Consider the following 922,746-nt stretch of genomic DNA (forward strand, 5'->3'; position numbering starts at 1 on the left):
CGCTCGAGCTGGACAACACACCACGCGCAGATATAAAGAAGAGAGTCACCGAGTTGTTGGATTTAGTCGGGCTTGCCGATAAGCAAGACGCGTATCCAGCGAATTTGTCCGGTGGGCAGAAACAACGCGTTGCAATCGCCCGTGCTTTGGCGAGTAATCCTAAGGTTCTGCTATGTGATGAAGCCACCAGCGCATTAGACCCAGCGACCACCCGCTCAATTCTGGAACTGCTTAAAGACATTAATCGTCGTTTGGGCCTGACCATTCTACTTATTACCCATGAGATGGACGTGGTGAAACGTATCTGTGATCAGGTTGCAGTTATTAGCGAAGGCAAATTGATTGAAAAAGACAGCGTCAGCGAAGTGTTCTCTCATCCGAAAACCCCGCTGGCTCAGCAATTTATTCAATCAACGCTGCATTTAGATATTCCAGAAGATTACGCACTGCGTATGACTCAAGACCCCACCAAAGACCAGGTGCCACTACTGAAACTGGAATTTACCGGTCAGTCGGTTGATGCTCCGTTAATATCACAGGCTGTACGTCGCTTTAATATTGATATCGGTATCCTTAGCTCGCAAATGGACTATGCCGGCGGTGTTAAATTTGGTGTCATGCTGGCAGAATTGCATGGCGACAATCAGGATGGCCTCGCTGCCATCAAGTTCTTGCAAGATCATCATGTAAAAGTAGAGGTTCTGGGTTATGTCTGAGGCAATGATGTGGTTAATGGGCCGAGGCGTCTGGGAAACTCTAATGATGACGTTTGTCTCTGGCTTTTTTGGTTTTGTTTTGGGGCTACCGGTTGGCGTTCTGTTATATGTCACCCGCCCTGGGCAAATTATTGCCAACAATAAGATTTACCGCACCCTATCTGGGGTAGTGAACATCTTCCGTTCCATACCTTTTATTATCTTATTGGTATGGATGATCCCATTCACTCGGATGATCGTCGGTACCTCTATTGGTTTACAAGCGGCAATCGTGCCACTAACAGTCGGTGCAGCTCCGTTTATTGCTCGCATGGTGGAAAATGCCTTGCTGGAAATACCATCGGGTTTGGTTGAAGCAGCCCGCGCAATGGGTGCTACGCCAATGCAAATCATCAAAAAAGTGTTGTTGCCTGAAGCCCTGCCCGGCTTGGTGAATGCAGCAACTATTACCCTGATTACCCTGGTGGGCTATTCCGCTATGGGGGGGGCAGTAGGTGCCGGTGGCTTAGGCCAAATCGGCTATCAGTATGGCTACATTGGTTATAACGCCACAGTGATGAATACGGTATTAGTATTATTAGTTATTTTGGTTTACCTGATTCAAATCAGTGGTGATCGGATCGTAAAAGCGGTTACTCACAAATAGTTATTAATACATATATTACCCAAAAGACTTGGGGCTACAGGTAGGCAGCAAGCGAATGAATCCTGATGAGCTTACTCTAGTAAGTGATTCAGGTGAGTGAACATAGCGAACAACCCTGTAGCCCAAAGTACGAAGGGTATAGCGACTGCCTCACACAGCGGCGCATCTTAACGAATGTCTATAGAGGAAAGGATATGTCTTTAAAATTCAAATCTATCGCGGCAGTCAGTGCATTGATTGGTACTCTGGCCCTGGTAGGCTGCGGCCCAGCGGAAAAAGATCCAAACCATATTAAAGTCGGCGTGATTGTAGGTGCTGAACAGCAAGTTGCTGAAGTTGCACAGAAAGTTGCAAAAGATAAGTACGGTCTGGATGTTGAATTAGTCACTTTCAACGACTATGTATTGCCAAATGAAGCTCTGAGTAAAGGTGATATTGATCTGAATGCTTTTCAGCATAAACCTTATTTGGATCAGCAAATTAAAGATCGCGGCTACAAACTGGTTTCTGTTGGTAACTCATTCGTTTACCCAATTGCTGGTTACTCTAAAAAAATTAAATCATTGGAAGAACTGCAACCTGGCTCTCAGGTAGCACTGCCAAATGACCCGACTAACCTGGGCCGTTCTCTGTTACTGCTGGAAAAAGTCGGTCTGATTAAACTGAAAGACGGCGTTGGTCTGCTGCCAACCGTACTGGATGTTGTTGAGAATCCTAAAAACCTGAAATTGGTCGAGCTGGAAGCCCCTCAGTTACCACGTTCTTTGGATGACCAACAAATCGCTTTGGCGATTATCAACACCACCTATGCTAGCCAAATCGGCCTGACACCGGCTAAAGATGGCCTGTTTGTCGAAGACAAAGAGTCACCATACGTTAACCTGATCGTTGCTCGCGAAGATAATAAAGATGCGGAAAACGTGAAGAAATTCGTTCAGGCTTATCAGTCTGATGAAGTTAATGATGCAGCAAACAAAGCATTCAACGGTGGCGCAGTTAAAGGCTGGTAATAACCAGTGGGCCATTTTGCTGAATATTAGGTTTCCTAAATTCAGTGTTTACTAAATATATTGCAAGACGGGCAACAGCCCGTCTTGTTATTTGCATAATAGATTGCTTCAATAGCGCTTCTTAAATAAAAAGGCTGAGGAATTTCTATGCGTGCGTTACCTCTGTGTCTGTTAGCCCTCTCGCTAACTGGATGTTCCATGCTTCAATCAAAGCCATCCACCACAGAAAATCCGGTTAAGCAACCGCCTCCGGTTATCAAACCCAGCCCTACGGCAGCCCCGCGCCCGGCACCGGTCAAACTATATAAAAGTGCAGAAGAACTGGTTGGCAAACCTTTCCGTGACTTAGGTGAAGTGTCCGGTGAGTCGTGCCAATCCACCGTTCAAGACTCCCCACCGAGTATTGCAACCGCCCGTAAGAGAATGCAGACTCGAGCATCGTATATGAAAGCCAATGCGGTCTTGCTGCATCAATGTGAAATACTTAGCGCTGTCCCCGGCTGTTATCAGCAAGCCGTGTGCCAAGGTTCTGCACTGAATGTTTCATCAAAATGAGTGTGTTTTCCTTTAATCAGATTGGGGTTATCCGCTCGCCCTATAAAGAAAAGTTTGCCGTACCGCGGCAGCCTGGTCTGATTGAAGATGGCGGTGGTGAGTTACAACTCTTAGCGCCCTATAATCAAGCTGAAGCGGTTCGCGGCTTATCTGATTTTAGCCATTTATGGGTGATGTTCGTTTTTCATCAAACCATGAATGGTGGTTGGCGGCCTACAGTTCGTCCACCGCGCTTAGGTGGTAATGCCCGAATGGGGGTATTTGCCACCCGCTCTACCTTTCGGCCCAACCCGATTGGCATGTCCCTGATTGAGCTGAAAGAGGTGCGATGCCAGGGAGGTGAAGTAACTTTGGTGTTAGGCAGTCTGGATTTGGTTGATGGTACGCCCGTGATTGATATCAAACCCTATTTGCCTTTTGCGGAGAGCCACCCCCATGCCCGAGCGGGTTTTGCTCAAGCTGCACCTGATGCAGACATGCAAGTTTGCTTTTCCAGCATCGCTGAACAACAGTTAGTACAGCAACAACAGCGTTACCCGCACTTACGGCGTTTTATTACCCAGGTTTTAGCACAAGACCCACGCCCAGCCTACCGCAAAGGCGATAGTGAAAGCCGTGAATATGCTGTTTTGCTACTGGAATTTAATGTGCGCTGGCGGGTTATTGGAGACCAAACGGAAGTGTTATCACTCGACCCATGCTAAATTTCACCCTGCTCTCTTTTGACAACCGGTACTCGCTGGTAAACTAAACCACTTTTTACTTTTTTGGCTGCCTCTATTTGTTGCAGCGCCAATGGAATCAAAACATCATGCGTACTAGCCAATATTTGCTCTCCACTTTGAAGGAGACACCTGCTGATGCTGAAGTGATCAGTCACCAGCTGATGCTCCGCGCCGGGATGATACGTAAACTGGCTTCAGGTCTTTATACCTGGTTGCCGACCGGGGTTCGGGTATTGAAGAAAGTCGAAAACATCGTGCGTGAAGAAATGAATAACGCCGGTGCAATCGAAGTTTCAATGCCGGTGGTGCAACCGGCTGATTTATGGCAAGAGAGTGGCCGCTGGGAACAATATGGCCCTGAGCTGTTACGTTTTGTTGATCGTGGCGAGCGCCCTTTTGTGCTTGGCCCAACTCATGAAGAAGTCATTACTGACCTGATTCGCGGTGAGATTAACTCTTACAAACAGCTGCCGTTGAATTTCTTCCAAATCCAAACCAAATTCCGTGATGAAGTACGCCCACGCTTTGGTGTGATGCGCGCCCGTGAATTCCTGATGAAAGATGCTTACTCTTTCCACACCACTCAGGAATCATTGCAGGAAACTTACGATGCGATGTATGCCGCATACAGTAAAATCTTCGAGCGTATGGATCTGAATTTCCGAGCTGTGCTGGCAGATACCGGCTCAATTGGTGGCAGTGCATCTCACGAATTCCAGGTGCTGGCAGACAGTGGTGAAGACGATATCGTATTCTCAACCGGGTCAGATTATGCTGCTAACATTGAGTTTGCTGAAGCGCTGGCACCCTCTGCACCACGGGCTGTTGCAACAGAAGATCTGCGTATCATTGATACTCCGAATGCAAAAACTATCGCTGAATTAGTTGAGCAGTTCAACCTGCCGATTGAGAAAACAGTGAAAACCTTAATGGTTCATGCTCATGAAGAGAGTGGCCATAAGTTGGTTGCTTTGTTGGTTCGTGGTGATCATGAATTGAATGAAATCAAAGCCGAGAAATTGCCACAAGTGGCCAAGCCACTCACCTTCGCCACCGAAGAAGAGATTCGTGCAATTATCGGTGCAGGCCCAGGTTCATTAGGCCCGGTTAATCTGCCGCTACCCGTTGTGGTTGATCGCAGTGTGGCGGTGATGAGTGATTTCGGTGCCGGTGCCAACATCGATGGCAAACATTACTTTGGCATTAACTGGGAGCGCGACTTGCCGCTGCCACAGGTTGCTGATTTACGTAATGTGGTTGAAGGCGATATCAGCCCAGACGGCAAAGGCACTCTGCAAATCAAACGCGGCATTGAAGTCGGTCATATCTTCCAGTTAGGGACTAAATACTCGGAAGCGATGAAAGCCACGGTTCAGGGGGAAGATGGCCGCAATCAAGTGATGACCATGGGTTGTTACGGTATTGGGGTGTCCCGTGTGGTTGCGGCAGCAATTGAGCAGAATCATGATGAGCGCGGTATTATTTGGCCGGATGCTATTGCCCCATTCCAGGTAGCCATTTTGCCAATGAATATGCACAAATCTTTCCGTGTTCAGGCGCTGGCAGAAGAGTTGTATGCCACCCTGCGTTCACACGGTATTGACGTGATTCTCGACGATCGTAAAGAGCGTCCTGGCGTGATGTTTGCTGATATGGAATTGATTGGCGTGCCACACAATATCGTGATTGGTGATCGCAATCTCGACAGCGAAGAAGTGGAATACAAAAACCGCCGTGCCGGTGAAAAGCAAATGATTAAAACCAGTGAAATCATTGATTTCTTGCTGAGCCAAATCAAACGATAATTGATTATGCGTTAAAAAAACCGCTGACTAGTGAATAACTACCAGCGGTTTTTTATTATTTCACCAATACCCGTTATCGATTCTCGCAGCTCTTATTAGCATTAAACTGGATATCATCAGCTGGGATCAACATTTTATCGGACTGCCCTTCTTCCATTGACGGTCGAATATCAAAATAGCCATTGAGAGTCAGGAAGACCGGCTCACCCACATTTTTGCGGGCTTTTAGATAGCCCTTTTCCAACGCGATATTATTTTCCACCGGGAAAGTTTTGCCCGTGACACAATCGGTGAACACCGCAGCATCAGCGAAATATTTATACATACCGCTTAGTGGCATTGGGGTTTTAGGTAAAGGCTGTTCGGTCGGTACTAACTGATAATTCAAATTAGATTCAATCGATAAACCTTGTTGATCAAGCATCACCAAATTTTTACCGACAGGCCGGAAATAGCGTTTTTCTCCCTGGGCAGTGGTTAATACTAATTTATCTGCCGTCCGTGCCCACTGACCATATTCGGCAAAAGCCTGATCGCCTTCTTTACTACCCCGATAAATCTCTTTCAAGACAAATGTTCCATCACTGTCGAGGAATAACGAGGTATCCAAACCACTGCAATCAGCACAGGGTAAAACCCCCTGATAACTTTGCTGCATCGGTTGTAAAGCCTGTTCGACCGGCTGATATCGATTATTACAACCTAATAGTGACAGTGCACCTACTGCCAAAAATAGCGTTATTGTTAATTTACTCACAGTCATTCTCCCATACTGTGTCCGATATAAAAGGATGAAGCTGTTTTATTCGCCATAGGGCTGATATCAGCATCAATCCTGATGTATTTTGCCGCGCAGTGCTTTTGTCGCCCCTTTGCGGACTTTGCTTTCAACCCGCCTAATTTTTGAACCTTTAGTTGGTTTCGTCGCCCGGCGTGTTTTTTCTACCACCATCGACTGGCGGATTAATGCCACCAGCCGCGCTAATGCAGCCTCGCGATTCATATCCTGGCTACGGTATTCTTGTGCTTTGATAATGATGACCCCTTCGGCAGTCATCAAATGGCTATTGAGCGATAATAATCTTTCTTTATAGTACTCTGGCAGGCTTGAAGCCTTAATGTCAAAACGCAAATGGATGGCTGTCGAGGTTTTATTAACGTGCTGCCCGCCCGCACCTTGGGCGCGGATCGCCGTCAATTCAATCTCACTGTCGGGTAAGCTGACATTATTGGATATGATCAACACGCTTATTGCCCATCGCCTTGCCATTCATCAAAACTAATTTCCAGATTATTTTGATCATCAGATAACCAAATAGTTCCCTCTTGCAACGTGGCCTGCAATGACATATTGCGATTAGACAGTGCCGCCAATTTTGCCATTTGCTCATCATCCAGGAAGCGTACCCGAAGGTTACGGTGCCCAGATAATTTTTCCTTAACTTGCGGCCACCACACTTTAGCGGCCCTTTCACTATAGGCATAGAGCACAACTTGCTGTGATTGGTTACAAGCTTTACGCAACCGTTTTTCCTCGGGCAACCCCAATTCGACCCACAGTTCGATGCCATTGTGATCATTGTGACGCCAAATTTCTGGCTCATCATCAGCGCTCAAGCCTTTGGTAAACTGCAAACGTTCATCAGCATGACAAATCCACGCCAATAAACGCAGCATCATACGCTGGTCAGTTTCGGATGGGTGTTGGGCGATGGTCAGGTTAACATCTTGAAAGAAATTACGGTCCATATCGGCGATATTAACTGCGGCTTTATGGATGGTTGCTTTTAGTGCCATGAGTGACCTCTTAATTATCTGGCTGACAGTGTACTTGATTAGGTCTGCTTGCAGCCAGCTCGGAGGAAAGAGAGTTATTAGTGGTATCAATACTAAAAAGAAAGCTTCATTCTGACTCTAATATCTCCACCACTCCTGTGCTATAGTCCTTATAAGTTCAGAGTTTATCTTCGTAGGTTGACAGCGCGACGTTTCCGCAGAGAATCTACTGGGTTAAACTTTTCCAGGAGGATTACTGTGCAGCAATACTGTGAATTAGTACGCCGTTTTTATGCACAAATTGCTAGTGGTGACCAGGGCTATGTGTCAGATGCACTGGGTTGTGTATTGAAAGCATTGGACGAAGTTGCGGCTAATGACGCACTCCCGTCCTCCGTTAGGGAACAGGCGGCCTTTGCCGCCGCTAACTTATTGGTGAGCGATTATGTCGATGAGTGAAGAGTATCAACCCATCAATTGTGATGACTACGATAATCTGGAACTCGCCTGCCAACATCACCTGATACTGACGTTGAAGTTGAGAGGCGGTGAGATCGTAGAAGGAAAAGCTAGCGATCTGCTGCTGAGAAAAAAGGTCGAATACCTGATTGTCGAGCAGGAAGGGACAATGCGTGAATTACGTCTTGACCACATAGCCAGCTTCAGCCACCCCGAAATCGGGACGGTAGTAGTAAGTGCATCATAAGCAGTAAGTGCATCATAGTTTCTACACCTTTACAGACGGGCCGCTTAAAAGTGGCCCGTTTTGCTTTTAAGGCTGACCAATCTGCTTTAAGGCTTTAAACTCGCATAATAGGCCGCCAGATCAGAGATGTCATCATCGGTTAAAGGCGTAACATATGCCTGCATCACTCCAGCTTGCCCACCTGTCCGCTCTCCTTTTTTATACGCTTTTAATGATTGCTCTAAATACATAGCATTTTGCCCAGCCAAATTAGGATACATAGGGACTGAAACCTTGCCCTGAGCACCGTGACAAGCCACACAGCTAGCTGACTTTGCACGACCCGCTTCGACATCATTTTTTGCCAGTGCCGAAAAACTGCATAAACTGAATATCACTATGCTAATAACTAGTTTCATCATTGCTCCTCAAAATAAATGCTCTTACTTCAGACTGCTGACAAAGTTGATAAAAGGGGAAATGTGCCGAATGGGTCCCTATTTATTTAAAATACAAGTGGCGTGAGCCGTCGGAGCGCCCATCAGTGCAGTCGCCCCGTTAGTCTCAGTGCAGCAAAATAGGTTTGTCATTAACCTCTTACTTATTCTTATTATTCAATTCCGGTTTGACCCAATGAAGGTGCCAGCACGGTTCATTTTCTTTAGCCTGCCCAGCTTGAGTGACAAAAACCCCCGCTGCCGCAATCAACTGCTCGCCAAAATAAAGCAACGGAATACGTTCTCGCAGCCATGGCGGGATGCCTAACTCTTGCCATAATTTCTTGCTTTGACGTGCATGTTGCCGCCCGACAATTTTAATATCCCCTTGCAAACCAAAACCTATGCTTATTTCATCGCCAATGGCTGGGGCTTTAAGGGCTTGCCCGCCCTCGGTTGTAAAGCTCAATGTCCCAAGGCCCGCCGGCAGAATTAAAGGGGCTGGCACAACCGGTAGCGAACCAGAGCCAGCCTGAACTTTAGCCCAAGGCAGATGCGGTATTCGTATCTCTGTCAGTGGCGATAGCAGGTACAAATATTGTCGGAAACGGCGAACCTGATGTGCGCCGAGAGTTAATTGAGGCTCCGCATCTTGTCTGGCCATAGCCACTTCCAACCACAAACGTTGTAGTTGGCTCTGCGATGGCATTGCGGCTCCCCATTGTGCTAACCAACGGCGTAATATCGCTGCGCGTTTAGCCTCTGAAACCACTAATAACCCCTCGACAGACAGTGCTCCTTCTGCATTTTGTAGCTGTCGCAGGCTATCCGCCAACAACTCATCCAATAGTTGCTCCTGCTCAGCACACAAACCGGCACTGCGTGCCGTGGCTTGAGCAAAGTGCGGCCAACGCTGAGTGAGCAAAGGTAAGATTCTTAATCGCAGGAAATTGCGATCAAAACGATCATCCTGATTACTGTCATCTTCAATCCACTGTAATCGCTGCACTTGAGCATAGTGCTCAAGTGTCTCACGGGAAAATGCCAATAATGGCCGCCATAATTGGCTATGCGCAAAAGGCATTTTAGCCGCCATTGCGGATAGGCCCGCCGGGCCGCTGCCACGTTTGAGTGCCAGTAAGAAGGTTTCACATTGGTCATCTAAATGCTGGGCAGTAACTAACACTTCATTCGTGGCTAAATGTGAGGCAAATGCTTGATAACGAACAGTTCTCGCCGCTGCTTCAATACCAGCATGACGTGCATCAATAGTGACTCGTACCACTTCGAGCGGGATTTTCCATTGCTCACATTGCTGCTGGCAATGTTTTACCCAACTATCTGCCAATGGGTTTAAACCGTGATGAATATGAATAGCTCGAATCATCAAGTCAGGGATAAGTTGATCACGCAGGCACACCAATAAATGCAGCAGTACACTGGAATCCAAACCACCACTGAACCCGACCAGCACATGGCGCTGCTCGCCCAACTGCGCGAACAGTGGGTTAAGCAAAACATTTGATGTAGCAGGAGTGGCGTTCATCTTATTCCGCAGTCAGTTCATAGAGCTCCAGAGGTAAACCATCTGGGTCATTAAAGAAAGTAAAACGTGCTTGTGTATAGGGATCAATGCGGACTGCTTCGCAAATTACACCTGCGCCTTCAAGTTCCCGCACCGCCAGTTCAATATCATCGACCTGAAAGGCCAAATGCCGTAAGCCACATGCTTCCGGGCGACTGGGGCGTGCGGCAGGAGACGGAAAGGAAAAAAGCTCAATCGTGTACTGACCGTTTAACGCCAGGTCCGCTTTCCAGGAATCCCGCGTTTCGCGATAAACTTCACTCATGAGACTAAAACCCAAAACCTCACAATAGAATTTTTTGCTCGCCTGATAATCTGAGCCAATTATCGCAATATGATGAACCTGACGTATTGCCAGCATATATCACTCCAACCTATTGTTTTGTATCGAGTATATTGACCCAGCAACGCCCATCATCATCGCGCTTAGCACCATGTATATCCGTTTCAAACCCAGGATAACGAGCACCAATAGCACAAAGCATCAGGAGGAAATCCAATACTGCACGGCTCTCTTCGGTAATCATTTCACCCGGCATGACTAATGGCACTCCCGGTGGATAAGGTAAGATCATGTTGGCGACCACCTTGCCAATCAAATCAGCCATATCACAAGCGACTATATTACCGCGGATCTGCTGTTGGAACATGTTATAAGGCGTGAGTTTCATCTCTGGCAATACATCAAATGACTTGCGCATCAGGCGAGGTAAATCATGTTGGCGGATCATGTTATGAATTCCTGCAGCCAGATCCTGAATACGCATATGGCGATAAAAATCAGGATCTTCAGCAAACAGATCTGGCAACATATTTTTAATCCGCAAATTAAGATCAAAAGCGCGCTTAAAATCGGTCAGGCCGCGCAATAAACTCATTGCCTTAGTTTTATCAATACCGATACTAAATAAGAATAACAAATTATAGGGGCCGGTTTTTTCTACCACGATCCCACGTTCATCCAGAAACTTTGCTACCAATGCGGCGGGGATCCCTTCCTCCTCAAGTACTCCTTCGTGGCTCATTCCCGGCGTTAGAATTGTCACTTTGATCGGATCAAGATACATATGATCAGCATCCGCATGACTAAAACCATGCCATTTTTGCCCCGGCTGGAGTGGCCAACAGGCTATTTCATCAATATCTTCTGGCTGCCAGACATCAAAGAACCAGTTATCACTTTCTGAGCGTAATCGGCGCACTTCTTTGCGAAAATGCATCGCCCGCTCAATAGAACGTAAAATCATGCGCCGTCCCGGATTACCGCGCATCATGGCTGCCGCCGTTTCCATCGAAGCAACAATCCCGTAATTAGGGGAGGTTGTGGTGTGCATCATGTAAGCTTCATTAAAGGTGCTTTCATTGTAATCACCTTTAATATGAATCATTGATGCCTGAGAGAATGCGGCCAGTAATTTATGGGTTGATTGCGTTTCATAAAATACTTTCCCCACCATTCGCTCGCCACTCATGCCACTTTTACCCTCATAAATTTCATGAAAATTAGTATAAGGAACCCAGGCGGAATCAAAGTGAATGGAAGGTACATCTAATGTCTGCTTAATATAATCCGTATTATAGAGCAAGCCATCGTAGGTCGAGTTGGTGATTACTGCATGTACCGGCCAACTGGCATTGTTAGTCTGCGCAACTTTTGCCTCAATGGAGGTTTTAGTAAATTCGTGCTGTGGGATGCCGCCTAAAATGCCATAAGCATTTCGCGCAGGACATAAATAAACAGGAATAATATCGCTCATCATTAATAGATGCGTCAGAGACTTATGGCAATTTCGGTCAATCAGTACCGTACTGCCAGCAGGTGATGAGTACATACCAATGATTTTATTCGCCGTCGATGTGCCATTCGTTACCATATAGCTCTGTTCGGCATTAAATGTGCGGGCAATATATTCCTCGGCCTCCAAATGTGGCCCGGTATGATCTAATAATGATCCCAGTTCAGTAACGGAGATTGAAATATCTGCTTTAAGGGTATTAGCGCCAAAGAAATCATAGAACAAACTCCCCACCGGACTTTTTTGAAAAGCCGTTCCCGCCATGTGTCCAGGAGTACAAAATGTATACTTTCCTTCTTTAACATAATTAAACAGTGCTTTGGTTAAAGGCGGGGTAATACTATCCATATACTCCGCTGTATATTGTTCAATATGTTGAGCAATATCTTCAGCGGCATTCAGAGTATATTCAAAGAAATAAAGTGCCATGCGCATTTCATTCAAACTGACATCCAGTGACGAGGTGGTATTGATAAATGCATAAAGTGGGAGATATTCGTTTAGATCATTAATCTCAGCGCAAAGTTCATTACTGTGTTGGTCCCAATCAAAAATCACACCAATAATGCGCGCATTATGCTCAATAAGCTTGAGCAGATCACCACGACTCTTAGGATAGATGAGCTGAAAACCTCTGGCGAGCAGGGCATCGTTCAACTCTCGAATAGGTTCATCTTTATAATAAACCCCCATCGGCCCCATGATTGCGATGATATTCATTGGTGAATCCTCAAATTGTTCACTAATCATCTATAACAACATGAAAATTCAACACAGGGTATCTTTTAGCAGAAAATTATGAGGTTAAACATTATTTTGAGATAAATACTCAGTCGGTATCTACGATGTTTAAACCATATTATTTATTTGCTTATAAATGATCAGTTACAAACCGTGTGGATATAACATGGCAGGATGGCTTGCCAGCGTGAGCCGGGCGCTAATAAATAAAAAATCCGGTACATAATATATGCACCGGATTTCAATATCTAACTTAAATGACCTGCAATATGGACGCAGTTACTCAGCAATAACCATAGTTCATTAGGCGCTGATAACGACGATTTAATAACTCTTCGTCATTCAACACATCCAGATCACTGAGATCAGCCAGAAGCTGTGCTTTCAGTGAAGCGGCAATCGCCAGATAATCACGGTGCGCACCGCCCAAAGGCTCAGGAATGACGGAGTCGATCATCTTCAGTTCTTTCAAACGATGAGCCGTAATACCCATTGCTTCTGCGGCCAGAGGCGCTTTATCAGCACTTTTCCACAAAATAGAGGCACAACCTTCTGGTGAGATAACGGAATAAGTGCTGTATTGCAGCATATTCACTTTATCGCCAACACCAATGGCTAATGCACCGCCAGAGCCACCTTCGCCAATGACAGTACAAACGATAGGCACATTCAGGCGAGACATCTCACGCAAGTTACGCGCAATGGCTTCAGACTGGCCACGCTCTTCTGCACCAACACCAGGATAAGCCCCTGGGGTATCAATAAAAGTAATGATTGGCAGCTTAAAGCGCTCAGCCATTTCCATTAGACGCAATGCCTTACGATAACCTTCTGGAGCTGGCATACCAAAGTTACGGCGAATCTTCTCTTTGGTTTCACGACCTTTTTGATGACCAATAATCATCACCGGGCGACCATCCAGGCGAGCGATACCACCGACGATAGCTTTATCGTCAGCATAGGCGCGATCACCTGCCAACTCTTCGAAATCAGTAAAGATATTAGCGATATAATCCAGGGTATAAGGGCGACGAGGATGGCGTGCCAATTGGGCAATCTGCCATGCACCGAGATCCGAGAATATCTTCCGCGTCAGCTCGACACTTTTCTCACGTAGACGCTGAACCTCTTCGTCCAGATTAATATCTAATTTTTCGTCTTGACGGCTGACTGCGGTCAGCGAGTCAATTTTCGCTTCCAGCTCTGCAATCGGCTGTTCAAAATCAAGAAAATTCAGACTCATAGCATTCCTATTTTAGTCAAATTCCAGTTCCACCTGCTCATTACCTACCAGCGTTCGCAAATCTATCAATAAGCGATCGGTGGGCGTCACGCGCCATGTGGCTCCAAACCGCAGCCGGGCGCGAGCATCTTCCCGTTGGTAATAAAGATGCACTGGGATCGTCCCCGCTCGATGGGGTTCCAACGACTGACGGAGACGGTTCAAAAGCTGGTCATCAATTTGCCTGTCGGTCAGCGATATAGCAAGCCCACGGGCATATTTTTCACGAGCTTCACTGATGTCCATTAACTCACGGGCGGTCATTTTAAGTCCACCACTAAAGTCATCAAAGCTGACCTGTCCGGTGGCTATCAGGATACGGTCTTTTTCTAACAAATGCTGATATTTTTCCAACGCATCGGTGAATAACATCACCTCAAGACGCCCGGAACGGTCATCCAAAGTACAAATACCAATACGATTTCCGCGTTTTGTCACCATAACTCTGGCTGCGATAACCAGCCCCGCAGCCATGGTCATTTTGCCCCGATCCGTCGGATGCATATCTTTCAAACGCAGCCCGCCGGCATAACGTTCTATTTCCTTCAGATACTGGGTGATCGGGTGGCCGGTCAGGTATAACCCCAGCGTTTCCCGCTCACCGTCTAAAACAATCTGCTCTTGCCACGGCGGCACATTAGCATAAGATTGCTCAACCTGCTCTGGTGCATCTGCCAATACACCAAACATATCAACCTGACCAATAGCTTCTGCCTTGGCATGTTGGTCTGCTGCCTTTAACGCCTCACCCAGCGAGCTCATTAATGCAGCCCGGTGCGGCCCCAAACGGTCAAAGGCACCAGACATAATAAGCTTTTCTAAAATTCGACGATTGAGTTTTTTTGTGTCAACTCTGGCACATAAATCAAATAACTCTTTGAAATAGCTACCCTCTTTACGGGCTTCCAACATGGCCTCGATCGGCCCCTCGCCAACACCTTTGATTGCACCGATACCATAAACAATTTCGCCCTCATCATTTACATGGAAATGATATAGGCCGCTGTTGATATCCGGAGGCAGAATTTTCAGCCCCATCCGCCAGCACTCATCGACCAGACCTACCACTTTATCAGTGTTGTCCATATCGGCCGTCATTACCGCCGCCATAAATTCAGCCGGATAATGGGCTTTCAACCATAAAGTTTGGTAAGAAACCAAAGCATAAGCGGCAGAGTGTGATTTGTTAAAACCATAGCCAGCAAATTTCTCTACCAGGTCAAAGATTTTAATTGCCAGCTCGCCGTCAACGCCCTGATTTTTGGCACCATCTTCAAATATAGAGCGCTGTTTCGCCATTTCTGCCGGGTTTTTCTTACCCATCGCACGCCGCAACATATCCGCGCCGCCGAGTGAGTAACCAGACAGAACCTGCGCAATCTGCATAACCTGTTCTTGGTACAAGATGATGCCGTAGGTCGGCTCAAGCACCGGTTTTAGAGATTCATGTTGCCATTCAATATCAGGATAGGATATCGCTTCACGGCCGTGTTTACGGTCAATAAAGTTATCAACCATCCCTGATTGCAACGGGCCAGGGCGGAATAGCGCCACCAATGCGATCATATCTTCGAAGCAGTCCGGTTTTAGACGCTTGATAAGATCCTTCATGCCTCTGGATTCTAGCTGGAATACTGCTGTCGTTTCAGAACGTTGCAGCATATCGAAGCTTTTTTTATCATCCAGCGGAATAGACGCAATATCAATCGGCTCTAATCCGGTTTTCGCGCGGCGAGCGTTGATCATCTCCAACGCCCAGTTAATGATAGTGAGCGTTCGCAAACCAAGGAAGTCAAACTTCACCAAGCCGGCATATTCCACATCATTCTTATCGAACTGTGTAACCGGGTTATTCCCTTCCGCATCACAGTATAGTGGGGCGAAATCAGTAATTTTTGTTGGTGCGATAACCACCCCACCGGCATGCTTACCGGCGTTACGCGTTACCCCTTCCAATTTTCGCGCCATATCAATCAGCGCTCTAACTTCTTCATCTGCCTCATAGATTTCAGGCAGTTGCGGTTCCGCTGCGAAAGCTTTCTCCAACGTCATACCCGGGTCAGGCGGGACCAGTTTGGAGATACGATCGACAAAACCATAAGGATGGCCCAGTACACGGCCCACATCGCGGATCACCGCTTTGGCTGCCATTGTACCAAAGGTAATTATCTGAGAAACAGCATCCCGGCCATACATATCCGCAACGTGCTCAATCACTAGATCGCGCTTCTCCATGCAGAAGTCGACATCGAAGTCAGGCATGGATACACGTTCCGGGTTTAAGAAACGTTCGAACAGTAGGTCAAATTCCAGTGGATCAAGGTCGGTAATCTTCAGCGCGTAAGCAACCAGGGAACCTGCACCAGAACCACGGCCCGGCCCTACCGGCACCCCGTTATCTTTTGACCACTGGATAAATTCCATTACTATCAAGAAGTAGCCGGGGAAGCCCATCTGGTTAATAACTTTTAGTTCGATTTCCAGACGTTCATCATATGCAGGGCGTTTTTGTGCCCGAACTTCAGGATCAGGGAACAAGAACTCCAGTCGTTCTTCTAAACCTTGTTTAGACTTTTCAACCAAGAAGTCTTCTGTGCTCATATCACCCGTTGGGAACTGGGGTAAAAAATACTCCCCAAGCCGGATCGTCACATTACAACGTTTAGCGATTTCAACACTGTTGATTAGCGCCTCAGGAATATCCGCGAACAGCTCACACATCTGCTCTTCGTCGCGCATAAACTGCTGCGGGCTATAGTTTTTAGGTCGCTTAGGATCAACCAGAGTAAAGCCGTCGTGGATAGCCACGCGAATCTCGTGGGCATCAAAATCTGATTCATCGATAAAACGCACATCATTGGTCGCTACCACAGGCAAGCCACGTTCTGTTGCTAATGCCACAGCGGCATGAAGGTAGTTTTCTTCATCCGGGCGACCAGTACGGATTAATTCCAGATAGTAACTGTCAGGGAAATGTTCTTGATAAAACTCAAGGCACTGATCAACCTGAGCATGATTACCCCGCAGAATAAACTTACCCACATCCCCCATCCGACCACCGGACAGCAGAATCAGACCTTCTTTATGCTTAATCAGCCAGTCACGGTCAATAATAGGGCCAGCTGCGCCATAGCCGCGTTGATAAGCTTCAGATATCAGTAAAGTAAGATTTTGGTAACCTTCATTATTGCGTGCCAGCACAGTAAGGTGAGCTAATTCATCACCTAAGATTTCACTTTGCACATAGAAGTCTGCGCCGATGATGGGTTTGACTCCAGCACTATGCGCGCTACCGTAGAATTTTACCAAGCCGCACAGGTTGGTAAAATCGGTAATGGCCAGAGCGGGCATGCCTAATGCAGCAGCTCTCTTCACCAAGGGTCCAATCTTGGCTAATCCATCTATCATGGAGTAATCGCTGTGAACACGCAGGTGGACAAAACGAGGTTCGGCCATATCCAGACACCAGAAATTAGTGGATTGAATCACATCCCCAGCAACTCATTGCTAAGGAATTATATCCATACGTTATGGATGTTGCTTGGTTTATGAGTGCAAACAGCCGTTTACACTAAACCCAGCACACGTTTAACCGGGCCAAAACTCCGCCGGTGATGCTCTGTTGCCCCAAAAGTTGTCAACTTTTCTAAATGGACAGCGGTTGGATAGCCTTTGTGTTGTGCGAAACCATATTCAGGGAATTGGAGATCCAGCTCAGTCATTTCACGATCGCGCGTGACTTTAGCCAGAATTGAAGCGGCGCTTATCTCAGCCACTCGACTATCACCTTTCACAACAGCCAATGATGGCATAGCCAGTTTCGGGCAACGGTTACCGTCAATCAAGACATAATCGGGCGCAATATGCAGCCCTGCGACTGCTCTTTGCATTGCCAGCATAGTGGCGTGCAATATATTAAGCTGGTCAATCTCTTCAGGCTCAGCGCGCCCAAGGCTCCATGATAAGGCCTTGTCTGTAATTTCGTCATAAAGTGATAACCGGCGCTTCTCACTCAGTTTTTTCGAGTCAGCTAAGCCCACTATTGGCCGTTTAGGATCGAGAATGACCGCAGCAGTGACAACTGCTCCCACTAAAGGGCCGCGACCAACTTCATCCACACCCGCAATCAGATTTGCCTGCGGGTAAATAAAGATATCAGTCATCGCCCTGCTAGCTCCAATACAGCCTGCGCTGCCTGTTCATCTGCGCCACAGCGGATGCTCTGATGTAAAATCAGAAAACGCTCTTTCAAGGCCTCAACCGCCGAGCCACCTTGTAGTAACGGCAGCAGCGCATCGGCTAACTTTTGCGGTTGGCACTCTTGCTGCAAAAGCTCTGTCACTAGCTCTTCGCCAGCCAACAGATTAGGCAACGAGACATAAGGGGTCTTGACCAGCCGCTCAGCCAGCCAGAACGTGAAAGGCTTCATGCGATAACCGACAACCATAGGGCACTTGGCCAACATACATTCTAGTGCGGCAGTACCGGAAGCCAGCAATGTCGCATCAGCAGCAATCATTGCCAGACGAGCATTGCCGTCAAGTAAGTGCACCGCCAGGTCAGGTGCAATTTCGGCTTTAATTCGCTCAAACTGCTCACGCCGCTTGCTGTTCACCAGAGGAACCAACACTTCCAGATTAGGCATTTGTTGCCGCAGAATGGCAGCAGTGCGCAGAAAATCACCACTGAGCATTTCTACTTCAGAATGGCGGCTACCCGGCAATAAGGCCAAACAAGTTGTATTTGCTGCAATGCCAAGCTCTGCTTTTGCCGCGTTTTTATCAGGTGCTAGCGGCATTGCATCAGCCATGGTATGGCCGATGAAACGGCAGGGAACATTGAAACGATCGTAAAACGCTTTTTCAAAAGGAAGGAAGGCTAGCACCATGTCGGTGGCTTTGCCAATTTTGAAAACACGTTTTTGCCGCCAGGCCCACACAGATGGGCTGACATAATGAACGGTACGTATGCCACGCTGTTTCAAGCGCCCTTCAAGGGTAATATTGAAATCAGGGGCGTCAATACCGACAAAAACATCCGGCGAGAGCTCACTAAAACGCTGAGTCAGCTCTTTTCGGATTTTTAGTAATCGTGGTAGACGCTCTAATACTTCAACTACCCCCATCACTGCCAATTCTTCCATCTCAAACCAAGCTTCGCATCCTTCAGCTTGCATCAGAGGCCCAGCCACACCAACAAAGTGGGCATCAGGAACCTGGGCTTTCAATGCACGAATTAATCCGGCACCTAAGATATCGCCAGATGTTTCTCCGGCGACTAAACCTATAGTTAAAGGACGCACACTGCTTGACGGTCGATCAACAGATAATGGGGGATTTTGCATAAGTCAGCGAATAATGCCGCGAGTCGAACGAGCAAAGAAATCAATGAATGCTTGAACTGCCGAATGTTGCTCTGCCAATTCAGCAATTTCGGGCTTCACTTCATCCAGCGTCCGGCCGCTGCGATACAATAATTTGTAGGCATTGCGGATAGCATGGAGTGATTCTTTGTCGAAACCACGACGCTTCAACCCTTCAATATTGATACCGAATGGTGTCGCATGGTTACCCTGAGCGATGACAAAAGGAGGCACATCTTGAGCAACACCAGAACAACCGCCCACCATTACATGCGCACCAATCACGCAGAATTGATGGATAGCAGTCATTCCGCCAATAATGGCAAAATCGTCGATTTCTACATGACCACCCAATGTTGCATTATTCGCAAGAATACAACGATCGCCAATGATGCAGTCATGGGCGATGTGGGCATTGATCATCAGTAAATTATCGCTGCCTACTTTCGTTAATCCACCACCTTGCACAGTGCCACGGTGGATAGAAACACTTTCGCGGATACGGTTACGGTCACCGATCTCAACACGAGTAGGCTCGCCCGCATACTTCAGATCCTGATTTGCTTCTCCAATGGAAGCAAATTGGTAAATCTGATTATCACAGCCGATTTTTGTTATTCCATTAACGACGACATGGGATTTCAGTTCCGTGCCAGCGCCGATTTCCACCTGGGATCCGACAAAGCAGAAGGGGCCAATATGAACACCAGCGCCAATAACTGCACCTTCTTCGACGATAGAACTTGGATGGATAACGGCGGTTTTGTCAATCACGTATCAAGACTCCTTAACGTCAGGCTTTGTAACTTCAGACTTTGTAACTACAGCTGTTGCTGGTTTGCTACGAGCACACATCATGGTTGCCGTACAAACAATTTCACCATCAACTTTCGCAACACCAGTAAAACGGGTCAGACCACGGCGTTCTTTAACAAACTCAACTTCCATGATCATTTGATCGCCAGGCACTACTGGACGTTTAAAGCGGGCTTCATCGATACCAGCAAAATAATAAAGCTCACCTGGTTCAAGTTTACCGCGGCTCTTAAACGCCAAAATCCCGGTAGCCTGAGCCATCGCTTCTAATATCAGCACACCAGGGAAGATTGGCTTACCTGGGAAATGGCCTTGGAAAAATGGCTCGTTGAAAGAGACGTTCTTCACCGCACGCAGAAATTTTCCTTCCTCAAAATCAAGGACGCGATCTACCAGCAAAAACGGAAAACGGTGCGGCAGTAGATCCAAAATCTCTTCAATGTGCAGAGTATGAGTGTCAGTAGTCAAAATACTCTTCCTGTCTAAAAAACTGATGCTATCAACAACACGGCCTGCACTGCCCCAAAAGGGAGGCATTAGGCAGGCCGCAAATTAGGAACTCTTTACACCCTTCGGACTTGAAGTTGCAACGGTGTCAGCTGCGTTCATTCACCTGAATAACTTACCTATGTAAGTTCATCAGAGTTCATTCGCTTGCTTCCTATTTACAACTCCAATTTCTTTGGGTATCTACTTTTGGCATCAGTGCCAATAAGTTTGATTATTTGCTCAGAGTTTCGGGCTTAAGTGATTATTCTTTATCGATTTTGCGCTCAATAGCTTTTAAGCGTTTATTAATTCCATCAATATTCATCACCAAAGCAGCGGTTTTACGCCAAACCTTATTGGGTTGTAGCGGAATACCGGAGGAGTATAACCCAGGTTCAGTGATTGGACGCATCACCATTCCCATTCCGGTGATTGTGACTTTGTCACAGATCTCCATATGACCATTGATCACACTTGCGCCGCCAATCATGCAATAGCGCCCAACTTTGAGGCTACCCGCCATGATAACACCACCCGCAACTGCGGTATTGTCGCCAATCACAACGTTATGTGCAATCTGACATTGGTTATCAATGATGACGCCATTGCCAATAATCGTATTATCCAGTGCACCACGGTCAATCGTTGTACAGGCGCCAATCTCAACCCGATCGCCAATATGTACAGAACCGAGCTGTGGTATTTTTATCCAGTTGCCACGATCATTTGCATAGCCAAAACCATCTGCACCAATGACCGTACCGGATTGAATCAGACAGTTTTGCCCGATTACAACTTCATGATAAACGGAAACATTGGCCCACAAACGGCTACCAGCACCAATGTGAGTATTCTTACCAATAAAACAGCCCGCACCAATAACCACGTTATCACCCAGTACTACACCGGACTCTATCACTGCATTGGCACCGATAGAAACATTCTCACCCAGCGTTGCTTGTGGAGAAATCACCGCACTTGGAGCAATATCTTGCGCAGGTTGAGGTGTGGTATCCATTATCTGAGCCATACGTGCATAGGTTAGATAAGGGTTTTTAACCACCAGGGCCGCAGATTTACAGAACGGTAAGTCAGCCTCAGTCAACACCACAGCACCGGCATTGCAAGTTGCGAGTTGTTCCTGATAACGGCTGTTTGACAAAAACGTGATTTGCGATGGCTCGGCTGAATGCATAGAAGCGATGCCGGTGATGACAAGATCGCCATCACCATGCACCTGTGCATCCAACTGCTGGGCTAAATCAGCCAGTCGAATTGAAGGCATGTTTTATTTAACCTGTTTCAGCACGTCAGCAGTGATATCTTTAGAAGGATCTGCATATGCAACAGCATTTGCATCAATCACCACGTCATAACCGCCTTTGCTAGCAACAGATTTCACAGCATCCTGAATACGGCTCAGGATTTTGTTACGCTCTTCCATCTGACGACGGCGATTATCTTGCTCAAAAGCCTGGGCTTTAGTAGAGAAAGTCTCACGCTGTTTCATTACGTCATTTTCCAGTTTGGTACGATCACTGGCTTTCATGGTAGAACCGTCACGTTGCAGTTTCTGCATTTTAGTCTGCAGATCGCGCTCCATTCCTTGCAGTTCGGTTGCTCGGCCTTTGAATTCATTCTCCAGCTGTTTAGCTACGGTTTCACGCGCAGGTAATTGTTGGAAAATGCTGGAAACGTTAACAATAGCAATTTTGTCTGCGGCTTGAACGCTGGCAGAAGCTGCCAATGCTAAACCAAGACCTGCGGCACACAACCACTTTTTCACTATAAACTCCTTACCATTACCTGTTTGTGTCAGAGACACCTTGAAGTGCACTTAATACTGAATAATGCCTAAAATAGCGCCAAACTTATTAGCGCTACCTTAGGTTATTTCAACTACCAGTGCTGTCTTTAAAATTTGCAACTACTTTGCCAATCAATTACCAAGTTTTACCAATGTTAAACTGGAATTGCTCTGACTTATCACCTTCGTAATCTTTAACCGGTTTAGCATATGAGAACACTAAAGGCCCCAATGGAGACATCCATTGTAGTGCCACACCGGCAGAGACACGAATATTGCTGGCTTTACTGTAATCAGGAATACCTGCTGCTCGTGTTTCTGCAGTATTTTCCCAATTGGTATCCCATACAGTACCGGCGTCAACAAAGACCGAGGTACGTACAGAGTTCGAGTATTTCTCACTAATAAACGGTGTCGGTGTAATCAGCTCTAAACTGGCCACCGCCATGGCGTTACCACCGACAGCATCGGTAGAATCTCTGATGCTCCCATCAGCATTATAGTACGCAGCTTTTGGACCGATGTTATTAGAACGGAAACCACGAACAGAGCTGGCACCACCGGCATAGAAGTTCTCGTAGAATGGCATTTCTTTCGAGCCAATGCCGCCACCATAACCCAAGCGACCCCGACCCAGCAGCACCCATGAACGGTCTTCATCTAATGGCTGATAGGCTGATGTATCGAATGTCACTTTATAGAACTCATTATCTGAGCCAGGTACTGTCACTTTGGTATTCACCGATGATTTCACACCCGACGTTGGAAAGAAACCACGGTCAAGGTTGTTATATGTCCAACCCAGATTCAGCGTAAAGTCATCAGTAGTAAAGCCAGTTGTGCCTGTATAGCCTGGGCGTTCGCCGACAGATTCGAGATAGCGCCACATTGCGACTTGCGGCTCCATATCGGACAGGTCGTTATGGACGTAACCTAAGCCAACACGCAATGAGTTATTTTCATTGATTGGGAAGCCTAAAGTACCGTCAACACCGTAGCTGCTATTGGTATAGCCAGACAGGTCTGCGTTATCTGCTTTAAAGTCATTATAGAAGATACGGCCGCCCAGACTGACACCGTCAACGGTGAAGTAAGGGTCGGTTAAAGTGAACTCAGCATAAGTCTGATAATCGTTTTTCGTACCGTTAATACCAACAGTATTACCCGTACCTAACCAGTTATCTTGCTGCACACCCACCTGGAAGCTCACACCACTTTCAGTACCGTAACCGATACCAAAGTTCAAGCTACCGGTGTTTCGTTCCTTAACTTTGTAAGTCACATCGACCTGATCAGCCGTCCCCGGGACACGTTGAGTTTCAACATCAACAGTCTCGAAATAGCCTAAACGGTTCAAACGTTCTTTACCGGCTTCAACTTGGTCATTACCCAGCCATGCACCTTCCATTTGACGCATTTCACGGCGCAATACGGAGTCTTTGCTAGTGTCATTGCCTTCGAAACGGACATTACGGACATAGAAACGGTTACCCGCATCTACATTGATATGCAGTTTGACTGTTTTATCAGCATCGTTAATTTCAGGCTGAGATACGACCCGCGGATAAGCATAGCCATAGCGGCCTAACATCTTCTTGATGTCTTCTTCCATGCGCGTCACTTTACTGCCGTTAAACAGTTCACCTGGCTCAATCTTGGTCAGTTTATCCGCTTCAGATTGATGGCCCGCAAGATTACCACTCACAACCACGCTGTTAAGCTTGTATTGGTCGCCTTCAGTAATATTGATAGTGATGTAGATACCTTTTTTATCTGGCGTCAAACTCACCTGGGTTGAATCAATGTTAAATCGGGCATAACCACGATCCAGATAGAAACTGCGTAAGGTTTCAAGGTCACCCGCTAGTTTCTGCTTCTGATATTTACGATCACCCACCACGTTCCACCACGGTACTTCATCACGCAATTGGAAACGTGAGATAAGTTCATCCGTTGTGAAACTGTGGTTACCTACAATGTTGATCTGCTGAATTTTCGCAGACACACCTTCAGTAAAGACCAGTTTTAGATCGACACGATTACGTGGCAATGGCGTAACGACAGCCTTCACTGAAGCACTGTACTTACCCACACTGTAGTAGAAGTCTTCGAGTCCTTTTTCAATGTTGGATATAGTGGTACGGTCCAAGGCTTCACCAACCCGGACGCCAGAGGCTTCCAGGTTCTGCTTAAGCATGTCATCTTTCACCGCTTTATTACCGGAGAAAGTGATGCTGGCAATCGTTGGGCGTTCTTTGACTTGAACAATCAGCGTATCACCATCGCGCAGGACGCGGACGTCCTCGAAGTTGCCTGTAGCAAACAACGCACGAATAGTTTGACCGATGTCATCATCACTGACGGTATCGCCTACGCGAACCGGCATATTAAGTAACGCCGCACCGACGGCGACCCGTTGCAGGCCTTCGAAATGAATATCTTTCACTACGAACCCGTCTGCACCGTATACGGTGGCGCTGCCAAACAGCAGCGACGCTATGAGCAACTTTTTCATCGCCATCGTTGTTATGCGTTCTTCCTAACCTATCCCCTGCCGTTAAAGACGGGAGAAATCATTGAAAAGTGCAAGCCCCATTAATAACACCAGCAAAATCGAGCCGATGCGATAACTGAAGTCTTGTACTCGCTCAGAAACCGGCCCACCCTTCAGCTTTTCTATCGCCAGGAAGAGCAGATGTCCACCATCTAACACCGGTAACGGGAACAAATTGATAATCCCTAAGTTGACACTGATCAGTGCCAAAAACATCAGGTAATACACCAACCCGTACTCAGCTGAAACCCCAGCACCTTGTGCAATAGATATCGGGCCACTCAAGTTATTCAGCTTAACATCACCAGTAATCAGTTTACCCAACATGTTTACCGTCAACCGCATCAACTGCCAGGTTTTATCCCCAGCTTGGTAGAGTGCAGTGAACGGGCCATATTGGCGAATTGTTTTATATTCATCCGGAAGCGGTATAACTTTCGGCACTACACCCGCAAAACCTTCACTGCGGTTTTCTCCAACCGATTTTGTATCTGGTATCAAGGTTAAAGACAAGGGGGTACCGCCCCTTTCAATATCTAACACCAGCGCTTTACCGGGGTTATCTCGAACTTGTAAAACAAATGTTTGCCAACGATCCAGCAACTGCCCGTTAACTTTAACTACCCTATCCCCTGCTTGTAAACCCGCCTTTTCTGCCGCTGACCCTGGCTGGACTTCTGCCAAGACAGATTCAATCTGCGGACCGCGGGGGATAATGCCTAGTGCAACCACAGGATCTTGTTTATCAGGCTCAAATTGCCACTGCCGCAAATCGAGTGTCTTTTGCACCACATTAGCAGAGCCAAATGGGGCAACACCGACTTGCGTTTGCTTGTCACCTATTTTGCTGACTAAAGCCAAACGAACAGAATCCCAGTCAGGCGTTTCGATACCATCGACAGACTTAAGTTCCATTCCCGGAGAAATATTGGCTTGCGCAGCAATGGATTGTGGCGAAATATCACCCACAACCGGACGCACGCTTGGGACGCCAATGATAAACACCAGCCAGTAAGCAATAATAGCAAAAAGGAAATTGGCAATAGGCCCCGCACTGACGATTGCAGCACGTTGTAAGACTGTTTTATTGTTAAAAGATTGATGGCGAAATTCAGGTGCAACCGCCTCTACGCGCTCATCCAACATTTTAACATAGCCGCCCAACGGGATAAGGGCGATAACATACTCGGTTCCCTGACGATCAGTCCGACGCCATAGCGCTTTACCAAAACCAATCGAAAAGCGTTCAACACGGACACCACAGCGCCGTGCCACCCAAAAGTGGCCGAACTCATGCACTGTAATTAAGATCCCCAGTGCGATAATAAACGCGGCCAGGCTCCAGAGTATGCTCATCATATTCCCTAAACTCCCCGTCAGTGACGGATTAAAACACTAACAGCATTAAGCAGGCAAATACCGGCACAGCTGCGGTCAGGCTATCGATACGATCCAGTATCCCACCATGACCAGGAATCAAATGACCACTGTCTTTGATTCCCGCTTCACGTTTAAACATACTTTCGGTCAAATCGCCGAGTACCGAGGCCAATGCCGCAACCACGGAACAGATTAACAGTATTTCTGGGATGATATCCAACGGAGCATATCGACCAAACAACCATGATATCAGAGCTGATGTCAGTAAACCGCCAATTAATCCTTCCCACGTTTTTCCCGGTGAGACTTTAGGCGCTAATTTATGTTTACCGAATAATTTGCCGAACATGTAAGCGCCAGAATCGGCTCCCCACACCAAGAGCATCACATACAGCAGCCACCAGGCGCCGATATTGTGATCTTGTTCATAGCCATACTGGCGCAGTGCAACCATACCCCAGAAGAATGGGACAATGGTCAGAATGCCGAAAATTATACGTAACAGACGTGAGTCGCGCCAGACCGCTGCAGAACGTGGATAGGTCAGTACCAACAGTAATGCCGCAATCCACCACCCCATAGAGAGCCAGAGAGGCACACTCACCTGTGGAAGATGAGCTGAATGCTGGTACGCTGGTAGGCTAAGCAGCATTGATATCAGTAAAAAGCCACAAAGTATGGCCAACCAAATACGCTGAGAACGACTGGCAAACCCGGCTAATTGCCCCCACTCCCATGCCGCAAGCATACAGACGACGAGAGTGACAATAGCAAAACCAACCGGCGGAAGCAGGAATAGTGCACCAATGACAACCGGAATCAAAATCAAAGCAGTTATGAGACGATACTTCAGCAAAAGTTCCCCCTAGGATGCAGTGGCATCGATAGGTGTAGTTCCCCCGAAGCGACGCTCGCGTTGTGCAAATGCATTCAGCGCACCTTCAAAGACATGTTCATCAAAATCAGGCCAGAGTACATCAGTAAAGTAAAGTTCAGCATAGGCGATTTGCCATAACAAGAAATTACTGATGCGATGTTCACCACCGGTTCTGATCACTAAATCTACCTCAGATTGTTCATGTAGGCAGATATATGAGTTTAGCGACTCTTCACAGATATCTTTAGGTTGCAATTCTCCTCGCTGTACCTGCTCAGCTAAGTGACGCACTCCCTGAATAATATCCCAACGGCCACCATAATTGGCAGCAATGTTAAGTTTCAGACCGTCATTATTTGCCGTTAACTCTTCTGAGCGACGGATCCGTTGCTGCAAACGTTCACTAAATCGACTGATATCACCAATGACCGATAAACGAACATTATGTTTATGCAGACTTTTTACTTCGCTGTCCAGCGCGCGAACAAAAAGTTCCATCAGTGCGGTGACTTCTTGTGCAGGGCGATTCCAGTTTTCACTGCTAAAAGCATAAAGCGTGAGTGCATCTAACTGATGAGTGGCAGCAAAACTGACCGCCCGACGAACTGATTTCACTCCCGCTTTATGACCGAAGACCCTTAATTTACCCTGTTTTTTAGCCCAACGCCCATTACCATCCATGATGATAGCAACATGGCGTGGAGTCAGGGGTGACAAGTTAGCCCTATCTTCATTTACAGACGACATAATGCGAACTCATTTCCTCAATAAATCAGTTGTTCGTCCCGAACATTAGGCAGCAAGCGCACAAAAAAAGCCGTGTACCAAGTCACGGCTTCTTAAGTGACAGCCAAAATAGACGGTTTAAATACCTATTGGGCCACTAATCAACAGTCTATCTGTCCATTGACGGTGCAGACTATATCATCTCAGCCTTGCCCTAACAAATTCCCACATCAGCCTACGAGGCTTTTAATTATTCAATTTTGCTATTGCCTGAACGGCTGCATCACGGGCTTTACGGTCAATCACCAATACCTCATCTACACTGGCTGGCTCTGGTAATGATAACTGCTCCACAACCATACGATTAATGACTGCAATGTCGGTGAAACGAATTCTCGAATCTAAAAATGCCATGACAGAAATTTCATTGGCGGCATTCAGTGCTGTGGTTGCGGCCTGACCTGCATTAGAAGCATCAATAGCCAGCTTCAGGCAGGGATAACGTTGATAATCCGGCTCAGCAAAAGTCAGCTCGCGTATTTTGCAGAAATCCAGCGGCGCAACGCCTGAATTCACGCGCATTGGGTACGCCATCGCATGCGCAATAGGTGTCCGCATATCTGGGGTACCCATCTGCGCCAATACACTGCCATCATGGTAGCGCACCATCGAATGAATGACAGATTGAGGATGTAAAATAACCTCCACCTGTTCCGCGCTAGCGTTAAATAACCAGCGCGCCTCGATATACTCTAGCCCTTTGTTCATCATTGTCGCAGAGTCGACCGAAATCTTACGCCCCATAGACCAGTTTGGATGCGCGCAAGCCTGGTCTGGAGTGACATCTGCGAATTGCACTAATGGCGTTTCGCGCAGTGGGCCACCAGAACCTGTTAAGATAATGCGGGAAACACCATTATCACTCAGTGAAGAATAGCCTAATTGAGACTGAACCTTTTCAGGTAAACTCTGAAAAATAGCATTATGTTCGCTGTCGATGGGTAGCAATTGCGCACGACTGTGCCTCACTTCATCCATAAAAAGCTTACCGCAGGTAATCAGCGACTCTTTGTTAGCCAGTAATACTTGTTTACCCGCACGGATAGCTCCCAGCGTGGAAGGCAACCCTGCGACGCCGACAATCGCAGCCATTACCTGATCGACATCGTCTATCGCCGCCAGTTCACACGCCGCTTTCTCACCGGAATAAACCTCAGTTCGTGAACCATTTTCTGCCAATATCAGGCGTAACGCTTTAGCCGAGGTTTCATCGGACATAGCTGCATAACGGGGGGCAAATTCGAGACATTGTTGCGCCATCTGGTGGACATTGCGACCAGCAACCAATGCGGTGATTTTGAATAATTCGGGATTAGCGCGCACAACACCCAGAGTGCTGTTGCCGATGGAGCCTGTAGAACCAAGAATAGTCAGTTGCTTCATGAGAGTACTCTGAATAACTGTGTTTACACCCGTCATACTTCAAGCTGCATGTACGTTAGCTACTTTCGTTCACCCCAGCCACTTACCTGTGTAAGCTCTTGGAGATTAATGAGTCTCTTTGTGACTCACCCAGCGGGCTAGCATAAATGCTGTTCAAACCGGTCTTCGAGCGATTTGTCGCTCAATTGCCGCCTTCCTGCAACTCGAATTATTTAGGGTATTATGATAGGCGCGGCATCAATCTAATTAAATATTGAACCAGCGAAAACTAAGCGCCGCCTAAGCGACGCTATAATAGTTGTCGGCGAAGATTAGAAATCCATCAACTCGGTTTCTTTGGCCGCCAATGCTGCATCAACTTTCTTGATGAAAGCATCGGTCAGCTTCTGTATATCGTCTTGAGAACGACGATCTTCATCTTCACTGATCTCTTTATCTTTCAACAAAGCTTTCACTTTTTCGTTTGCATCGCGACGCACGTTACGGATAGAGACGCGGCCCTGCTCTGCTTCTGCGCGAACAACTTTAATCAAGTCCTTACGACGCTCTTCAGTTAATGCTGGCAGTGGAACGCGAATAACAGTGCCCGCAGAAGAAGGATTCAGACCTAAATCAGAGGTCATGATCGCTTTCTCAACAGCGGCGCTCAGGCTGCGGTCAAAGACGGTCAATGCCAGAGTACGGGAGTCTTCAACAACGATGTTAGCCAACTGGCGCAATGGCGTAGCGGTGCCATAATACTCAACCTGAATGCCATCAAGAATGCTCGGAGAAGCGCGACCAGTACGAATCTTACTAATATGGTTCTGGAAGACTTCTAAGCATTTCTCCATGCGTACTTCGGTATCTTTTCTAATTTCGTTAATCACGTTGTGAACCCTTGAAAACTGGTTACTTGTCAGGCCATAACTTAAGTATAGCCGGTGAATATATAAACCAACAGTTGCTGGCTAGAGGGGCAAACGTTCAATCCAGATGCCCCTGACAGTACGGGAAGTCGCTTATTTAGTTACCGCTGCCACTTCTTTAGTGATCAGCGTCCCTTCATTCTCACCCATCACCACGCGACGTAAAGCGCCAGGTTTATTCATGTTAAAGACACGAATTGGTAAGTTGTGATCACGGGCCAAAGTAAAGGCTGCCAGATCCATAACTTTCAACTCACGCTCTAAAACGTCCTGATAGGTTAACTGCTCGTACAGTGTTGCGTCAGGATTTTTCACCGGATCTGCGGAGTAAACCCCATCGACTTTTGTTGCTTTCAACACAACATCAGCTTCAATTTCGATACCACGCAGACAAGCCGCTGAATCTGTAGTGAAGAATGGGTTACCCGTACCCGCAGCAAAAATAACCACACGGTTGTGGCGCAGCAGGCTGATTGCTTCAGCCCAACTGTAATTATCACACACACCATTAAGTGGAATAGCAGACATCAGGCGGGCGTTCACATAGGCACGGTGCAGTGCATCTCGCATTGCCAGGCCGTTCATTACGGTAGCCAGCATTCCCATGTGGTCGCCCACTACGCGGTTCATCCCAGCTTGTGCCAAACCGGCACCGCGGAACAAATTACCACCACCAATCACCACACCGACCTGAATGCCCAATTCGACCAGCTCTTTCACTTCTTGAGCCATGCGATCCAAAACGCTTGCGTCGATACCAAAACCTTCTGCACCTTGCAGGGCTTCGCCACTAAGCTTAAGCAGGATACGCTGATATACGGGTTTTGCATTGGTTGCCATGGTGTTCTGTCCTAAGCAGCAGTAATAATATTGGAGACCTGACCGTCAGGGTTTCAAGGCAATTTGGGGCGTTGAAAACTGACCTGACCAAGTTTATACCCTGGATAATTCGAGTGACAGGGAGACGATAACTGAGCGAATTCCCAGACACTTACATCAGTAAGTGACCAAGGTAAACGGCGGCAGTCGACGCACCTGTAGCTTGAAGTATAACGGGTATCGAATGGATAAAATGGAACCGCCTGGTGGCGGCTCCATTTTTAGCATTAAGACTGTTTGCTCATTGCTGCAACTTCAGCAGCAAAGTCAGTCTCAACTTTCTCAATGCCTTCGCCCACTTCAAAGCGGATGAAGTTTACAACGTCAGCGTTGTTCTCTTTCAACAGATCGCCAACAGTTTTGCTTGGGTCCATAACGAAGTTCTGACCAGTCAGAGAAACTTCGCCGGTGAACTTACGCATACGGCCTTCAACCATCTTCTCAGCAATTTCACGTGGCTTGCCGGATTCGATAGCGATGTCCAACTGGATTTGGTGCTCGCGAGCAACAACTTCAGCAGGAACATCTTCTGGCTTAACGTATTCAGGCTTGCTTGCAGCAATGTGCATAGCAATGTGCTTAACCAGCTCTTCATCAGCGCCAGTTGCCGCAACCATAACACCGATACGTGCGCCGTGCAGGTAAGTACCCAGAACATCGCCTTCCAGAGCAGCAACACGACGAATGTTGATGTTCTCACCGATTTTAGCCACCAGGTTAGCGCGTTGTTCTTCAAACTTAGCTTTCAGAACGTCGATATCAGTGATTTTGTCAGCCAGAGCTGCGTTGATAACTTCTTCGCCGAATGCTTTGAAGCCAGCATCTTTAGCAACAAAGTCAGTTTCGCAGTTCAGTTCCAGAATCACACCGAATTTACCGTCGGCTGATACTTTAGCCAGGATGATACCTTCAGCAGCGATACGGCCTGCTTTCTTGGCAGCTTTAGCCTGACCAGATTTACGCATATTGTCGATGGCAAGCTCAATGTCGCCGTTAGCTTCAACCAACGCCTTTTTACATTCCATCATGCCTGCGGCAGTACGCTCACGCAGTTCTTTTACCAAAGCAGCGGTAATAGCAACCATTTCAATTTCCTCGGTTCTCTTGTGAAAACAAGATCTCACATTAGATACGCAAAGGGGGCCTATAAAAGGCCCCCTAACCAACATATTTCAATACCTGGTTAATAAGGGCTCACGACGAGCCTGACTTATTATTCAGCTTCTACGAAGCTTTCTTCCGCTTGAACGGCCAGATCTTGAGAACGACCTTCCTTGACGGCATCAGCAACAGCATTCAGGTACAGTTTAACTGCACGGATTGCGTCATCGTTACCAGGGATGATGAAGTCAACGCCATCTGGATCGGAGTTGGTATCAACGATAGAGAATACCGGGATACCCAGGTTGTTAGCTTCTTTGATAGCGATGTGTTCGTGATCAGCATCAACAACGAACAGTGCGTCTGGTAAACCGCCCATGTCTTTGATACCGCCCAGGCTGTTTTCCAGCTTGTTCAGTTCACGAGTACGCATCAGCGCTTCTTTCTTGGTCAGCTTATCAAAGGTGCCGTCTTGAGACTGGATTTCCAAATCTTTCAAACGTTTGATGGACTGACGAACAGTTTTCCAGTTAGTCAGCATCCCGCCCAACCAGCGATGGTTCACGAAGAACTGGTCGCAGTTGTTGGCAGCTTCTTTTACCGCTTCGCTTGCTGCGCGTTTAGTACCAACGAACAAGATCTTACCTTTACGGGAAGAGATCTTTTTCAATTCAGCCAGAGCTTCGTTGAACAATGGTACGGTTTTTTCCAGGTTGATGATGTGAACTTTGTTACGTGCGCCGAAGATGAAAGGCTTCATTTTCGGGTTCCAGTAACGGGTCTGGTGACCGAAGTGAACACCGGCCTGGAGCATGTCGCGCATGGAAACAGTTGCCATGATTAAAACCTCTATAGTATCAGTTGGGGTTATGCCTCCACGTGTCCCATAACGCCGACCCCATAAGCGATTGATGATAATCAAAAACTTTAGGGCACCCCGGCGTATGTGTCGACACGTGTGTGTTATTTACACATATGAGTGCGATTGGTATTACTCGACTAAACAACGCTTTCTAGCCAGAACTTGTCTGGGAAGAGAGTGCGGTTCGCCGGCGCGCTTTATACCATAAACAGCCACAACACACCAACTTTTGTTGTATTTAATGTCGTCACTGCAAACGAAAGTTTGGCAGCAAATTGCTGGGCTGGTACCATTAGCGGCAGATTATTTAGGGTATATGATATTTATTCACCTGCTTATTCATATCTATTTACTAACGGCGGCTGGTCATCTATAGCCCCTACGGACATTTTTGCATGGCAATCTCAATCAAAACACCTGAAGATATTCAAAAAATGCGCGTTGCTGGCCGCTTGGCTGCTGAAGTGCTGGAAATCATTGAGCCTCACGTAAAACCAGGCGTAACTACCGGTGAACTTGATCGTATTTGTCACGACCATATCACCAACCACCAGCAAGCCATTTCAGCTTGTCTCGGCTATCACGGCTTTCCAAAATCCGTTTGTATTTCAGTAAATGAAGTCATTTGCCACGGTATTCCAAGTGACGAAAAAGTCCTGAAAGATGGCGATATCGTCAATATCGACGTTACCGTGATTAAAGATGGTTTTCATGGCGACACATCAAAAATGTTTATTGTCGGTAAGCCAACCATTCTTGGTGAGCGCTTGTGCCGTGTGACACAAGAGAGCCTGTATCTGGCCATCAAAATGGTTAAACCGGGTATCCGTCTGCGCACTTTGGGCAAAGAGATCCAGAAGTTTGTAGAAGCAGAAAACTTCTCAGTAGTACGTGAATATTGTGGTCACGGCATTGGTGAAGGTTTCCATGAGGAACCACAGGTTCTGCACTATGATGCTGATGATGGTGGTGTCGTGCTGCAAACGGGCATGGCCTTTACCATTGAACCTATGGTCAATGCTGGCGATTACCGGATTCGTACCATGAAAGATGGCTGGACAGTAAAAACTAAAGATCGCAGCTTGTCGGCACAGTATGAGCATACTATTGTGGTAACTGATAACGGCTGCGAAATAATGACGTTGCGCAAGGATGACACCATCCCCAACCTCATAACGCACGAGTAATAATGATAAGCCGGCAGCCGCCGGCTTTTTTATGGGCTGCGTCTTTTACCAGGTAAACATATGTCTGACAATCACACCGAGCACTCTGTACTACCCGCGGTAACGAAGGTCATTCCTGAGCAGCCCGCATCACCGGCAACCTATCTTGATAGCGAGCTTAATTGCCCAGAACTCAAGCAGCGATTGGAAACTTTCCAGTCCTGGTTGGCTGATGCATTCAATGGCGGAATCAGCGCGGAGACATTAATTGCTGCGCGCAGTGATTACATTGATCGCCTGTTAGGCCGACTGTGGACATTCTATGGCTTCGATGACGTGCCAGAAACCGCGCTGGTCGCCGTCGGTGGCTACGGCCGTGGCGAGCTGCACCCGCTATCAGATATTGATGTGCTGATTCTGTCCAAACAGCGCCTCAATGATGAGCATGCACAGCGTGTCGGCCAGTTGATTACCTTACTCTGGGATCTGAAACTGGAAGTCGGCCACAGTGTGCGCACACTGGAAGAGTGCTTGCTGGAAGGCTTGGCTGACCTCACCGTTGCTACCAATATGGTTGAATCGCGCCTCATTTGTGGCGATGTTGCTCTATTCTTACAGATGCAAAAACACATTTTCAGCGACAACTTCTGGCCCTCGCCAAAATTTTTCCATGCCAAAGTGGTGGAGCAACAAGAGCGGCATAAACGCTATCACGGCACCAGTTATAATCTGGAACCGGATATCAAAAGCAGCCCCGGCGGATTAAGGGATATTCATACTCTTCAGTGGGTTGCCCGTCGCCATTTTGGTGCGACGTCGTTGAGTGAGATGGTTGATTTTGGTTTTCTCACTAAAGCCGAGCGCAACGAGCTGATTGAAAGCCAAAGTTTTTTGTGGCGCATCCGCTTTGCCTTGCATTTGGTACTGACCCGCTACGATAACCGCCTGCTGTTTGACCGCCAACTGAGTGTTGCCCAACTTTTGCAATATCAAGGCGAAGGGAATGAGCCGGTCGAACGCATGATGAAAGATTTTTATCGCATGACTCGCCGGGTCAGTGAGCTGAACAACATGCTGTTACAGCTATTTGATGAAGCCATATTGGCGCTGGATACCAATGAGAAACCGCGGCCGCTGGATGATGAATTTCAATTACGTGGCGATTTAATCGATTTGCGTGATGAAAATCTCTTTGTTGATAAACCTGAAGCCATTATGCGCATGTTTTATCTCATGGTGCGCAATCAGGATATTAAAGGTATTTACTCCACCACGGTACGCCGTTTACGCCATGCCCGTCGTCACCTGAAGCAGCCATTATGTAATATCCCTGAAGCACGCAAACTGTTTATGGCCATTTTACGCCATCCGGGTGCCGTTTCCCGAGCGCTGTTACCTATGCATCGCCACAGTGTGCTGTGGGCTTATATGCCGCAGTGGGGCAGTATTGTCGGGCAGATGCAGTTTGACCTGTTTCATGCTTATACCGTCGATGAGCACACAATCCGAGTGTTACTTAAACTCGAAAGTTTCGCCGATGAAAGCACCCGCCCGCGCCACCCTCTTTGTGTCGAACTTTATCCGCGCTTACCTCAACCTGAACTGTTGCTACTGGCTGCGCTATTCCACGATATCGCCAAGGGACGTGGCGGCGATCATTCAATATTGGGCGCGCACGATGTACTGGAATTTGCCGAACAGCATGGGCTGAACTCCCGCGAGGCCCAACTTGTCGCCTGGCTGGTACGCTGCCATTTACTGATGTCAGTTACCGCTCAACGGCGCGATATTCAAGACCCGGCGGTGATACAGCAATTTTCAGCAGAAGTACAAAGTGAAACCCGCTTGCGCTATTTAGTCAGCCTGACAGTAGCTGATATTTGTGCCACCAATGAAAACCTGTGGAATAGCTGGAAGCAAAGCCTGTTACGTGAACTCTATTTCGCTACAGAGAAACAACTGCGCCGTGGTATGCAAAACAGCCCAGATTTACGCGAACGCGTCCGCCATCATCGGCTTCAGGCGTTGGCACTGCTGCGCATGGATAATATTGATGAAGAAGCGCTGCACCATATCTGGAGCCGCTGTCGGGCGGATTATTTCCTACGTCATTCACCCAATCAATTGGCCTGGCATGCTCGCCATCTACTGGAACATGACTCGACAAAACCATTGGTATTGGTCAGCCGCCAGGCTACTCGTGGTGGGACCGAAATCTTTATCTGGTGCCCTGATCGCCCGTCGTTGTTTGCCGCCGTGGTAGGTGAGCTAGATCGCCGCAACCTGAGTGTCCATGACGCACAGATTTTTACCAACCGAGATGGCATGGCGATGGATACCTTCATTGTATTGGAACCTGATGGCAGCCCATTAGCGCAAGATAGGCACCCTATTATCATCCATGCCTTGCAGCAAGCGATGACCCGACAAAACTATCAACACCCACGGGTAAGACGTCTATCGCCCAAATTACGCCATTTCAGTGTACCGACTGAAACTAATTTCTTACCAACACATAACGAACGCCGGACTTATCTGGAGCTTATTGCTCTAGACCAGCCAGGCTTACTGGCACGCGTCGGTGACATTTTCGCTGATTTAGGGTTATCACTGCATAGTGCGCGTATCACCACCATCGGCGAGCGTGTTGAGGATTTATTTGTGTTAGCTGATAAGGATCGCCGTGCTTTAAGCATTGAAACGCGTCGTGAATTAGCACAACGGTTGACAGATACCCTCAATCCAAACGATAAACTGTGATACAAATAACTTTTTAGTCATTAATTTTCTTACAATCGACCCCCCAAGATCATTGACGTTATTGCTCACACTGCAATGGCTTCAAGTACGAAGGGTATAACATCAGGAAAGAACAGGATGCAGCAACTACAGAACGTTATTGAAACCGCTTTCGAACGCCGTGCAGATATCACTCCGGCGAATGTTGATACCGTCACGCGCGAAGCGATTAACCATGTAATTGATTTACTGGATACCGGTGCTCTGCGGGTTGCAGAAAAGATTGACGGTCAGTGGGTTACCCATCAGTGGCTGAAAAAAGCCGTGCTGCTATCTTTCCGCATCAATGACAATCAAGTCATGGAAGGGGCAGAAACGCGTTACTACGATAAAGTCCCAATGAAGTTTGCAGGCTATGATGAAGCCCGTTTCCAACGTGAAGGTTTCCGTGTCGTCCCACCGGCAACCGTGCGTAAGGGCGCATTCATTGCGCGCAATACTGTACTAATGCCTTCCTACGTTAATATCGGTGCCTTTGTTGATGAAGGCACCATGGTCGACACCTGGGCAACTGTGGGTTCTTGCGCACAAATCGGTAAGAATGTTCACTTGTCTGGCGGTGTTGGCATTGGTGGCGTGTTGGAGCCACTGCAAGCTAACCCGACCATTATCGAAGACAACTGCTTTGTCGGCGCACGTTCAGAAGTGGTCGAAGGGGTTATCGTTGAAGAAGGCTCGGTTATTTCCATGGGCGTATTTATCGGTCAAAGCACCCGTATTTATGATCGTGAAACGGGTGAAATCCATTATGGTCGCGTTCCCGCAGGCTCTGTCGTTGTTTCAGGTAATCTGCCATCAAAAGATGGTAGCTACAGCCTGTACTGCGCGGTTATCGTGAAGAAAGTGGATGCGAAAACCCGTGGAAAAGTCGGTATCAATGAGTTATTACGCACCATCGACTAAGATTGAAGATAGCGGGCTAATCCCCCGCTATTTTTTTGCCTTGTGAGTTAATCACATTTTTTGGCGAAAATTACCGTCATAATCATAAACTGTGGAATATATACCTATAAGGGTGGCGCTATGTATGACAATCTGAAAAGCTTAGGAATCACACAACCAGAAGATGTCGATCGCTATAGCCTGCGTCAGGAGGCCAATAACGACATTCTGAAAATTTACTTCCGCAAAGATAAAGGTGAGTTTTTTGCTAAGAGTGTAAAGTTCAAATACCCACGCCAACGCAAAACTGTGGTTGCTGATAATGCTGGTCATGGCTACAAAGAAATCAATGAAATCAACCCAAATCTACGCTATGTCATTGATGAACTTGATCAACTGTGCAAACGCGATCAAGTTGAAGTTGATCTGAAACGTAAGATTCTGGATGACTTGCGTCATTTAGAGAGTGTAGTGACCAATAAGATTGCTGAAATTGAAGCTGACCTGGAAAAACTGACCAGCGGTCGCTAAATAGGTTGTATCACTAAAGTCATTGGTGTTGCAGGTGAATAAACATCGCTCTCACCTGCAACTATCATGGATAGAGATATATTCCCTAAATAATTCGAGTTAAAGCATGGCGGGTATAATTATTGAAATAAACAGTTATTGAAATAAATAGTTATTGAAGTAGACGGCCCCACTGCTCCACCCACGAAGCTGAAACAACCTCAGGTTCCGGATGTTCAATAGCATCAATCTCTAGCCTTTCGCCAATTCTCGTCGCACCCTGCTCTTGTAATAACTCATCAAATGCACGACCGGCTCCGCAGAAATTATCATAACTGCTATCACCTAACGCAATGATGCCATAGCGCAATTCTGGTTGGAATCCAACCTGATCACGCACGGCGATAAAGAGCGAAGCAATGCTATCTGGGAAATCACCCTGCCCGGTTGTCGAGGTCACCACCAGTGCATAATGTTGACGATAATACTGCCAGGCCTCTAAAGTGCCTTCATCGAACACTTTGACCTCATGCCCCTGCTCTTTCAGTATGCTCTCGGCTTCTTCTGCAACTAAAAGTGAGTTACCGTACACAGTGCCGACGAAAATCCCGACCTGAGCCATAAAAAGTTGTCCTTTTAACGAGAAAAATTACGCACTATCCTGACTCGCCGTTGCTGCAAACTCAACCCTTTCAAGATGAGGGACAATCCCCAGCCAACCAAAATGTGACATCAGCTGTTGCCAGGATTCATCCCAACGCGCCGTCAAACTGAGCGACTCTCCGGTCACTGGATGATTCAGATGTAAATGACTGGCATGAAGCATGAGCCGCGAGCAATCAAAATGTTCTGCAACTCCACGATTCTGACGCAGATCGCCGTGGGCACTGTCACCGATGATCGGATGGCGAATATGCGCCATATGTCGACGAAGTTGGTGTTTACGGCCCGTTTCTGGTTTTAACTGCATTAAACTAAAGCGCGAAGTGTCATAGCGCCCGATGGCAATAGGCACTTCCACTTGAGCCAAGGCCTGATAATGGGTAACTGAAGGCTGCGGTGCTTTATCGGGGCGAGCAAATTTATCCGCAATCTTGTCTAACTCTTCAGTCATCTCATAATCAATAGTGCCATCTTCTAGCACGTATCCACGAACGACCGCATGATAGGTTTTCTGAATCTGATGCTGTTCAAATTGCAACGAAAGGGCACGAGCCACATCGCTGGACAGTGCCATCAGCAGCACACCCGATGTCGGGCGGTCCAGGCGATGAACGGTATAAACATGCTGGCCAATTTGATCACGTACTGTTTGCATGACAAATACGGTTTCATTGCTATCCAGCCAACTGCGGTGAACTAACCAGCCGGCTGGTTTATTTACCGCAACTATATGTTCGTCTTGATAGAGTATTTCCAGCATTAGTGATTTTCTTTATTCAGCAGGTCATCGAGACGCTGTAATTCTACCAGCAGCAAGGTGCAATCCGGGCGATCCTCGCCAGTCAGCGCTTCTTCAAAGTAGGGTGTAATAGCAAATCGAGTGGGGAGTGGCCCTTTCGATTCCAACAATGCATACATCCGAGGGATAAGTACCCATTGTAACCACTGCTCAGCATCCATAGTATCAATGCTAAAAGGCTCATTACTTTCAAAAGCCTCGGCTTGTGGCGGAACTGTTTGCCAAAGATCAATGGCCCGCATGGCAAGCTCGATATTCTGTAGGCTCTGGCGCACCTGATTTTCTGTATTCATGATTATGCTCTCAACCAAAAAATAACTATTCACCGGGCTGGTTCAACGGCGGCCAAGCATACCATTGAAGAACAAGATGCCCAAACTCACACCCTAGACGACTAGAGTAGATTGAGCAAAATGTGGATAAAAAAAGGGGTACTGTTTTACCAGTACCCCTCTATTCGTTTCATAGCAATCCAGCTAAAAGTGATGCTCCCTGCTCAATCCTTGAAAACTTTTCCGTGCGGTTATCCTAACCAGCAATCCGTCGCGTTGTCCTACACCATCCCAGTGCCAATCCTGAAGTTATCCTAACCCACCAATCATCCTGGACTGGCTCTCAATCTCCATCCTGGAGGTGTCCTTTGTTTCTTCCTGAAACATCCCTTCACTCATCCTAAGCAGTCCCTGAGTCCTTCATCCTGAAGTGGCACCATCCTGATACCGTCCTTTCCGCCAGATCCTATCGGGCGAGTAAAGGATCGCTTAATCGACAAAGAGAGGCAAGGTACTGTAAGAAGAATGGGGAAGATGCTTTTATATATAAAAAAATGAATGTTTGTAACAAAGTGATTTTATTGAAGATAAATCTAATACAATAATTTCACATAAAAGGAATAGAAGTGATGTCTCACAGCTCGTGTGAGACATCTCTCACACGAGCTGTGCTGGGATGGGCAATAATCTTATCTTTATTCAGGAAATACAGGACGTAATGCATCCAGAAAATGAGCAAGAGTCGATGCCAGTAATGTCCGTTTACCGCTACCAAACTCCTCTAACACCATATTGCCACTAACATTACACAGTGAGGCCATGGTCATTTCCGATTCCGTTGTCGCTAAAAACAGTGTTGGCGAGAGTTTCAGTCTTTTCTGTGTCACCAAATGACCAATGAGATTTTCCTGTAAACGAATGAAATCGTCCTCGCTCCAGACCTGAAGCAAGGTAAAACGGTGATCACCTAAATCAGCTTTCATGTCCCCGGCATATTGTTGGGTATAAAACTCATGGATATCTGGATGAAGCTGAATCTCCAGTGCCCGTTCAACATTGGCAAGATTAGCTTCACCAACAAAAGGCTGCGGCAACCAAAACACCTGATTATCCTGAGTTTCTATATTACAGGGAGAAGGTACCCCATAAAGCTCCTCACTGGCAGGTGGTCGCCCGGTTTGCTGCTGCCATAAGTCAATATAGCGCTGAGTAAAGCTCTTGAGTGCCGTTGAAACGTTCTGGTCCATTCTTATTCTCTGTGTCGGGGCGGCTTGCGCTGCACCAAGGTAAAGGCGTTACCCTACTTAGAAATGCAGTTAAACGCGGCATTAATTGATAAACTACAGCTATTGTACCTTTCTCTCATCATGGGAACAGCATGTCTTCATATCAAGACCACAAGGCTCTGGCGGAACTGACGCTGGGCAAACCCACCGCGTATTGTGATCACTACGATGTGACCTTATTGCAGGCCGTGCCACGCAGTATAAACCGCGAACCTCTCGGTTTATATCCCGATAATCTGCCCTTTCATGGCGCTGATATCTGGACGTTATATGAGCTATCCTGGCTAAACAGTAAAGGCTTACCACAAGTTGCTATAGGTGAAATTAGCCTAAATGCTGATAGCGTTAATCTCATTGAGTCAAAAAGCTTTAAACTTTACCTCAACAGTTTTAACCAAACAGTGTTTACTGATTGGGAAAGTGTACGCACTACTTTGCAACAGGATTTATCCGCCTGTGCCCAAGGAGAGGTGAGTATCACCCTATACCGTCTGGATGAAATGACACATCAACCGATAGCCAACTTCTCGGGAGAATGTCTGGATGAGCAAGATCTCTATATCGACAGTTATGAATTCAATGCCGATTATCTGCAAGGTGCAGCAGGTAAAAACCGCGTAACAGAGAGCCTGGTCAGCCACTTGCTAAAATCTAACTGTCTGATAACTCACCAACCAGATTGGGGTTCTGTCCAAATAAGCTACAGTGGCCCGCAAATTAACCGCGAAGCCTTACTGCGCTATCTTATCTCTTTCCGCCATCATAATGAGTTTCACGAGCAGTGTGTCGAACGCATTTTCAATGACATTATGCGTTTCTGTCAGCCTGAGACACTATCCGTTTATGCGCGTTATACCCGTCGCGGAGGGCTGGATATCAATCCATGGCGTTCCAATACTGATTTTGTGCCATTGACTGGCCGCCTGGCGCGACAATAAATGCGTACACCTGCGCAACTTTATCACCAGCAGCACGTTAGTATTGGCAAAAAGTAAGCGACGACGTTAAGGTTATTTATAGGTTCCTTATGCTATTTTCAGTATAAAAATCAGTAATGGATACTTAGTGGTCTCTCTGATATTCCACGGAAAACAGAAAGCAGCACTCTGATACATACGCACTACCACCCTTAGGGGTGTAAAGGAGTAACTTTGATTACACATGTCAGCCCACTCGGCTCAATGGATCTGTTATCACAGTTCGAAGTGGATATGCTCAAACGTACAGCCAGTAGTGATCTGTACCGTTTATTCCGTAATTGCTCATTGGCTGTTCTTAACTCAGGTAGTCTGACTGATAACAGCAAAGAGCTTTTATCTCGCTATGAAACCTTTGATATCAATGTGCTGCGCCGCGAACGTGGTGTAAAACTCGAACTGGTTAATCCACCAGAGCATGCTTTTGTTGATGGTAAAATTATTCGCTCTTTGCAGGCAAACTTGTTTGCAGTCTTACGTGACATTCTGTTTGTTAATGGTCAAATCGTAAACGCCGAGCGTTTCCAACATCTGAATATGGAAAGCTCCAACCATTTGACCAATTTGGTCTTTTCAATTTTGCGTAATGCCCGTGCCCTGCATCTTGATGAAGATCCGAATATGATTGTGTGCTGGGGCGGCCATTCAATCAATGAAACCGAATACTTGTATGCCCGTAAAGTCGGCAACCAGTTAGGTTTGCGTGAATTGAATATCTGCACCGGCTGTGGGCCGGGAGCCATGGAAGCACCGATGAAAGGTGCCGCAGTGGGTCATGCCCAACAACGTTACAAACAAGGCCGCTTTATCGGTATGACCGAACCATCAATCATTGCTGCAGAACCACCAAACCCGTTAGTCAATGAACTGATTATCATGCCAGACATTGAAAAACGGCTAGAGGCCTTTGTTCGTATCGCTCATGGCATCATTATTTTCCCTGGTGGCGTGGGAACAGCAGAAGAGTTGCTCTATTTGTTAGGTATTCTGATGAATCCGGATAATGAGGAGCAGGTTTTACCTCTGATCCTGACCGGGCCAAAAGAGAGTGCAGATTACTTCAGAGTTGTGGATGAATTCATCATGAACACTCTGGGTGATAAAGCACGTGAATACTACCAGATAATTATTGATAACCCGGATGAAGTCGCTCGTCAGATGAAAAAAGCGATGCCATTGGTGAAAGAAAATCGCCGTAATACCGGTGACGCTTATAGTTTCAACTGGTCTATGCGTATCGAGTCAGACTTGCAGCACCCCTTTGAACCGACTCATGAGAACATGGCCAACCTAGACTTATCCCACAACCAACCCCCAGAGAAGCTGGCTGCTGCATTACGCCGCGCTTTCTCCGGTATTGTGGCGGGTAACGTTAAAGAAGTGGGTATCCATGCCATTGAAGCTCACGGGCCATTCAAGTTGCATGGTGATCCTCTACTAATGAAACACATGGACCAGCTGTTGCAAGGTTTTATTATCCAGCAGCGGATGAAATTACCAGGCAGTGCTTATACACCTTGCTATGAAATCTGTAGTTAAAGAATAAATACCCCTTAGCGATAGCGCTGGTACGGACGTCCGGCTGGCGCTAGCTGAAGGTTATTTGAGCACCATCAGGTGGTTCGCTCTTTATAGCAAAGCAGGGCCAATAAAATAGCCCTTATGGGATAGGTTTTAAGACCGTTAATGCAAATCCACCTTCTTATTGTTGATGCCCTTAATCTGATTCGTCGCATTCATGCGGTGCAAGGTTCACCTAGCGTTAATGCTTGTCAGCATGCACTGCAACAGCTGATTTCACATAGCCAGCCAACCCATGCAGTCGCCGTTTTTGATGAAGATGACCGCTCGGATAGTTGGCGTCATCAATCTCTGCCTGATTACAAAGCGGGCCGCTCACCAATGCCAGATAATCTGCAACAAGAGATGCCGCTGATCCGTGAAGCATTTAACTCATTGGGGGTTAATTGCTGGAGTTCGCCGGGCAATGAAGCGGATGACCTCGCTGCGACTTTAGCAGTAAAGATTGGTGGGGCGGGGCATCAGGTCACTATTGTTTCTACCGACAAAGGCTATTGCCAACTGTTGGCGCCAAATGTTCAGATTCGCGATTACTTCCAAAAACGCTGGCTGGATATGCCGTTCGTCAAGCAGGAGTTTGGCGTTTTACCGCACCAATTACCTGACTACTGGGGGCTTGCTGGGATCAGTAGTAGCAAAATTCCGGGAGTCGCCGGTATTGGAGCAAAAACTGCCGCGCTGTTATTGCAACAAGCCAGCAGCCTGGAGGAACTCTATCAGGAGCTGGACTCAGTGCCAGAAAAATGGCGTAAAAAGTTGCAACAGCATCAGGAAATGGCCTTTATTTGCAAACAAATAGCGACCCTTAAAACTGATTTACCATTAAGTGGCAACTTGCAGCAGTTACGTTTGAATCGGTGATATCAGCATAAAAAACTAAGGGGCCAATTGGCCCCTTGCAGACTGCTGACAAAGTTAATAAGCGGGGAAATGTGCCGAATGGGTCGTAACGGCGTAAGCCGTCGGAGCGCCCATCGGTGCAGTCGCCCCGCCACTCTCGGTGCGACAAAATGGGTAATACATACAGGTACCGGTCTATCACTAAAATTTAAAAACGCTCATCACGACGGCCCGGCACACCAGACCAAATACGCCGCACATGCACCGTAACTTCTTCGCGGTCATGATAGAGCTGCTTAGCCTGAATATGGGCATTAATACCATTTTCTTTTAGCTGTTCATCAATCATTTCCAGATTTTCTGAAACAACTTCAAAACGCTTTTTCATCGGTAACTTCAGGTTAAAAATCGCCTCACGACACCAACCATTGACCAGCCATTTAATAATAAGTTGGGTAACTTTAGCCGGTTTTTCCACCATATCGCACACTAACCAGTAAATATTGCTACGTGTTGGCTCATATTTAAAACCGTCTACGCGATGGTGCGTAACCTGCCCGGTATCCATCAAGCTTTGTGCCATCAAGCCATTATCAATGGCCTGAACCATCATGCTGCGTTGCACTAACTGATAAGTCCAACCACCGGGACAAGCGCCTAAATCGACAGCATGCATACCACTGGCTAAACGCTCTTCCCATTCGTCTGCGGGGATAAACACATGGAAAGCTTCTTCCAGTTTAAGAGTTGAACGGCTTGGGGCATCAGATGGGAACTTAAGGCGCGGGATCCCCATATAAAACGGGGAGTTATTGTTGCTATAAGAATAACCAACATAACAACAACCCGATGCAATAAAGAATACATGCACCACTGGCCGATGAGGATTCTCACGGGCAGACAGAATTTTTTGCTCACGCATTGCATTACGCAACGGCACCGTCAACTTACGGCAAAACTTAAGCAACTCTTTGCTTTCATTGGTGTCAGCAACTTCAACTCGCAGTTCACCGGCTTTCTCGACAACACCGGTTAACATACCAACGATTGGCGATACGCGATCTTCCGGCGGTAAATCTTTCAGTAGCTCACCCACAACCATCATTTGGCGGGCGAAAATCAATTCGCGGAATGGCACTTCACGAATCAAACGATCCGCATCTTCCAACTGATAACATTCAAACAACACATAACCGCTATTTTCTTTTACCCGAGCGAAACCAAAGATTTCGAGCTGTGCTGCTTTGGCGGTAATTTCCGCCGCGCACTCTTTCTCAAAACCTGAGCGGCAATATAAAGCAATTTTATTATTCATGGCGTTCTGCCCTTTTTCTTAGACGCAGCGCGCCAATCAACATCAAAATCCATCCCGCCAGAAAACATACTCCGCCCACTGGCGTGATATATACCCACAATTTCAGGTGCGATAGAGCCAGGCAGTATAAACTGCCACTAAAGAGTAATATTCCGAGTGCTAACAAGGCACCACTCCAGTAAAACCAGATACTTATCTGCCGTTGCATGGCAACAGCGAGTGCCAGGATAGCCAGTGTATGGAATCCCTGATACTCCAGCCCGGTATGAACCCAAGCCATTTCATTCGCCCCCAAAGAGGCACTCAATACATGCGCCCCAAAGGCACCGAAAGCAACATAGAAAAAACCGCTCAGGGCAGCAAATATCAGCATTAAACGACCATTCATCGTCATAAACCTTAAATTAATATCGCCTAATAATTAAAATTAGTTCTCGTAGCGAAAGCGTAGCTTTTCCTGCTCGCTAGCCGCTCTTGCCAGTATCCACTGACGAAAGGCGGCTATTTTACCCAGTTCTGCCTGACTGTCATGACAAACCAGATAAAAAGCATTTTTACTCACTAGCACATCGCTAAACGGGCACACCAATCGACCCGCTTCAATCTCAGATTGCGCCATAACGTTATTCACCAACGCAATACCTTGACCATGAACAGCAGCCTGAACCACCATCGCACTGTGGCTAAATATTGGGCCTTGCTGCACATTAATCTGCGGTACACCCAATTGACGGGTATACGCCATCCAATCTCGGCGGGAAGTATCATGCAACAGGGTGTGATTAGCCAGATCTGCCGGTACTTTTAATCCATTCTCGCCCATTAGCAGGCTGGGAGCACAAACAGGAAGCAAGAATTCGGCATACAGGCGTTCAGTACGCAAGCCAGTCCAATTTCCTCGGCCGTAAAATATCGCCACATCGACATCATCAGCGAGTTTATCCTCTTCTCGGTCTACCGCCTGAATTCTGACATCAATGCCCGGATAAGCCGCATTAAATCCAGACAGACGAGGAACCAACCATTGGATAGCAAAACTGGGGGGAAGACTGACGGTCAGAGCACCTTTAGCACTACGTGCCTGCAATTTGCGAGTGGCTTCATTGATGGAGGTAAAAATCTCTTTGATGTCGAGGTAATAACTCTGCCCTTCTTCGGTCAGCAGCAAAGAACGGTTACGCCGACGGAACAGTTTTAGTCCGAGAAAATCCTCCAGTGACTTTATCTGGTGGCTAACAGCGGCTTGCGTGACAAATAATTCATCAGCCGCTTTAGTAAAACTCAGGTGGCGTGCGGCCGCATCGAAGACCCGCAAAGCGTTCAGTGGTGGTAATCGTTTTGACATGAATTGGATACTTTTTTATAACGGCTCATCTTCAGATGAAACCCTTTGTTTACTTATTAGTTTTTGTAATCCGAGACATTATAAATTGTCCGTTGATGATGCGCCAGCAAATACCTATAGTGGCGGCACTTCCCAAGCCGGAACGAAAAGTAGGTTTAGTATCCAGGTACTGAATTGCTTTTGGCTTTGTGGTTGTGATGTTGTGTTTGCAAATGGTCTGGTGTGCCAGACATAGTAGCTAAGCTACTGTTTTTTTTCACTTCCTGTACATTTACCCTGTCTGTCCATAGTGATTTTATGCAGCACCGCTATTTTCGCGGTGCTTTTTTTTGGCCTTATTTTCAGAGCCTGCTTATTTCTTTTCAAAAACTAAATGTAAGCGACACTTTGCATTGCACATAGTTATGCTTAAATTTGAGTTGTTGTAGCGGGTTTCCAAACCGGATCAGGCTTCTTTTTGAGAACCACTTCGCAGTTTAACTACTTGCCCTCAGCCATTTCTTTTACTTCTGAACGATTAATTTGCTGTTCGGTACCATTGGCATCGGTATAACTTATCATCCCCGTTTCATCATCTACTTTAGGTTTACCATCAGCAACGATAGTGCGACCATCATTAGTGTGCATGACATAATTGCTTGAACACGCTGCTAAGGTAAAAGTGAGCATAAGTGCAGAGATTACGGCAGCTGTCTTTTTCATGGGTGACTCCTTGCAGATTAAAATGCTAAAAATATCGTTTCCATTACCAGACAAATGGTTATGTCCGTTACTATTCAGCATAACCCTCTTGAGACATATTGCCAGCCGCCAAGGCCATTAGTGGGCTAATTGTGGCTAAAATGAGACAGTTCCGAAGTGAACCAAAGGATGCGAACAACAGAATGAAGTCTTTTAATCCAACGGATTTTCGCCAGGAATTTCCGGCAATTAACGATGAAATAATCTATCTGGACAGCGCAGCGACGGCCCTGAAACCACGCGCCATGATTGAAGCGACCCAGTTATTTTATCAGCAAGACGCCGCAACAGTGCATCGTAGCCAACATCAATCGGCGTTGTCATTGACCGCTCGTTTTGAAGCAACCCGCCAGCAGGTAGCTGACTTTATCAATGCGCCAGACGCAGAAAATATCATTTGGACTCGCGGTACAACTGAAGCCGTTAATCTGGTAGCGCAAAGTTATGCTCGCCCTCGCCTACAGGCTGGGGATGAAATTATTGTTAGCGAAGCAGAACATCATGCCAACTTAATACCCTGGCTTATGGTTGCCGAACAAACGGGTGCCCGAATCATTAAGTTGCCGATCGATCAGGATCATCTGCCTAACCTATCGTTATTACCGCAGTTATTTAGCAATAAAACCCGCATATTAGCGCTAGGTCAGATGTCTAACGTGACAGGCGGTAGCCCACAATTAGCCGAAGCCATCGAACTCGCCCATCAACATGGCTGCATCGTTATGGTTGATGGTGCACAAGGCATTGTTCATAGTCCAGCAGATGTTCAAGCGCTTGATATTGATTTTTATGCTTTTTCCGCCCACAAATTGTATGGGCCAACCGGTATTGGCGTACTGTATGGTAAATCTGAACTGCTAAAAGAAATGCCCGCCTGGCAAGGTGGCGGTAAAATGCTAACCCATGCCTCATTCGGCGGTTTTACGCCTCACGAAGTACCCTACCGCTTTGAAGCTGGGACGCCTAATATTGCTGGCGTGATTGGTTTATCGGCCGTGCTCAGTTGGCTCGAACACATCGACCTGGACGAGGCCGAAACTTATAGCCAAAACCTGGCGATATTAGCGGAAAATAAACTGGCTCAATTGCCGGGCTTTCGTAGCTTCCGTTGCCAACAATCAAGTTTGTTAGCATTCACTTTTGATGGTGTTCATCACAGCGATTTAGCGACGTTATTGGCAGAACAAGGGATCGCGCTACGCGCTGGACAACATTGTGCTCAACCATTAATGGCAGCATTGGGGATAAGCGGCAGCCTGCGCGCTTCATTTGCGCCTTATAATACAGAAAACGACGTTGAAACTTTGTGTACGGCGATCGCTAAGGCACTGGAATTATTGCAAGATTAATCGCTAATAAGAGAAAAAAATGATGATTGCCCCACACCCCTTTGGTCACGATATCACTGCTGCTAATCTGCTTGAGACATTCAGTGCTCATAAACAGTGGGAAGACCGCTACCGCCAGTTAATCCTGCTGGCCAAACAACTTCCGCCATTGCCCGAAGCACTAAAACAAAATGAACTGGAGCTAACGGGGTGTGAAAACCGAGTGTGGCTGGGTCATGAGTGCTTACCGGATGGTCGTTTACATTTCTACGGTGATAGCGAGGGCCGCATTGTTCGTGGGTTGTTGGCCGTTATTCTGACAACCGTGGAAGGCAAAACCCCGCAGCAGGTACTGACAGAAGATCCCTTGGCACTGTTTGAGCAATTGGGGTTACGGCAGCAATTAAGTACCTCGCGCGCCAGCGGTTTACAAGCACTGGCGCAGGGTGTGCGGGCGATTGCGGCTAAATATGTGCAATGATGGCTATTGCCCCTGACGGGCGGCTTTCGCCATCATTTTCTTCAATGCATGGGACACCGCAACAAAGCCAAACGTGGCGGTGACCATCGTGGCCGAGCCAAAACCGGAGGTACAATCCATCTTTTTCGGCCCTTCAGCAGTACTGCGCGACGCACACACAGAACCATCACTTTGCGGGTAAACTAATGGCTCACTGGAGAACACACAGTCGATTCCCAATTTGCCTTTGCTGTTTTTCACTACGTTAAAATCACTTTTTAGCCTTTCACGTAACTTTGCCGCTAACGGATCCTGAATGGTTTTCGCCAGATCCACTACCTCAATGCGAGTCGGATCAATTTGCCCGCCGGCACCACCGGTGGTCACTACCGGGATTTTATACCGACGGCAATAGGACAGCAGTGCTGCTTTGGGACGAACACTATCAATAGCATCAATAACATAGCTAAAATTTTTATCTAAAAGCTCGGCAACATTATCCGCAGTAATAAAATCATCAATACAAGTCACTTGGCATTCAGGATTGATAGCTAAAATACGCTCTGCCATCACTGCTGTTTTAGCCTGCCCGACATTGCTGCGTAAAGCATGGATCTGACGATTAGTATTTGTGACACAAACATCATCCATATCAATCAAGGTGATCGCACCAATACCTGTACGCGCTAGTGCTTCAGCTGCCCATGAACCCACGCCACCGATACCGATAACACAAATATGCGCCTGCGAAAAAAGTGTCAGCGCTTGCTGCCCATAAAGGCGAGCAATGCCACCAAATCGCTGTTGATAAGCTTCGGAATAGGCTGTGTTCATAGACTTGTTACCTTCATAACTTATTACCTTTATAGCCTGTAGAAATAATACGAATACAAAAGCGGCCAATTGGCCGCCTGAGAAAGAGTAGAATCAATCACATCAACCGCTGATCTACTGGCCTTGATTCCTGACTAATAGTGAGGAACCATCGCCTGATTGAGCTGTTGCTTTGCCACTTTGATAAGCGGTGAACAGCGGCCCATTACTTTGCGCATTTTTTAACACCCAAACGCGGCCATAATGGTTATAGAAGCCAGCAGCTTGCCCTGCTTCGTGACCAATCCCCTGATAAATATCAAAATGTTGGCCTTTAATCGCGCCACCAACATCCAGTGCCACCATTAAGCGCATCTGATATTGGCCGGTAAATTTACCCTGATTATCCAATAAAGGAACTTCGGCCAATAGTGTTGTGCCCGGTGGAATCAGTGAACGATCAGCAGCAACTGAAGCTTTGGCTATCAATGGCACAGCACTGGCTCCTTTCACCGGCGCATACATTTCCGGTTTGAAGAACACAAAGGATGGGTTCTGCTCTAATAACTCTCTGACCTCAGCTTCACTGTGAGTTTCAGCCCAATGACGGATAGCTTGCATCGACATATCCGCTTTTGCCACTTCCCCACGGTCAATCAGCACTTTGCCAATGCTGCGATAAGCATGACCATTTTTCCCCGCATAACCGAAGAAAGTCAGTGGTCGCCCATCACCATAATCAACATATCCACTGCCCTGTACCTCCATCATAAAGTTATCTACCAGCGAATTGGTGTAGGCGATAACTAAATTTTTGCTATCCAATGCGCCGGCATATATAGCTGCGCGATCAGGTAGACGCCCCTTTCCTTTAGCAGGCATGCGATAAAGTGGATGGCGGAATTCGCCTTGTGGGGTATAGCGAGCCTGAAGCACCGGCGTGTAGTAACCGGTAAATTGTACATTACCAAAATTATCCACACCTTCCATCTGATAAGCATTCAAACCAAACAGGCTTAACTTACTGGTATCTGCTCCGGCTAACATCCAATTTTCCACCGCATTGAATGTACTACTGTTGCGGTTATACAGACCCGGTGAAGATTGGTTAATCACTTTCACCTGATCAGAGAAATCTTTGGCGTTGACTGGCTTACCTGTTGCGTGTGGTTCATTCACTAACTCCAGTGGATGCTCCAAACGCCCATCTTTATATTGCTGCCCACGATCGGTTGGCCGAGATTGGCAACCTGCCAGAACGGCAATCATTATTCCACTTAGTAGGTATTTGCCCCAACGACTTGTCATTTCACGCCTTCTCTTCTCTTACTTACTTTTATCTACCGGCGAACGATAACAAACGCCTATAGATAAAGGAATCAGCATGCAGAAAAAAATCCCCTGACACTGTTGTGGGGAAAAAGGAAACAGATAGTTGATAAATTAATCGAAAAACCTTTTTTACCATAATTAAGTGGCAAAACTACTTGCAACAGATCTCATCCAGAGTATAGTGCGCTCAATCGGACGCGGGGTGGAGCAGCCTGGTAGCTCGTCGGGCTCATAACCCGAAGGTCGTCGGTTCAAATCCGGCCCCCGCAACCAATTACATGATTAAGTCATAAAGTAGTAAGATAGAAATTGTATTAAGACGGACGCGGGGTGGAGCAGCCTGGTAGCTCGTCGGGCTCATAACCCGAAGGTCGTCGGTTCAAATCCGGCCCCCGCAACCAATTACATGATTAAGTCATAAAGTAGTAAGATAGAAATTGTATTAAGACGGACGCGGGGTGGAGCAGCCTGGTAGCTCGTCGGGCTCATAACCCGAAGGTCGTCGGTTCAAATCCGGCCCCCGCAACCAATTCTTAATCATTTCATATCGCCATCAGACACCCTTAAGGGTGTTTTTTTTGTTTCTGGCGTTATACCCGTCATACTTCAAGCACGCATGTGCGTTAGCTGCTTTCGTTAACCCGAATCATTGACTGGCGTCAACTCATCGGGATTATCTCAGTTGCCGCCTTCCTGCAACTCGAATTATTTCAATTAATAGCAATATCCATTCATTAAAGTCGGGCCATCGCCCCACCATTAGCAAAATAAGCTTTGATACCGGCAAATATGGATTCGGCCACTTGCTGCTGAAAATGGCTGGTTCGTAACTTTCGCTCTTCTTCCAAATTGCTGATAAACGCCGTCTCAACCAAAATTGATGGAATGTCAGGTGCTTTCAATACAGCAAAGCCCGCTTGATCAACACGATTTTTGTGCAGCTTATTAATTTTCCCCATGCGGTTGAGCACTTCTTTACCAAATTTTAGGCTGTCATTAATCGTCGCGGTTTGCAGCAAATCAATCATGGTATGGTCAAGATAGCGATCACCACTTTTGCTAACCCCGCCAATCTGGTCGGCCTCATTCTGTGTTTGCGCTAAAAAACGCGCAGCAGTACTGGTTGCACCTTTAGTCGATAACGCAAAGACAGAGGAACCTCTGGCTGCCTGACTGGTAAAGGCATCGGCATGAATCGAAATGAATAAATCCGCACGCAGCTTACGGGCTTTCGCCACCCGGACTTTTAATGGAATAAAGACATCTTCATTACGCGTCATAAATACCCGCATATTCGATTCTTTCTTAATCAGTGCCTGCAACCGACGGGCAATTTGCAGCACAATGTCTTTCTCACGGGTCTTATTTCGCCCAATCGCTCCTGGGTCTTCCCCACCGTGCCCTGGGTCTAGCATAATAACAATCGGCCTATCGCGCCCTGCTTTACCCGCTTTGGGTGCCTCAGCAGGTAAAGTGCGTTCCACATTACCTTTATTATAATCTTCCAATAATGCCAGTAACGGATCATCTTCAGCCGAAGTTTTCCCCTCTTGCGGATAGAGATCCACTACCAGGCGATTTTTGAACTCAGCAAAGGGTTTAAGAGTAAAGAGCTGTGGGCTAATACTTTGCTTCAACTCCAAAACCAGCCGAACCGTATTTTTATCAAATTGCCCAACCCGTGCCTGCTTAAGGTAAGGGTCACCGGACTGAACTTGCTTAGTCATCTCTTTCAATGCGCTATTGAGATGCACGCCTTCAATATCAACCACGATCCGATCCGGATTAGTCAGCGCAAATTGACGATATTTAAGCGGTGTATTGGATTCCAGGGTGACGCGGGTATAAGTTGAAGAGGGCCAAATCCTGACGGCAATAATATGGGAAGAAGCAGCAAATCCAACCCGGCTAACACTCAGTAGCCAGGTCGCGGCAGCACCTTGTAGTAGACGCCGACGCCCAGAATTATGATTTGAATCTGCCATGTAACTCCAAAGTAACTACCAAAATATGAATAAAAAGCGAACAAAAAAATTCATGAGGAAAAACTTTAACGAATCGATCCCGCGCTGTCATCAGAAAAACATTTTTATGTTATTCAATTTATTAATACACATACGCCATACATATGCATTTAATAGCAATTTGGTGCTTGCCATCTTGGTCAAAAAAGAATAAAAATACAAAAATACCGAATAAAAATTCAAAGAGGGTCTACCGTGAAGGAACGTAGTACTGAACTGGTCCAGGGATTTCGCCACTCAGTTCCCTATATCAATGCGCACCGCGGCAAGACATTTGTTGTCATGCTGGGTGGCGAGGCGATTGAGCATGAAAACTTTTCTAGTATCGTTAACGATATAGGCTTGTTGCATAGCCTTGGGATCAGGCTGGTTGTGGTCTATGGCGCTCGTCCACAAATTGACAGCAATCTGGCACAGCATCACTACGAACCTGTTTATCACAAGCATACCCGAGTCACTGATGCCAGGACATTGGAAATGGTCAAACAGGCGGCGGGTTTATTGCAGCTGGATATCACTGCAAGATTATCGATGAGTTTGAATAATACTCCGCTCCAGGGTGCGCATATCAATGTGGTCAGCGGTAATTTTATTATTGCTCAGCCGTTGGGTGTGGATGATGGTGTTGATTATTGCCATAGCGGCCGTATTCGCCGGATCGATGAAGAAGCGATTCATCGCCAGTTGGACAATGGCGCTATTGTGTTGCTGGGGCCAGTGGCAGTATCAGTGACCGGCGAGAGCTTTAATTTGACCTCTGAAGAAGTTGCAACTCAATTAGCTATCAAACTGAAAGCTGAAAAAATGATCGGCTTCTGTTCATCACAAGGGGTGACGGATAGCGAAGGCAATATTATTTCAGAACTGTTCCCTAATGATGCTCAAAAACGGATTGAAGATCTGGAGCAGGAGGGTGATTACAACTCGGGGACAGTACGTTTTCTGCGTGGTGCCGTGAAAGCGTGCCGCAGCGGTGTACGCCGGAGCCATTTACTGAGTTATCAAGAAGATGGCGCTCTGGTACAAGAACTGTTCTCTCGTGATGGTATCGGTACCCAGATTGTCATGGAGAGTGCAGAACAAGTTCGTCGCGCGACCATTAATGATATTGGCGGCATATTAGAGTTGATTCGCCCACTGGAGCAGCAAGGCATTTTAGTACGCCGTTCACGCGAGCAGCTTGAGATGGAAATAGACAAATTCACCATTATCGAACGAGATAATCTGACTATTGCCTGCGCCGCACTTTATCCTTTCCCCGAGGAGCAAATCGGTGAAATGGCCTGTGTCGCGGTACATCCGGATTATCGCAGTTCCTCCCGTGGTGAAATGCTGTTAAAACGGGTAGCGAATCAGGCGCGGCAAATGGGGCTTAAAAAACTCTTTGTGTTAACTACCCGTAGTATCCACTGGTTCCAGGAGCGAGGTTTTACTCCCGCAGAGGTTGACGTGTTACCTATTCAGAAGCAGGAGTTGTATAACTATCAGCGCCGCTCAAAGATTTTACTGGCAGATTTGTAATCTGAAGGGGTATTCGCCCCTTCGATATTTTCACTTCAATTGATTCAAACGATCTACCAATCCGCTCACGCGAAGCGTAGGGGTACGTATCGCATGACTTAATACTGTATCGCTGCAATACAGTGTCAAACGCTGGCGTGCGCGGGTAATCGCGGTATAGACCAATTCTCGAGTTAACACTGGCATGAACGTATTGGGTAGAACCAATGCAGTATGCTCAAACTCCGATCCTTGAGATTTATGTACGGTCATAGCATAAGCAGTTTCATGGCTGGGAAGACGACTCGGCTGCACCGATTTGATATTGCCGTCTGGTAATTGGAAATGCACCCGCAGCTCACCTTCAGGATCAAGCAAAGCAATACCAATATCGCCGTTGAATAAACCGAGTGCACTGTCATTAAGCCCTATCATCACCGGCCTGCCAACATACCAACGGCCCGATGGCCCTGGTGTTCGCTCTATTAATCGCTTGCGATGCAATAGTTGTTCGATTCGCTCGTTTAAGCCACTGACACCAAATGGCCCGGCGCGTAATGCGCATAACAGTTGATAGCGGCCAAATGCAGCAAGTACATCCACCGCATCAGCACCTGCGGCTGCCAGTTCAAGATAGTGCTGATAACCAGCAGCACAATCCTCCAGCAATACCTGATAATCATCGGAATCTGCCAGAGAAAAGCGCTCGATATCCGAATATGTACCGTTAAAAACGGCTAACGCATCACGATATCTCCCGGCATTAACCGCTAAAGCAAGTTGCCCGATACCGGACTTTTCATCGAAGCGGTAACTTTTGCGCAGCAAACACAAACTATCACGGACATTGACGGTATCTGTCTCCACCTCACCAATCGGGATGTTTCCCACCAATGTGCATCCCGTTAAGCGAGCTAACTGTTTAGCTCTAGGCGCGCTGTAACCCAACTCAGCAAAGCGACATATATCACCCAGTACAGCTCCCACCTCTACCGAAGCCAATTGGTCACGGTCACCGAGAAAAATCACCTGAGCTTTAGTGGGTAATGCTGCAATGAGCCGTGCCATCATGGGCAAATCCACCATTGATGCTTCATCAACCACCAGCACATCAAGGTTTAGCGGGTTACCACGATGGTACCGTAAGCGCTGGCTGTTAGGTTGTGCACCCAATAAACGGTGTAATGTGGATGCTTGATCTGGGAATAGCTTGCGTTCATCGTCAGTTAGTGAGAGCTGGCGAATGGCGTTCCCCAGCGATTCAGTTAACCGTGCGGCAGCTTTACCGGTTGGAGCGGCAAGTTGGATACGTAAACGTTGCCCTTTGCTCAGTTGTATCAATGCGGTCAATAACTTGGCTACCGTCGTTGTTTTCCCCGTCCCTGGACCACCGGAAATCACGGAAATACGGCGGGTAGCCGCTACCGCCGCGGCGACTTTTTGCCAGTCGACCTCATTTTCTGCCGGCCCAAATAGGCGATCAAGCGTATCTCTTAATAATGTTTCGTTGACATCTCTGGTTTCGCTGCCGCCACTGGTTTCGTTGATAAGCGACGCCATATTGTCACTGGCAATAAAGCGCACGACATCACCTTCGTATTGCCACATCCGTTGTAAATACAAACGGTCATTTTGCAACACTAAGGGGGTGGGTTGCGAACCATCGCTGACTGCCGGGGAGCTATTGAGTTTTTGTATCCAATGTAATTGATCTGGTGCACCGACAGCCTGCCACAGTGCTTGTGATAGCGCGGGCTGTCGGCCACCAAACAGCTGATCTGGCTGCAAATAACTCAATGGTAGACACACGTGCCCAGCACCAGCTTCAGCACTGAGAACAGCGGCTGCCAGTTGCAACATGGGATCATTATCACCGGCTATCATCCGCGAGAACTGAACATCCAGTGGCCGTAGTAAGTGGTCACGAACCGCTTGCTCCAGTAACGTCATCATATTGATGTGCCCTCACCGGTTATCGCCATACCACTGTTGTCACTAATATGCGGCCCTACTTCACCACCACTGAATAAACAGTCCATTCCCTCAATGAGCTCTCGTTCAGGGCGGCAGCTAAAAATGCCGTTCCCCGGATGCTGTTTATCAACACCACGCAGGAAGAGATAAATGACACCACCAAAGTCGCGCTGATAGTCATAATGACTCAACCGATGACGCAAATAGCGGTGTAATGCCAGAGTATAAAGCTGATATTGCAAGTCATAACGATGCTCAGCCATGGCTTGGGCCATCGCATCGTGGGTATAGGCACTGCTGTCCTCACCCAACCAGTTGGATTTGTAATCCAGTAAGTAATATTTGCCCTGCCAGCAGAAAACCAAGTCAATAAACCCTTTCAGCATTCCTCTGACTTGCTGAAAATCCAACACTGGGCACTGGCGAGAGAGTGGGTCATAGCGCTTGATTAAGGTATCTAGCTCACGGGCTTGCAGTAAAGTGTCTATCGGCAAATAAAATTGCAGCTCGGCTTGCTTGCTCTGTGGTGTCAATTGCGCCAATGTCACACCGGTTTCATTTAGAGGGGTTTGTACAATGTCTGTTAGCCACTGATACAGCATAGATGACCACTGCTCACCAAAGCCTTGTTGCTGTAATTGCTCAGTCAACCAACCTTGTTCAATCGGCTGGCTGAAATCCAGAGGTTCAAATAAATCATGCAAGAAAGTACCGGGCGCCGCACCTCGGGGGAAGGTATGAGGGGTTAACTGAGGCTCAGTTATTAATGTTTGCTCGCCAACAGCGTCAGTATCCAACCGTGGTAATAACTCCTGTAATAGCACACTCAGCGCCTGTGAGGCTACGCTTTTACTCGAACCATGCTGTTGTAGGCCGGAATAGCTGGTGACCCGCCAAAAATCGTGTATTTGGCGACTAAACTGGCGAGCAGCAAGGGCTGGCAACTCATCCTGCTGCGGTTGCCAAGGTGTCTCATCCAGTTGCCCGGCTTGTGAAACAGAAATCTCTCCATCTGCCAGCGCCGCCAACCCTGCCAATTTATCAGCAAGATATTGTGCATCTCCCGCCTGACCTTGTTGCACCAGATAGCCTAACGCGCTGAGATGCATATCACTTTCACCCTGTTTTTTTCGCCCCCTTTTAATCAGCGGGGCAATACCTATGCTGCAATGATAAACCGCACGGGTGAGTGCTACGTATAATAGCCGTAAGTCCTCAGCCAGACGTTCTTCCTCCGCCAAAGCCTGACTTTCTTCATCAGCATTCAGATCAAGTAATGCTTCAAAGCTGTGACGATCATGGTAAAGCACGTCTTGCTGCTGACGGAAATTGCCCACAAAAGGTAACCAAACCAGCGGGTATTCCAATCCTTTGGATTTATGGATAGTAATGACTTGCACCAAATGGCGATCACTTTCCAAACGAAGTTGTTGGTTATCAGACTGATGATTCGGTTGTGCTATTTGTTGCGCCAGCCAACGGATGAGTGCGTGCTCACTATCAAGCTGTGATGCTGCTTCTTGCAATAATTCGCCCAGATGCAGCAAATCTGTTAGCCGCCGTTCACCGCCCTGAGTTGCCAACAAATTCTCAGCTAAATGGCGCTGAGCCATAATCTCCCGCAGCACCGGGAGCACCCCACGGCGCTGCCAGTGTTGGCGATAACCATCGAACTCATCAACCAAAGCATCCCAAGCCCGCTCATCGTGATTCAACTCATCCAACATTCGCGCATCCAGCCCCAAGATGCCGGTTGCCATAGCGCTGCGTAACGCCCGCTCCTGCTCGGGAGCCAAAACAGCTTGCAATAGCCATAGCAGATCTTTCGCCTCCGCAGTATCAAATACGCTGTCACGGTTGGAGAGATACACAGATGGGATTGCCAATGCACTCAGGGCATCGCGCACCAGTGCCGCCTCTGCCCGACTACGCACCAATATGGTGATATCTGACGCCTGAACCGGCCTTGAACTTGTGGCTGTCACTAATTGTGCCAAACCTTTTTGCCCAGCAGTAAGCCAGTCTCGGATTTGGGCGGCACATTGCCGTGCCATTAATTGTTGGTACTCACTAACCCCGACACCCTCGCCTGGCTGTAACCAGAAAGACATAGCTGGCTGTTTTTTCCCTTTTATTTCAAATGATAACTGCTTATTTTTTTGCGCAGGTGCCACATTGATAAAGGGAATTTGTTGAAACAAAAAAGGAACGTCTACCAAACTAAACAGCCGGTTGACTGATTGCACCATCGGAAAGGATGAGCGCCAGTTAGTCTCTAATGTGTAGTGGGCACTTACTTCTGAGCGAGCACGAATATAAGTAAAAATATCGGCACCACGAAAAGCATAAATAGCCTGTTTAGGGTCACCAATCAGTAATAGGCCGCACTCTTCTTGCCCACCATAAAGTGTGTGGAAAATTCGGTATTGTTGCGGGTCGGTATCTTGAAACTCATCAATCATTGCTACGGGATAACGAGTGCGAATGGATTGAGCCAACAATTCTCCACCAGCTTGTTGCAATGCCGCATCCAGTTTACTGAGCAGATCATCAAACCCCAGCTCTGCCCTCTGGCGCTTTTCTTGCTGCACAGAGATTCGTATCTCGCTGATAGCTCGGGCTAAAATCAGATCTCTAAGTGTCAGAGGTTGTTCGAATATACGGTCTATAGCATGGAAGACATCGTGCTGGGGAGCCTCACCCTTTTTGGTTTTTTCAAATAGTACTGATTGGCGGAATTTCTCTAACTCTTTTGGCAACTGATAATCGCCGGTTTCCTGCTCAGCCCAGCTACCGACTTTTTCCAACCAGCCAGGTAAATATCGGGCACTGTAGCTGCGTTTATCAACACCAGACCCACTAATCAGCGCCTCTAACTCTGGAGCAGCTGCGCGCCATTGCGCCTTAACTGCTTCAATTTGTACCACTATCTGCTGATGTCGACTGAGTATCGTTTCATCATCACCAGGCGCTTGTCGAAATTTTGGCGTTTCACCTTGTAAGTAAGCAGAAAGATCTTTAAGTAATGCCTCTGGCCCACTCCACTCCTGGCTAACCGCTCTGGCAATAGCCAACGGGAGCGGATAGCAATGACGCCGCCAGAAATCGGCGCAAGCTTGCCTGCGTAATGGCTGTTCATCCTGCACCAAAGTTTGTTCAAATAAGATGCCAGATTCAAAGGCGTTGTTAGCCAACATACGCTGACAAAAGCCGTGAATAGTATAAATTGCCGCTTCATCCATCTGGCGCTCAGCTGCCAAAAGATCTGCGGCTGCTTTATTCAGATCGGTGATTTCCGCGAGTAAATCCTTATGCATCGGGTCATCGCTGACTCCCCGTACGCAGGCGATACGCAACTCATGAATATTGTCACGAATTCGCCCTCTCAACTCCTCAGTTGCTGCTTCGGTAAAGGTCACCACCAGGATTTCCTCGACCATTAAGGGGCGACGAAACGCAGCTTCCCCGCCTAAGCCAAGCAACAATCTGAGATAAAGAACCCCAATGGTAAAAGTCTTACCAGTACCGGCGGAAGCTTCAATTAGCCTCTCGCCATACAAGGGGAGCGTTAGCGGTTCCAGCCGCTGGGGAGTCATTGATGTCATGGAGCCAATACCTTCTGCGGTAAGGTTGCTTGCAAGGCTGACGTTGTTGGATAGGTCGTCCATCCTTTAAGCACCGCATACCCACCCGCGGTTTGCCCCTGACCTTTAACCTGAGAAAGCAGTGCCAAGCCTTGTGGTTTGATAACCGCTTGCTGGAAGAAATCTGCCAATGCCGTGTTCGTCAGCAGTTTCACCTGAGCGATCATTTTCTCACGGCTATCAAAGGCAAAATTATTGCGATTAAAATCATTGCTATATCGGCTAGCTTCTTCATCCAGCGTTTGTGGGCGTTGCAGTAATTGGTTGATTAACGCTTGTTTATATTGTTCAAAATCAGCCGGTTTCATTTCTCGCAGCCGCTTCTCAGCTTGTGGGTAGAATGCAAGATAGCGCTGATAAAGATAATCAGGCTGCTTGCTATTACTTTGCAGTAAGAAACCTAAGCCCCATTGACGCCCTACTGACATTGGGAAGGCAAATACCGCGTAGCCGAGTTGTTCTGCTGTGCGCAGTTGATCATAGAACCACGGCTGCACAATTTGCCCCAACAAGGCACTGTAAGCCATACCCTCAATTTCGGTATAACCCGTCGGCACATAGACGGCTGCCAGCGCAGCGTCAGAGCTGCTACCCAGCCGTTCCATATTGGCGAGCTGGGCTTTATCAACCACGACATCCTCACCAGTCCACCAGGTTGTTCCAGTCAAACTGAGTTGTTTTTTCAATGACTCGGCCAGAGATATCACCTGCTCGGCAGTCATATTGCCTACCGCTAAGACTTCTACCGCAGACTGCTTGAGCAGGTCATCGCGATAAGTCACCACATCTTGCACGCTGATGCTGTCCAGCAATTTACGTCGCTCGCTGCGTTCTGAATAAGGGACATGAGACAGTAACTTCGCTGGCTGAATAGCCAATTCATAAGCTTTACCCTTCTCAGCGACTTCCAATTGCTCACGATACCAAGACTTAGCTTGTGCCAATCTCTCTTTTGTTGGCGTGAAACTGGAATAACCTTCAACCAAAGAAGTCAGCAACTGCGGCATCCGCTGAGTGAAGCCATTTGCACTGACATACAAGCCATTATTCGGCGCTGTTGAGAAGCTGATCCCACCGATTGAAGCCTGATAACTCAACTCATCCAGTGACAGCCCAGCCAGATAGTCAGTCAAAGCAAAAAGAACCTGATGACGGGCGGTGTCCAGAGCATGTGGATTACGGAAAGCAACGGAGATATCGGCTTTCGGTTCGTCAGCAAAATACTGACTTGGCATATAGAACACCCGCAGCCCTGATTGTTCAGCCACTTTCTGTGGTCGGGTGATATTTTTATCAGCTTTGATTAAAGAGAAGTTATCCGGAATATAGGGGTTAAGTACCGGTAAACTCAGCGTGATACCTTTCCCCAACTTCTGCCATTCTTGCATCTCTTGTGGGCTGATTTTGTTGACCTGATAAGGTGCATCAACAAAATAAGCGACTTTGTTATGAGGTTCTTCTGGGCTGACAAACCAGATACGAGCATTTTCCGGTGTCATTTCAGCCAGTCGCGCAGCAATGGCTTTTGGATCATACTTGTCAGCCAGATAAGGGGCATCAAGCACATGCTCGACAGGCACCCGCAACATCATATCCACCAGCCACTCGATGTAATCCATATCCCGCGTGATTGAGGGATAGCGGAAATCCAGATTTAATACATGGGCGATTTCATCAAAATAACTCTTTTTAATGCCATCTTTGTGCAGCATGTTGATGTAATCAAAAATGGCCGCTACCACGACATCCCGATTAGCCAGGCCTTTATCGGTAAGGGATACTGAAATGGAGAATACGCCGCCATTTCTGTCTACCATCGGGTCAGCACCCGCATTGATTGCATCAGCCAGCCCTTGTTTTTGTAACCAGTCAGACAAGGTATCTTTGCTACGATTACCTATTAAATAACTGATATAGGTATCTGTTTTACTGCGAAATTCTGCACTGTTGTTTTCAATACGGAATTCGACTTTCAACTGTTTACGCGGTTGAGCTGGCACATAATGAATAATAATACCGGTTTGGTCTGCGGTGACCGCAGGGACAGTAATCGGCGGGACTTTTGCATCCCGGTTCGGGATACGACCAAAGGTATCAGCCGCTAATTGTGCCAATTGTTCCAAAGATTGATTGCTATACAGCACACCGACCATCAGGTTGGCGGAGTAATAACGGTGATAGAAGCTCAGAAGTTCATCATGCAATTTACCGTCTGGCTTATCTTTAAGTGTGTCCAGATTTCCGCCCGAAAAACGCGCGCTGGGATGAGCTGGATTAAGAGTTTCTGCATTCACCTGCGCCATGCGCATACCATCGCGAGAGCGGGCCATCGTCAGCTCTGCATTCACCGCATTGCGCTCACGATCGGCATTAATCGGGTCTAACAGCGGCTCTGCAATAGCATCGGCTAAACGATCAACTGCCGGAGCCAATGCATCATTTTCAATTTCAAGATAATAAGCGGTTCGATACGAAGCCGTACTCGCATTATGGCTACCACCATGCTTTTTCAAGAATTCAGAAAAACTACCTGGCTCAGGAAAACGCTTAGACCCCATCAGTAACATATGTTCTAAATAATGGGCTAATCCCAGTTGGTTATTAGGATCTTCCAATGATCCAACAGGCAATGCCAAAGCAGCTAAAGACTTAGGTGCTTGCTTATCAGAGACCAACAACACCGTCATACCATTAGGCAATTTTATTGCCTGATATTTACGCAGGTCATGTTCACTTTTGTGAATAACTTCTGCCAGTGGTTGCCATGCAGGAGTGTCAGCCCAACTTAATGGGGCCAGCAAACCTAATAAGAAAAATATGCCAATGATGCGGGCAAACTGTTTATGCATTCCGTTTCTCCCTTAACCCCTTCAAAATTGCCGCTAAAACCTATATCCGGCTTCTGGTATTCAATCTGCACTAAAATCTGGTTTGGTCATGCATAACTATCACGCCTTATTATGGCGAGCTATTGGTAATAAATAACGTTCAGTTTCATGTAATATCGTGTCGAGATGTTGGTTATCCATCAGGCTGAATACCCTTTGTATATAGTTATCCTCACCCTCTCCGGCAATCCGTTGGTCACCTTGCCAAACCTGTAAAAGTTTCATTCGGGCTTTGGTTTGTATTTCTTCATCCCACAAAATTTGCCCCGACTCGCGATCAAAACACTGACTCAACCATGCCCAGCCGCTTTTACTCAGCAGTAGTAAAGGTTCGCACATACCTTGCTGATAGCCACTGATTAACTGCTGTAAATATTGCCGTGCTTCATTGCAATCCAGTGGGGCATAACGCCATGCAGTTCCTTTACGCCCATACATCCGGCTTTCACCCTCACCGCCTGCGGCGCAATACACCAAATGTTCAATCCATAATAGAAGCCCATCGACCGCCGTAAGTGCCGCTGGCCTCCAGCGAACTAAGCCATCTTCCTGAATTTGATGCATCCATCCAGTCAGGGTGGTATCGCCAAACTCAATATTTAGCTCAATACTGTGGCTCTCTTTGCGTTCAACACAAATTTGTTCAGCTAATGGCAGCATTTCTTCTTGCTGACTTTCCCAGTAAAGCTCGCCAAAAGAACCATAAGGAAGATTGCCCGCCGCACGGGCACGGGTGAAGACAGTATTGATATCACTTTCTTCTATCAATGCATTCAATAGTTGAGTATTAAACTGATAACGGTTGAGGTTATCCAAAGTAAAGGGTTCTTCATCAGGTAGTTCCGTTTCTTCAATAACGAAATTCACCCCCAATCGGAGTTGGAAAAAAGCCCTCACAGGGTGGCGATAGAAGCGGATTAATTCATCAAGAGTGATTTCAGGTAAGGGTTCTGGCGGCAGAGGCTGATTAAATTCTGGGTGCGCCGCGCCTCTGGACTCAGCAGCAGGTAACCATTCAGCGGCATAGCTTTGTAACTCACTATTTTGGGTAAAATTCTCTGCTGCAAACGGCATACGCGCATGCCAGCAGAGTAAATGTTGAATGACCCGCTTGGCACTATCATCAGCACTGAGTTCTTCATCACCTGGCAAGTGATAACTTTGGGAAATGTATTCAATCAACTCACTAACCAGAACTGAAGGATAGCGCTTACTGTTGTCTTGAATCGAGCGCCCGATATAACTGATATAGAGCTGCTGCTGGGCAGAGAGTAATGCTTCGAGGAACAGATAGCGGTCGTCATCACGGCGGCTACGGTCACCGCGCCGAACCTGTTTAGCCATCAAATCAAAACCTAGCGGTGGTAGTGTTCGTGGGTAAACACCGTCATTCATTCCTAATAAGCACACCACTTTAAACGGGATTGAACGCATCGGCATCAGTGTACAGAAATTGATTGGCCCTGCGAGGAAGCGCTGGCTAATACGTTCATTGTCCAGACGCGAAGCCAGTTCATCCCGTAACAGATTCAGCGGCACAATATCAGGATATTGGGCAGCAATACCATAGCTGATAACCTTCTGCCATTGCTGCTCAATCAGAACCAGCACCGCTTCAGTATCATTATCGGGTTCAAAGAAGGTATCTAATAATTGACGGCATAATGGTAGCCATTCACTGAGTGAACGAGATTCGCTTAATTGCTGTCGCCACTGGCTCAATTGCATCAACATATCCGCTAATTGCCCGGCAAGCTCAGCCGCTAAACCGCTGGATTCGTCATAGGGCAAAACCCCTTGCCAGTCACCGGCATTGCTGTCCATAGCATAACCCAGCAGCATTCTAGTCAGGCCAAAATGCCAGGTATGCTGACCGGTTGCGGGCAGAGACAACTCGCGCACATTGTCATCATCTAATCCCCAGCGGATACCTGACTCATCAACCCATTGCCGTAAACGGCGCAATCCATCTTCGGTAATACCAAATTTATTGGCTAAAACAGGCACTTCCAGCAGGGCTAATACCTGCTCAGAAGTAAAACGGCTCTGGGGCAAATCAAGTAGAGAGATAAAAGCCTGAAGTGCAGGATGTGCCTGGCTAGCCTTGCGGTCTGAAATCGCAAATGGCAAATAGCGATCCCCTGTAGCATTACCAAATGTGGCCTGAATATAGGGGGTATAGCTATCAATGTCAGCGACCATGACAATAATGTCACGCGGAGTCAGTTCGGGGTCAGCCTCTAATAATCGCAGCAGATTATCTTGTAAAACTTCAACTTCGCGCTGAGGGCTGTGGCAGACGTGCATGCTTAGGGAGCGATCCCTGAGATCTAATACTCGTTTTTGGTGGCTATGCGCTAATGTCTCTGGCGTAGTACCAATAATGGCGTGATCTTCAAGCTCTAGCATATCGTGTTGAATACCATGTAATAGGTTATCAGGTTCGATATCCACAAAAGCATGAACCTCTTGGATCTCATCAACTTGGGATAACAGATACATGTGGTCACGACCAAGTCGCCCCCATGAGGCTAATAACGGGTTACTAAGATCTTGTTCACCATCAGCATTAAATAGTTGCTCCGCCTGCTCAGGGTCACGGAACAGTTTTACTTCCACCGACTCACGATAATGTCTGCGTTTACGGCTTTGCAGCTTGGCCAGAAAAGCATAATCCTGAATGTCTCCCCAGAAATAACGGCACGGGTTAGTAAACATCAAATGAATATCGATGTGTTTACCCAGTGCTTGTAAGGCCTGTAAATAGATTGGGGGTAAAGCGGATATGCCACAGATGAATACTCGTTTGGGTAGCCCTGTCGGACAAACATCGGATTCGAGAAGTGTGCGAATAAAACGCTGATAGAGATTGGCGCGGTGCCATTCCGGTTGTTCTAATTGGCGGGTATAGCGCGTTAATTCAACCCACAGTAAAGCTTGCCACTGCTGGGCATCATCCAAATTATCAATGAGTTGACCACGTTCCCAACTCTCAAGCCATTCTGGGCGGTACACCAGATATTGGTCAAAAAGGTCAGCGACGCGTGCCGCAAGTTGGTGAATTTTACGTTTATCGCTATCATCACTTAAATAGCGTTTCATCGCAGAAAATACCGGATTCTCCAATAGGTCAGGCAATAACCACATGAGTTTCCATGTCATGGCATCTTTGCTAAATGCGCTTTCTTTTGGGATGCCGGGTAACACGCGGGTAAACATTTCCCAGATAAAGGTCGCAGGCAATGGAAATTCAATATTAGCTGCAATACTAAATTGTTGAGCCAATTGCATTTGTAGCCATTGGGCCATACCTGGGCTTTGCACCAGTACCACTTCTTGCTGAAAAGGGTTATCCAACGGTTCTCGTTCTATCAGCGCAGTGGTTAGCGCTTTGAGTAAATCCAATTGATTAGAATGATAAACCGTGAACATGATGACTCCCTTAAGGCACTATGGAGAATATCCATAAATGATTAAACCAGCTAATTATCACTTGTGGATAAATCCTGAGGTTTAATACTCTAACTTGATAATGAATGAGCGCAATAGGTTATCGTCATTATCCTATTTATAGCCATACCACTAACTCCCTTCACTCGTATGACAAAACCAGCGACTTAATTCTGCCTGCTGCTTCGGTTGTATTCTCAGGGTAAATGTAAACTCCGTGCACTCCCCATCAATTCGCTTTATAAACTGATGGTATTGCCAGTGAGGTTTGATTCCGGAGGTAAGTGCCTTAGCAGGCTTGTCACCACCACTGTCAATATGCTGATTAAGCAAAGACCACGCCTGACGTTGTTGCCATAAAGAAGAAAAACCCTGCAAAAGTGCCTGATGGTATTGCAGTAATCCCAGCAGCGAGACCGAGAAAAAAAGTGCTGCAATTAAGGCCTCTGGCAGGCTAAACCCCTGTTGGATTTGATTTTTAGCATACCGTCGCCAGACACAATATCTTATTAAAGGCAAAATTTAGCATCCTTGTCCGGGCAAAAATCCAGCCAACCATGAGCAGCTTTCACCAATCGATACTGTCCTTCATTTCCTTGTTCTGCATTCAGTTTAGTTCGTTGGTAAAGCATCAAAGGCGGCTGAGTTCCGAAAGATTGGCTTTCTCCCCTAAGAATAAAAAAGCCAGCCAGCGATGACGGTCTAATACAGGCTTTTAAGCCATATTGTGGCTGCTCATGACAATGCCATACTGCTCCCCTCTGCCACTGCAAGCTGAATGACCAATTCTGGGTTACGCCCCAATTCAATGATGATGTCGCCTGATTAAAGGCACGCAAGTGGCGCTGTTCCTCCGCGGTAATTTTATGAATATTATCCAATTGTCGATGTAAGGCTGACAGCAAAAATAAGCCAAGCGCAAAAAGAGTAGCGATGGCAGCCAAAGTACTCGTCCCCCGCTGTTGCTCCAGTCTCATAAATTATCCCCACGAATGGTATAAGTCAGTTGACGGTGTATTGTCGGATTACCTCTTTTTTGTCCCGCCAATTGCACGCGATAAACCTGATCTGAGGTTTGCTGTGGCAATCGGCTAACAGAAAAATGCGTAATAGTGATGTCTTTCGGATCAAGCAGCTTTTCCCAACCACCGCCAGAACAGTTCAATTTTCCGCGTTGGCTTTCTAATGTTTTTTTACGTAGGCGATAACCAAAGTATTCGGACTCCTGATGTTTTGCCCCTTCCCAGCGACCATTGCGGTTGAGGTCATAAGCAACAATCAGGCAAGAGTTTGAGGCTTCACTTGGGTAACTAGCTGTTATAATTGCCTCTCCCTGACACTCGCCGTGACAAAATCCCGCCCGCCGAAGATCCTTTTCCAATACCGCCATAACCTGACTGAGAGCTAACTCCAGATGATAATGTTGCTGCAATATTGATATTTGCTTGTGTAATTGGGGGAAAACTTGTGTGGCGGCCATAATAATCATACTACCAACACCCAATGCCAGCATCATTTCTGGCAAGGTAAAACCGGCCCTGTATTTATGCGAAAAATGACTTGGTACGCAGACATCCAGCTTCTTTGTTATTTCTGGCATAAATGAATCCCTGCTATTGATTGCCCCTCACTACATAGTCGGATTCGCCCACGGCTGGAGATAATTAACCGGATATGCCCCGCCGGGTTACTGAGCATAATATTTCCTGCCTGCGCCGTATTTCTGATGCCATAAAAACCAATTTCTTTATTTAAAGAAATCGTAATAGAAACATCAGGATAAGGTGGAGTAAATATTCCCCCCTCTAATAAAGAACAGGCTATTGTTGGCTTATTACCACTGCCTAAACACCCCTGCCCGTCTTGCCGTATCCACAATAATGTTGTGCTATTGCTGCGATTAGCCTTGGCCTGTAAATGTGTTAGAAAGGCAAGTAACTGGCGAGCACTGTCCGCGAGCCTCTCCCGCTGTCGGTAATGGTGCCAACTCTGCGCACCCCATACTGTCATGATACCGGCCAAGGCAATGACTAATAGCAGTTCAATAAGGCTAATACCTTTTTGTTTTTTAATAATATTTCCGCTGATCAAACGCAGTTTATTGAGTCGTAGATTGGTTTTCATGGCGTGAGTTTACGTCGTGAAAAATTGAGATCCAGTAGCCGTTAATTAAGGCTGGAAGTGGTACGCAAAATTTTATTTATAGCGACAGAAATACCAATAAAGGTGCGGCGCGCTTCGCAGTTTTTTGCCAATAGACGTAGTAGATAAAATGAAAGGAATGGCTATTAGAGGGGGTGTTGCAGGCTAATGATTAGTGGGTATATACCGGAGCCAAACGGCTCCGGTAAAACATCAGATAGCAATCGGGGCTTTGATGCCAGGGTGAGGGTCATACCCTTCAATTTCAAAATCTTCGAAACGATAGTCAAACAATGAAGCAGGTTTACGTTTGATAATCAGTTTTGGCAGCGCCCGCGGTTCACGGCTTAATTGCAGGTGAGTTTGCTCAATATGGTTGCTGTATAAGTGCGTATCGCCCCCCGTCCAAACAAAATCACCCACTGCCAAATCACATTGCTGCGCCATCATATGTACCAGTAATGCATAGCTGGCAATGTTAAATGGTAAGCCGAGGAACACATCGCAAGAGCGTTGATATAGCTGACAAGATAGCTTGCCATCAGCCACATAAAACTGGAAGAAAGCATGGCACGGTGCCAAAGCCATTTGATCCAACTCACCCACATTCCATGCAGAAACGATGATACGACGGGAGTTTGGGTCTTGCTTAAGCTGTTGCACTACCTTACTCAGTTGGTCAATCTGGCGGCCATCAGCAGCGCCCCAAGCGCGCCATTGCTTACCATAAACCGGGCCAAGATCACCGTTTTCATCGGCCCACTCATCCCAGATTGAGACGTTATTTTCCTTCAGATAACCAATATTGGTATCGCCATTGAGGAACCATAACAACTCATGAATGATGGAACGCAAATGGCAGCGCTTGGTGGTTACCAGCGGGAAACCATCTTGTAAATTGAAACGCATCTGATGCCCAAAAATCGACAGCGTCCCAGTACCGGTGCGGTCATCTTTAGTAGTGCCTTCTTCCAGCACTTTTTTCATCAAATCCAGATACTGTTTCATGTTACCTCACGAAAGTTGTTGCGCAGGACGGCGATACGCCCAAATCATCATAATGATACCGGCCAGAATCATAGGTACAGAGAGGATCTGCCCCATGCTGATCCCGCCGTCGAACAAGCCAAGCTGGGCATCAGGCTGGCGGAAACATTCCACAATAATTCGGAACGCACCATAACCAATCAGGAACAGGCCTGAAACACTGCCCATAGGGCGCGGCTTGCGGATAAACAGGTTCAAGATGATAAACAGCACCACCCCTTCCAGAATCATTTCATATAATTGCGAAGGGTGACGTGGCAATACACCGTATTGATTGAAGATTGCCTGCCATTTAGCAGGGTCTGCGGCAACAATCGCAATATCTTCGCCCCGAGAAGTCGGGAACAGCATCGCCCATGGAGTATCCGTTGTGACCCGGCCCCACAGCTCACCGTTAATAAAGTTACCCAAGCGGCCAGCACCTAAGCCAAATGGAATCAGTGGAGCAATAAAATCAGCAACCTGGAAGAAATGGCGCTTGGTACGGCGAGCGAACCACAACATCACACAGATAACACCAATCAAACCGCCGTGGAATGACATGCCGCCATCCCACACCTTAAACAGGTAGAGTGGATTATCGAGGAACAGCGGCAGGTTATAGAACAGAACATAACCAACACGCCCCCCGACAAATACCCCGAGGAAGCCGGCGTAAAGGAGATTTTCAACTTCTTCTTTGGTCCAGCCGCTGCCCGGCTTATTGGCCCGACGAACCGCCAACCACATAGCGAAGACGAAGCCCACCAAGTACATCAGGCCATACCAATGCAGGGAAACCGGGCCAATTGAGAAAATGACCGGATCGAATTTAGGAAACGCCAGATAGCTATTGCTCATCTATCACCACGAAATGTCTCATATTTTGAGAGAATTAATGTTCTTGCCCGGTTAGGGCTTCAGGTTGCGCATAATAGCATAGCCTGGGGGCACTCAGGGGAGCTACAGTAGGTAAAGTTCTGTAACATTACTTTCCACCGCGAATCAAACCGCCTAACCCTCTACGCTCCATAAATGCCGCTGTCAGATGGCGTACATCCGTGGTCATTTGGGCGTTTAATACCCGCTCCGCCAAGGCTTGTGCGTCCACTAAGTCGATATTGCGCAGCAGATATTTAATGCGCGCCACACTGCGGCCATTCATACTGAGGTTGCGGTACCCCAGCCCAACCAGCAGCAAAGCCCCCATCGGGTCGCCCGCCATTTCACCACATAAACTCACTTGCAGGCCAGACTGTGTCGCTTGAGCTAAAATGTGGCTCAGCACTTGTAACATCGCCGGATGCAAACTGTCATACAGTGAAGCAACTCGTGTGTTATTACGGTCTACCGCCAGTAAATATTGCGTCAGATCGTTGGTACCAACCGAGATAAAATCGACTCGTAATTTTAGATACGGCAGCATAAATATCATGGCCGGCACTTCAACCATCACACCCAATTTGGGCTGTGGCAATTCGTAGCCCAAAACTTCCTGAACTTCACGGCCAGCACGATCAATCAGGCGTTTTGCCTCATCGACTTCTTCCAAACTGGTGATCATCGGCAATAAAATACCCAGATTACCGGTTCCGGCATTAGCCCTAAGCATCGCTCTGACTTGGATCAAAAAGATCTCTGGCTGATCGAGCGTAACACGGATACCGCGCCAACCCAGGCAGGGGTTCTCTTCACTGATCGGCATATAAGGAAGCTGTTTATCCGCACCGATATCCAGTGTTCTGAGTGTGACCGGTTTGTTCGGGTAAAGCTGTAACATGCCTTGATACTGTGCCACCTGCTCTTCCTCTGATGGGAAGCCACTTTGCAGCATAAAGGGAATCTCGGTGCGATAGAGGCCCACGCCATCCACTCGCCCGCCCAGCAGTTGTTCATGTTCCGGGCTAAGGCCCGCATTGAGCATCACCTGGATCCGCTCACCACTTTTCAGTGCGGCAGGTTGCTCAACATCATCTTCAGCCAGCTTACTAAGCTCAATCTCTTCCGTGACCAGCCGTTGATACTCTTTGACCAGCACCGGCTCAGGATCAACCAGCACTTCGCCGCGATAACCATCAACAATCAGTAACCGCTGGTTCAGCAACGCAGGTTGAATATCTGCGCCCATTACCGTCGGGATCCCCATAGCGCGCACCAGAATGGCGGCATGGGAGTTAGCTGCACCATCCCGCACCACCACACCGGCGAGGCGATCTTGTGGTACTTCAGCCAATAATGTGGCGGTTAACTCATCGGCAACCAGAATAAAACGCTCAGGCCACTGGCTGGCACCAGAAGTGCTGTCGTCGAGATGAAACAGCAAGCGCTGACCCAATGCCCGCAGATCACTGGCGCGCTCGCGCATATAAGTATCTTGCAAGCTGGCAAACTGCGCGGCAAATTGTTCGACGACTTGCTTAACCGCCCATTCCGCCACCGATCCGGCATCAATTTGAGCGAAAAGTTCGCGCTTTAGGCGAGCATCATTAAGCAAGTGAGAATAGAGATCGAAAATCGCCGCACTCTCTTTTTGTGAGCTGGCGGCGAAGCGCTTACTAAAGCGACGGAATTCGGCTGCGGCTTCCTCCAGCGCTTGTGTTAGGCGTTCACGCTCTTGAGCAGTATCGAGTGTTGAGGCCTCGTAGACCAAATCGAGGGAAGGCTGCGAAGTATCCTGCCAACCCTCTGCAACCGCGACCCCGGGTGCCGCAGCGAGTGCGCGGATCCGCGTTTGTCGGTATTGGCCAAAAATGGCATTAAGTTGAGATTGAGAAAGAATGCCCGCCAGTTGTGTTGCCAGCGTGACCATGAACGACTCTTCGCTCTCATCAAACTGACGATGTTCACGTTGCTGAACCACCAGCACGCCCAGCAATTGGCGACGATAAATAATAGGCACCCCGAGAAACGCCCGGAAGCGATCCTCTTTAACTTGGGGAACATATTTAAAACTGGGGTGACTCTGTGCATCAGCCAAGTTAATAGGCTCGGCCAGGCGCCCTACCAACCCGACAATTCCTTCGTCAAAGGCTAGCGTAATGGTGCGACCACGGGGCTTTTTCAAACCCCGTGTTGCCATTAGGTAGTAACAACGGCGGTCATTATCTGCCAGATAAATCGAGCAAACTTCCGTGTCCATCGCCAGACAGGTTTCATTGACCAACAGCTCTAACGCATCCGTTAGGCTAGTTGCCATCGCCACTTTCTCAACTATTTCTCGCAAACGCGTGAGCATGATCGGCTTAACTTAACCTCTTTTACGGCGATAAGCTGGCGGTACCCGTGGCGGAGCTGCCTCCTGCACAGGCATTACGGTTGGAGCAAATTCTTTCATCACGCGACGATAAACATCCCGTTTAAAGGACACCACCTGCCGCACCGGATACCAATAACTGACCCATCGCCAGCCATCAAACTCCGGAGTACTGCTGCGTTGCATGTTGATATCGGCTTCATTACACATTAACTGTAGTAGAAACCATCGCTGTTTTTGGCCGATGCATACCGGCTTTGTATCCCAACGCACCAAACGTTTTGGTAATTTGTAGCGTAACCAGTTACGGGTTGAAGCCAGAATTCGGACATCCTTTTTGTTAAGTCCTACTTCTTCAAAAAGTTCACGATACATTGCCTGCTCTGGTGTTTCACCGGGGTTTACCCCCCCTTGAGGAAACTGCCAGGAGTGCTGACCGTAACGCCTGGCCCACAACACTTCTCCCTGCCGATTACAAATTACAATACCCACGTTCGGGCGGTAGCCATCATCATCGATCACCGGACTACCTCGATAAGCTTAAAACTCAAAGATGCTCTGATTGTTTCACACTAGCAACAGGCGGTAAACCACTGCTTATCCACCAACGAAACCTGATAACTCTGGGATAACTCACAGATATTGGCAAAGTTATAAACACCCTGAGGACTGCCTCCCCTATTTTATTCACTTTTTCTGTGGATATAGGTGTGCAGAACTCTAGGGAAAAGCAGGTACAACTCATTTTAACGTAATTATACGCCAAAAATATCTAAAAAAATAAGTGATTAATTTCAACAAAATAACAGGTTTCCCACAGGTATTTACGTCACTAAAATGTGATCTACATCCGTTTTGGATCCGAGGCTGGCTAAAGATCCATCAATGTAGTTTTTATCCACAGATAATGAGGCAAAGTTATGCAAAAAACAGCAAAACGCGCAAAAAAACCTGCCGTCAAGGCTGTAAATTGAACCAGTGATCGTAATTTATTGGGGTTATCCAATAAATCTGTGGATAAATAGGTGTAAGATCCTGTTCATTATTCCTGTCAGCAGGTGCACAAGATAGTCAGAGTAAAAGTATTTACCGGGCGGAAGGAAAGAAAACTTCCGTTAAATCATGCTATTATTTGTTTCTGCTGGACGGGATAACAATACATCTACGGTCACTTTTATTTCAGCTCACTTTTTAACCGACTTTAGCAGGTTTCCACTCTATGTCTGTTTATTCATTGCCCCCGGCACCGCCTACTGATGAACATCAACTTTTTCAACGTGCTGAAGCACTCTCAGGTTTTACTCTCGGCGAATTGGCAAGCAAAGCGGGCTGGAACATTCCAGCGGATTTAAAACGGATAAAGGGCTGGGTGGGTATGTTGCTGGAATTCTATCTGGGGGCCAGCGCGGGCAGTAAACCTGAACAGGATTTTGCCGATATTGGTATCGAGCTGAAAACCATTCCTATCAGCGCCCAAGGCAAACCGCTGGAGACCACTTTCGTCTGTGTTGCCCCCTTGACCGGTAATAGCGGCATCACTTGGGAAAGTAGCCATGTACGGCATAAATTGGCCCGCGTGTTGTGGGTGCCCGTCGAAGGTGAACGCCAAATTCCGTTAGCACAGCGCCGGGTCGGTGCTCCTTTATTGTGGAGCCCGAATGAGGAAGAGGAAGAATTACTGCGCCGCGATTGGGAAGAGTTAATGGATCTTATCGTTTTGGGGAAAGTTGAAACTATTACGGCTCGCCATGGCGAAGTCTTACAGTTGCGCCCGAAAGCCGCCAACAGCCGTGCATTAACTGAAGCCATCGGCGAACACGGGCAGCCCATCATGACCTTACCTCGCGGTTTTTATCTGAAAAAAACCTTTACCGGCCCGATGCTGGCCCGACACTTTTTGCTTTAACAGATGAATCCTATTATTCCGCTGAACCAATAAACGCGTATAATTGTATCTTTGTGTTTCCGCAAACTCCGTAATTTCCTTAAGGTGTAAGGCACAATGTTTGAATGGATTGCCGATCCAAATGCCTGGTTGGCGCTAGGCACACTGACTATCCTCGAGATCGTTCTCGGCATAGACAATATTATTTTCCTTTCTTTAGTGGTCGCTAAATTACCTAAAGCGCAGCAAAACAAAGCCCGTCGCCTTGGGTTGGCCGGTGCGATGCTTATGCGTTTGGCATTACTGGCTTCTATCGCCTGGGTTATCCGCCTGACTGAGCCGCTATTTACGCTGGCTGGTCATGGCATCTCGATGCGGGATCTCATTTTGCTGTTGGGTGGCTTGTTCCTGATTTGGAAGGCTAGCAAAGAAATTCATGAAACCATTGAGGGCAGTGATACCGAGCACAGCAGTAATGTCAGTTCTTTCTTTGCGGCTATCGTGCAAATCATGCTGTTGGATATCATTTTTAGCCTGGACTCGGTGATAACTGCGGTAGGGCTGTCAGATCATCTGTTTATTATGATGGCCGCAGTCGTCATTGCCGTGGGCGTAATGATGTTTGCTGCCCGGCCGATTGGTGAGTTTGTTAACCGCCATCCCTCCGTCAAAATGCTGGCATTATCTTTCCTGATTTTGGTCGGGTTTACCCTGATGTTGGAAAGTTTCCAGATTCATATTCCGAAAGGCTACATCTACTTCGCCATGTTCTTCTCAATGGGTGTTGAAACCCTCAACCTCATGCGCGGAAAGAAAAATAAGCCAGTAAAATAAAAATATCGTGGGTGCGATTCGTCGCGCCCCTTTCCCACTATTTTCTGCACTTTTTCTTTGTACTCTTCCCCCTGCCGCAGTGCTTAGTTATAGTCGGATAAGGCGGGTTTGACTTAGCCTGATAACTTCAGACACAAAGGAAGGTCGGCAATGCAATATCATCGTATCCCCCACAGTTCATTAGAAGTAAGCCTGCTGGGTCTGGGCACCATGACTTTTGGTGAACAAAACAGTGAAGCCGATGCCCATGCTCAACTGGATTATGCCGTTGCAGCCGGTATTAACTTAATTGATACCGCAGAAATGTATCCGGTTCCCCCAAAACCTGAAACCCAAGGGTTAACCGAGCAATACATTGGTAGCTGGATAAAAGCCCGCGGTAGTCGAGACAAAATTATTTTAGCCAGCAAAGTCTCCGGGCCGTCACGCGGAAACGATAAACCTATTCGCCCGAATATGGCACTGGATCGAAAAAACATCCGTGTTGCACTGGAAGATAGCCTCCGACGTCTCAATACCGATTATCTCGATATTTATCAGTTACATTGGCCACAGCGAGAAACCAACTGTTTTGGTAAACTGAATTATCGTTACAGTGAACAAACCGCTGTGGTCACCTTGCTTGAGACACTGGAAGCGCTAAACGAGCAGGTGCGCGCCGGTAAAATCCGCTATATCGGGGTTTCGAATGAAACACCTTGGGGGGTGATGCGTTATCTGCAACTGGCAGAAAAGCATGATTTGCCGCGTATTGTGTCGATTCAAAATCCCTACAGTTTGCTTAACCGCAGTTTTGAAGTAGGTTTGGCCGAGATAAGTCAACACGAAGGAGTGGAACTGCTGGCTTACTCTAGCCTGGCGTTTGGCACTCTGAGCGGTAAATACCTCAATGGTGCACAACCTGCCGGGGCGCGCAATACCTTATTTAGCCGATTCACCCGTTATACCGGGCCACAAGCTCAATTAGCCACAGCTGAATATGTGGCGTTGGCAAAACGTCATGGGCTGGATCCCGCACAGATGGCACTGGCTTTTGTACGTCAGCAACCTTTTGTTGCCAGCACATTGCTGGGTGCAACCACATTGGAACAACTGAAAAGCAATATTGATAGCCAGGATGTGGTGTTGAGTCAGGAAGTATTGAATGCATTGGAAGAGATTCATACCCGCTTTACCTTCCCTGCACCATAATTTCTGTTCGATTCAATCGCCAAAAGGCCGCTTAGGCGGCCTCAGACTGCTGACAAACCTCGACGACTCGATATTGTAAGGTGAAGACAGGTAGAAGAGTAAAGCGTCCGCGCCAAGGATAATGAAATGGACGCTCCAACTTTTACGGCATCAGAGTGCCTAAATGTGAGTGTTAAAACTCAGAAGAAGGAGCGTCCACATGAAAGTATCTACTCTTGGTATCGACTTGGCAAAAAATGTTTTCCAGCTTCATGGTGTCGGCTGCAACGGTCAAACTGTTCTTAAGAAGAAACTCACCCGCGATAAATTCCTTCCTTTTCTCATGCAACTTGAACCTTGCTTGATTGGCATGGAGGCCTGTGCTTCCAGTCATCATTTTGCGCGTGTTTTACGGCAGTATGGGCATGAGGTTAAACTCATTCCCCCTCAGTATGTGAAACCTTATGTCAAAACGAATAAGACAGATGCCGCTGATGCAGAAGCCATTTGTGAAGCTGTTGCACGGCCTAATATGCGTTTTGTTCAGATTAAAACGGCAGAGCAACAAGCTATTCTGGTGCTGCATACCGAGCGAAATATCCTTATCCGCGAACGCACTGCTTGTGCTAATAGTATGCGGGCCATTTTGGCTGAATTTGGCATTATCATGCCTCGCACATTAAGTCAGCTGTATAAGAAAGTCCCTGAAATACTGGAAGAATATGATAACGAGTTATCACCTTTTGTCCGTTGTAGTGTCGCACGTCAACTTGAACACCTTCAGGGTGTGGAAGATCAAATCACGTTGATCGAACAAGAACTTAGCAGTTGGGCAAAAACACAACCCGCCTGCCAGCGGGTCATGAAAGTCCCTGGTGTGGGATTGATGACGGCGACCTACCTTGTGGCGTCAGTGGGGAATGGGCAACAATTTCATTCAGCGAAACAGTTTGCTGCCTGGTTGGGATTGGTGCCGAGAGAGTTCTCCAGTGGTGGTAAGCAGAGATTGGGCCGAATCAGCAAAAGAGGTGACCGCTATTTCCGTTATCTTCTGGTCCATGGTGCGCGGGCAGTTGCAGCTGTTATTGAGAGACACAAAGACAATATGCCGTGGCTTTACAGGCTGTTGAGTAAAAAGGCCTATAACGTAGCCGTTGTGGCACAGGCCAATAAAACGGCACGTATTTTGTGGTCGATGCTGGTTCATCATACGGAATATCGAACCTTATCCGCGGTTTGAGATAATCTCAAACACGGACAAGGCTCAAGAAAAAAAGTGAATACGTTTCAGGTAATTGCAAGTGTAATTATTGAGATGGCAAAACAGGTAAGACCGCAAGTGAGAAACTCCGTGAGCCGCCGGGGCATTTGGCCCGTAAGGATGATAGGAACTCACTTGGCGGATTTCATCATGGTTCGGGCGCAATCGCGCCCATAAAGAAACCGGATATATGGCTGCAATACCTGAGCGCTATTTTCAAGAAAAAACACTTGGTTTATTGGGAGCGTCCATATAGGGCGCGGCTCGAGCCCCCAGGGAAGGGTTTACGGCGTCTTTACGATCTACCTGTTTTCACCGCTGCGGGCACTTCGGTGGCTCACGCTACTACGCCCCCAACGGCACGATTCCCCTTCAGTTGATTTTGTCAGCCGTCTGCAAACATCTCGATGCGGCTTTGGTGTTAATTATCGAATTATTCAGCCGTTTTCTGCCGCTGTTGCCGCCACTGCCAGCCCCAAAGTAGCGCTATTGCCAGGGCGAATATCACGCCGAAGCCAACCCCCACCGCTATCACCGGCACGCCAAGTTTCACCACCACTGAGAATAAGCCCAGCATCAGCAACATCGCGGTGTTTTCACCGAGATTTTGCACCGCAATGGCATTACCGGCACCCACGCTATTCTTACCGCGCTCCTGCAATAAAGCATTAAGCGGAACCACAAAGAATCCGCCCAAAATCCCGATGATAATCAGCAGCAGATAGGCCATCGGCATACTGTGTTGCAGAGCAAAAATCGCCACCGCCACACCAATTAGTACCCCCGCTGGTAAGCAACGTTTCACGGTTTTCAATGTGACGAAACGGGCCGCAGCTCCCGCCCCCACAACAATACCAATTGCCACCATCGCATTTAGCAGTGTGGGAGTGGCATTATCCGTAATCCCTAGCGCGATGGGCACCCAGAGCACTAACAGGAAACGCAGAGTAACCCCCGCGCCCCAAAATAGACTGGTTCCCGCCAGTGAGAAGCGAGTTTCACCATCGCGCCATAAAACCAGGCAAGCGGTAAAGAAGCTGCCGGTCATGGCCCGAGGTCGCCATGAGCTGCCTGAACGAGCAGCAGCTAGCTTTGGGATAAACATATTAGCGACCACCGCAATGGCATACACCAGTGCGCATACACCCAATGCCGCGCCCAAGTGCCAGTCTGCCAACACGCCCCCCGCGACCGAACCGAGTAAAATAGCGGCGATGGTTGAAGCTTCCATCATACCGTTGGCTTTAACCAACTGTTCGCCAGAGGTGATTTCACCCAAAATGCCATATTTAGCGGGTGAATAAGCCGCAGCCCCCACGCCCACCAGGCTATACCCCAGAAACGGATTAAAACCAAAACAGATAACCAGCGCACCGGCCAGCTTCAAGCCGTTCGCCACCATCATCACCCGCCCTTTGGCAAAGCTATCGGCAAATTGCCCGACAAACGGAGCCAAAACGATATAGGTCGCGACGAATGCCATTTGTAAAATAGGCTGACTCCAGTCGGGATATAACTGCTGCTTAATTAATGCCAAAGTGGCAAAAAGCAGTGCGTTATCACCAAAAGCCGAGAAAAACTGCGCACATAGAACCGCTATCATCCCTCTGGATAACAACGGCTTATCTGCTAATGCTTGCTGACTCATGCGCTCATCTCCGGATCTTCCGCCATTTTACTTAATGTCACAAAGTCAGGTTTGCCGCTCCCCAACAGAGGCAAGGCTTTCACCACCCGGATGTCGCGCGGTACAGCCAGTTCAGGCACACCGCTTTCCCGCGCTGCTTTAACTAATTTCTCGCGGGTTATCTCACTGTCGGTGGTAAACAGCACCAAGGCTTCCCCTTTGGCGCTGTCTGTTTTCGTGGCTGCCGCATGTTGCCCTTCTGGTGAAATTCGCAGTACAAGCTGCTCGACACTTTCCAGTGATACCATTTCTCCGGCTAATTTAGCAAAGCGCTTCATCCGACCACAAATGGTGCAGAATCCTTGTTCATCGATAGCCACAATATCACCGGTGTCATACCAGCCAGCCTCCTGCTCACCCTGAGTATTTTCAGCGGAGGGTTGCTCCAGCACGCCTGGTTTCTCTACTCGCAGGTAGCCGCGCATAATATTCGGGCCGCGCAATTGTAAGCGCCCGCCCTGTTCGATTCCCGGCACAGGGATCACGCGAGATTCCATGCCCGGCAAAATGCGGCCCACAGTATTCACTTTTGCCGCCATCGGCACGTTAATTGCCACGACTGGCGCGCATTCCGTCACGCCATAACCTTCCAAAATACGAATACCAAACTTGTCCTGCCAAATCTGCTTGGTGCTATCAGCCAGCTTTTCAGCGCCAGCCACCACATAACGCAAGCGGGCAAAATCGTATGGATGGGCAAAGCGGGCATAATTTCCCAAGAAAGTGGACGTACCAAATAACACGGTACAGTTACGGTCATACACCAGTTCAGGTACCACTCGATAATGCAGTGGGCTTGGATAAAGGAATACACGGCTGCCGGTCATTAACGGTGTGAATAAACCGACAGTCAGACCAAAGGCATGAAACAGTGGCAATGACGACATAAAACGATCACGCGGCGTAAAGTCTGCAATGGTGCGGATCTGCTCAACGTTTGCCAATAAGCTGGCATGTGAATGTACCACGCCTTTAGGGTTGCCTTCTGAACCGGAGGTAAACAAAATCAAGGCACTATCATCGGCTTGTTGTGGCACCATCGCCCGACGCGGGCAGCATAAATGGAATAAAATCCATAACTTATCAGCCAGTGTAACCGTATCTTTTAAATCTTCCAGATAGACCCAATTGGCCTCTGCGACCTGTTCAGGTAAATGTGTCAACTTGCCTTTTTCCAGGAACTGGCGCGAGGTGATAATAGTCTTCAGGGACGCAGCAGTGATGGCACTTTTCAGGCCTTTGGCACCGGAGGTGTAGTTAAGAAGCGCCGGGATACGGCCACGGAGAGTCGCACCGAAAATCGCCGCTGCCGTGATAGTCGCATTGGGTAATAGCATCCCCACATGCTCTCCCTGCGCAGTAAAACGTTGCAGGATACGGCTGACACCTAAGATTTTCTTTAGCAACGTTTGATAACTATCTTCTTTAAAGGAAATGTCTTCGATGCACGGTTTAAAACGCCCATAACGCGTTTGTGCGGATAGCAACGCTTCAAAAAGTGTTTCACGTGGCACGATAGCCATCCGCGCCGCCATCATAATGGCGTGTAAGCGCTCACCCGCCAGCACCCGGCGGTCACGGGCACGCGGCGCTTGTGGCATAGGTAAAGTGGTCGCGGGCAGTACATGAATACTGATTTTCGGGAACCAACGGACTTTTAGCACATCCCCCAGTCGCCCAAAGCGGGTAAATTCAGGGCCTTCCAGACGGATGGGAACCACCGCCGCGCCTGATTTCGCAGCAACAAATGCTGCACCATCATAGATCTTCATTAATGAGCCGGTCACCGTGATGCGCCCTTCGGGAAATATCACCACCGGCCTGCCCTGTTCGACCATTCTAACCAAGTGTTTAATTGCCATTGGCTTGGTCGGGTCAAGCGCGACAAAGTCCACATAGGGTTTCAACCAACGCATATACCAGCTTTCAGTAATGTTGGAATAGACCGCAAACACCGGTTTTATCGGGAGAAACAGCGCTAACAAAGCCCCATCAAGGAAAGAAACGTGATTTGGCGTAATAATCAGTTTTTGATGCGAAAACTGGTCAGTAATACCATCAATGGTGACGCGAAATAACCCACGGAAAAGAGCGCGCAGCAAACGATAAGCCATGTCTGTTTCTCTATAAGTCGATGAATATACAAAGGAGAGAATACTATAGAATTAGAGAGAATAGCGCGAAGAGGGAGCGGCCGAGAGAACAAATAAAAAAAACCTACGCATCTGCGTAGGTCGGTGCAAATAAAAAACTGGCTTTAACACACAGCGTATGTTGATTACTCACCAATTAATACCTCTGGGATCACTACTCTATCCGCTTAAGTGAAACCTCAGCCAGCAAGCAATCGCAACATTTACGTGCAAAGTGTAACCAGGAGTGAACATTGTCAAAAAGGCGAAAAGGTTTGTAATTCATTGCGGTACATCCGATGCATCAATACCGCTGAATAAGTACAACTGTATTAATACCGTGCAGACTGCTGACAAACCTCGACAACCCAATCTTGCAAGGTGAAGACTGGCAGAAGAGTAAAGCGTCCGCGCCATGGACGGCGCGGCTCGAGCCATCAGGGACGATTTTACGGCGTCTTTACGATCTGCCTGTTTTCACCGTTACGGGCACTTTGTCATTAACCTCAACTGTATTAATACCGTGCCACCTCGACCAGACAACTCATCGCATTCGGGCCTTGGGTCAAACGCGAAGTACCAATATCTAATGTCAGGACATTAGGATTACCGGATTGCTCGACGTTATGCTGCTTGCCACCAAAACCGGGATCAAACCAGGCCCCCGTTGCCATCAGCACCACCCCACGCGTCACACCGTCAGTAATACGTACCCCCGCCAGACAACTTCCGCGTAAATTACTCACTTTAACTTGGCTACCTTCCGTAATTTCACGACGGGCGGCATCCTGTGGGTGCATATAGAGGGTTTCGCGCCCGGCGGTTTTATTCCCCTGTGCCAAGGGAGCAGGATCAAGCTGGCTATGCAGGCGATCACTCGGCTGGATAGAGATCAAATGCAGCGGCCATTGCTCAGCCTGCGGCGCACCCAGCCATTCAATAGGTGGCTTCCATTGGGCATGTGGGGCAAAATCCTCATATTGGTAACTGGCTATTTTTTCACTGAATAATTCAATTTTACCGCTCGGCGTCTGAAGAGGATTAACCTGCGGATCGGCACGGAAAGCATCGAAGAAAACAAACTCTTTCTGCGGAGCCGGTAAATCCACATGTCCCCGTTGCCAGAAAGTCTCAAAATCAGGCCATTCCACTTCATGGGGCTGTTGTGCAACACCGCACTCCTGATAAATATGTTTGATCCACGCCATTTCATCGCGCCCTTCAGTAAAGGTGTCGCGATAACCTAGCCGCTCAGCTAAGTCAGCGAAAATATCAAAATCGTTCCGAGCCTGATGTTGCGGGGCAATGGCCTGATGCATTGCCAATACATAGCGATCCCGAGACGATCCACCAATATCATTGCGCTCCAGCGAACTGGTGACCGGCAACACGATATCTGCCATTTTCGCTGCGGGTGTCCACCAGATATCCTGCACAATCACGGTATCCGGCTTTTGCCAGCCCTCCACCAGCCGATTCAATTGCTGATGATGGTGGAAAGGATTGCCGCCCGCCCAGTGCACCAAATGAATGTCCGGATAGTTATGGGTTTCCCCCTGAAACTCATAAGGCTGCCCCGGTTGCAGCAACATGTCACAAATCCGTGCCACCGGAATCGCCAGCCCCGCTGGATTTTTCCCTACCGGCATACTTGGCCCCGGGGTATCAATTCTGGGATTACCCACGCCATTCATTGAGCCGTGACCAAACGAGAAACCGCCGCCGGGTAAACCCACTTGCCCTAACATGGCCGATAACGCAATGACCATCCAATAAGGTTGTTCGCCGCGATGCGCGCGCTGGACGGAATAGGAGCAAGTCATAAAGCTGCGCACACCAATAAGTTGCAGTGCCAACCGACTAATTCTTGCCGCCGGAATACCGGTAATGTCGCTGGCCCAGTCTGGGGTTTTCGCTATGCCATCATTCACTCCACGAATGTAATCAGCTAATTGCTCATAGCCCACACAATGAGAAGCCAGGAAAGCCTTATCCTCCCCCTCAAGGCGCTGAATTTCATACGCCAGTGCCAGCATCAGTGCCACATCGGTGTTAGGACGAATGGGGATCCATTCTGCATTCACAAAGTCCGGGCAATCATCGCGCATCGGGCTAATGTTGATCACCGGCGTGCCCTTTTGTGCCAATTTCTCCAGCCAGGGTTTTAATGAATGTTCCGCCGAACCGCCAGAGGATACCTGAGCATTTTTCAGCGCCAATCCACCGAAAGCGATGAACAGTTCGCAGTGCTCCACTACACTGGGCCAAGAGGTCACCCTACCCGTCAGTGGGCTAAAAGTCCCGATGACATAAGGTAAGAAAAACTGTGCCGATCCCCAACTGTAGTTACCCAGTTGATCAACACCACCGCCGCCACTGAAATAGAAACGCCTGACTAATGAGCGGGCGTGATGTAAACGCCCAGCAGAAGACCAACCATAGGAACCGGTAAACAGCCCTGATGGGCCATACTGCTCTCTCACACGGCGATTCTCTTCTGCGACTAAATCCAGCGCGACATCCCAGTCCACCTCAATAAAGTCTTCCCGCCCACGCAAAGTGCGATCACTTTTTTCACGTTGCTGTAGCCACGAGCGGCGCACTGCGGGTTTGCGGATACGTTTGTCGGAATACACCATCGGGGTAATGGAATCCAATAATGGTGAAGGATTGGGATCATCAGCAAAGGGTTCACAGCGGATCAGTTTGCCATCTTCGACAACTGCGGTATAAGCGCCCCAGTGGGCAAGCTGGGGGTAACGGGTGATGGACATGGCTATCTCAGGCAATTGAATAGATCATAAAAGTAACATTCACATGGCGGTAAGCCCAAAGCATAATTTTGACTAAACATAATCGTTTTGGACTAAGCTGCCGCGGGCTATTTTGTTGGTAGACATCTGACAGGGTGACTTCGTTTGTCGCCAATATCGCGCCATGTTCCTAATTTCTTTTTCTTTGGTTTTTTCTCACCAAGTTGCGATCATCCCCCCTTGCGGACAGCTTCATTTTCCGCAAAACTGAGTGATGTAAGCGATTACCCTGAAAATATCTGGAAGAAAAATGGCCACTATTAAGGATGTTGCCAAGTTGGCGGGCGTTTCCGTCGCTACGGTATCTCGCGTTATCAATAATTCGCCCAAGGCCAGTGAAACATCAAGAAAGGCAGTATGCAGCGCTATGGAGCAGTTGCAATATCACCCGAATGCCAATGCGCGGGCGCTAGCACAGCAATCCACAGAAACCGTCGGGATGATTGTTTCTGATGTATCAGACCCCTTCTTTGGCTCTATGGTCAAAGCGGTAGAGCAAGTGGCTTATGCCACCGGTAATTTTCTATTGATTGGAAACGGTTACCATGATGCAGAGAAAGAGCGTCAAGCTATCGAACAATTGATTCGTCATCGCTGCGCTGCGCTGGTGGTTCATGCCAAAAAATTATCTGATGAAGAATTGACGTCATTAATGCAGCAAATCCCTGGCATGGTGTTGATTAACCGCACCCTCCCCGGTTTTGAAACCCGTTGTGTGGCGTTGGATGACCGTTATGGTGCCTGGCTGGCAACCCGCCATCTGATTCAGCATGGGCATAAACGAATAGCGATTATTTGCTCCAATCATCAAATTTCTGATGCCACCGATCGTCTGCAAGGTTATCTGGATGCTCTGGAAGAGTTTGGTATTGCGGTTGATGACCGTTTAATTTCCTACGGTACGCCGGATGAAATCGGCGGTGAACAAGCCATGACTGACTTACTTGGCCGAGGCCGAAACTTCACTGCGGTCACTTGTTATAACGACTCAATGGCAGCGGGAGCATTGTCCGTACTCAGCGATAACAGTATCGAAGTGCCACAAGAGATCTCACTGATCGGTTTTGACGATGTGTTGATCTCCCGTTATCTGCGCCCGCGGCTGACCACCATTCGCTATCCTGTGGTGGCAATGGCGACACAGGCCGCAGAATTAGCACTGGCGCTAGCCAATAATACGCCACTGCCTGAAACCACCAATATGTTCAGCCCAACACTGGTGCGTCGCCATTCGGTCGCCAGCCCACAAGCTATGACTAATCTACAAACTATTACTAATCCACAAACTATGACTAATCCACAAACCATGACTAACCCACAAACACCCGCAGATGACTGAGGCGTCTGGTGGTCATTATTAAATCAACTCTAATGCGATAAGTTCTTCAATGGTTTGGCGGCGGCGGATTAAACGCGGCTGCCCCTGTTCAAACAAGACTTCTGGCAATAATGGCCGACTATTGTAGTTTGAAGACATTGAAGCACCATAGGCACCAGTATCATGGAATACCAGATAATCGCCAATGTTAGCGGCGGGCAATTTACGAGTCTCTAACCCGCCCCCCGCTTCCTGAGTAAATACATCTCCTGACTCGCACAGCGGGCCAGCAACCACAGTATCAATCAGCGGTTCGTTAGCAAGTGAGCGCCCGTTAGCTGGCAACACTGAAATATGGTGGTAACTGCCATACATGGCGGGTCGCATCAAATCATTGAAGCCCGCATCCACCAATACATAATGCCGACGTCCCATATTTTTCACCGCCCGAACCTGCGCGATTAACACTCCTGCTTCAGCAACCAGGAAGCGGCCGGGTTCAATCTCAAGACTGACTGGATGGCCTAAATGCGCGGCAATCCGCTCGCGTGCGCTGTTCCATAAGCCGTAATAATGCTCGGTATCAATCTCATCATCGCCAAATTGATAGGGGATTGATAAACCACCACCGGCAGAAATAGCACTGATATCCTGCCCCAGCGCAATCACCTGTTGCACCATGGCATCACACACTTGTTCCAAATGCTGATAATCAACACCAGAACCAATATGCATATGTATACCTACCAGTTTTAATCCATATTGCTGAATTTTCGCAATGGCTTGCGGCAAGTCCTCATGCCAAATACCGTGTTTGCTGTTTTCACCGCCAGTATTGGTTTTCTGACTGTGTCCGTGGCCGAAACCTGGATTAACCCGCAACCAAACCGGGTGACCGGACGCATGCTGCCCCAGTTGATCAAGCATATCAATGGAACCTGCATTAACCGGAATGCTTAATTCAGTCACGCGCAGTAAGGTAGCCTGATCCAGCAAATCGGCGGTAAAGACAATCTCAGCAGGTTCCTGCCCCGGCTGAAAACCAGCCTGCAAAGCGCGCTCAATTTCGCCCAGAGATACCGAATCAACTTTCACGCCTTGCTCATGCATCAATCGCAAAATATGAATATTTGAGCAGGCTTTCTGGGCAAATCGAATCACATCAAAATGCCGTAATTGATTGATTTTTTGAGTGATAATTTCGCCATCATAGGCCCAGACCGGGCAACCAAAACGTTCTGGCAAGGCAATCAGATTTTGGGCCGTCAGTGCCGAAGAGGTGTCATTAAGTGCGCGCGGCATAGGTATGTCCTAATAATGGGAGTCAATATAGGGGGCGAAAATAATGATTTCGCTGATGGGCTATTATTAGCAATATCGTGGGTGTGAAGAAAATATCTATTTACCCTTAGTCTATTCATTTATGATATGGGTTAGATTAAACAGTCGCCACCGCAGGAGAGCTGTGATGCCCGCAATTTCCCTACGACAAATAGAAATTTTTCATGGTGTTATGACCACCGGTAATCTGACTGAAGCCGCATTATTACTCCAAACGTCACAACCTACCGTCAGCCGCGAATTGGCTCGTTTTGAGCAATTAGTCCAATTAAAACTGTTTGATCGTGTGCGCGGGCGGCTGTACCCCACCGTGCAAGGCTTGCGCTTATTTGAAGAGGTTCAGCGCTCCTATTATGGGCTTGATCGTATTAAACAGGCTGCCGAAGGGATACGCCAATTCCAACATGCGCAGCTTTCTATTGCCTGCCTGCCAGTATTTTCTCAGTCATTGCTTCCAGCGGTGTGTAAACCTTTTATTGACCGCTATCCGGAAGTTAGCCTGAGCGTTATCCCGCAAGAATCACCTTTATTAGAAGAATGGCTTTCGGCCCAGCGGCACGACCTCGGCTTGACAGAGAATACACAAACCCCTGCGGGCACGGTGCGCCATGCGCTGATGACCGTAAATGAAGTTTGCGTATTACCCTGCGGCCACCCCTTGCAGGAAAAAGCCGTACTGACTCCGCAAGATTTTCAGGGCGAGAACTTTATCAGCCTGTCAGTCACCGACAGTTATCGCCAGTTATTAGATAATCTCTTTACCGAACAAGGTATTAATAGAAGATTAGTTTTGGAAACTCATAGCGCAGCTTCAGTTTGTGCCATGGTGCGAGAAGGCGTGGGGGTCTCTATTGTTAATCCATTAACCGCTCTGGATTATATTGGCGCCGGAGTCAATGAAGGTGTTTGCATACGGCCATTCAGTGTTGATATTCCTTTTACTATCAGCTTGATACAACCGATACATCGCCCATCATCCAGCCTGGTCGATACCTTCATTGAGCATTTAAAACAGCAGGCAATCACCTTCCAACAACGTCTGGCGGCGGTGATTGCCCAACACAACTCATCTCTTAATTAAAGCGCAGTAGCCTTACCGGCGCGCGTCCGGGAAAACGTAAACAGACACAACAGCAAACCAACAACAGCCAGTGCAGCGGCGGCTAGCGGGACGACGGTCAATCCCAATCCAGTGGCAATCACCACACCTCCGACCCACGCACCTAAAGCATTGCCAACGTTAAAGGCCGCAATATTAAGTGTTGATACCAGATTAGGGGCTTTTTTACCGTAAGCGACCACATTAATTTGCAAGGCAGGCACGGCTGAAAATGCCGCAGCAGACCACAAGAAGAGTGTCACTTCCGCGGCCAGTAATGAGTAACTTGTCCAACTGAATAGAGCGGAAAATATCGCGATGAGTAGGAAAGTCGTCGTCAGGCTCACGGATAAACGCCAATCCGCCAACCGCCCACCCACAATATTGCCCAATGTCAGGCCCACGCCCATCAACAACAAGGTCCAACTGATGCCATGCTCAGAAACCTGAGTCACTTCAGTCAGAATTGGGGCGATATAAGTAAACAGGGCAAACATAGCCGCGGCAAAAAAGACCGTCATCAGCAATGATAACCAGATCCCCCCTCCGCGCAGCGCGGCGATCTCCTTACGTAACTCGGTTGGGGCTTCCTCCTGAGAAGAAGGTAACTTGCGGTAGAGTGCTGCCAATGATAATAAACCGATGACCGAAACAACCCAGAATGTTGAGCGCCAGCCGAAAGCTTGCCCCAAAGCAGTTCCCAAAGGAACCCCCAGCACATTGGCAAGTGTCAGGCCGGTGAACATCAGAGCCACTGCGGATGCCCGTCTATTAGGGGCCACCAAATTAGAAGCAACCACGGCGCCAATACCAAAAAAGGCCCCATGACTCAATGCGGTAATAACCCTGGCTAACATCAGGAAATCATAACTGTATGCCAGTGCGCACATCAGGTTACCAATGATGAAAATCACCATTAATAACAATAGTGTCTTTTTACGTGGCAATTTGGCGGTCAGAACAGCCATGATAGGCGCGCCGATAGCCACTCCCAATGCATACCCGCTGATTAACCAACCTGCCGTTGGAATCGAAATGTGCAGATCACCCGCCACCTGAGGCAGCAGCCCCATGATGACAAATTCAGTGGTACCAATAGCAAAAGCACTTAGTGCTAATGCCAGCAGCGCAACAGGCATAATAAAGCTCCCAGGCAGATCAAAATGTTACCAGTAATGATTAATTAACCGGTACGTTGTAGTGAGAAAAAAAAGGTAGATGAGGGCCGAATTGCCGAATAAAGCCGCAATAACCCTATTATTTATAATTATTTAATATCTCAATTTGCTATACCCTAAATAATTCGAATTGCAAGAAGGCGGCAACTGAGTGAATCCCGATAAGCTTACTCAGGTAAGTGATTCAGGTGAACGAAAGCAGTCAACGCACATGCAGCTTGAAGTATGACGGGTATATACCCAATCGAATTCAAGGTGACGGGTACAGATAGAAATAGCATGAGTTAAGGAATAATGACCAGTAATGAACAGAGTTATAACTAGCATGATAAGTAATATATTTTTCTCTTCATTGATAACTGAATGAAATTCAAAATAATTTAAGCTCTGCGCCAATAATAAAAATATGTTTGAGAATGTAACCGCGCAGCTAACATCGCTGCGGTTTCAATTAGGTAGGGGGTGGGTAGTAAACCACTCCACCAGAAAGTCTAGCATCGACCTTAATGTGGCTGGCATTTGTCGGCGCGAAGTATAGATACCATAAATTCCCATCGCCTGCGGCTGATAATCGGGCAATAACCTGATTAACTCACCACTGGCAATATACGGCGCGGCAGAGTAACTGGGCTGCAAAGTAATACCGGCACCCTCTAGTGCTCCGCTGAGTAGAACAACTGATTCATTGGCACTGAGATTTCCGCCTACTGCAACCGATGATTTAACACCCTGTTGGTCAAAATGCCATAAGCTTTTGCCAAAATAAGAGTATGTCAGGCAGTTGTGAACGGCCAAATCAGGTGGAGTTTTCGGCGTTCCTTTGGCTGACAGGTAACTCGGCGCAGCACAAACAACTGAATGGCAGATAGATAGCGGACGAGCGATTAAGTTTGGATCTAAATCATTAGTAATGCGCAGTGCTAAATCAATACGTTCCTCTACCAGATTGACGGACCGGTTATTCATTTGTAAATCGACTGCGACCTGAGGATAACGGCGTAAATAGTCAGTAACAGCTATCGCTACTGCACTTTGCCCGAGGGATTGAGAGCAACTGATCCGCAATAAACCGCGCAGTTCTTCATTTTCTTGCCCCTCGATTAAATCCATGTCCTTAGCAAATTCAAGCATATGCCGACAACGCGCCAGGGTCGCTTCCCCCGCATGAGTTAAACTTAACTTACGGGTTGTCCGGTGCAACAAACGAGCTCCGGCCCACTGCTCCATCTCAGCCAAATATCGTGTCACCATAGCTCGCGACATCTCCAAAGCCTCCGCAGCGGCAATCATACTGCCCCGCTCAACAATGGTGACAAAGACCTCTGCTGCGGTAATTCTATCCATAATTAGCTCGATTTAAGCAACAAATAATTGTCCATTATCGGGTTTTTCTATCGATATAAGCAATCTATTATCTAGCCCATACCCCAGTCACTCTCAGGAAAATAAACATGTTAAATAAAACACTATTGCAAATGGCCTTTGCCGGCCTGACAACTTTCGCTGCTGTATCAACAGCTCATGCCGCTGAACAGCTAAAAATAGAAGTCTATAATCCCGGAGAAAAAAGCATCTTCCCGGTATCATCTGAAATTATTAGCGGTAAAACAGAAGTAGCTCTGATTGATGCGCAATTTCAGCGCAATGATGCTGAAACTCTAGTGAAGAAAATTAAGCAAAGCGGCAAAAAGCTGACCACTATTTATATCAGCCAGGCAGATCCTGATTTCTATTTCGGTCTGGATGTCATTACCAAAGCATTCCCACAAGCCAAAGTCATCGCCACACCGCAAACTATTGAAGAAATTAAGGCCACTAAAGAGGGGAAAATGGCTTATTGGAGTCCAATTCTCAAAGAGAATGCCCCAACACAAGTCATTATTCCGCAAGAATTGCAAGGCAAAAGCTTTACTGTTGATGGGCAGGAAATTAGCGTCGAAGGCTTAGATGGGCCATCGCCAGAAAAGACATTTGTCTGGATCCCGTCATTGAAAGCAGTGGTAGGTGGTGTCGCGGTCTCAGGCAATATTCATTTATGGATCGCCGATACTCAAACTCCTGAGTCTCGCCAGAATTGGCTGACAACACTGGAAAAAATCAAAACATTGAAACCCGTCACCGTAGTTCCGGGACATTATCTTGATAACGCGCCACAAACATTGGCATCAGTGACCTTTACTCAAAACTATTTAACCACGTTAAATGCAGAGATTCCCAAAGCAAAAGATTCTGCGGAATTGATTACAGCAATGAAAAAACATTATCCCGAGCTGAAAGATGAATCTAGCCTGGAATTAAGTGCCAAGGTACTTAAAAACGAAATGAAATGGCCACAATAAACACCATTAACTCTAATCGTTGCTAAATTAGCACGTCAGAAAAGATAATTGAGGAAGATACGATGGCAGCCACAAAGTTACATTACATTTTTGATCCACTCTGTGGCTGGTGCTATGGCGCGGCACCACTGGTAAAAGTCGCACAAGATATTCCTAAACTCATGTTGGTATTACATGGTGGCGGAATGATGTCTGGGGCTAATCGTCGCCAGATAGACAGCCAGTGGCGTGGATATGTAATGCCCCATGACCGACGTATTGCGCAGCTCACTGGGCAAATTTTTGGTGACGACTACTTTAATAAATTACTCAATGATACCTCAGTTATTATGGACTCCACGCCACCGATTGCCGCCATTCTGGCAATGGAAGAACTTGCGGGTCGCGGTGCAGCGATGCTTCATCGCATCCAACACGCTCATTATGTTGAAGGCCATCGTATTACAGATACCCGCGTATTAACTGAACTGGCGGTGGAACTTGGGCTGAATAGTGATGAATTTATTCATACCTACAATACTGCACTAATAACATCCAGCCAACATATTGCTGAAAGCCGCACATTACTGGCTAAAGTACATGGGCACGGCTTCCCAACCTTTGCGCTGGAAGACGAGCAGGGAAAAATAACGCCTTTACCTGCTAATGAATATTATGGAAATCCGTCTGGCTGGCACGAATTATTAACCACTATCGTGGCACATTAAAAACTCACAGCGACCTCCTCATTAATATGTTGAGGGGGCGTACTGTGACAGGTAAACAAAAACGCGCCACCGACTGGTTTAACTGAAATATTTGTTTCTGCAACACTTCAGAGGCTTGAGTGGATTGATCGACTAAATCAGCATTCAGTCGGGTGACTTCATTAATCATTCCTACCTGTGCGGTGATATCTTCAATACCTTTACTTTGTTCTTGTGATGCTGCCGATATTTCAGTCATTAAATCAGTCACTTTTATAACCGAGCCAATAATTGCACGTAAATTGTCGCCAGAGCGCCCCACCAGATTGGCACCTGCTGATATGGATTTTGAAGAGTTACCAATAAGGCGTTTAATATTCAGAGCAGAATGACCACTTTGGTGCGCTAATATTCCCACTTCACGCGCAACAACAGAGAATCCCCGCCCGTGTTGACCAGCATGAGCAGCCTCAATTGCAGCATTTAAGGCCAGAATATTGGTCTGAAAAGCTACCGATTCTATCAAAGTGATGATCTCGGCTATCTCCTGCGAGCCCGCAGAAATATCAGCCATCGAATTAACTACGCCAGACATCATATCGCCACCTTGACTGGCAATATTTTTGGCTTCATTGGCCAATTGATTTGCCTGATCTGCACTCTTAGAATTCTGTTTTACACGCTCGGTAAGTTGATACATATTCTGTGTCGTGGCTGCTAATGACTGCGTTTGTGATTGCGTTTGCTCAGAAATACGATGGCTGTCTGCAGCGATTTGATTAACGCCAGTTAGAATAACATCGACGCCACTGCGTACCTGGCTAACCAATACCACTAAGCCTTGTTGCATCTGGTATATGCTGACCGCCAACAGCCGAACTTCCCGGCTAGTAAAAGCGTTATGCTCAATCTGATGAGATAAATCTCCCGCAGCAATCACATGAATTTGGGCAATCAGATAATTAAGTGGCCGAATAACCCAGCGAGTCACACCTAACCAAACAGAGAATGCAAGACACAATAAAATAACCAATGCAATGATAACCGCCTGTTTTGCCGAGGACAAAGAAGAGAGCAATTGGCTATCCATTACCGTGCGGTTTTCTTCGCTTTCCTGCAAATAACGGTAATACTTTTCAGTAAAATCACTTTGAAAACCTTGAATAGGGACTTCAAAAAAGGCATCTATATTGCTGTTCTTGACCAATCCCTGACTAATTTCTGATAGACCTTGAAACAACTGTAGATAGCTTTCCTTCAGAGCAATAAACTCAGGCCGGTCATCATGAGTCGAAACCAATAGTAACTGACGGAAATCATCTTGTGACTGCTGTATTGATTTTGTTGCTTCGCTCAAGAGACTCTGCCAACTGCCTTCAGAACCTGTCTCTTTATCCTCCATATAATAGATACCTGCCCGATTGAGTTTATCGCTGGCGATTAATAACTCCATTCTGGCGCGATCCATTAATACTTCTTGCTGATGGCTATGATGTGTTTTTTCAACATTATCTTTTGTGTTATCCAATATATGAGATAAATACCCGATGGAAAATAGTTGGAGCAAGGAGAATAGACTAATAACTAAGATAAGGCCTGATAAGATCCCGAATTTTATATTCGTAAATAAGCTTATAGATTTAACACCAGACACAAGTTTCATAACAAAAGAGCCGATGTGAGAGAACATTCTTTTTACACTAAAGTTGTGAGTAATAAGCCAATATTACGTATCAAATATGACAAATATATTTCAATAAATAGAATGACATACTCAGGCATCAAATACGGGTTAACAAACGCAAGCTATTAACAGGGTGCCCCTGTGATTGCTCTATTAAAATAGTATTTTCATTTAACTGATGAAAAATAGGATAACTTACGGCATAAGGTGTATTTAAGAAATCATTCAAATAAAGGTCTTTATCCCCTTCGATGGATAGAGATAACACCTTACCTGTGAAGATGTTTTTTTTAGAATCCACCACATTAAACACTATATTTCTCCTGGCTTTAACATAGCCATTACCATCATACACATCTGCAGATGAGTTTATTTCCCTTCCTACAATACTGATTCGTGAATAAACATGATAAAATCCTATGGCATGTTCTAAATCATAATTAGACTCCCAGTACCCCTCCAGAGCCACCATTGGATGAAAATAGGAGTAGAATCTCCCAAATCCATATCCTATTCCCACGCCAAACAAAACTGCTATAAACATTTTCTTAATTATTTTTTTTGGCATGTTATACCTCCGTGTTGTAATTTACAGACCGTATACTCACTATTTTTTTGTTTTTTTAAGAAAATATAAGGCTCTTTATTATAGGAAGAAAAAAAATCCTTATCATGTATTTCATCTATATTTATGGTAAGAGGAAAATTTTTAACATTGGTAATTTTTATCTGATAATAATCAGATGTAACATTAAAAGAAGTGGCTAAACAAACACAAAACATCATGAATACAATAAATCCGCTTGCAAGATATTTCTGTTTAGAGAGTGATTCAGTAGTATTATAAGCAAGACTATCTAATACCTCAGTTTGAGTCACTGATGAAATTTCTGAGAAGTCATTGGCTGTAAAATTAGGCTTTACACCAAGGCAATACCCTTTTTTTGGAATCGTAGTAACCAATTCATGTTTTTTATCATTTAAAGCATGACGTAAATTACTGATGGTTTGGGTTAATGTATTGTCAGTAACGTAACTTTCACTCCATATTTTCTTTTCGATATCTTCACGAGAAAGTACATCAGGATAGTGAAAACACAGTAAAGACAACACTTCGGACTCTTTATTTCTTATCTTGATGACACTTCCCCCTTTGTTGAGGGTTCTCTTTAGTGGAGTAAAGACAATATCTCCAATAATTATGTCATTCATTTCATTTCTCACACTTAAAAATATAATTTAAAAACCAACATCAACAATACCATCGGTGTCTTACTATAAGATCATAAAAAAAACAAAACCAAAAACTTCAAGTAAAAAACAACAGTTATAGAGAAGTTAATGAAAAACAGAAAAGTCTATCAAAATACACTAATGAATCATAAAAAACGAACACCATAGGGATGTGAGTTATAAGATACAGCTTATAACGCAACAATAACAATTTAAAAAAAAGATAAATACAGAAACCTAATTTTTATAGTACTATAATTAACTTAACAAAATAAAGACACATGCAGATGATTTATTACAATAAAAATAAAGTATCATAAAGATGGAGTTATTATCCCCACCATTAACATAATAAACAAGTGACAGATTCACCCCAAAACAAATACACCAAGCCGGTCAATGAAATATAAGGGCCAAATGCAACATACTTAACTTTCTCTCTCGAGAATTTATTAATAATCACATACGCAACAACCCCAAACAGGGAAGACAGTAATATGATAAAAGGTACGGCTGCTACGCCAAACCAGGCACCTAACGCTGCCATTAACTTAAAATCACCATATCCCATACCATCAATACCTTTGAGGATTTTGAATATCCAGTTAGGTAACCATAGAAAAAGATAGCCGCATACAGCACCTAGTACATAAAATGATAATGGAAGAAAAGCATTATACATATTTAAAAGAAGACCGCACCACAATAATGGCTGGGTAATACAATTAGGTAAAAGGTAACAATCAATATCAATAAAAACTAAAACTATAAGTCCCCAAACCAATAGTATATTAAAAAAACCAAATTTATCATCATGAAAAAACAAAATAGTGACTAGAGTTAAAATAACAGTAAGTATCTCAACAATTATATATCTCAGACTTATTCTCTGATTACAACATTGTGCTATACCTTGTAGATAAAACCACCCTAATATGGGTATGCTATATTTATACGGTAAGGAACTCAGGCAATTTGGACAAAATGACTTTGGGAAAAACAGATTAAAATCGTTTTTATAAATAGTTACTTTATTATGATCTAATGCATTTCCCGGGAAGGTATTCGAAAGCATGATTGGGAGACGATAAATAACAACATTTAAAATATTTCCCACATATAGACCAAGCACTATATAAAACAAAATACTAATTAAAAAAAATATATCAAATGACATTTTTATATACCTTACTATGATTTTTTCCACAGATGCATATCGTAATTAATATAATTACCGCCCTCAATAAACCTTATATCTAAATAAATTATTTCAATATTTTCATTCTGTGTCAGCGTGAAGAAAATATCAATGAACTTAGTAACCTGACTATTTTCAACAGTGAGTGAAATATAGTCATGAGTCATTCCTGTAAGTTTAATCTTAATGGCTTCATCATTAAAAAATGTATTTAAAACATTACCAATACGATCATTTAAATGATCGTTAACCTTAGATTTCGAAACCTTCTCCATTTTTAGTTTTTCAGCTAAAGATGAATAACCTACAAGTTTACTATACAATAAAGAGTGTTTTGCTAATAGGTCTTTAACCTCCAATGAGATACTCAAACTAAAGAAAAAACAAGCAAATGCCATAATCAATGTAGAAATAACCACAATATTTTTCAGGTTCATAAATTATATTCAAACATAATGTCACATGTTCCATCCTTATTGTTAATTTTAGTGATAGTTAGTCGATTGTTTTTTTGATCAATTTCATTTAACACTTGGTCTATCCCTTCTACATTTATAATATTTATATTAAAGTTAGCTTTATTTTTACCATTGATGAAGATGATACTTTTTATCGTGATATCAAATTTGTTAAAGTTCTCAACTAATCTATGCAGTAAAAAAATCAAATCCGGCTTAATTATATTTCCATCTGAATGATAAAAATCTTTATTGACATTAATACTATCTTCATCTGCATATTGTTGCACTAATGGATATTTAATATGGAAACCTTGTAAAGTTACATCTAGCAAATGAATATCTCTCAATATATCATTTTTGTAACACCAGGAATTCAAACACATCACGATAGATAATAAAAAAAACAAGTAAACAGCTCTAAAAAAAGAAGCACTACTAATAGTCTTTTTCCTATGGCGATAATATCGACCTGTCAGCAAGTTAACATGATTATTTTCAATATTATTTGCCATAATGCGTAATACATCGCAATAGTCCGTAGCATGAAGGCCCGAAGTTTGGTTATAAACACGACTAAATCTATTTTCAGGACAAAAGATTAGAGTTGATAAACATAATTTTTTAAATATATCATCATTAACTGAGAAACCCGACACTTCACTATTCCTTATTAACCATTCATCATCCAGCTTCACTGGAAAGCATTTTCCATCATTAAATGGTAGTGCTAATACATCCGGAATCATGACGGTGGGAGAGACACCTACATTTGTTAACCACCCCAACCAACGGCTCATTAACTCATGCTCAACGGCAACTACATAACAAAAATTGCTATCTGACTTCAATATCACAGTGTGGAAATTCTCGATATTACTAACAATTGTTTTTTCAATAGAGAACGCAAGTGATTGTTCACTTTTTAAAATCTCCTTGTCAATTATATCTATTTTCCTAAAAATAACATAACTCGATGAAACTAATATTTTCACATTATAATTCAAAAGAAACGGGATATTATCTAATTTTGTATGATCACATAACTGCCCTGATTTTCTATGGCCCCCATCTACCACTTCGGTATACCAGTAAATAGGGTCAGTTGCATGACTACCCAATCTAATAATCAGAGTTTTAGAGGATAAACCTGCATTTCGTACGTTATTCATTATAAGATAAACCTTCGGTGTAATACGGTAATAGTGTCCCCCTTTACATGAAAAAGACTCATCAACTGAGAATCACCATTATCAACTTTGAAGTTGGATGAAAAATAATATTCATTATTAGAAAATTTCAACATTTCAACATTTTTCAATTCATTTATTCTATCTATGTCAACCGATGAATTATTTGCAAGGGATTCAAAGAAAGATTCAACTGTTAACCATCCTTGAGCAGGTTTAGATAAAATTACCTTATACACATCACTTCCTGTAATTTCGTTCATAAAAATAGCTTGTAGCAGATAACTGCTTTTAGCATTCAACATATTCACATTGATAAGCAATTTATTATCATTTCTAGAGCAAACTAGTGGGGCGATATACAAGAAACTCTCACTACTAATATTAAGTATTTTATCAATTGAGTTACCCCTCTGGAAAGCTTGTCCTATAGTTAAAAAATCTCTATCAATACGGTCTAAATCAGACGCATTTGCGGGATACTGGGCAAACATTGTCATTAATTTATTGATAACAGATGAAACGGTGTTATTTAATTGTAAGATGTTATCTAATACTAGCCACGGATAATATTTATTATTCATATTACCAAAAGAATCATAAAGAGTATTTACATTGAAGCAACTTGTTCTATCAATTAAGCTATAATATACATCTCTATTATTTATGCTGATAGCTGAGTTGGAGGTTAATAGCTTAGAATAGGTACCACCAAAATCCTCACCATTTAAAATTTCTTTGGCTATATTATTTATAAAAATACCCTCAGAACCTAACAGTAACTGTTTATCATCTTGTTTGGTTATGCTGTTTCCAACAAAATAGATAATATTTGATAGATACAAATAGGTGGCAGATATCATTGTACTCATCAGCAAAATGCTAGACAGAACAAGTAATAGGGCAATGCCTCTCTGTTTCACTTTTTCACCATTCGCTAAATAACATGGTTTAATAAGATGACTTTCTTCCTGATAGTCCCAATATTTTCCATCTCAATAATTAATTCAACTGCCTCTGGTAAATAATTCGTATCGTTCCACTTATTTAACCATCTATTTTTATGATAGATATGAATACGGAATGCTGTAACGCTATCTAGAATTTTCAATACTTTAGATTGTTTAACATTTAAACTATATATTAACTTTTCCAAATGACCATTTCGTAAACGATACCCAAACATTTGTGATTGTGAATAATATTTCAAGTCCGTGTTAATACCTATGTCACATAAAAATATAATACCAAAATCGTCACTATCCAGAAATAATGGCCCACTTCTAATACCATTGTTAATTATTTCTTTATCATTAAGTTGAGAGTATATAACCGTATGTGAGATCTCCTGTTCCAACATGTTAACAACTCTTTGTAACCTATTAACTTGCATTGCTTTTATATTAACAGCACGACTTCCGTTGCTGGTAACGGTAATGCCCTGGTAAACAGTCAAACTTATCAAAGTGAATATAATTGTGGCCAGTAAAATCTCTAATAGCGTTAAACCTTGGATGTTTTTTTTATTCATTAATAATACGGTATCCTTCCAGAATGAAATCAGGAACCTTACTATTTTCTTGGCTGCGAACTTCAATAGCAATAACACTAATAGTGTTCATTTTTATTTCCTTTGACTGCCAATACCATAACTTGTTGATGATAAAATCACTTCCCTTTTGCCAACTCTCACTTTGATAATTTTTTGTTAATTTAATATCCACTAAAATGTTCTCAGCCACCCAAGAAGCCACTATTTTATTTTCTAGTTTTTTTACCTGTATCAATTGTTCACTAATAACAAGCATAAGACTAATACCCACTACGGAAAAAATAGCCATCGAGAGTAGAGATTCTAATAATGTAAAACCATTATAACTCGGCAAATAATCACCTATTGGCTTTCTATGGTTGTCAGCTTTATCAGTTTTTATCTTTTTTAGTTTCAGAAAATGATGTAGACCAATTACCTATATCATCATCAGTCCCTATTTCTCTATCTGGTCCTGATGAAAATATATCAATTTCCTCATGCCGACCGGGATTATTTATCAAATAGGGATTACCCCATGGATCACTAGGCAAACGCCTAATATAGCCATTTTTAGGATAAATATTAGGTATCGGTAATTCTATTGGTTTGATAACCAATGAATTAATACCTTGAGACTCCGTTGGATAATAACCATTATCTAACTTGTACATATCCAGAGCATTTTCTATGGCGGCAATATCACTTAACGCCTTTAGTTGATCAGCTCTATTTTTATTACTCATTACACTCGGTATAGTCAAACTAGCAAGCAACCCTAATATTATAATAATCACCATCATTTCTAATAATGTAAACCCTTTACATTTAATATCCCTCATATATATCCTTAAGTTAAACTCAAAAAATCAAATTATTCATTTCAAGTATCGGTTGAAAGATTGCCAATATAATGAAAAATATAAACGAAGCCATAGATATCATTATTACCGGCTCCAGTAATATCACAAATACATTTATCTCTTCAATTATCTCTTGCTCTTGTATATCTGTTATCCTCTTTAAAACATCATCTAATTTCCCACTACGTTCACCTGAAGCGATCATATGTATAGTCATAGGAGAGAACATACCACTATTTGATAAAGATGATGTTAGGCTACCGCCCTCACTAACTAATGTAACTGCATCATCTAATCTCTGTTTAATATATAAATTAGTAACTACACCAGTGCTAATATCCATCGTTCTGATCAAGTTAACTCCATTGGAACTTAGAATTTCCATCATTCTCATATATCGAGAAACATTTAGCTTGAATATTAAACGACCAAATATGGGTAATTTCAAATAACAAGATTCAATAAATATATTTATTTTTCTTATTTTGGATATTCCATAGATACTAAATGAAAATATAACTAGAATTATAATAATAGATACAATATTGTCCTCAATCCAATGACTGGTAACCATAAGCACTCTGGTCGATAACGGTAACACTTTATCATAGGAAACAAATTGCTCAATTATATTAGGGATTATCAACGTTAACAGTATGGCAATAATCCCTATAGATACCGAAACTAAAATCGCTGGATATATTAACGTTTGAATTATTTTACTTTTTACCTTTCGCGCTTGCTCAATATGATCAGCAAGATTAGATAATACGAGACCTAAATGACCCGACAGTTCCCCTGCTGCAATCATAGATCGGTAAAGAGAATTAAAAATGGCCGGAAACTGTGAGAGAGAATCGGAAAGGGAATGTCCCTCAAGGACTCTTTTCCTTATCTTATGAATCACACTATCTACTTTACTCTTCGTACTCTGATTTTCAATTAGTGCCAAAGCTTCGTCTAATGGGATGGCCGCATTGACTAAAATAGACATTTGCCTGGTAATTAAAATAAGATCTCTACTATTTATAGTATTTAAAAATGTCATCCATTGTGTAAATCGACTGATGCGTTTTATTTTTATATTTAATAAACACAGTTTCCTTTGATAAATAACTTGCCTTGCGGCTAATATATTATCAGCCTCAACACTCCCTTTTATTTTAATTCCTTTATTATTTTTAGCTGTATATTCATATACAGGCATATTTTTCCTCTAAATTTATCCTCATCACTTCTTCTATTGTTGTAAAACCTGCGATAACTTTATCAATTCCATCTTGTTCTATACTACGAGTATATTGTTTAGCTAACTGACTTAAATCAAGTTCGCTTTTTCCTTTATAAATAGCTTCACGCAAATTGTTATCAATAATCAGCAGTTCATGTAAGGCTATTCTTCCTCTATAGCCTACTGTATTGCACTTATCACAACCTATTGCGCTAAATCCGTATCTATCTTCAGGTATTTTCTCAGGGCTAATTAACTCTTGCAATATTTCATGTGGAGAATCATATTGTTTTCGGCATTCAGTGCATAACTTGCGAACCAGGCGTTGAGATAACACAGCCAATAATGAACTTGATAACATAAATGGTTCAATCCCCATATCTTTGAGTCTGGTGACGGCTCCGATAGCACTGTTGGCGTGTAATGTTGATAATACCAAATGCCCAGTTAATGAGGCTTGCACTGCTATTTGTGCTGTTTCTACATCTCGTATTTCACCAATAAGAATAACATCAGGATCTTGACGCAAGATTGCTCTTAGACTACGTGAGAAAGTCATATCTATTTTCGGGTTAACCTGCGTCTGCGAAATACCATCGATGTCAAACTCAATAGGATCCTCTACTGTCATGATATTCCGTTCACTAGCATTTATTCCCATTAAAGCAGCATAAAGTGTGGTACTTTTCCCCACGCCAGTTGGGCCAACAATCAATATTATGCCATGAGGTTTGAGAACCAATGTCTTCATGAGATGGCAGTTTTTTTGCGACATCCCCAAAGACTCTAAATCTAATTTGAGGCTATGTTTGTCTAGCAACCGCATGACAACACGTTCACCATGATTTACTGGTAATATCGAGACTCGAACATCTAAAGCTTTACCAGCTAAACTCAGTGCGATACGCCCATCCTGTGGGATCCGTTTTTCAGCGATATCTAACTTTGCCATGATTTTAACCCGTGACACTAATAATAACGCAACTCGTCGCGGTAGCTCTAATATGTTTTTTAATACGCCATCAATACGAAACCTTATCGTAATTTTTTCACCGAAAGACTCTATATGGATATCTGATGCTAACTCTTTAATTGCCTCTGCCAAAATTGTATTTATTAGCTTTATTACTGGTGCTTCATTATTGCTATCGAGTAAATCTTCACTCACAGGGAGTTCACCATTAAATGAGTAAATGGCTATCTCATCACTGATAGAGTTCATTATTTTATGCGATTGTATTGAGCTATTCTGATATACTGTCGCAAGGCTATTATCAAATTCATCGTCAGTAACGAAATTAAGTGAAATAGGTTTATTCCCAACTCTGTTACCTTCCAGTATTGCGTCGAGGGAAGCAGAATTACGACAGATCAGTTGATATCCTTTGTCGGCAGGAGATAAGATAACGCCATTATCCTTTGCCCAGCTAAAAGTGAGTGGCAATGATTCTGCTTTATCTTGGTTCATATTTTTATCTCAACCATCTCATAAAACTTTATTATGTCACTCTTAAGTGTATTAAAAGCATCATAGTTAATTCTATCAGATACAATATCAATTGGTCTTTCCATACCGGAATTAATAGAATGTAAGTTATTATATTCAGCATATTTATCTACTGTAACTTGACTGTAATCACTTGTTTCCCTGAGTATTGTTGGCCTAATAAAGAGAATTAAGTTACTTTTTTCAATCTTTTCTTTGCTCTGTCTAAACAAACCGCCGATAAAGGGGATATCACCCAACAAAGGAACTTTATTGATTATTTTATTGATTTTTTTATCCAGTAATCCCCCCACTACCACGGTCTCTCCACTTTTAACTAATACAGCATTATTAACAACCCTCTTGTTAAAGACCGAACCAAGATTATTTGCATTAACATCAGAACTATCAGCAACACTTGATACCTCTTGCCGTATTTCTAATAGAACTGAATCACCTTTATTTATCTGTGGTTTGACCTTCAACATGACCCCCACCGATTGCCGCGAAATCGAGTTATAGACTTTGTCTGTGGCTGTAGTTTGCGTTGAGGTAAGGACTGGAACCTCTTGACCTACATTAAACTCTGCCTCCATATTGTCCAGAGTGACAATACTCGGAGTAGCAAGAATATTATTATTTGAATTAGTTGCCAGGGCAGTGAAAAGACCGTCCCAGTTTCCTTTATAAAAGCCGGCCGTCAACCCTGCAATCATCATTGGTATAGGGTTTCCACTGTTATTATTTGTTTGTATGCTGTTTGGTTTTTGAAGGAAATTGGCTCCACCATAAAGTTTATTAGCCCATTGAATGCCAAGATTTAGACCTTCTCCATTTTGAGTCTCAACTATAATGGCTTCTACCAGAACCTGGGCCCGTCTAACATCCAATCTTTCAATAACTTGGTCCAATTCTTTCATTACTTTTGGATCAGCAGTAATCACTAAGGCATTGGTTTGATCATAAGCCTTAATTGAAACATTCTTGATGTGACTCTTTCCCGAATTTTTTTTAGTCTTATCACTCTGGCTCCCCTGACTGACACCGTTCAACACATCCAATAACTTTGATGCCTGCGCATATTTCATATAAACAACTTTAGTACTGCCATAACTGTCTTGTTGATGATCCAGCCTCTTTATCATTTGAAGAGTTTTTTTCCTGATATGGCGATCACCGCTGATTATCACAGAATTCGTTCGGTCATCCGCAACCACTGTTGCGGCATTGAATGACTCTTGTTTGGCTGTAATATTTACTGGATTAATAACTTGATTAACTAATTTAATAATATCAGCGGCGACAGCATGATTCAGTTGGTAGAGTTCTACTTCTGTCTCTCCCGGTTGATCTAATGTACTAATAATAGCGTATAAACGGTTTACTACTGCTGCACGCCCTGTAATTAATATTACATTTGAAGGGTCATAATTAACAATACTGCCCGATTCCGAATTATCATTTAACTGGCGTAGTAACGGAGCTAAATTTTTAGCTAGTAGATGTTTAAGTTTAAATACGCGGTTAATTAGCTCATCACCCTGGGGGGGGGCCGCATTATTTTGCAGAGGAACAACGGAACCTTTTGCACGTTTTGCGGGAATAACTTTTAAGATATTATTTGGCATTTCGACCACTGTATAACCATAAACATCCAATACATTTAAAAAAAACTGATAGTATTTTTCCTCATCTAGTAGTTCATAGCTACGAACGCTGACTAACCCTTGTACTTTTGGGTCTATAATTATAGTTTTATTTATGTTTTTACTTACAGTATTAATAAATTCTTTTATATCAGCATCTCTAAAAGATGCAGAGAAGTTCTCCGCATATCCTACTATAGGAAAAATAGCAGCTAAAATAACAAATTTAAATAAAAACCAAATTGAAATACAAATTATATTTATATTATTTTGGTACATAAAAACCCCATTTCATTGGTAACGTAGAATACGTAACTATAATATCTTCAGAGAGTAATATGATTTATTTTCATTAACTATTATTTTATCATTTAATATTTTAATAATAGTAATCCCCGTATCACTCTCTATTTCGTTACCCACGAAGTATAAATTTTGCTTTCCACTATTTTCTATAATTGCTATGGATTTTTCTTCTTTCGTATGTTCTAACACACCGACTAGTTTTAAAGCCCCTACATAAATCGGATAGTTATATAAATCAGTGCCATCTCTGGTTTCATTTTTTGATTTATTATCACTGTTTTTTTGTTTGAGAAAAAAGTATTTTTTAATTTCAGCTATCATTTCAACTTTTTTGTTAAAATCATTGGTTCCAGCACTCTCTCCTTCATATAATACTGGAACAGTTCGTTTATCCTTACCCATTACTCGATTAAAACCAGCATAAATCTGATAAAAAATACATAATATAATGGTAATTTCCAATATATATCGCTTATTATCAATTAGTATTTTATAGGGTGTTATGACTATCTGATTAAAAAGTGATAACACCCTTACCTCTCAAAAAATCGTAAATTCAACATAAAAACAGAATAAATAACCCTCTATTATTAATAGCCGGTAAATCTATCTGTCATCTGATTAGATACCATTGCACTAAGTATCCCTGAGTCTAATCTCAGCCCATATCTATTAATGGTTTTAACAATACCATCTGGAATACCTGCATTTTTCAAATGCACTCTAAATTTATGTATCAATTGATGGTAATTATTATCAGAAATGCTTTTATGGTTTTCATACCAAACAACTTTAATAATGTCTTGTTTCCTATTAACATCATTAAACAAACACATTACCAATCTCTTTTGTTTTTCATTAATATCAATAGTCAATTTTTTAGAGTGGAAGTGTATTTTGTTCATACAGCAATCCAGTGATATCTCTTTTTCATAATCAATCACTCCTTTGCCATTAATATCAATGAATTTACTGCCAGAAACAACAGAGACTGTATCAACATACATAAATAACCCCTACAAATATATTCACTCAGTTAATAAAAATAAATCACACTATAGATGTGATAAGAGAACTAGTGATTAGTATTGCGTTTACTTAATGAATAAAACCAATTAAATTATATTTTTTAATTATATTTAATATAGTAAATGTATTTTTAATGCAAAACCGCACCCCTAGCGTGGGTATAAAATCAGTAGCAATATCATAATATAATGAAACTAGTTAATACATTACTGATTATAATTAAATAGCTCAGAACAATGAAGTAGACATTTCCATTTGGAGTGTCTATTCTTTGTTTTATTCATTTCGAAAACCGCAGGCAATCACTGAGTTAACATACAATAATAATTAAAAAACTCAAGGAATAAATATTATTTAATAATATCAAATCAAGTTATTTACTATTAATACATAACAATAACATTACTGGCTCTCTTTACATCTATCTATAAAATTTATTTATTAATCATCCCGTTTATATAACGAAGCGGTGAGTCAATGCATTCTCATTACTCTATAGAGATTACTGCCTTATCGTGCACGTTTTACTTTCATCATATAACCACAAAATTTAATTGTGACCAAGAGGGTTACATCAATAAAAAGCATTATAGGATTGATAAATTACTGCTAACACTGTGATTTATTTCCATATTCCCCTTGATATATCTCAAGGGGAATAGAAAATGCGAGTTATTACATGAAGAAATCGACTTTTCCGCCGTTTAGATTATACATGCTACCAACTATTTTTATTTTCCCTTCTTTCTCTAATTTATTAATTATTTCACTATTTTTACGTATCTCATCAATAGTGTGCTGCACATTGTTTTTCGCTACAGCATCAACATACTTTTCGTTCTTCCCGCTTTTCTCACCATCAAATTGTGTCGAATCGATTGCAGGTTTAATTTTATTGAGAAGACCAGTCAGATTACCAAGTTCAACATTATCGATAGCCCCTTTGATGGCCCCGCAGGCAGTGTGCCCCATAACCAAAATGACTTTTGCACCCGCGGCAGCACAAGCAAACTCCAGGCTACCTAACAAATCGTCATTAGAAATGTTGCCGGCAATTCTGGCATTGAATGTTTCACCAATCCCCGTGTCGAAAATAATTTCCGCAGGCGCTCGGGAGTCAATACAACTCAAGATAACAGCTGCTGGGAATTGCCCATCTGCACTGCTGCGCTTTTGTGCGAGATAATCGTGTTGCTGCATTTTTCCGGAAACGAATCTTATATTACCTTGCTTCAAACCTTCCACTACCTGCTCGGGCGTTAATTTATCCCGCTCTTCTCGTGTTAGGGAGGCAGCATATGATACTTGAGGTAGCCCTAGCCCAATCCCACCAATAACACTTGCCGCGGTGATGCCCAAAGCGGCTTTTAGCACTGTCCTTCGGCTATTTGGATGACTATCTTTTGAACAACAACCCGTTATCTTACTCATACTCTCTCCTTGAAACTATTGTTGCCATTTTCAATACTGCATAATTAATGAGCAGCATATTAAATGTAGTACATCCAACTTGCTTTACGCGACAGCCAAAATCTAGATTGCGAAAAATCAGCCTTTTCTCGATTTTCTAATAACCTGCGCTATAAACCGCTATTAAGCTCCCGATGATGGTCCCTCATCCACTGCGCCAGGGAGTCCAGTGTTGGCTTTAGTGTTCTCCCCAATGAAGTAATCTCATATTCAACCCGTGGTGGTACTTCGGCATAGATCTTGCGATAAACCAGCCCACGTTGCTCGAAAGCACGTAGCTGGCGAGTTAGCTCTTTTTGGGTAATAGGGGCAATCGCCCGTTGAAGCTCACCAAATCGAATAGGCGCGACAGTCACTATCAAACGATAGAGAATAGGTATTGCCCACTTCCCAGCAATAAGTTCAACAAATTGCACCATTGGGCACTTTTCTTGCTCGATGGCACTATCAGGTAGCGATTTATTTTTAGGTGTCAGGGGCTGATAAGCGGTCATTACATTCCTATTGCATCATTAGTATCAAATTGGTACCTACTATACTTCAGATACTTTTGCATTAAAAATGGTCTTCCACTGCTACCAAATGGAAGGCTCACCATGAATCGTTTAAAAGATAAATATGCACTGATTACCGGGGGGACTAGTGGTATTGGGTTGGAAACTGCGCGCCAGTTCCTGGCTGAGGGGGCGACTGTCGCCATCACCGGCCGAAGTGAAACAGCATTGCAGGCAGCACATGCTGAACTCGGAGAGCGTGTTTTATTGCTAACAAGCGATGCCAGCAATATCGCTGACCAATTGCAACTGGCCGCTAAACTAGCTGAAAACTGGCCACGTCTGGATATCGTTTACATCAATGCTGGTGATGTTACTCATCATCCAATAGAAGAATGGGATGAATCTAGCTTTGAACGGGTGCTCTCAACCAACCTGAAGGGCCCATTCTTCCTGTTGCAATCATTGCTTCCCCTGCTGGCGAACCCAGCCTCTGTCATTCTCTGCGGTTCAGCAAGTGTTCATATAGGTTTACCACAAAGCAGTGTTTATGCTGCCAGCAAAGCAGGATTGCTGTCGCTTGCTCGAACTCTGTCTGGAGAATGGGCTGAAAGAGGAATTCGGGTTAATGGATTAAGCCCCGGGCCGACACAGACTCCTGCATTACAAAAACTGGGGTTATCGGGTAGTGAAGAAGAAAAACTGACTGAACAAATTCGCCAATTGGTGCCAATTAAAAGAATGGGTACTGCGGCTGAAATTGCTCACGCGGCGGTATTTCTGGCTTCAGATGAATCCAGTTTTGTCGTCGGTACCGAGTTTCGGGTCGATGGCGGCGTGAGCAGCCTTTAAGTGATAGCCGCTGTGTGCTGTCTATTAAATAGAGGCAACACGAGTTGGGCCAGCAACCCGTGTTTGTCTTATTAAGATGTTTGAACAAAACGATCAAGTTGTCTGCGCAATTGGTCGTTTTCTTTCTTTAGCTGCTCAATACGTTCAAGCAGCATCAAGGTCATAGCCACACCAGACCAGTCCAAATCCAACTCATGTTGCAAGCGCCGGGCGCGTTTAAGGTTGTTCAATGCATCCGCATCAAACACCCAAACCGTGGCCTCGGGTTCTAATGGCATAATTACACCTAACCCTACAACCTCGACCAATTCATCTTGCATGATCCCCGTTGACTGGCATAACTCAGTCACAGTGTAGGTTATCTCTATTTCAGCCATAATCTGTTACTCCCATCCAGTCCGAGGATTAAATGCTGCCTGCTCTGACAATTGTTGCCAAAGCGCCCGCGTTTTCTCGTCTGGTTTCGGTGGCATGACCACTTTGAGGATGGCGTACAGATCGCCCGTTCCTTTTTTGCTGACCAGACCTTTGCCTTTAATGCGCAAACGCTGCCCACTTTGGCTACCCGCCGGGATGGTTAAGGCAATTTTCCCCGTCAATGTCGGCACCTCGACACTGGCCCCCAATGCCGCTTCCCACGGGGCTAACGGCACCACTATTTGTAAATTCTGGCCATCAATATCAAACAACGGATGCGGTGCAATGCGAATTATCAGGAATAAGTCACCATTGGCTCCGCCTGCAATGCCCGGTGCCCCCTGCCCTTTAAGGCGGATACGTTCACCATCACCCACTCCGGCAGGGATTTTTACTTTCAATGTCTTAGAGGTTTCAGCACCAGGGAAGCCCGATGCATCAATGGTCGGGATCTTGTAAGAGATAGAACGTGTTTGTTCAGTTAATGTTTCTTCTAAAAAGATGGGTAATTCCATCTCAAGATCCTGTCCACGCACCCCATGAGATGCCCGACGAGATGAGTGTTGAGCTGAAGAAGCGCGGTTACCGAAGAAGGATTCGAAGAAGTCCGAGAAGTCATGAGCGCCACCACCAGCATTGCTGTGCCACTGTTGACCACCAGTATTGTATTGATCAAACTGATGTTGGCCAAACCCTGGGTCATTACGGTGCAATCTTAATTGATCATATTCAGCTCGCCGCTCGGTATCCTTTAATACTTCGTAAGCCTCAGCAACTTCTTTAAATTTACTTTCAGCATCAGCTTCTGAACTGACATCCGGGTGGTACTTACGCGCCAGCCTGCGATAGGCTGTTTTAATCTCTTTTAGGGAAGCCGTGGGCTCGACACCCATTACGGCATAATAGTCTTTGAATTCCATGCGGTAATATCCTTAAATTCATTACTTGATTAGGTATATCCCCATCAGACTTAGATAAAACCTATTTATGTCTATTTTCAATTTTTTCAACCCCATCAAGTGGGTAAACCTAACAGTAAACTATAGCGCTAACTGTCTACTTGTGGGCTATCAGTGTCTATTTGTAGCGACATATTCATCCTATAAGCATTACAAATCATATAACTGATCTGAGCACTTATTCTCCGCAGCCAAGATTCTTTTCTGATTAATTTGCTTTACCGAAGAGCGAAGCACTAATTTGCCTTGCAGGAGGGTATTACTGATAGGGGCGTCGGGTCGCAATAAACGCCGTTGCAATAACTGGATAGCTTCCGCTCCTAACTCATCACGCGGAACATGCACTGCCGTCAGCGGAACATCATGAATTTCGGCTAAATTAAAACCGTCCATGCTCATGACTGAAACTCTTCCCGGTACGTTTATATTTAATTTATTCAGCGCATTAACGGCGCCCACTGCCATATAATCGCCCCCAGCCAGAATAGCCGTAGGCAGTTGGTTGTTATCTTCACAACCCGCAATAAATGCGGCGATCGCCTGCTCGGCTTCCGCTGCGCCGAAACCGTGCGTGGTCACCAGATGTTGGTTATCATCAAAATGCATATTATTGTTGGCGAAGGCCTCTTTAATCCCCACCAACCGCAGTTCCATGGTGTTACGACGTAAACATTGTAATGTCAGAATACGCCGGTGCCCTTGCTGTATCAGATAGTTGGCAGAAAATTCGCCAATCGATTGATGGTCAGGAGAAACGCTGTCCAATGACATTTCCTGGTCGCGACAATTAATCAATACCGACGGTTTATGCACTCCCGCTGCTAATGCATGAATACGCGGGTCATCGATGCCAATAATGATGGCTGCTTCCGTCTGAGGAGTAGTTATTTTCTCCAGAAATAGGGCGATATCGCTGTGCGTTTCAGATAATCCGCAGTAGCGAATCATCACCTCATGTTGACTGACGGCTTCAGTTATTCCCTGAATGACTTTGTAGTAAAAGATATCAGTGCGCATATCAAAAGCCCGGTGTGGCGCAAATACCATAATGTTGTTGAGCATTAACCGCCCGCTGGATAAATTCTGCAAAATTCCCTGTGACTGCGCATAGGCCATAACTCGCTGTTTTGCCTTCGCGCTGGTATTCCCTTTACCGGCTAATACTCTGGATACTGTGCTAATTGAAAGGCCAGTATGATTAGCTATTTCTTGTATTTTTAGCTTTCCATTCATTTTGTGATCTCTCTCAAATTAGCAAATGAAAAAATTTTCATAGCCGGGAAATAGCTTATTCAGGGCGTTACAAAATATAAATGCTGAAATATCACTCAGCTTATGAAAAATTTTTCAAAAAAACGCGTATTAAAGCTAATTTAAGCTAGTTACCTTGTTTTCACCAAAATAATCAAGTTTTGGTAAACCAATTTTAAAAACTTATCAGTCCGGTTAATTTTGATTAAATATAAAAAAATCAACAATATCATATTGTTGTGTTTTATTGGCTGGATTTAGTGTGATTAATATCACATTAAAACTCAGCGTAATCTTAATAACCAAAAATGGATCTTACCAAAACAATAAGTTGGTCAGGTTAATTTGCTACTGACCAACACCAGGAGGCTGGGATGAGTGTTGAGATTAATCCATCCGCGAAAGTTGTCGGGCGACGGAAAATAAAATCATTGCGCTGGTGGATGCTGGCGCTATTTCTACTTGGGGTCACTGTTAACTATATTACCCGTAACTCGCTAGGCATTTTGGCCCCTGAGTTAAAAACCAGCCTGAATATGACCACTGAGCAATATTCATGGATAGTGGCATCATTCCAGTTGGCTTACACCGTGTTTCAGCCGCTCTGTGGTTGGTTAATTGATGTTATCGGTTTAAAAATGGGGTTCCTGATTTGCGCCAGTGTTTGGGCCGTGGTGTGCATGATGCACGCCGGGGCAGGCACCTGGTTCCAATTAGCCGTATTGCGCTTTTTTATGGGCAGTGCCGAAGCTGCGGCCACACCGGCCAACGCCAAAGCGATTTCTGACTGGTTCCCAAAAAAGGAGCGCCCTATTGCGGCGGGCTGGGCTGGCGTGGGCTTCTCCATTGGCGCGATGTTAGCACCACCAATTATCGTACTGGCCCATGTGGCGCTCGGCTGGCAAGGCGCATTTCTCTTCTCCGGTGCCTTAGCCATGGTTTGGGTGCTGTTATGGTGGCGCTTTTACCATTCACCGGATACCCACCCCAATCTGAGTAAAGAAGAGTTTGAACTGATTCATCAGGATAATGAGCCAGTATTGCCACGGCTGCCATTCCTTAAATCGTTAGCTATCCTTAGCAAAAACAAGAAATTTTACGGCATTGCTATCCCCGCATTTCTGGCAGAACCCGCCTGGGCTGTGTTTAGCTTCTGGGTTCCGCTGTATTTGGCGACCGAGCGTGGTATGGACTTAAAACAAATCGCCATGTTTGCCTGGTTGCCTTTCCTCGCGGCAGATATCGGCAGTGTTGCCAGCGGCTACTTAACCAAACTTTACCAAAAATGGTTCGGTTGCAGCCGCATTAACTCGGTGGTAGCCAGCTCAGTCACCGGTGCCTTCATGATGGTTTCACTGGCCTTTGTGGCCATCACTAAAGACCCGTATCTGGCGATTGCATTGATCTCTATTGGCGGCTTTGGTCATCAGGTTATCTCCTGCATGCTCAGTGCATTAGTAGTTGAATCTTTTGATAAAAATCAAGTGGCTACTGTCAACGGGCTACGAGGATCTTCAGCCTGGATAGCCAGTTTCCTGTTTACTTTATTGATTGGTGCCGTGTCCGACACCATCGGCTTCAACCCACTATTTATCGCCATGGGCTTCTTCGATTTGATTGGTGCCGTGTTCCTGGTTTCCCTGTTTGCGGAGCGCCGCAATAAAAATCAACCGGCTGCCTGATGTATTCCTTTAAGAGATAAGCTGTAATGAAAACATTAAAAAACTGGCTGTTAATCAATGAATCCCCCGACCATCTGGAACTGCTGGTCGATGACCGTCATATATTTTGTCTGTATGTGTTAGAACCAAGCCTCTGCCGGGTGCTGATTAAACGCAATGGCGAACTGGCACTGAATCGCACCTGGAGCATAGCACCAGAAGGTGACGTGCCGTGGTCTGGGCGTGATCGTCTGAGTTTGGCGGGCTTTTCTGTTCCGGGTTATCAGTTGGAGCACCATGAAGAGAAGTTAGTCGTGACCACTGACTGTTTACGCATCACCATTCATCAACCGTTGTACTTGGAATGGGAATATAAAAATCAGCACGGTGAATGGCAGCCACTGGCGGAAGACAGGCCAACCAGTGCTTATCTTCTCAGCCCGCAAGGAGAAGCGATTGCTCACTATCAGCGCCGCTATCCCAATGAGCAATATTACGGGCTGGGTGAGAAAGCTGGCGATCTTAACCGTGCGGGTCGCCGCTTTGAAATGCGCAATCTGGATGCTATGGGTTATAACGCCGCCAGTACTGATCCACTCTACAAGCACATTCCTTTCACTATCACCCGTCGTGATGATGTTAGCTTTGGTCTGTTTTATGACAATCTCAGCAGTTGCTGGTTGGACTTAGGTAACGAGATTGATAACTACCATTTGGCCTATCGGCGTTATCAGGCCGAAGCTGGCGACCTTGATTACTATATGTTCCTCGGCCCGAAAGTGCTTGATGTGACAAAAGCCTTTGTACGCCTGACCGGTAAAACGCAATTTGGCCCTAAATGGAGCCTCGGCTACAGCGGCTCCACCATGCACTACACCGATGCCCCCGATGCTCAGGTGCAGTTACAGAAGTTCATTACTTTGTGTCAGCAGCATGATATTCCGTGTGACTCATTCCAACTTTCGTCCGGCTATACTTCCATCAACAATAAGCGTTATGTGTTTAACTGGAATGACGAAAAAGTGCCGCAGCCAAAGGTAATGAGCCAGGCATTTCTGCAAGCCGGTATCAAGTTAGCCGCGAATATCAAACCTTGCTTATTGCAAGATCACCCAAAATATCAAGAAGTTGCCGAGCGCGGACTCTTTATTCGCGATGGTGAAAGTGGGCTACCCGAGCGCTCGTCATTTTGGGATGACGAAGGCTCTCACCTTGATTTCACTAACCCGGAAACCGTGGATTGGTGGCAGGAAAATGTCACTAAGCAACTGTTAGAACTGGGAATTGGTTCAACCTGGAATGACAATAACGAATACGAAGTGTGGGATGGCGAAGCGCAATGCAATGGATTTGGTGAAGCTATTGCCATCAAACACATCAGACCGGTGATGCCTTTACTGATGATGCGCGCCTCAATGGAGGCTCAACAGGCATTTACGCCAGAAATGCGCCCATATCTGATATCACGCTCTGGCTGTGCCGGAATGCAGCGCTACGCCCAAACCTGGAGTGGCGATAACCGCACCAGTTGGCAAACCCTGCGCTATAACATCCGCATGGGGCTGGGTATGAGTCTGTCCGGGCTCTATAACCTCGGTCACGATGTGGGCGGTTTTTCGGGCGATAAACCGGAAGCGGAATTATTTATTCGCTGGGTACAAAACGGCGTAATGCACCCACGGTTTACCATTCACTCATGGAATGACGATAACACCGTCAATGAGCCATGGATGTACCCCGCTGCCACACCAATGATTCGCGACGCAATGGCATTGCGCTATCAGTTATTACCTTATTTTTACACGTTGCAATGGCAAGCGACTCATGATGATGAGCCGATGTTACGCCCAACTTTCCTCGATCATGAGCACGATAGCTGCACATTTAAGGAAAATGACGATTTTATGTTGGGTCGTGATTTACTGGTCGCCAGTGTGGTGGAACCGGGCCAGCGCCAACGCCAGCTCTATTTGCCGGATAATCATGTGGGTTGGTATTGTTTCCATACCGGCCAATGGTATAGCGGCGGGCAAACTATTGTGTTAGATGCGCCACTCGAGCGCCTGCCTCTGCTGGTGCGTGCCGGTGCGGCACTGCCACTATCTCGACGTATTGCTTTCGTGAATGCAGAGCAAGATACCCAACGCGAACTGGCGCTTTATCCCACCAAAGGAGGCGGCCAATCCAGCGGGATGCTGTTTGAAGATGATGGCGAGAGCCACCGTTGGCAGCAAGGGGCAGCATTGTGGTTGAGCTGGCAAGTGACGACCGACAATCACCGCATTGATATTACTTTTGAACGCACGGGAAGCTATCAACCCGCCTGGCATGAATTGACCATTAATTTGCCAGAACATGAGCATCGCGAGTTATACATCAATGGTGTTGCCAGCCGTCAATTGCAGTTAAATCAGCTCAGCTAGTGCATGGATTGGTAGGAAATATACCGGCGGGTTCTATTCCAGAGCCCGCTTATTTTCTCATATCAATCACTAATCGATTAGCGCAAGAGTTTTAATGCACCAGTCAATGAACGCACCCACTTCTCCGGCCCAACCAATCCCAAACCGTCCAATTGCTCATCAGCTAGCGAACGTAATGGAAATGCCGCTTCGTAAGCTTGAAAACTGTGCATCGAGCGCGCAAATGCAGGGAAAGGCACAATTGCCCGCTCATGAGTGGCCGCTAAAGCTTTCAGCAATACTTCTCTCATCTGCGCAGCATTCGCCTGCAAAATAGGTACCGGTAATTTTGAGCTAACATCAATTTCTTGCCCCGCCGAATCGGACAATGCCGTCCCTGCCAATTGCGGAAATTTAGCCGCCAGACCAATCCCCACCGCACTGGTGGTATTGGCAATCAAGCCAACTGGAAGCTCGGGATTAACGATAATTGCGATACGTATTTGATCTGCCACAGCCATGCCCTTTTGCCAATAATGAGGTGCACAAGATCATATCTCTCTCGCGTGGGTAAGTGCTGTCTTTTATTAGCTCCATTCAGCTAATATTGGTAAAATATACCCAAACAAAATAATAATCAGGTAGAAAATGCCATCATCATTAATAACACCGGCAGATATCAAAATTCTCAAACAATTACAGCACTCTGGCCGGATGACCAACCAAGAGTTGGCCGATAAAGTAGGGATGGCGACTTCTCCGTGTTGGCGGCGGGTGAAGCAACTTAAAGAAAACGGCATTATTACCGGCTATCAGGCCAATATTGATCGCCGGAAAATAGGTTTGGGGATTTTGGCCTTTATTCGGGTGAAAATTGATAGCCACAGTGAGGAAGAAGCGAAGTTGTTTGAAATGCAGGTTGGAGCGCTAAAACCGGTGATTGCTTGCTATGCCGTCGCAGGGGATGCCGACTTCCTGCTACAAGTGGTTGCCGAAGACCTCGACAGTTTCTCCACCTTCGCGATGTCGGTTATCCGCCGACTTGCGGGGATTAAAGAGATGCAAACAACATTCGTCCTGCGCGAAGTAAAACCGCTGGATCATTTGCCGCTGGAATAAGCCACACTATAAGGCATCAACCGATGCCTGAGGTTAATGACAAAGTGCCCGTAACGGTGAAAACAGGCAGATCGTAAAGACGCCGTAAACCCCTCCCTGGGGACTCGACCCGCGCCCTCCTTGGCGCGGACGCTTTACTCTTCTACCTGTCCTCACCTTGCAAGATTGGTAGAAGAGGTTTGTCAGCAGTCTGAGGCATCAACCGATGCCTTTTATTTACTTGCCTAATTGCTATGCAGCCAGCACTCTATTACGCCCTGACGCTTTGGCACGATAGAGCGCCTCATCCATGCGTTTAAACAAACTATCAGTATCTTCACCCACCTGATGTTGCGCGACCCCAATGCTAACAGTAAGCTGTGGCAAGTTAGGTTGGCAGATCATTTGAATAGTTTCTCTAATAGATTCAGCCAATTGCAATGCCCCCTTCAGATTAGTTGAGGGCAGAAGAATGGTAAATTCCTCGCCGCCCCAGCGGAACACGATATCGCACTCGCGGATGATAGACTCCAGTGTTCTTGCCAGGAAAATCAGAACCTCATCGCCCTTATGATGCCCAAGTTGGTCGTTAATATTTTTAAAATGATCGACATCCAATAAAATCAAACTGAAGTTTTGACCGTAACGCTGGCTCTGAGCATGTGCATGTTCGACCAAAGGAAAGAACTGACGCCGATTGCCTAAGTCTGTCAGTGGATCTTTCAAAGCAGCATATTCTAGCGCCTGTTCAAGCCGTTTTTGCTCAGTAATGTCATGAATAATACAAAGCATCAATCTTATGCCATCTAACTCAACTGGCCCGGCATAGGTTTGGACATGGCGGGTATTTCCATCCGCTAATTTATGAATAAAGTTAAGTGGCTTATGCCCGCCCGGTAATTTGGCGACCTCATTCATGACAGGCAACACATCCTTTCCCATACTATTAATTTCCCAGGTGTGTTTCCTGCACATTTCATCCCGCGAATAGCCATAGAAACGGGTTGCCGCCTGATTAGCATCGACAATTAGCCCCTCTTTCGACGGATCAATCAGTAGCATTGGAGCTGTATTGGTACTAAAAAATTGCTCGTAAAAACTCTGTTCACTGCGGGAATAAGCTTTTGCCATTAACTTAGAGCTGGCCGGCTGGGTGACCACACTTTCTGAAATATAAAGCCCTTCAAAAATAATAACCACGCCATAGGGTTCTAGCTGAGTTAAGGAGAGACGGCAACTCAATGGAAAAGCATTTTCTTCTGTCTGAATAGTCCAAATTTCAATAACATGGTCATCAACAGCCAGAGCAGGGAGATAAGCATGCAAATGCTGCTGCGCATGTGCTGAAAAGCGCCCATTACGCATGCGCGATAACTGAATGTCACCGGCAATTTTTCGGGCTTCCTTGTTAGCAAACAGTATTTCCTGATTTTTAGGTAATACCACCCAAATCGGAGTACTCAAGATATTCAATGCATCTAAGTCAGTTACAACCATAGGAATACCGAAAGATATTTGGCATGAAAATAGAATACAGCTAATTCATATTTTTAGAACAATAGTTTTTCGATAACGACTCCTAGCCATCCAGCAGCGAAGTACCATAAGAGTTGTCAATCGTACAGATCCAACTACCATCGTTTTCATGACGAAATACATACGTCGCACGCCGGGTTGTGGTCACCACGCCGCCCTGCTCATCAGGAAAATGCAACACCGTTTCCATAATAACCAAGGCATCCCCAGCACCTTCGATAACCTGCATCTCCCCCTGTTCAACTACGAGTTGATTTTTAAAATGGTCAGAGATAGCGATAAATGCTTTGCGGATATTATCCTTGCCTCTGACAATCATCCCAGGCTTAATGACCAGTGCGGCATCCGGCGCATAATACTTCATCAACTCATCAAAATTCCGCTCAGATATTGCCTGGTCACATGCTGCGATAACTTGACGTATTGAATGCGCACTCATTGAAATTAACTCCATAAATTTTGGAATGGATATGGACAGAAAATATTTCGTCTATGAATCTAAACAGTATCATCATAAAGGGTAAGCAATGTAGGTAATATTGCCCGCTTAGGTCTTGGTGCTTATATCAATAGTTATAGTGATACATCTGCGGTTGTAGGCGTTAAATATAACGTCTGGTGTAATCATCGTTTGCGGGCCATATTCACAGTGGCCCGTTTCTCAATAATCCATATGTCAGGAGCGACAAAGATGAGTCAGGAACTGCTTCCTTGAACTTTATTTCAGTCGTTTACCCGCATCATCAATAACTTTCTCACCGTCTTCCTTGGTAAAAGCCCCTTTTTGGTCATCAGAAAGAATCTCCAACACGACTTCTGACGGGCGGCACAACCGGGTTCCCAGCGACGTCACCACGATCGGGCGGTTAATCAGGATCGGATATTGCAGCATAAAGTCAATCAACTGATTGTCAGTAAAGCAATCTTTAGCAAGCCCTAGCGTTTCATAAGGCTCAACGTTTTTACGCAGCAGCGCCCGTGCGCTGATCCCCATGTCAGCAATAAGTTTCATCAGTACATCGCGTGAGGGCGGTGTTTCAAGATAGTAAATAATGGTCGGTTCTGCACCGCTGTTACGGATCATCTCCAGCGTGTTACGCGAAGTGCCGCAGGCCGGGTTGTGATAAAGAGTAATATTGTTCATATTCAGTTTCTCATTACAGATTGAGGGAGAGGTGCAGCGCCAGCGCGGTCAGTGTGACAAACAGCACCGGTAGAGTCATGATAATCCCAGTGCGAAAGTAGTATCCCCAGGTGATCGTCATGTTTTTCTGTGACAGCACATGCAGCCAGAGCAGTGTCGCCAGGCTACCAATCGGCGTAATTTTGGGCCCCAGATCGCAACCAATGACGTTGGCATAAATCATCGCTTCTTTGATAACGCCAGACGCGGTGCTGCCATCAATAGACAGAGCACCAACCAGTACTGTAGGCATATTGTTCATGATCGATGACAGGAACGCGGTCAAGAATCCCGTGCCAAACGTGGCTGCCCAAAGACCGTTGTCTGCCAGGACACTCAATACGCCAGAAAGGTATTCTGTTAACCCAGCGTTGCGCAGGCCATAAACAACCAGATACATTCCCAGTGAGAAAATCACGATCTGCCACGGCGCACCGCGCAACACTTTACCAGTGTTAATGGCATGACCTCTTTTAGCCACTGCAAACAGGATTATCGCTCCCACTGCCGCAATAGCACTCACCGGAATACCCATCGGCTCAAGCACAAAAAAACCAATCAGCAGCAGGAGTAATACGATCCAGCCGGTTCTGAATGTCGCCTGATCTTTGATAGCGAGTGCGGGTTCTTTGAGTCGGGCCAGATCATAGGATGGTGGAATATCTTTGCGAAAGAACAGATGTAGCATCACCAACGTAGCAATAATGGCGGCAATATCCACAGGTACCATCACCGAGGCATATTCCGTGAACCCTAGGTGAAAGAAGTCAGCCGAAACGATATTGACCAGATTCGATACAATCAGCGGCAAGCTGGCAGTATCGGCAATAAAACCAGCGGCCATCACAAATGCTAGTGTGGCGCGTTTACTGAACCCGAGCGCCAGCAGCATGGCGATAACTATGGGGGTAAGAATCAGCGCGGCACCATCATTAGCAAACAAAGCCGCCACAGCAGCACCCAGCAGAACAATATAGGTGAACAGCAAGCGCCCTCGCCCATTGCCCCAACGGGAAACATGCAATGCCGCCCACTCAAAAAAGCCGCACTCATCCAACAACAGGCTAATGATAATGACGGCAATAAAGGTTGCTGTGGCGTTCCAAACGATATTCCATACCACGGGAATATCGGCAATGTGCACGACGCCAGAAACCAGTGCCAATATGGCACCCAGCGTGGCGCTCCAGCCAATCCCTAGCCCCTTCGGCTGCCAGATAACCAACACAATGGTCAGGATAAAAATTGCTCCGGCCAGTAACATAAAACCTCCTGACAAAGCAGCAGCGCCGCCCTGTATAATTTAAAGATTACCCTATGAGTTGCCTGAGGTTGCCGATGCCTGTGGGCGGTGCTATCAGAACCGGAACTGTACTATTCCAAACCAGCAGCTCGATATCTGAACATCTGTACTGCAATACATAGCCGACATCCTACTGTTAAGATCTTCACTTTCACATATTACATTCGAAAAATCATATATGTTAAGGCAAATTTTTTAGATGCAAACAGCCTTACCGCTACCAGAACAGTTGGCTGATGTCAGTTTACGGGCAATGGCCTGAACGTCGTCCTGTTGGCTTAACCAGGCCTGCTCGATAACCTGAGCCGCCCATGAAGGAATATGCGGGGATAAGCGGTAGTGAACCCATTTCCCCTGCTTACGATCCAGCAAAAGCCCACTTTCCCGTAGCATTGCCAGATGACGCGAGATCTTGGGCTGTGACTCATCCAGCGCGGTGCAGAGATCACACACACACAGCTCCCCCATCTCCTTGAGCAGCAACACAATGCCCAGACGAGTTTCATCGGACAGATTTTTGAAGAGTTGCAGGGAAGTTAATGTCATTATGTTCTCCGTAATCACGACTTAGTAGCTTACACAGCTTACTGCCGGATTGAAACATATCTGAAAAAACACATTTAATTACAATCAGAGTTTCAAATCCAGATACTGGCATCATCCCTTGAATATTCTAGAAATATTATCCCGCACTATTAACTATATGCTCAGATTAATAATTAGTTTTCTCTCACATCTTTTCAGGTGACCAAATTTAGTGTGCCACTACACTGGCTAAGTTACGTCAGATTCAAAAATCTGGAATAAACCCCTCTTTTCGCAAAGCATGAATGACACCACGCATCAGATCTGATTTCGAAAAACCGGCGGTATAAATTCGCGATCCCACTTCAACCGGTTGCAAAAGGCCACGATCAACTAACTTACCAATCTGATAGGTAATTTGAGCCGACTTCAATCCCGGTAAAACCCCTTTTAAATCATTGGCTTTTACCGTTCCCTGGCTAATGGTTCGCTTAAGAATTGTAGATTCCGTCTCATTGATTACTCCCCGCCCCTTAGAATACTCGAGCGCTGGATAAAGAATTTTTGAGTTCAAAAAGTGAAGATTAGAGAGCTTATCGACTTTCTTTAACTCCGCCGATATACCGGTAAGAACATACAGGCACCAGTGCTCTAACCCCTCAACAGCCCCCGTATCCGCTTCGGCCAGCATCGAATAATAGCGTTCACGATCATGACAAAAAACCGCTGTTGGGTTTAGTACCCGCCCACTGGTTTTCACATTAAAACCGTACTTTATCAGCAAAGAATAAGTCAGCAGATGCACCGTTCTGCCATTGCCATTACCAAATGGATGAATCCAGCCAAAACGGTGATGCGCGAGAGCCACTTTCATCAGATCATATTTTGGTGCGTCTGCACGGTTCATAAACTCGACCAATTCGTGCATATAAGCCGGAACATGGATGAATTCAGGCGGCAAATGAGTTGATTGAGCAATACTCACTCCGTGACTGCGATAGGCTCCCGGCGTTTTATCCCCTTCCCGTTCAATCCCATTTACCGTCATGGCGTGCAGTTCTCGGACAAAATATTCCGTGATATCTTCACCAGCATGTAGATGCTCATCAATAAAATTCATGGCATGTTCGATGTTGCCAATCTCTTTCAATTGATCCGTGGAGTCCTCAGCCCCTTCAACTTTACTTTCAACGTAATCAGCTAACGTTGTATGGTTACCTTCGATTCTTGCTGAACCCAAGCTTTCCAGCATATGAAAAATACTTTTTAGCTGGGCAAATAGCAGAGGATGCACGGCGGTTTCAAGGCGCAGGTGTCTCAGCAACTCAAGCTCAGTCAACGCATCAACCAGTGGCGAGTCGAAACTGGGGTTTAACAATGCTAAATCATAGTGATTAAATTTAGGCATAAAGTTAGATTATCTCAAATATGTAAATATAATTATCTTAAAAATAGATTAAAAAACACTTTATAGCCATTATGTTAACAGATAATCATTTGTAGATTATCTCAAAAGTAACTTTATGATTATCTCAAAAATCCGTGGCGATACATCCTATTGAATATCACTGTATACCGAACTGAAATCAACACCATCCCCCCACTACTTTCACTTTGAACCATTATATTCGGTATCATTCAAAGCAGGGCCAACCAGAGATAACAGGTGTAATCTCATGATAAACCCAGCGAATTTAATCACCGGCCCGATGAGGAGGATGATCACGAACTTCCCTTCTGAGGTATTAACAGCATGAATTGTTATGATTACATCGGGTTTAACCGCACTGAAATAGAACAACTTTTGCAGATTAACCTGCGCGACAGTGACGAAGAATATCAAAATATTCTTAAAGATAAATTGCCAAAATGGTTAACGCCATTTCTATCCAGAATCAATATTACAATAAAAGAAACTGCGGCATTAATTGTCGGGGTGATACCTTATTCTATTCAAACTGGTGATATAGAAATGGTAATAATTAATTATGAGAAATCATTATGGGATGCAGTGGATTACAACCTATTAAGTTGTCGGGATATTAGTTATACCAATGCTAATAAAGATATTCGCCATGACGGTTATTTATTAAGGGCTGAAGTGGAGGGCTGGCTTAAGGCGAATGGTTTTCACTGGCCGCTGCCGCCGGGCGCTGCACCAGTGCCGGCGCGGCGTCAAAATGAATAAAACCGCCATATCCCGGGTGGCGACTCAGGCTATGCTCAACGCGGGTTTCAGCGGGGAAATGGTGACCGAAAAGCAAATGAGTAACTTGTTGTGCTATCGCGGTAAGACTCTGGAACGACCGCCAGTGTATTGATATGCTACCCAATTAACCACACACCAAAACGCGACAGGTGTTCGTGTAGTTCAATGGCAACAATTAGAGAGACTATGGATTTCTAACTTGTTGATTTAGCTGCGTAGTGTAGCTAAATGAGACAGTGGAGCGGGTGAAGGGAATCGAACCCTCGTATAGAGCTTGGGAAGCTCTCGTTCTACCATTGAACTACACCCGCTTCGGTGTGCGGTTTGCATTATAACCGGTTCTTTGGCGTGGGCAAGCGAAGATATAGTCTAAGCGCCGGTATTTTAAGCGATTAGATTAAACCAAGTATAACTATCGCTGTTTTGTTTGATAAAAAGGACGCCGAAGCGCCCTAATAGATTTACCGTTAACCGGAGTAACTTATTTTACCGGGCGCATCGCTGGGAACAAGATAACATCGCGGATGGTGTGGCTGTTGGTAAACAACATCACCATACGGTCGATACCGATACCCAGACCCGCGGTCGGCGGCAAGCCATGTTCCAGTGCAGTAACATAGTCTTCGTCGTAGAACATCGCTTCATCATCACCAGCTTCTTTGGCGCTAACCTGATCAGCAAAGCGCTGTGCCTGATCTTCAGCATCATTCAGCTCGGAGAAACCATTACCAATTTCACGGCCACCGATGAAGAATTCGAAGCGGTCAGTGATAAACGGATTATCATCATTACGACGTGCCAACGGTGAAACTTCTGCTGGGTATTCAGTGATGAAGGTAGGTTGAATCAGGTGGCTCTCTGCCGTCTCTTCAAAAATTTCGCATTGAACGCGGCCCAAGCCCCAGCTCTTCTCAACTTTAATACCCAAGGACTCAGCGATAGCGACTGCTTTATCCATATCGTCCAAATCAGCCACATTGGTTTCTGGACGATATTTGCAAATAGCTTCTTTCATGGTCAATTTGGCAAAAGGCTTACCAAAATCGAAGGTCTGGTCACCATACTGCACCACACTGCTACCCAGCACGGTTTCAGTCAGTGTCCGGAATAACTCTTCGGTCAACGCTATCAGGTCTTTGTAATCCGCATAAGCCATATAGAGTTCCATCATGGTGAACTCTGGGTTATGACGCGGTGAAACACCTTCATTACGGAAGTTACGGTTGATTTCGAACACTCGTTCAAAACCACCGACTACCAGGCGCTTCAGATACAACTCTGGGGCGATACGCAAGTACATATCGATATCCAGCGCATTGTGATGAGTCACGAATGGACGCGCTGAAGCACCACCGGGAATCACTTGCATCATAGGCGTTTCGACTTCCATGAAGCCTTTTTCCACCATGAAGCGGCGAATACCTGACATCACTTGCGAACGAACTTTGAATGTATTGCGGGATTCGTCGTTAGCGATTAGATCCAGATAACGCTGACGATAGCGGGTTTCCTGATCAGCCAGGCCGTGGAATTTATCCGGCAGCGGGCGCAATGCTTTGGTCAGTAAACGCAACTCACTACAGTGGATAGACAGCTCGCCAGTTTTAGTTTTGAACAACTTGCCGCGTGCACCCAAGATATCGCCGAGATCCCACTTTTTAAATTCTTCGTTATAAACGCCTTCCGGCAGGTCATCGCGGGAAACGTATAGCTGGATACGGCCACCGACATCTTGCAGCGTCACAAATGATGCTTTACCCATAATACGGCGAGTCATCATACGGCCAGCAACAGTCACTTCGATATCCAGCGCTTCTAATTCTTCATTTGTTTTTTCGCCGTACTCGGCATGTAGCTGGTCTGAGAGGTGCTCACGACGGAAATCATTAGGGAAAGCAATCCCTTTTTCCCGCAGTGCTGCCAGTTTTTCCCGACGAGCTTGTAACTCACTATTGAGTTCTTGCGCTTGCTCAGCGACTTGTGTTTTTTGCTCTGACATCTCAGTTCCTTATAGCCCGGCTTTCAAACTTGCTTCAATGAATTTGTCCAGATCACCATCCAGTACCGCTTGCGTATTGCGTGTTTCTACACCGGTACGCAAATCTTTGATACGGGAGTCATCCAGTACATAAGAACGGATCTGGCTACCCCAGCCGATATCGGACTTATTATCTTCCAGCATCTGTTTATCAGCATTTTTCTTTTGCATCTCAAACTCATACAGCTTTGCTTTCAGCTGTTTCATGGCTTGATCTTTGTTCTTATGCTGAGAACGGTCATTCTGGCATTGAGTCACGATATTGGTTGGAATATGGGTAATACGTACCGCAGATTCTGTTTTGTTGACGTGCTGACCACCCGCACCAGATGCGCGGTAAACGTCAATACGCAAGTCCGCCGGGTTGATTTCGATATCAATATCGTCGTCAACTTCTGGATAGACAAAGGCAGAACTGAATGAAGTATGACGGCGGCCACCAGAGTCAAACGGGCTTTTACGTACCAGGCGATGTACGCCAGTTTCAGTACGTAACCAACCAAACGCATAATCGCCGATGATCTTGATAGTGGCTGATTTTAAGCCAGCAACATCACCATCAGACTCTTCGATGATTTCGGTTTTGAAACCTTTGGCTTCAGCCCAACGCAGGTACATGCGCAGCAGCATGCTGGCCCAGTCCTGAGCTTCTGTACCACCGGAACCGGCTTGCAGATCCAGATAACAGTTGGCGCTATCATATTCACCAGAGAACATTCTGCGGAATTCGAGTTGGCCCAACTTGCCATCAAGGATATCTAACTCGGCAACCGCTTCGTTAAATGTCTCTTCGTCGTCAGCTTCAATAGCCAATTCCAGCAAGCCAGTCACGTCGTCCATACCTTGATCCAGTTGATCAATAGTTGTGACAATCTCTTCCAGCGAGGAGCGTTCTTTACCTAGAGCCTGAGCGCGCTCAGGTTCATTCCAGACGTCGGGCTGTTCCAGCTCAGCGTTTACTTCTTCCAGTCGTTCTTTCTTGGCATCATAGTCAAAGATACCCCCTGAGAACGGCTGTCCGATCAGACAGATCCTGAATTCGGTTTTTTACCGGGTTTATTTCAAACATGGTTTAAAGTCTTACGTTAAGTCGTAGATGACGGAATGTCATTATACCCGCCATACTTCAAGCTGCATGTGTGTTGGCTGTCTTCGTTCACCTGAATCATTGACTGACGTCAACTCGTCGGGATTTACTCAATTACCGCCTTCCTGCAACTTGAATTATTTAGGGCACAGAATTGGTAATTCTAACGGATCTATACGACGGTTTATAGCTTGTTGACTATATTTGTAGCTATCCCCTTCCTATTTGCTGCTGCAACTGTGTTAGCGGCTCTCACTCACCCGAATCACTGACTAATGCCAGCTCATTGGGATTATGAGCCTCATCAGAAGCTCAAGCTCACCCTGCGGGCTAGCGCAAGCGCCGTTCAAAATGGTTTACAACCAATTTGTCATTCGTTGGCTAACTTGCTGCAGCACCAACTACTTTGGGTATAGAATAATATCGTGGTTTACTAATACGGCCACAGGTGTTGAATCAGCAACTGGACACTACGGTTACCGCGATACTCATTAATATCGAGTTTATAAGCCAGCTTAACCTCGCGCACGCTGCTATCCGGCCATAAAGTCGTATCAATATTAAACGCGATACCATCCAGTAAAGGCCCGCCATTCAAAGGCTCAATCATAAGTTTCAGGTGGCGTTCACCCACCAGCCGTTGTTGCAAGATACGGAATTTGCCATCAAATGTCGGTTCAGGGAAGGATTGCCCCCACGGGCCGCCATCTCGCAGCAACTCTGCGGTTTCCAGTGATAATTCGTTTCCTTTCAGTTCGCCATCTGACCAGATAACTCCTTCTAACTGTGAGGCATCCATCCATTCACCAACTAAATCGGCGAAGCGCTGACGGAACTCATCAAATTTATCCTGTTCCAGCGATAACCCCGCCGCCATGGCATGACCGCCAAATTTCAACATCAATCCGGGGTTTAAGGTATCCAGGCGTTCAAGAGCATCGCGCATATGCAGGCCTGCCACACTCCGCCCCGAGCCTTTCAGTAAACCATCACCCGCTGGGGCAAAAGCAATAACCGGCCGATGAAAACGCTCTTTAATGCGTGAGGCCAGAATCCCGACCACCCCTTGGTGCCACTCTGGGTGAAACATCGCGATACCGTAAGGTAATTCAGTGCTGGTGCGCTCTAATTGGTCGCACAGTTGCAAGGCTTCAACTTGCATGCCCTGCTCTATCTCACGGCGCGTTTGATTTAGCGCGTCAAGATCGATTGCCAGCGCTCTGGCTTGAGCAATATCGTCACTCAGCAATAACGCCACGCCGATCGACATATCATCCAAACGGCCAGCTGCATTAAGCCGTGGGCCAAGGGAGAAACCCAGATCGTTGGCTGCCAGTTGGCGCGCATCACGGTTAGCAACTTCCAGTAATGCACGGATCCCCGGTCGACATTTTCCCGCCCGGATACGGCTTAACCCCTGATGCACCAAGATGCGGTTATTGGCATCCAATGGCACCACATCGGCTACCGTTCCCAGTGCAACCAAGTCCAGCAATTCAGCCAAATTAGGCACCGCCAGAGCACGCTGTTCAAACCAACCGCTGTCTCTAAGGCGAGCACGTAGCGCCAACATCAGATAAAAAGTAACGCCCACTCCGGCCAGTGATTTGGAGAGAAAATCACAACCCGCCAAATTCGGGTTGATGATAGCTTCGGCTGCTGGCAAGGTTTCACCCGGCAGGTGATGGTCGGTAACCAACACCTGGATACCCAGAGCATGAGCCAAATCCACTCCCGCATGAGAGGAAATACCGTTATCGACAGTGACGATCAGTTCTGCACCACGGGCAGCAACTTGCTCGACAACTTCGGGACTCAGCCCATAGCCATCTTCAAAACGATTTGGCACCAGATAATCAATATTACTGCCACCCATACTACGCAAAGCGAGCACTGCCAACGCCGTACTGGTTGCGCCATCAGCATCAAAATCACCGACAATCACAATACGACGCCTGTCAGCCAATGCTTGTTGCAACAGAGTAACACCGGCTTCAATACCGTCGAGTTGCTGCCAGGCAAGCAGGCCTTTTACACCGCGCTCCAGCTCCTCGGCACTTTTTACGCCACGGCTGGCATAAAGGCGGCGCAGCAATGGGTGTAACTGGGCGGGCAAATGGCTATCATCCACCGCCTCACGACGGCGAAGTTGAGTTTTCAATGTCACGGATGATTAACCCGCCGCTTTTGAGGAAGCCTGGTGCTTATTCAGCATCTGTAACATTTCTTTTGGCTCCAGATAACCTGGAACGATAGTGCCATTTTGCAACACGATAGCTGGAGTGCCCTGAATACCAAACTGCACACCTAACTTATAGTGCTCAGAAATATCGGTTTTACAGGTTGCAGGTGATATATCGACACCTTTCATCGCATCATCGAATGCTTTGTTGCGATCAGCCATACACCAGATTGAGCGCATGTCTTTTTCTGCCTGAGAGCTCAACCCTTGACGCGGGAAGGCCAAATAACGCACGGTTATCCCCAGTGCGTTATAGTCGCTCATTTGCTCATGCAATTTATGGCAGTAACCACAGGTGATATCAGTAAACACGGTAACAACGTGTTTTTCTTGTGGCGCCTTATACACAATCATTTCTTTGCTCAATGCTTCCAACTTTTTCACCAGCATCTGGTTGGTTACATTCACCGGTTGGCTACCGCTAACATCGTACAGCGGCCCTTGCAACAAGTGTTTACCATCGGCGGAAATATAAAGCACACCGCTCTCAGTCATCACGGTACTCAAGCCGGGGATAGGTGATGGTTGGATGTCAGCTTTCTGCATATCCAACTTTTTCAGTGTCTGTTGGATAGCGGCATCATCAGCATGAGCCAGCCCCGTGAATGCAGCGATAACGATCGGCAGCAGTAATAAACTTTTTTTCATTTATAAATCCTATCTTTTTCTACTCGGCATGGTTTTCATAAAAAACAATTATGCGCGCGGATGATGCTGTTGATGTAGCAACTTCAAACGCTCAGTTGCTACATGGGTATAAATCTGGGTCGTCGACAGATCACTGTGGCCCAATAACATTTGTACCACACGTAAATCCGCGCCGTGATTTAACAGGTGCGTGGCAAAAGCATGCCGCAATACGTGAGGTGACAGCCGTTCACTATCAATACCGGCAAGGATCGCATAGTGTTTGATTCGATGCCAGAAAGTCTGTCTTGTCATTTGCTGGCTGCGGTTGCTTGGGAACAATACATCTAATGACTGCCCATTGATAAGCCATGGGCGGCCATGTTCCATGTAATTCTCGATCCAGTACACCGCTTCTTCCCCCAAGGGGACCAGCCGCTCTTTATTCCCTTTACCGATAACTCGCACTACCCCTTGGCGCAAACTCACATCGCTGATGGTCAACCCAACCAGCTCAGACACCCGCAGACCGGTGGCATAGAGGACTTCCAGCATCGCTTTGTCGCGCAATTCTAGCGGGATATCGACATTGGGGGAGTTAAGTAATGCCTCAACCTGCGCCTCGCTTAAATCTTTTGGTAAGCGCTGCGGTAATTTAGGTGATGACAGTAGCGCTGTCGGGTCATCTTCGCGTAATTTTTCGCGGTATAAATATTGGAATAATCGGCGCATCGCACTGAGCAACCGGGCTGAACTGGTGGCTTTATAACCGCCCTCAATGCGCTCGGCAAGGAAAGACTGCAAGTCCTGCGAACCGGCGCGCAATAAATCACTGTCGTGATGCTCTAACCATCCGCTCAGCGCATGTAAATCCAAACGATATGATGCCAGTGTATTCTCTGCCAGATTCCGCTCCAGCCACAGGGCATCAAGAAACTGTTCAATCAGCGGGTTATTTTGCTGTTGCATGACTGTTTCTCTCTTTGATTGGATGGGCAGTCATTATGCCTGATGACGGGACAAATCTGGTACACTCGATGCTATTCCTTATTAGTAATGCTATGGCTATACATCATGAAGATAGGTCTCTTTTACGGCTCCAGCACCTGCTATACCGAAATGGTGGCAGAAAAAATCCGCGATATTCTCGGCGAAGATCTGGTTGATTTACATAACTTAAAAGATGTCAGCCCTCGCCTGATGGAAGAATATTCCATTCTGATTCTGGGGATCCCTACCTGGGATTTCGGCGAATTACAGGAAGATTGGGAAGCCGTTTGGCCACAATTAACTCAGTTGAATCTCAAAGGAAAGATTGTCGCCATGTATGGTATGGGCGATCAATTCGGTTATAGCGAATGGTTCCTTGATGCTCTTGGGATGCTGCATGACCATATTGCCCCGCTAGGGGTGAAATTTATTGGTTTTTGGCCGACAGAGGGCTTTGAGTTTACCAGCCCGAAACCGCTCAGTGCTGACGGTAAACACTTTGTGGGCCTGGCGTTAGATGAGGTTAATCAATACGATTTGAGTGAAGAGCGCATCGAACAGTGGTGTGAGCAAATTCTGCTTGAGATGGATGCCTTGCTTTAATTGGATAAACGGGCAGCCACAGTGCCCGTTTGCTATACCCGTTTCTACTTATGTAATTTTATTTCCATAACCGGAAAGAGTCTTGAGCACCGCCTCCCGCTGTTGCGACGTCGCTCGATATCTCTTCGGTTTTCGGTTCGCTATCCGTTGATTCTGCGCTTTTCTGCCCGGTCAAACGTTGTGGGGAAGCCACTTGATACCAGTCTAACCGCCGGGTCAGTAACATAACCGCCGCGAGAATAATAAACAGTAAACCCGCACCTAATAACAGAGCATTGTCTTCTGATTGCAATAGTCCAAACAATACGCCGTACAGTAGTAATAGCCCGCTTGCAAATAATGCGCCACGCAACCACCCGCCTAGCACTGCACTTAAATAGATGGTAATCAACATACTGCAACTCAAACTGGCGATAATATAAGCCAGCGTAAACCCTAAATGTTCAGAGAACGCCAGTAACATAAGGTAGAACAAAACCAATGCTGCGCCCACCAGCAGATACTGAATAGGGTGTACACGCAATGACGTCAGGCTCTCGAATAGAAAGAAGCTGAAGAAGGTTAAACCAATAAATAGAATGGCATATTTAATGGCTCGCTCGGTTAGCTGATAGTGGTCGACTGGCTCAATCAAGCTGGTGGTGAACGCAGGTAGTTGGTCAAAATCAAAACGCACATTATCACCGGCAAAGTTGATATTCATGCTGTTAGCCAGCCAGTTACTGCTCCAATGTGCACGGAAGCCTTTTTCATCTACTTTGCGTTGTAATGGCAAAAACTCACCGACAAAATTAGGATGCGGCCAGTTGCTCTGTAACGTCAGTTCACTGCTGCGCCCGACGGGCACAACTGAAAGGCTGTTGGTGCCTGCCAGTGTCAGTTTAAAATTAACATCAAATTTGCCCTGGCGAACCTGCTCGATAGTCAGCGGTGCATGCACCCCTTGCGCCGTGCGCCCCAAGAATGCCCCCGGTTCAAAATTAATTTTTGCATTACCCAGACTTAACGGCGAAATCTGCTGAATCCCTCGCGAATCACTCAGTGCCAACACTAATGACGGCATGCCGATGGTGACACCTTCCCGCTCTAAATCATCTAGCGAGGAAGATTCAAATTGACCGTGGAAATAGAGTTCCCCCTGATAGACCTGAGCCTGATAAATACCCAATTGGCGAACTTCAACATCCGGCGCACCAGTGACTGTCATTACCTCCGGCAATAAGTAGCGATGGCGGCTCACCCGTTGCCCCTGCTTCTTACCATCAACTTCAGTTTCAATCCATTCGCTGTAAGGCACGACAATCAGCGGGCCAAGGATCTTTTGCGCGCGGCTGGTGCTGTCACTGACTTTGTCGACCACACTTTGGCGATAGCCACTGCGTTCATTGATAACATTCAGCAGCATTTCTTTCGGAATCATCATCAAAAGAATGAGTCCCAATAACGCGGCTATTTTCCAAAACAGTACGGATTTGAACATGACGTGCTCTCCTTTAAGGTCAGGAGAGCAGCTTAAGCTCGTGAAGTGAAAGGAAAATGAGGTTATGTGAAGTGAAAGTGAAGTCAGCGACTTAAGTGATAGCTAGCGGTAAGGTCAAACGAGCGCATACCCCGTGCAGTTGGCGGTTTTCAAGGGAAATATTCCCTTGATGAATAGCGGCAACTTCGCGCACAAAATTCAGCCCCAATCCGGTACTTTTTGGGCTATTGGCCCGCGCTAGCGAATAAAAACGGTCAAAAATCTTCTCTTGGGCATAATCTGGGATGCCACTTCCGGTATCTTCAACGGTAATCAAATATTCATCCGTTTGCCTGGTGCCGCTTACTGTCACTTCGCCCCCCGCGGGAGTGAAATCTAGTGCATTATCAATCAGATTGGTCAACGCCTGACTCAGCAATAACCCGTCCCCGGTTAATGTCGCACTATCGGCGCGGATTAACCGCAAGTTAATACCTCGGCTGACGGCCTGAGCTTCTTTGGCTCCCATCGCTTGCTTGATGATGCTGCTTATTTCTATTGGGGACAGTTGCACGTCAACCCGACTTTCCAGCCGTGCCTGTATCAGCATCTTATCCACCAATTGCTGGATACGCGTACTTTGCTGCTCAATATTCATCAGAAAACGCTGAGCCGTGGCTGGCGGTGGAGATTCGCGTAATAGCTCGGCCGCACCAGTAATCGCTGCCAGCGGGCTTTTCAACTCATGGGTCAGCGTGTGAACATATTGCTCAATATAAGCTTTGCCATCTAATTTAAGCCGCATGCTTTCCAGTGCTCGCGCCAAATCATTCAGTTCGCTGCTGCCCATCGCGGGTAGCGCAACATTCTGCCCCTCGGAAACCCGTTCGGCATAATCGACCAGCTTGCCAATAGCCCGATTGATCCACCAGACAAACCCCAAGCCAATTAGCAGAGCAATCCCCAGTAACACCCCACCCGCCAGCAAGATTTTACGCTCACTGCGTTTGATGACCGGAGCCATAGAAATATTGGGTTTACCCACACTGAGCACCCCAATAATCTTATTCTCGACAATCACCGGAGCGGCCACATACATCACCGAACTTTGTTCGTCGGCAGGATCGGTGCGGGTGCTACGTGCGCCATAATTACCACGCAGTGTCAGCCAGACATCATTCCAGCGCGAATAGTCTTGCCCGACGGCTTTACCGGATGAATCAAAGATCACCCGTCCCTTAGCGTCAGTCAGATAAACCCGGTATTCATTGCGATCCTTACGGATACCTTCAATATTTGCGCCGATTGGCCGCAGATTGAGTGAAGCAAAAGCTTGTGCCAACTGACCACCGGCGACTTTATTTTGCAACATATCCTGACGGGCGAATTGCGCCAGCAAGGTGGCGGTATCGACCAATGTTCCTTCCGTCGCGCGCCGCACCCCGGGCTTAACTTCCTGCACGAAAATACGAATGACAAAATAACCGGCGATGGCGACTATCAGAAAATAGCCCAGCAACAAACGCACACCTATTTTCATCGGAAATGGCTCATGTTCGATACGTCAGGCTGTAACCCAGCCCACGATGGGTGCGAATTGGCGACTCTTCATCGTAAGTCATACGCAGCTTTGAGCGCAGAGTTTTGATGTGGGTATCGACGGTACGATCCTGGCTCTCTTCTGCTTGCGCCCAGACAATATCCATCAATTGCTGGCGTGAAAATACACGATCAGGTGCCAGTAATAAGGTTTTCAGTAGCAGATATTCATAGCGGGTGAGCCATAAAACCTGTTGATGATAAGTGACTCTCGCCCCCGCTTCGTCCAGAGTGAAATTGCCGACCTGATGCAAGGTGGCAGAAGTAGCCAAGGATTGAGATTTTTGCAGCCGCCGTAACACGGTGCGAACTCTGGCGCTCACCTCACGCGGTGAGAATGGTTTAGCGATATAGTCGTCAGCGCCGATTTCCAAGCCGACAATCCGATCCAGCTCTTCGCTACGTGCAGTTAAAAAAACCACAGGAAGTTCCGGTACTTGGGCCAATATACGGCGGCACAGGTCAAAACCGTTAATATCAGGTAAGCCCACGTCAACTATTGCCAGTGCTGGCGGGCCATTGGCCAAAGCAGCCAGAGCGGGTTCCCCCCGGTCAAACCACCGGAGGGTAAAACCTTCACTTTCCAAGGTATAAATTAAGGTGTCAGCGATACTCGGTTCATCTTCCACCAGCCAGATTAAGGGCTTCATTAATTAATACCTTCATCGGAGCCAAATGAATGGCGCAGCAGGAGACACAATTGCCGCCATTCCTCTTCAGACATGCTATCAGCCGCTAGCCATAAACGCTTACGGGTTGAGCGACTGCTTGTCTGTTGTAAACTCAATAATACGCCATAACGGGTGATCCACGGCTGCTTAATGACGACCCACTCATGCCGTTTCCATAGCACTATATTGCCGGGTTTCAGCCTGATCTCACCTTGGCAAGACGTAATATTTTTCTGGCTGCGGATACACTCAAACACCACTAACGTCAGTAATACCAACCACAGCGCGGTATAGCCCTGAGGCCAAGGCGCAACCAGCGTCAATGTGACCAGGACGCCATGAGCTAATAGAGAGAAGAGTTGAGTGTGCCAGGATATCCGCAGGTCACATCGCCACTGGGCCACGGGCTTTATTTCGTGTTTGAATCAGTTTGACCATTTGACGCAGCTCACTATCCTGCGGTTCCCCGTGATTCATCAACCAGTTAAATAAATCTGGATCATCACACTCAAGCAAGCGGATAAAAACCTGTTTCTCGTTATCGCTCAAGCCATCATATTCATGTTCAAAAAACGGCATGATAGAGATATCCAGTTCACGCATACCCCGACGGCACGCCCAGTGAATACGGGCTTTATTATCGATTTCCATGTCCTGATTGACTCCTCAAAAAAAGGATACTGATAGGCTAAGGACGGGATTATGCTGTTTTTTCAATCATATTCAGCACTCCGCCATAGAATCTGTGGCTATTGTACCTCAGATATCGTCGAATTCAGATATTGAATAATAATGGTCATTCCGTGGAATTACTGCTTGCAAAGCTACCCGACTATTTTACCATTGGAGCATCAGTTCACTGTGCCGCGCTGATAGGTACCACTTATCCGCAGGTACTTACTCTACCCAAAATAATTCGAGTGGCAGGAAGGCGGTAAGCGAGAAAACTCCGATGAGCTTACATGAGTAAGTGATTCGGGTTAGTGAGCGTAGCCAACGCACATGCAGCTTGAAGTATGACGGGTATATTTATTTTAGGTAAGCCATGGCTAATAACACTCCATTTGCTGCACAACCACTGGTCGCCTCTTCTGAGCTGCCACTAACATTAATCTCTCTTGATGACTGGGCGCTGGTAACCTTAACGGGCGCAGACCGCGTAAAATATCTGCAAGGGCAAGTCACGGCAGATATTGATGCACTGCCCACAGATCAGCATGTGCTGTGTGCCCACTGTGATGCCAAAGGGAAAATGTGGAGCAACCTGCGATTATTTTATCGTGGCGAAGGGTTAGCCTTTATCGAACGCCGTAGTGTGCTTGATAACCAGTTGAGCGAGCTGAAGAAATATGCGGTGTTCTCCAAAGTGGTGATTGCCGCACAACCTGATGTCGTTTTACTCGGTGTGGCGGGCACACAGGCAAAAGCTGCGCTAGCGGAGGTTTTCGCCGAGTTACCTAATGCCGATCACCCGGTAGTACAGCAAGGTGATAGCACACTGTTGTATTTCTCTCTGCCCGCCGAGCGCTTCCTGCTGGTGACAGATACCGGGCAAGCGCAACAGTTAGTGGAAAAACTGGCTGATCGCGCGCAGTTTAATAACAGCAAACAGTGGCTGGCGCTGGATATCGAAGCAGGTTTTCCTATCATTGATACCGATAGCAGCGCGCAATTTATTCCACAAGCAACAAACATTCAGGCGTTGAATGGCATCAGTTTCAGCAAGGGGTGTTATACCGGGCAAGAAATGGTCGCCAGAGCAAAATACCGTGGTGCTAATAAGCGCGCACTCTACTGGTTGGCAGGTCACGCCAACCGAGTGCCAGCAGCCGGCGAAGATTTAGAGTGGCAATTAGGTGAAAACTGGCGTCGTACCGGTAGCGTATTGGCAGCCGTTGCGCTCAGTGATGGCACGGTGTGGGTTCAAGCGGTGCTGAATAATGACTTGGCGGCAGACAGTGTGCTGCGCGTGCGTGATGATGCAGAAAGCGTGCTCACTATTCAGCCGTTACCCTATTCACTGACTGAAGATAAATAATATTCGTCGGTAACACCATAAGGCCGGTTTTCCGGCCTTCTTAAAACCAACGATTAGACGTACAGATAAATTGCCATAAAGTGGCAAACACTGCCGCCCAACACAAAACCGTGCCAAATGGCGTGGCCGAAGCGAATGCGCTTAGAGGCATAGAAAATCACCCCCAACGTGTATAACAAGCCGCCAATCGCCAATAATGCTAACCCACCAATCTCAAGCTTTACCGCCAGTTGATAAATCACAATCAATGAAAGCCAGCCCATCGTCAGGTAAGTCACCAGCGACAACACCTCAAAGCGATGTGCAAAGGCCAATTTGAAAATGACGCCCACCAGTGCCAATCCCCATATTACCGCCATCAAGCCACGGGCTAACGGGGAGTCCAACCCCACCAATAGAAATGGTGTATATGTCCCAGCGATTAAGATGTAAATGGCACAATGGTCAAACTTCTGTAGCCAGAGTTTCGCCTTGCGATGTGGGATGGCGTGATACAACGTCGAGGCTAAAAACAGCAGAATAATACTGCCGCCATACAAACTATAACTGGTTAATGCTTTGGTATCGGCCCCATTATCTAACGCCTGCACCAATAGCAAAACCAAACCGATAATGCCAAACACCACGCCAATACCATGACTGATGCTATTGGCTATTTCTTCTGCCCACGGATAAGACGGTGTTGCCGCTACGGTGGGAGTGACCGAGGTCGTAGGTACAGCTGATTTATTCTTCAATACTAATTATCCTGAAAATGAATCGTTATCTCATCCGATGAGCGCAATAGTTATTCTAAAGTTGTACAAAAAGAGTGCGCACAGATTAACTGAGAATAATTCCAGTGTACACGTGTACGCTTAAATATTCTGTCAGTACATGTAACCCGCCGTGTCTGTGGTTCAAATTAGGGTGACAAATCGAGCCTGAGCAGCAATTATTGCTCAGCGCCAAAAACAAAGGGTAATTTATGTCATTAGCAGTCTTGGATTTTGGTCCACTGACAGAGACTATTCAGTTTCTGATGGAAATCGATAAGCTAAAAGATATTCAGCGGCGCACCAAAGTGATTGCCAGCTTGCGTCAGGAAAATTCAGCCGAGCACAGTTGGCATTTTGCCGTAGCGGCAATGAGTCTGGCTCCCTATGCTGGCCCAGACATCGATATCAATCGCGTGATAAAAATGACGCTGCTGCATGATATTGTCGAAATCGATGCCGGTGATGTCATTGTTTATGATTTGGCGGCCAGAGCCGCTATTCATGAGCAAGAGGTCGCTGCCGCCAGGCGCTTATTTGGCCTACTGCCACCTGCATTAGGCGCACAATTTACTGCGCTGTGGAATGAGTATGAAGCGGAAGAAACTGCCGAGGCGCGCTTTGCGACAGTGCTGGATCGCATTCTGCCCATGCTTATTAACCTGCATACCGAGGGACAAAGTTGGATAGAAAATGGTATTCAGCTACAGCAGGTACTGGAGCGTAACCAATTGGTTGCCGAATGCTATCCTGAGATTTGGCAGCATTTGCTGCCGCAGTTGCAGGCAGCACAGCAAAAAGGTTGGCTGAAGTAACTGAATACTCGCTTATTTCCCGCCGGCTAAATCCAATACACTGCCAGTGACATAAGAGGCATGGTCTGACAGCAACCAGACGATTGCCTCTGCCACTTCTTGTGGATGCCCGCCGCGTTTCATTGGCAGTAAGCTTTTTACCCGGTCACTAATGCCACATTCTTATGCATATCTCAGTCCCTTATTCAGCCGTGAATTTTTTGCCAAATTAACACCCCAACCAGCACAGAATTATTCATTTGCAGTGGCGGGGTGCGCAGTGTCAAACGGTCTTCCTCAAATTGATAATAGCGAACCTGCTGACTTCCTACCCAATTGGGAAATAAACTGCCTTCGACAATATGTGTGACGGTCGCAAGCTGTTCATCAATTTCATATCGGCCAAAATAGGTCAATGCACTGAGAAAGGCATTTTTTATTTCAGTATCATTACCTTGCAACCAATCTTCAGAGGCAAACTTTGTTCTGCCGCTACTGTACAGTTGGGCAGCCATCGTGCCTTGTTTTTCATAATTAATCCGACCAGACATCGCCTGCCCCATCGGATAATGAATGCTGTTATCGGGTAAAACAAAGTGCTGCGATACCAGTGACCAACTACCGATAAATTGAGTACTTACCATAAATAATCACGCTTACTATTTGTATAACGAAAAATAAGCGTAGTCATTGATAAGAGTAGATACCAATTATCGCCATGATATAAACAGCAAAAGGGCCGCTTGCGCGACCCTTTAAGATTAATAACAAAGTGCCCGTAGAGGTGAAAACAGGCAGATCGTAAAGACGCCGTATTTCTTTTGTTAGAACAAGCATCCTTGTAGGCTCGACCCGCGCCGTCCCTGGCGCGGACGCTTTACTCTTCTGCCTGCCCTCACCTTGTAAGATCGAGTTATTGGGGTTTATCAGCAGCCTGTATTATTTGCTGCAAGAATTATTCGTAGTCACTGATAGGTACGCATGAGCAGAACAAATTACGGTCACCGTACACATCATCCAGACGTTTCACGCTCGGCCAGTATTTATTCTCCATCACACCTGCCACCGGGAATACCGCTAGCTCACGACTGTACGGATGCTGCCACTCATCGACCAGCTCAGCTTGAGTATGCGGCGCATTCACCAACGGGTTGTCTTCCAGTGGCCATTCACCACGAGCCACTTTCTCGATTTCCGCGCGGATAGCCAGCATGGCGTCGATAAAGCGGTCTAACTCAACTTTACCTTCTGATTCAGTCGGTTCCACCATCAGCGTGCCCGCCACCGGGAAGGACATGGTTGGCGCATGGAAGCCGAAGTCGATTAAGCGCTTGGCGATATCCATCTCACTGATTCCGGTCGCTTCTTTCAGCGGGCGAATATCCAGAATACATTCATGCGCCACCCGGCCATCATGGCCGGTATACAGCACCGGATAGGCCTCTTTCAGGCGAGTTGCAATGTAGTTGGCATTCAGAATCGCGACCTGACTGGCTTGTTTCAGCCCATCAGCCCCCATCATACGGATGTACATCCAGCTGATAGGCAAGATTGACGCACTACCAAATGGGGCCGCCGAAACCGCGCCCTGTTGGGTCGTCATACCATCAATTTGCACCACACTGTGGCCCGGAACAAACGGCGCTAAATGTGCTTTAACACCAATCGGCCCCATACCTGGGCCACCACCGCCGTGTGGAATACAGAAGGTTTTATGTAAGTTCAGGTGAGAAACATCCGCGCCAATATAGCCCGGAGTGGTTATTCCCACCTGCGCATTCATGTTTGCGCCATCGAGGTAAACCTGACCACCAAACTGATGCACAATCTGGCAAACTTCGCGGATGGTTTCTTCGTACACGCCGTGAGTCGACGGGTAAGTCACCATAATACAAGAGAGTTCATCACCTGCTTCACCCGCCTTCTGGCGCAGGTCGTGCAAATCGATATTCCCTTGCTTATCACAGGCCACCACCACTACGGACATACCGGCCATTTGTGCCGATGCCGGGTTGGTGCCGTGAGCCGAGCTTGGGATCAAACAGATATGACGGCTCGCCTGATTGCGGCTTTCATGATAACGGCGAATCGCCAGTAACCCTGCATATTCGCCTTGCGCGCCAGAGTTTGGCTGCATACAAACCGCATCATAACCGGTCAGTTGCACCAACCATTGTGACAGTTGACCAATCATTTGCTGATAACCCGCAGCTTGTTCCGGCGGGCAGAATGGGTGCAATTCAGCGAATTCCGGCCAGGTTATCGGGATCATCTCGGCGGCAGCATTCAGCTTCATGGTGCAAGAGCCCAGCGGGATCATCGCCTGATTCAGTGCTAAATCTTTGCGTTCTAAACGATGCATATAACGCATCATTTCGGTTTCGCTGTGGTAACGATTAAATACCGGGTGAGTCAGAATTGGCTCCTGGCGCAGCATGCCCGTTTGAATCGACTGACTATTCTGGCTGACTTTGGCATCAAGCAGGTCAATATCGAGACCGTGGTTATCACCAACTAACAAGGTGAAGAGAATTTGAAGATCTTCACGCGAGGTAGTTTCATCCAGCGTGATACCTACTGCACCATGAATATCAGTTCGCAGATTAATACCAAAACTCAATGCGCGAGCCAATACAGCAGCTTTATCTTTCACTTCGACAGTCAATGTATCGAACCAATGGGTGAAACGCAGTGCCAGACCAGCTTGTTGCAAGCCCGCCGCCAGAATATCAGTCATGCGGTGAATGCGACCCGCGATGCGCTGCAAGCCTTGTGGGCCATGATAAACCGCATACAAGCTGGCGATATTGGCCAGTAAAACCTGAGAAGTACAGATATTGGAGTTGGCTTTCTCGCGACGGATATGTTGCTCGCGAGTTTGCATCGCCATTCGCAACGCGGTGTTACCAGCGGCATCACGGGAAACACCGATAATCCGCCCCGGCATGGAGCGTTTAAACTCGTCGCGGCAGGCAAAGAATGCCGCGTGTGGGCCACCGTAGCCCATAGGGACACCAAAGCGCTGAGCCGAGCCAAACACCACATCAGCACCTTGCTTACCCGGTGCGGTCAACAGCACTAACGCCATAATATCGGCGGCAACACTGGTAATGATTTTGCGTTTTTTCAGCTCAGCCAACAGCGCGCTGTAATCATGTAGTTCACCCGTGGTGCCCACTTGTTGCAGCAACACACCGAACACGCCGTCTAACTCCAGCACTTTTTCTGCGCGGTCAACAATCACTTCGAAACCAAAGGTTTCTGCGCGGGTCAGGACGACATCCAGTGTTTGTGGATGGACATCATCGGCGACGAAGAAACGATTGGCGTCTTTGAGTTTACTGGCTCGTTTCGCCAACGCCATGGATTCTGCGGCTGCGGTGGCTTCATCCAATAAAGAAGCAGAAGCCAGATCCAGGCCAGTCAAGTCTTGGGTAAGTTGCTGGAAATTCAGTAATGCCTCAAGGCGACCCTGTGAAACTTCTGGCTGATACGGAGTGTAAGCCGTGTACCAACCGGGGTTTTCCAGCATATTACGTAGAATAACCGGCGGCGTCAGAACCGGGCTGTAGCCCATGCCGATATAGGATTTATAGCGCTGATTCTGGCTGGCGATCCCTTTAAGTTCCGCCAACGCCTGATGTTCTGTGGCGGCTTCCCCCACCGGGGGCGGGCTTGGCAATTGGATATCTGCCGGAACAATCTGCTGGATCAATGTACTTAACGAGTTGGCACCAACAGCGGCCAACATCTGTTGCTGTTGTTCAGCAGAGGAGCCGATATGGCGCTGAATAAAAGCATCGTTATGTTCAAGCTGGCTGAGATTCTGAGTCATTTGCTACACATTCCTGAATAGGGCATGGGACGGGAGATATTTGAGATTAACCGCGCCTTGGAGAGGTTTTAGAAATACTCACAAAGCCGAACTAAGGGGAAACACGTCGTTCGGGTCGTAGTGGCGTGAGCCACCGGTGCGCCCGCAGACGTGGTCAACCCTTAGCTCATTGCACTTCACTCACCTCAGGCTTTTTTCATTTATTCTTCAATGGTCGCCAGATACGCCTCAGCATCTAACAAACTATCCAACTCACTTTCATCAGAAGCTTTGATGCTAAATAGCCAGCCATCGGTATAAGGCGCGCTGTTCACCAGCTCTGGGGAGCTTTCCAGTTCAGCATTCACAGCGATGATTTCACCACTGATTGGCGCATAAATGTCAGAAGCAGCTTTAACGGATTCGGCAACAGCGCAATCGCTGCCAGCGGAAACTTCACTGCCCACTTCAGGCAAATCAACAAACACCATGTCACCCAGTAGCTCTTGTGCATGCTCGGTGATCCCGACGCTGTACACGCCATCACCATCGGCACGAACCCACTCATGAGATGACGCATATTTCAAATCTGCTGGTACATTGCTCATTGCTGCTCCTTAAAAAGGGTAGAGCCAAAAAGGTGTGGCTCGTAGAATTCGGAATACTCTAAATAATTACAGCGCGACCGGTTTACCCGCCCGCACAAAACCCGGTTTTGTGACCCGCACCGGCATTTCACGGTTGCGGATTTGCACTACTGCATTTTCACCTATCCCCGCAGGGACACGGGCCAGTGCAATACTAAAACCCAGTGTAGGAGAGAATGAACCGCTGGTTATCACGCCCACATGCTGATTGCCCGAATCATCAGAAAAATGCACCGGCAACTCATTACGTAATACACCTTTTTCGGTCATGATCAAACCTACCAATTGCTCAGTTCCGTTAGCACGTTGCTGCTCAAGTGCTTCGCGGCCGATAAACTGGCGGTCTTCTGGCAACCAGGCCACTGTCCAGCCCATATTGGCGGCGAGCGGCGAAACGCCTTCGTCCATCTCCTGACCGTAGAGATTCATACCGGCTTCCAGACGCAAAGTGTCTCGTGCACCAAGGCCAGCAGGTTTCACACCAGCAGCCAACAACTGTTGCCAAAATTCGACAACCCGTTCTTTAGGTAGCGCAATTTCGTAACCTGCTTCGCCGGTATAGCCGGTGGTGGCGATAAACAAATCATCAGCCTGAATACCAAAGAACGGCTTCATTCCTGCGATCGCTTGTTGCTGCTCAGGAGTTAGTAAGGTCGCGACTTTCTGTTGTGCTGTTGGGCCTTGCACTGCTACCAGCGCCAAATCATCACGTACAGTGACATCAACCTGATACGGCTCAGCATTCTGAATGATCCAGTTCAGATCTTTTTCGCGGGTAGCAGAGTTAACCACTAAACGGAAATAGTCTTCGCGTAGGAAATAGACAATCAAATCATCGATAACACCGCCGGAGGCATTCAGCATTGCGGTATAAAGGGCTTTGCCCGGTTGGGTCAGTTTGGCAACATCATTAGCTAATAGATAACGCAGGAATTCACGGGTACGAGCACCGTGTAAGTCGACAATAGTCATGTGCGAGACATCAAACATACCGGCATCCTGGCGCACGATATGGTGCTCATCGATTTGGGAACCATAATGCAATGGCATCATCCAGCCATGAAAATCTACCATGCGCGCACCGCACGCCACGTGTTGGTCATACAGCGGGGTCTGCTTAGCCATCTACTCTCCCTCAATATACCCTTCGCACTTGAAGCCGTAGGGGCGTTGGCTACGTTCATTCACCCGAATCACTTACCGGTGTAAGCTTATCGGGAATTCATTCGCTTGCCGCCTACCTACAACGCCAATTGCTTTGGCTATAACATGTCATGAGTGTTTTATACCGGCTTCATCCCCCAATAAAAATAGGCATGAACACCGTTACGCAAACAATACCTTTTACCCAACGTTATCACTGAATCCATCAGGTAACCATAAGCTAAAATAGGCGATAACCAGAGTTAGGACGACAAAAGGCAGGGGTATTGTGCAGAGTTTTCCACTGTAAAAATGCGCCCAGAGGCACATAATTAACAATTAAAGCGTAAAAATAGCGATGTTATATAACGAAACAACCAAAACCCTGTCAGAATCAACTTATCAGGCTTTGGTTGTACATAAAAAAACTAATGCGAAAAGTGGGCTGAAATTAGATTATTTCAACTGAGGCGGGTTTTATACCCTGGATTATTCATCGAGCCAATCGGGCAAATCATTTAACCCCATCGCCTGACGCACTAACTGTGGTTTGATACCCGGTAAGTTATCAGCCAATGTTAACCCAATATCACGCAGCAGTTTTTTAGCGGGATTATTTCCGGCAAATAAATCACGAAACCCCTGCATACTGGCTAGCATCACCGCAGCACGGTGTTTACGGCGACGTTCATAGCGGCGTAAATAAAGGTGTTGGCCAATATCTTTGCCCTGACGCTGCAAGCGCCGGAGTTCTGAAACCAATTCAGCAGCATCCATAAAGCCTAAATTCACCCCCTGCCCAGCCAATGGATGCACGGTATGGGCAGCATCACCGACCAAAGCCAACCGGTGAGCGGCAAAACTGCGCGCATATCGCCCGGTCAGTGGGAAGGTTTGGCGCTCGCTTTCAAGTTGGCATTGCCCCAGTCGCATATCAAATGCCATTCCCAACTCGCGGTTAAACTGCTCTGCGGGCAGTGCGGTTAACTCAGCGGCGCGATCAGGTGAGACTGACCAAACAATCGAGCTAAGATGCGGGTCGCTAAATGGCAGGAATGCTAAAATGCCGTCGCCATGAAACACCTGTCTGGCCGTGGCCTGATGGGCTTCTTCAGTGCGAATAGTGGCCACCAGCGCGTGATGGGCATAATCCCAAAATGTCAGAGGGATATCAGCATGTTGGCGCAACCAAGAGTTGGCCCCATCGGCCCCGACCACCAGTTTGGTGCTCAGCATCCGGTCATCTGTCAGCGTGATAAATGCCTCACTTTCGCCCCAAGCTACCTGTTTGATACTGGCGGGGGCCAGCAAGGTGACATCAGCCAATTGGCTTGCTCGTTGCCAGAGTGCCTGCTGAATGACCTGATTTTCAATAATATGTCCCAGATGGCTGAAACCATACTCATCGGCGTGGAAAGCAATTTTGCCAAAACTGTCTTGATCCCACACTTCCATGCCACTATAAGGGCTGGCGCGTAGAGCCAGGATGTTCTCCCACACACCAATTTTTTGCAGTAAGCGCTCACTGGCTGCATTGATCGCCGAGACCCGAAGCGCCAGCTCACCGCTCACTGGCGCAGGTAGCGGCTCTTGTTCTGGCTGGTGTTCCAGAATGGCGATACGCAGACCGCTGCCTTGCAACCCGCAAGCCAGTGCCAGGCCGACCATTCCGCCACCAGCGATTACCACGTCATATGATTGCATACCGAGATATATCCCATGAAAATATGAACTTTATTTACCCGATAGATTTCTCGATGCAGGAAGCAACGTGAAAGATGACGGGTAAAACTAGCGACCGCCCCATCCCAGCGTGCGCCGCGCGAAAGTATCACGGATTGCAGGTATCTGTTCCATCGACATCAAAGCAAGATTGCGGCCAACCACCAACGGCCCATAGCGGTTGGCAAACAGGCGAATTAACCCATCAGTGATGCCAATAGTTGCCTGTTGATCAGGTTCCCGCCACCGTTGATATTGACTGAGTACCTTATAATCACCGGGATCATCCCCCGCCCGCGCGATAGTTTCTGCTAATGTCATCACATCACGCAGACCGAGATTAAACCCCTGACCGGCAATCGGATGCAATGTTTGGGCGGCATTACCGACTAATGCCAGACGATGGCTAACATGGCGCGTGGCCGTGAGCAATTGCAGTGGGTAACTATGGCGTTTGCCAGCATGGAGCATTTTCCCCAAACGCCAGCCAAAAGCGCGCTGTAATTCCGCCAGAAAACGGACATCATCCCAGCTATCAACCTGTGCTCTATCTTCTTTGGCATGACACCACACCAACGAACTGCGCCCCTGAGACATCGGCAGCAGCGCCAACGGCCCATTACGGGTAAAGCGCTCAAAAGCACGCCCGTTGGGTAGCTCAGAAGTCGTGACATTAGCGATCACTGCAATCTGTTGATAATCCTGCTGCTGCCACTGAATGTTACAGGCCTGAGCCAATGCGGAATGAGAGCCATCCGCCGCCACCAACAGTTTAGCGTGAAGCTGTTGGCCTTTATCCAATGTCACCGTGGCAGATTCAGCCGTGCGAACCACATCAACCATTTTGGCCGGGCAATGTAGGGTCACTCCCGGTGCTTTCTGCAATAAGGCAAATAGCCGCTTACCCGCATCAAACAACTCGATAACCTGGCCCAGTGCCGGAACCCGATAATCTTGCGCCCGAAGGTTCACAAAACCGGAATGGCCACTATCACTGACGTGAACATGTTCTATGGCGGTGGCGCAATCGGCCAGCGCCGACCAGAGGCCAATACTATCCAATTGCTGACAGGTGCCGTGCGCCAAAGCAATGGCACGGGCATCAAAACCCGGATGCTGCCTGCTATCAGGACGTTGCGCTTCAACCAGCGCCACCGGCATCTTCCCATGCGTAAGGGATGAAATAGCCAGCGCCAATGTTGCACCGGCCATACCGCCACCGACAATTATCACGCTCATCAGTTATCTCGCTGCTGCCATAAGGGCTTCAATCTCATCGGGATCTTTTACCACACTGGCGGTCAGATTTTCATTACCCTCTGCGGTAATCACGATGTCATCTTCAATCCGAATACCAATACCACGATATTGCGGTGGAACATCGGCATCTGGCGCAATATATAAGCCCGGCTCAATGGTCAGCACCATACCAGGTTCAAGAATACGACCACGGTCACTGTTGATATAATCGCCGACATCATGCACATCCAACCCCAGCCAGTGGCTCAGGCCGTGCATAAAGAATGGCTTGTGTGCCTGTTCGGCAATAAGCTGCTCGATATCTCCTTTCAGGATGCCCAAATCAACCAAGCCGGTGATCATAATCCGCACAACCTGCTCAGTGACTTCGCGGATACTGGTGCCTGGCCGGAACAGCTCCAGTGCTTTGTTAATGGAGGCCAGCACGATGTCATAAATCTCGCGTTGCGCGGGAGTGAATTTGCCATTAACCGGGAAAGTACGCGTAATATCACCGGCATAGCCCTGATATTCACAACCCGCATCAATCAGCACCAATTCACCATCCCGCAGTTCGCACTCATTTTCGGTGTAATGCAGAATGCAGCCGTTCTCACCGCCGCCGACAATGGTGTTATAGGCCGGATAACGCGCACCATAACGGGTAAACTCATGCAGAATTTCCCCTTCCAACTGGTATTCGAACATTCCTGGGCGGCATTTCTCCATCGCACGGGTATGGGCTAACGCGCTGATTTCACCGGCTCGACGCAGCACAGCAATTTCTTCCTCTGACTTAAACAGACGCATCTCATGCAGCCATGGCCGCCAGTCAGTCAACGTTGCGGGTGCGCGTAGATTTTTACGAAAACCGTTACGTAACTTTTCCAGCGCCGCAAAAACAATTTTATCTGCATAATCATATTGCCCCTGCGCGTGATAAATCACATCAAGGCGATTAAGCAGCAAATAGAGTTGCTCGTCGATTTCATCGAAAGGTAATGCGCGATCAACACCCAACTTCTCAGGTGCGGCCTCTTGCCCTAAACGGCGGCCAAACCAGATTTCAGCGGTTAAATCCCGCACCCGGTTAAACAGCACGCTGTGGTTGTGAGTCTCATCGCTTTTCACCAGAATCAGCACCGCTTGCGGCTCATTAAAGCCCGTCAGATAGCTGAAATCGCTATTCTGCCGATATGGATATTCGGAATCCGCGCTGCGCGTGGCCTCTGGTGCGGCAAAAATAATAGCAGCACTGCCCGGGGCCATCTTCGCCAACAGCGCTTGACGGCGGTTCTGGTATTCTTGCTGAGTCATTACACTCTCCTGAAATATCCGATTTTTATCATTTAACGCATAACACTGATTCGTCTAGTGTAATGTCGGCTTGCGTATTTCCGGTGCAGTCGGTTTTTCTTGGGTAAATTCGATATGACACAAGATAGCCGCGACACGGACATACTCAATGACTTCTTCCAGCGATTGAGCCAATTCTTCCTGATCTTCATCTTCGTCATACCCTAACTGAGCGATATTCCGTAAATCATCAATGGCCTCACCCACTTCATCTTTCACTTGCGCCAACTTCGGTTGCAGCATTCCAAGCCCTAACAGGAAATGGTTTACCCAGCCGGATAATGCATCAGCACGGTCAAAAACAGTCACTTCTTCCCCTTCAGGAATCAGCAACTGGAACATAAAACCTTCGTTTTCCAGCGCTTCTTGTGTTGCTTCATGTAACTGTTGTAACGGCAAACCCAGGGCTTGTGAGAAGGCAATACCCTCATTGGTCAAGTCATGCACCAGTGCGCGCCAGCCATCGTCTTTACTGCCTCCGCACAGCATGCCGCTGATCAGGCCATGCATTTCAGCCGGGGTTAATGCCACTGCTTGCTGGTTCAATGCCAGGGCCAGTGATTGGTAAGTTGGTAATGTATTCTCTATAGACATGCGTATTGGTCATCGTTGGCAGGATAAGTTCGTGTTATGCTACCACCAAGAAAGGTCGCTATACCAGAAAACGCAATGCACTATATCCTATAGATTTCAAGATGCAGGAAGCGGCAAAGCCTCTTGTCACTTGAAAAATAATGGATATATACCCTAAATAATTCGAGTTGCAGGAAAGCGGCAATTGAGTGAATCCCGCTGAGTTGACGCCAGTCAATGATTCGGGCGAGCGAGAGCAGCCACCGCATATGCAGCTTGAAGGATGACGGGTATAAAGGGGTTGTATCTTGGTATTGAGATATATATAGTGACGCCCGCTTTGCAGCTACGAGCATTTTGCCTCTGGTTTTCAGGGCTGGCGCGAAATTAGTCAGGAAGGTGGCATGTCTGCACAACCAGTAGATATTCAAATTTTTGGTCGCTCGTTAAGAGTTAATTGTCCGCCAGAACAACAAGACGCGTTGAACATGGCCGCAGAAGATCTTAACCAACGGTTGCAAGATCTGAAAGTTCGCACTAGAGTCACCAATACTGAGCAGTTAGTTTTCATCGCGGCATTGAACGTATGTCACGAATTAGCTCAGGAAAGGTTGAAAACCCGTGACTATGCATCCAATATGGAGCAACGTATTCGGATGCTACAACAGACCATTGAACAGGCATTGCTTGAACAAGGTCGCATCTCTGAACGTCAGGATGCACAGTTTGAATAAATCTCTGTTGAATGATAGATTCAGCAGAGAGTAAAGAATTTCTCTGAGGTGTTCGTCAGCGGGTCAGTCCCCTGAGCCGATATTTAATACCAACAGAATGTAGTGCCTCCGTAACCGGTGCGCATGCTCGGTCCGCCGAGAAGCCTTAAGGTTGCGACGCTGCGTTCACCTTGAACCATGGGTTCAAGGGTTACAGCCTGCGGCGGCATCTCGGAGATCCCTTTCTTATCGTGTAACACGTATTTACGGTTATCACGTTCGTTCTGATACAGGCAATTTTCCTCTCACTTACCTCAGCTGCATATCTTTTATACCCTCAATAATTCGAGTTTCAGGAAGGCGGCAAGAGAGTGAGTCCAAATGAACTTACATAAGTAAGTGATTCGGGTAATTGAGCGTAGCCAACGCATATGCAACTTGAAGTATGATGGGTATAACATGCCTCTAAATCCGCAGCATGCCCTTGAGCGGCAAAAAATTCGCAGTGAAATCCGTGAGCGTCGGCGTCTTTTGACTCCTGAGCAACAACAACAATCCGCCAATCTCGCCGCCAGACAAATCGCTTCCCACGACAAAATTCAGCAAGCCAATACTATTGCACTCTTTCTCTCTTTCGATGGCGAGTTAGATACCGCTCCTGTTATCGAATTATTGTGGCAGCAGAAAAAACAGATTTATCTGCCGGTACTTCATCCTTTCTGTCCCGGCCATTTGTTGTTTCTCCACTATCGTCCTGATAGCCAGCTCATTCGTAATCGCCTGAACATTCTGGAGCCTCAATTAGATGTGCGCGATGTCTTGCCATTAAAACGACTGGATGTCGTGATAACTCCGCTGGTGGCGTTTGATCAAGATGGACAACGTTTAGGTATGGGGGGCGGATTCTATGACCGTACGCTACAAAACTGGCAGCAGGGTGGCCCCTATCCTATTGGTTTGGCTCATGATTGCCAGCAGGTAGAGCACTTACCGAGTGAACATTGGGATGTGCCGTTACCAGAGATTGTGACACCGACAAAGGTGTGGCAGTGGTAAGGTGGCCTACGCAACGATATAAAAAATAACAACAAACCCGGCATCAGCAGATACCGGGTTGTCGGTTACTATTCGCGCTACCAATATAATAAATATCAGTACAATAGGCGCGAGCGAATAGTCCCCGGAATCGCTTTCATTGCCTGCAAGGCTTTTTCTGCATTTTCCGCATCATCAGTCTCAACGTCGATAACGACATAACCAATATCAGCGCTGGTTTGCAAATACTGCGCGGCAATGTTGACATTCTGCTCAGCAAAGATTTTGTTGATGCTGGTCAGGATGCCTGGGCGGTTCTCATGGATATGCAGCAAGCGGCGAGTGTTATCACCGTGCGCTGGCAGAGAAACTTCCGGGAAGTTAACCGCAGACAGCGTTGAGCCGTTGTCGGAATACTTCGCCAGTTTACCGGCGACTTCATCACCGATATTTTCCTGCGCTTCTTGAGTTGAACCACCAATGTGTGGGGTCAATAGCACATTATCAAACTCGCACAATGGTGAATTGAACGGGTCTTTATTGGTTGCTGGTTCTTCAGGGAAAACGTCGATTGCCGCCCCTGCCAGATGATTGCTCGCCAGCGCATCACAGAGTGCCGGGATATCAACCACCGTTCCGCGTGAGGCATTGATCAACATCGCGCCCGGTTTCATCAGAGCTAACTGCTCAGGGCCAATCATATTTTTGGTGGAGTGGTTTTCTGGCACATGCAAGCTAATCACATCACTCATATTCAGCAAGTCAGACAGATGACGTACCTGCTGTGCATTCCCCAACGACAGTTTATTTTCAATATCGTAGAAGAACACTTTCATGCCGACACTTTCAGCCAAAATACCTAACTGAGTCCCGATATGACCATAGCCGATAATACCCAGTTTTTTACCACGGGCTTCATAGGAACCGACTGCCAGTTTGTTCCACTCGCCACGGTGCGCTTTGGCGTTGGCGGATGGAATACCACGGAACATCAGCAGTAACTCGCCCAGTACCATTTCGGCTACCGAACGGGTATTGGAGAAAGGTGCATTGAATACCGGCACACCACGTTTAGTCGCCGCTTTTAAATCAACCTGATTGGTACCGATACAGAAACAACCGACTGCAACCAACTTTTCTGCTGCAGCAAAGACTTCTTCGGACAGATGCGTGCGCGATCGAATCCCGATGAAATGGGCATCACGAATAGATTCTTTCAGTGATTCGGTGTCTAAGGCACCTTTATGATATTCAATATTGCTATAACCGGCTGCACGCAGATTATCAACCGTGCTCTGGTGCACCCCTTCCACTAACAGAAACTTAATTCTGTCTTTCTCCAGTGATACTTTTGCCATGTCCCCGACCCTATTTTCAGACTTCAGATGTGGCTGCCGATATCGAATGAATCCGGTCAGCACCCAGTCAACATAACAAATATTTCGCTGGCAGCAATACAAACGATTGCCTTGCTGTCAGCATAACAAACAGTGCAAATGTTAATTTATGGAATAAAAAACTGGCAGGAAGTGAGTTAATGGCAGGTTAAGAAAATGAAATGAGTAAATGTGATATATATCACCAAATTTAACCATTTTAAGAAAAGAGTTTTAAAGGCAAAAATTATCAGGATGAAGCAACCAAACCTCATCCTGAATACATATTAGCTGATCACTTAAGTTCTACGGTTTTAACACCATCGGCAGTGCCAATTAGTGCAACATCAGCACCTCGGTTGGCAAATAGCCCCACAGTGACAACACCGGCAATATTATTAATTTTATTTTCAAGCGCAATGGCATCCAAAATAGTCAGATTATGGACATCCAAAATAACATTGCCGTTATCAGTCAAAACATTCTGGCGATATTCAGGTAACCCGCCTAATTTCACCAGTTCACGCGCCACATAAGAACGCGCCATTGGGATAACTTCGACCGGCAACGGGAATTTACCCAGCACATCAACCTGTTTGGAAGCATCGGCAATACAGATGAATTTACGCGCAATGGCCGCAATGATTTTCTCGCGGGTCAGAGCCGCACCGCCGCCTTTGATCATCTGCATTTGGCTGTTAATTTCATCAGCACCGTCGACATAAATGTCCAGCTCGTCCACTTCGTTGCAATCAAATACCTGAATGCCATAACTTTTCAGTTTAGCGGTAGAGGCATCAGAGCTAGAAACAGCCCCTTCGATCTGGCCTTTAATGGAAGCAAGAGCATCGATAAAATGTGCCGCAGTTGAGCCAGTACCGACCCCAACGATAGTGCCAGGTTTGACATATTCTAATGCTGCCCAGCCCACTGCTTTTTTAAGTTCATCCTGAGTCATGGTAAGTTCACGCCTTGATGTGAAAGAAAACCTGACGTCATTATAGAGCATATTAAGTGATAAAACGTCGCAATAAAGCCAACTCGTGTGATGGTTAATTTTAGCTGGATCACAGTTATGCCGGTTTATTTGTGGCGAGCCCCGCGGCATTCCGACATAGATAAATGATCAAAATGTGGCATAGTGCGGTATTAACTTAATATTTGGAGAGATGACTCCGATGAAACGCCCAGACTACCGTACGCTACAAGCGCTGGACGCGGTGATCCGTGAACGCGGTTTTGAACGCGCTGCACAAAAACTTTGCATCACCCAATCGGCGGTATCTCAACGCATTAAGCAGTTGGAGAATCTGTTCGGTCAACCACTGTTGGTGCGCACTGTGCCCCCCCGTCCAACTGAGCAAGGGCAGAAACTGCTCGCCTTGCTGCATCAGGTCGAATTGCTGGAAGAAGAGTGGCTCGGCAATGATAACGGCGGCGATACACCGCTGCTGCTGTCATTGGCGGTCAACGCCGACAGCCTGGCAACCTGGCTCCTGCCAGCCTTAAAACCGGTGTTGGCCGACTCCCCTATCCGGCTAAATTTACAAGTCGAAGATGAAACTCGAACTCAAGAACGGTTACGTCGTGGCGAAGTGGTAGGTGCGGTCAGTATCCAACCTCAGCCGCTGCCAAGCTGCCTGGTTGATCAGCTCGGCGCACTGGATTACCTGTTTGTTGCTTCAAAACCCTTTGCAGAACGTTATTTCCCCAATGGCGTGACCCGCTCGGCATTGCTGAAAGCACCTGCGGTGGCCTTTGACCATTTGGATGATATGCATCAGGCGTTTTTACAGCAGAATTTCGATTTGTCGCCGGGCAGCGTGCCCTGCCATATCGTTAACTCGTCAGAAGCGTTTGTACAGTTAGCAAGACAAGGCACTACCTGCTGTATGATCCCGCATCTGCAAATTGAAAAAGAGTTGGCATCCGGTGAATTAATTAATCTGACGCCGGGATTATTGCAACGGAGAATGCTGTTCTGGCATCGATTCGCGCCAGAAAGCCGGACGATGAGAAAAGTAACTGACGCCCTATTATCTTACGGGCGTCAGGTATTACGGCAAGACTAGCTTATTTGACGGCAGTGGCTGGCGTGTTAGAGCTGGTTTTTAGCTCAAATACCACATCAACCTGATCATCAAAATGAATGGTCTGTTGTTCGTAAGTTTGGGCGGCATCATTGGCTGGTGCAGCTTCGGCACTCTTGAACATACGCGCTACTGGCATTGGCTGGTAGTTAGCAACATGGTAACGAATGCTGTATACCGGCCCTAATTTCACCTTAAAACCATCTGCCAATGCACCCGCCTGACTAATGGCATTTTCAATAGCCTTTTTACGCGCCTGTTCACGGTAAGTGTCCGGATTGGCAACACCCAATTCCACGGCACGAATCTCATTCAGACCTGATTTTAACGCACCATCCAGCAACTCATTTAACTTATCCAGTTGGCGCAGTGTCACCTGAACCTGACGTACCGCACGGTAGCCCTTCAAGACAGCTTCACCGGTTTTTTGATAATCGTATTCAGGTTGAGTACGAATATTGGCAGCATTGATATCTTTTTTCTCAATGCCACTCTTACGCAGAAAATCAAAATATTGTGCGACGCGGGTATCTGCCTGTTTTTTGGCATCTGCGGCGTCTTTGGCAGATACACTCACTTCAATGGCAATAGTAGCGATATCCGGTGTTGCATCAACACTGGCGGTGCCGGAGGTAACAACATGCGGCCCTTCTGGCACTTCGGCGGCTTGAACTTGTAGCGCCAAAGGTAACGTCCCTAATCCCATCATTGCGGCCAAAGCCAATGTCTTCAACTTCACGGAAGCCTCCTAAGATAATCATAATAAAACTATGCACTAAATAATTCGAGTTGCATGAAGGCGGCAACTGAGCGAGTCCCCAGAAGCTTACACAAGTCAGTGACTGGGGTGAACGAAGGCAGCCAACATACATGCAGCTTGAAGTATGACGGGTATAAGACAACCGTAGCATATCTTACTAAATTAGGGATTCGGATTAATGATAAAAACTTACAGGTTCAATCCCTGTCGCGCTAACTGAAAAGCGATAAACCACATCACTCCCCCCACCAGCAAATTGATTACCCGCTGTGAGCCAGGCCGATTAAGCCACGGCGATAGCCACGCAGCCAACAATGCCAGAGCAAAAAACCAGGCAACTGAAGCGCTCACGGCACCAAAAGCAAACCAGGGCCGAACATCCGGTAATAACTGGCCTCCCAAGCTACCCAGCACCACAAAAGTATCCAGATAGACATGCGGGTTAAGTCAGGTCACCGCCAATAATGTCACGATAATGCGCCAGCGCCCTTGTGTACCAGCGGCAACCGCAGCAGATGAGCTATCTCCACGCCATGCGGCCATCAGCGCTCCCCAGCCATACCATAACAAAAATGCCACGCCGCCCCAGGTGACCAGTGCCAGCAGCAGGGGAGAGCGGTTCAGTAAGGCGCTACCGCCAAAAATACCGGCGCAAATTAAGATAATGTCACTAAGGGCACACAATGATGCACTCATCAAATGATGCTGCCGCTTAATTCCCTGATTCATCACAAAAGCATTTTGCGGCCCAAGGGGGAGGATCATGGCTGCACTCAGGGCAAAACCTTGCAAAAATACGGCTAACATACTGTTACCTTTAAATAATACTCAAAACTGATTGAGAGAATTGGGGAGGAATTAGCAGCATAGTACGGGGATAAAACCATCAGAGGAAATTGATATTTCTTATCTACTATAAGAAAAACTAATAATTAATAAACTGAAGCTCGCGCGGGAGAAAAATAAATGAAAAAGAGAAAAAACGGGCTAAAAATAGCCCGTCAGACCGCTGACAAACCCCAACGACTCGATCTTGCAAGGTGAAGGCAAGTAGAAGAGTAAAGCGTCCGCGCCACGGATGGCGCGGGTCGAGCCCCCAGGGAAGGGTTTACGGCGTCTTTACGATCTGCCTGTTTTCACCGTTACGGGCACTTTGTCATTAACCTCAAACGGGCTAAAAATAGCCCGTATTGACCGCTGGCAAAGTCAACTGAAGGGGAATCGTGCCATTGGGGTCGTAGCGACGGAGTTGCCGGAGCGCCCCTGGGTGCGGTAACCCCTTCACTCACTCGCTATCAGCAGCTATGCTGTCGGAGCAGATTCTGCTTTATCAACCTGATGCAAATGCACATCCATCTGTGGATATGGAATGCCGATTTTGTGAGCATCCAATGCACGTTTGAAGTTTTCCATCAAATCCCAATACACTTCCATCGCATCGCCATTAGTAGTCCAAACGCGCACCGTGAAGTTGAGAGAAGAAGCAGCCATCTCATTCAGACGCACGGTAACCCCTTTGTCATGCATAATGCGTGAATCGGCTGCAATGATGTCACCCAGCACTTTCTTCACCACATCAATATCTGCATCATAAGAGACACCGATTACCATATCTGTACGGCGGTTCGGTTCACGGCTGGTATTGATTATATTGTTGGCAATAATTTTACCGTTCGGTACAACAATGATTTTGTCGTCAACCGTCCGTAGCGTGGTTGAGAAAATTTGCACTTGCACCACGGTACCGGCTACGCCACCCAGATCGACGTACTCACCCGCTTTAAATGGACGGAAGGCCACCAGCAACACACCTGCGGCAAAGTTGGACAGTGAGCCTTGCAGCGCCAAACCAACAGCTAAACCAGCAGCACCGATGACCGCAATCACTGACGCGGTTTGCACCCCAAGACGCCCCAGAACCGCCACAATAGTGAACGCCAGAATGCTGTAACGCACCATTGCTGCCAAAAAATCCGCAACAGTGATATCAATTCCGCGCAATTTCATCACTCGGCCAAGCATGCCAGAAACCACTTTGGCAATAATCGAACCCACAATCAGAATCAATAAGGCTGCGATAAGATTAACTGCATACTGAATCAGTAATTCCTGATTATTCACCAACCAAGTACTCGCTTCATTGATTCCATCAACTACGTTTAATTCTTCCATTTAAACCACCCTACAAAAAAGTCCCCGCTGGGGAGATTACGCAAAAATTACCGCCATTGTTAACCCCATGACAGCCATGCCTGTTTAGGGTAACCAACAATAGGCCGTGTTGCCAATTTTGATAGCAGGTGAACGGACGCAAATAGATAGCTCACTATCACTTCGCCATTACCTCTATGCAGCCAGCGCAATAAACGGAAAAAGGCCCCGCAGGGCCTTTTCAATCAGTCAAAATGAGACTGAATTACAGTACGTCAATTGCGTTCAGTTCTTTGAATGCCAGTTCCAGACGGGCAATCATTGAAGTCTGAGCAGCACGCAGCCATACGCGTGGATCGTAGTATTTCTTGTTCGGCTTGTCAGCACCTTCAGGGTTACCCAGTTGGCCTTGCAGATAGCCTTCGTTCTTTTTGTAGTAGTTCAGAATACCTTCCCATGTTGCCCATTGGGTATCGGTGTCGATATTCATTTTCACTACGCCGTAGCTAACTGCTTCTTTGATTTCAGCAGCAGTTGAACCTGAACCACCGTGGAACACGAAGTTCAGGCTGTTGTGCGGCAAATTGTGTTTCTTAGAAACATAATCCTGAGAATCACGCAGAATAGTTGGGGTCAGTTTCACGTTACCTGGTTTGTAAACACCGTGCACGTTACCGAAAGAGGCCGCGATAGTGAAACGTGGGCTGATTGCGTTCAGTTTTTCGTAAGCGTAATCAACATCTTGTGGCTGAGTGTACAGAGAAGAAGCGTCCATGTGGCTGTTGTCCACGCCATCTTCTTCACCACCGGTGCAACCCAGTTCGATTTCCAGCGTCATACCCAGTTTTGACATACGAGTCAGGTACTTGCTACAAATTTCGATGTTTTCTTCCAGGGACTCTTCAGACAGGTCGATCATGTGAGAAGAGAACAGGGGTTTGCCAGTGGCAGCAAAGTGTTTTTCGCCTGCATCCAACAAGCCGTCTAACCACGGCAGCAATTTCTTGGCGCAATGGTCGGTATGCAGAATGACTGGAACACCGTAGTGTTCAGCCATCTGATGCACATGGTGCGCACCAGAGATAGCGCCCAAGATTGCCGCACCTTGTGGCACGTCAGTCTTCACGCCTTTACCTGCGATAAATGCTGCACCACCGTTAGAGAACTGAACGATAACTGGCGCACCCACTTTAGCTGCTGTTTCCAGCACTGCGTTGATAGAGTCGGTGCCTACACAGTTAACCGCTGGCAGAGCAAATTTGTTTTCTTTTGCTACTGCGAACACTTTCTGAACGTCATCACCTGTGATGACACCTGGTTTTACGAAATCAAAAATTTTAGACATGTAAGTTGTCCTGTTTCGTCGACTGAAGATAGCAGCTATCCGGTGAGGATAGGCCCTAAATGTAAATCGCCTATACCCGTCATACTTCAAACTGCATGTGCGTTGGCTGCCATCATTCACTCAAGTCATTGAGTTATCTCAACTCCTTGAGTTCATTTCGTTGCCGCCTTCCTGCAACTCGAATTATTTAGGGTATAAAGCCCGCGAGCTTCATTAGCTAAAAGCGAAACGGGCGGCTCTCGCCCCCCGTTATCTAAATTACTGCTTAGCGCGCTCTTCCAGCATCACAACTGCTGGCAGTTTTTTCCCTTCTACGAACTCAAGGAAAGCACCGCCGCCGGTAGAGATGTAGGAGATTTGATCAGCAATACCGAACAGATCGATTGCTGCCAGAGTGTCACCACCGCCCGCGATTGAGAATGCTTCACTCTCTGCGATGGCGCGAGCCACGATTTCGGTTCCTTTACGGAAGTTAGGGAACTCGAACACACCAACCGGGCCATTCCACAGAATGGTTTTGGCGTTTTTCAGGATCTCAGCCAGACGCTCCGCAGATTCGTCGCCCAAGTCCAGAATTTGTTCGTCATCTTTGATTTGGTTAGCTGGTTTCAGCGTTGCCGTCGCAGTTTCAGAGAACTCGGTCGCAACACGCACATCAGTAGGTACTGGGATATCACAAGTTTCCAGCAGACGTTTTGCTTCTGGAATCAGGTCGGCTTCATACAGAGATTTACCGACGTTATTGCCTTGAGCGGCAACGAAGGTATTGGCGATACCGCCACCAACAATCAGTTGGTCTGCAATTTTAGACAGAGCACCCAATACCGTCAGTTTGGTTGAAACTTTAGAACCACCTACGATGGCAACCATTGGACGCGCTGGGTTACCCAGAGCTTTACCCAAGGCTTCCAGTTCTGCTGACAACAGCGGGCCAGCACACGCGATAGGAGCAAATTTACCCACGCCGTGAGTAGAAGCCTGTGCGCGGTGAGCAGTACCAAAAGCATCCATCACATAGACATCACACAGTGCTGCATATTTTTTGGACAGAGTTTCGTCGTCTTTCTTTTCGCCTTTGTTAAAGCGAACGTTTTCCAGAACAACCAACTCGCCAGCTGCAATTTCAACGCCATCCAGATAATCTTTCGCCAAACGTACCGGAGCAGACAATTTGTCTTTCAGGTAGTTAACCACTGGCAGCAAGGAGAACTCTTCGTTGTACTCGCCTTCGGTCGGACGACCCAAGTGAGAAGTAACCATTACTTTAGCGCCTTGCTTCAGTGCCGCTTCAATTGTCGGCAGAGATGCACGGATACGCGCATCAGAAGTCACTTTGCCCTCTTTTACCGGAACATTGAGGTCCGCACGGATCAGCACGCGTTTGCCAGCCAGATCCAGATCGGTCATCTTAATTACAGACATGGTGAATCCTCTTGTTGATTCTCTTTAAAGTTGCATAAGCTACACATCAACGCTGATATAACCGTAGTAAATTACGGAAAAACAATACGTTAGCATGCCATACTAGAAACCACTTTTGGCCATCGCCAATGTCGTATCCAACATTCTATTGGCGAAACCCCATTCGTTATCGCACCATACCAGCGTCTTAATCAGGTGCTGCCCGCTGACCCGCGTCTGGGTGCAATCGACAATCGCACTGTGCGGATCATGGTTAAAATCGGTCGACACCAATGGTAATTCCGTATAGTCAACTATACCACGAAATGAACCTCTTGCTGCCTTTTGCAAAAGCTGGTTAACCTCAGCCACGCCAACCGGGCTTGTAACACTGACACTTAAATCGATAGCCGTGACATTGATGGTTGGCACCCGTACCGAGATAGCTTCAAACCGGTCGCAAAACTTCGGAAAAATACGGGTAATCCCTGCCGCCAATTTGGTATCAACCGGAATAATTGACTGACTTGCGGCTCGGGTGCGGCGTAAATCCTGATGATAAGCATCAATCACAGGCTGGTCATTCATTGATGAATGAATGGTGGTGACAGTGCCGGATTCGATGCCAAAGGCCACATCCAACAACTGAATAATAGGAATAATACAGTTCGTAGTACAGGAGGCGTTGGAAACAATTCGGTGATCCGCCTGTAAATCCTGATGGTTAACACCATAAACCACCGTGGCATCCAAATCATGTCCGCCGGGATGGGCAAACAGCACCTTTTTGGCACCGGAGGCTAAATGTGCCTCGCCATCTGCACGGCTACCATAAACGCCGCTACAATCCAGAACTACATCAACTCCTAACTCACCCCAGGGTAACTGCCCAATTTCTGGCTGATGTATCAACCGGATAATATCGTCCCCGACGTATAATTTGTCACATTCCTGACGAACATCCCAGGCAAACCGGCCATGGCTGGAGTCATACTTCAACAGATGGGCCATCCCTTCTGCATTAGCCAACTCATTAATTGCCACCACTGAAATCTCTGCCCGACGACCTGATTCATATAATGCGCGTAAAACGCTACGGCCAATTCGGCCAAAGCCATTTATCGCTATGCGGATTGTCATGTTACTCCCTGCTTCTGGTTATTATCATGCAACCTCATAGCGTACTGCAGCGCACCCTAAGATGTTAATCGTCTTATCACAATTGGGCCAGAATACTTCCGACTTTTTCCTCAGCAACATGGCCTGAAACGGAAGGCAAATTATGACTGAAACGCTTCAGCCAGAATAAACCAAACTAATCATAAAAGGAATATCTGCCTGATAAAGGGCACAATTCACCCATCAATTGGCGAAAAAAAAGACCGCCTTGGCGGTCTCAGACTGCTGACAAAGTCCTGGCCTCCTGGCCGGGACTTTGATCTAATAGGGACAGGCTAAAAAACGAGCTTATTCCTATGCTAAAAGAATCTGCCCCTCAACAATATCAACTCGAAATGGTCACCCTCGAAGAGCTGGTGCCGCAACATCATTTAGTCCGCAAAGTCGATGCCGCCATCGATTTCGAGTTTATCCGCGACGAAGTCGCCCACCTTTATTGCCACGATAATGGCCGACCCGCCATTGACCCCGTCGTTCTGTTCAAAATGATGCTCCTCGGTTATCTGTTTGGCATCCCCAGTGAGCGCAGGCTGGTGCAGGAAATCCAGGTCAATGTCGCCTACCGCTGGTTCCTGCGGATGGGGCTGACCGACAAGGTGCCCGATGCCTCAACGCTCAGCCAGAACCGCATTCGCCGCTTCAATGGCACCGATATTTTTCAGCGTATTTTCGACAATATCGTCGAACAGGCCATCACCAAAGGCATGGTCGGCGGGCGGGTACTCTACACCGACAGCACGCATCTCAAGGCCAATGCCAATCCGCTCAAAGCCAAAAACCTGCCCCAACCGGTCAAAGCCAGCGCGTATATTGATGCGCTGAATGCCGCCATTGATGAAGACCGGGCTGCCACCGGAAAAAAGCCGTTAGCGCCGTCGACGACGGTGAAAATGAAGGACACCAAAGTCAGCACCACTGACCCGGAAAGCGGTTTTATGCACCGGGATAACAAGCCGAAAGGCTTCTTCTGGCTTGACCACCGTACCGTGGATGGCAAACACGGAATTATCACCGACACCTATACCACGCCCGGCAATGTGCACGACAGCCAGCCCTATATCGCCCGGCTGGAACGGCAACTCAGCCGTTTCAAACTTAATCCCATCGCGGTAGGTCTGGACGCCGGTTACTTCACTGCACCGGTGTGCCATCTGACGGAAAAGATTGATATCATTCCAGTTATTGGGTATCGGCGGCCCAATAAAGGCCAGAATGCCCTGCAGAAAAAACACTTTCGCTACGATGCAAAACAGGATGTTTATCATTGCCCGGAAGGGCAGCAACTTCTCTACAAAACCACCTCGCGTGAAGGCTATCGCCACTATCACTCGTCGCCTGAGGTCTGTGCGCAATGCCCACGCTTAAGTGACTGTACGCAAAGCAAAAACAGTCAGAAAGTGGTGACACGACATGTGTGGGAGGGGAGTAAAGAGCGGGCGAATCAGATGCGGCTGACGGCGTGGGGCAAAAAAGTGTACGCGCGACGAAAAGAGACGGTGGAGAGAAGCTTCGCGGATGCAAAGCAGCATCATGGCCATCGCTATGCGCGGTTCCGTGGGCTGATGAAAGTGCAAATGCAGTGCCTGCTTGCAGCGGCAGCGCAAAATATGAAGAAGATAGCGCTGCTGGCGCTATTTTATTGTTTATTAATGATATATCGGGTTCAAAACAGGGGTGTGGGATACGAAAAGATGTTGATGGCGTTACTGAAACATCTGACAGACGGGCAGGAAAAAAATATCGCGAACGCGACCTTCGGTCGCTAATAAGACAGAACCCCACAAAAAAGTGGGGTTCGTCAGCAGTCTGAGACCGCCTTGGCGGTCTTTTAACAGGTGCATTACCGAGATTCTCATCACCGTTTACAGTGATTCATCGCATTGGCAACGTCATACTGTTTTAACAAAAATTATTTCAACAACGCCTGCGCTTTCGCCACCACGTTTTCTACGGTGAAACCAAACTCTTTGAACAGCAATTCAGCCGGAGCAGATTCACCAAAGGTGTGCATACCCACCACGGCACCATTCAGGCCGACGTATTTGTACCAGTAATCAGCAATACCGGCTTCAACGGCAACACGCGCACTAACCGCAGATGGCAATACAGATTCACGGTAAGCCGCGTCTTGTTTGTCGAATGCATCAGTTGATGGCATAGACACAACACGCACTTTGTGGCCAGTAGCAGTCAGTTGGTCAGCAGCAGCAACCGCCAATTCAACTTCAGAACCGGTAGCAATAAAGATCAGTTCAGGCTGGCCGGTACAATCTTTCAGCACATATGCGCCTTTAGAGATATTGGCTAACTGCTCAGCAGTACGTGGCTGTTGCGCCAGGTTCTGACGAGAGAAGATAAGTGCGCTTGGGCCGTCTTTACGTTCCAGCGCATATTGCCACGCTACCGCAGACTCAACCTGGTCACATGGGCGCCAGGTGCTCATATTTGGTGTCACACGCAAGCTGGCCATCTGCTCAACTGGCTGATGGGTTGGGCCATCTTCGCCCAGACCGATAGAGTCATGGGTGTAAACAAAGATGCTGCGGATTTTCATCAGCGCGGCCATGCGTACCGCATTACGGGCATATTCCACAAACATCAGGAAGGTTGCGCCGTAAGGGATGAAACCACCGTGCAGAGCAATACCATTCATGATGGCGGACATACCAAACTCACGCACACCGTAGTGAATGTAGTTACCCGCGTGGTCTTCGCTCAGAGATTTAGAGCCAGACCAGATAGTCAGGTTACTTGGTGCCAGGTCAGCAGAGCCACCCAAGAATTCAGGCAACACTTTACCGAAAGCTTCCAGCGCATTTTGTGATGCTTTACGGCTGGCAATTTTGGCCGGGTTTGCTTGTAATTCTTCGATGAATTTCTTGGATTCAGTTGCCCAGTTGGCTGGCAACTCACCGCTGACGCGGCGTTTGAATTCAGCGGCCAGCTCCGGATACGCTTTAGCGTAAGCAGCGAACTTCTCATTCCAGGCAGCTTCTTTTGCCTTACCAGCTTCTTTAGCATCCCACGCGGCATAAATATCCTGTGGAATTTCGAATGCTGCGTATTTCCAACCCAATGCTTCACGGGTAGCGGCAACTTCGTCAGCGCCTAATGGTGCGCCATGTGAATCGTGGGTGCCGGCTTTCTTCGGTGAACCAAAACCGATAATGGTTTTGCACATCAGCAGTGATGGTTTGTCGGTAACTTTGTGGGCTTCTTCGATGGCCGCTTTGATGGAGTCAGCGTTATGACCATCAACACCACGAACCACATGCCAACCGTAAGCTTCGAAACGAGCAGCGGTGTCATCAGTGAACCAGCCTTCAACATGGCCGTCGATAGAGATACCGTTGTCATCATAGAATGCAGTCAGTTTACCCAGCTTCATGGTACCAGCCAGTGAGCAAACTTCATGAGAGATGCCTTCCATCATGCAGCCATCACCCATAAAGGCATAAGTGTGGTGATTAACGATATCATGGCCTGGGCGGTTAAACTGCGCGCCCAGTGTGCGTTCTGCAATCGCAAAACCCACTGCGTTGGCAATGCCCTGACCCAATGGGCCAGTGGTGGTTTCTACGCCAGCGGTATAACCATATTCAGGGTGACCTGGCGTTTTAGAGTGTAACTGACGGAAGTTTTTCAGTTCTTCCATTGGCAGATCATAACCAGTGAGATGCAGCAGGCTATAGATCAACATGGAGCCGTGACCATTCGACAAGACGAAACGGTCGCGGTCAGCCCAGTGTGGATTAGTTGGATTATGGTTCAGGTAATCACGCCACAGTACTTCGGCAATATCTGCCATGCCCATAGGGGCACCGGGGTGGCCGGAATTCGCTTTTTGCACTGCGTCCATGCTTAATGCGCGGATCGCGTTGGCAAGCTCTTTACGAGAGGACATGTTTTACTCCAGGTCGGATTAAAAAAAGCGTTCAAGGTTACCATTTTCTCAGACTCAGCATTGAAACGGCAATCACTAAAACCAAATGAGCTATAACTTCCATATTTATAACCAATGGAATCTGCTGATTTTCAGAATAAAGCTATAGTACTCACGCTGACAGAGCATTAATCTCCACTACCCATTGTCAGTCATAGTGCGCAAGAGTAGTGGAAGTCGCGCTGACGCAATAGCTATTAATGCAATTGCTGTAATGTAGCAATAAATACCACATAACCACAGGAAGAAAGTGTTATGAAAATTCGTACATCAATGATTGCACTGAGCCTTACAGCATTACTTAGCGGCTGCCAAAATATGAATACCGATGGCTTGATGCTGTCCGGTGCTCAGGCCTTTCAGGCAGCAACCCTGAGTGATGCTGATGTCAAAAACCTCAGTGAGAAATCATGTGCGGAAATGGATCAAAAAGCCCAAATCGCCTCCGCTAATAGCGATTATGGTAAACGTCTGGCTAAAATCTCGGCCGCATTGGGTGATAACATCAATGGTACCCCAGCAAACTATAAGGTTTACGTCACTAAAGATGTGAATGCCTGGGCGATGGCAAATGGCTGTATCCGTGTTTACAGCGGCCTGATGGATATGATGACCGACAATGAAGTGGAAGGCGTACTCGGTCATGAAATGGGCCATGTGGCATTAGGGCATACCCGCAAAGCCATGCAAGTGGCCTACGGTACAACAGCGCTGCGCACTGCGGCTGCCTCTGCTGGTGGTATTGCCGGGCAACTGTCGCAGTCTCAATTGGCCGATATTGGCGAGAAACTGGTGAGTGCCCAATTCTCACAAAAACAAGAGAGTGAAGCAGATGATTACTCATTCGATCTGCTGAAAAAGCGCGGCATCGATCCAAACGGTTTAGTCACCAGCTTCGAAAAATTGGCGACTATGGAGGCAGGCCGTACTAGCAGCATGTTTGACGATCACCCATCCTCACAGGCGCGCGCCGACCATATCCGCCAGCGTATTGCCGCCGAAAAATAAAAGTTACACCAAATAAATACTCACGCCCCACAGCAGGGGCGTTAGTTCTATAACTCATATATATGAAAGTGGCTACTCGCTATCCCCAGCCAGATTAATCTCGATCTGATCACCATTGATCCGTACGGGATAGGTGTTCAGATCGCGATCCCCCGGTTCGCGTAAGCATTGCCCGGTTCGAATATCAAACAGTGCGCCATGCAATGGGCACTCGATGGTTTCTCCATCCATAAAACCCTGACTTAACAATGCATTGGCGTGGGGACAAATATCTTCCATTGCGAAATATTCCCCCTCCACCAGATAGATACCTATCCTTTTACCATCAGCCTGAGCGGAGAAAGGAAAGTCCGGCTTGACGTAATTGACCTTACAAACAGTTAACCACCCCATTGAATCGCCTCCACCAACACAGCACAGATAAAATCACTTCTATCAGTGTGGTTGAGATTGAGCCAATCGCCAGTAGGTATAGAAACAAAAAGGGCAAACCTGAGTTTGCCCTCAGACTGCTGACAAACCTCGATAACTCGATCTTGCAAGGTGAAGGCAGGTAGAAGAGTAAAGCGTCCGCGCCAGGGACGGCGCGGCTCGAGCCCCCAGGGAAGGGTTTACGGCGTCTTTACGATCTGCCTGTTTTCACCGTTACGGGCACTTTGTCATTAACCTCAGGGCAAACCTGAGTTTGCCCTTAAAGTGATGTTAATCAGCAGCTAATGCTTATTCATCTTCAAGATAAGTATAACCATACAGACCGGCTTCAAACTCTTCCATAAACTGAGCTTGTAACTCAGTGTCCAGATCCGTTTCTTTCACTTGATCGGAGAACTGTTTTAGCAACTTCTCAGGGTTCAACTGAACGTATTCCAGCATATCTGCGACGGTATCACCTTCGTCGGTCTGTTCAAACTCAACCGTACCATCCGGGAAGACAAACACATCGACTGCCGCGGTATCGCCGAACAAGTTGTGCATATTGCCCAGGATTTCCTGATAGGCTCCGACCATAAAGAAGCCCAGCAGCGGTGGGTTTTCTGCATCATACGGTGGCATTGGCATGGTGGTTGCCACACCATCGCCATCGATATAATGATCGATAGTCCCGTCGGAATCACAGGTGATATCCAATAACACCGCACGGCGCTCTGGCGGCTTATCTAACCCCTCCAATGGCAACACTGGGAAGAGTTGATCGATACCCCACGCATCCGGCATTGACTGGAACAACGAGAAATTGACATACAGCTTGTCAGCCATACGTTCTTGCAGCTCATCAATGATTGGTCGGTGTGCACGGTTGCTCGGATCCAACTGCTTTTGGATCTCGTTGCAAATACTCAAATACAGTTCTTCAGCCCATGCCCGTTGCGTCAGTTCCAACATGCCATGAGCATACTGGGTATGAACATCGTGCAAGTCCATCTGGCTATCGTGCAGCCATTCGCGCAGAGAGCGACGATTTTCTGGCTCTTGCATTTCCAACCAGGTGTCCCACAAGCTTTCCAGTGCGCGTGGCGCATCGGCTGCTGGCGGTTGTGGCTCATTAAACTCATTACGTTCCACGCCGATAACATTGGAAACCAGCACGGTATGATGTGCGGTGACTGCACGGCCCGACTCAGTAATCACGGTTGGGTGCGGCAAACCATGTTCATTACAAGCATCACCAATCCCCCAGATAACGTTATTGGCATATTCATTCAAGCCATAGTTAACTGAGCAATCCGATTGGGAACGGGTCCCTTCGTAATCCACACCTAAACCGCCGCCGACATCGAAACACTGGATATTGACGCCCAGTTTGTGGAGTTCCACATAGAAACGGGCAGATTCACGTACGCCAGTGGAGATATCACGGATGTTGGACAGTTGAGAGCCTAAATGGAAATGCAGCAGTTGCAGGCTTTCCAGACTATTGGCGTCACGTAGCATATCAACCAATTGCAGCACCTGAGTCGCGGACAAACCGAATTTGGATTTCTCACCGCCGCTTGCCTGCCATTTACCGGAGCCTTGTGAAGCCAGACGCGCGCGGACACCCAAGCGCGGGACGACGTTCAGGCGCTCGGCCTCTTCCAGTACCATTTTGATTTCTGACATTTTTTCAATGACCAGATAAACCTTATGGCCCAGTTTTTCACCGATCAATGCCAGGCGGATATATTCACGGTCTTTATAGCCATTACAAACGATGACCGAGCGAGTCATACCGGCATGTGCCAAAACCGCCATCATTTCGGCTTTAGAACCGGCTTCCAGCCCTAATGGCTCACCGGAATTAACCAGTGACTCAATAACCCGGCGATGCTGATTGACTTTAATTGGGTAAACCAGGAAGTAATCGCCTTCATAGCCAAATGACTCACGTGCACGTTTAAATGCGCCATTAATTGAGCGCAGGCGATGCTGTAAAATTTGCGGGAAACAGAATAACGCAGGCAGGCGTTGCCCCTGCTCAAGCTGCATCTTTTTGACCAATTCAGCTAGATCGACACGTGCCTCACGAACATCCGGATCAGGACAAACACTGATATGACCGAGTTCATTGACGTCATAATAGTTACCCCCCCAGTAGGCGACGTTATACGTGCTCAGCATCTTGCTGGCATTACGATCATTCATGGCAACCTCCTGCATGGAGCGTAAAGAAACATGTGCGCCCGCAGCTGACGGACGGCCAATCAAGTTATCATCAGACATAATTCGCCTCTATTGCGATACTGACGATAAAGTCAGCCACTATCGCAGCTACAACCAACAAGGACAACCCGCGTGAATGCCAAATTGGCAGAATATTACGCTGGAAAGCGCGATCCACGAACGGTTTATCTCAGCTATTCATTACCCAAAACAGGGTAAAACACGTTTAAATGAAAAATACGTTTGACTGTAAATACGTATTGAGATTTTGTGAATCGGATTAGCCGCAAAGTCCTCAAGCTAGCCAGACTCAGTGCTGTAGGCGGTAATTAACCGGCCCGCGAATCCTGCGTCGCACCCATGTGGGTGTAACATCGCCTTGATGGTGTATAAGAAAGGGAGGTTGCAAAAGGGGATTGAACGTCAGAACGACGCAGCTGTTGATGTGCAGCAACCAGTAGACAACGGATCATTAATCCAACCACCTCCACGCATGCCGTTCGTGATGAACGGACAAGACTCAATATAATAGACATAGGTAACAGTACGATGACGCTGCCATTTTAGTGATCATCGTGATGATGCGCTCATAAGATTGAGTGCCATCACTAAGTGCGAAACACTAAAAATCTCACAATGCGCTAATGTCATCTTCTGCCATCTTCATCATTGCGTATCAAATAAGCTGCGCGCGCAGTTTATACCTATAACGCGAGTAAAATGCAAAATGAAAATGGCCTGCAAGTGTATCAAGCGGTAAATAAATCAACTGACAACCAAAGTAAGAAATATCTTGATGCAAAAAGGGCTGGCATTAATGGCAAAAGCTGACCTAAAATAGACGTCCAGATGTTAATACATCCATTCATTTTAATTGCTAGAATGTCTGTGTCGTTATAATAATTATGACGGACTTCTAAAAGGATAGACTGCTAAAGGCTTTGCCTAAAGGGGCGTTGTAAAGCGCAATGCAACAAAAAGCCCATTCAAACAACGGCTTTGGTTGCTTGACTTCAATGCTATGCAGTGACATTTCACTTGTATTCAAGGTAAAGAAAACAAATGGCTAAACACCTATTTACGTCGGAATCGGTTTCCGAAGGACATCCTGACAAAGTTGCCGATCAGATTTCCGATGCCGTACTTGACGCAATTCTTGAACAAGATCCAAAAGCACGAGTTGCCTGCGAGACTTATGTCAAAACGGGTATGGTATTGGTTGGTGGTGAAGTCACCACTAACGCGTGGGTAGATATCGAAGAGATCACCCGTCGTACTGTGCGCGAAATCGGCTATGTTAATTCTGAGATGGGTTTTGACGCTAACTCTTGTGCCGTTTTGAGCGCAATTGGTAAACAGTCTCCTGATATCAACCAAGGTGTTGACCGTGCCGATCCACTGGAGCAAGGCGCAGGTGACCAAGGTTTAATGTTCGGTTACGCCACCAACGAAACCAGCGTTTTGATGCCAGCGCCCATTACTTATGCTCACCGTTTGGTCGAACGCCAGGCTGAGGTACGTAAAAATGGCACTTTGCCGTGGCTACGCCCAGATGCAAAAAGCCAGATTACCTTCCAATATGATGACGGCAAAATTGTTGGCATTGATGCGGTAGTTCTGTCAACTCAGCATTCAGATGATATTAGCCTGACAGATTTACAAGAAGCGGTGATGGAAGAAATCATCAAGCCGGTTCTGCCAGCCGAGTGGCTCACCAAAGAGACCAAATATCACATCAACCCAACTGGCCGTTTTGTTATCGGTGGCCCAATGGGGGACTGTGGTCTAACTGGCCGTAAAATTATCGTTGATACCTACGGCGGCATGGCACGTCATGGTGGCGGCGCATTCTCTGGTAAAGATCCATCCAAAGTGGACCGTTCTGCTGCCTATGCTGCTCGCTATGTGGCAAAAAATATCGTTGCAGCGGGTCTGGCTGATCGTTGCGAAATTCAGGTTTCTTACGCTATCGGTGTTGCAGAGCCAACTTCCATCATGGTGGAAACATTTGGCACCGGCAAGATAGCGGAAGATAGATTGGTCGCTCTGGTGCGTGAGTTCTTCGAACTACGCCCTTATGGCCTGATTCAGATGCTGGATCTGTTGCATCCTATCTATCGCAAAACCGCCGCTTATGGTCACTTTGGTCGTGAAGAATTCCCTTGGGAAAAAACCGACAAAGCTGCCTTATTGCGTGATGCTGCTGGCCTGAAATAACTTTCAGACGGTAAGAACTCAAGAACAAAAACCCCCGCCAGCCGGGGTTTTTTTATGCTTGATTTTTATGACTGCCGATAACGCTCAATCAAGCTTAATATTGCCATTCCTGCCACCATCGCGGCGGCAAAGATAATACCTTTGTACATCCCCGCGCCCAGTAGTACCAATGCCGGCCCTGGGCATATCCCCGCCAGCCCCCAGCCAATACCAAATAACATACTGCCACCTATTAAACGGCGATCAATGCGGGTGGATGTTGGTAATTGGAGCGGATATCCAAATAAACTGGTTTGGCGCTTTTTAGCCCAACCAAAACCGAGAGTCGCGACCATCACTGCTGCGGCCATCACCAGCGCCAGTGATGGGTCCCACAAGCCACCAATATCCAAAAAACTAAGTACTTTCGCGGGATTCGCCATACCTGCGACTATCAACCCCAGACCAAAAACCAGCCCGGCAAGCAATGAGAAAAGTAAATTCATATTCCCTTCCTGACGTCTAAGCGAATAGATGGCGAACAAGCCACACTGTTGCAAAACCGGTAAACATAAAGCTCAGTGTCGCCAGCAATGAACGCGGTGAGAAACGCGCTAAGCCACAGACACCATGTCCACTGGTGCAACCTGCCCCATAACGAGTTCCGATCCCGACCAATAATCCGGCCACGATCAGAACCGGCAAATCAGCATCAATCTGGATCACCGGCAGATCCGTAAAAATTGAATAAATGATAGGGGCCATAATCAAACCGAGGAGGAAAGCAACGCGCCAGGAAATATTCCCCGCCTTTGGTGGCAATAATCCGCCTAAAATGCCGCTAATACCGGCAATACGGCCATTACAAAGCCATAAAATTATCACGGCAATACCCAATAGCACGCCACCAGTCAGTGCACTGAAGGGAGTGAAATTAGCCCAATCGATAGTCATGCGCCCTCCTTCTCTTGTGGGCAATAAAGCTGATACAGCACTTCAAGCAGTGCCAATACTTTACTATCAGCGATCGAATAAAATATGCGTTTCCCTTCTCGGCGGGTATTCACCAGCCCATCACTACGCAGTACAGCAAGTTGTTGCGAGAGTGTCGGTTGGTGAATACCCAGAGCCTCTTCCAGTTCACCGACCGCCTTTTCTCCCTGACTCAGTTGGCACAGCAACAACAACCGATCTTCATTTGCTAATATTTTCAGCACATCACAAGCCTGCCCTGCCGCATATCTCATCAGATCCATGCTGATGGTTTTATCGTTATTCATATGCATCTCTAATGTTTATATTTCATTATGTATTTTTATATTATATATATTTGCATAATGATCAATTGAAAATTGTCCGGCCTACTGGCTTGCATCTGGCTATCTGCCGTTTTATTCTTCCGCGATATGAGTTCATTAAGAATCCCCATCGCGCTACAGCAAGCAGTTATGCGCTGTTTGCGCCATAAATTGCAGCTGGCGAACCAGCACCTTGGCACCGACTATCCGGAGCCAAAAATCAACTATCATCAACGTGGTACCAGCGCGGGCAGCGCCTATCTGCAATCCTTCGAAATACGTCTCAATCCAGTATTATTACTGGAAAATCAACAACCTTTTATTGATGAGGTTGTGCCTCACGAATTGGCCCATTTACTGGTTTATCGCCAATTTGGTCGCGTTCCTCCGCATGGTAAAGAGTGGCGTTGGATGATGGAGCATGTCTTGCAAGTCCCAGCCAGCCGTACGCATCAGTTTGCAGTCACCTCTGTGCGCAGTAAGACTTTTAATTATCAATGCAAATGCCAGCAACACGCCTTAACTATTCGCCGCCACAATAAAGTTCAGCGCGGTGAGAGCGAATACCGCTGTCGCGAATGCGGTGAAAAACTGCAATTTGTCGCGAAAAAAACCTGTTAGAAATTAACGTTAATTGTTATAAAACAGCAAGTTAATTTGCCATTCATAACTATTATCTATAACCTGCCTATTTTCATTATCAGGCTGTTTTGAGATATGTTACGCAAACTTGTATTCCTGCTGGTTTTGTCCTCGCCACTACTGCCACTCTCCGGTTACAGCCAAAGCATTAATAACTTTTCTCAGGCTAAAGCCGTTGCTGCGAAAATTAATCAGGATGCACCCGGCAGTTTTTATTGTGGTTGCAAAATTGACTGGCAAGGTAAAAAAGGGGTTCCGGATCTGAAAAGTTGCGGCTATCAACCTCGTAAAAATGCTCAACGTGCCGCGCGGATTGAATGGGAGCATGTCGTCCCAGCTTGGCAATTTGGCCACCAGCGTCAGTGCTGGCAGCAAGGCGGGCGGAAAAATTGCATCAAAGATCCGGTCTATCGCCAAATAGAAACTGACCTGCATAATCTGCAACCCGCTATTGGCGAAGTGAATGGTGACCGCAATAACTTCATGTATTCCCAGTGGAATGGCGGCAACGGTCAATATGGTCACTGCGAGATGAAAGTCGACTTCAAAAATAAGCTGGCTGACCCCCCTGCACGCTCACGTGGTGCAATTGCCCGTACCTACTTTTATATGCGCGACCAATATCAGCTGCGGCTTTCCAGCCAACAAAGCAAACTGTTCGAGATTTGGAATCGTCAATATCCGGTGACAAGCTGGGAATGTCTACGTGATGAACGGGTGGCAAAAGCACAAGGGAATCATAACCCTTATGTACAACGCGCTTGCCAGCAGCAAAAAGGCTAATCTAGTATACTGGTCAAAGTTTTCGTTTCAGGGCTCAAACAACTCATGCGCATACCTCGCATTTATCACCCGCAGCCTTTGCAGGCAAATTCCGAATTGGCGCTCAGTGATGAAGCAGCCAATCATGTCGGCCGCGTGCTGCGAATGACTGAAGGCCAAAGTTTGCAATTATTTGATGGCAGTAATCAGGTTTTCGCAGCTGAAATTATCCGTGTGGATAAAAAAAACCTGATTGTCCGGTTGGCCGAAGGGCAGTTGGAAGACCGTGAATCCCCGTTAAATCTACATTTAGGCCAGGTCATTTCCCGTGGGGAAAAGATGGAGTTTACGGTCCAGAAATCCATTGAGCTGGGTGTCGATGTGATTACTCCGCTGTTTTCCGAGCGCTGCGGCGTTAAGCTGGATGGCGAACGTCTGGCAAAGAAAATTCAGCAGTGGCAGAAGATTGCTATTGCGGCTTGTGAGCAATGCGGGCGCAATAAGATCCCGGAGATCCGCGAAGCAATGCAGCTATCTGAATGGTGTGCAGCGCAAGATGATAGCCTTAAGTTGAATCTGCATCCGCGTGCCAGCAACAGCATTAACACCCTCCCCTCGTCACTCAACAAAGTACGTCTGTTGATTGGCCCGGAAGGCGGCCTTTCTGCTGATGAAATTGCCATGACCTCACGCCTTGGATTTACTGATATCCTGCTAGGGCCGCGAGTGCTGCGTACCGAAACTACCGCTCTTACCGCTATCACTGCTTTACAGGTGCGGTTTGGCGATCTGGGATAAAATGAGTTCCCATTAGGAGAGAAGAATGATCAAGCTCGGCATCGTAATGGACCCAATCTCGTCCATCAATATCAAGAAAGACTCCAGCTTCGCTATGCTGTTGGAAGCACAGCGCCGTGGTTGGGAACTGCATTATATGGAGATGGGTGATCTTTACCTGCGTGGTGGTGATGGCCGTGCCCGTACCCGCCTGCTGAGTGTAAAACAGGATAAAAACGACTGGTTCAGTTTTGGTACAGAGCAAGACATCCCACTGCATGATCTTGATGTCATTCTGATGCGTAAAGATCCGCCGTTTGATACTGAATTCATCTACGCCACCTATATTCTGGAACGTGCGGAAGATAAAGGCACGCTGGTGGTGAATAAACCACAGAGCCTACGCGACTGTAACGAGAAGTTATTTACTGCGTGGTTCCCTGAATTAACCCCAGATACACTGGTCAGCCGTAGCAAAGACCATATCCGCAAGTTCCATCAGGAACATGGCGATATCATCCTAAAACCTCTGGATGGTATGGGCGGCACCTCAATATTCCGCGTAAAACAGGATGATCCTAACCTGTCGGTTATTATTGAAACGCTGACCGAGTTGGGCAGCCGATTCTGCATGGCGCAAAACTTCCTGCCCGCGATTAAAGAAGGCGATAAACGCGTGTTGGTGGTAGACGGCGAACCGGTGCCTTACTGCCTGGCACGTATTCCGGCGCAAGGTGAAACTCGCGGTAACTTGGCAGCCGGTGGCCGTGGCGAAGCCCGCCCACTGAGTGAAAGTGATTGGAAAATTGCCCGCGCTGTTGCACCGGTACTGAAGCAAAAAGGCTTAATTTTTGTCGGCCTGGATATCATCGGCGATCGCCTGACTGAAATTAACGTTACTAGCCCGACCTGCATACGCGAAATTGAAGCCGCTTTCCCGGATGTGTCGATTACCGGCATGCTGATGGATGCAATCGAAGTGCGGTTAGCAAACAAATAACCCAAAAATGACTTGAGCGCTACTTACCGCGGCCTCATAGAAGTAAGGCCCAGGGATGGGCCTAGTCATGAACACAGCGAACAACCCTGCGGCTTCAAGGGCGAAGAGAAATCCCCAAAGTCATTGACGTTGCAGGTAGGCAGCAAGAGAGCAAATCCCGATGAGCTTACTCAAGTAAGTGATTCGGGTGCGCGAACACAGCTAACAACCCTGCAACTTCAAGGACAAAGGGGAGCCGTGACTTTATTCGCATTTATCCGCATACTAACAAGAGTTTATCCCTTAACTCAGCGAATCCTCTATATAACATAATGAATTTACAGCATCATTTTCTTATAGCTATGCCTTCACTTCAGGACCCACACTTTATGCGCTCGGTTATCTATATCTGTGAGCATAACAAAGAGGGTGCCATGGGTTTGGTGATTAACAAGCCGATGGAACAGTTCACTGTAGAAACTGTACTGAAAAAACTAAAAATCAGCCCAACGCCACGAGATCCCTCTATTCGGCTGGATAAAGCGGTATTGGCCGGTGGCCCACTGGCTGAAGATCGTGGGTTTATCCTGCATTCGCCACAGGAAGGTTTTGGCTCCAGTATTCCTATTTCACCAGATACCATGATAACGACCTCTAAAGATGTACTGGAGACGTTAGGAACACCTGAACAGCCGAAAAACTTGTTGGTAGCGCTGGGGTATGCGGGTTGGCAGCAGGGGCAGTTAGAACAAGAACTGCTGGATAACGCCTGGCTGACCATTGAAGCAGATACGCATATCCTGTTTAACACCCCGATTGCTGAGCGCTGGCAAGCTGCGGCCAATAAGCTGGGTATCAATATCTTTAATATCGCTCCGCAAGCAGGACACGCCTGATGGCTAATCGCACGATTGTCGCCTTTGATTTTGGTACTAAAAGTATCGGCGTCGCTATTGGTCAGGAAGTCACTGGCACCGCACGCGCGCTAACCTCTTTTAAAGCTCAGGACGGCACGCCGGACTGGCAGAAAGTTGAAAAATTGCTGAAAGAGTGGCAACCAGATTTAGTCGTCGTTGGACTGCCACTGAATATGGATGGCACTGAGCAGCCGCTAACAGCGCGCGCCCGCAGGTTTGCCAACCGCCTGCATGGCCGTTTTGGTGTACAGATTGCCTTACAGGATGAACGCCTCAGTACTGTCGAGGCTCGTGCTAATTTGTTTGACAGTGGCGGCTATCGCGCGCTGGACAAAGGCAGTGTCGACGCCGCCTCTGCGGTCATCATTCTGGAAAGTTGGTTTGATGAGCAAGCGGGCTAAGTCCGCTGCGCTTGGCTTCTACAAACAACTTCCTACGTTCTGTTTCCACAATCCTACCCAGCATTCCCTACGTGGCATGGCACCCATGCCCGCACAATTGTATACTGGATGGATGCCAATCAGCGGCTCAAAATATTGCACACCTTTCGCGGGTGTTTTTTACATTTATTGAGGTTTTCTCATGACAAAAGTAACTGTTGCTGCGACTCAAATGGCCTGTTCCTGGGACCTGCCTAAGAACATTGAAAATGCCGAGAAACTGGTACGTCAGGCTCATGCCAAGGGTGCACAAATCATCCTGATTCAGGAGCTGTTTGCCGCGCCTTATTTCTGCATTGATCAAAGCCCTGAGCACTATGCACTGGCCCAAGAGCTGGACAATAGCCCACTTATCCAACATTTCTCCAAGCTGGCAGCCGAGCTGGAAGTGGTATTGCCATTGAGTTTCTTTGAGAAAGCCAATAATGCCTATTACAACTCGCTGGTCATGATTGATGCTGATGGTTCCGTTCTGGATGTGTACCGCAAAACTCACATTCCTAATGGCCCGGCTTATCAGGAAAAACAGTTCTTTATCCCAGGCGACACCGGCTTTAAAGTCTGGCAGACCCGCTATGCCAAAGTCGGTGTCGGTATCTGTTGGGATCAGTGGTTCCCAGAAACTGCCCGTAGCCTGACATTACTGGGGGCAGAAATCATTTTCTACCCAACCGCTATTGGATCTGAGCCTGCTTATCCTGACATCGATAGCCAGCCGCACTGGACTCGTGTTCAGCAAGGCCATGCTGCCGCGAACCTGGTACCAGTGATTGCTTCTAACCGCATTGGTACTGAGAAAAGCAAATATATCGATGGTTTGGAAATGACCTTCTACGGCTCTTCATTTATTGCAGACCAAACCGGCGCTCTGTTGGCTCAGGCCAACAAAACCGACGAAGCTGTGTTGGTTCACCAGTTCGATTTGCAGGAAATCGCTGCTCAGCGCGCGTCATGGGGCTTATTCCGCGATCGCCGTCCAGAAATGTATCAGGTACTTGCCACTTCTGACGGCAAAACCCGGAGATAATGTATGTCTGTTAAAGACCCCGTGTTACAAAGCGCTGCGTCACAAGCCCTGCCGGGTACTCCGCAGCAGGATGGTTTCTTTATGCCAGCCGAATGGGCAAAGCAAGATGCAGTCTGGATGTTATGGCCATATCGCCAAGACAACTGGCGCGGTAAGGGTATTCCCGCTCAGCAGACTTTTGCAAAAGTAGCGGAAGCCATCAGCCGAACAACTCCAGTATTTATGGGAGTTCCCGCCGAGTTTATGGCGCAGGCCAAAGCAACCCTACCGGCCAGTGTCACACTGGTAGAAATGGCCAGCGATGATGCCTGGATGCGTGACACTGGCCCGACTATGGTCATCAATGGTGCTGGCGAACGCCGCGCAGTTGACTGGCAGTTCAATGCCTGGGGCGGTCTTAACGGCGGTTTGTATGCTAATTGGCAGCAAGATGAAAAAATTGCCGTTCAAGTGAGTGACTTCTTGAATAATGCCCATTACAGCGCACCATTAGTGCTGGAAGGTGGCTCTATTCATACCGATGGTGAAGGCACTTTACTGACTACCGCAGAGTGTTTGTTGAATCCTAACCGCAACCCGCACCTTAATCAGGTGCAGATTGAACAGTTGCTGCGTGAATACCTTGGTGTCACACATTTCATCTGGTTACAAGACGGCGTTTATAACGATGAGACCGATGGCCACATCGACAATATGTGCTGTTTTGTCCGCCCTGGTGAAGTCGCTCTGCATTGGACTGACGATCAGCAGGATCCGCAATACGCGCGTTCTGTTGCCGCCTTTGAAGTTTTATCCAATGCAGTTGATGCCAAAGGCCGTAAACTAAAAATCTGGAAGCTACCTGCGCCAGGCCCGCTGTATAACACCGAAGCCGAGACTTTCGATGTGCTGTCTAGCGATGCCGTGCCACGCACCGCCGGTGAGCGGTTAGCCGGGTCTTACGTCAACTTCCTGATCAGCAATCAACAGATTATTTATCCGCTGTTGGATAGCAGCACTGATGGGCTGGCGCATGATCTGTTGCAGCAGATATTCCCTGGCTATGCAATTGTTGGTGTCCCTGCTCGCGAGATCCTCTTAGGAGGCGGTAATATTCATTGTATTACCCAGCAGATCCCAGCCGCCTAGTTTACTCTTCGTACTTGGAGCCGCAGCGGTGTTAGCGGCTCTCACTTACCCGAATCACTTACCGTTGTAAGCTCATCGGGATGCATTCGCTTGCTGCCTTGCTGCAACACCAATTACTTTGGGTATCATCTTTTTTAATAAGAGCCGTAGCGGTGTTAGCGGCTCTATATCCATTGACGACTAACATGCTTCATTGACTAACATGACGCTCAGCCAATACACCCTGCTTTTGTCGCTGCGCCATACCCTGCTCAAAAGTTTGCATCCCCCATTGTCTACCGCTCTGTATCACCGAGGAGAGTTGGTAGGTTTTACCTTCACGAATCAAATGACTAGCCGCCGTGGTTTGCGTCAATATCTCAAATACAGCGATACGTCCTCCGCCCACTTTATGACACAATTTTTGTGCGATAACTGCGCGCAGGCTGGCCGCTAATTGCGCCTGAATTACCGCTTTTTCTGCCACAGGAAAAACATCCACCAGCCGATCGATGGCTTGAGTCGCGGTGCGAGTATGTAATGTCGCTAAGACCAAGTGCCCGGTTTCAGCAGCAGTCAGTGCTAAACGAATTGTCTCTTGATCCCGCAACTCTCCCAATAGAATAATATCGGGATCCTGGCGCAATGCCCCAGTGAGCGCGCTACTGAAAGAATGAGTGTGACGGCCCAACTCCCGCTGCTGAATCAAACATGATTTACTTTTATGCAGAAACTCGATCGGATCCTCCAGCGTGATGATATGACGCGCCTGCTTTTGATTCATCGCACTGATCATCGCGCTCAAAGTGGTGGATTTCCCACTGCCTGTCGCCCCGGTAACCAGAATTAAACCATTATCTTGTTTGATTATCTGACTAATAATGTCTGGAGCATCCAATTCATCTAGCGAGGGGTTAATTGCTGAAATCACACGAAAAGCTATCGATTGCCCCTGCTGTTGCTGAAAAACATTCGCCCGTAGTCGCTGTCCGGCACTTGTGGTACAAGCACAATCCACCTGCCCACTTTGCTGTAATTGCCGTTGTTGATCCTCACTCAAGAAATGTTGGCTTAAGCCGTTAAGCCAACTGGCATTGACGCGCGGCCAGTGAGTAAAGGTTTTCAGTTCACCATCAATGCGCAATACCGGATGATAACCGGTACAAAGGTGCAGATCCGATGCATTATGATTTACACTATCCGCCACCTTATTAGCAAAATCCTGTTCGTTGAAGCCACCATCGGCATGTTCAGGTTTTTCCAACTCAATGTATTTGGTGGAAACACCATTAAATTCAGGGTTATCCGAGTCTGTGTTTTTATCATCCAGACAGGTGAAATCCATATCAAACTCCTGGGTCCATATGAGCATAATTGAGCAGAATCTACAGGATGTCAGAGCGAAAATCGCAGCCGCTGCACGCAACTGCGGGCGCTCTCCAGAAGAAGTGACGTTGCTTGCAGTCAGTAAAACCAAGCCTGTGAGCGCTATCGAAGAAGCCATCGCCGCGGGGCAATACGCTTTTGGCGAAAACTATGTGCAGGAAGGGGTGGATAAAATCCACTATTTCGCAGAAAGCGCCCATGCCTCCCAGCTTGAATGGCACTTTATCGGCCCGCTGCAATCCAATAAAAGCAGATTAGTCGCAGAAAATTTTGCCTGGTGCCATACCGTCGATAGGCTCAAGATTGCCCAGCGCCTAAGTGCGCAACGCCCGCCAGAAATGCCAGCACTGAATATCCTCATTCAGGTCAATATCAGTGATGAGCAGAGTAAGTCCGGTATTGCACTGGCGGAGCTGCCCGCTTTGGCGGCTAGTATCAGTGAACTGCCTCATCTGCATTTACGTGGGCTGATGGCTATTCCGGCACCTGAAACAGATTATCAACGGCAACTGGCGGTATTTGAGCAAATGAATCAGGCCTTCTTGACTTTAAAAACCAGCTACCCTCAGATGGATACGCTTTCCATGGGGATGACGGATGATATGGCCGCAGCTATTGCGGCGGGTAGTACTTTGGTGCGCATTGGTACCGCGATTTTTGGCTCCCGCGCTTAAACACCTAAAACCATTGGTTTAGGAGAACTAATTTAATGAAATATCGCAATATTACATTCATTGGTGCGGGCAATATGGCACGCGCAATTATCGCGGGTTTAGTGGCAGGTGGTTACCCCGCTAAAATGATCAGCGTTTGTGCACCTTCAGCTAAAAACCGTGATGCACTTGCTGCCGAGTTTGGCGTTATCAGTAGCGACGACAATATTGCCGAAGCGAAAACAGCAGAAGTCATTGTTTTAGCCGTTAAGCCGCAATTAATGGCTGCGGTATGCCAACCCTTGCAGGAAAATATCGATTTCACCGGTAAGCTGGTGCTGTCTATTGCCGCTGGTGTGCAGGTAGAGCGTTTCTATGCGCTGTTGGGCGATAATCTCAATCTGGTGCGAATCATGCCTAACACACCATCGCTGGTGGGGAAAGGGATGAGCGGCCTTTATGCGCCTCAACAAGTCTCGCAAGATGACCGTGATTTCACGGCTTCACTGATGAGCTCAGTGGGCAAGGTTTGTTGGGTAGATAATGAAAACGGCATCAACAGCGTTATCGCCGCCGCAGGTAGCGCACCGGCCTATTTCTTCCTGTTTATGGAAGCGATGCAGCAAGAAACAGAACGTTTAGGTTTTGACAGTGAAACCGCCCGTATGCTGGTGCAGCAAGCGGCATCTGGTGCAACAGCATTAGTGGAAGCCAACCCGCAATTACCGCTTTCAACATTGCGTGAACAGGTAACATCTAAAGGGGGGACGACGGCCGAAGCAATCCGGGTATTTAACGAACAACACTTACCTCAGATTGTTTCCAGTGCTATGCAAGCTGCCATTTTGCGAGCAAAAGAAATGGAAAAGCTGTTCTAACAGCGGCAAAATTTACAAAACCCGACACTGGCCCTGACACTTTCCCGTTAAGATAGGGGCCGAGAAAGTAGGTAAATAGGCAGGTCTATTTATCTGCATACCATATTGAATAAAGGATTAAGGCAACTCATGCTAACGCTGACTTTTCTGGCCAAAACGGTCATTGACCTGTATGTGATGGTACTGCTGTTGCGCATCTGGATGCAGTGGGTTCACAGCGATTTCTACAACCCATTCTCACAATTTGTGGTGAAAATAACCCAACCGATTGTCGGCCCGTTGCGCCGGGTCATCCCTTCTCTGGGGCCGATTGACAGTGCATCGCTGCTACTGGCGTTCTTGCTGATGACTATCAAGTATCCGCTGCTAGTACTGATTCAGAGCGGTTCGATGTCACTCAGCCTGTATAACTTGCTGTTTGGTATTATTTCATTAGTGAAAGCGGCCGGTTATCTGATTTTCTGGGTGATGATCATTCGTGCGCTAATGAGCTGGGTCAGTCAGGGGCGTAGCCCAATGGACTACCTGCTGTATCAGTTAACCGAACCTTTAATGGCACCGATTCGTCGCATTTTGCCCGCCATGGGCGGCATCGATTTCTCGGCGATGGTGGTTATTCTGATCCTGTATCTGATCAACTATTTAGGTATGGATCTGCTAGGCGAGCTTTGGTTCGTGCTGTGAGTGCAGTTACCCCATTGCTGGACGGGCTGGCTCTCAGGCTATATATTCAGCCGAAAGCCAGCCGTGACCAGATAGTCGGTTTACACGGCGATGAACTTAAAGTCGCCATTACCGCCCCACCCGTTGATGGTCAAGCTAATGCTCATTTGATCAAATTTATCGCTAAACAGTTCCGGGTAGCAAAAAGCCAGGTGATTATTGAAAAGGGCGAGTTGGGGCGGCATAAACAGATCAAAATAGTTAACCCGCAACAGATCCCCCCCGAAGTTGCGACACTGCTCGAATGACATACCCTAAATAATTCGAGTTACAGGAAGGCGGCAACTAAGAGACAAATTGGTTGTAAACCATTTTGAACAGCGCTTGCGCTGGCCCGTAGGGGAGCCTCAGGTGAGGCTCATAATCCCCAAGAGCTTGCATCAGTAAGTGACTGGGGTGAACGAAGGCAGTCAACGCACATGCAACTTGAAGTATGACGGGTATAAATACTTCCCGCTAGAATAATGAAATTCAGGACTCTTCCATGCAAAAAGTAGTATTAGCCACCGGTAATCCCGGCAAAGTGCGCGAGCTGGCAACCTTGCTGGCCGATTTTGGTTTGGATGTCGTCGCGCAAACCGAACTGGGCGTCGAATCTGCCGAAGAGACCGGCTTAACCTTTATCGAAAATGCCATATTGAAAGCGCGCCATGCCGCACAAACCACCGGCTTACCGGCTATCGCTGATGACTCAGGTTTGGCCGTTGATGCTTTGGGTGGAGCGCCTGGGATTTACTCCGCCCGCTACGCCGGTGCTGATGCCAGTGATCAACAAAATCTTGAGAAGCTGCTGGTCGCGTTGAAAGATATTCCTGATGAGCAGCGCGGTGCCCAATTCCATTGTGTGCTGGTCTATATGCGTCATGCGGAAGACCCAACGCCGTTGGTATTCCATGGTCAATGGCCGGGTGTGATTGCTCGCCAACCTTCTGGCACGGCTGGATTCGGTTATGACCCTATTTTTTATGTCCCGGAACTGGGTAAAACAGCCGCAGAATTGACTCGTGAAGAAAAACACGCGGTTTCCCATCGTGGTCAGGCACTGAAACTGATGTTGGATGCCCTGCGCAATGCTTAAATTACCCCCGCTGAGTCTCTACATTCACATTCCCTGGTGTGTGCAGAAATGCCCTTACTGTGACTTTAATTCCCATGCACTGAAAGGCGATGTTCCCCACCAGGAATATGTAGAGCACTTGCTAGCGGATCTCGATGTCGACGTGCCTCTGGTCAGTGGTCGTGAGATTAGCACCATTTTTATTGGTGGCGGCACGCCAAGCTTGCTCAGCGCCGAGGCAATGCAACAGTTACTTGATGGCGTTCGAGCCAGATTGCCACTGGCAATTGATGCCGAAATCACTATGGAAGCCAACCCCGGTGCTGTGGAAGCGGATCGCTTTAGCGGCTATCAGCGCGCCGGTATCAATCGTATCTCCATTGGGGTGCAAAGCTTCAGTGCCGAGAAATTAACACGGCTGGGGCGGATACACGGGCCGGATGAGGCCAAGCGTGCTGCAGAACTGGCAACCTCACTGGAGCTGCGCAGTTTTAATCTGGACTTAATGCACGGTTTGCCGGATCAGTCACTGGAAGAAGCACTGGATGATTTGCGCCAGGCCATTGCTTTAAATCCACCACACCTGTCTTGGTATCAGTTGACGATTGAGCAAAACACTGGCTTTAGTTCGCGCCCACCGACACTGCCAGATGACGACGCGCTGTGGGATATCTTCCAGCAAGGGCATCAGTTATTAAGTACCGCCGGGTATCAGCAATATGAAACCTCCGCCTATGCCAAACCGGGTTATCAATGCCAACATAACCTAAACTACTGGCGCTTTGGCGATTATCTGGGAATTGGCTGTGGTGCACACGGTAAAATCACTTTCCGTGATGGACGAATCCTACGCACGATAAAAACCAAACACCCGCGTGGTTTTATGCAGGGTAAATATCTCGATAAGCAGTACGAGGTAGAAGCCGCAGATCGGCCTTTTGAGTTCTTTATGAACCGTTTCCGCTTACTGGAAGCTGCGCCACGGGCAGATTTCACCCATTTGACCGGATTAGCTGAAAGCACAATTCGCCCACAATTGGACGAGGCATTAGCGAAAGAATATTTAATCGAAACAGAGGAATACTGGCAGATCACCGAGAAAGGGAAGTTATTCCTTAACTCACTGTTAGAACTGTTCTTGTAACGCTACCTGTTTTATTGAGATAAATGAGAAGAACAGGTTCAGACGATATTCACAATCTGAACCTGTTAAATCCGGATCATGTAATTAGTTTAATGCTTTGAGTAAATCCTTACGCTGCTGCTCCAGAGCCGTCACACGCCCACAGACTTCGTGCCCAAATTGCTGGAAATCTTGCTCCTGATTATTCCATTCGTTTTGGATAGCCTGCTGCAACCCACCCAGATTGCCCATAATGGCCTGCAATGGATTATTACCGCCACTGCCGCTGGTCGCCTGCTTAACACCCATTTCATTAAGACTGTCTTGCAACACACCGCCCATGCTCTGTTGCACCAACTGACGACCGTCTTTTTCAACCTCATCAATAGCTTTATGATGGAAAGTTAAGCCGTCGCTGCGTTTCTCTATGATGCGACTCATTTGTTGTTTAAGTTGATCATTCAGTGTTGTCAGCCGGTTACGCACATTGCTGCTGCTACCCAGTTGCTGAACAATCACTTTATCCAATGAAACCCGTGCTTTCTCCAGGCGCTGCTGTGCCCCTTGGTCTATCCACGGTAAATCTTTGCGCAAGGCCGTCTGATAGCGGAAAGCCTGCTGGCGCTGCGCATCGGTCAGAGTTAATGTCTTGCCATTACGGGTAATATCACCGTCGGGCGAAATCTGCAAATTACCGCTGGCACCCACCACCTGTACAGAGTGTGGGCTGATAATCACATCATCCTGCGGCTTTACGCTGCACTGATAATCAGCCTGTGCCTGCCAGGCAGTCAGCATCAATACTGCCAGGCCGACCGTACGTAATGCTTTCATTTTAAGTAACATAAGACTCCTGAGAAGCTGTGCCATCCTGTATTTCTATGGCTATTTATAACCTGCTAATCCCCACCCTGCCAGAATTTACTTTAGGCATGAAGGGGAGCTGTCCTAAAAAATGGAGCGGCCAATCCGCTGTGCCAGTAGCTCTAAGGCAGCCGTTCCGGCCAGAGAGTTCCCGGCATGATCTAATTCCGGTGACCAAACCGCAATACATAACTCGTCAGGCACAATGGCGATAATCCCGCCTCCGACCCCCGATTTACCCGGCATACCCACGCGGAAGGCAAATTCACCGGCTCCATCATACATACCGCTGGTAATCATCAGAGCATTGATTTGCCGCGCTTGCATGGGTGTGATAAGCGAGCCATGCCCACTAATACTGCGCCCCTGATTTGCCAGATAGACAAAGCAGCGAGCCAGTTCGACACAACTCATGCGCATGGCACAATAGTGGAAATAGGTCTGAAGTACTGTCAGAACATCGTTGTTGAAATTACCAAAAGACTTCATTAGATAGGCAATAGCAGCATTGCGATCTGAATGCTCAAATTCCGAGCGCGCCACTCGCGGGTCGTAGCTAATGTTGTCGTCATTCACTAACTGACGCACCACTTCTAACATCCTTTGCTTCGGAGCACTTAGGCGGCTTTGTAGCATATCGCACACCACCAGCGCCCCAGGATTAATAAACGGGTTGCGCGGTTTGCCCTTTTCTAACTCTAACTGCACCAGAGAGTTAAATGGCTGGCCTGATGGCTCTTTACCCACTCGCTGCCATATTTCCTGCTCGCCATAACGAGATAATGCCAGCGTCAAACTTAATACTTTTGAAATCGATTGAATAGAAAAGCGCTCATTAGCATCTCCGGCCTGATATATCGAGCCATCTAGTGTACAGACCGCGATACCCAATTTGTCAGCCGAAACTTCGGCCAAGGCGGGGATATAATCCGCCACTTTCCCTTGACCAATCAGCGGGCGTACCTGCTGCAAGATATCCGCCAGCAAGGTATTATCTAAACCTGTTGTTACCCCTAAAGCTGCTACCACAACAATGCTCCCAATCAATCTCCGGTAACCGTTTCCGCTAACTGCGTCTGATAAAAACAAAGGCGCCTGCATTAGGCGCCCTTATCAATTATCTACCGTTAAAACGGAAGATCAATCCCACCAGATATCAAACAGCTCACTGGTTTCTACATTTTTCAATTTGCGAGCTTCCAGCCATTTAGTCACTAGCGCACGGTGTTCATCAGTGCAATGACCAATCTCTTGCAGGCAAATCAGGCCTTCCCACTGCAAATAACCGCTGCCATCAAATGCCAGGCCGTTTGCTTCAATGACCTCATCGATAAAAGCATCGACAGTTTCATCAATAACATCAACACCAGTGCCTTCTGGGAAGGTCCACTGTACAGAAAAACCTAACTCCTGAAACTCGTCGATATGCATTTTTTTGCGTAAACGACGACTACGATTCTTAGCCATTATTCTTTCCTCTCAAACATCAGATCCCAAACGCCATGTCCCAGGCGCTGGCCGCGTAATTCAAATTTTGTCAGCGGACGTGAGTCCGGACGGGGCACATAATCATTCTGCTCTGAAAGGTTGCGGTACCCGTTCGCACCTGACATCACCTCCAGCATATGTTCCGCATAATGCTGCCAGTCGGTCGCCATATGGAACACGCCACCCACTTTTAATTTACTTTTTACTAATTCGACAAAAGGTGCCTGGACGATACGACGTTTATTATGGCGCGCTTTGTGCCAAGGGTCAGGGAAAAACAGCTGAACCATGTCCAGTGAAGAATCCGGGATCATATTTTCCAGCACTTCGACCGCATCATGACACATAACTCGCAAGTTATTCAGGCCCGCTTCATGTGCTGAAGCCAGGCATGCGCCAACGCCTGGGGAATGTACTTCTATCCCGAGAAAATTCTGCTGTGGATTGCTGGCAGCCATAGTGACCAGTGAGGTTCCCATGCCAAAACCGATTTCCAATACCACTGGCGCTTCACGGCCAAACAAGGCAGTGAAATCAACAGGGGTTGGCTGATATTCTACGCCCATCACCGGCCAATAGTTATCGAGCGCCAGCTGTTGGCCTTTGGTCAGGCGCCCCTGACGGCGGACAAAACTACGAATACGGCGCATCGCGCGGCCGTTTTCATCAAATTCCGGAGATATGACGTCATTTATCATGGTGCTTTCTGTCTGTTGGTTGCGTATACGAACGCGCATTATGCAAAGATACGCCAGTTTATCAACTCTGGCGGCCATAAGTACAAAATTAAGCTGTAAATAACCTATTTATGCGCATTAAAAGCAGCTAACGCCGGTGTAGCGCCAAGAACTAAAGCCCCCCCAAAGTTATTGGGGTTACAGCCAGACTGCAAGTGAACAAATCCCAATGAGCTTACTCAAGTAAGTGATTTGGGTGGGTGAATGCCGCTAACGCCGCTGTAGCGCCAAGAACGAAGGGGGTTTACAGTCTGAAGAGTCTATGCTGCAATCCAGCCCTAATTTATTCTCTGCCGGATATCGATACCTGCTTATGATGCAAGCGCAACAATTCGCGCACATGGTACTTGAGTGGTACCAACGCTTTGGCCGCAAAACATTGCCATGGCAATTGGATAAAACACCGTATCAAGTCTGGCTATCAGAAGTGATGTTGCAACAAACGCAGGTTGCAACGGTCATTCCTTATTTCCAACGCTTTATGCTGCGTTTCCCTGATATTCGTGCTTTAGCCGCTGCTCCGTTGGATGAAGTTCTGCATTTATGGACTGGCTTGGGTTACTACGCCCGCGCCAGAAATCTACATAAAGCCGCCCAAACAGTTGTTGAACGCCATCAGGGGGAATTCCCGACAACTTTTGACGAGATACTCGCATTACCCGGCATAGGCCGCTCCACGGCTGGTGCGATTTTATCGCTCTCTTTGGGGCAGCATTTCCCTATTTTGGACGGTAATGTTAAGCGAGTTCTGGCTCGTTGCTATGCCGTTGAGGGATGGCCGGGTAAAAAAGATGTCGAAGGGCGACTGTGGCAAATTAGTGAGGATGTCACCCCTGCTAAGGGAGTCGGCCAATTTAATCAGGCAATGATGGATTTAGGCGCTACTGTCTGCACCCGCTCCAAGCCCAAGTGCGAACTTTGCCCATTGAATATAGGGTGTCTCGCTTATGCTAACCATAGTTGGGCGCGCTATCCAGGTAAAAAACCCAAGCAGACGATACCGGAAAAAACGGCCTATTTTCTATTGCTGCAAAACGGCCCTCAGGTGTGGCTCGAACAGCGCCCACCCGTTGGGCTATGGGGCGGGTTATTCTGTTTCCCACAATTTGCCGAGCAAGATGATTTGGATAGTTGGTTGCAACAGCGGGGTATGGCCGCCAGTGAGTTGCAGCAGTTAACCGCTTTTCGTCACACCTTCAGCCACTTCCATCTGGATATTGTTCCAATGTGGCTGGATACTGCATCAGCTCGTGGATGCATGGATGATGGGGCAGGTCTCTGGTATAACTTAGCACAACCACCGTCGGTAGGATTGGCCGCCCCAGTTGAGCGTTTATTACTTCAGTTAGCAAAAGAAGAGCTAGCAAAAGAAGAATTGGCAAAAACTAAGTTAGCGAAACCATAACGGGCAACACCGCCGTCTACCCAAACAGTTTTATTTGACTGTCAGTCATAAAAGAGGATTTAGCATGAGCAGAACGATTTTTTGTACGTTTTTAAAAAAGGAAGCTGAAGGACAAGATTTTCAGCTGTATCCAGGCGAAATCGGTAAACGTATCTATAACGAAATCTCGAAAGAAGCCTGGTCACAATGGATAACTAAACAAACCATGCTGATTAATGAGAAGAAGCTCAGCATGATGAATGTCGAAGACCGTAAATTGCTGGAACAAGAAATGGTCAATTTCCTGTTTGAAGGGCAGGATGTTCATATTGAAGGTTATACTCCGCCGAGTCAGTAACCACTCGGGGCCAACACACTGGTAACGTACCGTATGACGAGTATTACCCTAAATAGCTCGAGTTACAAAAAGGCAGCTAACGCACTGGTAACTTGAAATATGACGGGTAAATTCCTCATCAAGATATGGCTTGTAAGATGAAGAAAATTTTAGCTTTGTTGGTCATTGCACCTTTGTTAGTGTCTTGCTCAGGCAATAAAAATCAGGCAGATAACGAAGCCTTTATCAAAGACACGAACGGTTTTGAAATTTTAATGGGTCAGTTTGCCCATAACATTGAAAATATTTGGGGATTAAAAGAAGTCTTGATCGCGGGCCCAAAAGATTACGTTAAGTATACGGATCAATATCAAACCCGCAGCCATATCAACTTTGATGCCGGTACTATTACGGTTGAAACTATTGCCACGACCGATCCGGCGGTTCACTTACGTCAGGCGATCATTACCACATTATTAATGGGCGATGACCCAGGCTCTATCGATCTCTATTCTGATGCCAACGATATCCAAATCAGCAAAGAACCGTTCCTTTATGGGCAGGTACTGGATAACAATGGCGAGCCTATTCGTTGGGAATGGCGAGCTGCACATTTCGCCGATTATTTACTGCAAAACAAAATGCAAAAACGCACGTCTGGTTTGCATGTTATCTGGTCGGTGACCCTGCAATTAGTGCCTAACCATCTGGATAAACGAGCTCACAAATATCTGCCGCTGGTGCGCCAATCAGCCGAAAAATATGGTGTAGAAGAATCACTGATTCTGGCAATTATGCAAACAGAATCGAGCTTCAACCCTTATGCAGTCAGTGGCTCTGATGCGCTAGGTCTGATGCAGGTTGTTCAGCACACTGCCGGACGAGATGTGTTTAAAATGAAAGGTAAAAGTGGTCAACCTAGCCGCAGTTATCTATTTGACCCTGCTAATAATATCGATGCAGGCACAGCCTATCTATCCATTTTGCAAAATACCTATTTAGGCGGTATTCAAAATGCCACTTCACGCCGTTATGCAGTCATTACTTCCTATAATGGCGGTGCTGGGAGCGTGTTGCGGGTATTCTCCAGCGACAAGAACCAGGCAGTAAATATTATTAACAATATGGCACCAGGCGATGTATTCCAAACGCTAACCACTAAACACCCATCTGGTGAATCTCGCCGTTATCTGGTGAAAGTGAATAGCGCTCAGAAGAGCTACCGCCGCCACTAATACCGCTGCAACCTTAGTCTAAAAGATATCAATGGCACAGTTCGCTGTGCCATTTTTTATGACTAAAATTGTGATCAGCGGATAACTGCGTACATTTGAATAACAACCATTCGCAATAAACGATTATAGTATGCCCACTATTTTCGATCCACTACTGGCAGATTGAACAAATGGACTTTGGACTTACCGCTTTTGAAATGGTGGCAATCTTCTCCACCATGGTCATTGCCTATATTATTTTTGGTATTACTGGTTTTGGTTCCGCGTTAATTGCCAGCCCGGTTTTAGCACTATTTATCCCCGTAGCAAAGATTGTCCCATTGTTAGCCATTGTTGATATGGTTGCCGCAATCACTAACGTAGCGCGTCATAGCCGCCATGCGGATATTGCTGAGCTCAAGCGCCTGGTACCATTGATGATTATTGGCAGCCTGATAGGCGCAACGGTATTGCTGCGAACTCGCCCCGATATTTTGCTATTAGCGTTGGGCATATTTGTTATTTTATATGCAATTTACTCCCTCAACCGAAGCAAACCACAAAAGCAGTTCAAACCTACAGCCGCCATTCCTTTTGGCTTAATTGGCGGTATCTTCAGTGCATTATTTGGTAGCGGTGGGTTTATCTATGCTATTTATTTATCCGGACGGATAGCCAGCAAAGACAATTTACGGATTACACAGACCACACTTATTGGCCTAAGTACCCTAACCAGAGTGATTTTATTTGCGCTAGCCGGAGTCTATATGGACTTGTCAATTCTATGGATGGTATTGCTATTAGCCCCTGGGATGTTAGTCGGATTGGCGATTGCCAATAAAATCAGCTTAGGGATCAGTCGTGAACAATTGATTAAGATCATAAACATATTACTATTGCTTTCAGGTACTGTTTTATTGGTACGTTATTTCGGTTACTGATTATCCTGAGAGGGATAAAATATAGTATGACAGCCGACATTCTCATCGGCTGTCTATCTGTTTTCAGATTACTGAGTAATGACATAACCAAAAATACGCCGCCGCTCCACATCTCCTTTTTCGATATAAACACCCTGCAATTCCGGTGAGAAGCCTGGCAATAAATTGATCCCCTCCTCTAATGCGAGGAAATAACGCTGCACCGCCCCACCCCACATTTCCCCCGGAACGACACACAACACGCCCGGCGGATAGGGCAATGCACCTTCAGCCGCAATACGCCCTTCCGCCTTAGCAATAGGGATCAATTCAATATTGTCACGGACAAATTGAATATTGGCATCCTGAGGATTCATAACAACTTGCGGGAAGCTGGCTTTTCGGAACATATCCTTTTGCAGCTGCTTCACATCATAACGGGCATACAGGTCATGCATCTCCTGACATAGCTGGCGCAAAGTATAGCCACGATAGCGCTCTTCATTCTTACGATATATCGTCGGTAATACATCACACAACAATGCATCCTGCCCAATATAGCGTTCAAATTGCACCAACATATCAACCAGATGCGCCATTTTGGCGGTATTTTCAGCTGGCGTGAGTAGAAATAGAATTGAGTTCAGATCGCACTTTTCCGGCACAATGCCGTTTTCGCGCAGAAAAGTAGCCAGTATCGCTGCCGGTACACCAAACTGGGTATATTGTCCGTTATTAGCATCAATGCCCGGAGTGGTCAGTAATAATTTACACGGATCAACCAAATATTGGTCTTGGTTATATCCTTCAAACCCATGCCAGCGCTCATTGGGTTCAAAATTAAAGAAGCGAACATCATTGGCAATAATATCCGTATCATAATCCTGCCAATTTTTCCCCCTCACTGTAGGTGGAATAAATGGCCGCAACATTGAACAGCGCTCTAATAATAATTTACGGGTCTCGATACCGAGTTTGACACAGTCCATCCACATACGGCGGCCACTATCGCCAGAGTGTATTTTGGCATTGACGTCCAATGCTGCAAATAATGGATAAAACGGGCTGGTCGAGGCATGTAGCATAAATGCATTGTTAAAACGCTTATGGTTACAGTGGCGCTTTTGTCCTTTGATATGATTATCTTTTTTATGTACTTGCGAGGTTTGGGAAAAACCAGCCTGCTGCTTGTGTACCGACTGAGTCACAATAATCCCAGGATCGTTTTCATTGAGTTCCAGCAGCAACGGCGAGAAATCTTTCATCATTGGGATAAATTGTTCGTAACCCACCCACGCCGAGTCAAACAAAATGTAATCACATAAATGACCAATACTATCAACCACCTGCCGTGCGTTATACACCGTACCGTCATAGGTACCTAACTGAATGATAGCCAATCTGAATGGCCGTGCATCACCCGCACGTTCAGGGGCAACCTCACTTAATTGCTGGCGTAAATAACGCTCATCGAAACAGTGTGCATCAATACCGCCAATGAAACCAAACGGGTTACGAGCAGTTTCTAAATAAACAGGCGTTGCCCCTGCTTGAATTAGTGCTCCGTGGTGGTTGGATTTATGGTTATTTCGGTCGAATAACACCAAATCACCACGGGTCAATAAAGCATTAGTAACCACTTTATTAGCCGCTGAAGTCCCATTCAGAACAAAATAGGTTTTATCTGCATTAAAGACCTTAGCTGCATATTTCTGTGCATCTTTTGCCGCGCCTTCATGGATAAGTAAGTCGCCCAATTTGACATCAGCGTTACACATATCTGACCGGAAAATTGTCTCACCATAGAATTCAAAAAACTGACGGCCAGCGGGATGCTTACGGAAGAACTCACCGCCTTGATGCCCTGGGCAAGCAAAGGTTGAGTTTTTCATTTCGACATATTTCTTTAATGTTGAGAAAAAAGGCGGTAACAGATTTTTTTGATATTCACTGGCAGCAGCCTCTACCTGAGCATTATAAAATGCCTTATTTGCCTCACCGAGTGTGATGACGCCTTTAATAAGAGGCAAATACTCCGCAGAAACTGCCTGTTCTGCCGTGACAGCAACAAAAGTAGGAATAGCAAAGCCCAGATCATATAGCTTTGACAATATACCGGTATTCGCATCTTCTACCGACATCACCACGGCGGCAACATCCGTAAAATCAGTCTGATTGAGATATACCATTCCACGCTGGCTTTCTATATAAGAAGCCAAACGAGCACTTGTTGCTATTTTTAATTGTGTCATGTCACTTACTCTCAAACGGTCAGGTATGAGGCTGCCACTTTGGCATTTAGATAGCATCACATTGAGTAGCTTTTGTGATGCTGGCAAATTGATATCTTAGACATACACGTCTCCCAGCAAAAGGAAAGCCAGAATAGTGAATGAACTGGTCTCAGCATCGACCAATAGACATCAGTAAAATCAGAGTGTTAGCTCTATTTTTAATAATGCCTAACAGTGAGCAACACGTAGCCTTACCGCATGGAAGTGATAAGAGACTTAATAGAAATGGAGCAGAAGAAGTGGCACGTGAGGCGCTGAATATGCATTGGATAGAGTAAAAATGCCATAACCGCCCCCGCTTAAACTCTCAAAATGATATGGACTAGTCGAATGAATAGTAACACTAAATTCGCGCAATAATTACATGTTTACGGGAGCGATTCAACCCTTGAAATTCAATAAAAATGCATATTTAGTGAATATCTAAGCTGTTGTTATCTAACGAACTGAAAAATAAAAAATCTATAAATCAAGCAGATGAAACAGTGCATTACGATGAAAAAATCATCGCACCAACACTTTCTAGCGACTTTCGCATGAAAAGAGAACAACTGATCGCCTTTATATGAGAAACTCATTGACGATTTGGTGCTAATACGGTTTAATGCGCCCCGTTGCCCGGATAGCTCAGTCGGTAGAGCAGGGGATTGAAAATCCCCGTGTCCTTGGTTCGATTCCGAGTCCGGGCACCACTATTTAAGCTTGTTTGTTACTACGGCTGAAATCAGTCTTAACAAGCAGGTGATTAGACAGGAATACGATACCTCGTAATTTCGTCACATGGATTGTAAAAATAGTTAGCAATCAATTAGCTCACTTGTTAAATTAAGTGGGCTTTGTTACGTATTATGGTTACATAGAGTTTCCTCTCGTGTCAAACCAGCAAGGCTAATTGAGCCCTTGCCTCAAGCTGTTACATCAACTCTTTTTCCAAAATATCCCGCAAGCTATCAACGTTTTCATCGATATACTCAAGAGTTGATTGGATGCTGACATGCCCCAATAGCTTTTTGACGGCCTGAAGGTTCCTATCCGGGGATTTCATCATATGCGTGGCAATAGTGTGTCTGAAACGGTGTGGGCTCACAGTAAAACGGCATTCTTTGGACAGACGTCGGAAAAATGCCCGTAATGGATATTGATCCATTTCTAACGGATATTTATCGCGACGACGTAAATCAAATCGCCCAACATTAAATAATTGATCTTGTGGTTCTGCACCGGCATCTAGCGCTCTGTTAACCAGTAGCTTCAACTGTGGGAACAGCGCGGATACTATTGGTACACGGTGCTCTTTGTGATTCTTAGAACCCGCGATCCTCAGCTCAATACTCCGCTCATCTAAATTGATGTCACATAATCGTAGATGCAGCAGTTGATTTTGCCGCACACCGGTATAACGTAAAACATCTAATACCGTAAGCCAAAACCATGAAGGATAAAACGCGTGATTACGGGTATTAAAACAATGTGACGCGGGTAAATCCCTTTCTCTTTGACAGTATTGTTTCATCAATAAATAGAGACTATTCATTTGCCCTAACGTCAGAATTTTCTTTTTCTTAATACCCGCTCTTACCACAGATCCATTAAATGGATATTCCTCATGTTTCAATAGTTTTTTCTTCATACCAAAATTAAATAGTGCACGAAGATGAGCTACCTTATTATTCCAGGTTCGCGGTTCCAGTCTCAAATCGTTCAATACATACCGACGCCATTCTAATACAATTTGATCATTAATTTCATGCGGAAGTTTGGTTGTATATTGTTCAAACGAGTTTACAACTTTCTGATAACTCCATTCTGTCGCAGGGCGTAGAGATTTACTGAAAAAATATTTTTCCAAGAGCAATTCAAATGTTATATGGCTCATTTTTGACTTCCTTGTTCAACCAATATTAATGGGTTACCCATGACTATCATAACGTTAAATAACTCTATATAGATAGACATAGGGTAACCATTAATAAATTGAAAGTTACAGACCCAATATATTCATATTAACAATATCATTCCCCTTGGCCTCTTTATATTCTGCCTCTAACATTGCTGTTAATTGATGCTGTTTCTCAATGAGAGTAAATAAAAGAAGCTCTTGAACTTCTATATGGTCAATGTGATAGGCTGCGTAAGCCAAAGCCCTACATTGGCATTCAACATCGATACATGTAGGGATGAGTGGCGTGATAAGCTCATATTGTTCCATGATACTCCCTATATGCGGGTAGGCGGCCAGCAAAACACAAAACATAATCAGAAACAAAGCGTTGACGCGCTGATTTCTCATCCGTTGCCGTTACACGTAACATAATAGGGGCTGTTTTCGTCTGAATACGGTTGATCGCTACAAAGATATAAGTACACTTTGGTGCAGCCATAGCGTTAGTCCTTTTAACGTGATGGTTAGAGGCCCAGCAAGTGTTGACGCACTACTGGGCTTCGCTAATAGTAAACCTTGGACTGAGTCAAGGTGTGGTCCACTATAAAATCAAGGTGGGCCACACGTCAATGACTTTATAACCTATGTCAGTTAGATTAAAATTTTTAGGAACTAAGCTATGGCTACCGGAAACATAAATGCAAAATCAAAAGCCTTAAAAGCTCGAGTTCCTCACAATGTAGTAGAAGCAATGGAGTCAGTTAAGAAAGCTGATGAGAGTACAGCTCAATTTATAGTTACATCGATGCAAACAGAAATTGAACGCAGACTAAAGGATAAAAAGTAATGGATAATTATATTAGTACGGCTAGTTGCTCCCTAAAAATGGTTATCTTGCGGGATTGAAATATTTAGTTATTGCAATAAGATAACCATTCACTTCCTGAATGCCCCCCCTACTCTCTCTTTATATAAATAGCAGTTATAAAAATCCTTTTGTCTGAAACATCTAAACCTATTGTCTTAAAATCATTAATAGACTATCCGCCGGAGGTGAAACGGTACCATAAATTTTGGCAACAGGGATCAGGTAGCCATTAAAGGATTTACTCCCTTCTTTCTCTTCGCAACAATACACATTCACCCCATTGGTTTGGCGTTTATGGAGTTTTAGCTTCTCAAATTGTTTTTGCACCATGCGCCAATCACATGGAGGTTCGCCTAAAGTTTGCTTATTTTCCGCCATGAATTGATAAAAAATAGTTGGCGATCTCATAAATACATAACCTGAAATGATAAATACTGATGAGTCAATTGTATTAACTGCAATTAATTGTTCTAAAATACTCTTTTTCACCCATTGATGAAAAATAGATCCCAGATTAAAGCTCTCATTCTGGGCTATTGGGACAGTATTTTGTTTTATATCAGAGCCGTCATATCCTGTAATTATTAACTGTTCATTAGCTGTATCCACAGGAAGCTCTGCCGGTGATTCAAATGATGAGCCCGCTGAAACCCGAATAGCATCCAGCACAATGGTATTCACTATCCCTGACTCATGTCGAAACCCCGTTAAATACAACGATAAGATTTTCAGCACATTCGGCCAAGTACTCAACCAGATCAGTGCTTCATAAGGAATTATTTTCCAAGCCAACATCGCGCTCAGACTTTGAACCTGCACGGTATCAGCCATAGGGGTAAAACGAAAACGGTAAGGTTCGCCAGGTAGAAAATTAAGCGGTATCCAACGCTGCCCACTTTGCAGCTCAACCTCAATCTGGCACAACCTGTCGAGTGACTGGAGCATAGCTGCATAGACAATCACCGAGTTCCAGGCGGCACTCTGCGAGGCCTGCTCTTCCGGTTGCGCCCCGACCGGCAACAGGTAGTTTTTTGATAGCCGGGCAGCATAGGCTACCGTTTCGAGCAGATGATCCACCATTCCCCCCAGATAAGCATGATGATCGCTCTCCGTTGCAGGGAACTGCTGCATCAGAGTGACGCAGTGTTCAAGTGGCTGCAGGTAATACTGCTGATACATGTCGTTAGGCAGTGACGAATAATCCCACAGCATTTGCAAACATTGACGACGTCGTGGTGTTGCCAACTGTTCACGGGCCGACACCGGTGCGTGATAGCCGTTCGGTATCTGGACTGATAGCAATTGCGTTGCAGTAGATTTCTCACCGCTACTGATTTTTACTGACGAGACAGGTAGATACTTCAGGAGAGACTTCAGCATAAATCGTCATCTCCCTGCTTACGCCATCCAGCCTGACGGTGAATGATGTGGTGAATAATCTGCGGGTCGAGTTCTAAAGGGAGTTGCATAGCGTGGTCCTGTTTTCCTGGGAAATGGGAGCCCCACTCTATAAATGCGAAGTATTACGGCAACAAACAACTCTATATGAGAGTTTAAAACTTTATTCCATCAGATAGCTCGTTTGTAAAACAGGAGCCCCTACACCAAACCCGTTTATTGTATAGCCTAGTAAGCGCAGTCTGACAACAGACTGCGCTTATCCGACATGACCACAACAATCGTTATTCCCATGAAACTGGCCATCGTGCCACTCTATTCCAAGCGGCTCCCTCCTAGCTTAAATCTCCAGTGTAATTATTGACCATGCTCATTACTCTTTTCTCAAATTCTTCTTTTTTGAGATACGCACTAATGTAGATGTCTGGTGGCCTGCTCACCGCCAATCAAATACGCAGATATTATCAATGCACATCCGGTAGTAGTAAATCGCGAACTTCCGCTTTTCGCTCAAAGCAGACTGTCAGATTTGATTGCGTTCTGTCAGAGAAAACTGTCAAATCAAGTCTGAGCGTATATAAATTAAAAACTGTGTCACTCAGGACCTAGATTGATTATTCCATTTACTACAGGGTTCTAAAGCCCTATCACCGCCGTACAATATCCAACATACTTTTCTTCAACTGCATCATGTCGCCGCCTTAGCAATACCACGTGCCACATCCAGTTGATGTGCAATCTGTTTGGCTGCCGCCAATTCTGACACCCCCTGCGCCTGCATAATCGCCCGTCGCGCCGCCTTATCTTCTTTCTCGGTCATGCCCAAGGCTAAATATAAGCTTGGCGGTACCGCACGAAACAGCGCCTCGATGCGGCTCACCAACACCACCCCTTCGGTATAACAATAGGGGGTCTTGGTCGCCGACAGCAACATGGCTTTCTGCTCCGCTGTCAATTTCTTGAAGCGGGCTATTTCTTCTACTTCTTCCGGTGGCATCACCAAGCACAGCCACCACTCAATCATGTTGAGCATCTTCTTCGAGGTATTGGGAAAATCCTCCAGGTTCTGCGTTGCCAGCCACAGCCAGGCTCCCAGCTTACGCCACATCTTCACAATTTTGACCACGAACGGGGCCAACAGCGGGTTGGTCGTTATCATGTGCGCTTCATCGGTTGCAAAGACGATTTCCCTGTCCAGGAACTGATCGCGCTCAGCAATGTTGTTGATGGTGTTCACCAGCGAGGTGTACGCCACCGCCAGTGCCGCTTCATACCCTTCCCGCGCCAGCGTCCCGAGGTCAATCAACGTCACATCGGCTTCCGGCCAGTTATCCCCGGGGCGGTCAAACAGCTCGCCCAGGAACCCCAGCATAAACACGCCCAGCGATTCCCCCATGTTCTGCGCTCGGGTTCGGCGAACTTCAGGACGTGCTTCCTCAGCGGCAAACTGGTACAACGCCGCCTGCAGGTCGCCGGTGACCATCTGCCGCCCCGCATTATAAGCCGCTCGCGCGGCCACCAAGATGGCCTCACGCATCATGCCCCGATCAGCCCGCTCCAGTTTGGCCTCTTCCTTGGCCTCGCCGCCGGTGATCATCAGTCGTGCCACAATCTCCAACTCCCCCAGAATGTCACGCTCCTCATCGTCATCCTCCTCATCACTGTCTTCAGTCTCGATGCGTTCACTCAGTTCTTCCTCACTCACCATAACGGCGGGCGTCTCGATCAGACGGTGCGCATCGGCAAACGGAGCCAGAGAAATGCCACAGCCGGGCTTGATGCTAACCTTGTTGACCGTCAGCTCCAGCTCTTCGCAGTAATCCGCAAACAGACCAAAGGAGTTACCGGCTTCGGCAATAAACAGCCGGGGACGGTGGATCGCCATCAACTGCGCAAACAGGCTGTTCAGCGTGGCCGATTTACCCGAACCAGTGGGACCAAACAGCACCAGGTGGGCATTCTTGGAACGATCCTATTGAGTGGATCAAAGGTCAGCGGTGCGCCGCCCCGATTGAAAAAGGTGAATCCTGGATGCCCGGTGCCGGTATCCCGTCCAAACACCGGCAACAGGTTAGCCATGTGCTGCACAAATGTCAGGCGGGTATACCAGTGTTTTTTGTCATGCATCGGGTTAAAACACATCGGCAAGGCTCGCAGATAGCCGTTGAGCGGGGCAACATCGAACTCCGGCTTAACCGGTTGCAGTCCGGCGTTCAACAAGACCGCCGTCAGGTCACGCTGACGGGTATTCAGCACCTTGACTGTCGGGGCCTTCAGATAGAAGGTCATGCTGCTGGCTAGTATCAAAATCGTAGTGAACCTTGCGGCCCTGCGTCTCAAAATCAATCGGGATCTGGCGGGTAATATGGACGGCCACTTGGGCACCGGGGGGAACATACACGGCGTCAAACATCTGGCCATAACGGGCCTTCACCCAGTCAGCCAGTTCATTGGTGCCACTTGACAGGGCCTTGCCCAACGCCGCCTGCCCAGCACTGCCGGTCAGGGTACTGGTCACCGTGGTGCCATCCACCGAGGTGGTGTTCTGGCCGTTCGCCATCGCATCCGCCGCCGCACCGGCACCGGACAACGCGAACAGGGTCGGCAAGTAGGTGGAGGCGTTGGATTTACGCTCCCCGGACAGGCAGGGAATACCGTTCTCGTCGGACAACCAGCCAATACTGCCACTATTTGATTTTCCGTTATTCCCATCGCTGGATTTGGCCGGGGGCGGTACAGTGCGCACCGTGCCATCGGTAAACACAAAGGTGATCGATTGAACTTCGCCACGCACGCAGGACAACACCCAGTCACCGGTGGCGGTGCCGGAGACAATCGCCCCTTCCACGTCCAGCAGTTCAATGCCGTTGGCGGTCAGGTTCTCTTTGCCAATAAGCACTTTAAACGGGTACGGATCAGTCACTTTTCCATCGATAGGTACCCGGCCCAGCAACGCCGTCATACCCCGACTGCCAATCAGCGTCGAGTTTTCCGGCAAGGTATAAACTGGGATTGCCTCCTCAATGGCCTGCTGATTTTTCGCCACCCTATCCAGCTCGGCTTTCTGACGCGAGATTTCGTTATCATCCAGATGGGCAAAGGAAGAAGGGAACTGAAAACTGCCCGTACCCGCGACAGCGCTACCGATGACCGGTTTGCCATTGCGGTCAAGTGGAACCGTATCCAGTGGCTCAATCCATATCACGCCATTTGTTACCTTATCTATTGCAGTATTACTGTCCTCCAATCCCAGACCTATTGGCAAGCCGCCGCCCTGTTGCATCAGCCCTATCCCATCCTCCATCCTCCATCCTCTCAATTAGTGTTGCCAACCGTTGCTGTTCCGCCTGTAGCGTCTGCCGGGCCTGTTCTTCTTGCTGCTTTACGACATTCACTGCATCGCGAATACGGTTATCGATATTTACATCGTTCTCTTTGAGATCTGTATTTTCTTCTGAGAGTCTGGTATTTCGCTGATCCAAACTGTTCTGTTTGTCTTGTATGACTTTCAAGCGCGCAACCAGGGTTCGCAAGGTGTCCGCAGGTGTATCGCCCTCAATACCGAGTATTTGTAACTCTTCCTCAGTCAGATCACTCACCGTATTTGGCCGAATGGTCGATAACGCAGGGGGGTACCTGAGGATGCCGGCAACGGGTTTACACCACAAAGTGACGCAAGTGCAGCTTCATTTTTTAATCGTTCAGGATTATCACCCGCGACTGCCAGCAAGATGGCTGCGGTTTGAGGACCTACACCAAACTGTCTCCGTAAGCTTCCGGCATATTCTTGGGTTAAATTATCCAGTAGCTCATCCAGTTGCGTGAGTTCTTCCGCGAGGGCCAGCCACCGTTTAGCCAGGCTTCGAAGTGTGCAACAAAGTGCCAGGAGTAATGGTGATTTCTCAGCAGATTCAAAACTCATACACGCAGTAACGCATTCGAGCGGTTTTGATTTCCACAACATGTCGCGGATATCCTGGGGGGCGCTGACTAATAGCGCACGGAGCTGATTGATTACCTGAATTTTCGCCTTTACGGCGCTCCGGCGGGCAACGCTGATGATCCGTAACGCCTCGCAGGCACCGGATTGCAATTTGGGAACGGCTTTGGCACTCCCGGAAAGGACCGTTCTGGCGGCATTCTCCGCATCAAGTGGATCAGATTTTCCTTTAAGGCGACGTTTAGAACGATCAGGACGATTGATTTCAAGAACATCGAGCCCTTTTTTAATGAGAAATCGCGTCAGTCCTGCGCCGTACGTTCCGGTTCCTTCTATCCCTGCACGTTCCACCGAGCCAAAAGTGAGTACCCAGTCGAACAATTCTTCATATCCTACCTGGTTAGTCTGTATGACTTTCGTTCCGAGCAACTTTCCGTCGTAGCTGAGAACCGCACCAACGTGAATATCCAGATGCGTATCAACACCTAAAATTACAGAGTCATTGAATGAATGATGATTTTTCATGGCTTACCCCTGTCAGCATGGAATAGCCATCCCCATTGCAGGACAGGACACTCAAGTTGCAGCACAAGGCTCCTATCAGGTCACAAACTCTGGGCCCGGCTATGCACGGGAAATACCTGAACCGGACGACAGGTCAACACAAAGGCAGTTCAGCCAATCCCAGCACGGGTCAGTCCAATCCGGTATTCAGGAGTATAGTAGACTGAGTATCCCAACAATTCCCCCGTCGACTCAGGCTTTGCTTTTCAGGGCTCTCAATATACGAGCGAAAGATGTCAGCATTTTATGACAGCTCACAATTTAAAAAGCAGCATGAGTCGTCGGGGTAATCGCCATGACAACGCAATAGCGGAAAGCTTTTTCCAGTTGCTAAAACGGGAACGCATAAAGAAACGGATCTATAAAAATAGGGAAGAAGCGAAGGCGGATATCTTCGATTATGTAGAGATGTTTTATAATGCTAAACGCCGCCACAGTGCCTGTGAGTATCAGCCCCCTGCAGTTTATGAAAGTGCCTGGTTCATGAGGCACGGAACCGTCTAGGAAACTAGGGTCTATTCATTAGTGCCATGATTGAAAAGGCTCAGAGCAATGCCGTCACACACCTCTGAGCCAGGTTTTATCCACTAAATTGCAGCAGGTTATCTGCCAGCGTTACATTTTTTTATCTTGAATTTCAAAGCGCGGTGAAACAAAACCATAGAGTGTCCACCCCAGGAAAGTCACGATAGCGCCATACATCATGGCTTCTTCATCGGATGAATACAGGGCATAGAAGCTATATAGAGCACCAATTAGTGCAATGATATTGGCTATCCGAGCCTTGGACGGATCTACCTTAGCCACTTTCTGAATAATAATCAGCGCCGCCATCGACAAGATATAAGGAATAATATTGGTAACCACCGCCAGATTAACCAGTACGTTAAACTGCTTATTCAGTGAAGGGCTAATGGTCATCAAAGACAGCACTGTCTGAATAACCACAATAACGAGCATGCCTTTGATGGGCGCTTCTGCTTTACTGATTTTGGAGAAGATTTTCGGGAAATAACCTTCATCGGCGGAGGATTTAAACACTTGGGCAATAGTAAACTGCCAGCCTAGCAAGGAACCACAGCAAGACATCACCATCAGCGCCATGATAATTTTACCCACGGTAGGGTCAAACATCTGGGCGAAGGCTAAACCAAAAGGTGCGGTAGAATTCGCTAAATCCATATTCGGCACAATGCCGGCAATCACGTTGGTTGAAACGATGTAAATCACCGCCGTCCCCAGCGTTCCGCCCAGCACCGCAATAGGGACGTTTTTCTCCGGATTTTCTACCACATCAGTGTTGGCGCAAGCTGACTCCAGCCCCAAAAACGCCCACAATGTCATGGCAATAGAAGCTCCTATTGCTTCAAATGTCGGCACATGATGGGGGTTCCAGGACTCGACATACAGGGTCGGGCTAAACCAGAACCAGCCAATGACGGACAAACCCACCACTGGGATGATAACCCCCCAGACGGTAATTTCACTGATCTTACCGGTAATGCGTGCACCACCGAAGTTGGCAACAGTACACAACCACAGCACACCAATCGTTGCCAGACAGATCCCCAACGGGCTCAGCTCAGCACCAATCAACTCGGTACCGTAGCCCACCGCCGAGATAGCAATAGCCACGTTAGCAATCAATAACGACACACCATAGGTATAGTTGGCCATAAAGTTGCCAGACTTACCGAAAGCATATTCCGCATAACCGCCCATGCCGCCCGACTTATGGCTAAACATCCCGCATTTGGCGAATGCATAGGCCAGCGCCATCGACCCCACAGCGGTCACTAACCACGAAACGATAGAGATAGTGCCAACTTCCGCCAGTTTGGTTGGCAGCATGATGATCCCTGACCCCATCATATTCACCGCAGTCAAAATGGTGAGCTGAACAACACCCATTTTGTTCGATTTAGACGCACTCATTATCCTTTCTCTCTGTAAAAATTGAGAAAGCGGAGAGCATGGCTGGAGCACGACGATAAAGCCACGCCTCCGCAGTTTTGGTTATAAAATAATCAATTTGGCTCAATACGTAACCAACCACTTATGGTTTGATGACATAGCCATAAGCACGTTTACGGCCATCGGCATCTTGCTGGATGTAGACCCCTTGTAGCTCAGGCGCAAAGCCCGGTAACAGGTTAATGCCCTCTTCCAACGCCAGGAAGTAACGCTGTACTGAACCACCCCATACTTCACCGGGAACGACACACAGAATGCCGGGTGGATAAGGCAGCGCACCCTCGGCGGCGATACGGCCTTCTATCTGATCCAATGCCACCAACTCGATATTGCCACGGACAAACTCGATATGTGCTTGTTGCGGATTCATCACTGCTTTCGGGAAATGCGCCTTACGGAACATCTCTTTCTGCAACTCTTTCACATTGTGGCTGACATACAGATCATGCATTTCCTGACACAGCTGGCGGATGGAGTAACCCTGATAACGCGCTTCGTTAGCCTGATAAATTGATGGTAACACTTCAGCTAACGGCGCATCTTGTTCTAACAGGCGCTCAAAACGCGCAATTTGAGCAACAAGATGCTGCATCTTGGCCATATCTTCCGCTGGGGTCAGCAGGAACAGAATCGAGTTAAGATCGCATTTTTCTGGCACGATGCCATTTTCACGCAAGAAGTTCGCCAGAATGGTGGCCGGAACACCAAACGTCTCATACTCGCCGGTCTGCACATTGATACCTGGTGTGGTCAGCATCAGTTTGCATGGGTCGACAAAATATTGATGTTCAGCGTAGCCCGCAAAGGAGTGCCAACGTTCCCCCGGAACAAAGGCAAAGAAGCGCAGATCATTGGCCATTTGGCCGGTATCGAACTCCTCCCACCGACGGCCATCAATAGTTTCCGGCACGAACGGGCGAATGTGTTGGCATAGCTTCAGCAACTGTTTACGGGTTTCGATCCCCAGCTTGACGCAGTCCATCCACATGCGCTTACCGCTTTCACCTTCATGCATTCTGGCATTCACATCCAGCGCAGCAAATAGCGGATAGAATGGGCTGGTTGAGGCCTGCATCATAAACGCGTTATTCATTCGTTTATGATTCACATAGCGCGCCTGCCCTTTGATATGCTTATCTTTTTTGTGGATTTGAGAAGTCTGAGAGAAACCAGCCTGCTGCTTGTGGACAGATTGAGTCACCAGAATACCCGGATCGTTTTCATTCAATTCCAGCAGCAGTGGAGAACAATCTTTCATCATTGGGATGAACTGTTCGTAACCCACCCATGCAGAGTCAAACAGAATGTAGTCACACAGATGACCAATCTTATCCACCACTTGACGAGCGTTATAAATCGTACCGTCATAGGTGCCTAACTGAATCACAGCCAACCGGAATGGTCGTTGATCTGCGGCCCGCGCTGGTGCCACTTCGCGAATTAAATTGCGCAGATATTTCTCTTCAAAGCAGTGCGAATCGATGCCACCGATAAAACCAAATGGGTTACGCGCGGTTTCCAAATATACCGGGGTCGCCCCAGCCTGAATTAATGCACCATGATGGACAGACTTATGGTTATTACGATCAAAAAGAACTAAATCACCTGGGGTCAATAAAGCGTGTAGTGCCACTTTATTTGAAGAGGAGGTTCCATTCAGAACAAAGTAGGTTTTATCGGCATTAAAGACTTTTGCCGCGTGTTGCTGTGCCGCACAAGGAGCCCCTTCATGAATGAGCAGGTCACCCATAGAAACGTCAGCATTGCATAAATCGGAACGGAATAAGGTCTCACCAAAATAATCAAAGAATTGACGGCCAGCCGGATGGCGGCGGAAGAATTGCCCGCCCTGATGCCCTGGGCAGTCGAACGCGGCATTCCCCTGCTGCACATATTCTACTAAGCTGCCGAAAAATGGCGGCAGGACTTCTTTTTCATATTTGGTTGCGGCGGCTTCCAGTTGTTTACCATAAAAATCATTATTGCCATCATCCAGTTCAAACACACTGGTCACTCGCGGTAAGATTTCAGCGGGTAACTCTTCTTGGTGGCAAACGGCAACGAATATCGGCAGGCCAAAACCGGTTTGTTCTATCCTATCGAGTAGACCCGTCACTGCGTCATCTACGGAAATAACGACGGCGGAGATATCAGTGAAATTTGTATCATGAATATCAACAATTTCACGTCCAGTGGTAAAGCAATTTGATGTATTGGCACTGACCGCAACTTTTAATTTTTCCATATTACCTATCTCTTCATTTATCTATAGCTAAGCATGATCACAGAATTAATTTCCATTAATTCTGAAAGCAAGGCACGGCTACCCGTAATAATTCAACTTACTGAATTATTGAAACGGAAATAACGAATGTCAGGTGACATAGAGCACCGAATATGGTGTCAAAATATTGTGAAAAGCCAAGACTGCTGATCATTCTGAAAAATTAGAGATAGCACAATCATGAAGACTCAGTGACTGAGTACCCAAACACAATGAATTCAGAATAAAGAATGACGGTCCACAACAAGAGATACCATTGAAGAAGAAAAATTATCTGGCGTTAAACAGATGGAAATCAAAACAACTACGATGCGATAGCATCACAAGATGGGTTACACACTGGATATGTGACCAAAATCTATTATTGTATTTCATTGCCTATTTCCTCATACCTCTAACATTGCGGAAATCAGGGTTATTATCGCGCTTAGACAGACCTAATTTGAATGCCTGACACCAATATTATCTACCCCATTGATAGAAATTCAAGCTTATTTGGCATGAAAATCACTCATAACAATGACGATGCTAAAAATATATTACCGTGCATATGTTAGAAAAAATAAGTATACGTTGCGGTGTGATTTCCATATTAATATAAGCCGTTAATTGTTATTAACCCCATTACAATATTTATCATTTCACTAACATAATAATATATTTCTGATTGTAATCGGTGTTCGATTCAATTAACGGCCTATTTATCTAATGCAACAGTGCCAACGATTCTGAAGTATTTGTCATTTTACCCATCACAAAAGCCAAATTAGCGGCCGCGACCAAAGATGCGGCATGGGCGTCAGTGCTCATTTGCTGTGCATTCAACAATCCATTAGCAGCCTCGTTGGCGACCGTTATGGTGCCGACACCATTGCGATAAGACTCCAGTGCAGCGTCATAGGTAATAAACGAGGTTTTCACCAGCGTTAATGCCGCCTGATTAGCTTCAAGCGCAGAACGTAAAGTATCTGCTGCGACGACAATTTCGCGCACCGCCAATTCTTGTGTTTTCTTAAACCCTTCGGCAGCAACCGCAGCTCGAGATTCCGCCTCTTTCACCCGCGCGGCACGTATTCCACCATCGTAAAGAGGAACACTGACACCGACTAAAATACTGGAAGATGAAGTTTGTGGACTAATACCCGGCAGGCCCTGGATATCAAAGTGTCCATCGCCACCGGCAACCGCCCCAGCCAGATAGACTTTCGGCAAGAAATCAGCTTCTGTTGCTTTGATACCCGCCTTCGCTGCCTCGACCGCCGCATAGCTGGCTAACACATCTGGCCGCTGGGAGAGAGCCAGTCGAATCATCTGTTCGGTTGGTGCGCTCATCCCATCCGGTAAAGCACGATCTTCGGCATAAGCGACTTTAATATCCAATGAGGGAGAAACCCCCATTGCGCCCAATAATGCCTGATAAGCATCACGTTCAGTGCCCTTAGCCATCACACGACGTAACTCAGACTGCGCAACCTGCTGGCGTGCCAGAGCGACTTCAACTGTCGTCGCAACACCATTTTTGCGCCGTTCCTCAGCAGCATCTTGAATCTTTAGGCTATTTTTCAGTGTTTGTTCTGCTATCTGGCGCTGAGTTTGTGCAGCACCATATTGGAAATACGTGCGAGTAACATCATAGATTAGCTTCTGGTGCATACCATTAAAGGTCACATTGGCGGCATAAGAAGTCTGTTTAGCGGCATCAAGCAACGCGCTGCGCTGACCAAAATCAAAAATAAGCCACTGTAATGCCAAGGCAGGAACCACCGCACTCCCGCTGGTTTTCAAATCCTTTTCGTTGCCGATGGCATAAGGTAACGGCGTGGTCGTACGCTGATAACCACCAATCACACTGGCCGAAATTATGGGTAAAAATATCGCTTCCCCCATTCCGACCGCCAGCGCAGCCTGCCGTGCTTGTTGCCAGGCAATGCGGGTATCTGGATTTTGGCTCTGGGCGATATCAATCAATTCAGGTAACGAATAAGTATGCTCGCTTTTTAGGCTGGGAGGCGGTGCTAATTCCGCCACCAGCGGGTTCGCCGGCACAGAAAAGTTGCCGCTCTCTATAGGAGCATTTGCATCCGCCTTCCAGGGTTCAGTATAAGATGCAGGTGCAAGATCCAAGCTGTCTGTAGCACAACCGGCGACCAGCATGCTCAGACTCAATACCGAGCCAGTCAGACCTATTTTGGCTATCCGGGCCATCAATACAGCGTGCGTCATCATGTCATCCAATTCCCAGAAGTTTCTCAAGCCACTTTATACGTTGTTGAATAGTCAGATCAATCGGCGATGCTCCCTGCCGTGATGATTCGCTATTCGCTCCTTGCTCATCCGATAATGTCGCGGCACCGCTACCTGTCGAGAGGCGACGCAGTTGTGCCACATCAGAGGCCGACTTTTCCGTCGGTAGAAACAGCACCGGGCACAACTTACCCATCTCTGCCAGTATGGCCTGTAAGCGCGCGCACTCTTCTCGCGAGGGGCGTAATTGTGCTGGTTCAAAGGGGATCAGCGCTAACTCTTCTTGCGCGCTGGTGATCTCCGCCTCGACCGTTGTCGCCTCTCTGAGTGCCGCAGGCCGGGCATCGGGCGCTAATGTGGCCAGGTTTGTCAGCCCTTTCAATGCATTACGGATATGAATGTGCACCGCATCTGCAATCGCCACCGGCCACAGTCGGGTGAAAATCAAATACACCACCAGATTACCCAGCAAAATACCCAGCACCCTATCCAGAGCTACGCCCAGATCGGTGCTCGGCCCGAAGCCTTGCAATACCGTCAGCAAGAAAGCCAGCCCAACCTGTACACCGGCATAAGCAATACGTTCACTGCCACATGACACCCAAGCGGCCAAGAGAATGCAACCAAATACCAACGCCATCAATTGCCCGATATCGTTCATGTGGGGAATGATGAAGATAATCGACAGCACTCCCATCAATGCCCCGATCAAACAACCAATAATCCGCAAGACTAGCTTATGCACCGTTTCACCGGTGGTGCCCAATGCAGCAACATAACAAGTGATCATGGCGGTATGAATGTCCTGCCAATCCAGCGCGGTGTAAATCAGATAACAAATCAGCGCCGCAGCGGTAGTTTTCAGAGCGAACTGCTGATGAACAGGATTGGTTAGGGCGTCTGCGGCAAAGAAGGTGGATTTCGGGGCATTCAGGTCTTGCCCAATATTGGCAGTTGCCAGTGCTGTCAGCGCGTTTCTGATTTCATTGATTTCATCGCTGGGATCGTCAATGGTGAAGTGAGGGGTAAGCGCAAGATTGCCAGCAGCAATCGCCTGCGCCGCGTCACCACAGTAAGCCGCCAGCTCAAGGCGCGCATTCTCCGCTGAAGTCGCAGGTAAAGCCGAAGTCGCCAACAGTAACCGGTAACTGCTTTTTACTGCACTTTCAAGCCAGGCCGCTTCAGCCGATGGCCGCAGATGAAAAATACGCACAAAAAGCGCCCGTTGCTGATGCTCATTTTGCCCTTCTTGCAGCAGTTCCTTAACCCTATCCATTGTGGCAGCATCAGGTTGACGCAATGCCTCGGCCACCGCCAATAATCGCTCAGATAGGCTGTCGCGCAATAAGCGCTGTGGCATCCGGCCAAAGAAAAGGTTAAAAACAATCAACAGCAACATTGGGGAAACAGCCATTAGCCAGGCATACAGCAGCCCCCGCGTAGCCACTTCCCCCATGGGGATATTGCTCAGTAACGTCATGACAAAAGCAATCACCAGCGCAATAATACTGCCGACCGGGCCGAGCTTACTGGCAGATCCGAGATAGAGAAAGAGAAACGAACTGACAATCAAGGCAGCCATGCGCAGTGGCGCGGCTTCTAGAGTGAAGTGGATAAGTAGAAATACCAAGCCGACAACCAGCGACACCAATATGGTGATCGCAACCGCCATCACCATGCTCTCGACGCCATCAGGTTTCATCACGAAAATAATGAGATAACAGCTAATCGCGGATTCTGGAATGCCATATATCATGGCAATCATCGCCATCAATGCACAGAGCGCAGCAACACGCCACGCCTGAGCCACCCTGCCAGGGAAATAGGCTAAATCAACTTTTGCCTGACGGATTATGCCGCCAAGCGTACCGTCAGCAACCCTCGTCATTTCGCACGATAACCACAGCAGTCGCCCCGATTCGCATCAAGTCCTCCGGCGGTTTTTCCAGACTAATTCTGACAGGGAAACGCTGAACAACACGCACCCAATTCAATGACTTCGGCACATAAGGCAGGCCACGTGGGATATTCAACATATCTTCAGAGCTTACGCCCCAGCCAATCCCCTCGACGCGCCCCTGAATCGCACGCTGTCTGTCCGCCATAACATAGACGGTGGCGCAATCACCCACCTTGATATGCTTCAACTCCGTTTCGCGGAAAAATGCCGAAGCATGCCAGTGTTCGGTATTAATAAGTGTGAAAATAGCTTGGTCCGGGACGACAAACTCCCCGGCAGAGACAGTCAACCCGACAACCCGGCCATCATGAGGCGCGCGGATTTGCGTATTCGCCAGTTCCCGTTCAGCAATAGCAAGTGCCGCGCGGCGCGCCACCACCAGCGCTTCCGAAGCGGCGGTGCTGCTGACCAATGCCTCAGCGGCAAATGACTGTTTTAATGCCTGTTTTAGGCTAACTTCAGCATCATGTTTCGCCGTCGCTGCGTCATCTACCTGCTGGGCGGTAACATAGCCTTTGGGGAGTAGCGGTTGTAAGCGAGCCAACGTCTGAGTAGCTAATTTAAGATTGGCTTGCGCCCGAACAATCTGTTCATTGGTAATTGCCGCATTGGATTGCTCTGCGACCACGGTGCGTTGCTGGGTATCGCGCGCAGCTTCTGCCATTTTCAACTCAGCCTGCGCTTGCTCGACTTGCAAACGGTAGAGATCCGGCTCAATGGAAAACAACAAATCACCACGCCGGACTTTGCTGTTTTCCTCAACATTAATGGAGATAATACGGCCCGGAACCGAGCTGGCAATATGCACCACGCTAGCCCCGAGTTCCGCATCCTCAGACAATGGATTCAATGTGGTCTGCCGCACCGATAACCACCCTGAAATCACTGCTGCAACAACAATAACGCCAGCAACAATGAGTGCCAGTCGCCGCTTATGCCCACTCCCTTGTAGTTTATTCATATTCATCATTCATCGCGTAAACAGTAGTAGGGAACAGATAAATGCCACAGCAAGCGCCAGGCAGACATACACCAACAGCCGCCATGGCAGCACCTCATCAATACCAACGCGAATAAACAGAACACGAGCAATCACCGCAGTGATTATCCCGATAAAGGCGCAAGCCATCCAGGAAGGAAAATAGGACCCCACTAGCGAAAATGAGGGAGCCTCAGCACCGGAGCAACCACTCAGGGTGATAGCCGATAACAGAACCCACGGCCCACGCCATCGCTTCTGTTTCGCACCGCTTAAAAGCATAAAGAAAAACCACAGCTGCTTCCTAAGGGAAGTCATATTATTCATTGAACAACCTCAATTAACTGGCGCTACCCTAACAGAAGTCAGGGTTTGTCATCATAAAAAACCGCTAATGATCACGTCCCAGCGTGTTTTTGAAAATTTGCCCATCTTTCATAATGACTCTAAATGCTTTATCTGGCTGGGCGACGAGTTGAATATCGTCCAAAGGATTGCCATCAACCAGAATCAGGTCAGCCAGCGCACCATTTTCCACCACACCCAATTTTCCTGGATAAGGGTTTCTCGGGCCAGAAAAAGCACAAAGTTCAGCATTAACACTGGTCGCCATTTTGAGAATTTCAAGCGGTGAATACCAGCGCGTCAGCTTGGCTAATTGTGCCCCCTGCCGGGTTGCCAGTCGGGCATCAAACAGCGTGTCAGTGCCCCATGCGGTCTTGATATTGTATTTTTTCGCCAACATATAGGCGGTATCAGTCCCAGCCACCATTTCAAGTTGCTTGGCTCGTGATGCCGGGCTTGGCGTTGGCACCGCATCTTCATCATCAAGGAAAGGTTGCAAGCTCCACCAAATGCCTTTTTCGGCCATTAGCTGCACAGTGTCCTCATCCAACAACTGGCCATGTTCAATACACTTAACCCCACCTTTGATAGCCATAGTAACAGCACGGGGGGTGTAAGCATGGACGGTCACATAGGTGCCCCAGTTTTCAGCTGCGGTAACTGCGGCCTGGATTTCTGCGACAGAACCTTCCGTCACGTCGATGGAGTCATACATCGAGCTGACACCCCCACCGGCCATATATTTAAGTTGCGAAGCACCTCGCATGAGTTGTTCTCTGGCGCGCAGCAATACCTGATCAGCACCATCGGCAATCGCCGTCATCCCCACACGCTCGGCGTAACTTAAGGGATCTGATGGGGTATGTGGCAATTCACCCAGCAAGCGAAAATCACCATGCCCACCGGTTTGAGTGATAAATGCGCCCGAAGGGAAAATGCGTGGGCCAATAGCGACATGTTCATCAATGGCGCGTTTCAAGCCAAAAACCGGCCCGCCCATATCACGTACCGTGGTGAAACCGCGCATTAAGGTGGCATCAGCTTCAGCAATGGCCAGCGCCTGAATATAGTTAAAATCTGCCGTCATGGCGGTCATCATCGATGGGCGAGCCATAATGGCGTGCCAGTGAGCATCAATCAGCCCCGGCATTAATACGCCACCACCGCCATCAATTAGCTCCACATCCGGTGAAATCGGTGTATCCGCAGGCTCCACCGACTTTATTTGGTTGCCTTCCACTAATACTCGCAGCCCGTCTCGTAGTTGGTCTGAAACACCATCAAAGACACGAACATTAATAAAAGCCATCACGCGCACTGCATTGGCGGCAACATCTCTTTTTTGTGATTTTGCTCCCGGTACTGCCGCCGCAACCGTTGCCGCAGTAATAGGGGCTGATTGCGTTGCTTTCTGGGAAAATACCGTATTGATGCGTATGAATGCAGGGCTATTACAGAGGCAACCTTCGCCATGCGTGTGGGGGAGCTTAATTAATGGCATGTGAGACATAAAGTTCTCCTTAATGAACAGTCCCCCAATCAAAAATCAGAGGGTGCGCTCTGGATAATAGAACAATTTCTCGGGTAACAACTTATTTTTATGACAAAATTTAACCACTAAGAGTGATATAGCTCTTATCATAAGATGATGACAGGAATTAGCGAAATTTTATTATGAGGTTATTTTATATCATGGATTAACTGGGGCAATCGGTAAAACCGTTAAATAAGAAATAAACAAGGCTGCCTTCCCTGGCAGCCTCAATGAAAAATACCTTAAAATATTCACACTATCAGTGAGTGATCTCTTCCAAATAATCCAGTACATCCTGTACCCGATACCATTTCATCCAGATTTCGTCTTGCAGTGGTTGCTCCGTATGTTTTTCCACCGATGACACTAACTCTAGCATTTCCAGAGAATCGAGATGGAGATCGACAATCAGCCGCGATTGCATATCCCAATGTTGTGTTGCGCCCGCGTAGGCACGAATCTGGGTGAGCTCTGACTTAAGCCAACATTCCTGAGAGTTTTCTGGTTTCATCACTCAATCTCTGTGGGTTGTTTATTGAGCTGACTACGGAGGATGTTAACCACATTCGTGTCACTCTTGCGATAATCCTCTTTCTGGCTGAGATCGCGCGTCTGCGCACCTTTCTGAGTCAGTGTCACATTAGAATCTTTGTTACCAGACCAAGATTGTGTTGGTACCGAGGCATTTTTGCCAAACCCAACAAATTGATTACCCTGAGCAGTTAGCGAAGAGGGGCCTTTTTGTTGTGTACCGCCCAGCCGGTAAGTCGATTGCTGGCTGAGATCGCGCGTCTGCGCGCCTTTCTGAGTCAGTGTCACCGCTGCATCTTTGTTAGCTAAAAAGGATTTTGCCAGTAGCAGCTCAGAGGTATTTTCCCCAAGCCCGGCAAAAGAAGTACCTTGAGTATTGACCGAAGAGGGGCTTTTTTGCTGCGAGCCGCCCCGCTCATCATTCTGTTTTTGGCTAAGATCACGAACCTGACCACCGCGAGTCAGAGTTACCTTAGGCGCTGCTGTTATAGAGGATTGTATTGGTCCAGAGGTACCCAATAAAGAACCCTGAGCATTAAGGTGGCGCTCAGCCACGACTTTAGCAGAAACCGCACGATACAGACCGTCCGCGGGTGGCGATGTTTCATCTGCATTCACCTGAATATCCAGCGTAGTGATATAGTTAGCAGGTTCATCCTGCTTCACTACCGGAGGCTCAAGAGCCGTACTGCTGACAAATAGTGGTTTCTGTTGTGCCGAGTTATCAATTTTATCGGATTCTTTATCAGATGAATCTGTCGTATCAACTGCTGTTTGAGTGGCAGTCGCGCTTTGCGGCTTATTATCCTCAGGCTGAGTGGTAACATCACTGCCTGACGTATTCGAAATATTATTCGGTATGGATGCTGGCGTACCATAATAATAATTATTAGTAGTAGTAATATTTTTAATGTTATTAATAACACTACCGGGCTGCGCAGCATTATTGCTATTAACCGGAGGAGTCTTCAAATTATAGTCAGGTGCAGGTATAAACGGTGCTGAATTAAGCGGCGATCGGTTGTACGAAACCGCAGCATCAGGTGCTAACGTCAACGTTGCTATTATTTGCGTTTTATGTTCCAACGCTTTGATTAAAGAAAATATTTTAATGGATTGATCACCAATACCTTTGAACTCAGAAAATTCTTTCTGCAACTCGGTAATCATGTTGTTAGTTTTTGTATGTTCAGCCTCATAAAGATGACTTTCTACATTTTTGGGATTTTCCCGCAGCGTTTGCAGATCATCAGCTGACAGTTTTCCATCCAGTTTGGCAATGATATCCGGATAGACATTTTGCTGAAGATAGTTAGAACAAAACTGCTGCAGGTTATCTTGCCCTGTTTGCGAGTTTTTCTGCGTTAATTCCATCTTGTCAGCAATGGCAGCGATGAAATTTTTCATTTTGCCAACTGCTGACGGCGCATTCTTGGGCAAGCCCTCTATCGCTTTGTAGAATTCCTTTGCGGCACCCATCAGTTTTGTATCTTTCTTATCCGCCGGTAACATGCTAAATAATGCCAGCGCCGCTTTGGTGCCGTGATTCAATGTATAGTGTTTAAGATCACGCTCACCACAGCTATCTATTACTTGAGTAAGATTTTTTAACGCATTGATATTACTTGCATCCTTTCCCAAATCTTTGAGGAAGGAAGCGATATGTTTCGCCGTGTTAACGTCTGCTAAGGGGGTAGTACCATCAGCAGAGTTTGAGCTGAAACTGATAGTACGTTGGCTATCTACTCCCTCATTAGAGGAAATGGGGCAGGGTTTGGCATGGGCAGACGTCACCCCAGTGAGACTGCTCGCTAAAGCGCTCCCATTGCCTGAAGAAAACTTGGGAGAAGCAAAATTTAAAGGTCTGGGAGTAGTAACAGTCCTGGGTGCCGTGATATCAGGCATAACTAATCTTCCTTATATAAACAGTTTAAAAAATGGGTAATACCACAGTGCGCACGGTGGCAAAAAATACCCAGCGCAGTGTAGTATTAGCGCACTCTGAATATTTTCAGACGATAGTCTAATTACCGGCTAGTATCATGTGGCTGGAAAGAGTGGCAAGCAATAAACCTGCCATTATTTATTGAGCATATTATTTATTGAACATATTATTCATTGAACATAGCCCATATTATAACGAAGTAAATCGTCCACCAATTTAGTCAGTAATTGGATCAGGGTTTCAAAACTGGTATTGTCCTGCCGAAATTTTTCCAGCAATTGCGTTACACTATTATCAATCGCATTTTTCTGGCTATCGATGCCACTTTGCAAGCTCTGGAAGGCTTGCGCATTGGTGTCAGACCCCATCCATGTGGCCTCTGTACCCTGTAGCAATTTATAAATCTCTGTGATGGGAGCTAAATCTGGATATACTTCAATTCGGCCGCTGCCCTGCTTATACTCCACCTTAAAGCCAGTTCCCAACTTTTTCTCCCAGAACGCAAGCTCTTTATCACCGCCAGAAAAAGTATAAATAGGGTTTATTTTAGCGTCTTTGGGCGGCCAGTTCTTGGCAAATGCCTTCATCTTTTCAGTATCCTGCTTCGGAAATGAGCAGACAACATATTTTTGCAACTGTTCATGCATGGATTTCGCAAATTCATAAAGGTTAAATTTTATCTTGCCATCTGACCCCGCCTCAATATGATTACTTATTGTCCCCAATGCAGTATGCGTCACCTTCATAAACTCAGTGGCGCCTTTGTTAATTGCAGCGTAATTTTTCTGATAATCACTATGTATTGACTTAATCAAATCTTTCATTGGTTCTATATGGGTTACATGCCATTCTCCATCTTTTGCAGTGGCATTGGATATACTTCTCATTGCAGCCTTGTAGCTGTCGTCACTTCGTTTCAAACCGCGCACCAGGCTGCGGGAATCCGCCACAACCTTATCCATATCCCCCGAAACTGAATGAAAGCTCCCCGTAGAAGAGGACTCAAACACCGGCTGTGGCAGCAAATGGCTATTGCTGGACACTATCTGCCGCCCGGTAGCATAAGGATCATCCTGAGGTTGCATCAGGGCGGATAGATCCATGTTCTGTAATAACATCGGCTGCGCACTCACGTTGTGCCCGTTAGCCAGTGCCCCTTTCGCGCCCAACATCAGTTCCGGGGCATGTTGAGGTAGTGAAATAATCGCTGTTGTCATACTGATATTTTCTCTTTAACCCTTAACAATGGCCTGATTGGCCCGGGTGGTGGATTCCATTATGGAATTAAGAATTTTCTTAATTTCCTCCAGGAACTGCTTGGTCTGATCCATCTGTTTCTCGGTATCATTGGCAGCACTACGCGCCGTATCTGCCACGCTGGTTTGTATTGATTTGTCCGCTTCAGCCTGTTTTACTGCCAGCTGATTAGAAGCACTGCTCACCTGAGCGGCGTTATCGGACATGCGCGTTGCCTGGTCAACAATACGGCCCATGGCTTGGTATTTATCCGTCTGCTGATTGTATTTCTGTTTATGAAGTTCGGCTGCGTCCTCTGCTTCCGCCACTCTCTGCTGCTGCTGCTGCTTAATTTGCGCCTGTTCTGCCTTGTTCGGTGCCGTGGTTTGCGTCATCTTCTGCCCATCCGCGCCAGTGCGACTGATTGCGACCTTGGCCGGTGCCTCTACCTGATTCATTTGGAGCGTCAGCTGCTTAGCATCTGCACTGTGCTGGTTGGACGGTTTCAGATGGTTCTTAACCGCTTGACTTTGCTTAAATAAGCCTCCAGCCTGCAACCCAACGCCAACACCGGTGATAATCACCGCAGTGGCAAAGCCGATAACTGCGCTATGGTAGATCTCTTTCCCTTCGCGGATAGTTGAATCCGCCGCCATTTGGGTCATCTCGGCACTGAGAGCCGCCAGCATGCTATGAGTACGACGCTCGGAGATATTGATCTCCGCCAATACCTTACGCAATATACTGAACATAAAGCGCATCGTTTCATTGGTCTGGAAGCCAATGAATTCGTGCTGTTTGGCCGAGTTCGGAGATTCAACCTTATAATCTTCGCCTTTCTGACTCATCTGAACAGCATTAGCCTCCTTCAATATAGAGCCACCCAGCATCAACTGAGCTGCTGCTGCCAGATTGCGTTGCTCGGCATCATCGGCCAACAGTGCATCCAGCAGGACTCGATCACCAGCACTCATTTCACTGATAACATCTTCCCGTTGTAACACTGTAGTCAGGGCTTGCCTGAACCCCTCCGGCTTGGTGGTAAGCGCAATACGTAAATCATTTTGAAGCTCGGTATTTTCCGGTGTTTCCAGGCCCTCTAACGACTGCAACTGCATCAGCATCTGCGCATGATCAACCGTCGTTTTAGGCGTCGACAGTTGCGGTTTTCCGGTTGCATTGTTGACACTGGCGGCGCTTGCTGACTTAAGGTCGTGCAAGCCCAGCTTGTTGGGCGTATTTTGCTCGGCACCAACCGATGTCAGCAACTGTGCAAAATTTGGGTCAATCTTAGGGGCAGTAAAAGTCGTGGCTTGTTGAATAGTGGTCATAAATAGTTTCTCCTGAAATTAAGCAAAACTGCTTTTTATTATGTTGGCTTTAGCAGTGCCGGATTGATTTAACGCAGTTAGCATGCCTTCAAACATCTCATTGAGCTGGTCATAGTTTTTAGCCACCGACGCGATTAGCGACTTTAACAAATCCTCAATGAACTGCATCATAGCGTTGTTGTGCATCATGCCTGCCATCATCTCTTTCATATCGCGGGTCTTTGCGCCGACCTGTAAATTCAGCCCGCCGCTGACAGCAGCATTAGTCACACCAAGCACCATATTGGTACCGTTCATGCCCATTTCGATTTTGCGCGCAGTCACACTGGCGGTTTTCCCCACACTGGCAGCCTTATCAGCAACGTGTGCAACATCATCAGTTTTGTCGGCAATCTGCGCCAACGATTTGCTAAGATTAGTGGCCTTAGTCCCCACCTTGCCCATACTATTGAGAAGATCGGTTGGCAGCGCTTTTACGGCGCTTTTCATCAGATTACCCACTAATTTAGACCCGTTTTTCGCTAAATTGCTGATCATCTGACCGGCATTTTTGAAAAACGAAGACATCGAAAATAGCGAAATCGCGAGGAAAGCAACGGCCGCCAACACCATGCCGACAATGTTGCCGATCTCTTTGGCTTTCTCTGCCGACATACCGAATGTCATCAACATATTGCTGATACCGGTTGAAATTTCCGCCGCCAGCATCTGCATCAAGCTGCCTTGTCCAGTCTCCTCCAGCACGATATCAGTCACGGTTAGGGCAATACCAACCGCAGCGATGGCCAGCGTCAGTGGCGCGGCAGTGCCCAGAGTGGCGATGGTTGCCACAACTGATACCGCTAACATGATGTAACTAAAGATTTTACTGGTACAAGAGGCAGTTTTACTCGCCTCATCAGCTTTACGTTGCGCCGCTTCCGCTTCTTTGGCTTTTTTCTCTGAATCTCTACGCGAGGCTGCGCTGATGGTTTCCAGCACCTCCTGCTGCTTCTCCATACCTTTAATGGCATCTTCACCCATCGCCATCTTCAGTTCCGCGGTCAGCAGCGCCAGTATCGCTATGTAATTATCCCAACGTTCGCCATCTATCTTCGGCGTAGTGACAGAGGATTCTATAAATTCATTGATTGCAATGCGGTCCTGATCGGCCAACATCGCTATTTCTGTTGCTTGATTCAGCACTTGTTTATAAGCATTTTCAAGCTGCGTGCTGTTAAGTTGGGCCTTGCTCAGTGTACCTTTCAACTTCGTGAGGTTAGTGGATAGCTGCTGTTGCTCCACTTGTAATGCACTTAGCCTGATGCTTAGCCCAGAGACTTTATCTGTCAGCAACTCATGTTGTTTCAACTGTGCGAGGTCCTGCGGTGGGCTAATCACTTTTAGCTCAGCCGTCGTCTTAGCCAGTTGCTGCTGTGTTGTGGTCAATTTCTGCTGATTGGTATTGAGAGAACTCTGTAGCTCCAGCTGCTGCCCCGTCAGCCCCTTTACCGTCGTCACACTTTGCCGCCAGGCCAGCTGACACTTTGTCACTTCATTACTGCTCTGCTGCAGCTCATTGGTGCTATTTTCAAATGCCGACAACAAATTTTCTGCCCGCTCACGCTGGACAGAGGATTCGATGTTAATCATTTGCAGACGACCACGTAATGAGCTCAGGCTGCTATCACTCACTATCTGACGTACTGTTGCCAACGACCCCATCAACGATGCCGCGGCATTAAAGCCGGAAGTCTGGCTGGTCGCCTCTGAGTTTGCTCCATGACGGGCGCTGATACTCGCCCCCGCGGCCTCTTCTGCCGAGGATTGGTTAGCGGCAGCCTCGGATTTGGCCTGTGCGAGCGTCATTTTTGGCATGACCAATCGCGGCGCACCCTTAACGCGGTGATGTTTCTCCTGTTCCATTGAAGCCAGTTCCTGAACAGCATCCCCCAGAGACACATCAAACAGATTTTTAGTACTATCGTCTCGAATTTGGTTAAAATTCGCACCTTGAGTAAAAGTGAGAATATTATTAATTCGATCGCTACCAGCTTTTATATCGACCATATAATATATTTACCTTATTAAATCAGAGTTATCCTTCTGCTGGTTCACTTTCTGTTAGATTTTTCTTTAATGCAGTTAAATAAACGGAGGATTTTTGTTTCAACTCCAAATCATCACTCCCATTAAAGGTACTTTCAAAACAATGCAACGCAGCACTACTTTTTTTCAGCATTAAATTACACTGCCCAGCATGGAATAATGGACGGTAATCATCTTTTGCCAGAACAAAAGCCAAAGAGTAAAGTTCCACTGCTTTTTCATAACGCTTGGTTAGCTGATAAACAGCTGCCAACCCCATAACATAATCAGTATTATAAAAATCATAAATACTTAGAAAGCGAAAGAACGTTTCGGCTTCTTTTAATTTACCTTGTTCATAAAATTCATAAGCGTAAGCATAAAGTCCGTCCATGGTACTTTGTGGGACACCATAAATATCTTTATAACTGGCGCCCTCCATTATTGCCTGACAAAGTTCATCAAAAATAATATCCATATCTTCCGTTTGATTTTCTGCCGCATCATGTTTCTGGTTCATATACTCTCCTAATTAATAATGTAAGAAATATGATGCAACGCTAATGTTTACATCATAGATAGTTGGAACAATGAGTTCTTATAAAAAGCGATGCGAGCTAATTTGGCTTGCTATCGTTAGTTTCTTCCTGTGCTAGCGGGTCGGCAGCATTATCCGCCTCTAACTGCTCCAGGGCAGCATCCACATCAATGCCCATTTTTACCAGCTCAACGCGTACCAGCCAGTTAATGATGTGCATCACATCATCCAGCCCTTGGTCATTAATAAAGCTGTCTTTGCGATAATTCCGCCATAGCTGCCGTGCTACCGGAATATCCCTCACTACCGGTACACCCTGACTTTCGGCATAAGCAATCACCGCTTTGGCCTGTAATCCCCGAGTTTTCATCATAAGATACGGCAGCGGTGCTATATCGTCATTGTAATAAATTACCATCGCAATATGCGTTGGGTTCGCCATAACAAATGTTGAACCACGAACATTTGACTTCACTTCTTCTGACAATATTTCCTGATGCAACCCTCTACGAGCGCTCTTAATATGTGGATCGCCATCATTATCTTTGTATTCTTTTTTCACCTCTTGCTTTTCCATTTTCAAATCCTTCATAAACAGGAAAAACTCAGTCAAGGTATCAATTAACAAAATCAATAATGCCACAGCCAGAAAAACCATAATAAACGTAATACACAAATGCGCCCACTGACTAATCATCCCATTAATAGTGGTGCGATAGAGCATAAATATCTCTTGTCGCCAAAAGATAAAAAACACCGCCGCCGAAGTGGCAAATACCAACAAATACAGAAAAGCTTTCACCAACTCTTTTAATGAGCGCAGAGCAAAGATCTTTTTAAATCCAGAAATAGGATTTAAGTGAGAAAAGTCAATTTTTACTGCTTCGGTCGCTAAACGGAAACGACTCTGTAATAACGAAATAATTGCACCCGGTAAAAAACAGGCCAGCAGTACCGGGACAACCGCTTGCAAAAATAAGCTGTAAAGTTTATCCAACAATGCCTCAACACCTATATCGGAAGGTGAAAGCAAAATTCTTTGTAACAAACTACCTAATCCATACAAACTGGAGAAACCAGAAATTGCAAACGCCCCTGCAACCAGTACCACGGCGGCGACCATATCCTTACTTTTAAAACTTTGCCCTTTCTTCGCCGAGTCACGAATCTTTTTGTCTGTGGGCTTCTCTGTTTTTTCAGCCATGATATCTCTCCGCTATTATTGCGGCGCTACACCAAAAATATCGTGCAACGGACTCAAGGAAATCATATTAATCAGAATGGTCGGAACTTCATTCTGGAAATAGAGCAGAAATACCATGAATGCAATTGCAGACTTAATGGTTAATGATAAAGAAAAAGCATTCAGCTGCGGGCAAAAGCGGGAATATAGCCCCAGCGCTACCTCAGTAATAAATAAAGTCACCAGAATAGGGGCCGCGAGCACAATAGCCTGTACCACTAACTGGTTAAGCCAACGCCCCAGCGGCAGACTATCAAAATGGCTGAATCCGGCAGCAAAGGGCAACAGGCGGTAACTCTCGGCGAAGGTCTGCGCCAACTGATACATCCCCCCCTGTGTCAGAAAAATCATGACCACTATATGGCTGACTAACACCGACATCTCTGAAGATTCCACACCATTAGCCGGGTCGATAGTATCGCTGATGGTCGCCCCGCGCTGGTTATCGATCAGTTCACCAATAATATTGGCGATAAGAAACGGCAGACTGAGGATAAAAGCCAGCACCAAGCCGATAGCCAGTTCATAAAGGATCATTTCACCGAGGCTTGTCTCTTCCCAATTAAGTTCATAGGTCGAGAAAAAAGGCCACATCCCCAGGGCCAAAAAAACGGCAACACAGTTTTTGATCATGCCACTGTTAAGCAACTTGCTACTGAGAAACGGCAAAAAGAAGAACACCGGCGCAATCCGTGCCCACGCCAATGCCAGCGTCATCAACCCGGTCTGAAATGTAGAATAGAGCGACACATACAAACCTACCACCTGCTGATCCATCACCCCACTCCTGCGGGCGATAATGCGATAGCCAGCACTTCAGTGGCGTAGTTCATTACCTTGTCAGACAGCCAACCAGAGATCATAAACAGTGAGCCAAATACCGCGAGTAACTTGATACCAAAAGGCAGTGTCTGTTCCTGAAGTTGGGTCACAGTTTGAATCAAGCCAATCAACAGACCTACCACCGTCGCCACCATCACCGGAATGGCCGATAGCAGCACAATAAGCAGCATGGCTTTATTACTGGCGTAAATAATATTTTCCATAAGTTAGTTACCTGGCTAATGCTGTGCCAGCTCCATATATTGCATAATCAACCCCTTGGAAATCAGCGCCCAACCGTCGATTGCCACGAACAAGATCAATTTTACCGGAACAGAAATGGTAACCGGGCTCATCATCATCATCCCCAACGCAAGTAAAATACTGGAGATAATCAGGTCTATTACTACAAAAGGTAGATAGATATAAAAACCAATTTCGAATGCTGATTTAATTTCACTCAACGCGTAAGCAGGCAGCAGGGAAAACAGCGCTGGCTCGCGAGTATCAGCTTCAGCCATCGATTCCTCTTCACTACGCCCTTGTTGCAACGACTCGAAAAAGTTGAGTAATTCCGGATCGGAGTATTTCTTTAGATAAGCGGTGTAACTACCCAGCCCCCCATCTATAAATTTATCCACCGAATCAACATTGCTAAAATCCACCTTTTCGGTGCGCATATAGTGATTCACATCCTGAATCACCGGCATCATCACAAACAGTGACAACAGCAGCGCTATCCCGTTGAGCGCCAGGCCGGAAGGTACCTGTTGTACCCCCATCGCATTGCGCACCATAATTAGCACGATTGATATTTTCAGGTAGCACGTTCCCGCCGCGATGACAAAAGGCAATAGTGAAGAAAATGCGACAATCGCCAGTAAGGGAATGTCCCCAGGTAACGTTGGCATCATTGTTATGACCCCAGGCTGCCCTGGCACGCCAACTTTGTGACCTCCAGACCCAGTTCTTCACCATCACCGATATAAATAAGCTCGCCTTCAGCCACCAATTGCTTATTGGCGTAAACCTTCACTTCTCTGTCTTTATCTGCCCCCAGCGAATACACCGATCCCGGCTGGATATGCGCCAACTCTTCCAGTAGAATTTCGCTGTGTCCTAATACAAAGGTCAACTTCACTGTCAGTTTGGCAACATCGAAGCGGCTCGGTAGATACTCAGGCAGCACCTCATCCAACGTGGGCACCGTATCTTCAGTTTCCTGCATATCATCAATATTTTCTTCTATCACGAACACACCCTCTTGCTGTTTTTGAAAGCGGGCCACCGGGCGACCCGTTACTATTAAGTGCAATTGCAACTGCTGAATACAGAGCACATCGCGTAACGCCAATGACTGTAATAACCCGGCGCTGATATGGCTGTATCCCAATACCCAGTCAACCTGCTGGGTCACATTTTTGCCTATCGCCTGCCCGGCAGGCAGGGGCTTAAGCTGGCTGAAAGGAGCGGCTATCAGTACCGTCCCCAGCACCGATTCTTCTATCGTTAGCCAAGACTGGCTTATCTCTGCACCATCAACAACCTCAAGGCTTTCCATGCGGAATGCGCCAGTAAAAAAAGTACGAGAACTGTTTTCTTGAGTAAAAATTTCCGCCAGGCTCTGGTTATCCAGCCCCTGCCAGGCGCAACTGTTCAGCTCAGGCCAGTTGAAACGACACCAGCCTTCAACCGGTAGCAACGCCGAAATTTTTTCAGTGACACTACTCAGGTTCAGTCGGAAATAGCGCTCTCCAGCTTGTGGAATGGTGGCGCTTCTGTCCGGCTGATAGCGCTGTTGCCAGCGCGTAACCTCAACCTGGCGTGTACTGAGTCGACGGATATTGAGCATCATTATTTTTCATCCTCCTGCTCTGATTGTTGCTGACCACGGCGTTCTTCATCATGCCGTTCATCGCGAAAATCCAGCGGATTCTCCGACTCCAATAAATGGTGGTTATTCTGTAAAGCCAACTGAACTTCCGCGCTGTCGGTCATCGCTGTCAGTTCGCCCGCTTTGGACAATTCGAATTTCACCATCGGGCTGTTCGTCCACTGAGTAAAGGTGTAACTCAAGGTTCGACGCCCTGCTGTCGGTTCACTTTCTGTCGCGACAGGCTCCGGCAACGCTGTCATTTCTGCCTTAGATGGGGTTTTCATCTCTTCTGGCTGAGTGACCGCAGGGGGCTGTGTTGCCAATGGCTGCCCGGCCAACTGTTGTGTAGTCGGCAAATGCGTCTGATCATCCCCTAACGTGTTTTCCTGACTTTCCGCTAGCGGCACAGAAGATGTTGCTTCACGCAAAGACTCAAATGACGCCACAATTGGCTGCTTAACTGTTGAACCAGAGCTATCTGACCTATCCTGAGAAACAGAGGTGTCAGACATCTCTTCTTTATTCCCCTCTCTTTTAGCGGAAGGGACGGCTACCATTGGCATCTCAGAATTATCACTGGTGACTGCAATCAGACCGGGCAGTGGCTGTTCGCCGTTATCCCTCGGGATAACATTCAACTGAGTCAATGTTGCTGTTGGTTTGAGTAATGTTTCTACCGTCACTCCACCACTCACCTTGTCCACCACTGGAGTTGGTTTCGCACCAACTTTCTCCATAGCCTGCGGTTGCTCTGCTGTCTCATGTCCCTGCGCCAAAGCACCCTGCATTTTTACCGACACCAACTCGGGCTGCTGCGCCATATTCGGCAACGCCAACTGTTTACTTAACGGCATGCTATTTATCGGCATCATCAGGGGAGCCAATGCGGGAGCTAACTGCTCTTCTGCCTGTTTCTTGCGTTGCTTTGCCTTAGCCAGCAACTCGGTCATTTTTTTTTGCACCTCCTGCTGAAAAGATTTCACTGCCTGCCCATTATCGGTGTTCCGCGTTACCGGCCTGGAGACATTGGCTGGTTCCTCTTTGCGGATATCCGGCGGGGCGCTATGAGCTACCTGTTTTATCGCCACCATATGTGGATAATTCCTCAATTTCGTATTGCTGTTGCAGTTCGCTATTTAAACGTCTTCTGCACCTTTCGCGCTTCAGATAAGTTTGGAATTTCTCGCACCGATTGTCGGTTTCCCGTAATTGGCGCTGCATCTGCCGTTGCTTCTTCTCAAGTGTTATCAGTTCCGCCTTGATGTTTTCTAAGTCATATAACTGACGCGCAATTTCCGCCAATAGAGCAGCTTTATGACGTTGGCGTTCAAAGAAAGCTTCACGGGTCAACTCCGCAGCCTGGTCATACAGGCTGCTTTGAGTTTCCAAAACTTGGATGCGCGTGTGGATATCATGCTGCTGCTGTTGTAGCGTCTGTAGCGAACGCCGCAATATCTGCTGGTCTTGTTTGATTCGCTCCAGTCGCCGTTGTGTGAGGCTCAGCAGATTCTTTACCATCAGTTTGCCAGCTCACGGAGCTGATTGAGCGTGGTGGAGAACTCGCCGGGTTCTTCCATTGCTTGCTGCAAAAAGCCCTCTATAACATCTCTGTTGTCCAGCGCGTGATCGTTGTCGGTATTTTCACCACGCTGGTACTCCCCGAGATCAAGATAGAGCTGAATTTGTGCCAGCCGTCCGAGCATATCGCGCGTTTTTGCCGCATCCTGACGATGCTGCGGTGTAGTCACTTTCGAAAACACACGACTAATACTGTGTAAGATATCAATTGCTGGGTAGTGACCGCGCCCAGCGAGTTGTGCACTAAGGTAGATGTGACCATCGATTATCGAGCGAATTTCATCACCAATCGGGTCGGATTCCTCTTCGCTCTCCAGCAGTACGGTATAAAAAGCCGTAATAGAACCATGCTGCAATGCACCGGGCCGTTCCAATAACAGTGGCAGTTGCTCGAATACCGACGCTGGGTAACCGCGCCGCGCGGGAAGTTCCCCCGCCGCCAATGCTACATCGCGCAAAGCACGGGCATAACGCGTCATCGAATCGACAAACAGCAACACATCTTTGCCCTGATCACGAAAATACTCCGCCATCGCCGTTGCCAGTAAAGCTGCATTACAGCGCTCAACCGCTGGACTGTCCGACGTGGCGTACACCAGAATGGTTTGCGCAGCACGCGGTGAGGTCTGCAATTCATGAATGAATTCTGTCACCTCACGACCGCGCTCACCAATTAGCGCAATAACACAAATATCCGCCACCGCATGATTCATAATCATGCTCATCAGGGAGGTTTTGCCGCTACCGGCCGCCGCAAAAATCCCCATACGCTGCCCCTGCCCACAAGTGAGCAAGCCATCAATTGCCCTGACCCCCGTCACCAATGGTGTGGTAACCGGTCGGCGCAAATTGACACTAACCGGCGGATTATCAACCCGACACAGAGTGGTGAATAGAGGTTCTGATGATGCAGTTGCATTGCTCAGCACGCCCACTTCCTCTCCTGCGGCGTTGTAAATTTTACCCGCCAGATGTTCTCCCATCTCAAAGACAAACGGCTGACCAGTGGGGCGGATAACCACTTCACGTGTCAGCCCCTGTGCTCGACCAATCAAACTCAGAATGGTTTGTCCCTCCTTAAACCCCACGACCTGAGCTTTTGCAATCACTTCCGGCTGACATAAATCGCGCTCAATCAGACAGATTTCGCCAATAAAGACCCCATGCAGCGGGGCCTCTAGCAGGCAACCATGTATACGCGACGGGTGTGCACAGCTATCAAAGAGATTCATAAATTAGCCAGCTAACAGGGTGGAGAATCGATGACTACGCTCATAAAACTCATTTAGACTGTCAGCAAACAACTGAGTGTCATTCAACGCTGGCTCACGCAAGATTGCGGAAAGCACCAGAGTGTTTTCCCTGAAACTCAATGCGGGCTGCCCGATGTGAAAATTACCTGGGGTGTATTCCAGCAATTCGCTCAATAAATTTTGGCCCAGCGCTTCAAGATGCCCCATTTGACATTCAGCAATGCTGCACCACAAAATAATATCGTCGGTTAACAAGTCGACATTAATAGGCGGTGATTCATTCAGCTCTAACTGAATAGTTGAATGACAATCAAGCTGCGAGTTAATTAAATCCTGGCGCCCTTCAGTGGATAAAAAAGAATTCAATGCATCAACAAAACGGTATTTCATGGTAGTTCTCCTTACACGGTTTTAATTACGTTCACTTTCACTGTCTCGGAGATCTCATTAAATGAGAGCACCTCCAATTCAGGGAAACGACTCTCAAGAATTTTTTTCACAAAACGACGAATATCTACGGGCACCAGCACACTCATATCTCGAACAGAGTGATAACTGCTTTCTACTGTCTGAGCAAAGGCCTGAATAATGTCATCGGTTTTTGCCGGATCAAGGCTGATAAAGCTACCACCGGAGGCCTGACGAATCCCTTGGCGAATCATGTCTTCAAATTGATCATTAATCATCAGAACATTCAAACGCCCATCGGTGGCAAAACGAGATGAGATATAACGGGCCATCGCGCCACGGACATATTCCACCAGCATCATGCTGTCTTTCTCTTTTGGCACCCATTGCACCAAAGTTTCCAAAATAAGTTTCATATTTCGGATGGAAATCTTTTCCATCAGCAGACGCTGAAATACTTCAGTTATCTTTTGTACTGTTGCATGGCGATAGCACTCTTTTAATAATTCAGGGTATTTCTTTTCCAGATCGTCAAGCAGGTTTTTAGTTTCCTGAATCCCAAAGAACTCATTAATGTGATGCAGCAATAAAGTTCCGATACAGTCGATAATCTCACTAATATCATCGCGTGCCATTAAACCCAGTTGTTTAATATCATCAGTATGTTTACTGGCGATCCAGGTACTGACTGCACCATGCTCATCAGTAAATCGGGTTAATTCCAGCCCCAGATATTCCAGTTCATCGTTAATCGTAAGAAGACGTAAACCACCAAAGCAAATATTATAATCACCCGCACGAACTTCATTAATCAGCACAATAATTTTGTCGCTTGGTACCACCGGAGAATAGTTAATGGCAATATCAGGGATGCGGTAGCCATAGCGCACAAAAATATCTTTCTTGATGCGTGATAGAAAACTATTTTCTTCCAGCAGTTCCTTATGTTTTTGGCTCACCGAAATAATAATTGGCAGTGTTTCAGGTACATACTCATCATCTGAAACCTGACTTTCCCGTCGAGTTTCGCCTTCTGCCACCTCGGAGCTAACTTCAGCATCACTCTGTTCATCACCCGCAAGGTGTTTCTTCTCCTTGCGCTTCTGATGATGGCGATACCACAGCAGCGCTACCATTAAACCGGATAAGAACAGGAAAATTGGCGTAGGAAACCCGGGCAGAAAACCAATGCTACAAACAATGATCGCGGTGATCATAATAGTGAAATCTTTGGCAAACAGCTCAGAGACAATATTTTCACCAAGGTTTTTATCATTGCCGCCCACGCGAGTCACAATAAAGCCGGCACTGATAGAGATAAGCAGAGCCGGAATTTGTGCTACCAAGCCATCACCAATGGTCAGCAGGGTGAAGGTATTCAGTGCCGTAGGCATGTCCATGCCCAATTGCGCCATTCCGACGGAAATACCACCAATCAGATTGACAAAAATAATGATAATCCCAGCGATAGCATCACCTTTGATGAATTTCATCGCCCCATCAAAAGAGCCGTATAACTGGCTCTCGTTCTCCATATCATTACGTTTCTCTTTTACTGTTGCCTCATCAATCACCCCAGCACGCAAATCAGCGTCAATGCTCATCTGTTTACCTGGCATCGCATCAAGTGAGAAACGCGCCGCAACTTCGGCAATACGTTCAGAACCTTTGGTAATCACGATAAACTGCACAATGGTCACGATGGCAAATACCACCATCCCAACCACCAGATTGTCCTGAATAACAAACTCGCCAAAGGTGGCAATAATGTCGCCAGCATCAGCTTCCAGCAAAATAAGACGGCTGGTACTGATCGATAACGCTAATCGGAATAGCGTAGTAATCAATAAAATTGAGGGAAATGACCGGAAGTCCAACACCCGTGTAATATAAAATGATCCCATAAAAATCAGCACTGAAATCATAATATTCAGGCCAATTAACAGATCTACTAAAATCGTCGGCAAAGGTATAATCAGCATGGCAATAACCATGACCATGATGACTAATACCAACAGTTCAGGACGATTGCGAATATTTAACAATAGTCCGGTAATTTTATTCATGGAATGTTCTCTTCTTCGTCATGTAATACCCGCCGAGCCATAGCCAGCTCTTGCTCCATAAAATGACTCATATTCTCTTTCAATCCGTCAATAAAATGCTCGCGCTCTTCTAATGATGAGAAAATACCTGTCGGCAATATGGAAAAAGCGATAATTAAAATCTGCAAAAAACGCGCACGCATATCCGTACTTAATGCACCGAGCTGCCGCGAATAAAATGTGAGTAAGCTGTCGTTAAAATTCTCTTGACCGCGAATGCCGCTGATAAACAATTTGCTAAGCATGTTCTCACCACTCTGATTAATAAAAGCAAAATCGGTATGAGAAAAACGCTGGCGAAATGTATCGTCCAGTGATTGCATCTCTCTTAATCGGCTAACACGATTAAACAAAGCACCAAATTCGCTAACATTAATATTCCCCAACGGTAATGCTTGTAAGTCACAAGCCAAAGCCCGCGCCAGGTAACGAATAATATTTTCACGTTCCTGAGCCACCATCTCTTCAGCCCATTGCTCATAGAGATAAATCGCTGGGCCGTCATAGCAAAGAAACTCGCGATACAGCATTCTCAAGTTGCCAGCCGACTGCTGCATTTTTTGTGCAAAAGCTTTCGCCACCAGCGCGATATTGATCCCCGCCTGAGCACTGCGATCGAGGTCTTCCGCCTCTAGCTGTTCCCGTAATGCTTCCAGTTGTTCGAGCTGCTTGCGCTTTAATCGGCTGCGGTGAATCAATGCTGCCAGCACCATAAGCAAATCACTGGGATCGGTAAAATACTGGAGCAAAAAAGCATGTAGCTGCTGCTGCGTCATCAATTTGCTGTTCAGCGCCCCTTCAACCCGCAGGATTTTTTCATCCGCTTGAGCATCCAGGATGCGCTCAGAAAAACGCGTCCACTCTTCCTTGCTGTCTGTTGTCGGCCCGCGACGGCGCACATGACTGGCTGCCAACATGGACATCGAGGCATATTCACTACTGTTATCAATGACTCCCTGTCCACGCGCCGCTTCGTCAGCATCATCACTGGCCTGTGCCGCGGAGCTACTTTTGTCACGTTGACCCACTAAAAAGCGTGAGTTGCCGCCAACAGGACCTATTGCCACGGCTGGCTCGCATACTTCTTCAGAAACTCAACGGTGCCGTTTAACTTGCCATCATGGCGGGTTAAGCGTTCAGTTTCAGAGAACTGACGACCATCCCATGCTTCGTTTTCATCCAGTAAACGCGGCTGAATCAAAAAGATACGGATCATTTTCTGCTGGTTGTGCGAACGGTACTTAAACAGGTTACCCAAAAGCGGAATATCACTTAACAGCGGAATCCGAGTCTCACCCTCTTCAACTTGATCACGGGTATATCCGCCAATCAGCAGGCTTTTATCGCGACCAATACGTGCCACAGTATTGATGTTGGTGCGGTTAACCTCTGGCAGCCCAGCGATATCGGCAAGTTTGCCCGAGTTATCACGGTTTAATCCGCCATCTTCAATATTGACTTCCATTTCAACACTCGATCCCCCTGAGAGGCGCGGCAACACACTGATCATGGTGCCATATGTCACCTGTTGCAGTGAGGCCACCCGCTCGCCCTCCACTCGGGCATAAAAACTGGTGTTGTTATCAAATAGCGCCGGCACATTCTCCTGCGTCAAGATAACCGGGCGCGAAACGATACGGGCATTGCCGGTTTTACTAATCGCGTCGATTTGCGCCAAAAACGTTTTGCTGTCACTTAGCGTACTGCGGTTAAAGGTAACTGAACCGCCAGCAACACCGATACCACCCGCTTCCCAACGCACGCCCAGATCGTCCACTTTGCTTTGCGTCACATCGATAATCCACAGTGATAGCTCCACTTGGCTACGGCTGTTATCCAAGGTATGGACTAACTGGCGAACATAGCGAATCTGTTCTGCGCTGCCTTTTACTACCAGACTGTTGCTGTCGGGATACGCGACCAGAGAAAATGGGCTGCTCGTTTTAGCGCCAGCAGCCAGCTTAAGCGCGCTGTCACCGCCGTTAACTGATGGTGGAGCCGGAAAACCTGCTTCGATCGTCGGTTCACCCTCTTTCGGTTGTATCGTCAGTGTGCTTTCCGTCGTGCCATTGTTACCCTGGAACAGAGCATTAAGTGCCGTTAACATCCCAGGAATTGTGATGCTTTGCCCACGTTGGTTATAGGTACGATCGGTGACTGATGAGTGTTTTAACGGGATAACTGCCACTTCACCGCCGCTGGCCAAGTCTTCCTGCTTAATACGCTCATCAAGATAGGCGGCTGCCGCACTAATCAACTCCACATAAAGCGGTGGTCCTGAGACAAACAGTAAACGGTTATCGCCTTCGGTACGGACCGGAAAACGCTTATCGTAAATTCCGGTTTTCTGAATATAGTTAAGCACTTGCCCACTACCCGCAGCCTGAGTGTGAACAATGACACTACGCATTTCGCTGTTGTCATAAACATAGATGCCCGCGCCATCGTCGTACCACACCAGCGCCATACGTCGGGATAATGCTTTAAACATCTCATCAGCATTCGCCAAATTAAAGTTCCCAGTGACGCGCTTTTGTGCCGCCAACTTACTGAGAATAATCGGCTTCTCCAGCCGTTCAGCGACGGCATCAAACAGCTTGCCGACCATGACGTTATTTGCGACAAAGGAGTCATTAACGTTTTCCTGCCCGACGGGCAATGCGGTAATCACCTCAGCGTTGACCTGACTCATATGGCCTGCCAACAATAAGAGTGAAAAATAGATCACTCCTCTGTATTTAACTTTCATATAAAATAGACTCCAAACGTCTTATTTCTGAGGGTGTTAACCCCAACTCTTTTTTGAGATCATTGGTAAAATGCGAGGCCGAGCAATATCCAGCATCCAGACCCACATCAAGAATTGAACCTTCACTTTCGATAAGTTGTAATACGGCAGATGCCATACGCACATTCATCATTTTTTTCTTGGCTGTTGCCTTAAAGCTCTCTCGATATAATTGCCTGAAGTAGGCCGCAGAGACGCCATATCGCTGACTTAAATAATTAATGCTGACATTATCTGTCTGTTCCGAAGCTGATAATAAGAAGCTCATCATTCCGTAGGCTTCATATTTTCGTAATAGATCGCACCAAGTATTGAATTCCGTTTGGTTACGCAGTATTAAATCAATCACGGTATTATTCACTGACATTTTTGTCGCATCATCTGGTGCATCAAGGGAAATAACCTCTGACCACGGCAGCGCCGCAACAGATGATTTCACTTCAGTATCCAAAAATGATTTACCTAATGCAGCATCAATCGTTGCGAGAGTTTCGATGAAACTGGCTAACGTGATGCTGTGTAAAAACCAGTGAGTTTTATCACCCTCAATCTTGCCGGGGTTATGGCAAATAAACAGTGAAGGCTGAGTAATTACGACGCTGTTACCCGAATAAACAGAGCGAAACGTCAACTCCAGCGCCTGATCATCAGGTACAGCCAACACCAGACTATCCTGCAGGGATAAACAATGAGCCACTGGCGTTACCGGCTTAATGTCATTATTTATTGCTGTCATCGTTCTTCGTCTCCAGCTCGTTATTTGAGTTGCAACACAATGAACGATGATGTCGATTTATTAAACGGAATCACTCGGAATAGCCATGACTCCCACTGGGAATCCGCCCGGTATGAAATAGTCAGGTCAATTCCGCTGACAAAAAATTCGTACTCGGCTTTACTTGTCGCCAATTTGGTTCAACGAGAAAATATTATGAGGGACACAGACAACCGCGTCTTGATAATGAGGATTGCCAGTGGGCCTCTAAGCGGTAATGAATTAATGCTCAAAGCGGGTAGCCATCGAATCGTGATTGGTCCTGAGCAAAGCTATTCAACAGAAACAGATAACGACGGCTTCACCACCTATTATTTGCCGGGTGAACAGGGTAATTACCAACTCACCATTGTCTGTGACGATGACGCAATTTCAGCGCCTGAAGCTGAGAATATTGATAAGTGGTATCTCACCCTGAGCGGTGATTGCCCTGATATTAAGCAGCCGGTGATATTTCAGGAAGTGATGCTGGCCGAGCACTTTCCGGTGGTGATTAAAATGCTGAACACCCCGTGGAATAGTGAGGAGAGTTTGCCTCTTAACGTGCAAACGACCGGAGTGGAAAGTGCCGCCAGTGATGTCGGCGCCCCCTTACCTACCGGGCGTAAAATTAACTCAATTTATGTCGCCGGAATTATGCTCGCCGCGCTCACTGCTGTTATTGGTTGGAAGCTGGTTAACTACAACAGTGAAGCACGCCAGGTCAAAACGCTGGAAACCCTACTTCAGGGCAGCAGCTCACCATTGACCGTCACCACGAGTGGAAATGGTCAGAGCCTGGTGCTGGTAAGAACACAGCGTGATTTGGACTGGAGCACCCAGCGTTTACTGCGGGAACATTATCAACAGCCGGTGACATTGAAAAAAATCGCCGCGTTGGAAGAAGAGATAGAAACTGAGCTGGACAAGCAATTACCGGGTCTGTTGAAAGTAGATTTAACACTCCCTTGTCAGCCAGTGATTCGCTGGTTAAAAGGCAACTATCCAGCGCCAGATAATAAAATAATTAAACAGACACTGACAGATTTTCTCGGTTGCCCGATAAAAAGTCGGTTAGAGAGTTACAACGCAACCGAATTGATACACAAGGCAGAACAAGGTCTGACTGAAAGTAATGTGCCCTGGCGGGTGGATAATAAAAACGGGACTGCTGTTTTTATTATTAATGCCAGCCTGAACGATAAACAGGCGCTGTCGGTAATTGATTTCTCCAAAAATTTCACCAGGCGATATGGAGCTAGTCATATTCAGTTCTCTATATCTCTGAGCACAAATCATTTGGTAGGCAAGTCGCTGGTCAATAATCCAAACGGCTATGTTCTGCTGGATAACAACCACTGGTACTTTAATCCAGTGTCATTTTAAAACTAATATTAATTAATGAGGATATAAATTATGGCTTTAGATGGACTTGATGCAACAGGTAAATGGAACCCCTCCGCACTTGAAATGCCTGATACTACTTCAAAGGGTCACAACATGGGGATGATATACCGTGCCCTGGGAGCATTAAACACAAGTGTTGGAGAGCATGGAAATAAATTGGCCGAAGAGCTTAAGAAAAAAGATATAGAAATAGATAACCCAGTTAAACTGGCGGAAATTTCTATCTTAAGTTCAAACTTTAACTTTGCGCGCCAATTACAAAGCAATCTTATGAAGACTTTTCGCGATACCACCGGCGTTTGTATTCGAAACGCATAATATTATTGCTGCGTAATATCACTGTGCGGTGATATTACGCCTTTATTAAGGATAGTTTATGTCAATATTAACCAATATCTCCCCGAGCATTCCGTCTTTCGCAGAACAAAATCTCCCTGAGATGGTGCCGGGTAGTGCTATAGGCAGTGAGTTTCAAAAAAAGGGGGCAAATATTACCGTTGCTGCTGAACGGGAAAAAGCCGCTCTGATTAACGGGGCCGACACTATAGATGTGTCTAACCCCTCGGAGTTATTACAATTTCAAAGTCGTGTGAATAATTATAATCATGCGATCAATTTCATCGCCACGCTAACCCATAAGGGTGCCTCCGCGATTGACTCTGTATTAAAAGCCCCGTAACCCATGAATAAACTGACGAAATTTTTGGTGATAAGTGCTATTTGGCTGCTGTCTGGTTGTGATAACCAAGTGCTGCTCACTGAACTTAGCCAACGCCAGAGCAATGAAGTGCTGGCGGTCCTACAGGAAAATGGCGTGGAAGGAACGCGCAGGGAAAATGGCAAGCTAGGTAATTCCATTAAGGTGGCACGCAGTGATTTTGTGACCGCAGTGGATTTGTTACGCCTGTACAACCTGCCCTCTAAAGAGTCAGTGGAAATTATCCAGGCATTCCCAGGGGATTCACTGGTGGCATCACCACAGGCAGAACGTTCACGCTTGCTTTCCTTAATTGAGCAACGGTTAGAACAATCGCTGCTGACCATTCCCGGCGTGGTAAACGCCAGAGTGCACGTCAGTTATCCCTTAAACAGCAATAGCCGGGTCAAAGAACCGCAGCAGGTTTCAAGTCTGGTGACTTATGCTGGCAATGAAGATCCTAAGCTGATGATGAGCAAAATTAAGTTATTTCTCACCAACAGCTTTGCTGAAGCCAGCTTTGACAATGTTTCGGTGGTAGTGGTTGAGCGCCCGCCATTGCAGCGACAGATCAAAAGTGAGCCACAGTTCCCAGTACCACCGGTGCTATTGATCGGTATTGCTGCGGCCCTGATGACCGCTGCCGGTGCCATTTTGTTACTTTGGCGTCGCAAGCAACAAAACAGCAAAAAAGAAGCCCCTTCGGACAGTACGGAGCAAAAATTATGACAGCCAATCCCGGTCGGTTTAGTTTCGCTTGTCAGCATGAAATCTTGCTGGCACCGGGTGGCTACTTTCACGCAGAGCACAGCTGCATTGATTACCCCGCCCTACCTCAGGTATTACAAGAAGCTCATAATCAGCGCTTGTTGAGACAGTATCAACTGCCTGCACCTGATAGCAATACGCTGCTGTTGCCCGATTTCATTGCTGAGCATTGGGCACAATTGCCCAAGGTTGCCTGGGCGCTAGGGGTGCTGTTACACCCGGCGCCGCTCCCGTGGTGGGTGGAAACATCCCAATATGCGCAACTGCATCAACGCGGAAGCGACAATTTCCGCCAACTACAGCAGACGCCATCATCACCACAAACGCTGCTGGCGGCAGGTGCGGCACAACTATTGGCGGGTTTGCAGCCATTTGGCAAGGTGTATACCGCACGAGCCAGCTATATGTTCAGTTCCGTCACCCGACAGTTAATGGAGACGCCGATGAAAAATGCTCTACCCTGGAATGTGATAGAAGGAGCTTGCCGTTATGTCGCAGCAATCTGAGCCGGATATCCGGCAAACCGCACTAGAAAAAGTTTTGATTAAACATCAAGTCATGAAAGCGAGCCGCTATGAAAAAACGCTAACAGCACAGGCCAAAAAACAGGCCTCTGAGCACTGTCAGCAGGCTCAACAAGAAGCAGAGGAAATACAACGTATTGCTTACCAGCAAGGGTATCAGGATGGGCTGCAAAAACTGTTAGCCGATCTCTTACTCGGGCTGGAATCAAGCCAGCGCCAATATCAACAGACACTGGCCAGTAGTGAGGCCCGCTTGCAAACACTGTTAGAGGAGATGTTTAGTGATCCACGGATGTATGAAATCGTCAGTGACCACTTTATCCGGCAGCATTCTGAATCCCTACAGATCCAGATACACTTGCCCCCCTCATTACTGAAAAAACTAAAACCTACGCTGGCGGAAATGCAGCATATTACCGTACTCGGTGGTGCGGAAGAGAGTATTGCGTTGGAGGTGAATAATGAAATTCTTCATTTTTCCCCAGAAAGCGCGGCGCAACGCACGTTGCCACATATTTTATCCCTGCCGGCACGCTGCACTATTTTGCAGTCCAGAAAGGCCTTATACAGCAAACTATCCGAACAATTCGGTCACTCAGGAGAACGACATGACAATTACGACGATTCACTCCACGTTGAAAATGGCAGCAGCGATCAGTGATGCTAAACCGGTTCCTGCTGCTAACAATATTCATCAGCGGGTTGCGCAAGCATGGCAAGACAATCCGGTGGTGAAAGTCGCCGTAACAGAGAAAAAGGAACCTACGGATGCACCACAACTTTCAGCCATCGAGCAATCAGACATTGACGACTTTGTTGGCAATCTGCGCATGATACAAGACAAGAAAGATCTCTTCGTGCTGCTCAAAAAGAAACTAAACAGTTTGCCTACAGCAGAACGCAAACAATTTATTGCCCAGCTGGTAACAACGCTCAAGGCATCCGAGCTGTCGGAAGATAAAGCTTTACTGAAAGAAAAATTCAATCCGGCTTATTCAATGTATTTAGCAGCCAATATGATTATTGGCCAACTGAATCAACAATCTTTAGATAAAATGGGTAAAGTTCCTACTGAAGATGATGGTGATGAGTATTATTAAATTTAACTCCCTATGAAAACTATTATTTATTATTTATCCATTATACTGTTTCTCAGCCCGGTGATAGCTCAGGCATCTTGTTTATCAAGTGCGGCTATTCGCTGGGATGTGCCAGAAATTATTCTCGAAGCGATTATTATTAATGAATCTGGCGGAAAGCCGGATGCGCGTAATATTAACAAAAACGGTAGCCATGATTATGGCCTGATGCAGATTAATACCATTAATATTGATCCGCTAAAATCCCAAGGGATCATCAAGAATAAACAGGCGCTGATGCAGCCTTGCACCAACATTGAAGCTGGGGCCTATTTGCTGAGCCAGAAGTTTAAAAAACATGGCTATAGCTGGCGCGCAGTGGGTGCGTATCATTCAGAAACTGCCCACTATAGAGACAAGTACGCCAGCAAAATTATGAAAATCGTCAATTCCGGGCCTGATTTTGCCCAAAGGAACGCGTCGCTGTTAAGATCCACTCCCACATATTAATATTTAACGCCCAAAAGAAGAGTAATCCTCAAGCACACAGAGATCACTCTCCAAACGCATGGAGAGTATTCTTTAATATACCCATATCAGCCTTTCTACCGTTGAGAACCTTTTAAGGAGAAGGTATAAAACACGCCTTGAACTTAGTTAATCTTTTACGAAGGCGAAAATACCATGACGAATAATGAACTGAACCCAACTAGTATTGTTTTGTGTGAAAGTGTTATTTTTAACTCCTGGAAGAGGACATTGACCCAACAAGAAACTGTCGTGGTACTTTCAGAAAGTGAGTCATGTCTGTTAAAAATGCTGCTGGATAAAACCTGTAGCAAAAGAGAAGTTATGTATGCAATTTGGGAAAAGCGCGGCGTTATTGTTACTGAAAGTAGTTATTATAAACTGGTAAGACAATTACGCTGCTCATTTAAGAAAGCTAATCTGGATGAAACCCTGATTGCCACTTTACCAAGAATTGGTATTTCATATACAGGTACCAAGAAAGCGCTGACAGCCGAGTCAACATCAGTAGCTCCAGAGCAAAAAGCCGCAGTAAAAAATAAAGTTATGCACCAAAAAGGCATCATTGATGCAGTTATTACAACCTGTACATTGGCTATCGCCGCCACCTGTTCTTATTTTTATATTTTTACCGCAGGATAATCCGATGAAATCTCGTTTTAATACTCATAAAAAAAGTTATTCTTACTATTTAATTTTAATTCTGTCGCTGGTTTTATCCGGCTGTACGCTGCCGACCGACAATAGCCGCAATTACAATGGGGGTTACATTCAAGGAAATATTCTGAGTAATAGTAAGACAATACCTGAAAATGTTAAAATTACGCTCTCACTTTCTCAGAATAAGGCTTCTGGAGAGAAAGAATACATGCTTCATGAGTATAGTTTTATGACCAAGACGAAAAGTCTTACAATTCCATTTCGCTTGCAACTACCGAATGAGTTATCATTGTCCTCACAGCCTCTTAATATCAGTGTAAGGGTAGAGAAAGAGGGTAAATTGATAATGATGAGTGACAAGCTCACACCGCTCTTACGTCAATCAGGTGAGAAGTTATTACTGACAGTAAATGACAGTTAGCACTTGCCTCACTTGATCGAGGCTTCTTATGACACAAACGAAAACGCTCAATATAGCAATGATCGAAGATGAACCTTTCAGTCGCCTTGCGCTGATGGAGATCTTAAAAAAGTATCCTTATCATCACAAAGAACCCGAACTCCAACTTATTTACAGTGACTTTTCGCTGCAGGTCGTCGGTTGTGTCAGTAATACACCCGAACTCATCACGCTACTAGAAAGCAACCCTGAGATTGAAGTACTATTACTGGATTATTCCCTCGTGGCGGGTGAAACAGATGAGAACGAGGATGCATCACTGCCTCAGGATGGCGTCGGGTTAATCAAGCGCCTGCTTCAGTTGCGCCCCGCATTGAAAATTATTGTCCATACCGCTCATAAAAGCCTGGCAGTAGCGCGTCTTGCCTGGCAAGCGGGGGCATGGGGTTTTGTGCAAAAAAGCAGCGATATTCAGGAGCTGTTTTTTGCTATTTCATATGTCGCCCGCGGTAAAAAATTCTTCCCTATTGAGCTGGCATCACTGTCTCAACCTACACAGCAAAATACACATCACACTTTAACCGGGCGCGAAACCGAAGTACTAAGGATGCTACTTAATGGCCTGAAGCAGAAAGAAATCAGCGTGCGCCTGAATATCAGTTTTAAAACGGTATCGAACACGAAAACGCGTGCCTTCAAAAAACTGGGGCTTACTTCAAACACTGATTTCTTTAAATATGCTCATGAAATTTCTCTATAAAATCTACCTGACATGGGCACTTACCCTGCTTTCATCGACGGCTGTTTATGCTGCCGAGGCCATCGTTTTTTCACCGCAAGAGCTGGATTATATTAAAACGCACCCAGTGGTGAACTACGGTATTTTCCCGAATTCTTATCCGATTGAAAAATTTAATAGTATCGGAGAGCATATTGGGCTGACCCGGGATTATATCGATATAATCTCCACTGTCACCGGAATAAAATTTAAGCCAGTATTCAGTAACAACGACAGAGAATCCGTTACCAATCTGCAAAGCGGTAAGATCTCGCTACTTACCAGTACCTCAATTTCGTTTGCGCAAACCCACGGGCTCATCAGCAGTGTACCGATCTTTACCACCTGGCCACTGACCGTTACCCGCAAGGCCACGCGCCATATCGCCACCCCGGACGATCTGATGGAAGGCTATGTTTCCATCACCGACTATTCATCGCTGATTGAGTGGTTTACCAAGCAATTTCCAGGTGTTAATTACAAAATTGTTTATTCTCCCGAAGAGACAATCGCTGAAGTGATAAACCGGCAGGCTGAAGCTGCGGTCGTCCTCTCACCCACCGCTCTTTACTATATGAATGTCAAATATCCGGGGCAATTAAAGATATCGCGCCCCCATTCTGCCAAGATCTCTCTGGCGATGGCTGCCCACCCTGAAGATCAAATACTGATCAATATCATTAATAAAGCTATCGCGTCCATTTCGGCTAAACAGCAAGCTGAACTTACGGCAAAATGGATTATTAGCGACACTAACATTCCTCTACCGAAAGATTACAAGCTGACTTTCTATGTTGGGGGGCTGGCTACGGCTTTATTATGCTTGCTGTTATTCGTTTTCTATCGCTACCGGCGATTAAAAATGGAGCTTGTCCGACTGGGTTCAAAAAACAATCTGGAGCTGTCAGTCATTGCGCACGAATTGCGCACGCCGCTGATTGGTATTTTGACCGCCTGCGAAGGGCTGGTAGACAAAATAGTCTCAACCAGCCAGCGCGAAAGGCTTGCTAACGTTATTCATGTCACCCGCGAATTACTGGATAATCTTGACCTGTCACTGGATAACGCCAAAATCAATGCTGGGTCGGTAACACAAAATCCACAACCACAGTTACTGGCTGAATTGTGCGATACCACGGTCAAACTATTTATCAGTTTTGCCGAAACACACGGCACCACACTCCAGGTTCGTTACCAGTCAAAGCAGTTTTTTTTACCCCACTTGTTCGATGGCACCCTGGTCTCTCAGGCGCTGAACAATATCGTCAGCAATGCCATTAAGCACACCCATGACGGTATGGTATTAATTGAATGCTCGTTGCTACAAGTGGACGGCAAGAACATGTTTAGCATTGAGGTGATAGACACCGGCACCGGGATCCCCAGCAAGGTACTGGCACGGCTTTCAGAACCTTTTTATCAGGGCAAATTCTCTCGTACAGATAGCGACACCCCACACCCTAAGGGCACTGGGCTGGGATTATTTGTGGCTAAGAAAAATATGCATCTCACCGGTGGACATCTGGCCATTGTCAGTCAGCCGGGGGTCGGCTCGCGGGTGACCATTGCCTTACCCGCAATTGCGGCCCATTATGCTATCGAAAACCCGCTACCTGAAGGGCTACATATCATCATGCCCACTGAGATACCGTCCTCATTGAGCGGTGAAATTACTCAGATTCTGGATGGCTGCGAGTTACCCTATTACTCTGCCGCTGAGCCACTCCCTGCTGCGGCTCGTGGGCCGGAGATTGATCTGCAACTGGATGTAGCGCAAAAACACTGGCAACTACACAATAAGCAAGGGGATTCGGTGATTATCCCGCGCCCGGTGTACGCCTCGGCACTCTACCTTGCCATCACCGATTTATGTAATGAGGAGCAGCCGCTCGAGAGTAGCAGTGACAGCCCTGAGTTACATCTCCCTACTACCATCATTACAGAATCACGGCGTCTGTTGGTGGTAGAGGATGAGCCACTGCTGCTGGAAGTTCAATATGAACTGTTTAGCAGCATGGGGTTTCAGGTCGATGCGGTAGCAAACACGCAGCAGGCGTATCAGAGCTGGTTACAACACCACCATACTATTATTGTGACCGACTGTCGGCTTGATGAGAGCGACGGCTTTGAACTGGTACGTCACCTGCGAAAACTGATGCAAGATAGCCCAGAACCGGTGCTGATTATCGGTCAATCAGCTTCACTGAAAACAGAAGATGCGCAGCGCGCCCGTGAAGTCGGTATGGATTACCTGCTACAAAAACCGGTTGCACGCGAACAATGGCAGCAATTGATACGTGACTATTTTGCTTCTAAGGAAAAAGAACATGACTGATGCCACCTTCAGCGCACGATTTTACGCCAGTATTCGTGATTATCTTGGCTATATTGAAGAAGTGATAAAAGAGGGTGATCTGGTTGCCGCACAGAAGCTCGGCCATAAAATGCTGGGGTTGTGCCAGATGTTTGGCACCCCTGAACAGGTAGTCTTATGCGAGGCACTGGAAAATGCAGAAAGCTTGCCCTATCTGCAACAGACGCTCACGCAATTTTATGCCTTGCTAGATAACAGCTAAATAAATAGCCCCGGCGACTAGCCCTGAAGAATCCCCAGAAAACAAGACAGGCATAGCGTGATGTGATCTACTGATTGCTCCACCAATTCAATGAGATCACCGCTATGCTTGTTCGTAAAGTATGCCAAAATTTTTTCCAGAATGCCTTAGCACCATTTCATAAATACCGGCAAAGCGCCCTGATGGATGCCACTGTTGCTTTAATCAATGGAGCTTCACTCACTCTAACCAGTATCGGCCGTTTCTTACCGGGTCAGGCTCAGGTTAAAAACAAAATTAAACGCGTGGACCGTTTGCTGGGAAATGAGTCTCTTCATCGTGATATTCCACTGATTTTCAATAATATTATAGCTATGCTGACCCGGAAATTATCTCTGTGCGTGGTTGCTGTTGACTGGAGTGGATATCACTCGCATGAATACCACATTCTCCGGGCCAGTTTAATTTGTGATGGCCGCTCCATTCCTTTGTTAAGTCAGATTGTTCCGTCGGCTGAACAGCAGAGCGAACAAATTCATAAAACATTTTTAAATGCACTTGCCCGAGCCGTTAATCCCGATGCCAGAGTTATTATTGTTACCGATGCAGGTTTCCAAAATGCCTGGTTCAAACATATAAAATCATTAGGCTGGGATTTTGTCGGAAGAATAAGGGGATATACACGACTTCGACTGCATCGGGAGGGTGATATCTGGTACAAACCACAGGAACTTCAGGCCAGAAGCCAGCCCGAATATTTGGGGCCGGGTACGTTGTCACGTACTCAATATGCCCGCTGCGAAGGCCATTTTTATCTTTATAAGAAAGCCCCTAAAGGTAGAAAAAACAGACGTTCCTGTGGCAGGATAAAACGCTACAAACAAGAGCGTGACGGCCGCTCATCAGCCAAAACACCCTGGCTACTGTTTACCAGTAGCGACGACTTCAGGCCCCGTGAAGTCATGAAAATATACAGCAGAAGAATGCAAATAGAGCAAAATTTCCGTGATGAAAAAAGTGAGCGCTTTGGATTTGGTTTGCGTGCAAGCCGCAGCAGAACAACGGAGCGAATGCAGGTCCTGAGCCTGTTAGCAACGTTAAGTACAATTGTGATGTGGTTAATGGGGTATCATTTTGAAAATAAAGGATTACATGTGAGGTATCAGGCTAACAGTGTGAAGTCGAGGCGGGTCATATCTTATCTGACGTTAGCAGAGAATGTCTTAAGACACTCTCCGCTAATATTGCGACGAATAGCACTGAATAGTGCACTTAATCACCTTGCCAGAGCCTACCGAAATATGGTGCTAGTTTATTAATGGTGATTTTGTGGGGATCCCTCAGGGCGACTAGCCGGGGTTCGGAAAATGAAAGCGCTGTATTTGAATGAATACTACACTCAAGGTATATGACATAGTCATAACATGACTCTGCATTAACAATTGCCAGAGATTCATAAGTTTTCCAAAATAGTCACTCCCTTAAACAACGCTAATCAATTCGGCAAAATATATTTTTTATATTGATGCCGCCTACAGGTTCGAGATCAATTTAGTCATTTATTGAACAATTTAAATTATCGGATAACTCCCACTAAGATTGGAGAGTTCACCTAATTCAATTTTAAAATTAACTTGGTTAAACTGTGTTTGGAATACAGCAGAGCCAATAAGAATTGAATAACACCCTCTAGTATTATTCATTTATAGCCTGCACAACTAAATTTAATTTAGTTAATACCTACATCTGTAGTCAACACCTTCTTTGCCGCTTGTATAGCGGCATTTTTTAATCGGAAATGAAAATGAAAAAAAAGTATTCTTGGCAGCAAGTGATTTTACACTGGATTTCTGCATTGGTTATCATTTGGGCCACTATTTCCGGTTTTTATGTAGGATTGTTTGACGTATCTCCCGAGCTAAAGACACTAACAGGATTTATTAATGTTTCGCTAACCACCTTGTTGATCCCTGTGTTCATCATTCGGATTTACTTCTACTTTGCCTCAGAAAAACCTGAAGATATTAATGACAATGCATTGGCTCGATTTATTGCTCACGCCGTACATTTTATTCTTTATCTGAATATTTCCGTTGTGTTAGTCACTGGAGTACTGATGATGGAAAGAGATATCAACGTTTTTGATCTCTTTATCATCCCACAACCTATTCATGACCTTGCTGTTACCAAACTATTCAACACTATTCACATACTTTCCTGCGCCATACTCGCTACATTAGTGCTACTGCATATAGCTGCAGTGATTAAACATGAGCTAAGCGGTAAAAAAGTGCTTAAGAGAATGTCACTCTAGTGAAGCCAGAAAAATATCAAATTGAATACACCGGTCAAGGATAAAAAAGTATGTTAAATAGGGAAGAATGCATCCAGTTACTTAGCGATGAGACTCTCGCTTATAAAGATATATTTACGCTACAGTGTTCGATCAATAAATTGGTCATCCATACCAGTCAACAGACGATCACCTTAAGTGAGGGACAAAAAAGGCTTTTGGTTGCCTTGCTTAAAGAGATTAACTGTAAGCGAAAGATTATTAATTTGGTTTGGTATGAAAATCATCAAAGAATCAGTGATAACAACTATCACCAACTTATTTTCCAGTTCCGTGCATTATTACAGCGTAATAACATCACTGAAAACTTGATTGTCACGGTTCCTCATTATGGTCTTAAATTAAATGAGCAACTAGTCAGTGTAAAGAATCCACAATTTTGCCCCAAAGTGGATCAGTGCGAAAAAATGACGAGTGATACCGAACCCAAACGCAATGTCAATTTGGCCATTACCCGAATTGTCAATTTTGGGCGTTCATTATTTATATCTTCATGACTGGTCATAATTTGATTATCCGAGATTATTTACACTCATCTGGTCAGGCAAAATATTTCAATACTACGACAAGAAATATTGTTGTGGCGTTACTGCTGGTCATTTTGATTTTACTGCGTATTGAGCATCATCCGATACCACTTTTGTTATCCACAACTGTTGATAATTCAGAAACACACGTACTAGAAACACATAAAGATAGCATTAAAGGAAATCAGATTGCGGAACTCAAAAAGCTAAGTTTATTTTCAGCGGAAACGGCTGATGCTTCAGACAACCCCTATCGAGTGGGTTATTTAGCAGCAGATGACCCGTTATTATTTCATGCTCCACCCAGTAATCTGGCCGCTCGTGTGGTAGGGATACTGAGCAGTAGCATACATGAAAAGAGCATTACCATTATTGAGCAAAACAAGTATCAGAGCTCATATAGTCAGGGTGAAAAAATGCCAGAAAATAATGCTGTGGTGATAAAAATATTTGACGATCGCGTCATCATTAATCACCAAGGATATTACGAATCCCTGTTGTTAGATTAAAGTTAAGTAGTTGAAATAACATTAACTGACGGCAGAATTTACCTCATTATTAGATTAAAGATGAAAAAATGATATTTAATCGCGATATAACATTCAATTATTATCAATATCCCCGCATATTAAGTCAGCGGGTTTTATCCTTTGCCGTCATTATACTATTGCTGGTAACGGCGTTACATCTGCCACGAGCCAATGCTGAAACGTTTTCTGTTAACTTCAAGAACACTGATATTAATGAATTTATCAATACCGTCAGTAAGAATTTGAATAAAACCGCCATTATTGATCCGGCAGTAAAAGGCAACATCAGCGTACGCAGCTATCAAGAGCTGGAACCTGACCGTTATTACCCATTCTTCCTGAGTGTCCTGGAGGTTTATGGCTTTACCGTGGTTAATATGCCCGGTGATGTGATCAAAATTATTCCTGCCAAAAATACCAAAGGTTCTGCCATCCCTTTAATTGAAGGCGAAAATCCGGCAGAAGGCGACGAAGTCGTCATGCGCGTTGTTTCGTTACATAACGTGGCAGCCAAAGAGCTGGCTCCCCTACTACGCCAGTTGAATGATGCCGCTTTCGGTACTGTCGTTCACTATGATCCTTCAAATGTCTTGCTGTTAACCGGGCGAGCGGCAGTGGTCAATCAGTTGGTCGCCATTATTAAAAACGTGGATAAGGCCGGCGACCAGACTGTAGAAACCATCAAATTACAGTTTGCCTCGGCATCCGAGGTGGCTCGTATTGCTGAATCACTGCATAAAAGCAGCGGAAAAAATGCCAATGGCAGAATGTCCGCCACCATTGTGGCCGACGAACGTACCAACTCAGTATTGATCGGCGGCGAAGAACAAGTTCGTCAGCGCATGATTGATACCGTGCAAGAGTTGGATAAACAAGGTGATATCCACGGTAATACCAAAGTTATTTATCTAAAGTTTGCTAAGGCAGAAAGCCTGTTAGACGTCCTTAATGGTGTTAGTACCAACCAGCAGGGCGGTAAAGGCCAAGCTACCCCCGCCGTTGCCATGATGAAAAACGTGGTTATTAAAGCAGATGCACAAACCAACTCCCTGATTATCAATGCCGCACCTGACTTACTGCGTGATCTTGAACAAGTGATTAATCAATTGGATATTCGCCGGGCACAAGTCTTGGTCGAGGCCATCATCGTCGAAGTTCAGGACAGTGATGCCCTAAATCTGGGAGTGCAATGGTTTAATCGCAATGGTGGTGGCAGCAATTTCCCAGAAAACGGCGCATCCGCCAGTTCTATCACCTCTAATGACATGGGCAGTTCACTTAAAGGCATCACCGGCCTGGCCACTGGTTTTTACCGTGGCAACTGGAGCGGCCTGTTTACTGCGCTACGTACCAATAGCCAGAACGACATTTTGGCCACCCCTAGTATTGTGACTCTCGACAATATGGAAGCGGAATTCAGTGTCGGTCAGGAAGTACCGGTGTTGAGCGGTTCACAAACCACTACTGGGGATAATATTTTCCGCACGGTCGATCGTAAAAGTGTCGGTATTAAGCTGAAAGTCAAACCGCAAATCAATAAAGGTGACTCCGTGTTGCTTGAAATTGAACAGGAAGTTTCCAGCGTGGCCGAGAAAGCACCAGGTGGAACGGGCGATCTGGGAGCGACCTTCAACACTCGTATGGTTAAAAATGCGGTGATGGTTGGCAGCAATAATATTGTGGTGGTTGGCGGTTTACTGGATAGCACCAGCCATGATGTCACCAGTAAAGTTCCCCTGCTGGGTGATATTCCGGGTATTGGTTTTCTGTTCCGTTCAACATCGCAGAAAATGGTGAAGCGTAACCTGATGCTGTTTATCCGTCCGACAATTATTCGCGAACAAGGCGACTATGTTGATGCCAGTAAGAAAAAACTCGATAAATTTCAACAAGAACAAGATATTGATCGCACCACTAACGGGCAACGAATCAATGAAAATCTGAACAAAACACTGTCGAATGGCTACTCCCTGAGCACACTGCAAAACGATATCAGCGCCTTTTATACTCAGGAGGCACGATGAACCAGGCAGTCACACTACAGCCACAGTTGCCTTTTGCCTGGGTACAACAATATGGGGTGCTGTATCAGCAACACCCTGTGTACGGTGAACAACTGTTATTTCGACAGTCTGCCAGCCCGGAAGCTTTGCTGGAAGCCAGACGTATGCTGCCGTTGGGTCAGTTGCAATTTGTCAGTGATGAAGTATTCGAGTCCAGCATGGTTGAGCATTACCAGCAAGACTCGGACCAAGCACGCCAAATGATGGAGAATCTGGGTAACGAAATCGATTTTTGTCAATTGGCCGATGCACTGCCACAAAGTGACGACCTGCTGGACAGCGATGACGGCGCACCGATTATTCGCCTGATCAACGCCATATTGGGTGAAGCTATCAAAGAAGGCGCATCCGATATTCACGTCGAACCTTTTGAGCGCCAATTAGCCATCCGTTTTCGTATTGATGGTGAATTACGTCAAATTCTCTCACCGCCACGGCAATTGGCCGCATTGCTGGTTTCTCGAATTAAGGTGATGGCTAAGTTGGATATTGCCGAAAAACGCTTGCCTCAGGATGGGCGTATTTCTCTACGTATTGCTGGTCGGGCGATTGATATTCGTGTGTCTACCCTGCCGTCCAACCACGGCGAACGCGTGGTTATGCGTTTGCTGGATAAAAACAATATGCAACTCGACCTGTCTCATTCAGGCATGGCCGCCGATAAACAGGAACTGTTCGGCCAGATCTTAAAGCAACCCCACGGGATTATTTTAGTCACTGGCCCCACGGGATCAGGCAAAAGTACCACGCTGTATGCCGCACTCCAGCAAATCAACAGCCAGTCGCTCAACATTATGACCGTCGAAGATCCTATCGAATACGATCTGGATGACATTGGCCAAACGCAGGTCAATACCAAAGTGGACATGACATTCGCCCGAGGCCTGCGCGCGATCCTGCGCCAGGATCCTGATGTGGTGATGATAGGTGAAATACGTGATACCGAAACGGCACAAATTGCAGTACAGGCTTCGCTAACAGGGCATCTGGTGCTCTCTACCCTGCACACCAATAGCGCCAGCGGTGCCGTTGGGCGTTTGCGTGATATGGGCGTGGAGCCGTTTTTACTCGGCAGTTCCCTGATTGCCGTGCTGGCACAGCGGCTGGTACGAACGCTGTGCCAGCACTGTAAAAAGCAGGAGCAAGTCAGCGCCGACGTGCTGCAACGCTTTGGCTTTACCCCTCCAGATAACGGGATACACAACCTTTACCATCCTGGCAGCTGCGAACAGTGTAATTTCACCGGCTATCGTGGCCGCACCGGTATACACGAACTGATGCAAGTTACGGATTCATTACGCGAAGCTATTTCTCAGGGATGCAGCGAAGTCGAATTGGAAAAAAAACTTTACCAACAAACCCGGAGCATTCGCCATGACGGATTCGAAAAAGTTCTCGCAGGGATAACCAGCCTTGAAGAAGTTTTACGTGTCACCAGAGCCAGTGAACCATGATCCAGTACCGTTATTTGGCCGTCACAGATAAAGGCAAAAAATGCCGCGGTACACTGAGTGCCGAATCCCCCCGTGCAGCGCGGGCGCAATTGCTTGGGCAACAACTGACACCTATCAGCCTGACGCCTGAAAATGATGCGCCGCGTGGGTTTTCACTCTCCCTCGGGCGCTCTCAGGACAATATACGTGGCAACGATTTAGTGTTGCTGACGCGCCAATTGTCGACACTGGTTGCCGCCGCATTACCATTGGAAGAGGCATTACTGGCACTGGCGCAACAAAGTGAAAAGCCGCGCCATCGTGCATTACTGGAGCAAGTGCGCAATAAAATATTGGAGGGCCAGCCACTGGCTGACGCACTCGCCAGCTTCCCTAAAACATTCACCTTACTGTTTCGCACCATGGTCGCCGCCGGTGAAGCATCCGGTCATCTTGATAATGTGCTGTTGCGACTGGCAGATAATGCCGAACAGAGCCAAAAGCTAAAAAGCAAAATGCTGCAGGCAATGATCTACCCGCTGGTGCTGACGGTGGTGGCTATTGCGGTAGTTGCAATTCTACTCACCGCAGTCGTACCTAAAGTGATCGAGCAATTTATCCATATGCAACAGGCTTTGCCACTGTCTACCCGCGCTCTTATTTCACTCAGTGATGCGTTACGCGATTTTGGCCTGTGGGCATTATTGGCGTTCCTGCTGACTGCATTGGGTGTTCGACAATGGTTAAAACCCGCTGACAACCTGATGTGGTGGCATAAAAAAATGCTGCATCTGCCATCGATTGGCCGGGTTGTGCTGGATCTCAATCTCGCCCGTTATGCCCGCACACTTAGCATTCTCAACGCCAGTGCGGTACCGCTATTGGAAGCCATGCATATCAGCGCGTCAGTACTGGCAAACAACTATGCACGCCAACAATTGGTTGAAGCCAGCGAAAAAGTCCGTGAGGGAAGCCGTCTGGCATCAGCACTGGAACACACTGGTCTATTGTCGCCAATGATGCGCCACATGATCACTTCTGGAGAAAACAGCGGCGAGTTGGACAGCATGCTTGAACGGGCCGCCGACATTCAGGAAAACGCCTTTGTCAGCCGGATGACCATCGCGCTGGCGCTGTTTGAGCCGTTACTGGTGGTCAGCATGGCCACCGTAGTGCTGTTTATTATTCTCGCTATTTTACAACCCATCTTGCAGCTCAACAGCATGATGGGATAACCCGAATTATCGACTTAAGGAATACTGACTAATGAAAACTCAACCTACTTTATTAGCACGCAAACACCCTCAAAGTGGCTTTACCTTACTGGAAATCATGGTGGTCATTGTCATTCTTGGCGTGCTTGCCAGCCTCACCATTCCCAGCCTGATGGGCAACAAAGACCGGGCTGATAACCAAAAAGCGGTCAGCGATTTGGTTACGCTGGAAAACGCCTTAGATATGTACAAGTTGGATAATAACCGCTACCCCACTACTGCTCAGGGTCTGAGCGCATTGGTAACTAAACCAACTCTGGCACCAGTCCCGAGAAGCTACCGTGTCGAAGGCTATATTCGCCGCCTACCAGCGGATCCATGGGGCAATCCTTACCAGCTAACCAGCCCTGGGGAGCATGGTGCTGTTGATATCTATTCCTTTGGCCTCGACGGGCAACCACAGACTGAAGATGACATTAACAATTGGGACATCGGTGCTAACGGTGAGGAGACCCCGTAATGCAGTCGATAAAGGCTAATCGTGCCAGCCGTGGCTTTACCTTAATGGAAATTATGCTGGTACTAGTGTTATTGGGCTGCATGGCCAAGCTGGCACTGGGCACTTTGTCCTCATCTGGTGAGATAAATCAGGAAAGCAACCGGTTAGCCGTGGCGCTGCAATGGGCGGCACATCAAGCTGAACTGGATGGCAAAGTGTATGGACTCTCTGTTTCCAATGATAAGTGGCAGTTGATGACACTCAATAACCAACCCCATAACAAAGGGGAAAGTTACCTGTGGCCACATCATTACTGGCACCCGATCAATGATGGCAAATTAAAACAACAACGCCAGCTACCTAATGGCCTACTCCTTGAGCTGACCCTACAGGATCAACCGATCCCACTAAGCGGCATGCAGGATGACGGTCTGATCAATGAACCAAAAGTTGTCTTTTACCCCGGCGGAGAGAGTTCGCTCTTCGAGCTAACGTTAAGCGGAGATGGTCAGACTCGTCGTATCACTGACCGAGGTGTGCTGCCTGATACCGAGGCATCACGCCCGATGACAGAACCGCAAGGGAATTAATCCTGATGAATTGTCGTGGCATGACGTTATTGGAAGTGTTAGTCGCCCTGGCGGTGCTGGCGGTGGCAGGTTTGGCCGTCATCAAAAGTACCGGTGAACAAGTCAGGAATCTAAGTCATCTTGAAAAGAGACAATTTGCCGCTTGGGTCGCTGAAAACCAACTGGTCAGGTTACGTTTGCAAAATGTCTGGCCAGCAGAGCGTTGGCATGAGGGCAAAAGCACCATGGCTGACATCACCTGGCATTGGCGTTGGCGTGGCGTGGCGACATCGGATGCCAAAGTGCGCGCACTGGAAATTGAAGTCAGTCAAGACGAGCGCTATACCGCGTCGTTAGCCGAGCTACGCAGTTATCAAGTGAAATTATGAATCAGGTTAAACAACAAGGGTTCACCCTGATAGAAATGATGCTGGCTATCGCCCTGTTTTCTATCCTTAGCATGGCGGGTTATCAATTGCTGCAAGCGGTGCTACGTAACAGTGAATTGACGCGTCAACACGCCACCAGGCTGACTGATATTCAACGTACTTTTACCTTGATGGAGCGTGATATTTCCCATGCCCGCATTCGGCCAATGGCAGCCTCGTCATTATCTGCCGCTAATGATTTCCATCTGTCGCGATCCGGCAAAAACCATAACCTGACGCTAATTCATGATAACTGGCGCAATCCAGCGGCCTTACTTCCGCGATCCAGCCTGGAGAAAGTGACCTGGCATATTCAGCAGGGAAAACTCGAGCGGTTGAGTCATCACCAGCCCGATAGCCAGCAAGCGCGTCCTAAACTGAGTGTCACACTGGACAATATTAATGCTTTCAAATTGCGTTTTTGGTCACAAGGCCGGTGGATGGATAGCTGGAATAGTAGCCGAACCTTGCCTGAAGGGATTGAAGTTACGCTGGAAACCAGTGACTTCGGTAATTTACAGCGAGTTTTCTTCCTGACGGTGAACCATGAAAAATAATAACCAGCGTGGAATGGCCCTGCTGGTGGTATTGATGATAACTGCCATGATGACCATTACAGCCGTCAATATGAATGACCACTGGCTACGAGCGTTTAATCGGGCTACCAGCACCCAATTTTATCAACAGAGCAAATGGCTGTTGCTCAGCATGGAATCATTAGTTCAGCACCAGCAATTATCGCCTTTGCCAATAGATAAAATTCACCTGGGCCAACCTTGGGCACGCACCGCGCAACAAATCTCGCTGGATGGAAATCAGGTCAGTTTCAGTCTGCGGGATCGTCAAACCTGTTTTAATCTCAATGGCATCGGCCAGGGCGGTGTCACTGGCAAGAAAACAGAACCCGAGCCAGAAACAGAAGAAAAGAAAAAAGAAAAAGAGAAGAAGAAGGAAACGGAAGAACCATTGGCTCCTTATTCCCAACTGGTCTTTCAACATCTGTTGCTGGCACAGGGTTTACATGCAGCTGAAGCACAAAAAATTACTTTTGCGCTGGCTGACTGGTTAGATAAGGACGACATATCCCGTATCACGGCTGGAAGCGAGGCTACGCTGTATCAGACAAGCCGCCCGGTACTTATTCCGGCTAACCGCCCGATGCTCAATATCAGCGAGTTCAGAGTGCTACCCGGTGTCAGTCAGGCGCTATTCCTGCGCTTGAAACCGCTAATTTGTACACTACCCAATCAAAATTTACGTATCAATATTAATACGTTAACTGCCGCGCAAGCACCGCTTCTGGCAGCACTTTTTCTGGGGGAAATGTCGGTAGAGGAGGCACAACAGCTGATTGACAGCCGCCCCGCCAACGGTTGGAACAACATCAACGATATCAAACCCTTTATTGCCGGCAACAATACCTCGTTTGCCAAGGCAAAAACCGCCATTACGCTGACCAGCAACTACTTTGAGTTGTTGCTATGGCTGGATGAAAATCAGCAAAACAATAGCATGCGCAGCCTATTCCAGCGAGATGGAAAGGTTATTAAGGTTCTTTCCCGTCAATACGGTCTGAGTGATTGAAATGAAATCTATGTTATTAAAGAAAAATAAAACATCTTCCGACGAATTATTTATATCTCTTGCTGAAAGTGCGGGACAGCCAGTTCATTGGTATCACCAGCCCAGCCATGGGGATACACAGCAAGGTGAGTTGGTGGATGAAACCGTATTGCATGAACTGCTACCTCTGGCGACTACCAGCCAGATTACATTATTGATTCCGACTAAAAATGTGCTATTAAAAACCGTCACATTCAGCGGCAAATATCGCCATCAAAACCTGGCGGTACTGGCCTGGCAACTGGAGTCATTTTGCCCGGGCGATGTGGAACAATTGCATCTCACGGTGCTGAAACGCCAAGGTACACAGTTCTCTGTCGCGGCAATAGATAAAAATCAGCTGGAACAGTGGCTGGGCTGGTTACGCAGTGCAGGGTTGAGTGCCTCAAGGGCGTTACCTGATGTGTTGGCTCTGCCTGTACCAACCGCGGGCTGGACTGCTGCTCGCTTTAATGACGTCTGGCTAATGCGCCAATCGGTTGATCAAGGGTTCAGTGCTGATGATGAAGAACTGGGGTTTATTCTCGGCCGTTATCCCACCCTACCGGCTATTTTAAGCTACAGCCAGCGTCCAGAAAATGAACCCACATGGCTGCAAAAAAACGTTCAACCCATCTGGCCGCTGTTGGCTCAAGGGGCGCAGAAAAATAGTATCAATCTGCTGCATGGCGATTTCACCCCGCCCCGCACGGCCAAAGTACGAGGAAATAAATTACTGGTCGCTTTAGCGGCAGTTTATCTGCTGACCTTTGTCACTGAACCGACTTTAAGTGGCTACTACGCCCAGCAACACGCCGAGCAAATACAACAAAAAACACAGCAGTTATATCTAAAAAATTTCCCTAGGGCCACGCCCCCTAAACAGTGGATTCAAGGGATAGCCCAGCAAATTCATCAATTGGAAAAAGACATCACGCCCCCCGGCCTGTTGAGTCAACTGAGAGCAGCAATGCCCATCTTGCAATCGTTGACGGGGGTAAAAACGCAAGCGATGGAATGGCAGAGTGAAACGCTGGCATTAACATTTAATCTCGCTGAACCAGAACTATTGGCACGTATCCCGCGTCAAAACGCAAACAAACTCAACATAACTACCCATCCAATGGATCAGCAGCACACGCTGCTAACCGTCAAAGGAGCTAACAATAATGACAAAGATTAAGCAACGCTGGCAGAACTACAGCAAACGTGAGCAATTGATTTTTTCCCTCGGCGGCTTGGTATTGCTTGGGCTGATAGTGAGCCAGGGCATTGTTGCCCCGCTCGAAAATTATCAGCATCAAAGCACACAAAACCTACACAGCGCCCAGCGGGATTTCGCCGCGTTACTGCAACAACAAGAGCGAATCAGCCGTTTGCAGGCGCAACGACCACCGCAATACGCACTGTCAGCTGATCGGGCGCTGCATGAAAGTGCACATCAGAAAAATATGACTATAACTTTGCTGGAAGCTAATGCGAACCGAGCTGTGGTGGCTCCTCTGACTCTTCCTTTCTCCCAATTATTGAGCTGGCTGGAACAATTGGAGGCGCAATATGGTTTACAGGCCAGTCAATTAAAATTGGTTGCTGATGTCGACAATCTCAGCCGGGTTCATATCACCACGTTGGTATTGCAACGCGCCGAGACCACCACATTATGATGGATACATTGTATGCTATCCAAACAATCGCTCCGCTTTGGTGGAGCAGTCTGGCCTTACTGGGTCTGTGTGTCGGCAGTTTTCTCAATGTGGTCATCTATCGCCTGCCACTGATGTTAACCGGTGCGCAGCAAGATGACTTCAACCTCTGCCTACCTCACTCCCATTGCCCAAAGTGCCAAACCCAACTGAAATGGCGAGATAATATTCCACTGTTCAGTTGGATTTGGTTACAGGGGCAATGCCGTTACTGTCAGATTGCAATTCCAGTGCGCTACCCGCTGGTCGAAGTGATGACCATGTTGGTGACATTATTGATTGCCACCACCATTCCATTTGGCAGCCCATTGCTGGCTGCGCTGTTACTCAGTTGGACGTTGATAGCGCTTACCATGATCGATATCGATCATTTACTACTACCAGATAACCTGACATTACCGCTGCTGTGGGCCGGATTATTATTCCATCTGTTTGACGATATATTGCCTTTAAGTGACGCCGTCATTGGCGCAGTGAGTGGATATTTGATTTTATGGAGTCTTTACTGGGCATTTTGGTGGGTTACCCGGCGGGAAGTTCTCGGTTATGGAGATTTTAAATTATTGGCTGCATTAGGAGCATGGTTGGGATGGATGGCGCTGCCTTCTTTACTGCTAACTGCTTCACTAACCGGTATCGCTTTCGCACTGATTTTTCGCTTGCTTAGGAAGCGGCCACTGAACACCGCGCTCCCCTTCGGGCCGTTTCTCGCATTCAGTGGCTGGCTTTTATTTCTACAACAGTACATCCAATAAATTTCACAATACTCTGAGGCGCTAGCGCGGCATAGCTATGTTTAGGTTGCGCTGCGCCTCATCCACAAAATCAACCATCAATAAATTAAGCTCGTTACACAACGACTTTTCACCACTGTTTTCTTTCACCAGCGCCAGATAACGTTCTCGGCTATGTTCGCCAAGTAATTTATATGCCGGAGCACGGGTATCCCAGTGACGAGCCGTCGCCAGTTTTAGTGCCGTTTTTACCAACACCGCCTCATCAGGAACATCCTTTATCTGGCAATCTTTCTGTAGATAATGCGCCCCAGCAACTAATGCGGACAATTGTTTGATCTGCTGCTGGGCTGTCGGTTGTACCGGCTTATTAAGCGGCTGTTGGCAACCGGTCAATAATACTAAAGGTAAGAACCAAGATATTTTACGTATAGCGAATAACATTTTTTAACTCGTCAGCAATAAGGAATTAATAATTTTAAATCAGACGATAAGTCCAGAACACCATTACTTCCTTATTACTCAGGAATAACCTCATTCTAATTTTGGAATGCGTTAGTTCCATATTAGTAAGATAAGCGAAAAGATCTGACCACATTGTATTGATATATCACCACCACCATGATTTATATGGAAAAATAGATTAAAACTCATTCCAAAAAAAATCAATTACTAGCCTTTAATATTTATAATGACAAAGAGTTTCAACATCCCATTTAATTAATCTATGTTTTGTCTGCCGGCAATATTATTTGGTAACAAAGTGTCTGTTAGCAAAATGAATTGCCTTCAATACGAAAAACATGACTCCGATGAAATCGTTCAATGGAAGTTATTTATATAATAGGAAAGGAATAAAACATGAAATTGAATAAAATTATGTTAGCTATGGTCGTTATGTCGATTAGCGGTACCGCAATGGCACATGGCTACATCGAAAACCCACCATCACGTAACTTCCTGTGTAACGCTCAGGGTGGTAGCCTTAATAAAGATTGTGGCGGCGTACAATATGAACCGCAAAGCTCTGGTGAAACTGCTGATGGCTTCCCGCAACAAGGTCCTGTTGATGGCAAACTGGCGAGTGGCGATAACTGGGTGAGTGTCAACCTGAACCAACAAACCGCTGAGCGCTGGACAAAAGTTAAAATGAAAGCCGGCCCACAAGAATTTAAGTGGAAATTTACCGCCGCTCACCCGATTGCTGACTTTAAATATTACATGACCAAACAGGATTGGAATCCTAACCAACCTCTGACTCGCGATTCATTAGATCTGACGCCATTCTGTGTAATTCCAGGTGGCCCGGCTTCGACGACAGGTTCAACCACCCACACTTGTAATATTCCTGAGCGTACTGGTTATCAGGTTATCTACGGCGCATGGGACGTATCTGATACTCCAGGAACTTTCTATAACATGATCGATGCCGAGTTTGACGGCGCGACCGGCGAAGTGGTGGTTTCTGAATGGACCAAATCTATTGGTAACATTGAACCACATGACGATTTAAATGCCGGTGACACCGTGAAACTGCGCATGTTCGACCAGCAGGGTGAGCGTAGTGATCTGGTGGTAGAAATTACTATTGCTGATGCGAAAGAAGGCAAGAAAAACAACTGGTCCCACGCACTGGCCAGCAAATTAAATAATACACACCAAGATATCCGTGCCGGTAAGAAAGATTCCAAAGGCACAGTCACAGCAACACACGGCGCTAACGCTATCTTCATTAACGCCAACAGCAATATCCTACGTGCCGAAGTGCAGATTGAAAAATCACCGGCGGGTGAAGTTTCAGCAACGGATGCAAGCTTCTCTGCCAATGGCATGAAAAAAGAATATCAAATGGCTGACGGCGCACTGGCTATTCATTTCGATGTGAAAACGATGGGCAGCATGGATTTGGAAGCTAAAGTCTTCGCCGCTGATAATTCGGTTAAAGGTTACAAAGATATGACGTTGGAAGATGCTTCGCAGCATGTTTCCATTGCCATGACTGGCCTGAAAGCGGGTAAACATACGCTGGTGATTCTCGGTACCGATGCACAGGGTAAAACTCAGCAACAGAGTATCGACTTTATGGTTAAGGGTGAAACCGTCAAGCCAGAAGTTAAACCTGAAGTTAAACCTGAAGTCGACGGTGCTAATAAGCAATGTACTGCACCGGCCTGGAGCAATAAATCCAGCTACCAAGCCAAAGATACCGTCACTCATAACGGCCGTATCTATATGAGCAAATGGTGGGCTGATAAAGCTTCCGTACCTGGCGATGCTGCGGTAACAGATACCACTGGTAATGGCTCTGGTTGGGGTAAAGTTTGGGAAGATAAAGGCGCGTGCTAATTAAGTAAAATTAATACCGCATGATAACAAGAGGCAGGGGAAACCCTGCCTCACCCGTTTATACTCGTCATACTTCAAGCTGCATGTGCGTTGGCTACGCTCACTCACCCGAATCACTTACAAATGGACTCTCTCGTTTGCCGCCTTCCTGCAACTCGAATTATTTAGGGTATACGATTAAATAAAAAGACGGGTTATTAACATTATTAACGCTATCGGAAACTTTATGAGTTCAATTCCCACCTCAAGTCGCGCCGCATGGCTGGCTCTGGTCGCACGTTTACACTTTTATATTGGCCTTTTTATTGCGCCATTTATCTTTTTTGCTGCATTAAGTGGCACCTGGTATGTCATTGCTCCCAACATCGAAAAAAACCTGTATGCCGAACAGCTTTATTCTACCGGTGAAGGAAAAACGCATCCCTTGATGCAGCAAATAGCTGCCGCACAAAGTGCCGTGGGTGAAAACGCACAAATCATCGCAGTTCGCCCCGCCCCTGCCAGCGGCGAAAGTACTCGCGTGATGTTTAGCGCTACTGGGCTGAATAAGGGTGAGAGCCGCGCAATATTTATCGATCCCGTCACCCTAAATATCTTGGGGGATATGGCAGTATATGGCTCCAGCGGCTCCTTACCTTTGCGTACCTGGCTGGACAAATTACACAGTGGCGCATTGTTTGGCGATCTGGGCAGAAATTACAGTGAACTGGCGGCGTCGTGGATGTGGGTAGCGGCGCTGGGCGGTATTATTATGTGGGCAGTGCAACGGCGTAAAAAAAAGCCAGCCGCTGCAACGAAAAAGACCCATCGTTACCGCCATATCGTTATTGGCCTGACGCTACTGCCTCTGCTTCTATTTATTTCAGTGACGGGCCTGACCTGGTCAAAATGGGCGGGCGATAATATTTCGGTATTACGCACCACACTGGCATGGAAAACACCGTCACTGAACACCGCATTAACCTCAAAAATACCGGGCACCAATGACCCACACGCCCATCACTGCGCCGGCCACGAACCCGGTATGGCGATGCCATCCTATCAACTTTGGCGTTATGATGCCGTATTAGAACAGGCTCGGCTGGCAGGTATTGACGCCGCCAAGGTAGAGATTCGGCCTGGCAGCAGTGCTAATCATGCATGGACGGTCGCTGAAATCGATCGTAGTTGGCCAACTCAGGTTGACGCCCGTGCCTTTGATATCAAAACCATGCAGCTAGTGGATCAACTGAATTTTGATCGATTCCCACTGGTCGCAAAACTGATCCGCTGGGGCATTGATGCCCATATGGGCATCCTGTTTGGTGCCGCCAACCAACTCGTGCTGATATTTTTTGGTCTGGGACTGTGCAGCACCATTATCATGGGTTATTGCATGTGGTGGCGTCGTCGGCCTAAACACCAACGTTTCCCTGTGCAAGGTTCGTTGATGTCCTCATTGGGTCGCTTATCACTGACGGGTAAAGCCCTCTGCCTGCTCCCCACCTTGTTGCTAGCCTTTAGCCTGCCACTGATGGGTATCAGCCTGGCAGCATTCTTGCTCATTGACAGTTTATGTTGGTTCAAAGCCCGTAAGCTTAGAAATGCCGACTTGAAAACGGCATAAGCAAAGAATTTGATGGAAAATAACGCTCTGAAGAGAGTTCAGGGCGTTTTAATCGCAATAGAAAGAAGCAAAGTAAGAACATTGGAGAAAAAATGATAACTTTTTCATAAATAGAGTATCCGCACTTAAACAGAAATCCGTACAATTCCGTTTCGCTTGCAATAATTAAGTGCATATCATTATTCCCACCACTCCTCAATGCCACTGTCGGAATTATGATAGAAACGAAAACGTTAAATATAGCCATGATCGAAGATGAACCGTTCAGTCGCCTTGCGCTAATGGAGATCTTAAAAAAGTATCCTTATCATCACAATAAACCGGAACGTCAGCTGATTTACAGCGCCTTTTCATTGCAGATCGCAGGTTGTGTCAGTAATGCACCTGAGCTAATCCACTTACTCAAAAATACCCCTGCGATAGAGGTATTATTGTTGGATTATTCACTCACAGACGATGAAAAAAAGGCAGATACATCACAGCCTCAAGATGGGGTTGGGCTTATCAAGCGACTTCTTCAGTTGTACCCCGCATTGAAAATCATTGTACATACCGCCCATAAAAATCTGATGGTAGCGCGTCTGGCCTGGCAAGCGGGAGCATGGGGGTTTGTGCAAAAGAGTCTCGATACTCAAGAACTGTTTTTTGCTATTTCGTATGTCGCCCGAGGTAAGAAATTCTTTCCTATTGAGCTGGCAGCTCTGCCTCCATCCACGACGAAAAATGCGCAGCATGCTTTAACAGAGCGTCAAACTGAAGTGCTGAGAATGTTACTAAATGGCGTGAAACAGAAAGAGATTAGTATGCATCTAAATATCAGTTTTAAAACGGTATCCAACACTAAAACTCGCGCTTTCAAAAAACTGGGGCTGACTTCAAATACCGATTTTTTCCATTATGCCCATGAAATTTCTTTATAAAACCTACCTGACATCATTGTTTTTTTTGCTTTTATTGACGAACGGCTATGCTGTCGCCATCACTTTTTCACCACAAGAACAGCATTATATTAATACTCACCCGGTGGTGAAATATGGTATTTCCCCCCATTTTTATCCTATTGAAAATTTTAATAGTACCGGGGAGCATATTGGGCTGACCCGGGATTATATCGATATTATCTCCGCCGCCACCGGAATAAAATTTCAGCCGGTATTCAGTAACAATAGCATTAGACCTTTTGTGAATCTGCAAAGCGGCCATGTCTCGCTACTCACCAGCACATCCAGCGCTTTTGCACAGGCTAAAGGGCTGGCAAGCAGTATTCCGATGTTTTCTACCTGGCCGGTCACCGTCACGCGCAAAGCCACACGACATATCGTGACTCCGGATGATCTGCAAGAGGGTTATGTTTCCATCACTGACTATTTATCGCTGATTGAGTGGTTTACTGGGCAATATCCCAATATTAATTACAAGATATCGCGTTCGCCCGAGGAGGCAATTGGTGAAGTGATACACGGGCGAGCAAAAGCTGCCGTCGTCCTCTCGCCTACGGCCCTCTATTATATGAACGTGGTTCATCCCGGGCAGTTAAAAATGTCCAATCCTCATAAAGTCAAGATTCCCAGAGTGATGAGTGCACGACCCGAAGACCAAATCTTGATCGATATTATTAATAAAGTCATCGCGTCCGTTTCCGCCAAACAGCAATCTGAACTCATGGCAAAATGGATGCTCAGCGACACTCTTTCGCAACCGGATAATACCCAACCAAATTGGTACTACTATAGCCTGGTCACTATCTTATTATGCCTGTCGTGTTTTGTTTTTTATCGTAACCGGCAGCTAAAAATGGCATTCATCCGACTGGGTTCAAAAAACAATCTGGAGCTGTCGGTTATTGCGCACGAATTACGTACGCCACTGATTGGTATTTTGACCGCCTGCGAAGGGCTGGTAGACAAAATAGTCTCAACCAGCCAGCGCGAAAGACTCACTAATGTTATTCATGTCACCCGCGAATTACTGGATAATCTTGACCTGTCACTGGATAACGCCAAAATCAATGCCGGTTCGGTAACACAAAATCCACAACCACAGTTACTGGCTGAATTGTGCGATACCACGGTCAAACTATTTATCAGTTTTGCCGAAACACACGGCACCACAATTCAGGTTCGCTACCTATCGAAGCAGTTTTTTTTACCCCACTTGTTCGATGGCACTCTGGTCTCTCAGGCGCTGAACAATATCGTCAGCAATGCCATTAAGCACACCCATGACGGTATGGTATTAATTGAATGCTCATTGCTACAAGTGGACGGCAAGAACATGTTTAGCATTGAGGTGATAGACACCGGCACCGGGATCCCCAGCAAGGTACTGGCACGGCTTTCAGAACCTTTTTATCAGGGCAAATTCTCTCGTACAGATAGCGACACCCCACACCCTAAGGGCACTGGGCTGGGATTATTTGTGGCTAAGAAAAATATGCATCTCACCGGTGGACATCTGGCCATTGTCAGTCAGCCGGGGGTCGGCTCGCGGGTGACCATTGCCCTACCCGCAATTGCGGCCCATTATGCTATCGAAAACCCGCTACCTGAAGGGCTACATATCATCATGCCCACTGAGATACCGTCCTCATTGAGCGGTGAAATTACTCAGATTCTGGATGGCTGCGAGTTGCCCTATTACTCTGCCGCTGAGCCACTCCCTGCTGCGGCTCGTGGGCCGGAGATTGATCTGCAACTGGATGTAGCGCAAAAACACTGGCAACTACACCATAAGCAAGGGGATTCGGTGATTATCCCGCGCCCGGTGTACGCCTCGGCACTCTACCTTACCATCACCGATTTATGTAATGAGGAGCAGCCGCTCGAGAGTAGCAGTGACAGCCCTGAGTTACATCTCCCTACTACCATCATTACAGAATCACGGCGTCTGTTGGTGGTAGAGGATGAGCCACTGCTGCTGGAAGTTCAATATGAACTGTTTAGCAGCATGGGGTTTCAGGTCGATGCGGTAGCGAACACGCAGCAGGCGTATCAGAGCTGGTTACAACACCACCATACTATTATTGTGACCGACTGTCGGCTTGATGAGAGCGACGGCTTTGAACTGGTACGTCACCTGCGAAAACTGATGCAAGATAGCCCAGAGCAGGTGCTGATTATCGGTCAATCAGCTTCACTGAAAACAGAAGATGCGCAGCGCGCCCGTGAAGTCGGTATGGATTACCTGCTACAAAAACCGGTTGCACGCGAACAATGGCAGCAATTGATACGTGACTATTTCGCCTCAGGAAAATAACAACAAGTAAGCCAACGGTCACAACTTGGCTCCGAAAAGTGAAAGCCTCCATGGCGTTTGAGTGACAAACTATCATTTTTACATAATCCAACGAGGCCACCATGCAGATTACTTTTTTAAACCAGCAAACAGCTTCATTGTCTTTAATAACAAGAGTAACCCTACTCTTACTGAGTGCACTAAAGCAGAGAAAAACCTTCAAAATATAATCGATAAAGTATTAAATATAACTTCAGTCTCATCGGAATATCGATACTTTATTTATCTCCACTGGTGTACGGAACAAGAGTGGTGAGGTGGTCTGTCAGCTCAGCATTAAATGCCGTTTCAACGGTGAGCTTCGTCAGCATACGAGAAAACTGATTGAGATCGGCTTCGGTTTTAAGACCTTTAGCCAGTTCGGCAGCGAGTGCCCTGAGTTTTTTTCATCCATAATTTTCCTGTCTCTGTTACTGGAGTGAACATATCAAAAACAGGCAGATACACAATTTAAATTAAAGTCTCGCAAAACCAATATGGCGTTGTCCTCTCCCTTTGATAATCAGAATGATATTGGTTTTTCCGATTCTGAACAGAATTCTTCCTGGCTAATTTTATCTCCCGGTGACATGGCGATAATTTTCCCACAAGAATGGCATAAGCCTGCCTGTACTCTTCTATCATCTCAGCTATTAAGGAAAGTCGTCGCTAAAGTTCACTGTTCATACCGACTAAAGTAAAGACTCTTCTCCCTAACAATGACCCAAGCGCCTTGCGAATCAAGCAGGTGTATTTTATTTTCCGTTGTGGCAATATACATATCATATATGTTTCGTATAGGTGCTTTATGGGAATTGTTAAAATCTCCGATTTGATGCATGAAAATCTACGCATCGCCAGTAATGCCATGAGCCGGTCAATTAACGCACAAGCCGAGCACTGGCTCAAAATGGGTATGCTGGCCGAACTTTATCCCCAATTGAGCCACCATGAGCTGGCCCGAGCCCTGGTTCAGGTTGAATTACAGGGCGGGGCTGACATTGCCAGAATCATCCAGAGTGACACCCATACGTTTAATAAAGAAGAGAATGCGCAATGACAACAGTAAAAATTCACTCACCAGCAGAAATTGAAATGGCGCGAGCCGCAGGCCAAGCCGCCGCGAAAGTGCTGGAAATGATCACACCTTATGTCCGCGCTGGGGTCACAACAGATGAAATTGATCGGTTATGTCACGATTACGTCGTTAACGAACTGAAAGTCATCCCTGCCAATATAGGCTATCACGGCTATGCGCACACTGTTTGTACCTCGGTCAATCATGTGGTTTGCCACGGGATTCCGTCGGATAAAAAACTCAAAAATGGCGATATCGTCAATATTGATGTCGCTATTATTAAAGATGGTTGGTATGGCGATACCAGCAGAATGTACTATGTTGGAGAAACGTCGGTCAGAGCTAAGCGTTTGGTGGATATCACTTATTTATCGATGGTTGCTGGGATTAAGGTGGTACGCCCAGGGGCAACACTCGGGGATATCGGAGCAGCTATTCAACAAGTGGCGGAAGGTGCAGGTTTTTCTGTGGTGAGGGAGTATTGTGGTCACGGCGTGGGTCAGGAATATCATACTGCACCACAAGTCCTGCACTATGGGACGCCAGGGCTAGGTATGCCGCTGAAAGCGGGAATGATTTTCACCATTGAGCCGATGATTAATGCCGGTAAAGCCGCCACCAGCGTCCTGTCTGATGGTTGGACAGTTGTCACCAAAGACCGCTCTCTTTCAGCACAATGGGAACACACTATTGCCGTGACTGACACCGGTTACGACCTACTGACACCTTGGCCTGAAGGCACCGGAGAATACGCTGCCATTTAGTTACTTAGGCTGCTGACAAAGTTAATTAGCGGGGAAATGGGCCCCTATTTATTTAAAATGTAAGAGCAGTAAGCCGTCGGAGCGCCCATTGATGCAGTCGCTCCGTGAGTTTCCGAGCAATAAAATAGCTTTGTCATTAACCTTAACGGTAATAAACCGCGATATGCTGATCTTGCACTTTTTCTATTCTAATTTTTATATCAAAAATTTCTTCGAGGATATCCGGCTGCATTATTTCTTCGGGTGCGCCACGATAGATAACCGCACCGTCTTTCATGGCAATAATATGGTCGGAATAGGCAGAAGCAAAATTGATATCATGAATAACCAAAATGATTGTTTTCTTCAATTCATCCGCCGCACGCCGCAATTGCTTCATCATTGCGACACAATGTTTCATGTCCAGATTATTTAATGGCTCATCCAGCAGGATATATTTCGTATCCTGACACAGCACCATCGCCACATAAGCACGTTGCCGTTGCCCCCCCGACAACTCATCAAGATAGCGGTCTTTCAATGGCATCAAATTGAGGAATTCCATCGCCGCATCAATATATTGGCGATCATTTTCATTGAGCCGCCCTTTCGAATAAGGGTAACGGCCAAATCCCACCAAATCCGACACTGTCAGTCGACTGGTAAAGTGGTTTTCTTGCCGTAGAACTGAAAGGATAGTCGCCAATTTATCCCCGGAGGTTTTGGCAACATCCAGCCCGTTAAACTGAACACGCCCGAGATCTGGCGTCAGTAAACGGCTCATAATCGATAATAACGTCGACTTACCCGCACCATTTGGTCCGATAATTGACGTTATTCCGCCAGAAGGAATGCTCTCATTTATATTACTGAGTACCGTTGTATTCTGGTATTTCTTATTAATATCCGTTATTTCAATCACACCGGAGCCTTTTTTATTAAAAGATAAATAAACAGCGCGCCACCCACAAACTCAATGACCACGGAGAGCGTTCCCGACATGTTCAGCAAACGTTCGAGGATCAATTGCCCACCGACCAGCGTAATGACCCCTAGCAGAAAGACCCCTGGCAACAAATATTGATGTCGGAATGATCCTACCAGCGGGTAAGCCAGATTAGCGATAAGCAGACCTAAAAAGGTTAACGGCCCGACAAGTGCCGTCGATATAGCGACCAGCAATGAGACCAACAGTAAGATAGTGGTGATTTTTTTCTGGTAAGCAACGCCCAGATTAATCGCTGTATTTCTACCCAAAGCGATAATATCGAGGCAATGGCGCATACGCCAAATGGTTATCGCCACGAGAATAATTATCCCGGTAGAAAGCGCAATAATCTCCGGCGCGGCGCGGGTAAAAGTGGCAAATACCCTGCCCTGCAAAACAGCAAACTCTCCTGGGGAGAGTAGGCGCTGCATCAAGCTGGATAAACTGCGGAACAACGTGCCACATACCAACCCGACCAGTAACACCTTGTGCAGATTAATCCCTACTCCGGTCAGCAACCAGCGATAGAGAAATACCGAAAACAACAGCAGCAAAGCCGATTCACAAAGAAACTTTCCAGTTATTCCGAGCACCCTGAACCCATTGGCATCGACAAAAAAGATCAACATGGTTTGGATCAGGATAAACAGCGCTTCAAGCCCCATCACTGACGGCGTCAAAATCCGGTTATTAGTGACCGTTTGGAATAACACGGTGGCAATACCGGCAGCAAACGCAACTAATACCATAGTGGCTAAAATAAGACCACGATGCACCAGTACATATTGAATATTGCCTCTAAGATTAATGGTCATGAAAATAACCATTGCGACAAGGGCAATAACACTCAATAACAATAATCGTTTTGCCGGTGAGCTTAATATTGTATTTTTCTCTTGGGATAGAGAGCTTGGTGAAGAATACTCATTAGCCTGCATGACGTTTTGTCCTAACAATTAATAATAGGAAAACGAGTGCGCCAATTGCGCCCAGAATAACGCTGGCAGGTATTTCAAACGGGTAACTAACTAATCGACCAATAATATCGCATAACACCACCAGACCACCGCCACACAACGCCACCCAAGGGATGGTTCGACGCAGGTTATCCCCCATCGCCATGCTGACAATATTGGGTACAATTAATCCTAGGAAAGGCAGCACACCGATCACCACCACTACCACACCGCTGATGATGGCAATAATAGACATCCCCATGAGCATAACCCGCTGATAATTCAAGCCGACATTAACCGAGAAATCTCGCCCCATACCAGCGACAGTAAAGCGGTCAGCGATCAAACAAGCAATCAACGTCAATGCACCCACTATCCACAACAGTTCATAGCGGCCTTGCAACACACCCGAGAAATCACCCGATTCCCAACTGCCCAATGATTGCAGCAGATCAAACTCCATTGCCAGGAAAGTGGTTACTGCACTAAACACCGCCCCCAGCATAATGCCGGTAAGCGGCACCATCAGCGCCGATTTCATTCTCATTCGTGCCAGTAGCAGCATAAAAAGTGCGGTACCGCCCATAGCAAAAACGGTCGCTACTAACATCTTAACCATTACCGGTGCGGCGGGGCTAAATACCATAACCAACAGTAAGCCGAGACTGGCGGACTGGGTAGTACCGGCAATCGAGGGTTCGACAAACCGGTTCTGAGTGAGCATCTGCATAATGAGGCCAGCAACGCTCATGGCACTGCCAGCCAGAACCAAGGCTAATGTTCGCGGCACACGGCTTATCAAAAAGATGTCGCGCATGTCGGGATCTGACCATACCTCGGACAAGGTGACATTCCCGGCACCAATAAATAGGCTGCATGCCATAAGGCCCAGTAAAATAACCAGGCCTGCTATAAAGCTAAGATTTTTCATTAGTGGGCATTACTGCGCAGCGGCTTGCTTATCCAGCACTGAGCTGATTTTATCCATTAGTTGCATATAACTCTGCACACCGCCGGCAATATAGAGCGAGGCAGAATCGAGATAAACCACGTGATCGTTTTGCCATGCTTTGGTTTTGCGAATCAGAGGGTTATCCAGGATTTGTTGTGCGGACTGATTTTCAGTGCGGCCAATGGCATTATCGCGATCAAGGACAAACAGCCACTCAGGGTTGGCATTAAGGATAAACTCGGAAGTCACCACGTTGCCATGATTGCCGGCTTCAGTGAAACTGGCCGCAGGAGTGAAGCCTAACTCGTCAAAAATAAAGCCAAAACGCGAACCCGGAGTGTAGGCCGACATTTTTCCACCACTGACCATCACCACCATGGCAGACCCGGCGTTAGCTGACTTCTGCTTGATAGCATCTATCTGAGAAGTAAATTTACCCAGCAGTGTTTTTGCCTCTTCTTCTTTACCGAAAATAGATGCCAATTGTTCCGTACGCTGTGTCAGGCTTTGGGTAAAGTGCTTAGGATCGATATCCAGTGCGATAGTTGGGGCAATGGCGCTCAGTTTGTCATAAGCATCTTGAGCACGCCCCCCGGCGATAATCAGGTCAGGTTTAGCCTGACTCAGGGCTTCGTAGTCCGGTTCAAATAAGGTGCCAGCATTCAGGTATTCTGAACCGGTGTATTTGGATAAAAATGCCGGAAGATGTGTGCTGGTTTGGGGAACACCGGCCACTTTGATCTTCAGGGCATCGGCCGTATCTAATACAGAGGGGTTCAGTATGATGACTTTTTGCGGATTAAGTGGAACCTGAGTGGTGCCTTGCGCATGTTCGATACTGATTTTTGCCGTGTCTTCAGGGGTTGCCGATGAATTATCACACCCGGTAAGCACAGCAGTGAGTGCCAGTAATGATGAAAATAAAGCTAAACGTAATCGCATTTTCTCTCCTGAAAAGTGGGGATGTAGATATCCTTGATTGGGAACGACAATGATTTGCATTACTAATATCAGGATAATACCGATATATGCCTGTTATTAATAGTTTAGGTCGCCGGATCTGCGGATAAATCTTCACTCGGACGAGAAGTCAAACCCATCGCTCAAGTTTTTCCGATGAGAAAATTAACTGTAATCAATTGTTTTAATTAAATATAAAATCAACCATTGTGCTTACTGCGCCATGATTTCTCATCGCGCAGGGTTGGTGGTCAGCTGCTCTGATGATAAAGGATAGTTTCTAGCGCGAAACCGCCTCAACTATATGACTACTACCTTTTCATCAGGCCAATCGTGGATAATATTTTTCAGTAAATAGATATCTGCCACTGGACATGACACAAAGAAATTCCCGGATTGGAGTCTCCAACGTAAATCATCACCCAGCTCACCCAGGCAATTCTTGACCAGTACCGGCTCTTGATCGAATAAAATACCGTGCAGGCTGGGGTTTGCCTGTAATACCCGCAGTAGTAATCCCCCTATTCCCCCCGCAATATCCGCAACAGTGGCATTTTCTGGGAAGTGATAGCTGCGCAGCAGCCCAAGATTCTCCACGGCGGATAAAGAAGACATACCGCTGTGGAAATCATGGTCGGAGGCCTGATTCTCTGGCTTTGACTAATACTCAAAAAAAGAAGTACCAAAAACCTGATTAAAAGCACAATGACCACGCACACTGTCGGCAACTAAACTCAGCGCGAGCCAGAAGGTTTCATCGGTGATCATCAGTACCGCTTCGCGCATTGTGCCAGCCCGCAAATTTCGTGCAAAACCCAAGCAGTTATATGACAGTTTCGTGAACAATATCTAAAGTAATGATAATTAATTTGACCTATCTACGCGGGTAGATACACTAAAAACGCGAAACAATATTAATGTTACCTAATGTTTCCTCATTTAACTCAGTTTTGCTGATTAACACCGGCAACTGAGTAACTGACGAATAAAGACACATTAATGCGTGAACATGATGCTTCAACACCAGGGGAACTTTTTTAATGACTTCACTAAATAGCTCGGCGGCAGACAATGCTCCATCAGAGAGCATGGCTGCGGAAGAGCGCCTGGCTACGCCCGAAGGTCGCAAAGACTTTTGGCGCGCAACCTTTTCGTGCTGGCTCGGCACAGCCATGGAGTATGCAGACTTTGCACTTTATGGTTTAGCGGCTGGCATAATATTTGGTGATGTCTTCTTCCCTGAAGCAACACCTGCAATCGCGTTGTTATCCAGTTTCGCCACTTACTCTGTCGGCTTTATTGCCCGCCCTATTGGCGCGCTGCTGTTCGGTAGATTAGGTGATCGCAAAGGCCGGAAAGTGGTGATGATTACGACCATCAGCTTGATGGGAGCTTCCACTACCATGATTGGCCTGATCCCAAGTTACGCCTCTATCGGCTTGTGGGCTCCGGCCTGTTTGGCTTTCTTGCGTTTTATGCAAGGGCTGGGAGCGGGTGCCGAACTGTCTGGTGGCGCGGTGATGTTGGGGGAATATGCTCCCGCCAAAAGGCGTGGTTTAGTCTCCTCCATTATCGCATTGGGGTCTAACAGCGGTACGCTGCTGGCGGCACTGGTGTGGTTGCTGGTCTTGCAGATGGACAAACAAACACTGCTCGACTGGGGCTGGCGCATTCCATTCCTGTCCAGCATTTTAATCGCCGGTGCAGCGCTGTTTATTCGTCGCCACATGCGTGAAACGCCGGTCTTTGAGCGCCAAAAATTGGTGTTGGAACAACAGCGTCAACAAGCATTAGCCTTGGGCCGCGAACATACCACCGAAGTGGATAATCGCACTTTCTGGCAGCGCAGCAAATCGTTTTGGATAATGGTGGGCTTGCGTATTGGCGAGAACGGCCCGTCTTATCTGGCTCAGGGCTTTATGATTGGCTATGTTGCCAAAGTGCTGATGGTGGATAAATCGGTGCCCACCATGGCGGTGTTTATTGCTTCCTGTCTGGGCTTCCTGATTATCCCATTGGCGGGCTATCTGTCAGACCGCTTTGGCCGCCGTATTACTTATCGTTGGTTCTGCCTGTTATTAATTATCTATGCTTTCCCGGCATTTATGCTGTTGGAAACCCGCGAGCCGATTATTGTAATGGGGACTATCATTGTAGGTATGGGTTTGGCGTCGCTGGGTATCTTTGGCGTGCAAGCAGCATGGGGTGTCGAGTTATTTGGTGTGACTAATCGCTATACCAAGATGGCAGTCGCGAAAGAGTTAGGCTCCATTTTATCCGGTGGGACTGCACCATTAATAGCGGCAGCCATGTTGACACTCACTGGCCACTGGTGGCCAATTGCACTGTATTTCGCCGTAATGGCGGGGATTGGGTTCGTTACCACGTTCTTTGCGCCAGAAACTCGTGGGCGTGACCTCAATTTACCAGAAGATGCGATTTAATAGCAGAAAACGCCATTCTCTGATGTAACGATACCGATACCCTAAATAATTCGAGTTGCAGGAAGACGGCAACTGAGTAAATCCCCAGGAGCTTACACAAGTAAGTGACTGGGGTGAACGAAGGCAGCCAACGCACATGCAGCTTAAAGTATGACGGGTATATCCTTTAGGGATGTTTAGCATCGAGGTAACTTTGGTCAACCCGCAGTCACGTCGTATTACACGTTCTGATGTCGCACGCGAAGCAGGAACTTCTGTGGCGGTAGTGAGTTACGTCATTAATAACGGGCCACGGCCAGTTGCTCCCGCCACCAAACAACGCGTGCTTGATGCGATTAAAAAAACCGGCTACCGCCCCAATGAGATTGCCCGATCATTAGCGCGTGGAACCACTCAAACCTATGGCCTGATTGTTCCCAATATTTCCAACCCTTTCATCTCGTCAATGGCCCATGCTCTGCAACGTGAAGCCTTTGCCAACGGGCAAGTATTGTTATTGGGTGATGCGGGAGATGACCGGCAGCGCGAACGCGAACTTATCAATAATTTGCTGCATCGTCAGGTTGATGGCTTGTTATATACCAGTGTTGATCGCCATCCCTATATCGAATTAATTCAGGCTACTGGCACACCTTTTGTCATGCTTGACAGAGTCGACGATGCACAACAAATCAGTGCGATTCGTGTGGATGAACGCGCTGCGGCGTTTCAGGCAACTCAACATCTGATTGAACATGGTCATCGTGACATCGCCATTATTTGCGGCCCGCTGGATATGCTCAATACTCAAGATAGGTTGAATGGCTGGCGCGATGCATTGCAACAAGCGGGGCTGAGGGTACGTAATGAGTGGATTTTCTCGACCACATATACCCGCCCCGGCGGTTATCAGGCCGCACAACAAATGTTGAAAGGGCCATTGCCACAGGCACTATTCACCACCAATGAATTACAAGCATTGGGCTGTTTACGTGCTATGGCCGAGCATAATCTGACCGCACCGAGAGATCTGGCGCTTATCTGTTTTAACGGCACCATTGAGTCTGAATATAACGTGCCCTCATTAACGACCGTACGTCAGCCGTTGGATGCCATGGCAAAAACCGCCATAGAAATGCTAAAAAATTGGGACGGTAAACCGACTATTCGTGAATTCGCTTTTTCGCTGCAAATCGGTGAGTCCTGCGGTTGTTCCCATACCCAAATAAATTGATTTTCCATTATAAAAGTTAAAAACATGCGTTTAATTATTGATTGTGACCCAGGAAATGGCGTACCCGGCGCGAATGTCGATGATGGTTTGGCTCTCGCACTCGCCATCGCCGCTCCGGAAATAACATTAGAATTAATCACTATCGTGGCGGGAAATACCCCAAGCGAAGTAGGATTTTCTGTTGCCCATGATTTAGTGAGCCGTCTGGGATTGGATATCCCCATCATTCGAGGTGCGTCGCAAGCTCTGGTGGAGCCAGCTGCACTTTGGCGCGATAAGCTCGATAATGGTGCTGCCAGAAATGGATTAACTGCACTTTGGCAACAAACACCGGTGCCACCCCTGGTAGCTTCCGGCGCGCCGTTAGCGGCCCATGCCATCGGTGAATTAATTTGCAATAACCCCGGTGAAATAACCTTAGTGGCTATTGGCCCACTGACAAATATCGCCCATGCTATGCAGCTTTACCCGCAAATGGCGTCATCGGTGGCAGAAATTGCTATTATGGGAGGTGTCTTTAATGTCGAGGGTTATCTTAAAGACACTAATTTTGGTATCGATCCTGAAGCTGCACATGTGGTGCTGACCAGCGGTGCTAACATTACACTGGCACCTTTGGATGTCACTACGCAGACCCAAATGCTGCATCAAGATTTGGATAAGATTGCGCAAATTGACACGCCACTCAGCCGTTATCTGGTAGAAACCCTGCGCCCGTGGATAAGCTATTCAATGCAAACTCGCGGGCTGCCGGGTTGTTGGGTTCATGATGCACTGGTCGTCGCCTGGTTACTGGATAAAAGCATCGTGACCACCACCCGCGACTATATAGATGTTGCGCTGGAAGGGGCACTGACCCGCGGTATGACATTACGCTTTAGCCCAGAGAATCTGCGTTTGGATGTCGGTATTCCGGCACCACAGGGCAAAGCGGCAAACATACTGCAAACTGTTGATAATAAAAAGCTCTTGGATGCCATCCATCAAGCCTTGAGCAATTTCACCTATACCCAAAATAATTCGAGTTGCAGGAAGGCGGTAACTGAGAAAATCCCCTGGAGTCTACTTACTTTAAGGTCAACGACCAATAAGTGACTGGGGTGACAAATCGGTCAGGAACCGATTTGAACGCTGCTTGCAGCGACCCCGCAGAGGCGAGGCCCATAGACGGGTCGAGTAGCGAAGACAGCTAACGCACATGCAGCTTGAAGAATGACGGGAATAATCTGGAGCCACTCACCACAATCTGAGACTGACCATGCTGACACTGCTTCATCTTCTTTCATCTGTCGCCCTGCTGGTGTGGGGCACACACATCGTCCGCACAGGTATTATGCGGGTTTATGGTGCTGATTTACGCCGAGTCCTGAGCGCCAGTATCCAGAAAAAACCGACGGCATTTATGGCCGGGATTGGCGTCACCGCGCTGGTGCAAAGTAGTAATGCTACGGCGTTGCTGGTGATTTCATTTGTCTCACAGGGGCTGATTTCATTGTCCCCTGCCCTGGTGATTATGTTAGGAGCCGATGTCGGCACCGCCCTGATGGCGCGAGTGCTGACCTTCCCACTCTCCTGGTTGTCGCCACTGCTGATTTTGGGCGGGGTCATTGTCTTCCTCGGGCAACGCAAAGCGCGTGTCGGCCAGATGGGGCGAGTGTGTATTGGTCTCGGGCTGATTATTCTGGCGCTGCAACTGATTGTCACCGCTGCCGGGCCGATTACACAGGCGACTGCGGTTCAGGCCATTTTCTCCTCCCTAACCGGCGATACCATTCTGGCGCTGCTGATTGGCGCGCTGTTTGCCATGATCAGTTATTCCAGCTTAGCTGCCGTGCTGCTGACCGCGACACTCGCCGCCACCGGTCTGGTGCCGCTGAATATCGCGCTCTGCATTGTGATTGGTTCAAATCTGGGCAGTGGATTTTTGGCCTTAATCAGTAGCCGTGGGCAAAATGCCGTCTCCCGCCAAGTGGTGTTGGGGAGCCTACTGTTTAAGGTTATTGGCTGCATTTTGGTGGTTCCCTGGGTCAATGTGTTAGGGCAATGGCTGTTCGGGCGAAATTTACCCGCCGCCGAAGTGGTGATTTACTTCCACGTTTTCTATAACCTGCTGCGCTGCTTGTTGATGTTGCCATTTGTTGGAGTGATGGCACGTATTTGTAGTCGGTTGGTCAGTGATGACCCCAATACCGCACAACCCTCAGCGCCGCGCTATCTTGATATTACCGCTATCGATACTCCGTCACTGGCATTAGCCAACGCAGTACGGGAAACCCTGCGTATGGGGGATGTACTGGAGCAGATGTTATTTCGCTTTAAAGAAGTGTTGGAAGGCAATAAACAGCAAAAGCATGAAGTCAGCTTGTTGGAAGATGAAGTCGACATGTTGTATAGCGCGATAAAACTGTATTTAGCTCAAATTCAGCAAGATGAATTAGGCGAGATTGATTCACGGCGATGGGCTGAAATCATTGATACCGCAGTCAATCTCCAGCAAGCAGGCGATATTATTGGCCGCATGACCTCGGACGTTGCCGCCAAATCACTCAATGCGCGCAAGCCGTTTTCAGCCGAAGGGTTGGAGGAATTAAATACCCTGCATGCTCGGTTGGTGACGAATCTGGATTTAGGGATGTCAGTGTTTTTATCGCGCGATATTAATAACGCCAAGCGCTTACGCCGCGCCAAACATCGTTTTCGTTTACTAAACCGCCGTTACTCTCATGCTCACGTCGAGCGCTTGCATCAACAAAACGTGCTAAGTATTGAGACCAGCAGCCTGCATATGGGGCTATTGGGGGATATGAAGCGCTTGAACTCACTATTCTGTTCAACGGCATATCATGTATTGGAAGTGCAGGAAGAAGCATTGGATTAAATAACAAGTTTGGGGGAGTAAAAAATGCTCCCCAAAATTATCTTAGATAAATAGTATTAAGAAAATATATCCAAAACAGTTAACCAGCCCAATCGGTCAGAATCTGCTGCGTTGTTTTTACAGTAATACGATTCCCCGGAATGGCAAGTTCAGACCAGACTTCATTATGCTGTGCGATAAGTTGCTGGGCTGTGACGTGTTGTCTATCCGCAGTAGTATGGGCATCAGAGGCAATGGTCAGAGCGTATCCCTTACTGGCTGCAATTTTAACTGTGGTATCAACACAATAATCAGTGGCACAACCGCAGATAGTGAGATGAGTTGCCCCCAATTTGGCAATAATGTTATCGAGTGAAGTTCGATAAAACGAATCACAAGCCGTTTTGTTCACAGATATTGCGCTTTCCGGGTGATGAAGCTCCGGCAATAGCTGCCACAACTCACTCCCCTCGGTCATGTCATCTTCAATATGCTGTATGAAAATAACCTGGTCAGCATGATCTATCAGTTGATTAATACGGGCGACTCTACCTGCGCTATCAAAGCGAGGATTAGCTAAAACGCCATTTTGCATATCAATAACGATAACAACCTTTTCTTTGGTCATAATGACCTCAATATTGAAAGTAAAAGTGGAATGGGAGAAAACAAGTTTCAACGAAAGAGCCAAGTAATCAAAGCAAATTCAGTATTGAGTTGATGGAAAGAGCATACTTATCAATAAAAAAATCAGCCGATAAGCTGATTTTTATTTAACCTTTATCTCAGACTAACTCTAGTCTGGATTATTTCTGCAAATGCAATGTCGTCATACACGTTTGGCTTTCAGCTTGGGTCGCAAAAGGTGATACCGCTTTGAGACCTTGATAGCTCACTTCAATCGTCCCTTCTGTATTGCGCGGCAACCACACACCAATAAAACCATTCTGATAGCTGGTCAGTGTATCTTGCAGAATAACTTTCCCGGCTTTATCAGTAATTTTCACATCAAATGTGGTATTCGCCAATTCGCCACGGCAGCCGGATAAACTGTGGTTAAAACAGGGGTGGGTTTGGTGTATATAAGGAGCAAATGAGAGATAGAACTTATCCCCCACCGGGAAAGAAAACTGCTGTTGCCCATCAGATAATTTCAATTCAGTCCCCGTTACCGCAGCTGAATAGGCCAAAGGGCGTTCTTGTTTGGATTGATCGATTGTCTCAATCATCTGCTCAGTGGTTTTTCCAGATAAACCGTGTTGAGCCAAAAATTCTGTTTGTGTCGTCGCCGAGGCAAAATGGCTGAAAGTGACTGCGGCTAAGGCAACAATAGCCAGTCGGGCAGTTGAAGCAAATGTCTTTTTCACTGTCATGGTATCCTTCCGGTAAGAGGAAAATGTTCCAGGTAAGTTGGAATCATGGCGATAATCTAAACCCTCCCCTTGGGGGAGGGTCAAAGACAGAATTGAATAGAAAGGTAAGCTATTGTATAGAAATGGATTTTCTTGATCTAAATCAAACTGAAACTGTGATATCCCTCTCAAACCGTTTTAATTAATATCCGGATGCTGAGCAATCAGATTTTTTCTTTTTTTCTCAAGCTCCGCGATTTGCTGGTCAATATCCTCAATATTTTGTTCGATGTGATCATGATGTTCCTGCAATATCTCTTTGGCTTCGGCCTTATCTGAAGCGGCAGGTGTTGCCCCTTTCAATGGCTTATTTGCTGTTTCCTTCATAAATACCCCAGTCACCAAACCAATAACTGCTACCACCATCAGATAATAGGCTGGCATAAACAGATTCTGAGTGGTTTCAACCAACCATGCGGCTGCTGTCGGTGTCAGGCCTGCAACCAATACAGAGATATTAAAGGCGATAGCCAGTGCACTGTAGCGAATATGGGTTGGGAACATCGCCGGTAATATCGATGCCATCACACCGGTAAAACAGTTAAGTAAAATCGCCAGAATCAACAAGCCGCAGAATATCAAACCGATAATGCCACTGTTAATCAAAATGAAGCTTGGGATAGCGAGAATAAACAACCCAATACTGCCGCATATAACAAAAGGTTTACGGCCAAATCGGTCACTCATTAACCCCATTACTGGCTGAACAAATAACATACCCAACATGATGGCAATAATAATCAATACACCATGGTCTTCTGAATAATGCAGGCTGTGAGACAGATAGCTCGGCATATAGGTCAGTAGCATGTAATAAGTGACGTTAGTCGCAATCACCATACCGACACAAATAGTCAGGTTCTTCCATTGCTTAGTCAGAATTTCGCGGAAAGAAACCTTCGGTGGCTGAGCAATATTATGGCGCGAGTCATTATCTATTTTGTCGACGTGTTGCTGGAAAGTCGGTGTTTCTTCCAGCGCATGACGCAAATAGATACCAATGAGTCCTAATGGAGCTGCCACAAAGAACGGAATACGCCATCCCCATTCAAGGAAACTAGCCTCGCCGACAATACTGGATATCAGTAATACAACTCCAGCCCCGAGAACAAAACCGGCAATGGAACCAAAATCCAGCCAACTGCCGAGGAAGCCACGTTTTCTGTCCGGTGAATACTCAGCAACAAAAATAGCTGCGCCGGTATATTCGCCGCCAACCGAAAAGCCCTGTGCCAATTTGGCTAATAACAGCAAGATGGGCGCCCAAATACCTATCGAAGCATAGGAGGGAATCAACCCAATACAGAAGGTGCTGACTGACATAATAATGATGGTGACTGACAGAACTTTTTGTCGCCCATACTTATCACCCAGTGCACCAAAGAATAGGCCACCGAGAGGCCGAACCAGGAAAGGAACGGAAAAGGTCGCCAGTGCGGCAATCATCTGAATACCGGGGTCAGCGCCGGGGAAAAACACCTGCCCAAGTGCGAATGCGACAAAACCATAGACACCAAAGTCGAACCACTCCATAGCGTTGCCCAGCGCTGCTGCGGTGATAGCTTTCTTTAGTTTGGCATCATCAATGATCGTAATATCATTGATTTGCATAGGTTTAACACTCTTTCTTCGTAGTCCCATTTTTTTCTTCCTTATGTTCCTGATAGTCCCACTACATAAAGCCAAAATTATCAATGACAGTTATCCCTGTTACGGGATTAAAATCTTTATAGAGGATTTATAAGAATAGTTGTAAAGCAGGGGAATGTGTAGGAAAAACCTGAGGCAAATCATTAGAAATACTAATGTAATCACAGCAAAAAACCACATCTTAGCGGAACCTGTCAGCTATTTTGAGATGACAGGCCCCGCTAATGATTAATGCTGTGGGTCTTTATCCGCAGGGGGTTTACGCGTTTTTGTCCACTCCCGCAGCCGCTGGATATGCAGATACAGAGCCGGAATGAAGAAAATCCCGACAGCGGTGGCCATTAACATGCCGCCAAACACCGTGATACCAATAATCTGACGGCTCATTGCTCCCGCACCACTGGCAAACACCAACGGCATCACGCCAAGGATAAACGAGATTGCCGTCATCATCACCGCGCGGAAACGCTGTTTGGCACCGTCTTGTGCCGCCTGGGCAATAGTCGCCCCCTCTTCCCGACGGGCTTTGGAGAATTCGACAATCAATATCGCATTCTTGGCCGCCAGCCCTATCAAGAGCACCAATCCGATTTGTGCATACACATCATTGGCAAAGCCCATCGCTGACAACCCTGCGACCGCACCGCCCACCGCAAATACCACCGAGAGGATCACCACCAGCGGTATACTCCAGCTTTCATACTGAGCCACCAGGAACAAGTAAGCGAACACTAATGCCGCCAGATAAATAAACACCACCTGCCCGCCGGTTTGCTGCTCTTGCCATGACATCCCACTCCAGCTATAGCTGTAACCTTGCGGTAAATTCTGTGCTAATAGCGCCTCCATCGCCGCCATTGCCTGCCCTGAACTGGCCCCATCAGCCGCAGACCCGCTAATCGCTACCGAGGGGAACTGATTAAAATTGCTGATAAACGGCGCGCCAACTGAGGGGGTCAAAGTGACCAGATTCGCTAAACTGACCAATACGCCGTTATCGCTGCGCACATTCAAACTATTGATCTGCGCGCTACGCTGACGGAAATCCATATCATTTTGTAATTGCACTCGAAACATACGGTTATTGAGGGTGAAATCACCGGCATTCATCCCCCCGAGTGAGGTCTGTAAAGTCTGGAAAATACGACTGACTGGCACCTGTAATAACGCGGCACGATCGCGGTCAATACTCAGATTGATTTCAGGTACTGAAGCACTGAAGGTGGTAAACACCCGACTCAGCTTTGGGTCTTGGTTGGCAGCAAAAATAACCCCCCTGACTGACCTGTGCCAGTTCCTGCGGGGTTTGCCCCAACAGGGCTTGAATCCGCAAATCAAAGCCCGAAGCACTGCCTAAACCAGCAATCGCCGGTGGGTTAACCGCCATGATCATCGCCGAGGGAATGGCCGCCAGATTAGCCTGAATATTTGCCAGTACCTGATCAATATGTGGCCGTTGCCCCCAAGGTTTAAGCATCACAATCGCAAAACCGGCATTCGGCGAGTTATTGCCACTAAGCAAGCTGAACCCAGTGATTTTGATCACATCCTCGACCGCATCGTTGGCGGTCACCTGCTGGTACATCTGGTCCATTACCGTCTGCGTGCGATTCAAAGACGCCCCATCGGGCAGTTGCAAACTGACAAAGAAATAGCCCTGATCCTCTTCCGGCAAGAATGAGGTTGGCAGGCGGGTATAGCCCCACCAGGTTGCCAACCCCACCAGCAGCAATGCGGCAATACTGAATACAGCGCGGCTACTGATTCGTCCTGTTAATGAGACATAGCCATCACGAGCACTGTCCAACCCGCGGTTAATGCCGCCAAACACGCCGCTAGTCGACAACGTACGGCGCTTAAGCAATACCGCACATAATGCGGGGCTTAAGGTTAATGCATTGATACTGGACAAAATAACCGCAGCCGAGAGGGTGACAGCAAACTGTCGATACAGCTCCCCGACAATGCCAGGCAAGATAGCAATGGGCACAAATACCGCCATCAGCACCAGTGTGGTGGCAATAATTGGCCCGGCAATCTGGCTCATTGCCTGTTTGGTTGCTTGCGCTGGGGTGAGATCTGGATCATTTGATAGCAAACGCTCGACGTTTTCAACCACCACAATGGCGTCATCCACCACAATAGTCAGTGCCAAAATAATCGCGAACAAACTGAGCGTATTCGCTGAGTAACCAAAGACATACAACACAGCAAAGGTGCCCAGCAGCGAAACCGGAATGGTGAGCGCGACAATAAAGGTCGCCCGCATGTTTTGTAAAAACAGATACACCACCGCTAACACCACAATCAGCGTCAATGTCAGTGAAAGCGCGATTTCATGCAAGGTTGCCGTGACCGGCAAAGTGGAGTCATAGTTGATTTCATAGGTCAGATCAGTTGGAAAAGAGGCCGACAGGCGAGCCATCTCATCCCGCACGCCATTTGCCACATTTAACGCATTGGCACCGGGTACCGGATAAACCACCAAAAAGGCTGACTCAGTTTGGTTTTGCGCCGCACTGACTTGATAATTTTGCGCCCCGAGCGCCACGCGCGCAACATCACCCAGCCGAATCATACCGCCCTGGGGATTGCTGCGAATAATGACATTGGCAAATTCCTGTGGGTCACTCAGCCGCCCTTGCCCGCTAATGGTCAGGGTTTGCTGCTGGTCTGGCGTCGACGGGGACGAACCAATCTGCCCTGCTGCCGCCTGCACGTTCTGCTGTTGTAATGCTGCGATAATGTCCTGCACGCTGACATTCAGCGATTCCATGCGTTGCGGATTCAACCACACGCGCATGCTGTAATCCCGCGCACCAAACACCTGTACATCACCCACACCATTGATTCGCGCAATAGCATCTCGCAGCTGTATGCTGGTGTAGTTACTTACAAACAAGGCGTCATGAGTCTGTTTCGGCGAGAAGACACTCACGCCCAATAGCAGGTTAGAAGCGCGTTTGCGCACTGAAATACCATTTTCATTCACTTCAGCCGGGAGCTGAGCGCTCACCTGAGAAATGCGGTTTTGCACCTCAACTGCCGCCATATCCGGATCAGTGCCGCTGGCGAAGGTAATACTCAGTTGATAGCTGCCGTTATTGCCACTGGTAGACTCCATATACAACATATTGCTGACACCATTGACCTGAGCCTCCAGCGGCGACGCAATAGCTTGCGCCACATCGCGGGCACTGGCCCCCGGATAAACGGCACTGACCGACACAACTGGCGGCGTGATATCTGGATATTGCTCGACCGGAATCACATGCAGTGACACCCAGCCAACAATGGTTATCACTAGCGCAATAACAATGGCGAACTTGGGGCGACGAATAAAGAAATGCAGCATCTGTCCTTCCCCTTAGTTCGCAGTCAGCGGCGTGGCAATACTGGCGCTCACTGTCATACCCGGACGAACATGCTGTAGCCCCGATACAATCACTCGCTCGCCCACTTTCAGCCCATCTTTCACTTCATATTGCTGTTCAAACTGCTCGCCGAGGGTGACCGGCCGCACTTCAACCTGATCTTTGTCTGTTACTACCAACACAAAATGGCCCTGCTTATTTTGTTGCAATGCCGCAATCGGGATGGCGGTAACCGCTTTTGCGGTTTCAGCCGCCAGCGAGACATTCACCACCCCACCGGGCAATAACAAATGCCGAGGGTTATCAAAACGGGTGCGAATCGTCACCGTGCCGGTCTGTTTATCAATTTGATTATCGACAGATTCAAAAACACCGCTTTCTGGATATTGCTTACCATTTGCCAATTGAATACGCGGAGTGAAATGCTCAAATACCAATGCGCTGTTGTCGCTGGCAGAGGCTACACCTGTCGTGGATAACTGATAGGTGGCAGTGATGTAATCTCTTTCATTTACCGCTATAGCCACCCGAATAGGGTCAAGTTGCACAATACTCACTAAGGTGCCACTGGCTGGATTAATCAAACTGCCAACATTAAAGCGACTGTGACCAATTTGGCCGGTGATCGGGGCATAAATATGGGTAAAACTGAGTTGTAGTTGTTGAATCTGCAAGTTTGCTTGTGCCTGAGCCACCGCCGCTCGGCTGATATCTCGCTGCGCTTGCGCTTCATCGACTTCAGCCTGACTGACCGAGCGGTTATTGCCTAAACGCTGTAAGCGGGTGAGATTCACCTGTGCATGGTTGGCGCTGGCGGTTGCACTGTCTAACTGGGCCTGTGCTTGAGTTACAGACGCCTGATGCAAAGCAGGATCAATTTCATATAGGAGATCCCCCTGCTTAACCATCTGGCCTTCAGTAAACAATCTGGCGGCAATAAACCCTTCGGTTCGGGTTGTTACATCCACCGCCTGAATAGCTTCCACCCGTCCGAGAAACTGCAATGCACTATCTGGGGTTGCTGAGGTCACGACTGCAACTGTCACCGCTGGTAAAGGTGTTGCGGCCATGACGCTCTGAGAGCCAATACTCAGTATTAATACAGCGGCATATACGGGCAGATAATCGCGCCGAGCACATAAGGCTCGCTGCACGTTAAGCATTATCGTGTCGCGAACCCAATTTAGTGTAGACATGGTCATTCATTCCTTGCTCTCGGCGGGTAATTGGTTCGGATAGGATGTAAAAAGCTTAGTTTGATTAATAATAATCTGAAGTCACTTTAACGTCTTGCGACAAAAATTCATATTGCTGACCGCTGCCTGAGTCATAATCCTCTCAGCACACTTCGAATAGATTCGCGCAGTAAATAGGGTAGGTAAACCGCTAGTTTGGCTTTACTCTCATTCTTTTTCGATAGAAAAAGAGCAAGAAAACATCATATTATTCTAAGCTCAAATAATAAGTCAGATGAATTATGCTAGTTTGTATTGCCTCAGAGCCTTCAGTTCCTGTGGATTAAACCGATATTTAATAAGTATGCCCCACAGATTTCCAGCTACCGGAAGATGCAGTAAGCCAGAAGTTAATCAGTCTGGAGCCAATTTGGACGATGACGGGTATAAAGGAATTGACTATGACAAACTCCACCCCGCCAGAACCGCGGGCAAGAGGGGAAAATGTTTTCTTTGCCAAGCGGACTTTGCAAACCATGGCATTGTTAGTTGCGGCAACGATTATTATTGCCGCAGCAGGCATAATCTATATCGCGTCACAATTAAATGAACAAGCGGTATCCCAAAGCCGGTTTCTGGTGGAAAAAGCATGGGAAATGCGCCAAAAATCCATAAAAACCAGAATAAAAGATAACTCTTTTTGGGGTGATGCTTATAAACATTTGCATGTCACAGTTGACCCTGACTGGGCCTTTGTCAGCCAAAATATGGGGCCATCACTTTACGAAAACTTTGGCTATGAGGGTGTTTTTGTTATTGATGGACAAGGGAACACTCGTTATTCCGTCATCAACGGGCAATTGGCGAATACCCACCTACAAGACTGGCTCCACGAAGATATTACGCCGTTTATAGATTCAGTGCGCAGTCAGGCTGAAAAAGAGTATGCGGCCACAGAAATCATCAATGTTAATGGGCTACCGGCCGTCATTGCTGCGGCCGCAATCACCCCCGGCAATGACCCTCGAGTTCAAGCCGTTGCTGGCCCGCCGTCAGTTCTGGTCTTCGCCAACTTATTGACCCAAAGTGAGTTGAATATTCTGGGGGAGAATTACGGTCTTCATCAACTCCGCATTCCCCAGGATGAAAAAGATGCCGCGTCCAATCCCTCACTACAATTATCGTCAAATGACAACAGTCGTGTAACACTGCTGTGGAATCAAAACATGCCGGGCGCTCAACTACTCAATATCTTGCTGCCACTGCTAGGGTTGGTTGCACTGGTGCTTGGGCTGAGCGGTTGGTGGGTTCTGCGCCGCGCCATGGCAGAGGCGCGCACTGCCGATGAAAATAAAGCAGCGTTAATCGCCAGCGAAGAGCGCTTTCGTCACGTGGCTGAAGCGGCTACTGATTGGCTCTGGGAAACAGATGCCGATCTGCGCATCACTTATCTATCTCAGCGATTTTTAACGATTACCGGGCTAAGTGTTGAGCACTGGCTGGGCCGTAATCTCGATTCACTGCTAAATTGTGACGTGATCCCGCTGCGCTCTTGGCTGCAATACACACATTTGACTGAGTCGCGCAATGAGCTGCAATGCACCTATTTCTCCGCCAAAGGCGACAAACGTATTTGTCGGATTTATGCCAAACCTATCATCAAAAATGACCAGAATATTGGGTTTCGGGGCACCGCCTCGGACATCACCCGAGAGATAGAAGCGCAGGAGCGAATCCAACACCTTTCTCTGCATGATGCGCTAACTGGTTTACCCAACCGCCTGCGAATGAAAGAGTTTTTAGAAAACAAACTACACAACCTGGCCGCTGCGCCGCATCCGTTGGTGATCCTCAATGTCGATCTGGATAAATTCAAACCGGTTAACGATACCTTTGGTCATGTGGCGGGCGATCAGGTGTTACATCAGGTGTCTGAACGCCTGAGAAGCTGTTTGCGCGATCAGGATTTAGTGGCTCGCCAGGGAGGGGATGAGTTCATTCTGATTATTAGCGGGCTATCTTCAACCAAAGAAATAGAACAGCTCTGCGCCCGTGTTATCGCCCGTATCGAAAGCCCGTATCTCATTAATGAGAAAGATATTTTCATCAGTGCCAGCATCGGTATTGCCCTGGCGCCGCAGGACTCGATGCAAGCCGAGGAGCTGTTACGCTTTGCTGATATTGCTATGTATGAAGCCAAAAACAGTGGCAGTAATCGCTGGAGTTTCTATTCCAGTGAAATGAATGACCGCTTGATGCAACGCAGTGAGCTGGAGCGTTTCTTGCGCCAGGCGATTAAACATAATGAATTTAGCCTTTACTATCAGCCGCGCTATCGTATTAAAGGGACGCAACTGACCGGTGCCGAAGCTCTGGTACGCTGGAATCACCCGGTATTAGGGCTGCTAATGCCAGATCAATTTATTGCTCTGGCAGAAGAAACCGGCCTTATCACTGCCATCAGTGATTGGACAATGCTGCAAGCCTGTCAGGATGCAGCAACATGGCCGGCATCACTGATTATTTCAGTCAATATTTCTGCTATTGAATTCAGAAGCCAACGGCTGATCGAACGTGTGCGGCAAGTCCTGCTGTTGAGCGGCTTACCCAGTCATCGGCTGGAACTGGAAATCACTGAGCGAATAATGATTGAAGATGCAGATGGGGCATTTAAAACCATGACAGCCTTAAAAGCCTTGGGGGTGCGTTTATCAATGGATGATTTTGGCACTGGATATTCGTCACTGAATTATCTGCGCCGTTTCCCCTTCGATGGCCTGAAAATTGATAAGAGCTTTATTGATGAACTAACGCAATCCCATGAAGGTCGGTCGATTGTGGAGGGCATTATTAACCTCGGCCACGCCCTGTCCATGACCGTGACCGCTGAGGGGGTTGAAACCGCAGAACAACTTGAGCATCTGCAAACGTTAATGTGTGATGAGGCTCAGGGCTATCTGTTAGGAAAACCGATGAAATTAAGTGAGCTATTAAATATTACTCATCAGGCTGGATACAGTGAGTAACCTTGCAAGAGGTACCGCTCAGTCTCCAGATTAATTGTTCACAGAGGCTGAGCGGTAATAGGTATTTTACGAGGTGGGTTAGCTTTTGGCTTTGAAATTAATAATGTCGTAGACCAATCCATCTATTGTACTTTTTACTTGATTAGCGGTGATCGGTTCACCACTGTTACTCACTTCCTTACCATAAGCTTTACGTACCACGACAATGACTGGTTTTCCGGTATTGGAGTCGATAACCTGTACTTCCAGGTAAAGTGCGGCTTGTTGTGCCCTATTACCACTGGCTGCCATGGTTCCGGCAATAACAGCAGCGATAGGTATCATCTCATAGACTTCAAGATTTTTATCTTCGGCGGAAACCGCAGTAATGGCGGCCCGAACAATCAATGTATTACGTCTTTTCGGAGAATTGACTAACGGCAATTGGTGGCTAACAGCTTCTTTAAGTCTTTTATTCGCGTAAGCCAGTATTTCATCTAATGTTTTTTGATTTACTCGATGAGTAGGTGTAGAACTTGGGTAATAGACCAATGGCGTATAATAAACACCGGTGTATTTCTTAGCATTAAAATCGGGGGAGACCCAGCGTAATACTTTTTGGCCACTCGCGGATTCAGCTTCTTGCAACTTACTATAATCACTAATAAAACCAGAGTATTGCGCACTGGTTGTTACGTTTGAAGTGCATCCTGCCACAAATATCCCGATGGTAAATAACGCCGCTATTTTATAACTATTCAGAATGGCCATTGTATTTTCCTATATGTTTATTAGGGAACTAAAAAACAGAGATGTAGAAAAAGACCAAGAAGACAAAAAAATGACAGTGCTCTCCATTCAAATTTTAAACCATGGCAAAACATTTGCTGGATATTATTTAAATAATAACAAGCCTCCCAAGAGGCTCATAATTAATTTGAATTTGGAAATAAAATCAGGCGAGAATTAATACGTCAAGGTTTCCAATTGATAAAGGCCATCAAGGAAGGCTGGCACAAAACTCCCCGGCCCTGCGACGTGTTGAGATACTTGCCCCCCGACCTGCGACATAATTCGGCAAGCGGTCGCAACGTGGTGCAAACGATCCCCTTCTAGCGCACAAAACGCCGCCACCACCGCAGACAACGCGCAGCCAGTTCCGACCACACGGGTCATTAGCTTATCGCCACCGGTCACCGCAACATCGCGCTGACCATCAGTGATGTAATCAACCTCCCCCGTCACCGCAACCACTGTCTGGGTGCGCTGTGCCAATTGGCGAGCGGCCGGTAATGCCGCCAGTGACGTATCGACACTATCAACACCGCGCCCCATGGTTGCCATACCACTCAACGCCATGATCTCTGAGGCATTTCCACGTATAGCCGCAGGTTTTAGGGTGAGTAAATGGCGGGCAAAATCAGTGCGATATGCCAGACCACCCACAGCAACCGGATCGAGTACCCATGGCGTGCCCGCTTGATTAGCTGCGGTTATCGCGCTCAGCATCGACTCTGCTCGCGCCCGATGCAACGTACCAATATTGATAAGCAAACTGTTCGCCATGGTACTGAATTGCGCCGCCTCTTGCGGCTCTACCACCATCGCAGGGAAAGCCCCCAGTGCGAGTAACACATTGGCGGTAAATGACTGCACCACTTCGTTAGTCAGACAATGCACCAATGGCGGCGTGGCACGAAATTGCTGTAAGCAAGCGCTGGCCAGTGCATCTGGGAATGAATCCATCAAATAATCCTCCAATAGCCACTTTTGATCGCACCCACTCTAACAAGGCAACCCTTCTGTTGTCGTCGTTTGATATTACTCCCTGATCAGCTACGCGCAGCCGCTATTAATGCCTGCCCCAGCGCCAGACCACCATCACCGGCGGGCAGGCGCTGGGGCATCAATAATTTGAAATCATGCAGTTGCTCGCGGAGTAATTGGCGCAGTAACCGGTTATGCAGCACTCCGCCCGAAAAGGCAATAGTATCAATGCCAAAACGCTGTGCCGCCTGTCGAGCCAGGCTGGCAAAGCCCTGCGCCAGCGCAAAGTGGAAAGCATAAGCGCGCTCAGCCGGTGCTGCATCAAAAGCCAGCCATTGCTGCCAAAAAGTGGTCAAATCTAATTGATTGCCGAGCAGTGGCATAGTGACGGGCGGAGCTGTTCTGGAACTTTGCCAGGCCAGCGCTTCCAGTAAACACGCGGCTTCTCCCTCCCAACTGATGGTCGGTGGCACAATATTCAGCGCCGCCGCTACCGCATCAAATAATCGCCCCGCCGATGAAGCCAGTGGTGCATTAATGCCACGCGCAATCGCCCGCGCCAGTATATCCCCCTGCGGCAAAGGGATAGCCACTGCGGCGGGCAAGTTTTGCCAATTCGGTACAAAACGCTGAAACTGTGCCAGTAAATTGCGCCACGGCTGACGAGAGGCTAGATCCCCGCCGGGTAAGGCCACCGCAGGCAAACCGCCCACGTATTCACAATTCACATAATCCATCAGCAAACATTCACCACCCCATAAGTGACCATCAGCGCCATAGCCCAGCCCATCCAGCGCCAGGCCTATCACAGCTCCATCCTGACGCGGCCAACCATGTTCTGCCAGGCAAGCCGCCAAATGAGCATGATGATGCAGCACTTCCACGCAGGGAATGTTGTGTTGCGCCGCCCATTCTCGGCCAAATTGGTGGCTGACATAAGCGGGGTGCGCATCCACCACCACCACCTGCGGGGTAAAATGATAAATATCGCCAAACAGCGCGAGTAACTGCTGCTGTTGCTGCGCAATATCGCGATCGTCCAGATCACCCAAATGCTGGCTTAGCACCGCATTGCTGTCTCGCAGCAAGCAAAAGGTATTTTTCATATCGGCCCCCAGTGCCACAATCGCGGGTTGCTGGCTAAAGCCCGGCGGCAGCTCGAAAGCATCCGGTACATAGCCGCGAGCACGGCGCAGCATTTCGGCCCCATCTGGGGTAAGGCGCACTAGCGAGTCGTCGGCGCGCTGCACAATTTCCCTGTCGTGCAGCAGCCAGTGATCGGCAATCTCACTCAAGGCACTCAGGGCCTGTTGATTACTCAGAGCGGGCGGCTTACCTCTACCATTACCGGAGGTCATCACCAACGGGCGCGCCACCTGTTGCAGCAGCAAATGTTGCAGTGGGTTAGCAGGCAGCATTACGCCAATTTCGGGTAACTCCGGCGCGACCGCCGCACAAAGTGGGCTTTCCAGCTGCTTTGCCACTAACACAATCGGGGCGGCCGGGCTGCGTAGCAAACCGAGCAACGCAGTATGATCAGCACTTGATACACAGCTTTGCAGCCAATCGGCATCCGGTAACATTACTGCCAGCGGCTTGGACGGCCGATGTTTACGCTCGCGTAAGCGGGCCACGGCGACAGCATTGGTGGCATCCACCGCCAGATGAAAACCACCCAGCCCTTTGACGGCCACAATGTCGCCCGCCAACAGCGCAGCAGCGGCTTGCTCTAATGCGGAGAAGCCCTGCGCTAAAGCCTGCCCATCAGTTCCCGTTAGCCACAGTTGCGGGCCACAATCCGCGCAAGCATTGGGCTGGGCATGAAAACGACGGTCTGCGGGGTGGTCATATTCGCGCTGACAAGCCGCACACAGCGGGAACTTACTCATGGCGGTAAAAGGGCGGTCATACGGCATGCGCTGGATAATAGTAAAACGTGGGCCGCAATGGGTGCAGTTGATAAAAGGATAATGGTAGCGACGGTTAGCAGGGTTATTCATTTCACTCAGGCAAGCATCACAGGTCGCGGCATCCGGCACAATTTGGGTATCCATCTGCCCGGCCCCGCTGTGCTGAATCACGAAATCCAGCGGTGGCTGCGCCCAGTGGTATGGTGTGGCATCAATACTATCAATGTGCGCCAATGGTGGGCAATCTTGTGGCAATGCTTGTAAAAAATCAGCCACCGCCGGGGCTTGCCATAGGTGAACCGTCACCCCCGCGCTGTCGTTACTGACATCCCCTTGCAGGCCAAAACGGTGGGCAAGTTGCCAGATATAGGGGCGAAAACCCACCCCTTGCACCTTACCTTTTATCCGCAGGCACAGGCCATTTTTATCCACAAAAACTCCTTCGCAAGGCTGCCAGCAGCTTGTTTTATAGCTTGGAGATCGCGGGGCGACTGCACCGATGGGCGCTCCGGCGACTTACGTCGCTACGACCCATTCGGTACATTTCCCCGCTTATCAACTTGTTAATCGCCTGTCACTTCAAGGACAAATGGGATCAGCAGATTCGAGGTAGCGGCTCATCCAACGGCAAATCCAGTTTACGTGAAACGCCAAATGCGCCACATAATCGCACCTGTTTATTCTCGGTCACCTGCCCGATAACGGCGGCATCACGGCCGAGTGGGTGGCGCTGTAATTCAGCTAAAACAGCATCTTGCGCCTCAGGTGAGACCACCAGCACCAGCTTGCCCTCATTGGCAAAGTTGAGTGCATCCAGCCCGAGTAATTCGCAAATGCCGCGTACCGCCGGTTTTAATGGTAAATCCGCTTCGTTGATTTCCATGCCACAGCCGCTGGCGGCGGCGAATTCGTGCAGAATTGCCGTAACCCCACCACGAGTGGCATCACGCAACGCCCGCACACCGGTAATATGGCGTAGTGGCGCAATCAACGGTGCCAGTAGCGCGCAATCACTGGTCAGTTCCGCCTCCAGCCCCAAACCTTCGCGTAGATTTAGGATGGTTGCGCCATGATCACCTAAGGTGCCGCTGACAACGATCCGATCGCCCGCACGGATCATCGCCGTTCCCCACTGGATATCTGCTGGGATCACGCCGATGCCGGTGGTATTGATAAAGATCTTATCCGCCGCGCCGCGCTGAACCACTTTGGTATCGCCGGTGACTATCTGAATACCCGCTTGCTGTGCGGTGGCCGCCATTGAATACACAATGCGCTCCAGAGAAGCCATCGGTAGCCCTTCTTCCAGAATAAAACCACAGGAAAGATAGCGCGGAGTCGCGCCACTCACCGCCACATCATTGGCCGTGCCGCACACCGCCAGTTTGCCGATGTCGCCGCCGGGAAAGAAAATAGGATCAATCACATAGCTGTCGGTCGATACCGCCAGTCGATCCCCCTGTGCAACCAGATCCGCCAGCGCAATACGCGCCTGATCTTCCCGCTCATTCAGTGCCGGGTTAGAGAACGCCGCCAAAAACAGAGATTCGATCAAGCTCTGCATTGCCCGCCCGCCACTGCCGTGTGCCAAGGTAATCTCTTGTTTATTCATTTAGTTGTGGCCCATTGAAAACAATACCCAAAGTCATTGGGGTTGCAGGTAGGCAGCAAGCGAACGCCTTTCACATCCCTGCGGCCTCAAGTACGAGGGGCTATCGGTATTGATGATAAGCAGAGCAAGCCCCTTCGGAGGAAACCATCAGCGCCCCAAATGCATTATCTGGCGTGCATTCGCCACCAAACAGCGGGCATTGATCCGGTTTGCAACGACCGGTCAATACATCGCCGCAGCGGGATCGCGGATCATCGGCCACTCGTTGCTGTTGCGGGGTGAAGCGCCGCTCAGCATCAAACGCCTGATAAGCCGGGCTAAGCTGTACACCGGAATCGGCGATTTCGCCCAATCCACGCCACTCGCTGCGCTCTTTGGTTACAAATATCTCGGTCAGCGCCTGTTGCGCTAGCAGGTTGCCGCTGTCGGGCACAATGCGCCGATATTGGTTTTCTACCGCACAACGCCCACTGACCATCTGCTCCAGCAGCATCACCAGCCCTTGCAAAATATCCAGCGGCTCAAAGCCGGTGACCACCAGCGGTTTATTGAATTGGCTGCATATAAAGTCGTATGGCGTAGTACCAATCACCATGCTGACATGGCCGGGTGCGAGGAAACCGTCAATGCGCACATCGGGTTGTTGTAGCAGGCTGCGCAAGGTAGGAATGATAGTGATGTGCTGGCAGAACACGGTGAAGTTGCTCAGCCCCAGCCGTTTGGCTTGTTGCAATGTTAAGGCGGTAGCAGGCATGGTGGTTTCAAAACCGAGGCCGAAAAATACCACTTCGCGATCAGGATGGCGCTGTGCCAATGTCAGGGCATCCAGCGGCGAGTAAACCACACGAATATCTGCCCCGCGCCGCTTGGCATCCAGCATGGAGCCATGACGCCCCGGCACCCGCATGGCGTCGCCGTAAGTGCAGAAAATCACCTGTGGGTGAGCGGCAATTTCCAAACAACTGTCGATACGGCCCATCGGCAATACACACACCGGGCAACCCGGCCCGTGAACAAATTCCAAACCCTCTGGCAGCAGTTGATCCAGACCAAATTTGAAGATTGCGTGCGTGTGGCCGCCACACACTTCCATAATTTGCAGCGGCAAGCGTTGTTGATCGGCAAGTTGTGGCAATAAGTTTTCGATCCGCTGTAATAATGCACTGACCAGTGCCGGATCGCGGAATTCATCAACGTAGCGCATCATTAGCCTCGCTGGCGACATCATCCAGATCCAGCCCAACGGCCTGCATATGCGCTAACGCCGCCAGTGTTTGCTGGGCTTCTTCTTCATCAAGCAAGCTCATAGCAAACCCGACATGCACCAATACCCATTGGCCGAGCAGGTCAGACGGTGACTCGTCGCACACCAACGCGATATTGATTTCACGTTTGACACCGCTCACTTCCACCCATGCCAGTTGATGGATATCTTCCCCCACCGCCACTATTTTGCCGGGTACGCCTAAGCACATCGCTGTGCCTCCAGCCATTCCAGCCACAAATCCATCCCCTCACCGCTACTGGCTGACAACGCAATGACCTGAATATCCGGATTCACCTGACGGGCATAATTAATGCACTGTTCGATATCAAAATCCAGGTACGGCAGCAGGTCGATTTTATTGATAATCATTAGGGTGGAGGCGGCAAACATATGAGGGTATTTCAGCGGTTTATCTTCGCCTTCCGTCACCGAAAGCACCGCCACTTTATGGCGTTCGCCGAGATCAAAACTGGCGGGACACACCAAATTACCAACATTCTCAATAAACAACAGGCTGTCATTGCTGAGATTCAGGCGGTGGGCAGCATCATGCACCATCTGCGCATCCAGATGGCAGCCTTTACCGGTATTGACCTGAATCGCCGGAACACCGGTGGCGCGAATGCGTTCGGCATCATGAGTCGTTTGCTGATCACCTTCAATCACCGCGCAAGGCACTTGCCCAGCCAGCAGTTGCAAAGTGGTGGTCAACAGCGTGGTTTTGCCAGAACCGGGGCTGGAAACCAAATTCAGCGCCAAAATATGTTGCTCGACAAAATGCTCACGGTTATGGCTGGCTAACTGATTATTTTTGCTCAGCACATCTTGCTCGATTTGCAACAAACGGCGCTGCCCCATGCCCGGCGCATGGCCACCGGCTTCACCCTGCCCATAATGCAGCCCCAGCTTGTCAGCATGAACTTGCGGAGTGAAAGGCTCTGTGGTGGGGGCGTCTGTGTCATCGGGTTCGGTGTCCTCAGATTCAATGGTTGCCATCGGTTCTGGCGCTTTGCCATGATAGTGATGGTGAACATCGCCCTGATGGTAATAGTAGTGGTGATGAACAATCACTGGCTGTGTCCCCTTGGCAACATATTTGTGTTTATGTTTATGCTGAATCTTTTGCGTCGGGGCATCACTTTCGTGCTGGTCATGGTGGTGATGATCGTGGTGGTGGCCGTCATCGTGATGATGATGGTGGTGATCGTCATGGTGGGCGTGGTGGTGATCATCATGTTGATGATTGTCGTCGCCCTCGATCTTTCTCTCGCCGCTGGCGCAACCACAAGTCGTACACATAGGAATTCACTCCTTCAGAATTATTCCACTTCTATCTGTTTCACCTGCAAATTGCTGCCACTCTCTACTTGCAGAGCATGGCTGCCGCAATGCGGGCACCCGGCATCATGCCGTTCAATGGCAACGCTGTTGCTGCACTCCCAGCACCAGGCCACTGCGGGCATGTAGCTGAGATGCAATTGGCAATTTTCGGCCAGTGTTTTGCGGCTGGCGGCTTCGAAACTGAAGCGTAAGGCGCTCTCTTCAATACAGGAGAGCGCGCCAATTTCCAGCCAGACCGCGGTTATCCGTGTAGCACCGTTAAGCCGCGCCTGTTTTTCAATCAGCTCCAACGTGCTGAGACACAAACTGATTTCATGCATGCTGATTCTTTATTTGGCTAACTTTGTTAAACAAAGCCCGCCGCCGTGGGTTGGCAGGAGCATCGGCATCCATCACCGGCAGTGAGAGCGCCATACGCGCACTTTGCTCCGCCAGTTGTAACGCCCGTTCAGCACTGAGCGAGGTGTCCAGCGGTGACATCAATGAGCGGCTCAAATACTGGCCGCAACCGGCGATTTCGCTGACGGTAAAATCTATTTCGCTGACAATAAAACTAATGCTGCCGCAAGGAAGTGCCAGCATCAGGCGCTCCCCCACCGCACGACGTTGCCAGCTCTGCTGCGGCCCTGGTAATACCACTAAACTCAGCATCCACGGGGTCAATAACGCGCCGATCCATTGCTGCTCAAATAACTGAAATCCGCAGGCGCGCAGCGGAATGTGGTCACGGTAAAAGGGTAAGCCGCGCATTTCATCGGCAGCCACCTGGCCGAAAACCTGTTCCAGCAATGCCGCTGGATTTTGTTCATGACCGGCAATGACATCAAACATGACTTTCTTCTCGTGCCTTGAGGGTGATCCCACTAGCATGTAATGCCACCAGAATCTGTTCCAGCGCTGGCTCTATGGCCCGCGTGACCGTTGGCGTCAGGCCGATATTCGGTGCCAGTGATTCGGGTACCACCCCCACCAGAGTCAGCTGGCGCGGGAACTCATCGGTCAATTGCAGCGCCATCAGCACATCACATAACCCCAACTGATGCGGTGACACTTTGCGGCTAAACATCGCCGGGATCTCTTTATCGCGCAGTACCGCAACACTGCCCGGTGGTTGCCCGGTTAGCACCGCATCAGCCACAATCAAATGCTCGCGGTTCGCCATAGCTTCCATCAGTTCCAGCCCAGCAGTGCCACCATCCAGCACGTCAAGCTCCGGTGGGATGTGAAAGCGCTGCTCCAGCGCTTCAACAATTCGCACACCGACAGCTTCATCACTGAGTAATAAATTACCTATACCTAATACCAAAATCCCCATCACAGCACCTTGACTTTGGTCACTTCGTTGCCCGTTGTATCAACAATATGTACAGCACAGGACATACACGGGTCGAATGAGTGAATGGTCCGCACCACTTCGAGTGGTTTGGCAGGATCTGCAACCGGTGTCCCCACCAGCGCTTGCTCGTATGGCCCCGGCTCATCATTATAATTGCGAGGGCCAGCGTTCCAGGTTGATGGCACCACCGCCTGATAGTTGGCAATTTTGCCATCCTTGATAACCACCCAGTGCGACAACATGCCGCGCGGCGCTTCTTCAAAGCCCACACCACGGATTTCGCCGCTCAAAGGAATATCTGGCTTGATAAAGGTTTCGATATCACCAGTACCAATATTGGTGACCAGTGCCGTCCATTGCTGGGCCAAGGTTTCATGCAGCACACAGCAATGCACCGCACGGCCAATAATGCGCCCCAGAGTCGATGGTAATTGTTCGGCGGTAATGGCCTGCCCGCTCAGTTTTTGGTAAGCCGCACCGATGTCAGTGAAATGCTGTTTAGTCGGTACATGTCCGGCGGCCAGCCCGCACATGAGCCACGCCAGCGGCCCCACTTCCACTGTTTTGCCGTAGAAAGTCGGTGCTTTTACCCACGAATATTTGCCATCTTCCTGCCAGCCGGTGTAATTCGGGTTGGTTTTCCCCTCCCACGGTGCCAGCGGTTCGTCGTCCTGATACCAGGCGTGTTTGCCGCTCTCGGCGATACCTTCTATCAAGTACGGATCGTTGTGATTGGCTATCGGGCGGAAAGCCCCCTTTTCCAGATATCCCCCCGGCAACAGGAAGGTTTCCCCTTTACGATCGGTTGGCAGCTCCGGCACGCTAAGGTAGTCATCCGCCCCTTTGCCCAAATTGAGCCAGTTCGGATAGTGAGCGGCGATCACCGCGGTATCGACCTTATAAACCTGCTCAATAAAGCTGCCCAGCCGGTCAATAAAGGATTTCACCAACATCAGGCGTTCCAGATTGAGCACACTTGGCATATCCAGATTAATAGGGTTGGCAACCCCACCCACTGCCAGATTCTGAATATGCGGTGTTTTGCCGCCGAGCACCGCCACTATACGGTTGGCATCGCGCTGGCACTCCAGCGCTTGCAGATAATGTGCCACCGCAATCAAATTGACCTCTGGCGGCAATGCCATCGCCGGATGGCCCCAATAGCCGTTGGCAAAAATACCTAACTGCCCGCTGGCGACCAAATCTTTGATTTTCTGCTGCACCCGGGTGAACTCTTCCGCGCTGTTTAGCGGCCAACTGGACAAGCCACTCAGCATCGCAGCCGCTTTTTGTGGTGAGGCTTGCAGTGCCGAAGTGACATCCACCCAATCCAGTGCCGAGAGTTGATAGAAATGCACGATATGGTCATGAATACTGTGCGCGGCCAGAATCAAATTACGGATATGCTGCGCATTAACCGGCACTTCCATCCCTAATGCATTTTCCACTGCCCGCACCGAAGCAATGGCATGAATGGTGGTACAGACGCCGCAAATGCGCTGCACAATCATCCAGGCATCGCGCGGATCATTGCCTTGTAAAATTTCTTCCATGCCACGCCACATGGTGCCGGAGGACCAGGCTTTAATGACTTTGCCGTCCTCAATTTCGCAGTCGATCCGCAGGTGCCCCTCAATACGGGTGACGGGATCAATGGTGATGCGTTGGCTCATGCTTTACCTCTGTCTGATTATTCTTATGTAACTGTCCGTGAGCAGGAAGCACCGGCAACAGTCGAATCAATAAAATGTAGGCACAGACCTCAATGGCAACGAAGCCGATGGAGATCAGGATTTCACTGGTGGTGGGAAAGTAGTTATAGCCGCCGCCGGGGTTGAAGGCTAAGAGTGAATAATTGAGCCGCCACAGCGCCCCACCACTTATCATGCAGAGCGCCCCGATAAACAGTAAGCGGCTATCTTCTCTGGCCCGCCGAATACGGAAGATCAGTAGCGGCAAGGCCATCAGGACAATTTCAGCCCAGAAAGCGATGGCATAGCGGTCAAAATGCCACAAATATTCGGTCTTATGGCGTACCATAACTTCACCGAGACGTAGCACGATAAACAGCAGTAAAAAGACGTCGATGATGGTGGTTAATCGTGTGAATAATGGCGCTTCATTGGCTCCCCGCCCCCGTAATCCGGCCTGTACCAGCGAGCCTTCGAAAATAACAATCGAGAAGCCCAAAATGGCGGCGGTCAGTAGGGAGAACAGCGGCAACATCTCGTAGCTTTGCCATAACGGATGGATCTTGGCACCGGCGGCGATCATTAATGATCCCATTGAAGACTGATGCATGGTCGGCAACAGTGCACCGAGCGCGATAACAAAAAACATCACTTTGTTCAGCCGCTTCAGCGAAACTTTCCACCCTAACCGTTCAAACAGCGCCGGAGCAAACTCCACTGCCATCACACCGATATAAATGGTCATACAGACGGCGGTTTCGAATAGCACCGAATTGACGTTGAAATGGCCGGGAATAAAGAAGTAAGGCAAGTTCCAGTAACGGCCCACGTCGATGGTGATGGAAAGCCCACCGAGCGCGTAACCAAACAAACTGGCGAGTAGCGCCGGGCGCACCAGCGGGTGATATTCGCCCCGATTGAACACGTAAACCGCCCAGGCTAATGCCCAGCCGCCACACGCCAAACCGGTGCCGACCAGTAAGTCGAAAGCAATCCAGATACCCCACGGGAAGCCGCCATTCAAGTCACTGACCGACCCTAAGCCCAGTACCAAACGTTTGACAATCAACAGCGCGCACAGCACGACAAAAGGCGCTAACAGCATCACCGGCCAACTGACCAGCCGCCCACCCAGTGGGCTGGATTTATGCATCGTCATCATGGCCGTCCTTATTATCGTGCTTGTCAGTATCGCTGTCTTTGCGCTCATCACGGGTATTGCGATGCACCAACGCGGTAACCCCCGCCAATACCGCCAGCGGTAGGATCATGCCTTTGTATAAGGTGTGCTGGACATGCTCAGAACGCGCGCCAGTCGCCAGTTCTGCCAGAGGGGGCAAATCAAGTTTCTCGGTCGGAATGCCAGCCAGCACTAATACCTGAGTGCCGCCGCCCTCTTTTTCACCATAAACATGCGGGTCATAGTGGGCAACCGGATGCTCGTAGGTGTCATTGGCGCTAAGTGTTTGGCGCGGGAAGCGATAATTCTCGCCCGGTTTCAGCGTCAACCGTCGCTGCGCCTCGGACAATAACTCCTCGCGGGTGCCGAATATCACCGCTCCAGTCGGGCAGACCTCGACACAACCGGGTAAGCCGCCTTTATCCAGCCGCTCGACGCCCTTCTGGTTGCACAATTCACATTTATGGATCTTGCCAAACGGGTTGTGATAATCGTATTTCGGCACATTGAACGGGCAGCCGACCATGCAGTAGCGGCAACCGGTGCAGACATCCGGGTCATAGTGAACAATGCCGGTTTTAGCATCTTTGCGCAGCGCACTAACCGGGCAGACGGAAACACAGTTAGGATCAACGCAGTGCATGCATTGCTTTTTGATATAGGCGTAGCCATCTTCCAATTGATCTTTATGAATACCCGCGCCGCTGGTCCAGACCTGAATAATGTTGTTGGTATAGGGGCTGAGTTTGTCATTATCCGCCCAAAGCGCGTTACCGCTGGCATAGCTTTTACCCTGATCAAACAATTCACTATGATTGACCTGCTGACATTTACTCACACAAGCCTGACAACCAACACATAACGTGGAGTCATACAACATGCTCAGCGCGCCGGGGATCGGTGGCCGATTTTGCACCTCGGCCTGGGTGCTGGGGGAAAGCCCCGCCAACAGCACGCCGCCGGAGGCTAGTTTGAAAAAGTGACGTCGGTTCACGGCTATTCCTCCCGCGATGAGTGATCGTCATCTTTGCGGCGCTGCTTCTGTTGCCGCCCCAGTTCACGTACCGTCATCAGGCTGACACCGGCGACCAATCCCACCACGCCACCCAGTAGTGCCGTCGCAGTGGTCGAAATCTCGCCGCCTTCTGTATTATGAATGAGGGGTTTTTCAGCACGCGGTGTCGGGTTCTCGACATTCGCCAGTTGGGCGATGCCTTTGGTGAAGCCAATCCCTTCTTCATTACAGCCATAGCAAGGGTGCCCAATCCCCACCGGCCAGATGCCGCCGCCAACATCGCAGAACTCCAGGGTCGGGCAGTTGCCGTAGGTCTCCGGCCCTTTGCAGCCGAGATGATAAAGGCACCAGCCCTGCCGATGACCTTCATCGCCAAACTGACGGGCAAAACGGCCAGCATCAAAGTGTGGTCGGCGCTCGCAGTTTTCGTGGATCAAGCGACCATAAGCAAAGGTCGGACGGTTTTTGCTGTCCAATGCCGGTGGTCGCCCGAAGGTAATGATATGGGCCACTGTTGCCAGGAAATTATGTGGATTGGGTGGACAGCCGGGAATATTTATCACCGTTTTACCCGGTAGCGCCGCTTGCAAACTCACCGCACCAGTCGGGTTCCCACCGGTCGCTGGCACACCGCCCCAGGCGGAACAGGAACCAATGGCAATAATGGCCGCCGCATGTTCTGCGGCTTCACGGATATGCTCAACAATCGGTTTACCCGCCACCATGCAGTAAATTCCACCGTCTTTCAGTGGAATCGACCCATCCACCACCAGCACATATTTTCCTTTGTACTGCTCGATGGCCCGGTGTTTATTCTCCTCCGCTTGCTCACCAAAAGCAGCAGAGAGCACTTCGTGATACTCCATTGAGATAACACTCAACAGCAGGTTCTCAATGGTCGGGTGAGTTGAACGTAACAGTGATTCAGTACAACCGGTACACTCCTGAGCGCCAATCCAGATAACCGGCGGGCGCTGGGGTGAACTGACTGTGTTGGCAATTTCAGCGGCAGCCTTGCTACTGAGACCCATGGTGGCCGCCAATGCAGCACAAAGCTTCATAAAATCACGACGGTTAACGCCATGCTGGGAAAGCATGCTTTTTTCCCCTGTATTATTATTCTATTGTTCACATACCCGATATTAACAACGGGCATATCCCTATAAAAAACGCGGCTTTCTGTTAATAGTTTGTAACTCTGCAACTTTAATTAAGTTGATCTTTATCAATGGAAATTGATTGAATAGGGACAGGGGAAATATCTGTGAACTAAAACCGTTTCAGCAACTATTTCATTTGCCAGAAATTTAAAAATCTGTCAGGTAGCAATATGAAGTGGGTTAATACAATTGAATATCATTAGGCCCAAAAGTGTGATTCGCTATAATGAATTTAATTAATTATTAGTTTTTTTAGTTACTTAACTAGAAACAAAAATTTCACTTTCATAAAAAATGAAATGAGAAAAATTCGTAAATATAAATCTGACCCGGCAATTTATAATTAATTTAACAGCGGCACTAATATGAATTGTTAAATCTGGCGGCTATCAGATTTTTATCAATTTCATTCAGTTTGAAGATTTGTCATCAGTGTTTTTACCCTTTTTAGCAGCATATCTTAATGTTACAAAACGGATCATCATGGGATAACAGCTGAAATATAATGAGTTAATTATGTATTTTGTGCATGAATCAATTTATGGCAAAGCAAGTCGTGCTATGATTAATTTACCGGTCACTATTCAACCGGTTATGTGATAAATGTTATCTGGCAACAACTTCAACCAGGAAGGGTCTCTATGATTAAGCCACTCATTGCTGTTGCTATCGCCGTTGCCACACTCAGTGGTTGCGCCAATAATAATACTCTTTCAGGCGACACATTCAGCAGTTCTCAGGCCGGTCAGGCCCAGGCGGTCAGTTACGGGACGCTGGTTTCGGTACGCCCGGTCACGATCCAAGGCGGAGATGGCAATAATATTGCCGGTGCCGTTGGCGGCGCGGTGGTCGGCGGGTTCCTGGGTAACACTATTGGTGGTGGAACAGGCCGTCGTCTTGGTACCGCAGCAGGTGCTGTTGCTGGTGGGGTTGTGGGTCAGCAAGTCCAGAGCATGATGAACCGCAATAGTGGGGTCGAATTGGAAGTGCGCCGTGATAATGGCACCACCTTCCTGGTGGTTCAGGCTCAAGGGGTAACGCAGTTCCAACCGGGCCAGCGAGTCACTATTGCGACTCATGGCAATACAGTCACTATCACACCACGCTAAATGCTCACTATGTTTTAAGTTACAGGGAGGATTAGCTGCCTCCCTGCACCACCAAATCAATAGGGTATCTAATAGTTTTATTTCATCATCATCGCCAGTGGCAATACCTCACTCCAGCTGCAAATAGCGTTCAGATTTATTATCATCCAGAGTAATGAGCATGTTCTTCAATTCTACAAACTGAATAGCTTTGTCACCACGGACAAAAGATTTGCTGGCAGCCACTAACTCACGGTTTAATTTCGCCCAAAACGTATTATAGCTAAATAGAATTTAGCTGGTTAAGATAATTAAGCATAGGAATAACCACATTCTCAAAGAAAATTTTTCTTTCTTGCTATCCATTTATACTCTTTATGCCGCAATTAGGATCATAACTTTATCATCTCCAAATAGAGCAACATACATGTCAACACCCAACCAATTGATTTAAATTAAGATTAATAATTTCACAGGAAATTTTTCTTCCTAACAAAGGAATTGACGAGGAAAGATCAGCTAAAAAACTTCCCAATCATCAATACTGCAAGTCACTCTCGCCGACTTCTCCAGTTTATTAAAGACACTGCCAGCGATCGTGCTTACTCTTTACCCTTCACCAAAGATAAATGCGTTCCGCGCTTAATAATGAGAAGTATTGATACGACTACTTGCCTGGGATTGTCGAAAAATAATATGAAAAACTACACGTATATCGTTAATCATTGGTCAATTGATATGACTTCAGGTTTTATCACTCACCAAATCACGCAAGAACAAAAACGGTTGGGTAAATATCAGCTCAAACTTGTTTCAGCTTTACTGGAACATACCGATGAAGTTTTATCTCGCGAACAATTAACCCAACGGGTATGGCAACACCGGGTTATTGGTAACAATAGCCTGCCTAATGCCATTCATACTTTGCGTGTCGCGCTGGGTGATAAAAATAAGCAGCGGCGGATTATTCAAACTATTCCGAAAATGGGTTATCGGATAGATCCCTGCTTTTGCAACATTATTGCCATTGCTGAAAGCACTGAAACCAAGCTGGTTAAGTCCCGTGCCCCCGTGGTTAACGAGCAGACTGTTTCCATCATATCAGGGCAAACGGCGGATAGTTCAGAAAACGAACAAGCTGCAATGACTGTAGAAACGGGTCATCACTCACGAGTATCGATACCTAACGCAATAATGCCTACGCAAGGTATTTTCAGCAACAAACGTCTTTCTGCCTGTTTGTTATTGGCCATCATGGTAATTTTCGGTTTGAATTATTTGATACTGCAACAAAATGATGGCTCAAAACATCATACCATCGAACAAAATCCGTACGATTATATGAGTTCATTCCAGCCAACGGTGAGTAATGATAATTTATCATTAGCATCAGAACGCTCGACCGCGGAGTGATTTTACCCACCGCAATTCTGAGCGATCCCCACTAAATCAGCGCTAATAAATCAACACCATATTTCGGTAGGTTTTGGCGAGGTGATTAAGAACGGTGCTCAACACCGTTCGCTTTAAAATTAGCGGGGAATGTCGCATGACATTCTCCACTAACGTCAGATACGAGATTACCCACCGTGATTTAATGCTGTTGGCCTGGTATCTCAGATGTAACCCTTTGTTTTCGGACTCGTAGCCCACAAGCCACAGCACTATTGTGCTCAGTGTCGCCAGCAGGCTCAGTACCAGTATTCACCCTTGCAGTCCAGCCGTATCTGGGTATTTCCCCTGATACGCCCGATAAAATTCCATCCGAGTGATTTTATATGTCTGAACCATGCATTCCTGAACCCAGCATCAGTAACAATGATGACCTGGCCGGCGGGTTAACCGCACCGGAAAGAGCATCAAGGAACGCTTTCTGTATCAGCGGGTTCTGCTGTTTTTCTGAAGAAACTATCCAGCTTAATAAGGGGATTGAACGTCCGTCACAAATAAGGCTGGCACGAAGTACATGATGTTCCTGAGAAGGATAGCCACTCCAGTCAACGGCTATAACACACAGAGATAACTGACTCGTCAGTCATCGATATAATTCTATTAAAAATCAGGTGGATATCTTGGTGTGGCGACTCATTTCCCAGCAAGCGATCAACTCGTTTTATTTTATTGTTGACCTAAGCCGAGCCGGGTAAATAACGGCCGATACTGGTCAACGTCAGTGATGCGCCATTAATTAGTGAAATGGTGGCATCCAACAAAGTATTTTGTCGGTATTTGTGAAACGGTGTTAAAGCATCATGGAAGAAGTTTTGATATACTTGGCGAGCAGGCAAAGAGGTGATCTCCTTGAATTGGTTGCACAATCAGTAGAACACCTCTATGCCTGTCTTTTTTTCACCCTCCCATTACTGGGGATTCCTCAGCACCTAAATTGGGCAAATGTAATAAGGAATTAATGGGTTTGATTGCACATAATGCCTGTTTAGTTTATAGAAATGGGAATATAAAAAACAGGCGATTGCATAAAAATATCACAGTGTTGGTTTACTGAATTTTTCGGTGATAAACTGCGTTATAATCATAGCGAATATGGCATGCAATTCTTGGGATGGATGTGAATTGTCATTAAAAGAAAAGTTATGATTAATATTCAAATTTTCTTTTTTTCCAAACTCAACATATCCAGAATGATAGGCGTGTTCATTTTCATATCCCAGTTTTTTTGCTTCAGATAGAATATCTTTTAAATGTTTATTAATATCAAAAAAATGAACATTAACACCTTTATTTTCTATTTTAATCCTATCAATAATATATTCTAATTTAAAATTATGTTTTTTAGAAATGTTAGATATTTCATCCCGACATTGCTGATCATTCATCTTCATACCTGGTGTTATTGAGGGATCAGGAATTCCCATAACCAATATATTTTTCACTCCATTTTTAATCATTTTTTTGATATTTTTTTCTTGACTATGGACAACTTTATCAACATCTCGTTTATGGAACGTCATATAATCATTTGAACCAAGGGATACAATAGCCAAATCAGAATCATTAAAATGTACCCCTTTAATTTGCTTAGACATATTAGACATAAACCGGTAAACAGGATTTAATTTACTGTAGTTGGCAGAAACCGCGCCCCCCTCAGCTTTATTAATGGTTTCAACATTCATATTTTTTGGTGAGGTCAGGAAATCAACCCAAGTAAATCCATTGGTAAACCTTCCTTTATAGTATTGTGATGCAGAGGGTAACATACCAAGTGTTTTTTTACGCATTCTACCTTCAGCGTCTGAAAGACTATCGCCAAAAACATACAGTTTTTTTATATTAGTAGAATCATGAAGCTTAACCTTCGAATTATTTACGGCCACAAAATTTTTCGCTAAGCAAAATTTTTCATTGGATAAGTTTTGAGATGCAGGCCCGTCCAGTACATCCTGACTGGAATTGTTATTCCTATCTTTCAGTGAGGGAGAAAAAGATCTGTTGTGGTTTAAATTAATAATCATAATTTCCTCTGGATTTATATAAAATAATAAATAATTATCTCTATACAAACATGAGTAAACAATCTCATTGGGTGAGACCGACAAGAGATAATACCATCTTAAATACATTTTTAATTCTTAAATAATTATAGTGTTTTTTTAAAAATCGAACTTTAATATTTCGATTTTAAATTTCTCTCTGATATATTTACAGTCTATCATGATAAAATTTAGACATTATTTCCCTTATTAATATTATGATAAACACTCGATATCAATACCATCTTCACGCATATTGGCCAACCGATAACGTAATGCTCGCGGTGTAATACTCATAAACTTCGCTACTTTAGATTTATTTCCCTGAACCGTTTAAGTACATCAACAATATATTGCTACAGTGCCAGGCGGTCACGTAATTTAACATTACTGTTTCCATGAGTAAACGGAACACCTGATACTGAGTATACCAAATTATCTTCTAATGATTTTTTGGCTACAGATGTGTATATCGACGTTACAGGTAATCCCAAATGTGTAATATCCCCCCCGTTATTGCTCATAAAAATATTCTATATGTACTAAATAAATATGAAGAAACATCCATGTGTCGCCATATAAATCAGAAAAGTTAATTGAAATTAACTAACTATACACCAACAGATTGAAATAGATTAATTAAATAAAAATAAAAATAAAAAAATCAGATAAATAAATATATTATAATGAGGTGTTGATTTCATAAAAAATAATAAACCATTCGTTTTATGGTGTTAAAATTAAATATTTAATTTACATTAAAACGAGTGCGTGTAATTGTTCGCTAAGATACCTGAGGAATGAGGAGGATTAATTTCTTATGGCTATAGCTAAAGAAAACACCCCGCCAGCATCTTGCTAGCAGGGTGACAGTTATTTAAATTAATATTATTAAGCAGCCTGAGTATTATCCGATAGATTAAAAGCAGACACCGCCTCAGTCAGTTGACGAGCCTGTTCTTCTAATGAAGCAGCCGCGGCAGCAGATTCTTGTACCAATGAGGCATTTTGCTGTGTGACACCATCCATTTCTGCAACCGCCTGACCAATTTGGCTAATTCCTCGACTTTGCTCATCAGAAGCAGAAGCAATTTCGCCCATAATATCGGTCACATTCGTCACCGCCTGAACAATGCTGTTCATGGTTTCTCCCGCTCTCGAAACTTGCTGTGACCCCATATTAACCCGTGATACCGACTCACTAATTAGCCCTTCAATTTCCTTGGCCGCCTGCGCACTGCGTTGTGCTAAATTGCGGACTTCACTGGCGACCACCGCAAAACCGCGCCCTTGTTCACCGGCACGCGCTGCTTCAACCGCTGCGTTTAATGCCAGAATATTGGTTTGGAATGCGATGCTGTTTATCACGCCGATAATATCGGCGATGCGGCGTGAGCTTTCGGTAATACTACTCATGGTCGCAACAACATCATTAACAATGCGGCCCCCATTTTGGGCTGTTGTCGAAGCATTCTCGGCTAATTTACTGGCCTGATGGGCATTCTCGGCATTCTGTTTCACCGTCGCATTTAACTGTTCCATGCTGGCAGCGGTTTCTTCTAATGCCGCAGCTTGTTGCTCGGTACGCGAAGAAAGGTCGGCATTTCCAGCGGCTATTTCGCCCGCACCGGTGTAAATCGCATCGGTGCTACTACGAATAGTCGATACTGTATTTACCAGGCTATTTTGCATTTCTTGCAAATAAGGGATTAATTGTCCAACACAGTTACGACCAAATTCAGCCATTGGTCTGCCTAATTGCCCTTGTGCTAATCGTCTAAAATGCACCTTGATTGAATCCAGTGGACGCACCAAATAGCTGACAATATAACGGTCGGTTAATATCAAAATAACGATGCCAGCAATAAGTGCCGCCAGTAACGCCCGCTCACACCACGTGACCAAAGACTCCACTCGCAAACTGGCTGCTTCTGTTGATTTATCCACCGCCGAATTGTATTTCTCGATTGTGGCGCCAAACTCCCGGCTCAATTGTGGATACTCATTGTTAAACATGCTGTTATAGTCTTCAAAGCGATTTGCAGACACCGCTTTAAACATCGGTTCAATCCCTTTATCCAACAGTGTTGACCAGCTTTGGATGGTTTTCTCTGTCAGAGCTGTATCCATTTCTTCATGAGATTGCAGCTTAAATTTCTGCAATGCTTCTTGTGTGTTTTTAAGAGCGACACTGGCTGAAGCTAATTCTCGATCAGCATCGGCAATGGCCCCATTTTGACGATAAGCTGCCGCACGCGTTAAACGAGTAACCACACGGAAATATTGGTCATTACCCCGATTAATAATATTAACGCTTTTCTGTTGTTCCGAGCTCAGATGGAGGGAATGCGTTAATTTGTTAAGTGAAAATAATGTAAATGTTGAAACGCCTCCCCAGAGCAACAAAAATATAACAAGAATAGAGAATAACGCCATCCTGATGGTGATATGTTTTAGAAAATTCACGGGAATACCCCTGTGTTTTATTTTTTTAGTTTATTTCCTTGAGATTTCAAGGTGTTTATCGCTGATAATTTACGCAGGGAAAAAGCTGATTATCAGGATTAAGCAATAAAATAGCATAAAACCAATACAAAAGATCAAGAGCGCCGATCAATAACAGCTAACCAATTGATTTCATCTATTAAAATGTAAACAAGCATCGCTCATTTTCAATCGATAATTCATTAGTAAATTTCAGTGTTTTTTCAAAAAATATGTATTTATTTTGAATATAAATACAGCACCTTTATCTAATTAAGTTAGAAATTATAAAAATATCAATTAATTTAATTACAGAAGGTCATTACCCTCTTTTACTCTGACAGAATTAAATATCTTATTAAATAAGATTAGACGTGATAAATAAAATTCTAACAAAAATTCACGTCAAACTATCAGGTGAAATATAAAGCAGAATTTATCTATTTATCAGAATGGATTCTTTAGACGTTTTTTGGATAATCAATTAAGGCAGGAGAAATAACTATTTTATTCATTAATCCACTGCCAAGTGCAGGGCAATGCACTTGGCAGCGTTAAGCCCAGGATCAGTGCAACTCAACCTCTGCGATGGGGTAGATCACCGAGAATAAAGTCATTGATGATACTGTCGAAGTCCTTATCGCTGCTGAAACCTAATGCTTTGGCATAATGAGCCTCGAAATTTCCAGGCCAGGAGTTCACAATCTTCTCAATGAGTGGATCTTGCTGAACTTTAATTAGATCAACCACTTCAGTACCTGCAATACGCCGTAATGCATCGATCATCTGTTGCACGCTAACAGATAATCCTGGCAGATTAATCACTCGCCCTGACTTGAGCTGACTGGCATCCAATTGATGACCGTGGATCAGGTTATTAATCGCCATTTTCGGCGATAACAACCACAAAGATGTTTGTGGACTCACCGGGCAAATCACCTCAACGCCCTGTAATGGCTCACGAATAATACCGCTAGCAAAGCTGGAAGCGGCGCGGTTTGGTTTACCGGGCCGCACCACGATAGTGGGCATTCTCAAGCTACGACCATCAATAAACCCTCGGCGGGTATAATCTGCCAGCAATAAGTCATTCAAGGCTTTTTGTGTTCCATAGGAACTTTGCGGCGCCCAGACCTGCTCATCGGGCACTACTGCCGGTAACTCACCACCAAATACAGCCACTGAACTGGTAATAATGACTTTAGGACAGTGCCCTAGCTGGCGCGCCCGTTGCAGTAAGCCGCGGGTGGCATCAAAATTGATGCGCATTCCCAGATCAAATTCTTCTTCCGCCTGACTGGAAACGACCGCCGCCAGGTGGAAAACAGTGTCAACCTGCCGGTCAAAAATACTCGCCAACCATTGCGAATCAGCAATATCACCACAGAAAACCTGCACTCGCTCATCGGTAATCGCACTCAGCGGCACCACATCACAAGCCATAATTTTGTTAATACTGCGCTGATTACCCTGGCTATCCGTCAGATAATCCAGTGTTAATAAACGTTCAATTAATCGACGCCCCAGAAAGCCGGCAGCACCTGTTACCATTATGTTCATCGTCATATCCTTTTTTATCTGCGCGGTTAGCGATTAACTGTTTTGGCTGGAACTAAAAAGACTAACCCCGCCCCAATGAATAGCATGGTGGAAATAATCAACATGCCGATGGTGGTACTTTGAGTCAGATCTTTTAGGTAGCCCATCATATAAGGTGCGGCGAAACCCGCCAGATTGCCCCAAGAGTTAATCAACGCAATACCTGCGGCAGCGGCAGTGCCCCCAAGGAATGCCGTCGGTAAGCTCCAAAACAGTGGCAAAGTGCTCAATGCCCCCATCGCCCCAATGGTTAATCCCACCATAGCGATGATGATGTTGTCACTGAAGCTGGCGGAGATAATCATCCCAATCCCGCCCAATGTCGCGGTTAAAGCCAGGTGCCAGCGCCGTTCCCGCAAGCGGTCGGCACTACGTGAGACCACGACCATCGTCACTGCTGCTGCCGCATAAGGAATCGCACTCAGTAAACCGATAGACAAAATATCTGTAACGCCGCTGTCTTTAATGAGTGTCGGCAGCCAGAAACCAATGGTGTAAAAACCAGCAATCAGGCAGAAATAAATAAGGGTAAGCAACCAGACTCGGGGTTGTAGGAAAATCTCTTTTAGGCTGCTGTGGACATGATGCTGAGTGTCATTATCGATATTGGTCTGGAGGATTTTTTTCTCTTCATCGGTTAACCATTTGGCATGCCCGATCCTGTCCGTCAGTTTAAAAATCACCAAAATACCAATGAGTACCGAGGGAATACCTTCCAGAATAAACATCCATTGCCAACCAGCAAAGCCGTGGAAACCATTAAAGGCATCCATTATCCAGCCAGATAGCGGCGCACCTATCACCCCAGATAATGGAACTGCGGTGGCGAATAAGGCATACATGCGGCCACGACGGTTAGTCGGGAACCAATATGAAATATAAAGGATCACCCCCGGATAGAAGCCAGCCTCAGCTATCCCCAATAAACAACGCATCACATAAAATGACATCGGCGTGGTAACAAAAGCCATTCCCGCCGAGATAATGCCCCAGGTGATCATGATGCGCGCAATCCACAACCGCGCTCCAACACGATGCAACATCAGGTTGCTGGGAATTTCTAAAAAGAAGTAAGCAATAAAGAAGATACCGGCACCAAAACCGTACACCGCATCAAAGAATTGTAAGTCATCGGCCATTTGCAACTTGGCAAAGCCAACATTCACCCGATCCAGATAAGCCACGACATAGCACAACATCAGTAACGGTAAAATATGCCATGCCGCTTTGCGGTAGGCATGATTCTCCGCTGGCAACACCTTCGGTATCACTAAAGGTTCGGTTGATGATTCAGACATAGTAGAGCCTCATATTTTAATTATTCGCAGGGAACAGAGATCAGCCATAGTCCTGTCAACTACAACTGCTGGCGTTGCACATAAAATGTTAATTTTAGTTATTTAATGTTTATTAAAGTTAAATCTAAGGGATAAGTTAGCCAGTGAATGCGATTGAAATCACAATAATTAACACATGATGATATGGGAAATCACAATGCTTTGATTTTAATAAAATTTTAATTTGTGCAGATTCACGAAAAGTAACACAGAGGAAGTAGGAGGTCGGGTCGAAAGCAGCAAATTAGCTGCCCTGCTTGAAGAGGGTGGTATTGCACCAAGGCTGCCACTTCAATACCCGCGATGGTATGAATAATAATGACTATCATTCTCTTCCGAGAATGGTAAATTATGACTAAGAATTCACATTCCCAATAAATTCAAAAAATATTATTGGTAACGCTTGTTTGTATATCCCCCAGATGAGGGGAGTTAAAATAGAAAGAGAAAATGCCATTATGTCCTTTTATATCAAATACACTCAGCATAAATCATGGCGTTCGATATTGCCGGGACTGGGCCTTTTAAGCCTTATTTTCTGCTTGTCCGGCTGTAAACCCGCCGACGACACCACCAGTGAGCAAGCCCCCTCATCAAGTAGCCAAAACGCAACAACATGGACTCGCACCGTAGAAACGGCGAAAGGCCCGGTGACACTGACCCAGCAGCCAAAGCGGATTGTCTCCACCAGCATCACTATCACCGGAACCTTGCTGGCTATCAATGCTCCAGTCATTGCCAGTGGTGCGACCGTGCCTGATACCACAGTGGCTGATAACCAAGGTTTCTTTACCCAATGGTCAGAGGTTGCCCAAGCTAAAAAACTGGTGCCGATATACCAGACAGAGCCGAATGCGGAAGCTGTCGCGGGAATGAATCCAGATTTAATTATTATTTCTGCCACTGGCGGAGATTCGGCGTTGAAGTTGTATGAGCAGTTGTCGGTTATCGCCCCAACATTGGTGATTAATTATGATGATAAGAGTTGGCAAGAGCTGGCGGTTTTGCTTGGCCAGGCGACAGGGCATGAGGCCGATGCGCAGCAAGTCATTGCAACATTCACTCATCGACTCAATGAGGTAAAGCAGAACATTACGCTGCCACCACAACCAACCTCAGCCTTTGTCTATCAAGCGGCAGACAGTACCGCCAATTTGTGGACTGAAAATTCAGCGCAGGGAAAATTGTTACAGGAATTGGGCTTCACTCTGGCTCAGGTTCCTGATGCAGTGAAAGGCAATACCAGTATGGGTCACCGCAAAGATATTATTCAACTGGGTGGAGAGAAGCTGGCCGAGGGCCTGAATGGCGAGACTATTTTACTGTTCTCCGGCGATCAACCGGCAATTGATGCATTGAAAAGTAATAAGTTTTTAGCTCATACCCCCGCAATTGAACACAATCGGGTGTATGCCGCAGGCTATGATACCTTCCGGTTGGATTACTACAGTGCGAGTAAATTGTTAGCGCGGCTTGAGGAAATGTTTAAGGCTAAGTCTTAATCACTTTAAAGCGGGACGATAAAGAGAATATTAATGAGGTTAATGACAAAGTGCCAGTCACGGTGAAAACAGGTAGATCGTAAAGCCGCCGTACTTCTTTTGTTAAAACAAGCGTCCTTGTAGGCTCCAGCCCCGCCATCCGTGGCACGGACGCTTTACTCTTCAACCTGCCTTCACCTTGCAAGATCGGGTTTTTGAGGTTTGTCAGCAGTCTGATATTAATCTTACTTAGCATGGGGTTTTACCCATGCATTCTCATAATAAGTCGTGTTAACATATATTAGAAAATAATAATGATAATCAAAACTATAACTATTTATAAACAATCAGCATTTGTTAAAAAGAGTGACAATGCCAGCGACTGATCCCCCAAACCAATTTTCAGCAAAGCGGCTCAAACCTGCCCCTGATCTCGGTAAATGCACTCCACCTCGCCGTGGGCTTTGGCTACTAACCAGCATTGTTATATTGATGCTAGTGATGGCCGCCAGCTTGATGCTCGGCGCCAAAGCCATCCCATTTTCAGTGGTCTGGCAAAGTTTACTGGGCGAACACAGCAATGCTGACAGCATTTTAATTCTGGAGTCCCGCCTACCCCGCACCTTGATTGGTGTGCTCGCCGGTGCCGCCTTGGGGTTATCGGGTGCCGTCATTCAAGCACTGACTCGTAACCCACTAGCTGATCCGGGAATTTTGGGGGTCAATGCTGGGGCCAGTTTTGCCGTAGTGATAGGTATTACTATTTTTGGCGTTCATGCTATTCACGGCTATATGCTTTCGGCCTTTATCGGCGCGATGATCACCACACTGGTGGTGTATTGGGTAGGAACTCAGGGCGGCGGGCGGGTGAACCCTTTGCGTCTAACACTCTCTGGCGTGGCTATCGGGGCAGTATTACTCGGGATCTCGACCGGCATCTCATTGACACATCCACAGGTCTACGACCGGGTTCGCTTCTGGCAAGCAGGCTCGCTGGATATCCGTGATATGTCGGTAGTGGCGGCAGTCGCGCCCGCTATTCTTCTCGGCAGTGTGATTGCCTTACTATTGGCACGCCCTCTCAATGCCATGCATATGGGGGAAGATTTAGCCGCCGCAATTGGCGCACGCATTGCCCAAACCCAGTTTTGGGCCGTAGTGACAGTGACCTTGCTATGTGGTGCGGCTACCGCCGCTGTTGGCCCGATCGCCTTTGTCGGCCTGATGGTGCCACATATGGCTCGCTGGATTGTCGGGCCGAATCAATGCTGGATCCTTCCTTTCACCTTGGTAATGACCCCCATTTTGCTATTAGTTTCAGATATTGTGGGGCGCTTTCTGGTTCCCGGTGAATTACGAGTCTCCATCGTGACGGCGTTCATTGGCGCTCCTTTATTGATCTGGCTGGTTCGCCGTAATAAAAGGATGACCGCACTATGAAGCCCGCCACTCCGCCATGGCTATTTGGCCGCCCTGATGGCCCCATCAATCTACGCATCCAGCCCCGTAGCTTGATGGTCGGCGGGTTGCTGCTATTGGCCTGCTTGCTGGCGGCCATGCTGGCTTTAATGGTCGGTACATTACCGCTTACTCCGGGGCAAGTATTTGAAGCCTTATTCGGCCATGCCAGTGGGGCGGCGAATATTATCGTCAACCAATGGCGATTGCCCCGTGCTGTCATGGCACTGATTTTCGGCGCCGCACTGGGGATCAGTGGTGCCATATTTCAGTCTCTGGTACGTAACCCATTGGGTAGCCCCGATATCATCGGCTTTAATGCTGGCGCTTATACTGGCGCGTTGGTGGCGATTACTCTGTTTAATGGCAACTATTTTGAGATTGCCAGTAGTGCGCTGGGGGGCGGATTGCTCTCAGCTATCGCGGTGTATCTGTTGGCCTACCGCCAGGGAATTCAGGGCTTTCGGCTAATTATTGTCGGTATTGCCATGGGCGCAATGTTAACCGCATTTAATACCTGGTTGACTATCACCGCTTCATTAGAAGCGGCCATCACTGCCGCCGCATGGGGAGCCGGTTCTCTCAATGGTTTGACGTGGGCAAAGGGCCTGCCATCAGTGATGTTTATTGCCATCGCCGCCGTGGTGGCGATGTTACTGAGCCGCCGTATGCCGCTGCTGGAAATGGGCGATGATGCTGCGGGCGCTCTAGGTGTTCCAGTCGAAAAAACTCGTTTGGGCCTGATGGCTATTGGCGTCATTTTGATGGCTGCGGTCACTGCGGCGGCAGGGCCGATTTCCTTTATTGCGCTAGCCGCACCACAAATCGCAAAACGCCTGTCTGGCACATCATCAGTGACATTGACCGCTTCTGCGTTAATGGGAGCACTGTTATTGATTGCCGCTGATTTGTGCGCCCAACACCTGTTTTCACCTAATCAATTGCCAGTCGGTGTTGTGACTATCAGCATCGGTGGTCTGTATCTTATTTGGCTTTTAATCCGCGAGTCTCGACGATCATGAGTAATGCTAGTTCCACCACTTCACCTACCCCTCGCTTGTGGGCCGAGGCGCTGACTTTGGGTTATGACGGCAAGATAATCAGCGAAAACCTGAGTGTCGCCATTCCTGATGGTGAGTTTACGGTTATCGTCGGCCCCAACGCCTGTGGTAAATCGACGCTGCTGCGCGCCTTGAGTCGATTACTGAAACCGCAGGCGGGTCAGGTGATTTTGGATGGTAAGAATATTGCCAGCCTTGATACCCGGCATGTTGCGCGCCATTTGGGCTTATTACCACAAAGCTCGCAAGCACCGGACGGGATCAGCGTGCTGGATCTGGTGGCGCGTGGTCGTTACCCCCACCAGAAATTATTGCAGCAATGGACACAGGCTGATAAGCAGGCGGTCAGCGATGCCATGCAGGCCACTGGTGTCAGTGAACTGGCAGACAGGTCAGTGGATGCTTTATCAGGCGGGCAACGCCAGCGGGTTTGGATAGCTATGGTGCTGGCTCAGCAAACGCCATTACTGTTATTGGATGAGCCGACCACCTATCTGGATATCGCCCATCAGATTGATTTGCTTGAATTGTTTAGCAATCTTAATCAACAGCATAACCATACCCTGGTTGCTGTGCTGCATGATCTGAATCATGCCTGCCGCTATGCCACCCATATTATCGCCATGCGCGATGGAAAGATTGTCATCCAGGGAAAGCCGCGCGAAGTGATCACCGCAGATCTGGTGGAGCATGTCTTTGGTATGCCCTGTTTGATCATTGATGATCCGGTGTCGCACACCCCTCTGGTTATCCCAAAGGGGCGGTTTAAGGTGTGATTTAGGATTCAGTTTTATACCCTAAATAACTCGAATTGCAGGAAAGCGGCAAGCAAGTGAACCCCGATGAGCTTACTCAAGTAAGTGATTCGGGTGATTGAGTACAGCCAACGCACATGCAGTTTGAAGTATGACGGTTATAATGAGCGAGCAAGCAGTGTAATCCATCAATCAACCCACCGCGCCAGCACAGCGAATCATGCCCACCAGCATAAATCCGATAATGTAATCGATGCCCCGCCTGACGCAGCGCCTCGCTCATGGCCTCATTAACCTGATAAATCACATCTTCACGGCGACCCGCCTCCATAAAAATATCCAATGGATGATCATTACCCAAACCTTGGTAAACCTGTTCTGTCAGCCAGCCTTGACGCTCGGCAGTTCCGGCGGTCAGAGCTTTGAAATTATCAACATCCGGCCACCAGAAGGAACCGGACTGACTCAGCACACCACCAAAACGCTGCGGCCAATGTAATCCGGCATATAGCGAGGCCAACCCACCAAAACTTTGCCCTGCCACCACGGTACGCGAGGCCTGGTCAGTAAAGGGTTGTAGCGCAGCAACTTGCGGCAATAATTCTGTTTGTAGCGCTTGCCAAAAATCTTGATTGCAAGGCAACTCTACTGAGCGATGGGGCTGGTCAATAATGTCGATCAACACATACACACTGGCGGGCAAACGTCCGGCGTCAGTTTCATTATCCAGCACACCGAATATCGGTTGCCTGGTTGCCCAATACTGCCCATCAAGCAAGATAGCTAATGGCCGCTCGGCATTATCTGCCGTGCCGTGTGTGTGGTAAATCCACACATTGCGGCTGTTACCTAGCAATTCGCTATGCCAGGTAATCAATTGCAGCCGTTGCGTATCCGTTGGGAGTTGCTGGCCTGCATCAATCGGCTGCCAGGCGGTCTGAGGTATGGCATCAGCTAAATGCACCGCAGAAAGTGGCCTTCCGCGATAACTGGAATGGGGGGCGGTGTGATTGAACGGATCGTTTTGTGCCAAATCCATCAAGGAGATCCACCAATTACGCTGTGCCTGCCGGCGTTCTTGTGGCGTTCCCTCAGGTAAATTCAGGCAATGTTCCGCAGTAACCGGCATAAAACTGTAGCTGCCACGGAAATCAGATTCCACTTCAGCCTGCCAATACCAAACATGGGTTTGGCCCAGGCGTTGTAGGGTTTCAGGATGAGTACTGTGATGGTCTGTCACGCCGTTAACATCAATGTAGACACGACTATAAGTAGGTTCATCTGCCCCAGCTACCGGCTCCCGCCAAAGAAACGTCAGTCTGACTTTATCCTCAGATATCGGCTCCACCAGCGGCGTTCCCCACTGTGCAATCTGCTGCCACCACGATTCACTACCGGCTAAAGGGTCTGCTAACAAGCGCTGGCTATCAGGATGTTCATTTGTCGTGCTCACACTCAATCCTCTTGATTTCATTGCCCAAGTCTATTCACCACTCATCACGCCAATGTATGCCCACAAGGGGTCAGGTTAAATACATTTGAGGTTAATGACAAAGCTATTGATAACTCAGTGAGTAAAGGGTTTACCGCACCTCGGGGTACTTCGGTGGCTTACGCCACTACGACCCCAACGGCACGCTTCCCCTTAGTTTGACGTTGTCATAAATCTAATACATTTGTTATTTTTATATTAATACAAATAATATTGAGAAGTATTATTATTTGCAATAACATGGTGCGCATTCTTTCTTGAGCGTCACCTTATTCCCGAATATGTATAAGGATACAGCCGCAACTGATTGAATGGGCAGAAATCTTTTTTATATCCATACCGGATAATAAATAAATCTGGGTGGATCCAGCACTTTTATTATTGTATTTCCAGGTAGGGATAAATCATGTTTGATATTTCTGGCAAAAAAATGCCGAGGAAATTGCCATTCCGGGCAAACTACACCTCAAAAACCTTATTATTGACCTCCGCACTGATATTCATCCCCTCTCTACACACTTTGGCGGCAACTCGCGCGCAAGAAACGGCGGCAACAAAAGAAGATAAATTAGTGATAGTTGCCAAAGCGGGTAGCGGGCAACAAGATGCGGGTTTTGTCGCTAAAAATAGTTCAACCGGCACCAAAACTGATACTCCGCTGATTCGCACTCCGCAATCTATTTCCGTCATTACCAGCCAGCAAATGCAGGATCAAGGCGCAACTTCTGTTGCTCAAGCATTGCGTTATACCGCTGGTGTGGTGCCGGAATATCGCGGTGGCTCTAACATGAATGACGAAGTGATCATTCGTGGTTTCGGCTATGCACCGCGTTTTCTCGATGGCTTGAGCTACAACTCATTGGGTGGCGCACGGCGTGGTGGTCAGATTGATCCGTGGTTATTGGAGCGGGTGGAAGTGGTTCGTGGCCCGGCATCAGTGCTGTATGGCCAAGTCAATCCGGGTGGCCTGATCAATATGGTCAGCAAGCGCCCAACGGCTGAAAGTATTCACAAAGTGCAGGTAGGAGCGGGTAATAATAGCCTGGCGGAAGCCGCTTTTGATTTTGGCGGTGTCTTCGATGATGAAGGGAAAGTTCTCTATCGCCTGAATGGGATTGGCAGAACGCAGGATGATGCGGTGAATACCTACAAGCAGGAACGTTTTGCTATCGCCCCGGCAATAACCTTTATTCCGAATGAAGACACCACCTTTACCTTATTAACCAGCTACCAGAAAGAACCCAAAGCCGGTTCACGTAACTTCTTACCGGCGACCGGCACGGTATTTGGTACCGCTTACGGCAAAATACCTTACGATTTTAATGTCAGTGACCCGTCATTTGATCAATCTGAACGCGAGCAAACCTCAGTTGGTTATGCTCTTGAGCATTACATCAATGACACCTTTAAATTCCGTCAGAACCTGCGTTACAGCTATAACAAGCAAGACTATAAGTACTTGGTATTTATGGATTTACTGGCTGATAGCCGCACCATGACCCGCCGCCCACAAATTGAACGCCAGACAACCGCTGAGTTTGCAGTCGATAACCAACTGCAAGCTGATTTCTGGACCGGTCAACTAAACCACACGGTGCTCACCGGATTGGATTATAAACGCACCCGTATTGATAGCCGGTTCTATATGGGCACGGTACAGACAAAATATAATCTGGATTGGGTATCACCGGTTTATGGTCTGAATATCAAAGACAGTGACCTGTCACTGAATAGCAGTGATTTGACCAAACTGGATCAGGTGGGGGTGTATTTACAAGATCAAATCGAACTGGATAAGTGGAACTTCCTGTTGTCCGGGCGCTACGACTGGTCACAGTTAAAAACCATGAACCGTAAAACCGTCACCCAAGATCAACAAGACGATCATGCATTTACCGGCCGTGGCGGTGTGTTGTATGCCTTTGATTCTGGTATCTCACCCTATGTTAGCTACAGCACCTCATTTGAGCCAAGTACCGCCAAAGGTGCACCTGGCACCGGTGCATTAGACCCGGTCACGGCACGTCAGGTCGAACTCGGCATTAAATACCAGCCGCCGGGCAGCCGCACTTTGCTGACCACCGCACTGTATGATTTACGTCAGAAAAACATTAGCCAATACGATCAAGCACTGGCCTATAACGTACCAATTGGCGAAGTTCAGTCTCAGGGGATCGAAACTCAGTTAAACAGTGAGATTAACGATAATATCAACCTTATTGCCGCCTATACCTACACCAAAGGGAAAGTACGGGAAACTAAGACCGCCGCTGAATTAGGCAAAATGCCCGCTCGCACACCTAGCCATTCCGCCTCACTGTGGGGTATGTACAGCTTTGATAAGGGTGTGATTGATGGATTATCCACCGGTGTTGGCGTGCGCTACATCGGCACCAGTTGGGGTGATGCGAAAAACAGCTTTAAAGTCCCAGCGGTTACGTTATATGACTGGATGATGCGTTATGAACTGGGGCAAGCTTTACCATCAATGAAAGGCACCAGTTTGCAGGTCAACGTTAATAACGTATTTAACAAAGAATATGTAGCCAGTTGCGCACAAATGGCGGCCTGTTTCTATGGCAGTGGCCGTGTTGCTACCGCAACCGTCAGTTATTCCTGGTAAACTTTCACTTTCAGCCGCGCCGGTTGATATATGCTGGCGCGGTTTTATCCTAACGAATAAGAATTGCTTAAAGAAAAGTAAATATTTGCTCCAACCCATGCCATTTTGGCGGTTATATTAAAAATAAATCTAATAAATTCAGCCTAATAACTTTTCATTAACCTTTCATTCCATTTAACGTAACCGGACAAAACCATTCTAAAAACAGTGGGATAATCCTATACTCGCTAACAGCATTATTTAATCGCGCCATATATTCAGAGTAAACATGCCAGCATTTAAAGGAATATCACAGCTTATGCACCGAACGCGCGCCTGTAAAAAGCGCCTGTGCGGCATGCTGCTGATTACCTGCTGGTTTTTTCTGAATACCCAACTGGCGATAGCTGGCCATCAGTGTGATATTGCCCCTGCCGACTCGCCGGTCTTTAGCCAGCATCAAGGGCATTTACAATCAGACCCGATGCAACACATGTTGTCGGCGATGGAAATGTCTCATGGTCAGGCGCAAAACTCCCTATGTGAAAAGCATTGTATTCCTGACTCAGTTCAATCTGACAGCGGGATGCTGGTACTGGCAGCTTTGCCGACCCACACTGAATTAGTGCTAGCGGATATACAGCAAGCCCCGCGCATTCACCGCCTCGACTGGCATATGCCGCCCATTGTTGGGCCACCCACCGAAATCGCGCTCTGCCGATTTAGAGAATAGATCCAGACAGATTTAACCACATTATTCACGCGTCTTTGCGTGCTGTGCTTATTTTATGTTTTGGAGCTATTCCTATGAGTACTTTATTTAACGCCGTATCCACCACTGTTACCACTTTAGTTTGTGCTGTTGTACTTTTCTCTGCCCCGCTGTTGGCCGCCCCCCTATCAATGACAGAAAGTATGCCGATGTCCCATAACCACGGGGCAATGATGGCTGATACCACCACGATCAATACCAATAACTATCACTCTCGCGGGCAAATAAAAGCCTGGAATGCCAATAGCGTATCCATCTCCCACAGTGCCATTTCGGCCCTAAACTGGCCACCAATGACTATGTCCTTTGACCTGCCGGATAACCTTGCTACAACCCCAATTCCAGTAGGCACTCAGGTCACATTTAGCTTCCGCCAGACTGAACAGGGCTATCAGCTCACCGCCATTTCAGCACAGCAACCGTAAGGCGGGAGCCATCATGAACCACCTATTGAATCACCCACTGCCGGTGCGGCCTGCGGCTGTATTGCGCTTAGGAATAGCCCGCCTGCTGATGGCTGCGGCATTCAGTTTACCCGCCCTGAGCCACGCGGCGGATATCACTCTGGATCAGGCGCTGGTCTCGGCAGAGCGCTACTCTGCCGAGTTATCTGCGAATCAGCATCAGGTTAATGCGCTGGAAAACATGGCCAGTTCTGCCACCCAACTGCCTGATCCCAAATTGAAGTTTGGTATAGAAAACCTGCCAGTTGGGGGCAGCAATGCCCGCCGTTTTACCCGCGAGGGCATGACCATGCAGCGGATCGGCATCATGCAGGATTATGTCAGCAGTGATAAACGGCAAAGAAAAGCCGATACCCTCAGTGCCGAAGCGCGTAAAACCGCAGCGGGCAACGAAACCATCCGCACCAGATTACAAAAGGAAACCGCGCAAGCCTGGCTAGATCTGGCACTCACCGAGCAAGCCGCGAGTGATGCCAAGGTTTTAGTGCAGGAGAGCGAAAAACAGATAGCACTACAACGGGCCGGAGTTGCCAGTGGTGGTGCGTTACCCAGCAGTGTGTTGGATGCGCGTCTGACCCTGGCGGCGATGCAAGATAGACTAACCACCGCACAACGCGACGTGGCTTTGGCGCAGACCCGACTGACCCAGTTAACCGGTATTGAAGTTCAGCACGTCGATGGCCCCTTACCCAAGTTCTCCCGCCTACCCGCTGCTATCACCGTGTTGCGCGATAGCATTAACCAGCATCCGGAAATCTTGCTCGCCAGCCGCGAAGCGGAGGTTGCTAAAGCACGTTCGGCGCAATCAGCCATTGCGGCGATTCCGGATATCGGTATTGAAGTTTATTACGCCAAACGCGCAGAAGAATATGAGGATATGGCAGGAGTGATGGTAACCGTCGATCTGCCGCTATTTCGCTCGCAACGTCAGGATAAAGACTATGCCGCGGATGTCTCGCGAACCATGGAAGCCAACGACCAGCTCACCCTACTGACCCGTAACCATCGGGCGCAGCTCGACACGCTGCTAGCGCAATATCAGGCCACACAGCAGTTATGGCAGCGACAGATTAACGCTGTTTTACCGCTGCAAAAACAACGTGTTGATTTGATGATGGCACAGTATCAAGCCAATAAAAGCGATTTGAGCAGTGTACTGGAAGCCCGGCGCGCCCTGCTCGATAGCCAGCTCAACACCAGCAATGCCGCCAGAGAATTAGCCCGTACCTGGGCTGCTATCCGTTATCTGACCCCGCAGGAGAGCGTGCGATGAAAAAGTATTTTAGCCTGACTTTAGTGGCCGTCGCCGTCATCAGTGGCATCGCTGGTTATCTGCTCGGAAAACCGGCATCACATGCCATATCAACCGTTGCTGCAAGCCCCGAAGTCACTGCAGAAAACAGCCGCAAAGTGCTGTATTGGTACGATCCGATGTCCCCCGGTCAACGCTTTGATAAACCGGGAAAATCTCCGTTTATGGATATGGAACTTGTGCCGCGCTATGCCGGTGAAACCGTGGAAGATGGTGGCGTCACGATCAGCGCCCGTCAACAGCAAAATTTGGGGCTGCGCACCGCGCCAGCAGAAATGCGTACACTCAACTATCGCCTTACTGGCTACGGCACCGTGGCAACAGATGAGCGCAGTGTACAAGTCATCGCTGCCCGCGCTAACGGCATTATCGAGCAATTATATGTGCGCGCTAATCAGCAGCCGGTGACAAAAAATCAACCCTTGGCGCAGTTATGGATTCCCGACTGGAGTGCTGCCCAGCAAGAGTATCTGGCTATTCGCACATTGGGTGACCGCGCATTAACTGCGGCGGCCCGCCAACGGTTACAGCTGCAATTTATGCCAGAAGAGGTGATTCGCAGTGTCGAAAAAAGTGGCCAGCCACAAACTCGGGTGACACTGCGCTCCCCTGCCAATGGTTATGTCAATAAACTGGATATCCGTGCCGGTTCGCAAGTCACAGCAACGCAATCCCTGTTTGAGTTAGCCAGCCTCGATCCGGTGTGGATTGTGATGGATTATCCGCAATCGCAAGCCAGTTTAGTCCGGATCGGCAGTGAAGTTACTGCTACTACGGCCAGTTGGCCGGGTGAGTCCTTCCACGGCAAAGTCAGTGTATTATTGCCCAATATGGATCTCGCAACCCGCACTCTGAAAGCGCGTATCACCTTGGAAAACTCACAACAACAGCTCAAACCGGGTATGTACCTAAATGTGCAATCGACACCAACGGATACGCTTGAGCCAGTGCTGGTCATTCCACAGGAAGCCTTATTGATGACGGGCAGCCGCAACACTGTATTACTGGCAGAAGGAAATGGTCACTTTAAGCCAGTTGAAGTCAGTGCCGGGCAAACTCAGGACGGTTGGGTAGAAATCAAATCGGGGCTGAGTCATGGTCAGTTGGTGGTGACCTCCGGGCAGTTCCTGATTGATTCAGAAGCCAGCTTGCAAAGTACCCTGCCGCAAATGGCTGACACCCCAGAACCCCAGGTGCCAGCCGTTGATAACACCACACCAGCGCCGGTCGATATTTACTCGGTACAAGGGGAGGTCAATGCGATTAATGGCTCAACAATCACGCTTTCGCATGGCGCGATAGCCGCCTTGAAATGGGGCGCGATGACCATGGATTTCTTGCTGCCAGCGGGCAAGTTATCAGCGGATATACATGTCGGTAGTCAGGTCAATTTCACCTTTATTTTGAATGAACAAGTCGCACAGATCCGCCAGATCCAGCCGGTAAAAGCCAATAACTCCAATAACAACATGGATATTCATGGGAGCCACTTATGATTGCCGCCATTATCCGCTGGTCGTTACGCAACCGGTTATTGGTGCTACTGGGCGCGGTGATGATGGCCGCTTGGGGAATTTGGTCACTGCAACAAACCCCACTGGATGCGCTACCGGATCTCTCCGACACCCAAGTGATCATTCGCGTCAGTTATCCCGGCAAAGCGCCGCAAGTGGTGGAGGATCAGGTCACTTACCCACTCACCACCACCATGCTGTCAGTGCCCGGCGCTAAAACAGTGCGCGGCTTTTCCATGTTCGGTGATGCCTATGTCTATGTTTTATTTGATGATGGTACCGATCCTTACTGGGCGCGCTCACGGGTGCTGGAGTATCTCAGTCAGGTGCAATCTACCCTGCCCGCTGAGGCCAAAGCGGCACTGGGGCCAGATGCTACTGGCGTCGGCTGGATCTATGAATATGCATTAATCGATAGAACCGGCAAACACAGTCTGGCCGATTTGCGCGCATTACAAGATTGGACACTCAAGTTTGAGCTGAAGACGGTGCCCAATGTTTCGGAAGTCGCCAGTGTTGGCGGCATGGTGCGCCAATATCAAGTGATTCTTGATCCGGAAAGGATGCGTGCGCTGAATCTATCTCATCAGCAAATCGCCAGTGCCATTGCCGACAGCAATCAGGAGGGAGGCGGCTCGGTACTGGAAATGGGGGCCGCCGAATATATGGTGCGCGCCAGCGGCTATCTAAAAACGCCAGATGATTTTAGGAATATCGTGATCACCGCGCGTGATGGCATTCCTATTTTACTGTCCGATGTCGCCACCGTGCGCATAGGGCCAGAAATGCGGCGCGGCGTGGCAGAATTGAACGGTGAAGGGGAAGTCGCTGGCGGCATCATTGTGATGCGCTACGGCAAAAATGCGCTGGAAACCATCAACGGCGTGAAAGAGAAGCTACAACAGATTCAGCGCAGCTTGCCCGCCGGAGTGGAAATTGTGCCGGTTTATGACCGCTCACACCTGATTACTCAGGCCATCGACAGCTTGTCATTTAAGTTGTTGGAAGAGTTTTTAGTGGTCGCGGTTATCTGCTCGCTGTTTTTGTTCCACTTCCGTTCGGCGCTGGTCGCCATCATCACCCTGCCCCTTGGCATCCTTGGTGCCTTTATTGTTATGCACTATCAAGGGGTTAATGCCAATATTATGTCGCTGGGCGGCATCGCCATAGCCATTGGTGCCATGGTAGATGCGGCGATCGTGATGATCGAAAACATGCACAAAGTATTAGAACAATGGCGGCGGGATCACCCCGGTCAAACACCAGTCAGCCAAGATTATTGGCGCATTTCGGAGCAGGCGGCGATTGAAGTCGGCCCGGCTCTGTTTTGCAGTTTATTGATTATCACTTTGTCATTCATTCCGGTCTTTACCCTACAGGCGCAGGAGGGGCGGATGTTTTCCCCACTGGCCTTTACGAAAACCTATGCCATGGCGGTTTCTGCCGGTTTAGCGATAACGTTGGTGCCGGTATTAATGGGGTATTTTATTCGCGGGAAGATTCCTGACGAAAATGCGAATCCGATTAATCGCTGGCTCATCGCCCTTTATCACCCAGTATTGACCGCGGTGCTGGCACGGCCCAAAACGACCCTGGCCGTGGCAGGGATGTTATTGCTGGCAACCTTATACCCACTAAGCCGCTTGGGCAGCGAGTTTATGCCCGCTTTGGATGAAGGCGATTTACTGTATATGCCCTCAACCTTACCGGGAATTTCAGTGCGAGAAGCCAGCCATTTGCTGCAACAAACGGATCGTTTAATCAAAACAGTACCCGAAGTGGATACCGTGTTTGGTAAAGCCGGGCGTGCAGAAACAGCCACCGATCCCGCGCCACTCACTATGATCGAAACCACCATTCGGTTTAAACCCAAAAATCAATGGCGGCCGGGCATGACCATGGATAAGTTGATCGAAGAACTGGACGCCAGGGTCAATGTTCCCGGTATTGCCAATTTGTGGGTGCCACCGATCCGCAATCGACTGGACATGCTATCTACCGGGATCAAAAGCCCGGTGGGAATCAAAGTGAACGGCAAAAATGTGCAGCAAATTGAGCAGGTGGCACAGCAAATTGAGCAAGTGGTACGTAAAGTGCCAGGCGTGACCTCAGCGCTGTCTGAACGACTGGCCGGTGGCCGCTATGTGGATATCGACATCGATCGCCAACGAGCCGCCCGCTATGGTGTTTCGGTTAAAGAGCTGCAATCGTTGGTGGAAACCGTGATTGGCGGGCAAAACATCGGTGAAACCATTGAAGGCCGCGAGCGCTATCCCATCAATCTGCGTTATCCACGAGAAATTCGTGATTCACTACAGAAATTACGCGACTTACCGGTTGTCACCGCCAGTGGCGGGCAAGTGGCATTATCTGAACTGGCGGATATTAAAGTAACAGAAGGCCCGCCGATGCTGAAAAGTGAAAATGCGCGCTTATCCGATTGGGTTTACGTCGATCTGCGGGGGCGGGATTTAAAATCAGCCGTCACAGATATGCAACAGGCCGTCGCTCAGCAAGTCAAACTACCGGAGGGCGTCTCGCTCAGTTGGTCTGGGCAATTTGAATATCTGGAGCGGGCAACAGCGAAACTGAAAATTGTCCTACCGGTTACCTTGACTATCATTTTCGTGCTGCTGTATGTGACTTTCAGCACTGTCCGTGATGCCGCTTTGATTATGGCAACCCTGCCGTTTTCCTTGATTGGCGGGGTCTGGTTGCTCTATGGGCTGGGCTATAACTTTTCAGTGGCTGCCGCAGTCGGCTTTATTGCGTTGGCGGGGGTAGCGGCAGAGTTCGGCGTGATCATGGTGCTGTATCTCAATCAGGCAGTCAAAAAACATCAACGGCCCGGTATACCGATGACGGCCAATGAAATGAGTGCTGCCATTCACGAAGGTGCGGTATTGCGAGTGCGACCAAAAGCCATGACAGTTGCGACCATTACGGCCGGCTTGCTGCCTATTATGTGGGGAGGTGGCACCGGTTCGGAAGTTATGCAGCGCATCGCCGCCCCGATGATCGGTGGGATGGTGAGCGCGCCATTACTTTCCATGCTGGTTATTCCGGCGGTGTATATGTTGCTACATAAAAAAGACAGGAAACAACACTAAATCTCAAAAGTATTACTATAGCCCTGCGTTCTGGTTTGCAGGAGTCAGGGCTTTATTATTGATTTCTCATAACTTCTCAGCCCGTCCAGCACGACGAAAGGTTAAGTTAATCCGGTATGCTCCCGCAGCGGGAGAAAACCCTGCTTTGATCGGCAATACACCATGATAATTCAAACGAGACGGCCCGCCCCACACCACCACATCGCCTTCGCTCAATAAAACTCTCTGACATTTAGCCTCACGGGATGCACCACCAAATTGGAATACCGCTGGCAGGCCCAACGAAACGGAGACAATGGGCTGGCGTAAATCCAACTCATCTTTATCTTGATGCAAGGATAACTTAGCCCCCACCTCATAACGATTTATCAAACAGGCATCGGGCTGAAAATCCACAAAACCGGCTTGTTGCGCCGCAGCAACTGCCAACGACATAAAACTTTGCGGCATGGCGGGCCAGCACAATTCTGTTAACGGATCAATCGAGCTGTAGCGGTAACCGCCAACATCGCTGACCCATCCCAACGAACCACAATTACTCATGGCGACCGACATCCGGTAGCCACCTGGGGTAATTAAATGTCGAAAGGGAGCTACAGTGGTAATAGTTGTAATCTCAGCCAACAGCGAGGATGCCTGCTCTTGGGCAAAATGATGTAAAACAAATGCTCCAGGAGCTAACTCTTCAACCCAAGGTTCATTGGGTAACTGAGAAAACAGATCCATGGTCATTATGGCCTCACTATACCTCAAGCTGTTGCATCACTAAGACTGATACAGTCTACTCCAACCCTCGGCTTAACTTAGCGCTATTTCACTCTTTATCTACGTGCCATGTCATTATAAGGAGGAGAAATATTATATTTGATATATTGAGATTAAAAAATTGAAGAATTAATCAATAATACAGAAGAGTTGCGTGAAAATCACAATCAAGTGATAAATAGAAAATAATAAACAAATAATAAATCATGATAATTAATGATATTAAATAACATATCCATGCTCAATATCTTCTTGTTAATCACAATTACATCATGCAAGAATACGTCGGCTCATTACTTAAATGACATTTAAGAATTAAAATAAAAATAGACAAACAGCAAATTAATAACCATTAAAACCATAATGACATGGTACAACTTCTACTTTCACGCACACAACATCAAAGAGAAATACTCACTTAGCATAAATCTTATTTACGCAAGATGAGATGAGATGAGATGAGATCTTAAAGCAATCAAAATAAATATACACCTTATACAGGATAGGTAGCTGCCAAAATGGAGACAAATGAGATTGTGTTTAAATTAGAAGGAACGGTGCTATTTTCTCCCGCACAACGCTGTTTAAATGGCCCCGATGGTTCAGTGGTAATATTAACTGAAAATAATCTGAGATTCTTACAATTACTGCTTAATGGAGTAACAGAGAAAGAACAGATCATCAATCAGGTATGGAAGGAACAGCGTGGAGCGGTCAGTGAAAGCAGTTATTACGGGCAACTCTATATGCTGCGAAAGGCATTTCTCCAAGTAGGGCTGAAGGAATCGCTTATTCATACTATTCCGCGCAAAGGAGTGCGTTATACCGGGTCAGTGAGTAAAATAGCAGTATGTAAAGAACCGCAGGAACAGCAAAACAGCACTGATATGCAACAGATCCCTGCACTCCCTGATGTTTCACAGTTAACCACACTCCCTTTACCGATAGAAAATATCGCTCCACAGGAGTTTCCGGCACAGAACAAACAAAGTTTCCTGCAAAGCTATCGCTGGAAAAAGTTAATTTCTTTACTGGCTTTTTTCTCTTTCTGCTGGCTCTCATTTCTCTCAATCTTAATCATGGTTATCTTATTTAGTGGGGAGAAACCAAATCCTTAACTCGCCAACCAAAATAAATATGATTTAAAAAGGCTAAATAAAGGTAACAAAAAGGATTTTTCAACCTGGAACACGTTTAATAGCAACCACTACCAACGAGGCGAAAACAAAAAAATCAAATCGGTCAGTAGCGATACATCAACTCAATACTTAATTTAAATATCGGGAATACTCCCACTACATTTAACAAGGAAAGAATTATGATGAATTTAATCACTAAAGGTTACGTTACAGCACAAGTTAATGCGCAACAGTTTATAAAAGATAATCGTGGTACGGTTATTGAGTACGTGTTGATTATTGCTGTAGCCGCCTCATTACTGGCCTTAGTAAAAACGCCGTTGAAGGGGATCGTCGATGCATCCATGGAAGAAATAAAAACAATGCTTTCTAATAAATAATAGAAACTCATCTTATCAACACGGCAGTGCCCTGCTGCCGTGTTTAATCTTATATCAGGATGGTGTATTGGATACCCTCAATATATTGATAAACGCACTGTTAATGTTGCAACTATTGTTCGTCTGTTATAGCGATATTCGTTATCGGACTATTAGCAATAAGTTTATTATCACTATCGCTATCAACGCGCTGGCCTTAGGTTTTACTATGAATCATGCGATTAACATAGTGATTCCTTTCAGTGCATTACTGATTGGTTATAGTCTATTTCATTTCCACCTGATTGGTGGGGGGGATGTTAAGTTAATCACTGTGTTGTTATTGGCACTGACGACGGCGAAATCACTGGATTTCATTCTCTATACAGCGATGATGGGCGGCGTAGTGATGATAATAGGTATGTTGGTTAATCGGGAGGATATTCAACAACGAGGCGTTCCTTATGCCGTGGCGATCTCTGCCGGATTTTTATTATCGTTTCTCACCTAGCATAACAGGCATGTCATTTAAAAAATAAGATAAAGGCTATTATCATGAATCGTAAATTTATTTTATTGCTTTCACTTTTGATTGTCGCTGTTGGCATTGTAGGTATTCTGATTAATACTGATAATGGTCAAAAAAATACCCAGGACTCAACCGAATTGAATCGCGAGCAAGATACCAATATTGCCTTGGCGATATCAACCCACGACCTCTCCTCAGGCACAATATTAACAGCAAATGATTACGCTATAAAAAAGCTATCGGTTAAAGAATCAAGTGAATTAGTAAAAAGTAATATCTCAAGCAGCGCGGAGATTAATCGCCACTTATTGAAAGAAAATGTTCTTGCTGGTTCTTACATTACAAAGGATATGTTAGCAACACCTGATAGTGATGAGTTTAATCATCTTGTTTTAAAAAAAGGCAATATCATTTATAAATTCAATTTAAAAAAGCAGGACGAATATTTGCTGGACTCATTAAACACCGGAAATAGGCTCTCTTTTCAATTGATAACCCTTGAGACAGATAAAAGGAAGGGTATGGAGAATGGCACTACCATCAATAAAAAAGGGATGAATAGTAGACAAAGACAAAATTACTCACTAAATAAACTCATCCAAAGCATGGAAATAATAAGAATAAAAAAGTACTCAAAAGATGAGTTATTGGAAATAAATGGCAAGAATCGAAAGACCGAAGAAATGTTAATTGGTTATATTGATGTCATCATCGATATGCAGGATTTGGATTTAATCTATCTGGCAGAAATATCAGGTGAAATCATTCTAACACCCACCATCGGTGACGAAGATGATAAATCAAAACATTTATATGACATATTACCCGAGCTACGTACAATAAGAGAGTTAAGGGGATGAAAGTAGCCAGACCAAGGTATTTAAATCAAATTGCACTATTTTTCCTATGTATGATCATATCATTCTTCATAGCATTCAATAGGGCAAATGCCGAACCAGTTTACTTATCTACTGGTGAATCCTATATGATTAAAACACAGGAGGAGATAGATACTGTTTTTGTTTCTGCCGCAGCTATCGCAGACTATGAATTAGTGGGGAAAAATAGCATTATTGTGTATGCTAAACAGGAAGGAACGGCAGAGTTTATCCTATTCAATCAGAACCATCACCCCATAAAAAAATCGGCCATATTAGTGGATAACACTATTACCGCAGCACATAAAAGAATTCGGCTTGAGTACCCTGAAAGTGATATAGAGATTAACAAGATAGGCGATAGCTATATCCTGACAGGAACAGTAGAGACCGAAGAGGCAAAAGAAACGATTGCCAGCATCATTGGTGAAGCTATTGGTAGTGAAAAAACAATAGCCAGCAACAGTAAAAAAGACAGCGATGGTAACAGTCAATATTTTAACTCTCCAGAGTATTCAAGGGTTGTGAATAAAATAAAGTTACCTGGCTCAAATCAAGTAAATGTAAAGTTAACCATTGCAGAAGTCTCCAAAGACTTTAGTGAAAATATTGGGATGGATTGGAGTACTATCGGGAATTTTTCAGGTTCATTTCAATTTTTTAAACCTAATGGCTTAAATAAATTTAACGCAAAAGGCATTAGTGCATTAGTTCATGCTATTAATGATGATTCTATTGCCCGTGTTTTAGCCGAACCTAATCTCTCGGTATTATCAGGAGAAAGTGCCTCATTTTTAGTGGGTGGCGAGCTCCCTCTGGTTAATACTACGGCAAATAGTACGGTTATTACTTATAAACAATTTGGCATAAAACTAAACATCGGTGCCAAAGTCAATGCGAAAAAGCGTATCCGTATTAAATTGGATGAAGAGGTGAGTAGTGTAGATAAAGTATTTAATATCGATGGCGGAGATGCCTACCCTTCATTTAGAACACGCAAGGCGGCAACCACCTTAGAGCTAGGTGATGGTGAAAGTTTTATTCTTGGCGGGCTGATCAGCAGTTCAGAGAGGGAAGCGCTGAAAAAAATCCCATTTATTGGTGATATCCCTATTTTAGGCGCGTTCTTCCGCAATGCAGAGACACGGAAAAATCAAACTGAATTAGTTGTCGTCGCGACCGTGAATTTAGTGAGGCCGGTGTCAGAGAAAGAAGTGGAGCTCCCCAACTTTATGCATACCTCAACACTTGAGCGCTTTTTTAACTTTACTCATATCATGGAAGTAAAAAGAGAGAAAATGGCTAAGGAATTTCTGAGCAAAGGAGGATTTAGCAAATGAAGTTGTTAATAATAGGTAGCCTTATCTTATTGTCAAACTTGGCTCATGCGGGGCCTACAATTAGCCCAATGGATAATGACCGCGCATCAACATTAATGGAAAATAACAAAGCTATAACAAAAGCTAATAATGGATGCAAAAATAACAAATCAAAAAATCAATATAAATCTTGCAAATACAATATTAATGATTATCGCACGGTTAAAAGTAGCAAAGTAGGCTGTGCCAACAATACCAATAGAAAAAACTCCAGCGCTAATGGTGATTTATGCAATTAATCCTAAACAAGGAACTCATTAATAGAAAAGACAGTAAAACAAGAAATAATATAGTAGTTATGTCTACCCGAAAATGGGTAATAGAAGAGGTATCGGAAAAAATAAGACTAGCCAACATAAACGATATTAAAGAGATTGATAAAGACATTTTTAACATATCGGCCATCAACATTCCTGACCAAACCGTCGGTTTTATTATTGATATCGGCCATAATGAGGATGTAGATAACACGTTAAATTTAATAAAAAGTAATACCCCGCGAGATTGTTGGTGTGTATTAGTGGGTGACATTGACTCGATTAGTATCGCGCAAAAATTTACTGAACGTGGACTATTATACTTAAATGTGCAATCACAGTCAGTTGAACTGACACAACACTTGCTAAAAGGCATTCCAATTGAAGCAGAAAGGAAAGCTTTTTTTGTCAGCATACTAGGATGTAAAGGCGGCATTGGCACTACACTGCTCAGCTATCATTTTGCTTATGAAATCACTCAAATAAAAAAATCCCCCACCTTGTTACTACAAGGTAATCAAGGATCTCAAGACATTGATCTGATTACCGAGAAAAAAATGGTATCAGGGGTAAATGAGTATCATAAAAATATTGATATTATGTTATGCAAAGGAAATGAGTTAAGTGATATTCAGATAGGTAGAAAACATAATTACATTATATTAGATCAACCCATACATAACTCGCCAAAAGAAAAATTAACAGACTATATTGAGCACTCTGATTGCATTATTATACTACTCGATAATAGTATGTCGTCTGTCCGGGTAGCCAAAGAGTTTATTGATATCTATGATCGATTTAAACGAGATAACCGGCAGGTAACTCGTTTAATAATTTGTTTAAATGAATGCCGACCTATAGCAAAAAACATGTTGGACACTTCTGATGTTCAAACCTTATTAGGCCGTAAAATTGACACACGAATACCTTATATAGCAAAAACCAAAGAATCATTAGTTGACCAAAATTATTTTGGTAGAAATAAAATAAAGATAAATTATTTAGCCAAAAATACATTAGGCATAAACACTCATGTTTCAAATAATAGAAAATCATGGATAAACAAGATAGTAGCATCACTAAAATAAATAAAAGGAAAAATTAACAGTGAAAGTACCATTGAATACCCAGGAAATAATTAGAGATAAAATGCTCGCCAGTATTGATATAGATCAGGTTCAATATCTGGTTGATGATTATAGTAAACTCAGCGAATTACTTTCACAAACACTCGATGAGTTATTTAATAATAATGACTATAAGCTAACAACCCAAGACCAGAAAAAAATAATTACCATGATTGCAGATGAAATCACTGGGTTTGGTCCATTAAGAGAACTTATGGAGGATGACTCTATTAGCGATATTATGGTCAATGGCCCAGAAAAAATATTTATTGAACGTTTTGGGATGATAACCTTAACCTCTCGCCGTTTTATTAATAATGCACAATTGACGGATATTGCTAAACGTTTGATGCAACGCGCTAACCGGCGTATTGATGAAGGCCGCCCACTGGCTGATGCTCGCTTAATTGACGGTAGCCGTATCAATGTAGCAATAAGCCCTATTGCATTGGACGGCACTGTACTTTCTATCCGAAAATTTAGTAACAACAAACGAAAATTAGAAGACTTGGTAGAAATGGGTGCCATGAGTAGTGATATGGCTAATTTCCTCATTATTGCAGCCAGTTGCCGGGTTAATATTATTATTTCTGGAGGAACAGGTTCGGGTAAGACAACATTACTCAATGCATTATCAATGTATATATCTGAAAATGAGAGGGTTATTACTTTAGAGGATGCAGCAGAACTCAATCTTGAACAACCGCATGTAGTACGAATGGAGACACGGCTGGCCGGGTTGGAAAATACCGGTCAAATAACCATGCGAGACTTAGTCATCAATTCACTGCGTATGCGCCCTGATCGAATCATTATTGGCGAGTGTCGAGGTGAAGAAACCTTTGAAATGCTTCAGGCAATGAATACTGGTCATAATGGTTCTATGTCGACACTGCATGCTAATACCCCCAGAGATGCTGTCGCACGACTTGAAAGTATGATTATGATGGGCCCAGTCAATATGCCTATATTAACCATTCGCCGTAATATTGCCTCTGCAATTAACCTTATTGTGCAAGTTTCTCGAATGAATGATGGCTCACGAAAATTAAGCCATATCAGCGAAATAATGGGTATGGAAGGTGATAATGTTATATTACAAGATATTTTTTCATTTAAACCCGCTAAAGAACGTGGATCAGAAGGAAAAATTCAAGGGGAGTTTATCAACCATGGTTTACTGAATCGCTCTTCTGTAAGGATAAACGCCGATATCCATAACTTATCAAACGAATTAAATAGTATTTTTTCTTTGGTGGGAAAATGATTTACTATATAATATTATTAACAGGCTTAATTTTATTGGTATTAAATAACTTTAAGTGGTTGAAAATAAAAAAATCCATTTCAACAAAAAGAAAGGAAAAATTAAAAAGCGGCTATTTTTTAATTTTATTTTTCAAGAAAACGCTTAACGAATGGTTATCTTACTTAACAGAAATTCTTAGAGAAAAGAATACACTTCATATATTAATGCCGATAGTATATTCAGCATCTATTTATTTAGTTAATTACTTTTTATTCCATTTTAATAATGTTATTGCTTTACTTTTTATTATGGTAAGTGTTATCTGTTTTCAATTAAGGCTGTCGAGAAAAAGGTATCACCGGTTTTTTAAACAAAATTTCCCTGAATCTCTATTAATGATCAACATGGCAGCAAGTAGTGGTGCAAGTATTAATCAAATACTAGAGCGCTGTGGGCAAGAAATTAGTGGCCCATTAGGAATAGAGTTTAACCTGGTTTGCCGTCGGTTGAATGTGGGGGAATCCCCTGAGTCAGTTTTTTATGATTCTTATCAGCGTTTTAAATATCCAGAGTTCTATTTCCTTATCACTATTATTTTACTTAATCTGCAACAAGGTGGGCAGTTAAGAGAGCTAACAAGTCGCTTATCTGAAGTGGTCAATAAAAATAAAGCTACTGAGCAAAAAAAAAGCGGTGATGACTGCACAGATACGGATGTCAGTAAATATAATATCTATAATGCCTATTGCATTTTCTCTTTTACTCTATTTTCTTGATCCTACCACCATAGAGTCAATGTGGCATCACCCTATCGGTAAAATAGTATATTACTACATTATTACTAGTGAACTTATTGGCATGATCGTAATAAGAAAAATGCTAGGAAAAGCGATATGAAATTATTATTATTCATTAGTATCTTACTATTTGGACTGATAGTTTTTTTTAAAAGCAAAAACAAAAATGACAATATATCAATCTACAATAAAATAAATAGCGTTGAAATTGATAAAATCAAAAGTAAGAATAATGAAAAAGAAAGTGAAAAAAACATTTCTAACACCATAAATCTGCCATTTATATTGCATAATATAATTTATTTAAAGTTGGTAATTGCGGTTACCATTCTGATAATAACCGCGATATTGGCCGCATTTGATTTATTCTCAATTGATCTAAAAAGTATACTTATCATGGTGACCATTATACTTATAATGACATTATATTTCCCCAAGGTGATCGTGAAAAATATTGTCGCCAGAAGAACTCAGTCTTTACTCAGGTCACTACCATTCTTTATCGATATAACAGCTGCCTGTGTTCAATCTGGAATGACAATAGACAACTCACTGAGTTACTCAGCCAAAAAATTTGAATTAATCAACGCCGACTTAAGTTTTATTATGCTTAAAGTGACCAGGAGAGCAGAAATTAATGGCCTGGAGAATGCAATTAAAGAATTTAATCAATCTTCCACTGAATTAGAAATAAGAATGTTCTGCAGCGCACTCCAATATAGCATCAGCTTTGGTGCCACAATTTACGAACAGTTAATTAAGTTATCAAAAGACATGAGAGAAATGCAGTTATTGGTTACCGAAGAGAAAATAAGTAAATTAACGGCAAAATTAACCATTCCATTATTCTTATTTATTCTTATTCCTTTTATTGTATTAGTTGTATCACCTGGCATTTTGGAGTTACTTGCATATGAATAAAAAAATCAGCATCACTATAACTGCTTTACTTTTCACTGTCGTTTTAAATGGCTGTTCCACTCATAATAGTATAAGCAGCAAAGAATTTTATTATCGTGAGAGTATTTTACTCAAAGCTAATAACTATCCTGGTTTAATTACTTTATATCGAGATAAATTAAAATTAAAAGAAGATGATTCAGTCCGGCTAAAATTGGCAAATGCTTACTATCTTACTGGTGATATTAAATCCTCATTATATTATTTACGTCCAATATCCCATAAAGAAAATGCATCAATTTACACGTTACAAATCAAGAATCTTATCAGCAACAATGATAATGCGGCGGCTAAGATTGTAGTTAATAAATTATTGGCTATTTCACCTGATAGTGCAGAAGCTCACAATCTGAACGGTATTATTTTAGCTAATGATGGTGAAATAAATAAAGCAGAGGCGGCTATTGAAAAATCACGGTCTTTGTTTATTTCAGATGAAATAGCAATGAACAATCTGGCAGTAACAGCCATGCTTGATGACCGCTACAGTGATGCCGTAAGAATATTACTACCCGACTATTTAGCGGGAAAAAGAGGGAGTTTAATGCTACATAATTTAGTATTCTCATTGGTTCAGCTAGGTGATACCCAATACGCAAAGAAAATAATCGTAGCCGAAAAGATGGCTGAGAATCCGGATCAGTTAATATTAGCCCTGAGCCAAGTGACCAATCTTCGCCAAGGACGCCTGCCTGAGAGATAAAATAATGAATGGAAATGTTATAACTTTTTTTCGCTCAAATAATGGATCTATAGCTATTGAATTTTTAATAGTATTTATCCTGTTTATATTCATTCTGCTATCCAGTGCCGAAATAACGCGCCTGCTTTATATCTCTTCTAATCTTGACCTGGCTTTTTCGGAGGCCACCAAGACTGCTAAAAACAGAAATATAACTGATAACAGAGATTACAATACAATATTACGTCAAAGACTCATTACTCAAACAGGTGTTTTTGGGGCATTTATAGCAGACAGTAATATAGTTACTGATGTTACCTTTAGTAATAGTATTAATGACATCATTAACAATGCACAACAAGATGATAACAACCTGGTACTCGCAAAATATACTGTTAGTTACACATATAGGGCTGTTTTTTTCCCCATCCCCACTATTTTTGCCAATACCTTATTAAAACGTGAGGTGATTTTTGTTCAAGAATATTAATAATAAATTTATTATTAACAGCAATGGGACTGTCATTATCGAACTGGTTTTTGTTGTTACCATTATTGCACTATTTATAAAATTATTATTATCCGTAGCTGCATATAACTCAACCGTAGGTAAATTAGACCGCATCTCATATTCTATTGCAGGGATCGTTCGAGAGCGAGTAAAGTTATACAGCAACGATAACGTATTAACACAGGAGCAAGTTAACCAATTAAAATTGCTAACTGAACAAATGCTATTAAACTCAGGCACCCCTTATAATAACGTTGCAATGAGAATAGAAACATTGCATTTTAATGATACCGACTCTTCGGAACCTGAGCATAAAACAATTGACGATGAGAAAAGTGTATCGTTTAGCATCGGAAATTGCCAACCAGCTCAACTGTTACGTGATATGAGTGACTTATCACCCTATGGAAATACCGGTCGCTGGATACCACTTTACCAGGTGACCTTATGCCTGCCGACGATACCTTGGTATAGCAATCTATTTAGCACTGATGTGTCGGTTCCGGCAATAAAGTCATCAGCTATAACTATCGAGCGATAATACTTAATTTAGATAAAATATCATATAGGCTATTTATGCGAATCCAACCAGATACCATCCATAAATTAAATCATTTCACGCTATTTAAAAAAAATGAACAAGGTACAATTTTAATTTCTTTTATGATTATTTTACCTTTTTTTATTGCGCTAATTTTTATAACGTTTGAAATTTCACATTACTTACAGAGAAAAGCCAAGCTCTCAGATGCTATTGAGCAAGCAACATTAGCACTGACCATCGAAAATAATGCAATACCGGATGAGCCCCAACAAATTAAAAATAATGCATTAGTTTTATCTTATGCGAATGCCTATTTACCTTCTAAAGAATTTTCAGTACCCATAATTAATATAAATGATAATACTTATTATCTTGAATACAATGCTGCTGTTACTATGGCTTATCCAGCTAAATTTTTAACTCAAACCTCCCTCACCAACGCGATTACCGATATTAATATCACAGATAATGGTGTGGCCATAAAAAATAAAGCCATAGAAGCCAGTGATCTGACCGATGTGATTTTTGTCGCTGACTATTCAGGCTCAATGTTGTACAATTTTGATGTCAATGAACCAAATGATCACGAACGAATAAATGCCTTAAGATCGGCATTTAGAAAATTGCATGATATTATTATGAATAATAGTAATATTAATGCTATAGGTTACATCCCTTTTTCATGGGGAACAAAGAGAATAGTTTTCGAGAATCAACAGCAAAAAACATATTGCCATTTTCCTTTTTCATCAAAGATATATAAGCCCAAAGGGAATTACCTCTCGGACGAGATAAAAAAAAGTTCCAATGCTTTGCTCCTTCTTGATTATATTGGCGATATTATTGACTATGATAAGACAATTGAATCAATTACCGGAAACGCACAAACCATTGATATACCTATGAGTGATGTCAGAACTAAGAATGTTTGCCTGCAAGCTTCCAACGCATACTCGTTAGAGCAGGAACAATATATTAATAATATAGATAATATAATAAAAATGGAACCATATGGGTGGACACTAATAAGCTCGGGGATACTATCGGCTAATAATCTATTTAAGAAAGAAGCTAATAATCGCCATAGAAAACTAATGATTATTCTTTCAGATGGTGTGGATACTTATCAAGATAATTTTTTACCAAATAAAGGGCTTTTTATCAGCAAAACGCTTGTAGAGAAAGGGATGTGTGAGAGGGTTATAAGTAGTGGTATTCAAATGGCATTTATTGCCATTGCATATTCACCGGATGATGATGTAAATGAACCTGAATATATTAACTGGAGACAATGTGTTGGTAAAGATAATTATTATGAAGCCCATAATGCTGATGAGCTGATGCGTGACATACAACAAGCCATTAGCAAGTCAGCAACAAGTGAGGTCGGACGTAATACTCCCAAAAAATAATCTCCAATATTAGGCGCGGTAGCATTCACCGCGCCAGCTTGATTATTTCGCGCCGCCCGCTTCCATACCGACTAACCCGACCTTGAGATAACCCGATTTACGCAGTGCATCCATCACACTCATCAGAGTTTCATAATCCACCACTTTATCCGCCTGGAAGAAGATGGTGGTTTCTTTATTAGATTGGGTCACTTTATCCAGAGCCGCCGCCAGTGTCTCACGGTCAACCTGCTGATCGCCAACATAAAGCTGGTTATCAGCCTTAACAGTCAAAAATACCGGTTTCTCTGGCCGCGGCTGTGGTACCGCGGAAGATGCCGGTAAATCCACTTTGATATCAACTGTGGCCAATGGCGCTGCCACCATAAAGATAATCAGCAATACCAGCATGACATCAATGAAAGGCGTCACATTAATTTCGTGCAGTTCAGCGCTTTCATCAAGGTTATCGTTCATCCGCATGGACATAAATCACCCCGCACGCAATTGATGAGGTTGCTTAGGAGACTTTGCTTCAGCGCTGCTGCTCAAATCAAGATCACGGCTCAGTAGCAATAATACCTGTGCGGCGACGTCCCCTACCTGAGCACGGTAAGACCCAATCAAACGAGCGAAAATATTATAGATAACTACCGCAGGGATTGCGGCCACCAAGCCGAGCGCTGTCGCCAACAATGCTTCTGCAATACCTGGAGCAACAACTGCCAGATTGGTTGTTTGTGAGTGGGCAATACCGATAAAGCTGTTCATGATGCCCCAAACCGTACCAAACAAGCCGACAAACGGAGAAATAGCTCCGATGGTTGCCAGGAAACCGTTGCCTTTGCCCATTTGGCGGCTGATGGCCGCCACTCGGCGCTCCAGACGAAAAGCAGTACGTTCTTTAATACCGTTGTTATCGTTCGATTCTGCCGATAATAGACGCTCATTTTGCGCCTCACGCAGTAACAGGCCGCTGATACTCTCAGGAGAAAAAGCCGCTGCCCGCTCGGATGCAGTATCAAGGTCAGTAACCGCGCCGATAACCTCATGCTCTTGCTGTAAGCGGCGACGTGCACGGAATAACTCGGTACCTTTGGAGAACAAAATGGTCCAGGTCACGATGGATGCCAGTACCAGACCAATCATTACGCCTTTAACCACTACGTCGGCATGTTGATACATGCCCCAGACCGAGAGGTCCATTGCCAGCCCTTGTGGTGCTGGAGCCGTGAGTGGCTGAACCGCTGGCGCAGATGTGGCAGGGGCAACAGTGTCTGCATTAGCAGGCGTTGCCGCGACTGGGGTGATTTCCGGCGCAGGTAGCGGCGTTGATGTTGCCGTTGTTGGTGTTGTAACAGATGCAGCAACTGCACCGCTGTTGCCTGGCGCGGCGAATGCATGACCGGTTAAACCTGCCACCAGCAATAATGCCATCGCGCCTTTCATCATTCGGCCTTGCACGAATGATTTATCTTTAATCTTTTTGCCAGCTGTTTTCACGCTGTGCCTCCACCCAATATACAGATCAATTTAAGGACGAAATCAGCTGCCGATCATATCAAACAAATGGGGGATTGATAGTAATTATCATTAGTATTTGCGCCTATTTTTTGAGAAAAAATAAGAATTGCCCTGATATCAGGGACTACCCAGCATGATAAACGGATAGGCGATCTTGGCTGTAAAGACTGAATGACATGCTATGTAAAGATGAAAAAGGATTAACTGCATAAGGCACGCTCATATTTATTAAGGAATCACCTCACGAAAACACCTTAATAAATTTCCTATTTCGCCACTTACACAACATTTTTCCATCGCAAACCTCCAGAAAACAGCGAGTCGCCCTATTGATTTTTTTTCATGGTAAAAGCTGCTCTCACATAACAATCATCATGCTAACGTAAGGGATAAATACATTCCTATAATGAATGCTGACCATAGAATAATGGACACGCTGATAAGAAGGTGGCAACGCGACATGTCTGCAAATAAACCTACGACAGAAAAACTGGCAACAACCTTAGTTAGCGCAGGTAGGAGTAAGAAATTCACCCAAGGCTCGGTCAATACCGTTATTCAGCGCGCATCTTCTCTGGTATTCGACTCGGTGAAAGCGAAAAAGCATGCCACGATTAATCGCGGCAATGGTGAGTTATTCTATGGTCGCAGAGGCACGTTAACCCACTTCTCCTTGCAAGAAGCCATGACCGAACTCGAAGGCGGCGCGGGTTGTGTGCTTTATCCTTGCGGTGCCGCGGCTATCAGCAATGCCATTTTGTCATTTGTTGCCACTGGCGATCATCTGTTGATGACCGGCTCGGCCTATGAACCGGCGCAAAGTTTTTGCGATAAAATCTTATCGCGCATGAATATCACCACCACTTATTTTGATCCTATGATGGGCGCGGAGATAGCTTCATTAATCACACCGGAAACCAAAGTGGTTTTCCTTGAATCACCGGGTTCCATCACCATGGAAGTGCAAGATATCCCCGCCATAGTGAAAGCTATCCGTGCGGTTGCTCCTGAAATGATTATCATGATGGACAATACTTGGGCGGCTGGGGTGCTGTTTAAAGCCTTGGATTTTGATATTGATATCTCGATCCAATCAGGCACTAAATATATTATTGGTCATTCCGATGCCATGCTGGGGATTGCGGTTGCCAATGAGCGTTGTTGGGAGCAACTGCGGGAAGACTCATACCTGATGGGGCAAATGGTGGATGCCGATACCGCTTATCTTGCCAGCCGAGGCCTACGTACACTGGGTGTGCGCTTAAAGCAGCACGAAAAAAACAGTATTGAAATCGCCAACTGGCTAGCAAAGCGACCGGAAGTTGCTGCGGTTTATCACCCCGCACTGCCCAGCTGTAAAGGGCATGAATTCTACCAACGAGATTTTACTGGCTGCAATGGCCTGTTTTCTTTTGAATTAAAAGAAGAGCTAACTCAGCAACAGTTAGAGTCCTATCTCGACCACTTTACCCATTTCAGTATGGCTTTCTCATGGGGTGGATTTGAGTCCTTGATTCTGGGCTATCAACCCAAGGATATCCGGGCAATCCGCAAATATGAGGGAGAAGGAATCAAAGGCACACTGTTCCGTCTGCACATTGGACTGGAAAATGTGCAAGATTTGCAGGACGATTTAACCGCTGGGTTTGAGCGCATCAAAGCTACGCAGTAAAATTTCTGAGTGATAGGGTTTGTTAATGCGCGGTGACAATACCTGCGCATTAATCCTCTCTTACACAAATAGTATCAACAGCACGTATATATACCCTCAAAAATTTGGTTATTGAGGATAAGATCAATGTGGATCAGCACCATTACGGATACACTAGGTAAGACCTCACAACAATATCCTCACATGATAGGCAAACAGGAACAGAAATGGATGTATTACGCGAAATCCTTCATGCCTTATGGCAGCAGGATTTTAGTAAACTTGCCGACCCGAATGTGATTTGGGTTATTTACGGCATACTCTTTACCACCCTCTTTTTAGAAAATGGTTTGCTACCGGCTTCTTTCCTCCCCGGTGATAGCTTGTTGCTATTGGCGGGTGCATTAATTGCCAAAGGTGTCATGGGGTTCTTACCCACCATGATAATTCTGACCGCCGCGGCCAGCCTGGGTTGTTGGCTGAGTTACTTGCAAGGGTTGTGGTTGGGAGATACCAAAGTGGTAAAAAGGTGGCTGTTGCAGCTGCCGGTTCATTATCGTCAACGCGCCCATAACCTGTTTGTGCGCCACGGTTTGGCGGCGCTGATTATTGGCCGATTCCTGGCTTTTGTACGGACTTTATTGCCGACTCTGGCAGGCATTTCCGGCTTAAACAGTACACGTTTTCAGTTCTTTAACTGGCTCAGTGGGCTGCTATGGGTGGGGAGTGTCGTGGGGCTAGGCTTTGCACTTAGCCATATTCCGCTGGTTAAGCACTATGAAAATCAAGTCATGACAGCATTGATGATTTTGCCGATTGTCTTGTTACTGGTGGGGTTGGTTGGCACGCTGGTGTTGGTCTGGTGTAAACGTAAAAGTGTAACTGACTAATCTTTTCCGCTCGAACAGCTAAATGGTGCTCAGTGCGCCGTTTTATGTAGGTATCACCTCAGTTAGTACGCAGTTTGGCAACTTCCTCACTCGGCGTGAGGCCAAAATAGCGTTTAAACTCACGGCTAAACTGTGAAGCGCTCTCATATCCCACCTTATTTGCAGCGGTGCTAGCCTTTAGTCCATCGTGCAATATCATCATGCGCGCGCGGTGCAAGCGGTAAGATTTCAAGTACTGCAACGGAGAGGTATTAGTCACTGCTTTGAAATTATGATGAAATGCTGAGACACTCATATTCACATCTGCGGCTAATTGTTCGACATTCAAGTTATCTGCAAACTGATTTTCGATCCGCCGCAATGTCTTGGTAATTTGATTGAAATGACCGTGGCGATTAACTAATGCCTGTAATGCCCCGCCACACTGACCACATAACACGTAGTAGATAATTTCTCGCACGATTTGTGGGCCAAGCACCCTGGCATCACGGGGATTAGACATCACATCCAGCAGCCGCTCGGTGGCGCATAGCATCTCTTCAGTCAGTGCCGATGAATTCACGCCAGAGGTATTGCCGAAAGGCTTGTCTAGCTCGTCATCACCGATATCTATAATCAAGTCTTGTAACATCTGGCTGTCTATATGAATGGAAATACCGGCCAACGGCACTTCCGGGCTGGCGAAGGTTTCACATTCAAACGGCAACGGAACTGTCAGAATCAGGTAGTTCGTCGGATCGTACTGAAACACCTTACTACCCAGATAGCCCACTTTATGGCCCTGAAAAATAATAACCACACTCGGGGTATACATCACTGGCGTGCGCGGTTGATGCACGGTGGAGTACAGAATTTTTACTTTTGGCACCGTACTGGGGGTTAAACCATTACCTTGAGCCAAACCTGCAATCATCCCGGCCATCTGTGCCTGGATATCAGTAACCTCAACCATTGCGCCCTCGCCTGCTTCTGCTATCTAAAACGATCTGACATAAATAGTGCAGTATTTTGCGTGTTTTCTACAGTCTTTTGGAGAAATAGGCAAGAGCAAGGCAGGAATGTGCATTGAGGTATGGTATCAAGTTACCGACAATGGCTAACACTGATACGGCGGTGAATAACTCTTGCGCCGTAAGCTAATCTTTTAGTTCTTATTGTTCATTACCCAACGCTGGAAGACAAATCATGCAAAATTTCACCCTTCATACCCCAACTAAAGTGCTGTTCGGTACTGGCCAAATTGCGCAACTGACTAAAGAAATTCCTGCTGATGCACGTATTTTGATTACCTATGGCGGCGGCAGCATTAAACAAAATGGTGTGCTCGACCAGGTTCACCAAGCACTGAAAGGCTTTGATTTCCTGGAGTTTGGTGGCATTGAGCCGAATCCTACCTATGAAACCCTGATGAAAGCGGTTGAAGTTTGCCGGAAAGAGAACATTACTTTCCTGCTGGCCGTTGGCGGTGGCTCTGTATTGGATGGCACTAAATTTATCGCCGCAGCCGTCAATTATCCACAAGACCCGTGGCATATTCTGGAAACTACTGGCAGCGATATCAAACAAGCTCTGCCGATGGGTTCAGTATTGACCTTACCCGCCACAGGCTCCGAAGCTAACAACGGCGCAGTTATCAGCCGCCGTAGCACCGGTGATAAACAGCATTTCTTCTCCGCTCATGTACAGCCGCTATTTGCCGTGCTGGACCCAGAGGTGACTTATACTTTGCCACCGCGTCAGATCGCCAATGGCGTGGTCGATGCTTTTGTTCACACTATCGAGCAATATCTGACTTACCCGGTCGATGCCAAGGTGCAAGACAGATTTGCTGAAGGCTTGTTGCTAACCCTGATTGAAGACGGCCCTAAAGCTTTAAGCGACCCTAAAAATTACCATGTACGTGCCAATATTATGTGGAGCGCGACCATGGCATTAAATGGCCTGATTGGCGCGGGTGTCCCGCAGGATTGGGCGACACATATGCTGGGCCACGAACTGACCGCACGTCACGGGCTGGATCATGCACAAACTTTAGCGGTGGTATTACCGGCTTTGTTGATGGCGAAGAAACAACAAAAACGCGCCAAACTACTGCAATACGCAGAACGTGTTTGGGGGCTGCAGGGCGGTAGTGAAGAACAACGTATTAATGCTGCCATTCAAGCGACCCGTGATTTCTTTGAAAGCATGGGTGTTGCCACTCGTTTGTCCGCTTACAAACTGGATGGCAGTACCATTCCTGATCTCATTAAAAAGCTAGAAGAGCATGGTATGACTGCGCTTGGTGAGCACAGTGATATCACTTTAGCCGATAGCAAACGTATCTACGAAGCTGCGGTCTAACAGTCATAGCTTGGCGGAATGTTAAGAGGTTAATAATATGGTTCTTTACAGTCCGCGTTTGAGCTATTTCCAGGCAAGCTAATAAGTCGAGTCATCACGACTAAACTTAGGTAATCGGCAACTGGCTGATACAGCCCAATCACTACCCCAAGACATCACAGTTGTAGGCTTTCCTGCAACTGTGAATACGAAGGGTACGTATGCTAAGGAGATAATATATGGCGACGCAACCCATTATCAAATTGCACGATGGAAATCTGATGCCACAACTCGGCCTTGGCGTTTGGCAAGCAAGTATTGAAGAAACTCAACTTGCTGTCAGCAAGGCGCTGGAGGTCGGCTATCGATCAATCGATACAGCCGCTATTTATAAAAATGAAGAGGGTGTGGGTCAGGCGCTGAAATCAACGCATATCGCCCGTGATGAGCTATTTATCACCACTAAGCTGTGGAATAGCGACCAGGATAATCCGCAACAAGCACTGGAAGAGAGCCTGAAAAAACTTCAGCTCGATTATGTGGATCTCTATCTGATCCACTGGCCAGATCCAACGCAAGATCGCTATGTCAGCGCCTGGCGTGAGCTGATCGCATTGAAAGAGCAAGGATTGATCCGCAGTATCGGCGTTTGTAACTTTAATATCCCCCATCTACAGCGGTTAATTGATGAAACTGGCGTTGCGCCTGCCGTCAATCAGATTGAGCTTCACCCCTTACTACAGCAACGGCAAATCCATGCCTGGAATGCCACGCATCATATTGCGACAGAATCCTGGAGCCCGCTGGCCCAAGGTGGCGATGGCGTTTTTGATCAGGCAGTTATCCGTCAGTTAGCGCAGAAATACAGCAAAACGCCAGCGCAGATAGTGATCCGTTGGCATCTGGACAGTGGGTTGATTGTGATTCCGAAATCGGTGACACCTGCGCGTATCAGAGAAAACTTTGAAGTGTTTGATTTTAAACTGCACAAAGATGAACTGACGGCAATTTCGAAATTGGATAGCGGCAAACGGCTGGGGCCAGACCCGGATGTCTTCGGATCTGACCGCTAGTTTAATGCCTGGCTTTCCCTCTGGCTGTTGTACCACCGGAAGGTTTATTCACCGGCGCTCTGTTTGCGCCGGTTTTATTGCCTGTCGTCTTCGGCGCTGAACTGCCCGCCGTTGTCTGCGCCGCTTTGCCCGAAGGTGCTTTACTCGCAGGAACCTTACCTGCTGGAGCCACATTTGTTCGGTTACCCGGCTGACGCTGACGCGTGATCGAGGTGTGCTTGGTCAGCGCTGGCGTATGCTGACGATACGCCCGACGTGCTTCACGTTGTTCTTCCAGCGTAGGTGCAGGAACCAAACATTCACGGCGGCTACCAATCAAATGTTGTAACCCCATATCCTCTAATGCTGTGCGGATCATCGGCCAATTGACAGGATCATGATAACGTAGCAATGCCTTATGCAACCGACGCTGACGATCGCCTTTCGGCACCACAACATCCTCACTCTTGTAGTCCACTTTACTCAACGGGTTCTTGCCGGTGTAATACATGGTGGTGGAGTTAGCCAACGGTGATGGATAGAAGTTCTGCACCTGATCCAAACGGAAGCGGTTTTTCTTCAACCAAAGCGCCAAATTGACCATATCTTTATCTTCGGTTCCCGGATGAGCCGAGATGAAATACGGAATCAAATATTGCTCTTTACCCGCCTGCCTGGAATAGGTATCAAACAGCTCTTTAAAGCGCTGATAGCTGCCCATTCCCGGTTTCATCATTTTTGAAAGAGGCCCTTCTTCAGTGTGCTCCGGGGCTATTTTCAAGTAACCGCCCACATGGTGGCTGGCTAATTCTTTGATATAACGCGGATCTTCTACTGCCAAGTCATAGCGGACACCGGAGGCAATCAGGATTTTTTTAATCCCTTTCAAATCACGCGCTCGCCGATACAGAGAAATGGTCGGCTGATGGTTAGTGTCCATGTGCTGGCAGATTTCAGGATAAACGCAGGATGCGCGGCGGCATGTTTGCTCGGCTCGCGGCGACTGGCAACGCAGCATATACATGTTGGCTGTCGGGCCACCCAAATCAGAGATAATGCCGGTAAAACCAGGAACTTTATCGCGAATTTCTTCTATTTCACGAATGATGGAATCTTCAGAACGGCTCTGGATAATGCGCCCTTCATGTTCGGTAATTGAACAGAATGAGCAACCGCCATAGCAGCCACGCATGATATTAATCGAGAAACGAATCATATCGTAAGCCGGGATCGGCGATTTCCCATAAGAGGGATGCGGCACACGTTGATAAGGCAGGGCAAAAACGCTGTCCATTTCTTCGGTGCTAAGCGGGATTGCCGGCGGATTAATCCAGATATAGCGGTCGCCATGTTTTTGCATCAAAGCCCGGGCACAACCGGGGTTGGTTTCATGATGTAAAATCCGCGAGGTGTGGGCATATAGCACTTTGTCTGCTTTCACTTTTTCATAAGAGGGCAGCAAGACATAGGTTTTTTCCCACGGCTTAGGTTTGGCAGCCCGCACAGTAATAGGTTTGGCTTCCGGCTCAGGAACCGTGTCTGTGGCGCAGGGTAAATCTTCGCCGTAAGGGTTGGGAATCGCTTCGATACGGCCCGGTTTATCCAGCCGGGTAGAATCCACACCACTCCAGCCCGGCAATGCCGTTTTGCGCATCACCACGGTGTTACGGACATCCTGAATATCAGCAATTTTCTCACCCGCGGCCAGACGGTGTGCCACTTCAACCAGAGGCCGTTCACCATTGCCGTACACCAGCATATCGGCTTTGGCATCGACGATAACCGAGCGGCGCACAGTATCCGACCAATAATCATAATGAGCGATGCGGCGCAAGCTGGCTTCAATACCACCAAGTAAAACCGGCACATGGCTATAAGCCTCTTTACAGCGCTGGCTATATACCAATGTGGCGCGGTCTGGCCGCTTACCACTTTGATTATCGGGTGTATAAGCATCGTCATGGCGTAACTTGCGATCAGCGGTATAGCGGTTGATCATCGAATCCATATTGCCCGCCGTGACCCCGAAGAATAGATTCGGCTCCCCCAATCGCATGAAATCGTTTTTATTGGTCCAATCAGGCTGAGCAATGATTCCCACACGGAAACCCTGAGCTTCCAGCATGCGACCAATGATAGCCATACCAAAACTGGGGTGGTCAACGTAAGCATCGCCGGTGATAACAATAATATCGCAGCTATCCCAGCCTAATATGTCCATTTCTGCGCGAGACATCGGTAAAAATGGCGCTGTGCCATAGCATTCAGCCCAATAAGGCTGATAAGAAAACAGGTCACGCTCTGGCTGGATCAGGCTGGTACTCATGGCAATACTCTTTGAATTGGGGAAAGTTGAGGTGGTTCGGGTTAAGAAATCATCACCGGGCGGCGATTATACGCATTTATCCATGAAAAGAGGAAGGATATATCTTTTGATAACGTGATTAACGCTATCAGTTAAAACAGGATCACTGGACGATTATTCATCGAAACAATGATCCCATTCTTCTTAACCGAGCGTCGGCACAGCTTGTGTCACTAATTGCCCTGCGGAGCCACGATCTGCCATCTCAAGGCTCTGGCTGTAGAATAGGAATGGAAAATGCTCGGAAGAAACCTGATTGAAGTACACCAGTAACTCCACACTCCCATCAACCCAGACGGTATCTTTCCAGCCACGATCCTCGGCCATCGCCGGTGCACCATTCACATTTTTCACCAAGAACGAGACGCCCTGTATATGGAATGCTTGCGGCATATCTGCGTGTATGATCCAACGCTCCCAAGTCCCTTGCTGTGCTTGAGCATCGACCCGACTCATATCCCAGATAACGCCATTGATTCCCGGCAGATCATCCCCCAGGCGGAACTCTCGGGTGCGCACCACACTGCCATCCAGAATCTGATCAGAGAGCAAACGCATTGGTAGGTTATCAGTGACCAACGGCAGCAAGCCGGTCGGTTTTAATGTCAGTACTAAAGTGGAAATTAAAATACTCGATGGCTCAAATAGCCCACGTAACCTGTCCATAATCCCGGCAGACTCCCCCGCCGTGATGGACACCTCACTACCCTGCGACATATCGATAACCACTTCACGCCGCTCACCGGGAGCCAGTGAGAGCTGTTGTACCGCAACTGGCGCAGGCAGAAAACCTTGATCACTGGCCACCACATGCAATGGGCGGCCGTCACTCAATTGCAAGGTATAGCGGCGGGCATTGGACGCATTGAGTAAACGTAAGCGCACCCAACCACGGGAAACCTCAACAAACGGGCTTTGCACCCCGTTAACCAGCAATGTATCGCCGATAAAGCCGCCTTTGGCTGGCGGGTCGTATTCCGGCACACCAAAGTTATCCAGCCGCTTATCCTGAATAATAATCGGAAAATCATCTACGCCGTAATGGCTTGGCAATGGCATCGCTTTGCTGACTTCATCTTCCACCAGCCACATCCCCGCCAGCCCATTATAAACATGGGGTGCCATGCGGTTAGGCGTATTGGCATGATACCAACAAGTTGCAGCGGGTTGGCGTACAGGCAAAACCGGTGACCAGTCGACGCCAGGGGAAATCATACGTGCGGCCCCCCCCATCAACGTGCCAGGCACCTGTAACCCGCTAATCGTCATTGATACCGACTCAGCCAAACGGTTGCTGTAAATGAGCTTAACATCATCACCGCTGTACACCCGAACGGTCGGCCCCAGATACATCCCGTTAATACCCCATACCGCAGCTTTCTGCCTGCCACTGAATGCCCAATGCGCTCGCTGTAAAGTCAAAAACAGCGGTTGGCCACGACGAGACTCCAGTAAAGGTGGAACAGGTAACGAGGGTTGCTGGGTACTATTAGCCTGTGCCCTCAATGGCAACGAACCCGCGCCTAGCGCTAAGCCCGTAGCCTGAATGAACTGGCGACGACTGAGTGACATATCTTCTCCGTGAAAACCACAATCAAACCTACTGCAAAATTTTGCCTGACTGCGAATAACGCTGAAAGACGGCAAAACGCTCACGACCAGAGTCGTTTAAATAAAAATGGATTCAGGCAAAATAATCAATGCAGAATCAACCTACGGCAAACAACGAATAGATTATTTTTCAGTTGCTGCCTGCTGGGCAATTTCTGCATCAAGTTGCTCAATTTTAGCCAGCATTAAATTGCGGCAATGCTCTGACAACTCGCGCACACGTTCTTTACCATAACCAGTGGTATCAACGGGCGGCATTATTTCTACGATAACTTTGCCATTTGACCAACGGTTTAACTTGATATTATTGGTGCTGGATACGCAGATTGGCACAATGGGCACCCCAGCAGCGATAGCGGCATGGAAGGCTCCGGTCTTAAACGGCAGCAAACCACGGCCACGGCTACGCGTCCCTTCAGGGAACATCCAGATAGAAACGTTCTTTTTTTTCACTTGCTCAACGACTTGAGCAATAGTGCCATGTGCTTTGGCGCGATTATCACGGTCAATAAGCAGGTTGCCAGTCAGCCAATACAGTGGGCCAAATAAAGGTATCCACAACAAGCTCTTTTTGCCCACGGTGACAGTGCCGGATTGAACCACATTAGACATCGTGACCATATCGTAGTTATTTTGATGGTTAGCGATGTAAATGCAGGTACCGTAGTTCGCTGCTTCCGCCGGAATCCGCTGTTCAACGGTAATCCCAAATAACACTGACATCCGGCCAAATAGATGGGCGAACGTGGCGAGATTACGCGGATTTCGTGGGCGAAACAGGCAATAAATTGAACCAAACACACACACCAGAACACAATATAAAACTGCCAGTACCGTGCGCAAAATTAATAGCATAACAACCTCTTAAACACTTATTTTTATGAAACACTCACTTCTAGTAAACACAGACTCTTAGATTTGTAATCGGCGCTAGTATAGCGGCTTCCTGATAAAACACCGCGCAGATTCATTACCTAATGATGTTACGCGAAAGCGCGCGAATGATGCGCGCTCCCTGTTACATTAACTGGCTACCTCATGACTCTTCATTATCTGTTGGTGTCGCCCGCTCAGGCGCATCAACATCAACGCGGTCAATCCGCTGTAGCCCTCGAGGCAGTGGTGAACCTTTGCGACCACGTTCGGCACGGAATTTCTGCAAATCTTCCGGCCGTAAGGTTAGCTTACGTTTACCGAAGTGAAGTGTAATTGAGGTTTGCGGAGGTAAGACAAATAACCATACCAAGCGATCTTTACCCGTCGCCGCATCCGCTGCCGGGATCGAGACGATTTTATTACCCTTACCTTTTGATAATTCAGGTAGATCTGCCACCGGGAACATCAACATACGGCCAGCCGCAGTGATGGATAACAACATGTCATCCGGCCCATAAATCTCTAATGGTGGTAGCGCTTTGGCATTTTCCGGCAAGGTAATCATGGTCTTGCCTGCACGGTTTTTGGCGACCAAATCATTGAAAGTACATACAAAGCCATAACCGGCATCTGAAGCCATCAATAATTTCTGGTCATCTGCGGCCATGAGCACGTGTTCAATATTGGCTCCCGGCGGCAGAGTCAACTTGCCGGTCAACGGCTCCCCTTGCCCACGCGCAGATGGCAAGGTCAGTGGATCTAATGCGTAGCTGCGACCGGTGGAGTCCATAAACACCACCGGCTGGTTACTCTTACCGCGAGCCGCTGCACGGAAACTGTCGCCAGCTTTATAACTTAACCCACTCGGGTCAATATCATGGCCTTTGGCACTGCGCACCCACCCCATTTCTGACAGCACGATGGTCACCGGCTCAGACGGCACAATATCATGCTCACTCATGGCTTTGGCTTCTTCACGTTCAGTCAGCGGCGAACGGCGATCATCGCCATAAGCGGCTGCATCAGCCAGAATTTCTTTCTTAATCAGGGTATTAAGTTTGCGTTCTGACGCCAATAAAGCTTGTAACTGGTCACGTTCTTTGGCTAATTCATCTTGCTCACCACGAATCTTCATCTCTTCCAATTTAGCTAAATGGCGGAGTTTCAGTTCGAGGATCGCTTCAGCCTGAGTTTCAGAAATCGCGAAACGCTGCATCAGCAGCGGTTTTGGCTCATCTTCAGTACGGATGATATGAATAACTTCGTCGATATTCAGGAAGGCAATCAATAAGCCTTCTAAAATATGTAGCCGCTTCAGTACTTTTTCCAGGCGATAATTCAACCGGTTACGTACAGTTTGACGACGGAATACCAACCACTCGGTCAGGATCTCCACCAGCCCTTTCACCGTTGGGCGATGATCCAGGCCGATCATATTCATGTTGATACGGTAACTTCTTTCCAGATCCGTGGTGGCGAACAGATGGTTCATCACTTGATCCAGATCGACACGATTGGTACGTGGAACTATTACCAGGCGAGTAGGGTTTTCATGGTCAGATTCATCACGTAAATCTTCAACCATTGGCAATTTCTTGGCGCGCATCTGGCTGGCAATCTGTTCCAACACCTTAGCGCCAGAAACCTGATGCGGTAGTGCAGTGATGACCGCACTGCCATCTTCTTTTTTCCACAAGGCGCGCATCCGCACCGAGCCACGACCACTCTGGTAAATCTTACGAATCTCATTACGTGGCGTGATAATTTCCGCTTCAGTCGGGAAATCAGGCCCTTGCACAAACTCCAGCAACTCTTCCAGTGAAGACGTTGGCTTATCAATCAACGCAAGCACCGCCTGCGCAATTTCTCGCACGTTATGTGGCGGAATATCGGTTGCCATACCCACAGCAATACCAGTAGTGCCATTGAGCAGAATATTGGGCAGGCGTGCAGGTAGCATTTTCGGCTCCTGCATGGTGCCATCAAAGTTCGGCACCCAATCAACAGTTCCCTGCCCCAACTCACCCAACAACACTTCTGCATATTTGGATAAGCGAGATTCGGTGTAACGCATTGCCGCAAAGGATTTAGGGTCATCTGGTGCCCCCCAGTTCCCTTGTCCATCGACTAATGGATAACGGTAAGAGAATGGCTGTGCCATCAGCACCATTGCTTCATAACACGCGCTGTCACCATGTGGGTGATATTTACCCAACACGTCACCCACGGTACGGGCTGATTTTTTGAATTTAGCGCTATTGTTCAGCCCCAGTTCGGACATTGCGTAGATAATGCGCCGTTGCACCGGCTTCAAACCATCGCCGATAAACGGCAACGCCCGATCCATGATGACGTACATGGAATAGTTCAGATAGGCGTTTTCAGTAAAGGTGTGCAGCGGTAAGCGTTCTGCACCGTCATGAGTCAAATCACTCATTACTCAATTATCCTCAGACTCTGGAGGCGATCACTGTCAGTCAGCAGATCGGCACCGCAAGTTCATTGTCAATTTCTGCCCGCGATAGTACCTCATCTGCGGGGCTACTGTCACAACCCACAGAAGCAATGTCGTGTCGGCTGATGCGCAATTTTGCAGCTAAAACGCCGCAATCCAGGTGCTTTATTGCTTATTAAGCAACAGTGTTATGCATTGTTGTCTCTTTTTCTCTGGTAAAAAAACCATTAGCATGCTGAGTATTCCAGGTTGGCCAGTATCAGGCTTCCTTATGTTCTATAAAGGTTATATCAATGAGCAACGTACTAATTATTAACGCAATGAAAGAGTTTGCGCACTCCAAAGGGGCGCTCAATCTGACTCTTACTAATGTCGCTGCCGAGTTTCTTCAGGAAAATGGCCATCAGGTTAAAATCACGACGGTTGACCAAGGCTATGATATTGAAAGTGAAATTGAAAATTATCTGTGGGCCGATACTGTCATTTATCAAATGCCGGGTTGGTGGATGGGCGAGCCTTGGATTTTGAAAAAATACATTGATGAAGTCTTTACTTATGGTCATGGCAAACTGTACCAAAGTGATGGCCGTACTCGCTCCGATGCAACTAAGGGCTATGGTTCTGGCGGTTTAATTCAGGGTAAAACCTATATGCTTTCAGTGACCTGGAATGCACCTCTTGAAGCGTTTACTGATCCGAATCAGTTCTTCGAAGGGGTCGGTGTAGACGGTGTTTACTTGCATTTCCATAAAGCAAACCAGTTCCTTGGCATGAAGCCATTGCCGACATTTATGTGTAACGATGTGATTAAACAACCCGATATTGAAGGTGACATTAGCCGTTATCGTCAGCATTTGGCCGAAAACTTTAAGTGTCAGGCTATTTGATATCACAGCATCACACCTAAGTTGGAGTCACTATGATTACCGTTTTTGCAGAAATAAAGGTCAAACCGGGCCGTCGCCAGGCGGTGTTGAACGCCATTGAAAAACTGATACCTGCGGTGCTGGCAGAAGAAGGTTGTGGCGGCTACGTGCCGATGATTGACGTACCAACCCAGCTCGACTGGCAAAAGAATTCGCCAGACTCAATTTTCATGCTGGAGAAATGGCAAAGTGTTCACCATCTGGAACTGCATTTACAGATGGAACACATGCATCAGCATCGTGAAGTGATTAAAGACGATGTACTGGATGTGAATATTCACATCCTTGATAACGCTTAACCTTTAGGTTGATGTTGCAGTGGCGTTATTGGCTGTTTTTCAACCAGTGACTGCCCTGCAACTTGATCTGTTCACTCACATAATCCAGAAAACAGGTAATCCGCGCTGCAAGCTGAGTATTGCGATAATAAACCGCGTTAATCGGCTGCCAGGTTTCCAGGATTTGATCTGCCATTACCTCAACTAAACGCCCCGCCAGCTGATCTTCTCGGGTCATAAAATCAGAGAGTTCGACGATCCCTTCGCCCTGTAAAGCCAACAAACGCAGTGTTTCACCACTGGAAGCGGCCAGATTAGGGGTGATTAATGTGCGCCCACCGGGCAAATGAGGTAGCGACCACTGATTAAGGAATTCCGGCTGAGTGAAGCCGAGCAGACTGTGATTTGCCAGGTCATCAATGGTGTGAGGGGTGCCGTGGCGTTGCAGATAATCAGGGCTGGCGAGGATACGCACCCGACTGGCTCCCAGCAGACGTGCATGGATAGTCGAATCGCGCAACGCACCAATACGAATCGCAATATCAGTGCGTTGTTCCAGTAAATCGATATTCAGGTCATCGGTATTCAGTTCAAGAATGATTTGCGGATATAACGCGCGAAAACCGCTGATCATCGGCACAATCACATGCTGCATAAAAGGAGCCGCCGCATTTATTCGCAACCGCCCGGCAGGTTTTAGCCGCCGTAGCGCAATCTGCTCTTCAGCATCATCAACCGCACCGAGGATCTGCCGTGCATGAGTGAGAAACAACTCCCCCTCTTCCGTCAATTCCAATCGCCGAGTGGTGCGGCGCAGCAAGGTGGTCGCCAGCTTCTGTTCCAGCCGACTTAATGCCCGGCTGATGCCCGATGTGGTTTGGCTGCGCTGTTCCGCAGCCGCCGTAATAGAGCCACAGTCGACGACCGAGGTAAACGCCTGCAACTCTTCTAAGGTGACCTTCATCGATCAGACCTCAATCTCGGCGGTATCCCCTTTCTCTTGCAGCCAATTGCGGCGATCTTCTGAGCGTTTCTTCGCCAATAGCATGTCCATCATCGCCATTGTTTTATCAATATCGTCATCACCAATGGTCAATTGCACCAAGCGACGAGTATTGGGATCAAGGGTGGTTTCGCGTAACTGCAACGGGTTCATTTCACCCAACCCTTTAAAGCGTTGCACATTCGGCTTGCCACGTTTGCGTTTTAGTTGCTCCAACACACCGGCTTTCTCTTCTTCATCCAGCGCATAAAACACTTCTTTGCCTAAATCGATGCGGTATAACGGCGGCATGGCCACATACACATGGCCATTGCGCACCAAAGCACGGAAGTGACGCACAAACAGCGCGCACAGCAAAGTGGCGATATGCAAACCATCGGAATCCGCATCCGCGAGGATACAGATTTTGCCGTAGCGCAGTTGGCTCAAATCTTCGCTGTCGGGATCAATACCAATCGCAACTGAGATATCATGGACTTCCTGCGAGGCCAGGACTTCATCTGAAGACACTTCCCAGGTATTCAGGATCTTCCCTTTCAGCGGCATGATCGCCTGATATTCGCGGTCACGTGCTTGCTTGGCAGAACCACCCGCGGAATCCCCTTCCACCAGAAACAGTTCAGTCATGCTCAAATCTTGCGAAGTACAGTCGGCCAGTTTACCGGGCAGTGCCGGGCCGCTGGTCAGTTTTTTACGCACCACTTTCTTGGCCGCACGCATGCGGCGCTGGGCACTGGAAATCGCCAACTCAGCTAACTGTTCAGCCGCTTGTACGTTCTGATTCAGCCATAAGCTGAATGCATCTTTTACTACGCCGGACACAAAGGCCGCGCACTGACGTGAGGAAAGTCGCTCTTTCGTCTGGCCGGCAAACTGTGGATCTTGCATTTTAACTGACAACACATAGGCACAGCGTTCCCAGATATCATCTGCCGAGAGTTTGACGCCACGTGGCAGAATATTGCGGTATTCACAAAATTCGCGCATCGCATCAAGCAAACCCTGACGTAAGCCATTAACGTGAGTACCGCCCTGCATGGTTGGGATCAAGTTGACATAACTTTCAGTCAGCAACTCGCCGCCTTCCGGCAACCATAACAGCGCCCAATCAATCGCTTCGGTATCTCCGGCAAAAGAGCCGACAAACGGCACTTCTGGCAAGGTAATCAAGCCGTTAACCGCTTCCATTAGATAATCGGTTAAACCATCGGCATAACACCAGCGCTGCTCGGTATTATTGACCTGATCTTTAAAGACGATTTCCACGCCAGGACACAGTACCGCTTTCGCTTTGAGCAAATGAGATAAGCGAGATACAGAGAAACGCGGGCTATCGAAGAAAGAAACATCTGGCCAGAAATGTACGCTGGTACCGGTATTGCGCTTGCCGCATGTACCGATAACCTGTAGTTCCTGCACTTTGTCGCCATTTTCAAAGGCAATGCTGTAGATTTGGCTATCGCGACGCACCGTCACTTCTACACGCTTGGATAAGGCATTCACAACTGAAATACCTACACCATGCAAACCACCAGAAAATTGATAGTTTTTATTCGAGAATTTGCCGCCTGCATGTAAACGACACAAAATCAGTTCAACCGCAGGAACACCTTCTTCAGGATGGATATCAACCGGCATCCCACGGCCATCATCAATCACTTCCAGTGATTGATCGGCGTGCAGGATGACATCAATGCGATGGGCATGGCCTGCCAGCGCCTCATCGACGCTGTTATCAATCACCTCTTGACCAAGGTGGTTTGGTCGCGTGGTGTCCGTATACATTCCCGGACGACGACGCACTGGTTCTAAACCGCTGAGTACTTCAATGGCATCAGCGTTATAGCTGGATTCAGTCATGGTTTGATTAATATTCGGCTAATGGTTGGAAGGCTAGCGGCGATATGCCCGACAGGCCATAACGGCCTGCGGTACTCTACCCGCTGTATTGGGTGATGCTTAAACCGCCAGATATCAAGCGGTCGCTAGCCCTAAAAAAGTCACAATCGGGGAGAAATAATGATCAAAACCGACAAAGGCATGATTCCCACCTGATTCTACTGTTTGCCGACAAGGGGTATAATAGGCAACCGCTTGACGGTAATCGAGGACTTCATCCCCGGTTTGTTGCAATAACCAGAGTAAATCCGGTGATTCCAACTTTTCAATCTGCATAGCTTTCAGATCGTAAATATGCCGAGACTCTAACACATATTTTTGCCCGGTGTAGGGGTTCTGATTTTCCCCCAGATAATCACTGAGCAGCTCGAATGGGCGCACTGCCGGGTTAACCACCACTGCGGGAATACTAAAGCGCTGGGAAAGCCAGGTCGCAAAATAACCGCCAAGGGAAGAACCTACAATGCCGATGGATTGCCCAGCTTTATCCATCACGATGCTTTCCAGCATTTCTGCGGCCTCCGCCGGATAAGGCGGTAATTGTGGTATCTGCATCTCAATATGGGGATGGTGTTGCTGCAACCAACTTTTGAAGGTGGTTGCTTTGGCCGAGCTGGGTGAGCTATTAAAGCCATGAATGTATAGAAGCGTACTCATCAATAACCATCCGAGTCCATGTCCGGGCAGAACTCATCACTGGCTAACCGACGAACCTCAGTTTCAAGTCTTCCATCAGGCAGTAAGTCGAGGTAGCGCCATCGCGGTGCCACGGTATCAAGTGTAAAATTAGTACAGTGCGGTTTGAACTGCACACAGGTAGAAGGGCTGGCAAGCAGCCGCTTACCATACCAATCAAGATCCAAGTCCTGATGAATATGGCCGCACAACAGGGTAGTCACGCGCGGATAACGGGTCAGTACTGCCGCCAGCATATGCGCATTGCGCAAACTGTGCTGATCAAGCCAGGTACAGCCCGATGGCATTGGGTGATGGTGTAATAATATCAGTGTGTAGCGCTCTGGATGTGCCATCAGGCAGCGCTCCATCCACTCCAGCTGATACTCGCTCAATTCACCATAAGGAACACCAAAAACCTGACTGTCCAATAGCAGAATTTGCCAGTTTTCTCCGACCAGAACCTGCTTTGAAGGTGCAATACCGGCAGCGGCCAAGGCATCCACCATCGCCGGTTGGAAGTCATGATTACCGGGTAGCCAGACACAAGGTGCTGGCAAACGGGAGATGCCGCTGGCAAAATTCTGATAAGCGGCAACCGAATGATCCTGAGCTAAATCACCGGTTGCAACAATAAGATCAAAGGGGTGCTGCTCAGCAATAATCGCATCCAGCACAGCGCGATAACTGCGAGAAGTATTTACACCCAGCAAGGTCTCATGTTCCCCCGCAAAGAGGTGGGTATCTGTTATTTGTAAAATTCTAACCCTGGCCCCACTCGCCATAGGCAGTTTAAACAGGCTTTCCAAATGGTGTCCTTGTTTTTGCACCCTTCCCAACCAGATTTATTACATACCTTCATATCTGTAGGTGAGGTTATAAGTCTGTCTAACAAACCGGAACTGCCACCGCTCCATGCGCCAAGCAATAGCGCAACCAGTCAGCAAGAAACTGGTTAATTTGATGCTTTTCGTCCCGCTGATGCAACTTTTTATTCGGATAATCATAACTTGCTTTGAAGCGGAAGATCTGCTGACTGGCACACACTTCCGCGACCATAGCATCATGATAAAGCCGTACCACCATAGAGGGTAGGCTCCAATATCTGACTGCGGGCTTTATTTGGACAATCTCAACAACAGAAGTGTAGCGTGTCGATTCAATAATTGTCAGTTGATAACTGGCGCCATTAACCTGATAAGCCACGCTTTCGCCCACTTCGTCGACTCGCGGTATCAAACGACGTAATTGGGCGAAGTTAGTTTCGCATACCCGCATCATCTCAGGAAAATCAGGTGTGTAGCGCTTATTCATTATTTTTCTCTTTATGACTGCCATTCTGCTCGTAGCGCTTGATGGTGCAACGCCAGCCATTGTAATGCAATGATTGAGGCTGCGTTATCAATGGCACCTTCGTCAACCCAGCGACAAGCCTGTTCACGGCTGACAACATGCACCCGGATATCTTCATTTTCATCGGCCAGCCCATGAATCCCACTCGCGGTTGTTGCATCGACTTCCCCGACCATAATGGACAAACGTTCACTGGTGCCACCCGGGCTGGCTAAGTAACTCAGTACCGGCTTACAGCGGCCAATATGAATTCCCGCTTCTTCCTCAGCCTCGCGCCGCGCTACTTCCTCAACGGTTTCGCCCTCTTCAATCATCCCTGCAACCATTTCTAATAACCAAGGTGATGGGCTGCTGTCAATGGCGGCAATGCGTAACTGTTCAACAAGTACCACTTCATCACGCACCGGATCGTAAGGTAATAGTACCGCGGCGTGACCGCGCTCAAAAATCTCGCGTTTAACTTCTCCACTCATTTCGCCATTAAACAAACGATGACGAAATCGGTATAAATTCAGTGAAAAAAAACCACTGTACAGTGTTTCACGTGCAATAATTTCCACATCCTTCTTGTCGAAGGTCACCGGTGAAGGTTGTTTTGACGTCATAAACTTCTTTCCTTACTTAAGTATCTAGCCTGAATAATGACTTTTTATGACACTTTAATTAATGCCAGTCAGGCTAATAGAGGTTAGCAACTTTATAAAGGTGGTTTTATAAAGATTGTTTGACAAAAATGGCGTGATACGGGTTAGTTGTCTGAATAGTCATTTAGCTTTGTGTTAGATTTAAGTAAATTAAGGCAGGATGGCACAATCAGCCACCTTATCCCATTGGCAGACTCTGATAGAATCGGCAACAATTCGTCTATCGACAGCTACCATAGTAATATTGCCGCACAACTGCTGCACAACAAGGACTGCAAATGAAGAAACTGCTCCCCCTTCTTATCGGGCTGAGTCTGGCTGGTTTCAGTAGCATGAGCCAGGCAGAGAACTTGCTGCAAGTTTATAAGCAAGCCAGGGATAGTAACCCGGATTTACGCAAATCAGCGGCTGACCGCGATGCTGCATATGAAAAAATTAATGAAGCTCGCAGCCCGCTGTTACCACAGTTAGGTTTAGGTGCGGGTTACACCCATACCAATGGCTTCCGTGATGCTTCTGATAACCCGGATAGCAATGCCACGTCAGGCTCACTGCAACTGACGCAAACCATTTTTGACATGTCCAAATGGCGTGCTCTGACCTTGCAAGAGAAAGCCGCAGGTATTCAGGACGTCACGTTTCAGACCAATGAACAAGCACTGATTCTCAATACAGCAACCGCCTACTTCAATGTCCTTAGAGCCATTGATAGCCTGTCTTATACCGAAGCGCAGAAACAATCCGTTTATCGCCAGTTAGACCAAACAACCCAGCGCTTTAATGTGGGTTTAGTGGCTATTACCGATGTGCAAAACGCCCGCGCTAGCTACGATACCGTGTTAGCAGACGAAGTTACGGCGCGTAATAATCTCGATAATGCGCTGGAAAACTTGCGCCAAATTACCGGTGTTTACTACCCAGAACTGGCATCACTCAATGTTTCTCGTTTGAAGACTGAACGCCCTCAAGCCGTCACTAACCTGCTGAAAGAAGCTGAAAAACGTAATCTTTCGTTGCTTTCTGCCCGTTTGAGCCAAGATTTGGCCCGTGAGCAAATTAAGTCAGCAGAAACTGGCTATATGCCAACCATCGATTTGACGGCATCAACTTCAGTCACCAATACTCGTTACAGCGGCGGCACACCAAGCACTCAGCAACTGAATAACGATGCGGGTCAGAACAAAATTGGCGTGCAATTGAGCTTACCGCTGTACAGCGGTGGTGCGACGAATTCTGCCGTGAAACAGGCGCAATACAATTTCGTCGGCGCCAGTGAGCAGTTGGAAAGCGCACACCGTAGTGTGGTGCAAACCGTACGTTCCTCATTTAATAATATCTCAGCCTCCATCAGCAGCATCAAGGCTTATGAGCAGGTGGTTATTTCTAACCAAAGCTCATTAGATGCAATGGAAGCGGGTTATCAGGTGGGTACTCGTACTATTCTGGATGTATTGACTGCAACAACTAACTTGTATCAATCTAAACAGCAACTCGCGGATGCGCGTTATAACTACCTGATCAATCAGTTAAATATCAAGTCTGCTCTGGGCACGTTGAATATGAACGACTTGATGGCACTGAACGGTGTACTGGATAAACCCGTCCCGACATCGGCCACCAGCCTGGCACCAGATAACGCTGACCAAAATGCGTATGCTGATGGTACCAGCACGCAGGCTGCACCGCGTGTCACCACGGTTAGCCAACCGACGACCGCAGCGCCAGCCGCTGCACGTAACGGCAACCCTTTCCGTAACTGATTTTTACGCGATTGGACTCACCGGGCATAGCATCAAGCCGTGCCCGGTTTATTTTTTTTATTCCCTCTTTTGGCTCCCCAGCATTTTTCGGCGATGAAAAAAGCGAACTTACTCGCAGCATTTCGTATAGCTTTGTAAAGTCTGCCGCTCATCAGCCCTCGCGCTTTAATTTCATACACATTTCCCCTATTCTTAGGACACTTACTGGGAAAGGGCATTGAACGCCCGGAAATGAGACAAATAAAGATGAAACGGACTCAAAACATCAATCAAGAGACTTTCCGTAAATCCTGGCGCAGCTATCGCCTGGCGCCAGTAGCTTTAGCTATCAGTGCCGTATTTATGCTGGCTGGCTGCGAAAAAACCGATGAAACCGTCTCTTTGTACCAAAATGCTGATGATTGCTCAGCGGCAAATCCGTCCAAGAGCGCAGAATGTACTACTGCTTACAACACGGCTTTGCAGGAAGCAGCTAAAACTGCGCCCAAGTATGCAACTCGTGAAGATTGCGTGGCTGAATTCGGTGAATCACAGTGTACTCAAGCTCCTGCACAAGCAGGTATGGTACCAACATCTTCGTCATCTTCTGAAACAACTGCCGCTGCACCACAGCAAAGCGGTAGCATGTGGATGCCACTGATGGCGGGTTATATGATGGGCCGAATGATGGGCGGCGGTGCAAGTCAGCCGTTGTTTACCTCTAAAGCACCGAATAGCCCGGCTAACGGCAAGTTTGTCGATGCAACTGGCAAAAACTTTGGTTCAGCCACTACTGGCCGTACTATGACAGTACCAAGAACGGCGATGGCTCCGAAGCCCGCTGTGACCAATACCATCACCCGTGGCGGTTTTGGTGAGTCAGTAGCTAAACAGTCTTCGATGCAACGCAGTGCGGCAACATCATCTAAAACCAGCACACGCAGCATGGGTGGCTAAGGTCTGATTAATGAAACGTTTAGCGATTAGCGAACGCCCGGACTGGCGCGAAAAAGCCACTGAATTTGGTTTCCGTTTCCACACCATGTATGGCGAACCATACTGGTGTGAAGATGCATATTACCAATTCACACTCGCACAAATCGAAGAGCTAGAAGATACCACCGCAGAGTTGCATCAGATGTGTCTGCAAGTGGTTGAGAAAGTAGTTAATAGCGATCAACTGATGGCAAAATTCCGTATTCCAAAACATTGCTGGGATTTTGTTCGTAGCTCATGGAAAACCAATCAGCCTTCACTCTATTCGCGTCTTGATCTGGCCTATGACGGTGTAAATCCAGCTAAATTGCTGGAAAACAATGCTGACACCCCAACTTCATTGTATGAGGCGGCTTTTTTCCAATGGCTGTGGTTGGAAGATCAGATCAATGCGGGCAATCTGGACTCAGAGTCTGATCAGTTCAACAGCATGCAAGAGAAACTGATTGAGCGTTTTGCTGATTTGCGTGATAACCACGGTTTTAGTTTGCTGCATCTGGCTTGCTGCCAGGGCAGCGAAGAAGATCGTGGGACTGTGCAGTATCTGCAAGATTGCGCATTAGAAGCTGGTTTGCCAACTGAATTCATGTTTATGGAAGAAATTGGCCTAGGGGAAAAAGGGCAATTTACCGATCTGGATAATCAGGTTATCAGTAATTTGTTCAAGCTCTATCCGTGGGAATTTATGTTCCGCGAAATGTTCTCCACCAAACTGGAAGATGCAGGTGTACGCTGGCTGGAACCGGCCTGGAAGAGCATTATCTCCAATAAAGCCTTGCTGCCACTGCTGTGGGAAATGTTCCCAAATCACCCTAATCTGTTGCCTGCGTATTTTGCTGAAGATGATCATCCAGCGATGGATCATTATGTCACCAAACCGTTATTCTCACGGGAAGGGGCCAATATTCAGATAGTCGAAAATGGTAAAGAAGTGGCGCGAGTTGATGGGCCATATGGTGAGGAGGGCATGATTGTTCAGCAATTTCATCCTTTACCTAAGTTTGGTGACAGCTACACGTTGATTGGTAGCTGGTTGGTTAACGATCAACCATGCGGTATTGGCTTGCGTGAAGACCGTGAATTGATCACCCAAGATCTGTCACGCTTTTACCCACATATCATTTTGGGTTAAGCCTGCGCAAGAATAGGTATAAAGGCTAATACCTTAAAATTATTGATAAAACTGAACCAAGGGGAAACACTCCGTTGGGGCTGTAGCGGCTTATGCCGCCGGAGTGCCCGTAGGAGTGGTCAACCCTTGGCTCACTGACTTTATCAGTTCAAGCGCTTTTTATAACACCTAACTATCCAATTCTTACCGACAACATACTAAGCGACCCCATCTCAATTCCATCGGTCGGAATCGAAATCGGCTCTTTACCATCCCAGCTCCCCAACACATACAGTAATGGCAGATAATGCTCTGGTGACGGATTAGACAACGCCGCCCCTTCATGTTGCATAAAGTTAACCAATGGGTGGTTATCACCTTGATAACTCAAATTATCCCGTACAAATTGGTTGAAAGATTCTGCCCACGGATACGGACTACTTTCCCCCTGCCATCTCACCATACGCAGGTTATGTACCACGTTGCCGCTAGCGACAATCATCACGCCCTGCTCACGTAGTGCAGCCAGCTTACGACCTAATTCATAGTGATACTCTGCCGGTTGGGTGCCATCGATACTCAATTGCACCACGGGAATATCAGCATCAGGGTACATCTTGATCAACACTCCCCAGCTGCCGTGGTCCAAACCCCATTCACTGGTATCAGCTTGCACCGCAATAGGTGCCAATAGTTGCTGAATCTGGGTTGCCAACTCTGGCGAACCAGGAGCCGGGTATTGCGTATCAAACAACGCCTGTGGGAAGCCACCAAAATCATGAATCGTCCGAGGTTTCTCCATCGCTGTCACCGCGGTGCCACGGGTATACCAGTGAGCGGAAATAGCCAAAATCGCCTTTGGACGCGGCAATGTCTCACCCAACGCACGCCATGCCTGAGTGTGACTGTTTTCTTCCAGCACGTTCATCGGGCTACCGTGGCCGAGAAACAGTGCAGGCATACGAGAGGTGTTCATAGAGAATCCTTACTGTTAAGAAAAAGTGTGGCGCTAAAATCATAAACAGTACATTACGCGCTTTTTTTTCATTACACAGCCGGATAACAGTGATGAAGATATTCAAGAAATTTGAAGAGGAAAAATCGTGGGGAAATATCAAAGATAGAGTGTGAAGGCACGAAATAACCGGACAGCGATCTATTCAATAGAATAATGGCAACCCGGTGTGTAAACCACGTTATCAATAGACAATATCAGTAGATATTGCCACAGACTGCTGACAAAGTTGATAAAAGGGGAAATGTGCCGAATGGGTCGTAACGGCGTGAGCCGTCGGAGCGCCCATCGGTGCAGTCGCCCCGTTAGTCTCAGTGCAGCAAAATAGGTTTGTCATTAACCTCAGGCAATATCAGTCGATATTGCCATCAGAAATCAGCTGGCTTTTTTCTCTTGAGACTGGCGGTACTCAGCCAAGTCATCAATAGTCACGACTGGCATATCATGCAATTTGGCAAACTCAATCACTTCTGGTGCATGCGCCATGCTGCCGTCATCATTGGTCAGTTCACACAAAACGCCCGCTGGTTTGTAGCCTGCCAGGGTAGCTAAATCGATAGAAGCTTCAGTATGACCACGGCGTGATAATACACCACCCGGCTGACCGCGCAGTGGGAATACATGGCCCGGGCGATTAAGGTCAGTAGGTTTCGCGTTATCAGCAATTGCCGCACGGATAGTGGTCAAACGGTCAGCCGCAGAAACCCCAGTTGTCACACCTTTAGCCGCTTCGATTGTTACGGTAAATGCAGTTTGGAACTGGCTGGAGTTATTGGCTACCATCATTGGTAAATCAAGCTGTTGGCGACGTTCATCAGTGATACACAGACACACAATGCCACTGCCGTGGCGGATAGTCAGTGCCATTTGCTCTACAGTCATTGCTTCAGCAGCAAAAACCATATCGCCTTCGTTTTCACGACTTTCGTCATCCAACACCATAACACCACGGCCATGACGCAGCGCGTCAATAGCACGTTCTACACGCTCAACAGGCGTGCCGAAATCTGATAGAAGGGTCTGATTCATGGTAAAAAACCTCATTGAAATTATGGATTACCAGAATCAGGGCGGTCTTGAGGAGTAAATGGCCATTTTAATATATCAATAACAGCATATATCAATAGAAATAGCCGAAATAACGCAAGCGAGCTATTTAATACCATAAATAAGCTCGGCAGATACCGTTACTCTCTCCCATCCGGACTATAACCGTCGGCCCCGGAATTACACCGGATCTGCTGACCTCTACCCTGCTCTCTTTGATAAGAGAAACAACGTGAGCGCTCGCGGGCTTTTGCACCACGACATGATATGCCGCAACACAATTTACCGCCGGTGGGGACTTGCACCCCGCCCTGAGAATAAGCCCTATGACTATAGCGCTATTGATTCGTCGGAGCAATTACCAAAATGGTGATTGAGGAGGTTTATACATTCGGCATCAAGCATTACACTAGTAGGAGTAACTTCACATCTAATTAGGGAAATACCATGATTGACCCGAAAAAAATTGAACAAATCGCCCGCCAGGTGCATGAGTCTATGCCGAAAGGTATTCGCGAATTCGGGGACGACGTCGAAAAGAAAATTCGGATGGTGCTGCAATCGCAGTTAACCCGTTTGGATTTGGTTAATCGTGAAGAGTTCGACGTGCAAACTCAAGTCCTGCTGCGTACCAGAGAAAAACTGGCATTGTTGGAGCAACGCATGGGCGAACTGGAAGCCAGGTTCAACAGTGCTCCGGCCGCCGTTGGAGCAACGGCCACTATTGATGATAAAACCGGCGAGTAATCTGAGCCGTTTATTACGATTGGGGTGCCATCTGGCGCCCTTTTTAGGGCTGTATTATGGCTCCACGCGACTTCGACATTAGCATCCACAACAGCGCAAACATCAGTAAAGCATATAAGCTCTTCCAACCAATCATCACCAGTAATACACAACACAGAATACTGCCAATCACCGACATCACCCGCGAGCGCCCACTTAATAAGCGAATACCCGCCAGCATGCACAGCAAATAAATTAGTACAAAAATACCGTTGGCGTACACAATCAGCAGATCTAAAGGCAGGGACAGCCAGTAAGTCAGCAAAGTAAACAGCAGGCAACTGCCGACCACTACCGTCAGTGCATTCACCGGTGTTTGCCCGACAGACAGCTGCGCTAACTTGCTTTGTGGGCGCGCCTGCGACCACACCATGCGAGCGAAACTCTGGGTATAGATATTCACACTGGCAAAACAAGCTAAATAACCAATAATGCAGGCAATCCATAGCGCATGCTCACCGAACAGTTGCACCACAATTCGCGGCAAAGAGGCAGCAGCAGCTTGCTGCTCACCATAGGCATGGAAATGCAGCACCGCCACGGTACATCCCCAATAGACCGCTCCCGCGACCAATAGTCCGACCATTAGGGCGCGCGGAAAATCACGTTTTGGGTGACGGAATTCGGTCGCCAGATGTGCGAAAGCTTCCAGCCCGACAAAGCACCAGAACATCACTGCCAGCGCACTGAACATATTCGACGGGATAATATCTTGTGGTGTAGGCCAAGGAATTTGTGATGGCTGAATGTCACCCTGCCACCAAATAGCTACCACCAGCGCGATGACCAACAAGGCAATCAATGTTTGCACATTGGCACTGGAGCCAGCACTGCGGGTTCCCAGCAACCAAATAACCAGCAAAGTTACCAGTTGTACCATCAATAATCCGCTATCACTCCAACCCAAAGTGGCTTGCCAGAAACCAGCAGCAATTTGGAGCGCGGCAGGTAAACCGACCGGAATGACGGACAAAAATAGCCAACCGGTGACTTTGCCAAGCTTCGGCCCGAATGCCATGGTGACAAAGTGGGCCGCACCACCGGCACTGGGAAAGTGGCGACCTAAAGCAGCAAAGGCGATAGCAATCGGGAAAACCAGCACAATCAATAGCGGCCAGGCCCATAAACTATCTTCACCGGCCAGCATTGCCGCCAGTGCGGGCACAGCAAAGACACCAGTTCCCAACAGTGAAGTGGACAATAACCCGACTCCCTGGGCCAGACTCAACTCCTGTTTTAGTCCACTCACACTTATCCCCTTCTTAATTGAAGCTGCAGCAGTGTTGGCTGCTCTCTCTCAACCGAATCACTGACTCAAGTCAGCTCATCGGGATTCATTCGTTTGCCGCCTACCTGCAACTCCAATTAATTTGGGTATAACACGACTAGACTAGAGCAGATTCACCCCAGGCCATTCTTGATGGACTGAATAATATTGGTGGTAGAAACACCATCCTCAAAATTCAGCACTTTCACTTCCCCACCAGCGGCCCATACTTCGGCACTACCGGCAATTTCATCAGGTTTATAATCCCCGCCCTTCACCAGTAAATCCGGCAAAATATCAGCAATTAAGCGCTGCGGAGTATCTTCTTCAAATGGCACCACCCAATCCACCGCTTCCAGCGCACCCAACACAATCATGCGCTGATCCAGTGGATTGACTGGGCGTTTTTCGCCTTTCAACCGTTTGGTGGAAGCATCACTGTTCACTGCCACAATCAGGCGATCACCCAGCTTGCGGGCATTGGCTAAGTAAGAGACATGACCGGCATGAAGGATGTCAAAGATACCGTTAGTCATGACGACTTTTTCACCACGCTGGCGGGCCTGAGCCACCGCTTTTTTCAGTTGCTGCTCGTCCATCACGCCGAAACCAGTTTCAGCACGACCACGAATCGCATTTTCCAGTTCAATCGGGGAAACAGTAGATGTCCCCAATTTACCGACCACCACACCGGCTGCGGCATTAGCCAAGAAACATGACTCTTCAAGCGAATTTCCAGCTGCTAATGCAGCCGCCAGCACACCAATGACCGTGTCACCGGCACCGGTCACATCAAACACTTCTTGTGCCTGAGTCGCTAAATGTAGTGGAGGTTTGCCCGGCTGTAGCAAGGTCATCCCTTGCTCAGAGCGGGTTACCAGTAAAGCGGAAAGTTCAAAGTCAGCTACCAGCTTCATGCCACGGCTCACCAACTCTTCTTCGTTTTTGCAATGCCCCACCACCGCTTCAAACTCGGATAGATTTGGTGTCAGTAGCGTTGCGCCACGATATCGCTCGAAATCGCTGCCTTTGGGATCGATAAGCACCGGAACTTTTGCTTTTCGCGCCAATTGGATCATCGTCTGCACACTGTTCAATGCACCTTTGGCATAGTCGGACAGCACCAGAGCACCAATCTGTGGCAGCGCTTGTTGAATGCGCTCAAAGATAGGTTGAGGGTCAACACCATCAAAACCTTCTTCGAAATCCAGACGGATGAGCTGCTGGTTACGAGAAAGTACCCGCAACTTGGTGATGGTTGGGTGAGTCGGCACCGAGACAAAATCACAACGCACCTGCACTTCGTTTAGCTTGCTGGTCAGTGCGCGTGCGGCATCATCAATACCCGTCAACCCGACTAACCGGGAGATTGCGCCAAGGGAGGCGATGTTCATCGCGACGTTCGCGGCACCACCGGGGCGTTCTTCGATGGTATCGACTTTGACAACCGGCACCGGTGCTTCTGGTGAAATGCGGCTGGTTGGGCCATACCAATAACGGTCTAACATGACATCACCAACGACTAATACACCGGCGCGGCGAAAATCAGGCAGCGTGACTTTCATACGTTAGCCCCCAAAGTGAGCTGTTATTAACCCCGAAAACACACATCCCTTCGCTCCAATTTTGTGTTTATTATGCTCTAAATAATTCGAGTTGCAGGAAGGCGGCAAACGAGTAAATCCCGACGAGCTTACTGTAGTAAGTGATTCGGGTGATTGAGCGCGGCCAACACACATGCAGCTTGAAGTATGACGAGTATATATTGTGCCAGATAATATCACAGACACCTTGTATACCATTAATAACTGGAATCTATACGTCCGAAGGCGCTGCAACCAACCATTTATGCCAACTGGCGGCTACTTGTTCTCTTTCTGCGGCAAAACAATCAGCAGAAACCTTGCTTGATTGTTCCTGCAATGCCAGATGATGAATCTCATCACGCATGGTGACATAAGCGCGAGTCAATGCCGCCGCTTCCGCCTCCGGCATAATGTCGTAATTAGCCATTAGCTCGAAAATTCGCACATTATCAGACCAACGGGTCAAGCGCGGTTCGGTGGCGGCATAGCGCAGCACCAAATATTGAGCGATAAACTCAATATCGGTGATTCCCCCCTCATCGGCTTTGATATCAAAGATATCACGCTGTTTACTGCCTAAATGATTGCGCATCTTCTCGCGCATTTCGCGAACTTCCTGCTGTAATTGCGAGCCTTCGCGCGGGCGACAAAGAATTTGCTGGCGAATAGCGTCAAACTTTTGCTGCAATTCAGGGCAACCATAGACAATACGCGCGCGCACCAGCGCCTGATGCTCCCACGTCCAGGCTTCATTTTGCTGATAGTCAGCAAAGGCCTCGATGGTACTCACCAACATACCTGCTTCACCGGATGGTCTTAGCCGCGCATCTACTTCATACAAAATACCTGACGAGGTGCGAGTGCTGAATAAATGCATCACGCGTTGCGCCAAACGCAAATAGAACTGGCGGCCATCAATACTACGCTCACCGTCTGTCATCACGTCCAGCGGGCAATCAAGCAGGAACACCAAGTCCAAATCTGAGCTGTAACCCAGTTCCCAGCCCCCCAACTTGCCATAACCAATCACAGCAAAACCACGACCTTCGCGCTGTTGCAAATGACTTGGCTGACCATAACGGGCCACCATTTGATTCCATGCTTGTTGGATAACTGCATCAATCATAGCTTCTGCCAGATAAGTTAAGTGATCACTCACTTTCATTACCGGCAGCGCCTCGGTGATATCTCCAGCGGCAATACGCAATTGTTGAGCCTGCTTAAACTGACGTAACGCCTCCAGTTGTTGCTCCTCATCATCGGGTGGCACCCGTAACAAGTATTGACGCAATTCATCACGGTAGGCGCTGGGTTCCAAAGGTTGATAGAGCGATTGCGGATCAAGCAATTCGTCCAATAACAGTGGGTAACGGGCGAGCTGGCTGGCGACCATCGGGGAGGCAGAACATAAGCGAATAACATGTTTCAGTGCCGCGTGGTATTCCACCAACAATTCCAGATAGGTGGTACGAGTCACAATACTTAACAACAGTTGAATCAGTCGGCTAAGAGCAACATTAGCATCTGGGCGTGGGCAGACTTCAGCGAACAGGCGTGGCATCAGTTGATCCAGCACCTCGCGGCCACGCGGGCCAATGGTGCGTTTATCCACATCATGACGAAAATGATTAATTGTGACCAATAATTGGCTGCGCGCAGCTTCATCTAAATGTGGTGTCAGTGGCGCTAAATCACTCTCTTCCAATACATCTTGCCACAAACTTTTATACAAACCGTGGCTGGGATCTTCGCCAATATCGGGGGCATCGTCACCAATCAGATGATCAAATACCAAACGCACCGCTTGCATATGCTGCTCTAGCGCAGCATTCATCGCCGCCCAGTCCACATAGCCCATACCACAAGCTAACCGGGCTTGGTTCAAGCTATCACTGGGCAAAGTCTGAGTTTGCTCGTCGGCAATGGCTTGCAGTAAATTTTCCAAACGGCGCAAAAATAGATAGCTACCACTGAGATCCGCCACCTGTTGTTCCGGCAATAACCCCAACTCGGCCACGGCCTGTAAGGTCGGCAGCAAAGCACGCTCTTGTAGACGCGGTTCACGGCCCCCCCGAATCAACTGAAATACCTGGGTAATGAACTCGATTTCACGAATTCCACCCGCGCCCAGTTTGATATTGTCTTTCAAGCCGCGCCGGCGAACTTCACGGGCGATCATCCCTTTCATATTACGCAGCGACTGAATCACACTGAAATCAATATAACGGCGGAAAACAAAGGGGCGTAAAGTTTGGCGCAGTTCCTTGCTGTAATGGTCTTCCGCTCCCCCCATCAAGCGAGCTTTCACCATAGCGTAGCGCTCCCAGTCGCGCCCTTGCTCTTGGTAATAATCTTCCAGTGCAGCGAAGCTCAACACCAGTGGGCCACTATCGCCAAACGGGCGCAGGCGCATATCTACCCGATAGACAAAGCCGTCTATCGTTTGCTGGTCTAATGCCTTAATCAGCCGTTGCCCCAGACGAGTAAAGAACTGGGCATTATCCAACTGACGCCGCCCTCCCTGAGTCTGGCCGTTTTCTGGATAAGCAAAGATCAAGTCGATATCCGACGAAAAATTCAGCTCGCCGCCACCTAATTTCCCCATACCTAAAATGAGCAAAGGCTGCGGCACGCCTTCACTGTTACAGGGTGTACCGAATTCACGACAGCACGCCTGATATAACCAGTCGCGTGCGGCAATAATCAAGCTTTCGGCCAACCAACTTAGCTGTTGCAGGGTATCTGTCGTGCTGCTGGTTTCCAGTGCCTGCGACCAGGCGATACGCACCATAATTCGGCGGCGAAATAGTCGCAATGCTGCTAGCAACGCGGCTTCATCTTGCACCTCGGCCAGTGCCTGACTGAGCCATTGTTGATAAAATTGCCACTCCTGCGGTTGTGGCGGCTGCTGATGCAGCTCATCCAGCCAATCAGGGTGAATCAGTAACATGTCACTGACAAAATCACTCAATACCAATACTGCGATATCTTCTTCACGTAAGCTCAGTGGCGCTGGTAACTCATAAAAGCGCTGCTGTATATTCTGCGCCTGAATCTGTAATTCTGAAGGGAGTGGCAACATATCATTCCTTATATACCCTCCGTATTTGAAGCCGCAACGGTGTTGCCCGCACTCACGCGCCCGAATCACTTACCCATGTAAGCCATCGGGACTTATTCGCTTGCCGCCGACCTGCGACTTCAACGACTTTGGGTATAAATTCTATTAACGCACAGCCCCATTCAACCAGAACGCGGGCTGAGACAGCGCTTCTTTACGGGCGGTATCACGCCAGTGACCCTGCCGCTCCATAATGGCCTGTTGTAAACCAAACCAGCCATCAATGTATGGATGCCATTCACTTTGTGGATAGAAACCGGAGAGCAACTGGAAAGACATAATCTGCCGGTTTAAACGCGGCAATTGTGCCAGATAACCATCATCATCCAGGTTGTGACCAAAGGCCTCTTTTAGGTCAGCAGCACTGCGGCTCAGCATGATGTCGCAGAAGCGTTTGAACGAACCCTCAAACTTGGCTCGCGCTTTGTCATCCATAAACGGCCGCCAGCCGGCAGTCACCAGCCACGATGTGAGCGCCAACTTACATTTCAGATAATCAGCGCTATAACAAATGAGCTCGGCCTTGGCATTTTTCGGCTCTAACTGGGGTTCCAGCGCAATTAATGCCGCACGTAACTCAGTGCTGGCTTTGCGTGGCACCAACCCACCAAAAATAGCCAATGTCTGGCGAATCATCCCTAAAGCCTCGATAATCATTGGCTTGGCCGCAGCCTCACCGCGCAACCATAATTCCTCATGATACTGCCAGTGGTCCAACGCCATTTCCAGCCCGGCAACCATACCTTGCTCGACGGTAGATTTCGGCGCAGGTTGTAACACTAACAACGGGCGCAATTCACGTGGTGGCTGACCTTGAGACAAATGACTACCTTGTGCTAAATGATAGCCGCGCGCCGCTTTACTCAAGTTCCCCTGCCGTAAACCACCTATTTGTGCCAGTTCAGTCGCCAGTGCCAGTAAATCGGTCTGATTGCCTTTCTTGAGTTCCAATTCAATTTCACTTAATGGCTCTGATAACTCACCCGCACTAATAGCACCCAGGTCAAGAGCAAGCTCTATCTCACTTTCACCGTAAGTAATTACCCACTTCTCACGGGTAAAATCGGTACGAAATAATGGTTGTAACTCGGTTTGTAGCGCATCAACCACCCACCCTTCCGGCCAGATATCAGCGGGGAAACGTGCCAGATCTAATTTGTCGTTATCAATATCAACGTTGTATTCAGCCCGTTGATGCAAACCGCCGACCACTTTACCGCCGGTCTTAACCGTCATTTCATAGCGGCCATCATAACCACGAATACGTAAGCCAATATCATGTTGGCGCAGACGGTTATCCGCCGTTTCAAAATAGATATTCGTCAGCGTTTGCGGCGCAGAATGCTGGCTTTGCCAAGAGGTGATTCGCTCTGGCAAAGCGGCAATGGCCGCAGGTGTAGCAATAAATTTTAATTCTATTTCAACGGTCATAATTTCATTCACACCGGTATGTTGTGAGATTATGGGCATTATGCCTTTTTCGCGGTGATTTGCCTGTTTTACACAAACTTCTCTGCTTTAAAACAAAAAACACGCACGCGGCAGCCCTGAGACAAACTCTATTTTAACCTGTTTTCACCGGTCTACCCTAAAGCTTCATAAGACAAATTTTCACCGTCGTTAAAATAAGCAACCAAAGGGCTAAAGCCGCGCTGGCTATGAGAGTAAGATAGTTCTCATTCCGGTTTATGCGTTGCGTCGGCAAACTGAACACACTACTATCGTCCCATAAATTCACTCATAAATGACTCTCTAATGCAGAAATTACGCCTAATTTGCCTCATAGTGCTAAGTCTCACTCTTTCCTTGAGCGCTTACGCTGAAGAAAAACGTTACATCTCTGATGAGCTGGATACCTACGTTCATAGCGGCCCCGGTAACCAATACCGTATTGTGGGCACGCTAAAAGGTGGGGATGAAGTTACCCTGATAAGCGTTAATGACGGCACAAATTACGGCCAAATCCGCGACAGTAAAGGGAAAACCACCTGGATTCCGCTGGATCAATTGAGCGAAACACCCAGCTTACGCGTTCGGGTTCCCGACCTTGAACAACAGGTCAAAACACTCACCGATAAACTGGCTAATATTGATAATAGCTGGAATCAACGCACCGCTGAAATGCAACAAAAAGTGGCCGCCAGCGACAGCGTCATTTCCGAATTACAAAAAGAAAATGAGTCATTGAAAAACCAGTTAGTGGTGGCTCAGAAGAAGGTCAACGCGGTAAATCTGCAATTGGATGACAAGCAGCGCACTATTATTCTGCAATGGTTTATGTACGGCGGCGGTGTTGCGGGGATCGGCTTATTACTGGGCCTGATTCTGCCTCATCTGATCCCCAGCCGTAAAAAGAATAACCGCTGGATGAACTAATAGCAGTTCAATAAAACTGCAACGTCAAGAACGAAGAGCCTATCCAAAGTTGTTGGCGTTCCAGCCAGGCAGCAAGCGAATGAATCCCGATGAGCTTACATAAGTAAGTGATTCGGGTGAGTGAGAGCCGCTAACAACGCTGCAACGTCAAGAACGAAGGATTTATATGAAAACCTATTTGGTCGGCGGTGCCGTACGCGACAGCTTATTAAACCTACCCGTGACCGAGCAGGACTGGGTGGTGGTAGGTGCTACACCAGAACAGCTACTCGCGCAAGGTTACCAACAGGTCGGTAAAGATTTCCCGGTATTTCTTCACCCGGTCACCCATGAAGAATACGCGTTGGCCCGTACCGAACGTAAATCAGGCCAGGGTTATACCGGTTTTACTTGCTACGCCGCCCCGGATGTCACTCTGGAAGACGATTTACTGCGCCGCGATTTGACCATCAACGCCATTGCGCGTAGCAGCGAAGGTGAGCTATTTGATCCCTACAATGGCCAACAAGATATAGAGAAACGTGTATTACGCCATGTCTCAGATGCATTTGGCGAGGATCCACTGCGGGTTCTGCGGGTGGCTCGTTTCGCTGCCCGTTTTGCGCATTTGGGCTTTACCGTCGCCTCAGAAACTCAATCATTGATGGCAGCAATGGCTAAAAGTGGCGAACTTTCTGCTTTGACACCAGAACGCGTATGGAAAGAGACCGAAAAAGCACTCAAAACGCAAAGCCCGCAAATCTATTTTCAGGTATTACGCGATTGCGGCGCACTGGCGGTGCTGTTCCCAGAGATTGAGCGTTTATTTGGTGTCCCTGCGCCGGAAAAATGGCATCCGGAAATTGATACTGGCATTCATACTCTGATGACGCTGGCTATGGCCGCGCAACTCAGTCCAGAGGTTGATGTGCGCTTTGCCGCACTCTGCCATGATTTAGGCAAAGGTCTGACACCTAAAGAGTTCTGGCCCCATCATCATGGGCATGGCCCTGCGGGCGTGAAATTGGTCGAACAGCTATGCCAGCGTTTACGGGTGCCAAATCCAGTGCGAGATTTAGCAAAACTGGTCGCTGAATACCATGATCTAATCCATACGGTGAATAAGCTCCGACCTGAAACCCTGCTTAAACTGTTCGATGCTATTGATGTATGGCGTAAACCAGAACGCCTTGAGCAAATGATAATGACCAGCGAAGCTGATGCCCGAGGCCGTACTGGATTTGAAGAAAACCCATACCCGCAGGGCGACTATTTACGTACTGCGTTCCGTATTGCTAACGGAGTCTCAGTGCAGGAAGTCGTTGCCAGTGGGCTACAGGGTTTGGCTATTCGTGATGAACTGAAACGCCGCCGCCAGCAAGCATTGGCTGAATGGAAGCTGACTCAAGAAGTGATTTCCCCCCTAAATTAACCCTCAGGCGATAAAACAAAAAAGCCCTGATTGTTCGGGCTTTTTATATTCTGCTGCACTTTTTATACCCTAAATAATTCGAGTTGCAGGAAGGCGGCAAGCGAGAGAACCCGATGAGCTTACATGAGTAAGTGATTCGGGCTATTGAACGTAGCCAACGCACATGCAGCTTGAAGTATAACGGGTATATTACATAAAGACCCAGTAGACCGCTGCCGCTACAATAAAGCGATAAATCGCAAAAGGCACGAAAGAGATACGTTTAATCAATGACAGGAAGGTTTTGATAGCAATTAGCGCGACAACAAATGCGGTGATAAACCCGACGGCAAACATCGGTAAATCGCCCCAGCTCAGGAAATGTAGACTCTTATACAGATCTAATCCACTGGCCCCGAGCATCATCGGTACTGCCAAAATAAAGGAAAATTCAGAGGCTGCGTAGCGATTTACACCGACCAGCATCCCACCTGAAATGGTGGCACCCGAGCGGGAAAAACCCGGCCATAACGCCAAACACTGGAAACAACCAATGGCAAAAGCCTGCCGATAGGTAATATCATCCAGCCCGGTAGCCTTAGGATTTTTAGGTTTAAACCACTCCGCAGCCAGCAAGAGCAAACCGCCAGCGACTAATGCATACATGACACTTTGCGGGTTAAATAACGACTTAATGACATCATGGAAAGCCAATCCCAAGCCAACAGCGGGGATCATCGCCAGCAAAATATGGCCCAATGTCAGGTGGCCGTTGGTTTTCCCTTCATGAGGCACTTTACCAAAATGGATACCGATCAGGCCAAATAAGCGCCGCCAGAACACCACCACCACGGCCAGAATCGACCCTAATTGAATAATGACTTCAAAGGTTTTTGCTTTATCGCCGGTAAAGCCCAATAGCTCACCGACAATAATCATATGCCCAGTAGATGAAACCGGCAGGAACTCAGTAAGCCCTTCAACCACGCCCAAAACAAAAGCCACAAACAGCGAATACATATCCGTCATCTACGATACCCAATGCCCTGTAATAGAAGTCAAAAAAAAACGGCAATGTGAGAAACAGTGCCGTTCAATTTCTGTATGTAAAAAATATCACGTTAATCAATAACTCGGACCACATTATCAATATAGGGTTGCATTTTTATGTCGTGGTGCAGCAAAAATCACCCAATCCGTTGACCGCGTTCAATAACCACACCGACATTACGCGCCTGAGCAACCGCCCCCGGCTTGCTCACCTTAATCCGCACCCAAGGCGAATTAAATCGTTGCAGCAATAGATCGGCAATCTCTTCAGCAACTCGCTCAACCAGTGCAAAACGCTGCATTTCCACGTGCTTGATGACGGCATCGCTGATATCTGCATAGCTTAGGCAATCATTGACATCATCGCTGGCAGCGGCTTTGCGGTTATCCCAACCCATTTCGATATCGAACACTAGTTTTTGCTGAATGGTCTGTTCCCAGTCATAAACACCGATGGTGGTTATGACACTGAGTTTCTCAATAAATACGATGTCCATCACGTCATTCTCTGTTTTTGTGCCTGCCGGATACCACTTCCAGCCGAATATGCGTATTATCCACAGATGTTGCGATTAAAACGATCATTATTCAACAGGGCGGTGTTATGAGTGCTATCGCGCTTGGCATGATTATCTTCGCGTATTTGTGTGGCTCAATTTCCAGTGCTGTTCTGGTATGTCGAGTTGCCAAGCTACCAGATCCGCGTGAACATGGCTCCGGTAATCCCGGGGCAACCAACGTACTACGTATCGGTGGCCGCACCGCCGCTGCAACCGTACTGATTTTTGATGTGCTGAAAGGTATGTTACCGGTTTGGATAGCTTACCTGCTGCATGTTTCGCCACTGTATCTTGGACTTACTGCTATTGCTGCCTGTCTGGGCCATATTTATCCGGTATTTTTCCACTTTAAAGGTGGCAAAGGCGTCGCCACTGCCTTTGGTGCCATCGCACCGATTGGCTGGGATCTGACTGGCCTGATGACGGGCACTTGGCTACTGACGGTTTTATTAAGCGGCTATTCATCTTTGGGCGCAATTATCAGCGCGCTGATCGCACCATTTTACGTCTGGTGGTTCAAACCACAATTCACCTTCCCTGTGGCTATGCTCTCCTGCCTGATCCTGATGCGTCATCACGACAATATCCAGCGTTTATGGCGCGGCAAAGAAAGTAAAATCTGGGACAAACTCAGAAAGAAAAAGCAAAAAACTCCCGCTGAAGAAGCCGCAGAGTTGGAAGAGAAAGAAGAAGATTAATTTTACCCAATTACCGCGCCATCCCACCGAGTCCAGAATGACTGAGCGGGAGCGAGGCAAGGCGCCAGGAATTGAGAGAGCGGAGCATACATCAGTATGTGAGCATCACGAGATGACACAGCAACACAGCCACAGCCCCACTCAGACTTTCTGATCAGACTTTCGGCAACTCAGCCAACGGCCAGCGCGGCCTGACCGACACACTCAACTCGCTATTCACACCACTTTTCAGCCTGATCAACCCAGCATAGGCGATCATCGCGCCATTATCGGTACAAAACTCTGGCCGGGCGTAGAACACTTCGCCACCACGTTTTTGCATCATTTCAGCCAATTTACTGCGCAATGTGCGATTAGCACTCACGCCGCCAGCAATCACTAAACGTTTAAAACCGGTTTGCTCCAGTGCGCGTTTTGATTTGATTGCCAGTGTATCGACCACCGCATCTTCGAATGCTCGCGCAATATCAGCACGAGTCTGATCATCAGTGCCGTTGGCACGAATAGTATTTGCCGCGAAAGTTTTCAGGCCAGAAAAACTGAAATCCAGGCCGGGACGATCAGTCATTGGGCGCGGGAAAGTGAACCGTCCAGCCGTTCCAAGCTGTGCCATACGTGACAACATTGGCCCGCCGGGGTAATCCAGACCTAGCAATTTCGCTGTTTTATCAAAAGCTTCACCTGCCGCATCATCGACAGATTCGCCCAGCAACAGATATTCGCCAATGCCAGTCACACTGATTAATTGCGTATGGCCACCGGAAACCAACAAGGCGACAAACGGAAACTCGGGTGCATTTTCTTCCAACATCGGAGCCAATAAGTGGCCTTCCATATGATGAACGGGCACGGCGGGAACCCCCCAGGCAAAAGCTAATGCACGCCCTACAGTGGCACCGACCAGCAATGCGCCAACCAAGCCGGGGCCTGCGGTATACGCCACGCCATCAATATCTTTGGCGCTCAAATTAGCTTCTTTCAGTGCAGCCTGAATCAATGGCACTGTTTTGCGCACATGATCACGGGAAGCCAGCTCAGGTACAACGCCGCCATAATCAGCATGCAATTTAACCTGACTGTACAATTGGTTAGCTAACAGACCGGTTTCATCGTCATACACTGCAATTCCGGTTTCATCGCAGGATGTTTCTATACCCAAAACTCGCATTACATTTCCCATCATTCACGTGCGGCCGATAGTTTAGCATAACCGTGTCGCTCGTCATGATTTCTGATACCAAATTGAACGGAAAAACGGCATTTTGGCTATCCAACAGGATGAATGTTGTTGATAGTTGTCACATTTGAAAATAATGTTGATAAATTCGATCAATGGCCCTGTTTAGTATATAATCAGCGGCCGTCGCACTCCTGGCACCAACTTTCTTGTAAAGAACGAGGGCGACATCACAGGGGCGTGCCTGTTTCAATTTGCTGTGGTGCTTTACAAAGCAGCATCCATTGAAGTAAAATTCCGCACCATTTTGAGAAGGCTGGCGATTGGCCAGCAGCAAACCGATTTCTATTGAGGTGAGAGGCACATGCCGGTAATTAAAGTACGTGAAAACGAGCCATTCGACGTAGCTCTTCGTCGTTTCAAACGCTCTTGCGAAAAAGCAGGTGTATTAGCTGAAGTTCGTCGTCGTGAGTTCTATGAAAAACCGACTACCGAACGTAAACGCGCTAAAGCTTCTGCTGTAAAACGTCACGCGAAGAAATTGGCTCGCGAAAACGCACGCCGCACTCGTCTGTATTAATTCTTCGGGGGTAACCCCACCGCGTAGTTTTTTATGTTCTAAGAACGCGCAGATCGAGTAGTTGCATACGAAGGCCGTGCTTTCCGAAAGGAATGCGCGGCTTGTTCTCGTTTATGGACTGACCGAATAGGGGCTTATGGCTGGACGAATTCCACGCGTATTTATCAATGACTTGCTGGCTCGCACCGACATCGTCGACCTTATCGATGCTCGGGTAAAGCTGAAGAAGCAAGGCAAAAATTACCATGCGTGCTGTCCGTTCCATCATGAGAAAACCCCCTCATTCACCGTTAACGGCGAAAAACAGTTTTACCACTGTTTTGGCTGTGGTGCGCATGGCAATGCTGTTGATTTCTTGATGAATTACGACAGGCTTGAGTTTGTCGAAAGTATCGAAGAATTAGCCACCATGCACGGGCTGGAAGTGCCTTACGAGGCAGGAACCGGTACCACTCAGTTAGAACGCCATCAACGACAAAGTCTTTATCAACTGATGGAAAGCCTAAGTGCATTCTATCAACAATCACTCAAAGGCCAGAACGCCAATCAGGCACGCGAATATCTTAAACATCGCGGTTTGAGTGAAGAAATCATCCAACATTTTGCTATCGGTTTTGCCCCCCCAGGTTGGGACAACGCCTTAAAACGTTTTGGTCGCGATGGTGAAAGCCGTACCGCGCTGAACGATGCCGGGATGCTGGTGACTAATGATACAGGGCGAGTTTACGATCGTTTTCGTGAGCGCGTTATGTTCCCTATCCGCGATAAACGCGGGCGGGTTATCGCTTTTGGTGGGCGAATTCTGGGTGACGGAGTGCCGAAGTACCTCAACTCCCCAGAAACAGAAATATTTCATAAGGGCCGCCAGTTATACGGCTTGTATGAAGCGCAAGTGAGCCACCCTAACCCAACACGGCTACTGGTGGTGGAAGGTTATATGGATGTGGTCGCACTGGCGCAATTTGGTATTGATTATGCCGTTGCCTCACTGGGTACAGCGACAACTGCTGAACATATCCAATTATTATTCCGCGCAACGGATAACGTAATTTGTTGTTATGACGGCGATCGTGCCGGTAGAGATGCAGCCTGGCGTGCATTAGAGACAGCATTGCCCTATCTAAATGATGGGCGTCAGCTACGCTTTATGTTTTTGCCTGATGGCGAAGATCCAGACACTCTGGTACGTAAAGAAGGGAAAGAGGCATTCGAACAGCGGATGGAGGAGGCGCAGCCACTCTCAACCTTCTTGTTCGAAACATTGATGCCACAAGTGGATTTGAGCAGCCCAGATGGGCGAGCCAAGTTAAGCACGCTGGCACTCCCTTTAATCAGTCAGGTGCCCGGTGAAACCTTACGGCTTTACTTGCGCCAGCAACTCGGTAATAAGTTGGGTCTGCTCGATGACAGCCAGCTCGATAAGCTAATGCCAAAGCAGGCTGAAAATGCAAATACCTACCAGCCGCCCCAGCTAAAACGCACAACCATGCGTATACTTATAGGGCTATTGGTACAAAATCCACAACTGGCGACACTCATCCCCTCACTAAAGGGTGTCGAGCAAGCCAAGTTGGCCGGTTTACCGTTATTTATTGAGTTGGTTGAGACGTGTTTGGCCCAACCGGGGCTGACAACCGGGCAGTTATTAGAACTGTATCGTGATAATAAATTCAGCCAACAACTTGAAACTCTCGCAACATGGAACCACATGATTGTTGAGGATATGGTCGAACAGACTTTTGTCGATACGCTAACCAGCCTGTATGACTCCATATTGGAGCAACGTCAGGAAACACTTATAGCGCGTGATCGTACTCATGGATTAAACGCCGAAGAACGTAAAGAGCTTTGGTCTTTGAATCTGGCGTTAGCCAGAAAAAAATGAAACACCCAACGGCTTAATTGCCGATAAATGTGGGGGCAAATCCCCACAATATGCCGTCATGGCGGGCAGCGGCGACAAAAAAAAGCCCCAAATGCTATTGTTGGCGGTTTCGCCGACCGACACCAACCCAAATACTCTGAAGTGTGGATACCGTCTTATGGAGCAAAACCCGCAGTCACAGCTGAAGCTACTTGTCACCCGTGGTAAGGAGCAAGGCTATCTGACCTATGCTGAGGTCAATGACCATCTGCCGGAAGATATCGTCGATTCCGATCAGATCGAAGACATCATCCAGATGATTAATGACATGGGCATACAGGTGCTGGAAGAAGCCCCTGATGCCGATGATTTAATGCTGGCCGAGAACACCACTGATACCGACGATGACGCGGCTGAAGCTGCTGCACAGGTGTTGTCCAGTGTTGAATCCGAAATCGGGCGTACAACCGACCCGGTGCGTATGTACATGCGTGAAATGGGTACCGTTGAGCTATTGACGCGTGAAGGCGAGATTGATATTGCCAAACGTATCGAAGACGGTATCAATCAGGTCCAGTGCTCAGTGGCTGAATACCCTGAAGCGATTACTTACCTATTGGAGCAATATGATCGCGTTGAGGCGGGCGAAGCTCGTCTATCTGACCTGATCACCGGCTTTGTTGATCCAAACGCCGAAGAAGATATTGCGCCGACTGCAACTCACGTTGGTTCTGAATTATCCACTGAAGAAATGGATGATGACGACGACGAAGATGAAGACGACGAAGAAGAAGAAGACGACAACAGCATCGATCCAGAGCTGGCACGCCAGAAATTCAGCGAATTGCGTGAGCAGTACGAAAACGCACGTTTGGAAATCAAGAAGAATGGTCGTAGCCACGCCAACGCTGCTGCTGAGATTCTGAAGCTTTCTGAAGTGTTCAAACAGTTCCGCCTGGTACCGAAGCAGTTCGACTATCTGGTCAATAACATGCGTGCCATGATGGACCGCGTTCGTACTCAAGAACGTATCATCATGAAACTGTGTGTTGAACAGTGCAAAATGCCGAAGAAGAACTTCGTTACCCTGTTTACCAGCAATGAAACCAGCGATACCTGGTTTGCAGCTGCAATTGCTATGGGTAAGCCATGGTCTGAAAAACTGAAAGATGTTTCGGACGATGTGCAACGTAGCTTGCAAAAACTACGTCAGATCGAAGAAGAAACCGGCCTGACCATTGAGCAAGTGAAAGACATCAACCGCCGTATGTCTATCGGTGAAGCGAAAGCGCGTCGCGCCAAGAAAGAAATGGTTGAGGCTAACCTGCGTCTGGTTATCTCTATTGCGAAAAAATACACCAACCGTGGTTTGCAGTTCCTTGATTTAATTCAGGAAGGCAATATCGGTTTGATGAAAGCAGTAGATAAATTCGAATACCGCCGTGGTTATAAGTTCTCAACCTATGCAACTTGGTGGATTCGTCAGGCTATCACCCGCTCTATCGCGGACCAGGCACGTACTATCCGTATTCCGGTGCATATGATTGAGACCATTAACAAACTCAACCGTATTTCGCGCCAGATGCTGCAAGAGATGGGCCGCGAGCCAACGCCGGAAGAGTTGGCTGAACGCATGCTGATGCCGGAAGACAAAATCCGTAAAGTATTGAAGATTGCGAAAGAGCCAATCTCAATGGAAACCCCAATCGGTGATGATGAAGATTCACATCTGGGCGATTTCATTGAAGATACCACTCTGGAGCTGCCGCTGGACTCTGCCACCTCTGAGAGCCTGCGTTCTGCCACTCACGACGTGTTAGCTGGCCTGACCGCGCGTGAAGCGAAAGTTCTGCGTATGCGTTTCGGTATCGATATGAACACTGACCACACTCTGGAAGAAGTGGGCAAACAGTTCGATGTCACCCGTGAGCGTATCCGTCAGATCGAAGCTAAGGCACTGCGTAAACTGCGTCACCCAAGCCGCTCTGAAGTGCTGCGCAGCTTCCTTGACGATTAATCGTCGGTTGCCGTGACAAGCACACAAAAACCCCGGCATGCCGGGGTTTTTCTTTTTGGCCATTCAGGCCCTTCTTAAGGCCAATATTCATGCGCCGTTAGCTGCTATGTCCGTAAAAAACCTTAATTTTGCGCAGAAAACACCCATCTGATTTATCAGCTCTAGACCGCAGGATAGAAACTACCGTATAATCAGCGTCCAAGTTTGGCCCCTTAGCTCAGTTGGTTAGAGCACGCGACTCATAATCGCTTGGTCACTGGTTCAAGTCCAGTAGGGGCCACCAAATAAAACAAGGAGTTAGATGAGAAATCGTCTGACTCCTTTTTATTTGGTTTAAATGCGTGATTATGCTACCCAAGACAGTAATCGCAAAAAAGGGGGGTAGTTCTCACCAACACCCCAAACGTCAAAGAAAAAAATAAGATTTAAGGATAAATTTTATATTTCTCGCGTAACTTCAGATAATTATCAAGATCGGGCTGCCAGTTAGACTCCAGATAATTCACGGTCTCATCGACAGTTAATTTCTTCTTATCTGCTTCTTCCATTAATTTAACCAGATTGCGCGTACCTGTTAATTTAGCCAACCAAGTAGGTCGTATTAGAAAATACTCTTCCTGATGTTCCAGATAATTGGCCTCCCTCTGTGGGGAAAGGACCATAGAATAACTCGCATCTTTAAATTTAAACCACCATTCAACAAAATAACGTATCGTCGGCTTAATATCGGCTATATTGGCGGCAGTAAATTTTTCGCCACACACTTCTTTGCCCGCTTGCGGCCAACCAGTTCTCTGCTGGTTAATATCTACGTGATAGCAGGTGTTAATATAAAACTTCCTGGATGGGAAACCCAACTGCTCAAAGGGATAGTCTGAACCTCGACCCATATTAACACTGGTTGCTTCAAATAATCCCAAAGAAGGGTAAAGCTGAATAGCCAAATCACTGCGTAAATTTGGCGAAGGTCTTACTGGCAATAAATAAGGCGAATTATGTGTGTAATTGCCCATGGCGATAACAGTCAAATCTTCTGGGGGAAACTGGTAAGCTTTAATACCAAATGCCTGCCAATTTGAATCATTGAAATGTGTTAACCACCCCTCATTTATTATCATACGAGCAAACTCCCCAGACGTCAGTCCGTGCACCATAGGGACAGGATGCATACCAATACCTGAAATGTTCTTCTCTTCAAGAATTGGCCCATAAACATGGTTTCCGAGTGGGTTCGGCCGATCAAATACCATAAATTGTTTATGATACTTTTGCAGGCTTTCCAACATATGATGCATGGAAATAGTGTAGGTAAAATAACGAACACCAACATCCTGTAAATCATAAATAACGATATCAACATCAGATAACTGCGCTTCAGTGGGATGTGCCCTCATTCGCCCATCTTTATCTCTTCCATATAAAGAAATAATAGGAAGACCGCTCTGTTTATCGATGTGATTATCATCCCCTAATCCGGCATCTGCATTCCCACGGATACCGTGCTCAACAGAGAATAGTTTTGTCACTGTAAAATGGAATTTATTCTGCTCGGATAACAATTTGTCGATGGTATGACGTCCTTCCTTGTTAATCGAGCTTTGGTTGACCATTAAGCCAATACGTTTATTTTTAAGTAATGGCCCATAAACATTTTCCTGATCAACGCCTAAAATAATTTCTTGGGTAACGCTGGCATAGCCAGCAGTTATAATAAATAGCCCATACAGACATAATAATATTCGCAGGAAATACCCCATCCCTAGTCTCTCACTATTAATAAATTGATGTTCTGATATCTCTTATTAAGTATCAGAAATTATGTCTCAACTCTACAGCCCAAAACCAAAAATTATTGCTGGTTTTGTGGCTGTTAGTCCAGGTTTGCTCCGGGCGGTAATAGGTATCAGCAAAAATTGAAGTCTGCTTCGTTAACGGATAGAGCACCTGCAAACCATAGCGGCTGCGATTTTTTTCTTTATGTACAATTTCATGATTATTCGAGTCACGAAAACTCTGCGATCCTTTAACCAGAGCCAGACGCGTATAAGGCATAAACAGAAGACCATTATCAAATTTATGGCGGTAAATTCCCCATAAGAAATGCTCTTTGTTATAAAGCGTATTGACCAATTGCTCATCAATGTACAAATAGTTTAACCAAAGTGAATTCTTCTGATTAAAGGTGATATTGGCACCAGCGAAATGCTCATTTATTTGGCTCCAATCTCGTTTGTATACACCATAATTCCCTTTAGCACGAGCATAGTCCAACTTACGATCAATCAGGCGAAATGAGAAACTGGCGTTAAAACTTAGATTCTCAGAATATTGATAATACGCCTGTGGACGGATCCAGATTTCATGCCGCTCTTCACCTTTACGAACATCCCCCTTGTACTCAGGGTCAGCCAATGCTGGATTACTAATTGAAGGATAATGCCAGTTATCATTACGATAACCTAAGCGTAATTTTGTATTACCACTCTTACCATCATGGGTGAAAGGAAAAGTTCTGGTGACCCCAGCCTGCCAACGTGTACGATCATACTCTGGATTATTATCCAGATATGTCTTTAAAAACTGAACGTCATATAGCCACAGTGAGTCATTCTGATAAATATAAGCACCAACATAAGGCGAGGTTGCCATACTACCTTTAATAAACTTCCAGCTTTCATCACTGTCTATCTCTTGTTCTGCACCTATATAAGTTTCGAAGCTCCAGGCTTTTTTCCTTAACTTATCCTGTACTTCTTTTTTTTCTTTTTCTATTTGCTGAATTCTCTTATTTAATTTGTAAATTTCCTGATCATAGTCAGTTTCAAATTCATCTGCTAATACGGGCGTACACATTGTTAGTGTGCTGAAAACCACAATTCCTTTTAAGATATTCATTTTCACCTTCCGTAATTTTATAACGTCGTTAATCCATAACCACGTGGATAGAGTATCTGGCTATTATCAGGAGTTCTAATATCCACTGGTAACTTCCCATGTGGCTCGGCCAATACATCTAATTTACCTTTTGGTCCCTGAAATAGCGTTCTTAGCCCACTGCGGATATTAGTTTCTAAACTGCTTCGTACATTATTGGTCACATCGAACCCGGTAATACCATAAATAGCAATATTCGCCTTTACGCCGGATAGATAAGCAATATCATAAGGGTTACGACTTGATATAACGACTAAAGGGATATTAGCCTTATTGGCTTCATCAATGATCCGCTGCGCATTAATTGGTTCGAGTTTAAGATTATAGGTAGCAAGAATAATAAGATCTTGGCCTTTAATCTGTTTGGCGATATCTTCAGGATTTGCATCGCTTTTATCCAGTTTTATTACTTTATTTTTAACGATAAAGTCAACGTTAAATTTATTAGCAATATCATCAAGATGTTTAGTAATGAGTTCGTTGCGAGGTCTCTCGTCAGAGAATACTATTATCTTATTTTGTGGTTTTACTTGATAAGGGAAAACATTATCATTTTTGATTAGTGTGATAGCCTGCTCAGAAATGAAATTTTCAATATTCTTATGATTTTTTGATGCGACAACTTTTTCCGCGATAGCAATATCATGCGGTTCAGGAGAAATACGCTTATTCAGTTTGGTGTAAATGACTCGCTGTGCTGAATCCTCAATACGTTGTTTAAGCTCAGGATCTTTTGTGGCTTCGGTTTTTAAATAATCATAAAGTGCATCGAGTTGTTCAATACTGGCGCGGTTCTTAATTTCCATTGGCATTAAGACAATATCATTGCCTGCCATAATGGCCTGCTTGATAGACCAATTACGCTCAAAGTTACTGGTAATCGCGCCCATATCCATAGCATCTGTCAGGATCAAGCCATCAAACTTGAGCTGATTACGTAAGATATCAGTCAGGATGGGCTTTGATAATGTGGCTGGAGTGCCCACTTTTTCGCCCTTAATATTTGTTAACATTGAATTATCCAGAGCTGGCACAACCACATGGGCAGTCATAATTGCATCAGTCACTGGCATGACTTCAACAAAGGGTTTCAGTTCGACTTGCTGCCATGCATCTTTATCAATATTGACTGCCGGCAAGGAAAAATGTGTATCCGAGGTGACATTTCCATGACCTGGAAAATGTTTGAGTGAGGTGAGTACATTGTATTTGTGAATGCCAATAATATAACTACGGGCTAACTCCGCCACCAACACCGGATCATTGGAATAAGAACGCACGCCAATGACAGGGTTATTCTGATTATTATTGACATCAACGACAGGGCCAAAGTTAAAGTTAAAACCCAAGCTAGATAATTCATAACCGTGGATACTTCCGGCCTGCTGAGCAAACTTGGATGATCCGGTTGCCCCTAATGCCATATTTCCTGGCATTTCAGTACCTACTCGTAGACGAGTAACATATCCTCCTTCCTGATCGGTGCTAATAAACAGAGGGAGATTGCTGCGCGCATTTTGAAGATTATTAATTAACGTAACTGTTTGTGGAATATCAATAAGATTTTCACGGAAAAGAATAATAGAACCTAAATGATAATCGCGAATCATCTTACTGACAACCTCATTAATCTCAATGAATGCTGTTTTGTCGCTGTTATCGGTATGACTCCATGAGCGAATATCAATCATTAATATTTGCCCCAATTTTTCTTCAAAACTCATTTTTGAGATGACTTTTTCAGCAGATATCTTTGGCGACAACCACATATCTTTAAGTTGTGCATCTGGAATAATATCTGCATAAGAACAGGTGCTAAATAAGAGAATCGCAGCTATTAATTTTTTCATTAACTCCTCCGTTAGTTATGTTAGTCGGGCGATTTTACTTTTTAGCTCACACAATAAAGTGATAATTATCACAGTTGATTGATTCGCCTTTTTACTCAAATAAGGAATAATAACACTTATTTTTTGTGGCTTCATTTCCGTAAACCCACTATACAAGGCGGCAAAGCCAAGAATAACTTATTACCATCAGGAATACTTATTATTAAATTAATCTAAATATAATCACCTAATAGCCACTAGAGTTTGTAGGTAATTTCTGATAAAAATAAAACACTAAAAGTAGCATAGGGCAATGAGATAATTAAAATATATTACCTTCATTGCCTTAAGATTTATGAATCAATATGCAAGCACATCAGTCATCCAGATTGTTTATTGTCATACTGGCATTCAGAATCAAGGGTTTAGCCATTTCTTTCCGTTGCTGCATCAATGCCAGGAATATCAGATCGGTTAGGGTATTTTGAGCCGTTCGGGAAGAAATTGAAGAACTTCGCCACTCATTTTCATCCGAAATACTTTCAAGGACATAATCTGCGATCTTAGCCAACGGCGAGACTTTACTGCCAGTAATCGCGATGACAGTTGCCCCTTGTGCTTTAGCGACTGTTGCTGCAATTCTCATGTCTTTTCTTCTGCCAGTGAAGGAAAGAACAATTTGTACATCTTTGGGTGTGAGGGTGAGTGCTGCCGCAATCTGCACATGGAGGTCCGCTTCAACCAGGGTCATTATGCCTATTTTTTGTAATTTATAGCTCAGGTCTTTTGCAGTAAGTCCTGATCCCCAAATACCCACTATTTGTACGCGCTGCGCAGTATTAATGAGCGAGATCACTTGCTGAAAAACAGAAAAATTAATCTTCCGCGTTGTTTCCATAATTGACGCCATCTTCTCATGCGCAAGCTTTTGCGCCATCACCATCAATGAGTCTTCGGGTGAAATAGAATTATGTAGCGCTTTATGTGGATAGGATTTAAATAAGTTATTTCTGCTTAATTCTTCACTGATAGCGATTTTTAGTGCTGGAAAGCCTTTCATACCAATCTTCTGACTAAATTTTACAATCGCCGATTGGCTGACGCCTGCATCCTCTGCAAACTGAGAGGAAGATATACTGAGGATAGATTCAGGATTATCAAGAATACATTTCGCTATTTTTTTCTGGTTTTCAGCCAGTTCAGGTAGTAACCAGGTTATTTCATTCAAAATCGACATCAAAGGTTTCCCGTTAAAGACAATAGATTATTCCAGCCAAATACCTTTTATGACTAAGATGTAACTGCATAAATGTAATGAAGATAATTTATTTATTTGTTCTATTTTATCTGTACTTATTCCTCATAACCCCAGTGATTAGAATAGATTTTACCGTGATATACATCACGTTTAATAAATAATTAATTACTTAACATCGCCGATAATTTAAATAAAGGGAAGTCCCCATGACGATTAATCTAAGCTCAATGGTTACGGAAAGCCGAAACCCCGCCAGTTCTCAAATTGATACTCTTTCAGCACTGGAGATACTCAAGGTGATCAATCATGAGGATAAAAAAGTGCCCTTTGCGGTTGAGGAAAAGCTGCCCGAGATTGCCCAAGCCGTTTCACTTATCGCCGAGGCTTTCACACGCGGCGGTAGATTAATTTACTGTGGGGCCGGTACTTCCGGACGACTGGGGATTCTGGATGCTAGTGAGTGCCCACCAACATATGGAACGCCACGAGAAATGGTTGTCGGCCTTATCGCTGGCGGCAACACAGCTATTTTGCAAGCGGTTGAGAATGCAGAAGATAGCCGAGAAATGGGTGAGCAAGACCTGCGTGACCTACATTTCAATGCACGAGATGTGCTGGTCGGAATTGCAGCCAGTGGCCGCACACCTTATGTGCTGGGGGCGATGGCCTATGCCCATAGTGTTGGGGCTAGTGTAGTGGCGATTTCTTGTAATCAGAATAGCGAAATGAGTAAAGCGGCAGATATCGCTATTGAGGCGCTGGTTGGCCCTGAGGTTGTCACGGGGTCATCACGGATGAAAGCAGGAACTGCACAGAAGTTAATTCTGAATATGCTGACAACCGGCGCAATGATTCGCAGTGGAAAAGTGTATAGCAATCTGATGGTAGATGTTGAAGCGACAAACGCCAAGCTGGTGCAACGTCAGGTAGATATTGTTGTTCAAGCGACGGAGTGCTCCCCCAAGGAGGCACAAGCTGCACTTGATGAATGTAACCGTCACTGCAAAACAGCCATTATGATGATTCTGAGTGGTATGTCTGCAGAAGAAGCTGCCGATATCCTTATAAAAAATAAAGGATTCATCCGTAAAGCGCTCAAGGAGATTAAAGTATAAACATGGCGAAAATAACCAGCACTACGATAGACCAGATCTTATTCTTGATTGGCGGGAGTAAGAATATCATCGTCTGTGGAAACTGCATGACGAGGCTGCGCCTGACCTTAAAAGATCGTCAACTAATACAGCATGAAAACTTAAAAAAGATACCCGGAGTGATGGGGATCGTTAACGGCGATGATCAGTTACAAATCATTCTCGGGCCGGGCAAAGCTCAAACTGCCAGTGAGATGATGAATAAGGTGCTGAGTTCTGAACCGCAGCCGCAACATGAAAGTACTCAGGATGCAGATTTGCATGTACTGGCCAGCCAGACAAAACAGCAAATGAAAGCGAAACAACAAAGTGCTGTTCACAATTTTCTGACCAAATTCGCCACCATATTTACCCCACTGATTCCCGGATTCATTGCCGCAGGATTACTGTTGGGGATCGCAACATTGCTCCAGCAAACACTGGCATTGGAGGGTGTGATTCAATCCCCGTGGTTGGCGGCACTGATTGCTTACATGAAAGTATTCAGCATCGGTTTATTCACCTTCCTCAGCATTTTGATTGGTTTTAATACACAGAAAGCCTTTGGCGGAACAGGGGTCAACGGCGCAATTATCGCTTCGTTGTTTATTTTACGCTATGTGCCGGAAGGCACTGTTGGCTACTACGGTGGGATGGAAAGCTTCTTTGGGCTGGCGATTGACCCACGCGGCAACATCATCGGCGTTTTGTTGGCCTGTATGTTAGGTGCCTGGATTGAGCGGCAAGTACGTCGTTGTATTCCCGATAATTTGGATATGATCCTGACATCGGCGATCACGTTATTGATTACAGGTGCAATCACTTTCGTTGCCATCATGCCAGTCGGGGGCGAGCTATTTAAGGGCATGTCATGGCTGTTTATGCATTTAAATGGTAACCCGTTCGGCACCGCGATTCTGGCTGGCTTATTCCTGATTGCCGTAGTGTTCGGTATTCACCAAGGTTTTGTTCCGGTCTATTTTGCCTTAATGGACGCGCAAGGTTTCAACTCATTATTCCCGATTCTGGCGATGGCAGGAGCGGGTCAGGTGGGTGCAGCACTGGCACTATATGCCCGTTCGCCAAAAGGTTCCGTCCTGCGTACACAGATTAAAGGGGCCATTTTCCCTGGATTATTAGGGATTGGTGAGCCACTTATTTATGGTGTGACATTACCGCGCCTAAAACCTTTTATTACGGCCTGTTTAGGTGGTGCTGTCGGCGGCTTCTTTATCGGTCTGGTTGCCTGGTTGGGGCTGCCGGTTGGCTTGAATACGGTGTTTGGCCCATCGGGATTGGTGTCTATTCCACTCATGACATCAGCCCAGGGGATTTTCGCCGGAATGATGGTTTACGTGGTTGGCCTTCTCATCTCATATGCTGCGGGTTTTATTCTGACGTGGTTTTTCGGCCATAAAGATATTGATTTAAGCTAATTGCGATGATTAATTTGGCCCTGCTACATCGCAGGGCCGCTACCCGAGATTAAAGCGAACCTTTATATAGGTTATATCCCAACTGTTGCGCCACTGATGCCACCATTTTTTGGCCGCGTACACTATTGCCTACCGGGTCAAGGGGCGGCGAAAATGCCGCAATCCCCATGACACCGGGCACTACCGCCAGGATCCCACCACCGACACCACTTTTACCCGGTAAACCCACGGTATATGCCCAATCTCCAGAGCTGCCATACATCCCTTCCATGGTCATTTCAGCCAAAATAAATGGCGTATTGCTGGCCGTCAGCACCTGCTTTTTAGTCACAGGGTTGACTCCCGCCGCCGCAAAGGTTGCCCCCATGGTGGCCAGTTCAATAGTATTGAGCAATGTTGAACACTGACGTGTGTATACGTCACAAGCCTCCATCGGGTCGCAATACATGGCCTGAGCCGAATAAAGCAGCCATGCAATGGCGCGATTGTGAAAATTGGTGGTTTGTTCTGAATGGTTAACTTCATCCGAAAGTGCAATCGGGGCACCAACCAGTTGCTGTTGCATGTCCAGAATCCGTGCCCAGCGCTCTTCTCTATTACTGGCCTTAATCGCACTTACTGTCGACATCGCTCCTGCATTTACCAATGGCGACAATGGCTTACCATTGTGCAGCTCCAACGCAATGACCGAGTTAAAAGGTAAACCGGTAGGATCTGCGCCTATCTTGTCTTGCACAGCTTGCGGGCCAATATCTTCTAGCGCTAAGGCAAGAGAGCACACTTTCGAAATAGATTCCAAGGCAAAACGAAAATCGGTATCACCTTGCGAAATAATATCGCCATCAATCGTGACAATGGCCAACCCAGCAAGCTGACTGGGAACACTGGCCAGATAAGGAATGTAGCTGGCATTCGCCCCTCCGGCGAGGGTGGAATATTGTGAATAACTATCCTTAACAACGTGATTCAAGCGAGCTAGGTCAATAGTCATAACACTGACTCCAACACTAAATATTATTGAGCAGGGGGCCGAAGCCGCCCTGTATGAAGAGGAAGGGCGTTAGCTTTTCGGTGCTTTTGCAGCCGCCGCAGTGACGTCATTGGTATGTGTCGCCGAAGTGCTCGGAATACCTGGATGACTATTTTCTGCTTGCCAAGTAAATGGGGCGAAATCGCTATTTTCATCACGCCAGTGAGGTTTACGAACGATATAAATCAAGAATGGCAAAATGACAAAGAACAGTGTGGAAGCGATCAGAATACCGACATATTCTGTTGGGCTACCTACCGTAATTTGGCTGGGTGGAATAAAGCTGAATACGAAAGCCAGAATTGAGCCAATAAGCCCCGCTCCACCAATAATCCACATGCCGATTGCTCCTCCGGGAATATGATATGGGCGTGGACGATTTGGTTGACTGTAACGCAGATAAATTGCAGAGCTGAACATCAGCATATACATGATGAGATATAAGATAACGGTCATTTGACTCATTATTTGATACGCCGCCTGCACCGAAGGTAATACCACAAACAGTATTGCCAACAAGGAAACCAGCAGAGCCTGTAACAGCAGAATATGGGTCGCCATGCCATTCTTATTGGTATGTTGCCACCAGCGTGGCAAATAACCCGCTTTCGCCACTACCAACAAACCTGAAGATGGGCCAGCAACCCAGGTCACCACCCCCGCCAGCACGCCAATAGCCAAAGCAAAAGCAACCACTGGCCCCAACCATTCCAAATGCGCCCACTTGAACATATCGTCATAGGCCACCAATAGACTTTGCGTTAGGCTGATATCAGACTGTGGAATAACAAAAGCGATTGCCAGAGTTCCTAATACGAAAATAAGTACCGTCCCCACGGCCGATAACATAATAGCAATGGGATAGTTTCTATTCGGGTTATCCACATCTTTAACATGGATGGCATTCATCTCCATACCGGCATAGAACAAGAAAATACTGGCGGCCAGCACCACATTATCAAAGTTGGTAAAGTCGGGAACCACCTGCTCCCAAGATAATTCTATTTGTGGAGTCCCACCGCCAATTAAGTAAGAAAAACCCAGCACAATCAAAATCACCGCAGGAATAATCGTACCGATAATACCGCCCCATTTTGAAACTTTGGCGAATGTATCGACGCCTTTAAAGGCAATAAAGGTGGCGAGCCAATAAATAAATAGCACTATTCCCAAGACAAAGAATTTATTGGCAGACAGGGCCTCGTCCCATCTTTGCTCTGGGCCGATAAAGGCCAGTGATACCGCGGCAAATGTCAGTGCGGTGGGGAACCAGACGGTCACCTCAACCCACAGCATAAACATGGCAAGAAAAGCTAAACGCGGGCCAAATGCTTCGCCAACCCAGCGAAATACCCCACCTTTTTCAGGCCAGCCTGTGGCTAATTCCGCCGCCACCAGTGAGACCGGAATTAAGAAAAATACCGCAGCAAACAGATAATAGAAAATTGAACTCAGGCCATATTCGGCTTCAGCGGGTAATCCCCTGAGGCTAACCACAGCCACGATATTCATGATCGCCAGTGTAGCGATACTCAGCTTTTTAACTGGAACAGCGGATTTACCTGTCCCGGAGCTATTATTCGACATAATTTATCCACCTTATTTGCGGGCATGACGCCATCTTGGAGCTTAATAATCAGAATAAAGACCACCATCCGGTTTATGTATGGCTAAAACTATTCTGACTTGCCTCGCCTCCAAGGGATGGATGTTCACTCAGATATTTCAGTGAGGATTTAAAATCATCCAAGAGCAGCCCTGCGAAATCCATCTCGAACCCGCGGCGGCACATGATGCGCATAACCACCACATCTGACATCTTGCCACTAAGGGTAAATGCCGGAACCTGCCAGCCACGCAATCGTAAACGCTCGGAGAGGTCATATAGGGTATACCCCGCCTTGGCTCCTTTTTTGATGCGGAAACAAATCGCTGGAATGCCCTCGTATGGGCCACCGCTGCAATAGAATTCATAAGGCCCAAGCGGGGCTATTTCTTTGGCGAGGAATTCAGCTACCTGATAGCAGGCGCTTTGCACTTTGGTATAACCTTCACGTCCTAAGCGTATAAATTCATAATATTGGGAAATAACTTGCCCCGCCGGACGCGAAAAGTTGATAGCAAATGTGCCGACCTGCCCGCCAAGATAATCGACATTAAATATCAGCTCTTCAGGTAAAGCGGCAGCATCACGCCAAATAACCCAACCACATCCCAAAGGAGCCAGTCCGAATTTATGCCCGGAAGTGCTGATTGATTTAACCCGTGGCAAGCGGAAGTCCCACTCAATATCCGGCGCAACAAAGGGAGCTAAAAAGCCACCACTCGCCGCATCAATATGCATATCAATATCAAGGCCAGTATCTTTTTGCAGTTTATCCAGCGCATCATGCAAGGGTTTGGGTAGTTCATAATTACCGGTGTAAGTCACACCGAAAGTCGGCACTACACCAATAGTATTTTCGTCACAGGCCTCTATCATTCGCTGCGGATCCATAAATAATTGCCCTGGAATCATAGGAATTTCTCGAATTTCCACCTCCCAATAACGGGCAAATTTATGCCAACAAACTTGTACTGGCCCACAGACAAAATTAGGTTTATTGGTGGGTTTGCCTGCCGCTTCCATTTTTTTGCGCCAGCGCCACTTCATCGCCATGCCACCCAGCATGCAAGCTTCTGACGAACCAATGGTATTGGTCCCTACCCCTTGCGCGCCCTTTGGTGTAGGGGCATTCCACAAATCAGCCATCATATTCACACAGCGCATATCTATTGCCGCTGATTGCGGATATTCCTCTTTATCAATCCAGTTTTTATTTATCGAAAGATCCATCAGTTTGTGGACATTATCGTCATCCCACGTCTGACAGAATGTGGCGAGGTTTTGTCGCGCATTACCATCAAGAAATAGCTCATCACTGATGATTTGAAACGCAATATCCTCGCGCATCTCCTCTTTAGGGAACACCTTATTTTCTGAAATATTACGAATCGCTTTAGAGCCAAAGCGAGAGTCTAATAAATCTGAGCGATAATCATCCAGAGATTTTCTAGTCATTTCCTACCCCTATCCTAATTGATATAAGCATTCAATTAAAAATCAGTGAAATCAAATAACTATAGAAATTAAATTATTATTGAGCACAGAAAATATATCGACAGAGCACTATTATGATTTCACATGCTAATAAACGTTAGCACTGGAAAAAAAATGTGCCACTGCAAATACGAATATGTTTGCTTTAGGGATGGATGATTATTGTATTATTTTCATGCTAGTTTCTATTTATTAAGAAATTTGATGCACAGTCTTTTCGAAAATATATTTCTCCTTTTTTATCATTCAGGTTCAGTGAGTAAAACTATTTCTATAGTGAATGATTTAACGTTTAATCACTTTTTCCCGATGACAATCACGGGCATCCAGAACCTGACCTTGCTGGGAAGATACTGCCAATTTACTGATAGGTTGCCCACTCAGATTATCAACTAAAATAGAATGTTTCTCGCCCGCTGAAAATAGATGCTCTTCACCCCATTGGCGTAAGCTGACAATAATCGGGAATAATTGATGGCCCTTCTCAGTCAGCACATATTCATGGTAAGCGCTACCATCAGAGGCAGGAACCACCCGCAAAATTCCGTGTTCTACTAAATTGCGCAAGCGCCCCGCCAAGATATTTTTCGCCAATCCAAGATTGTGACGAAACTCGCCAAAGCGGCGGATCCCATCAAAAGCATCACGAATAATCATCAACGACCAACGATCCCCCAGGATCTCAAGTGTTCTGGCAACTGGACACTCTTCTGCGTCGGCCTGGTCTTCACTCATTTTAGACATTCTTCGACTCCGGTCTGGCGTGGAAAACTAGTTGCATATTAAAACCACCTCTGTTAAAAATCAATTAAGTGGTTTCAATTCGAAACCAGATTAAGTGTCAGGCATATTATGTCAACTGTAAAAGAACCGGCAAAAAACCGCATCCAGCTATTACCTAAACCGGCTTTTACGCCGCACCTCAGCTCAATCATGGTGCTGTTCTTTGCGATGGTATCTGCCATGGCTGTTGCCAATGTCTATTTTGCTCAGCCCCTACTGGACATTATGGCGGGGGAGCTGAACGTTAGCCCATCGACGATTGGTTTGGCGGTAACTCTGACACAAGCAGGTTATGCCCTGGGATTGATATTCATAGTACCGCTGGGTGATCTTTGGGATCGCCGAAAATTAATTATTGGGCAGCTATTGCTGTCTGCTGCGGCATTGATCTTGGCTAGCTTTGCCCCCACTTTTTCACTGCTACTGATGGCAATGCTGATTATCGGGCTGATGGCCGTTGTGGTGCAGGTGGTGGTAGCCTTTGCCGCAACCCTGGCTCCAGAGCAACAAAGAGGAAAAGTGGTGGGTAAAGTCACCAGCGGAATTGTTTTGGGGATCCTGTTGGCGCGCTTTATCTCTGGTGCAATGGCCGATTTTACCGGTTGGCGTTCGGTCTATTTTTGTTCTGCTGCAATGATGTTATTGATGGCGATAGTGCTCTATTTCGTGATGCCGCCCGCAGCTAAATCAGCTCCGTCATCCTATCGGCAACTGCTGCTTTCGCTGTGCGAGTTGTTCATCAATGAGCGTGAGCTTCGCATACGAGCCACCCTCGCATTGTTGATATTTATGGCGTTTAGTGTGCTATGGACCGCGATGGTGTTACCACTGAGCAGCCCATACTATGCTTTGTCTCATAGCCAGGTGGGATTATTTGGGTTGGCGGGTGTCGCGGGGGCATTAGCCGCAAGCCACGCTGGGCAACGTGCCGATCGGGGGCTGGGGGCGAAAACAACACAGATTGCCTTGGCGCTGCTGCTGCTTTCCTGGCTTCCTATCGCATTTTTGCCCCACTCACTGTGGTGGTTAGTTCTCGGCGTAGTGATATTGGATTTTGCCGTACAAGCGGTGCATGTCACCAATCAGAGCATCATATTTGCACTACGACCTGACGCCCAAAGCCGTTTGGTCGCGGGTTATATGCTGTTCTACTCGATTGGCAGTGCCATCGGGGCTATCGCCACAACTTGGGTATTTGCCCATGCTGGATGGTCAGGTGTTTGTATGCTTGGTGCGACAATAAGTGCCGTTGCAATCCTGTTTTTACATCTGACGTACAGGAAAGATTCCACATGTGTAATCAATTGAATATCATAAATTTTATTTATGCATCTATTGTTCGACCTATACTCATGTTAGTTATCTATAACTGAGTTCAGACCATACAGGAGTAATCGTTATGCTGAATATAGATCGGAAATACCTTCTGAGTATTGATGAAGGAACCTTAAAGAAACAACGGCTTATCATGCGAGTCATTGCCATATTACTGCTGCTCGGTGGGATTTTTTGTCTGATTAACCCATTAGCTTCCGGAGCTGCCCTGAGTATGATTATCGGTATTCTGCTGTTGCTCAGCGGGATCGCGATGATAGTTGGGATGATAGCCAATCGCACTAATAACCTTTGGCCAATGGTCACCGGTATATTGCTGGGAGTGGCATATATCGTAATGGGTTATGTATTCATTACCAACCCTGCGGTGGGAATGATAAGTCTGGCGATAGTGCTGGCGGTGCTGTTTGCCTTCGGTGGGGTCATGCGGCTGATAACCGGCTACAGAACATGGGGATTACCGGGCGCATGGCTGCATATTTTACTGGGGATATTGGACCTGGTTATTACCTATTTGCTGGTCAGTGCCGGGCCATTGATGTCAATCACCATGGTCACCACCTTGGTGGGGATTGAGATGCTGTTCAGCTCATTTAGCTGTTTTATGGTCGCGGGTTTATATAAACGCCAATCTTAATTCTTCTCCCTGAGCGGTATCGTGGGCTGCGATACCGCTGTCCTGTAAATATTTTCATGTTCTCGAACAATTATTGATACTCGCCGTGGGAACTGCCACAGTGATATCCGTCTACTCAAATTAATTAACCCCAACAAATATAGGCAGGTTGTGTGAAACTCACTGATTTTTTAATAGCTCTATTGATCACTGTCATCTGGGGCGTAAACTTTTCTATTATCAAACTTGGTCTAATTACCGCTGACCCGCTTATTTTAGCGGGTATTCGCTTCACTCTTTGCGCGTTACCAGCAGTCTTTTTTATTAAGAAACCAGATACTTCATGGCGTTATATAATAGGTTACGGACTCTTATTTGGCATCGGCCTGTGGGGCATTGTCAATCTGGGTATCAAAGCCGGCGTATCTGCTGGAATCGCCTCTTTAGTGCTGCAATTCGGTGCTTTTTTTACTCTGGTTCTTGGCGCATTCTTATTTCACGAGAATCTATCGAAATATCAATATATAGGTATTATCGTCGCGCTATTAGGGCTAACCAGCATCATATTTATCAGTGACGGTTCCGTGACATTTATTGGCCTGGCTTTGGTATTATGCGGTGCGGTAGTTTGGGGGTTAGTCAGCATTATTATTAAAAAATCCGATACTAAGCAGGTATTTTCATTTTTGGTGTGGTCGAGTTTATTCTCCCCTGTTCCACTATTCATACTGAGTTATCTCTTTAATGGGCCAAGTGGTTTTACTGAATTAGCTATTCATTTTAATACAACCACACTATTTTCTATTTTGTTTCAGGTTTATCCGAATACATTATTTGCCTATTGGGTGTGGAATTCATTACTCACCAAATACCCTGTTTCAGTGGTCGCGCCGTTATCCCTGTTAGTGCCGATTTTCGGTATGCTAGGCTCAGTGATGATTTTCAATGAAAGGATTCCATCCGGGAAAGTTATTGCGATGATATTCATTATTAGTGGACTAATTATCGGCTTATACGGCAAACGGCTGATGGGCCTACTAAAGAGAAAATCTTCAGTGGCCCTCATTGAATAAAACGAAGTCATATTCATGACGGCTATCACAATCAGCACATTGTGATTTCCCAAGCTGCGTTGCACCGTCTAAATTTGAATAAAAAATCTCATCCGACCACTTGCCGAAAGCAGTTGTAACGGAGAGGAATAACAATAATGGAGACTGCAATGTTAGCTTACCCTCACCTGCTCGCCCCCTTAGACCTTGGTTTCACCACCCTGAAAAATCGCGTTTTAATGGGCTCGATGCATACCGGGCTGGAAGAGTTGCCCGATGGCCCACAGCGCCTGGCCGCGTTCTATGCTGAGCGCGCTGCGGGCGGCGTCGGCTTGATTGTCACTGGCGGCATTGCTCCCAATAAAAAGGGCGTGGTGTATCAGGGCGCATCGGTGCTAAATGATGCCGCACAAGTGCCACACCATCAAATCGTGACTGATGCGGTGCATCGTGCAGGCGGTAAAATCGCGCTACAGATTTTGCATGCTGGCCGTTATAGCTATCAAAAACAGCCAGTTGCCCCCTCAGCATTACAAGCTCCGATAAACCCGTTTACCCCTCAGGAATTGAGTCACAACGAAGTGCTGCAAACTATTGCCGACTTCGCCCACTGCGCGCAGTTAGCCAGACAAGCGGGTTATGACGGCGTCGAGGTGATGGGGTCTGAAGGGTATTTGATTAATCAATTTCTGACTGCCAGAACTAATCATCGCAATGATGAATGGGGCGGTGACTTTACTCGTCGCATGCGTTTTGCCGTTGAAATCGTACGCGCCGTTCGAGCGGCAGCTGGCCCTGATTTTATCTTGATTTACCGCCTTTCTATGCTCGATTTAGTGGAGGATGGCTCCAGTTGGGATGAAATTGAACTGTTGGCGCGAGCAGTCGAACAAGCCGGTGCTACCTTGATTAACACTGGTATCGGCTGGCATGAAGCCAGAATTCCTACTATCGCCACCATGGTGCCACGCGCGGGATTCAGTTGGGTGACCCGCAAATTGATGGGGAAAGTGAATATACCGCTGATTACCACCAACCGGATCAATGACCCCGCAGTGGCAGAGCAAGTTCTGACCGACGGCTGTGCCGATATGGTGTCGATGGCACGCCCCTTCCTCGCCGATGCAGCTTTTGTGCAAAAAGCAGCTCAGGACAGGGCTGATGAAATTAACACCTGTATCGGCTGCAATCAGGCCTGTCTGGATCAGATTTTTGACGGCAAGCTGACTTCGTGCTTGGTCAACCCTCGCGCCTGCCGAGAAACCGAAATGCCCATATTACCGACAGAAGCGCCAAAACGGCTTGCCGTCGTCGGTTCTGGCCCAGCCGGATTAGCTTTTGCCGTCACCGCCGCCAGCCGTGGCCATCAAGTCACACTCTTTGATACAGCAACCGATATTGGCGGCCAGTTTAATATTGCCAAACAGATCCCCGGCAAAGAGGAGTTTTACGAAACACTGAGATATTTTCGCCGTCAATTAGTGCTTCATGGTGTTATTCAACAGTTGAATACCCCAGTTCAGCCGGAGCAACTGGCTGATTTTGATGAAGTGATCCTTGCTTGCGGTATTCAACCACGTTTACCTGCTATCAAAGGTATTGAGCATCCGAAAGTGCTAACCTATCTGGATGTTTTGCGTGATAAAAAGCCGGTGGGCGAGCGAGTGGCTATTATTGGTGCCGGTGGGATTGGGTTTGATACTGCCGAATATCTTTGCCAGTCGGGTGATTCCAGTAGCCTCGATAGCCGCGTATTCAGCCATGAATGGGGTATTGATCAAGATTTGGCCCATCGCGGCGGTTTATCTCCGGCCGGGGGCAAAGTCCATCCCTCACCACGGCAGATTTTTCTGTTACAGCGAAAAAGCAGTAAAGTGGGTGAAGGATTAGGAAAAACAACCGGTTGGATACATCGTACCAGTCTGGCGATGCGCGGAGTGAAAATGCTCAACAGTGTCAGCTACGAACGTATTGATGATGAGGGCTTGCATATCATTCGAGCAGAACAAGCCAGTTGCCTGCCGGTTGATACCATTATTATTTGCGCCGGTCAGGAGCCGCGGCGGGAGTTGCATCAACCCTTACTGGATATGGGAAAAACGGTGCATTTAATTGGTGGTGCTGATATCGCCGCCGAACTGGATGCCCGTCGGGCAATAGATCAAGGAACACGGCTAGCGCTGGCGATATAAGCATGAGCAAAAAGCGGGAAGTGGTAAATACCACAGCCGCAGCTTTAGACCCAAAAGAGATACCTACAGTCATGGGAATCGCAGGTAGCAACCCCGTAGCGCCCAGGACAATCGCCTCGGGGTTAATTTTTAGCAAAGGATTATCCAAAGTCATGGAGTCACAGGTAGGCAGCAAGCAAATCCCGATGAGCTGGCTCAAGTCAGTGATTCGGGTAAGTGCGCGCCGCTAACCCCCTGTGGCTTCAAGGACAAAGGATAATTAAAAATCGCTGTACGACATATCCAGACTACCACTACCACCGCCCTCAGAGCGCGATGAGGCCGTCTTCACTGCCTTAAGCACCATAAACTTCTGATTGGAATCCAACGTCTCGCAGTTACCGAATAACCGTTTCAGTTTATGGAAATAATCCAAATGACGGTTACCAACAATCATCAGCTCGCCCCCCACTTTCAGACAACGTTTGGCATCACAGAACATCTGCCAGGCCACATGATCACTGACCGCGTGTTGTTGATGGAATGGCGGGTTACATAACACCAGCTGTAAGCTCTCGCGCTCAACGCCAGCCAAACCATGACTCACCATAAATTCACAGCGCGACAAATCTTGCGGACGGTTATAGGTGACATTCAGCTCACTGGAGGCCACCGCCATGTACGATTCATCGACGAATAACATTTCTGCCAGCGGATTTTGCTCCAACGCGATTAAACCTACGACCCCATTTCCGCAACCCAGATCGGCTATTTTACCCTCAACATCATAGGGCAAGATTTCCATAAAGAAGCGCGCGCCGATATCCAAATTATTCCGAGAGAAAACGTTCGCATGATTATGAATAACATATTCAGTGTTTGCCAGCGGCCAATCGATCGTTTCCGGTGCCTCCTCAGCCAGAGGAATATCGGCCACCTCACAGTGAATCAGACGCGCTTTTTTCCATGCCAGCGTGGTTTTGGTCGGCCCGAGAATTTTTTCAAATAATTGCAGGGTTGAGTTATGCACATCACGCGACTTCGCCCCCGCAATAATCACGGTATCCGGCGCAACAACACGACGCAAAGCATGCAATTGATGCTCCAACAGCGCTAAAGCTTTAGGGATCTTAATCACCACCAGTTTAGGCGCTTGCGGCAAGGCATCCATACTGCTCAGCAATGTGACCGCATCTTCATCCAGATGGTTTAAACGTAAATTATGCGCAGTGGCCAGTTGGCTCATATAAGAGTCACTGACACTAAACGGACGATAAGCATGTAAAGCACAGGTCAGCGTACCGAACTGATCGTTAAACACCAGCACCGGGCGGCCATCAATTTGGTTTAAGTCAATGTTTTGTAGCAGATATTCATCTGCTGCTTCCCATGCCTGTAAGGTATTGGAATTTTCTTGTGGCGGGAAACGTTCAAGCTCAAAGCTTTGTGTCCCCAGTAAGACTTGGCTCATCACCGCTCCTGGCTTCTATTAGAAATAACAAATTTGGGCTGTTTATCCCCTAAAACGGGCGCTCAGTAAAATGTTTTTTTACTTAAATGCCGTTTTATACCCTAAATAATTCGAATTGCAGGAAGGCGGCAAGCGAGAGAGTCCCGATGAGCTTACATAAGTCAGTGATTCGGGTGACAAATCGGTCGGGAACTGATTTGAACGCTGTTTGCAGCGGCCTCGCAGAGGCGAAGCCATGGACGGGCCAAGTAACGAGCGTAGCCAACGCACATGCTGCTTGAAGTATGACGGATATAGCTGCAGGCCTGTCGCCTTCGATAACCGCCCTGGAGGAAGATTTTACTCTTTTGAGCTAAAAATATCCCGCTGAAGAATCATCATTAATAACCAGAGGAAATGAATTTTTATTATTAATAGACAACAATAGTAAACAAAAAGAAAATTAAGCATTATTAATAAATATTCCTTGCTTACAAGAATAAAAAGTCACAAATACTAAATCATATTGTCATATAATCCACAACCACAAGGTTTACTGTTTTATTCATTATACCATTGAATTAATCGTTACTCCCCATAACAATCAGTTATGGGGGGGGTAATTATTTATAAGGACTAGTGACATTAAATTATGGAAAATACAAATAACCCAAGAAGAAACATATTAAAACCCTCTACATCTAAACCAACCCACTCTGTTTTGAAAAAAACTGTTTTTAAAAAAAGCCCCATCGCTAAATTAGTCCTATTCGCATTGTTTATATGCGGGAGTTCTTCCGCTATCTCAGATGCAAAAAAAATCGCTCCCACCCACTCTGGGGTAGTTGATAAAGATGTCACTCTGAAATTAAAACAAGTAGCGAAAGATTCTATAATTAACGGAACTGGCAAATTAAAACTGACGGGAAATTCCCGAGCCTATAGTACCCAGGTTAATACCGGCGATATGCTTCCATTTCAGTTAGAAGACCAGAGTATCGCCATAGGCAATAAAATCTCTCATGGGTCTATTGAGGTAACCGATGATGCCAAAGCGCTAGGTACTGAAATTGGTTTGGTCAATGCAAAGCATGAAGTTAGAATCATAAACAATATTACTAAAAAATTTGAAGAACTTGTAACAATGCTTATACCCCCGCAGGGGCATGTTTTTGATAAAAAACTTGGAAGAATGGATATATCCCAGCAGGGGAAATCCAATCAGACAACTATTGGGATGCATGGCAGTTTATACCTTGGTGGTACTGGAATTGCGGAAAACACCCATATTCAGGAAGGGGGTGAACTGGTTGTTCAGAACTTACTAGATACCCCAACACTGAAAGATACGACGGTCTCAGGGGTATTAACAATCATGCATGGGAGTGATGTTTTACTGCAAGGTAAAACAGAGTTTTTACCTACGGCAAAATGGAATATAAAAAATAACGATATTATAAATGAGGGTCAACTTATATTCAGAAATGGGGGGGTGTTTTACGCTCGTATTGATGGAACAGGTTCATTAATCAAAGAAGATGCTAATACTTTAACTTTGCAAGGTAATGGGGATTCTAATATTCCAGATTATGTCTATTCTGGTGAGACATATATTAATAACGGTGATCTTTTGTTATCAAGTGCAATATTAATCGGCAGCCCAGTGATTGGCAAGAAAAATACAATGCTTATTCTAGCAAATGGTAGTCAACTCATCACTACAGTGCAAGGTGGTAATGTTTTTATCGGCAACAATAGCTTATGGGAAATGAGGGGAAACTCTAGCATAAATGACCTTACTATATCAGATACTGGAGTACTTAATTTTAACGATAAGAAGGTCGGTGATAAATTAATTATCGAAAGTAACTATGTTGGTCAGGGCGGCACCCTAATTTTCTATAGCAAGCTAGAGAGAGATGACTCCGAAACTGACCGTATGTTGGTCGAAGGTAATACATATGGCCATACCAAGGTTATAATTAATAATTTAGGCGGTGAAGGCGCACAAACTGATGTAGGCATTCTATTAATCGAGGTTAAAGGTGAATCTAAGGGTGAATTTGAACAAGATGGTCGTAATGTCGCCGGTGCATATGAATATTTTCTCAGACGTGGCAGTGAGGATGATCGTAAAAAAAACTGGTATATGATCAGTGATGCTGCAATTTTTGATAAGAAATCTATGGCAGGGGAAAAGATAGAGGAGGCTATACCAGAGTCAGAAGAAAATAAGACAAAGGTAAATCCACAGCTACCAGAGTTAGCGGAAAATGATGATTCAGATAAATTAGGCGATAGTTCGTATAAAGGTTCTGAGGGGCAAGAAAATCCGCCAACAAAAAGCATTGCAGCAACAGCACCACTAAACAAAGCCAAAGCTGTGAACAATAGCATTTCCCAAAAAATCTATCGGCCTGAAAATGGCAGCTATATTGCCAATCTCTCAATGGCGAGAAATCTATTCACCTCTGATTTAGACAATCGCTCTGGGAACTATAAATATAAAGATGCCGTTACCGGAGAATGGCGCACCTCCAGTATGTGGATACAGACTCAGGGCGGAATAAAGCAGTTTGGTAAAACCGTTGACCAACTGAATATCAAAGGAAAATACTACTCGATTCAGCTTGGCGGCGATGTTGCTCAGTGGGATATTGGCACGCAAGGCAACGGGCGAATCGGTATGTTGGCCGGAATGGGTAAAGCAACTAATCACAGCAAATCTAACATTACCGGTTATTACTCTAACGGTTCCGTTAATGGCTATAACCTTGGGGTGTATGCAACCTGGCTAACCGATCAACAAAATAAGACTGGGCTCTACATTGATACCTTGGCGCAATATAGCTGGTTTAACAATGCCGTTAACGGTCAAAAACTGGCAGAGGAAAAATATAAATCTTCCGGTTTCACCAGCTCAATAGAAAGCGGTTATACCTTTAATATTGGTAGTACTGAGCAATTGAGTTACTTCATCCAGCCTAATGCAAAAATTACTTGGGTAGGAATAAATGCTCAAACTCATACTGCAGCCAATAAAGACATCATCAATTATACGAATAGAGGCCAATTGATAACGCGTATTGGTGCCAAAACATACCTGCAAACCACCAATAATTCAGATCAACAATTCATGCCATTTATTGCTGTTAACTGGCTTCACCAAAATCACAATACCGGTGCACAACTTTCAGGGAAAAGTGTTGAGAACAGCAGCAAAAATAGCGCTGAATTCAAAATTGGCGTAGAAAGTAAAATTGACCAACGGTTGCATGCTTGGGCAAATATCAATCATCAGATTGGAAATTATAATACCAACGATACTAATGCTTTGGTTGGCATAAAATACGCTTTCTAATAACAACAAAAGATACCTGTAAATTTATTGCAGGTATCTTTCCTTCAGCAAGAATTCACCGGCTTTGTCTAACCCATCAGAAAACGTTATTATCACCATCAAGATACACAAAACCATTGGCAGCCAGAGCATATATATGCAGGAACTAACCTATCTGCAAGGTTATCCAGAACACTTACAGTCCCAGGTACAACAACTGATCAGCGAACAACGGTTGGGAGGTGTATTACGGCAACGTTACCCGCAACCTCATGATTACAATACAGATAAAATGCTGTATCAATATACGGTTGATTTAAAGAATCAATATCTGCGTAATGCTCAACCACTCAGTAAAGTAGCCTATGACAGTAAAATCCAGGTGATGAAACATGCGCTAGGGCTGCACACCGCTATCTCCAGAGTGCAAGGTGGTAAATTGAAAGCCAAAGCAGAAATCCGGGTCGCTACGGTATTTAAAAATGCCCCTGAAGCTTTTCTGAAAATGATTGTGGTGCATGAATTAGCACATTTGAAAGAGAAAGATCACAACAAAGCGTTCTATAGTTTGTGCTGCCATATGGAACCGCAATATCATCAATTAGAGTTTGATACGCGCCTTTATCTGACACACTTGGATCTGTTTGGCGCGATTTACTAGCCTTTAATAAACCAATCCGTTGCTTACGGGGCGGTTCTATGTGTTTTTCTTCTGTAGGAATGGAGTTCACTATGATTCGCTTCGCTGTTATTGGTACCAATTGGATCACCGCGCGCTTTGTTGATGCCGCCCACGAAAGTGGCAAAATGAAACTGGCCGCTGTTTACTCGCGTAAAGTGGAGCAAGCTAAAGAGTTTGGTGATAATTATAACGTTACTGAATGCTTTGATAATCTTGAAGCCATGGCGGCAAGCGATCAGATTGATGCGGTATATATCGCCAGCCCAAACGCCTTGCATTACTCTCAAGCCAAATTGTTCCTCAGCCATAAAAAACACGTTATTTGTGAAAAGTCATTAGCCTCTAATTTTGCAGAAGTTGAAGCTCTGGTTGCCTGTGCTCGCGAGCATCAAGTGGTATTATTCGAAGCATTTAAAACAGCCTATCTGCCCAATTTTACTCAGCTAAAACAGTCTCTGCCGCGTGTGGGGAAATTGCGTAAAGCTTTTATCAATTACTGCCAATATTCCTCACGTTACCAGCGCTATCTAAATGGCGAAAATCCTAATACCTTTAATCCAGCATTTTCAAATGGCTCTATCATGGATATCGGTTACTACTGCCTGGCAAGTGCTTTGGCATTATGGGGAGAGCCTAAATCCGTGCTGGCAAGCGCGAGTTTATTACCAAGTGGTGTTGATGCGCATGGTACGGTTTGCTTAAATTATGGTGATTTTGATGTGGTGATTATCCATTCAAAAGTGAGCCAATCCGATATTCCCAGTGAAATTCAGGGCGAAGATGGGTCATTGGTAATAGAAAGCATCTCTGAATGCCTATCTGTGGCCTTTACCCCCCGAGGCAGCCATTCACAAGATCTGACGCAGCCCCAGCATATTAATACTATGCTGTATGAAGCTGAGGTTTTTGCCAATTTGGTTGAAACCCATCAGGTGGAACACGAGGGTTTACAGTTGTCATTGCTGACGTCAAGAATTCAGACGGAGATCCGCCGCCAGACTGGTGTTATCTTCCCGGCGGATTCCCAACCACCGGCAGTAAGCTAATTTGCTTTCAGTGATTGACCTGCGAACCGTTTTCCATTATTTTTGCGCGGCAAAGGGGAGTAACTTCATTGCCGGTCTGCCGTCATTACGGTGCGAAAGCACCCGGTTACCGGGCAACCTCATTAATGTTGCGGCATCTGTTTAGATGCTTCTATACCCAAAATAATTCGAGTTCAGGATGATGGGTATGCATTAATAGAGTTGTAAGTGAGACCTTGCCGGAAGGCGAGGTTTGCTTGCAGCTCAGACATAGCGGCTGGCGTCTTCCGACGTTGGCCGTTTTTGTTTTTATGAGGTTCCTTAATGATGAATACCGTGGGTACTCCCTTATTGTGGGGTTGTTTTGCCGTTGTTGTGACAATTATGCTTGCCATCGACTTATTGTTGCAGGGGCGTCGTGGCTCACAAACCATGACTCTACGCCAGGCTGCCTGTTGGTCACTGGTGTGGGTGAGTTTGTCTTTGCTGTTTAACGCCGGTTTCTGGTGGTATCTGACCGAAACTATGGGCCGGGAAATCGCCGACAAACAAGCGCTGGCATTCCTGACCGGCTATCTGATTGAAAAAGCACTTGCTGTCGATAACGTCTTCGTCTGGCTGATGCTATTTAGCTATTTTGCTGTTCCTGCCAATTTGCAGCGCCGAGTACTGATTTACGGTGTATTAGGTGCGATCGTGCTGCGAACTATCATGATCTTCGCCGGAAGCTGGTTGGTATCGCAATTCAGTTGGATTTTGTACCTGTTTGGTGCCTTCCTCCTGTTTACCGGTATCAAAATGGCATTGGCAAAGGAAGACAATACACCGATCGGCGAGAAGGCACTGGTACGCTGGATTCGTAATCACCTGCGCATGACTGACGAGCTACATGGCGACCGCTTTACTGTGCGCAAAAATGGCCTGCTCTATGCCACGCCATTAGTATTGGTATTAATTCTGGTTGAACTGAGTGATGTGATTTTTGCCGTTGACAGTATCCCGGCTATCTTCGCTGTTACCACCGATCCCTTTATTGTTTTGACCTCTAACCTGTTTGCGATTTTAGGCCTGCGCGCTATGTACTTCTTGTTAGCAAACGTGGCTGAGCGTTTCTCCATGTTGAAATACGGTTTGTCCGTAATTTTGGTCTTTATCGGTGTCAAAATGATGATTATCGATCTGTTCCATATCCCTATTGGCATTTCATTAGGTGTGGTGGCAGGTATTCTTGCCCTCACATTGTTAATTAATATGTGGGCAAATCATCGTGCAGATAAGCGTTTAGCAGCAGATAATACTACCGATAAATAGTTAGCATTACGATACAATATATTATGTGGGGCGGTTACTGCCCCGCATTTATCTCGCTTATTTCGCCAGCAACCAAATGTTATTGCCATCACACAAATGTAAACAAAATGTTATGCAAATTTGATCTGCATTGGATTTTGCTGATTGTTTCTTTCCTGCTCAATAGATTCCCTTATACTGTCAAAGCAAACACACCCAGTTACAAATAATACAAAGTTACAGGTGTGAAAACTAAACACTAAGCCCCGTTCCGGCTGAGTGTTAAATAGGCAAAAAATAAAACAAGTTTAACTTGGGAAGAGGTATCACTGGAAACTATGGAAAATACACAGTCTGGCTTTATCGGATTTATTATCCGCGGCAGTTTGGTTAAGCAAATTCTGGTCGGTTTGATTGCCGGGATTATTTTAGCTTTGGTATCAACTCAGGCCGCACTGGCAGTGGGTTTGCTGGGTACATTGTTCGTCGGCGCACTAAAAGCGGTCGCCCCTGTTTTGGTGTTGATGCTGGTCATGGCCTCCATTGCCAACCATAAGCAAGGCCAAAAAACCAGTATCCGCCCTATTCTGTTTTTATATTTGTTGGGCACATTCTCTGCAGCCCTGATTGCGGTTGCTGTTAGCTTTATGTTCCCATCCACCTTGGTGTTAGCCACTCAGAATTCGGATATCGCCGCTCCGGGTGGAATTGTAGAAGTACTAAAAGGCTTGTTAAACAGTGTGATAGCCAACCCAATCCATGCGCTGCTGAATGCCAATTATATCGGTATTCTGGCCTGGGCTGTTGGTCTGGGTATTGCTTTACGTCACGCGGCAGATACGACCAAGGCATTGATTAATGATATGTCTAATGCCGTCACTGTGGTGGTACGGGTGGTTATCCGCTTCGCACCACTGGGTATTTTTGGTCTGGTAGCATCCACTATGGCCGAAACCGGCTTTGGTGTGTTGCTGGGCTATGCGCATCTGCTGGTGGTATTGATTGGCTGCATGTTATTAGTCGCATTAGTGGTTAACCCACTGATTGTTTACTGGAAAATCCGCCGTAATCCTTACCCACTGGTCTTCGCCTGCCTGCGCGAAAGTGGCGTCACTGCTTTCTTTACCCGTAGCTCAGCCGCGAATATTCCGGTGAATATGGAAATGTGTAAGAAGATGAACCTGAATGAAGATACCTATTCTGTCTCCATTCCATTAGGTGCCACCATCAATATGGCGGGTGCTGCTATCACTATTACCGTGTTAACACTGGCGGCGGTTCATACCTTAGGTATCGCAGTGGATTTACCAACCGCGCTGTTATTAAGTGTGGTGGCTGCTATCTGCACCTGTGGGGCATCCGGTGTTGCCGGTGGCTCATTGCTGTTGATCCCGCTGGCTTGCGGTATGTTTGGGATTCCTAATGAGATCGCTATGCAAGTGGTGGCGGTTGGTTTCATTATCGGCGTATTGCAGGATTCAGCTGAAACTGCGCTGAACTCGTCAACTGACGTCATTTTTACTGCTGCCGCCTGTCAGGCAGATGATGCCAGACTAGCCAATCCAGATCCGCTGGCGAGCCGTAAATCAGTCTGAAGCACATTATCGAGATAACTATCGGGGGCAATATGGCCCCCGTTTCTTATTATTTTGTGGCTTTATTTTCGACCAGAAAAGGGTCTATCCCTTGCCGTTGCAGACGATAAAAACGGATAATATTAAAGCCGTTAAGCAGCAAGAAACTGCCCTCAATCAATGACCCTCCGATCGACCCCAACCAGACGTTATGAATAACCCAACACACGGTGGATACCCACATCACACAGCGGGTTGTCAGGCCAGTGGTACGAAATATCGCCCAGGTGCTGATAACGGTGCCGAAAATTGGCAATATCTCGACTGCATGCTGCATACGCCAGAGACCAAAAGCCAATGTCAGAACAATAAATACCAGCATGGCAATACTGCTGCGGGTTTTAGCCGCGACCAAATTTCGCAGCGCATTAAGCATCGCACTGCTACCGGCAGCACTGGCCCCCATCAGGAAGAAATGGCAGCCAATAATGGCGCTGTAAGCAGAAAGTTGCAGCCTGAAACGCTGCTCGTCGCGGTTGAAAAACATGGTTATACCGACAAAAAATGCCAGTACACCAACGGCTTGAGCAAACCAATAGAAAGTCATGAGGGGATAATCCTGGTGTACGGTGACCGTACAAATTAATAAGCAAACGGCACTCCCCTTCGAGCTTGAAGCCGCAGGAACTCGCGGCCTGCGACTTCAATACCTCGGGTAGAGTGTCTTATTCATAAAAAATAAAACACCGTTTCACATTAATCAAAAGACACAATATTTACAAGGTTACACCGCTTTTAAAGATTGCCAGTTCACGGAAGTCATTCACTTCATTGCGCGCTGGTTTGCCGTTGGCAATGTCGACAATCAAATCAACAAACTCTGTCAGCAAATCATCCATTGACGTGCCGTGAATCAGTTTACCGGCATCGAAATCAATCCAGTGGGGTTTTTTAGCGGCCAATTCGCTATTAGTTGCCAGCTTAACTGTCGGTACAAAGCCGCCATAAGGTGTACCACGTCCGGTACTGAACAACACCATATGACAACCGGCGCCCGCTAATGCACTGGTTGCTACTGCATCATTACCCGGCGCACTGAGTAAATTCAGCCCAGGGTGCTGTAAACGCTCACCATACTTCAACACATCAACCACTTTACTCTGGCCCGCTTTTTGGGTGCAACCCAGTGATTTCTCTTCCAGCGTAGTGATACCGCCTGCTTTATTGCCCGGAGATGGGTTTTCATAAATCGGCTGGTTGTGCGCAATAAAGTACTGTTTGAAGTCATTCACCATACTGACAGTCTTTTCAAACGTCGCTTCATCACGGCAGCGGCTCATCAGAATCCGCTCAGCGCCGAACATTTCCGGCACTTCGGTCAGAACAGAGGTTCCGCCATTGGCAATCACATAGTCGGAGAAGCGGCCCAGTAATGGGTTAGCGGTGATACCAGATAACCCATCAGAACCCCCGCATTCCAGACCAAACTTGAGTTCACTCAACTTACCCGCAACCCGTTGGTCATGGCGCATGACCTGATACAAAGCATGCAGATGCTCAAGACCGGCTTCAACTTCGTCATCCTGCTGCTGACAGACCATAAAGTGCACGCGATCTTCATCAACCGGCCCCAAAGTGGTTTGGAAAACGTCTACCTGGTTGTTTTCACAGCCCAAACCAATGACCAGCACCGCACCAGCATTGGGGTGGCGCACCATGTTTTGCAGCATGGTGCGGGTATTTTCGTGATCCTGACCCAATTGTGAACAACCAAATGGATGGCTGAACAGATAGACCCCATCAATACCTTCCGCGTCTTGTGTTTCTTTCAGAAAACGTTGTTGGATCTGACGGGCGATCCCATTCACGCAACCTACCGTTGGAATAATCCACAGTTCGTTGCGCACCGCCACATCACCATTGGCCCGGCGATAGATCTGCACTTCGCGATCTGCCATTTGTGGCGGTAACTCGCTGAATTCTGGCTGATACTGATACTCATCCAGATCGCTGAGGTTAGTTTTAGCATTTTGCGAATGAATATGTTCGCCGGGCTGGATCAGGGTTAATGCATGGCCGATCGGCAAACCATACTTAACGATCATTTGCCCCGGTGCAATGGCCGTTAAAGCAAATTTATGACCACGCGCTACTGGTTGAGCCAATTTAACACTGAATTCTCCAATTTCGAGAACATCATCAGCAGCTAAATCTTGCAGTGCGACAGCCACATTATCCAACGGATGAATTTTTATAATACTTTGCATAGTTAAACCTTTAGCTGTATGCCGCGACCGCAGCTCTCATTCCGCTGTCAATGATGGTTTGTAGTTGTTCTGTCACTTGATTTGCCAGTTGTGGTACCGCCGTCAGATCCTGCCCCCAATGGGCGGTATCAGACAGTACCGTGTTAACCAATTCAGCCAGCTTGATATCGCCGTGCTTTACACCATTCCACAAGGTGGAATAGCGCTCCAGCCAGTGAGCATCATCCTGTAACGGGTAAGTTTGACCATCACGTTCACCACGATAAAAGGCAATCAGAGCGGCCAGTGCAAAAGTCAGGCGTGGCGGCAACTTGCCTTGCTGCTGCTGATAAGTTAGCAATTGCGGCAAAATGCGGGTGCGGAATTTGGTCATACCATTCAAGGCAATAGACAACAACTGATGCTGAATGAACGGGTTACGGAAACGGCTCAATACCGCCTGAGAGAATGACAACAACTCGTCTTCCGGTAAATCCAATACCGGCACAATCTCTTCAGTAATGGTTTTCTCAACGAAGCTGCTGATTTGCACGTCATCCATCGTCTGACCAACAGTGTCCAGCCCAGACAGATAAGCCACTGGCACCAGAGCAGTGTGCGCACCGTTCAGAATCGCAACTTTGCGTTCTTTATAAGGTTTGATGTCATCGACGATACGGACATTCAGATCTAACTTATCGAGGCGAAGCTCTTGTGCTAATTCTTTTGGCCCTTGGATAACAAATAGATAGAAGTATTCGGCGGTATCCAGGAAGCTGTCTTGATAGCCTAATTCGGCTTGCAGTGCTGCCACTTCATCACGTGGGTAACCCGTCACAATGCGGTCAACCAATGTGGAGCAGAAGGTGTTGTTCTCAGTCAACCACTGGGTAAATGCCGCAGGCAGTTGCCAATGGCTGGCATAGCGCAGAACTAACTCACGCAGCGCTTCACCATTATAATCAATCAGTTCGCAAGGCAGCAGCACCCAACCTTTATCCGCCGCACCGGAGAAATGCTCAAAACGCTCGAACAGTAAACGAGTCAATTTCGCTGGGAAAGAACTTGGCGGTGCATCGCTGAATTGATCCGCTTCGTTCCAGGCAATACCGGCTTCGGTGGTGTTCGAAAACATAAAGCGAATATTAGGATCACGGGCCAGCGCCAGATATTCATCAAACTGGCGGTAAATATTAATTTCACGGTTAACCGAGCGGATCAGGCGGGATTCACGCACCGCTTCGCCTTGTTCGTTCAGACCGCGGATCACCGCAGTATACAGGCCATCCTGAGTGCTGAGTGACGGTGGAAAATCGGTGTCAATCGGGCGGATCACCACAATCCCGGCATTTAGATCGGTATGCTCATTCAGTAAATCGATCTGCCAGTCAACAAAGGCTCGCAGGAAGTTACCTTCACCGAATTGAATGATTTTGTCAGGATGGCTACGGCCAGGAAAGTCACGACGGTTCAAAGTTTGCATCAGGATTCACCTCATAACGCATACAGCCGGGCGTTAAATAATCAATATGTTAATGTTATAAGGGGCTGATATTCAGCCCCGAGATTGTTATTAGCTATTCATCACAGAAGCAGTTCGACGATTACAATTCGATGGCGAAATATTGCTTGGCGTTATCAAAGCAAATGTTTTTCACCATAGAACCCAGCAGCTCAATATCTGCCGGAGCCTCGCCATCCTCGACCCAACGGCCAATCATTTGGCACAGGATGCGACGGAAGTATTCATGGCGGGTATAAGACAAGAAGCTGCGGCTATCAGTCAGCATGCCGACAAAACGGCTCAGTAAGCCAAGCTGTGCCAGTTGGGTCATTTGACGTTGCATGCCATCTTTTTGGTCATTGAACCACCAGCCAGAACCAAACTGCATTTTCCCGGCAGCGCCTTCGCCCTGGAAGTTGCCCACCATAGTGCCGATCACTTCGTTATCACGTGGATTCAGGCAGTAAAGGATGGTTTTTGGCAGTGCATTACGCAGGCCTTGCGCATCCAATAAGCGAGATAAAGGTTGAGCCAATGGCTGGTCATTGATGGAGTCAAAGCCGATATCCGGCCCGACCAGATTGAACATGCGGCTGTTATTGTTGCGCAGTGCACCGATGTGATATTGCTGCACCCATTCACGGCGGTGATATTCGCCAGACAGGAAGAGCAACACGGCTGTTTTGAACTGCGCGGTTTCTTCAGTACTTGGCTGATTACCCGCCAGACGGCGAGCAAGGATACCGTCCAGAGTCGCTTCATCTGCTTCACCGTAAACCACCACATCCAACGCATGATCAGACACTTTGCAACCGTGAGCGGCAAAGTGATCCATACGTTTATTCAGCGCGGTACACAAATCGGCGAAGCGACTAATTGACGTGTCAGCGGCAGCTTCCAGACGCTGCATATAGTCATTGAAACCTGCGGCTTCAATATTGAAAGCTTTATCTGGCCGCCAGCTTGGCAAGACTTTGATATTGAAACTGCCGTCAGCAGCAATCGCTTTATGGTGGCGTAAGTCATCAATCGGGTCATCAGTAGTACCAACCATTTTGACATTCATCTTCTGCATGATACCGCGGGCAGAGAAGCTATCCTGAGCCAGCAGTTCGTTTCCGCGCTGCCAGATTTCGTCAGCGGTGGCTGGGGACAATAACTTACCTGTAATACCAAACGGACGGCGTAATTCGAGATGCGTCCAGTGGTAGAGCGGGTTACCAATAGTATGAGGAACCGTTGCCGCCCAAGCATCAAACTTCTCGCGGTCACTGGCATCACCGGTACAGAAACGCTCAGCCACACCATTAGTGCGCATCGCACGCCATTTATAGTGGTCACCTTTCAACCAGATGTCATACAGATTCTTAAAACGAGTGTTTTCTGCAATCTGTTCTGGGGGTAAATGGCAGTGATAATCATAGATCGGCTGATCTTTTGCATAGTCATGATAGAGACGACGGGCAAATTCGGTGTCGAGCAAAAAGTCTTCGGTCAAAAACTGCGCCATATTAGGTTCCTCACTTGAGTACATCTAGAGTACTGCTTTCTGTTATCGCGAAGTTATCACACCAATTTCATCTATCGTCCAGTATTTTTTGTAGATAGAGATCGCAAAAATCTAACAAAAAGAACAAATACCCAACATTTATAGTCCATTTAGTCCCTTGCGGCACTAAGTCTGCTGGGTTCTATTATTCCCTAATTGAAAAGTGGTTTTTGTGATATCACTCAACTTTTAAATCTGTATGACAAGTTATTGTTGCGTCGCCATCAGTCATCTCATTCGTCATGTTCATCAAACGCACTGATTTGACCTCAATGGAAATACCGAAGAGTGAGCGCCGTACCAGCACTACGGCCTCAAACAAGAGAAGGGATAGCCAAAGAGTTGAAGTTGGCACAGCACGGCCAGCCTCAATTTAATAAGAAGAGCCAGGTACCACCGCGATGTCGGATTGGACCAAATTGCGCCATGAAACGTCACGACAGGCGGCGTTTCATGGCAGTAATCTAAGACTGGGAGAAGTTATAAATGATGCGTAAAATTAAAGGCTTACGCTGGTACATGATCGCTTTGGTCACCGTTGGCACCATATTAGGTTACCTAACACGTAACGCTATTGCCGTTGCCGCACCAACGTTGCAAGAGCAGTTACATATCACCACTCAGCAATATTCTTATATTATCGCCGCTTATTCAGCCGCTTACACCCTAATGCAACCGGTAGCCGGTTATATTCTGGATGTGATGGGGACGAAAGTCGGTTATGCCATGTTTGCCGTTATGTGGGCCATATTCTGTATGAGTACCGCATTAGCCAGCAGCTGGGGGGGTTTAGCGATCGCTCGTGGTGCTGTGGGTGCAGCAGAGGCAGCGATGATCCCTGCGGGTCTGAAAGCAACCAGTGAATGGTTCCCGGCAAAAGAGCGTTCTATTGCTGTAGGTTATTTCAACGTAGGTTCTTCTATCGGCGGCATGATTGCACCACCATTAGTGGTGTGGGCTATCGTGATGCACAGCTGGCAGATGGCATTTATCATCACCGGTGTCCTCAGCCTGATTTGGGCCATTGCCTGGCTAATCCTGTACAAGCACCCGAAAGATCAGAAAAAACTGTCTGATGAAGAACGCGAGTACATCCTGAGTGGTCAGGAAGCGCAACACTCTACAGCAAACTCCAAAAAGATGTCTGCACTACAGATTATCCGTAACCGCCAGTTCTGGGGTATTGCGATCCCACGTTTCCTGGCAGAACCAGCTTGGGGGACATTCAACGCGTGGATCCCACTGTTCATGTTTAAAGCTTATGGCTTTAACCTGAAAGAAATTGCCATGTTTGCCTGGATGCCAATGCTGTTTGCCGATCTGGGCTGCATTCTCGGTGGTTACCTGCCACCTCTGTTCCAGAAATACCTGAAAGTTAACCTGATTGTGTCACGTAAGTTAGTGGTAACAATGGGCGGCTTGTTGATGATTGGGCCAGGGACTATTGGCCTGTTTACCAGCCCTTATGCTGCTATCGCCTTATTGTGTGTTGGGGGCTTTGCTCACCAATCACTGTCTGGCGCACTAATCACACTGTCTTCTGACGTTTTTGGTCGCAACGAAGTGGCCACCGCCAACGGCTTGACGGGAATGGCGGCCTGGACTGCCAGTACCATGTTCGCTCTGGTGGTAGGTGCTTTGGCAGATACTATGGGCTTCAGCCCACTGTTTGCCGCACTGGCAGTGTTTGACGTGTTGGCAGTAGTGGTTATCTGGACGGTACTGCAAAACCGCCCGGCAGCCGAACCGGCTATCGATCCGGTACAACAAACACCAGCCGGACAGAATTAATCCATACCATGATTTGAAGTTGTAGACATCACCAGCCCGGTAAAATCTGCCGGGCTTTTTTATACCCGCCCTCCCCCTTTTACCGCACATTTTCCATCATAACTGTGATAGCAATAACTAGAACCCAATTGGGATAAGTGGTATAACAAGTCCCATTGTATCTCCTACGGGATATCATGCCTTCCAGACAAAATGAGCCGCAAAATTTGCTGCCTCAATTGATCCCAAGAGCCTTAATCATGGAATTCACAGAAACCAGACGGTTGTACCAACAGTTAGCCGCAGAGTTAAAGCAGCGCATCGAAGCCGGTGTTTATCCGGTGGGCGATAAATTGCCCGCAGAACGCTACATTTCCGAAGAAATGAATGTCAGCCGCACCGTGGTCCGTGAAGCGATTATCATGCTGGAAGTGGAAGGCTATGTAGAAGTGCGCAAAGGCTCCGGCATCCATGTGATGTCGAATAAACAAAAGCACTTGGTCATGCCTAACCACGGCATTGAATTCGCCACGGCGGGGCCTTTTGAGCTGTTACAAGCGCGCCAATTGATCGAAAGTAACATTGCCGAATTTGCGGCCACGCAAGTGACGCGACAAGATATCGTGCAATTAATCGAGATCCAAAAACATGCGCGGCAAGAAGATCGTTTTCGCGACTCGCAATGGGATTTGAAATTCCATGTACAGGTAGCGCTGGCGACGCAAAATACCGCTATGGCAACGATCGTCGAAAAAATGTGGAGCCAGCGGGTACATAACCCTTACTGGATCAAGCTGCATGAACATATTGATGATAAGTCGATCGAGAGTTGGTGCGAAGATCACGACAGGATCCTCGAAGCCTTGATGCGTAAAGATCCTTACGCCAGCAAGTTGGCCATGTGGCAACATCTGGAAAATACCAAGCAGATGCTGTTTCGCGCAACCACCGATGATTTTGAGTTTAATGTGGACCGCTATTTATTCACTGAGAACCCGGTTGTTCATCTCGATATACCCAGTGTCGCCAATAGCGTTGCTACTAGCAAGAACTGACTTCTATTCTATAAAGAGATAATCCGCGGGGAGAGAAACGGACTCTATTCTTTCTCTTCCCGGTAAGATTATGCCGCTTTGAGGTCAGTAAATGTCGAGTTCTGTCAGCAAACGTCAGTGTTATACCTGTTTTTCAACTATTGCTTAAAAAACACTCAATTAGCATCTATATTTCCCTGTTTCATATCCCGCTATTTTGCTAAAGTGACAACACTTTTTTATTCGGATGTTTTGGGAGCGAAACGCAAATATATGCGCTGGTTGTTTGCTCTGTTTATTGCAGTGTCTGGCTGGGCCGGTTCGGCTTCCGGCAACCTGCTATCGCCCACGCATCCCACATCAGGTATCGCCTTACCTGCGCTTGACTGTCACTCTGTCAGCAGTACTTCATCATCGGTAAATATATCTTCGTCAGATCTGCGTCTGCAAAAGAAAGCCTTTTATTCTCAATTACGCCTAATGGGCATGCCCGCCAAAAAAACCGCCATAAAAAACCGGTTGGGTACGCTTAAATTTGCCAGTCCAGTTAATCCTTCGCTCGCCAACAACATCTGGCATGGCACATATCTGGCGATGTCCCGCAGTCATCGTGCGGATGAAATCTACAAACAGCCACGGCAATCACAGCCACTGCTGAACTATTCCAATTGGATATTCCATGCATCAACACAGCAAAATCGTGTGGGTGGTTGGAAAGAGAGTAATACTCAATATAGCGGGATGCTTACCTATCACATTATGGCGTGATGCTTTTCTATTGTCGTAATACGTGGGCATCGCAACAAGAAGTAAATTTACCTCAAGATATCAGCGAATTGGTTTGCTCTGGTTCATTTATCATAACCATCGCTAAAACACGAAAAACCATCAGATATTTTTGTGATCGTGTTTATATCCATAACGATGCATACAACAAACAATGACGTTTTAGGAATACCAGATGGATATCATTAAAGAACTCTTACATGCTTTATGGGCACAAGACTACGAGACGCTCGCGAACCCGTCGTTAGTATGGGCCATCTACATCCTGCTATTTGTGATACTTTTTCTGGAAAATGGCTTGCTCCCGGCAGCCTTTCTACCTGGCGATAGCCTGTTAATTCTGGTGGGGGTACTGATTGCGAAAGGTGCCATGAGTTTCCCAGTAACACTGGTGGTATTAACCACCGCAGCCAGTCTGGGTTGCTGGGTCAGTTATATTCAGGGGCGATGGCTAGGGAATACAAAAGTGGTACAAGGGTGGCTATCCCATCTACCCGCCCACTACCACCAACGCGCACATAACTTGTTCCACCGTCATGGGTTATCCGCACTGTTAGTCGGGCGTTTCCTGGCATTTGTGCGCACCTTGCTGCCAACAATTGCCGGTCTTTCCGGCTTGAACAATGCGCGTTTTCAATTCTTTAACTGGATGAGTGGCTTCCTGTGGGTGTTGATCTTAACCACTATGGGCTTCGCTTTTGGTAAAACGCCGGTATTCCTGAAATACGAAGATGAAGTGATGTTTTTCTTGATGTTACTGCCTCTGGCGCTACTAGTGATCGGCTTGTTTGGTTCTTTATATGTGCTTTGGCGCAAGAAAAATACCACGCCCGTGAATGATAGCAATGACAAAGGTAAGCCAGAGTGATTAACTTTCGTGGCCGTTTTGGCCGCCCAGTTTGGCACTATCTTATCCTGCCAGTGACAGTTTTATTGCTGGCAGCGCTGCTGTTTACGCCCATTATTATGCGCACGGAAAGCGCGCTAAAAATTCGGCCTAATCAGCAGGGGCTGTCATTACCTGATGGGTTTTCTCTGTACCAGCATCTTGATCAGCGGGGGATTCGCATCAAAAGCATCACTCCAGAAAATGACAGTTTGGTAGTGAGTCTTGAGTCTCCAGAGCAACAGCAAGAAGCCATTACAGCTTTACAAGATATCCTGCCAAACGGTTATGTCATTGTCTCCAGTGAGTCAAAGAAACGTCAGCGTTTATTGCCCGCCTTCAGAAACAACCTACAAAATGTAGGGTAATCTGCATCATGGGGAGTTATCTCCCCGTCATTTGATCTTCGTTATGACCAATATATCCTGCTGATATATGATTAATCTATAAAAAATCCTGTAGTAAACTTGGGTATCATATAATTCAGCGCTATGCTTAGTCATTCACAGTAGCCTATTTCACCCCGATTCTTGTTGTAAAAGGAAGCAATACCATGTTGTTACGTGCCGTTTTTCCCCTACGGGCCTTTCTCCTGCTGGTATTACCGATGATTGCGTTTGGCAGTGTCGCCCAGGCAAATGAGTGCGATACCAAAGCCAAAGAGATCCAACAGCAGATTGATTATGCCAAACAGCATGGCAATACCCGTCGCGCCGCAGGTCTGGAAACGGCCTTGAAACAAGTTAAGAATAATTGCACGGTTGAAAGTCTGGCAGCCGACCGCCAGAGCAAAATTAAAGAAAAGCAGCACAAAGTCACTGAGCGTAAGGAAGAACTAAAAGAGGCTCAACAAAAAGGTGATGCTGATAAAATTACCAAACAACAGAAGAAGTTAACGGAGGCGCAAGCTGAGTTAAAGCAAGCTCAGGCACAGAAGTAGCGACTCCGGGTTTAAATACAGACACAGTGAGTCATTTGGATATTATTAGGATAATTAACCTATCAACTTCCAAAGAAATTCACTAGATTAGGTATTCACCTCAGTTATGTTAAGGAGCTATTACATGCCACAAGATAAAACCTCTGAACATTTGCGCGCTGAACTTAAGTCACTTGCGGATACTTTGGAAGAAGTGCTGCAATCTTCGACCGATAAGCCGAAAGCTGAGTTAGATAAGCTGCGGGCTAAAGCGGAAAGTGCCTTGAAAGATACGCGTGAACGCCTGAGCGAAACGGGTGATAGAATCGCCGCCCAAACCAAAGAAATTGCTGATAAAGCTGACAACTATGTCCATGACAACCCTTGGGCTGGCGTAGGCATCGGTGCTGCTGTTGGCGTGGTGTTAGGCGTTCTGTTGTCTCGCCGCTGATTATGGCTGAACTTCCTCAAACTCAGGGCCCCGGTAAAGGGGTCCTCGATACTGTCCACCGCATCGCCACCATCGTGGTTGGCATGGTCGAAACCCGTGTTCGGCTAGCAGCTATTGAACTGGAAGAAGAAAAAGCAACACTGATTCAGTTGCTGATGATGGCGGGGATCACTCTGCTGTTTACCGCTTTCGGTTTGATGAGTCTGCTGGTGTTGGTGATATGGGCGATTGATCCTGCTTATCGTTTAGTTGCATTGGGGTCGACAACAGCAGTGCTCTTAGCACTGGCGATAATAGGTGTTATCTGGACACTCACCAAAGCGCGCCGTTCCACCCTGCTGGGGTCAACCCGCAAGCAACTGGAAACGGATCGCGAGTTATTGGAGAAAGAGCGTTGAGTCGCCGTCAATTAGCACAGGAAAAGGCCGCATTGTTACGGGAGATCCAGCAACAACGTCTGGATCTCGCTAACAGCGCCGCACATTGGATTGAAGTCACCGCACCTTATGACAGGGGCTGGGCGAAAATCGTCAGTATGCGAAAATATCTGATGGTAGGTTCAAGCCTGGTGGCGTTATATGGCATTCGCCATCCCAGTAAGTTAATCCGCTGGTCGCGCAGAGCGGTCAGTGCATGGGGTGCTATCCGATTGTTTCGCAGTACTTTTTTATTACGTTGATCCCCCATTCCACTGCACTGTACTGACACGCAGCCATTATCTTATGTTTGATAAAACCAGCATATAATTCAGCCTACTAGCAGCATCTTTCCCCATAAGCAGGCTTTTATATTCTGTCACTTCAATTTTTTTGATAAAAAACGACAGTTTTACTTGCTAACAACTTATCAACTTCTCGACTAACATTCTCTCATCAAGTCAGGGCGTTTGCAGAAATACACCAGCAAACAATCATATATATACCCTAAATAATTCAAGTTGCAGGAAGGCGGCAACTGAGTGAATCCCGATGAGCTTGCTCAGGTAAGTGATTCGGGTGAACGAAAGCAGCCAACACACATGCAGCTTGGAGTATGACGGGTATAAAAATTAACGCCAGCAGATGCCAGGCATTAATACAAAACACTTTTTGGAGAAGTCGTCGATGAACAAATTACAAGATACTGGCCTGTTGGTAGCACGCATTCTGATGCCAATTCTGTTTATTGTTGCCGGTTACGGCAAAATGGGTGATGCCTATGCCGGGACCCAACAATATATGCAAGCGATGGGCGTCCCTGGTTTCTTCCTGCCACTGACTATCCTGTTGGAATTTGGTGGTGGTTTGGCCATTCTGTTTGGTTTCCTGACTCGCACCACCGCGCTGTTCACTGCCGGTTTCACCATTCTGACCGCACTGATTTTCCACACTAACTTTGCGGAAGGTGTTAACCAACTGATGTTCATGAAAAACCTGACCATCGCTGGCGGTTATATTGTCTTAGCGGTTGCTGGCCCTGGTGGTTTCAGTATCGACCGCCTGCTGGGTAAGAAGTGGTAAGCCCGCGACAAAAATGAACATGCGATTTTAATGAATAGCGCCCTATCATTAGATGGGGCGTATTTTTTATAGAGGAACATAAAATGGGGCAGCTCGTAGACGGTATCTGGCACGATATTTGGTATGACACCAAATCTACCGGTGGTCATTTTAAACGCAGTACCTCACAGTTTCGCCATTGGGTCACGGCTGATGGCCAGGCTGGGCCGCAGGGCAAAGCCGGTTTTAAAGCCGAAGCAGACCGCTACCATTTGTATGTTTCTCTTGCCTGCCCGTGGGCGCATCGCACTTTGCTGATGCGCACCTTGAAAGGGCTGGAATCACTGATTTCCGTCTCTGTGGTGCATCCGCTGATGAAAGAGCATGGCTGGACATTCGGCGATGATTTTCCCGCCGCCACTGGCGACTCTCTTTATCACCTCGATTATCTTTATCAGCTCTATCTGCGTGCTGACCCCTATTATAGCGGGCGTGTCACCGTCCCGGTGTTATGGGACAAACACCAGCAAACTGTTGTTAGCAATGAGTCAGCCGATATCATTCACATGTTCAATAGTTCGTTTGATGGCGTGGGCGCCAGAGCCGGGGATTATTATCCACCCGCATTACGCCGCAATATTGATGACATCAATGGATGGGTCTACGATCAGGTCAACAATGGCGTGTATAAAGCGGGCTTTGCTACCACGCAAGAAGCCTATGACGAAGCCGTCAGCACCTTATTTGATGCACTGGAGAAGCTAGAGCAACTTCTGGGGAAACAGCGTTATCTGACCGGTGATCAACTTACCGAAGCGGATTTGCGTTTATGGACCACATTGGTACGTTTTGATCCCGTGTATGTCACGCATTTTAAATGTGATAAGCACCGGATCAGCGATTATCTAAATTTGTATGGTTTCCTGCGTGATATTTATCAAATGCCAGGCATTGCCGAGACGGTAGATTTTGCTCATATTCGCCATCACTATTACCGCAGCCACGGCACTATTAATCCTTATGGCATTATCTCCATCGGCCCACAGCAAGATCTGCTGGAGCCACATGGCCGAGATACCCGTTTCACTTTATTAACAGATTAACGCGCAGTAGCCATAACAGCTTAAGGCGTAGCGAGCTAAGTCAGTCTGAGTGCGTACAGCGCGGAAAAACCGGAGCGTACAACTAGTACTAGTACGTGAGGATTGTGAGCACTGCACAATCTCAGTATGACGACGTGCAGTAGCCGTTTACTTATTAGCGAACAATTTAGGAATCTCGCGCAGACACCACGACTTAGCTTCACCCATACTGTCGCGTCGCCAGGCCATAATGATATCGGCCTCACGGCTGTATTCTGGGCCGACAACCCGTAAGCGCCCCGCTTCAATATCTTTCTCAACCATTTCATACGGCATGGTCGCCACCCCCAAACCGGCCAACAATGCCCGCCGCTTATCTTCGATGGTACTCACCGTTAACCGCTGCTGTTTATCCAGCAATTGCACGGTCAAAACCGGCCGTTCACGAGCGGTATCGGCTACGGCAACACCACGGTATTTCACCCGCGTTAGCTCTGACAGCGGCTCTGGCTCCAGATGGATTGGATGGTCAGGGCTGGCCACATAGACACTGGTGACTTTGTACAGTTTGCGGCTGTTAATCTCCGAAGATGCGCGAAAATGCATATCTGGCGCAATCACAATATCCGCCCGCCCCTGCTCCAACCGCTCCCAGGCACCCGCCAATACTTCAGTAAAAATAGAGACTTGCGTATTCGCTTTCAGCGCCAGTCGGTCAACCAGCGGGAACAGTTTCCATGCCGGAGACAAGGCTTCACTGACGATAGTGATATGGGTTTCCCAACCACGCGCCAATGCCTCAGCATCCGTGGTCAGCTTATCGGCAGCTTCCAGCAGCACCCGCCCGCGATCCAACAGCATACGACCCACATTGGTAAACTTGGTGCGATGCCCGGAACGGTCGAACAGCACCACATCCAGCTCTTCTTCGAGTTTTTGCATGGTGTAGCTCAATGCCGAAGGTACACGCCCCAATTCATCGGCAGCCGCAGCAAAACTGCCACGGCGGTCAATGGCATCCATCACTCTCAACGCTTCTAACGTTAGCGCCCGATCTTTGCCCATCGTTTTCTCAATCAGGAAATTTGAATATAGTGACCAGATTAACTGGCTAACAATCTGGCGTCCAGACGCTTACCATTTGTTTATCGATTAATATCAGGAAAGAGCGATCATTGTCATGATTACATGCAGAACAGCAAAACAGTGCGGGCAAGCTGACTTTGGTTGGCTCCAGGCGCGCTATACCTTTTCATTCGGCCACTATTTTGATCCAAAATTATTAGGCTATGCTTCACTGCGCGTGCTGAATCAGGAAGTTCTCGCGCCGAGCGCGTCATTCCAGCCGCGAACTTACCCACGGGTTGATATTCTGAATATCATCCTACAAGGTGAGGCAGAATATCGGGATAGCTTAGGTAACCATGTGCGCGGTAAAACTGGCGATGTCCTGCTATTTTCTACCCAGCCGGGTGTGAGCTATAGCGAGCATAACCTTAGTTCAGACAAACCATTAACGCGAATTCAGTTATGGCTCAATGCTTGTCCCGAGCAAGAAAGTCAATCGGCTCAGCAGCTATCACTGTGTACCCAGCCATTAAGGCTATTGGCTTCCCCTGACGGCGAAAAAGGCAGCCTGAAATTGCGCCAGCAAGTATGGATTCATCATTTGGATTTGGCGGCGGGTGAGCAATATACGATTGATTTGCACGGCCCGAGGGCTTATCTGCAATCTATTCACGGAACCGTGGAAGTGGCAGGCCCGCAAGTGAGCGACGCTCAGCGTTTGAGCTGTGGTGACGGCGCTTTTGTGCAAGAGGAACAGCATTTAGTGATTAAAGCGCAAACTCCCCTGCGAGCATTGCTGATTGATTTACCAGAATGACCGGGTATTCGCCCGGTCAGTTTTAAATGCCGCAGTAGTATTTATATCTATCAGTGATGAGCGGCTTACGCTTTCAATGACGCCATATCAATAACAAAACGGTATTTCACATCACTTTTCAGCATACGTTCGTAGGCATGATTAATGTCCTGAATATTAATCATTTCTATATCTGAAGCAATGCCGTGCTGCGCGCAGAAATCCAACATTTCCTGTGTCTCCGTAATACCGCCGATGCATGAACCCGCCACCGAGCGTCGTCCCAAAATCATCGGTAAAGTGCTCACCATTGGGCTGATATCCCCGAGGAAACCGACAAATACCAATGTGCCATTAACATTCAGCGTCGGCATATAAGGGTTGATATCATGCACATAAGGCACAGTATCAATAATCAAATCAAACTACCCTTTGGCCGCAGCCATTTGTGCATCATCGGTAGATAAAACAACATGATGAGCGCCCAAACGACGAGCATCAGCCTCTTTGTTAGGTGAGCGGGTAAAGAGTGTCACTTCAGCGCCCAGCGCATTCGCCAGTTTCAAGGCCATATGACCCAAGCCCCCTAGCCCCACCACCGCCACTTTACTGCCTTTACCGACCTTCCAGTGGCGCAATGGTGACCAGGTGGTGATACCCGCACACAGCAGTGGTGCGGCCGCTTTCAGATCCAGGCCAGCAGGCATCTTCAACACGAAATCTTGTGATGCAACAATAGCTTGTGAATAGCCACCATAGGTTGGGGTATGGTCATGACGGTCAATACCATTGTAGGTCTGTACATTCCCTTCTTCGCAATACTGCTCTAATCCCTGTTGACAGGGTTGGCAGTGTCGACAGGAATCCACCATACAGCCAATGCCGGCAAAGTCGCCGACCTTGAACTTGGTAACATCTTTACCGACGGCCGTGACGCGCCCAACCACTTCATGACCGGGAACAATAGGATAGGTACTGAATCCCCAATCATTACGCGCCTGATGTAGGTCAGAATGGCAAACGCCGCAGTAGAGCACCTCCATCACCACATCATCTGGGCGAGGAGCACGACGAGTAAACTCAAAGGGTGCCAGAGGAACTTTTGCTGACGTGGCAGCATAACCGAGTACTTTCATTGTCATGGTGTATCTCCGGTATCATAAACACTGTGATTTGCAGCTCGATAAACCTTAAAAAAGGTCAAGGTAAACTGTATAACTGTAGACGCTACGAGCCATTTCACCGTGATTCCTGAGGGTGTTCAGGTGACAGATCAAAGTCCGGTCAGTTTTTCCAGTGCTTCAGGGTAGCGCTCCCCAGTTAATGTTACTTTTGCCGCAACGCTGTCAATTTGCTGAAGATCTGTAGCGGTCAACTCAAGGTTGGCGGCAGCGATATTTTCTTCCAGCCGATCGAGCTTGCGTGTCCCTGGGATCGGCACGATCCACGGTTTTTTCGCCAGCAACCAAGCCAAGGCGATTTGTGCCGGTGTGGCACCTTTTTGCTGTGCCACATCCTGAATCAAGGCTATCAGCCCCTGATTTGCTTTTAATGCCTCCGGTGTGAAACGCGGCAGTGTGCGACGGAAATCATCACTGGCAAACTCGGTGGTTTCCGTCATCTTGCCAGTCAAATAGCCTTTACCCAGCGGGCTGTAAGGCACCAGACCAATACCTAATTCTTCCAGTGTGGGGATAATTTCCAGCTCCGGTTTTCGCCACCACAAAGAATATTCACTCTGTAGTGCGGTAACCGGCTGAACCGCATGGGCACGACGAATCGTTGCCGCCCCCGCTTCGGACAAACCAAAGTGTTTAACTTTGCCTTCTTTAATTAAATCTTGTACCGCTCCAGCCACATCTTCGATAGGCACATTCGGATCCACACGATGTTGATAAAACAGATCAATAACATCGGTTTTCAGGCGCTTAAGAGAGGCTTCTGCGACTTTCTTGATATGTTCAGGTCGGCTGTTCAAACCCACCCATCTTGGCCCCCCATTCGGATCGGCCTGAAAACCAAATTTGGTCGCAATTACCACCTTATCGCGCAAAGGAGCCAACGCCTCACCCAATAATTCTTCATTGGTATAAGGCCCATAGACCTCGGCGGTATCAAAAAATGTCACCCCAAGATCTACCGCTTTGCGTAGCAATGAAATCATTTCCTGTTTATCTGTTGCCGGGCCATAACCAAAGCTCATTCCCATGCAGCCTAAACCCATTGCTGACACTTCGAGATTACTACGACCCAATTTGCGCTTTTGCATTGTCTTTACCCCTGTCTGTTGTTGTTTACCATCACAAGGTATTCACCAAATGAATATCAGTTGCAGAAAAGGTAGCAAATGCCAGGGCGGAGTATTAGAGGGAGAAATACGCATGAGTATATGAATTTAATTCATAAATTGAGCTACACTCAAAATCCTCAGGGCTAACAGGCAGGAACCATGATGTTAAAAGAGAATTTTAACGATTTAATTTCATTTCTTATGGTCGCCAGAGAGCGTAGCTTTACCAAGGCTGCGGCAAAACTGGGGGTTTCCCAATCCGCCTTGAGTCACTCAATTCGTGGGCTGGAGGAGCGCCTTGAGTTGCGCTTGCTGACCCGCACCACCCGCAGTGTTGCCCCAACAGAAGCCGGCGAAAGGTTGGCAAATAGCCTCGAACCCCGTTTGGCAGAAATTGAGAGCGAGCTGGATGCGCTGAGTGAGATGCGGGCGCGTCCTGCGGGAAATATTCGTATCACTGCCGGTGAACATGCTGTCGATTCAGTGCTCTGGCCGGTGCTGAAATCCTTTCTCGCCGAATACCCTGATATTAATGTAGAAATCACGGTTGACAATACCTTAACCGACATTGTAACAGGCCGTTTTGACGCGGGTATTCGCTTGGGAGAACAGGTCGCAAAGGATATGGTCGCCGTACGGATTGGGCCAGATATGAGTATGGCCGTGGTCGCCTCCCCTTCTTATTTGGCTAAATATGGCATCCCCAACACGCCAGCAGATTTACAACATCATCGTTGTATCAATATGCGCCTACCAACTATGGGTGGCCTATATGCTTGGGAGTTTGAAAAAGAAGGGCGTGAGGTAAAAGTACGTGTTGATGGTCAGCTAACGTTCAATAGCATACGACAACGTATTGATGCCGCCGTCATCGGCTTTGGTCTGGCCATGGTGCCAGAAGATGCCGTGAAAGCGGAGATTGCCAGTGGCAACTTAATTCGCGTGCTGGAAGATTGGTGTGAGCCTTTTCCCGGTTACTATCTTTATTACCCCAGCCGCAGGCAACATACCACTGCGTTTTCGTTGCTCGTCGACGCCTTGCGTTATCAGCGCTAAATCCAAACAAAAACCCCGCCGAAGCGGAGTTTGCGGAATGAGTGGAGTTGACCGGTAAGCCGCTTTCTTTTGGTGAAAAGCGTCGTGGACAGTCATTCCTCTCAACCATATATCACATAAACAAAAACCCCGCCGAAGCGCTGAGGAATCCCCAGTAATGGGCGGGTAAAAAAGACAGGCATAGAGTTTTGTGATCTACTGATTGTGCTACCAATTCAATGAGATCACCTCTATGCCTGCTCGCCAAGTATGTCAGAACTTCTTCCGTGATGCTTTAGCTCCCTTTCACAAATACCGACAAAATGCTTTGCTCGATGCCACCATTGCGTTAATCAATGGCGCATCGCTGACACTGACCAGTATCGGACGTTATTTACCCGGTGCGGCTCAGGTCAAAAATAAAATCAAGCGTATTGATCGTCTGCTGGGCAATGAATCACTACATCGTGATATTCCTCTGATTTTTAAAAATATTATCTCGATGCTGACACGGAAACTCTCTCTCTGTGTTATTGCCGTTGACTGGAGTGGCTATCCGTCTCAGGAGAATCACGTGCTTCGCGCCAGCCTTATCTGCGACGGGCGATCGATACCTTTATTAAGTTGGGTTGTTCCATCAAAAAAACAGCAAAATACGCAGATACAAAAAGACTTCCTCAATGCTCTTGCCAGTGCAGTGAATTCGCAGGCCAGAGTCATCATTGTCACTGACGCGGGGTTCCAGAATGCCTGGTTCCGGCATATAAAATCACTCGGATGGGATTTTATAGGGCGTATCAGGGGCAATACCCAAATGCGGCTAGGCAGCAAAGGCGAATACTGGTTCAAACGTCAGGAATTACAGGCCAGCAGTAAACCGGAATATCTGGGCCCCGGAACACTTGCCCGCGCAGTGTATGCCCAGTGTGACGGCCATTTTTATCTTCATAAAAAAACATCAAAAGGAAGAAAAAATAAGCGCTCTCGTTGTGACATAACCAGACCAGCACAAATAAAAGACGCGCGCTCCGCTGCAACAGAACCGTGGCTGCTCTTCAGCAGCACAAATGACTTTAAACCAAGAGAAGTCATGAAGTTATACAGTCGCCGAATGCAGATCGAGCAAAACTTTCGGGATGAAAAAAGCGAACGCTTCGGGTTCGGCCTGCGTGCTAGCTACAGCCGTTCAACAGGAAGAATGCTGGTGCTGAGCCTGCTGGCGACACTGAGCACAATTGTGCTGTGGCTTCTGGGCTATCACGCTGAAAATAAAGGATTACATCTGAGGTATCAGGCCAACAGCCTTAAGTCACGACGGGTTATATCTTATTTGACATTAGCGGAGAATATCTTGCGACACTCTCCGCTAATTTTAATGCGAACGGCACTGGATACCGTTCTTAACCACCTCGCCAGAACCTACCGAAGTATGGTGTTGGTTTATTAGCGCTGATTTACTGGGGATCCCTCAGCGCCGAAGCGGGGTTTGCGGAATGAGTGGAGTTGGCCGGTAAGCCGCTTTCTTTTGGTGAAAAGCGTCGTGGACAGTCATTCCTCTCAACTATATATCACATAAACAAAAACCCCGCCGAAGCGGAGTTTGCGGAATGAGTGGAGTTGACTGGTAAGCCGCTTTCTTTTGGTGAAAAGCGTCGTGGACAGTCATTCCTCTCAACCATATATCACATAAACAAAAACCCCGCCGAAGCGGGGTTTGCGGAATGAGTGGAGTTGACTGGTAAGCCGCTTTCTTTTGGTGAAAAGCGTCGTGGACAGTCATTCCTCTCAACCATATATCACATAAACAAAAACCCCGCCGAAGCGGGGTTTGCGGAATGAGTGGAGTTGACCGGTAAGCCGGGTTCTGTCGTGGACAGTCATTCCTCTAGGCCAGCAATCGCTCACTGGCTCAAGCAGCCTACCCGGGTTCAGTACGGGCCGTACCATGTGAACCCCTATTTGGCCTTGCTCCGGGTGGAGTTTACCGTGCCACGGACTGTTGCCAGCCGCGCGGTGCGCTCTTACCGCACCCTTTCACCCTTACCTGATCCCACTTGCGTGGGCCATCGGCGGTTTGCTCTCTGTTGCACTTGTCGTAGGCTTGCGCCTCCCAGGCGTTACCTGGCACCCTGCCCTATGGAGCCCGGACTTTCCTCCCCTTCACCTGTCTCCCCCGAAAGGGACGGCAGCGAAGCGGCGACTGTCTGGTCAACTCCGCGGCGGATTATAGTCACATTAGCGCTGGATGTCATCTTCCTGTTGCACTTGATCGCCATCTAGCTGTTCAAGTGCGTACTTATACAGCGCATTCTTTTTCACACCGTGGATTTCAGCAGCCAGCGCGGCGGCTTTCTTCAGTGGCAGCTCTTTTTGCAACAGCGCCAAAGTGCGTAAGGCGGCGGCAGGCAGTGCATCATCAACCTGCACTTTATGGCCTTCGACTATCAGCACCATTTCGCCACGACGGCGGGTTTCTTCTTCCTGAACCCAAGCCAGTAACTCGCCAACCGGCGCGCCGTGGATAGACTCCCAGGTTTTGGTCAGTTCTCTGGCAAGTACCACATAGCGTTGTGGGCCAAGTACGGTTACCATGTCCCGTAAACTTTCCAACAAGCGGTGAGTTGATTCGTAGAAGATCAGTGTTCGAGGTTCCTCAATCAGCGCTTGCAGAGTATCCTTACGTCCTTTGGTTTTCGCTGGCAGGAAGCCTTCGTAGCAAAAACGATCTGAGGCAAGACCCGCGGCGGAGAGTGCAGTAATCGCCGCGCAAGCGCCTGGTAATGGCACAACGCGGATGCCAGCTTCACGGCAACGGCGCACCAAATGGTAGCCCGGATCGTTAATAAGTGGTGTACCTGCATCTGAAACCAGCGCAATACTCTGGCCTTCTTGCAGTTTCGCCAGTAAATGATCGGCTTTTTGTTGTTCGTTATGGTCATGAAGTGCAAACAGGCGGGCGTTGATCGCGAAATGCTGTAACAGCAACCCTGTATGACGTGTATCTTCTGCCGCAATCAAATCAACGCCTTTCAGTACCTCTAACGCCCGGTGGGTAATATCCCCTAAATTACCGATGGGGGTAGGTACCACATAAAGCGTAGATGCAGAAATCACTGCTCGATCGTGTTGATTCATTGTTTCATCCGAATTACCGATTTAATATTGAGCATCTTGAAAAAAACATCACTGGATACAGTATGCTTTCCTCAACATTCGTTCGTTCCAAAGCAGGGCTTGTCCCTGTTGTTCTGGCTGCGTTGATACTGGCAGCTTGTTCAGGCAGAGCACCACAGACGCCGCCACCCACAAATATACAGGACGAAGCAAGCGCTAACTCTGACTATTATCTGCAACAGTTGCAACAGAGCAGTGATGATAACAAGGCTGACTGGCAATTACTCGCCATTCGTGCCCTGCTACGTGAAGGGAAACTCCCGCAAGCGGCAGAACAGCTCGGCACTCTGCCCGCCAATCTGAGTGACACCCAGCGCCAGGAACAGCAGCTACTGACCGCAGAGCTACTGGTAGCCCAGAAAAATAATCCAGCGGCTGCCGATATTCTGGGCAAGTTGGATGCAACACAGCTCTCAGCTAACCAACAGGTTCGCTTCTATCAGGCACAAATTGCCGCCAATCAGGGTAAAGCAACATTACCGCTGATACGTGCCTTTATTGCTCAAGAACCCTTGCTAAAAGATAAAGCACATCAAGATAATATTGATGGCACCTGGCAAGCGCTGGCGCAGCTCACGCCACAAGAATTGAATAATATTGTCATTAATGCAGATGAAAACGTGCTGCAAGGCTGGCTGGATTTGCTGCATATATATCAGGATAACAAGCAAGACCCTGATCTGCTGAAAGCCGGTATTAAAGATTGGCAAAATCGTTATCCACAAAATCCGGCGGCGAAAAACTTGCCAACGGCATTAACGCAAATCAGTAACTTCAGCCAGGCATCTACGGCGAAAATTGCCTTATTGTTGCCATTAAGTGGCTCGGCACAAGTCTTTGCTGATGCCATCCAACAAGGTTTTACTGCCGCGCAAAATGGCTTACCAGTGAATACCCCGGCTCCGGTGACACCAGATGCAACGACCACGACACCAACTGATGCCACTGCTACACCGGTGACTGATATTGCCACGCCAGCGCCAGTGGCAACCCCTGTTGCCACCAGCAATGCACAGGTAAAAATCTACGATACCACTACTCAGCCAGTGGCTGCTTTGTTGGCACAAGCCCAGCAAGATGGTGCCACATTGGTTGTCGGCCCACTGCTGAAAGCTGAAGTGGAACAACTGAGTACAACCCCCAGTACCCTGAATATTCTGGCGCTGAATCAGCCGGAAGTTAGCACTAACAGCCCGAATATCTGTTACTTCGCCCTGTCTCCAGAAGATGAAGCTCGCGATGCAGCGCATCATTTGTGGAGCCAGGAAAAGAGAATGCCATTGTTGCTAACCCCGCGTGGTGCCTTTGGTGATCGCGTTGCCAAAGCCTTCGCAGAAGAGTGGCAGAAACAAGGTGGGCAGACGGTATTGCAACAAAACTTCGGCTCTACTGCTGAGTTGAAACAAGCCATTAACAGTGGTGCAGGCATCCGTCTGACTGGCCAACCGGTGAGTGTTTCAAGCGCACCTGCCGCAGCACCTGCATCAGTCACCATTGCTGGCCTGACCATTCCTGCACCGCCGGTCGATGCACCAGTGGTTTCAACATCTGCTGGCGGTAATATTGATGCGGTGTACATCATTGCAACACCTGCTGAGTTGACACTGATTAAGCCGATGATTGATATGGCGACCAGCACACGCAGCAAACCAGCGCTGTTTGCCAGCTCACGCAGCTATCAGGCAGGTGCTGGCCCAGATTACCGGCTGGAAATGGAAGGTATTCAGTTTAGTGATATCCCATTGATGGCAGGGGCGAATCCCGCGCTGATGCAGCAAGCGGCGGCCAAATTTGCCAACGACTATTCACTGGTACGTTTGTATGCCATGGGCATTGATGCGTGGACATTATCGAATCATTTTGCTGAAATGCGCCAAATTCCTGGTTTCCAGGTGAGCGGAACTACCGGTGATTTAACCGCATCAGCCGATTGTGTTATCACCCGTAAATTGCCTTGGCTGCAATACCGTCAAGGCATGGTAGTACCGGCGGCATAAGATGATTCGGGTGAGTGAATGTAGCTAACAACCCTGCAACTTCAAGGACGAAGGGAATATGAGTCACAGGGATACTGGCACACACTACGAAAACCAAGCCCGCCACTATCTTGAGCGGGCAGGTTTAGTGTTTAAGGCAGCAAATGTCACCTATCAAAATGGTGAAATTGACCTTATCATGCGCGATGGCGATACCTGGGTATTTGTTGAAGTACGCTTTCGTCGCAATGCACTATTCGGTGGCGCTGCCGCCAGTGTCACTTACAGCAAACAACAACGGCTACTCCGGGCCGCTACCATTTGGCTGGCGCAGCGAAACGCCTGTTTTGCCACTACACCGTGCCGTTTTGATGTTTTTGCCATCACTGGTAGCGAGCTAGAATGGCTACCAAACGCTTTCAATGCGGATTGATGATTCCTCTCCGGTTTTATACCGGAGTTTTAAATATTAAGTGAGTTAAATCAACGTGCTGGATAGAATCAAAGGTTGCTTTACAGAAAGTATTCAAACCCAGATTGCCGCGGCTGAGGCACTGCCTGACGCCATATCCCGTGCAGCAATGACGTTGGTTCAGTCACTGCTCAACGGCAATAAAATTCTCTGCTGCGGTAATGGGACTTCTGCGGCTAACGCACAACACTTTGCAGCCAGCATGATAAACCGTTTTGAAACAGAACGACCAAGCCTGCCTGCAATAGCATTGAATGCTGATAATGTTGTGCTGACAGCCATCGCCAATGACCGTTTGCATGATGAAGTGTATGCCAAACAGGTGCGTGCGCTGGGTCATGCCGGTGATGTTTTGCTCGCAATTTCCACTCGTGGTAATAGCCGTGATATTGTGAAAGCGGTAGAAGCAGCAGTCACCCGTGATATGACCATAGTTGCACTTACAGGTTATGATGGTGGTGAACTGGCTGGCCTGTTAGGTCCGCAGGATGTGGAAATCCGCATACCTTCGCACCGTAGCGCCCGGGTTCAAGAATTACACATGCTGACAGTGAATTGCTTGTGTGACTTAATTGATAACACTCTATTTCCCCATCAGGACGATTAAAGGAGCACGAATGAAGGTTGGTTATATTTTTGCCATGCTATTCAGCGCCCTGCTATTACAAGGTTGTGTCGGTGCTGTCGTAGTTGGCAGTGCGGCCGTTGCAACTAAATCTGCCACAGACCCTCGTTCTGTCGGCACTCAGGTAGATGATGGCACACTTGAAGCCAGAGTCGTCAACGCGCTGAGCAAAGATCAGCAGATAAAGAGCCAAACACGTTTTGTTGTGACCGCTTATCAAGGGAAAGTTTTGCTGACCGGGCAATCGCCAACTGCTGAGCTGTCTAACCGCGCCAAGCAAATTGCGGCCGGTGTTGATGGTGCAACTGAAGTGTATAACGAAATGCGCTTGGGTAAACCGGTCGATCTGACTACTGCATCAATGGATACCTGGATTACCACCAAAGTCCGGTCACAGTTACTGACTGCAGACTCGGTTAAATCCTCCAATGTAAAAGTGACCACAGAGAATGGCGAAGTGTTCCTTTTGGGTCTGGTGACTCAGCAAGAAGGGCAATCAGCCGCTCAGATAGCCAGCCAGGTCAGTGGCGTTAAGCATGTGACCACTGCATTTACTATTGTAAAATAATCAATTGGTTAGAAAGAGCAACCCTATTATGGGCCGGGAGAAATCCAGGCCCATTTTTAGCTATCCCAAACATCAAACCATTAATCTAAATCATTCGCCTGTATGAAGTCTTTCCCACCCAATTGCCGCATTTGGCGCAAAATCCACTGTTGGCGGGAAATCACATAACCGGATGGCGCATTCGCCTTAAAACGCAGTGGATTGGGTAAAACTGCTGCTAATAGAGCGGCTTCTGATGCGCTCAATTTACTGGCCGGTTTATTGAAGAAATGGCGAGCCGCCGCTTCTACGCCAAAAATACCGTCACCAAACTCCGCAATATTCAGATAAACCGTCAGAATACGCCGCTTGGTCCACACCAACTCAATACCGGCGGTCAATCCGACTTCCAGCCCTTTGCGTACCCAGCTACGGCCATCCCACAGGAACAGATTTTTGGCAGTTTGTTGCGATAAAGTCGAAGCACCGCGGATACGGTTTTGGTTGCGCTGATTATGGGCTAACGCTGATTCTATAGCACCGACATCAAAGCCCCAATGCTCGGGGAATTTTTGATCTTCCGCAGCCATCACCGCCAGCGCCATGTAAGGTGAAATCTCATCCATCGGCACCCAATCAGAGTGGGCGACGTACGAAAAATCACCGGTCAACCAGGCACCGAGTTGCCTTTCAATCATGACCATGGAAAACGGAACCGGCAGGAAAGCAAAAATCAAAATACCGGCCAACCACAGGGCAACAATGCCAATGACAGCCCGTTTTCCCCAATACCAAAGCCAATTTAATCCACGGCGGACTGAAATCATTCGGTTAAATCCAGCACCTTCGCCACCAGCTTATCAATTCCTTTTGCTGCTTCAGAAATTGATGCCGCCAACATGTAAGCAGGTGTTGTGACCACTTTATTCTCTGCATCGACCACTACGTCATCAGCAGGGCAAATAATATGCTCGCCCCCCATAATTTCAACCGCCTCAATGGTATCGGGATCGTTACCAATGGTCAGACGAACAGGCTTACCCAATAGCTTCGGTAGCATAACGGGAGAAATACACATAAACCCAATTGGTTTGTTCGCCTTATGCATTGATTGAGTTAGCTTAACTAAATCCGGATCTATAGCACATTCAGAACCCTTAATAGCGAAATCGCTGAGATTCTTCGCTGCCCCAAAGCCACCAGGGACAATAAGGGCATCCAAGTCCTCTGAATTGGCTACAGAAAGCGGCTTTATCAGGCTACGGGCAATACGCGCTGACTCCACTAAAACATTCCGCTGCTCGGTGGATTCTTCACCAGAAAGGTGATTAATAACATGTAGTTGTGGCTTATCTGGTGCAAAGAATGCAATACGTGCTCCAGCACGATCCAATGCTAATATAGTTAAGACAGACTCATGTATCTCTGTGCCATCTAAAACACCACACCCGCTAAGCACTACACCGACTGTTTTCATCACATCTCTCCTTTTCTCACGCTGTCAATTGCTTAACTCGTTCTAGTGACAAAGACGTATCTCTATCACATATTTTAATGAATCTTGTAACAAGAGCGCTTACATTTGCTATGTTATTGCTTGTATGATGTATGGAAGAATCCTAACAACCTGCAAATTCACTCGAAATCGAAATTATTACATCCTAAATAATTCGAGTTACAGGAAGGCGGCAACTGAGCGAATCCCCAAGAGTCTACTTACTTTAAGGTCAACGACCAGTAAGTGACTGGGGTGAACGAAGGCAGCCAACGCACATGCAACTTGAAGTATGACGGGTATTGCAGGTTGACGATTTCCCTGGTGTTGGCGCAGTATTCGCGCACCCCGGCCTCGGTCGGGGTTATTTTTTTTCAGCTTCAGCTGCCCACTCACGTAATACCTGAACATCATTACGCCATTCTGATTTTAATTCATCGACCCAATCTTGTACGTTGTCCCACCATGCTGGCAGTGTCGGGGTTTGAATTTGCTGTGCAAGTTGCTGGATATGGCGCAAGCCAACGGAGCCGGCCGCCCCTTTAATTTTATGCGCTTCCTCCGTAATACCCTTTTGATCTCGCGCCGTCATGTTTGAATCCAATACCGCCAAATAGCTCGGCATCATTTGTTCAAACATTTCCAGACTTTGATGAATTAATTGTGGACCAACCAAATCGATGTATTGTTCCAGCATGGCAGTATCAAGTAACGATTCATGGGTTTGCATCACAATGTGTTCCTGTTTTTTAGCGGCAGAAGAAGGCTTATGATCCCAGAATTGCTTAATCATGGCCGTGAGCGCAGGAACTGATAACGGCTTACTCAGCACATCATCCATCCCAGCATCTAAATATTCTTTTTTGTCTTTAAGCACGTTAGCCGTCAAGGCCACCAATGGCGGTAAGGATTGCTGCCCATAATCAGCCCTAATTTGGCGAGCGATATCCAACCCACTCATATCTGGCAATTGAATATCCAACAGCACTAAATCAAAATCATCAGGTTTGAACATAGCCAGTGCATCATGGCCATTCATTGCCACCTCGACACTGTTGCCCAGTTTTTCCAACACCGAGCGCGCAACAATGACATTCAGCTCGATATCCTCCACCAGTAATATGTGAAGAGCTGGGAGCGGTGTATCGTCGCCTGATGGGGCGCTAGACGCGGCCTGCACGGCGGGTGCTTTAATGGTCAGGGTAAAGCATGAACCGGCCCCTTGGACACTTTTCACCGTAATATCGCCGCCCATGCTCTGTGCCAGACGTTTAGACACCGCCAGCCCAATGCCGGTGCCGGTTGCCGGACGGCCGCCATTACTGTCTTTTACCTGATAATACATGGCGAAAATCTTGTCTTGCTCGTCTTCAGGGATCCCCATGCCGGAATCTTCCACTTCGAAAATCAAGCGGTCATTACTCTCACGGCGAACCCGCACCACAATTTCACCTTGCTGGGTAAACTTCACTGCGTTGCCGATTAAGTTCCATAAAATCTGACGCAAGCGGGTGCCATCGGTAATCACTTTCTCCGGCAATGGCAACTGCGGTTCCATAATGAACTTCAGCCCTTTCGGCTGCACCAACAGGCCAGAAAGGTTTTCCAAATCCGCCATAAAACCCGTAAAATCAATTGGTTGGTTATCCAACTGAACTTTACGTCGCTCCAACTTATCCATTTCAATGATATCGTTGAAGATATTGCCGAGAGTGATAGCACTGACGTGAATGGTTTTCAGGTATTTCAGTTGTTCGCTGTCTAATTCGGTATCTAACAGGATACGGCTTAGGCCCACAATGCCATTAAGCGGCGTCCGCAGCTCATGGCTGATAGTTGAGATGAAAGTCGTCTTATCCCTACTGGCATTCTCCAGCGCATCCTGATAGCGCTTACGCTCAGTTATATCGCGCCCAAACCCCATCAACCCATGTCGTTTACCGACTCGGTCATAAAACGGCACTTTTCGCAATTCAAAACAGGCTTTACGCCCATCGGGATACACCAACCACTGCTCATAAGTCAGAGAAACGTTGTGACGGAAAACTTTCTCATCGGTTTCCATGACTTTTTCAGCGATGTCCGGCGCATAGACATCTTTAGGGGTCAAGCCGACCAACTGTTTCTCACTTTTGCCGGTCAGTAGTTCCATCACCCGGTTACAGCCGGAGAACTCATTATCTTCGTTACGGTAATAAACCAAATCCGGTGAAGCATCCAAAAAAGAGCGCAATAAGGCCGACTGTTGCCCTAATTCGACCTGTGCCTGCTCACGGTGGCCCATCTCTTCTTTCAGTTTGTCGACCACTTGCAGGTGAGCTTTCTCAGCTTTTTCACGTTCGACAATTTCCTGATTGAGTTGAGCAATATTTTCCGTCAGTTGCTTATTCAGCTCCAAATCGCGATAACGCATCACTTCAAGCTTATCAACCAACCGGGATAAGCGCTGGCGCGACTCTTCCAGTTGCTCCACCACCACCGACAGGAAATACACCGCCCACGGGGTTATCAGCAAACCAAAGAAAATAGAACGCACCAGATCGAGGGTTTCCACCGAGCCACTCAATACAAATGTCACCGCCATCTGAACCACCATGGCCAGTAACACCAGCACAGATGCCAGCAGCAGTGAGAAGCGAACCAGCCCTAACTTAACCATTAAATCAACGTAGTACTGGGCTAATACCCTGATTTGCTTCATAGCAACCCCTGTCTGTGTTTATCTGATAAATCATACCGTAAAACTACAAATAGATAAGCCAGGTTGCTCAGAAGTGTGGAAAAGATTGCAAATCACAATGAGAGATTGGGGGAACAAACTGATTATCTGCCAATAAACAGTAGGCATAGCCAAAATAAGGTGGGGGGTCAAAACTTACGGCGTAGCGAGCTACGCCAGACGGAGTGCGTACAGCGCGGAAAAACCGGAGCGTACACGCAGTACGTGAGGATTTTGAGCACTGCACAATCTCAGTATGGTGACGCGCAGTAGCCGGTCATAAAGCAGAGGCCTGCCCGCCATGGGCCAGCATATAATTATTCAACTCATTCATACCGGTCCAGCGATTTGCGCACCACAATGGCGCAAGTAGCGTTGGCCTGCGGGCGCTGGCAGAAATCCGGTGATAGACAATGTCAGCAGGAGTATGGCGGATCATTTCACCGGCGGTGAGCACATAATCTTCCAACGCCAGTTCCGACAAACGCCCCGCGCGCCATGCTTTGGCCATAATACTGCCCTCGACGATATGCAGTGGATGCAGTTTTATCCCATCAACACCAGTGACCACCACTTTCTCCAGTGTTTCCATGCACTGCGCCTGCTCCTCACCGGGTAGGCCGACAATCAAATGACAGCACACTTTCAGCCCTCGGGCACGGGCGCGACGGGCTGTTTGTTGGTAGCAGGCAAAATCATGACCACGGTTAATACGTTTGAGTGTTTTATCATTGGCGGTCTGTAACCCCAGCTCTAGCCAAACTTCATAACCTTGCTGGTGATAGCCACTTAATAAATCCAATACCGCGTCCGGCACACAATCGGGCCGGGTTCCCACACACAAGCCGACAATATCAGCTTCAGCCAAAGCTTGCTCATACATCACCGCCAGCGCATTGACCTCTGCATAAGTACTGGTATAGGCCTGGAAGTAAGCCAGGTAGCGTTTTGCCCGATTGGCTTTTTTAGCTTGCTCCGCCAATTGCTGCGCAATGCCCTGTTGCTGCATTTGTTCATCAGCAAATGAAGCCACATTACAAAAAGTGCAGCCACCACGGCCAAGGGTTCCGTCACGATTAGGACAGCTAAACCCGCCGTGTAGCGTCAGTTTATGAATTTTTTCACCATAGCGGCGCTGTAAATCCGCACCAAACATATTGACTAATTGCTGCAACTGCATAATCTTGGCACTGCCTGTCAAAAAAGAGCTTTAGGCTACCCGCTAGCGATATAATTCGCGATGACAGAGATCAACTCCCAAGCCCTTGGGTGCAGCTGCGCATAACCATTCATTATAAATGCAAATAAAATCACTTGACCGATGATTAAATTTTCTTATTTCCGCTCTGTTCTGAATGCTTCTATTACAATTCAGTGAAAAATAGTGTTAAACACCAGAAAATACATACAATGCGGAATATTACTCTACAATCCCCGCCAGCACTAGCATGGTGCAGAGATTTGTCGATTGCACTATAGTGAGACAGCTCACACTTTAGCACCAATCTCATGAAGCATCGCAGCATGAAAAAATGCCAATAAATTCATATTTTTCATTGTTATAAACCTCTTTATTACCTTAAAGATAGTTCTTAAGCCTATATTTGACCTGAGTATTCTTTCTCGCTAAGTTGGAAGTCCGCTGGAAGCTTTCTAGACGGGCAAACGTCTAGTCATAATTATGCAGTAATTTAAGACTCCCTCTTAAAACAAGTCTTATACCACTTGTGAGAACCGTCACAAGAGGCCATTGCCGGAGGGCGGAAAAGCAGATTTGCCGCGAAATACGCGCCTGTCAGCCCAGCCCGCCTGATGTCGAGATGGCCTTCTGGAGTCGGTTTGTGAGAGTCTCGCAGAGCCTGGGGAGGTTCACTGATATGTTGTACGATAAATCCCTTGAGAGGGACAACTGTGGTTTCGGCCTAATCGCCCACATAGAAGGCGAACCTAGCCATAAGGTCGTGCGTACCGCAATACACGCACTGGCCCGCATGCAACACCGTGGCGCGATACTTGCTGATGGCAAAACCGGCGACGGCTGTGGCCTGCTATTACAAAAACCGGATCGTTTTTTCCGGATGGTCGCAGAAGAACGCGGATGGCGTTTGGCCAAAAACTATGCCGTCGGCATGATGTTTCTCAGTCAGGACGAAGAACTCGCCAAGGCAAGCCGCCGCATTGTAGAAGAAGAATTGCAAAACGAAACGCTGTCGATTATCGGCTGGCGTGAAGTGCCGACCAACCCAGATGTTCTTGGTGAAATCGCCCTCTCCTCCCTGCCTCGGATTGAACAAATTTTTGTGAACGCCCCTGCGGGCTGGCGTCCACGTGATATGGAACGTCGCCTGTTTGTGGCACGTCGCCGTATTGAGAAACGCATTGCAAACGACAAAGATTTCTACGTGTGTAGTTTCTCAAACCTGGTCACGATCTATAAAGGCTTATGTATGCCTGCGGATCTGCCGCGTTTTTATCTTGATTTGGCTGATCTGCGCATGGAATCGGCTATCTGCCTGTTCCATCAGCGCTTCTCAACCAACACCGTGCCACGCTGGCCACTGGCTCAGCCATTCCGCTATCTGGCGCACAATGGCGAAATCAACACTATCGCCGGTAACCGCCAATGGGCGCGGGCACGCGCTTACAAATTCAAAACGCCATTAATCCCCGATTTGCAGGATGCGGCCCCTTTCGTCAATGAGACCGGCTCGGACTCCAGTTCACTGGATAACATGCTGGAGTTGTTCCTCAGCGGCGGGATGGACTTGATTCGTGCTATGCGCCTGTTAGTGCCACCGGCCTGGCAGAACAACCCGGATATGGATACTGACCTGCGCGCCTTCTTTGACTTCAACTCCATGCATATGGAGCCTTGGGATGGCCCGGCCGGGATTGTGATGTCAGATGGCCGCTATGCTGCCTGTAACCTTGACCGTAATGGCCTGCGCCCTGCGCGCTATGTCATCACCAAAGATAAACTCATCACCTGCGCTTCTGAAGTCGGTATCTGGGATTACCAGCCCGATGAAGTGGTGGAGAAAGGCCGTGTTGGCCCCGGCGAACTGATGGTTATCGACACCCGCAGCGGCAAGATCTTGCATTCCGCCGAAACAGATAACGATCTGAAAAGCCGCCATCCGTATAAAGAGTGGATGGAGAAGAACGTTAAGCGCCTGGTGCCGTTTGAAGATCTGCCAGAAGATCAGGTAGGTAGCCGCCAGTTAGATGACTCACAGCTCGAAACCTATCAAAAGCAATTCGGTTACAGCAGCGAAGAGCTGGATCAAGTCATCCGCGTGCTGGGTGAAATTGGTCAGGAAGCGACAGGTTCAATGGGTGATGACACCCCATTTGCCGTGCTTTCCAGCGGCCCGCGTATTATTTACGATTACTTCCGCCAGCAATTTGCGCAGGTCACTAACCCGCCAATCGATCCGCTGCGTGAAGCACACGTGATGTCGCTGGCGACCAGTATTGGCCGTGAAATGAACGTGTTCTGCGAAGCTGAAGGTCAGGCGCACCGTCTGAGCTTTAAATCACCGATCTTGCTGTTCTCTGACTTCCAGCAGTTAACCACGTTGGAAGGCGAACACTACCGCGCTGATCGGCTGGATCTAACCTTTGCCCCCGCAGAAACTGATCTGGAACAAGCGGTTTTGGCCTTGTGCGAAGAGGCTGAGCGCAAAGTGCGTGATGGTGCCGTAATGCTGGTGCTATCAGACCGTGCCATTGCACCTAACCGCTTGCCGGTTCCGGCTCCTATGGCAGTGGGTGCTATCCAGACTCGCCTGGTAGAAAAAAACCTGCGTTGCGATGCCAACATTATTGTTGAAACCGCCAGCGCCCGCGACCCACATCACTTCGCGGTATTGCTCGGTTTTGGTGCTACTGCGATTTACCCTTATTTAGCTTATGAATCACTGGCTAAATTGGTTGATACCCAAGCTATTGATAAGAAGTATCGCGATGTGATGCTGAACTATCGTAACGGTATCAATAAAGGGCTGTACAAAATCATGTCCAAAATGGGCATTTCAACCGTGGCATCATACCGTTGCGCCAAACTGTTTGAAGCCGTTGGCCTGCATCGTGACCTGACCAACCTGTGTTTCCAGGGCGTGGTTAGCCGCATCGGCGGAGCCAGTTTCAGTGATTTCCAACAGGATTTACAGAATCTGTCCAAACGTGCCTGGCTGAAACGCAAGCCACTGGATCAGGGCGGATTACTGAAGTTTGTCCACAACGGCGAATACCATGCGTATAACCCGGATGTGGTCAGCACCTTACAAACTGCGGTGCACAGCGGCGAATACAGTGATTATCAGATTTACGCCAAACTGGTGAATGAGCGCCCGATCGCCACATTGCGCGATCTGCTGGCCATCAAACCGCAAGGCACCCCGATCCCAGTGGATCAGGTTGAACCGGCTGAATCTTTGTTTAAGCGCTTTGATACTGCCGCCATGTCTATCGGCGCACTCAGCCCGGAAGCCCATGAATCATTAGCCATCGCTATGAATAGCCTCGGCGGGTTCTCCAACTCCGGTGAGGGCGGCGAAGACCCCGCGCGTTACGGCACCAATAAGGTGTCCCGTATCAAGCAGGTAGCATCAGGCCGTTTCGGTGTCACACCGGCGTATTTGGTGAATGCTGATGTTATCCAAATCAAAGTAGCGCAAGGTGCAAAACCGGGTGAAGGCGGCCAATTACCGGGTGATAAAGTCACGCCGTATATCGCCAAACTGCGTTATTCCGTGCCAGGTGTGACCTTGATTTCCCCACCACCGCACCATGATATTTATTCAATCGAAGACTTGGCACAGCTGATTTTCGACTTGAAACAGGTCAACCCGAAAGCAATGATTTCGGTGAAACTGGTTTCTGAACCCGGTGTTGGCACCATTGCCACCGGTGTGGCAAAAGCCTATGCCGACCTGATTACTATTGCAGGATACGACGGTGGTACCGGTGCCAGTCCGCTGTCCTCAGTGAAATATGCGGGTTGCCCGTGGGAACTGGGGCTGGTGGAAACCCAACAGGCACTGGTTGCCAACGGCCTGCGCCATAAAATCCGCCTGCAAGTGGATGGTGGTCTGAAAACTGGCGTTGATATTGTTAAAGCGGCGATTCTGGGGGCAGAAAGCTTCGGTTTCGGTACTGGCCCTATGGTGGCGCTGGGTTGTAAATACTTACGTATTTGCCACCTGAATAACTGCGCAACAGGTGTAGCGACCCAAGATGAGAAATTGCGACGCGACCATTATCACGGCTTGCCTGAACGTGTGGTGAACTACTTCCAGTTTATTGCCCGTGAAACCCGTGAAATCATGGCTGAGCTGGGTGTGAGCCAACTGGTTGATTTGATTGGCCGTACCGACATGCTGTTGGAACTTGATGGCATCTCAGCCAAACAAAACAAACTGGATCTGTCGCCAATGCTGAAAACAGCAACGCCACATCCAGGCAAAGCGCTGTATTGCACCGAAAATAATCCACCGTTCGATAAAGGCTTATTGAACAAAGAGTTGTTGGCGCAAGCCGAGCCGTATATTGAAGCTAAACAGAGCAAGACGTTTTACTTTGATATCCGCAACACCGACCGTTCCGTGGGTGCCGCGTTATCCGGCGCGATTGCCACCAAGCATGGCGACCAGGGGCTGGCAACCGATCCTATCAAAGCCTACTTCTCCGGTACTGCCGGTCAGAGCTTTGGGGTGTGGAATGCCGGTGGCGTTGAGCTGACCCTAACAGGCGATGCCAATGACTATGTCGGTAAAGGCATGGCCGGTGGCCGCATTGCGGTGCGCCCTCCAGTCGGTTCCAATTTCCGCAGCCACGAAGCCAGCATTGTCGGCAACACTTGCCTATATGGTGCCACTGGCGGCAAGTTGTTCGCTGCTGGTCGTGCCGGTGAGCGTTTCGCGGTACGTAACTCCGGGGCGATTACCGTCGTGGAAGGTATCGGCGATAACGGTTGTGAATATATGACGGGTGGGATTGTTTGCGTGCTGGGGCGTACCGGGATCAACTTCGGTGCAGGTATGACCGGTGGTTTCGCTTATGTCCTTGATGAAGATGGTGAATTCCGTAAACGTGTTAACCCTGAGCTGGTTGAAGTTCTGGATGTTGATCAATTGGCAATCCATGAAGAGCATCTGCGCGGCCTGATCACTGAGCATGTGCAGTTGACGGGTTCTAGCCGTGGTGAAGAAATTCTGGCTAACTGGCCGGAATGGGTGACCAAGTTTGCTTTGGTTAAACCGAAATCCAGCGATGTGAAAGCACTGTTGGGCCACCGTAGCCGTTCCGCAGCTGAGCTGCGGGTTCAAGCGCAGTAAGGGGTTGAAATGAGTCAGAATGTTTATCAGTTTATCGACCTACAGCGCGTAGATCCGCCGAAAAAGCCGCTGAAGATCCGTAAAATTGAATTTGTTGAGATTTACGAGCCATTCTCGGAAACACAGGCTAAAGCCCAGGCAGACCGCTGTTTGTCGTGCGGTAACCCCTATTGCGAATGGAAATGCCCGGTGCATAACTACATCCCTAACTGGCTGAAACTGGCCAACGAAGGGCGAATTATGGAAGCTGCGGATCTTGCTCATCAAACCAATAGCTTGCCAGAAGTGTGTGGCCGCGTATGCCCGCAAGACCGCTTGTGTGAAGGGTCTTGTACCCTGAATGACGAGTTCGGCGCGGTGACCATCGGTAACATCGAGCGCTATATCAGTGACAAAGCCATTGAGATGGGCTGGAAACCTGATATGTCTCATGTTCACCCGACTGGTAAACGTGTGGCGGTGATTGGCGCTGGCCCTGCCGGGCTGGCCTGTGCCGATGTACTGGCGCGTAACGGTGTACAAGCGGTAGTGTTTGACCGTCATCCAGAGATTGGCGGTTTGCTAACCTTTGGTATTCCGGCCTTTAAGCTGGAAAAAGAAGTGATGATTAAGCGCCGCAAAATCTTTTCCGAGATGGGGATTGAATTCCAATTGAATACCGAAGTCGGCAAAGACATCACTATGGATGTGCTGTTGCAAGAGTATGACGCAGTATTCCTCGGTGTGGGTACTTACCAATCCATGCGTGGTGGCCTGGAAAACGAAGATGCATCTGGAGTATATGATGCGCTGCCATTCCTGATCGCCAATACCAAGCAGCTGATGGGTTACGACGCTGCACCTCACGAGCCTTATATCAATATGCAAGGTAAACGTGTCGTGGTGCTGGGTGGTGGTGATACTGCGATGGACTGTGTACGTTCTTCCATTCGCCAAGGGGCAACTGACGTAGTTTGTGCCTATCGCCGTGATGAAGCCAACATGCCGGGTTCCAAGCGGGAAGTGAAAAACGCACGTGAGGAAGGGGTTGAATTTAAATTCAACCTGCAACCTTTGAGCATCGAAGTGAACAGTAACGGCAAAGTCTGTGGTGTGAAGATGGTTCGAACCCAACTGGGTGCGCCAGATGCACAGGGGCGTCGCATGGCTGAGCAGATCCCAGGCTCAGAACATGTTCTGCCAGCAGATGCTGTGGTTATGGCGTTTGGCTTCCGCCCGCACAGCATGGAATGGTTGGCCGCTCATGACGTAGCATTGGATAAACAAGGCCGTGTTGTGGCACCAGAGCGCACTGATAATGCTTTCCAGACCAGCAACCCAAAAATCTTTGCCGGTGGTGATATAGTTCGTGGCTCTGATTTAGTCGTGACCGCCATTGCTGAAGGCCGCAAAGCAGCAGAAGGTATTATGAATTATTTGGAAGTCTGATACCAAAAATCCTGTCATATACATCTAAAAACATCAGGGGCTGGTTATCCAGCCCTTTTTATTGTGTTTTTTTCGCGCGCAACGTCATTCACTCAAGATTTTGTAACAATCTCAGCCCGCCTTATTTGCAGCATTTTGACCATGAAGCGCTATAGTAAGGGCCGAGTTTAGATTTATTTATACTTTATGGGCCAACACTTCCCGGCCCGACACAGCTATTTTCTTATACACATTGTTACGCCTTGTTTTAAAGAAAGGATCATCTGTTATGAAATCTCACTTACTTTTCATTGCTGGCGGTTTGCTGGCTATCAGCGGCAGTGCATTAGCAATGTCACTTAATTATCAAGAAGTTGGCTATAATATTGAGGCTCGAGGTGCTCGGGCTGTGGTGGCGGAACTGGCAAAAGCGGGGCAATTACCTGCGGTCGAGAATAATATCAAGCTGGGTGATGATAACTGGATTGCTATGGCCCCTAAACTGGCCAATGGTGGTAATGCGAGTTTCACTGCGGGAATAAAATCAGCCCTCTCTTCGGCGCTGATTTATAATCCAGCCGCAGTACTAAAAGCAGTAAGTGACAGTAAAACACTTACATTATCAGAGATTTGTACTGCACCAGCCGATGCTAAAGACAGTGCTGCAAAAGCCAGTTTCCAACAGCGCGCCACTCATACTCTGTCAACTATCAGAAATAGTGACATGATGAGCCAGCGTGATAGCTGCCTGGCCGAATTGAGAAAGTTATCTTAATGGTAACAGTACGAATCAGGGCGGCCAAAGCCGCCCTGATTGTTTGTCCAAAAAACAGTCTATTTGCTCAAGAAATGAAGGCGACTACTTAACCACACGCAATGCTGGACGACCACCACTACGTGGCGGTTGCGGCGGTTCATCATCTGGTGAGCCACCATCACCTTGTGGCGCCTGAGTATCATCCGTTACCAACATCAAATTTTCTGTCGGTGTAGTCTCGTCATCTTCCTCTTCCATGCCGACAAAATTACCATCTGCATCAGAATCGTAAGCTTCTTCAGGTTCAAACATAGTTCCAGAACCATTTTCACGCGCATAGATTGCCATCACCGCCCCCATAGGGACAGTAACTTCACATGGAATACCACCAAAACGGGCGTTGAAACTCACGCCTTCATTACCCAATTCCAGATTAGCCACGGCACGCGGCGCCACATTCAATACAATTTGCCCATCACGGGCGAACTCCATTGGCACCGAGACACCCGGCTGGGTGACATCCACGACCAGATGTGGAGTCAGTTGATTATCAATCAACCACTCATAGAATGCGCGCAACAGGTAAGGACGGCGCGGAGACATATCAGACGTCGCCATAAAAATTAACCCCGTGTTTGCAGGCGCATTTCACGTTCAGCTTCAGTCAGAGAAGCCAGGAATGCATCACGCTCAAATACTCGAGTCATATAGCCTTTCAGCTCTTTAGAACCCGCACCGGTGAATTCAATGCCTAATTCTGGCAAACGCCACAGCAACGGAGCCAGGTAGCAATCAACCAGACTGAATTCTTCGCTCATGAAGTAAGGTGCTTCATTAAATACTGGAGCGATGGACAGCAGTTCTTCACGCAACTGTTTACGTGCAGCTTCTGCTTCCTGTGCATTACCTTGCTCGATTTTGTGCAGCAGGGAATACCAGTCATGCTCAATACGGTGCATCATCAAGCGGCTGCTACCACGTGCAACAGGGTATACCGGCATCAATGGTGGGTGAGGAAAACGCTCATCCAAATATTCCATGATGATACGGGATTCATACAGAGTCAGCTCGCGGTCGACCAAAGTAGGAACTGTACGGTAAGGATTGAGGTCAATCAGGTCCTGCGGCAGATTATCAGCTTCAACCTGCTCAATCTCAACACTGACACCTTTCTCCGCCAGTACGATACGTACTTGATGGCTAAAAATGTCGGTCGGGCCGGAAAACAGCGTCATTACCGAACGTTTGTTGGCAGCGACAGCCATGAAAACCTCCAAGATTATCTAGAAAACAATGCGAATAGCCCACGGTGACGTTGCTATCCTGAGTCGTTTTACCGCCGGTTCGCAATCAAGGTAGTTGCTGCCGTAAATAAGCCTTGGTCGAGAGAATAATTCAGCCAGGGAGATACACGGACGCCAACAGTTCGCCGAACAGGCACAAAAGTGGGTGATAGTTTACCAGATTTTGCATGTTTTGTGGGGATGCTGCTGCGATTTCATCAACAATTGTCTATCAGACAACAGCTTAGCGGTAAAAATATAATGAATAAAATGGTGGAAGTGTGTTTTTCAGCTATTTATTTTGTTTTATATCAATAAAAAAACCCGGTGAGACACCGGGTTTTTACCATTAATCTGCTGCCATAAAGGCAAAAAATTAACGCTTGGAGAACTGTGGACGACGACGTGCTTTACGCAGACCCACTTTCTTACGCTCAACTTCACGCGCATCACGCGTTACGAAGCCAGCTTTACGCAGTTCACCACGTAGAGACTCGTCATATTCCATCAGTGCACGGGTGATACCGTGACGGATAGCGCCAGCCTGACCTGAAATACCACCACCTTTAACAGTGATGTACATGTCAAACTTGGTAACCATGTCTACCAGTTCCAGCGGTTGATTCACTACCATACGGGCAGTTTCACGACCGAAGTAAACTTCGAGGCTACGTTGGTTAATAACGATTTTACCGCTACCCGGCTTAAGAAAAACGCGTGCAGCAGAACTTTTGCGGCGACCAGTGCCGTAGTATTGATTTTCAGCCATTGCCATAATCCCGATTAAATGTCCAGAACTTGCGGTTGCTGTGCCGCATGATTGTGCTCAGTACCTGCATAAACTTTAAGTTTACGATACATTGCACGGCCCAGCGGACCCTTCGGCAGCATGCCTTTAACCGCGATTTCAATCACACGCTCAGGACTGCGGGCAATCATCTCTTCAAAGGTCGCTTGTTTGATACCACCGATGTGACCGGTGTGACGGTAATAAATCTTGTCTGTACGCTTGTTACCGGTCACGGCAACTTTTTCTGCGTTCAGAACGATGATGTAATCACCAGTATCAACGTGCGGGGTGTATTCCGCTTTATGCTTGCCGCGTAAGCGACTAGCCAGTTCAGTAGCGAGGCGACCCAAGGTCTTACCATTCGCGTCAACAACATACCAGTCGCGTTTTACAGTTTCTGGTTTAGCTGTGAAAGTTTTCATTATAAAAGCTTACCCAATTAATAAGTTACACGTTGGTGAACACCCAAACGTTCAAAAACAGTTGAGGCTCACACGACCATCAGTCCAGCAAACCTACCCCTTCGAATAGCCAATGCTGGCACTATACAAAGTTCTGGGAAAAAAACTTTGTTGTAACGTGGGGTCGCAAGATTATAGAGAAGTCGACGTCAAAGATCGAACTGTTTTTGGCGAGAAAGGTATAAATTAAACATGTTAAGTTAGGGCGAAGAATAATCGCCCACCACAGAATAGCATTTTAGTGGGTTAAAAGTGAATAACTGCGGTGCAGATAGCTTTTACCACAAGTGCGATTACGGCAAGTGCGGTAAAGAGAGGTATTCCTCACTTTGCATCTCTTGTAGCCGTGATAAACAACGCTGATATTCAAATTTAAGCCGCTCACCGCAATAAATTTCGAACATTGATGCTTCCGCTGCAATGATCAATTTCACCCGCCGCTCATAGAACTCATCAACTAATGCCAAAAAACGTCGAGCGGTATTTTCATCTTGCGTCGCCATTTTATGGACATTATGCAGCAATACGGTGTGATAAAGCTTAGACAACGCGATGTAATCAAGTTGGCTGCGCGCCTCTTCACATAATGTGTGGAAGTCCACTGCCAGCACGCCTTGCCCCGAGCAGATGGCAGGCAAAGGCCGGTGATTGACCTCTAGAACAGGTGCTTTTTCGCCCTGTTTACCCGCAAGTTTGACAAAAATGTCTGCCATCGCCTGCTCGGTTTGTGGATTGAGCGGCGTCAAATACAGGTTTGCCTGAGTCAATGTACGCAAACGATAGTCAATACCGGCATCGACATTCATCACATCACAATATTGTTTAATCAGTTCGATGGCAGGTATGAAACGCGCTCGTTGTAAACCGTTGCGATACAAGTCATCCGGTGGAATATTGGATGTGGCAACCAGAGTGATGCCGCGCGCAAACAGTGCTTCCAGCAGTGTTGCCAGCAACATGGCATCGGTAATATCCGACACAAAAAATTCATCAAAACACAGCACATCCGTCTGCGCCTTGAAACCATCAGCAATGATTTCTAATGGATTTTCATGGCCTTGCAATGTGGTTAGCTCTTGATGCACTCGCAACATAAAGCGGTGAAAATGCAGACGCAGCTTACGATCACCTGGTAAACTGTGGAAAAACATATCCATCAGCCAGGTTTTGCCCCGCCCGACGCCGCCCCACATGTACAAGCCCTGAGCCGGACGTATTAGCGTCTTGGGTGCGCTGCGGCCCAGTAAACGCCCCAAACGCCCTCGTATCCTGTTATTAACCGTAGGGGTACTGTGGTGTTGATTCAGTTCCCGATATAGGGTATCCAGCCGTGCTACGGTGCGCCGTTGGACGTCGTCTGGTTGGTAGTCACCGGCATCAATTGCCTGCTGGTAAAGTGCTATAGGTGAACTCGGTTGCATGTTTATCAATAATCCCTGATAAAATAATTATCTACTTTTTACGGTACTTTCTTGCTGATTTATCGGGCAATCGCAGCATTTACCGACTCGGTCACTGCGGAAAAAACCTGATAACCATAGGCAAAGTTGCATCAGGATTCCACTCAGACAAGGTTAACGGTTATAGTGGGTATTATTAAGTGAAAAAGCCCTGCTGAACAATGAAGTCAAAAAAGGAGTCATCATGACCTGGGAGTATGCGCTTATTGGGTTGGTTGTTGGTATTGTGATTGGCGCGGTGGCTATGCGCTTTGGCAACCGTAAATTGCGTCAGCAGCAAGTGCTGCAAAATGAGCTGGAGAAGAGCAAAACAGATCTGGAAGAATACCGTCAGGAACTGGTTGGGCATTTTGCCCGCAGTGCCGAATTGCTTGATAACATGGCTCGCGACTATCGCCAGCTTTATCAGCATATGGCGAAAAGCTCCAATAACTTATTGCCGGACTTGCCAATGCAAGATAATCCGTTCCGCTACCGTCTGACAGAATCTGAAGCTGATAATGATCAGGCACCGGTCAAAATGCCACCTCGCGATTACTCTGAAGGCGCATCGGGGTTATTACGCCCGGAGCATCAGACCCGCGATTAAGCACGCGCTTAGCTATCATACTGACTACGGTGGGGTGTTCCTCATACTGCCGTAGTCAGCACATTTACACTTCTATACTTACCTCTTCTTGAATTGCTTTATCCTAACCCCTATATCAAGTGACATCTTAGGGTGCTTATTTTTAGAACAGCAGTAGCCTTTTGAAATAAGTGAATTTTTTAGCTAATTCAGAGTCTGAATTTACAACGGACCTGTAGCAGCCATCACCCCTATTCATTCACCGTTAGGTATTGAGAGAGTTTAAATCAATGAAGAAAAAGTCATTATTTCTTAGTGCGTTGGCAATGAGTGTCGGCTTAGGTCTCGCATCTGTTCCTATGGTGAACGCAGCAGCTCTTCCTGCAGCCGTCGCAGGGCAATCAGTCCCAAGCCTGGCCCCTATGTTAGAAAAGGTGTTGCCAGCGGTCGTCAGCGTTCACGTTTCTGGCACTCAGGCACAGCAGCAGCGCTTGCCAGAAGAGTTCAAATTCTTCTTTGGCCCCAATGCGCCAACCGGCAAAGAGAGCAATCGCCCATTTGAAGGCTTAGGATCTGGTGTCATCATTAACGCGGAAAAAGGTTATATATTAACCAATAACCACGTTATTAATAACGCAGATAAAATTCGCATTCAGCTCAATGATGGCCGTGAATATGATGCCAAACTGCTGGGCCGTGACGAACAAACTGATATCGCTTTATTACAACTAACCGATGCCAAAAATCTGACCGCCATTAAAATCGCAGATTCTGACAACCTGCGAGTCGGTGACTTTGCAGTCGCCGTGGGCAACCCATTTGGTCTGGGGCAAACTGCGACTTCGGGTATTATTTCCGCACTGGGTCGCAGTGGTTTGAATCTGGAAGGGTTAGAAAACTTTATTCAGACTGATGCCTCTATCAACCGCGGTAACTCGGGCGGCGCGCTGGTTAACCTAAACGGCGAATTGATTGGGATTAACACCGCCATTTTGGCTCCAGGCGGCGGTAACATTGGTATCGGTTTCGCTATCCCAAGCAACATGGCGCAAAACCTCAGCCAGCAGCTGATTGAGTTTGGCGAAGTGAAGCGCGGCCTGCTGGGTATTCGTGGTAGTGAAATGACCGCTGACATGGCAAAAGCCTTTAACATTGATGCTCAGCGCGGTGCTTTTGTCAGTGAAGTCATGCCAAAATCCGCAGCGTCTAAAGCGGGTATAAAAGCGGGCGACGTGTTGGTTTCTGTGGACGGCAAACCTATCAGCAGCTTTGCTGAGTTACGCGCAAAAGTAGGGACTACCGGCCCAGGTAAAGCCATTAAAGTAGGCTTATTGCGTGATGGTAAACCACTTGAAGTCACCGTCACACTGGAGAACAGCAGCCCAACATCAACCAGTGCTGATACCTTATCACCATCGTTGCAGGGTGCATCGCTGAGCAATGGTGAAATCAAAGGTGGCAGCAAGGGGGTTAAAGTTGAAAACGTGACGAAAGGTTCTCCAGCAGCACAGTCTGGCTTGCAGAAAGACGATGTGATAATTGCTGTAAACCGTGTGCGAGTTAAGGATATCGCTGAGTTACGTAAAGCTATCGAAGCCAAACCAGCTGTTATTGCACTGAATATTGTGCGCGGTGAAGAGAATATTTATCTATTAATCCGCTAATTTGCAGAAAAATCGGACACAGCACAATGCTGTGTCCGTCAAACTCATGCTATTCTCCGGTTACCTATTCATTTATGCCTTAAAATTCATGTTTCTTAAGCTATTGCGTTCTATTATTTTGGGGCTAATTGTTGCCGGTATCTTGCTGGTCGCAATGCCTATGCTCCGTAGTCCGGGTCACTTTTTTTCCGGCAATGGTGATAGCGTAGATGAAGAGGTTCCTGCCAGTTATAACCAGGCAGTGCGCAGAGCTGCACCTGCCGTTGTTAATGTTTATAACCGTAGCCTAAGCCCCACTCAGGATGGATTAGCCATTCGCACTCTAGGTTCTGGCGTCATCATGAGTGACAAGGGTTATATCCTTACCAATAAACACGTTATCAATAATGCTGAACAAATCATTGTCGCATTACAAAATGGCCGTATATCTGAAGCATTGCTGGTCGGTTCCGATAATCTGACTGATTTAGCCGTTTTGAAAATTGATGCCGTAAACCTGCCTGTGATTCCCATTAATATTAATCGTGCGCCACACATTGGTGACGTCGTGCTGGCAATCGGTAACCCCTATAATCTCGGTCAAACAGTCACACAAGGGATTATCAGTGCCACTGGGCGTATTGGTTTAAGCGATTCTGGGCGGCAAAACTTCCTTCAGACTGATGCCTCAATCAACCAGGGTAACTCCGGCGGTGCGTTGGTCAATACGCTGGGTGAGTTGATGGGGATTAACACCCTGTCCTTTGATAAAAGCAGCAATGGCGAAACCCCAGAAGGGATTGGCTTTGCCATCCCGACAGCGCTCGCCACCAAAGTGATGGAAAAACTGATTCGTGATGGACGAGTTATTCGCGGCTATATTGGGATTACTGGCGAGGAATATCCGCCATTCAATGCCAGTGGCAATAGCGGCGAGCGAATCCACGGCATTAAAGTGAACAAGATATCGCCAAGTGGCCCGGCGGCTAATGCCAACTTACAAGTGGGTGATATTATTCTTAGCGTAAATAATAAGCCTGCAACATCCGTAATAGAAACAATGGATCAGGTGGCAGAGATTCGCCCTGGAACCACCATTCCGGTTTTATTATTACGCAATGGCCAACAAATCACGGCACAAATCACCATCACCGAATTGGATCAAAACGAAGTTCTTAGCCAGCAACCTGCGCCATAAATTCTGTTATGTATGGCTAAAAAAAATGCCAGCTCGATATCATCGGCTGGCATTTTTTATGACGCGGTCAGAAAAGGCTTATTCGCCTTTTACACGTTCGATTTTAGCGCCTAACGCACGCAATTTATCTTCGATACCTTCATAACCACGGTCGATATGATAAATACGGTCAACAATCGTTACCCCGTCAGCAATACAACCAGCTAGAACTAAACTAGCAGAAGCACGCAAATCGGTGGCCATGACCTGAGCACCAGACAGTTGCTCAACACCATAGCAAATCACAGTATTGCTCTCGATTTCTGCATGTGCGCCCATACGAATCAGTTCTGGCACATGCATAAAACGGTTTTCGAAAATCGTTTCGGTGATGACACCCGTCCCTTCAGCCACTAAATTCAATAAGCTGAACTGAGCCTGCATATCTGTTGGAAAACCTGGGTGCGGAGCCGTTCGCAAAGTAACCGCTTTAGGGCGTTTGCCATGCATATCCAGGCTTATCCAGTCGTCGCCGACTTCAATATCAGCACCTGCTTCGCGCAGTTTAGCCAGTACGGCATCCAGCGTATCAGGGCGAGTCTGACGACAAACCACTTTGCCGCCAGAGATAGCAGCCGCAACCAGGAAAGTCCCGGTTTCAATACGGTCTGGCAGCACTCGATACACACCGCCACCCAAGCGAGCAACGCCTTCGATGGTAATGCGGTCAGTACCTGCACCAGTAATTTTAGCACCCAGCGTATTCAAGAAATTTGCTGTATCGACAATTTCTGGCTCGCGAGCAGCGTTTTCAATGACAGTGGTGCCTTCCGCCAAGGTTGCAGCGCTCATAATGGTCACGGTTGCGCCAACGCTGACTTTATCCATTACGATATGTGCGGCTTTCAGACGACCATTGACGGAGGCTTTAACGTAACCTTCTTCCAGCTTGATTTCAGCGCTCAGCTGTTCCAAACCGGTAATATGCAAATCGACCGGACGCGCACCGATAGCACAACCTCCCGGTAATGAGACTTGCCCTTTACCAAAGCGCGCAACCAGTGGCCCCAATGCCCAAATAGAAGCACGCATGGTCTTAACCAAATCGTACGGTGCGCAGAACTCATCCACACCACTAGCATCAACAAAAACAGAGCCGGAAGCAGCATCACGCTCAATTTTAACGCCTAATTGGCTTAGCAACTTAATGGTGGTATCAATGTCTTTTAGCTTTGGGACATTTTGCAACTCGACCGGGTCTTCCGCCAATAACGCAGCAAACAATATCGGTAATGCCGCGTTTTTCGCTCCGGAAATGGTGACTTCACCGCTTAGGCGAGTCCGCCCCTGCACACGAAACTTATCCATTGTGACCACTCTTTGTTGTCAAAATACTGGTTGTTGTCAAAATACTGATCAGCAAATTCGAATTCACTGCCCGCTTACAAAACTGCCGGCCAGACTGTAGGCAGTTTTGAAGCCAGTAGCATTAAAAGCCGTTTAGTTTGCGATCCCGCTGCCACTCTTGTGGCGTATAAGCCTTAATCGATAAGGCATGAATACGGTTATCAGCGATATATTCCATCAAAGGCGCATACACAGCCTGCTGTTTTTTCACCCGGCTCATATCGGCAAATAACTCACCCACAGCAATCACCTGAAAGTGGCTGCCGTCACCGGTAACATGTGCTTCTTGTAATGCCAATGCTCGCATCAGCACGTCTTTAATTTCGTTAGTATCCATAAGATTCATTCTATTTTATAAGGAGCATAGCCAGCTCAACATATTAGTGGAATACGGCTTTCTCTGAAACTAAAGAAAAGCCCCTGTTTTGCTATTGCACACAGAGGCTTGAAAACTTTAGTTATTTGCTTTGGGAGTAAACGACACAAAATAGCGCTAACTTAATGCCACTTGCTATGCGTTGTTTGCTTCTACTGGGATAACTGTTTCTACTGGGATGACGTCACGCAGATTGTACAGTTCAATCAAGGTAGATAGCCGATCACTGACACCGATAATCGCCAGGGAGCCCCCTTGTTTGTTGCGCAGTTCACGAAAGTGAACCAGCAGCGCCAGACCAGATGAGTCAACACGCCGTAATTGGCTCACATCAATACGCGTCTTATCGGCCAACAGTGCTTCACGCTGTTGCCACAGAGGTAACAGCGTTTCGCGATCCAATTCACCTTGCAGTACCAGCGTTTCCTGCTGCGACTGCCAATTCAGCTCATCTGCCATAATCACTGTTTATCCAGGGTTATCGGCTGTTTCGCGGCAATCAGCAATTGTTGAGTCAAACCATCCACACCTTTCTGACGCAAGATAGAAGCCCACTCATTTTGCTTGGTACTGATCATGCTAACCCCTTCGGCTATCATGTCATACGCCTGCCAGTAGCCAGTTTGGCTGTTTTTACGCCACTGGAAATCTAAACGCACTGGCGGACGGCCATTAGGATCAAGGATGGTTACGCGAATGGCAACGATATTGGCATCACCCAGCGGTTGGTCTGGTGCAACATCGTAAGTTTGGCCGTGATATAACGCCAGGGCCTGGCCATATGCCTGTTCCAGATATTGGCTGAATGCATTGAAATATGCCTCTCGCTGTGCGGGCGTGGCGGCTTTGTAATAGCTGCCCAGCACTAATGCACCGGCATATTTAATCTGGACGAATGGCAATAACTCTTCACGTACGATGGTGCGCAAATAGTCTGGATTCTGTTTAATTTTCGCTTGTTCAGTTTTCAGGCGCGTAAAGGTTCTTTGCGCGGCTTCATCCATCAGACGGTATGGGTTGGTCTGATCGACAGCATTCGCCAGTGGGGCGACCACCAACAATGCGACCATAAGTAAACGTTTAAACATTCAGATACCCTCTTAAGGATGTTGGGTTGCAGGTAAGCCGCCATTTGCTGCCGCAGGTGCTGATGCCGCTGCTGGCTCACTGGCTGGCGTACCAGAATTACCATCACCGCCACTCTTGTACAAGAACTGGCCGATAAGGTCTTCCAGAACCAGAGCAGATTTGGTGTCTTGAATAACGCCACCATCTTTCAAAATACCGGTGCCCATATCGGGGTCTTCAAAGCCGACATTGAGTGCCAGGAACTGTTCACCCAATAAACCTGAAGTGCGTACTGCCAGGGAGCTGGTGTCCGGAATATGGTTATAGCGCTGCTGGATATCCATCGCCACACGTGGGCTGTAATTTTGGGTATCCAGTGTTATCTCAGCGACCCGCCCTACCACCACACCACCAATTTTGACTGGGGAATTGTTTTTCAGGCCACCAATATTGTCAAAATTGGCATAAATCCGGTAAGTCGGCTGATTGCCCACAGCTTTGATATCGGCCACTTTTAAGCAGAGAAACACGACCGCCAGAATAGCAATCAGTATAAACGCCCCTACCCAGACTTCACTTTTCTTCGTTTGCATCGACTCAGTTCCCAAACATCAGTGCTGTCAGCACAAAATCTAATCCCAATACTGCCAGTGACGAATGCACCACAGTACGGGTCGTTGCCCGGCTAATCCCTTCAGATGTTGGGACAGCATCATAACCATTGAATAGCGCAATCCACGTCACGGTAATAGCAAATACCAAGCTTTTAATCAGGCAATTCAGTAAATCTGTGCGCCACTCGACGGCACTTTGCATCGCTGACCAGAAGAAACCGCCGTCAATCCCCTTCCAATCGACACCGACCACAGAGCCGCCCCAAATGCCCACAGCGACAAAGATAGCCGTCAATAATGGCATGCTGATAAGCCCCGCCCAGAACCGGGGAGCAACCACGCGCCGCAGAGGGTCAATTGCCATCATTTCCAAACTGGAAATCTGCTCTGTGGCTTTCATCAAGCCAATTTCTGCCGTCAGGGCTGAACCGGCCCGGCCAGCAAACAGCAATGCCGTCACTACTGGCCCCAATTCCCGCAATAATGATAAAGACACCATCATCCCGAGGCTGGCTTCCGCACTGTAAGTAGTGAGGATCAAAAAGCCCTGCAAGCCCAAAACCATACCGATAAACAGACCGGAAACCACAATAATCAGTAAGGATTGCACCCCAACGCTATACAGCTGCTTGACCAATAATGGCCACTGTTTTCGCGGTTCAGGCCGGCCAACCAGTGCATTAAATAGCATTAAACCTGCGCGGCCAAAAGATGCGCAGACATTAATACCCCGGCGACCTAAAGACGCCAAAGCCTGTACTAACATGAATACTCCATCTATTAGCCCAACAGCTCAGTTTTATAATCACCCGCCGGGAAACGGAACGGCACCGGCCCGTCGGCAATACCATCGAGAAACTGACGCACCCGCATATCGTCATTGGCTTGTAACTGCTCAGGTGTTCCTTCAGCAATCACATGCTGATCCGCCACGATATAAGCATAATCAGCAATACTCAGCACTTCCGGTACATCGTGGGAAACCACCACACAGGTGACGCCTAACGCATGATTCAGCTCATCAATCAGTTTTACCAGCACGCCCATGGTGATAGGGTCCTGACCGACAAAAGGCTCATCAAACATAATCAATTCTGGATCAAGAGCAATCGCCCGCGCCAATGCCGCACGGCGGGCCATACCGCCTGAAAGCTCGGCGGGCATTAAGTTAGCCGCACCACGCAAACCCACGGCTTCTAACTTCATCATCACCGTGCTATGTAGCAACTCTTCGGGTAAACGGCTATGTTCTCGTAATGGGAAAGCCACATTCTCAAATACCGTTAAATCGGTGAATAATGCCCCCGATTGAAACAACATGCTCATTTTCTTGCGCACATCATACAAACGCTGACGCGAAAGCGTCGGAATATTATCACCATCAAACCAGATTTCACCGGTATCTGGCGCAAGTTGCCCACCAATCAGGCGCAGCAGCGTGGTTTTACCAATCCCAGAAGGCCCCATAATCGCCGTGACTTTGCCGCGCGGGACCGTCATGTTGATATCGGCGAATATCGGACGCTCACCACGGGTAAAACTCATCCCGCGGATCTCTATCAAATTCGACGCCAGTTGGTTCATTATCATTCGTCCCTTAGGCCTTTTATGACTCATCTAGCGCCAATGTTACAGCAAATAGCGATAACGAGCGCAATTGAGAAGTATTCTGACAATTTATTAACGCTTTTTCGTAGCCAAAGTTGCCATAAGTTTTACTTTTCTGGCTCTCACAGTCAAAATTAGGGGGTAACCTAAAAAGAGCATAAAAATGTATTTTTAGTCAGTGTTGCCTATCGATTCACATTTACCGACAGCTAGCGTCGACCAACGGTTCGGGATTATATACCCAAAGACATTGGAGATGCAGGTAGGCAGCAAGCGAACAAATCCCGATGAGCTTACATAAGTAAGTGATTCGGGTGAGTGTGCGTAGCTAACACCCCTGCAACTTCAAGGATGCAGGGTATACCCAATAAAGGACTCTGCATGTTTCTTGCGATAACACTATTAATCATTGGCTTGGTGCTATTAGTGTACGGTGCTGACCGATTAGTTTATGGTGCAGCGGTGTTAGCACGTTCTTTCGGTATCCCGCCACTCATTATCGGGATAACCATTGTCGGCATTGGCACCTCGCTGCCGGAACTGATTGTGTCCGTCACTGCGGCGCTGAATAACCAAACGGATATGGCCGTTGGCAATGTGCTGGGTTCTAATATTACCAATCTTTTGCTGATTGTGGGTGGTGCCGCCCTGATACGCCCACTGACAGTGCGCTCAGAAATTTTACGTCGCGAGTTACCCTTGATGTTAGTCGTGACGGTATTGTGTGGTTTCTTGCTAGCAGATAACCATCTTAGCCGTGGCGATGGCGTTATTTTGCTTTTGGCCGCCGCCGCGTTTATTGTCCTGATGCTAAAAATTGCCCGTCTGGCCCATTCGCAAGGAAATGATATTTTCACTCGTGAACAATTAGCTGAGTTGCCGCAAGACAGCAGTAATACCGTTGCATTATTGTGGCTGGTGCTGGCCTTCATTATTTTGCCGCTGTCAGCCCAAATGATTATCGACAATGCCACTGTTATCGCCAGAGTCGCAGGAGTCAGCGAACTGGTCATCGGGCTGACTGTTATTGCCATTGGTACCAGTTTACCTGAATTAGCGACGTTCATCGCGGGTGCATTGAAAGGTGAAGATGATATGGCGGTTGGTAATATCATCGGCTCAAATATTTTTAATATCGTTATTGTATTAGGCGTACCCGCATTACTGTCCCCTGGTGATATCAACCCCGAAGCGTTCCAGCGAGATTATTGGGTCATGCTCGGTGTCAGTGTGATATTCACTGTACTTTGTCTGGGGCGTAAACATCGAATCGGCCATATGGCGGGCGCTCTGTTATTATGTGGGTTTATTGCCTACCTGGCGGTGCTACTTTTTGCTCCCTTTAGTGCCGCATAACATAAACAATGCCGCATACAGGAACCCAGTATGTCTTCTTCTGATTTACAGCCGAGTATGGATTTACAGCCAAGGGTAGATTTCCAACAGGCGGGTAAACAAGTTCTACAAATTGAGCGCGAAGGGCTGGCACAGCTTGATCAATATATTAACGATGATTTTACCCAAGCTTGCGAGGCAATATTTAACTGCCACGGCAAAGTTGTCGTTATGGGGATGGGTAAATCTGGCCATATCGGCTGCAAAATTGCCGCGACTTTCGCCAGCACCGGCACTCCGTCATTCTTTGTTCATCCCGGCGAGGCCAGTCATGGCGACTTGGGGATGATCACGCCGCAAGATATTGTATTAGCCATCTCCAACTCGGGTGAGTCCAACGAGATTCTGGCTTTGATTCCCGTACTTAAGCGCCAGAAAATTCAGCTTATTTGCATGAGCAACAACCCTGAAAGCACTATGGGTAAAGCCGCTGATATTCACTTGTGTATTAAAGTGCCGCAAGAGGCCTGCCCGCTGGGATTAGCACCGACCACCAGCACCACGGCGACATTAGTGATGGGTGATGCGCTCGCCGTAGCCTTGCTACAGGCACGGGGCTTTACGCAAGAAGACTTTGCGCTCTCCCATCCGGGTGGCGCACTGGGGCGCAAGTTGTTATTACGAATCAGCGATATCATGCATACCGGAGCCGACATTCCTCACGTCAGCCCTGATGCCTCATTACGCGACGCATTACTGGAAATTACTCGGAAAAATCTGGGTTTAACCGTAATCTGTGACGACTTAATGATGATTAAAGGTATCTTTACGGACGGTGATTTGCGCCGGGTATTTGATATGGGTATTGATTTGAATAATGCGAAAATCGCCGATGTGATGACCAGCGGTGGCATTCGAGTTCGTCCCACCATGTTGGCGGTGGATGCACTCAACCTAATGGAGTCGCGTCATATTACTGCGGTGTTAGTCGCCGATGGTGACCAATTGCTGGGTGTGGTGCATATGCACGACATGCTGAGAGCCGGTGTTGTTTAATAAAAGGTAAATTATGGATAGCACTGTATATCTGGACACATGCTATGGCCCGGTGGCTAGCAGCGTTATGGAACGTGCAGCCAACATTCGCTTATTGATCTGTGATGTTGATGGCGTCATGTCAGATGGCCTGATTTACATGGGCAATCAGGGTGAAGAGCTGAAAGCTTTCAATGTGCGGGATGGCTATGGTATTCGCTGCCTGATAACCTCCGGTATCGAAGTGGCTATTATTACTGGCCGTAATGCCAAATTGCTAGAAGACCGTGCCAACACTTTAGGTATTACCCACCTTTATCAAGGGCAATCTGATAAGCTGGTCGCCTATAACGAGTTATTAGTCGCCTTAAAATGTCTGCCTGAGCAAGTTGCTTATATTGGCGATGACCTGATTGATTGGCCGGTGATGGCACAAGTCGGTTTATCTGTCGCGGTGGCGGATGCCCATCCATTGCTCATTCCCAAGGCGCATTATGTTACACGCATCAATGGCGGCCGCGGTGCAGTACGCGAGTTATGTGATTTGATATTATTGGCCCAAGGTAAACTCGAAGGTGCCAAAGGATTGTCGATATGAGTAAAACAAGACTATGGATAACCTTATCCTTAGCACTGATTGCTTTAGCCCTGATTGGCTGGAATATTTCCGGTTTTAATCAACAAGATACACAAGCTACAATTGATGATAATGAACCCTCATCACAAAGCCAGCATACGGTGACAGTGGTTTTTAATCCGGTCGGGCAACTGAATTATAAATTGGTGGCAGAAGAGGTTCAGAACTTCAGCGCACAACAGCTGACCTGGTTTACCAGGCCGGTGATGACGATGTTTGATGAGAATGCTGTCGCCACCTGGACAGTACGAGCAGATCGCGCCAAGCTGACCGATGATAAAATGCTTTATTTGTACGGTCATGTTGAGGTTGATAGCCTAACCCCTGACGCACAGCTACAAAAAATTAAAACTGATAACGCCCAGGTTAATTTGATCACTCAGGATGTATCCTCCGATGATGAAGTTACCCTCTTTGGTGTTGGATTTACATCTAACGGCATGAAAATGCGTGGCAATTTGCGGGATAAAACCGCCGAGCTGATTGAAAAGGTTAAAACCTCTTATGAAATCCAAAAATAAAATTCTTCATTTTTTGCTTGCCAGCTCACTTTTGGCCGCAAGCCTGCCCGCGTTAGCTTTAACTGGCGATACTGATCAGCCCGTGCTGGTCGACTCGGTCAAACAAGCATTGGATATGGGTGCCAATACCGTCACCTTTACCGACAATGTGGTTATCAAGCAAGGCACCATTGAGATTAAGGCTGATAAAGTCGTGGTGACCCGCCCTGGCGGCGATCAGAGCAAAATGGTCATCGAAGGTTTTGGTAATCCAGTGACTTTCTATCAGATGCAAGATAGCGGCAAACCGGTTAAAGGCCACGGCCAGAAACTGCGTTACGAAGTCGCTAATGATTTTGTCGTCTTGACCGGTAATGCCTATCTGGAGCAGCTTGATAGTAATATCAAAGGTGATCGCATCACGTATCTGGTGAAAAAACAGCAGATGGAAGCCTTCAGTGATAAAGGCAAACGTGTTACCACCGTGCTATTACCGTCTCAATTACAAGATAAAGGGCCAGCAGCTTCAGGCCAAAAGAAGAGTAACTAATCATTTATGGCAACATTAATCGCAGAAAAACTGGCTAAGGCGTATAAAGGCCGTAAAGTAGTCGAAGACGTTAGCCTGAAAGTGAAATCCGGTGAAATTGTCGGTTTGCTTGGGCCGAACGGTGCGGGCAAGACCACCACTTTTTATATGGTTGTCGGCATTGTCCAGCGTGATGCTGGGCGCATTGTGATTGATGACGAAGATATCAGCCTCTTGCCATTGCATGAACGCGCCCTGCGCGGGATTGGCTATTTGCCGCAAGAAGCCTCTATCTTCCGCCGTCTGAGTGTCTTTAACAATTTGATGGCGGTGCTGGAAATCCGGAAAGACCTCTCATCTGAGCAACGTCAGGAGCGGGCTGATGAGTTAATGGAAGAGTTCCATATTACTCATTTACGTGACAGTCTGGGTCAATCGCTTTCCGGCGGTGAACGCCGCCGTGTCGAAATCGCCCGTGCGCTGGCTGCCAATCCCAAATTTATTCTGCTGGATGAGCCGTTTGCCGGGGTTGACCCGATTTCTGTTATTGATATCAAAAAGATAATTGAGCATCTGCGCGACAGTGGCCTCGGTGTACTGATTACCGACCATAATGTGCGTGAGACGCTAGACGTTTGTGAGCGGGCTTATATTGTAAGCCAAGGGCATTTAATCGCTCACGGCACACCACAGGAAATTTTGGCTGACGAACAAGTTAAACGTGTGTATCTGGGTGAGGAGTTCCGCCTTTAATCTTCTCATCACGGCACACTATTAATGATTTTGTTAGCCATCAGGAAAATTGATACCGCATTATGAAGCAAGGTTTGCAACTCAAGTTCAGCCAACAACTGGCAATGACTCCGCAGCTACAGCAGGCTATTCGCCTGTTGCAGCTTTCTACGCTAGAACTCCAGCAGGAGATTCAGTTAGCGCTGGAGAGCAACCCCCTGCTTGAGCAAACTGATCTTCATGAAGAGATAGAGGCAAAAGAAACAATAGACAGTGAATCGCTTGATACCCGCGAAGCACTGGAACAGAAAGATATGCCGGAAGAGTTGCCACTGGATGCTACCTGGGATGAGATTTACACCGCAGGCACGCCGTCGGGTATGGGCAATGATTACAGCGACGATGAACTGCCGGTCTATCAGGGCGAAACCACTCAAACGCTGCAAGACTATTTGATGTGGCAAGTAGACTTGACCCCGTTCTCAGAAACTGATGCCGCCATTGCAACATCGATCGTTGATGCGGTTGATGAAACCGGTTATCTCACTGTGCCACTGGAAGACATTCTGGAAAGCATGGGGGATGAAAACGTCGCATTGGACGAAGTTGAAGCTGTGCTCAAGCGGATACAACACTTTGATCCTATTGGTGTAGCCGCGCGTAACCTGCGCGAGTGCCTATTGGTACAGCTATCGCAATATGACAAAGACACCCCCTATCTCGCTGAAGCACGCCTGGTCATTAGCGAATATCTGGATTTGCTAGGCAACCATGATTTCCGTACGATGATTCGTTTAAGTCGGCTAAAAGAAGATACACTTAAAGAGGCCATTGCCCTGATTCAGTCACTGGATCCGCGCCCAGGTCAGTCTATCAATACCGGGGAATCTGAGTATGTGATTCCAGATGTTCTGGTACGTAAAGACAAAGGGCACTGGACGGTCGAGCTTAATGCCGATAGCATTCCACGCCTGAAAATCAACCAGCAGTACGCAGCGATGGGCAGCAATACCCGTAATGACAGTGACGGGCAGTTCATTCGTAGCAATTTGCAAGAAGCAAAATGGTTGATAAAAAGCCTTGAGAGCCGTAATGAAACGCTATTGAAAGTGGCGCGTTGCATTGTAGAGCAGCAGGTGGCGTTTTTTGAAAATGGGCCTGAATTTATGAAACCCATGGTGCTGGCAGACATTGCCCAAGCCGTGGATATGCATGAGTCGACAATTTCCCGTGTGACCACGCAGAAGTTCCTGCACAGTCCTCGAGGCATTTTCGAACTGAAATATTTCTTCTCCAGTCACGTCAATACAGATAGCGGAGGCGAAGCTTCTTCTACTGCGATTCGTGCACTGGTGAAAAAATTGGTTGCGGCAGAAAATCCTGCCAAACCACTTAGTGACAGTAAACTGACCACACTATTATGTGAACAAGGCATTATGGTGGCTCGGCGAACCGTCGCGAAGTATCGAGAGTCGTTATCCATCCCGCCGTCAAACCAGCGTAAACAGTTGGTTTGACCTGAACTGAGAAGGAAGACACTATGCAACTCAATATTACCGGACATCATGTCGAAATAACCGACGCATTACGCGAGTTTGTTACCACTAAATTTGCCAAACTTGAGCAATATTTTGATCGCATTAACCAAGTGTATGTGGTTTTAAGTGTCGAAAAAGTAAAACAAATTGCAGAAGCCACGGTACATGTGAATGGAGGCGAGTTGCACGCAAGTTCAGAGCAGGAAGATATGTACGCCGCAATTGATATTTTGGTTGATAAACTGGCCCGCCAGTTAAACAAACACAAAGATAAATTGAAACAACATTAGGAACCCTTGTTGCTGTTATATAGCCTGGATAGTTCGAGTTACGTACATGCAGCTTGAAGTATGATGGATACACACAGCAAAGGTTCTACACTCGCTACCTAACCTGATGCCAGCAGAGAAGAATATTCCGCTGGCATCAGGCGTAAAACAGCGCTTAAGTGAAAGATGAAATGATCAACGATCCAGCATTGCAATTAAGCTCGGTATTAAATATCGAGTGCACCAAAAGCTCCGTACATTGCTCAAGTAAAAAACGGGCTTTGGAAATTATCAGCGAGTTAGCTGCCAAACAGCTTAACCTGCCGTCACAGGTCGTCTTCGATGCTGTGTTAACCCGCGAACGCATGGGCAGTACAGGCATTGGTAGTGGTATCGCGATACCTCATGGCAAGCTGGAGGAAGATACACTGCGTGCTGTAGGTGTATTTATCCGCTTGGAACAACCGATTGCTTTCGATGCTATTGATAACCAACCGGTTGATCTATTATTTGCCTTGTTGGTTCCAGCAGATCAATGTAAAACTCACTTACACACTTTGTCTTTAGTGGCCAAGCGATTAGCTGATAAAACAGTGTGCCGCCGTTTACGAGCAGCGCAAAGTGATGACGAGCTTTATCAAATCATCACTGAATTACCGCCAGAAACAGAATAATTAGGCAGTAACGTCGTTTTATCCGTTATGCCCGGCTCCTTAGCCGGATTACAGGGTTCTACAAGGGGAGTCACTCACATGGTGCTGATGATTGTCAGCGGCCGTTCCGGTTCAGGGAAGTCTGTTGCTTTGCGCGCATTGGAAGATATGGGCTTTTATTGCGTCGATAACTTACCCGTGGTTCTGTTGCCGCAATTGGCAAGTACACTTGCCGATAGGAATATCTCCGCTGCAGTGAGCATAGACGTACGCAATATGCCTGAGTCTCCTGAGGTATTTGAGCATGCCATGACCCAACTGCCAGACAGCTTTTCACCGCAGTTGCTATTTTTAGATGCTGACCGCAATACGCTGATTCGTCGCTATAGTGATACCCGTCGTCTGCATCCGCTGTCGACCAAAAACCTGTCATTAGAAAGCGCTATCGATGAAGAGAGCGACCTGCTGGAGCCTTTGCGCTCGCGGGCTGACTTGATTATTGATACCTCTGAAATGTCAGTACATGAATTAGCTGAAATGCTCCGCACCCGCCTATTGGGTAAACGTGAGCGCGAGTTAACCATGGTGTTTGAATCCTTCGGCTTTAAACACGGCATTCCTATTGATGCAGATTATGTCTTCGACGTACGCTTCCTGCCTAACCCGCACTGGGACCCTAAATTACGCCCGATGACAGGTCTGGATAAGCCGGTGATCTCCTTCCTTGATCGCCATACTGAAGTGCATAACTTTATTTATCAGACCCGCAGTTATCTGGAACTGTGGTTGCCGATGCTGGAAACCAATAACCGCAGTTATCTGACGGTCGCTATTGGGTGTACCGGCGGTAAGCACCGCTCAGTCTATGTTGCTGAACAATTGGCCGATTATTTCCGCGCCCGCGGTAAGAATGTCCAATCACGTCATCGTACTCTGGAAAAACGTAAATAAATGACTGTCAAACAAACCGTTGAGATCAAAAACAAGTTGGGAATGCACGCCAGACCCGCAATGAAATTGTTCGAGCTGGTTCAGAGTTTTGATGCAGAAGTGATGTTACGTAATGACAGTGGTACCGAGGCTGAAGCCAGCAGTGTGATTGCACTGCTGATGCTTGATTCTGCCAAAGGCCGCCAGATTGAGGTTGAAGCTACCGGGCCTGATGAGATTCAGGCTCTGGCGGCGGTGATTGAACTGTTTAATTCGGGATTTGATGAGGATTAAGTTTTTATTTTTGCGGTTCAGTCGGTAGTTGATTCGATGATAGGTTCGGTTGTTAGAACTTCATTGCCAGCATGCGATCAGATTTCGGTTGATGCCTGATTAGATGATCCGCTTCGGTTGTTAGAATTTCATTGCCCACTTAGCCTCCGATGCACCAACCGCCAAAGGGGGCCGCGGCCCCCTTGTGGAATCCCGCGCTTTCGCACGTATCGCTTGCCCACTGCGTGGGTTCCCTCCTTCATCATTCCGCTGGCGGGACGGCTTTATTCGCGTCCCTGCTCATGACGCCTAAATCCGCCGTCCATGGCGGATTTCCCTGGCTACATTCTTCACTCGGCTGCTCAAATGTGCTTTTAATTTCAAGGTCAAAACAATGGTTTTGATTTTCTCTTTTGACCTTGAGCGCAATTAGGAATATTACCGACAAAGACGATGGCCCGAGTGAGCCGCCATGGATAATGAAATGGACGCTCCAACTTTTACGGCATCAGAGTGCCTAAATGTGAGTGTTAAAACTCAGAAGAAGGAGCGTCCACATGAAAGTATCTACTCTTGGTATCGACTTGGCAAAAAATGTTTTCCAGCTTCATGGTGTCGGCTGCAACGGTCAAACTGTTCTTAAGAAGAAACTCACCCGCGATAAATTCCTTCCTTTTCTCATGCAACTTGAACCTTGCTTGATTGGCATGGAGGCCTGTGCTTCCAGTCATCATTTTGCGCGTGTTTTACGGCAGTATGGGCATGAGGTTAAACTCATTCCCCCTCAGTATGTGAAACCTTATGTCAAAACGAATAAGACAGATGCCGCTGATGCAGAAGCCATTTGTGAAGCTGTTGCACGGCCTAATATGCGTTTTGTTCAGATTAAAACGGCAGAGCAACAAGCTATTCTGGTGCTGCATACCGAGCGAAATATCCTTATCCGCGAACGCACTGCTTGTGCTAATAGTATGCGGGCCATTTTGGCTGAATTTGGCATTATCATGCCTCGCACATTAAGTCAGCTGTATAAGAAAGTCCCTGAAATACTGGAAGAATATGATAACGAGTTATCACCTTTTGTCCGTTGTAGTGTCGCACGTCAACTTGAACACCTTCAGGGTGTGGAAGATCAAATCACGTTGATCGAACAAGAACTTAGCAGTTGGGCAAAAACACAACCCGCCTGCCAGCGGGTCTTGAAAGTCCCTGGTGTGGGATTGATGACGGCGACCTACCTTGTGGCGTCAGTGGGGAATGGGCAACAATTTCATTCAGCGAAACAGTTTGCCGCCTGGTTGGGATTGGTGCCGAGAGAATTCTCCAGTGGCGGTAAGCAGAGATTGGGCCGAATCAGCAAAAGAGGTGACCGCTATTTCCGTTATCTTCTGGTCCATGGTGCGCGGGCAGTTGCAGCTGTTATTGAGAGACACAAAGACAATATGCCGTGGCTTTACAGGCTGTTGAGTAAAAAGGCCTATAACGTAGCCGTTGTGGCACAGGCCAATAAAACGGCACGTATTTTGTGGTCGATGCTGGTTCATCATACGGAATATCGAACCTTATCCGTGGTTTGAGATAATCTCAAACACGGATAAGGCTCAAGAACAAAAGTGAATACGTTTCAGGTAATTGCAAGTGTAATTATTGAGATGGCAAAACAGGTAAGACCGCAAGTGAGAAACTCCGTGAGCCGCCGGGGCATTTGGCCCGTAAGGATGATAGGAACTCACTTGGCGGATTTCATCATGGTTCGGGCGCAATCGCGCCCATAAAGAAACCGGATATATGGCTGCAATACCTGAGCGCTATTTTCAAGAAAAAACACTTGGTTTATTGGGAGCGTCCATATACGGCGGCGAAAAGCGCGCTGGAGCAGGAAGCGACTCGCGCTGGCTCGATAAGGCCAACGGCTGCCGGAGGGGACTGCGAATAGCAGTAATATTTCGCGCAAGCCGCAGGTGCAGGAGGGCCGGCCTGCCCTCCTGCTCGGTTGAGGCCACAGAGGTAAGGTAATAACTGAACGACTATCAACCGAAAGATGACCCGCAGCGTCAACAACCAAACCAGTCACTGAACAAATCACATCTAAACAAACATTACCCAACTTAAGGTATTTGAAATCAAAATGTACTGGGTAATCGTTTGCTAATCATAAAAAATGCGGCTTTCCCCTCTTGCAGAGAAATCCCACGCGAGTATAATTCGCCACAATTTGCCAGGAGAAATGATGAAAAGCCGCTTGAATTTTGCTAAACATCGTCGTTTTGTTGAAAATGACCCTATCTATGGTCGACAAAATAGACTGCTAGCAGGCAGCCAATTGCCATTCTTTCTCCCGTTGCTAAACCGATCCTGAAAGGCCCCTCATTGAGGGGCTTTTTTTTGTCTGCCGATCGGAGCCAGATTAAGCATTATCACCAATTAAAAATATATACCCTAAATAATTCGAGTTGCAGGAAGGCGGCAACTGAGCAAATTCCCAGAAGCTTACACAAGTAAGTGACCGGGGTGAGCGAAAGCAGCCAACGCACATGCAGCTTGAAGTATGACGGGTCATAGAGGAGAGCGAAAATGATCAACCCGTTGTATCACAAGCATATCATCTCAATTAACGACTTATGTCGCGAGGAACTGGAACTGGTACTGCGCACCGCCGCCAGTTTGAAAAGCCATCCGCAACCCGAGCTGTTAAAACACAAAGTGATCGCCAGTTGCTTTTTCGAAGCCTCAACCCGCACCCGATTGTCGTTTGAAACCTCGATTCATCGCCTTGGGGCATCCGTTGTCGGTTTTTCTGATAGCAGCAACACCTCGCTGGGTAAGAAAGGTGAGACACTGGCTGATACCATGTCAGTCATCAGTACCTATGTCGATGCCATTGTCATGCGCCATCCACAAGAAGGGGCGGCACGTCTTGCCACCCAGTTCTCAGGCAATGTGCCGGTGGTCAATGCCGGTGATGGTGCCAACCAACATCCAACCCAAACACTGCTCGATTTATTCACTATTCAGGAAACCCAGGGCCGACTGGATAACATCAATATCGCTATGGTCGGTGATCTAAAATATGGCCGCACCGTGCATTCACTGACGCAAGCGCTGGCAAAATTTAACGGCAATCGCTTCTTCTTTATCGCCCCAGATGCATTAGCAATGCCAGCTTATATTCTTGAAATGCTGGCAGAAAAAGGCATCGAATACAGTCTGCACGAAAGTATTGAAGAAGTGGTGCCAGAGCTGGATATTCTCTATATGACCCGCGTGCAAAAAGAACGCCTTGACCCATCAGAATATGCCAACGTCAAAGCACAGTTTGTCCTGCGCGCGGCTGATTTAAATGGCGCACAAGATAATCTCAAAGTGCTACACCCACTGCCGCGTATCGATGAAATCACGACTGATGTTGATAAAACTCCTTACGCTTACTATTTCCAACAAGCAGGTAACGGGATTTTTGCACGTCAGGCGCTGCTGGCATTGGTATTAAACGCAGAATTGGCTCTTTAAGGGGATTGAATATGACTCAGGATTACAAACTACAGGTTGAAGCGATTAAATGCGGCACCGTGATTGACCATATTCCGGCGCAAATCGGGTTCAAATTATTGTCGCTGTTCAAACTGACCGCGACTGACCAGCGTATTACCATTGGCTTGAATTTGCCCTCTAAGCGCTCCGGTCGTAAGGATTTGATTAAAATAGAAAATACCTTTTTAACTGAGCAACAAGCTAACCAATTAGCCATGTATGCGCCAGATGCCACTGTCAACCGCATTGATAATTACGAAGTGGTGAAGAAGCTCACACTCAGCCTACCAGAGCATATCGACGGCGTTCTTACCTGCCCGAATAGCAACTGCATCAGCCACAATGAGCCGGTCGATTCCAGCTTCAAAGTGAAGGCCAAACAAGGTGAGATCCACCTTAAATGCAAATATTGCGAGAAAGAGTTCGACCATCAGGTCGTGCTGCAAGCGGATTAAGAGTTACAAGCAGATTAAGTGTCGCAAGCAGGTTGACACCTAAGGCCCAACCCCAAAGTAATTGGAGTTGCAAGCGCTGGCCCGCAGGGTGAGCCTCTGATGAGGCTCATCATCCGATGAGCTTACACCAGTCAGTAATTCGGGTGATAAATCTGTCGGGAACAGATTTGAACGCTGCTTGCAGCGGCCTCGAAGAGGTGAGGCCCAGGGATGGGCTGAATAGTGCGCGCAGCTAACAACCCTGCGACTTCAAGTACAAAGAGTTTTACAATAGTGGCAATATTCGCCGTTGCGGAGCATCGCAAACTTGATTTGCTTCGGTTGCTGTAATTAAACCTGCCTTTATAATACAGAAATAATTAAACCCAATAGATTTCATGGTGCAGGAAGGCGGCAAACGAGGAGTTCCGATGAGCTTACTCTAGTAAGTGATTCGGGTGACTGAGTGTAGCCAACACACCTGCAACGTGAAAGATGATGGGTTCCTTTCCGCATTACGTAAACCAGGAGTCTACATGTCCCGCACTATCAGCACTGAGCTCGCCCCTGCCGCCATTGGCCCTTATGTTCAGGGTGTCGATCTGGGCAGCATGATCATCACTTCCGGCCAGATCCCGGTTGATCCGAAAACCGGCCTGGTGGCTGATGATATTTCAGCTCAGGCACGCCAATCACTGGAAAATGTGAAAGCTATCGTTGAAGCAGCTGGCCTGAAAGTTGCCGATATCGTGAAAACCACGGTATTCGTGAAAGATCTAAACGATTTCAGTACCGTTAACGCCACTTACGAAGCTTTCTTCACTGAACACAATGCGCCATTCCCTGCGCGCTCTTGTGTGGAAGTTGCCCGTTTGCCAAAAGATGTAAAAATCGAAATCGAAGCTATCGCAGTACGTCGTTAATGCTGATGTGATTGCGTCTACGGCTGGTGTTTACCGGCCGTTTTTTATTATCCCACCCCTATTTTCTCTCTGACTTTATCAATGCGCTATTGCAGACCATCATCTGTAAGACGGAGCAACATCCTGCTCAGTCATAAAGCATCTTGCCCAATCATTGCACCCAAATAGTGCTGAAATCGCGCTAACTTCCCTTATTTTGCCAGTTTACCAGCTGGCACAGTTTATGCGTGATCCCGAATACAGCCTGTTCTGTTAGCGAGGTGATAATGCTGAACATCGACCTTTCCACACCACAATTTTTCGATGAAATGTTACTGGCTGAGGGGAAACATCGAGGCCATTACGACGCTTACTGGCAATGGTTGCAACAGGCAGACCAACTGACAATTGCGCGCAAACGCGAAGAGGCTGCGCTGCTGTTTCACCGGGTGGGCATTACCTTTAATGTGTATGGTGACGATGATGGCGCAGAGCGGCTAATCCCGTTTGACAGTGTGCCGCGCATTATTCCGGCCAGCGAATGGCAGATGCTTGACCGCGGTATTCGCCAGCGGGTTCAGGCGTTAAATGCATTCCTGCATGATATTTATCACGAACAACATATTCTCAAAGCTGGGATTATTCCAGCCGAACAAGTGCTGGCTAATGACCAATATCAACCCTGTATGCAAGGGGTGAACCTACACCGAGACACCTACGCACATATTATTGGCGTGGATATGGTGCGTAATAGTGATGGCCTTTATTACGTACTGGAAGATAACCTGCGCACCCCATCCGGCGTCTCTTATATGCTGGAAAACCGCAAAATGATGATGCGACTCTATCCAGAGCTATTCGCCGAACAGCGCATTGCACCGGTGGAGCGCTACCCTTCCCACTTGTTGCAAACCCTGCGCGAAAGCACACCGGTTAATGACCCTACCGTGGTGGTATTAACCCCTGGGCGCTTTAACAGCGCTTACTTTGAGCACAGTTTTCTGGCTCAGCAGATGGGGGTCGAACTGGTTGAAAGTGCCGATCTGTTCGTCAAAGAAGGGGCGGTATTTATGCGCACCACTGCCGGCCCTTGCAAAATTGATGTTATCTATCGCCGTGTTGACGATGCTTTCCTTGATCCATTGGCTTTCCGTCCTGACTCCATGCTGGGGATCCCCGGATTGCTGTCCGTCTATCGAGCCGGTGGGGTAGTATTAGCCAATGCTATTGGTACTGGTGTTGCAGATGATAAGTCCATCTATCCATATGTGCCGGAAATGATTCGCTTTTACCTCTCTGAAGAACCTATTCTGGCGAATGTTCCGACCTGGCAATGCCGTCAACCAGCTGATCTCTCTTACGTTTTAGCCAATCTTGAGCAGATGGTAGTGAAAGAAGTTCATGGTGCCGGGGGCTATGGCATGTTAATTGGCCCTGCGGCGACACAAGCTGAAATTGCGCAATTTCGCCAATTACTGCTGGCACGACCACAAAACTATATTGCGCAGGAAACCCTCGCCCTCTCCACCTGCCCCACCTTTGTGAACAATGGATTAGCTCCGCGACACATTGATTTACGCCCCTTTGCTTTATCCGGTGCGGAAATCCGTTTAGTGCCCGGTGGGTTAACTCGCGTGGCTCTGGCACAAGGCTCGCTGGTAGTTAACTCCTCACAAGGCGGCGGAACCAAGGATACCTGGGTACTGGAGGATGACGCATGCTAAGTCGAACAGCCAGCGAGCTTTATTGGATGGCCCGTTATCTTGAGCGGGCAGAAAACATTACCCGGGTACTGGATGTCACTAACCGGCTTTCGATGATGCCCACCAGCAATCGCGTGAATTTTGATTTACTGGTACCCCTTAGCCTGAGTAACACCCAGGTTTTGTTTGCCGAGCACTATCCGCAGGTTTCGATGACCCACCTGCTGAATTTCTTCGTACTCGACAGTAATAACCCCAGCAGCATTTTCAGTTGCTTACAGATGGCGTGGAATAACGCCCATGCAGTGCGCGGTAGCTTATCGTCCGAAGTGTGGGAAAGCATTAATGCCACCTGGATTGAGATAAAACAGTTACGCCGCCAAGGGATTAGCGCGGCTGGAATCGATGCCTTTTTTGATTGGGTTAAGGAGCGCTCACATCTATTTCGCGGTGCAGTATATGGCACCTTGCTGCGCAGCGATGCACTCTATTTCATTCGTCTGGGCACGTTGATTGAGCGGGCTGACAGCACTGCCCGCCTATTGGATGTGAAAAACCAATTACTGGATAACGACGATGATCCGGTGCGTGAATACTACCGGATGGATACCTTATTACGGGCTGTCAGCGCCCGTGAGGCCTACCACAGTTTGTATAAACAGCAACTGAGCCGCGAGGCCATTGCTGAGCTACTGATTTTACGTAATGAAATTCCGCGCTCCCTGTTGGCTTGTGTCAACGATATGGAACAGCAGTTGGCATTGATTGGTGGCAATCGCAGTAATCAGCCTCGGCGGTTAGTCAGTATTTTGCTCGCCGAGTTGCGTTTTAGCAGCATCACAGATGTCATGGCCGATGGCCTGCACGTCTACCTGATGGATTTTTTAGGCAAGATAAATGCTATTGCCGATAGCATTCGTCAAACCTATCTGGAGGTCCAATGAGACTGAATGTCGATCACAGCACCCATTACACCTACGCCCAGCAGGTGCAGCACAGCACACAATATCTGCGCCTGACCCCGCAGGATTCAGCCCATCAGCGCATTTTGTCCTGGCAACTAACTTTGCCGGAAGAAGCCATTTGCACCACTGATGCCTTTGGCAATGTGCTACATGTTTTGACGCTGGATAAGCCGCATCAGGCCATCACTATTCAGGCTCAAGGCGTGGTCGAGATTGAAGATAATGTCGAAGATGACAGTGGCGATCACCTTTCTCCATTGGTTTTTTTACGCCACAGCCCACTGACGCAACCGGATGCTGCTATCCGTCAGTTTGCGGCGGGTTATTGTGAAGGGGTTAGCAGTGCAGCAGGGCAATTGGATTGCCTGACACATCTGATGGGAGAATTGCTGGCTAAAATGCCCTACAGCCCCGGCACCACGACGGTGCAAGACAGCGCAGCGCAAGCTTTTGCTGCCGAGCAAGGCGTTTGTCAGGATCACACCCACGTCTTTCTTGCCTGTTGCCGAAGTTTAAATATTCCGGCTCGCTATGTGAGCGGCTATCTTTATACAGAATCCTCCAGTCATGTTGCGACTCATGCCTGGGCTGAAGTCTGGCTGAATGGCTATTGGCAGAGTTTTGATGTCACCAATAATACCTGCCAACCGAATCAGCATTTGAAGCTGGCGGTGGGCATAGATTATCTGGATGCCTGCCCGGTGCGCGGTATCCGCCGAGGCGGTGGCTATGAAGATATGCAAACCATAGCTGCCGTACATATGCTATCAACCCCGCGGCTAGATATGTCGCAATAAACGTACCTGACTTAAGGATTGTTATGACCTACTGTGTGGCCATGCGGCTGTCTTCCGGGCTAGTGTTTGCTTCTGATTCCCGCACCAACGCCGGGGTGGATCATATTTCCACCTTCCGTAAATTGCATCTGTTTCAGCAAGATGGCGAACGAACGCTGGTGGTGCAAAGTGCGGGCAATCTTGCCACCACACAGAGCATTGTCAGTTTGCTGCAACGCCGATGTTTAGACTGCGAACTGACTAACCTGATGAATGTGCCGTCGATGTATGAAGCGGCCACGTTGTTGGGCGAAACGGTGCGGGAGGTGATTAACCGGGACAGTGGCGCGCAGCAAAACAGTGGCGGAACCGATTTTAGCTGTAACCTACTGTTAGGCGGTCAGATTAAAGGTGAAGGGCTGCGGTTGTTTCATATTTATCCGCAAGGGAATTTTATCGAGGCCACGCAAGATACACCCTATTTTCAAATTGGTGAAAGTAAGTATGGTAAGCCCATTATCGACCGCGTGTTGAGCTACAACACCGCGCTGGATCAGGCAATGCAATGTGCGTTGATTTCAATGGATTCAACCTTGCGCAGTAATCTATCGGTGGGATTGCCGCTGGACGTGATGATCTACCCGCTGGACAGTTTCTGTACCGCTCAGCAATATCGGATCACGGAAGAACACCCGTATTTTATGATGATCCGTAAGGGATGGGGGGAGGGGCTGGTGAGTATTTTTTCTCAGCTTCCGGAGTTGAAGTTGGGGGCATAATAGAGTGGATCTGGCTGGGTGATCAGGTTCGTTTGTTAAAGCTTCACGGCTCACCTTACCTGCGATGAACCAACCGGCAGCTTAAATGTACTTTTAACATCAAAATCTAAAAATAGGGTTTTGATTCTCTCTTTTGACCTTGAGCGCAATCAGAGATATTGCCGACAAGGAGTGAGCGGGCATGGACGCCCATCGCGCTGGCTCGTCAGCCCGAAAGACGCAGGCGGTTTACCCGCAGGGCAATATTTCGCGCAAGCCGCAGGTGCAGGAGAGTCGGCCTGCCCTCCTGCTTGGTTGAGGCTACAGAGATAAAGTGATAACTGAACGGCTATCAACCGAAACCCGCTCTGAACTGATCCGAACTAGTCCAAACTGGACTGATCAAATCAATCCCTAATCCAATAAATCCCCTCATAGGCGCGCAATTGCATGGCCTGCGGCTGGAAAGCGCTTTCGCCATAGCTGCTCATCAGCAACTGCCAGTGACCATCCAGATCGATATCCTCTGGCTGCCATTGTTGCGGCTCACCACTTAGATTCGCCACCACCAGCAGTTGCTTACCTTGCCAACTACGTAAATAACACCATAAATCTGGGTGCTGCGGGCAAAGATCCTGATAGTCACCAAAAGTGAACACATCATGTTGCTTGCGCAGGGCTATCAGAAATTGATAGGCATAAAATACCGAATCAGCATCAGCCAGCGCGGCATCGACGTTAATCTCGCCATAGTTACTGCAAGGCTCAATCCACGGGGTTCCTTGGCTAAAACCGGCATTATGGCTGCGATCCCATTGCATCGGGGTACGACCATTATCACGAGATTTAGTCGCCAAAATTGCTAATAACTGATCAGCATCGCGGCCTTTTGCACTTAATTCGGCAAACATATTCAGGCTTTCAACATCACGGTATTGATCAATAGAGCTGAAGTTTGGATTGGTCATTCCAATCTCTTCGCCCTGATAAATATACGGCGTGCCCTGCATACCGTGCAGCACCATCGCCAGCATTTTAGCGGCAGGTAAGCGCAGCGCACCTTCATCACCAAAGCGCGAGACGATGCGCGGCTGGTCATGGTTGCACCAGAACAGCGCATTCCAGGCACGATTATGCATCCCCTGCTGCCACTGGTTAAAAATCTGCTTAAGTTCGACACGATCCGGTTGCATCAGCGACCATTTCTCACCATTGAGATAATCCACTTTCAAATGATGGAAATTAAAGGTCATCGACAGTTCATCACCGCCCAATGCAGCATAACGCTGACAATGCTCAAGGCGGGTGGAAGACATCTCCCCCACCGTCATCAGGCCGCGCGGCTGAAACACATCGCGGCTCATTTCTTGCAAAAATTCGTGGATACGTGGGCCATCGGTATAGAAACGGCGACCATCACCGTCAAAATCATCGGGAAAATCTTGCTGTTTGGACACCAAATTGATCACATCCAGACGTAAGCCATCTACGCCAATATCAGCCCAAAACTCACACACTTTTTTCAGTTCATCGCGGACCGGTTGATGTTCCCAATTGAGATCAGCCTGCTCTGTGGCAAATAAATGCAGATAATATTGACCACTGTCCGCGTGCCATTGCCAGGCATTGCCGCCAAATTTAGAGCGCCAATTATTCGGCAAATTGTCACCCTCACCATCACGCCAAATATAAAACTGGCGGTAAGGGCTGTTGCGGTCTGTTGATGCTTTAAACCAGGCATGTTCAGTGGATGTATGGTTGAACACCATATCCATTACAATACGAATACCACGCTGATGGGCTTGTTCCACCAGATGTTTAAAATCATCCAGAGTGCCATAAGCCGGATCAATGGCGCAGTAATCCGCCACGTCATAACCATTGTCCACCTGCGGCGAAACATAAACCGGCGTCAGCCAGATAGCATCAACACCGAGTTTTTGCAGATAATCCAACCGCTGCGTCACCCCCGCCAGATCACCGTAACCATTACCGGTGCTGTCCTGAAAACTCTTCGGGTAAATCTGATAGATGACGCCGTTTTGCCACCAAGGGATAGGATTATTCATAGCAGACTCTTATTCATTGAGAAAATAACTCCACCAGGGAATAACCCCACTGGCGGAGGTTTGCGATTCAGACCGGCAATTCACCGCGGCTATCTTTGCGTTTATAAACCAGTATGGTCAGTACCAGTGGCACGACAATCGCCACCAACATTGCCAGAGAATAAATCGCCCAAAACTGCGGTTTGATCGACAAAATACCCGGCAAACCACCAACACCAATACCATTTGCCATCACCCCTGTTAGCCCGCAAATCAGGCCTGCCAGTCCAGAACCAATCATGGCGCACAACATGGGGAAGCGATATTTCAAGTTGATACCGTACATGGCGGGTTCAGTCACACCGAGATAGGCTGAAATGGCCGCCGGAACAGAAATTTCTCGTTCATTAATCTTACGGCTAATGATAATAATGCCCAACACCGCAGAGGCTTGCGCGATATTGGACAAGGCAATCAGTGGCCAAACAGGTGTACCGCCCATGCTCTGAATCATCTGCATATCAATAGCCAATGTGGTTTGATGCACCCCGGTTATCACTAACGGCGCATACAAGAAACCAAACAGCGCAGCGCCAATAGGAGCGAAACTACCGGTCATAACTGCTTTCACGCCCCATGCCACACCATCACCAATCATGCGACCAAATGGCCCAATCAAGGTATGAGCGAGGAATACTGCCAGCAATAAGGACACCACTGGCACGATAACTAAGTAGAGATAAGCAGGAATAATTTTCTTCAGATTGGTTTCAATCCAGCCCAGTGCTAAACCGGCCAGAATAGAAGGGATAACTTGCGCCTGATACCCCACTTTTTGGATTGTAAACCAGCTGAAGTCCCATACCTCAGGGATCTGCTGCCCCAACAGATAAGAGTTCATTAGCTGTGGAGAAACCAGCGTAATCCCTAATACAATCCCCAATACCGGAGTGCCGCCCATTTTCTTCACCGTCGACCAACAGATAGCCACTGGCAGGTAGAAGAAGATGGCTTCGCCCAGTAACCATAGGAAGTCGTAAATGGTTTTCCACGCCGGATACATCTGTGCCAGCGTTTGGCCCTCTGACATTGGGATGTCGCCGATCACATTACGGAAACCGAGGATCAAACCGCCGCTTATCAAAGCCGGCAACAGCGGGAAAAATATCTCAGCAAAGTGAGAAATACCGCGCTCAAACCAGGTCATATTCTGGCGCGCAGCCAGCTTGGTTTGTTCTTTATCTGCTTCATTTTGGCCAATTTTAGCAATTAGCGCCTGGTAGTAATCATCGACTTCCGGCCCGATAACCACTTGAAATTGCCCGGCATTAGTAAAACAGCCTTTGACCATCGACAGCTTTTCGATCTCTTTAGGAAATGCTTTGGCTGGATCATTTAATACAAAACGTAACCGGGTAATGCAGTGGCTGACAGTGGCAATATTTTCTCTGCCTCCCACCAGTACGATCAATTGATCGATGTCTTGTTGTTTTACTTTGCTCATTTCAGCATACCTTTCGTAAAGGTGGGATCGGTTCCAAGTGGCTTATTTAAGGTTAGCCAAGTATTTATTTTTATGGAATGGGAACGTTCCCAGCTTGCGTTCAAGATCACAATTTGACAATTTTTGTGCAAAATTTCAGCGGGAATTAGTTAATGCCCAAAGCGCCCCGACGACGCCAAATGAGCTTGCAGGGAGCATAAAAATGAGAAAAAAGCCTCAAGCCAATTGGCCGGGGATAATAATTTGTTGAAGGGGTTGGTTATTATTAAGTTGATCAAGCAGTTGCTGTGCCGCTTTCACACCTGCACTACCATAACCCAACTCGACTGACAGGCTATTGGGGAACAAGAAGTGCAACAACGGTGTGTTGCCGATACCACATACTTGGATGTGTTGTTGCCCTTGCTGCTGCAAGTACTTACTTACCCCCATAGCAATAGTATCAGAGGCACATACCAGTGCAGAGGTATCGGGTTTTATCACTTGAGGCGCAAGCTGAAAGCCGCTCTGATAGCTCAATTCTCCCAACGCAACAGTGGAAGTCAGGCCATATTGCTGGCAGTAATCGAGATAAGATTGATGACGACGCATACCGGTCGTGGCATCCGAGGGCTGCACACCGATATAACTAATATAGCGATGCCCGGCCTGGCGCAGTTTATCCATCAGCAGTCGCACCGCCCCTTCATCGTCATAACAAACCGAAGAGAAACCGGTATATTCTCGCGCCAGCACCACCATTTTTTCCTGCCACGGCACGAGCATGTCTGCGGTTAAGCCGGTGAAACCAAACAGAATGACACCATCGACATGGCGCTGTTGTAAAACATGTAGATGTTCGCAAACCAGTTCGGGATCAAACTGACTCTCCATCAGAATAGGGTCGTAACCTTGCTGATAGAACAGCGGCAACATGGTTCGCACCGCCTGATTCTCAGAGGGAGAATCCAGACGCGAGACAATAATCCCCACCACTTTATCGCTCTGACCACGCATCGCGCGGGCCGATTTTGATGGGGTAAACCCCTGTTGACGGATAACCGCCTCAACTCGCTCGCGCGTCTGTGGGCTAACACTGCCTTCATTGTTTAATACCCGTGAAACGGTGGATTTTCCGACTCCACTCATGCGGGCAATGTCCTTAATGGTCAAACGGTTTTGCATGGTTTACCTAATGTTTAGGTTTGAATACATATAATAAACTGATTATTTATAGCTACCGTATTATTTATATTTACCAGAACGGTGGGAAGCATACCATGCCCAGAATCAGACTCAGCGCATGATATCCCTATGACTGGTAACATATTATTACCCTAACGGATGAAATTCCCGTCAGGGTGATTTTTGCCGTGGCAATAATTATGACGCAGTTTATTGTTTGTATAACTGTTTGAGTGCGATGGTGTGCCGCTCAAACAAATCGATTCTTCACTCACCGGAGGTTAATTACCCAGTGGACCCTGTTCCCTCAATCTACACCCTTTGGGTGTACCGATAAGGTAATTCCCCGTCTGACGTGGCTGCCTTATCGGATAACAATCTGATAAGCAGTCACTGCGCATTCTCCTTGCGTTGGTTTCTGCTGCTGATGTTTTTGCCCTCTCTACGGCAGGTTTGCCGTGGGCGCTACCTGAAGACAATTCAGGTATGACAGTAAGGTTTGAACCATGCAAATTAAAAATTTCACCCGCCAATTGCTCAATGTATTGAGCCGCAACCTGCCCCGCCGCCTGATCCGTCGGGAAACCATGCTTGAGGGGGTTTCAGCAGGAAGTACGGCAAAAGATATCCCGGCAGAACTGGCCCGGCAGCGTTTGCAGTGTGCCAATGAAATGCCGCAACAGCTTTATCAACGCTTTCACAGCCACCCCGAAGGCCTGACTGAGCAAGAAGCCGAGGCTATTCGCCTGAATAGTGGCAGTAATTTGATTGAAAATCAGCAAGCTACCCCTTGGTGGGTTCACCTATGGCACTGTTATCGCAACCCCTTTAACTTACTATTGACCATTCTGGCCTTGATTTCTTACGCCACGGAAGACCTCACCGCCGCAGTGGTAATTGGTGCTATGGTGCTGATTTCCACTCTGATGCACTTTATTCAGGAGGCTCGCTCTAACCGTGCGGCAGATGCGCTGAAAGCCATGGTCAGCAACACCGCCACGGTGCTGCGCAGTGATGCCCATACTGGCAAAAGCGAACATCGCGAACTGCCGATTTCCCAATTGGTGCCTGGCGATATTATTAAACTCTCTGCCGGTGACATGATCCCGGCGGATTTACGTATTCTGGTGGCAAAAGATCTGTTTATCAGCCAGGCCGCCCTGACTGGTGAATCTCTGCCGGTGGAGAAAGTGGCGCAGTGCCGGGAGTGTGATGAACAAAACCCATTGCAGCGGGATACCCTGTGCTTTATGGGCACCAATGTGGTGAGTGGATCAGCACTGGCCATCGTTATCGGTACCGGTAATCAAACCTATTTTGGCCTGTTAGCTGAGCGTGTGACCCATCAGGATGAACAGCCCAATGCTTTCCAGAGTGGTATCAGCAAAGTCAGCTGGTTGTTGATTCGCTTTATGTTGGTCATGACACCCATTGTGTTGTTAATCAATGGTTTTACCAAAGGTGACTGGTGGGAAGCGGCACTATTTGCTCTCTCGGTTGCCGTGGGTTTGACCCCAGAAATGCTGCCGATGATCGTCACATCCACATTGGCAAAAGGGGCGGTAAAGCTATCAAAACAAAAAGTTATCGTCAAACGGCTGGACGCTATTCAGAACTTTGGCGCGATGGATGTTCTGTGTACCGACAAGACCGGCACCTTGACCCAAGATAAGATTGTGCTGGAGAGCCATACCGACGTATTTGGAGCCAATTGTGAGCGGGTACTGCGCTACGCCTGGCTCAACAGTTACTACCAAACCGGCTTGAAAAACCTGCTGGACGTGGCGGTGCTTTCGTCCATGACTGATTCATCCCAGTCTGCTGAAATACTGGCAGGTTACCGTAAAATCGATGAAATCCCATTTGATTTTGAGCGCCGCCGGATGTCCGTGGTGGTCAGCGACCAATCGGATTATCACGAGTTAATCTGCAAAGGCGCATTGGAAGAGATGCTGTCTATTTGCCGCCATGTCCGTCAGGGAGATGACGTCATCCCAATGACCGATGCGCTGCTGGCACGTATCCGCCGCGTTACCGATGAGCAAAACCAGCAAGGGCTAAGGGTGGTAGCAGTCGCCACACGGATTTTGCCAGCATATCAGCGCAATTATGCGGTTATCGACGAATATGACCTGATTCTTGAAGGTTATATCGCCTTCCTCGATCCGCCAAAAGAGAGCACCGCACCCGCACTACTGGCATTGAAAAACAGTGGCGTCAGCGTAAAAATTCTTACAGGTGACAATGAGTTAGTGGCGCGTAAAGTTTGTAAAGATGTCGGGCTGTCTGTCGAAAAAGTTTTGCGTGGCAGTGATATCGAACAAATGAGTGAGGCTGAATTGACTGAAGCCACCCGCACCACCACCGTATTTGCGAAGCTGACACCGATGCATAAAGAGCGCATTGTGCAAAATCTGCGGCAGGCGGGGCATGTGGTCGGCTTTATGGGCGATGGTATCAACGATGCTCCGGCACTGCGGGCGGCGGATATCGGGATCTCGGTAGATTCGGCAGTAGATATTGCCAAGGAAGCGGCTGATATCATTTTGCTGGAAAAGAGCCTGATGGTACTGGAACAGGGCGTGATAGAAGGCCGCCGTACCTTTGCCAACATGCTGAAATACATCAAAATGACCGCCAGTTCCAACTTCGGGAATGTTTTCAGCGTGCTAATTGCCAGTGCATTTTTACCTTTCTTGCCGATGTTGCCGCTACATCTGCTAATCCAGAACCTAATGTATGATATTTCTCAAATTGCCATTCCATTTGATAATGTCGACGAAGAGCAACTGGCCAAACCACAACGCTGGAACGCCGGCGATCTTGGGCGCTTTATGGTGTTCTTTGGGCCGATAAGTTCAATCTTTGACGTTTTGACCTTCAGTTTAATGTGGTGGGTATTTAAAGCTAATACGCCGGAAATGCAGACCTTGTTCCAGTCTGGCTGGTTCGTTGAAGGGCTGCTGTCCCAGACCTTGATTGTACATATGATTCGCACCCGTAAAATTCCCTTTATTCAAAGTCGCGCTTCGTGGCCGCTGTGCCTAATGACATTGGCAGTGGTGGTAGTCGGTATCGGGCTGACCTTCTCGCCACTGGCCGGATTCCTGCAATTACAGGCACTACCACTCTCATACTTCCCATGGCTGATTGTGATTTTGGCAGGTTACATGGTGACGACACAGCTAGTGAAAGGCTGGTTTGTCAGGAGATATGGCTGGCAGTGATTCGGATTTAGTTATCGGTTCGGTTGATATGGGTTCAGGAACGGTATTAACAACCGAACTCATCACCGTATAACACCACCGAGTCGCTCACTCACTTAATCGGATAAAAATAAAATATGAATTAAATTCGACTCAAACAATCAATCGCAATAGCCTTAAAACTATCAAAATGCTGGCTGCTCAATAAACGGCTCATCGAGCGCTCACGCACAAAGGTGACGAACAAGTCATAAATCGCCATCGCTTCCTCATAATCGGTTTTACTGATAGCTAACAGGAAAATGACATGAGCCACTTCGCCATCCCCCCAGGCAATGCCATTAGGTGCCAACAAAGTGACCACTACTGTTTTCTTGGCTAATAAGCCCAGTGAATGTGGCAATGCTATCCCTTCACCCAGCATGGTAGAGACAATCGCTTCTCGCTCCACCACTGACGGGTAGAAATCTGCATCCACAAAACCTTCTTCTTCCAACTGGCTACAGATTTTTTTAAACAACTGCTCCTGCGTCATCGGCTGGTCGATAATCATAAAGTGCTGACTATCAAAAAACTTTTCCAGCATGTAAGGCCGGGTACGATCAACTAAGACCAACTTACCCAGCTGCTCTAACTGATATTCCGTCGGGAAGGGGGACATCACTACTACCGGCTTGTTCTTTTCCGTTAATCGCGAATTAGAAATAATGAAATCTTCGTCGATATGGTCAAGATTTTCGTAATCACGCAGGGAAATGGTTTGAGTCATCACAATTTGTGGATACTTACGCGAGATCTGCGCCTGAATCATTCGGGTAGTGGAATTACCGGTATCACACACCAGCATCACCTGTGGATGGCGCTGATAACCAATGTTGTAATGGCGCTCCAAACCTACCCCTATGTGCAACACCAGATAGCCAATTTCATTTTCACTTAAGCTGTAAGGCGTATATTTTCCCCAACTGGAAACCGCCGCCAATGTGACGTCATAGGCCATCGGATAGTGCTGTTTAATATTTGATAACAATGGGTTAGGAATCGTAATCTGATACTTCACCCGGGTTATCATGGTCTTGATATGGGTGAGTAAATCAACCCGCAGCTGCTTATCGCCCTGCAAATTGTAGTTATAGTGAGCATTAATGTACGAAAGGATGTAGTCCACCAGCGTCTCTTCGTCATCGGCATTGATTTCACTCGGTCGACTGGTATTTAACTGGCTGGCCTGCACCCGGCGGGCGGCAATATTCACACGTAAATAAGCTTCTTCGGCAGCTGAAATATCTTTTCCTGACAGCAATTTAAGCTCAGTAGCCAAACGGCCCGAGGCTAACTTAACCGCCTCATCCACATCTTCGGCATCAAAATCAGATAAGGGATAACCGTCGGTGATACGCTTTATTGCCACCGCACAGTAGAAAATCAGGTATTGCTCGCCTTCATCGGTTAACCGTACGGCATATTGCGCGAGTAATTCATGCAGCAACCGCGTCAATTCTGGAATGGTTTGGATACTTAAAAACTCATTTTTTAATAACGGGTTATCAGTATCTTGCAATTGTAATTGGAACAGTAAATCTGTCAGGCAGGTACGGATAGCCAGCTCAGAACCAAACAACTTCATACCATAACGAGGCTTAGTTTCGATGGTCAAATGATAGCGGTTTAACCTTTCTCTCACCTCTGCCATATCATTTTGCAATGTGCCACGGCTGACAAACCATTCATCGGCTAAATCTTCTAGCTTCAATGAAAAGGCAGAGGTCAAAAAACGGATTAACAGATAATGCACCCGCTCATTGGCGGTGCGCGGCGTCAGATGCACCTTACGATTTTGCTGCTGTAGGCTACGGAAGCGGTCGGCATCTTCCACCATCAGCCGATAACCGAAACCACGATTATGCACAAAGTGCGCGCCATAATGCTCCAGAATCTCATTCAACGCCGTAATATCAGCCCGAACAGTACGTGTCGAGACCGCAAAACGTTTCGCCAACTCCTCCTGAGGTAGCGTTTCCGATTGCAGTGCATCAAACATATAGGCCAGGCGTTGATAGGGAAATCTCACTGCTCCACTCCATTATTGAGAACATATTGCTGCCCCCTGCCAGCATGGCCGCAGGGGGCGCGTACCTCATATCATTTTTTCTGTGCGGCTGGGACGAACACCATTTGCGATGGGCTGCCAACGGCGGTATAGCCTGGGACAAAGGTCAATTTGCCACTTTGCGGAGAGACTTTAAAGCGCGTTATGTTATCGCTGCGTTGATTCAGGGCGTATAAATAGTGCCCCGTAGGATCAAGCACCAGCGTGCGCGGGTAGTCGCCCCGTGTCCATACTTCCTCAACTGGCTTAAATTCACCGTCAGCTGTCACTGCAAATTGGCCGATACTATTATGCAAACGGTTCGCGACATACAGGAATTTGCCGTCTTTCGAGAGCGTCAGGCCCGCTGCAAAGTTGGTGCCGCGATAATCAGCTGGGAGTGACGACAGAGTATATCGCTGTTTCAACGTACCTTTTTCTGTATCCAACTGATAGCTGGTGAGGGTTGAGGCTTCTTCGTTGATTAAGAATAGTGTTTTGCCGTTAGGGTGGAACACAAAATGCCGTGGGCCAGCACCGGCAGATGAGGCATCAATGAACGGCGGCAAGTTCGGTATCAATTTGCCATTATCCGCATCAAAGCGGTATTGATAAATTCTGTCTAACCCCAGATCGGTGGAGAACACGAATTTGCCACTCGGTGAGCTGGCTATCATATGTGCATGTGGGCCATTGTGGTCACTGCTGGCAAAGCTCCCTTCCACCGCAGCCGCAGGTTTTGCCGCGCCCGCCGGGCCTTCATCTTGCTCGACTGAACTGGCGTCAGAGAGTTTACCGCCACTTTGTACCGGGAAAACCGCCACCGAACCGCTGATATAGTTAGCGACCAGTAAATGGCTGCCCGATGGCGTTAATGAGAGATACACCGGCCCGCCGCCCTGAGAATCAACCTGATTAATCAATGTCAAACTGCCATCAGTTGGATTAATGCTGTAAGCGGCAATCGCCCCATGCTTACCGCCATTGAAATCCGCAACCTCGCTGGCGACGTATAAGGTTTTCCCCTCAGCATCCACCACCAGTTGTGCCGGATTCGCTAGTGAGCTAACCAGCGTTTTCTCACTTAATTCACCCGATTTAGTATCAACCAAGAACCGGTAAACCCCTTCCCCGTTGGGATTATAAGTACCGACATAAGCAAAAGACTGATTGCCAGGCTGTGCCGCATGCGCCAGTGGATTAAACAGCGCGACCATAGCCAGAGCAATACCTGCGGACAGGTCTTTCAAACCAGAATCTGTTGAACAGTTATGCATGTTGGTCCTTACTCATAGAGAAGAGCTACCAGAAGGTAGGTGTCGCGCCAAACCAAACCGCCACACCTACCTCCGCCGATACTGAGTTTTTAACAGGTAAATTAGTGGGTTATTGCACTATCTTTTTCACGATATCCAATAATGTTTTCACATCTTCCGGGCGGGTATTGCCGGTCTTGCTATCAATAATCGAGCTATAGATATGCGGGATAACTTTCGTCACACCCGCATCCAGCGCGATTTGCACAATTTGTTCGAAATTATCCAGATCAATACCGCCGGTTGGCTCCAGCCAGAAACCAGTTGCTGCGCAAGCCTCGGCAACAAACCGATATTCATCAATAGAATCCAACCCATTCATCGGGAAGAATTTTACCGAGCTGCCGCCCATATCTTTCAACATCGCAATGGCGGTAGTGACCGGCACAATCGCGTCTTTTTGCTGTGAACTGAGTGGGCCGGTTGAAATCTTCACATAACCGACTTTGCCAGTCGGTGATATCAGGCCATTGACCACAGTATCGTGCTGGCCTAGCAAGGCACGGCTGGCACCGACGCCGGTAAATACCTGATTCACATGCTGTGGCTGTACCTGTTGCGAAATCTGACTCACCATCACCGACTGCCTGGGGTCACCCGCACCTAGCCCCACCGACAAAGCATTGTCGATCAGGGCTGCGTACTCACGCATGTCTTTGACGGCACTGTCGACATCCGGGTAATTCTTCGATAACACACCCACCAGCACATGCCCTTCAGCAGCCTGATAAATCGCGCGCGCATTGTCTTTAGAACCGGCCAGCACATTCAAGCACACTCGGTCACGGTAATAATTGGGGGTCAGTTTCATTGGTTAGGCTCCTTTAACCAGGCGGTTAATACAGGTGTAAATAGTCTCAAGTTGCGCTGGCGTGACACTGCGCACATCTACCTCAATCTTGCCTTCGTTGGCTTTGTAAGCACGGAAGTAAATAGCGATATCGCCATTTTTTAGCGCATCAACCAAATCGGGCGTCGAACGGCCAATTTTAGTTTCATCAAAACTGATTTCCGTGCGGGCAATATCGCGCCCCGCCGCATCCCAAACCACTTTGGCTAAAACCCCATCAATGGTATTCAACTGGCTGATAAACGGCGTCATTTTCTCTATCATCTGCTGGCCAGTTTCTTTCTCCAGCGTGATGTAACTTTCGATAGCGCGGGTCAAGCCAAGGATGCCCTCTTTACCCACTTTCATTGCCCGACCGATGCCGTTTGATTGCAATTTCACCCAATCCACATAGATTTTTTTGCCCAACACTAAGCCACTGGTTGGGCCTTCAATCGCTTTGGCTCCGCTGTAAATCACCAAATCAGCGCCCATTTGGTAGTAGCACTGCAAATCTTCTTCCGCAGCTGCATCAACAATTAATGGCAGTTGATGCTTGCGTGCAATTACCACCGCCTGTTCAACAGACAGAATGCTTTTTTGCACACAATGATGGGATTTTATATACAAGATTGCCGCAGTATTCGGCGTGATCGCCGCTTCCAGCTGTTCTGGTAGGCACTCATTGGCATAGCCCGCCTCCACCACTTTGCCGCCACCCAATGTCACCATAGTATCGACTGGCGCACCAAAGTTAACATTGTGGCCCTTGGGTAAAACAATTTCATGGGGCACAGTGCGCGGCGCGGCGTGCAGATTCACCAGCAAATTGGCGTTGTCTTTGACAATCACGGCCGCGACCGACTGGGCAATCCCAGCCGAAGCACAAGACACCACCACGGCACTTTCTACATTCAGTAACTTCGCAATATAAGCGCCGGTCTGATTCACTAAATCTTTCATGACAAAGTAATGATTCAGGCCCAACTCTACAGCTTCGACCACATCCTGGCGTGGCGTCGAAACCCCCAGCATCGTCATGCGGCCAGAAGCATTAATCACATGCTTTAACTGGTATTTTTCATAGACTGAAGACATCTTTTGACTTCCCTTCATCAGTTAATACTAAGTCACCGGCGACGACTGCAGCCAGTGGCACCAGATACTTCTCACCGGTTACCGATTTCCCTTCAGAATCATTGAATACTTGAGGTTGCTGTTTCAGCTCAAAAATAGTGAAATCAGCATCATAGCCTGTATCCAATACCCCTTTATCGGTCAGGCGCAGGGCATGCGCGGCATTTTCTGTCACACAGCGAATGACTTGCTCAAGGCTCAGACCGAGGGTGAAAAATTTGGACATCACGGTCGCCAGACTATGAACTGGCCCGTTCAGGCGGTTGCGGCAATAAATGTCGGAACTGATAGTGTGCGGATAAATACCTTGCTTGATAGCAAGCTCAGCCACATCAAAGCTAAAACTGGCGCTGCCGTGACCCACATCTAACAATACGCCGCGTTTCAGTGCCCGCTGGATAGACTCACGTAGTGCGCCAGCAGGCGTCAAAATTCGGTTCGGTTTGCCGTTATAGCAATGAGTAATAATATCGCCCTGAGTCAATAAGTCGGCAATTTCATCCAGATCCGGTGGGTTATTACCGATATGCACCATCAGCGGCAACTGATTGTTTTCTTGCTGAATTTCTTTAGCGCGCAGCAAGGGTTTGATGCCATTTTTACCGACTACACTGCTGCTCATACGCGCTTTAATGCCAAGAATAAAACCGGGATTGCGCGCTATCGCCTCAGTCACACTTTGCTTATCAATCTGCGCCATATCGGCTAATTCGTTTTGTGTCGCAATGCCGGTTTTCGCAATATTCAGAAAAGCGTAAACATGGGTTTTAGCCGCACGAGTTAAGCGGTAAAAATCGTCCACATCATTGGCACCGGTGCTACCCGCATCCACCACAGTGGTGACGCCACTGCCAACCCCGACTAAATCAGCCTCATCATGATAAATAGGTGATGCGGGGTAACAGTGGACATGGGAATCAATCCAACCGGCACTGAGGTAATATTTCCCCGCCAAATCCAACACTTTTTTAGCGGAATAAATCTGAGATTTTGTCTGATTTTCTTTATCTTCAGTAATAGCCGCACTGACCGCGACTATTTTTCCGTTATTAATTGCGATATCAACCTGATGACCGTCAACTAATAGTGCTCCGGTAATAATAAAGTCATACATTATGTTCCCCTTCTTACTTGACGTCGCAGCGGTGTTAGCTGCTCTCACTTACCCGAATCACTTACTTATGTAAGCTCATCGGGATGCATTCATTTGCTGCCTTGCTGCATCGCCAATTACTTTGGGTAAATGACCTTCTTACTTGACGTCGCAGCGGAGTAAATATCCTGTTATTTGAATATTTACTCCGTGGATTAGGAAATGGCGACTGGGAAAATAGAACCTAGAATCATGGCCCCCAAAATTGCGCCACCAGTAATAGGTTTGTTCCAGAGATAAAACAGTAATGCGCCGGCCAAAGAACCAATCCCAATTGGAATTGACGCAGTAATAGCAGACAAAATAATCAATGGCCCCAAGAAACGGCCAGATGAATTACCTGCCCCCATCATGACATCAGCACCGTAGGTTGAATTACTTTGGTTAATAGTGAATTTGCGCGCCAAAATAATCAGATAACCGATAGCTAAACCAATAATCAGGCCAGTAGCCAAAGAGGCTGCGAAATTAGCAACCGGGAAGACAAATCCGGCCCCCAGCAATAATGCTGGCACACCCAAACCCACACCTGTTTGAATAGCACCGCCGATATCTAAAATACCTACCAGTGAACCTTCGATAATTCGGGCGAATAAGAAGCTGGCACCAAATGCTGCAACTGCACCATAAACACCGGTGTCCATCCCCGCACGTAGCATTGAAACAAAAGCGACTTCGTTAAATGCGCCGATCCCATATAAATAATACATATGAGTACCCGCAAATACGCCGGAGGATAATAATCCTACAAAGATCGGAAATGACCAGTCGGCATACCAGAAATTATTCTTGGTTTGTTCATCCATCATCAAGCTCCTCTCGCTGTGTTATTTTCCGCTTAATGCGTTATGAATAGTATCGAGCCATACTGGTGCACTCAGACTGAATGATTCCAGGAATTTAAGATCGAATCCGCGGAAGAAACCACTGAGCACGAATAACAGCACAATCACTGTCATCATGATTTTAGTGACTTTATTCCAGCCACTTTCTTCAACACCTTTCCCAATTAAAATACCCAAAACCAGGCCAGGTACTGCGTTACCCATAATTAACTGCGCCAAACCGCCGAAAATAGTGGCCCAGAAACCAGAGCGACGCCCTGCATCAATTGCAGCTAACCAGAAAATAACCGGCATCACAGTGTTAACCAGAATATTTGCCGCCGGTACCAGCACTTTAATTGCCGTGACTTGCAATGCTGCAGGAACGGCTGATGCTGTGGTATTTAAGAAACTGACTACAATAACCCCGATAATTCCGCAGGCAATCGCCATCCTTTTCGGGTTATGCATGGTTTCCGCCACATTGCGATTTTTAATCATCAATGCTGCGGCACCCCAGTTAGGAATAATGCGGTGGTCAACGTCTTGAGTAAAAGCACCTGCTGCCACTGAAGAGGCCCAGGCGTTGAAGAAGAACCCTAATCCAAAGGAGAAATGCGAAGCTGGATCACCCTCACACGAGTTTAACTCGCCCAAAGTACGAAACGCCCCCATTCCCTGGATGGTCGGTGCATGGAACATACGGGCGGCCCCAACACCAACCCCCACGCCGACCAGTCCGCCGATAATAATCGACTTAAAAAGAATGATTAGAAACATCAGTATATCCTTTTCATTTAGATATGAAGACGACCTTATCTGTATTAATGATTGTCACACTCACGGTAATATCTAATTCGACACTGTAGGTTTTTCTTTCCCGCGGCAGGAAAAAGAATAAAAACTTTTCATTTTTGACTGATAACTCAGCTTTTAATACTTTTACGTCTTGTGGTTCAATCCGCAGCAAAATATTTTGTGTCGACTTCAACACCGTATTCTGGACATTACCGAGTGCATTGGCGAAGGCTTTACCTTTAGTATCGCCTTTGCCTTTTACTTGCACCTGAGTGGTATATTGCTCTTTCATTACGGCTGACCATATTTCTTGATATAGGCTTCCACTAGCTTTTGCCCTAACTCTTCTTTATCCATAAATCCGAAGCCTAATACCTTGCAGCCTTCATTTATTGCCGTCACACCTTCTTCCACTGAACGCATGCCGTATTTTGCTTTGTAGCCATATTTATTTTGCGCAGTGATTGCACCAGCACCACCACTACCACAGAATGAAATACCGAAATCTGCTTTTTCGCTATTCATCACATCACCCAGTTTCATATCTGCGGCCACACCGGGAATAACCACCACGCGGCCACCAGCCAATTCAACGCCTTGCCCGACTTTCTGGCCTTTTCCTAAACGGTCGCCAATCACAACGGTAATTTGACTCATAGTCTTTTCTCCAGATCAGTATTTTATGGGTTATTATCTTTCGCTACTTCAAAATGCACCGACAACAAATAAGCTTCTTCAATGGGTAAATTAGGAAATTTATCGACCACCTGTTGTGCCATTTGCATCGAATGTGCTGAAATCTCATCAAATAATGATTTATCCACTTCAGGTAACGGCTCGCCTGTTATTGAGCGCAACACCATAGCCCGAATGTGTGATGTCAACATCTGTTGTTGAACTGCATTGGTAAAAATATTTTCGGCATTTAACATCGCGGTAATTTCAGCTAATACCCGCTCTGTGATGATAATGGCCTCTTTCATTCCAGGGTCTTCGGCTGCATTCAATGCGGCTACATCATTCACGCTAGCAATCCTCTATTCCTTGCGGCTACAACTCTATGACTGCAAAGATAAGTTCAGTTATTTATTCGGCCTTACCTCTGCGCGATAACATCACCCTACCTGCAAGCGGAATAGCTGTGTAGCGGCATTTTTTCCAGTTCAAAGTGGAAATGTAATAGAGCGAAGGGATCACTTTCGCAAATAGCGATGTTAGATAGCTAACTTAGTCATTAACAACAAAATAACTTTTATATAAATGCACGGCGAAAGCGGGTAGCGGAAAAAAGTTCGTGATCCGGATCTCTTTCTTTTCTAGCCGGAAGAGCCTAATATCAGACTAATATTAAGCTATTTTCTAACACCCCCTCTCCTATGGCGTGGGGGTGTTGTTTTTATACCCTAAATAATTCGAGTTGCAGGAAGGCGGCAAGGGAGATAATTCCGATGAGCTTACTGTGTTGTAAGTGATTCGGGTTATTGAGCGCAGCTAACACACATGCAGCTTGCAGCATGACGGGTATATGTTTTGTTGAAATTGAATTGGAGAGTAGTATGACCAAGCCAACCATCACGATTAACGAGCTGGATGCTGAACGTTTGGATGCGTTACTGGCGCAACCGGCCTTTGCCGGTTCAGTGGTCGCAACAGCGCTCAATGAAGAACTGGATCGTGCAGAAATTCTGCCGCCGAATGCTATCCCGGCTGATGTAGTGACCATGAACAGTCGCGTGCGTTTTCGTGACCTGAATAGCCAGGAAGAACATATTCGCACCCTGGTTTACCCAGCCTCGCTGAAAGACAGCAACGAGCAACTCTCCGTCATGGCGCCTTTAGGTGCAGCATTGTTGGGATTGCATGTTAATGACGAAATAAGTTGGAAATTACCGGGTGGGGATGAAGCCCGCATTACGGTGCTGGAATTGCTGTACCAGCCAGAAGCTGCCGGTAAATATCACCGCTAATTGATGTTATGAGGGTAACGACCTAAAACCATTACCCTCTTTCCCCGATCAGCGGTACTTTTTGTGATAAGTATCGCGCGTCGGTTTAAAGTCTTGTGCCGCCTTTTTAGCTTCATCTAGCTTGCCTTGATCGGCCAATGCCAGTGCGCCATCAATCTGCCCAATCAATAAATCCAAACCGTGGCGAAAATCTTTCACCTCAGGGCTATCCTCGGCTTTATTTTTCAATTTGGTAGGGATCCCTTTCTGCGCATCAAGTGCTGCCACCCGCATTGCCTGTAAGCCTTTCTTGATGACATCAGTAGAATCAGCTTTCAGCACTTTGCCGTAATTCTCGGCAATAGTGTCCATATTATCAGCCACACTCGCTGCCATAGCCAGGCTACTGGCACACAACAATGCCACAGCCATCAAGGTCATTATTTTCTTATTCATGCTCACATTCCTTATAATTATTGTTAAATCACGGCACATTACTATTACATTGCTCATACATAACATAGGCAATGCAGGAGCAATCTGACAATGATTTTTTGTAATCAGTTAGGAAATGGGATGGGGGTGGGATTCAGACCAAAAAAAGCTGGCAACAGAGGCCAGCTTTAGATTTACAGCAACAATCTATTATTCACCCGCAATCTTCATGGCAGGTAATAAAATAGAGCCACATTGAATGTTACTGCGCGTTTCGATGTCACTGCCGATGCTGACGATGTTACGTAGCATGTCTTTCAGGTTGCCAGCGATAGTTATCTCGCTGACCGGATACTGAATTTCACCGTTTTCGACCCAGAAACCGGCCGCACCACGCGAGTAATCACCGGTCACGGTGCTAACCCCCTGGCCCATCAATTCAGTTACCACCAAACCTTTATCCAATTGCTTGAGCATTCCCGCGAAGTCCTGCCCCTGACCGGCAACACGCCAGTTATGGATGCCACCCGCGTGTCCGGTGCTATGCAGCCCCAATTTACGGGCAGAATAACTGGTCAGCAGATAGGTTTGCAGCACCCCATCTTTGACGATTTCACGTTGCAGCGTACGCACACCTTCACTGTCAAATGGCGTCGAAGCCAAACCACGCAGTAAATGTGGATGCTCTTCAATCGTCAGCCACTCAGGTAAAATCTGCTTGCCGAGGTGGTCGAGTAAGAAAGTGGATTTACGATAAATATTGCCGCCGCTGATGGCCGATACCAAATGCCCAAACAGGCCAGTTGCCACTTCTGCGGCAAACAGCACCGGCGACTGCATGGTAGGCAACTTACGCGGCGATAAGCGGGATAAAGTACGGCGAGCACACTCTTCACCCACCCATTCCGGGCTGGCTAAATCTTCCATTCGGCGGCCAATGGTATAGGCGTAATCTCGTTCCATATCCCCATTATGCTCGGCAATCACACTGCTGGAGAGTGAATGACGGCTAGAGCAATAGCTCTGCAACATACCGTGGCTATTGCCGAATACTTTAATTCCGTAATGGCTGTTAAAACTACCACCTTCCGTATTGGTAATCCGCTTGTCAGCCTGCAATGCCGCTTGTTCTGCCCGAGCAGCCAGCAAGATACCTTGCTCTGCATCTAAATCACTCGGGTGGAACAAATCCAAATCCGGCGCGTCAAAAGCCAGCAGCGATTTTTCAGCCGGGCCAGCGTAAGGGTCTGGGGAGGTATAACGAGCGATATCCAATGCGGCCTGTACTGTACGGGCAACCGCATCTGGGTTTAAATCGGTGGTGGAGGCACTGCCTTTACGCTGCTGGTGATAAACGGTAATTCCCAGCGCACCGTCGCTGTTGAACTCCACGTTTTCCACTTCGCCAAAGCGGGTGCTGACACTGATTCCGGTGGTTTTACTGACGGCAACTTCGGCCGCATCAGAACCCGCGCGGGCCAATTCCAAAGCCTGTGCAACAGCTTGTTCCAGCGTTTTACGCTGTTCTGCAACTTGAGTGACTACTTTCATCAGTCTGCCATAATTAATGAGATAATCGTTCAGGAAAGTGTCGTAATGAAACGACTTACACGGATAAAATAGAGAACACCATGGTTCTGAGTCTATCAGAGATCTTTGCACAATTTCGCAGAAAGCCAACAACCTGCTACGATTAGCCTCTTTTTAAGGAATTTGACCATGAACAAACAGCCCGAAGACTGGCTAGATGAAGTCCCAGAAGATAAAAACGACGATGACGATGAAATTATCTGGGTCAGTAAAAGTGAAATTAAACGTGATGCCGAAGCGCTGAAAGATCTTGGTACCGAGCTGGTTGAGCTGGGTAAAAACGCGCTAGAGAAGATCCCGTTAGATGAGGATCTGCTGGCTGCCGTTGAATTGGCACAGAAAATCAAGAAAGAAGGCCGCCGCCGCCAAATTCAGTTAATTGGTAAAATGCTGCGCGCCCGCGATGTTGAGCCGATTCAAACCGCGCTGGATAAGCTGAAAAACCGTCATAACCAGCAAGTCTCGCTATTCCATAAATTGGAAACACTGCGCGACCGTTTGGTTGAAGAAGGCGATGATGTCATTCCAACCGTGTTGGAATTGTATCCAGAAGCTGATCGCCAGCAACTGCGTAGCCTGGTGCGTAATGCCCAGAAAGAGAAAGCAGCGAATAAGCCGCCGAAATCATATCGCCAGATCTTCCAGTATCTGCGTGAATTGGCAGAGAAGCAGTAATCATCGGGCGGCAGACGAGCCTATTCAATCAGGCATAATTGTCGCAGGCAGCTTGAGTGCGGACAGCGCGCAGAACCCAGAGCGTACATGTTGTAGTACGTGAGGAGTTCGAGCACTGCCCAAGCTCAAGATGGCAAGTAAAATAGCCTGATTAAGCAATATTGAAACGTAAGCTGCCCGCCAGCTCCTCTTCCGCCTCTTCGAACAATAAAACTATTGCCCCAAAACGGCGTTTCCGGCGGTGATTGAAATGAATAAATTCAATCTCTACCGGTAAAGCTATCTCGCCTGTTACCACATCCCACAGCGCATCCAGATTGGCACCAAAACTTTCACTCAGCGCAAATTTTTCGGAAAATGCGCGGTAAAAAGCAGGAAGATCAGGTATATGGTCAAAATCGAATACCACTTTTACCATCTTTTCACTCCATCCGAATGAAATGCTTGTAGTGATCCTGAGTTAGATAAATCAGGCCGTCATTGGAGTAGAGCAACCGATCAGAACCACGATGCCCACAACGATAATTTACATCAGCTTCACGCCAGTTGCGGCCTTTGGCTTCAGGTAGTTGGCGTTCACGATTAGAAAAACGATCGCCGCCGATGGCTTTTCCCGGTAGCACCTTACACAAGTTCCCTTCTTTTGGGTTCCAGCCCTTTTCACGCGCCTGCTGTTTGGTAATGTAAAAATCCGGCAGGCGGTGATGAGATTGCAAATATTTAACAACTTGTTGGTGCTGAGTCAGTTGCTCAATAGAGGCAGGAACCGATAACCGCGGGCGCTCAAGATCCGGCGACTGACCAATATCACGGGCAGTGACATTATCAACGCCCTGGAACGCCACCACCACTAGCAGCAATAGCGCCGCCAGAATGGCCATAAGTCGTTTATTCATGGTTCTCCTTAACCTTCTGGCTTCCAATTATGTTTTGGCTACTCATCGCAATAACCCACAGCCAGCTTTATCCACCAACGTGATACCTTTATCTGAATTATAAATTACCCAGATGCAAGGTTTTCACTTCCATAAACTCATCCAACCCGAGCACTGAGCCTTCACGACCCAAACCAGATTCTTTAACACCACCGAAAGGTGCCAGCTCAGTTGACACCGAGCTTTCGTTCACACCAATCATACCGCTTTCCAGTGCGTCTGAAACCCGGAATACCCGTTGCAAGTTCTGAGTATAGAAATAAGCTGCCAATCCAAATGGAGTATTATTCGCCCGCTGAATGACTTCTTCTTCCGTTTTAAAACGAAAACAAGCCGCCAGTGGGCCAAAGGTCTCTTCAGAAGCTACTTTCATTTGTTCGGTGGCATCAGCAATAACAGTCGGTTGGAAGAAATTACCGCCCAAGGCGTGGCGACGGCCACCGGCCAATAATCGCCCACCTTTCTCAAGCGCATCTTTGACGTGGTCTTCCACTTTCTCCAGACCGGCCAGGTTAATCAGCGGCCCCATGTTGACGTCTTTATCCATGCCATTGCCGACTTTCAGTTTTTTAACCTCAGCGGCCAGGCGGGTAACAAACTCGTCGTAAACACTATCCTGAATATAGAAGCGATTGACGCAAACACACACTTGCCCGGCATTGCGGAATTTACAGGCCATGGCTCCCGCGATAGCAGCATCTAAATCGGCATCATCAAATACGATATAAGGTGCATTCCCACCTAACTCCATGGAGATTTTCTTCATGGTCGCGGCGGCGTTACGCATCAAGGTTTTACCCACTTCGGTCGAACCGGTAAAGGAGATTTTGCGCACTTCAGGGCTGGCCATGATGGCATCGCTGATAGCATGGGTATCACCGGCAACACCATTGAGCACCCCTGCAGGTACCCCCGCCTGCTCAGCCAATGCCAGTAAAGCAAAGGCGGATAACGGTGTGTTATTGGCCGGTTTAATCAGGCCGGTACAACCTGCCGCCAGTGCTGGCCCAAGTTTGCGGGTGAGCATCGCCAGCGGGAAGTTCCACGGCGTGATAGCTGCAACCACACCGACCGGTTCACGGGTCGCCAGAATGCGGGCACCTTCTTTGGCTGGCGGAATGATTTCGCCATTGGCGCGCTTAGCCTGCTCGCTAAACCATTGAATAAAGCTGGCGGCATAAGCAACCTCACCTAATGCTTCTTTCAATGGTTTACCTTGCTCAGAAACCATTATCTCGGCCAATGACTGTTGATGTTCCATTATCAACAAATACCAGCGCTGTAAAATTTCTGCGCGCTGTTTTGCCGGGGTTTTGCGCCAGGCAGGAAAGGCTTTACTGGCGGCTTTAATCGCGGCCTCGGTTTCATGTTTACCGGATTTAGCCACTTTTGCCACCAATTCACCGGTGGCAGGATTGCGGACCTCGAAAGTATCCTGCGCCTGATGCCAGGTGCCGCCAACGAAGTAGCCGATATGATAAACACCGTCGCTGTGTTGCTGAGGTTGTAATGGATTGCGTGATGGGTTGTCTGATGGATTATGTGCTGACATCTTGTCGACCTCCTGCGGGAAATGATGCCCCCCATCAATGGAGGGCGAGGAAGGATGGTTCCAGCTTCAGTATAGCCTTTGAAAAAGCACAGGGAACAGCTTAGCCCATTTCAACCTATCTCTATATCAGTGCACTCTGATACTTGTGCAGCATATCAGCCAACCGTTTTACCGGACGAGTAACAGCATCGGGCGATTGATAATCCACTAATTTTTGCTGATATTGGTCTAATTCCTGCAATAATCTCGCGAAGTAATAGCGCCGTTTCTGGGAGTTTTTCGCATTGATAACGCGATCAGCGGTGTAACGAATTTGCTTATGGAAAGCACTCAACTCGGCATTCACTGGAACTTCGGTTTTATTGAGCCGCTGATGGGCAATTATCAGGGTTAATGCCAACCGATACTTGTCTATATCACCGGGGAACATCATCAAAAGTTGATTCAATTGCTGATATAGCGCCGGTAAATGGTTTTCATTGCGGCGTGCTTTATTGGTGGTTAGGGCTGATACTGCGCTGTAAACAAAGCGGTTTAATAAGGTTCTACCGGTTCTGTCTTTGGCATTATCGCGGATTAGCAACAAAACAATCAGGGAGACGAAGCAACCGACGATTTGGCCTAATGCGCTGTCGAGGAACAAGCTGACATTAAATTCCATCGGGTTGCTCAACACCATAATATTGATGGTGCTGGCTAGCGTCCCGAGTGATCCCAAGCGCCGTTTTTGCACTTCGATACCAATAATAAATGCTAACAACCCCAGGCTGATACACAGCAACAGCATACTCTGCTGCGTAGCGGGGATGATAAACATAAAGTACAGTGCCCCAATGGGCAGCGCCATTATCACCCCCAACAGGAAGTCTATCGCCACCATGCGAGGATTAGGGGTTCGCATCGCCAGCGACGTCACCACCGCAATCATCACCATACAACCCGCACCGGATGTCCAGCCGGTCCATAACCAGAATAACCCACCAATTGCTGTTGCCACACCGGTACGCAGGCCGTTAATCATTGCATGATGGCCTTCGGCTGAGACATGTTTCACCGGCACCACACCGGCCAGAATCCCTTCCTCTACCCGGCTGATACTGCTATTGGTATGGATCCCTTTTGCCAGTAATAAATAGCGAGTTGCCGCCCCCACCCAACTGCTGATGGTATGAGGGATAGCCTCACTGTGGCTGACAGCAATAAACTGGCGCAGCGTTTTCATCCGTTGATGAATTTCAGCCGGTGTTGGTGCTGGTTCACTCAACATAGCTTTCAGTTCAGCGGTTAAAATATCAGGGTGATTGGCGAGTACCAGATAGGTTTCACACGCCTGGGTGATAAGTGTTAATGACTCGGTATGTAAGACCTGTAAACGGCGATTACAGCGCTGCCAACGAGAGGATTCCATCATCAGATAGCTACGCATCCCATTGAGTGCAGTGGTATTTTTGACTAAATCATTCCAGGCACGATCAATATCGGTTTTTTCCGCCGGGCGAATACACAGTTGTAGCAGCCGATATTGATCCACCAACACCTTATCCACCAGCCGATCGATATCCTGCTTGATTGATCGCGGCGAAAACAGCAGATCAGCCATCACTGCACAGACGATCCCCAGCACAATCTCACTACAGCGCTCAACAGCAAACTGAGGGGTCAATAGCGGGGTTTCACCGGTTGTCACAATGATGATAAGCGCGGTATAACCTGCTAAACCAAAGGCATAGGAGTTTTCGACGCGCACCAGTGAGGAGATCCAGGTACACACCCCTGCCCACAAACAGCACAGCATCAAGGTCAAGACCGGCGCTCTGATGGTCAGAACAATTATAATCAGGCCGCCAATACAACCGATGAATGTCCCGATGATACGCAACCAGCCACGATGACGGATTGCACCAGAAAACGGTTCGCCACCGGCGGCAAAAGCCGGGCCAGCGGCCACAATTGCCGCCGTCAATACCGACCAGCGCGGTGTTTCCAATTGCAGATGAAAGCCCAGAAACAGTGCCGCCACAATGGCGAAACTGAGCTTAAAAGCAAAGCGCAGGCGGATAAAAGTCGGGCTGGTCATGTTAGCCAAACTCGCGCAGACGATGCATTAATTTCACAATAGGTGATGCCTGATTAGGGTCGCGATCCGTTGAGCCAGTAATAACCACTGTCGCGGTAGTACCTGCCGGATACGAATGCTGCTGATCTTCGCTATCCAAACGGATCTTTACCGGCACACGCTGTGCCAGCCGCACCCATTCCAGGTTATTATCAATGGTCGCCAACCCTTTGCTATCCGCACTGCTGCTGCTATTGGTGACCCCCGCAGAGATACTATCAACAGTGCCATGCAGAATGCGGTTGCTGCCCAGCGGCGTGATTTCCGCCCGATGTCCCGGCTTAACCCCTTCCAGCTTGGTCTCTTCCAGATAGGCTAAAATATAGAACGTATCTTTTTTCACCAAGGCCACCGCCGTTGCACCACGGTTAATAAACTCTCCGGCGTGAACATTCAGGTTTGTCACCCACCCTTCGGCGGGAGCACGCACGGTGGTGCGCTCCAGATCAAGTTTGGCTAAATCGCGCACCGCGACAGCTTTCGCCAATTGATGACGCACGGTTTGTAATACGTTGTTGGACTGGTCTATCTCTTCTTGTGACATTGCCTGAATCCCCAGACGTTGGCGTCTGCCAGATTCCCGCTGTTTCTCGGCGGCCAGTGTTTGGTAATAGGCCACATCAGCTTCGGCTTCAGCCAACGCTTGTTGATAGCGCGGCTGGTCAATCACAAACAGGATCTGGCCTTTCTGCACCAGTTGGTTGTCTTTCACCGGCACATCGGTGATTAACCCGCTGACGTCGGGGGCAATAGCAACCACATCGGCGGTAAATTTTGCATCACGGGTCCACGGCGATTCAGTGTAAAAGGCCCAGACTTTGAAAATGGCGATAACAGCCAGTAAAACCACCAACAAGGTGATGCCGATGCGGATTATTTTTAATGAAAAAGTACTCACGGCGACCTCAGGAAAAAAGACGAGATATTAAATAAAAAAGACAACCATACAGCGCGGTATTAAACAGCGCCGGATGCCAGACAAACTCATAAATACCAGTGGGCTGCAACACACGGCGCAGAACGAAAAAAAGTGCCAGCGAGAGAATCAGTTCAAGAAATATCGGTGGAAAAGAGAGACCGAAAATAACCATCACCGGAAGCAAACTCATTCTTTAAATCCTTTCTATTATAGGGTGTCGGTGAATACGCCCGGGTGAATAATCTGATACTCAGTTGCAACACATCCAACCACAGCGATCACGGCCAAAAGCACCAGCCATAAGACTGACTTATAGGTTAAACTTGATTGTTCAGTATGACTGCAACCTGGACGAGGCGAGGTAACACTTCGGCTACGCGGCTTTCAAACTTCGGACTTTTCTCCCGACAGCAGTATATTAGCCTGCTTATTATCAAGTTATCTACAATGTGTGATCTAAATCACTTTTAAGCCAGAGTTAACAATCAACACAGAGTGAACCATGGAAAGATTAAAACGGATGTCAGTCTTTGCCAAAGTCGTCGAGTGCGGATCCTTTACCGGCGCGGCACGACAGTTGGCAATGAGTGTGTCTTCGATAAGCCAAACGGTGTCAAAACTAGAATCCGAGTTAAATGTGAAGCTGCTTAACCGCAGCACCCGGCGTATTGGTTTGACGGAAGCGGGCCGGATTTATTATCAGGGCTGTCGGCGCATGTTGCAGGAAGTGCAGGAAGTGCATGAGCAATTGTATGCGTTTAACAATACCCCGACCGGCACACTACGAATCGGTTGTTCTTCAACTATGGCACAAAACGTGCTGGCGACCATGACGGCTGAGATGTTGAAAGAATATCCCGGGCTTTCCGTCAATCTGGTGACCGGCATACCGGCACCGGACTTGATTGCCGACGGTTTAGATGTGGTGATTCGTGTAGGCGCGTTACAAGATTCAGGGCTATTCTCGCGCCGCCTTGGTTCTATGCCGATGGTAGTCTGCGCGGCCAAAAGTTATTTAGCGCAACATGGCACACCGGAAAAACCCAGTGATATGACGAACTTCTCCTGGCTGGAATACAGTGTACGGCCAGATAGCAATTTTGAATTAATCGCACCTGAGGGTATTACAACTCAGATATCACCGCAGGGACGTTTTGTGACTAACGACTCGCAAACCATGATTCGTTGGCTTAAAGCGGGGGCCGGTATCGCCTATGCACCATTAATGTGGGTTATTGAAGAAATAAAGCGTGGTGAAGTGGAAGTGCTATTCAAAAAATACCATTCTGACCCACGACCGGTATATGCACTATATACCGAGAAAGATAAAATGCCGCTCAAAGTCCAGGTCTGTATAGATTATTTAACTGAATACTTTAAACGAGTCGCAGAGGTATATCAGGGTTATAGATAAATACATCCGTTATTGGGCACTCAATTTGGTACTGAACTGAGCACCCAAAATACGGTGTTATCTAACAAACCTTACGCCGTACCACCCACCGTCAGATTATCCAGCTTCAAAGTAGGTTGACCGACACCAACTGGCAGGCTTTGACCTTCTTTGCCGCAGACACCGACGCCTTTATCCAGCGCCAGATCGTTACCAACCATCGAAATCTGCTGCATGGCTTCAATGCCGGAGCCAATCAAAGTGGCCCCTTTCACCGCGCGGGTGATTTTGCCTTTTTCGATTAAATAGGCTTCTGAGGTTGAGAATACAAACTTGCCGGAGGTGATATCCACCTGACCGCCACCAAAGTTAGGGGCATACAGGCCATATTCCACACTGGCAATAATATCTTCCGGTGTTGATTTACCCGCTAACATATAAGTGTTAGTCATACGCGGCATCGGCAGATGAGCATAGGATTCACGGCGGCCGTTACCGGTCGGCGCAACCCCCATCAGGCGCGCATTCAGCTTATCCTGCATATAGCCTTTCAGAATACCGTTTTCAATCAGCACGTTATATTGACCCGGCACCCCTTCATCGTCGATAGCTAATGAGCCGCGACGGCCTTGCATGGTGCCATCATCCACCACGGTACACAGCTCTGAGGCCACCAGCTTACCCATTTGCCCGCTGAATACTGAGCTGCCACGACGGTTGAAATCACCTTCCAAGCCATGACCGACCGCTTCGTGCAACAACACACCTGGCCAGCCTGCGCCCAGCACCACCGGCATGGCACCAGCAGGTGCGGCGATAGCGGACAGATTCACCAGCGCCATGCGCACCGCTTCATTAGCAAAGTTATCGGCACGCACTTCACCATCAACCGTTTCCAGGAAGTAGTCATAGCCGAAACGACCACCACCACCGCTGGCACCGCGTTCACGTTTGCCGTTTTCTTCCACTAATACGCTGACTGACAGGCGCACCAGTGGGCGCACATCTGCCGCCAGTGTACCGTCGGTGGCCGCGACCAGGATTTGCTCATATACGCCAGTCAGGCTGGCGCTCACTTCCTGCACCCGTTTATCAGCAGCACGCGCGACCTTATCTACGCGATGCAGTAAAGCGATTTTGTCTTCGCGCGACAGACTTTGCAGCGGATCGAGCAGCGGATAGAGCGCCTGATGGCGAATCTCGCCCAAGGTATGCACTTTACCGTTGCCAGTATCGCGCACAATACTGCGCGCGGCATGAGCGCTTTGCTGTAAAGCATTCAGGGTGATTTGGTCTGCATAAGCAAAACCGGTCTTTTCACCGCTGACCGCGCGCACGCCGACACCCTGATCAATATTGTAAGAGCCATCTTTGATGATGCTGTCTTCCAACACCCAGGCCTCGTGATAGCTGGACTGGAAATACAGGTCAGCATAATCGAGGCGGCGTTCAGCCAACTGCCCCAATACTGAGAACAAGTCCTGATGGTTCAGCTTGTTAGCAGCGAGTAACTGCTCACTGACAAACGAGAGGCTCATAGTTTTCACTCTTATTTAGATGATTGTTTTGAATCAGATAATCGCGGTACCAGCGATGACGCAAAGCGATTGTGCTGTAATACCGGCATCTGGTTACGAATAGTTTTCAAACCTGTGGTTTCGATTTTGACTTTTAAGGCTGAAACCGCATCTGGATTCTGCCCAATGATTTTACCCCAGGCATCGACAGCCATGGTGTGGCCCCAGGTACGGCGAGTCGCGCCATGACGCCCCACCTGTGCCGCTGCCAGTATTACGCACTGGTTTTCAATTGCCCGGGCGCGCAATAAAATCTCCCAATGAGCTTCACCGGTCACTTTAGTAAAGGCCGCCGGGACTGAAATAATCTCGGCTCCCTGCGCCCGTAAAGCCTGGAACAGGCCAGGGAAACGTAAATCATAACAAACCGTCATGCCAAGGCGACCTACCGGTGTATCAACCACAGTAAGGTGTTCACCCGGCTGATAGGTATCAGACTCACGATAACGACCGTGGACATCTTGGATATCTACATCAAACATATGGATTTTGTCATAGCGCGCTTTCAGCTCGCCTTGGTCGTCAAACAGCAAGCTACTGGTGGTGATACGCTCCGGTGACTCACGACTTATCATCGGCATAGATCCCACTTGAATCCAGACACCATACTTACGCGCCATCTCACGCACAGCATCTTGCAATGGCCCGTTATTGTGTTGTTCGGCATGATGACGATATGAGGCTGCATTGGCAAATAGCAATGCATTTTCCGGCGTCATAACCAGTTGAATGCCTGAGTTTAACTGTTTGATCTGCTGCTCAATTTGAGCCAGATTGTCACGGATATTTTCACCGCTGCATAACTGTAATAATGCAACATTGGCATTTTTCATGGCGCCTTACTCTCCTTTAGTTGGCGTAACACTTCATGGATAGTCGGTTGATCCAAGCTACCGGTAATCTGATAGCGAATCAGCGAAATCTTGCTCCATAACGGCCCTAAAATCTTCGAGGCCGCGAATACTGCCGCCCCAACCACCGGGTTAATCGCAAAAGCAGTTGCAACACCAACAGTGGCGGAAATCTCTGGGGTAATGACCGCTTCCATAGCTATTTGACGTTTCGCCAAATCCACATTCCCGCTCATGGCGATATCCGCCGCCAACCCATCAACCACTAAGTCATTGGTATGCATCACGCCATTTTTGATATTGGCGCTACCGCGAATAGAATCAAACGCAAAGTCACGACTAAACGTATCACTAAAATCAAGCTGGAGCTTACGTAATAGTGCGTCAAAGCTCACCAGCCGCAATAACTGACCCGCGCGACCGCCACCAAGATCGGTCAGTTGACCTCTGCCCAATCTATTCTTTAACGTGCCATTCAGGGTATTAATCTGCGGTTGCCACGGAACCCCGCGCCAATTGACGTCAGCATTGATATCAAACGAGGCCCCCTTTATCGGCGTCGTCAGACCAAAGAACGAAATAGTTTCATCAATTTTTGGCCCACTCAGCGCCACATTGAGCGATGTTTTGTCACCTGAACTGTCTTGCTGCCACTGCCCGCTAATTTTCGCTCGCCCGTTACCCGCTTCGATTAGCCCATTGGTCAGCGCCAGAATATTGCCTTTCGGGGTCAAATCCGCATTAACTCGCCCGACACTCTGCCCGAGAATCCAACAATCCTTACAGCGCAGTTGCAGGGCGGGCCAGTCATGGAAGCGGATATTACTGAGGCTTTGTGGCTCCTGCAATGCCACTTGCGCCAGTGGGTCTTTCTTTTCACTCCCCGCCCATTGCGGGTTGTAATAAAGATAATTAATATCGGCATGCCACGGCCCACTTGCCGCCATCAGTAGACGGCCATCCACTTCCTGGCCTTGTGCCGTGATTTTCGTCCCGGAGGGTAACGGATCGACCTGCAAGGTCAAATTGTGCCAAGCCTGGCCGCCCACCAAGAGCTGAGGTGTCTGCAATATCAGTCGCTTAGGAAGAATGACAGTGGACTGACCGCCCTTGATTGCGGGTTGATCTGATGCAGTAAAGGGTGCACTGACCGCCGCAAATTCTGCCCCCAACAGGGCCAGCCAGCGCTCACCATCGAGGTTAGGCAACTTGAGCACCAAACCTTTATCATCTGGCAATGGCGGCGCTTTTTTACTGTCTATTTTCAAAATAGCGGCGCTCTGCCAAATAGCGCGCGCCAACTCCACTTGCTGTTTTTGCATCAACCATTGGCTATTAAAAGCGTTATGACTGCCGGCACTGCCCGACAAGGTAAAACTCTCGAGACCACCGACTGCTTGTACCTGTAGTGGTAACGGCTGACCACTTGATTTATCTAGCGGTGACGGTAAGTGACTACTCACTTTATTAAGATCGGCAGTCACATCAATTTTGTAGTCCGGCTGACCATTTTTAGGCAATTGCACCACGACTTTACCTTGCCAGTTGGCGCTGCCACTCAGTAACTTCGCCACATCGCTCGGCACGCCCGGCAACTTGGCGGGTAGCCAATCGCCATGCAGCCCAACATTTACCAAGAAGTTCTTCGGCTGCTCTTCGGTCGTAAAATCAACGGTTAACGGCTGCCCAAACCAGTTGGCTGATAAAGTATCACTTTCAAGATTCCCGTCATTGAAACGGAATTTGCCGCTGATATTCTCCAGTTGGCTTTGCAACGGCTTTATCAACAGGCTGTTATTTTTCAATGTAACTTCACCGCTGGCATGAGTAATGCGGTTTTCTTCCAATGGGATATCCAGATGTAAGCGCCCACTAACATTACCTCCCACCTGTAACTCTTCCAGTGTTTCCGCTACCGAATCATTGAGTGGAGTTTTGGTAAAGTAGTCATGGACGTCACGCCCTTCACCTGCAACTTCAGCATCAACATAGAGTTTTTCTTTCAGATAGTCCGGAATGATAGCGCTGATATTGCTACCGGTAACTTTACCCAGCATGGCATGAGGCGCATTCATCCACAGGCCTTCATTGAGAAAATCGAGGTCGATAGCTAAATTATCTAACGCGGGCCAATCTGGCTGGAACTGGAAGGTAGCGTTACGCAGCGGAACATAAACCTGGAACTGGCCCTCTTTATGTTTATAGGGGAAATCGTGAGGATTACCGTTGTAAATCAGCGTGGCGTTATCTACCTGCCCTCCGTGCAATGCCTCAGTCAAATAATCAGCCAGCTTTCCACCCATTAAGGGCACCGGGAAGTAACGCCAGGCATCTGCCGCATCATACAAACGAATACCACTTAGAATTTTAAGCCACGGCTGACCTATGTCTGGCTGCATGTAACGGAAATTACCGTTGGCCCACAATGACTTAGCCCTGACATCCAACTGATCACTCCACAACTCCCAACCGTTATCATCAACCTGCCAGTTCACAGTGCCGCTCGCCTGACTGACCTCTAGCGGCGCACGGAACATATCGCCATAAGGTAATGTGCTGTTTTTCAAGTTGATATCCAACCGCCCAAGCTCGGCGGAGCCACTGAGTGAACCGGCAAAATTATTCACCCCCGGCACCATATCCCAATGCTGCCAACTGATATCATGCCATTTTGCCTGAAAACGGGTCTTGTGCGGTTGGCTGATAGGAATATCCAAAGCCAAAGCATCGACGATCCCTTGAGGCCGTAAATCAGCTAAGTGATTCATAAGCTCGGGGGTCAACAGTGACAAAGTGGGTAATAGCGGCCCGACTCGCTCTAACTGAATATTCGTGGCACGAATGCGTAACTCTTGAGATTGGTCTGGCCCAATAAATTGGGTGTTTTCCGGTAACCACAGCGCAGATAAATGCCCTTTAGGCCAAGGTTGCCCATCGGTTTTCAGACTCAATTGTGGCGCATCAATTTGCCAACCATTGCCATGACGGCTGCCTTCCAACACCAAGTTATCTACTGCTAACTGATGAGATTCCCCTTCCACCGTCCAATTGGCTTGCCCCTGACGGAGCAATACATTGCCGCTGTAGATTTCGCCACTTTTGATACTCAACCACGCTGCCAAACTGAACTCAGCACTCTCCAGCCCGGTATTGGTGTGTAGCCAACGGCTAATCCAGGGTTTTACATCAATATTATCGGCCTGCATATAAACAGTGCCATTGCTTAAAATCCCCTGATTATCATGCAGATCCATCCGCACCATTAGCACGCCATGCTGGCCATTAATGGTCGACAGGCTGATTTGCCCTTCAGCACGATGCCGACTGGCGGAATTAAGCCAAGTGAGTTGTGGAATCTCTAATTCGGCGCGCGGGCCTGATGGGGTAAGGAAAGAAATACGGCTGTTTCGCAGATCAAAGTGATCTAACTGACGTAAGAAGATATCAGTGATAGTGCTGGCTTCAAAGCTGTTGCTATTGTTTTGCTGCCTATCTAACGTGGTATGGAGATCCAGCTGCAGCTGATAGAAAGTCATGTCACGGAATTGCCAACGGCGATGTAGCAATGATTGCCATACGTCAAGCGCAAGAGTCACACGTTGCACTTGCCAGTCAGCTTTCGGCAACTTAGCGCTAATATCACGCAATTCCAATGTCGGGCCAAAGGTTTCCCACGTCCCTTGCATGAACCCCACTTCCAGTGGAATACCGCTGATGGACTGAATCTTGGCCACGATTTGTGGTCGATAATCGTTGATAAGAGGCAACATCATGCGTAGCCCACTGACCAACAGTGCGACCACAACAATTATTGTGGCGCCTGTCGCAAACATTATCCTGGGCAGTCGCCTCACACTTCTCTCCTTGCCATCCGCTGCAAGCTGTAAGACCGGGGGGTACTTACATCATCACCACATCAAATTGTTCTTGGTTATACAGTGGCTCAATCTGAACTTTCACTTGCTTACCAACGAAGATTTCCACTTCAGCCAGTGCATGAGATTCTTCACCTTTCAGCGCTTCCCCCACCGCTGGAGAAGCATAAACCAGGAAACGGTCAGAATCATAAGCATGGTGAACACGGACAATTTCGCGCAAGATCTCGTAGCACACGGTTTCTACCGATTTGACCGTGCCACGACCACGGCAGGTTGGGCACTCATTGCATAATACATGCTCGATGCTCTCTCGCGTGCGCTTGCGAGTCATCTCTACTAAGCCTAGCTGAGAGAAACCGCTAATACTGGTTTTTACTCGATCTTTAGTCAGTGCTTGTTCCAGTGAATGCAGGACTCGCCGACGATGCTCTTCGTTACTCATGTCAATGAAATCAATAATGATAATTCCACCCAGATTGCGCAGCCGTAACTGGCGCGCGATAGCTTGAGTGGCCTCAATATTGGTATTGAAAATAGTCTCATCAAGATTACGATGACCGACAAAAGCACCGGTATTGATATCCACGGTGGTCATGGCTTCGGTCTGGTCGATAATCAGGTAACCGCCTGATTTTAACTCAACTTTGCGCTCTAATGATCGCTGTATTTCATTCTCGACATCATAGAGGTCAAAAATGGGTTGCTTACCCGCATACAGCTCCAGTTTTTCGGTCATTTCTGGAATATATTCACTGGTAAATTCCACCAGCAAATCATAGGTCAATTTGGAGTCGACGCGGATTTTATCCAATGCTGCACCAGCAAAATCACGTAGTACACGCTGTGCCAGCGCCATTTCACCGTACAACTTATATTTGGTGATATTACGTTTTTTACGCTCCTGAACCTTCGTCCATAAACGCTTGAGGAAAGCGGCGTCAGCGGCCAGTTCTTCTTCACCAATCCCTTCCGCGGCGGTACGGATAATAAAACCACCTTGCTCATCGCAATACTCTGCCACGGTTTTTTTCAGGCGCTCACGCTCAGCTTCACTTTCAATACGCTGGGAAACACCAACATGGGCAGCACCTGGCATAAGCACCAGATAGCGGGAAGGTAGGGTGATATCGGTGGTCAGACGTGCGCCTTTAGTGCCAAGCGGGTCTTTCACCACCTGCACCATGAGATCCTGCCCCTGACGAACCAGTTCAGCAATGTCGCGCACATTAAAATTTTTCTGCTCATCCCCAGCCACACATTCGGTGTGGGGCATGATATCGGAAGCATGAAGGAAAGCGGCCTTATCCAGACCTATATCAACAAAGGCCGCCTGCATCCCCGGTAAAACCCGGCTAACACGGCCTTTGTAAATATTACCGACGATCCCTCTTTTAGCTTCTCGTTCGATGTGTATTTCTTGCAGGATACCGCCATCAATATAGGCAACCCGCGTTTCAGACGGTGTAATATTGACCAGTAATTCAGCTGTCATGACTTCCTCTCACATTACGTAGCGCAATGAAATGACTTAGTAATTCATGGGTTTCAACCAACGGCAAACCCACCACGGCATGATAACTGCCGGTGATGGATCTGACGAAACAACCACCTTTCCCCTGAATACCGTAAGCGCCCGCTTTGTCCATGGGTTCACCGGTAGCAATATAGTCACTGATTTCCAACTGAGATAACACGCGAAATGTCACATCTGTCACAACCATGGCAGATAACATATTTTTTCGGTCAGCGAGAGACACCGCAGTGATCACTTGGTGCTGCTGCCCGGACAATGCACTCAGAATTTGCTGTGCATGCGCTTTATCCCGTGGTTTTTCTAATACTTGCCCATTTAACACCACAATGGTATCTGCACCGAGTACCGGAAAATCCTGTGGTGCGACACTCACCCCTGCTCGTGCTTTGTCCTGTGCTAAACGCTGGACATATTGTTGTGCACTTTCCTCGGGTCTGCGCTGCTCTTCAACTTCTGTTTTCAGTACCTCGAAAGGGACATCAAGCAGGGTCAATAATTCACGACGGCGCGGAGATCCAGAGGCGAGGTACAGAGCGGTCATGAGTCTTAAGTCCTTATTGTACCGAGAATTGACGGCGAATTTTACGCATTAACAAAAACAACCACGGCCACAAGATACCGTTGACCACGCTACTCCAGAAGACCTCGGGGCGGAATGAGACATTACTGACTAAAAACTCAGACCAAAACACCACGACATCCATCGTCAGTGACAACAGCATCACAATAAGCGCCTGCTGCCACAAGGCCATATTGCGAAATAGCTGAAACTTAAACGCAACCAGATAAGCAATAATACTCAGCGCCAGCGCCCGCACCCCGAGAGTGGAACCCAAAATAAGGTCCATAATCAGCCCAAGAGTAAAACCGGTCCCTACATTCACGCGGTGCGGTAATGCCATAACCCAATAGATTAAGACTAATGCTAGCCATGAAGGCCGGAACATATATATCTGTTCAGGCCACGGCATGATTTGCAACACCATCGCGATCAGGAAAGATAACCAAATAACCCAACGGCCATTGCTGCTGTAACGGTTCATGGTGAGACTCCCGGAGCAGTCACTGCTGTTGGTGCCGTTGCTGCCGGTGGTGCCGGAGGCCCCATGGCATCCGCGGCCGGTAATACTTGCGACATCATGGGAGCCAAACGCTCATTTGCGACGCGGCGAACTTCATCGGGTGGCAATGGAATATCCCCATTGCGATCCGCACCCCACAATAACAACAGGTAGCGTAAGCGCTGTAAATCAGCGGTCGGGCGCGCTTGAATCACAGTATAGGCTCGCTGGTTGTCAACTTTAACGGAAGAAACCACAGCTACCGGATAACCCTCAGGGAAACGGCCGCCCAAACCGGACGTCACTAATACATCACCAACACGAATATCTGTATTGCTAGGCAAGTGCTCTAATAATAAATCATCGGTGCAACCACTACCGGCGGCAATCACCCGAATATCATTTCGTAGAACCTGAATAGGAAGCGCGTGGGAGGTATCACAGATCAATAATACGCGGCTGGTGAGTTTACTCACCGCAACAACCTGGCCTACGACGCCACGGTCACTGATAACCGGTTGGCCTTCGTACACCCCATTGTTAGAACCTTTGTCGATAACGACTTGGTCACTATAGGGATCTGTCCCACTGGACATCACCTGCGTCACCATTTTTTGTTCATCCTGACGCAGCGGAGAGCCGAGCAATTCACGTAAGCGGTTATTTTCCTGCTTAAATTGCCCCAACAACTGTAGATCAGTATTTTTTAGCAATAGCTCCTGGCGCAACGCACGATTTTCCAGCTCCAACTGTTGGTGGGTAGCCAGAGTTTCAGAAACGTTGTCGAGAACTTTGCGTGGCCCATTGGCCAGAAAATAGAAAGGGCTAACGGCGGTGTCCATATAGGTACGTATTTTAACAAATGTACCCAATCGGCTATCCGCAATAACCAAAACAATGGCTGCAAGAACGGCAAAGAACAACCGCAGTTGCAGGGATGGACCCCGGCTAAAAATCGGCTTCATAAATTTTGCGTATTCCTCGACGACAAAAAAAGAAGCACTTGACCTGATGTGTAAAAAATACGGTTATCCGATCAAGCCCTCTTCTTTTGTTTTGGCTGACTATTCTTCGCTGAACAAATCGCCGCCATGCATGTCGATCATTTCCAACGCTTTACCACCGCCGCGAGCGACGCAGGTCAATGGATCTTCTGCTACCACCACCGGGATACCTGTTTCTTCCATCAGCAAGCGATCCAGGTTACGTAGCAATGCGCCACCACCGGTCAACACCATACCGCGTTCAGAGATATCAGATGCCAGTTCTGGCGGGCACTGTTCCAGCGCAACCATGACTGCACTAACAATACCCGTCAGCGGCTCTTGCAGCGCCTCAAGGATCTCATTGGAATTTAGAGTGAAGCCACGTGGTACACCTTCTGCCAGGTTACGGCCGCGAACTTCAATTTCCAGAACTTCATCACCAGGATAAGCAGAACCGATGCTGTGCTTGATACGTTCAGCCGTTGCTTCACCAATCAGGGAACCGTAGTTACGGCGCACATAATTAATGATGGCTTCATCAAAGCGGTCACCACCGATACGTACGGAAGAAGAATAAACCACACCGTTCAGAGAGATAACGGCCACTTCTGTGGTGCCGCCACCAATATCCACAACCATTGAGCCGGTTGCTTCAGAAACCGGTAAGCCTGCGCCAATTGCCGCAGCCATAGGTTCTTCAATCAGAAACACTTCACGAGCGCCTGCGCCCTGAGCAGATTCACGGATCGCACGGCGCTCAACCTGAGTTGCCCCGACCGGTACGCACACCAATACACGCGGACTTGGGCGCATAAAGCTGTTGCTGTGAACTTGCTTAATAAAGTGTTGCAGCATTTTTTCAGTAACAAAGAAGTCGGCGATAACGCCATCTTTCATCGGACGAATTGCTGCGATATTGCCTGGGGTGCGCCCAAGCATCTGTTTAGCATCATGGCCCACAGCCGCAACGCTCTTCGGGGAACCGGCACGATCCTGGCGAATAGCAACCACTGAAGGTTCATTCAGTACAATGCCTTGTCCTTTAACATATATAAGGGTATTGGCGGTACCCAAGTCGATGGACAAGTCGTTGGAAAACATGCCACGAAATTTCTTAAACATAACGAAAGGATAATCCTGCAAGCTGGGGGCGGAAAATAAAATCCGCCTACTTTACCAACCACACGAAGCAGCGACAAGGCGCAAAAACGTCCTGATTCGGTGAAAAAGTAGCTGCGTTATTGACATCTCGTTCCATCACGAACCCATGTTGTTTGAAAAGGTTGAATAAACCTTCGGCACAACGCAGATTCTGCGCAACGACCGGCGTAACACAGCACATAAAATCTAACATTTAACCTGATTCTCGTCGGAAGTAAGCACCCACCAACGATTTACGGAAATGACTGGCACATTCTACGTTAATTTTTGCTCAACGATCAGGCTAAACATGGCCCTAATACGAATATTTTTTCTTTCCAGGGTTTAAAAGTGTTGGCGGAGCAAAAAAATTGCCCTGTCCACCGTAAACACCTTTCTCCTTCAGCGTTTGCCATTCTTGACGAGTAAGAACTTCTGCCGCAAAAACTTTTGCATGTGTTCCCGCACAAGCACCGGTCAGGCTCTCGACAAACAGCTGATTTTCATAACGTAAATTAATGCTTCTAACTAATCCAGGATGAAGTTTTATCATTTCAACCCGAAGAGACTTAATATATGACGTACTGACCACCGTCAATCCGGCCTGCGACACCATGACCTTACAACCCACCCCCAATAATAAACGCATCATCGGGCGGATTTGGCTGATATATTGACACACATCTGCCTCTGCAAGTTCAAAGATAATTCGCTCTCTATCTGATTTTCTACATTGCAACAGCGTATCCCGCAGCCAGCGCTGGAAAGGACGCTGCAATAATGAATCAACGCTGATAGAAAATGCCAGAGTTTCATCCGGCCATAAAGCTAATAAAGGAATTATCCGATCAATTTTTTGGCGGTCATAGCGCTCACCCAAACCGAATAATTGCACCAGTGGGGTAAATTCAGCGGCGCGCAATTCTTGTTCGCCATCATAAATGCGGCTAATTATTTCTCGGTGGTGAATTTTACCGTCAACAGTAACAACCGGTTTCTGATAAAGCCGAGGGCCACCATTAGCCAGCGTTTGTTCTAATAAAGTGCGCCATTTGACACTACCACGGCCTTTTTCTGCTACGCGGGTATCATAGACATACCAGCCGTTGCCCCCATACATCGCCGCATTTTTGGTCGCTTGTCCAGCATTATCCATTATCTGCTCAGCGGAATCGCCATTGCGGTACGCCACAATGCCAATATGCAACAGTGACTCACGGTCAATAACTTGTGGTTCAGGCAATGCCCCAAGCGCATGCACCAATTGCGCAGCGATAACATCGGCGTCTTTTAGCGTTTTATGGGGGAGTAAAATCGCGATATCACTGTGATGATAACGAGCCAATAACGCAGAGGGATGCCGGGTAACAAAAGTCGAAAGCAGATTAATCAGCGAATGCATCAGTTCTTGCACTTTCTGGTGATCATCCGTTTCAATTAAGCTGTCAAAGTCCGGTAACTGCACCATCATTACCACACCATGGGCACCAGGCTCTTCCAATTGAGTCGTTAACTGATTATCAAAAAACTGGCGGTTACTGAAGCCGGTTTTGGCGTCCTGTGCGGCAAAAGTACGAATCAATGTATCAACGCGATTACGCTCTTCTCTTACTTCTATCAGCTCAGCCAATAGATGGTCTATAGCACGGCTGGCACAAGGCGGCCATTCGTGGCCATCACTATTAATGGCGTGCTCACGTTCGCCATTCAGGATCCGCTTAGCCCGCCACTCAAGTTTTTCCTGACCTGCGGTCTGTTCACGCAACCAACGGAAACTCAGCAACAGCGTTATCGCAATAATCACCACCGCCAACGATAAAATAGCGGCGGCGTAAAGGGAGCGGGCATAGCTGTTTAAGGGGTCAATATAAGTGAAATGCATTGAGGCCCCCGGCTGATGCAACATAGGAACAACCAAGCTACGGTGGCGGTTTTGACTGTTCCAAGGGGCATAAATGGCAGGGAGTTTTAGTTGGTACAACGTACTATTTTCATTCTGAACGCTAACTTCCAGCACACCTAGCGTTCGCATCATGATCGGTAGCCATTCGCGTTCTTTATTAGCAGGTTGTAACAGCAATGACTGATCATAAGCTGTCACAATGCTCTGGAGGCGGTGCTCCATTTTTTTTTGGCATAAGTAAAAGAAACTTGCCGTGCTACCCAGTAGCACTAAGCACATCGCCAATACGACCAACAAGGTCATAAATACAGAAAGTTTGGTTGTAAATCGCATCCTTTAACCTTGCGAAGCGCAATTCAATGAAAAAATGCCTCAGTTCCTTCGAGAAAAATACTATATGGCAGAATGCCGACATAATACTGGTTTTTTACTTCATAATGCGACCAGAACACAATAACTCAGCCTTTTTCTCTGAACTTTGGCTAATCCTCTTTCAAGAATAGTCACGGACGAAATCAACCACCTGATTTTTGTTCTTGATCAGGCTTGAAGGTTGATGTTGTCGCTATATTGGCTCACTCTTAAATCATTCTTTTTCTGTTTTTCTGGAGTGCCATATGCGAGCGCTTGTACTTGAGCAAACTGAAGGCCGTACTACCGCAGAAGTGCGTGAAATATCCCCTTCACAGTTGCCAGCCGGTAATGTCACGGTTGATGTCAATTGGTCCAGCCTGAATTATAAGGATGCACTGGCTATCACGGGCAAAGGAAAGATTATTCGTGAATTCCCGATGGTACCAGGCATCGATTTTGCGGGCACAGTTCACAGCAGCGAAGATCCACGTTTTCATGTCGGTCAAGCGGTGTTGTTGACCGGTTGGGGCGTGGGTGAAAATCATTGGGGCGGTTTGGCAGAACAGGCTCGCGTCAATGGCGATTGGCTGGTTCCTATGCCTGAAGGGTTGGAACCACGTAAGGCCATGATTATTGGTACCGCTGGTTTTACCGCGATGCTGTGCGTCATGGCGCTAGAGGAAGGTGGCGTGACGCCTGAAAGTGGCGAAGTGGTGGTCACCGGGGCCAGCGGCGGTGTCGGTAGCACAGCAATCGCCCTACTTGCCGCCCTCGGTTATAAAATCGCCGCCATTTCTGGTCGTGACATTAACAGTGAATATCTAAAAGGCCTCGGTGCCCATAGGGTATTGTCACGTAACGATTATCTTGATGCTTCCCGCCCATTGGAAAAACAGTTATGGGCCGGTGCCATTGATACTGTTGGCGACAAATTACTGGCAAAAGTGTTGGCACAGATGAATTACAACAGCACCGTGGCCGCTTGTGGTCTGGCTGGTGGCTATTCGCTCCCAACAACCGTGATGCCCTTTATTCTGCGCAATGTGCGGTTGCAAGGGGTCGATTCAGTGATGACACCGCAACAACGCCGTCTACAAGCTTGGCAACGCTTACAGGAAATTTTGCCTGAAAGCTTCTATCAACAAGCTTCGCAAGCTATCACACTCGCCGATGCCCCGACCATCGCCGCTCGCCTATTGGCGAACGAAATTACCGGTAGAACCTTGGTAAAAGTTCGCTGATTCCCCCCCACTGGGGAGAGTCTCATGCTCCCCAGCTTATTATTCGTATTGTAATGATTTTCAAATTTCTCTCCGCCCCCTAGCACTTGTCCGTATAAGTCGCCATGATTAATATTATTAATGCCGATATGCTTCCCCCTGTTTGATGGAGTCATTTTATGCGCAACTTTTTATCCCATTCCCTGCGTAATGCTGCCACGCCACGCAAGCTAACCGAAGCGGATGTCACCCCAGAAAGTGTTTTCTATCAGCGCCGTAAGGTATTGCAAGCATTGGGAATCACTGCTGCCACACTGGCATTGCCCACATCGGCTCAGGCTGATTTGCTCGCATGGTTTAAAGGAAATGGTCGCCCCAAAGCCCCTTCTGGTAAGCCACTGGATTTCACCAAATCAACGGTTTACCACCCAGACTTGGCGCTAACGCCGGAAGATAAAGTTACCGGTTACAATAACTTCTATGAATTCGGCTTGGATAAGGCTGACCCTGCCGCCAATGCCGGAACACTGAAAACCGAAGGTTGGCAGATAAAAATCGACGGTGACGTCGCCAAGCCCATGACACTCGATATTGATGACCTGATAAAACGCTTTCCGCTCGAAGAACGCATTTACCGTATGCGCTGTGTTGAAGCCTGGTCAATGGTGGTGCCGTGGATTGGTTTTGAATTGGGCAAATTACTGAAACTGGTTGAGCCCACCAGTAATGCTCGCTACGTCGCATTTCAAACACTTTATGCGCCGGATCAGATGCCGGGGCAGGAAGATCGTTTTATTGGCGGCGGCCTGAAATACCCTTATGTCGAGGGATTGCGACTGGATGAGGCAATGCACCCATTGGCCTTTATGACGCTGGGCGTGTATGGCAAAGCCCTTCCTCCCCAAAATGGCGCGCCGCTGCGGCTCGTCACTCCGTGGAAATACGGTTTTAAAGGCATAAAATCCATTGTTCATATTCGCCTGACCCATGACCAGCCCCCAACCACTTGGAATCTAAGTGCGCCCAATGAATATGGCTTTTATGCCAATGTGAACCCACATGTCGATCATCCGCGCTGGTCGCAAGCAACCGAACGCTTTATTGGCTCTGGCGGTATTCTTGATGTTCAGCGCCAACCAACACTGTTGTTTAATGGCTATGCCGATCAGGTAGCCTCACTCTATCGTGGCCTGGATCTACGGAAAAATTTCTAATGCGGCTTACTTTACGACAAATCAAGTGGCTCAAGGTGGCTATCTGGCTGGCCGCCGCACTGCCGTTTCTATGGCTAATTTTATCGGTAGATCAAGGCTGGTTCAGTGCTGATCCCGCCAAAGACATTCAACACTTTACCGGCCGCATGACACTGAAACTGTTACTGGCGACATTGTTGGTCACGCCGCTGGCGCGCTATGGCAAGCAACCGCTACTGATCCGCTGTCGCCGGTTGTTGGGTTTATGGTGTTTTGCCTGGGGAACCTTGCACTTAGTCAGCTACTCGGTATTGGAACTTGGGCTGAGTAATATTGGCCTGCTAGGACGTGAACTGGTGACCCGCCCTTACCTGACGTTGGGCATAATCAGTTGGCTATTGTTACTGTCACTGGCTGTGACATCCACCTTATGGGCGCAACGAAAAATGGGAGCCAACTGGCAAAAATTGCATAATTTGGTGTATGTTGTCGCCATTCTTGCACCAATTCATTATCTTTGGTCGGTGAAAACCCTATCGCCACTCCCCATTATTTACGCAGTGACGGCAGCGATATTATTGGCGTTACGTTATAAAAAGTTTCGGCAATGGTGCCGCTAAAAATCTGAACTTTTCATCGGCCATTATCTTTTTCTATTGAATATCTTCGCTGATAAGACCAGTATTTAGCTGCTAATTGCTACGATATCATTATAATGCCCGACCTTAGTACCGATCGCAGTGTCAAATTCATCGTAAAAAGGTGACAAATCGGTGACATCAGGTTATTTTTTACGATGATGTACTAATTGCCGGAGATACCAGCACAATGTCGGATAAGTTTCACATTTTGCTTCTGAATGGCCCTAACTTGAATCTGCTTGGAACCCGTGAACCGGAAAAATACGGTTACACAACATTGACTGAGATTGTCAGTCAGTTAGAGGCTCAAGCTCAGGGAATGGATGTGGTGCTATCCCACTTGCAGTCCAATGCAGAGCATGTGCTGATCGATAGAATTCACCAGGCGCGGGGTAATACCGACTTTATCCTGATCAATCCAGCAGCGTTTACACACACCAGTGTTGCACTGCGCGATGCGCTGTTAGGTGTGCAGATCCCGTTTATCGAGATTCACTTATCTAACGTGCATGCCCGGGAGCCTTTCCGTCATCATTCATATCTCTCTGATATCGCGGTTGGCGTAATCTGTGGACTTGGCGCAGATGGCTACAACTTTGCTTTACAGGCAGCGGTAAATCGCTTGTCAAAATCCAACTAATGCAACACACAAAGAGTACGGAATCACACTCATGGATATTCGTAAGATTAAGAAACTGATCGAACTGGTTGAAGAGTCCGGCATTTCAGAGCTGGAAATCTCAGAAGGCGAAGAGTCAGTACGTATCAGTCGTGCTCCCGCCGCACCAAACTACCCAATGATGCAACAGCCATATGCTTTTGCTGCACCACAGCAACAGCCAGCGCTGGCCGCAGCCGTTGCTCCAGCACCTGCTGAAGCCGCAGCACCAGCAGCCATCAGTGGCCATATCGTGCGCTCCCCAATGGTCGGTACGTTCTACCGCACCCCGAGCCCGGATGCTAAAGCCTTCATTGAAGTAGGTCAGAAAGTTTCTGTTGGTGACACTCTTTGCATCGTTGAAGCGATGAAAATGATGAACCAAATCGAAGCAGATAAATCCGGTACTGTAAAAGCCATTCTGGTTGAAAACGGTCAACCGGTTGAATTCGACGAGCCTCTTGTCGTCATCGAGTAACGAGGCGTTCCATGCTTGATAAAATCGTAATCGCTAACCGCGGTGAGATTGCGCTACGTATCCTGCGAGCTTGTAAAGAGCTGGGGATCAAAACTGTTGCAGTTCACTCTGTTGCGGATCGTGATCTTAAACACGTGTTATTGGCTGACGAGACTGTTTGTATCGGTCCCGCACCTTCTGTTAAAAGCTATCTGAACATTCCAGCGATCATTTCTGCTGCTGAGATCACCGGCGCGGTGGCTATTCACCCCGGCTATGGTTTCCTGTCTGAAAATGCTGATTTCGCGGAGCAGGTAGAACGTTCAGGTTTCATCTTCATCGGCCCACGCGCCGAAACCATTCGCCTGATGGGTGACAAGGTTTCTGCAATAAATGCCATGAAGAAAGCCGGTGTACCTTGCGTACCAGGCTCTGATGGCCCACTGGATGACGACACTGCCAAGAACAAAGCCTTTGCCAAACGAATCGGTTATCCGGTCATTATCAAGGCATCAGGTGGTGGTGGTGGTCGTGGTATGCGTGTGGTGCGCCATGACAAAGATCTTGAGCAATCCATTAACATGACCCGTGCGGAAGCCAAAGCGGCTTTCAATAACGACATGGTTTACATGGAAAAATACCTGGAAAACCCACGCCATATCGAAATTCAGATTTTGGCTGACGGTCAGGGTAATGCTATCTATCTGGCTGAGCGCGACTGTTCTATGCAGCGCCGCCACCAAAAAGTGGTTGAAGAGGCACCAGCACCTGGTATCACCAGCGAAATGCGCCGTTATATCGGTGAGCGCTGTGCGAAAGCCTGTGTGGAAATCGGCTATCGTGGCGCGGGCACTTTCGAGTTCCTGTATGAAAACGGCGAGTTCTATTTCATCGAAATGAACACCCGTATTCAGGTTGAACACCCGGTTACCGAAATGATTACCGGTGTCGATTTGATCAAAGAACAGCTGCGTATCGCAGCGGGCCAACCTCTCTCCATCAAACAAGATGAAGTGAAAGTGCATGGTCACGCCGTGGAATGCCGTATCAACGCCGAAGACCCAAATACCTTCCTGCCGAGTCCGGGTAAAATTACCCGTTTCCATGCGCCGGGCGGTTTTGGTGTGCGTTGGGAGTCTCATATTTATGCCGGTTATACTGTGCCGCCATATTATGACTCGATGATCGGCAAGCTGATCACTTACGGTGAAAACCGTGATGTTGCTATTGCCCGCATGAAGAATGCGTTGGCAGAACTCATTATCGATGGCATCAAGACCAACGTTGAGTTACAGCAACGCATCATGAACGACGAAAACTTCCAGCACGGTGGCACCAATATCCACTATCTGGAGAAAAAACTCGGGTTGCAAGAAACCTAATATTTCGCCTTTCATGTGTTTCACCTTTTTATATCAGGGCCGGTTAATCATCGGCCTTTTTCTTTTCATTAATTTTCTTTTGATTAATAGGGCTGGCATTTCACATAGCGGTAGCTAACAACGCTGCGAGGCTAAGTAAGAAGGGAATTTCCCAAATTAGTTGGCCTTGCAGCCAGGCAGCAAACAAATGAATCCCGATGAGCTGACTCAGGTCAGTGATTCTGGTGAATGAGTGCAGCTAACAACGCTGCGAGGCTAAGTAAGAAGGGAGAATATGGACACAAGGTTCCTACAAGCCAATAAAGAAGCACGCTGGGCCTTTGGCTTAACGTTGGCTTATCTGGCTGGGTGGATAATGACAGCGTATTTACCGGGTAACATTGCTGGGATAAGCGGTCTACCGGCCTGGTTTGAAGCCGCCTGTATTGCACTGCCGCTGCTGTTTATTGTGCTGTGCTGGTTAATGGTACGCGTCATATTTCGTGATATCCCATTGGAGGACGACAATGCAAACTGATGTCGTCCTACCATTAGTGGGCTATCTGGTCATGGTATTTGGCTTATCCGTTTATGCTTATACCCGCCGCAAAACTGGGAATTTCCTTAACGAATACTTCATCGGCAACCGCTCGATGGGGGGATTCGTACTGGCAATGACCCTAACCGCCACTTATATCAGTGCCAGCTCATTTATCGGCGGGCCGGGTGCTGCTTATAAATATGGCCTTGGCTGGGTGCTGTTGGCCATGATTCAATTGCCAGCGGTGTGGTTGTCACTGGGCGTATTGGGTAAGAAATTCGCCATTCTGGCGCGCCGTTATAATGCTGTAACCCTCAACGATATGTTGTATGCCCGCTATCAGAGCCGCTTATTGGTATGGCTTGCCAGCCTCAGCTTACTGGTGGCATTTGTCGGCGCCATGACAGTACAATTTATCGGTGGCGCTCGCTTACTGGAAACAGCAGCGGGTATCCCTTATGACATGGGTTTACTAATTTTCGGTATTAGCATCGCGCTATATACTTCTTTTGGTGGTTTCCGCGCCAGTGTGCTCAACGACGCCCTGCAAGGGCTGGTGATGTTGGTCGGCACCATTTTGCTGCTGGTGGCGGTTATCCATGCTGCGGGTGGGCTACATAAAGCCGTCGAAACCCTACAGCATATTGATCCAGCACTGGTTTCTCCGCAGGGTGGCGATCAGATCCTCGATCTGCCGTTTATGGCATCATTTTGGATCCTGGTGTGCTTTGGGGTTATTGGCCTACCACATACCGCCGTACGCTGTATTTCGTACCGTGATAGTAAAGCGGTGCATCGCGGCATTATCCTCGGCACCATTGTGGTGGCAATCTTGATGTTCGGTATGCATTTGGCTGGTGCATTAGGCCGGGCGGTGTTGCCGGATCTGAAGATCCCGGATCAGGTGATCCCGACACTGATGATCACCGTGTTACCGCCCTTTGCCGCCGGGATCTTTCTGGCAGCACCGATGGCGGCGATTATGTCGACCATCAATGCCCAACTGCTGCAATCCTCTGCCACCATCGTGAAAGATTTATACCTCAATCTGCGGCCAGAAGAGCTGAAGAATGAGCGAAAACTGACACGTATATCCAGCATGTCGACACTGATACTCGGGTTATTACTGCTACTTGCCGCCTGGCGTCCACCAGAAATGATTATTTGGTTGAATCTATTAGCCTTTGGCGGCCTGGAAGCTGTATTCCTCTGGCCACTGGTGCTAGGGTTGTACTGGGAGCGCGCCAATGCTCATGGTGCCCTTAGCTCAATGATCGTCGGTGCGATATGCTATACCGTGCTGGCTAGTTTCGACATTAAGATTGCTGGTTTGCATCCGATAGTGCCATCTCTGGTGCTTAACCTGCTGGCGTTTTATATCGGTAATCAGTTTGGCGATAGGGCTAGAGCGCGACAGCCCGTGGTAGTTAGCACTGATTAGAAACGATTAATTTATGTCAGCTCAATTATATACCCAATAGATTTCAAGATGCAGGAAGGCGGCAAGCGAGGACATCCCGATGAGCTTACACAAGTCAGTGATTCGGGTGCGTGAGCACAGCCAACACCCCTGCGACTTGAAAGATGAAGGGGATTGAGCTTTTGAGAGAAAAGTCATGCCTTGGATCCAACTGAAGTTAAACACCACCGGCAATCAGGCCGAATCCCTTGGGGACGCGCTAATCGAAAGTGGCGCAGTATCCGTCACTTTTCAGGATACCCACGATAACCCTGTATTTGAACCGCTGCCCGGTGAAACCCGCCTGTGGGGCGATACCGACGTGATTGGTCTGTATGATGCAGAAACCGATATGGCAGAAGTGATTGCCATGCTGGAATATCATCCGCAACTTGGTAAAGGTTTCATCCATAAAATTGAGCAGTTGGAAGATAAAGATTGGGAGCGTGAATGGATGGATAACTTCCATCCGATGCGTTTTGGCGAGCGTCTGTGGATCTGCCCGAGCTGGCGCGATGTGCCCGACCCTACTGCTGTTAATGTGATGCTTGACCCCGGTTTAGCGTTTGGTACAGGCACCCACCCGACTACCGCATTGTGTCTGCAATGGCTCGATGGCCTCAATCTGGCAGGGAAAACGGTTATCGACTTCGGTTGTGGCTCTGGCATCCTGGCAATAGCAGCGCTAAAACTCGGTGCAGCGCGCGCTATTGGTATTGATATCGATCCGCAGGCTATTCAGGCCAGCCGTGATAACGCGCAACGTAATGGCGTTTCAGAGCGTCTGGAGCTGTATCTCGCCAAAGATCAGCCAGCCGATTTATCTGCTGACGTGGTGGTCGCCAATATTCTGGCTGGCCCATTACGCGAACTCGCGCCGCTGATTAGTGTCTTGCCAGTTGCGGGTGGCCATCTTGGCTTGTCAGGTGTGTTGGCAACACAGGCGGCGGGTGTCGCACAGGCTTACGAGGACAAATTCACTCTCGACCCAGTAGCAGAGAAAGAAGAGTGGTGCCGCATCACCGGTATCAAGAAGTAATACCGCCAGCAAATTATTGGCGTTACAGCTTTACATTCATTACTGTGACGCCAATGCTGTGACGCCAAATTCGAAGAATAGCGCTAGCATTTCCCAGTATCAGGCCGCAATCCATCAAGCATTATTTTTAACTGAAATGAGATATCTAACTCATTTATATCTGTTCTTTATCATTGGTTTGATGAATAAATCAGCACTTTCGACCACAATGATGCTACCTCTGTAGTCAATAATTATGTTGTTTAGTAGAAAATCCTTAAGCGCACAAATTAACCATATCTGCCTAACGTCATGTTATATATGGATTAATAATTAACTAGCTCAGATTAGCCCGCTATTTATTGCTCTTTTTTCATCAATTGGTCAAAGTTTGGCCTTTCATCTGAGCGCAAAAATGCGTAATATACGCGCCCTTACGGACACAGTGTGGTCATTCTTTGTCTATGCGTATTGGACACATCCAGCTTACAAATTGCCTGATTGCCGCCCCGATGGCTGGTATAACAGACCGCCCCTTCAGAGCGCTATGTCACGGCATGGGGGCTGGGATGACTGTATCTGAAATGCTCTCCTCTAACCCAGAGGTATGGCGGACGGATAAGTCGCGTTTGCGCATGGTTCATAGCGATGAGCCAGGAATTCGTACCGTGCAGATTGCCGGTAACGACCCGGATGAGATGGCAGCAGCCGCCAGAATCAATGTGGCGAATGGTGCGCAAATCATCGACATCAATATGGGATGTCCGGCCAAGAAAGTGAACCGCAAACTGGCAGGATCTGCATTATTGCAACATCCTGATCTGGTCAAACAGATCCTCTCCGCAGTGGTTAATGCGGTAGATGTGCCGGTAACGTTGAAGATCCGGACTGGTTGGTCTGCCGAACACCGTAACTGTATAGAAATTGCCCAACTGGCTGAAAATTGTGGTATACAAGCCCTGACGATTCATGGCCGAACCCGTTCTTGCCTGTTTAATGGCGAGGCGGAATACGACAGTATTCGATCAGTTAAGCAGATTGTTTCCATTCCCGTTATCGCGAATGGCGACATCACTGACCCGCATAAAGCCAGAGCGGTGCTCGACTACACTGGGGCTGATGCCCTGATGATAGGACGTGCTGCTCAGGGAAGACCTTGGATCTTCCGGGAAATCCAGCATTACCTGGACACTGGGGAGCTGCTGCCACCGATGCCACTTGGCGAAGTGCAGCGCTTGTTGAACGGGCATATACGGGAATTGCACGACTTTTATGGTCCAGGCAAGGGATTTCGTATTGCACGTAAGCACGTCTCTTGGTATCTCCAGGAGCACGCCCCTAACGACCAGTTTCGGCGCACATTCAACGCCATTGAGGATGCCAGCGAACAGCTGGAGGCGTTGGAGGCATATTTCGAAAATCTTGCGTAAAAAAAAGAGCTGACAGAACTATGTTCGAACAACGCGTAAATTCTGACGTACTGACCGTTGCAACCGTAAACTCACAAGATCAGGTGACTCAAAAGCCTTTGCGTGACTCGGTTAAACAAGCACTGAAGAACTATTTTGCTCAACTGAATGGTCAGGATGTAAGTGACCTGTATGAGTTGGTACTGGCTGAAGTTGAACAGCCATTGTTGGACATGGTGATGCAATACACCCGTGGCAACCAAACCCGCGCTGCCCTGATGATGGGCATCAACCGTGGCACGCTGCGTAAGAAATTGAAAAAATACGGCATGAACTGATACTAGTCAGTTAACTTGTTGTTTAAAAAGGCGTACTCCACACGGAGCGCGCCTTTTTTATTAGGTCATTCTCAGGCAACTTCTACTCGATTGCGCCCCTGCTGCTTCGCGCGATATAGCGCCTCATCAGCCCGCTTCAACGCATCTTCTGGCGTTCCTTCGCCATTCCAGAACGCCACTCCCAATGAAATCGTGATAGGTCGAATATTCGCCATCACCATCATTTCTACATTGTGCCGCAGTCGTTTGGCGACCTGTGTGGCGACGTCAGGTACCGTGCTGGGTAATAACATCAGAAACTCTTCACCACCACTGCGACACAGGATGTCGCTGTCACGTGAACTTTCGCGGATTTGTATCGCCAATTGCTTGATAACCTCATCACCGACGTCATGACCATAAGAGTCATTAATCTCTTTAAAGTGATCAATATCCAATGCAATAACAGAAAAATGCTGCCCGAGCTGCGCGATAGGCTCAAGTGTTGTCGCCAGACCACGTCGGTTATACAGGCCGGTCATGGGATCAGTTTGGGCCTCAAACCTCAACTTACCGATTTTCTTTTGCAACAGACTAATGCCTATCAGCAATGCCCGTTTGAGCTGAGTCGATTCGAAATACCATGAGGGAATCTCTTTAATGCTGCTGGCAATATCTGGCTTATCCATATCATTAGCACTACCTGCCAGTAGCCACAGTGGGCGAGCGATTAAGCGGGATAACAACCAAACCCCCAGCAAGGTCAGTAATGCCAGTGGCGCTATGTGGCCCAAGCCTTTAAGCATCAACCCTTCCAGAGGTTTCAAAGTGGATGACTCTGGCCGCAAGGTAATAATTTCCCAACCTGACGGCTCTACAACGGCGTAACCCGCCAGCATCGACTCACCATTGGTGCTAGTCACCATCAAGCTGCCATTGTCAGCTTTTTTGACAGCCTCGGTAATCGGCTTCGGCTCCAGTATCTCGCCAATACGGTTAACATCCCGGTGATACAGAATGCGCCGATCACGGTCGAGCACCACAATGTAAGAACCATCGCGATAATAATGCTCACCCAATAATTCATTTAAAATACTTTGCTTACGCAGATAAATCGTCCCACCTATATAGCCGCGATAGCGTCCATCTGGCGTGATGATAGGTGACGATATATTGATAACCAGATTATTGGCTGCTGACACATAGGGTTTACTGATAAGCGGACGCCGGACTTTTAGCGCTTCCGCCGATCCTGGCGAGGTCAAAGAATGGCCCAAGAGTTGCAAGCTATCTGGCGATGTAGCACGGACAATGCCGTGTGCATCCGTTATCACTACCGAATTAAAACTGTCTGTTTGGTATTTGAGCCGTGCAGTTTCTGCTTGCAGCACGGCCTGATCGTCAAAATGCTTAGCGGCGATCATGCTGCTGTAATGAAGCTGCTTTTGCGCGCTTCGCACAAAAATTTCAGCGCTGGACGCCAGCTTAGTGGCATAAACCCGGTTAGCTTCCAGTGTGTTATCAATCAATAGCTGCCGTTGAACCCGATAACTGGCATAGAAGCTATTTGCCAGTGTCACAAAGGCACTCATCACAGCCAGAATAAGGATTAAACGACCTAAGTCGAGGCGGAAAATCTTGGTTGAAATCATCGAGCGTAACAAGACAACATTCCTGAGGAGATTAATCGGCGATATTTGGTATTGACGTTAACATGAAAAGTAAGCGGGAACTCACCTATGTGAGCATCCGCTCATTATTTATCTCCTCAACTACATCGTTATCACGCTATAGTCATTATTAACAATGTAGTTGGCGTCGCTAACACAGCGGTAACGTCGAGAAGGGGAAGCGGACTAAAGTCTGACTTGTGCTGACAATTAGGGGTTAATGATGAATAAGCTGATTATTGCCGTAGCACTCGCGGCTACCGTATTAAGTGGATGTGCCAACAACCGAACGGCGTCTGGTGATACTTTCACTGCTTCTCAGGCACGACAAGTACAGACTGTGACATACGGCACGGTGGTTTCAGCGCGACCAGTCACCATTCAGGGTGGTGATAAGAATAATGTCGCTGGTGCCATTGGTGGGGCCGTGGTGGGTGGCTTCCTGGGTAATACTATCGGCGGTGGCCGTGGTAATAGCCTGGCGACCGCAGGCGGTGTCGTTGCTGGCGGTATGGCGGGTCAGGGCGTACAAAGTGCCATGAACCGCAGTGAAGGTGTCCAGTTGGAAATCCGTCGCGATGATGGCAGCAGCATCGTTGTCGTACAGGCACAGGGGCCAACCCGCTTCAGCGCAGGTCAACGCGTTATCATTGCCAGTGATCGCAGCGGTACCGTGACAGTTTCACCTCGTTAAATTCAAATACCGGGGGATTTCCCCCGGTATTTAGCGGCCTAATGCAAAAAAAATGCAGTTTTCTTCATTGGTCTAATTGACTGTTTAGTCACATTAAAATAGCTAATTTCATGCATATCCAGCTAAAAAAACCATTGATATTAGTTATGGGAGTCGAATATTAGGTTGCCACGAGTAATGTGTTGTGGTTAAATAGCTTCATCGGTTTGGAACACAGACCTTATGAAAGCAGTTTTAGTAAAGCAGTCCTCAGTTCAAGCGCTATCCATAGATATCCCTTCTCCGTGAGTCTCCTCCTAAGTGCCCAATAAGTTATCCTCTGAAAAACAGACCACGTTCGCTGCCATATTGTGGAAAAACAGTATTGTGGCAAAAAAAATAATTGAAGGAAGTATCTCTATGTCTAATAAAATGACTGGTTTAGTAAAATGGTTTGACGCTGGTAAAGGTTTTGGTTTCATTACGCCTGCTGACGGCAGCAAAGATGTGTTCGTTCACTTCTCTGCTATCCAGAGCAATGATTTCAAAACCCTGGATGAAGGTCAAAAAGTTGAGTTCTCTATCGAGAACGGCGCTAAAGGCCCATCAGCGGTAAACGTAGTCGCCCTGTAATTCAGTGTGATTAGGGGAGCAGGCTGCCAATAGCGATGACGGCCAGACCCGAGCAGTGCAACCGCTCCCCAAGTAAATTAAGAGTAAGTAGTACCCGGTTGACAGTAACATTTATGCAAGCAGTTTTAGTAAAGCAGTTCCCCGTATTAGCGTTATCAGACAGATATCTCTTCTCCGCGAAATTCCTTCTAAGTGCCCCATAAGTTGTGCCCAAGCCTATTCGCTCGCCTATGGCGGCAATCAAAAATAATTGAAGGAAGTATCTCTATGTCTAATAAAATGACTGGTTTAGTAAAATGGTTTAACGCTGATAAAGGTTTTGGTTTCATTACGCCTGCTGACGGCAGCAAAGATGTGTTCGTTCACTTCTCTGCTATCCAGAGCAATGATTTCAAAACCCTGGATGAAGGTCAAAAAGTTGAGTTCTCTATCGAGAATGGCGCTAAAGGCCCATCAGCGGTAAACGTTATTGCTCTGTAAGAGCCAATAATAGATATCCAAGTCATTAGGCTACGGTTTTAATGATGCAGATATATCGGAATGATTTACGATAGCGATGAAGGTGATAGCCCTGAGCAGTTAAATTATTCTGAATAAAAAAAGCCCGCCTCTGTGCTGAGGGATCCCCAGTAAATCAGCGCTAATAAACCAACACCATACTTCGGTAGGTTCTGGCGAGGTGGTTAAGAACGGTATCCAGTGCCGTTCGCATTAAAATTAGCGGAGAGTGTCGCAAGATATTCTCCGCTAATGTCAAATAAGATATAACCCGTCGTGACTTAAGGCTGTTGGCCTGATACCTCAGATGTAATCCTTTATTTTCAGCGTGATAGCCCAGAAGCCACAGCACAATTGTGCTCAGTGTCGCCAGCAGGCTCAGCACCAGCATTCTTCCTGTTGAACGGCTGTAGCTAGCACGCAGGCCGAACCCGAAGCGTTCGCTTTTTTCATCCCGAAAGTTTTGCTCGATCTGCATTCGGCGACTGTATAACTTCATGACTTCTCTTGGTTTAAAGTCATTTGTGCTGCTGAAGAGCAGCCACGGTTCTGTTGCAGCGGAGCGCGCGTCTTTTATTTGTGCTGGTCTGGTTATGTCACAACGAGAGCGCTTATTTTTTCTTCCTTTTGATGTTTTTTTATGAAGATAAAAATGGCCGTCACACTGGGCATACACTGCGCGGGCAAGTGTTCCGGGGCCCAGATATTCCGGTTTACTGCTGGCCTGTAATTCCTGACGTTTGAACCAGTATTCGCCTTTGCTGCCTAGCCGCATTTGGGTATTGCCCCTGATACGCCCTATAAAATCCCATCCGAGTGATTTTATATGCCGGAACCAGGCATTCTGGAACCCCGCGTCAGTGACAATGATGACTCTGGCCTGCGAATTCACTGCACTGGCAAGAGCATTGAGGAAGTCTTTTTGTATCTGCGTATTTTGCTGTTTTTTTGATGGAACAACCCAACTTAATAAAGGTATCGATCGCCCGTCGCAGATAAGGCTGGCGCGAAGCACGTGATTCTCCTGAGACGGATAGCCACTCCAGTCAACGGCAATAACACAGAGAGAGTTTCCGTGTCAGCATCGAGATAATATTTTTAAAAATCAGAGGAATATCACGATGTAGTGATTCATTGCCCAGCAGACGATCAATACGCTTGATTTTATTTTTGACCTGAGCCGCACCGGGTAAATAACGTCCGATACTGGTCAGTGTCAGCGATGCGCCATTGATTAACGCAATGGTGGCATCGAGCAAAGCATTTTGTCGGTATTTGTGAAAGGGAGCTAAAGCATCACGGAAGAAGTTCTGACATACTTGGCGAGCAGGCATAGAGGTGATCTCATTGAATTGGTAGCACAATCAGTAGATCACAAAACTCTATGCCTGTCTTTTTTACCCGCCCATTACTGGGGATTCCTCAGCGCCTCTGTGCGGTTTTTTTTGTGCCAGAGGATATGATTCTATCACTGATAATATAAATATATGGTCAGATAAACCTGACATATTCAATGTTCAATATTTATTCATTATGTCTTAACTGATGTCTTCAATCTGTACCGTCTGGTTATACTTTTCTCTCACGCCCTGTGCCATCTTGTCTATTCGTGCAAAATTATGTTGTTTTAACAGATAAAATCCCGCGCCATATAATTAATAAAGTAAAGTAATCGCCAAATTTAGTCTGAATTACCTAGTTCAGAGTAATATATTTATTTCACCGTTCTTCCCCGCTTCGTACAATATAAAAATGACTTTGATCAAAATCATGCCGTTATTTTCTCTATACAGTTATTTCATATAATCACAGCCTTAATAATATAACTATTCCCTACATTTATTGGCGATGATTAACACTGCACATAAAATAGCATCAGGGTAAATATTCATGTCGATATTCAAAACACGCATAGGAAGGATGCTACTGATCCTATTTATTGGGATAAGTATCTGGTTTAGCCCGGTACCGGAATCGGTAGATCCACGAGCCTGGCATCTCATGGCGGTCTTTGCTGCAACAGTTATTGGCCTAATTCTCTCGCCATACCCGCTAGGGGCAATGGCCGTGTTTAGTCTAACGGTCGTCGCCGCCACTGGTTTGCTGAGCATCAAAGAGGTACTCGCCGGTTTTGCTGATCCGACCATCTGGATGGTTGCCTGCGCTTTCTTTATCTCACGCGGATTTATTAAAACAGGTTTTGGCCGCCGAGTCGGGTACTTATTTATCAGCAAGTTAGGTCACAGCTCATTGGGTCTGGCTTACGGTTTGGTGCTAACAGATTTACTGTTTGCACCCGCAATGCCATCAACCTCTGCCCGCTGTGGTGGCATCATCACTCCGCTGTTCCGCTCAATATCTGAAGCTTATGAATCCACACCAGAGCGGGGGACTGAACGAAAAATCGGGGCTTTCCTGGTGCAATGTATCTTCCAGTGTAACGCCATTACTTGCGCCATGTTCCTGACCTCAATGGCCGGTAACCCGATGATAGGCAAGTTGGCGGGCGAGATGGGCATAACCATTACCTGGACTAGCTGGGCATTGGCTGCAATTGTCCCCGGTTTAATCTCTCTGGCGATCATTCCGTTGCTGCTATACCGCTTTTATCCACCGGAACTGAAAAAACACCGGAAATGCGCGCACTGGCCCTCGTAAAACTGAAAGAAATGGGGCCGATGAGCCGCAATGAATGGATCATGTTATCAGTATTCGTTGGGTTGGTGACTCTGTGGGTATGCGGTGCAGCACTGAATATCGATGCCACTATGACTGCCTTTATTGGTCTGGCTATCCTGTTGCTGAGCGGCGCACTAACCTGGGATGATGTTATCGCCGAGAAAGAAGCATGGCACACCGTGATTTGGTTTGCAGTACTACTAACACTTGCCAGCCAACTGAATAAACTGGGGTTCATTAGCTGGTTTGGCGCCTCAATTGCGGACTCGGTACAGGGCATGAATTGGGTACCGATGATGGGTATCCTGCTGCTAGCGTACTATTACAGCCACTATATGATGGCCAGCGCTATTGCCCATATCAGCGCTATGTATGCCATTTTTGTTTCTATTGCTATCGCAGCGGGCGCCCCGCCAATGCTGACAGTGCTGGTGTTTGGTATGTTCAGTAACTTGTACATGGCGACCACTCATTACTCCGGCGGCCCAGCGCCAATCCTATTTGGGTGTAACTTTATCCCGCTGGCAACCTGGTGGAAAATCGGCTTTCTGATCAGTTTAGTGGTCATTCCTATTTGGCTGATTATCGGTAGTGCCTGGTGGAAAGTGTTAGGGTTCTGGTAAGCATTCAGTGTACTTAAAGTTAAACACCGCGCTAACATATCGGCGCGGTGTATTTATCAGCGGTTGATATTCCTCCATGACAACTGCCAGAACACATTAAACAACTCCTTTGCCTTTTATCTTCTTATTTCATTTGCCGCGGTTATGATATAATTCGCCAAAAGCAAGCCTCGCTTATCGATAGCCTCTCTTTTGTGACCATTCACTACGCGACTCCGCTTTTAATGTAAATAATTCGTCAATTATCGTATTTGCAAAAACGATAGTCGACCTACGGTGTCTGAAGATATGTACCGCTATCGAATTATATCCTTATGCGCTACACGCTCGCACTTAACGTATAACGATAGAGTTCCCAATGATAAAACCGCAGAAGTTCCATATTTCCCTGCTCCACCCACGTTATTGGCTGACTTGGTTTGGCCTTGGTGTACTGTTTCTGTTAGTCCAACTGCCCTATCCACTGATCAATAAGTTAGGAATTTGGCTCGGCCGTACCTCAATGCGTTTTCTCAAGCGCCGAGTTTCTATCGCCCGACGTAACCTCGAACTGTGCTTCCCTGATATGGACAAAGCCACCCTCGAACGGACTATTGTGGGTAATTTTGAATCCTTGGGTATGGGGTTGCTGGAAACGGGTATGGCATGGTTTTGGCCCGATGCGCGCGTCAAACGCTGGTTTACTGTTTCCGGACTAAATAACCTGAAAAAAGCGCAGGAAGGCAATCGCGGTGTCTTGGTCATTGGTGTGCATTTTATGTCACTGGAACTGGGTGGCCGAGTGATGGGCCAATGCCAGCCGATGATGGCAATGTACCGCCCACACAATAATAAAGTGATGGAACTGGTGCAGACCTGGGGGCGTATGCGCTCCAATAAAGCGATGTTGGATCGCAAAGACCTGCGTGGCATGGTGCAGGCGCTGAAGAAAGGTGAGGCTGTTTGGTTTGCACCAGATCAGGACTACGGCCCACGTGGCAGTGTTTTTGCGCCCTTGTTTGCCGTTGATCAAGCCGCCACCACCAGCGGCACCTTTATGTTAGCACGTCTGGCAAAACCGGCATTACTGCCGCTGGTGTTGCTGCGTAAAACGGATGGCAGCGGTTATGACCTGCTTATCCAACCGGCATTGGAAGATTATCCAATAGACGATGAATTAGCCGCCGCCCGTTACATGAATAAAGTGATTGAAAAAGAAATCATGCGCGCACCTGAGCAATATCTTTGGTTGCATCGCCGTTTCAAAACCCGCCCAGCAGGCGAAGCATCACTCTATTAAGTCATCGTGTACACAGAAAGAACCCGGTCTCTGCCGGGTTGAGGTTAATGACAAAGTGCCCGTAACGGTGAAAACAGGCAGATCGTAAAGACGCCGTAAACCCCTCCCTGGGGGCTCGAGCCGCGCCCTCCCAGGCGCGGACGCTTTACTCTTCTGCCTGCCTTCACCTTGCAAGATCGAGTTATCGAGGTTTGTCAGCAGTCTGAACCCAGTCTCTGCCGGGTTTTTTATTGCCTGAACTCCACTTTGTATGGCGAAATTATGGCTGTACACCTTCCGGTGCTGCGCCGCCTATCGGTGTCACAACTTCACTTGCCGCAATAGCATTACGCCCCGGCAATGTTTTACAAGCCGCTCCAACTACTGGCGGTGCCGTCGTGGGATAGACATCTTTGGGTGAAATATAAACCGGCGTGGTAGCGACAAAACCGTCGCTGAAAGTGGCTTCAACAAAAGTCGCCTGCCACCCAGTGGTCGGTGTGGTCAGTGCAATGTCCAAGGTATTAGTCGGTGTGATTGCCAGCGGGAACTCACTGTAGCGCACATTACAAGCATAGCGAAAATCGCGTGCGTCTGTGTTGGTAGCCGTCCATAGCAGCACTTTATCCGGCGTCTCAGACAAGCTCACCGTCAATGTTTGCAGCTTATCTTTTATGGCGATACTGGCATTCACTTGCGGCATTGGCATAGATTGGCGCATGCGATTAACAAAAGAAATAAGTGACTGTTCGCTGAAAGCCTTAATACCCGAGTGACTAGCATTTGGTGCAACCCGCAGTGCTTTCTCACCGGGTAATTTGTCGTAATAAAAATCTGTATTGTCAGGCACGTAAAAATCATCACCACTGGCATTGATAATATATTTCGGAATACTAAGCCGCGATTGATACTCAGTCCCCATGTACTGGAAGGGATCAATAATTTGCATCAATTTGGCAAAACTGGCTGTATCCAGCTTTTTATCAACTTCGTCCAGATAATAAGGGGTGAAAGCGATAGGCCAATTACCACCATAGGATTGATACATGTGCTCCAATGCAGCGCGAGTATCCAGTAAATCAATAACAAACGGCGCGATGGCCACAACGCGCGAGTCGACAATCGCCGTCAACCAGGTTGTCCAACCGCGTTTGGATAAGCCGGTGACAATAAAACTGTCTAATGCTTTCTCCGGCAGAGCTTGTTGGGCCATAGTCATGGCTTGGGAAATCGCCGCCGCCATCGGGACTTGTAAAGGCAATGTTGAGCGAGACTCCGGCGCATCCATAAATAAAGTCCAACTGCGGGCGACACTGTAATCCTCTTTACGTGGTTCATTATCCTGCTGATATTCAAGATATTGATTGGGAATAGTGCTCACGGCTATCACTACGGTATTGGTCTGGCGGGCAATATTTTGCAATTCATCGATGGAAAAATCAGTTGGCCCTGAAGCAGGAACCTTATCAGTAGCATGGTTAGTGCCATTATTAATCACCACCAACCCTTGCGTTGAAGTACTCTCACTCGGAATAAAAACCTCAACTTCATGCTGCCAGGCGGCAGGAGTGACTAATCCCTCTGGTGACCACTGCTGAGAAGTCAGTTGGTAGCGACGCCATTCCAGCCCCGGCAGGTTCTCCTGACTCAGCAAATTGTAGATAAGCGGTTCTGTGGCTAATTTATTTTTGTAGCAGGATAAAACCTGTGAGAAATCAGTATTGCTGCATTTTGTCGATTCGACATCCGTTTGTGCCAGGCAGCGTGTCGTGAGTAGCCATGGCAACACACAGATAAAGACAGTTAAATAATGAGGCATAATCCCTATCCTTTTATCTAATTTAGGTAAAAACATTCCCAAAGGGATTAGATAACGGATTGAGAATTCAAAAAATCCGAATTTCACCTGTATTGCCGATTTTTTATATTAAGGCACCGCTAAAAACACCAGCAGTAAACCCATTCGGCAGCCAGAGATCCTACAGATTCAAACCATCAGAATTTTCTGCACTAAAAAATACCAATTCGCCCCCAAATGCCCTATTAAAGTGCGTTTTATCCTATCGTCACCCCCCCCCATAAAGAGTTAACCCTTAGTAATTATCCAATTGTTCAATGAAATATAACTCTGGCACTCCATTTGCTAATACCAAACTGGCTACACGCCAACAGACAGCGACGGTGCATCACGGGTGCGCTACAAAATTAAAATAGGCACGACTTTGCCTCACAGGACGCTTTGATGAAAAAAATAATGATTTCAACGCTGGTTGCTGCTGCTTCATTAGTGGCATTAGCGGGTCAGGCCCATGCGGGCACTACTTTGGATGCGGTGAAGAAAAAAGGCTTTGTGCAATGTGGCATCAGTGATGGGTTACCTGGCTTCTCTTATGCAGATGCCAGCGGAAAATTCTCCGGCCTTGACGTTGATGTTTGTCGTGGTGTGGCTGCGGCCATCTTTGGTGATGCAGAAAAAGTAAAATATACCCCGTTGACGGCCAAGGAGCGTTTCACCGCGCTGCAATCAGGTGAAGTTGATATTTTATCCCGTAACACCACCTGGACATCATCCCGCGATGCTGGCATGGGGATGTTGTTTACCGGAGTGAACTATTATGACGGTATTGGTTTCCTGACCCACAATAAAGCCGGGCTGAAAAGTGCCAAAGAACTGGATGGTGCCACTGTGTGTATTCAAGCCGGTACTGACACTGAGCTGAATGTCGCCGACTACTTTAAAGCCAATAAGATGCAATACACCCCAGTCACCTTCGACCGCTCCGATGAAAGTGCCAAAGCGCTGGATTCCGGCCGCTGCGACACGCTGGCTTCCGACCAATCCCAACTGTATGCATTGCGTATCAAATTAGGTAAACCAGACGAATTTATCGTATTACCGGAAGTCATCTCCAAAGAACCACTGGGGCCAGTAGTGCGTCGTGGCGATGAAGATTGGTTTGCCATTGTACGCTGGACTCTGTTTGCCATGCTGAACGCAGAAGAAATGGGCGTGACATCGAAAAATGTCGAAGAACTGGCAGCCAAACCGACCACTCCTGATATGGCTCATTTATTAGGTCAGGAAGGCAATTACGGTAAAGATTTAAAAGTGCCGAATGATTGGGTGGTTAAAATCGTCAAACAAGTAGGTAACTACGGCGAAAGTTTCGACCGTAATGTGGGAATGGGCAGTGAGCTGAAAATCAAACGCGGCCAAAATGCGCTGTGGAACAATGGCGGTCTGCAGTACGCACCTCCGGTTCGCTGATTATATACCCGTCATACTTCAAGCTGCATGCGCGTTGGCTACGCTCAAGAACCCGAGTCACTTACTGGTCTTGACCTTAAAAAATAAGTAAACCTATCGGGATTATCTTATTTGCCGCCTTCCTGCAACTCGAATTATTTAGTGTATAGACTCCCCTCCGGCAGGCTAGCCCTGCCGGATGAATGACCCAGACCGAGGCCCACACTATGTCACAACGCCCAACCGTCAAAGGTGCTTTTTCGCTGACCAATCCAGCGGTGCGCGCCTGGCTGTATCAAATTATCGCGCTATTGATACTGCTCGGATGCGGTGCGTACCTTTTCCATAACACCATCACCAACCTGTCAACCCGAGGTATCACTTCAGGTTTTGCTTTCCTGAATAACAGCGCCGGTTTTGGCATCGTTCAGCATCTTATCGACTACGAGCAGGGTGATACTTATGGCCGAGTGTTTCTGGTCGGGTTATTCAATACCTTGCTGGTCTCCGTATTATGTATTTTCTTTGCTTCGATACTGGGCTTCTTTCTCGGATTGGCGCGCTTGTCGGATAACTGGCTATTACGCAAACTGTCGACCATCTATATTGAGACATTCCGTAATATTCCGCCGTTACTGCAAATCTTCTTCTGGTATTTTGCCGTCTTGCGCAACCTTCCGGGGCCAAGACAGAGCCTGGATGCTTTCGGCGTGGCATTTCTGAGTAACCGTGGTTTATATCTGCCATCCCCTGAATTTGCCGCCGGTTTTGTGCCCGCCCTGATAGCTGTGTTACTGGCGGTTATCGCCATCATTGCATTGTATCGCTATAACCATTTTCGTCAGTTACATACTGGGCAATTCCGCCGCACCTGGCCTATAGGCTTGGTGCTATTAATCGCCCTGCCCGCACTGGCTCATTGGCTTTATGGCCCGGCGCTGCACTGGGATTTACCGCAGTTACGGGGGTTTAATTTTAAAGGCGGATTGGTACTCATTCCCGAACTGGCTGCCTTAACGCTGGCGCTGTCGGTTTATACCTCAACCTTTATTGCCGAAGTTATTCGCTCGGGCATTCAGTCCGTGCCTTATGGCCAACACGAAGCCGCCCGCTCATTGGCGCTGCCCAACACCGTTACTTTACGTCAGGTGATTCTGCCGCAAGCGCTGCGGGTCATCATCCCGCCGCTGACCAGCCAATATTTGAATATCGTCAAAAACTCCTCACTGGCAGCGGCAATTGGCTATCCCGATATGGTGTCGTTGTTTGCCGGAACAGTGCTAAACCAGACGGGCCAGGCGATAGAAACCATCGCCATTACCATGTCGGTCTATTTGGTTATCAGTCTGTCCATTTCATTTTTAATGAATCTCTACAACCGGCGCATTACGCTGGTCGAGCGCTAAGGGAAGCGAATGACGATGACATTAACCCGCGAACCACCCAGCACGGTACGGCCCGGCAACCCATTAAGCCGTGTGGTGTTTTGGGCCAAAAAGAATCTATTCTCCAGTTGGACTAACAGTTTACTGACCCTTTTGTGCCTATGGCTGATGTGGCAATTGATCCCGCCGCTTCTGAATTGGGCCGTTTTCAACGCCAATTGGCTGGGTACAACGCGCACTGATTGCACCCAAGAAGGTGCCTGCTGGGTATTTATTCATGCGCGCTTTGGCCAGTTTATGTATGGCCTTTACCCTATTGAACAGCGCTGGCGCATCAATACCACGTTGATTATTGGCCTGGTCACACTCATCCCGCTGTTCTGGCGCGCAATGCCAGGTCGCGGCCGTTATCTGGCGGTTTGGGCCGTGGTCTATCCATTATTGGTCTGGGTGATGCTATATGGCGGCTTTTTCGGACTGACCCGCGTTGAAACGCGCCAGTGGGGTGGGTTGACACTGACCTTAATCATTGCAGCCGTCGGGATTGCTGGCGCGTTGCCACTCGGCATTTTACTGGCACTGGCGCGTCGCTCCAGTATGCCGGTGGTGCGCATTCTGTCAGTGGTATTTATCGAGTTTTGGCGCGGAGTGCCATTAATCACCGTGCTGTTTATGTCCTCGGTAATGCTGCCGCTATTTATGACCGAAGGCACCAGCATCGATAAGTTGATCCGCGCATTGGTCGGGGTGGTGTTATTCCAATCGGCTTATGTCGCAGAGGTGGTACGCGGTGGCTTACAAGCCCTACCCAAAGGCCAAACCGAGGCCGCCGAATCACTCGGGCTGGGTTATTGGAAAACCCAAGGGCTAGTTATCTTGCCACAAGCGCTAAAAATGGTGATTCCAGGGCTGGTGAACACCATTATCGCACTGTTTAAAGATACCAGTCTGGTCATCATCATTGGTCTGTTTGACCTGTTCAGCAGTGTGCAACAAGCTACTGTCGACCCCGCCTGGCTGGGCATGTCGACCGAGGGCTATGTCTTTGCCGCCGCCGTTTATTGGATTTTCTGTTTCAGCATGTCGCGCTATAGCCAGCATCTGGAGAAGCGCTTTCACACCGGACGTTCCACACATTGAGGCATAACATGAGCGACAATCAGCCGACCCAAGGTGACAAGATGATGATTACGCTTGAAAACGTTAATAAGTGGTACGGGCAGTTCCACGTATTGAAAGATATCAATTTGCATGTACGCCCCGGCGAACGCATCGTGTTATGTGGCCCTTCTGGCTCGGGAAAATCCACCACTATCCGTTGCATTAACCACTTGGAGGAGCATCAGGAAGGGAAAATCATGGTGGATGGTATTGAGCTGAATGATGATTTACGCAACATCGAGCGGGTACGCACCGAGGTTGGCATGGTGTTTCAACACTTCAATTTGTTTCCGCACTTAACCGTGATGCAAAACTGCACGCTGGCCCCGAGCTGGGTGCGTAAAATGCCGAAGAAAGAAGCGGATGAGCTGGCGATGCATTATCTGGAGCGCGTGCGCATTGCAGAGCATGCACATAAATTCCCCGGTCAGTTATCCGGCGGGCAGCAGCAGCGAGTAGCCATTGCCCGCTCTCTATGTATGAAACCCAAAATTATGCTGTTTGACGAGCCGACCTCGGCACTGGATCCGGAAATGGTGAAAGAAGTGCTGGATACCATGATAAGTCTCGCACATGAGGGGATGACCATGCTGTGCGTCACCCATGAGATGGGTTTTGCTCGTACCGTCGCTGATAGGGTTATTTTTATGGATCGCGGGGAGATTGTTGAGCAAGCGCCACCGGCTGAATTCTTCTCTAACCCGAAATCAGAACGCACCCAGGCGTTCCTGGCGCAGGTTATTCACTAACTAATTCATTACTTTGGGAGTTTCATTGGGTACTTCTGGGTGAGGGCATCCTCACCCTTTTTTATCGCGATTACCACAGCAGATGCCCCATCAGCGGTGCGCCGATAACTGTAATAATACCGGCCAGCATCATCACCAGGCTGGATACCACGCCCTCCTGTTGCCCCATCTCATACGCTTTAGCCGTGCCGGCTCCATGAGAAGAAGCCCCAAGTCCTGCGCCTTTTGCCAACCCACTGCGCACAGAAAGGCGTAGGAATAGCAAATCCCCTACCGCCATCCCGAATACCCCGGTAATCACCACAAACAGTGCCACTAAATCCGGTTGCCCACCCAGCTGTTTTGCCGCTTCCAATGCAAACGGTGTAGTAATAGAACGCACCGCTAAACTGCGCTGCACCTCTTCCGATAGAGTTAATAACTTCGCCAGCCACACCGAGCTGACCACCGCCACGGTAATAGCGGTGATAACCCCCGCAGTCAGAGACAACCAGTGGCGGCGAATAATCGACAGATTCTCATAAACCGGCACCGCAAACGCGATGGTTGCGGGCCCTAATAGCCACAATAACCAATGCGTCTCACCAATATAATCCTGATAAGAGATATGGGTGACCACCAGCAGCAGCACCAACACCATCGGCGTCAATACCAAGGGCATCAGCAATAATGAGCGGCGGCGGCGATAGAGTTTTTTATTGGCGAAATACAGTGCCAGCGTGGCAAGGAAACACGCAATACTGATAATAAAATCATTCATGATGATTAGACTTGCGGCGTTGTAGCCACACCTCAAAACGGTAAACCCGGTCAACCACCAAACCCGTTGCCGCCAGGGTCAGTGAGGTACTGACCGCGATAACGGCAAAAATCTTCCAACCGTCCACCATGATCAACTGGGCATAATTCACCACCGCCACCACCGCAGGAACAAAGAACAACAGCATTTCAGCCAACAACCAACGTGAGCCAGCCTGAACCCAGCGCACCGGCAGAACCCGCAGCATAATCATAGCCAGCAGCAATAGCATGCCGACGATATTGGCGGGTAATGGTAGATGGAAAACGCTAACTAGTTGATCAGAAATAATAAATATCCCAGCATACAGTGCTACTTGAACCGGTACCTGTAAACGCGTGAGAACAGACGGCGCAAAACTGCGTAACGCCAACGACATGAGAAACCCCGATGGGAAATTTTACCAGTGCTCAGTATAGGCCGCGGGCAACCTTGCGGAAAATGAATTAAAATCATTGGAATCATGCCTAAATGGCATACTTTTCCGCTCCGCTCACAGGAAAAATAATGGATATCCGAACACTGCGTTATTTCGTCGAAGTCGTGCGCCAGCAAAGCTTCACCCGAGCCGCGGAGAAATTGTTTGTCACTCAACCCACCATCAGCAAGATGCTGCGCAATCTGGAAAATGAGTTGGAGTGTAGTTTACTGACGCGTGAGGGGCGACGCCTGCATTTGACCGACAGCGGGCAGGCAGTTTATCAGCGCGGGCTGGTGATTCTCGACCAGTTTCAGCAGTTAGAAGCGGAGCTGGAAGACATCAGCTCATTAAAGAAAGGTAAGCTCCGTCTAGGCATTCCGCCGATGGTTGGCACGCAAATGGCGGTGCTTATCAGTGAATTTCGCCGCAGTTACCCCGGAGTAGAGCTGCAAATTGCTGAATTTGGCGGTTTAACTGTGCAACAGGCGGTGCTCTCCGGGGAATTAGATTTAGCCCTAACTGCCCTCCCCGCTGATGCCGATTTACCACTAACGTCATTACCGCTGTTCAGTCATCCCTTGTGTGTGGTGGTGCCGCGCACCCCGTTTTGGCTTAATCGCACCACCCTCAGTATTCCTGAGTTAGCTGACCAACCCATCCTGATTTATAACGAAGATTTTGCCCTCTATCGCCAGCTAATGGATGCTTTTGCTGCCGGGGGATTTACACCGCAAATCGCCGTGCGCAGCGGTCAGTGGGACTTTCTGGCCGCGATGGTGCAAGCCAATATTGGGATCGCCATTTTACCGGAACCTATCTGTCAGCGGCTGGATAAAAATGCACTGCTATGGCTACCATTAGAACCACTGATGCCTTGGCAATTAGGATTGATCTGGCGTCAGGGAAGTTACCTTTCTCACAGTGCGCAGGCGTGGATTAACCGCTGCCGTGAGTTCTGGCCCAATGGTTCGTTGGTGGAAATAAAACCGGCCACTGATCAGCAGCCGGATTGAGGGATATTAACCTTCTTTTTCGATCAGCAGCGCTTCCAGCAAATCCAAATCGTGCAACAGTTTTTGCAGGGTTTCGTTACTGATTTTCTGTGTGGCGCGTAAATGATACAGCTCACCGCGTTCCGCCCGCAGCGCGGTTAAGCGAAAGCGCCGCTCCAGATTTTCGATGAGCAAAGTATTCTCTATTTCATCTTTACTGCCCGTTCGTCGGCGCAAAGTCCCGATGACGCGAGAGCTGACCTCTTTTAGCAATTCGGGATCGATATTCTCCTCACTGCTGGCCGCCAGGCGCTCTTCCATCTTATTCAAGCTGACAATCGCCACCTCTGCCGCCGCCGCCCGTGCCAAACGAATCTCTTCGCGGCTGGCGCTTTTATCGGCAACAACCACGCCGCGCAATAATGGTGGCAAAGCAATAACCCCGACAATCACCGACAGCAAAATGACGCCGGTGGCGATAAACACCAATTGGTAACGGGATGGGAAGGCCGAACCATCACTGAGGAACAACGGAATGGACAGCACACCGGCCAGTGTAATTGCCCCACGCACTCCGGCAAATGAGGCCACCCATAGCTCACGGGTGGTGTAATTACTGAACTCCAATGGCCGCTTGCTCAACAAACGCTTACTGATTTTCTTCATCGACCACAGCCAGCCAAAACGCAGCACCAGCAATGCACCATAAATGATGGCGACGTCAGCAAACAGATTCCAGGTTTGAATCGTCGGATCTAACTCAGCCTGCACAATTGAGGTTTCGAGAATTCCCGGTAATTGCAGCCCCAGCAGGATAAACACCATGCCGTTAAACACGAATTCCAGCATCGACCATACACTGTCAGCACGTAATCGCATGGTGAGCGGAGCATTGCGGATCACGCCAGACTGACTAATGGTCATACCCGCCGCCACTGCGGCTAAAATACCGGACACACCAATATGTTCTGCAATCAAGTAAGAAGCGAATGGCAGCAGCAGCAGCAAGACGATTTGTGTTGCCGGATCATCGCCACTCCAGCGGCTCATCAGGCGCAGCGACTTACTGTATAGCCAGGTGACGGCCACACCAGCCAGCAGGCCACCAATCGCGACTTTCAGGAATTCCAGCGTCGCGCCAGACACCGTAAACACCATAGTGCCCATGGCAACGGCAATAGCAAACTTCAGCGCCACCAGACCGGAAGCATCATTCATCAATGCCTCCCCTTCCAGCACGCCCATAATTGATTTAGGTATGCGCCCTTTCCCCACGATACCGGACAACGCCACGGCATCGGTTGGCGACAGCACTGCTGCCAGCGCAAAGGCGGCAACCAGCGGAATACCTGGCACCATCCAGTAAATCAGATAACCGATACCCACCACCGTGACCAATACTAAGGCCAAAGCCAAACCGAATATTTCCCGCCCGTGGTGAATAAACTCCCGCGTCGGTGTTTTCCAGCCATCAGCAAACAGCAGCGGCGGAATAAACAGAACCAGGAATAATTCCGGGTCAAAATCGACATGCAAACCAAAGTGGGGCCAGGCCAACAAAGCACCACAGACAATCTGCATCAGAGGGAGGGGAATTTGAAACGGTAACATTCGCGTGACAACGCCGGAAAGCGACACCACTAAAATCAGAATGAGGATTGTAAAAAAGATTTCCATGCTTTCCTTAGACTCAACTCAACGCAACACAAAACCTGATCGAACTCGCCCGTAAACAGGGCTGGAGCGCAGCTTTTGATAGTAGATCAATTTTTTGTGCAATAGGGAAAAAAATCGGTAATTGATGGCAGGAATAGACAAAGAAAGTAGGGGCATTACGGAGGGTCATGGCATCGGGAACATATTCATCCCGATGCCAACAAAGACTCAGGGCTTAGATTGCCCAACCGCCAGCATAGAATGCCACCAGCGCCACCGCGATAATCACCGTGCCAAGATTCAGCTTACGCCATTCACCGGAGCAAATACGACCAATCACCAATGAACTGAAGCCCAGCATAATACCGGTCACAATATTACAAGTCAGCACGATAAACACCGCGCACAGCAAGCCAGACATGGCATCAACGAAATCGTCAAAGTCCAATTTTGAAACGTTGCTCAGCATCAACAAACCGACATACATCAGAGCCGGAGCGGTTGCATACGCTGGAACCAAATAGGAGAGCGGCGAGAGGAACAGAATCAGCAAGAACAAGATACCGACGACGGTCGCTGTCAGGCCAGTTTTGCCGCCTGCCGCAGTACCGGCCGCTGATTCAATGTAAACTGCCGCTGGGGCTGCACCCACCAAACCGGCGAAGATGCTGCTGACGGAGTCAGAAGTCAGCGCTTTACCGCCACTGATAATCTGGCCGTCTTTATCCAGCAAGTTTGCTTGCCCTGCTACCGCACGGATGGTGCCAGTGGCATCAAACACCGCAGTCATCACCAGCGCCAACACACTTGGCAGCACCACTGGTTTCAGCGCACCCATGATATCAAGACTAAAAATCAATGAGTTGCCGTTTTCATCTGCCAGACTTGGCATGGCAAACAATCCTTGATATTTAACAGTTGGATCAAAAATCAAACCGATAACTGAGATGGCAATAATCACCAACAGAATACCACCCGGCACCCGCAGTTTTTCCAGACCAAAAATTACCGCCAGACCCAATAACGTCATCATGACCGGGAAAGAGGTAAATGCGCCCAGCGCGACCGGTAAACCTTCAATTGGGTTTTTGATAACCAGACCGACACCGTTGGCAGCAATCAGCAGCAGGAACAGGCCAATACCGATACCGGTACCATGCGCCACACCCATTGGCAGATTACGCAATATCCACGAGCGAATCCCCGTCACAGAGATAATGGTAAACAGCACCCCCATCAGGAATACCGCCCCCAGAGCCACAGGAATACTGATGTGTTGGCCCAATACCAAGCTAAATGCAGTAAACGCCGTCAATGAGATGGCGCAACCAATCGCCATCGGCAGGTTTGCCCACAAGCCCATCAGCAAAGAACCCAGGCCCGCGACCAGACAGGTTGCAACGAATACCGCTGTTGGTGGGAAGCCCGCTTTGCCCAACATGCTCGGCACAACAATGACCGAATAGACCATCGCCAAAAAGGTCGTCAGACCGGCCAGCACTTCCTGACGTACATTACTGCCACGCTCACTAAGCTTGAAAAACGCATCAAGCGAACTCTTCGGCTTTACTGCCTGGTTCGCTTGAGGATTGGTGCTAGACATGGTTATGTCCCCTGTGTGTCATTTAAAAGTCGTCAACAAGCCACGCGCCCTTTCCCTACGTAATCGTTTCCGTCCCTGCCGATTAACTCGTCAATTCCCCCAATGTCGAGATGACGGAGAAAATAGCAAACGATTAGCTGGAAACACGCATGACTGAAAAAAATCGAAGAAAAACTACAATAAGCGTCATTGTTGCAGGCAGTTTGGACGCAGCCAGCGCGCAAAAACCGGAGCGTACACTCGGTACGTGAGTATTTTTAGCACTGCCCAAGTTCAAAATGGCAAATAAAATAGCCTTATTGTAAGGCAAACGATTATCTAGCTATTCACAGTGACTAATCAACATCAGAAAGCGACATTTAATGCATTTTCTTACATTAATTTGTCTGAGGGCATGCAATTCGAGTTACCTGCAGGCAGGAAACGAAGTGTGAGCGGCCTCACACCCGTTTTTCTTATATAAATCTTGATAGGTTTATCCGTTTTCTAATTTGAACGCGCCGCCCTTTTCAATCGCCTGTTGATAAGCTGGGCGCTGATGAATGCGCACTAAGAAATCTTGCAGTTTCGGGAACCCCGCAAGACCGCCGCGCATATTTATTGCCTCAATAGGAAAACTCATCTGAATATCTGCCGCGCTAAAATCGCTGCCAGCAAACCATTGATTCTTTTCTAGATGCTGTTCCAGATAAGCACGATGAGTGGCAATTTGCTTATTCAGATAATTTTTCTGCACCCCATCACCCAAGGCTTTGGCAACCGGACGAATAATCCACGGCACAGGCGGCCCACCGAAGCGGCTAAAGATAAGTTTCATCACCAGCAATGGCATCAAGGAGCCTTCAGCGTAATGCATCCAGTAACGAAATTGCTGGCGATCATAATGGCCGGTGGGTTTAAACAAGCCCTGCGCATCATAGGTTTCCTGCAAATACTCGATGATGGCACCCGATTCCGCCAGTGTCAGGTCGCCATCAGTAATCACCGGTGATTTCCCCAAGGGATGGATTTTTTTCAACTCTGGAGGTGCCAGCAAGCTGCCAGGATCGCGTTGATAACGCTTTAACTCATAGGGGACTTGCAACTCTTCCAACATCCACAGGATACGCTGCGAACGTGAATTATTCAGATGGTGAACAATGACCATAGCTAAGGCTCCAGATGATAAGTGACAGAATGAGTTGCAACTATTGATAGATGATTATAGTTGAGTCACGAATAGCGCTTTACTATTCTGATATCACCGTAAAAAACAGTCTTTAGGTTGTAACTTACAATAACAACCTAAAAGCTGTATTTATTATTTACAACTTATAGTCTGTATTTTGCTTTTACAACTTATTAGCTGTATTATGGAATTACAGTTTAGACGCTGTATTTTGCTATTGCACACCATTCTCTGCTGAGAGGTCTTGATGGACTATCCCATTAAAATTTTGAGTCAATTGCGCCCTACGTTGATTGGTTTTCGAAAGAATAAAGGGCTGACTCAGGCCAATCTGGCACAACTGTTAGGTATCACCCAGCAGTCCTATGCGAAGCTTGAGGCTGATCCCACCTCGGCCAGTATTGAACGGCTTTTTAAAGTATTACAACTTTTAGACGTAGAACTGATCCTTGGTGAGAAAAAAAACGCCAGGCCGCATCCCAATAAAACCCACCAGCCAGAACAAAGCCAGACGATAGATTTACCGTCAAAACAAGAGGATTGGTAATATGGCTCGTCGCATTCAACGGCTCAATATCTGGATGAATGGTCAACATGTTGGCTATTGGGAAAAAAATCGAGGTGAAGAATCACTGACTTATGCCCAGGAATGGCTAGCAAACGAACAAGGCCGCCCGCTGTCATTATCATTGCCTTTTACGGCCAATAATCAGGTTTATCGAGGCAATATTGTCCGGGACTATTTTGATAATTTATTACCCGATAGCGATGATATCCGGCGACGTCTGGCAACTAAATATCACGCTGACAGCATTAACCCTTTCGATCTACTGTTTGAATTAGGAAGAGATTGTGTCGGTGCAATACAATTGCTAACTGATGATGCTCCTCCCTCTGATCTATTCTCAATTCAACAACAACCACTAACAGAAAGCGATGTGGCTCGCATCCTACGAAACTCATTATCTGACAATGCATTTGTGCGCCCTGAACACGATGAGGATCTCAGATTGTCTATCGCAGGGGCACAAGAAAAAACAGCTCTTTTGTTTCACGACAACCGATGGTGCCTCCCATTAGGCAGCACTCCCACCACCCATATCTTCAAACTTCCGTTGGGCTTAGTCGGCAATATGCAAGCTGATATGAGGACCTCGGTTGAAAATGAATGGCTGTGTGCAAAAATTCTGGCAAGTTATAACTTACCGGTTGCCAGTTGTGAAATTGGCCAATTTGAAGACCAAAAAGCATTGATTGTTGAACGTTTTGACCGACGACTATCGAATGATAGCCGCTGGATTGTCAGGTTACCGCAAGAGGATATGTGCCAAGCGACTGGGACTTCCCCCTTAAAAAAATATCAAACGGATGGTGGCCCCGGTATTACAACCATCATGGAGATTTTAAGTGGCTCGGATAATGCCAGTGAAGACAGAAAAGTCTTCTTTAAAGCACAAATTATTTTCTGGTTACTGGCAGCAACGGATGGACATGCAAAAAATTTCAGCATTACACATCTGCCCGCCAACCATTACCATCTCACCCCACTTTATGATGTGCTATCAACCCATCCGATTATCGGGGCGGGCCGTAATCAAATTGCGGCCCAGAAAACCAAGTTAGCGATGGCGGTGCGAGGGAGTAAAAATTACTATTTAATTAACCAGATACAGCGACGCCATTGGCGAAAACAGGCCGAGATTGTTGGGCTGGGAGCTGCTCAGGCTGACAGTATTATTGATGAAATTATTACCGCTACCCCGAGAGTCATCACACAAATACAAGCTCGACTCCCCGCTAATTTTCCAACTGATTTAGCAGAAAGTATCCTCACAGGTCTTCATCGGCAGTGCGAAAAAATAGCGGCAATGCCCTGATTAACCAATATAAAAAACCCAGCTATTACACTGGGTTTGATTCCTCTGTTTTAAATGACAGGGATCAGAACGGAATATCGTCGTCAAAATCCATTGGTGGCTCATTGCCGCCTTGTGGTTGTGCTGCTGGCGCTGACTGAGCCGGCCGTGAAGCCTGCTGACCACCGCTGAACTGGTTGCCACCTTGTGGCTGCTGAGGTTGGCCCCAACCGCCTTGTGCGCCACCGTCTTGTGATGCACCACCACCCGCCGGAGCACCACCGCCTTGACGGCCACCCAGCATTTGCATGGTGCCACCCACGTTAACCACAACTTCAGTGGTATATTTCTCAACACCAGCCTGATCTGTCCATTTACGGGTTTGCAATGCGCCTTCGATATAGACCTGAGAGCCTTTGCGCAAATATTCACCAGCAACTTCTGCTAGTTTGCCGAACAACACCACCCGATGCCATTCCGTCTTTTCTTTCTGCTCGCCGGTTGCTTTATCACGCCAGCTTTCGGAAGTGGCCAGGGTGATATTGGCAACAGCGCCGCCATTCGGCATGTAGCGGACTTCCGGGTCTTGGCCCAAATTCCCGACCAAAATCACTTTGTTTACGCCTCTGCTGGCCATGTGAACTCTCCTGATGAAATAAATTTTGTACAGTATAAATGACTAAGTTTAACACGCTAACAGGTAAACAACACAACTGATCATCACTGCGCAATGCATTGCAAATTTATTGTAATAACCGCCTTAATTGCACCCAGATACTGGATATCCATTCAGGTTTTTTTGTGTCATAATTATCCGTTTCGTACTGGCTGTGTCCTTTTTGACGTTGCAAAATGCGTCGATACAATACTCAAAGTAATTGAAGTTGCAGGTAGGCGGCAAGCGAGCGAGTCCCTATGAGCTTACAACCAGTAAGTGATTAGGGTGAGTGAACGCAGCCAACAACCCTGCGGCTTCAAGTACGAAGAGTAAAAAAGGGCACGGGAGAGGCTCAGTTTACATCCGGGAAATGTTTGAATGGATAATATCGAAGTTCGGGGCGCTCGCACCCATAATCTTAAGAATATCAACCTGATTATCCCGCGCGACAAACTGATCGTGGTCACCGGTCTATCGGGTTCAGGCAAATCCTCACTGGCTTTTGATACCCTGTATGCCGAGGGCCAACGCCGCTATGTTGAGTCTCTCTCCGCCTATGCGCGCCAATTTCTATCGCTGATGGAAAAACCGGATGTCGACCATATTGAAGGTCTCTCTCCGGCCATCTCCATCGAGCAAAAATCGACTTCCCATAACCCGCGTTCTACCGTGGGCACCATCACTGAAATTCATGACTACCTGCGTTTACTGTTTGCCCGTGTCGGCGAGCCGCGCTGTCCGGATCATGATGTGCCGCTTGCCGCGCAAACGGTCAGCCAGATGGTGGATAACGTCATCAGCCAGCCCGAAGGCCGCCGCCTGATGTTACTGGCGCCAGTGGTAAAAGATCGCAAAGGCGAACATACCAAGACACTGGAAAATTTGGCGATGCAGGGCTATATCCGGGCACGGATCGATGGCGAGGTTTGCGATCTATCTGATCCACCCAAATTAGAACTGCAAAAGAAACATACTATTGAAGTGGTGGTCGATCGTTTTAAGGTGCGCGAAGATCTGGCTCAGCGTCTGGCTGAATCATTTGAAACCGCATTGGAACTTTCCGGTGGTACTGCCGTGGTTGCCGATATGGACGATCCTCACGCAGAAGAACTGCTGTTCTCCGCTAACTTTGCCTGCCCAATTTGCGGCTATAGCATGAGCGAGTTGGAGCCGCGCCTGTTCTCCTTTAACAACCCGGCCGGTGCTTGCCCAACCTGTGATGGTCTGGGTGTACAGCAGTTCTTTGATCCAGACCGTGTGCTACAAAACCCTGAGCTATCACTGGCAGGGGGCGCAATTCGGGGTTGGGATCGCCGCAACTTCTATTACTTCCAGATGCTACGGTCACTGGCTGATCATTATAAGTTTGATATCGAAGCACCGTTTAACTCATTGGATGCCACCATCCAGAAAGCTGTGCTGTATGGATCTGGCAAAGATACCATTGAATTCAAATACATTAATGACCGCGGTGATACCACGGTACGCCGCCATCCATTTGAAGGTGTGCTGCACAATATGGAGCGCCGTTATAAAGAGACGGAATCCAGTGCGGTGCGCGAAGAGCTGGCTAAATTCATCAGTAATCGCTCCTGTACTTCATGTCATGGCACACGCCTGCGCCGTGAAGCGCGTTATGTCTTTGTCGAAAACACGACATTGCCAGAAATCTCAGAACTGAGCATCGGTCATGCGCTGAGCTTCTTCCAGAATATGAAACTCAGCGGTCAGCGGGCGCAGATTGCCGAGAAAGTACTAAAAGAAATTGGCGACCGGCTGAAGTTCCTGGTTAACGTCGGGCTGAATTACCTGTCACTGTCCCGCTCTGCGGAAACCCTCTCCGGTGGTGAAGCGCAGCGTATTCGTCTGGCCAGCCAGATTGGTGCCGGTTTGGTGGGTGTCATGTATGTGCTTGATGAGCCGTCCATCGGTTTGCATCAGCGCGATAATGAACGTTTGCTCGAAACACTGATTCACCTGCGCAATCTGGGGAATACCGTAATTGTGGTGGAGCATGATGAAGATGCGATTCGTGCCGCCGACCATGTGATTGATATCGGCCCTGGTGCTGGTGTGCATGGTGGTGAAGTGGTTGCAGAAGGGACCGTTGATGACATTATGGCAGCCCCCGAATCACTCACTGGCCAGTTCCTCAGCGGTAAGCGGGAAATTGCTATTCCAGCTCAACGCGTGGCAGGTGATCCGAGCAAAGTATTGAAGTTGATTGGTGCCAGCGGTAACAACCTGAAAGATGTCACTCTCACACTGCCCGTTGGGTTATTTAGCTGCATTACCGGTGTTTCTGGCTCAGGTAAATCGACGCTAATCAACGATACTTTATATTGTATCGCGCAGCGCCAGTTGAACGGAGCGACCAGCAATGAACCGGCTCCGTATCGTGATATTCAAGGGCTGGAGCATTTCGATAAAGTTATCGATATTGACCAAAGCCCGATTGGCCGCACACCGCGCTCTAATCCGGCAACTTATACCGGTATCTTTACCCCTATTCGTGAACTATTCGCGGGCGTACCTGAGTCACGCGCTCGGGGCTATACTCCGGGCCGTTTCAGCTTTAACGTGAAAGGCGGCCGCTGTGAAGCCTGTCAGGGGGACGGAGTGATTAAAGTTGAAATGCACTTCCTACCGGATATTTATGTCCCTTGCGACCAATGCAAAGGTAAGCGCTATAACCGCGAAACGCTGGAAGTGAAATACAAAGGTAAGAGTATTCACGAAGTGTTGGCGATGACTATCGAAGAAGCACGTGAGTTCTTTGATGCTGTTCCGGCATTGGCGCGTAAGCTGCAAACCTTGATGGATGTTGGCCTGTCGTATATTTGTCTTGGCCAGTCGGCAACTACCCTATCGGGCGGAGAAGCACAGCGCGTCAAACTGTCACGCGAACTGTCAAAACGCGGCACTGGCCAGACACTCTATATTCTGGACGAACCGACCACTGGCTTACACTTTGCTGATATTCAGCAGCTATTGGCGGTATTACATCAGTTGCGCGATCAGGGCAATACTATTGTGGTCATTGAGCATAATCTGGATGTGATTAAGACCGCAGACTGGATTGTTGATCTGGGGCCAGAGGGCGGCAGTGGCGGCGGCGAGATTTTGGTTTCCGGCACGCCAGAGACCGTCGCAGAATGCGCAGCATCACATACGGCCCGATTCCTCAAACCTATGTTGCAGCGTAAGTAGCCATTAAATGAGCGCTCCGGGGCAATCAATCAGTTGTCCTGGAGTGCTATTTTAGCCTTCAGACAACTAACTCTTGCCGCCGATGTTCGGGCAATCCCTGTAAAACCAATTGATAAGAGCGGTCTATTAGCGAATAGAACTGTGAGTTTGGTAATTTGCCATCCAGAAACACCGTGTTCCAGTGCGCTTTGTTCAAGTGTTCACTCGGCACGATCTCCGGATGTTGCTCTCTCAGGCTTTCTGCCAATTCAGGGCTGGTTTTCAATGAGATAGAGGGGCGTCCTTCCGTCTCGCCTACCATAGCAAACATCACATCTGCTACTTTAATCTGATTCGCCTGCCACTTCTCATGGTCGCTCTGCTCTGCCCCAGGTTTGGACATGCAGTATTCCAGTAATGCTGAATTATTCATGTGGATATCTCCTGTAATGGGCCGGTACCGTCTCGCGAAACGGCCTCATAAGCTATTTATTCCATAAGGCTTCATTGAACAGTTACACATGCTGAAGCATCAGTTTGCACCTTTGATAACAACTTTACTGTGAGCAATGAATGATAGCTTGGCATGTATCAACCACATCAATTAGTATATTCTTTAATCGATTTACAGCCATCGGTCTTGGACTAAACAAGTAGAAGATAAAGGTAACTCACGGAAAGGTGGCGAAAAAAATAAACAAAAAAGGCGATATTGCTATCGCCTCTGACTGCTGACAAAGTCAAATGAAGGGGAATCGTGCCGTTGGGGTCGTAGTCGCGTAAGCGACCGGAGTGCCCCGAGGTGCGGTAAACCCTTCACTCACTAAGTTATCAACAGCTTTGTCATTAAGCTCAGGCGATATCCCTATCGCCTTAATTTAAATCATGTGAATAGCTGATTACTGTACCGCAGCAAAAGCCGCCGCAACACGCTGAACATTACTGTGATTGACGCCTGCCATACACATCCTGCCACTGGCAATCAGATACACACCAAACTCTTCACGCAGGCGATCTACCTGTGCTGCGCTAAAACCGGTGTAGCTGAACATCCCGCGCTGTTGCAGCAAGTAGTCAAAATTGCGATTTGGTAGTGAGGCTTTCAAGGCTTCAACCAACGTGCGGCGCATTTCAATGATACGCAGGCGCATTTGCTCCACTTCAGCCTGCCATTGCGCTCGCAATTTGGTGTCATCGAGCACTTTGGAAACCACTTGCGCACCGAAGTTTGGTGGGCTGGAATAGTTACGGCGAACGGTGGCTTTCAGTTGCCCTAATACACGGCCCGCAACTTCTTCACTCTCACACACCACAGACAAGCCGCCGACTCGCTCGTTATACAAAGAGAAGATTTTAGAGAAAGAGTTACTGATCAAACAGGGTAACTCAGCTGCTGCCATCGCGCGGATAGCATAAGCATCTTCATTCAGCCCGGCACCAAAACCTTGATAAGCGATATCCAGGAAAGGGATCAGATCCCGGCCTTTAGCCACTTCAATCACTTGATCCCATTGCGCATTAGTGAGATCCGAACCTGTCGGGTTATGGCAGCAAGGATGCAATAACACAATGCTTTTGGCGGATAATTGCTGGAGTGCGGCCAGCATTTGATCAAACTTCACGCCCAGCTTATCGTTATCAAAATACGGGTAGGTATTTACCTTAAAACCTGCACCGCTAAAGATAGCAACGTGGTTTTCCCAAGTAGGATCACTGACCCAGACCTGAGAATCAGGGAAATAATGATTCAGGAAATCAGCACCGACTTTTAATGCGCCGGATCCACCCACGGTTTGAATTGTCGCCACTCGCTGCTGTACCAACATCGGATGATCTGCACCAAATAATAGCTGCTGGATAGCAGTACGATAGGAGTGTAGACCTTCCATTGGCAAATAGACGGGTGTTCCATGTGGCTGAACATTCAATTGTGATTCAGCAACTTGAACCGCTTGCATCAGCGGAATTTCACCCAGTTCATTGTAATAAAGCCCGATACTCAAATTCACTTTATGAGCACGGTTATCGGCTTTAAAACTTTCCATCAGCGACAGGATCGGGTCACCTGCGTAGGCGTCAACATTTTGGAACACGGCGCTGCTCTCCTGAATTAAATAATAATTGTTTATACCTTGATTAGGCAGCTTACCTTATTCCCCTAAATATTCCATCGCGACGCGGGAGGTCAGCTTAGTAATCAATTCGTAGGCGCTGATACCTGTGCACGCTGCAATTTTTTCAACCGGCAATTCAGCTCCCCACAGCAATACCTCGTCACCCACTTTATCTGTCGCATTTGGCCCGAGATCAACAGAAATCATATCCATTGAAACCCGGCCCACAATGCCGACTTCGCGGCCATTTAGCCACATCGGGGTGCCTGAAGGGGCGCTGCGCGGATAACCATCGCCGTAGCCGATCGCCACCACCCCCAGGCGGGTATCGCGCTCACTCACCCAAGTACCGCCATAACCAACAGGTTCACCGGCTTTATGCTCACGCACCGCAATCAGGCTGGATTTCAATGCCATCGCTGGTTTTAGTTCGAAATGACTGGCATAAGGCTCATCCATTGGTGAAACCCCATACAGTATGATTCCTGGGCGAACCCAATCACGGTGCGCTTCTGGCCACAGTAAAATGCCGCCAGATGCCGCGATAGATTGCTTGCCAGGCTTATCGGCGACGAAAGTATCAAAACAGTCCAGTTGCTGGCGAGTGGTATCCACTTGCGGCTCATCCGCCCGGCTAAAGTGACTCATGATATTGACTGGCTGAATAACATTCTTACACGCACTTAAGCGCTGATAGAACGCCTCGGCTTGTTCTGGACGCACCCCCAAACGGTGCATGCCAGTATCCAGTTTCATCCAAACATGGATAGGAGCAGAAAGCTCGGCAACTTCCAGCGCTTCCAATTGTTCAATGCTATGTACCGCAGTTTCAATGCAATTAGCCGCTAGAATAGGGAGATCTTCTGCCGCAAAGAATCCTTCCAACAATAAAATCGGTTTCACGATCCCACCGGATCGGAGCATCAAGGCTTCACCGATCCGCGCTACACCGTAGCAATCTGCATCCTGCAAAGTATGCGCTGTTTCTAATAACCCGTGGCCATAAGCGTTTGCTTTCACAACAGCAATCAGGCGGCTTTGCGGCGCTATACGCCGTACCTGTTGCAAGTTATGTCGCAGAGCGCGGCGGTCGATTACTGCTGTTGCCGCTTTCATTTCTTATCCTTAATTATTGATATTATTCACTACTCATCATCGTATTGCGGGCCTGCGTAGTTATCAAAGCGCGACCATTGACCATTAAACTTCAGTCGAACAGAACCGATCGGGCCGTTACGCTGTTTACCCAAAATAATCTGTGCAATCCCTTTCTCATCACTGTTTTCGTGATACACCTCATCACGATAAATAAACATGATTAAGTCGGCATCCTGCTCGATTGAACCTGATTCACGTAAGTCGGAGTTGACGGGTCGTTTATCCGCACGTTGCTCCAAGCTACGGTTAAGCTGAGAAAGTGCCACGACCGGCACTTGTAACTCTTTTGCCAACGCTTTCAGCGAACGTGAGATTTCGGCGATTTCTAAGGTACGGTTATCCGAAAGTGACGGTACCCGCATCAATTGCAGGTAGTCGATCATAATCAGGCTCAACCCACCATGTTCGCGGAAAATACGTCGCGCACGGGAACGCACTTCTGTCGGAGTCAGGCCGGAGGAGTCATCAATGTACATATTGCGCTTTTCCATCAATATGCCCATGGTGCTCGAAATCCGTGCCCAATCCTCATCATCAAGCTGACCGGTACGGATACGCGTCTGATCAACATGGGACAATGACGCCAACATACGCATCATGATCTGATCGCCTGGCATCTCCAGACTGAAGATCAATACTGGTTTTTCCTGCATCATCGCGGCGTTTTCGCACAGGTTCATCGCAAAGGTGGTTTTCCCCATCGACGGGCGTGCGGCGACAATAATCAAATCTGACTTCTGCAAGCCAGCTGTTTTCTTATCCAAATCGGTAAAACCGGTTGAAACCCCGGTAACGCCATCATGTGGCCGCTGATAGAGCTGCTCGATACGCGCCACCGTGGCTTCGAGGATCTGATCGACACTTTTCGGCCCTTCATCTTTATTGGCACGGCTTTCGGCAATCTGAAACACTTTCGATTCGGCCAGATCCAGCAGATCTTCACTGCTACGCCCTTGCGGATCATAACCGGCATCGGCGATCTCATTCGCGACCGAGATCATTTCACGTACTACTGCACGTTCGCGAACGATGTCAGCATAAGCACCGATATTCGCTGCACTTGGCGTGTTTTTTGATAACTCTGCCAGATAGGCGAAACCGCCTACCGACTCCAAATCACCCTTTTGTTCCAGTGACTCAGAAAGCGTGATCAAATCGATTGGCTTGCTGTTTTCCAGCAAACGCTGCATTTCAGTAAAGATTCGGCGATGTGGGCGGCTGAAAAAGTCCTTGCTGGCTACGCGCTCAGAGACATTATCCCAGCGCTCGTTATCCAGCATCAAACCGCCCAACACGGACTGCTCTGCCTCCAGAGAATGAGGCGGAAGTTTCAGCCCTTCCATCTGGCGATCGCGTGGCTCTGTCATATTGTTGGTTGGTTTTTTTGCTGCCATGAAAAGTGTTCTTTACCTCTATTATTGCGATAGGATAATGGTTGCGATAGGAAAATAGTGCCGCTTAGTATACGCGATGATACCCAAAGGGTAATTATGAATTCCCTATTACTTATCGGTATTAGCAAGATCTTGGCTCCTCGTCTAGAACCCTGTAGGGTAAAAAATATCTATCGTAAAGGAGCTAACATGGCAAAGCATATTCAATTTAGCACCACGGGTGGGCCGGAAGTATTGCAATATCTCGACTTCACACCGACGAACCCCGCGGCGCATGAAGTTCAGGTAGAAAACAAAGCTATCGGAATTAACTATATTGATACCTATGTGCGTAGCGGCCTTTACGCACCGCCACACTTCCCGAGTGGGCTGGGAACAGAAGCCGCTGGAATCGTGACAAAAGTAGGTGCGGCGGTTAACTCGCTAAAAGTGGGTGATCGGGTGGTTTATGCTCAATCAACTCTCGGTGCTTACAGTGAAATACATAATGTTGCTGCGGAGAAAGTTGCCCTGCTTCCAGAACAAATCTCTTTTGAACAAGCCGCTGCTTCCTTCCTTAAGGGGCTGACTGTTCAATATTTATTGCGCCAAACTTATGAAATCAAACCCGGCCAAGTGTTCTTATTCCATGCGGCAGCGGGTGGTGTCGGGTTGATTGCCTGCCAATGGGCAAAAGCACTGGGTGCCAGGCTAATTGGCACAGTCGGTTCTGATGAAAAAGCAGAATTGGCTAAAGCCAACGGGGCGTGGGCGACCATCAACTACCGTACAGAAAATATCGCCGAACGCGTGGCTGAACTGACGAATGGCGAAAAAGTGGATGTGGTATATGACTCGGTGGGCAAAAGCACCTGGCTGGACTCACTTAATAGCCTTAAACGTCGAGGCTTAATGGTCAGCTTTGGTAATGCCTCTGGCCCGGTGACAGGGGTAGACCTTGCTATACTCAACCAAAAAGGCGCGCTGTATGTGACTCGCCCATCTCTTAATGTTTATGTCACTAACCGACAAGAGCTTGAAAGCGCCAGCCACGAACTGTTCTCACTGATTATCAGTGGTGCAATTAATGTGGATGTAGCCAAAACTCAGCAATTCCCGCTAAGCGATGCTCATCGTGCTCATGAAATATTAGAAAGTCGTCAGACTACCGGCTCTAGCCTACTTATTCCGTAATTAATGTTCCTTAATTAAAAACTTTCGCCTATAATGGATAGTTAAATATGACTATCCATTATTTACAATAATAGTTTATTAAAAAACTTATTTATCATTACTTTTAGACCATTAACCTGTACATCCTGATTGTCCTCTCTGGATTATCTATATATCCTCAGTTTGTAATCGTTAAGTAACATAATTTCATTACATACATTGAGGTTTTAATTATGCATGATGCAGAAATCAATAGAGATATAAAAACACTACTGAACGAATTTTATTGTGATAATAGAATTAACAATGAAGAACTCCAGATGCTACGAGACTTTGCTGATGAAAAGTTTGATTTATTACTCAGTGAATTCGGTGAAAACAATAGTTTATCTGCATTTCAGAAATCAACTGATGTCACCGTTCAATTAATGCAACAAAGCTTCTTTGATATAAAAAAGAAATGCAATGATCAAGAAGACAAGAAAGTTATCAAAGAAGCATTTGTCGCTCAAATAGTTTATATCATTGCTAACTACAATCGATTTTTCGCTAATATTTAATACTAACGATTTCACTTCTGATGTGGCTTTATTTAATATTTTAGATATTTAGTATTTATTCATTCACCTTACACTATAAAAGTAATAACCAGGGCCTCTAACAACTAGAAGCCCTGGCTACACTGCTTTCTTTAATGCAAACGTAGGGGTACTACAGGGTAGACTGCCAGAACTGAGTGCCGTTTATACAGCTATTGTTAGCTCTGTCAGGGATGAAAATGTGATACCAAACTGTATCGGATTGCATCCTAGCAAGCTCGTTTGAGAAAAAATATGTTTTCCCCCAGATTTATCCTACTAATCTTTCAGGCTGTGATCTCCGCCGCAAGAAAGCGAAATTTTAGTAACGCCTTACAGTGGGTTTCTGCATCGAACGCCATATCCAGACCACCACAACGGCCAGGATCAGCCAAGGTAGTAGCTTAATCATCATGACAAATAACCCCCCCAACATCATAAAGGCCGCCGCAACCAATAGAGCTGCAAAGATACCCAGTAAAGAAATACCGGTCACCATCAGCATGATAAAAAAGCCGATAACAAAGAAAATTTCAAACATGGCTGGCTCCTAAATAACGGTTTATTTCCCACAATCACTTTATTAAATACAACAATCAGGTCGGGGATTTTATAAGGAGTATTACAAGAAACGTGCCAAGCCAGAGAACATATGTAACTTATTGATTTATCTTGTTTTAGATAAAAATAAGCCTGCCAAAGAAACAGGCAGGCATGGTCAATTTCACTAACTTATAGTCACTTTTCTTACGAACTGTGCTGTGGGCGAGTCACCAGAGCCAGCGCCTGTTCTACAACAGAAACATCAGCTCCAGGCTTATGTGCATTTTCACTCAGATGACGACGCCACTGGCGCGCACCAGGTATCCCTTGGAAAATACCCAGAATATGACGAGTGATATGCCCTAAATAAGCACCGCGTGACAGTTCTTGCTCGATATAAGGAAAAAGAGCTTCAATAGCTTTAACACTATCGACCACCGGCGCATTTGGGTCAAAAAGTTCACGATCCACTTGTGTCAATATAGTGGGGTTTTGGTAAGCTTCGCGCCCCATCATCACCCCATCAACATATTTGAGATGTTCTTTGGCTTCAGCCAGTGTTTTCACACCACCGTTAATGGCAATGGTCAGTGTTGGGAAATCACGTTTAAGCTGATAAACCCGCGCATAATCCAGAGGCGGCACTTCACGGTTCTCTTTCGGGCTGAGTCCTGAAAGCCAGGCTTTACGAGCATGAATAGTGAAAATATCGCACTCACCACGCTCCGCGACAGTTTGCACGAATTCACACAAGAACTCATAACTATCCAGCTCATCAATCCCGATGCGGGTTTTCACCGTAACCGGAATAGAAACCACATCACGCATGGCTTTAATGCAATCAGCAACTAAACGGGCCTCCGCCATCAAACAAGCCCCAAAACGGCCATTTTGCACTCGGTCAGACGGGCAACCGACATTCAGATTTATTTCATTGTATCCGCGAAGCTCAGCCAGCTTGGCACAATGGGCTAATGCCTGCGGATCACTGCCACCCAGTTGTAATGCAACCGGATGGTCTTGCTCGCTATAAGCCAGATAGTCGGCTTTGCCATGAATAATCGCACCTGTTGTAACCATTTCGGTATACAACAAAGTCTGTTTAGTCAACAAGCGATGAAAATAGCGGCAATGGCGATCTGTCCAGTCGAGCATCGGCGCGACGGAGAAACGTTGTAGGGGGGAATTGCCTTTAGAGTCGGTCTTTACGCCTGTTACGGCTGAATTTGTGAATGTGTTATTTTCGTGCATTCTGGGTCATTTTGTCGTATTTTTTCTTTATCAGCACCCCATACAGCACCCCTAATACGTGGGGTGCTGAGATAGGACAAGGGAAAAGCATGGCCTACTATAGCATAGAAAAACGCCTTCGCTCCGATGGCACCGCCCGCTATCGCTGCACCGTGGGTGTAAAGGAAGGGGGTAAATACATCTATCGAGAGAACAGAACCTTCGGCAAACAGGCCCATGCTAAAACTTGGGGTGCTAACCGGGTAGCGGAGTTAGAGGTCAATGGGGTGCCAAACATCAATGATGTCACTGGTATGACTGTTGGTCAGTTGCTAAAGCGATACATAGCCGATCCCAACCTCGGCGGCAAAGCTGGGCGTACCAAAACCTATGTTTTAAATATGCTGGTTGATTGTGAGATCGCCGCAATAAAACTGGCAGACCTTCAAACAAACCATGTTATTGAGCACTGTCGACATCGTGCTGGAGCTGGTGCAGGGCCATCAACCGTAGGCCATGATCTAAGCTATCTATCTTCTGTGCTGGCAGCAGCTAAACCTATCTTTGGGATTGATTACACAGATAATCCCGTCATCATCGCCAGGCCAATTCTCATTAATATGGGGTTGGTTGGAAAGTCGCAGCGCCGATCGCGCAGACCTCTCGCCACTGAAATTGAAAAACTGATTGAAGGGTTGAGAATTCGCTCAGCTAATGCCGGGGCAAAAATCCCTTACGAAGATATTCTTAACTTCTCAATTCTTTCATGTATGCGTATCGGTGAAGTATGCAGGATCAGGTGGGAAGATATAGACGAGAAACAAAAGTCGGTTTTGGTCAGAGACAGAAAAGATCCGCGCAAGAAGTCTGGCAACCATATGCAGGTTCCATTACTCGGTGAGGCATGGGACATCGTGCAACGCCAGCCAAGAACGGAAACCTACATCTTCCCCTATAACTCAAACTCAGTGACGGCGGGATTTCAGCGGGTACGTAATGATCTTGGTATTGAGGACTTACGGTATCACGATTTACGAAGGGAGGGGGCAAGCAGGCTATTTGAGGCGGGTTTCTCTATTGAAGAAGTAGCTCAAGTTACTGGCCACCGGTCGCTGAATGTTCTTTGGCAGGTTTATACTGAGCTTTATCCAAAATCGCTGCATGAAAAATTTGAGAAGTTGAATAGACCGGGCTATTAAGCCCTGAGGGATCCCCACAAAATCACCATTAATAAACTAGCACCATATTTCGGTAGGCTCTGGCAAGGTGATTAAGTGCACTATTCAGTGCTATTCGTCGCAATATTAGCGGAGAGTGTCTTAAGACATTCTCTGCTAACGTCAGATAAGATATGACCCGCCTCGACTTCACACTGTTAGCCTGATACCTCACATGTAATCCTTTATTTTCAAAATGATACCCCATTAACCACATCACAATTGTACTTAACGTTGCTAACAGGCTCAGGACCTGCATTCGCTCCGTTGTTCTGCTGCGGCTTGCACGCAAACCAAATCCAAAGCGCTCACTTTTTTCATCACGGAAATTTTGCTCTATTTGCATTCTTCTGCTGTATATTTTCATGACTTCACGGGGCCTGAAGTCGTCGCTACTGGTAAACAGTAGCCAGGGTGTTTTGGCTGATGAGCGGCCGTCACGCTCTTGTTTGTAGCGTTTTATCCTGCCACGGGAACGTCTGTTTTTTCTACCTTTAGGGGCTTTCTTATAAAGATAAAAATGGCCTTCGCAGCGGGCATATTGAGTACGTGACAACGTACCCGGCCCCAAATATTCGGGCTGGCTTCTGGCCTGAAGTTCCTGTGGTTTGTACCAGATATCACCCTCCCGATGCAGTCGAAGTCGTGTATATCCCCTTATTCTTCCGACAAAATCCCAGCCTAATGATTTTATATGTTTGAACCAGGCATTTTGGAAACCTGCATCGGTAACAATAATAACTCTGGCATCGGGATTAACGGCTCGGGCAAATGCATTTAAAAATGTTTTATGAATTTGTTCGCTCTGCTGTTCAGCCGACGGAACAATCTGACTTAACAAAGGAATGGAGCGGCCATCACAAATTAAACTGGCCCGGAGAATGTGGTATTCATGCGAGTGATATCCACTCCAGTCAACAGCAACCACGCACAGAGATAATTTCCGGGTCAGCATAGCTATAATATTATTGAAAATCAGTGGAATATCACGATGAAGAGACTCATTTCCCAGCAAACGGTCCACGCGTTTAATTTTGTTTTTAACCTGAGCCTGACCCGGTAAGAAACGGCCGATACTGGTTAGAGTGAGTGAAGCTCCATTGATTAAAGCAACAGTGGCATCCATCAGGGCGCTTTGCCGGTATTTATGAAATGGTGCTAAGGCATTCTGGAAAAAATTTTGGCATACTTTACGAACAAGCATAGCGGTAATCTCATTGAATTGGTGGAGCAATCAGTAGATCACATCACGCTATGCCTGTCTTGTTTTCTGGGGATTCTTCAGGGCTTAGTCGCCCGGAATCTTACTGTGGGAGTTCAGGTAAAACAATATCCTCTGGTTTTGATGTGTCAATTCGACTCAGTAAGACGCGGTAGGTTTTCCATGCCGTAAGCTGTGCTTTGTCGTCATTTGTTGCCATGCCGGTATCTACAGCATCTTGCAGTGGTGCAATCTTCGCAGCGGCTGCATTCAATAATTGAGTTTTCTTTTCTTCCGCTTCCTGTATTGCTGCTGCTTGCTGCAATGCTTTATCTGTTACCCATTTCGAACCGTTCCATTTGTCGTAAATAGTGAGTGGTGCTAGTAAAGTGAGCGTATCTGGCAATTCACCAATTGTCGTTACTTCCTCCGGCTGACCAGTTTCAGTGCTATATGCCACTTTCCCCCGCAAATCAGCAACAATTTCCCACACTGTACCATCCGCATTACGTCGCACTGCCTTATCAGCTCTTGCCGGCAATATTGGCGCATCAGCATATCCGCGCGCGGGTAATCCGACGCCCATCGGTAGGTACTCATTATTAACGCCAATGTATTCGCGTGAGTCAGGGCTTGCGCTATAAACAGCTATCCAACCCTCAGTGATAGATAAACCATCTTGTCCCAACTGCGCTACGGCAATATCTAGTGAATATTTTGTCATTATAAAGCTCTCACAATGTAGTTAAATGCAATGTTCCGTGGGCGAGTTTCATCACCGCCAGAATCACTTGTTGAAAGGCCGTTTACGCTTGTAAACCAACCTGGTGTGGGGCCGCCTGTTAGTCCGCGAATCTCAAAATTCGAGAGCCCATGGTTATGGCTTTGTATCCCGCCCCCCTGCCATCCCAATAAGTTTTGGTCTGCCCTAACACCACGCCCATCATCAAAGCCACGAATAAACTCGCCGCGCAAATCAGGCAATACACCAGACGGATATGCCAACGCCAATTTTGGGTATGTTGCTGCGCTAAACGATGAACCGTTTACTTTCAGAAACCCCGTAGGAGGGGTAGCTAGCGGGTAAGGAAGAGGGATGCCAATGGGAACTAGACTACCTTCGCCCAAACCAAGGTTTAAGAGAGTCTGTGCAACCGCAGCCGGGCCAGCGTCTTTAATTTCAGAAAGGTTATTAGTAATTTTTAATAACAAAGCGCCCAAATCACTTACTGCTTTTGGCGTGGCTGCCAGTATCTGACTGTTGCTGTTAGTTGCGTTACTTAATTGAACAACACCTTTTTGAGTTAATGAGGCGTCTTTAAGATCAGGAATACCTTCGCTAACTAATTTTTGTATGGACAAAAGAACTTGATTGAAAACATGCGGATCTGATTCAATTTCAGCCGCATTCAAAATACTCATTAATTCACGTTGAATGGTATTAAACCACTCAGCTGGCAGTATTGTCGGTGGTACGCCACCAGCAACATTACCATCAGTAAACTCGCCATTATTGTCGGCGCGCGTGTTGGGGATATCGCCAATTTTTTGCATAAGAAGCCCTCGCCAGTTAAGGCGCTTAAAAATTAATAGAGAGTGATTAGTTAGCTAACGTAGCCAAATTTAAGAATGGTATGGGATGGATTTAAAACTGTTAACCGACATTCAAGCTGTTTGTTTCCCCACGAACGCAGTGGATCACTGCAATAAGTCAAACCGCATTGGGCATAATTGATGGTGGTTTCTGGCGCGGTGATCAGCCAGGTAAACGGCCACTCCTCACCATTCAATGCGTCCCCACACACTGACATCCCCGAACAAGCCTGTCTATATTGAGTAATCGATATGGTGTAACCCAGCGCCTCAGCAACCCGAATAAAATAAGCCACTGACTGGCCACCAATGCCAAACAGTTTCGATATTACGGCCCGCTGGCGCTGAATCATGCTGTCTACTTCGCCGATAGCACAGAGTTCCGGCAACCCCAAGGTCGCTTCCCATTCGGGTAACATTGCTGTAGCTGTGGCGGGGAAAGCCGCATCGAGCAGATCGCGGGCATCCTCATCGCTGCGTTGATAAGACCGTGCTAGTGCCCGTAGGGTGCCAGTTTGAATACCACCGGATATTTTCGGCCAAACCAGACCGCCCGGCATCAGTGCTTGAAGCGCTGCGGTATATTCATTTACAGAATAACGGCTCATAGGTAGGTCACCGTGCCCCGGAGAGGTAATTGACCGGTTGCAAGCTGGATGTTAGTTGTTGGGGAATCAAGAATAAAACCACTGGTTCCTGCGACATCACCGATGGCCAGCAGCAGTGACGACAGCAGAATTTTACCGCCCGGTTCACCCTCAGTAAAAAAAACTTCATCAATAGCTGTATTGATTGCTGTGGTGATTTCGCTATCTGCTGTAGAAATACCACTAATCACAAAGTTCACCGGTGCCGCTACTGGCGCACAAACGTAGATGATGGCAATAATGGGTTGTAAGGGGTAGATATGATCGGCAACTCGCCCCTGATCGCCGGTTGCTTTTACCGCGCCCCATTCTTCAAGCTGAGACACGCCGTCAGTCCCGACCGGAAAGCCGCCAGAATCATTGCCATCACACATGATATAAATACCGACCGTGCCCACCCCCTGTAAGCGGCGCTTCACCCAACAACGCGTTACACCTGGCACAGCCAAAGCCCAGCCGCGATAATCGGTATCGTTGCCACCTTGGGGTGTGTTTTGATAGGCCAGTAACATACGGGAACGAAATGCATCCTCTGACTCAATATCAGCGCCACCGGATATCTTAACCATTGCGGTAGCCCCTGACTGAACACCGTCAATGGCCACATCCAATGTCAGCGACGTTCCTGCATCGGCATTCCCTGCAATACCGCCGCCCGTAGTGTCATCCAATACACTGGGGAGTACAGCAGTGATTGAACCGGTGGCGGTACCACCAGCCCCCAGTGTTAACTCATGGTCGAGACGATACTGGTAACCATCGGCCCGATTTAACAGGCTACCAGCGGGAATCACACGACCTGCGGTGCCACTGAACTCGACGGTAGGACAGGTGGCGGGGTTAGCGGGTTTGCGAAACACATCTTTCAATGCGGCCCATGCAGCGAGATATTCATCGGTGGCATTATAAGGCGTGGATTGCAGCGCGATATAATCCAGATAACCATAATGTAAATGCGCCATTCCGGCATCAGCATCACTGATCACACCGATATTGGAGAAGCGCAATAAATTACCGCCCGTCTTGAGTTCTGATTGAATATAAGACAGGTTGCGCTGGCGCAGTTCGCTTAATGTGGGGCGATTAAATGGCATGTATTAAGTCTCCCATACCCATGAAAATTTAACAGACGCCTGTGTTTGCGTGGGTTGTTGGTAGCTGATAATGAGATTAAGGCGGTTGGGATAAACTATCTGAGCATTCGAACTGATGGCAGTTACCACACCATCATCAAGCAACCAGGCTAGCGCTTCATTGGCATAGTCTTCAGCCTTTAATGCGACTTTAGTCGTGAGTTTTTCGCGGCGAAGCAACCACAAACGAGAACCTATCGGATACTCTGATCCGGTATCACCCCACCACCCTCGGCGATCATCGCCATCGATAGCGTCATCACTACGGGCCAACCGGTCCGTGAACAAGCTAATTAAAATAGCGGTTTCTAAATCATCACCATCCAGCAACCCACCGCCGCCGGTTTGCCAGTCGCCCAGCAATTTGTCCGGCTCCCAGACTGTTTTGATATCTGTTGTCATTCAACCACCTTACCCGTCACTTCACTGGTTAATGTCGAGCTACCACCCTGAACATTTTTAAGTTGGTGATTGTGGGTGTTATAGGCTTCTCGCAGGGTTTTTAGTGTGGTGCTATTACTGCCAGCGTTATCGACGATATCGCCGCTGACCTCCAGCAATGGCGTATTTAGCCGTACTTTTACCGCAGCATTAATCGTCACCTCCGTGGCATTATTGACCGTGACCGGCTGACCATTGGCTTCAATAATAATGCCTGCTTCGGTTAACTTGACGTATTGCCCCCACTGCGAGTAAATCACCGTCTCACCCGAATTTAGCCCGACATGACGAAATGACTGATGATTTGAGCCAATGATGACGGCACTTGACCGGTCACCGCCCAGAAAGCCAATCACCACATCGGTACCAGCGGGTAACCCGGACGAAAAACCAAATTCAGCCAATCTCGGCGTATCACTACGGACTTCCAGCGGGGTTTGGTATTGAACGGTTTGAACTGAACCACCATCATGACTGCCTGTCACCCGTCCCACCCCGATCATCATTTTTATTTGCCGGTATAACCTGGCTAGTTGCCCTGATTCGCTCATCACTGATTCATCTCCATAAGATTGGAATAAAACTGATAAGGTTGGACGGTGAAGGCTTCAGGGGGCATCAGCACCATTTGCGCGGCGGTGCCGTGGTCGTCTTTGAGATAGGTCACCTCCGATAACAGCCAGAGTTCATCTTTTAGACCGAAAACAGGTAAATCAATTGGGATTAACGTATTGGGTTCCCATAGTTTTCCGTCTTTATCGCGCCAGCTATCGACCGTTACCAGTAGCTCTTTAGACCGCCCATAGCGGCGGTTCATTTCCCAGTCGATGCATTGCTGCGCCAGTTTTAGCGCTTTCATGGTGCTTTCAACAATGATAATGCGGTTGCGATAACGCATTTGGGCCGCTTCAGGATCGCGACTTCTGGCTAGCGTAACTGAACCGTATCCTGCGTCCTGTACCTGCTCCTGAAGTTGGCTAACAGACATCGAAACGCCGATATAGTCAGAAAATCGTTGGTCCATTCCTGAGTTATACGCAGCGTCTTCGATATTGATACCCTGCGCTACCCCGCTGGCTGCTTTTCGCGTACCCACCCGAGTGAGATATAAACTGCCATCGGGTAGATCGTAATACAGCAATGCCGCCCAGCGAGTTATGCGGTCAATAATTTCCTGAGAGGATTCCCCCCAGTTCAATGTAAATTGGGGAACAATATCGAGGTCAGTAACATCACTGGACACCGTAATTCCGTAGGGCATCGCTAACCGTTGGGCTATCTGTAGCGCGGTCGATTGGCTGATCACATTGTTTGGCCACTCGGCAGAGCAATCAACCAAGTCCTGGCACTTGCTCCGCCCCGTCGCCCTGACTTCGCGGCGATTACGACTGATCATCGGTGCCCAGCGGTCTATGTAGCCTGTGAGAACAACATCATCCCCCAAATTAACCACACAAGGGTCGCCCGGGTTAACCCACTGCTGGTTATCACTGCCCGGATAAAGATCCATTAGGGACAGACTAAAATCGCTCGGTAAGCGCTCGATGCTGCGAGTGACCCGGATATTGTCCCAACCAGTGATTAATTTATTTCCAATGCGCAATGTCAGATCATCACTCATGAGTTCAGCGCCTTAAATCGAATGGGCATAAATGCCGGATGAACGGGGTTAGCCATTTTCACCAACGCGTCACCCCGTCGTGCATCCTGATATAGCCGATTGGCAAGATTGAGTGCGGGTAATGATCGGTTAAAATTGACGGTCTCAACGCGAGACAGATTCGCGCCGGTCTGCTGCAACAGTGTGACAATAGAGCCGCGCAAGTCGTTTAATGCCTGGTATACCTCGTCATTACCCCTGTCAGCCGCAGAAAGCGCCGCACTGTCTACAACATCACAGACTCGCGTCAATATATCGACCGCATCGTCATAGCTTTCAGGTTGATATTGCGAAACAGCAAACACCATCGCACCGGCACACAACACAATAATGAGTTGGTAGCTGGCGGATGCGGTATTGCTGTCACTGGGGTTGGGTCGAAAAGTGTTGTCATCAACTTCCGTTAATTCTTGCATCATGCGGATTAAATCAAGGGTGCTGGCTCCGCTGGCCAAGATGGCATTCACGACAGCAAGAACAGCATTGGCATGTTCCTCTACCGTCGCAGCCTCTTTCAATGCATCGTTAGCAGCAACAAGTGAGGCCCGCCCCTCGACTGAAACAGCCATTTTTTGAGCCACCAGCGCGGACAGGTTCGTTGTGTCGCTCTGCGTGCTAACGGATGCCGTAGCCCCCGATACGCTGCCGCCTACAGTGCCGTGATTAAAGCGGCCATAACGATCACGCCCGAGGGTTGAACGGAGGACATTGCCGAGATTTGTCGCCTCACTGGTGGTAGAACTCACCATGTTGGTCCAAAAGGCAGCGGTATTTTTCAGCGTTCTGATGGTTTGAGTGACAGAACGGATCTCGCCTTTTACCGTGGCGATAAATGTCGCAATGGATTTGGAAGCCAGACCAAACCATGACGACTGAATAGACGAAACCGCATCTGCTGAACTGGTAACAGAAAATACCCGCAAGCCTGATTCAATGATGGTCAGCGTAAATTCAAAAACGCGCCCTGACTCAGCCCCTTCATTCAGACGAAGACCACTTTCAGGGATGCTGACCGTCATCTCCCCAAGAGTGGGATGTACCAATGTTCCCGCATCTGGCATTTCACAGGCAGCAATCAGTGAATCACGCTGGGTCATGACGTCAGGCGCGTTATAAAGGCCACTACTCTGAATAAGAAAACCACGGATAGTCAGGCGGCGCGTAGCACGGCCTAAATCCTCAATCCACGCAGTATCTCGATAAGGATATTCATGAATGGCTTGGCGACGGCCAAAAACCCCCTCAGCGGTCAATACAGCAAAAGGAACTCCACGAAAAGAGGCGGGATGCAGGTGTTCTGACCACTGCCAACTATCACCACCGGTACCTAATAAATCAGAAAGTGCATTGCTGATCAGTGACATTTATCCCCTCCAGAAATGAAAAAACCCGCACAAGGCGGGTCAGTATCTTCGGCAATTATTTATAACTTTTCATTCCAGTGGATTAATATAAAACCCATCCTCACCGGATTCCTTTGTTATTTTGAACCGGCCATTATTGGGTGTTTCTATGACGACTAGATTAGGATTAACAATCCTGAAGCTGGCAATTTCCATCTGCTTTTGCTCATTAAGCATTTTTGATACATTTTGATAATTAAAACATAGTGTTCCATTCTTCGCATAAAAATTATTTACATCACTGGGGCACACTTTTAACTCTTGCATTTTATTATAAAGTATAAAGAATATTATCCCTCCACAGACCGCAATCCCTATTGCAATAAACCTCATTACAGTCCTCTTTCTGGATGGTTCTTTTTTGAATGAATAAAATAAAGCCACCAGAAAAACAAAGAATAAAAATAACAAAGTTTGCCAAGCACTCATCTCTATCCCCTAAAATTGTATTTTTCACATACTATCAGGTTATGGATAGTTCATGGAAGTTGCCACCTTTCCACTTTGATTCCCAGCAATAACCCGACGTTCACCCGTTCTACTATCAATAATCGTCAGTTCTACCTCTGCTTTGTTATCTCTCATAGCTTGGGCGATAGCGCTGGCAATCTGATCAGCACCACCAACATAGCTTTGTTGTGGACCGTTTATAGATGTTGGAGGTAATGCGTTAATATCCGAGAGGCCGGTAGTTAACTCGCCTTGCTGAGGGTGAATGGCGGGTAAGCCCGGCATAATCTTCTGGAGATAGTTACGCGTTTCAGTGGGTGCTTTTCCTAATCCATGTTTCTTGACGTTATTCTGCCCCCAATTGTAGGAAGCTACCGCCTTATTCACATCACCATCAAAATCTTTGAGTAGATCTGCCAGATATTTTGCGGCCGCTTCGCTGGATTTATTGAAGTCCATGCGGTCATCCATCGAGTTTAAGCCATAATCTCTACCCGTTGGCGGCATAAACTGGAATGGCCCCTGTGCACCTTTTGGCGATAAGAGATTTTTCCCCCGACCGGACTCCGCCTGATAGACACGATCAAGAATTGTGGTGGGAAGGTTATACTGCGACTCTAACTGTTTTAGTCTCGCCTGCTGCTGATCTTCACTAAAAGGCATATAAGGCATATTGACTGGGGCTACCAGATTTTGTTTTTCTTGCTCATCTCCGGGGCCATAATGTTGCTCATACTTTTTACGGTAACCATCAGTCATTATTCCGTAATCTGAGCCAACCTTATCCCATTCACTCAGTTTTTTATAAAATTCGGGGTCGTTATAACCACGGCGTAACTGATCCGCTTCTTTTCCCCTGTTTAGCCCTAAAAAGTGCGCAACTGAAATACTGTCAATACCGTTAGTGACTATATCAGTGACACCTTCTATTCCGTCTTTAACTGAACCATCTGACAAAATAGCACCGTAGAACTTATTCTGACCACGCTGCTTTAACCCATCCCAGGCAGCACTCACCTCAGATAATTGGCGATCCAGTTCGGTGAGTTGTGCATTGGTTTGGGGGTCAACCGTTAAACCGAATTTATCAGCCTTTGCCAACAGATCTTTATATCTGGAGCCTTCGCGCATTAAAGTCAGCAGGTTTTCATCCAAGCCTAAGGCATCAGCCAATGTTTTTTGCGTCTGGGGCGACAGTTTAGGGAATATCTTGGCCACGTTGTCCAGCGTCTTATAGACATCTGCCGTGCCATCTTTAAGGCGTTCAATAACCACTCCGTTCCGAGCCAATAACTCCTGAGCCACATCGTTACGCGCCCATAACGGATCATTAAACGTCTTGTATAGCCCCTCAACAGACTGACGTGCCGAATCGCTATCCGCCCCTAAAATCTGCATTGCGCCGCTGATCCGGCTAAAATTATCAACTGACATACCGGCATTTTTTGCCGCCGTATCCAGTTGATAGGCGTTACCCGCAGCCTCGCCCAAACCTTTAGCTAGCCCGTGGATGACATATCCACCAGCCGCCGCTATACCGCCAAACTTTAGCGCCTTACCGCCTAACTCCCCGACCATCTTCAACGGTGGTACCAGATCACCGATAAACTGGACGCCTTCACGAGCAAACTGTCCCATTCCTTGTAGTTTATCGTTGATACTATCCAGACCTTCGACTGACTCTTGCCCACCAAGTTTTAAACCATCGCGGGTTTTATCCAACTGAGGAACCAGCTTCTTTACTGCCTCGTCAATACGATGGATAGTCGCCGTTACCTGATCGTTGGCCACCAGTTCAAAATCAAAAGCATTAGCCATGACTACTCACCTTAATTTGATTTATCCGATTAGCCTGCTGATACCACCACTGTAATCGGCTATAGGTCAGGGACCAGGCATCTGCTGGCCCCCACCCATAGTAATAAGTCACATCCGCTAGTTCGTTACCCCATTCTCCGCCTGGGGGGAGTAGGCTAAAAAACTCATCATGTAGACCTCACAGACTTTGTAGTCGGTGAAAGCCATTTTTTTGATGGCTTCACGCGGTACATTAGACACCAAAGAAATGAGTAACCCCATCGCACTGAGTGCCCCTGATTTAGCTTGCTCGTCATAAAACTGCTGAACCTGAATCAATATCGGTTCACTGAGTTCGATAGCCTCATAAGTGGTTTTAGTGGCTTCATGAGAAATAGGCTTAACCAACGTAATTGTTTTAGTGCGTTCTAATTCAGACATCTTAGTTCTCCGTCACCGATACAGAACCCCCTTCCCAGCGAATATCAGCAGTCGCTTCAGTGCTATCCACTTCTTGGGTATTTACCGACCACATACCACTGCCGATAATCGTTTTACCATTGGCCAGCTCACAGACAATATTGACATTGGTCTGATCGTTAAAATCGCTGATCGACGTGCCGCCACCGTCACGGATTTGGCAGGAAATAAACGGGGCATTAAAGGTTTCTTTGTAACCGTGCACCCCATCCATTCCCGTCAGGGTTTCACGCTTGTATTTTGAGGGGCTGTATTTGAATTGCCCCGCAACCATGATAGTCAGGCCGTCAACGGTGACATAAGCTGTCCCCGCGAGGCGATTGGATGTATCACCCATGATAATGAGTCCTTATGCGGATGCCTGAAGGCGGAATTGGTTAAGAACGGCGAAGATACGCAACTGATTGATCAGGACTCCCGTCCACAGCACATCAACTCGATTAGGGTTGCTGGCGCTCTTTTCGACAATCAATCCCTTGGCAAACCCTTTGGCATCCTGCACATAGCCATTAAATTCCAGTGTCTGATACTGAGCAATCAGCTCGGCACGAATAATATTCGGCGTGATGATGGCCGAGCCTGGGGCAAAGCGGGTACCATCGGCAGCCAACTTCATGCGAGCAAACTTCGAGGTCACCTGAGTTCGTAGGTAGCGAGTGACAAACATCAATAAGAACAAAGTCTCAATCTGCAAATAGCTGTCATCTTCCGCGCCATACTTGTTCTTTTGATAGGTGGTGATGATGTTTTCTACCTGTACTGTGCCATCGTCGGTAACTGTCACGGTAGAGATCCCACTGTGCAGCAGGTTATTACGCTCGGTCAGGGTAAAGCGGCTGGCCAGCGGGGGAGCCAGTACACCACTGATTGCCAAAGTTTGTAACGGGCGTCCGGGGTCGTTACGCAGACTTTGCGCAATAGCGCCAACATAAGCCGCTGACCAGATATAACTCGGTGTTGGCGAGCCATTTACTCCCAACAGAGAAGCATGCTGATCATTACGCAATTCGCCTGCGGCTGTCAGTTGGCCATAAGTCCCCGATTGAGCAGCGAAGCTGTGACCGTACAACTGCTCTGCATAGCTCCAGCGACCGGTACTGTCTGACAGAAACTCTTTGATTTTATTCAATGAATCCGTGTCAGTGTACGGGTTAATGATGAAATCAAAGGTTCGATCCTGCAAATTAGCCAAGGCATCATCCAGTTCAGGTGCGCCCGCGCCGCCCGCCATGGGTGTAAATGTCAGCACCAGGCTATCCGGCGTAGTTTCGCCGCCAGCACCGCCCAGATAATTCAGCCGCAAATCAATCGTGTTACCGTGGGCACCTTTGTTTTTAGCGGTTAAGGTAATCACCCCCGCAGTCACGGTAGCCGTCACCGGCAAAACCGTAGCCGCATTGATGGCGGCGGTCAGCGCCGCAGCAACCGAAGCAATGTCATCGGTGGCAACAACAGCAACCTGCACCCGGATGCCCGCTATATACAATGAGATCACCCCCGTAGCCGATGCGGGAGTGGTTAATGTGATTTTGCCTGTTGCAGCAACCATTGCCTCGGTATCAGCCAACGGCAAAATATAAACCTCACCAGCAATATCATTGGCCAGATAAGCCGCCATCTGCCCATGCAACATTGAACCCGCACCACATTGTCCCGCGACGGTGGCCACTGAGGAAACCAGTACCGGAATATCCGCAGGTAACGAGCCTGAATCCAACATCTGTCCAATGATTAAAGTTCGCTGCGTCGTTGTCGCCGTGTTCGCCTGTGAGTTATCAAATTCAGCGAAGAAAAGCGGTGTCCGAAGATTGCTCGGAATGTTAGTAAAGGGAATAGTCATTATTTGGTTTTCTCCGCTTTGGTTGCTTCTGGCGCAGGTTTAACCTCTTTAGGTTGTTCGCGCACCACATCACCGTCGTTTAAGCGACGACGCCAAAATGAATTATCGGGAACCTCTGTGCCAGATTCAGGCAAAAAGGTGCCCTTAACCGGGTCACGTACAGCGCGACCGGCTACGGGTTTAACATGCATGGGATTTACTCCGAAAGGTCTATTGAAACCACAGGTTCGGTGGTGCCATCTGGCATGGCGATCGTGACATCTATACCGTCTAATCTGTCGGCATTAATGGGATAGAAATCTTCCGGCCCCTGGTAATACTCGATATCCAGTTCCATCAATAATTGAGCCAGATGGCCTTCACCACTCGAATCCAGATCAATGGTTGAGCGAACTCGGGCAAACTGCTGTATTTGGCGTGTAAGGTCGTAACTGTTGATTACCGCTCGTTCAATTTGTTCTCGCAATCGCTCGAGTGCCAATTCTGCCTTGTTCGCCCCGTCATTCTCATTCTCACCGTCCAACTCCTGCAACCGGCCTGTAATGCGCACGGTGGTGATGGTATTGAATTGGGGAGCGTTACGGCCTAATGACTGCTTTTCCTCGATAAGGGTTTGCACCAAAATAACCGGATACATATCCTCAGTGGTCGGCCAGTCACGCGGGGAATAGACGCGAGTCTCTGCATCTGTATTCCCCTTGATAGCAGTAACAACCAGTTGCCTTATTTGCGCTGTATTCATGTTTTCACTCGATTAAGAATGAGTTTGCTCCCGCCATGGCTATCCGGCTGGACATCCGCTACAGCAAACAAGGTATTGACCGGCTCATTAGCAACAATGCCAATAAATACCCGGTCCCCTTGTTTGGGGGGTGAATGAAACTCGCTATCCCTTACCCCTAAAACGGGGTTGGTGGTGTTAATGGTGCTACCGTCATCCAGCGTGTTGATGGTCGTATAGGCCCGATCAAAGATGCCGCTGATGGTATAAGTTGGCTTACCACCTTGGGGGCGGTAATCAACCGGGTCACCAAACACCGAATGCAAGGGTGCGAGAAGATGCTGATCCCAGTTGATACCCATCAGCTACCTCGATTTATCTTCACACCATCATCGACGGTGATTGAGGGGCCAGAAATGCGCGCTTCCTGTTGCCGTAACGCTTTCACATCAGCAACCACCCCCAAATCAATCAACCGACTGGCGTCGCTACACGGCAGGAATAAACGGCTATTCTCCGCATAAGTTTTCCCGCTATGACGCAGGGTCTGGCCTTTTACCACCACCAGTTCCATCTCGTCAGAGTCATCCGCTGGGTCATCACTCCCCAGCTCACTCTCTGTGGTTTTTTCCTGAGTCTCAGACTCACCAGAAACTTTGTTCTGATCATCTGATATCTCAGGTGTTTTAGGTGGTTCCTCACTCGTTGATGTCTCTTTTTTTACCTCAGGATCAGGCTGCGTTTCGCTGTTATCCGTCGCAACAATCTGTTCCTGCGGGGTGTCAGCTTCGAACTCAGGCGGCAAGCCGCCCAGTTCGCTAATGCTGGCTTGCTGCTTACCTGAAGTTTTAGCCATATCACACCACCGTTGCACAAAGGGAGGCATTTACCCGGCTTGGAATGACCAGCGGAGCAGATTGCATCAACAGGTAACGTTGCGCGGGATCGGGCATAACCCATGATTTAGGTGCAAAAGCCAGAGGCCCATAATTAAATGCAGGGTCCAGAATGACACCAAAGGCACGAGTGCCCATCAGGTCAGCACCTGACATCAATACGGCACCATTGGGGATCATCGGCTTTTCAATGCCATCAACAGGGTCAATAAACCAATCGTTATACAGCCACAAATCAAAGTTGCCCCAGCGACCTTTATAAACCGCGCCTTTATTGACGCGCGGCCCCGCATCAACCTGATTACCAAACGGACTCAATGCCGGGAACGTGATGGCATTGTCTTTAATGGTGGTATCCAGCCGGAATGCTTTCCAGGAAGAGGTGGTAAATACCAAATCCGTGGCCACCGCACCTGACTCTTTCAACATCAGCGTCTGCCAATCTTCAATATCATCTGATGGCTGGGTATTGGTTGCACCGGCGGCGACAGATAAAGGCCATTTATCTGACCCACTCAGCGTAATCGTCAAAGAACTTGAGCGGCCAAAGTCAATCTCAGCCGTTTCAAACCCTTCACCCACGACCATGATTTTTGCTTTAGTCAGTGCACTGGCCGCCATCCATTCCAAACGACGGTTGATCATGTCAATTTGATCTTCCATTTCAAATTGAATATTGAGCATCTCACGTTCAGTCGCGGTGAACTCCCCCCCAATACGTTCGCCCATTTGACGGCGGATTGGTTTGCGCAGATCTGGAACCCGCACATCTTTAATGTAAGCAGGCTTAAAGGTATTGGTCTGATATTTTCGGCTTTCAACCAAATGCCCAGCGACTAACGGCGATACAAAAGGTGCCAGGCGGCGCTTACCAATGTCCACATCAATTGAAACCTCTTCAGTCTCATAGGTAACGATGTTGGGAAAGAAGCGATCCAGTAGCCAGTTTTGGCTAGTTTTTAGGTTAGGAACAACCTGAACCAACGCGTTGGTATCAAAAATATTCATGTAGTATCTCTTTTGATTTTCTGGCAGCCAGAGCCGCCAGACAAAGATTGAGGACGAGTAAGCCCCTACCAGGTGAATGGCATTGGGTGCAAAGTAAGGAATTTAGGTTTTAGACTGGAGCCTGGATACTGTCTTCGAGGAAGATTGAGTAGGTCCGTAGATCGGTTTTTAATTCAGCCAGCGTCCATGAAGCATCATGAATAATGCGGTTTTGATTGAATTGCCCCATCAAATAAACGCCTCCGCGCTGAGATGTTGTTGTCGTATCCACATCATCAACGAGGATGGCGACCGGAACCTCACTGCCATCGGTGGCGGTCTTAACAGACTTGACGTACTCACCTGATGCCGTAATTTTACCCAGCACTGTGCCCCGCAAATGTATCGTAGCCGCCTGAGCAATAACGCCAGTATCAGTGACCAGTTGTAATGTCCCAGAGACTAACTGGTCTGGCATAAACAACGATGAGCGCATGCCCGGTTGAAATGCATTTTGGCCGAAGTTATCCATTATTTTTTACCTTTTGCTGAGTCATAGAGACTGGTCATTCTAGTGACCATTGATGCACCTTTTGATGCTGCAACGGCGTCCTGACCGGGTTGAGCATTACCTACTGCCTGCATCCGTTCATCCAACGAGCGTTTGCGCGGAGCGCTGGCAGATGCCGGTGCTGTAGCGGTAGTGGAGGCAAGCACCCGGATCACGGCGGCGGAACTCATGCCAGAATTGAGTGCCAGAGAGACCGCTAAATCACCGCGCCCGGTAGCATGCTTACTACCGAAAATACGCGCACAACGGTTACGCTCAGCACGACGCCCCTTTTTAACGTTACGGTCTTCGGTGTCATCATCACCGTCATCGTCACTCCCTTCATCCGCGTCAGCATCATCGCTGTCGTCCTCAGCATCAGGGTCCTTATTATCCTGATCATCAGGATTATCGTTTGAGTCGTCATCACTCTCTTCGGCTTCAGGATCTTTTTCATCCTCTTCAGCCTGACGACCTTTGGCTTTTTTGGCCTTGTCCTTATCGTCCTCAGTCTCTTCTGTTGCTTTGGCCCCTCGACCAAACAGGTGTGAAAAACCTTTAATTTTCGCCATTATCTTTCTCCAACCAATGTTAATAAATCGCGGAATGCGACATCAGGCGGGGCAACTTGATCAGCCAGCCCCAACTGCACACCATCAGCCGCTAAGAAACATGCCGCCTCGGTGTCTCTGATGGTTCTCTCTGCTATCCCGCGATTGCGGGAAACGGTATTCACGAACAAGCGACCCATCTCGTCAACATCAGACTGAATGGACTTCTTTGCCTCTTCGCTTAATGCTTCGTAGGGATTTGATTCAGCTTTTCTGCTGCCAAAAGTGATGATCGTGACCTGTACCCCATCGCTTTTTATGCGCTGTGACCAGTCAACATGCATCACGATGACGCCGATAGAGCCAACCCCCCCGGTGCGCGGGACGATAATCCGATCTGCGGCACTGGCCAGTGCATAAGCGGCTGAATAGGCATTTTCGGACAGGATTGACCAAATGGGTTTAGCGCCACGGGCAGCATAAATTTCATCAACCAAATCAAAACAGCCGGCGACTTCTCCGCCCGGTGAATCGATATCAAAACAAATGCCCTTAACAGCATCATCATTGATTGCAGTCAGAAAGCTGGCGCGAATACCGTCATAGCCGGTCATGCCGCTGTAGGGTCGCAAGGTGCCTAACTTTTGCACCAGCGTGCCCTGAATCGGAATAACTGCTATGCCCTCGATGACGTCATAACCACAATCACGACCCTTGCGTGAAAAGAAATCATCCTCTTCGTCGGCCCAATCGGCATTCGACTGAATGCGCGTCAGGCCGAACCGGTCAGTCAACGCCGCCATAACGACTTCAGCCTTGTGCGGATGAAGTGCCAACGGGGTGTTAAACAGTCGCTGGGCTAAATGTGGAAGATTCACGGTGCCTCCGATTTTTGTTGTTGGTTGGCTGTAGGCTGATCGGGTGCAAAGGTTTCAGCTTGCAACCATGTAGGGATCGGCAATCCACGTTCAATATATGCCTCACGTTCTCGCTGGCGCTGATCCAGCAATTCCTCCCAGTCTTCACCCACGTTTTCAGCCGCCTCCATTTCGAGAGTAGAGAGTCCGGCTTCCATGCCAAGAATGGCCCCTTTCTTCTCAGCCACCGGATCAACCCAGCCCCGCCCTGGCCCCATCCATTGAGCACGGCAATATGCCGCTTTCGCCGCGAGAAAATCAGGTGCGCCAGCAGGTAAAGGAACCTCACCTAAGTCATGTAATTCTTCGATAAAGCACGACAAGATGGGCTGAGCGAACCCTGCCGCAAAGTCATCGCGGCGGCGGGTCAGCGTTTTCCACGCTTCCAGCATGGCGGAACGCGCGGAACTGTAGTTAACATCGGACCAGTCTTGAGTCAGTTGCTGAGTAGATATCCCCAATGACGCCGCAACATTTCTCAGCGCGGCACTTTCAAAGGCGACAAAGTTACTGGTTGGTCGAACCGCATTAAGCGCGGTCATACTTTCACCGGGTGCCAGTATCGGAATACGTGCACCACCTTGTAATGAAAGGCGTTTTTCGTCGTGATATTCCCGACGCATTTTCTGATACTTAATCACGTCATCACCCGTATCGAGAGATTCTGCAACCAGACCGGGGTCATAAGGCGACGTGATGAAAGCAGCGAAAATGGAGTTCAGGATTGATGACTGCAATTCCACTTCATCGTACTTAATCAGCATTTTCAGGCGCTGGACGATGGGAGTGAAAATACTGATACCGCGATGCTGGGAGGCCCGATCGCTATCAAAGTCATGAATAACGATGGGGCGGCCCCAGTCAGTTTCACGCTGGATGCGCTCCCAGGTCATGGTTTCTTTACCGCTCCACCAGTCACCGATATGAGCTTTGCGGATGTGATAAGCAATAGGGACACCATCCTCATCAATTTCTATCCCACCGCGAATATTCGGCATGTCGAATTTCTCTTGCGGATTGCTTAGCCGGTCGGGATCAATGATTTGCATGGTCGTGGCATACTGCGCCCGACCATAGCCAAGGCGGTCAGGTCGATATTGCATCACACAGAGCGCGTCACCGTCAGTCAGCTTGTGGCGGAAACCAAGCCGCAGTAGTTGCGCGACGGTTTTCTTTCTTTCCACATCACAATAACGGTTTGGGTCATTCGCCCAAATTCGCCAGCCTGATTCAATGGCCCGTCCATATTCATCCGCCCATTTCGCGTCAAATTGAGGATTGCCAGTCATCAGCGCCAGAGTTCGATAATCGACTTTGGCAAGCGGACGAAAAGACGCCCCCACGGCATTATCCAAAATGCGGGTCACGCTGCCCGAGGCCCAACCATCATTGCGCACCATGTCACGAACACGAGCAACAACCTGATTACGGGAGGGATTAATTTCGTTGTCTGGTGACCATAGTGATGGTTGCCAGTTAGCCATAGTGTCACTGAATTGATCAGCAGCGTCATAGGGAACACCACTGGAGCCATTTAGCATTGATACCCTTGATTGGGATGGCGGCAAGGGGCGACCGTCAGGACCTAAAATCCTTACTGGGTTTTTCATCAATAACGAAACCTTAACGCCCTACGGGGATGTTTAACGATGCCTAGCTGGGCCTGAAGAAGTTGAATTAATCCCATCAGTTGACCGATATCAGTCGGCTGATAGGTCACTGAGCGAGTACCATCCCCTTGCGCATAGGAGAAAGAGACGCCTTTTGAACCCGTGGATAATTCGATATAGGCTTGCTGCGCACGGTTTAATGCTTCTTGCAATTGGGCACGACTCATCGCACCGGCCAGCAGGCTGGTGTTTGCATGGAACATAGAAATCCTTATGCCAATCGGCTGGCGATGCTTTTTGTGGTAGGAGGTTCAGCTTCCTGAATAATGGCCCCCGGTAGGCGCAGGCTGGTTTTTTCTTCTGATTCAAAACGAGCAGGATGCAAAACTTTATCGGGTTCGGATTCAATCAGCATTGCACGGGTGTTTAATTTCAGGCCCAAATGGAACAAACCCGCCAGCGCTGCGTAGGCATAAACCCGACAGTCCAGCGCTTCGTTAGCCTTGCCGTGAGGTAATTCCCATACGCTGTAACGCTGCCCCGCCGCCTCTTTCATCACCAGCCGTTCAGCGGTTAACTGGCTGAAATAGCCCATATCCCGATCGGTTGAAAAATGCATATAACCGGGGCCGGGCTTATCCAGATGAAGACGGGCGCGGATGGAGTCTTTTGCCGAGTTCACCCCAATAATGACCGGGCGGAACTGCGACCGATTCTTTGAGGTCGGCCGTTTGTTAGGCCAAATAGGAGAGCGCTTACCACCAGTAGCTGACTCCCCTTTGATGGCCCATATCCGCCGAGCCAGACGTTCTTTGGCAAACTCATAGACCTTTTGTGTGTGGTTGCCACCGGAGTCATGACAGGCCGCCATGATGGTAAAACCTCGACCATCCGAGCGCCGCCAGATTTGCTTGAGATAAGCATCGAGCCTGAGCCAGGGTTCAGCCGTTTCAAGATCACCCTCAATAACGTCAAACGCCACAGACCAGCTCTCCTCATCTTTACCCCAACCCACCACTTCAATTTCTAACCGGTCAGCCTGGGTATCAATACCTGCGGTCAGGACGGCAACACCTTCGGGTATTTCAGCATCAAATACTTCTCTTCGCGCCAGCAGTTCATCTACTGGCAGACGTTTACCGTAGTTGGGTCGATGAGGCAGGCCCATCTGGGTATTCCACCAGGCTAGCTCCTTATCCGGATCACCCTTGGCTTTAAGGTATTTAGCAGCGATATCAGACGGTTTATCTTTCTGCCACGGGCTGAATAACTTGGAGGCCTGAAAACCGGCGTGGATATTATCAACCCCCAACTTACCGCAAATGGGACAAACTGCCCGATGCACCGCGTGGCGCTCAGATTCAGACCAGCGCCATACAACACCCAGCGCCGTCTGATCATCAACATGCCAGGCTTGCTCATAAGCATTTAGCGGTACATGGCGCTGGTCGCAACATTCAAATGGCTTGGTCTGATGCCATTGGATGGTGCGTAACGCTCTTAGCCGGTCACCCTCTGACCAGCCAGAACCACAGCTTTCACAGTGGATCATGGCTAATTTTGTATGGTGCTTGTCTCCCTCTGATGGCCAGTGAACATGCTTGAAGAAATCAGGGAATTGGCGGTGACCACAGTGTGGACATGCTATCGATGCCCGACGCTGATCCGACTCTTCATAGCTGGCCGCTATTCGGCTTTCATCTTCAACGGTCGGAGAGCAGGCCCGGACAGATAGCCAATTCAGACCAAAGGTCGCGGTGCGTTCTTCTGCCAGCGTTATCGGGTCACCCTCACGGGTGATTGGATACTTATCTACCTCATCGGCCAGCAATACACGGATCGGGCGACGGGCAAGGTTATCTGGGCTACCGGCCCCCGCCAGTGCCAGAAACCCACCGGTAAAGGATTTGTATAGCAATGTCTCTTTTGAATTTTTCTGTTTGTTACCGCCCACCAACTGGCGAAGTGCCGGTGTCACCCTGACTAAGGGAGTAATTCGTTCTTTCGAAAATTGCTCGGCGGCGTCTTCTTTGGGTTGTAATAACAACATTGGACAGGGATCGAGATGCGCAAAGTAACCAAACAGATTTTCCAGCAATGCTGTTTTCATCAACTGGGTGCAGCACATCACGGTGATGATATGCACCCCTGATTCCGTCGCCGCCAACATCGGGCCACGGGCAATCTCTACCGTGGTGGTTTCCCAATTTCCTGATGTACTCCCCGCCTCTTTTGCCAGTTTACGGTAGCGGTCAGCCCAGTCAGGTACGCTAATGCGCGGTGGTGGTGTCCATCCCTTGCGAACGCTGCGAAGTAACCGGTCATGTTTGCTCTGCGTTAAACTCAGGTTCGCCGAGGCCAGAGATGTGTTTGTGGACATATGCTAATAACACCTCGGTCATTCTGTCGGCAGGAACATCCAAGTCAGCCGCCATCAAAGGAGCCACCCTTGACGGCCAGTTCATCCAGGCGTCGCGTTGTTCACGAAAAGCGCTAAACAAAATATCTTCTGCGGCCGTTAGTTCCACCAGCTGCCCGTCTTCTTTCTCAAACTCCAACTTGGTTAATAGCGCCAGGTAATTCTCTTTTACTCTGCTGGCTTCTTCTCGTGTCCATTCGACACCATTGGCCAGCATGATCTCTTTGACGGCCGTATTAGTATTGTCATCAGTATCGACAGCGGTAACTTTTACGGGCTTATTCTTGCTGGCGTTTTTAGTGCGGGGATCTTTGCTGTCGCGTAAAGTCGCCATCGCTTTATCACTTTCCTCAACGTTGACCAGATCACCATCAAGAACAATATATTTTCCCGCCTTTATCCAGCGGCTCACCGTCTTCCGATCCACACCTGCATGCTTGGCATAATCAATCTGCGTCATTGTGCTCATGGTGAAAATTGCCTCTGTGGGACATGGGACATTGCCGTGGGACATTTACGTGGGACATTTTTTTGTGTCCCATCTAAAATGTCCCACGCAGAAAAACAGCTACAACCGCGCTGCGTAAGGGCTGACGGTTGCATTTGCATAACTATGCGCGTGGGACATGGGACACAAAATGAAAAATTTATAGCTGGTAAAACTGCACGGCGCGCAATGCCCGTACATTAGAAAAGTCGCAGGAAGGACCCAAAAAAATACTAAGGGAAAATAACTGTTAATCAACTAAGCATCTTTCTAATAGATATCAGAAAAAGTGTAAAGAGCCGTAATTAAACGGCTCACAAATATTATCTAAGAGGTGTGACACGGCTTGCAGCAATGTATGCAACCATTTGCATGGTAGCCTTTATCTTTTGCTGCTGTAACAGCGGGACTACAAGAAGAAAATTCCCCCAGATATACACGGTTATCGGATGAAGGTAAAAACCTACACTCAGCAGTGTGTACTTCGTTATCTCCATTATCTTGCTTTTTACTGTTTACATAATACTTAGTCATTGAATTATCTCTTAATTTAAGTGAAATAGGCGCGCTGAAAAAATCAGCACCTTTAGCCTAGTTCATGAAAATAAAGTTTCCATATGGATCAAATTAAATGACTAAATAACATCATTTCGCTGTCTTCAATGCCTGCTCGATTGCCTGACTTAATGCACCGGGCATTAAAGCCTGTGCCATTGCATTCGCCCGGTCGAAGTATCCAAGCGTTGTTTTAACCGCCAATGCATCACCAAACTGAATCAGTAGCTTAGGCGCTCTCTGCTTCTGCCTGGCTCTATGCACCCCGTTAGGAGAGCGCTTCTGACGCTTCTTAGCCTTTTTGCTCTTCTTGCCTTTCTTACGCTGAAAGAAACCACTAACGCCATTCACCTCCCCCACAAAGACATTTTCTTTAGCCTTGAGCTGCTGCGTTTTATTGCGGGCTAAGTTGCCGAACTTATTCAACTTAATGTTCTTAGGGTTAAGTAGCGCCTGACCATTAAGCTTGTGCTGACCGCCGAACTCGAACGGTTCGAGATAACTGGCAGCAATATCACGCACAAATACTTTGGCCTGTAATCGGTCCTTGCGGGCACCAAACGAGCCGACAGAATTAACGGTGAAAGGGGTCGGATTATCCAGATTACGCTGCATACCCACTTTTTGAGCGGCGGCAATCTGGCGTGCAACACTTGTTAGCGCCTGAGCAGCAGCAAAGGGGATCTGTTTTTTTATCGCCTGTAGCTGATTGGATAAATCTTTGAGAGTGGCCATATTCAAGCTCACCTATTTATTTACTCAAGCTCCGCGCTAATCTCAGCCATAAGAAGAGTAAGAGCGATGAGAACCTCATCTTCACCTTTGTATTCATCGACAGTATTTTTTAGGTGTTTATGGCACTCAGCCACCTTGGCTTGTTGTTGCTCATCAAGTGAGGAAATAACTCCGCGTATTACAAGTAACTCTGCATTTAACTTCATAGCGTTGCTCCAAAAGAAAAACCACCGGCTTATAAGGCCAGTGGCTTGTTGTTGGTCGGTGAAACTATCACGAGGTTTATCTCTTCTCAGGTATCTTCTATATGCTTTTTAGCAATCTCGATTATCTCTCAGATGCTAAGCATCTTTGAGGAATGGAGGTGAGGTTTAAATTAAATAAATTCACTCATTACTCGGTTTCGTCATAATGATCAGGTTCATCAAATGTATTTATAGAAACATAAACTGTTTCTCCGACTTTCCATCCTTTATCTTTAAGCACATGCTCTGGTGTCGACTCAGGTACTTTAAAATAATATGAATAAAGCATTTCTCCTGAATTACCATAATCCTCACCCAAATCTTCTGGATTGAGATCCATTTCTTCCAGATCTTCCTCAGTGATACCAAGCTCTTTTGCTAACGCAGATAATTCAGTCATTTTCGCCTCGAATGTAGTTAAGTCAGAAATACAATCTCACGAGGGAAATTAATTGTAAACCACTGTTTTTGTTGACCAATTGGTCAACGTGGATAAGTGTATAATTTAACTAACCAAGTAGTTATTAAATTATTTTATATAATAGGTATTATCGTGGCTCTCAACTTGTGATCAGTCTTTGCCTTCCATGATTGCTACCATATCAGGATCAATGCTTTCTACGAGACGTTCTCTTGCGGTAAGCAATAACCGCTTACGTCCGCCTACTCCCCAACCATTCATCTTTCTGGCGCAGGAGCTTATCTCTTTAACTTCAGTGTTAATGATTAAGTCCAGGCGATTAAGCCTATTCATCGCACCCAGTCCGTTTATCACTGCATCGCGAAAAGTGTTATAGACGCGAATTTCAAACTCAGGTTTTAGCCAAGCAGCATATCGAATTACTACCAACTCAAGCGCCCACGTTCCCTGCTTCAGTCCGCCCTTTATAACTTTGACCGATGCACTTTTTGTTGCATCGCTTAATGCCTGAACAAATCGTTTCACCTGTTGGCTCTTAATAAATACGCCGGGCCGTTGTGATTCTGTCGCATCTCCATTTGCTACAGCCGCCGCATGCAAGTCATTCAGGTTATAGCGTCCATATTCATCAACACGAACAGATACGCCGTTTACTACTACGGTTGGATAAGTCATCGGTGTTACCTTTTAAGATGAACCTTGTTCGCACAGGAATACGGCCCTCAGAAGGCTCCGACAGCCAGCCGGTTCCTCAAGGGTCATCCTGAAAGGTTCTGAGTGATTTGCGCTTGCGATAGCGCGGTGATTTATTGCCAATAAAAAAGGCCCAGTCGTTAAACTGAGCCTTCATATTCTTTCCGCTTTGCCACTAATAAAAACGCCACCGGCTTATTAGGCCAGTGGCTTAGATATAAAAAAATGGCCGGAGTCGGTTTCAGTGTTACTTACCAAGGTTTTCGATAAATATCTTGCAGCCAGCCTCCGCTTCATCGATATCATTTGCTTTGGAAAATCCATAACCATTTTTAAATTGTTCCCACCGGCCATCTCCATTACGAGATTGAATATCAGCGGCGTAATATTTATCACTAAGATAAATTTCGAATTTGAAATCTCCATGCTGTTCATGTTTAAGCACGATGGTTCTCATTAGAGTGCTGTGTGACATTTCATTCTCCCATGCTGGTCTGTGTATCATCACAATACCATTAATAATCATGGAATTTTTTAGCTTTCACTCTAGGCCTCTTGTGAAAGTGGCTCTCAACTTGTGATCAATCTTTGCCTTCCATAATGGCTAGCATCGCTGGGGCTGTAATCTTCATGATGTGATCGTGCTCTACAGCAAGAATGGGCTTTTCTTTCTTTCGCTCATTCATTAATCGACTGCCAATAGTGCCTTTCAGTTTTGACCGAGTTTCTTTAATAGCAAACCGATGCTGCATCTCTTCGCCGATAGACAGTCGGCGATTTAGCTGTTCTGCCATCCAGTTAAACGCATTGATATAGCACTCTTTGATAGCGGTGGCAGTTTTCCCTGTAAAACCCATAACCAACATCATGCAACCGTCGCGTGTGATATTGTACATTGGCTGGATATCACCATTTTTATCAATAAAATCAATGGGCGCAAAATTGCGCTGGGTGAAATCACTGGAGCATTTCAGATTACGAATTGCCCTTAATACATCTTTATGCCGCTTACCAAAATATTGAGCGACTTTAAGCGATGTGGTTATCACCTTGTTTTCTGACATGACAACCATATCGCGGAAATCAAAGGCAGGAATAATTGACGGATTATTCATATCGGTAGTTACCTTATAGAAACGAGCCTCGTTGCCCAGAAACGCCAGCGCACAGAGACGGCTACCGGCCTAAACCAGCATTTCTCCAAGGCTTGTTTCTGTAAGACTCTATGCTTTGAAATGTGCCGGGCATGGCACGAGATATTGCAGGTACAAAAAAGGCCCAGTCGTTAAACTGAGCCTTCATGTTCTTTGTTCGCGGCTTTGCTACTCCTCTCGGCGTTGCGCCACCACTTACGGCTTACCTGTCAGCAAGATGTGGATCAACTCTTTAGGGCTGCACAATCTGGTTATTTCAAGCAATACTGATGTGAATGAAACTGAACAGCCACAGAATGAATTCAATCACTCCCCAGCCAACAGCGGCGCAGATGCAGCCAAGAAAAATGAATGTTCCCGTTCCGGGTAAATTAAGACCCATTTCTGTTCTCCTCAATCTTGCGAATACTCGCCTTATCTGCGTTGCACTGCTCTATCACCATAAGTAACGTGTCATTAAGCAATAGGCTGTTACCCCAAGTTAATATCTCGGGGACTTCTGGAGGGATGCAGTCAGAAAGTAAGCTTGCTGGTATCGGTACCTGTGGCACCTGAACGTATTTGATTTGCGTGTTTCCGCAAGAGGTCAGCAGCGGCAACAGGAACAAGCTTATTAGTACAATCGTCGCCTTTAATCGCCTCTCGAATGTAAACGACGCGAGCCTCACCCTCTTGAGCAATTTTCTGTTTGTCATTCTCGTTGGCCTTGGCGATATCGTTGATGATGTTAACCATGCGTACCTGGTTATTGAGAATGCGCCGGGCCTCGTCGCGCTCATCAGTAACTGTGGTAATGGCCGCGTCTTTAGTAACTGCCTGTCCGTGGTAGTAAACGACGCCAACTAGTAAGGCAGCAATCACAGCAATGAAAGCGGCGGTTAATTTATTCATCCAGCCCCCAACAGGTCAGTTCGCTCTCCTGTGCGCGGCGTTCTATCTGCCCGTAACAGTTATTTGAGCGAATATTGCAATCCCTGCCGCCGTCATATACCCAGCGTTTGATTTCAGCGCATGCACCTTTGCGGTCGCCAGCGTTGAGTTTTTTATAGAACGTGGAGGTGAAGCATTTGCTTGGGCCAATGTTATAGGGGCAAAACGAAGCAATACCGGCAATCTGTGGTTCAGTCAGCGGTACCCGGACATTTTTCTTAACCCAGCTAATAGCCTTGTCAGCCTCCAACTGATTCACCGCAGCACATTTGTCCGCTGACAACTTCATCCCTTTCACTACCGGCTTACCATCAACTTGAGTCGCACCACGGCAAATAGTCCAAATCCCTTTTCCATCTGGATAAGCTACAAGCCGATTGCCCTCTTTCTCATCTAAAAGCTGATCAAGAATTATGGTGGCTGGTGCTGCGACCATTACCAGAGCCAGAACTGCCGCACTTAATTTGCTTTTTGTCGAGGCCATCACTCACCATCCGGTTTATAGCCGTGGCGACGATCCCAAATCTTGACGCCAGCATTAAGCATGAATGTCAGGGCCATAAAGAATAACGAACCAAGCACACCAATCACCGTCCACTCATCAGGTGTGAAGCCAGCAATCAGCTCTTTAGCCCAAAAAATAAAACTACCACCCGACGCCAGGTAGGAAGCATTAGAAGCGATATTGCTCATTTTCATGATCTCCCCCTCCCGTTCTGCGGGTTGGGCGCGTAGTTAAGGAATTTAGCCCACCAGTGCAACCACTCATGCGGAGTAATGTGTGTGGAGTTGATTGGGTGACTGGTGGGCTAAAACGAAAAAGGCCACGGAATAATGCAGCCCTAAAATTTGTTAAATCTTAATTACTCGACTATTTTTGGTGGAGTTCAATTTCTAGCCTGAAGTCGTTTGCTCTGTTCTATCAGTTTTCCTATCATTGCCAGTACTATCATTTCCTTTACTTCGGCAGATGCGGAGTTATAACGCTGGAATAATGTCGATTCTGGCCGATTGGAATACCGAAGATCCTTGTCAACCTCATCTACAAATGGAGTTAAATTAATCATGGCAATGGTTTCCTTAGAAGATGTCACATGCCCTCACTGTCTTAGAGAAAACACAGCATTAGAATGCATGTCAGAATTCGTACTTAGCCGGAAGCAACTGCTAGCTATGGTGTTTTTATGCAGGAGTTGTAATGGGGTGGTCGTAGCTGAAATATCCCCTGATGAAAACACTGTCAGGGGTGGTGGATATTTGAAACGCGCACAAAACTACGGGCTGGATATTCATTTCTCGCCCAATGATGATACTAATGGGGTTATTGTAGATGTTTACCCTCAAGAAAATATTCCCCTTGCCCCTGCGCACGTCCCTGAGAATATCGCAGACGCATTTCTTGAGGCTAAGGACAACCTCGCTCGTGCCAGGTATTCCACATCTGTAATGCTGTCAAGAAAAGCGCTAGATCTTGCAACAAAGCATTTAGGGGTTGCCGAAGGAATCAGTATTAATGATTTATCAAAACGTGTATTCCAGCTACGAGAGAACGGAAAGATCACACCAGAAATGGCTCAGTGGGCCAAAATAATAAGAATAGACGGTAACTCATCCGTGCACTCAGATGAAGTTTTTAGTGAGGCTGATGCAACCGAAATAATAAATTTCATAGAAACTTTTTTGCTGTATGCCTTTACCCTACCGAACATGGTGGCTGTAAATAAGCACACACAATAATATTACTTGAAGCCGGTTACGGTTCCGGCGTCAACACCTACCAATGTGCTGACCGCATACCTTTAAAAGCAATAGGTCCACCGAAGGGTGCCTGTTTAAACTCGTTACAAACCCCTATTGGTAATTACAAATCAGCTATTCTGAATAATTTTCATTTCAGCTTTTAGGTAAAGCCGCATGTTATCAAGGAACTCATCCAACTGTTCCTCAATGCCTAGTCTTTGATCTGTATCCATTGTTTTCCCTATATTGAGGGCATCTCGCAATGCAGCTTCACAAGATTTTAGGTTTATTTCTATAGTTTTAGCCTCTGGAAGATCCATGTTAATCAAAAGGATTATAGAATAAATCAATACATCGAGTTTTTTCGCCGCTTCAAAGCCTTCAGCTAAATCTTGTCGATCAAATGTAGAATCTGACTCATTTACAAGCCTACGTTTTACTAAAAGTGATGCCCATAGAGCTTCAATGCCAGCAGCATACTGTGCGCTAAAATCTCTAATCTTATTAATACGCTCAGCAGCCTGAGCTAGTTCCATTTGAGACCTAAGTAACTTATTACTATTTTCAATAGCTTTCCAAGCGATTATGGCAGGGATTGCACCAGCTATTAACGATCCCAAAATAGTTATAAGAGAGCTTTCCCACGAGAAAACTGAATCAATAATTATTTTAGGAACTTTACTAATAGTAAGATAACTATTTGAAAAAATATGTTCCTGTATAAATGGAATTCCTTGCCATACCATTATGCAATGCCTATAAATATAAAAAATAAATCATAACCATGGTTTCAATTTATTAAAAGGCACTAAAGCAAATAAACCCCACACAAAGGCGAGGTTTCTTTGACTGGATAAGCGCTACTGCACAACCAACTCTTATCACAATAGTGGGTAAAATTCGTAACGAATAGTTTTTTATATGTTTTTTTATTCGTTCATACTTACTCTGAGCTCAATCAGAGCTGACAGTCAGCCTGTGCCAACTGCGGACATTCGACTTTTAAAAAGATCCTGAGCACAACGTTTTCTCAGTGCAAAAAAACTTCCTATAAAATATTGATTGGCTGAGGCACTGCTCAAGCGTCAGACAGGCAGGACACGGTCTTTCACAACCGTTTTCATAACCAGCGTTGAGGTAAGCCGCTGAACCCCTGACATACCGGAGAGTTTTTCATCATACAGTTGCTGAAAAGCCGGCAGGTCCCAGGTGATAACATGAAGCAGATAATCCGGATCGCCAAACAGACGCTGCGCCTGAATAATTTGCGGTATTTCTTTTACTGCCGCCTCGAAGGAACTGACTGCCTGCCGATCTCCCTCGCGCAGAGTGACGAAAACTATGGCTGAAAAGTTTAGCCCGAATTTGGCCGGGTCAAGATATGCCCGGTAACCGCTGATAACGCCTTCTTGTTCCAGCGCTTTAACCCGCCGCTGACAAGATGACAAGCTTATCCCCACCCGTTCCGCAAGGTCAGTCAGCGAACGTCGACCATCCTGCTGAAGCTCTGCAAGAATATTGCAATCAGTTCTGTCCATTCCTGAAAATCTCCCGTTTAGCATAAGTTTTCATGCTGTAGATGAAAGCACATTCCGCGTTAAAAGCGATATTCTTTCTTTCCTATTAAACTAATCAATCAGGTAAGGGGTTCAATTTATGCAAGTTTTAGACGCTGGTAAATGGCCGGTCAAAAATGAGGTCAATGAGGATAACGCCGTATGTCACTGAGTATGTTTGCCGCATTCTGGGCCGTTTCCGTGCTTTTTGTTATCACTCCCGGTGCTGACTGGGCTTACGCCATTTCAGCCGGCATTCGGGGTCGCCGCGTCATGCCAGCAGTTGCCGGCATGCTGAGCGGTCATCTTGTCGCAACATTCATTGTGGCAGCAGGCGTCGGCTCGGTTATTGTGAGCGCGCCGGCCATACTTTCCGCGCTGACTTTTGCCGGGGCTTGCTATCTTATCTGGCTCGGCATCGGCATGCTCCGCCACCCGTCATCACCAGCAGCGATTCAGGATAAGGATGCCGGTTCGCGACTGAAGTGGGCGCTTAAAGGCTTCTGCATCAGCGGGCTTAATCCGAAGGTTTTTCTGCTTTTTTTAGCCCTGCTGCCCCAGTTCACCAACGTCCATGCCACTTGGCCGCTTCCGCTGCAAATGGCCGCGCTGGGACTGGTACATGTAGTCAGCTGTGGTGTGGTCTACCTGCTTGTGGGGTACGGCTCAGGCAAGGTACTCCGGACGCGTCCGCGCGCTGCGCAGAATGTCAGCCGGATTTCAGGTGGCCTGATGATCCTCATTGCAGTTCTGCTACTGGCAGAGCAGTTTGTCTGCTTGCCTTGAGTATTCGTTAACAAACGTGGAGCACTTACTGGCTCGAAAGAAAAGCGGTGATCATCGCATGATTCTCGCTCAATATTCGTAACCAGTAAGCGCATACCCTGAATCACCTAATAGCGCAAGTTTCAGGGTATGAAAGTCTATATTTCGCTCTTAACCGACGCTCATACTTATCCCCCCTTTGCTACAGAACATTGTCAGCACAGATCCGATACAGTTTTTGTACTATCAGCCTTATGTGTCCACTCATCCATTTCTAACTTAGCGCCAGCCATAATCAAACAAGCATCTACAAAAGTTTCAGCCAGCATGAGTTTTAACCGAATCTTACCCTCTGAGCACTTATGCTTTCTGGCAATCTCTGACTTTGATCTCCCCTTCTTATAATGCTGCTCAATCAGATCATACTCTTCGCTGCGCCCTGCCTTTTTTAATCGGCCTATAGCTGCATCGACTAGCAGCCCGTCATTATCACAGCAAGACAATCGTGCTTTTGAGGTACTTGGCAAAAGCCCTTTGAAGCCAGCGGCAATAGTAGAATAGCCAACGCCACTATCTTCATTAGCAGCCCAGCCGCCCCAGCGCTCAAGAACTAACTGAATATCTCTCATGCTAAAGCCCCTATACCGATTGAACGATCCATAAAGCGGAATAATAGAACTATCTGACTGCCGTGTTCTTCTTCCCACGCTCGCTGGTTATCATGCAATTTGTCATGACAGATACGGCACAAAGGGAATGTGAATAGGTCATGGGCCTTGGTTGCCATGCCGCCCTGCCCGTGTCCGATGATATGGTGAGGGTCGCAGTCGCCATTGCCACAACCGCAGCAAGGCTGTGATTTAACCCATTGCAGATATTTCCGGTTCTCCCAGCGCCGCAGTTTTGGCCTGAGCATAAAACCTGCTGGTGGCTCGGCATCAACCTTTAGAGCCAAAGCGGGTTTTACTGCTATTTTCGTTGATGGCTTGGCTTTCGTCACTTTCTTGGCAACCACCTCTTGTGGTGCAGGTGTCCAGGTAATATCACTCTCTTTTGTGCCGCCAGTTTCGATAACTGCTGGTGGCATACGTAGAGAAAAACGAGCAATAGCATCCGGCAACAGGTCGTAAACCTCGTTAACCACCGCCCACCAACACAGCTCCGGCAACGTCAACTGGTGGCCCTCAGAAAAACGAAAGTAGCCGCGAACGGTTTCTACCATCCAAGCGACGAGGTTATTGGTCGCCAGTTGGTTCAGGCGAGGAAGTGTCTGCTCTCTCAGCTTATTGTCGTGATGCCAGCACAGGCGAATCGGCCGCTGGTTATAACGCAAGATGGTGAAATTACGGTCATGGCTATCATCCGGATCATGCCACTGGCACTCTTTCAGTCGTTCAACCCACAACTCCAGCACTCGAGGCCCACCAGCAGCATTGATAACCCGTTCATGTTCAAAAAAGGGCAACAGTCGCGGATCATTAGCTAGCTGTTGATTGGCGACCGGCAACGCGCCAGCAGGCAACAGTTTAAACTCATCCGGTTCAGTGGCCACCAGCAAGCGGCCTGACATATACGGCAATAAATCTGCACCTGGCTTCAATATCACCACGCCCAGCTCACGCTGAATAAATGGGGTTAATAGCGCCCTCATGCTGCTTTAGCCGTCATCATTAACTTAATAAGCTCAGCCACTTTCGATTCATAAAAATGTGGTTGCGTCTCACGTGGATTACCCGGACTGATGATATTCTTGCCATAAAGCAGCCCTTTTGATGTCACTGACCAAAAGTATTTAATCCCTCCTTTGGCCTTGGGTGATGTGCTCGGACGGGATCGGCGTTCAACAATGCCCAGTTCGGCCAGGCGACCAAATGCCACTGTTGCCCTAATGGGGATTGACCGAGATTTAAGTACCGTACTCAGTGCCATGGTTGGACGGCTGGAACCATCAACAGCGTCAGTAGGGGCGTCAATGGCATATTGTGGGGCAAGATTGGGTAATCCGATTGCCTGCTGTAGCTTTTGGCAGGCACCAAGAACAGAGGAATTAGAAAGATTGAGTTCTTTACGCATAAACTCTAACAAAATGACACCGGCCTGCATTTTATCTGCTGACGGGTTTACAGCAGTGGTCGGCTGGCTGACTACGTGATCGAACGTTCGGATGACTTTCAGACTAAATGATGCACTGATCCACATGGCATATGAGTACACCAACTCTTTACAAACGTAAGTCCCTTGTTGGTTACCGCCCCGTATAACGCTAACCGGTTGATTTTGTTCCAGAGGTGGAATACCCCCCTCGGTCAATTCTCGTACAAGCTCTTGGGTTTGTTGAATGGCATACCAATATTTGGGTTTATGACGCTCTTCGCTGCCAGCAGCACGATGTAAGTCATTCAGGCAGTAACGACCAGAATTATCGAGACGAACGGAAACACCCTCAATTACGAGTAACTGATTCATAATTCACTCCACACATTAGTTTTAACCAGCCTCTCCAATCCAATGTCCGCACAACTGGAGAGGTGAATAACTGTACAAACACTGTACATCAATACAATATCAACGAGGAACATTTTTATTCACCTCACTGATAACTATCTCTATCTTCCCTCCCTTGATGATTGGACCCCATTCAAGCGCCATCTTTTTTACCTGGCTATCATCACCCCAAACACCCGCATGAGTGAGAGCATCAAGCGGCGCTTTCAGATAATTATCCATATCCCTGATGCGCCGATCGGGTGGGTAGAAATTGATGGTCACCGCTACATGACCAGTAATCGCTTTTGGTACCCGCCGTAACTGTTCAAGAACGCAGGCTAAAGCCTCAACTCTAAACTGACGACCTTTCGCACTGATAAGATGGCGACCCGCTAACGACCCCTTTGTGGGGGCGCGCCAGTAGCTATTAACTGATGGTGGAAATGGCAGGATTAGTTTCAAGCGGTTACCCCACTTTCCGGTACCGGAATAATTTCAGGAATATTTTGCAGCTGACTTTGTGGTGCAGCCAGAATAGTGGCAGGGGTTAATTCCAGACTATTGATGCACTCATTACCCCAACTATCCCAGCCCTCGGCCTGTGTTCTGGCAAACAACTCAATGCGGGGAACATCACCCAACAACTGAACCAGCAGATCACGGAAAATATCAGGTTTGGCGCTGTGCTCACCACGCGGGGCCGTCTGGTGCTGGCAGATAGCGGCATTCAGGCGTTCAGGTAACCGGCCCTTCACGGCAAACAACACATCCTCGCTATTGGCGCGGGTCATGTGGCCCATGCCGATCGCACTGTTCCCTTTTAATTTGTTGGTCTTGTGCCAGGTAAAGCCCTTCATAGTCATCAGCCTGAATCCCCAAGCCTCAACAACTTTTAACGCCTCCAGTGGTTGAGTCGGTACCCACCACATAGCCAACAAACAACTATCACCCGCCAGCTCCCACACAGGCAAACGGCAGATATCAGCAAGATCCATGGTCTGATATTTGAAATCGACACCGCGCTTACCGCTATTCGCTTTGTCACGATAGGCCCACGGTGGATCGGCATAAATAACTTGATAGGTCATGCTGCTTTCTCCCCGCTCAAGCGCTGGCTGCATTCTTTCCAGATGGCATTCCATTTAATTACGCCGGAATCACCTTTAGCCCCACGAACACCCGCACTACTGGCTTTTTTGATAACCATGGTTTCGAGGGCGCTAGGGTTGCGAACAGGTAGCCCTCTGCCAGTAAAGCGCTTATAGGCTTTATCCCGCTCTGTGTGATCTGTAGCCTGGTCCTGTTGCGATGCGGTCTTCCGCCCCTCACTGTGCCAAACACCGGCAGCCAGTAAATTTCCATCGAATTTAGTCGGGCGAAACATGGTTTCTGGGTTCAAATACTTAGACCAGTCAGTGCCAAGCCAGCGATTAACCAAATAATCCACAACCAAGATCAGTGATTGCTTGTCATGGCCATCAGTAAGGCGAGCGCGAATATTCTGGAGATTGGTTTTTATGGTGGTGTATTTAGCCCCAGTGAGCTGATTCAGGTGTTTGAGTACCTCGATAGCTTCGTCGGTGAATTTAATTTCTTTAGAAATATTCTCATCTCGGGCTTCCGCCACTGGCGGTTGCCCAAAAGTGTTTTTACTTGATGGATCTGGTGTTGATTTTACTGACGGATCGCCCCCAGATTCTGGCGGGTCAAAAGTGCCATTATTGCCAGATTCTGACCCGTCGAATTTTGAGCCATCAGATTTTGACCCGTCAGATTTTGACCCGTCAGATTTTGAGGTGTCGGATTCTGACGCATGAGCAGCAGCCTTAAGTTTGGCAACATTCAACTGATAAACATTACTAGCATTGCGATTACCGGCGCGGCGGGCTTTCTTGCTTAACCAGCCATCAGTTTCCAGTTCAGCCAGCGCAGTACGAACGGTGCTCTCACCTGCCCCTATCTGCCGGGCAATCGTCGTTACGGACGGCCAGCACACACCCTCATCATTAGAGAAGTCAGCAAGACGGGCCATAATCGCCACCTTTGATATCTTCATACCCGCAGCCGCACAGCCGTCCCATACATAACTGGATAGCTTTACGCTCATACAACCGCCTTATATTCTTTCCTGAAACGCCGGATGGGTATTGAACAGTCATGCTCATAGTCATCACGACGAAAAATGACTTTCCCCGTTGCGTTGTCGTAGCCAATAACGTGAACACGAACGCCGCGCTTATCGTTGTAATAACGATCGAGTAATTGGATTGGGTTGGTAGTAGTTGAGCCGGGATTTGTCATACGCGGCCCCACTTACGGCGAACCGCACCCACAATTCCCCGCGCCCTGCTGTGGTTGCACGGTACCCACCGACCCTTTATCATTCGTTCATACCGGAACGGACTGACACAAACGCAACGCAGTTGCGGAATAGAACGTTTAGCCGCTACAATGTTCATGCGTTAATTACTCCACACGTTTAGTTAATGCACCCGATGGTCCGGTGCCGCACACCGGGCCATCACCCCACAGCATTTCTGAAACAACGATAATCTCTGCAATAATCGACTGTGCTCTATACCCTTTAGCTTTCAATCTCTTACTCTCGTTGCGATCTAAAACTCCGTCCGCTGTAAATTCATTATGAGCACGACCAAAATCACCCAGAGCCGCCAGTAACTCATTAAATTTGATAAGTAATTCTTCGTTTCCGATATCACAAACATCTGGCAGTTTCACGAACACACCACCAGCACGCTTACACATCGCCTCTGTGATATCGGAACGGCCAGAGATTGATTCCATCTCTATCGCCATGCCCAGTGGTACGACCTGCCCCGCCAACTGGCGAACGCGGTTACGCAATGCATTCTCGGTACCGGATAATGGGCATAACTGTTTAGCCATCGCGTCATACTTGCCCGGCGTCTGAGTTATCAGTTGGTGTATTGCGTCACTGATATCCGGTTGGGTTGGAAAGTCTTTGTTATCCACAATGTTTCTCTCTCTTTGGTGGTTTAACTTAAGCAGCGGGTGCCGTAGGCTTCTGGTAGTCGGATGGGTCATACTTCAATTTCCCCTCCGTAATCTTTTCAGCTTTTAAAGCCTGCTTTTCTGGAATGATGTGACCCCATTGGCAAACAGCGCTATGCGAAACACCAAGAGCTATAGCGGTTTTCGATGTGCCCTTGAAGAATTCAAGAACGTCAGTTTTATGCATAGTTACCTCCATAAAAGTAAGCATACTTACATCGTATATTCACAGACTACTTACGTCAACTGAATGTAAGATTACTTACGTCTTTTATATGTGGTGGATGCTATGAATACAGTTGGCGGAAGAATCAAATTCAGGCGGCGGCAGTTGAAGCTGACCCAAAAAGATATCGCTGAATATGTAGGCATTTCTGCGTCTGCCGTAACTCAATGGGAAAGTGATGCTACCGGCCTATCCAGCGATAGCCTGCTGAAACTCGCCTCATTGCTTGAATGTTCACCAGAGTGGCTTTTATCTGGAAAGGGAGAATTAGAACCTTCGATAAAGGCCATGGCCAGTAAATCAAAAGTTGTCCCCGTTATTTCATGGGTACAGGCCGGTGCCTGGACTGAAGCACTTAACTCGACTGGTGCTAGATCTGAATGGGTTGAAACTACAGCAAAAATTTCTGATTTTGCATTTGCCTTAAGAGTTAAAGGCGATTCAATGACAGCATCAGGCTCACTAAGCATCCCTGAAGGGGCTATTGTGATAGTCGATCCAGAATACGGATTTATTGAAGATGTTAATGAAAAAATCGTTATAGCTCAGACGAATGGAAATCATGAAGCGACAATTAAGAAATTTGTAATTGATGGCCCTAATAAATATTTAATGCCGTTAAACCCTCAATTCAAGCCTATTGAAGTAGATGACACCTGTAAACTGATTGGTGTAGTAAAGCAGATAATCATCGACCTACCATAATCACTTATATCTTCTTAAAGAGGCCCGCTATGCGCGGGCTTTTTTATGCCCCAGCCTTAAAAGTAAGTTAACTTAACTTTTATTCTTGACTTTAAATGTAAGTTTACTAATACTGAATCCATCAACAGCGAACAGGCAGGACGCCCACGAAGTAGCTGCCGGTGGCATACGAAACACCGGATGATTCGCTTAGTAGAGTTAACAGTGTGGAGTAGCTGAAATGGACTATCAGGCATGGGTGATACAAAGAAGAATTGGTAAAGGTGCTTGGAAAACAATAAGTAAAGGACTACCCGAACTTATAGCGCTAAAGCATTTGGATGAGTTGATATCGAATAAACCAGATGTGAGATATCAGTACCGGATGCTCGAAGAACGCCGAGTTTAACAGTGTGGAGTAACCAGGATGGAAATCAGCAAAAAAGATAGCGATAAACTTGAAGGCAGGACATTTAACCTACCTTCCGGGCTTAAATACCAGGCTATTAATGAATGTGAAATTGCATTGATTCGTTTGTTGCTCGAGGACTCCAAAGAACTCCAGAAACTTAAACCTAATGCAAAAACCAACCAAAACATACGCCTCGCTGAGTCGATGCTGAGTAATCAAGCAGCCGTGAAGCGTGGTTATTACACCAGTAAAAGCCTTTGTGAAACGGATAATTAAAACAGGTCGCCTGGTTTTGGTGATAGCGGATCAAGCAGCGCCAGTGTTTGTTTGAAAATTAGTTCTTGTTGAGGTTCTAAATCACCACGACCAAGACGCTCTCGAAAATAAAGAATGTGTCCTTCTAGATCTGTAGATGATGGCCCGCCATTTTCAGTAATTGAAGTTGCAAGACGCGTAATGGCAAGTTCCATAGCTTTAAGACGAATGTTTATGTCTTCATTGTTCACAGAAAAATCCTCCTTGCTGTAGGGACTTTGAGGATACCACCGCCGCCTGAGGTGGAGAAGTAACCAGGCACAGATTTAATCCATTGCTGTGCTGTGTCTTTAGCGGCTGCGCCTGCCAACACCAGATTAGGCCAGCCGCCCTTTTCACACAGAGAAGTGCTCCGGGCGGGTTATCCCTTTAAACCCGTACAGTATAAAGCCCCCGGATCGGAGTACTTCTCTGTGTGTGGAGTAAACAACGCAGTGCGAACTGCATTACTGAGGGTCGCCCCAATGAGTGAAGACAGAAAAACCGTGGTACCGGAGTTTCTTGGTGAACTGGATGCCGGTATTTTCGAAAATAAAATATCTGCTGCTTTAAATGCTGCCGCGCTAGGCGTTCTGAATAATGGCGGTAAAGGAAAAGTAACCATTGAGTTTGATTTATCTCGTATGAGTAATTCAATGGAAGAAAAGCGCGTTATGATCTCCCATAAGCTTAAATTCACCACCCCAACACCTCGCGGTAAGTCCTCCGAAGAAGATACGACCGAAACGCCTATGTATGTTGGCAAAGGCGGTAAGCTGGCAATTATGCAGGAAGATCAGGGCCAGTTATTCACAATTAAGGGTGATGCTGACGGTAAATTAAAGACCGTTAATTAACTGCCATTACGGAACACTATTAATTAAATGATTAAGGACTATATATGTCTCAACAATTAGATTCATCAGCCATCACCGAAATTCGCGATATGGTATTAGCATCATTAGTTGAACGGAAATTAGCTTCCACCGCTTGCGATACCATTGCTTTACCCGCTAGCGTTTCAGTTAAAAGTCTTGAGCAGTTCCAGCTTGAGCGTTACCGCTTCCGTGGTGCAATGGAAACCAGCAACATTGATGAGTTTGTAAAATATTCATCTGGCTATGCTGGTGACGGTGTTCGCTGCTTTATTGATGCCGATGAAATGCGCGCACAAACTATCTTCAACATTGGCACTCTGCTAAATCCAGGGCATGCCGATAACACCGCCAGCTTATCACTCAAAAAAACAGCGCCATTCCGTGAACTGCTTAATATTGATGGTCGTAAGCAGACTCAGAAAGAACTTGCTGAATGGCTGGAAGATTACCGTGAGTTCTTGCTGGCCTTTGATGTTGATGGTGTAGTGCTGGATATAAAGAAAGCCGTTGGTGCCGTTCGCCGTATTACCATTGAACAAACCAGTTCGGCCGATCATGAAGACCAGGACTTCAGCGCGAAACGATCTGTAATGGAAAGTGTGGAAGCCAAAAGCAAAGATGTCATGCCAGCGGCATTTGAATTTAAATGTATTCCTTATGAGGGATTAGGTGAACGTCGATTTAAATTGCGCTATAGCATTCTCACCGGCGGCAATGTTCCCGTTTTAGTATTGCGCATTGTTCAACTGGAAGCGGAAGAAGAAAAGATTGCCGTAGAATTTCTTGAATTGCTTACCGCTAAATTTAAAGACGTCGAAGTTGAAACCTTTATTGGTAAATTCAAAGCGTAATTAATTAAACCCTAACTTATTAGTATCACTTCAAATATCCCAGCAATGGGGTATTTGGCGGGGCATTACCTAAAAACCGTGTGGAGTATATTTATGTCTTATATTACGACTTATTCAGGGCTGGACTTTGATTATTTAAAACCACTGGCCAGCAGTATTTGTATTGAAGATATCGCGCAGGCGTTATCACATGAATGCCGCTTTGCCGGTCACCTGCCGAATTTCTATAGTGTGGCCCAACATTGCTGGTTAATGAGCCAGATTGTGCCGGAAGAATTTGCACTTGAAGCTCTGCTGCATGATGCAACCGAAGCATATTGCAGAGATATCCCCTCCCCTCTTAAACGTCTGCTGCCCGATTACAAAGTTATTGAGCATCGGATTGATATGGCTATACGTGAAAAATTTGGGCTTCCTGCCGAAATGTCCTCAGTCGTTCATTACTGCGATCTGATTATGCTGGCCACCGAACGCCAAGAACTGGACATCGATGACGGTAAGGAATGGCCGATGCTTGAGGGTATCCCCCAGGCTGACATTGCAATAGTACCAATGACGCCAAGCCAGATCCGTGTTGTTTTCGCAGCGCGGCTCAATGAGCTGACTGCGGCTACTCAATCATGATGTACGGCCTGTTTTTACTCGTCTGCTACACATTCCAGCCGTGCCAATACGAGCCGCAAGGCTACGTCTATCCGGATGATAAGAACTGTATAGCCGACATCCAGCAACAAGGTCTACCACCTGAATATGAATGCCTTCCGGTGGATGGCGTTCTCTATGCGAGGAAACAGTGATGAACGTAATTGAAATGCATGGGCTGATTACTGGTAAATGCGTTGCCGGTGACATGTTCGTTAACGAGAGTGTGGCCGAGTACCTTATTCGCAAAATCGCTAACATTGAGGATCAGCGCAATGCTGCACTCAATACCTGCTCACTGATTGCTGAGGCTTTGGGTATTACCGGCGCTGTTGCGGGTGACACAATAGCGAGAGTGCAGCAATTGATTGGCGAAAATGCAGTAATGCTAAAGCTACTCACCGATATTAGCGAAAATCATTCTGAGTTTGTTGATGAGGGTGAAGATTGCATGTGTGCCAGCATCCCTCTTGATTATGTATCCGAAATAAACATGCACGTTTCTCGTGATGTTAATGCCGAAAACCCATTTATCGCGACGGATAAGGCGCTTAACGAAATAAAGGCTCAGGGTGTTGATGAATTGGCGGAAGCATTTAAATCGTGGGCAGATGACAGTGATGGTGATTACGAGGCCGAGCGGCATTGGGCTGTGGCTAGTAAAGAAGCATTGAGTTTCGCCGCCAGCCTGAGGAGTGAACAGAATGCCTGAAATATACGATTTAGAATCCGTTTATGACGAAAGAATCAGCCCACTGATGAGGCAAATTATCGATATTTGCAATGAAAATCAGATGCCAATGATTTGCTCATTCGCATTTGAAAACTGCGAAGAAAGAAATGTTGGCTGCTGCACTACTATTTTGAATAGTTTCGATAACAGGTTTATCCCAGAATTCGGGAAAGCATTAAAAATCACCAGAAATGAGCCAGAAGTTATGGGCTTTGCAATTCGCACCATGAGGGGTAACAACTGATGAATAACATCGAAGAGCTAAGAGAGCACTGCGAAGAAATGATAGCTATCTCCCCCCTACGGCATGCGTTCATCCCAGCATCATCAATTATCACTCTGATAGATAGAATTGAGAAAGCAGAAGCAGCGTTATCAGCGGCAAACGAGAAGCTACTTGTGCCTGAAGGGTATTGCATCATGCCAGAATCACTGACAGCAGGAAACGGAGCGAAAGGCGCTTTAAGCGGTGAATTCTTCACAGAGACAGATATTACATGTGAGAAGTGTGGCGGCAACTATGACGAACATTATTCGTGTGAGCGCTGTAATGACTTGGGGGTTCAAACGGTAAGGACAGTAATTGGATGGTCAACCATTAAAGCCATCTACAAGATGGCAGTAGACACCACTGCCATTCGTCCTACCGTTTCAAGATCGAGGGTAATGCAGATGCTGAGTAAAGAGCAGCTGGAAAAGCGGATTGCAGAAATTAGGAACATAGCCAGTGAAATGAAATGGTCGTCAGTTGAACATGGTCAGGTGGCACTCAATGATGCGGAGGCATTAGAGGAACTGCTATCACTGCGTGAGCAACTTGCAGAGTTGAAAGCGTTGCCGCCTGTTGCGTGGCGATGGAGATTTTGCGCCCAAAATGTGGTTACCCTGGACAAAGACAGAGCCGAGAAATCCAATGAAATGGGTGTTGATGATTTTACAGAGCTATTCACAGCAGCCAAACCAGCAGAAATACCACGCCATATTTTCTCAATGCTGGTAAATGAATTGCGTGACGTGCCAGCGATCGGCTGTAAGAGGGAATTAATTATTGGTGTGTTAAACCGTCATGGCGTTATCGCTGAGCCGGTTCAGTGTGATCCACCAGCAGCAGAATAATTTTAGTCACGGCCTGTGTGCGGCGGGCCTTTAAATAAACAGTGTGGGGTATGTATGAATACAACATTTTTGTTAATGGCTGAGTTTGAAACATCAACGATCCCGCTGTCCGATATTGCTGAGCGGTATTTCGGTATGAAGCCTGCAACAGCAGATAAGAAAGCTGGCGCTGGTGATCTGCCGGTTCCCACCTTCCGTATCGGTGACTCACAAAAGGCTCCCAGAATGGTGCACGTTAACGATTTAGCGGACTTTATTGATAAGCGGCGCGGGGAAGCAAAAACAGAGTTGGCGCGGATCAAATAATATTGATGGTGTTGAAAAACTTAGACCACCAGCACCCCAATAGCACCCCGTGAATTTGTAACTTACTGATATTTATTGTTAGTACGTCCCATCGAGCATCGGCGCGACGGAGAAACGTTGCAGGGGGTAATGTGGCTTATCGGCCTGAGTGCTGGAAAAAGTCTGAGCTTGGTACATTTACTGTAGTTTCATCGGTTATGGCTGCATCAATTACCCATTGATATTACTCATTGAGCAAACCAAACAATGGGAAGGAATTTGTGATTATACCATAGAACTTTACGATGGCGGCCTGAGTGATAGTTGTAGCTCAACATATGGCAATCCGCGGCTAGCTGCTGCAACTTGCTAAAGTTGTGACACTCCACGACATCCCATTTTTTTCATCTATCGGCGATTAGCTGTAAATATGATAAAATCGATACCATTCAAATGCTGCGGGATGTACATGATGAACCCTATCAATCAGGAAAAGCTGCTTGCTCAGGCTGAAAGCCTGTGCCAACAACGAAACGTCCGGCTGACACCGCAACGTCTTGAAGTCTTGCGTTTGATGGCGCAACAACCTGGTGCGATCAGTGCTTATGATCTGTTGGATTTACTGCGTGTTTCTGAACCACAAGCTAAACCGCCAACAGTCTATCGTGCATTGGATTTCTTGCTTGAGCAGGGGTTTATTCACCGTGTTGAATCAGCAAACAGCTATGTGTTGTGCCATCATTTTGAAGAGCCAACTCATACTTCGGCATTATTTATCTGCGATCGCTGCAAGATAGTGACTGAACGGACAACTGTTGGTATCGAAGAATCTCTGGCGCAACTGGCCAAACAATCGGGCTTTACCCTGCGCCATACTGTGGTTGAAGCTCATGGTTTATGTGCGGAATGTGGGGAAGTTGAAGCATGCGAAAGCCATGATCATTGTGATCACGACCATTCTATTGTGACAAAGAAGAAATAGTATCTCGTGGTAAAAGTAGACTGTCGTCAGATAGGCGGCAGGATAAATATGAGCTGAATTAGAACCGTAGAAAATATGGATGGGCTTTAAGTAAAACAAGACACCTCCTTGTGTCAACTCGATATAAATAGAATACCTATAGAATATTATTAATTATTAAAGTCACCACTCATTTGAATTTTAAAAAATATAAAAAAAGAATGGTTATTGAATAATATGATTATTCTATAAAACTAAAGGCCAGATATATTTATATCGATATCAGTTTAATTCCGTTTAACGCTGCTACCAGCGATATTTGCTGTGATCTTCCCAGGCCTTCACTTCTTTCTCGGCTTGCTCTTTCTGATAGCCGTATTTCTCCTGGATTTTCCCTACCAGCTGGTCACGCTTGCCTTCAATGACTGTCAGGTCATCATCGGTCAGCTTGCCCCATTTCTCTTTCACTTTACCTTTAAACTGCTTCCAGTTACCGTCGGCTTGATCTTTATTCATAATATCTCCGTTACCTTGGGATTAGTCAGTTTATTTAATTCAACACGGTAAATAATTTAAAATATAATAACTTGTTGCTTCGCTTACCGTATGAATAACTATAGCAGAGGATACTGATAATTAAAGTCAGATTAGTATTAATGACTGCAACTTGAGAAATAAACAGAAAGGAAAACCTCGTAATATTCAGTTAAAACAGCAAGTAATAACTTATTATCGGAATGTTCTCAAACTAGATTGAATTAAATATGAAAGGAGTAAAATTCTTTATATACCCTTCTTAATGAAGGGTATATAGATAAACGCGAAAATCAGATCCAGTCGCCATTACGGATGACACCAACGGCCAGACCTTCAATAGTGAAACTTTGTTCACGCAGATCGACTACAATCGGCTGAAACTCACTATTTTCTGGCAGAAGTTGTACGATATTACCTTGTTTTTTCAAGCGTTTTACCGTTACTTCATCATCAATACGCGCAACAACTACTTGCCCATTACGCACATCTTGAGTTTTATGTACTGCCAGTAAGTCGCCGTCCAGAATACCGATATCTCTCATCGACATTCCATTTACCCGCAACAGGAAATCCGCACTCGGCTTAAACATGGAGGGATCAACTTTATAGTGCCCCTCAATATGCTGCTGCGCTAACAGTGGCTCCCCTGCGGCAACCCGACCAATCAGTGGTAAACCATCTTCTTCTTCCATCAATAGACGGATACCGCGAGAAGCGCCGGAGACAATCTCGATAACGCCCTTACGGGCCAGTGCTTTTAAATGCTCTTCAGCGGCGTTAGGAGAGCGAAACCCCAGACGCTGCGCAATTTCGGCACGGGTCGGTGGCATACCTGTTTGCGCTAGGTGATCGCGCACAAGGTCATAAACCTCTTGCTGTCTGGTAGTAAGTGCTTTCATTCCGCCCCCTGTTTGTTTATACAGTCTTGCTGTGAGTATATACAGGTAAGCGGGTATTGGGAACCAAAGAGTGAATAAAAACAGGGATTAATCACTGTTTACATCCACAGCGATGTTTATCTCATTCTTAGCCGACATGTTGCCAGAGCACGGTTACCCATATAAATAGCGCCAACAAAATGGCCAGAAACACGGCAGCAGATCCCATATCTTTGGCCCGACCTGATAGTTCGTGGAGTTCGCTGCCGATGCGGTCCACCACCGCTTCAATAGCACTATTGATGACTTCAACAATGATGACTAACACCACACTCGCAACCAATAAAATGCGTGCTGTGGCATCTACATCCAGCCAGAAGGCCAGTATGATAGCGAGTATGGCAGCCACTGCTTCCTGACGAAACGCGGCTTCATTTTTCCAGGCTGCGGTTAAACCTTTCACAGAATAACCAGCGGCTTTATAGATTCGGGTTAATCCTGTTGACTGATTTGCCATTTTTATTGCCTTTATCTTAAGTTAATGATGATTTTTGCCGCTTTCTGTTGTCTCATCACCACAGATCTCAAAACCAGTTTCTGGTATCCTTGCGACGAATTGCTAACAAGAGGCTTCATGTAGTTATGTCAGGTTGGCGTAAAATATATTATAAGTTATTGAATTTACCACTTAAACTGTTGGTAAAGAGCAAGGTTATTCCGGCAGATCCTGTGACTGAGTTAGGGTTAGACCCGTCTCGTCCTATTCTGTACGTTTTGCCTTACAATTCTAAGGCTGATTTACTGACTTTGCGAGCGCAGTGTCAGGCACAGGATTTGCCCGACCCATTGATTCCATTGGAAATCGATGGCGTGCAACTTCCCAGCCATGTCTTTATCGATAACGGCCCAAGGGTGTTTCGCTACTACGCCCCGAAGCAGGAATCGGTAAAAATATTCCACGATTATCTCGATCTGCATCGCAACAACCCGGAGCTGGATATTCAAATGCTGCCGGTGTCGGTGATGTTTGGCCGCTCTCCAGGGCGCGAAGGCCACGGTACGCCACATCTGCGCGTACTGAACGGCGTGCAGAAATTCTTTGCAGTATTGTGGCTGGGTCGCGATAGCTTTGTGCGTTTCTCCACCACGGTTTCACTACGCCGGATGGCCAGTGAGCATGGTACAGATAAAACGATTGCCCATAAATTGGCACGCGTAGCGCGGATGCACTTCTCGCGTCAGCGTTTGGCTGCGGTTGGCCCGAGCCTACCGGCACGTCAAGACCTGTTCAAGAAGCTGTTAACCTCCAAGGCGATTGAAAAAGCGGTTGCCGATGAAGCTCGCACCAAGAAAATCTCCCATGAGAAAGCACAGCAAAACGCCATAACGCTGATGGAAGAAATTGCTGCCGACTTCTCTTATGAAGCGGTGCGTCTGTCGGATAGGGTTTTGAGCTGGACGTGGAACCGCTTGTATCAAGGGATTAACGTCCATAATGCAGAACGTGTACGGCAGTTGGCGCAAGATGGTCATGAAATCGTCTATGTACCTTGCCACCGCAGCCACATGGATTACCTGCTGCTCTCCTATGTCCTTTATCACCAGGGGCTGGTGCCGCCGCATATTGCTGCTGGTATTAACCTTAATTTCTGGCCTGCTGGCCCGATCTTCCGCCGCTTAGGTGCGTTCTTTATCCGCCGTACCTTTAAAGGCAACAAGCTCTATTCCACCGTGTTCCGTGAATACCTGGGTGAGTTATTCACCCGTGGCTACTCAGTGGAATACTTTGTTGAAGGTGGGCGCTCACGTACCGGTCGTCTGCTGGAGCCAAAAACCGGCACATTGTCGATGACCATACAGGCTATGCTGCGCGGCGGTTCACGCCCAATCACCTTGGTGCCGATTTACATCGGCTATGAGCATGTGATGGAAGTGGGTACTTACGCCAAAGAACTACGTGGTGCGACTAAAGAGAAAGAGAGCCTGTTGCAGATGTTGCGGGGTTTGCGCAAGCTGCGTAATCTCGGTCAAGGCTACGTCAACTTTGGTGAGCCGATACCGTTGACCACCTATCTGAATACCAATGTGCCGCAATGGCGGGATGCTATCGATCCTATTGAAGCGCAGCGCCCAAGCTGGCTGACGCCGGCGGTGAATGATTTGGCCGGTAAGATTATGGTCCGAATTAACAATGCAGCAGCAGCCAATGCCATGAACTTGTGTTCTACCGCATTGCTAGCTTCACGTCAGCGTTCACTCACTCGCGAGCAGTTACTTGAGCAACTTGATTGCTACTTGCAACTGATGCGCAATGTGCCTTATGCGAAAGATGTCACCGTGCCGGATAAAACGCCGGAAGAGTTACTTAATCACGCCTTGAATATGAATAAGTTCGAGGTGGAGAAAGACAATATTGGTGACATTATCATCCTGCCACGGGAGCAAGCCGTGCTGATGACCTATTATCGCAATAACATTCAGCACTTGCTGATCCTGCCATCACTGATTGCCAGCATGGTAATGTACCAACGACGCATTACCCGTGCCGAGTTGTTACGCCAAATCAGCATGATCTACCCGATGTTAAAAGCTGAATTATTCCTGCATTACAGCAAAGAGCAACTGCCACAGACCCTGGATACGCTGATTGATGAACTGGCGCGCCAGCAGTTGATTTGCGACAAAGGGAGCGAGTTGGTGCTGAACCCAGCCCGTATCCGCCCACTGCAATTACTGGCGGCGGGTGTGCGCGAAACCCTGCAACGTTATGCGATTACTCTGTCATTACTTAGTGCGAACCCCAGCATCAATCGGGGTGCGCTGGAGAAAGAGAGCCGCATTATGGCGCAGCGTTTGTCTGTGCTGCATGGGATTAACGCACCGGAATTCTTCGATAAAGCCGTGTTCTCAACCTTGGTGGGCACATTGCGCGAAGAGGGTTATATCAGTGACAGCGGTGATGCAATTCAGGAACATACGCTGGAAGTTTACAATATGCTGAGCGCATTGATGACACCGGAAGTGAAGCTGACGATTGAAAGCGTCAGTATGCCGGCAGAAACAAATAACCTGCTGCCAGAACCCGAGGCAGAGGATAAAGAAGAAAACTAACTCTTCGCTCCGTTAAGCAAAAGCAAAAATGGCCGGATTCATCATCTGGCCATTTTTTTATAGATAACTAATAAAAATCCCGAGAAATAGCACCAATCCCACGTAATTATTATTCAAAAACGCGCGGAAGCATGGGTCACGTTCACGCCCGGCAATCATCTTCTGTTGGTGGACAAACAACGCGCCAGCCAGCAGGATTGACCAATAAAATGCCCCGCCAAGATTCATCAGCCAGCCAATAGTTACCATCAGAACCAGCGTTGCCAGTTGCAGCAAACCAATAATCAGCTTGTCCTGTTGACCAAACAAAATCGCAGTAGATTTGACGCCAATCTTCAGGTCATCATCACGGTCAACCATCGCATATTGGGTGTCATAAGCCACCGTCCAGCAGATATTAGCCAATAAAAGTAGCCAACAAACTAACGGTAAATTTTCGCTCACGGCGGCAAAACCCATCGGGATTGACCAACCAAAGGCCGCACCCAACACCACCTGCGGCAGATGTGTCACCCGCTTCATAAAGGGATAGACCCAGGCTAATGCCAGTGCTGCCAATGACAGCCAGATGGTCATGCTATTGAGCGTGAGAACCAACCCAAACGAGAGCAATACCAGAACCACAAACAGGACTTTGCTTTCTCTCTCACTGATAAGACCGCTAGGTAATGGCCGTGATGCGGTGCGTTTCACAAAACCGTCAATGCGGCGGTCAGCATAATCGTTGACGACACACCCAGCCGCGCGCATAAAAAAAACGCCCAAGACAAAAACAATCAATATTTTGGTGTCGGGAATACCTTTCCCTGCCAGCCATAACGCCCAGAGGGTCGGCCACAACAGTAATAATGAGCCAATGGGTTTATCGATGCGCATCAAACGGCAATAAGCCCGCCATTTGCTCTGAAATTCACTTCCCTTCAATTTCTCACTCTCCAAAATCCCCCCTTAAATCGAATATAGCGGCGAGGCGGGTAAAAAAACTTCGGTCAACAACAGGGGCTTACCGGACAAGCGCAGCAACGAACGGCGCGCCCAAAGCTCATCCTGACGCCCTACTTGAATATAATCGCGGGTTAAATTGTTACCACCAAATAAATAGCGCCCAAGGGGGAGAGTGCCTAAATCCACTAGCGCCCGATCTGGGCCAGACAGTGTCCCCTCTGGGATTACCGTGCGCCCCAGTAGCCACGGCTGATTATCACCACACAATACAATCTCGCGCAGCCAATAGCGCTCACTTATCGGCAGGTGTTCAGCCTCTTCGCCTAATTCATCACGGCTAATAAAGCATTCTCGTTGTGGCTCGACATGAACCTGCTGGCAATGCAGCTCAAAACGCCGGGTCATCGACCCTAATTCCATCAGCCAATCCGCGATAGCGGCTGGTAGATTCGGCGGCTCAATGGCACACCATTGGATAGGCTTTATAATTGATGCATCGCTGGTAGACATGCAGTTTGCTCCCTGCCGGGGATAAAACATCTATCCCCACGAAGTCATAAATAAGGAGCCATTGTAGCGCAGATTGTTTCTCTGGTGGCATCAGGTTGCTTTTTATTACGGCCAACAAACTAAGAAAGTGAATACTCTTCAATATGTTCAAGGATAAATCCAACCCGCATTTTTATGCCCCAATATTTCTCGCCGCTGCCAGGTTCACTTGGTGAGTAATACCCATCTTTAGCATCACCGAAATCGATAGGGTGAAAGGTGTTAGTTCTTTTATCATATAATACATTATTAAAATTCAAGTCATTATGGATAATATTGTAATAAGCCAAATCGTCAATCATACGTAAAAAACTGTCCTTCGCACCCGGCAGGAAAGTTTTAGCTTCAATCTCTATCAGGGGTATCCCAGGCACTCGGTACATTCTTATAATATGTCGATCACCCTCACGAATTAACTCAGCAGCACCTTCGCCGTAGTAGCGATTAAAAAACTCAACTTCTTTCTTGAATGCATCTATAAGAAGCATATCTCGTGTAGGCCTTAATTTCTTTAAAACAAAGCCGGGGTTATTGGCATCAAGATAGATTTCAGCTGTGAATCCACTGCCAATCTTTTTACCTAACTTAATTTCAGGATTGAATTCAGGATTACGCGCTTTTGATAGCACTGGCCCGCCCCCCGGCAATCTGCCTTGCTTGATGAATTCGGGGCCTTCTTTCAAAACCACACCTAAATCCTTACCGGTGGCTAAATCAACTTCCCAATAGGCGGCCCCACCGCCACCCTGCCTGACCCAGGCTTGACGCATTCCATCCAAGGCTAGTGGATCTTTTAGCGCTACCCGCTGCACTTCAATCGGTTCTCCACGCGGGTTGGGTATGGTTTGGCGAGTTTGGGTCAGTTCGCCTTCCCCCACTGGTAAATCGGAAGGCACGGCAGGCCGTGGAGGTGGCGCGAGAGAAACCGTTGGTTTTACACCCGGTGGCGGATTTTCAATTAATTTCACCCCGCGTTCCATGCCCCTGAGTTGACCCGCCTCCATCACCATAGCCACCATCCCCGCTGCCATATTTTCATTTTCGTTGCGGGAACGCGGGCCTTCGACTCTGGCGATAGTGCACATCGGGTTCGGTAGTGGGAGTTTACACACCCAATGCTCTTCTAACGAGGTCCAGGCCCTGCGCCAAAAACGCGCGTTGACAGACTCTGGCCGATAGCCGTCGGCAAGGGCATTGATGTTATCTTGCAGTGTACCGCCCGCAGGCCGTTTACCTTCATCAATTAATGTTTTAATTGCCAGCGCATGGATTGCCGGATGAGATTGGATAAACTCATAATATTCAGTTTGTTTCGCTGCCATCGCTTTAAAAACATCCAAAAACATGCCCGACATATTGCCAGCGGTTCGATCACTTCCATCCAGACGCTCTTTAAACTCGCCAAAGGGTGAGTCATCTTTCTTCTTTGAAGAGCCAAACTGGGGATCCTGACCGTAAATATAGTTCCTGCTTGAATATATGTTCTTTACATTATTATCAATCAGGATCTCTTCTATTGCCTGATCCCTATCAAAAACAGCGGGAAGATGACCATAGGCCAAACGCATATTGAGGTAATCTAATTGCCGCTGAATTTTTTCTTGCTCGGATTTATAGAGTCGGTAATGCACCAGTGTATGTAGGGGATGCTCAGGCTTAAGAAGTTGAGCCAGCGCTTTAAGCTCCACTTCAAATCTGTCATATTCCACATCAATAGCTGTACCAGCAACAATATTGCCTGCCAATTGTTTTATGCTATCAAAGACCTGTTGAGCATCTTTAGACAAATGGGACACATCCATTGATCCGCCAGTGTGTTTGATAACACTTGCTGCCTGCCGCAAGGTGAGTGGCTCAACTTCATTCGATTGACTAAAATGAGATAAAAAGATGGCGGTCGGGCTATAACGCACCCCGCCCGCTTGATGTAACTGCTCTTCTTCCCGAAGTAATAGCTCATACAATTGCTCGGTACTTTGTTGTACCAATCCATTAATGGCTTTGCCTTGCAATTGATAATGTAATCTAAGGGTGGTTTTGAGTGAAAACGCCAGACTGCCGACGGCGTATATGATATCAGGCTTTCGGCCTGCGGTGCCTTCAACGAGTTTGATTTCTGGCTTTTTACCCAAGATGAATTCAGCGTATGTGATATCGAAATCTTTTTTTTGGGTATCAATAAATTGAGTGAAATCCTGCTGACCACAGGTATCAAAACCAATCTGGCCGCAGCCAGTTAAAACCATATCACCCAATTCCGGCGAAGCCTTTATCAGATAGCTGCCCTGGGCATTTTTCGGTGCAAAACCATTAGAAAGATAAGCCGCCAGTGGAAGCTTAGTCTTCAGAGATTGCAGTATCGCAGGCCGGGCATTCGTCCCGTCATGGATAACCCTTAATGCTCTGACCGCTCTGGACACCGGATTTTCTGGCGCACTCAGCTTTCTCATGCCCCAATCATTCAAATCTGCATTGGAAATATCTGCTATTTCACCATAGCGATTGCCATAATGGGAATGGTTATAGAGTATCGCTGCCTGAAGCCGGATATCTTTGTTTTCTGGCCGATAAATGACAGCAGACAATTCATCCACTGTGGGCTGATGTTCTTGGTTCAGCCACCAGACAAGGCTTAGCGCAGCCAGTGGCGTCAATTTTTCATCTTTGGAGAGTGTCAGGCCTTTTTGGGACAGCTTAGAAAAAATACCCTGCTCCAGATTGATAATATAGGAGCTTTCATTTCTATGAGCCGCTGTTAACTCAGGGCTTGAATGCGATAAATCATCTACCTCCCCCGCATACGCTATTCTTTTCGCATAGAACTCATTGTCACTTTCCGTCGCTTTTAAGCGCCCGCTATTCTTTTCCCAGAGAGAGCTAAGTTCAGCCATGATAGAACTCATGGTTAGCAGTGCAATATTATCTTCTGCAATCGGTGGTGCCCACGGTTGCGCCGAGAATGGAGCCGACCACGGCATAGTCGCAGCCCATGAGCAAAGTTGGGTTTCCTTCAACATCAATTAGTTCCTTTAATTGAATTAGCTGAACAATAAACAGTTGTTTATGATATCGACAAAAAACCAATCGGATGTCTTATAAAGGCTCATTTACTCTTTGTATTTCTATAAAAAATAAATAAGTGAATTTGATATTTAAAATAAAATTAACTAAAACACGGCGTAGCGAGGGACAATAGTCGCCCTGAATAATATAAAGAAAAAAGGTGCGCCGAAGCGCACCAATCATCCAGCCATATTCGGCAGTGCCGGGATTTACCCCTTGCCTTTTACACTACCAATAAAGGTTTTTCGGGCTGAAGTTGAGCCCAAATGTTCCGCTTCGTTCAACAATTTCAGCGCCTTATCGACATCACCGGCTTTCACCGCGTCTTTAATCGCCTGGTTGAAGTAGTTTTCAGTCTCACTCAGCATTGGCTCTGCTGGTTTTGCCGCGACTGGCGCAGGTGCAGCAACTGCCGCAGGCTGAGCAGTGCTGCCCACCACCACTGGTGCTGATGCCGGTGTTGACTGTATTAAGCCAATCATCACATTACCCATGCCTTGCTCGGCAGTGGCTTTAATTCTTAAATTTCCGGTCGGGATATGTTTGGCAATAGGATCCGGAATATCGGGCACCGCATTACCTACCCCCATGGCATAAGCCTTCGCCGGATCCAGTAGCTTGGTAGTTTTAGCCAGATCATCACGGGTGGTGTAGACCAGCAGATAGATCTGTTTTTGACCCAATGCTGGCGTCAGTTTCATCACGCCTTGCAAGCGATCACTGGTCATGATGCCGGCTTTTTCATAAGTGAAATAGCTGGACGGATAGTAAGCCGCCGGGCGCATTTGTTCGTCTAACACTAATACGCTCGGAGCAAATAATTGGTTGTCTGTCACTAAACTGCTGAGCGTGATCTCCATCGATCCACGATCGGCTGGTAAAGCAAAAGCGGCTACCGCCCCTTCCACATTCCCTTGCGATATTTGCGGGCTGGAAGCAGTCAATTTGATATCTTGCGTCGCCGGTGGCACTAATGGCTGCCAGGGCAATTGTTGTAATGTCGCGGTACTGATAGTCGGCGCGATAGAAACATTCGCAGGAGAAATCGTTGATTCGGCTTGTGCTGCCAGAGGTGCGGTGCCCCCCAGAGCCAATGCCAGACAGAGTGTCAGCAGATTCTTTTTCATTGTTATACCCTCGTACATTGAGCGTCAGCGCTAACTGTGCACAGGCAAGGTCGGCAAAGTTAACCAATCTACCCGTCATACTTCAAGCCGCATGTGCGTTGGCTACTTTCACTCACCCGAATCATTGACTTCGCGTCAACTCATCGTGATTCGCTCAATTACCGCCTTGCTGCAACTCGAACTATTTTGGGTATGTTTACAGAACAGCCGCCCCAAAGGACGGCTGCATCACTTCTGTTACCACCAGGCTTCGAATTGCGCGCCGAAGGTCACTTCATTGCTCTTACCACGGCTATCGGTACCAATGGTCCCGTTTTGCGCTAACCCATTATCTGGGCTTTTATCGACATTGTTATAGCCCCACTTCTCATCCCAGTTAGCATAAGTTGCGAAGACACGGATTGCCGGACGAGACCAAATGCTGTCACCTGCCTGCCATTGTTGTGCCAGAGTCAGTTTGTACTGGCCGTTACGGTCACCGGTACGTTGTGATTTAACATTGTCGTAGCCCGCTTCCAGCAAGGTACTCATGATTGGCGTCCATTTGTACATTGGGCGCACACCCACGCTGTACCATGTGGTGCCGTTGTTGTTGTCCCAGTCAGTATCCTGATACAACGCGACATACATCATGTCCCACTTCTCTGCCAGATTGATGGCACCGTGGTCGATAACACGCAGCATGTGGCCGTTGTTGTTTACAGACGTCCCTTGTGAATGGCCGCTGTTCCATGAAGTCATAGAGTCAGTCGCATACTGAACCACAAATTTGTTAAAGCCACCCATCATGCTTTGGGTATGTTCAGCGGTCAGTAACACGCCATCTTTCGAAGCATTAGGTGCTAATGAATAATCGTCTTGGGTGTTGGCGCGGCCATAGTCCACACCGAACTCCAGTGAACCACCTGGGTTGGTTTCTAAACCGGCTAAACGGATGTCATACACATCGTTGATGGTTTTATCGGCATCTTTGCGCTGATTATTGATCCAGGCGCTTGAACCACCCGCTTCTGAGTTACGAGTTGCTGCCACAGACAATTTACCGAAGCCCAGATCAATGGCTTCTAAACCTGCACCTGGGCCGGAAATATCCCAGTAGTAGAAGTCAATCATATGAACGTCATGACGTTGATAGAAACGTTTACCGGCCCACATGGTGGAACCCGGCAAGGATTCGATCAGATTCTTACCCTGCACGTTGGCTTCGCGGAAAGCCGGGTCGGTCGATTCCCAGTCATCACGTTGCGAAACGGAATAGGCGACGTTGGTGTCTAAGTAGAAGCTTTTATCGCCTTCTTTCCACAATTCCTGGCCTAATTTAAGTTCCGCATAAGTTTCACACTCGTTACCCAGACGGTATTTACTTTGAGCACCGGTTGTTTTGAAACATTGTTGTTCACCGCCACTTCCCGTCCAGCCGATACCGGAACGCGCATACCCGTGGAAATCAACAGCCATAGCTTGAGTGGAAAGGACACCAGCGGCAACAGCCAGTGCTATCGGTAACTTGCGCAGAGTAGTCATCAGTAATCTCCTGTTATATTTGCCTGTCGGCATGCGTGCTTAACATTTTCCGAAACCGGCCGTCGTGGTAACTAGACGCCCAGTTCTTGGTACAATCGCTTACACGCAGTGCCATCTTCACGGAACAGATGACAACGGTATGGCGGCAGACCGATGGCGAATGTTGCACCTTCTTCTACCAGCACCACGTCGTTCTGGCGGTAGACCAGGTTTTGACGTATTGCAGGGATTTGGATGTGAATTTGAGTCTCATTACCCAGTTGCTCTACCACCTGAATCTCACCTTCCAGCGTGACTTCAGAGGCACTGCTTGGCAGCAGATGTTCCGGGCGGATACCCAAAGACATATTTGCACCGACATGAACTCGCTCACCTTCCACCGGCAGCCACACTAACTGACCATTAGGATTTGGCAGTTCGATCTGCACCTGATGAGGTTCAACGGCGGTCACTTTCACCGGTAAAAAATTCATTTTTGGCGAGCCGATAAAGCCCGCGACAAAACGGTTGGCTGGATAGTGGTACAGTTCCAGTGGCTTACCGACTTGCGCCACATTGCCGGCATCCAGCACCACAATTTTGTCGGCCAAGGTCATGGCTTCGACCTGATCGTGGGTGACGTAAATCATGGTGCGTTGCAGGCGCTTATGGAGGCGTGATATCTCAATGCGCATCTGCACCCGCAGTGCCGCATCCAGGTTGGAAAGCGGTTCATCAAGCAGGAAGACATCCGGCTCGGCGACCAAGGTACGCCCGATGGCCACACGCTGACGCTGACCACCTGATAGCGCTTTAGGTCGGCGTTCCAGCAGGTGAGCCAGTTGCAGCACTTCAGCTACCTGATTCACCCGTTGGTTAATTTCTGCTTTCTTCGCACCGGCCAATTTCAGGCCGAAAGACATGTTTTCTGCTACAGATAAATGGGGGTAAAGCGCATATGACTGAAACACCATGCCAATACCGCGCTCTGACGGTGGCACTTCATTCATCCGTTTACCGCCAATCAACAACTCACCCGAGGTAATATCCTCAAGACCGGCAATCATCCGCAGTAGCGTTGACTTTCCACACCCGGATGGCCCAACAAAGACAACAAACTCACCGTCATCGATTTCCAAATTAATATTTTTGGAAATCACAGCCTCACCAAAGGCCTTATAAACGCCGCTCAGCGTTACATTAGCCATCTGTTACTCCTTCGCTTACGCAAACAACTTTTCATATGAACCTGACTGAAGAAAAATGGCGGAAGCAAATTCCGGCATGACCCATCGATTACTCCCAGTCCCCTGATGACTCTCTTGCTGCGCGCCGTACCGCCATGCCTTAGCAAGGTTGCCCCGGACGACGTCGCGGCCTGAGTATAGGGCCGCACGTTGGTTAATGCTGCAACGTCCTGATCTACCTGGGTAATAATTAACCGAACAACCACATTTGGTTGGTGACGCTGTTTCAATGACGGCGATAATGCGGGAGTAGCACTATTTGGTAATCATCCGTAACAAAGTTTTTCATGGGGGAGGAGATGGGAGGATGAGGGAACGACCACTGCGAGTAGAAGTTCCATCACAAATACAAATACGTGATCTAACACGCAAATTTCGACCTACATTATTGTGTCTGACACCACAGAATAGGCTGCAGTGTTAAGTCGATCACAATAACTCGTTGGGGGGCGTAGAGAGGGGGAGGATGATGCTGTATCTAGTTGTGACTCAATATGTCAGCGTAATGTATTAGTCCCTGTAATAAATGTTTTGGTCAGTGCAATAAGATAGATGTAATGACTCACAAGAAAGTCGGTACCCACAAAATTGGATAAAAGGATTGGATTATGACTCGCAGCTTCACAAAATCCGGCATTGGTAAGACCGCACGTGTTTTGGCCCTTTCAGCGTTAACCACACTGGTGCTCTCTTCCTCTGCTTTTGCCAAGATTGAAGAAGGTAAACTGGTTATCTGGATTAATGGCGATAAAGGCTATAACGGGTTGGCGGAAGTCGGTAAGAAATTTGAAAAAGACACTGGCATCAAAGTCACTATCGAGCACCCAGATAAACTGGAAGAAAAATTCCCACAAGTGGCTGCGACCGGTGATGGCCCGGACATTATCTTCTGGGCACATGACCGCTTTGGTGGCTACGCGCAATCTGGCTTGCTGGCCGAATTGCATCCATCTAAAGCTTTCCAGGACAAACTGTTCCCGTTCACTTGGGACGCCGTGCGCTTTAATGGCAAACTGATTGGTTACCCAGTGGCGGTCGAAGCACTGTCTCTGATTTATAACAAAGACCTTATCAAAGAAGCACCGAAGACCTGGGAAGAGATTCCAGCACTGGATACTACCCTGCGTGCTAATGGCAAGAGCGCCATCATGTGGAACCTGCAAGAACCCTACTTCACCTGGCCACTTATCGCCGCTGACGGCGGTTATGCCTTCAAATCTGAAAACGGCGTCTATGATGTCAAAAACGTCGGTGTGAATAATGCCGGTGCGAAAGCCGGTCTGCAATTTATTGTCGATTTAGTGAAGAATAAACACATCAATGCCGATACTGATTACTCCATCGCAGAAGCGGCCTTTAACAAAGGCGAAACCGCGATGACCATCAATGGCCCGTGGGCATGGGCTAACATTGATAAGAGTAAAATCAACTACGGCGTGACGTTACTGCCAACCTTCCACGGCCAACCTTCCAAGCCGTTCGTCGGTGTTCTGACCGCTGGTATTAACGCCGCCAGCCCGAACAAAGAACTGGCGACTGAATTCCTGGAAAACTATCTGATAACTGACCAAGGCCTGGCTGAAGTCAATAAAGATAAGCCTCTGGGCGCTGTTGCACTGAAATCATTCCAGGAGCAATTGGCAAAAGATCCACGTATTGCGGCAACTATGGCTAACGCCACCAAAGGCGAAATCATGCCAAATATTCCGCAAATGGCCGCTTTCTGGTATGCAACCCGCAGTGCGGTGTTGAACGCCATCAGTGGGCGTCAAACCGTGGAAGCTGCATTGAACGACGCAGCAGCCCGTGTCGTTAAGTAACTGTTTCACCTGCAAAAGGGGCGCGGTTCGCCGTGCCCCGACAGTACTCGCTGTAACATACTCAAAGTAATTGATGTTGCAGCAAGGCAGCAAGTGAATGACAGCTCGGTGAAAACCGATTTGAACAGCATTGATGCTAGCCCGTAGGGTAAGTGAGAGCAGCTAACACCGCTGCAACGTCAAGTACGAAGAGTATGAAAGGGAATATTATGCAGTTATCCCACACCGAATACCAAAGCCGTAAAAAGAAAACCGCCTGGTGGCAAAGTGATGCGCTTAAGTGGATTATTATCAGCATATTAAGTTTATTCACCTGCTATTTAATCGTGTTGATGTATTCTCAGGGCGAATATCTTTTTGCCATCGTGACGCTGATTCTGGTGACTCTGGGGCTGTACGTTTTTGCCAATCGCCGTGCTTATGCCTGGCGTTATGTTTACCCTGGCGTAGCAGGGATGGGGCTATTTGTTCTGTTCCCCTTGATTTGCACAATTGCCATTGCCTTTACCAATTACAGTAGTACTAACCAATTAACCTTTGAACGCGCCCAATCAGTATTACTGGATAGACAATTCCAGACCGGTAAAACCTACACTTTTGGTCTTTACCCCAGCAATAACCAATGGCGTTTACAACTGACTAACCCGGATGATAGTAACGTACTGATTTCCGAGCCTTTCAGCTTTGATGCGGTCAATGGACAGTTACTACACCTTGCCCCTGCCAGCGCTGAACAGACTGGCGAGCGCGCTTCACTGCGCATTATTACCCAAAATCGTCAGGCACTCAGTGGCGTGGTGGCCGTCTTGCCCAATGGGGGTGAGCTGCGCATGAGTTCACTGCGTCAATTCGCCGAAACCAGCCCGCTTTACACATTAGCTGCTGACGGTAAAGAACTCAAAAATCAGCAGACAGGTGTGATATATCGACCAAACCTTGATACTGGCTTTTACCAGGCGATCAATGCTGACGGTCAGTGGGAAAATGAAAAACTCAGCCCCGGTTTTACTATCACCATCGGCTGGAAAAACTTCTTACGGGTACTGCAAGATGAAGGTATCCAAAAGCCCTTTATCTCGATCTTTATCTGGACCATCCTCTTCTCAGTCTTGAGTGTCATCCTGACCGTTGCCGTCGGTATGGTACTGGCCTGCGTGGTGCAATGGGATGCCCTGAAAGGTAAAGCTATCTATCGCGTGCTGCTGATATTGCCTTACGCGGTTCCGTCATTTATCTCAATTTTGATCTTCAAAGGGTTATTTAACCAAAGCTTCGGGGAAATTAACCTGATGCTTAATCAGTTATTTGGTATCAAACCCGAATGGTTCAGTGACCCAATTACTGCCAAAGGTATGATTTTGATTGTGAATACCTGGCTGGGTTATCCCTACATGATGATCCTCTGTATGGGGCTGTTGAAAGCCATTCCTGATGACTTATATGAAGCATCGGCTATGGATGGTGCAGGGCCTTTCCAGAACTTTTTCCGTATCACCTTCCCGTTACTGATTAAGCCGTTGACCCCGTTAATGATTGCGAGTTTTGCCTTTAACTTTAATAACTTCGTTCTGATTCAGTTATTAACCCGAGGCGGGCCGGATATGATTGGCACCAGTACCCCTGCGGGATATACCGATTTGCTGGTTAACTATACCTATCGCGTCGCCTTTGAAGGTGGCGGTGGGCAAGACTTCGGGCTGGCAGCGGCAATTGCAACACTGATTTTCATTCTGGTCGGCGCACTTGCGATACTGAATTTGAAAGCCAGCAAAATGAATTTTGACTAAGGAGGAGATGCAGATGGCTATGGTTCAACCTAAATCCCAGCGTTTGCGTCTATTTGGCACTCATTTCTTAATGCTGTGCTTTATCGCGCTGATTATGTTCCCGCTACTGATGGTGATTACCATTTCACTGCGGCCCGGTAACTTTGCCACTGGCAGCCTGATCCCAGATCAAATTTCCTGGGAACACTGGAAACTGGCTCTGGGCATGAGTGTAACCCATGCTGATGGTAGCGTGACACCGCCGCCATTCCCGGTAATGTTATGGCTGTGGAACTCAGTCAAAATTGCGGTGATTACCGCCATTGGCATTGTCACCCTCTCCACCACTTGTGCTTACGCCTTTGCCCGTATGCGTTTTCGTGGCAAAGACACCCTGCTGAAAAGTATGCTGATTTTCCAGATGTTCCCTGCGGTGCTGTCACTGGTGGCGCTATATGCCCTGTTCGACCGCCTTGGGCAATATATGCCGTTTATTGGGCTGAATACCCACGGCGGCGTAATTTTTGCTTATATGGGGGGGATTGCCCTGCATGTTTGGACCATCAAAGGCTATTTCGAAACCATTGATAACTCATTGGAAGAAGCCGCTGCTCTGGATGGCGCTACGCCATGGCAAGCTTTCAGACTGGTGCTGTTACCACTGTCAGTACCGATTTTAGCTGTGGTCTTTATTCTGTCGTTTATTGCCGCGATTACCGAAGTCCCGGTCGCGTCACTGCTGTTGCGCGATGTGGACAGCTACACTCTGGCAGTGGGTATGCAGCAATACTTGAACCCGCAAAACTATCTGTGGGGCGATTTTGCCGCTGCCGCTGTGTTATCGGCTATCCCTATCACCGCCGTCTTCTTACTGGCGCAGCGCTGGCTGGTCGGTGGCTTAACGGCAGGTGGGGTGAAGGGTTAAATTGGTGCTAAAGGGGTGACTGTTCCTACGGGCGCACCGGTCGCTTACGCGACTACGGCCCCAACGGAACATTTCCCCTTCGATTAGCATTATCAGTTATCTGAATTTATGCCGCTGCTTTACTTGATTTACTTTCCCTCTGGTACTGTGTCTTTGCGGCCGTAATGGCCGCCATTTTTATGCATCAAATAAACAGCTATTCTCTTTTCAGCCGCTCGGTATTGGCCAGATACAAAGTCACTACCAGCAGCAATATCGAGCCGGAATAAATCAACGTATCAATTGGATTCTCATGATCGACAATGATCAACCGGATAATTGCGGTGATCCCGATATAAATAAAATAGCGCAGTGGGAAGTGATAACCAGACTCAAAGTACTTAACAATCAATGCGATAAACTCGAAGTACAAAAAGTAGATCACAATCCCTTCAATCAGCATGTAAGAAGACGCATCCTGATTATTGACGAATAAAACCTTTCCAAGATGGAAGGTTTCTTTTATCAGAAAGACCACCAAAATAGCGGCCAATGCAATCAACCCCACATTCAGTAAACGCTGTAGATTTTTGGCTATCCACTGTGAGCGCGAATTTTTGGCCATAAATACTCCTATTGAAAGTAGGTGAAATGATCCGGGCCGAAAAAAAGCCCCTTACATCAGTAAGGGGCTAATAAGCACGGATCAAAGAGCTTAGCCCGTTAGCTTAACGCCAGCTCTTGAAACGGTTAATCAACGCATTGGTAGAACTGTCATGGCTGGTGACTTTTTCATCACCTGCCAGTTCTGGCAAAATACGATTCGCCAGTTGTTTACCCAGCTCTACACCCCATTGGTCGAAGGAGTAGATATTCAGGATAACCCCTTGCGTGAAGATCTTGTGCTCATACAACGCAATCAATGCACCCAAGCTAAACGGCGTGATTTCGCGCAGCAAGATAGAGTTGGTTGGGCGGTTACCTTCGAACACTTTGAATGGTGCAACATGAGCCACTTGCTCAGGTGTTTTGCCAGTTGCAGCAAATTCTGCTTCAACTTCTGCCAGTGATTTACCGAAAGCCAGCGCTTCGGTTTGTGCAAAGAAGTTAGACAGCAGTTTCGCGTGATGGTCACTCAGTGGGTTATGACTGATAGCCGGTGCGATAAAGTCACAAGGAACCAATTTGGTGCCCTGATGGATCAACTGATAAAACGCATGCTGACCATTGGTGCCTGGCTCACCCCAAATAATTGGGCCAGTCTGGTAATCAACTGGTTTACCATCACGGCCAACATATTTACCGTTGGATTCCATATTGCCCTGCTGGAAGTAAGCCGGGAAACGGTGCATATACTGGTCATATGGCAGGATGGCTTCGGTTTCTGCGCCAAAGAAATTGTTGTACCAGATACCAATCAACGCCAGCAGAATCGGCAGGTTCTTCTCAGCCGGAGTTTCCGCAAAGTGTTTGTCCATAGCATGTGCACCACTGAGCAGTTGTTCGAAGTTCTCGAAACCAACCGACAGCGCGATAGACAAGCCAATAGCAGACCACAGAGAATAACGGCCACCGACCCAATCCCAGAACTCAAACATATTGTTGGTATCAATACCAAACTCGCCTACTGCTTTGGCGTTGGTCGACAATGCCGCAAAGTGCTTCGCAACATGTTTCTCATCACTCGCGGTAGACAAGAACCAGTCACGCGCGCTGTGGGCGTTAGTCATGGTTTCTTGAGTGGTAAAGGTTTTTGATGCGACCAGGAATAGCGTGGTTTCTGGGTTCAGCGGTTTCAACGTTTCAGCAATATGAGTGCCATCCACGTTAGAAACGAAATGCATATTCAGATGATTTTTATACGGGCGCAGCGCTTCGGTCACCATGTAAGGGCCGAGATCTGAACCACCGATACCGATATTCACCACATCAGTAATCGCTTTGCCGGTATAGCCTTTCCATTCGCCGCCAATCACGCGGTCACAGAACTGTTTCATTTTAGCCAGTACTGCGTTTACTTCTGGCATTACATCTTTGCCATCGACCACAATCGGTGTATTGCTGCGGTTACGCAGAGCAATATGCAGCACGGCACGGTCTTCGGTGCGGTTGATTTTCTCACCAGAGAACATCGCTTTAATTGCACCAGCCAGATCAGTTTCTTTAGCCAGAGCTTGCAGTTTTTCCATGGTTTCGCTGGTAATACGGTTTTTGGAGAAATCCACCAGCATTTGATCGTCAAAAGTCGCTGAAAATTGGCTAAAACGCTGGTCGTCCTTGGCAAACAGACTACTGATAGTGACATCTTTCATCTGTTCAAAGTGTTGCTGTAACGCTTTCCAGGCAGCGGTTTGACTAGGATTAATATTTTTCATAGCGGCGCTCTTCTAGGCTTAAGGATTAATGAAACGAATACCTTGATTGTATCCTGTTACCCTGTGATTGAGATCTCTTTTCTTGCGATAGGTATTATCTCTCGAAACAACTCTTGATCTGATCCATGTTTCTCAATACCTCGGTTCATCTTAAGATTTTTAATCATAATCTGAAGACCTTCAATCAGATACTCTAAATAATTCGAGTTGCAGGAAGGCGGCAACTGAGTAACAAATTGGTTGTAAACCATTTTGAACAGCGCTTGCGCTGGCCGCAGGGTGAGCCTCTGGTGAGGCTCATAATCCCCAGGAGCTTACGACTGGAGTGCGCGAAGGCAGCCAACGCACATGCAGCTTGAAGTATGACGAGTATAGTGGCCGCTCATATTCAGGCCAGTATCCAATCAATTTAGTGATATGAGGGAGCATATTATTAAATATGAAAATACCTCATAGCCATTTCATTGACAGAAAGTGGATAACCCGTTATTTCCTTGTACAGAGAAAAATACAGCCGACCACCCGAGATGGCATCTGACACGAGGTTTTTTTAGATGATTTCAGCTTCACAACGACAGGTTTCACAACCACAGACTGCTCGCCAACAAGCTCGCAGCGCCCCATCCCCAACTGTCGTCGCCAAATTTGGTGGTACCAGTGTGGCTGATTTTGATGCCATGAGCCGCAGTGCTGACGTCGTTTTATCGAACCCGGATGTTCGTTTGGTGATTTTGTCGGCTTCAGCCGGGATTACCAATCTGTTGGTCGCGTTGGCCGATGGCTGCGAACAGGAAACACGCGCCCTTCATTTAGATGAAATCCGCCGCATTCAATACAGCATTCTCGCTAAACTTTCCGACCCAGCTGTTATTCGCGAAGAAATTGATCGCATGCTGGAGAACATTTCCATGCTGTCAGAAGCGGCCAGTCTGGCGACCTCGGCAGCACTGACGGATGAACTGGTCAGCCACGGCGAATTAATGTCGACATTATTGTTTGTCGAACTGTTGCGCCAACGTCAGGTGGCGGTGGAATGGTTTGATGTGCGTAAAATTATGCGCACCAATGATCGCTTTGGCCGCGCCGAGCCAGATACCCATGCATTATCCGAACTGGCCCAGACCCAATTAGCGCCACGTATCGAGCACGCCATTATCGTCACGCAAGGTTTTATCGGCAGCGAAAGTAAAGGACGCACCACCACCCTTGGCCGCGGTGGCAGTGATTACACCGCCGCGCTGTTAGGTGAAGCACTGAATGTCAGCCGCATTGATATCTGGACCGACGTTCCAGGGATTTATAGCACTGACCCGCGCGTAGTTCCCGGTGCAAAACGTATTGATAAAATCGCTTTTGAAGAAGCGGCTGAAATGGCGACTTTTGGTGCCAAAGTGCTGCACCCTGCCACCTTATTACCGGCAGTGCGCAGCGACATTCCGGTGTTTGTTGGCTCGAGCAAAGATCCCGCCGCGGGCGGCACGCTGGTGTGCAATGAAACGTACAATCCGCCATTATTCAGGGCGTTAGCATTGCGCCGCAAACAAACCCTGCTAACCCTGCATAGCCTGAATATGCTGCATGCACGTGGTTTTCTGGCTGAGGTTTTTAACATTCTGGCGCGCCACAATATCTCGGTTGATTTGATAACCACCTCTGAAGTGAGTGTGGCACTGACACTGGATACCACCGGTTCGACATCCATCGGTGACAGCTTGCTGACCAGCTCGCTACTGACCGAACTTTCCTCCCTGTGCCGGGTGGAAGTGGAAGAAAACCTGGCATTGGTGGCAATTATCGGAAATAACCTGTCGCAAGCCTGCGGGGTGGGTAAAGAGGTGTTTGGCGTGCTAGACCCATTCAATATCCGCATGATTTGTTACGGAGCTAGCAGCCACAACCTGTGCTTCCTGGTGCCGGGCACTGATGCCGAAAAAGTGGTACAAACGCTGCATCACAACTTATTTGAGTGATGGGCTATGCACCCTTTGGAAAAAACTGAACATAAGTTAGCATCGTGGCAAATTTAACCTGTTTCTGCTGCGCTTGCTGCTTATTGGCTTGCTTACAATCCTGCATCAGACTCAAACCAGCCGCTCTCCCAAGGCACATAGGACGATTATTTGCCGATGATAGCCGCTGAGAGATTCGCTGCTCTAATGCTGTGGGGTTTGCTTTATTTAAATCAATAGCAAACATCCGTGCACTTGCTGTTTTTAGTATTTCTATCTTCATTTGTCGTGCTTCCTCTGTTTCATTATGGTGAAACAGAGTAGCGGACCCGCTCATGCCTCTCTATCATAAATTGAGGATCATATGCGGGTCACCAAAGAGCGGCGGGGCTTAGCCGTCAATCCGCGTCGTAACCCAGATTTGGCGCTAACCAGCGCTCCACTTCTGCCACTGGCATCCCTTTACGGGCAGCGTAATCTTCCACCTGATCCCGCTGAATTTGTGCCACAGCGAAATATTTGCTATCCGGATGACTGAAGTACCAACCCGACACCGACGCCCCAGGCCACATGGCGTAGGACTCAGTCAATTTCATACCCGTATGCGTTTCCACATCCAGCAACTGCCAGATTTGGCCTTTCTCTGTGTGTTCCGGGCAAGCCGGATAGCCAGGAGCTGGACGGATCCCTTGGTAGTTCTCGCGTACCAACTCTTCGTTGCTCAGATTTTCATTCGGTGCAAAGCCCCAATACACCTTACGCACCCGCTCATGCAGATATTCCGCAAAAGCCTCTGCCAGCCGGTCAGACAGCGCCTTAATCATGATTTTGTTGTAATCATCATGTTGAGCATCATAGGCATCGGCCAGTGCATCCTCTTCCAGCCCGCCGGTGACCGCAAAAGCGCCGTAATAATCAGCTTTACCGCTGGATTTAGGTGCAACATAATCTGCCAGGCAATAGTTCGGGAAATCGGTTTTTTCTGTTTGCTGGCGCAAATGGTGGCTGACCACCAGCACTTCATCACGCCGCTCATCGCGGTAAATTTCAATGTCATCGCCCACACTATTAGCGGGGAACAGACCAACCACCCCTTTGGGATGCAGTAAATCCTCCGCCGACAGCTTATCCAGCATCTCATTGGCATCCGCGAACAGCCGCTTAGCCTCTTCACCCACCACTTCATCTTCCAGAATACGCGGATACTTGCCCGCCAGCGACCAGGTCATAAAGAATGGCGTCCAGTCGATGTAGTTACGCAAAGTTTCGATGCTGGCTTCCACTGTTTGCACACCTAATTTATGTGCCACAGGTGGCATGTAACTTTCCCAATCGATAACAGTTGGGTTATCACGTGCCGCTTGCAAACTGACCGGCGGGGTACGCGGTTTTTTTCGCGCATGTTGAATGCGGACAGTTTCGTATTCTTTGCGAGTTTTCGCTATAAAATCATCTCGTTGCGTATCAGACAACAATGCTGAAACTACGCCAACGCTGCGCGAGGCATTGGAGACGTAAGTGGTGGACCCACTGTAGTTCTGCTCAATTTTAACCGCGGTATGTGCTTTGGAGGTGGTCGCCCCCCCAATCAACAGCGGCAAAGTGAAACCCTGACGCTCCATCTCTTTGGCGACATTCACCATTTCATCGAGCGATGGCGTAATCAGACCAGATAAACCGATGATATCGACCTTTTCTTCCCGCGCGGTACGCAGAATTTTTTCGGTCGGCACCATCACACCCAAGTCTATGATCTCATAGTTATTACACTGCAACACCACACCGACAATGTTTTTGCCGATGTCATGCACATCGCCTTTAACCGTCGCCAGCAAGATTTTACCTGCCGTAGTACCTTTCTGTTTACTGGCTTCAATATAAGGTTCGAGATAGGCGACCGCTTGTTTCATCACTCGGGCGGATTTTACCACCTGCGGCAGGAACATTTTCCCCTCACCAAACAAGTCACCCACCACATTCATCCCAGCCATCAATGGCCCTTCGATAACCTCGATTGGCCGGTCAGCCTGCTGACGGGCTTCTTCAGTATCCAACTCAATGAACTCGGTAATCCCTTTAACCAGCGAGTATTCCAGGCGTTTTTTCACCGGCCAACCGCGCCATTCCGCTTGCTGAACCGCCACCTCATCACTCTTACTGCCACGGTATTTTTCTGCCAGATCCAGCAGGCGTTCAGTGCTGTCATCACGACGATTAAGAATGACATCCTCAACTGCATTACGCAGTTCATCTGACAGATCGTCATAGATCGCCAATTGTCCGGCATTGACGATACCCATATCCATTCCATTACGAATGGCGTAATAAAGGAATACCGCGTGAATAGCTTCCCGCACCGGATCATTACCACGGAAGGAGAACGAAACGTTGGAGACACCGCCTGAAATCATGGCATGCGGCAGTTCGGCTTTGATATCGGCACAAGCTTCAATAAAGTCGACGGCGTAGTTGTTATGTTCTTCAATCCCGGTAGCGACGGCGAAAATATTCGGGTCAAAAATAATATCTTCCGGCGGGAAGCCAACGGTTTCCGTCAGAATTTTATAGGCGCGGCGGCAAATCTCTATCTTGCGCGCGCGAGTATCAGCCTGCCCCTGCTCATCAAACGCCATCACCACCATCGCCGCACCATAGCGCCGCACCAGCTTGGCATGATGAATAAAGGCATCTACACCCTCTTTCATCGAAATGGAGTTAACGATGCCCTTGCCCTGAATACATTTCAGACCTTTTTCGATGACATCCCATTTGGAAGAGTCGATCATAATCGGCACCCGGGCAATATCGGGTTCACCGGCAATCAGATTCAGGAAACGCACCATAGCGGCTTCAGCATCCAACATGCCCTCATCCATATTGATATCGATGATTTGCGCGCCGCTTTCAACCTGCTGACGAGCCACATCGAGCGCTTCGCCATATTTCTCTTCTTTTATCAGCCGTTTAAAGCGGGCCGAACCGGTGACGTTTGTCCGTTCACCGACGTTAACAAACAGTGTGTTAGCATCGATTGTCAATGGTTCCAGCCCCGCTAAACGGCAAGCGACCGGAATCTCCGGCAAAGGACGTGGTGCAACGCCAGCGACAGCTTTAACCATCGCGGCGATATGACGTGGCGTGGTACCGCAGCACCCGCCGACAATATTTAAAAACCCTGCCCGCGCCCACTCACCAATCTGCTCGGCCATCTCTTTGGCTTCCAGATCATATTCACCAAAGGCATTCGGCAAACCGGCATTAGGGTGCGCACTGACATAATATTCAGAAATTCGTGATAACTCAGCGACATATTGGCGTAGCTCATCCGGCCCCAAAGCGCAGTTCAGGCCAAAAGAGAGCGGCTTCACGTGGCGCAGAGAGTTATAAAAAGCTTCGGTGGTTTGGCCGGATAGAGTACGGCCAGAAGCATCGGTAATAGTGCCGGAAATCATCACGGGTAACAGTACACCCATAGCTTCAAATTCAGATTCGACAGCAAAGGTGGCCGCTTTGGCATTCAGGGTATCGAAAACCGTTTCAATCATAATTAAATCGACACCGCCCTCAATCAGAGCACGGGTCGATTCACGGTAAGCCTCAACCAACTGATCAAAACTGACATTACGAAATGCCGGATCATTCACTTTCGGTGAAATAGACGCGGTGCGGTTGGTCGGGCCAAGCACCCCGGCAACATAGCGTGGTTTGTCGGGCGTGCGGGCAGTCCATTCATCAGCACAGATACGGGCCAGTCGGGCAGCTTCATAGTTAATTTCAGCTGACAGCGACTCCATCTGATAATCCGCCATAGCAATGGAGGTAGAGTTAAAGGTATTGGTTTCGAGAATGTCAGCGCCAGCTTCAAGATAGGCATTGTGAATAGCAGTAATGACTTCGGGCTTGGAGAGCACCAATAAATCATTATTCCCTTTCAGATCACTAGGCCAATCAGCAAAGCGCACACCACGGTAATCCGCCTCTTCCAGCCGATAGCTCTGGATCATGGTTCCCATGCCACCATCCAACACCAAGATCCGTTGTGCTAATTGCTGGTGTAATTCTTTAACCTTATTATTTGTTACTGTGTCCACCACTGTCGCCTCTTTACCCTGTTGCCTGGCCATTATCCGATGCATCTTTAATTGTTTATTCGTATCAGACATGCTGAAAAATTCATCTGTCATCCTAGCACAAGTTGTCAATGTAATGAGTCCAGTCACAGTTGAGACTTTTTCAGGTAGGAAACCAAACTCATCGGATGAGCAATTTTTGTGGTTTGCATGCATAATTAAAAACGAAAATGAGTTCCATAATAATAGATAAGAGGCTAATTTATGGCGTTACCGATTGCGATCAAACGGGGCAAGAAACCCAAGGCAGCTGCGCAAATGGCGACTGCTCCAACCGGTCAGGTTCAATCATTGACTCGGGGTCTTAAATTACTGGAATATATTTCCGAAGCACAGGGTAGTGTTGCACTGACAGATTTAGCACAACAGGCGGGTTTACCTAATTCCACCACTCACCGCCTGTTAACCACCATGCAACAGCAGGGTTTCGTCCGTCAGGTGGGGGATTTAGGCCTTTGGACGATGGGCGCACACGCCTTTATTGTCGGCAGCAGCTTTTTGCAAAGCCGCAATTTGCTGGCTATGGTTCACCCCATGCTACGCCGTTTAATGGATGAATCGGGTGAAACCGTCAATCTGGCAGTGCTGGATCACAGCGACTATCAGGCCATTATTATCGATCAAGTGCAATGTACCGCCCTGATGCGGATGTCCGCGCCGATTGGCGGCAAACTGCCTATGCACGCCTCTGGGGCCGGTAAAGCTTTTCTCTCCACCCTGCCAGACGACCAGCTGGTTCAGCTTTTACATAAGAAAGGGCTGCATGCCTACACGCAGCATACCCGCACCAGCCCTGCTAGTTTGAAGGAGAATCTGGCGCTGATTCGCAAACAAGGTTATTCATTTGATGATGAAGAACATGCTCTCGGCCTGCGCTGCATCGCCGCCTGTTTGTTCGATGAACATCACGAAGCCTTTGCCGCTATTTCCATTTCCGGCCCGATATCGCGTATTACCGACGATCGCGTCACAGAGCTTGGCGCATTGGTTATTCATGCTGCGAAAGAAATCACTCAATCATACGGCGGGGGGAATCGGAGTTAATTAGTTAAAACTTTGTCGTTCGGAGAGAACAAGCAGATCGTAAAGACGCCGTAGATTATGCACAGTGATTGAAGGGTTTACGTACACCCAGGGGCACTCCGGCGGCTCACGCCGCTGCGACCCCAACGGCACGATTTCCCTTCATTTGAACCTATATTTTTCAATCCAATCAAGGCGTAGCGAGCTAAGTCAATTTGAGTGCACCCAGCGCACAGGCCCCGGAGCGTACACATAGTACGTGAGGAGGTCGAGCGCTGCGCAATCTCAGAGTGGCGACGCGCAGTAGCCGTCAAGAGATCACCCGCTGGGAGAAGCGCTGCTTACGGCGATAAGCAAAAACATCCTCCACATGCCCGTCCTTAATACGTTGCTGCAACCCACGCCAATAGCTGGCGTGAAACAGGTCGCTGTGCATCTCCTCAAAAAAATGTCGTACCTTCAGATCGGTGCATAAAAAATGACGAAACTCTTCAGGGAATACATCATTGGGCGATACGCTATACCACGGCTCGCTGGCCATCTCATCTTCCGGATAGCGTGGCGGCGGGATATCGCGGAAATTCACCTCAGTCATATAACAAATTTCATCATAATCGTAGAACACCACGCGCCCGTGACGAGTTACCCCGAAGTTCTTAAATAACATGTCGCCGGGGAAAATATTCGCCGCCGCCAGTTGTTTAATGGCGTTACCGTATTCTTCAATAGCATCCTTCAACTGCTGATCATTTGCCTGCTCTATATAGAGATTCAATGGCGTCATCCGCCGCTCCATATAAAGGTGTTTAATGATGATTTGGTCGCCTAAGTCTTCCAGTTTTTCCGGCACTTCCCGCTGTAATTCCGTCAGCAATTCTGCGCTGATGCGATGCTTATCAATCACAAAATTCTCATACTCTTGGGTATCCGCCATTCGCCCTACTCGGTCATGTTCTTTAACTAATTGATAGCACTCTAAAACTCTCGTCTGACTAACTTCTTTTTGTGGCGCGAACTGGTCTTTAATGACCTTAAAAACCCGGTCAAATGATGGCAGAGTAAATACCAACATCACCATCCCTTTGACCCCAGGCGCAATAATAAATTGTTCGCTAGATTGATGAACAAAGGTTAGGTATTCACGATAGCTTTCGGTTTTACCGTGTTTTTGGCAGCCAATCGCCATGTACAGTTCAGCAGTCGATTTGCCCGGCAAGATTTCCCGCAACCATTCCACCATCGCCGCAGGTAAGGGGGCATAAACCATAAAATAAGAACGGGCGAAGCCAAACACGATACTGGCCTCTGCCTTGCTGGTGAGGCAGGTATCAATAAATAACCCGCCTGATTCATTGTGATGGATAGGTAGCAGAAATGGATAGACCTCGTCAGCCAGTCGCAGTTTTCCCACCAACCAAGCGGCTTTATTACGATAAAACAGTTCATTAGCAACTTGAAAGCGCGCTGTTGCGAGTTGCTCATCAGTAAAGTTTTGCCGCAATGCAGTCGCAATGTAGCCGATATCGCGGGGCAGGTTCTCCCAAGGTAAACGCAGCGGCAAATCATTGAGTACCACCTGCAACATACCGCTCAAATCTCCCTTGGGGGCAAAATCACGCGCTAAGGGACGGGGAATTTCACGAAAGCGCCGCTCCGGTTGTGAACTGAAGACAAACAGCTTATCCGGGGTTAAATCGCGGTGTTTAAATAACCGACAATAGACTGAATTAAAAAAACTTTCGGCGATTTCAAAGCGCGGATAATCCGGTAACAAGCCGGTATAAATTTCTTTTACTCGCGTTAGAAAATTCACATCAAAACAGCGCTGATCAGTGATGTGTTTCAATTGCTCAACCACCAGCCCCACATGACTATCATAGAGGTGAATACGCTTTTTCATCGCCTGCTGTACCGCATGCCAGTCAGCCTGCTCAAAACGATGTTGCGCCCCCGCAGTGACCTCCAGAAAGCGGCCATATTGAGCATCAAACCCCTGCAAAATTGTTTGCGCGATTAATTGTTCCAGCTTTGTCACCATACTCACCTCCGTCATACGGAACAGAGCCTGCATAAGCAGGCTCTTGATAACACAACCTTTCACTCAAATAGTGGGGCTAAAATTGCTGTTCTTCCGTCGAGCCAGTCAATGCTGTTACGGAAGACTCACCACCCTGAATGATATTGGTGACTTTATCAAAGTAGCCGGTACCCACTTCCTGTTGATGGGACGCGAAAGTGTAGCCGCGCTCAACTGCGGCAAATTCGGGCTGCTGAACCTTCTCAACATAGTGTTTCATGCCTTCTCCCTGTGCGTAAGCATGCGCCAGATCGAACATGTTGAACCACATGCTGTGGATACCCGCCAGTGTAATAAACTGGTATTTGTAACCCATCGCCGACAGCTCATCCTGGAAGCTGGCAATCTGTTGGTCCGTCAGGTTCTTTTTCCAGTTAAATGATGGCGAACAGTTGTAAGCCAATAATTTACCAGGGAATTGTGCGTGAATCGCATCAGCAAAACGTTTAGCTAACGCCAGGTCTGGCGTTGAGGTTTCGCACCACACCAAATCGGCATACGGGGCATAAGCCAGGCCGCGACTGATAGCTTGCTCAATACCAGCATGAGTGCGGAAGAATCCTTCAGCAGTGCGATCGCCAGTAATGAATTCGCTATCATGCGGGTCACAATCAGAAGTCAGCAAGTCAGCGGCATCAGCATCGGTACGGGCAATCAGCAGTGTTGGTACACCGAGAACGTCGGCAGCCAGACGGGCGGCGACCAACTTCTGAATCGCTTCCTGAGTCGGTACCAAAACTTTACCGCCCATATGACCACATTTCTTCACGGCTGCCAGTTGATCTTCGAAATGTACGCCGGCAGCACCCGCCTCAATCATAGCCTTCATCAATTCGAACGCATTCAGTACCCCACCAAAACCGGCTTCCGCATCTGCTACAATCGGCAGGAAATAGTCGGTATAACCTTTGCTATCCGGCTCAATATTATTCGACCATTGAATCTGATCTGCGCGACGGAAACTGTTATTGATACGTTTAACCACTGCGGGAACGGAGTCAACCGGGTACAGCGATTGATCCGGGTACATGCTTGATGCGGTATTAGCATCAGCCGCGACCTGCCAGCCTGACAAATAAATGGCCTCAACCCCGGCCTTCGCCTGTTGCAGTGCCTGACCACCGGTTAATGCACCTAAACAGTTGATATAATCTTTGCGCGATTTGCCGTGCAGTAATTCCCACAATCTCTTCGCACCATGCTGCGCCAAAGTGCACTCAGGGTTGACTGAGCCACGTAATTTAATCACTTCTTCAGCACTATACGGGCGAATAATGCCCTCCCAGCGCGGTGATTTCCATTCCTGTTCCAATTGCTGAATTTGTTGAGTACGAGAGGTCGTCATAGCAATATTCCTTATTATTCAATTCTGTAGGGTTAAATTAGGTGTGATACTCAAAGTCATTGGCGTTGCAGCCAGGCAGCAAGTGAACTCATCCCGCTGAGCTGACACAAGTCAGTGATTCGGGGGAGCGAACGTAGCTAACACCGCTGCGGCTTCAAGGACGAAGGGTATCTCAGGCAAGTAATGCGTAGCCTGGTAAGGTCAGGAAGTCGATAAGCTCGTCTTGTGTTGTAATTCGCTCCATCAAACACGCAGCTTCTTCAAACCGCCCGCCATCAAAGCGCTCTGTGCCAAGTTCCAGCTTCACTACCTGCATTTCTTCACTCAACATGTTTCGGAACAGCTCTTTCGTCACCGTTTGACCATTACTCAGGTTTTTCTGGTGATGTATCCATTGCCAGATAGAAGTACGGGAAATCTCTGCCGTCGCGGCATCTTCCATCAGACCATAAATCGGCACGCAACCATTGCCAGATATCCATGCTTCAATGTATTGCACAGCAACCCGGATATTGGCGCGCATCCCTTCTTCCGTGCGTTCACCACTGCAAGGCTCCAACAACTCAGCTGCGGTTATAGGTTTATCCTGTGCCCGGCTAACCTCTAATTGATTTGGCCGGTCACCCAGAACCTTGTTAAAAACTTCCATCACGGTATCGGCCAGCCCTGGATGGGCTACCCATGTACCATCATGGCCATTACTGGCTTCTAACTCTTTATCCGCACGGACTTTATCCAGTACTTGCGCATTTTTTACCGGATCTTTATTCGGGATAAATGCCGCCATACCACCCATCGCTAAAGCACCGCGTTTATGGCAGGTTTTGATCAATAAACGGGAATACGCACTCAGGAATGGTTTATTCATGGTGACCGATTGGCGGTCTGGCAACACACGATCACCGTGATTTTTCAGTGTCTTGATATAGCTGAATATATAATCCCAACGACCACAATTGAGGCCAACAATGTGATGGCGCAGGTGATAGAGGATTTCATCCATTTGGAACACGGCAGGTAATGTTTCAATTAATACCGTGGCTTTAATGGTGCCTTGCGGTAAGTCGAAGCGCTGCTCGGTAAAGGTGAAAACATCACTCCACCAAGCGGCTTCCTGATAAGACTGCATCTTCGGCAAATAAAAATAAGGGCCGCTGCCATTGGCAAGTAATTGCTTATAGTTATGATAGAAATACAAAGCGAAATCGAACAGTCCACCAGGAATATCCTCCCCCTGCCATTTCACATGTTTCTCCGGCAAGTGCAGGCCGCGAACTCGCGCAATCAGTACCGCAGGGTTGGGTTTGAGTTGATAAATCTTGCCGGATTCATTTACATAGGAAATAGTGCCTTTTACCGCATCATGCAGGTTAATTTGACCATCGATCACTTTGTCCCAGCTTGGTGCCAACGAGTCTTCGAAATCAGCCATAAAGACTTTTACATTGGCATTGAGAGCATTAATCACCATTTTTCGCTCAACCGGCCCGGTAATTTCCACCCGACGATCACGTAAGTCAGCAGGAATCCCCTGAATCCTCCAGTCACCTTCACGAATGGAATTAGTTTCCGAAATAAAATCTGGCAAGGCACCTTGATCGATATTTTTTTGCCAGGATACCCGTGCGGCAAGGAGTTCACGACGTGACTGTGCGAATTTCACCACCAATTCGGTCAAGAATTCGATCGCTTCTTCCGGTAAAACCTGTCTTTCAGCAGCATTAAAATGCTGTGTAAAAACTAACTCCGTGCCGACTAACTGTTGTGTCATTTCCCTTCCCCTTTCCAATCTCACGGCTTTCACATCAACGCTAATGCAGCGTCACTCTTGGATTCGTATCGGATAATGTGTTCCAACCGGAAATTGAAGGTTAGATTATATGGTCACTTTTCACCCCGACAGAACTAAGAATAATCAATTAATTAAGAAAATCAAAAACGATTTCCATTTTTATTTAAAATAATTTTTTAATCTTTATTTATCATACTGTTAACATAATATCGAGTATTGGACGGATAGGAACTAGCTTCCATTAATGACTTTACCTCATGGTAACTCGTTGTTTGATAAAGAGATCAGACCAGTTTAAGTCGAGATGAATGGAGTATATTCGAGCAAAAAATAGAAAGGCGGCTCGATTCAGCCGCCTTTATTAACATTCAGGGAGAGGGAAAGTTAGTCGAGAGTAGGATTCATATGACGTAAATCAAATGGTGTGATTTGGTAAACGTAGTAGTTCAACCAGTTAGCAAATAACAGATGTCCGTGGCTACGCCAGGATGCTTTTGGGGGTAATGAAGCATCATCATTGGGGAAATAATTGAGTGGGATTTGTGGATTCAGACCGGCAGCCAGATCACGTTGATATTCTCCCGCTAAGGTATCGACATCATATTCAGGATGACCGGTGACGAAAGCGACTCGCTTATCTTTACTGGCAAACAAATATGCACCGGCCTCTTCCGAGGAAACCAGAATATCCAGATCAGTGTATTGCTGAAGTAGCTCAACGGGGAAATCGGCATAACGAGAGTGTGGGGCCAGGAATGTCTCATCAAAACCACGTGTGAGTAGTGCCAGTGGTTTATCTGTTTGATGCTGGTAAATGCCTGAGAGCTTAGTCTCACGCGTCATTTTAGGAATACCGTATAAGATATTTAAGGCTGCCTGTACCGCCCAACACACGAATAAAGTTGAGGTTACATGATCTTTTGCCCAGGCAATAATACGCTCAATTTGCGGCCAATAAGCAACATCACAGAAATCGACCAAGCCCAGAGGAGCCCCTGTCACAATCAACCCGTCAAAATTTTGCTCCTGAATATCTTCAAAATCACAATAAAAGTTGTTCAGGTGCTCAGCTGGCGTATTTTTTGATTCGCGACTATCAATTCGCAACAATTGAATATCGATCTGTAGGGGTGAGTTGGAGAGTAAACGCAGGAATTGATTTTCCGTCTCAATTTTTTTAGGCATCAGATTTAAAACCAACACCTTCAGGGGACGAATTTCCTGAGTTTTTGCACGCGATGAGGTCATGACAAACACATTCTCATTACGTAAAAAACTCACTGCTGGTAATTCATCAGGAACCCGAATTGGCATGCCTATATCCTCAATATATCCGTTTATACGTTTAGACTTCTAGATGCCTGAAGATAGCGGATTTTTGGAGGAAAGTCGAGCAATCTGCTGCAACCTGAAAATGTTTCATTGCTGAAATTTCAGTCTATAAAATTTAATGAGCAGCCGTAATCATTTTATATACTGCAAAACCTCTACAGATATAGATAGTTAGGTGTCATCTGGCGGTATAATTTCAGATATATTATATGGAGAATGGTGGCGATTGAGGCAACCTATTATCGGTTACTAGCTGTTTATTGGTATGTAGATATTTATCGGATAGCAGAAAAGCAAAAACCCCACGCTTTTGGCATGGGGTCTTTACTTGATTTTATACCTGGCAGTGTCCTACTCTCGCATGGGGAGACCCCACACTACCATCGGCGCTACGGCGTTTCACTTCTGAGTTCGGCATGGGGTCAGGTGGGACCACCGCGCTATTGCCGCCAGGTAAATTCTTTTCTACAACTACCGAACTTTAACCCGTGTAACTGGTGCTGATACCCAGAGTCGAACTGGGGACCTCACCCTTACCAAGGGTGCGCTCTACCAACTGAGCCATATCAGCACGCTAAATTTGATGCCTGGCAGTGTCCTACTCTCGCATGGGGAGACCCCACACTACCATCGGCGCTACGGCGTTTCACTTCTGAGTTCGGCATGGGTTCAGGTGGGTCCACCGCGCTATGGCCGCCAGGCAAATTCTGTCTAAACTAACCCGCTATGCAATCATTCACACAGCCAGCCAGCCCAATCTCGGAACTTCGCTGAAAATCAATATCTATCTCTCAAATACAAAACACCTTTGGCGTTGTAAGGTTAAGCCTCACGGATCATTAGTACTGGTTAGCTCAATGCATCGCTGCACTTACACACCCAGCCTATCAACGTCATAGTCTTTAACGTTCCTTCAGGGGGCTTAAAGCCCCAGGGAAGACTCATCTCGAGGCAAGTTTCCCGCTTAGATGCTTTCAGCGGTTATCTCTTCCGAATTTAGCTACCGGGCAATGCCATTGGCATGACAACCCGAACACCAGTGATTCGTCCACTCCGGTCCTCTCGTACTAGGAGCAGCCCCTCTCAATCTTCCAACGCCCACGGCAGATAGGGACCGAACTGTCTCACGACGTTCTAAACCCAGCTCGCGTACCACTTTAAATGGCGAACAGCCATACCCTTGGGACCTACTTCAGCCCCAGGATGTGATGAGCCGACATCGAGGTGCCAAACACCGCCGTCGATATGAACTCTTGGGCGGTATCAGCCTGTTATCCCCGGAGTACCTTTTATCCGTTGAGCGATGGCCCTTCCATTCAGAACCACCGGATCACTAAGACCTACTTTCGTACCTGCTCGAGCCGTCACTCTCGCAGTCAAGCTAGCTTATGCCTTTGCACTAACCTCACGATGTCCGACCGTGATTAGCTAACCTTCGTGCTCCTCCGTTACTCTTTGGGAGGAGACCGCCCCAGTCAAACTACCCACCAGACACTGTCCTCACCCCAGATTATGGGGCCGAGTTAGAACATCAAACATTAAAGGGTGGTATTTCAAGGTTGGCTCCATGCAGACTGGCGTCCACACTTCAATGCCTCCCACCTATCCTACACATCAAGGCTCAATGTTCAGTGTCAAGCTATAGTAAAGGTTCACGGGGTCTTTCCGTCTTGCCGCGGGTACACTGCATCTTCACAGCGAGTTCAATTTCACTGAGTCTCGGGTGGAGACAGCCTGGCCATCATTACGCCATTCGTGCAGGTCGGAACTTACCCGACAAGGAATTTCGCTACCTTAGGACCGTTATAGTTACGGCCGCCGTTTACTGGGGCTTCGATCAAGAGCTTCGCCTTGCGGCTGACCCCATCAATTAACCTTCCAGCACCGGGCAGGCGTCACACCGTATACGTCCACTTTCGTGTTTGCACAGTGCTGTGTTTTTATTAAACAGTTGCAGCCAGCTGGTATCTGCGACTGGCTTCGGCGCCGGGAGCAAGTCCCTTTACCTAATGCCAGCGTGCCTTCTCCCGAAGTTACGGCACCATTTTGCCTAGTTCCTTCACCCGAGTTCTCTCAAGCGCCTGAGTATTCTCTACCTGACCACCTGTGTCGGTTTGGGGTACGATTTAATGTTACCTGATGCTTAGAGGCTTTTCCTGGAAGCTTGGCATCAACTACTTCACCACCGTAGTGGCTCGTCATCACACCTCAGCGTTGATAAGCAACCGGATTTACCAAGTCGCTCCGCCTACATGCTTAAACCGGGACAACCGTCGCCCGGCTAGCCTAGCCTTCTCCGTCCCCCCTTCGCAGTAACACCAAGTACAGGAATATTAACCTGTTTCCCATCGACTACGCTTTTCAGCCTCGCCTTAGGGGTCGACTCACCCTGCCCCGATTAACGTTGGACAGGAACCCTTGGTCTTCCGGCGTGCGGGTTTTTCACCCGCATTATCGTTACTTATGTCAGCATTCGCACTTCTGATACCTCCAGCAACCCTCACAGGTCACCTTCAACGGCTTACAGAACGCTCCCCTACCCAACGAACGTATCCCTAAGCCAACTCGACTTTATTGGACGCATTGACGTCGCTGCGCTCCGTCAATCATTATCCACTGCCGTGAATTGTCTTGGGTGATACGTTCGCTGCCGCAGCTTCGGTGCATGGTTTAGCCCCGTTACATCTTCCGCGCAGGCCGACTCGACCAGTGAGCTATTACGCTTTCTTTAAATGATGGCTGCTTCTAAGCCAACATCCTGGCTGTCTGTGCCTTCCCACATCGTTTCCCACTTAACCATGACTTTGGGACCTTAGCTGGCGGTCTGGGTTGTTTCCCTCTTCACGACGGACGTTAGCACCCGCCGTGTGTCTCCCGTGATAACATTCTTCGGTATTCGGAGTTTGCATCGGTTTGGTAAGTCGGGATGACCCCCTAGCCGAAACAGTGCTCTACCCCCGAAGATGAGTTCACGAGGCGCTACCTAAATAGCTTTCGGGGAGAACCAGCTATCTCCCGGTTTGATTGGCCTTTCACCCCCAGCCACAAGTCATCCGCTAATTTTTCAACATTAGTCGGTTCGGTCCTCCAGTTAGTGTTACCCAACCTTCAACCTGCCCATGGCTAGATCACCGGGTTTCGGGTCTATACCTTGCAACTATTCGCCCAGTTAAGACTCGGTTTCCCTACGGCTCCCCTATTCGGTTAACCTTGCTACAAAATATAAGTCGCTGACCCATTATACAAAAGGTACGCAGTCACACCACGAAGGTGCTCCCACTGCTTGTACGTACACGGTTTCAGGTTCTATTTCACTCCCCTCGCCGGGGTTCTTTTCGCCTTTCCCTCACGGTACTGGTTCACTATCGGTCAGTCAGGAGTATTTAGCCTTGGAGGATGGTCCCCCCATATTCAGACAGGATGTCACGTGTCCCGCCCTACTCATCGAACTCACAACGTATGCATTTTTGTGTACGGGACTATCACCCTGTACCGTGCGACTTTCCAGACGCTTCCACTAACACATATGCTGATTCAGGTTCTGGGCTCCTCCCCGTTCGCTCGCCGCTACTGGGGGAATCTCGGTTGATTTCTTTTCCTCGGGGTACTTAGATGTTTCAGTTCCCCCGGTTCGCCTTGCATGGCTATGTATTCACCATGCAATAGTGCAACGAATTGCACTGGGTTTCCCCATTCGGGTATCGTCGGTTATAACGGTTCATATCACCTTACCGACGCTTTTCGCAGATTAGCACGCCCTTCATCGCCTCTGACTGCCTAGGCATCCACCGTGTACGCTTAGTCGCTTAACCTCACAACCCAAAGATGTTTCTTCTTTATTGGTGTGGCTACGAACACACTCTGCGTCGTTGTGCAGTGCGCGCAATCCTCATGAACGTAGCGTTCACTCCGGTTGCTGTGCGCTGTACGCCTTGCTGAGTATCTTCTCGCTCACACTGCAACAATGACAAACACATTGGCATTGCAATTATTTGAGAGACTCTAATACAGGTTAATCCTTATCTCAGTACTTCTACGGAGAGATAAGTTTCAGCTGTATTGTTTCAATTTTCAGCTTGTTCCAGATTGTTAAAGAGCAATATTTCACAACACACTGTGTCTTGCGACCGCAGTACGTTTTGAAATAGTTTTTTATATGGTGGAGCTAAGCGGGATCGAACCGCTGACCTCCTGCGTGCAAGGCAGGCGCTCTCCCAGCTGAGCTATAGCCCCATATAAAAAGCAAAATACCTTATCGGCATAACTCATTCTCAGACCAGGCGTAGTCACGCAGTATGAGGATGAGTTGGTGGGTCTGAGTGGACTTGAACCACCGACCTCACCCTTATCAGGGGTGCGCTCTAACCACCTGAGCTACAGACCCAACAAGGTACTAAAGCCCGACTAATCTCTCAGCCCGGCCTTATTTGCTCGTTACTTTCTATCAGACAATCTGTGTGGACACTACGCAATGCGTATCTGAGGTAAGGAGGTGATCCAACCGCAGGTTCCCCTACGGTTACCTTGTTACGACTTCACCCCAGTCATGAATCACAAAGTGGTAAGCGCCCTCCCGAAGGTTAAGCTACCTACTTCTTTTGCAACCCACTCCCATGGTGTGACGGGCGGTGTGTACAAGGCCCGGGAACGTATTCACCGTAGCATTCTGATCTACGATTACTAGCGATTCCGACTTCATGGAGTCGAGTTGCAGACTCCAATCCGGACTACGACAGACTTTATGTGGTCCGCTTGCTCTCGCGAGTTCGCTTCACTTTGTATCTGCCATTGTAGCACGTGTGTAGCCCTACTCGTAAGGGCCATGATGACTTGACGTCATCCCCACCTTCCTCCGGTTTATCACCGGCAGTCTCCTTTGAGTTCCCACCATTACGTGCTGGCAACAAAGGATAAGGGTTGCGCTCGTTGCGGGACTTAACCCAACATTTCACAACACGAGCTGACGACAGCCATGCAGCACCTGTCTCACGGTTCCCGAAGGCACTAAAGCATCTCTGCTAAATTCCGTGGATGTCAAGAGTAGGTAAGGTTCTTCGCGTTGCATCGAATTAAACCACATGCTCCACCGCTTGTGCGGGCCCCCGTCAATTCATTTGAGTTTTAACCTTGCGGCCGTACTCCCCAGGCGGTCGACTTAACGCGTTAGCTCCGGAAGCCACGCCTCAAGGGCACAACCTCCAAGTCGACATCGTTTACAGCGTGGACTACCAGGGTATCTAATCCTGTTTGCTCCCCACGCTTTCGCACCTGAGCGTCAGTCTTTGTCCAGGGGGCCGCCTTCGCCACCGGTATTCCTCCAGATCTCTACGCATTTCACCGCTACACCTGGAATTCTACCCCCCTCTACAAGACTCTAGCTTGCCAGTTTCAAATGCAGTTCCCACGTTAAGCGCGGGGATTTCACATCTGACTTAACAAACCGCCTGCGTGCGCTTTACGCCCAGTAATTCCGATTAACGCTTGCACCCTCCGTATTACCGCGGCTGCTGGCACGGAGTTAGCCGGTGCTTCTTCTGCGAGTAACGTCAATCCAACAACGTATTAAGTTATTGGCCTTCCTCCTCGCTGAAAGTGCTTTACAACCCGAAGGCCTTCTTCACACACGCGGCATGGCTGCATCAGGCTTGCGCCCATTGTGCAATATTCCCCACTGCTGCCTCCCGTAGGAGTCTGGACCGTGTCTCAGTTCCAGTGTGGCTGGTCATCCTCTCAGACCAGCTAGGGATCGTCGCCTAGGTGAGCCATTACCCCACCTACTAGCTAATCCCATCTGGGCACATCCGATGGCGTGAGGCCCTAAGGTCCCCCACTTTGGTCCGAAGACGTTATGCGGTATTAGCTACCGTTTCCAGTAGTTATCCCCCTCCATCAGGCAGTTTCCCAGACATTACTCACCCGTCCGCCGCTCGCCGGCAAAGTAGTAAACTACTTCCCGCTGCCGCTCGACTTGCATGTGTTAGGCCTGCCGCCAGCGTTCAATCTGAGCCATGATCAAACTCTTCAATTTAAGATTTGTTTGATTTGCTATGAGTTAACATAGCGATGCTCAAAGATTACTTTCTGCAAATATGCATTCGAACCGAAGTTCAAATGTGTACTGCTTTGGTCACTCTTCAAGACTTTGATATTGCTTCTGCCTGCCGAAACAGGCTTCGATATCGTCTTGCGAGTGCCCACACAGATTGTCTGATAAATTGTTAAAGAGCAGTGCGTTAGCAACACTTGGTTGGTAACGCGAGGTGCGCATGTTACGCTTTCCTCATTCAGAGTCAACATTTAATTTCGTTGAATTTCTCTGTTCTCTTTGCCGGTCACTTAACTACTTGATTCGTTGTGTGCCGTCTCGATGGATGCGCATTATAGGGAGTCGATTTTTTTGCACAACTCTTTTTTCGTGTTTTTTGCCTGTTTGAATACTTTTCAATCCTTACGTGCAGATCTTGGTCGATCTGCTGTATTTTCACGGCGATCCCCGTGCTCAATTGGTTGTAATTCCATCAGCAAAGGCTAGTATTGCCGGTAAAGTAATTTCTTACAAAGAGGCTATTATTATGTCCGATGCTATTCGCCCCTATCTTCATTACTTACCTACGCTAGGTGCACGCGTCATGATCGATAGATCCAGTGTGATCATTGGTAATGTTGTTTTGGGTGATGATGTCAGTGTCTGGCCGTTAGTCGCCATTCGGGGTGATGTCAATCAGGTGAGTATTGGTGCACGTTCTAATATTCAAGATGGTAGCGTGTTACATGTTACTCATCACTCAGAGCATAATCCCGAGGGAAACCCGCTGATTATTGGCGAAGATGTGACTGTCGGGCATAAAGCTATGCTTCACGGTTGCACTATTGGCAATCGGGTATTAGTGGGGATGGGTTCTATTGTGCTAGATGGTGCGGTCATAGAAGATGATGTAATGATTGGAGCAGGTAGTTTAGTTTCCCCTGGCAAGCGATTGGCTAGTGGCCACCTTTATATGGGTAGCCCAGCCAGGCAAGTTCGCCCTTTAACACCTGCTGAATTAGAAGGCCTGCTTTATTCTGCCGGTAACTATGTGCGCTGGAAAGATGACTATTTGGCAGAGACCAAATAGAAGCTAATTTCTGATGCAGGGAATAAGCCATATCTCTCCCTGCATTGTTCCATATTTTTCTATTTAGCTAGCTCATCGCGCAACTGATTTAATACAGGGGTAATTTCAGGCATGACACCATGCCACAACTGAAAAGCATGCGCTGCCTGCCCCACCAGCATACCCAAACCATCGGCATAGCTTGTCACCCCCAAACGCGTGCTCCACGCTAGAAATGGCGTACTATCCGCTTGATAGAACATATCGTAACAGCGAGTTTGTGGGCTAATAATATCCATAGGTAAGTTTGGTACTTCGCCATGGATACCCGAAGCTGTCGCATTGATGATTAAATCAAAGGGCTGCCCACTCAGATCTTGCATCTCGACAGCATCTATATCCCCTAAATGGTGGAATACTTCTGCAAGTTGCTGCGCGCGGGCATAAGTCCGGTTAGTGATAACGACTTTGCAGCCATATGAAAGTAAAGGAAGGATCACACCTCGAGCCGCCCCACCAGCACCTACCAATAAGATATGATCTGTCGTCTGGATCAAATGTTGTCGTTCGAGATCACTGAGTAAGCCAATACCATCAGTGTTGTCACCTAACAAACGTCCGTCTTTTAATTGCTTAATCGTATTCACGGCTCCCGCTAGGGACGCACGATCGGTCAATTCGTCACACTTCGCGTGAGCACGTTCTTTAAACGGTGTCGTTATGTTTGCACCTATCGCCCCACCAGCAAAAAAAGACGTTAATGTCTCTTCAAAGGTTTCATTCGGGGCCAAAACCATACCGTAGCAATGTTCAATACCGGTTTGCTCAGCAAAGAGCGCATGGATCCTTGGCGACTTACTGTGCCCAATAGGGTTACCAAACACTGCGAACTTCTGATCCATGCTATTTCCTATCCTTGACGAAATTGTTTACCGGTTAGTGCATCTCTAATTTCAGATGGATTCAAACGCCCACCAACCAAACCAGCCAGCACTGGCAGAGAAGAGCCAAATTGTATTCTGACTTCTTCTATCGTACGGCAGGGTTCTTGGCCACTTAAATTAGCGCTGGTTGAAACCAAAGGTTTGCCATATTGGGAACAAAGTTGCTGTACGAGTGGATGATCGCTCACTCTCACAGCCAATGAATCAAAACTGCCCGTCAGCCAGCGCGGTGTCTCAGGGTGAGTAGGGATGACCCAAGTTACCGGCCCAGGCCAAACGGAAAAAATAGTCTCTCGCTGTGAATCAGTGAGTGCCGAGTCATCTACATACGGTTTTAGCTGTTCATAATTGGCAGCAATCAGAATCAGCCCCTTCTGCCATGGTCGCTGTTTTAATGCTAATAAAGCATTTACTGCTTTTTCACTATCAGGGTCACAACCTAAACCAAAAACAGCTTCTGTCGGATAGGCAATAACCTCTTCTTGCTGCAAGGCCTGCAACACATCCGACAAAGCGGCTCTATTCTCATTTCTACTCACGTTGTTATTACTCACTGACGACTGCCTTCCCGCATAACTTACTGGCGCAAAAACGTTTTACGCCTTGTGCTGTTCTCTTTTCCATTAACAATGGGTAGTGGCAATAAGCACACTCTCCCGCAATGGGTTGCTGATTAATTGTAAATTGGCAATCGGGATAACGATTGCAGGCATGGAAGACTTTTCCAAACCGAGATTTACGCTGTAGCAATTTTCCTTGCCCACACTGTGGGCAGCCGATCGATGTTTCATCCGGTTTATCAATGACTTCAGTATGATCACATTGCGGATATTGGCTACAACCAATAAACATACCAAAACGCCCTTGCCGTAATACCATATCCGAACCGCATTCAGGGCAGTGCTGCCCTTCCAGAACTTTCACGATATGACCATCGGATTGCGCTTTCAATGGGCGCATGTACTGGCAATCTGGATAATGTGAGCAACCAAGGAATGGGCCATGACCGCCGCTGCGAATGACTAACGCCGATCCGCACTCTGGACACGACCCATTATCCTTGGCAGTAACTGTTTTTGTCATAACACCTTCTATATAAAGTTATTTGCCCGTGATATTACCACTTAGTGCAAATAACCTTCATTGACTTCAAAAAGTAACTCTTCCATCTGCTGATAAGCGCTTTCATAACCCGGAATGTTAAATAGCACCATCAGCACAACCCACTTGAGATCCTCCAGATCAATCTCATTCGAGTCCAATGCCATAATACGGTCGATAACCATCTCACGAGTATCAAGGTGTAATACCTGAATTTGTTCAAGAAACAGGATAAAACCACGGCAAGTAACATCCAGACGTTGGGACTCTTCTGCTGTATAAATACGCAATGCTTGCGGATCAGCAGCATAGAGATAAGGTGCTTTCTGCCCATCTTGTAGGTCAGCCAGAGCCTCTAACCAGTTCAGGGCGTTGTTGATATCCTCACGATAGAAACCTGCTTGTGCAAGATCGTCAGTAATCTTGTCTTGATCAACAAGCATTTCCGACTCGTTATGCATATAAGTTTCAAATAAGTAAATTAGAACGTCGAACATGGCCTGCCCTCCTTAATCGGACATAGCCGCCGGGTACAGCTGCGATCCACCCTGCTAACTCCAGCTCGAGCAATTTGCTGACGATATCTGGCACAGGTTGGCCGGCGCGTTCGGCGACGACATCAACGGGTGTCACCTCATCTCCTACGTTAGCCAACACATCGGCAAATGGCAATTCAACTTGCTCTTCGGATGAAGAAATAATTACTTTCTCGGGTAATGATATCCATTGTAGCGAGCCACCGACCTGTTCGGCGACCTCACGGGCAGACCTGGCCAGATAGGCTCCCTGCTGAATCAACCAATGAACGCCCTCACTGGTTGCACTTCCCAGTGGCCCAGGTAAGGCAAAAACATCTCTCCCTTGCTCCATAGCATAGCGGGCAGTAATTAAAGAGCCACTTTTCAGTGTAGCTTCGACCACCAATACTGCGGAGCTTAACCCACTGATAATGCGATTTCTTCTGGGGAAATGAGTAGCAACAGGTAATGCTGTTGTCAGAAACTCCGAGACTAAAACCCCACCGTGATGCTCAATTTCTCGCGCTAATTGGCTGTGACGACGTGGGTATATGTTTTCCAGCCCGCTACCTAATACCGCAATGGTTTTTCCTCTAGTATTCAAGGCCGCCTTGTGACATATCCCGTCAATCCCCATAGCTAAACCACTGGTGATAGCTAACCCAGTAAGAGCCAGCTCTGAAGCAAAATGTCGCCCCCAATGTTCGCCATAATGGCTAAAATGACGGCTCCCCACCATGGCAACTTGTGGCCGATAAAGAACATCAAGTTCACCAGCGGCAAAAATGATCAATGGAGGGGAGGAAATATGAGTCAAACGCGGCGGATAGCCAGGTTCACCATAAGCCAGTAAGTGATGAGCAGGGTTAGTCAGCCAGCCTAGGGTGGTATCAATATAACGGGGGTCTACCTGAGTAAATTGCTGACATTGCTGCGGTTCTAACCCGTAGGCAGCTAATCTCCCGAGGTGAACATCACCACTGGCAAGTAACCTTCTGACCAAGGCACTGCTTTTTATTGTTCCAAGCCCTTTGACCTGGCTCATCCTGAGCCACAATTCCGCCGCTAACATATCGCCTCCCTGGCTAGCTTCCTAAACTGACACCGATTTGTTCAATTGGTAGACGATGCTGTCAATCAAGGCCGGAAATGTCTAGAATAGAGATTGAATATCATTCACTACTCGGACGCAGATCTAGATATTTATGTCAGTATTACAAGTATTACATTACCCAGACGAGCGGCTGCGCAAAATTGCAGCGCCAGTAAAAGAAGTCAATGGTGAAATCCAGCGTATCGTGGACGACATGTTCGAAACGATGTACGCAGAGGAAGGTATTGGCCTTGCTGCAACACAAGTGGATGTTCACCTGCAAATTATTGTCATTGATGTTTCGGAAAATCGTGACCAGCGTTTAGTGTTGATTAACCCTGAACTGTTGGAAAAAAGCGGTGAAACCGGCATTGAAGAAGGTTGCTTATCCATTCCTGAGCAACGTGCATTGGTTCCTCGAGCTGAAAAAGTCAAAATCAGGGCATTAGATCGTGACGGAAAACCGTTCGAGCTAGAAGCTGATGATTTGTTGGCAATTTGCATTCAGCATGAAATGGACCACTTGGTTGGTAAACTGTTTGTGGACTATTTATCACCACTGAAACGTCAACGCATCCGCCAAAAGCTGGAGAAAATGGCCAAGCTGAATGCTCGTGCCAACTAACCCCTTTTAATTCAGGAAACCAATGTGTCTGATTCTTTACGGATTATTTTTGCCGGAACTCCTGACTTTGCAGCGCGCCATTTAGGCGCGTTGTTGTCTTCCCAACATCAAATTGTGGGTGTTTTCACTCAACCAGACCGCCCGGCGGGTCGAGGTAACAAACTCACGCCAAGCCCGGTGAAGGTCTTAGCCGAACAACACGACATTCCCATTTTTCAGCCAAAATCATTGCGGCCAGAAGAGAATCAGCACCTGGTTGCCGATCTTAATGCAGATATTATGGTGGTGGTCGCCTACGGCTTAATTCTCCCTGCATCTGTTTTGGCCATGCCACGATTAGGTTGTATTAATGTCCACGGTTCTCTGCTGCCGCGCTGGCGCGGTGCTGCGCCAATCCAACGTTCATTGTGGGCTGGCGATGCAAAAACTGGTGTGACAATCATGCAAATGGATGTCGGGCTAGATACCGGTGATATGTTGCATAAAATTGAGTGTGATATTCAGCCAGAAGACACCAGTGCAACGCTCTACGATAAGTTGGCGCAGCTTGGCCCTCAGGGCTTATTGGTAACATTGCAACAGTTGGCCGAAGGCTCTGCACAGCCCGAAGTACAAGATGAAGCGCAAGTTACCTATGCAGAAAAACTCAGCAAAGAGGAAGCCAAATTAGATTGGTCGCTTTCTGCTGTCCAGTTAGAGCGTTGTATTCGTGCTTTCAATCCTTGGCCAGTCAGCTATTTCGTTGTTGATGAGCAACCCATCAAAGTTTGGCAAGCACAAGTGCTCGCAACTGTTGATAATGCAGCACCTGGTACAATCATCCATGCCGATAAGCATGGCATTCAAGTCGCAACCGCAGATGGTGTTTTGAATATCACACAACTGCAACCGGCCGGGAAGAAAGCTATGTCCGCTGCTGACTTGCTAAATTCACGACGCGAATGGTTTACACTCGGTAACCAGCTAGCATAAAAGATCTATTAAATCATATACCCAATGTATTTCATGGTGCAGGAAGGCGGCAAACAAGAGAATCCCGATGAGCTTACACAAGTAAGTGATTCGGGTGACAAATCTGCCCGGAGCAGATTTGGACGTTGCTTGCAGCGGCCTCACAGAGGCGAGGCCCATGGACGGGCCGAGTAGCGAGAGCAGCCAACGCATCTGCAACTTGAAAGATGACGGGTATAAGTTTCATCGCCCGGTATATCATCATCGGGCCACTTTCCCTTTATTTGCTGACGTTTGTCGGCTTTTTTGGTTATGAAAAACACATATAATCTCCGCAGCATCGCTGCCAAAGCAATTAGCCAGGTATTGGATCAGGGGCAATCGCTCAGTACCGTTTTACCTGGGCTACAAAAAAGTATTTCTGATAAAGATCGCGCATTGCTGCAGGAGTTGTGTTTTGGCACTTTGCGTGTCCTCCCACAGCTAGAGTGGTGTATCCAGCAGTTAATGGCACGCCCAATGACCGGTAAGCAGCGTGTTTTTCATTATCTGATTATGGTTGGGCTTTATCAGCTGATATACACGCGTATTCCGCCTCATGCGGCACTGGCGGAGACAGTAGAAGGCGCAACCGCACTCAAACGCCCGCAGTTAAAAGGGCTAATCAATGGCGTACTGCGTCAATTCCAGCGTCAACAAGTGGAATTACTGGAACGGGCGGCAAATAACGATAGCCACTATCTTCATCCGAGCTGGTTATTGGCACGAATTAAGCTAGCCTATCCTGATCAATGGCAACAGGTCCTGGATGCAAATAACCAGAAACCACCAATGTGGCTGCGCGTAAACCGACTACACCATTCACGCATTGAATACCTTGAGCTATTGAAGCAAGCCAATATTGAAGCTCTGCCTCATGACTTTTACCCTGACGCAGTTCGCCTTATTACACCTTGCGCCGTCAGTGACCTCCCCGGTTTTGAACTTGGCTGGGTAACGGTGCAAGATGCATCGGCACAAGGCTGTGTTGATCTGCTTGATCCACAAGATGGTGAGCAGATCCTTGATTTGTGTGCCGCTCCGGGGGGCAAAACAACCCATATTCTGGAAGCTGCGCCGAAAGTCCATGTATTAGCTGTCGATATAGATGAACAGCGCCTCAGCCGGGTTAAAGAAAACTTACAACGCCTGAGATTACATGCAGACGTGCGAGTCGGCGATGGTCGAACGCCAGATGAATGGTGCGGTGATCAACAATTCGATCGAATCCTGTTAGATGCCCCTTGCTCAGCAACCGGTGTTATTCGCCGGCACCCAGATATCAAATGGTTGCGTCGAGACAGTGATATCGCCGAGTTGGCCCAACTTCAATCTGAGATAATTGAAGCTATCTGGCCTAAACTGAAAAAAGGTGGCGTAATGGTTTATGCTACCTGTTCTATATTGCCTGAAGAGAATCAGCAGCAGATCGCCACTTTCCTGCAACGCCACAGTGAAGCAGACTTGGTCGAAACCGGCACAGTTTCAGCACCTGGCAGGCAAAATTTGCCACATCCTGAGGACGGTGATGGTTTTTATTATGCAAAGTTGATCAAAAGATAGTCGTGGCCTTTGCTGCCTCAAACCTAATTTCAGTGTGAAACAGAGAACGCTATGAAAATAATTATTCTTGGGGCGGGGCAAGTTGGCGGTACCCTGGCTGAAAATCTGGTGGGTGAGAACAACGATATTACCGTGGTGGATGTCGATTCCGGTCGGTTGCGCCAGTTACAAGATAAATTTGATTTGCGAGTCGTGCAAGGGCATGGTTCGCACCCGCGAATTTTACGAGAAGCTGGGGCAGAAGATGCCGATATGTTGGTTGCAGTAACGAATTCTGATGAAACCAATATGGTTGCCTGCCAAATAGCTTATTCGCTATTTAACACGCCAAATCGTATCGCTCGCATTCGTTCAGCTGAATATATTCGTGAAGCAGATAAACTGTTTCTACCGGAAGCGGTCCCTATTGACCATTTAATATCACCCGAACAGCTAGTTATAGATTACATCTATAAACTAATCGAATATCCAGGCGCGTTGCAGGTAGTCAATTTTGCTGAAGGTAAAGTCAGTATTGCTGCGGTCAAGGCCTATTACGGCGGGCCATTAGTCGGAAATGCATTATCATCTTTACGCGAACATATGCCGCATATTGATACACGAGTCGCGGCTATATTTCGTCAAGACCGACCAATCCGCCCGCAGGGTTCTACAATTATTGAAGCTGGTGATGAAGTTTTCTTTGTTGCCGCCTCGCAACATATCCGGGCCGTAATGAGTGAACTGCAACGGTTGGAAAAACCCTATAAACGCATCATGATTGTCGGCGGTGGGAACGTTGGGGCAGGCTTGGCGCTGCGCTTAGAAAAAGACTATAGCGTAAAATTAATCGAGCGGGATCAGCAACGTGCTGCTGAATTAGCAGAAATGCTACACGATACAATCGTATTTTATGGCGATGCATCAGATCAGGAATTATTAGCAGAAGAGCATATTGAACAGGTTGATGTCTTTATTGCCATTACTAATGATGATGAAGCTAATATTATGTCCGCTATGCTCGCAAAACGCATGGGCGCTAAAAAGGCAATGGTATTAATCCAGCGAAGTGCGTATGTCGATCTGGTTCAGGGAAGTGTTATTGATATTGTTATATCTCCACAACAAGCCACTATTTCCGCACTATTAGGTCACGTCCGTAAAGCCGATATCGTTAGCGTGTCATCATTAAGACGCGGTGTTGCAGAAGCAATAGAAGCCATTGCACATGGTGATGAAACCACATCAAAAGTAGTAGGCCGAATGGTCGAAGATATAAAACTGCCACCGGGGACAACTATTGGGGCAATTGTCCGTGGTGACGAAGTTATCATTGCCAACGGGAATTCTGTTATTAAACAGGGGGACCATGTCGTAATGTTTATTACCCACAAGAAATTTGTCCCTGATGTGGAACGGTTGTTCCAACCTAGTCCATTCTTCTTATAATCAAAGATGATTAAATTAAAACTATTCCGATAGAGAATAAAAAAGTTTCCTATAATTATGGCTGTATTCCGTTTTATTTAGCTAAAATTAAGTAGTTCATTTTAAAGGGGGTGTTGGTTATGAGTTTTATGAAGGAATTTCGTGAATTTGCCATGCGTGGCAATGTGGTCGACTTGGCTGTCGGGGTAATTATTGGTGCTGCATTTGGCAGAATTGTTTCTTCACTTGTTGCCGATATCATAATGCCACCATTAGGTTTATTACTCGGCGGGGTTGATTTCAAACAATTCCATTTCGTATTACGTGCAGCCGAAGGAAATATCCCTGCAGTTGTAATGAATTACGGTAGCTTTATTCAAAGTGTTTTTGATTTTGTCATCGTCGCGCTGGCTATTTTCTCTGCCGTAAAACTGATGAATAAATTACGCCGCGAAAAAGCGGAAGAACCTGCAGCACCGCCAGCACCAACAACAGAAGAAAAACTGCTCGCAGAGATTCGTGATTTATTGAAAGCACAACAGCAAAAATAACTACAGCCTTATTTAACGCCAAAAGCCATCAAATGATGGCTTTTTTATTAGTTTCAAATCGAGAAGGCCAGTGGTAATAAATCTATTGATTGCTTACCACTGGCCTCCCAGTTACCACCTTTTGCGTGTTTTTCTTTACGCTGATAGCTTCCTTTGCCTTTAACATTCTTTTCAATACGTTGCCTGAAAAGAGGATCATGGAGTAGAGCTTCCAGCGCATTGACCTTAATTTTTCCTTTGGTATGCCGATATGTCGTCATAGAAGTGCCTCACTAATAAAAATATTGATTAAAAATCCCACGAATAATACTGTTTGTTTGAACTGATTAAAACTATCCATCTAAAAAATTTAATTTCTGGTTAACTCTTCAGCAGCCCCCTGCTCCAATGCCTCCAAAATTGAGCAATAAGTCGTCGCATGCGTACTACCACAACATGCATCACTAAGCCGTTTTAGTGATTCGCGCATCCTTTTTAGTTCTGTAATTTTACTTTCTACATCGAGTAACCGAGAATCCACAATAGCCTTAGATTCCTGGCAGGTATGATGTTCAGGATCGACGCGGATCGACAATAATTCAGCAATAGTTTCTAACGTAAAACCAAGCTGCTTTGCATAACGGATAAACCGCAAACGTTGCAAATCTTGTTCAGTATAAAGTCTATAGCCACCTTCAGTCCGTTCACCATGATCCATCATGCCTTGTTTTTCATAATAGCGAATAGTGTCTGGCGTTACGTCAGCAAGTTTGGCGATTTGCCCAATCTTTAACATCCGTTATTCCCCTTTAGACAGTTTATATGTCACTTTATGCTGATATTCTTGATGCAGAAAGTCCGTGCTAAGGCCTGCCTGCTTTAATCTTAACGCTAATAAAGCCAATCGGTTATGCAAATTCGCATAATCATCATGCTGTTTGTCGAGATGTGACAACAAATCAGTGATGGTGAGTGCTTCCTGCCTATCCTGTAATTCAGGGGGAAGGTATCCCGCATTCTTCAGTAATCTGTATCCAGCCCTTAACTCCGCAGGAACGAAGGTATCATCATTCAGTATTAATGGCTGACCGTGCCCAGATAAATCTTTGAATTCACCTTTTTCTTGAGCATTGATAATGTGTCTTTCAGTCCATTCGTCAATCAATCCCATATTCCCTCCTAGAGATCAGACTTCATAAAGTGGGATAGCAGTTAAGATTAATAGATTGGCAGATAAATAATAAGAGGAGAGAGGACAGATACAAAGGGCAGATGCTTATCTTGCTGAATTATGGGCGTAAAAAAACCGGGCAAGCCCGGTTTTTTTACGCGTTTACAGATTACTCTGCAGCAACTACTTCTGCTTGCGATGCAGCACGATCAACTAACTCGATGTAAGCCATCGGTGCGTTGTCGCCTGCACGGAAGCCACACTTCAGAATGCGAGTGTAACCACCGGCGCGGCTCGCGAAACGCGGGCCTAGCTCGTTAAACAGTTTTGCCACGATCTCGTTATCACGAGTACGGGCGAATGCCAGACGACGATTAGCTACGCTGTCGGTCTTGGCAAGAGTAATCAGCGGCTCAACAACGCGACGCAGCTCTTTCGCTTTCGGCAGGGTCGTCTTGATTATCTCATGACGAACCAAAGAGCCGGCCATGTTACGGAACATAGCCTGGCGATGGCTGCTGTTACGGTTCAGTTGACGACCACTCTTACGATGGCGCATGACCTTATCCTTCTCAGTAAAACCTTAACCTGTGATCCGGTTACTCGTTATCAGCAATGCTAGCCGGTGGCCAATTTTCTAGGCGCATGCCTAAAGAAAGACCACGTGATGCGAGCACGTCTTTAATCTCAGTAAGAGATTTTTTACCCAGGTTAGGCGTTTTCAGCAACTCAACCTCGGTACGCTGTACCAGATCACCGATGTAGTGGATAGCTTCTGCCTTGAGGCAGTTAGCAGAGCGGACAGTCAATTCCAGATCGTCAACAGGGCGCAGCAGGATCGGATCAAACTCTGGCTTCTCTTCTTTAACTTCCGGCTGACGTACATCACGTAGGTCAACGAAAGCTTCAAGCTGTTCAGCCAAGATAGTTGCCGCACGGCGGATCGCCTCTTCAGGATCGATCGTGCCATTGGTTTCCATCTCGATAACCAACTTGTCCAGGTCGGTACGCTGTTCTACACGCGCTGCTTCAACATTGTAGGCAATACGCTCTACAGGGCTATAGCATGCGTCTACTAACAAACGACCAATCGGGCGCTCATCTTCTTCCGAATGAATTCGGGCAGAAGCCGGCACATAACCCCGACCACGTTGAACTTTGATACGCATACTAATAGATGCGTTCTCATCGGTCAGGTGGCAGATAACGTGCTGCGGCTTGACGATTTCGACATCACCATCATGGGTGATATCGGCTGCAGTCACAGGGCCAATGCCAGACTTATTCAGGGTAAGAATAACTTCATCTTTACCCTGAACTCTCACCGCCAGCCCTTTCAGGTTGAGCAGGATCTCCAGGATATCTTCCTGTACGCCTTCTTTGGTGCTGTACTCATGCAGTACACCATCAATCTCAACCTCGGTCACCGCGCAACCCGGCATAGATGAAAGCAGAATACGGCGCAGTGCGTTGCCGAGAGTATGGCCAAAGCCACGCTCTAACGGCTCAAGGGTCACCTTGGCGTGCGTCGAACTGACTTGCTCGATATCTACCAGGCGCGGTTTTAGAAACTCTGTCACAGAACCCTGCATTGTGTCCTCTCTTTGGTACTAAGCTTTACTTAGAGTAAAGCTCGACGATCAGGTGTTCGTTAATGTCCGCAGACAGATCAGTACGTTCAGGAATACGTTTGAACACACCTTCCATCTTGACAGCATCAACTTCCAGCCAAGTCGGCTTTTCACGCTGCTCAGCCAGCTCCAAAGCTGCCTTAACACGAGACTGCTTTTTAGCTTTCTCACGGATGCTGACTACGTCATTCGGAGATACCTGATAAGAAGCGATGTTAACAACGCGACCATTTACCATGATAGCTTTATGACTAACCAGCTGACGTGATTCAGCACGAGTTGCGCCAAAGCCCATACGGTAAACTACGTTATCCAGACGGCCTTCCAGCAATTGCAACAGGTTTGCACCTGTGTTGCCTTTCAGACGTGCTGCTTCTTTATAGTAGTTACGGAATTGACGTTCTAGAACACCATAGATACGGCGAACTTTTTGTTTCTCACGTAACTGCACACCGTAGTCAGACAGACGCGGTTTACGCGCACCGTGCTGGCCAGGTGGTTGTTCAATCTTACACTTGGTGTCAATCGCGCGAACGCCAGACTTAAGGAACAGGTCTGTGCCCTCACGACGGCTCAGCTTGAGCTTAGGACCCAAATATCTTGCCATTTTCTCTCTCCAACAAACCTAAAAGCAGCGTTATACGCGGCGCTTTTTCGGCGGACGACAACCGTTATGAGGGATCGGAGTCACATCAGTAATATTAGTGATGCGGAAACCAGCCGCGTTTAACGCACGGATAGTAGACTCACGGCCCGGACCAGGTCCTTTAACCATAACTTCCAGATTCTTGATACCGTATTCTTTCACTGCGTCAGCGCAGCGCTCTGCTGCAACTTGCGCTGCAAACGGAGTAGACTTACGAGATCCACGGAAACCGGAACCACCTGCTGTTGCCCAACCCAATGCGTTACCTTGACGATCTGTAATAGTAACGATGGTGTTGTTGAAAGAAGCATGGATATGAGCCACACCGTCAGAGACTGTCTTTCTTACACGCTTGCGTGCACGAATAGGTGCCTTTGCCATTATTCAATCACCCCGATTATTTCTTGATCGGTTTACGCGGACCCTTACGGGTACGTGCGTTGGTCTTAGTACGCTGACCGCGAACTGGTAGACCACGACGATGACGCAAACCACGATAAGTCCCAAGGTCCATCAGACGCTTGATGCTCAGGGTCACCTCACGACGCAGATCACCTTCTACAACGTACTTGGCAACTTCGTCACGCAGCTTCTCGATTTGCTCTTCAGACAGCTCACTGATCTTAACATTTTCAGCAATACCCGCAGCAACACAGATAGCCTGTGAACGGGTCTTACCGATGCCGTAGATCGCAGTTAACGCGATAACGGTATGTTTCTGATCAGGAATGTTAATGCCTGCTATACGGGCCACTATGCACTCCTACTATTTTATACAGCAATACCATTCTGAAAAGCCCGTTTTCAGGATACTCAAATAGCATTGCAGTCACATACAAAAGATTGGCTGGCTAATCTAGCCAGCTCAACCCAACTTTGCAAGAAAAATATGCAAGATAAATCAGCCTTGACGCTGTTTATGCTTTGGTTCGGCACTGCAGATTACGCGAACGACACCGTTACGCTTAACAATTTTGCAGTTACGACATAATTTCTTGACGGAAGCACGAACTTTCATTTTTACTCTCCGTAACTTCTCAAGCATCTCTGAATTAGCGGTTATAGCCTTTCAGGTTTGCTTTCTTCAATGCAGACTCGTACTGACTAGACATCATCAGAGTTTGCACTTGAGCCATAAAGTCCATGATGACCACCACTACGATAAGTAGGGAGGTACCACCAAAGTAAAATGGTACTTTCATCGCGTCACGCATGAACTCCGGGATCAGGCAGATGAAAGTAATATACATCGCACCAATTAAGGTTAGACGCGTCATTACTTTATCGATGTACTTCGCCGTTTGCTCTCCCGGACGAATTCCTGGCACGAATGCACCGGACTTCTTCAGGTTATCTGCTGTTTCACGCGGGTTAAACACCAACGCCGTGTAGAAGAAACAGAAGAAGATGATTGCAGACGCATAGAGTAACACATAAAGCGGCTGTCCCGGCTGCAAATACATCGAAATAGTCGTCAGCCAGTTCCAACCTGTCCCGCCCCCAAACCATGATGCAATCGTGGCAGGGAACAGAATTATGCTGGAAGCAAAGATTGCAGGGATAACCCCAGCCATATTTACTTTCAACGGTAAGTGTGTGCTCTGTGCTGCATAAACACGACGACCTTGTTGACGTTTAGCATAGTTAACGACGATACGACGCTGACCACGTTCAATGAAAACAACGAAGAAGGTTACTGCAAACACTAATACTGCAACCAACAGCAACAGGAGGAAGTGCAGGTCGCCTTGCCGAGCTTGCTCGATGGTATGGGCTATTGCAGGTGGAAGACCGGCAACAATACCAGCAAAGATTATGATTGAAATACCGTTACCGATACCACGCTCAGTAATCTGTTCGCCCAGCCACATTAGGAACATAGTCCCTGTAACCAAGCTAACAACAGCGGTAAAATAGAAGGCAAAGCCTGGATTGATTACCAGACCTTGCATCCCAGGCATATTCGGTAGACCGGTAGCAATACCGATCGATTGGAATATAGCCAATACCAACGTGCCATAGCGGGTGTACTGACTAATCTTACGACGGCCAGCCTCCCCTTCTTTCTTTATCTCTGCTAACGCTGGATGAACCACCGTCAGCAGTTGGATAATAATCGACGCCGAAATATACGGCATGATACCCAAGGCAAAGATAGAAGCACGACTGAGAGCACCACCAGAGAACATGTTAAACATTTCAATGATGGTCCCTCTCTGCTGCTCGAGCAATTTAGCAAGCACAGTGGCATCGATACCAGGAATCGGAATGAAAGAGCCGATACGGAAAACAATAAGCGCACCGATAACAAACAAAAGTCTGCGCTTCAGTTCGCCTAATCCGCCTTTAGCACTTTGAAAATCTAATCCTGGTTGCTTAGCCATCTGCTACTTATTCCTCAATTTTACCGCCAGCAGCTTCGATAGCAGCACGAGCGCCTTTGGTGACACGCAGACCACGAAGAGTTACCGCACGAGTGATTTCGCCTGAAAGCATAACTTTCGCGAACTCAATCTGGGTACCAACAACGTTAGCGGCTTTCAGCGTGTTCAGGTCGATTACGTCGCCTTCCACTAAAGCCAGTTCAGACAGACGAACTTCTGCCGTGATCATAGCTTTGCGAGAGGTGAAGCCGAATTTCGGCAAACGACGATATAAAGGCATCTGACCACCTTCAAAACCACGACGTACGCCACCACCAGAACGTGAGTTCTGACCTTTGTGACCACGACCAGCAGTTTTACCCAGGCCAGAACCGATACCACGACCTACACGCTTCGGCGCATGCTTGGCACCTTCAGCCGGAGACAGAGTATTTAAACGCATCTGTTACTCCTCAACTTTAACCATGTAGGAAACCAAGTTGACCATACCACGTACAGCAGGAGTATCCTCACGCTCTACAGTATGACCAATACGACGCAGACCTAAACCGATCAGAGTTGCCTTGTGTTTCGGCAAACGACCGATACTGCTTTTTGTTTGAGTTACTTTAATAGTCTTTGCCATGGTTATTTCCCTAGAATTTCTTCGACGGACTTACCACGCTTAGCAGCGACCATTTCTGGGGATTTCATATCTTCTAAAGCAGCGATAGTTGCACGAACCACGTTAATCGGGTTAGTAGAACCATATGCTTTAGCTAAAACGTTATGAACCCCTGCAACTTCTAAGACGGCGCGCATTGCACCACCGGCGATGATACCGGTACCTTCAGAAGCTGGTTGCATGAATACACGGGAACCTGTGTGAGCACCTTTAACAGGGTGCTGCAGAGTACCGTTATCCAAAGCAACATTAATCATAGCGCGACGGGCTTTTTCCATCGCTTTCTGGATCGCTGCCGGAACTTCGCGTGCTTTGCCGTAGCCAAAACCAACGCGACCGTTACCATCACCAACTACTGTCAGTGCGGTAAAGCTGAAAATACGGCCACCTTTTACGGTTTTAGATACGCGGTTTACCGCGATCAGCTTTTCCTGCAGTTCGCCAGCTTGTTTTTCGATGTGAGACATCTTACACCTCTACCTTAGAACTGAAGGCCAGCTTCACGGGCAGCATCTGCCAGTGCCTGGACTCGACCATGATATTGGAAACCGGAACGGTCAAAGGATACTTTCGTGATCCCTTTTTCCAATGCGCGCTCTGCAACAGCTTTACCTACAGCTGCGGCGGCATCTTTGTTGCCGGCGTACTTCAATTGCTCATTGATAGCTTTTTCTACAGTAGAAGCTGCTACCAAAATTTCAGAACCGTTTGGTGCGATAACCTGCGCGTAAATATGGCGTGGGGTACGATGTACCACCAGGCGAGTCGCACCCAGTTCTTTGAGCTTGCGGCGTGCGCGGGTCGCACGACGGATACGAGCTGCTTTCTTATCCATAGTGTTACCTTACTTCTTCTTAGCCTCTTTGGTACGCACGACTTCGTCGGCGTAACGGACACCCTTGCCTTTATAAGGCTCAGGACGACGGTAGGCACGTAAATCTGCTGCAACCTGACCAATCACCTGCTTATCAGCGCCTTTCAGCACGATTTCAGTTTGGGTCGGACATTCAGCAGTGATGCCAGCCGGCAATTCATGGTCAACTGGATGAGAGAAGCCTAAAGCTAAATTCACCACGTTGCCTTTAACTGCGGCACGGTAACCTACACCTACCAATTGAAGCTTCTTAGTGAAGCCTTCGGTAACACCAATGACCATTGCATTAAGCAGTGCACGAGTGGTACCCGCTTGGGCCCAACCGTCTACAGCGCCTTCGCGTGGAGCGAAAGTCAGTGTATTTTCTTCTTGCTTAACTTCAACAGCACTATGGACGGTACGAGTCAGCTCGCCGTTCTTACCCTTAATCGAAATAACCTGACCGTTGAGTTTTACCTCTACGCCGGCAGGAATGACGACGGGTGCTTTTGCAACACGAGACATTCTTTCCTCCCGAATTAAGCTACGTAGCAGATAATCTCGCCACCAAGACCAGCTTGGCGAGCTGCACGATCGGTCATAACACCTTTAGAGGTAGAAATAACAGCGATACCCAAACCGGCCATAACTTTTGGCAGCTCATCTTTTTTCTTATAGATGCGCAGACCTGGACGGCTGATACGTTGAATGCTTTCTACCACTGCCTTACCCTGGAAATACTTAAGAGCTAATTCCAGAACAGGCTTGGCGTCGCCTTCGACTTTAAAATCTTCAATAAAACCTTCTTCCTTCAGAACGTTGGCAATTGCCACTTTCAGCTTGGAGGAAGGCATGGTGACCGCGACTTTGTTTGCGGATTGACCGTTACGGATACGGGTCAGCATATCCGCGATCGGATCTTGCATGCTCATCTGTCTTTACTCCCGTGATTCAATTGGTGACAATTACCAGCTAGCCTTTTTAAGGCCCGGGATTTCACCGCGCATTGCGGTTTCACGGACTTTAATACGGCTCAACCCGAACTTCCGCAAGAAACCATGCGGACGACCAGTTTGGTTGCAGCGATTACGCTGACGGGACGGGCTGGAATCACGCGGCAGAGACTGCAGCTTCAGAACAGCATTCCAACGATCTTCGTCGGATGAGTTCACACCAGAGATAATAGCTTTTAATTCCTCGCGTTGAGCGCGGTATTTGTTAGCTAGTTTCACGCGAACGACTTCGCGTGCTTTCATTGATTGCTTAGCCATCAGTAACCCTACCTTACTTGCGGAATGGGAATTTAAAAGCAGCCAATAATGCACGGCCTTCATCATCGGATTTCGCAGTAGTGGTAATGGTAATATCCAAACCACGCACACGATCGACTTTATCGTAGTCGATTTCCGGGAAGATGATCTGCTCGCGCACACCCATGCTGTAGTTACCACGACCATCGAATGACTTAGCGGACAAGCCACGGAAGTCACGGATACGAGGTACAGCAATGGTAATCAGACGCTCAAGGAATTCCCACATGCGTTCGCCACGCAGGGTTACTTTACAGCCGATCGGATAGCCCTGACGGATTTTGAAGCCTGCAACAGATTTGCGTGCTTTGGTGATAAACGGCTTTTGGCCGGAGATTGCTGCCAAGTCAGCTGCTGCATTATCCAGCAGTTTCTTGTCAGCGATCGCTTCACCAACACCCATGTTCAGGGTGATCTTCTCGACCCGAGGGACTTGCATGACAGAGTTGTAGTCAAACTGAGACATCAGTTGTTTGACTACCTCGTCTTTGTAGTAATCATGCAGTTTCGCCATCGTATTACTCCAAATTACTTGATAGTTTCGCTATTAGATTTAAAGAAACGGACTTTTTTCCCGTCTTCAAATCTAAAGCCTACACGGTCAGCCTTACCAGTTGCCGCGTTGAACAGCGCAATGTTGGAAACTTGAATTGCAGCTTCTTTTTCAACAATGCCACCTGGTTGATTCAGGGCCGGAACCGGCTTCTGATGTTTTTTAACCAGGTTGATACCTTCAACAATGACCTTACTAGCAGACAGGACATTCTTTACTTTACCGCGCTTACCTTTGTCTTTCCCGGTTAGCACGATAACTTCGTCATCACGACGGATTTTCGCTGCCATGGTTCGCTCCTTAGAGTACTTCTGGTGCCAGAGAGATAATTTTCATGAACTTCTCATTACGCAGTTCACGAGTTACCGGCCCAAAAATACGCGTGCCGATTGGCTGCTCGCTGTTATTATTTAAAATAACACAAGCGTTGCCATCGAAGCGAATGACAGAACCGTCCGGGCGACGTACACCCTTCTTGGTGCGCACCACTACCGCCTTCAGAACATCGCCTTTCTTCACCTTGCCACGAGGAATTGCTTCCTTGATGGTGATCTTGATGATGTCGCCGATGCCTGCGTAGCGACGGTGCGAGCCACCTAGAACCTTGATACACATTACGCGACGTGCACCGGAGTTGTCGGCCACGTTCAGCATAGTCTGTTCTTGGATCATGTTAGTGCTCCGCTAATGTCAACTACTACTTTAGGACCCAGAATAGGTCGTTTAAAAGCCCCATGAATGAGGGCGCAGCATTATAACACCGCTTCCAAATTATGGGTAGAAAAAATAAACGGCCCACTTTCTGAGCCGTTTATTATGTTCGAGTTGGCTACTCTATTACAGAATCGCTTTCTCTACAACGCGAACAAGTGTCCAAGACTTAGTCTTTGACAATGGACGGCATTCGCGGATTTCTACCACGTCACCGATTCCACATTCATTGTTCTCGTCATGTACATGCAATTTCGTCGTACGACGGATGAATTTCCCATAAATTGGGTGCTTCACCACACGTTCGATAGCAACAACCATGGATTTCTCCATTTTGTCACTAACTACGCGACCTTGCAGAGTACGGATTTGGTCAGTCATTACGCACCCGCCTTTTCAGTCAGTAAAGTCTTAACACGTGCGATATTACGGCGCACTTGTTTCGACAGGTGAGTTTGTTGCAGCTGGCCACTAGCCGCCTGCATGCGCAAATTAAATTGCTCACGCAGCAGGTTGAGCAGCTCAGTGTTCAGCTCTTCAACGCTTTTTTCACGCAGCTCTTGTGCTTTCATTACATCACCGTCTTAGTTACAAAGGTGGTTCCTACAGGCAGTTTCGCTGCAGCGAGCTTAAATGCTTCGCGAGCAGTTTCTTCCGGCACACCAGCCATTTCAAATAAAACTTTTCCTGGCTGGATCAGGGCAACCCAATACTCTACGTTACCCTTACCTTTACCCATACGCACTTCGAGCGGCTTCTCGGTGATCGGTTTGTCCGGGAATACACGGATCCAGACCTTACCTTGACGCTTAATTGCACGTGTCATCGCACGACGGGCTGCTTCGATTTGACGAGCCGTCAGGCGGCAACGGCCACAAGCTTTCAGGCCGAACTCACCGAAGCTAACATCCGTACCTTGCGCAAGGCCACGGTTACGGCCTTTGTGCATCTTACGGAATTTTGTACGCTTTGGTTGTAACATCAGCGATTCTCCTTACTTGCGGCCTTTACGCTGCTGCTTTTTAGGTTGAGCAGCCGGTTCCGGTTGTTCAACAGCAGCCATACCACCCAAGATCTCACCTTTGAAGATCCATACCTTAACGCCGATTACACCATAAGTGGTGTGCGCTTCAGATGTGTTGTAATCGATATCCGCACGCAGTGTATGCAACGGAACACGACCTTCACGGTACCATTCGGTACGCGCGATTTCAGCACCGCCAAGACGGCCGCTTACTTCAACTTTGATACCTTTAGCGCCAAGACGCATTGCGTTCTGTACAGCACGCTTCATAGCACGACGGAACATAACACGACGTTCCAGCTGTGAAGTGATGCTATCAGCAACCAATTTTGCGTCCAGTTCCGGTTTACGGACTTCGGCGATGTTAATCTGTGCAGGAACGCCAGCGATATCCGCTACGACCTTACGCAGTTTTTCGACATCTTCACCTTTCTTGCCGATAACGATGCCAGGGCGAGCGGTGTGAATAGTCACACGGATGCTCTTCGCTGGACGCTCGATAACGATGCGAGAAACGGAAGCTTTCGCTAATTCCTTAGTCAGGAATTGGCGAACTTTAAAGTCGCTGTCCAGGTTGTCAGCGAATTCTTTGGTATTTGCGTACCAGGTAGAGTTCCAAGCTTTGACAATACCTAGTCGAATACCATTAGGATGTACTTTCTGACCCATTGCTAGTCTCCAGAGTCTCAGCGATCGGACACAACCACAGTAATGTGGCTGGTGCGCTTCAGGATGCGATCTGCACGACCTTTTGCACGCGGCATAATGCGCTTCATGCTAGGGCCTTCGTCTACGAAAATCTTCGTGACTTTCAGATCATCGATGTCAGCGCCATCGTTGTGTTCTGCGTTAGCAATGGCAGACTCTAGTACCTTCTTAACCAAACCAGCAGCTTTCTTGTTGGTATAGGCCAGAGTTTCCAGAGCTTGCGACACTTTCTTACCGCGAATCAGGTCCGCTACCAAGCGAACCTTCTGAGCAGAAGAACGAGCGTGGCGATGTTTAGCGATAGTTTCCATCTCTTCCTCCTACCTTAGCGCTTTTTAGCCTTTTTATCGGCCGCATGGCCGCGATAAGTACGGGTCGGCGCGAATTCGCCCAGTTTGTGACCGACCATTTCATCGGAAACAAAAACGGGAACGTGCTGACGACCATTATGGACAGCGATGGTCAAACCGATCATATTTGGAAAGACCGTTGAACGACGGGACCAAGTCCGAATTGGCTTCTTGTCTCCGCTTTCCACCGCTTTCTCTACCTTCTTCAGCAAGTGCAGGTCAATGAAGGGACCTTTCTTGAGAGAACGTGGCATGGCTTATCCTCTAATTATTTTTTACTACGGCGACGTACGATGAACTTATCAGTACGCTTGTTGCTACGGGTCTTCTTACCTTTGGTTTGAACGCCCCACGGGGTTACCGGGTGCTTACCAAAGTTACGACCTTCACCACCACCGTGTGGGTGATCTACCGGGTTCATCGCCGTACCGCGAACGGTAGGACGAATACCACGCCAACGACTAGCACCTGCTTTACCCAGGACACGCAGCATGTGTTCAGCGTTACCGACTTCACCTAAGGTGGCGCGGCAATCAGCTAGAACTTTGCGCATTTCGCCGGAGCGCAGACGCAGAGTAACGTAGGAACCGTCACGAGCAACGATCTGAACGTATGCACCAGCAGAACGAGCCAATTGGCCGCCTTTACCTGGTTTCATTTCTACGTTATGAACCGTTGAACCAACTGGGATGTTACGCATAGGCAGGGTGTTACCTGCTTTAATTGCAGCATCTACGCCAGATTGAATCTGGTCACCAGCTTTCAGGCCTTTCGGCGCCAGGATGTAACGGCGTTCGCCGTCTTTGTACAGAACCAGCGCGATATTCGCGGAACGGTTCGGATCGTACTCCAGACGCTCTACCACAGCAGGGATACCATCTTTGTTGCGTTTGAAGTCAACCAGACGATAATGTTGCTTGTGGCCACCACCGATATGACGGGTAGTGATACGGCCATTGTTGTTACGGCCACCGCTTTTGCTTAATTTCTCAAGCAACGGGGCATAAGGCTTACCCTTGTGCAGCTCAGGGTTAACCACTTTAACAACGTGGCGACGACCCGGAGACGTAGGTTTACATTTAACAATTGCCATTGTTTACTCCTCCGACTTACTCTGCGCCGCCGATGAAGTCCAGATTCTGGCCTTCTTTCAGGGTGACGTAAGCTTTTTTCCAGTCGCTACGACGACCAACACGCTGACCGTGACGCTTACTCTTGCCTTTAACCAGCAAGGTGTTAACGTCTTCGACTTCGACTTCAAACAGTTTCTGCACTGCAGCTTTAATTTCTGCTTTGGTCGCGTCTTTGGCAACTTTGAGAACGATGGTGTTATTCTTTTCCATCGCAGCGGACGCTTTTTCAGATACATGCGGCGCGCGCAGTACTTTCAGCAGACGTTCTTCACGAATCATGCCAGCATCTCCTCAACTTGCTTCACAGCATCAGCAGTCATAACCACTTTGTCGAAGGCGATCAAGCTAACTGGGTCAATACCAGCAACATCACGGACATCAACCTTATACAGGTTGCGAGCTGCCAAGAACAAGTTCTCGTCCAGTTCACCAGTGATGATCAGTACATCTTCCAGAGCCATATCTTTCAGTTTCTGTGCCAGCAACTTAGTTTTAGGTGCTTCAACAGAGAACTTTTCGACAATGATCAGACGATCTTGACGTACCAATTCGGACAGAATGCTTTTCAGCGCGCCGCGGTACATCTTTTTATTTACTTTCTGACTGTGGTCCTGAGGCTTCGCAGCAAAGGTCACACCACCTGAACGCCAGATTGGGCTCTTTACAGAACCTGCACGCGCACGGCCGGTACCTTTCTGGCGCCACGGTTTTTTACCGGAACCTGTTACTTCGGCGCGGGTCTTCTGAGCACGAGTACCTTGACGGGCACCTGCTGCATAAGCAACAACAACCTGATGTACCAGCGCTTCGTTGAAATCACGACCGAAGGTAGTTTCGGAAACAGTCAGCGCGCTTTGCGCGTCTTTCACTATTAATTCCATTGCTATCCCCTTACGCCTTCACAGCTGGTTTAACGATCAGGTTGCCACCGGTTGCGCCCGGTACAGCACCCTTAACCAGCAGCAGGTTGCGCTCAGCGTCAACACGTACTACGTCCAGGCTTTGAACGGTTACACGCTCGTCACCCAGGTGGCCTGCCATTTTCTTGCCTTTAAACACTTTGCCCGGAGTCTGGTTTTGACCGATAGAACCCGGAACACGGTGAGACAAGGAGTTACCATGGGTAGCATCTTGGGTACGGAAGTTCCAGCGCTTAACAGTACCGGCAAAACCTTTACCTTTAGACGTACCTGTAACGTCAACTTTCTTAACGTCTGCGAAAATCTCGACGCTAATTTCTTGGCCAGCAGTGAACTCTTGACCTTCTGGAAGGCGGAATTCCCACAGACCACGGCCAGCTTCTACGCCAGCTTTAGCGAAATGACCCGCTTCTGGTTTAGTAACGCGGTTAGCTTTTTTAGCACCGGTAGTTACTTGCACAGCACGGTATCCGTCGTTCTCCAGGCTTTTGACCTGAGTTACGCGGTTCGCTTCAATTTCGATAACAGTTACTGGGATTGAAACGCCATCTTCTGTGAAGATACGAGTCATGCCCACTTTCTTACCGACTAAACCAATCATTGTTTCAACCTCTCAATCGCTCAATGACCTGATTAACCCAGGCTGATCTGCACGTCTACACCGGCAGCCAGATCCAGACGCATCAGAGCATCAACGGTTTTCTCGGTTGGCTCAACGATGTCAACCAGACGCTTGTGAGTGCGAATCTCGTACTGATCGCGCGCATCTTTATTGACGTGCGGAGAGATCAGAACGGTAAAGCGCTCTTTGCGAGTTGGCAGCGGGATCGGACCACGAACCTGCGCACCAGTGCGCTTGGCAGTCTCGACGATTTCCGCAGTTGATTGATCGATCAAACGATGATCAAACGCTTTCAGGCGGATACGGATTCTTTGGTTCTGCATGAGACCAGAGCTCCAATTATTTATAAACGTAAATGATTACTCCTCGCACCCATTTCGATTGATGGGGGAGTGTAATCGTTCAACATATAACCCCCATATCCGGGAGTATTGTTCGGTTCTAGCACTAGGCTATAACCGACAGATTAGTTTCAATCTGACCTATCAAGATTAGGTAGGCCCGCGCATTATACGTAAATACCAGCAGGAAGCAAGCCAGTGTTGAAAATCTATGCGAAAACTTACCAGATAATTTAATTAGGAGGAAATATGGCTATGTTTGGAGGTTTGCAGATAAGAAAGAGTGAGGCCGATACGGCTCCCACTCTTTTAACTCAATATATTGTGGCGGGTAAGCGAGCGACTGCACGCCAGGTGAAGGAGTTAATCTTTTGCCAATTGAGCCTGTGAGTAGTTCTGTATTCCCAGACGTTCGATAAGGCTAAGTTCTGTTTCGAGCCAGTCAATATGGCCTTCTTCGTCAGCAAGAATTTCTTTCAATAAATCGCGACTAACATAATCATGAATAGAATCAGCGTAAGCGATGCCTTCACGCAGATCCTTTGCTCCTGCCAACTCAAGGGCTAAATCGGATTTAAGTATTTCCTCAACATCTTCACCAATGTTCAACTTACCCAAATCCTGTAAGTTAGGAATACCTTCGAGGAATAAGATGCGCTCAATGTATTTATCCGCATGCTTCATTTCGTCAATGGATTCGTGATACTCCTTATCATTAAGGCGCATCAGTCCCCAGTTTTTAAACATTCGGGCGTGGAGAAAGTATTGATTGATAGCAACTAACTCGTTTCCGAGCAGTTTGTTGAGATGTGCAATTATTTTTTTATCGCCTTTCATAGATAAACCCTCCGCTTCCAGTACTAAAAGTGTAGTACCAGATGGCAAAGTATGGGGTAAAACTTCTCCCGGCTAACTATTAGGCAACATCATTCATTTCTGGAATGTTCGCGCGTTCCTCGATCAATATTTCCCTCGCCTGTCGAATGCATTTTCCACAGTCGGTACCAATCGGTACTAATTGACGCAGTTGTTGAATGGTATGTGGGTGGTGCTGACGGACAGCGTTACGGATAACTTTGTCAGATACCGCATTACACAGGCAAACATACATAAAATGACTCACTTCTTAACCAGTAACTACAGTGTAAATAAGAATGCGAGTTATTTCAATTAAGATTATTTTCTATGGGCAATAAAAAAGGGCGCCGAAGCGCCCTCTACTTGATCAATAAAATAATTAATCAATAAAACAATTAAGCGATAACTTTAGCAACAACACCAGCGCCTACAGTACGGCCGCCTTCACGGATTGCGAAACGCAGACCGTCGTCCATTGCGATTGGGTGAATCAGAGTAACAACCATGTTGATGTTGTCACCTGGCATCACCATTTCAACGCCTTCTGGCAGTTCGATGGTACCGGTTACGTCAGTTGTACGGAAGTAGAACTGAGGACGGTAGCCTTTGAAGAACGGAGTATGACGGCCGCCTTCATCTTTGCTCAGAATATAAACTTCTGATTCAAAGGTAGTGTGTGGCTTGATAGAACCTGGTTTAGCAAGAACTTGACCACGTTCGATATCTTCACGTTTGATACCACGCAGCAGAACACCAACGTTCTCACCAGCACGGCCTTCGTCCAGCAATTTGCGGAACATTTCAACGCCAGTACAAGTAGATTTAACAGTATCTTTGATACCAACGATTTCTACTTCTTCACCAACTTTAACGATACCGCGCTCTACACGACCCGTTACAACAGTACCACGGCCAGAGATAGAGAATACGTCTTCGATTGGCAGCAGGAATGGCTTATCAACCGCACGTTCTGGTTCTGGGATGTAAGTATCCAGGTAGCCAGCCAGTTCGATGATTTTATCTTCCCACTCTTTAACGCCTTCCAGCGCTTTCAGAGCTGAACCTTTAACTACTGGGATGTCATCGCCTGGGAAATCGTAAGCAGAAAGAAGTTCACGAACTTCCATTTCTACCAGTTCCAGCAGCTCTTCATCGTCAACCATGTCGCATTTGTTCATGAATACGATCATGTAAGGAACGCCAACCTGACGACCCAACAGGATGTGCTCACGAGTCTGTGGCATTGGGCCATCAGTTGCAGCAACAACCAAGATAGCGCCGTCCATCTGAGCAGCACCGGTGATCATGTTTTTAACGTAGTCGGCGTGCCCTGGGCAGTCAACGTGCGCATAGTGACGTGACGGGGTGTCATATTCAACATGAGAAGTGTTGATGGTGATACCACGTGCTTTTTCTTCTGGTGCGTTATCGATCTGATCGAAAGCACGAGCGCTACCGCCGTAGGTTTTAGCCAGAACGGTGGTGATTGCTGCAGTCAGGGTAGTTTTACCATGGTCAACGTGGCCGATAGTACCGACGTTTACATGGGGTTTGGTACGTTCAAATTTTTCTTTAGACACGACTATATTCCTTACTCTGGTGCTCTACCACTTATGAGAGAGCACTGGATCATTGTTTTAAACCCGAAAGCTTATTTGCCACGGGCTTCGATAACGGCTTGAGCGACGTTACTCGGCGCTTCAGCATACTTCAGGAACTCCATAGAGTATGAAGCACGGCCCTGGGTCTGAGAGCGCAGGTCAGTAGCATAACCGAACATTTCAGACAACGGAACCTGGGCACGAATAGTCTTACCAGTTAACGTATCTTCCATACCTTCGATCATGCCACGACGACGACTCAGGTCACCCATTACGTCACCCGCATAATCTTCAGGGGTTTCGATTTCAACCTTCATTATTGGCTCAAGCAGAACTGGTTTAGCTCGTTTGAAACCTTCTTTAAAGGCGATAGAACCGGCTAATTTAAACGCCAATTCTGAGGAGTCAACATCATGGTAAGAACCGTAGTGCAGACGCACTTTAACGTCCACAACCGGATAACCAGCCAGAGGACCGGACTTCAGTTGTTCCTGGATACCTTTATCAACAGCAGGGATGAACTCTTTAGGAATAGAACCACCAACGATTTCGTTGACGAATTCATACCCAGCGCCACCCGGTGGTAACGGAGACATATCGATAACAACATGACCGTACTGACCACGACCGCCTGACTGCTTAGCGTGCTTACCTTCCACGTCCTTGACGGTATCGCGGATAGTTTCACGGTAAGCAACCTGAGGTTTACCGATGTTTGCTTCCACGCTAAATTCGCGGCGCATACGGTCAACCAGGATATCCAAGTGCAACTCACCCATACCAGCGATGATAGTCTGACCTGATTCTTCGTCAGTCCACACACGGAATGATGGATCTTCTTTTGCCAGACGCCCCAGAGCCATACCCATTTTTTCTTGGTCGGCTTTGGTTTTTGGTTCAACGGCAACAGAGATCACTGGCTCAGGGAACTCCATACGTTCCAGAATGATCACATGCTTTGGATCACATAAAGTGTCACCCGTCGTCACGTCTTTCAGGCCGATCGCTGCTGCGATGTCGCCTGCGCGAACTTCTTTGATCTCTTCACGTTTGTTGGCGTGCATCTGTACGATACGACCCAAACGCTCTTCACGCGAACGTACTGAGTTCAGCACAGTGTCACCGGAGTTAACAATGCCAGAGTACACACGGAAGAATGTCAAGTTACCGACAAACGGGTCGGTAGCAATTTTGAACGCCAGTGCAGAGAACGGCTCTTTGTCGTCAGAATGACGAACAGCTGGGGTATCTTTACCATCGTCCAGAATACCGTTGATTGCTTCAACGTCAGTTGGTGCTGGCAGATAGTCGATAACTGCATCCAGCATTGCCTGTACGCCTTTGTTTTTAAACGCAGAACCACAGGTAACCAGGATAATTTCGTTGCGCAGAACACGTTGACGCAGAGCTTTCTTGATTTCTTCTTCGGTCAGCTCTTCGCCGCCCAAATACTTGTCCATCAACTCTTCAGACGCTTCTGCAGCCGATTCAACCAGATTCTGGTGCCATTCAGCAGCCAGCTCAGCCATATCAGCAGGGATCTCTTCGTATTCGAAGGTCACACCCAGATCGGCTTCATTCCAGTTGATCGCTTTCATTTTCACTAGATCGATAACACCAGTGAATTTCTCTTCCGCGCCGATTGCCAGTTGCAATGGAACTGGATTCGCGCCCAGACGAGATTTAATCTGACCAACAACTTTCAGGAAGTTAGCACCCATGCGGTCCATTTTATTAACGAACGCAATGCGTGGAACTTTATATTTGTTCGCCTGACGCCATACGGTTTCAGACTGTGGCTGAACACCACCAACTGCACAATAAACCATTACCGCACCGTCAAGAACACGCATAGAACGTTCAACTTCAATGGTGAAGTCAACGTGCCCAGGGGTGTCAATGATATTGATGTGATGTGGTTCATACTGTTTAGCCATACCAGACCAGAAGCAGGTAGTAGCCGCAGAAGTAATGGTAATACCACGTTCCTGCTCTTGTTCCATCCAGTCCATGGTGGCTGCGCCGTTATGAACTTCACCGATCTTATGGTTTACACCGGTGTAAAACAGGATACGTTCGGTAGTGGTTGTCTTACCGGCGTCGATGTGAGCGCTGATACCGATATTACGATAGCGCTCAATGGGTGTTTTACGAGCCATTTGATTCCTCTATTCCTAGGACGTTCATTCGGTTAACTCATGCGGGCTAACTATCTAAAGCGCCCGCATGGTTAGCATAACTACTGCGTGGTGATTACCAGCGGTAGTGCGCGAACGCCTTGTTAGCTTCGGCCATACGGTGAACGTCTTCACGTTTCTTAACAGCAGAACCTTTGTTCTCTGCTGCGTCAGACAGTTCATTCGCCAAGCGCAAAGCCATGGATTTATCACCGCGTTTACGAGCAGCATCAACGATCCAACGCATTGCCAAGGCATTACGACGAACCGGACGAACTTCAACTGGTACCTGATAAGTAGAACCACCAACGCGGCGAGACTTAACTTCGACAGTCGGGCGCACATTGTCCAGAGCTACTTCGAAAGCTTCCAGAAAATCTTTACCAGAACGCTGAGCCAGGGTCTCCAGCGCGGTATAGACGATTGCTTCTGCAGTAGATTTTTTACCATCTACCATCAGGATATTTACAAATTTAGCCAGCAATTCAGATCCGAACTTAGGATCCGGTAAAATTTTACGCTGGCCAATTACACGACGACGTGGCATGGAAATACTCCGTTGTTAATTCAGGGTTGTCCAAAACTCTAAGAGTTTATTTTGACATTAATGTGAAAATGTTTGGCCTTACTTAACGGAGAACCATTAAGCCTTTGGCTTCTTCACGCCGTACTTAGAACGTGATTGCTTACGGTCTTTAACACCTGAGCAGTCAAGCGCGCCGCGAACGGTGTGGTAACGCACACCTGGCAAGTCTTTAACACGACCGCCACGGATCAGGATCACGGAGTGTTCCTGAAGGTTATGACCTTCACCGCCGATGTACGAGGTGACTTCAAAACCGTTAGTTAAACGCACACGGCAAACTTTACGCAGTGCGGAGTTAGGTTTTTTCGGAGTGGTTGTATATACGCGGGTACATACACCACGTTTCTGCGGGCATGCTTCCAGCGCAGGAACGTTGCTTTTAGCAACCTTCATGCTGCGTGGCTTGCGAACCAGCTGGTTAATCGTTGCCATTATTAAAAAAGCTCCTGGTTTTTTGCTTCGTAAACACGTGATAAATCCCCCTCGTTTGCACTACTGGCAGAGAACGAGGACGCAGAATTTTATGGCTGACTATCTAAGGTGTCAAGAAATATACAGCATTGACTGCATTACCATGCCAGTTGTTGCTGATGTTTTAGGGTCAAATCCACGAAGTGAGTATAGCCGATTAGCATCGCGCTGTCTGAAATTTGACCACATAAACCGCGCGCAATCACATCATCTTCCAACACAAATAGCGAAGCCTGGTTATTTAACAATAAGTTAAGACTTTCACTGTTTTTCAAAACTGCCATCACGCCATCTTGCAGAAATAGAATCGCATCTTCAGATGTGACCAATCTCAGCAATGCAGATAAATCGCAGTGATAAGGGGAATGACTGACGGTAAACAGCATTATGGCTACCCAAACCTCATTAAAAAGTCAGCACAACATCATAATTTGCCAATTGGCGGCGCAAATTTACCGGAGATAATACCTCGACATCAAGTATCCAATCCGTCACTTCACTCAATCCGCGCTGCTGTAATGAGTCTTCACAAATATAAAAATTCTCGACATCGTACAACGGTAAGACACCGAAAGTAGCGATATAGTTTCTGGCGAGAATTTTTTCTGGCTGCTGCTGTGGAAGTAATTGCAATACACCATCGGAAAGGAAGAATACGCCCAGGTTTTCACTCAGTGCAGATGTTGCCAGCAAAGCATCCAGCCCCTCGCGCCCAGCTGCATTACCATGCGGGCCTTGGGTGAAAACAAAAGCGACACATTTCATTGCCATTAAAATTGCACCATACGGTCACAGGTTAATGCTGCTTCTGCCAACGCACCCAACCCACTCAAGGTAAAACCGGGTTGCAGATTTGCCGCCGCCAAATTGAGTTGCTCGGCTTCATGTTGGTCAGTAATACCACGGCGCAATGCCGCCGCCACACACACATTCAATATGACAGCATGCTCGTTCGCTAATTGTTGCCATGCGCGAACCAAGTCAAATTCATCATTGGCAGGGGTGGTTAATTGGTTAGCATTCAAAACGCCTTCGCGATAGAAAAAAACACTAACCAAATGGTGACCTGAGTTTATCAGCGCTTGTGCAAACTGATAGGCACTGCTGGCCTGCTGGGTGCCATAGGCTGGCCCCGTGACCATCAGGCCGTATTTCAAACCAGACATTAGCGATCATGCCCCACAAGATCACCGCTTTTGAACTGGCGAATGTAGAGATAAACCGTGTGCTTAGAGATATTTAGCCGTTCAGCAACCTGGTTGATGGCATCTTTGATATCAAAAATACCTTTTTCGTAAAGATTTAGCACAACCTGACGGTTTTTCGCATTGTTTGAAACATTGCGATCGGCATTCACTTCCTCGATGGTGAACTCCAGTGTCTGTGCCACCAAGTCATCAACCGATGAAGCAAAGTTGACTGAGGAAGGAACTTCTTGTGTTTCCGGCGGCATAAACGTCTGAATAATTTGCGAGAAAGGCACATCCAGATTCATGTTGATACATAGCAGCCCGATAACACGCTGGTCGCGGTTTCGGATTGCGATAGTAACAGATTTCATCAACACACCACTTTTGGCGCGCGTGAAATAAGCTCTTGAAACACTGCTGTCGGCACCGGCCATATCATGCAGCATCCGCAGCGCAAGGTCTGTTATAGGAGAACCAATCTGCCGGCCTGTGTGTTCACCATTCGCAATTCTTACCGCAGAGCTTTTCAGGTCTTCCAGTGAATGCAGGACAATTTCACAGTGGCTGCCAATAAGCATCGCCAAGCCATCAACGATAGCTTCGTATGATTTGAGTATTTCATGGTCCGTCTGACTGAACGGACGTTCATCCAGTAAATCCAGTTCACTGGTTTCGCTACTGAGAAGCGAATTAGACATCGAAGACACCATCCTCTACGTAAAGCCTGTCTCAATACCGTTGGCAGACTCATAACTCAATATCCTGAATTTTAAGTCTAGCAAATATGCCGAGATAAAATCCTTGCGTTCGCGCGTGATATTGACGTTAAGCCCACAAGCCATAAATCGTCAAGTTATCAACGAGCAGAAGTGCAAATTGATATACCGAAAAAAAAACCGCCACGACAATTATCGCGGCGGTTATCAGTATAACCGGTACTCAGCTACGACAGCGAATGAGCTAAATTACTTCTTAGCTTTTGCATCCGCAGCAGCAGGTTGTTCTGCTTCAGCGTCAGCTTTTGGCGCTGCTTTAATATCCAACAGCTCTACATCAAATACCAGAGTAGAGTTAGCAGGGATGCCTGGGACACCAGATTCTCCGTAAGCCAGCTCTGGTGGGATAACCAGAGTTATCTTGCCGCCTTTCTTGATCTGCTTCAGGCCTTCGGTCCAGCCGGGGATAACGCCATCAAGACGGAAAGATAGTGGCTCGCCACGTTTGTAAGAGTTATCAAACTCAGTGCCATCGGTCAGTGTCCCTTTGTAGTTAACTACCACGGTGTCACTGTCTTTTGGTGCTTCACCGGTACCGGCTTTCTCTACTTTGTACAGCAGGCCAGATGCGGTTTTCTTCACATCTTTTTCTTTAGCGAAGGTTTCGCGGTACTTAGCGCCTTTATCGGCGTTTTCTTTAGCATCCTGCTTCATTTTAGCTTCAGCAGAAGCTTTTACTCGCGTTTCAAAACCTTGTAAGGTTTTTTCGATTTGTTCGTCGGTCAGTTTGCTTTTGCTGGCAAACGCGTCCTGAACACCGGCAATTAACTGGTCTTTATCCAGTTTGATGCCTAGTTTTTCTTGTTCTTTCAGGGAGTTATCCATATAACGCCCTAATGATGCACCTAATGCATATGCAGATTGCTGGTCATCATTCTTAAATGCGCTGTTTGTCGTTGCAGCCGCATCTGCAGCTTTAGCTGTTTCAGCAGCGAAAGCTGCAGAGGTATTCAGGGTCAGCGCCATGGTCGTGGCCAGTAGCGTTACTTTAAACAGTGATTTCATCCATTTCTCCATTGGCTTAAGGACTCTTACCCAAGCAACGATTTTAAGAGTAACTTGTACTATAACTGTCTGTGCGAACACAAAACAATCTCTATTGCTGATGCTATTAAGTGATATTAAGACTTTTTTTACTACAAGAAGTTTCGTTTTATCGATATCTTGACCCTTGCGGGGTAATCATGGAGTTTTACAGGTAGAATCAACCCTCCCTATCTTTTTCCATATTATCACCGGATGGAAAGTGGCCAAAGGGTATGGTTTGCAGTCATGAGAGGAAATTAAGATGGAACAATCCCTGTTTGAACAACGGCTGGAAATGCTGGAAAGCCGTCTGGCATTTCAGGAAGTGACAATTGAGGAACTCAATTTGATCGTGACGGAGCATCAGATGGAAATGACCAAACTGCGGGAGCATCTACGTTTATTGACCGATAAACTAAGAGAATCTCAGTCTTCCATGATGGCTTCGCCAGCAGAAGAGCCGCCGCCGCCCCACTATTAAGCAAAAAGCCAGCCGCAAGGCTGGCTTCAGACTGCTGACAAACCTCGATAACTCGATCTTGCAAGGTGAAAGCAGGTAGAAGAGTAAAGCGTCCGCGCCAAGGATGGCGCGGGTCGAGCCATCAGGGACGATTTTACGGCGTCTTTATGATCTACCTGTTTTCACCGCTGCGGGCACTTTGTCAATAACCTCAAAGCCAGCCGCAAGGCTGGCTTTTGACTGACCATGTCAAATTTTAGTAACAGGTCAGATTTTAGTGACAGCCACAGCCGCCTTTACCACAACCACCTTTGCCATGTTCATGACCGTGGTCACTTTCATCATGGCCGTGGCCGCCGCAGCAACCATCACCGTGTTCATGGTGATGATCATGTTCACCATGTACGTGACCATGTTGCAGCTCTTCTTCTGTTGCTTCACGGATAGCAACCACTTCAACGTGGAAGTTCAAATCCTGACCCGCCAGCATGTGGTTACCATCAACCACAACATGCTCGTCTTCAACAGCAGTGATTTCGACCGGTACTGGACCTTGATCGGTATCAGCCAGAAAACGCATGCCAACTTCCAACTCATCAACGCCCATAAAGACGTCTTTTGGTACGCGCTGCACCAGATTTTCATCATAGCTGCCGTAACCTTCGTCAGCATTCACACGCACATCAAAGCTGTCGCCAGCTTCGTGGCCTTCGAGCGCTTTTTCCAAACCAGCGATCAGGGAACCGTGTCCGTGCAGGTAGTCCAACGGCGCGCTCACCGGAGACTCATCAACTAAAACACCGTCTTCTGTACGTACCTGGTAAGCCAGGCTGACCACCAAGTCTTTTGCTACTTTCATGATATCTCCTACCCTTGGAACAAAAATTGGCACAGATTGTAGCGGAAATCTGCACCGCTGTACTCACCAGCATAAAAAATCGCGAAGGATAACGCTACTCCGGATGGAAAATACCGATCACTTGTTCATGTGGCCGGACGTGTTTCTTAACCTGCTCATCCGTTTGACGCTGATGGTGACCGCACTTAACACACTCCACCACTTCAACCTGATCTTCACGCCACAAAGCCAGTGTATCCAATGCCTTACACTGTGGACAAACAGCACCAGCAATGAATCTTTTACGGGTTTTTGTTTTATTAAGAGCGTTTATCATCGTTTTCTCCGGCATTATTCGTATTCATCCCAGCCATCTAACTGCCGACTTTCATGCAGCATTTCTCGTTGGAAAATATCTTCCAGTTCACGGCGGGCTTCTTTAACTCTGGAAATTTGCGCCACATCGCCATGATGCTGCGGCACCAGTTCACGCAACATTCGCATATCGAGCCGCCGAAAATGTTGCTGCGCGCGATAGGCCTGATGGGGGTGCATGCCTAATCCCAGCAATGTTTTACGCCCCAGTTCCAGCGCACTGGAGAAGGTTTCGCGCGTAAAGTCTTTGACCCCATTTTGCAGCAATTCATGGGCTTCAACACGCCCTCTGGCTCGGGCCAGAATATGCAAATTAGGGAAATGTTGCTGGCACAAATGTACGAGCGTCATGGTATCTTCCGGCTCATTACAGGTGATAACAATGGCTTTGGCCTTTTCTGCCCCCGCAGCGCGCAGCAGTTCCAACTCAGTAGCATCGCCATAGTAAACTTTATAGCCGTATTTGCGCATCACACTGACCGCACTGACATCGCGCTCCAACACGGTAATGCGCATTTTGTTCGCCATCAGTAAGCGGCCAATCACCTGACCAAAGCGCCCAAAGCCCACAATAATCACCTGTGGATCATTGTCTTCAACAAAGGGTTTCTCGTCGCTCTCCTCTTGCGCGTTGTAACGTCGCACCAAAATACGGTCGATACCCTGCATCAATAACGGCGTGGTCATCATTGACAGAGTGACCACCACCAGCAACAACGCCAGTTGTTCGGCATTTAAAACATGTTGAGAAAATGCCGCAGAGAATAAGACGAAAGCGAATTCACCGCCCTGACTCAGCACCCCGGCAAATTGCAGCCGTACTGATCGGCGCAAACCAAATGTCCGCGCCAGGCCATACAGCACCGTGCCTTTGATAAAGACCAGCGCCAAAACGCCTAACAGAACATCGAGCAGGTGAGTAAACAGAACACCAAGATTCAAGGCCATCCCGACTGAGATGAAAAATAGCCCGAGCAGCAAGCCCTTAAAGGGTTCGATAGCGATTTCCAGTTCATGCTGGAATTCACTTTCCGCTAATAAGATACCCGCGATAAATGTCCCCAACGCCATAGATAAGCCCAAAGCATCCATAAACAGTGCCGAACCTAATACCACCAGCAAGGCCGCAGCAGTGAAAACCTCGCGCACGCCTGAGGCCACAATGTAACGAAACAACGGGCGCAGCAAATATCGGCCACCAATCAACATTCCGGCAAAAGCCGCAACTTTAATACCAATTTTGACCCAATCATTAGCAGCTCCACCGCCACCAGCCAAAATAGGAATCAGTGCCAAAGCCGGAATAACCGCCATATCCTGGAATAGTAAGACCGAGAAGCCGAGCTGACCGCCTTCATTGCGGTTCATCCCTTTTTCGCGCATCAGCTGCAATGCCATTGCCGTTGACGACATGGCCAAACCGATACCACCAATCACTGCGGCTTGCCAGGCAAATTGGGTGAAATAGAGCAGTGCCCCTAATACTGTCGCGGTTATTACCACCTGACCTGCACCGACACCAAAAATAGAGCGCCGCAACTGCCAAAGTTTGGCCGGATTCAACTCCAGGCCAATGATAAACATCAGGAAGACAACACCTAATTCGGAGAAGTGGAGGATTTCGTCGACATCACGAATAAACCCTAACCCCCACGGGCCGATGGCGATACCGGCTATCAGATAACCCAATACCGCACCGATCCCCAGGCGCTGCGCAATAGGAACCGCCACCACAGCGGCAAATAGAAATAATAAAATCGCGGTCAGTAGCGCCGAGCCTTCCATATTCAGTGCCCTCCTGTAGCTAGCGGTGACTGCAACCACTGCGCATAAGCTTGTGCATGGCTGGCCAGAACTTCCGGCTTTTGTCGCCGCGCCCAGTAAATAATCATTGGGTTCATCCAATGCATATGACACATAGCTGCCGTCAATTCAAAAGGCCGCAAAATATCTTCCATTGGATAGCGGTTATACCCTCCCGCCCGATAAGCGCCCTCCGGCTCGCCAGTGGTAATCACCGAACGCCAGTATTTACCGGTCAGTGCATGCCCCCCCCACCCCATTGGCAAAGCCACGCGCCAGCACGCGATCCAACCATTCTTTCAGCAAAGCCGGGCAACTGTAGGTATAGAGAGGATGTTGAAAGACGATAATTTGATGTTCACGCAGCAACTGCTGCTCATAGTGAATATCAATAAAAAAATCCGGATAATGTGCATATAGGTCGTGCACAGTGACATGTTCTAATTGCTGCACCGGTTGCAGCAAAACCCGATTAGCCACTGAGTCTTGTGACTCAGGATGGGCATACAACAGCAAAACCTTCGGTGGCTGCGACATCATTCCCCTCCAAAGCGTCGTCAGGGTCCGGTTTTTCCGTTACCATGCTTCGCAAAGACCAAAAAAGACTAAGATTTGTACCCAAAGTCATTGGCGTTGTCAGTTGGCAACCTCAAGAACCCTGGGAGATAAATACCCTAAATAATTCGAGTTGCAGGAAGGCGGCAAGCGAAAGACAAATTGGTTGTAAACCATTTTGAACAGCGCTTGCGCTGGCCCGTAGGGTGAGCTGAGGCTCATAATCCCGATGAGCTTACAGTGTTGTAAGTGATTCGGGTTATTGGGCGTAGCCAACGCACATGCGACTTGAAGTATGACGGGATAATTTAACATACTCTAAACATACGGCACTCTATGATTGTTTTTTCCTCGCTACAAATTCGACGTGGTACTCGCGTCTTGCTGGATAATGCAACAGCAACGATTAACCCTGGGCAAAAGGTCGGGCTGGTCGGTAAAAACGGCTGTGGTAAATCTACGCTGCTGGCGTTGCTCAAAGGCGAACTGAGCGCCGATGGCGGTAATGCTACTTTTCCCAGTAACTGGGCACTGGCTTGGGTCAACCAAGAAACCCCTGCACTGGATGTGCCGGCGATAGAGTATGTTATCGACGGTGACCGTGAATATCGCCAATTGGAGGCCGAACTTCAGGCCGCCAATGAAAAAAATGATGGTCATGCCATTGCAACCGTGCACGGCAAGCTCGATGCCATCCACGCCTGGACCATTCAATCCCGTGCTGCCAGTTTGCTACACGGATTGGGGTTTTCTCAAGAAAGTTTACAGCAGCCTGTGCGCTCATTTTCAGGTGGTTGGCGAATGCGCCTTAACCTGGCACAAGCACTGATTTGTCGCTCCGATTTATTGTTACTGGATGAACCGACCAACCACTTGGATTTGGACGCCGTGATCTGGCTGGAAAAATGGTTGAAAAACTACTCCGGCACACTGGTGTTGATTTCCCATGACCGCGATTTCCTTGATCCTATTATCGATAAAATTCTGCATATTGAACAGCAGACGCTGAATGAATACACAGGTAACTATTCATCCTTTGAACGTCAGCGCGCCACCAAACTGTCACAGCAACAATCGATGTATCAGCATCAACAAGAGAAAGTTGCGCATCTGCAAAGTTACATTGACCGCTTCCGTGCCCAGGCGACCAAAGCCAAGCAGGCCCAAAGTCGCATTAAAATGTTGGAACGGATGGAACTGATTGCTCCGGCACATGTAGATAACCCATTTCATTTCAGTTTCCGCACGCCAGAGAGCTTGCCTGACCCACTGTTACGCATGGACAAAGTCAGTGCTGGTTATGGCGATCGTACGATTTTAGAGTCCATTAAGCTCAATCTGGTGCCTGGCTCACGCATTGGTTTGTTAGGCCGCAACGGAGCGGGTAAATCCACCCTGATCAAGCTGCTAGCCGGAACATTGGAACCACAAAGTGGTGAAATCGGCCTGTCCAAAGGGATTAAATTGGGTTACTTCGCCCAGCATCAGCTTGAATTCTTACGAGCAGATGAATCTCCGCTACAACATATGAGCCGCCTGGCCCCCAAAGAACCGGAGCAACAGCTACGTGATTATCTGGGGGGTTACGGTTTTCAGGGCGATCAGGTTACCGACCCAACTGCCCGCTTCTCCGGTGGTGAAAAGGCGCGTCTGGTGTTGGCTCTGATCATCTGGCAGCGCCCTAACCTGCTGCTGCTGGATGAACCGACCAACCATCTGGATCTTGATATGCGCCAGGCATTGACCGAAGCCTTAATTGATTTCGAAGGTGCATTGGTGGTGGTGTCCCATGATCGTCACTTATTACGTTCTACTACTGATGACCTTTATCTGGTACACGATGGTAAAGTAGAGCAGTTCGACGGTGATCTGGAAGATTATCAACAGTTTCTGGTGGATCTACAGCGCCAGCAAAGCCAACAGGATAATCCAGCCAAAGAGTTGTCCGGCAACAGTGCGCAGCAGCGCAAAGACCAAAAACGCCGTGATGCTGAGTTCCGCAGCCAAACCCAGCCATTGCGTAAGCAAATCATGACGCTGGAAAAACAGATGGATAAGCTCGGCAGCGAGCTGGCAACAATCGAAGAGCGATTGGCAGATTCAGCCCTCTACGATATTTCCCGCAAGGCTGATTTAACCCAGTGTCTGCAACAGCAAACACAAGTGAAATCCAAGCTGGAAGAGACTGAAATGCAGTGGCTAGATGCGCAAGAGCAGTTGGAGAATCTCACCAAGCTGTTTGAAGCGGGGTAACCCGCTTTTCAAAAAAACACCTCATTAAGGATAATAAGGTTATGAGTAATAAGGATATTAGCGTGATAGTGCCGGTATTTAATTGCGGCGCTTATCTCGCACTACTCTTAGATTCACTGTACCAGCAGTCTGGTGTGTCATTGGAAATCATCGCCGTTAATGATGGCTCAACCGATAATAGCCTGGCGATTTTAGAAGCCGCGGCACACCGTGACCCACGGCTGGTCATTATTAATCAACCCAATCAAGGGCTTTCTGCTGCTCGTAATGCTGGTATAAGCCGGGCCACCGCGCGCTGGGTTGCTTTTGCAGACGGTGATGATTGGCTTGCGCCCAATGCATTATTGACTTGGTTGCGGCAGGCTGAGCAACAACAACTAGATTTACTGGTAGGAAATGGTTTTAGCTTTACCACTGACCCTTGTTTATCCCCAGAGAGCCCTTTGTTACATAAACAGTTGTGGGGTCAAGCACTTAGCGGCCAACAATGGATTATCCGCAGTGTTGAGCATAATGAATGGCCACATTACGCATGGCTGCAATTAATTCGCCGCGAACTAATTAATACCCATCGGTTGGTATTCATCCCCAAAATGCTTCATGAAGATATTCTGTGGACAACTAATCTGGCTCTTGTCACCCGGCGTATCGGTTTCTGTGAAACGCCATTCTATGGTTATCGTACTAATCCGCAATCAATCACCCACTCTCCATCAACTCAAGCCTTATTAGCTCGCGCCAATAGCTATCTCCATATTATTAAAGCGTTAGTTAGCCTTGCCAGAGCGCAAGAACTCCCTTTACGCACAGCGTTGTTACGCCACGCCAATCAAGAGAGCGGCCATTTTTTAGGGCTAATGCGTAAGAGATTACCCTCTTCACCGGAGCGTACAGCGTTAGCCATTGAATTTCGGGAGCTAGGTTTACCCTCGGCCTTGTATCGGGGGCGAGTAATATCCATGAATTTTGGCGGGCATTACGTTGTTCCGTAATTTTGGCACGTTTAGCACAACAAAATCATAACCCATAGAAATAGATAGACAACTCATACTTATTTCTGTGAATGCTTAGATGGTTTTAGTGTCTAATAGACAATAAATTTTCGGTAGGAATAGATGTAAATGCAGCGCATTTTGGTTATCCGGATAGATTTCCTTGGTGATATGGTCTGTACCACAGCGTTGTTGCATGCACTCAAGCAACGTTGGCCTGCAGCAGAAATTCATGTATTAGCGAACAAATACAATCAGGCAGTCTTGGCTCATAACCCTGATATTACTGCGGTTCACACCTATATTTACAGTAAACAATGTGAAAGGAATCAGCAGTCTGGCAGAATTAAGGCGCTCGTTAACCGTCTGGCACTGATTCGGCGATTACGGCGATTGCACTTTGATCTGCTGATTATTCCAAATGGCGGCATCAACAAAAACAGCATTCAGTTCGCCAAACTACTGGGTGCTACGGATTGTCGCTGGCATACCACTGAAAGTGAGTTCGACGATCGCAATCCTGACCATGTTACCAACCGGCCAATACGCCATGAGGCACTCTCAGGTTTCGCGCTGGTACCTGAATTAGGGCCAGTTGATATCGACGCATTGCAACTGCACATCTATCCAGATCCACAATTGCAGGCTAAATGGCAGATAGCATTAGGTGAGAAAAAGCGGCCACGGGTTGGCTTGTTCATTTCCAACAAAGCGCCACAACGCCGCTGGAGTTTGGAGAAATGGCAACAATTGGCGCAAAAACTCAGTGATCAGGTTGATATCGTCGTGTTGTATGACCCAACAGACCCACCAAGCAAAGAACAGTTGGCCGCTTTTCAGGGCCGTTGCCTATTCACCCCCGGCGTCGATGAGTTTGTTGCAGCCATAAGTCTGCTGGATATGGTTATTTCAGCCGATAGTTCACCAGTACATGTCAGCTCTGCATTGCAGATACCGGTGGTCGCGCTGTTTGAATCACGGCCAGAAAAGTACTTGCGCTGGTACCCTTTGGTTCACCATGTCTTGTTGCATGCCGGGCCGCAAGTTGAAGACATCACGGTCGATGCCGTCGAAAATGCAGCCCGTTCATTGTTGAGCGAAAAATAAATTGTTGGGCGAAAAATAAGATAGCCCATCAAGGCCGAAATACTGGCTTATCGCCGAGAATCGTCGCGCGGTGCATCACTCGCCGCTGCGGCAGATAATCGGCATTGGCATAGTGTTGGGTGACGCGGTTATCCCAGATAGCCACGTCATCCGGTTGCCAGCGCCAGCGCACCTGAAACTCCGGTTTGGTGGCATGTGCAAACAGAAAACGCAGTAGCGCATCGCTCTCTTTCTCACTCAGATCCACTATTCTGGTGGTGAATCCTTCATTAACAAATAATGCCTGACGCCCACTCACCGGATGAGTACGCACTACCGGATGGAGCAATGGCGGATTCTTCTCTTTTGCCAGCAACCAGCGCTGATGCTCTTCTGGCGTTGCACGGTGCTTATGCTCGGGGAAAGAATGGGTGAAATCGTGCTCGGCCTGTAGCCCAGCTAAAAGCTGTTTAAACGGCGCTGAAAGGGCTTCATAAGCGGCAATCCCGCTGCTCCATAAGGTATCACCGCCAGTGCTCGGCAATTGCTTCGCAGCCAGAATCGCACCTAAAGGAGGCGTCTCGATAAAAGTGACGTCAGTGTGCCAATTATCATTATCCGGCGGATTATTATCGTGCGTATCTAAAACAATAATCTCTTCACACTCTTTCGCGTGAGGATAAACCGGATGAATATGTAAATCACCAAAGCGCCCGGCTAAATCGCGTTGCTGTAACGGGGTAATCGGTTGATTGCGGAAAAACAGGACTTGATGCTTGAGCAAGGCATGATAAAGCTGCTCAAACTGGCTATCCCCCAACGGGCGGGCGATATTCACATTCTCAATCAGAGCGCCAATATGCGGTCCCAATGGCGTCACTACCAAACGTTCATTCATTGCTGTGCTCCATACCAAGGTGTTAACCGGCGTTGAATTGCCCGCAAACTTAATTCCATGCCAAAAGCGATAATGGCAATCACACTGATGCCCGCAATCACTACGTCGGTGGCGAGAAATTCTCCAGCCGATTGCACCATAAAGCCCAATCCACGAGTCGCAGCGATTAACTCAGCCGCCACCAATGTTGACCAACCGACACCCAGCCCAATGCGAATGCCGGTTAAAATCTCCGGTAATGCGCTGGGCAAAATAACAAACCATAAAACCTGCCAGCGGCTGGCACCCAATGCGCGTGCCGCTCTCACTCGTACCTGTGCCACACTGCGCACTCCGGCCACAGCGGCCAAAGTGATCGGCGCGAATATGGCCAGATAAATCAGCAAGATTTTTGACGTTTCGCCAATACCAAACCAAATCACCATCAGCGGCAGATAGGCCAGCGGTGGCACCGGGCGATAAATCTCAATAAGCGGATCCAGCACGCCACGCACTGTGCTGCTCAGCCCCATAGCAATTCCGGTGGGGACACCGAGAGCTACGGCGGCTAACAGTGCAATTAAAATACGCCCCAAACTGGCGGCCAAATGTTGCCATAACGTGGCATCCATAAAGCCCTGTGGGCTGGCAATCACCAGTAACTGATGCAGAACCTGTTGCGGCGCGGGTAGAAATAACGGGCTGATAAGCCCAAGCGCAGTGACTACCCACCACAGCACCACCACACTCACCAAAGTGGCGATACTGAGCCACAATCCTTTCGTCGCCGGTAAACGGCGTACAGGCCTCTTAGCGTTCAAGGGCGCTGGGCTCACGGCCTCAGGCGCAGGTGACGAGGTGGTTTGCGGGCGTAAACTGGCGTCGCGCAATGTGCTGTGCAGGCTCATATCAGGGCCTCCCGCTGTTGGAAGACTTTACCCAGCACATATTCGCGGCGGGCGATAAATTCAGGATCAGACTTAATGCTGCGGCAAGCTTCGCCATCGGCATAGCGCTGACCAAAGTTTAGCGATAATCGCTCGACCACCTGCCCCGGCCCCGGCGACAGCAATAGCAGCTCGCTGGCCAGAAATACCGCTTCTTCGATATCGTGGGTAATCAGTAAAATTTGTTTGCCGGTGTCACGCCAAATAGACAGCAGCAACTCTTGCATCTGTTCACGAGTAAAAGCATCGAGCGCACCAAACGGTTCATCTAGCAGTAATAAGCGCGGATCCACCGCCAGCGCTCGGGCAATCCCCACTCGCTGGCGCATCCCTCCAGAAAGCTGCCAAATGTAGTGATGTTCAAAACCGGCTAACCCGACCCGATTAAGCATTTTCAGTGCGATTGTCCGCCGCTGTTGCTTGCTCAAACCAGCCAGTTGTAAGCCAAACTCGACATTGCTGACCACATCGCGCCACGGCAGTAAACCCTCATGCTGGAACACCACTCCCCGTTCGGCACTCGGGCCATGAACCGGAATATCATCCAGAGTGATGTTGCCAGCTGAAGGCTCCATAAATCCGGCAATCAAATTCAACAATGTAGTTTTGCCACAGCCTGATGGCCCCAATACCACGACCAACTGTCCGGATGCGATTTGTAGTGACACATCCTGTAAGGCAGGTTTGCCCTGATATTCAGCCCACAGGCCACTGACATTTAACATGATGGCTCCTAGGACTGTGGGGTCGCCTGAACATCTTTCACAAAGCGGTCAGTGACGAAATCACGATAATCACTGGCAACCTGCGGGATCTTACCCTGCTGTTTGAGGAACGCAGCGGTATCACGGATAGCTTGATCCACCGGCTGGCCCAATTGGGTTATCTGATCGGCTACTGACAAGTAGGTGTTGCCTTTCACCAGTTCTGGCACTTGCTCTGGCGGAACACCGCTTAAGCGCGAAAGCTGGCTCAGATGCTCTGGGTTTTTAAGCCATTGATCCGGTTGCGCCAAATAAGCCCCTTGAGCGGCCAATGCACTGCGGGCAAAGGCGGTCACCACTTCAGGATGGGCCTGAGCGAAGTCCTTGCGTACCACCCAAACATCCAGGGTTGGCGCGCCCCATTGCCCCACTTGCGCGGAGTCAGTCAGGACAGTACCGGTTTTGGCTAATTCGTTGACAGCAGGAGCCCAAACATACGCGCCATCAATATCACCACGTTGCCAGGCGGCAGCGATAGCGGGTGGCTGTAAGTTCAGAATAGTGACCTGATCCGGCTTGATACCCCAATGCTTCAGAGCGGCCAGTAGGCTGTAATGGGTGGTAGAGATAAACGGCACGGCAATGCGTTTACCAATTAAATCCTGCGGAGTTTTGATCTCTTTTTTGACCACTAATGCTTCAGAGCTGCCCAGTTGCGAGGCCAACAAGAAAACCTCAATCGGGACATTCTGACTGGCCGCAACAGCCAGTGGGCTGGAGCCGATATTACCAATCTGCACATCACCCGAAGCAAGCGCTCTGACCACACTGGAGCCGCTATCAAATTTGCGCCAATCCACCTTGGCACCGGAAAGCTTGGCAAAGCTGTTATCCGCTTGCGCGACCTTGGCCGGTTCCGCAGAGGTTTGATAGGCCACGGTCACATCAACAGCATGTGCGCAGGTCGCCACCAATGACAGAGCCAACAGCGCCCCACCCGATCGCCAGATGCCGCGTGCTGCGTTGGCAAGACTTACAGAAGAAAAGGTTATCGTCATGGGTTCACTCCGCTCGGTTAACAGTGTCATTCGTTATGGTTACGACCCTAAACGAACTTGGGGCGCTGAGATGACAGTGATACCTGAAGGAGTGACATCGCTAAAGGAATAAAAAATTATTCTTTATTCCTTTATGCGATAAGTGGTATGAAGGTTGTCTGTATGACTAGCCTAACGTTATCCCAAAGTCATTGGCTTTGCAGCCAGGCAGCAATGGAACAAATCCCGATGAGCTGACTCAAGTCAGTGATTCGGGTGAGTGAGAGCAGCTAACAACGCTGCAATGTCAAGTAAGAAGGGATAATTCGCCTTTAAGGAAAATGCGGGATGCGCCTGAAATAAAAGTGCGCTCCCCGGCTAAGGTGCAGAATAACTCACCACCGCGCGCGGATATCTGGCGGGCATGCAACGATGTTTTACCCAACCGCGCCACCCAATATGGCATTAAGGTGCAATGAGCTGAGCCGGTAACCGGATCTTCATTGCTGCTCAGGGTAAAGTAGCGCGAAACAAAATCGACCTCATCACCCAGCGCGGTCACAATCACACCTCGGCCGGTATAAGCAATCAGCGCTACCAGATCCGGCTGTAATTGACGTACTTGTTGCTCACTCTCCAGCACCACCAGCAGGGATTTTGCCTGCCATACCTGCTGAATATCGATGCCAAGCAGTGCCTTTAGTTCAGCCGCAATCGCAATCTTCTCTGGGGGCAATGCAGGGAAATCCAGTGATAGTCGGCTAAAGTTATCAGTGTCGCGCTTGACATGTAAATCGCCACTGGCGCTACGAAAACAGATATCGTGCAAACCGGGGTTAACCACGTTGAACATCACATGTGCCGCCGCCAGGGTGCCGTGGCCGCATAAATCCACTTCACGCTCTGGGGTAAACCAACGGATTGCCGATTTATCCCCTTCGTCCCAGACAAAGCTGGTTTCCGGCAAATTGATTTCCGCAGCGATACTTTGCATCTGTGCTGTCGACAGCGGTTTTTTCAGTAAATACACTCCAGCAGGGTTACCGGATAACCCTGTGCCGATAAACGCATCCACATGAAAATAGTTATAAGCCATTGATTAACCCCATGGTTAATACTCTAAATAATTCGAGTTGCAGGAAGGCGGCAACTGAGTAAGTCCCCAGGAGCTTACTCAGGTAAGTGACTGGGGTAAGCGAAAGCAGCCAACGCACATGCAGCTTGAAGTATGACGAGTATGATCAATGCCAAATAAGCAGCACACAGGCCGCCGTCAGCAAGCCCATTGCAATATTAAAGGTAAACCATGCCCGGCGACTGCGTAACAGACGGCCGATCAATGCTCCAAAACCCAGCCAAATGATACCGGCCACCAGATTCACCATAAACATGCCAAGACTGATCATTAAGATCGAATGATTATAGGCCGCCCCTGCCATGCTGAAGCTGGCAACTGACCCTAATCCCATCAACCAGGCTTTTGGGTTAAGGAACTGCAATAACCACCCTTGATACAAACGCAGCGGTTTTGGTGGAACAACATTGGTTTCTAATTTTTCATAGGCCGAAGTGGCAATTTTCCATGCCAGCCATAGCAGATAAAGACTACCCAGGATTTTCAGAACTAAGTGCAAGGAGGGGTAAATCAGAATCAGGCCACCGACACCAAACGCCACCAGCAATAGCATGCTTTGCATGCCTAACATAATGCCTAACATCAACCAGATAGATCGCATAAAACCAAAATTGGCCCCAGCTGAAGTTAACAGCATATTGTTTGGGCCGGGGGTGATAGCGGCAACCCAGAGAAAACCTACCATTGAAAGAAATAAACTCAGTTCCATGAGACGGGTGCCTCTCACCCAAAATGATGCGCGATATACCCATGAAGCTAACAGTGTGCTATTGATCACACAAGAGCAACGACATGATTTCCATTCACAATATGCATGAAATATTTCGCCCGCTGGCCGGTGCCAGCAATCCACATCTGCAAACGCTGCTGCCACGGCTGGTCAGGCGGAGGGTGCAACTGCAACCTTTTTGGCAACGGCTGGAATTGCCCGATGGGGATTTTGTCGATCTGGCCTGGAGTGAAAACCCCGAGCTGGCACGGGATAAACCCAGAGTGGTGCTATTCCACGGGCTGGAAGGGAATTTTTACAGCCCCTATGCCCACGGTTTGCTGCGCGCCTGGCAAGACAAAGGGTGGCTGGGTGTGGTGATGCATTTTCGCGGATGCAGTGGCGAGCCAAATCGTAAGTCACGCATTTATCACTCCGGTGAAACAGAAGATGCGCGCTTTTTTCTGCGTTGGTTGCGGGAATGCTATGGTCAGGTGCCCACTGCAGCGGTTGGTGTCTCTTTGGGCGGCAATATGCTGGCGCTCTATTTGGCTGAGCAAGGGCAAGAGAGCTTATTAGAGGCAGCCGTGGTGGTTTCTGCACCACTGATGCTGGAGCCTTGCGCCAACCGCATGGAACAAGGTTTCTCGCGTGTCTATCAGCGCTATTTGTTAAATCAACTCAAATTGAATGCCACCCGCAAGCTATTGTATTACCCCGATAGCCTGCCTTTAGATCTGCCTCAACTGAAAGGCCTGCGGCGAATCAAAGAGTTTGATGATGTCATCACGGCGAGAATACATGGCTTCAATGATGCACTGGATTACTATCGCCGTTGCAGCGCTTTACCGCTATTGCCGCAAATTACAACGCCACTGCTTATCATTCATGCCAAAGATGACCCGTTTATGACCGCTGAAGTTATCCCGAATCTACACCAGTTACCGGACAATATTGATTATCAGCTCACTGAGCACGGCGGCCACGTCGGTTTTGTCAGTGGCTCGTTAAAACATCCACAAATGTGGTTGGAACAACGTATTCCAGCCTGGCTTTCCCCTTATTTGGAGCAACAATCATGATAATCCCCTGGCAGCAAGTCGACAGCGAAACGCTGGATAATCTGCTGGAGGCCTTTGTATTACGTGAAGGCACGGATTACGGCGAACATGAGCGCTCATTGGAGCAAAAAGTCGAAGACGTACGCCGTCAATTAGTCAGTGGTGAGGCGGTATTAGTTTGGTCAGAGCTACACGAAACCATCAATATCATGCCACGCGGCGCCTTTCGGGCCGGAGCAGAAGAGCTGCCATAACCCATGCGTTGTTACCCTATCCTCTAAGTAAAATCAGGGTGACAAGCTGGGCACTTTGCCCTAAAAATAACCATTAACAAGAAAAAACAGACCGTTTAAGCCCGCCCACTGAGGATCTAACCCCATGGAGTTACAGCTAATATGTCAATTAAACATCCGGTTATAGCCGTCACCGGCTCAAGTGGCGCAGGGACAACCACCACCAGTCTGGCGTTTCGCAAAATTTTTCAGCAATTGAATATCCGTGCAGCGCAAATTGAAGGTGACAGCTTCCATCGCTATACCCGTCCTGAAATGGATACCGTCATCCGTAAGGCACGGGATCAAGGCCGACATATTAGCTATTTTGGCCCAGAAGCCAATGACTTTGGTCAGTTAGAAGAGAGTGTGTCGCAATACGGCGAGCATGGAACTGGGCGCTCACGTAAGTATCTCCATACCTATGATGAAGCCGTGCCCTATAACCAGATCCCAGGCACATTCACCCCTTGGGAGGCGCTGCCGGAACCCACTGATGTGCTGTTTTATGAAGGGCTGCACGGCGGGGTCGTGACCGAACATCATGATGTCGCAAAACATGTCGACTTGCTGGTCGGCGTGGTACCGATAGTCAACCTGGAGTGGATTCAGAAATTAGTCCGCGATACCGGGGAGCGCGGCCATTCCCGTGAAGCGGTGATGGATTCCGTGGTGCGGTCCATGGATGACTACATTAACTACATTACGCCACAGTTCTCACGCACCCATATTAACTTCCAACGCGTTCCGACGGTTGATACCTCTAATCCATTTGCCGCCAAAGCCATTCCGTCACTGGATGAAAGTTTTGTCGTCATTCACTTCAGAGGTTTGGATCAAATCGATTTCCCTTACTTGCTCGCAATGTTGCAAGGGTCGTTTATTTCCAATATCAATACATTGGTGGTACCCGGCGGGAAGATGGGGCTGGCAATGGAGCTGATTATGGCGCCGTTGGTGCAGCAACTACTGGAAGGCAAAAAAATAGGCTAATCTCCTTCGTCCTTGGCGTTGCAGTAAAGCAATTGTTGGAAAGAAAAAATAATTTGATGCTATCCCAACCCAAAGTAGTTGGGGCTGCAGGTAGGCGGCAAGCGAACTCATCCCGATGAGCTTACATAAGTAAGTGATTCGGGTGAGCGAGCGCAGCTAACAACCCTGCAGCTTCAAGTACGAAGGGTTTGCTTAGGCGATGTCACGGATTTCAAAACTGTGGGTAATAGTCGCCGCTTTCCCCAACATTAAAGAAACCGAGCAATACTTCTCAGCCGAAAGCTCAACCGCACGCTCAACGATTTTATCCGTCAAACCTTTGCCGCTGACAATAAAATGCAGGTTAATTTGCGTAAACAGGCGCGGTGCTTCTTCCCGGCGCTGCGAGGTTAATGTCACTTCGCAATCGCGCACATCGTTACGCCCTTTCTGTAAGATAGAAACGACATCAATTGCACTACAGCCACCGGCCGACATTAACAACATTTCCATCGGACTGGGGGCTTTGTCTCCAGCATTCCCATCCATTAAAACTTGATGACCTGAAGCGGACTCACCTAAAAATGTTAGCCCTTCAACCCACTTTACACGTGCCTGCATAACTCTTGCTCCCGGTTAAATTTTCCGATTCAGACTACCCTTTCATTTACAAACTGGCAATGTAACCCGATGTTCATCATGCTGAAGCGATACAACACAAGACACTAGCCTCATCCTGTGCTACAAACAGAACCGAAAGTATTGTTTTTAGAATTAAATAGGGTAGCTTCTCAATACTCAGTGAAGGGTTTCTATCCGGTACCTATCTTGGCTATACCTTTCGGCAGTTGAGCAAATTAATATGCTAAGAGAAAGTGTATTTTATAAGCACGCCGTACAGGGAACTCTGAGCCCTGTTAAGTTAGGCAGCGATAACAACAGAGGATAACAGCGAATGGTTCTCGGCAAGCCACAAACAGACCCGACTCTCGAATGGTTCCTGTCTCATTGCCATATCCACAAATATCCATCGAAGAGTACGCTAATTCACCAAGGTGAAAAGGCCGAAACACTTTACTACATCGTGAAAGGCTCCGTTGCGGTGCTGATCAAAGATGAAGAAGGTAAAGAGATGATTCTCTCCTATCTCAACCAGGGAGATTTCATCGGCGAACTTGGATTATTTGAAGAAGGCCAAGAACGTAGTGCCTGGGTCAGAGCAAAAACTGCCTGTGAAGTGGCTGAAATTTCTTACAAAAAATTCCGCCAGTTAATTCAGGTCAATCCAGATATCTTGATGCGCCTGTCTTCACAAATGGCGAATCGCTTACAGATAACATCTGAGAAAGTGGGTAACCTTGCTTTCCTTGATGTGACTGGACGCATTGCACAAACGCTGCTTAATCTGGCAAAACAACCTGATGCCATGACCCACCCAGATGGGATGCAGATAAAGATTACCCGCCAGGAAATTGGTCAAATAGTTGGCTGCTCCCGCGAAACTGTGGGGCGGATACTAAAAATGCTGGAAGATCAAAATCTGATCTCCGCACACGGTAAAACGATTGTCGTTTACGGCACCCGTTAATTCCCTATAAACCGGTGCTGCTACTTCGGCACCGGTTTTCTTTTGTGTGATTAATAAATTTCTGGGGCCTACATGAAATGGCAACGGCTTATTTATCATCCTGAAGTTAATTATGCGCTCCGCCAAACACTGGTTCTCTGCTTACCGGCGGCATTGGGGTTTGCCGTGGGGGAATTGCGGCTGGGGTTGATGTTCTCCCTGATACCCGCCTGCTGTAATATTGCTTCGCTCGATACTCCCCATCAACATTTCTTCCGGCGGCTGATTGTCGGCGGGACACTCTTTACCTTCAGTAGTTTTCTGACTCAACAATTACTGCTGTGGGATATCCCATTACCGGTGGTGATGCTTGGTCTCGCATTAACGTTGGGGGTAAGTGGTGCTATCAGCCAGCTCAACGGCCGGTTGCTCCCGGCAGCGTTGATCGCCGCTATTTTTAGTCTCAGCATGGTAGGCCGTGCGCCTATTTGGCAAGCGCCATTGATGTGTGCCGTGGGGACTCTCTGGTACGGGGTATTTACCTGGCTATGGTTTCGGTTATGTAAAGACCAGCCCATCCGTGAGCCACTGAGCCAGCTTTATCATCTGTTGGCCGATTATTGCGATGCTGCCTACTCTTTGCTTGGTCAGCACCAGGATGCGGAAAAAGCGATGCCAGCCCTGCTGGATAGGCAGCAAGGTATTATGGATAAAATTAACCAACTTTATCAACAGTTTAATCTACTACCCAATGCCACCAAAAAAGAGCAAAAGCGGCTACTGATACTCTTTCAGATGGCGCTTGATTTGCAGGAACATATCACTGCGGCGATGAATCAGTCAGAAAAGGCGCAAGAGCTGATAGAGCAGAGTTCAATAGAAGCCATCCTTGAACGTAATGTGCAGATTATCTCAACACAAATGCGCACCATCGCCGATAATATTCTCTATCACCACCGCGCGAAGACCCATTTCAGTGCCGGTGATGCGCTGGTCGAGCTGGAAGAGGTTGCCCAGCAACATCCTGATAATCCGGTGGCACAATTCTGCTATTACCATATCAGCCACATTACCCAGATCCTGAGCGATCAGCGCCCGCAATATGACCGCGATTTGATGTCAAGCCAACTATCTCAACCATTCTGGCCAGCGCTTGTTGGCTATCTATCATTTAAATCCAGCGCATTACGTGATGCAGGCCGCATGGGCGTAACGCTGGCAGCGGGCAGTTATATTGGTAGCCTGATCCATCTGCCTAAACCTTATTGGATTTTACTCACCATCATGTTGGTGACGCAAAACGGCTATAACGCCACTAAAATTCGGATTCACCACCGAGCCTTGGGCACTCTGATTGGGCTGTTACTCGCCGCGGCCCTGCTGCATTTTCAAATGCCGGAAGGGACTACGCTGAGCATTATGTTGCTCATCACATTGATAGCCTATCTGGTTCAGCGCAAAAACTATGGCTGGTCAGTCATCTTTAGAACCATCACTACAGTGTATATCTTGCAATTATTGACCGGAGAGGGCGCCGACTTTTTAGTTCCACGATTGCTGGATACCTTAATCGGCTGTGCATTGGCCTTCGCCAGCGCACTATGGCTGTGGCCACAGTGGCAAAGCGGTTTGCTGCGAAAGAATGCGCATCAAGCATTGGAGAGTTATCAGAAGATCCTGCGCATCCTACTGAAACCTAATCCAGATATCGGGCAACTCTCCTATGAACGCATTCAGGTGAACAAAGCCAGCAATGCGGTCCTGAGCTCACTGAATCAGGCCATGCAAGAACCCGGATTTAACTCAAAATATTTGGCCGACATGCGCCTATGGGCTACTCATAGCGAGCTTATTGTTGGGCATATCAATGAGATGACCATCCTGACTCGCGCTTACCCATTGGAAGAATCACCGCTAGAATCAGATAAACGCCACATTCAGCTGACTGTTAAATTGGCGGAAGAATATTTACAGCTTTGTGAGATGGCGATTCAGCAATGCCAGCAACGATTGGAATCGGATAACAGTGAGGGGAATAACGATTTTGTGCAAATGCCAGACATCGATCCTGATACACAAATATCTGAATCGGAACGCAATTTACGGCGTATCTTGTCACATCTCAGTGTAATGCATACCGTTTCATCTCTGGCATGGCAACAACAGCCGCACCACGGTATTTGGCGTCGGCGCAAGTTGCACAGCAAAGCGTAAAAATAAAGAGGCCAAAAAGCCTCAGACTGCTGACAAACTCCAACGACTCGATCTTGCAAGGTGAGGACAGGTAGAAGAGTAAAGCGTCCGCGCCACGGATGGCGCGGGTCGAGCCATCAGGGACGATTTTACGGCGTCTTTACGATCTGCCTGTTTTCACCGATACGGGCACTTTGTCATTAACCTCAGGCCAAAAAGCCTCTTCATAATGCAAAGTTACCCTTGCACCAGGCTGGCAATAACATGTTCCAAACGCGCCATACCTTGCTGGATATCTTCTTGCTCAATCACCAGCGAAGGCGCTAAGCGCAATACATCTGGCCCGGCATTGAGGATCATCAAACCATTCGCTGCCGCGGCAGTCAGGAACTCCCGTGCACGACCATGATATTGCGGTGCTAATTCAGCGCCAATCAATAACCCCATGCCGCGAATATCACTGAACACATGATACTTGTTATTGATATCTTGCAGAGCTTGCACAAATAGGCCGTGGCGCTGTTCAATACCATTAAGTACCTCAGGGGTATTAATGACATCCAACGCGGCTTCTGCCACCGCACAGGCGAGAGGATTGCCGCCATAGGTGGTACCATGTGTCCCTACCGCCATCACCGATGCAATTTCTTCTGTGGTCAGCATCGCGCTGACAGGGAACCCGCCCCCCAGAGCTTTAGCTGTCGTGAGGATATCTGGCGTCACACCATAATGCATATAGGTAAACAGCTTACCGCTGCGCCCCATGCCGCTTTGCACTTCATCAAATACCAACAGCGCTTTATGTTGGTCACAAAGTGCACGTACCCCTTGCAGAAACTCAGGCGTGGCAGCAGTAATCCCACCTTCACCCTGAATAGGCTCCAGCACGACTGCACAAGTATGGTCATCCATGACAGCTTTTACCGCAGCCAAGTCATTAAACGGCACGTGGATAATATCCGCCGGTTTCGGGCCAAACCCATCGGAATACTTTGGCTGCCCGCCAACGGATACAGTAAACAGGGTGCGACCATGAAATGCATTATGGAACGCAATGATTTTAGTTTTATAAGGACTATGGCGTTCAATGGCGTAATGGCGAGCTAACTTAAACGCCGCCTCATTTGCCTCACCACCAGAGTTGGCGAAAAACACCCGATCGGCAAAGGTTGCTGCAATCAGTTTCTGGGCCAAACGCAGTGCTGGCTCATTGGTAAATACGTTACTGGTATGCCATAACATTTCACCTTGTTGATGCAATGCTGCCACCAGTGCCGGATGGCAATGACCCAAGGCAGTAACAGCAATTCCACCTGCAAAATCAATGTATTCAGTACCTTGTTGATCCCACACGCGGCTTCCTTTCCCTTTTACCGGGATAAACTGCGCGGGTGCATAAACAGGCAAAATAACCTGATCGAATGTACTGCGAGTTACTGCTAATTTATCTGCCATTACGCTATCCACCCTGGTAAACCATTGAGCTGCCAATTTCTGACATGTGAAAATATAATCACAAAATATGCATAAAAAATCACAATCAGGCAAACAAAAAATCAACCAATTGGTAAAGTAGATCTCAACAGATTAATTTTTAAGGAAATTATCTAATAATTGATGGCCTTGCTCGCTAAGAATACTCTCCGGATGAAACTGCACCCCCTCCAGTGGCAAGGTGCGATGACGGATACCCATAATCTCATCCATTACTCCGTCTTGTTCTGTCCATGCGGTCAATTCAAAACAATCAGGCAGTGAATCGGCGGCAATCACTAAAGAGTGATAACGAGTCACCGTTAGCGGCTGATTAAGCCCACGGAAAACACCCTGCCCACTGTGGCGAATTGCCGTGGTTTTACCGTGCATCACTTGTCGCGCCCGCACGATACGCGCCCCAAAAGCCTGCCCTAGCGCCTGATGACCCAGACAAACCCCCAGTATGGGTAATTTACCGGCAAAATGACGAATAGCATCCAGGGAGATCCCGGCCTCATTGGGGGTACAAGGGCCGGGGGAAATCACCAAATGAGAAGGTGATAGTTTTTCAATATCAGCCAGTTGCACTTCATCATTACGTTTAACCACCACCTCTGCGCCCAGCTCGCAAAAATACTGGTACAGGTTGTAGGTAAACGAATCGTAATTATCGATCAATAACAGCATTTCATATCCAAAAAATCAGGTTAGCGCTTGCGCCCACCAGTAATTGACCCCAGAACACCGCGCAAAATTTGTCGCCCCAGATCGCGCGCCATACTTTTAGCCGCAGTCTGAACGATACCATCTCGTTTGCCACCGCGTGGGCCTGTAGAACCAAATAGCAAATCATTCAGTCCATCCATCAATCCGCCACCCTGATTACTCGGCTGCTGCGAAGCTGTCGTACCATCTGGAGCCGCATCTCCCAAGGTGGAGGAACCGCCGGCGGATAACTTTTCATAAGCCGACTCGCGATCCACCATCTCTTCATAGCGGCCATACAGTGGTGAATGATTGATGGCGTGATTACGTGCTGCGGTGTCCAGTGCGCCCATTTTAGATTGTGGGGCAATCACCATAGCGCGCTCAACGATATTGGGCCGCCCTTTCTCATCAAGGAAGGAAATAAGTGCCTCACCGACACCCAGCTCGGTAATCACCTGTTCGGCGCTGAATGCCGGGTTCGCGCGCATGGTTTGCGCCGCAGATTTAACCGCCTTTTGATCCCGTGGAGTAAAAGCACGTAGAGCATGCTGCACGCGATTGCCCAATTGGCCGAGAATTTTATCAGGAATATCCAATGGATTTTGTGTCACGAAATAGATGCCAACCCCTTTTGAGCGAATCAGCCGTACCACTTGCTCAACTTTATCCACCAGCGCAGTCGGGGCATCGGTAAACAACAAATGGGCCTCATCAAAGAAAAAGACTAATTTAGGTTTATCGACATCACCAACTTCAGGTAATTGCTCAAAAAGTTCAGCTAGCAACCACAGCAGAAAAATTGCATACAGTTTGGGTTGATTAATCAGACGGTCAGCGGCCAGTAGATTGATAACCCCTTGCCCATTGCTGTCAGTTCGCATCAAGTCGTGAATGTCCAACATCGGCTCGCCAAAAAATTGGTTAGCGCCCTGCTCTTCTAAAGTCAGTAAACCGCGCTGGATAGCGCCAATCGAGGCGGGTGTAATATTGCCGTATTGAGTGCGGAACTGTTTTGCATTATCACCAACAAATTGCACGATAGCGCGTAAGTCTTTCATGTCCAGCAGCAGTAGGTTGTTGTCATCAGCAATTTTAAATACCAATTGCAGCACACCACTTTGCACTTCATTGAGATCAAGCAAACGTCCCAGCAGCAACGGGCCAAGATCGGAAATGGTGGCTCGGATTGGGTGGCCTTTTTCAGCGAAAATATCCCAAGGCACAATCGGGCAAGCTTGTGGTTGCCAGTCTGTCACCCCAATTGCCGCCAGTCGTGCTTGCAACTTTTCTGACTCAACACCTTCAACACCAATACCGGATAAATCGCCCTTCACATCAGCCAGAAACACCGGCACGCCAATGCGGGAAAATTGCTCGGCCATTTTTTGTAACGTGACGGTTTTACCCGTACCTGTCGCGCCAGTAATCAAGCCATGACGGTTTGCCAATGCCGATAAAATCACTAAATCCTGTGCCGGCTGTGCCTTCGCGATAAGCAATGCTTCACTCATAAACCGTTACCCCCAACTGAGACAGATAATTGATTATATGCAACCTGGTTAGGCAAAAGGATTAATTTCTGGTGAGGATGGGATGTTAGCAGGGTATATCAGCCTTCGGGGAAGAAGGCTGACAACTAAATCATTAAGGTAAAACTTTTGCCGACAGAATAGTGATCGGTTTCACCGGCACATTTTGGTATGGCCCGACGTTTTCTGTCTGAACCTGAGAAATTTTCTCTACCACATCCATCCCCTTAACCACTTTACCGAACACGGCATAGCCAAAGTCACGTTGGCCATGATCGAGGAAAGCATTATCTGCCACGTTGAGGAAGAATTGGCTGGTGGCGCTGTCTTTATCTGCGGTACGGGCCATAGAAATGGTGCCACGCAGGTTACGCAAGCCGTTATCTGCTTCATTTTTGATCGGCGTTTTAGCCGTCTTTTGTTTGAAATCGGCAGTAAAGCCCCCGCCCTGAATCATAAAACCGGGGATAACGCGGTGGAAGATAGTGTTGTTGTAATAGCCGTTGTTGACGTAATCAACGAAATTCTGTGTTGAAACCGGTGCCTTCTGGCTATTGAGTTCCAACTCAATATTCCCAACCGACGTTGTTAACAACACATGAGGTTCACCGGCAGCTAAAGCTGCGGGCACCACGGCGCTTAGGGAGCAAAGTGCAATGAAGGTCACTAAAGTACGTTTGAACATTAACGGTTCCTTTCTGTGGGATGCGAACAACGGAAAAGCGCTTTGATTCTAGAGAGCTGACCCGCTCAATGCCACCCATTTACGGTTATTTACGTAACAGAATACGCATTTTTGCGGGAAACTCACCACTTCGGCCGTTAAACCGCGTCATAGAGATTAATTAGCTAAACTAAACCATCCCCCCAATCTCAGGCAATGCCGAAATTCTGCAACCGGGATCACGTCTTGCTTATTTCCTTGCTCTCAGGCTGCCATTTTTGCGAGCAATATCCCATTTTGTTTTTGGTTAATCGTTAGTCTTCTCCCAAATGAGAGCGCTCTCATTTATAATTTACTCATTTGGAGGCCAAATATGAAAACCTTTAAAATTGCTATTATTGGCGGCGGCAGTAGTTATACCCCTGAGCTAGTTGATGGATTAATTCAGCGAATTGACCAACTGCCGGTTACCGAACTGGCACTGGCTGATGTCGAGTTAGGTCGTCAAAAAGTGGAGATTATTGCCGCGCTGACCCGCAGAATGCTGGATCGTCACGGGTTGGAACAGGTGAAAGTTAGTGTTCACTTCTCACTGGATACCGCCATTGAAGGTGCCAGTTTCGTTCTGACACAATTCCGTGTCGGCCAACTCCCGGCACGGGCAGCGGATGAGCGTTTGGGTTTGAAATATAACTTACTCGGGCAGGAGACCACAGGTGTCGGCGGTTTTGCCAAAGCGCTCCGTACCATTCCGGTTATGCTAGATATTGCTGCGAAAGTTGAAAAGCTGGCACCGGATGCCTGGATAATCAACTTTACCAACCCAGCCGGTATCGTCACCGAAGCAGTAACCCGCTATAGCAAAGCGAAGATTATTGGCCTGTGTAATGTCCCGATCAGTATGCACCATATGATTGCGAAGTTACTGGATGCGCCTTATGAAGATATCCAGCTGCGTTTCGCCGGGCTAAATCATATGGTATGGGTGCATGAAGTGCTCCAGCAGGGTAAAAACGTCACCGCAGATGTGCTAAATATGTTGTGTGACGGAGCCTCATTGACCATGAACAACATCAAAGAAGCACCATGGCCACCGGAGTTTCTGCGAGCAATGGGTGCTATCCCTTGCCCTTATCATCGCTATTTCTACCAGACACAAGATATGCTGGCAGAAGAAATAGTCGCAGCGGCTGAACGCGGCACCCGTGCAGAGCAAGTGATGCAGGTAGAAAAAGAGTTGTTTGATCTGTACGCTGACCCACATCTGGATAGCAAACCGGAGCAACTCAGTTTCCGTGGCGGATCATTTTATTCTGAAGTCGCACTGGAACTTATTCGTGCAATTCATAATAATTTAGGTACGCAACTAGTTGTGAATACGACAAACCGTGGCGCGATTCGTGGTTTGTCTGATGGTTCCGTGGTAGAAACCAACTGTATTGTTGATGCGCAAGGTGCACACCCACTGACTTTTGGCCCTTTACCGGTTGCCATGCATGGGCTAACCCAGCAAGTCAAAGCCTATGAGCGCCTGACAATTGAAGCTGCAGTGCACGGCGATCGCCGTAGTGCTTTGTTGGCATTGGTGACCAACCCACTGATTGGCAACGCCAGTATTGCTCAGCCACTATTGGACAATGTTCTACAAGTAAATAAACTTTACTTGCCGCAGTTCGCAGATTTGTAACATTCATTCATTTTATACTCTACGTAATTGGAGTTGCAGTTCCCCCTGCAACTTCAAGTATGAAGGGGATTGGAGTCAGCAATGGTCACACTGGAAGACGTCGCGGTATTAGCTGGGGTATCCCGCGCTACGGTATCCCGCGTGGTCAATGGTGATACCAATGTTAAAGCGCAAACGCGTGAAAAAGTAGAACAAGCGGTCGCAGTTTTGGGCTACACCCCGAACCCTGCCGCACGGGCACTGGCCTCCAGCCAAAGCAATACGCTGGGGTTAGTGACCACATCCTACCGTGGTGGCTTTTTTGGGGCGTTGATGGATTTCGTCCAAACTGAAGCCGAATCGCAGGGTAAACAGCTGTTAGTCACTCAGGGGCGGGATAACGCAGATAAGGAATGGCAGGCTATTCAGCGCCTGTATAACCTACGTTGCGATGGATTAATCCTGCATGTGCGTTTTCTCAGTGATGAAAGGCTACATCAGTTAGCGGCAGCAGGCCGTTCGTTTGTCTTATTGGATAGACTGGTTCCCGGCCTGGAAGCTCGCTGTGTCACTTTTGATCATCGCCGTGCCAGCCAAATGGCAACACAGGTACTTATTGATGCCGGCCATCGCCACATTGCTTGTATCAGTGGTTCAGCGCAGCGCCATTCCAGTGAATTGCGGCGTCAGGGCTTTATCGATGCGATGCAATTAGCCGGTTTAGAGCCGGTAGCTTGTGTGGAAGGGGTTTATGACCTGGAAAGCGGCTATCAACGTGCAGATGAGATCCTCAAGCGCCCACAGCACCCCACCGCTATCTATTGTTGTAACGAAGAAATGGCTATTGGTGCCCTGCTGGCTATCAATAAGCATCACTTGCAAGTCCCACAGGATATTTCATTGCTTTGCTATGACAGTGGCGAACGTGCTCCATTTGTCAGCCCGGCATTAACCAGCTTACATTTCCCCATTGTAGAAATGGCGCGACATGCCACTCAACTGCTCATTAACCCATTGATTCCCAATGCTAGTTTCCCACCTGCGATTATCATGCGCGAATCAGTTATGCCGCCTAAAAAATAGCATTTATGTAAATTCAGCGCTGATTAACATGCATCTGCCTGCCACTCTTTCCTGGTGTGAAAACAGACTCAAAATATCCTCATCTCCTGTCATATTCAGAATATTTATCAATGTCTCGCCACTACAAATTGTGACACCTCACTATTTTTCGCAATAACGCCCCACTCATTGCATTAAAAATTGAATGTAAATCACAAAAACTCACTATGCCTATGCTAGGATCCGCCGCCTCAGTGCAGAAATGGTTTGAGCGCTTTTTATACATGCTCTTACTATTATTGACTTAACATTATGCTGACACAGGCCCCATCTATGAATAACAGCAATCGCCTTCGACTCACTTGGATCAGTTACTTTTCATACGCGCTGACCGGTGCGTTAGTTATTGTCACCGGGATGGTGATGGGAAATATCGCAGAGTATTTCAATCTGCCTATTGCCAGTATGAGTAACACATTCACTTTCCTTAATGCCGGTATTTTGATCTCTATCTTCCTGAATGCCTGGTTGATGGAAATCATTCCATTAAAACGTCAGTTAGTGTTTGGTTTTATTCTGATGTTAATTGCGATTGCCGGATTAATGGTTGGCCATAATCTGATGATCTTCTCCATCAGCATGTTTATTCTCGGCGTCGTCAGCGGGATAACCATGTCGATAGGTACCTTCCTAATTACCCACATGTATGAAGGACGTCAGCGCGGGTCACGCCTGCTGTTCACCGACTCATTCTTCAGCATGGCTGGGATGATTTTCCCAGTCGCCGCAGCGATGCTGCTGGCTCGCCATATCGAATGGTACTGGGTCTATGCCTGCATCGGCTTGTTGTATGTCGGTATTTTCGTGCTGACATTGTGCTCTGAATTCCCGGTTCTGGGCCATAAAGCCACCGATCAAAGCAAGCCTGTGGTGAAAGAAAAATGGGGTGTGGGCGTGCTGTTCCTGGCGATTGCCGCACTGTGTTATATCCTGGGCCAACTCGGTTTCATCCAGTGGGTACCGGAATACGCCACCAAAACCTTCAACATGGATATCAGTCAGGCTGGCCAATTGGTCAGTAACTTCTGGATTTCCTACATGATTGGGATGTGGGTATTCAGCTTTATCCTGCGCTTCTTTGATCTGCAACGTATCGTCACCGTGTTAGCGGCGCTGGCAACATTGGCGATGTACATGTTTGTCAGTACGGATAATCCAGAACACCTGAGCTACTACATTCTGGCGTTGGGCTTTGTCTCTAGTGCCATTTACACCACGCTGATTACGCTAGGTTCACTGCAAACCAAAGTGTCTTCACCAAAACTGGTGAACTTCATTCTGACCTGCGGTACTGTCGGCACCATGTTGACCTTCGTGGTAACTGGCCCGATTGTGGCTAATAGTGGTGTTCATGCCGCACTGGCAACCGCCAACGGCTTGTACCTGACGGTGTTTGTGATGTGTCTGATTTTGGGCTTCTTCACCAAACACCGCAGCCACGGCCACGTGACTCATTGATTTAGCTGTTTAATTGCCCTGCCACCACCTCGGTGCAGGGCAATCCCATTTATTTAAAATTCACGGTCTCTTCTTGCCCCAAATATATCCGGCTTTCAGCCAGTTGCGTCTTCGCTATCACCACGCCGTGGCGAATGGAATAATGCACCAAAACTTGCCGCCGCACCGCATCAAAACCGTTTTCTGCTGGCAGAATAATCAGATTGGCACTGTTACCCGGCTGCACACCATAATCTGATAAATTCAGGGTTCTGGCACTGTGGGTGGTTATCAAATTCAATCCATCATTGATTTGGCTGTATCCCATCAACTGGCAGATATGTAACCCCATATGTAATACCTGCAACATATTAGCGGTGCCCAGCGGGTACCACGGGTCGAACACATCATCATGACCGAAACAGACATTAATCTGTGCCGCCAGCATCTCTTTCACCCGCGTAATACCCCGCCGCTTGGGATAAGTGTCAAAGCGCCCTTGCAGATGAATATTCACCAGCGGATTGGCTACAAAGTTAATACCGGACATTTTCAGCAAGCGAAATAACCGAGAGGCATAAGCACCATTATAGGAATGCATTGCCGTGGTATGGCTGGCGGTCACCCGCGCGCCCATGTTCTCCCGGTGCGCCAATGCCGCCACTGTTTCGACAAATCGCGACTGCTCATCATCAATCTCATCACAATGAACATCCACCAGCCGCTGATATTTTTGCGCCAAGGCAAAGGCGATATGTAACGATTCGACGCCATATTCGCGAGTAAATTCAAAATGAGGAATAGCACCAACCACATCAGCCCCCAGTCGCAGCGCCTCTTCCAACAGCGCGGCACCATCAGGATAGGAGAGAATCCCCTCTTGCGGGAAAGCGACAATCTGCATCTCCACCCATGGGCTAACTTCTTCTTTTACCTCTAACATCGCACTGAGTGCCGTCAGACTAGGATCGGAAACATCCACATGGGTGCGGACATACTGAATGCCATTGGCTATTTGCCACTTCAATGTTTTCCAGGCGCGCTGCTTAACATCGTCTCGGGTCAGCAAGGCTTTACGCTCAGCCCAGCGCTCAATACCCTCAAACAAGGTGCCGGATTGGTTCCAGCTTGGCTGCCCGGCGGTTTGAGTGGTATCCAGATGAATATGCGGCTCCACAAATGGCGGCAATGCCAGCCCACCTTGGGCATCCAATACCCCATCACCGGTTACTGGCTGCTCCGGTTGCGGCACAATCGCGGTGATTTTTCCGTCCGCAATGGCTATCTGCCATAACCCCGCTTGCCCGCTAAGGCGGACATTATTGATGGTGGTTAATAAATGATTTGCTAAAGATTGGCCCGCCATAGATGACTCCATAATCGCGTTTGGTCATTACCCATTAGCTTACCCGACCCGCAACCCCTCGCCCGATTTTCTTTTACCAAAACAGCGTTTTATTTTATTAAATAAAAAAGCACAAACTGAAACCATTCAGCCAAACATGAATGAAATCCGCAACTTATAAAAAACGTTAAAAATCAGCCATCTACCACCTTAGAGGTATATGGCTGGCAAATTGATTTACATCAATAAGTGCGCCGTGCGGAAGATTAAGGTGAAGGTAGAAAATTAAAAATTGAGGCAAAAATGAGCAAAGTCAAACTTGCCATCATCGGCAACGGTATGGTCGGCCACCGCTTTATTGAAGACTTATTGGATAAAGCAGATAAAGATCAATTTGAGATAACCGTCTTTTGCGAAGAACCGCGCATCGCTTATGACCGGGTTCATCTTTCTTCTTACTTCTCCCACCACACTGCGGAAGAACTGTCATTAGTTCGTGAAGGTTTTTATGAAAAGCACGGCGTCAAAGTGCTGGTTGGCGAACGCGCCATTACCATTAACCGCAAAGAAAAAGTCATCCACTCCAACAGCGGCCGTACCCTGTATTACGACAAGCTGATTATGGCGACCGGCTCCTATCCGTGGATCCCGCCGATTAAAGGTAGCGAAGGGCAAGACTGCTTTGTTTACCGCACCATTGAAGATTTAAATGCCATTGAAGCTTGCACCCGTCGCAGCAAACGCGGGGCAGTCATTGGTGGCGGATTGTTAGGGTTGGAAGCCGCAGGCGCACTGAAAAGCCTCGGAGTGGAAACCCATGTCATTGAGTTTGCTCCGGTATTAATGGCAGAACAGCTTGACCCAATGGGCGGTGACCAACTGCGTCAAAAGATTGAGCGCATGGGCGTCAGAGTTCACACCGGCAAAAATACGCAAGAAATTGTCCATAGCGGGCAAAACAGCCGCAAAACCATGCTGTTTGCCGATGGCACCCAGTTGGAAGTCGATTTTATCGTCTTCTCCACCGGTATCCGCCCACAAGACAAACTGGCTCACCAATGCGGTTTAGCCACAGCGCGCCGTGGTGGTATTGCTATCAATGATTATTGCCAAACCTCCGACCCGGATGTGTACGCCATTGGCGAGTGTGCATCATGGCAAGAGCGGACTTTCGGGCTGGTCGCACCGGGTTACAAAATGGCCCAGGTGACGGCTGACCATTTACTGGGGCGCGAAAATGCCTTCCAAGGCGCGGACATGAGCGCCAAACTCAAGCTCCTCGGTGTAGACGTCGGCGGGATTGGTGATGCCCACGGTCGCACTGAAGGCGCACGGAGCTATGTTTATCTCGATGAAAGTAAAGAGATTTACAAACGTCTGGTGGTCAGCGCTGACAACAAAAAACTGCTCGGTGCGGTGTTGGTGGGTGATACCAGCGATTACGGTAACCTGCTGCAATTAGCGCTGAATAATATTGAGCTACCGGAAAACCCCGACAGCCTGATTTTGCCAGCTCATGCGGGCAGTAAACCAGCGATGGGGGTTGATTCCCTGCCGGATAGCGCACAAATCTGCTCCTGCTTTGATGTCACCAAAGGCGACATTATTCAAGCCATCGGCCAGGGTTGCCATACCGTAGCAGCGCTTAAATCGGCGACGAAAGCCGGTACCGGTTGCGGCGGCTGTATTCCCTTAGTGACCCAAGTGTTGAATGCCGAACTGAGCAAGCAAGGCATTGAATTTAATCATCATTTATGCGAACACTTTGCCTATTCGCGCCAAGAGCTATATCATCTGATTCGCGTGGAACAGATTAAAACTTTCGATGCTCTGCTGGAAAAATACGGCAAAGGTTATGGCTGTGAAGTGTGTAAACCGACGGTGGGTTCACTGCTGGCATCCTGCTGGAATGAATATATATTGGAGCCGCAACACACCCCGTTGCAGGATACCAACGACAATTTCCTCGGCAATATCCAAAAAGACGGCACTTACTCGGTTATCCCGCGCTCACCGGGCGGTGAAATCACACCTGACGGCCTGCTGGCCATTGGCCGCATTGCCAAACAATATAATCTCTACACCAAACTGACCGGCTCACAGCGCGTCGGGATGTTCGGCGCGCAAAAAGACGACCTACCGGCTATCTGGGCGCAGTTGATTGAAGCGGGCTTTGAGACCGGACACGCCTATGCCAAAGCACTGCGTATGGCAAAAACCTGTGTCGGTAGCACCTGGTGCCGCTTTGGCGTGGGTGACAGCGTCGGCTTCGGTGTCGCACTGGAACACCGCTACAAGGGCATCCGCACCCCACACAAAATGAAATTTGGTGTCTCCGGTTGTACCCGTGAATGTTCTGAAGCACAGGGCAAAGATGTCGGGATTATTGCCACCGAAAACGGCTGGAACCTGTATGTCTGCGGTAATGGCGGGATGAAACCTCGCCATGCAGATTTACTGGCAGCGGATCTGGATGAAGAAACCCTGATGCGCTACCTCGATCGCTTTATGATGTTCTACATCCGCACCGCCGATAAACTGCAACGCACCTCAGTATGGCTGGAAAGTTTGGAAGGCGGGATTAATTACCTGCGTGCCGTCATTCTCGACGACAAACTGGGCATTAATGATCAACTCGAAGCTGATATTGCCCGCCTGCGCGACAAAGTCACCTGCGAATGGAAAGTCACCGTCGAAAACCCGGCGGCGCAAGTCCGTTTCGCCCACTTTATCAACAGCCCACTACGTGACCCGAATGTACAAGTAGTGCCTGAACGTGAACAACATCGCCCGGCCCGTCCGGATGAACGCATCCCTGTTCGGGTGCTGGAACTGGAGGATAACTTATGAGTCAGTGGATTCCACTTTGTCCATTAGCCGATATTTTGCCCGGTAGCGGCGTATGTGGCCTGATTGGTGAGCATCAAGTCGCGGTATTCCGGCCTTATGCCGACGAACAGGTGTTTGCCATTAGCAACATTGATCCCTTCGCTCAGGCCAGTGTGCTGTCGCGCGGATTAATTGCAGAACATCAAGGTGATTTGTGGGTAGCTAGCCCACTGAAAAAACAACATTTTCGCCTGCATGATGGCTTCTGTCTGGAAGATGAAACGCGCTCGGTTGCCCATTTTGATGCGCGGGTTCGCGACGGCATAGTGCAAGTCAAAGCGTGATAGATAACTGGGGGATCCGGTCAATCTGGATTCTTAACAAAAATAACATCAACTATCCCCCAAAGATATTGGCGTTGCAGCAAGGCAGCCAACGAGCTAATCCCGATGAGCTGACATAAGTCAGTGATTCGGGTTGGTGAGTGCAGCGAACACCGCTGCGGCGTCAAGAGCAAGGGGACTGGGAAAGAGTATGTATACAGACACCATTAACAAATGCGCGGCCAACGCAGCCCGCATCGTCAAACTGGCAAAAGAAAGCCCGCTGGGCTTTTGGATTGGTTCGGCGATGGCCGGTGCTTATGTCGGCCTTGGCATTATTCTGATTTTTACCCTGGGAAATCTGATTGACCCCGCTTACCGTCCATTAGTCATGGGGGCCACCTTTGGTCTGGCGCTGACTTTAGTGATTATCGCTGGTTCTGAGCTGTTTACTGGCCACACCATGTTTCTGACCTTTGGGGTCAAGGCGGGCACTATTAAATCCAGCCAGATGTGGGCAGTATTACCACAAACCTGGTTGGGAAATCTGTTGGGTTCTGTTTTTGTCGCCCTACTTTATTACTACGGCGGCGGTAATCTGCTGTCTGTCGATACCAGTTTGGTGCACACCGCGGCGCTGGCAAAAACCTCTGCGCCCGCTATGACCTTATTCTTTAAGGGTGTACTATGTAACTGGCTGGTTTGTCTGGCGATCTGGATGGCAATTCGGGTAGAAGGTGCAGCTAAATTTATCGCTATTTGGTGGTGCTTGCTGGCCTTTATTGCCTCCGGTTACGAACACTCCGTAGCCAATATGACGCTGTTCGCCTTGTCCTGGTTCGGTCATCACAGCGAGGCTTACACCTTAAGCGGCATCGGTCATAACCTGCTGTGGGTGACATTGGGGAATACTTTGTCAGGCGCAGTATTTATGGGGTTGGGCTACTGGTATGCCACCCCACGGGAGCAACGCCCACAGCCAGCGGCCATCAACACGCCACAAGCCGTGAAAGAGTGAGTTATACGAGGTTAATGGCAAAACGATTGATAGCTCAGTGAGTGAAGGGTTTACCGCACCTAGGGGTGCTCCGGCGACTTACGTCGCTACGACCCCAACGGCACGATTCCCCTTCAATTGACTTAGCCAGCAGTCAGATACCCGAATTCACCAGCTCTTAGGGGCTGGTTTTACCCCTAGCGGCCTCAACCTAAAGGATTGCCCATGGACTACTTCCCGATTTTCTGCCAACTGCAAAACAAAGCCTGCCTGCTGGTCGGTGGGGGTGAAGTGGCCGAACGTAAAGCCCGCTTATTGCTGGATGCGGGTGCTGCCGTCACCGTCAATGCCTGTGAATTTACCGAGCAGTTTCATGATTGGGCGGAACAGGGGCTACTTTCATTAGTTAGCGGCGAATTCGCACCGGAACTGTTGGCAGAAAAATGGTTGGTGATTGCCGCAACTGATCAGGTGGTCGTCAATGCGTTGGTCTATCAAAGTGCCAACCAACAGCGGGTGTTCTGCAATGTGGTTGATGACCCGAAGCGCACCAGTTTCATTATGCCATCAATCATTGACCGCTCTCCTATCATGATAGCTATCTCTTCTGGCGGAAAAGCTCCGGTATTAGCGCGATTGCTGCGAGAAAAACTGGAAGCTATGTTGCCACAGCATTTGGGCCAATTGGCACAGTTGGCAGGCAATTTACGCCAGCGGGTAAAACAGCATTTTGCCGCCATGACTGACCGTCGCCGCTTCTGGGAAAAACTGCTCACCCACGACCGTCTGGCGCAATCACTGGCTAATGAGGATCAGGTACAAGTCGAGCAACACGTTGAGCAACTGTTCAATGCGCCACTGTCTGATCGCGGCGAAGTAGTATTAGTCGGAGCCGGGCCGGGGGATGCTGGTTTGCTGACATTGAAAGGTTTACAGCAGATTCAGCAAGCTGACGTGGTGGTATATGACCGCCTGGTGTCCGATGAAGTGATGAATTTAGTGCGACGCGACGCCGAGCGAATTTTTGTTGGTAAAGAGTCTGGCCGCCACACCGTACCGCAGGATCAAATCAATCAGATTTTGCTGCAACAGGCGCAACAAGGGAAACGCGTGGTGCGTTTGAAAGGCGGCGACCCGTTTATTTTTGGCCGTGGCGGCGAAGAACTGGAAACACTGGCAGACTACAATATTCCATTTTCTGTGGTACCGGGAATTACCGCTGCATCTGGCTGTTCAGCCTACAGTGGCATTCCACTGACCCATCGCGATCACGCCCAGAGTGTGCGGCTGATTACCGGCCACGCCAAGAAAGACAGTCAGTTGGATTGGGCAAATCTGGCGGCAGAAAAGCAAACTTTAGTGTTCTATATGGGCCTATCACAGGCCGGAGAGATTCAGCAGCAACTGATTCGACACGGCATGCCAGCGGCAACCCCTGTTGCTCTGGTCGAGAATGGCACCTCGCGGCATCAGCGGGTGGTCAGCGGCGAATTGAGTCAGTTGGCACTGCTTTCGCAGCAAGTCAGCAGCCCAAGCCTGATTATCGTCGGCAGTGTGGTCAGCTTACGTGAAAAACTGAATTGGTTTTCCAGCGCGGAACATGGCAAAACAGGGATGAAGGAACAAGTTGAAAGAGTGGGTTAAGCCAAATTTGAGTCAGAAGGGGGAAGGCTCCCCCTTCGAATGACTTATTGATTCACTTATGGATGTGCAACAAAACCAATAGCTTCATACACTTTCGCCAGCGTATCTTGTGCGCGAGCACGCGCCTTAGCCGCACCTTCACGCATCACTTCCTGCAAGAAAGCCTCATCTTCGCGATATTGATGATAACGCGCCTGAAGCTCGCTCAGCATGCCAGAAACTGCATCGGCAACCGCACCTTTCAAATGACCATACATTTGGCCTTCAAACTGGGTTTCCAGCTCAGAAATAGACTGGCCTGTCACACCTGACAAGATATCCAGCAGGTTAGACACACCGGCTTTCTTCTCGGTGTCATAACGGATAACCGCTGGCTCATCAGAATCGGTCATGGCGCGTTTAATCTTTTTCACCACAGATTTAGGATCTTCCAATAATTCGATGACGTTATTGCGGTTATCATCAGATTTGGACATTTTTTTGCTCGGATCCTGCAAGGACATCACCCGCGCACCGGCTTTTGGAATAAACGGCTCTGGGATTTTGAAAATATCACCATACAGATTATTGAATCGGCTGGCGATATCACGGCTCAGTTCCAGGTGTTGTTTCTGGTCTTCACCAACCGGTACCTGGTTAGTCTGATACAGCAAAATATCCGCCGCCATCAATACCGGATAATCGAACAAACCGGCGTTAATATTTTCAGCATAACGGGCTGATTTGTCTTTGAACTGAGTCATGCGGCTCAGTTCGCCGAAATAGGTGTAGCAGTTCAATGCCCAGCCCAGTTGAGAGTGCTCTGGCACATGGGATTGAACAAAAATGGTGCTTTTCTGCGGATCAATGCCGCAAGCCAGATACAACGCCAAGGTGTCTAAAGTTCTTTTGCGTAGCAACGCCGGGTCCTGACGTGCCGTGATGGCATGCAAATCAACAATGCAATAGATGCAATCATAGTCATCCTGCATCTGTACCCACTGACGCAGCGCACCCATGTAATTGCCAATCGTCAATTCGCCGGACGGCTGCGCGCCGCTAAATACGATAGGTTTTTGTTTATCGGATACAGCAGGTATTTCAGTGGGTTTACTCATTTTATACTTCCTGATCTTTTAAAGATGGTAGCCCGATGGCGGGCAACAGACAGGCAAAGTGCTCCAGCACACAGTCAGGATGACTGGTGGCAATAGCTTCACCGTAGTTATATCCATAGGTCAGCCCGACACAAGGGCAACCCGCCGCCTGCGCGGCCATTATGTCATTACGTGAATCACCAACAAACAGCATCTCATGGGCATGCAAGCCAAGTTTGGCTAACAATAAATACAATGGAGCTGGATGCGGTTTCTTCACCACTACATCATCACCGCCAATGATAACGGAGAAATAATCGGCAATCCCCAGTGACGTCAGCAAAGGTGCAACAAAAGGCGTGGGCTTATTGGTAATCAGACCCATCGGCAAACCACTGGCCGCCAGTTGTTCCAATGTCGCTTTCACTTGCGGGAATAGCTGACTTCCCTGCTCAACCGTCTGGGCGTAATAGTGGTCAAACAATTCACGGGTATGCGCCACAGATTGTGCATCTGGCTCGCAGCCAGCCCAGCGCAATGCACGCTCGACTAACACATCAGCGCCATTGCCAATCCAGGTTGATACCAAATCTTTACCGGCAACCGGCAAGTTTTGATGTGACAGCGCCATATCAATCGCGCTGGCAAGCCCCGGAGCGCTATCAACCAATGTGCCATCCAAATCGAAAGCCACACCGCGGATAGAGTCGAACTTAGTCATTGGCAGACATCGCCAGTTCACTGCGCATGGCATCAATGACTGCGGCGTAATCTGGCTGATTGAAAATAGCCGAACCGGCAACAAACATATCTGCACCTGCTGCCGCGATATCGCGGATATTATCCACTTTAACGCCACCATCCACTTCCAAACGAATGTCATAACCGCTGTCATCAATCAACTTACGCACCTGACGCAACTTGTTCAGCGTTTCAGGAATGAAGGATTGACCGCCGAAGCCGGGGTTCACCGACATCAACAAAATGACATCCAGCTTATCCATTACATAGTCAAGATAGCTAAGCGGAGTGGCTGGGTTGAACACCAAACCCGCCTTACAGCCACTCTCTTTGATGAGCTGCAAGGTGCGGTCAACATGTTCTGAGGCTTCAGGATGGAATGTGATATAGGTGGCACCTGCTTTGGCAAAATCCGGGACAATACGGTCGACCGGTTTTACCATCAGATGTACATCAATAGGGGCAGTAATACCGTAATCACGCAGAGCCTTGCACACCATCGGCCCGATAGTCAGATTAGGAACGTAATGATTGTCCATCACATCAAAATGCACAACATCAGCACCGGCGGCGAGTACCTTGGCGGTATCCTCACCCAGACGGGCAAAATCTGCTGACAGAATAGACGGGGCAATTAAAAACTTTTTCATCCGCTTCTCCAAACGTATCTCTTTGTTTTATGAGGCGTCAGCGTGGCAAGCTTTCTCTCTCACAAACCATGGGTTTGAATCTTTACTGAGCGGCAGTCCCCGCTCAGCTATACAGCGCCAAAAGCTCATTCACTTTACTACGGCCAAGGATATTCCGGCTGATAGTGCGGCGCGCTTTGACCACATGCAGTGACGCCTGATGATACCAATCGCGCGTCAGTTCTGTGTCGTGATTAGAAATCAGAACCGGGATCTTGTTTTCTGCTGACAGCTGGTAAGCCAGACGAGCCAGATTCTGTTGATCCGCCAGACCAAAGTTACTGGTGTGATATGCCGTAAAATTAGCCGTCGCTGATAATGGCGCATACGGAGGATCGCAGTAAACCACCGCCCCGTGCACCGCTTTTAGCAAAGTTTCCTGATAGTGCTCACAAACAAAAATGGCATTTTGCGATTTTTCAGCAAACCAATACAGTTCATTTTCCGGGAAATAAGGTCTTTTGTAACGACCAAAAGGCACATTGAATTCACCGCTCAAATTATAACGGCACAGACCGTTATAACAATGGCGATTCAAGTAGAGAAACAATAATGCACGGCGATAGGCATCGGTGCTGGCGTTAAACTCTTGACGCAGTTGGTAAAACTGTTCGGAATTATTGAAATCACCGGTGAATAAAACACGAGCATCCCGCACGAAGTCATCAGTGCGGTCCTTCACGATATTGTAGAGGTTGATCAGATCACTGTTGATATCGGCCAGTATGTAAGATTCATACTCGGTGTTAAGGAACACTGAACCCGCACCGACGAATGGCTCTATCAAGCAGTCTCCCGCTGGTAGATGGCGTCGAATGTCATCAACCAGCGGATATTTCCCACCAGCCCATTTTAAAAAAGCGCGGTTTTTCTTCATGCCGTCAGTTAGCTACTTAATAATTCAGAGCCGCAGATTGTACTCTGTTTCAGACAGCACATCAGCGCACAAATAAGAATGATTTATTTTCTAAGGTCTTGCTGTACTTGTTGTACAGGTTTAACCCACGGTTTTTTCGCCTGAACATCGGCAGGTAATGTGGCTATCGCCCTTTTTGCATCAGCAGAAGAGGCGTAATTACCACTCACCAGGATGTACCAAGGCTTACCATCACGTTTAGTTTCATACACATGATAGTCAGATAATTTTTGCTGTTTAGCATAAGCATTCAAGGTATCTGAACGCGATGCACTGCTCAATTGCAACGTAAAGTGGCTGCCAGGGGCATTTTTCAATGCGCTGCTGCCAGCTGAGCCTGACTTCACCCCTGCGGAAGCGGCTGGAGATACTGCCGTAGTCGGATTTTTATGGCTAACCGCAGGTTGTTTAGTCGCAGCTGTGGCCTGTTTCTGCGCCGGGTGAGTAATGGTTTCCCGTGCTACTGGCGCTTTGGCCCCTTTCGAGGTCGAAACCGTCGCTGGCGCTGTTGGCAATGTGGATGTCTGACCATCATTCATGTTCTGAGACAAGGTATCTACCTGCCCCTGAGCCTGAGAGAGTGCATCAGACATATTACCAGGCAATTCAACACGTTGAGTCGGAGCGTTGGCAGAAGACTGCGGCGCGGCCTCAGTCGGTGTCGGAGAAATCGGCGGAACATTGATATCTTGTGGCTGAGCGTTGTTCTTCACGCCATTGGCATCATGTCCATCGGTGGTGTTATTTGCCACACCTGGTTGAGTATTATTGCCGCTGGTCAGTGAGGATGAATCAGACAGATTGATGTTTCGCGCAGCATCCACATTTGGATTTTGTTGTGATGCTTCGTGCTCTGTCGGTGCTTTCAGGGCTGAACCGATGGCAATAATAATCAATAACAGCACTAAAATGCCGATACCAATCATCATATGTTGGCGTGAAACAGCAAGCTTAGGCCCAGTCGAGGACTTACGGGCACGTGTAGGGCGACGGTCACTACTATCTGGTTTCAGATCGTCTTCCGGCTTTAAATCATCCATCTAAACCCTCCAACTAGAGGCAAAAGCCTACCGCATTTATCATTGCAGCCCGGCTGATTGATTTTACTGACTGCTAACAGGCTAAACCGCCCGCAGCAAAGGAATATGATAAAACGTATAATATCGTACTTATGCCATTTTCTATAACTGGCAATCAGCGATAGACGCCAGCACCATGTCATGTGCAATACCGCTACGAATCTCTGACTGACCTATCGCAGTTGGCAGTACCAGACGAAGCTCGCCGGCCAGCACTTTTTTATCTCGCATCATGTGTGGCAAATAGGACTCTGGCGTCATTTTCTGCGGCCCACTGACTGGCAGACCAGCACGTAAAAGCAGTTTCTTGATACGCTCAACATCTTCAGCTGAGAACTGGCCCAATCGACGGGAGGTGTGCGCGGCCATCATCATTCCAGCGGCAACAGCTTCCCCGTGTAGCCAGACGCCATAACCCATTTCGGCCTCAATGGCATGACCATAAGTATGACCCAAATTGAGTAAAGCGCGCATCCCGCTCTCTTCCCGTTCATCGGCAGCGACAACATCGGCTTTCAATTCACAGCAACGACGGATGCAGTAGGCTAATGCCGACATATCCAGTGCAAGAAGTGAGTCGATATTGGTTTCCAGCCACTCAAAGAAAGCTGCGTCAAGAATGATGCCGTATTTGATAACTTCAGCCAGCCCGGAAGCAAGCTCACGTGAAGGGAGGGTTTTAAGACAATTAAGGTCAACCACCACCGATGCGGGCTGGTAGAAAGCACCAATCATGTTCTTACCCAATGGATGATTCACTGCGGTTTTACCGCCGACAGAGGAATCCACTTGAGAAAGTAAAGTAGTAGGAACTTGAATAAAACGAACACCGCGCTGATAGCACGCGGCGGCAAAACCGGTCAGGTCGCCTACTACACCGCCACCCAAGGCGACAAGTGTAGTATCACGACCGTGCGGTTTTTCCAGAAGGGCAGAAAATACCTGCTCCAGAACGCTCAGAGATTTATACTGCTCGCCATCAGGTAAAATCACCTGATCGACTTTAATGCCGCCTTGTTCCAGTACTGCCCGGAGCGAATCCAGATAGAGTGGCGCTAGCGTTTGGTTGGTTACCAGCATGACCTGGTCACCCGCCTTCAGCGGCTTAAAAGAGGCCGGATCATTGAATAACCCAGCAGCGATCGTAATCGGGTAGCTACGCTCCCCTAACGTGACAGTAATCTTCTCCATGTCGCGCCCAGTAACCTTCTTAACTTACGCCCGCGGGCATTAGTAAAATGCTAAAATCAGTTACTTTCCAGCATGTTGATAATCTGGTTAGCAACAACTTTCGCGCTTTGATCGTCAGTGCGGATGGTGACATCTGCAATTTCTTCGTACAACGGATTACGTTCTTTTGCCAGTGCTTCTAACACTTCACGCGGAGGCGAATCAACCTGCAACAACGGACGTTTTTTGTCGCGCTGCGTACGGGCCAACTGCTTTTCGATCGTGGTTTCCAAGTACACCACAACGCCACGGGCTGACAAACGGTTACGGGTTTCTCTGGATTTAACAGAGCCACCACCGGTTGCCAGCACAATGCCTTGTTTTTCCGTCAGTTCATTAATAACTTTTTCTTCACGATCGCGGAAACCTTCTTCGCCTTCCACGTCGAATACCCAGCCCACGTCAGCTCCGGTACGTCGCTCAATTTCTTGATCAGAGTCGAAAAACTCCATATTGAGTTGCTGAGCTAACTGACGACCAATAGTGCTTTTGCCGGCACCCATAGGCCCAACCAGAAAGATATTGCGTTTCTCTGCCATGTTTTTGGTATTACTAAGACTATTCGTTAATGATAACCCGCCCCGCCAATCAAATTAGCAACGGGACCTAAACTGAAACCTCATGAGCGATAGTGCGAGATCAGACGAAAAATTATCTCAGCACTTCTGGTAGTTTGGCAACCGAATAAATCGTTGTACACGTCGTGGGAGGGAAACCATACGTTTTTATCGGCGTATCAACGTTATTAAAAACCTCGGAGCTCAATTCGGTAACCCTTGTAAGCTAAATCCGAGGCAGCGTCAAATTTAGAAGCCCCCAATCACACAAAAAGTTGCAGAAAGTCACCAAGATTGACCTGTTTTCATCAATCAGCACCTCATAATACTCAAGCACTGATTAACCTTGGCGTGATGAAAATAACTAACTCCCGACGGCTTTGTTGCCGGGCATCCTGTTTAAACAACCCACCCAACCAAGGAATATCGGCCAATATCGGGACTTTATTAAGCCCGTGACTGCTTTTTTGCTGGAAAATCCCGCCTAACACAATCGTTTCGCCATCATTTACCGTAATTTGGGTTTGTATTTCCTGCTTATCTATTAATAAAGTTTCACTATCACCACGTTTCATCGCCATTCCTGGCATATTTTGGCTGATTTTTAAGTTTAAAGTAATTTTACCATTCCGCAGTATTTTCGGTGTGACCTCCATCCCTAGCACCGCTTCTTTAAACTCAATCGTGGTCGCCCCTTTTTTACCCTGCGAGACAGTATATGGAATATCGGAACCTTGCTTGATACTGGCGGTTTGTTGATGAGAGGTCACCAACCGAGGGCTGGCAATTATATCAACCTGATTTTCCTGTTCCAGTGCGCTCAACTCCAGTTCCAGTAGCCTCCCCCCAATGCGGGCAACATTAAAACCGGCGCTGACGGCACTATTTGGTAGAGGCAAATTTACATTAAAATCACTCATGCGAAGTGAGGCGGTGGGTTTGGTATCCCCCATACCCCAGCGGACACCAAGTTCTTGCAAGTTTTCGCGGCTCATGGTCACGATATGCGCGGCCAACTGGACTTGCTGTAAGGGCAAATCCATCTCTGCCAGCCAATTTTTTAATAATGCTAATGATGCGGGAGTATCGCGAATTAATAATGTATTTGTACGTTTATCTACCACTACGCTGCCCAGCGGGGACAATACCCCCCCTTCCGCCAGATTCAAACTGTCGGCAACTTCTTCGGCATTGGCATATTGTAAGGCGATGCTCAAATTACTCAGCGATTCCGGCGCGGTTTTTTGTTCCGCCCGCAATTGCCTTTCCTCACTATCCTGTTCGGTGAAAACCAACATCACCGCCCCTTCCCGCTCGACTTTCAGGTGACTCATCCGTAAAACGATTGCAAGCGCTTGATCCCAAGGGACATCCACTAGCCGGAGGCTGAGATTTGCGCCAATATCCGACGCAATGACTAAGTTTAATTGCTGATAATCAGCCAATGCTTGTAATACCACGGAGGCGGGGGCATCTTGAAACTCCAGTGAAACTGGTTTGCCACTGTTGGCATCAATGGCAAAAGAAGTGGTGAGCAAAACACCGCACAACAGAAGTGTGGATAATGGCTCTCGCGCCATACAACATGCAGCCCAAAGCCAGTTTTTGATTTTAAATATGATTGTGATTTTAAATAACGAAACTCTCATCAGATTCATTCCTTTTAATACTGATTATTAATGGGTTAGCGCATTGAAAGCACCACAGAACCCGATGAGCCTGAGCATGATCGCTCCGCATTGACATGCTGGAGGCTAACCTGCCGCTCACTGATGTGAGTTATCTGCCAATAGGGCAATAAGCGCGTTTCTATCGCCACCTTTTGCCACTGACCTTCTGAACGTTGTACCCAGCCAATATGATAATCTACACCGCGGACAATGCCCTGCAATCGCCATCCGACAAGCGTTTTCCGATCATCATCACAAGATGCCGTTGATATTCGCTCAAAAGGATTGCGCCCAACCTCTGCCAATAGGGATTCTGCACCCGCAGCCGGAAACTGTGATACTGCGACCAGTAGCCCTCCGATCACCCACGCACCCTTACGGTGATCACTCACTTCCACCTCCGGCAAGATACTCCTGTAGGGTTAGTTTCACGGTCAGCGCATGGTTATCACGCGTAATATCAATTAGTTGGATTTGAACCGGTGATGGAGTGGAGGCTAACTGACGAAGTAAATGGCGTAATCCATAAAAGTTGATCCGTAAGGTCGCCGCCCATTGTTGTTGCTCGACAACACCCGCTCCGCCGCCTGCCACAAGCGGTTCAGATTGCCGCTGCCAACTTATAACCTGACCACCAAAAGGCCCAATCCATTTGCCGACTAAATGTGCTATTGAGCCACCGGGTTGCTGTCGCGATGCTTCTGCTACACTCAACGCAGTCAGTTCCTGTTGAAGAGAAAATAGCGATGGCAACAGTGCCAACTCTGACTGTTGGCGCTCAACCTGTTGTTGGTGTTGGATAATTTCCTGAGTGCTGAACTGCTGCTGTTGCCATTGAGGTCGTAGCAGCATGCTATAAACTCCTAAACCAATCAGCCCCAGTAGCCCCCATTGATATAAGCAGAGCTGCCAACCAGGCCGATCCAGCCAACGTTGCAACTGTTTATTCATCACTCACCCCCTCCTGAGGCCAATCCGCCTGTGCCAGAAACCGAAAATGCCCATCATCCCGTTGAGCAATCCGCTGTAGGCGCACATTTGCCAGTAGAGATTGTCGGCCCAATCGCGCTAAAAAATCATGGATCGCGGCGTAATCTTGGCTCACTGCCTCGAAAACCAGCTTATCGCTTTGCGGTATCAGGCTGATCAACCAGCAGTTATCGGGAATTTGCTGGGATAGCTGTTGCAGTAACACCGAGTAGCGATGGGCAGATTGATGCATTTGCCGATACATCTGTATTCGCTGCTCCGCACGCTGTTTTCGCGCCATGAGTTGTTGCACCTGTTGATGCTGCTGGCTCAATACAGACTGCTGTTGCAAAAGTGCCCTCAGACTGCCTTGTTGGCTGATTTGTCGTGAGTGTAACTGCATCTGCATAACCACCAGAGAGATGGCAAAAAGTATCCCTTGGCACAAACCTATGTTGCGCCAAAATCGGTAGCGAGATAGCTGACGGGCTGTACGCCATGATGAAAAGTTAACTTGATACATCAGTCATCTACCGGGCGTAATGCCAGCCCTCCGGCTAAGGTGAATGCTGCCGGTGATGAAGGCAAGGGAGGTTGATACTGAGTAAATGCAGCAAAAGGTGACCAGAGTGCAGTATTTTCCGGTGCGGGCTCATCCATGATACTGCTGTAATACACTTTGACTGTCTTATCACTCAATGCAGAATATTGGGTCTGAAGTTGCGTCAATAATATCGATAACGGATTGAGCATATTAGAGCCGCCCTCCGGTGCATCGTCGGTTTCGATAGCCACCACACCGAAGATAAACGGCATGTCACTGGAGGAAACCCACAGCCACTCATGTGCCAGCCGATGGACTAACCAATAAGGCCCCACTAAATCGGCTGCCGTCGCCATATAACGTAGAGCGCAGGGAGTGATATCAATGATGTGTGATGCCAGATCAGCCTGTTGTAAGCATTCTTGCCATTGGCGAACTTCTGACTGGCGAGCAGCAGTGATTAATAATTCACGCTCAGACACCGCCCGATAATCCAGCGCCAATTCCTGGCTGTTTAGCGGGAAAAGCTTGCTTGCCACTGCATGAATGAAGCCCTCGCGTTCGGGTTCGCGTAACCGCCGATCCGGGGCGGGAATGGTCTGCTGCAAAATGCGCTGTGCTGGTAATGCAATGCGTAATGAAATATGTCTCGGTAATTGTTTGCGTAATAATTTGAGTTTGTCGCTAACCACATCTGGCTGTTGTAAAATACCTTCCCGCACAGCCCCATAAGGTAAGGTTTGATGCCACCAGTACCGCAGTTGCCAACCATAGCGCCGTCTGACAACCGCCAAGGCGCGTATCGCCTCCATTTGAATATCTAGCCCAACCTGCCAATATTGTGTGTACATCTTTGTCGACCTCCGTGTCGAGACAGAATAAAAGAACGTATCCATGTAACGGGCTTGCCTTTATACTACGGCGCGGTTGTTTATAAACTGCCCAATTGACATTGAATGGGAAATCTCAGGTGAAGTTCGTAAAGTATTTTTTGATCCTTGCGGTGTGTTGCATTTTACTGGGAGCAGCCTCGATATTTGGCCTGTACAAATATATTGAGCCTCAGCTACCCGACGTTGCCACATTGAAAGATGTCCGGCTGCAAACACCTATGTTGGTGTATAGCGCCGAAGGCGAATTGATCGCCCAATACGGTGAAAAGCGCCGTATCCCGTTGACATTAAAACAAATTCCACCAGAAATGGTGCATGCGTTTATTGCCACGGAAGATAGCCGATTCTATGAGCATCACGGTGTGGACCCGGTGGGTATCCTACGTGCGGCTTCTATTGCTATGGTGTCGGGGCGCGCCTCTCAAGGGGCCAGTACCATCACCCAGCAGTTAGCGCGAAACTTTTTCTTAAGCCCGGAACGAACCTTGATGCGTAAAATCAAGGAGGCTTTTCTGGCCATTCGCATTGAACAGCTACTGACCAAAGATGAAATTCTTGAGTTGTACCTGAACAAGATCTATCTGGGTTACCGCGCCTATGGTGTCGGGGCGGCGGCGCAGGTTTATTTCGGTAAAGAAGTCAATGAGTTGACTCTCAGCCAGATGGCGATGATTGCCGGTTTGCCAAAAGCGCCATCAACTTTCAACCCGCTTTACTCACATGACCGCGCTGTTGCACGTCGTAATGTGGTGTTGTCGCGCATGTTGGATGAAAAGTACATCACCCAAGCGCAGTACGATCAGGCTCGCAGTGAAGAGTTGGTTGCCAACTACCATGCGCCGCAAATTGCTTTCTCAGCACCTTATCTGTCCGAAATGGTGCGTCAGGAAATGATTAAGCGCTATGGCGAAAACGCCTATACCGACGGTTATCAGGTCTATACCACTATCACCAAAAAGCTTCAGCTCGCGGCGGTGGATTCCTTACGCGCCAATGTGTTGGCTTATGACATGCGCCACGGCTATCGTGGCCCATCCAATGTGTTATGGAAGGTGGGCGAAAGCGCATGGAGTCGTGAGCAAATTATTGATTCACTGAAAACACTGCCAGTCTATGGCCCACTGTTGCCTGCGGTTATCACTGAGGCAAATGCGGAACAGGCAACGGCCATGTTGGCTGATGGTAGCAGCGTGACATTACCGATGGCCGGTATGCGCTGGGCACGTCCGTATAAATCTGACAATGCTCAGGGACCGACACCTAAAAAGGTCACCGATGTTGTTCAGCCAGGTCAGCAGATTTGGGTCAGAAAAGTGGATGACAACTGGTGGCTCGCTCAAGTACCAGATGTCAACTCTGCCTTGGTTTCTATTGACCCGAATAATGGTGCGATTAAAGCGCTGGTAGGTGGTTTTGACTTTAACCAAAGTAAATTCAACCGTGTTACACAGGCATTGCGTCAGGTTGGTTCAAATATCAAACCTTTCCTGTACACCGCGGCGATGGACAAAGGCCTGACCTTGGCAAGCATTCTCAACGACTTGCCGATTACGCGTTGGGATGCCGGTGCGGGTACCGACTGGCGACCAAAAAATTCACCACCGACTTATGATGGCCCGATTCGTTTGCGTCAAGGTTTAGGTCAATCGAAAAACGTGGTGATGGTGCGAGCCATGCGCGCCATGGGTGTGGATTATGCGGCTGAATATCTGCAACGCTTTGGTTTCCCTGCACAAAACATCGTGCATTCAGAATCATTGGCGCTGGGTTCCGCTTCATTTACGCCATTGCAGCTAGTCCGAGGTTATGCGGTGTTGGCAAACGGTGGCTATTTGGTCGATCCGTATTTCATCACCAAAATCACCGATGATACCGGCAATGTGCTGTTTGAAACGAAACCGAAAATTGTTTGTGAAGAGTGTAACTTGCCAGTTATCTACGGCGATACGCAGCGCTCTGTAGTGCTATCCGACGATAACACCGAAAATGTGGCGACTTCACAAACCAATAATGCCAGCAATGTGCCAATGCCGGAGCTGGAACAAGTCACTCCAGCACAAGCTAAGCTCAATAGCGATGAGCAGTATGCACCGCATGTAATAAGCACACCGCTGGCGTTCCTGATTCGCGATGCATTGAACTCCAACATCTTCGGTGAACCGGGCTGGATGGGGACAGGCTGGCGTGCTGGGCGCGATTTAAAACGCAAAGATATCGGCGGTAAAACCGGTACCACCAACAACTCGAAAGATGCTTGGTTCTCCGGCTACGGCCCGGACACTGTGACATCAGTCTGGATTGGTTTTGACGATCATCGCCGTGACTTGGGTCGTAGTACTGCATCTGGCGCAATTTCTGACCAGATATCAGGCGCTGAAGGCGGGGCGAAAACGGCTCAACCGGCGTGGAATGACTTTATGAAAGCAGCCCTTGAAGGTTTGCCGGAAAAACAAGTCGCGCCACCACCGGGTATCGTCAGTGTAGTGATTGATAAGCAAACAGGTAAGCTATCCACAGGTGGGCCAGGTAGCCGCTCAGAATACTTTATCGAGGGGACACAGCCTACCGAATATTCGGTACATGAAGCGGGTACGACGCTGATGGATAACGGCCAGACTCACGAACTGTTCTGATAATTGAGTCACTGCTGATAAGCCGGGGGTCGCAAGATCACCCGGCTTTTTTATTCGAGCAGCTCAATATTAAGCGATACCCGCTTTAGCCAGAAATGCCTGGGCCAAAAACAGTGCGCTGACATTTCGGGCTTCGCAAAAACCCGGTTCATCAAGCAGTGCCATCATATTCGCAATCGGCCAGCGCACTTGTGGCAGCGGTTCTGGCTCATCACCTTCCAGACTTTGCGGATAGAGGTTTTGCGCGACAACAATGTTCATTTTGCTTGAGAAGTAGGAGGGAGCCATCGTCAGCTTGCTAAGGTAATCAAAACGCTCTGCGCCAAAGCCAACTTCCTCCATCAACTCACGATTAGCGGCCTCTAATACACCTTCGCCGGGATCAATGAGCCCTTTAGGGAAGCCCAACTCATATTCTTCGATACCCACGGCATATTCGCGGATCAGCAGTAAGTCATTACCAATAATTGGCACAATCATAACGGCTTCGCGATTCGCTGGGCGCATGCGCTCATAAACACGTTGTACGCCATTGCTGAACTCCAAATTCACCGCTTCAACAGTAAACAAGCGGGAGCGGGCAATCGTTTCTATTTTATGTATTTTAGGTTTTTGCAGGTGTTTCATAATGGCCCCAAATTAAAACTCGCCGCCGGTCGGACGCACATCGGGGTAGTCAGGCTCATAATATGGTTACTTAATAAGCCACTTTTTACCTATGCGGATTAACCCGACTCTTTATACTGGATTTTATTAGAACTTGATCACATTGTGCGTTAATGAGAACCTTTATCGCAATGTCAGTTAGATATAATTTACCTGTTTTTAACATGGCGGCGAGTTTAGTCAAGATTCAACCGGTTAATTATCATCCTATATCTGCGCAATATCAGTTAAAACTTGTGTTTGAAAATAGGATTATGCTGATATTACCGATGTTTTAGCCTTGCTATCCTTATTAGTCTACGAGCAGTTTAAGAGCACTTGTATTAGGTTATTTGATGAATAACGCTGTTATATGCCTCTGTACTGTGTTTATGCGTAATATGTACCCTAAATAATTCAAGTTGTAGCAAGGCGGCAAATGAAAGCAGCCAACGCACATGCAGTTTGCCGCATGTTGGGTATGATGCATTATTTCATAGAGTTGACGTAAGTCAGGGGCGCTCGCATGGGGATGGGATGAGCACAATAGTCTTAATATTGGCCTTACTGTTGACCAGTCTGATCACAGTGGGTTTGTTGTGGTGGTTCCGATTCCGCCGACCTATCCCCGTAACTGCAACACTGCCGTTCGCGAAACCCACGCACCGAAAACTGACACCGGAAGAGCGGGTCAACATTGAAAACTATCTTCTAAATCAACAAGATAAAATTGGATTTAAACCCCAGTCAACGTTTGACACCCGAACCCTGACAAATAGTGCGCTTTCGCCCGCTAAACTGATTTTAATACCTCAAAGTGACAATGTTTATGCGGTAACCCGCGCGATTACCCGCTATGGTGTAGCAACTGACGAGCCGAACAAATGGCGCTATTATCTTGATTCTATTGAAGTTCACCTGCCGGCTTCATGGGAACAATATATTACTCAGGATAATGACGTCGAACTTATCCAAACCCAAACGATCCCTTTGGTTATTTCCCTCAACGGGCATACGCTGAAAAATCATCAGTCAGAGAACACTTACCAGCCTATTTTATCTTCCGTGGCGCAAAACGCGTCAATCCGCAAGGCGGATAGCGAACATATTGAGCTACTGAATATCCGCAAGGAAACCCCGGAAGAATATGCCCTGCATGGCACTAACGGCTTGAAAGAAGCTGGGGCCATTTGTTTGGCATTGCTGTTACTGTTCTTTGCACTGACTGGCCCTGCGGTAACGCTGCCCTGGCTTATTATTGTGGCGGCAACACTGACTGGCTGGGCATGCTGGAATATGTTCCGCCCACTATCTGAAAAAGATTTGCGGGAGGTTCATTGCTTAAGTGGCACACCAAAGCGCTGGGGCCTGTTCGGTGAGTCAAATCAGGGGCAGATGAATAATATCTCGCTCGGGATTGTCGATCTGATCTATCCGGCACATTGGGGGCCTTATTTTGCTCATGATTTGGGCAAAAAAACCAATATTGATATCTACCTAAATCGTCAGGTTGTACGTCAGGGGCCGTTTTTGTCCCTGCATGATGAAATGAAGCACTTTCCCCTACAACGCTGGGGGAAAAACCTGACATTAATGGCCGGCTCACTGTTGGTGATGGCGTTATTACTGATCTACGTGCCGCTGGGGCTGCCACTAAAATTGAGTGTCGCCTGGTTGCAAGGTGCGCAAAGCCAGCAGGTGACCAGCGTTGAAGCATTAGAAAAAATGCCGCTCCGTATTGGCGATATGCTGAAAGCACAGGGAATGGGGATGTGTTATGTCCCGCCGAACACTCAAAACTCGCACAGTTTTGTTTTCACACCTTTTGATTGCTCCGGCATCTATTGGAATAATGCAGCACCATTGCCGCAACCTGAATCTGAGATCATTGAAAAGGCGGCATCGCTGGTAGCTACCGTCAATCAACAGCTACACCCCCAAGGTTCGGATGCTAACGTTAACCCACAACTGGCAACCGCTATTGAAAAGTCCGGTATGATTTTACTGGATAACTTTGCAGATATCGTCTTAAAAACACAGGCATTATGTGGTGGTGATGCTGATTGTATTCGCCTGAAAAATGCTTTGGTGAATTTGGGGAATGCCAAGAATTGGTCAGGGCTGGTGAAACGAGCACAGTCAGGTACCTTAAAAGGCATGAATGTGCTGTTACGCCCGGTCAGCGCCGACACTCTGGAAAATCTGGTTAAAACGGCAACCTCATCATTTGTTTACCGTGAAACTCATCTGGCGACAGAAGCCTTGAACAGCCCGCCACCGGGTGGGTTCCTGATTACCAGCGATGAGGGGAAACAGTTAGTCAATCACCCTGCACCCTCGGTTCCTCTGTTCGATTACAGTGCGTTGGAGCAGTGGCGCGAATTACAGCGGCTCTCAGGGCTGCTACTCAATACTCCATTTAAGGCTGAAGGTATCATTACCAATATCACCACCGATGCCAATGGAACTCGCCACATTGCATTACACAGCGAACCGGATATCGTGACACTCGGTCGTTATTTGGGCACCAGCCTGCTGCTGCTGGTTCTGATTGTGTGTTTAGTGGTGAATACCACCTTATTTATTCGGCGCGTCCTGAAAAACCGTAGTCGCATGGATAATATTCAACGCTATTATGATAATTGCTTCAACCAACCCCTCACTCCAGCGCCTTTCCTACGTTAGCCCTTTTTCGTTTATCATTAGTCTTATTTACGCCCTAAATAATTCGAGTTGCAGGAAGGCGGCCATTGAGTGACAAATTGGTTGTAAACCATTTTGAACAGCGCTTGCGCTGGCCCGCAGGGTGAGCCTCTGATGAGGCTCATAATCTCCAAGAGCTTACACAAGTAAGTGACTGGGGTTATTGAATGCAGCCAACGCACATGCCGCTTGAAGTATCACGGGTGAATACAGCTAATGTGATGTGGAGTCGCGATGCCCCCTGAATTGAATTGGCAAGAAATTGATACCGTGCTGTTGGATATGGATGGCACTCTGCTCGATTTAGAGTTCGACAGCCATTTCTGGCTCAAGCAGGTACCGGAAACACTCAGCCAACGCCGGGGGATATCTCTGGAGCAGGCGCATAAAATTATCCATGATGAATATCTGGCAGTGCAGCATACTCTAAATTGGTATTGCTTCGATTATTGGAGCGAGCGGCTAGATTTGGATATCTACGCGATGACCACGCAAGCGGGCACTCGTGTGCGGTTGCGCCAGGATACCCAACCATTTTTAGCCAGTTTACGTGAGCGCGGCTTACAAACCATTTTACTCACCAATGCCCATCCGCACAGCCTGGCGGTAAAAATTGAGCACACTGCTCTCGACCAGCACCTTGATTTATTACTTTCTACCCATACATTTGGTTATCCAAAGGAAGATCAACGACTGTGGCAAGCTGTCACGCGGCATACCGGGCTGAATCCTGCCAGAACCTTATTTGTCGATGACAGTGAGAAGATTCTGGATGCTGCGCGCACCTTTGGTATCCGCTACTGTCTGGGAATAGAAAACCCTGATTCCAGCTGTGCTGATAAAGCATTTCACAGCCACCCTGCAATCAATGACTACCGTAAGCTATTGCCTGCATTAGAGTTACGCAAGTAATGTCGGAATAAATGAGCATGACGGCTGGGAGTATTCATGAAAGAGAAAGCAGTCTCGGACGAATCGGTTCGGCTAGATAAATGGCTTTGGGCCGCCCGGTTTTACAAAACCAGAGCAATAGCGCGGGAAATGGTGGATGGCGGCAAAGTCCATTACAACGGGCAGCGTGGTAAACCGAGTAAGCTGGTTGAAATCAATGCTGAAATTCGTTTGCGCCAAGGTAACGATGAGCGCACGGTACGGGTCTTGGCGCTACACCACCAGCGCAGAGGCGCAAGTGAAGCGCAGGCATTGTATGAAGAAACTGAGGCCAGCATTGCTAACCGCGAGAAAGTGGCACAAGCACGTAAGCTCAATGCTCTGACCATGCCACATCCGGATCGGCGACCGGATAAAAAAGAGCGTCGCAATCTAATCAAATTTAAACAAGGCGAGCCTGAGTAAACTGCTTGCAGCCAGAAAGAGAGAAACCTATGTCTAATCACGATCAAGCTAATCACGATCAATCTAATCATGATCAACTGCAGCGCTACCTGTTCGCTAACCATGCTGTGCGCGGTGAACTGGTTTCAGTCAATGAAACCTACCAACAGGTGCTCGCTAATCATGACTACCCTCCAGCGGTACAAAAACTGTTGGGTGAAATGTTGGTCGCGACCAGTCTGCTGACCGCGACCCTCAAATTTGACGGTGATATCACGGTACAGTTACAAGGTGGGGAAGGCCCACTCTCACTGGCAGTGATTAACGGCAATAACCAGCAAGAAATGCGCGGTGTCGCCCGCTTTAAAGGTGAAATCAGTGATGAAAGTACGCTGAAAGAGATGATGGGCAACAGTGGCTATCTGGTCATAACCATCACGCCTGCACAGGGTGAGCGCTATCAAGGCGTAGTGGCATTGGAAGGTGAGACTATCGCCGCCTGCCTGGAAAATTACTTTATGCAGTCAGAACAGCTACCTACCCGCCTGTTTATCCGCACCGGTGATGTGGAAGGTAAACCTGCCGCAGGCGGTATGCTGTTGCAAGTTCTACCCGCACAGGAGCGTAATGAAGATGAATTTGATCATCTCGCACAGCTCACTACCACCATCAAAGCCGAGGAGCTATTCACCCTGCCGGCCAATGAGGTGCTGTATCGTTTATATCATCAGGAAGAAGTGACACTTTACGAACCACAAAATGTCAGTTTCCGCTGTACCTGTTCTCGCGAACGTTGCGCCGATGCATTAGTGACGCTATCCGAAGATGATGTCAAAGAGATGCTGGAACAAGATGGCAATATTGATATGAATTGCGAGTATTGCGGTACTCACTACCTGTTTGATGCGGTCGACATTGCCACATTAAAAAGCGGTAACAGCCCTTCATCAGAACAAATTCATTAATTCTCGTAATACTTGGTTGGGTGCTGACTCGTGCCCAGCCATTTCTTCTGCCGTTTCATACTTGCGACAATCCGTGTCCTATCTCTCATAACCTAGCGAAAAGTAGGTCATATATTGAAATATTTGAACGCTATCGCTGTTAATCGGGGATGAGTAATTACAATCGCTGGTAGAAAATTGACGATCCAGGAGTTATGACATGAGTGTTAAAGGAATTACCCCGCAGGAGCTCGCCGCCTATGGCATCCATAACGTCAGCGAGATTGTTTACAACCCAAGCTATGATTTACTGTTCCAGGAAGAGACTAAACCCACACTCGAAGGATACGAGCGCGGAACCCTCACCAACACAGGAGCAATTGCGGTAGATACCGGTATCTTTACCGGCCGCTCGCCAAAAGATAAATATATTGTCCGCGATGCTATCACTCAAGATACCGTGTGGTGGGCCGATCAGGGCAAAGGTAAGAATGATAATAAACCGCTAAGCCAAGAGACCTGGACTCACCTGAAAGGGTTGGTCACTAATCAACTGTCTGGTAAGCGCCTGTTTGTTGTTGACACATTCTGCGGTGCTAATGCCGATACCCGTCTGCAAGTTCGCTTTGTTACTGAAGTGGCCTGGCAAGCACATTTCGTTAAAAACATGTTTATCCGCCCAACTGATGAAGAATTGGCCCATTTCGAGCCTGATTTTATCGTCATGAATGGCGCTAAATGCACTAACCCAAACTGGAAAGAGCAAGGCCTGAATTCAGAGAACTTTGTCGCCTTTAACCTGACAGAACGTATGCAGCTGATTGGCGGCACATGGTATGGCGGTGAAATGAAGAAAGGTATGTTCTCAATGATGAACTACCTGTTGCCACTGAAAGGCATTGCTTCCATGCACTGCTCGGCTAATGTCGGTGAAAAAGGCGATGTGGCTATCTTCTTCGGCTTGTCCGGTACCGGTAAAACCACTCTGTCCACTGATCCGAAACGCAAGTTGATCGGCGATGATGAACATGGTTGGGATGATGACGGCGTATTTAACTTTGAAGGGGGCTGCTACGCCAAAACCATCAAGTTATCCGAAGAAGCAGAACCCGATATTTATCATGCGATTAAGCGTGATGCATTGCTGGAGAATGTGGTGGTGCTACCAGATGGTACTGTTGATTTCAATGACGGTTCCAAAACTGAAAACACCCGTGTTTCTTACCCTATCTACCACATTGAAAATATTGTTAAGCCAGTCTCTAAAGCAGGTCATGCCACCAAGGTTATTTTCCTGACTGCCGATGCCTTTGGCGTATTACCGCCGGTATCTCGCCTGACGGCAAATCAAACCCAGTATCACTTCCTATCTGGCTTTACAGCCAAGCTGGCGGGTACTGAGCGCGGTGTCACTGAGCCAACACCAACCTTCTCTGCTTGTTTTGGTGCGGCATTCTTGTCACTGCATCCAACACAATATGCAGAAGTATTGGTTAAACGTATGCAAGCGGTGGGCGCTCAAGCTTATCTGGTCAACACCGGCTGGAATGGCACCGGCAAACGTATTTCCATCAAAGATACCCGAGCCATCATTGACGCCATTCTGAATGGTGAAATTGATAAAGCTGAAACCTTTACCCTGCCAATCTTCGATCTGGCCGTGCCGATGGCATTACCAGGCGTAGACCCCGCAATCCTCGACCCGCGCGATACTTACGCGGATGTCGCGCAGTGGCAGGAGAAAGCCGAAGATTTGGCGAAGCGTTTTACCACTAACTTCGATAAATATACCGATACCCCAGCAGGGGCTGCGTTGGTTAGCGCAGGGCCAAAGATCTGATTTAGATTTAGTTTTGTAAGATGACAAAAGGGGCACATTGGTGTCCCTTTTTGTTTTTCACAAAGCAAGAATAGATAAGATCTGGTGTGGTGGATGAGTGTTCAGGTTTAGTGGTTAACTGTTCAGTGATCTGGTTCGGTTGTCATAAGTTCAGTGATTCACTTATCTCCGTAGCCTCAACCGCCAAAGGATGTGGCCGCGCGCCCTTTGGCGGTTGGTTCATCGGTGGCTAAATGAGCTGTGAAGTTCTGACAACCGAACTGAATCACCAAAACAAACGGCTAACACAACTCCAGTTGAACTTCATGCTGTTCAATAATCTTCATCACACTGGCTGGGGGCATCTGATCGGTAAACAAATAATCGATCAGATTCATATTCCCCAGATTCACCATCGCATTACGGCCAAACTTGGAATGGTCGGTTACCAACATCACACAACGGGAGTTTTCAATAATCGCCCGCTTGGTGCGCACTTCATGGTAATCAAACTCCAACAGGGAACCGTCCATATCAATGCCGCTAATACCGAGGATGCCGTAATCAAGGCGGAACTGAGAAATGAAGTCCAATGTGGCTTCACCAATAATTCCACCATCACGGGTACGCACTTCGCCGCCCGCCAGAATCAGACGGAAATCTTCTTTAGCGGTCAGTAAGGTGGCTACGTTGAGATTGTTGGTGACCACGCGCAGACCTTTATGATTCATCAAAGCGTGGGCTACCGCCTCCGGTGTGGTGCCGATATCAATAAACAGGGTCGCGCCATCGGGGATCTGGCTGGCAACTCGCTGGGCAATACGCGCCTTTTCTTCCGACCACATCACTTTACGGTCGTTATAAGCCGCATTGACTGAGCTGGAGGGTAACGCCGCACCGCCATGATGACGATGAATCTTGTTTTGGTCCGCCAAATCATTCAAATCGCGTCGGATGGTTTGCGGACTCACGGCAAAATGTTCCACTAGCTCTTCAGTACTGACGTAGCCCTGTTGGCGAACCAATTCAATAATCGCATCATGCCGCTGCGTTTGCTTCACGATAATCCCCTAATGTGCCTGGCTATTCCAGACAGTTATTGTGTGGTTTTTGCGCTGTTGCGCGTATCCCAAAATGCCATCAGTAACCCAATAATCAAGCCTGAAACATGCGCTGCATTGGCAATCGACAACCCTAAAATATCGAAATATCCAGCAACCAGCCAGAGAACCGAGAAAGCCATCAAACCACGTGGCAGCGAGATACCCCGCTCGGGTGCGCGTTCACCAGTCAGCCAGACATAGCCCATCAGGGCATAAACTACACCAGAAAGGCCGCCAAAATTCACACCGCTAAACAGCGATTGCCCCCAGCCACTGAATAAGGCTGAAACAATAGTTAATACCAGCAATTTGCCGGTGCCAAGCCGTTTTTCCATCTGCCCGGCCAGATACCACCACCACATGAGGTTAAACAGGATATGCAGCAGCGAAAAATGTAAAAAAGCATGGCTGACCCAACGCCAGATTTGCAGATACTGGCTGTTATCGCGCGGCCATGCCAGCCAGGACATCACTGCACCATCACCGACGATTTGCATCAGAATATAGATGGCGATACACAGCACCATGACACTCAGTGTCAGTGGCCCAGCCTGACTGCGCAGAGTTTGGAGATAAGAAAAACGCTGATAAGGCAAATTAGAATGCAGATTGCCTGATTGCCAACTGGCAGCTTGATAGCGTGGATTGAGAGGGTCGAGTAAAAACTGCTCCAGCTCATGCTGTACCTGGGGTAATTGCTCATCATCGGTAAGCCAAATCTCCGCACCGTGAGAATCTGGCTTCACTTCCAGTGCCACATGGCGAGTGGCCATATAATCAACGAAAGCCTGCGCCAGACGTAGATTAGAAATTGCTATTACACGAACCATTTTGTCTATCACCGTCTAACGAGATTTTAATTAAAGTGCTTAAAAATATCACAATCGGGTGAGTATTAGCTAACTGGCCTGTACCACGTCTTGCGGATAGCTTCTTGCCCAGGCTTCAAAACCACCATCAATACTGTAAACCGCTTCAAAGCCTTGTTGGAGCAGATACTGTGCTGCACCTTTACTGCTATTGCCGTGATAGCACATCACCATCACCGGTTGTTCAAAATCAGTCTGTTGCATAAAAGTATGCAAGCTGCTGTTGGTCAGATGAAACGCCTCAGGTGCATGGCCCGCTTCAAAACTTTGCGGATCGCGGATATCAACTAAAACTGCTTGGTGTTCTTTTAGGCGGTTATAGGCCTGCTCAATACTGATTGTTTCAAACTGTTCCATATTGCTAATGACCTTTATCGCGATTGACAATTTAAGTGCAAGATTGTAATCAATTTTTCATCAATAAAGACCAGTCAAATAGAATGGTTATTTACTGCATTCCCCCGCCAGAGAGATAAATATTAATTTAACCAACTGATATTTAAATTAAATAACACAATTTTATTAAACATACCCCATCATCTGTAATAAACGTTGCGCTTGCTGCACCGCATCTTGCCGATGAGCAACCCCCAATTTTTGATACAAATTACGAATGTGGGTCTTAATGGTGGTGGCAGCCACTTCCAGCTCGCCAGCGATTTGGTCATTACTGTAGCCGGAATAAATTAGCCCCAAGACCTGCCATTCGCGTTGTGTTAGCGGGCTGGTGCGAATCAGTTCTGGCACTTGTGGGTGAGTTAGCAGCTTATCGACGAAGATCTCATCGAAATGAGCAAATTTATGCCGATGATGCTGATTAATATCTTTCAGAATGCGCTGGGCGCGATGCTGTTCTAATTCTGGCAGAGCATTGAGTTGAATTAGCTGGCGCAGCTGCTGCGCCATCACCTCACCCTCAATCACGAAATGACTGATAAAGCCGGTGCGATTAGCCAATGAGAGGGATTCAATCAGCGCTTTTTGTGCTTCACTTTTCCGTTCAGTTTGCCAATAAAGAATGTTACTTAACAATAGATTACGGTTAAGATCACTGGTGAGACGCAAGCGACGGGCATTCTCATTGAGTTCGTCCAGCACCACTTCCGCTTCATTAAAACGGCCCAACATAATCTGTATCCGCGCAATGTTGCGCCACTGGCCCTGCAAAAAGTGATTATCGGCCATACCCGGTTTTTCGGCCTGACGCAGCCAATTTGCCGCTGCGGCTTTGTCGCCAGTCATTTGCCAGTGAATAACCCGTGGCTTATCAGCATTGGTAATCCAATCAAGATGATATTGGCTGCCGTGTTGCAGCGCCTCGCAGCGCTGAATGTACATATTGGCATTATCCAGATCACCGCGCGCCAATGAGCATTTGGCCAGCATCGCCAGACACTGTAATTGCTGCTGTGGCTGGTAATTCACCAGAATTTCAATCCCTTTACGCGCAGCTTCTTCGGCTTCATCCAGCCGTGACCACGACCACAATACCTGAGAGCGAATGCGCAACAGGAATTCATGCATCGGCAGTTGTTCAAGATGCTGTTCATGAATTAAATCAAAGGCTTTATCTTGTGTTTCATAAGCTGCTTGCAGGAAGCCTTGTGCGATCAGAATTTCACTTTGCTGCAATAATGCCCATAAAGCATAGTGATAGGCTTCGTGGCGGCGTGCCATTTGCTCTGTTTGCTGCATCATCGGCAGCGCGCGGCTCAACTCGCCTTTGCAATGATGAACTTCACCGGTGACTGAAGTGGCGACAATACGGCTGTAAAAGTTCGCCATTGGCAGATATTTCAGTGCATCTGTTGCCAGCTTTTCAGCTTCTTCCGGTTTACCGGCATTGATGGCCACCTGAGCACGCAAAGCATCGAATTCTGCCCGCAAAATCTCATCAATAGGAATTTTACGTTCCTGCATTGCCGATTCGGCGCGCTCAAGCAAGGTGTTAACTTCACCGTAGCGATGCTGGCTTTGCGCCAGCCAGGCCTGTAGCAGCGCCAGTTCAGGATTTTGTACCAATAAAGAATAGGGCAGCGCGACCAGGCATTGTTCCAACAAGGCTAACTCACTGTGGTTAAACAGCGTCCAGGCGTGTTGCAACAAGATATCGCGCAACATGCCGACATCACCCGCCGCTAATGCATGGTGAATGGCTTCCGCCGGATAGCCCAGCGCCAGCCAACCTTCAGCCGCAGCATGGTGCAACTCTGGTAACTCTAATGCCATTTCCCATTGACAACGCTGGCGCAGGAAGGTGGCGAACAACGGATGGAAACAGAACCATTCGCCGCTATCATCCATGCGATGAATAAATAAGCCCTGGCGCTCCAACTCTTCCAGCCGTTGCTGGCCGTTATCTTCACCGGTCAGGCGCACAATCAGCGCATCATTCATCGAGCGCAAAACCGAACAACGCAGCAGGAAGGCGCGTGCATCGCTATCGACCTGATCCAGCACTTCATCGACCAAATAGTCTGACAAATGGCTGGCATTTAGACCTGCCAGTCGTTTTGCTGATTTTTGTGCCGAGGAGTTAGGCTGGCGAGATGATAGCGCGATCAATTGCAGCGCCGTCGCCCAGCCTTCAACTTCATCACACAGGCGGCTGCTATCACCTTGTTCCAGCGGCACTGAGAGGCGGCAATCGAAGAATTGCTGCGCCTCCTGATGGTTAAATGCCAACTGCTGCATACCTAATTCCAACAACTGGTCGCGAACTCGCAAGTTGGCAATCCCCAGTGGCGGCAAGGTACGCGAGAGCATAATCAATGTCAGATTTTCTGGCTGATGACGCAGGAAAAAGCGCATAGCTTCATGAATGGCATCATTGGTAATCAGATGATAATCATCAATAACCAGATACAGCGGGCCATCCCACTCGGACAGCTCGATAAATAATTGTGCGAACAGCGCAGAGAGGCTGGCATATTGATGCTTTTGGCTTATGGCCTCACTTTTGCTGCAATGGCCTCCGGTCGCCAATTGGATCGCTGCCACCAAATAGGTCGCAAAACGTTCAGGCTGATTGTCACTTTCATCGAGAGAATACCACCCGAGATCGGACTGATCGGCTGCCCACTGAGCGATCAACGTCGTTTTACCATACCCCGCCGGGCAATTTATTAAGGTCAGACGGTAATTGGCGACACCTGATAACTTCACTAACAAGCGATCACGTATCACGGTATTTTGCAGCCGTACCGGGCGGCTCAGTTTTGATGGGATCAGCATGCTATGTCCGGTTTTAAAGAGATCCGGTGAGAAGACGTCCTGGCGATTGATATGTCCATTTGTAGGAAGTTGTTACAGGCATTCATAAGAGTAATTATTTTTAGCCTCGTAATTAATCAGCACTGCTAAGGTCTGATAATGGGCATCTTATTGCAATAGAGTTAATGTTTCCTATGGCTGTAAGTTGCACCGGATCACAATTTTAGCTACGCCCTGCGACTCATCCCCAGCTAATCGTCCGGCAGGATGATGCTCTTGTCAGTTCTCATTGGCAGGATAAGGGTAAAATTACCCCACTCACAGGATAGAGACCTCCCTATGTCACAGCCTATGCTTAAAAAGGACGATTTTCTGGCCGCACTTGCCCGCCAGTGGCAGCGCTTTGGCTTAACCTCCGCTCAGCAAATGACCCAGCACCAATGGTGGGAAGCGGTCAGTGCAGCATTAGCCGAACAGTTGTCTGCTCAGCCCGCCCCCGGTAAAGCCAAAAAAGTACAGCGCCATGTTAACTACATTTCAATGGAGTTTTTAATTGGCCGTTTAACCGCTAATAACCTGATTAACCTGGGGTGGTATGACCAGGTAGAGGCGCTGTTAGCTGAGCAACAGGTTAATCTAAGTGACCTGTTAGAGCAGGAAACCGACCCAGCATTGGGCAATGGTGGCTTGGGGCGTCTGGCAGCTTGTTTCCTTGATTCGATGGCGACAGTTGAGCAACCCGCCACCGGTTATGGTCTGAATTATCAATACGGTTTGTTCCGCCAATCTTTCAGTGAATGTAAGCAGCAGGAAGCTCCGGATAATTGGCTGCGCGAGAGCTACCCGTGGTTCCGCCACAATGCCGCGCTGGCGGTGGATGTCGGTTTTGGTGGCAAGCTGGAGAAACAAGCGGATGGCCGTCAGTTATGGTGTCCGGCCTTTACCTTACGTGGCGAAGCTTGGGATTTACCGGTGCTGGGCTTTCGTAATGGCGTCACTCAGCCATTGCGCTTATGGCAGGCAACTCACCAGCATCCATTTGATTTAACAAACTTTAATGATGGTAAATTCCTGCTGGCTGAAAAAAACGGTGTTGAAGCAGAAAAGCTGACTAAAGTGCTATATCCGAATGATAACCATCTGGCCGGTAAACGCCTGCGGCTGATGCAACAATATTTCCAGTGCGCTTGTTCGGTGGCGGATATCTTACGTAAGCACCATTTGGCAGGCCGCAAGCTGGCTGAACTGCCGGATTATGAAGTTATTCAGTTGAATGATACTCACCCGACTATCGCCATTCCTGAAATGCTGCGCGTATTGTTGGATGAACATCAGCTGAGCTGGGATGCGGCTTGGGCTATCACCAGTAAAACCTTCGCCTATACCAACCACACCTTGATGCCAGAAGCCCTTGAGTGCTGGGATGAAAAACTGGTGCGCAGCTTGCTGCCGCGTCATTTTGTCATCATCAAGCAGATCAATGCGCAATTTAAGAAGTTGGTCGATAAGCAATGGCCGGGCGATGAAGAGGTTTGGGCCAAGCTGGCAGTCCACCATAATAAGCAGGTGCGGATGGCAAATCTGTGCGTGGTCAGCGGCTTTGCGGTCAATGGCGTCGCGCAGTTGCACTCAGATTTGGTTATCAAAGATTTATTCCCTGAATACTATCAGTTGTGGCCAAATAAATTCCACAACGTTACCAATGGCATTACGCCCCGCCGCTGGTTGAAGCAATGTAACCCAGCACTGTCTGGTTTGATTGATGACACATTAAAAGTGGAATGGGCGAATGATCTGGATGCATTAGCCGGGCTTGAGCCTTATGCCGAAGATAACGCTTTCCGCAATCGCTATCAGCAGATCAAATACGACAATAAAGTTAAGTTAGCTGAATATGTTAAGCGCGTAATGGGGATAACCATTAACCCGGATGCCATCTTTGATGTGCAGATTAAGCGCTTGCATGAATATAAACGTCAGCATTTGAATCTGCTGCATATTCTGTCGCTGTATCGTCAGATCCGCGATAACCCAAATCTGGATATTGTCCCGCGTGTGTTCCTGTTTGGCGCTAAAGCAGCGCCGGGCTATTATTTAGCCAAGAATATTATTTATGCAATTAATCAGGCTGCTGAGAAGATCAATAACGATCCGATTGTTAAAGATCGCCTGAAAGTGGTCTTTATCCCGGATTACAAAGTTTCGGTTGCTGAGTTGATGATCCCCGCAGCGGATGTCTCCGAGCAGATTTCAACTGCGGGCAAAGAAGCTTCCGGCACTGGCAATATGAAACTGGCACTGAATGGTGCGTTGACGGTGGGTACGCTGGATGGCGCTAACGTCGAAATTGCTGAGCAAGTGGGTGATGAGAATATCTTTATATTCGGCAACACTGTTGAACAGGTAAAAGCCATTCTGGCGCAAGGTTATAAGCCACAGACTTATTTGAAAGCTGACGCGCATCTGAAAAGCATTCTGGATGAGCTGGCCAGCGGCGCATTTAGCCAAGGTGATAAACACGCATTTGACATGATGTTGCATAGCTTGTTGGAAGGGGGCGACCCTTATCTGGTACTGGCTGATTTTGCTTCATATTGTCAGGCACAGCAGCAAATTGATGCCCTGTACCGCGATAAGGATGAATGGACCCGCCGTACCATTCTTAACACTGCCCGGGTAGGGATGTTCAGTTCTGACCGTTCAATTCGCGATTATCAAACGCGAATCTGGCAAGCCAAACGTTAAGGAGAAGACTGCATGGATCGTAAATCGCTCGATCAAGCAGCGACACTGGCAGGGATTGCCGCCAATTATATTAATGCGCATGGTAAGTCGCAGGCTATTTCAGCACAAACCAAGCAGCAGTTGTTGGCGGCCATGGGACGCACCAGTGTGCCCCCTGATTCTCAGACAGAAAAAGCACCATTACCACCGGTAAAAATATTTACTTTTGGCAGCGCAATGCAACTGCCAATGGCGGGATCAGGCGATTATCACTGGCAGTTACAGACCGAAAAAGGTGATTTGCATCAAGGGCGTATCAGCGCCAAAAAAAACGCTGACATTGCCGGCCTCACTGCCGCAAGGCTATCACCGCTTGGTATTGGAACAAGGCTTACAGCAGTGGCAGTGCTCGGTTATCGTTGCTCCGAAACGTTGCTATGAGCCAGATGCCCTGCTGGCAGGGAAAAAACTCTGGGGAGCCTGTGTTCAGTTGTATACCCTGCGCTCCGATCATAACTGGGGTATCGGTGATTTTGGCGACCTCAATCAGATGTTGGAGCAGGTCGCTGAGCGCGGTGGGGCCTTTATTGGTCTTAACCCGATTCATGCACTGTATCCGGCCAACCCACATAGTGCCAGCCCTTACAGCCCTTCTTCCCGGCGCTGGCTGAATGTGATTTATATTGATGTCAATCGCGTGGATGAATTCCAGCATAGCGAGGCGGCGCAGACCTGGTGGCATCAGCCCGAGATACAAGGCGCGCTGGCGAAAGCGCGTGCCAGTGAATGGGTTGATTATCCGCAGGTCATGCAGCTCAAGTTGACCGCTTTGCGTTTGGCTTTCCCACTTTTTACGGCGCGCAAAACCAAAGATGCTCGGGTACAGGCATTCCACCGTTTTGTTGAACAGGGTGGAAGTAGCCTGCATCAACAGGCCGCTTTTGATGCTTTGCATGCTCATTTGAGTAAAAACGACCCCATGATGTGGGGCTGGCCAGTATGGCCGGAAAAATATCGCGATGGGCACAGCAGTGCTGTGGCTGATTTCAGTCGTGAGCATGCTGATGAAGTGAACTTCTACCTGTGGCTACAGTGGTTGGCGGCCAGCCAGTTTGAGGACTGTTTCCGTGCCAGTCAAACACGGAAAATGCCGTTGGGGTTGTATCGCGATTTGGCGGTAGGTGTGGCAGAAGGCGGCGCTGAAACTTGGTGCGATCGTGAGTTATATTGCCTTAAAGCTTCAGTGGGAGCGCCGCCCGATATTTTAGGGCCGCTGGGCCAGAACTGGGGGTTGCCACCAATGGATCCGCACGTCATGGCTGCTCGCGCTTATCAGCCTTTTATTGATTTGTTGCGGGCTAATATGACCAGTTGTGGCGCGCTGCGTATTGATCACGTGATGGCGTTATTGCGTCTGTGGTGGATTCCTTACGGCCAAACGGCGGATCAAGGGGCTTATGTCAAATACCCGGTTGATGATCTGCTGGCGATATTAGCGTTAGAAAGTCAGCGCCATCGCTGCATGGTGATTGGTGAAGATTTAGGTACGGTGCCGGTTGAGATTGTCGGTAAGCTGCGCGACAGCGGAGTGTATTCCTATAAAGTGCTCTATTTTGAGCATGACAGCGAAAACACTTTCCGTGCGCCACAGTCTTATCCGGTACAAGCGATGGCAACCATCACCACTCATGATCTGCCGACGCTGCGCGGTTATTGGCAAAGTGATGATTTGACGTTGGGGAATAAGCTGGGGCTATATCCGGACCAACAGATATTGAAACAGCTTTATCTTGATAGAGAACGTGCGAAACAAGGCTTGCTAGAAGGGTTGCATCATTATGATTGCGTGCCAAAGAAAGTGGGTCATAAAGCGTCGTTGTTGTCGATGAGCCCGGTTCTTAATCGTGGATTGCAGCGCTATGTTGCCGACAGTGCCAGTGCATTATTGGGTTTGCAGCCGGAAGATTGGCTGGATATGGCCACTCCAGTAAATATTCCAGGCACCAGTGATGAATATCCAAACTGGCGGCGAAAGTTGACGGCAACATTGGAAGAGATGTTTGCCGATGAGCAAATTAATCGTTTATTGAAAGATTTGGATAAGCGCCGTAAGAATGTTTCAGCGGGGTGATTCCTGGGTGATTCAGGAAAAGTATAAGAAGTAAAAGGGGGAGAAATCCCCCTGAATATGATGACAAAATCAACAATAAAGCCGGTGAGCCAAGGGTTTACCGTACCCAGGGGCACTCCGGCGGCCTAAGCCGCTACGACCCCAACGGCACGTTTCCCCTTAGTTTGGCATCTGACTTTGTCAGCATTGATAAATATATTAGCCAAAGTCATTGGTGTTACAGCAAGGCAGCAAACGAGCAAGTCCCGATGAGCTGACTTATATCTTAAGGTCAAGACCAGCCAGTGATTCGGGTGCGCGAGCGCAGCTAACGCAGCTGTAGCGCCAAGGACGTAGGCTAATTAGTAATAAGAGTGCTCGCCGCGCTGATGCTCGGTCAAATCTCTCACACCTTTCAATTCTGGGAATTTCTGTAACAGCTCTTTCTCGATGCCTTCTTTCAAGGTCACATCGACCATAGAACAACCGTTACAACCGCCACCGAATTGCAGGATAGCTAACGCATCTGGCGTGATTTCCATTAAGGTGACACGACCACCGTGACCGGCCAATTGCGGATTAATCTGCGATTGCAGAACATACTCAACTCGCTCCATCAGCGGAGCGTTATCATCCACTTTGCGCATTTTGGCGTTAGGCGCTTTCAGCGTTAGCTGTGAACCTAACTGGTCAGTGACGAAATCGATTTCAGCATCTTCCAGATAAGGTTTGCTCAGCTCATCAATATAGGCTGATAACTGCTCGAATTTCAGTTCGGTATCTGTTGCTTCAACGGCATCCGGTGGGCAGTAAGACACACCGCATTCAGCGGTTGGTGTACCGGGGTTGATAACAAATACGCGGATTTGGGTGCCTTCTTCTTGATTTGCCAACAGTTTGGCAAAATGAGATTGTGCTGCGTCTGTTATTGTGATCATGGCATCTGCTCAATAGTTGACTACTCTTGTCGGTTATAATACGCCCATTGATAGGGTGACTACAAGGTTCGACAGATACACCAGACTTGCAATGAGGCGATCCCCTCAGCCCATAGTAGCTTGGCAATTTCATTCACGGTACTGCCAGTTGTTACAACATCATCTAGCAAAGCAATATGTTGGCCGCGAACTGACTCCATACAGCGAAATATTCCCTGCATATTTTTACGGCGTGCTGCGGCTTTTAATTGCTGCTGAGGGGGCGTCGCGCGAATACGCCGTAAGGTGTTATTGCTGTAGTGACAACCGATCCAGTGTGCCAATGGTCGCGCTAATAAATCTGTTTGATTATACCCACGCCGCCAACAACGCCAACGGTGTAGTGGCACACTGATAATTCTGTCTGGTTTGATGACTTTTCCGCGCCGTTTGGCATCGAGCCAGCGTAGTAATAATAATCGGGCCAGTACCGGAGCCAGTGAGGTTGTCCCGTTAAATTTGAGCTTTTTTATCAACCCATCCAGTGGCGGGGCATAATCACTGACCGCTGTCATACTCATCCAGCGCGGTGGCTGTTTCAGGCAGCGGCCACAAGGCAAAACAGTATTGCTACAAGGTAAGCCACAGTAAGGACAGCAAGGCGGTAATGGGGGGGAAGTGGCGGCGGCAGTAGCCACAAATACCGTGCTTTGGATGATATAGCGGTTGCTGGCATAGCCAACAAGGGCTGACGATTGTTAGCATAGTTATCTTCCTTAAATACCCTTCGTTCTTGCCACCGCAGGGTTTGGCTGCGCGCACTCACCCGAATCACTTACTTATGTAAGCTCATCGGGATGAGTTATCTTGCCGCCTACCTGCAACTCCAATGACTTTGGGTATATGCTCTATTTCCATTAAACAATTGAATCCGGCAAGATGCCTGACATGGCGGCTAACACGATTGCAATTTAGGATTGGTCAGGATACTAGCGTATGAAACAACTTTATTGGAACATCTGTGGTGAAGGCGATCGCTGTCTTGTGTTGCTGCACGGGTGGGGGCTGAATGCAGGGGTATGGCATTGCATAATTGATCGACTCGCGCCGCATTTTCGCCTGCACTTGGTCGACCTCCCAGGATATGGACGTAGCACTGAATTTGGCGCAATGTCACTGTCAGAAATGGCTGAAATAGTCTTACAGCAAGCGCCGCAGCAAGCAATCTGGCTTGGCTGGTCAATGGGCGGATTGGTTGCTAGCCAGATTGCCTTGAGCCACCCTGAGCGTGTTCGTGGCTTGATCACGGTTTCGTCTTCTCCTTGTTTTACGGCCCATGACGAGTGGCCAGGGATTCGCCCGGAAGTATTGGCCGGTTTCCAGCAACAACTTAGTGAGGATTTCCAGCGCACTGTGGAGCGTTTTCTGGCATTACAAACGCTGGGAACGGAAAGCGCACGCCAGGACGCCCGTTTGCTGAAAGCGGTTGTATTACAGCACCAAATGCCGGAAGTGGCGGTGTTGACCGGCGGGCTGGATATTCTGCGGACGGCAGATTTACGCGAAGAATTGGCAGACTGTTCGCTCCCATTCTTGCGTATTTATGGTTATCTGGATGGCTTGGTACCACGCAAAGTGGCTGCATTGCTAAACAGCCAGTGGCCGCATACTCAATCGGTGGTGATGCCAGGCTCTGCGCATGCTCCTTTTGTCTCTCATCCTGAGGCGTTTTCTCAACTCGTCGTGGATTTCGCCCAACAGAGCAATACATAGCTAAGTAAAATTTAATCAGTGATTTAATAGCTAAATACTAAATTTAATTAATAATTGTTACTGTCTTGGTATGACATGTGTAAGCAGTAATCCTTCATTTGCGAGGTATTTGGCATGAATTTATTGAAAAATCTGGCTGTAGCTCTGGTGGTGACTGGGGTTTCTTTTGGCGCGATGGCGGCTAAAGAAATTACCAAAGAAGAAGCGAAGAATTACGAGAAGATAGGCACAGTCACTACCTCGGGTCAGGCAACCTCACCCATGGATGTGAAGCAAGAGTTGTCAAAATTAGCAGATGAGAAAGGCGGTAAGTATTATGTGATTATTGCCGAGCGCGAGAAGAAGAAGTTTGATGCGGATGCAGAAGTCTATAAATAATATCATCAGGGATGCCCAAGTGGGCATCTCATTTAACTTAACGATGATTTTTTAACTGGTAAATCACCGTGCTACATTGATTTTTCCCCTCAGGACAACTCTTGCAACTGCCGGTTAGGCAGCCGCTATTATCTTGCTCAATGCGTTCAATCTTGCCCATCGCCGTCAACTTTTCCAGCATTGCCTCAACCAGAGGTAAAGGCATCGCCAATTGATGACTCAACTGGTTCGCATCAGCACTGCCGCTAAGGGCGATGGCATCGCGTAATTGCACCAGGCTTGCCACTTTTACCTCCTTATTAATGACAGTCATTACCAGAACTTTGGCAACAACTGGCTGGCGCACTGTTTTGTAGCCTCACCGTGACCCGGCTACGAGCACGACGTAAACCAAACAGAATCAGCGCATTAATAATAATAACTAAGGCGATAATACCGAGGCTCTGCTGTGGGTGGTCACGGAAGGTAGCGGCTTGATAGAACAAGGTTGCCAGTGAGTACGCAACATTTAGCCCCCACAGTATTGAGAAGGTCATCCAGCCCCGGCTGGTTTCCCGCGCAATGGCCCCCATCACCGAGACACAAGGCACATACAACAAGACAAAAATCAGGTAGCTGTAGGCAGAGATACTGGAGCCGAACTTACTGCTCATCATCCCCATCGAACCGGCTGCCATTTCACCATCACCTTTGCTGGCCTCAATGGGGTTAGCTAACACACTGAGGCTGAAGGTATCTTTTAATCCCTGCCAGGTGGCACCAACTGCACCGGACAATTCACTCAATAAATTAAAGTTTTCAGCATCAAAAGGCTGGTTGTTAATTTGCTCAGCGGTGTAAAGGGTATTCAGTGTCCCCACCACCACTTCTTTCGCCATCGCGCCAGTCACCAACCCAACGGTTGCCTGCCAGTTATCTTCATGGATCCCCATCGGGGCCAGTAACGGAGTCAATACTTTACTGACAGAGGCCAGTGCTGAATCATTGATGCTATCCACCGCTTGACCACTAAAAGAAAAACTATTCAGGCCACCGATAAAAATACTGGCGATAACAATCACCTTCCCGGCGCGCAGAACAAAGCCTTTTAGCCGCTGCCAGGTTTGTAATAATAGGCTTTTGAGGTGTGGCACGTGGTAAACCGGTAACTCCATCACAAAGGGTGATGCTTCACCGCGCATGATGGTGTATTTCAGTACCAATCCAGTGAGGATGGCGACGGCAATACCTAACAAATAGAGAGAAAAGACGACACTGGCTCCATCCTGGCCGAAGAATGCGGCGGCAAATACAGCAAATATAGCCAGCCGTGCGCCACAGGACATAAACGGTGCCATCATGATAGTTATCAAGCGCTCGCGTTGAGCATCCAAGGTACGTGCGCCCATAATCGACGGCACATTACAGCCGAAACCGACAATCAGTGGCACAAAAGATTTACCCGGTAACCCCAGCGCCTGCATCAACCGGTCCATAACAAAGGCGGCACGGGCCATATAACCGGAGTCTTCCAAAAAGGAGAGGAACAGGTACATCATGCCAATTTGTGGCACCAGTGGTAGCACGGTGTTGATACCGCCGCCGACACCTTGAGCCAGGAAGATAGTTAGCCACTGCGGGAAATGCAGTGTATAGCCAACCCACTGTATCCCTTGAATAAAGATGGCAGCAGAGCCGATATCAAATATCGGTTGTAACGCCCCGCCGATATTAATGGCTAAGACGAACATTAAGTACATGACAAACAAGAAGATAGGTACACCTAACCAGCGATTCAGAATCACTTTATCAAGCACTTGGGTCAGGCGATTTGGCTCAGCTTGCTGTGAGTTACCGACGATATCGCAGATACGGGCAATGCTTTGATAGCGGGCATCGGCGATCACCAGTTCCGGATCTTCGTGCTGGTTTTGCCGCAGATTTTCACGGGCCAGTTCCACGATAGAAGGGGAGATGCCAGCGCGAGCCAGGCTATAGATATCACCCTCTAATATTTGCAGTGCCAGCCAGCGACGCTGCTGCACTGGCCAGGACTCAGGCATCGCCTGCACCAACTTATCCACTTCACTAAGTAGCACCGACGGGTAGTTAACCAGCGCCTTGAAGGGAACAGGCTGAAGCTCATCAATGCTGTTTTTTAATTCATTGATACCCTGCCCCCGCGTAGAAACCAGCGGAATAACCGGGCAGCCCAACTGCTGAGAGAGTGCTTCGATATCAATATCAATGTGCTGACTTTTGGCGATATCCAGCATATTGAGGGCCACGACACAGGGGATACCTAACTCTATCAGTTGCAGTGTCAGATAGAGATTGCGCTCCAGATTGGCGGCATCAACCACGTTAATCAACAAGTCCGCTTCGCCGCTCAAGATATAGTGGCAAGCAATCTGCTCATCCAGCGAGGTTTGTTCAGAAATGGTGGTGAGTGAGTAGGTTCCCGGCAGGTCAACCAAAGTCACCTGATGCTGTGCGGTGCTGAAGTGGCCCTCTTTGCGCTCAACAGTGACCCCGGCCCAGTTACCTACCCGCTGGCGAGCCCCAGTTAACTGGTTGAAAAGGGTAGTTTTACCCGCATTGGGGTTGCCAATTAGGCCAATTGTGAGTGCTTTCATGATCCAACGTGATATCAGTAAATTAAAGTCAGCCTATGCAAGGTGGTTTTGATACATCACCTCACAGCCAGAATAAGAAGTTAATTTGAAATATTAGGGTTGCAGGTCTAGCGTCAGTAGGTCTAAATCTTTTTTACGCACCACCAGACTGACTCTGCGGGTTTCTATCTGAATGGGATCACCTAATGGCGCCAGGCGGACAACATTAAATGAAGAGCCGGGAAGCATACCCAGTGATAATAATTTTTGTCGGTAAGCCGGGCTAATTTCAGGTGAGAAACCAACAATTTTGTAGGAGCGCTGTGGGATCAGATGCATGTAAGCCTCTCGTTATAACGCATTAGCAAACCAGAGTTCAGAGAAATTCCACCACTAATAAATAATGATTAAAATAATAATAGTAAGAATCGTTTTCATATTCAACTCAGGTTAAAGGCTCAAAAGTAAATATTCATTACGATTTCATTTTTAAAATTAATGAGTCTGATTTCTATTTGCGCTTGTTTTACCACCAAATTAGCACGATCGCAAATGCGAACGATGAGTTAAATCAGTTAACCGAATGTTTCTATAAGCTGCTGTCCACAATAAGAAATACTGATGATTAACATAATCACTTCACTATGATTTGAATCAAATAACATTCATATTTTAATTAACATATGGAATGTTATCGTAATTATTTATAAATTAAGTGTAATAACGAACTAAATTAAACTTCATGTTAAATATGATGTTAAATCAGTTAAGTCTACATCTGATTTAGTGTGATAGAACACCGAAAAAAGAATTGCGTGCTAATTAATTTAAAAGATAACGCTGCGATCTTATAGAAGAAAAAAATATGAGAAGTGGTACTCAATATGGTGTTAAGGATGAGTTTGAACTTACAAATTCGATGAATTAAGAACAATGACAAAGGGCCACAGAATCTGGCCCTTAACTTGAGATATCAGCGTTTTTTAAATGCTGCCGCTAGTGCATCACTCATGGCGCTGTTGTTGCTGCTGCTGGAATGGTTGCCGCCAGAGTTGCTATCTGTGCGCCCTTTAGCGGATGGGCGACTATTGGATTCATTGCTATTACGCGGCCGACTGGCACCACGATTGTCATTAGCGCGGTTCTCACCACTATTACCACGACGTGAACCACTTTCACCCGGCTGTTCATCAAGTCGCATACTCAGAGCAATACGTTTGCGCTGTAAGTCCACTTCCATCACTTTAACTTTGACGATATCACCGGCTTTCACCACTTTATGCGGGTCATCGACAAACTTGTCTGCCAGTGAGGAGATGTGCACCAAACCATCCTGATGGACACCGATATCGACAAATGCGCCAAAGTTGGTCACGTTAGTTACTGAGCCTTCGAGGATCATCCCCGGTGTCAGATCATTCAGTGTTTCCACGCCTTCGGCAAAGGTCGCGGTTTTAAATTCAGGACGCGGATCTCGGCCCGGTTTTTCCAACTCGCGCAGGATATCTGTGACGGTCGGAACGCCAAATTTCTCGGTGGTGAAATCGCGGGCGTTGAGGCTACGTAATGCTGTGGCATTGCCCATTAAGTCCTGCAATGCTTGCTCGGTAGCTGCCAAAATACGCTCAACCACCGGATAGGCTTCTGGATGCACCGTTGAAGCATCCAACGGGTTATCCCCGTGGTTAATACGCAAGAAACCGGCGCACTGTTCGAAAGCTTTTGGCCCTAAGCGGCTGACTTTCAGCAATTGCTCGCGGTTATGGAAGCGCCCATTTTCATCACGCCAGTTCACAATATTCTGCGCCATCATGCGGGTCAAGCCAGCCACACGGGTCAGTAATGGTACTGACGCGGTGTTCAAGTCCACACCCACGGCGTTTACGCAGTCTTCTACTACCGCATCCAGCTTTTTCGCCAGTTGGCTTTGGCTGACGTCATGCTGATACTGACCAACTCCGATAGATTTCGGGTCGATTTTAACCAGTTCAGCCAACGGGTCTTGCAACCGGCGAGCAATAGAAACCGCGCCACGAATGGACACATCCAGATCAGGGAATTCCAACGCGGCCAGCTCTGAGGCCGAATACACCGAAGCGCCAGCCTCACTGACAATGACTTTCTGCGCCGTCACCGCCGGATACTGCTGTTGCAGCTCGGTAAAGAAGCGCTCGGTTTCCCGTGATGCAGTGCCGTTACCAATCGCCACCAGTTCAACCTGATGTTTGATACACAGGGCAGCCACCACGGCAGCGGCTTTAGCAGCCTGCCCAGTATGAGGGTAGATGGTATCGTAGGCAACCAGCTTACCGGTAGCATCAACCACAGCCACTTTCACCCCAGTACGCAGACCAGGATCGAGGCCCATAGTGGCGCGCATCCCCGCCGGAGCGGCCATCAGCAAATCTTGCATGTTACGAGCGAATACATTGATAGCCTCGTCTTCCGCTCGTTCACGCAGGGTGCTCATCAGCTCGGTTTCAAGATGCATCAGCACCTTAATACGCCATGTCCAGTTGACCACGGCTTTGCGCCAGTTGTCAGCCGGTGCATTATTCAGGCGCAAATCCAGATGGTTGATAATGATCTGCTCGCCCTGACTTTCACGAGGAGGTTCATCAAACTGTGGATCGGGGTTCAGCGCCAGTTGCAACACCCCTTCATTACGGCCACGGAACATTGCCAGTGCGCGGTGAGAAGGGACTTGGGCGATAGGTTCGTGGTGATCGAAGTAATCGCGGAATTTAGCACCTTCCAGCTCTTTGCCTTCCACCACTTTTGCTACCAAATGGGCGTTTTTCCACAAATATTGGCGCACTTTCGCCAGCAAAGTGGCATCTTCCGCAAAACGCTCCATCAGGATATAGCGCGCCCCATCCAGTGCCGCTTTGGTGTCTGCCACGCCTTTATCGGCGTCGACATAAGCGAGGGCGACCTGTTCCGGATCTTGCTGTGGGTCATTCCATAGGCTGTCTGCCAAGGGTTCCAGACCAGCTTCAATCGCAATCTGCCCGCGGGTGCGGCGCTTTGGCTTATAAGGAAGATATAAATCCTCCAGCTCAGTCTTACTCATCGTGCCGTTAATAGCACTGGCTAGCTGCTCGGTGAGTTTGCCCTGATCTTCGATTGATTTAAGAATGGTTTGGCGTCTGTCTTCAAGTTCGCGCAGATAACCCAAACGGCTTTCCAACTGGCGCAGCTGGGTATCATCCAACCCGCCGGTAACTTCCTTACGATACCGTGAAATAAAGGGCACGGTATTACCTTCATCCAGCAGGCTTATCGCGGCAATAACTTGCTCCGGTCGCGCCTGTATTTCGCTTGCAATAATGCTGCTCAGTTGTTCATTCATAAGTCTGATATCAATTTTGATAGAGGAATAGGGAAAAAATCATAGAGGACAGTTATACGGATTGCGGTAAAAAATTGCCAGTACTGCGGTGATCCCGGCGAGCCAGAGAAAGTATTGTGAGACATTTCCACTTTGCAGCAGGAAAGCCAGCAGCCTCATTCCCAGCATATTGCCTAGCGAATCACCCAGTGTCACTGACAGTGATAGCAAACCAAAATAGGTCGCGAAACTGCCATGGTCAGCAAATGCAGCATTATTTGCATCTGCGCTGGGCATGTACACCATCAGAGCCAGGGAGAAAACCCCCGCCGCCCATAGAATCAGTACCCTATCCTGCGCAAGATAAATTAGGAAAAAAGAAACAGAGAATAGCATCAGAGTGACGGCAGGATAATAAGATGGAATATGCTGATTAATATAGAGATTAACCCAATGCTGCAACACCATGACACATAGCGCTTCCACCATAAAAAATAGTGTCAGATGACTTTCGTCATCCAATGTTTCGCGGGTATAGAGGGGGATGGTGGAATAAAGCTGGGCATGCAGCATCCATAACAAACTGTTGACCAGCAGGAAGCGGCAGTAATTGCGATTTTTAAAAACAAAAATGGTAGCAATTGGCAGCATCGGCTGAGGGCGTTTCCAGAACCGCATCAATGAGTGGCCTAAGCAGATCGACGGCTACGGTGGCCTTCACCCAATGGTTGATGCAAATAAACATCCAGCAGGTGGCATTGCCAGAGATAAAGCGCTTCAGTAAAACCATAGGCGAATTTCAATGCTGCCCCAGCAATAGTTATCGGCAAGGCACCATAGCAAGCTGAGAATAAACTTAATGAATTGAGATGGTCATACTCTTCATCGGTTTCGGCATGTGTTATCAGCGGTATGACAACATCGTCATGCAAAGCATGTTGAGCTGCTACATGGTGATAAAACTGGCGAATTTCCTCGACTCGCCGCGCCGTTTTCTCCAGAACGGCCACGCAACTTTTATAGACGAACGGGTGCTGTTGAGCCGCCATCTGCAAGAACCGGCAAATGCCCTGAGTGCTGGGAAGCGGCAATAAGTTTTCTTCTAATTCTGGCAATTGATGAGCATGTCGAAAACGCGTTGCGCTGACTTTAAACAAATAAGGATGATCCCATTCAGCAAGATCGGTAATGGTCAGCAAGACCCCTGCTCGTAAGGCTGTATTGGTTGATAGCGTAATATGAGGTAACAGTAAGGGCTTAGAATCATCCATACGTGTTCGCTCCATGGTGTAACGTTATACGAACTAAGACATAAACTAACCTCCCTCATGTTCCAGGGAGGTTTCGGTTATTATTGGTCGGCGGCCGGACGAGGTGTGTCTTGTGCCGGTAATTTGGTTTCTAGAATAATGATTTCCATTTTTGTACTCTCCATTAGGTAAATAAACTCATATACAACATTCAGTTAATGAATATTAACAAGTGGTTGACCACTCACTTCTTGTTCTAAATTTCACTGGTTAAAAAGTCAACAGAGCCAGTTTCAAATGAGAGAAACTACAGATCTCTTGTGAGCAAGATGCAACGCGAAAGTGGGGGGCAACCCATTGGATAATGGGGAAATCAACTTATTGCCAGAAAGTTTCGTTATTGCGTTATATTGCGTGGTATTAAACCCAACCATAATGATTGGATTAGCGAATGGCTAAAAGCAACTACATAACCCGCGAGGGCTGGCAGGCGCTGGATCGTGAGCTGCATTACCTATGGCGAGAAGAGCGGCCGGTGGTGACACAAGCGGTATCTGAAGCAGCGGCTATGGGTGACCGTTCGGAAAATGCCGAATATATCTACGGTAAGAAGCGCCTGCGGGAAATTGATCGTCGGGTGCGCTTTCTAACCAAGCGGCTTGAAGTGTTGAAAATTGTTGATCCCGATCCTCGCCAGGAAGGGAAAGTCTATTTTGGTGCCTGGGTGCGGGTTGAAAATGAATCAGGAGAACAGCGCATCTTCCGTTTGGTGGGGCCAGATGAGTTCGATCCGGCGAAAAAATGGATTTCTATCGATTCACCGGTGGCCCGAGCCTTGATAGGTAAACAGGTCGATGATGAGGTGACGGTTCAGACACCAAATGGTGAGGCGACCTACTGGATTCTAGATATTCGCTACCGCCCATTTGATGAAAGTGTTGATAATTAAGCCTGACAATAAGCTTTGTAACAATTTCGACTAGAATGTATACCATAAATTGCTGTCTGTTAGAGTGAGTTTTTCTAACAATGTGTAGATTCGGGCAATACGGCCTTTGGGAGTAATAAAATGCAAGAGAATCACAAGATTCTGGTCGTTGATGACGATATGCGCCTACGCGCGCTATTGGAACGTTACCTGACAGAGCAAGGTTTCCAGGTGCGCAGTGTTGCCAATGCTGAACAGATGGATCGCTTGCTAACTCGTGAGTCCTTCCACCTGATGGTGCTCGACCTGATGTTACCGGGGGAAGATGGCCTGTCTATCTGCCGCCGTCTGCGCAGTCAAAGTAACCCAATGCCTATCATTATGGTGACGGCAAAGGGTGAAGAAGTTGACCGTATCGTCGGGCTGGAAATTGGTGCCGATGACTATATTCCAAAGCCATTTAACCCACGCGAACTGCTGGCTCGTATCCGCGCGGTGCTACGCCGTCAGGCCAACGAACTTCCAGGTGCCCCTTCACAAGAAGAAGCGGTGATTGCCTTTGGTAAGTTCAAACTGAACTTGGGTACCCGCGAGATGTTCCGTGAAGATGAACCTATGCCACTGACCAGCGGCGAGTTTGCAGTGCTGAAAGCGTTAGTCAGCCATCCGCGTGAGCCATTGTCTCGCGATAAACTGATGAATTTGGCTCGTGGCCGTGAATACAGTGCAATGGAACGCTCTATCGACGTACAGATTTCACGTTTGCGCCGCATGGTAGAAGAAGATCCAGCTCATCCACGCTATATCCAAACCGTATGGGGCTTGGGCTACGTATTTGTGCCGGACGGCAGTAAAGCATGAGGCGATGGCGCTTTTCTCCACGTAGCTCATTTGCCCGAACCTTATTACTGATTGTGACCTTGCTATTTGTCAGCCTGGTCACGACGTATCTGGTGGTACTGAATTTCGCCATTTTGCCCAGTTTGCAGCAGTTTAATAAAGTATTGGCATATGAAGTCCGTATGCTGATGACTGATCGGCTGCAACTGGAAGATGGCACGCTACTTGAAGTCCCGCCAGCGTTTCGGCGTGAGATTTACCGTGAATTGGGGATTTCGCTTTATACCAATGCTGCGGCAGAGGAAAGTGGCCTGCGTTGGGCACAGCATTACAAATTTCTCAGTGATCAAATGGCCCAACAGTTGGGTGGGCCAACCGATGTTCGGGTCGAAGTGAACAAAAACTCCCCGGTTGTCTGGCTAAAGACGTGGTTGTCGCCGGATATCTGGGTGAGGGTGCCATTAACCGAGATCCATCAGGGCGACTTCTCGCCGCTGTTCCGTTATACCTTGGCCATCATGTTACTGGCGGTTGGCGGTGCCTGGCTGTTTATCCGTATTCAGAATCGACCCTTGGTTGAACTGGAACATGCGGCTTTGCAGGTCGGTAAGGGCATCATTCCGCCACCGCTGCGCGAATATGGTGCTTCTGAGGTCCGCTCTGTTACCCGGGCATTTAACCAAATGGCGGCTGGCGTGAAGTTGTTGGCTGATGACCGCACCTTGTTAATGGCGGGGGTCAGTCATGACTTGCGTACGCCATTGACCCGTATCCGTTTGGCGACAGAAATGATGAGTGAAGCCGACGGCTATTTGTCTGAGTCAATCAACAAGGATATTGAAGAGTGTAATGCCATTATCGAGCAGTTTATTGATTATCTGCGCACTGGGCAGGAAATGCCGACCGAACCGAGCGACCTTAATGCGGTGTTGGGTGAAGTTATTGCGGCTGAAAGCGGCTATGAGCGGGTGATTGAAACAGATTTATGTGAAGGCGAGGTCATGGTGGATATTCACCCGTTATCGATTAAGCGCGCTTTGGCGAATATGGTGGTGAACGCCGCCCGCTACGGAAATGGTTGGATAAAAGTGAGCAGTGGCACAGAGCTACAGCGAGCTTGGTTCCAGGTGGAAGATGATGGGCCAGGTATTAAGCCGGAAGATTTGAAGCATCTGTTCCAGCCTTTTGTCCGTGGTGATAGCGCCCGTAGTACCAGTGGCACCGGGTTAGGGCTGGCCATTGTGCAGCGAATTATTGATGCGCACGCCGGTTCGTTGGATATCGGCACCAGCGAGCGAGGTGGATTACGGATTCGAGCCTATATTCCGTTGCCGTTGGATGTTAAGCCTAAGCCACCTGCGGTAGCGTGAGTTTTATTTTGGTTATTTAATATGGTGGTCAGGTTCGGTTGTTAAAGCAACGGAGTTTACTTAACCTCCGTAGCCTCAACCGCCAAAGGGTGCGGGCGCGCCCCCTTGTGGAATCCCGCGCTTCGCACGTATCGCCTGCCCACTGCGTGGGTTCCCTCACTTATCATTTCACTGGCGGGACGGCTTTATTCGCATCCCTGCTCATGACGCCTAAATCCGCCGTATATGGCGGATTTCCCTTGCTCCATTCTTCATTCGGCTGCTCAAATGTGCTTTTAACATCAAGACCAAAAACCATGATTTTGATTTTCTCTTTTGATGTTGAGCACAATCAGGAATATTACCGACAAAGACGGTGGCCCGAGTGAGCCGCCATGGACAAATCTGCCGGAAGCAGATTTGAACGCTGCTTGCAGTGGCCCCGAAGGGGTGAGTCCCATGGACGGGACTGCGAATAGCAGTAATATTTCGCGCAAGCGCGGGATTGCACAAGGAGCCACGCTTATGGCCCCTTTGCCGGTTGGTTCATCGCAGGTTAAGTCAACTCAAGTGCTCTAACAACCGAATCGGAACACCGAACACCGAACAACCTAATCACCAAAAACAAAGCCAAATCTAGACTTCCTCCCACATTTTGATAACAAAACTGTTACTCCCATCACGCATAAATGTTTTTTTTTGGTTAAGTCTTGGCTTGTTTGTTGGTTTTTGATTACAATCGTGAGCGAAAACGAACATTAAAGAGCTGTTTCGAACATTTGGAGGGAGTAAGCATGGAAACCAAAGACTTGATCGTGATCGGTGGCGGCATTAATGGTGCCGGTATCGCTGCGGACGCTGCAGGGCGTGGCCTGTCCGTTCTGCTGCTGGAAGCACAAGATTTGGCCTGTGCTACGTCTTCTGCCAGCTCCAAACTTATCCACGGTGGTTTACGTTACCTGGAACACTATGAATTCCGGTTGGTCAGTGAAGCATTGGCCGAACGTGAGGTTTTGCTGAAACTGGCTCCTCATATCGCTTTCCCAATGCGCTTTCGCCTGCCCCATCAGCCCCATCTGCGCCCGGCGTGGATGATTCGTACCGGCTTATTCTTGTACGATCATTTGGGCAAACGTACCAGCCTGCCCGCCAGTAAAGGGCTACGCTTTGGACCCGAATCAGTATTGAAGCCCGAGTTAGTGCGCGGTTTCGAATATTCTGACTGCTGGGTCGATGATGCCCGCCTGGTAGTGCTGAATGCTCAGGAAGTGGTCGAACGTGGCGGCGAAGTACGTACTCGCACCAAAGTGACTCGCGCCTGGCGTGAACAAGGCCTATGGATGGTGGAAGCGGTCGATGCCAACACCGGCAAAACCTTTACCTGGCGCGCCAAAGGGTTAGTCAATGCTACCGGCCCGTGGGTTAAACAGTTCTTTGATGATGGTCTGAAACTGAAATCACCTTATGGTATCCGCCTGATCAAAGGTAGCCATATTGTGGTGCCACGGGTTCATAACCAACCACAAGCCTATATTCTGCAAAACGAAGACCACCGTATTGTCTTCGTCATTCCTTGGTTGGATGAATATTCCATCATCGGTACCACTGATGTGGAATACCACGGCGATCCGAAAGATGTGAAGATCGACGATCAGGAAATTGATTACCTGCTGAAGGTCTATAACGACCACTTTAAAAAGCAACTGGGCCGCGACGATATCGTCTGGACTTACTCTGGCGTTCGTCCGCTGTGTGATGATGAATCAGATTCACCGCAAGCGGTTACCCGTGATTACACACTGGATGTCGCCGATGAAGGCGGCAAAGCACCACTGCTATCAGTATTTGGTGGCAAACTGACCACTTACCGCAAGCTGGCAGAACATGCACTGGAAAAACTGTCCGGCTACTATCCAAATGTCGGCCCAGCATGGACGAAAACCGGCTCGTTACCGGGCGGGGATATTGGTGGCAGCCGTGATAACTATACCGTGCAATTACGCCATCGCTATAACTGGCTACCTGAAGGGCTGGCGCGCCGCTATACCCGTACCTATGGCAGTCATAGCGAGCTGATTTTGGCTGATGCCACCAGCATCGAAAGCTTGGGCGAACACTTCGGCCACGGTCTATATGAAGCAGAATTGCGCTATCTGGTTGAAAAAGAGTGGGTGGTTGAACTTGATGATGCAATCTGGCGTCGCACTAAGTTAGGCATGACTCTGGATGATGTGCAGAAACAGCGAGTGGCTGAATGGCTGGCGCAAGTACAAGCTGAGAAACAACAGACCCTGTCTTTGGTCTCCTGATAACAAATTCCCGTCATCTATCTGTTAAAAGACCCTCTTCACAGCTCACTGTTGAAGAGGGTTTTTTATTCGCTCAGTGAATACATCCAAACAGCTACAATCTTATTGGCTTAATATGCCAAATGTCATCGGCATACTCTTGAATAGTCCGATCCGAAGAGAAATAGCCCATATTGGCAATATTGAGTATGGTTTTACGTGTCCATTCGTCTGGATGGCGGTAGAGCATATCGACGCGCTCTTGGGTATCCACATAGCTGCGATAATCCGCCAGCAACTGATAGTGATCACCCAAATTGACCAGTGAATCAAACAGACTGGTGTATCGATGAGGCTCTTCCGGGCTGAAAGTGCCGGTAGCAATCTGCGTTAATACCTGATTCAGTTCTGGATCGTTGTTGTAATAGTCACGTGGGTTGTAGCCATTGTTACGCAGTGCCTCGACCTGCTCGGTGGTATTACCAAAGATAAAGATATTTTCCTCACCCACATGTTCTTGTATCTCGATATTTGCCCCATCCAGGGTACCGATAGTCAGAGCACCGTTCAGCGCAAATTTCATATTACTGGTTCCCGATGCCTCAGTACCCGCCAGCGAGATCTGTTCGGAAAGATCAGCTGCTGGAATGATCAACTGCGCCAGACTGACACTGTAGTTCGGGATGAACACCACTTTTAGCAGGTTATTAATGCGCGGATCGTTATTGATCACCTTGGCTACATCATTGATCAACCGAATGATTTGTTTCGCATTGTAATAAGCTGATGCGGCTTTACCGGCAAAAATCACCACTCGTGGTACCCACTTCTCATCAGGAGCTTCAAGAATGCGGTTATAGCGGGTTATCACATGCAGAACATTCAACAGTTGTCGTTTGTACTCATGAATACGCTTGATTTGTACATCAAACAGCGCCGCCGGATTCACCACAATATTCAGCTTTTGCGCAATATAGATAGCCAGCTGCTTTTTGTTCTCCAGCTTGGCTTTTTGCACTGCCCGCAAGAAGCTCACGTAATCAATATTGTTTTTCAGCTCACTGAGTTGGCCCAAATCTGTACGCCAGTTATGGCCGATACTGTCATCCAATACTGCGGCCAATGGCCGGTTAGCTAACCCCAGCCAGCGCCGTGGCGTAACCCCATTGGTTTTATTGCAGAAGCGGTTCGGGAAGATACGGGCAAAATCAGCAAACAGCGATTGCACCATCAACTCTGAATGTAGCGCTGACACGCCATTCACTTTATGACTGGCAATCACCGCAAGCCAGGCCATACGCACACGTCGACCATGGTTTTCATCAATAACCGATACTCGTGGCAGCAATTCGGGTTCATTTGGATATTGCTCTTGTACCAGTTTGAGGAAATGGTCATTGATTTCAAAGATGATTTGCAGATGGCGCGGCAGGATTTTGCCAATCATGTCGATAGGCCAGGTTTCCAGTGCTTCGCTCATCAGAGTGTGGTTGGTGTAAGAGAATACTTGCTGCACCACATCCCAGGCATCCATCCAACTAAATTTATGCTCATCAATCAGCAGACGCATCATTTCAGGGATAGAAAGCACCGGATGGGTATCATTCAGGTGAATAGCAATCTTATCAGCCAAATTCTCAAATGTTTGGTGCATCATCCAATGGCGGTTGAGAATATCCTGCACCGTGGCGGAAACTAAAAAGTACTCTTGCCGCAGGCGCAATTCGCGCCCAGAGTAGGTCGAGTCATCGGGATAAAGTACCCGAGATACGTTTTCTGAATAGTTTTTATCTTCTACCGCTGCGAAGTAATCACCCTGATTGAATTTACCCAGATTGATCTCATTACTGGCCTGTGCAGACCATAAACGCAGAGTATTAGTAGCATCTGTATCAAAACCAGGAATGATTTGATCATAGGCACAGGCAAGAATTTCTTCCGTTTCCAGCCAACGAGTTTTGCTGCCTTCCTGCTGAATACGGCCACCAAAACGCACTTTATAGCGGGTATTGTGCCGTGGAAACTCCCAGGCATTGCCATATTCCAGCCAGTTATCTGGCGACTCCATCTGCTGACCATTGACGATTTTCTGGCTGAACATGCCATATTCATAGCGAATGCCATAGCCGCGACCAGGAAGTGCTAATGTGGCCAGTGAGTCGAGAAAACAGGCCGCCAGCCGCCCTAAGCCACCATTACCTAAACCAGGGTCATTCTCTTCTTGCAGCAGCTCCGACAGATTGAGGCCCATTTCATCCAAAGCCTGTTCGATATCTTCATAAATCCCCATCGATAACAGTGCATTAGAAAGCGTTCGTCCCAAGAGAAACTCCATCGACAGATAATAAACCTGCCGAACGTCTTGGGATAATTGTGCGCGATTAGAGCGCAGCCAGCGTTCAACCATCCGGTCACGCACGGCAAATAAAGTCGCATTCAGCCAATCGTGCTGAGTCGCAATAGAGGGATCTTTGCCTACAATAAACATTAGTTTGTAGGCAATGGAGTGTTTCAGCGCGTCCACACTGACAACAGGTGAGGTATAACTGAACGGTGATGTCATAGCGGTTTTCCCAATTAGTGGTTACAACAAATCGGCAACGAGAAATCACAGACGCCGATAAAGTGACAGATAGTCTGCCGCTGCTACTTGCCAACCAAAGTCCAACCCCATCGCGTGGCGCTGAACGTGACGCCAATGTTTTGGTCGGCTCCACAGAACAAAAGCACGGCGAATCGCCCGCACCAATGCTTGTGCATCGCATTCATCAAACACAAACCCCGAGGCACTGCCGTCTGCCAGATTCTCCAGCGCGCAATCCACCACGGTATCTGCCAACCCGCCCGTATGCCGGACCAGTGGCAAAGTGCCATACTTCAAGCCATACAACTGTGTTAGCCCACAAGGTTCAAAACGACTAGGCACCAGAATCACATCCGCACCGGCAATAATTCGGTGTGAAAATGCCTCGTGATAGCCTATTTGTACCCCAACCTGACCGGAATAGTCTGCTGCAGCCGCCAGGAATGCCTCTTGTAAAATGGCATCACCCGCCCCCAGAACAACCAATTGCCCTCCCAATTGTAGTAAATCGGGCAACGCTTCCAGCACCAAATCTAGCCCTTTTTGTTCCGTCAGCCTGCTGACCACCGCAAAAATAGGTTTCTTCTCCGTCACCTCCAACCCCATTGTGGTTTGCAGATGAGTTTTATTTACCGCTTTCTTTTGCAGGTCTTCTGCATCATAGCGGGCATGGAGCAAAGTATCCGTTTGTGGGTCCCAGATATCACTGTCCACCCCATTGAGGATCCCGGTTAATCGCCCCTGACTGGCCCGCTCTTGTAGCAACCCCTCCATGCCGTAGCCGAAGGCAGGTTGGGTAATTTCCTTGGCATAGGTCGGGCTAACGGTGGTGACATGGTCAGCAAAGAACAATCCGGCTTTCAGATAGGAAATTTGGCCATAAAACTCCAGCCCATACATTTGGAAAAATGCGGCTGGCAGCTGTATTTCAGCCAAATGGTGCCCCGAGAACAGCCCTTGATATGCCAAATTATGGACGGTAAATACTGAACGTGCCGGCCGGCCACGTGCCGCGAGATAAGCACAAGCTAGCCCGGCATGCCAATCATGGGCATGCACTACCTCTGGACGCCAATAACCATCCAGGCCACAAGCCAGTTCACAAGCCATCCATCCCAGTAATGCAAAACGGCGATAGTTATCAGCATAAGCATGTAAAGATTGGTCGTGGTACGGGCTTCCTGCCCGGTCATAGAGGCCTGGTGCATCAATCAGATAAATACCAATCCCCTGATAATGGCCATAACGTAATGAAACACGGCCAGCAAAGGTATCAATCTCCCTGACCAAAACCGTGTCTGGGATGCCACGGCGTAAGTCAGGGAACCCCGGCAACATAACCCTGACATCGGCCCCCTCAGCAATTTGAGCGGCAGGTAAAGCACCAACAACGTCAGCCAATCCCCCGGTTTTTAACAACGGGAATAGCTCAGAACATACGTGTAGAACCCGCATCATGACTCCTATTTATACCCTTCTTACTTGAAGCGGCAGGGTTGTTAGCTGCTCTCAGGCACCCGAATCACTGACCTGTGTCAGCTCATCGGGATACCCTCGTTTGCCGCCTACCTGCCACTCCAATTAATTTGGGTATTAAGGTACTCGCTTAATAAATGATAAAATTCGATAGCCCTATTTTTCGGCCAGCTTGGCTAGCATCGCACGGGTCACTAACACCACCCCGCCCTCAGAGCGATAAAAACGCTTGCTGTCTTCTTCGGCGTTTTCTCCAATAACCGTCCCCTCGGGTATCTGGCAGGCACGATCAATAATGCAGCGGCGCAAGCGGCACGAACGGCCCACATTGACATCCGGCAGCAGTAATGTGGAATCAATGGTGCAAAACGAGTTCACCCGCACCCGAGGGAATAGCACTGAGTGCACCACCACCGAACCGGAAACAATGCAACCACCGGAAACCAACGAGTTCATGGTCATACCGTGGCTACCGGAGCGGTCCTGCACAAACTTGGCAGGTGGCAGCGGCTCCATATGAGTCCGAATAGGCCAATCGCGGTCATACATATCCAGCTCTGGCGTCACCGATGCCAAGTCGAGGTTGGCGCGCCAGTAGGCATCCAGCGTCCCAACATCACGCCAGTAAGGCGGCAGTTCAGCATTAGATGTCACACAGGAAAGGTCGAATGGATGTGCCCAGGCCACTCTTTGCTCAGTCAATTTGGGGATGATATCTTTACCAAAATCATGGCTGGAGCCGGGAGTTTTCTGATCTTCTTCTAATAATTTAAACAGATAATCCGTATTGAAAATGTAGATGCCCATACTGGCGAGGGCCATATCCGGTCGGCCTGGCATTGCAGGAGGATTAGCCGGTTTTTCATAGAAAGCGGTTATCTGATAATCCTCGGCAACCTCCATGACACCAAATTCAGTGGCCTCGGTAATGGGGACTGGAATACACGCCACAGTACACTCAGCGCCTTTCTCGGCGTGGTCGAGCAACATGCGGGAGTAATCCATCTTGTAAATATGGTCACCCGCCAGAATGACGATATGTTCCGCTTTGTAGCGCCGGATAATATCCAGATTCTGATAAACCGCATCTGCGGTTCCTTTGTACCACTGCTCAGTGCTCAGGCGCTGCTGGGCTGGCAATAAATCGACAAATTCGTTCATTTCCTCATTGAGGAATGACCAACCACGTTGAATATGTTGAACCAAGCTATGTGACTGATATTGCGTTATCACGCCAATACGCCGGATACCCGAATTCAGACAGTTGGAAAGGGCAAAATCAATAATGCGAAACTTGCCGCCAAAATGAACTGCGGGTTTAGCACGGGTCGCCGTTAAATCTTTCAGCCGTGAACCACGGCCACCCGCCAGAATCAGCGCGACAGATTTATTCGGCAATAATCGAGCTAACATCAGTGGGTCTTTGTTCTCAAACTTAACCATGAAAACTCCTTAAAATTTCTGTGTGAGCACGCAAACGGTATGCGCAGACCCATTCCATACGGTTAATGGTTCCGTATGCTCTGACGGCTCAAAAGGAGGAATCACCACCCATTCCCCCACAGGTAAATGCATTTCACACGCTTGATCAGTGGCATTAATCACCACCAGCCAGCGCTGAGATAACCGTATTTGTAGTTGTTTCTGGCAACCCTGCTCCCAAGCCCCATCACTCAGCGCTTCGCCCTGACTATCCAGCCATTGCACATTGCCATCGCCGTCTTCCCACCATGAATCTTGAATCAGAGCCGGAATCTGCTGGCGTAACCGAATAAGTTCGGCAGTAAATGCCGTTAATTCTCGATCTGCGCTCCCCCAGTCGAGCCAGGTGAGAATGTTGTTCTGACAATACGCATTGTTGTTGCCCTGCTGACTATGGCCGTGCTCATCGCCAGCCAGCAACATCGGTGTACCCTGTGAAAGTAACAAAGTGGTCAGTAATGCGCGCTGGCACGCTTTGCGCCGTTGCCAGATAGCGTCATCCGCCACCAAACCTTCACTACCAAAATTATTGCTCAGATTGTTATCACTGCCATCACGGTTTTCTTCTCCGTTGATTTGGTTGTGTTTTTGGTTAAAACACAGCAAATCTTGCAGGGTAAAACCATCGTGGGCGGTAATTTGATTGATGCTAGCGGAAGGCAAACGCTCCCGATGTTTGAATAAATTGCTGGATGCTGCAAAGTGCTGGGCGAATTGCCCCAAAGGTAAATCGCCGCGTAACCAGAAGCGGCGCATGGCATCGCGATATTGGTCATTCCATTCGCTAAAACCGGTGGGAAAGTTACCCAATTGATACCCCCCCAAGCCGATATCCCAAGGCTCTGCAATCATCTTGCAATTACAAAGCTGTTTATCAGCCGCCAGTGCGGCAAACAAAGGAGCATGTTGGTCGAAAGCCGGTGAGCGCCCCAAAACCGTCCCCAAATCAAAGCGGAAACCATCAATGTGGCAGCTATCAACCCAATAACGCAGGCAATCAAGCACCCACTGCATCACATAAGGTTGGCTAAGGCGCAATGTATTGCCACAACCGGTCATGTTGTCATATTCACCCTCAGAGGTGAGCCAGTAGTAGCTGGCATTGTCGATCCCACGCTGACACAGAGTGGGGCCAAACACATCCAGCTCTGCACTGTGGTTGAATACCACATCCAAAATCACTTCAATACCGGCTTGATGCAGTGCTTTCACTGCATCGCGCAACTCTCGCAGAGGGGATATCCCTTCACGACCAGAAGCATAATCCGGGTCAACCGCATAGGGAGCGAGTACGTTATAGCCCCAGTAATTACTCAGCCCCATCTTCTGCAACCGTGGCTCATCAATATGGAATTGCACTGGTAGCAACTCCAACGTCGTTATACCCAGTTTTTGCAAGTATTGAATCATGGCTGGATGAGCCAAACCGGCGTACGTGCCACGCAGATCTGCCGGAATATCCGGGTGCAATTGAGTTAAGCCGCGTACATGGGCTTCATAAATGACGGTATTGCCCCAAGGAATGGTTGGTCGGCGATCCCCCTGCCAATCATATTCTTCATGCACCACAATACACTTTGGAGCTACAGCAGCACTGTCGCGATAATCGGGCTGACTCACCCCACCCTGTAAGCTGGGGTCATCACCCACTTTTCTATCCAGCGCACGAGCATAAGGGTCTATCAATAGCTTGTGGGGATTAAAACGGTGGCCTTGTTGCGGGTTAAATGGCCCACTGACACGGTAACCATAGCGCTGCCCCGGCTTTCCTCCGGGAAGATAGCCATGCCAGATATCCCCACTGCGGGCCGGTAACGGTATCCGCAGCTCCTGGTTATTATCATCAAACAGGCACAGTTCCACCTGCTCTGCATGGGCCGAAAACAAAGTGAAATTTATCCCGACACCATCAAAATGAGCACCCATTGGCGTCGGGGAGCCACTCGTCAGCGTCGTCATCCTACCCCCCCCGTGTCAGATAAATAGTCGACAGCGGTGGCAGAGTTAGCAGCAATGAATGCGCGTGGTTATGGCTGCTCACCGGGTGGCTATGAATACCGCCCTGATTACCCATATTGCTGCCACGATAGAACGCTGAATCAGAGTTCAACACTTCACGGTAATGCCCGCTCTGCGGGACACCTACGCGGTAGTTGTAACGTGGAACTGGCGTGAAATTACTAATAACAATCAGTTCGTTACCATCAGCGTCACGGCGCAGGAAAGCAAATACCGAGTTTTCATGGTCATCCACCACCAACCACTCAAAGCCAGCCGGTTGGTAATCCAACTCATAAAGTGGCGCATATTGCTGATAACAATGGTTAAGATCACGAACCCAGCGCTGTACTCCTTTATGCCAGCCGTTTTCGTCATCCAGCAAATGCCAGTCCAGGCTGGTATCGAAATTCCACTCACGCCCTTGGGCGAATTCACATCCCATAAACAGCAATTTTTTGCCTGGATGCGCCCACATAAACCCATAATAGGCCCGCAAGTTAGCAAATTTCTGCCATGCATCACCTGGCATACGATCAAGGACTGAACGCTTGCCATGCACCACTTCATCGTGAGAGATCGGTAAAATAAAGTTCTCGGTATAGGCGTATAACATACCGAAAGTCATTAGATTATGATGATATTTGCGGTGAACAGGATCACATTGCATGTAATTGAGCGTGTCATGCATCCAGCCCATATTCCACTTGTAGTTAAAGCCCAATCCACCCGCATCAGGAGGTAATGTCACCCCAGGGAAGTCAGTAGACTCCTCAGCCATAGTGACACCACCGGGGCGCTCAACACCGATGGTGTGGTTGGTATAACGCAAGAAGGCAATCGCCTCCAGATTTTCGCGCCCACCGTAATAATTGGGCACCCATTGCCCTTCGGCACGGCTGTAATCGCGGTAAATCATTGAAGCAACAGCATCAATACGTAATGCATCAATGCCAAAACGCTCCATCCAGTAGAATGCATTTCCCGCTAAATAGTTGCGAACTTCATTGCGACCATAGTTATAAATCAGGGTATTCCAGTCCTGATGGTAGCCTTCACGCGGATCGGCATATTCATATAATGCGGTTCCATCAAAGGTCGATAAACCATGCTCATCACTGGGGAAATGACCCGGAACCCAGTCAAGAATGACGTTAATTCCGGCTTCATGGAATTTGGCGACAAAATCTTTGAAATCTTGTGGTGTGCCAAAGCGGCGGGTCGGGGCGTATAACCCTAGTGGTTGATAGCCCCAACTACCATCAAACGGATGCTCATTAATCGGCAGCAATTCCACATGGGTAAAGCCCATATATTTGACGTATTCGACCAATTGATCGGCTAATTCGCCATAACTAAGCCAAAAATTATTGTCGGTATGGCGTCGCCACGAACCAAGATGGACTTCATAAATAGAAATAGGTGAACGCAAGTCATTGGCTTTTTGTCGAGCAGGAGTATTTTCGACCACATCGGGCAACGGACTGATCAATGAGGCTGTTTCTGGCCGCATCTGGGCTTTAAAGGCGTAGGGATCCGCTTTTAACCGCACCTGACCGTGGCAATCTATTATCTCAAACTTATACAGCTGCCCCGCCTGCACACCGGGCAGGAATAGCTCCCAAATACCGTTTTCTCGCCGTAGCCGCATGGGGTGACGGCGGCCATCCCAAAAGTTAAATTCCCCCACCACAGAGACACGCTGGGCATTTGGCGCCCAAACAGCGAAGCTGACTCCCGGCACCTCGTCCAGACTCATCAAATGCGCCCCTAAGCGTTCATAAGGGCGTAAATGGGTACCTTCAGCCAATAACCAGGTATCGATATCCTGCAATAAAGTGCCAAATCGGTAGGGATCTTCGATGATTTGTGTACTTTCTTGCCAGGTAACAGCAAATTGATAGCGGAAGGGGTTTTTACGACGGGTAAGTTGTACAGCAAAAAAACCACGGGGATCTTCACAATCCAATTGAGCGACTCGACGCCCCGTCTTGGTATCAATAAGCCAAACCTCTTGGGCATCTGGCAATAACGCACAAACCTGTAATCCTCGCTCTGTTTGGTGCATACCCAATACGGAAAAAGGATCGGCATAATGGCCGGAAATAATCTGATTAATCACCTGACGGTCGGGAAGTACTGACATATCTTCTTCCTTTGACTAATAGCATGATTTTATGATGAAATTTTAAATATGCTGTCCAAATCCAGCGCATTAATCATGCAATCCATTTAATGTATGAGGCATGATCAAGGTCAATAAATGGACTTAATGCCTTAATCCGTTGTTCTGAAAGTCGCACCCTGAAGCGATAACTTTTCTTGCCAAACTATAAGCATAGTCAATGAGAGCTAAAAAAATTGGCTTATGATTAATGAAATTTTTTCTCACGCAAATAAGTGAAAAAAAAGAAGATTAAGCTGTGCAAGAAACACATAGATGATGGAAATGCCGTTATGAGTCGCACAAAGAAACTTGTGATACCCGCCAGACGAAATGAGTAAAACAACAAGCTGACACGATTTTTGGCCCCATAGGGCTTTTTTGTTAAAACAAGGGGCGGGCTAACTTCTCGGTCGAGAAATCTGGCTACAATAGCGGCAGCAATAAATAATCTTAGTAATAACAGTGGTCATCCAACATGGGCGTTAGCCAGGTCGAACTGATTTTTTCCCTTTTACAACAGATGTGTGTCTATCTGGTCATCGCCTATCTGTTGAGCAAAACACCGCTATTTATCCCCTTAATGCAGGTTACCATTAGGTTGCCCCATAAACTGGTGTGCTACCTCACGTTTTCCATGTTTTGCATCATGGGAACCTATTTTGGTTTGCATATTGATGACTCCATCGCCAATACCCGCGCTATCGGTGCCGTATTAGGTGGCGTGTTGGGGGGGCCATCAGTCGGTTTTCTGGTGGGGCTAACGGGCGGCTTACATCGCTACTCCATGGGAGGAATGACCGCCACCGCCTGTATGTTATCTACCATCACCGAAGGGTTATTAGGCGGGCTACTCCATAGCTATTTGATCCGCAAAAATCGCCTCGACCTGTTATTCCAGCCCTTGGTTGTCGCCGCTATTACCTTGGTAGCCGAAGTCCTGCAAATGTTGATTATTCTGGCAGTGGCGCGCCCCTTCCATGAAGCTGTCGAATTAGTTGAGAATATTGCCCTGCCAATGATGATAACCAACACCATCGGTGCCGCGATGTTTATGCGTATCTTATTGGATAGACGGGCTATTTTTGAAAAATACACCACCGCATTCTCAGCCAAAGCGTTACAAATTGCCGCGCGAGCGGAAGGATTATTGCGCCACGGTTTTGATCAGCAAAACAGTATGCGAGTGGCGCGTATTTTGTATGAGGAACTGGGTGTGGGCGCGGTAGCCATCACTGACCGTGAGAAACTGCTGGCGTTTATTGGCACCGGCTCAGACCACCATAAAGTGGGAGGAACCATTACTTCCGACCATACCCACCGGGCGATTGAGCTGAATCAGGTGGTCTACGCCGACGGCAACGCCGTACCCTATACCTGTTCAATTTCACCGACCTGTAAGCTAGGTTCTACCTTGGTTATCCCGTTGCGCGGCGAAGAGCATCGGGTGATTGGCAGCATCAAGTTGTATGAACCGAAAACCAAGCTGTTCTCCAGTATCAACCGCACATTGGGTGAAGGCATTGCTCACCTGCTCTCGGCCCAAATTCTGGCCGGTGAATTTGAGCAGCAAAAACAGATGTTGGCACAATCCGAAATCAAACTGCTTCACGCGCAGGTCAACCCACATTTTCTGTTTAACGCGCTCAATACTCTGTCAGTGGTGATCCGGCGCAACCCAGACCATGCCCGTAAACTGGTACTGTCTCTGTCGACATTCTTTCGCAAAAACCTCAAACGCAGTCATGATGTGGTCACACTGAGTGATGAAATTGAACATGTGAATGCTTATCTGGAAATAGAAAAAGCACGGTTTGCAGATCGCCTGAGTGTTGAAATTTCATTACCAGATGAGTTGATGGAGGCGCGTTTACCGGCATTTTCGCTACAACCGGTGGTAGAAAATGCCATCAAACACGGTATTTCGCAGATGTTCAGCAATGGTCGTATCACCTTGCATGGCAAGTTGGATGAGCATGTTCTGGTGCTGGAAGTCGAGGATAATGCCGGATTGTATCAACCACGGCCAAATGGTGATGGGCTGGGTATGAACCTGGTGGATCGGCGGATTAAAGTACGTTATGGCAGTGAATACGGTGTAACCGTAATAAATAAAGCTGAGGAGTTCACCCGTATCATCATTAAACTGCCGTTTATCACCGCAAGTGAGAGCTAACCCGCGGATAGCTTTTTGCGAGTAATGATATTCACCATATTAAGTACCGCTGCTGAATGTTCATGCCGCCGCCATGCCAAAGTAATCTTGGTTTTTAATAAGCTGTCATCAATCTCATGATAAGTGACATTATTTGCCTGAATAGTTGTGAGTGAACGAGGTACCAGAGTAAAACCAAAACCGGCAGAAACCATGCCAATCGCCGAAACCATCTGTGGCGATTGCTGCCCTAACTCAGGTTGAAACCCTGCACGATAGCAAGCTGTGATAATGGCATCATATAATCCGGGGCCAACCTCTCGTGGGAAAATAATCAGTTTTTCATGCTGTAGTGTTTGCAGATTGATTTTTGGCAAGCGGTGCAGCGGATGATGATGTGGCAGCACCAACAACATATCTTCCTCCACCAGCACCTTGCAGGTGAATTCATTACTGGCATCACAGGGCTGGCGGATAAAAGCCACATCAATATGTTCGTTATGCAAATCATTCATTAACACCGGCATAGTCTCTTCACTGGGCGACAATATCACCTCCGGATATTTCTCCCGATAAGCATGGAGCAGCTGTAAGACTATGGGCTGAAACGCGGTCGAGCTGGCAAAACCCACCCGCAGCTTGCCCGTTTCCCCGCGTGCAATACTTTTCGCCCGTTTTATCGCTTCATCCGTCAACGTCAATATATGACAGGCATCCTCATAGAACACTTTCCCCGCATTGGTCAATTCGACCCCACGCGTTAACCGGCGCAGTAGCGGTGTGCCTATCTCTTGCTCCAATTTTTGGATCTGTTGGCTCAGGGGCGGCTGTGAAATACCCAGCGTTTCGGCTGCTCGGGTGAAGTGCCGCGCCGCAGCCACTGCAACAAAATAGCGTAGATAACGTAATTCCATATATTTTTGATATCGAAAAAGTGGGATTCCTATATTGGTACTTATGCTCTTTTGGCGTCAACCTTATATATAAATATAATTTATGTTACGTAAGGGCGGGGAAGAATATGACTGAACCAATGGCATCGCATTGCTCGTGTGCTCAAGAGGTGGCAAAAAGCTATATTGCTTATCAGGGCCAGCATCCAGAGTGCATTATTTATCAAACCTCACTGATGAGCGCATTGATTAGCGGGGTTTACGAAGGCCAGGTTACAATGGCTGAGTTATTGAAACACGGCGATTTTGGATTAGGAACATTTAACAATCTCGATGGCGAACTCGTCGCATTAAACAGTAAAATTTATCAATTACGATCCGATGGCAGCGCCCGCTCCGCCCAACCACAGCAGAAAACCCCTTTTGCAGTGATGACTTTTTTTCAACCGACTGAAAAACGCCAATTCGAACATAAAATGAGCCGGGAACAGCTCCACAAGGTGATTAACGATGTTGCCGCAACAGATAATCTGTTTTGTGCGCTCCGCATTGATGGCAAATTCAGCCATGTTGAAACCCGCACCGTGCCGCGCCAACAGCGCCCCTATAAACCCATGCTTGAAGCTATCGCCGAACAACCCACCTTTGAGTTTGAGCATCAACATGGCGTGATCATTGGTTTTCGCAGCCCAAACTATACCCAAGGCATTAATGTTGCTGGTTATCACGAACATTTTATTACCGATGACCGCAGCGGCGGTGGCCACGTGCTGGATTACCAACTGGAAGACGGCATTCTGACCTTTGGCACTGTCGCCAAATTGGTTATCGACCTGCCGCAGGAGCCAGATTTTCTTACAGCAAACCTTTCCCCACAGAATCTCAACAGCGCGATTTGCGCCGTAGAGAGCTAATCCGCCGCGCAGAGCGAAGACATAAAAGGACGCTATATCATGATAAACGAACCTAATATTCTGGCCTGGAAAAGCGGTGCCGATCTGGTGGTTAATCATTTAGAGCAGCAAGGTGTGAAACAGGTATTTGGCATTCCGGGCGCTAAAATTGATCGGGTATTTGATTCACTGGAAGATTCCAGCATCAACACCATCGTGGTACGTCATGAAGCGAATGCCGCCTTTATGGCCGCTGCGGTTGGTCGATTGACCGGTAAAGCCGGTGTCGCACTGGTGACCTCCGGGCCGGGTTGTGCCAATCTGGTTACCGGCCTTGCTACAGCGACCTCCGAAGGGGATCCGGTGGTGGCGTTAGGCGGTGCGGTTAAACGCTCCGATAGTTTGAAAATAACCCACCAAAGTATGGATACCGTGAGCATCTTCCGCCCGGTAACTAAATTTAGCGCAGAAGTGACAGCTTCTGCGGCACTTGGCGAAGTGCTGGGGAATGCCTTCAGAAGCGCTGAGTTTGGCAGACAGGGGGCCGCCTTTGTCAGTTTGCCACAAGATATTCTCAATAAACCCATCACCGGACGGGCGCTAATTCATCAAGTTTGTCCACAAAGCGGTAGCGCACCACTCCATGAAATTATTGCTGTGGCTAAATTAGTTAATCAGGCGAAAAACCCCATCTTGTTACTGGGATTAATGGCCAGCCAACCGGCCAATGCGCAAGCGATTCGGCGCTTACTTCATCACAGCAAAATACCGGTCACTAGCACCTATCAGGCCGCCGGTGTGGTTGACCAAGCACATTTCGACCATTTTGCGGGGCGGGTCGGGTTATTTAATAATCAGGCGGGCGATAAACTACTGCAACAAGCTGATTTGATTATCACTATCGGTTATAGCCCGGTGGAGTATGACCCCGCGTTATGGAACAACGGCCGGGCGACACTGATACATATCGATATTTTACCCGCTGAGATAGATGCAGCTTATCAGCCGGAAAAAGAGCTATTGGGTGATATCGCCGCCACATTGGAGGTACTCAATCAGCAGATACATGGCCCGGTAATTTTAACCTCTCAAACACAGGCAATACTGGAAGATCGCTGTCGTCAACGGCGCGACCTGGCCAATCGTGCAGATAAAATGAATGGTTTCGCCATCCACCCACTGCGGCTGGTGCGGGCAATGCAGGATATTGTCAACAATGACGTGACGCTTTGTGTCGATATGGGGAGTTTCCATATTTGGATTGCCCGCTATCTCTACAGCTTCCGTGCCCGGCAAGTTTTAATGTCAAATGGCCAGCAGACTATGGGCGTCGCCCTGCCGTGGGCCATTGCGGCTGCACTGGTAAATCCGCAGCAAAAAGTGGTTTCTGTCTCTGGGGATGGGGGTTTTATGCAATCCAGCATGGAGTTGGAAACTGCGGTGCAGCTTAAAAGTAACCTGCTGCATATCATCTGGGTGGATAACGGCTACAACATGGTGGAAATTCAGGAGCGGAAGAAATACCACCGCTCATCTGGTGTCAGTTTTGGCCCGATAGATTTTAAAATGTACGCGGAATCCTTTGGGGCAAAAGGCTTTGCTGTTGAATCTGCTGATGAATTAACCGTTAAATTACATCAGGCAATGGATACTCAAGGCCCGGCCGTCATCGCCATTCCGGTGGATTATTCAGATAACTACCGCTTGATGGAAGAACTGAATATCAGCCAGTTGTTGTGATTGTGGCAGTCTTGATTAATGCGTTATCCCAGCAAAAATGCAGCCATAAAAAAGCCCTGACTGCTGACAAACCTCGATAACTCTATCTTGCAAGGTGAAGGCAGGTAGAAGAGTAAAGCGTCCGCGCCAGGGACGGCGCGGCTCGAGCCCCCAGGGAGGGGTTTACGGCGTCTTTACGATCTGCCTGTTTTCACCGTTACGGGCACTTTGTCATTAACCTCAGCCCTGACTATAAGATCAGGGCTTCAGACTGCTGACAAAGTCAAATGAAGGGGAATCGTGCCGTTGGGGTCGTAGTCGCGAAAGCGACCGGAGTGCCCCGAGGTGCGGTAAACCCTTCACTCACTAAGTTATCAACAGCTTTGTCATTAAGCTCAAGCCCTGACTATAAGATCAGGGCTTGTCATCATGATGAGATAGTAAATTACAGCAAAATTCGCAGCATACGGCGCAGTGGTTCAGCAGCGCCCCATAACAATTGGTCACCCACAGTAAAGGCGGAGAGATACTCCGGCCCCATATTCAATTTACGCAGGCGGCCAACAGGAGTATTCAACGTACCGGTCACTGCCGCTGGGGTCAGTTCGCGCATACTCAACTCGCGATCATTCGGGATAACGCGAACCCAGTCATTGTGAGTTGCCAGCAATTGCTCAATTTCAGGCAGCGGCACATCTTTTTTCAGCTTCAGTGTAAAAGCCTGGCTATGGCAACGCAGTGCGCCGACACGAACACACAGACCATCAACCGGGATAACACTGCCGGTATTCAAAATCTTGTTGGTTTCAGCCTGGCCTTTCCACTCTTCACGGCTCTGCCCGTTATCCAGCGCTTTGTCGATCCACGGAATTAAACTACCCGCCAAGGGCACGCCAAAGTTGTCGGTCGGCAATTTGCCACTGCGAGTGGCCGCAGTCACTTTACGTTCGATATCCAAAATAGCTGAGGCAGGATCTTGCAGCTCTTTTGCCACATCGGCGTGCAACATACCCATTTGGGTCAGCAATTCGCGCATGTGACGTGCGCCACCACCAGAGGCTGCCTGATAAGTGGCAACAGATGCCCACTCAACCAAATCATTAGCAAACAAACCGCCCAATGACATCAGCATCAGGCTGACGGTACAGTTACCACCGGCAAAGGTTTTGATCCCTTTATCCAGCCCCTGTTGAATGACACCGTGGTTTACTGGGTCCAGAATGATAATTGCGTCATCGCGCATCCGTAGAGAGGACGCGGCGTCAATCCAATAACCTTGCCAGCCAGTTTCTCGCAGCTTTGGATAAATTTCGTTGGTATAATCTCCACCCTGACAAGTAATGATAATATCCAATGCACTCAGCGCATCAATATCATAAGCATCTTGCAACGTACCTTGCTGACCGGTGAAAGACGGAGCGGCTTGGCCGTGTTGAGAGGTAGAGAAAAAGACTGGGCGGATCCCGTCAAAGTCGCGTTCTTCAATCATGCGTTGCATGAGTACTGAGCCGACCATACCGCGCCAGCCGATAAAACCAACGTTTTTCATGTTTACTGCCCTGCCTTGGAAGGTGACATCGATTAATGGATGTCTGTCTCGCATCGCTGCTGATGCATACGGCAAACTGACGGGGACAGACCTGATACCACCTTACAAAATATGGACAAAGTGGCAAGTTAAATTATTCGATACCAGAATGATTCAAAGCAATCTTCCTAATATGTGACTTTGACTGGCGAGAAACGCCAGTCGTTTTGATTATTTTGAGGTAATAATGACAGAGATGATTGCAGCAACGGTGTTGCTGTTTTTGATTATGGATCCGCTGGGTAATTTACCGATTTTTATGTCGGTGCTTAAACATCTGGAACCTAAACGGCGGCGAGTGGTATTGATCCGCGAATTGCTGATCGCACTCATATTGATGCTGATTTTTCTGTTCGCCGGCGAGAAGATTCTGGCGTTCTTGAATTTGCGCACTGAAACGGTATCAATATCCGGCGGCATTATTTTGTTTTTAATCGCGATTAAGATGATTTTCCCCTCTCCCGAAAGCAGTGTTACCGGGCTATCGGCAGGGGAAGAGCCTTTTCTGGTTCCGCTCGCCATTCCATTAGTGGCAGGCCCGTCTATTCTGGCGACCCTGATGCTGCTATCCCATCAATATCCTAATCAGCTTAGCCATTTGGTGCTGGCATTGATGATTGCCTGGGGTTTATCTGCGGCCATTTTGTTAATGTCGAATCTGTTTCTGCGCTTGTTGGGCAGTAAAGGTGTTAGCGCATTGGAGCGCCTAATGGGATTAATTTTGGTGATGTTATCAACGCAGATGTTTTTGGATGGTGTGCGCGCGTATCTGACTAAGTAAGTTTACGCGCCCGTTGACGGCAAAGTTATTGATAGCTCGGTGAGTGAAGGGTTTACCGCACCCAAGGGGCGATTTCCCTTCATTCAACTTTGCTAACAGTTTCCATCACGCGATGATTAGTTCTGTTTTTCCAGTGCCAACACACAGCGCTGCACAACTTCATCAATATCTGCATCAATATCCACACAGATAACATCCGGCTCTTCTGACCCCGGTTCTTCCAATGCTTCAAACTGACTTTTTAATAAATCGGTGGGCATAAAATGGCCGGAGCGGGCTTTTAGCCGTTCCATAATCACATTAAAACTGCCCTTCAGGTATAAAAACACCATTTCCGGATTACCTTCCCGCAACCGATCGCGATAACGCCGTTTCAGTGCCGAACAGACAATAATGCCGCTTTCATTCTTATGGTGCAGGCTATAAGCCGCGTCGCTTAGGCGCTCTAACCACGGCATGCGGTCCTCATCATTGAGAGGATGTCCACTGCCCATTTTCTGAATATTGGCGCGGGGATGCAGGTCATCACCGTCAATAAATTTGGCGTGAATCCGGCGGGCCACAGCTTCACCCACAGTCGTTTTTCCGCTACCCGATACACCCATCACGATAATGCTACGTCCTGCCATAATGTTGATCTCTATCTCAGAATAGGAATTTTACCACTCGCTATGGTTCCGTATTTTACCATGATACCGGTAACAAATGGAGATGTGACTTTTATCACACCGGATAGAACATCGTCATTGGACTCAATCGCGCAATCACGCTGGCTCCAGCTGACTGTAACCATAATAAAAAGCGATACATATACTCTAAATAAATGGAGAAATACTATGCCATTAGTCATTGTCGCGGTTGGCGTTGCCATGCTGCTGTTACTGATGATCCGTTTCAAACTCAACGGATTTATCTCGCTGATACTGGTCGCTCTGGCGGTGGGTGTTATGCAAGGGATGCCGGTCGATAAGGTTGTCGGCTCAATCAAAGCGGGGGTCGGTGGAACACTCGGCAGCCTGGCGCTAATTATGGGCTTCGGTGCCATGCTGGGTAAGTTGCTGGCGGACTGTGGTGGCGCTCAACGAATTGCCACTACCCTGATTGATAAATTTGGTAAACAACACATTCAGTGGGCGGTCGTGCTCACCGGTTTTACTGTCGGTTTTGCCCTATTCTATGAAGTCGGTTTTGTGTTGTTGCTGCCGCTGGTATTCAGTATCGCCGCATCAGCTCGTATTCCATTGTTATATGTGGGTGTCCCGATGGCCGCAGCGCTGTCAGTGACTCACGGCTTCTTACCCCCTCACCCCGGCCCAACCGCTATTGCCACCATCTTCCACGCCGACATGGGTAAGACCCTGTTATATGGGACGTTATTGGCCATTCCAACGGTAATTTTGGCCGGCCCGGTATTCGCTCGTTTCCTGAAAGGCATTGATAAACCTGTGCCTGAAGGGCTGTATAACCCGAAAACCTTTACCGATGAAGAAATGCCAAGTTTTGGCGTCAGTGTCAGCACTGCGCTGGTGCCGGTTATTTTGATGGCAATGCGGGCGGTGGCAGAGATGATTTTGCCCAAAGGCCACCCGATCCTCTCCTATGCCGAGTTCTTGGGCGACCCGGTTATCGCCACATTGATCGCCGTGTTAATCGCGATTTTCACCTTTGGTTTAAACCGTGGCCGCTCAATGGAATCGGTGATGGACACAGTGACCGACTCCATCAAAATCATTGCGATGATGCTATTGGTTATCGGTGGTGGCGGGGCTTTCAAACAGGTTTTAGTCGACAGCGGCGTTGACCATTACATCGCCAGCATGATGAACAGCAGCGGGCTATCACCGATTCTGATGGCATGGTCGATTGCTGCCGTGCTACGTATTGCACTGGGTTCTGCCACTGTAGCCGCCATTACTGCAGGCGGGATTGTGGCCCCCCTTATTGCCACCACCGGTGCCAGCCCTGAATTGATGGTGATTGCAGTGGGTTCAGGTAGTGTGATTTTCTCTCACGTCAACGACCCGGGTTTCTGGCTATTTAAAGAATATTTTAACCTGACTATCGTCGAGACTTTCAAATCATGGTCAGTGCTGGAAACCATTATATCCGTCTGCGGATTGGTCGGCTGTCTGTTATTAGCGATGGTGATATAGCGTTAGTAGTATAACAACAGTGAGTTAGATACTGCCGCCGGGGAGGATGGTGAAGCCGACATCAACCATCTTGGGTGTAACCACCTCTCCGCGTAGCCGGGCCAGTAAGCGCTCGGCACCAATTTGCCCCATTCTTTCGCGCGGGGTCAGTACACTGGCAAGTTTCGGGACCATCGACTGACCAATATCATGTCCGTGGAAACCGGCTATCGCCATATCATGCGGAATAGAAAGTCCTTGGCGCTGACATTCAAATACCGCACCAATGGCCAGGTCGTCATTGGTGCAAAAAATACTGTCGATCTGCGGATAATTCACCTGAGCTTCGCGCAATAGCTCCGCCCCAGCTGAATATGATGAGGAACGACTAGTCATCACACTCATCGGTTCCAGGCCGGACTCACGCATCGCCTGCTCATAACCTTGTTGCTTAATCACCGTTCGCTCATCCTGACGCGCACCAAAATACACCTCGAAACGGTGACCTTTGGCGATAATCTGCTGAGTCATTTGTCTTGCGGCTTCAAAGTTATTAAAACCTACGGCTAAATCAATGCAAGGCGAAGAACAATCCATCAGTTCAATAACAGGAATGCCCGCAACCTCAATCATTTTCAAAGTACGCGCCGTATGATGGCGCTCGGAAAGGATTAACCCATCAATATTGTAAGAAAGTAGCGAGGTCAACCGCTGCTCTTCCCGTTCTTTCTGATAGCCATAATGTGCCAACATGGTTTGATAGCCATGCGCATCGGTCACGCTTTCAATACCCCTTAGTACCTCGGCAAAAACCTGATTAGTTAATGATGGCAGTAATACGCCAATAGCGTGGCTGGTTGCGTTGGAAAGGATATCGGGAGCGCGATTGGGAATGTAGCCAAGTTCGTCTAGCGCCAGTGCAATTTTTTCCCGCAATACGGCGGAAACTTGCTCTGGATTGCGCAAATAACGGCTGACCGTCATTTTAGTGACCCCAACCATATCGGCAACGTCTTGTAGCACTGGCCTTTTTTTCTTCATTATCAATGAACTGAGGCAGAGTAAACGGGGTGCCATTCTAGCAAAGAAAAGGGTATGGCGCGATGCACATACCCTTTTTTACATATACCCGTCATACTTCAAGCTGCATGTGCGTTGGCTGCATTCAATCACCCCAGTCACTTACTTGTGTAAGCTCTTGGGGATTATGAGCCTCATCAGAGGCTCACCCTGCGGGCCAGCGCAAGCGCTGTTCAAAATGGTTTACAACCAATTTGTCACTCAATTGCCGCCTTCCTGCAACTCGAATTATTAGGGTATGGAATAATCAAACTTAAACTGGCGGTAAATCAAACAGCAAGATTTCACTGTCTTCATCGGCATGAATAGAAAGAGCAGCTTCATCCCAGATAGCGAATGCATCACTGGTGCCCGCACGGTGTCCATTGATAGACACATTGCCTCGTACGACCTGTATCCAGATACGGCGCTCTGCCTGAATCTGATAAATTGACTGCTCTTCACGTTTCAATGCCCAGCGCCATAGCGTCATGTCCTGGAACACTTTTAGCGAGCCATCGCGGGCATCCGGTGATAGCACCAACTGCCGCCCTTGTGGGATATCGAACATTTGCTGTTCGTAACGAGGTTCTAAACCGGTCTTATTCGGGATAATCCAAATCTGGTACAAATGCAGCGGTTGATCATCGCGGCCATTATATTCTGAATGGCGAATCCCCGTGCCAGCACTCATTATCTGAAATTCACCCGCATGGATTTGTTCTTTATTGCCCATGCTATCCTGGTGTTCGACAGTGCCGGACAATACATAAGTCAGGATTTCCATATCTTTATGCGGATGGGTACCAAAACCCTGACCGGCATCGATAACATCTTCGTTAATCACACGTAGTGCTGAAAAACCCATAAATTCTGGATCGTAATAATCAGCGAATGAGAAGGTATGCCAGCTGTCCAGCCAACCGTGATTAGCATGGCCACGTTCTTCTGCTTTGCGTAAATAAATCATGTTCAGTTCTCCTCAACGTTTTCTTTAGTCTAGATGTCGCTGGAGAATATGAAAGCGCAAAAAACTCACTCCTCTGTTCAAAAAATTCGACTGATTAATAAGTTAAAGGACAAATGAATTGAATTTGAAGTGATTAGCGGAAAAAAAAGCAAAAAAAAAAGCCAGCACCCGGCTGGCTAAGTAAACACTGGAAGCAATGTGAGCAATGTCGTGCCTTCGTAATGTGAACACCTAAACTTTGATGGTCTCATCTGAAAGCACGACAATGATAATCATTATCACTCTCACTTGTAAAGTGTTTTTTTTAGCCACTCGCAATATTATTGACTCCGATGAATAAAACGATATTTTATTAGGTAATTCAAACAGTAAGAGTAAGGGTATGTTTATGAAAAATGTGCAGATACGCCATGTGGAATTCAGCGATTATCCCGCCTTGCAACAACTATTTGCTCATCCACAGGTTTATCGCGACACGTTACAACTCCCTCTACCCTCGCTTGAGATGTGGGCTAAAAAGATCAAAGAAATACCAGCCGGGATGCATAATTTAGTGGCATGTATCGATGAGGAGATCGTTGGTCAACTGACTGTTGAAGCAAATCAGCGTGCACGCCGCCGTCATGTGGCAACTTTTGGTATTGCTGTTGATGTTAACTCTTGCAGGAAAGGTGTCGGCAGTGCATTGATGGCAGCCATGATTGACTTATGCGATAACTGGCTGAATATACAACGTATTGAACTAACTGTTTTTGTCGATAACCTGGCAGCAATCGCCCTCTATCGTAAATTTGGCTTTGAAATTGAGGGTACCAGCCCACACTATGCCTTCCGTGACGGCCAATTTGTTAATGCTCACCATATGGGGCGGATAAAAATACCAGTCTAACCATCAGGGGATAAGTGATATCGCTTATCCCCTGCGATGACTGGATGCAGGCTGGCGGTGAAAATAACTAAATACCCGCTGTTTCTTTGATATAACGGCGGGCTTTCACTGCATATTCAAATGGGTTAGCAATCGCAGGGTCTTGTTCTGCCTCGACCACCATCCATCCTTGATAGCCTTTTTCATCCAATAATTTAAACACTGGGCGGAAATCAATAACACCATCACCGGGAACTGTGAATGTGCCTTTTTTCACGCCATCAAGGAAACTGAGTTTTTTCGCTTTAACTTCCGCGACCACCTCATCACGAACATCTTTTAGATGGACATGATTAATACGCGGTAAGTATTTTTCTAAAATAGCTAACATCGCTTCCTGACTACCTTCGGAATAATAGGCATGCCCAGTATCGAATAGCAGATAAACATCGTCGTTAACCATACTCATGTAACGATCAATTTCTTCCGTGGTTTGAATGCCCGTCCCCATATGATGGTGTAAGCACACCTGCATCCCTTTTGTCGCCGCTATTTTAGCCAGTTCGTTATAACCCTCAGCAACACGTTGCCATTCAGTATCAGTAAAGTAAGGTTTCTCTTCAAAGATAGCTTTTGTGGTTCCCTGAATACTTTTACTTTGTTCTGAACAGCCTATAACTTTGGCCCCCATCGCATGGAGGAAATTCATGTGATTAGTAAATTCATCAATGGTTTTAGCGCGTTGTCCATCGGCAAAGAAAGTGCTGAACCAGGCATTACAGATCTGCATACCGCGTAGTTCAAGCATAGGTTTCAGTACATTAGGATCTCGTGGATATTTACTGCCAACTTCACTGCCGATAAATCCGGCCAGAGCCATTTCACTGATACATTGTTGGAAGGTATTTTCTTTGCCCAAATCTGGCATATCGTCGTTCGTCCAACCAATAGGAGCGATTGCCAACTTCACACGATCTTTATTCATAATAAACCTCTGTGATACATCTAATTTATATAGATGAATACAATTAAAAAATGATTAATTGCCCATCCTATGATGTAAAAAATAGAGCTATGCATCAGCTTGTCGGCTGACACACAGACAATAGATATTGATATTATTTGTCATAAAAATCAGGTCGTTGCGGCAAGCTTATCGGGACAATCTGACCACTTTCCTGCGCGGCAATGCAGGCATCAGCAGTGACCGCAGCCGCGAAGCCGTCCCAGGCAGAAGGCCCAGTAAGCTTTTCAGCTAACACATCGTTGATAAAGGCTTGCAACTCCACATCGTAGGCATCGATAAACCGATCTTTCCAGTCGGTGAGAATTTCATTTGATAACCGCGCTTCACTACGCAGCAATACTGAAGAAGGTTCCGGTAATTTTGCAATACCGCTATCACCCACCACTTCGCATTGAATATCATAGCCATATTGACAGTTCACAAAGATTTCAACATCAATACGCGTCCCTTTTGCCGTTTCAAATAGCACGACTTGCGGGTCTCTTAGGTGGGTTTTAGCATGCTTAGCTTTACGCGGGAAAACAACCTGAACCGAGACATAATCATCATCTAACAACCAGCGCAGCACATCAATTTCATGAATTAAAGTGTCAGTGATAGCCATACTTGTAGTGTAGTTATCACCCACTCTCGGGTTACGATGGGCGCAATGCAGCATTAATGGCTCGCCAATTTTGCCACTGGTAATCACATCTTTTAGTGCACGATAACCTTGATCGTAAGGTCGCATAAACCCGACTTGAACCAAACGCTTACCTTGTGCCGCTTCAGCCTCTACAATGCGTTTACATCCTTCAGCGGTTACAGCTAATGGTTTTTCGCAGAATACGTATTTGCCCGCAGCAACAGCCGCCAATACGAACTCTTCATGACTTGGCCCCCAAGAAGTGACCAGCACCGCCTCCACTTCTTTAGCATTAATGACTTCATACCCATCTGCATAAACATTCGCTTCGATACCCAAGTCACGAATAACTTTAGTGGCACTTTCGCGATTAATATCGGTCACAGCGACAATACGGCTACCCTGCAACACCTTGCTACAACGGCGAATATGATCCTGGCCAATAGCACCAGTCCCGATCACACCAATATTTAATGACATATTATTTCCCTCATGAAGTTTGGTTTGCAGGTGATCCCTGCTCATTTTATGACTTCACATCCAGATCATTTAATTAGCATTAATAATCACGGGCTTTGGCGATATTCTTTTCCAGTTCCCGTACCACTGCGTCCGTTTTTTCACTGTCAGAAACTTGAGCAACCCCGACCCGCCACCAACTCAGGTAGCCATGAACCATAGTTTTTGGCAGAACTTTTATGTCAATTAAGGTTGAAACTGTCTGCAAGCGGGCATCGGCCAATGCATCAAGTAGTTGCTGTTCCGTAGCAACCCGATATGTCTTACAGCCATAAGCAGCAGCCAACATGGCGAAATCTACCGGAACAAAATCACCGTCTAATTGGCCAGTTTCTTGATTACGGAAACGGAATTCAGTGGCATAGCTGTCCATACCATGTTCCATCTGGAGATTATTGATACAGCCATTTGTCATGTTATCGAACAATATCACATTGATTTTGCAGCGTTCTTGAATGGAGGTGACCAGCTCAGAATGCAGCATCATGAAGGCACCATCGCCCACCAATGAGTAAACTTCGCGGTTAGGTTCGGCCAGCTTCACGCCCAATGCAGCGCTGACTTCATAGCCCATGCACGAGTAACCATATTCGACGTGATAGCCATTATTGCCTTTTGTGCGCCATACCCGCTGTAAATCACCGGGTAAGCTGCCAGCAGCCGCAACAATGACAGCATCTTGAGGTAATTGATTATTCAGAACCCCCAGCACCTGGCTTTGTGTCAGGAAAGAACCGGTTTTATCAATAAACTCGCCAAAGACCTGTTCACGATCCAAATGGTCATTAATTTCAGGGGTAAAATCCTCGGTCTGGTATTGCACCTGATAGACCCGCGTTGTCTCAGCTAATTGCTCAGCACGCATCCGGGCAATCTCCCCGCCCCAATCAGCCTGATAACCAGTACTGCCAAGTTGCTGATGCAATGCAGACAATGCTTCACGCGCATCCGCCAGCAACTGCAAACCATCCAGCTTGCCAGCATCAAAAGCACTAACATTAATATTGAGGAATGAAACATCCGGATTCTGGAATAACCATTTCGATGAGGTCGTAAAGTCGGTATAGCGGGTGCCGACACCAATGACTAAATCAGCCTGTTTTGCCAAGGTGTTCGCCGCCAGACAACCTGTTTCACCAATACCGCCAAGATTCAATTCATGTTCTGAGCTGATAGTGCCTTTACCCGCTTGTGTTTCAACCCACGGCGCACCGAAACATTCAGCAAATCGTTGTAATGCCTGACCGGCTTGTGAGTATTTTACGCCACCACCACAGACCAAAATCGGTTTACGTTTTGAAGTCAGTAAAGCAATAGCATCAGCCAACCTGCCAGCGCTGGCAGGTCGCCGGTCAAGGCGATGAATGCGTTTTTGGAAGAAATAATCTGGATAATCATAAGCTTCAGCCTGTACATCTTGCGGCAAACACAGCGTTACAGCACCAGTCTCTGCCGGGTCAGTCAGTACCCGCATGGCATTAATACACGCACTCATCAGTTGCTCTGGCCGCGTAATGCGATCCCAGTATTTACTGACGGGCTTGAATGCATCATTGGTACTAATACTCAGGTCATGAGATTGTTCAATTTGCTGGAGTACAGGATCGGGTTGGCGTGAGGCAAATACGTCACCAGGAAGCAACAGCAAGGGGATACGGTTAGCTGTTGCAGTTGCGGCAGCGGTCACCATATTGGCACTGCCCGGCCCAACAGATGAGGTACAAGCATAGATTTGCTGACGCAGTTTTTGTTTGGCGAAGCCGGTCGCCGCGTGAGCCATTCCTTGCTCATTTCGTCCTTGATGAACCACTAGCTCGCCGCAATCCTGTTCCAGTGCCTGCCCGATACCCAGTACGTTACCATGACCAAAAATAGCAAAAATCCCTTTGATAAATTTGATTTCCTGACCATCAACTTGCAGGTATTGATTGTCCAAAAACCGGACTAATGCCTGTGCCATGGTTAGCCGAATTTTATTCATTTATTCATCCTTTGCTCTGTTTGCGCGATACAACAGCGAGGTGAAACATAGCAGGGATTATAAACAAATATTTTTTTCATAAAATCACATTACAGAAGAAACATTTCATTCTGCGATGAAGATCAAATAATCAGGTAAACACTGAAACCGGCACACCCGCATTAACTCACGTGAAATAGCATTATTTTAAACCAACCTAAAATACCACTAATTTATTGATATAATTAATTTATATCATTCATAACTGCTTTCCATTTCCTACTAATAAAACCATCAATAACTGGAACGATCCTTGGGTATAAGCCCTATTTTCGTGCGTAATATAAGGCTTTTAGCCAGGTCACATAATCGGGGAATAAATTTCATTTAACCTTGAAGTTGAAATATTTATTCCTCATACTGATTTCAGAAACGTTACTACGGGTTTATTTCATCGGTCATTGTCGAGGTTTTAAAAGAAGGAAATGGGGATGGGTACACAACACAAAGTGCTAGATGTCATATGTATCGGGCGAATTGCCGTCGATTTTTATGGGCAACAGATTGGTTCCCGACTGGAAGATACCAGTACATTTGCCAAATATTTGGGCGGATCATCAGGTAATGTCGCCTACGGCACAGCAATTCAAGGCCTAAAGTCAGGTATGTTGGCACGTGTTGGTGATGAACATATGGGCCGCTTCCTGCGCGAGGAATTACAACGTGTTGGAGCTGATACCCGTTTTCTTATTACTGACAAGCAGCGCCTAACCGCATTAGTTATTCTCGGTATTAAAGATCAAGAAACCTTCCCTCTGATTTTTTATCGTGAAAACTGCGCTGATATGGCCCTGACGCCAGATGATATCGATGAGTCTTATATTGCATCATCACGAGCACTGGCTATCACTGGCACACATCTTTCGCACCCAAATACACGCGCCGCTGTATTGAAGGCACTGGAATACGCGCATAAGCATGGGCTACGAACTGCTCTGGACATTGATTACCGTCCAGTATTATGGGGCCTGACCTCACTTGGTGACGGTGAAACACGTTTCATTGAATCAGAAAAAGTGACTCAGCAATTGCAAGAAGTCCTGCACCATTTCAATTTAATTGTCGGTACTGAAGAAGAGTTCCATATCGCGGGGGGGAGTACAGATACCCTGGTAGCGTTGCAAAATGTGCGTAAAGCAACTCAGGCGACACTGGTCTGCAAGCGTGGAGCACAAGGTTGTTCAGTATTCGAAGGGGCAATCCCTTCCAGTTGGGAACAGGTCAAACTCCATTCTGGTGTTCGCGTTGAAGTTCTCAATGTATTGGGGGCTGGTGATGCCTTTATGTCTGGTTTATTGCGCGGCTATCTTAATGATGAAAGTTGGGAGCAAGCTTGTCGTTATGCCAATGCCTGCGGCGCATTGGTTGTTTCACGTCATGGTTGTGCGCCTGCCATGCCAACCAAAATTGAGTTAGACGATTACCTCAGTCGCGAGCACTCTGTTCCGCGCCCTGATCATGACGCTCGCCTTAATCATTTGCATCGGGTAACCACCCGTAAACAGCAGTGGCCGGAGCTTTGCGTATTTGCTTTTGATCACCGCAAACAATTGGCTGATATGGCGCGTGAAGCGGGTGTGAGTGAAGAGCGCATCCCCAAACTCAAAACATTATTACTACAAGCAGCGCAGCAAGCGGCTCAAGAGTCAGGTCTGGAACATAAGAGTGGCATTCTGGCAGATACCACTTACGGCCAGGAAGCGCTCAACACCATTACCGGTCAAGGGTGGTGGATAGGTCGCCCCGTTGAGTTACCCAGCTCAAGGCCATTACGCCTTGAACATGGCAATATCGGCTCCCAACTCATTGATTGGCCGCTGGAACATGTCGTGAAGTGCCTGGTATTTTATCATCCCAAAGACAGTGCGGAGCTGCGCCAGCAGCAGGATGAGCTGATTCAGGATGTTTACCGTGGATGCTGTAAGTCGGGGCATGAATTACTGTTGGAAGTGATTTTACCCGAAGATAATAAAGACAAAGATGAGCGTTACTACATTGAAACTATGGCACATTTCTATGCCCTAGGTATTCAACCAGATTGGTGGAAACTGCCGCCACTAAGTGCTGAAAACTGGCAAAAAGTAGGTAAATTGATTGAAACTCAAGACCCCTATTGTCGAGGTGTATTGATTCTTGGGTTAGATTCTCCGGAAGCTATATTAAAGGCAGGCTTTGCCGCTGCGGCAAAAGCACCTTGGGTTAAAGGTTTTGCTGTCGGTCGCACCATCTTCGGCCAGGCATCACGTCATTGGCTGCACGGTGAGATAAATGATGCCGAGTTGATCGCGCAAGTGAAACAAAATTATCAAACGCTGATAGGCTATTGGCGAGATTATCGTCCAGTCATCTGAATTTAAAACAGCTTTAGTGGCGCTGGCGTGGAAAACGTCGGCGCTATTATGCTGCTATCTGCATGGTTTATTCCTTATTAGCCTGAAAAAATCCTGATTTCTGTCAAACTTAATAAAGTAATATCTTTTGCTTATAGCCGTTTCCTTTATCATGGTTTAGTGAACGGTTTTAATTCGCAATGAAATAAAAGCAAATGCGAATATCAACAAATGAAACTTTCCAACCATCTGTTAGAATAGCTGACAGATAACCCCTGAATTTTCCTCTGCCGTGGGCCGAATGGATGAATAACCCGACTCAACTATCATTGCTACAAGACCAAATTCGTCATCGTTATGAGACGTTAAGCAAACGCTTAAAACAAGTTGCCCGTTATATCCTGGATAACAGTAACAGCATTGCATTTGATACAGTTGCTTCCATTGCGGCCCAAGCCAGTGTGCCACCATCAACCTTAATCCGGTTTGCAAATGCCTTTGGTTTCAGTGGTTTTAACGAAATGAAACAAGTATTCCGTCAACATCTGATGGAAGAAACCGTTAACTATACCGAACGCGCACGGTTATTCCGTCAAACCTCAACTGATGGCAATACCGCACCAGAAAAACCGGCTGAAATACTGAATGTATTTACGATGGTCAATGCGCAAGCTCTACAGCAACTGGCGGTGCAAACCAGCGCCGAACAATTAGATAGAGCCGTCGAATTGTTAAACAATGCTGAAAATATCTATGTAATTGGTTTGCGTCGTTCTTTTAGCGTGGCTTCTTACCTAACCTATGCATTACGCCATTTGGAGCGCCGGGCTTTTCTGATTGATGGGCTTGGTGGAATGTTTGCTGAACAACTGAGCATGGTAAAACCCAAAGACGTCGTGATTGCTATCAGTTACTCACCCTATGCACAAGAAGCCTTGGAACTGGTGGAATTGGGTGCAAAAAGTGGTGCGCAGCAAATTGCGATTACAGATAGCCAGGTTAGCCCATTAGCGGCTTTCAGCGATGTCTGTTTTGTGGTGCGGGAAGCACAAGTTGACGGGTTCCGTTCACAGGTTGCCTCTATGTGCCTGGCACAAACCTTAGCCGTTTCATTAGCATTGAATAACGCCAAAGCATAACTCCTCAGGCGCTTCCAAGCCAGATGTAGCTTGTGGCGAGCAATAAAATGGGTAGGATCTATCTACCCATTCAATTCATACTTTAAAGCGCGGCTTAGCTTTTTTCTACCGGATATTGATCACTGTTGATCCATGCATGATCTTTTTCCCAGGTAAATTTCCATAACCGTACTGGCCCCGCCATCACATTCAAATAATAGTTGTCATAGCCAGCCAATGTCGCCACTGGGTGGTAACCTTTTGGCACTTTTACGACATCTCGGTTATAAACTGGCATACATTCATCCAGTGAGCGGTCGTCGGTATATACCCGCTGCATGCAAAAACCTTGCTCTGGATTTAACCGGTGATAGTAAGTTTCTTCCAGATAAGTTTCATCTGTCGCATTTTCCTGATCATGTTTATGACTGGGGTATGAACTGGTATTCCCCTCATCAGTATAAACCTCAACCACCAGCAAACTGTCTGCGGGTTTATCGTCAGGCAAGATATTATGTACTAACCGCTGGTTACGCCCCTTACCTCGCCGCTCTACTCCTACATCTGCTGGCGTAATCAGACGAGAGGGTAAATGGCTATTACCGGGCGCACGGCAGACCGCCAATTCCAAATCGGTCTCTGCCACGACTTTCACACGATCATGGTGTGGAACATAAACAGAATAAGGCGGTGTTCGTTCGAACGGGCTCATGCGTTTGCCAATATGCGGATATTCAGCGTGCTGTGTTGATACCGAGGCAATTCCAGCAACTAAGACCAGACAGAGTTCATTTTCAGCACTCTCCAGCACCATTGCCTTTCCAGCCGTAAGCCGATAGACATCAAACCCAACAAAACGCCAGCCGGCATTCTCCGGTGAAATATGCTGAATACGCCCATTTGCATCTGGCGGCTGACATTTGGCAAGCAGTGACGACATGATGACTCTCCTGTTAACAACATGAAATTATTCTAACGAACACCCTCAGGTAGCATTAACCCAGCGTTGGCATACTGTATTCTGAAACAGTTTGCTGACCTGTTGGCCAACGGGCTGTGGTTGTTTTCATGCGGGTGTAGAAACGCACCCCATCAGTGCCATGCACATTTAATGCACCGAACACGGAACGTTTCCAACCACCAAAACTGTGAAACGCCATTGGTACTGGAACAGGCACATTGACGCCAACCATCCCAGCCTGAACCTCATGCACAAACTGCCGTGCATAGTGGCCGCTACTGGTAAAAATCGCACTCCCATTACCAAACTCATGACTATTCACCGTACTAATTGCCGTTTGATAATCAGGTACTCTGACAATCCCTAACACTGGGCCAAAGATTTCTTCCTGGTAAATCTTCATTTTCGGAGTGACATGATCAAACAGGGTGCCGCCTACATAGTACCCTTGCTCATAACCAGCAACTTTATAATGACGGCCATCTGTGACTAATGTCGCACCTTCTTTAACACCTTGATCAATATAGCCAAGTACCTTTTTCTGATGAGCCGCTGAAATGAGCGGTCCCATTTCATTCTCTTCCCCGCCTTGCTGTATACCTGGGCCGACACGCAGGCGAGCAATGAGTGGTTTTAACTTTTCAATTAATTTATCAGCGGTACTGTCGCCGACTACTACCGCAATCGGCAGTGCCATACAGCGCTCGCCTGCTGATCCAAACGCACCACCCATTAATGCATTTACGGTCGCATCCAAATCAGCATCTGGCATGATGATCGCCTGATTTTTCGCCGCACCAAAGGCTTGTACACGTTTACCGTGCGCACTGGCAGTGGTGTAAATATGTTCAGCAACAGTAGAAGAACCGACAAAGCTTACGGCTTGAATTCGTGGATCTGTGCATAGTTGGGCAGCACTTTCATTTGAACAGTGAATAACATTGAATACGCCATCAGGCAAACCCGCTTCCGTCAGCAATTCAGCTAAACGAACTGACGCTGAAGGGTCCAATGCTGGCGGTTTCAGAATAAAGGTATTACCGCACGTTAACGCAATGGGGAACATCCACATGGGTACCATCGCAGGGAAGTTAAAAGGGGTTATCCCGGCCACAACACCCAAAGGCTGCATCATTGAAAAGCTATCAACTCCGGTACCGACATCAGCGGAATATTCACCTTTCAATAAATGCGGGATACCACAGGCGAACTCGACGACTTCCAGACCACGAGTGATTTCGCCCAAAGCATCCGAATAGACCTTGCCATGTTCGCGAACAATCAACTCCGCCAATTCATCGCGGTGTTGTTCAATCAGGGTTTTAAAGTTGAACATAATGCGAGCGCGGCGCAGAGGGGTGGTTCGTGACCAATCGGCAAAGGCCTGATGAGCTACGCCAATAGCATGATGAACTTCTTCAGCTGTACTTTGCGTGACCTGGCTTTCAACCTTACCGGTGGCTGGATTATGAATATCGGCAGTTTGATTGCTGGAACTCAGGGAATTCTTCCCACCGATAAAGTTACTTACGATTTTCATGTCTCACCCTCTTCTCAATAGCTGCTATCGCAGGGTTCGCCCAAAGTGACTTAAATCAGACAACTCATAACGAACCATACGCTCAATCAATAAGGGCTATCTTGTTGTGGGACCAAAATAGCCAACAAGGCGACCAGCCGCCAGACAGGCGAAAAACCAGCCGATATGCAGACTCTATGCTATTGGAAAAAAAGTTTCAAATAACTTTGTTTGGAAATTTTGTTTTGTGCGATGTATCGCAAGTTCCTGCAAGGAGAAAAGGTAAAAACCAAAAAAGCCAGATAGCCCACGCAATGCCACCATCAGCCTGCAACGTTCTACTGCTCTGCCACAAATAAGCTGTTAATGTTAAAAAAACCAACCAGAGTAATGAGAGCTAAATGAATTTTACCCACCTAATATTTGAGTTTAATCGATACATTTATGTTTCGTTATATTATTTAAATGAAATAAATATTTCCATTTTGACCAATATCCCGAAGCAATTTCTCATGTATTTCTATCGCAACAGGAGCTGGCACTATGCCAATAGGTTGGTACTCTCTCATTTGGCTCGAAGCCCTCCCCAGCGCACAGCCAAGCTAGCGGCCCCTGCCAGAGTGATTAAGGCGACTACGCCAGTCCATCCCATTTTTTCCAACATCAAGCTACCTAAGGCGGAGCCAACAGCCATCCCGATAAATACACAGGTAAATAACAGTGCATTAAGCCGACTGCGAGCCGCCGGCTCCAAACTATAAATAATGGTTTGATGGGCTACCAGCGTGGCCTGCACACCAAAATCAAACCCAATGGCGCTGAGCACAATAAGTCCTATCTGGAGATGAAATGGCAACAGTGGCAAAAGGAACAAAGCAGCAAAGGAGAGTGTCGCCAGGCTTGCACCAATCAACGTAACCACTTGCGACCCCCGGCGGTCTGCCAATGAACCGGCTAATGGTGCAGCTAATGCACCTGCGGCACCGGCAAGACCAAACGCACCCGCTACAGCACTGCCAAGGTGATAAGTATCCTGCAACATTACCGCCAGTGTTGACCAGAAAGCACTAAACCCTACAGACAGTAGCCCTTGTGATAACGCCGCCCGACGTAAATCTTTAAACTGTAGCCATAAATGGCTCATTGAGGCGAGTAACGCCGGATAACTCAGTGCTGAGGTTGCCGGTACACGCGGTAAACTGCGCCATATCACCAGCGTTATCATAATGACTGATAGTGCAGCCCCCATATAAAGCGAGCGCCAACCAAAGTACTCTGCAACAAAGCCACTTAATACCCGTGACAGTAAAATGCCCAGTAGTAAGCCTGTCATAATAGTACCGACCATTTTCCCCCGCTGCGCTGCCGAGACTAATGTTGCAGACGCTGGGACAATATCCTGTGCCATTGTTGCGGCAATCCCGATAACAAAACTGGTTACCAGCAATGCATTTATACCAGGAACAAAACCACTGAATAGCAAAGCAGCCGTCAGCAGAATACCCTTTAATAAGATAATAATTCGGCGGTCATGGCGATCGCCCAATGGGGCAAGTAACAATATCCCCAAAGCATAACCAATCTGTGTCAGCGTCGGTACTAAGCCAACCGCTCCTACGCTGGCGTGTAAATCAGAACCCATAACACCCAACAGCGGCTGGCTATAATAAATTGATGCGACGCTAAGGCCTGCACCAGTTGCCAACATCAGAACTTTGCTGCCGGAAAGGGTTTTCTCAGCACTTTCAGTGTGAGTTGATGCGGTTTGAATGACTGACATGATGGCTACCTGTAATGATATTGAGGCTGCATTTTTACGTGTGCAAACCTATCTTGGTAGTCGCCTGGAGAGTAAAACTGTTATACGCTTAACGTATGACAGAACCTAATGTACCTGGCATCGACCGTATAGAGTTGATGCAAACATTTATTCGTATCATCGAGGCTGGCAGTTTGTCTGCGGCCGCAGCACGCCTGGGTACTAGCCAGCCGACTATCAGCCGCCGTTTGCAGACATTAGAGCGGTTGCTTGGCCTGAAATTATTGCAGCGAACCACGCATATCATGAAGTTGACAGATGATGGCGAACGTTGCTATTCCCATGCCAAACAGCTTATTGAGAGCTGGAATACGATGGAAGATGACTTACGTGGTGCGACTGATGAACCTAGAGGGCTACTGCGCGTTTTGGTGCCACATGCTTTCGGGCAAGACCAATTAATCAAGCCACTCAAAGACTTCCTGCACCAATACCCGAAAATGTCCGTTGAATGGATGCTAAATGATCGCCGCCCCGACTTTATTGCCGAAGGTATTGATTGTGCTATTCAAGTTGGCTCAGTAACGGATCCCTCTGTTGTCGCTATCCTGCTGGCCGAAGTGCCACGTATCGTGGTTGCCGCGCCTGAATTGTTGGATAATCAGCCGCTACCCACACACCCCGAGCAATTACAGGATTTTCACTGGTTGGCATTGAATACGTTTTACCGTAATGAAGTTGTTCTGAGCCATAAAACAAATGGTGAAATGCATCGTTTTTCCATACAACCGCAATTAAGTACCGACAGCCTGTATGCATTACGAAACGCCGCGCTGACAGGATTAGGTGCCGGGATCGCGTCAACATGGGTAGTAAATGATGATATCAAGCAAGGGCGGTTAGTTCATCTGACACCGGACTGGCATGGATTACCTCTACCAATCTATTTAGTTTACCCGCACGCCAGCTATTATCCTGCCAGATTACGAGCATTTCTTGATATTATGCGCCAGGCTATGCCACAGCTGGCCGGAACACAGATCCCCACCAAAAAACGCAAAGATAAATAACAGCAAGGCTAATTTTATTAATCCTCAGATTATTAAAAAACATATTGTTTTACCTATGGTACATATTCCAAGAAAGAAACATATTTTCGCGTGACAATAATATAATGTTTTGTAATCTTTATTAGCACTTTAAAAATATGAGTATCCTACAATGATAAAACTAATAATTACCGATCTGGATGGCACTTTTCTTGATGAGAAAGGGGATTACAATCGAGAAATGTTTCAGGACGTCAAAAAAATCATGACACAGAAAGGTGTTCACTTTGCGATATGTACCGGTAAACAATGTGAGCGTGTAGAGGAACTATTCAAGGACGATGCTGAACAGTTCTGGATTCTGGGTGATAGTGCCACCAGAATAAAATATAAAGGTGAATATGTTTATCAGTCTCTGATTAACAATCAACTTGGGCTGAATATCATTAGCAAACTAGAAGCCATTAATAAAGAACCCGTCATCATTGCTTGTACAACAGAGGGCGCTTTTATTAAGAGTTCTGTTTCTAAAGAAATGGAAAGTAAAATTAAAAAGTCATATGCCAAAGTGACAAGAGTCGATGATTTTCATCACGTGAATCATGATTTTGTCAAAATATCCATTTATGACGAAAAAGGTCGCTGCCCTGGTTTCAAACCTCATCTTCATGAATTCTTTGATAAAGCCTATATCGTTGTTTCTGAAGATGCCTGGATTGATATTGCTGATATCGGCGTGCATAAAGGGCATACAGTAGAAATCCTACAGAATTTATTAAATGTTAATAAAGACGAGACCATGGTGTTTGGTGATGGGCTGAATGATATTGAATTAATGGAAAGAGCGACCTTCAGTTTCGCCATGCGTAATGCTTTTGAAGAAACTAAATCTGCTGCAAATTTCATCACAGGCAGAAATACAGAGAGTGCCGTTATGTTAACCATTCAAAGGATACTGACTCTGCAATAATATAATTGCTCCATTGAGTTGACCGAATTTATCTGAAAGATCAGGGAAAAGCATACGCACTGAGACATATCTGTACTTACCGTCTTGGTATTTGCAAATCTATCTCGCTGCGAATAGACCCAACCCTGACCTTCCCACTTTAATATTCCCAGCTTATCGTTAGCACACGCATACCGATGGAAGCACACAACGTGTGTTCACAACGTGTGTTCACATCTCAATAAATAATCGTTTAAAATCAAATGACTAATCAATTAACTTACCAATCGATACCTTTTTGTGCCTTAATTCCACTATCAAATGCATGTTTAATTGGCCGCAACTCACTAACCGTATCCGCAAGATCAATAATATTACGGTGACAAGCACGCCCAGTGATAATAACGCTTTGATTCTTCGGCCGGTTTTTTAACACGATAATCACCTCATCCAGCGCCAAATAGCCGTAGGTAATCATGTAAGTCAACTCATCCAAAATCACCAGCTCATAAGAGGGGTCAGATAACATCCGACAACCCTGTTCCCATACCACTTTTGCCGCAAGGGTATCAGCCGCTTTATCTTGTGTATCCCAGGTAAAACCCGTCGCCATAATATGAAACTCGACACCATTGCGTTCCAGCAGGTTGCGTTCACCATTTTCCCATGCCCCCTTGATAAACTGAAGCGCACCGACCCGCATACCATGCCCCACCGCGCGGGTGGCTGTCCCAAAAGCAGCCGTAGTTTTCCCTTTACCATTGCCGGTAACTACAATAATGACGCCGCCCGTCTTGGTCGCATCAGCAACACGTGTCTCAACGTGGTCTTTAAGACGTTGCTGCCGTTGTTGATACCGTTCTTCATGCACAATGAAACCCTCGAATAGGAACTATTGTTGGCAACCAGCACATGCCTTCATCTGAATCTGGTCAAAGAAAGAGTTGCCTTTGTCATCCAGTAAAATAAAGGCCGGAAAGTTACTCACTTCCATTTTCCACACTGCTTCCATTCCCAGCTCGGGATACTCGATACATTCCAGACTTTTGATGTACTCCTGCGCCAAAATAGCCGCAGAACCGCCGATACTACCCAGATAAAATCCACGATGTTTCTGACAAGCTTCAGTAACTTGCCGGCTACGGTTGCCTTTTGCCAACATAACCAGGCTGCCACCATGGGATTGGAAGAGATCCACATAAGGATCCATACGCCCACCCGTGGTTGGCCCCATCGACCCTGAAATAAACTCGTCAGGTTTTTTCGCCGGCCCAGCATAATAGACTGGGTGATCTTTCATGTACTGCGGTAACTCTTCTCCCCGCTCTAAGCGCTCTTTCAGCTTGGCGTGAACGATATCGCGCGCCACGATCAGCGGGCCATTAAGTGATACACGGGTAGATACTGGATAACGGGAAAGTTGTTCACGAATTTTATCCATCGACTGGTTAAGATCGATATTTACCACCGTCCCTTCGTTATTCACTCGTAAATGTTCAGGAATATATTGTTCAGGATGGCGCTCTAATTTTTCGAGCCAGATACCTTCCTGGTTAATTTTGGCTTTAATATTGCGGTCAGAAGAACATGAAATAGCCATACCTATCGGACAGGAACCTCCGTGACGCGGTAAACGAATAACCCGTACATCATGAGCAAAATACTTGCCACCAAACTGAGCACCTAAGCCAAATTCACGAGATGCCTGTAGTAATGCCTGTTCGAGTGCCGTATCACGAAACGCCTGACCATATTCGTTACCTTCGGTTGGCAAATTGTCATAATATTTGGTTGAGGCCAGTTTGGCTGTCTTCAGTGTTAATTCAGCAGAGGTTCCACCAATGACAAAAGCAATGTGATAAGGAGGACATGCCGCGGTTCCCAGCCCTCTCATTTTCTCGATTAGAAAGGCCTTGAGCTTTTTGGGTTCCAGAATAGCTTTTGTTTCCTGGTATAAAGCCGCTTTGTTTGCAGAACCGCCCCCTTTATTCACAAACAGAAAGGTATACTGCGCGCCAGGGGTAGCAAAAATATCGATTTGGCCGGGAAGATTGGTTCCGGTATTCACTTCGGTATACATATCTAACGCCGCATTTTGCGAATGGCGCAGGTTATCGTGACGGAAGGTGTTATAGATGCCACGAGATAAAGCTTGTGCATCATCACTATCAGTCCAAACTCGTTGGCCTTTTTGGGCCACAATAGTCGATGTGCCTGTATCCTGACAATTAGGCAAGACACCTCTAGCTGAGATCTCAGCATTACGTAATAGCTGAAGCGCGACATATTTATCGTTTTCGCTCGCTTGAGGATCATGCAAAATAGCAGCAACTTGCTGTTGATGAGCAGGACGAAGAAAAAAAGAAGCATCATGAAAAGCTTGTTGAGACAGCAATGTCAGTGCTTCTGGCGCAATTTTTAATATGTCTTTATCTTCAACTTTAATAGTAGAAACATACTTATCTGTTAATAAATAATACTCTGTTTTGTCCTCAGAAAGAGGGAATAGCTCTTGATAAAAAAAGTCATTTTTATACATTATATTCACTCAATTAGCTAAATGATAAATAACGAGCAGAACTGGCCATTAATTACATAAAAATTATTAAGTAATAACCAATTAACATACCATATGCGTTACCGAACCATTATTGATATAATAAAATAAAAAGCAATTGTTCTCTCTGCAACACATAATGCTTATTAGTTAATAAGACTCTAATGATTTTTTAATTTCAAAAAAACACGCTATTCTCTTAACGAGAATTTTATATTTAATCACTTTACGAACAAGTAATTTATAAAAATCAGTCAACCCACGTTCTTTTCAACTCTTCTTCTTTCGATTTATCGTGGATCCAGCGGCTAAATTTTTGCAAACTCCGCAGCCCTCTTTTGCCGTCCTTATAAGTCAAAACAAAATGGTTTCCGGTGCTCATCGGCAAATCACAAGGAATGACCATATCCCCATTTTCTAAATCTTTATGAATCGCAAAACGAGGTAATAACGCCACCCCAAGGTTAGAGCGAACAGCAGAAATCAACATTGATAGCAGATCCAAACGTGGCCCCATCCTGACTTTCGGACTATTAACACCCGACAATGCAAACCAGTCATACCAGGCATCCAAACGTGTTGTTTGATGAAGTAATGTGAATTCTTCCATCAATTGCTCCGCACGCATCACTTTTTTATCATCACGCCACAACATGCGGCTGCAAACAGGGACCAACTCTTCTTCAAACAGATGCTCATTTTGCGCCCAAGGACTACTGAAATCTTCGCGCATAATTGCTGCATCATATTTCAGATTCAAAAAGTCAGCACCTGTGGTAAGTGCAGTTAAATTGAGAACAATTTCCGGATGATCTTCATGAAAGCTACTGAGATTAGGAATAAGCCAATGGGTACTAAACGTGGGAGTTACAGCTAATTCCAGCACTTGTTGTGTCGACTGGTAAGACATAATGCTTTGCGTATCTTTTTCCAATTGTTCTAGCGTATCTCTGACCAAATCGAGGTAATAACGCCCTGCGTCATTGAGGAAAATCCGTTTACGAACATGGTGGAATAATGACACGTTAAGGAATTCTTCCAGGGCGGTGATCTGGCGAAACACGGCACTTTGCGTTAGCGCTAACTTCTCCGCAGCTCTTGTGTAGCTTTCATATTGAGCGACTGCTTCAAATGTCACTAATAAGTCTGTCTTTGGAATTTTGTACCGCATGGTAACTCACCCATTATTTCATAAAATAATTCACTAAACGGCCTGTTTTGCCGAGGCAGTTATATTAGAAATATATATCGTATTTTATTGGTTTTTTAACATACACAGTTTTATTTATATGGACATAGCAGTCAGTCGTTTTTGTGATAGTCTTCATAATTATAAATAATAAATGTAATATTAAAGTTAAAACCAAAAATAATGAATAAAAACATAACTGATAACAATGCAATTTTAAATTTCAAAGAAAAATTAAACATCATATATTTTGAAGAGTTCATTCCGAAAAGTGATTAAATAATGGGAGCGGGGTCAAGTATCGAAAGCATCTATTGATGGATAATGGCGCGGTATTTTTAAGTTATTCTCTACTTATATAATATATTTTTAATAATTGACGTTAAGAAATCATAAGCTGCATTTGCTATAAAGGTTGTTCTAATGAAAATAGGGAAAGTATTGTTAGTTGGTGCGGGGCCAGGAGATGCATCATTAATCACTGTAAAAGGATTACTTGCCATTCGTGAAGCTCAAGTTCTTGTTCATGACCGCTTAGTAAATTTGGAGTTAATTTCTCAAGCTCCAGCCAATTGCCAGATTATTAATGTCGGAAAAACCTCAAACCACCACCCAGTTCCTCAGGAACAAATCAATCAAATCCTCATTGATCATGCTTTAGCGGGCAAGAATGTGGTGCGCCTCAAAGGTGGTGATCCTTACGTATTTGGCCGTGGTGGTGAGGAAGTTGAAAGTCTTTCGCGCTATCAAATCCCCTTTGAAGTTGTTCCCGGTATCAGTTCTTCTATTGGTGGGTTGGCCTATGCCGGTATTCCTGTAACCCATCGCCATTATGCTTCCAGCTTTCATGTGGTCACCGGACATATGTGTCAGAGGAATGAGCCACAAAATTGGAACGCATTGGCACAATTAGACGGCACACTGATCGTACTGATGGGCATGACGCGACAAGAAGAAATTAGTCAGTTGTTAATCCAGGGAGGGAAATCACCAGATACCCCCGCCGCCGCAGTGATGTATGCCAGCCATCAACAGCAGAAAATGGCCAAAGGGACACTTAGCACACTGAAAGATGAAATCGCACGTCAAAAGTTGCATGCGCCTGCATTGTTGGTGATTGGTAACGTCGTGAATCTGAGTGATATTTTGGCCTTTACTGCCCAGCAAACCGATATTAATCATAAGTCACTGTCACTGGCAATATAATGTGCTACCAGCAAAAATATTTTGGCGGTGAGGCTCCCTCGCATGGCTGAAGCGTGCTGCCCCGCCTCTTGCGGTGAATTGCTCCAGGGATGGATCCTCGGTGGAGAAAAACTAATCTCTTGCCCCATAAATTGGTATAGCAGAGTCTCGGTTACACCAGGAAAACCGGGGCGAAATGAGCGGCCGCGGATGCGTCAAATGCTTAGGCAAGTCTTGGTGCACTTTGGTGAACCCCCATTGCTGGCAGAGAGAATCTGTATCGAGTTCGAATCAACAATTCCCGTTGCAAAAGGTTTAGCCAGTAGCACCGCTGATATTGCAGCAACAGCTATTGCCACAGCTCGGTTACTTGGGCAATCACTGAGTGACAGGGCATTGGCCCGACTCTGCGTCGCGCTTGAGCCAACTGACAGCACCATATTTAAAGATCTCACCCTGTTTGATCATCAGACGGCACAAACTCAACTGCCATTCTCTTGGTTACCTGATATCGATATTGTGTTGCTTGAAAGTTCGCAGACACTGGTGACAGCAGAATTCCACCAACGAAATCGCTATTCCCTTTTGTTGAAACAAGCGCCCAATTTGGCAAAGGCGATGCAGCAATTTCGTCTGGCGAATGAGAGGTGTTGCTGTCATAGACTTGGAGAGGCAACCACATTAAGTGCTATAGCCAGTGAATCCGCACTGCCTAAACCGCAATTTCGCCAATTACTAGATATCGTTGAACACAATGATATTTATGGTTTAAATGTGGCCCACAGTGGTAGTGTTATTGGGTTGCTATTTAACCCTCACCAACATGATCGAGATCGTCTTATTCATACTTTGTATCACAAATCGTTAATACAATATTATCCAAAGATACATTTAGTCAAAATGGTGGCTGGCGGAGTGCGTTAATAAATGTGTTGTTATCATTATCATTTCCAAAAATAGTTATTACTCATGATGATTAAATATATGACGAGCATCACAATACTGATATAAATAATAATCACACCTGGATCACACTTTTGCTTTAAATATAACTATCAATTCACGTGAAATTTATAGGTGGTTATTATTCTCTAACAAAAACACTCATTTAAGATGATGATTTTATTTAAAATAAATTAAATTTATTTTTTTATAATCTGTTTTTTCAAGATGTCCTGACAATAAATCAATTGTATTTGACGTATCGGAGAAGCACATTACAAACCAATGAAATCCCAGCTAGCCACTAGCTGGTTTTATATAGAGCACGTGAATGAAGTAAGTCATGAAAAATATAATAGTTTCATGTGGAAACCTTGTTAATTTTTAACTTTCCACCAAGAAAATATATGGAATGTAATCTACATAGAGGGCAAAACATGCAAAACCCAACAATTGTTATTGGCGTCATTGGTGCTGATTGCCATGCTGTTGGTAATAAAGTGCTCGACCGGGTATTTACCATGCACAATTTCAGCGTAATTAATCTCGGTGTAATGGTAAGCCAAGATGAATATATTGATGCCGCCATTGAAACTGGCGCTCAGGCCATTGTCGTTTCCTCTATTTATGGACATGGCGAAGTAGATTGCATCGGTATGCGTGAGAACTGTGTTGAACGCGGAATTGGTGAAATATTGCTCTACGTCGGCGGAAACCTGGTTATCGGTAAACATGATTTTTCCGAAATCGAAACCAAATTCAAAGGAATGGGCTTCAACCGTGTTTTCGCACCCGACACTGATCTGGAATTAGTCTGTTCCCTGATGAAACGCGATATTGAGCGTGTTATGCAGTCAGAGGAAGCTGCTGAGGGTATGCAATGATCAGCGTTTCTATCGATATCGGCTCCACCTGGACCAAAGGGGCGGTATTCGAGGTAACAGATGACTCTCATATTGACGTGAGAAACTACGCATTATCCCCAACGACACCACACCATTTAGCTGAAGGGTTCTTTTCAGTATTAAATAAGGTCTTGGATGTTCGCGATGCGCGGCCAATGTTGGCTTCAGGAGAGATCAATATTGATTACTCTTCTTCTGCTAAGGGGGGGCTTGCCGTTGCCGCCATTGGCTTGGTACCAAGTATTACACTTGAGTCAGCTAAGGTCACCGCGCATTCTGCCGGGGCTAAAGTGTCACAGCATTTTGCCTATAACCTGAATAAGTCAGATGTGCGGGCTTTAGAAGTATCCCCCCCCGATATTCTACTATTTACTGGTGGCACTGATGGCGGTGATTACGACCACGGCTTGTTAAACGCCAAATTGTTAGCTCAATCTAACCTTGAGTGCGCCATTATTTATGCTGGAAATCGCGACCTGCAAGATGATGTGCAAGAGATCCTCGGCGATAAAGATTTAACCATCGTCGATAACGTGTTACCCAACCTCGATAGCCCGAATCCTCATAGTGCGCGTAAAGCCATTTGCGACATTTTCCTGCATAAAATTGTTAAGGGGAAAGGTTTAGATGTCATCGTCGATCTGACCGGTGAAGACCCCCTGCCAACCCCTTATTCAGTCTTTGAATTGGTAAAGCAAATTCGCCAACACGTCCCCGATTGGGAAACCTTCATGCTGATCGACATGGGAGGTGCGACCACCGATGTTTACTCCTCTTATAACAACCACTTACTGCCTGACACCGTCATGCACGGTATCCCTGAGCCACTGATTAAACGCACTGTTGAAGGTGATCTGGGGATGCGCGTTTCAGCGCTCAACGCGGGCGAGACCGGTACGATGATGATTGATCACTATTTTGCTCATCAACAAACCAAGATTGATGCTTTTCATCACTATCTAAAATACATCTCCGCCCATCCCGACTATTTGCCCCAGAGCGATGAGGAAATTGTATTCGACCAATTACTCGCCGGAATGTGTATCGGGTATGCATCTGAACGCCATGCGGGGACCAAAACGCAGGTTTGTACCTGTGCTGGCAACATTGACCTACAAATTGGGCGCGATTTAACCCAAGTGAAAAAAGTCATCGGTACCGGAGGTTGGCTCTCCCGAGCAGATTCATTCGATATTCATAACTGGCTGAAATATCGAAATTTAGATGATAAAAGCAGGAAAGTGCTGCTCCCTGACCAGTTTGAGTATTACAGAGATACCCAAGGCTTATTCCCCCTGCTCGCTAATGTCTCCCGTCGCTTTCCTAAAGCTGCCGCCCAGACTGGTGTTCGAATTTTGCACAAATAATAATTGGAGTCATGATGGAACTTCGAAATAAAAAGATTTCTTTAGATGATTTTATGTCCGAGCGCTTTCACGTATTAAAAACCTGGCATACCGGTAAAGATGTTGAGAATTTTGAAGATGGGGTGAAGTATCAGCAAACCATTCCTGAGTCGAAAAACTTTGCCAGAGCCTTGTTTGAAGCTGACTGCAACGGCATCACGCTGAGTCAACCTCGTGCAGGGGTAGCGTTAATTGAAGAACACATTGAGCTACTGAAAACACTACAAAAAGATTGCGACCTGTTACCGACCACCATTGATGCTTATACCCGTCTCAATCGCTATGAAGAAGCGGCGGTTGGTATTCAAAAATCCATTGAAGCGGGTACTTCCAAACTCAACGGGTTACCGGTGGTCAATCACGGCGTAAAAGCCTGTCGCCGCATTACCGAGTCCTTATCTAAGCCGCTGCAAATTCGTCATGGCACTCCTGATGCACGCCTGTTGGCTGAAATCGCGATGGCCAGCGGATTTACCAGCTACGAAGGTGGTGGCATCTCTTACAACATCCCTTATGCAAAACGTGTGACGTTGGAAAAATCCATTCGTGACTGGCAGTACTGCGACCGTTTGATTGGGGTCTATGAAGAACACGGTATTCGTATCAATCGCGAACCATTTGGCCCACTAACCGGCACCTTGATTCCGCCATTTGTTTCCCATGCAGTTGCCATCATAGAGGGTCTACTGGCACTGGAACAGGGGGTGAAATCCGTCACCGTCGGTTACGGTCAGGTGGGTAATATTGTGCAAGATATTGCTGCAATTCAGTCATTACGCGAACTGGCACATGAGTATTTCCGCGCCAATGGTTACGAAAATTACGAGCTCAGCACAGTATTCCACCAATGGATGGGTGGGTTCCCGGAAGATGAATCTCGTGCCTTCGCGGTGATCTCTTGGGGAGCGGCGGTTGCCGGGATGGCAGGGGCAACTAAAGTGATAACCAAAAGCCCTCATGAAGCCTACGGCATCCCTACTGCTGAGGCTAATGGCCAGGGATTGCGGGCATCCAATCAAATGCTGAACATGGTTCGTGACCAAAAATTCCCACCTTGCGTGGAAGTTGACCGCGAAGTTGCACTGATTAAACGCGAAGTACGCGCCGTCATGGATAAAGTCCTGGAACTGGGCCAAGGCGATATTGCGATAGGAACTGTACGAGCCTTTGAAGCCGGTGTGCTTGATGTACCTTTTGCTCCAGCCACCTGTAACTCCGGCAAGATGATGCCAATCCGTGATAACCACGGTGCAATCCGTGTGTTCGATCCCGGTTCAGTTCCCCTGCCTAAAGATGTGCTGACACTCCACCATGATTTTATCGCTGAACGCGCTAAAGAAGAGGGCCGCATCCCTTCATTCCAAATGATCATTGACGATATTAACGCCGTATCCCACAGCAAATTAATAGGAAGACCATAATGAAAATCAAGCACGCACTGTTCACCGCAGGTAACTCATCTTTCTACTTCGATGACCAGCAGGCCATCAAAAATGGTGCGAAATTGGATGGATTTATCTATCAAGGTAAACCTGTAACTGAGGGATTTAGCGCAATTCGTCAAGCGGGTGAATGTGTTAACGTCCAACTAATCTTAGAAAATGGTGCTGTCGCTGCGGGCGATTGTGCTGCCGTACAATACTCGGGTGCCGGTGGCCGTGATCCTTTGTTTATCGCCGCAAATTTTGTTCCTTTCCTGGAAAAACACATCAAACCGCTGCTGGAAGGGCGCGATATCAGTGAATTTCGCCTAAATGCATCCTTCTTTGATGAAGTGACGATTGATGGCAAACCACTGCATACCGCCATTCGTTATGGTCTTTCTCAGGCATTACTGGATGCAACTGCATTAGCGACCGGCCGTTTAAAAGCAGAAGTGGTGTGTGATGAATGGCATCTGCCGTTGGTTGCCAAACCGATCCCTCTGTTTGGTCAAAGCGGTGACGACCGTTATATCGCCGTCGATAAAATGATCCTTAAAGGTGTGGATGTTCTGCCACATGGCCTTATCAATAATGTTGATGAAAAACTGGGGCGTAATGGCGGAAAACTGCGGGACTATGTGAGCTGGTTGGCTAAACGCGTCAGTGATTTGCGCGTCGATCCGAGCTACAAACCGGATTTACATATCGACGTTTACGGCACTATTGGCCTGATTTTCGACATGGACCCAATATTGTGCGCAGAGTACATCGCCAGCTTGCAAGAACAGGCCGGTGAACTGAATTTATATATCGAAGGGCCGGTGGATGCAGGCAATAAACCAGACCAAATCCGCCTGTTAACCGAAATCACCCACCACCTGAAAAAACTGGGTTCGAACGTCAAAATCGTGGCCGACGAATGGTGTAACACCTACCAAGACATCATCGATTTTACTGATGCAGGTAGTTGCCACATGGTGCAGATCAAAACCCCGGATCTGGGCAGTATTCACAACATTGTTGATGCTGTTCTGTATTGCAATAAAAAAGGTATGGAAGCCTATCAAGGCGGTACATGTAACGAAACCGATATCAGCGCCCGCACCTGCGTACATGTTGCTCTCGCCTCTCGCCCCATGCGCATGCTCATCAAACCGGGCATGGGTTTTGATGAAGGGATGAACATTGTGTTTAACGAGATGACTCGCACCATCGCGCAACTTAATGCAAAGGCCAACTGATATGTCTAAAACGTTTAAAATCCTGTCGCCCACCGCCATTCTGGGATATGGATTTCCCGAAGAGAGCTTTATGAGGGCGATGGAGGAATCACCTGATTTAATCGCCGTGGACGCGGGTTCCTCCGACCCCGGCCCGCACTATCTGGGTTCAGGCAAACCATTTACCGATCGGGCGGGGGTCAAACGGGATCTGCGCTATATGATAACCGCCGGTGTGAAACAGGGCATTCCGGTAGTTATTGGCACCGCCGGGGGATCAGGGGCCGCTCCGCATTTGGAATGGTGTCGCCAGATCATTTTAGAAATTGCCCAAGAGGAGTCGCTAAACTTTACTCTGGCGGTTATTCCAGCTGATGTGAGTAAAGAAGCGGTTCATGCCGCCCTTGATGCAGGCAAAATTCAGGCGCTGGATTTTGTCCCTGAATTGACTCATGAAGCCATTGATGCAACAACTTATATCGTTGCGCAAATGGGAATTGAGCCTTTTCAGCAGGCATTACAGGCTGGTGCACAAGTGGTGTTAGGTGGCCGTGCTTATGACCCCGCATGCTTCGCCGCGCTCCCTATCATGATGGGGTTCGATGAAGGCCTGGCGTTACATTGCGGCAAGATTCTGGAGTGCGCTGCCATTGCAGCCACACCAGGTTCAGGTTCTGACTGTGCCATGGGTATTCTGGATGAAACCGGTTTTACGTTGAAGACCTTCAACCAGAAGCGCCAGTTCACTGAAACCTCTGCTGCCGCACATACATTATATGAAAAATCAGATCCTTACTTCTTGCCTGGCCCCGGTGGGGCATTGAATCTGAAAGCATGTAACTTTAAAGATGTGGGTAATGGTCAGGTGCGTGTCACTGGATCGGTACATGAACATACGCCCTACACCGTGAAGCTGGAAGGTGCTCGTCCGGTGGGTTATCGCACGCTAAGTATTGCCGGTACTCGTGACTCGATTATGATTGCCGACATCGATAACATCTTGCTGGAAGTGCGCAAAAGTGTGGGAAAAAATCTGAGTATCGAGCCGGACTCAGTGCAGCTTAATTTTCATCTGTACGGCAAAAATGGCGTGATGGGAAAAATGGAGCCAGAGCCGGATACCACATCTTATGAATTGGGTATTCTGCTTGATGTTGTGGCTCCGTCTCAAGCGACCGCCGATAGCATTTGCTCACTGGCCCGCTCTACCTTGCTTCATTATGGCTATGCTGGCCGCATTGCCACCGCAGGTAATTTAGCTTTCCCATTTTCCCCATCAGATATTAGGGCCGGTCTGGTTTATGAATTCTCCATTTATCATTTAATGGAATATACACCAGAGATTGCCTTTAAGTTTCGGCTGGAAAATGTCACAGCAGAAGGAGTAATGGCATGAAAATATCAATTCTAGATTTAGCTCATGTCGTCAGGTCAAAAAATGCCGGGCCATATGAGTTAGTGCTAGATATTTTGTTTAAAGATAAATATATATATTCATCCATTAAAACATCCGGCCAATTTAAAAAAGAGCTAATAGCAGGGCTTTATAAAATTGAACCTGACCTTGTTCATCGTATTGTTTGGTTTGATCCGGCCAACGCCGTCAAAATAGTTATGCCGCGTAGCCTGGTATCTGGTGCTGTAGGCGACACTGACGTCTATGGTGCCCAACAGCATGCACCATTATTGAAACTTGAATTCAATATTTAGTTTTTCATTAGCTGTAACCGTAGAACATATTTCCTAAATCATCCGGTGCATTGTGTTGCGCTATGTGCTTCGCCCTGCACCGTTTTCAATATACCGATAAATACAGCATCATTAAATGACTTTAGAAAAACAATACCACCCTACTTATAAATGGAATCATTATGAAATCAAAAAATTTGACCACAATGATCATATTGGGTCTGATAATAGGTATTATCGTCGGGTTTTTAATAAATTCCTTTAGCAGCCCTGATTTTGCAAAGTCGTACTCTTCTGAAATATCTATTTTTACCGATATATTCCTACGATTGATCAAAATGATCATTGCCCCGTTAATCATCTCAACATTAGTGGTTGGGATTGCCAAAATGGGTGATGCCAAAACATTAGGGCGCGTTTTCTCAAAAACGCTGTTCCTGTTCATTTGCGCAGCATTCATTTCCATTCTGCTCGGTTTAGTGGTGGTTAACCTCCTAAGACCGGGTGATGGCATTAACTTCGTGGCTGCAACCGCCAGTGCTGTGGACGGTATTGCACCGGTTCCATTCTCCGCGAAAGTCTTTATCTCACATGCCATTCCAACCAGTATTGTTGACGCAATGGCACGCAATGAAATCCTACAAATTGTCGTATTCTCCATTTTCATGGGGATTAGCCTTTCCGCCATTGGTGAAAAAGCACAACCGATTGTTTCCGTATTAGATTCACTGGCTCACCTGATGCTGAAACTCACCGGCTACGTCATGCTATTTGCGCCATTGACTGTATTTGCCGCCATATCCGCGATGATTTCTGAACGTGGTTTAAGCGTATTGATCAGTGCCGGTATTTTTATGGGTGAGTTCTATCTGACCCTGGGCCTGTTGTGGCTTATTTTAATTGGCTGTTCAATTCTTCTGATTGGTCGCTGTACGCTTCGATTAATAAAAGGTATCAGTGAACCGGCATTGTTAGCTTTTACCACTTCAAGTTCTGAAGCCGCCTTCCCCGGCACATTAGAAAAACTGGAAGAGTTCGGCGTTTCTAACAAAATTGCTAGTTTTGTTCTCCCTATCGGCTACTCATTCAACCTGGTAGGTTCAATGGCATATTGCTCATTTGCAGTCATATTTATTGCTCAGGCATGTAATATTCATCTGAGCATGGGCGAGCAAATCACCATGTTGTTAATTCTGATGCTGACCTCTAAAGGTATGGCGGGTGTGCCGCGCGCGTCATTAGTGGTTATCGCCGCCACGCTCAGCCAATTTAATATCCCGGAAGCCGGCCTGATTCTATTAATGGGCGTTGATCCCTTCCTTGATATGGGCCGTTCAGCCACTAACGTGATGAGTAATGCGGTGGGCGCAGCACTGGTTGGACGTTGGGAAGGTGAACATTATGGTGAAGGTTGCCGTGGTGTGGCGAAAATGGGTACCGAAACTGTGGTTATTCAAGAAACAGTCGCCGTTCAAGAGAGTTTCACTCTTGAGGCACAAGCTAAATAACGCCACCTAAGCCTTTACGCCACATCAGGGAAACATAACCCCAGGCTGACATAAGCCTGGGGTCGATGACTGAGTAGCAAACGCCATTATCTCGGTTTGGCCGCCAGTGCCTGCGCACAGGCCCAGGCAGAGCTCCAGGCCCATTGGAAATTATAGCCACCCAGCCAGCCAGTGACATCAACCACTTCACCAATAAAGTACAACCCAGGCACTTTATGAGCCTCCATGGTTTTGGAGGAGAGCTCTTGGGTATCGACGCCACCAATCGTGACCTCAGCAGTGCGATAACCTTCTGTTCCATTAGGTTGTACCCGCCACTGTTGTAAGTTTGCCACCAACGTAGCCTGTTGCGGCGCATTTAACTGTTTCAAGGTGACATCCGGCAGTTGCTCCAGCGTCTGTAGACATTCCACCAACCGCCTAGGTAACAGTTGAGCCAGCGTGTTCTTCAACGTCTGATTGGGGTGGACTTGCCGCTCATTGTTCAGAAATACGTCTAAATCGGTGTCAGGAAGTAAGTTAATGCCCACATACTCGCCAGCCTGCCAATAGCTTGAAAGTTGTAAAATTGCCGGGCCAGAAAGACCACGATGGGTAAATAAAATACTCTCACGGAAACTGACACCATTCTCTGCCGTCACCACCGCAGGGACTGAAACACCGGAGAGTGTTTGCAGATGTTCTAACAAAGGCTTATGCAACGTGAAAGGAACCAGTGCTGCGCGGGTCGGTAATACTTTCAAACCAAATTGTTCTGCCAACTTATAGCCGAAGGGCGAGGCTCCCAATCCGGGCATAGACAATCCACCTGAAGCCACCACAAGTGAATGAGCACTCACTTTCAAATCATTAACCTGCAACACGAAACCCGTCTCGGTTTTTTCAACTGACAACACATCGCTGCGTAATCGAATCGTGACTTGCCCCAATTCGCACTCTTGCAGTAAAAGCTCAACCACTTGTTGGGCTGAATCATCGCAAAACAGTTGCCCTAGCGTTTTTTCATGCCAGGCGATGTTATAGCGATTCATCAGGTCAATGAAATCCCATTGGGTGTAACGTGCTAAAGCAGATTTACAGAAATGAGGATTTTGTGAGAGGTAAGCTGCGGGTTCGACAAACAGATTGGTAAAGTTACAGCGGCCACCACCGGACATCAGGATCTTACGCCCAGCTTTTTTGCCATTATCTACCAAGAGTACCCGGCACCCTGCTTGCCCAGCTTGAGCCGCACAAAACAGGCCCGCAGCACCTGCGCCTATCACTACCACATCAAACTGTTCCACACTGGGCCTCACTGAGTAAAATCATCATCACTGCAAAAGTGTCCGTTTTTTCGCCGAGTCGCATGCTATTTGTTCATTCAACCGACAAATTAGCGGCGGGAGATTGTAAGTCGCCCACTCTCAGGAAGCTATAGTAAGAAAATGTCTCATAGAGTAAAACTAAGTAACCTGCTGATATAACATGCATATGTTGTTAAAAATGGCGAATTCATCCGCGGTCATGTCAAAAAAAGGTCATATTTTCCTTTTCCCCACCCCCCATTGTCACTGATAATGCGCCGCGTTCATGTCCACAAACTGGCGTAACGCTTATGCTACATCTTTTCGCTGGCCTGGATTTCCATACCGGCCTAATGTTAGTTCTTGCTTTGTTGTTTGTGCTGTTTTACGAAGCCATCAATGGTTTTCATGACACAGCCAATGCGGTTGCAACCGTAATATATACCCGCGCCATGCGTTCACAGGTGGCTGTCGTGATGGCAGGGGTGTTTAACTTCCTCGGCGTGATGCTGGGTGGTTTGAGCGTGGCTTATGCCATTGTTCACTTACTGCCTACTGATCTGCTGTTAAATGTCAGTTCGGCACATGGGTTGGCGATGGTCTTCTCTATGCTGCTGGCGGCGATCATCTGGAATTTGGGCACTTGGTATTTCGGTATCCCAGCCTCCAGTTCGCATACGCTGATTGGTGCAATCATCGGTATTGGTTTAACCAATGCATTAATGACCAGTACATCTGTGGTAGATGCACTGAACGTTCCTAAGATGATTCAAATCTTCCTGTCATTGATCTTATCCCCGATTGTGGGTCTGGTTATTGCCGGTTTGATGGTGTTCCTATTACGTCGTTACTGGAACGGGACCAAGAAGCAGCAACGTATTCACCTGACACCCGCTGAACGAGAAAAGAAAGACGGTAAACGTAAACCGCCATTCTGGACCCGTACAGCCCTGATCCTATCGGCTATTGGCGTGAGTTTTTCTCATGGCGCTAACGATGGTCAGAAAGGGATTGGCTTGATCATGCTGGTATTAATCGGTGTGGCTCCGGCTGGGTTTGTCGTGAATATGAATGCAACAGGCTATGATATTGCCCGCACCCGCGATGCAGTGACTCATCTGCAACAATATTATCAGCAGCATGTTGAAGCATTACCTCATGCTGTCGCGCTGAAGCCACTGGTACCGACACCAGATACATTGCCAAACACCCCAGAACAGTTCCACTGTGATAGTTCACGCGCCATGATAGCGATTGATCATGCACAGACGCTGTTAGCGAATCTGCAAAGCTATGACGACCTGACGGTCGATCAACGTAGCCATATGCGCCGCTTGCTGATGTGTGTTGCTGAGACCGCTGGGGCCGTTGCCAAACTGCCAGAAACCAGTGCTCAAGACCGCCGTTTCCTCAATAATCTGCGTACAGATTTGTTAGAAACGGTGGAATACGCACCAACCTGGATTATCGTTGCCGTCGCTCTGGCCCTGTCTTTGGGTACTATGGTTGGCTGGAAACGTGTTGCAGTGACTATCGGTGAGAAAATCGGTAAGAAAGGCATGACCTACGCACAAGGGGTTTCTGCCCAGATGACTGCGGCGGTTTCCATCGGTATTGCGAGTTATACCGGTATGCCTGTATCGACAACTCAAGTGCTCTCATCAGCGGTTGCCGGCACCATGTTGGTGGATGGCGGTGGTGTGCAGAGTAAGACGGTGAAGAACATTATGTTGGCGTGGGTCTTAACCTTGCCAATCTCAATTCTTCTTTCCGGCGGGTTGTACTGGATCGCGTTGAAATTTATCTAAATCCAGCGAATTAGCCATACTCAAATTGAGCAAACTCGAATTTGAAATAAATAAAAGGCGGCCTTATAGGTCGCCTTTTTACCTGTTTTTATGCCAAAAGTTCATGCTAATACCACAATATTAAGCCCACCAGACTGACCATAACCAAACCACATAATGCGCTGGTCAGGATAAACTGCCCACGTAGCCTCTCACAACGGCGAATAAATTCTGGGTCATGATGATCAAGATAACGTTGAGCAAAGATATAACCGACTAATCTAATCTGTTTGCTCGGCTGACCGTGAGAGGTGAAAAATCCACCGCCATCAACGTATTGATACAGCAACGGGTCGCAACCACGTAATACCACTAACAAAGCACGCAGTGATGAATAATAACGTGCCATATTAATCACACATACCACACACAAAGCCCAAAAAAGCGCGACGGTACTGATCATAATCATCCTCCCAGCGATATCACACGCACCAGATCCATTCCCCTGAACCCTTGCGCCATCGCTCACTCTAGCCGATACAAACACCCCCAGGGCCTCAAAAGCCACCCCCTATTGTTCGCTCACTGATTGTGACTCGATGTGATATTCACTCGACACACTATCTGAACGTGTTGGACTCCCTTTATGAGTGTAGGAAATGAAATGAGAAATAGCCTGATAATCTCTAAATTAAGCTAAATTGGGTGTTTGTTAAGTATCGATTAGTATTAACTTATAACGAACTTTACTCACCATAAAATGCGGGTTGCCCCCGAAAATAGTGTCTAAATATTAATCTTTCTTAACTGATTTATATAAATAAAACGGCCATTATTTTTAGGTTATATTTGCATCACAAATATGAAATTACCCACATCATGCTATCTGAACAGCGCTATACTTAGGATAATGATCTGCTTTAAATTCAATCAGTGCGACGATATATTAGGGCCATATGCGGTAGAGTTTGGTCAGTTTTTGGTGTAAAAAGACAGACACTGACTTTAGTGATCATCATCAAAACAGTGTGTTGTGATCCGTGAAACACTTCGGCTAAGGGTCATAATGGTACTATGTAGATATCGCGTTAGCACCCGTTCAACAGGTTGAATGTTTGCTTACCCATTAATTAACATTATGGAAGGAGTTTACTTATGGCTTACAAACACATTCTGATTGCGGTTGACCTATCTCCGGAAAGTAAGGTGTTGGTGGAAAAAGCAGTTTCAATGGCCAGACCGTACAATGCCAAAGTTTCCCTGATCCATGTCGATGTAAACTACTCAGATCTCTATACCGGCCTGATCGACGTTAATCTTGGCGATATGCAGAAACGCATTTCTGAAGAAACACACAATGCGTTGACCGAGCTTTCGCAAAACGCAGGCTATCCAATTGAACAAACGCTGAGTGGTAGTGGCGATTTGGGTCAGGTACTGGTTGATGCCATTAAGAAATACGATATGGACTTGGTATTATGTGGCCACCATCAGGATTTCTGGAGCAAATTGATGTCTTCAGCACGCCAACTGATCAACACCGTACATGTCGATATGCTCATCGTACCACTGCGCGATGATGAAAATGGTGAAGACGATTAAGCTACATAAGCCACATTAGCTTAGCATCATCACCTCTCACGCCCGCCTTTAGCGGGCGTTTTTTATGCTAAACCCCGCCCCCACCCTATATTTCCTCACATTAATAACCCTGCTAAGTTTTTGTCAAAATCCCTTGCGGCATGAATATAAACCAGTGATATAGTCGAAGATGCACAACATCGTCTCCTCACTATTTTGGATAATAATAATAGGCTGCAAAAATCTGTCAGGAGAGTCTTAATTGGTACAAGGAATTATTAGTGATGAATGCTTTAACCTCTCTGGAGTCATTTTTAGAATCTTTACAACAACGTGATGCCAACCAACCAGAATATCTCCAAGCGGTGCGTGAAGTTTTCACCTCGCTTTGGCCCTTTCTGGAGCAAAACCCTCATTACCGAGAACAGAGCCTACTGGAACGTTTAGTCGAACCGGAACGCGTCATCCAATTTCGCGTTGCCTGGACTGACGATCAAGGAAAGGTGCAGGTTAACCGCGCCTGGCGTGTTCAGTTTAACTCCGCGATTGGCCCCTATAAGGGCGGGATGCGCTTCCATCCATCAGTAAACTTATCCATCCTTAAGTTCCTGGGTTTTGAACAGACCTTTAAAAATGCCCTGACCACACTGCCAATGGGCGGGGGCAAAGGCGGCTCTGATTTTAATCCGAAAGGGAAAAGTCAGGCTGAAGTGATGCGTTTTTGCCAGGCGTTAATGACCGAGCTTTATCGTCATCTTGGCCCAGATACTGATGTTCCTGCGGGTGACATTGGTGTTGGCGGCCGTGAAGTGGCCTTTATGTCCGGCATGATGAAGAAACTGTCTAATAACACCGCCTGTGTTTTCACCGGTAAAGGGCTTTCCTTCGGCGGCAGTCTAATTCGCCCGGAAGCGACCGGTTACGGTTTGGTTTATTTCACCGACGCGATGCTAAAACGTCACGGTTTAGGTTTTGAAGGTAGAAAAGTTTCTGTTTCCGGTGCCGGTAATGTGGCGCAATACACCATTGAAAAAGCCATGGAACTGGGCGCTCGGGTCATTACCGCCTCTGACTCCGGCGGTACAGTGGTTGATGAAGCCGGTTTCACACCGGAGAAACTCGCCCATTTGGCTGAGATTAAAAACAAACGTTACGGCAGCATCGAAGATTATGCCCGCGAACGTAATCTGGTGTATTTAGCCGGCCAACAGCCGTGGAGTGTGCCGGTTGATATTGCCCTGCCTTGTGCAACACAAAACGAGCTGGATTTACCTGCTGCCCGTCAGCTGATTGCCAATGGGGTTAAAGCCGTGGCCGAAGGCGCAAATATGCCAACGACCATTCAGGCAACCGATGCTTTCCTTGATGCTGGTGTGCTGTTTGCACCGGGCAAAGCGGCCAATGCCGGTGGTGTTGCCACTTCTGGCCTGGAAATGGCACAGAATGCGGCTCGCTTGAGCTGGAAGTCAGAGAAAGTTGATGTCCGCTTGCATCACATCATGCTGGATATTCACCAATCTTGTGTCGAATATGGCGGAGAAGGTAAGCAAACTCACTATGTTCATGGCGCTAATATTGCCGCCTTTGTCAAAGTAGCCGATGCTATGCTGGCCCAAGGCGTGCTGTAAATAATAGAACTCCCATATTCTTTGAGGTAATAATGCCTGGAGAATATGGGAAACTCATCTTCATAGATTTAAAAATAATATACCCTAACAGATAATATATAAAATTCCGGGTTCTTTTTAAGAACGTGCTTATTTTAAATATTCCCTATACCAGTAACATTCCTCCGCCACATGAATCGTTAGCAAAATTATGAGGGATAATAATGTTCAAGGAAGAGACTAAAAATCACATCAGAACTCTGGATACGAATAAAAGAATTAATATTAATTATAAATCAAAAGATATTAACCTATTAGCGATAACCAGCAGAAATAAATGGGAACATAAAGATAAAAACGGAATGAGTATTGTAACGTATTCATTCAGTCAACAAATACCAATAGGTTACCATTATTATAAGTCGAGCGATGGTATTCAGGCTTATTCTCTTAATGAAGCGCAAATTCATCAGGTAAGAACCGCTACGCTCGCCACTTCTGATGTGGCGAATATTAAATTTATTGAGGCTGAAGATGGTGTTATAGCTAACATTCCCATTGCGAATGTTTTACTCGAGGGATCTCTTGGCGGTTATGCCTATAGCCCGAATCCTGGTAACCTCAGCCCCATATTTATTAATGCGAAGATAGAGGAGAATTTAGCCCCCACGCAATCAAACTATGGTGGTCGGGTATTTATGCATGAATTTGGCCATGCACTAGGCTTGGAGCATACTCATGACTCGGTGGGCTTAACACAACAAACCAGTGTAATGAGCTATTTATCTGAGTTCAACTCAGGAGCAATCTACGGGGGTAACTTTGCATCAACCCCACAACTACATGATATTTCAGCGCTTCAATACCTTTACGGAACCAATAATCGTACCCGTATCGGCAATACGACTTATGGTTTCAATTCCAATAGTAATAGGGATTACTTTACTGCAACCCACGCTAGCGACAAGTTGGTATTCTGTGTGTGGGACGCCGGTGGTAACGATACGTTTGATTTTTCGGGTTATCATCAAAACCAAAGAATCACACTAACTAAGCGTGGTTTCTCTGATATTGGCGGTTTGAGAGGCAATGTCTCAATTGCAGATAAAGTCGTGATTGAAAATGCCATCACAGGTAGCGGTGATGATGAAATCAACGGTAACCGATCAAATAACACCCTAAATGGAGGGGATGGTGATGACAGATTATGGGGCCGGGTGGGAAATGATCGGCTATTCGGCGGCCGTGGCAATGATCGGCTATCCGGTGGTAAGGGTGATGACTTCTTATCTGGCGGCGCAGGTAATGACCGGCTCGCTGGCGGGAGTGGCGATGACCGATTATTCGGCGGGCGTGGCGCTGACCGGATGAAAGGGGGAGAGGGTTGTGACATTTTCCAATACCGTAATAGCAGAGATTCCACTAGAAAATATACCGATACCATCATCGACTTTACATCTGGTGAAGATAAAATTGATTTATCATTCATTATGGCTGGCAATAACAATATTGATCTGGTAAATCAATTCAGCGTGAATGGTCAAACAGAATTAATGCAGAAATATGATGATGTCGCTAATATTACCTATCTGATGATTGATTTCGACCCAAAAATAAGCAAAGTTGAGATGATGATAAGATTCACCGGTAAACATCAATTCACACGCAATGATTTTATTATCAGCTCACCGCTTATTTCATAACTCTTTATTGAGTGAAAGAAGCTAATTCAGGTGGCTGTAATAACGCGCAGCCGCCTGATTAAGAGCAATATATCCAATATCATTGGCGCATTACAGCAACAGGGCCAACTGGCACTGTGGTAGCATCAAAGAAGAGGCATATAGAGATCAAAACGGTGGCTTTTCGTGGTCACTGCGGCCTGTGCTGCAATGCCAGCTAGCGGTTCGGCATAATCCGGCCGCTTAACCACCACCCGCTTGGTCGCCAGTGCGCGCGCCGGTGCCAGTAAACCATCGGCGTCTTCGTCAGCCCCGACCAATGATTGGAACACCCGCATTTCCTTTTTAACCAACGCACTTTTTTGCCGGTGCGGGTACATAGGATCGAGATACACTACTTCAGGCCGAGGTTCAATTTCCGCCAGCGCGGTTAAACTGGAAGCATGCAATAGTGTTAACCGCTCGCGTAACCACGGGCCAATTTCCGCATCCTGATAACCACGACGCAAGCCATCATCCAGCAATGCGGCAACCACTGGATTGCGCTCCAGCATCTGCACATGACAACCCAGTGCCGCCAGGACAAAAGCATCCCGCCCCAGCCCGGCGGTGGCATCCACCACACGCGGCAGATACCCTTTTTTGATACCGACAGCTTTAGCGACCGCCTCACCGCGCCCACCACCAAACTTACGCCGATGGGCTAGCGTACCAGCAACAAAATCAACATAAATGCCGCCGAGTTTTGGCTCATCCCGCTTACGCAGCTCAAGGCGCTCAGGTGTTAATACCAGCGCCATAATAGACTGCTCGTCAGACACCAAACCCCAGCGTTCAGCCAGAATAGACAAGGCGCCGGGATCGGCGCCTGCTTCAGACAATAAACAAATACTTACTTGTGACACATTCTAGCCCTTAATACCGTAATGGCGCAGCATAGCATCCAACTGCGGCTCACGGCCACGGAAGCGCTTGAACAGAGTCATTGGCTCCTCAGAACCGCCACGGGACAGAATATTATCGAGGAACGACTGCCCCGTTGCGGCATTGAAAATACCTTCCTCTTCAAAGCGCGAGAAAGCATCAGCCGAGAGCACTTCCGCCCACAAGTAACTGTAATAACCCGCGGCATAGCCACCGGCAAAGATATGGCTAAAGGCATGTGGGAAACGCCCCCAAGTTGGCGATGGTACTACCGCGACCTGTTTTTTCACTTCATATAAGATCGGCAAGATCTGCGCGCCGGTCAGCGGATCGAACTCATAATGCATACGGAAATCGAATAGGCCGAACTCCAGTTGGCGCAGGATAAACAGTGCCGCCTGATAGTTTTTCGCCGCCAGCAGTTTATCCAACATCTCTTGTGGCAGTGGCTCATGGGTTTCGTAATGACCGGAAATAAACGCCAGTGCTTCCGGTTCCCAGCACCAATTTTCCATAAACTGGCTTGGCAATTCGACTGCATCCCACGGTACACCGTTGATACCAGAGACACCGGCAGTATCAATTTTGGTCAACATATGATGTAAACCGTGGCCGAACTCATGGAACAGTGTGGTCACTTCGTTATGAGTAAACAGCGCCGGTTTGCCGCCCACTGGCCCGTTAAAGTTACAGGTTAGGTAAGCGACAGGTTTTTGTAATTGGCCATTCGCTAAACGCAAGCTACCGACACAATCGTCCATCCAGGCACCACCGCGCTTGTGTTCACGGGCATATAAGTCCAGATAGAAGCTGCCGCGCAGTTCACCGCTGGCATCATATAGCTCGAAGAAACGCACATCTGGATGCCAGGTATCAACATCATGGCGTTCTTTGGCAGTAATACCATAAATGCGTTTAACCACTTCAAACAGCCCTTCTACCACCCGCTGTTCCGGGAAGTAAGGGCGCAATTGCTCGTCACTGATGGAGAACAAGTGCTGCTTTTGTTTTTCGGAGTAATAGGTGATATCCCACGCGGCTAACTCGCTGACGCCATAATGTTTTTCAGCAAAAGCACGTAACTGCGCCAGCTCTTCTTCTGCTTGTGGTCGCGCGCGTTTTGCCAAATCATTCAAGAAGCCCAGCACCTGTTGTGGGCTTTCTGCCATCTTGGTCGCCAGAGATTTATCGGCATAACTGCTAAAGCCCAGTAATTGAGCCAATTCATGGCGCAATGTCAGGATTTCGGCCATGATTTCGCTGTTATCCCATTTGCCCGCATTCGGCCCTTGATCAGAAGCGCGAGTGGCAAAGGCGCGATACATCTCTTCGCGCAATTCAGCGTTATCGGCATAAGTCAGCACCGGCAAGTAACTCGGCATATCCAGAGTCAGCAACCAGCCCTCTTGCTCTTTGGCTTCGGCCATGGCTTTAGCGGCGGCTAATGCACTCTCTGGCAAACCTTTCAGTTGCTCAACATCGGTAATCAACTTGCTCCAACCCATAGTAGCATCGAGCACATTATTGCTGTAAGTCGACCCCAACTCAGATAAGCGGGCCACTATTTCGCCATAACGTTTTTGTTGTTCCGGCTCCAGACCAATACCGGATAACTGGAAGTCACGCAGCGCGTTTTCTACCGCTTTACGCTGTGGAGCGGTCAAAGCATCAAACCCTGGCCCTTCTTTTAAGCTGACATAAGCCTGATATAGGCCTTTATGCTGCCCCACCCAAGTACCGTATTCAGATAGCAGTGGCAAACTTTGTTCATAAGCAGCACGCAATTCCGGGCTATTTTTCACTGAATTCAAATGCCCAACTGGCGACCAAATGCGTGATAAGCGATCATCGGATTCGGCCAGCGGCTGACACAAGTTATCCCAGGTGAAAGGCCCTGGCTGGGCGACCACCCGCTCCACCGCTTGACGGCATTCATCCAATGCGGATTTCACCGCAGGCACGATATCTTCAGGGCGAATAGCAGAAAATGGCGGCAGGGCGAACGGGGTCAACAGCGGATTTGTCATAAGGAAGTCCTGATTGTTTTTTGAATTTCAGCGCCAGACAGTGCCCAGCAACAGAGAATAAATTACGTATTAATAATTAAGATGAGGTCTGTCAGTATGAAAATCAATGGCTGACGGCTTAAATTGGTCAATCAACAGCCTCAACCTTTCCATTGCGTAACGGTGAGATTTTTATCACCAATTAATGCTTTTCACTTTTTATCCACCAGACAGTTTATACTAGTTGCCATAATGTGTTGGCTGCGGTGACTGACGACGATGTTTTGTCTCATCCATAAAGAAAGGCCGCAAGAAACACTGCCGCAATATACAGATATATCAATTGGTTAAAATAAAATGTTAAGTTACCGCCATAGTTTTCACGCCGGCAACCATGCCGACGTTCTGAAACATACTGTTCAAAGCCTGATTATTGAGTCTTTGAAAGAAAAAGAAAAACCGTTCCTTTATCTGGATACTCACGCCGGTGCTGGCCGCTATCAGTTAAGCGGCGAACATGCTGAACGCACGGGTGAATACCTTGAAGGTATCGGCCAACTGTGGCAACGCGATGACTTACCCGCTGATTTAGCCCCGTATATGAGTGCGATCAATTATTTTAATCGTGGTGAGAAGTTGCGTTACTACCCCGGCTCACCGTTGATTGCCCGCCATTTACTGCGTGAATACGACAAGATCCATCTGACCGAACTGCACCCGAGCGATTACCCGTTACTGCGCAATGAATTTGCCAAAGACGAACGCGCCAAAGTCCAGCGAGCCGATGGTTATCAGCAGCTTAAATCACAGTTACCGCCACCATCACGCCGCGGTTTAATTCTTATCGACCCACCGTATGAAATGAAAACTGATTATCAGGATGTGGTGAAAGGTATTCAGGAAGGTTATAAACGCTTTGCAACGGGTACCTATGCATTATGGTATCCGGTGGTTTTACGCCAGCAAGTCAAACGTCTATTGCGAGATTTGGAAGCCACTGGCATCCGCCGTATCTTGCAAATTGAATTGGCCGTTCGCCCTGACAGTGACCAACACGGTATGACCGCGTCTGGCATGATTGTGATTAACCCGCCGTGGAAGCTGGAGCAGCAAATGAACACGCTACTGCCGTGGCTGCACAAAGCGCTGGTGCCTTCTGGTCATGGCCATACGCTGGTGAAATGGGTAGTGCCGGAATAATATACCCTTCATACTTCAAGCTGCAGATGCGTTAACTGCCTTCGCTCACCCCAGTCACTTGCTTGTGTAAGCTCCTGGGGGTTTACTCAGTTGCCGCCTTCCTGTAACTCGAATTATTTTGGTATAGATAGCTCTGAAGTAATTCTTTTCTAAATGAATCGCCTATCAGAGCCATTGATGCATAAAGCTTTATCAAGCGCTACACTGATAGACAATTTTTTAAACGACTTGGAAACGACACTGATGACCAAACATTACGACTATCTGGCAATTGGCGGTGGCAGTGGTGGGATCGCATCGATCAACCGGGCAGCCATGTATGGCAAGAAATGTGCGCTGATCGAAGCTAAAGAGCTCGGTGGCACCTGTGTCAACGTCGGTTGTGTACCGAAAAAAGTGATGTGGCATGCGGCGCAAATTGCAGAAGCCATTAAACTGTATGGCCCGGATTACGGTTTCGACACTACAGTGAATCATTTCGCTTGGAAAACGCTGATCGCCAATCGTACTGCTTACATCGATCGTATCCATCAGTCTTATGACCGTGGTTTAAGTAATAACAAAGTGGATGTTATTAAGGGTTTCGCGCGTTTTGTTGATGCGCATACCGTGGAAGTGAACGGTGAGAAGATAACCGCCGATCATATCCTGATCGCCACCGGGGGTCGCCCAAGTCATCCAGATATTCCAGGGGCGGAATACGGCATTGATTCCGATGGTTTCTTCGAATTGGACGAGATGCCAAAACGGGTTGCTGTAGTGGGTGCCGGTTATATCGCGGTAGAAATCGCAGGTGTACTCAATGGGTTAGGCACAGAAACGCATCTGTTTGTGCGCAAACATGCACCACTGCGTACCTTTGATCCGCTGATTGTTGAAACCCTGTTGGAAGTGATGAACACCGAAGGGCCGAAACTGCATACCGAGGCCGCACCGAAAGCGGTTATCAAAAATGCCGATGGCAGCCTGACACTGCAATTGGAAAATGGCACAGAAGTGACTGTCGACCATCTGATTTGGGCTATCGGCCGTGAACCGGCAACCGATAACCTGAATCTGGCCGCCAGCGGTGTCAAAACCAATGAAAAAGGCTATATCGAAGTCGATAAATTCCAGAATACTAACGTCAAAGGTATCTACGCTGTTGGCGATAATACCGGTGCCGTTGAACTGACGCCGGTGGCAGTGGCGGCAGGTCGTCGTCTGTCTGAACGCCTGTTTAATAACAAGCCAGACGAGCATCTGGATTACAGCAATATCCCAACCGTGGTATTCAGCCACCCACCAATCGGGACTATTGGTCTGACTGAACCGCAAGCGCGTGAGAAGTTTGGCGACGAGCAAGTGAAAGTCTACAAATCGTCCTTCACCGCGATGTACAGTGCTGTTACGCAGCACCGCCAACCATGCCGGATGAAACTGGTGTGCGCAGGGCCGGAAGAGAAGATTGTCGGTATCCACGGTATCGGTTTTGGTATGGATGAAATCCTACAAGGGTTCGCTGTCGCCGTGAAAATGGGCGCAACCAAGAAAGATTTCGACAACACGGTTGCTATCCACCCGACTGCCGCCGAAGAATTTGTTACTATGCGCTAAGTCAGCTAAAAGCACGCTAAGGCTATAAACTGCATGGTTTATAGCCTTTTTTATTGCTTTGAATTCGACCTTCAAGAATATTTTTTACTTTCGCGCAGGCGATTTCCTGCTCATTCCTGATGGTATTGCCAGTTCAAGAATCGCAGGGATATTCCCTCTCAATGAGTTACCCGCCGCATTGAGTGTTATGAGTCAGAACTCTTCTCAAGGGAAAATTCTTATTCGTTGTGATAGCTAAAAAAATCAGGCCAGAGCTAAGCCCCAGCCTGAAAGTCATACTGTAACATGATGAATTAGAAACTAATCTTCACACCGACATTACCCGCATAACCGTCCATTTTACCGTTAAAAGCGCGCTGGTATTTAGCATCTGCATAAATATCAACATTACTATTCACTTTAGCAGTCACGCCAGCCCCGCCCTGCCAATAGGTTTTACTGAATTCAGGGCGCAGACTCGCCGTATCAATAGTGACCTGCGGGTTTTTACCTAACTGATACACCACATCAGCAGATAAATAAGGTTTGATGGTTTGCTGTTTGGTTGCCTCACTAAAGACACGCATCCCTGCGCGGGCCTGCCCGACAGAGTAAGAAGTAGCGCTCACTCCTGAAATCTCGTCACTGAAACTGTTCAGATTCAGATATTGGTATTTCAGTTGCCCCTGAGGCTCCACTTTCCAACTTCCTGCAATAGGGTACGCCTGACCCACTTCGGCAGATAGCGCCGCACCATAACCATTCTGTTTGGCATCATGTTGGCTCTGATAATTATTACGGTATAACGTCCCTTGGCCAACGAGGTCAATATAGCCACCTTGTGGCGTCATTAAGGTGTAATAACCGCCCAGACCATAAGCATCAGTCTTAATCTTACCCGTATTGACTGATAGCTCTGGACGCACAGCCCGCGCCTTATCTTGCGTGTCAGTTTCCTGTTTACCCAGCGTTATCATCACGCCCGCTGTCGCCTGTGTTCCGGCAGAGTTTTCAGCTTGATAGAAATCATGGCCCAATTGAGCGAACCAGATATCTGAGTCATAGCTAAAACGGCCCGCATCAAACTTATTATGCTGCCCGCTAATCCGGCCCCAGGAATCCTGATTAAAACCATTGGTCGCACCTTCAGCTGAACCACGGCGTTCGTGCAAACTGCCTAAAGTGGTAAAACCATAGAATGCATTTAACCACGGCGCGGCAATATATCCTGGCACTTCACTGCGATAAGCCGTTTCAGGTGGTTGTGGTGCCACAGGCGCAGGGTCAACACCAATACCTGTCCCCGGATCTGTCGGGCCAACAGGCGCCAGATTGGACTGCAAATTCCAGCTATGTTCATCTATCTTATATAAGAAATACTGATATGCCCCAGCAACAACCCCGTTGCTCATGGTGAATTGCCCAAAGTCGGTATCACCATCAACGGTAATAAGGTTGATTCCGGTGCCGCTAGTTAATGCCCCCAGCCCACCTTGATTAATCACCTGAACATAATGATCACCAGTAACATTCCCTATCACATGCAATTTATCTGCCGGTGAACTGTCATCGCCTAATTGCGCATTGAAAACAAAACTACCATTGCCAGTGAGATTGCTATTAATAGTTAAGGTACTAAAACTGTATCCCAACGCGCGTGCATTTGGGTTACTGCTGCTTGGGATAAAGTTCATCTGACCCAAAATGTGCATCGACTCAACATCGGCATCACCGGTCAAATTCCACACACTGCTGCTATCAACATCAACACTTTTGGCGTTATATGCTGCACCAGTCCAGACCGAATTGTTCTTCAGTGTTAAGCTAACATTATTATGCTCTTCCGCCTGAAGGTCACCCACCAGCACCGAATAGTTGTCAGCATTAAGATTGACGTTACTGATAATATTGAGCGGAGAAGCTAGCGTTCCGACGTTAGTACTGGCGTTGACCAGCAACCCATTGCCGCCGATTAACTGTGAACCATTGTTCACATCAATATTGATATTGGCACCATATGCGCGAACACCAGCACCGTTCTCACTGACAACTTGAGAGTTATCCAACATAACCTTGCTATAAACCGCATTCGAGCCTGCGGCATAAATTCCACCCGCATTCACACCACTGGTAGTAATTTGGCTGTCTTTTAGCGCAATAGAGCTGCTGGTTTGAGTCCACAAAGCATAAGCACTGGCACCGGTTGAGGTCGCGGTGATATTTTTAGCATTGATAGACGAACCGATAAAGGTGCCGAGCACCATGCCTGAAGCACCGGTGGTGTTAATCGTCGCCCCAGCCAGATTCAGATTTCCACCACGCGCAGCAGTAGCACCAATACTGCCAACACCAGCTGTGGAGATGCTCATATTGGTGGCATTAAAAATTGATTCTGAGTAAATGCCGTGAGAACTATTGCCGCTTGTTCTCACAACTGTACTATCGACGGTTGCTGTGCCCCGGTTCTCTATAGCGGTAGCACCATCCCCTTCGGTAATGAACTCGGCATTATTTACCTTCACCGATGACGTCGTATCCGGTACCCAAATTCCCATGGCATAAGTGCCTTTGGAATGGTAGGAGCCGCCATTGATCGTGACGTCAGCATTCATATTAGCGTTAACCATCGTCGCATTACTGCTATGAGATATCGCATTGATATTATTTAATATAATGACTGCTTTATTGGTCGAACTGTTACCCATAGCACGTAACACTGCGCCCGAAGCCAAATCAATATTGGCATTGCTGACTGTAGCCGAACCGGTAATATCAAAAACCTGATTCATATTACCCGTGGCCGTCAAGCCATCCATGGTAATAGTCGAATCCCGGCCAACACTCACCCCGGCGTAGCCGTTGGTCATATTAATTGTGGTGTTATCTAAGGTGGCATTTATACCGCCATTCCCAATATAAACCCCGGTGCCACTGGCACTGCTGGTGTTATTTATGGTGTTATTCGCCCCACTTAACGCACTGCCAATATCACTCAGATAAATACCGTAACTACCACCACCACTGGCATTGAGAGTCGTATTATTGACTGTTAATTTAGCACCACCGGCCCCCGAAATACCGTAAGCCGATGAGCCACTGGTGGAGATCACAGTGCCATTAATATCCGCACTGCTCCCCAGACCCGTCGAAGAAACACCATAAGCGGTGGAGCCAGTCGTCGTCACCGTCCCCCCCCTGTAAGTTCACGGTGCCTTTATTATTGCTGATACCAAATGCCACGACACCATCAGTCTTGATAGCCGATCCATTCAGTGTCAGAGTGCCGCCATTAGTCACATTGGCACCATTTGCACCGCGTCCCGTGGTAGTGATAGCGACATCTGAGCCGCCAGTTACCTCACTGGTAGAACCTTGCACGCTGACCGGAGATAGGTTGTCACTATCGGTGCCATACTCACCTAAAATTGCAACAGAATTACCATCAGTGACACTGACTGTCTGTGCCGCCCAACTATAAAGTGGCGTTAGCAGCGGCACCAGTAAACTGGCCAGCAACGTTTTACGAAAACAAGGTAAGCGCGCTATATTATTTATATTCATATTGACAACCTGGCTTTATAACAAATTCAAATAGAAAAAGTTTTTAACTTTATTTATTAGGTCTTGTTTTATCTGTAATATTTATATTTATTTGTCAGGTTTAATTTAAAGAAAATAAATAACCCACCCTGTTGAGAATATATGTGATAAGAAATATTTTTAATATGGGACTACATGCCAAAATATGTAGTCCTTTTCCTACAAAATATAAATAAAGATCTGAATCAGTCGCTTAAAACGGTTGAATTGAAAATATAACTGACGCTAATTTCAGCATGTCAAAATGCTGGATTTTACCCACTACAGTTGTGATAGACGTCGACTCTGCTATTATCAACAGATTAGCCGCTGTTTTATGTCATATTTTGTAGAAGAATCATCTGCATAAGGCATGGATAACTGTATTCGAGGAGAATTATGCCGAACGCACCGCGAGACAACCCAGCCCCGCTGGCTGCTGGGATTGAAACTGGCAAAAAAGCGATTTCCTTTATGACACGGATAAGTGATCGTGTGAAAGCTTACCCGGCAGTCGCCCATATTATCCGTGCAACAGACCGTTTCAATGATCGGTTAGGCAGCCAGTTTGGGGCCGCTATTACTTATTTTTCATTTTTGTCACTTATTCCTATTTTGATGGTTTCTTTTGCCGCCGTGGGTTTTGTGCTGGCATCCAATCCTGACTTATTGGCTGAATTAATTAACAAAATTGTTAATACTATCAGTGACCCAAGTTTGGCAGCCACACTTAAGAACACCGTAAATACCGCTATCCAACAGCGTACGACCGTGGGATTAACCGGTTTGGCGATTGCACTTTATTCCGGGATAAGTTGGATGGGAAATCTGCGCGAAGCCATTCGCGCCCAGTCACGAGATGTTTGGGAGCGCAATCCGCAGGATCAGGAAAAGTTCTATTACCGCTATGCGCGTGATTTTGTTTCGCTCACCGGGTTAGTTATCGCGCTGATCATTACCCTGTCGCTGACGTCTATCGCCGGTGCGGCGCAATCTGCAATTGTTGATGCATTAGGGTTAGGGGGGATCGAGTGGTTGCGGCCAGTCATGACACTCATTGCCTTATCAATTTCTATTGCCGCTAATTATCTATTATTTTTATGGATCTTCTGGATTCTGCCACGGCATAAGCCGAAGAAAAAAGCACTGTTGCGCGGCACCCTGATTGCCGCAATCGGTTTTGAAATCATCAAATTCATCATGACTATGATGCTGCCGCGTCTTGCCAGCTCTCCATCGGGAGCGGCTTTTGGTTCAGTCATCGGCCTAATGGCCTTTTTCTACTTTTTCGCTCGCTTAACCTTATTTTGTGCCGCCTGGATAGCCACCGCTCGCTACGCCGAGGACGGAACATTGCCCCAGACAAGCGGCAATAACACCGCAGAGTAACCCCTGATCATGGAGGATCACCAATGTCTCACAATATAAAATTACTGATACTACTCGCCGTTGTTATGCTAGCTGCTTTGCTGGTCTATCAATTTCGTTTTAGCCACGCCGATGCGCTGTGGAAAATTGTTAGCCAGCAGTGTGTTCCGCATATGGAACAGGAACATAACCCGCAACCCTGTGTTGAGGTCGATACACCAGCGGGTTTCGTGGTGTTTAAAGATAAGAATGGGCCATTACAGTATTTATTAATGCCGACCGCCAAAATTAGCGGCATAGAAAGCCCCCAGTTATTAGCCGCCAGCAGTCCCAACTATTTCTTTGATGCCTGGCAAGCTCGCCACTTTATGGCGGATAAATATGGTGCACCCATTGATGACGCGGATATCTCGCTAGCTATCAATTCAAAATTTGGCCGCAGTCAGGATCAACTACACATTCATATTTCGTGTCTAAAGCCAGCAGTCAAAACGGCTCTGGCAGCACAGGAAACTGATTTCCGTCAGCAATGGCAGCCCTTACCCGGCGGTTTATTGGGACACGATTATTTAGTTCGGCGTACTACCGCAGCAGAATTGCAACAATCAGGTGCGTTTCGTTTGTTAGCAAGCGAAGTGCCGGGCGCGCAAGATGAAATGGGGCGTTATGGTTTAGCCATGACAGCATTACCGGATGGGCAATTCTTACTACTCGCCAGCAAAGCGAGTCTGACAAAGTTGCATCGTGCATCGGTGGAGGAATTGCAAGACCACAGTTGCCAACTGCTCCCCCAACCACCGATACATTAACTCGTTATTTTTTCTGCTTCATTTTTTGCAACAGCGGTGTGCACTGATTTTCTTCCGCTTCACTTGGGGAAATCAGTGCCAGCAATGCAGCGGCAGGTGTGAGTGCCACACCTAATACCGCAGCAACCGCACCACGGGCCAGTAGAGGCCCGGCTTTGACCCCGGCATCAGGCTGTTTAAATGTGCCTTTCACATACAGCGGAGAACGTAGAGTCAGAATTCGCAACCCTTTGCTTTCCGGATTAATAGATAAATCCAGCCGTTCGGTAGCAAAATTGATATTACCGGTAATATTGATAATGGCATTTTCGGTATCAATAACAAATAAGCGCGGTGTCGCCAGGCCATTGCGTAACTGAATATCCGCCACTGCGCAGTTAATTTTGACCTCATCATCGCCAAACAGCTTCGCCACCAGATAGTTACCCACATTCAGGCCGAGTAATTCCATTAAGCTGCGGCTGATAAGGCCCTGATTCAGTAACAAGCGCAGGTTACCATTACTGGTGGCCAACAGCGCAGCAACTGAGTTACCGGTCGCAGTAAATGATGCATCGCCATTCAACTGCCCCAAGCTGTTGCGCATTGCCTGTACCTGTGGCAACAGCTCTTTCAGTTGTAGGCGACGGGCATGCAAATCAACTTTACCCTGCATCGGGTCTTTGTTGCCATTCAGGCGCAGAGTTGCATTGAGATTCCCCCTTGCCATGCCAAATCGCAGCGGGTCGAGCAGCAATTCCCCATTATTAAGCACTACGTGAGTCGACAAGTCAGTCAATGGTAATGATTTATCCCGATCGATACGTTTAGCCGCATAGGTAACATCCGCATCCATCACTCCCCAGCTTTTGGTATCAAATTTTTCAGTCGGCAGCACCTTATTGCTCGGTTGTCGGCTGCGCTCGCCACGATTGGCTTTTTCCTGATTGGAATCAGCCCCAATTAAAGGGGCCAAATCAGCAAAACGTAATTTATCTGACGACATGTTGCCGACTAATTTCGGGCGCGGTTGGCTGGCGGTGTAAGTCAGGTCACCATGAATATCGCTATCGCCGATTTTGCCATTAAAGTTTTCATAACGATAAACTGCCCCACCGGCCTGTTTGAGGCTCGCGATTAAGCGACCATCGGTATTAAATGGGGGAGTGGCTGGCAATAACACACCAATCAGCGGATAGAGGTTATCCAAACTGGCACCGGAGAATTTCAATTGCAGATCCAGCCCCGCCAGATTGGCAGGATCGGTTAATGTACCCGCTACCGCCACCCGAGTGGAGCCAGAGCGGACATCTGCCTGTAATGGGAAGGGAATGCTGGCATCATTCATCGACAACATTCCACCGATTTTGCCACTGCCAGTTAAAGGCTGCCCCTGATACTTACCGTCAATCTTCCAACCAAACACAAAATCCGGAGCCTTGTTCTGCGCTTTTTCAGTAGCTTTTTTCTCGTTACGGGTGCCGGTCACCTCAGCAAATGGTAGCGGCTTACCCAGCGGGTCAATCACCGCCTGCAAGTCTGCTTTTAGCACCGCATCTTTCAGGTTTATCTGGCCGCGATCAAACACAATATCATCAATATTTACTGACCAATCAGACACGCTACTCTTATCCCCCGCCGGGCTATTCGCCAGATTAAATGTCCAGTTATTCTTACCATCAGCCAGGCGTAGCAAGGTGGCATCCGGTTGTGTCAGCCAGATGCGCGGTATCCAGACCTCTTTCGCCAGCAACGCCAGCGGAGCAATACTGGCATCAACCCGTTTCAGGGTGACCATCTCGCCAGTAGGGAATGCGGTAGATTCTGTTGTGCTTTCGGCGTTATTGCTCTTGCCAGCGGTGTTACCGCCGGCTAAATCGGGCGGGTTGCCCAGCACCAAATCCTCAGCGTGGATATGCGGCCACGGTACCCAGCCGCGCCAGCCTAGCTCATCACCTTTACGTGACCAGTCCACCCCCAGATTGCCGCGAATAGCGAAAGGCCGTTGCAGCTCAGTCGAGACTTTTTCATTAATGGTTGGCTTGAGACGATTCCAGTCGAAAGTCATAATAAACACAACAATTGCCGCCAATAGCAGCAAAATTCCCGCGACAATGCCCGTCAGCACTTTTCCGGTTTTGGTCATAGTAGCTCCATGCCAGTACTCATGATGTTAATAGTCTGAATTAAAAAACTACTTTAACCATAGTCGAGAATGAAGCCGTCAGGCAGAATGGCAGAAATAGGTGCTGATTTATTAACCAATAAGGATTAGCCACAAAACAGCATGGGCAGGGTCTGTAAACGATCAAATGACGTCGGTCGGGAGAGATAATAACCTTGCGCAGCAACCGCATCAGACTGCTGTACCATCGCCCATTCTTGCGAGGTTTCCACCCCTTCAACAATCACGCCTTTGCTATAACTTCCCATCAGGGTCACCAGTTTGAAAAACAGTTGGTTCCCAACATCACTTTCTTGCAGCACGATAAACAAGTCTCTGGCGACTTTGATGTATTCATAGCGCCAACTAATAAATGAAGTGAAATTCGCCAGCCCGCTGCCAAAATCATCCAGCCATAGCCGGTCTGCCTCGGCAATACGTGCAAAGGGGGTATCAAGAGAGGTATCGACATGCTCGAGCAATTCAAAGCGAATGTAAGGCATGGCATCAATTAACACCTTAGCCTGCAAGTCGTCCTGCATCGCCATCAAAGCCTGACCATCAATGTTAATCGAGACCAACACCGAGTGATGCACAAATATAGCATGCCATTGCTTGACCATCTTCAACTGCTCCAGCACTACATCCAGACGGGCGCGGATACTAATAGCACTGAAGTAATCTTCCGGATTCAAGCGGGTATCCGGCGAGGAAGGATGGAAAACCGCCGTAAGCAGCTCAATAGCCAGCAGCGCCCCAGAGGTGCGGTAGATGGGTTGAAAAGTGTACCGACGCTGACATTGCCGCCAGAAGCTCTGTCCTTTATTACGATCGATGGCGGCAAAGGATGGCGCAAGTAAACCTGATACTTTATTGGTCATCATCAGTTTAGTCGCCATGTTTAGGGCATCTGACCGTCAAGGCAATAAATATTGTCGCCCGCTCGAGATACCCAGAGATAAACGGTTTTCCTTCTGGTGATGTTATCGACTCGTGCGGACAGAACTTTATATAGCAGCATGACAGATTATTATTTCCAGCCAGATTACAGGCCAAAGCAGGCTGGCGCGGCGCATTTAAGCCATCTATATTACTTAACTCAATGGTGCCATCAGTATTGCTGGAGATGAACATGCCTTATGTCAATATTAAAATTACTCGCGAAGGGGCGACGGCGGAACAGAAAAAACAACTGATCGCGGGTGTGACCCAATTGTTAGTCGATACTTTGGGTAAAAACCCGGCCACCACCGTGGTGGTGATTGATGAAGTGGAGACCGATAACTGGGGGATTGGAGGCCACAGTGTGACCGACCTGCGAAAGTCATCCTAATTATTTTCAGGATGCTAACTATTTTCAGGATCATAAAGCGGTTCAGAATAGCGGGAAACTTATCAGTTTCCCGACCTATATCATAAAAAATTTAAAACGTCGTTTTAATACTATTGACTCTAACCAAGCCAGCAGTGAGACTAACCTTATTTCCATTATCGACTCACAGGCCAGCTTTCCATGACCAGCAAAAATATTGCCGTTATCGGCGAATGCATGATTGAACTGTCACAAAAAGGTACCGACCTTAGCCGGGGCTTTGGCGGTGATACGCTGAATACGGCGGTATATGTTGCCCGTCAGGTGTCAAAGCAGGACTTGAATGTCCATTACGTCACGGCGCTGGGTACTGATAGTTTCAGTAACGAGATGTTGGCAGCCTGGCAGCAGGAAAACATTCACACCGACCTCATTCAGCGTATGGATGATAAATTGCCAGGGCTGTATTTTATCGAAACAGACAGCACCGGTGAGCGCACTTTCTATTATTGGCGCAATGATGCTGCCGCACGTTTCTGGCTCACCAGCCCGGCGGCAGACGAAATCTGCCAACGTCTGGAAAAGTTTGATTATCTGTATCTTAGTGGTATCAGCCTGGCGATTCTCGACCACACTTCCCGCCAACGCTTACTGAAATTGCTGCGTGCCTGCCGTGCTAACGGTGGCAAAGTTATCTTTGATAATAACTACCGCCCTCGCCTGTGGCAGAGCAAGGAAGAGACGCAACAAGCCTACCGCGACATGTTGGCTTGCACGGATATCGCCTTCCTGACACTGGATGATGAAGACATGCTGTGGGGCGAGAAGCCACTGGAGCAGGTCATCGAACGCACACAGAATTTAGGTGTAAACGAAATTATTATTAAGCGCGGCGCAGATTCCTGCATCATCTGGGTGAAAGAGGGCTTTGAGGCTCACCAGTATGATGTGCCAGCAGTTAAACTGCCGAAAGAAAAAGTGGTCGATACCACCGCGGCTGGGGATTCCTTCAGTGCCGGTTATTTGGCTGTTCGCCTAACCGGTGGTAGCGCACGCGACGCCGCCGTGCGTGGGCATTTAACCGCCAGCACCGTAATTCAATATCGTGGCGCAATCATCCCACTGGCGGCCATGCCAGCGGTGTGATTGATAATATTTATCGCCAGAAATCAGAATGAAGGGGAAGCGTGCCGTTGGGGTCATAGCGGCGTGAGCCGCCGGAGCGCCCCTGGGTGCGGTAACCCCTTCGGTTACTGAAGCCCGAACACAATGTCCGGGCTTATTCATAACGACGTAATATTTTGCTTATTGCGCTGTTGTGGGTATCGCGGACGCGGCTTCAGCAGCACCTGCCGCAGCTGGTGCTGCATCTTCTGGCACCACGGTATGTGGTGTCATAATCGCGTTATAGGCATCTTGCAGCGCTTTCACATTCACTTCTGGCTCACCTTTGGGCTGGGTCAGAATCAGCGTGGTATCTTGCGATAATTGCTGCTTCAATTCCTGATTTAGCTCCGCCAACGTCAGCCCTGACAAAAATGCCTGCCGTAGCTTCTGATACTGTTCTGGCGCAATATCCACCACACCACTTTGCTGTGAACGCAGACGCTGACTCATCAAAATATCAGTATCTGTACGAGCATAAGTGGCAAATAACTTACTGAGTTGATCGTTTTTCTGCACCATCAAGGCATCGAACTCAGTCTGGCTCAGGCCATTGGTGCGCAAGCTGACCAGTTCGCGCGCCACAAAATTCATGCCCGACGTCAGATTTTCAGTTGGTGTATTCAGGTGAATAGCACATTGAGCACGCTGATATTGCACCCGGCAATCAAAGCCCAACTTCAGGTTCTTCTGATCACTTTTTTCCAGCACTTGTTGAACATGCCAGAATAGTGCCTCACGGGCTAAATCACTGCGCCAGTAGCGGCTTAACGCAACGGAGTCCTGAATCGGATGCCAAGGGGTATCCCACATTAATGATAATGTGTCTTGTGTCGCCTGCTCACTCATCAAGCTCACCGGCTCTGGTGGCAGTGGCGCTAGCATCGCGATAGGTGCCGGCGTTGTACGTTTCCCTTTCAACTCAGAGAATGTTTTGCCAATTTGGGCAGCAATACTGCGGCTATCAACATTACCCACCACATACAATGTCATGGCATCCGGGGTATACCATTGCTGATAAAACTGTTTCAGTTTCTCGATATCTACTGGTTTTGCCACTGGCTGGCCGGGATCATGTCCCATCAGAGAAGAGCCTTTAAGGCGGTAACGCCACCAAGGTTCCTGAATATTTTGCGGGAATGTGGCAATAGGATCGGTTGCACTATTCAGTGCTGCATTGACAGTCGGTTCACTGATAGCCAGTTTGCCACTGGTATCGGATAACCACGCCAGGGCTTCTTTCATCAAATCGGGGCGGTTATTGGGCAAACTCAAACTGTATAAGGTGAAATCATAAGATGTAATAGCCGGTGGCAACGGACGATCGTTATCGACCCCTTGCTGCCATAGAGACTGAAGCTGGGCAGGAGTAAAACTCGCGCTGCTCATTAATGCCAGGCGCGGTAACAGATGGGCAAAACCAACGTGTTGTGCGCTCTCAGATAATGAGCCAGTATTAACCACCAGACGTAACTCGATCCGATCGCTAGGGCGCTGCGGTGTCGCTAGCAACTGCCATGAAAACCCGTTTTCTAATTTTCCCTGCTGCCAGGCAGGATCGGGTTGTAGTGCTTCAGCCTGCACATTACTGCTGGCGGCAGCCAACAATAATCCACCAACTATGAGACGAATTCTGGTGCCCTGCATGTGAACCCCTACTTAATAAACTATCCAAATTTGACCCTTCTTACTTGAAGTTGCAGCGGTGTTAGCGGCTTTCCTTCACCCGAATCACTGACTTGAGTCAACTCATCGGGATTCACTCATTTGCTGCCTACCTGCAACCCCAATGACTTTGGGTATAAACAATGCAATCCTTACGTGAACCATGCGTGTTTTCATGCAAATTGTCACAGTGAGAGCGGAACGTGGGAGTGTACCATTCTGTTAGACCGCATGCTTTTGTGGATGTCACTCATCAGAGTAAAAAATAGTATCTAAATGGTAATTAACACAAGAAATGATATCGCGGGGGTGATCACGAGGTGCTACCGGTGGCCATGTTAGCCACCGGTAGTGAATCGAATAGACAAATGACTTAATGTTTTATTCTGAGCGAATCAAGCAGATGTGCTGCTCTTTATCTCTTTATTCGGTAAGGTTTTATTTGATAACACCGCTTGTAGCTGATCGTTATCCAACTGGTTACACCATTTCGCGACAACAATGGTTGCAACCCCATTCCCCACCAGATTAGTCAGCGCACGGGCTTCCGACATAAAGCGGTCGATACCCAGAATCAGCGCCAAACCTGCCAATGGTAAATGCCCAACCGCAGAGATGGTGGCCGCCAACACGATAAAGCCGCTACCTGTAACCCCTGCGGCACCTTTTGAGGAGAGCAACAGCACCACCAATAAGGTCACCTGATGAATAACATCCATATGGGTATTGGTAGCCTGGGCAATAAATACCGCCGCCATCGTCAGATAAATAGAGGTTCCGTCCAGGTTAAACGAGTAACCGGTCGGGATAACCAAGCCCACCACAGACTTCTTACACCCCGCTTTCTCCATCTTATCCAGCATGCGCGGCAACACAGACTCTGAAGATGATGTCCCTAACACGATCAACAACTCTTCTTTTATATAACGGATAAATTTGAAGATATTAAAGCCATTGAATTTCGCGATAGAACCCAGCACCACCACCACAAACAACACGCAGGTTATGTAGAAGCAGATAATCAACTGACCCAACTGCACCAAGCTACCCACACCGTACTTACCAATAGTAAAGGCCATTGCACCGAAAGCCCCGATAGGTGCCAGGCGCATAATCATATTGATAATGCCGAAGATAACGCGGGAGAAGCTCTCGATAACATTAAAGATAAGCTGACCTTTTTCACCCAGACGATGCAGGGCAAAACCGAACAGAACAGCAAACAGTAAGACTTGCAGAATGTTGCCACTGGCAAAGGCACCCACTACGCTGCCAGGAATGATATCCAGCAAGAAAGGTATAATTCCTTGCTGTGAGGCTTGCTCGGCATAAAGTGCAACCGCCTTGGCATCCAGTGTCGCCGGGTCGATATTCATACCAGCACCGGGTTGCACCACGTTAACAATCACCAAGCCAATCAGCAGTGCAATGGTACTGACAATCTCAAAATAAAGCAGCGCAATGGCACCGGTGCGGCCCACCGCTTTCATACTTTCCATACCCGCAATACCGGTCACGACGGTACAGAAAATCACGGGCGCGATAATCATTTTAATTAGTTTAACAAATCCATCACCCAAAGGTTTCATCTGAGCGCCGAGCTCCGGGTAAAAGTGCCCCAATAATACGCCCAAGGTAATCGCCGTTAACACCTGAAAATAAAGACTTTTAAATACTGAAGCTTTCATAACTATGTCCTTTTGGGTAAATACACGGCAGCCTGTCGCTTTGCTCTCTGTGATGATTGAGTGACACTTCTTTTTTATCCGTGCTTGCGCGGAAAATAACACCCTCATAACAATATGGAAATTATTAGTTGCACTGGATTGCACCCTAAATGCGAAATTAAGAACTGAAACGCTTCAAGCGGCAGCAACAATGGGAATTCAGTCAAATCAACCAGACAATTAACTCAAAATGATTAGCTACAAGAATGAATGGAAAAGAAACAACCAACAGAAGTGAGGGTTTATCGGAATGAATGATTTTTGAAGGGAACGTTTGACGGGTAGTTGCCCCCTTTTGAGGGTAGGGAAAGGGGGCTATTTAGCAAAAATAGTCTGGGTTATTTGATGGCCCGACTGGGTAGCGCAGCAGCACTATTAATCGCAATTTCGTTAATGGCACTCCAGTTATTAACATCCGTACCGAAGGTATCCAATTTGATATATTTAGCTGTGACGGGAGTGAAAGTGAGTTTTTCACCATTTTTATCTGCGGAAGATGTTTCCAGACCTTCAGCCAATGGCTGCCAGTTCTTACCATCATTGGAGTAAAAAATGGAAAACTTCAGTTTCCGCTCGGTGGGTTTAAACGGAACAATCAGAATATTTTCAATGGATTGTTCTTTATCCAGTTCAAGCTGTACCCAACTCTCGCCAGATGCCGCCCAACGCGTTTTAACATCACCATCAGCGATATTCGCCGGAACATGGCCTTTTTCACTGTCATAACCGGATGCCGTTACCGCAACAATTTGTGCCGCATAGCCAGATGCGCAAAACAACGAGCCGAGCAAAACTGTGGCTAAAACTTGTTTTTTCATCAACCTATCCTTTTTATCACGACGATGAGAACCCGTGGGTAAAAGCGCCGGGCAAGCAGACCCTGGGAAGCCGCTGCTCGGCACTTTTTACCAACAGCGGCCCCAGCACGGGCCGCTGTCGGGACTATTTACGGCCGTTCGGTTGCAGCTTCTCGCCCACATTGAGCAAGAACAGTTCATTATCACGGGTTGACACTCGCGCTGAACCGTCATCCATTCGATAAGCCCCTTCCGTGAAACCCGCACCATTGAGGAAAGGTGCCACTGCCTGTGGTTTATTGCGCAATGACGCTTCCAGAGCCAACAGAGCGTAAGGTTCTATGGCATCAACATCGGCATATTGGCGATCAGGTGAGGCCATGAAGAAGCCGTCGATATAACGTGTTTTAATGATGTTATCGCCGATTTTCTCTGCCAGTTTTCGATAATCCGCCACCTGACTGGCATGGTAGAGATCCAACAAAGCAAACAAGGCGTAAGGATCACTGTTGGTGGTGTCCATATTGACTTTGACTTCTTTGCCCGGCGCAGTACCGATATCACCCAGCCCCTGGTCGTTGGCAATACCACGGGCCACTTTCCACAGTAATGGGTCATTGTCGATAGCATAAGCACGCGCATAAGAAATCAGGAATTCATTACCTGCTTTGTATGGTTTGAGCACTGTGCCTTTTTTGCCGTAATAACCATCACGCGGCAGGGTGTAATTCGACAAATCCTGCCCGTTGGCTATCATTGGACGGAAGGTATTGTCTTGATCGTTATAGGCATATTTGGCGAATGCTTTCAGACCATCCACCGTCCATTTCAGCAAGTCCTGCCCCTGTGGACCTAAGTCTTTACCCAATTGCAACTGCATCAAGGCATTTTCAGAATAAAGGGTGCTGGTGCGCCCTTTGAGCATCATATTGCCTTCCAGTGCTGCCGGGCCGAACTCTGGCCCAAACTGGCGCTGAGCGCGGTCACCGAATTTGGAATGGGTATCGGCATCATCAGTGGGTTCTTCACGTTTCAGGGCTTGTGTGAACTGATAAACACCGAGGCCCGTTTTGGCGTCACGCGGCAAAACATACTGATCGGCCAGGCGCTTAGCCCAAGTTAATGCGCCCTGATCTTGCTGGTGTTGGTAAAGCAGGGATGCGGAATAAATCAGATCATTCCCCGCATTAAGGAAACTCAATCCCTTGGTAGCAAAGAAAGGTGGCTGCTGCTCAAATTTGCTTTCCCACAGTGCGCCCATCGGTTTGCCATATTCACCGTGGCGGCTGGTTTCGAGAATACGCCAATCATAAACATGGGCATTCCAAAAACCACGAATAAAGCGAGCGGTGGCATCACTGTCGACACTGAACATCAGGTCATAGTAGGGATAGGCATTTTTCAGCTCATGCACCCTCTCTTTTTCACTTGGCCCTTCTGGCTGGAGGGTTTTCAGATCCACAAACCGGTGTCCTCCCCAATACAGTAAGCCACTCGGATCTTGATAGTTCTGGAAGTGATAGCGAACAATATCTTCAGCACGCTTCTGATAGCGCGGATCACCACTGAGTTGGCTCAAGCCACTCATGACACGCATTAGATTTTGTTGTGCCGAAAAGTTTGATAATACTGCCCGACGGCCATCGGGGAATATCCATTCCAATTGCTGTCCGGTTCGGGGGTCAACACCATCCGCCAGCAGCGGGCTGGGCTTATCACCGTGGTAAGTATCGGATGCCTTGTTTAATACATTATCGACATACTGTTTTACCACAGTCAGGCGGTCGGTATCCGCTGCCTGTCCGGCGGGTATATACAGCGTTGCCAGCGCTGCCATACTCAAAAATAACGCTCTTTTTTTCATTACTTCGTTACCTGTCAAAAATCGTTATAGCGAGGTGTGACCCCTAAGGTCAGAATTTAATTATTTCAACGCGGGATCAGAAACTGTATTTGATACCTACACGGTAACGGGTTTGGCGCTCATCGGTATTTTTGCTACCGGAAACATTACCGATAGCCATATAAGGCGACCAGTTCTTATCCCACTTATACGTCAATTTAAAATCATGGGTCCAATCGTAATTTTCGTTATCCGATAAAATTACACCGGCTTTATTCGCTTGCTTGTAATCCAACTCATAGTCTAATTGGAAGTCTTTATTGATTTTATAACTCAAAACACTCGTCAGATTATAACCATTTTCAGACGTGTCTTTTTTGGTATTAATATTGGCGCTGGTGCGTTTGTAATAAGGACGATAACGCAATGAAACAGAGAGATCATCAGTGATATTTGCCTTACCACGCAGATAAGGACGATAGCTGTTAGCCGTCGAGCTTGAATCTAATGAGAAGCCTGGTTCGATAGAGAATGTTTTATCAATTTTATAGACATAGCTGGCAACTACTTCAGTGCCGTTACTCACACCTTCATGGAATGGCTTATCTTTGTCACTGCCGCTTTTCCACTTACCTTCCAGTGATAAACCGAAACCATTAGCAAAGCGGTGAGACATTAATAAGCGGTCTTTGTGATTATTACCACTTTGGTCTTGTGTTTCATGACGATAGTCAATAGTTACTGCCATTGCGCTGGTGCTGATAAGTGATGCCACTGCCAGAGATAATAATTTAAATTTCATTACAGTTACCTTATTTTAATAAATAACATTAATTATTATGATAAATATAAATCTCACTTATGAAACGCCATTCTATTTATTTTGATATAAAGTTCCGAGATCCATGGCTAATAGTTGGAAATTAATAGAACCAATATCAATTTATGTGACAGGGTTCAAAGTAAATAGTTTTTACTAATGCACTGACACTGTAAGTTTTTTGTTATAGCCTAGAGATAGCAAGGGGTAGGACTATTTCGAAGGGGATCGCCTTCGAATTAAATAGTCTTGACTAGGTAGGTATTAATATTGTATATGTGGCTGAATAAATAAAATAGATGTCAGTCGAATATTTTCTTATCGGTATTATTGTTGGTTTTAATCACTTTTATATAATAACGTTATTTTCGCAGAGGATAATTTGGCAATCAATACACACCAAAGTATGGCGAAGTGGGTATTTTAGATTAAAATCTATTTTTATTTAATATAGGGAAGGATAATATTTTGGTCGTTCCTATTTAGATGAAAATACTGATATTCGACTAAAACCCAGTGATTAAGCACAAATCAAGTCAGTGATTCGGGTAAGTGAGAGAAGCTAACACAGCTGTAGCGTCGTGAACGCAGGGTAATACCCAAAGCCATTGGTGTTACAGCAAGGCAGCGAGCGAAGGCATCCCGATGAGCTGACTCAAGTCAGTGATTCAGGTAAGTGAGAGAAGCTAACACCGCTGTAGCGTCGTGAACGCAGGGTGATACCCAAAGCCATTGGTGTTACAGCAAGGCAGCGAGCGAAGGCATCCCGATGAGCTGACTCAAGTCAGTGATTCAGGTAAGTGAGCGAAGCTAACACCGCTGTAGCGTCGTGAACGCAGGGTAATACCCAAAGCCATTGGTGTTACAGCAAGGCAGCGAGCGAAGGCATCCCGATGAGCTGACTCAAGTCAGTGATTCGGGTAAGTGAGAGAAGCTAACACAGCTGTAGCGTCGTAAACGCAAGGTGATACCCAAAGCCATTGGTGTTACAGCAAGGCAGCGAGCGAAGGCATCCCGATGAGCTGACTCAAGTCAGTGATTCGGGTAAGTGAGAGAAGCTAACACAGCTGTAGCGTCAAGGGCGCAGGGTAAAGCGAGTATCGAATTCCTCACGTGATAACGGCTCCGAAAATAAAAAGCCCTGACCACATCGAATACCGTGTTTGAGTAGCCATTGCCGTTGTTCTTCGGTCTCGACACCTTCAGCCATCACACGGAGTTTCAGCACATCAGAAATGGTACTGATAATTCGCGCCATCGCATCGTCTTCTGGCAAATGCTTCACAAAGCTTTTATCCAATTTAATGATATTCACTGGCAAGCTTTTCAGGTGATTGAGATATTGCAGACTCGAATAGCCGGTACCGAAATCATCCAGAGCAATCGATAAACCCAGCCCCTGTAACTCACGCAGCAATACATACGCGGCGTCGAGATTTTGAATCTGGGCGGTTTCTGTGATTTCCAACACCAATTGGCTCGGGTCAATGTTATAGCGACCAATCACGGTTTTTAGATGTGTAATGATACTATCGCATTGTATTTGCAAACCGGAAATATTGACCGCCAATGACAAGTTCATTCCTTGTGCTTTCCAGTCAGCCAGAATGCGGCATGCTTCCTCCAGCACCCAACTACCGAGCGGCATCATGGCCCCACTCTCTTCCGCATCAGGGACAAACTCAGAAGGTAAAAGATAACTGCCGTCCGCCTGACGCCAGCGTAGCAATGCTTCGGCACCGATAATCCGCCGCTCTTCCATATCCCACTGCGGTTGTAAAAACAGGACGAAATCACGACGTTCAATCGCCTGCAAGATATCATTTTCCTGCGCCAACTGCTTTTGCGTTTTATGCAACGAAGACCGATCTGTGCTTTGGGTACGGCTCATTTCCGTATAGGCCTCAGTTAGCAGTTGCTGGTTACGATTATAATTGTGAACCAATATACCCAGTTCATCATCCTGATGATGGGCAGGCATAGTCAATTGATGGTTCAGCACACCTTGCTGCCCAATATGTTCCAGCTCTTTAGCCATCGCCCGCAATGGATGAATAATCAGGCGATTAATACACCAGGCAATAGACACTGAGAGTACCAGTGCCAACAACAAATAAGTCGAGAGCATTGCCGACAAGGTGCTCAGAATAAACTGATACATACGATACGAGTCCACTTGTAACACCAAATGTGCCAGTGGTTGCGGATTAGCAGAGACTCGCTCCAGTGAATACAGCGGTACCGTTATCTGAACGGGCAGAGCAAAAATACGCTTGGCCCAGCGAGGGACTGGCCGCTCGGTGGGGAAACTTGCGTGTAAAACCTGAATTTGATTAGGCAGAATCACATCGGCACGGCTAAGAATGCCAATGGGCAGTAAGTTATTGAGGATGTTTTTGGCTTGTGGGATATCAACGCTCAAAATGGCTTCAGACAGCGGCTGACGCACGGAATAAGCGATACTCTCCAACTGCTTGGCGTAGTCATCTTTGCGCTGCTGCACAAAGTGGAACAACTGAAGAACGATAAAAATACAGATGGTGACCAGTGCAACAACGGCCACTGCTGCCATTTGCTTAATCGTTAATGAACGCCTTACCCGCAAACTCACTCCCACCCATTCCGACTGAATAAAATATGATGGTTGCCACTGTGATGCGGCGACTCATCAATGCTGTCCGAGTATACTCGATCGCCCTGAGATTTTATCTTGCGAAACTAAACCGGTTGGGAAGAATACCGTGGGTTTCGGTCTTTTCCTATCAAGATCGCAACTTCAAAGTGCTATTAAACACGATGAAGTTGCTTTTTTATGCAAATAAACTCAACTGGCGATTACTTAAAGTCCGCGTAAGGCACTAACGGTTGTGGTGGCATATCCAGATCACCCTGCCATCCTGCCATTGAGTAGCGCAGGTAAATCAGCGCATGGCTTGGGGTATAATCTTTTGCTTGCTGGATATCCACTCCGGCACCCAGTGTCCAATGCGAGCTCAGACGGCGCTCAATTAATGCGCGTAAGGTGTAGCCCGCACCATTACTGCTGTCACCATAATCAAGATCATTCCGATCTGAGATACTCTTAATACTGTTGTTCAACAGACTTTGCAGTGGGTAACGTGCGCGATCATTGGTGGCTGAATGTGATAATGAAACCGACCCACCCAACTCCCAAGACCAGTTATCTGTCCGCTGCCGATAGTTTACCGGAATAGCCAGTGACAAATACTTTTGCGGACTGTAATACCCGCCCTGACCTAGTGTGTAGCCACTGAGATCTTTTTGGTAATGCCACCACATGCCATTCAAGCCGATGGTAAAACGGCGGTTATCTTCATTGATCAGCTTATAATAATAGCCAGTCATAAAACGCAAGCGCTGGTTATCAGCCACATTTTGTCCGGTCAGATAGTGATAACTTAAATCACTCCAGACCCCATTAGCCTCACCCCGGTCATAACTGGCACCCAAGCTGACACCGTTGGCACGAACGCCGCCCCAAGTAACATTGGTATTGGGATCACGCGTTCCGGCAAAGGCCAGTAACGAGCTGGATAGCGGCCGCCGTGACGCCGTTGCAGTCCAGCCAATATGGTTCCAGCTGTTGCTGTATGCCAAGCCGCCGACCACATCGACCACCTCAAATCCCATCGGGGTAGTACCAATATCCGTGGCCCAATGATCATTTTGCCACCCCATTGCGATACTGGTGCCACTCGCGCGCTGGCGAATATCACCCTCGCATCCGGCCTTATAACAAGTACCGAACTTCTCCTTATATACACCCTTGGTATTCGCAAATGTGCTGGCATTCATCTCAATGATGTCACTACGGAAAAAAGCGCGGCCATCTGCAAGCGGTGTATCAACCTGAGCCATAGTATTAAACGCGCTCAGATCAGAAATACCCCCTGTGCCGCTAGATCCCCAATAATCCTGATCCAATGTGACGCGGGTATCCTGCTGCCGATAGAGGTCGGCAGCATCAGCACGAATACCGCGTTTGAGCCAATCATCCGTGGCCTGATTACGTGTCAGTAAGGTATAGCTGTCATTATCTGTCGGCAGTGTCGGTGCAATACCGCTGGCGACCATCGCCTGCTTGAAATCATCTTGCGCAGCAACTGGCTGCCCTTGTGATTGTGCTAAACGGGCCGAGTCACGAAACACCAGCGCATTATCCTGTGATGGTGCGCCTTTGGCGGCAGCCGGTTTCAACCGTTGGAAGATATCGGCTGCTTTTTGTGGATCACCCACACCGCTCCAGGCATTGGCGACCCGCCGTTGGGTATTTAAGCTGGCACCTTCGCCCGTCAGTGGTTCAGTTTGCAAATGCTGACGTGCATCGCTAAGGCGGCCTTCGGCAATATAAGCCTCAATTTCACCCAAACGCGCATCAGGGTTTTGTGGCTCGCGCGCTCGAATACGCTGATAGCCCGCCAGCGCTTCACTGTAATCGCCGCGTTCCAGCGCCCAATCAGCCAGTGTCAGGTCAATTTGTGTATTCGCAGGTTGCTGACGTAACGCGGTTATCGCCCCGCTTTCATCACCATTTTCCCGTAGCTGACGCGCCAATGTCAGCACTTGATCTAATTTCAAGCGCTGATCTAATTCACGGATATTATCGTTCCATTGCGCCGCAGGCAGTGTGGTCAGATGTACCAATGCCTGGCTATCTCGCTCGGTGCTGGAAAGGTAGAGCGCGTAAGCATAGACCTGCTCTGGGTCACCCGGTTTACGACTGGCCAATTGGTGGAACTCTGCATCCGCTTGCGCCAAATGGCCATCTTGCGCCAATGCTTGTGCTAACCGGTAAGTTATCCAGACATCATTCGGTGCCATCTTTTGCGCTTGCCGGTATTTCTCTGCCGCCTGATGCCACTGTTGCTGTGCCGCCAACATTTCAGCCTGCTGTTTCAGCATATCCAATTGCAGGCTATTGAGTGTGTCGCGCATTTTTGCCTGTTGGCTACGCGGCAAGTTATTCAGGTAATTGAGTGCTTTTTGTGGGGATTCACGTTGATAGATATTTGCCAGGCCACGCACCGCGCTGCTATTGGCTGGATCCAGACGCAATGCTTGCTGGTAATGCTGCTCGGCAGTTTTATCATCATGACGGGCCACGGCCACATCCCCCAAACCAATCAGTGCATAACTGTCGCTGCCATCTATTTGACGTGCCTGCTGGTATTTTTGCTGGGCCAGGGCAGTATTACCGGCTTTCAGCGCCTTATCCCCTTCATCATTCAGCAGCCAGTAACGGTTGGTCTTGATCAAACTGGCCCATTTATCGCTCTTCAGACCGTCTTTATCTGATTTTTGTGCCTGTTCAAACAACCGCAAAGCCTGTGCACGATCTCCCGCACGGGCATAAGCCAGGCCCAGTGCGCCCACAATTTCTGGATCATTGGGAGAGGCTGCCAATGCTTGTTTCAATGCTGGTATTGCAGCCACGCCACTACCACTGTCAACTTTCGCCAGCCCACTTAACCGCGCCTGGTAGGTTGGATCGGCCAACATCGTTTGCTGATTAGCCAGCTCTTTGCGAGCAATATCTGCTTGTGGGCCAGTTGAAAACACATCAAGAAAATGGGTCAATGCGGTGACACTTTGCGGGCTTACCGTCATCGTTTTGATGGTATCCATCCACAAATCAGCGGCATCTGACGTTCCGTTCGGGTCTGTGGCCACTTTCTCCAATAGCGCGTAGCCTTGTGCGGCCTTTTGTTGGCTGAAATACATGCGCGCCAATGCCATGCGCAGAGCGACGTTGCCCGGATATTGTTGGTCTAACGAAGCAAGTTTCTGGGTAGCCAGGACTTCCTGACCCGGTAACCGCGCCACCAGCCGCCAATATTCAACCGCCAGATCCAGTGTGGGTGGATTCCCTTGCAGCAACTGATCATATTTAACTTTTGCTTCTGCGACTCGCCCTGCGGTTGCCAACAGGCGCGCCTCTTGCAATTGCTGACGCACCTCTGGTTTTGTCATGGCCAACATCAGTTTAGCGCGCCGATACACCTCAGAGTCAGGTGCCAATTGTTGCAATTTATCTAACTGTTTTTGTGCTTCCGCCAGATTCCCTTGCCGCAATGCCTGACGTATTCCCGCCGCAATGACATCCGGATTATTCGGGTCCATCATGTTCAGGCGATACAGTGACTGCTTAACCAACTCATCTTTATTAGTCGCCTCGCCCAATCGTACCTGTTCGAGTAAAAACTGGGTTGGCGAGACAGCTTCGGCCCCCCGCGCCACACCAACAAATGCTTGAGGCAATAACGCCAGGCTTAACAGCCAGTTTATTTTAATGTTGCGCATTGACTGTTCCATGAGGGCTGAAGCTCACCCTGCCGATTAAAGCTATAACGATGTTGTGCCCATCCCTGACCAAACAGTGTCAGCACCGCACTGTAGTAAGCATCGGCTCCCGGAGGTGAATCTTGTACCCGTTTTTGTTGTTGGCTAAGCGCCTGCTGATTAAACGGTGCAGGACCACTGGCTAAAAACGGTAATAATGCCGCCGAAAAGCCAACCGGCCCATCACCGGTTGTTTTGCCAGTCAACGTATCGGCCTTTTCCGGTGGCAAACCTTGCTGCTGGGTGACTTCAGCCATCGGTTGGAAGTGTTGGATAAGTGCCGCCTTTTGCGGACTGTTATTTGATAACATCCCGGCCCATAAGTAAGTACGAATCGCATCGTAGCTACCGAGATTTGGGTGAGTTTCATCCGGCTGCCAGCCTTTATCTTTTTGCCACACCACCCAGTCAGGGCTGAAACCACGCGGTGCTGTTTCCAGCCATAGCCGCTGATTGGTTTTCACCATAGCTTTCCACGGCCCGGCAAGGGAGGCGAAACGCGCCAGCAATTGTGGTGGCAAGTAGCTCGGATTGAGCCGCCAACGCTCTTCATTATTAAAGCCAATTTTGCCCGGTAATAACATTTCACCTAAGCCGGGAATATTTACCACTTCTTCTTTGGCAATGCGTTGCAGCAGCAAGGTTCCTATGGTCTGGTAGCGGCGAGTATCCCACAATCGGCCAGCCTCTAATAAACTGTAAGCAATCCATAAATCAGCATCCGAAGCCGAGTTTGGGTCGAGAATATCCCAGCTATGCTCATTGCGTTGCCCCCACAACCATGCGGGTAGACGGGCGGTTAAATCTCCCGCTGACAAGTTATTTTCTGTCCAAGTGAGTAATCGATCGAATGTCTCGCGATCATCAGCTACCAGCGCAAAAAACAAGCCGTAACTTTGCCCCTCCGACGTGGTGACTTTCCTCGGGTTGCTGGGGTCGATAACTCGCCCCGACTCACTGATATAGTGTTGTTTGAACTGCTGCCATGCTGGCCAATCACAAGCTGCTGCGGTACCAAAACTGGCAAGCAGCAGCAGGATGCATACCAGTCGTTTAAACATCACGACCATCCTAATTAATCTCTCTCATCAGGTGATAACCGGCGGCGGCTAATCAGGCGTAACAAGCGCCAGGCCATCATTGCAGCAATCACTACGACTAATACCGCGACACCCGCCAGCAGAACCGGATGGGTAGATAAGCTGTGCCAGATGCGCTCCCACCAAGGTAAATGGCCGACATCATAGGTGTCGCCAACGCGCAGGCTGTTCACGCCTGACTCACGGATAACCGCGACCGAGCCAAATACCGCCTCACGTTTGCCGCTGTCGAGCAACGCGTTATTCAGTAAGCTGTAGCCATGCGGGCTGTCAGCCAATAACGCCACGATACTGCGCTGCGGGAAGTTAGGTGACTGTACGCCGATAATGGCCGACATCGCTCCTTCAGAACTGACGGTCACTTTGCTGTCCGCCACTCTATCGGAAGCGGGAGCTAACATGTCCGGCAAGCCCGTTTGGCGATTTGGCATTTTGACCCAGCTCTGGGTTTGATCCACCAGCAAGTTAATCTTCTGGTCATCACGTAATTCAGGCGGAATGGTACCGATAATCAGCACATCGACATCTTGGTCTTTTGCCTGTGACCAGTCGTCGGTGATGTTGATACCCACCGCCGGATAGCCGACTTGCGCCCCGATATTCCCCACGGTATTCAACAGTGTAGTCAGTTGTGACGGCGCAGGTTTCGGTGGCACCAAGACCAGGGTCTCGGAGAGATCTGCCAGACGACTGAATGGGAAGCCGGCATTAGCAAATGCCCGTAAATCTGGCATTTCCATAAAGTGACGGTAACCGGAGAAATCGATAGTGGAATTACCATCAATCACCGCGTGGTTTGGCGCGGTCGAGTAGGTTTCACAGCGCCCTTCCGCACCGCTCGCCAACAAGGTGCTGTAGTCAAAATCAAAGCGTAACTGGTTGGTGGCCCCCAGTTTCAATGCCGGAATGGTCAACCGCCTGGCAGAGTCTTGTAAGCCTTGCAGTAATGGCAGACGCAGGATTTTACTGTCTTCCGGCGTATTCGGCGACAGCGGGTAGTCCTGCACAAATTGATTATTCAGGCTAATACTTAAGCGGGAGCCATCCATTAGGCGCGTTGAGGTGTAACGATATTTCAAACGCATATCAATGCCCGCACTGCGGATCAGGAACAAGTCCGGTGGCAGGTTCAGCGATAATGAGATCGGCGGCGGCAACAAACCGGTAGTTTGCAGTTGATCCGGATATTGCTGTAACTCAGCAAAAGTCATTGGCCGGTCGGTACGCACCCAGTTTGGCGCATCATAAGGCTGGCGTGGTACCAGTTGCTCGACTTTATCTACCGTCACATTTTGACCACGGAACAGAATATTGCCTTGCGCTATCCCCTGTGCCGCCATGATCAGGTCATTATCATCACGGCCCAGAATCAGTAACAGCTTCACATACGGGTTATCCGGATGACTGATAATTTCCACCGTCGGTGCTTTGACTGGCGGGTAATCTTTCAAGAAATCAGGGCGTTGAGCATTAGTTGCAAACACCACAGCATGTTGAGTCGGCAGTTGATTATACAAAACAGGAAAGTTCTGCCCACGCCATTGCGCTTTGTCACCCAGCCAGGATGCAAAAATAGACGCCGCGCGCTGCTGCGCCACATCAGGTGCCGTAGCGAAAACGACAGGTAACGTTAACGGGCGGTTATCCCGCGCATCAAAGAAAGGCTCTGGGAAATGGGACAAATCATTTTTGACTGCCAATGATTGATAGCGTAAATCCAACGAGCTGGATTTGCTGATATCCAGCCACAGCGTATTACTGGCCGGATTCTCACAAATGTTTTGATAGTGGCCGACAAACACTAACCGCAGCCGATTGAAATCACTGATATAAAGCGGATCAATCGGCAACTGGAACCGTGTTGGTTTACCCAGTTGCTCTTTGGTGATTGCCGTGACCCCCATCAGCTCATCATTCAAAAAGACTTTAACCTGTGATTCCACCGGAATAAGTGAAGGTGACGGCGTAAATTCGAGGTTTAACATCGCATTAGTGACAACTTCATCACTGCGCACGCCAAATTCAATCACCCCTTCTGGATGGGTACCGCGCAAGGCGAATGTCCCCGGTGGCGGGGCAATCTTGGCAAAGGTGTAAGTGACATCGCGAACGGGGACATTCGGCAATGCCGCCGGAGCGACAGGAGCTAAATCCACTGTTGCTGCGACAGCAGTGGTCGAGGCCGCCGATTGAAGCGACGGAACTGCTGGTGTTTCGGCATGGGTGAATGGCGTCAATCCCAAAGCCAGTGCGGTAAACCAGGTTATTTTTCTCGTCATCATATCATCATCAATGTTGAGCCACTGTCTGGCCCTGGCTACTCGGAGCCTGATTTTTATCCACGCCGTGGGGTACAAACGATGCAATCCAGGCAATCAGGGAGGTAAATCCTATCAATACATTTCGAATCACCGGCGGAGCATAGCTGGCCATACGGACATAGCCTCTAAAGCCCAGCGCCAAAACATCACGCAGGCTTTCAATCGGTTTATCTTCTGGGAAGCCATCCTGCCACAGCGCCCACGTGTCAGCGCGAGCAAAAGTACACTGTATAAAATCAATATGTTGGGACACGCTCAGTTGATGCATCCGCATCCCGACTTTAGTGCCAAAGGCGCGGGTGACTTCACACGGGAAGGTATATTCCTGTGCGCCGCGTTTAAGCAGCAGATGTACCGCTTCGCCATCTTTCAGTAACCCGGCTTCACGCATTTCGATCCCCACCCCACCATCGGAATAGTCACGCAGGGTACAGGAGAACAAGTGACCATCAGCACGCGCCACCGCTGCGGGCATGGCAATCTCGACACGGTGGGATTGGCGAACTTGTTTGGCTTCAACCGCCACCGCTACAGCCCCGCCTAAAATCGTCATATTATAAATGACCCACACCAGGCTAATCACCACGGTCATGATTTCAGTCGCCGGGCCATAACCCAAGCGCCACAAGCCCGCAATCAAACCGGCCAGATTTAGCAATACCAGCGCCATATAAGGGCGGGTTATCACCCAATCCACATGCTGCGCTTCGACTAAACCGCCTTTTGCCGTGACGTTAAATGTCCCTTTATGCGGATTGAGCAGCGCCACGGTGGTCGGGCGGGCAATATACCAGGCCAGCACCGTTTCATAGATTTCACTCCAGAATGAGTGGCGATATTTACCCTGTAAGCGCGAATTGGTCAGGCTGGCGTGAATCATATGCGGCAACACATAAAGGGCAATGGCCAGTGCGGGGGCGAAAATGATGTAAGCATGCAGCAACAGGAATGCCAGCGGCGCGGTCAGGAAGATCAAACGCGGAATGCCGGATAAGAAGTGCAACATGGCGTTGGCGTAGCACAAGCGCTGGACAAATTTCAGCCCTTTGCCCAGCAGCGGGTTATCCAACCGGAAGATTTGCACCATGCCACGCGCCCAGCGGATACGCTGTCCGATATGTGCGGACAAGCTTTCGGTTGCTAATCCGGCCGCCTGCGGAATACGAATATAAGCTGAGGTGTAACCTTTGCGGTGCAGACGCAATGAGGTATGAGCATCTTCGGTAACCGTTTCCACCGCGATCCCCCCGACCTCATCTAGCGCACTGCGGCGCAACACGGCGCAGGAGCCACAGAAGAAAGTCGCATCCCACATATCGTTACCGTCTTGTACCAAGCCGTAGAATAACGTGCCTTCATTCGGGGTTTGACGAAAACGCCCCAGATTGCGCTCAAAGGGATCAGGTGAGAAAAAGTGATGCGGCGTCTGAATCATGCCGAGCTTTTTATCTTTAAAGAACCAGCCGACGGTCAGTTGCAGGAAAGAGCGGGTGGGCACGTGGTCACAGTCAAAGATAGCGACAAACTCACCGGTAGCCTGTTTCAGCGCATTATTGATATTGCCTGCTTTGGCATGCTCATGAGTAGGGCGGGCAATGTAGCGCACCCCCACTTCTGCGGCGAATGCTTTAAACGCGGGCCGGTTACCATCATCCAGAATATAGATATTGATTTTATCTTTCGGCCAATCAATACCCAGCGCGGCATAAATGGTTGGTTTCACCACACCGAGGTCTTCGTTATAAGTCGGCACCATCAAATCAATGGTTGGCCAGCTATTGATATCTTCCGGCATAGGCACTGGTTGGCGGTTGAGCGGCCAAATAGTCTGGAAATAACCCAATACCAACACTACCCAAGCGTAGGTTTCGGCTAGCAGTAATAATAAACCGCACACCAGACTGACAGGGTCATCCCAGTTAAGGGTTTCGGTATAACGCCACCATAAGTAGCGGCAGGAAACTGTTAACGACAACACAATCAGCATCAGGGTAGGTAAGCGCCCTGGCACTCGCCGCACCACCATAGCAATAGCCCACAGCAACAATACAAACACGAATTGCGCCATCATGCCGAATGGCTGTGAGATACACAGCAGGGCTAAGATCCCGGTAAAAATACCTAAGATAATAAACAGGATACGGCGAGTACGCCTTGAAAGTTGGCTCAATCGGGTGGCGACTGATTTCTCTATTTTCTGAAGTTCAAAGCGCTGCGGCACACTCCCCAACCAACTGATATACCCCTGTCTTTTGTTTTTTACCCAACCTTTACCAACGGCCGCTGGCTGACGTTTTTTATCACCATCGGATTGCGGGCGAATTAATAGCAGCCACAACCCTTGCAGCAGATAACGTAAACCATCTCCCAAACGTGGGCGATTGGGGGAAATTTGCGGGAACCAGTAAGTGCGGTGTTGTATCACACTCTGCCAACTTGGGGACTCGAGACGTAGGAATATCCAACACAGCGGCAGCGCCAGCGTGGTGAGAAAAGCGGTAAGCACAGTACAGCCTTGCTGCATATAGAGATGATAGCGGCGGCGCATCCCCTGATAGACCGGGGTGAGGAATAACATCCGCATCAGGCGATTCATAGATCGCTTTCCACAGCATTAATCAGGCACCAATTTGCCAGAGTCATCACTTCTTCTGCCGCCAAACTTTGCGCGCTGTATTCACCCAATGGCTGTTTGGCTGCCAATGCTTCGGCCATTGCTTCGTCGCGATGAATAAATATGGGTAATAAGCTATCCAGACTTTGCAGCCAGAGCTGATGTAAATCCTGTTGTAAACGGCTGCTGGCAGAGAACTGATTAAGTAAAAAATGGCAGCCGGCAGGCAAATTTTGCTGATGCAGGCGGATATGGCAACTGGCATCTGCATGAATCAGAATCAGGGTTTGATCAGCCAGCGCCAGTGCCTGACGGGTGAATGCGCTATCACCGACGGGGATATCCAACAGAATCCAGCGATAGCTCGCATTGGCAAGCAATCGGGACAGATTCTCCTGCCATTGACGAGGATGTTGCTGCAAAGACGCGCTAAGTTGTTCATTTTCAGCTTGAGTTAATTGGCCGAACGGTAACAAATCCAGCTTCTCGGCATAGCGCATCGCCCCTTGCTGCCAGCCTTCGCCATCCACTTCAGCCCTAGCCCAACCACGGGATTGCTCAAAACTCATGTTAAAGTGCAATCGCAGTAAATTATCCGGTGAAAAATCGATCACCAAAACCGACTCATCCAGTTGCTGTAACGCCCATGCCAGAGCCGCGATTACCGAGGTGGTACCAATGCCCCCTCTGATGCCTTGTAATGCCAATACCGGCATAGACTATTCACTCCCTGCGGATTGTGCCAACTCGGCCAGCAATGGCCAGCGAGCCATCATTTGGGTTAATCGTTCCTGACGAACAATATCGATATAACTTAACGTGGGTAACGAGAAAGCCTGACTTAATGCTAGTAGATCATCCTGAGCTTCAAGTGAAGTTTTCTCATGGAATCGATTTATTATCGTCTTCATTTATCCGCCTTTAAAAAATAGGCTATGGTAATTAAGTATAACAATAACCAGAGTATACTTTCTCCAGATAAGATGAGTCTTAGATTAATATCAAGGCAGGAACATTGGTTAATACTTATTGCAATGTTACAATTGTTCTTTGAATTTATCCAGTAATTGGCCCAATAGCACTTTAACGAAAGCAGATAAAGAATCTATGTCACGATCTTTCTCATTAGGTGTTCGAAAAATCTGGGATGAATTAGCCATAATGCAGGCTCCCGGGTTCTATTGGGTCAATATTGAGCGTCAAGTTGATGCCAATTTATTTTGCCAGCAGCTTATTCGTAGCCAACCTGAAAATACCCGGGCAGCATTGATTTGTTCAGGGCAAAAACCTGAAAGTCTCCTGAGTAATATCGCCCATTCTGGCCCCAGTAAATTACCGTTATTTACCTTACCGGCTCAAAAAAACGCCTTAAAATATTTAACTCATGATTTAATGCGCTCGCTACGCCCACAACAGCGACTCTTCATTCTGTTTGCGCCCGCGAATCTGTGGCAAACCTTTACCAGCGAAGAGATGCAGCGGTGGCTCCAGCATATTCAGCAATGGCTGGAGGCCCAGAGCTGCACATTACTGGTGATTTGTCATAGCACTGGCATTAATAAAATCAAAAATCAGTTGGTCAGTCAGCACCGTTATTTACAAGGTTTGGCTAATCTGCAATGGCAGCAGGATAACGCACAATATGTGGTTTCTTGGTGGAGCACGGCAAAAGGAGTGACCGCCAACCAATTGGTTTTGCTCGAAGCCGACGACCAAGGCTGGAGCATGGCGGATGAAATCCAGCAAGCCCTGCCGCAATCACGCAATGATGAACATCTGTATTTAGCAGAAACCAGCATCCTGGAAGGCGCTCCTCCCCTTTCTACCCACTGGCAGTTGCTGGAATCAAATACCTCTCTGGCCCAGCGCGCAATGACGGCGCATGCCGCAACACTTATTTTTGCGCTGAATCAGAGTGAGCAAATTGATGAAATGGCGCATCAAATCCACAACATCCGCCGTCAACGCGGCAATACCGTCAAAATTGTGGTGCGCGAAATGCACGCCAGCTTGCGCTACAGCGACGAGCGCTTGTTACTGGCCTGCGGGGCCAATCTGATTGTGCCCCATGTTGCGCCATTGTCGCGTTTTCTCACGATGCTGGAAGGCATTCAGGGGCAGCGCTTCTCACGCCATGTTCCCCAAGATATCAATGCGTTACTGGAAGCATTGCGCCCCCTTCAGCTCAAAGGCTATCTGCCCCCCACCGAGTTCTACCAATCGGTGTTGCAGTTAATGAACAACACCTTGTTACCAGAAAACGGTAAAGGTGTACTGGTGGCGCTGCGGGCAGTACCGGGACTACAGGCGCGTCAGGCGCTGACACTGTGCCATTTGCGCCGCTATGGCGACGTGGTGACGGTATCTGATAATCGGTTGTTATTATTCCTTTCAACCTGCCGCATCAATGACTTAGATACTGCGTTAAGTCATATTTTCCGCTTACCGGTAGCCGAAGCATTCAGTAACCGGCTGGTGTGGTATCAGGATCAGGAGATCATCTCAGAGATGAACCGCATGATGAATACTCCCGAGGCATGGCAAAGCACCGGCGATAAAAAGACTTATAAACAAGAAGTTGATATGCCAGAGCAAGCGGAACGCACCCGGCGCACCCCCGTGCCACTGACACTGAATACCGGCCACCGTCAGGAGACCCTCTCATGAATCTCAATGATATTTGGCAAATTCTGTTGCTGGGGGCCATTATTTTTTTCCCGCTGGGCTATATGGCCCGCCGCTGGTTTCCGCGGTGGTGGGAGAAAAAACAGCATTTATTCTTATCCGCGCGCTATTTAAAATCAGAAGGGATCTGGTTGCGTGATGGCTCATCTTCACAGACTAAGAAATAACCATGAACGCAAAAAATAAACAGCAAGAATCGCAGAGTCCGTGGCGCTATTGGCGCGGCCTGGGCGCATGGAACTACTACTTTCTGCTCAAATTTGCCCTACTGTGGTTTGGTTACCTGAACTTCCACCCGCTGGCAAATCTGGTGTTTCTGGCCTTTCTGCTGTTCCCGATCCCAGCATATCGTGTCCACCGCTGGCGTAATTGGCTAGCCATACCCATCGGTATCGGCCTGCTTTATCACGATACCTGGTTGCCCGGCATCAACAGCATCATGAGCCAAGGCTCGCAGATCACCGGCTTTAGCTTTAGCTATCTATTTGAATTACTTAGCCGTTTCATTAACTGGGCGATGATAGGAACAGCTTTCGTCATTCTGGTAGGCTACCTGTTTATTTCACAATGGATTCGCGTCACCGTTTTTGTCGTTGCCGCCATGATTTGGCTGAATGTCGCCGGTATTGCCGGGCCAGCATTTTCTCTGGCTCCCACTGCGGAAACGGCAGCGACAACAGTGCCAGCGAGCACAGATCAACCGTCAGCAACAGGAAGTAGCCCTGTTGAAGCCGGTGGGCCACCAACCGACGCAAATCTGACCGCTCATTTGAATGCTTTTTATGAGCAAGAGAAAACTCGTCACACGACATTCCCAGCATCTTTACCCGGTGACGCGCAACCCTTTGATTTATTAATTATTAATATCTGTTCACTGTCATGGTCAGATATTGAGGCCATTCAACTGGATAAACACCCGCTGTGGGGCAAGTTTGATATTCTGTTCAAAAACTTCAACTCAGCCACCGCCTACAGCGGCCCGGCGTCTATCCGCCTGTTACGCGCCAGCTGCGGCCAGTCATCCCATAAAGATCTGTATCAGCCACAAGATCAACAGTGCTATCTGTTTGATAATTTAGCTAAACTTGGGTTTACCTCACAGTTGATGATGGATCATTCCGGTGTCTTTGGTAACTATCTGCAAAACATCCAGGATGACGGCAATATGCGCGCACCGATGATGTCGCAGAAAGGTATTAGCAATCAATTGGCCTCCTTTGACGGCGAGCCGATTTATAACGATCTGGAACTACTGAATCGTTGGCTGGAACAACAGAAGAATGGCGGTGATGCACGCAGCGCAACTTTCATGAATATCATACCGTTACATGATGGTAACCGTTTCGTCGGTACCAACAAAACGGCGGATTATCGTACGCGCGCCCAAACCCTGTTTGACCAGTTGAATACCTTCCTTGAAGAGTTGGAAAAATCGGGGCGGAAGGTCATGGTGGTCGTGGTGCCAGAACACGGAGCTGCCTTGGTTGGCGATAAAATGCAGATGTCTGGTCTACGCGATATCCCAAGCCCTGGCATCACCCATATCCCCGTGGGGATTAAGCTGATTGGCATGAAAGCACCACAGCCTGCCAGCCCAGTAGTAGTCAGTGCGCCAAGCAGCTATCTGGCGATTTCGGAATTGGTGGCGCGTATGGTGGATGGCAAAGTATTTAGCGCCGAAAATGTGGACTGGCAAACACTGACACAAGGTTTACCCGAAACCGCCTTAATATCAGAAAATGATAATGCTATTGTGATGCAATATCAGGGCAAACCCTATATTCGGCTAAATGGCGGTGATTGGGTACCTTATCCCCAATAATAAAAGTTGTTTAAGGATTTATTAAGGGTGCATCTATTGCACCCTTTTTATTCAGTTGTAAATCGTTTATTTATATTTATTCTGATGCATAACGCATAAATTTTATTTTAAGTTAATTCTTGCGGAATTAAACGTGAATATAGTCTACGGGGTTTAAGGTTAATTTATGATTGAAGATAGCATCATGCGTAATAATTAATTTACACTGCAAGCACTAATATTTACAGCTAACTTAACGAAGATCATTATGTTATAAGTCAGATAATAATATCTTTATTCAGCTATAAAAAACGCCGGATAACCGGCGTTTTCTGCTAACTGTTATATCGCGCTATTGCCATATTAACCGGCTTTTTCCGCTTCATCCTGATCAATAGCAAAACAAGCTACCATTTGGTCGCCGTACTGCTTCAATTGCGGCTGCAACTGAGTACAAGTGCCAAATGCCCGACGGCAACGCGCATTGAACGCACAACCTGGCGGTGGGCTCATTGGGCTCGGCAATTCACCAGTCAACTTAATACGCTCGCGGCGCATATCCGGGTTCAACCGTGGCGTAGCAGATAACAATGCTTGCGTATAAGGGTGACGCGGATTATTGAAAATGGCCTCTTTGCTGCCTTTTTCAACACAACGGCCCAGATACATCACCATCACTTCATCAGCAATATGTTCAACCACTGACAAGTCATGGGAGATAAAGACATACGACAGCCCCAGCTCTTGTTGTAAATCCATCATCAGGTTCAATACCTGTGCCCGCACTGACACATCCAGCGCAGAAACCGGTTCATCAGCAATCACCACATCCGGGTTCAACATCAACCCGCGCGCAATGGCGATACGCTGGCGCTGACCACCGGAGAACATATGCGGATAACGGTCATAATGCTCGGTTTTCAGGCCGACTTTCGCCATCATCGCCAATGTTTTTTCGCGGCGCTCTTTGCTGCTAAGTTTGGTATTGATTTGCAGCGGTTCTTCCAGGATCTGCCCCACTTTCTTACGCGGGTTCAACGAACCATAAGGGTTCTGGAACACAATCTGGATTTTCTGCCGCCGCAGCTTCTCAGCACTTTCATCTGGCTTGAGCAAATCCTGACCTTGGTAGTAAAGTTCACCTCCGGTTGGGATTTCTATCATGGTCAGTAAGCGGCCGAGAGTGGATTTCCCACAGCCAGATTCGCCAACCACCGCCAATGTTTTGCCGCGCTCTAAAGTGAATGAAACACCATCCAGAGCTTTAACCAGACGTTCCGGCGCAAATAACCCTTTTTTGACCGGATAGTATTTTTTTAAATCAATGGCTTGCAACAGTGGCTTGGTTGCCTGTGATTCATTTTTCATATCAGTAGGTTGACTCATAGGGTCGGCCTCCCCGCATCATCAAGCGGTGTATGGCATTTAACCTGACGCCCCGCTGGCCCCAACAGTTCAGGTTCTTCACGGCGACAGCGATCATTGGCATACGGGCAACGCGGGTTAAGCAGACAACCTTCAGGGCGGTCATATTTACCCGGAACCACACCCGGTAATGATGCTAACCGCGCTTTATCCTGTGCAAACTCCGGTAACGCCCGCAACAACGCCTGAGTGTATGGATGGCGTGGCGCACGGAAGATTTCCGACGATTTACCGGTTTCCACCACCTGACCGGCATACATCACAATAATATGATGAGCCGCCTCAGCCACCAGTGCCAGGTCATGCGTAATCAGCAACAGCGCCATATTTTCGCGCTGCTGTAATTCCAGTAGTAACTCAATAATTTGCGCCTGAATGGTCACATCCAGCGCGGTTGTCGGCTCATCGGCGATCAGCAGTTTTGGCTTGCATGCAATGGCCATAGCAATCATCACGCGCTGGCTCATCCCACCGGAAAGCTGATGCGGATACACATCCAAACGCGACGCCGGGTCAGGAATACCCACCAATGTCAGCAAATCCACCGCCCGCTGATGACGCGTTTTACGATTGCCGCCCTGATGTACCTTCAGCGCTTCCATTATCTGGAAACCGACGGTATAGCACGGGTTAAGGCTGGTCATCGGGTCTTGGAAGATCATCGCCACTTCCGCGCCCACTAATTGACGTCGCTCTTTTTCAGAAATCTTGGTCAGATCGCGGCCATTAAATTCCAGCTTATCGGCCATCACTTTTCCGGGGTAATCAATCAGCCCCATGATTGCCAATGAACTGACTGATTTACCAGAGCCAGATTCACCGACAATTCCGACCACCTGACCTTGCTCAATGCTGTAACTGATACGGTCTACGGCTTTGAACGGCGCACCTTCGTCACCGAAATGCACCGACAATTTATCTACATTTAAAAGTGCCATCTCTCTACCTCTGTTACTGCTTGAGTTTGGGGTCGAGAGCATCACGCAGGCCGTCCCCCATCAGGTTAAACGCCAGAACCGTCAGCAGAATCGCCACACCGGGGAAGGTCACGACCCACCAGGCGCTTTGGGCAAACTGCAACACATCAGAGAGCATGGTGCCCCACTCTGGTGTTGGCGGTTGTGCACCCATGCCGAGGAAGCCGAGAGCCGCCATATCCAGAATGGCGTTAGAGAAGCCGAGAGAAGCCTGCACGATCAATGGCGCAAGGCAGTTTGGCAAAATATTGATAAACATTTGGCGCATCGCACCCGCACCGGCCACTCTTGAGGCCGTAACGTAGTCGCGATTTACCTCAACCAGTACGGCAGCTCGCGTCAATCGCACGTAGTGCGGCAAGGCGACAAAGGTTAGCGCCAGCGAGGCATTCACAATGGAAGGGCCGAATACCGCCACCAACACCAGTGCCAACAACAGGCTTGGCAGTGCCAGCATGATATCGACCACACGCATGATGATGGCATCGACAATCCCACCGAAATAACCGGCCAGTAAACCGAAAACCACGCCCATCACCAGCGACAGCACCACCACCAGACAACCAACCAACAGCGAGAGGCGAGCACCGTACATCAGACGGGACAAGACATCGCGGCCCACATCATCGGTACCGAGAATGAATTTCCAGCTACCGCCCGCTTCCCAGACTGGGGGCTTTAGCAATGCATCGCGAAATTGCTCTGCCGGCCCATGTGGGGCAAGCCAGGTAGCACCTGCGGCAATTACCAGCATAATAATGATGTAAAACAGGCCGATTACAGCCCCTTTATTGCGCTTGAAATAGTGCCAAAACTCCTGCATTGGAGTCATCGGCTTCGGCGCACTTTTTACTGTAGACTCAGTAAGTTGAGACATTCTGCGCCCCTTATTTCTTGTGACGAATACGCGGGTTAACTACGCCATAGAGCACATCTACCAGCAAGTTAACTAAAATAATCATGATCGCGACCAGCAACACCCCACCCTGAACCACCGGGTAATCTCGGCGTTGCAAAGCATCCATCAACCAGCGCCCTAATCCTGGCCAGGAGAAGATGGTTTCCGTCAAAATCGCTCCCGCTAGCATGGTGCCGACCTGCAAACCAATCACGGTAACCACCGGCAATAAGGCATTGCGCAAGGCATGGACCACAATCACTCGCATCCGACTCAAACCTTTGGCGCGCGCGGTACGGATATAATCTTCGCCCAACACTTCCAGCATTGAGGAACGGGTCATACGCACGATAACGGCGAGAGGAATGGTGCCTAATACAATCGCTGGCAAAATCATATGCATCACAGCATCTTTGAAGTCACCCGGCTCGCCCCAAACAAAGGTATCTATCAGCATAAAACCGGTCAGCGGCAGGCTATCGTCGAGGAATACGGTATCGCTAACACGCCCCGATACTGGGGTTAGGTTCCATTGCACCGAAACCAGCATGATCAGCATGATGCCCCACCAGAAGATAGGCATCGAGTAGCCGGTCAGGGAGATCCCAACGGCGGTGTGATCAAATATTGAACCGCGTTTGACTGCTGCCAACACCCCGACCGGGATACCCACCGCGATAGCAAATAGCATCGCACAGATACCAAGCTCCAGTGTCGCTTTAAAGCGGGGAACGAACTCTTCCCAGACAGCAATACGGCTTTTCAGCGAAATACCGAGATCGCCATGTAATACGCCATTCACATAATGGAAGTATTGTTGATAAAGAGGCTTGTCCAGCCCCATTTCCGCCATGATTTGAGCATGACGCTCGGTGGAGATACCGCGTTCCCCAGCCATGATGGTCACCGGGTCACCAGGGATCATATGGACAAAAGCGAAGGTCAGCAAAGTAATGCCGATAAACGTTGGGATAACTAACCCCAAACGTCGGAGTATGAACTGCAACATATCCCGAACTCTCTGTATAGAATGCCAGGCTGCTCGTGGGCAACCCAGCTTATTAAACCTCCCCAATAAGCTATTTGCCATTTTGACCTAGGGCAGTGCTCACCACCGTCACGTAGCCATGATTTACAAGGTCATGGTGTCCGCTCCGGTGCTTGCGCGCTGTCCATGTCCAAAATTTCTGCGACAATAACACTTATTGGGAGAGGTTATATGGCTCACATCTGTATCTGTCTTAACCTATACCCTTCATACTTCAAACCGCATGTGCGTTGGCTGCAATTCGAATTATTTTGGGTATCAATAAGAAACCGGCGAATATGCGTATTCCACACATTCACCGGTTGTCTACAGGGTTAAAATTAATCCAGGGACACGTTCTCGAAATGGTGTTTACCCAACGGATCAACCACATAACCTTTCACTTCTTTACGCACTGGCTCATACACGGTTGAGTGAGCCACAATCAGCGCTGGCGCTTGATCATGCATCACAACCTGAGCTTGTTTGTAAAGTGCGACACGTTTGTCATGGTCAGACTCAGCACGCGCTGGCTGGATCACGTCTTCAAACGGCTTATAGCACCACTTGGAGTAGTTAGAACCTTGTTTGGCCGCATCACAGCTGAACAGGGTGGCGAAGAAGTTATCCGGGTCCCCATTGTCCCCAGTCCAACCCATCATCACAGTTTCATGCTCGCCGTCTTTGGCACGTTTGAGGTATTCGCCCCACTCGTAAGTCACAATTTTGGCTTTCACGCCCACTTTCGCCCAGTCAGACTGGATCATTTCAGCCATACGACGTGCATTTGGGTTGTACGGACGCTGAACTGGCATTGCCCACAGGTCGATGGCGAAACCATCTGGCAGGCCGGCTTCTTTCAACAGCTCTTTCGCTTTAGCAGGATCGTAAGCGTAGTCTTTCACATCATCGTTGTAGCCCCACATAGTTGGTGGGATCAGGTTCTTGGCCGCCTGGCCAGCACCTTGATAAACCGCATCGATAATCGCTTGCTTGTTAACGGCCATGGTCAGCGCTTGGCGAACCTTGACGTTGTCCAGTGGCTTTTTCTCAACGTTGAAAGAGAGATAACCGACGTTCAGGCCCGGTTGCTCCATCAAATTGATGGTTTTGTCTTCTTTCATGCGGGCAATGTCAGCCGGGTTAGGGTACGGCATAACCTGACATTCATTTTTCTGCAATTTCGCGTAACGGACAGATGCATCTGGGGTAATAGAGAAGACCAGACGATCAATTTTCGGTTTGGTGCCCCAGTAGCCATCAAATGCTTTGTACAGGATGCGGGAATCCTTTTGATACTGTTGCAACTGGAACGGGCCGGTGCCGATAGGGTTCAAATCGACTTTTTCCGGCGTGCCAGCTTTCAGCATGTTGTCAGCATATTCGGCAGACAGAATTGACGCAAAGTCCATTGCCAGATCCGCCAGGAATGGAGACTCTGGACGTGCCAGTTCAAAGCGCACCGTGTTGTCATCAACTTTAACGATATTGGTGATTAGATCACCCATACCCATACCCTGGAAGTATTCATAGCTGCCGCCAGATACTTTATGGTACGGATGTTTATCATCCTTCTGACGCATGAATGAATAAATTACATCATCAGCATTGAAATCGCGGGTCGGTTTGAAGTCTTTATTATCTTGCCACTTCACCCCTTTACGCAGGTGGAAAGTGTAAGTCTTGCCATCTTCACTCACTTCCCACTTCTCAGCCAGACCGGGTTCAATTTCGGTAGTCCCGAGTTTGAATTCAACCAGACGGTTATAGATAGGAACTGAACTCGCATCATAAGTCGTGCCAGAGGTGAAAAGCTGCGGGTTGAACCCTTCCGGAGAACCCTCAGAACAATATACCAATGTTTTCGCTTGTACACTGGCCGCTACGGTCAGTGCAATCAGCCCAATACCGAATTTCAGTATCCCTGTTTTTCCCAAGGAAATCGTCATCGCTTGTGCTCCATTATGGTGATGTGTGTTGTGTGTACGGCCAAGCCCTATAATTTTTTCGTCCGTGGACTGTACCGTTTTGGCCTATTAACCGCAGGGATGCGGAATTGAGATGTCGGATAATTGTTATCGCGACAGCAACTTTGAATGCATGAAATCACCCAAAATTACTCTCGATGACTACCCCTGAGGGTACCAATTTGGCAACAGTTGGTGGCAACGTCAATACGGTCTGAGTGGATTTATCAAGACAATGAGAAACAGTGTGCAAACATAAAAAAAACTTCTCGTTAACATTATCAGCATTAAAATTTATGCTATTAGCTGTAAGCTAGTTGCATTAACTGGCTAATGAAAATAAAGCAGTTGTAACATCCAGTGACAAACAAAAAAACTTTGTTGCCAAATGCTGTATATCTGTTCAGATTTTTTTGTAATATCGATAGAAAATAGAGGGAAATGCTATTGTGACAGCCGATAAGTGACGTGAACCTTGTCACATACAGCCGGAATCTCAAACATTTTGCGTGCTGTTAAAAAAGCGAAATATTGGCCCAGTTATCCATGTTAACCAAGAGCAGATATGGCTCTCAGATAGGCCGCCCCTTAATGACGCCCCAAATCAGTGCACCATGCCACCAGAGTAAAAGAAGTGAGTACAGATTCGGATAATAGAGTTCATTTAGGGCTTAAGGGTTCGGATAACATCGAGGCCACCATGTATCACGCCTGCATCACCAGGGAATGTTTTATAACGTAGCTCTATATCACTAAACGCACTGACGATCCTGCCTTTATTATTGCTTAACTCATTAGTATTAATCAGGATATTTTGAGAGGTAATGATATTCCCATAATCATTATCGACTGTTTTTGCTTTGAGCTGTATATCAGCAGATCCAGCACTTGCGTTCGACTTGATAACACCCTGCATGTTATTAATTGTGTAGTCAGCGGCAATGGACGTTAGCCCACTGTTAGCATAAATACTGCCTATTTTATTATTAACGTTATGCCCAGAAATTCTGATACCAAACTTCTCACCAACTTTATAATTCAAGCCTTGCCTGTCACTTTTTATTCTTCCCCCGATATTATCTATGTCACCACTACTTCTTAATTTTATTTTCGGTGCAGATACTCTTCCATTGCTATTATTAATAAATGATGTCGATATAAGATTGGCTACCGTTCCAGCATCAATTGTCCCTTTGTTTTTTATGCCTCCGCTTTTTGCAAAGATTAATATTTTATTAGCATACATCCCTCCAAGTTGAGTAACATCAACTGCAATATTAGTTTTGCTATCGTCAATATAGTCATATATCGGCTTGATATTTAATAATTTCCCAATTGGGGCATAATTGACATTCAGTTTCCCTGTCGTAACAGCGATATCGCCACTCCTTACTTCACCATCTATAATGAGCGAAGTTGAAAACAGATCCAGATAAGTATCAAAATCATCGTTATGCCTCAAGCCATTTTTATCAATACTAATATTTCCTTGCGCAACATGATACCCCATTAAATTGCCAGCCCGACTAAACACGGGTGTCCCGGTAGTAAGCGTGACATGGTTGGTATTATGAAATTGACAACTATTACAGCGGATTCCCGATGGATTAGCAATAATCACATGAGCTGCTGGGCCAATAACAGTTAAACTTCCATATAATTCGGTTTGTTTATCTGAGGTCACTTCATTTAAAATAACCTTTGCCGATTTATCAACCAGATTGGGGTTACCAACAAAACCTGGACCATCAACTTTAAGATTGTTAAAAAAAATCTTATTATATCCACGACCAAATAATAAATTAAATTCTTCATATTTATTATGTGATATTCCTTGAACTGTTGGTGTGGTGATATTAATAGTGGTAAAAACTGCTCCCTGACAATAAATATCTTGAGCCTTACAGTTTTTCTTCTCTTCAATATACTTATTTACACTTGGTTGTTGGTCTTTGGTTGCATGAGCATCAACAATCACTCTGGCAAATAAAGAAGGACTTATGTAGATAAAAATACTAGTCAGGAAATAAATATATATTTTTTTCATATTTACCTTAAAATTTTCGCTCAATTAGCTAATACTGCCAATTGAGAATAAAACCCAAGACAATGGGATCAGTATTAAAATGAGCTGGCTTATCAAGCGGAGTACTAATATTGAAGTCATAACCTAACCGTCGATAATACCCCCGAACACCTATAACAGCACCAACCAGACGATCGCCCAGTAAAAATTGCCCTCCTTTGTTACTCACTTCGCCATAATCCAGCCCTAAATAGAGTTGATTCGCGAGTTGTTGATTTATCCAGGCGATGTCATTTTTAAAAAACCAGCCTTGTGGCCCCACAAGTGCACTACCGGTAGTAAACCCGCGCACTGAATTTCGCCCGCCAATAGAAAATTTATCCTGCATAGTGACAGCCGATCGTGTGTATTGCTGGCTAAATGTCGGCTGATATTGGAAATGTTGTTCACCCAACATAAAAGGGAGATTCAGTGAAGCGGTCAAATTAATCAGTCGGGCCGTTGAGAAAGAATCCCTGCCCGGTGACGGGCGCGCGCCAAACCATTGGGTTCCTTGCTGATACTTAATCCCGCCACTGATGGTTGCCCAGCGAGTATAGTGAAGATGCTGCAACCCGAGTTGCCAGTCAACTGTATCCGACCGCTGGATTTCCAACTCTATATCAGCAAAAAAGCGGTTGGACTTACGAATTAACGCCCCAGTATAACCCACTGTTTTATAGTTATAGCCTCGCATTATCAACCATTGAATTTGCATATCCAGTGTTCGCCAATACGTATGATATTTATACGCGGTATTGGCCACCAACAAAGATTGGTAATAGGCTCCCTGGCTAGCCGCCATACTCAATAACCAATACCCAAAAGGGATTGAATAATGCAGGCCAAAATTGTGGCTCCCTTTATCGTGATGATTATCCAGCTCACGGCTGGCAGAGAAATAAGCCAAATCACTGAGCGATAATGGATTATCGAGAAATAGAGTAGCACCAGCACGATAACGGCCAACACCGTGGTGCCCCGCATCATCGAGAAAAGCATTCATACGCCAGAAACGCGACTGCTGGCGAGTCACCATAATCTGGCTACTCAAATCCTCAGGATTTAGCACCACATCCATAGTGGCATTCACCGAGGGTAAACGCTGTAAATTATCCAACCCTTGTTCAAGGTTGCGTAAATTAACCAAATCCCCCTGCCAGCCAGGAAACACTGTATTTAACTGAGCATAACCCTGGCTATCTTCATGGTGTTCAATGCTAGCCAAACGTCCAGGAATTAAAGTCAGAAATAAAGTGCCATCCACGTAGCTGTCTTCGGTGAAAGTCACATGCGAAGTAATATAACCATCAACAACCAATTGCCATTGGAGTGTGTCTCGTAGAGATGACAGTCCTTTCTCATCTAAACAATTGCCTTGAGCCTGCTTTGCCCATTGTATTAAACGCCCCGCATTCGGAAAGGCATCAATATTCATCAATTCAACACGCTTAATAACCAGACATGACGAGTCCTCGGAAGCGTCAATGCCTGTCGGTGCAGTAAGCTGCTTAACTTTTGCATAAACGGCAAAGGGCATAATCGATATGAAAATAAAAAAAGACAGTAAGACGGCCATTGCCCCTGTTTTTTCATAAAATACCGAAAGATTTTGATTTATTGTTCTCAACCTCATGCAATAAACTCCATTTTAATTGGGTCATGCGTGAATTATGTCATCAGAACAATTAGCCACGATATGTGGCTAATGACTTAACCAATATAGATATGGTTATTTAAGGTTTTTAATGCTAAGTGGTTGAGTTTATATTTCTGACTGTTTTATTTTTCCAAAAAAAGAAAAAGTTCCATCATTATTTTTAGTATAGGTGCCAGGCCTCTTTCCAATTCTTTCACTATATGAAAGTACTTCCATCCTATTATTAATCGAATATAGCTGTACAGATTCACCTGTCATATGCCCACCCAGCTTATTTTTAATGTCTCCTCTTGATATCATCTGAATCAATCCTCTAGACTTAATTTCATTTGAATTTTTTATATTACCTTCTGCGATAATGCGTATTTTATTCGCATAAATTCCTCCTATGTTACTGACATCAACACTTTTAAAATAATTTGGTGAACTAAAATAGGAAATCAACGATGTTATACCCATTTTTTTTCCCGCAGATGTTAACTTTATTTTATTTTTTCCAGCAATAATAAAGACATCATCAGCAGTAACATTGCCATCAACATTTAAGGTATTAGAGAATAAATCGAGATAGGCAGACTTCTCACCTCTCCCCTGGTGGTTCAGCCCTGACTGATAAGCTATACCATTATTGATATTGATATCTCCATCTAATATCTTAAAACCTTGCAGCTTATTATGACGGTTGAAGTACGGCATACCCGTGGTCAGGGTCAGGTGAGACATATCGGTAAATGAACAACCATGACAATCAATACCCGATGGATTGGCAATAATAACATGAGCATCTTGACCAGAAAGCTGCACTTTCCCGGCTAAGTAGCTTGCTTGTGAGGATCTTACCTCATTTAGAATAATAGTTGCCGATGACGCAACCAGATTTGGATTACCATTTATTTTCTTGGACAAATCATTATTCAGGATAACAACATCCTTATGATTAGGTGCATCAAATTTTATATATTTATTATGCGACAATCCATTTTTATCTGGCGATTGAATATTTATTGTGGTTTTTTCACCACAATCTATGGTAGAACGACATGGAGCAAGAGATGATACATTTTGTTTTATTTTAATATCTGCCTGTTGGTTTTTGGCTGCGGTTTTATCAGCAATAATATTCGTGGCATGAGACAAGGAAATACTGCATAGCGATAATATTATAGATAGAGGTAACAAAGATAAACGTCTTTGGGTATCACCATTAATATAGTTCATATTATTCCTCTTATAGCATTGTTAATATGGTTATTATATTGTGTACGCTAGTGGTTAAAACCGATATCAATTAGCGGCTTTAAATAAGAGGAAGTCAATATTATAAAATATATCTTACATATTATAAATATATATATCACAATAAATTAGTAATGTATAAAATATTTACTATGCAAATATAAAGACGAAAAAAAACCCTGATATTGCTATCAGGGTTCTTAAATTTGGTCGGCGAGAGAGGATTCGAACCTCCGACCCACTGGTCCCAAACCAGTTGCGCTACCAAGCTGCGCTACTCGCCGAATTGGGGCGCATCTTACTGCTACGACTTTGGGCCGTCAATCACTTTTTAACAACCCGCTGGTGACTGTTGTTAAAAGCATCACCAGCGGTTAAAACTGAATCAGTTGAATAAAAATCAAGCTTCAGCTTGTTTCAACTGTGGCGATTGCGCCCGTAAGAATGGCAATAAGAAGAAAGCAGATAAACAGGCAGCAATGGAAATAACGACAAAGAAACCATTCCAGTGCCAAATCTCCATAATGCGAGCAATAGGATAACCTGATAAAGCCGCACCTAAGTAGGCGAATAACCCCACAAAGCCAGTGGCAGCACCGGCAGCATCTTTATGTGAACATTCAGCAGCTGCCATGCCAATCAGCATCTGAGGGCCAAAAATAAAGAAACCGATAGCGAAGAAGCACCCAGCCTGCAAGACATAACTGACTCCTGGCATAATCCACAATGACGCGACAGAAAGGAAAATGCCAATAGCAAATATCAGATTCATCGGCCCACGGTTACCGCGAAACCACTTATCTGATCCCCAACCCGCAACCAGCGAACCAATAAATCCGCCCACTTCAAATAATGAAATTGCTGAGTTGGCCGTCATTAATGAATAACCTTTCTCTTGCGTCAAATAGAGGTTACCCCAGTCATTGATCGCGGTGCGGACGATATAAACCAGCACATAAGAAACCGCCAGTAACCAAATATATTTATTGGTTAATACATAGCGCTTCACAATCTCTTTATTCGATAACCCCTGGCCTTCAGATTCTTGTACCAGCTCCATGGCATCATTGCGCCACTTACCCACACTTGGCAGCCCCATAGTGCTTGGTTTATCACGTAACCGCCAGCACATCAGTAAACCGATCACGACACCGATAATGCCAGGAATAATCATGCCGTAGCGCCAGCTAAAGTGCAGAGAAATAAAGCCCACCAACAAGGGAATTAACGCACCGCCAAAGTTATGCGACGTATTCCAAATTGCCCACCAACCACCACGCTCTGAACGGGAATACCAACTGGTTAAAATCTTAGAGCATGGCGGCCAGCCCCAGCCCTGGAAGAAAGCATTCAGAATCCATAAAGCACCGAAGACTAACAGTGACGAGCTCATACCAAACAGAATATTAATAATCCCGGTCATAACCAGGCCAATACCCATAAAGTAACGCGGATTTGACCGGTCACTGATCATGCCCGATATAAATTTAGAACAACCATAGGTGATATAAAATAGCGTCCCCAAAACGCCAACATCTGACATCGTCAGCCCTAAGTCGCTGAGCATGGCGGGCATAATAAAGTTGAAGCTTTTGCGGGTGAAATAGAAAGCTGCGTAGCCGATATACATCGTCCACATCAGCTGGATTCGCCAATATTTATAAGACGAATCGATTTGCACTTGTTCCGTCACTGGCGGCACGTTATCGCGACTTTTGAGGAAAAACCACATGTGAACCTCAGAAAATTTTTTAAGTAGAGTCATCATGTTCCTCGCGCGTACCAAACTAATGAGAAAAACACCTGTAAAAAACGAGAATATTTCTTAGTTTTCATTAGATGGCAAAGAAATTGTGGGTAGGATCACATTTAAACAGGTGCCATTATCAACACTCAGTGTAAAACTGCCACCTAATGCACTGACCCGCGACTGCATACCTCTTAAGCCATAGCTCGGTGTTAGTGTCGCCAAATCAACACCTTTCCCATTATCACGAATCGTCAACGTTATCTGCTGTTTATCTTGCTGCGCATTAATCTCGATACGGCTGGCAGCCCCGTGTCGATACGCATTGGTGATCCCCTCCTGGCAGATACGATACAGTGTGATTTTCAAGGTCTCATCCATAGGACTATCATCGACTTGCCAGTGCAATACACCGACAACGGATTGATCCTGTGGAATAAGCTCACGCATTAATGCCGCAATAGCCGCCGATAGCGGCAAGTTATTTAATGCCGCAGGCCATAATTTGGCTAAAACATCATGGACGCCATCATAAACCCGCAATGCCAGTGTCTCTATCATCCCGGCACTGGTTAATACTGTCTCCTGTGTAGACAGTCGCTTGATAATACTGGCCTGAGTACGGATAACCGTCACCGTCTGTCCGACCTCATCATGCAGCTCACGCGCCACATTACGACGGGCTTGTTCTTCTGCCACTACCAAGGCTTTGGCTAATTCGCGGTTTTCATTCAGCCGTATTTGTAATTGCAGATTTAGCTCGCGCTGGCGCTGAATTCCGGCCCCCAGTAATAACCCAATCAAACTTTGCATCAGTAATGACAATAATAAATCACGGTGGGAATCCAGTTCTGCTGGCGAATTGATTACCATCACTACGCCATTGAGCAAAGTAGCCACAACCGCCCCTTGCCAGCCATAACGGTAAGCCATAAATACAATAGGAATAGCCAAACAAAACGGCGCAAACAAATATAAATCCATTTCGGAGACGTAATATTGCAACCAGATACTTAACGCAAATAGCAGCAGAAACCATAGGATATGACGCAGACGCAAATTAATTGGCTTATGGATTAATCCTGGCTCTAACGGCAACCAGATTTGGCGAGCCAAATAATGCCACAACAACATACAGGTAGGTGCGATGGTAAAGCCACCAACCAGGCCCAGTAATAGCGCCATAGCCCCTTTCCCAATAGCAATCTGCCATCCCAGCGCCTGTATTAATGCCGCTGCCAGAATAATCGTGCCTTGCATCAGTGGCCACTGCCACTCAGTTTCATTCTTTTGATGACGCGCTAGCCAAGGGGAAGCTAAAACAGCAACAACCGTAGTAGCCAGTACAATGAAAACAGCCACGACTAACAGGTTTAAGGTGTCAAATTGATCGGTAAGTAACCACGTCAATGCGGCATCCCCCATCAGCACACCCGGCCAATATTGTCGTGGACTTTGTAATAAAATACCTATCCGTAAACCAAAGGGAAATAGCAGAAGTGCTTGTAAAGGGCGGTCAACGAATTGAGTACCGATGGCCCACAAACAGAAAGCCGCAGTGAAATAAATAAAGAACAACGCCAGTGACATCATCAAGCGTTGCATCATAAATTCAACACCTGCTTGGCTAACTCAACATTATTACTGACACCCAGTTTAGCAAATAAGTTAGCTCGATGAACATGGACTGTTTTCGGTGACAGGCCAAGTGATTCCGCGATGTCACGCACTTCCATGCCTTGCGCCAGCAGCACAGCAACTTCACGCTCACGGCGGGTTAAAGGATCAATAGCAACGCGAGCCAAATTTTGGGCAATTTCAGCCATTAAATAGACTCCGCCGCTGCCCACAGTGCGAACCGCATTAACCAAATCTTCAGGTTTACAACGTTTGGAGAGAAACCCACGCGCACCGCGTTCCAGCGCCATCTCGACTAACGCAGGGCTGTCGTGCATCGACAGCATAATAACGCCCATACCTGAAGGAAGGTCTTTCAACAGATCCAGGCCACTTTCATCGGGCATAGAGATATCACAAATACAGATATTGGCCTGCAAGCCCGGCAATCCAGCCCGGGCCTGTTTCGCTGAACTAAACTCTCCTACCACCTGAATATCGTCTTCCAGAGCAAGTAGCTGGGCAAAACCTGAGCGCACAATGTCATGATCATCAATAAAGACAACACGGTAAGTCATAGAAGACTCCAGCCGGTAGGGATTCGGGACTGGAGTATACCGCACCCTCAAAGCGACAATGAGATTGATATCAAAAATCATGCCGTATCAGATTTTACTTGCGCTAATTAATTATATTGCAGGCTGAGAAGACCGGGCTGGTACCTGACACCAGTTATTCTCTGCATTAATTCCGCCATCCGGCGAGGTATAACCTAAACAACCCAAGATAGAGTCAAACAGCTCAACCTGACGATGACTTTTTCCGATACGCTGCTCTGCCTGTAGTTGCTCAAAAGCCGTAAGGCTCCCCGGTTGGGCCAGAAACTTATCTGACGCCCAAACCATCAATGGCACACGGAATTGCTCTGGCGGTGCCATTTCACGTGGCGTGCCGTGGAAGTGGGAATTATCGTCGATAGATTCACCATGATCGGCGGCATAGAACACTAGCGCCTTCTTATCACGCATTTGATCAATGACATTAGCAATAAACGAATCGGTGTACAGCACGCTGTTATCAAAAGCATTTACCAGTTGCTGCTTACTGCAAAAATCATCCACCCCCATACATTCAGGTTGATAGCGGGCGTAGCTGCGCGGATAACGCTGGGAATAGAGATAATGTGAACCTTTGGTATGCAGTATGACTAAATGCTTACCCACCGGATAACGCCCGAGTGACTCTTTCAATTCATCGACCAGCAGCATGTCATCTACAGGCTTATCATCGTTACGTTTCTCAGAAGCAATTAATTCCCGAAACGAATAATTATCAACGCTCGCATTATTGTAGAACCACATCTCGCTCTGCATGGCGAACAATTCAGAAGTGAAGCCCAGGGATTTCATCACCGCGAACACATTTTGCTCTTTCAGTGTGCGCTGCGGGTTATCTTCCGTACCCCCTTCACGCACGAACATGCAGCGCAATGAAAGTTTGGTGGAGGTATCGCAAGATGTGCCACGAAAAGCAACTAAGTTCTTTTCTTTACTGAGGCGTGGAGTGGTATCACGCGAATATCCCAGCAGCCCCATATGGTCCCAACGGGTTGTTTCACCAATAATAAATACAACATAGGTATCATCAATACCGGCTGGTGCGACATAAGTATGGTGTTCCGCGGGGTCATACAGCGTTGCCGCGTCATACTTCTCATCGTATTGAGTGTAAGCGTATAAACCCAATGCAGCCAACCAGTTAGAAGGCAAATATGAGTGAGCAACTACCCCGCCATAACTGGGTAAATCCACGGTTTTCAGTTGTTCATCCGCGTGCTGTACTTTATCCAGATAACGAATAGGTAACCAAACTAATGCGACCACCACCGCCATCAGAAAGATTGGCTTAATACGCTGGCCCGGCGTCAAAAATTGCTCGAGTAGAGTGAGTCGTAAACTATTTTTCCAGATAAGCAGTAAAGGCAGGGCACTGACGACCACCATCCAGATAATAAAATGGAGTCCAATAACCTCTTTGGACAGGTCAGTATCCGTGGTCAAAACGGATATGACGATGCCGTAACCAATCACCACATTGAAAAACGTCATGTAATAACTGGCTGCAACAGAAATGAGTACCAGAAGGGTTGCGACTACGCGATAAAACCATCGGCCACCGAGGGAAATGATGCGCATAACAAAAAAGGTAAACAGAATAATCGCCATCACTTCGATGATAGCAGACACCACTTTTATGCCTTGAATGCCTTGGTTAAAGGTGTCAAAACGACGATAAAAGACAGAGATATTCAGGAAAATACCAATATAAACAGCCAACAACAAAGAAATACTTTGCTGCGATAAAGATTTAACTCTGTCCATATAACGCAAGGTCTCCAAAGACACTATTTGCGGCTTGAATCAATCAGACAGTGAACCCCTCCTCAGGTTCAGTGCAAAGCCAATAAGCACGCTATTGATTTCAGTTACAAGAATTATCCTAATCAATCCTGGCTATTCAGTCTGGGAACTGGCGCATAGTCCGGTAATGATATGCCAGCTTATTTATTAAGCAAATATTATGGCGGAGAGTATATGCCCACAAAATAATTTTTATGGGCTTTTGCGTGCGGAGATTGAATTATTTGATATTCAACGTGACATCAATATTGCCACGCGTGGCATTGGAGTATGGGCAGACAACATGGGCTTTTTTCACTAAATCTTCTGCCACACTGCGCTCGATACCTGGCAAGCTGATATCCAGTTGAACTTCAATGCCAAATCCCGTCGGTATAGCACCAATACCCACCGTTCCTTCGATACTGGCGTCATCGGGGATTTTCACTTTTTCTTTTGATGCCACAAATTTCAGCGCCCCGAGGAAGCAGGCAGAGTAACCCGCCGCAAACAGTTGCTCTGGATTTGTCACGGCTCCGCCAGCGCCGCCCATCTCTTTAGGGACACCCAATTTTACATCTAATACGCCATCCGAGGAGGTTGCCCGACCATCACGGCCACCCATCGCTTTAGCTTTGGCACGATATACCACTTTTTCGATAGACATAGTGCTTTCCTTTCAGGGTCAATAGATATGAAGAGCATGTACGATTTGAAAGTATGGCACTCATTATGAAAAAGCCCCCAATCGGGGGGCTTTAGACTGCTGACAAAGTTGATAAGCGGGGAAATGTGCCGAATGGGTCGTAACGGCGTGAGCCGTCGGAGCGCCCATCGGTGCAGTCGCCCCGCCAGTCTCGGTGCGACAAAATGGGTTTACATCAACCTCAAGCCCCAAACTGGGGGCTTGAGTAGCACTATCATTTAGAAAAACAAGATCATTTAGCCGGAGCGTCAATTTTGTCGTCAATGCGCTGCAACATATACGGGTAGAACGGATTTGATGAGATACGCATTAGTGAATCCAGCCCAACCACCAGAACAGCCCGCTCACCGCGTGCGGCAAATGTCCCCAAGCTGATACCATATTGGTCACGCGGTTCTGGGTAGCGACCATAGAGTGAATCACTCATTGGGAATGGTAATGCCACATGAGACAACGAGAAGATATCCGGCGGATAAATCAACCCAGTCGGGGCTGAAGTCTCGTCAGTTTGACCAGCCAATGTTGTCAACGCCACGGTTTCATTACTTTGTGGTGAGACGTTACTAATAATAGTCACGCTGTAATTACGCGGTGGTGGCGGTAATAAACGAGCCAAAGCCGTATAAGAAGATGTTCTCAGTAATGGGCCGAAGCTTGCAGCGCGGTTCAAGTCGAATAACACCACTTCACTGCCATTCTTAGGCAAGTGATTATAAAGAGCCGTCACAACAGCACGGGTGCTAACTGTTGAATCCATTAATGACTGGAAGGTCAAAATTGGAGGTAACTCCGCCATCTTATTATTTCGGGCATCACGCGCAATTTGCTGCTGCAACACAGATGTCAGCAAATAAGACTGACGGGCAGCATTCACCGGGAATGAATTGTATTTGAATGGATTAAACTCGGGCACAATCCCTAACCAAGCCGCTTTGGCAAAGGCTGGGAAGATAGCAGGCCAACCGGCTATGCCAGCAAAACGCGCGAAGCTTGTTACCCCAATCATTGGTGATATCAAAATAACGCGTTCAGGTTTTGCCAGTTTCGGGTCATCCAGGGAGTCGAGTGTATATTTCATTGCCAATGCCCCACCGTTGGAGAAACCAACAACATGCAATGGTAAATCAGGGCCGCTCAGTACTTTGGCTTCACGGACAGCAAGGCGAGTAGCCGCTAACCAGTCCTGCCATTCAACATCAGTCAACGCACCGGGTACCGTGCCATGAGCAGGTAAACGAATGCCAATGGCAACATATCCACGTTGACGATAATTCTCTGCAATATGACGCAAACTATAAGGAGTATCAGTCAGGCCATGCAGTAAGACGACGGCACCTTTAGGCTTGCCTTCGGGTTGTAAAATATAAGAACGGTTCCAGTCATTTTTAAAATGAGGTGGATAAATTGAGCTACCAGAATAATAACGGTTTAACGGAACCTGAGTGCTGGGTTCCAGTTTTTCGGTAACATTGGTGCGAACTTCATCGAAAATATTGTTTTCAGCTTTTATGTAATCCGCCCAACTGGCTTTATCAATCTCAGCGGCGCGCATGTCATGAGGGACAAACGTATGCCAAAGCTCCAGTTTCGGGCCGCGTTGTGTATCATAAATTCTTATCGCCAGTATGGTTACTGATATAACCACCAAGACCAGTACAATCCGTTTAATCCACCGCTTAATAGCTAGAGCTGGCATAGGCAGTTACTCCGTAGATATATAATTTTCATCATTAAGGTCACTTTATCACCATCTGGTTATGCCGCTACTTTAAACGCAAAGCATTATCTTGGTATATAGTGCGATATTAATAAAATTAGCATCCAGCTATTACTTTCAAAGAAACAACCTTAAACAGCTTAATTCCCCCGTTATCCACTCCATTTCACTTGCCACTCCGCCCTGCCTCAAAGTAAATCGGGCCGCAGATGTGATTAATTGCGGCCCGATTCAGCATGACGATTGCTACGCTTCGCTATTTTCCATCTGCTCCGCAATAACATGAACGGGTGTTTTACGTACCCAAACCCACCAGGCAAGAGTCATTAATATCACCCAAGCCAGGCCAACATACATGGCAATACGGGTATCTGGGAAATACCCTAAAACAGCAATAATGAAGGCCATAAAGATGATAGTGAGCATCGGAGCCACCGGCCAGAAAGGTACTGGGAAGGCGAGGCGGGCAACATTTTCTTTGCTCATTGAACGGCGCATCGCGACTTGCGAGATAAGAATCATTAACCACACCCAGACGGTGGCAAAGGTCGCAATCGAGGCAATAATCAGGAATACATTTTTCGGAATCAGGTAATTCAACACCACACCCAATAACAGTGCGATAGCCATCACTAAAATAGTCATCCAAGGCACGCCATTACGGGTCAAACGACTAAAGCATTTAGGTGCCAACCCCTCTTGTGCCAGGCCATACATCATGCGACCAGCACCGTAAATATCGCTATTGATCGCCGAAATAGCCGCAGTAATCACCACCAGATTCAGAATGTTTGCAGCAGAACTGATCCCTAAGCTACTAAAAATTTCCACAAAAGGGCTGCCATTTTGCCCAATGCTATTCCACGGATAAATAGCCATCAAAACAAATAAGGTCAGAACATAGAACAGTAGAATACGTACAGGAACAGTATTGATGGCACGTGGTAATACTTTTTCCGGATCTTTTGCCTCACTGGCAGTCACCCCGATGATTTCAATACCACCAAAAGCAAACATCACCACAGCAAATGAAGCAATCACACCTGTAATACCGTTTGGCATAAACCCTTGATGAGACCATAAATTACTAACCCCAGTACTCTCATGGCCGGCACCGAAGCCAAACATCATAATACCTAGCCCTGCCGCAATCATGGCAATAATCGCGGTTACTTTTAGCAGTGATAGCCAAAACTCCATTTCACCAAATACTTTGACTGAACACAGATTTAGCGCACCAATAAAAAAAATAATACTCAGCACCCACACCCACTGCGGCGCATCCGGGAACCATAGTCCCATATAAATGCCGAACGCCGTGACATCGGCCAGCGCCACAATGATCATCTCAAAGGTATAGGTCCAACCGGTGAGAAAGCCCGCCAGTGGGCCAAGGTAACGGCTGGCGTAGTGGCCGAATGAACCCGCAACTGGATCATGCACCGCCATTTCGCCAAGTGCGCGCATCACCATGAATACGGCAGCACCACCAACCAGATAAGCGAGTAATACCGCGGGCCCGGCCAGACGGATTGCCTCGGCGGAACCATAAAACAAGCCGGTACCAATGGCAGAACCTAACGCCATGAACCGGATATGCCGGGCGCTAAGGCCGCGTTTGAGCGTGGATGAATCATTCTTCATGGTACATTCTCGCAAGATTTGTGCCCTTACAGGCAGGGGTTCAGAGAGGGTGATCCCAGTTACCGGGATCACCTATAGGCCAATGTTTTTAAATACTTATTATTCGTTATTAAAGACTTGGTAGTAGATGCGCAGGCATCAGTTCATTCATATGACGCAGAGCAATGAGCTGGCTGGCAGCTTCAATATCGGGGGCAAAGAAACGGTCTTTTTCGTAGTAGGCCACATGCTTACGCAGTAGCAAGCGAGCGGGTTCCAGAGCATCTGATGTTTTCAGGCCTTTGCGCAAATCCAGCCCCTGACATGCAGCCAACCACTCAACAGCCAGAATGCCGCGCACGTTTTCAGCCATCTCCCATAAGCGCTTACCTGCACGGGGTGCCATAGAAACATGGTCTTCCTGATTCGCTGAAGTTGGGATGCTGTCGACACTGGAGGGGAATGCCAGTCCTTTATTCTCACTGGTTAGTGCCGCCGCCGTAACCTGCGCAATCATAAAACCAGAGTTTACGCCGCCGTTCTCCACCAGAAATGGCGGTAGCTGCGACATATGTTTATCCATTAACAGCGAAATACGGCGTTCTGCTAACGAGCCGATTTCCGCCAATGCCAGCGCCAGATTATCTGCCGCCATGGCGACAGGTTCAGCATGGAAGTTACCGCCAGATAACACATCGCCTTGGTCAGCAAATACTAATGGGTTATCTGATACTGCATTAGATTCAATCGCCAGAACTTCAGCAGCCTGGCGCATTTGGGTCAGACAAGCCCCCATGACCTGTGGCTGACAACGCAGAGAGTACGGGTCTTGAACTTTGTCACAATTACGGTGAGATTCAGAGACTTCGCTACGTTCACCAAGCAAATGACGATAAGTGCTGGCGGCATCAATTTGCCCACGCTGGCCTCTAACCGCATGAATACGGGCATCAAACGGGCTACGAGAACCTAATGCCGCTTCAACCGTCAGGCTGCCAAAAACAGAGGCTGCGGCATAAAGGTCTTCCGCTTCGAACAAGCCGCGTAAAGCATAAGCGGTGGAAACCTGAGTACCATTAAGGAGTGCCAACCCTTCTTTTGCCGCCAATGTCAGCGGTTGCAAACCGGCTTTAGCCAGCGCTGCGCGAGCATCCAACCATTCCCCTTGATAGCGGGCTTTACCTTCACCGAGCAGCAGCAAACTCATGTGTGCCAACGGAGCCAGATCACCAGAAGCCCCCACAGAGCCTTTTAGGGGAATGTGCGGATAAACTTGTGCGTTAACTAATGTTATCAACGCCTGAATAACCTCAAGCCTGATGCCCGAAAAACCCCGCGCCAGGCTATTGATTTTCAATACCATAATCAAGCGTACAATCGCGTCATCATTGGGTTCCCCAACACCTGCTGCATGGGAAAGGACAATCGAGCGCTGTAGGTTTTCCAAATCTTCTGTCGCAATGCGCGTGGAGGCCAACAAACCAAATCCAGTGTTGATACCATACGCAGTACGCTTCTCTGCCAATATTTTCTGTACGCAATCCACACTTTGCTGAATAGGTGCATAAGCACTTTCATCCAAAGTTATTTTTACCGGGTGCTGATAAATATGTCGCAAATCAGCCAGCGTCATCTGGCCGGGACGCAGTGTCATTGTTGTTTTCATGCTTTTCTCCCCTGAGTTGCGGCAATCATTGGCAGGTTAAGCCCCTGCTCTTGTGCACAATTAATCGCGATGTCATAACCTGCATCTGCATGACGCATTACGCCAGTAGCTGGATCATTATGTAATACTCGGGCGATACGTTCGGCTGCGTCGTCGCTACCATCACATACCACTACCATGCCTGAATGTTGCGAGAAGCCCATTCCAACACCACCACCATGATGCAGTGATACCCAAGTCGCGCCACTGGCAGTATTCAGCAATGCATTGAGCAGCGGCCAGTCAGAGACGGCGTCAGAACCATCCTGCATGGCTTCGGTTTCGCGATTAGGGCTGGCGACCGAGCCGGAATCAAGATGATCACGTCCAATCACAATCGGCGCTGACAGCTCACCTGTTCGCACCATCTCATTGAAGGCTAAGCCTAATTTAGCGCGCTGCCCCAAGCCAACCCAGCAGATACGAGCTGGTAGCCCTTGGAAACTGATACGCTCACGGGCCATATCCAGCCAGTGATGTAAATGCTCATCATCTGGGATAAGTTCTTTAACCTTCGCATCCGTCTTATAAATATCTTCGGCGTCACCGGAAAGCGCAGCCCAGCGGAATGGGCCAACACCACGGCAGAATAATGGACGAATATAAGCAGGCACAAACCCTGGGAAATCAAATGCATGAGTGACACCCATATCTTGTGCCATCTGACGGATATTGTTGCCGTAGTCAAAAGTCGGGATGCCCATATGGTGGAAAGCCAGCATGGCTTCAACATGTTCTGCCATCGAAGTTTTGGCGGCATTCACCACCAGTACCGGCTCACTTTGGGCACGGCGGCGATATTCTTCCCAGCTCCAGCCTTTTGGCAGATAGCCATTCAGCGGATCATGGGCACTGGTTTGGTCGGTCACCATATCCGGGCGAACCCCACGACGTACCAATTCAGGTAAGATTTCAGCTGCATTGCCACATAATGCGATAGAAACAGCTTTGCCAGCAGAAGTGTATTTTTTGATGCGCGCCAACGCATCATCAAGATCTGTTGCTTGTTCATCGACATAGCGGGTTTTGAGGCGGAAATCGATACGGCTTTGCTGGCATTCAATATTCAAAGAGCAAGCTCCGGCCAAGGTAGCCGCCAGTGGTTGCGCGCCGCCCATGCCACCCAGCCCAGCCGTTAATACCCAGCGCCCTTTCAAGCTGCCGCCAAAGTGTTGCCGCCCCGCTTCGACGAAGGTTTCATAGGTGCCCTGTACAATGCCCTGGCTACCAATATAGATCCAACTACCCGCCGTCATCTGGCCGTACATGGCCAACCCTTTGGCGTCCAACTCATTAAAATGTTCCCAATTAGCCCAATGCGGAACTAAATTAGAATTAGCAATCAGCACCCTGGGTGCATTACTGTGGGTTTTAAAGACGCCCACGGGCTTACCAGATTGAATCAATAAGGTCTCGTCATCATTCAGATGAGTGAGGCTTTCGACAATCTTGTCATAGCATTCCCAGTTACGGGCCGCACGGCCAATACCGCCGTAAACCACTAATTCTTTAGGATTCTCAGCCACTTCGGGGTCAAGATTATTCATTAACATACGCAGCGGGGCTTCGGTCATCCAACTTTTAGCAGTCAGTTTTGTGCCACGCGAAGCTCGAATCTCAGTATCACGGAATCTATTTTGGGCAGTCACGGCAATTTCCTTCAACCAGTTTTTCAGGTATCAACGACATTACTTAATTTGAATATTTATTAAAATATACTCGTATAGACAAGTACAATCAAGCACCAGAAAAACAGCGATAAGCCACCACTCATCTGAAAACGAATAATATTAATAATGTTTAAAATTAATTGGTTATAAGAATTCTCACTTCGTACTAAGACAAAGTGGGAGGATTTTCGACGTGATTTTGCCAAAGATACCAGCATAAAATTGGTCTGTTTTTGCGCACGAAGTCACATATATTTCACACGAATTTTACATTACGACATTCAAAATGCAGGATTTCCCGCAGGCAAACTGCGGACTGTGTATCAGAGGGAAGTAATACAATTGACTCAGAATTTATTCTGCATGATGTCGATAAGTTGCAGTAAGTTTGCATCGTGCTTCTGCGCTTTATGCATATAGGCATAAATATGGCTACCTCTTTTAGTGAAAAAATTACATTCCACTGTTTTTAAAGCGAAATTTTTTTAAAATAGAGGTAAAAAGAAAGTGGGCGCCACCATTAATAAATCATAGTGCGAGTTACTTTTATAAAAAGTAAATTAAATAAAAAACTGGCTTATATTTTTCTTAATATAAACCAGAAATAACTATATTATCAACAATACACTCTGCAAACCTTGCCAGAACAAGTGAGGGTAAATTGTCCGACGAAGGCCGGAATAAATGCAGACTGCCCAGCGTTTAATATTAATGTTTCACCACTGGCATGATGGAATGTGGCAACGCCACTGATGACCAGAATAATTTCGGCGCTGTTGGCCGTTATAGCTCGGCTCTCCACATTGGAGAAAATACAAAAGCGGAAATCATCTACCGGAACGCTGTAATTAAAGTACTCTTGGGTTTGGCTGGGTCTCAGGAGCAAATCATGGGGCTTTATAGAGGTAAACGTCGTACACAGCACCAACTCAGAAAGATTGATTTTTTTGCTGGTAAGCCCCGCACGCAGCACATTATCAGAGCTGGCCATGACTTCAATAGCCGTACCTTTTACATAGGCATGAAGTGTACCCGGTTGTAGAAACATCGCCTCCCCTGGTGCCAAAGTAATGCAATTTAACAATAAGGGAGCAAAAACGCCGATATCATCTGGATAGGATTGATTGAGGTTATGAATCAATGTTGCCAGTTCTGGTGAGAAACAAGCCGGAGCCTGACTCACCAGCTGTCGTACCGCCTGTTGGCACAATCCGGGTGTTAACTGCATCAGCGTGACGAAAAACACCTTCAAACCGTCAGCATTCGGCTGGGTTATCAAAGTATCGAGTGCTGCAGCAATAGCGGGTATATCGAGTGTTTTAAAGTGTGCAATTATCTGCTCAACTTCCCGAAAGCCATTCATGGCCTGAAAGGGCGTTATGGCATAAACCAGTTCAGGCTTATGGTTAGTATCATTATAATCAGGTGATGCGGCGCGATGTGGTTGCCGTTGCTGCTGCCAAAATCCGGTTTCAGCCTGCGTTTTTTGGGGATGAACCTGAATAGACAGGGCACTTTCAGCAGACAGTATTTTCAGTAAAAAAGGTAGATCACCGAAACGATCCGCAGTTGATGCCCCCAGAATTCGACATTTATCCTCAGCGATCACATCCGATAATGCTTTGATCTGGCCTTGCTCATTGATAGTCGACACACCCGCTGGGTGGACCCCCATCCACAGCTCAGCCTGTGGTTGTCCATCAGGATTAGGGATATTAAACAATTGGTTTAGCGCCGTACAACTTCCCCAGGTATAATTTTTAACTCTATTATCAAGTTGATAAAAACAGCGAGATAGACTGCTGCTCATAGCCTTCACTCCTTTAATTGCTTAATCCTGACGGCTAAATTGGTTAGTTTCAGCAAGAGATTTAAACCACAATCCATTACGTTTTATTTGCCGTTCGCCCGTGGCCAAATCCAGCCGATAGAAGCCGTAACGCCGTTTAAAAGAGTTAATCCATGACCAGTTATCAATAAACGTCCACTGATGTACACCAAAACAATTCGCTCCTTCATTGATTGCCCGATGCAACTGAACCAAATGTTCTTCCATTAGGCCAATACGAAAACTGTCATCAATCACGCCATCTGCCTGTATTGGCCCTTCCGATGCCAAATCCATGGCAATACCAATTTCAGCCAGATACCATTTTATATTGTCGTAATTGTCACGAATATTGGCCGCAATATCATAAATAGCCTGCGGCAGAATTTCGTTATTATCACGGTAGGGGTTAAAACGACCATCAGGATCGACATAGTTTTCGAAGTAATATTCTGGGGTAAAATAATCAAGGGTGTATTCACTTTCGCGTGCCTTTACCCGACGTGGAACATAGTAATTTACCCCTAAAAAATCTATGCGAGAGTCGGTAATTGAGCAGACATCTTCTTTGCTGACGATGGGTAGGCAATCGTGAGTAGCCAGTATTTCACACAGTTCTTTGGGGAACTGATGTTTCACTAAAGGATCGAGGAAGCTGCGGTTAAACAGTAAATCGGCATACCAAGCTGCTTTTTGGTCTGCCGGCGAATCACTACGGGTATAGGAAGGTGTAAGGTTGAGCACCACACCAATCTCTCCGGTAAGTTGCTGTTCACGGTAACATTTTACCGCTTTGGCGTGTGCCAGCATGATATTGAATGCTACCTGAGCGGCCAGTTTGCCATCTTTTTTACACGGGTAATGGAAGTCATACAGATATCCGCCTTCCACTGGGACGATCGGCTCATTGAAAGTGGTCCAGTATTTGATTTTATGACCAAATAGTTCAAAAGCTGTTTTGGCAAAACGGCCGAACAGCTCGGCGACGTGGCGAGATTCAAACCCACCATAACGATTCTGTAATTCTTCTGGCATATCAAAATGATAAAGATTAATTATTGGTTCAATGCCATTGCGGATCATCTCGTCAAAATAGTCATGATAAAAGCACACCGCATCATCGTTCGGTTTCCCCGTTTCAAAATCCTCAATCAAACGCGACCACTGAATTGACGTGCGAAATGAGTTAAAGCCAATGTTTTTCATCAGCGCGACGTCTTCTTTATATTTGTGCAGCGTTTCGCACACTTTGGTCGGGCCGATTTGCTGAAAGAAACGCTCTGGATGACTGGCAAACCAGCTGTCCCAAATGGATCGGTGCGGTTTATTGTCAGTGCCTTCAGTCTGTGGGCCAGACGCCGCTGCCCCCCAGAAAAAACCAGCGGGGAACTGATATGTTGTCATACAACCTCCTAAGGATTCCGGTGCCTGGCACCTGAAAAAGGCTGCGTCAGTGAAGGCGCAGCGAAAAAAACTATTCTGCTGTCACCTGCAAGGACTTAATGAACATATAGCCCCAGTCACCGGAAAACTTACCAAAACCCAGGGTATTCTCCCCCTGCTTTAGTTGTACCGGCACCACCATTTCCTGACCTTTTTCATCGGTTTCCGGGAATTCAATTTGCAGTGGATTATCACTGTTTACTTGAATCGAGTTTTTCTTACCGCCCCATTTACCATTAAAGAAAATATGCAGTTTGTACGCACCGTCCCATGGCGCATTAATACGCCAGGTGACTTTATCGCCTTCGTTAACAAACGGCCCCAGGAACCCATCGTCTCCGGTGGCGAGCTGGTTTTCATCACTCTTCACCACCTTCACTTTGCCGTCTTTAATACCGAGTTGTGGGCTAACAAAATTGCAGTAATCCGCTGACGCTTTACCCGTTGCTTTACTCACCGCAACTTCAACCACTTTGCTGCTTTTCAGTAACCCATCATCCACCGTAAAAGTCAGTGAATAATTTCCTGCCGCTGGGAACCAAACACGAGTGGAAGCCTGATCATCGTGACAAAAATGTGCCTGACGCTTGCCGCTACTCGTCCATTTCACACTCACACCTTGGCCGGGCAAGTTATCGTCCTGCCAACGAGCATCAAGAGCGATTCCCTTATCCTGCGTGGTCGTCGCCTTATCATTCAGCTTAATAACCGGAGCCTGATTTTTCTGGTGATGGGTAATGCTGATAACATTGGACGGAGCAGATTTACCGGATTCGTTCTTGGCTACCACGCGGTAATAGTAGGTTTTACCTAATGTCAAAGCAGAATAATCATCGCGGAACAAGTCCATTTTGGCCGGGTCCCACGCCTGAATACCGTCAGAAATATCATGACCTACCACTTTCCATGGGCCATTTTCACTGTCTGCACGCTCTACGTCATAACTACGGCCAACGGCGGCCCCCATCCAATTAATTGCGAATGGTGATTGGCTATCACGTAACTTTGGTGCCTCGGGTACTGGCAATGACGGGGCAGTATCAAGTCCGGACATCTGTGCAGAAGCGGTGCGCACCAGATCCACTACATCCATTTCCTGATTTGCCTTTCCTTCAGGGAAACCTGGTAAGTGATAGCTGTAGTGGCCGGTGTACTCTTTGTGCCAGTAAAATCCCCCATCCTGACGATGCCCACGGAAGCCCCAAATAAAGCCACCCGCGGCCTTGGCACCATTAACATCGGTGTGCACAATAGACTGCATAATGCTATTCAGTTCACTGCTGTCCAGCAGACCAAACTCGCCCACCAGATAGACTTTTTTGCCGCCGATAGCCGTTAAGTCTTTCGTCACCTGATCTGGGTGGTTGTTGCCAGCGTTGGTGTAATAGTGATTGCTGACAATATCGACATTCGGATCATTAACTGAGAAATCATTAATTTTCTTATAAGTGCCGTCGACCACTAATTGATGCGGAGCCAAATTTTTAATCCACGCAGCCGTTTCGTGCAAAAAGGCCGCGTTGGTATCCTCCAGCTCATTACCCGTTTCCCAAGCCATAATGGCTTTTTCATCATAATAGGGGCGGCCAGTAACCGTATTGGTTCGGGTAATAACCTGACGAATAACATCTTTATAAGCCTGATAAGTTTTGCTGGAAATATCGTAAAATGCCTCGGGTTTTTCGTGATAAAACGCCGCTAATTGTTCACGACCGCCCCACCACCACCAATGGTCAATAAACGGCAAGATAAGCCGCAACCCTTGCTTATCAGCTTCGGCTATCATGTTGTCATAAACCGTCATCGCTTTTTCGTTCAGCCGTGGCATGCCATCCGGTGTGGAAGGTGCCAGAATATGAGTTTCACGTCCGCAGTCTTTATCATTCTCCTGCTGAACTGATAGTACGTAGACGCGCTGGGCTTTCGCACCAGTTGCCACCATCGCCTTGATCCAATTTTCCTGCTCTTGAGCAGTCGGCCATTTAAAATATTGCCCCCACCCTCGCGGATCCGCTTTACAGGTGCCACGAGCATCATCTTCAATGCGGTGTAATTCAGGCGCATGAATCCCGGCAAAACGGAAGGTCTTGTCTCCCTCCATTAACTGCGCGCCCTGACGAGTGATAAAGTGCTCAAAATGAGACTGTTCAGCCGCCATCACACCCGCGCTTGCCAATGCTGATAACAGGGATAGCAGCAGCATTTTTCTTTGGATAATTTCCATCATTTGCCCCTTAGAACCACACTTCAGCTTGAATACCAAAGTTCAGCGTGTCGGTTTTTCCACTGCGGCTATAACCTCCAGCGCTGATGCTATTGGTGTCCCAGTTGTAATTGCCATCAAGGGCATCAGATACGCCTTTATCCCATTTGGCATAAGTGGCAAAAATACGCAGTTGCGGCCGGCTCCAGAAGCCGGAATCGAAAGTCAGTGTTGGGGCAATAGTGACTTTGGTTAAGCCACCTTTTCCTTTGCCATCAACACCTTTGTAGTTGTCATCATCCAGATACTCATAACCCACTTCATATTGCATTGCGAAGTGTTTGGTAATTTGCTGGTAAGGACGAACTCCGGCAACCCAGCTTGTCCGCCCCCAACCTTTCTCATCGCTGCTCCACCAACGGTAGTTTTTATCTTTTTGGTAGTAGGCAAAGGTGGCGATATCCCATTCACCCAATGAGGCCACCCCGTCCAGCACCACTCGCCAGGATTGAGTATCTTCCAGGTTGGCCCAACCCCAGCCGTTCTTTCCCAAAGAATCTCCCGCAGCCAGCCCACGCCCATACTGCACAACGAATTTGGAATAGCCGCCAGCGATACCATAGAATTCGTCGAAATTATAAATACCCGTGAAGCCATAACCTTTTTCCGCCGCATCAACATGTTTTTCGCTGTTATTCATGTGATGACCGACCACTTCCAGGTCAATGGGTGACCCACCAATCTTCTTCAGCCATAGGTTCAGGGAGTAATCATCGGGATAACCCTGATCACTTTTATCCACCGGGAATGCTTTGCTTTCATCGGTTGGGGTAAAGGCGTAGATACCGGCATCAAAACGTGCGAAGCCTAAGTCCAAGTTATCGAACCCGCCCCCAGTCCCGTTGTATTGAATATATTCCCAGTCAAACTGATGGCTGGAGGTGTTGGAGCTGCTGTAGCGTTTCCCCCCCCAGAAAGCCACTTCAGGAGCAAAGTCGAGGTTAGTCATTTCGACATAACCTTCACGGAATTGTACCGCCTTGCCGTCTTCATCCAGACAGTTCCAGTCAGAGGTACATTTACTTTGATGCGTGATATTTGCCTGAATTTTGGCTACTGCACCAGAGTCTGATGTCAGCGTAACCCGCGGAACTAATTCAATTTTCGTATCATCTTCGTTACCAAGACGCCATTTCCCATCAGGCATCAAACCAACAGAATCGACACGATTACCATCGCTATTGGCCAAAATACCGGAGCGAATATAACCATGTAATGCAAAATCATATTTTTCTGCACTGGCCTGATGACTCATAGCCATCAGAATGAGCAAAGACAGAGGCATTAATTGGTTCAGACTTTTCATAATTTCCCTTGTGTTTTTTTTGATTGAAATAGCATCTGAATAACGCGTCGGGAAATTTACGGAATAGAAATGGAAATGTACATCCAAAAACGGAAAGCGCTTTCCGTTTTTGCCGGATCAAGTCACAAATTCGCCAGTAATCCCCTTAGAATTGTGATTGGAGTCGCATTTTTAGTTGTAGATAGCGGGGAGTGCCGACCCTGACGATGGGTAAGCACATTGATGGCGAGAAAATAATATCAATTATTTACGTTCTAAATCAGTAAGTTGCTTTTCATATACACAAAAGAAAGGGCGATATAACATCCAGGAGTTGAAGATGGCAAACAAACACATACACATGTTTTTCCAACTACCGTTCGCAGCCCATGCCGCACCTAAGGGTGAGGGCATAGACCAAGGCAACATAGCAACCGCTCTATCCAATACCCCCAGATGAGTAAGATACCAGGCAATGCAGGCATTAATCATTGGAACACCAATAAATGGTAATAAAAATACAGGGTTAAGGATTATTGGAAAGCCAAATAAAATGGGTTCATTGATATTAAACAGCGAGGGGATCAAACCAATTTTCCCAACACTTTTGAGCTGGCTGGAGCGGCTGCGCATCGCCATAAAAACCAGCGGCAATGTTGAGCCAATGCCGCCAATTAATAAGTAAAAATCCCAGAATCCTTGTAGATAAATATGGGGGAGCTGGGTCACACCATTAGCCAGAGCTTCTTGATTTTCGACTAAATATGTCATCCAGAATGGGTTCATAATACCTGTGACAATCAGTGCACCGTGAATACCAACAAACCACAATAACTGGCAAATAAGTAAGGAAATCAAAATAGCTGTCAGGGTATCAGAGGCAATGATTAACGGGCGGAGTGCTTCACTGATCAGATTCGGTAACATCATTCCTGTCGAAAACTGCAATAGCGCATTCATCACGCTAATGGATAACATAATGACCAATAGCGGTACCAATAACTGAAAGCTATTACGCGTCATCAGGGGGACTTCCTGAGGTAAGCGTATGCACCAACCTTTTCTATAGAAAAACCTTATTATTTCAATGGAATAGAAACTTGAGAACAAAGCTGTAAACATCCCCATCCCACTTAAAAATATATTGGGTGCGGAACCCTCTTTGAACCCAATAAACATCAGAAAAGCCAGGCAGCCGGTGAGTCCGGCAAGCCGTTCAGGTAGCCGATATTGCTTAGCCAAGCTGGCACTGGCACCAAAGGCAATAATCAACGAAATCAGGCCTAATGTCAGTTCAAAGATAGGCATCAGTATTGGCCGAAATAGCAAATACCACGTCCCGAAGCGGCCATCAATATTGATAGAAAATGGTGGGAAAATCAGAGGAACCATCAAACTACCTACGATCACAAAGGGCATTGCCAGGGCAAAGCTATCGCGCATAGCCGTGATGTGATGGTTGCGGGTAAGCATATTGGCAAAGGGAGTCAAGCGCTGCTCAATCAGGGCGACGGCAACATTCATGATCTGGATATTCATGGTGGAACCTTTCTGGGGCTGTTTTATGGAAGGATGATGGCGTACATCACAACAAAGCGAAAGCCTCTATCTGGTGATCAGGCTCACATTTAAATGATCCATAAACGGAAAGCGCTTTCCGTTTATTTCCATCATGGCTATAGTCCGCTCATTATCACTGTCGTTATTTATTTCGGAGCTACCCATGAAAAAAATCATGCTTTGTTGTTCTGCGGGAATGTCTACCAGCATGTTGGTGAAGAAAATGGTTGAGGAAGCGGAGAAAAGAAATCTTGAAGTTGATATTAAGGCTTTCGGTGTCGTGGAGTTTGAACAGAACGTTGGAGATTATCAGGTCGTTTTATTAGGGCCACAGGTGAAATATATGCAACGCGATCTACAGAATAAAGCCAATGCATACGGCATTAAAGTCGAACCCATCAATATGATGGATTACGGAATGCAAAAAGGTGCTGCGATTTTAGATTTTGCCCTTTCACTAATTGATAATAACAAATAAGGGATAAGCCATGGGTTCTCTGTACAGTAAATTAATCGACGTGATTGAACAGAAAATCACGCCAATGGCGGGCGCAATTGGCCAGCAGAAATATGTTACATCCATTCGTGATGGATTTATTGCCGCACTCCCTTTCATGATTGTCGGTTCATTCATGTTAGTTTTTATATTTCCCCCTTTCTCGCCGGATACAACTTGGCGATTTGCTCGCGCCTGGTTGCAATTTTCATTAGAACATCGTGCCAGCCTAATGCTACCTTTTAATTTCAGCATGGGGATCATGACCCTATTTATTTCGGTTGGGATCGCAGCTAGTTTAGCGCGTCACCATAATCTCGATCCTTTAACTTCGGGCATGTTGTCATTGATGGCATTCTTATTGGTTGCTGCCCCCTTAAAAGACGGACAAATATCCACGACTTATTTTTCTGGTCAGGGGATTTTTACCGCTATTTTGGTCGCTATCTATTCCACTGAGCTTTATGCCGTTCTCAAGCGCCATAATATTACTATCCGTCTGCCACCTGAAGTCCCAACCGGTGTTGCTCGCTCATTTGAGATTTTAATTCCTGTTCTGGCGGTCATCCTGACTCTGCATCCACTTAATTTATTTATTGAAGCGCAATTGGGAATGATTATTCCTGAAGCTATTATGTCGCTGGTAAAACCCTTGGTTGCAGCCTCTGATACCCTACCTGCTATTTTAATCTCGGTATTGGTTTGCCAGGTATTATGGTTTGCCGGTATTCACGGCGCGCTGATTGTCACGGGTATTATGAACCCATTCTGGATGGCAAATCTGTCTGTAAACCAGGCGGCAATGGCGGCTAGTCAGGCTATTCCACACATCTATGTGCAGGGATTCTGGGATCACTATTTACTTATTGGCGGCGTGGGTTCCACACTACCACTAGCATTGCTACTCATGCGCAGCAAAGCAGTTCATCTACGCACTATTGGCCGAATGGGTATTGTGCCTGGCATGTTCAATATCAATGAGCCTATTTTGTTTGGTGCTCCTATCATTATGAATCCATTGTTCTTTATTCCGTTTGTACTCGTGCCTATGGTCAATGCCACACTCGCCTACTTCGCACTGGATTTTGATTTGGTCTCCCGGGTAGTTCAAATGACACCTTGGACAACCCCTGCACCAATCGGTGCTTCATGGGCTGCCAACTGGACGTTTAGCCCGGTCATTTTGTGCCTGATCTGCATGGCAACCTCTGCTGTTATGTATTTCCCTTTCCTCAAGGCTTATGAAAAGCAGTTATTGGAACAGGAAACAGACAAAGCCACAGAACACAATGCAACCGCACAAACAGACGCGGCATAAATTACAATTACGATACCACCGAGGTCATTAATGGGATTAGAAGAACAGGTTATGGGCATTATTATTAACGCCGGTCAGTCACGAAGCCTTTGCTATGAAGCGTTACGTAGCGCTAAAGAAAATAACTTCGCTGATGCCGATGAAAAAATGAAAGAAGCTGGATATTACGCCAAACAGGCCCATTTGGTACAAACCAAACTCATTGAAGCTGATGAAGGTGAAGGAAAAACAAAAATGACACTGGTAATGGTTCATGCTCAGGATCATTTAATGACGTCAATCCTGGCAAAAGAATTAGTGACTGAACTGATCGACCTTTACCGCTCCAGACAATAATAGTTCAAATGTCATGTTATAAGTCAGAGAGGCATATCCTCTCTGACCATTTTTGAAGTTCTCTATGAGGTTAATATGTTTCATCTCGGACTGGATATTGGCGGCACTAAAATTGAAGCGGTATTATTAGATTCTCATGGAGAAATACAACTACGTGAACGCCGCCCAACTCGTAAAGAGAGTTATCAAAGCTTTATGGATAACCTGCTCTTTTTTATTAATGAAATAAAGAATAAAACTAGTGGTAAATTTACACTCGGTATTGGGCTACCAGGCACAATCGATCCAGTAAGTGGCTTAATTAAAAACTGTAATTGCCTGGTACTGAATGGCCAGGATTTAACCGGGGATTTAACTCAGTATTTAAAACAACCGGTTTTTCTCGCAAATGATGCTGACTGTTTTACTCTTTCTGAAGCTGTAGATGGCGCAGGTTCTGGTTATAACACAGTATTTGGTGTAATAGTGGGTACCGGTTGTGGTGGCGGTATCGTGGTGAATAAAAAACTGCTTTCAGGGCCAAATGCCATTACCGGAGAATGGGGTCACAACCCGCTACCCGGATTTATGACGGAGCAAGATGGCATAGCGCAGCAGTGTTATTGTGGTCAGAAAAATTGTGTTGAAAGTTTTATTTCAGGAACAGGCTTTGCGCACCGTTTTAATCAACAGTGGCGCACGCAACTCAGTGCCGAAGATATTATCTCCGCCGCCCAAGAAAAAAAAACCCGCGCGCTGGCACATTACCATCATTTTATTGATGCCTTTGCCCGCAGTCTTGCGGCTGTTATTAATACGCTAGACCCTCATGCCATTGTCATCGGCGGAGGTTTATCTAACGTGGCGAGTCTTTACGACGATTTGCCCAGTGTCATCAAGAAATATATTTTCTCAAGTGATTGCCGCACAACTCTTCTGAAAGCTAAATTCGGTGACTCCAGTGGTGTACGCGGGGCTGCATGGCTGCCTATATTGCAGATAAATCAACAGATATAGCAGAACCAGGAGTGGCAACACTGTGAACAATTATCTCGGTTATTTATGCTACTATAATGGGAAAATCGTTACGCAGAAGACGCAATGCCAACAATCGATGATGTTTCCAAGTTAGCCAATGTTTCCAGAGCCACGGTATCGCGCGTTCTTACCGGAACACGCGGCGTGCGCGACGAAAGTCGGGAAGCAGTATTACGTGCTGTCGAGCAACTCAATTATCGCCCGAGTTTTGCCGCCCAAAGTCTGGCCAGCCAGACTTCCAGCTACGTTGGCATTGTACTACCGACTTGTGAAGCACAGCTTTCTGCCATTCTGTTGCCACAGTTGTCCCGTGCAATGAAAAACCTCAATAAAACACTTATTGTTCAGTATGTTAATGACGATGCTGAACAGCAAATGTTTATCGAGGAACTCCAACACCAATGTGTGGCTGTCGTCGTATTGGGGAAACTCAGCGCTAACGCGCCGCACAACGTCATTGCATTCGATCAGTTTGCTGTTACCGGAGCAGAAAGTCGCGGCTATGACTATGCGTTTGCGACAGAAAGCGCCTGCCGATACGTGATTGGTAAAGGCCATAGAAATATCGCGTTACTCATTGATAATGAAGATGATGATGCCAGCCTCCAGATGGTGGAGGGTTATCGTAATGTGCTGCAAAACTTCTCACTACCTTTTAACCGGCAGCTATTGTTAGCCGCAAAAAATAACGTTGAGCAAGCCTTACTGACTCTGATTAACAGCCTTACCCGTTATTCAGTCATCATTGTAAAACGCGATAGCTATGCCGCTGAAGCTATGCGCCTGATGCGTGAATTTAACATTGTCGTACCACAGGAGGTTTCTTTGCTAAGTCTGGAAGACTCTCCACTAGCCTCACTGCTTTACCCGCCGCTAACTTGTATTTCTTATCCTACAGAACAGTTATTAGAAAATTGCCTGCAACGCATACGCAGCCTAATTGAACAGCATCCCATTTTTGTTCCTGAAGGGCATGCAGTGACCGGTAGGTTAATTGCCAGAGCCTCTGTTGCTGATATTTCTTGAGACTGCTTATTAAATCAAAACAGGCCCACAACACTATAAATAACAGACCATATCCATACATCTCAGATTGGCTTGCGCCAACTGGGATGGATAAAAACTCTCGCCAATGAGTATAAATCCATTCCTTTCATAAAATACCGATGCATTAGGTGTTGCGGCCAGTGTTAACTTTGCAAAACCCCGCAGTTTTGCTTCTTGCTTGATGGCAGTCAAAATCAAAGACGCCATACCGCGGCCTTCAAATTCAGGTAATGTAAAAATAGCTTCGACGCTAGCGGATGAGAGATCTAAAAATCCAGTGGCAACAGCAAGCTGGCTAACTGGGTCATCAATAACAAAAAATGGATTACACGCCACTGCCTTAGGATATCCCTCGGGCATCTGGTTCGGTGTCCAAGCTATCAATATTTTTTCATCATACACATTTCGACACCCATGCCTTATGGCCTTATTCCTTACCAACCATAACTGACCTGCTTCATCAGGTGACGCCAACCTGACCTCCATACATCCCCCTATTTTTATTCGACATAACAGCGGCAGGCCCCAAAATAATAAAAGCCCCGACTACACTAGTCAGGGCTTTTAAGGTACTACACATTTAAAATTAAACATTAATCAACTTAATAACGTGATACTTATCTTGGTACTGTTTATAAAGATGTACATGTTTTACAGGAATATTTTCGTTTAGAACTAACTCTGCCCTCCAATATATTAACTGAATGGTAACATTCCCAACTTATTACATTTAGCCATGCGTTTGATAAGACTGACTAAATTAGTACATCACCCTCGCGATATATACTCTTTGTTACGTGGCTTTACTTTCGTCGCGATATTCTCGATCTCATACTGAAGTACACAAATCGCGAACATTACTATTAACAACAAAGCCTTAACTCATCGCGTGTCGTCCACAAAATGCGATTATGAAGATTTACTGCATGACCTTAAAGCATCATCGCATGAGTAAATTATAAGTAAACTCATAACGAATCTCACATAAAAAAATATTTCGTGACCTTTATCGCATTATTTTAAATCTGCTACATGGACACCGGCTAAATAAAAAGTTCGCTACTAATTGCACCGGTGTTAAATTCCAATCTACGTGTTCTACATCAGATGTCAATACTGTTTTTAAGCACATGTCTTTATTATCAGTACTATTGAAGATTTTATGGTGATTTATTGATTTAGATTAGTATAAATCGCCCATAATCAAGGACTCAGGCATCAAGACAATTCACATATAGCCATACGAGAGAGTTAGTGAACTAATACCAGAACCCAATAAATGTAAATTCATGAGCTGAGTTATCGCCTAACGTTTTTCACGTCGGGGATAGGAACATCTGTGACTCTACCCGCTTTTAATTCATCATTACAGAAAAGCATCTCTAAAATGACAGTATTTTTATGCCCCCAAATACTTTTGCTTGATGTCTAGGGAGCTGAATTGAAACGGGCCACTGCTGATGCTGGCCCGTAAGAGGATAACTTTCAGGTACATTTTTAAGGTATTTTTCGACACGCTATTACTTCATGTTGATACCATAACCATATGGCTGATGAATGTTTTTCTGAGTGTATTTCCAATTAATTCGTCTGATAGCCGCCTAGTGAACATCTATATATTCACTTTTCAGCTAAGGCCCGGAGTAAGTGGTTAGCTACCTCGACAAAACTTGCCAACGCCTCTTCATAGGAGTGTGGTTCCTGCGAATAAACCAGTGGGCTAAGCCTCGTTATGTATAAATGGTTCAACCATTTACCCTGCCCATCTTTAGTATTTTTTATGACATCAAGACTTTTACTCAGGACACTATACGGGTCATCAACGAATGCCTGAAATTGCTGTGAATATTCTTCCATATCAGTTTTTACTGAGTGCCCGAACATACTAGCAGCAGCATTAATCGCTTTGGGTTTTATTGTGTATATGCGCCATACATCATAAATATGCCGTACTAGCGCCTCATCAAATTCGGCTTGCTTCACGCCAGCACAATACATTGCAAATCGTCTTAGAAGAGATAAGACCTTTTCGGCAAGGGTTTCGGATATGTTGATACATTCGATATCAAAATCAGGGTAGCTTTTACCATTTACTAATTGTTGATAAAGATAATTAATCTTTAACTTCTCAGTAGATAAATTAATGGGACGATTTATTAATTCTACTTTTATACAGCTACGCAGAGGGTTAGAAACACCGCTACTGAAATTCCCTTGATAGCTTAAATCAACATTATAATGACGGTGCCTATCATTAATTTCAGGGTTTTCACCTTCTTTATCAGTAAGGTAGAAACCTAGTTCTTCTAGCTTTGTTGTCAGTTTTTTATGAATATCTTTCAGTCTTGCTTTATCAGATGAGCATTCATTTTTTAATTTATAGGTGTTCGGAACCTCTGGAAGAATGACTTTTATATCAATATCTTCTGACATCCGACTAATCAAGTTATAAGCTTTCGATAAGCAAGTACCGCCAGCAAACACTAATCGGACAGGAAGCTCTATATTTACTGGCTCAACAGGTAATTTTTTACTTCTAGGGTCAAATCCTTTTAACTGTGCCTCATGCACTACATTCAAGTTAGCTAATACACGCAATGCATCTGTTACATGCACATCTTTTTCAGCGACAAATGCTGGCAGGCCATTTAGCAGGCCCGCAGCTTCCGCATCCTGAATATCAGCAATTTGCTCATCCGTAAGTTTTTTCATATTTTACATTTTTACCCGAAACAGTGATGTTTCTGGATATTTTCCTTCCTGGAGTTCTGACTTGGAGCTGCATTGGGATCTGTGTCGTTCTTCCCGCGTTATAATCCTCTAAGGCCTTGCCCTGAGTGACTTTCACGTTGAGTTTTTTGAATGTTTCTTCCACAACAGTTTCAAATGGTGCGGCTACCGTCCTTTTCCCCGCAAATCGGTTAAATCGAGTTTTTGCATACACGCCAAGGCTAACCCGAATTAATACGCCCTCTTTAACGAGTTCAGACAATGCCTTGCTAACTTGCGATTTGCTACCCAAGTGTTCCAGCTCCGAACGCAGTACAACAATACCTTTCCGGTTGGCGATGGAGCGCAACAGTTTTTGCTTCAAAATCATGATTGCCTCCTTTAAGAACTCATAGGTAAATTAATGCTTATTATAGATTGTTTTTAATTTAAAACAATGAGTTACTTTAAAAAATTAAAGTTATAAATGAGCATCTATATCTTGTTAACTATCAAGAGATTAGTATGTTAAGTGCTCAAATGAAGTGAGATGGAGTGATTCTTAATCTTTAAAGGCATCTCACGATGCCTTTTTACATTTAGAGATTATTCGGCCTCAAGAGGCTCGCTGGTGGCTTGATGATATGTTTGATGTAGCAGGTCTATTTGCTGCCATAGGACGAGATTGAGTATTTCTTTTGCAGCGGGTTGATCAAGCACGACAACGGCGTAAATGAACGCACGGCAATGATCAATCAGGTCTTCCACTTCGCGGGGCGAGTTATCGTACATGGCGCACCTCCGACCGGAGAGTGGCGGCCAGTGATGCTGGCAGGTGAAGAAAAACTGTGCGGCAAGGGGCTTTAGTCGTCGAATCCATGATGACAACCTCTCAGTTGATGGCTTTAAAATCACCACCAAGAGACGCTAACCTCAAGAGGGTGGTGAGCTGAACGAGGTTAGCGTAACCGGTCAACAGAGAACCCGGCGCATCTTTCGATGCCCCCGTCCAGCCCACCATTGCTTTTTCACAGGTGTAACTGTACCCGCACATAGTAACCGCCTGTGCGGTCGTGCGCTCTATTGAATTCCGGGACGCTAATCACGGCAGCGGAATTTGCCGCTGCGGGGGCACTATATCCGGCCATTCTCTACTGTTCAATTAACCAGTGGTAAATTAGGACAAACATTTTTGTAGATGCGAGAGGGGCCGCATTTGTGGGGAAATTGATCATTGAGTTTTTGTTTCAGTAAAACAGCCACTTTATATTATGTACATTTGACTCATATTTTTCGACATACTCTCACCATATGTCGATTGTATCGACATGTATTCACAACATGTACATTTGCTCAATGATTTTAGACACGTAATCACTATGTGTCGATTGCATCGACATGTTTTCATGTCATGTACATTTATTTAATATTTTTCGACATGTGACTTTGAAATTCGCAGATTTAGGTTTATAGTATTTTCATGTCGATAAAAGGATGAGGAATGAACATGATATGGAACCCTACACAACCGTATAATGACCTGCCACGATTGCCGCCAAAACAAGAAATTGAGACTAAGCGTGTACTAAAAGCATGCGTTGAAGCGAGAACTGCACTTGAAGGATTAAAACGGGCGGGCGAGTTATTACCGAATCAGAACCTTCTCATTAATCTAATTCCTATTTTAGAAGCTAAAGATAGCTCTGAGATAGAAAATATTGTGACAACTACTGATAAGTTATTCCAGTATTCCAGTGAGGACAGTAATGCTGATCCTATGACAAAGGAAGCATTAAGATATAGGACTGCACTTTATGAAGGTTATCAAGAATTAAAAGATAGGCCGCTATGTGTAAATACAGCATTAAAGGTTTGTAATACGATCAAAAACTCAAAAATGGAGATCAGGAAAATTCCAGGGACAGCATTAAAAAACCAAGCTACTGGTGAGACCATTTATACGCCCCCAGTTGGAGAGAGAAATATTATAGAATTACTTTCAGATTGGGAGAAATTTATCCATCAAGAGGATGATCTTGATCCTTTAGTTAAATTAGCAGTTATACATTATCAATTTGAAGCTATCCATCCGTTTTCTGATGGAAATGGTCGCACAGGGAGAGTCATTAATTTATTGTTTTTAATAGATAAAAATCTAATCACCTTACCTATTCTTTATTTGAGTCGATACATTATTAAAAATAAAAATAGTTATTACTCCTTATTATTGAAAGTAACAAAAGATGGTGATTGGGAATCATGGATTTTATTTATACTGTCTGCGATTGAGAATACATCAAAATGGACGTTAGAAAAAATAAATGCAATTCGTGAACTAATGGAACATACGTCATCACATATGAAAAATGAAATTAACGATATTTATAGCTATGAATTATTGCAGTGTATTTTCGAGCAACCCTACTGTAGAATACAAAATTTAGTGAGTAATGGGATCGCAAAAAGGCAGACAGCATCAAACTATTTAAAGAAGTTGTGTAAAATAAATATATTGCATGAAATTCACTCAGGAAAAGAAAAGCTCTTTGTCAATTATAATTTAATTAATTTAATGAGCGATGATGAGAATAAATTCTCTCGCTATTTTTGATTTTATGGATGCTATCCATGAATACCAATAGGATGGCATTAATATATAATTTATTTTAAATAACTTACTATAAATTGAGTAGTAGCTTATTGAGGCTGATTCTATATTTCATCTATATGCAAAATTTACATAAATTCAATACATTTATATAACGTAACGGCCCCATCCCCCATCCCATTCCCCACTATTCACCCCCTTCACCAAGCAACAAGATCACCCCCACACCCCTTGCCCGCTCTGGCCTCAGCCTCTCTGAATACTCCCCCTCAGACTCTTCAGCAACTGTTCAGGTGTTCAGTTTTTAATACCTACCATCCACGAATTAATGAATACATATGAATACTGACTGAACAGTTATTGGTAAACTATTCAGTCGGTTTTTATCTTTGTATTTCAATTAATTAAATCTATTTCTGAACACTCTGAATAAGCCAGAGGTGAGAAATAATTAGTAGGGTGGCTCTCCCGGTTGCGAATGGTGGGGCAGTGCCAGGGCAGGGAGCCAGTCATTGGCGGTGTCGGATAAATCCATGTTGTAACGGAAGCCTTTGTCGGTCCTGGCTTTTTTGTATTCTGCGCCAAATTCTTTCATTACTTTGGGAAAGTCTTTGCCGAATTTGGTTAACGATAATGAATGCTGATGGCCGTAAGCCTCCATATAGGCCAGATAAGCGTGATACAGATAAATACGCGGAGCGCGCGGGGAAATTGCCAGCGTTCCCATATACATACCGACCGCTTCGCCCAGCTCGACAATGTGGGCGCAGAAGCCATAAAGCGGATCGGCATCCCGCTTAACCCCCATAGCCTCCCGTGAATGTGCAATTTGCTGTTCAATCCAGTCATTCACCTCACTTTCAACAAAAGCGATGGCCCGCCCGCCTATTTTTATCGGTGGTGGGAATCGTTTTTGTTTTAAGAGTTTATAAATCCAAGGTCGGCTAAAACCGGTACGTTTTAATACTTCTGGCAATCGGATTAATGATGAATAGGTCATTCCATGACCCCTGTTATCTCTCGGTGGCTACTGAATTAATTGAAACAAAATCAGGCCGTAATAGGGGGAAGTGACCAATAAATAAGAAGAACCTTTATTCCGCTGATTTTAGGTCAATCCGTAACGCGAATACGTTAGTTGGAAGCGAATACTGTGGTTGGAAACCCATAGCGGCGAGTTGGAAATAAATTTCCGCTCGTCTAAGGATTATCGGCCTCGGGCAGAGAAACAAGCAGCGCCTCGCTGATCAAGTTACTCATTTGCTTTTCGGTCACCATTTCCCCGCTGAAACCCGCGTTGAGCATAGCCTGAGTCGCCACCCGGGCGATGGCGGTTTTATTCATTTTGACGCCGCGCCGGCACTGCGGGTTGTTCCTGGTTAACGCGATTGCCATACCGGCAATAAACGCCAGCGCGGTTTCTTTACCAGCAAAAGGCCCCAGTTTTCTTCCGCTTGCCGTTGCTCCGGCACTGGTGCAGCGCCTGGCGGCAGCGGCCAGTGAAAGCTATGCGCCTTAAGCCAGCCCTCCACTTCAGCCCTTAATAAATAACCGTCATGGCGAATATCTTTATTAGTATTGGTATAACTAATATCCCAACAACTTAATAGGTTGCAATCCACTGCATCCCATAATGAGTTCTCATAATTAATTATTACCATTCCTATATCATCAGTTTGAATAGAATAAGGCATTACCCCAACAATCAATGCCGCAGTTTCTTTTATTGTAATATTGATTCTGGATAGAAATGGCGTTAACCATTTTGGCAATTTATCTTTAAGAATATTTTGATATTCTTCGTCACTGTCGCGCAGGTTAATCTGCAAAAGTTGTTCTATTTCAGTGCGGTTAAATCCGACGTAATCATAACAATTCATGCTGTTAATACCTCAGAAGGGAAGTTCGTGATCATCCTCCTCATCGGGCCGGTGATTAAATTCGCTGGGTTTATAACTTTCAGGTATCCATCCATCACAAGGCGCTCCATCCATTTTAGGGTTGGCCATCGCTGCCGAGAGCAGATCAAAATAGCAAAGTTTGGGGTCATCAAAGCTGGGGGGGCGGATCATGCCGAGCGCGTCCTGAATCAATAACGGCGGTGTAACTGGCCTGGCATCAGTCAATTCTATTAGCAACCAGTTGGCTATCTGTGCCTGACTCATCGCGGGGTGGAGACACGAAATGCGCTCAATCAACTCCCTGATACTGATAAATTCCTGCTGCTTTGCCTTGAGCTTTTCCGCTGGATTTATCATGAGATTACTCCTGTTATCTCTTTATAAGCCGCCGAATCTTAACCCTGCTTATCGTCGCTGACCAAAAGTGCCATGCAACACATTACCCCCTAGTTCAAGGCTATCCATATAATCTGAATACCACTGCAACATCTCCTGTCGCCCATCGAGATATTGAGCATGGTTATACGTGCCACGAATTGAGTTTTTATCCACATGAGCAAGCTGAGTTTCAATCCATGCAGAGTTATAGCCTTGCTCGTGCAAGATAGTGCTCATGGTGTGGCGAAAACCATGTCCAGTTAACCGCCCTTTATAACCCAGCAGTTCAATCACCTGATTGATGCTCTCTTTACTGATGGGTTTGCGGTGGTCATTACGGCCAATGAATACCAGCGGATAATGATGGGTCAGCGGGTGGAGTTGCTTAAACGCGGTAATAACTTGAATAGAAAGAGGAACAACATGGGGGCGTTTCATTTTCATGTGCTCAGGAGGGATGTGCCATAAGCCTTTATCGAGATCAAGATCCTCCCAACGGACAAAACGCAGTTCTTGGGTGCGAACACCGGTCAACATAATAATCCGAGTGGCAGTTTTAGTAATTATGCTGCCAGTATAGCCCGCTAAATCTCGTAAGAAATAAGGCAACTCTTGAGCTGTGAGGAAAGGTAAATGCTGTTTCTTATGGGTTTGCAAAGCACCGGCTAAATCCGGTGCCGGATTATATTCCGCGCGCCCGGTAATAATGGCATAACGAAATACTTCGCCGCAGCGCTGGCGTACTTTACGCATTTTCTCCAATGCGCCACGCTTTTCCATGCGTTTGAGCGTTTCCAGCAATTCCATTGGTTTAATATCAGCTATTGGGCGACGGCCAATAAAGGGGAAAATATCTTTTTCAAAGGTATCGATAATTTCTTCGCGATAACGCAATGACCAGCGATCGGCTTTATTTTTATGCCATTCCCGCGCCATTAATTCAAAGCTATTTTCCATCGCTATTTTTTGCGCCAATTTCTCAGCTTTTTTAGTCTCTCCGGGATCTGTTCCGGAGGCTAAAAGCTTCTTCGCCGTTTCTCGTTTTTGACGTGCATCGGCCAGCGATACATGGGGATAAACCCCAAAAGCAATGCGCTTCTCTTTGCCGCCATAGCGGTATTTCATACGCCAGTATTTCGCCCCACTGGCCCTGACTTCGAGATATAACCCTCCCCCATCAGTCAACTTGTAGGATTTCTCTTTCTGCTTTGCAGTCTCTACCTGGCGGGCATTGAGTTTCATTTGGGGGCATCTCTAAAATGACAGTATTTTTATGCCCCCAATTATGCCCCCAGCACAGGGTAGAAACCAGTAGACCACGGTAGATTCAGACAGACTACTTTCGTTGCAACCATTGGAGTATAAAAGGATTTATTGACGAGAAGAGAAAGCAGGAGATAGGCTTTGGCGGAAGATCACAGGAGTCGAACCTGCCAAGGGCCGCTGGCGGCCCCATCTGGATTTGAAGTCCAGCCGCCCCACCGGGGACGATGATCTTCCAGAGAAGATATGAGTGTAAGGCGGTGATTATAGCGTGTTTATTATATGGTGCTATTCATTCAATAGGCATGATGAATAAATCCCCTAATCAGGCGGAATCTAACGTCATCGTCTGCGGCTTACAAACGACTAATAGCTGACCTCGCCATACTTATCACGATGCTCTTTTGGCGTGATCGAATAGCCTTTTTTGAAGACCGAATAGAAATATTGCAGCGATGGATAACCGCACATTTGAGATATTTCATTGATGGGTAATGAAGTTGCAGATAACAAATTGCGCGCCCGATCGAGCTTCTCTTCATGAATAACACCATGAATAGTCTGCCCAATATCATCTTTGAAGCGCTTTTCCAGATTTGAGCGCGACATCCCTACTGCATCCAGCACCTGTTCAACCTTAATCCCCTTGCAGGCGTGATGGCGGATATAGTGCATCGCCTGAATCACGGCCGGATCGCGTAATGACCGAAAATCTGTCGAACGCCGCGCCATCACTTTCACCGGAGGCACCAGAATACGCTGCAACGGCGCAGCTTCTTGTTGTTTCTGGCGCTGATTAAGGCGCTGATGCAATAACTTAGCCGCACGATAGCCCATCTGCCGCGTCCCCTGCACCACCGACGAAAGTGCCACTCGCGATAAATAGCGGGTTAGTTCTTCATTATCAATACCAATCACACTCAATTTCTCTGGCACTGCAATGTCCAGATGCTCGCACACTTGCAATAAATGGCGCGCCCGCGCATCAGTGACAGCAATAATTCCCGTCTGATGTGGCAAAGTTTGCACCCAGTCTGCCAGCCGATTTTGCGTGTATTGCCAGTTAGCGGGTGCAGTGGCCATCCCCTGATAGACCACTCCTTGATATTGCTCTGCCGCGACTAATTGCCGGAAGGCATACTCTCGCTCCTGCGCCCAGCGTTTATCACTACTGGCCGGCAAGCCATGAAAAGCAAAACGGTTTAAACCCTTCTCTTTCAGATGCATAAATGCCGCCTCAACCAGAGCCGCGTTATCCGTTGCAATATAATCTACTGCCGGATAATCCTCTGGCTGATGGTAAGACCCCCCCACGCCGATAATTGGAACATCAACATTCGCCAGCAGTTGCTCTATCTGCCGATCATCAAAATCGGCAATAACACCATCGCCTAACCAATCCCTGATATTCTCAATGCGGCAGCGAAAATCCTCTTCTATAAAGATATCCCAGTCGCACTGTGAGGCCTGCAAATATTCACCGACACCTTCCACCACTTGCCGGTCGTATACTTTGTTAGCATTAAATAACAAGGTTATCCGGTAGCGTTTCTCAAACATGGGAATAGCTCCTGAAATAGGTGGGGGAATAACAGACAAAGAGATCAATGCAGTATGGCATTGATCTCTTTTTGAAGATGGGATCAGACCCGGCGTTTGGTGGCAGAATCCATCCACACTGCCAACAGCAAAATTGCACCTTTGACAATGTACTGCCAGAATGTCGGCACATCCAGCATGCTCATCCCATTGTCGAGAGAAGCCATGATAAATGCCCCCATAACGGCTCCCGCCACACTCCCGATCCCACCCGCCAGGCTGGTGCCACCAATGACACAAGCGGCAATCGCATCCAGTTCAGCAATATTACCGGCTGAAGGTGAGCCAGCCCCAAGGCGTGAACTGAGAATCAAACCTGCCATGGCAACCATCAACCCGTTGATCGCAAATACCGCCAGTTTGGTGCGTTCCACATTCACCCCAGACAAGCGCGCGGCATCGATATTGCCGCCAATAGCATAGATCCGGCGGCCAAATGCGGTGCGGGTGGCCATAAAAATACCCGCCAACATCAATGCCGTGAGAATCAATACCGGTGTAGGGACGCCCCGATAATCATTCAGTAAATATATGGCACCAAGAACGATAACTGCGGTAATAGTTTGGCGAGTAACATCACCTTGTGGCGCGGCAACAGGCAAGCCCAGCCGGATACGATGGCTACGTCGACGCCACTGCCAGACAACAAATAACATCAGGCCAATTGCGCCAATGCCAAAGCCAAGGCCGTTTGGCAGATAACTTTGACCAATCTGCGACATGGCATTACTGGTAGGTGAAACGGTCGTGCCGTTGGTAATGCCGATTAAAATGCCACGGAAAGCCAACATCCCCGCCAATGTGACAATAAACGAAGGCACTTTGCGATAAGCAACCCACCAACCATTCCACGCGCCAAGCACCAGCCCCAATCCCAGAGTGACTACAATGGTCAGAGGGAGCGGCCAACCGAGCCACACATCAAAAATGGCTGCCGCACCGCCCAATAACCCCATCATCGAGCCAACAGACAAATCAATTTCGGCCGAAATAATGACAAACACCATCCCCACCGCCAAAATGCCGGTGATCGCCGTTTGTCGCAGTAGATTCGAGATATTCCTGGCGCTGAGATAGGCCCCTTCGGTGGTAAAAGTGAAAAACAGCATAATCACGGCAATAGCCGCCAACATGACAAAAACTTGTAAATTAACCGATTTTAGTCGGAATAATGGCTTTTTATCGCCATTTTCGGGTGTGTTCACTTCAGTTTGATTAGCTTGCGACATGGGTTTCACTCCTGAGTGCGGCTTCCATGACCTTCTCTTGCGTCAGATTATGGTTAATGAGATCGGCTTTGATGCGCCCTTGATGCATGACCAGCACCCGATCACTTAATCCCAATACCTCAGGTAGTTCAGAGGAAATCACAATGACCGCAATCCCCTGCTGAACTAATTGATTGATAAGTTTATAAATTTCATATTTTGCACCAATGTCGATACCGCGCGTCGGTTCATCGAGAATCAAAATTCGTGGGTTCAGTAGCAAGCATTTGGCAAGAATGGCTTTTTGCTGATTACCCCCACTGAGTCGGGCAATGGCCAGCTCAGAAGAGGAAGTTTTCACCTTTAACCTGGCAAGTGATTGCACAATAATTGATTGTTCTTTGGCGTCATCCAGCATGCTGAAAGAGCCGGTGAAGTCATCTAGCGCAGCCAGTGTGATATTAGCCCCCACACCCATAACCGGTACGATGCCGTCTTTCTTACGATCTTCTGGCACCATGGCAATCCCAAGTTTCATGGCTTGTTGGCAATTACTGATGGTCACAGCTTTACCATCAATAAATATCTCGCCTTGCCAGCGACCAAAGTAAACACCGAATAAGCATTGCACTGTTTCTGTTCGGCCAGACCCCACTAGCCCAGCGACACCTAATATCTCCCCGCGTTTTAAAGAGAAAGAGACATCATCCACTCGCCGGATATGGCGGTTTACCGGGTGCCAGGCACAGATATTTTCCACTCGCAGAATTTCCTCACCAATGTGGTGGGCTTCGTGTGGATAGAGTTCTTTCAGTTCACGGCCAACCATCATGGCGATGATGTCATCTTCACTCATGGTCGCCGCAGAGCGAGTGCCGATATGGTGGCCATCGCGGATCACACAGATATGATCTGATATCGCTTTCACTTCATTCAATTTATGCGAGATATAGATACAGGCAATGCCGTGATTGCGTAGATCACGGATAATATCCAGCAAAATAGCCGTTTCGCTTTCGGTTAAAGAAGCGGTCGGTTCATCCAGTACCAGCAACCGAACTTGTTTGTTCAGCGCTTTGGCAATTTCCACCAATTGCTGCTGCCCAAGCCCCAATTCCCCCACTGGGGTATGAGGGTCTACCACCAGTTTGACCTGGGCCAGCATTCGTTGGCAGCGCAGGTACATAGCGTCGTAATCCATAATGCCAAAACGCCCCCATTCGGAGCCGAGAAACATATTTTCCAGCACCGACATTTGCTTCACCAATGCTAATTCTTGATGAATTATCGCGATGCCTTTTTGTTCGGTTTCACGAATATTTTTTGCCTGAAGTATCTCACCTGAGAAAATTATTCCCCCCTGATAGGAACCTGCGGGGTAAATACCACATAACACTTTCATTAATGTGGACTTTCCAGAGCCATTTTCGCCACATAAAGATAATACTTGCCCGGCTTCCAATGTCAGGCTGATATTATCCACCGCCTTAACGACACCGAACTGCTTGGTAATTTCTTTCATTTCTAGCAGGTAGGGCATAATTCCCTCCATATATCTTTTATGCCAGGGGTTGCCAGCATGATTAGCTACAACTCCAATGACTCCTGATATATTCAGTAACGAAAAAATAATTAGTAAATGTCCGATTTCTTGTGGAATCCATCTGCGATGATTGTGCTATCGATATTATTTTTATCTACCTGAATCGGTGTTAACAAATAAGCAGGAACATCTTTTATACCGTTATTTAATTTACTATTTGCTTTTGGTTCCTCGCCTTTACCCAAACTTACCGCAATTTCCGCAGCATCGTTGGCTAATTTACTGATTGGCTTATATACCGTCATAGTTTGGGTGCCAGCAACAATACGCTTTATTGCCGCTAAATCAGCATCCTGTCCAGAAATAGCCACTTTACCCGCCAAACCTTGTGCTGCTAACGCCTGAATAGCCCCACCGGCGGTGGCATCATTAGACGCCACGACAGCATCAATTTTGTTATTGTTAGCTGTTAGCGCATTTTCCATGATTTTTAAGGCATTTTCTGGTAACCAGGCATCAACCCACTGATCACCGACAATTTTTATTTTCCCTTCTTTTATCAATGGATTAAGCACTGTCATCTGCCCCTGACGGAACAGCTTGGCATTATTGTCTACCGGCGAACCGCCCATCAGGAAATAATTACCTTGTGGCACGCGTTCAACCAGACTTTTAGCTTGTAATTCACCTACTTTTTCATTATCGAAAGAGATATAAAAGTCAATGTCAGCATTATTTATCATACGGTCATAAGCTAATACTTTTATTCCTTCCCGTTTTGCTTCGGCGATTACATTACTTAATACTTGCCCGTTATAAGGAATAATAACCAAGACATCGACACCACGGTTAATCATATTCTCAATCTGCGACATTTGAGTTTCTTCATTGCCATTCGCTGATTGAACAAATACTTTAGCGCCGAGAGACTCAGCCTTGTTAACAAAAATATCGCGGTCTTTCTGCCAACGTTCAAGGCGAAGATCGTCTATTGCCATACCGATTTTAATTTCTTTACTGAATCCGGGCTGGCTAAACATGACCAGTGCGGCACATGCGGAGAGTAAAATGTTCTTAAATTTCATCTTTCGGTACCTTTCTTATTGTGCAAGCAGGGTAAGAGAAACGGTAAACATCAACTGCAATAGGGATTGTTGTCGCTTATTTGCACATCGGCAATTACAGATTTTCGTCCGCCAATTATGTTTTTTGGTTTAATGTTAATTTTATGATAACGATCATGTTTTCTTTCCTGCAAAATGCATAATTCCAGTAAGAGATGTTATCCAGACAATGAATACCAGTGATTCTTTATAATTAATTGGGTATTTATGAGATCTACACCACAATTAATAATTCTCTGAATTTAAGTGTGAAATAACGTAATTGAGAGAATAACAAACAACTCCGAAGATAAAAGCTCACCAGCCCGATAATGCGGGTCAGCTTCCAAGGAGTATTGCATGTCATCTTATTTTGATAAATTAGAACAAGTGCGTTACGAAGGCAGCCAGAGCTCTAACCCACTGGCATTTCATCACTACAATCCGGATGAAATTATCCTTGGTAAGCGAATGGCCGATCACCTAAGGTTCGCTGCCTGCTACTGGCATACCTTCTGCTGGGGCGGGGCGGATATGTTTGGCAGCAATGCCTTTGAGCGCCCGTGGCAACAATCGGGAGATGCATTGGCTTTGGCAAAACGTAAAGCTGATGTGGCTTTTGAATTCTTCCATAAACTGAATGTGCCTTATTACTGCTTCCACGATGTGGATGTTTCTCCAGAAGGCGCATCATTAAAAGAATATCTCAATAATTTTGCCGTTATGACCGATGTATTGGCCGAAAAACAAGCCAGTAGTGGCGTAAAATTATTGTGGGGTACAGCCAACTGCTTCACCCACCCGCGCTACGGTGCCGGGGCGGCCACTAACCCAGACCCAGAAGTTTTTAGCTGGGCTGCCACTCAAGTCTTTACCGCCATGAATGCCACCCAAAAACTTGGCGGTGAGAACTATGTTTTGTGGGGCGGGCGCGAAGGTTATGAAACACTGTTAAATACCGATTTACGGCAGGAACGTGAGCAAATTGGCCGCTTTATGCAAATGGTGGTCGAACATAAACACAAGACGGGCTTCCAGGGCACATTGTTGATCGAGCCAAAACCACAAGAGCCGACTAAGCATCAGTATGATTATGATGTTGCTACAGTTTATGGTTTCCTCAAGCAGTTTGGGCTAGAAAAAGAGATTAAAGTTAACATTGAAGCTAACCATGCCACTTTGGCTGGACACTCTTTCCATCATGAGATTGCCAGTGCGATTGCATTAGGTATTTTCGGTTCGGTGGATGCTAACCGTGGCGATCCACAATTAGGTTGGGATACCGACCAGTTCCCGAACAGTGTGGAAGAAAATGCGCTGGTGATGTTTGAAATCCTCAAAGCCGGTGGCTTTACTACCGGTGGGCTGAATTTTGATGCCAAAGTACGCCGCCAAAGTACCGATAAATATGACCTGTTCTATGGCCATATCGGCGCAATGGACACCATGGCGTTAGCCCTGAAGATTGCAGCAAAAATGATTGAAGATGGTCAATTAGATAAGCAAGTTGCTGAACGTTATGCCGGTTGGAGTAGCGATTTGGGGCAACAAATCCTAAAAGGTAAAATGTCGCTGGAAGATTTAGCGTCCTATGCCGAGCAACATAATCTGAACCCACATCACCAAAGCGGGCATCAAGAACTGCTGGAAAATAGGGTTAACCGCTATATCTTCGGCTGATAAACCCCGAGGCCGCAGACAAAGCCAAATGAAGGGGAAACGTGCCGTTGGGGTCGCTCTTAGTTTCAAATACAAGTGCGTAAGCCACCGAAGCGCCCCCAGGCACGGTCAACCCTTCACTCTCTGGACGATAAATATGAGGAACACATATGTACCTTGGCATCGATCTGGGCACCTCCGGCGTTAAAGCCATTCTACTGGCCGAAAACGGGCAAGTTATTGCCAGCCAAGGTGCTGCATTATCTGTCTCCCGCCCACACCCCTTATGGTCTGAGCAAAGTCCCGCCGACTGGTGGCAAGCCACTGATCAAGCTATGCAGGCTTTAGCCGCAGACCATGATTTAACACAGGTAAAAGCGCTGGGATTGACGGGCCAAATGCACGGCGCTACTTTGCTGGATAAACAGCATAAGGTGCTGCGCTCGGCCATTTTATGGAATGATGGCCGCAGTTTTGCCCAGTGCCAGGCGCTGGAAAAAGCGGTACCCGAATCCCGCCAGATTACCGGCAACCTGATGATGCCGGGTTTTACTGCACCGAAGTTGAAATGGCTGGCAGAACATGAGCCAGAGATTTTCAATCGCATCGATAAAGTATTGTTACCCAAAGATTATCTACGTTTTTTGATCACCGGCGATTTTGCCAGTGATATGTCAGATGCTGCCGGAACAATGTGGCTCGATGTGGCAAAGCGCGACTGGAGCGATGAGATGTTGGCGGCCTGCGGCCTAAATCGCCAGCATATGCCCGCCCTCTTCGAAGGCAGCCAGATTACCGGCCATGTCAGTGCCAATATTGCGCGTCGTTGGGGTATCAATCCCGTGCCAGTCGTCGCCGGTGGAGGAGATAATGCCGCCGGTGCCATCGGGGTGGGCTTATATCAAACCGGGCAGGCAATGTTATCGCTGGGGACATCCGGCGTCTATTTTGCCGTCAGTGATGGCTTTCTGAGTAACCCGGCCAGCGCTGTGCACAGTTTTTGCCATGCTTTACCCAATACCTGGCACCTGATGTCAGTGATGCTGAGCGCCGCATCCTGCCTTGATTGGGCATGCCAACTCACCGGCGTCGAGAGTGTTCCTGCGCTGATTAATGAAGTGGAAAATACACCACCAGCCGCCACTCCCGTGTGGTTCCTACCCTACCTTTCCGGTGAACGAACCCCCCATAACAACCCTAATGCTAAAGGGGCTTTTTGGGGATTTACCCACCAACACGGTCGGGCAGATTTAGCTCGTGCGGTATTGGAAGGAGTAGGATTTGCTTTAGCTGACGGAATGGATGCCCTGCATGCCAGTGGTTTACAACCCACATCAGTCACGTTAATTGGTGGTGGTGCGCGCAGCTCTTATTGGCGGCAAATGCTGGCAGATATCAGCGGCCAGACTTTGGAATATCGAACAGGCGGTGATGTCGGCCCCGCACTCGGCGCTGCCCGGTTGGCCCAAATTGCTCTCAATCCGGATGTCCCGTTAGCCGAATTACTGCCTGCATTACCACTGGAACAAACTCATTTCCCTGATGCACCGCGCCATCAATATTATGCGACCCGTCGCGTTATCTTTAAAAAGCTCTATCAACAATTACTGCCATTATGTGAATGTGAGTAAGATAAAGTGCAAGCTATAAGCACCTGGCTAACAGAACAGGTTGTGGAAATTATATCTTCTTTTCCACAGCCTGAATGCGGCAATGGCCTATCGAGCAGTTAACGCTGCGAATGATCATCTGACCAAAATCATCCATATAGCCGAGACTATAGCCGTTGCCATTATATCCGGGAGTCTTAACGGACTCAGTACCGAATGGCGCAATCATAACATTGTCAAAACCGGGGAAATTACCGCGATTATCCCGATTTAAATGCCCTAACGTGACGTAATACGGCGTAGGGTTATGAATTTTAAGTTCTTCTCCTTGCTGCCTGATCTGTAACTTCTCCTGCCAGACATTCTTATAATCCGCTTTAATTGCCGCTGGCCGATAAAATAACTTTATTTTATTTTGGATGGCGATTTGCACTGCTGC

General features: G+C 47.5%; 814 protein-coding genes, 11 tRNA genes, 4 rRNA genes, 2 other RNA genes, 27 pseudogenes and 1 riboswitch (2 of these 859 running past the window's edge). Of the genes and pseudogenes, 328 read left to right on the plus strand and 530 right to left on the minus strand.

All coding sequences use genetic code 11. The annotated features are described in order from the left end of the window. From metN to proS, 6 genes are all read left to right on the plus strand, one after another. Nucleotides 1-716, plus strand: the 3' portion of a protein-coding gene (gene metN, locus FGL26_RS10970) for a methionine ABC transporter ATP-binding protein MetN (protein WP_005173141.1). It extends 316 nt beyond the left edge of the window; 716 of the gene's 1,032 nt are visible here — the last part of the coding sequence; its start codon lies beyond the left edge, outside the window; the stop codon is at nt 714-716. Beyond that, on the plus strand, nt 709-1,362 hold the full coding sequence (locus FGL26_RS10975) for a methionine ABC transporter permease MetI (protein ID WP_005163991.1): 654 nt from the start codon (nt 709-711) through the stop codon (nt 1,360-1,362). Before metN ends, FGL26_RS10975 begins: the two co-directional genes overlap by 8 nt. Before the next feature lie 194 nt (nt 1,363-1,556). After that, a complete protein-coding gene (locus FGL26_RS10980) occupies nt 1,557-2,372 on the plus strand; it encodes a MetQ/NlpA family lipoprotein (RefSeq protein ID WP_005163992.1) in 816 nt (271 codons plus the stop codon). Between the two features lie 147 nt (nt 2,373-2,519). After that, nucleotides 2,520-2,927 carry an Rcs stress response system protein RcsF gene (rcsF, locus tag FGL26_RS10985; RefSeq protein ID WP_005163994.1) on the plus strand — a complete coding sequence of 136 codons (408 nt, stop codon included), beginning with the start codon at nt 2,520-2,522 and terminating at the stop codon, nt 2,925-2,927. Continuing rightward, nucleotides 2,924-3,631 (plus strand): tRNA (N6-threonylcarbamoyladenosine(37)-N6)-methyltransferase TrmO, encoded by a 708-nt coding sequence (gene tsaA, locus FGL26_RS10990; protein WP_005173145.1) that lies wholly within the window; start codon nt 2,924-2,926, stop codon nt 3,629-3,631. Before rcsF ends, tsaA begins: the two co-directional genes overlap by 4 nt. A 107-nt stretch (nt 3,632-3,738) precedes the next feature. Next, nucleotides 3,739-5,457 carry a proline--tRNA ligase gene (gene proS, locus FGL26_RS10995; RefSeq protein WP_005173148.1) on the plus strand — a complete coding sequence of 573 codons (1,719 nt, stop codon included), beginning with the start codon at nt 3,739-3,741 and terminating at the stop codon, nt 5,455-5,457. Nucleotides 5,458-5,530: 73 nt separating this feature from the next. Here proS and nlpE read toward each other — a convergent pair whose 3' ends face one another. From nlpE to FGL26_RS11010, 3 genes are all read right to left on the minus strand, one after another. Next, nucleotides 5,531-6,214 (minus strand): envelope stress response activation lipoprotein NlpE, encoded by a 684-nt coding sequence (gene nlpE / locus FGL26_RS11000; RefSeq protein ID WP_005173157.1) that lies wholly within the window; start codon nt 6,212-6,214, stop codon nt 5,531-5,533. Between the two features lie 72 nt (nt 6,215-6,286). After that, nucleotides 6,287-6,703 carry an alternative ribosome rescue aminoacyl-tRNA hydrolase ArfB gene (arfB, locus tag FGL26_RS11005; RefSeq protein WP_005173159.1) on the minus strand — a complete coding sequence of 139 codons (417 nt, stop codon included), beginning with the start codon at nt 6,701-6,703 and terminating at the stop codon, nt 6,287-6,289. Nucleotides 6,704-6,705: 2 nt separating this feature from the next. Then, nucleotides 6,706-7,254 carry a YaeQ family protein gene (locus FGL26_RS11010; RefSeq protein WP_005173162.1) on the minus strand — a complete coding sequence of 183 codons (549 nt, stop codon included), beginning with the start codon at nt 7,252-7,254 and terminating at the stop codon, nt 6,706-6,708. A 237-nt stretch (nt 7,255-7,491) separates the two neighbouring features. On the opposite strand from FGL26_RS11010, the gene FGL26_RS11015 reads away from it, so the two are divergent. Together FGL26_RS11015 and rof are read left to right on the plus strand one after the other, a co-directional pair. Then, nucleotides 7,492-7,692: a YaeP family protein gene (locus FGL26_RS11015; protein WP_004391680.1), complete on the plus strand. Its 201-nt coding sequence runs from the start codon at nt 7,492-7,494 to the stop codon at nt 7,690-7,692. Further along, nucleotides 7,679-7,939, plus strand: a complete 261-nt coding sequence (gene rof / locus FGL26_RS11020) for a Rho-binding antiterminator (RefSeq protein WP_002218374.1) — start codon at nt 7,679-7,681, stop codon at nt 7,937-7,939. The genes FGL26_RS11015 and rof overlap by 14 nt, the downstream gene beginning before the upstream one ends. An 86-nt stretch (nt 7,940-8,025) precedes the next feature. On the opposite strand, the gene FGL26_RS11025 is transcribed toward rof, so the two are convergent. The 21 genes from FGL26_RS11025 to rpsB form a co-directional block, all read right to left on the minus strand. Further along, a complete protein-coding gene (locus tag FGL26_RS11025) occupies nt 8,026-8,340 on the minus strand; it encodes a c-type cytochrome (protein WP_005164008.1) in 315 nt (104 codons plus the stop codon). 175 nt (nt 8,341-8,515) lie between these two features. Then, nucleotides 8,516-9,901 carry a tRNA lysidine(34) synthetase TilS gene (gene tilS / locus FGL26_RS11030; RefSeq protein ID WP_032909142.1) on the minus strand — a complete coding sequence of 462 codons (1,386 nt, stop codon included), beginning with the start codon at nt 9,899-9,901 and terminating at the stop codon, nt 8,516-8,518. A gap of 1 nt (nt 9,902) precedes the next feature. Then, the gene (locus tag FGL26_RS11035; protein WP_005173167.1) at nt 9,903-10,301 is read right to left on the minus strand and encodes a VOC family protein; all 399 of its coding nucleotides are present in this window, start codon (nt 10,299-10,301) and stop codon (nt 9,903-9,905) included. A gap of 13 nt (nt 10,302-10,314) precedes the next feature. Further along, a complete protein-coding gene (locus FGL26_RS11040; protein ID WP_005173170.1) occupies nt 10,315-12,456 on the minus strand; it encodes a lysine decarboxylase LdcC in 2,142 nt (713 codons plus the stop codon). A 304-nt stretch (nt 12,457-12,760) separates the two neighbouring features. Beyond that, on the minus strand, nt 12,761-13,720 hold the full coding sequence (gene accA, locus FGL26_RS11045) for an acetyl-CoA carboxylase carboxyl transferase subunit alpha (RefSeq protein ID WP_004391685.1): 960 nt from the start codon (nt 13,718-13,720) through the stop codon (nt 12,761-12,763). 12 nt (nt 13,721-13,732) lie between these two features. Continuing rightward, nucleotides 13,733-17,215 carry a DNA polymerase III subunit alpha gene (gene dnaE / locus FGL26_RS11050; RefSeq protein ID WP_032912814.1) on the minus strand — a complete coding sequence of 1,161 codons (3,483 nt, stop codon included), beginning with the start codon at nt 17,213-17,215 and terminating at the stop codon, nt 13,733-13,735. A 110-nt stretch (nt 17,216-17,325) separates the two neighbouring features. After that, nucleotides 17,326-17,922, minus strand: a complete 597-nt coding sequence (gene rnhB / locus FGL26_RS11055; RefSeq protein ID WP_005173174.1) for a ribonuclease HII — start codon at nt 17,920-17,922, stop codon at nt 17,326-17,328. Next, nucleotides 17,919-19,103 (minus strand): lipid-A-disaccharide synthase, encoded by a 1,185-nt coding sequence (lpxB, locus tag FGL26_RS11060; protein ID WP_032903009.1) that lies wholly within the window; start codon nt 19,101-19,103, stop codon nt 17,919-17,921. Before lpxB ends, rnhB begins: the two co-directional genes overlap by 4 nt. A 3-nt stretch (nt 19,104-19,106) precedes the next feature. Beyond that, nucleotides 19,107-19,895: an acyl-ACP--UDP-N-acetylglucosamine O-acyltransferase gene (lpxA, locus tag FGL26_RS11065; protein ID WP_005173176.1), complete on the minus strand. Its 789-nt coding sequence runs from the start codon at nt 19,893-19,895 to the stop codon at nt 19,107-19,109. 3 nt (nt 19,896-19,898) lie between these two features. After that, on the minus strand, nt 19,899-20,405 hold the full coding sequence (gene fabZ, locus FGL26_RS11070; protein WP_005173178.1) for a 3-hydroxyacyl-ACP dehydratase FabZ: 507 nt from the start codon (nt 20,403-20,405) through the stop codon (nt 19,899-19,901). Between the two features lie 283 nt (nt 20,406-20,688). Further along, nucleotides 20,689-21,711: a UDP-3-O-(3-hydroxymyristoyl)glucosamine N-acyltransferase gene (lpxD, locus tag FGL26_RS11075; RefSeq protein ID WP_005173181.1), complete on the minus strand. Its 1,023-nt coding sequence runs from the start codon at nt 21,709-21,711 to the stop codon at nt 20,689-20,691. 3 nt (nt 21,712-21,714) lie between these two features. After that, entirely contained in the window at nt 21,715-22,212 is a 498-nt protein-coding gene (gene skp / locus FGL26_RS11080; protein ID WP_011816966.1) for a molecular chaperone Skp, read from the minus strand. A gap of 157 nt (nt 22,213-22,369) precedes the next feature. Further along, a complete protein-coding gene (bamA, locus tag FGL26_RS11085) occupies nt 22,370-24,754 on the minus strand; it encodes an outer membrane protein assembly factor BamA (protein WP_005173202.1) in 2,385 nt (794 codons plus the stop codon). A 36-nt stretch (nt 24,755-24,790) separates the two neighbouring features. Then, on the minus strand, nt 24,791-26,146 hold the full coding sequence (gene rseP, locus FGL26_RS11090; protein ID WP_005173211.1) for a sigma E protease regulator RseP: 1,356 nt from the start codon (nt 26,144-26,146) through the stop codon (nt 24,791-24,793). Between the two features lie 28 nt (nt 26,147-26,174). Continuing rightward, nucleotides 26,175-27,023, minus strand: a complete 849-nt coding sequence (gene cdsA, locus FGL26_RS11095; RefSeq protein WP_005173216.1) for a phosphatidate cytidylyltransferase — start codon at nt 27,021-27,023, stop codon at nt 26,175-26,177. A 9-nt stretch (nt 27,024-27,032) separates the two neighbouring features. Continuing rightward, nucleotides 27,033-27,791 carry a (2E,6E)-farnesyl-diphosphate-specific ditrans,polycis-undecaprenyl-diphosphate synthase gene (ispU, locus tag FGL26_RS11100; RefSeq protein ID WP_005173219.1) on the minus strand — a complete coding sequence of 253 codons (759 nt, stop codon included), beginning with the start codon at nt 27,789-27,791 and terminating at the stop codon, nt 27,033-27,035. Nucleotides 27,792-28,016: 225 nt separating this feature from the next. Further along, nucleotides 28,017-29,213 (minus strand): 1-deoxy-D-xylulose-5-phosphate reductoisomerase, encoded by a 1,197-nt coding sequence (ispC, locus tag FGL26_RS11105; protein ID WP_005173225.1) that lies wholly within the window; start codon nt 29,211-29,213, stop codon nt 28,017-28,019. A 311-nt stretch (nt 29,214-29,524) separates the two neighbouring features. Beyond that, nucleotides 29,525-30,082, minus strand: a complete 558-nt coding sequence (gene frr, locus FGL26_RS11110; protein WP_005164052.1) for a ribosome recycling factor — start codon at nt 30,080-30,082, stop codon at nt 29,525-29,527. Between the two features lie 132 nt (nt 30,083-30,214). After that, complete coding sequence (gene pyrH / locus FGL26_RS11115; protein WP_005164053.1) at nt 30,215-30,961, minus strand: UMP kinase; 747 nt, start codon at nt 30,959-30,961, stop codon at nt 30,215-30,217. Nucleotides 30,962-31,227: 266 nt separating this feature from the next. Continuing rightward, entirely contained in the window at nt 31,228-32,085 is an 858-nt protein-coding gene (gene tsf / locus FGL26_RS11120) for a translation elongation factor Ts (RefSeq protein ID WP_005173227.1), read from the minus strand. Between the two features lie 128 nt (nt 32,086-32,213). After that, on the minus strand, nt 32,214-32,939 hold the full coding sequence (gene rpsB, locus FGL26_RS11125) for a 30S ribosomal protein S2 (RefSeq protein ID WP_005164055.1): 726 nt from the start codon (nt 32,937-32,939) through the stop codon (nt 32,214-32,216). A 419-nt stretch (nt 32,940-33,358) separates the two neighbouring features. Between rpsB and map (FGL26_RS11135) the strand changes: the two genes are divergently transcribed. The 4 genes from map (FGL26_RS11135) to FGL26_RS11150 all read left to right on the plus strand — a co-directional run bounded on the left by map (FGL26_RS11135) (nt 33,359) and on the right by FGL26_RS11150 (nt 38,341). Beyond that, the gene (map, locus tag FGL26_RS11135; RefSeq protein WP_005173230.1) at nt 33,359-34,150 is read left to right on the plus strand and encodes a type I methionyl aminopeptidase; all 792 of its coding nucleotides are present in this window, start codon (nt 33,359-33,361) and stop codon (nt 34,148-34,150) included. A gap of 60 nt (nt 34,151-34,210) precedes the next feature. After that, complete coding sequence (gene glnD / locus FGL26_RS11140; protein ID WP_005173232.1) at nt 34,211-36,889, plus strand: bifunctional uridylyltransferase/uridylyl-removing protein GlnD; 2,679 nt, start codon at nt 34,211-34,213, stop codon at nt 36,887-36,889. A 117-nt stretch (nt 36,890-37,006) separates the two neighbouring features. Further along, nucleotides 37,007-37,831 carry a 2,3,4,5-tetrahydropyridine-2,6-dicarboxylate N-succinyltransferase gene (gene dapD, locus FGL26_RS11145; protein ID WP_004391708.1) on the plus strand — a complete coding sequence of 275 codons (825 nt, stop codon included), beginning with the start codon at nt 37,007-37,009 and terminating at the stop codon, nt 37,829-37,831. A gap of 120 nt (nt 37,832-37,951) precedes the next feature. Then, a complete protein-coding gene (locus tag FGL26_RS11150; RefSeq protein ID WP_005164058.1) occupies nt 37,952-38,341 on the plus strand; it encodes a DUF3461 family protein in 390 nt (129 codons plus the stop codon). 151 nt (nt 38,342-38,492) lie between these two features. Here the strand turns inward: FGL26_RS11150 and FGL26_RS11155 are convergent, their stop codons facing one another. The 4 genes from FGL26_RS11155 to syd form a co-directional block, all read right to left on the minus strand. Beyond that, on the minus strand, nt 38,493-38,942 hold the full coding sequence (locus FGL26_RS11155; protein ID WP_005164060.1) for a flavodoxin: 450 nt from the start codon (nt 38,940-38,942) through the stop codon (nt 38,493-38,495). Nucleotides 38,943-38,969: 27 nt separating this feature from the next. Next, nucleotides 38,970-39,743, minus strand: coding sequence for a tRNA pseudouridine(65) synthase TruC (gene truC, locus FGL26_RS11160; RefSeq protein ID WP_005173233.1), 774 nt, complete (start codon nt 39,741-39,743; stop codon nt 38,970-38,972). Next, nucleotides 39,743-40,075 (minus strand): YqcC family protein, encoded by a 333-nt coding sequence (locus tag FGL26_RS11165; RefSeq protein WP_005173236.1) that lies wholly within the window; start codon nt 40,073-40,075, stop codon nt 39,743-39,745. The genes truC and FGL26_RS11165 overlap by 1 nt, the downstream gene beginning before the upstream one ends. 674 nt (nt 40,076-40,749) lie before the next feature. Beyond that, nucleotides 40,750-41,301 carry a SecY-interacting protein gene (syd, locus tag FGL26_RS11170; protein ID WP_005173239.1) on the minus strand — a complete coding sequence of 184 codons (552 nt, stop codon included), beginning with the start codon at nt 41,299-41,301 and terminating at the stop codon, nt 40,750-40,752. Nucleotides 41,302-41,432: 131 nt separating this feature from the next. On the opposite strand from syd, the gene queF reads away from it, so the two are divergent. The 3 genes from queF (at nt 41,433) to xni (ending at nt 44,759) form a co-directional block, all read left to right on the plus strand. Next, nucleotides 41,433-42,278 (plus strand): NADPH-dependent 7-cyano-7-deazaguanine reductase QueF, encoded by an 846-nt coding sequence (gene queF / locus FGL26_RS11175; RefSeq protein ID WP_138060237.1) that lies wholly within the window; start codon nt 41,433-41,435, stop codon nt 42,276-42,278. A 213-nt stretch (nt 42,279-42,491) separates the two neighbouring features. After that, nucleotides 42,492-43,856, plus strand: coding sequence for a nucleotide 5'-monophosphate nucleosidase PpnN (gene ppnN, locus FGL26_RS11180; RefSeq protein ID WP_005173242.1), 1,365 nt, complete (start codon nt 42,492-42,494; stop codon nt 43,854-43,856). Nucleotides 43,857-44,003: 147 nt separating this feature from the next. Beyond that, the gene (gene xni / locus FGL26_RS11185) at nt 44,004-44,759 is read left to right on the plus strand and encodes a flap endonuclease Xni (protein WP_005173244.1); all 756 of its coding nucleotides are present in this window, start codon (nt 44,004-44,006) and stop codon (nt 44,757-44,759) included. A 187-nt stretch (nt 44,760-44,946) separates the two neighbouring features. Here the strand turns inward: xni and rlmM are convergent, their stop codons facing one another. The 4 genes from rlmM to FGL26_RS11215 form a co-directional block, all read right to left on the minus strand. Then, a complete protein-coding gene (rlmM, locus tag FGL26_RS11195) occupies nt 44,947-46,053 on the minus strand; it encodes a 23S rRNA (cytidine(2498)-2'-O)-methyltransferase RlmM (RefSeq protein WP_005173248.1) in 1,107 nt (368 codons plus the stop codon). After that, nucleotides 46,046-46,441 carry a DUF423 domain-containing protein gene (locus FGL26_RS11200; protein WP_005173250.1) on the minus strand — a complete coding sequence of 132 codons (396 nt, stop codon included), beginning with the start codon at nt 46,439-46,441 and terminating at the stop codon, nt 46,046-46,048. The genes rlmM and FGL26_RS11200 overlap by 8 nt, the downstream gene beginning before the upstream one ends. 39 nt (nt 46,442-46,480) lie before the next feature. Then, nucleotides 46,481-47,398: a transcriptional regulator GcvA gene (locus FGL26_RS11205; protein ID WP_005166353.1), complete on the minus strand. Its 918-nt coding sequence runs from the start codon at nt 47,396-47,398 to the stop codon at nt 46,481-46,483. Between the two features lie 480 nt (nt 47,399-47,878). Further along, a complete protein-coding gene (locus FGL26_RS11215) occupies nt 47,879-48,100 on the minus strand; it encodes a YgdI/YgdR family lipoprotein (protein WP_005166349.1) in 222 nt (73 codons plus the stop codon). Between the two features lie 182 nt (nt 48,101-48,282). Between FGL26_RS11215 and csdA the strand changes: the two genes are divergently transcribed. Both csdA and csdE read left to right on the plus strand, forming a co-directional pair. Next, entirely contained in the window at nt 48,283-49,488 is a 1,206-nt protein-coding gene (csdA, locus tag FGL26_RS11220) for a cysteine desulfurase CsdA (protein ID WP_005173254.1), read from the plus strand. A gap of 19 nt (nt 49,489-49,507) precedes the next feature. Continuing rightward, a complete protein-coding gene (csdE, locus tag FGL26_RS11225; protein WP_005173257.1) occupies nt 49,508-49,948 on the plus strand; it encodes a cysteine desulfurase sulfur acceptor subunit CsdE in 441 nt (146 codons plus the stop codon). Between the two features lie 3 nt (nt 49,949-49,951). Here csdE and tcdA read toward each other — a convergent pair whose 3' ends face one another. Both tcdA and mltA read right to left on the minus strand, forming a co-directional pair. Beyond that, nucleotides 49,952-50,761 carry a tRNA cyclic N6-threonylcarbamoyladenosine(37) synthase TcdA gene (tcdA, locus tag FGL26_RS11230; protein WP_005173260.1) on the minus strand — a complete coding sequence of 270 codons (810 nt, stop codon included), beginning with the start codon at nt 50,759-50,761 and terminating at the stop codon, nt 49,952-49,954. Between the two features lie 114 nt (nt 50,762-50,875). Further along, complete coding sequence (mltA, locus tag FGL26_RS11235) at nt 50,876-52,048, minus strand: murein transglycosylase A (protein ID WP_005173262.1); 1,173 nt, start codon at nt 52,046-52,048, stop codon at nt 50,876-50,878. 220 nt (nt 52,049-52,268) lie between these two features. Here mltA and FGL26_RS11240 point away from each other — a divergent pair. From FGL26_RS11240 to FGL26_RS11250, 3 genes are all read left to right on the plus strand, one after another. Further along, nucleotides 52,269-52,345, plus strand: a tRNA-Met gene (locus tag FGL26_RS11240). 51 nt (nt 52,346-52,396) lie between these two features. Beyond that, nucleotides 52,397-52,473: transfer RNA gene (locus FGL26_RS11245), tRNA-Met, on the plus strand. A 51-nt stretch (nt 52,474-52,524) separates the two neighbouring features. Next, nucleotides 52,525-52,601: transfer RNA gene (locus FGL26_RS11250), tRNA-Met, on the plus strand. Between the two features lie 205 nt (nt 52,602-52,806). Here the strand turns inward: FGL26_RS11250 and amiC are convergent. Beyond that, nucleotides 52,807-54,057, minus strand: coding sequence for an N-acetylmuramoyl-L-alanine amidase AmiC (gene amiC, locus FGL26_RS11255; RefSeq protein WP_005173271.1), 1,251 nt, complete (start codon nt 54,055-54,057; stop codon nt 52,807-52,809). 234 nt (nt 54,058-54,291) lie between these two features. Between amiC and argA the strand changes: the two genes are divergently transcribed. Next, nucleotides 54,292-55,617, plus strand: coding sequence for an amino-acid N-acetyltransferase (gene argA / locus FGL26_RS11260; RefSeq protein WP_005173274.1), 1,326 nt, complete (start codon nt 54,292-54,294; stop codon nt 55,615-55,617). 30 nt (nt 55,618-55,647) lie between these two features. On the opposite strand, the gene recD is transcribed toward argA, so the two are convergent. From recD to rppH, 12 genes are all read right to left on the minus strand, one after another. After that, nucleotides 55,648-57,549, minus strand: a complete 1,902-nt coding sequence (recD, locus tag FGL26_RS11265; protein ID WP_032912815.1) for an exodeoxyribonuclease V subunit alpha — start codon at nt 57,547-57,549, stop codon at nt 55,648-55,650. Beyond that, entirely contained in the window at nt 57,546-61,175 is a 3,630-nt protein-coding gene (recB, locus tag FGL26_RS11270) for an exodeoxyribonuclease V subunit beta (RefSeq protein WP_032912817.1), read from the minus strand. Before recB ends, recD begins: the two co-directional genes overlap by 4 nt. Then, nucleotides 61,172-64,063 (minus strand): pitrilysin, encoded by a 2,892-nt coding sequence (gene ptrA / locus FGL26_RS11275; protein ID WP_005173294.1) that lies wholly within the window; start codon nt 64,061-64,063, stop codon nt 61,172-61,174. Before ptrA ends, recB begins: the two co-directional genes overlap by 4 nt. Nucleotides 64,064-64,162: 99 nt before the next feature. Next, complete coding sequence (gene recC / locus FGL26_RS11280) at nt 64,163-67,534, minus strand: exodeoxyribonuclease V subunit gamma (RefSeq protein ID WP_005173298.1); 3,372 nt, start codon at nt 67,532-67,534, stop codon at nt 64,163-64,165. Between the two features lie 150 nt (nt 67,535-67,684). After that, nucleotides 67,685-68,071: a prepilin-type N-terminal cleavage/methylation domain-containing protein gene (locus FGL26_RS11285; protein WP_005173300.1), complete on the minus strand. Its 387-nt coding sequence runs from the start codon at nt 68,069-68,071 to the stop codon at nt 67,685-67,687. After that, a complete protein-coding gene (locus FGL26_RS11290; RefSeq protein ID WP_005173304.1) occupies nt 68,062-68,529 on the minus strand; it encodes a YgdB family protein in 468 nt (155 codons plus the stop codon). Before FGL26_RS11290 ends, FGL26_RS11285 begins: the two co-directional genes overlap by 10 nt. After that, nucleotides 68,526-69,152, minus strand: coding sequence for a prepilin peptidase-dependent protein (locus tag FGL26_RS11295; protein ID WP_005173306.1), 627 nt, complete (start codon nt 69,150-69,152; stop codon nt 68,526-68,528). The genes FGL26_RS11290 and FGL26_RS11295 overlap by 4 nt, the downstream gene beginning before the upstream one ends. Then, entirely contained in the window at nt 69,140-69,676 is a 537-nt protein-coding gene (locus tag FGL26_RS11300; RefSeq protein WP_005173310.1) for a prepilin peptidase-dependent protein, read from the minus strand. The genes FGL26_RS11295 and FGL26_RS11300 overlap by 13 nt, the downstream gene beginning before the upstream one ends. A 231-nt stretch (nt 69,677-69,907) precedes the next feature. Continuing rightward, nucleotides 69,908-70,702 carry a thymidylate synthase gene (gene thyA, locus FGL26_RS11305; RefSeq protein WP_005165383.1) on the minus strand — a complete coding sequence of 265 codons (795 nt, stop codon included), beginning with the start codon at nt 70,700-70,702 and terminating at the stop codon, nt 69,908-69,910. A 6-nt stretch (nt 70,703-70,708) separates the two neighbouring features. After that, nucleotides 70,709-71,581: a prolipoprotein diacylglyceryl transferase gene (gene lgt / locus FGL26_RS11310; RefSeq protein WP_005173313.1), complete on the minus strand. Its 873-nt coding sequence runs from the start codon at nt 71,579-71,581 to the stop codon at nt 70,709-70,711. 127 nt (nt 71,582-71,708) lie between these two features. Further along, nucleotides 71,709-73,955, minus strand: coding sequence for a phosphoenolpyruvate--protein phosphotransferase (ptsP, locus tag FGL26_RS11315; protein ID WP_005173314.1), 2,247 nt, complete (start codon nt 73,953-73,955; stop codon nt 71,709-71,711). Nucleotides 73,956-73,967: 12 nt separating this feature from the next. After that, nucleotides 73,968-74,495, minus strand: a complete 528-nt coding sequence (gene rppH, locus FGL26_RS11320; protein WP_138060238.1) for an RNA pyrophosphohydrolase — start codon at nt 74,493-74,495, stop codon at nt 73,968-73,970. 697 nt (nt 74,496-75,192) lie between these two features. Here rppH and mutH point away from each other — a divergent pair. The 4 genes from mutH to FGL26_RS11345 all read left to right on the plus strand — a co-directional run bounded on the left by mutH (nt 75,193) and on the right by FGL26_RS11345 (nt 79,102). Beyond that, nucleotides 75,193-75,879, plus strand: a complete 687-nt coding sequence (mutH, locus tag FGL26_RS11330; protein ID WP_005165371.1) for a DNA mismatch repair endonuclease MutH — start codon at nt 75,193-75,195, stop codon at nt 75,877-75,879. A gap of 96 nt (nt 75,880-75,975) precedes the next feature. Further along, nucleotides 75,976-76,692, plus strand: a complete 717-nt coding sequence (locus FGL26_RS11335) for a TerC family protein (RefSeq protein WP_005173317.1) — start codon at nt 75,976-75,978, stop codon at nt 76,690-76,692. A gap of 150 nt (nt 76,693-76,842) precedes the next feature. Further along, nucleotides 76,843-77,883 (plus strand): NADP(H)-dependent aldo-keto reductase, encoded by a 1,041-nt coding sequence (locus FGL26_RS11340; RefSeq protein WP_005173327.1) that lies wholly within the window; start codon nt 76,843-76,845, stop codon nt 77,881-77,883. A 199-nt stretch (nt 77,884-78,082) separates the two neighbouring features. Continuing rightward, complete coding sequence (locus tag FGL26_RS11345; protein WP_080287090.1) at nt 78,083-79,102, plus strand: IS110-like element ISYen1 family transposase; 1,020 nt, start codon at nt 78,083-78,085, stop codon at nt 79,100-79,102. 454 nt (nt 79,103-79,556) lie between these two features. Here FGL26_RS11345 and lplT read toward each other — a convergent pair whose 3' ends face one another. The 3 genes from lplT to FGL26_RS11365 form a co-directional block, all read right to left on the minus strand. Continuing rightward, nucleotides 79,557-80,771 carry a lysophospholipid transporter LplT gene (gene lplT / locus FGL26_RS11350; protein ID WP_005173330.1) on the minus strand — a complete coding sequence of 405 codons (1,215 nt, stop codon included), beginning with the start codon at nt 80,769-80,771 and terminating at the stop codon, nt 79,557-79,559. Continuing rightward, nucleotides 80,768-82,924, minus strand: coding sequence for a bifunctional acyl-ACP--phospholipid O-acyltransferase/long-chain-fatty-acid--ACP ligase (aas, locus tag FGL26_RS11355; protein WP_032912819.1), 2,157 nt, complete (start codon nt 82,922-82,924; stop codon nt 80,768-80,770). Before aas ends, lplT begins: the two co-directional genes overlap by 4 nt. A 533-nt stretch (nt 82,925-83,457) precedes the next feature. Beyond that, nucleotides 83,458-85,716: a molybdopterin guanine dinucleotide-containing S/N-oxide reductase gene (locus FGL26_RS11365; protein ID WP_005173351.1), complete on the minus strand. Its 2,259-nt coding sequence runs from the start codon at nt 85,714-85,716 to the stop codon at nt 83,458-83,460. A 289-nt stretch (nt 85,717-86,005) separates the two neighbouring features. On the opposite strand from FGL26_RS11365, the gene galR reads away from it, so the two are divergent. After that, nucleotides 86,006-87,094 carry an HTH-type transcriptional regulator GalR gene (galR, locus tag FGL26_RS11370; RefSeq protein ID WP_005173354.1) on the plus strand — a complete coding sequence of 363 codons (1,089 nt, stop codon included), beginning with the start codon at nt 86,006-86,008 and terminating at the stop codon, nt 87,092-87,094. Between the two features lie 18 nt (nt 87,095-87,112). Here the strand turns inward: galR and lysA are convergent, their stop codons facing one another. Next, entirely contained in the window at nt 87,113-88,375 is a 1,263-nt protein-coding gene (gene lysA, locus FGL26_RS11375) for a diaminopimelate decarboxylase (RefSeq protein WP_032912820.1), read from the minus strand. A 166-nt stretch (nt 88,376-88,541) separates the two neighbouring features. Between lysA and FGL26_RS11380 the strand changes: the two genes are divergently transcribed. Then, nucleotides 88,542-89,495 (plus strand): LysR family transcriptional regulator, encoded by a 954-nt coding sequence (locus tag FGL26_RS11380; RefSeq protein WP_005173367.1) that lies wholly within the window; start codon nt 88,542-88,544, stop codon nt 89,493-89,495. On the opposite strand, the gene FGL26_RS11385 is transcribed toward FGL26_RS11380, so the two are convergent. Both FGL26_RS11385 and FGL26_RS11390 read right to left on the minus strand, forming a co-directional pair. Beyond that, the gene (locus FGL26_RS11385; protein ID WP_005173372.1) at nt 89,492-90,652 is read right to left on the minus strand and encodes an MFS transporter; all 1,161 of its coding nucleotides are present in this window, start codon (nt 90,650-90,652) and stop codon (nt 89,492-89,494) included. The genes FGL26_RS11380 and FGL26_RS11385 overlap by 4 nt on opposite strands. A gap of 486 nt (nt 90,653-91,138) precedes the next feature. Continuing rightward, on the minus strand, nt 91,139-92,035 hold the full coding sequence (locus FGL26_RS11390) for a LysR family transcriptional regulator (protein ID WP_005173375.1): 897 nt from the start codon (nt 92,033-92,035) through the stop codon (nt 91,139-91,141). A 107-nt stretch (nt 92,036-92,142) separates the two neighbouring features. On the opposite strand from FGL26_RS11390, the gene FGL26_RS11395 reads away from it, so the two are divergent. Further along, nucleotides 92,143-93,030 (plus strand): MBL fold metallo-hydrolase, encoded by an 888-nt coding sequence (locus FGL26_RS11395; RefSeq protein ID WP_005173378.1) that lies wholly within the window; start codon nt 92,143-92,145, stop codon nt 93,028-93,030. Nucleotides 93,031-93,092: 62 nt separating this feature from the next. Then, nucleotides 93,093-93,737: a DsbA family protein gene (locus FGL26_RS11400; RefSeq protein WP_005173380.1), complete on the plus strand. Its 645-nt coding sequence runs from the start codon at nt 93,093-93,095 to the stop codon at nt 93,735-93,737. Between the two features lie 4 nt (nt 93,738-93,741). Here the strand turns inward: FGL26_RS11400 and FGL26_RS11405 are convergent, their stop codons facing one another. The 17 genes from FGL26_RS11405 to FGL26_RS11485 form a co-directional block, all read right to left on the minus strand. After that, nucleotides 93,742-95,379 carry a methyl-accepting chemotaxis protein gene (locus tag FGL26_RS11405; RefSeq protein WP_227746658.1) on the minus strand — a complete coding sequence of 546 codons (1,638 nt, stop codon included), beginning with the start codon at nt 95,377-95,379 and terminating at the stop codon, nt 93,742-93,744. Nucleotides 95,380-95,497: 118 nt separating this feature from the next. Further along, complete coding sequence (locus FGL26_RS11410) at nt 95,498-95,968, minus strand: hypothetical protein (RefSeq protein WP_005173386.1); 471 nt, start codon at nt 95,966-95,968, stop codon at nt 95,498-95,500. Continuing rightward, the gene (locus tag FGL26_RS11415; protein WP_005173390.1) at nt 95,953-96,612 is read right to left on the minus strand and encodes a winged helix-turn-helix domain-containing protein; all 660 of its coding nucleotides are present in this window, start codon (nt 96,610-96,612) and stop codon (nt 95,953-95,955) included. The genes FGL26_RS11410 and FGL26_RS11415 overlap by 16 nt, the downstream gene beginning before the upstream one ends. Before the next feature lie 364 nt (nt 96,613-96,976). Beyond that, a complete protein-coding gene (locus FGL26_RS11420) occupies nt 96,977-97,810 on the minus strand; it encodes a prepilin peptidase (RefSeq protein ID WP_005173393.1) in 834 nt (277 codons plus the stop codon). 14 nt (nt 97,811-97,824) lie between these two features. Further along, entirely contained in the window at nt 97,825-98,268 is a 444-nt protein-coding gene (locus FGL26_RS21685; RefSeq protein ID WP_005173396.1) for a hypothetical protein, read from the minus strand. Further along, nucleotides 98,265-99,461 carry a type II secretion system protein GspL gene (gene gspL, locus FGL26_RS11430; RefSeq protein WP_005173401.1) on the minus strand — a complete coding sequence of 399 codons (1,197 nt, stop codon included), beginning with the start codon at nt 99,459-99,461 and terminating at the stop codon, nt 98,265-98,267. Before gspL (FGL26_RS11430) ends, FGL26_RS21685 begins: the two co-directional genes overlap by 4 nt. Continuing rightward, nucleotides 99,461-100,402 (minus strand): type II secretion system protein GspK, encoded by a 942-nt coding sequence (locus FGL26_RS11435; protein ID WP_005173405.1) that lies wholly within the window; start codon nt 100,400-100,402, stop codon nt 99,461-99,463. Before FGL26_RS11435 ends, gspL (FGL26_RS11430) begins: the two co-directional genes overlap by 1 nt. Before the next feature lie 14 nt (nt 100,403-100,416). Continuing rightward, nucleotides 100,417-101,010 (minus strand): type II secretion system minor pseudopilin GspJ, encoded by a 594-nt coding sequence (gene gspJ / locus FGL26_RS11440; RefSeq protein ID WP_005173409.1) that lies wholly within the window; start codon nt 101,008-101,010, stop codon nt 100,417-100,419. Beyond that, the gene (gspI, locus tag FGL26_RS11445) at nt 101,003-101,365 is read right to left on the minus strand and encodes a type II secretion system minor pseudopilin GspI (protein WP_071530634.1); all 363 of its coding nucleotides are present in this window, start codon (nt 101,363-101,365) and stop codon (nt 101,003-101,005) included. Before gspI (FGL26_RS11445) ends, gspJ (FGL26_RS11440) begins: the two co-directional genes overlap by 8 nt. 37 nt (nt 101,366-101,402) lie before the next feature. Next, nucleotides 101,403-101,852: a type II secretion system major pseudopilin GspG gene (gene gspG, locus FGL26_RS11450; protein ID WP_005173414.1), complete on the minus strand. Its 450-nt coding sequence runs from the start codon at nt 101,850-101,852 to the stop codon at nt 101,403-101,405. Between the two features lie 19 nt (nt 101,853-101,871). Then, the gene (locus FGL26_RS11455; RefSeq protein ID WP_005173417.1) at nt 101,872-103,080 is read right to left on the minus strand and encodes a type II secretion system F family protein; all 1,209 of its coding nucleotides are present in this window, start codon (nt 103,078-103,080) and stop codon (nt 101,872-101,874) included. After that, entirely contained in the window at nt 103,067-104,572 is a 1,506-nt protein-coding gene (gspE, locus tag FGL26_RS11460) for a type II secretion system ATPase GspE (protein WP_005173418.1), read from the minus strand. The genes FGL26_RS11455 and gspE (FGL26_RS11460) overlap by 14 nt, the downstream gene beginning before the upstream one ends. Further along, complete coding sequence (gene gspD / locus FGL26_RS11465; protein ID WP_005173419.1) at nt 104,569-106,515, minus strand: type II secretion system secretin GspD; 1,947 nt, start codon at nt 106,513-106,515, stop codon at nt 104,569-104,571. The genes gspE (FGL26_RS11460) and gspD (FGL26_RS11465) overlap by 4 nt, the downstream gene beginning before the upstream one ends. 36 nt (nt 106,516-106,551) lie before the next feature. Then, nucleotides 106,552-106,944 (minus strand): type II secretion system protein N, encoded by a 393-nt coding sequence (locus FGL26_RS11470; RefSeq protein WP_227745803.1) that lies wholly within the window; start codon nt 106,942-106,944, stop codon nt 106,552-106,554. A 188-nt stretch (nt 106,945-107,132) separates the two neighbouring features. Continuing rightward, nucleotides 107,133-107,549 carry a winged helix-turn-helix domain-containing protein gene (locus tag FGL26_RS11475; RefSeq protein ID WP_005165122.1) on the minus strand — a complete coding sequence of 139 codons (417 nt, stop codon included), beginning with the start codon at nt 107,547-107,549 and terminating at the stop codon, nt 107,133-107,135. A 697-nt stretch (nt 107,550-108,246) separates the two neighbouring features. Then, on the minus strand, nt 108,247-109,002 hold the full coding sequence (locus FGL26_RS11480) for a carbonic anhydrase (protein ID WP_005173421.1): 756 nt from the start codon (nt 109,000-109,002) through the stop codon (nt 108,247-108,249). A 149-nt stretch (nt 109,003-109,151) separates the two neighbouring features. Continuing rightward, nucleotides 109,152-109,535 carry a winged helix-turn-helix transcriptional regulator gene (locus FGL26_RS11485; protein ID WP_005173422.1) on the minus strand — a complete coding sequence of 128 codons (384 nt, stop codon included), beginning with the start codon at nt 109,533-109,535 and terminating at the stop codon, nt 109,152-109,154. A 102-nt stretch (nt 109,536-109,637) separates the two neighbouring features. On the opposite strand from FGL26_RS11485, the gene FGL26_RS11490 reads away from it, so the two are divergent. Continuing rightward, nucleotides 109,638-110,387 (plus strand): SDR family oxidoreductase, encoded by a 750-nt coding sequence (locus FGL26_RS11490; RefSeq protein ID WP_005173423.1) that lies wholly within the window; start codon nt 109,638-109,640, stop codon nt 110,385-110,387. A 71-nt stretch (nt 110,388-110,458) separates the two neighbouring features. Here the strand turns inward: FGL26_RS11490 and cbpM are convergent, their stop codons facing one another. The 3 genes from cbpM to FGL26_RS11505 all read right to left on the minus strand — a co-directional run bounded on the left by cbpM (nt 110,459) and on the right by FGL26_RS11505 (nt 112,996). Beyond that, nucleotides 110,459-110,764: a chaperone modulator CbpM gene (gene cbpM / locus FGL26_RS11495; RefSeq protein ID WP_005173425.1), complete on the minus strand. Its 306-nt coding sequence runs from the start codon at nt 110,762-110,764 to the stop codon at nt 110,459-110,461. A gap of 6 nt (nt 110,765-110,770) precedes the next feature. Beyond that, complete coding sequence (gene cbpA, locus FGL26_RS11500; protein WP_005173427.1) at nt 110,771-111,724, minus strand: curved DNA-binding protein; 954 nt, start codon at nt 111,722-111,724, stop codon at nt 110,771-110,773. A 189-nt stretch (nt 111,725-111,913) separates the two neighbouring features. Then, nucleotides 111,914-112,996, minus strand: a complete 1,083-nt coding sequence (locus FGL26_RS11505) for a LacI family DNA-binding transcriptional regulator (RefSeq protein WP_005173429.1) — start codon at nt 112,994-112,996, stop codon at nt 111,914-111,916. A 392-nt stretch (nt 112,997-113,388) separates the two neighbouring features. Between FGL26_RS11505 and FGL26_RS11510 the strand changes: the two genes are divergently transcribed. Together FGL26_RS11510 and FGL26_RS11515 are read left to right on the plus strand one after the other, a co-directional pair. Continuing rightward, nucleotides 113,389-114,696 carry an MFS transporter gene (locus FGL26_RS11510; protein ID WP_005173431.1) on the plus strand — a complete coding sequence of 436 codons (1,308 nt, stop codon included), beginning with the start codon at nt 113,389-113,391 and terminating at the stop codon, nt 114,694-114,696. 26 nt (nt 114,697-114,722) lie between these two features. Beyond that, the gene (locus FGL26_RS11515) at nt 114,723-117,098 is read left to right on the plus strand and encodes a glycoside hydrolase family 31 protein (RefSeq protein WP_005173432.1); all 2,376 of its coding nucleotides are present in this window, start codon (nt 114,723-114,725) and stop codon (nt 117,096-117,098) included. A gap of 77 nt (nt 117,099-117,175) precedes the next feature. On the opposite strand, the gene FGL26_RS11520 is transcribed toward FGL26_RS11515, so the two are convergent. Further along, entirely contained in the window at nt 117,176-117,598 is a 423-nt protein-coding gene (locus FGL26_RS11520) for a DUF2000 family protein (protein WP_005173433.1), read from the minus strand. 127 nt (nt 117,599-117,725) lie between these two features. On the opposite strand from FGL26_RS11520, the gene FGL26_RS11525 reads away from it, so the two are divergent. Beyond that, nucleotides 117,726-118,196 (plus strand): Lrp/AsnC family transcriptional regulator, encoded by a 471-nt coding sequence (locus tag FGL26_RS11525; protein ID WP_005173436.1) that lies wholly within the window; start codon nt 117,726-117,728, stop codon nt 118,194-118,196. Nucleotides 118,197-118,427: 231 nt separating this feature from the next. On the opposite strand, the gene FGL26_RS11530 is transcribed toward FGL26_RS11525, so the two are convergent. The 6 genes from FGL26_RS11530 to FGL26_RS11555 form a co-directional block, all read right to left on the minus strand. Then, on the minus strand, nt 118,428-119,672 hold the full coding sequence (locus tag FGL26_RS11530) for a sensor domain-containing diguanylate cyclase (protein WP_005173439.1): 1,245 nt from the start codon (nt 119,670-119,672) through the stop codon (nt 118,428-118,430). 82 nt (nt 119,673-119,754) lie between these two features. Continuing rightward, on the minus strand, nt 119,755-120,150 hold the full coding sequence (locus FGL26_RS11535; RefSeq protein ID WP_005173442.1) for a YybH family protein: 396 nt from the start codon (nt 120,148-120,150) through the stop codon (nt 119,755-119,757). Between the two features lie 279 nt (nt 120,151-120,429). Continuing rightward, nucleotides 120,430-120,855 (minus strand): glutaredoxin-dependent arsenate reductase, encoded by a 426-nt coding sequence (gene arsC, locus FGL26_RS11540; protein ID WP_005173443.1) that lies wholly within the window; start codon nt 120,853-120,855, stop codon nt 120,430-120,432. A gap of 13 nt (nt 120,856-120,868) precedes the next feature. Next, nucleotides 120,869-122,158 (minus strand): arsenic transporter, encoded by a 1,290-nt coding sequence (locus tag FGL26_RS11545; RefSeq protein WP_005173444.1) that lies wholly within the window; start codon nt 122,156-122,158, stop codon nt 120,869-120,871. A 234-nt stretch (nt 122,159-122,392) separates the two neighbouring features. Then, the gene (gene arsR / locus FGL26_RS11550; RefSeq protein ID WP_005173445.1) at nt 122,393-122,743 is read right to left on the minus strand and encodes an As(III)-sensing metalloregulatory transcriptional repressor ArsR; all 351 of its coding nucleotides are present in this window, start codon (nt 122,741-122,743) and stop codon (nt 122,393-122,395) included. Nucleotides 122,744-122,987: 244 nt separating this feature from the next. Then, nucleotides 122,988-124,130 (minus strand): Fic family protein, encoded by a 1,143-nt coding sequence (locus tag FGL26_RS11555; protein WP_005173446.1) that lies wholly within the window; start codon nt 124,128-124,130, stop codon nt 122,988-122,990. Between the two features lie 345 nt (nt 124,131-124,475). On the opposite strand from FGL26_RS11555, the pseudogene FGL26_RS21470 reads away from it, so the two are divergent. Together FGL26_RS21470 and FGL26_RS21475 are read left to right on the plus strand one after the other, a co-directional pair. Next, a pseudogene (locus FGL26_RS21470) lies at nt 124,476-124,709 on the plus strand (hypothetical protein); the annotation flags it as partial. 114 nt (nt 124,710-124,823) lie between these two features. Then, nucleotides 124,824-125,043 (plus strand): annotated as a pseudogene (locus FGL26_RS21475) (hypothetical protein). Nucleotides 125,044-125,168: 125 nt separating this feature from the next. Here FGL26_RS21475 and FGL26_RS11570 read toward each other — a convergent pair. The 6 genes from FGL26_RS11570 to xerD all read right to left on the minus strand — a co-directional run bounded on the left by FGL26_RS11570 (nt 125,169) and on the right by xerD (nt 131,894). Continuing rightward, nucleotides 125,169-125,242 (minus strand) — tRNA-Gly (locus FGL26_RS11570). Between the two features lie 170 nt (nt 125,243-125,412). After that, nucleotides 125,413-126,930: a lysine--tRNA ligase gene (gene lysS / locus FGL26_RS11575; RefSeq protein WP_032909124.1), complete on the minus strand. Its 1,518-nt coding sequence runs from the start codon at nt 126,928-126,930 to the stop codon at nt 125,413-125,415. 9 nt (nt 126,931-126,939) lie between these two features. After that, nucleotides 126,940-128,038, minus strand: a protein-coding gene (gene prfB / locus FGL26_RS11580; protein WP_011817019.1) for a peptide chain release factor 2 whose coding sequence is annotated in 2 segments (ribosomal slippage) — nt 126,940-127,962 and nt 127,964-128,038 — 1,098 coding nt in all. Because the reading frame shifts where the segments join, the coding sequence is not laid out codon by codon here. A gap of 451 nt (nt 128,039-128,489) precedes the next feature. Beyond that, a complete protein-coding gene (gene recJ, locus FGL26_RS11585; RefSeq protein WP_005173449.1) occupies nt 128,490-130,223 on the minus strand; it encodes a single-stranded-DNA-specific exonuclease RecJ in 1,734 nt (577 codons plus the stop codon). A 6-nt stretch (nt 130,224-130,229) separates the two neighbouring features. After that, nucleotides 130,230-130,946: a bifunctional protein-disulfide isomerase/oxidoreductase DsbC gene (gene dsbC, locus FGL26_RS11590; RefSeq protein ID WP_005173451.1), complete on the minus strand. Its 717-nt coding sequence runs from the start codon at nt 130,944-130,946 to the stop codon at nt 130,230-130,232. A 48-nt stretch (nt 130,947-130,994) separates the two neighbouring features. Next, nucleotides 130,995-131,894, minus strand: a complete 900-nt coding sequence (gene xerD, locus FGL26_RS11595; protein WP_005173453.1) for a site-specific tyrosine recombinase XerD — start codon at nt 131,892-131,894, stop codon at nt 130,995-130,997. Between the two features lie 105 nt (nt 131,895-131,999). On the opposite strand from xerD, the gene fldB reads away from it, so the two are divergent. Then, a complete protein-coding gene (fldB, locus tag FGL26_RS11600) occupies nt 132,000-132,518 on the plus strand; it encodes a flavodoxin FldB (RefSeq protein ID WP_005173454.1) in 519 nt (172 codons plus the stop codon). A 58-nt stretch (nt 132,519-132,576) separates the two neighbouring features. Here fldB and creD read toward each other — a convergent pair whose 3' ends face one another. The 5 genes from creD to sdhE form a co-directional block, all read right to left on the minus strand. Next, complete coding sequence (gene creD, locus FGL26_RS11605; protein WP_005173463.1) at nt 132,577-133,998, minus strand: cell envelope integrity protein CreD; 1,422 nt, start codon at nt 133,996-133,998, stop codon at nt 132,577-132,579. Between the two features lie 91 nt (nt 133,999-134,089). Further along, nucleotides 134,090-135,517: a two-component system sensor histidine kinase CreC gene (creC, locus tag FGL26_RS11610; RefSeq protein WP_032909123.1), complete on the minus strand. Its 1,428-nt coding sequence runs from the start codon at nt 135,515-135,517 to the stop codon at nt 134,090-134,092. A gap of 10 nt (nt 135,518-135,527) precedes the next feature. Beyond that, on the minus strand, nt 135,528-136,226 hold the full coding sequence (creB, locus tag FGL26_RS11615) for a two-component system response regulator CreB (RefSeq protein WP_005173478.1): 699 nt from the start codon (nt 136,224-136,226) through the stop codon (nt 135,528-135,530). Further along, nucleotides 136,226-136,651: a protein YgfX gene (locus FGL26_RS11620; RefSeq protein WP_005166047.1), complete on the minus strand. Its 426-nt coding sequence runs from the start codon at nt 136,649-136,651 to the stop codon at nt 136,226-136,228. The genes creB and FGL26_RS11620 overlap by 1 nt, the downstream gene beginning before the upstream one ends. Continuing rightward, a complete protein-coding gene (sdhE, locus tag FGL26_RS11625) occupies nt 136,632-136,898 on the minus strand; it encodes an FAD assembly factor SdhE (RefSeq protein ID WP_004390965.1) in 267 nt (88 codons plus the stop codon). Before sdhE ends, FGL26_RS11620 begins: the two co-directional genes overlap by 20 nt. A gap of 394 nt (nt 136,899-137,292) precedes the next feature. On the opposite strand from sdhE, the gene ygfZ reads away from it, so the two are divergent. Then, complete coding sequence (gene ygfZ, locus FGL26_RS11630) at nt 137,293-138,285, plus strand: tRNA-modifying protein YgfZ (protein ID WP_005173484.1); 993 nt, start codon at nt 137,293-137,295, stop codon at nt 138,283-138,285. Nucleotides 138,286-138,338: 53 nt separating this feature from the next. Here the strand turns inward: ygfZ and trhA are convergent, their stop codons facing one another. Further along, nucleotides 138,339-139,022, minus strand: coding sequence for a PAQR family membrane homeostasis protein TrhA (gene trhA / locus FGL26_RS11635; RefSeq protein ID WP_005173485.1), 684 nt, complete (start codon nt 139,020-139,022; stop codon nt 138,339-138,341). A gap of 230 nt (nt 139,023-139,252) precedes the next feature. On the opposite strand from trhA, the gene FGL26_RS11640 reads away from it, so the two are divergent. Next, a complete protein-coding gene (locus FGL26_RS11640) occupies nt 139,253-139,855 on the plus strand; it encodes an HD domain-containing protein (protein WP_005173488.1) in 603 nt (200 codons plus the stop codon). Between the two features lie 12 nt (nt 139,856-139,867). On the opposite strand, the pseudogene FGL26_RS11645 reads toward FGL26_RS11640, so the two are convergent. The 9 genes and pseudogenes from FGL26_RS11645 to FGL26_RS11685 all read right to left on the minus strand — a co-directional run. Then, a pseudogene (locus FGL26_RS11645) lies at nt 139,868-140,017 on the minus strand (SDR family oxidoreductase); the annotation flags it as partial. A 23-nt stretch (nt 140,018-140,040) separates the two neighbouring features. Then, nucleotides 140,041-140,478 carry a lipocalin-like domain-containing protein gene (locus FGL26_RS11650; RefSeq protein ID WP_005173494.1) on the minus strand — a complete coding sequence of 146 codons (438 nt, stop codon included), beginning with the start codon at nt 140,476-140,478 and terminating at the stop codon, nt 140,041-140,043. A 311-nt stretch (nt 140,479-140,789) separates the two neighbouring features. Beyond that, nucleotides 140,790-143,669 (minus strand): aminomethyl-transferring glycine dehydrogenase, encoded by a 2,880-nt coding sequence (gcvP, locus tag FGL26_RS11655; RefSeq protein ID WP_005173496.1) that lies wholly within the window; start codon nt 143,667-143,669, stop codon nt 140,790-140,792. A gap of 200 nt (nt 143,670-143,869) precedes the next feature. After that, a complete protein-coding gene (gene gcvH / locus FGL26_RS11660; protein ID WP_005173499.1) occupies nt 143,870-144,256 on the minus strand; it encodes a glycine cleavage system protein GcvH in 387 nt (128 codons plus the stop codon). A gap of 66 nt (nt 144,257-144,322) precedes the next feature. Beyond that, nucleotides 144,323-145,420, minus strand: coding sequence for a glycine cleavage system aminomethyltransferase GcvT (gene gcvT / locus FGL26_RS11665; protein ID WP_005173502.1), 1,098 nt, complete (start codon nt 145,418-145,420; stop codon nt 144,323-144,325). 507 nt (nt 145,421-145,927) lie between these two features. Further along, the gene (ubiI, locus tag FGL26_RS11670) at nt 145,928-147,142 is read right to left on the minus strand and encodes an FAD-dependent 2-octaprenylphenol hydroxylase (RefSeq protein WP_005173506.1); all 1,215 of its coding nucleotides are present in this window, start codon (nt 147,140-147,142) and stop codon (nt 145,928-145,930) included. A gap of 87 nt (nt 147,143-147,229) precedes the next feature. After that, entirely contained in the window at nt 147,230-148,399 is a 1,170-nt protein-coding gene (gene ubiH, locus FGL26_RS11675) for a 2-octaprenyl-6-methoxyphenyl hydroxylase (protein ID WP_005173509.1), read from the minus strand. Nucleotides 148,400-148,402: 3 nt separating this feature from the next. After that, nucleotides 148,403-149,716, minus strand: a complete 1,314-nt coding sequence (gene pepP, locus FGL26_RS11680) for a Xaa-Pro aminopeptidase (protein WP_005173513.1) — start codon at nt 149,714-149,716, stop codon at nt 148,403-148,405. Between the two features lie 54 nt (nt 149,717-149,770). Further along, on the minus strand, nt 149,771-150,349 hold the full coding sequence (locus FGL26_RS11685) for a YecA/YgfB family protein (RefSeq protein WP_005173516.1): 579 nt from the start codon (nt 150,347-150,349) through the stop codon (nt 149,771-149,773). Nucleotides 150,350-150,732: 383 nt separating this feature from the next. Here FGL26_RS11685 and zapA point away from each other — a divergent pair, with 383 nt between their 5' ends. From zapA to FGL26_RS11700, 3 genes are all read left to right on the plus strand, one after another. Further along, nucleotides 150,733-151,062 (plus strand): cell division protein ZapA, encoded by a 330-nt coding sequence (zapA, locus tag FGL26_RS11690; RefSeq protein ID WP_004706812.1) that lies wholly within the window; start codon nt 150,733-150,735, stop codon nt 151,060-151,062. A gap of 37 nt (nt 151,063-151,099) precedes the next feature. Next, nucleotides 151,100-151,283, plus strand: a non-coding RNA gene (gene ssrS / locus FGL26_RS11695) — 6S RNA. A 217-nt stretch (nt 151,284-151,500) separates the two neighbouring features. Beyond that, nucleotides 151,501-152,097, plus strand: coding sequence for a 5-formyltetrahydrofolate cyclo-ligase (locus FGL26_RS11700; RefSeq protein WP_005173520.1), 597 nt, complete (start codon nt 151,501-151,503; stop codon nt 152,095-152,097). A 95-nt stretch (nt 152,098-152,192) separates the two neighbouring features. Here the strand turns inward: FGL26_RS11700 and serA are convergent, their stop codons facing one another. Further along, nucleotides 152,193-153,434 carry a phosphoglycerate dehydrogenase gene (serA, locus tag FGL26_RS11705; RefSeq protein ID WP_005163339.1) on the minus strand — a complete coding sequence of 414 codons (1,242 nt, stop codon included), beginning with the start codon at nt 153,432-153,434 and terminating at the stop codon, nt 152,193-152,195. A 313-nt stretch (nt 153,435-153,747) separates the two neighbouring features. Continuing rightward, a complete protein-coding gene (gene rpiA, locus FGL26_RS11710) occupies nt 153,748-154,410 on the minus strand; it encodes a ribose-5-phosphate isomerase RpiA (protein WP_005163342.1) in 663 nt (220 codons plus the stop codon). 220 nt (nt 154,411-154,630) lie between these two features. Between rpiA and FGL26_RS11715 the strand changes: the two genes are divergently transcribed. Beyond that, nucleotides 154,631-155,524 (plus strand): LysR family transcriptional regulator ArgP, encoded by an 894-nt coding sequence (locus tag FGL26_RS11715; RefSeq protein ID WP_005163344.1) that lies wholly within the window; start codon nt 154,631-154,633, stop codon nt 155,522-155,524. A gap of 1 nt (nt 155,525) precedes the next feature. Here FGL26_RS11715 and FGL26_RS11720 read toward each other — a convergent pair whose 3' ends face one another. The 6 genes and pseudogenes from FGL26_RS11720 to epd all read right to left on the minus strand — a co-directional run bounded on the left by FGL26_RS11720 (nt 155,526) and on the right by epd (nt 162,339). Then, complete coding sequence (locus FGL26_RS11720; RefSeq protein ID WP_005173525.1) at nt 155,526-156,281, minus strand: oxidative stress defense protein; 756 nt, start codon at nt 156,279-156,281, stop codon at nt 155,526-155,528. A gap of 210 nt (nt 156,282-156,491) precedes the next feature. Then, nucleotides 156,492-157,109, minus strand: a pseudogene (gene argO / locus FGL26_RS11725) (arginine exporter ArgO). A 495-nt stretch (nt 157,110-157,604) separates the two neighbouring features. Continuing rightward, a complete protein-coding gene (gene mscS / locus FGL26_RS11730) occupies nt 157,605-158,474 on the minus strand; it encodes a small-conductance mechanosensitive channel MscS (protein WP_005173531.1) in 870 nt (289 codons plus the stop codon). 244 nt (nt 158,475-158,718) lie between these two features. After that, nucleotides 158,719-159,798, minus strand: coding sequence for a class II fructose-bisphosphate aldolase (gene fbaA, locus FGL26_RS11735; RefSeq protein WP_005173534.1), 1,080 nt, complete (start codon nt 159,796-159,798; stop codon nt 158,719-158,721). A 258-nt stretch (nt 159,799-160,056) separates the two neighbouring features. Then, nucleotides 160,057-161,220: a phosphoglycerate kinase gene (pgk, locus tag FGL26_RS11740; protein WP_005173537.1), complete on the minus strand. Its 1,164-nt coding sequence runs from the start codon at nt 161,218-161,220 to the stop codon at nt 160,057-160,059. Nucleotides 161,221-161,322: 102 nt separating this feature from the next. Beyond that, entirely contained in the window at nt 161,323-162,339 is a 1,017-nt protein-coding gene (gene epd, locus FGL26_RS11745; protein ID WP_005173540.1) for an erythrose-4-phosphate dehydrogenase, read from the minus strand. Nucleotides 162,340-162,674: 335 nt separating this feature from the next. Here epd and FGL26_RS11750 point away from each other — a divergent pair, with 335 nt between their 5' ends. Next, nucleotides 162,675-164,144 carry an IS1182-like element ISYen4 family transposase gene (locus tag FGL26_RS11750; protein ID WP_005173543.1) on the plus strand — a complete coding sequence of 490 codons (1,470 nt, stop codon included), beginning with the start codon at nt 162,675-162,677 and terminating at the stop codon, nt 164,142-164,144. Between the two features lie 143 nt (nt 164,145-164,287). On the opposite strand, the gene tkt is transcribed toward FGL26_RS11750, so the two are convergent. Continuing rightward, nucleotides 164,288-166,282 (minus strand): transketolase, encoded by a 1,995-nt coding sequence (gene tkt / locus FGL26_RS11755; RefSeq protein WP_005173546.1) that lies wholly within the window; start codon nt 166,280-166,282, stop codon nt 164,288-164,290. A 294-nt stretch (nt 166,283-166,576) separates the two neighbouring features. Between tkt and loiP the strand changes: the two genes are divergently transcribed. Then, nucleotides 166,577-167,329, plus strand: a complete 753-nt coding sequence (loiP, locus tag FGL26_RS11760) for a metalloprotease LoiP (RefSeq protein ID WP_005173549.1) — start codon at nt 166,577-166,579, stop codon at nt 167,327-167,329. Nucleotides 167,330-167,401: 72 nt separating this feature from the next. Here loiP and FGL26_RS11765 read toward each other — a convergent pair whose 3' ends face one another. The 3 genes from FGL26_RS11765 to FGL26_RS21950 form a co-directional block, all read right to left on the minus strand. Next, entirely contained in the window at nt 167,402-167,722 is a 321-nt protein-coding gene (locus FGL26_RS11765; RefSeq protein WP_005173552.1) for a non-heme iron oxygenase ferredoxin subunit, read from the minus strand. A 327-nt stretch (nt 167,723-168,049) separates the two neighbouring features. Continuing rightward, on the minus strand, nt 168,050-170,029 hold the full coding sequence (speA, locus tag FGL26_RS11770; protein WP_005173560.1) for a biosynthetic arginine decarboxylase: 1,980 nt from the start codon (nt 170,027-170,029) through the stop codon (nt 168,050-168,052). A gap of 269 nt (nt 170,030-170,298) precedes the next feature. After that, a complete protein-coding gene (locus FGL26_RS21950; RefSeq protein ID WP_420919915.1) occupies nt 170,299-170,505 on the minus strand; it encodes a hypothetical protein in 207 nt (68 codons plus the stop codon). Nucleotides 170,506-171,031: 526 nt separating this feature from the next. Here FGL26_RS21950 and metK point away from each other — a divergent pair. Further along, the gene (gene metK / locus FGL26_RS11775) at nt 171,032-172,186 is read left to right on the plus strand and encodes a methionine adenosyltransferase (protein WP_005157086.1); all 1,155 of its coding nucleotides are present in this window, start codon (nt 171,032-171,034) and stop codon (nt 172,184-172,186) included. Nucleotides 172,187-172,251: 65 nt separating this feature from the next. Here the strand turns inward: metK and FGL26_RS11780 are convergent, their stop codons facing one another. The 3 genes from FGL26_RS11780 to FGL26_RS11790 are packed head-to-tail and all read right to left on the minus strand — an operon-like array spanning nt 172,252 to nt 173,445. Then, nucleotides 172,252-172,671, minus strand: a complete 420-nt coding sequence (locus tag FGL26_RS11780) for a DUF6691 family protein (RefSeq protein ID WP_005173564.1) — start codon at nt 172,669-172,671, stop codon at nt 172,252-172,254. Between the two features lie 16 nt (nt 172,672-172,687). Continuing rightward, nucleotides 172,688-173,119 carry a YeeE/YedE family protein gene (locus FGL26_RS11785; protein ID WP_005173568.1) on the minus strand — a complete coding sequence of 144 codons (432 nt, stop codon included), beginning with the start codon at nt 173,117-173,119 and terminating at the stop codon, nt 172,688-172,690. Further along, the gene (locus FGL26_RS11790) at nt 173,116-173,445 is read right to left on the minus strand and encodes an ArsR/SmtB family transcription factor (protein WP_005173570.1); all 330 of its coding nucleotides are present in this window, start codon (nt 173,443-173,445) and stop codon (nt 173,116-173,118) included. The genes FGL26_RS11785 and FGL26_RS11790 overlap by 4 nt, the downstream gene beginning before the upstream one ends. A 126-nt stretch (nt 173,446-173,571) precedes the next feature. Between FGL26_RS11790 and FGL26_RS11795 the strand changes: the two genes are divergently transcribed. The 8 genes from FGL26_RS11795 to aguA all read left to right on the plus strand — a co-directional run bounded on the left by FGL26_RS11795 (nt 173,572) and on the right by aguA (nt 180,135). Continuing rightward, nucleotides 173,572-174,084 carry a SprT family zinc-dependent metalloprotease gene (locus tag FGL26_RS11795; RefSeq protein ID WP_005173572.1) on the plus strand — a complete coding sequence of 171 codons (513 nt, stop codon included), beginning with the start codon at nt 173,572-173,574 and terminating at the stop codon, nt 174,082-174,084. Nucleotides 174,085-174,180: 96 nt separating this feature from the next. Then, nucleotides 174,181-174,888 (plus strand): deoxyribonuclease I, encoded by a 708-nt coding sequence (gene endA, locus FGL26_RS11800; protein ID WP_005173574.1) that lies wholly within the window; start codon nt 174,181-174,183, stop codon nt 174,886-174,888. Between the two features lie 45 nt (nt 174,889-174,933). Next, the gene (gene rsmE, locus FGL26_RS11805) at nt 174,934-175,665 is read left to right on the plus strand and encodes a 16S rRNA (uracil(1498)-N(3))-methyltransferase (protein WP_005173579.1); all 732 of its coding nucleotides are present in this window, start codon (nt 174,934-174,936) and stop codon (nt 175,663-175,665) included. Nucleotides 175,666-175,690: 25 nt separating this feature from the next. Further along, nucleotides 175,691-176,644 (plus strand): glutathione synthase, encoded by a 954-nt coding sequence (gene gshB, locus FGL26_RS11810; protein ID WP_005173586.1) that lies wholly within the window; start codon nt 175,691-175,693, stop codon nt 176,642-176,644. A 311-nt stretch (nt 176,645-176,955) separates the two neighbouring features. Beyond that, on the plus strand, nt 176,956-177,519 hold the full coding sequence (locus FGL26_RS11820) for a YqgE/AlgH family protein (RefSeq protein ID WP_011817044.1): 564 nt from the start codon (nt 176,956-176,958) through the stop codon (nt 177,517-177,519). Next, nucleotides 177,519-177,941, plus strand: coding sequence for a Holliday junction resolvase RuvX (gene ruvX / locus FGL26_RS11825; protein ID WP_005157116.1), 423 nt, complete (start codon nt 177,519-177,521; stop codon nt 177,939-177,941). The genes FGL26_RS11820 and ruvX overlap by 1 nt, the downstream gene beginning before the upstream one ends. A gap of 181 nt (nt 177,942-178,122) precedes the next feature. After that, nucleotides 178,123-179,007, plus strand: a complete 885-nt coding sequence (aguB, locus tag FGL26_RS11830; protein WP_005173604.1) for an N-carbamoylputrescine amidase — start codon at nt 178,123-178,125, stop codon at nt 179,005-179,007. A 3-nt stretch (nt 179,008-179,010) separates the two neighbouring features. After that, the gene (gene aguA / locus FGL26_RS11835) at nt 179,011-180,135 is read left to right on the plus strand and encodes an agmatine deiminase (RefSeq protein ID WP_005173607.1); all 1,125 of its coding nucleotides are present in this window, start codon (nt 179,011-179,013) and stop codon (nt 180,133-180,135) included. 190 nt (nt 180,136-180,325) lie between these two features. Here the strand turns inward: aguA and FGL26_RS11840 are convergent, their stop codons facing one another. Next, the gene (locus FGL26_RS11840; RefSeq protein ID WP_005173609.1) at nt 180,326-181,459 is read right to left on the minus strand and encodes a type IV pilus twitching motility protein PilT; all 1,134 of its coding nucleotides are present in this window, start codon (nt 181,457-181,459) and stop codon (nt 180,326-180,328) included. A 19-nt stretch (nt 181,460-181,478) separates the two neighbouring features. Between FGL26_RS11840 and FGL26_RS11845 the strand changes: the two genes are divergently transcribed. The 6 genes from FGL26_RS11845 (at nt 181,479) to hemW (ending at nt 185,955) form a co-directional block, all read left to right on the plus strand. Beyond that, nucleotides 181,479-182,174, plus strand: coding sequence for a YggS family pyridoxal phosphate-dependent enzyme (locus FGL26_RS11845; protein WP_005173610.1), 696 nt, complete (start codon nt 181,479-181,481; stop codon nt 182,172-182,174). Nucleotides 182,175-182,209: 35 nt separating this feature from the next. Further along, nucleotides 182,210-183,031 (plus strand): pyrroline-5-carboxylate reductase, encoded by an 822-nt coding sequence (gene proC, locus FGL26_RS11850; RefSeq protein WP_005173611.1) that lies wholly within the window; start codon nt 182,210-182,212, stop codon nt 183,029-183,031. A gap of 129 nt (nt 183,032-183,160) precedes the next feature. Then, a complete protein-coding gene (locus FGL26_RS11855) occupies nt 183,161-183,715 on the plus strand; it encodes a YggT family protein (protein WP_005157142.1) in 555 nt (184 codons plus the stop codon). Further along, complete coding sequence (gene yggU / locus FGL26_RS11860) at nt 183,712-184,002, plus strand: DUF167 family protein YggU (RefSeq protein ID WP_005173614.1); 291 nt, start codon at nt 183,712-183,714, stop codon at nt 184,000-184,002. Before FGL26_RS11855 ends, yggU begins: the two co-directional genes overlap by 4 nt. 236 nt (nt 184,003-184,238) lie before the next feature. Then, nucleotides 184,239-184,832, plus strand: coding sequence for an XTP/dITP diphosphatase (locus tag FGL26_RS11865; protein WP_005173616.1), 594 nt, complete (start codon nt 184,239-184,241; stop codon nt 184,830-184,832). Beyond that, nucleotides 184,825-185,955, plus strand: a complete 1,131-nt coding sequence (gene hemW / locus FGL26_RS11870; RefSeq protein ID WP_005173617.1) for a radical SAM family heme chaperone HemW — start codon at nt 184,825-184,827, stop codon at nt 185,953-185,955. The genes FGL26_RS11865 and hemW overlap by 8 nt, the downstream gene beginning before the upstream one ends. A gap of 84 nt (nt 185,956-186,039) precedes the next feature. Here hemW and FGL26_RS11875 read toward each other — a convergent pair whose 3' ends face one another. The 4 genes from FGL26_RS11875 to trmB form a co-directional block, all read right to left on the minus strand. Continuing rightward, complete coding sequence (locus FGL26_RS11875; RefSeq protein ID WP_138060239.1) at nt 186,040-186,780, minus strand: YggN family protein; 741 nt, start codon at nt 186,778-186,780, stop codon at nt 186,040-186,042. 102 nt (nt 186,781-186,882) lie between these two features. Next, nucleotides 186,883-187,899, minus strand: a complete 1,017-nt coding sequence (gene glsB, locus FGL26_RS11880) for a glutaminase B (protein WP_005173622.1) — start codon at nt 187,897-187,899, stop codon at nt 186,883-186,885. A 39-nt stretch (nt 187,900-187,938) separates the two neighbouring features. Then, nucleotides 187,939-188,265 carry a YggL family protein gene (locus FGL26_RS11885; protein WP_005173625.1) on the minus strand — a complete coding sequence of 109 codons (327 nt, stop codon included), beginning with the start codon at nt 188,263-188,265 and terminating at the stop codon, nt 187,939-187,941. Next, nucleotides 188,265-188,984, minus strand: coding sequence for a tRNA (guanosine(46)-N7)-methyltransferase TrmB (gene trmB / locus FGL26_RS11890; protein ID WP_005173629.1), 720 nt, complete (start codon nt 188,982-188,984; stop codon nt 188,265-188,267). Before trmB ends, FGL26_RS11885 begins: the two co-directional genes overlap by 1 nt. 301 nt (nt 188,985-189,285) lie before the next feature. Between trmB and mutY the strand changes: the two genes are divergently transcribed. The 4 genes from mutY to FGL26_RS11910 all read left to right on the plus strand — a co-directional run bounded on the left by mutY (nt 189,286) and on the right by FGL26_RS11910 (nt 192,899). After that, nucleotides 189,286-190,428 (plus strand): A/G-specific adenine glycosylase, encoded by a 1,143-nt coding sequence (gene mutY, locus FGL26_RS11895; RefSeq protein ID WP_005173630.1) that lies wholly within the window; start codon nt 189,286-189,288, stop codon nt 190,426-190,428. 64 nt (nt 190,429-190,492) lie between these two features. Continuing rightward, nucleotides 190,493-190,765 (plus strand): oxidative damage protection protein, encoded by a 273-nt coding sequence (locus tag FGL26_RS11900; protein ID WP_004703528.1) that lies wholly within the window; start codon nt 190,493-190,495, stop codon nt 190,763-190,765. 137 nt (nt 190,766-190,902) lie between these two features. Next, nucleotides 190,903-191,979: a membrane-bound lytic murein transglycosylase MltC gene (mltC, locus tag FGL26_RS11905; protein WP_005173635.1), complete on the plus strand. Its 1,077-nt coding sequence runs from the start codon at nt 190,903-190,905 to the stop codon at nt 191,977-191,979. Nucleotides 191,980-192,149: 170 nt separating this feature from the next. Further along, a complete protein-coding gene (locus FGL26_RS11910) occupies nt 192,150-192,899 on the plus strand; it encodes a sulfite exporter TauE/SafE family protein (RefSeq protein ID WP_005173638.1) in 750 nt (249 codons plus the stop codon). A gap of 68 nt (nt 192,900-192,967) precedes the next feature. On the opposite strand, the gene speF (FGL26_RS11915) is transcribed toward FGL26_RS11910, so the two are convergent. Further along, the gene (speF, locus tag FGL26_RS11915; RefSeq protein WP_005173646.1) at nt 192,968-195,130 is read right to left on the minus strand and encodes an ornithine decarboxylase SpeF; all 2,163 of its coding nucleotides are present in this window, start codon (nt 195,128-195,130) and stop codon (nt 192,968-192,970) included. Between the two features lie 658 nt (nt 195,131-195,788). On the opposite strand from speF (FGL26_RS11915), the gene FGL26_RS11925 reads away from it, so the two are divergent. Next, nucleotides 195,789-195,864 (plus strand) — tRNA-Phe (locus FGL26_RS11925). 221 nt (nt 195,865-196,085) lie between these two features. Here FGL26_RS11925 and FGL26_RS11930 read toward each other — a convergent pair. The 3 genes from FGL26_RS11930 to FGL26_RS11940 form a co-directional block, all read right to left on the minus strand. Continuing rightward, nucleotides 196,086-197,048, minus strand: a complete 963-nt coding sequence (locus FGL26_RS11930) for a tyrosine-type recombinase/integrase (protein ID WP_005173655.1) — start codon at nt 197,046-197,048, stop codon at nt 196,086-196,088. Between the two features lie 105 nt (nt 197,049-197,153). Next, nucleotides 197,154-197,381: a hypothetical protein gene (locus FGL26_RS11935; protein WP_005173658.1), complete on the minus strand. Its 228-nt coding sequence runs from the start codon at nt 197,379-197,381 to the stop codon at nt 197,154-197,156. Beyond that, nucleotides 197,368-197,553, minus strand: coding sequence for a host cell division inhibitor Icd-like protein (locus tag FGL26_RS11940; protein ID WP_071530638.1), 186 nt, complete (start codon nt 197,551-197,553; stop codon nt 197,368-197,370). The genes FGL26_RS11935 and FGL26_RS11940 overlap by 14 nt, the downstream gene beginning before the upstream one ends. A 180-nt stretch (nt 197,554-197,733) precedes the next feature. Here FGL26_RS11940 and FGL26_RS11945 point away from each other — a divergent pair, with 180 nt between their 5' ends. After that, nucleotides 197,734-197,901 carry a YlcI/YnfO family protein gene (locus tag FGL26_RS11945; protein ID WP_005157167.1) on the plus strand — a complete coding sequence of 56 codons (168 nt, stop codon included), beginning with the start codon at nt 197,734-197,736 and terminating at the stop codon, nt 197,899-197,901. A 168-nt stretch (nt 197,902-198,069) separates the two neighbouring features. Here FGL26_RS11945 and FGL26_RS11950 read toward each other — a convergent pair whose 3' ends face one another. From FGL26_RS11950 to FGL26_RS11965, 4 genes and pseudogenes are all read right to left on the minus strand, one after another. Further along, nucleotides 198,070-199,302, minus strand: coding sequence for a TraI domain-containing protein (locus FGL26_RS11950; protein ID WP_005173659.1), 1,233 nt, complete (start codon nt 199,300-199,302; stop codon nt 198,070-198,072). A 706-nt stretch (nt 199,303-200,008) separates the two neighbouring features. Next, nucleotides 200,009-201,612: pseudogene (locus FGL26_RS11955) on the minus strand (conjugative transfer ATPase); the annotation flags it as partial. Continuing rightward, a pseudogene (locus FGL26_RS11960) lies at nt 201,554-202,988 on the minus strand (TIGR03752 family integrating conjugative element protein). The pseudogenes FGL26_RS11955 and FGL26_RS11960, both read right to left, overlap by 59 nt. Then, a complete protein-coding gene (locus FGL26_RS11965) occupies nt 202,916-203,785 on the minus strand; it encodes an IS110 family transposase (RefSeq protein ID WP_005173660.1) in 870 nt (289 codons plus the stop codon). The pseudogene FGL26_RS11960 and the gene FGL26_RS11965 overlap by 73 nt, the downstream one beginning before the upstream one ends. Before the next feature lie 246 nt (nt 203,786-204,031). Here FGL26_RS11965 and FGL26_RS11970 point away from each other — a divergent pair. After that, nucleotides 204,032-204,328 (plus strand): annotated as a pseudogene (locus FGL26_RS11970) (integrase core domain-containing protein); the annotation flags it as partial. Nucleotides 204,329-204,439: 111 nt separating this feature from the next. Here the strand turns inward: FGL26_RS11970 and potE are convergent. The 26 genes from potE to FGL26_RS12100 all read right to left on the minus strand — a co-directional run bounded on the left by potE (nt 204,440) and on the right by FGL26_RS12100 (nt 235,601). Beyond that, nucleotides 204,440-205,759, minus strand: coding sequence for a putrescine-ornithine antiporter (gene potE / locus FGL26_RS11975; RefSeq protein WP_138060240.1), 1,320 nt, complete (start codon nt 205,757-205,759; stop codon nt 204,440-204,442). A gap of 121 nt (nt 205,760-205,880) precedes the next feature. Further along, the gene (gene speF / locus FGL26_RS11980; protein ID WP_005173675.1) at nt 205,881-208,043 is read right to left on the minus strand and encodes an ornithine decarboxylase SpeF; all 2,163 of its coding nucleotides are present in this window, start codon (nt 208,041-208,043) and stop codon (nt 205,881-205,883) included. Nucleotides 208,044-208,787: 744 nt separating this feature from the next. Beyond that, complete coding sequence (locus tag FGL26_RS11985) at nt 208,788-210,308, minus strand: TolC family protein (protein ID WP_005173679.1); 1,521 nt, start codon at nt 210,306-210,308, stop codon at nt 208,788-208,790. 1 nt (nt 210,309) lies between these two features. Further along, entirely contained in the window at nt 210,310-212,214 is a 1,905-nt protein-coding gene (locus FGL26_RS11990) for an FUSC family protein (protein WP_032912826.1), read from the minus strand. Next, nucleotides 212,198-213,247, minus strand: coding sequence for a multidrug transporter subunit MdtN (gene mdtN / locus FGL26_RS11995; protein ID WP_005173686.1), 1,050 nt, complete (start codon nt 213,245-213,247; stop codon nt 212,198-212,200). The genes FGL26_RS11990 and mdtN overlap by 17 nt, the downstream gene beginning before the upstream one ends. A gap of 9 nt (nt 213,248-213,256) precedes the next feature. Next, the gene (locus tag FGL26_RS12000) at nt 213,257-213,592 is read right to left on the minus strand and encodes a YtcA family lipoprotein (RefSeq protein WP_172667451.1); all 336 of its coding nucleotides are present in this window, start codon (nt 213,590-213,592) and stop codon (nt 213,257-213,259) included. Nucleotides 213,593-213,656: 64 nt separating this feature from the next. Continuing rightward, nucleotides 213,657-215,120, minus strand: a complete 1,464-nt coding sequence (locus tag FGL26_RS12005) for a metal-dependent hydrolase family protein (RefSeq protein ID WP_032912829.1) — start codon at nt 215,118-215,120, stop codon at nt 213,657-213,659. Nucleotides 215,121-215,403: 283 nt separating this feature from the next. Further along, complete coding sequence (locus FGL26_RS12010; protein WP_005173697.1) at nt 215,404-215,655, minus strand: acyl carrier protein; 252 nt, start codon at nt 215,653-215,655, stop codon at nt 215,404-215,406. Next, nucleotides 215,655-217,469 carry a hypothetical protein gene (locus FGL26_RS12015; RefSeq protein WP_162268503.1) on the minus strand — a complete coding sequence of 605 codons (1,815 nt, stop codon included), beginning with the start codon at nt 217,467-217,469 and terminating at the stop codon, nt 215,655-215,657. The genes FGL26_RS12010 and FGL26_RS12015 overlap by 1 nt, the downstream gene beginning before the upstream one ends. A 321-nt stretch (nt 217,470-217,790) precedes the next feature. After that, a complete protein-coding gene (locus FGL26_RS12020) occupies nt 217,791-218,837 on the minus strand; it encodes an IpaD/SipD/SspD family type III secretion system needle tip protein (protein WP_005173702.1) in 1,047 nt (348 codons plus the stop codon). 15 nt (nt 218,838-218,852) lie between these two features. Next, nucleotides 218,853-220,187 (minus strand): IpaC/SipC family type III secretion system effector, encoded by a 1,335-nt coding sequence (locus FGL26_RS12025; protein WP_005173705.1) that lies wholly within the window; start codon nt 220,185-220,187, stop codon nt 218,853-218,855. An 18-nt stretch (nt 220,188-220,205) separates the two neighbouring features. Next, complete coding sequence (gene sctE / locus FGL26_RS12030) at nt 220,206-222,236, minus strand: type III secretion system translocon subunit SseC family protein (RefSeq protein ID WP_005173711.1); 2,031 nt, start codon at nt 222,234-222,236, stop codon at nt 220,206-220,208. Nucleotides 222,237-222,264: 28 nt separating this feature from the next. After that, the gene (gene sicA / locus FGL26_RS12035) at nt 222,265-222,774 is read right to left on the minus strand and encodes a type III secretion system translocator chaperone SicA (RefSeq protein WP_005173716.1); all 510 of its coding nucleotides are present in this window, start codon (nt 222,772-222,774) and stop codon (nt 222,265-222,267) included. A gap of 97 nt (nt 222,775-222,871) precedes the next feature. Further along, nucleotides 222,872-223,996 (minus strand): EscU/YscU/HrcU family type III secretion system export apparatus switch protein, encoded by a 1,125-nt coding sequence (locus FGL26_RS12040; RefSeq protein WP_005173731.1) that lies wholly within the window; start codon nt 223,994-223,996, stop codon nt 222,872-222,874. A 15-nt stretch (nt 223,997-224,011) separates the two neighbouring features. Next, the gene (gene sctT, locus FGL26_RS12045) at nt 224,012-224,812 is read right to left on the minus strand and encodes a type III secretion system export apparatus subunit SctT (protein ID WP_005173735.1); all 801 of its coding nucleotides are present in this window, start codon (nt 224,810-224,812) and stop codon (nt 224,012-224,014) included. Beyond that, a complete protein-coding gene (gene sctS, locus FGL26_RS12050) occupies nt 224,812-225,081 on the minus strand; it encodes a type III secretion system export apparatus subunit SctS (protein WP_005173738.1) in 270 nt (89 codons plus the stop codon). Before sctS ends, sctT begins: the two co-directional genes overlap by 1 nt. Nucleotides 225,082-225,096: 15 nt before the next feature. Next, the gene (locus FGL26_RS12055) at nt 225,097-225,768 is read right to left on the minus strand and encodes an EscR/YscR/HrcR family type III secretion system export apparatus protein (RefSeq protein ID WP_032903070.1); all 672 of its coding nucleotides are present in this window, start codon (nt 225,766-225,768) and stop codon (nt 225,097-225,099) included. A 5-nt stretch (nt 225,769-225,773) separates the two neighbouring features. After that, nucleotides 225,774-226,712, minus strand: a complete 939-nt coding sequence (locus FGL26_RS12060) for a FliM/FliN family flagellar motor switch protein (RefSeq protein ID WP_005173744.1) — start codon at nt 226,710-226,712, stop codon at nt 225,774-225,776. Continuing rightward, nucleotides 226,712-227,824 (minus strand): SpaN/EivJ family type III secretion system needle length determinant, encoded by a 1,113-nt coding sequence (locus tag FGL26_RS12065; RefSeq protein ID WP_005173748.1) that lies wholly within the window; start codon nt 227,822-227,824, stop codon nt 226,712-226,714. The genes FGL26_RS12060 and FGL26_RS12065 overlap by 1 nt, the downstream gene beginning before the upstream one ends. After that, the gene (locus tag FGL26_RS12070) at nt 227,796-228,251 is read right to left on the minus strand and encodes a hypothetical protein (protein ID WP_005173749.1); all 456 of its coding nucleotides are present in this window, start codon (nt 228,249-228,251) and stop codon (nt 227,796-227,798) included. The genes FGL26_RS12065 and FGL26_RS12070 overlap by 29 nt, the downstream gene beginning before the upstream one ends. Further along, on the minus strand, nt 228,251-229,543 hold the full coding sequence (gene sctN / locus FGL26_RS12075) for a type III secretion system ATPase SctN (RefSeq protein ID WP_005173750.1): 1,293 nt from the start codon (nt 229,541-229,543) through the stop codon (nt 228,251-228,253). Before sctN ends, FGL26_RS12070 begins: the two co-directional genes overlap by 1 nt. A gap of 3 nt (nt 229,544-229,546) precedes the next feature. Continuing rightward, nucleotides 229,547-229,954 carry an InvB/SpaK family type III secretion system chaperone gene (locus tag FGL26_RS12080; protein ID WP_005173759.1) on the minus strand — a complete coding sequence of 136 codons (408 nt, stop codon included), beginning with the start codon at nt 229,952-229,954 and terminating at the stop codon, nt 229,547-229,549. 11 nt (nt 229,955-229,965) lie between these two features. Next, on the minus strand, nt 229,966-232,038 hold the full coding sequence (locus tag FGL26_RS12085; protein WP_005173762.1) for an EscV/YscV/HrcV family type III secretion system export apparatus protein: 2,073 nt from the start codon (nt 232,036-232,038) through the stop codon (nt 229,966-229,968). Beyond that, nucleotides 232,035-233,144, minus strand: coding sequence for a type III secretion system gatekeeper subunit SctW (sctW, locus tag FGL26_RS12090; RefSeq protein WP_005173765.1), 1,110 nt, complete (start codon nt 233,142-233,144; stop codon nt 232,035-232,037). The genes FGL26_RS12085 and sctW overlap by 4 nt, the downstream gene beginning before the upstream one ends. Then, nucleotides 233,135-234,826, minus strand: a complete 1,692-nt coding sequence (gene sctC / locus FGL26_RS12095; protein ID WP_005173772.1) for a type III secretion system outer membrane ring subunit SctC — start codon at nt 234,824-234,826, stop codon at nt 233,135-233,137. Before sctC ends, sctW begins: the two co-directional genes overlap by 10 nt. After that, on the minus strand, nt 234,816-235,601 hold the full coding sequence (locus FGL26_RS12100; RefSeq protein ID WP_005173778.1) for a helix-turn-helix domain-containing protein: 786 nt from the start codon (nt 235,599-235,601) through the stop codon (nt 234,816-234,818). The genes sctC and FGL26_RS12100 overlap by 11 nt, the downstream gene beginning before the upstream one ends. Before the next feature lie 195 nt (nt 235,602-235,796). Between FGL26_RS12100 and FGL26_RS12105 the strand changes: the two genes are divergently transcribed. The 28 genes from FGL26_RS12105 (at nt 235,797) to FGL26_RS12240 (ending at nt 258,691) form a co-directional block, all read left to right on the plus strand. After that, nucleotides 235,797-237,005: a PrgH/EprH family type III secretion apparatus protein gene (locus FGL26_RS12105; protein ID WP_032903055.1), complete on the plus strand. Its 1,209-nt coding sequence runs from the start codon at nt 235,797-235,799 to the stop codon at nt 237,003-237,005. A 30-nt stretch (nt 237,006-237,035) separates the two neighbouring features. Beyond that, nucleotides 237,036-237,344: a hypothetical protein gene (locus FGL26_RS12110; RefSeq protein WP_005173785.1), complete on the plus strand. Its 309-nt coding sequence runs from the start codon at nt 237,036-237,038 to the stop codon at nt 237,342-237,344. Nucleotides 237,345-237,402: 58 nt separating this feature from the next. After that, nucleotides 237,403-237,705 carry a type III secretion system inner rod subunit SctI gene (gene sctI, locus FGL26_RS12115; RefSeq protein WP_005173787.1) on the plus strand — a complete coding sequence of 101 codons (303 nt, stop codon included), beginning with the start codon at nt 237,403-237,405 and terminating at the stop codon, nt 237,703-237,705. A gap of 3 nt (nt 237,706-237,708) precedes the next feature. Beyond that, the gene (gene sctJ, locus FGL26_RS12120) at nt 237,709-238,452 is read left to right on the plus strand and encodes a type III secretion system inner membrane ring lipoprotein SctJ (protein WP_005173789.1); all 744 of its coding nucleotides are present in this window, start codon (nt 237,709-237,711) and stop codon (nt 238,450-238,452) included. Continuing rightward, nucleotides 238,449-238,997 (plus strand): hypothetical protein, encoded by a 549-nt coding sequence (locus FGL26_RS12125; RefSeq protein ID WP_005173791.1) that lies wholly within the window; start codon nt 238,449-238,451, stop codon nt 238,995-238,997. The genes sctJ and FGL26_RS12125 overlap by 4 nt, the downstream gene beginning before the upstream one ends. Further along, entirely contained in the window at nt 238,981-239,676 is a 696-nt protein-coding gene (locus tag FGL26_RS12130; RefSeq protein WP_005173793.1) for an HrpE/YscL family type III secretion apparatus protein, read from the plus strand. Before FGL26_RS12125 ends, FGL26_RS12130 begins: the two co-directional genes overlap by 17 nt. Continuing rightward, nucleotides 239,624-240,115, plus strand: a complete 492-nt coding sequence (locus FGL26_RS12135; RefSeq protein ID WP_227746657.1) for a hypothetical protein — start codon at nt 239,624-239,626, stop codon at nt 240,113-240,115. Before FGL26_RS12130 ends, FGL26_RS12135 begins: the two co-directional genes overlap by 53 nt. 12 nt (nt 240,116-240,127) lie before the next feature. Then, complete coding sequence (locus FGL26_RS12140) at nt 240,128-240,604, plus strand: lytic transglycosylase domain-containing protein (protein ID WP_005173797.1); 477 nt, start codon at nt 240,128-240,130, stop codon at nt 240,602-240,604. Between the two features lie 174 nt (nt 240,605-240,778). After that, nucleotides 240,779-241,264: a winged helix-turn-helix domain-containing protein gene (locus tag FGL26_RS12145; RefSeq protein ID WP_005173798.1), complete on the plus strand. Its 486-nt coding sequence runs from the start codon at nt 240,779-240,781 to the stop codon at nt 241,262-241,264. 4 nt (nt 241,265-241,268) lie between these two features. After that, nucleotides 241,269-241,703, plus strand: coding sequence for a type III secretion system pilotin YsaP (gene ysaP / locus FGL26_RS12150; RefSeq protein ID WP_005173800.1), 435 nt, complete (start codon nt 241,269-241,271; stop codon nt 241,701-241,703). Between the two features lie 28 nt (nt 241,704-241,731). Beyond that, the gene (locus FGL26_RS12155) at nt 241,732-242,442 is read left to right on the plus strand and encodes a response regulator transcription factor (protein WP_005173802.1); all 711 of its coding nucleotides are present in this window, start codon (nt 241,732-241,734) and stop codon (nt 242,440-242,442) included. Then, nucleotides 242,426-244,795, plus strand: coding sequence for a two-component system sensor histidine kinase YsrS (gene ysrS, locus FGL26_RS12160; protein ID WP_073969980.1), 2,370 nt, complete (start codon nt 242,426-242,428; stop codon nt 244,793-244,795). The genes FGL26_RS12155 and ysrS overlap by 17 nt, the downstream gene beginning before the upstream one ends. Next, nucleotides 244,788-245,036 (plus strand): Hpt domain-containing protein, encoded by a 249-nt coding sequence (locus tag FGL26_RS12165; RefSeq protein ID WP_005173806.1) that lies wholly within the window; start codon nt 244,788-244,790, stop codon nt 245,034-245,036. The genes ysrS and FGL26_RS12165 overlap by 8 nt, the downstream gene beginning before the upstream one ends. A gap of 104 nt (nt 245,037-245,140) precedes the next feature. Continuing rightward, the gene (locus tag FGL26_RS12170) at nt 245,141-246,334 is read left to right on the plus strand and encodes an IS4 family transposase (protein WP_032908992.1); all 1,194 of its coding nucleotides are present in this window, start codon (nt 245,141-245,143) and stop codon (nt 246,332-246,334) included. A gap of 485 nt (nt 246,335-246,819) precedes the next feature. Beyond that, on the plus strand, nt 246,820-247,329 hold the full coding sequence (locus FGL26_RS12175) for a cytochrome b (RefSeq protein WP_005173810.1): 510 nt from the start codon (nt 246,820-246,822) through the stop codon (nt 247,327-247,329). A 50-nt stretch (nt 247,330-247,379) separates the two neighbouring features. Beyond that, nucleotides 247,380-247,865 (plus strand): winged helix-turn-helix domain-containing protein, encoded by a 486-nt coding sequence (locus FGL26_RS12180; RefSeq protein WP_005173817.1) that lies wholly within the window; start codon nt 247,380-247,382, stop codon nt 247,863-247,865. Between the two features lie 83 nt (nt 247,866-247,948). Next, on the plus strand, nt 247,949-248,404 hold the full coding sequence (locus FGL26_RS12185; RefSeq protein WP_227746656.1) for a type II secretion system protein N: 456 nt from the start codon (nt 247,949-247,951) through the stop codon (nt 248,402-248,404). Nucleotides 248,405-248,472: 68 nt separating this feature from the next. Beyond that, the gene (gene gspD, locus FGL26_RS12190; protein ID WP_005173822.1) at nt 248,473-250,449 is read left to right on the plus strand and encodes a type II secretion system secretin GspD; all 1,977 of its coding nucleotides are present in this window, start codon (nt 248,473-248,475) and stop codon (nt 250,447-250,449) included. Then, nucleotides 250,446-251,942: a type II secretion system ATPase GspE gene (gene gspE / locus FGL26_RS12195; RefSeq protein ID WP_005173823.1), complete on the plus strand. Its 1,497-nt coding sequence runs from the start codon at nt 250,446-250,448 to the stop codon at nt 251,940-251,942. The genes gspD (FGL26_RS12190) and gspE (FGL26_RS12195) overlap by 4 nt, the downstream gene beginning before the upstream one ends. Further along, entirely contained in the window at nt 251,939-253,156 is a 1,218-nt protein-coding gene (gene gspF, locus FGL26_RS12200) for a type II secretion system inner membrane protein GspF (RefSeq protein WP_005173824.1), read from the plus strand. Before gspE (FGL26_RS12195) ends, gspF begins: the two co-directional genes overlap by 4 nt. A 31-nt stretch (nt 253,157-253,187) precedes the next feature. Beyond that, nucleotides 253,188-253,655 carry a type II secretion system major pseudopilin GspG gene (gene gspG, locus FGL26_RS12205; RefSeq protein WP_005173832.1) on the plus strand — a complete coding sequence of 156 codons (468 nt, stop codon included), beginning with the start codon at nt 253,188-253,190 and terminating at the stop codon, nt 253,653-253,655. Then, on the plus strand, nt 253,655-254,224 hold the full coding sequence (gene gspH / locus FGL26_RS12210; RefSeq protein WP_005173835.1) for a type II secretion system minor pseudopilin GspH: 570 nt from the start codon (nt 253,655-253,657) through the stop codon (nt 254,222-254,224). Before gspG (FGL26_RS12205) ends, gspH begins: the two co-directional genes overlap by 1 nt. Nucleotides 254,225-254,229: 5 nt before the next feature. After that, on the plus strand, nt 254,230-254,592 hold the full coding sequence (gene gspI, locus FGL26_RS12215; RefSeq protein WP_005173839.1) for a type II secretion system minor pseudopilin GspI: 363 nt from the start codon (nt 254,230-254,232) through the stop codon (nt 254,590-254,592). Further along, the gene (gene gspJ / locus FGL26_RS12220; protein ID WP_005173843.1) at nt 254,589-255,188 is read left to right on the plus strand and encodes a type II secretion system minor pseudopilin GspJ; all 600 of its coding nucleotides are present in this window, start codon (nt 254,589-254,591) and stop codon (nt 255,186-255,188) included. Before gspI (FGL26_RS12215) ends, gspJ (FGL26_RS12220) begins: the two co-directional genes overlap by 4 nt. After that, nucleotides 255,178-256,215: a type II secretion system minor pseudopilin GspK gene (gene gspK, locus FGL26_RS12225; RefSeq protein WP_005173846.1), complete on the plus strand. Its 1,038-nt coding sequence runs from the start codon at nt 255,178-255,180 to the stop codon at nt 256,213-256,215. Before gspJ (FGL26_RS12220) ends, gspK begins: the two co-directional genes overlap by 11 nt. 1 nt (nt 256,216) lies before the next feature. Further along, nucleotides 256,217-257,416 (plus strand): type II secretion system protein GspL, encoded by a 1,200-nt coding sequence (gspL, locus tag FGL26_RS12230; RefSeq protein WP_032903061.1) that lies wholly within the window; start codon nt 256,217-256,219, stop codon nt 257,414-257,416. Next, complete coding sequence (locus FGL26_RS12235; RefSeq protein ID WP_005173852.1) at nt 257,403-257,897, plus strand: type II secretion system protein M; 495 nt, start codon at nt 257,403-257,405, stop codon at nt 257,895-257,897. The genes gspL (FGL26_RS12230) and FGL26_RS12235 overlap by 14 nt, the downstream gene beginning before the upstream one ends. Continuing rightward, complete coding sequence (locus FGL26_RS12240) at nt 257,897-258,691, plus strand: prepilin peptidase (RefSeq protein WP_032903074.1); 795 nt, start codon at nt 257,897-257,899, stop codon at nt 258,689-258,691. The genes FGL26_RS12235 and FGL26_RS12240 overlap by 1 nt, the downstream gene beginning before the upstream one ends. A 21-nt stretch (nt 258,692-258,712) precedes the next feature. Here the strand turns inward: FGL26_RS12240 and gspS are convergent, their stop codons facing one another. Further along, complete coding sequence (gspS, locus tag FGL26_RS12245) at nt 258,713-259,114, minus strand: type II secretion system pilot lipoprotein GspS (protein WP_005173858.1); 402 nt, start codon at nt 259,112-259,114, stop codon at nt 258,713-258,715. A 417-nt stretch (nt 259,115-259,531) separates the two neighbouring features. Here gspS and gbpA point away from each other — a divergent pair, with 417 nt between their 5' ends. From gbpA to map (FGL26_RS12280), 7 genes and pseudogenes are all read left to right on the plus strand, one after another. Continuing rightward, complete coding sequence (gene gbpA / locus FGL26_RS12250; protein ID WP_005173861.1) at nt 259,532-261,016, plus strand: N-acetylglucosamine-binding protein GbpA; 1,485 nt, start codon at nt 259,532-259,534, stop codon at nt 261,014-261,016. Nucleotides 261,017-261,242: 226 nt separating this feature from the next. Beyond that, complete coding sequence (locus FGL26_RS12255) at nt 261,243-262,622, plus strand: PepSY-associated TM helix domain-containing protein (RefSeq protein WP_005173864.1); 1,380 nt, start codon at nt 261,243-261,245, stop codon at nt 262,620-262,622. A 215-nt stretch (nt 262,623-262,837) separates the two neighbouring features. Beyond that, entirely contained in the window at nt 262,838-263,542 is a 705-nt protein-coding gene (locus FGL26_RS12260; RefSeq protein WP_005173866.1) for a response regulator transcription factor, read from the plus strand. Next, complete coding sequence (locus FGL26_RS12265; protein ID WP_170219576.1) at nt 263,526-265,877, plus strand: ATP-binding protein; 2,352 nt, start codon at nt 263,526-263,528, stop codon at nt 265,875-265,877. The genes FGL26_RS12260 and FGL26_RS12265 overlap by 17 nt, the downstream gene beginning before the upstream one ends. Before the next feature lie 500 nt (nt 265,878-266,377). Next, a pseudogene (locus tag FGL26_RS21955) lies at nt 266,378-266,596 on the plus strand (YhcH/YjgK/YiaL family protein); the annotation flags it as partial. A gap of 107 nt (nt 266,597-266,703) precedes the next feature. Beyond that, nucleotides 266,704-266,955 (plus strand): ParD-like family protein, encoded by a 252-nt coding sequence (locus tag FGL26_RS12275; protein ID WP_005173870.1) that lies wholly within the window; start codon nt 266,704-266,706, stop codon nt 266,953-266,955. Further along, on the plus strand, nt 266,952-267,737 hold the full coding sequence (gene map / locus FGL26_RS12280; RefSeq protein WP_032912899.1) for a type I methionyl aminopeptidase: 786 nt from the start codon (nt 266,952-266,954) through the stop codon (nt 267,735-267,737). The genes FGL26_RS12275 and map (FGL26_RS12280) overlap by 4 nt, the downstream gene beginning before the upstream one ends. A gap of 142 nt (nt 267,738-267,879) precedes the next feature. Here the strand turns inward: map (FGL26_RS12280) and FGL26_RS12285 are convergent, their stop codons facing one another. The 5 genes and pseudogenes from FGL26_RS12285 to FGL26_RS12305 form a co-directional block, all read right to left on the minus strand. Beyond that, on the minus strand, nt 267,880-268,638 hold the full coding sequence (locus FGL26_RS12285; RefSeq protein WP_005157194.1) for an iron ABC transporter ATP-binding protein: 759 nt from the start codon (nt 268,636-268,638) through the stop codon (nt 267,880-267,882). Beyond that, complete coding sequence (locus tag FGL26_RS12290) at nt 268,635-269,642, minus strand: iron chelate uptake ABC transporter family permease subunit (protein ID WP_005173881.1); 1,008 nt, start codon at nt 269,640-269,642, stop codon at nt 268,635-268,637. Before FGL26_RS12290 ends, FGL26_RS12285 begins: the two co-directional genes overlap by 4 nt. Beyond that, on the minus strand, nt 269,632-270,591 hold the full coding sequence (locus tag FGL26_RS12295; protein WP_005173884.1) for an ABC transporter permease: 960 nt from the start codon (nt 270,589-270,591) through the stop codon (nt 269,632-269,634). Before FGL26_RS12295 ends, FGL26_RS12290 begins: the two co-directional genes overlap by 11 nt. Before the next feature lie 9 nt (nt 270,592-270,600). Continuing rightward, entirely contained in the window at nt 270,601-271,554 is a 954-nt protein-coding gene (locus FGL26_RS12300; protein WP_005173886.1) for a siderophore ABC transporter substrate-binding protein, read from the minus strand. 321 nt (nt 271,555-271,875) lie between these two features. Then, nucleotides 271,876-272,361 (minus strand): annotated as a pseudogene (locus tag FGL26_RS12305) (methyltransferase); the annotation flags it as partial. Nucleotides 272,362-272,612: 251 nt separating this feature from the next. Between FGL26_RS12305 and FGL26_RS12315 the strand changes: the two are divergent. The 4 genes from FGL26_RS12315 to FGL26_RS12335 all read left to right on the plus strand — a co-directional run bounded on the left by FGL26_RS12315 (nt 272,613) and on the right by FGL26_RS12335 (nt 278,107). After that, complete coding sequence (locus FGL26_RS12315; protein WP_011817163.1) at nt 272,613-274,016, plus strand: MFS transporter; 1,404 nt, start codon at nt 272,613-272,615, stop codon at nt 274,014-274,016. A 172-nt stretch (nt 274,017-274,188) separates the two neighbouring features. Next, nucleotides 274,189-275,229 carry a LacI family DNA-binding transcriptional regulator gene (locus FGL26_RS12325; protein WP_005173892.1) on the plus strand — a complete coding sequence of 347 codons (1,041 nt, stop codon included), beginning with the start codon at nt 274,189-274,191 and terminating at the stop codon, nt 275,227-275,229. A gap of 24 nt (nt 275,230-275,253) precedes the next feature. Then, on the plus strand, nt 275,254-276,324 hold the full coding sequence (locus tag FGL26_RS12330) for a nucleoside hydrolase (RefSeq protein ID WP_005173895.1): 1,071 nt from the start codon (nt 275,254-275,256) through the stop codon (nt 276,322-276,324). A 163-nt stretch (nt 276,325-276,487) separates the two neighbouring features. After that, nucleotides 276,488-278,107, plus strand: a complete 1,620-nt coding sequence (locus FGL26_RS12335) for a Na/Pi cotransporter family protein (protein WP_005173899.1) — start codon at nt 276,488-276,490, stop codon at nt 278,105-278,107. A gap of 79 nt (nt 278,108-278,186) precedes the next feature. On the opposite strand, the gene FGL26_RS12340 is transcribed toward FGL26_RS12335, so the two are convergent. The 5 genes and pseudogenes from FGL26_RS12340 to FGL26_RS12360 form a co-directional block, all read right to left on the minus strand. Next, nucleotides 278,187-278,714, minus strand: a complete 528-nt coding sequence (locus tag FGL26_RS12340) for an isochorismatase family protein (protein ID WP_005173900.1) — start codon at nt 278,712-278,714, stop codon at nt 278,187-278,189. 178 nt (nt 278,715-278,892) lie between these two features. Continuing rightward, complete coding sequence (gene cueP, locus FGL26_RS12345) at nt 278,893-279,453, minus strand: copper-binding periplasmic metallochaperone CueP (protein ID WP_005173902.1); 561 nt, start codon at nt 279,451-279,453, stop codon at nt 278,893-278,895. Nucleotides 279,454-279,636: 183 nt separating this feature from the next. Then, nucleotides 279,637-281,139: a glycine betaine/L-proline transporter ProP gene (gene proP, locus FGL26_RS12350; RefSeq protein WP_011817168.1), complete on the minus strand. Its 1,503-nt coding sequence runs from the start codon at nt 281,137-281,139 to the stop codon at nt 279,637-279,639. Nucleotides 281,140-281,376: 237 nt separating this feature from the next. Beyond that, nucleotides 281,377-284,503 (minus strand): annotated as a pseudogene (locus FGL26_RS12355) (efflux RND transporter permease subunit). A 12-nt stretch (nt 284,504-284,515) separates the two neighbouring features. Beyond that, nucleotides 284,516-285,718, minus strand: coding sequence for an efflux RND transporter periplasmic adaptor subunit (locus FGL26_RS12360; protein ID WP_005173919.1), 1,203 nt, complete (start codon nt 285,716-285,718; stop codon nt 284,516-284,518). 440 nt (nt 285,719-286,158) lie between these two features. On the opposite strand from FGL26_RS12360, the gene FGL26_RS12370 reads away from it, so the two are divergent. Further along, nucleotides 286,159-288,723, plus strand: a complete 2,565-nt coding sequence (locus tag FGL26_RS12370; protein WP_005173920.1) for a bifunctional diguanylate cyclase/phosphodiesterase — start codon at nt 286,159-286,161, stop codon at nt 288,721-288,723. Between the two features lie 78 nt (nt 288,724-288,801). Here FGL26_RS12370 and FGL26_RS12375 read toward each other — a convergent pair whose 3' ends face one another. The 14 genes from FGL26_RS12375 to hybO form a co-directional block, all read right to left on the minus strand. Further along, nucleotides 288,802-289,473: a DUF3313 domain-containing protein gene (locus tag FGL26_RS12375; RefSeq protein WP_005173921.1), complete on the minus strand. Its 672-nt coding sequence runs from the start codon at nt 289,471-289,473 to the stop codon at nt 288,802-288,804. A gap of 195 nt (nt 289,474-289,668) precedes the next feature. Then, on the minus strand, nt 289,669-290,448 hold the full coding sequence (gene thiM / locus FGL26_RS12385; protein ID WP_005173925.1) for a hydroxyethylthiazole kinase: 780 nt from the start codon (nt 290,446-290,448) through the stop codon (nt 289,669-289,671). Nucleotides 290,449-290,534: 86 nt separating this feature from the next. Continuing rightward, the gene (gene hypF, locus FGL26_RS12390) at nt 290,535-292,811 is read right to left on the minus strand and encodes a carbamoyltransferase HypF (protein WP_005173927.1); all 2,277 of its coding nucleotides are present in this window, start codon (nt 292,809-292,811) and stop codon (nt 290,535-290,537) included. A gap of 163 nt (nt 292,812-292,974) precedes the next feature. Then, nucleotides 292,975-293,991, minus strand: a complete 1,017-nt coding sequence (gene hypE / locus FGL26_RS12395; protein WP_032903080.1) for a hydrogenase expression/formation protein HypE — start codon at nt 293,989-293,991, stop codon at nt 292,975-292,977. A 100-nt stretch (nt 293,992-294,091) separates the two neighbouring features. Continuing rightward, nucleotides 294,092-295,195: a hydrogenase formation protein HypD gene (gene hypD, locus FGL26_RS12400; RefSeq protein ID WP_005173932.1), complete on the minus strand. Its 1,104-nt coding sequence runs from the start codon at nt 295,193-295,195 to the stop codon at nt 294,092-294,094. Then, on the minus strand, nt 295,182-295,466 hold the full coding sequence (hybG, locus tag FGL26_RS12405; RefSeq protein WP_005173940.1) for a hydrogenase maturation factor HybG: 285 nt from the start codon (nt 295,464-295,466) through the stop codon (nt 295,182-295,184). The genes hypD and hybG overlap by 14 nt, the downstream gene beginning before the upstream one ends. After that, a complete protein-coding gene (gene hypB / locus FGL26_RS12410) occupies nt 295,457-296,557 on the minus strand; it encodes a hydrogenase nickel incorporation protein HypB (RefSeq protein ID WP_005173941.1) in 1,101 nt (366 codons plus the stop codon). The genes hybG and hypB overlap by 10 nt, the downstream gene beginning before the upstream one ends. 20 nt (nt 296,558-296,577) lie before the next feature. Continuing rightward, nucleotides 296,578-296,919 (minus strand): hydrogenase maturation nickel metallochaperone HypA, encoded by a 342-nt coding sequence (gene hypA, locus FGL26_RS12415; protein WP_005173942.1) that lies wholly within the window; start codon nt 296,917-296,919, stop codon nt 296,578-296,580. Continuing rightward, complete coding sequence (gene hybE, locus FGL26_RS12420) at nt 296,912-297,430, minus strand: hydrogenase-2 assembly chaperone (RefSeq protein WP_005173946.1); 519 nt, start codon at nt 297,428-297,430, stop codon at nt 296,912-296,914. Before hybE ends, hypA begins: the two co-directional genes overlap by 8 nt. After that, a complete protein-coding gene (locus FGL26_RS12425) occupies nt 297,423-297,914 on the minus strand; it encodes a HyaD/HybD family hydrogenase maturation endopeptidase (protein WP_138060241.1) in 492 nt (163 codons plus the stop codon). Before FGL26_RS12425 ends, hybE begins: the two co-directional genes overlap by 8 nt. After that, nucleotides 297,914-299,608, minus strand: coding sequence for a hydrogenase 2 large subunit (hybC, locus tag FGL26_RS12430; RefSeq protein ID WP_005173951.1), 1,695 nt, complete (start codon nt 299,606-299,608; stop codon nt 297,914-297,916). Before hybC ends, FGL26_RS12425 begins: the two co-directional genes overlap by 1 nt. Beyond that, on the minus strand, nt 299,586-300,785 hold the full coding sequence (gene hybB, locus FGL26_RS12435; RefSeq protein WP_005173953.1) for a Ni/Fe-hydrogenase cytochrome b subunit: 1,200 nt from the start codon (nt 300,783-300,785) through the stop codon (nt 299,586-299,588). Before hybB ends, hybC begins: the two co-directional genes overlap by 23 nt. After that, entirely contained in the window at nt 300,772-301,800 is a 1,029-nt protein-coding gene (hybA, locus tag FGL26_RS12440) for a hydrogenase 2 operon protein HybA (RefSeq protein WP_005173955.1), read from the minus strand. Before hybA ends, hybB begins: the two co-directional genes overlap by 14 nt. A 2-nt stretch (nt 301,801-301,802) precedes the next feature. After that, the gene (gene hybO / locus FGL26_RS12445) at nt 301,803-302,918 is read right to left on the minus strand and encodes a hydrogenase 2 small subunit (protein ID WP_005173957.1); all 1,116 of its coding nucleotides are present in this window, start codon (nt 302,916-302,918) and stop codon (nt 301,803-301,805) included. Between the two features lie 704 nt (nt 302,919-303,622). Here hybO and FGL26_RS12450 point away from each other — a divergent pair. Beyond that, the gene (locus FGL26_RS12450; protein WP_005157253.1) at nt 303,623-304,090 is read left to right on the plus strand and encodes an outer membrane lipoprotein; all 468 of its coding nucleotides are present in this window, start codon (nt 303,623-303,625) and stop codon (nt 304,088-304,090) included. 675 nt (nt 304,091-304,765) lie between these two features. Then, nucleotides 304,766-305,093, plus strand: a pseudogene (locus FGL26_RS21960) (winged helix-turn-helix domain-containing protein); the annotation flags it as partial. Between the two features lie 431 nt (nt 305,094-305,524). Here the strand turns inward: FGL26_RS21960 and FGL26_RS12460 are convergent. The 6 genes and pseudogenes from FGL26_RS12460 to FGL26_RS12485 all read right to left on the minus strand — a co-directional run bounded on the left by FGL26_RS12460 (nt 305,525) and on the right by FGL26_RS12485 (nt 312,944). After that, nucleotides 305,525-306,357 (minus strand): annotated as a pseudogene (locus FGL26_RS12460) (IS4 family transposase). A gap of 198 nt (nt 306,358-306,555) precedes the next feature. After that, entirely contained in the window at nt 306,556-307,545 is a 990-nt protein-coding gene (locus tag FGL26_RS12465) for an SGNH/GDSL hydrolase family protein (RefSeq protein ID WP_005173974.1), read from the minus strand. 234 nt (nt 307,546-307,779) lie between these two features. Next, nucleotides 307,780-307,955 (minus strand): annotated as a pseudogene (locus FGL26_RS21965) (helix-turn-helix domain-containing protein); the annotation flags it as partial. A gap of 499 nt (nt 307,956-308,454) precedes the next feature. Further along, complete coding sequence (locus tag FGL26_RS12475) at nt 308,455-310,029, minus strand: methyl-accepting chemotaxis protein (protein WP_005173977.1); 1,575 nt, start codon at nt 310,027-310,029, stop codon at nt 308,455-308,457. Between the two features lie 594 nt (nt 310,030-310,623). Beyond that, on the minus strand, nt 310,624-311,607 hold the full coding sequence (denD, locus tag FGL26_RS12480) for a D-erythronate dehydrogenase (protein WP_005173979.1): 984 nt from the start codon (nt 311,605-311,607) through the stop codon (nt 310,624-310,626). 26 nt (nt 311,608-311,633) lie between these two features. Next, nucleotides 311,634-312,944, minus strand: coding sequence for an MFS transporter (locus tag FGL26_RS12485; protein ID WP_005173981.1), 1,311 nt, complete (start codon nt 312,942-312,944; stop codon nt 311,634-311,636). A gap of 497 nt (nt 312,945-313,441) precedes the next feature. Between FGL26_RS12485 and fepB the strand changes: the two genes are divergently transcribed. The 4 genes from fepB (at nt 313,442) to FGL26_RS12505 (ending at nt 317,759) form a co-directional block, all read left to right on the plus strand. Continuing rightward, a complete protein-coding gene (gene fepB, locus FGL26_RS12490) occupies nt 313,442-314,485 on the plus strand; it encodes a Fe2+-enterobactin ABC transporter substrate-binding protein (protein ID WP_005173983.1) in 1,044 nt (347 codons plus the stop codon). A gap of 351 nt (nt 314,486-314,836) precedes the next feature. After that, entirely contained in the window at nt 314,837-315,904 is a 1,068-nt protein-coding gene (gene fepD, locus FGL26_RS12495; RefSeq protein ID WP_032909074.1) for a Fe(3+)-siderophore ABC transporter permease, read from the plus strand. Next, on the plus strand, nt 315,901-316,944 hold the full coding sequence (gene fepG, locus FGL26_RS12500) for an iron-enterobactin ABC transporter permease (RefSeq protein ID WP_032909072.1): 1,044 nt from the start codon (nt 315,901-315,903) through the stop codon (nt 316,942-316,944). The genes fepD and fepG overlap by 4 nt, the downstream gene beginning before the upstream one ends. Beyond that, complete coding sequence (locus tag FGL26_RS12505; protein WP_005174007.1) at nt 316,941-317,759, plus strand: ABC transporter ATP-binding protein; 819 nt, start codon at nt 316,941-316,943, stop codon at nt 317,757-317,759. Before fepG ends, FGL26_RS12505 begins: the two co-directional genes overlap by 4 nt. 76 nt (nt 317,760-317,835) lie before the next feature. Here FGL26_RS12505 and fes read toward each other — a convergent pair whose 3' ends face one another. Further along, nucleotides 317,836-319,191, minus strand: coding sequence for an enterochelin esterase (gene fes / locus FGL26_RS12510; RefSeq protein WP_005174008.1), 1,356 nt, complete (start codon nt 319,189-319,191; stop codon nt 317,836-317,838). A 445-nt stretch (nt 319,192-319,636) separates the two neighbouring features. Between fes and FGL26_RS12515 the strand changes: the two genes are divergently transcribed. The 6 genes from FGL26_RS12515 to FGL26_RS12540 all read left to right on the plus strand — a co-directional run bounded on the left by FGL26_RS12515 (nt 319,637) and on the right by FGL26_RS12540 (nt 329,004). Beyond that, nucleotides 319,637-321,853: a TonB-dependent siderophore receptor gene (locus FGL26_RS12515; RefSeq protein ID WP_032912895.1), complete on the plus strand. Its 2,217-nt coding sequence runs from the start codon at nt 319,637-319,639 to the stop codon at nt 321,851-321,853. A 298-nt stretch (nt 321,854-322,151) separates the two neighbouring features. Further along, nucleotides 322,152-322,565, plus strand: coding sequence for a hypothetical protein (locus FGL26_RS12520; RefSeq protein ID WP_005174009.1), 414 nt, complete (start codon nt 322,152-322,154; stop codon nt 322,563-322,565). Nucleotides 322,566-322,639: 74 nt separating this feature from the next. Further along, nucleotides 322,640-323,029, plus strand: coding sequence for a copper-binding protein (locus tag FGL26_RS12525; protein WP_005174010.1), 390 nt, complete (start codon nt 322,640-322,642; stop codon nt 323,027-323,029). 13 nt (nt 323,030-323,042) lie between these two features. Then, on the plus strand, nt 323,043-324,341 hold the full coding sequence (locus FGL26_RS12530) for a TolC family protein (protein WP_005174012.1): 1,299 nt from the start codon (nt 323,043-323,045) through the stop codon (nt 324,339-324,341). Further along, nucleotides 324,338-325,876: an efflux RND transporter periplasmic adaptor subunit gene (locus tag FGL26_RS12535; RefSeq protein WP_032912893.1), complete on the plus strand. Its 1,539-nt coding sequence runs from the start codon at nt 324,338-324,340 to the stop codon at nt 325,874-325,876. The genes FGL26_RS12530 and FGL26_RS12535 overlap by 4 nt, the downstream gene beginning before the upstream one ends. Then, nucleotides 325,873-329,004 carry an efflux RND transporter permease subunit gene (locus FGL26_RS12540; RefSeq protein WP_138060242.1) on the plus strand — a complete coding sequence of 1,044 codons (3,132 nt, stop codon included), beginning with the start codon at nt 325,873-325,875 and terminating at the stop codon, nt 329,002-329,004. The genes FGL26_RS12535 and FGL26_RS12540 overlap by 4 nt, the downstream gene beginning before the upstream one ends. 66 nt (nt 329,005-329,070) lie before the next feature. Here FGL26_RS12540 and alkB read toward each other — a convergent pair whose 3' ends face one another. After that, complete coding sequence (gene alkB / locus FGL26_RS12545) at nt 329,071-329,736, minus strand: DNA oxidative demethylase AlkB (RefSeq protein WP_005174018.1); 666 nt, start codon at nt 329,734-329,736, stop codon at nt 329,071-329,073. A gap of 551 nt (nt 329,737-330,287) precedes the next feature. Here alkB and FGL26_RS12550 point away from each other — a divergent pair. The 14 genes and pseudogenes from FGL26_RS12550 (at nt 330,288) to FGL26_RS12615 (ending at nt 341,595) form a co-directional block, all read left to right on the plus strand. Next, entirely contained in the window at nt 330,288-330,887 is a 600-nt protein-coding gene (locus tag FGL26_RS12550; RefSeq protein ID WP_005174020.1) for a winged helix-turn-helix domain-containing protein, read from the plus strand. A gap of 200 nt (nt 330,888-331,087) precedes the next feature. Beyond that, a complete protein-coding gene (locus FGL26_RS12555) occupies nt 331,088-331,288 on the plus strand; it encodes a hypothetical protein (RefSeq protein ID WP_005174021.1) in 201 nt (66 codons plus the stop codon). Between the two features lie 103 nt (nt 331,289-331,391). Then, nucleotides 331,392-331,778, plus strand: a complete 387-nt coding sequence (locus FGL26_RS12560) for an A24 family peptidase (RefSeq protein WP_032903091.1) — start codon at nt 331,392-331,394, stop codon at nt 331,776-331,778. Between the two features lie 44 nt (nt 331,779-331,822). Further along, nucleotides 331,823-332,656 (plus strand): CpaB family protein, encoded by an 834-nt coding sequence (locus tag FGL26_RS12565; protein WP_005174031.1) that lies wholly within the window; start codon nt 331,823-331,825, stop codon nt 332,654-332,656. Then, complete coding sequence (locus tag FGL26_RS12570) at nt 332,653-334,014, plus strand: type II and III secretion system protein family protein (protein WP_032903087.1); 1,362 nt, start codon at nt 332,653-332,655, stop codon at nt 334,012-334,014. The genes FGL26_RS12565 and FGL26_RS12570 overlap by 4 nt, the downstream gene beginning before the upstream one ends. Beyond that, nucleotides 334,011-334,292 (plus strand): hypothetical protein, encoded by a 282-nt coding sequence (locus tag FGL26_RS12575; RefSeq protein WP_005174039.1) that lies wholly within the window; start codon nt 334,011-334,013, stop codon nt 334,290-334,292. Before FGL26_RS12570 ends, FGL26_RS12575 begins: the two co-directional genes overlap by 4 nt. Next, nucleotides 334,283-335,401, plus strand: a complete 1,119-nt coding sequence (locus tag FGL26_RS12580; protein ID WP_005174045.1) for a CpaE/TadZ family protein — start codon at nt 334,283-334,285, stop codon at nt 335,399-335,401. Before FGL26_RS12575 ends, FGL26_RS12580 begins: the two co-directional genes overlap by 10 nt. 19 nt (nt 335,402-335,420) lie before the next feature. After that, a complete protein-coding gene (locus tag FGL26_RS12585; RefSeq protein WP_005174047.1) occupies nt 335,421-336,707 on the plus strand; it encodes a TadA family conjugal transfer-associated ATPase in 1,287 nt (428 codons plus the stop codon). After that, a pseudogene (locus FGL26_RS12590) lies at nt 336,704-337,586 on the plus strand (type II secretion system F family protein). Before FGL26_RS12585 ends, FGL26_RS12590 begins: the two are co-directional and overlap by 4 nt. Then, nucleotides 337,583-338,407 carry a type II secretion system F family protein gene (locus tag FGL26_RS12595; RefSeq protein ID WP_005174056.1) on the plus strand — a complete coding sequence of 275 codons (825 nt, stop codon included), beginning with the start codon at nt 337,583-337,585 and terminating at the stop codon, nt 338,405-338,407. Before FGL26_RS12590 ends, FGL26_RS12595 begins: the two are co-directional and overlap by 4 nt. Continuing rightward, nucleotides 338,400-339,149 carry a tetratricopeptide repeat protein gene (locus FGL26_RS12600; RefSeq protein WP_005174058.1) on the plus strand — a complete coding sequence of 250 codons (750 nt, stop codon included), beginning with the start codon at nt 338,400-338,402 and terminating at the stop codon, nt 339,147-339,149. The genes FGL26_RS12595 and FGL26_RS12600 overlap by 8 nt, the downstream gene beginning before the upstream one ends. A 4-nt stretch (nt 339,150-339,153) precedes the next feature. Then, nucleotides 339,154-339,618: a TadE/TadG family type IV pilus assembly protein gene (locus FGL26_RS12605; protein WP_005174059.1), complete on the plus strand. Its 465-nt coding sequence runs from the start codon at nt 339,154-339,156 to the stop codon at nt 339,616-339,618. Next, nucleotides 339,602-340,180, plus strand: coding sequence for a tight adherence pilus pseudopilin TadF (gene tadF / locus FGL26_RS12610; protein WP_005174060.1), 579 nt, complete (start codon nt 339,602-339,604; stop codon nt 340,178-340,180). The genes FGL26_RS12605 and tadF overlap by 17 nt, the downstream gene beginning before the upstream one ends. Nucleotides 340,181-340,215: 35 nt before the next feature. Further along, nucleotides 340,216-341,595, plus strand: a complete 1,380-nt coding sequence (locus FGL26_RS12615) for a pilus assembly protein (RefSeq protein ID WP_005174064.1) — start codon at nt 340,216-340,218, stop codon at nt 341,593-341,595. Between the two features lie 42 nt (nt 341,596-341,637). Here FGL26_RS12615 and exbD read toward each other — a convergent pair whose 3' ends face one another. Next, nucleotides 341,638-342,063, minus strand: coding sequence for a TonB system transport protein ExbD (gene exbD, locus FGL26_RS12620; protein ID WP_005174066.1), 426 nt, complete (start codon nt 342,061-342,063; stop codon nt 341,638-341,640). A 3-nt stretch (nt 342,064-342,066) separates the two neighbouring features. Then, the gene (exbB, locus tag FGL26_RS12625) at nt 342,067-343,077 is read right to left on the minus strand and encodes a tol-pal system-associated acyl-CoA thioesterase (protein ID WP_005174068.1); all 1,011 of its coding nucleotides are present in this window, start codon (nt 343,075-343,077) and stop codon (nt 342,067-342,069) included. Nucleotides 343,078-343,558: 481 nt separating this feature from the next. On the opposite strand from exbB, the gene metC reads away from it, so the two are divergent. Next, nucleotides 343,559-344,770: a cystathionine beta-lyase gene (gene metC, locus FGL26_RS12630; protein WP_005174070.1), complete on the plus strand. Its 1,212-nt coding sequence runs from the start codon at nt 343,559-343,561 to the stop codon at nt 344,768-344,770. Nucleotides 344,771-344,976: 206 nt separating this feature from the next. Then, nucleotides 344,977-345,639, plus strand: coding sequence for a DedA family protein (locus tag FGL26_RS12635; protein WP_005174071.1), 663 nt, complete (start codon nt 344,977-344,979; stop codon nt 345,637-345,639). A 58-nt stretch (nt 345,640-345,697) separates the two neighbouring features. Here the strand turns inward: FGL26_RS12635 and FGL26_RS12640 are convergent, their stop codons facing one another. Next, entirely contained in the window at nt 345,698-346,591 is an 894-nt protein-coding gene (locus tag FGL26_RS12640; RefSeq protein WP_005174073.1) for an AraC family transcriptional regulator, read from the minus strand. A gap of 233 nt (nt 346,592-346,824) precedes the next feature. On the opposite strand from FGL26_RS12640, the gene yqhD reads away from it, so the two are divergent. Then, nucleotides 346,825-347,982 carry an alcohol dehydrogenase gene (yqhD, locus tag FGL26_RS12645; protein WP_005174082.1) on the plus strand — a complete coding sequence of 386 codons (1,158 nt, stop codon included), beginning with the start codon at nt 346,825-346,827 and terminating at the stop codon, nt 347,980-347,982. A 218-nt stretch (nt 347,983-348,200) separates the two neighbouring features. Then, nucleotides 348,201-349,034, plus strand: a complete 834-nt coding sequence (gene dkgA, locus FGL26_RS12650; protein WP_005174084.1) for a 2,5-didehydrogluconate reductase DkgA — start codon at nt 348,201-348,203, stop codon at nt 349,032-349,034. A 1-nt stretch (nt 349,035) separates the two neighbouring features. Here the strand turns inward: dkgA and FGL26_RS12655 are convergent, their stop codons facing one another. The 4 genes from FGL26_RS12655 to parC all read right to left on the minus strand — a co-directional run bounded on the left by FGL26_RS12655 (nt 349,036) and on the right by parC (nt 356,302). Continuing rightward, on the minus strand, nt 349,036-351,339 hold the full coding sequence (locus tag FGL26_RS12655) for a YgiQ family radical SAM protein (protein WP_005174086.1): 2,304 nt from the start codon (nt 351,337-351,339) through the stop codon (nt 349,036-349,038). Nucleotides 351,340-351,522: 183 nt separating this feature from the next. Beyond that, nucleotides 351,523-352,950: a cell division protein FtsP gene (gene ftsP / locus FGL26_RS12660; RefSeq protein ID WP_032912891.1), complete on the minus strand. Its 1,428-nt coding sequence runs from the start codon at nt 352,948-352,950 to the stop codon at nt 351,523-351,525. 162 nt (nt 352,951-353,112) lie between these two features. Further along, on the minus strand, nt 353,113-353,844 hold the full coding sequence (locus FGL26_RS12670) for a 1-acylglycerol-3-phosphate O-acyltransferase (protein WP_005174094.1): 732 nt from the start codon (nt 353,842-353,844) through the stop codon (nt 353,113-353,115). 181 nt (nt 353,845-354,025) lie between these two features. Continuing rightward, nucleotides 354,026-356,302 carry a DNA topoisomerase IV subunit A gene (gene parC / locus FGL26_RS12675; RefSeq protein ID WP_005174096.1) on the minus strand — a complete coding sequence of 759 codons (2,277 nt, stop codon included), beginning with the start codon at nt 356,300-356,302 and terminating at the stop codon, nt 354,026-354,028. 311 nt (nt 356,303-356,613) lie between these two features. Between parC and FGL26_RS12685 the strand changes: the two genes are divergently transcribed. Both FGL26_RS12685 and FGL26_RS12690 read left to right on the plus strand, forming a co-directional pair. Next, nucleotides 356,614-357,207, plus strand: a complete 594-nt coding sequence (locus FGL26_RS12685; protein WP_005160768.1) for an NAD(P)H-dependent oxidoreductase — start codon at nt 356,614-356,616, stop codon at nt 357,205-357,207. 32 nt (nt 357,208-357,239) lie between these two features. Then, nucleotides 357,240-357,545 (plus strand): putative quinol monooxygenase, encoded by a 306-nt coding sequence (locus FGL26_RS12690; RefSeq protein WP_005160770.1) that lies wholly within the window; start codon nt 357,240-357,242, stop codon nt 357,543-357,545. 25 nt (nt 357,546-357,570) lie between these two features. Here FGL26_RS12690 and FGL26_RS12695 read toward each other — a convergent pair whose 3' ends face one another. The 6 genes from FGL26_RS12695 to nudF all read right to left on the minus strand — a co-directional run bounded on the left by FGL26_RS12695 (nt 357,571) and on the right by nudF (nt 363,059). Further along, nucleotides 357,571-358,488 carry a LysR substrate-binding domain-containing protein gene (locus FGL26_RS12695; protein ID WP_005174098.1) on the minus strand — a complete coding sequence of 306 codons (918 nt, stop codon included), beginning with the start codon at nt 358,486-358,488 and terminating at the stop codon, nt 357,571-357,573. 3 nt (nt 358,489-358,491) lie between these two features. Beyond that, complete coding sequence (gene parE, locus FGL26_RS12700; protein WP_005160774.1) at nt 358,492-360,387, minus strand: DNA topoisomerase IV subunit B; 1,896 nt, start codon at nt 360,385-360,387, stop codon at nt 358,492-358,494. Nucleotides 360,388-360,501: 114 nt separating this feature from the next. Next, on the minus strand, nt 360,502-361,083 hold the full coding sequence (gene yqiA, locus FGL26_RS12705) for an esterase YqiA (RefSeq protein WP_005174099.1): 582 nt from the start codon (nt 361,081-361,083) through the stop codon (nt 360,502-360,504). Further along, nucleotides 361,083-361,910, minus strand: a complete 828-nt coding sequence (cpdA, locus tag FGL26_RS12710) for a 3',5'-cyclic-AMP phosphodiesterase (protein WP_032912888.1) — start codon at nt 361,908-361,910, stop codon at nt 361,083-361,085. Before cpdA ends, yqiA begins: the two co-directional genes overlap by 1 nt. Before the next feature lie 79 nt (nt 361,911-361,989). Further along, nucleotides 361,990-362,415 carry a DUF1249 family protein gene (locus FGL26_RS12715; RefSeq protein ID WP_005160781.1) on the minus strand — a complete coding sequence of 142 codons (426 nt, stop codon included), beginning with the start codon at nt 362,413-362,415 and terminating at the stop codon, nt 361,990-361,992. An 11-nt stretch (nt 362,416-362,426) separates the two neighbouring features. Continuing rightward, nucleotides 362,427-363,059, minus strand: coding sequence for an ADP-ribose diphosphatase (nudF, locus tag FGL26_RS12720; RefSeq protein ID WP_005174101.1), 633 nt, complete (start codon nt 363,057-363,059; stop codon nt 362,427-362,429). Nucleotides 363,060-363,376: 317 nt separating this feature from the next. On the opposite strand from nudF, the gene tolC reads away from it, so the two are divergent. From tolC to FGL26_RS12735, 3 genes are all read left to right on the plus strand, one after another. Next, nucleotides 363,377-364,858: an outer membrane channel protein TolC gene (tolC, locus tag FGL26_RS12725; protein WP_005174102.1), complete on the plus strand. Its 1,482-nt coding sequence runs from the start codon at nt 363,377-363,379 to the stop codon at nt 364,856-364,858. A 246-nt stretch (nt 364,859-365,104) separates the two neighbouring features. Then, on the plus strand, nt 365,105-365,794 hold the full coding sequence (locus tag FGL26_RS12730) for a DUF1190 family protein (protein WP_005174105.1): 690 nt from the start codon (nt 365,105-365,107) through the stop codon (nt 365,792-365,794). A gap of 10 nt (nt 365,795-365,804) precedes the next feature. Next, entirely contained in the window at nt 365,805-366,965 is a 1,161-nt protein-coding gene (locus tag FGL26_RS12735) for a glutathionylspermidine synthase family protein (protein ID WP_005174106.1), read from the plus strand. Nucleotides 366,966-367,137: 172 nt separating this feature from the next. Here FGL26_RS12735 and ygiD read toward each other — a convergent pair whose 3' ends face one another. Then, nucleotides 367,138-367,920, minus strand: a complete 783-nt coding sequence (ygiD, locus tag FGL26_RS12740; protein ID WP_005174107.1) for a 4,5-DOPA-extradiol-dioxygenase — start codon at nt 367,918-367,920, stop codon at nt 367,138-367,140. Between the two features lie 414 nt (nt 367,921-368,334). Next, complete coding sequence (gene ribB / locus FGL26_RS12745) at nt 368,335-368,988, minus strand: 3,4-dihydroxy-2-butanone-4-phosphate synthase (RefSeq protein WP_005174112.1); 654 nt, start codon at nt 368,986-368,988, stop codon at nt 368,335-368,337. A 156-nt stretch (nt 368,989-369,144) separates the two neighbouring features. Further along, a riboswitch (FMN riboswitch) is annotated at nt 369,145-369,329 on the minus strand. Between the two features lie 124 nt (nt 369,330-369,453). Between ribB and ubiK the strand changes: the two genes are divergently transcribed. After that, entirely contained in the window at nt 369,454-369,753 is a 300-nt protein-coding gene (gene ubiK, locus FGL26_RS12750) for a ubiquinone biosynthesis accessory factor UbiK (protein WP_005174115.1), read from the plus strand. 43 nt (nt 369,754-369,796) lie between these two features. Here the strand turns inward: ubiK and yjeH are convergent, their stop codons facing one another. The 4 genes from yjeH to FGL26_RS12770 form a co-directional block, all read right to left on the minus strand. Then, nucleotides 369,797-371,041 (minus strand): L-methionine/branched-chain amino acid transporter, encoded by a 1,245-nt coding sequence (gene yjeH, locus FGL26_RS12755; protein WP_011817218.1) that lies wholly within the window; start codon nt 371,039-371,041, stop codon nt 369,797-369,799. 152 nt (nt 371,042-371,193) lie between these two features. Further along, nucleotides 371,194-372,624, minus strand: a complete 1,431-nt coding sequence (gene hldE / locus FGL26_RS12760; RefSeq protein ID WP_005174119.1) for a bifunctional D-glycero-beta-D-manno-heptose-7-phosphate kinase/D-glycero-beta-D-manno-heptose 1-phosphate adenylyltransferase HldE — start codon at nt 372,622-372,624, stop codon at nt 371,194-371,196. A gap of 250 nt (nt 372,625-372,874) precedes the next feature. Further along, entirely contained in the window at nt 372,875-375,727 is a 2,853-nt protein-coding gene (gene glnE / locus FGL26_RS12765) for a bifunctional [glutamate--ammonia ligase]-adenylyl-L-tyrosine phosphorylase/[glutamate--ammonia-ligase] adenylyltransferase (protein WP_005174120.1), read from the minus strand. A gap of 144 nt (nt 375,728-375,871) precedes the next feature. Continuing rightward, nucleotides 375,872-377,197 (minus strand): CYTH domain-containing protein, encoded by a 1,326-nt coding sequence (locus FGL26_RS12770; RefSeq protein ID WP_005174123.1) that lies wholly within the window; start codon nt 377,195-377,197, stop codon nt 375,872-375,874. Nucleotides 377,198-377,521: 324 nt separating this feature from the next. On the opposite strand from FGL26_RS12770, the gene FGL26_RS12775 reads away from it, so the two are divergent. Together FGL26_RS12775 and FGL26_RS12780 are read left to right on the plus strand one after the other, a co-directional pair. Beyond that, nucleotides 377,522-378,142 carry a TIGR04211 family SH3 domain-containing protein gene (locus FGL26_RS12775; protein WP_005174130.1) on the plus strand — a complete coding sequence of 207 codons (621 nt, stop codon included), beginning with the start codon at nt 377,522-377,524 and terminating at the stop codon, nt 378,140-378,142. Between the two features lie 166 nt (nt 378,143-378,308). Continuing rightward, nucleotides 378,309-379,553 (plus strand): multifunctional CCA addition/repair protein, encoded by a 1,245-nt coding sequence (locus FGL26_RS12780; RefSeq protein ID WP_005174131.1) that lies wholly within the window; start codon nt 378,309-378,311, stop codon nt 379,551-379,553. A gap of 189 nt (nt 379,554-379,742) precedes the next feature. Here FGL26_RS12780 and bacA read toward each other — a convergent pair whose 3' ends face one another. Together bacA and folB are read right to left on the minus strand one after the other, a co-directional pair. Beyond that, nucleotides 379,743-380,561 carry an undecaprenyl-diphosphate phosphatase gene (gene bacA, locus FGL26_RS12785; protein WP_005174137.1) on the minus strand — a complete coding sequence of 273 codons (819 nt, stop codon included), beginning with the start codon at nt 380,559-380,561 and terminating at the stop codon, nt 379,743-379,745. A 158-nt stretch (nt 380,562-380,719) separates the two neighbouring features. Beyond that, nucleotides 380,720-381,079 carry a bifunctional dihydroneopterin aldolase/7,8-dihydroneopterin epimerase gene (gene folB, locus FGL26_RS12790; RefSeq protein ID WP_005174138.1) on the minus strand — a complete coding sequence of 120 codons (360 nt, stop codon included), beginning with the start codon at nt 381,077-381,079 and terminating at the stop codon, nt 380,720-380,722. A gap of 107 nt (nt 381,080-381,186) precedes the next feature. Here folB and plsY point away from each other — a divergent pair, with 107 nt between their 5' ends. Beyond that, nucleotides 381,187-381,840, plus strand: a complete 654-nt coding sequence (gene plsY, locus FGL26_RS12795; protein WP_005160822.1) for a glycerol-3-phosphate 1-O-acyltransferase PlsY — start codon at nt 381,187-381,189, stop codon at nt 381,838-381,840. Between the two features lie 154 nt (nt 381,841-381,994). Here plsY and tsaD read toward each other — a convergent pair whose 3' ends face one another. Then, entirely contained in the window at nt 381,995-383,008 is a 1,014-nt protein-coding gene (gene tsaD, locus FGL26_RS12800; RefSeq protein WP_005160825.1) for a tRNA (adenosine(37)-N6)-threonylcarbamoyltransferase complex transferase subunit TsaD, read from the minus strand. A gap of 373 nt (nt 383,009-383,381) precedes the next feature. On the opposite strand from tsaD, the gene rpsU reads away from it, so the two are divergent. The 4 genes from rpsU to FGL26_RS12820 all read left to right on the plus strand — a co-directional run bounded on the left by rpsU (nt 383,382) and on the right by FGL26_RS12820 (nt 387,761). Beyond that, nucleotides 383,382-383,597, plus strand: coding sequence for a 30S ribosomal protein S21 (rpsU, locus tag FGL26_RS12805; protein WP_001144069.1), 216 nt, complete (start codon nt 383,382-383,384; stop codon nt 383,595-383,597). 136 nt (nt 383,598-383,733) lie between these two features. Continuing rightward, complete coding sequence (gene dnaG / locus FGL26_RS12810) at nt 383,734-385,482, plus strand: DNA primase (protein WP_005174139.1); 1,749 nt, start codon at nt 383,734-383,736, stop codon at nt 385,480-385,482. Nucleotides 385,483-385,639: 157 nt separating this feature from the next. Beyond that, the gene (gene rpoD, locus FGL26_RS12815) at nt 385,640-387,478 is read left to right on the plus strand and encodes an RNA polymerase sigma factor RpoD (protein ID WP_005174140.1); all 1,839 of its coding nucleotides are present in this window, start codon (nt 385,640-385,642) and stop codon (nt 387,476-387,478) included. A 206-nt stretch (nt 387,479-387,684) separates the two neighbouring features. After that, a tRNA-Ile gene (locus tag FGL26_RS12820) sits at nt 387,685-387,761 on the plus strand. A gap of 142 nt (nt 387,762-387,903) precedes the next feature. Here FGL26_RS12820 and FGL26_RS12825 read toward each other — a convergent pair. The 4 genes from FGL26_RS12825 to FGL26_RS12840 all read right to left on the minus strand — a co-directional run bounded on the left by FGL26_RS12825 (nt 387,904) and on the right by FGL26_RS12840 (nt 393,478). Continuing rightward, complete coding sequence (locus tag FGL26_RS12825; RefSeq protein WP_005174141.1) at nt 387,904-389,235, minus strand: exo-beta-N-acetylmuramidase NamZ family protein; 1,332 nt, start codon at nt 389,233-389,235, stop codon at nt 387,904-387,906. Between the two features lie 52 nt (nt 389,236-389,287). Further along, complete coding sequence (locus tag FGL26_RS12830; protein ID WP_005174143.1) at nt 389,288-390,373, minus strand: hypothetical protein; 1,086 nt, start codon at nt 390,371-390,373, stop codon at nt 389,288-389,290. A 17-nt stretch (nt 390,374-390,390) separates the two neighbouring features. After that, on the minus strand, nt 390,391-392,262 hold the full coding sequence (locus FGL26_RS12835) for a glycoside hydrolase family 3 protein (protein ID WP_005174145.1): 1,872 nt from the start codon (nt 392,260-392,262) through the stop codon (nt 390,391-390,393). A 355-nt stretch (nt 392,263-392,617) separates the two neighbouring features. After that, nucleotides 392,618-393,478, minus strand: a complete 861-nt coding sequence (locus tag FGL26_RS12840) for an SIS domain-containing protein (protein ID WP_005174147.1) — start codon at nt 393,476-393,478, stop codon at nt 392,618-392,620. A 227-nt stretch (nt 393,479-393,705) separates the two neighbouring features. Between FGL26_RS12840 and murQ the strand changes: the two genes are divergently transcribed. Together murQ and murP are read left to right on the plus strand one after the other, a co-directional pair. Then, on the plus strand, nt 393,706-394,614 hold the full coding sequence (gene murQ, locus FGL26_RS12845; protein ID WP_005174153.1) for an N-acetylmuramic acid 6-phosphate etherase: 909 nt from the start codon (nt 393,706-393,708) through the stop codon (nt 394,612-394,614). 2 nt (nt 394,615-394,616) lie between these two features. Continuing rightward, on the plus strand, nt 394,617-396,068 hold the full coding sequence (gene murP / locus FGL26_RS12850; RefSeq protein ID WP_005174154.1) for a PTS N-acetylmuramic acid transporter subunit IIBC: 1,452 nt from the start codon (nt 394,617-394,619) through the stop codon (nt 396,066-396,068). A 49-nt stretch (nt 396,069-396,117) separates the two neighbouring features. Here murP and glsA read toward each other — a convergent pair whose 3' ends face one another. The 4 genes from glsA to FGL26_RS12870 all read right to left on the minus strand — a co-directional run bounded on the left by glsA (nt 396,118) and on the right by FGL26_RS12870 (nt 400,942). Then, nucleotides 396,118-397,059 (minus strand): glutaminase A, encoded by a 942-nt coding sequence (glsA, locus tag FGL26_RS12855; RefSeq protein WP_005174155.1) that lies wholly within the window; start codon nt 397,057-397,059, stop codon nt 396,118-396,120. A gap of 69 nt (nt 397,060-397,128) precedes the next feature. Next, nucleotides 397,129-398,685: a glutamine/gamma-aminobutyrate antiporter GadC gene (gene gadC / locus FGL26_RS12860; RefSeq protein WP_005174157.1), complete on the minus strand. Its 1,557-nt coding sequence runs from the start codon at nt 398,683-398,685 to the stop codon at nt 397,129-397,131. A gap of 73 nt (nt 398,686-398,758) precedes the next feature. Beyond that, the gene (gene gad / locus FGL26_RS12865; protein WP_005174163.1) at nt 398,759-400,159 is read right to left on the minus strand and encodes a glutamate decarboxylase; all 1,401 of its coding nucleotides are present in this window, start codon (nt 400,157-400,159) and stop codon (nt 398,759-398,761) included. Between the two features lie 324 nt (nt 400,160-400,483). Then, complete coding sequence (locus tag FGL26_RS12870; protein ID WP_005174164.1) at nt 400,484-400,942, minus strand: winged helix-turn-helix transcriptional regulator; 459 nt, start codon at nt 400,940-400,942, stop codon at nt 400,484-400,486. 108 nt (nt 400,943-401,050) lie between these two features. On the opposite strand from FGL26_RS12870, the gene FGL26_RS12875 reads away from it, so the two are divergent. From FGL26_RS12875 to FGL26_RS12890, 4 genes are all read left to right on the plus strand, one after another. After that, on the plus strand, nt 401,051-402,289 hold the full coding sequence (locus FGL26_RS12875) for an MFS transporter (RefSeq protein WP_005174165.1): 1,239 nt from the start codon (nt 401,051-401,053) through the stop codon (nt 402,287-402,289). 91 nt (nt 402,290-402,380) lie between these two features. Continuing rightward, complete coding sequence (locus tag FGL26_RS12880) at nt 402,381-402,953, plus strand: HdeD family acid-resistance protein (RefSeq protein WP_005174166.1); 573 nt, start codon at nt 402,381-402,383, stop codon at nt 402,951-402,953. 152 nt (nt 402,954-403,105) lie between these two features. After that, nucleotides 403,106-404,005 (plus strand): EamA family transporter, encoded by a 900-nt coding sequence (locus FGL26_RS12885; RefSeq protein WP_005174175.1) that lies wholly within the window; start codon nt 403,106-403,108, stop codon nt 404,003-404,005. Nucleotides 404,006-404,154: 149 nt separating this feature from the next. After that, nucleotides 404,155-406,176, plus strand: a complete 2,022-nt coding sequence (locus tag FGL26_RS12890; RefSeq protein WP_005174177.1) for an oxidoreductase — start codon at nt 404,155-404,157, stop codon at nt 406,174-406,176. 259 nt (nt 406,177-406,435) lie between these two features. Here FGL26_RS12890 and rlmG read toward each other — a convergent pair whose 3' ends face one another. Next, entirely contained in the window at nt 406,436-407,626 is a 1,191-nt protein-coding gene (gene rlmG / locus FGL26_RS12895; RefSeq protein WP_005174180.1) for a 23S rRNA (guanine(1835)-N(2))-methyltransferase RlmG, read from the minus strand. A 631-nt stretch (nt 407,627-408,257) separates the two neighbouring features. On the opposite strand from rlmG, the gene FGL26_RS12900 reads away from it, so the two are divergent. The 5 genes from FGL26_RS12900 (at nt 408,258) to sstT (ending at nt 415,537) form a co-directional block, all read left to right on the plus strand. Further along, a complete protein-coding gene (locus FGL26_RS12900; RefSeq protein WP_005174181.1) occupies nt 408,258-410,966 on the plus strand; it encodes an autotransporter outer membrane beta-barrel domain-containing protein in 2,709 nt (902 codons plus the stop codon). A gap of 136 nt (nt 410,967-411,102) precedes the next feature. Next, the gene (locus tag FGL26_RS12905; RefSeq protein ID WP_005174182.1) at nt 411,103-411,606 is read left to right on the plus strand and encodes a M48 metallopeptidase family protein; all 504 of its coding nucleotides are present in this window, start codon (nt 411,103-411,105) and stop codon (nt 411,604-411,606) included. Nucleotides 411,607-411,677: 71 nt separating this feature from the next. After that, nucleotides 411,678-412,673, plus strand: coding sequence for a Gfo/Idh/MocA family protein (locus FGL26_RS12910; protein WP_005174184.1), 996 nt, complete (start codon nt 411,678-411,680; stop codon nt 412,671-412,673). A gap of 303 nt (nt 412,674-412,976) precedes the next feature. Beyond that, on the plus strand, nt 412,977-413,963 hold the full coding sequence (locus FGL26_RS12915; protein WP_032903101.1) for a TerC family protein: 987 nt from the start codon (nt 412,977-412,979) through the stop codon (nt 413,961-413,963). A gap of 317 nt (nt 413,964-414,280) precedes the next feature. Continuing rightward, complete coding sequence (gene sstT, locus FGL26_RS12920) at nt 414,281-415,537, plus strand: serine/threonine transporter SstT (protein ID WP_138060243.1); 1,257 nt, start codon at nt 414,281-414,283, stop codon at nt 415,535-415,537. Nucleotides 415,538-415,586: 49 nt separating this feature from the next. On the opposite strand, the gene FGL26_RS12925 is transcribed toward sstT, so the two are convergent. The 4 genes from FGL26_RS12925 to uxaC form a co-directional block, all read right to left on the minus strand. Next, nucleotides 415,587-416,123: a YgjV family protein gene (locus tag FGL26_RS12925; protein WP_005174190.1), complete on the minus strand. Its 537-nt coding sequence runs from the start codon at nt 416,121-416,123 to the stop codon at nt 415,587-415,589. Nucleotides 416,124-416,292: 169 nt separating this feature from the next. Beyond that, on the minus strand, nt 416,293-417,783 hold the full coding sequence (locus tag FGL26_RS12930; protein ID WP_005174191.1) for a UxaA family hydrolase: 1,491 nt from the start codon (nt 417,781-417,783) through the stop codon (nt 416,293-416,295). Nucleotides 417,784-417,793: 10 nt separating this feature from the next. Continuing rightward, complete coding sequence (locus FGL26_RS12935; protein ID WP_005174192.1) at nt 417,794-419,245, minus strand: tagaturonate reductase; 1,452 nt, start codon at nt 419,243-419,245, stop codon at nt 417,794-417,796. A 121-nt stretch (nt 419,246-419,366) separates the two neighbouring features. Beyond that, the gene (gene uxaC / locus FGL26_RS12940; protein WP_005174193.1) at nt 419,367-420,776 is read right to left on the minus strand and encodes a glucuronate isomerase; all 1,410 of its coding nucleotides are present in this window, start codon (nt 420,774-420,776) and stop codon (nt 419,367-419,369) included. Between the two features lie 525 nt (nt 420,777-421,301). Between uxaC and FGL26_RS12945 the strand changes: the two genes are divergently transcribed. The 11 genes from FGL26_RS12945 to FGL26_RS12995 all read left to right on the plus strand — a co-directional run bounded on the left by FGL26_RS12945 (nt 421,302) and on the right by FGL26_RS12995 (nt 429,242). Next, nucleotides 421,302-422,606, plus strand: a complete 1,305-nt coding sequence (locus FGL26_RS12945; protein WP_011817242.1) for an MFS transporter — start codon at nt 421,302-421,304, stop codon at nt 422,604-422,606. A 239-nt stretch (nt 422,607-422,845) separates the two neighbouring features. Beyond that, nucleotides 422,846-423,640, plus strand: coding sequence for a transcriptional regulator ExuR (gene exuR, locus FGL26_RS12950; protein WP_005174195.1), 795 nt, complete (start codon nt 422,846-422,848; stop codon nt 423,638-423,640). A 252-nt stretch (nt 423,641-423,892) separates the two neighbouring features. After that, nucleotides 423,893-424,387 (plus strand): hypothetical protein, encoded by a 495-nt coding sequence (locus FGL26_RS12955; protein ID WP_005174196.1) that lies wholly within the window; start codon nt 423,893-423,895, stop codon nt 424,385-424,387. Nucleotides 424,388-424,580: 193 nt separating this feature from the next. Next, complete coding sequence (locus FGL26_RS12960; protein ID WP_005174197.1) at nt 424,581-425,273, plus strand: DedA family protein; 693 nt, start codon at nt 424,581-424,583, stop codon at nt 425,271-425,273. Then, the gene (gene mzrA / locus FGL26_RS12965; protein WP_005174198.1) at nt 425,270-425,659 is read left to right on the plus strand and encodes an EnvZ/OmpR regulon moderator MzrA; all 390 of its coding nucleotides are present in this window, start codon (nt 425,270-425,272) and stop codon (nt 425,657-425,659) included. Before FGL26_RS12960 ends, mzrA begins: the two co-directional genes overlap by 4 nt. Before the next feature lie 185 nt (nt 425,660-425,844). Beyond that, the gene (locus FGL26_RS12970; RefSeq protein WP_005174199.1) at nt 425,845-426,231 is read left to right on the plus strand and encodes a DUF1090 domain-containing protein; all 387 of its coding nucleotides are present in this window, start codon (nt 425,845-425,847) and stop codon (nt 426,229-426,231) included. A 124-nt stretch (nt 426,232-426,355) separates the two neighbouring features. Continuing rightward, nucleotides 426,356-426,661, plus strand: coding sequence for an ElaB/YgaM/YqjD family protein (locus FGL26_RS12975; protein WP_005164648.1), 306 nt, complete (start codon nt 426,356-426,358; stop codon nt 426,659-426,661). Between the two features lie 2 nt (nt 426,662-426,663). Further along, nucleotides 426,664-427,059 (plus strand): phage holin family protein, encoded by a 396-nt coding sequence (locus FGL26_RS12980; RefSeq protein WP_005174200.1) that lies wholly within the window; start codon nt 426,664-426,666, stop codon nt 427,057-427,059. Next, nucleotides 427,056-427,340: a YqjK-like family protein gene (locus tag FGL26_RS12985; RefSeq protein ID WP_005174201.1), complete on the plus strand. Its 285-nt coding sequence runs from the start codon at nt 427,056-427,058 to the stop codon at nt 427,338-427,340. Before FGL26_RS12980 ends, FGL26_RS12985 begins: the two co-directional genes overlap by 4 nt. Nucleotides 427,341-427,764: 424 nt before the next feature. After that, entirely contained in the window at nt 427,765-428,160 is a 396-nt protein-coding gene (locus FGL26_RS12990; protein WP_004391987.1) for a DoxX family protein, read from the plus strand. An 83-nt stretch (nt 428,161-428,243) separates the two neighbouring features. Beyond that, on the plus strand, nt 428,244-429,242 hold the full coding sequence (locus FGL26_RS12995; protein WP_005174203.1) for a glutathione S-transferase family protein: 999 nt from the start codon (nt 428,244-428,246) through the stop codon (nt 429,240-429,242). 147 nt (nt 429,243-429,389) lie between these two features. Here the strand turns inward: FGL26_RS12995 and FGL26_RS13000 are convergent, their stop codons facing one another. After that, nucleotides 429,390-430,286: a LysR family transcriptional regulator gene (locus FGL26_RS13000; RefSeq protein ID WP_011817248.1), complete on the minus strand. Its 897-nt coding sequence runs from the start codon at nt 430,284-430,286 to the stop codon at nt 429,390-429,392. 115 nt (nt 430,287-430,401) lie between these two features. Between FGL26_RS13000 and FGL26_RS13005 the strand changes: the two genes are divergently transcribed. Next, nucleotides 430,402-431,106: a pirin family protein gene (locus FGL26_RS13005; RefSeq protein ID WP_005174207.1), complete on the plus strand. Its 705-nt coding sequence runs from the start codon at nt 430,402-430,404 to the stop codon at nt 431,104-431,106. 65 nt (nt 431,107-431,171) lie between these two features. Here the strand turns inward: FGL26_RS13005 and FGL26_RS13010 are convergent. Both FGL26_RS13010 and FGL26_RS13015 read right to left on the minus strand, forming a co-directional pair. After that, a pseudogene (locus FGL26_RS13010) lies at nt 431,172-432,227 on the minus strand (NAD(P)-dependent alcohol dehydrogenase). A 131-nt stretch (nt 432,228-432,358) separates the two neighbouring features. Then, nucleotides 432,359-433,354 (minus strand): aldo/keto reductase, encoded by a 996-nt coding sequence (locus tag FGL26_RS13015; protein ID WP_005174210.1) that lies wholly within the window; start codon nt 433,352-433,354, stop codon nt 432,359-432,361. 183 nt (nt 433,355-433,537) lie between these two features. Here FGL26_RS13015 and FGL26_RS13020 point away from each other — a divergent pair, with 183 nt between their 5' ends. Further along, entirely contained in the window at nt 433,538-434,431 is an 894-nt protein-coding gene (locus FGL26_RS13020) for a LysR family transcriptional regulator (RefSeq protein WP_005174211.1), read from the plus strand. Nucleotides 434,432-434,663: 232 nt separating this feature from the next. Then, nucleotides 434,664-435,857: an IS4 family transposase gene (locus FGL26_RS13025; RefSeq protein WP_005170564.1), complete on the plus strand. Its 1,194-nt coding sequence runs from the start codon at nt 434,664-434,666 to the stop codon at nt 435,855-435,857. 390 nt (nt 435,858-436,247) lie between these two features. Here FGL26_RS13025 and rnpB read toward each other — a convergent pair. Further along, an RNA gene (rnpB, locus tag FGL26_RS13030) (RNase P RNA component class A) lies at nt 436,248-436,626 on the minus strand. 19 nt (nt 436,627-436,645) lie between these two features. Further along, nucleotides 436,646-437,545 (minus strand): 16S rRNA (cytidine(1402)-2'-O)-methyltransferase, encoded by a 900-nt coding sequence (gene rsmI, locus FGL26_RS13035; RefSeq protein WP_005174220.1) that lies wholly within the window; start codon nt 437,543-437,545, stop codon nt 436,646-436,648. 62 nt (nt 437,546-437,607) lie between these two features. On the opposite strand from rsmI, the gene FGL26_RS13040 reads away from it, so the two are divergent. The 4 genes from FGL26_RS13040 to dolP are packed head-to-tail and all read left to right on the plus strand — an operon-like array spanning nt 437,608 to nt 441,225. Then, a complete protein-coding gene (locus FGL26_RS13040; RefSeq protein WP_005174221.1) occupies nt 437,608-439,581 on the plus strand; it encodes a penicillin-binding protein activator in 1,974 nt (657 codons plus the stop codon). Nucleotides 439,582-439,639: 58 nt separating this feature from the next. Continuing rightward, the gene (locus FGL26_RS13045) at nt 439,640-439,993 is read left to right on the plus strand and encodes a YraN family protein (RefSeq protein ID WP_005174223.1); all 354 of its coding nucleotides are present in this window, start codon (nt 439,640-439,642) and stop codon (nt 439,991-439,993) included. 55 nt (nt 439,994-440,048) lie between these two features. After that, entirely contained in the window at nt 440,049-440,639 is a 591-nt protein-coding gene (gene diaA, locus FGL26_RS13050) for a DnaA initiator-associating protein DiaA (RefSeq protein ID WP_005174225.1), read from the plus strand. Between the two features lie 10 nt (nt 440,640-440,649). After that, entirely contained in the window at nt 440,650-441,225 is a 576-nt protein-coding gene (gene dolP, locus FGL26_RS13055) for a division/outer membrane stress-associated lipid-binding lipoprotein (protein WP_005166550.1), read from the plus strand. An 80-nt stretch (nt 441,226-441,305) separates the two neighbouring features. Here dolP and mtgA read toward each other — a convergent pair whose 3' ends face one another. The 4 genes from mtgA to mnmL form a co-directional block, all read right to left on the minus strand. Then, nucleotides 441,306-442,031: a monofunctional biosynthetic peptidoglycan transglycosylase gene (gene mtgA, locus FGL26_RS13060; protein WP_005162387.1), complete on the minus strand. Its 726-nt coding sequence runs from the start codon at nt 442,029-442,031 to the stop codon at nt 441,306-441,308. After that, nucleotides 442,028-442,681 carry an isoprenoid biosynthesis glyoxalase ElbB gene (elbB, locus tag FGL26_RS13065; protein ID WP_005174227.1) on the minus strand — a complete coding sequence of 218 codons (654 nt, stop codon included), beginning with the start codon at nt 442,679-442,681 and terminating at the stop codon, nt 442,028-442,030. The genes mtgA and elbB overlap by 4 nt, the downstream gene beginning before the upstream one ends. A 382-nt stretch (nt 442,682-443,063) precedes the next feature. After that, nucleotides 443,064-445,400: an aerobic respiration two-component sensor histidine kinase ArcB gene (gene arcB, locus FGL26_RS13070; RefSeq protein WP_138060244.1), complete on the minus strand. Its 2,337-nt coding sequence runs from the start codon at nt 445,398-445,400 to the stop codon at nt 443,064-443,066. A gap of 295 nt (nt 445,401-445,695) precedes the next feature. Next, nucleotides 445,696-446,598, minus strand: coding sequence for a tRNA modification radical SAM protein MnmL/YtqA (gene mnmL / locus FGL26_RS13075; protein ID WP_005174232.1), 903 nt, complete (start codon nt 446,596-446,598; stop codon nt 445,696-445,698). Nucleotides 446,599-447,295: 697 nt separating this feature from the next. On the opposite strand from mnmL, the gene gltB reads away from it, so the two are divergent. From gltB to FGL26_RS13090, 3 genes are all read left to right on the plus strand, one after another. Next, the gene (gltB, locus tag FGL26_RS13080; RefSeq protein WP_005174234.1) at nt 447,296-451,756 is read left to right on the plus strand and encodes a glutamate synthase large subunit; all 4,461 of its coding nucleotides are present in this window, start codon (nt 447,296-447,298) and stop codon (nt 451,754-451,756) included. 9 nt (nt 451,757-451,765) lie between these two features. Next, a complete protein-coding gene (locus FGL26_RS13085; protein WP_005174235.1) occupies nt 451,766-453,184 on the plus strand; it encodes a glutamate synthase small subunit in 1,419 nt (472 codons plus the stop codon). 268 nt (nt 453,185-453,452) lie between these two features. Next, nucleotides 453,453-453,938: a hypothetical protein gene (locus FGL26_RS13090; RefSeq protein WP_005174236.1), complete on the plus strand. Its 486-nt coding sequence runs from the start codon at nt 453,453-453,455 to the stop codon at nt 453,936-453,938. An 84-nt stretch (nt 453,939-454,022) separates the two neighbouring features. Here the strand turns inward: FGL26_RS13090 and sspB are convergent, their stop codons facing one another. The 5 genes from sspB to zapE form a co-directional block, all read right to left on the minus strand. Then, entirely contained in the window at nt 454,023-454,538 is a 516-nt protein-coding gene (gene sspB, locus FGL26_RS13095; RefSeq protein WP_005174237.1) for a ClpXP protease specificity-enhancing factor, read from the minus strand. A gap of 5 nt (nt 454,539-454,543) precedes the next feature. Continuing rightward, entirely contained in the window at nt 454,544-455,185 is a 642-nt protein-coding gene (gene sspA / locus FGL26_RS13100) for a stringent starvation protein SspA (RefSeq protein WP_005162411.1), read from the minus strand. Between the two features lie 394 nt (nt 455,186-455,579). Further along, nucleotides 455,580-455,972, minus strand: coding sequence for a 30S ribosomal protein S9 (gene rpsI / locus FGL26_RS13105; protein WP_005162424.1), 393 nt, complete (start codon nt 455,970-455,972; stop codon nt 455,580-455,582). 14 nt (nt 455,973-455,986) lie between these two features. After that, the gene (gene rplM / locus FGL26_RS13110) at nt 455,987-456,415 is read right to left on the minus strand and encodes a 50S ribosomal protein L13 (RefSeq protein WP_004710905.1); all 429 of its coding nucleotides are present in this window, start codon (nt 456,413-456,415) and stop codon (nt 455,987-455,989) included. A gap of 332 nt (nt 456,416-456,747) precedes the next feature. Then, nucleotides 456,748-457,875, minus strand: a complete 1,128-nt coding sequence (gene zapE, locus FGL26_RS13115; RefSeq protein ID WP_005174238.1) for a cell division protein ZapE — start codon at nt 457,873-457,875, stop codon at nt 456,748-456,750. Nucleotides 457,876-458,098: 223 nt separating this feature from the next. Between zapE and zapG the strand changes: the two genes are divergently transcribed. The 3 genes from zapG (at nt 458,099) to degS (ending at nt 461,323) form a co-directional block, all read left to right on the plus strand. After that, complete coding sequence (gene zapG, locus FGL26_RS13120) at nt 458,099-458,503, plus strand: Z-ring associated protein ZapG (protein ID WP_005162428.1); 405 nt, start codon at nt 458,099-458,101, stop codon at nt 458,501-458,503. Between the two features lie 269 nt (nt 458,504-458,772). Further along, the gene (gene degQ, locus FGL26_RS13125) at nt 458,773-460,146 is read left to right on the plus strand and encodes a serine endoprotease DegQ (RefSeq protein WP_005174239.1); all 1,374 of its coding nucleotides are present in this window, start codon (nt 458,773-458,775) and stop codon (nt 460,144-460,146) included. Nucleotides 460,147-460,234: 88 nt separating this feature from the next. Beyond that, nucleotides 460,235-461,323 (plus strand): outer membrane-stress sensor serine endopeptidase DegS, encoded by a 1,089-nt coding sequence (degS, locus tag FGL26_RS13130; protein WP_005174240.1) that lies wholly within the window; start codon nt 460,235-460,237, stop codon nt 461,321-461,323. 78 nt (nt 461,324-461,401) lie between these two features. Here degS and murA read toward each other — a convergent pair whose 3' ends face one another. The 7 genes from murA to mlaF all read right to left on the minus strand — a co-directional run bounded on the left by murA (nt 461,402) and on the right by mlaF (nt 466,351). Continuing rightward, nucleotides 461,402-462,670 carry a UDP-N-acetylglucosamine 1-carboxyvinyltransferase gene (gene murA / locus FGL26_RS13135; protein WP_005162439.1) on the minus strand — a complete coding sequence of 423 codons (1,269 nt, stop codon included), beginning with the start codon at nt 462,668-462,670 and terminating at the stop codon, nt 461,402-461,404. Nucleotides 462,671-462,791: 121 nt separating this feature from the next. After that, complete coding sequence (ibaG, locus tag FGL26_RS13140; protein ID WP_005162441.1) at nt 462,792-463,046, minus strand: BolA family iron metabolism protein IbaG; 255 nt, start codon at nt 463,044-463,046, stop codon at nt 462,792-462,794. Between the two features lie 174 nt (nt 463,047-463,220). Next, nucleotides 463,221-463,544 carry a lipid asymmetry maintenance protein MlaB gene (gene mlaB, locus FGL26_RS13145; protein WP_032903113.1) on the minus strand — a complete coding sequence of 108 codons (324 nt, stop codon included), beginning with the start codon at nt 463,542-463,544 and terminating at the stop codon, nt 463,221-463,223. A 2-nt stretch (nt 463,545-463,546) separates the two neighbouring features. After that, a complete protein-coding gene (mlaC, locus tag FGL26_RS13150) occupies nt 463,547-464,173 on the minus strand; it encodes a phospholipid-binding protein MlaC (protein WP_005174244.1) in 627 nt (208 codons plus the stop codon). A gap of 12 nt (nt 464,174-464,185) precedes the next feature. After that, on the minus strand, nt 464,186-464,746 hold the full coding sequence (gene mlaD / locus FGL26_RS13155) for an outer membrane lipid asymmetry maintenance protein MlaD (protein WP_011817261.1): 561 nt from the start codon (nt 464,744-464,746) through the stop codon (nt 464,186-464,188). A 4-nt stretch (nt 464,747-464,750) separates the two neighbouring features. Then, nucleotides 464,751-465,533 (minus strand): lipid asymmetry maintenance ABC transporter permease subunit MlaE, encoded by a 783-nt coding sequence (gene mlaE / locus FGL26_RS13160; RefSeq protein ID WP_005174247.1) that lies wholly within the window; start codon nt 465,531-465,533, stop codon nt 464,751-464,753. A 14-nt stretch (nt 465,534-465,547) separates the two neighbouring features. Further along, nucleotides 465,548-466,351, minus strand: coding sequence for a phospholipid ABC transporter ATP-binding protein MlaF (mlaF, locus tag FGL26_RS13165; protein WP_005162453.1), 804 nt, complete (start codon nt 466,349-466,351; stop codon nt 465,548-465,550). Between the two features lie 405 nt (nt 466,352-466,756). On the opposite strand from mlaF, the gene FGL26_RS13170 reads away from it, so the two are divergent. The 19 genes from FGL26_RS13170 to FGL26_RS13280 all read left to right on the plus strand — a co-directional run bounded on the left by FGL26_RS13170 (nt 466,757) and on the right by FGL26_RS13280 (nt 483,896). After that, the gene (locus FGL26_RS13170) at nt 466,757-467,731 is read left to right on the plus strand and encodes a calcium/sodium antiporter (RefSeq protein ID WP_005174248.1); all 975 of its coding nucleotides are present in this window, start codon (nt 466,757-466,759) and stop codon (nt 467,729-467,731) included. A 30-nt stretch (nt 467,732-467,761) separates the two neighbouring features. Then, entirely contained in the window at nt 467,762-468,766 is a 1,005-nt protein-coding gene (gene kdsD, locus FGL26_RS13175) for an arabinose-5-phosphate isomerase KdsD (protein WP_005174250.1), read from the plus strand. Nucleotides 468,767-468,779: 13 nt separating this feature from the next. After that, complete coding sequence (kdsC, locus tag FGL26_RS13180) at nt 468,780-469,343, plus strand: 3-deoxy-manno-octulosonate-8-phosphatase KdsC (RefSeq protein ID WP_005174251.1); 564 nt, start codon at nt 468,780-468,782, stop codon at nt 469,341-469,343. Further along, nucleotides 469,340-469,903, plus strand: a complete 564-nt coding sequence (gene lptC, locus FGL26_RS13185; RefSeq protein ID WP_005174254.1) for an LPS export ABC transporter periplasmic protein LptC — start codon at nt 469,340-469,342, stop codon at nt 469,901-469,903. The genes kdsC and lptC overlap by 4 nt, the downstream gene beginning before the upstream one ends. Next, nucleotides 469,887-470,432, plus strand: coding sequence for a lipopolysaccharide ABC transporter substrate-binding protein LptA (gene lptA / locus FGL26_RS13190; RefSeq protein ID WP_005162470.1), 546 nt, complete (start codon nt 469,887-469,889; stop codon nt 470,430-470,432). Before lptC ends, lptA begins: the two co-directional genes overlap by 17 nt. A gap of 6 nt (nt 470,433-470,438) precedes the next feature. Beyond that, on the plus strand, nt 470,439-471,164 hold the full coding sequence (lptB, locus tag FGL26_RS13195; RefSeq protein WP_004392029.1) for an LPS export ABC transporter ATP-binding protein: 726 nt from the start codon (nt 470,439-470,441) through the stop codon (nt 471,162-471,164). 62 nt (nt 471,165-471,226) lie between these two features. Then, nucleotides 471,227-472,660: an RNA polymerase factor sigma-54 gene (gene rpoN / locus FGL26_RS13200; RefSeq protein WP_005174257.1), complete on the plus strand. Its 1,434-nt coding sequence runs from the start codon at nt 471,227-471,229 to the stop codon at nt 472,658-472,660. Nucleotides 472,661-472,683: 23 nt separating this feature from the next. Next, a complete protein-coding gene (gene hpf, locus FGL26_RS13205; RefSeq protein WP_005162480.1) occupies nt 472,684-472,971 on the plus strand; it encodes a ribosome hibernation promoting factor in 288 nt (95 codons plus the stop codon). 170 nt (nt 472,972-473,141) lie between these two features. Further along, on the plus strand, nt 473,142-473,624 hold the full coding sequence (ptsN, locus tag FGL26_RS13210) for a PTS IIA-like nitrogen regulatory protein PtsN (protein ID WP_005162484.1): 483 nt from the start codon (nt 473,142-473,144) through the stop codon (nt 473,622-473,624). A gap of 78 nt (nt 473,625-473,702) precedes the next feature. Further along, nucleotides 473,703-474,554 (plus strand): RNase adapter RapZ, encoded by an 852-nt coding sequence (gene rapZ, locus FGL26_RS13215; RefSeq protein WP_005162486.1) that lies wholly within the window; start codon nt 473,703-473,705, stop codon nt 474,552-474,554. Continuing rightward, nucleotides 474,555-474,827, plus strand: coding sequence for a PTS phosphocarrier protein NPr (gene npr, locus FGL26_RS13220; RefSeq protein WP_005162489.1), 273 nt, complete (start codon nt 474,555-474,557; stop codon nt 474,825-474,827). Nucleotides 474,828-475,363: 536 nt separating this feature from the next. Continuing rightward, the gene (locus tag FGL26_RS13235; RefSeq protein WP_050316646.1) at nt 475,364-476,383 is read left to right on the plus strand and encodes an IS110-like element ISYen1 family transposase; all 1,020 of its coding nucleotides are present in this window, start codon (nt 475,364-475,366) and stop codon (nt 476,381-476,383) included. 997 nt (nt 476,384-477,380) lie between these two features. Continuing rightward, complete coding sequence (pyrB, locus tag FGL26_RS13245) at nt 477,381-478,316, plus strand: aspartate carbamoyltransferase (RefSeq protein WP_138060245.1); 936 nt, start codon at nt 477,381-477,383, stop codon at nt 478,314-478,316. Between the two features lie 11 nt (nt 478,317-478,327). Beyond that, nucleotides 478,328-478,792: an aspartate carbamoyltransferase regulatory subunit gene (pyrI, locus tag FGL26_RS13250; RefSeq protein ID WP_004392342.1), complete on the plus strand. Its 465-nt coding sequence runs from the start codon at nt 478,328-478,330 to the stop codon at nt 478,790-478,792. Between the two features lie 515 nt (nt 478,793-479,307). Further along, nucleotides 479,308-479,694, plus strand: coding sequence for a 2-iminobutanoate/2-iminopropanoate deaminase (gene ridA, locus FGL26_RS13260; RefSeq protein ID WP_005162498.1), 387 nt, complete (start codon nt 479,308-479,310; stop codon nt 479,692-479,694). Nucleotides 479,695-479,960: 266 nt separating this feature from the next. Then, entirely contained in the window at nt 479,961-481,397 is a 1,437-nt protein-coding gene (locus tag FGL26_RS13265) for a circularly permuted type 2 ATP-grasp protein (protein ID WP_011817265.1), read from the plus strand. Further along, nucleotides 481,391-482,320, plus strand: coding sequence for an alpha-E domain-containing protein (locus FGL26_RS13270; protein ID WP_005174267.1), 930 nt, complete (start codon nt 481,391-481,393; stop codon nt 482,318-482,320). Before FGL26_RS13265 ends, FGL26_RS13270 begins: the two co-directional genes overlap by 7 nt. Next, nucleotides 482,317-483,138, plus strand: a complete 822-nt coding sequence (locus FGL26_RS13275) for a transglutaminase family protein (RefSeq protein WP_005174269.1) — start codon at nt 482,317-482,319, stop codon at nt 483,136-483,138. Before FGL26_RS13270 ends, FGL26_RS13275 begins: the two co-directional genes overlap by 4 nt. A 23-nt stretch (nt 483,139-483,161) precedes the next feature. Next, nucleotides 483,162-483,896 carry a proteasome-type protease gene (locus FGL26_RS13280; RefSeq protein WP_005174271.1) on the plus strand — a complete coding sequence of 245 codons (735 nt, stop codon included), beginning with the start codon at nt 483,162-483,164 and terminating at the stop codon, nt 483,894-483,896. A gap of 386 nt (nt 483,897-484,282) precedes the next feature. Here FGL26_RS13280 and treC read toward each other — a convergent pair whose 3' ends face one another. From treC to treR, 3 genes are all read right to left on the minus strand, one after another. Continuing rightward, nucleotides 484,283-485,944, minus strand: coding sequence for an alpha,alpha-phosphotrehalase (treC, locus tag FGL26_RS13285; RefSeq protein ID WP_005174276.1), 1,662 nt, complete (start codon nt 485,942-485,944; stop codon nt 484,283-484,285). A 67-nt stretch (nt 485,945-486,011) separates the two neighbouring features. Beyond that, nucleotides 486,012-487,427: a PTS trehalose transporter subunit IIBC gene (treB, locus tag FGL26_RS13290; protein ID WP_011817268.1), complete on the minus strand. Its 1,416-nt coding sequence runs from the start codon at nt 487,425-487,427 to the stop codon at nt 486,012-486,014. A 216-nt stretch (nt 487,428-487,643) separates the two neighbouring features. Then, the gene (treR, locus tag FGL26_RS13295; protein ID WP_005174281.1) at nt 487,644-488,591 is read right to left on the minus strand and encodes a trehalose operon repressor TreR; all 948 of its coding nucleotides are present in this window, start codon (nt 488,589-488,591) and stop codon (nt 487,644-487,646) included. Nucleotides 488,592-489,097: 506 nt separating this feature from the next. Between treR and mgtA the strand changes: the two genes are divergently transcribed. Further along, entirely contained in the window at nt 489,098-491,818 is a 2,721-nt protein-coding gene (gene mgtA / locus FGL26_RS13300; protein WP_005174283.1) for a magnesium-translocating P-type ATPase, read from the plus strand. Nucleotides 491,819-491,939: 121 nt separating this feature from the next. Here mgtA and FGL26_RS13305 read toward each other — a convergent pair whose 3' ends face one another. The 10 genes from FGL26_RS13305 to FGL26_RS13350 form a co-directional block, all read right to left on the minus strand. Further along, complete coding sequence (locus FGL26_RS13305; RefSeq protein WP_005174285.1) at nt 491,940-493,868, minus strand: BglG family transcription antiterminator; 1,929 nt, start codon at nt 493,866-493,868, stop codon at nt 491,940-491,942. 71 nt (nt 493,869-493,939) lie between these two features. Then, nucleotides 493,940-495,163: a lactonase family protein gene (locus tag FGL26_RS13310; RefSeq protein ID WP_005174287.1), complete on the minus strand. Its 1,224-nt coding sequence runs from the start codon at nt 495,161-495,163 to the stop codon at nt 493,940-493,942. Nucleotides 495,164-495,272: 109 nt separating this feature from the next. Beyond that, the gene (gene dagF, locus FGL26_RS13315; protein ID WP_005174290.1) at nt 495,273-496,013 is read right to left on the minus strand and encodes a 2-dehydro-3-deoxy-phosphogluconate aldolase; all 741 of its coding nucleotides are present in this window, start codon (nt 496,011-496,013) and stop codon (nt 495,273-495,275) included. 3 nt (nt 496,014-496,016) lie between these two features. Continuing rightward, nucleotides 496,017-497,129, minus strand: coding sequence for a DgaE family pyridoxal phosphate-dependent ammonia lyase (locus FGL26_RS13320; protein WP_005174293.1), 1,113 nt, complete (start codon nt 497,127-497,129; stop codon nt 496,017-496,019). Next, nucleotides 497,113-498,282 (minus strand): amidohydrolase/deacetylase family metallohydrolase, encoded by a 1,170-nt coding sequence (locus FGL26_RS13325; protein WP_005174294.1) that lies wholly within the window; start codon nt 498,280-498,282, stop codon nt 497,113-497,115. Before FGL26_RS13325 ends, FGL26_RS13320 begins: the two co-directional genes overlap by 17 nt. 194 nt (nt 498,283-498,476) lie before the next feature. Further along, nucleotides 498,477-499,127, minus strand: coding sequence for a DUF4310 family protein (locus FGL26_RS13330; protein WP_005174295.1), 651 nt, complete (start codon nt 499,125-499,127; stop codon nt 498,477-498,479). A 21-nt stretch (nt 499,128-499,148) separates the two neighbouring features. Next, nucleotides 499,149-499,925 (minus strand): DUF4311 domain-containing protein, encoded by a 777-nt coding sequence (locus tag FGL26_RS13335; protein ID WP_005174296.1) that lies wholly within the window; start codon nt 499,923-499,925, stop codon nt 499,149-499,151. Nucleotides 499,926-499,938: 13 nt separating this feature from the next. Next, nucleotides 499,939-500,235, minus strand: a complete 297-nt coding sequence (locus FGL26_RS13340) for a DUF4312 family protein (RefSeq protein WP_005174302.1) — start codon at nt 500,233-500,235, stop codon at nt 499,939-499,941. Continuing rightward, the gene (locus tag FGL26_RS13345) at nt 500,235-500,600 is read right to left on the minus strand and encodes a glycine-rich SFCGS family protein (RefSeq protein ID WP_004392359.1); all 366 of its coding nucleotides are present in this window, start codon (nt 500,598-500,600) and stop codon (nt 500,235-500,237) included. Before FGL26_RS13345 ends, FGL26_RS13340 begins: the two co-directional genes overlap by 1 nt. A 23-nt stretch (nt 500,601-500,623) precedes the next feature. After that, nucleotides 500,624-500,968 (minus strand): glycine dehydrogenase, encoded by a 345-nt coding sequence (locus FGL26_RS13350; RefSeq protein WP_005174305.1) that lies wholly within the window; start codon nt 500,966-500,968, stop codon nt 500,624-500,626. A 531-nt stretch (nt 500,969-501,499) separates the two neighbouring features. Between FGL26_RS13350 and rnk the strand changes: the two genes are divergently transcribed. Next, nucleotides 501,500-501,910, plus strand: coding sequence for a nucleoside diphosphate kinase regulator (rnk, locus tag FGL26_RS13355; protein WP_032912879.1), 411 nt, complete (start codon nt 501,500-501,502; stop codon nt 501,908-501,910). Between the two features lie 48 nt (nt 501,911-501,958). Here rnk and cybC read toward each other — a convergent pair whose 3' ends face one another. Continuing rightward, a complete protein-coding gene (cybC, locus tag FGL26_RS13360; protein WP_005174308.1) occupies nt 501,959-502,345 on the minus strand; it encodes a cytochrome b562 in 387 nt (128 codons plus the stop codon). 189 nt (nt 502,346-502,534) lie between these two features. Beyond that, nucleotides 502,535-503,875 carry a metalloprotease PmbA gene (gene pmbA, locus FGL26_RS13365; protein ID WP_005174309.1) on the minus strand — a complete coding sequence of 447 codons (1,341 nt, stop codon included), beginning with the start codon at nt 503,873-503,875 and terminating at the stop codon, nt 502,535-502,537. Nucleotides 503,876-504,043: 168 nt separating this feature from the next. On the opposite strand from pmbA, the gene yjgA reads away from it, so the two are divergent. Continuing rightward, entirely contained in the window at nt 504,044-504,589 is a 546-nt protein-coding gene (yjgA, locus tag FGL26_RS13370) for a ribosome biogenesis factor YjgA (protein ID WP_005174310.1), read from the plus strand. Nucleotides 504,590-504,740: 151 nt separating this feature from the next. Here yjgA and FGL26_RS13375 read toward each other — a convergent pair whose 3' ends face one another. The 6 genes from FGL26_RS13375 to aaeX form a co-directional block, all read right to left on the minus strand. Further along, nucleotides 504,741-505,007 (minus strand): barstar family protein, encoded by a 267-nt coding sequence (locus FGL26_RS13375; protein ID WP_005174312.1) that lies wholly within the window; start codon nt 505,005-505,007, stop codon nt 504,741-504,743. Nucleotides 505,008-505,011: 4 nt separating this feature from the next. Further along, on the minus strand, nt 505,012-505,485 hold the full coding sequence (locus tag FGL26_RS13380) for a ribonuclease (protein ID WP_005174314.1): 474 nt from the start codon (nt 505,483-505,485) through the stop codon (nt 505,012-505,014). A 97-nt stretch (nt 505,486-505,582) separates the two neighbouring features. Beyond that, nucleotides 505,583-507,076 (minus strand): NAD-dependent succinate-semialdehyde dehydrogenase, encoded by a 1,494-nt coding sequence (locus tag FGL26_RS13385; RefSeq protein ID WP_005174317.1) that lies wholly within the window; start codon nt 507,074-507,076, stop codon nt 505,583-505,585. 121 nt (nt 507,077-507,197) lie between these two features. Further along, nucleotides 507,198-509,153 carry a p-hydroxybenzoic acid efflux pump subunit AaeB gene (gene aaeB, locus FGL26_RS13390; RefSeq protein WP_005174321.1) on the minus strand — a complete coding sequence of 652 codons (1,956 nt, stop codon included), beginning with the start codon at nt 509,151-509,153 and terminating at the stop codon, nt 507,198-507,200. A 1-nt stretch (nt 509,154) separates the two neighbouring features. Then, complete coding sequence (gene aaeA / locus FGL26_RS13395) at nt 509,155-510,090, minus strand: p-hydroxybenzoic acid efflux pump subunit AaeA (RefSeq protein ID WP_005174322.1); 936 nt, start codon at nt 510,088-510,090, stop codon at nt 509,155-509,157. Nucleotides 510,091-510,097: 7 nt separating this feature from the next. Then, nucleotides 510,098-510,301, minus strand: coding sequence for a p-hydroxybenzoic acid efflux pump operon protein AaeX (gene aaeX / locus FGL26_RS13400; RefSeq protein ID WP_005174323.1), 204 nt, complete (start codon nt 510,299-510,301; stop codon nt 510,098-510,100). Between the two features lie 312 nt (nt 510,302-510,613). Between aaeX and aaeR the strand changes: the two genes are divergently transcribed. Continuing rightward, nucleotides 510,614-511,525: an HTH-type transcriptional activator AaeR gene (gene aaeR, locus FGL26_RS13405; protein WP_005174326.1), complete on the plus strand. Its 912-nt coding sequence runs from the start codon at nt 510,614-510,616 to the stop codon at nt 511,523-511,525. Between the two features lie 71 nt (nt 511,526-511,596). On the opposite strand, the gene tldD is transcribed toward aaeR, so the two are convergent. From tldD to csrD, 9 genes are all read right to left on the minus strand, one after another. Continuing rightward, on the minus strand, nt 511,597-513,042 hold the full coding sequence (gene tldD / locus FGL26_RS13410) for a metalloprotease TldD (RefSeq protein WP_005174328.1): 1,446 nt from the start codon (nt 513,040-513,042) through the stop codon (nt 511,597-511,599). A gap of 11 nt (nt 513,043-513,053) precedes the next feature. Further along, nucleotides 513,054-513,914 (minus strand): deaminated glutathione amidase, encoded by an 861-nt coding sequence (gene nit1, locus FGL26_RS13415; protein WP_005174329.1) that lies wholly within the window; start codon nt 513,912-513,914, stop codon nt 513,054-513,056. Beyond that, nucleotides 513,911-517,786 carry an AsmA2 domain-containing protein YhdP gene (yhdP, locus tag FGL26_RS13420; protein WP_005174332.1) on the minus strand — a complete coding sequence of 1,292 codons (3,876 nt, stop codon included), beginning with the start codon at nt 517,784-517,786 and terminating at the stop codon, nt 513,911-513,913. The genes nit1 and yhdP overlap by 4 nt, the downstream gene beginning before the upstream one ends. A 46-nt stretch (nt 517,787-517,832) precedes the next feature. Next, a complete protein-coding gene (gene rng / locus FGL26_RS13425; RefSeq protein WP_005174333.1) occupies nt 517,833-519,302 on the minus strand; it encodes a ribonuclease G in 1,470 nt (489 codons plus the stop codon). After that, nucleotides 519,292-519,885: a Maf family protein gene (locus tag FGL26_RS13430; RefSeq protein WP_005174335.1), complete on the minus strand. Its 594-nt coding sequence runs from the start codon at nt 519,883-519,885 to the stop codon at nt 519,292-519,294. The genes rng and FGL26_RS13430 overlap by 11 nt, the downstream gene beginning before the upstream one ends. A 13-nt stretch (nt 519,886-519,898) precedes the next feature. Further along, nucleotides 519,899-520,387, minus strand: coding sequence for a rod shape-determining protein MreD (gene mreD / locus FGL26_RS13435; protein ID WP_005163138.1), 489 nt, complete (start codon nt 520,385-520,387; stop codon nt 519,899-519,901). Next, nucleotides 520,384-521,370, minus strand: a complete 987-nt coding sequence (gene mreC, locus FGL26_RS13440) for a rod shape-determining protein MreC (RefSeq protein WP_005163136.1) — start codon at nt 521,368-521,370, stop codon at nt 520,384-520,386. The genes mreD and mreC overlap by 4 nt, the downstream gene beginning before the upstream one ends. 99 nt (nt 521,371-521,469) lie before the next feature. Beyond that, nucleotides 521,470-522,513, minus strand: coding sequence for a rod shape-determining protein MreB (mreB, locus tag FGL26_RS13445; RefSeq protein ID WP_002228205.1), 1,044 nt, complete (start codon nt 522,511-522,513; stop codon nt 521,470-521,472). A 334-nt stretch (nt 522,514-522,847) separates the two neighbouring features. Continuing rightward, nucleotides 522,848-524,767, minus strand: a complete 1,920-nt coding sequence (csrD, locus tag FGL26_RS13450) for an RNase E specificity factor CsrD (RefSeq protein ID WP_032908997.1) — start codon at nt 524,765-524,767, stop codon at nt 522,848-522,850. Nucleotides 524,768-525,051: 284 nt separating this feature from the next. Between csrD and acuI the strand changes: the two genes are divergently transcribed. From acuI to fis, 11 genes are all read left to right on the plus strand, one after another. Next, entirely contained in the window at nt 525,052-526,029 is a 978-nt protein-coding gene (gene acuI, locus FGL26_RS13455) for an acrylyl-CoA reductase (NADPH) (protein ID WP_005174340.1), read from the plus strand. 158 nt (nt 526,030-526,187) lie between these two features. Further along, nucleotides 526,188-527,222: a protein-methionine-sulfoxide reductase catalytic subunit MsrP gene (gene msrP / locus FGL26_RS13460; RefSeq protein ID WP_005174341.1), complete on the plus strand. Its 1,035-nt coding sequence runs from the start codon at nt 526,188-526,190 to the stop codon at nt 527,220-527,222. Next, nucleotides 527,222-527,821: a protein-methionine-sulfoxide reductase heme-binding subunit MsrQ gene (gene msrQ, locus FGL26_RS13465; protein WP_005174342.1), complete on the plus strand. Its 600-nt coding sequence runs from the start codon at nt 527,222-527,224 to the stop codon at nt 527,819-527,821. The genes msrP and msrQ overlap by 1 nt, the downstream gene beginning before the upstream one ends. Before the next feature lie 208 nt (nt 527,822-528,029). Continuing rightward, entirely contained in the window at nt 528,030-528,482 is a 453-nt protein-coding gene (gene aroQ, locus FGL26_RS13470) for a type II 3-dehydroquinate dehydratase (RefSeq protein WP_005174343.1), read from the plus strand. 31 nt (nt 528,483-528,513) lie between these two features. Beyond that, nucleotides 528,514-528,978: an acetyl-CoA carboxylase biotin carboxyl carrier protein gene (gene accB, locus FGL26_RS13475; protein ID WP_005163113.1), complete on the plus strand. Its 465-nt coding sequence runs from the start codon at nt 528,514-528,516 to the stop codon at nt 528,976-528,978. Between the two features lie 11 nt (nt 528,979-528,989). Next, a complete protein-coding gene (accC, locus tag FGL26_RS13480; RefSeq protein ID WP_005174345.1) occupies nt 528,990-530,339 on the plus strand; it encodes an acetyl-CoA carboxylase biotin carboxylase subunit in 1,350 nt (449 codons plus the stop codon). 274 nt (nt 530,340-530,613) lie between these two features. Then, nucleotides 530,614-530,856 (plus strand): YhdT family protein, encoded by a 243-nt coding sequence (locus FGL26_RS13485; RefSeq protein ID WP_005174346.1) that lies wholly within the window; start codon nt 530,614-530,616, stop codon nt 530,854-530,856. Next, entirely contained in the window at nt 530,846-532,300 is a 1,455-nt protein-coding gene (gene panF, locus FGL26_RS13490) for a sodium/pantothenate symporter (protein WP_005174347.1), read from the plus strand. The genes FGL26_RS13485 and panF overlap by 11 nt, the downstream gene beginning before the upstream one ends. Nucleotides 532,301-532,475: 175 nt before the next feature. Then, complete coding sequence (prmA, locus tag FGL26_RS13495) at nt 532,476-533,357, plus strand: 50S ribosomal protein L11 methyltransferase (protein ID WP_005174349.1); 882 nt, start codon at nt 532,476-532,478, stop codon at nt 533,355-533,357. A 443-nt stretch (nt 533,358-533,800) separates the two neighbouring features. Next, nucleotides 533,801-534,766 (plus strand): tRNA dihydrouridine synthase DusB, encoded by a 966-nt coding sequence (gene dusB, locus FGL26_RS13500; protein WP_005174350.1) that lies wholly within the window; start codon nt 533,801-533,803, stop codon nt 534,764-534,766. Nucleotides 534,767-534,786: 20 nt separating this feature from the next. Further along, a complete protein-coding gene (gene fis, locus FGL26_RS13505; protein ID WP_002210061.1) occupies nt 534,787-535,083 on the plus strand; it encodes a DNA-binding transcriptional regulator Fis in 297 nt (98 codons plus the stop codon). A gap of 71 nt (nt 535,084-535,154) precedes the next feature. On the opposite strand, the gene FGL26_RS13510 is transcribed toward fis, so the two are convergent. Further along, nucleotides 535,155-536,714 (minus strand): sensor domain-containing diguanylate cyclase, encoded by a 1,560-nt coding sequence (locus FGL26_RS13510; RefSeq protein ID WP_005174351.1) that lies wholly within the window; start codon nt 536,712-536,714, stop codon nt 535,155-535,157. Nucleotides 536,715-536,955: 241 nt separating this feature from the next. On the opposite strand from FGL26_RS13510, the gene FGL26_RS13515 reads away from it, so the two are divergent. The 3 genes from FGL26_RS13515 to cspG all read left to right on the plus strand — a co-directional run bounded on the left by FGL26_RS13515 (nt 536,956) and on the right by cspG (nt 538,518). Then, nucleotides 536,956-537,426: an outer membrane lipoprotein gene (locus FGL26_RS13515; protein ID WP_005174352.1), complete on the plus strand. Its 471-nt coding sequence runs from the start codon at nt 536,956-536,958 to the stop codon at nt 537,424-537,426. 399 nt (nt 537,427-537,825) lie between these two features. Then, nucleotides 537,826-538,038, plus strand: coding sequence for a transcription antiterminator/RNA stability regulator CspE (gene cspE / locus FGL26_RS13520; protein WP_005163090.1), 213 nt, complete (start codon nt 537,826-537,828; stop codon nt 538,036-538,038). Nucleotides 538,039-538,305: 267 nt separating this feature from the next. Next, nucleotides 538,306-538,518 (plus strand): cold shock protein CspG, encoded by a 213-nt coding sequence (cspG, locus tag FGL26_RS13525; RefSeq protein WP_005163087.1) that lies wholly within the window; start codon nt 538,306-538,308, stop codon nt 538,516-538,518. A gap of 160 nt (nt 538,519-538,678) precedes the next feature. On the opposite strand, the pseudogene FGL26_RS13530 reads toward cspG, so the two are convergent. Next, nucleotides 538,679-539,870: pseudogene (locus FGL26_RS13530) on the minus strand (IS4 family transposase). Nucleotides 539,871-540,426: 556 nt separating this feature from the next. Between FGL26_RS13530 and FGL26_RS13535 the strand changes: the two are divergent. Beyond that, a pseudogene (locus FGL26_RS13535) lies at nt 540,427-541,838 on the plus strand (anion permease). 358 nt (nt 541,839-542,196) lie between these two features. After that, nucleotides 542,197-543,117 (plus strand): kdo(2)-lipid IV(A) palmitoleoyltransferase, encoded by a 921-nt coding sequence (gene lpxP, locus FGL26_RS13540; protein WP_005174358.1) that lies wholly within the window; start codon nt 542,197-542,199, stop codon nt 543,115-543,117. Between the two features lie 259 nt (nt 543,118-543,376). On the opposite strand, the gene FGL26_RS13545 is transcribed toward lpxP, so the two are convergent. After that, nucleotides 543,377-544,915, minus strand: a complete 1,539-nt coding sequence (locus FGL26_RS13545; protein ID WP_032912877.1) for a PhoPQ-activated pathogenicity-related family protein — start codon at nt 544,913-544,915, stop codon at nt 543,377-543,379. Nucleotides 544,916-545,338: 423 nt separating this feature from the next. Here FGL26_RS13545 and FGL26_RS13550 point away from each other — a divergent pair, with 423 nt between their 5' ends. From FGL26_RS13550 to FGL26_RS13565, 4 genes are all read left to right on the plus strand, one after another. Then, nucleotides 545,339-546,364, plus strand: coding sequence for an amino acid ABC transporter substrate-binding protein (locus FGL26_RS13550; protein ID WP_005174361.1), 1,026 nt, complete (start codon nt 545,339-545,341; stop codon nt 546,362-546,364). A gap of 206 nt (nt 546,365-546,570) precedes the next feature. Next, entirely contained in the window at nt 546,571-547,749 is a 1,179-nt protein-coding gene (locus FGL26_RS13555) for an amino acid ABC transporter permease (protein WP_005174362.1), read from the plus strand. 15 nt (nt 547,750-547,764) lie between these two features. After that, entirely contained in the window at nt 547,765-548,868 is a 1,104-nt protein-coding gene (locus FGL26_RS13560) for an amino acid ABC transporter permease (RefSeq protein WP_032903139.1), read from the plus strand. An 8-nt stretch (nt 548,869-548,876) separates the two neighbouring features. Next, entirely contained in the window at nt 548,877-549,638 is a 762-nt protein-coding gene (locus FGL26_RS13565; protein ID WP_005174366.1) for an amino acid ABC transporter ATP-binding protein, read from the plus strand. 70 nt (nt 549,639-549,708) lie between these two features. On the opposite strand, the gene FGL26_RS13570 is transcribed toward FGL26_RS13565, so the two are convergent. Both FGL26_RS13570 and FGL26_RS13575 read right to left on the minus strand, forming a co-directional pair. Continuing rightward, on the minus strand, nt 549,709-550,398 hold the full coding sequence (locus tag FGL26_RS13570; protein ID WP_005174368.1) for an LrgB family protein: 690 nt from the start codon (nt 550,396-550,398) through the stop codon (nt 549,709-549,711). After that, nucleotides 550,391-550,816, minus strand: a complete 426-nt coding sequence (locus FGL26_RS13575; protein WP_005174370.1) for a CidA/LrgA family protein — start codon at nt 550,814-550,816, stop codon at nt 550,391-550,393. Before FGL26_RS13575 ends, FGL26_RS13570 begins: the two co-directional genes overlap by 8 nt. Before the next feature lie 128 nt (nt 550,817-550,944). On the opposite strand from FGL26_RS13575, the gene FGL26_RS13580 reads away from it, so the two are divergent. Continuing rightward, on the plus strand, nt 550,945-551,871 hold the full coding sequence (locus FGL26_RS13580; protein WP_005174372.1) for a LysR family transcriptional regulator: 927 nt from the start codon (nt 550,945-550,947) through the stop codon (nt 551,869-551,871). A 6-nt stretch (nt 551,872-551,877) separates the two neighbouring features. Here FGL26_RS13580 and FGL26_RS13585 read toward each other — a convergent pair whose 3' ends face one another. The 3 genes from FGL26_RS13585 to FGL26_RS13595 form a co-directional block, all read right to left on the minus strand. Further along, complete coding sequence (locus FGL26_RS13585; RefSeq protein WP_005174376.1) at nt 551,878-553,527, minus strand: Na+/H+ antiporter; 1,650 nt, start codon at nt 553,525-553,527, stop codon at nt 551,878-551,880. A gap of 214 nt (nt 553,528-553,741) precedes the next feature. Beyond that, nucleotides 553,742-555,109: an NCS2 family permease gene (locus tag FGL26_RS13590; protein ID WP_005174378.1), complete on the minus strand. Its 1,368-nt coding sequence runs from the start codon at nt 555,107-555,109 to the stop codon at nt 553,742-553,744. Between the two features lie 475 nt (nt 555,110-555,584). Beyond that, nucleotides 555,585-556,256, minus strand: a complete 672-nt coding sequence (locus FGL26_RS13595; RefSeq protein WP_005174380.1) for a glutathione S-transferase family protein — start codon at nt 556,254-556,256, stop codon at nt 555,585-555,587. Between the two features lie 268 nt (nt 556,257-556,524). On the opposite strand from FGL26_RS13595, the gene FGL26_RS13600 reads away from it, so the two are divergent. Both FGL26_RS13600 and FGL26_RS13605 read left to right on the plus strand, forming a co-directional pair. After that, complete coding sequence (locus FGL26_RS13600; RefSeq protein WP_005174382.1) at nt 556,525-556,824, plus strand: helix-turn-helix transcriptional regulator; 300 nt, start codon at nt 556,525-556,527, stop codon at nt 556,822-556,824. Between the two features lies 1 nt (nt 556,825). After that, nucleotides 556,826-558,154 (plus strand): type II toxin-antitoxin system HipA family toxin, encoded by a 1,329-nt coding sequence (locus FGL26_RS13605; RefSeq protein ID WP_005174384.1) that lies wholly within the window; start codon nt 556,826-556,828, stop codon nt 558,152-558,154. A gap of 64 nt (nt 558,155-558,218) precedes the next feature. Here the strand turns inward: FGL26_RS13605 and ssb1 are convergent, their stop codons facing one another. After that, nucleotides 558,219-558,770, minus strand: coding sequence for a single-stranded DNA-binding protein SSB1 (gene ssb1, locus FGL26_RS13610; protein WP_005174387.1), 552 nt, complete (start codon nt 558,768-558,770; stop codon nt 558,219-558,221). 399 nt (nt 558,771-559,169) lie between these two features. Between ssb1 and uvrA the strand changes: the two genes are divergently transcribed. After that, the gene (gene uvrA, locus FGL26_RS13615) at nt 559,170-562,001 is read left to right on the plus strand and encodes an excinuclease ABC subunit UvrA (protein WP_005174389.1); all 2,832 of its coding nucleotides are present in this window, start codon (nt 559,170-559,172) and stop codon (nt 561,999-562,001) included. A gap of 58 nt (nt 562,002-562,059) precedes the next feature. Here the strand turns inward: uvrA and FGL26_RS13620 are convergent, their stop codons facing one another. The 4 genes from FGL26_RS13620 to dnaB all read right to left on the minus strand — a co-directional run bounded on the left by FGL26_RS13620 (nt 562,060) and on the right by dnaB (nt 566,646). Next, nucleotides 562,060-562,413 carry an MmcQ/YjbR family DNA-binding protein gene (locus tag FGL26_RS13620; RefSeq protein WP_005165225.1) on the minus strand — a complete coding sequence of 118 codons (354 nt, stop codon included), beginning with the start codon at nt 562,411-562,413 and terminating at the stop codon, nt 562,060-562,062. 466 nt (nt 562,414-562,879) lie between these two features. After that, the gene (locus tag FGL26_RS13625) at nt 562,880-564,073 is read right to left on the minus strand and encodes an amino acid aminotransferase (protein WP_032912873.1); all 1,194 of its coding nucleotides are present in this window, start codon (nt 564,071-564,073) and stop codon (nt 562,880-562,882) included. Nucleotides 564,074-564,130: 57 nt separating this feature from the next. Beyond that, nucleotides 564,131-565,210 carry an alanine racemase gene (alr, locus tag FGL26_RS13630; protein WP_005174405.1) on the minus strand — a complete coding sequence of 360 codons (1,080 nt, stop codon included), beginning with the start codon at nt 565,208-565,210 and terminating at the stop codon, nt 564,131-564,133. Between the two features lie 29 nt (nt 565,211-565,239). Further along, complete coding sequence (gene dnaB / locus FGL26_RS13635; protein ID WP_005165232.1) at nt 565,240-566,646, minus strand: replicative DNA helicase; 1,407 nt, start codon at nt 566,644-566,646, stop codon at nt 565,240-565,242. A 189-nt stretch (nt 566,647-566,835) separates the two neighbouring features. Here dnaB and FGL26_RS13640 point away from each other — a divergent pair, with 189 nt between their 5' ends. Together FGL26_RS13640 and FGL26_RS13645 are read left to right on the plus strand one after the other, a co-directional pair. Beyond that, nucleotides 566,836-567,819 (plus strand): quinone oxidoreductase, encoded by a 984-nt coding sequence (locus FGL26_RS13640; protein ID WP_032912870.1) that lies wholly within the window; start codon nt 566,836-566,838, stop codon nt 567,817-567,819. A gap of 212 nt (nt 567,820-568,031) precedes the next feature. Continuing rightward, nucleotides 568,032-568,358 (plus strand): hypothetical protein, encoded by a 327-nt coding sequence (locus FGL26_RS13645; protein ID WP_005174410.1) that lies wholly within the window; start codon nt 568,032-568,034, stop codon nt 568,356-568,358. A gap of 340 nt (nt 568,359-568,698) precedes the next feature. On the opposite strand, the gene pspG is transcribed toward FGL26_RS13645, so the two are convergent. Both pspG and dusA read right to left on the minus strand, forming a co-directional pair. Further along, the gene (gene pspG, locus FGL26_RS13650) at nt 568,699-568,917 is read right to left on the minus strand and encodes an envelope stress response protein PspG (RefSeq protein ID WP_005165239.1); all 219 of its coding nucleotides are present in this window, start codon (nt 568,915-568,917) and stop codon (nt 568,699-568,701) included. A gap of 206 nt (nt 568,918-569,123) precedes the next feature. Then, nucleotides 569,124-570,170: a tRNA dihydrouridine(20/20a) synthase DusA gene (dusA, locus tag FGL26_RS13655; RefSeq protein WP_032903138.1), complete on the minus strand. Its 1,047-nt coding sequence runs from the start codon at nt 570,168-570,170 to the stop codon at nt 569,124-569,126. 89 nt (nt 570,171-570,259) lie between these two features. Between dusA and FGL26_RS13660 the strand changes: the two genes are divergently transcribed. Then, nucleotides 570,260-571,348 (plus strand): tyrosine-type recombinase/integrase, encoded by a 1,089-nt coding sequence (locus FGL26_RS13660; protein ID WP_032912868.1) that lies wholly within the window; start codon nt 570,260-570,262, stop codon nt 571,346-571,348. 28 nt (nt 571,349-571,376) lie between these two features. Here the strand turns inward: FGL26_RS13660 and FGL26_RS13665 are convergent, their stop codons facing one another. From FGL26_RS13665 to FGL26_RS13840, 37 genes are all read right to left on the minus strand, one after another. Continuing rightward, a complete protein-coding gene (locus FGL26_RS13665) occupies nt 571,377-572,570 on the minus strand; it encodes an IS4 family transposase (RefSeq protein ID WP_005173808.1) in 1,194 nt (397 codons plus the stop codon). 100 nt (nt 572,571-572,670) lie between these two features. Continuing rightward, a complete protein-coding gene (locus tag FGL26_RS13670; protein WP_005174415.1) occupies nt 572,671-573,291 on the minus strand; it encodes a tail fiber assembly protein in 621 nt (206 codons plus the stop codon). Next, the gene (locus tag FGL26_RS13675) at nt 573,291-574,121 is read right to left on the minus strand and encodes a phage tail protein (protein WP_005174417.1); all 831 of its coding nucleotides are present in this window, start codon (nt 574,119-574,121) and stop codon (nt 573,291-573,293) included. The genes FGL26_RS13670 and FGL26_RS13675 overlap by 1 nt, the downstream gene beginning before the upstream one ends. Before the next feature lie 50 nt (nt 574,122-574,171). Then, nucleotides 574,172-574,768, minus strand: coding sequence for a YmfQ family protein (locus tag FGL26_RS13680; protein ID WP_005174418.1), 597 nt, complete (start codon nt 574,766-574,768; stop codon nt 574,172-574,174). After that, nucleotides 574,765-575,901, minus strand: a complete 1,137-nt coding sequence (locus FGL26_RS13685; protein ID WP_005174420.1) for a baseplate J/gp47 family protein — start codon at nt 575,899-575,901, stop codon at nt 574,765-574,767. The genes FGL26_RS13680 and FGL26_RS13685 overlap by 4 nt, the downstream gene beginning before the upstream one ends. Before the next feature lie 3 nt (nt 575,902-575,904). Next, nucleotides 575,905-576,342, minus strand: coding sequence for a phage GP46 family protein (locus tag FGL26_RS13690; RefSeq protein ID WP_005174422.1), 438 nt, complete (start codon nt 576,340-576,342; stop codon nt 575,905-575,907). Further along, complete coding sequence (locus tag FGL26_RS13695) at nt 576,339-576,932, minus strand: phage baseplate assembly protein domain-containing protein (RefSeq protein WP_005174424.1); 594 nt, start codon at nt 576,930-576,932, stop codon at nt 576,339-576,341. The genes FGL26_RS13690 and FGL26_RS13695 overlap by 4 nt, the downstream gene beginning before the upstream one ends. Further along, the gene (locus FGL26_RS13700) at nt 576,932-578,002 is read right to left on the minus strand and encodes a phage baseplate assembly protein (RefSeq protein ID WP_005174426.1); all 1,071 of its coding nucleotides are present in this window, start codon (nt 578,000-578,002) and stop codon (nt 576,932-576,934) included. Before FGL26_RS13700 ends, FGL26_RS13695 begins: the two co-directional genes overlap by 1 nt. Then, entirely contained in the window at nt 577,999-579,405 is a 1,407-nt protein-coding gene (locus tag FGL26_RS13705; RefSeq protein WP_005174428.1) for a DNA circularization protein, read from the minus strand. Before FGL26_RS13705 ends, FGL26_RS13700 begins: the two co-directional genes overlap by 4 nt. 69 nt (nt 579,406-579,474) lie before the next feature. Further along, nucleotides 579,475-579,873, minus strand: coding sequence for a hypothetical protein (locus FGL26_RS13710; protein WP_005174430.1), 399 nt, complete (start codon nt 579,871-579,873; stop codon nt 579,475-579,477). A gap of 39 nt (nt 579,874-579,912) precedes the next feature. After that, complete coding sequence (locus FGL26_RS13715; protein WP_005174437.1) at nt 579,913-581,712, minus strand: transglycosylase SLT domain-containing protein; 1,800 nt, start codon at nt 581,710-581,712, stop codon at nt 579,913-579,915. A 117-nt stretch (nt 581,713-581,829) separates the two neighbouring features. Next, entirely contained in the window at nt 581,830-582,132 is a 303-nt protein-coding gene (locus FGL26_RS13720; protein WP_005174440.1) for a phage tail assembly protein, read from the minus strand. Nucleotide 582,133: 1 nt separating this feature from the next. Then, entirely contained in the window at nt 582,134-582,508 is a 375-nt protein-coding gene (locus FGL26_RS13725; protein WP_005174443.1) for a phage tail tube protein, read from the minus strand. 12 nt (nt 582,509-582,520) lie between these two features. Continuing rightward, on the minus strand, nt 582,521-584,011 hold the full coding sequence (locus FGL26_RS13730; protein ID WP_005174446.1) for a phage tail sheath subtilisin-like domain-containing protein: 1,491 nt from the start codon (nt 584,009-584,011) through the stop codon (nt 582,521-582,523). Then, entirely contained in the window at nt 584,011-584,202 is a 192-nt protein-coding gene (locus FGL26_RS13735) for a DUF2635 domain-containing protein (protein ID WP_005174449.1), read from the minus strand. Before FGL26_RS13735 ends, FGL26_RS13730 begins: the two co-directional genes overlap by 1 nt. Nucleotides 584,203-584,207: 5 nt before the next feature. Next, nucleotides 584,208-584,753: a hypothetical protein gene (locus FGL26_RS13740; protein ID WP_005174451.1), complete on the minus strand. Its 546-nt coding sequence runs from the start codon at nt 584,751-584,753 to the stop codon at nt 584,208-584,210. Then, complete coding sequence (locus FGL26_RS13745; protein ID WP_005174454.1) at nt 584,750-585,094, minus strand: head-tail joining protein; 345 nt, start codon at nt 585,092-585,094, stop codon at nt 584,750-584,752. The genes FGL26_RS13740 and FGL26_RS13745 overlap by 4 nt, the downstream gene beginning before the upstream one ends. Then, nucleotides 585,094-585,588, minus strand: a complete 495-nt coding sequence (locus tag FGL26_RS13750; protein WP_005174457.1) for a hypothetical protein — start codon at nt 585,586-585,588, stop codon at nt 585,094-585,096. The genes FGL26_RS13745 and FGL26_RS13750 overlap by 1 nt, the downstream gene beginning before the upstream one ends. A 1-nt stretch (nt 585,589) precedes the next feature. Further along, on the minus strand, nt 585,590-586,636 hold the full coding sequence (locus FGL26_RS13755) for a major capsid protein (protein WP_005174459.1): 1,047 nt from the start codon (nt 586,634-586,636) through the stop codon (nt 585,590-585,592). A 109-nt stretch (nt 586,637-586,745) separates the two neighbouring features. Then, nucleotides 586,746-587,147: a head decoration protein gene (locus FGL26_RS13760; protein ID WP_005174461.1), complete on the minus strand. Its 402-nt coding sequence runs from the start codon at nt 587,145-587,147 to the stop codon at nt 586,746-586,748. Further along, entirely contained in the window at nt 587,147-587,737 is a 591-nt protein-coding gene (locus tag FGL26_RS13765; RefSeq protein ID WP_005174463.1) for a hypothetical protein, read from the minus strand. Before FGL26_RS13765 ends, FGL26_RS13760 begins: the two co-directional genes overlap by 1 nt. After that, nucleotides 587,737-588,594 (minus strand): S49 family peptidase, encoded by an 858-nt coding sequence (locus FGL26_RS13770; RefSeq protein ID WP_005174465.1) that lies wholly within the window; start codon nt 588,592-588,594, stop codon nt 587,737-587,739. The genes FGL26_RS13765 and FGL26_RS13770 overlap by 1 nt, the downstream gene beginning before the upstream one ends. After that, a complete protein-coding gene (locus FGL26_RS13775; protein WP_227746655.1) occupies nt 588,591-590,243 on the minus strand; it encodes a phage portal protein in 1,653 nt (550 codons plus the stop codon). The genes FGL26_RS13770 and FGL26_RS13775 overlap by 4 nt, the downstream gene beginning before the upstream one ends. Further along, nucleotides 590,243-590,506 (minus strand): gpW family head-tail joining protein, encoded by a 264-nt coding sequence (gene gpW / locus FGL26_RS13780; RefSeq protein ID WP_005174469.1) that lies wholly within the window; start codon nt 590,504-590,506, stop codon nt 590,243-590,245. The genes FGL26_RS13775 and gpW overlap by 1 nt, the downstream gene beginning before the upstream one ends. An 8-nt stretch (nt 590,507-590,514) precedes the next feature. Continuing rightward, entirely contained in the window at nt 590,515-592,623 is a 2,109-nt protein-coding gene (locus FGL26_RS13785) for a phage terminase large subunit family protein (protein WP_005174471.1), read from the minus strand. After that, nucleotides 592,565-593,131 carry a hypothetical protein gene (locus FGL26_RS13790; RefSeq protein ID WP_005174472.1) on the minus strand — a complete coding sequence of 189 codons (567 nt, stop codon included), beginning with the start codon at nt 593,129-593,131 and terminating at the stop codon, nt 592,565-592,567. Before FGL26_RS13790 ends, FGL26_RS13785 begins: the two co-directional genes overlap by 59 nt. Nucleotides 593,132-593,794: 663 nt before the next feature. After that, nucleotides 593,795-594,439, minus strand: a complete 645-nt coding sequence (locus tag FGL26_RS13800; RefSeq protein ID WP_005174473.1) for a hypothetical protein — start codon at nt 594,437-594,439, stop codon at nt 593,795-593,797. 20 nt (nt 594,440-594,459) lie between these two features. Beyond that, entirely contained in the window at nt 594,460-594,645 is a 186-nt protein-coding gene (locus tag FGL26_RS13805; protein WP_005174474.1) for a hypothetical protein, read from the minus strand. Nucleotides 594,646-594,832: 187 nt separating this feature from the next. Beyond that, complete coding sequence (locus FGL26_RS13810; RefSeq protein ID WP_005174476.1) at nt 594,833-595,084, minus strand: hypothetical protein; 252 nt, start codon at nt 595,082-595,084, stop codon at nt 594,833-594,835. A gap of 171 nt (nt 595,085-595,255) precedes the next feature. Next, nucleotides 595,256-595,780: a KilA-N domain-containing protein gene (locus tag FGL26_RS13815; RefSeq protein ID WP_005174478.1), complete on the minus strand. Its 525-nt coding sequence runs from the start codon at nt 595,778-595,780 to the stop codon at nt 595,256-595,258. A 265-nt stretch (nt 595,781-596,045) separates the two neighbouring features. After that, the gene (locus FGL26_RS13820) at nt 596,046-596,273 is read right to left on the minus strand and encodes a hypothetical protein (RefSeq protein WP_127891292.1); all 228 of its coding nucleotides are present in this window, start codon (nt 596,271-596,273) and stop codon (nt 596,046-596,048) included. A 106-nt stretch (nt 596,274-596,379) separates the two neighbouring features. Then, nucleotides 596,380-596,913, minus strand: coding sequence for a Rha family transcriptional regulator (locus tag FGL26_RS13825; protein WP_005174482.1), 534 nt, complete (start codon nt 596,911-596,913; stop codon nt 596,380-596,382). Between the two features lie 295 nt (nt 596,914-597,208). Next, entirely contained in the window at nt 597,209-597,334 is a 126-nt protein-coding gene (locus FGL26_RS21785; protein ID WP_255265353.1) for a hypothetical protein, read from the minus strand. Continuing rightward, nucleotides 597,324-597,503, minus strand: a complete 180-nt coding sequence (gene lysC / locus FGL26_RS21970) for an Rz1-like lysis system protein LysC (protein ID WP_423252191.1) — start codon at nt 597,501-597,503, stop codon at nt 597,324-597,326. The genes FGL26_RS21785 and lysC (FGL26_RS21970) overlap by 11 nt, the downstream gene beginning before the upstream one ends. Next, nucleotides 597,466-597,843 (minus strand): hypothetical protein, encoded by a 378-nt coding sequence (locus FGL26_RS21480; protein WP_005174484.1) that lies wholly within the window; start codon nt 597,841-597,843, stop codon nt 597,466-597,468. The genes lysC (FGL26_RS21970) and FGL26_RS21480 overlap by 38 nt, the downstream gene beginning before the upstream one ends. After that, entirely contained in the window at nt 597,836-598,366 is a 531-nt protein-coding gene (locus FGL26_RS13835; RefSeq protein ID WP_005174486.1) for a lysozyme, read from the minus strand. Before FGL26_RS13835 ends, FGL26_RS21480 begins: the two co-directional genes overlap by 8 nt. Next, nucleotides 598,366-598,581, minus strand: a complete 216-nt coding sequence (locus FGL26_RS13840; RefSeq protein ID WP_005174491.1) for a phage holin — start codon at nt 598,579-598,581, stop codon at nt 598,366-598,368. Before FGL26_RS13840 ends, FGL26_RS13835 begins: the two co-directional genes overlap by 1 nt. Before the next feature lie 366 nt (nt 598,582-598,947). Here FGL26_RS13840 and FGL26_RS13850 point away from each other — a divergent pair, with 366 nt between their 5' ends. Next, nucleotides 598,948-599,619 carry a DUF4145 domain-containing protein gene (locus FGL26_RS13850; RefSeq protein ID WP_005174493.1) on the plus strand — a complete coding sequence of 224 codons (672 nt, stop codon included), beginning with the start codon at nt 598,948-598,950 and terminating at the stop codon, nt 599,617-599,619. A gap of 131 nt (nt 599,620-599,750) precedes the next feature. Here FGL26_RS13850 and FGL26_RS13855 read toward each other — a convergent pair whose 3' ends face one another. Both FGL26_RS13855 and FGL26_RS13860 read right to left on the minus strand, forming a co-directional pair. Further along, nucleotides 599,751-600,368 (minus strand): hypothetical protein, encoded by a 618-nt coding sequence (locus tag FGL26_RS13855; RefSeq protein WP_005174494.1) that lies wholly within the window; start codon nt 600,366-600,368, stop codon nt 599,751-599,753. A gap of 339 nt (nt 600,369-600,707) precedes the next feature. Continuing rightward, the gene (locus tag FGL26_RS13860; RefSeq protein ID WP_005174495.1) at nt 600,708-601,160 is read right to left on the minus strand and encodes an Lrp/AsnC family transcriptional regulator; all 453 of its coding nucleotides are present in this window, start codon (nt 601,158-601,160) and stop codon (nt 600,708-600,710) included. Between the two features lie 180 nt (nt 601,161-601,340). Here FGL26_RS13860 and FGL26_RS13865 point away from each other — a divergent pair, with 180 nt between their 5' ends. Beyond that, nucleotides 601,341-601,964, plus strand: coding sequence for a LysE family translocator (locus FGL26_RS13865; protein WP_005174496.1), 624 nt, complete (start codon nt 601,341-601,343; stop codon nt 601,962-601,964). 194 nt (nt 601,965-602,158) lie between these two features. Here FGL26_RS13865 and FGL26_RS13870 read toward each other — a convergent pair whose 3' ends face one another. From FGL26_RS13870 to FGL26_RS13910, 9 genes are all read right to left on the minus strand, one after another. Next, the gene (locus tag FGL26_RS13870; protein ID WP_005174501.1) at nt 602,159-602,572 is read right to left on the minus strand and encodes an antiterminator Q family protein; all 414 of its coding nucleotides are present in this window, start codon (nt 602,570-602,572) and stop codon (nt 602,159-602,161) included. Beyond that, on the minus strand, nt 602,569-603,594 hold the full coding sequence (locus tag FGL26_RS13875) for a DUF968 domain-containing protein (RefSeq protein ID WP_005174503.1): 1,026 nt from the start codon (nt 603,592-603,594) through the stop codon (nt 602,569-602,571). The genes FGL26_RS13870 and FGL26_RS13875 overlap by 4 nt, the downstream gene beginning before the upstream one ends. Continuing rightward, entirely contained in the window at nt 603,591-604,409 is an 819-nt protein-coding gene (locus tag FGL26_RS13880; RefSeq protein ID WP_005174506.1) for a KilA-N domain-containing protein, read from the minus strand. Before FGL26_RS13880 ends, FGL26_RS13875 begins: the two co-directional genes overlap by 4 nt. Before the next feature lie 99 nt (nt 604,410-604,508). After that, complete coding sequence (locus tag FGL26_RS13885) at nt 604,509-604,892, minus strand: RusA family crossover junction endodeoxyribonuclease (protein WP_005174508.1); 384 nt, start codon at nt 604,890-604,892, stop codon at nt 604,509-604,511. Next, nucleotides 604,889-605,518, minus strand: a complete 630-nt coding sequence (locus tag FGL26_RS13890; protein ID WP_005174510.1) for an MT-A70 family methyltransferase — start codon at nt 605,516-605,518, stop codon at nt 604,889-604,891. Before FGL26_RS13890 ends, FGL26_RS13885 begins: the two co-directional genes overlap by 4 nt. Further along, the gene (locus FGL26_RS13895; RefSeq protein WP_005174513.1) at nt 605,515-606,537 is read right to left on the minus strand and encodes a conserved phage C-terminal domain-containing protein; all 1,023 of its coding nucleotides are present in this window, start codon (nt 606,535-606,537) and stop codon (nt 605,515-605,517) included. Before FGL26_RS13895 ends, FGL26_RS13890 begins: the two co-directional genes overlap by 4 nt. Beyond that, complete coding sequence (locus FGL26_RS13900) at nt 606,534-606,731, minus strand: DUF4222 domain-containing protein (protein ID WP_005174515.1); 198 nt, start codon at nt 606,729-606,731, stop codon at nt 606,534-606,536. Before FGL26_RS13900 ends, FGL26_RS13895 begins: the two co-directional genes overlap by 4 nt. A gap of 165 nt (nt 606,732-606,896) precedes the next feature. Then, complete coding sequence (locus FGL26_RS13905; RefSeq protein ID WP_005174516.1) at nt 606,897-607,424, minus strand: YmfL family putative regulatory protein; 528 nt, start codon at nt 607,422-607,424, stop codon at nt 606,897-606,899. 28 nt (nt 607,425-607,452) lie between these two features. Then, on the minus strand, nt 607,453-607,650 hold the full coding sequence (locus FGL26_RS13910; RefSeq protein WP_005174518.1) for a Cro/CI family transcriptional regulator: 198 nt from the start codon (nt 607,648-607,650) through the stop codon (nt 607,453-607,455). A gap of 102 nt (nt 607,651-607,752) precedes the next feature. On the opposite strand from FGL26_RS13910, the gene FGL26_RS13915 reads away from it, so the two are divergent. Further along, a complete protein-coding gene (locus tag FGL26_RS13915; protein ID WP_005174521.1) occupies nt 607,753-608,394 on the plus strand; it encodes a LexA family protein in 642 nt (213 codons plus the stop codon). Nucleotides 608,395-608,800: 406 nt separating this feature from the next. Further along, nucleotides 608,801-609,061: a hypothetical protein gene (locus FGL26_RS13920; protein ID WP_005174523.1), complete on the plus strand. Its 261-nt coding sequence runs from the start codon at nt 608,801-608,803 to the stop codon at nt 609,059-609,061. On the opposite strand, the gene FGL26_RS13925 is transcribed toward FGL26_RS13920, so the two are convergent. After that, the gene (locus tag FGL26_RS13925) at nt 609,058-609,291 is read right to left on the minus strand and encodes a hypothetical protein (protein WP_005174526.1); all 234 of its coding nucleotides are present in this window, start codon (nt 609,289-609,291) and stop codon (nt 609,058-609,060) included. The genes FGL26_RS13920 and FGL26_RS13925 overlap by 4 nt on opposite strands. A gap of 273 nt (nt 609,292-609,564) precedes the next feature. On the opposite strand from FGL26_RS13925, the gene FGL26_RS13930 reads away from it, so the two are divergent. From FGL26_RS13930 to zur, 8 genes are all read left to right on the plus strand, one after another. Continuing rightward, nucleotides 609,565-609,936, plus strand: a complete 372-nt coding sequence (locus FGL26_RS13930; RefSeq protein ID WP_005174527.1) for a YfdP family phage-associated protein — start codon at nt 609,565-609,567, stop codon at nt 609,934-609,936. 44 nt (nt 609,937-609,980) lie between these two features. Then, on the plus strand, nt 609,981-610,808 hold the full coding sequence (locus FGL26_RS13935) for a YfdQ family protein (RefSeq protein ID WP_005174529.1): 828 nt from the start codon (nt 609,981-609,983) through the stop codon (nt 610,806-610,808). Between the two features lie 93 nt (nt 610,809-610,901). Next, nucleotides 610,902-611,432, plus strand: a complete 531-nt coding sequence (locus FGL26_RS13940; RefSeq protein ID WP_005174531.1) for a hypothetical protein — start codon at nt 610,902-610,904, stop codon at nt 611,430-611,432. Between the two features lie 172 nt (nt 611,433-611,604). Continuing rightward, nucleotides 611,605-612,162 (plus strand): YfdS family phage-associated protein, encoded by a 558-nt coding sequence (locus FGL26_RS13945; RefSeq protein ID WP_005174539.1) that lies wholly within the window; start codon nt 611,605-611,607, stop codon nt 612,160-612,162. After that, complete coding sequence (locus tag FGL26_RS13950; protein WP_005174541.1) at nt 612,155-612,427, plus strand: hypothetical protein; 273 nt, start codon at nt 612,155-612,157, stop codon at nt 612,425-612,427. Before FGL26_RS13945 ends, FGL26_RS13950 begins: the two co-directional genes overlap by 8 nt. Beyond that, a complete protein-coding gene (locus FGL26_RS21695; protein ID WP_005174543.1) occupies nt 612,427-613,299 on the plus strand; it encodes a hypothetical protein in 873 nt (290 codons plus the stop codon). The genes FGL26_RS13950 and FGL26_RS21695 overlap by 1 nt, the downstream gene beginning before the upstream one ends. A gap of 54 nt (nt 613,300-613,353) precedes the next feature. After that, a complete protein-coding gene (locus FGL26_RS13960) occupies nt 613,354-613,605 on the plus strand; it encodes a pyocin activator PrtN family protein (protein ID WP_005174545.1) in 252 nt (83 codons plus the stop codon). Between the two features lie 451 nt (nt 613,606-614,056). After that, nucleotides 614,057-614,566 (plus strand): zinc uptake transcriptional repressor Zur, encoded by a 510-nt coding sequence (gene zur, locus FGL26_RS13965; RefSeq protein WP_005174547.1) that lies wholly within the window; start codon nt 614,057-614,059, stop codon nt 614,564-614,566. Between the two features lie 285 nt (nt 614,567-614,851). Here zur and FGL26_RS13970 read toward each other — a convergent pair whose 3' ends face one another. The 3 genes from FGL26_RS13970 to FGL26_RS13980 form a co-directional block, all read right to left on the minus strand. Continuing rightward, nucleotides 614,852-615,061, minus strand: a complete 210-nt coding sequence (locus FGL26_RS13970; RefSeq protein WP_004391853.1) for a CsbD family protein — start codon at nt 615,059-615,061, stop codon at nt 614,852-614,854. Nucleotides 615,062-615,372: 311 nt separating this feature from the next. Then, nucleotides 615,373-615,981, minus strand: a complete 609-nt coding sequence (lexA, locus tag FGL26_RS13975) for a transcriptional repressor LexA (protein ID WP_004704739.1) — start codon at nt 615,979-615,981, stop codon at nt 615,373-615,375. 127 nt (nt 615,982-616,108) lie between these two features. Beyond that, nucleotides 616,109-616,477 (minus strand): diacylglycerol kinase, encoded by a 369-nt coding sequence (locus FGL26_RS13980; protein ID WP_005165710.1) that lies wholly within the window; start codon nt 616,475-616,477, stop codon nt 616,109-616,111. A 125-nt stretch (nt 616,478-616,602) separates the two neighbouring features. On the opposite strand from FGL26_RS13980, the gene plsB reads away from it, so the two are divergent. Next, nucleotides 616,603-619,071 carry a glycerol-3-phosphate 1-O-acyltransferase PlsB gene (gene plsB, locus FGL26_RS13985; protein ID WP_005174551.1) on the plus strand — a complete coding sequence of 823 codons (2,469 nt, stop codon included), beginning with the start codon at nt 616,603-616,605 and terminating at the stop codon, nt 619,069-619,071. 57 nt (nt 619,072-619,128) lie between these two features. On the opposite strand, the gene ubiA is transcribed toward plsB, so the two are convergent. The 7 genes and pseudogenes from ubiA to FGL26_RS14020 all read right to left on the minus strand — a co-directional run bounded on the left by ubiA (nt 619,129) and on the right by FGL26_RS14020 (nt 627,711). Continuing rightward, the gene (ubiA, locus tag FGL26_RS13990) at nt 619,129-619,995 is read right to left on the minus strand and encodes a 4-hydroxybenzoate octaprenyltransferase (RefSeq protein ID WP_005174553.1); all 867 of its coding nucleotides are present in this window, start codon (nt 619,993-619,995) and stop codon (nt 619,129-619,131) included. 24 nt (nt 619,996-620,019) lie between these two features. Beyond that, nucleotides 620,020-620,526, minus strand: a complete 507-nt coding sequence (ubiC, locus tag FGL26_RS13995; RefSeq protein ID WP_011817301.1) for a chorismate lyase — start codon at nt 620,524-620,526, stop codon at nt 620,020-620,022. A 119-nt stretch (nt 620,527-620,645) separates the two neighbouring features. Further along, nucleotides 620,646-623,582 carry an OspG family effector kinase gene (locus tag FGL26_RS14000; protein ID WP_005174564.1) on the minus strand — a complete coding sequence of 979 codons (2,937 nt, stop codon included), beginning with the start codon at nt 623,580-623,582 and terminating at the stop codon, nt 620,646-620,648. A gap of 255 nt (nt 623,583-623,837) precedes the next feature. Beyond that, nucleotides 623,838-624,755, minus strand: coding sequence for a maltose operon protein MalM (gene malM / locus FGL26_RS14005; RefSeq protein WP_005174566.1), 918 nt, complete (start codon nt 624,753-624,755; stop codon nt 623,838-623,840). A gap of 237 nt (nt 624,756-624,992) precedes the next feature. After that, on the minus strand, nt 624,993-626,279 hold the full coding sequence (locus tag FGL26_RS14010) for a maltoporin (RefSeq protein ID WP_005174568.1): 1,287 nt from the start codon (nt 626,277-626,279) through the stop codon (nt 624,993-624,995). A gap of 71 nt (nt 626,280-626,350) precedes the next feature. Beyond that, on the minus strand, nt 626,351-627,466 hold the full coding sequence (malK, locus tag FGL26_RS14015; RefSeq protein WP_005165719.1) for a maltose/maltodextrin ABC transporter ATP-binding protein MalK: 1,116 nt from the start codon (nt 627,464-627,466) through the stop codon (nt 626,351-626,353). A 15-nt stretch (nt 627,467-627,481) separates the two neighbouring features. Beyond that, nucleotides 627,482-627,711: pseudogene (locus FGL26_RS14020) on the minus strand (hypothetical protein). A 402-nt stretch (nt 627,712-628,113) separates the two neighbouring features. Here FGL26_RS14020 and malE point away from each other — a divergent pair. The 3 genes from malE to malG all read left to right on the plus strand — a co-directional run bounded on the left by malE (nt 628,114) and on the right by malG (nt 632,016). Beyond that, on the plus strand, nt 628,114-629,325 hold the full coding sequence (malE, locus tag FGL26_RS14025) for a maltose/maltodextrin ABC transporter substrate-binding protein MalE (RefSeq protein WP_005174570.1): 1,212 nt from the start codon (nt 628,114-628,116) through the stop codon (nt 629,323-629,325). Between the two features lie 209 nt (nt 629,326-629,534). After that, nucleotides 629,535-631,112, plus strand: a complete 1,578-nt coding sequence (gene malF / locus FGL26_RS14030; RefSeq protein WP_005174571.1) for a maltose ABC transporter permease MalF — start codon at nt 629,535-629,537, stop codon at nt 631,110-631,112. Nucleotides 631,113-631,125: 13 nt separating this feature from the next. Further along, a complete protein-coding gene (gene malG / locus FGL26_RS14035; RefSeq protein WP_005165723.1) occupies nt 631,126-632,016 on the plus strand; it encodes a maltose ABC transporter permease MalG in 891 nt (296 codons plus the stop codon). Nucleotides 632,017-632,212: 196 nt separating this feature from the next. Here the strand turns inward: malG and psiE are convergent, their stop codons facing one another. Together psiE and pgi are read right to left on the minus strand one after the other, a co-directional pair. After that, nucleotides 632,213-632,620, minus strand: coding sequence for a phosphate-starvation-inducible protein PsiE (gene psiE / locus FGL26_RS14040; RefSeq protein WP_004705335.1), 408 nt, complete (start codon nt 632,618-632,620; stop codon nt 632,213-632,215). A gap of 103 nt (nt 632,621-632,723) precedes the next feature. Next, nucleotides 632,724-634,370: a glucose-6-phosphate isomerase gene (pgi, locus tag FGL26_RS14045; RefSeq protein WP_005174572.1), complete on the minus strand. Its 1,647-nt coding sequence runs from the start codon at nt 634,368-634,370 to the stop codon at nt 632,724-632,726. 554 nt (nt 634,371-634,924) lie between these two features. Between pgi and lysC (FGL26_RS14050) the strand changes: the two genes are divergently transcribed. Further along, the gene (gene lysC / locus FGL26_RS14050; protein WP_005174574.1) at nt 634,925-636,340 is read left to right on the plus strand and encodes a lysine-sensitive aspartokinase 3; all 1,416 of its coding nucleotides are present in this window, start codon (nt 634,925-634,927) and stop codon (nt 636,338-636,340) included. A 4-nt stretch (nt 636,341-636,344) separates the two neighbouring features. On the opposite strand, the gene FGL26_RS14055 is transcribed toward lysC (FGL26_RS14050), so the two are convergent. Further along, on the minus strand, nt 636,345-636,602 hold the full coding sequence (locus FGL26_RS14055) for a hypothetical protein (RefSeq protein WP_032912865.1): 258 nt from the start codon (nt 636,600-636,602) through the stop codon (nt 636,345-636,347). A gap of 115 nt (nt 636,603-636,717) precedes the next feature. After that, nucleotides 636,718-640,413 carry a methionine synthase gene (gene metH, locus FGL26_RS14060; protein ID WP_005174576.1) on the minus strand — a complete coding sequence of 1,232 codons (3,696 nt, stop codon included), beginning with the start codon at nt 640,411-640,413 and terminating at the stop codon, nt 636,718-636,720. 240 nt (nt 640,414-640,653) lie between these two features. On the opposite strand from metH, the gene iclR reads away from it, so the two are divergent. Beyond that, nucleotides 640,654-641,493: a glyoxylate bypass operon transcriptional repressor IclR gene (gene iclR, locus FGL26_RS14065; protein ID WP_005174577.1), complete on the plus strand. Its 840-nt coding sequence runs from the start codon at nt 640,654-640,656 to the stop codon at nt 641,491-641,493. Between the two features lie 289 nt (nt 641,494-641,782). Here the strand turns inward: iclR and aceK are convergent, their stop codons facing one another. The 12 genes from aceK to FGL26_RS21485 all read right to left on the minus strand — a co-directional run bounded on the left by aceK (nt 641,783) and on the right by FGL26_RS21485 (nt 654,286). Further along, nucleotides 641,783-643,510, minus strand: coding sequence for a bifunctional isocitrate dehydrogenase kinase/phosphatase (aceK, locus tag FGL26_RS14070; RefSeq protein WP_005174579.1), 1,728 nt, complete (start codon nt 643,508-643,510; stop codon nt 641,783-641,785). Between the two features lie 76 nt (nt 643,511-643,586). Further along, nucleotides 643,587-644,894 carry an isocitrate lyase gene (gene aceA, locus FGL26_RS14075; protein ID WP_005174580.1) on the minus strand — a complete coding sequence of 436 codons (1,308 nt, stop codon included), beginning with the start codon at nt 644,892-644,894 and terminating at the stop codon, nt 643,587-643,589. Nucleotides 644,895-645,066: 172 nt separating this feature from the next. Then, a complete protein-coding gene (gene aceB / locus FGL26_RS14080; protein WP_005174581.1) occupies nt 645,067-646,665 on the minus strand; it encodes a malate synthase A in 1,599 nt (532 codons plus the stop codon). A 405-nt stretch (nt 646,666-647,070) separates the two neighbouring features. Beyond that, nucleotides 647,071-648,000 carry a homoserine O-acetyltransferase MetA gene (gene metA / locus FGL26_RS14085; protein WP_005174582.1) on the minus strand — a complete coding sequence of 310 codons (930 nt, stop codon included), beginning with the start codon at nt 647,998-648,000 and terminating at the stop codon, nt 647,071-647,073. A gap of 356 nt (nt 648,001-648,356) precedes the next feature. Beyond that, nucleotides 648,357-648,472, minus strand: a 5S ribosomal RNA gene (rrf, locus tag FGL26_RS14090). Nucleotides 648,473-648,513: 41 nt separating this feature from the next. Then, a tRNA-Thr gene (locus FGL26_RS14095) sits at nt 648,514-648,589 on the minus strand. Nucleotides 648,590-648,603: 14 nt separating this feature from the next. Further along, nucleotides 648,604-648,719: ribosomal RNA gene (gene rrf / locus FGL26_RS14100) — 5S ribosomal RNA — on the minus strand. A gap of 117 nt (nt 648,720-648,836) precedes the next feature. Then, nucleotides 648,837-651,830: ribosomal RNA gene (locus FGL26_RS14105) — 23S ribosomal RNA — on the minus strand. Nucleotides 651,831-652,175: 345 nt separating this feature from the next. Continuing rightward, nucleotides 652,176-652,251: transfer RNA gene (locus FGL26_RS14110), tRNA-Ala, on the minus strand. 74 nt (nt 652,252-652,325) lie between these two features. Continuing rightward, nucleotides 652,326-652,402: transfer RNA gene (locus FGL26_RS14115), tRNA-Ile, on the minus strand. 101 nt (nt 652,403-652,503) lie between these two features. Beyond that, nucleotides 652,504-654,046, minus strand: a 16S ribosomal RNA gene (locus FGL26_RS14120). Together the 16S, 23S and 5S rRNA genes with 3 tRNA genes alongside form the textbook arrangement of a ribosomal RNA operon. A 99-nt stretch (nt 654,047-654,145) precedes the next feature. Next, nucleotides 654,146-654,286 (minus strand): hypothetical protein, encoded by a 141-nt coding sequence (locus FGL26_RS21485; RefSeq protein ID WP_162484183.1) that lies wholly within the window; start codon nt 654,284-654,286, stop codon nt 654,146-654,148. Between the two features lie 304 nt (nt 654,287-654,590). On the opposite strand from FGL26_RS21485, the gene FGL26_RS14130 reads away from it, so the two are divergent. Continuing rightward, complete coding sequence (locus tag FGL26_RS14130) at nt 654,591-655,133, plus strand: gamma carbonic anhydrase family protein (protein ID WP_005174588.1); 543 nt, start codon at nt 654,591-654,593, stop codon at nt 655,131-655,133. A gap of 59 nt (nt 655,134-655,192) precedes the next feature. Here the strand turns inward: FGL26_RS14130 and aroE are convergent, their stop codons facing one another. The 5 genes from aroE to dprA are packed head-to-tail and all read right to left on the minus strand — an operon-like array spanning nt 655,193 to nt 658,747. Next, nucleotides 655,193-656,014 carry a shikimate dehydrogenase gene (gene aroE / locus FGL26_RS14135; RefSeq protein WP_005174590.1) on the minus strand — a complete coding sequence of 274 codons (822 nt, stop codon included), beginning with the start codon at nt 656,012-656,014 and terminating at the stop codon, nt 655,193-655,195. Nucleotides 656,015-656,022: 8 nt separating this feature from the next. Continuing rightward, nucleotides 656,023-656,595 carry an L-threonylcarbamoyladenylate synthase type 1 TsaC gene (gene tsaC, locus FGL26_RS14140; RefSeq protein WP_005174593.1) on the minus strand — a complete coding sequence of 191 codons (573 nt, stop codon included), beginning with the start codon at nt 656,593-656,595 and terminating at the stop codon, nt 656,023-656,025. A gap of 7 nt (nt 656,596-656,602) precedes the next feature. Continuing rightward, on the minus strand, nt 656,603-657,139 hold the full coding sequence (locus FGL26_RS14145; RefSeq protein ID WP_005174596.1) for a DNA topoisomerase family protein: 537 nt from the start codon (nt 657,137-657,139) through the stop codon (nt 656,603-656,605). Nucleotides 657,140-657,180: 41 nt separating this feature from the next. Further along, nucleotides 657,181-657,654, minus strand: a complete 474-nt coding sequence (locus tag FGL26_RS14150; protein WP_005166401.1) for a DUF494 family protein — start codon at nt 657,652-657,654, stop codon at nt 657,181-657,183. Then, a complete protein-coding gene (gene dprA / locus FGL26_RS14155) occupies nt 657,626-658,747 on the minus strand; it encodes a DNA-protecting protein DprA (protein WP_005174599.1) in 1,122 nt (373 codons plus the stop codon). The genes FGL26_RS14150 and dprA overlap by 29 nt, the downstream gene beginning before the upstream one ends. 133 nt (nt 658,748-658,880) lie before the next feature. Here dprA and def point away from each other — a divergent pair, with 133 nt between their 5' ends. The 5 genes from def (at nt 658,881) to mscL (ending at nt 663,904) form a co-directional block, all read left to right on the plus strand. Then, on the plus strand, nt 658,881-659,393 hold the full coding sequence (gene def, locus FGL26_RS14160; protein WP_004709217.1) for a peptide deformylase: 513 nt from the start codon (nt 658,881-658,883) through the stop codon (nt 659,391-659,393). A gap of 24 nt (nt 659,394-659,417) precedes the next feature. After that, nucleotides 659,418-660,365 (plus strand): methionyl-tRNA formyltransferase, encoded by a 948-nt coding sequence (gene fmt / locus FGL26_RS14165; RefSeq protein ID WP_005174602.1) that lies wholly within the window; start codon nt 659,418-659,420, stop codon nt 660,363-660,365. Nucleotides 660,366-660,656: 291 nt separating this feature from the next. Continuing rightward, nucleotides 660,657-661,946, plus strand: a complete 1,290-nt coding sequence (gene rsmB, locus FGL26_RS14175; protein WP_005174604.1) for a 16S rRNA (cytosine(967)-C(5))-methyltransferase RsmB — start codon at nt 660,657-660,659, stop codon at nt 661,944-661,946. A 51-nt stretch (nt 661,947-661,997) separates the two neighbouring features. Then, entirely contained in the window at nt 661,998-663,374 is a 1,377-nt protein-coding gene (gene trkA / locus FGL26_RS14180) for a Trk system potassium transporter TrkA (protein WP_005166392.1), read from the plus strand. Nucleotides 663,375-663,493: 119 nt separating this feature from the next. Continuing rightward, nucleotides 663,494-663,904, plus strand: coding sequence for a large-conductance mechanosensitive channel protein MscL (mscL, locus tag FGL26_RS14185; RefSeq protein WP_005174607.1), 411 nt, complete (start codon nt 663,494-663,496; stop codon nt 663,902-663,904). 53 nt (nt 663,905-663,957) lie between these two features. Here mscL and FGL26_RS14190 read toward each other — a convergent pair whose 3' ends face one another. From FGL26_RS14190 to fkpA, 42 genes are all read right to left on the minus strand, one after another. Beyond that, nucleotides 663,958-664,164: an alternative ribosome-rescue factor A gene (locus tag FGL26_RS14190; protein ID WP_005174609.1), complete on the minus strand. Its 207-nt coding sequence runs from the start codon at nt 664,162-664,164 to the stop codon at nt 663,958-663,960. 89 nt (nt 664,165-664,253) lie between these two features. Beyond that, nucleotides 664,254-664,679, minus strand: coding sequence for a Zn(2+)-responsive transcriptional regulator (zntR, locus tag FGL26_RS14195; RefSeq protein WP_005174611.1), 426 nt, complete (start codon nt 664,677-664,679; stop codon nt 664,254-664,256). Between the two features lie 3 nt (nt 664,680-664,682). Continuing rightward, nucleotides 664,683-665,054 (minus strand): DnaJ family domain-containing protein, encoded by a 372-nt coding sequence (locus tag FGL26_RS14200; protein ID WP_011817318.1) that lies wholly within the window; start codon nt 665,052-665,054, stop codon nt 664,683-664,685. Nucleotides 665,055-665,223: 169 nt separating this feature from the next. Further along, the gene (gene rplQ / locus FGL26_RS14205; RefSeq protein ID WP_004391407.1) at nt 665,224-665,613 is read right to left on the minus strand and encodes a 50S ribosomal protein L17; all 390 of its coding nucleotides are present in this window, start codon (nt 665,611-665,613) and stop codon (nt 665,224-665,226) included. 40 nt (nt 665,614-665,653) lie between these two features. Further along, nucleotides 665,654-666,646 carry a DNA-directed RNA polymerase subunit alpha gene (locus tag FGL26_RS14210; RefSeq protein WP_004709232.1) on the minus strand — a complete coding sequence of 331 codons (993 nt, stop codon included), beginning with the start codon at nt 666,644-666,646 and terminating at the stop codon, nt 665,654-665,656. A gap of 25 nt (nt 666,647-666,671) precedes the next feature. Further along, nucleotides 666,672-667,292: a 30S ribosomal protein S4 gene (rpsD, locus tag FGL26_RS14215; protein WP_002218949.1), complete on the minus strand. Its 621-nt coding sequence runs from the start codon at nt 667,290-667,292 to the stop codon at nt 666,672-666,674. A gap of 30 nt (nt 667,293-667,322) precedes the next feature. Next, entirely contained in the window at nt 667,323-667,712 is a 390-nt protein-coding gene (gene rpsK / locus FGL26_RS14220) for a 30S ribosomal protein S11 (RefSeq protein WP_004709234.1), read from the minus strand. Between the two features lie 16 nt (nt 667,713-667,728). Beyond that, nucleotides 667,729-668,085: a 30S ribosomal protein S13 gene (gene rpsM, locus FGL26_RS14225; RefSeq protein ID WP_004702348.1), complete on the minus strand. Its 357-nt coding sequence runs from the start codon at nt 668,083-668,085 to the stop codon at nt 667,729-667,731. Between the two features lie 147 nt (nt 668,086-668,232). Next, nucleotides 668,233-668,349, minus strand: coding sequence for a 50S ribosomal protein L36 (gene rpmJ / locus FGL26_RS14230; RefSeq protein WP_002227352.1), 117 nt, complete (start codon nt 668,347-668,349; stop codon nt 668,233-668,235). 34 nt (nt 668,350-668,383) lie between these two features. Beyond that, complete coding sequence (secY, locus tag FGL26_RS14235; RefSeq protein ID WP_002213344.1) at nt 668,384-669,715, minus strand: preprotein translocase subunit SecY; 1,332 nt, start codon at nt 669,713-669,715, stop codon at nt 668,384-668,386. A gap of 7 nt (nt 669,716-669,722) precedes the next feature. After that, on the minus strand, nt 669,723-670,157 hold the full coding sequence (gene rplO / locus FGL26_RS14240; protein WP_004391411.1) for a 50S ribosomal protein L15: 435 nt from the start codon (nt 670,155-670,157) through the stop codon (nt 669,723-669,725). Between the two features lie 3 nt (nt 670,158-670,160). Continuing rightward, nucleotides 670,161-670,340 (minus strand): 50S ribosomal protein L30, encoded by a 180-nt coding sequence (gene rpmD / locus FGL26_RS14245; RefSeq protein WP_002213339.1) that lies wholly within the window; start codon nt 670,338-670,340, stop codon nt 670,161-670,163. Nucleotides 670,341-670,342: 2 nt separating this feature from the next. Beyond that, nucleotides 670,343-670,846, minus strand: a complete 504-nt coding sequence (gene rpsE / locus FGL26_RS14250; RefSeq protein ID WP_004391412.1) for a 30S ribosomal protein S5 — start codon at nt 670,844-670,846, stop codon at nt 670,343-670,345. Between the two features lie 14 nt (nt 670,847-670,860). After that, a complete protein-coding gene (gene rplR, locus FGL26_RS14255; RefSeq protein ID WP_004391413.1) occupies nt 670,861-671,214 on the minus strand; it encodes a 50S ribosomal protein L18 in 354 nt (117 codons plus the stop codon). 9 nt (nt 671,215-671,223) lie between these two features. Next, nucleotides 671,224-671,757, minus strand: coding sequence for a 50S ribosomal protein L6 (rplF, locus tag FGL26_RS14260; RefSeq protein ID WP_005159860.1), 534 nt, complete (start codon nt 671,755-671,757; stop codon nt 671,224-671,226). Nucleotides 671,758-671,771: 14 nt separating this feature from the next. Then, nucleotides 671,772-672,164 carry a 30S ribosomal protein S8 gene (gene rpsH / locus FGL26_RS14265; RefSeq protein WP_005174622.1) on the minus strand — a complete coding sequence of 131 codons (393 nt, stop codon included), beginning with the start codon at nt 672,162-672,164 and terminating at the stop codon, nt 671,772-671,774. A 33-nt stretch (nt 672,165-672,197) separates the two neighbouring features. After that, nucleotides 672,198-672,503, minus strand: coding sequence for a 30S ribosomal protein S14 (rpsN, locus tag FGL26_RS14270; RefSeq protein WP_004391418.1), 306 nt, complete (start codon nt 672,501-672,503; stop codon nt 672,198-672,200). 13 nt (nt 672,504-672,516) lie between these two features. Next, the gene (gene rplE / locus FGL26_RS14275; protein ID WP_005159856.1) at nt 672,517-673,056 is read right to left on the minus strand and encodes a 50S ribosomal protein L5; all 540 of its coding nucleotides are present in this window, start codon (nt 673,054-673,056) and stop codon (nt 672,517-672,519) included. Nucleotides 673,057-673,070: 14 nt separating this feature from the next. Then, a complete protein-coding gene (gene rplX, locus FGL26_RS14280; RefSeq protein WP_004391420.1) occupies nt 673,071-673,385 on the minus strand; it encodes a 50S ribosomal protein L24 in 315 nt (104 codons plus the stop codon). A 10-nt stretch (nt 673,386-673,395) separates the two neighbouring features. After that, nucleotides 673,396-673,767, minus strand: coding sequence for a 50S ribosomal protein L14 (rplN, locus tag FGL26_RS14285; RefSeq protein WP_002213325.1), 372 nt, complete (start codon nt 673,765-673,767; stop codon nt 673,396-673,398). Nucleotides 673,768-673,932: 165 nt separating this feature from the next. Beyond that, nucleotides 673,933-674,187: a 30S ribosomal protein S17 gene (gene rpsQ / locus FGL26_RS14290; protein WP_002228135.1), complete on the minus strand. Its 255-nt coding sequence runs from the start codon at nt 674,185-674,187 to the stop codon at nt 673,933-673,935. Continuing rightward, a complete protein-coding gene (gene rpmC / locus FGL26_RS14295; protein ID WP_005159843.1) occupies nt 674,187-674,378 on the minus strand; it encodes a 50S ribosomal protein L29 in 192 nt (63 codons plus the stop codon). The genes rpsQ and rpmC overlap by 1 nt, the downstream gene beginning before the upstream one ends. After that, nucleotides 674,378-674,788: a 50S ribosomal protein L16 gene (gene rplP, locus FGL26_RS14300; protein ID WP_002218940.1), complete on the minus strand. Its 411-nt coding sequence runs from the start codon at nt 674,786-674,788 to the stop codon at nt 674,378-674,380. Before rplP ends, rpmC begins: the two co-directional genes overlap by 1 nt. 12 nt (nt 674,789-674,800) lie before the next feature. Beyond that, nucleotides 674,801-675,499, minus strand: coding sequence for a 30S ribosomal protein S3 (gene rpsC, locus FGL26_RS14305; protein ID WP_002221644.1), 699 nt, complete (start codon nt 675,497-675,499; stop codon nt 674,801-674,803). A 17-nt stretch (nt 675,500-675,516) separates the two neighbouring features. Beyond that, on the minus strand, nt 675,517-675,849 hold the full coding sequence (gene rplV, locus FGL26_RS14310) for a 50S ribosomal protein L22 (RefSeq protein ID WP_004391423.1): 333 nt from the start codon (nt 675,847-675,849) through the stop codon (nt 675,517-675,519). A gap of 14 nt (nt 675,850-675,863) precedes the next feature. Beyond that, nucleotides 675,864-676,142 carry a 30S ribosomal protein S19 gene (gene rpsS / locus FGL26_RS14315; RefSeq protein ID WP_002213430.1) on the minus strand — a complete coding sequence of 93 codons (279 nt, stop codon included), beginning with the start codon at nt 676,140-676,142 and terminating at the stop codon, nt 675,864-675,866. A gap of 14 nt (nt 676,143-676,156) precedes the next feature. Then, entirely contained in the window at nt 676,157-676,981 is an 825-nt protein-coding gene (gene rplB / locus FGL26_RS14320; protein ID WP_004709246.1) for a 50S ribosomal protein L2, read from the minus strand. Nucleotides 676,982-676,997: 16 nt separating this feature from the next. Next, nucleotides 676,998-677,300 (minus strand): 50S ribosomal protein L23, encoded by a 303-nt coding sequence (gene rplW / locus FGL26_RS14325; protein ID WP_005159841.1) that lies wholly within the window; start codon nt 677,298-677,300, stop codon nt 676,998-677,000. Continuing rightward, nucleotides 677,297-677,902 carry a 50S ribosomal protein L4 gene (rplD, locus tag FGL26_RS14330; protein WP_005174626.1) on the minus strand — a complete coding sequence of 202 codons (606 nt, stop codon included), beginning with the start codon at nt 677,900-677,902 and terminating at the stop codon, nt 677,297-677,299. Before rplD ends, rplW begins: the two co-directional genes overlap by 4 nt. Nucleotides 677,903-677,912: 10 nt before the next feature. After that, nucleotides 677,913-678,542, minus strand: coding sequence for a 50S ribosomal protein L3 (rplC, locus tag FGL26_RS14335; RefSeq protein WP_004709250.1), 630 nt, complete (start codon nt 678,540-678,542; stop codon nt 677,913-677,915). A gap of 32 nt (nt 678,543-678,574) precedes the next feature. Then, nucleotides 678,575-678,886: a 30S ribosomal protein S10 gene (rpsJ, locus tag FGL26_RS14340; protein WP_001181005.1), complete on the minus strand. Its 312-nt coding sequence runs from the start codon at nt 678,884-678,886 to the stop codon at nt 678,575-678,577. A gap of 381 nt (nt 678,887-679,267) precedes the next feature. After that, the gene (gene bfr, locus FGL26_RS14345; protein WP_005174628.1) at nt 679,268-679,741 is read right to left on the minus strand and encodes a bacterioferritin; all 474 of its coding nucleotides are present in this window, start codon (nt 679,739-679,741) and stop codon (nt 679,268-679,270) included. 79 nt (nt 679,742-679,820) lie between these two features. Continuing rightward, on the minus strand, nt 679,821-680,015 hold the full coding sequence (bfd, locus tag FGL26_RS14350) for a bacterioferritin-associated ferredoxin (protein WP_011817319.1): 195 nt from the start codon (nt 680,013-680,015) through the stop codon (nt 679,821-679,823). A gap of 142 nt (nt 680,016-680,157) precedes the next feature. Beyond that, nucleotides 680,158-681,342 carry an elongation factor Tu gene (gene tuf / locus FGL26_RS14355; protein ID WP_004391430.1) on the minus strand — a complete coding sequence of 395 codons (1,185 nt, stop codon included), beginning with the start codon at nt 681,340-681,342 and terminating at the stop codon, nt 680,158-680,160. Nucleotides 681,343-681,413: 71 nt separating this feature from the next. Further along, nucleotides 681,414-683,522, minus strand: a complete 2,109-nt coding sequence (gene fusA, locus FGL26_RS14360) for an elongation factor G (RefSeq protein ID WP_005174638.1) — start codon at nt 683,520-683,522, stop codon at nt 681,414-681,416. Between the two features lie 94 nt (nt 683,523-683,616). Beyond that, nucleotides 683,617-684,087, minus strand: a complete 471-nt coding sequence (gene rpsG / locus FGL26_RS14365) for a 30S ribosomal protein S7 (RefSeq protein ID WP_002212324.1) — start codon at nt 684,085-684,087, stop codon at nt 683,617-683,619. A gap of 96 nt (nt 684,088-684,183) precedes the next feature. Next, nucleotides 684,184-684,558, minus strand: a complete 375-nt coding sequence (gene rpsL / locus FGL26_RS14370; RefSeq protein WP_002212323.1) for a 30S ribosomal protein S12 — start codon at nt 684,556-684,558, stop codon at nt 684,184-684,186. 137 nt (nt 684,559-684,695) lie between these two features. Next, a complete protein-coding gene (tusB, locus tag FGL26_RS14375; RefSeq protein WP_005174639.1) occupies nt 684,696-684,983 on the minus strand; it encodes a sulfurtransferase complex subunit TusB in 288 nt (95 codons plus the stop codon). Between the two features lie 19 nt (nt 684,984-685,002). Next, nucleotides 685,003-685,368 (minus strand): sulfurtransferase complex subunit TusC, encoded by a 366-nt coding sequence (gene tusC / locus FGL26_RS14380; RefSeq protein ID WP_011817321.1) that lies wholly within the window; start codon nt 685,366-685,368, stop codon nt 685,003-685,005. Continuing rightward, complete coding sequence (gene tusD / locus FGL26_RS14385; RefSeq protein ID WP_011817322.1) at nt 685,368-685,763, minus strand: sulfurtransferase complex subunit TusD; 396 nt, start codon at nt 685,761-685,763, stop codon at nt 685,368-685,370. The genes tusC and tusD overlap by 1 nt, the downstream gene beginning before the upstream one ends. Next, complete coding sequence (locus tag FGL26_RS14390) at nt 685,763-686,485, minus strand: helix-turn-helix transcriptional regulator (protein WP_005174644.1); 723 nt, start codon at nt 686,483-686,485, stop codon at nt 685,763-685,765. Before FGL26_RS14390 ends, tusD begins: the two co-directional genes overlap by 1 nt. 267 nt (nt 686,486-686,752) lie before the next feature. After that, nucleotides 686,753-687,568, minus strand: coding sequence for an FKBP-type peptidyl-prolyl cis-trans isomerase (gene fkpA, locus FGL26_RS14395; protein WP_005174645.1), 816 nt, complete (start codon nt 687,566-687,568; stop codon nt 686,753-686,755). Between the two features lie 283 nt (nt 687,569-687,851). Between fkpA and FGL26_RS14400 the strand changes: the two genes are divergently transcribed. Then, nucleotides 687,852-688,070: a SlyX family protein gene (locus tag FGL26_RS14400; protein WP_005159809.1), complete on the plus strand. Its 219-nt coding sequence runs from the start codon at nt 687,852-687,854 to the stop codon at nt 688,068-688,070. Between the two features lie 253 nt (nt 688,071-688,323). Here FGL26_RS14400 and slyD read toward each other — a convergent pair whose 3' ends face one another. From slyD to kefG, 4 genes and pseudogenes are all read right to left on the minus strand, one after another. Then, on the minus strand, nt 688,324-688,908 hold the full coding sequence (gene slyD / locus FGL26_RS14405) for a peptidylprolyl isomerase (protein WP_004391442.1): 585 nt from the start codon (nt 688,906-688,908) through the stop codon (nt 688,324-688,326). A 94-nt stretch (nt 688,909-689,002) separates the two neighbouring features. Beyond that, nucleotides 689,003-689,224 carry a YheV family putative zinc ribbon protein gene (locus FGL26_RS14410; protein ID WP_005159805.1) on the minus strand — a complete coding sequence of 74 codons (222 nt, stop codon included), beginning with the start codon at nt 689,222-689,224 and terminating at the stop codon, nt 689,003-689,005. 14 nt (nt 689,225-689,238) lie between these two features. Beyond that, a complete protein-coding gene (kefB, locus tag FGL26_RS14415; RefSeq protein WP_005174647.1) occupies nt 689,239-691,047 on the minus strand; it encodes a glutathione-regulated potassium-efflux system protein KefB in 1,809 nt (602 codons plus the stop codon). 2 nt (nt 691,048-691,049) lie between these two features. Next, a pseudogene (gene kefG, locus FGL26_RS14420) lies at nt 691,050-691,602 on the minus strand (glutathione-regulated potassium-efflux system ancillary protein KefG). Between the two features lie 354 nt (nt 691,603-691,956). Between kefG and FGL26_RS14425 the strand changes: the two are divergent. The 3 genes and pseudogenes from FGL26_RS14425 to FGL26_RS14435 all read left to right on the plus strand — a co-directional run bounded on the left by FGL26_RS14425 (nt 691,957) and on the right by FGL26_RS14435 (nt 695,972). Beyond that, nucleotides 691,957-693,873, plus strand: a complete 1,917-nt coding sequence (locus FGL26_RS14425) for an ABC transporter ATP-binding protein (RefSeq protein WP_005174650.1) — start codon at nt 691,957-691,959, stop codon at nt 693,871-693,873. Between the two features lie 41 nt (nt 693,874-693,914). After that, a pseudogene (locus FGL26_RS14430) lies at nt 693,915-694,903 on the plus strand (glycosyltransferase). A gap of 91 nt (nt 694,904-694,994) precedes the next feature. Beyond that, a complete protein-coding gene (locus FGL26_RS14435; RefSeq protein WP_005174653.1) occupies nt 694,995-695,972 on the plus strand; it encodes a glycosyltransferase family 9 protein in 978 nt (325 codons plus the stop codon). A gap of 28 nt (nt 695,973-696,000) precedes the next feature. Here FGL26_RS14435 and tauD read toward each other — a convergent pair whose 3' ends face one another. The 6 genes from tauD to FGL26_RS14465 all read right to left on the minus strand — a co-directional run bounded on the left by tauD (nt 696,001) and on the right by FGL26_RS14465 (nt 701,360). Further along, nucleotides 696,001-696,849, minus strand: a complete 849-nt coding sequence (gene tauD, locus FGL26_RS14440) for a taurine dioxygenase (protein ID WP_005174654.1) — start codon at nt 696,847-696,849, stop codon at nt 696,001-696,003. After that, on the minus strand, nt 696,846-697,736 hold the full coding sequence (gene tauC / locus FGL26_RS14445) for a taurine ABC transporter permease TauC (RefSeq protein WP_005174655.1): 891 nt from the start codon (nt 697,734-697,736) through the stop codon (nt 696,846-696,848). Before tauC ends, tauD begins: the two co-directional genes overlap by 4 nt. Next, nucleotides 697,733-698,500 carry a taurine ABC transporter ATP-binding subunit gene (gene tauB / locus FGL26_RS14450; RefSeq protein ID WP_005174656.1) on the minus strand — a complete coding sequence of 256 codons (768 nt, stop codon included), beginning with the start codon at nt 698,498-698,500 and terminating at the stop codon, nt 697,733-697,735. The genes tauC and tauB overlap by 4 nt, the downstream gene beginning before the upstream one ends. Nucleotides 698,501-698,508: 8 nt before the next feature. After that, entirely contained in the window at nt 698,509-699,537 is a 1,029-nt protein-coding gene (tauA, locus tag FGL26_RS14455; protein WP_005174657.1) for a taurine ABC transporter substrate-binding protein, read from the minus strand. A gap of 286 nt (nt 699,538-699,823) precedes the next feature. Beyond that, on the minus strand, nt 699,824-700,612 hold the full coding sequence (locus FGL26_RS14460) for a PhzF family phenazine biosynthesis protein (RefSeq protein ID WP_005174661.1): 789 nt from the start codon (nt 700,610-700,612) through the stop codon (nt 699,824-699,826). Between the two features lie 145 nt (nt 700,613-700,757). Beyond that, nucleotides 700,758-701,360, minus strand: coding sequence for a LysE family translocator (locus FGL26_RS14465; RefSeq protein WP_138060246.1), 603 nt, complete (start codon nt 701,358-701,360; stop codon nt 700,758-700,760). A 101-nt stretch (nt 701,361-701,461) separates the two neighbouring features. Between FGL26_RS14465 and FGL26_RS14470 the strand changes: the two genes are divergently transcribed. From FGL26_RS14470 to FGL26_RS14480, 3 genes are all read left to right on the plus strand, one after another. After that, the gene (locus FGL26_RS14470; protein ID WP_005174664.1) at nt 701,462-702,442 is read left to right on the plus strand and encodes a hydrolase; all 981 of its coding nucleotides are present in this window, start codon (nt 701,462-701,464) and stop codon (nt 702,440-702,442) included. Beyond that, nucleotides 702,439-702,675 carry a YheU family protein gene (locus FGL26_RS14475; RefSeq protein ID WP_005174667.1) on the plus strand — a complete coding sequence of 79 codons (237 nt, stop codon included), beginning with the start codon at nt 702,439-702,441 and terminating at the stop codon, nt 702,673-702,675. The genes FGL26_RS14470 and FGL26_RS14475 overlap by 4 nt, the downstream gene beginning before the upstream one ends. Before the next feature lie 141 nt (nt 702,676-702,816). Continuing rightward, nucleotides 702,817-703,686 (plus strand): phosphoribulokinase, encoded by an 870-nt coding sequence (locus FGL26_RS14480; RefSeq protein ID WP_005159760.1) that lies wholly within the window; start codon nt 702,817-702,819, stop codon nt 703,684-703,686. 192 nt (nt 703,687-703,878) lie between these two features. Here the strand turns inward: FGL26_RS14480 and FGL26_RS14485 are convergent, their stop codons facing one another. Further along, a complete protein-coding gene (locus tag FGL26_RS14485; RefSeq protein ID WP_004391459.1) occupies nt 703,879-704,286 on the minus strand; it encodes an OsmC family protein in 408 nt (135 codons plus the stop codon). 334 nt (nt 704,287-704,620) lie between these two features. Between FGL26_RS14485 and crp the strand changes: the two genes are divergently transcribed. Both crp and FGL26_RS14495 read left to right on the plus strand, forming a co-directional pair. Continuing rightward, a complete protein-coding gene (crp, locus tag FGL26_RS14490) occupies nt 704,621-705,253 on the plus strand; it encodes a cAMP-activated global transcriptional regulator CRP (RefSeq protein WP_002212297.1) in 633 nt (210 codons plus the stop codon). 72 nt (nt 705,254-705,325) lie between these two features. Next, nucleotides 705,326-707,446 carry a YccS/YhfK family putative transporter gene (locus tag FGL26_RS14495; RefSeq protein WP_005174670.1) on the plus strand — a complete coding sequence of 707 codons (2,121 nt, stop codon included), beginning with the start codon at nt 705,326-705,328 and terminating at the stop codon, nt 707,444-707,446. Between the two features lie 216 nt (nt 707,447-707,662). Here FGL26_RS14495 and argD read toward each other — a convergent pair whose 3' ends face one another. The 4 genes from argD to ppiA form a co-directional block, all read right to left on the minus strand. Beyond that, nucleotides 707,663-708,880, minus strand: a complete 1,218-nt coding sequence (argD, locus tag FGL26_RS14505; RefSeq protein ID WP_005174672.1) for a bifunctional acetylornithine/succinyldiaminopimelate transaminase — start codon at nt 708,878-708,880, stop codon at nt 707,663-707,665. Nucleotides 708,881-709,012: 132 nt separating this feature from the next. After that, entirely contained in the window at nt 709,013-709,588 is a 576-nt protein-coding gene (locus FGL26_RS14510) for an aminodeoxychorismate synthase component II (protein ID WP_005174674.1), read from the minus strand. Between the two features lie 20 nt (nt 709,589-709,608). After that, nucleotides 709,609-711,120, minus strand: a complete 1,512-nt coding sequence (locus FGL26_RS14515) for a helicase HerA-like domain-containing protein (protein ID WP_005174675.1) — start codon at nt 711,118-711,120, stop codon at nt 709,609-709,611. 133 nt (nt 711,121-711,253) lie between these two features. Next, the gene (gene ppiA, locus FGL26_RS14520) at nt 711,254-711,823 is read right to left on the minus strand and encodes a peptidylprolyl isomerase A (RefSeq protein ID WP_005159741.1); all 570 of its coding nucleotides are present in this window, start codon (nt 711,821-711,823) and stop codon (nt 711,254-711,256) included. Between the two features lie 352 nt (nt 711,824-712,175). On the opposite strand from ppiA, the gene FGL26_RS14525 reads away from it, so the two are divergent. The 3 genes from FGL26_RS14525 to tsgA all read left to right on the plus strand — a co-directional run bounded on the left by FGL26_RS14525 (nt 712,176) and on the right by tsgA (nt 716,048). Next, a complete protein-coding gene (locus tag FGL26_RS14525; RefSeq protein WP_005174677.1) occupies nt 712,176-713,489 on the plus strand; it encodes a 6-phospho-beta-glucosidase in 1,314 nt (437 codons plus the stop codon). 81 nt (nt 713,490-713,570) lie between these two features. Next, complete coding sequence (locus FGL26_RS14530; RefSeq protein WP_005174679.1) at nt 713,571-714,551, plus strand: LacI family DNA-binding transcriptional regulator; 981 nt, start codon at nt 713,571-713,573, stop codon at nt 714,549-714,551. A gap of 312 nt (nt 714,552-714,863) precedes the next feature. Continuing rightward, nucleotides 714,864-716,048 carry an MFS transporter TsgA gene (tsgA, locus tag FGL26_RS14535; RefSeq protein ID WP_005174681.1) on the plus strand — a complete coding sequence of 395 codons (1,185 nt, stop codon included), beginning with the start codon at nt 714,864-714,866 and terminating at the stop codon, nt 716,046-716,048. 49 nt (nt 716,049-716,097) lie between these two features. Here the strand turns inward: tsgA and FGL26_RS14540 are convergent, their stop codons facing one another. Continuing rightward, nucleotides 716,098-717,393: a cytosine deaminase gene (locus FGL26_RS14540; RefSeq protein WP_005174683.1), complete on the minus strand. Its 1,296-nt coding sequence runs from the start codon at nt 717,391-717,393 to the stop codon at nt 716,098-716,100. 282 nt (nt 717,394-717,675) lie between these two features. Here FGL26_RS14540 and nirB point away from each other — a divergent pair, with 282 nt between their 5' ends. The 4 genes from nirB (at nt 717,676) to cysG (ending at nt 723,165) form a co-directional block, all read left to right on the plus strand. Then, the gene (nirB, locus tag FGL26_RS14545; protein ID WP_005174685.1) at nt 717,676-720,222 is read left to right on the plus strand and encodes a nitrite reductase large subunit NirB; all 2,547 of its coding nucleotides are present in this window, start codon (nt 717,676-717,678) and stop codon (nt 720,220-720,222) included. Continuing rightward, complete coding sequence (gene nirD, locus FGL26_RS14550) at nt 720,219-720,545, plus strand: nitrite reductase small subunit NirD (RefSeq protein ID WP_005159717.1); 327 nt, start codon at nt 720,219-720,221, stop codon at nt 720,543-720,545. Before nirB ends, nirD begins: the two co-directional genes overlap by 4 nt. A 190-nt stretch (nt 720,546-720,735) precedes the next feature. Then, a complete protein-coding gene (gene nirC / locus FGL26_RS14555) occupies nt 720,736-721,542 on the plus strand; it encodes a nitrite transporter NirC (RefSeq protein ID WP_005174686.1) in 807 nt (268 codons plus the stop codon). Nucleotides 721,543-721,746: 204 nt separating this feature from the next. Then, nucleotides 721,747-723,165, plus strand: a complete 1,419-nt coding sequence (gene cysG / locus FGL26_RS14560) for a siroheme synthase CysG (RefSeq protein ID WP_005174688.1) — start codon at nt 721,747-721,749, stop codon at nt 723,163-723,165. Nucleotides 723,166-723,221: 56 nt separating this feature from the next. Here cysG and trpS read toward each other — a convergent pair whose 3' ends face one another. The 12 genes from trpS to pilM all read right to left on the minus strand — a co-directional run bounded on the left by trpS (nt 723,222) and on the right by pilM (nt 733,487). Continuing rightward, a complete protein-coding gene (trpS, locus tag FGL26_RS14565) occupies nt 723,222-724,262 on the minus strand; it encodes a tryptophan--tRNA ligase (RefSeq protein ID WP_005174691.1) in 1,041 nt (346 codons plus the stop codon). 1 nt (nt 724,263) lies between these two features. Beyond that, nucleotides 724,264-724,962, minus strand: a complete 699-nt coding sequence (locus FGL26_RS14570; RefSeq protein ID WP_005174693.1) for a phosphoglycolate phosphatase — start codon at nt 724,960-724,962, stop codon at nt 724,264-724,266. Continuing rightward, complete coding sequence (gene rpe, locus FGL26_RS14575) at nt 724,955-725,632, minus strand: ribulose-phosphate 3-epimerase (RefSeq protein ID WP_005174695.1); 678 nt, start codon at nt 725,630-725,632, stop codon at nt 724,955-724,957. The genes FGL26_RS14570 and rpe overlap by 8 nt, the downstream gene beginning before the upstream one ends. A 103-nt stretch (nt 725,633-725,735) precedes the next feature. Continuing rightward, nucleotides 725,736-726,548, minus strand: a complete 813-nt coding sequence (gene dam, locus FGL26_RS14580; RefSeq protein WP_005174698.1) for an adenine-specific DNA-methyltransferase — start codon at nt 726,546-726,548, stop codon at nt 725,736-725,738. 83 nt (nt 726,549-726,631) lie between these two features. Then, the gene (locus FGL26_RS14585) at nt 726,632-727,627 is read right to left on the minus strand and encodes an SPOR domain-containing protein (protein ID WP_005174700.1); all 996 of its coding nucleotides are present in this window, start codon (nt 727,625-727,627) and stop codon (nt 726,632-726,634) included. Between the two features lie 141 nt (nt 727,628-727,768). Next, nucleotides 727,769-728,857, minus strand: a complete 1,089-nt coding sequence (gene aroB, locus FGL26_RS14590; protein ID WP_005174702.1) for a 3-dehydroquinate synthase — start codon at nt 728,855-728,857, stop codon at nt 727,769-727,771. Between the two features lie 56 nt (nt 728,858-728,913). After that, nucleotides 728,914-729,435: a shikimate kinase AroK gene (aroK, locus tag FGL26_RS14595; protein ID WP_004391482.1), complete on the minus strand. Its 522-nt coding sequence runs from the start codon at nt 729,433-729,435 to the stop codon at nt 728,914-728,916. A gap of 347 nt (nt 729,436-729,782) precedes the next feature. Further along, on the minus strand, nt 729,783-731,102 hold the full coding sequence (hofQ, locus tag FGL26_RS14600; RefSeq protein ID WP_005174704.1) for a DNA uptake porin HofQ: 1,320 nt from the start codon (nt 731,100-731,102) through the stop codon (nt 729,783-729,785). 35 nt (nt 731,103-731,137) lie between these two features. Next, nucleotides 731,138-731,488: a DNA utilization family protein gene (locus FGL26_RS14605; RefSeq protein ID WP_032903172.1), complete on the minus strand. Its 351-nt coding sequence runs from the start codon at nt 731,486-731,488 to the stop codon at nt 731,138-731,140. A gap of 19 nt (nt 731,489-731,507) precedes the next feature. Beyond that, on the minus strand, nt 731,508-732,074 hold the full coding sequence (locus FGL26_RS14610) for a hypothetical protein (protein WP_005174707.1): 567 nt from the start codon (nt 732,072-732,074) through the stop codon (nt 731,508-731,510). Beyond that, entirely contained in the window at nt 732,067-732,615 is a 549-nt protein-coding gene (locus FGL26_RS14615; protein WP_005174710.1) for a PilN domain-containing protein, read from the minus strand. The genes FGL26_RS14610 and FGL26_RS14615 overlap by 8 nt, the downstream gene beginning before the upstream one ends. After that, nucleotides 732,615-733,487 carry a type IV pilus biogenesis protein PilM gene (gene pilM, locus FGL26_RS14620; RefSeq protein WP_005174711.1) on the minus strand — a complete coding sequence of 291 codons (873 nt, stop codon included), beginning with the start codon at nt 733,485-733,487 and terminating at the stop codon, nt 732,615-732,617. Before pilM ends, FGL26_RS14615 begins: the two co-directional genes overlap by 1 nt. 119 nt (nt 733,488-733,606) lie before the next feature. On the opposite strand from pilM, the gene mrcA reads away from it, so the two are divergent. Further along, nucleotides 733,607-736,162 (plus strand): peptidoglycan glycosyltransferase/peptidoglycan DD-transpeptidase MrcA, encoded by a 2,556-nt coding sequence (gene mrcA / locus FGL26_RS14625; protein ID WP_005174714.1) that lies wholly within the window; start codon nt 733,607-733,609, stop codon nt 736,160-736,162. 69 nt (nt 736,163-736,231) lie between these two features. On the opposite strand, the gene nudE is transcribed toward mrcA, so the two are convergent. Continuing rightward, complete coding sequence (gene nudE / locus FGL26_RS14630) at nt 736,232-736,789, minus strand: ADP compounds hydrolase NudE (RefSeq protein ID WP_005174715.1); 558 nt, start codon at nt 736,787-736,789, stop codon at nt 736,232-736,234. A gap of 555 nt (nt 736,790-737,344) precedes the next feature. On the opposite strand from nudE, the gene FGL26_RS14635 reads away from it, so the two are divergent. The 5 genes from FGL26_RS14635 (at nt 737,345) to pckA (ending at nt 743,629) form a co-directional block, all read left to right on the plus strand. Continuing rightward, entirely contained in the window at nt 737,345-739,492 is a 2,148-nt protein-coding gene (locus tag FGL26_RS14635; protein ID WP_005174717.1) for an intracellular growth attenuator family protein, read from the plus strand. A 252-nt stretch (nt 739,493-739,744) separates the two neighbouring features. Further along, entirely contained in the window at nt 739,745-740,422 is a 678-nt protein-coding gene (gene yrfG / locus FGL26_RS14640) for a GMP/IMP nucleotidase (RefSeq protein WP_005174719.1), read from the plus strand. A 36-nt stretch (nt 740,423-740,458) separates the two neighbouring features. Next, nucleotides 740,459-740,866 (plus strand): ribosome-associated heat shock protein Hsp15, encoded by a 408-nt coding sequence (gene hslR / locus FGL26_RS14645; protein ID WP_005159667.1) that lies wholly within the window; start codon nt 740,459-740,461, stop codon nt 740,864-740,866. A gap of 29 nt (nt 740,867-740,895) precedes the next feature. Beyond that, nucleotides 740,896-741,810, plus strand: coding sequence for an Hsp33 family molecular chaperone HslO (hslO, locus tag FGL26_RS14650; RefSeq protein ID WP_005159662.1), 915 nt, complete (start codon nt 740,896-740,898; stop codon nt 741,808-741,810). Nucleotides 741,811-742,009: 199 nt separating this feature from the next. Next, nucleotides 742,010-743,629, plus strand: coding sequence for a phosphoenolpyruvate carboxykinase (ATP) (pckA, locus tag FGL26_RS14655; RefSeq protein ID WP_005159660.1), 1,620 nt, complete (start codon nt 742,010-742,012; stop codon nt 743,627-743,629). A gap of 281 nt (nt 743,630-743,910) precedes the next feature. On the opposite strand, the gene FGL26_RS14660 is transcribed toward pckA, so the two are convergent. The 4 genes from FGL26_RS14660 to malT all read right to left on the minus strand — a co-directional run bounded on the left by FGL26_RS14660 (nt 743,911) and on the right by malT (nt 748,814). Next, on the minus strand, nt 743,911-744,669 hold the full coding sequence (locus FGL26_RS14660; protein ID WP_005157500.1) for a DeoR/GlpR family transcriptional regulator: 759 nt from the start codon (nt 744,667-744,669) through the stop codon (nt 743,911-743,913). A gap of 35 nt (nt 744,670-744,704) precedes the next feature. Then, the gene (gene glpG / locus FGL26_RS14665; RefSeq protein WP_032912862.1) at nt 744,705-745,541 is read right to left on the minus strand and encodes a rhomboid family intramembrane serine protease GlpG; all 837 of its coding nucleotides are present in this window, start codon (nt 745,539-745,541) and stop codon (nt 744,705-744,707) included. A 69-nt stretch (nt 745,542-745,610) separates the two neighbouring features. Next, nucleotides 745,611-745,937, minus strand: coding sequence for a thiosulfate sulfurtransferase GlpE (gene glpE, locus FGL26_RS14670; protein ID WP_005174725.1), 327 nt, complete (start codon nt 745,935-745,937; stop codon nt 745,611-745,613). Between the two features lie 165 nt (nt 745,938-746,102). Then, nucleotides 746,103-748,814, minus strand: a complete 2,712-nt coding sequence (gene malT, locus FGL26_RS14675) for an HTH-type transcriptional regulator MalT (RefSeq protein ID WP_005174727.1) — start codon at nt 748,812-748,814, stop codon at nt 746,103-746,105. A 318-nt stretch (nt 748,815-749,132) separates the two neighbouring features. Here malT and malP point away from each other — a divergent pair, with 318 nt between their 5' ends. Next, nucleotides 749,133-751,538 (plus strand): maltodextrin phosphorylase, encoded by a 2,406-nt coding sequence (malP, locus tag FGL26_RS14680; RefSeq protein WP_032912860.1) that lies wholly within the window; start codon nt 749,133-749,135, stop codon nt 751,536-751,538. A gap of 12 nt (nt 751,539-751,550) precedes the next feature. After that, nucleotides 751,551-753,648: pseudogene (gene malQ / locus FGL26_RS14685) on the plus strand (4-alpha-glucanotransferase). Nucleotides 753,649-753,989: 341 nt separating this feature from the next. On the opposite strand, the gene nfuA reads toward malQ, so the two are convergent. Then, nucleotides 753,990-754,565: a Fe-S biogenesis protein NfuA gene (gene nfuA / locus FGL26_RS14690; RefSeq protein ID WP_005159611.1), complete on the minus strand. Its 576-nt coding sequence runs from the start codon at nt 754,563-754,565 to the stop codon at nt 753,990-753,992. 59 nt (nt 754,566-754,624) lie between these two features. Continuing rightward, nucleotides 754,625-755,309, minus strand: a pseudogene (gene gntX / locus FGL26_RS14695) (DNA utilization protein GntX). 231 nt (nt 755,310-755,540) lie between these two features. Here gntX and bioH point away from each other — a divergent pair. Together bioH and FGL26_RS14705 are read left to right on the plus strand one after the other, a co-directional pair. After that, the gene (bioH, locus tag FGL26_RS14700; RefSeq protein WP_005174743.1) at nt 755,541-756,317 is read left to right on the plus strand and encodes a pimeloyl-ACP methyl ester esterase BioH; all 777 of its coding nucleotides are present in this window, start codon (nt 755,541-755,543) and stop codon (nt 756,315-756,317) included. Between the two features lie 114 nt (nt 756,318-756,431). Further along, the gene (locus FGL26_RS14705; protein WP_005174745.1) at nt 756,432-756,695 is read left to right on the plus strand and encodes a YdgH/BhsA/McbA-like domain containing protein; all 264 of its coding nucleotides are present in this window, start codon (nt 756,432-756,434) and stop codon (nt 756,693-756,695) included. Nucleotides 756,696-756,732: 37 nt separating this feature from the next. Here the strand turns inward: FGL26_RS14705 and FGL26_RS14710 are convergent, their stop codons facing one another. The 6 genes from FGL26_RS14710 to FGL26_RS14735 all read right to left on the minus strand — a co-directional run bounded on the left by FGL26_RS14710 (nt 756,733) and on the right by FGL26_RS14735 (nt 763,891). Continuing rightward, the gene (locus tag FGL26_RS14710) at nt 756,733-756,981 is read right to left on the minus strand and encodes a FeoC-like transcriptional regulator (RefSeq protein WP_005174747.1); all 249 of its coding nucleotides are present in this window, start codon (nt 756,979-756,981) and stop codon (nt 756,733-756,735) included. Nucleotides 756,982-756,994: 13 nt separating this feature from the next. Then, the gene (feoB, locus tag FGL26_RS14715) at nt 756,995-759,310 is read right to left on the minus strand and encodes a Fe(2+) transporter permease subunit FeoB (RefSeq protein ID WP_005174749.1); all 2,316 of its coding nucleotides are present in this window, start codon (nt 759,308-759,310) and stop codon (nt 756,995-756,997) included. Nucleotides 759,311-759,403: 93 nt separating this feature from the next. Next, nucleotides 759,404-759,628, minus strand: a complete 225-nt coding sequence (gene feoA / locus FGL26_RS14720) for a ferrous iron transporter A (protein ID WP_004702177.1) — start codon at nt 759,626-759,628, stop codon at nt 759,404-759,406. Between the two features lie 634 nt (nt 759,629-760,262). Further along, complete coding sequence (locus FGL26_RS14725; RefSeq protein ID WP_005174752.1) at nt 760,263-762,641, minus strand: Tex family protein; 2,379 nt, start codon at nt 762,639-762,641, stop codon at nt 760,263-760,265. A gap of 39 nt (nt 762,642-762,680) precedes the next feature. Then, the gene (locus tag FGL26_RS14730; protein ID WP_005174754.1) at nt 762,681-763,298 is read right to left on the minus strand and encodes an MFS transporter; all 618 of its coding nucleotides are present in this window, start codon (nt 763,296-763,298) and stop codon (nt 762,681-762,683) included. An 11-nt stretch (nt 763,299-763,309) separates the two neighbouring features. Then, nucleotides 763,310-763,891: a hypothetical protein gene (locus tag FGL26_RS14735; RefSeq protein WP_005174756.1), complete on the minus strand. Its 582-nt coding sequence runs from the start codon at nt 763,889-763,891 to the stop codon at nt 763,310-763,312. Between the two features lie 430 nt (nt 763,892-764,321). Here FGL26_RS14735 and greB point away from each other — a divergent pair, with 430 nt between their 5' ends. From greB to glpD, 4 genes are all read left to right on the plus strand, one after another. After that, nucleotides 764,322-764,819 carry a transcription elongation factor GreB gene (greB, locus tag FGL26_RS14740; protein ID WP_005174758.1) on the plus strand — a complete coding sequence of 166 codons (498 nt, stop codon included), beginning with the start codon at nt 764,322-764,324 and terminating at the stop codon, nt 764,817-764,819. A 120-nt stretch (nt 764,820-764,939) separates the two neighbouring features. After that, nucleotides 764,940-765,659 carry an osmolarity response regulator transcription factor OmpR gene (gene ompR / locus FGL26_RS14745; RefSeq protein ID WP_004709363.1) on the plus strand — a complete coding sequence of 240 codons (720 nt, stop codon included), beginning with the start codon at nt 764,940-764,942 and terminating at the stop codon, nt 765,657-765,659. Then, nucleotides 765,656-767,008 (plus strand): two-component system sensor histidine kinase EnvZ, encoded by a 1,353-nt coding sequence (gene envZ, locus FGL26_RS14750; protein ID WP_005174760.1) that lies wholly within the window; start codon nt 765,656-765,658, stop codon nt 767,006-767,008. The genes ompR and envZ overlap by 4 nt, the downstream gene beginning before the upstream one ends. 773 nt (nt 767,009-767,781) lie before the next feature. Continuing rightward, on the plus strand, nt 767,782-769,296 hold the full coding sequence (gene glpD / locus FGL26_RS14760; protein WP_005174768.1) for a glycerol-3-phosphate dehydrogenase: 1,515 nt from the start codon (nt 767,782-767,784) through the stop codon (nt 769,294-769,296). 94 nt (nt 769,297-769,390) lie between these two features. Here glpD and glgP read toward each other — a convergent pair whose 3' ends face one another. The 5 genes from glgP to glgB all read right to left on the minus strand — a co-directional run bounded on the left by glgP (nt 769,391) and on the right by glgB (nt 778,961). After that, nucleotides 769,391-771,838, minus strand: coding sequence for a glycogen phosphorylase (glgP, locus tag FGL26_RS14765; protein WP_005174769.1), 2,448 nt, complete (start codon nt 771,836-771,838; stop codon nt 769,391-769,393). A 45-nt stretch (nt 771,839-771,883) separates the two neighbouring features. Continuing rightward, nucleotides 771,884-773,314, minus strand: coding sequence for a glycogen synthase GlgA (gene glgA, locus FGL26_RS14770; protein WP_005174770.1), 1,431 nt, complete (start codon nt 773,312-773,314; stop codon nt 771,884-771,886). 177 nt (nt 773,315-773,491) lie between these two features. Continuing rightward, nucleotides 773,492-774,778, minus strand: a complete 1,287-nt coding sequence (gene glgC, locus FGL26_RS14775) for a glucose-1-phosphate adenylyltransferase (protein WP_005174772.1) — start codon at nt 774,776-774,778, stop codon at nt 773,492-773,494. A 9-nt stretch (nt 774,779-774,787) separates the two neighbouring features. Next, a complete protein-coding gene (gene glgX, locus FGL26_RS14780) occupies nt 774,788-776,776 on the minus strand; it encodes a glycogen debranching protein GlgX (RefSeq protein WP_005174773.1) in 1,989 nt (662 codons plus the stop codon). A 1-nt stretch (nt 776,777) separates the two neighbouring features. Then, complete coding sequence (gene glgB / locus FGL26_RS14785; RefSeq protein ID WP_005174776.1) at nt 776,778-778,961, minus strand: 1,4-alpha-glucan branching protein GlgB; 2,184 nt, start codon at nt 778,959-778,961, stop codon at nt 776,778-776,780. A gap of 496 nt (nt 778,962-779,457) precedes the next feature. On the opposite strand from glgB, the gene FGL26_RS14790 reads away from it, so the two are divergent. Continuing rightward, the gene (locus tag FGL26_RS14790) at nt 779,458-781,155 is read left to right on the plus strand and encodes a sensor histidine kinase (protein WP_005174778.1); all 1,698 of its coding nucleotides are present in this window, start codon (nt 779,458-779,460) and stop codon (nt 781,153-781,155) included. Here FGL26_RS14790 and FGL26_RS14795 read toward each other — a convergent pair. After that, nucleotides 781,152-782,048, minus strand: a complete 897-nt coding sequence (locus FGL26_RS14795) for a LysR substrate-binding domain-containing protein (protein WP_005174784.1) — start codon at nt 782,046-782,048, stop codon at nt 781,152-781,154. The two genes, FGL26_RS14790 and FGL26_RS14795, sit on opposite strands and share 4 nt — an antisense overlap. Nucleotides 782,049-782,155: 107 nt before the next feature. Between FGL26_RS14795 and budA the strand changes: the two genes are divergently transcribed. Together budA and alsS are read left to right on the plus strand one after the other, a co-directional pair. Further along, the gene (gene budA, locus FGL26_RS14800) at nt 782,156-782,941 is read left to right on the plus strand and encodes an acetolactate decarboxylase (protein ID WP_005174786.1); all 786 of its coding nucleotides are present in this window, start codon (nt 782,156-782,158) and stop codon (nt 782,939-782,941) included. A gap of 39 nt (nt 782,942-782,980) precedes the next feature. Further along, nucleotides 782,981-784,660, plus strand: coding sequence for an acetolactate synthase AlsS (gene alsS / locus FGL26_RS14805; protein ID WP_138060247.1), 1,680 nt, complete (start codon nt 782,981-782,983; stop codon nt 784,658-784,660). A gap of 424 nt (nt 784,661-785,084) precedes the next feature. Here the strand turns inward: alsS and asd are convergent, their stop codons facing one another. Further along, on the minus strand, nt 785,085-786,188 hold the full coding sequence (gene asd, locus FGL26_RS14810) for an aspartate-semialdehyde dehydrogenase (RefSeq protein WP_005174790.1): 1,104 nt from the start codon (nt 786,186-786,188) through the stop codon (nt 785,085-785,087). A 226-nt stretch (nt 786,189-786,414) separates the two neighbouring features. Here asd and FGL26_RS14815 point away from each other — a divergent pair, with 226 nt between their 5' ends. Beyond that, nucleotides 786,415-787,008: a YhgN family NAAT transporter gene (locus FGL26_RS14815; RefSeq protein WP_005174792.1), complete on the plus strand. Its 594-nt coding sequence runs from the start codon at nt 786,415-786,417 to the stop codon at nt 787,006-787,008. A 116-nt stretch (nt 787,009-787,124) separates the two neighbouring features. On the opposite strand, the gene FGL26_RS14820 is transcribed toward FGL26_RS14815, so the two are convergent. Then, complete coding sequence (locus FGL26_RS14820; RefSeq protein ID WP_005174793.1) at nt 787,125-787,637, minus strand: gluconokinase; 513 nt, start codon at nt 787,635-787,637, stop codon at nt 787,125-787,127. 207 nt (nt 787,638-787,844) lie between these two features. Here FGL26_RS14820 and gntT point away from each other — a divergent pair, with 207 nt between their 5' ends. Next, nucleotides 787,845-789,161: a gluconate transporter gene (gntT, locus tag FGL26_RS14825; RefSeq protein WP_005174795.1), complete on the plus strand. Its 1,317-nt coding sequence runs from the start codon at nt 787,845-787,847 to the stop codon at nt 789,159-789,161. A gap of 24 nt (nt 789,162-789,185) precedes the next feature. Here gntT and gntR read toward each other — a convergent pair whose 3' ends face one another. Both gntR and FGL26_RS14835 read right to left on the minus strand, forming a co-directional pair. Further along, a complete protein-coding gene (gene gntR, locus FGL26_RS14830; protein ID WP_032912959.1) occupies nt 789,186-790,181 on the minus strand; it encodes a gluconate operon transcriptional repressor GntR in 996 nt (331 codons plus the stop codon). Nucleotides 790,182-790,473: 292 nt separating this feature from the next. Further along, nucleotides 790,474-791,169 carry a pirin family protein gene (locus tag FGL26_RS14835; RefSeq protein ID WP_005174799.1) on the minus strand — a complete coding sequence of 232 codons (696 nt, stop codon included), beginning with the start codon at nt 791,167-791,169 and terminating at the stop codon, nt 790,474-790,476. A gap of 388 nt (nt 791,170-791,557) precedes the next feature. Between FGL26_RS14835 and FGL26_RS14840 the strand changes: the two genes are divergently transcribed. Next, nucleotides 791,558-792,058, plus strand: coding sequence for a GNAT family N-acetyltransferase (locus FGL26_RS14840; protein ID WP_005174801.1), 501 nt, complete (start codon nt 791,558-791,560; stop codon nt 792,056-792,058). Nucleotides 792,059-792,125: 67 nt separating this feature from the next. On the opposite strand, the gene iolE is transcribed toward FGL26_RS14840, so the two are convergent. The 3 genes from iolE to iolD form a co-directional block, all read right to left on the minus strand. After that, the gene (iolE, locus tag FGL26_RS14845; protein ID WP_005174802.1) at nt 792,126-793,022 is read right to left on the minus strand and encodes a myo-inosose-2 dehydratase; all 897 of its coding nucleotides are present in this window, start codon (nt 793,020-793,022) and stop codon (nt 792,126-792,128) included. Nucleotides 793,023-793,155: 133 nt separating this feature from the next. Further along, nucleotides 793,156-794,169 (minus strand): bifunctional inositol 2-dehydrogenase/D-chiro-inositol 1-dehydrogenase, encoded by a 1,014-nt coding sequence (gene iolG, locus FGL26_RS14850; protein ID WP_005174804.1) that lies wholly within the window; start codon nt 794,167-794,169, stop codon nt 793,156-793,158. 79 nt (nt 794,170-794,248) lie between these two features. Continuing rightward, nucleotides 794,249-796,189 carry a 3D-(3,5/4)-trihydroxycyclohexane-1,2-dione acylhydrolase (decyclizing) gene (gene iolD, locus FGL26_RS14855; protein ID WP_005174805.1) on the minus strand — a complete coding sequence of 647 codons (1,941 nt, stop codon included), beginning with the start codon at nt 796,187-796,189 and terminating at the stop codon, nt 794,249-794,251. 470 nt (nt 796,190-796,659) lie between these two features. Here iolD and FGL26_RS14860 point away from each other — a divergent pair, with 470 nt between their 5' ends. Beyond that, entirely contained in the window at nt 796,660-798,579 is a 1,920-nt protein-coding gene (locus FGL26_RS14860; RefSeq protein WP_005174806.1) for a bifunctional 5-dehydro-2-deoxygluconokinase/5-dehydro-2-deoxyphosphogluconate aldolase, read from the plus strand. 284 nt (nt 798,580-798,863) lie between these two features. Further along, entirely contained in the window at nt 798,864-799,697 is an 834-nt protein-coding gene (locus tag FGL26_RS14865; protein WP_005157438.1) for a MurR/RpiR family transcriptional regulator, read from the plus strand. A 94-nt stretch (nt 799,698-799,791) separates the two neighbouring features. On the opposite strand, the gene iolB is transcribed toward FGL26_RS14865, so the two are convergent. The 3 genes from iolB to FGL26_RS14880 form a co-directional block, all read right to left on the minus strand. Then, entirely contained in the window at nt 799,792-800,616 is an 825-nt protein-coding gene (gene iolB, locus FGL26_RS14870) for a 5-deoxy-glucuronate isomerase (RefSeq protein WP_005174807.1), read from the minus strand. A gap of 55 nt (nt 800,617-800,671) precedes the next feature. Next, nucleotides 800,672-802,177: a CoA-acylating methylmalonate-semialdehyde dehydrogenase gene (locus FGL26_RS14875; RefSeq protein WP_005174808.1), complete on the minus strand. Its 1,506-nt coding sequence runs from the start codon at nt 802,175-802,177 to the stop codon at nt 800,672-800,674. A 544-nt stretch (nt 802,178-802,721) separates the two neighbouring features. Continuing rightward, nucleotides 802,722-803,936: an MFS transporter gene (locus FGL26_RS14880; protein WP_005174809.1), complete on the minus strand. Its 1,215-nt coding sequence runs from the start codon at nt 803,934-803,936 to the stop codon at nt 802,722-802,724. Between the two features lie 95 nt (nt 803,937-804,031). On the opposite strand from FGL26_RS14880, the gene FGL26_RS14885 reads away from it, so the two are divergent. Next, on the plus strand, nt 804,032-804,985 hold the full coding sequence (locus tag FGL26_RS14885; RefSeq protein ID WP_011817370.1) for a LysR family transcriptional regulator: 954 nt from the start codon (nt 804,032-804,034) through the stop codon (nt 804,983-804,985). Between the two features lie 151 nt (nt 804,986-805,136). Beyond that, on the plus strand, nt 805,137-805,934 hold the full coding sequence (locus FGL26_RS14890; RefSeq protein ID WP_005174811.1) for an HAD-IIB family hydrolase: 798 nt from the start codon (nt 805,137-805,139) through the stop codon (nt 805,932-805,934). 259 nt (nt 805,935-806,193) lie between these two features. Here the strand turns inward: FGL26_RS14890 and cobO are convergent, their stop codons facing one another. The 3 genes from cobO to FGL26_RS14905 form a co-directional block, all read right to left on the minus strand. Beyond that, the gene (gene cobO, locus FGL26_RS14895) at nt 806,194-806,784 is read right to left on the minus strand and encodes a cob(I)yrinic acid a,c-diamide adenosyltransferase (RefSeq protein ID WP_005174812.1); all 591 of its coding nucleotides are present in this window, start codon (nt 806,782-806,784) and stop codon (nt 806,194-806,196) included. A gap of 21 nt (nt 806,785-806,805) precedes the next feature. Then, nucleotides 806,806-808,452: a fumarate hydratase gene (locus FGL26_RS14900; RefSeq protein WP_005174815.1), complete on the minus strand. Its 1,647-nt coding sequence runs from the start codon at nt 808,450-808,452 to the stop codon at nt 806,806-806,808. Between the two features lie 268 nt (nt 808,453-808,720). Next, entirely contained in the window at nt 808,721-809,641 is a 921-nt protein-coding gene (locus FGL26_RS14905) for a LysR substrate-binding domain-containing protein (protein WP_005157417.1), read from the minus strand. Nucleotides 809,642-810,082: 441 nt separating this feature from the next. Here FGL26_RS14905 and cobA point away from each other — a divergent pair, with 441 nt between their 5' ends. From cobA to FGL26_RS14950, 9 genes are all read left to right on the plus strand, one after another. After that, complete coding sequence (cobA, locus tag FGL26_RS14910) at nt 810,083-810,865, plus strand: uroporphyrinogen-III C-methyltransferase (RefSeq protein ID WP_005174818.1); 783 nt, start codon at nt 810,083-810,085, stop codon at nt 810,863-810,865. Nucleotides 810,866-810,907: 42 nt separating this feature from the next. Further along, nucleotides 810,908-811,768: a GHMP family kinase ATP-binding protein gene (locus FGL26_RS14915; protein ID WP_032903176.1), complete on the plus strand. Its 861-nt coding sequence runs from the start codon at nt 810,908-810,910 to the stop codon at nt 811,766-811,768. 455 nt (nt 811,769-812,223) lie between these two features. Next, on the plus strand, nt 812,224-812,670 hold the full coding sequence (glmS, locus tag FGL26_RS14920; protein WP_005174823.1) for a methylaspartate mutase subunit S: 447 nt from the start codon (nt 812,224-812,226) through the stop codon (nt 812,668-812,670). Beyond that, on the plus strand, nt 812,667-814,058 hold the full coding sequence (gene glmL / locus FGL26_RS14925) for a methylaspartate mutase accessory protein GlmL (RefSeq protein ID WP_005174824.1): 1,392 nt from the start codon (nt 812,667-812,669) through the stop codon (nt 814,056-814,058). The genes glmS and glmL overlap by 4 nt, the downstream gene beginning before the upstream one ends. Before the next feature lie 14 nt (nt 814,059-814,072). Continuing rightward, nucleotides 814,073-815,518 carry a methylaspartate mutase subunit E gene (locus FGL26_RS14930; RefSeq protein WP_005174826.1) on the plus strand — a complete coding sequence of 482 codons (1,446 nt, stop codon included), beginning with the start codon at nt 814,073-814,075 and terminating at the stop codon, nt 815,516-815,518. Beyond that, on the plus strand, nt 815,518-816,762 hold the full coding sequence (locus FGL26_RS14935) for a methylaspartate ammonia-lyase (RefSeq protein ID WP_005174828.1): 1,245 nt from the start codon (nt 815,518-815,520) through the stop codon (nt 816,760-816,762). Before FGL26_RS14930 ends, FGL26_RS14935 begins: the two co-directional genes overlap by 1 nt. Nucleotide 816,763: 1 nt before the next feature. Then, nucleotides 816,764-818,137, plus strand: coding sequence for an acyclic terpene utilization AtuA family protein (locus tag FGL26_RS14940; protein WP_032903178.1), 1,374 nt, complete (start codon nt 816,764-816,766; stop codon nt 818,135-818,137). After that, a complete protein-coding gene (locus FGL26_RS14945) occupies nt 818,134-818,451 on the plus strand; it encodes a DUF4387 domain-containing protein (protein WP_005174832.1) in 318 nt (105 codons plus the stop codon). The genes FGL26_RS14940 and FGL26_RS14945 overlap by 4 nt, the downstream gene beginning before the upstream one ends. A 161-nt stretch (nt 818,452-818,612) precedes the next feature. Next, nucleotides 818,613-819,938 carry a dicarboxylate/amino acid:cation symporter gene (locus FGL26_RS14950; RefSeq protein ID WP_011817379.1) on the plus strand — a complete coding sequence of 442 codons (1,326 nt, stop codon included), beginning with the start codon at nt 818,613-818,615 and terminating at the stop codon, nt 819,936-819,938. An 86-nt stretch (nt 819,939-820,024) separates the two neighbouring features. On the opposite strand, the gene FGL26_RS14955 is transcribed toward FGL26_RS14950, so the two are convergent. Next, nucleotides 820,025-821,224 (minus strand): BaiN/RdsA family NAD(P)/FAD-dependent oxidoreductase, encoded by a 1,200-nt coding sequence (locus FGL26_RS14955; protein WP_005174838.1) that lies wholly within the window; start codon nt 821,222-821,224, stop codon nt 820,025-820,027. A gap of 311 nt (nt 821,225-821,535) precedes the next feature. Here FGL26_RS14955 and pitA point away from each other — a divergent pair, with 311 nt between their 5' ends. Beyond that, the gene (gene pitA / locus FGL26_RS14960) at nt 821,536-823,032 is read left to right on the plus strand and encodes an inorganic phosphate transporter PitA (protein WP_005157393.1); all 1,497 of its coding nucleotides are present in this window, start codon (nt 821,536-821,538) and stop codon (nt 823,030-823,032) included. 106 nt (nt 823,033-823,138) lie between these two features. On the opposite strand, the gene uspB is transcribed toward pitA, so the two are convergent. Then, nucleotides 823,139-823,474: a universal stress protein UspB gene (gene uspB, locus FGL26_RS14965; protein ID WP_005174839.1), complete on the minus strand. Its 336-nt coding sequence runs from the start codon at nt 823,472-823,474 to the stop codon at nt 823,139-823,141. Nucleotides 823,475-824,166: 692 nt separating this feature from the next. Here uspB and uspA point away from each other — a divergent pair. The 3 genes from uspA to FGL26_RS14980 all read left to right on the plus strand — a co-directional run bounded on the left by uspA (nt 824,167) and on the right by FGL26_RS14980 (nt 827,902). Continuing rightward, on the plus strand, nt 824,167-824,613 hold the full coding sequence (uspA, locus tag FGL26_RS14970; protein ID WP_005157389.1) for a universal stress protein UspA: 447 nt from the start codon (nt 824,167-824,169) through the stop codon (nt 824,611-824,613). Nucleotides 824,614-824,876: 263 nt separating this feature from the next. Beyond that, complete coding sequence (gene gdhA / locus FGL26_RS14975; RefSeq protein ID WP_005174840.1) at nt 824,877-826,220, plus strand: NADP-specific glutamate dehydrogenase; 1,344 nt, start codon at nt 824,877-824,879, stop codon at nt 826,218-826,220. Between the two features lie 203 nt (nt 826,221-826,423). Beyond that, nucleotides 826,424-827,902: a M10 family metallopeptidase C-terminal domain-containing protein gene (locus FGL26_RS14980; protein ID WP_005174841.1), complete on the plus strand. Its 1,479-nt coding sequence runs from the start codon at nt 826,424-826,426 to the stop codon at nt 827,900-827,902. A 125-nt stretch (nt 827,903-828,027) separates the two neighbouring features. Here the strand turns inward: FGL26_RS14980 and rsmJ are convergent, their stop codons facing one another. Both rsmJ and prlC read right to left on the minus strand, forming a co-directional pair. Further along, on the minus strand, nt 828,028-828,786 hold the full coding sequence (gene rsmJ / locus FGL26_RS14985; protein WP_005174842.1) for a 16S rRNA (guanine(1516)-N(2))-methyltransferase RsmJ: 759 nt from the start codon (nt 828,784-828,786) through the stop codon (nt 828,028-828,030). 3 nt (nt 828,787-828,789) lie between these two features. After that, nucleotides 828,790-830,832 (minus strand): oligopeptidase A, encoded by a 2,043-nt coding sequence (prlC, locus tag FGL26_RS14990; protein ID WP_005157382.1) that lies wholly within the window; start codon nt 830,830-830,832, stop codon nt 828,790-828,792. Nucleotides 830,833-831,168: 336 nt separating this feature from the next. Here prlC and FGL26_RS14995 point away from each other — a divergent pair, with 336 nt between their 5' ends. Both FGL26_RS14995 and gorA read left to right on the plus strand, forming a co-directional pair. Continuing rightward, the gene (locus FGL26_RS14995) at nt 831,169-832,011 is read left to right on the plus strand and encodes a 23S rRNA (adenine(2030)-N(6))-methyltransferase RlmJ (protein WP_004388937.1); all 843 of its coding nucleotides are present in this window, start codon (nt 831,169-831,171) and stop codon (nt 832,009-832,011) included. Between the two features lie 243 nt (nt 832,012-832,254). Further along, nucleotides 832,255-833,607, plus strand: coding sequence for a glutathione-disulfide reductase (gene gorA, locus FGL26_RS15000; RefSeq protein ID WP_138060248.1), 1,353 nt, complete (start codon nt 832,255-832,257; stop codon nt 833,605-833,607). Between the two features lie 293 nt (nt 833,608-833,900). Here the strand turns inward: gorA and yapE are convergent. Then, nucleotides 833,901-837,147 (minus strand): annotated as a pseudogene (gene yapE / locus FGL26_RS15010) (autotransporter adhesin YapE). Nucleotides 837,148-837,564: 417 nt separating this feature from the next. Between yapE and yhjD the strand changes: the two are divergent. Then, nucleotides 837,565-838,554: an inner membrane protein YhjD gene (yhjD, locus tag FGL26_RS15015; protein WP_005157374.1), complete on the plus strand. Its 990-nt coding sequence runs from the start codon at nt 837,565-837,567 to the stop codon at nt 838,552-838,554. A gap of 23 nt (nt 838,555-838,577) precedes the next feature. Next, nucleotides 838,578-839,342 (plus strand): CDP-diacylglycerol diphosphatase, encoded by a 765-nt coding sequence (locus FGL26_RS15020; RefSeq protein WP_005174851.1) that lies wholly within the window; start codon nt 838,578-838,580, stop codon nt 839,340-839,342. Between the two features lie 4 nt (nt 839,343-839,346). On the opposite strand, the gene FGL26_RS15025 is transcribed toward FGL26_RS15020, so the two are convergent. Continuing rightward, nucleotides 839,347-841,467 carry an AsmA family protein gene (locus FGL26_RS15025; protein ID WP_005174853.1) on the minus strand — a complete coding sequence of 707 codons (2,121 nt, stop codon included), beginning with the start codon at nt 841,465-841,467 and terminating at the stop codon, nt 839,347-839,349. A gap of 125 nt (nt 841,468-841,592) precedes the next feature. Then, the gene (gene pdeH, locus FGL26_RS15030; protein ID WP_005174855.1) at nt 841,593-842,384 is read right to left on the minus strand and encodes a cyclic-guanylate-specific phosphodiesterase; all 792 of its coding nucleotides are present in this window, start codon (nt 842,382-842,384) and stop codon (nt 841,593-841,595) included. 233 nt (nt 842,385-842,617) lie between these two features. On the opposite strand from pdeH, the gene FGL26_RS15035 reads away from it, so the two are divergent. After that, nucleotides 842,618-842,818 (plus strand): 2-hydroxymuconate tautomerase family protein, encoded by a 201-nt coding sequence (locus tag FGL26_RS15035; RefSeq protein WP_005174856.1) that lies wholly within the window; start codon nt 842,618-842,620, stop codon nt 842,816-842,818. A 180-nt stretch (nt 842,819-842,998) separates the two neighbouring features. Continuing rightward, nucleotides 842,999-843,943 (plus strand): 2-dehydro-3-deoxygluconokinase, encoded by a 945-nt coding sequence (gene kdgK, locus FGL26_RS15040; RefSeq protein WP_005174859.1) that lies wholly within the window; start codon nt 842,999-843,001, stop codon nt 843,941-843,943. Nucleotides 843,944-844,102: 159 nt separating this feature from the next. Here the strand turns inward: kdgK and FGL26_RS15050 are convergent, their stop codons facing one another. The 13 genes from FGL26_RS15050 to FGL26_RS21790 all read right to left on the minus strand — a co-directional run bounded on the left by FGL26_RS15050 (nt 844,103) and on the right by FGL26_RS21790 (nt 864,368). Beyond that, on the minus strand, nt 844,103-845,608 hold the full coding sequence (locus tag FGL26_RS15050; RefSeq protein ID WP_005174860.1) for a M16 family metallopeptidase: 1,506 nt from the start codon (nt 845,606-845,608) through the stop codon (nt 844,103-844,105). A gap of 413 nt (nt 845,609-846,021) precedes the next feature. Continuing rightward, nucleotides 846,022-847,314, minus strand: a complete 1,293-nt coding sequence (locus FGL26_RS15055; protein WP_005174862.1) for a dicarboxylate/amino acid:cation symporter — start codon at nt 847,312-847,314, stop codon at nt 846,022-846,024. 377 nt (nt 847,315-847,691) lie between these two features. Next, nucleotides 847,692-848,171, minus strand: coding sequence for a discoidin domain-containing protein (locus tag FGL26_RS15060; protein WP_005174864.1), 480 nt, complete (start codon nt 848,169-848,171; stop codon nt 847,692-847,694). A 124-nt stretch (nt 848,172-848,295) separates the two neighbouring features. Continuing rightward, nucleotides 848,296-850,014, minus strand: a complete 1,719-nt coding sequence (locus FGL26_RS15065) for a pectate lyase (protein ID WP_005174865.1) — start codon at nt 850,012-850,014, stop codon at nt 848,296-848,298. Between the two features lie 76 nt (nt 850,015-850,090). Further along, on the minus strand, nt 850,091-850,795 hold the full coding sequence (locus tag FGL26_RS15070) for an oligogalacturonate-specific porin KdgM family protein (protein WP_005174866.1): 705 nt from the start codon (nt 850,793-850,795) through the stop codon (nt 850,091-850,093). Nucleotides 850,796-851,888: 1,093 nt separating this feature from the next. After that, complete coding sequence (locus FGL26_RS15075; protein WP_072075698.1) at nt 851,889-853,418, minus strand: EAL domain-containing protein; 1,530 nt, start codon at nt 853,416-853,418, stop codon at nt 851,889-851,891. 230 nt (nt 853,419-853,648) lie between these two features. Beyond that, nucleotides 853,649-857,134 carry a cellulose synthase complex outer membrane protein BcsC gene (gene bcsC / locus FGL26_RS15085; RefSeq protein WP_032908874.1) on the minus strand — a complete coding sequence of 1,162 codons (3,486 nt, stop codon included), beginning with the start codon at nt 857,132-857,134 and terminating at the stop codon, nt 853,649-853,651. Next, a complete protein-coding gene (gene bcsZ / locus FGL26_RS15090; protein ID WP_011817393.1) occupies nt 857,116-858,243 on the minus strand; it encodes a cellulose synthase complex periplasmic endoglucanase BcsZ in 1,128 nt (375 codons plus the stop codon). Before bcsZ ends, bcsC begins: the two co-directional genes overlap by 19 nt. 5 nt (nt 858,244-858,248) lie before the next feature. Beyond that, nucleotides 858,249-860,552 carry a cellulose biosynthesis cyclic di-GMP-binding regulatory protein BcsB gene (gene bcsB, locus FGL26_RS15095; protein WP_005174887.1) on the minus strand — a complete coding sequence of 768 codons (2,304 nt, stop codon included), beginning with the start codon at nt 860,550-860,552 and terminating at the stop codon, nt 858,249-858,251. Between the two features lie 10 nt (nt 860,553-860,562). Further along, entirely contained in the window at nt 860,563-863,190 is a 2,628-nt protein-coding gene (bcsA, locus tag FGL26_RS15100) for a UDP-forming cellulose synthase catalytic subunit (protein ID WP_005174889.1), read from the minus strand. Next, on the minus strand, nt 863,187-863,924 hold the full coding sequence (gene bcsQ, locus FGL26_RS15105) for a cellulose biosynthesis protein BcsQ (RefSeq protein WP_005174891.1): 738 nt from the start codon (nt 863,922-863,924) through the stop codon (nt 863,187-863,189). The genes bcsA and bcsQ overlap by 4 nt, the downstream gene beginning before the upstream one ends. A 3-nt stretch (nt 863,925-863,927) precedes the next feature. Continuing rightward, a complete protein-coding gene (gene bcsR, locus FGL26_RS15110; RefSeq protein WP_005174893.1) occupies nt 863,928-864,119 on the minus strand; it encodes a cellulose biosynthesis protein BcsR in 192 nt (63 codons plus the stop codon). A 126-nt stretch (nt 864,120-864,245) separates the two neighbouring features. Beyond that, nucleotides 864,246-864,368 (minus strand): hypothetical protein, encoded by a 123-nt coding sequence (locus FGL26_RS21790; protein WP_005174895.1) that lies wholly within the window; start codon nt 864,366-864,368, stop codon nt 864,246-864,248. On the opposite strand from FGL26_RS21790, the gene bcsE reads away from it, so the two are divergent. The 3 genes from bcsE to bcsG are packed head-to-tail and all read left to right on the plus strand — an operon-like array spanning nt 864,316 to nt 867,715. After that, nucleotides 864,316-865,875: a cellulose biosynthesis protein BcsE gene (gene bcsE / locus FGL26_RS15115; protein WP_032903190.1), complete on the plus strand. Its 1,560-nt coding sequence runs from the start codon at nt 864,316-864,318 to the stop codon at nt 865,873-865,875. The two genes, FGL26_RS21790 and bcsE, sit on opposite strands and share 53 nt — an antisense overlap. Continuing rightward, a complete protein-coding gene (gene bcsF / locus FGL26_RS15120) occupies nt 865,872-866,060 on the plus strand; it encodes a cellulose biosynthesis protein BcsF (RefSeq protein WP_005157335.1) in 189 nt (62 codons plus the stop codon). Before bcsE ends, bcsF begins: the two co-directional genes overlap by 4 nt. 2 nt (nt 866,061-866,062) lie before the next feature. Continuing rightward, nucleotides 866,063-867,715: a cellulose biosynthesis protein BcsG gene (gene bcsG / locus FGL26_RS15125; protein WP_005174899.1), complete on the plus strand. Its 1,653-nt coding sequence runs from the start codon at nt 866,063-866,065 to the stop codon at nt 867,713-867,715. Nucleotides 867,716-868,057: 342 nt separating this feature from the next. Here the strand turns inward: bcsG and dppF are convergent, their stop codons facing one another. The 23 genes from dppF to FGL26_RS15250 all read right to left on the minus strand — a co-directional run bounded on the left by dppF (nt 868,058) and on the right by FGL26_RS15250 (nt 900,491). Next, nucleotides 868,058-869,062 (minus strand): dipeptide ABC transporter ATP-binding subunit DppF, encoded by a 1,005-nt coding sequence (dppF, locus tag FGL26_RS15130; protein ID WP_005174901.1) that lies wholly within the window; start codon nt 869,060-869,062, stop codon nt 868,058-868,060. Nucleotides 869,063-869,076: 14 nt separating this feature from the next. Next, nucleotides 869,077-870,057, minus strand: coding sequence for a dipeptide ABC transporter ATP-binding protein (gene dppD, locus FGL26_RS15135; RefSeq protein ID WP_005174903.1), 981 nt, complete (start codon nt 870,055-870,057; stop codon nt 869,077-869,079). A gap of 13 nt (nt 870,058-870,070) precedes the next feature. Continuing rightward, nucleotides 870,071-870,973, minus strand: coding sequence for a dipeptide ABC transporter permease DppC (gene dppC, locus FGL26_RS15140; protein WP_005174904.1), 903 nt, complete (start codon nt 870,971-870,973; stop codon nt 870,071-870,073). 10 nt (nt 870,974-870,983) lie between these two features. Continuing rightward, nucleotides 870,984-872,003 (minus strand): dipeptide ABC transporter permease DppB, encoded by a 1,020-nt coding sequence (dppB, locus tag FGL26_RS15145; RefSeq protein ID WP_005174906.1) that lies wholly within the window; start codon nt 872,001-872,003, stop codon nt 870,984-870,986. A gap of 359 nt (nt 872,004-872,362) precedes the next feature. Further along, nucleotides 872,363-873,970, minus strand: a complete 1,608-nt coding sequence (gene dppA / locus FGL26_RS15150) for a dipeptide ABC transporter periplasmic-binding protein DppA (RefSeq protein ID WP_005174918.1) — start codon at nt 873,968-873,970, stop codon at nt 872,363-872,365. Between the two features lie 682 nt (nt 873,971-874,652). Beyond that, nucleotides 874,653-876,035: a two-partner secretion domain-containing protein gene (locus FGL26_RS15155; protein ID WP_005174924.1), complete on the minus strand. Its 1,383-nt coding sequence runs from the start codon at nt 876,033-876,035 to the stop codon at nt 874,653-874,655. Between the two features lie 28 nt (nt 876,036-876,063). Beyond that, the gene (locus tag FGL26_RS15160; RefSeq protein WP_072075689.1) at nt 876,064-877,689 is read right to left on the minus strand and encodes a ShlB/FhaC/HecB family hemolysin secretion/activation protein; all 1,626 of its coding nucleotides are present in this window, start codon (nt 877,687-877,689) and stop codon (nt 876,064-876,066) included. Between the two features lie 129 nt (nt 877,690-877,818). Next, nucleotides 877,819-878,931, minus strand: coding sequence for a two-partner secretion domain-containing protein (locus FGL26_RS15165; protein ID WP_005174927.1), 1,113 nt, complete (start codon nt 878,929-878,931; stop codon nt 877,819-877,821). Nucleotides 878,932-879,156: 225 nt separating this feature from the next. Continuing rightward, nucleotides 879,157-879,233: transfer RNA gene (locus FGL26_RS15170), tRNA-Pro, on the minus strand. Between the two features lie 116 nt (nt 879,234-879,349). After that, nucleotides 879,350-880,681, minus strand: a complete 1,332-nt coding sequence (gene uhpC, locus FGL26_RS15175; RefSeq protein WP_005174929.1) for an MFS transporter — start codon at nt 880,679-880,681, stop codon at nt 879,350-879,352. Nucleotides 880,682-880,774: 93 nt separating this feature from the next. Then, the gene (gene uhpB, locus FGL26_RS15180; protein WP_005174932.1) at nt 880,775-882,304 is read right to left on the minus strand and encodes a signal transduction histidine-protein kinase/phosphatase UhpB; all 1,530 of its coding nucleotides are present in this window, start codon (nt 882,302-882,304) and stop codon (nt 880,775-880,777) included. Next, on the minus strand, nt 882,301-882,891 hold the full coding sequence (gene uhpA, locus FGL26_RS15185) for a response regulator transcription factor UhpA (protein ID WP_005174935.1): 591 nt from the start codon (nt 882,889-882,891) through the stop codon (nt 882,301-882,303). Before uhpA ends, uhpB begins: the two co-directional genes overlap by 4 nt. Nucleotides 882,892-883,002: 111 nt before the next feature. Continuing rightward, nucleotides 883,003-884,694 carry a kdo(2)-lipid A phosphoethanolamine 7''-transferase gene (gene eptB, locus FGL26_RS15190; protein ID WP_005174938.1) on the minus strand — a complete coding sequence of 564 codons (1,692 nt, stop codon included), beginning with the start codon at nt 884,692-884,694 and terminating at the stop codon, nt 883,003-883,005. Nucleotides 884,695-884,953: 259 nt separating this feature from the next. Next, the gene (locus FGL26_RS15195) at nt 884,954-885,379 is read right to left on the minus strand and encodes an organic hydroperoxide resistance protein (RefSeq protein ID WP_005174939.1); all 426 of its coding nucleotides are present in this window, start codon (nt 885,377-885,379) and stop codon (nt 884,954-884,956) included. 271 nt (nt 885,380-885,650) lie between these two features. Continuing rightward, the gene (locus FGL26_RS15200) at nt 885,651-887,114 is read right to left on the minus strand and encodes an alpha/beta hydrolase (RefSeq protein ID WP_005174941.1); all 1,464 of its coding nucleotides are present in this window, start codon (nt 887,112-887,114) and stop codon (nt 885,651-885,653) included. Between the two features lie 267 nt (nt 887,115-887,381). Next, nucleotides 887,382-888,779 carry an amino acid permease gene (locus tag FGL26_RS15205; RefSeq protein WP_005174945.1) on the minus strand — a complete coding sequence of 466 codons (1,398 nt, stop codon included), beginning with the start codon at nt 888,777-888,779 and terminating at the stop codon, nt 887,382-887,384. A gap of 109 nt (nt 888,780-888,888) precedes the next feature. Further along, nucleotides 888,889-890,424, minus strand: a complete 1,536-nt coding sequence (gene hutH, locus FGL26_RS15210) for a histidine ammonia-lyase (protein ID WP_005174947.1) — start codon at nt 890,422-890,424, stop codon at nt 888,889-888,891. Then, entirely contained in the window at nt 890,421-892,112 is a 1,692-nt protein-coding gene (hutU, locus tag FGL26_RS15215) for a urocanate hydratase (protein WP_005174950.1), read from the minus strand. The genes hutH and hutU overlap by 4 nt, the downstream gene beginning before the upstream one ends. Before the next feature lie 637 nt (nt 892,113-892,749). After that, entirely contained in the window at nt 892,750-893,943 is a 1,194-nt protein-coding gene (gene manA, locus FGL26_RS15230) for a mannose-6-phosphate isomerase, class I (protein ID WP_005174953.1), read from the minus strand. A gap of 21 nt (nt 893,944-893,964) precedes the next feature. After that, nucleotides 893,965-895,365, minus strand: a complete 1,401-nt coding sequence (locus tag FGL26_RS15235) for a glycoside hydrolase family 1 protein (RefSeq protein ID WP_005174956.1) — start codon at nt 895,363-895,365, stop codon at nt 893,965-893,967. A 70-nt stretch (nt 895,366-895,435) separates the two neighbouring features. Next, a complete protein-coding gene (locus FGL26_RS15240) occupies nt 895,436-897,628 on the minus strand; it encodes a CBM35 domain-containing protein (RefSeq protein ID WP_005174958.1) in 2,193 nt (730 codons plus the stop codon). Nucleotides 897,629-897,638: 10 nt separating this feature from the next. Next, nucleotides 897,639-898,973 carry a maltoporin gene (locus tag FGL26_RS15245; protein WP_005174960.1) on the minus strand — a complete coding sequence of 445 codons (1,335 nt, stop codon included), beginning with the start codon at nt 898,971-898,973 and terminating at the stop codon, nt 897,639-897,641. A 243-nt stretch (nt 898,974-899,216) separates the two neighbouring features. After that, a complete protein-coding gene (locus tag FGL26_RS15250; RefSeq protein ID WP_005174962.1) occupies nt 899,217-900,491 on the minus strand; it encodes a PTS cellobiose transporter subunit IIC in 1,275 nt (424 codons plus the stop codon). Between the two features lie 184 nt (nt 900,492-900,675). On the opposite strand from FGL26_RS15250, the gene FGL26_RS15255 reads away from it, so the two are divergent. The 5 genes from FGL26_RS15255 to FGL26_RS15275 all read left to right on the plus strand — a co-directional run bounded on the left by FGL26_RS15255 (nt 900,676) and on the right by FGL26_RS15275 (nt 904,705). Beyond that, complete coding sequence (locus FGL26_RS15255) at nt 900,676-900,990, plus strand: PTS sugar transporter subunit IIB (protein ID WP_005174964.1); 315 nt, start codon at nt 900,676-900,678, stop codon at nt 900,988-900,990. Nucleotides 900,991-901,000: 10 nt separating this feature from the next. Then, nucleotides 901,001-902,326, plus strand: a complete 1,326-nt coding sequence (locus FGL26_RS15260; RefSeq protein ID WP_005174966.1) for a PTS cellobiose transporter subunit IIC — start codon at nt 901,001-901,003, stop codon at nt 902,324-902,326. A 30-nt stretch (nt 902,327-902,356) separates the two neighbouring features. After that, nucleotides 902,357-902,662 (plus strand): PTS lactose/cellobiose transporter subunit IIA, encoded by a 306-nt coding sequence (locus tag FGL26_RS15265; protein ID WP_005174968.1) that lies wholly within the window; start codon nt 902,357-902,359, stop codon nt 902,660-902,662. A 75-nt stretch (nt 902,663-902,737) separates the two neighbouring features. Continuing rightward, nucleotides 902,738-903,658 carry an ROK family protein gene (locus tag FGL26_RS15270; protein ID WP_005174974.1) on the plus strand — a complete coding sequence of 307 codons (921 nt, stop codon included), beginning with the start codon at nt 902,738-902,740 and terminating at the stop codon, nt 903,656-903,658. Nucleotides 903,659-903,742: 84 nt separating this feature from the next. Then, nucleotides 903,743-904,705, plus strand: coding sequence for a LacI family DNA-binding transcriptional regulator (locus FGL26_RS15275; protein ID WP_005174977.1), 963 nt, complete (start codon nt 903,743-903,745; stop codon nt 904,703-904,705). Nucleotides 904,706-904,738: 33 nt separating this feature from the next. On the opposite strand, the gene FGL26_RS15280 is transcribed toward FGL26_RS15275, so the two are convergent. The 4 genes from FGL26_RS15280 to FGL26_RS15295 form a co-directional block, all read right to left on the minus strand. Continuing rightward, complete coding sequence (locus FGL26_RS15280) at nt 904,739-905,212, minus strand: GNAT family N-acetyltransferase (protein ID WP_005174980.1); 474 nt, start codon at nt 905,210-905,212, stop codon at nt 904,739-904,741. Nucleotides 905,213-906,346: 1,134 nt separating this feature from the next. After that, nucleotides 906,347-907,438: a nucleotidyl transferase AbiEii/AbiGii toxin family protein gene (locus tag FGL26_RS15285; protein WP_005174982.1), complete on the minus strand. Its 1,092-nt coding sequence runs from the start codon at nt 907,436-907,438 to the stop codon at nt 906,347-906,349. Next, nucleotides 907,419-907,826, minus strand: coding sequence for a DUF6088 family protein (locus FGL26_RS15290; protein WP_005158289.1), 408 nt, complete (start codon nt 907,824-907,826; stop codon nt 907,419-907,421). Before FGL26_RS15290 ends, FGL26_RS15285 begins: the two co-directional genes overlap by 20 nt. 215 nt (nt 907,827-908,041) lie before the next feature. Beyond that, entirely contained in the window at nt 908,042-908,227 is a 186-nt protein-coding gene (locus FGL26_RS15295; RefSeq protein WP_005174985.1) for a hypothetical protein, read from the minus strand. Nucleotides 908,228-908,942: 715 nt separating this feature from the next. Here FGL26_RS15295 and fic point away from each other — a divergent pair. Beyond that, nucleotides 908,943-910,046, plus strand: coding sequence for a protein adenylyltransferase Fic (fic, locus tag FGL26_RS15305; protein ID WP_032902428.1), 1,104 nt, complete (start codon nt 908,943-908,945; stop codon nt 910,044-910,046). Between the two features lie 448 nt (nt 910,047-910,494). Here fic and FGL26_RS15310 read toward each other — a convergent pair. The 11 genes and pseudogenes from FGL26_RS15310 to xylF all read right to left on the minus strand — a co-directional run. Further along, nucleotides 910,495-910,863, minus strand: a pseudogene (locus FGL26_RS15310) (winged helix-turn-helix domain-containing protein); the annotation flags it as partial. Further along, a pseudogene (locus tag FGL26_RS21550) lies at nt 910,858-911,043 on the minus strand (helix-turn-helix transcriptional regulator); the annotation flags it as partial. The pseudogenes FGL26_RS21550 and FGL26_RS15310, both read right to left, overlap by 6 nt. Before the next feature lie 200 nt (nt 911,044-911,243). Then, nucleotides 911,244-911,575, minus strand: a pseudogene (locus tag FGL26_RS21490) (hypothetical protein). Nucleotides 911,576-911,689: 114 nt separating this feature from the next. Next, nucleotides 911,690-911,923: pseudogene (locus tag FGL26_RS21495) on the minus strand (hypothetical protein); the annotation flags it as partial. Between the two features lie 12 nt (nt 911,924-911,935). Continuing rightward, complete coding sequence (locus tag FGL26_RS15320) at nt 911,936-912,301, minus strand: hypothetical protein (RefSeq protein WP_005174996.1); 366 nt, start codon at nt 912,299-912,301, stop codon at nt 911,936-911,938. A 48-nt stretch (nt 912,302-912,349) separates the two neighbouring features. Continuing rightward, a complete protein-coding gene (locus tag FGL26_RS15325; RefSeq protein WP_005174999.1) occupies nt 912,350-913,564 on the minus strand; it encodes a tyrosine-type recombinase/integrase in 1,215 nt (404 codons plus the stop codon). A 163-nt stretch (nt 913,565-913,727) separates the two neighbouring features. Beyond that, a tRNA-Sec gene (locus FGL26_RS15330) sits at nt 913,728-913,822 on the minus strand. Between the two features lie 129 nt (nt 913,823-913,951). Beyond that, entirely contained in the window at nt 913,952-915,145 is a 1,194-nt protein-coding gene (gene xylR / locus FGL26_RS15335; protein WP_138060249.1) for a D-xylose utilization transcriptional activator XylR, read from the minus strand. A gap of 83 nt (nt 915,146-915,228) precedes the next feature. After that, nucleotides 915,229-916,413 carry a xylose ABC transporter permease XylH gene (xylH, locus tag FGL26_RS15340; RefSeq protein ID WP_011817423.1) on the minus strand — a complete coding sequence of 395 codons (1,185 nt, stop codon included), beginning with the start codon at nt 916,411-916,413 and terminating at the stop codon, nt 915,229-915,231. Then, nucleotides 916,400-917,932 (minus strand): xylose ABC transporter ATP-binding protein, encoded by a 1,533-nt coding sequence (locus FGL26_RS15345; RefSeq protein ID WP_032912850.1) that lies wholly within the window; start codon nt 917,930-917,932, stop codon nt 916,400-916,402. Before FGL26_RS15345 ends, xylH begins: the two co-directional genes overlap by 14 nt. A 92-nt stretch (nt 917,933-918,024) precedes the next feature. Beyond that, nucleotides 918,025-919,020, minus strand: a complete 996-nt coding sequence (gene xylF, locus FGL26_RS15350; protein WP_005175009.1) for a D-xylose ABC transporter substrate-binding protein — start codon at nt 919,018-919,020, stop codon at nt 918,025-918,027. Nucleotides 919,021-919,398: 378 nt separating this feature from the next. On the opposite strand from xylF, the gene xylA reads away from it, so the two are divergent. Next, entirely contained in the window at nt 919,399-920,718 is a 1,320-nt protein-coding gene (xylA, locus tag FGL26_RS15355; RefSeq protein ID WP_005175011.1) for a xylose isomerase, read from the plus strand. 149 nt (nt 920,719-920,867) lie between these two features. Beyond that, nucleotides 920,868-922,328: a xylulokinase gene (gene xylB, locus FGL26_RS15360; protein ID WP_005175013.1), complete on the plus strand. Its 1,461-nt coding sequence runs from the start codon at nt 920,868-920,870 to the stop codon at nt 922,326-922,328. A gap of 49 nt (nt 922,329-922,377) precedes the next feature. On the opposite strand, the gene FGL26_RS15365 is transcribed toward xylB, so the two are convergent. Continuing rightward, nucleotides 922,378-922,746, minus strand: partial view of a fimbrial biogenesis chaperone gene (locus tag FGL26_RS15365; RefSeq protein ID WP_005175015.1) — the 3' end only. 399 nt of this gene lie beyond the right edge of the window; only the last 369 of its 768 coding nucleotides appear in the window; the start codon falls outside the window, past its right edge; the stop codon is at nt 922,378-922,380.

The sequence above is a fragment of the Yersinia enterocolitica subsp. enterocolitica genome (assembly GCF_901472495.1).
Lineage (GTDB): Bacteria > Pseudomonadota > Gammaproteobacteria > Enterobacterales > Enterobacteriaceae > Yersinia > Yersinia enterocolitica.

What these genes read in the sequence shown, in the direction of transcription:
- rpoD (WP_005174140.1), top strand. Translation starts at nt 385,640, where the DNA reads ATGGAGCAAAACCCGCAGTCACAGCTGAAGCTACTTGTCACCCGTGGT.
- rseP (WP_005173211.1), bottom strand. Translation starts at nt 26,146, where the DNA reads ATGATGAGCATACTCTGGAGCCTGGCCGCGTTTATTATCGCACTGGGG.
- ygfZ (WP_005173484.1), top strand. Translation starts at nt 137,293, where the DNA reads ATGGCTAATAACACTCCATTTGCTGCACAACCACTGGTCGCCTCTTCT.
- FGL26_RS13270 (WP_005174267.1), top strand. Translation starts at nt 481,391, where the DNA reads ATGCTAAGTCGAACAGCCAGCGAGCTTTATTGGATGGCCCGTTATCTT.
- pspG (WP_005165239.1), bottom strand. Translation starts at nt 568,917, where the DNA reads ATGTTTGAAATTTTCTTTGTTATCGGCTTTTTTATCATGCTGATGGTG.
- ibaG (WP_005162441.1), bottom strand. Translation starts at nt 463,046, where the DNA reads ATGGATACTAACGAAATTAAAGACGTGCTGATGCGAGCATTGGCATTA.
- yqiA (WP_005174099.1), bottom strand. Translation starts at nt 361,083, where the DNA reads ATGAGTACGCTTCTATACATTCATGGCTTTAATAGCTCACCCAGCTCG.
- FGL26_RS11700 (WP_005173520.1), top strand. Translation starts at nt 151,501, where the DNA reads ATGCCTCTAAATCCGCAGCATGCCCTTGAGCGGCAAAAAATTCGCAGT.
- FGL26_RS11150 (WP_005164058.1), top strand. Translation starts at nt 37,952, where the DNA reads ATGTATGACAATCTGAAAAGCTTAGGAATCACACAACCAGAAGATGTC.
- bacA (WP_005174137.1), bottom strand. Translation starts at nt 380,561, where the DNA reads ATGACGGATATGTATTCGCTGTTTGTGGCTTTTGTTTTGGGCGTGGTT.
- gspG (WP_005173832.1), top strand. Translation starts at nt 253,188, where the DNA reads ATGAAAACTCAACCTACTTTATTAGCACGCAAACACCCTCAAAGTGGC.
- mdtN (WP_005173686.1), bottom strand. Translation starts at nt 213,247, where the DNA reads ATGAATAAACTACAAGGGAGTGGGCATAAGCGGCGACTGGCACTCATT.
- FGL26_RS14585 (WP_005174700.1), bottom strand. Translation starts at nt 727,627, where the DNA reads ATGGATGATTTAAAGCCGGAAGACGATCTGAAACCAGATAGTAGTGAC.
- FGL26_RS11505 (WP_005173429.1), bottom strand. Translation starts at nt 112,996, where the DNA reads ATGAATGGAAAGCTAAAAATACAAGAAATAGCTAATCATACTGGCCTT.
- FGL26_RS13235 (WP_050316646.1), top strand. Translation starts at nt 475,364, where the DNA reads ATGAAAGTATCTACTCTTGGTATCGACTTGGCAAAAAATGTTTTCCAG.
- sctS (WP_005173738.1), bottom strand. Translation starts at nt 225,081, where the DNA reads ATGGAAAATATTATTTACGCCAGTAATAAAGCCATGCTGCTTATTGTG.
- FGL26_RS15260 (WP_005174966.1), top strand. Translation starts at nt 901,001, where the DNA reads ATGGGTTCTCTGTACAGTAAATTAATCGACGTGATTGAACAGAAAATC.
- rpsE (WP_004391412.1), bottom strand. Translation starts at nt 670,846, where the DNA reads ATGTCTCACATCGAAAAACAAGCTGGCGAACTGCAGGAAAAGCTGATC.
- FGL26_RS12550 (WP_005174020.1), top strand. Translation starts at nt 330,288, where the DNA reads ATGGAGACAAATGAGATTGTGTTTAAATTAGAAGGAACGGTGCTATTT.
- FGL26_RS13800 (WP_005174473.1), bottom strand. Translation starts at nt 594,439, where the DNA reads ATGGCCACTCTCAAAGATTTATCCAATCAGCTACAGGCGATAAAAAAA.
- FGL26_RS13725 (WP_005174443.1), bottom strand. Translation starts at nt 582,508, where the DNA reads ATGGGTGATACATCCAATCGCCTCGCGGGGACAGCTTATGTCACCGTT.
- def (WP_004709217.1), top strand. Translation starts at nt 658,881, where the DNA reads ATGTCAGTATTACAAGTATTACATTACCCAGACGAGCGGCTGCGCAAA.
- asd (WP_005174790.1), bottom strand. Translation starts at nt 786,188, where the DNA reads ATGAAAAACGTTGGTTTTATCGGCTGGCGCGGTATGGTCGGCTCAGTA.
- malT (WP_005174727.1), bottom strand. Translation starts at nt 748,814, where the DNA reads ATGCTGATCCCATCAAAACTGAGCCGCCCGGTACGGCTGCAAAATACC.
- FGL26_RS14795 (WP_005174784.1), bottom strand. Translation starts at nt 782,048, where the DNA reads ATGGAATTACGTTATCTACGCTATTTTGTTGCAGTGGCTGCGGCGCGG.
- glgP (WP_005174769.1), bottom strand. Translation starts at nt 771,838, where the DNA reads ATGACATCACCGTTCAGTTATACCTCACCTGTTGTCAGTGTGGACGCG.
- rapZ (WP_005162486.1), top strand. Translation starts at nt 473,703, where the DNA reads ATGGTGCTGATGATTGTCAGCGGCCGTTCCGGTTCAGGGAAGTCTGTT.
- fepB (WP_005173983.1), top strand. Translation starts at nt 313,442, where the DNA reads ATGTCCTTTTATATCAAATACACTCAGCATAAATCATGGCGTTCGATA.
- arsC (WP_005173443.1), bottom strand. Translation starts at nt 120,855, where the DNA reads ATGAACAATATTACTCTTTATCACAACCCGGCCTGCGGCACTTCGCGT.
- rsmE (WP_005173579.1), top strand. Translation starts at nt 174,934, where the DNA reads ATGCGCATACCTCGCATTTATCACCCGCAGCCTTTGCAGGCAAATTCC.
- gorA (WP_138060248.1), top strand. Translation starts at nt 832,255, where the DNA reads ATGACCAAACATTACGACTATCTGGCAATTGGCGGTGGCAGTGGTGGG.
- gspD (WP_005173419.1), bottom strand. Translation starts at nt 106,515, where the DNA reads ATGTACCAAAATAATATAAATATAATTTGTATTTCAATTTGGTTTTTA.
- hypA (WP_005173942.1), bottom strand. Translation starts at nt 296,919, where the DNA reads ATGCATGAAATCAGTTTGTGTCTCAGCACGTTGGAGCTGATTGAAAAA.
- pilM (WP_005174711.1), bottom strand. Translation starts at nt 733,487, where the DNA reads ATGTACACACAATATTGGCAGGTTGGGCTAGATATTCAAATGGAGGCG.
- hybO (WP_005173957.1), bottom strand. Translation starts at nt 302,918, where the DNA reads ATGCTTTCCCAGCATGGCGTTAACCGTCGTGATTTTATGAAGCTTTGT.
- gcvH (WP_005173499.1), bottom strand. Translation starts at nt 144,256, where the DNA reads ATGAGCAATGTACCAGCAGATTTGAAATATGCGTCATCTCATGAGTGG.
- fldB (WP_005173454.1), top strand. Translation starts at nt 132,000, where the DNA reads ATGAAGATAGGTCTCTTTTACGGCTCCAGCACCTGCTATACCGAAATG.
- nudF (WP_005174101.1), bottom strand. Translation starts at nt 363,059, where the DNA reads ATGACGTCAAAACAACCTTCACCGGTGACCTTCGACAAGAAGGATGTG.
- dnaB (WP_005165232.1), bottom strand. Translation starts at nt 566,646, where the DNA reads ATGGCAGCAAAAAAACCAACCAACAATATGACAGAGCCACGCGATCGC.
- FGL26_RS13740 (WP_005174451.1), bottom strand. Translation starts at nt 584,753, where the DNA reads ATGAATACAGCGCAAATAAGGCAACTGGTTGTTACTGCTATCAAGGGG.
- FGL26_RS14635 (WP_005174717.1), top strand. Translation starts at nt 737,345, where the DNA reads ATGAGCACAATAGTCTTAATATTGGCCTTACTGTTGACCAGTCTGATC.
- FGL26_RS11165 (WP_005173236.1), bottom strand. Translation starts at nt 40,075, where the DNA reads ATGAATACAGAAAATCAGGTGCGCCAGAGCCTACAGAATATCGAGCTT.
- gltB (WP_005174234.1), top strand. Translation starts at nt 447,296, where the DNA reads ATGTTGTACGATAAATCCCTTGAGAGGGACAACTGTGGTTTCGGCCTA.
- FGL26_RS11985 (WP_005173679.1), bottom strand. Translation starts at nt 210,308, where the DNA reads ATGATGACGCACGCTGTATTGATGGCCCGGATAGCCAAAATAGGTCTG.
- rplM (WP_004710905.1), bottom strand. Translation starts at nt 456,415, where the DNA reads ATGAAAACTTTCACAGCTAAACCAGAAACTGTAAAACGCGACTGGTAT.
- FGL26_RS15070 (WP_005174866.1), bottom strand. Translation starts at nt 850,795, where the DNA reads ATGAAATTTAAATTATTATCTCTGGCAGTGGCATCACTTATCAGCACC.
- FGL26_RS12695 (WP_005174098.1), bottom strand. Translation starts at nt 358,488, where the DNA reads ATGAAGGTCACCTTAGAAGAGTTGCAGGCGTTTACCTCGGTCGTCGAC.
- dusB (WP_005174350.1), top strand. Translation starts at nt 533,801, where the DNA reads ATGCGTATTGGACACATCCAGCTTACAAATTGCCTGATTGCCGCCCCG.
- hybE (WP_005173946.1), bottom strand. Translation starts at nt 297,430, where the DNA reads ATGTTTGATGTCATTGCCGGTCATGAACAAAATCCAGCGGCATTGCTG.
- FGL26_RS11390 (WP_005173375.1), bottom strand. Translation starts at nt 92,035, where the DNA reads ATGGATAGAATTACCGCAGCAGAGGTCTTTGTCACCATTGTTGAGCGG.
- FGL26_RS12180 (WP_005173817.1), top strand. Translation starts at nt 247,380, where the DNA reads ATGTTAAATAGGGAAGAATGCATCCAGTTACTTAGCGATGAGACTCTC.
- ptsP (WP_005173314.1), bottom strand. Translation starts at nt 73,955, where the DNA reads ATGCTCACGCGTTTGCGAGAAATAGTTGAGAAAGTGGCGATGGCAACT.
- FGL26_RS11795 (WP_005173572.1), top strand. Translation starts at nt 173,572, where the DNA reads ATGAGTTCATTAAGAATCCCCATCGCGCTACAGCAAGCAGTTATGCGC.
- FGL26_RS11480 (WP_005173421.1), bottom strand. Translation starts at nt 109,002, where the DNA reads ATGAGTAAGATAACGGGTTGTTGTTCAAAAGATAGTCATCCAAATAGC.
- pgk (WP_005173537.1), bottom strand. Translation starts at nt 161,220, where the DNA reads ATGTCTGTAATTAAGATGACCGATCTGGATCTGGCTGGCAAACGCGTG.
- speA (WP_005173560.1), bottom strand. Translation starts at nt 170,029, where the DNA reads ATGTCTGATGATAACTTGATTGGCCGTCCGTCAGCTGCGGGCGCACAT.
- proC (WP_005173611.1), top strand. Translation starts at nt 182,210, where the DNA reads ATGAAATATCGCAATATTACATTCATTGGTGCGGGCAATATGGCACGC.
- FGL26_RS12515 (WP_032912895.1), top strand. Translation starts at nt 319,637, where the DNA reads ATGTTTGATATTTCTGGCAAAAAAATGCCGAGGAAATTGCCATTCCGG.
- FGL26_RS12735 (WP_005174106.1), top strand. Translation starts at nt 365,805, where the DNA reads ATGAAACGTTTAGCGATTAGCGAACGCCCGGACTGGCGCGAAAAAGCC.
- rpsJ (WP_001181005.1), bottom strand. Translation starts at nt 678,886, where the DNA reads ATGCAGAACCAAAGAATCCGTATCCGCCTGAAAGCGTTTGATCATCGT.
- mtgA (WP_005162387.1), bottom strand. Translation starts at nt 442,031, where the DNA reads ATGATTTCAGTCCGCCGTGGATTAAATTGGCTTTGGTATTGGGGAAAA.
- FGL26_RS12025 (WP_005173705.1), bottom strand. Translation starts at nt 220,187, where the DNA reads ATGACCACTATTCAACAAGCCACGACTTTTACTGCCCCTAAGATTGAC.
- FGL26_RS14950 (WP_011817379.1), top strand. Translation starts at nt 818,613, where the DNA reads ATGAAATCAAAAAATTTGACCACAATGATCATATTGGGTCTGATAATA.
- FGL26_RS12300 (WP_005173886.1), bottom strand. Translation starts at nt 271,554, where the DNA reads ATGCGATTACGTTTAGCTTTATTTTCATCATTACTGGCACTCACTGCT.
- pdeH (WP_005174855.1), bottom strand. Translation starts at nt 842,384, where the DNA reads ATGGCGACTAAACTGATGATGACCAATAAAGTATCAGGTTTACTTGCG.
- mlaF (WP_005162453.1), bottom strand. Translation starts at nt 466,351, where the DNA reads ATGAACCAACTGGCGTCGAATTTGATAGAGATCCGCGGGATGAGTTTT.
- aroB (WP_005174702.1), bottom strand. Translation starts at nt 728,857, where the DNA reads ATGGAGAAGATTACTGTCACGTTAGGGGAGCGTAGCTACCCGATTACG.
- recD (WP_032912815.1), bottom strand. Translation starts at nt 57,549, where the DNA reads ATGATGACGTTACTGGAGCAAGCGGTTCGTGACCACTTACTACGGCCA.
- hpf (WP_005162480.1), top strand. Translation starts at nt 472,684, where the DNA reads ATGCAACTCAATATTACCGGACATCATGTCGAAATAACCGACGCATTA.
- aroQ (WP_005174343.1), top strand. Translation starts at nt 528,030, where the DNA reads ATGTCGGATAAGTTTCACATTTTGCTTCTGAATGGCCCTAACTTGAAT.
- kdsD (WP_005174250.1), top strand. Translation starts at nt 467,762, where the DNA reads ATGTCTTCTTCTGATTTACAGCCGAGTATGGATTTACAGCCAAGGGTA.
- FGL26_RS12260 (WP_005173866.1), top strand. Translation starts at nt 262,838, where the DNA reads ATGATAGAAACGAAAACGTTAAATATAGCCATGATCGAAGATGAACCG.
- envZ (WP_005174760.1), top strand. Translation starts at nt 765,656, where the DNA reads ATGAGGCGATGGCGCTTTTCTCCACGTAGCTCATTTGCCCGAACCTTA.
- hemW (WP_005173617.1), top strand. Translation starts at nt 184,825, where the DNA reads ATGCTTAAATTACCCCCGCTGAGTCTCTACATTCACATTCCCTGGTGT.
- mnmL (WP_005174232.1), bottom strand. Translation starts at nt 446,598, where the DNA reads ATGCAGTTGCAGCAATTAGTCAATATGTTTGGTGCGGATTTACAGCGC.
- msrP (WP_005174341.1), top strand. Translation starts at nt 526,188, where the DNA reads ATGCGCAACTTTTTATCCCATTCCCTGCGTAATGCTGCCACGCCACGC.
- tauA (WP_005174657.1), bottom strand. Translation starts at nt 699,537, where the DNA reads ATGACGATAACCTTTTCTTCTGTAAGTCTTGCCAACGCAGCACGCGGC.
- FGL26_RS13730 (WP_005174446.1), bottom strand. Translation starts at nt 584,011, where the DNA reads ATGACTATTCCCTTTACTAACATTCCGAGCAATCTTCGGACACCGCTT.
- bfr (WP_005174628.1), bottom strand. Translation starts at nt 679,741, where the DNA reads ATGAAAGGCGATAAAAAAATAATTGCACATCTCAACAAACTGCTCGGA.
- FGL26_RS14790 (WP_005174778.1), top strand. Translation starts at nt 779,458, where the DNA reads ATGGGCGTTAGCCAGGTCGAACTGATTTTTTCCCTTTTACAACAGATG.
- FGL26_RS15155 (WP_005174924.1), bottom strand. Translation starts at nt 876,035, where the DNA reads ATGAAAAAAATATATATTTATTTCCTGACTAGTATTTTTATCTACATA.
- FGL26_RS11945 (WP_005157167.1), top strand. Translation starts at nt 197,734, where the DNA reads ATGGCTACCGGAAACATAAATGCAAAATCAAAAGCCTTAAAAGCTCGA.
- ssb1 (WP_005174387.1), bottom strand. Translation starts at nt 558,770, where the DNA reads ATGGCCAGCAGAGGCGTAAACAAAGTGATTTTGGTCGGGAATTTGGGC.
- FGL26_RS14200 (WP_011817318.1), bottom strand. Translation starts at nt 665,054, where the DNA reads ATGGGATTGATTGACGAATGGACTGAAAGACACATTATCAATGCTCAA.
- FGL26_RS14000 (WP_005174564.1), bottom strand. Translation starts at nt 623,582, where the DNA reads ATGTTGAAGGAAACCCAACTTTGCTCATGGGCTGCGACTATGCCGTGG.
- iolD (WP_005174805.1), bottom strand. Translation starts at nt 796,189, where the DNA reads ATGAATAAAATTCGGCTAACCATGGCACAGGCATTAGTCCGGTTTTTG.
- FGL26_RS13595 (WP_005174380.1), bottom strand. Translation starts at nt 556,256, where the DNA reads ATGGTCATTGTTCACCATCTGAATAATTCACGTTCGCAGCGTATCCTG.
- rlmG (WP_005174180.1), bottom strand. Translation starts at nt 407,626, where the DNA reads ATGAGCCAAGTCTTACTGGGGACACAAAGCTTTGAGCTTGAACGTTTC.
- ptsN (WP_005162484.1), top strand. Translation starts at nt 473,142, where the DNA reads ATGATCAACGATCCAGCATTGCAATTAAGCTCGGTATTAAATATCGAG.
- FGL26_RS14475 (WP_005174667.1), top strand. Translation starts at nt 702,439, where the DNA reads ATGATAATCCCCTGGCAGCAAGTCGACAGCGAAACGCTGGATAATCTG.
- yhjD (WP_005157374.1), top strand. Translation starts at nt 837,565, where the DNA reads ATGCCGAACGCACCGCGAGACAACCCAGCCCCGCTGGCTGCTGGGATT.
- FGL26_RS13935 (WP_005174529.1), top strand. Translation starts at nt 609,981, where the DNA reads ATGTCTCAACAATTAGATTCATCAGCCATCACCGAAATTCGCGATATG.
- FGL26_RS12450 (WP_005157253.1), top strand. Translation starts at nt 303,623, where the DNA reads ATGATTAAGCCACTCATTGCTGTTGCTATCGCCGTTGCCACACTCAGT.
- pepP (WP_005173513.1), bottom strand. Translation starts at nt 149,716, where the DNA reads ATGACTCAGCAAGAATACCAGAACCGCCGTCAAGCGCTGTTGGCGAAG.
- FGL26_RS11215 (WP_005166349.1), bottom strand. Translation starts at nt 48,100, where the DNA reads ATGAAAAAGACAGCTGCCGTAATCTCTGCACTTATGCTCACTTTTACC.
- FGL26_RS15165 (WP_005174927.1), bottom strand. Translation starts at nt 878,931, where the DNA reads ATGAACTATATTAATGGTGATACCCAAAGACGTTTATCTTTGTTACCT.
- FGL26_RS11470 (WP_227745803.1), bottom strand. Translation starts at nt 106,944, where the DNA reads ATGGGTAAGGATAAACGAACTGTTCCAGTATTATATGAAGGAGAGAGT.
- cysG (WP_005174688.1), top strand. Translation starts at nt 721,747, where the DNA reads ATGGACTACTTCCCGATTTTCTGCCAACTGCAAAACAAAGCCTGCCTG.
- FGL26_RS12775 (WP_005174130.1), top strand. Translation starts at nt 377,522, where the DNA reads ATGCAGAAATTACGCCTAATTTGCCTCATAGTGCTAAGTCTCACTCTT.
- FGL26_RS12165 (WP_005173806.1), top strand. Translation starts at nt 244,788, where the DNA reads ATGACTGATGCCACCTTCAGCGCACGATTTTACGCCAGTATTCGTGAT.
- nfuA (WP_005159611.1), bottom strand. Translation starts at nt 754,565, where the DNA reads ATGATCACAATAACAGACGCAGCACAATCTCATTTTGCCAAACTGTTG.
- FGL26_RS13085 (WP_005174235.1), top strand. Translation starts at nt 451,766, where the DNA reads ATGAGTCAGAATGTTTATCAGTTTATCGACCTACAGCGCGTAGATCCG.
- FGL26_RS13980 (WP_005165710.1), bottom strand. Translation starts at nt 616,477, where the DNA reads ATGGCAAATCAGTCAACAGGATTAACCCGAATCTATAAAGCCGCTGGT.
- FGL26_RS13380 (WP_005174314.1), bottom strand. Translation starts at nt 505,485, where the DNA reads ATGAATAAACGACTTATGGCCATTCTGGCGGCGCTATTGCTGCTAGTG.
- FGL26_RS13890 (WP_005174510.1), bottom strand. Translation starts at nt 605,518, where the DNA reads ATGACCTATCAAGTTATTTATGCCGATCCACCGTGGGCCTATCGTGAC.
- FGL26_RS15275 (WP_005174977.1), top strand. Translation starts at nt 903,743, where the DNA reads ATGCCAACAATCGATGATGTTTCCAAGTTAGCCAATGTTTCCAGAGCC.
- FGL26_RS12370 (WP_005173920.1), top strand. Translation starts at nt 286,159, where the DNA reads ATGACAAACTCCACCCCGCCAGAACCGCGGGCAAGAGGGGAAAATGTT.
- gcvT (WP_005173502.1), bottom strand. Translation starts at nt 145,420, where the DNA reads ATGGCTAAGCAGACCCCGCTGTATGACCAACACGTGGCGTGCGGTGCG.
- FGL26_RS14465 (WP_138060246.1), bottom strand. Translation starts at nt 701,360, where the DNA reads ATGGAACTGAGTTTATTTCTTTCAATGGTAGGTTTTCTCTGGGTTGCC.
- FGL26_RS13840 (WP_005174491.1), bottom strand. Translation starts at nt 598,581, where the DNA reads ATGAAAATGAGCAATATCGCTTCTAATGCTTCCTACCTGGCGTCGGGT.
- metA (WP_005174582.1), bottom strand. Translation starts at nt 648,000, where the DNA reads ATGCCAATTCGGGTTCCTGATGAATTACCAGCAGTGAGTTTTTTACGT.
- FGL26_RS13820 (WP_127891292.1), bottom strand. Translation starts at nt 596,273, where the DNA reads ATGTCACACAGCACTCTAATGAGAACCATCGTGCTTAAACATGAACAG.
- nit1 (WP_005174329.1), bottom strand. Translation starts at nt 513,914, where the DNA reads ATGAAAAATGCCAATGTTGCATTATTACAGTTATGCAGCGGTGAAAAT.
- FGL26_RS13025 (WP_005170564.1), top strand. Translation starts at nt 434,664, where the DNA reads ATGCCTGCTCGCCAAGTATGTCAGAACTTCTTCCGTGATGCTTTAGCT.
- FGL26_RS13895 (WP_005174513.1), bottom strand. Translation starts at nt 606,537, where the DNA reads ATGAGCGTAAAGCTATCCAGTTATGTATGGGACGGCTGTGCGGCTGCG.
- FGL26_RS14485 (WP_004391459.1), bottom strand. Translation starts at nt 704,286, where the DNA reads ATGCAGGCACGTGTAAAGTGGGTTGAAGGGCTAACATTTTTAGGTGAG.
- proS (WP_005173148.1), top strand. Translation starts at nt 3,739, where the DNA reads ATGCGTACTAGCCAATATTTGCTCTCCACTTTGAAGGAGACACCTGCT.
- zapE (WP_005174238.1), bottom strand. Translation starts at nt 457,875, where the DNA reads ATGCAACCGAGTTCACCTATAGCACTTTACCAGCAGGCAATTGATGCC.
- FGL26_RS12925 (WP_005174190.1), bottom strand. Translation starts at nt 416,123, where the DNA reads ATGACTTTCTATTGGTTTGCTCAAGCCGTTGGTGTACTGGCATTTTTT.
- FGL26_RS12140 (WP_005173797.1), top strand. Translation starts at nt 240,128, where the DNA reads ATGAAAACTATTATTTATTATTTATCCATTATACTGTTTCTCAGCCCG.
- FGL26_RS11485 (WP_005173422.1), bottom strand. Translation starts at nt 109,535, where the DNA reads ATGACCGCTTATCAGCCCCTGACACCTAAAAATAAATCGCTACCTGAT.
- xylF (WP_005175009.1), bottom strand. Translation starts at nt 919,020, where the DNA reads ATGAAATTTAAGAACATTTTACTCTCCGCATGTGCCGCACTGGTCATG.
- speF (WP_005173675.1), bottom strand. Translation starts at nt 208,043, where the DNA reads ATGGAAAAATTAAAAGTTGCGGTCAGTGCCAATACATCAAATTGCTTT.
- FGL26_RS13020 (WP_005174211.1), top strand. Translation starts at nt 433,538, where the DNA reads ATGTTAAAAGAGAATTTTAACGATTTAATTTCATTTCTTATGGTCGCC.
- FGL26_RS14145 (WP_005174596.1), bottom strand. Translation starts at nt 657,139, where the DNA reads ATGACAAAAACAGTTACTGCCAAGGATAATGGGTCGTGTCCAGAGTGC.
- sspA (WP_005162411.1), bottom strand. Translation starts at nt 455,185, where the DNA reads ATGGCTGTCGCTGCCAACAAACGTTCGGTAATGACGCTGTTTTCCGGC.
- FGL26_RS12325 (WP_005173892.1), top strand. Translation starts at nt 274,189, where the DNA reads ATGTTTAGCATCGAGGTAACTTTGGTCAACCCGCAGTCACGTCGTATT.
- gcvP (WP_005173496.1), bottom strand. Translation starts at nt 143,669, where the DNA reads ATGACTCAGAATCTCAGCCAGCTTGAACATAACGATGCTTTTATTCAG.
- FGL26_RS11840 (WP_005173609.1), bottom strand. Translation starts at nt 181,459, where the DNA reads ATGGATTTCACCTGTCTGGATGATAAAAACACAGACTCGGATAACCCT.
- FGL26_RS11855 (WP_005157142.1), top strand. Translation starts at nt 183,161, where the DNA reads ATGCTAACGCTGACTTTTCTGGCCAAAACGGTCATTGACCTGTATGTG.
- kefB (WP_005174647.1), bottom strand. Translation starts at nt 691,047, where the DNA reads ATGGAAGGCTCGGCGCTACTGACCGCGATTTTATTATTTCTATTTGCC.
- FGL26_RS13565 (WP_005174366.1), top strand. Translation starts at nt 548,877, where the DNA reads ATGAGCGACAATCAGCCGACCCAAGGTGACAAGATGATGATTACGCTT.
- FGL26_RS14530 (WP_005174679.1), top strand. Translation starts at nt 713,571, where the DNA reads ATGGTCACACTGGAAGACGTCGCGGTATTAGCTGGGGTATCCCGCGCT.
- cobA (WP_005174818.1), top strand. Translation starts at nt 810,083, where the DNA reads ATGAAAATAGGGAAAGTATTGTTAGTTGGTGCGGGGCCAGGAGATGCA.
- rplO (WP_004391411.1), bottom strand. Translation starts at nt 670,157, where the DNA reads ATGCGTTTAAATACTCTGTCTCCGGCTGAAGGTGCCAAGCATGCGCCG.
- FGL26_RS12105 (WP_032903055.1), top strand. Translation starts at nt 235,797, where the DNA reads ATGAGGGACACAGACAACCGCGTCTTGATAATGAGGATTGCCAGTGGG.
- FGL26_RS12290 (WP_005173881.1), bottom strand. Translation starts at nt 269,642, where the DNA reads ATGCAGGCTAATGAGTATTCTTCACCAAGCTCTCTATCCCAAGAGAAA.
- rpmD (WP_002213339.1), bottom strand. Translation starts at nt 670,340, where the DNA reads ATGGCAAAGACTATTAAAGTAACTCAAACAAAAAGCAGTATCGGTCGT.
- FGL26_RS14725 (WP_005174752.1), bottom strand. Translation starts at nt 762,641, where the DNA reads ATGAATGAACAACTGAGCAGCATTATTGCAAGCGAAATACAGGCGCGA.
- FGL26_RS14525 (WP_005174677.1), top strand. Translation starts at nt 712,176, where the DNA reads ATGAAAACCTTTAAAATTGCTATTATTGGCGGCGGCAGTAGTTATACC.
- FGL26_RS14130 (WP_005174588.1), top strand. Translation starts at nt 654,591, where the DNA reads ATGTCCGATGCTATTCGCCCCTATCTTCATTACTTACCTACGCTAGGT.
- FGL26_RS12530 (WP_005174012.1), top strand. Translation starts at nt 323,043, where the DNA reads ATGAACCACCTATTGAATCACCCACTGCCGGTGCGGCCTGCGGCTGTA.
- FGL26_RS21685 (WP_005173396.1), bottom strand. Translation starts at nt 98,268, where the DNA reads ATGAACCTGAAAAATATTGTGGTTATTTCTACATTGATTATGGCATTT.
- FGL26_RS13375 (WP_005174312.1), bottom strand. Translation starts at nt 505,007, where the DNA reads ATGGTAAAAGTGGTATTCGATTTTGACCATATACCTGATCTTCCTGCT.
- gadC (WP_005174157.1), bottom strand. Translation starts at nt 398,685, where the DNA reads ATGTCGAATAATAGCTCCGGGACAGGTAAATCCGCTGTTCCAGTTAAA.
- metK (WP_005157086.1), top strand. Translation starts at nt 171,032, where the DNA reads ATGGCTAAACACCTATTTACGTCGGAATCGGTTTCCGAAGGACATCCT.
- FGL26_RS21950 (WP_420919915.1), bottom strand. Translation starts at nt 170,505, where the DNA reads ATGTCTATTATATTGAGTCTTGTCCGTTCATCACGAACGGCATGCGTG.
- lysS (WP_032909124.1), bottom strand. Translation starts at nt 126,930, where the DNA reads ATGTCAGAGCAAAAAACACAAGTCGCTGAGCAAGCGCAAGAACTCAAT.
- FGL26_RS13735 (WP_005174449.1), bottom strand. Translation starts at nt 584,202, where the DNA reads ATGCATGTTAAACCCGTAGCCGGTCGCGCTGTACGTGACCCGGTTAAG.
- zapG (WP_005162428.1), top strand. Translation starts at nt 458,099, where the DNA reads ATGACCTGGGAGTATGCGCTTATTGGGTTGGTTGTTGGTATTGTGATT.
- murP (WP_005174154.1), top strand. Translation starts at nt 394,617, where the DNA reads ATGGCGAAAATAACCAGCACTACGATAGACCAGATCTTATTCTTGATT.
- FGL26_RS13785 (WP_005174471.1), bottom strand. Translation starts at nt 592,623, where the DNA reads ATGTCCACAAACACATCTCTGGCCTCGGCGAACCTGAGTTTAACGCAG.
- dppF (WP_005174901.1), bottom strand. Translation starts at nt 869,062, where the DNA reads ATGAAAAATGAATCACAGGCAACCAAGCCACTGTTGCAAGCCATTGAT.
- metC (WP_005174070.1), top strand. Translation starts at nt 343,559, where the DNA reads ATGTCTGCAAATAAACCTACGACAGAAAAACTGGCAACAACCTTAGTT.
- FGL26_RS13915 (WP_005174521.1), top strand. Translation starts at nt 607,753, where the DNA reads ATGAATACAGTTGGCGGAAGAATCAAATTCAGGCGGCGGCAGTTGAAG.
- FGL26_RS12080 (WP_005173759.1), bottom strand. Translation starts at nt 229,954, where the DNA reads ATGAAATACCGTTTTGTTGATGCATTGAATTCTTTTTTATCCACTGAA.
- glnD (WP_005173232.1), top strand. Translation starts at nt 34,211, where the DNA reads ATGTCTGACAATCACACCGAGCACTCTGTACTACCCGCGGTAACGAAG.
- FGL26_RS13310 (WP_005174287.1), bottom strand. Translation starts at nt 495,163, where the DNA reads ATGCATAACTGTTCAACAGATTCTGGTTTGAAAGACCTGTCCGCAGGT.
- FGL26_RS11685 (WP_005173516.1), bottom strand. Translation starts at nt 150,349, where the DNA reads ATGTCTATAGAGAATACATTACCAACTTACCAATCACTGGCCCTGGCA.
- FGL26_RS11395 (WP_005173378.1), top strand. Translation starts at nt 92,143, where the DNA reads ATGTTAAATAAAACACTATTGCAAATGGCCTTTGCCGGCCTGACAACT.
- FGL26_RS13510 (WP_005174351.1), bottom strand. Translation starts at nt 536,714, where the DNA reads ATGATTTCAACCAAGATTTTCCGCCTCGACTTAGGTCGTTTAATCCTT.
- rpsU (WP_001144069.1), top strand. Translation starts at nt 383,382, where the DNA reads ATGCCGGTAATTAAAGTACGTGAAAACGAGCCATTCGACGTAGCTCTT.
- uspB (WP_005174839.1), bottom strand. Translation starts at nt 823,474, where the DNA reads ATGATCAGTACCGTCGCGCTTTTTTGGGCTTTGTGTGTGGTATGTGTG.
- ubiC (WP_011817301.1), bottom strand. Translation starts at nt 620,526, where the DNA reads ATGTCTACCAGCGATGCATCAATTATAAAGCCTATCCAATGGTGTGCC.
- lysA (WP_032912820.1), bottom strand. Translation starts at nt 88,375, where the DNA reads ATGCCGCGCGCACTTAATGACACCTCTTCGGCACTGACGGCCCAAAAT.
- ysrS (WP_073969980.1), top strand. Translation starts at nt 242,426, where the DNA reads ATGAAATTTCTCTATAAAATCTACCTGACATGGGCACTTACCCTGCTT.
- rpsS (WP_002213430.1), bottom strand. Translation starts at nt 676,142, where the DNA reads ATGCCACGTTCTCTCAAGAAAGGTCCCTTCATTGACCTGCACTTGCTG.
- rplP (WP_002218940.1), bottom strand. Translation starts at nt 674,788, where the DNA reads ATGTTACAACCAAAGCGTACAAAATTCCGTAAGATGCACAAAGGCCGT.
- gspD (WP_005173822.1), top strand. Translation starts at nt 248,473, where the DNA reads ATGATATTTAATCGCGATATAACATTCAATTATTATCAATATCCCCGC.
- FGL26_RS11750 (WP_005173543.1), top strand. Translation starts at nt 162,675, where the DNA reads ATGCTAAAAGAATCTGCCCCTCAACAATATCAACTCGAAATGGTCACC.
- FGL26_RS12995 (WP_005174203.1), top strand. Translation starts at nt 428,244, where the DNA reads ATGGGGCAGCTCGTAGACGGTATCTGGCACGATATTTGGTATGACACC.
- sstT (WP_138060243.1), top strand. Translation starts at nt 414,281, where the DNA reads ATGGAAAATACACAGTCTGGCTTTATCGGATTTATTATCCGCGGCAGT.
- FGL26_RS12975 (WP_005164648.1), top strand. Translation starts at nt 426,356, where the DNA reads ATGCCACAAGATAAAACCTCTGAACATTTGCGCGCTGAACTTAAGTCA.
- slyD (WP_004391442.1), bottom strand. Translation starts at nt 688,908, where the DNA reads ATGAAAGTAGCAAAAGACTTGGTGGTCAGCCTGGCTTACCAGGTACGT.
- yrfG (WP_005174719.1), top strand. Translation starts at nt 739,745, where the DNA reads ATGCCCCCTGAATTGAATTGGCAAGAAATTGATACCGTGCTGTTGGAT.
- FGL26_RS11845 (WP_005173610.1), top strand. Translation starts at nt 181,479, where the DNA reads ATGAGCATAATTGAGCAGAATCTACAGGATGTCAGAGCGAAAATCGCA.
- FGL26_RS12055 (WP_032903070.1), bottom strand. Translation starts at nt 225,768, where the DNA reads ATGCCAACGTTACCTGGGGACATTCCCTTACTGGCGATTGTCGCATTT.
- xni (WP_005173244.1), top strand. Translation starts at nt 44,004, where the DNA reads ATGCAAATCCACCTTCTTATTGTTGATGCCCTTAATCTGATTCGTCGC.
- FGL26_RS13960 (WP_005174545.1), top strand. Translation starts at nt 613,354, where the DNA reads ATGAATACAACATTTTTGTTAATGGCTGAGTTTGAAACATCAACGATC.
- FGL26_RS12240 (WP_032903074.1), top strand. Translation starts at nt 257,897, where the DNA reads ATGGATACATTGTATGCTATCCAAACAATCGCTCCGCTTTGGTGGAGC.
- FGL26_RS12110 (WP_005173785.1), top strand. Translation starts at nt 237,036, where the DNA reads ATGGCTTTAGATGGACTTGATGCAACAGGTAAATGGAACCCCTCCGCA.
- budA (WP_005174786.1), top strand. Translation starts at nt 782,156, where the DNA reads ATGACTGAACCAATGGCATCGCATTGCTCGTGTGCTCAAGAGGTGGCA.
- FGL26_RS12930 (WP_005174191.1), bottom strand. Translation starts at nt 417,783, where the DNA reads ATGCAAAGTATTATAAAAATTCATCCGTTGGATAATGTGGCTGTCGCA.
- tusD (WP_011817322.1), bottom strand. Translation starts at nt 685,763, where the DNA reads ATGTCTGGTTTGAAATACGGCCTGATGGTCACGGGGCCAGCCTATGGC.
- tkt (WP_005173546.1), bottom strand. Translation starts at nt 166,282, where the DNA reads ATGTCCTCTCGTAAAGAGCTTGCCAACGCGATCCGCGCATTAAGCATG.
- sicA (WP_005173716.1), bottom strand. Translation starts at nt 222,774, where the DNA reads ATGAACCAGAAACATGATGCGGCAGAAAATCAAACGGAAGATATGGAT.
- FGL26_RS11510 (WP_005173431.1), top strand. Translation starts at nt 113,389, where the DNA reads ATGAGTGTTGAGATTAATCCATCCGCGAAAGTTGTCGGGCGACGGAAA.
- FGL26_RS13950 (WP_005174541.1), top strand. Translation starts at nt 612,155, where the DNA reads ATGCCTGAAATATACGATTTAGAATCCGTTTATGACGAAAGAATCAGC.
- FGL26_RS11930 (WP_005173655.1), bottom strand. Translation starts at nt 197,048, where the DNA reads ATGAGCCATATAACATTTGAATTGCTCTTGGAAAAATATTTTTTCAGT.
- thiM (WP_005173925.1), bottom strand. Translation starts at nt 290,448, where the DNA reads ATGGATTCATTCCCAGATGCACTGGCCAGCGCTTGCTTACAGCAATTT.
- FGL26_RS12535 (WP_032912893.1), top strand. Translation starts at nt 324,338, where the DNA reads ATGAAAAAGTATTTTAGCCTGACTTTAGTGGCCGTCGCCGTCATCAGT.
- FGL26_RS12100 (WP_005173778.1), bottom strand. Translation starts at nt 235,601, where the DNA reads ATGACAGCAATAAATAATGACATTAAGCCGGTAACGCCAGTGGCTCAT.
- FGL26_RS11935 (WP_005173658.1), bottom strand. Translation starts at nt 197,381, where the DNA reads ATGGAACAATATGAGCTTATCACGCCACTCATCCCTACATGTATCGAT.
- FGL26_RS14540 (WP_005174683.1), bottom strand. Translation starts at nt 717,393, where the DNA reads ATGGCGGGCCAATCTTTAGCAAATCATTTATTAACCACCATCAATAAT.
- rng (WP_005174333.1), bottom strand. Translation starts at nt 519,302, where the DNA reads ATGACAGCTGAATTACTGGTCAATATTACACCGTCTGAAACGCGGGTT.
- malM (WP_005174566.1), bottom strand. Translation starts at nt 624,755, where the DNA reads ATGAAAAAGAATCTGCTGACACTCTGTCTGGCATTGGCTCTGGGGGGC.
- rpsQ (WP_002228135.1), bottom strand. Translation starts at nt 674,187, where the DNA reads ATGACTGACCAAATCCGTACTCTGCAAGGTCGCGTAGTTAGTGACAAA.
- accB (WP_005163113.1), top strand. Translation starts at nt 528,514, where the DNA reads ATGGATATTCGTAAGATTAAGAAACTGATCGAACTGGTTGAAGAGTCC.
- alsS (WP_138060247.1), top strand. Translation starts at nt 782,981, where the DNA reads ATGATAAACGAACCTAATATTCTGGCCTGGAAAAGCGGTGCCGATCTG.
- FGL26_RS12175 (WP_005173810.1), top strand. Translation starts at nt 246,820, where the DNA reads ATGAAAAAAAAGTATTCTTGGCAGCAAGTGATTTTACACTGGATTTCT.
- panF (WP_005174347.1), top strand. Translation starts at nt 530,846, where the DNA reads ATGCAAACTGATGTCGTCCTACCATTAGTGGGCTATCTGGTCATGGTA.
- FGL26_RS12130 (WP_005173793.1), top strand. Translation starts at nt 238,981, where the DNA reads ATGTCGCAGCAATCTGAGCCGGATATCCGGCAAACCGCACTAGAAAAA.
- FGL26_RS11785 (WP_005173568.1), bottom strand. Translation starts at nt 173,119, where the DNA reads ATGACTATCGATTGGGCTAATTTCACTCCCTTCAGTGCACTGACTGGT.
- murQ (WP_005174153.1), top strand. Translation starts at nt 393,706, where the DNA reads ATGACGATTAATCTAAGCTCAATGGTTACGGAAAGCCGAAACCCCGCC.
- psiE (WP_004705335.1), bottom strand. Translation starts at nt 632,620, where the DNA reads ATGGCCAAAAATTCGCGCTCACAGTGGATAGCCAAAAATCTACAGCGT.
- rpsB (WP_005164055.1), bottom strand. Translation starts at nt 32,939, where the DNA reads ATGGCAACTGTTTCCATGCGCGACATGCTCCAGGCCGGTGTTCACTTC.
- uhpB (WP_005174932.1), bottom strand. Translation starts at nt 882,304, where the DNA reads ATGATGCAACGCTTGATGATGTCACTGGCGTTGTTCTTTATTTATTTC.
- aceK (WP_005174579.1), bottom strand. Translation starts at nt 643,510, where the DNA reads ATGGTGACAAAGCTGGAACAATTAATCGCGCAAACAATTTTGCAGGGG.
- rplQ (WP_004391407.1), bottom strand. Translation starts at nt 665,613, where the DNA reads ATGCGCCATCGTAAGAGTGGTCGTCAACTGAACCGTAACAGCAGCCAT.
- dppA (WP_005174918.1), bottom strand. Translation starts at nt 873,970, where the DNA reads ATGACGATTTCCTTGGGAAAAACAGGGATACTGAAATTCGGTATTGGG.
- dagF (WP_005174290.1), bottom strand. Translation starts at nt 496,013, where the DNA reads ATGAAACTGACCCCCAATTATTACCGTGACCGAGTGTGCTTGAATGTG.
- FGL26_RS12980 (WP_005174200.1), top strand. Translation starts at nt 426,664, where the DNA reads ATGGCTGAACTTCCTCAAACTCAGGGCCCCGGTAAAGGGGTCCTCGAT.
- gspK (WP_005173846.1), top strand. Translation starts at nt 255,178, where the DNA reads ATGAAAAATAATAACCAGCGTGGAATGGCCCTGCTGGTGGTATTGATG.
- gspH (WP_005173835.1), top strand. Translation starts at nt 253,655, where the DNA reads ATGCAGTCGATAAAGGCTAATCGTGCCAGCCGTGGCTTTACCTTAATG.
- FGL26_RS12825 (WP_005174141.1), bottom strand. Translation starts at nt 389,235, where the DNA reads ATGGGGTATTTCCTGCGAATATTATTATGTCTGTATGGGCTATTTATT.
- uvrA (WP_005174389.1), top strand. Translation starts at nt 559,170, where the DNA reads ATGGATAATATCGAAGTTCGGGGCGCTCGCACCCATAATCTTAAGAAT.
- FGL26_RS11340 (WP_005173327.1), top strand. Translation starts at nt 76,843, where the DNA reads ATGCAATATCATCGTATCCCCCACAGTTCATTAGAAGTAAGCCTGCTG.
- cbpM (WP_005173425.1), bottom strand. Translation starts at nt 110,764, where the DNA reads ATGGCTGAAATAGAGATAACCTACACTGTGACTGAGTTATGCCAGTCA.
- xylA (WP_005175011.1), top strand. Translation starts at nt 919,399, where the DNA reads ATGTCATCTTATTTTGATAAATTAGAACAAGTGCGTTACGAAGGCAGC.
- uspA (WP_005157389.1), top strand. Translation starts at nt 824,167, where the DNA reads ATGGCTTACAAACACATTCTGATTGCGGTTGACCTATCTCCGGAAAGT.
- ruvX (WP_005157116.1), top strand. Translation starts at nt 177,519, where the DNA reads ATGGCTAATCGCACGATTGTCGCCTTTGATTTTGGTACTAAAAGTATC.
- crp (WP_002212297.1), top strand. Translation starts at nt 704,621, where the DNA reads ATGGTTCTCGGCAAGCCACAAACAGACCCGACTCTCGAATGGTTCCTG.
- FGL26_RS12330 (WP_005173895.1), top strand. Translation starts at nt 275,254, where the DNA reads ATGCGTTTAATTATTGATTGTGACCCAGGAAATGGCGTACCCGGCGCG.
- glsA (WP_005174155.1), bottom strand. Translation starts at nt 397,059, where the DNA reads ATGACTATTGACCTAGCTCGCTTGAATCACGTTGTTAAGGATAGTTAT.
- lpxD (WP_005173181.1), bottom strand. Translation starts at nt 21,711, where the DNA reads ATGCCTTCAATTCGACTGGCTGATTTAGCCCAGCAGTTGGATGCACAG.
- rpsH (WP_005174622.1), bottom strand. Translation starts at nt 672,164, where the DNA reads ATGAGCATGCAAGATCCGATCGCGGATATGCTGACCCGTATCCGTAAC.
- FGL26_RS14190 (WP_005174609.1), bottom strand. Translation starts at nt 664,164, where the DNA reads ATGACGACATATCGGCATACCAAAGGAAAAATTAAGGTCAATGCGCTG.
- FGL26_RS11290 (WP_005173304.1), bottom strand. Translation starts at nt 68,529, where the DNA reads ATGAGACTGGAGCAACAGCGGGGGACGAGTACTTTGGCTGCCATCGCT.
- FGL26_RS12525 (WP_005174010.1), top strand. Translation starts at nt 322,640, where the DNA reads ATGAGTACTTTATTTAACGCCGTATCCACCACTGTTACCACTTTAGTT.
- argD (WP_005174672.1), bottom strand. Translation starts at nt 708,880, where the DNA reads ATGGCAGATAAATTAGCAGTAACTCGCAGTACATTCGATCAGGTTATT.
- rsmB (WP_005174604.1), top strand. Translation starts at nt 660,657, where the DNA reads ATGAAAAACACATATAATCTCCGCAGCATCGCTGCCAAAGCAATTAGC.
- queF (WP_138060237.1), top strand. Translation starts at nt 41,433, where the DNA reads ATGTCTTCATATCAAGACCACAAGGCTCTGGCGGAACTGACGCTGGGC.
- lgt (WP_005173313.1), bottom strand. Translation starts at nt 71,581, where the DNA reads ATGAGCAATAGCTATCTGGCGTTTCCTAAATTCGATCCGGTCATTTTC.
- fepG (WP_032909072.1), top strand. Translation starts at nt 315,901, where the DNA reads ATGAAGCCCGCCACTCCGCCATGGCTATTTGGCCGCCCTGATGGCCCC.
- aroE (WP_005174590.1), bottom strand. Translation starts at nt 656,014, where the DNA reads ATGGATCAGAAGTTCGCAGTGTTTGGTAACCCTATTGGGCACAGTAAG.
- gpW (WP_005174469.1), bottom strand. Translation starts at nt 590,506, where the DNA reads ATGTTCCATGCAAACACCAGCCTGCTGGCCGGTGCGATGAGTCGTGCC.
- murA (WP_005162439.1), bottom strand. Translation starts at nt 462,670, where the DNA reads ATGGATAAGTTTCGTGTGCAGGGGCGGACTCGCCTAAGCGGTGAAGTC.
- glsB (WP_005173622.1), bottom strand. Translation starts at nt 187,899, where the DNA reads ATGCAGGCGCCTTTGTTTTTATCAGACGCAGTTAGCGGAAACGGTTAC.
- FGL26_RS12575 (WP_005174039.1), top strand. Translation starts at nt 334,011, where the DNA reads ATGAAGTTGTTAATAATAGGTAGCCTTATCTTATTGTCAAACTTGGCT.
- truC (WP_005173233.1), bottom strand. Translation starts at nt 39,743, where the DNA reads ATGCTGGAAATACTCTATCAAGACGAACATATAGTTGCGGTAAATAAA.
- lysC (WP_005174574.1), top strand. Translation starts at nt 634,925, where the DNA reads ATGATTTCAGCTTCACAACGACAGGTTTCACAACCACAGACTGCTCGC.
- rlmM (WP_005173248.1), bottom strand. Translation starts at nt 46,053, where the DNA reads ATGAATAATAAAATTGCTTTATATTGCCGCTCAGGTTTTGAGAAAGAG.
- serA (WP_005163339.1), bottom strand. Translation starts at nt 153,434, where the DNA reads ATGGCAAAAGTATCACTGGAGAAAGACAGAATTAAGTTTCTGTTAGTG.
- malF (WP_005174571.1), top strand. Translation starts at nt 629,535, where the DNA reads ATGCAGTTATCCCACACCGAATACCAAAGCCGTAAAAAGAAAACCGCC.
- mutY (WP_005173630.1), top strand. Translation starts at nt 189,286, where the DNA reads ATGCTGCAATCCAGCCCTAATTTATTCTCTGCCGGATATCGATACCTG.
- FGL26_RS14890 (WP_005174811.1), top strand. Translation starts at nt 805,137, where the DNA reads ATGATAAAACTAATAATTACCGATCTGGATGGCACTTTTCTTGATGAG.
- pmbA (WP_005174309.1), bottom strand. Translation starts at nt 503,875, where the DNA reads ATGAAAGTAGTCACTCAAGTTGCAGAACAGCGTAAAACGCTGGAACAA.
- FGL26_RS14705 (WP_005174745.1), top strand. Translation starts at nt 756,432, where the DNA reads ATGAATTTATTGAAAAATCTGGCTGTAGCTCTGGTGGTGACTGGGGTT.
- FGL26_RS13875 (WP_005174503.1), bottom strand. Translation starts at nt 603,594, where the DNA reads ATGAGGGCGCTATTAACCCCATTTATTCAGCGTGAGCTGGGCGTGGTG.
- FGL26_RS12065 (WP_005173748.1), bottom strand. Translation starts at nt 227,824, where the DNA reads ATGGTGGCGATAAAACAGGTAGCTCATAGCGCCCCGCCGGATATCCGC.
- FGL26_RS21785 (WP_255265353.1), bottom strand. Translation starts at nt 597,334, where the DNA reads ATGGGTCTTAATTTACCCGGAACGGGAACATTCATTTTTCTTGGCTGC.
- sctE (WP_005173711.1), bottom strand. Translation starts at nt 222,236, where the DNA reads ATGGTCGATATAAAAGCTGGTAGCGATCGAATTAATAATATTCTCACT.
- FGL26_RS11025 (WP_005164008.1), bottom strand. Translation starts at nt 8,340, where the DNA reads ATGATGAAACTAGTTATTAGCATAGTGATATTCAGTTTATGCAGTTTT.
- FGL26_RS13920 (WP_005174523.1), top strand. Translation starts at nt 608,801, where the DNA reads ATGGAAATCAGCAAAAAAGATAGCGATAAACTTGAAGGCAGGACATTT.
- syd (WP_005173239.1), bottom strand. Translation starts at nt 41,301, where the DNA reads ATGGACCAGAACGTTTCAACGGCACTCAAGAGCTTTACTCAGCGCTAT.
- FGL26_RS13600 (WP_005174382.1), top strand. Translation starts at nt 556,525, where the DNA reads ATGGACTATCCCATTAAAATTTTGAGTCAATTGCGCCCTACGTTGATT.
- ribB (WP_005174112.1), bottom strand. Translation starts at nt 368,988, where the DNA reads ATGAATCAGACCCTTCTATCAGATTTCGGCACGCCTGTTGAGCGTGTA.
- FGL26_RS13945 (WP_005174539.1), top strand. Translation starts at nt 611,605, where the DNA reads ATGAACGTAATTGAAATGCATGGGCTGATTACTGGTAAATGCGTTGCC.
- ispU (WP_005173219.1), bottom strand. Translation starts at nt 27,791, where the DNA reads ATGTCGTCTGTAAATGAAGATAGGGCTAACTTGTCACCCCTGACTCCA.
- FGL26_RS11515 (WP_005173432.1), top strand. Translation starts at nt 114,723, where the DNA reads ATGAAAACATTAAAAAACTGGCTGTTAATCAATGAATCCCCCGACCAT.
- FGL26_RS11345 (WP_080287090.1), top strand. Translation starts at nt 78,083, where the DNA reads ATGAAAGTATCTACTCTTGGTATCGACTTGGCAAAAAATGTTTTCCAG.
- FGL26_RS13745 (WP_005174454.1), bottom strand. Translation starts at nt 585,094, where the DNA reads ATGGGTATCAACTGGGATCAGCATCTTCTCGCACCCTTGCATTCGGTG.
- yqhD (WP_005174082.1), top strand. Translation starts at nt 346,825, where the DNA reads ATGCAAAATTTCACCCTTCATACCCCAACTAAAGTGCTGTTCGGTACT.
- FGL26_RS12360 (WP_005173919.1), bottom strand. Translation starts at nt 285,718, where the DNA reads ATGTCTACACTAAATTGGGTTCGCGACACGATAATGCTTAACGTGCAG.
- FGL26_RS12600 (WP_005174058.1), top strand. Translation starts at nt 338,400, where the DNA reads ATGAATAAAAAAATCAGCATCACTATAACTGCTTTACTTTTCACTGTC.
- iolB (WP_005174807.1), bottom strand. Translation starts at nt 800,616, where the DNA reads ATGTCGTCACTGCTTGCCAAATGTCAGCCGCCAGATGCAAATGGGCGT.
- proP (WP_011817168.1), bottom strand. Translation starts at nt 281,139, where the DNA reads ATGGGACTACGAAGAAAGAGTGTTAAACCTATGCAAATCAATGATATT.
- ubiH (WP_005173509.1), bottom strand. Translation starts at nt 148,399, where the DNA reads ATGAGCGTGATAATTGTCGGTGGCGGTATGGCCGGTGCAACATTGGCG.
- zur (WP_005174547.1), top strand. Translation starts at nt 614,057, where the DNA reads ATGAACCCTATCAATCAGGAAAAGCTGCTTGCTCAGGCTGAAAGCCTG.
- thyA (WP_005165383.1), bottom strand. Translation starts at nt 70,702, where the DNA reads ATGAAACAGTATCTGGATTTGATGAAAAAAGTGCTGGAAGAAGGCACT.
- FGL26_RS12155 (WP_005173802.1), top strand. Translation starts at nt 241,732, where the DNA reads ATGACACAAACGAAAACGCTCAATATAGCAATGATCGAAGATGAACCT.
- FGL26_RS15255 (WP_005174964.1), top strand. Translation starts at nt 900,676, where the DNA reads ATGAAAAAAATCATGCTTTGTTGTTCTGCGGGAATGTCTACCAGCATG.
- dnaG (WP_005174139.1), top strand. Translation starts at nt 383,734, where the DNA reads ATGGCTGGACGAATTCCACGCGTATTTATCAATGACTTGCTGGCTCGC.
- mreB (WP_002228205.1), bottom strand. Translation starts at nt 522,513, where the DNA reads ATGTTTAAGAAATTTCGTGGCATGTTTTCCAACGACTTGTCCATCGAC.
- speF (WP_005173646.1), bottom strand. Translation starts at nt 195,130, where the DNA reads ATGACACAATTAAAAATAGCAACAAGTGCTCGTTTGGCTTCTTATATA.
- mutH (WP_005165371.1), top strand. Translation starts at nt 75,193, where the DNA reads ATGTCTGTTTATTCATTGCCCCCGGCACCGCCTACTGATGAACATCAA.
- gad (WP_005174163.1), bottom strand. Translation starts at nt 400,159, where the DNA reads ATGACTAGAAAATCTCTGGATGATTATCGCTCAGATTTATTAGACTCT.
- FGL26_RS13640 (WP_032912870.1), top strand. Translation starts at nt 566,836, where the DNA reads ATGGCAAAGCATATTCAATTTAGCACCACGGGTGGGCCGGAAGTATTG.
- fepD (WP_032909074.1), top strand. Translation starts at nt 314,837, where the DNA reads ATGCCAGCGACTGATCCCCCAAACCAATTTTCAGCAAAGCGGCTCAAA.
- pyrI (WP_004392342.1), top strand. Translation starts at nt 478,328, where the DNA reads ATGACTCAGGATTACAAACTACAGGTTGAAGCGATTAAATGCGGCACC.
- FGL26_RS14150 (WP_005166401.1), bottom strand. Translation starts at nt 657,654, where the DNA reads ATGTTCGACGTTCTAATTTACTTATTTGAAACTTATATGCATAACGAG.
- FGL26_RS12315 (WP_011817163.1), top strand. Translation starts at nt 272,613, where the DNA reads ATGACTTCACTAAATAGCTCGGCGGCAGACAATGCTCCATCAGAGAGC.
- FGL26_RS13880 (WP_005174506.1), bottom strand. Translation starts at nt 604,409, where the DNA reads ATGAATCAGTTACTCGTAATTGAGGGTGTTTCCGTTCGTCTCGATAAT.
- FGL26_RS12595 (WP_005174056.1), top strand. Translation starts at nt 337,583, where the DNA reads ATGAAATTATTATTATTCATTAGTATCTTACTATTTGGACTGATAGTT.
- tauD (WP_005174654.1), bottom strand. Translation starts at nt 696,849, where the DNA reads ATGAATGAACGTTTGGTAGTGACGCCATTGGGACCGCATATTGGCGCT.
- FGL26_RS11820 (WP_011817044.1), top strand. Translation starts at nt 176,956, where the DNA reads ATGAATTTACAGCATCATTTTCTTATAGCTATGCCTTCACTTCAGGAC.
- dppC (WP_005174904.1), bottom strand. Translation starts at nt 870,973, where the DNA reads ATGTCTCAACTTACTGAGTCTACAGTAAAAAGTGCGCCGAAGCCGATG.
- tusB (WP_005174639.1), bottom strand. Translation starts at nt 684,983, where the DNA reads ATGCTGTTTACCGTCAGTCATTCCCCTTATCACTGCGATTTATCTGCA.
- FGL26_RS13665 (WP_005173808.1), bottom strand. Translation starts at nt 572,570, where the DNA reads ATGCTTGTTCGTAAAGTATGCCAAAATTTTTTCCAGAATGCCTTAGCA.
- rnk (WP_032912879.1), top strand. Translation starts at nt 501,500, where the DNA reads ATGACCAAGCCAACCATCACGATTAACGAGCTGGATGCTGAACGTTTG.
- potE (WP_138060240.1), bottom strand. Translation starts at nt 205,759, where the DNA reads ATGAGTGCGTCTAAATCGAACAAAATGGGTGTTGTTCAGCTCACCATT.
- FGL26_RS11900 (WP_004703528.1), top strand. Translation starts at nt 190,493, where the DNA reads ATGAGCAGAACGATTTTTTGTACGTTTTTAAAAAAGGAAGCTGAAGGA.
- FGL26_RS14915 (WP_032903176.1), top strand. Translation starts at nt 810,908, where the DNA reads ATGGCTGAAGCGTGCTGCCCCGCCTCTTGCGGTGAATTGCTCCAGGGA.
- FGL26_RS12915 (WP_032903101.1), top strand. Translation starts at nt 412,977, where the DNA reads ATGATGAATACCGTGGGTACTCCCTTATTGTGGGGTTGTTTTGCCGTT.
- ptrA (WP_005173294.1), bottom strand. Translation starts at nt 64,063, where the DNA reads ATGCATAAACAGTTTGCCCGCATCATTGGCATATTTTTCTTATTAGGT.
- gspF (WP_005173824.1), top strand. Translation starts at nt 251,939, where the DNA reads ATGATCCAGTACCGTTATTTGGCCGTCACAGATAAAGGCAAAAAATGC.
- FGL26_RS11155 (WP_005164060.1), bottom strand. Translation starts at nt 38,942, where the DNA reads ATGGCTCAGGTCGGGATTTTCGTCGGCACTGTGTACGGTAACTCACTT.
- FGL26_RS12520 (WP_005174009.1), top strand. Translation starts at nt 322,152, where the DNA reads ATGCACCGAACGCGCGCCTGTAAAAAGCGCCTGTGCGGCATGCTGCTG.
- hutH (WP_005174947.1), bottom strand. Translation starts at nt 890,424, where the DNA reads ATGAAAACAACAATGACACTGCGTCCCGGCCAGATGACGCTGGCTGAT.
- tcdA (WP_005173260.1), bottom strand. Translation starts at nt 50,761, where the DNA reads ATGAACACAGCCTATTCCGAAGCTTATCAACAGCGATTTGGTGGCATT.
- FGL26_RS11765 (WP_005173552.1), bottom strand. Translation starts at nt 167,722, where the DNA reads ATGGGGTGGTTAACTGTTTGTAAGGTCAATTACGTCAAGCCGGACTTT.
- FGL26_RS11200 (WP_005173250.1), bottom strand. Translation starts at nt 46,441, where the DNA reads ATGAATGGTCGTTTAATGCTGATATTTGCTGCCCTGAGCGGTTTTTTC.
- FGL26_RS12830 (WP_005174143.1), bottom strand. Translation starts at nt 390,373, where the DNA reads ATGAATATCTTAAAAGGAATTGTGGTTTTCAGCACACTAACAATGTGT.
- FGL26_RS12605 (WP_005174059.1), top strand. Translation starts at nt 339,154, where the DNA reads ATGAATGGAAATGTTATAACTTTTTTTCGCTCAAATAATGGATCTATA.
- ompR (WP_004709363.1), top strand. Translation starts at nt 764,940, where the DNA reads ATGCAAGAGAATCACAAGATTCTGGTCGTTGATGACGATATGCGCCTA.
- FGL26_RS15240 (WP_005174958.1), bottom strand. Translation starts at nt 897,628, where the DNA reads ATGGAAATTATCCAAAGAAAAATGCTGCTGCTATCCCTGTTATCAGCA.
- gspJ (WP_005173843.1), top strand. Translation starts at nt 254,589, where the DNA reads ATGAATCAGGTTAAACAACAAGGGTTCACCCTGATAGAAATGATGCTG.
- hybG (WP_005173940.1), bottom strand. Translation starts at nt 295,466, where the DNA reads ATGTGCTTAGGCGTACCCGGCAAAATAGTGGCGGTGGGGGAAGATATC.
- bcsZ (WP_011817393.1), bottom strand. Translation starts at nt 858,243, where the DNA reads ATGGTCGTGATGTTTAAACGACTGGTATGCATCCTGCTGCTGCTTGCC.
- FGL26_RS12465 (WP_005173974.1), bottom strand. Translation starts at nt 307,545, where the DNA reads ATGATTATTAATTTAAACCACAACAGATCTTTTTCTCCCTCACTGAAA.
- zntR (WP_005174611.1), bottom strand. Translation starts at nt 664,679, where the DNA reads ATGTTAAAGATTGGGCAAATCGCCAAACTTGCTGACGTAACGCCAGAC.
- dusA (WP_032903138.1), bottom strand. Translation starts at nt 570,170, where the DNA reads ATGCACGAAAATAACACATTCACAAATTCAGCCGTAACAGGCGTAAAG.
- FGL26_RS11365 (WP_005173351.1), bottom strand. Translation starts at nt 85,716, where the DNA reads ATGTCCATCACCCGTTACCCCCAGCTTGCCCACTGGGGCGCTTATACC.
- bcsB (WP_005174887.1), bottom strand. Translation starts at nt 860,552, where the DNA reads ATGACGAGAAAAATAACCTGGTTTACCGCACTGGCTTTGGGATTGACG.
- FGL26_RS14820 (WP_005174793.1), bottom strand. Translation starts at nt 787,637, where the DNA reads ATGGCAGGACGTAGCATTATCGTGATGGGTGTATCGGGTAGCGGAAAA.
- FGL26_RS14470 (WP_005174664.1), top strand. Translation starts at nt 701,462, where the DNA reads ATGCATGAAATATTTCGCCCGCTGGCCGGTGCCAGCAATCCACATCTG.
- aaeB (WP_005174321.1), bottom strand. Translation starts at nt 509,153, where the DNA reads ATGACCAGCCCGACTTTTATCCGCCTGCGCTTTGCTTTTAAGCTCAGT.
- fusA (WP_005174638.1), bottom strand. Translation starts at nt 683,522, where the DNA reads ATGGCTCGTAAAACACCCATTGAGCGCTATCGTAATATCGGTATCAGC.
- FGL26_RS13005 (WP_005174207.1), top strand. Translation starts at nt 430,402, where the DNA reads ATGATTACATGCAGAACAGCAAAACAGTGCGGGCAAGCTGACTTTGGT.
- rnhB (WP_005173174.1), bottom strand. Translation starts at nt 17,922, where the DNA reads ATGACTGATATCTTTATTTACCCGCAGGCAAATCTGATTGCGGGTGTG.
- nirB (WP_005174685.1), top strand. Translation starts at nt 717,676, where the DNA reads ATGAGCAAAGTCAAACTTGCCATCATCGGCAACGGTATGGTCGGCCAC.
- FGL26_RS14885 (WP_011817370.1), top strand. Translation starts at nt 804,032, where the DNA reads ATGACAGAACCTAATGTACCTGGCATCGACCGTATAGAGTTGATGCAA.
- galR (WP_005173354.1), top strand. Translation starts at nt 86,006, where the DNA reads ATGGCCACTATTAAGGATGTTGCCAAGTTGGCGGGCGTTTCCGTCGCT.
- FGL26_RS14425 (WP_005174650.1), top strand. Translation starts at nt 691,957, where the DNA reads ATGATTGTTTTTTCCTCGCTACAAATTCGACGTGGTACTCGCGTCTTG.
- lpxB (WP_032903009.1), bottom strand. Translation starts at nt 19,103, where the DNA reads ATGCAAAATCCCCCATTATCTGTTGATCGACCGTCAAGCAGTGTGCGT.
- hybC (WP_005173951.1), bottom strand. Translation starts at nt 299,608, where the DNA reads ATGAGCCAACGCATCACCATTGATCCCGTCACCCGTATTGAGGGGCAC.
- FGL26_RS13860 (WP_005174495.1), bottom strand. Translation starts at nt 601,160, where the DNA reads ATGGACAGAACTGATTGCAATATTCTTGCAGAGCTTCAGCAGGATGGT.
- pgi (WP_005174572.1), bottom strand. Translation starts at nt 634,370, where the DNA reads ATGAAAAATATTAATCCTAGTCAAACCGCTGCCTGGAAAGCGTTACAG.
- FGL26_RS12770 (WP_005174123.1), bottom strand. Translation starts at nt 377,197, where the DNA reads ATGACCGTTGAAATAGAATTAAAATTTATTGCTACACCTGCGGCCATT.
- accA (WP_004391685.1), bottom strand. Translation starts at nt 13,720, where the DNA reads ATGAGTCTGAATTTTCTTGATTTTGAACAGCCGATTGCAGAGCTGGAA.
- rof (WP_002218374.1), top strand. Translation starts at nt 7,679, where the DNA reads ATGTCGATGAGTGAAGAGTATCAACCCATCAATTGTGATGACTACGAT.
- FGL26_RS11965 (WP_005173660.1), bottom strand. Translation starts at nt 203,785, where the DNA reads ATGAAAAATCATCATTCATTCAATGACTCTGTAATTTTAGGTGTTGAT.
- FGL26_RS12010 (WP_005173697.1), bottom strand. Translation starts at nt 215,655, where the DNA reads ATGAAACCAGAAAACTCTCAGGAATGTTGGCTTAAGTCAGAGCTCACC.
- uhpC (WP_005174929.1), bottom strand. Translation starts at nt 880,681, where the DNA reads ATGTGGTTTTTCCTCAAAAGTCGCGATAACGTGCCGCCAGTGACGGAA.
- FGL26_RS11885 (WP_005173625.1), bottom strand. Translation starts at nt 188,265, where the DNA reads ATGGCTAAGAATCGTAGTCGTCGTTTACGCAAAAAAATGCATATCGAC.
- FGL26_RS12485 (WP_005173981.1), bottom strand. Translation starts at nt 312,944, where the DNA reads ATGTCTGAATCATCAACCGAACCTTTAGTGATACCGAAGGTGTTGCCA.
- elbB (WP_005174227.1), bottom strand. Translation starts at nt 442,681, where the DNA reads ATGAAAACAGTCGGTGTAGTGCTTAGCGGGTGTGGTGTTTTAGATGGC.
- FGL26_RS12235 (WP_005173852.1), top strand. Translation starts at nt 257,403, where the DNA reads ATGACAAAGATTAAGCAACGCTGGCAGAACTACAGCAAACGTGAGCAA.
- bcsQ (WP_005174891.1), bottom strand. Translation starts at nt 863,924, where the DNA reads ATGCCGGTATTGGCATTACAAGGCATCAGAGGGGGCATTGGTACCACC.
- FGL26_RS11380 (WP_005173367.1), top strand. Translation starts at nt 88,542, where the DNA reads ATGCCCGCAATTTCCCTACGACAAATAGAAATTTTTCATGGTGTTATG.
- FGL26_RS12425 (WP_138060241.1), bottom strand. Translation starts at nt 297,914, where the DNA reads ATGGGGATTTTGGTATTAGGTATAGGTAATTTATTACTCAGTGATGAA.
- yjgA (WP_005174310.1), top strand. Translation starts at nt 504,044, where the DNA reads ATGAACAAACAGCCCGAAGACTGGCTAGATGAAGTCCCAGAAGATAAA.
- FGL26_RS15285 (WP_005174982.1), bottom strand. Translation starts at nt 907,438, where the DNA reads ATGAAAAAACTTACGGATGAGCAAATTGCTGATATTCAGGATGCGGAA.
- dppD (WP_005174903.1), bottom strand. Translation starts at nt 870,057, where the DNA reads ATGGCACTTTTAAATGTAGATAAATTGTCGGTGCATTTCGGTGACGAA.
- xylR (WP_138060249.1), bottom strand. Translation starts at nt 915,145, where the DNA reads ATGTTTGAGAAACGCTACCGGATAACCTTGTTATTTAATGCTAACAAA.
- FGL26_RS14835 (WP_005174799.1), bottom strand. Translation starts at nt 791,169, where the DNA reads ATGATTTATTTACGCAAAGCAGAAGAACGTGGCCATGCTAATCACGGT.
- FGL26_RS15035 (WP_005174856.1), top strand. Translation starts at nt 842,618, where the DNA reads ATGCCTTATGTCAATATTAAAATTACTCGCGAAGGGGCGACGGCGGAA.
- iolG (WP_005174804.1), bottom strand. Translation starts at nt 794,169, where the DNA reads ATGTCATTAAATATTGGTGTGATCGGGACTGGTGCTATTGGCCAGGAT.
- FGL26_RS13760 (WP_005174461.1), bottom strand. Translation starts at nt 587,147, where the DNA reads ATGGATAACTTCGGCCAAAATGCATTTCAACCGGGCATGCGCTCATCG.
- FGL26_RS11300 (WP_005173310.1), bottom strand. Translation starts at nt 69,676, where the DNA reads ATGAAAACCAATCTACGACTCAATAAACTGCGTTTGATCAGCGGAAAT.
- mlaD (WP_011817261.1), bottom strand. Translation starts at nt 464,746, where the DNA reads ATGCAAACGAAGAAAAGTGAAGTCTGGGTAGGGGCGTTTATACTGATT.
- FGL26_RS13340 (WP_005174302.1), bottom strand. Translation starts at nt 500,235, where the DNA reads ATGAAAGAGCAATATACCACTCAGGTGCAAGTAAAAGGCAAAGGCGAT.
- tilS (WP_032909142.1), bottom strand. Translation starts at nt 9,901, where the DNA reads ATGAACGCCACTCCTGCTACATCAAATGTTTTGCTTAACCCACTGTTC.
- arcB (WP_138060244.1), bottom strand. Translation starts at nt 445,400, where the DNA reads ATGAAGCAAATCAGGGTATTAGCCCAGTACTACGTTGATTTAATGGTT.
- FGL26_RS12135 (WP_227746657.1), top strand. Translation starts at nt 239,624, where the DNA reads ATGACAATTACGACGATTCACTCCACGTTGAAAATGGCAGCAGCGATC.
- rplC (WP_004709250.1), bottom strand. Translation starts at nt 678,542, where the DNA reads ATGATTGGTTTAGTCGGTAAGAAAGTGGGCATGACTCGTATCTTCACA.
- ygiD (WP_005174107.1), bottom strand. Translation starts at nt 367,920, where the DNA reads ATGAACACCTCTCGTATGCCTGCACTGTTTCTCGGCCACGGTAGCCCG.
- FGL26_RS12580 (WP_005174045.1), top strand. Translation starts at nt 334,283, where the DNA reads ATGCAATTAATCCTAAACAAGGAACTCATTAATAGAAAAGACAGTAAA.
- rpsK (WP_004709234.1), bottom strand. Translation starts at nt 667,712, where the DNA reads ATGGCAAAGGCACCTATTCGTGCACGCAAGCGTGTAAGAAAGACAGTC.
- FGL26_RS13660 (WP_032912868.1), top strand. Translation starts at nt 570,260, where the DNA reads ATGGCCTACTATAGCATAGAAAAACGCCTTCGCTCCGATGGCACCGCC.
- FGL26_RS14730 (WP_005174754.1), bottom strand. Translation starts at nt 763,298, where the DNA reads ATGCGGTTCTGGAAACGCCCTCAGCCGATGCTGCCAATTGCTACCATT.
- creC (WP_032909123.1), bottom strand. Translation starts at nt 135,517, where the DNA reads ATGAAAATAGGTGTGCGTTTGTTGCTGGGCTATTTTCTGATAGTCGCC.
- nudE (WP_005174715.1), bottom strand. Translation starts at nt 736,789, where the DNA reads ATGAAACACCTGCAAAAACCTAAAATACATAAAATAGAAACGATTGCC.
- lptA (WP_005162470.1), top strand. Translation starts at nt 469,887, where the DNA reads ATGAAATCCAAAAATAAAATTCTTCATTTTTTGCTTGCCAGCTCACTT.
- epd (WP_005173540.1), bottom strand. Translation starts at nt 162,339, where the DNA reads ATGACAATCCGCATAGCGATAAATGGCTTTGGCCGAATTGGCCGTAGC.
- recB (WP_032912817.1), bottom strand. Translation starts at nt 61,175, where the DNA reads ATGACATCAATGACTCCCCAGCGGCTGGAACCGCTAACGCTCCCCTTG.
- csrD (WP_032908997.1), bottom strand. Translation starts at nt 524,767, where the DNA reads ATGCGATTTACAACCAAACTTTCTGTATTTATGACCTTGTTGGTCGTA.
- gntR (WP_032912959.1), bottom strand. Translation starts at nt 790,181, where the DNA reads ATGAAGAAAAAAAGGCCAGTGCTACAAGACGTTGCCGATATGGTTGGG.
- map (WP_005173230.1), top strand. Translation starts at nt 33,359, where the DNA reads ATGGCAATCTCAATCAAAACACCTGAAGATATTCAAAAAATGCGCGTT.
- FGL26_RS21485 (WP_162484183.1), bottom strand. Translation starts at nt 654,286, where the DNA reads ATGCGCACCTCGCGTTACCAACCAAGTGTTGCTAACGCACTGCTCTTT.
- FGL26_RS12780 (WP_005174131.1), top strand. Translation starts at nt 378,309, where the DNA reads ATGAAAACCTATTTGGTCGGCGGTGCCGTACGCGACAGCTTATTAAAC.
- secY (WP_002213344.1), bottom strand. Translation starts at nt 669,715, where the DNA reads ATGGCTAAGCAACCAGGATTAGATTTTCAAAGTGCTAAAGGCGGATTA.
- FGL26_RS11420 (WP_005173393.1), bottom strand. Translation starts at nt 97,810, where the DNA reads ATGTCATTTGATATATTTTTTTTAATTAGTATTTTGTTTTATATAGTG.
- aguA (WP_005173607.1), top strand. Translation starts at nt 179,011, where the DNA reads ATGTCTGTTAAAGACCCCGTGTTACAAAGCGCTGCGTCACAAGCCCTG.
- FGL26_RS11950 (WP_005173659.1), bottom strand. Translation starts at nt 199,302, where the DNA reads ATGCTGAAGTCTCTCCTGAAGTATCTACCTGTCTCGTCAGTAAAAATC.
- zapA (WP_004706812.1), top strand. Translation starts at nt 150,733, where the DNA reads ATGTCTGCACAACCAGTAGATATTCAAATTTTTGGTCGCTCGTTAAGA.
- feoA (WP_004702177.1), bottom strand. Translation starts at nt 759,628, where the DNA reads ATGCATCTGATCCCACAGCGCTCCTACAAAATTGTTGGTTTCTCACCT.
- FGL26_RS11910 (WP_005173638.1), top strand. Translation starts at nt 192,150, where the DNA reads ATGGACTTTGGACTTACCGCTTTTGAAATGGTGGCAATCTTCTCCACC.
- rcsF (WP_005163994.1), top strand. Translation starts at nt 2,520, where the DNA reads ATGCGTGCGTTACCTCTGTGTCTGTTAGCCCTCTCGCTAACTGGATGT.
- exuR (WP_005174195.1), top strand. Translation starts at nt 422,846, where the DNA reads ATGGAATTCACAGAAACCAGACGGTTGTACCAACAGTTAGCCGCAGAG.
- mltA (WP_005173262.1), bottom strand. Translation starts at nt 52,048, where the DNA reads ATGACAAGTCGTTGGGGCAAATACCTACTAAGTGGAATAATGATTGCC.
- sctJ (WP_005173789.1), top strand. Translation starts at nt 237,709, where the DNA reads ATGAATAAACTGACGAAATTTTTGGTGATAAGTGCTATTTGGCTGCTG.
- FGL26_RS13685 (WP_005174420.1), bottom strand. Translation starts at nt 575,901, where the DNA reads ATGCCATTTAATCGCCCCACATTAAGCGAACTGCGCCAGCGCAACCTG.
- glmS (WP_005174823.1), top strand. Translation starts at nt 812,224, where the DNA reads ATGCAAAACCCAACAATTGTTATTGGCGTCATTGGTGCTGATTGCCAT.
- FGL26_RS14400 (WP_005159809.1), top strand. Translation starts at nt 687,852, where the DNA reads ATGGAACAATCCCTGTTTGAACAACGGCTGGAAATGCTGGAAAGCCGT.
- FGL26_RS13325 (WP_005174294.1), bottom strand. Translation starts at nt 498,282, where the DNA reads ATGTATGACTTTATTATTACCGGAGCACTATTAGTTGACGGTCATCAG.
- FGL26_RS11455 (WP_005173417.1), bottom strand. Translation starts at nt 103,080, where the DNA reads ATGCCTGTATATGAATATACAGCTAAAAATAATAAAGGAATTAAAATA.
- FGL26_RS12655 (WP_005174086.1), bottom strand. Translation starts at nt 351,339, where the DNA reads ATGAGTACCAGCCTGATCCAGCCAGAGCGTGACCTGTTTTCTTATCAG.
- FGL26_RS14880 (WP_005174809.1), bottom strand. Translation starts at nt 803,936, where the DNA reads ATGTCAGTCATTCAAACCGCATCAACTCACACTGAAAGTGCTGAGAAA.
- fis (WP_002210061.1), top strand. Translation starts at nt 534,787, where the DNA reads ATGTTCGAACAACGCGTAAATTCTGACGTACTGACCGTTGCAACCGTA.
- trpS (WP_005174691.1), bottom strand. Translation starts at nt 724,262, where the DNA reads ATGAGTAAACCCACTGAAATACCTGCTGTATCCGATAAACAAAAACCT.
- dppB (WP_005174906.1), bottom strand. Translation starts at nt 872,003, where the DNA reads ATGTTGCAGTTCATACTCCGACGTTTGGGGTTAGTTATCCCAACGTTT.
- FGL26_RS13045 (WP_005174223.1), top strand. Translation starts at nt 439,640, where the DNA reads ATGAGTCACAGGGATACTGGCACACACTACGAAAACCAAGCCCGCCAC.
- FGL26_RS12565 (WP_005174031.1), top strand. Translation starts at nt 331,823, where the DNA reads ATGAATCGTAAATTTATTTTATTGCTTTCACTTTTGATTGTCGCTGTT.
- rplX (WP_004391420.1), bottom strand. Translation starts at nt 673,385, where the DNA reads ATGGCAGCGAAAATCCGTCGTGATGACGAAGTTATCGTGCTAACCGGG.
- bioH (WP_005174743.1), top strand. Translation starts at nt 755,541, where the DNA reads ATGAAACAACTTTATTGGAACATCTGTGGTGAAGGCGATCGCTGTCTT.
- glgB (WP_005174776.1), bottom strand. Translation starts at nt 778,961, where the DNA reads ATGTCAGTACTTCCCGACCGTCAGGTGATTAATCAGATTATTTCCGGC.
- csdA (WP_005173254.1), top strand. Translation starts at nt 48,283, where the DNA reads ATGAAGTCTTTTAATCCAACGGATTTTCGCCAGGAATTTCCGGCAATT.
- sctI (WP_005173787.1), top strand. Translation starts at nt 237,403, where the DNA reads ATGTCAATATTAACCAATATCTCCCCGAGCATTCCGTCTTTCGCAGAA.
- FGL26_RS13280 (WP_005174271.1), top strand. Translation starts at nt 483,162, where the DNA reads ATGACCTACTGTGTGGCCATGCGGCTGTCTTCCGGGCTAGTGTTTGCT.
- FGL26_RS12955 (WP_005174196.1), top strand. Translation starts at nt 423,893, where the DNA reads ATGCGCTGGTTGTTTGCTCTGTTTATTGCAGTGTCTGGCTGGGCCGGT.
- FGL26_RS12970 (WP_005174199.1), top strand. Translation starts at nt 425,845, where the DNA reads ATGTTGTTACGTGCCGTTTTTCCCCTACGGGCCTTTCTCCTGCTGGTA.
- FGL26_RS13545 (WP_032912877.1), bottom strand. Translation starts at nt 544,915, where the DNA reads ATGCCTCATTATTTAACTGTCTTTATCTGTGTGTTGCCATGGCTACTC.
- ubiK (WP_005174115.1), top strand. Translation starts at nt 369,454, where the DNA reads ATGATTGACCCGAAAAAAATTGAACAAATCGCCCGCCAGGTGCATGAG.
- lplT (WP_005173330.1), bottom strand. Translation starts at nt 80,771, where the DNA reads ATGAGTCAGCAAGCATTAGCAGATAAGCCGTTGTTATCCAGAGGGATG.
- dam (WP_005174698.1), bottom strand. Translation starts at nt 726,548, where the DNA reads ATGAAGAAAAACCGCGCTTTTTTAAAATGGGCTGGTGGGAAATATCCG.
- FGL26_RS12640 (WP_005174073.1), bottom strand. Translation starts at nt 346,591, where the DNA reads ATGGTTGAGGTTACTGATATCCAGGCACAGATGGCCGGGATGATTGCA.
- FGL26_RS12555 (WP_005174021.1), top strand. Translation starts at nt 331,088, where the DNA reads ATGATGAATTTAATCACTAAAGGTTACGTTACAGCACAAGTTAATGCG.
- rplF (WP_005159860.1), bottom strand. Translation starts at nt 671,757, where the DNA reads ATGTCTCGTGTTGCAAAAGCACCCGTCGTCATTCCTGCCGGCGTAGAG.
- FGL26_RS14210 (WP_004709232.1), bottom strand. Translation starts at nt 666,646, where the DNA reads ATGCAGGGTTCTGTGACAGAGTTTCTAAAACCGCGCCTGGTAGATATC.
- aguB (WP_005173604.1), top strand. Translation starts at nt 178,123, where the DNA reads ATGACAAAAGTAACTGTTGCTGCGACTCAAATGGCCTGTTCCTGGGAC.
- accC (WP_005174345.1), top strand. Translation starts at nt 528,990, where the DNA reads ATGCTTGATAAAATCGTAATCGCTAACCGCGGTGAGATTGCGCTACGT.
- FGL26_RS12890 (WP_005174177.1), top strand. Translation starts at nt 404,155, where the DNA reads ATGTTAGCTTACCCTCACCTGCTCGCCCCCTTAGACCTTGGTTTCACC.
- FGL26_RS12335 (WP_005173899.1), top strand. Translation starts at nt 276,488, where the DNA reads ATGCTGACACTGCTTCATCTTCTTTCATCTGTCGCCCTGCTGGTGTGG.
- dprA (WP_005174599.1), bottom strand. Translation starts at nt 658,747, where the DNA reads ATGTTAGCGGCGGAATTGTGGCTCAGGATGAGCCAGGTCAAAGGGCTT.
- tsaD (WP_005160825.1), bottom strand. Translation starts at nt 383,008, where the DNA reads ATGCGAGTTTTGGGTATAGAAACATCCTGCGATGAAACCGGAATTGCA.
- tauC (WP_005174655.1), bottom strand. Translation starts at nt 697,736, where the DNA reads ATGAGCCTGCACAGCACATTGCGCGACGCCAGTTTACGCCCGCAAACC.
- FGL26_RS11530 (WP_005173439.1), bottom strand. Translation starts at nt 119,672, where the DNA reads ATGGTTGTAACTGACTTAGATGCATTGAATATCTTGAGTACTCCGATT.
- FGL26_RS14995 (WP_004388937.1), top strand. Translation starts at nt 831,169, where the DNA reads ATGTTAAGTTACCGCCATAGTTTTCACGCCGGCAACCATGCCGACGTT.
- FGL26_RS11400 (WP_005173380.1), top strand. Translation starts at nt 93,093, where the DNA reads ATGGCAGCCACAAAGTTACATTACATTTTTGATCCACTCTGTGGCTGG.
- FGL26_RS15060 (WP_005174864.1), bottom strand. Translation starts at nt 848,171, where the DNA reads ATGAAAAAACAAGTTTTAGCCACAGTTTTGCTCGGCTCGTTGTTTTGC.
- kdsC (WP_005174251.1), top strand. Translation starts at nt 468,780, where the DNA reads ATGGATAGCACTGTATATCTGGACACATGCTATGGCCCGGTGGCTAGC.
- FGL26_RS13755 (WP_005174459.1), bottom strand. Translation starts at nt 586,636, where the DNA reads ATGAATATTTTTGATACCAACGCGTTGGTTCAGGTTGTTCCTAACCTA.
- FGL26_RS13090 (WP_005174236.1), top strand. Translation starts at nt 453,453, where the DNA reads ATGAAATCTCACTTACTTTTCATTGCTGGCGGTTTGCTGGCTATCAGC.
- FGL26_RS15020 (WP_005174851.1), top strand. Translation starts at nt 838,578, where the DNA reads ATGTCTCACAATATAAAATTACTGATACTACTCGCCGTTGTTATGCTA.
- FGL26_RS15290 (WP_005158289.1), bottom strand. Translation starts at nt 907,826, where the DNA reads ATGATTTTGAAGCAAAAACTGTTGCGCTCCATCGCCAACCGGAAAGGT.
- tsaA (WP_005173145.1), top strand. Translation starts at nt 2,924, where the DNA reads ATGAGTGTGTTTTCCTTTAATCAGATTGGGGTTATCCGCTCGCCCTAT.
- FGL26_RS12615 (WP_005174064.1), top strand. Translation starts at nt 340,216, where the DNA reads ATGCGAATCCAACCAGATACCATCCATAAATTAAATCATTTCACGCTA.
- FGL26_RS13485 (WP_005174346.1), top strand. Translation starts at nt 530,614, where the DNA reads ATGGACACAAGGTTCCTACAAGCCAATAAAGAAGCACGCTGGGCCTTT.
- FGL26_RS13825 (WP_005174482.1), bottom strand. Translation starts at nt 596,913, where the DNA reads ATGAATAATCCGTCAATTATTCCTGCCTTTGATTTCCGCGATATGGTT.
- FGL26_RS13870 (WP_005174501.1), bottom strand. Translation starts at nt 602,572, where the DNA reads ATGAGAGATATTCAGTTAGTTCTTGAGCGCTGGGGCGGCTGGGCTGCT.
- FGL26_RS14515 (WP_005174675.1), bottom strand. Translation starts at nt 711,120, where the DNA reads ATGAGTGAAGCATTGCTTATCGCGAAGGCACAGCCGGCACAGGATTTA.
- FGL26_RS11385 (WP_005173372.1), bottom strand. Translation starts at nt 90,652, where the DNA reads ATGCCTGTTGCGCTGCTGGCATTAGCACTAAGTGCTTTTGCTATTGGT.
- FGL26_RS12835 (WP_005174145.1), bottom strand. Translation starts at nt 392,262, where the DNA reads ATGAAAAAATTAATAGCTGCGATTCTCTTATTTAGCACCTGTTCTTAT.
- exbD (WP_005174066.1), bottom strand. Translation starts at nt 342,063, where the DNA reads ATGTCCATGCGGATGAACGATAACCTTGATGAAAGCGCTGAACTGCAC.
- FGL26_RS13330 (WP_005174295.1), bottom strand. Translation starts at nt 499,127, where the DNA reads ATGGATGAACAAACCAAGAATAATTTCTGGTATGCCGACTGGTCATTT.
- FGL26_RS12540 (WP_138060242.1), top strand. Translation starts at nt 325,873, where the DNA reads ATGATTGCCGCCATTATCCGCTGGTCGTTACGCAACCGGTTATTGGTG.
- sctT (WP_005173735.1), bottom strand. Translation starts at nt 224,812, where the DNA reads ATGGATCAGCAGGTGGTAGGTTTGTATGTGTCGCTCTATTCTACATTT.
- FGL26_RS15025 (WP_005174853.1), bottom strand. Translation starts at nt 841,467, where the DNA reads ATGACCAAAACCGGAAAAGTGCTGACGGGCATTGTCGCGGGAATTTTG.
- hypE (WP_032903080.1), bottom strand. Translation starts at nt 293,991, where the DNA reads ATGAATAAACAAGAGATTACCTTGGCACACGGCAGTGGCGGGCGGGCA.
- FGL26_RS14935 (WP_005174828.1), top strand. Translation starts at nt 815,518, where the DNA reads ATGAAAATCAAGCACGCACTGTTCACCGCAGGTAACTCATCTTTCTAC.
- glgC (WP_005174772.1), bottom strand. Translation starts at nt 774,778, where the DNA reads ATGGTTAAGTTTGAGAACAAAGACCCACTGATGTTAGCTCGATTATTG.
- prlC (WP_005157382.1), bottom strand. Translation starts at nt 830,832, where the DNA reads ATGACAAATCCGCTGTTGACCCCGTTCGCCCTGCCGCCATTTTCTGCT.
- map (WP_032912899.1), top strand. Translation starts at nt 266,952, where the DNA reads ATGACAACAGTAAAAATTCACTCACCAGCAGAAATTGAAATGGCGCGA.
- mgtA (WP_005174283.1), top strand. Translation starts at nt 489,098, where the DNA reads ATGCAAATTAAAAATTTCACCCGCCAATTGCTCAATGTATTGAGCCGC.
- FGL26_RS12905 (WP_005174182.1), top strand. Translation starts at nt 411,103, where the DNA reads ATGCAGGAACTAACCTATCTGCAAGGTTATCCAGAACACTTACAGTCC.
- FGL26_RS12295 (WP_005173884.1), bottom strand. Translation starts at nt 270,591, where the DNA reads ATGAAAAATCTTAGCTTTATAGCAGGCCTGGTTATTTTACTGGGCCTT.
- FGL26_RS12145 (WP_005173798.1), top strand. Translation starts at nt 240,779, where the DNA reads ATGACGAATAATGAACTGAACCCAACTAGTATTGTTTTGTGTGAAAGT.
- cybC (WP_005174308.1), bottom strand. Translation starts at nt 502,345, where the DNA reads ATGAATAAGAAAATAATGACCTTGATGGCTGTGGCATTGTTGTGTGCC.
- rpsC (WP_002221644.1), bottom strand. Translation starts at nt 675,499, where the DNA reads ATGGGTCAGAAAGTACATCCTAATGGTATTCGACTAGGTATTGTCAAA.
- rsmI (WP_005174220.1), bottom strand. Translation starts at nt 437,545, where the DNA reads ATGAATCAACACGATCGAGCAGTGATTTCTGCATCTACGCTTTATGTG.
- FGL26_RS12170 (WP_032908992.1), top strand. Translation starts at nt 245,141, where the DNA reads ATGCTTGTTCGTAAAGTATGCCAAAATTTTTTCCAGAATGCCTTAGCA.
- npr (WP_005162489.1), top strand. Translation starts at nt 474,555, where the DNA reads ATGACTGTCAAACAAACCGTTGAGATCAAAAACAAGTTGGGAATGCAC.
- FGL26_RS12020 (WP_005173702.1), bottom strand. Translation starts at nt 218,837, where the DNA reads ATGACAACAGCGATTATTTCACTACCTCAACATGCCCCGGAACTGATG.
- manA (WP_005174953.1), bottom strand. Translation starts at nt 893,943, where the DNA reads ATGAGCAGCAGTCTATCTCGCTGTTTTTATCAACTTGATAATAGAGTT.
- malG (WP_005165723.1), top strand. Translation starts at nt 631,126, where the DNA reads ATGGCTATGGTTCAACCTAAATCCCAGCGTTTGCGTCTATTTGGCACT.
- glnE (WP_005174120.1), bottom strand. Translation starts at nt 375,727, where the DNA reads ATGTTGCCACTCCCTTCAGAATTACAGATTCAGGCGCAGAATATACAG.
- creD (WP_005173463.1), bottom strand. Translation starts at nt 133,998, where the DNA reads ATGTTCAAATCCGTACTGTTTTGGAAAATAGCCGCGTTATTGGGACTC.
- eptB (WP_005174938.1), bottom strand. Translation starts at nt 884,694, where the DNA reads ATGGACAGAGTTAAATCTTTATCGCAGCAAAGTATTTCTTTGTTGTTG.
- FGL26_RS12000 (WP_172667451.1), bottom strand. Translation starts at nt 213,592, where the DNA reads ATGAATAATATGACTTCCCTTAGGAAGCAGCTGTGGTTTTTCTTTATG.
- FGL26_RS11940 (WP_071530638.1), bottom strand. Translation starts at nt 197,553, where the DNA reads ATGGCTGCACCAAAGTGTACTTATATCTTTGTAGCGATCAACCGTATT.
- trmB (WP_005173629.1), bottom strand. Translation starts at nt 188,984, where the DNA reads ATGATAAATGACGTCATATCTCCGGAATTTGATGAAAACGGCCGCGCG.
- gspJ (WP_005173409.1), bottom strand. Translation starts at nt 101,010, where the DNA reads ATGAATAAAAAAAACATCCAAGGTTTAACGCTATTAGAGATTTTACTG.
- lptC (WP_005174254.1), top strand. Translation starts at nt 469,340, where the DNA reads ATGAGTAAAACAAGACTATGGATAACCTTATCCTTAGCACTGATTGCT.
- pitA (WP_005157393.1), top strand. Translation starts at nt 821,536, where the DNA reads ATGCTACATCTTTTCGCTGGCCTGGATTTCCATACCGGCCTAATGTTA.
- FGL26_RS14435 (WP_005174653.1), top strand. Translation starts at nt 694,995, where the DNA reads ATGCAGCGCATTTTGGTTATCCGGATAGATTTCCTTGGTGATATGGTC.
- gshB (WP_005173586.1), top strand. Translation starts at nt 175,691, where the DNA reads ATGATCAAGCTCGGCATCGTAATGGACCCAATCTCGTCCATCAATATC.
- mreD (WP_005163138.1), bottom strand. Translation starts at nt 520,387, where the DNA reads ATGAACCGTTACAGCAGCAATGGCCGTTGGGTTATTTGGTTATCTTTC.
- parC (WP_005174096.1), bottom strand. Translation starts at nt 356,302, where the DNA reads ATGAGTGATTTGACTCATGACGGTGCAGAACGCTTACCGCTGCACACC.
- glpD (WP_005174768.1), top strand. Translation starts at nt 767,782, where the DNA reads ATGGAAACCAAAGACTTGATCGTGATCGGTGGCGGCATTAATGGTGCC.
- alkB (WP_005174018.1), bottom strand. Translation starts at nt 329,736, where the DNA reads ATGACCATGGATCTGTTTTCTCAGTTACCCAATGAACCTTGGGTTGAA.
- FGL26_RS11525 (WP_005173436.1), top strand. Translation starts at nt 117,726, where the DNA reads ATGCCATCATCATTAATAACACCGGCAGATATCAAAATTCTCAAACAA.
- FGL26_RS15280 (WP_005174980.1), bottom strand. Translation starts at nt 905,212, where the DNA reads ATGGAGGTCAGGTTGGCGTCACCTGATGAAGCAGGTCAGTTATGGTTG.
- bcsF (WP_005157335.1), top strand. Translation starts at nt 865,872, where the DNA reads ATGAATCTCAATGATATTTGGCAAATTCTGTTGCTGGGGGCCATTATT.
- arsR (WP_005173445.1), bottom strand. Translation starts at nt 122,743, where the DNA reads ATGACATTAACTTCCCTGCAACTCTTCAAAAATCTGTCCGATGAAACT.
- dnaE (WP_032912814.1), bottom strand. Translation starts at nt 17,215, where the DNA reads ATGGCCGAACCTCGTTTTGTCCACCTGCGTGTTCACAGCGATTACTCC.
- FGL26_RS12560 (WP_032903091.1), top strand. Translation starts at nt 331,392, where the DNA reads ATGTTGCAACTATTGTTCGTCTGTTATAGCGATATTCGTTATCGGACT.
- pyrH (WP_005164053.1), bottom strand. Translation starts at nt 30,961, where the DNA reads ATGGCAACCAATGCAAAACCCGTATATCAGCGTATCCTGCTTAAGCTT.
- hypD (WP_005173932.1), bottom strand. Translation starts at nt 295,195, where the DNA reads ATGCGCTACGTTGATGAATTCCGCGATCCGGCACTGGTCAGTGCATTA.
- FGL26_RS13345 (WP_004392359.1), bottom strand. Translation starts at nt 500,600, where the DNA reads ATGAGTCAAATTACCGTTGTGATTGGCGACCGTTTAGGAAAAGGCCAG.
- rpmC (WP_005159843.1), bottom strand. Translation starts at nt 674,378, where the DNA reads ATGAAAGCACAAGAGCTGCGTGAAAAAAGCGTTGAAGAGCTGAACACT.
- FGL26_RS13515 (WP_005174352.1), top strand. Translation starts at nt 536,956, where the DNA reads ATGAATAAGCTGATTATTGCCGTAGCACTCGCGGCTACCGTATTAAGT.
- FGL26_RS12875 (WP_005174165.1), top strand. Translation starts at nt 401,051, where the DNA reads ATGTCAACTGTAAAAGAACCGGCAAAAAACCGCATCCAGCTATTACCT.
- fic (WP_032902428.1), top strand. Translation starts at nt 908,943, where the DNA reads ATGATATGGAACCCTACACAACCGTATAATGACCTGCCACGATTGCCG.
- FGL26_RS11490 (WP_005173423.1), top strand. Translation starts at nt 109,638, where the DNA reads ATGAATCGTTTAAAAGATAAATATGCACTGATTACCGGGGGGACTAGT.
- tauB (WP_005174656.1), bottom strand. Translation starts at nt 698,500, where the DNA reads ATGTTAAATGTCAGTGGCCTGTGGGCTGAATATCAGGGCAAACCTGCC.
- FGL26_RS12840 (WP_005174147.1), bottom strand. Translation starts at nt 393,478, where the DNA reads ATGTCGATTTTGAATGAAATAACCTGGTTACTACCTGAACTGGCTGAA.
- FGL26_RS13000 (WP_011817248.1), bottom strand. Translation starts at nt 430,286, where the DNA reads ATGGGCAAAGATCGGGCGCTAACGTTAGAAGCGTTGAGAGTGATGGAT.
- loiP (WP_005173549.1), top strand. Translation starts at nt 166,577, where the DNA reads ATGAAAATTCGTACATCAATGATTGCACTGAGCCTTACAGCATTACTT.
- glpE (WP_005174725.1), bottom strand. Translation starts at nt 745,937, where the DNA reads ATGGAACAGTTTGAAACAATCAGTATTGAGCAGGCCTATAACCGCCTA.
- FGL26_RS13585 (WP_005174376.1), bottom strand. Translation starts at nt 553,527, where the DNA reads ATGGAAATCTTTTTTACAATCCTCATTCTGATTTTAGTGGTGTCGCTT.
- FGL26_RS13040 (WP_005174221.1), top strand. Translation starts at nt 437,608, where the DNA reads ATGCTTTCCTCAACATTCGTTCGTTCCAAAGCAGGGCTTGTCCCTGTT.
- FGL26_RS15245 (WP_005174960.1), bottom strand. Translation starts at nt 898,973, where the DNA reads ATGAAAAGTCTGAACCAATTAATGCCTCTGTCTTTGCTCATTCTGATG.
- uhpA (WP_005174935.1), bottom strand. Translation starts at nt 882,891, where the DNA reads ATGACTTACCGTGTTGTCTTTATTGATGATCATGACATTGTGCGCTCA.
- FGL26_RS11990 (WP_032912826.1), bottom strand. Translation starts at nt 212,214, where the DNA reads ATGACGAGGGTTGCTGACGGTACGCTTGGCGGCATAATCCGTCAGGCA.
- FGL26_RS11875 (WP_138060239.1), bottom strand. Translation starts at nt 186,780, where the DNA reads ATGTTACTTAAAATGAAAGCATTACGTACGGTCGGCCTGGCAGTATTG.
- xylH (WP_011817423.1), bottom strand. Translation starts at nt 916,413, where the DNA reads ATGTCGCAAGCTAATCAAACTGAAGTGAACACACCCGAAAATGGCGAT.
- FGL26_RS13970 (WP_004391853.1), bottom strand. Translation starts at nt 615,061, where the DNA reads ATGAATAAAGATCAAGCCGACGGTAACTGGAAGCAGTTTAAAGGTAAA.
- FGL26_RS14980 (WP_005174841.1), top strand. Translation starts at nt 826,424, where the DNA reads ATGTTCAAGGAAGAGACTAAAAATCACATCAGAACTCTGGATACGAAT.
- iolE (WP_005174802.1), bottom strand. Translation starts at nt 793,022, where the DNA reads ATGAATAAAGATCGTGTGAAGTTGGCAATCGCTCCTATTGGTTGGACG.
- FGL26_RS13930 (WP_005174527.1), top strand. Translation starts at nt 609,565, where the DNA reads ATGAGTGAAGACAGAAAAACCGTGGTACCGGAGTTTCTTGGTGAACTG.
- tusC (WP_011817321.1), bottom strand. Translation starts at nt 685,368, where the DNA reads ATGGCAATGAAATGTGTCGCTTTTGTTTTCACCCAAGGCCCGCATGGT.
- FGL26_RS13265 (WP_011817265.1), top strand. Translation starts at nt 479,961, where the DNA reads ATGCTGAACATCGACCTTTCCACACCACAATTTTTCGATGAAATGTTA.
- FGL26_RS15205 (WP_005174945.1), bottom strand. Translation starts at nt 888,779, where the DNA reads ATGAAGAATGATTCATCCACGCTCAAACGCGGCCTTAGCGCCCGGCAT.
- mreC (WP_005163136.1), bottom strand. Translation starts at nt 521,370, where the DNA reads ATGAAGCCGATTTTTAGCCGGGGTCCATCCCTGCAACTGCGGTTGTTC.
- FGL26_RS13620 (WP_005165225.1), bottom strand. Translation starts at nt 562,413, where the DNA reads ATGAATAATTCAGCATTACTGGAATACTGCATGTCCAAACCTGGGGCA.
- FGL26_RS12715 (WP_005160781.1), bottom strand. Translation starts at nt 362,415, where the DNA reads ATGAATAAGCGCTACACACCTGATTTTCCTGAGATGATGCGGGTATGC.
- FGL26_RS12900 (WP_005174181.1), top strand. Translation starts at nt 408,258, where the DNA reads ATGGAAAATACAAATAACCCAAGAAGAAACATATTAAAACCCTCTACA.
- FGL26_RS21790 (WP_005174895.1), bottom strand. Translation starts at nt 864,368, where the DNA reads ATGGCTAATTCATCCCAGATTTTTCGAACACCTAATGAGAAAGATCGT.
- FGL26_RS13910 (WP_005174518.1), bottom strand. Translation starts at nt 607,650, where the DNA reads ATGCATAAAACTGACGTTCTTGAATTCTTCAAGGGCACATCGAAAACC.
- FGL26_RS13015 (WP_005174210.1), bottom strand. Translation starts at nt 433,354, where the DNA reads ATGCAAAAGCGCAAATTGGGTCGTAGTAATCTCGAAGTGTCAGCAATG.
- FGL26_RS14495 (WP_005174670.1), top strand. Translation starts at nt 705,326, where the DNA reads ATGAAATGGCAACGGCTTATTTATCATCCTGAAGTTAATTATGCGCTC.
- cspG (WP_005163087.1), top strand. Translation starts at nt 538,306, where the DNA reads ATGTCTAATAAAATGACTGGTTTAGTAAAATGGTTTAACGCTGATAAA.
- mlaB (WP_032903113.1), bottom strand. Translation starts at nt 463,544, where the DNA reads ATGGCAGATGAGCTGAATTGGCAGTCGCAGCAGGAAACGCTGGTACTG.
- FGL26_RS13675 (WP_005174417.1), bottom strand. Translation starts at nt 574,121, where the DNA reads ATGCAAAAAATTGGCGATATCCCCAACACGCGCGCCGACAATAATGGC.
- FGL26_RS14615 (WP_005174710.1), bottom strand. Translation starts at nt 732,615, where the DNA reads ATGTATCAAGTTAACTTTTCATCATGGCGTACAGCCCGTCAGCTATCT.
- FGL26_RS13430 (WP_005174335.1), bottom strand. Translation starts at nt 519,885, where the DNA reads ATGACCGCTCTGTACCTCGCCTCTGGATCTCCGCGCCGTCGTGAATTA.
- FGL26_RS12505 (WP_005174007.1), top strand. Translation starts at nt 316,941, where the DNA reads ATGAGTAATGCTAGTTCCACCACTTCACCTACCCCTCGCTTGTGGGCC.
- FGL26_RS12870 (WP_005174164.1), bottom strand. Translation starts at nt 400,942, where the DNA reads ATGTCTAAAATGAGTGAAGACCAGGCCGACGCAGAAGAGTGTCCAGTT.
- lpxP (WP_005174358.1), top strand. Translation starts at nt 542,197, where the DNA reads ATGATAAAACCGCAGAAGTTCCATATTTCCCTGCTCCACCCACGTTAT.
- hypB (WP_005173941.1), bottom strand. Translation starts at nt 296,557, where the DNA reads ATGTGTACGACTTGTGGTTGCGCCAGCGGCGAGAGAAAGATCGAGGGC.
- ridA (WP_005162498.1), top strand. Translation starts at nt 479,308, where the DNA reads ATGTCCCGCACTATCAGCACTGAGCTCGCCCCTGCCGCCATTGGCCCT.
- FGL26_RS12275 (WP_005173870.1), top strand. Translation starts at nt 266,704, where the DNA reads ATGGGAATTGTTAAAATCTCCGATTTGATGCATGAAAATCTACGCATC.
- FGL26_RS11410 (WP_005173386.1), bottom strand. Translation starts at nt 95,968, where the DNA reads ATGCCAAAAAAAATAATTAAGAAAATGTTTATAGCAGTTTTGTTTGGC.
- nirC (WP_005174686.1), top strand. Translation starts at nt 720,736, where the DNA reads ATGTATACAGACACCATTAACAAATGCGCGGCCAACGCAGCCCGCATC.
- FGL26_RS13815 (WP_005174478.1), bottom strand. Translation starts at nt 595,780, where the DNA reads ATGACTTATCCAACCGTAGTAGTAAACGGCGTATCTGTTCGTGTTGAT.
- FGL26_RS14860 (WP_005174806.1), top strand. Translation starts at nt 796,660, where the DNA reads ATGGGTACACAACACAAAGTGCTAGATGTCATATGTATCGGGCGAATT.
- FGL26_RS13810 (WP_005174476.1), bottom strand. Translation starts at nt 595,084, where the DNA reads ATGACTGAATTATCTGCGTTAGCAAAAGAGCTTGGTATCACTGAGGAA.
- folB (WP_005174138.1), bottom strand. Translation starts at nt 381,079, where the DNA reads ATGGACATCGTATTTATTGAGAAACTCAGTGTCATAACCACCATCGGT.
- aas (WP_032912819.1), bottom strand. Translation starts at nt 82,924, where the DNA reads ATGGCTTATCGTTTGCTGCGCGCTCTTTTCCGTGGGTTATTTCGCGTC.
- FGL26_RS11520 (WP_005173433.1), bottom strand. Translation starts at nt 117,598, where the DNA reads ATGGCTGTGGCAGATCAAATACGTATCGCAATTATCGTTAATCCCGAG.
- FGL26_RS14865 (WP_005157438.1), top strand. Translation starts at nt 798,864, where the DNA reads ATGAATAACCCGACTCAACTATCATTGCTACAAGACCAAATTCGTCAT.
- FGL26_RS13335 (WP_005174296.1), bottom strand. Translation starts at nt 499,925, where the DNA reads ATGTTTCTAATCATTCTTTTTAAGTCGATTATTATCGGCGGACTGGTC.
- FGL26_RS13900 (WP_005174515.1), bottom strand. Translation starts at nt 606,731, where the DNA reads ATGACAAATCCCGGCTCAACTACTACCAACCCAATCCAATTACTCGAT.
- FGL26_RS12375 (WP_005173921.1), bottom strand. Translation starts at nt 289,473, where the DNA reads ATGGCCATTCTGAATAGTTATAAAATAGCGGCGTTATTTACCATCGGG.
- mlaE (WP_005174247.1), bottom strand. Translation starts at nt 465,533, where the DNA reads ATGTTAGTACAGGCTTTGGCGTCTTTAGGTCGCCGGGGTATTAATGTC.
- malK (WP_005165719.1), bottom strand. Translation starts at nt 627,466, where the DNA reads ATGGCTAATGTAACGCTGAGCGGCGTTTATAAGGCCTTTGGTGAGGCT.
- FGL26_RS14410 (WP_005159805.1), bottom strand. Translation starts at nt 689,224, where the DNA reads ATGATAAACGCTCTTAATAAAACAAAAACCCGTAAAAGATTCATTGCT.
- ysaP (WP_005173800.1), top strand. Translation starts at nt 241,269, where the DNA reads ATGAAATCTCGTTTTAATACTCATAAAAAAAGTTATTCTTACTATTTA.
- FGL26_RS11405 (WP_227746658.1), bottom strand. Translation starts at nt 95,379, where the DNA reads ATGAAACTTGTGTCTGGTGTTAAATCTATAAGCTTATTTACGAATATA.
- tsf (WP_005173227.1), bottom strand. Translation starts at nt 32,085, where the DNA reads ATGGTTGCTATTACCGCTGCTTTGGTAAAAGAACTGCGTGAGCGTACT.
- denD (WP_005173979.1), bottom strand. Translation starts at nt 311,607, where the DNA reads ATGAACATAATGGTAACAGGTGCTGCCGGCTTTCTGGGGCGTCGATTA.
- FGL26_RS21480 (WP_005174484.1), bottom strand. Translation starts at nt 597,843, where the DNA reads ATGAATAAATTAACCGCCGCTTTCATTGCTGTGATTGCTGCCTTACTA.
- lptB (WP_004392029.1), top strand. Translation starts at nt 470,439, where the DNA reads ATGGCAACATTAATCGCAGAAAAACTGGCTAAGGCGTATAAAGGCCGT.
- FGL26_RS13670 (WP_005174415.1), bottom strand. Translation starts at nt 573,291, where the DNA reads ATGACAAAATATTCACTAGATATTGCCGTAGCGCAGTTGGGACAAGAT.
- gspL (WP_005173401.1), bottom strand. Translation starts at nt 99,461, where the DNA reads ATGAATAACGTACGAAATGCAGGTTTATCCTCTAAAACTCTGATTATT.
- feoB (WP_005174749.1), bottom strand. Translation starts at nt 759,310, where the DNA reads ATGAAAGCACTCACAATTGGCCTAATTGGCAACCCCAATGCGGGTAAA.
- malE (WP_005174570.1), top strand. Translation starts at nt 628,114, where the DNA reads ATGACTCGCAGCTTCACAAAATCCGGCATTGGTAAGACCGCACGTGTT.
- cbpA (WP_005173427.1), bottom strand. Translation starts at nt 111,724, where the DNA reads ATGGAATTCAAAGACTATTATGCCGTAATGGGTGTCGAGCCCACGGCT.
- FGL26_RS12265 (WP_170219576.1), top strand. Translation starts at nt 263,526, where the DNA reads ATGAAATTTCTTTATAAAACCTACCTGACATCATTGTTTTTTTTGCTT.
- FGL26_RS15050 (WP_005174860.1), bottom strand. Translation starts at nt 845,608, where the DNA reads ATGCAGGGCACCAGAATTCGTCTCATAGTTGGTGGATTATTGTTGGCT.
- rpsN (WP_004391418.1), bottom strand. Translation starts at nt 672,503, where the DNA reads ATGGCTAAGCAATCAATGAAAGCACGCGAAGTCGTTCGCGTGAAACTA.
- FGL26_RS15325 (WP_005174999.1), bottom strand. Translation starts at nt 913,564, where the DNA reads ATGAAACTCAATGCCCGCCAGGTAGAGACTGCAAAGCAGAAAGAGAAA.
- pckA (WP_005159660.1), top strand. Translation starts at nt 742,010, where the DNA reads ATGAGTGTTAAAGGAATTACCCCGCAGGAGCTCGCCGCCTATGGCATC.
- lexA (WP_004704739.1), bottom strand. Translation starts at nt 615,981, where the DNA reads ATGAAAGCACTTACTACCAGACAGCAAGAGGTTTATGACCTTGTGCGC.
- aaeR (WP_005174326.1), top strand. Translation starts at nt 510,614, where the DNA reads ATGGAAAGATTAAAACGGATGTCAGTCTTTGCCAAAGTCGTCGAGTGC.
- FGL26_RS12070 (WP_005173749.1), bottom strand. Translation starts at nt 228,251, where the DNA reads ATGGTAAAGAATCTGCTGAGCCTCACACAACGGCGACTGGAGCGAATC.
- alr (WP_005174405.1), bottom strand. Translation starts at nt 565,210, where the DNA reads ATGAAAGCGGCAACAGCAGTAATCGACCGCCGCGCTCTGCGACATAAC.
- xylB (WP_005175013.1), top strand. Translation starts at nt 920,868, where the DNA reads ATGTACCTTGGCATCGATCTGGGCACCTCCGGCGTTAAAGCCATTCTA.
- FGL26_RS15235 (WP_005174956.1), bottom strand. Translation starts at nt 895,365, where the DNA reads ATGACAACATATCAGTTCCCCGCTGGTTTTTTCTGGGGGGCAGCGGCG.
- mltC (WP_005173635.1), top strand. Translation starts at nt 190,903, where the DNA reads ATGAAGAAAATTTTAGCTTTGTTGGTCATTGCACCTTTGTTAGTGTCT.
- sspB (WP_005174237.1), bottom strand. Translation starts at nt 454,538, where the DNA reads ATGGCGACGTCTGATATGTCTCCGCGCCGTCCTTACCTGTTGCGCGCA.
- dsbC (WP_005173451.1), bottom strand. Translation starts at nt 130,946, where the DNA reads ATGAAAAAAAGTTTATTACTGCTGCCGATCGTTATCGCTGCATTCACG.
- FGL26_RS13570 (WP_005174368.1), bottom strand. Translation starts at nt 550,398, where the DNA reads ATGAATGATTTTATTATCAGTATTGCGTGTTTCCTTGCCACGCTGGCA.
- hslR (WP_005159667.1), top strand. Translation starts at nt 740,459, where the DNA reads ATGAAAGAGAAAGCAGTCTCGGACGAATCGGTTCGGCTAGATAAATGG.
- mlaC (WP_005174244.1), bottom strand. Translation starts at nt 464,173, where the DNA reads ATGTTTAAACGTTTACTTATGGTCGCATTGTTGGTGGTCGCCCCACTG.
- gspG (WP_005173414.1), bottom strand. Translation starts at nt 101,852, where the DNA reads ATGAGGGATATTAAATGTAAAGGGTTTACATTATTAGAAATGATGGTG.
- FGL26_RS13680 (WP_005174418.1), bottom strand. Translation starts at nt 574,768, where the DNA reads ATGAGCCGTTATTCTGTAAATGAATATACCGCAGCGCTTCAAGCACTG.
- FGL26_RS14480 (WP_005159760.1), top strand. Translation starts at nt 702,817, where the DNA reads ATGTCAATTAAACATCCGGTTATAGCCGTCACCGGCTCAAGTGGCGCA.
- rpsI (WP_005162424.1), bottom strand. Translation starts at nt 455,972, where the DNA reads ATGGCTGAAAATCAATACTACGGCACTGGTCGCCGCAAAAGTTCTGCT.
- FGL26_RS15295 (WP_005174985.1), bottom strand. Translation starts at nt 908,227, where the DNA reads ATGTACGATAACTCGCCCCGCGAAGTGGAAGACCTGATTGATCATTGC.
- prmA (WP_005174349.1), top strand. Translation starts at nt 532,476, where the DNA reads ATGCCTTGGATCCAACTGAAGTTAAACACCACCGGCAATCAGGCCGAA.
- FGL26_RS13695 (WP_005174424.1), bottom strand. Translation starts at nt 576,932, where the DNA reads ATGAGCGAATCAGGGCAACTAGCCAGGTTATACCGGCAAATAAAAATG.
- sctC (WP_005173772.1), bottom strand. Translation starts at nt 234,826, where the DNA reads ATGAAAGTTAAATACAGAGGAGTGATCTATTTTTCACTCTTATTGTTG.
- greB (WP_005174758.1), top strand. Translation starts at nt 764,322, where the DNA reads ATGGCTAAAAGCAACTACATAACCCGCGAGGGCTGGCAGGCGCTGGAT.
- FGL26_RS11640 (WP_005173488.1), top strand. Translation starts at nt 139,253, where the DNA reads ATGTCATTAGCAGTCTTGGATTTTGGTCCACTGACAGAGACTATTCAG.
- rpsD (WP_002218949.1), bottom strand. Translation starts at nt 667,292, where the DNA reads ATGGCAAGATATTTGGGTCCTAAGCTCAAGCTGAGCCGTCGTGAGGGC.
- fbaA (WP_005173534.1), bottom strand. Translation starts at nt 159,798, where the DNA reads ATGTCTAAAATTTTTGATTTCGTAAAACCAGGTGTCATCACAGGTGAT.
- bcsC (WP_032908874.1), bottom strand. Translation starts at nt 857,134, where the DNA reads ATGCGCAACATTAAAATAAACTGGCTGTTAAGCCTGGCGTTATTGCCT.
- FGL26_RS12040 (WP_005173731.1), bottom strand. Translation starts at nt 223,996, where the DNA reads ATGGCTGAAAAAACAGAGAAGCCCACAGACAAAAAGATTCGTGACTCG.
- dapD (WP_004391708.1), top strand. Translation starts at nt 37,007, where the DNA reads ATGCAGCAACTACAGAACGTTATTGAAACCGCTTTCGAACGCCGTGCA.
- kdgK (WP_005174859.1), top strand. Translation starts at nt 842,999, where the DNA reads ATGACCAGCAAAAATATTGCCGTTATCGGCGAATGCATGATTGAACTG.
- FGL26_RS14840 (WP_005174801.1), top strand. Translation starts at nt 791,558, where the DNA reads ATGAAAAATGTGCAGATACGCCATGTGGAATTCAGCGATTATCCCGCC.
- FGL26_RS12670 (WP_005174094.1), bottom strand. Translation starts at nt 353,844, where the DNA reads ATGCTATTAATTTTGCGCACGGTACTGGCAGTTTTATATTGTGTTCTG.
- FGL26_RS13645 (WP_005174410.1), top strand. Translation starts at nt 568,032, where the DNA reads ATGCATGATGCAGAAATCAATAGAGATATAAAAACACTACTGAACGAA.
- plsB (WP_005174551.1), top strand. Translation starts at nt 616,603, where the DNA reads ATGTCAGGTTGGCGTAAAATATATTATAAGTTATTGAATTTACCACTT.
- FGL26_RS14940 (WP_032903178.1), top strand. Translation starts at nt 816,764, where the DNA reads ATGTCTAAAACGTTTAAAATCCTGTCGCCCACCGCCATTCTGGGATAT.
- FGL26_RS11555 (WP_005173446.1), bottom strand. Translation starts at nt 124,130, where the DNA reads ATGCCTAAATTTAATCACTATGATTTAGCATTGTTAAACCCCAGTTTC.
- hybB (WP_005173953.1), bottom strand. Translation starts at nt 300,785, where the DNA reads ATGACGATGCATAAATCCAGCCCACTGGGTGGGCGGCTGGTCAGTTGG.
- rplW (WP_005159841.1), bottom strand. Translation starts at nt 677,300, where the DNA reads ATGATTCGTGAAGAACGTCTGCTGAAAGTACTGCGCGCGCCGCATGTA.
- hofQ (WP_005174704.1), bottom strand. Translation starts at nt 731,102, where the DNA reads ATGAGAGTTTCGTTATTTAAAATCACAATCATATTTAAAATCAAAAAC.
- tldD (WP_005174328.1), bottom strand. Translation starts at nt 513,042, where the DNA reads ATGAGCCTCTCGTTTGTCAGTGAGCAGTTACTCGCTGCTAACAAGCTG.
- nirD (WP_005159717.1), top strand. Translation starts at nt 720,219, where the DNA reads ATGAGTCAGTGGATTCCACTTTGTCCATTAGCCGATATTTTGCCCGGT.
- FGL26_RS11010 (WP_005173162.1), bottom strand. Translation starts at nt 7,254, where the DNA reads ATGGCACTAAAAGCAACCATCCATAAAGCCGCAGTTAATATCGCCGAT.
- FGL26_RS15200 (WP_005174941.1), bottom strand. Translation starts at nt 887,114, where the DNA reads ATGCCAGCTCTAGCTATTAAGCGGTGGATTAAACGGATTGTACTGGTC.
- glgX (WP_005174773.1), bottom strand. Translation starts at nt 776,776, where the DNA reads ATGACGACGCTGACGAGTGGCTCCCCGACGCCAATGGGTGCTCATTTT.
- FGL26_RS11415 (WP_005173390.1), bottom strand. Translation starts at nt 96,612, where the DNA reads ATGAATGACATAATTATTGGAGATATTGTCTTTACTCCACTAAAGAGA.
- bamA (WP_005173202.1), bottom strand. Translation starts at nt 24,754, where the DNA reads ATGGCGATGAAAAAGTTGCTCATAGCGTCGCTGCTGTTTGGCAGCGCC.
- rplB (WP_004709246.1), bottom strand. Translation starts at nt 676,981, where the DNA reads ATGGCAATTGTTAAATGTAAACCTACGTCTCCGGGTCGTCGCCACGTT.
- pyrB (WP_138060245.1), top strand. Translation starts at nt 477,381, where the DNA reads ATGATCAACCCGTTGTATCACAAGCATATCATCTCAATTAACGACTTA.
- FGL26_RS12730 (WP_005174105.1), top strand. Translation starts at nt 365,105, where the DNA reads ATGAAACGGACTCAAAACATCAATCAAGAGACTTTCCGTAAATCCTGG.
- FGL26_RS13850 (WP_005174493.1), top strand. Translation starts at nt 598,948, where the DNA reads ATGGCAATGGTTTCCTTAGAAGATGTCACATGCCCTCACTGTCTTAGA.
- FGL26_RS13710 (WP_005174430.1), bottom strand. Translation starts at nt 579,873, where the DNA reads ATGAGTGCTTGGCAAACTTTGTTATTTTTATTCTTTGTTTTTCTGGTG.
- FGL26_RS12005 (WP_032912829.1), bottom strand. Translation starts at nt 215,120, where the DNA reads ATGTCTCACATGCCATTAATTAAGCTCCCCCACACGCATGGCGAAGGT.
- gspL (WP_032903061.1), top strand. Translation starts at nt 256,217, where the DNA reads ATGAAATCTATGTTATTAAAGAAAAATAAAACATCTTCCGACGAATTA.
- gspE (WP_005173823.1), top strand. Translation starts at nt 250,446, where the DNA reads ATGAACCAGGCAGTCACACTACAGCCACAGTTGCCTTTTGCCTGGGTA.
- FGL26_RS12880 (WP_005174166.1), top strand. Translation starts at nt 402,381, where the DNA reads ATGCTGAATATAGATCGGAAATACCTTCTGAGTATTGATGAAGGAACC.
- FGL26_RS13805 (WP_005174474.1), bottom strand. Translation starts at nt 594,645, where the DNA reads ATGAAGTTAAATGCAGAGTTACTTGTAATACGCGGAGTTATTTCCTCA.
- FGL26_RS13700 (WP_005174426.1), bottom strand. Translation starts at nt 578,002, where the DNA reads ATGAGTGATGATCTGACATTGCGCATTGGAAATAAATTAATCACTGGT.
- FGL26_RS14945 (WP_005174832.1), top strand. Translation starts at nt 818,134, where the DNA reads ATGAAAATATCAATTCTAGATTTAGCTCATGTCGTCAGGTCAAAAAAT.
- tsgA (WP_005174681.1), top strand. Translation starts at nt 714,864, where the DNA reads ATGAATAACAGCAATCGCCTTCGACTCACTTGGATCAGTTACTTTTCA.
- sdhE (WP_004390965.1), bottom strand. Translation starts at nt 136,898, where the DNA reads ATGGAAATCGATAATAAAGCCCGTATTCACTGGGCGTGCCGTCGGGGT.
- FGL26_RS15160 (WP_072075689.1), bottom strand. Translation starts at nt 877,689, where the DNA reads ATGAGGTTGAGAACAATAAATCAAAATCTTTCGGTATTTTATGAAAAA.
- parE (WP_005160774.1), bottom strand. Translation starts at nt 360,387, where the DNA reads ATGACTGAATCCAGCTATAACGCTGATGCCATTGAAGTACTCAGCGGT.
- bcsA (WP_005174889.1), bottom strand. Translation starts at nt 863,190, where the DNA reads ATGAATCGCCTGATGCGGATGTTATTCCTCACCCCGGTCTATCAGGGG.
- FGL26_RS14735 (WP_005174756.1), bottom strand. Translation starts at nt 763,891, where the DNA reads ATGGATGATTCTAAGCCCTTACTGTTACCTCATATTACGCTATCAACC.
- dolP (WP_005166550.1), top strand. Translation starts at nt 440,650, where the DNA reads ATGAAGGTTGGTTATATTTTTGCCATGCTATTCAGCGCCCTGCTATTA.
- FGL26_RS10975 (WP_005163991.1), top strand. Translation starts at nt 709, where the DNA reads ATGTCTGAGGCAATGATGTGGTTAATGGGCCGAGGCGTCTGGGAAACT.
- FGL26_RS14460 (WP_005174661.1), bottom strand. Translation starts at nt 700,612, where the DNA reads ATGGCTTATAACTATTTTCATGTGGATGCGTTTATCGGCACAGGGTTA.
- FGL26_RS15320 (WP_005174996.1), bottom strand. Translation starts at nt 912,301, where the DNA reads ATGATAAATCCAGCGGAAAAGCTCAAGGCAAAGCAGCAGGAATTTATC.
- FGL26_RS11865 (WP_005173616.1), top strand. Translation starts at nt 184,239, where the DNA reads ATGCAAAAAGTAGTATTAGCCACCGGTAATCCCGGCAAAGTGCGCGAG.
- treR (WP_005174281.1), bottom strand. Translation starts at nt 488,591, where the DNA reads ATGCAAAACCGTTTGACCATTAAGGACATTGCCCGCATGAGTGGAGTC.
- glgA (WP_005174770.1), bottom strand. Translation starts at nt 773,314, where the DNA reads ATGCGGGTTCTACACGTATGTTCTGAGCTATTCCCGTTGTTAAAAACC.
- FGL26_RS13590 (WP_005174378.1), bottom strand. Translation starts at nt 555,109, where the DNA reads ATGTCTAGCACCAATCCTCAAGCGAACCAGGCAGTAAAGCCGAAGAGT.
- FGL26_RS12945 (WP_011817242.1), top strand. Translation starts at nt 421,302, where the DNA reads ATGATGCGTAAAATTAAAGGCTTACGCTGGTACATGATCGCTTTGGTC.
- ftsP (WP_032912891.1), bottom strand. Translation starts at nt 352,950, where the DNA reads ATGTCACTCAGTCGTCGCCAGTTCATTCAGGCTACGGGCTTAGCGCTA.
- dkgA (WP_005174084.1), top strand. Translation starts at nt 348,201, where the DNA reads ATGGCGACGCAACCCATTATCAAATTGCACGATGGAAATCTGATGCCA.
- FGL26_RS14055 (WP_032912865.1), bottom strand. Translation starts at nt 636,602, where the DNA reads ATGAAGATAGAAATACTAAAAACAGCAAGTGCACGGATGTTTGCTATT.
- endA (WP_005173574.1), top strand. Translation starts at nt 174,181, where the DNA reads ATGTTACGCAAACTTGTATTCCTGCTGGTTTTGTCCTCGCCACTACTG.
- FGL26_RS12060 (WP_005173744.1), bottom strand. Translation starts at nt 226,712, where the DNA reads ATGATGCTCAATATCCGTCGACTCAGTACACGCCAGGTTGAGGTTACG.
- FGL26_RS13605 (WP_005174384.1), top strand. Translation starts at nt 556,826, where the DNA reads ATGGCTCGTCGCATTCAACGGCTCAATATCTGGATGAATGGTCAACAT.
- rpsL (WP_002212323.1), bottom strand. Translation starts at nt 684,558, where the DNA reads ATGGCAACGATTAACCAGCTGGTTCGCAAGCCACGCAGCATGAAGGTT.
- ubiI (WP_005173506.1), bottom strand. Translation starts at nt 147,142, where the DNA reads ATGCAATCATATGACGTGGTAATCGCTGGTGGCGGAATGGTCGGCCTG.
- FGL26_RS12570 (WP_032903087.1), top strand. Translation starts at nt 332,653, where the DNA reads ATGAAAGTAGCCAGACCAAGGTATTTAAATCAAATTGCACTATTTTTC.
- FGL26_RS13715 (WP_005174437.1), bottom strand. Translation starts at nt 581,712, where the DNA reads ATGGCTAATGCTTTTGATTTTGAACTGGTGGCCAACGATCAGGTAACG.
- FGL26_RS12340 (WP_005173900.1), bottom strand. Translation starts at nt 278,714, where the DNA reads ATGACCAAAGAAAAGGTTGTTATCGTTATTGATATGCAAAATGGCGTT.
- trkA (WP_005166392.1), top strand. Translation starts at nt 661,998, where the DNA reads ATGAAAATAATTATTCTTGGGGCGGGGCAAGTTGGCGGTACCCTGGCT.
- rpoN (WP_005174257.1), top strand. Translation starts at nt 471,227, where the DNA reads ATGAAGCAAGGTTTGCAACTCAAGTTCAGCCAACAACTGGCAATGACT.
- FGL26_RS14815 (WP_005174792.1), top strand. Translation starts at nt 786,415, where the DNA reads ATGACAGAGATGATTGCAGCAACGGTGTTGCTGTTTTTGATTATGGAT.
- FGL26_RS11205 (WP_005166353.1), bottom strand. Translation starts at nt 47,398, where the DNA reads ATGTCAAAACGATTACCACCACTGAACGCTTTGCGGGTCTTCGATGCG.
- FGL26_RS12085 (WP_005173762.1), bottom strand. Translation starts at nt 232,038, where the DNA reads ATGAATAAAATTACCGGACTATTGTTAAATATTCGCAATCGTCCTGAA.
- FGL26_RS13765 (WP_005174463.1), bottom strand. Translation starts at nt 587,737, where the DNA reads ATGGCGAAAATTAAAGGTTTTTCACACCTGTTTGGTCGAGGGGCCAAA.
- FGL26_RS14875 (WP_005174808.1), bottom strand. Translation starts at nt 802,177, where the DNA reads ATGAAAATCGTAAGTAACTTTATCGGTGGGAAGAATTCCCTGAGTTCC.
- FGL26_RS14010 (WP_005174568.1), bottom strand. Translation starts at nt 626,279, where the DNA reads ATGACTACTCTGCGCAAGTTACCGATAGCACTGGCTGTTGCCGCTGGT.
- FGL26_RS15195 (WP_005174939.1), bottom strand. Translation starts at nt 885,379, where the DNA reads ATGTCTATCGAAAAAGTGGTATATCGTGCCAAAGCTAAAGCGATGGGT.
- FGL26_RS13835 (WP_005174486.1), bottom strand. Translation starts at nt 598,366, where the DNA reads ATGGCCTCGACAAAAAGCAAATTAAGTGCGGCAGTTCTGGCTCTGGTA.
- FGL26_RS11535 (WP_005173442.1), bottom strand. Translation starts at nt 120,150, where the DNA reads ATGAGTGCGCATTCAATACGTCAAGTTATCGCAGCATGTGACCAGGCA.
- FGL26_RS12910 (WP_005174184.1), top strand. Translation starts at nt 411,678, where the DNA reads ATGATTCGCTTCGCTGTTATTGGTACCAATTGGATCACCGCGCGCTTT.
- ppiA (WP_005159741.1), bottom strand. Translation starts at nt 711,823, where the DNA reads ATGTTCAAACGTACTTTAGTGACCTTCATTGCACTTTGCTCCCTAAGC.
- FGL26_RS11780 (WP_005173564.1), bottom strand. Translation starts at nt 172,671, where the DNA reads ATGAATTTACTTTTCTCATTGCTTGCCGGGCTGGTTTTTGGTCTGGGG.
- FGL26_RS11040 (WP_005173170.1), bottom strand. Translation starts at nt 12,456, where the DNA reads ATGAATATCATCGCAATCATGGGGCCGATGGGGGTTTATTATAAAGAT.
- FGL26_RS13560 (WP_032903139.1), top strand. Translation starts at nt 547,765, where the DNA reads ATGACATTAACCCGCGAACCACCCAGCACGGTACGGCCCGGCAACCCA.
- FGL26_RS13865 (WP_005174496.1), top strand. Translation starts at nt 601,341, where the DNA reads ATGTCACTGAGTATGTTTGCCGCATTCTGGGCCGTTTCCGTGCTTTTT.
- FGL26_RS12935 (WP_005174192.1), bottom strand. Translation starts at nt 419,245, where the DNA reads ATGCAAACTTTGAACCGTCGTGACTTTCCTGGCCGTAGCCATCCTGAC.
- degS (WP_005174240.1), top strand. Translation starts at nt 460,235, where the DNA reads ATGTTTCTTAAGCTATTGCGTTCTATTATTTTGGGGCTAATTGTTGCC.
- FGL26_RS14390 (WP_005174644.1), bottom strand. Translation starts at nt 686,485, where the DNA reads ATGTCTAATTCGCTTCTCAGTAGCGAAACCAGTGAACTGGATTTACTG.
- plsY (WP_005160822.1), top strand. Translation starts at nt 381,187, where the DNA reads ATGAGTGCTATCGCGCTTGGCATGATTATCTTCGCGTATTTGTGTGGC.
- bcsE (WP_032903190.1), top strand. Translation starts at nt 864,316, where the DNA reads ATGTCACGATCTTTCTCATTAGGTGTTCGAAAAATCTGGGATGAATTA.
- csdE (WP_005173257.1), top strand. Translation starts at nt 49,508, where the DNA reads ATGATGATTGCCCCACACCCCTTTGGTCACGATATCACTGCTGCTAAT.
- recC (WP_005173298.1), bottom strand. Translation starts at nt 67,534, where the DNA reads ATGTTCACGGTTTATCATTCTAATCAATTGGATTTACTCAAAGCGCTA.
- amiC (WP_005173271.1), bottom strand. Translation starts at nt 54,057, where the DNA reads ATGGCAGATTCAAATCATAATTCTGGGCGTCGGCGTCTACTACAAGGT.
- FGL26_RS14905 (WP_005157417.1), bottom strand. Translation starts at nt 809,641, where the DNA reads ATGCGGTACAAAATTCCAAAGACAGACTTATTAGTGACATTTGAAGCA.
- aceB (WP_005174581.1), bottom strand. Translation starts at nt 646,665, where the DNA reads ATGACACAACAGTTAGTCGGCACGGAGTTAGTTTTTACACAGCATTTT.
- FGL26_RS12960 (WP_005174197.1), top strand. Translation starts at nt 424,581, where the DNA reads ATGGATATCATTAAAGAACTCTTACATGCTTTATGGGCACAAGACTAC.
- FGL26_RS11715 (WP_005163344.1), top strand. Translation starts at nt 154,631, where the DNA reads ATGAAACGCCCAGACTACCGTACGCTACAAGCGCTGGACGCGGTGATC.
- bcsR (WP_005174893.1), bottom strand. Translation starts at nt 864,119, where the DNA reads ATGAAGACGATAATAAATCGATTCCATGAGAAAACTTCACTTGAAGCT.
- FGL26_RS11475 (WP_005165122.1), bottom strand. Translation starts at nt 107,549, where the DNA reads ATGTATGTTGATACAGTCTCTGTTGTTTCTGGCAGTAAATTCATTGAT.
- FGL26_RS10980 (WP_005163992.1), top strand. Translation starts at nt 1,557, where the DNA reads ATGTCTTTAAAATTCAAATCTATCGCGGCAGTCAGTGCATTGATTGGT.
- glpG (WP_032912862.1), bottom strand. Translation starts at nt 745,541, where the DNA reads ATGGTTCGTGTAATAGCAATTTCTAATCTACGTCTGGCGCAGGCTTTC.
- FGL26_RS12635 (WP_005174071.1), top strand. Translation starts at nt 344,977, where the DNA reads ATGGATGTATTACGCGAAATCCTTCATGCCTTATGGCAGCAGGATTTT.
- FGL26_RS11545 (WP_005173444.1), bottom strand. Translation starts at nt 122,158, where the DNA reads ATGTTACTGGCCGGAGCAATTTTTATCCTGACCATTGTGTTGGTTATC.
- FGL26_RS15065 (WP_005174865.1), bottom strand. Translation starts at nt 850,014, where the DNA reads ATGAAAAAAAGAGCGTTATTTTTGAGTATGGCAGCGCTGGCAACGCTG.
- FGL26_RS14510 (WP_005174674.1), bottom strand. Translation starts at nt 709,588, where the DNA reads ATGCTGTTATTGATCGATAATTACGATTCGTTTACCTACAACCTGTAC.
- FGL26_RS14570 (WP_005174693.1), bottom strand. Translation starts at nt 724,962, where the DNA reads ATGACTAAGTTCGACTCTATCCGCGGTGTGGCTTTCGATTTGGATGGC.
- tolC (WP_005174102.1), top strand. Translation starts at nt 363,377, where the DNA reads ATGAAGAAACTGCTCCCCCTTCTTATCGGGCTGAGTCTGGCTGGTTTC.
- FGL26_RS13775 (WP_227746655.1), bottom strand. Translation starts at nt 590,243, where the DNA reads ATGAAAAACCCAGTAAGGATTTTAGGTCCTGACGGTCGCCCCTTGCCG.
- creB (WP_005173478.1), bottom strand. Translation starts at nt 136,226, where the DNA reads ATGAAGCCCTTAATCTGGCTGGTGGAAGATGAACCGAGTATCGCTGAC.
- glmL (WP_005174824.1), top strand. Translation starts at nt 812,667, where the DNA reads ATGATCAGCGTTTCTATCGATATCGGCTCCACCTGGACCAAAGGGGCG.
- ispC (WP_005173225.1), bottom strand. Translation starts at nt 29,213, where the DNA reads ATGAAGCAACTGACTATTCTTGGTTCTACAGGCTCCATCGGCAACAGC.
- FGL26_RS13170 (WP_005174248.1), top strand. Translation starts at nt 466,757, where the DNA reads ATGTTTCTTGCGATAACACTATTAATCATTGGCTTGGTGCTATTAGTG.
- FGL26_RS13550 (WP_005174361.1), top strand. Translation starts at nt 545,339, where the DNA reads ATGAAAAAAATAATGATTTCAACGCTGGTTGCTGCTGCTTCATTAGTG.
- acuI (WP_005174340.1), top strand. Translation starts at nt 525,052, where the DNA reads ATGCGAGCGCTTGTACTTGAGCAAACTGAAGGCCGTACTACCGCAGAA.
- gbpA (WP_005173861.1), top strand. Translation starts at nt 259,532, where the DNA reads ATGAAATTGAATAAAATTATGTTAGCTATGGTCGTTATGTCGATTAGC.
- FGL26_RS12990 (WP_004391987.1), top strand. Translation starts at nt 427,765, where the DNA reads ATGAACAAATTACAAGATACTGGCCTGTTGGTAGCACGCATTCTGATG.
- aroK (WP_004391482.1), bottom strand. Translation starts at nt 729,435, where the DNA reads ATGGCAGAGAAACGCAATATCTTTCTGGTTGGGCCTATGGGTGCCGGC.
- FGL26_RS14900 (WP_005174815.1), bottom strand. Translation starts at nt 808,452, where the DNA reads ATGTATAAAAATGACTTTTTTTATCAAGAGCTATTCCCTCTTTCTGAG.
- rpsG (WP_002212324.1), bottom strand. Translation starts at nt 684,087, where the DNA reads ATGCCACGTCGTCGTGTAATTGGCCAGCGTAAAATTTTACCGGATCCT.
- FGL26_RS15270 (WP_005174974.1), top strand. Translation starts at nt 902,738, where the DNA reads ATGTTTCATCTCGGACTGGATATTGGCGGCACTAAAATTGAAGCGGTA.
- aceA (WP_005174580.1), bottom strand. Translation starts at nt 644,894, where the DNA reads ATGACGACCTCTCGTACTCAACAAATTCAGCAATTGGAACAGGAATGG.
- FGL26_RS15345 (WP_032912850.1), bottom strand. Translation starts at nt 917,932, where the DNA reads ATGCCCTACCTGCTAGAAATGAAAGAAATTACCAAGCAGTTCGGTGTC.
- rpe (WP_005174695.1), bottom strand. Translation starts at nt 725,632, where the DNA reads ATGAAAAAGTTTTTAATTGCCCCGTCTATTCTGTCAGCAGATTTTGCC.
- FGL26_RS11790 (WP_005173570.1), bottom strand. Translation starts at nt 173,445, where the DNA reads ATGAATAACGATAAAACCATCAGCATGGATCTGATGAGATATGCGGCA.
- FGL26_RS15265 (WP_005174968.1), top strand. Translation starts at nt 902,357, where the DNA reads ATGGGATTAGAAGAACAGGTTATGGGCATTATTATTAACGCCGGTCAG.
- rplN (WP_002213325.1), bottom strand. Translation starts at nt 673,767, where the DNA reads ATGATCCAAGAACAGACTATGCTGAACGTGGCCGACAACTCCGGTGCA.
- gspI (WP_005173839.1), top strand. Translation starts at nt 254,230, where the DNA reads ATGAATTGTCGTGGCATGACGTTATTGGAAGTGTTAGTCGCCCTGGCG.
- rpiA (WP_005163342.1), bottom strand. Translation starts at nt 154,410, where the DNA reads ATGACTCAGGATGAACTTAAAAAAGCAGTGGGCTGGGCAGCATTAGAA.
- fkpA (WP_005174645.1), bottom strand. Translation starts at nt 687,568, where the DNA reads ATGAAATCACTGTTTAAAGTAACGCTACTGGCCACGACCATGGCGCTG.
- FGL26_RS13575 (WP_005174370.1), bottom strand. Translation starts at nt 550,816, where the DNA reads ATGTCGTTGGCGTTACGCAGTTTTGCGCCGTCTGTTCTCACGCGTTTA.
- FGL26_RS13555 (WP_005174362.1), top strand. Translation starts at nt 546,571, where the DNA reads ATGTCACAACGCCCAACCGTCAAAGGTGCTTTTTCGCTGACCAATCCA.
- hslO (WP_005159662.1), top strand. Translation starts at nt 740,896, where the DNA reads ATGTCTAATCACGATCAAGCTAATCACGATCAATCTAATCATGATCAA.
- FGL26_RS13940 (WP_005174531.1), top strand. Translation starts at nt 610,902, where the DNA reads ATGTCTTATATTACGACTTATTCAGGGCTGGACTTTGATTATTTAAAA.
- FGL26_RS13690 (WP_005174422.1), bottom strand. Translation starts at nt 576,342, where the DNA reads ATGACAACAGATATCAAAACAGTCTGGGAGCCGGACAAATTGCTGGGC.
- FGL26_RS15250 (WP_005174962.1), bottom strand. Translation starts at nt 900,491, where the DNA reads ATGAATATCCAGATCATGAATGTTGCCGTCGCCCTGATTGAGCAGCGC.
- rplD (WP_005174626.1), bottom strand. Translation starts at nt 677,902, where the DNA reads ATGGAATTAATAGTGAAAGACGCGCAAAGCGCGCTGACTGTTTCCGAA.
- degQ (WP_005174239.1), top strand. Translation starts at nt 458,773, where the DNA reads ATGAAGAAAAAGTCATTATTTCTTAGTGCGTTGGCAATGAGTGTCGGC.
- FGL26_RS11295 (WP_005173306.1), bottom strand. Translation starts at nt 69,152, where the DNA reads ATGCCAGAAATAACAAAGAAGCTGGATGTCTGCGTACCAAGTCATTTT.
- FGL26_RS21695 (WP_005174543.1), top strand. Translation starts at nt 612,427, where the DNA reads ATGAATAACATCGAAGAGCTAAGAGAGCACTGCGAAGAAATGATAGCT.
- gdhA (WP_005174840.1), top strand. Translation starts at nt 824,877, where the DNA reads ATGAATGCTTTAACCTCTCTGGAGTCATTTTTAGAATCTTTACAACAA.
- sctN (WP_005173750.1), bottom strand. Translation starts at nt 229,543, where the DNA reads ATGAATCTCTTTGATAGCTGTGCACACCCGTCGCGTATACATGGTTGC.
- FGL26_RS13720 (WP_005174440.1), bottom strand. Translation starts at nt 582,132, where the DNA reads ATGTCTGAATTAGAACGCACTAAAACAATTACGTTGGTTAAGCCTATT.
- cspE (WP_005163090.1), top strand. Translation starts at nt 537,826, where the DNA reads ATGTCTAATAAAATGACTGGTTTAGTAAAATGGTTTGACGCTGGTAAA.
- FGL26_RS14610 (WP_005174707.1), bottom strand. Translation starts at nt 732,074, where the DNA reads ATGAATAAACAGTTGCAACGTTGGCTGGATCGGCCTGGTTGGCAGCTC.
- gspE (WP_005173418.1), bottom strand. Translation starts at nt 104,572, where the DNA reads ATGAACCAAGATAAAGCAGAATCATTGCCACTCACTTTTAGCTGGGCA.
- rplV (WP_004391423.1), bottom strand. Translation starts at nt 675,849, where the DNA reads ATGGAAACTATCGCTAAACATCGCCACGCTCGTTCTTCTGCTCAGAAG.
- FGL26_RS13385 (WP_005174317.1), bottom strand. Translation starts at nt 507,076, where the DNA reads ATGTCAGCACATAATCCATCAGACAACCCATCACGCAATCCATTACAA.
- FGL26_RS12125 (WP_005173791.1), top strand. Translation starts at nt 238,449, where the DNA reads ATGACAGCCAATCCCGGTCGGTTTAGTTTCGCTTGTCAGCATGAAATC.
- gntT (WP_005174795.1), top strand. Translation starts at nt 787,845, where the DNA reads ATGCCATTAGTCATTGTCGCGGTTGGCGTTGCCATGCTGCTGTTACTG.
- FGL26_RS13580 (WP_005174372.1), top strand. Translation starts at nt 550,945, where the DNA reads ATGGATATCCGAACACTGCGTTATTTCGTCGAAGTCGTGCGCCAGCAA.
- iclR (WP_005174577.1), top strand. Translation starts at nt 640,654, where the DNA reads ATGGCGTTACCGATTGCGATCAAACGGGGCAAGAAACCCAAGGCAGCT.
- FGL26_RS15055 (WP_005174862.1), bottom strand. Translation starts at nt 847,314, where the DNA reads ATGAAAGCTTCAGTATTTAAAAGTCTTTATTTTCAGGTGTTAACGGCG.
- FGL26_RS13275 (WP_005174269.1), top strand. Translation starts at nt 482,317, where the DNA reads ATGAGACTGAATGTCGATCACAGCACCCATTACACCTACGCCCAGCAG.
- aaeX (WP_005174323.1), bottom strand. Translation starts at nt 510,301, where the DNA reads ATGAGTTTGCTTCCGGTGATGGTTATTTTCGGTCTCTCTTTTCCACCG.
- hldE (WP_005174119.1), bottom strand. Translation starts at nt 372,624, where the DNA reads ATGAAAGTCACGCTGCCTGATTTTCGCCGCGCCGGTGTATTAGTCGTT.
- FGL26_RS12255 (WP_005173864.1), top strand. Translation starts at nt 261,243, where the DNA reads ATGAGTTCAATTCCCACCTCAAGTCGCGCCGCATGGCTGGCTCTGGTC.
- mscS (WP_005173531.1), bottom strand. Translation starts at nt 158,474, where the DNA reads ATGGAAGAATTAAACGTAGTTGATGGAATCAATGAAGCGAGTACTTGG.
- FGL26_RS13790 (WP_005174472.1), bottom strand. Translation starts at nt 593,131, where the DNA reads ATGAGCACAATGACGCAGATTGATTATGCCAAGCATGCAGGTGTGGAT.
- FGL26_RS13855 (WP_005174494.1), bottom strand. Translation starts at nt 600,368, where the DNA reads ATGGTATGGCAAGGAATTCCATTTATACAGGAACATATTTTTTCAAAT.
- bcsG (WP_005174899.1), top strand. Translation starts at nt 866,063, where the DNA reads ATGAACGCAAAAAATAAACAGCAAGAATCGCAGAGTCCGTGGCGCTAT.
- treB (WP_011817268.1), bottom strand. Translation starts at nt 487,427, where the DNA reads ATGAGCAAAGTAAAACAACAAGACATCGATCAATTGATCGTACTGGTG.
- bfd (WP_011817319.1), bottom strand. Translation starts at nt 680,015, where the DNA reads ATGTATGTTTGCCTGTGTAATGCGGTATCTGACAAAGTTATCCGTAAC.
- mscL (WP_005174607.1), top strand. Translation starts at nt 663,494, where the DNA reads ATGAGTTTTATGAAGGAATTTCGTGAATTTGCCATGCGTGGCAATGTG.
- uxaC (WP_005174193.1), bottom strand. Translation starts at nt 420,776, where the DNA reads ATGGCGCAGTTTTTGACCGAAGACTTTTTGCTCGACACCGAATTTGCC.
- FGL26_RS12685 (WP_005160768.1), top strand. Translation starts at nt 356,614, where the DNA reads ATGAGCAACGTACTAATTATTAACGCAATGAAAGAGTTTGCGCACTCC.
- malP (WP_032912860.1), top strand. Translation starts at nt 749,133, where the DNA reads ATGTCACAGCCTATGCTTAAAAAGGACGATTTTCTGGCCGCACTTGCC.
- rpmJ (WP_002227352.1), bottom strand. Translation starts at nt 668,349, where the DNA reads ATGAAAGTTCGTGCTTCCGTCAAGAAATTATGTCGTAACTGCAAAATT.
- treC (WP_005174276.1), bottom strand. Translation starts at nt 485,944, where the DNA reads ATGAATAATCCTATCCCTTGGTGGCAAAACGGCGTCATCTATCAGATT.
- FGL26_RS11335 (WP_005173317.1), top strand. Translation starts at nt 75,976, where the DNA reads ATGTTTGAATGGATTGCCGATCCAAATGCCTGGTTGGCGCTAGGCACA.
- FGL26_RS11650 (WP_005173494.1), bottom strand. Translation starts at nt 140,478, where the DNA reads ATGGTAAGTACTCAATTTATCGGTAGTTGGTCACTGGTATCGCAGCAC.
- FGL26_RS12690 (WP_005160770.1), top strand. Translation starts at nt 357,240, where the DNA reads ATGATTACCGTTTTTGCAGAAATAAAGGTCAAACCGGGCCGTCGCCAG.
- xerD (WP_005173453.1), bottom strand. Translation starts at nt 131,894, where the DNA reads ATGCAACAGCAAAATAACCCGCTGATTGAACAGTTTCTTGATGCCCTG.
- rplE (WP_005159856.1), bottom strand. Translation starts at nt 673,056, where the DNA reads ATGGCGAAACTGCATGATTACTACAAAGACGAGGTAGTCAAACAACTG.
- rplR (WP_004391413.1), bottom strand. Translation starts at nt 671,214, where the DNA reads ATGGATAAGAAAGCAGCTCGTATCCGTCGTGCGACCCGCGCACGCCGC.
- FGL26_RS13750 (WP_005174457.1), bottom strand. Translation starts at nt 585,588, where the DNA reads ATGGCTAAAACTTCAGGTAAGCAGCAAGCCAGCATTAGCGAACTGGGC.
- FGL26_RS11035 (WP_005173167.1), bottom strand. Translation starts at nt 10,301, where the DNA reads ATGCTGGCAATACGTCAGGTTCATCATATTGCGATAATTGGCTCAGAT.
- FGL26_RS14930 (WP_005174826.1), top strand. Translation starts at nt 814,073, where the DNA reads ATGGAACTTCGAAATAAAAAGATTTCTTTAGATGATTTTATGTCCGAG.
- FGL26_RS13705 (WP_005174428.1), bottom strand. Translation starts at nt 579,405, where the DNA reads ATGTCACTGATCAGCAATGCACTTTCTGATTTATTAGGTACCGGTGGT.
- FGL26_RS13320 (WP_005174293.1), bottom strand. Translation starts at nt 497,129, where the DNA reads ATGTCTTCAGTCTATGAAAAATACCAGTTAAAGCATGTGATTAATGCT.
- gspS (WP_005173858.1), bottom strand. Translation starts at nt 259,114, where the DNA reads ATGTTATTCGCTATACGTAAAATATCTTGGTTCTTACCTTTAGTATTA.
- msrQ (WP_005174342.1), top strand. Translation starts at nt 527,222, where the DNA reads ATGCGGCTTACTTTACGACAAATCAAGTGGCTCAAGGTGGCTATCTGG.